The sequence below is a fragment of the Lysinibacillus sp. FSL H8-0500 genome (assembly GCF_038051955.1).
In the GTDB taxonomy this organism is placed as follows: Bacteria; Bacillota; Bacilli; order Bacillales_A; family Planococcaceae; genus Lysinibacillus; species Lysinibacillus macroides.
The window spans coordinates 3,539,432-4,462,177 of sequence record NZ_CP150292.1 but is presented as its reverse complement, the minus strand read 5'-3'; the positions used below and the strand labels follow the sequence as shown (position 1 = coordinate 4,462,177).

842 protein-coding genes, 67 tRNA genes, 13 rRNA genes, 1 other RNA gene, 12 pseudogenes, 8 riboswitches and 3 other annotated features (2 of these 946 only partly in view) are annotated in these 922,746 nt (G+C 38.0%); of the genes and pseudogenes, 718 read left to right on the top strand and 217 right to left on the bottom strand.

The features are described 5' to 3' along the window. Window positions 1-1,335, bottom strand: partial view of a PLP-dependent aminotransferase family protein gene (locus MHB44_RS21450; RefSeq protein ID WP_341300809.1) — the 5' portion only. The gene continues 57 nt to the left of window position 1, outside the view; 1,335 of the gene's 1,392 nt are visible here — the first part of the coding sequence; it begins with the start codon at window positions 1,333-1,335; the stop codon falls past the left edge of the window. A 113-nt stretch (window positions 1,336-1,448) separates the two neighbouring features. On the opposite strand from MHB44_RS21450, the gene MHB44_RS21445 reads away from it, so the two are divergent. From MHB44_RS21445 to MHB44_RS21435, 3 genes and pseudogenes are all read left to right on the top strand, one after another. Further along, window positions 1,449-2,399: a proline dehydrogenase family protein gene (locus MHB44_RS21445; protein ID WP_341300808.1), complete on the top strand. Its 951-nt coding sequence runs from the start codon at window positions 1,449-1,451 to the stop codon at window positions 2,397-2,399. A 46-nt stretch (window positions 2,400-2,445) separates the two neighbouring features. Beyond that, window positions 2,446-3,297 (top strand): DMT family transporter, encoded by an 852-nt coding sequence (locus MHB44_RS21440; protein WP_341303023.1) that lies wholly within the window; start codon window positions 2,446-2,448, stop codon window positions 3,295-3,297. Between the two features lie 50 nt (window positions 3,298-3,347). After that, window positions 3,348-3,713: pseudogene (locus tag MHB44_RS21435) on the top strand (nuclear transport factor 2 family protein). Here MHB44_RS21435 and MHB44_RS21430 read toward each other — a convergent pair. After that, window positions 3,710-4,504, bottom strand: coding sequence for a sulfite exporter TauE/SafE family protein (locus MHB44_RS21430; RefSeq protein WP_341300807.1), 795 nt, complete (start codon window positions 4,502-4,504; stop codon window positions 3,710-3,712). The pseudogene MHB44_RS21435 and the gene MHB44_RS21430 overlap by 4 nt on opposite strands. 212 nt (window positions 4,505-4,716) lie before the next feature. On the opposite strand from MHB44_RS21430, the gene MHB44_RS21425 reads away from it, so the two are divergent. From MHB44_RS21425 to MHB44_RS21370, 12 genes are all read left to right on the top strand, one after another. Next, complete coding sequence (locus MHB44_RS21425; RefSeq protein ID WP_341300806.1) at window positions 4,717-5,040, top strand: nucleotidyltransferase family protein; 324 nt, start codon at window positions 4,717-4,719, stop codon at window positions 5,038-5,040. Between the two features lie 164 nt (window positions 5,041-5,204). Beyond that, on the top strand, window positions 5,205-5,564 hold the full coding sequence (locus tag MHB44_RS21420; RefSeq protein WP_341300805.1) for a DinB family protein: 360 nt from the start codon (window positions 5,205-5,207) through the stop codon (window positions 5,562-5,564). Window positions 5,565-5,664: 100 nt separating this feature from the next. After that, window positions 5,665-6,495: an AraC family transcriptional regulator gene (locus tag MHB44_RS21415; protein WP_341300804.1), complete on the top strand. Its 831-nt coding sequence runs from the start codon at window positions 5,665-5,667 to the stop codon at window positions 6,493-6,495. 209 nt (window positions 6,496-6,704) lie between these two features. Continuing rightward, window positions 6,705-7,691 carry an ABC transporter substrate-binding protein gene (locus MHB44_RS21410; protein ID WP_341300803.1) on the top strand — a complete coding sequence of 329 codons (987 nt, stop codon included), beginning with the start codon at window positions 6,705-6,707 and terminating at the stop codon, window positions 7,689-7,691. A 158-nt stretch (window positions 7,692-7,849) separates the two neighbouring features. Next, entirely contained in the window at window positions 7,850-8,839 is a 990-nt protein-coding gene (locus MHB44_RS21405; RefSeq protein ID WP_341303022.1) for an iron ABC transporter permease, read from the top strand. Then, window positions 8,832-9,863 (top strand): iron ABC transporter permease, encoded by a 1,032-nt coding sequence (locus MHB44_RS21400; protein ID WP_341300802.1) that lies wholly within the window; start codon window positions 8,832-8,834, stop codon window positions 9,861-9,863. The genes MHB44_RS21405 and MHB44_RS21400 overlap by 8 nt, the downstream gene beginning before the upstream one ends. A 29-nt stretch (window positions 9,864-9,892) precedes the next feature. Then, on the top strand, window positions 9,893-10,675 hold the full coding sequence (locus tag MHB44_RS21395) for an ABC transporter ATP-binding protein (protein ID WP_341303021.1): 783 nt from the start codon (window positions 9,893-9,895) through the stop codon (window positions 10,673-10,675). Continuing rightward, window positions 10,672-11,442 (top strand): alpha/beta hydrolase-fold protein, encoded by a 771-nt coding sequence (locus MHB44_RS21390; RefSeq protein WP_341300801.1) that lies wholly within the window; start codon window positions 10,672-10,674, stop codon window positions 11,440-11,442. Before MHB44_RS21395 ends, MHB44_RS21390 begins: the two co-directional genes overlap by 4 nt. Before the next feature lie 201 nt (window positions 11,443-11,643). Continuing rightward, window positions 11,644-13,209 carry a BCCT family transporter gene (locus tag MHB44_RS21385; RefSeq protein ID WP_341300800.1) on the top strand — a complete coding sequence of 522 codons (1,566 nt, stop codon included), beginning with the start codon at window positions 11,644-11,646 and terminating at the stop codon, window positions 13,207-13,209. Window positions 13,210-13,317: 108 nt separating this feature from the next. Then, entirely contained in the window at window positions 13,318-13,491 is a 174-nt protein-coding gene (locus MHB44_RS21380; protein ID WP_341300799.1) for a hypothetical protein, read from the top strand. Window positions 13,492-13,540: 49 nt separating this feature from the next. After that, on the top strand, window positions 13,541-14,020 hold the full coding sequence (locus MHB44_RS21375; protein ID WP_341300798.1) for a hypothetical protein: 480 nt from the start codon (window positions 13,541-13,543) through the stop codon (window positions 14,018-14,020). A 214-nt stretch (window positions 14,021-14,234) separates the two neighbouring features. Continuing rightward, window positions 14,235-14,747 carry a YfiT family bacillithiol transferase gene (locus MHB44_RS21370; protein ID WP_341300797.1) on the top strand — a complete coding sequence of 171 codons (513 nt, stop codon included), beginning with the start codon at window positions 14,235-14,237 and terminating at the stop codon, window positions 14,745-14,747. 61 nt (window positions 14,748-14,808) lie between these two features. On the opposite strand, the gene MHB44_RS21365 is transcribed toward MHB44_RS21370, so the two are convergent. Together MHB44_RS21365 and MHB44_RS21360 are read right to left on the bottom strand one after the other, a co-directional pair. After that, on the bottom strand, window positions 14,809-15,429 hold the full coding sequence (locus MHB44_RS21365) for an exosporium glycoprotein BclB-related protein (RefSeq protein WP_341300796.1): 621 nt from the start codon (window positions 15,427-15,429) through the stop codon (window positions 14,809-14,811). 283 nt (window positions 15,430-15,712) lie between these two features. Beyond that, the gene (locus MHB44_RS21360; protein WP_341300795.1) at window positions 15,713-16,708 is read right to left on the bottom strand and encodes a hypothetical protein; all 996 of its coding nucleotides are present in this window, start codon (window positions 16,706-16,708) and stop codon (window positions 15,713-15,715) included. A gap of 189 nt (window positions 16,709-16,897) precedes the next feature. Between MHB44_RS21360 and MHB44_RS21355 the strand changes: the two genes are divergently transcribed. From MHB44_RS21355 to MHB44_RS21340, 4 genes are all read left to right on the top strand, one after another. Next, window positions 16,898-17,536: a hypothetical protein gene (locus tag MHB44_RS21355; RefSeq protein WP_053996849.1), complete on the top strand. Its 639-nt coding sequence runs from the start codon at window positions 16,898-16,900 to the stop codon at window positions 17,534-17,536. Between the two features lie 91 nt (window positions 17,537-17,627). Then, window positions 17,628-18,200 (top strand): hypothetical protein, encoded by a 573-nt coding sequence (locus MHB44_RS21350; RefSeq protein ID WP_341300794.1) that lies wholly within the window; start codon window positions 17,628-17,630, stop codon window positions 18,198-18,200. Beyond that, a complete protein-coding gene (locus MHB44_RS21345) occupies window positions 18,193-18,453 on the top strand; it encodes a hypothetical protein (RefSeq protein ID WP_341300793.1) in 261 nt (86 codons plus the stop codon). The genes MHB44_RS21350 and MHB44_RS21345 overlap by 8 nt, the downstream gene beginning before the upstream one ends. An 11-nt stretch (window positions 18,454-18,464) precedes the next feature. Then, window positions 18,465-19,196, top strand: coding sequence for a hypothetical protein (locus MHB44_RS21340; RefSeq protein ID WP_341300792.1), 732 nt, complete (start codon window positions 18,465-18,467; stop codon window positions 19,194-19,196). 98 nt (window positions 19,197-19,294) lie between these two features. On the opposite strand, the gene rpmG is transcribed toward MHB44_RS21340, so the two are convergent. The 3 genes from rpmG to MHB44_RS21325 all read right to left on the bottom strand — a co-directional run bounded on the left by rpmG (window position 19,295) and on the right by MHB44_RS21325 (window position 21,172). Beyond that, window positions 19,295-19,444, bottom strand: a complete 150-nt coding sequence (gene rpmG / locus MHB44_RS21335) for a 50S ribosomal protein L33 (RefSeq protein ID WP_053481849.1) — start codon at window positions 19,442-19,444, stop codon at window positions 19,295-19,297. A gap of 101 nt (window positions 19,445-19,545) precedes the next feature. After that, window positions 19,546-20,088: an isoprenylcysteine carboxyl methyltransferase family protein gene (locus MHB44_RS21330; protein WP_341300791.1), complete on the bottom strand. Its 543-nt coding sequence runs from the start codon at window positions 20,086-20,088 to the stop codon at window positions 19,546-19,548. 1 nt (window position 20,089) lies between these two features. Beyond that, entirely contained in the window at window positions 20,090-21,172 is a 1,083-nt protein-coding gene (locus tag MHB44_RS21325; protein ID WP_341300790.1) for a 3-oxoacyl-[acyl-carrier-protein] synthase III C-terminal domain-containing protein, read from the bottom strand. 282 nt (window positions 21,173-21,454) lie between these two features. Here MHB44_RS21325 and MHB44_RS21320 point away from each other — a divergent pair, with 282 nt between their 5' ends. The 4 genes from MHB44_RS21320 to MHB44_RS21305 all read left to right on the top strand — a co-directional run bounded on the left by MHB44_RS21320 (window position 21,455) and on the right by MHB44_RS21305 (window position 24,200). Further along, entirely contained in the window at window positions 21,455-21,664 is a 210-nt protein-coding gene (locus MHB44_RS21320; protein ID WP_341300789.1) for a helix-turn-helix transcriptional regulator, read from the top strand. A gap of 210 nt (window positions 21,665-21,874) precedes the next feature. Further along, entirely contained in the window at window positions 21,875-22,591 is a 717-nt protein-coding gene (locus MHB44_RS21315; RefSeq protein WP_341300788.1) for an ATP-binding cassette domain-containing protein, read from the top strand. Beyond that, window positions 22,588-23,346, top strand: coding sequence for an ABC transporter permease (locus tag MHB44_RS21310; protein ID WP_341300787.1), 759 nt, complete (start codon window positions 22,588-22,590; stop codon window positions 23,344-23,346). The genes MHB44_RS21315 and MHB44_RS21310 overlap by 4 nt, the downstream gene beginning before the upstream one ends. A gap of 194 nt (window positions 23,347-23,540) precedes the next feature. After that, window positions 23,541-24,200, top strand: a complete 660-nt coding sequence (locus tag MHB44_RS21305; protein ID WP_341300786.1) for an HAD hydrolase-like protein — start codon at window positions 23,541-23,543, stop codon at window positions 24,198-24,200. Between the two features lie 95 nt (window positions 24,201-24,295). Here MHB44_RS21305 and MHB44_RS21300 read toward each other — a convergent pair whose 3' ends face one another. Both MHB44_RS21300 and MHB44_RS21295 read right to left on the bottom strand, forming a co-directional pair. Then, on the bottom strand, window positions 24,296-25,867 hold the full coding sequence (locus MHB44_RS21300; protein WP_341300785.1) for a 2-isopropylmalate synthase: 1,572 nt from the start codon (window positions 25,865-25,867) through the stop codon (window positions 24,296-24,298). Window positions 25,868-25,952: 85 nt separating this feature from the next. Then, window positions 25,953-26,192 (bottom strand) — a binding site (T-box leader). A gap of 227 nt (window positions 26,193-26,419) precedes the next feature. After that, window positions 26,420-28,114: a methyl-accepting chemotaxis protein gene (locus MHB44_RS21295; RefSeq protein WP_341300784.1), complete on the bottom strand. Its 1,695-nt coding sequence runs from the start codon at window positions 28,112-28,114 to the stop codon at window positions 26,420-26,422. Between the two features lie 309 nt (window positions 28,115-28,423). On the opposite strand from MHB44_RS21295, the gene MHB44_RS21290 reads away from it, so the two are divergent. From MHB44_RS21290 to MHB44_RS21280, 3 genes are all read left to right on the top strand, one after another. After that, entirely contained in the window at window positions 28,424-28,918 is a 495-nt protein-coding gene (locus MHB44_RS21290) for a DUF1648 domain-containing protein (protein WP_341300783.1), read from the top strand. A 116-nt stretch (window positions 28,919-29,034) separates the two neighbouring features. Further along, a complete protein-coding gene (locus tag MHB44_RS21285) occupies window positions 29,035-29,625 on the top strand; it encodes an RNA polymerase sigma factor (protein ID WP_341300782.1) in 591 nt (196 codons plus the stop codon). Continuing rightward, window positions 29,597-30,721 (top strand): DUF4179 domain-containing protein, encoded by a 1,125-nt coding sequence (locus tag MHB44_RS21280; protein ID WP_341300781.1) that lies wholly within the window; start codon window positions 29,597-29,599, stop codon window positions 30,719-30,721. The genes MHB44_RS21285 and MHB44_RS21280 overlap by 29 nt, the downstream gene beginning before the upstream one ends. A gap of 607 nt (window positions 30,722-31,328) precedes the next feature. On the opposite strand, the gene MHB44_RS21275 is transcribed toward MHB44_RS21280, so the two are convergent. Further along, window positions 31,329-31,547: a hypothetical protein gene (locus MHB44_RS21275; RefSeq protein WP_341300780.1), complete on the bottom strand. Its 219-nt coding sequence runs from the start codon at window positions 31,545-31,547 to the stop codon at window positions 31,329-31,331. A 357-nt stretch (window positions 31,548-31,904) separates the two neighbouring features. Here MHB44_RS21275 and MHB44_RS21270 point away from each other — a divergent pair, with 357 nt between their 5' ends. Then, window positions 31,905-32,885, top strand: coding sequence for a GNAT family N-acetyltransferase (locus MHB44_RS21270; protein ID WP_341300779.1), 981 nt, complete (start codon window positions 31,905-31,907; stop codon window positions 32,883-32,885). Window positions 32,886-32,920: 35 nt separating this feature from the next. On the opposite strand, the gene MHB44_RS21265 is transcribed toward MHB44_RS21270, so the two are convergent. After that, complete coding sequence (locus MHB44_RS21265; protein WP_053996867.1) at window positions 32,921-33,358, bottom strand: Rrf2 family transcriptional regulator; 438 nt, start codon at window positions 33,356-33,358, stop codon at window positions 32,921-32,923. Window positions 33,359-33,547: 189 nt separating this feature from the next. Here MHB44_RS21265 and hmpA point away from each other — a divergent pair, with 189 nt between their 5' ends. The 11 genes from hmpA to MHB44_RS21210 all read left to right on the top strand — a co-directional run bounded on the left by hmpA (window position 33,548) and on the right by MHB44_RS21210 (window position 42,891). After that, window positions 33,548-34,711, top strand: a complete 1,164-nt coding sequence (gene hmpA / locus MHB44_RS21260; RefSeq protein WP_341300778.1) for an NO-inducible flavohemoprotein — start codon at window positions 33,548-33,550, stop codon at window positions 34,709-34,711. Between the two features lie 245 nt (window positions 34,712-34,956). Next, window positions 34,957-35,217, top strand: a complete 261-nt coding sequence (locus tag MHB44_RS21255; protein WP_341300777.1) for a metal-sensitive transcriptional regulator — start codon at window positions 34,957-34,959, stop codon at window positions 35,215-35,217. A gap of 43 nt (window positions 35,218-35,260) precedes the next feature. Next, a complete protein-coding gene (locus MHB44_RS21250; RefSeq protein ID WP_341300776.1) occupies window positions 35,261-35,602 on the top strand; it encodes a rhodanese-like domain-containing protein in 342 nt (113 codons plus the stop codon). An 11-nt stretch (window positions 35,603-35,613) separates the two neighbouring features. Beyond that, window positions 35,614-35,913: a rhodanese-like domain-containing protein gene (locus tag MHB44_RS21245; protein WP_341300775.1), complete on the top strand. Its 300-nt coding sequence runs from the start codon at window positions 35,614-35,616 to the stop codon at window positions 35,911-35,913. 62 nt (window positions 35,914-35,975) lie between these two features. Further along, window positions 35,976-36,524 (top strand): sulfurtransferase TusA family protein, encoded by a 549-nt coding sequence (locus MHB44_RS21240; RefSeq protein ID WP_341300774.1) that lies wholly within the window; start codon window positions 35,976-35,978, stop codon window positions 36,522-36,524. A 15-nt stretch (window positions 36,525-36,539) separates the two neighbouring features. Continuing rightward, entirely contained in the window at window positions 36,540-36,935 is a 396-nt protein-coding gene (locus MHB44_RS21235; protein ID WP_341300773.1) for a DsrE/DsrF/DrsH-like family protein, read from the top strand. Window positions 36,936-37,018: 83 nt separating this feature from the next. Continuing rightward, window positions 37,019-38,146 carry an MBL fold metallo-hydrolase gene (locus tag MHB44_RS21230; protein ID WP_341300772.1) on the top strand — a complete coding sequence of 376 codons (1,128 nt, stop codon included), beginning with the start codon at window positions 37,019-37,021 and terminating at the stop codon, window positions 38,144-38,146. Between the two features lie 90 nt (window positions 38,147-38,236). Beyond that, the gene (locus MHB44_RS21225; protein WP_341300771.1) at window positions 38,237-38,464 is read left to right on the top strand and encodes a sulfurtransferase TusA family protein; all 228 of its coding nucleotides are present in this window, start codon (window positions 38,237-38,239) and stop codon (window positions 38,462-38,464) included. A gap of 69 nt (window positions 38,465-38,533) precedes the next feature. Further along, window positions 38,534-39,316 carry a sulfite exporter TauE/SafE family protein gene (locus tag MHB44_RS21220; protein ID WP_341300770.1) on the top strand — a complete coding sequence of 261 codons (783 nt, stop codon included), beginning with the start codon at window positions 38,534-38,536 and terminating at the stop codon, window positions 39,314-39,316. A gap of 122 nt (window positions 39,317-39,438) precedes the next feature. Then, entirely contained in the window at window positions 39,439-41,427 is a 1,989-nt protein-coding gene (locus MHB44_RS21215; RefSeq protein WP_341300769.1) for an AarF/UbiB family protein, read from the top strand. A 330-nt stretch (window positions 41,428-41,757) separates the two neighbouring features. Further along, complete coding sequence (locus tag MHB44_RS21210; RefSeq protein ID WP_341300768.1) at window positions 41,758-42,891, top strand: NlpC/P60 family protein; 1,134 nt, start codon at window positions 41,758-41,760, stop codon at window positions 42,889-42,891. A gap of 59 nt (window positions 42,892-42,950) precedes the next feature. Here MHB44_RS21210 and ytvI read toward each other — a convergent pair whose 3' ends face one another. After that, a complete protein-coding gene (gene ytvI, locus MHB44_RS21205) occupies window positions 42,951-44,009 on the bottom strand; it encodes a sporulation integral membrane protein YtvI (protein ID WP_341300767.1) in 1,059 nt (352 codons plus the stop codon). Between the two features lie 90 nt (window positions 44,010-44,099). Here ytvI and MHB44_RS21200 point away from each other — a divergent pair, with 90 nt between their 5' ends. The 21 genes from MHB44_RS21200 (at window position 44,100) to MHB44_RS21100 (ending at window position 68,360) form a co-directional block, all read left to right on the top strand. Continuing rightward, window positions 44,100-44,654, top strand: a complete 555-nt coding sequence (locus tag MHB44_RS21200; RefSeq protein WP_341300766.1) for a hypothetical protein — start codon at window positions 44,100-44,102, stop codon at window positions 44,652-44,654. A 916-nt stretch (window positions 44,655-45,570) separates the two neighbouring features. After that, window positions 45,571-48,969 carry an InlB B-repeat-containing protein gene (locus tag MHB44_RS21195; RefSeq protein WP_341300765.1) on the top strand — a complete coding sequence of 1,133 codons (3,399 nt, stop codon included), beginning with the start codon at window positions 45,571-45,573 and terminating at the stop codon, window positions 48,967-48,969. Window positions 48,970-49,554: 585 nt separating this feature from the next. Continuing rightward, window positions 49,555-50,493, top strand: a complete 939-nt coding sequence (locus MHB44_RS21190) for an ABC transporter ATP-binding protein (RefSeq protein ID WP_341300764.1) — start codon at window positions 49,555-49,557, stop codon at window positions 50,491-50,493. Between the two features lie 3 nt (window positions 50,494-50,496). After that, window positions 50,497-51,258, top strand: coding sequence for an ABC transporter permease (locus tag MHB44_RS21185; protein ID WP_341300763.1), 762 nt, complete (start codon window positions 50,497-50,499; stop codon window positions 51,256-51,258). A gap of 24 nt (window positions 51,259-51,282) precedes the next feature. Next, window positions 51,283-52,515 (top strand): aminopeptidase, encoded by a 1,233-nt coding sequence (locus tag MHB44_RS21180; protein WP_341300762.1) that lies wholly within the window; start codon window positions 51,283-51,285, stop codon window positions 52,513-52,515. Window positions 52,516-52,527: 12 nt separating this feature from the next. Continuing rightward, entirely contained in the window at window positions 52,528-53,031 is a 504-nt protein-coding gene (locus tag MHB44_RS21175; RefSeq protein WP_053996882.1) for a hypothetical protein, read from the top strand. 152 nt (window positions 53,032-53,183) lie between these two features. Then, window positions 53,184-53,951, top strand: a complete 768-nt coding sequence (locus MHB44_RS21170; RefSeq protein WP_341300761.1) for a tyrosine-protein phosphatase — start codon at window positions 53,184-53,186, stop codon at window positions 53,949-53,951. A 125-nt stretch (window positions 53,952-54,076) separates the two neighbouring features. Continuing rightward, window positions 54,077-55,444, top strand: a complete 1,368-nt coding sequence (locus MHB44_RS21165) for an MATE family efflux transporter (protein WP_341300760.1) — start codon at window positions 54,077-54,079, stop codon at window positions 55,442-55,444. 2 nt (window positions 55,445-55,446) lie between these two features. Beyond that, window positions 55,447-56,280, top strand: coding sequence for a putative RNA methyltransferase (locus MHB44_RS21160; RefSeq protein ID WP_341300759.1), 834 nt, complete (start codon window positions 55,447-55,449; stop codon window positions 56,278-56,280). Window positions 56,281-56,362: 82 nt separating this feature from the next. Further along, window positions 56,363-56,965 (top strand): 1-acyl-sn-glycerol-3-phosphate acyltransferase, encoded by a 603-nt coding sequence (locus MHB44_RS21155; RefSeq protein WP_341300758.1) that lies wholly within the window; start codon window positions 56,363-56,365, stop codon window positions 56,963-56,965. Window positions 56,966-57,024: 59 nt separating this feature from the next. Continuing rightward, window positions 57,025-57,492 carry a low molecular weight protein-tyrosine-phosphatase gene (locus MHB44_RS21150; protein WP_341300757.1) on the top strand — a complete coding sequence of 156 codons (468 nt, stop codon included), beginning with the start codon at window positions 57,025-57,027 and terminating at the stop codon, window positions 57,490-57,492. A 167-nt stretch (window positions 57,493-57,659) separates the two neighbouring features. Further along, window positions 57,660-58,379, top strand: coding sequence for a YebC/PmpR family DNA-binding transcriptional regulator (locus tag MHB44_RS21145; protein ID WP_341300756.1), 720 nt, complete (start codon window positions 57,660-57,662; stop codon window positions 58,377-58,379). Window positions 58,380-58,572: 193 nt separating this feature from the next. Beyond that, window positions 58,573-60,321 (top strand): methyl-accepting chemotaxis protein, encoded by a 1,749-nt coding sequence (locus MHB44_RS21140; protein ID WP_341300755.1) that lies wholly within the window; start codon window positions 58,573-58,575, stop codon window positions 60,319-60,321. 286 nt (window positions 60,322-60,607) lie between these two features. After that, entirely contained in the window at window positions 60,608-62,350 is a 1,743-nt protein-coding gene (locus MHB44_RS21135) for a methyl-accepting chemotaxis protein (RefSeq protein WP_341300754.1), read from the top strand. Window positions 62,351-62,481: 131 nt separating this feature from the next. Beyond that, on the top strand, window positions 62,482-63,057 hold the full coding sequence (locus tag MHB44_RS21130; protein WP_341300753.1) for a YdcF family protein: 576 nt from the start codon (window positions 62,482-62,484) through the stop codon (window positions 63,055-63,057). Window positions 63,058-63,194: 137 nt separating this feature from the next. Further along, complete coding sequence (locus MHB44_RS21125; RefSeq protein WP_341300752.1) at window positions 63,195-64,892, top strand: M3 family oligoendopeptidase; 1,698 nt, start codon at window positions 63,195-63,197, stop codon at window positions 64,890-64,892. 305 nt (window positions 64,893-65,197) lie between these two features. Continuing rightward, on the top strand, window positions 65,198-66,289 hold the full coding sequence (locus MHB44_RS21120; protein ID WP_341300751.1) for an AI-2E family transporter: 1,092 nt from the start codon (window positions 65,198-65,200) through the stop codon (window positions 66,287-66,289). Between the two features lie 11 nt (window positions 66,290-66,300). Next, complete coding sequence (locus MHB44_RS21115) at window positions 66,301-66,924, top strand: NUDIX domain-containing protein (RefSeq protein ID WP_341300750.1); 624 nt, start codon at window positions 66,301-66,303, stop codon at window positions 66,922-66,924. A gap of 130 nt (window positions 66,925-67,054) precedes the next feature. Next, window positions 67,055-67,519, top strand: a complete 465-nt coding sequence (locus MHB44_RS21110; RefSeq protein WP_004231915.1) for a hypothetical protein — start codon at window positions 67,055-67,057, stop codon at window positions 67,517-67,519. 22 nt (window positions 67,520-67,541) lie between these two features. Beyond that, entirely contained in the window at window positions 67,542-67,733 is a 192-nt protein-coding gene (locus MHB44_RS21105) for a hypothetical protein (protein WP_205445955.1), read from the top strand. 18 nt (window positions 67,734-67,751) lie between these two features. Then, window positions 67,752-68,360, top strand: coding sequence for an alpha/beta hydrolase (locus MHB44_RS21100; RefSeq protein ID WP_341300749.1), 609 nt, complete (start codon window positions 67,752-67,754; stop codon window positions 68,358-68,360). 48 nt (window positions 68,361-68,408) lie between these two features. Here the strand turns inward: MHB44_RS21100 and MHB44_RS21095 are convergent, their stop codons facing one another. The 3 genes from MHB44_RS21095 to MHB44_RS21085 all read right to left on the bottom strand — a co-directional run bounded on the left by MHB44_RS21095 (window position 68,409) and on the right by MHB44_RS21085 (window position 72,284). Then, window positions 68,409-70,520, bottom strand: a complete 2,112-nt coding sequence (locus tag MHB44_RS21095) for an MMPL family transporter (protein WP_341300748.1) — start codon at window positions 70,518-70,520, stop codon at window positions 68,409-68,411. A 105-nt stretch (window positions 70,521-70,625) separates the two neighbouring features. Further along, window positions 70,626-71,642 (bottom strand): inorganic phosphate transporter, encoded by a 1,017-nt coding sequence (locus MHB44_RS21090; protein WP_341300747.1) that lies wholly within the window; start codon window positions 71,640-71,642, stop codon window positions 70,626-70,628. Window positions 71,643-71,663: 21 nt separating this feature from the next. Continuing rightward, window positions 71,664-72,284: a DUF47 domain-containing protein gene (locus MHB44_RS21085; protein WP_341300746.1), complete on the bottom strand. Its 621-nt coding sequence runs from the start codon at window positions 72,282-72,284 to the stop codon at window positions 71,664-71,666. A 294-nt stretch (window positions 72,285-72,578) separates the two neighbouring features. Here MHB44_RS21085 and MHB44_RS21080 point away from each other — a divergent pair, with 294 nt between their 5' ends. Together MHB44_RS21080 and MHB44_RS21075 are read left to right on the top strand one after the other, a co-directional pair. Then, entirely contained in the window at window positions 72,579-73,265 is a 687-nt protein-coding gene (locus tag MHB44_RS21080) for an ABC transporter ATP-binding protein (RefSeq protein WP_341300745.1), read from the top strand. A 2-nt stretch (window positions 73,266-73,267) separates the two neighbouring features. After that, window positions 73,268-74,578, top strand: a complete 1,311-nt coding sequence (locus MHB44_RS21075; protein WP_341300744.1) for an FtsX-like permease family protein — start codon at window positions 73,268-73,270, stop codon at window positions 74,576-74,578. A 43-nt stretch (window positions 74,579-74,621) separates the two neighbouring features. Here the strand turns inward: MHB44_RS21075 and MHB44_RS21070 are convergent, their stop codons facing one another. After that, the gene (locus MHB44_RS21070; protein WP_341300743.1) at window positions 74,622-75,785 is read right to left on the bottom strand and encodes an SAM-dependent methyltransferase; all 1,164 of its coding nucleotides are present in this window, start codon (window positions 75,783-75,785) and stop codon (window positions 74,622-74,624) included. A gap of 153 nt (window positions 75,786-75,938) precedes the next feature. Between MHB44_RS21070 and putP the strand changes: the two genes are divergently transcribed. From putP to MHB44_RS21010, 12 genes are all read left to right on the top strand, one after another. Then, window positions 75,939-77,426, top strand: coding sequence for a sodium/proline symporter PutP (gene putP / locus MHB44_RS21065; RefSeq protein WP_341300742.1), 1,488 nt, complete (start codon window positions 75,939-75,941; stop codon window positions 77,424-77,426). Between the two features lie 136 nt (window positions 77,427-77,562). Next, entirely contained in the window at window positions 77,563-78,849 is a 1,287-nt protein-coding gene (gene hflX, locus MHB44_RS21060; RefSeq protein ID WP_341300741.1) for a GTPase HflX, read from the top strand. Between the two features lie 556 nt (window positions 78,850-79,405). Then, window positions 79,406-80,893 (top strand): peptide MFS transporter, encoded by a 1,488-nt coding sequence (locus MHB44_RS21055; RefSeq protein ID WP_341300740.1) that lies wholly within the window; start codon window positions 79,406-79,408, stop codon window positions 80,891-80,893. A 206-nt stretch (window positions 80,894-81,099) separates the two neighbouring features. Continuing rightward, window positions 81,100-82,248 (top strand): M20 peptidase aminoacylase family protein, encoded by a 1,149-nt coding sequence (locus tag MHB44_RS21050; RefSeq protein WP_341300739.1) that lies wholly within the window; start codon window positions 81,100-81,102, stop codon window positions 82,246-82,248. Next, entirely contained in the window at window positions 82,248-83,072 is an 825-nt protein-coding gene (locus tag MHB44_RS21045) for a GNAT family N-acetyltransferase (RefSeq protein WP_341300738.1), read from the top strand. The genes MHB44_RS21050 and MHB44_RS21045 overlap by 1 nt, the downstream gene beginning before the upstream one ends. A gap of 22 nt (window positions 83,073-83,094) precedes the next feature. Then, window positions 83,095-84,213 carry an o-succinylbenzoate synthase gene (gene menC, locus MHB44_RS21040; protein ID WP_341300737.1) on the top strand — a complete coding sequence of 373 codons (1,119 nt, stop codon included), beginning with the start codon at window positions 83,095-83,097 and terminating at the stop codon, window positions 84,211-84,213. Between the two features lie 18 nt (window positions 84,214-84,231). Further along, complete coding sequence (locus tag MHB44_RS21035; protein ID WP_341300736.1) at window positions 84,232-85,284, top strand: hypothetical protein; 1,053 nt, start codon at window positions 84,232-84,234, stop codon at window positions 85,282-85,284. 266 nt (window positions 85,285-85,550) lie between these two features. Beyond that, entirely contained in the window at window positions 85,551-86,501 is a 951-nt protein-coding gene (locus MHB44_RS21030; protein WP_341300735.1) for an ABC transporter permease, read from the top strand. After that, complete coding sequence (locus MHB44_RS21025) at window positions 86,494-87,447, top strand: iron chelate uptake ABC transporter family permease subunit (protein ID WP_341300734.1); 954 nt, start codon at window positions 86,494-86,496, stop codon at window positions 87,445-87,447. Before MHB44_RS21030 ends, MHB44_RS21025 begins: the two co-directional genes overlap by 8 nt. Further along, a complete protein-coding gene (locus MHB44_RS21020) occupies window positions 87,444-88,205 on the top strand; it encodes an ABC transporter ATP-binding protein (RefSeq protein WP_341300733.1) in 762 nt (253 codons plus the stop codon). Before MHB44_RS21025 ends, MHB44_RS21020 begins: the two co-directional genes overlap by 4 nt. Before the next feature lie 61 nt (window positions 88,206-88,266). Then, entirely contained in the window at window positions 88,267-89,295 is a 1,029-nt protein-coding gene (locus MHB44_RS21015) for a siderophore ABC transporter substrate-binding protein (RefSeq protein ID WP_341300732.1), read from the top strand. Window position 89,296: 1 nt separating this feature from the next. Beyond that, the gene (locus tag MHB44_RS21010) at window positions 89,297-89,611 is read left to right on the top strand and encodes an antibiotic biosynthesis monooxygenase (protein ID WP_341300731.1); all 315 of its coding nucleotides are present in this window, start codon (window positions 89,297-89,299) and stop codon (window positions 89,609-89,611) included. A 175-nt stretch (window positions 89,612-89,786) separates the two neighbouring features. Here the strand turns inward: MHB44_RS21010 and MHB44_RS21005 are convergent, their stop codons facing one another. After that, complete coding sequence (locus MHB44_RS21005) at window positions 89,787-90,338, bottom strand: hypothetical protein (RefSeq protein ID WP_341300730.1); 552 nt, start codon at window positions 90,336-90,338, stop codon at window positions 89,787-89,789. 309 nt (window positions 90,339-90,647) lie between these two features. On the opposite strand from MHB44_RS21005, the gene MHB44_RS21000 reads away from it, so the two are divergent. The 7 genes from MHB44_RS21000 (at window position 90,648) to zupT (ending at window position 97,682) form a co-directional block, all read left to right on the top strand. After that, window positions 90,648-91,550, top strand: coding sequence for a polyprenyl synthetase family protein (locus tag MHB44_RS21000; RefSeq protein WP_341300729.1), 903 nt, complete (start codon window positions 90,648-90,650; stop codon window positions 91,548-91,550). 12 nt (window positions 91,551-91,562) lie between these two features. Continuing rightward, complete coding sequence (locus MHB44_RS20995; protein WP_341300728.1) at window positions 91,563-91,697, top strand: hypothetical protein; 135 nt, start codon at window positions 91,563-91,565, stop codon at window positions 91,695-91,697. Then, window positions 91,690-93,978: an ATP-binding protein gene (locus MHB44_RS20990; protein ID WP_341300727.1), complete on the top strand. Its 2,289-nt coding sequence runs from the start codon at window positions 91,690-91,692 to the stop codon at window positions 93,976-93,978. Before MHB44_RS20995 ends, MHB44_RS20990 begins: the two co-directional genes overlap by 8 nt. Continuing rightward, window positions 93,962-94,576 (top strand): response regulator transcription factor, encoded by a 615-nt coding sequence (locus MHB44_RS20985; RefSeq protein WP_341303020.1) that lies wholly within the window; start codon window positions 93,962-93,964, stop codon window positions 94,574-94,576. The genes MHB44_RS20990 and MHB44_RS20985 overlap by 17 nt, the downstream gene beginning before the upstream one ends. Before the next feature lie 411 nt (window positions 94,577-94,987). Next, window positions 94,988-95,887 (top strand): hypothetical protein, encoded by a 900-nt coding sequence (locus tag MHB44_RS20980; protein WP_341300726.1) that lies wholly within the window; start codon window positions 94,988-94,990, stop codon window positions 95,885-95,887. A gap of 232 nt (window positions 95,888-96,119) precedes the next feature. Then, window positions 96,120-96,728 (top strand): phosphatase PAP2 family protein, encoded by a 609-nt coding sequence (locus MHB44_RS20975; protein ID WP_341300725.1) that lies wholly within the window; start codon window positions 96,120-96,122, stop codon window positions 96,726-96,728. A gap of 144 nt (window positions 96,729-96,872) precedes the next feature. Further along, window positions 96,873-97,682: a zinc transporter ZupT gene (gene zupT / locus MHB44_RS20970; protein ID WP_341300724.1), complete on the top strand. Its 810-nt coding sequence runs from the start codon at window positions 96,873-96,875 to the stop codon at window positions 97,680-97,682. A 48-nt stretch (window positions 97,683-97,730) separates the two neighbouring features. Here the strand turns inward: zupT and MHB44_RS20965 are convergent, their stop codons facing one another. The 3 genes from MHB44_RS20965 to thrC form a co-directional block, all read right to left on the bottom strand. Continuing rightward, on the bottom strand, window positions 97,731-98,417 hold the full coding sequence (locus MHB44_RS20965) for an MtnX-like HAD-IB family phosphatase (RefSeq protein WP_341300723.1): 687 nt from the start codon (window positions 98,415-98,417) through the stop codon (window positions 97,731-97,733). 92 nt (window positions 98,418-98,509) lie between these two features. Beyond that, entirely contained in the window at window positions 98,510-99,427 is a 918-nt protein-coding gene (thrB, locus tag MHB44_RS20960; protein WP_341300722.1) for a homoserine kinase, read from the bottom strand. Beyond that, a complete protein-coding gene (gene thrC, locus MHB44_RS20955; RefSeq protein ID WP_341300721.1) occupies window positions 99,424-100,476 on the bottom strand; it encodes a threonine synthase in 1,053 nt (350 codons plus the stop codon). Before thrC ends, thrB begins: the two co-directional genes overlap by 4 nt. 204 nt (window positions 100,477-100,680) lie before the next feature. On the opposite strand from thrC, the gene MHB44_RS20950 reads away from it, so the two are divergent. Together MHB44_RS20950 and MHB44_RS20945 are read left to right on the top strand one after the other, a co-directional pair. Next, the gene (locus MHB44_RS20950; protein WP_341300720.1) at window positions 100,681-101,910 is read left to right on the top strand and encodes an MFS transporter; all 1,230 of its coding nucleotides are present in this window, start codon (window positions 100,681-100,683) and stop codon (window positions 101,908-101,910) included. 265 nt (window positions 101,911-102,175) lie between these two features. Beyond that, window positions 102,176-103,042 (top strand): MurR/RpiR family transcriptional regulator, encoded by an 867-nt coding sequence (locus MHB44_RS20945; protein ID WP_341300719.1) that lies wholly within the window; start codon window positions 102,176-102,178, stop codon window positions 103,040-103,042. A gap of 109 nt (window positions 103,043-103,151) precedes the next feature. On the opposite strand, the gene MHB44_RS20940 is transcribed toward MHB44_RS20945, so the two are convergent. Continuing rightward, the gene (locus tag MHB44_RS20940; RefSeq protein ID WP_341300718.1) at window positions 103,152-103,958 is read right to left on the bottom strand and encodes a GNAT family N-acetyltransferase; all 807 of its coding nucleotides are present in this window, start codon (window positions 103,956-103,958) and stop codon (window positions 103,152-103,154) included. Window positions 103,959-104,526: 568 nt separating this feature from the next. Here MHB44_RS20940 and MHB44_RS20935 point away from each other — a divergent pair. Further along, on the top strand, window positions 104,527-105,453 hold the full coding sequence (locus MHB44_RS20935; RefSeq protein WP_341300717.1) for a manganese-dependent inorganic pyrophosphatase: 927 nt from the start codon (window positions 104,527-104,529) through the stop codon (window positions 105,451-105,453). A gap of 34 nt (window positions 105,454-105,487) precedes the next feature. Here MHB44_RS20935 and MHB44_RS20930 read toward each other — a convergent pair whose 3' ends face one another. Continuing rightward, window positions 105,488-106,867: an FAD-dependent oxidoreductase gene (locus MHB44_RS20930; RefSeq protein ID WP_341300716.1), complete on the bottom strand. Its 1,380-nt coding sequence runs from the start codon at window positions 106,865-106,867 to the stop codon at window positions 105,488-105,490. Between the two features lie 122 nt (window positions 106,868-106,989). Here MHB44_RS20930 and MHB44_RS20925 point away from each other — a divergent pair, with 122 nt between their 5' ends. The 3 genes from MHB44_RS20925 to MHB44_RS20915 all read left to right on the top strand — a co-directional run bounded on the left by MHB44_RS20925 (window position 106,990) and on the right by MHB44_RS20915 (window position 111,127). Beyond that, on the top strand, window positions 106,990-107,697 hold the full coding sequence (locus MHB44_RS20925; protein ID WP_341300715.1) for a DsbA family oxidoreductase: 708 nt from the start codon (window positions 106,990-106,992) through the stop codon (window positions 107,695-107,697). A 140-nt stretch (window positions 107,698-107,837) separates the two neighbouring features. Further along, a complete protein-coding gene (locus MHB44_RS20920) occupies window positions 107,838-108,464 on the top strand; it encodes an FMN-dependent NADH-azoreductase (protein WP_341300714.1) in 627 nt (208 codons plus the stop codon). Between the two features lie 302 nt (window positions 108,465-108,766). Beyond that, window positions 108,767-111,127, top strand: coding sequence for a bifunctional 2',3'-cyclic-nucleotide 2'-phosphodiesterase/3'-nucleotidase (locus tag MHB44_RS20915; protein WP_341300713.1), 2,361 nt, complete (start codon window positions 108,767-108,769; stop codon window positions 111,125-111,127). A 468-nt stretch (window positions 111,128-111,595) separates the two neighbouring features. On the opposite strand, the gene MHB44_RS20910 is transcribed toward MHB44_RS20915, so the two are convergent. Further along, window positions 111,596-112,123, bottom strand: coding sequence for a YceI family protein (locus MHB44_RS20910; RefSeq protein WP_341300712.1), 528 nt, complete (start codon window positions 112,121-112,123; stop codon window positions 111,596-111,598). A 411-nt stretch (window positions 112,124-112,534) separates the two neighbouring features. Here MHB44_RS20910 and MHB44_RS20905 point away from each other — a divergent pair. From MHB44_RS20905 to MHB44_RS20845, 13 genes and pseudogenes are all read left to right on the top strand, one after another. After that, window positions 112,535-113,509 (top strand): annotated as a pseudogene (locus MHB44_RS20905) (RNA-guided endonuclease TnpB family protein). A 418-nt stretch (window positions 113,510-113,927) separates the two neighbouring features. Beyond that, entirely contained in the window at window positions 113,928-114,233 is a 306-nt protein-coding gene (locus tag MHB44_RS20900) for a helix-turn-helix domain-containing protein (RefSeq protein WP_053996935.1), read from the top strand. Between the two features lie 188 nt (window positions 114,234-114,421). After that, complete coding sequence (murB, locus tag MHB44_RS20895) at window positions 114,422-115,336, top strand: UDP-N-acetylmuramate dehydrogenase (RefSeq protein ID WP_341300711.1); 915 nt, start codon at window positions 114,422-114,424, stop codon at window positions 115,334-115,336. Window positions 115,337-115,390: 54 nt separating this feature from the next. Further along, window positions 115,391-116,146, top strand: coding sequence for an exodeoxyribonuclease III (locus MHB44_RS20890; RefSeq protein WP_341300710.1), 756 nt, complete (start codon window positions 115,391-115,393; stop codon window positions 116,144-116,146). A gap of 252 nt (window positions 116,147-116,398) precedes the next feature. Next, window positions 116,399-118,762 (top strand): penicillin acylase family protein, encoded by a 2,364-nt coding sequence (locus MHB44_RS20885; protein ID WP_341300709.1) that lies wholly within the window; start codon window positions 116,399-116,401, stop codon window positions 118,760-118,762. A 150-nt stretch (window positions 118,763-118,912) separates the two neighbouring features. Then, the gene (locus tag MHB44_RS20880) at window positions 118,913-119,284 is read left to right on the top strand and encodes a metalloregulator ArsR/SmtB family transcription factor (RefSeq protein WP_341300708.1); all 372 of its coding nucleotides are present in this window, start codon (window positions 118,913-118,915) and stop codon (window positions 119,282-119,284) included. Then, a complete protein-coding gene (locus MHB44_RS20875) occupies window positions 119,265-121,403 on the top strand; it encodes a heavy metal translocating P-type ATPase (RefSeq protein WP_341300707.1) in 2,139 nt (712 codons plus the stop codon). The genes MHB44_RS20880 and MHB44_RS20875 overlap by 20 nt, the downstream gene beginning before the upstream one ends. Before the next feature lie 150 nt (window positions 121,404-121,553). Beyond that, window positions 121,554-121,856 (top strand): late competence development ComFB family protein, encoded by a 303-nt coding sequence (locus MHB44_RS20870; protein ID WP_341300706.1) that lies wholly within the window; start codon window positions 121,554-121,556, stop codon window positions 121,854-121,856. A gap of 122 nt (window positions 121,857-121,978) precedes the next feature. Next, window positions 121,979-122,398, top strand: coding sequence for a transcriptional regulator MntR (gene mntR, locus MHB44_RS20865; protein WP_053996941.1), 420 nt, complete (start codon window positions 121,979-121,981; stop codon window positions 122,396-122,398). A gap of 41 nt (window positions 122,399-122,439) precedes the next feature. After that, a complete protein-coding gene (locus MHB44_RS20860) occupies window positions 122,440-123,297 on the top strand; it encodes a S1-like domain-containing RNA-binding protein (RefSeq protein WP_341300705.1) in 858 nt (285 codons plus the stop codon). Window positions 123,298-123,459: 162 nt separating this feature from the next. Further along, on the top strand, window positions 123,460-124,374 hold the full coding sequence (locus MHB44_RS20855; protein ID WP_341300704.1) for a DUF1002 domain-containing protein: 915 nt from the start codon (window positions 123,460-123,462) through the stop codon (window positions 124,372-124,374). Window positions 124,375-124,536: 162 nt separating this feature from the next. After that, complete coding sequence (locus tag MHB44_RS20850) at window positions 124,537-124,818, top strand: GNAT family N-acetyltransferase (protein WP_341300703.1); 282 nt, start codon at window positions 124,537-124,539, stop codon at window positions 124,816-124,818. 386 nt (window positions 124,819-125,204) lie between these two features. Next, window positions 125,205-125,516: a hypothetical protein gene (locus MHB44_RS20845; protein ID WP_341300702.1), complete on the top strand. Its 312-nt coding sequence runs from the start codon at window positions 125,205-125,207 to the stop codon at window positions 125,514-125,516. Between the two features lie 146 nt (window positions 125,517-125,662). Here the strand turns inward: MHB44_RS20845 and MHB44_RS20840 are convergent, their stop codons facing one another. From MHB44_RS20840 to MHB44_RS20830, 3 genes are all read right to left on the bottom strand, one after another. Then, window positions 125,663-126,805, bottom strand: a complete 1,143-nt coding sequence (locus tag MHB44_RS20840; protein WP_341300701.1) for an MFS transporter — start codon at window positions 126,803-126,805, stop codon at window positions 125,663-125,665. A 574-nt stretch (window positions 126,806-127,379) separates the two neighbouring features. Then, a complete protein-coding gene (locus MHB44_RS20835; RefSeq protein ID WP_341300700.1) occupies window positions 127,380-128,903 on the bottom strand; it encodes a succinate CoA transferase in 1,524 nt (507 codons plus the stop codon). 359 nt (window positions 128,904-129,262) lie between these two features. Continuing rightward, window positions 129,263-129,913 (bottom strand): LytTR family DNA-binding domain-containing protein, encoded by a 651-nt coding sequence (locus MHB44_RS20830; RefSeq protein ID WP_053996948.1) that lies wholly within the window; start codon window positions 129,911-129,913, stop codon window positions 129,263-129,265. 506 nt (window positions 129,914-130,419) lie between these two features. Here MHB44_RS20830 and MHB44_RS20825 point away from each other — a divergent pair. From MHB44_RS20825 to MHB44_RS20810, 4 genes are all read left to right on the top strand, one after another. Next, complete coding sequence (locus MHB44_RS20825) at window positions 130,420-131,214, top strand: helix-turn-helix transcriptional regulator (RefSeq protein ID WP_341300699.1); 795 nt, start codon at window positions 130,420-130,422, stop codon at window positions 131,212-131,214. 178 nt (window positions 131,215-131,392) lie between these two features. After that, window positions 131,393-132,154, top strand: a complete 762-nt coding sequence (gene yidC / locus MHB44_RS20820) for a membrane protein insertase YidC (RefSeq protein ID WP_341300698.1) — start codon at window positions 131,393-131,395, stop codon at window positions 132,152-132,154. A 54-nt stretch (window positions 132,155-132,208) separates the two neighbouring features. Continuing rightward, window positions 132,209-132,460 carry a hypothetical protein gene (locus tag MHB44_RS20815; protein ID WP_053996950.1) on the top strand — a complete coding sequence of 84 codons (252 nt, stop codon included), beginning with the start codon at window positions 132,209-132,211 and terminating at the stop codon, window positions 132,458-132,460. Between the two features lie 161 nt (window positions 132,461-132,621). Further along, a complete protein-coding gene (locus tag MHB44_RS20810) occupies window positions 132,622-133,398 on the top strand; it encodes a M15 family metallopeptidase (RefSeq protein WP_341300697.1) in 777 nt (258 codons plus the stop codon). Window positions 133,399-133,440: 42 nt separating this feature from the next. Here the strand turns inward: MHB44_RS20810 and cls are convergent, their stop codons facing one another. Next, window positions 133,441-134,898 carry a cardiolipin synthase gene (gene cls / locus MHB44_RS20805; protein ID WP_341300696.1) on the bottom strand — a complete coding sequence of 486 codons (1,458 nt, stop codon included), beginning with the start codon at window positions 134,896-134,898 and terminating at the stop codon, window positions 133,441-133,443. An 84-nt stretch (window positions 134,899-134,982) separates the two neighbouring features. Beyond that, on the bottom strand, window positions 134,983-136,155 hold the full coding sequence (locus MHB44_RS20800; protein WP_341300695.1) for an MFS transporter: 1,173 nt from the start codon (window positions 136,153-136,155) through the stop codon (window positions 134,983-134,985). A gap of 303 nt (window positions 136,156-136,458) precedes the next feature. Here MHB44_RS20800 and MHB44_RS20795 point away from each other — a divergent pair, with 303 nt between their 5' ends. Next, the gene (locus MHB44_RS20795) at window positions 136,459-136,596 is read left to right on the top strand and encodes an Lmo0850 family protein (RefSeq protein WP_164908744.1); all 138 of its coding nucleotides are present in this window, start codon (window positions 136,459-136,461) and stop codon (window positions 136,594-136,596) included. A gap of 60 nt (window positions 136,597-136,656) precedes the next feature. Here the strand turns inward: MHB44_RS20795 and MHB44_RS20790 are convergent, their stop codons facing one another. Further along, a complete protein-coding gene (locus MHB44_RS20790) occupies window positions 136,657-137,844 on the bottom strand; it encodes an FtsW/RodA/SpoVE family cell cycle protein (RefSeq protein WP_341300694.1) in 1,188 nt (395 codons plus the stop codon). A gap of 226 nt (window positions 137,845-138,070) precedes the next feature. Here MHB44_RS20790 and MHB44_RS20785 point away from each other — a divergent pair, with 226 nt between their 5' ends. The 8 genes from MHB44_RS20785 to MHB44_RS20750 all read left to right on the top strand — a co-directional run bounded on the left by MHB44_RS20785 (window position 138,071) and on the right by MHB44_RS20750 (window position 146,992). Continuing rightward, window positions 138,071-138,823 carry a hypothetical protein gene (locus tag MHB44_RS20785; protein WP_341300693.1) on the top strand — a complete coding sequence of 251 codons (753 nt, stop codon included), beginning with the start codon at window positions 138,071-138,073 and terminating at the stop codon, window positions 138,821-138,823. A 289-nt stretch (window positions 138,824-139,112) separates the two neighbouring features. Then, window positions 139,113-140,192 carry a D-alanine--D-alanine ligase gene (locus tag MHB44_RS20780; protein WP_341300692.1) on the top strand — a complete coding sequence of 360 codons (1,080 nt, stop codon included), beginning with the start codon at window positions 139,113-139,115 and terminating at the stop codon, window positions 140,190-140,192. Between the two features lie 11 nt (window positions 140,193-140,203). Then, window positions 140,204-141,571, top strand: a complete 1,368-nt coding sequence (gene murF, locus MHB44_RS20775) for a UDP-N-acetylmuramoyl-tripeptide--D-alanyl-D-alanine ligase (protein WP_341300691.1) — start codon at window positions 140,204-140,206, stop codon at window positions 141,569-141,571. A gap of 83 nt (window positions 141,572-141,654) precedes the next feature. Further along, a complete protein-coding gene (locus MHB44_RS20770) occupies window positions 141,655-142,347 on the top strand; it encodes an alpha/beta fold hydrolase (RefSeq protein ID WP_341300690.1) in 693 nt (230 codons plus the stop codon). 352 nt (window positions 142,348-142,699) lie between these two features. Further along, the gene (locus MHB44_RS20765) at window positions 142,700-144,229 is read left to right on the top strand and encodes a DEAD/DEAH box helicase (RefSeq protein WP_341300689.1); all 1,530 of its coding nucleotides are present in this window, start codon (window positions 142,700-142,702) and stop codon (window positions 144,227-144,229) included. A 131-nt stretch (window positions 144,230-144,360) separates the two neighbouring features. Then, window positions 144,361-144,840 (top strand): PH domain-containing protein, encoded by a 480-nt coding sequence (locus MHB44_RS20760; RefSeq protein WP_053996960.1) that lies wholly within the window; start codon window positions 144,361-144,363, stop codon window positions 144,838-144,840. Continuing rightward, complete coding sequence (locus MHB44_RS20755; protein WP_341303019.1) at window positions 144,833-146,308, top strand: PH domain-containing protein; 1,476 nt, start codon at window positions 144,833-144,835, stop codon at window positions 146,306-146,308. The genes MHB44_RS20760 and MHB44_RS20755 overlap by 8 nt, the downstream gene beginning before the upstream one ends. A gap of 108 nt (window positions 146,309-146,416) precedes the next feature. Continuing rightward, window positions 146,417-146,992, top strand: coding sequence for a GNAT family protein (locus tag MHB44_RS20750; RefSeq protein WP_341300688.1), 576 nt, complete (start codon window positions 146,417-146,419; stop codon window positions 146,990-146,992). A gap of 83 nt (window positions 146,993-147,075) precedes the next feature. On the opposite strand, the gene MHB44_RS20745 is transcribed toward MHB44_RS20750, so the two are convergent. Further along, window positions 147,076-147,696, bottom strand: a complete 621-nt coding sequence (locus tag MHB44_RS20745; RefSeq protein ID WP_341300687.1) for a rhomboid family intramembrane serine protease — start codon at window positions 147,694-147,696, stop codon at window positions 147,076-147,078. Between the two features lie 66 nt (window positions 147,697-147,762). On the opposite strand from MHB44_RS20745, the gene acpS reads away from it, so the two are divergent. The 23 genes from acpS to rrf (MHB44_RS20630) all read left to right on the top strand — a co-directional run bounded on the left by acpS (window position 147,763) and on the right by rrf (MHB44_RS20630) (window position 163,905). Continuing rightward, window positions 147,763-148,116 (top strand): holo-ACP synthase, encoded by a 354-nt coding sequence (gene acpS / locus MHB44_RS20740; RefSeq protein WP_341300686.1) that lies wholly within the window; start codon window positions 147,763-147,765, stop codon window positions 148,114-148,116. A gap of 124 nt (window positions 148,117-148,240) precedes the next feature. Continuing rightward, complete coding sequence (locus tag MHB44_RS20735) at window positions 148,241-149,299, top strand: outer membrane lipoprotein carrier protein LolA (protein ID WP_341300685.1); 1,059 nt, start codon at window positions 148,241-148,243, stop codon at window positions 149,297-149,299. A 174-nt stretch (window positions 149,300-149,473) separates the two neighbouring features. After that, the gene (gene alr, locus MHB44_RS20730; RefSeq protein ID WP_341300684.1) at window positions 149,474-150,595 is read left to right on the top strand and encodes an alanine racemase; all 1,122 of its coding nucleotides are present in this window, start codon (window positions 149,474-149,476) and stop codon (window positions 150,593-150,595) included. 488 nt (window positions 150,596-151,083) lie between these two features. After that, a complete protein-coding gene (locus tag MHB44_RS20725) occupies window positions 151,084-151,347 on the top strand; it encodes a hypothetical protein (RefSeq protein WP_053996967.1) in 264 nt (87 codons plus the stop codon). Window positions 151,348-151,351: 4 nt separating this feature from the next. Continuing rightward, a complete protein-coding gene (locus tag MHB44_RS20720; protein ID WP_341300683.1) occupies window positions 151,352-151,702 on the top strand; it encodes a type II toxin-antitoxin system PemK/MazF family toxin in 351 nt (116 codons plus the stop codon). A 275-nt stretch (window positions 151,703-151,977) separates the two neighbouring features. Further along, on the top strand, window positions 151,978-152,379 hold the full coding sequence (locus MHB44_RS20715) for an anti-sigma regulatory factor (protein ID WP_341300682.1): 402 nt from the start codon (window positions 151,978-151,980) through the stop codon (window positions 152,377-152,379). An 11-nt stretch (window positions 152,380-152,390) separates the two neighbouring features. Continuing rightward, a complete protein-coding gene (locus MHB44_RS20710; RefSeq protein ID WP_341300681.1) occupies window positions 152,391-153,386 on the top strand; it encodes a PP2C family protein-serine/threonine phosphatase in 996 nt (331 codons plus the stop codon). Between the two features lie 63 nt (window positions 153,387-153,449). Further along, a complete protein-coding gene (locus tag MHB44_RS20705; RefSeq protein ID WP_341300680.1) occupies window positions 153,450-153,782 on the top strand; it encodes an STAS domain-containing protein in 333 nt (110 codons plus the stop codon). Then, complete coding sequence (rsbW, locus tag MHB44_RS20700; protein WP_341300679.1) at window positions 153,782-154,252, top strand: anti-sigma B factor RsbW; 471 nt, start codon at window positions 153,782-153,784, stop codon at window positions 154,250-154,252. The genes MHB44_RS20705 and rsbW overlap by 1 nt, the downstream gene beginning before the upstream one ends. Further along, on the top strand, window positions 154,230-155,015 hold the full coding sequence (gene sigB / locus MHB44_RS20695) for an RNA polymerase sigma factor SigB (RefSeq protein WP_341300678.1): 786 nt from the start codon (window positions 154,230-154,232) through the stop codon (window positions 155,013-155,015). Before rsbW ends, sigB begins: the two co-directional genes overlap by 23 nt. 100 nt (window positions 155,016-155,115) lie before the next feature. Continuing rightward, complete coding sequence (locus tag MHB44_RS20690) at window positions 155,116-157,287, top strand: Tex family protein (RefSeq protein WP_341300677.1); 2,172 nt, start codon at window positions 155,116-155,118, stop codon at window positions 157,285-157,287. A gap of 67 nt (window positions 157,288-157,354) precedes the next feature. Next, window positions 157,355-157,816, top strand: a complete 462-nt coding sequence (locus tag MHB44_RS20685; RefSeq protein ID WP_341300676.1) for a SprT family protein — start codon at window positions 157,355-157,357, stop codon at window positions 157,814-157,816. Between the two features lie 87 nt (window positions 157,817-157,903). Continuing rightward, window positions 157,904-157,980, top strand: a tRNA-Asn gene (locus tag MHB44_RS20680). A gap of 1 nt (window position 157,981) precedes the next feature. Further along, window positions 157,982-158,053 (top strand) — tRNA-Glu (locus MHB44_RS20675). Window positions 158,054-158,086: 33 nt separating this feature from the next. After that, window positions 158,087-158,162, top strand: a tRNA-Asp gene (locus MHB44_RS20670). A gap of 5 nt (window positions 158,163-158,167) precedes the next feature. Continuing rightward, window positions 158,168-158,242: transfer RNA gene (locus MHB44_RS20665), tRNA-Gln, on the top strand. 15 nt (window positions 158,243-158,257) lie between these two features. After that, window positions 158,258-158,330 (top strand) — tRNA-Lys (locus MHB44_RS20660). A gap of 66 nt (window positions 158,331-158,396) precedes the next feature. Then, window positions 158,397-158,482: transfer RNA gene (locus MHB44_RS20655), tRNA-Leu, on the top strand. 18 nt (window positions 158,483-158,500) lie between these two features. Beyond that, window positions 158,501-158,577: transfer RNA gene (locus tag MHB44_RS20650), tRNA-Arg, on the top strand. A gap of 18 nt (window positions 158,578-158,595) precedes the next feature. Continuing rightward, window positions 158,596-158,669, top strand: a tRNA-Gly gene (locus MHB44_RS20645). A gap of 199 nt (window positions 158,670-158,868) precedes the next feature. Further along, a 16S ribosomal RNA gene (locus MHB44_RS20640) occupies window positions 158,869-160,420 on the top strand. Window positions 160,421-160,699: 279 nt separating this feature from the next. Next, window positions 160,700-163,628 (top strand): 23S ribosomal RNA (locus tag MHB44_RS20635). A 161-nt stretch (window positions 163,629-163,789) separates the two neighbouring features. Further along, a 5S ribosomal RNA gene (gene rrf, locus MHB44_RS20630) occupies window positions 163,790-163,905 on the top strand. The 16S, 23S and 5S rRNA genes sit together here with 8 tRNA genes alongside, the layout of an rRNA operon. 232 nt (window positions 163,906-164,137) lie before the next feature. Here rrf (MHB44_RS20630) and MHB44_RS20625 read toward each other — a convergent pair. Then, window positions 164,138-164,311, bottom strand: a complete 174-nt coding sequence (locus MHB44_RS20625) for a DUF2197 domain-containing protein (RefSeq protein WP_341300675.1) — start codon at window positions 164,309-164,311, stop codon at window positions 164,138-164,140. A gap of 25 nt (window positions 164,312-164,336) precedes the next feature. Continuing rightward, window positions 164,337-164,966: a TetR/AcrR family transcriptional regulator gene (locus tag MHB44_RS20620; RefSeq protein WP_341300674.1), complete on the bottom strand. Its 630-nt coding sequence runs from the start codon at window positions 164,964-164,966 to the stop codon at window positions 164,337-164,339. A 168-nt stretch (window positions 164,967-165,134) separates the two neighbouring features. Between MHB44_RS20620 and MHB44_RS20615 the strand changes: the two genes are divergently transcribed. From MHB44_RS20615 to MHB44_RS20600, 4 genes and pseudogenes are all read left to right on the top strand, one after another. Beyond that, window positions 165,135-165,210 (top strand) — tRNA-Asp (locus tag MHB44_RS20615). A 112-nt stretch (window positions 165,211-165,322) separates the two neighbouring features. Beyond that, window positions 165,323-165,547: a transposase zinc-binding domain-containing protein gene (locus tag MHB44_RS20610; protein WP_341300673.1), complete on the top strand. Its 225-nt coding sequence runs from the start codon at window positions 165,323-165,325 to the stop codon at window positions 165,545-165,547. Window positions 165,548-165,685: 138 nt separating this feature from the next. Then, window positions 165,686-166,318: pseudogene (locus MHB44_RS20605) on the top strand (transposase). Then, a complete protein-coding gene (locus MHB44_RS20600; protein WP_341300672.1) occupies window positions 166,315-166,599 on the top strand; it encodes a hypothetical protein in 285 nt (94 codons plus the stop codon). Before MHB44_RS20605 ends, MHB44_RS20600 begins: the two are co-directional and overlap by 4 nt. A gap of 306 nt (window positions 166,600-166,905) precedes the next feature. On the opposite strand, the gene MHB44_RS20595 is transcribed toward MHB44_RS20600, so the two are convergent. Next, a complete protein-coding gene (locus tag MHB44_RS20595) occupies window positions 166,906-167,205 on the bottom strand; it encodes an HTH domain-containing protein (protein ID WP_341300671.1) in 300 nt (99 codons plus the stop codon). A 32-nt stretch (window positions 167,206-167,237) separates the two neighbouring features. On the opposite strand from MHB44_RS20595, the pseudogene MHB44_RS20590 reads away from it, so the two are divergent. The 3 genes and pseudogenes from MHB44_RS20590 to MHB44_RS20580 form a co-directional block, all read left to right on the top strand. Then, window positions 167,238-167,366, top strand: a pseudogene (locus MHB44_RS20590) (ATP-binding protein); the annotation flags it as partial. Between the two features lie 12 nt (window positions 167,367-167,378). Beyond that, window positions 167,379-167,741, top strand: coding sequence for a hypothetical protein (locus MHB44_RS20585; protein WP_341300670.1), 363 nt, complete (start codon window positions 167,379-167,381; stop codon window positions 167,739-167,741). Between the two features lie 252 nt (window positions 167,742-167,993). Then, window positions 167,994-168,899, top strand: a complete 906-nt coding sequence (locus MHB44_RS20580; RefSeq protein ID WP_341300669.1) for a copper amine oxidase N-terminal domain-containing protein — start codon at window positions 167,994-167,996, stop codon at window positions 168,897-168,899. A gap of 51 nt (window positions 168,900-168,950) precedes the next feature. Here MHB44_RS20580 and MHB44_RS20575 read toward each other — a convergent pair whose 3' ends face one another. The 4 genes from MHB44_RS20575 to MHB44_RS20560 form a co-directional block, all read right to left on the bottom strand. Beyond that, on the bottom strand, window positions 168,951-169,685 hold the full coding sequence (locus MHB44_RS20575) for a hypothetical protein (protein ID WP_341300668.1): 735 nt from the start codon (window positions 169,683-169,685) through the stop codon (window positions 168,951-168,953). A 131-nt stretch (window positions 169,686-169,816) separates the two neighbouring features. After that, entirely contained in the window at window positions 169,817-170,023 is a 207-nt protein-coding gene (locus MHB44_RS20570) for a hypothetical protein (protein ID WP_341300667.1), read from the bottom strand. Next, entirely contained in the window at window positions 170,016-170,339 is a 324-nt protein-coding gene (locus MHB44_RS20565; RefSeq protein ID WP_341300666.1) for a sigma factor-like helix-turn-helix DNA-binding protein, read from the bottom strand. Before MHB44_RS20565 ends, MHB44_RS20570 begins: the two co-directional genes overlap by 8 nt. A gap of 290 nt (window positions 170,340-170,629) precedes the next feature. Next, window positions 170,630-170,794 (bottom strand): hypothetical protein, encoded by a 165-nt coding sequence (locus MHB44_RS20560; RefSeq protein WP_341300665.1) that lies wholly within the window; start codon window positions 170,792-170,794, stop codon window positions 170,630-170,632. A 359-nt stretch (window positions 170,795-171,153) separates the two neighbouring features. Here MHB44_RS20560 and MHB44_RS20555 point away from each other — a divergent pair, with 359 nt between their 5' ends. The 4 genes from MHB44_RS20555 (at window position 171,154) to MHB44_RS20540 (ending at window position 172,614) form a co-directional block, all read left to right on the top strand. Then, window positions 171,154-171,336 carry a hypothetical protein gene (locus MHB44_RS20555; RefSeq protein WP_341300664.1) on the top strand — a complete coding sequence of 61 codons (183 nt, stop codon included), beginning with the start codon at window positions 171,154-171,156 and terminating at the stop codon, window positions 171,334-171,336. A gap of 143 nt (window positions 171,337-171,479) precedes the next feature. After that, the gene (locus MHB44_RS20550) at window positions 171,480-172,019 is read left to right on the top strand and encodes a sigma factor-like helix-turn-helix DNA-binding protein (RefSeq protein ID WP_341300663.1); all 540 of its coding nucleotides are present in this window, start codon (window positions 171,480-171,482) and stop codon (window positions 172,017-172,019) included. Then, window positions 172,019-172,234, top strand: a complete 216-nt coding sequence (locus tag MHB44_RS20545; protein WP_341300662.1) for a hypothetical protein — start codon at window positions 172,019-172,021, stop codon at window positions 172,232-172,234. The genes MHB44_RS20550 and MHB44_RS20545 overlap by 1 nt, the downstream gene beginning before the upstream one ends. Window positions 172,235-172,401: 167 nt before the next feature. Further along, window positions 172,402-172,614 (top strand): hypothetical protein, encoded by a 213-nt coding sequence (locus MHB44_RS20540; protein ID WP_341300661.1) that lies wholly within the window; start codon window positions 172,402-172,404, stop codon window positions 172,612-172,614. 337 nt (window positions 172,615-172,951) lie between these two features. Here the strand turns inward: MHB44_RS20540 and MHB44_RS20535 are convergent, their stop codons facing one another. Further along, the gene (locus tag MHB44_RS20535; RefSeq protein WP_341300660.1) at window positions 172,952-173,434 is read right to left on the bottom strand and encodes a hypothetical protein; all 483 of its coding nucleotides are present in this window, start codon (window positions 173,432-173,434) and stop codon (window positions 172,952-172,954) included. Window positions 173,435-173,517: 83 nt separating this feature from the next. Further along, window positions 173,518-173,901, bottom strand: a pseudogene (locus tag MHB44_RS20530) (IS4 family transposase); the annotation flags it as partial. 121 nt (window positions 173,902-174,022) lie between these two features. Between MHB44_RS20530 and MHB44_RS20525 the strand changes: the two are divergent. The 10 genes from MHB44_RS20525 to tsaD all read left to right on the top strand — a co-directional run bounded on the left by MHB44_RS20525 (window position 174,023) and on the right by tsaD (window position 182,635). Then, entirely contained in the window at window positions 174,023-175,216 is a 1,194-nt protein-coding gene (locus tag MHB44_RS20525; protein WP_341300659.1) for an FAD/NAD(P)-binding oxidoreductase, read from the top strand. Window positions 175,217-175,230: 14 nt separating this feature from the next. Further along, window positions 175,231-175,758: a hypothetical protein gene (locus tag MHB44_RS20520; RefSeq protein ID WP_341300658.1), complete on the top strand. Its 528-nt coding sequence runs from the start codon at window positions 175,231-175,233 to the stop codon at window positions 175,756-175,758. A gap of 19 nt (window positions 175,759-175,777) precedes the next feature. Then, window positions 175,778-177,181: an MBL fold metallo-hydrolase gene (locus tag MHB44_RS20515; RefSeq protein WP_341300657.1), complete on the top strand. Its 1,404-nt coding sequence runs from the start codon at window positions 175,778-175,780 to the stop codon at window positions 177,179-177,181. A gap of 161 nt (window positions 177,182-177,342) precedes the next feature. Beyond that, window positions 177,343-178,377 (top strand): histidine kinase, encoded by a 1,035-nt coding sequence (locus MHB44_RS20510; RefSeq protein WP_341300656.1) that lies wholly within the window; start codon window positions 177,343-177,345, stop codon window positions 178,375-178,377. Continuing rightward, window positions 178,370-179,008, top strand: a complete 639-nt coding sequence (locus MHB44_RS20505; protein ID WP_341300655.1) for a response regulator transcription factor — start codon at window positions 178,370-178,372, stop codon at window positions 179,006-179,008. The genes MHB44_RS20510 and MHB44_RS20505 overlap by 8 nt, the downstream gene beginning before the upstream one ends. Window positions 179,009-179,059: 51 nt before the next feature. Beyond that, window positions 179,060-179,836, top strand: coding sequence for a sulfite exporter TauE/SafE family protein (locus MHB44_RS20500; protein ID WP_341303018.1), 777 nt, complete (start codon window positions 179,060-179,062; stop codon window positions 179,834-179,836). A 178-nt stretch (window positions 179,837-180,014) separates the two neighbouring features. Beyond that, entirely contained in the window at window positions 180,015-180,470 is a 456-nt protein-coding gene (gene tsaE, locus MHB44_RS20495; RefSeq protein ID WP_341300654.1) for a tRNA (adenosine(37)-N6)-threonylcarbamoyltransferase complex ATPase subunit type 1 TsaE, read from the top strand. Continuing rightward, window positions 180,467-181,174, top strand: a complete 708-nt coding sequence (gene tsaB / locus MHB44_RS20490) for a tRNA (adenosine(37)-N6)-threonylcarbamoyltransferase complex dimerization subunit type 1 TsaB (protein ID WP_341300653.1) — start codon at window positions 180,467-180,469, stop codon at window positions 181,172-181,174. The genes tsaE and tsaB overlap by 4 nt, the downstream gene beginning before the upstream one ends. Next, window positions 181,167-181,619 carry a ribosomal protein S18-alanine N-acetyltransferase gene (gene rimI, locus MHB44_RS20485; protein ID WP_341300652.1) on the top strand — a complete coding sequence of 151 codons (453 nt, stop codon included), beginning with the start codon at window positions 181,167-181,169 and terminating at the stop codon, window positions 181,617-181,619. The genes tsaB and rimI overlap by 8 nt, the downstream gene beginning before the upstream one ends. After that, window positions 181,619-182,635 (top strand): tRNA (adenosine(37)-N6)-threonylcarbamoyltransferase complex transferase subunit TsaD, encoded by a 1,017-nt coding sequence (gene tsaD, locus MHB44_RS20480; RefSeq protein WP_341303017.1) that lies wholly within the window; start codon window positions 181,619-181,621, stop codon window positions 182,633-182,635. Before rimI ends, tsaD begins: the two co-directional genes overlap by 1 nt. A 434-nt stretch (window positions 182,636-183,069) precedes the next feature. On the opposite strand, the gene MHB44_RS20475 is transcribed toward tsaD, so the two are convergent. After that, on the bottom strand, window positions 183,070-185,013 hold the full coding sequence (locus MHB44_RS20475; RefSeq protein ID WP_341303016.1) for an ABC-F family ATP-binding cassette domain-containing protein: 1,944 nt from the start codon (window positions 185,011-185,013) through the stop codon (window positions 183,070-183,072). Between the two features lie 230 nt (window positions 185,014-185,243). Between MHB44_RS20475 and MHB44_RS20470 the strand changes: the two genes are divergently transcribed. The 7 genes and pseudogenes from MHB44_RS20470 (at window position 185,244) to MHB44_RS20440 (ending at window position 190,152) form a co-directional block, all read left to right on the top strand. After that, window positions 185,244-185,879, top strand: a complete 636-nt coding sequence (locus MHB44_RS20470) for a redox-sensing transcriptional repressor Rex (protein WP_341300651.1) — start codon at window positions 185,244-185,246, stop codon at window positions 185,877-185,879. Window positions 185,880-186,001: 122 nt separating this feature from the next. Further along, window positions 186,002-186,187: a twin-arginine translocase TatA/TatE family subunit gene (locus MHB44_RS20465; RefSeq protein ID WP_341300650.1), complete on the top strand. Its 186-nt coding sequence runs from the start codon at window positions 186,002-186,004 to the stop codon at window positions 186,185-186,187. Window positions 186,188-186,204: 17 nt separating this feature from the next. Further along, complete coding sequence (tatC, locus tag MHB44_RS20460) at window positions 186,205-187,029, top strand: twin-arginine translocase subunit TatC (protein ID WP_341300649.1); 825 nt, start codon at window positions 186,205-186,207, stop codon at window positions 187,027-187,029. Window positions 187,030-187,354: 325 nt separating this feature from the next. Further along, window positions 187,355-187,637: pseudogene (locus MHB44_RS20455) on the top strand (DUF4372 domain-containing protein); the annotation flags it as partial. Window positions 187,638-187,959: 322 nt separating this feature from the next. Continuing rightward, the gene (locus tag MHB44_RS20450) at window positions 187,960-188,916 is read left to right on the top strand and encodes an IS110 family transposase (protein WP_341300648.1); all 957 of its coding nucleotides are present in this window, start codon (window positions 187,960-187,962) and stop codon (window positions 188,914-188,916) included. Window positions 188,917-188,989: 73 nt separating this feature from the next. Next, entirely contained in the window at window positions 188,990-189,307 is a 318-nt protein-coding gene (locus MHB44_RS20445; protein ID WP_341300647.1) for a helix-turn-helix domain-containing protein, read from the top strand. Between the two features lie 11 nt (window positions 189,308-189,318). Continuing rightward, window positions 189,319-190,152, top strand: coding sequence for an IS3 family transposase (locus MHB44_RS20440; RefSeq protein WP_341300646.1), 834 nt, complete (start codon window positions 189,319-189,321; stop codon window positions 190,150-190,152). Between the two features lie 130 nt (window positions 190,153-190,282). Here MHB44_RS20440 and MHB44_RS20435 read toward each other — a convergent pair whose 3' ends face one another. Beyond that, complete coding sequence (locus MHB44_RS20435; RefSeq protein WP_341300645.1) at window positions 190,283-191,047, bottom strand: type II CAAX endopeptidase family protein; 765 nt, start codon at window positions 191,045-191,047, stop codon at window positions 190,283-190,285. A 174-nt stretch (window positions 191,048-191,221) separates the two neighbouring features. Here MHB44_RS20435 and groES point away from each other — a divergent pair, with 174 nt between their 5' ends. The 10 genes from groES (at window position 191,222) to MHB44_RS20385 (ending at window position 200,603) form a co-directional block, all read left to right on the top strand. Beyond that, window positions 191,222-191,506, top strand: coding sequence for a co-chaperone GroES (groES, locus tag MHB44_RS20430; protein WP_341300644.1), 285 nt, complete (start codon window positions 191,222-191,224; stop codon window positions 191,504-191,506). A gap of 135 nt (window positions 191,507-191,641) precedes the next feature. Beyond that, window positions 191,642-193,279, top strand: a complete 1,638-nt coding sequence (gene groL, locus MHB44_RS20425) for a chaperonin GroEL (protein WP_053995289.1) — start codon at window positions 191,642-191,644, stop codon at window positions 193,277-193,279. 281 nt (window positions 193,280-193,560) lie between these two features. Further along, a complete protein-coding gene (locus MHB44_RS20420) occupies window positions 193,561-194,304 on the top strand; it encodes an amidohydrolase family protein (protein WP_341300643.1) in 744 nt (247 codons plus the stop codon). A gap of 96 nt (window positions 194,305-194,400) precedes the next feature. Beyond that, on the top strand, window positions 194,401-194,742 hold the full coding sequence (locus tag MHB44_RS20415; protein ID WP_341300642.1) for a thioesterase: 342 nt from the start codon (window positions 194,401-194,403) through the stop codon (window positions 194,740-194,742). Between the two features lie 286 nt (window positions 194,743-195,028). Further along, entirely contained in the window at window positions 195,029-195,514 is a 486-nt protein-coding gene (locus MHB44_RS20410) for a hypothetical protein (protein WP_341300641.1), read from the top strand. Between the two features lie 113 nt (window positions 195,515-195,627). Further along, window positions 195,628-196,116 (top strand): PH domain-containing protein, encoded by a 489-nt coding sequence (locus tag MHB44_RS20405; RefSeq protein ID WP_341300640.1) that lies wholly within the window; start codon window positions 195,628-195,630, stop codon window positions 196,114-196,116. Continuing rightward, window positions 196,088-197,503 (top strand): PH domain-containing protein, encoded by a 1,416-nt coding sequence (locus MHB44_RS20400; protein WP_341300639.1) that lies wholly within the window; start codon window positions 196,088-196,090, stop codon window positions 197,501-197,503. Before MHB44_RS20405 ends, MHB44_RS20400 begins: the two co-directional genes overlap by 29 nt. 233 nt (window positions 197,504-197,736) lie before the next feature. Beyond that, the gene (locus MHB44_RS20395; protein WP_341300638.1) at window positions 197,737-198,816 is read left to right on the top strand and encodes an iron ABC transporter permease; all 1,080 of its coding nucleotides are present in this window, start codon (window positions 197,737-197,739) and stop codon (window positions 198,814-198,816) included. 4 nt (window positions 198,817-198,820) lie between these two features. Further along, window positions 198,821-199,582: an ABC transporter ATP-binding protein gene (locus tag MHB44_RS20390; protein WP_341300637.1), complete on the top strand. Its 762-nt coding sequence runs from the start codon at window positions 198,821-198,823 to the stop codon at window positions 199,580-199,582. A 10-nt stretch (window positions 199,583-199,592) separates the two neighbouring features. Then, the gene (locus MHB44_RS20385; RefSeq protein WP_341300636.1) at window positions 199,593-200,603 is read left to right on the top strand and encodes an ABC transporter substrate-binding protein; all 1,011 of its coding nucleotides are present in this window, start codon (window positions 199,593-199,595) and stop codon (window positions 200,601-200,603) included. A gap of 235 nt (window positions 200,604-200,838) precedes the next feature. Here MHB44_RS20385 and MHB44_RS20380 read toward each other — a convergent pair whose 3' ends face one another. Continuing rightward, entirely contained in the window at window positions 200,839-201,258 is a 420-nt protein-coding gene (locus tag MHB44_RS20380) for a hypothetical protein (protein WP_341300635.1), read from the bottom strand. 133 nt (window positions 201,259-201,391) lie between these two features. Between MHB44_RS20380 and MHB44_RS20375 the strand changes: the two genes are divergently transcribed. The 10 genes from MHB44_RS20375 to MHB44_RS20330 all read left to right on the top strand — a co-directional run bounded on the left by MHB44_RS20375 (window position 201,392) and on the right by MHB44_RS20330 (window position 213,227). Continuing rightward, the gene (locus tag MHB44_RS20375; RefSeq protein WP_341300634.1) at window positions 201,392-202,720 is read left to right on the top strand and encodes an AAA family ATPase; all 1,329 of its coding nucleotides are present in this window, start codon (window positions 201,392-201,394) and stop codon (window positions 202,718-202,720) included. Next, on the top strand, window positions 202,713-203,444 hold the full coding sequence (locus MHB44_RS20370) for a hypothetical protein (protein WP_341300633.1): 732 nt from the start codon (window positions 202,713-202,715) through the stop codon (window positions 203,442-203,444). The genes MHB44_RS20375 and MHB44_RS20370 overlap by 8 nt, the downstream gene beginning before the upstream one ends. 494 nt (window positions 203,445-203,938) lie before the next feature. Then, complete coding sequence (locus MHB44_RS20365; RefSeq protein ID WP_341300632.1) at window positions 203,939-206,044, top strand: methyl-accepting chemotaxis protein; 2,106 nt, start codon at window positions 203,939-203,941, stop codon at window positions 206,042-206,044. Between the two features lie 122 nt (window positions 206,045-206,166). Beyond that, window positions 206,167-206,871, top strand: a complete 705-nt coding sequence (locus MHB44_RS20360) for a hypothetical protein (protein ID WP_341300631.1) — start codon at window positions 206,167-206,169, stop codon at window positions 206,869-206,871. Between the two features lie 423 nt (window positions 206,872-207,294). Beyond that, entirely contained in the window at window positions 207,295-207,804 is a 510-nt protein-coding gene (locus MHB44_RS20355; protein ID WP_341300630.1) for an RNA polymerase sigma factor, read from the top strand. Continuing rightward, entirely contained in the window at window positions 207,804-208,394 is a 591-nt protein-coding gene (locus MHB44_RS20350; RefSeq protein ID WP_341300629.1) for a hypothetical protein, read from the top strand. The genes MHB44_RS20355 and MHB44_RS20350 overlap by 1 nt, the downstream gene beginning before the upstream one ends. Next, window positions 208,391-208,957, top strand: coding sequence for a hypothetical protein (locus MHB44_RS20345; RefSeq protein ID WP_341300628.1), 567 nt, complete (start codon window positions 208,391-208,393; stop codon window positions 208,955-208,957). Before MHB44_RS20350 ends, MHB44_RS20345 begins: the two co-directional genes overlap by 4 nt. Before the next feature lie 115 nt (window positions 208,958-209,072). Further along, complete coding sequence (locus MHB44_RS20340) at window positions 209,073-210,362, top strand: glycoside hydrolase family 18 protein (protein WP_341303015.1); 1,290 nt, start codon at window positions 209,073-209,075, stop codon at window positions 210,360-210,362. A gap of 78 nt (window positions 210,363-210,440) precedes the next feature. Then, window positions 210,441-212,663, top strand: a complete 2,223-nt coding sequence (locus tag MHB44_RS20335; protein ID WP_341300627.1) for a YcdB/YcdC domain-containing protein — start codon at window positions 210,441-210,443, stop codon at window positions 212,661-212,663. A 96-nt stretch (window positions 212,664-212,759) separates the two neighbouring features. Continuing rightward, the gene (locus tag MHB44_RS20330; RefSeq protein WP_341300626.1) at window positions 212,760-213,227 is read left to right on the top strand and encodes a YusW family protein; all 468 of its coding nucleotides are present in this window, start codon (window positions 212,760-212,762) and stop codon (window positions 213,225-213,227) included. Between the two features lie 62 nt (window positions 213,228-213,289). Here the strand turns inward: MHB44_RS20330 and MHB44_RS20325 are convergent, their stop codons facing one another. Beyond that, window positions 213,290-215,275, bottom strand: a complete 1,986-nt coding sequence (locus MHB44_RS20325) for a catalase (RefSeq protein WP_341300625.1) — start codon at window positions 215,273-215,275, stop codon at window positions 213,290-213,292. A gap of 152 nt (window positions 215,276-215,427) precedes the next feature. On the opposite strand from MHB44_RS20325, the gene MHB44_RS20320 reads away from it, so the two are divergent. The 6 genes from MHB44_RS20320 (at window position 215,428) to MHB44_RS20295 (ending at window position 220,314) form a co-directional block, all read left to right on the top strand. After that, window positions 215,428-215,862, top strand: a complete 435-nt coding sequence (locus MHB44_RS20320) for a MarR family transcriptional regulator (protein WP_341300624.1) — start codon at window positions 215,428-215,430, stop codon at window positions 215,860-215,862. A gap of 50 nt (window positions 215,863-215,912) precedes the next feature. After that, window positions 215,913-216,896 carry a ring-cleaving dioxygenase gene (locus tag MHB44_RS20315; RefSeq protein ID WP_341300623.1) on the top strand — a complete coding sequence of 328 codons (984 nt, stop codon included), beginning with the start codon at window positions 215,913-215,915 and terminating at the stop codon, window positions 216,894-216,896. A gap of 15 nt (window positions 216,897-216,911) precedes the next feature. Further along, window positions 216,912-217,529, top strand: coding sequence for a nitroreductase family protein (locus MHB44_RS20310; RefSeq protein WP_341300622.1), 618 nt, complete (start codon window positions 216,912-216,914; stop codon window positions 217,527-217,529). Between the two features lie 63 nt (window positions 217,530-217,592). After that, window positions 217,593-218,135: an NADPH-dependent FMN reductase gene (locus MHB44_RS20305; RefSeq protein WP_341300621.1), complete on the top strand. Its 543-nt coding sequence runs from the start codon at window positions 217,593-217,595 to the stop codon at window positions 218,133-218,135. A gap of 105 nt (window positions 218,136-218,240) precedes the next feature. Next, on the top strand, window positions 218,241-219,638 hold the full coding sequence (locus MHB44_RS20300; RefSeq protein WP_341300620.1) for an ATP-binding protein: 1,398 nt from the start codon (window positions 218,241-218,243) through the stop codon (window positions 219,636-219,638). Beyond that, window positions 219,613-220,314, top strand: coding sequence for a response regulator transcription factor (locus tag MHB44_RS20295; protein WP_341300619.1), 702 nt, complete (start codon window positions 219,613-219,615; stop codon window positions 220,312-220,314). The genes MHB44_RS20300 and MHB44_RS20295 overlap by 26 nt, the downstream gene beginning before the upstream one ends. Window positions 220,315-220,356: 42 nt before the next feature. Here the strand turns inward: MHB44_RS20295 and MHB44_RS20290 are convergent, their stop codons facing one another. Together MHB44_RS20290 and MHB44_RS20285 are read right to left on the bottom strand one after the other, a co-directional pair. After that, complete coding sequence (locus tag MHB44_RS20290; protein ID WP_341300618.1) at window positions 220,357-220,941, bottom strand: YdhK family protein; 585 nt, start codon at window positions 220,939-220,941, stop codon at window positions 220,357-220,359. A gap of 128 nt (window positions 220,942-221,069) precedes the next feature. Beyond that, a complete protein-coding gene (locus tag MHB44_RS20285; RefSeq protein ID WP_341300617.1) occupies window positions 221,070-221,666 on the bottom strand; it encodes a biotin transporter BioY in 597 nt (198 codons plus the stop codon). A gap of 165 nt (window positions 221,667-221,831) precedes the next feature. After that, a riboswitch (cobalamin riboswitch) is annotated at window positions 221,832-222,022 on the top strand. Between the two features lie 211 nt (window positions 222,023-222,233). On the opposite strand from MHB44_RS20285, the gene MHB44_RS20280 reads away from it, so the two are divergent. The 6 genes from MHB44_RS20280 (at window position 222,234) to MHB44_RS20255 (ending at window position 227,858) form a co-directional block, all read left to right on the top strand. Beyond that, entirely contained in the window at window positions 222,234-223,280 is a 1,047-nt protein-coding gene (locus tag MHB44_RS20280; RefSeq protein WP_341300616.1) for an iron chelate uptake ABC transporter family permease subunit, read from the top strand. A 5-nt stretch (window positions 223,281-223,285) separates the two neighbouring features. After that, window positions 223,286-224,098 carry an ABC transporter ATP-binding protein gene (locus MHB44_RS20275; RefSeq protein ID WP_341300615.1) on the top strand — a complete coding sequence of 271 codons (813 nt, stop codon included), beginning with the start codon at window positions 223,286-223,288 and terminating at the stop codon, window positions 224,096-224,098. A gap of 114 nt (window positions 224,099-224,212) precedes the next feature. Beyond that, the gene (locus tag MHB44_RS20270; protein WP_341300614.1) at window positions 224,213-224,386 is read left to right on the top strand and encodes a hypothetical protein; all 174 of its coding nucleotides are present in this window, start codon (window positions 224,213-224,215) and stop codon (window positions 224,384-224,386) included. Window positions 224,387-224,454: 68 nt separating this feature from the next. After that, a complete protein-coding gene (locus MHB44_RS20265; RefSeq protein ID WP_341300613.1) occupies window positions 224,455-225,621 on the top strand; it encodes an endonuclease Q family protein in 1,167 nt (388 codons plus the stop codon). Window positions 225,622-225,727: 106 nt separating this feature from the next. Then, complete coding sequence (locus MHB44_RS20260; protein ID WP_341300612.1) at window positions 225,728-227,356, top strand: S-layer homology domain-containing protein; 1,629 nt, start codon at window positions 225,728-225,730, stop codon at window positions 227,354-227,356. A gap of 133 nt (window positions 227,357-227,489) precedes the next feature. Next, window positions 227,490-227,858 carry a potassium channel family protein gene (locus MHB44_RS20255; RefSeq protein ID WP_341300611.1) on the top strand — a complete coding sequence of 123 codons (369 nt, stop codon included), beginning with the start codon at window positions 227,490-227,492 and terminating at the stop codon, window positions 227,856-227,858. A 48-nt stretch (window positions 227,859-227,906) separates the two neighbouring features. Here the strand turns inward: MHB44_RS20255 and MHB44_RS20250 are convergent, their stop codons facing one another. Together MHB44_RS20250 and MHB44_RS20245 are read right to left on the bottom strand one after the other, a co-directional pair. Next, entirely contained in the window at window positions 227,907-228,194 is a 288-nt protein-coding gene (locus MHB44_RS20250; RefSeq protein WP_341300610.1) for a DUF2653 family protein, read from the bottom strand. Next, on the bottom strand, window positions 228,182-228,646 hold the full coding sequence (locus MHB44_RS20245) for a hypothetical protein (RefSeq protein WP_341300609.1): 465 nt from the start codon (window positions 228,644-228,646) through the stop codon (window positions 228,182-228,184). Before MHB44_RS20245 ends, MHB44_RS20250 begins: the two co-directional genes overlap by 13 nt. Window positions 228,647-229,063: 417 nt before the next feature. Between MHB44_RS20245 and MHB44_RS20240 the strand changes: the two genes are divergently transcribed. The 6 genes from MHB44_RS20240 to MHB44_RS20215 all read left to right on the top strand — a co-directional run bounded on the left by MHB44_RS20240 (window position 229,064) and on the right by MHB44_RS20215 (window position 240,046). After that, window positions 229,064-230,344 (top strand): tetratricopeptide repeat protein, encoded by a 1,281-nt coding sequence (locus tag MHB44_RS20240; RefSeq protein WP_341300608.1) that lies wholly within the window; start codon window positions 229,064-229,066, stop codon window positions 230,342-230,344. A 574-nt stretch (window positions 230,345-230,918) separates the two neighbouring features. Beyond that, window positions 230,919-232,211 carry a globin-coupled sensor protein gene (locus MHB44_RS20235; protein ID WP_341300607.1) on the top strand — a complete coding sequence of 431 codons (1,293 nt, stop codon included), beginning with the start codon at window positions 230,919-230,921 and terminating at the stop codon, window positions 232,209-232,211. 304 nt (window positions 232,212-232,515) lie between these two features. Beyond that, window positions 232,516-233,910 carry a protoporphyrinogen oxidase gene (gene hemG / locus MHB44_RS20230; protein WP_341303014.1) on the top strand — a complete coding sequence of 465 codons (1,395 nt, stop codon included), beginning with the start codon at window positions 232,516-232,518 and terminating at the stop codon, window positions 233,908-233,910. Window positions 233,911-234,008: 98 nt separating this feature from the next. Then, a riboswitch (SAM riboswitch) is annotated at window positions 234,009-234,108 on the top strand. 95 nt (window positions 234,109-234,203) lie between these two features. Continuing rightward, window positions 234,204-236,048, top strand: coding sequence for a bifunctional homocysteine S-methyltransferase/methylenetetrahydrofolate reductase (locus tag MHB44_RS20225; RefSeq protein WP_341300606.1), 1,845 nt, complete (start codon window positions 234,204-234,206; stop codon window positions 236,046-236,048). Next, complete coding sequence (gene metH, locus MHB44_RS20220; protein WP_341300605.1) at window positions 236,041-239,472, top strand: methionine synthase; 3,432 nt, start codon at window positions 236,041-236,043, stop codon at window positions 239,470-239,472. The genes MHB44_RS20225 and metH overlap by 8 nt, the downstream gene beginning before the upstream one ends. 73 nt (window positions 239,473-239,545) lie before the next feature. After that, window positions 239,546-240,046, top strand: coding sequence for an N-acetyltransferase family protein (locus MHB44_RS20215; protein WP_341300604.1), 501 nt, complete (start codon window positions 239,546-239,548; stop codon window positions 240,044-240,046). A 453-nt stretch (window positions 240,047-240,499) separates the two neighbouring features. On the opposite strand, the gene MHB44_RS20210 is transcribed toward MHB44_RS20215, so the two are convergent. Beyond that, entirely contained in the window at window positions 240,500-240,931 is a 432-nt protein-coding gene (locus MHB44_RS20210) for a PhoU family transcriptional regulator (protein ID WP_341300603.1), read from the bottom strand. Window positions 240,932-241,403: 472 nt separating this feature from the next. On the opposite strand from MHB44_RS20210, the gene MHB44_RS20205 reads away from it, so the two are divergent. From MHB44_RS20205 to MHB44_RS20195, 3 genes are all read left to right on the top strand, one after another. Further along, window positions 241,404-242,435, top strand: a complete 1,032-nt coding sequence (locus MHB44_RS20205; RefSeq protein ID WP_341300602.1) for a fatty acid desaturase — start codon at window positions 241,404-241,406, stop codon at window positions 242,433-242,435. Window positions 242,436-242,695: 260 nt separating this feature from the next. Further along, the gene (locus MHB44_RS20200) at window positions 242,696-243,703 is read left to right on the top strand and encodes a sensor histidine kinase (RefSeq protein WP_341303013.1); all 1,008 of its coding nucleotides are present in this window, start codon (window positions 242,696-242,698) and stop codon (window positions 243,701-243,703) included. Window positions 243,704-243,719: 16 nt separating this feature from the next. Next, entirely contained in the window at window positions 243,720-244,331 is a 612-nt protein-coding gene (locus tag MHB44_RS20195) for a response regulator transcription factor (RefSeq protein WP_053995333.1), read from the top strand. 51 nt (window positions 244,332-244,382) lie between these two features. Here MHB44_RS20195 and MHB44_RS20190 read toward each other — a convergent pair whose 3' ends face one another. The 5 genes from MHB44_RS20190 to MHB44_RS20170 all read right to left on the bottom strand — a co-directional run bounded on the left by MHB44_RS20190 (window position 244,383) and on the right by MHB44_RS20170 (window position 250,570). Continuing rightward, window positions 244,383-245,357: a proline dehydrogenase family protein gene (locus MHB44_RS20190; RefSeq protein WP_053995334.1), complete on the bottom strand. Its 975-nt coding sequence runs from the start codon at window positions 245,355-245,357 to the stop codon at window positions 244,383-244,385. A gap of 1,049 nt (window positions 245,358-246,406) precedes the next feature. Further along, entirely contained in the window at window positions 246,407-247,660 is a 1,254-nt protein-coding gene (locus tag MHB44_RS20185; protein WP_341300601.1) for a trypsin-like serine protease, read from the bottom strand. 40 nt (window positions 247,661-247,700) lie between these two features. Then, window positions 247,701-248,114, bottom strand: a complete 414-nt coding sequence (locus MHB44_RS20180) for a hypothetical protein (RefSeq protein ID WP_053995337.1) — start codon at window positions 248,112-248,114, stop codon at window positions 247,701-247,703. Window positions 248,115-249,068: 954 nt separating this feature from the next. After that, a complete protein-coding gene (gene fetB / locus MHB44_RS20175) occupies window positions 249,069-249,842 on the bottom strand; it encodes an iron export ABC transporter permease subunit FetB (RefSeq protein WP_341300600.1) in 774 nt (257 codons plus the stop codon). Next, window positions 249,839-250,570 carry a phosphate ABC transporter ATP-binding protein gene (locus MHB44_RS20170; protein ID WP_053995339.1) on the bottom strand — a complete coding sequence of 244 codons (732 nt, stop codon included), beginning with the start codon at window positions 250,568-250,570 and terminating at the stop codon, window positions 249,839-249,841. The genes fetB and MHB44_RS20170 overlap by 4 nt, the downstream gene beginning before the upstream one ends. 96 nt (window positions 250,571-250,666) lie before the next feature. Between MHB44_RS20170 and MHB44_RS20165 the strand changes: the two genes are divergently transcribed. Next, window positions 250,667-251,167: a methylated-DNA--[protein]-cysteine S-methyltransferase gene (locus MHB44_RS20165; RefSeq protein WP_341300599.1), complete on the top strand. Its 501-nt coding sequence runs from the start codon at window positions 250,667-250,669 to the stop codon at window positions 251,165-251,167. A gap of 64 nt (window positions 251,168-251,231) precedes the next feature. Here the strand turns inward: MHB44_RS20165 and MHB44_RS20160 are convergent, their stop codons facing one another. Both MHB44_RS20160 and MHB44_RS20155 read right to left on the bottom strand, forming a co-directional pair. Beyond that, entirely contained in the window at window positions 251,232-252,530 is a 1,299-nt protein-coding gene (locus MHB44_RS20160) for an ammonium transporter (protein ID WP_341300598.1), read from the bottom strand. A gap of 13 nt (window positions 252,531-252,543) precedes the next feature. Further along, window positions 252,544-252,885, bottom strand: a complete 342-nt coding sequence (locus MHB44_RS20155; protein ID WP_341300597.1) for a P-II family nitrogen regulator — start codon at window positions 252,883-252,885, stop codon at window positions 252,544-252,546. A 311-nt stretch (window positions 252,886-253,196) separates the two neighbouring features. On the opposite strand from MHB44_RS20155, the gene MHB44_RS20150 reads away from it, so the two are divergent. The 13 genes from MHB44_RS20150 (at window position 253,197) to MHB44_RS20090 (ending at window position 273,227) form a co-directional block, all read left to right on the top strand. Next, a complete protein-coding gene (locus tag MHB44_RS20150; protein WP_341300596.1) occupies window positions 253,197-254,657 on the top strand; it encodes a nicotinate phosphoribosyltransferase in 1,461 nt (486 codons plus the stop codon). A gap of 17 nt (window positions 254,658-254,674) precedes the next feature. Next, window positions 254,675-255,499, top strand: coding sequence for an ammonia-dependent NAD(+) synthetase (nadE, locus tag MHB44_RS20145; RefSeq protein ID WP_341300595.1), 825 nt, complete (start codon window positions 254,675-254,677; stop codon window positions 255,497-255,499). A gap of 145 nt (window positions 255,500-255,644) precedes the next feature. Beyond that, a complete protein-coding gene (locus MHB44_RS20140) occupies window positions 255,645-255,965 on the top strand; it encodes an NAD synthetase (RefSeq protein ID WP_341300594.1) in 321 nt (106 codons plus the stop codon). A gap of 308 nt (window positions 255,966-256,273) precedes the next feature. Continuing rightward, complete coding sequence (locus tag MHB44_RS20135; protein ID WP_341300593.1) at window positions 256,274-257,218, top strand: MoxR family ATPase; 945 nt, start codon at window positions 256,274-256,276, stop codon at window positions 257,216-257,218. Next, the gene (locus MHB44_RS20130) at window positions 257,215-258,396 is read left to right on the top strand and encodes a DUF58 domain-containing protein (protein WP_341300592.1); all 1,182 of its coding nucleotides are present in this window, start codon (window positions 257,215-257,217) and stop codon (window positions 258,394-258,396) included. Before MHB44_RS20135 ends, MHB44_RS20130 begins: the two co-directional genes overlap by 4 nt. After that, window positions 258,393-260,570, top strand: coding sequence for a transglutaminaseTgpA domain-containing protein (locus MHB44_RS20125; RefSeq protein ID WP_341300591.1), 2,178 nt, complete (start codon window positions 258,393-258,395; stop codon window positions 260,568-260,570). Before MHB44_RS20130 ends, MHB44_RS20125 begins: the two co-directional genes overlap by 4 nt. A 32-nt stretch (window positions 260,571-260,602) precedes the next feature. Continuing rightward, window positions 260,603-260,704: riboswitch (purine riboswitch) on the top strand. Window positions 260,705-260,917: 213 nt separating this feature from the next. Then, a complete protein-coding gene (gene guaA / locus MHB44_RS20120) occupies window positions 260,918-262,471 on the top strand; it encodes a glutamine-hydrolyzing GMP synthase (RefSeq protein WP_341300590.1) in 1,554 nt (517 codons plus the stop codon). Between the two features lie 539 nt (window positions 262,472-263,010). After that, complete coding sequence (locus tag MHB44_RS20115) at window positions 263,011-263,550, top strand: GrpB family protein (RefSeq protein WP_341300589.1); 540 nt, start codon at window positions 263,011-263,013, stop codon at window positions 263,548-263,550. Window positions 263,551-264,365: 815 nt separating this feature from the next. Further along, window positions 264,366-271,085 (top strand): hypothetical protein, encoded by a 6,720-nt coding sequence (locus MHB44_RS20110; RefSeq protein WP_341300588.1) that lies wholly within the window; start codon window positions 264,366-264,368, stop codon window positions 271,083-271,085. 22 nt (window positions 271,086-271,107) lie between these two features. Beyond that, window positions 271,108-271,881, top strand: coding sequence for a class B sortase (gene srtB / locus MHB44_RS20105; RefSeq protein ID WP_341300587.1), 774 nt, complete (start codon window positions 271,108-271,110; stop codon window positions 271,879-271,881). Window positions 271,882-272,323: 442 nt separating this feature from the next. After that, a complete protein-coding gene (locus MHB44_RS20100) occupies window positions 272,324-272,470 on the top strand; it encodes a helix-turn-helix domain-containing protein (protein ID WP_341300586.1) in 147 nt (48 codons plus the stop codon). Between the two features lie 163 nt (window positions 272,471-272,633). Continuing rightward, entirely contained in the window at window positions 272,634-273,068 is a 435-nt protein-coding gene (locus MHB44_RS20095; RefSeq protein WP_341300585.1) for an IS3 family transposase, read from the top strand. Window positions 273,069-273,077: 9 nt separating this feature from the next. Beyond that, complete coding sequence (locus tag MHB44_RS20090; protein ID WP_341300584.1) at window positions 273,078-273,227, top strand: hypothetical protein; 150 nt, start codon at window positions 273,078-273,080, stop codon at window positions 273,225-273,227. 512 nt (window positions 273,228-273,739) lie between these two features. Here MHB44_RS20090 and MHB44_RS20085 read toward each other — a convergent pair. Next, on the bottom strand, window positions 273,740-274,111 hold the full coding sequence (locus tag MHB44_RS20085; protein WP_341300583.1) for a helix-turn-helix domain-containing protein: 372 nt from the start codon (window positions 274,109-274,111) through the stop codon (window positions 273,740-273,742). Window positions 274,112-274,296: 185 nt separating this feature from the next. Here MHB44_RS20085 and MHB44_RS20080 point away from each other — a divergent pair, with 185 nt between their 5' ends. Beyond that, window positions 274,297-274,860, top strand: coding sequence for an NAD(P)H-dependent oxidoreductase (locus MHB44_RS20080; RefSeq protein ID WP_341300582.1), 564 nt, complete (start codon window positions 274,297-274,299; stop codon window positions 274,858-274,860). Window positions 274,861-275,297: 437 nt separating this feature from the next. On the opposite strand, the gene MHB44_RS20075 is transcribed toward MHB44_RS20080, so the two are convergent. From MHB44_RS20075 to MHB44_RS20065, 3 genes are all read right to left on the bottom strand, one after another. After that, on the bottom strand, window positions 275,298-275,903 hold the full coding sequence (locus MHB44_RS20075; RefSeq protein ID WP_341300581.1) for a LysE family transporter: 606 nt from the start codon (window positions 275,901-275,903) through the stop codon (window positions 275,298-275,300). Between the two features lie 78 nt (window positions 275,904-275,981). Further along, window positions 275,982-276,809 carry an AraC family ligand binding domain-containing protein gene (locus MHB44_RS20070; protein WP_341300580.1) on the bottom strand — a complete coding sequence of 276 codons (828 nt, stop codon included), beginning with the start codon at window positions 276,807-276,809 and terminating at the stop codon, window positions 275,982-275,984. A gap of 656 nt (window positions 276,810-277,465) precedes the next feature. Further along, window positions 277,466-278,107, bottom strand: a complete 642-nt coding sequence (locus tag MHB44_RS20065; protein ID WP_341300579.1) for a hypothetical protein — start codon at window positions 278,105-278,107, stop codon at window positions 277,466-277,468. 238 nt (window positions 278,108-278,345) lie between these two features. On the opposite strand from MHB44_RS20065, the gene MHB44_RS20060 reads away from it, so the two are divergent. The 8 genes from MHB44_RS20060 to MHB44_RS20025 all read left to right on the top strand — a co-directional run bounded on the left by MHB44_RS20060 (window position 278,346) and on the right by MHB44_RS20025 (window position 286,564). Further along, window positions 278,346-279,332: a LacI family DNA-binding transcriptional regulator gene (locus MHB44_RS20060; RefSeq protein WP_053995355.1), complete on the top strand. Its 987-nt coding sequence runs from the start codon at window positions 278,346-278,348 to the stop codon at window positions 279,330-279,332. A gap of 116 nt (window positions 279,333-279,448) precedes the next feature. Then, window positions 279,449-280,723, top strand: coding sequence for a histidinol dehydrogenase (gene hisD, locus MHB44_RS20055; RefSeq protein WP_341300578.1), 1,275 nt, complete (start codon window positions 279,449-279,451; stop codon window positions 280,721-280,723). 30 nt (window positions 280,724-280,753) lie between these two features. Continuing rightward, window positions 280,754-282,076, top strand: a complete 1,323-nt coding sequence (locus MHB44_RS20050) for an SLC13 family permease (protein WP_341300577.1) — start codon at window positions 280,754-280,756, stop codon at window positions 282,074-282,076. Window positions 282,077-282,231: 155 nt separating this feature from the next. After that, a complete protein-coding gene (locus MHB44_RS20045; protein WP_341300576.1) occupies window positions 282,232-283,179 on the top strand; it encodes a 3-hydroxyacyl-CoA dehydrogenase NAD-binding domain-containing protein in 948 nt (315 codons plus the stop codon). Beyond that, window positions 283,179-283,943, top strand: coding sequence for an SDR family NAD(P)-dependent oxidoreductase (locus MHB44_RS20040; protein ID WP_341300575.1), 765 nt, complete (start codon window positions 283,179-283,181; stop codon window positions 283,941-283,943). The genes MHB44_RS20045 and MHB44_RS20040 overlap by 1 nt, the downstream gene beginning before the upstream one ends. 26 nt (window positions 283,944-283,969) lie before the next feature. Beyond that, a complete protein-coding gene (locus MHB44_RS20035; RefSeq protein ID WP_341300574.1) occupies window positions 283,970-284,734 on the top strand; it encodes a 3-hydroxybutyrate dehydrogenase in 765 nt (254 codons plus the stop codon). Window positions 284,735-285,096: 362 nt separating this feature from the next. Next, window positions 285,097-285,765 carry an MOSC domain-containing protein gene (locus tag MHB44_RS20030; protein WP_341300573.1) on the top strand — a complete coding sequence of 223 codons (669 nt, stop codon included), beginning with the start codon at window positions 285,097-285,099 and terminating at the stop codon, window positions 285,763-285,765. A 373-nt stretch (window positions 285,766-286,138) separates the two neighbouring features. Then, window positions 286,139-286,564: an SMI1/KNR4 family protein gene (locus MHB44_RS20025; RefSeq protein ID WP_341300572.1), complete on the top strand. Its 426-nt coding sequence runs from the start codon at window positions 286,139-286,141 to the stop codon at window positions 286,562-286,564. A gap of 26 nt (window positions 286,565-286,590) precedes the next feature. Here the strand turns inward: MHB44_RS20025 and MHB44_RS20020 are convergent, their stop codons facing one another. Together MHB44_RS20020 and MHB44_RS20015 are read right to left on the bottom strand one after the other, a co-directional pair. Further along, on the bottom strand, window positions 286,591-286,950 hold the full coding sequence (locus tag MHB44_RS20020; RefSeq protein WP_341300571.1) for a hypothetical protein: 360 nt from the start codon (window positions 286,948-286,950) through the stop codon (window positions 286,591-286,593). 5 nt (window positions 286,951-286,955) lie between these two features. Then, window positions 286,956-287,207 carry a hypothetical protein gene (locus MHB44_RS20015; protein WP_341300570.1) on the bottom strand — a complete coding sequence of 84 codons (252 nt, stop codon included), beginning with the start codon at window positions 287,205-287,207 and terminating at the stop codon, window positions 286,956-286,958. An 82-nt stretch (window positions 287,208-287,289) separates the two neighbouring features. Between MHB44_RS20015 and MHB44_RS20010 the strand changes: the two genes are divergently transcribed. From MHB44_RS20010 to purD, 19 genes are all read left to right on the top strand, one after another. Then, complete coding sequence (locus tag MHB44_RS20010) at window positions 287,290-288,126, top strand: YwqG family protein (protein ID WP_341300569.1); 837 nt, start codon at window positions 287,290-287,292, stop codon at window positions 288,124-288,126. A gap of 199 nt (window positions 288,127-288,325) precedes the next feature. Then, a riboswitch (purine riboswitch) is annotated at window positions 288,326-288,425 on the top strand. A 111-nt stretch (window positions 288,426-288,536) separates the two neighbouring features. Further along, window positions 288,537-289,868, top strand: coding sequence for an NCS2 family permease (locus MHB44_RS20005; RefSeq protein WP_053995366.1), 1,332 nt, complete (start codon window positions 288,537-288,539; stop codon window positions 289,866-289,868). 569 nt (window positions 289,869-290,437) lie between these two features. Next, window positions 290,438-291,989, top strand: a 16S ribosomal RNA gene (locus tag MHB44_RS20000). A gap of 281 nt (window positions 291,990-292,270) precedes the next feature. After that, window positions 292,271-295,199 (top strand): 23S ribosomal RNA (locus MHB44_RS19995). Window positions 295,200-295,268: 69 nt separating this feature from the next. Further along, window positions 295,269-295,384, top strand: a 5S ribosomal RNA gene (rrf, locus tag MHB44_RS19990). Between the two features lie 1,693 nt (window positions 295,385-297,077). Next, complete coding sequence (locus MHB44_RS19985; protein WP_341300568.1) at window positions 297,078-297,335, top strand: hypothetical protein; 258 nt, start codon at window positions 297,078-297,080, stop codon at window positions 297,333-297,335. Between the two features lie 91 nt (window positions 297,336-297,426). After that, a complete protein-coding gene (locus MHB44_RS19980; protein WP_341300567.1) occupies window positions 297,427-297,621 on the top strand; it encodes an NETI motif-containing protein in 195 nt (64 codons plus the stop codon). 92 nt (window positions 297,622-297,713) lie between these two features. Then, a riboswitch (purine riboswitch) is annotated at window positions 297,714-297,812 on the top strand. A 211-nt stretch (window positions 297,813-298,023) separates the two neighbouring features. Then, the gene (gene purE, locus MHB44_RS19975) at window positions 298,024-298,512 is read left to right on the top strand and encodes a 5-(carboxyamino)imidazole ribonucleotide mutase (protein ID WP_341300566.1); all 489 of its coding nucleotides are present in this window, start codon (window positions 298,024-298,026) and stop codon (window positions 298,510-298,512) included. Further along, window positions 298,509-299,633 (top strand): 5-(carboxyamino)imidazole ribonucleotide synthase, encoded by a 1,125-nt coding sequence (purK, locus tag MHB44_RS19970; protein WP_341300565.1) that lies wholly within the window; start codon window positions 298,509-298,511, stop codon window positions 299,631-299,633. The genes purE and purK overlap by 4 nt, the downstream gene beginning before the upstream one ends. A gap of 13 nt (window positions 299,634-299,646) precedes the next feature. Next, entirely contained in the window at window positions 299,647-300,942 is a 1,296-nt protein-coding gene (purB, locus tag MHB44_RS19965; protein WP_341300564.1) for an adenylosuccinate lyase, read from the top strand. A gap of 94 nt (window positions 300,943-301,036) precedes the next feature. Next, window positions 301,037-301,747: a phosphoribosylaminoimidazolesuccinocarboxamide synthase gene (gene purC, locus MHB44_RS19960; protein ID WP_341300563.1), complete on the top strand. Its 711-nt coding sequence runs from the start codon at window positions 301,037-301,039 to the stop codon at window positions 301,745-301,747. A 2-nt stretch (window positions 301,748-301,749) separates the two neighbouring features. Continuing rightward, on the top strand, window positions 301,750-301,998 hold the full coding sequence (gene purS, locus MHB44_RS19955) for a phosphoribosylformylglycinamidine synthase subunit PurS (protein ID WP_053995371.1): 249 nt from the start codon (window positions 301,750-301,752) through the stop codon (window positions 301,996-301,998). Between the two features lie 2 nt (window positions 301,999-302,000). Beyond that, the gene (purQ, locus tag MHB44_RS19950; protein ID WP_341300562.1) at window positions 302,001-302,684 is read left to right on the top strand and encodes a phosphoribosylformylglycinamidine synthase subunit PurQ; all 684 of its coding nucleotides are present in this window, start codon (window positions 302,001-302,003) and stop codon (window positions 302,682-302,684) included. Beyond that, window positions 302,671-304,905 (top strand): phosphoribosylformylglycinamidine synthase subunit PurL, encoded by a 2,235-nt coding sequence (purL, locus tag MHB44_RS19945; RefSeq protein ID WP_341300561.1) that lies wholly within the window; start codon window positions 302,671-302,673, stop codon window positions 304,903-304,905. The genes purQ and purL overlap by 14 nt, the downstream gene beginning before the upstream one ends. Beyond that, window positions 304,881-306,305 carry an amidophosphoribosyltransferase gene (gene purF / locus MHB44_RS19940; RefSeq protein WP_341300560.1) on the top strand — a complete coding sequence of 475 codons (1,425 nt, stop codon included), beginning with the start codon at window positions 304,881-304,883 and terminating at the stop codon, window positions 306,303-306,305. The genes purL and purF overlap by 25 nt, the downstream gene beginning before the upstream one ends. A gap of 55 nt (window positions 306,306-306,360) precedes the next feature. Next, window positions 306,361-307,416 (top strand): phosphoribosylformylglycinamidine cyclo-ligase, encoded by a 1,056-nt coding sequence (gene purM / locus MHB44_RS19935; protein ID WP_341300559.1) that lies wholly within the window; start codon window positions 306,361-306,363, stop codon window positions 307,414-307,416. Continuing rightward, complete coding sequence (purN, locus tag MHB44_RS19930) at window positions 307,416-307,985, top strand: phosphoribosylglycinamide formyltransferase (protein WP_341300558.1); 570 nt, start codon at window positions 307,416-307,418, stop codon at window positions 307,983-307,985. Before purM ends, purN begins: the two co-directional genes overlap by 1 nt. Before the next feature lie 106 nt (window positions 307,986-308,091). Beyond that, window positions 308,092-309,618: a bifunctional phosphoribosylaminoimidazolecarboxamide formyltransferase/IMP cyclohydrolase gene (gene purH / locus MHB44_RS19925; protein WP_341300557.1), complete on the top strand. Its 1,527-nt coding sequence runs from the start codon at window positions 308,092-308,094 to the stop codon at window positions 309,616-309,618. Between the two features lie 313 nt (window positions 309,619-309,931). Beyond that, window positions 309,932-311,188 (top strand): phosphoribosylamine--glycine ligase, encoded by a 1,257-nt coding sequence (gene purD, locus MHB44_RS19920; RefSeq protein ID WP_341300556.1) that lies wholly within the window; start codon window positions 309,932-309,934, stop codon window positions 311,186-311,188. A 174-nt stretch (window positions 311,189-311,362) separates the two neighbouring features. Here the strand turns inward: purD and MHB44_RS19915 are convergent, their stop codons facing one another. Next, window positions 311,363-311,779 carry a YgaP-like transmembrane domain gene (locus MHB44_RS19915; RefSeq protein WP_341300555.1) on the bottom strand — a complete coding sequence of 139 codons (417 nt, stop codon included), beginning with the start codon at window positions 311,777-311,779 and terminating at the stop codon, window positions 311,363-311,365. A 199-nt stretch (window positions 311,780-311,978) separates the two neighbouring features. Between MHB44_RS19915 and MHB44_RS19910 the strand changes: the two genes are divergently transcribed. The 10 genes from MHB44_RS19910 to gatB all read left to right on the top strand — a co-directional run bounded on the left by MHB44_RS19910 (window position 311,979) and on the right by gatB (window position 324,875). Beyond that, a complete protein-coding gene (locus MHB44_RS19910) occupies window positions 311,979-313,700 on the top strand; it encodes an adenine deaminase C-terminal domain-containing protein (protein WP_341300554.1) in 1,722 nt (573 codons plus the stop codon). A 70-nt stretch (window positions 313,701-313,770) separates the two neighbouring features. Then, window positions 313,771-314,829 (top strand): DUF3048 domain-containing protein, encoded by a 1,059-nt coding sequence (locus MHB44_RS19905; protein WP_341300553.1) that lies wholly within the window; start codon window positions 313,771-313,773, stop codon window positions 314,827-314,829. A gap of 14 nt (window positions 314,830-314,843) precedes the next feature. Then, entirely contained in the window at window positions 314,844-315,164 is a 321-nt protein-coding gene (locus MHB44_RS19900; RefSeq protein ID WP_004225717.1) for a YerC/YecD family TrpR-related protein, read from the top strand. A gap of 109 nt (window positions 315,165-315,273) precedes the next feature. Beyond that, on the top strand, window positions 315,274-315,963 hold the full coding sequence (locus tag MHB44_RS19895; RefSeq protein WP_341300552.1) for a heptaprenylglyceryl phosphate synthase: 690 nt from the start codon (window positions 315,274-315,276) through the stop codon (window positions 315,961-315,963). A 34-nt stretch (window positions 315,964-315,997) separates the two neighbouring features. After that, entirely contained in the window at window positions 315,998-318,250 is a 2,253-nt protein-coding gene (gene pcrA / locus MHB44_RS19890) for a DNA helicase PcrA (RefSeq protein ID WP_341300551.1), read from the top strand. Between the two features lie 14 nt (window positions 318,251-318,264). Next, a complete protein-coding gene (ligA, locus tag MHB44_RS19885) occupies window positions 318,265-320,268 on the top strand; it encodes an NAD-dependent DNA ligase LigA (RefSeq protein WP_341300550.1) in 2,004 nt (667 codons plus the stop codon). Window positions 320,269-320,307: 39 nt separating this feature from the next. Next, on the top strand, window positions 320,308-321,447 hold the full coding sequence (locus MHB44_RS19880) for a CamS family sex pheromone protein (RefSeq protein WP_341300549.1): 1,140 nt from the start codon (window positions 320,308-320,310) through the stop codon (window positions 321,445-321,447). 222 nt (window positions 321,448-321,669) lie between these two features. Next, complete coding sequence (gene gatC / locus MHB44_RS19875; RefSeq protein ID WP_053995386.1) at window positions 321,670-321,957, top strand: Asp-tRNA(Asn)/Glu-tRNA(Gln) amidotransferase subunit GatC; 288 nt, start codon at window positions 321,670-321,672, stop codon at window positions 321,955-321,957. Between the two features lie 25 nt (window positions 321,958-321,982). After that, window positions 321,983-323,446 carry an Asp-tRNA(Asn)/Glu-tRNA(Gln) amidotransferase subunit GatA gene (gatA, locus tag MHB44_RS19870; protein WP_341300548.1) on the top strand — a complete coding sequence of 488 codons (1,464 nt, stop codon included), beginning with the start codon at window positions 321,983-321,985 and terminating at the stop codon, window positions 323,444-323,446. A gap of 1 nt (window position 323,447) precedes the next feature. Next, window positions 323,448-324,875, top strand: coding sequence for an Asp-tRNA(Asn)/Glu-tRNA(Gln) amidotransferase subunit GatB (gene gatB / locus MHB44_RS19865; protein ID WP_053995388.1), 1,428 nt, complete (start codon window positions 323,448-323,450; stop codon window positions 324,873-324,875). A 48-nt stretch (window positions 324,876-324,923) separates the two neighbouring features. Here the strand turns inward: gatB and MHB44_RS19860 are convergent, their stop codons facing one another. Continuing rightward, entirely contained in the window at window positions 324,924-325,931 is a 1,008-nt protein-coding gene (locus tag MHB44_RS19860) for a hypothetical protein (protein ID WP_341300547.1), read from the bottom strand. A 21-nt stretch (window positions 325,932-325,952) separates the two neighbouring features. Further along, window positions 325,953-326,804 carry a hypothetical protein gene (locus MHB44_RS19855; RefSeq protein WP_053995390.1) on the bottom strand — a complete coding sequence of 284 codons (852 nt, stop codon included), beginning with the start codon at window positions 326,802-326,804 and terminating at the stop codon, window positions 325,953-325,955. Between the two features lie 221 nt (window positions 326,805-327,025). Between MHB44_RS19855 and MHB44_RS19850 the strand changes: the two genes are divergently transcribed. From MHB44_RS19850 to rlmD (MHB44_RS19825), 6 genes are all read left to right on the top strand, one after another. Next, window positions 327,026-327,586: a thioredoxin family protein gene (locus MHB44_RS19850; RefSeq protein ID WP_053995391.1), complete on the top strand. Its 561-nt coding sequence runs from the start codon at window positions 327,026-327,028 to the stop codon at window positions 327,584-327,586. A gap of 67 nt (window positions 327,587-327,653) precedes the next feature. Continuing rightward, window positions 327,654-328,568, top strand: coding sequence for a diacylglycerol kinase (locus MHB44_RS19845; RefSeq protein WP_053995392.1), 915 nt, complete (start codon window positions 327,654-327,656; stop codon window positions 328,566-328,568). Between the two features lie 775 nt (window positions 328,569-329,343). Continuing rightward, a complete protein-coding gene (locus MHB44_RS19840) occupies window positions 329,344-330,690 on the top strand; it encodes a cytochrome ubiquinol oxidase subunit I (RefSeq protein ID WP_053995394.1) in 1,347 nt (448 codons plus the stop codon). Continuing rightward, window positions 330,687-331,712, top strand: a complete 1,026-nt coding sequence (locus MHB44_RS19835) for a cytochrome d ubiquinol oxidase subunit II (protein WP_341300546.1) — start codon at window positions 330,687-330,689, stop codon at window positions 331,710-331,712. The genes MHB44_RS19840 and MHB44_RS19835 overlap by 4 nt, the downstream gene beginning before the upstream one ends. Before the next feature lie 14 nt (window positions 331,713-331,726). Continuing rightward, window positions 331,727-331,849: a hypothetical protein gene (locus tag MHB44_RS19830; RefSeq protein ID WP_268766631.1), complete on the top strand. Its 123-nt coding sequence runs from the start codon at window positions 331,727-331,729 to the stop codon at window positions 331,847-331,849. Between the two features lie 61 nt (window positions 331,850-331,910). Beyond that, complete coding sequence (rlmD, locus tag MHB44_RS19825) at window positions 331,911-333,278, top strand: 23S rRNA (uracil(1939)-C(5))-methyltransferase RlmD (protein ID WP_341303012.1); 1,368 nt, start codon at window positions 331,911-331,913, stop codon at window positions 333,276-333,278. A gap of 837 nt (window positions 333,279-334,115) precedes the next feature. Here the strand turns inward: rlmD (MHB44_RS19825) and MHB44_RS19820 are convergent. Then, window positions 334,116-334,703 carry a TetR/AcrR family transcriptional regulator gene (locus tag MHB44_RS19820; protein WP_018664382.1) on the bottom strand — a complete coding sequence of 196 codons (588 nt, stop codon included), beginning with the start codon at window positions 334,701-334,703 and terminating at the stop codon, window positions 334,116-334,118. Window positions 334,704-334,879: 176 nt separating this feature from the next. Between MHB44_RS19820 and MHB44_RS19815 the strand changes: the two genes are divergently transcribed. The 3 genes and pseudogenes from MHB44_RS19815 to MHB44_RS19805 all read left to right on the top strand — a co-directional run bounded on the left by MHB44_RS19815 (window position 334,880) and on the right by MHB44_RS19805 (window position 337,111). Beyond that, window positions 334,880-335,743, top strand: a complete 864-nt coding sequence (locus tag MHB44_RS19815; RefSeq protein WP_018664383.1) for an alpha/beta hydrolase — start codon at window positions 334,880-334,882, stop codon at window positions 335,741-335,743. Window positions 335,744-335,779: 36 nt separating this feature from the next. Then, a pseudogene (locus MHB44_RS19810) lies at window positions 335,780-336,166 on the top strand (N-acetyltransferase); the annotation flags it as partial. A gap of 303 nt (window positions 336,167-336,469) precedes the next feature. Further along, complete coding sequence (locus MHB44_RS19805; RefSeq protein WP_018664385.1) at window positions 336,470-337,111, top strand: Vat family streptogramin A O-acetyltransferase; 642 nt, start codon at window positions 336,470-336,472, stop codon at window positions 337,109-337,111. Window positions 337,112-337,951: 840 nt separating this feature from the next. Here the strand turns inward: MHB44_RS19805 and MHB44_RS19800 are convergent. Beyond that, window positions 337,952-338,155: a hypothetical protein gene (locus tag MHB44_RS19800; protein ID WP_033826700.1), complete on the bottom strand. Its 204-nt coding sequence runs from the start codon at window positions 338,153-338,155 to the stop codon at window positions 337,952-337,954. Window positions 338,156-338,179: 24 nt separating this feature from the next. On the opposite strand from MHB44_RS19800, the gene MHB44_RS19795 reads away from it, so the two are divergent. From MHB44_RS19795 to MHB44_RS19785, 3 genes are all read left to right on the top strand, one after another. After that, window positions 338,180-338,602 (top strand): DUF2800 domain-containing protein, encoded by a 423-nt coding sequence (locus MHB44_RS19795; RefSeq protein WP_312126548.1) that lies wholly within the window; start codon window positions 338,180-338,182, stop codon window positions 338,600-338,602. Beyond that, a complete protein-coding gene (locus tag MHB44_RS19790; RefSeq protein WP_341300545.1) occupies window positions 338,595-339,143 on the top strand; it encodes a DUF2815 family protein in 549 nt (182 codons plus the stop codon). Before MHB44_RS19795 ends, MHB44_RS19790 begins: the two co-directional genes overlap by 8 nt. A 72-nt stretch (window positions 339,144-339,215) precedes the next feature. Then, window positions 339,216-341,150, top strand: a complete 1,935-nt coding sequence (locus MHB44_RS19785; protein ID WP_001084821.1) for a DNA polymerase — start codon at window positions 339,216-339,218, stop codon at window positions 341,148-341,150. Between the two features lie 284 nt (window positions 341,151-341,434). Here MHB44_RS19785 and MHB44_RS19780 read toward each other — a convergent pair whose 3' ends face one another. After that, window positions 341,435-342,034: a TetR/AcrR family transcriptional regulator gene (locus tag MHB44_RS19780; RefSeq protein WP_015926218.1), complete on the bottom strand. Its 600-nt coding sequence runs from the start codon at window positions 342,032-342,034 to the stop codon at window positions 341,435-341,437. A gap of 103 nt (window positions 342,035-342,137) precedes the next feature. On the opposite strand from MHB44_RS19780, the gene MHB44_RS19775 reads away from it, so the two are divergent. The 9 genes from MHB44_RS19775 to MHB44_RS19735 all read left to right on the top strand — a co-directional run bounded on the left by MHB44_RS19775 (window position 342,138) and on the right by MHB44_RS19735 (window position 349,501). Next, window positions 342,138-342,851: a GAP family protein gene (locus MHB44_RS19775; RefSeq protein WP_341300544.1), complete on the top strand. Its 714-nt coding sequence runs from the start codon at window positions 342,138-342,140 to the stop codon at window positions 342,849-342,851. Window positions 342,852-342,876: 25 nt separating this feature from the next. Continuing rightward, entirely contained in the window at window positions 342,877-343,095 is a 219-nt protein-coding gene (locus MHB44_RS19770; protein ID WP_039236448.1) for a hypothetical protein, read from the top strand. 385 nt (window positions 343,096-343,480) lie between these two features. Next, window positions 343,481-344,233, top strand: coding sequence for a phage antirepressor KilAC domain-containing protein (locus MHB44_RS19765; protein WP_341300543.1), 753 nt, complete (start codon window positions 343,481-343,483; stop codon window positions 344,231-344,233). Then, complete coding sequence (locus MHB44_RS19760) at window positions 344,233-344,667, top strand: DUF4406 domain-containing protein (protein WP_341300542.1); 435 nt, start codon at window positions 344,233-344,235, stop codon at window positions 344,665-344,667. Before MHB44_RS19765 ends, MHB44_RS19760 begins: the two co-directional genes overlap by 1 nt. Continuing rightward, on the top strand, window positions 344,664-347,030 hold the full coding sequence (locus MHB44_RS19755; protein WP_341300541.1) for a virulence-associated E family protein: 2,367 nt from the start codon (window positions 344,664-344,666) through the stop codon (window positions 347,028-347,030). Before MHB44_RS19760 ends, MHB44_RS19755 begins: the two co-directional genes overlap by 4 nt. A 219-nt stretch (window positions 347,031-347,249) precedes the next feature. Next, entirely contained in the window at window positions 347,250-347,531 is a 282-nt protein-coding gene (locus MHB44_RS19750) for a VRR-NUC domain-containing protein (protein ID WP_124763831.1), read from the top strand. Beyond that, window positions 347,512-348,873, top strand: coding sequence for a DEAD/DEAH box helicase (locus MHB44_RS19745; RefSeq protein ID WP_341300540.1), 1,362 nt, complete (start codon window positions 347,512-347,514; stop codon window positions 348,871-348,873). Before MHB44_RS19750 ends, MHB44_RS19745 begins: the two co-directional genes overlap by 20 nt. Next, complete coding sequence (locus tag MHB44_RS19740; protein WP_019155136.1) at window positions 348,873-349,091, top strand: hypothetical protein; 219 nt, start codon at window positions 348,873-348,875, stop codon at window positions 349,089-349,091. Before MHB44_RS19745 ends, MHB44_RS19740 begins: the two co-directional genes overlap by 1 nt. Beyond that, entirely contained in the window at window positions 349,088-349,501 is a 414-nt protein-coding gene (locus MHB44_RS19735) for a DUF1492 domain-containing protein (RefSeq protein ID WP_320074564.1), read from the top strand. The genes MHB44_RS19740 and MHB44_RS19735 overlap by 4 nt, the downstream gene beginning before the upstream one ends. Before the next feature lie 193 nt (window positions 349,502-349,694). Here MHB44_RS19735 and def read toward each other — a convergent pair whose 3' ends face one another. Both def and MHB44_RS19725 read right to left on the bottom strand, forming a co-directional pair. Continuing rightward, the gene (gene def / locus MHB44_RS19730) at window positions 349,695-350,270 is read right to left on the bottom strand and encodes a peptide deformylase (RefSeq protein WP_341300539.1); all 576 of its coding nucleotides are present in this window, start codon (window positions 350,268-350,270) and stop codon (window positions 349,695-349,697) included. Next, window positions 350,263-350,454, bottom strand: coding sequence for a helix-turn-helix transcriptional regulator (locus MHB44_RS19725; protein ID WP_027625332.1), 192 nt, complete (start codon window positions 350,452-350,454; stop codon window positions 350,263-350,265). The genes def and MHB44_RS19725 overlap by 8 nt, the downstream gene beginning before the upstream one ends. 282 nt (window positions 350,455-350,736) lie before the next feature. On the opposite strand from MHB44_RS19725, the gene MHB44_RS19720 reads away from it, so the two are divergent. The 33 genes from MHB44_RS19720 (at window position 350,737) to MHB44_RS19560 (ending at window position 379,565) form a co-directional block, all read left to right on the top strand. Further along, window positions 350,737-351,096, top strand: coding sequence for an HNH endonuclease signature motif containing protein (locus MHB44_RS19720; RefSeq protein WP_031536860.1), 360 nt, complete (start codon window positions 350,737-350,739; stop codon window positions 351,094-351,096). Between the two features lie 112 nt (window positions 351,097-351,208). After that, window positions 351,209-351,760 (top strand): P27 family phage terminase small subunit, encoded by a 552-nt coding sequence (locus MHB44_RS19715; protein WP_001029957.1) that lies wholly within the window; start codon window positions 351,209-351,211, stop codon window positions 351,758-351,760. A gap of 20 nt (window positions 351,761-351,780) precedes the next feature. Next, window positions 351,781-352,947 (top strand): methionine adenosyltransferase, encoded by a 1,167-nt coding sequence (gene metK / locus MHB44_RS19710; protein ID WP_341300538.1) that lies wholly within the window; start codon window positions 351,781-351,783, stop codon window positions 352,945-352,947. Next, window positions 352,937-354,193: a site-specific DNA-methyltransferase gene (locus MHB44_RS19705; RefSeq protein WP_341300537.1), complete on the top strand. Its 1,257-nt coding sequence runs from the start codon at window positions 352,937-352,939 to the stop codon at window positions 354,191-354,193. The genes metK (MHB44_RS19710) and MHB44_RS19705 overlap by 11 nt, the downstream gene beginning before the upstream one ends. A 100-nt stretch (window positions 354,194-354,293) precedes the next feature. Continuing rightward, entirely contained in the window at window positions 354,294-354,986 is a 693-nt protein-coding gene (locus MHB44_RS19700) for a virulence protein (protein ID WP_341300536.1), read from the top strand. Further along, a complete protein-coding gene (locus tag MHB44_RS19695) occupies window positions 354,983-355,210 on the top strand; it encodes a DUF4314 domain-containing protein (protein ID WP_100330401.1) in 228 nt (75 codons plus the stop codon). The genes MHB44_RS19700 and MHB44_RS19695 overlap by 4 nt, the downstream gene beginning before the upstream one ends. A 134-nt stretch (window positions 355,211-355,344) precedes the next feature. Continuing rightward, complete coding sequence (locus tag MHB44_RS19690) at window positions 355,345-356,244, top strand: amidoligase family protein (RefSeq protein ID WP_341300535.1); 900 nt, start codon at window positions 355,345-355,347, stop codon at window positions 356,242-356,244. A gap of 38 nt (window positions 356,245-356,282) precedes the next feature. Further along, window positions 356,283-356,741 carry a gamma-glutamylcyclotransferase family protein gene (locus tag MHB44_RS19685; protein ID WP_100330403.1) on the top strand — a complete coding sequence of 153 codons (459 nt, stop codon included), beginning with the start codon at window positions 356,283-356,285 and terminating at the stop codon, window positions 356,739-356,741. Then, the gene (locus MHB44_RS19680; protein ID WP_341300534.1) at window positions 356,734-356,922 is read left to right on the top strand and encodes a DUF5049 domain-containing protein; all 189 of its coding nucleotides are present in this window, start codon (window positions 356,734-356,736) and stop codon (window positions 356,920-356,922) included. Before MHB44_RS19685 ends, MHB44_RS19680 begins: the two co-directional genes overlap by 8 nt. Window positions 356,923-357,010: 88 nt before the next feature. Beyond that, window positions 357,011-358,615: a terminase TerL endonuclease subunit gene (locus tag MHB44_RS19675; RefSeq protein WP_015926202.1), complete on the top strand. Its 1,605-nt coding sequence runs from the start codon at window positions 357,011-357,013 to the stop codon at window positions 358,613-358,615. Window positions 358,616-358,658: 43 nt separating this feature from the next. Continuing rightward, window positions 358,659-359,903: a phage portal protein gene (locus tag MHB44_RS19670; protein WP_341300533.1), complete on the top strand. Its 1,245-nt coding sequence runs from the start codon at window positions 358,659-358,661 to the stop codon at window positions 359,901-359,903. Beyond that, window positions 359,904-360,593, top strand: coding sequence for a head maturation protease, ClpP-related (locus tag MHB44_RS19665; RefSeq protein WP_015926200.1), 690 nt, complete (start codon window positions 359,904-359,906; stop codon window positions 360,591-360,593). A 19-nt stretch (window positions 360,594-360,612) separates the two neighbouring features. Further along, the gene (locus MHB44_RS19660; RefSeq protein ID WP_039236524.1) at window positions 360,613-361,806 is read left to right on the top strand and encodes a phage major capsid protein; all 1,194 of its coding nucleotides are present in this window, start codon (window positions 360,613-360,615) and stop codon (window positions 361,804-361,806) included. Between the two features lie 12 nt (window positions 361,807-361,818). After that, the gene (locus MHB44_RS19655; RefSeq protein ID WP_327868545.1) at window positions 361,819-362,031 is read left to right on the top strand and encodes a head fiber protein; all 213 of its coding nucleotides are present in this window, start codon (window positions 361,819-361,821) and stop codon (window positions 362,029-362,031) included. Between the two features lie 26 nt (window positions 362,032-362,057). Then, window positions 362,058-362,378, top strand: coding sequence for a head-tail connector protein (locus tag MHB44_RS19650; protein WP_341300532.1), 321 nt, complete (start codon window positions 362,058-362,060; stop codon window positions 362,376-362,378). Between the two features lies 1 nt (window position 362,379). Further along, complete coding sequence (locus MHB44_RS19645; protein WP_341300531.1) at window positions 362,380-362,715, top strand: head-tail adaptor protein; 336 nt, start codon at window positions 362,380-362,382, stop codon at window positions 362,713-362,715. Window positions 362,716-362,720: 5 nt separating this feature from the next. After that, window positions 362,721-363,152 (top strand): HK97-gp10 family putative phage morphogenesis protein, encoded by a 432-nt coding sequence (locus MHB44_RS19640; RefSeq protein WP_136832100.1) that lies wholly within the window; start codon window positions 362,721-362,723, stop codon window positions 363,150-363,152. Then, complete coding sequence (locus MHB44_RS19635) at window positions 363,149-363,490, top strand: hypothetical protein (RefSeq protein WP_341300530.1); 342 nt, start codon at window positions 363,149-363,151, stop codon at window positions 363,488-363,490. Before MHB44_RS19640 ends, MHB44_RS19635 begins: the two co-directional genes overlap by 4 nt. 3 nt (window positions 363,491-363,493) lie before the next feature. Next, on the top strand, window positions 363,494-364,084 hold the full coding sequence (locus MHB44_RS19630; RefSeq protein ID WP_018664396.1) for a major tail protein: 591 nt from the start codon (window positions 363,494-363,496) through the stop codon (window positions 364,082-364,084). A gap of 11 nt (window positions 364,085-364,095) precedes the next feature. Then, on the top strand, window positions 364,096-364,482 hold the full coding sequence (locus MHB44_RS19625) for a hypothetical protein (protein WP_018664397.1): 387 nt from the start codon (window positions 364,096-364,098) through the stop codon (window positions 364,480-364,482). Between the two features lie 47 nt (window positions 364,483-364,529). Then, complete coding sequence (locus MHB44_RS19620) at window positions 364,530-364,670, top strand: hypothetical protein (RefSeq protein ID WP_018664398.1); 141 nt, start codon at window positions 364,530-364,532, stop codon at window positions 364,668-364,670. A gap of 14 nt (window positions 364,671-364,684) precedes the next feature. Continuing rightward, entirely contained in the window at window positions 364,685-367,105 is a 2,421-nt protein-coding gene (locus MHB44_RS19615) for a phage tail protein (RefSeq protein WP_341300529.1), read from the top strand. A 13-nt stretch (window positions 367,106-367,118) separates the two neighbouring features. Further along, window positions 367,119-367,970 carry a phage tail family protein gene (locus MHB44_RS19610; RefSeq protein ID WP_341300528.1) on the top strand — a complete coding sequence of 284 codons (852 nt, stop codon included), beginning with the start codon at window positions 367,119-367,121 and terminating at the stop codon, window positions 367,968-367,970. A gap of 2 nt (window positions 367,971-367,972) precedes the next feature. Continuing rightward, on the top strand, window positions 367,973-369,910 hold the full coding sequence (locus MHB44_RS19605) for a siphovirus ReqiPepy6 Gp37-like family protein (RefSeq protein ID WP_341300527.1): 1,938 nt from the start codon (window positions 367,973-367,975) through the stop codon (window positions 369,908-369,910). Between the two features lie 15 nt (window positions 369,911-369,925). Next, window positions 369,926-370,429: a hypothetical protein gene (locus tag MHB44_RS19600; protein ID WP_019155104.1), complete on the top strand. Its 504-nt coding sequence runs from the start codon at window positions 369,926-369,928 to the stop codon at window positions 370,427-370,429. 217 nt (window positions 370,430-370,646) lie between these two features. Further along, on the top strand, window positions 370,647-372,797 hold the full coding sequence (locus tag MHB44_RS19595; protein ID WP_341300526.1) for a hypothetical protein: 2,151 nt from the start codon (window positions 370,647-370,649) through the stop codon (window positions 372,795-372,797). 76 nt (window positions 372,798-372,873) lie between these two features. Beyond that, the gene (locus MHB44_RS19590) at window positions 372,874-373,314 is read left to right on the top strand and encodes a phage holin family protein (RefSeq protein WP_035197478.1); all 441 of its coding nucleotides are present in this window, start codon (window positions 372,874-372,876) and stop codon (window positions 373,312-373,314) included. Then, window positions 373,311-374,810 (top strand): hypothetical protein, encoded by a 1,500-nt coding sequence (locus MHB44_RS19585; protein ID WP_217818762.1) that lies wholly within the window; start codon window positions 373,311-373,313, stop codon window positions 374,808-374,810. Before MHB44_RS19590 ends, MHB44_RS19585 begins: the two co-directional genes overlap by 4 nt. A gap of 17 nt (window positions 374,811-374,827) precedes the next feature. Next, window positions 374,828-375,529, top strand: a complete 702-nt coding sequence (locus MHB44_RS19580; protein ID WP_341300525.1) for an N-acetylmuramoyl-L-alanine amidase — start codon at window positions 374,828-374,830, stop codon at window positions 375,527-375,529. Between the two features lie 180 nt (window positions 375,530-375,709). Then, on the top strand, window positions 375,710-375,949 hold the full coding sequence (locus tag MHB44_RS19575) for an SHOCT domain-containing protein (RefSeq protein WP_082831365.1): 240 nt from the start codon (window positions 375,710-375,712) through the stop codon (window positions 375,947-375,949). Between the two features lie 61 nt (window positions 375,950-376,010). Continuing rightward, a complete protein-coding gene (locus MHB44_RS19570; RefSeq protein WP_341300524.1) occupies window positions 376,011-377,576 on the top strand; it encodes a recombinase family protein in 1,566 nt (521 codons plus the stop codon). Continuing rightward, window positions 377,577-377,990: a recombinase family protein gene (locus tag MHB44_RS19565; protein ID WP_044037642.1), complete on the top strand. Its 414-nt coding sequence runs from the start codon at window positions 377,577-377,579 to the stop codon at window positions 377,988-377,990. Window positions 377,991-377,993: 3 nt separating this feature from the next. Continuing rightward, complete coding sequence (locus MHB44_RS19560) at window positions 377,994-379,565, top strand: recombinase family protein (protein ID WP_341300523.1); 1,572 nt, start codon at window positions 377,994-377,996, stop codon at window positions 379,563-379,565. A 262-nt stretch (window positions 379,566-379,827) separates the two neighbouring features. On the opposite strand, the gene MHB44_RS19555 is transcribed toward MHB44_RS19560, so the two are convergent. Next, complete coding sequence (locus tag MHB44_RS19555) at window positions 379,828-380,655, bottom strand: oxidoreductase (protein WP_341300522.1); 828 nt, start codon at window positions 380,653-380,655, stop codon at window positions 379,828-379,830. 187 nt (window positions 380,656-380,842) lie between these two features. Here MHB44_RS19555 and MHB44_RS19550 point away from each other — a divergent pair, with 187 nt between their 5' ends. The 6 genes and pseudogenes from MHB44_RS19550 to map (MHB44_RS19525) all read left to right on the top strand — a co-directional run bounded on the left by MHB44_RS19550 (window position 380,843) and on the right by map (MHB44_RS19525) (window position 386,534). Next, complete coding sequence (locus tag MHB44_RS19550) at window positions 380,843-381,400, top strand: TetR/AcrR family transcriptional regulator (RefSeq protein WP_341300521.1); 558 nt, start codon at window positions 380,843-380,845, stop codon at window positions 381,398-381,400. Window positions 381,401-381,840: 440 nt separating this feature from the next. Continuing rightward, window positions 381,841-381,987: pseudogene (locus MHB44_RS19545) on the top strand (GrpB family protein); the annotation flags it as partial. Window positions 381,988-382,319: 332 nt separating this feature from the next. After that, a complete protein-coding gene (gene erm, locus MHB44_RS19540) occupies window positions 382,320-383,054 on the top strand; it encodes a 23S ribosomal RNA methyltransferase Erm (RefSeq protein WP_341300520.1) in 735 nt (244 codons plus the stop codon). A gap of 816 nt (window positions 383,055-383,870) precedes the next feature. Further along, on the top strand, window positions 383,871-384,719 hold the full coding sequence (locus MHB44_RS19535; RefSeq protein WP_341300519.1) for a sialate O-acetylesterase: 849 nt from the start codon (window positions 383,871-383,873) through the stop codon (window positions 384,717-384,719). Window positions 384,720-384,767: 48 nt separating this feature from the next. After that, window positions 384,768-385,298 (top strand): helix-turn-helix transcriptional regulator, encoded by a 531-nt coding sequence (locus tag MHB44_RS19530; protein ID WP_003127233.1) that lies wholly within the window; start codon window positions 384,768-384,770, stop codon window positions 385,296-385,298. Window positions 385,299-385,769: 471 nt separating this feature from the next. After that, window positions 385,770-386,534, top strand: a complete 765-nt coding sequence (gene map, locus MHB44_RS19525) for a type I methionyl aminopeptidase (RefSeq protein ID WP_003127235.1) — start codon at window positions 385,770-385,772, stop codon at window positions 386,532-386,534. 606 nt (window positions 386,535-387,140) lie between these two features. Here map (MHB44_RS19525) and MHB44_RS19520 read toward each other — a convergent pair. Further along, window positions 387,141-387,912 (bottom strand): IS5 family transposase gene (locus MHB44_RS19520; RefSeq protein WP_341300518.1). Its coding sequence is split into 2 segments (ribosomal slippage): window positions 387,141-387,564 and window positions 387,563-387,912, totalling 774 coding nucleotides; the frame shifts between segments, so codons are not numbered across the junction. 856 nt (window positions 387,913-388,768) lie between these two features. On the opposite strand from MHB44_RS19520, the gene MHB44_RS19515 reads away from it, so the two are divergent. From MHB44_RS19515 to MHB44_RS19465, 11 genes and pseudogenes are all read left to right on the top strand, one after another. Beyond that, complete coding sequence (locus tag MHB44_RS19515; RefSeq protein ID WP_053995464.1) at window positions 388,769-389,005, top strand: thioredoxin family protein; 237 nt, start codon at window positions 388,769-388,771, stop codon at window positions 389,003-389,005. Window positions 389,006-389,125: 120 nt separating this feature from the next. Further along, window positions 389,126-389,392, top strand: coding sequence for a helix-turn-helix domain-containing protein (locus tag MHB44_RS19510; protein WP_341300517.1), 267 nt, complete (start codon window positions 389,126-389,128; stop codon window positions 389,390-389,392). An 87-nt stretch (window positions 389,393-389,479) separates the two neighbouring features. Further along, on the top strand, window positions 389,480-389,728 hold the full coding sequence (locus MHB44_RS19505; RefSeq protein ID WP_341300516.1) for a hypothetical protein: 249 nt from the start codon (window positions 389,480-389,482) through the stop codon (window positions 389,726-389,728). Between the two features lie 295 nt (window positions 389,729-390,023). Next, window positions 390,024-390,095, top strand: a tRNA-Cys gene (locus tag MHB44_RS19500). Window positions 390,096-390,130: 35 nt separating this feature from the next. After that, window positions 390,131-390,874: a YggS family pyridoxal phosphate-dependent enzyme gene (locus MHB44_RS19495; protein ID WP_341300515.1), complete on the top strand. Its 744-nt coding sequence runs from the start codon at window positions 390,131-390,133 to the stop codon at window positions 390,872-390,874. Window positions 390,875-391,122: 248 nt separating this feature from the next. After that, window positions 391,123-392,370, top strand: a complete 1,248-nt coding sequence (gene glyA / locus MHB44_RS19490; protein ID WP_341300514.1) for a serine hydroxymethyltransferase — start codon at window positions 391,123-391,125, stop codon at window positions 392,368-392,370. Between the two features lie 13 nt (window positions 392,371-392,383). Beyond that, the gene (hemL, locus tag MHB44_RS19485) at window positions 392,384-393,691 is read left to right on the top strand and encodes a glutamate-1-semialdehyde 2,1-aminomutase (protein ID WP_341300513.1); all 1,308 of its coding nucleotides are present in this window, start codon (window positions 392,384-392,386) and stop codon (window positions 393,689-393,691) included. A gap of 8 nt (window positions 393,692-393,699) precedes the next feature. Then, window positions 393,700-394,917: a cysteine desulfurase gene (locus MHB44_RS19480; RefSeq protein ID WP_341300512.1), complete on the top strand. Its 1,218-nt coding sequence runs from the start codon at window positions 393,700-393,702 to the stop codon at window positions 394,915-394,917. Window positions 394,918-395,117: 200 nt separating this feature from the next. Then, window positions 395,118-395,870: pseudogene (gene thiD / locus MHB44_RS19475) on the top strand (bifunctional hydroxymethylpyrimidine kinase/phosphomethylpyrimidine kinase). Between the two features lie 66 nt (window positions 395,871-395,936). Then, window positions 395,937-397,022 carry a 3-phosphoserine/phosphohydroxythreonine transaminase gene (serC, locus tag MHB44_RS19470; protein WP_341300511.1) on the top strand — a complete coding sequence of 362 codons (1,086 nt, stop codon included), beginning with the start codon at window positions 395,937-395,939 and terminating at the stop codon, window positions 397,020-397,022. A 201-nt stretch (window positions 397,023-397,223) separates the two neighbouring features. Beyond that, window positions 397,224-398,375 carry an acetylornithine transaminase gene (locus MHB44_RS19465; RefSeq protein ID WP_341303011.1) on the top strand — a complete coding sequence of 384 codons (1,152 nt, stop codon included), beginning with the start codon at window positions 397,224-397,226 and terminating at the stop codon, window positions 398,373-398,375. A gap of 29 nt (window positions 398,376-398,404) precedes the next feature. Here MHB44_RS19465 and MHB44_RS19460 read toward each other — a convergent pair whose 3' ends face one another. Continuing rightward, on the bottom strand, window positions 398,405-399,301 hold the full coding sequence (locus tag MHB44_RS19460) for a LysR substrate-binding domain-containing protein (RefSeq protein ID WP_341300510.1): 897 nt from the start codon (window positions 399,299-399,301) through the stop codon (window positions 398,405-398,407). A gap of 291 nt (window positions 399,302-399,592) precedes the next feature. Between MHB44_RS19460 and MHB44_RS19455 the strand changes: the two genes are divergently transcribed. The 5 genes from MHB44_RS19455 (at window position 399,593) to MHB44_RS19435 (ending at window position 405,779) form a co-directional block, all read left to right on the top strand. After that, on the top strand, window positions 399,593-399,988 hold the full coding sequence (locus MHB44_RS19455; RefSeq protein WP_341303010.1) for a transposase: 396 nt from the start codon (window positions 399,593-399,595) through the stop codon (window positions 399,986-399,988). Between the two features lie 36 nt (window positions 399,989-400,024). Next, a complete protein-coding gene (locus tag MHB44_RS19450) occupies window positions 400,025-400,282 on the top strand; it encodes a hypothetical protein (RefSeq protein ID WP_341300509.1) in 258 nt (85 codons plus the stop codon). Window positions 400,283-401,145: 863 nt separating this feature from the next. Next, on the top strand, window positions 401,146-402,000 hold the full coding sequence (locus MHB44_RS19445; RefSeq protein WP_341300508.1) for a malate synthase: 855 nt from the start codon (window positions 401,146-401,148) through the stop codon (window positions 401,998-402,000). A 544-nt stretch (window positions 402,001-402,544) separates the two neighbouring features. Then, complete coding sequence (locus MHB44_RS19440) at window positions 402,545-403,393, top strand: DegV family protein (protein ID WP_341300507.1); 849 nt, start codon at window positions 402,545-402,547, stop codon at window positions 403,391-403,393. Window positions 403,394-403,781: 388 nt separating this feature from the next. Continuing rightward, complete coding sequence (locus MHB44_RS19435; protein ID WP_341300506.1) at window positions 403,782-405,779, top strand: methyl-accepting chemotaxis protein; 1,998 nt, start codon at window positions 403,782-403,784, stop codon at window positions 405,777-405,779. A 246-nt stretch (window positions 405,780-406,025) separates the two neighbouring features. Here the strand turns inward: MHB44_RS19435 and MHB44_RS19430 are convergent, their stop codons facing one another. After that, entirely contained in the window at window positions 406,026-408,629 is a 2,604-nt protein-coding gene (locus MHB44_RS19430) for a toxin Cry1Ac domain D-VI-related protein (RefSeq protein ID WP_341300505.1), read from the bottom strand. A gap of 407 nt (window positions 408,630-409,036) precedes the next feature. Further along, window positions 409,037-410,314 carry an IS110 family transposase gene (locus tag MHB44_RS19425; protein WP_341300504.1) on the bottom strand — a complete coding sequence of 426 codons (1,278 nt, stop codon included), beginning with the start codon at window positions 410,312-410,314 and terminating at the stop codon, window positions 409,037-409,039. 418 nt (window positions 410,315-410,732) lie between these two features. Here MHB44_RS19425 and MHB44_RS19420 point away from each other — a divergent pair, with 418 nt between their 5' ends. From MHB44_RS19420 to MHB44_RS19405, 4 genes are all read left to right on the top strand, one after another. Continuing rightward, window positions 410,733-411,698, top strand: coding sequence for a tRNA-dihydrouridine synthase (locus MHB44_RS19420; RefSeq protein WP_341303009.1), 966 nt, complete (start codon window positions 410,733-410,735; stop codon window positions 411,696-411,698). Window positions 411,699-411,748: 50 nt separating this feature from the next. Then, window positions 411,749-412,162, top strand: coding sequence for a hypothetical protein (locus MHB44_RS19415; protein WP_341300503.1), 414 nt, complete (start codon window positions 411,749-411,751; stop codon window positions 412,160-412,162). Between the two features lie 81 nt (window positions 412,163-412,243). Continuing rightward, the gene (locus MHB44_RS19410; RefSeq protein ID WP_341300502.1) at window positions 412,244-412,609 is read left to right on the top strand and encodes a GIY-YIG nuclease family protein; all 366 of its coding nucleotides are present in this window, start codon (window positions 412,244-412,246) and stop codon (window positions 412,607-412,609) included. 65 nt (window positions 412,610-412,674) lie between these two features. After that, window positions 412,675-414,030, top strand: coding sequence for a trypsin-like peptidase domain-containing protein (locus MHB44_RS19405; RefSeq protein ID WP_341300501.1), 1,356 nt, complete (start codon window positions 412,675-412,677; stop codon window positions 414,028-414,030). A 48-nt stretch (window positions 414,031-414,078) separates the two neighbouring features. Here the strand turns inward: MHB44_RS19405 and MHB44_RS19400 are convergent, their stop codons facing one another. Beyond that, on the bottom strand, window positions 414,079-414,282 hold the full coding sequence (locus tag MHB44_RS19400) for an alpha/beta-type small acid-soluble spore protein (RefSeq protein ID WP_341300500.1): 204 nt from the start codon (window positions 414,280-414,282) through the stop codon (window positions 414,079-414,081). Between the two features lie 186 nt (window positions 414,283-414,468). On the opposite strand from MHB44_RS19400, the gene MHB44_RS19395 reads away from it, so the two are divergent. From MHB44_RS19395 to MHB44_RS19385, 3 genes are all read left to right on the top strand, one after another. Next, window positions 414,469-414,963 carry a DUF1456 family protein gene (locus tag MHB44_RS19395; protein WP_341300499.1) on the top strand — a complete coding sequence of 165 codons (495 nt, stop codon included), beginning with the start codon at window positions 414,469-414,471 and terminating at the stop codon, window positions 414,961-414,963. 135 nt (window positions 414,964-415,098) lie between these two features. Further along, a complete protein-coding gene (locus tag MHB44_RS19390; RefSeq protein WP_341300498.1) occupies window positions 415,099-415,293 on the top strand; it encodes a hypothetical protein in 195 nt (64 codons plus the stop codon). A gap of 171 nt (window positions 415,294-415,464) precedes the next feature. Next, window positions 415,465-416,127, top strand: coding sequence for a hypothetical protein (locus tag MHB44_RS19385; protein WP_341300497.1), 663 nt, complete (start codon window positions 415,465-415,467; stop codon window positions 416,125-416,127). Between the two features lie 99 nt (window positions 416,128-416,226). On the opposite strand, the gene MHB44_RS19380 is transcribed toward MHB44_RS19385, so the two are convergent. Next, window positions 416,227-417,921 (bottom strand): HAMP domain-containing methyl-accepting chemotaxis protein, encoded by a 1,695-nt coding sequence (locus tag MHB44_RS19380; protein WP_341300496.1) that lies wholly within the window; start codon window positions 417,919-417,921, stop codon window positions 416,227-416,229. Between the two features lie 253 nt (window positions 417,922-418,174). Further along, on the bottom strand, window positions 418,175-419,170 hold the full coding sequence (locus MHB44_RS19375) for a M23 family metallopeptidase (RefSeq protein ID WP_341300495.1): 996 nt from the start codon (window positions 419,168-419,170) through the stop codon (window positions 418,175-418,177). A gap of 320 nt (window positions 419,171-419,490) precedes the next feature. Here MHB44_RS19375 and MHB44_RS19370 point away from each other — a divergent pair, with 320 nt between their 5' ends. The 4 genes from MHB44_RS19370 to MHB44_RS19355 all read left to right on the top strand — a co-directional run bounded on the left by MHB44_RS19370 (window position 419,491) and on the right by MHB44_RS19355 (window position 425,148). Next, complete coding sequence (locus MHB44_RS19370) at window positions 419,491-421,386, top strand: PrkA family serine protein kinase (RefSeq protein WP_341303008.1); 1,896 nt, start codon at window positions 419,491-419,493, stop codon at window positions 421,384-421,386. Window positions 421,387-421,525: 139 nt separating this feature from the next. Beyond that, window positions 421,526-422,683, top strand: a complete 1,158-nt coding sequence (yhbH, locus tag MHB44_RS19365; protein WP_341300494.1) for a sporulation protein YhbH — start codon at window positions 421,526-421,528, stop codon at window positions 422,681-422,683. 33 nt (window positions 422,684-422,716) lie between these two features. Then, a complete protein-coding gene (locus MHB44_RS19360; RefSeq protein WP_341300493.1) occupies window positions 422,717-424,120 on the top strand; it encodes a SpoVR family protein in 1,404 nt (467 codons plus the stop codon). Between the two features lie 152 nt (window positions 424,121-424,272). After that, window positions 424,273-425,148: a radical SAM/SPASM domain-containing protein gene (locus MHB44_RS19355; RefSeq protein ID WP_341300492.1), complete on the top strand. Its 876-nt coding sequence runs from the start codon at window positions 424,273-424,275 to the stop codon at window positions 425,146-425,148. A gap of 32 nt (window positions 425,149-425,180) precedes the next feature. Here the strand turns inward: MHB44_RS19355 and MHB44_RS19350 are convergent, their stop codons facing one another. Further along, window positions 425,181-425,567 carry a helix-turn-helix transcriptional regulator gene (locus MHB44_RS19350; protein WP_341300491.1) on the bottom strand — a complete coding sequence of 129 codons (387 nt, stop codon included), beginning with the start codon at window positions 425,565-425,567 and terminating at the stop codon, window positions 425,181-425,183. Window positions 425,568-425,774: 207 nt separating this feature from the next. On the opposite strand from MHB44_RS19350, the gene MHB44_RS19345 reads away from it, so the two are divergent. Next, window positions 425,775-426,449, top strand: a complete 675-nt coding sequence (locus tag MHB44_RS19345) for a restriction endonuclease subunit S (RefSeq protein WP_341300490.1) — start codon at window positions 425,775-425,777, stop codon at window positions 426,447-426,449. A 175-nt stretch (window positions 426,450-426,624) separates the two neighbouring features. On the opposite strand, the gene MHB44_RS19340 is transcribed toward MHB44_RS19345, so the two are convergent. Continuing rightward, window positions 426,625-428,298, bottom strand: coding sequence for a ribonuclease J (locus tag MHB44_RS19340; RefSeq protein WP_341300489.1), 1,674 nt, complete (start codon window positions 428,296-428,298; stop codon window positions 426,625-426,627). Window positions 428,299-428,401: 103 nt separating this feature from the next. After that, window positions 428,402-428,896, bottom strand: coding sequence for a L,D-transpeptidase family protein (locus MHB44_RS19335; protein ID WP_341300488.1), 495 nt, complete (start codon window positions 428,894-428,896; stop codon window positions 428,402-428,404). A 133-nt stretch (window positions 428,897-429,029) separates the two neighbouring features. Here MHB44_RS19335 and MHB44_RS19330 point away from each other — a divergent pair, with 133 nt between their 5' ends. The 6 genes from MHB44_RS19330 (at window position 429,030) to MHB44_RS19305 (ending at window position 432,737) form a co-directional block, all read left to right on the top strand. Then, entirely contained in the window at window positions 429,030-429,242 is a 213-nt protein-coding gene (locus MHB44_RS19330) for a hypothetical protein (RefSeq protein WP_341300487.1), read from the top strand. 45 nt (window positions 429,243-429,287) lie between these two features. Beyond that, the gene (locus MHB44_RS19325) at window positions 429,288-429,491 is read left to right on the top strand and encodes a hypothetical protein (RefSeq protein ID WP_341300486.1); all 204 of its coding nucleotides are present in this window, start codon (window positions 429,288-429,290) and stop codon (window positions 429,489-429,491) included. Window positions 429,492-429,505: 14 nt separating this feature from the next. Further along, window positions 429,506-429,700, top strand: coding sequence for a gamma-type small acid-soluble spore protein (locus MHB44_RS19320; protein WP_341300485.1), 195 nt, complete (start codon window positions 429,506-429,508; stop codon window positions 429,698-429,700). Window positions 429,701-429,788: 88 nt separating this feature from the next. Next, window positions 429,789-429,974 carry a cysteine-rich CWC family protein gene (locus tag MHB44_RS19315; RefSeq protein ID WP_341303007.1) on the top strand — a complete coding sequence of 62 codons (186 nt, stop codon included), beginning with the start codon at window positions 429,789-429,791 and terminating at the stop codon, window positions 429,972-429,974. 158 nt (window positions 429,975-430,132) lie between these two features. Then, complete coding sequence (locus tag MHB44_RS19310; RefSeq protein WP_341300484.1) at window positions 430,133-430,711, top strand: DUF305 domain-containing protein; 579 nt, start codon at window positions 430,133-430,135, stop codon at window positions 430,709-430,711. Between the two features lie 274 nt (window positions 430,712-430,985). Next, on the top strand, window positions 430,986-432,737 hold the full coding sequence (locus MHB44_RS19305; protein WP_341300483.1) for a protoglobin domain-containing protein: 1,752 nt from the start codon (window positions 430,986-430,988) through the stop codon (window positions 432,735-432,737). A 54-nt stretch (window positions 432,738-432,791) separates the two neighbouring features. Here the strand turns inward: MHB44_RS19305 and MHB44_RS19300 are convergent, their stop codons facing one another. Beyond that, complete coding sequence (locus tag MHB44_RS19300) at window positions 432,792-433,382, bottom strand: metallophosphoesterase family protein (protein ID WP_341300482.1); 591 nt, start codon at window positions 433,380-433,382, stop codon at window positions 432,792-432,794. Window positions 433,383-433,610: 228 nt separating this feature from the next. Here MHB44_RS19300 and MHB44_RS19295 point away from each other — a divergent pair, with 228 nt between their 5' ends. The 9 genes from MHB44_RS19295 (at window position 433,611) to MHB44_RS19255 (ending at window position 446,101) form a co-directional block, all read left to right on the top strand. Next, window positions 433,611-435,107, top strand: a complete 1,497-nt coding sequence (locus MHB44_RS19295; RefSeq protein ID WP_341300481.1) for a long-chain fatty acid--CoA ligase — start codon at window positions 433,611-433,613, stop codon at window positions 435,105-435,107. Between the two features lie 77 nt (window positions 435,108-435,184). Then, entirely contained in the window at window positions 435,185-436,174 is a 990-nt protein-coding gene (locus MHB44_RS19290; protein ID WP_341300480.1) for a C39 family peptidase, read from the top strand. A gap of 76 nt (window positions 436,175-436,250) precedes the next feature. Then, window positions 436,251-437,486 carry an ATP-grasp domain-containing protein gene (locus MHB44_RS19285; protein WP_341300479.1) on the top strand — a complete coding sequence of 412 codons (1,236 nt, stop codon included), beginning with the start codon at window positions 436,251-436,253 and terminating at the stop codon, window positions 437,484-437,486. After that, window positions 437,483-438,187 (top strand): amino acid racemase, encoded by a 705-nt coding sequence (locus MHB44_RS19280; protein ID WP_341300478.1) that lies wholly within the window; start codon window positions 437,483-437,485, stop codon window positions 438,185-438,187. Before MHB44_RS19285 ends, MHB44_RS19280 begins: the two co-directional genes overlap by 4 nt. A gap of 207 nt (window positions 438,188-438,394) precedes the next feature. Beyond that, complete coding sequence (locus MHB44_RS19275) at window positions 438,395-439,543, top strand: DEAD/DEAH box helicase (protein WP_341300477.1); 1,149 nt, start codon at window positions 438,395-438,397, stop codon at window positions 439,541-439,543. A 1-nt stretch (window position 439,544) separates the two neighbouring features. Next, window positions 439,545-440,774 carry an aminopeptidase gene (locus MHB44_RS19270; protein WP_341300476.1) on the top strand — a complete coding sequence of 410 codons (1,230 nt, stop codon included), beginning with the start codon at window positions 439,545-439,547 and terminating at the stop codon, window positions 440,772-440,774. 24 nt (window positions 440,775-440,798) lie between these two features. Next, the gene (locus MHB44_RS19265; protein ID WP_341300475.1) at window positions 440,799-441,704 is read left to right on the top strand and encodes a GDSL-type esterase/lipase family protein; all 906 of its coding nucleotides are present in this window, start codon (window positions 440,799-440,801) and stop codon (window positions 441,702-441,704) included. A gap of 162 nt (window positions 441,705-441,866) precedes the next feature. Next, window positions 441,867-443,024, top strand: a complete 1,158-nt coding sequence (locus MHB44_RS19260) for an exonuclease SbcCD subunit D (RefSeq protein ID WP_341300474.1) — start codon at window positions 441,867-441,869, stop codon at window positions 443,022-443,024. Continuing rightward, window positions 443,021-446,101, top strand: coding sequence for an SMC family ATPase (locus MHB44_RS19255; protein WP_341300473.1), 3,081 nt, complete (start codon window positions 443,021-443,023; stop codon window positions 446,099-446,101). The genes MHB44_RS19260 and MHB44_RS19255 overlap by 4 nt, the downstream gene beginning before the upstream one ends. A gap of 38 nt (window positions 446,102-446,139) precedes the next feature. Here MHB44_RS19255 and MHB44_RS19250 read toward each other — a convergent pair whose 3' ends face one another. Next, on the bottom strand, window positions 446,140-446,262 hold the full coding sequence (locus MHB44_RS19250; RefSeq protein ID WP_341300472.1) for a hypothetical protein: 123 nt from the start codon (window positions 446,260-446,262) through the stop codon (window positions 446,140-446,142). A 55-nt stretch (window positions 446,263-446,317) separates the two neighbouring features. Continuing rightward, a complete protein-coding gene (locus tag MHB44_RS19245; protein WP_341300471.1) occupies window positions 446,318-446,638 on the bottom strand; it encodes a DUF4870 domain-containing protein in 321 nt (106 codons plus the stop codon). A 127-nt stretch (window positions 446,639-446,765) separates the two neighbouring features. Continuing rightward, window positions 446,766-446,873: riboswitch (TPP riboswitch) on the top strand. Between the two features lie 124 nt (window positions 446,874-446,997). Between MHB44_RS19245 and thiT the strand changes: the two genes are divergently transcribed. Both thiT and map (MHB44_RS19235) read left to right on the top strand, forming a co-directional pair. Further along, window positions 446,998-447,552 carry an energy-coupled thiamine transporter ThiT gene (thiT, locus tag MHB44_RS19240; protein ID WP_341300470.1) on the top strand — a complete coding sequence of 185 codons (555 nt, stop codon included), beginning with the start codon at window positions 446,998-447,000 and terminating at the stop codon, window positions 447,550-447,552. Window positions 447,553-447,951: 399 nt separating this feature from the next. Continuing rightward, the gene (gene map / locus MHB44_RS19235; protein ID WP_341300469.1) at window positions 447,952-448,707 is read left to right on the top strand and encodes a type I methionyl aminopeptidase; all 756 of its coding nucleotides are present in this window, start codon (window positions 447,952-447,954) and stop codon (window positions 448,705-448,707) included. A 28-nt stretch (window positions 448,708-448,735) separates the two neighbouring features. Here the strand turns inward: map (MHB44_RS19235) and MHB44_RS19230 are convergent, their stop codons facing one another. Next, a complete protein-coding gene (locus MHB44_RS19230; RefSeq protein WP_341300468.1) occupies window positions 448,736-449,449 on the bottom strand; it encodes a hypothetical protein in 714 nt (237 codons plus the stop codon). Between the two features lie 190 nt (window positions 449,450-449,639). On the opposite strand from MHB44_RS19230, the gene MHB44_RS19225 reads away from it, so the two are divergent. Together MHB44_RS19225 and MHB44_RS19220 are read left to right on the top strand one after the other, a co-directional pair. Continuing rightward, entirely contained in the window at window positions 449,640-450,461 is an 822-nt protein-coding gene (locus tag MHB44_RS19225) for a polyphosphate kinase (RefSeq protein WP_341300467.1), read from the top strand. 154 nt (window positions 450,462-450,615) lie between these two features. Beyond that, on the top strand, window positions 450,616-451,203 hold the full coding sequence (locus MHB44_RS19220; RefSeq protein WP_341300466.1) for a GNAT family protein: 588 nt from the start codon (window positions 450,616-450,618) through the stop codon (window positions 451,201-451,203). 50 nt (window positions 451,204-451,253) lie between these two features. On the opposite strand, the gene MHB44_RS19215 is transcribed toward MHB44_RS19220, so the two are convergent. The 3 genes from MHB44_RS19215 to MHB44_RS19205 form a co-directional block, all read right to left on the bottom strand. Then, a complete protein-coding gene (locus MHB44_RS19215) occupies window positions 451,254-451,823 on the bottom strand; it encodes a carbonic anhydrase (RefSeq protein WP_053995514.1) in 570 nt (189 codons plus the stop codon). Between the two features lie 442 nt (window positions 451,824-452,265). Further along, window positions 452,266-452,400 carry a hypothetical protein gene (locus MHB44_RS19210; RefSeq protein ID WP_341300465.1) on the bottom strand — a complete coding sequence of 45 codons (135 nt, stop codon included), beginning with the start codon at window positions 452,398-452,400 and terminating at the stop codon, window positions 452,266-452,268. Between the two features lie 139 nt (window positions 452,401-452,539). Beyond that, on the bottom strand, window positions 452,540-453,781 hold the full coding sequence (locus MHB44_RS19205) for an aminopeptidase (RefSeq protein ID WP_341300464.1): 1,242 nt from the start codon (window positions 453,779-453,781) through the stop codon (window positions 452,540-452,542). Between the two features lie 190 nt (window positions 453,782-453,971). On the opposite strand from MHB44_RS19205, the gene motA reads away from it, so the two are divergent. Together motA and motB are read left to right on the top strand one after the other, a co-directional pair. Beyond that, window positions 453,972-454,757: a flagellar motor stator protein MotA gene (gene motA / locus MHB44_RS19200; protein ID WP_053995516.1), complete on the top strand. Its 786-nt coding sequence runs from the start codon at window positions 453,972-453,974 to the stop codon at window positions 454,755-454,757. A 2-nt stretch (window positions 454,758-454,759) separates the two neighbouring features. Further along, window positions 454,760-455,524, top strand: coding sequence for a flagellar motor protein MotB (motB, locus tag MHB44_RS19195; RefSeq protein WP_341300463.1), 765 nt, complete (start codon window positions 454,760-454,762; stop codon window positions 455,522-455,524). A gap of 53 nt (window positions 455,525-455,577) precedes the next feature. Here the strand turns inward: motB and MHB44_RS19190 are convergent, their stop codons facing one another. Then, on the bottom strand, window positions 455,578-455,799 hold the full coding sequence (locus MHB44_RS19190; protein ID WP_053995518.1) for a DUF1128 domain-containing protein: 222 nt from the start codon (window positions 455,797-455,799) through the stop codon (window positions 455,578-455,580). 177 nt (window positions 455,800-455,976) lie between these two features. On the opposite strand from MHB44_RS19190, the gene MHB44_RS19185 reads away from it, so the two are divergent. Both MHB44_RS19185 and MHB44_RS19180 read left to right on the top strand, forming a co-directional pair. Continuing rightward, window positions 455,977-456,303: a YtxH domain-containing protein gene (locus MHB44_RS19185; RefSeq protein ID WP_341300462.1), complete on the top strand. Its 327-nt coding sequence runs from the start codon at window positions 455,977-455,979 to the stop codon at window positions 456,301-456,303. Window positions 456,304-456,327: 24 nt separating this feature from the next. Continuing rightward, window positions 456,328-457,245, top strand: a complete 918-nt coding sequence (locus MHB44_RS19180; protein WP_341300461.1) for a YihY/virulence factor BrkB family protein — start codon at window positions 456,328-456,330, stop codon at window positions 457,243-457,245. 46 nt (window positions 457,246-457,291) lie between these two features. Here MHB44_RS19180 and MHB44_RS19175 read toward each other — a convergent pair whose 3' ends face one another. Next, window positions 457,292-459,196, bottom strand: coding sequence for a heavy metal translocating P-type ATPase (locus tag MHB44_RS19175; RefSeq protein WP_341300460.1), 1,905 nt, complete (start codon window positions 459,194-459,196; stop codon window positions 457,292-457,294). Window positions 459,197-459,460: 264 nt separating this feature from the next. Next, complete coding sequence (locus MHB44_RS19170) at window positions 459,461-460,999, bottom strand: fumarate hydratase (RefSeq protein ID WP_341300459.1); 1,539 nt, start codon at window positions 460,997-460,999, stop codon at window positions 459,461-459,463. Window positions 461,000-461,227: 228 nt separating this feature from the next. On the opposite strand from MHB44_RS19170, the gene MHB44_RS19165 reads away from it, so the two are divergent. Beyond that, window positions 461,228-462,031: a YwqG family protein gene (locus MHB44_RS19165; protein WP_341300458.1), complete on the top strand. Its 804-nt coding sequence runs from the start codon at window positions 461,228-461,230 to the stop codon at window positions 462,029-462,031. Between the two features lie 42 nt (window positions 462,032-462,073). Here the strand turns inward: MHB44_RS19165 and MHB44_RS19160 are convergent, their stop codons facing one another. Next, window positions 462,074-462,259, bottom strand: coding sequence for an SE1561 family protein (locus MHB44_RS19160; RefSeq protein WP_341300457.1), 186 nt, complete (start codon window positions 462,257-462,259; stop codon window positions 462,074-462,076). Between the two features lie 369 nt (window positions 462,260-462,628). Between MHB44_RS19160 and MHB44_RS19155 the strand changes: the two genes are divergently transcribed. The 3 genes from MHB44_RS19155 (at window position 462,629) to MHB44_RS19145 (ending at window position 464,675) form a co-directional block, all read left to right on the top strand. Further along, a complete protein-coding gene (locus tag MHB44_RS19155; protein ID WP_341300456.1) occupies window positions 462,629-463,804 on the top strand; it encodes an MFS transporter in 1,176 nt (391 codons plus the stop codon). A 304-nt stretch (window positions 463,805-464,108) separates the two neighbouring features. Then, on the top strand, window positions 464,109-464,369 hold the full coding sequence (locus tag MHB44_RS19150; RefSeq protein WP_341300455.1) for a hypothetical protein: 261 nt from the start codon (window positions 464,109-464,111) through the stop codon (window positions 464,367-464,369). Between the two features lie 114 nt (window positions 464,370-464,483). Beyond that, a complete protein-coding gene (locus tag MHB44_RS19145) occupies window positions 464,484-464,675 on the top strand; it encodes a hypothetical protein (protein WP_053995525.1) in 192 nt (63 codons plus the stop codon). Between the two features lie 54 nt (window positions 464,676-464,729). Here the strand turns inward: MHB44_RS19145 and MHB44_RS19140 are convergent, their stop codons facing one another. Both MHB44_RS19140 and MHB44_RS19135 read right to left on the bottom strand, forming a co-directional pair. After that, window positions 464,730-465,494 (bottom strand): LytTR family DNA-binding domain-containing protein, encoded by a 765-nt coding sequence (locus MHB44_RS19140; RefSeq protein ID WP_341300454.1) that lies wholly within the window; start codon window positions 465,492-465,494, stop codon window positions 464,730-464,732. After that, the gene (locus MHB44_RS19135; protein WP_341300453.1) at window positions 465,491-465,664 is read right to left on the bottom strand and encodes a hypothetical protein; all 174 of its coding nucleotides are present in this window, start codon (window positions 465,662-465,664) and stop codon (window positions 465,491-465,493) included. Before MHB44_RS19135 ends, MHB44_RS19140 begins: the two co-directional genes overlap by 4 nt. Before the next feature lie 37 nt (window positions 465,665-465,701). Between MHB44_RS19135 and MHB44_RS19130 the strand changes: the two genes are divergently transcribed. Both MHB44_RS19130 and MHB44_RS19125 read left to right on the top strand, forming a co-directional pair. Further along, a complete protein-coding gene (locus MHB44_RS19130) occupies window positions 465,702-465,959 on the top strand; it encodes a phage holin (RefSeq protein ID WP_341300452.1) in 258 nt (85 codons plus the stop codon). Further along, a complete protein-coding gene (locus MHB44_RS19125) occupies window positions 465,956-466,657 on the top strand; it encodes an N-acetylmuramoyl-L-alanine amidase (RefSeq protein ID WP_341300451.1) in 702 nt (233 codons plus the stop codon). The genes MHB44_RS19130 and MHB44_RS19125 overlap by 4 nt, the downstream gene beginning before the upstream one ends. Window positions 466,658-466,716: 59 nt before the next feature. On the opposite strand, the gene MHB44_RS19120 is transcribed toward MHB44_RS19125, so the two are convergent. Next, the gene (locus MHB44_RS19120; RefSeq protein WP_341300450.1) at window positions 466,717-467,952 is read right to left on the bottom strand and encodes a Fic family protein; all 1,236 of its coding nucleotides are present in this window, start codon (window positions 467,950-467,952) and stop codon (window positions 466,717-466,719) included. Window positions 467,953-468,166: 214 nt separating this feature from the next. On the opposite strand from MHB44_RS19120, the gene MHB44_RS19115 reads away from it, so the two are divergent. After that, a complete protein-coding gene (locus tag MHB44_RS19115) occupies window positions 468,167-468,364 on the top strand; it encodes a transcriptional regulator (protein ID WP_341300449.1) in 198 nt (65 codons plus the stop codon). Window positions 468,365-468,462: 98 nt separating this feature from the next. Continuing rightward, window positions 468,463-468,663, top strand: a complete 201-nt coding sequence (locus MHB44_RS19110; protein ID WP_341300448.1) for a hypothetical protein — start codon at window positions 468,463-468,465, stop codon at window positions 468,661-468,663. Window positions 468,664-469,650: 987 nt separating this feature from the next. Here the strand turns inward: MHB44_RS19110 and MHB44_RS19105 are convergent. From MHB44_RS19105 to MHB44_RS19085, 5 genes are all read right to left on the bottom strand, one after another. Next, complete coding sequence (locus MHB44_RS19105) at window positions 469,651-470,172, bottom strand: PH domain-containing protein (RefSeq protein WP_341300447.1); 522 nt, start codon at window positions 470,170-470,172, stop codon at window positions 469,651-469,653. Window positions 470,173-470,204: 32 nt separating this feature from the next. Further along, entirely contained in the window at window positions 470,205-470,702 is a 498-nt protein-coding gene (locus MHB44_RS19100; protein WP_341300446.1) for a hypothetical protein, read from the bottom strand. A 292-nt stretch (window positions 470,703-470,994) separates the two neighbouring features. Next, on the bottom strand, window positions 470,995-472,383 hold the full coding sequence (gene rlmD, locus MHB44_RS19095; RefSeq protein WP_341300445.1) for a 23S rRNA (uracil(1939)-C(5))-methyltransferase RlmD: 1,389 nt from the start codon (window positions 472,381-472,383) through the stop codon (window positions 470,995-470,997). A 37-nt stretch (window positions 472,384-472,420) separates the two neighbouring features. Further along, the gene (locus MHB44_RS19090; protein ID WP_341300444.1) at window positions 472,421-473,245 is read right to left on the bottom strand and encodes a polysaccharide deacetylase family protein; all 825 of its coding nucleotides are present in this window, start codon (window positions 473,243-473,245) and stop codon (window positions 472,421-472,423) included. A 56-nt stretch (window positions 473,246-473,301) separates the two neighbouring features. Then, on the bottom strand, window positions 473,302-474,207 hold the full coding sequence (locus MHB44_RS19085) for a TIGR01777 family oxidoreductase (protein ID WP_341300443.1): 906 nt from the start codon (window positions 474,205-474,207) through the stop codon (window positions 473,302-473,304). A gap of 142 nt (window positions 474,208-474,349) precedes the next feature. On the opposite strand from MHB44_RS19085, the gene recX reads away from it, so the two are divergent. Genes recX through MHB44_RS19070 form a run of 3 tightly spaced genes read left to right on the top strand, consistent with a single transcriptional unit; the run spans window position 474,350 to window position 475,749 of the window. Continuing rightward, window positions 474,350-475,153, top strand: coding sequence for a recombination regulator RecX (gene recX, locus MHB44_RS19080; protein WP_341300442.1), 804 nt, complete (start codon window positions 474,350-474,352; stop codon window positions 475,151-475,153). Continuing rightward, window positions 475,150-475,479 (top strand): YfhH family protein, encoded by a 330-nt coding sequence (locus tag MHB44_RS19075; RefSeq protein ID WP_341300441.1) that lies wholly within the window; start codon window positions 475,150-475,152, stop codon window positions 475,477-475,479. The genes recX and MHB44_RS19075 overlap by 4 nt, the downstream gene beginning before the upstream one ends. After that, complete coding sequence (locus tag MHB44_RS19070; protein WP_341300440.1) at window positions 475,480-475,749, top strand: YfhJ family protein; 270 nt, start codon at window positions 475,480-475,482, stop codon at window positions 475,747-475,749. Window positions 475,750-475,801: 52 nt separating this feature from the next. Here the strand turns inward: MHB44_RS19070 and MHB44_RS19065 are convergent, their stop codons facing one another. Further along, complete coding sequence (locus MHB44_RS19065; RefSeq protein WP_341300439.1) at window positions 475,802-476,788, bottom strand: metal-dependent hydrolase; 987 nt, start codon at window positions 476,786-476,788, stop codon at window positions 475,802-475,804. Between the two features lie 190 nt (window positions 476,789-476,978). Between MHB44_RS19065 and mutY the strand changes: the two genes are divergently transcribed. From mutY to MHB44_RS18970, 19 genes are all read left to right on the top strand, one after another. Continuing rightward, window positions 476,979-478,022, top strand: a complete 1,044-nt coding sequence (gene mutY, locus MHB44_RS19060; RefSeq protein WP_341300438.1) for an A/G-specific adenine glycosylase — start codon at window positions 476,979-476,981, stop codon at window positions 478,020-478,022. Between the two features lie 59 nt (window positions 478,023-478,081). After that, window positions 478,082-478,261, top strand: coding sequence for a gamma-type small acid-soluble spore protein (locus tag MHB44_RS19055; RefSeq protein ID WP_053995533.1), 180 nt, complete (start codon window positions 478,082-478,084; stop codon window positions 478,259-478,261). A 292-nt stretch (window positions 478,262-478,553) separates the two neighbouring features. Beyond that, window positions 478,554-479,102 carry a DUF402 domain-containing protein gene (locus MHB44_RS19050; RefSeq protein WP_341300437.1) on the top strand — a complete coding sequence of 183 codons (549 nt, stop codon included), beginning with the start codon at window positions 478,554-478,556 and terminating at the stop codon, window positions 479,100-479,102. 164 nt (window positions 479,103-479,266) lie between these two features. Beyond that, the gene (locus MHB44_RS19045; protein WP_341300436.1) at window positions 479,267-481,012 is read left to right on the top strand and encodes an ABC transporter ATP-binding protein; all 1,746 of its coding nucleotides are present in this window, start codon (window positions 479,267-479,269) and stop codon (window positions 481,010-481,012) included. 307 nt (window positions 481,013-481,319) lie between these two features. After that, window positions 481,320-482,333, top strand: a complete 1,014-nt coding sequence (locus MHB44_RS19040; RefSeq protein ID WP_341300435.1) for an ABC transporter ATP-binding protein — start codon at window positions 481,320-481,322, stop codon at window positions 482,331-482,333. Then, window positions 482,308-483,288, top strand: a complete 981-nt coding sequence (locus MHB44_RS19035) for a dipeptide ABC transporter ATP-binding protein (RefSeq protein WP_341300434.1) — start codon at window positions 482,308-482,310, stop codon at window positions 483,286-483,288. Before MHB44_RS19040 ends, MHB44_RS19035 begins: the two co-directional genes overlap by 26 nt. 30 nt (window positions 483,289-483,318) lie before the next feature. Further along, the gene (locus MHB44_RS19030) at window positions 483,319-484,935 is read left to right on the top strand and encodes an ABC transporter substrate-binding protein (RefSeq protein WP_341300433.1); all 1,617 of its coding nucleotides are present in this window, start codon (window positions 483,319-483,321) and stop codon (window positions 484,933-484,935) included. 227 nt (window positions 484,936-485,162) lie between these two features. Further along, window positions 485,163-486,167 (top strand): ABC transporter permease, encoded by a 1,005-nt coding sequence (locus MHB44_RS19025; protein WP_341300432.1) that lies wholly within the window; start codon window positions 485,163-485,165, stop codon window positions 486,165-486,167. 12 nt (window positions 486,168-486,179) lie between these two features. Next, window positions 486,180-487,076 (top strand): nickel transporter permease, encoded by an 897-nt coding sequence (gene nikC, locus MHB44_RS19020; protein WP_341300431.1) that lies wholly within the window; start codon window positions 486,180-486,182, stop codon window positions 487,074-487,076. 222 nt (window positions 487,077-487,298) lie between these two features. Further along, complete coding sequence (locus MHB44_RS19015; RefSeq protein ID WP_341300430.1) at window positions 487,299-487,922, top strand: TerD family protein; 624 nt, start codon at window positions 487,299-487,301, stop codon at window positions 487,920-487,922. Window positions 487,923-487,949: 27 nt separating this feature from the next. Further along, complete coding sequence (locus tag MHB44_RS19010; RefSeq protein WP_341300429.1) at window positions 487,950-488,531, top strand: TerD family protein; 582 nt, start codon at window positions 487,950-487,952, stop codon at window positions 488,529-488,531. A 35-nt stretch (window positions 488,532-488,566) separates the two neighbouring features. Beyond that, window positions 488,567-489,142 carry a TerD family protein gene (locus MHB44_RS19005; protein ID WP_341300428.1) on the top strand — a complete coding sequence of 192 codons (576 nt, stop codon included), beginning with the start codon at window positions 488,567-488,569 and terminating at the stop codon, window positions 489,140-489,142. Window positions 489,143-489,364: 222 nt separating this feature from the next. Further along, window positions 489,365-490,111 carry a hypothetical protein gene (locus MHB44_RS19000; RefSeq protein ID WP_341300427.1) on the top strand — a complete coding sequence of 249 codons (747 nt, stop codon included), beginning with the start codon at window positions 489,365-489,367 and terminating at the stop codon, window positions 490,109-490,111. An 86-nt stretch (window positions 490,112-490,197) separates the two neighbouring features. Beyond that, window positions 490,198-491,364 (top strand): HpcH/HpaI aldolase/citrate lyase family protein, encoded by a 1,167-nt coding sequence (locus MHB44_RS18995; protein ID WP_341300426.1) that lies wholly within the window; start codon window positions 490,198-490,200, stop codon window positions 491,362-491,364. Window positions 491,365-491,410: 46 nt separating this feature from the next. After that, window positions 491,411-492,772: a phosphoribosyltransferase family protein gene (locus MHB44_RS18990; protein ID WP_341300425.1), complete on the top strand. Its 1,362-nt coding sequence runs from the start codon at window positions 491,411-491,413 to the stop codon at window positions 492,770-492,772. Between the two features lie 5 nt (window positions 492,773-492,777). Then, window positions 492,778-493,869 (top strand): cysteine protease StiP family protein, encoded by a 1,092-nt coding sequence (locus MHB44_RS18985; RefSeq protein ID WP_341303006.1) that lies wholly within the window; start codon window positions 492,778-492,780, stop codon window positions 493,867-493,869. Window positions 493,870-493,880: 11 nt separating this feature from the next. After that, complete coding sequence (locus MHB44_RS18980) at window positions 493,881-494,684, top strand: HAD family hydrolase (RefSeq protein ID WP_341300424.1); 804 nt, start codon at window positions 493,881-493,883, stop codon at window positions 494,682-494,684. 32 nt (window positions 494,685-494,716) lie between these two features. Next, entirely contained in the window at window positions 494,717-496,348 is a 1,632-nt protein-coding gene (locus MHB44_RS18975) for a YceG family protein (protein ID WP_341300423.1), read from the top strand. A 22-nt stretch (window positions 496,349-496,370) separates the two neighbouring features. Next, window positions 496,371-497,396, top strand: a complete 1,026-nt coding sequence (locus MHB44_RS18970; RefSeq protein WP_341300422.1) for a toxic anion resistance protein — start codon at window positions 496,371-496,373, stop codon at window positions 497,394-497,396. A gap of 167 nt (window positions 497,397-497,563) precedes the next feature. Here the strand turns inward: MHB44_RS18970 and MHB44_RS18965 are convergent, their stop codons facing one another. The 3 genes from MHB44_RS18965 to MHB44_RS18955 all read right to left on the bottom strand — a co-directional run bounded on the left by MHB44_RS18965 (window position 497,564) and on the right by MHB44_RS18955 (window position 500,878). Then, window positions 497,564-498,196: a Tellurium resistance gene (locus MHB44_RS18965; protein ID WP_341300421.1), complete on the bottom strand. Its 633-nt coding sequence runs from the start codon at window positions 498,194-498,196 to the stop codon at window positions 497,564-497,566. Window positions 498,197-498,323: 127 nt separating this feature from the next. Continuing rightward, the gene (locus MHB44_RS18960) at window positions 498,324-499,412 is read right to left on the bottom strand and encodes an aromatic acid exporter family protein (RefSeq protein ID WP_341300420.1); all 1,089 of its coding nucleotides are present in this window, start codon (window positions 499,410-499,412) and stop codon (window positions 498,324-498,326) included. Between the two features lie 176 nt (window positions 499,413-499,588). After that, the gene (locus MHB44_RS18955; protein WP_341300419.1) at window positions 499,589-500,878 is read right to left on the bottom strand and encodes a glutamate-1-semialdehyde 2,1-aminomutase; all 1,290 of its coding nucleotides are present in this window, start codon (window positions 500,876-500,878) and stop codon (window positions 499,589-499,591) included. A 130-nt stretch (window positions 500,879-501,008) separates the two neighbouring features. Between MHB44_RS18955 and bcp the strand changes: the two genes are divergently transcribed. The 3 genes from bcp (at window position 501,009) to perR (ending at window position 503,052) form a co-directional block, all read left to right on the top strand. Next, complete coding sequence (bcp, locus tag MHB44_RS18950; protein WP_341300418.1) at window positions 501,009-501,485, top strand: thioredoxin-dependent thiol peroxidase; 477 nt, start codon at window positions 501,009-501,011, stop codon at window positions 501,483-501,485. Beyond that, entirely contained in the window at window positions 501,482-502,426 is a 945-nt protein-coding gene (locus MHB44_RS18945) for a D-2-hydroxyacid dehydrogenase (RefSeq protein ID WP_341300417.1), read from the top strand. The genes bcp and MHB44_RS18945 overlap by 4 nt, the downstream gene beginning before the upstream one ends. Window positions 502,427-502,608: 182 nt before the next feature. Beyond that, complete coding sequence (perR, locus tag MHB44_RS18940) at window positions 502,609-503,052, top strand: peroxide-responsive transcriptional repressor PerR (RefSeq protein ID WP_341300416.1); 444 nt, start codon at window positions 502,609-502,611, stop codon at window positions 503,050-503,052. A 22-nt stretch (window positions 503,053-503,074) separates the two neighbouring features. On the opposite strand, the gene MHB44_RS18935 is transcribed toward perR, so the two are convergent. Beyond that, window positions 503,075-503,428, bottom strand: a complete 354-nt coding sequence (locus MHB44_RS18935; protein ID WP_341300415.1) for a YgzB family protein — start codon at window positions 503,426-503,428, stop codon at window positions 503,075-503,077. 149 nt (window positions 503,429-503,577) lie between these two features. On the opposite strand from MHB44_RS18935, the gene MHB44_RS18930 reads away from it, so the two are divergent. From MHB44_RS18930 to MHB44_RS18835, 20 genes are all read left to right on the top strand, one after another. After that, entirely contained in the window at window positions 503,578-504,465 is an 888-nt protein-coding gene (locus MHB44_RS18930) for a nucleotidyltransferase-like protein (protein WP_341300414.1), read from the top strand. A gap of 351 nt (window positions 504,466-504,816) precedes the next feature. Continuing rightward, a 16S ribosomal RNA gene (locus MHB44_RS18925) occupies window positions 504,817-506,368 on the top strand. Window positions 506,369-506,770: 402 nt separating this feature from the next. Further along, window positions 506,771-509,699, top strand: a 23S ribosomal RNA gene (locus MHB44_RS18920). Between the two features lie 111 nt (window positions 509,700-509,810). Continuing rightward, window positions 509,811-509,926, top strand: a 5S ribosomal RNA gene (rrf, locus tag MHB44_RS18915). Window positions 509,927-509,943: 17 nt separating this feature from the next. Next, window positions 509,944-510,020 (top strand) — tRNA-Asn (locus tag MHB44_RS18910). Window positions 510,021-510,025: 5 nt separating this feature from the next. Next, window positions 510,026-510,117 (top strand) — tRNA-Ser (locus MHB44_RS18905). Window positions 510,118-510,141: 24 nt separating this feature from the next. Further along, a tRNA-Glu gene (locus MHB44_RS18900) sits at window positions 510,142-510,216 on the top strand. Between the two features lie 16 nt (window positions 510,217-510,232). After that, window positions 510,233-510,308, top strand: a tRNA-Val gene (locus MHB44_RS18895). A 26-nt stretch (window positions 510,309-510,334) separates the two neighbouring features. Beyond that, a tRNA-Met gene (locus MHB44_RS18890) sits at window positions 510,335-510,409 on the top strand. A 27-nt stretch (window positions 510,410-510,436) separates the two neighbouring features. Beyond that, window positions 510,437-510,512: transfer RNA gene (locus MHB44_RS18885), tRNA-Asp, on the top strand. Window positions 510,513-510,526: 14 nt separating this feature from the next. After that, window positions 510,527-510,599 (top strand) — tRNA-Phe (locus tag MHB44_RS18880). Window positions 510,600-510,611: 12 nt separating this feature from the next. Next, window positions 510,612-510,684 (top strand) — tRNA-Thr (locus MHB44_RS18875). A gap of 10 nt (window positions 510,685-510,694) precedes the next feature. Then, window positions 510,695-510,778: transfer RNA gene (locus MHB44_RS18870), tRNA-Tyr, on the top strand. Window positions 510,779-510,792: 14 nt separating this feature from the next. After that, window positions 510,793-510,866 (top strand) — tRNA-Trp (locus MHB44_RS18865). Between the two features lie 12 nt (window positions 510,867-510,878). Further along, window positions 510,879-510,954, top strand: a tRNA-His gene (locus tag MHB44_RS18860). A gap of 32 nt (window positions 510,955-510,986) precedes the next feature. Then, window positions 510,987-511,062, top strand: a tRNA-His gene (locus MHB44_RS18855). A 9-nt stretch (window positions 511,063-511,071) separates the two neighbouring features. Next, window positions 511,072-511,146: transfer RNA gene (locus tag MHB44_RS18850), tRNA-Gln, on the top strand. A 6-nt stretch (window positions 511,147-511,152) separates the two neighbouring features. Further along, window positions 511,153-511,227 (top strand) — tRNA-Gly (locus MHB44_RS18845). Between the two features lie 8 nt (window positions 511,228-511,235). Beyond that, window positions 511,236-511,309, top strand: a tRNA-Cys gene (locus MHB44_RS18840). A gap of 47 nt (window positions 511,310-511,356) precedes the next feature. Then, window positions 511,357-511,437: transfer RNA gene (locus tag MHB44_RS18835), tRNA-Leu, on the top strand. 364 nt (window positions 511,438-511,801) lie between these two features. Here the strand turns inward: MHB44_RS18835 and MHB44_RS18830 are convergent. Continuing rightward, window positions 511,802-513,172, bottom strand: a complete 1,371-nt coding sequence (locus tag MHB44_RS18830; RefSeq protein ID WP_341300413.1) for a catalase — start codon at window positions 513,170-513,172, stop codon at window positions 511,802-511,804. A 1,339-nt stretch (window positions 513,173-514,511) separates the two neighbouring features. Here MHB44_RS18830 and MHB44_RS18825 point away from each other — a divergent pair. From MHB44_RS18825 to MHB44_RS18805, 5 genes are all read left to right on the top strand, one after another. Next, entirely contained in the window at window positions 514,512-518,912 is a 4,401-nt protein-coding gene (locus MHB44_RS18825) for an S-layer homology domain-containing protein (RefSeq protein WP_341300412.1), read from the top strand. A 151-nt stretch (window positions 518,913-519,063) separates the two neighbouring features. Next, window positions 519,064-519,876, top strand: a complete 813-nt coding sequence (locus MHB44_RS18820) for a GNAT family N-acetyltransferase (protein ID WP_341300411.1) — start codon at window positions 519,064-519,066, stop codon at window positions 519,874-519,876. A gap of 358 nt (window positions 519,877-520,234) precedes the next feature. Beyond that, a complete protein-coding gene (locus MHB44_RS18815; RefSeq protein ID WP_341300410.1) occupies window positions 520,235-521,266 on the top strand; it encodes an ABC transporter permease in 1,032 nt (343 codons plus the stop codon). A gap of 2 nt (window positions 521,267-521,268) precedes the next feature. Continuing rightward, on the top strand, window positions 521,269-521,958 hold the full coding sequence (locus tag MHB44_RS18810) for an ABC transporter ATP-binding protein (RefSeq protein ID WP_341300409.1): 690 nt from the start codon (window positions 521,269-521,271) through the stop codon (window positions 521,956-521,958). A 117-nt stretch (window positions 521,959-522,075) separates the two neighbouring features. Then, window positions 522,076-523,170: an S-layer homology domain-containing protein gene (locus MHB44_RS18805; RefSeq protein WP_341300408.1), complete on the top strand. Its 1,095-nt coding sequence runs from the start codon at window positions 522,076-522,078 to the stop codon at window positions 523,168-523,170. A 37-nt stretch (window positions 523,171-523,207) separates the two neighbouring features. Here MHB44_RS18805 and MHB44_RS18800 read toward each other — a convergent pair whose 3' ends face one another. Beyond that, window positions 523,208-523,954 carry an arylamine N-acetyltransferase gene (locus tag MHB44_RS18800; protein ID WP_341300407.1) on the bottom strand — a complete coding sequence of 249 codons (747 nt, stop codon included), beginning with the start codon at window positions 523,952-523,954 and terminating at the stop codon, window positions 523,208-523,210. Between the two features lie 189 nt (window positions 523,955-524,143). Between MHB44_RS18800 and nagB the strand changes: the two genes are divergently transcribed. The 7 genes from nagB (at window position 524,144) to MHB44_RS18765 (ending at window position 534,206) form a co-directional block, all read left to right on the top strand. Further along, entirely contained in the window at window positions 524,144-524,857 is a 714-nt protein-coding gene (gene nagB / locus MHB44_RS18795; RefSeq protein ID WP_341303005.1) for a glucosamine-6-phosphate deaminase, read from the top strand. A gap of 413 nt (window positions 524,858-525,270) precedes the next feature. Next, on the top strand, window positions 525,271-526,095 hold the full coding sequence (locus tag MHB44_RS18790; protein WP_341300406.1) for an AraC family transcriptional regulator: 825 nt from the start codon (window positions 525,271-525,273) through the stop codon (window positions 526,093-526,095). Between the two features lie 133 nt (window positions 526,096-526,228). Further along, complete coding sequence (locus tag MHB44_RS18785) at window positions 526,229-527,203, top strand: iron-siderophore ABC transporter substrate-binding protein (RefSeq protein ID WP_341300405.1); 975 nt, start codon at window positions 526,229-526,231, stop codon at window positions 527,201-527,203. Window positions 527,204-527,282: 79 nt separating this feature from the next. Then, window positions 527,283-530,972 (top strand): ABC transporter ATP-binding protein, encoded by a 3,690-nt coding sequence (locus MHB44_RS18780; RefSeq protein ID WP_341303004.1) that lies wholly within the window; start codon window positions 527,283-527,285, stop codon window positions 530,970-530,972. A gap of 1 nt (window position 530,973) precedes the next feature. Continuing rightward, on the top strand, window positions 530,974-532,692 hold the full coding sequence (locus MHB44_RS18775; RefSeq protein WP_341300404.1) for an ABC transporter ATP-binding protein: 1,719 nt from the start codon (window positions 530,974-530,976) through the stop codon (window positions 532,690-532,692). A gap of 154 nt (window positions 532,693-532,846) precedes the next feature. Beyond that, window positions 532,847-533,059 carry a hypothetical protein gene (locus tag MHB44_RS18770; protein WP_341300403.1) on the top strand — a complete coding sequence of 71 codons (213 nt, stop codon included), beginning with the start codon at window positions 532,847-532,849 and terminating at the stop codon, window positions 533,057-533,059. A 244-nt stretch (window positions 533,060-533,303) separates the two neighbouring features. Continuing rightward, a complete protein-coding gene (locus MHB44_RS18765) occupies window positions 533,304-534,206 on the top strand; it encodes an LD-carboxypeptidase (RefSeq protein ID WP_341300402.1) in 903 nt (300 codons plus the stop codon). Between the two features lie 224 nt (window positions 534,207-534,430). Here MHB44_RS18765 and MHB44_RS18760 read toward each other — a convergent pair whose 3' ends face one another. The 3 genes from MHB44_RS18760 to MHB44_RS18750 form a co-directional block, all read right to left on the bottom strand. Beyond that, on the bottom strand, window positions 534,431-536,017 hold the full coding sequence (locus MHB44_RS18760; protein ID WP_341300401.1) for a catalase: 1,587 nt from the start codon (window positions 536,015-536,017) through the stop codon (window positions 534,431-534,433). A gap of 271 nt (window positions 536,018-536,288) precedes the next feature. After that, window positions 536,289-536,798: a hypothetical protein gene (locus tag MHB44_RS18755; protein ID WP_341300400.1), complete on the bottom strand. Its 510-nt coding sequence runs from the start codon at window positions 536,796-536,798 to the stop codon at window positions 536,289-536,291. Next, window positions 536,795-537,502 carry a phenylalanine--tRNA ligase beta subunit-related protein gene (locus MHB44_RS18750; RefSeq protein ID WP_341300399.1) on the bottom strand — a complete coding sequence of 236 codons (708 nt, stop codon included), beginning with the start codon at window positions 537,500-537,502 and terminating at the stop codon, window positions 536,795-536,797. Before MHB44_RS18750 ends, MHB44_RS18755 begins: the two co-directional genes overlap by 4 nt. Window positions 537,503-537,561: 59 nt before the next feature. Here MHB44_RS18750 and queG point away from each other — a divergent pair, with 59 nt between their 5' ends. The 4 genes from queG (at window position 537,562) to MHB44_RS18730 (ending at window position 541,075) form a co-directional block, all read left to right on the top strand. Further along, window positions 537,562-538,692: a tRNA epoxyqueuosine(34) reductase QueG gene (queG, locus tag MHB44_RS18745; RefSeq protein ID WP_341300398.1), complete on the top strand. Its 1,131-nt coding sequence runs from the start codon at window positions 537,562-537,564 to the stop codon at window positions 538,690-538,692. A 184-nt stretch (window positions 538,693-538,876) separates the two neighbouring features. Then, entirely contained in the window at window positions 538,877-539,350 is a 474-nt protein-coding gene (gene trmL, locus MHB44_RS18740) for a tRNA (uridine(34)/cytosine(34)/5-carboxymethylaminomethyluridine(34)-2'-O)-methyltransferase TrmL (RefSeq protein ID WP_053995190.1), read from the top strand. A gap of 139 nt (window positions 539,351-539,489) precedes the next feature. Then, window positions 539,490-540,053, top strand: coding sequence for a sigma-70 family RNA polymerase sigma factor (locus tag MHB44_RS18735; RefSeq protein WP_341300397.1), 564 nt, complete (start codon window positions 539,490-539,492; stop codon window positions 540,051-540,053). Continuing rightward, entirely contained in the window at window positions 540,050-541,075 is a 1,026-nt protein-coding gene (locus MHB44_RS18730; protein WP_341300396.1) for a DUF4179 domain-containing protein, read from the top strand. Before MHB44_RS18735 ends, MHB44_RS18730 begins: the two co-directional genes overlap by 4 nt. A gap of 44 nt (window positions 541,076-541,119) precedes the next feature. On the opposite strand, the gene MHB44_RS18725 is transcribed toward MHB44_RS18730, so the two are convergent. Next, window positions 541,120-541,968, bottom strand: coding sequence for a VOC family protein (locus MHB44_RS18725; RefSeq protein ID WP_341300395.1), 849 nt, complete (start codon window positions 541,966-541,968; stop codon window positions 541,120-541,122). 395 nt (window positions 541,969-542,363) lie between these two features. Between MHB44_RS18725 and MHB44_RS18720 the strand changes: the two genes are divergently transcribed. Together MHB44_RS18720 and MHB44_RS18715 are read left to right on the top strand one after the other, a co-directional pair. Then, entirely contained in the window at window positions 542,364-542,537 is a 174-nt protein-coding gene (locus MHB44_RS18720; RefSeq protein ID WP_341300394.1) for a hypothetical protein, read from the top strand. Window positions 542,538-542,608: 71 nt separating this feature from the next. Then, on the top strand, window positions 542,609-543,439 hold the full coding sequence (locus MHB44_RS18715) for an aldo/keto reductase (RefSeq protein ID WP_341300393.1): 831 nt from the start codon (window positions 542,609-542,611) through the stop codon (window positions 543,437-543,439). A gap of 46 nt (window positions 543,440-543,485) precedes the next feature. On the opposite strand, the gene MHB44_RS18710 is transcribed toward MHB44_RS18715, so the two are convergent. Next, window positions 543,486-544,325: an RluA family pseudouridine synthase gene (locus tag MHB44_RS18710; protein ID WP_341300392.1), complete on the bottom strand. Its 840-nt coding sequence runs from the start codon at window positions 544,323-544,325 to the stop codon at window positions 543,486-543,488. A gap of 54 nt (window positions 544,326-544,379) precedes the next feature. Continuing rightward, entirely contained in the window at window positions 544,380-544,796 is a 417-nt protein-coding gene (locus tag MHB44_RS18705; RefSeq protein WP_341300391.1) for a disulfide oxidoreductase, read from the bottom strand. 192 nt (window positions 544,797-544,988) lie between these two features. Here MHB44_RS18705 and MHB44_RS18700 point away from each other — a divergent pair, with 192 nt between their 5' ends. Then, the gene (locus tag MHB44_RS18700; protein WP_341300390.1) at window positions 544,989-546,104 is read left to right on the top strand and encodes a GAF domain-containing sensor histidine kinase; all 1,116 of its coding nucleotides are present in this window, start codon (window positions 544,989-544,991) and stop codon (window positions 546,102-546,104) included. A gap of 12 nt (window positions 546,105-546,116) precedes the next feature. Further along, window positions 546,117-546,764, top strand: a complete 648-nt coding sequence (locus tag MHB44_RS18695; protein WP_341300389.1) for a response regulator transcription factor — start codon at window positions 546,117-546,119, stop codon at window positions 546,762-546,764. 55 nt (window positions 546,765-546,819) lie between these two features. Here the strand turns inward: MHB44_RS18695 and MHB44_RS18690 are convergent, their stop codons facing one another. Beyond that, window positions 546,820-547,941: a response regulator gene (locus MHB44_RS18690; RefSeq protein ID WP_341300388.1), complete on the bottom strand. Its 1,122-nt coding sequence runs from the start codon at window positions 547,939-547,941 to the stop codon at window positions 546,820-546,822. A 499-nt stretch (window positions 547,942-548,440) separates the two neighbouring features. Here MHB44_RS18690 and MHB44_RS18685 point away from each other — a divergent pair, with 499 nt between their 5' ends. The 6 genes from MHB44_RS18685 (at window position 548,441) to MHB44_RS18660 (ending at window position 555,728) form a co-directional block, all read left to right on the top strand. Then, a complete protein-coding gene (locus tag MHB44_RS18685; RefSeq protein WP_341300387.1) occupies window positions 548,441-549,358 on the top strand; it encodes a YafY family protein in 918 nt (305 codons plus the stop codon). Window positions 549,359-549,419: 61 nt separating this feature from the next. Beyond that, a complete protein-coding gene (locus MHB44_RS18680; RefSeq protein ID WP_341300386.1) occupies window positions 549,420-550,163 on the top strand; it encodes an effector binding domain-containing protein in 744 nt (247 codons plus the stop codon). Between the two features lie 832 nt (window positions 550,164-550,995). After that, the gene (locus MHB44_RS18675; protein ID WP_341300385.1) at window positions 550,996-551,217 is read left to right on the top strand and encodes a hypothetical protein; all 222 of its coding nucleotides are present in this window, start codon (window positions 550,996-550,998) and stop codon (window positions 551,215-551,217) included. Beyond that, window positions 551,204-551,794 (top strand): response regulator transcription factor, encoded by a 591-nt coding sequence (locus MHB44_RS18670; RefSeq protein ID WP_341303003.1) that lies wholly within the window; start codon window positions 551,204-551,206, stop codon window positions 551,792-551,794. Before MHB44_RS18675 ends, MHB44_RS18670 begins: the two co-directional genes overlap by 14 nt. A 433-nt stretch (window positions 551,795-552,227) precedes the next feature. Then, window positions 552,228-552,959: a hypothetical protein gene (locus tag MHB44_RS18665; protein ID WP_053995176.1), complete on the top strand. Its 732-nt coding sequence runs from the start codon at window positions 552,228-552,230 to the stop codon at window positions 552,957-552,959. Between the two features lie 174 nt (window positions 552,960-553,133). Beyond that, window positions 553,134-555,728: an S-layer homology domain-containing protein gene (locus MHB44_RS18660; RefSeq protein ID WP_341300384.1), complete on the top strand. Its 2,595-nt coding sequence runs from the start codon at window positions 553,134-553,136 to the stop codon at window positions 555,726-555,728. Between the two features lie 41 nt (window positions 555,729-555,769). On the opposite strand, the gene MHB44_RS18655 is transcribed toward MHB44_RS18660, so the two are convergent. Continuing rightward, window positions 555,770-556,657 (bottom strand): cation diffusion facilitator family transporter, encoded by an 888-nt coding sequence (locus tag MHB44_RS18655; RefSeq protein WP_341300383.1) that lies wholly within the window; start codon window positions 556,655-556,657, stop codon window positions 555,770-555,772. A 170-nt stretch (window positions 556,658-556,827) separates the two neighbouring features. After that, window positions 556,828-558,165, bottom strand: coding sequence for a hemolysin family protein (locus MHB44_RS18650; RefSeq protein WP_341300382.1), 1,338 nt, complete (start codon window positions 558,163-558,165; stop codon window positions 556,828-556,830). A 364-nt stretch (window positions 558,166-558,529) separates the two neighbouring features. On the opposite strand from MHB44_RS18650, the gene MHB44_RS18645 reads away from it, so the two are divergent. The 4 genes and pseudogenes from MHB44_RS18645 (at window position 558,530) to MHB44_RS18630 (ending at window position 562,350) form a co-directional block, all read left to right on the top strand. Beyond that, window positions 558,530-558,925: a hypothetical protein gene (locus MHB44_RS18645; RefSeq protein ID WP_053995172.1), complete on the top strand. Its 396-nt coding sequence runs from the start codon at window positions 558,530-558,532 to the stop codon at window positions 558,923-558,925. A gap of 9 nt (window positions 558,926-558,934) precedes the next feature. Beyond that, window positions 558,935-559,687 (top strand): annotated as a pseudogene (locus tag MHB44_RS18640) (transposase). 1,083 nt (window positions 559,688-560,770) lie between these two features. Beyond that, window positions 560,771-561,298: a VanZ family protein gene (locus tag MHB44_RS18635; protein ID WP_341300381.1), complete on the top strand. Its 528-nt coding sequence runs from the start codon at window positions 560,771-560,773 to the stop codon at window positions 561,296-561,298. A 143-nt stretch (window positions 561,299-561,441) separates the two neighbouring features. After that, a complete protein-coding gene (locus MHB44_RS18630) occupies window positions 561,442-562,350 on the top strand; it encodes a hypothetical protein (RefSeq protein ID WP_341300380.1) in 909 nt (302 codons plus the stop codon). Between the two features lie 289 nt (window positions 562,351-562,639). Here the strand turns inward: MHB44_RS18630 and MHB44_RS18625 are convergent, their stop codons facing one another. Next, complete coding sequence (locus tag MHB44_RS18625; RefSeq protein ID WP_341303002.1) at window positions 562,640-562,843, bottom strand: YheE family protein; 204 nt, start codon at window positions 562,841-562,843, stop codon at window positions 562,640-562,642. Between the two features lie 186 nt (window positions 562,844-563,029). Here MHB44_RS18625 and MHB44_RS18620 point away from each other — a divergent pair, with 186 nt between their 5' ends. The 4 genes from MHB44_RS18620 to MHB44_RS18605 all read left to right on the top strand — a co-directional run bounded on the left by MHB44_RS18620 (window position 563,030) and on the right by MHB44_RS18605 (window position 566,339). Further along, window positions 563,030-564,172 (top strand): DUF445 family protein, encoded by a 1,143-nt coding sequence (locus MHB44_RS18620; protein WP_341300379.1) that lies wholly within the window; start codon window positions 563,030-563,032, stop codon window positions 564,170-564,172. A 16-nt stretch (window positions 564,173-564,188) separates the two neighbouring features. Further along, entirely contained in the window at window positions 564,189-564,536 is a 348-nt protein-coding gene (locus MHB44_RS18615) for a YlbF family regulator (protein WP_341300378.1), read from the top strand. 101 nt (window positions 564,537-564,637) lie between these two features. Continuing rightward, a complete protein-coding gene (locus MHB44_RS18610) occupies window positions 564,638-565,303 on the top strand; it encodes a ribonuclease H family protein (protein ID WP_341300377.1) in 666 nt (221 codons plus the stop codon). Between the two features lie 127 nt (window positions 565,304-565,430). Then, window positions 565,431-566,339: a copper amine oxidase N-terminal domain-containing protein gene (locus MHB44_RS18605; protein ID WP_341300376.1), complete on the top strand. Its 909-nt coding sequence runs from the start codon at window positions 565,431-565,433 to the stop codon at window positions 566,337-566,339. Between the two features lie 38 nt (window positions 566,340-566,377). On the opposite strand, the gene MHB44_RS18600 is transcribed toward MHB44_RS18605, so the two are convergent. Beyond that, entirely contained in the window at window positions 566,378-566,758 is a 381-nt protein-coding gene (locus tag MHB44_RS18600) for a hypothetical protein (RefSeq protein ID WP_341303001.1), read from the bottom strand. Between the two features lie 180 nt (window positions 566,759-566,938). On the opposite strand from MHB44_RS18600, the gene MHB44_RS18595 reads away from it, so the two are divergent. The 5 genes from MHB44_RS18595 to MHB44_RS18575 all read left to right on the top strand — a co-directional run bounded on the left by MHB44_RS18595 (window position 566,939) and on the right by MHB44_RS18575 (window position 572,079). Then, window positions 566,939-568,444, top strand: coding sequence for a coproporphyrinogen III oxidase (locus tag MHB44_RS18595; RefSeq protein WP_341300375.1), 1,506 nt, complete (start codon window positions 566,939-566,941; stop codon window positions 568,442-568,444). Between the two features lie 174 nt (window positions 568,445-568,618). Then, entirely contained in the window at window positions 568,619-569,788 is a 1,170-nt protein-coding gene (locus MHB44_RS18590; RefSeq protein WP_341300374.1) for an MBL fold metallo-hydrolase, read from the top strand. Continuing rightward, the gene (locus MHB44_RS18585; protein ID WP_341300373.1) at window positions 569,775-570,029 is read left to right on the top strand and encodes a DUF3006 domain-containing protein; all 255 of its coding nucleotides are present in this window, start codon (window positions 569,775-569,777) and stop codon (window positions 570,027-570,029) included. The genes MHB44_RS18590 and MHB44_RS18585 overlap by 14 nt, the downstream gene beginning before the upstream one ends. Window positions 570,030-570,100: 71 nt before the next feature. Continuing rightward, complete coding sequence (locus MHB44_RS18580; RefSeq protein WP_341300372.1) at window positions 570,101-571,189, top strand: ABC transporter ATP-binding protein; 1,089 nt, start codon at window positions 570,101-570,103, stop codon at window positions 571,187-571,189. Between the two features lie 101 nt (window positions 571,190-571,290). Continuing rightward, entirely contained in the window at window positions 571,291-572,079 is a 789-nt protein-coding gene (locus MHB44_RS18575) for an HAD family hydrolase (protein ID WP_341300371.1), read from the top strand. A 126-nt stretch (window positions 572,080-572,205) separates the two neighbouring features. Here the strand turns inward: MHB44_RS18575 and MHB44_RS18570 are convergent, their stop codons facing one another. Both MHB44_RS18570 and serA read right to left on the bottom strand, forming a co-directional pair. Next, the gene (locus tag MHB44_RS18570) at window positions 572,206-572,673 is read right to left on the bottom strand and encodes an 8-oxo-dGTP diphosphatase (RefSeq protein WP_341300370.1); all 468 of its coding nucleotides are present in this window, start codon (window positions 572,671-572,673) and stop codon (window positions 572,206-572,208) included. A 78-nt stretch (window positions 572,674-572,751) separates the two neighbouring features. Then, window positions 572,752-574,359, bottom strand: a complete 1,608-nt coding sequence (gene serA, locus MHB44_RS18565; protein WP_341300369.1) for a phosphoglycerate dehydrogenase — start codon at window positions 574,357-574,359, stop codon at window positions 572,752-572,754. Between the two features lie 154 nt (window positions 574,360-574,513). Continuing rightward, window positions 574,514-574,759, bottom strand: a binding site (T-box leader). 399 nt (window positions 574,760-575,158) lie between these two features. Between serA and MHB44_RS18560 the strand changes: the two genes are divergently transcribed. Next, window positions 575,159-576,811 carry an FAD-binding dehydrogenase gene (locus MHB44_RS18560; RefSeq protein WP_341300368.1) on the top strand — a complete coding sequence of 551 codons (1,653 nt, stop codon included), beginning with the start codon at window positions 575,159-575,161 and terminating at the stop codon, window positions 576,809-576,811. An 86-nt stretch (window positions 576,812-576,897) separates the two neighbouring features. Here the strand turns inward: MHB44_RS18560 and MHB44_RS18555 are convergent, their stop codons facing one another. Next, window positions 576,898-577,869, bottom strand: coding sequence for a rhodanese-related sulfurtransferase (locus tag MHB44_RS18555; RefSeq protein WP_341300367.1), 972 nt, complete (start codon window positions 577,867-577,869; stop codon window positions 576,898-576,900). 138 nt (window positions 577,870-578,007) lie between these two features. Between MHB44_RS18555 and MHB44_RS18550 the strand changes: the two genes are divergently transcribed. Continuing rightward, window positions 578,008-578,790 carry an enoyl-CoA hydratase gene (locus tag MHB44_RS18550; RefSeq protein ID WP_341300366.1) on the top strand — a complete coding sequence of 261 codons (783 nt, stop codon included), beginning with the start codon at window positions 578,008-578,010 and terminating at the stop codon, window positions 578,788-578,790. Window positions 578,791-578,840: 50 nt separating this feature from the next. On the opposite strand, the gene MHB44_RS18545 is transcribed toward MHB44_RS18550, so the two are convergent. After that, window positions 578,841-579,026, bottom strand: a complete 186-nt coding sequence (locus MHB44_RS18545; RefSeq protein ID WP_341300365.1) for a YhzD family protein — start codon at window positions 579,024-579,026, stop codon at window positions 578,841-578,843. 255 nt (window positions 579,027-579,281) lie between these two features. Between MHB44_RS18545 and MHB44_RS18540 the strand changes: the two genes are divergently transcribed. The 5 genes from MHB44_RS18540 (at window position 579,282) to MHB44_RS18520 (ending at window position 587,289) form a co-directional block, all read left to right on the top strand. Beyond that, complete coding sequence (locus MHB44_RS18540; RefSeq protein WP_341300364.1) at window positions 579,282-580,496, top strand: DNA repair exonuclease; 1,215 nt, start codon at window positions 579,282-579,284, stop codon at window positions 580,494-580,496. A 5-nt stretch (window positions 580,497-580,501) separates the two neighbouring features. Further along, window positions 580,502-583,390 (top strand): AAA family ATPase, encoded by a 2,889-nt coding sequence (locus tag MHB44_RS18535; RefSeq protein ID WP_341300363.1) that lies wholly within the window; start codon window positions 580,502-580,504, stop codon window positions 583,388-583,390. After that, window positions 583,387-584,322, top strand: coding sequence for a 3'-5' exoribonuclease YhaM (gene yhaM, locus MHB44_RS18530; protein ID WP_341300362.1), 936 nt, complete (start codon window positions 583,387-583,389; stop codon window positions 584,320-584,322). The genes MHB44_RS18535 and yhaM overlap by 4 nt, the downstream gene beginning before the upstream one ends. Before the next feature lie 211 nt (window positions 584,323-584,533). Then, window positions 584,534-585,838 carry a methyl-accepting chemotaxis protein gene (locus MHB44_RS18525; protein ID WP_341300361.1) on the top strand — a complete coding sequence of 435 codons (1,305 nt, stop codon included), beginning with the start codon at window positions 584,534-584,536 and terminating at the stop codon, window positions 585,836-585,838. Window positions 585,839-585,958: 120 nt separating this feature from the next. Next, window positions 585,959-587,289 (top strand): IS3 family transposase gene (locus MHB44_RS18520; protein ID WP_341300360.1). Its coding sequence is split into 2 segments (ribosomal slippage): window positions 585,959-586,343 and window positions 586,343-587,289, totalling 1,332 coding nucleotides; the frame shifts between segments, so codons are not numbered across the junction. A gap of 78 nt (window positions 587,290-587,367) precedes the next feature. Here the strand turns inward: MHB44_RS18520 and MHB44_RS18515 are convergent. Continuing rightward, a complete protein-coding gene (locus MHB44_RS18515; protein ID WP_341300359.1) occupies window positions 587,368-588,354 on the bottom strand; it encodes a peptidylprolyl isomerase in 987 nt (328 codons plus the stop codon). Between the two features lie 143 nt (window positions 588,355-588,497). On the opposite strand from MHB44_RS18515, the gene MHB44_RS18510 reads away from it, so the two are divergent. Then, window positions 588,498-588,602, top strand: a complete 105-nt coding sequence (locus MHB44_RS18510) for a YjcZ family sporulation protein (protein ID WP_004230765.1) — start codon at window positions 588,498-588,500, stop codon at window positions 588,600-588,602. Between the two features lie 155 nt (window positions 588,603-588,757). On the opposite strand, the gene MHB44_RS18505 is transcribed toward MHB44_RS18510, so the two are convergent. From MHB44_RS18505 to MHB44_RS18480, 6 genes are all read right to left on the bottom strand, one after another. Further along, window positions 588,758-588,943, bottom strand: a complete 186-nt coding sequence (locus MHB44_RS18505) for a hypothetical protein (protein WP_053995146.1) — start codon at window positions 588,941-588,943, stop codon at window positions 588,758-588,760. 70 nt (window positions 588,944-589,013) lie between these two features. Beyond that, complete coding sequence (locus MHB44_RS18500; protein WP_341300358.1) at window positions 589,014-589,559, bottom strand: DUF3267 domain-containing protein; 546 nt, start codon at window positions 589,557-589,559, stop codon at window positions 589,014-589,016. Window positions 589,560-589,688: 129 nt separating this feature from the next. Continuing rightward, complete coding sequence (locus MHB44_RS18495; RefSeq protein WP_053995144.1) at window positions 589,689-590,249, bottom strand: HTH-type transcriptional regulator Hpr; 561 nt, start codon at window positions 590,247-590,249, stop codon at window positions 589,689-589,691. 156 nt (window positions 590,250-590,405) lie between these two features. After that, a complete protein-coding gene (locus tag MHB44_RS18490; protein ID WP_053995143.1) occupies window positions 590,406-590,801 on the bottom strand; it encodes a YtxH domain-containing protein in 396 nt (131 codons plus the stop codon). Between the two features lie 120 nt (window positions 590,802-590,921). After that, window positions 590,922-591,458, bottom strand: a complete 537-nt coding sequence (locus tag MHB44_RS18485; protein ID WP_341300357.1) for a tryptophan transporter — start codon at window positions 591,456-591,458, stop codon at window positions 590,922-590,924. Between the two features lie 129 nt (window positions 591,459-591,587). After that, window positions 591,588-592,001 (bottom strand): HIT family protein, encoded by a 414-nt coding sequence (locus MHB44_RS18480; RefSeq protein ID WP_341300356.1) that lies wholly within the window; start codon window positions 591,999-592,001, stop codon window positions 591,588-591,590. Between the two features lie 218 nt (window positions 592,002-592,219). On the opposite strand from MHB44_RS18480, the gene MHB44_RS18475 reads away from it, so the two are divergent. The 3 genes from MHB44_RS18475 (at window position 592,220) to MHB44_RS18465 (ending at window position 595,319) form a co-directional block, all read left to right on the top strand. Then, window positions 592,220-592,969, top strand: a complete 750-nt coding sequence (locus tag MHB44_RS18475; RefSeq protein WP_341300355.1) for an ABC transporter ATP-binding protein — start codon at window positions 592,220-592,222, stop codon at window positions 592,967-592,969. Then, the gene (locus MHB44_RS18470) at window positions 592,953-594,137 is read left to right on the top strand and encodes an ABC transporter permease (protein ID WP_341300354.1); all 1,185 of its coding nucleotides are present in this window, start codon (window positions 592,953-592,955) and stop codon (window positions 594,135-594,137) included. Before MHB44_RS18475 ends, MHB44_RS18470 begins: the two co-directional genes overlap by 17 nt. A gap of 96 nt (window positions 594,138-594,233) precedes the next feature. After that, window positions 594,234-595,319, top strand: coding sequence for an Rpn family recombination-promoting nuclease/putative transposase (locus tag MHB44_RS18465; RefSeq protein ID WP_341300353.1), 1,086 nt, complete (start codon window positions 594,234-594,236; stop codon window positions 595,317-595,319). 491 nt (window positions 595,320-595,810) lie between these two features. Here MHB44_RS18465 and MHB44_RS18460 read toward each other — a convergent pair whose 3' ends face one another. Continuing rightward, a complete protein-coding gene (locus MHB44_RS18460) occupies window positions 595,811-596,326 on the bottom strand; it encodes an antibiotic biosynthesis monooxygenase (RefSeq protein WP_341300352.1) in 516 nt (171 codons plus the stop codon). Between the two features lie 233 nt (window positions 596,327-596,559). On the opposite strand from MHB44_RS18460, the gene hemE reads away from it, so the two are divergent. The 7 genes from hemE (at window position 596,560) to MHB44_RS18425 (ending at window position 603,701) form a co-directional block, all read left to right on the top strand. Continuing rightward, window positions 596,560-597,609: a uroporphyrinogen decarboxylase gene (hemE, locus tag MHB44_RS18455; RefSeq protein ID WP_341300351.1), complete on the top strand. Its 1,050-nt coding sequence runs from the start codon at window positions 596,560-596,562 to the stop codon at window positions 597,607-597,609. Window positions 597,610-597,735: 126 nt separating this feature from the next. Then, entirely contained in the window at window positions 597,736-598,656 is a 921-nt protein-coding gene (gene hemH, locus MHB44_RS18450) for a ferrochelatase (protein ID WP_341300350.1), read from the top strand. A gap of 14 nt (window positions 598,657-598,670) precedes the next feature. Then, window positions 598,671-600,092: a protoporphyrinogen oxidase gene (gene hemY, locus MHB44_RS18445; RefSeq protein WP_341303000.1), complete on the top strand. Its 1,422-nt coding sequence runs from the start codon at window positions 598,671-598,673 to the stop codon at window positions 600,090-600,092. 194 nt (window positions 600,093-600,286) lie between these two features. Continuing rightward, window positions 600,287-601,210, top strand: a complete 924-nt coding sequence (locus MHB44_RS18440) for a LysR family transcriptional regulator (protein ID WP_341300349.1) — start codon at window positions 600,287-600,289, stop codon at window positions 601,208-601,210. Between the two features lie 313 nt (window positions 601,211-601,523). After that, a complete protein-coding gene (locus MHB44_RS18435) occupies window positions 601,524-603,041 on the top strand; it encodes a succinate CoA transferase (protein WP_341300348.1) in 1,518 nt (505 codons plus the stop codon). A gap of 202 nt (window positions 603,042-603,243) precedes the next feature. Continuing rightward, window positions 603,244-603,372, top strand: coding sequence for a hypothetical protein (locus MHB44_RS18430; protein ID WP_341300347.1), 129 nt, complete (start codon window positions 603,244-603,246; stop codon window positions 603,370-603,372). A 47-nt stretch (window positions 603,373-603,419) separates the two neighbouring features. Beyond that, entirely contained in the window at window positions 603,420-603,701 is a 282-nt protein-coding gene (locus MHB44_RS18425) for a hypothetical protein (RefSeq protein WP_341302999.1), read from the top strand. Window positions 603,702-604,121: 420 nt separating this feature from the next. Here the strand turns inward: MHB44_RS18425 and MHB44_RS18420 are convergent, their stop codons facing one another. Beyond that, window positions 604,122-606,317, bottom strand: a complete 2,196-nt coding sequence (locus MHB44_RS18420) for a collagen-like protein (protein WP_341300346.1) — start codon at window positions 606,315-606,317, stop codon at window positions 604,122-604,124. Window positions 606,318-606,596: 279 nt separating this feature from the next. Then, window positions 606,597-607,688, bottom strand: a complete 1,092-nt coding sequence (locus tag MHB44_RS18415) for a glycosyltransferase (protein WP_341300345.1) — start codon at window positions 607,686-607,688, stop codon at window positions 606,597-606,599. A gap of 159 nt (window positions 607,689-607,847) precedes the next feature. Between MHB44_RS18415 and MHB44_RS18410 the strand changes: the two genes are divergently transcribed. The 6 genes from MHB44_RS18410 to MHB44_RS18385 all read left to right on the top strand — a co-directional run bounded on the left by MHB44_RS18410 (window position 607,848) and on the right by MHB44_RS18385 (window position 614,431). Further along, window positions 607,848-608,816, top strand: a complete 969-nt coding sequence (locus MHB44_RS18410) for a YncE family protein (protein WP_341300344.1) — start codon at window positions 607,848-607,850, stop codon at window positions 608,814-608,816. Further along, the gene (locus tag MHB44_RS18405; protein ID WP_341300343.1) at window positions 608,816-609,499 is read left to right on the top strand and encodes a response regulator transcription factor; all 684 of its coding nucleotides are present in this window, start codon (window positions 608,816-608,818) and stop codon (window positions 609,497-609,499) included. Before MHB44_RS18410 ends, MHB44_RS18405 begins: the two co-directional genes overlap by 1 nt. Further along, the gene (locus MHB44_RS18400; protein ID WP_341300342.1) at window positions 609,496-610,884 is read left to right on the top strand and encodes a HAMP domain-containing sensor histidine kinase; all 1,389 of its coding nucleotides are present in this window, start codon (window positions 609,496-609,498) and stop codon (window positions 610,882-610,884) included. Before MHB44_RS18405 ends, MHB44_RS18400 begins: the two co-directional genes overlap by 4 nt. A gap of 3 nt (window positions 610,885-610,887) precedes the next feature. Further along, the gene (locus tag MHB44_RS18395) at window positions 610,888-611,415 is read left to right on the top strand and encodes a FixH family protein (RefSeq protein WP_341300341.1); all 528 of its coding nucleotides are present in this window, start codon (window positions 610,888-610,890) and stop codon (window positions 611,413-611,415) included. Between the two features lie 120 nt (window positions 611,416-611,535). Next, window positions 611,536-612,108, top strand: coding sequence for a TetR/AcrR family transcriptional regulator (locus tag MHB44_RS18390; RefSeq protein ID WP_341300340.1), 573 nt, complete (start codon window positions 611,536-611,538; stop codon window positions 612,106-612,108). Between the two features lie 133 nt (window positions 612,109-612,241). Then, window positions 612,242-614,431, top strand: coding sequence for a YhgE/Pip domain-containing protein (locus MHB44_RS18385; protein ID WP_341300339.1), 2,190 nt, complete (start codon window positions 612,242-612,244; stop codon window positions 614,429-614,431). Between the two features lie 390 nt (window positions 614,432-614,821). Here the strand turns inward: MHB44_RS18385 and yhfH are convergent, their stop codons facing one another. Next, on the bottom strand, window positions 614,822-614,947 hold the full coding sequence (gene yhfH, locus MHB44_RS18380) for a protein YhfH (RefSeq protein ID WP_083448526.1): 126 nt from the start codon (window positions 614,945-614,947) through the stop codon (window positions 614,822-614,824). 144 nt (window positions 614,948-615,091) lie between these two features. On the opposite strand from yhfH, the gene MHB44_RS18375 reads away from it, so the two are divergent. The 8 genes from MHB44_RS18375 to MHB44_RS18340 all read left to right on the top strand — a co-directional run bounded on the left by MHB44_RS18375 (window position 615,092) and on the right by MHB44_RS18340 (window position 623,634). Next, entirely contained in the window at window positions 615,092-616,084 is a 993-nt protein-coding gene (locus MHB44_RS18375) for a lipoate--protein ligase (RefSeq protein ID WP_341300338.1), read from the top strand. Window positions 616,085-616,180: 96 nt separating this feature from the next. Continuing rightward, window positions 616,181-616,885, top strand: coding sequence for a response regulator transcription factor (locus tag MHB44_RS18370; protein WP_341300337.1), 705 nt, complete (start codon window positions 616,181-616,183; stop codon window positions 616,883-616,885). Continuing rightward, window positions 616,885-617,868: a sensor histidine kinase gene (locus tag MHB44_RS18365; RefSeq protein ID WP_341300336.1), complete on the top strand. Its 984-nt coding sequence runs from the start codon at window positions 616,885-616,887 to the stop codon at window positions 617,866-617,868. Before MHB44_RS18370 ends, MHB44_RS18365 begins: the two co-directional genes overlap by 1 nt. Before the next feature lie 12 nt (window positions 617,869-617,880). Continuing rightward, complete coding sequence (locus tag MHB44_RS18360; RefSeq protein WP_341300335.1) at window positions 617,881-618,288, top strand: hypothetical protein; 408 nt, start codon at window positions 617,881-617,883, stop codon at window positions 618,286-618,288. Between the two features lie 12 nt (window positions 618,289-618,300). Then, window positions 618,301-619,077: an ABC transporter ATP-binding protein gene (locus MHB44_RS18355; RefSeq protein ID WP_341300334.1), complete on the top strand. Its 777-nt coding sequence runs from the start codon at window positions 618,301-618,303 to the stop codon at window positions 619,075-619,077. After that, the gene (locus MHB44_RS18350; RefSeq protein ID WP_341300333.1) at window positions 619,049-620,983 is read left to right on the top strand and encodes an ABC transporter permease; all 1,935 of its coding nucleotides are present in this window, start codon (window positions 619,049-619,051) and stop codon (window positions 620,981-620,983) included. The genes MHB44_RS18355 and MHB44_RS18350 overlap by 29 nt, the downstream gene beginning before the upstream one ends. Before the next feature lie 143 nt (window positions 620,984-621,126). Beyond that, window positions 621,127-622,674 (top strand): fatty acid--CoA ligase family protein, encoded by a 1,548-nt coding sequence (locus tag MHB44_RS18345; protein ID WP_341300332.1) that lies wholly within the window; start codon window positions 621,127-621,129, stop codon window positions 622,672-622,674. Window positions 622,675-622,989: 315 nt separating this feature from the next. Continuing rightward, window positions 622,990-623,634 carry a VTT domain-containing protein gene (locus MHB44_RS18340; protein WP_341302998.1) on the top strand — a complete coding sequence of 215 codons (645 nt, stop codon included), beginning with the start codon at window positions 622,990-622,992 and terminating at the stop codon, window positions 623,632-623,634. 52 nt (window positions 623,635-623,686) lie between these two features. Here the strand turns inward: MHB44_RS18340 and MHB44_RS18335 are convergent, their stop codons facing one another. From MHB44_RS18335 to MHB44_RS18320, 4 genes are read right to left on the bottom strand one after another with little or no spacing between them, the layout of a single operon-like run. After that, a complete protein-coding gene (locus MHB44_RS18335; protein ID WP_341300331.1) occupies window positions 623,687-624,388 on the bottom strand; it encodes a hypothetical protein in 702 nt (233 codons plus the stop codon). Beyond that, complete coding sequence (locus tag MHB44_RS18330; protein WP_341300330.1) at window positions 624,385-625,113, bottom strand: hypothetical protein; 729 nt, start codon at window positions 625,111-625,113, stop codon at window positions 624,385-624,387. Before MHB44_RS18330 ends, MHB44_RS18335 begins: the two co-directional genes overlap by 4 nt. Then, the gene (locus MHB44_RS18325) at window positions 625,097-625,990 is read right to left on the bottom strand and encodes an ABC transporter ATP-binding protein (RefSeq protein ID WP_053995117.1); all 894 of its coding nucleotides are present in this window, start codon (window positions 625,988-625,990) and stop codon (window positions 625,097-625,099) included. Before MHB44_RS18325 ends, MHB44_RS18330 begins: the two co-directional genes overlap by 17 nt. Further along, a complete protein-coding gene (locus tag MHB44_RS18320) occupies window positions 625,987-626,361 on the bottom strand; it encodes a GntR family transcriptional regulator (protein ID WP_341300329.1) in 375 nt (124 codons plus the stop codon). The genes MHB44_RS18325 and MHB44_RS18320 overlap by 4 nt, the downstream gene beginning before the upstream one ends. Before the next feature lie 227 nt (window positions 626,362-626,588). On the opposite strand from MHB44_RS18320, the gene MHB44_RS18315 reads away from it, so the two are divergent. The 21 genes from MHB44_RS18315 (at window position 626,589) to MHB44_RS18215 (ending at window position 645,670) form a co-directional block, all read left to right on the top strand. Further along, complete coding sequence (locus MHB44_RS18315; protein ID WP_341300328.1) at window positions 626,589-627,821, top strand: HDOD domain-containing protein; 1,233 nt, start codon at window positions 626,589-626,591, stop codon at window positions 627,819-627,821. A gap of 184 nt (window positions 627,822-628,005) precedes the next feature. Further along, entirely contained in the window at window positions 628,006-628,848 is an 843-nt protein-coding gene (locus MHB44_RS18310; protein WP_341300327.1) for a YitT family protein, read from the top strand. Window positions 628,849-628,900: 52 nt separating this feature from the next. Next, a complete protein-coding gene (gene cccB, locus MHB44_RS18305) occupies window positions 628,901-629,218 on the top strand; it encodes a cytochrome c551 (RefSeq protein ID WP_341300326.1) in 318 nt (105 codons plus the stop codon). Between the two features lie 136 nt (window positions 629,219-629,354). Continuing rightward, window positions 629,355-630,290, top strand: coding sequence for an HPr(Ser) kinase/phosphatase (hprK, locus tag MHB44_RS18300; protein WP_341300325.1), 936 nt, complete (start codon window positions 629,355-629,357; stop codon window positions 630,288-630,290). 39 nt (window positions 630,291-630,329) lie between these two features. Further along, on the top strand, window positions 630,330-631,151 hold the full coding sequence (gene lgt / locus MHB44_RS18295; protein ID WP_341300324.1) for a prolipoprotein diacylglyceryl transferase: 822 nt from the start codon (window positions 630,330-630,332) through the stop codon (window positions 631,149-631,151). A 13-nt stretch (window positions 631,152-631,164) separates the two neighbouring features. Beyond that, entirely contained in the window at window positions 631,165-631,806 is a 642-nt protein-coding gene (gene ppaX, locus MHB44_RS18290) for a pyrophosphatase PpaX (RefSeq protein WP_341300323.1), read from the top strand. A 6-nt stretch (window positions 631,807-631,812) separates the two neighbouring features. After that, a complete protein-coding gene (locus MHB44_RS18285) occupies window positions 631,813-632,355 on the top strand; it encodes an acyltransferase (RefSeq protein ID WP_341300322.1) in 543 nt (180 codons plus the stop codon). 843 nt (window positions 632,356-633,198) lie between these two features. Next, window positions 633,199-634,371, top strand: coding sequence for an ATP phosphoribosyltransferase regulatory subunit (locus MHB44_RS18280; protein WP_341300321.1), 1,173 nt, complete (start codon window positions 633,199-633,201; stop codon window positions 634,369-634,371). Next, window positions 634,364-634,996: an ATP phosphoribosyltransferase gene (gene hisG, locus MHB44_RS18275; protein WP_341300320.1), complete on the top strand. Its 633-nt coding sequence runs from the start codon at window positions 634,364-634,366 to the stop codon at window positions 634,994-634,996. Before MHB44_RS18280 ends, hisG begins: the two co-directional genes overlap by 8 nt. A 40-nt stretch (window positions 634,997-635,036) precedes the next feature. Next, the gene (hisD, locus tag MHB44_RS18270) at window positions 635,037-636,311 is read left to right on the top strand and encodes a histidinol dehydrogenase (protein ID WP_341300319.1); all 1,275 of its coding nucleotides are present in this window, start codon (window positions 635,037-635,039) and stop codon (window positions 636,309-636,311) included. Between the two features lie 4 nt (window positions 636,312-636,315). Next, window positions 636,316-636,915 carry an imidazoleglycerol-phosphate dehydratase HisB gene (gene hisB / locus MHB44_RS18265; RefSeq protein ID WP_341300318.1) on the top strand — a complete coding sequence of 200 codons (600 nt, stop codon included), beginning with the start codon at window positions 636,316-636,318 and terminating at the stop codon, window positions 636,913-636,915. Then, window positions 636,912-637,547: an imidazole glycerol phosphate synthase subunit HisH gene (hisH, locus tag MHB44_RS18260; protein ID WP_341300317.1), complete on the top strand. Its 636-nt coding sequence runs from the start codon at window positions 636,912-636,914 to the stop codon at window positions 637,545-637,547. The genes hisB and hisH overlap by 4 nt, the downstream gene beginning before the upstream one ends. Continuing rightward, window positions 637,541-638,302: an imidazole glycerol phosphate synthase subunit HisF gene (hisF, locus tag MHB44_RS18255; RefSeq protein WP_053995102.1), complete on the top strand. Its 762-nt coding sequence runs from the start codon at window positions 637,541-637,543 to the stop codon at window positions 638,300-638,302. The genes hisH and hisF overlap by 7 nt, the downstream gene beginning before the upstream one ends. Continuing rightward, window positions 638,299-638,916, top strand: a complete 618-nt coding sequence (hisIE, locus tag MHB44_RS18250) for a bifunctional phosphoribosyl-AMP cyclohydrolase/phosphoribosyl-ATP diphosphatase HisIE (protein ID WP_341300316.1) — start codon at window positions 638,299-638,301, stop codon at window positions 638,914-638,916. Before hisF ends, hisIE begins: the two co-directional genes overlap by 4 nt. Window positions 638,917-639,005: 89 nt before the next feature. Then, window positions 639,006-640,538 (top strand): tetratricopeptide repeat protein, encoded by a 1,533-nt coding sequence (locus MHB44_RS18245; protein WP_341300315.1) that lies wholly within the window; start codon window positions 639,006-639,008, stop codon window positions 640,536-640,538. Window positions 640,539-640,640: 102 nt separating this feature from the next. Next, the gene (gene trxB, locus MHB44_RS18240) at window positions 640,641-641,585 is read left to right on the top strand and encodes a thioredoxin-disulfide reductase (protein WP_341300314.1); all 945 of its coding nucleotides are present in this window, start codon (window positions 640,641-640,643) and stop codon (window positions 641,583-641,585) included. A gap of 330 nt (window positions 641,586-641,915) precedes the next feature. Then, on the top strand, window positions 641,916-642,383 hold the full coding sequence (locus tag MHB44_RS18235) for an 8-oxo-dGTP diphosphatase (protein ID WP_341300313.1): 468 nt from the start codon (window positions 641,916-641,918) through the stop codon (window positions 642,381-642,383). Window positions 642,384-642,398: 15 nt separating this feature from the next. Beyond that, on the top strand, window positions 642,399-643,286 hold the full coding sequence (gene rapZ / locus MHB44_RS18230; protein WP_341300312.1) for an RNase adapter RapZ: 888 nt from the start codon (window positions 642,399-642,401) through the stop codon (window positions 643,284-643,286). Between the two features lie 4 nt (window positions 643,287-643,290). Continuing rightward, on the top strand, window positions 643,291-644,277 hold the full coding sequence (locus MHB44_RS18225) for a YvcK family protein (RefSeq protein WP_341300311.1): 987 nt from the start codon (window positions 643,291-643,293) through the stop codon (window positions 644,275-644,277). Window positions 644,278-644,351: 74 nt separating this feature from the next. After that, window positions 644,352-645,299 carry a DNA-binding protein WhiA gene (whiA, locus tag MHB44_RS18220; protein ID WP_053995096.1) on the top strand — a complete coding sequence of 316 codons (948 nt, stop codon included), beginning with the start codon at window positions 644,352-644,354 and terminating at the stop codon, window positions 645,297-645,299. Window positions 645,300-645,412: 113 nt separating this feature from the next. Continuing rightward, window positions 645,413-645,670: an HPr family phosphocarrier protein gene (locus MHB44_RS18215; RefSeq protein ID WP_341300310.1), complete on the top strand. Its 258-nt coding sequence runs from the start codon at window positions 645,413-645,415 to the stop codon at window positions 645,668-645,670. Between the two features lie 63 nt (window positions 645,671-645,733). On the opposite strand, the gene clpP is transcribed toward MHB44_RS18215, so the two are convergent. Further along, window positions 645,734-646,321: an ATP-dependent Clp endopeptidase proteolytic subunit ClpP gene (clpP, locus tag MHB44_RS18210; protein WP_053995094.1), complete on the bottom strand. Its 588-nt coding sequence runs from the start codon at window positions 646,319-646,321 to the stop codon at window positions 645,734-645,736. Between the two features lie 315 nt (window positions 646,322-646,636). Between clpP and MHB44_RS18205 the strand changes: the two genes are divergently transcribed. Beyond that, a tRNA-Arg gene (locus MHB44_RS18205) sits at window positions 646,637-646,711 on the top strand. A 356-nt stretch (window positions 646,712-647,067) separates the two neighbouring features. Here the strand turns inward: MHB44_RS18205 and MHB44_RS18200 are convergent. Then, complete coding sequence (locus MHB44_RS18200) at window positions 647,068-647,682, bottom strand: spore coat protein (protein ID WP_053995093.1); 615 nt, start codon at window positions 647,680-647,682, stop codon at window positions 647,068-647,070. 217 nt (window positions 647,683-647,899) lie between these two features. Between MHB44_RS18200 and MHB44_RS18195 the strand changes: the two genes are divergently transcribed. After that, window positions 647,900-650,173, top strand: a complete 2,274-nt coding sequence (locus MHB44_RS18195; RefSeq protein ID WP_341300309.1) for a S9 family peptidase — start codon at window positions 647,900-647,902, stop codon at window positions 650,171-650,173. A 48-nt stretch (window positions 650,174-650,221) separates the two neighbouring features. On the opposite strand, the gene MHB44_RS18190 is transcribed toward MHB44_RS18195, so the two are convergent. Further along, window positions 650,222-651,595, bottom strand: coding sequence for a PLP-dependent aminotransferase family protein (locus MHB44_RS18190; protein ID WP_341300308.1), 1,374 nt, complete (start codon window positions 651,593-651,595; stop codon window positions 650,222-650,224). 124 nt (window positions 651,596-651,719) lie between these two features. On the opposite strand from MHB44_RS18190, the gene MHB44_RS18185 reads away from it, so the two are divergent. The 10 genes from MHB44_RS18185 to MHB44_RS18140 all read left to right on the top strand — a co-directional run bounded on the left by MHB44_RS18185 (window position 651,720) and on the right by MHB44_RS18140 (window position 661,663). Further along, on the top strand, window positions 651,720-652,637 hold the full coding sequence (locus MHB44_RS18185; RefSeq protein ID WP_341300307.1) for a DMT family transporter: 918 nt from the start codon (window positions 651,720-651,722) through the stop codon (window positions 652,635-652,637). 43 nt (window positions 652,638-652,680) lie between these two features. Then, entirely contained in the window at window positions 652,681-652,917 is a 237-nt protein-coding gene (locus tag MHB44_RS18180) for a glutaredoxin family protein (protein WP_341300306.1), read from the top strand. A gap of 231 nt (window positions 652,918-653,148) precedes the next feature. Further along, a complete protein-coding gene (locus MHB44_RS18175; protein WP_268766627.1) occupies window positions 653,149-653,271 on the top strand; it encodes a hypothetical protein in 123 nt (40 codons plus the stop codon). 173 nt (window positions 653,272-653,444) lie between these two features. Beyond that, the gene (locus MHB44_RS18170; protein WP_053995088.1) at window positions 653,445-654,497 is read left to right on the top strand and encodes a sugar-binding domain-containing protein; all 1,053 of its coding nucleotides are present in this window, start codon (window positions 653,445-653,447) and stop codon (window positions 654,495-654,497) included. Between the two features lie 119 nt (window positions 654,498-654,616). After that, window positions 654,617-655,633 carry a type I glyceraldehyde-3-phosphate dehydrogenase gene (gap, locus tag MHB44_RS18165; protein ID WP_341300305.1) on the top strand — a complete coding sequence of 339 codons (1,017 nt, stop codon included), beginning with the start codon at window positions 654,617-654,619 and terminating at the stop codon, window positions 655,631-655,633. A gap of 289 nt (window positions 655,634-655,922) precedes the next feature. Then, a complete protein-coding gene (locus tag MHB44_RS18160) occupies window positions 655,923-657,107 on the top strand; it encodes a phosphoglycerate kinase (protein ID WP_341300304.1) in 1,185 nt (394 codons plus the stop codon). 28 nt (window positions 657,108-657,135) lie between these two features. After that, complete coding sequence (gene tpiA / locus MHB44_RS18155; RefSeq protein WP_341300303.1) at window positions 657,136-657,897, top strand: triose-phosphate isomerase; 762 nt, start codon at window positions 657,136-657,138, stop codon at window positions 657,895-657,897. Beyond that, window positions 657,890-659,431 (top strand): 2,3-bisphosphoglycerate-independent phosphoglycerate mutase, encoded by a 1,542-nt coding sequence (gpmI, locus tag MHB44_RS18150; RefSeq protein ID WP_341300302.1) that lies wholly within the window; start codon window positions 657,890-657,892, stop codon window positions 659,429-659,431. The genes tpiA and gpmI overlap by 8 nt, the downstream gene beginning before the upstream one ends. Window positions 659,432-659,433: 2 nt before the next feature. Then, complete coding sequence (gene eno / locus MHB44_RS18145; protein ID WP_341300301.1) at window positions 659,434-660,726, top strand: phosphopyruvate hydratase; 1,293 nt, start codon at window positions 659,434-659,436, stop codon at window positions 660,724-660,726. 115 nt (window positions 660,727-660,841) lie between these two features. Beyond that, a complete protein-coding gene (locus MHB44_RS18140; RefSeq protein WP_341300300.1) occupies window positions 660,842-661,663 on the top strand; it encodes a methyl-accepting chemotaxis protein in 822 nt (273 codons plus the stop codon). Between the two features lie 214 nt (window positions 661,664-661,877). Here the strand turns inward: MHB44_RS18140 and MHB44_RS18135 are convergent, their stop codons facing one another. Together MHB44_RS18135 and MHB44_RS18130 are read right to left on the bottom strand one after the other, a co-directional pair. Beyond that, window positions 661,878-663,560: an alkaline phosphatase gene (locus MHB44_RS18135; protein ID WP_341300299.1), complete on the bottom strand. Its 1,683-nt coding sequence runs from the start codon at window positions 663,558-663,560 to the stop codon at window positions 661,878-661,880. A 147-nt stretch (window positions 663,561-663,707) separates the two neighbouring features. Next, window positions 663,708-664,958: a transglutaminase domain-containing protein gene (locus tag MHB44_RS18130; RefSeq protein ID WP_341300298.1), complete on the bottom strand. Its 1,251-nt coding sequence runs from the start codon at window positions 664,956-664,958 to the stop codon at window positions 663,708-663,710. A 208-nt stretch (window positions 664,959-665,166) separates the two neighbouring features. On the opposite strand from MHB44_RS18130, the gene secG reads away from it, so the two are divergent. Continuing rightward, complete coding sequence (gene secG / locus MHB44_RS18125) at window positions 665,167-665,394, top strand: preprotein translocase subunit SecG (RefSeq protein ID WP_053995078.1); 228 nt, start codon at window positions 665,167-665,169, stop codon at window positions 665,392-665,394. Between the two features lie 332 nt (window positions 665,395-665,726). On the opposite strand, the gene MHB44_RS18120 is transcribed toward secG, so the two are convergent. Continuing rightward, window positions 665,727-666,965, bottom strand: a complete 1,239-nt coding sequence (locus tag MHB44_RS18120; protein WP_341299398.1) for an IS110 family transposase — start codon at window positions 666,963-666,965, stop codon at window positions 665,727-665,729. A gap of 619 nt (window positions 666,966-667,584) precedes the next feature. On the opposite strand from MHB44_RS18120, the gene MHB44_RS18115 reads away from it, so the two are divergent. From MHB44_RS18115 to ssrA, 4 genes are all read left to right on the top strand, one after another. Beyond that, window positions 667,585-668,331 (top strand): carboxylesterase, encoded by a 747-nt coding sequence (locus MHB44_RS18115; protein WP_341300297.1) that lies wholly within the window; start codon window positions 667,585-667,587, stop codon window positions 668,329-668,331. A gap of 33 nt (window positions 668,332-668,364) precedes the next feature. Next, entirely contained in the window at window positions 668,365-670,803 is a 2,439-nt protein-coding gene (rnr, locus tag MHB44_RS18110; RefSeq protein ID WP_053995076.1) for a ribonuclease R, read from the top strand. Window positions 670,804-670,864: 61 nt separating this feature from the next. Then, entirely contained in the window at window positions 670,865-671,332 is a 468-nt protein-coding gene (gene smpB / locus MHB44_RS18105) for an SsrA-binding protein SmpB (RefSeq protein ID WP_341300296.1), read from the top strand. Window positions 671,333-671,803: 471 nt separating this feature from the next. After that, window positions 671,804-672,159: a transfer-messenger RNA gene (ssrA, locus tag MHB44_RS18100) on the top strand. A gap of 123 nt (window positions 672,160-672,282) precedes the next feature. Here ssrA and MHB44_RS18095 read toward each other — a convergent pair. The 5 genes from MHB44_RS18095 to MHB44_RS18075 all read right to left on the bottom strand — a co-directional run bounded on the left by MHB44_RS18095 (window position 672,283) and on the right by MHB44_RS18075 (window position 675,836). Continuing rightward, entirely contained in the window at window positions 672,283-673,458 is a 1,176-nt protein-coding gene (locus MHB44_RS18095; protein WP_341300295.1) for a site-specific integrase, read from the bottom strand. Window positions 673,459-673,534: 76 nt separating this feature from the next. Beyond that, window positions 673,535-673,783, bottom strand: coding sequence for a helix-turn-helix domain-containing protein (locus MHB44_RS18090; protein WP_341300294.1), 249 nt, complete (start codon window positions 673,781-673,783; stop codon window positions 673,535-673,537). 195 nt (window positions 673,784-673,978) lie between these two features. Further along, window positions 673,979-674,839 carry an RNA replicase gene (locus MHB44_RS18085; protein ID WP_341300293.1) on the bottom strand — a complete coding sequence of 287 codons (861 nt, stop codon included), beginning with the start codon at window positions 674,837-674,839 and terminating at the stop codon, window positions 673,979-673,981. A gap of 249 nt (window positions 674,840-675,088) precedes the next feature. Further along, a complete protein-coding gene (locus MHB44_RS18080; protein ID WP_341300292.1) occupies window positions 675,089-675,259 on the bottom strand; it encodes a hypothetical protein in 171 nt (56 codons plus the stop codon). Window positions 675,260-675,392: 133 nt separating this feature from the next. Next, complete coding sequence (locus tag MHB44_RS18075; protein ID WP_341300291.1) at window positions 675,393-675,836, bottom strand: hypothetical protein; 444 nt, start codon at window positions 675,834-675,836, stop codon at window positions 675,393-675,395. 132 nt (window positions 675,837-675,968) lie between these two features. Between MHB44_RS18075 and MHB44_RS18070 the strand changes: the two genes are divergently transcribed. Beyond that, window positions 675,969-676,193: a helix-turn-helix transcriptional regulator gene (locus tag MHB44_RS18070; protein ID WP_341300290.1), complete on the top strand. Its 225-nt coding sequence runs from the start codon at window positions 675,969-675,971 to the stop codon at window positions 676,191-676,193. A gap of 44 nt (window positions 676,194-676,237) precedes the next feature. On the opposite strand, the gene MHB44_RS18065 is transcribed toward MHB44_RS18070, so the two are convergent. Continuing rightward, complete coding sequence (locus tag MHB44_RS18065) at window positions 676,238-676,963, bottom strand: DUF4145 domain-containing protein (protein ID WP_341300289.1); 726 nt, start codon at window positions 676,961-676,963, stop codon at window positions 676,238-676,240. 499 nt (window positions 676,964-677,462) lie between these two features. Beyond that, complete coding sequence (locus tag MHB44_RS18060) at window positions 677,463-677,852, bottom strand: hypothetical protein (RefSeq protein WP_341300288.1); 390 nt, start codon at window positions 677,850-677,852, stop codon at window positions 677,463-677,465. Window positions 677,853-678,162: 310 nt separating this feature from the next. On the opposite strand from MHB44_RS18060, the gene MHB44_RS18055 reads away from it, so the two are divergent. The 9 genes from MHB44_RS18055 (at window position 678,163) to MHB44_RS18015 (ending at window position 691,038) form a co-directional block, all read left to right on the top strand. Further along, window positions 678,163-678,495 (top strand): hypothetical protein, encoded by a 333-nt coding sequence (locus tag MHB44_RS18055; protein WP_341300287.1) that lies wholly within the window; start codon window positions 678,163-678,165, stop codon window positions 678,493-678,495. Then, window positions 678,485-678,841 carry an IS66 family insertion sequence element accessory protein TnpB gene (gene tnpB / locus MHB44_RS18050; protein WP_341300286.1) on the top strand — a complete coding sequence of 119 codons (357 nt, stop codon included), beginning with the start codon at window positions 678,485-678,487 and terminating at the stop codon, window positions 678,839-678,841. Before MHB44_RS18055 ends, tnpB (MHB44_RS18050) begins: the two co-directional genes overlap by 11 nt. 38 nt (window positions 678,842-678,879) lie before the next feature. Then, window positions 678,880-680,475 (top strand): IS66 family transposase, encoded by a 1,596-nt coding sequence (locus tag MHB44_RS18045; protein ID WP_341300285.1) that lies wholly within the window; start codon window positions 678,880-678,882, stop codon window positions 680,473-680,475. 42 nt (window positions 680,476-680,517) lie between these two features. Next, window positions 680,518-680,691 (top strand): hypothetical protein, encoded by a 174-nt coding sequence (locus MHB44_RS18040; RefSeq protein WP_341300284.1) that lies wholly within the window; start codon window positions 680,518-680,520, stop codon window positions 680,689-680,691. A 1,369-nt stretch (window positions 680,692-682,060) separates the two neighbouring features. Next, window positions 682,061-683,242: a DUF2399 domain-containing protein gene (locus tag MHB44_RS18035; RefSeq protein ID WP_341300283.1), complete on the top strand. Its 1,182-nt coding sequence runs from the start codon at window positions 682,061-682,063 to the stop codon at window positions 683,240-683,242. Further along, the gene (locus MHB44_RS18030) at window positions 683,224-684,636 is read left to right on the top strand and encodes a hypothetical protein (protein ID WP_341300282.1); all 1,413 of its coding nucleotides are present in this window, start codon (window positions 683,224-683,226) and stop codon (window positions 684,634-684,636) included. The genes MHB44_RS18035 and MHB44_RS18030 overlap by 19 nt, the downstream gene beginning before the upstream one ends. Then, entirely contained in the window at window positions 684,587-685,258 is a 672-nt protein-coding gene (locus tag MHB44_RS18025) for a hypothetical protein (protein ID WP_341300281.1), read from the top strand. The genes MHB44_RS18030 and MHB44_RS18025 overlap by 50 nt, the downstream gene beginning before the upstream one ends. Beyond that, window positions 685,255-688,455 carry a hypothetical protein gene (locus MHB44_RS18020; protein ID WP_341300280.1) on the top strand — a complete coding sequence of 1,067 codons (3,201 nt, stop codon included), beginning with the start codon at window positions 685,255-685,257 and terminating at the stop codon, window positions 688,453-688,455. Before MHB44_RS18025 ends, MHB44_RS18020 begins: the two co-directional genes overlap by 4 nt. Window positions 688,456-689,082: 627 nt before the next feature. Beyond that, the gene (locus MHB44_RS18015) at window positions 689,083-691,038 is read left to right on the top strand and encodes an AraC family transcriptional regulator (RefSeq protein ID WP_341300279.1); all 1,956 of its coding nucleotides are present in this window, start codon (window positions 689,083-689,085) and stop codon (window positions 691,036-691,038) included. 215 nt (window positions 691,039-691,253) lie between these two features. Here MHB44_RS18015 and MHB44_RS18010 read toward each other — a convergent pair whose 3' ends face one another. Next, window positions 691,254-691,985, bottom strand: a complete 732-nt coding sequence (locus MHB44_RS18010) for a helix-turn-helix transcriptional regulator (protein ID WP_341300278.1) — start codon at window positions 691,983-691,985, stop codon at window positions 691,254-691,256. A gap of 124 nt (window positions 691,986-692,109) precedes the next feature. Here MHB44_RS18010 and MHB44_RS18005 point away from each other — a divergent pair, with 124 nt between their 5' ends. From MHB44_RS18005 to MHB44_RS17955, 11 genes are all read left to right on the top strand, one after another. Further along, the gene (locus tag MHB44_RS18005) at window positions 692,110-693,573 is read left to right on the top strand and encodes an amidase (protein ID WP_341300277.1); all 1,464 of its coding nucleotides are present in this window, start codon (window positions 692,110-692,112) and stop codon (window positions 693,571-693,573) included. A 743-nt stretch (window positions 693,574-694,316) separates the two neighbouring features. Beyond that, complete coding sequence (locus MHB44_RS18000) at window positions 694,317-695,339, top strand: hypothetical protein (protein WP_341300276.1); 1,023 nt, start codon at window positions 694,317-694,319, stop codon at window positions 695,337-695,339. Window positions 695,340-695,976: 637 nt separating this feature from the next. After that, window positions 695,977-697,230, top strand: a complete 1,254-nt coding sequence (locus tag MHB44_RS17995; RefSeq protein ID WP_341300275.1) for an MFS transporter — start codon at window positions 695,977-695,979, stop codon at window positions 697,228-697,230. A gap of 170 nt (window positions 697,231-697,400) precedes the next feature. Next, window positions 697,401-697,859, top strand: a complete 459-nt coding sequence (locus MHB44_RS17990) for a hypothetical protein (protein ID WP_341300274.1) — start codon at window positions 697,401-697,403, stop codon at window positions 697,857-697,859. Between the two features lie 48 nt (window positions 697,860-697,907). Further along, window positions 697,908-698,399, top strand: coding sequence for a hypothetical protein (locus tag MHB44_RS17985; RefSeq protein WP_341300273.1), 492 nt, complete (start codon window positions 697,908-697,910; stop codon window positions 698,397-698,399). Window positions 698,400-698,658: 259 nt separating this feature from the next. After that, window positions 698,659-700,860, top strand: a complete 2,202-nt coding sequence (locus MHB44_RS17980) for a 5'-nucleotidase C-terminal domain-containing protein (RefSeq protein ID WP_341300272.1) — start codon at window positions 698,659-698,661, stop codon at window positions 700,858-700,860. A gap of 311 nt (window positions 700,861-701,171) precedes the next feature. Next, window positions 701,172-702,623: a circularly permuted type 2 ATP-grasp protein gene (locus MHB44_RS17975; RefSeq protein WP_341300271.1), complete on the top strand. Its 1,452-nt coding sequence runs from the start codon at window positions 701,172-701,174 to the stop codon at window positions 702,621-702,623. Then, window positions 702,616-703,563 carry an alpha-E domain-containing protein gene (locus tag MHB44_RS17970; protein ID WP_341300270.1) on the top strand — a complete coding sequence of 316 codons (948 nt, stop codon included), beginning with the start codon at window positions 702,616-702,618 and terminating at the stop codon, window positions 703,561-703,563. The genes MHB44_RS17975 and MHB44_RS17970 overlap by 8 nt, the downstream gene beginning before the upstream one ends. 37 nt (window positions 703,564-703,600) lie before the next feature. Continuing rightward, window positions 703,601-704,458 (top strand): transglutaminase family protein, encoded by an 858-nt coding sequence (locus MHB44_RS17965; protein WP_341300269.1) that lies wholly within the window; start codon window positions 703,601-703,603, stop codon window positions 704,456-704,458. Window positions 704,459-704,904: 446 nt separating this feature from the next. Then, window positions 704,905-705,690, top strand: coding sequence for an alpha/beta hydrolase-fold protein (locus MHB44_RS17960; RefSeq protein ID WP_341300268.1), 786 nt, complete (start codon window positions 704,905-704,907; stop codon window positions 705,688-705,690). 63 nt (window positions 705,691-705,753) lie between these two features. After that, window positions 705,754-705,963 (top strand): PC4/YdbC family ssDNA-binding protein, encoded by a 210-nt coding sequence (locus MHB44_RS17955; protein ID WP_341300267.1) that lies wholly within the window; start codon window positions 705,754-705,756, stop codon window positions 705,961-705,963. Between the two features lie 46 nt (window positions 705,964-706,009). On the opposite strand, the gene MHB44_RS17950 is transcribed toward MHB44_RS17955, so the two are convergent. Together MHB44_RS17950 and MHB44_RS17945 are read right to left on the bottom strand one after the other, a co-directional pair. Then, window positions 706,010-706,450 carry a cell wall hydrolase gene (locus MHB44_RS17950; RefSeq protein WP_053995061.1) on the bottom strand — a complete coding sequence of 147 codons (441 nt, stop codon included), beginning with the start codon at window positions 706,448-706,450 and terminating at the stop codon, window positions 706,010-706,012. A 99-nt stretch (window positions 706,451-706,549) separates the two neighbouring features. Further along, window positions 706,550-707,101: an ECF transporter S component gene (locus MHB44_RS17945; RefSeq protein ID WP_341300266.1), complete on the bottom strand. Its 552-nt coding sequence runs from the start codon at window positions 707,099-707,101 to the stop codon at window positions 706,550-706,552. A gap of 178 nt (window positions 707,102-707,279) precedes the next feature. Here MHB44_RS17945 and MHB44_RS17940 point away from each other — a divergent pair, with 178 nt between their 5' ends. Then, window positions 707,280-708,131 (top strand): pyridoxamine kinase, encoded by an 852-nt coding sequence (locus tag MHB44_RS17940; RefSeq protein ID WP_053995059.1) that lies wholly within the window; start codon window positions 707,280-707,282, stop codon window positions 708,129-708,131. A gap of 118 nt (window positions 708,132-708,249) precedes the next feature. Here the strand turns inward: MHB44_RS17940 and MHB44_RS17935 are convergent, their stop codons facing one another. Next, window positions 708,250-708,801, bottom strand: coding sequence for a DinB family protein (locus MHB44_RS17935; RefSeq protein ID WP_341300265.1), 552 nt, complete (start codon window positions 708,799-708,801; stop codon window positions 708,250-708,252). 192 nt (window positions 708,802-708,993) lie between these two features. Between MHB44_RS17935 and MHB44_RS17930 the strand changes: the two genes are divergently transcribed. Further along, window positions 708,994-709,914: a DMT family transporter gene (locus tag MHB44_RS17930; protein WP_341300264.1), complete on the top strand. Its 921-nt coding sequence runs from the start codon at window positions 708,994-708,996 to the stop codon at window positions 709,912-709,914. A gap of 31 nt (window positions 709,915-709,945) precedes the next feature. After that, a complete protein-coding gene (locus MHB44_RS17925) occupies window positions 709,946-710,290 on the top strand; it encodes a CHY zinc finger protein (RefSeq protein WP_053995056.1) in 345 nt (114 codons plus the stop codon). A gap of 58 nt (window positions 710,291-710,348) precedes the next feature. On the opposite strand, the gene MHB44_RS17920 is transcribed toward MHB44_RS17925, so the two are convergent. Further along, window positions 710,349-711,248, bottom strand: coding sequence for a 3-hydroxyacyl-CoA dehydrogenase (locus MHB44_RS17920; RefSeq protein WP_341300263.1), 900 nt, complete (start codon window positions 711,246-711,248; stop codon window positions 710,349-710,351). A gap of 492 nt (window positions 711,249-711,740) precedes the next feature. Then, the gene (locus tag MHB44_RS17915) at window positions 711,741-712,979 is read right to left on the bottom strand and encodes an IS110 family transposase (RefSeq protein WP_341300262.1); all 1,239 of its coding nucleotides are present in this window, start codon (window positions 712,977-712,979) and stop codon (window positions 711,741-711,743) included. A 620-nt stretch (window positions 712,980-713,599) separates the two neighbouring features. Between MHB44_RS17915 and MHB44_RS17910 the strand changes: the two genes are divergently transcribed. The 3 genes and pseudogenes from MHB44_RS17910 (at window position 713,600) to MHB44_RS17900 (ending at window position 716,033) form a co-directional block, all read left to right on the top strand. After that, complete coding sequence (locus MHB44_RS17910; RefSeq protein WP_341300261.1) at window positions 713,600-714,205, top strand: hypothetical protein; 606 nt, start codon at window positions 713,600-713,602, stop codon at window positions 714,203-714,205. A 104-nt stretch (window positions 714,206-714,309) separates the two neighbouring features. After that, window positions 714,310-715,460 (top strand): annotated as a pseudogene (gene tnpB / locus MHB44_RS17905) (IS200/IS605 family element RNA-guided endonuclease TnpB). Window positions 715,461-715,730: 270 nt separating this feature from the next. Beyond that, complete coding sequence (locus MHB44_RS17900; protein ID WP_341300260.1) at window positions 715,731-716,033, top strand: S-layer homology domain-containing protein; 303 nt, start codon at window positions 715,731-715,733, stop codon at window positions 716,031-716,033. 91 nt (window positions 716,034-716,124) lie between these two features. Here the strand turns inward: MHB44_RS17900 and MHB44_RS17895 are convergent, their stop codons facing one another. Continuing rightward, window positions 716,125-716,811 carry a zinc transporter family protein gene (locus MHB44_RS17895; RefSeq protein WP_235473489.1) on the bottom strand — a complete coding sequence of 229 codons (687 nt, stop codon included), beginning with the start codon at window positions 716,809-716,811 and terminating at the stop codon, window positions 716,125-716,127. A 572-nt stretch (window positions 716,812-717,383) separates the two neighbouring features. Between MHB44_RS17895 and MHB44_RS17890 the strand changes: the two genes are divergently transcribed. From MHB44_RS17890 to MHB44_RS17860, 7 genes are all read left to right on the top strand, one after another. Then, the gene (locus tag MHB44_RS17890; RefSeq protein WP_341302997.1) at window positions 717,384-718,988 is read left to right on the top strand and encodes a Na/Pi symporter; all 1,605 of its coding nucleotides are present in this window, start codon (window positions 717,384-717,386) and stop codon (window positions 718,986-718,988) included. A gap of 75 nt (window positions 718,989-719,063) precedes the next feature. Further along, the gene (locus MHB44_RS17885) at window positions 719,064-719,513 is read left to right on the top strand and encodes an SACOL1771 family peroxiredoxin (RefSeq protein ID WP_341300259.1); all 450 of its coding nucleotides are present in this window, start codon (window positions 719,064-719,066) and stop codon (window positions 719,511-719,513) included. A gap of 115 nt (window positions 719,514-719,628) precedes the next feature. Continuing rightward, window positions 719,629-721,290, top strand: a complete 1,662-nt coding sequence (locus tag MHB44_RS17880) for a GNAT family N-acetyltransferase (protein WP_341300258.1) — start codon at window positions 719,629-719,631, stop codon at window positions 721,288-721,290. After that, complete coding sequence (locus MHB44_RS17875; protein ID WP_341300257.1) at window positions 721,271-722,017, top strand: hypothetical protein; 747 nt, start codon at window positions 721,271-721,273, stop codon at window positions 722,015-722,017. The genes MHB44_RS17880 and MHB44_RS17875 overlap by 20 nt, the downstream gene beginning before the upstream one ends. Before the next feature lie 4 nt (window positions 722,018-722,021). Then, on the top strand, window positions 722,022-723,011 hold the full coding sequence (locus MHB44_RS17870) for a polysaccharide deacetylase family protein (RefSeq protein WP_341300256.1): 990 nt from the start codon (window positions 722,022-722,024) through the stop codon (window positions 723,009-723,011). A 194-nt stretch (window positions 723,012-723,205) separates the two neighbouring features. Next, on the top strand, window positions 723,206-724,192 hold the full coding sequence (locus MHB44_RS17865) for an agmatinase family protein (RefSeq protein ID WP_341300255.1): 987 nt from the start codon (window positions 723,206-723,208) through the stop codon (window positions 724,190-724,192). Between the two features lie 258 nt (window positions 724,193-724,450). Continuing rightward, window positions 724,451-725,335 carry a 5'-3' exonuclease gene (locus MHB44_RS17860; protein WP_341300254.1) on the top strand — a complete coding sequence of 295 codons (885 nt, stop codon included), beginning with the start codon at window positions 724,451-724,453 and terminating at the stop codon, window positions 725,333-725,335. Here MHB44_RS17860 and MHB44_RS17855 read toward each other — a convergent pair. Together MHB44_RS17855 and MHB44_RS17850 are read right to left on the bottom strand one after the other, a co-directional pair. Continuing rightward, window positions 725,298-725,825 (bottom strand): C39 family peptidase, encoded by a 528-nt coding sequence (locus MHB44_RS17855; RefSeq protein ID WP_341302996.1) that lies wholly within the window; start codon window positions 725,823-725,825, stop codon window positions 725,298-725,300. The genes MHB44_RS17860 and MHB44_RS17855 overlap by 38 nt on opposite strands. A gap of 56 nt (window positions 725,826-725,881) precedes the next feature. Then, window positions 725,882-726,199 (bottom strand): thioredoxin family protein, encoded by a 318-nt coding sequence (locus MHB44_RS17850; protein ID WP_341300253.1) that lies wholly within the window; start codon window positions 726,197-726,199, stop codon window positions 725,882-725,884. 355 nt (window positions 726,200-726,554) lie between these two features. On the opposite strand from MHB44_RS17850, the gene MHB44_RS17845 reads away from it, so the two are divergent. The 11 genes and pseudogenes from MHB44_RS17845 to MHB44_RS17795 all read left to right on the top strand — a co-directional run bounded on the left by MHB44_RS17845 (window position 726,555) and on the right by MHB44_RS17795 (window position 738,185). Further along, window positions 726,555-728,939, top strand: a complete 2,385-nt coding sequence (locus tag MHB44_RS17845) for a 3-hydroxyacyl-CoA dehydrogenase/enoyl-CoA hydratase family protein (RefSeq protein WP_341300252.1) — start codon at window positions 726,555-726,557, stop codon at window positions 728,937-728,939. Between the two features lie 49 nt (window positions 728,940-728,988). Further along, window positions 728,989-730,161, top strand: a complete 1,173-nt coding sequence (locus tag MHB44_RS17840) for an acetyl-CoA C-acetyltransferase (RefSeq protein ID WP_341300251.1) — start codon at window positions 728,989-728,991, stop codon at window positions 730,159-730,161. Between the two features lie 109 nt (window positions 730,162-730,270). Next, window positions 730,271-732,055, top strand: a complete 1,785-nt coding sequence (locus MHB44_RS17835) for an acyl-CoA dehydrogenase family protein (protein WP_341300250.1) — start codon at window positions 730,271-730,273, stop codon at window positions 732,053-732,055. Window positions 732,056-732,390: 335 nt separating this feature from the next. Next, window positions 732,391-732,747: an arsenate reductase family protein gene (locus MHB44_RS17830; protein ID WP_341300249.1), complete on the top strand. Its 357-nt coding sequence runs from the start codon at window positions 732,391-732,393 to the stop codon at window positions 732,745-732,747. Between the two features lie 80 nt (window positions 732,748-732,827). Beyond that, window positions 732,828-733,208, top strand: coding sequence for a glycine cleavage system protein GcvH (gene gcvH / locus MHB44_RS17825; protein ID WP_053995041.1), 381 nt, complete (start codon window positions 732,828-732,830; stop codon window positions 733,206-733,208). 196 nt (window positions 733,209-733,404) lie between these two features. Further along, window positions 733,405-734,546: pseudogene (tnpB, locus tag MHB44_RS17820) on the top strand (IS200/IS605 family element RNA-guided endonuclease TnpB). 116 nt (window positions 734,547-734,662) lie between these two features. Continuing rightward, on the top strand, window positions 734,663-735,004 hold the full coding sequence (locus MHB44_RS17815) for a hypothetical protein (protein ID WP_341300248.1): 342 nt from the start codon (window positions 734,663-734,665) through the stop codon (window positions 735,002-735,004). 17 nt (window positions 735,005-735,021) lie between these two features. Further along, entirely contained in the window at window positions 735,022-735,333 is a 312-nt protein-coding gene (locus MHB44_RS17810; RefSeq protein ID WP_341300247.1) for a thioredoxin family protein, read from the top strand. Between the two features lie 56 nt (window positions 735,334-735,389). Next, a riboswitch (SAM riboswitch) is annotated at window positions 735,390-735,493 on the top strand. An 84-nt stretch (window positions 735,494-735,577) separates the two neighbouring features. Further along, window positions 735,578-736,606, top strand: coding sequence for a methionine ABC transporter ATP-binding protein (locus tag MHB44_RS17805; RefSeq protein WP_341302995.1), 1,029 nt, complete (start codon window positions 735,578-735,580; stop codon window positions 736,604-736,606). Then, window positions 736,596-737,264 (top strand): methionine ABC transporter permease, encoded by a 669-nt coding sequence (locus tag MHB44_RS17800; protein ID WP_341300246.1) that lies wholly within the window; start codon window positions 736,596-736,598, stop codon window positions 737,262-737,264. Before MHB44_RS17805 ends, MHB44_RS17800 begins: the two co-directional genes overlap by 11 nt. Before the next feature lie 66 nt (window positions 737,265-737,330). Continuing rightward, a complete protein-coding gene (locus MHB44_RS17795; protein WP_341300245.1) occupies window positions 737,331-738,185 on the top strand; it encodes a MetQ/NlpA family ABC transporter substrate-binding protein in 855 nt (284 codons plus the stop codon). A 46-nt stretch (window positions 738,186-738,231) separates the two neighbouring features. On the opposite strand, the gene MHB44_RS17790 is transcribed toward MHB44_RS17795, so the two are convergent. Continuing rightward, the gene (locus MHB44_RS17790; protein WP_053995036.1) at window positions 738,232-739,134 is read right to left on the bottom strand and encodes a LysR family transcriptional regulator; all 903 of its coding nucleotides are present in this window, start codon (window positions 739,132-739,134) and stop codon (window positions 738,232-738,234) included. Window positions 739,135-739,605: 471 nt separating this feature from the next. Between MHB44_RS17790 and sufC the strand changes: the two genes are divergently transcribed. The 5 genes from sufC (at window position 739,606) to sufB (ending at window position 744,857) form a co-directional block, all read left to right on the top strand. Then, window positions 739,606-740,391: a Fe-S cluster assembly ATPase SufC gene (sufC, locus tag MHB44_RS17785; RefSeq protein WP_200908550.1), complete on the top strand. Its 786-nt coding sequence runs from the start codon at window positions 739,606-739,608 to the stop codon at window positions 740,389-740,391. Between the two features lie 18 nt (window positions 740,392-740,409). Next, window positions 740,410-741,717, top strand: a complete 1,308-nt coding sequence (gene sufD, locus MHB44_RS17780) for a Fe-S cluster assembly protein SufD (RefSeq protein ID WP_341300244.1) — start codon at window positions 740,410-740,412, stop codon at window positions 741,715-741,717. Next, the gene (locus MHB44_RS17775) at window positions 741,717-742,946 is read left to right on the top strand and encodes a cysteine desulfurase (RefSeq protein ID WP_341300243.1); all 1,230 of its coding nucleotides are present in this window, start codon (window positions 741,717-741,719) and stop codon (window positions 742,944-742,946) included. The genes sufD and MHB44_RS17775 overlap by 1 nt, the downstream gene beginning before the upstream one ends. Continuing rightward, the gene (sufU, locus tag MHB44_RS17770) at window positions 742,936-743,361 is read left to right on the top strand and encodes a Fe-S cluster assembly sulfur transfer protein SufU (RefSeq protein ID WP_341300242.1); all 426 of its coding nucleotides are present in this window, start codon (window positions 742,936-742,938) and stop codon (window positions 743,359-743,361) included. Before MHB44_RS17775 ends, sufU begins: the two co-directional genes overlap by 11 nt. 98 nt (window positions 743,362-743,459) lie before the next feature. Beyond that, entirely contained in the window at window positions 743,460-744,857 is a 1,398-nt protein-coding gene (sufB, locus tag MHB44_RS17765; RefSeq protein ID WP_341300241.1) for a Fe-S cluster assembly protein SufB, read from the top strand. A 165-nt stretch (window positions 744,858-745,022) separates the two neighbouring features. Here sufB and MHB44_RS17760 read toward each other — a convergent pair whose 3' ends face one another. After that, the gene (locus MHB44_RS17760; protein WP_341300240.1) at window positions 745,023-745,403 is read right to left on the bottom strand and encodes a hypothetical protein; all 381 of its coding nucleotides are present in this window, start codon (window positions 745,401-745,403) and stop codon (window positions 745,023-745,025) included. 1,053 nt (window positions 745,404-746,456) lie between these two features. On the opposite strand from MHB44_RS17760, the gene MHB44_RS17755 reads away from it, so the two are divergent. From MHB44_RS17755 to MHB44_RS17710, 10 genes are all read left to right on the top strand, one after another. Further along, a complete protein-coding gene (locus MHB44_RS17755) occupies window positions 746,457-747,455 on the top strand; it encodes a choloylglycine hydrolase family protein (RefSeq protein WP_341300239.1) in 999 nt (332 codons plus the stop codon). Window positions 747,456-747,774: 319 nt separating this feature from the next. Beyond that, on the top strand, window positions 747,775-748,632 hold the full coding sequence (locus MHB44_RS17750; protein WP_341300238.1) for a DUF72 domain-containing protein: 858 nt from the start codon (window positions 747,775-747,777) through the stop codon (window positions 748,630-748,632). Further along, window positions 748,632-749,456 carry a sulfite exporter TauE/SafE family protein gene (locus MHB44_RS17745; protein WP_341300237.1) on the top strand — a complete coding sequence of 275 codons (825 nt, stop codon included), beginning with the start codon at window positions 748,632-748,634 and terminating at the stop codon, window positions 749,454-749,456. Before MHB44_RS17750 ends, MHB44_RS17745 begins: the two co-directional genes overlap by 1 nt. Window positions 749,457-749,491: 35 nt before the next feature. Beyond that, window positions 749,492-750,859, top strand: coding sequence for a bifunctional UDP-sugar hydrolase/5'-nucleotidase (locus MHB44_RS17740; protein ID WP_341300236.1), 1,368 nt, complete (start codon window positions 749,492-749,494; stop codon window positions 750,857-750,859). A gap of 33 nt (window positions 750,860-750,892) precedes the next feature. Next, complete coding sequence (locus MHB44_RS17735) at window positions 750,893-752,002, top strand: HD-GYP domain-containing protein (protein ID WP_341300235.1); 1,110 nt, start codon at window positions 750,893-750,895, stop codon at window positions 752,000-752,002. A gap of 23 nt (window positions 752,003-752,025) precedes the next feature. Further along, a complete protein-coding gene (yunB, locus tag MHB44_RS17730) occupies window positions 752,026-752,823 on the top strand; it encodes a sporulation protein YunB (RefSeq protein WP_053995024.1) in 798 nt (265 codons plus the stop codon). A gap of 106 nt (window positions 752,824-752,929) precedes the next feature. Next, window positions 752,930-753,847 (top strand): lipoyl synthase, encoded by a 918-nt coding sequence (gene lipA / locus MHB44_RS17725; protein WP_341300234.1) that lies wholly within the window; start codon window positions 752,930-752,932, stop codon window positions 753,845-753,847. A 20-nt stretch (window positions 753,848-753,867) separates the two neighbouring features. Continuing rightward, the gene (locus MHB44_RS17720; RefSeq protein WP_341300233.1) at window positions 753,868-754,197 is read left to right on the top strand and encodes a YutD family protein; all 330 of its coding nucleotides are present in this window, start codon (window positions 753,868-753,870) and stop codon (window positions 754,195-754,197) included. Between the two features lie 311 nt (window positions 754,198-754,508). Further along, window positions 754,509-755,033, top strand: coding sequence for an HAD family hydrolase (locus MHB44_RS17715; protein ID WP_341300232.1), 525 nt, complete (start codon window positions 754,509-754,511; stop codon window positions 755,031-755,033). A 48-nt stretch (window positions 755,034-755,081) separates the two neighbouring features. Then, complete coding sequence (locus MHB44_RS17710) at window positions 755,082-755,267, top strand: hypothetical protein (protein ID WP_341300231.1); 186 nt, start codon at window positions 755,082-755,084, stop codon at window positions 755,265-755,267. A 164-nt stretch (window positions 755,268-755,431) separates the two neighbouring features. On the opposite strand, the gene MHB44_RS17705 is transcribed toward MHB44_RS17710, so the two are convergent. Next, entirely contained in the window at window positions 755,432-755,698 is a 267-nt protein-coding gene (locus MHB44_RS17705; protein ID WP_341300230.1) for a DUF3055 domain-containing protein, read from the bottom strand. 88 nt (window positions 755,699-755,786) lie between these two features. On the opposite strand from MHB44_RS17705, the gene MHB44_RS17700 reads away from it, so the two are divergent. Continuing rightward, window positions 755,787-756,239, top strand: coding sequence for a DUF86 domain-containing protein (locus tag MHB44_RS17700; RefSeq protein WP_341300229.1), 453 nt, complete (start codon window positions 755,787-755,789; stop codon window positions 756,237-756,239). After that, window positions 756,236-756,985: a TIGR01457 family HAD-type hydrolase gene (locus MHB44_RS17695; protein WP_341300228.1), complete on the top strand. Its 750-nt coding sequence runs from the start codon at window positions 756,236-756,238 to the stop codon at window positions 756,983-756,985. Before MHB44_RS17700 ends, MHB44_RS17695 begins: the two co-directional genes overlap by 4 nt. A gap of 57 nt (window positions 756,986-757,042) precedes the next feature. Here the strand turns inward: MHB44_RS17695 and MHB44_RS17690 are convergent, their stop codons facing one another. After that, the gene (locus MHB44_RS17690) at window positions 757,043-757,279 is read right to left on the bottom strand and encodes a YuzB family protein (RefSeq protein WP_341300227.1); all 237 of its coding nucleotides are present in this window, start codon (window positions 757,277-757,279) and stop codon (window positions 757,043-757,045) included. A 296-nt stretch (window positions 757,280-757,575) separates the two neighbouring features. Here MHB44_RS17690 and MHB44_RS17685 point away from each other — a divergent pair, with 296 nt between their 5' ends. After that, the gene (locus MHB44_RS17685) at window positions 757,576-758,640 is read left to right on the top strand and encodes an NAD(P)/FAD-dependent oxidoreductase (protein WP_341300226.1); all 1,065 of its coding nucleotides are present in this window, start codon (window positions 757,576-757,578) and stop codon (window positions 758,638-758,640) included. A 63-nt stretch (window positions 758,641-758,703) separates the two neighbouring features. On the opposite strand, the gene MHB44_RS17680 is transcribed toward MHB44_RS17685, so the two are convergent. Next, entirely contained in the window at window positions 758,704-759,039 is a 336-nt protein-coding gene (locus MHB44_RS17680; RefSeq protein WP_341300225.1) for a YuzD family protein, read from the bottom strand. 83 nt (window positions 759,040-759,122) lie between these two features. On the opposite strand from MHB44_RS17680, the gene MHB44_RS17675 reads away from it, so the two are divergent. From MHB44_RS17675 to MHB44_RS17660, 4 genes are all read left to right on the top strand, one after another. Continuing rightward, window positions 759,123-759,359, top strand: coding sequence for a NifU family protein (locus MHB44_RS17675; protein WP_341300224.1), 237 nt, complete (start codon window positions 759,123-759,125; stop codon window positions 759,357-759,359). A gap of 357 nt (window positions 759,360-759,716) precedes the next feature. Next, window positions 759,717-760,076, top strand: a complete 360-nt coding sequence (locus tag MHB44_RS17670) for a response regulator (protein WP_341300223.1) — start codon at window positions 759,717-759,719, stop codon at window positions 760,074-760,076. A 5-nt stretch (window positions 760,077-760,081) separates the two neighbouring features. Continuing rightward, window positions 760,082-760,714 (top strand): hypothetical protein, encoded by a 633-nt coding sequence (locus MHB44_RS17665; RefSeq protein WP_341300222.1) that lies wholly within the window; start codon window positions 760,082-760,084, stop codon window positions 760,712-760,714. Further along, entirely contained in the window at window positions 760,707-761,615 is a 909-nt protein-coding gene (locus MHB44_RS17660; RefSeq protein WP_341300221.1) for a sensor domain-containing diguanylate cyclase, read from the top strand. Before MHB44_RS17665 ends, MHB44_RS17660 begins: the two co-directional genes overlap by 8 nt. Window positions 761,616-761,785: 170 nt before the next feature. On the opposite strand, the gene MHB44_RS17655 is transcribed toward MHB44_RS17660, so the two are convergent. Next, window positions 761,786-762,478, bottom strand: coding sequence for a DUF2225 domain-containing protein (locus MHB44_RS17655; RefSeq protein WP_341300220.1), 693 nt, complete (start codon window positions 762,476-762,478; stop codon window positions 761,786-761,788). Window positions 762,479-762,665: 187 nt separating this feature from the next. Here MHB44_RS17655 and MHB44_RS17650 point away from each other — a divergent pair, with 187 nt between their 5' ends. Beyond that, window positions 762,666-763,040 carry an iron-sulfur cluster assembly accessory protein gene (locus MHB44_RS17650; RefSeq protein WP_053995009.1) on the top strand — a complete coding sequence of 125 codons (375 nt, stop codon included), beginning with the start codon at window positions 762,666-762,668 and terminating at the stop codon, window positions 763,038-763,040. Window positions 763,041-763,199: 159 nt separating this feature from the next. On the opposite strand, the gene MHB44_RS17645 is transcribed toward MHB44_RS17650, so the two are convergent. Beyond that, on the bottom strand, window positions 763,200-763,382 hold the full coding sequence (locus MHB44_RS17645) for a hypothetical protein (RefSeq protein WP_341300219.1): 183 nt from the start codon (window positions 763,380-763,382) through the stop codon (window positions 763,200-763,202). Between the two features lie 318 nt (window positions 763,383-763,700). After that, window positions 763,701-764,051, bottom strand: coding sequence for a hypothetical protein (locus MHB44_RS17640; protein WP_341300218.1), 351 nt, complete (start codon window positions 764,049-764,051; stop codon window positions 763,701-763,703). Window positions 764,052-764,374: 323 nt separating this feature from the next. On the opposite strand from MHB44_RS17640, the gene MHB44_RS17635 reads away from it, so the two are divergent. Further along, on the top strand, window positions 764,375-764,872 hold the full coding sequence (locus MHB44_RS17635) for an NUDIX hydrolase (protein ID WP_341300217.1): 498 nt from the start codon (window positions 764,375-764,377) through the stop codon (window positions 764,870-764,872). 125 nt (window positions 764,873-764,997) lie between these two features. Continuing rightward, entirely contained in the window at window positions 764,998-765,327 is a 330-nt protein-coding gene (locus MHB44_RS17630) for a YuiB family protein (protein WP_053995006.1), read from the top strand. 89 nt (window positions 765,328-765,416) lie between these two features. Here MHB44_RS17630 and MHB44_RS17625 read toward each other — a convergent pair whose 3' ends face one another. Then, entirely contained in the window at window positions 765,417-765,899 is a 483-nt protein-coding gene (locus tag MHB44_RS17625) for a divergent PAP2 family protein (protein ID WP_341300216.1), read from the bottom strand. Window positions 765,900-766,022: 123 nt separating this feature from the next. On the opposite strand from MHB44_RS17625, the gene MHB44_RS17620 reads away from it, so the two are divergent. The 7 genes from MHB44_RS17620 (at window position 766,023) to cysI (ending at window position 773,380) form a co-directional block, all read left to right on the top strand. Then, a complete protein-coding gene (locus MHB44_RS17620) occupies window positions 766,023-767,531 on the top strand; it encodes a leucyl aminopeptidase (RefSeq protein WP_341300215.1) in 1,509 nt (502 codons plus the stop codon). 134 nt (window positions 767,532-767,665) lie between these two features. Next, the gene (locus MHB44_RS17615) at window positions 767,666-767,878 is read left to right on the top strand and encodes a hypothetical protein (protein WP_053995003.1); all 213 of its coding nucleotides are present in this window, start codon (window positions 767,666-767,668) and stop codon (window positions 767,876-767,878) included. 250 nt (window positions 767,879-768,128) lie between these two features. Next, complete coding sequence (cobA, locus tag MHB44_RS17610; protein ID WP_341300214.1) at window positions 768,129-768,902, top strand: uroporphyrinogen-III C-methyltransferase; 774 nt, start codon at window positions 768,129-768,131, stop codon at window positions 768,900-768,902. A gap of 9 nt (window positions 768,903-768,911) precedes the next feature. After that, window positions 768,912-769,649 (top strand): sirohydrochlorin chelatase, encoded by a 738-nt coding sequence (locus MHB44_RS17605; RefSeq protein ID WP_341300213.1) that lies wholly within the window; start codon window positions 768,912-768,914, stop codon window positions 769,647-769,649. After that, a complete protein-coding gene (locus tag MHB44_RS17600) occupies window positions 769,649-769,798 on the top strand; it encodes a YezD family protein (RefSeq protein ID WP_083448523.1) in 150 nt (49 codons plus the stop codon). Before MHB44_RS17605 ends, MHB44_RS17600 begins: the two co-directional genes overlap by 1 nt. Before the next feature lie 35 nt (window positions 769,799-769,833). Next, window positions 769,834-771,633 (top strand): assimilatory sulfite reductase (NADPH) flavoprotein subunit, encoded by a 1,800-nt coding sequence (locus tag MHB44_RS17595; RefSeq protein WP_341300212.1) that lies wholly within the window; start codon window positions 769,834-769,836, stop codon window positions 771,631-771,633. Window positions 771,634-771,658: 25 nt separating this feature from the next. Then, the gene (cysI, locus tag MHB44_RS17590; protein ID WP_341300211.1) at window positions 771,659-773,380 is read left to right on the top strand and encodes an assimilatory sulfite reductase (NADPH) hemoprotein subunit; all 1,722 of its coding nucleotides are present in this window, start codon (window positions 771,659-771,661) and stop codon (window positions 773,378-773,380) included. A 65-nt stretch (window positions 773,381-773,445) separates the two neighbouring features. On the opposite strand, the gene MHB44_RS17585 is transcribed toward cysI, so the two are convergent. Genes MHB44_RS17585 through MHB44_RS17570 form a run of 4 tightly spaced genes read right to left on the bottom strand, consistent with a single transcriptional unit; the run spans window position 773,446 to window position 777,187 of the window. Beyond that, window positions 773,446-774,045 carry a response regulator transcription factor gene (locus MHB44_RS17585; protein ID WP_083448522.1) on the bottom strand — a complete coding sequence of 200 codons (600 nt, stop codon included), beginning with the start codon at window positions 774,043-774,045 and terminating at the stop codon, window positions 773,446-773,448. After that, window positions 774,035-776,071 carry an ATP-binding protein gene (locus MHB44_RS17580; RefSeq protein WP_341300210.1) on the bottom strand — a complete coding sequence of 679 codons (2,037 nt, stop codon included), beginning with the start codon at window positions 776,069-776,071 and terminating at the stop codon, window positions 774,035-774,037. Before MHB44_RS17580 ends, MHB44_RS17585 begins: the two co-directional genes overlap by 11 nt. Before the next feature lie 16 nt (window positions 776,072-776,087). Next, a complete protein-coding gene (locus MHB44_RS17575) occupies window positions 776,088-777,020 on the bottom strand; it encodes a class 1 isoprenoid biosynthesis enzyme (protein WP_053994997.1) in 933 nt (310 codons plus the stop codon). Between the two features lie 2 nt (window positions 777,021-777,022). Continuing rightward, entirely contained in the window at window positions 777,023-777,187 is a 165-nt protein-coding gene (locus MHB44_RS17570) for a hypothetical protein (RefSeq protein WP_161804067.1), read from the bottom strand. Between the two features lie 232 nt (window positions 777,188-777,419). Between MHB44_RS17570 and MHB44_RS17565 the strand changes: the two genes are divergently transcribed. The 6 genes from MHB44_RS17565 to MHB44_RS17540 all read left to right on the top strand — a co-directional run bounded on the left by MHB44_RS17565 (window position 777,420) and on the right by MHB44_RS17540 (window position 783,759). Continuing rightward, window positions 777,420-779,144 (top strand): hypothetical protein, encoded by a 1,725-nt coding sequence (locus tag MHB44_RS17565; protein WP_341300209.1) that lies wholly within the window; start codon window positions 777,420-777,422, stop codon window positions 779,142-779,144. 19 nt (window positions 779,145-779,163) lie between these two features. Beyond that, a complete protein-coding gene (locus MHB44_RS17560) occupies window positions 779,164-779,790 on the top strand; it encodes a hypothetical protein (protein WP_341300208.1) in 627 nt (208 codons plus the stop codon). Next, window positions 779,777-780,175 (top strand): hypothetical protein, encoded by a 399-nt coding sequence (locus tag MHB44_RS17555; RefSeq protein ID WP_341300207.1) that lies wholly within the window; start codon window positions 779,777-779,779, stop codon window positions 780,173-780,175. The genes MHB44_RS17560 and MHB44_RS17555 overlap by 14 nt, the downstream gene beginning before the upstream one ends. Window positions 780,176-780,241: 66 nt before the next feature. Beyond that, a complete protein-coding gene (locus MHB44_RS17550; protein ID WP_053994994.1) occupies window positions 780,242-782,260 on the top strand; it encodes an ABC transporter permease in 2,019 nt (672 codons plus the stop codon). Next, window positions 782,244-783,125, top strand: coding sequence for an ATP-binding cassette domain-containing protein (locus tag MHB44_RS17545; RefSeq protein ID WP_053994993.1), 882 nt, complete (start codon window positions 782,244-782,246; stop codon window positions 783,123-783,125). The genes MHB44_RS17550 and MHB44_RS17545 overlap by 17 nt, the downstream gene beginning before the upstream one ends. Next, entirely contained in the window at window positions 783,115-783,759 is a 645-nt protein-coding gene (locus MHB44_RS17540) for a hypothetical protein (RefSeq protein ID WP_341300206.1), read from the top strand. Before MHB44_RS17545 ends, MHB44_RS17540 begins: the two co-directional genes overlap by 11 nt. A gap of 58 nt (window positions 783,760-783,817) precedes the next feature. Here MHB44_RS17540 and MHB44_RS17535 read toward each other — a convergent pair whose 3' ends face one another. Genes MHB44_RS17535 through MHB44_RS17520 form a run of 4 tightly spaced genes read right to left on the bottom strand, consistent with a single transcriptional unit; the run spans window position 783,818 to window position 787,651 of the window. Next, window positions 783,818-784,888, bottom strand: a complete 1,071-nt coding sequence (locus MHB44_RS17535) for a sulfate/molybdate ABC transporter ATP-binding protein (RefSeq protein WP_341300205.1) — start codon at window positions 784,886-784,888, stop codon at window positions 783,818-783,820. A gap of 15 nt (window positions 784,889-784,903) precedes the next feature. Beyond that, window positions 784,904-785,746: a sulfate ABC transporter permease subunit CysW gene (gene cysW / locus MHB44_RS17530; protein WP_341300204.1), complete on the bottom strand. Its 843-nt coding sequence runs from the start codon at window positions 785,744-785,746 to the stop codon at window positions 784,904-784,906. A gap of 10 nt (window positions 785,747-785,756) precedes the next feature. Next, the gene (cysT, locus tag MHB44_RS17525; RefSeq protein ID WP_341300203.1) at window positions 785,757-786,590 is read right to left on the bottom strand and encodes a sulfate ABC transporter permease subunit CysT; all 834 of its coding nucleotides are present in this window, start codon (window positions 786,588-786,590) and stop codon (window positions 785,757-785,759) included. An 11-nt stretch (window positions 786,591-786,601) separates the two neighbouring features. Then, the gene (locus tag MHB44_RS17520; RefSeq protein ID WP_341300202.1) at window positions 786,602-787,651 is read right to left on the bottom strand and encodes a sulfate ABC transporter substrate-binding protein; all 1,050 of its coding nucleotides are present in this window, start codon (window positions 787,649-787,651) and stop codon (window positions 786,602-786,604) included. Between the two features lie 641 nt (window positions 787,652-788,292). On the opposite strand from MHB44_RS17520, the gene MHB44_RS17515 reads away from it, so the two are divergent. The 4 genes from MHB44_RS17515 to cysC are packed head-to-tail and all read left to right on the top strand — an operon-like array spanning window position 788,293 to window position 791,858. After that, on the top strand, window positions 788,293-788,994 hold the full coding sequence (locus tag MHB44_RS17515) for a phosphoadenylyl-sulfate reductase (RefSeq protein WP_341300201.1): 702 nt from the start codon (window positions 788,293-788,295) through the stop codon (window positions 788,992-788,994). 12 nt (window positions 788,995-789,006) lie between these two features. Continuing rightward, window positions 789,007-790,071 (top strand): inorganic phosphate transporter, encoded by a 1,065-nt coding sequence (locus MHB44_RS17510; protein WP_341300200.1) that lies wholly within the window; start codon window positions 789,007-789,009, stop codon window positions 790,069-790,071. Window positions 790,072-790,128: 57 nt separating this feature from the next. After that, window positions 790,129-791,268: a sulfate adenylyltransferase gene (gene sat / locus MHB44_RS17505; RefSeq protein WP_341300199.1), complete on the top strand. Its 1,140-nt coding sequence runs from the start codon at window positions 790,129-790,131 to the stop codon at window positions 791,266-791,268. Then, entirely contained in the window at window positions 791,265-791,858 is a 594-nt protein-coding gene (gene cysC / locus MHB44_RS17500) for an adenylyl-sulfate kinase (RefSeq protein ID WP_341300198.1), read from the top strand. Before sat ends, cysC begins: the two co-directional genes overlap by 4 nt. 50 nt (window positions 791,859-791,908) lie before the next feature. On the opposite strand, the gene mnhG is transcribed toward cysC, so the two are convergent. From mnhG to MHB44_RS17465, 7 genes are read right to left on the bottom strand one after another with little or no spacing between them, the layout of a single operon-like run. Next, window positions 791,909-792,277 (bottom strand): monovalent cation/H(+) antiporter subunit G, encoded by a 369-nt coding sequence (gene mnhG / locus MHB44_RS17495; RefSeq protein WP_341300197.1) that lies wholly within the window; start codon window positions 792,275-792,277, stop codon window positions 791,909-791,911. Next, entirely contained in the window at window positions 792,261-792,542 is a 282-nt protein-coding gene (locus MHB44_RS17490) for a Na(+)/H(+) antiporter subunit F1 (RefSeq protein ID WP_053994982.1), read from the bottom strand. Before MHB44_RS17490 ends, mnhG begins: the two co-directional genes overlap by 17 nt. Then, a complete protein-coding gene (locus MHB44_RS17485; protein WP_341300196.1) occupies window positions 792,539-793,018 on the bottom strand; it encodes a Na+/H+ antiporter subunit E in 480 nt (159 codons plus the stop codon). The genes MHB44_RS17490 and MHB44_RS17485 overlap by 4 nt, the downstream gene beginning before the upstream one ends. 4 nt (window positions 793,019-793,022) lie before the next feature. Further along, the gene (locus MHB44_RS17480) at window positions 793,023-794,510 is read right to left on the bottom strand and encodes a Na+/H+ antiporter subunit D (RefSeq protein WP_341300195.1); all 1,488 of its coding nucleotides are present in this window, start codon (window positions 794,508-794,510) and stop codon (window positions 793,023-793,025) included. Further along, window positions 794,503-794,844: a Na(+)/H(+) antiporter subunit C gene (locus MHB44_RS17475; RefSeq protein ID WP_341300194.1), complete on the bottom strand. Its 342-nt coding sequence runs from the start codon at window positions 794,842-794,844 to the stop codon at window positions 794,503-794,505. The genes MHB44_RS17480 and MHB44_RS17475 overlap by 8 nt, the downstream gene beginning before the upstream one ends. Further along, window positions 794,844-795,266: a Na(+)/H(+) antiporter subunit B gene (locus MHB44_RS17470; protein ID WP_053994978.1), complete on the bottom strand. Its 423-nt coding sequence runs from the start codon at window positions 795,264-795,266 to the stop codon at window positions 794,844-794,846. The genes MHB44_RS17475 and MHB44_RS17470 overlap by 1 nt, the downstream gene beginning before the upstream one ends. Continuing rightward, window positions 795,253-797,667, bottom strand: a complete 2,415-nt coding sequence (locus tag MHB44_RS17465; RefSeq protein ID WP_341300193.1) for a Na+/H+ antiporter subunit A — start codon at window positions 797,665-797,667, stop codon at window positions 795,253-795,255. The genes MHB44_RS17470 and MHB44_RS17465 overlap by 14 nt, the downstream gene beginning before the upstream one ends. 155 nt (window positions 797,668-797,822) lie before the next feature. Here MHB44_RS17465 and MHB44_RS17460 point away from each other — a divergent pair, with 155 nt between their 5' ends. Continuing rightward, entirely contained in the window at window positions 797,823-798,386 is a 564-nt protein-coding gene (locus MHB44_RS17460; RefSeq protein ID WP_341300192.1) for a DUF5366 family protein, read from the top strand. A 192-nt stretch (window positions 798,387-798,578) separates the two neighbouring features. Here MHB44_RS17460 and MHB44_RS17455 read toward each other — a convergent pair whose 3' ends face one another. Further along, window positions 798,579-800,429, bottom strand: a complete 1,851-nt coding sequence (locus MHB44_RS17455; RefSeq protein ID WP_341300191.1) for a transglycosylase domain-containing protein — start codon at window positions 800,427-800,429, stop codon at window positions 798,579-798,581. Between the two features lie 220 nt (window positions 800,430-800,649). Here MHB44_RS17455 and MHB44_RS17450 point away from each other — a divergent pair, with 220 nt between their 5' ends. Both MHB44_RS17450 and MHB44_RS17445 read left to right on the top strand, forming a co-directional pair. Then, window positions 800,650-801,237 (top strand): peptidylprolyl isomerase, encoded by a 588-nt coding sequence (locus MHB44_RS17450; protein ID WP_053994975.1) that lies wholly within the window; start codon window positions 800,650-800,652, stop codon window positions 801,235-801,237. A 22-nt stretch (window positions 801,238-801,259) separates the two neighbouring features. Further along, window positions 801,260-801,472 carry a hypothetical protein gene (locus tag MHB44_RS17445; protein ID WP_205445184.1) on the top strand — a complete coding sequence of 71 codons (213 nt, stop codon included), beginning with the start codon at window positions 801,260-801,262 and terminating at the stop codon, window positions 801,470-801,472. A 57-nt stretch (window positions 801,473-801,529) separates the two neighbouring features. Here MHB44_RS17445 and MHB44_RS17440 read toward each other — a convergent pair whose 3' ends face one another. Next, window positions 801,530-802,948 carry a CorA family divalent cation transporter gene (locus tag MHB44_RS17440; protein WP_341300190.1) on the bottom strand — a complete coding sequence of 473 codons (1,419 nt, stop codon included), beginning with the start codon at window positions 802,946-802,948 and terminating at the stop codon, window positions 801,530-801,532. Window positions 802,949-803,061: 113 nt separating this feature from the next. After that, window positions 803,062-804,234: a MalY/PatB family protein gene (locus MHB44_RS17435; protein WP_341300189.1), complete on the bottom strand. Its 1,173-nt coding sequence runs from the start codon at window positions 804,232-804,234 to the stop codon at window positions 803,062-803,064. Between the two features lie 72 nt (window positions 804,235-804,306). Here MHB44_RS17435 and MHB44_RS17430 point away from each other — a divergent pair, with 72 nt between their 5' ends. Next, window positions 804,307-804,567: a DUF1871 family protein gene (locus tag MHB44_RS17430; RefSeq protein ID WP_341300188.1), complete on the top strand. Its 261-nt coding sequence runs from the start codon at window positions 804,307-804,309 to the stop codon at window positions 804,565-804,567. 62 nt (window positions 804,568-804,629) lie between these two features. On the opposite strand, the gene MHB44_RS17425 is transcribed toward MHB44_RS17430, so the two are convergent. Then, on the bottom strand, window positions 804,630-805,970 hold the full coding sequence (locus MHB44_RS17425; RefSeq protein ID WP_341300187.1) for a sodium-dependent transporter: 1,341 nt from the start codon (window positions 805,968-805,970) through the stop codon (window positions 804,630-804,632). Window positions 805,971-806,167: 197 nt separating this feature from the next. Here MHB44_RS17425 and MHB44_RS17420 point away from each other — a divergent pair, with 197 nt between their 5' ends. From MHB44_RS17420 to yugI, 3 genes are all read left to right on the top strand, one after another. Beyond that, a complete protein-coding gene (locus MHB44_RS17420; protein ID WP_341300186.1) occupies window positions 806,168-806,719 on the top strand; it encodes a sigma-70 family RNA polymerase sigma factor in 552 nt (183 codons plus the stop codon). Continuing rightward, window positions 806,712-808,364, top strand: coding sequence for a hypothetical protein (locus tag MHB44_RS17415; RefSeq protein WP_341300185.1), 1,653 nt, complete (start codon window positions 806,712-806,714; stop codon window positions 808,362-808,364). Before MHB44_RS17420 ends, MHB44_RS17415 begins: the two co-directional genes overlap by 8 nt. Window positions 808,365-808,451: 87 nt before the next feature. After that, window positions 808,452-808,829, top strand: a complete 378-nt coding sequence (yugI, locus tag MHB44_RS17410; RefSeq protein ID WP_341300184.1) for a S1 domain-containing post-transcriptional regulator GSP13 — start codon at window positions 808,452-808,454, stop codon at window positions 808,827-808,829. Window positions 808,830-808,870: 41 nt separating this feature from the next. On the opposite strand, the gene MHB44_RS17405 is transcribed toward yugI, so the two are convergent. Beyond that, on the bottom strand, window positions 808,871-810,193 hold the full coding sequence (locus MHB44_RS17405; protein WP_341300183.1) for a sigma 54-interacting transcriptional regulator: 1,323 nt from the start codon (window positions 810,191-810,193) through the stop codon (window positions 808,871-808,873). A 145-nt stretch (window positions 810,194-810,338) separates the two neighbouring features. Between MHB44_RS17405 and pruA the strand changes: the two genes are divergently transcribed. From pruA to MHB44_RS17335, 14 genes are all read left to right on the top strand, one after another. Then, the gene (gene pruA / locus MHB44_RS17400; RefSeq protein ID WP_341300182.1) at window positions 810,339-811,883 is read left to right on the top strand and encodes an L-glutamate gamma-semialdehyde dehydrogenase; all 1,545 of its coding nucleotides are present in this window, start codon (window positions 810,339-810,341) and stop codon (window positions 811,881-811,883) included. A 254-nt stretch (window positions 811,884-812,137) separates the two neighbouring features. After that, window positions 812,138-813,331 (top strand): ornithine--oxo-acid transaminase, encoded by a 1,194-nt coding sequence (locus MHB44_RS17395; RefSeq protein ID WP_053994964.1) that lies wholly within the window; start codon window positions 812,138-812,140, stop codon window positions 813,329-813,331. A gap of 83 nt (window positions 813,332-813,414) precedes the next feature. Further along, window positions 813,415-814,659: a Glu/Leu/Phe/Val dehydrogenase gene (locus tag MHB44_RS17390; protein ID WP_053994963.1), complete on the top strand. Its 1,245-nt coding sequence runs from the start codon at window positions 813,415-813,417 to the stop codon at window positions 814,657-814,659. Between the two features lie 643 nt (window positions 814,660-815,302). Continuing rightward, complete coding sequence (locus tag MHB44_RS17385) at window positions 815,303-819,601, top strand: S-layer homology domain-containing protein (RefSeq protein ID WP_341300181.1); 4,299 nt, start codon at window positions 815,303-815,305, stop codon at window positions 819,599-819,601. Window positions 819,602-819,800: 199 nt separating this feature from the next. Further along, window positions 819,801-820,310, top strand: a complete 510-nt coding sequence (locus MHB44_RS17380; RefSeq protein ID WP_341300180.1) for a tail fiber protein — start codon at window positions 819,801-819,803, stop codon at window positions 820,308-820,310. 13 nt (window positions 820,311-820,323) lie between these two features. Further along, the gene (locus MHB44_RS17375) at window positions 820,324-820,824 is read left to right on the top strand and encodes a tail fiber protein (RefSeq protein ID WP_341300179.1); all 501 of its coding nucleotides are present in this window, start codon (window positions 820,324-820,326) and stop codon (window positions 820,822-820,824) included. Window positions 820,825-820,846: 22 nt separating this feature from the next. Continuing rightward, window positions 820,847-821,371 (top strand): tail fiber protein, encoded by a 525-nt coding sequence (locus MHB44_RS17370; protein ID WP_341300178.1) that lies wholly within the window; start codon window positions 820,847-820,849, stop codon window positions 821,369-821,371. Window positions 821,372-821,421: 50 nt separating this feature from the next. Then, complete coding sequence (locus MHB44_RS17365; protein ID WP_341300177.1) at window positions 821,422-826,338, top strand: S-layer homology domain-containing protein; 4,917 nt, start codon at window positions 821,422-821,424, stop codon at window positions 826,336-826,338. A gap of 870 nt (window positions 826,339-827,208) precedes the next feature. Then, entirely contained in the window at window positions 827,209-830,274 is a 3,066-nt protein-coding gene (locus MHB44_RS17360) for an ATP-binding protein (protein WP_341300176.1), read from the top strand. Then, window positions 830,271-831,377, top strand: coding sequence for a response regulator (locus MHB44_RS17355; protein WP_341300175.1), 1,107 nt, complete (start codon window positions 830,271-830,273; stop codon window positions 831,375-831,377). The genes MHB44_RS17360 and MHB44_RS17355 overlap by 4 nt, the downstream gene beginning before the upstream one ends. Window positions 831,378-832,136: 759 nt before the next feature. Further along, window positions 832,137-835,205, top strand: coding sequence for an ATP-binding protein (locus MHB44_RS17350; RefSeq protein ID WP_341300174.1), 3,069 nt, complete (start codon window positions 832,137-832,139; stop codon window positions 835,203-835,205). Continuing rightward, window positions 835,202-836,314 carry a response regulator gene (locus tag MHB44_RS17345; RefSeq protein ID WP_341300173.1) on the top strand — a complete coding sequence of 371 codons (1,113 nt, stop codon included), beginning with the start codon at window positions 835,202-835,204 and terminating at the stop codon, window positions 836,312-836,314. The genes MHB44_RS17350 and MHB44_RS17345 overlap by 4 nt, the downstream gene beginning before the upstream one ends. A 68-nt stretch (window positions 836,315-836,382) precedes the next feature. Next, window positions 836,383-837,546, top strand: a complete 1,164-nt coding sequence (locus tag MHB44_RS17340) for an iron-containing alcohol dehydrogenase (protein ID WP_341300172.1) — start codon at window positions 836,383-836,385, stop codon at window positions 837,544-837,546. 304 nt (window positions 837,547-837,850) lie between these two features. Next, the gene (locus tag MHB44_RS17335) at window positions 837,851-838,591 is read left to right on the top strand and encodes a hypothetical protein (RefSeq protein ID WP_341300171.1); all 741 of its coding nucleotides are present in this window, start codon (window positions 837,851-837,853) and stop codon (window positions 838,589-838,591) included. Between the two features lie 50 nt (window positions 838,592-838,641). Here MHB44_RS17335 and MHB44_RS17330 read toward each other — a convergent pair whose 3' ends face one another. Next, the gene (locus tag MHB44_RS17330) at window positions 838,642-839,625 is read right to left on the bottom strand and encodes a cation diffusion facilitator family transporter (protein WP_341300170.1); all 984 of its coding nucleotides are present in this window, start codon (window positions 839,623-839,625) and stop codon (window positions 838,642-838,644) included. A gap of 13 nt (window positions 839,626-839,638) precedes the next feature. Next, on the bottom strand, window positions 839,639-840,361 hold the full coding sequence (locus MHB44_RS17325; protein ID WP_341300169.1) for an MgtC/SapB family protein: 723 nt from the start codon (window positions 840,359-840,361) through the stop codon (window positions 839,639-839,641). A 132-nt stretch (window positions 840,362-840,493) separates the two neighbouring features. Between MHB44_RS17325 and MHB44_RS17320 the strand changes: the two genes are divergently transcribed. The 24 genes from MHB44_RS17320 to MHB44_RS17205 all read left to right on the top strand — a co-directional run bounded on the left by MHB44_RS17320 (window position 840,494) and on the right by MHB44_RS17205 (window position 848,548). Beyond that, on the top strand, window positions 840,494-841,393 hold the full coding sequence (locus MHB44_RS17320; protein ID WP_341302994.1) for a DMT family transporter: 900 nt from the start codon (window positions 840,494-840,496) through the stop codon (window positions 841,391-841,393). A 273-nt stretch (window positions 841,394-841,666) separates the two neighbouring features. Then, window positions 841,667-843,218, top strand: a 16S ribosomal RNA gene (locus MHB44_RS17315). A gap of 279 nt (window positions 843,219-843,497) precedes the next feature. After that, window positions 843,498-846,426 (top strand): 23S ribosomal RNA (locus MHB44_RS17310). A 161-nt stretch (window positions 846,427-846,587) separates the two neighbouring features. Beyond that, a 5S ribosomal RNA gene (gene rrf, locus MHB44_RS17305) occupies window positions 846,588-846,703 on the top strand. 10 nt (window positions 846,704-846,713) lie between these two features. Next, window positions 846,714-846,789: transfer RNA gene (locus tag MHB44_RS17300), tRNA-Val, on the top strand. A gap of 3 nt (window positions 846,790-846,792) precedes the next feature. Further along, window positions 846,793-846,868 (top strand) — tRNA-Thr (locus MHB44_RS17295). Between the two features lie 6 nt (window positions 846,869-846,874). Continuing rightward, a tRNA-Lys gene (locus tag MHB44_RS17290) sits at window positions 846,875-846,950 on the top strand. Window positions 846,951-846,967: 17 nt separating this feature from the next. Then, window positions 846,968-847,052 (top strand) — tRNA-Leu (locus MHB44_RS17285). A 35-nt stretch (window positions 847,053-847,087) separates the two neighbouring features. Further along, window positions 847,088-847,162, top strand: a tRNA-Gly gene (locus MHB44_RS17280). Window positions 847,163-847,167: 5 nt separating this feature from the next. Further along, window positions 847,168-847,256 (top strand) — tRNA-Leu (locus tag MHB44_RS17275). 8 nt (window positions 847,257-847,264) lie between these two features. Then, window positions 847,265-847,341: transfer RNA gene (locus MHB44_RS17270), tRNA-Arg, on the top strand. Between the two features lie 10 nt (window positions 847,342-847,351). Beyond that, window positions 847,352-847,428, top strand: a tRNA-Pro gene (locus MHB44_RS17265). 16 nt (window positions 847,429-847,444) lie between these two features. After that, window positions 847,445-847,520 (top strand) — tRNA-Ala (locus tag MHB44_RS17260). Between the two features lie 28 nt (window positions 847,521-847,548). Then, window positions 847,549-847,622: transfer RNA gene (locus MHB44_RS17255), tRNA-Met, on the top strand. A gap of 7 nt (window positions 847,623-847,629) precedes the next feature. Beyond that, window positions 847,630-847,706, top strand: a tRNA-Ile gene (locus MHB44_RS17250). Window positions 847,707-847,721: 15 nt separating this feature from the next. Continuing rightward, window positions 847,722-847,814: transfer RNA gene (locus tag MHB44_RS17245), tRNA-Ser, on the top strand. A 53-nt stretch (window positions 847,815-847,867) separates the two neighbouring features. After that, window positions 847,868-847,942: transfer RNA gene (locus tag MHB44_RS17240), tRNA-Met, on the top strand. 26 nt (window positions 847,943-847,968) lie between these two features. Further along, window positions 847,969-848,044, top strand: a tRNA-Asp gene (locus tag MHB44_RS17235). 15 nt (window positions 848,045-848,059) lie between these two features. Next, window positions 848,060-848,135, top strand: a tRNA-Phe gene (locus tag MHB44_RS17230). A gap of 5 nt (window positions 848,136-848,140) precedes the next feature. Continuing rightward, window positions 848,141-848,214: transfer RNA gene (locus MHB44_RS17225), tRNA-Gly, on the top strand. Window position 848,215: 1 nt separating this feature from the next. Then, a tRNA-Ile gene (locus MHB44_RS17220) sits at window positions 848,216-848,292 on the top strand. A gap of 4 nt (window positions 848,293-848,296) precedes the next feature. After that, window positions 848,297-848,373 (top strand) — tRNA-Asn (locus MHB44_RS17215). A gap of 10 nt (window positions 848,374-848,383) precedes the next feature. Then, window positions 848,384-848,474 (top strand) — tRNA-Ser (locus MHB44_RS17210). 2 nt (window positions 848,475-848,476) lie between these two features. After that, a tRNA-Glu gene (locus MHB44_RS17205) sits at window positions 848,477-848,548 on the top strand. Window positions 848,549-848,835: 287 nt separating this feature from the next. Here the strand turns inward: MHB44_RS17205 and MHB44_RS17200 are convergent. From MHB44_RS17200 to nadB, 4 genes are all read right to left on the bottom strand, one after another. Beyond that, window positions 848,836-849,252, bottom strand: coding sequence for a VOC family protein (locus MHB44_RS17200; protein WP_341300168.1), 417 nt, complete (start codon window positions 849,250-849,252; stop codon window positions 848,836-848,838). A 135-nt stretch (window positions 849,253-849,387) separates the two neighbouring features. Continuing rightward, on the bottom strand, window positions 849,388-850,491 hold the full coding sequence (gene nadA, locus MHB44_RS17195; protein ID WP_341300167.1) for a quinolinate synthase NadA: 1,104 nt from the start codon (window positions 850,489-850,491) through the stop codon (window positions 849,388-849,390). Then, a complete protein-coding gene (gene nadC / locus MHB44_RS17190; RefSeq protein ID WP_341300166.1) occupies window positions 850,478-851,338 on the bottom strand; it encodes a carboxylating nicotinate-nucleotide diphosphorylase in 861 nt (286 codons plus the stop codon). Before nadC ends, nadA begins: the two co-directional genes overlap by 14 nt. Next, window positions 851,295-852,881 carry an L-aspartate oxidase gene (gene nadB / locus MHB44_RS17185; RefSeq protein ID WP_341300165.1) on the bottom strand — a complete coding sequence of 529 codons (1,587 nt, stop codon included), beginning with the start codon at window positions 852,879-852,881 and terminating at the stop codon, window positions 851,295-851,297. The genes nadC and nadB overlap by 44 nt, the downstream gene beginning before the upstream one ends. A 100-nt stretch (window positions 852,882-852,981) precedes the next feature. On the opposite strand from nadB, the gene MHB44_RS17180 reads away from it, so the two are divergent. From MHB44_RS17180 to MHB44_RS17075, 22 genes are all read left to right on the top strand, one after another. Next, window positions 852,982-854,052 (top strand): cysteine desulfurase family protein, encoded by a 1,071-nt coding sequence (locus MHB44_RS17180; protein ID WP_341302993.1) that lies wholly within the window; start codon window positions 852,982-852,984, stop codon window positions 854,050-854,052. Between the two features lie 862 nt (window positions 854,053-854,914). Continuing rightward, window positions 854,915-855,030: ribosomal RNA gene (gene rrf / locus MHB44_RS17175) — 5S ribosomal RNA — on the top strand. Window positions 855,031-855,040: 10 nt separating this feature from the next. Next, window positions 855,041-855,116: transfer RNA gene (locus tag MHB44_RS17170), tRNA-Val, on the top strand. A gap of 3 nt (window positions 855,117-855,119) precedes the next feature. After that, window positions 855,120-855,195: transfer RNA gene (locus tag MHB44_RS17165), tRNA-Thr, on the top strand. A gap of 6 nt (window positions 855,196-855,201) precedes the next feature. Then, window positions 855,202-855,277, top strand: a tRNA-Lys gene (locus tag MHB44_RS17160). A gap of 17 nt (window positions 855,278-855,294) precedes the next feature. Further along, window positions 855,295-855,379 (top strand) — tRNA-Leu (locus MHB44_RS17155). A gap of 35 nt (window positions 855,380-855,414) precedes the next feature. Beyond that, window positions 855,415-855,489 (top strand) — tRNA-Gly (locus tag MHB44_RS17150). Between the two features lie 5 nt (window positions 855,490-855,494). Further along, a tRNA-Leu gene (locus MHB44_RS17145) sits at window positions 855,495-855,583 on the top strand. A gap of 8 nt (window positions 855,584-855,591) precedes the next feature. Then, window positions 855,592-855,668: transfer RNA gene (locus MHB44_RS17140), tRNA-Arg, on the top strand. Between the two features lie 9 nt (window positions 855,669-855,677). Continuing rightward, window positions 855,678-855,754, top strand: a tRNA-Pro gene (locus tag MHB44_RS17135). Between the two features lie 15 nt (window positions 855,755-855,769). Then, a tRNA-Ala gene (locus MHB44_RS17130) sits at window positions 855,770-855,845 on the top strand. Between the two features lie 28 nt (window positions 855,846-855,873). Next, window positions 855,874-855,947 (top strand) — tRNA-Met (locus tag MHB44_RS17125). 7 nt (window positions 855,948-855,954) lie between these two features. Next, a tRNA-Ile gene (locus MHB44_RS17120) sits at window positions 855,955-856,031 on the top strand. A gap of 15 nt (window positions 856,032-856,046) precedes the next feature. After that, window positions 856,047-856,139: transfer RNA gene (locus MHB44_RS17115), tRNA-Ser, on the top strand. A gap of 53 nt (window positions 856,140-856,192) precedes the next feature. Continuing rightward, window positions 856,193-856,267: transfer RNA gene (locus tag MHB44_RS17110), tRNA-Met, on the top strand. A gap of 25 nt (window positions 856,268-856,292) precedes the next feature. Next, window positions 856,293-856,368: transfer RNA gene (locus tag MHB44_RS17105), tRNA-Asp, on the top strand. A 15-nt stretch (window positions 856,369-856,383) separates the two neighbouring features. Continuing rightward, window positions 856,384-856,459, top strand: a tRNA-Phe gene (locus tag MHB44_RS17100). Window positions 856,460-856,464: 5 nt separating this feature from the next. Continuing rightward, window positions 856,465-856,538: transfer RNA gene (locus MHB44_RS17095), tRNA-Gly, on the top strand. 1 nt (window position 856,539) lies between these two features. Continuing rightward, window positions 856,540-856,616, top strand: a tRNA-Ile gene (locus MHB44_RS17090). 4 nt (window positions 856,617-856,620) lie between these two features. Continuing rightward, window positions 856,621-856,697: transfer RNA gene (locus MHB44_RS17085), tRNA-Asn, on the top strand. A 10-nt stretch (window positions 856,698-856,707) separates the two neighbouring features. Beyond that, window positions 856,708-856,798, top strand: a tRNA-Ser gene (locus tag MHB44_RS17080). A 2-nt stretch (window positions 856,799-856,800) separates the two neighbouring features. Beyond that, window positions 856,801-856,872 (top strand) — tRNA-Glu (locus MHB44_RS17075). 241 nt (window positions 856,873-857,113) lie between these two features. Here the strand turns inward: MHB44_RS17075 and MHB44_RS17070 are convergent. Both MHB44_RS17070 and MHB44_RS17065 read right to left on the bottom strand, forming a co-directional pair. Further along, a complete protein-coding gene (locus MHB44_RS17070; RefSeq protein WP_341300164.1) occupies window positions 857,114-857,725 on the bottom strand; it encodes a class I SAM-dependent methyltransferase in 612 nt (203 codons plus the stop codon). Between the two features lie 715 nt (window positions 857,726-858,440). Beyond that, the gene (locus tag MHB44_RS17065) at window positions 858,441-859,649 is read right to left on the bottom strand and encodes a trypsin-like peptidase domain-containing protein (RefSeq protein ID WP_341300163.1); all 1,209 of its coding nucleotides are present in this window, start codon (window positions 859,647-859,649) and stop codon (window positions 858,441-858,443) included. A 279-nt stretch (window positions 859,650-859,928) separates the two neighbouring features. On the opposite strand from MHB44_RS17065, the gene MHB44_RS17060 reads away from it, so the two are divergent. The 3 genes from MHB44_RS17060 (at window position 859,929) to MHB44_RS17050 (ending at window position 862,189) form a co-directional block, all read left to right on the top strand. Then, the gene (locus MHB44_RS17060; RefSeq protein WP_341300162.1) at window positions 859,929-860,690 is read left to right on the top strand and encodes a MerR family transcriptional regulator; all 762 of its coding nucleotides are present in this window, start codon (window positions 859,929-859,931) and stop codon (window positions 860,688-860,690) included. A 75-nt stretch (window positions 860,691-860,765) separates the two neighbouring features. Beyond that, entirely contained in the window at window positions 860,766-861,215 is a 450-nt protein-coding gene (locus MHB44_RS17055; protein ID WP_341300161.1) for a TraR/DksA C4-type zinc finger protein, read from the top strand. Between the two features lie 47 nt (window positions 861,216-861,262). Then, window positions 861,263-862,189, top strand: a complete 927-nt coding sequence (locus MHB44_RS17050; RefSeq protein WP_341300160.1) for a dipeptidase — start codon at window positions 861,263-861,265, stop codon at window positions 862,187-862,189. Window positions 862,190-862,203: 14 nt separating this feature from the next. Here MHB44_RS17050 and MHB44_RS17045 read toward each other — a convergent pair whose 3' ends face one another. Beyond that, the gene (locus MHB44_RS17045; RefSeq protein ID WP_341300159.1) at window positions 862,204-863,124 is read right to left on the bottom strand and encodes a 1,4-dihydroxy-2-naphthoate polyprenyltransferase; all 921 of its coding nucleotides are present in this window, start codon (window positions 863,122-863,124) and stop codon (window positions 862,204-862,206) included. 226 nt (window positions 863,125-863,350) lie between these two features. On the opposite strand from MHB44_RS17045, the gene MHB44_RS17040 reads away from it, so the two are divergent. The 6 genes from MHB44_RS17040 to MHB44_RS17015 all read left to right on the top strand — a co-directional run bounded on the left by MHB44_RS17040 (window position 863,351) and on the right by MHB44_RS17015 (window position 871,117). Then, window positions 863,351-864,736 (top strand): isochorismate synthase, encoded by a 1,386-nt coding sequence (locus MHB44_RS17040; RefSeq protein ID WP_341300158.1) that lies wholly within the window; start codon window positions 863,351-863,353, stop codon window positions 864,734-864,736. Next, on the top strand, window positions 864,729-866,444 hold the full coding sequence (menD, locus tag MHB44_RS17035; RefSeq protein WP_341300157.1) for a 2-succinyl-5-enolpyruvyl-6-hydroxy-3-cyclohexene-1-carboxylic-acid synthase: 1,716 nt from the start codon (window positions 864,729-864,731) through the stop codon (window positions 866,442-866,444). Before MHB44_RS17040 ends, menD begins: the two co-directional genes overlap by 8 nt. Continuing rightward, window positions 866,441-867,241 carry a 2-succinyl-6-hydroxy-2,4-cyclohexadiene-1-carboxylate synthase gene (gene menH, locus MHB44_RS17030; RefSeq protein WP_341300156.1) on the top strand — a complete coding sequence of 267 codons (801 nt, stop codon included), beginning with the start codon at window positions 866,441-866,443 and terminating at the stop codon, window positions 867,239-867,241. The genes menD and menH overlap by 4 nt, the downstream gene beginning before the upstream one ends. 45 nt (window positions 867,242-867,286) lie before the next feature. Continuing rightward, window positions 867,287-868,105: a 1,4-dihydroxy-2-naphthoyl-CoA synthase gene (gene menB, locus MHB44_RS17025; RefSeq protein WP_053996678.1), complete on the top strand. Its 819-nt coding sequence runs from the start codon at window positions 867,287-867,289 to the stop codon at window positions 868,103-868,105. Window positions 868,106-868,417: 312 nt separating this feature from the next. Further along, complete coding sequence (locus MHB44_RS17020) at window positions 868,418-869,842, top strand: o-succinylbenzoate--CoA ligase (RefSeq protein ID WP_341300155.1); 1,425 nt, start codon at window positions 868,418-868,420, stop codon at window positions 869,840-869,842. A gap of 135 nt (window positions 869,843-869,977) precedes the next feature. Further along, window positions 869,978-871,117 (top strand): transglutaminase domain-containing protein, encoded by a 1,140-nt coding sequence (locus MHB44_RS17015; RefSeq protein WP_341300154.1) that lies wholly within the window; start codon window positions 869,978-869,980, stop codon window positions 871,115-871,117. Here the strand turns inward: MHB44_RS17015 and MHB44_RS17010 are convergent. The 4 genes from MHB44_RS17010 to ytzI all read right to left on the bottom strand — a co-directional run bounded on the left by MHB44_RS17010 (window position 871,114) and on the right by ytzI (window position 872,892). Further along, window positions 871,114-872,193 (bottom strand): zinc ABC transporter substrate-binding protein, encoded by a 1,080-nt coding sequence (locus tag MHB44_RS17010; protein WP_341300153.1) that lies wholly within the window; start codon window positions 872,191-872,193, stop codon window positions 871,114-871,116. The genes MHB44_RS17015 and MHB44_RS17010 overlap by 4 nt on opposite strands. 108 nt (window positions 872,194-872,301) lie before the next feature. Continuing rightward, the gene (gene yidD / locus MHB44_RS17005) at window positions 872,302-872,535 is read right to left on the bottom strand and encodes a membrane protein insertion efficiency factor YidD (RefSeq protein WP_341300152.1); all 234 of its coding nucleotides are present in this window, start codon (window positions 872,533-872,535) and stop codon (window positions 872,302-872,304) included. Beyond that, window positions 872,532-872,693, bottom strand: coding sequence for a hypothetical protein (locus MHB44_RS17000; protein WP_341300151.1), 162 nt, complete (start codon window positions 872,691-872,693; stop codon window positions 872,532-872,534). The genes yidD and MHB44_RS17000 overlap by 4 nt, the downstream gene beginning before the upstream one ends. 34 nt (window positions 872,694-872,727) lie before the next feature. Beyond that, entirely contained in the window at window positions 872,728-872,892 is a 165-nt protein-coding gene (gene ytzI, locus MHB44_RS16995; protein ID WP_341300150.1) for a YtzI protein, read from the bottom strand. Between the two features lie 119 nt (window positions 872,893-873,011). Here ytzI and MHB44_RS16990 point away from each other — a divergent pair, with 119 nt between their 5' ends. Beyond that, window positions 873,012-873,329 (top strand): hypothetical protein, encoded by a 318-nt coding sequence (locus MHB44_RS16990; protein WP_053996672.1) that lies wholly within the window; start codon window positions 873,012-873,014, stop codon window positions 873,327-873,329. A 41-nt stretch (window positions 873,330-873,370) separates the two neighbouring features. Here MHB44_RS16990 and MHB44_RS16985 read toward each other — a convergent pair whose 3' ends face one another. The 4 genes from MHB44_RS16985 to MHB44_RS16970 all read right to left on the bottom strand — a co-directional run bounded on the left by MHB44_RS16985 (window position 873,371) and on the right by MHB44_RS16970 (window position 877,928). Further along, complete coding sequence (locus tag MHB44_RS16985; protein ID WP_341300149.1) at window positions 873,371-874,042, bottom strand: AroM family protein; 672 nt, start codon at window positions 874,040-874,042, stop codon at window positions 873,371-873,373. Window positions 874,043-874,047: 5 nt separating this feature from the next. Then, on the bottom strand, window positions 874,048-875,190 hold the full coding sequence (locus tag MHB44_RS16980; RefSeq protein WP_341300148.1) for an amidohydrolase: 1,143 nt from the start codon (window positions 875,188-875,190) through the stop codon (window positions 874,048-874,050). Then, a complete protein-coding gene (locus tag MHB44_RS16975; protein WP_341300147.1) occupies window positions 875,187-876,257 on the bottom strand; it encodes an amidohydrolase family protein in 1,071 nt (356 codons plus the stop codon). Before MHB44_RS16975 ends, MHB44_RS16980 begins: the two co-directional genes overlap by 4 nt. 63 nt (window positions 876,258-876,320) lie before the next feature. Then, window positions 876,321-877,928: an ABC transporter substrate-binding protein gene (locus MHB44_RS16970; protein WP_341300146.1), complete on the bottom strand. Its 1,608-nt coding sequence runs from the start codon at window positions 877,926-877,928 to the stop codon at window positions 876,321-876,323. Between the two features lie 218 nt (window positions 877,929-878,146). On the opposite strand from MHB44_RS16970, the gene MHB44_RS16965 reads away from it, so the two are divergent. From MHB44_RS16965 to MHB44_RS16920, 10 genes are all read left to right on the top strand, one after another. Beyond that, the gene (locus MHB44_RS16965; protein WP_053996667.1) at window positions 878,147-879,109 is read left to right on the top strand and encodes an ABC transporter permease; all 963 of its coding nucleotides are present in this window, start codon (window positions 878,147-878,149) and stop codon (window positions 879,107-879,109) included. 2 nt (window positions 879,110-879,111) lie between these two features. Then, entirely contained in the window at window positions 879,112-879,978 is an 867-nt protein-coding gene (locus MHB44_RS16960) for an ABC transporter permease (protein ID WP_341300145.1), read from the top strand. Window positions 879,979-879,995: 17 nt separating this feature from the next. Further along, on the top strand, window positions 879,996-881,018 hold the full coding sequence (locus tag MHB44_RS16955; RefSeq protein ID WP_341300144.1) for an ABC transporter ATP-binding protein: 1,023 nt from the start codon (window positions 879,996-879,998) through the stop codon (window positions 881,016-881,018). Beyond that, entirely contained in the window at window positions 881,002-882,009 is a 1,008-nt protein-coding gene (locus MHB44_RS16950; RefSeq protein ID WP_341300143.1) for a dipeptide ABC transporter ATP-binding protein, read from the top strand. Before MHB44_RS16955 ends, MHB44_RS16950 begins: the two co-directional genes overlap by 17 nt. Before the next feature lie 35 nt (window positions 882,010-882,044). Beyond that, entirely contained in the window at window positions 882,045-882,998 is a 954-nt protein-coding gene (locus MHB44_RS16945; RefSeq protein ID WP_341300142.1) for a DUF1177 domain-containing protein, read from the top strand. After that, complete coding sequence (locus MHB44_RS16940; RefSeq protein WP_341300141.1) at window positions 882,991-884,259, top strand: ArgE/DapE family deacylase; 1,269 nt, start codon at window positions 882,991-882,993, stop codon at window positions 884,257-884,259. Before MHB44_RS16945 ends, MHB44_RS16940 begins: the two co-directional genes overlap by 8 nt. A 133-nt stretch (window positions 884,260-884,392) precedes the next feature. Then, a complete protein-coding gene (locus MHB44_RS16935) occupies window positions 884,393-885,154 on the top strand; it encodes an IclR family transcriptional regulator (protein WP_341300140.1) in 762 nt (253 codons plus the stop codon). A gap of 11 nt (window positions 885,155-885,165) precedes the next feature. Further along, entirely contained in the window at window positions 885,166-886,089 is a 924-nt protein-coding gene (locus MHB44_RS16930) for an aminopeptidase (protein WP_341300139.1), read from the top strand. Window positions 886,090-886,305: 216 nt separating this feature from the next. After that, a complete protein-coding gene (locus MHB44_RS16925; RefSeq protein ID WP_341300138.1) occupies window positions 886,306-886,773 on the top strand; it encodes an NUDIX domain-containing protein in 468 nt (155 codons plus the stop codon). Beyond that, entirely contained in the window at window positions 886,757-887,533 is a 777-nt protein-coding gene (locus MHB44_RS16920) for a prolyl oligopeptidase family serine peptidase (RefSeq protein WP_341300137.1), read from the top strand. The genes MHB44_RS16925 and MHB44_RS16920 overlap by 17 nt, the downstream gene beginning before the upstream one ends. Before the next feature lie 65 nt (window positions 887,534-887,598). Here the strand turns inward: MHB44_RS16920 and pckA are convergent, their stop codons facing one another. Beyond that, window positions 887,599-889,185, bottom strand: coding sequence for a phosphoenolpyruvate carboxykinase (ATP) (gene pckA / locus MHB44_RS16915; protein ID WP_341300136.1), 1,587 nt, complete (start codon window positions 889,183-889,185; stop codon window positions 887,599-887,601). A gap of 444 nt (window positions 889,186-889,629) precedes the next feature. Further along, window positions 889,630-889,748, top strand: a riboswitch (SAM riboswitch). Between the two features lie 258 nt (window positions 889,749-890,006). On the opposite strand from pckA, the gene metK (MHB44_RS16910) reads away from it, so the two are divergent. Further along, window positions 890,007-891,203, top strand: coding sequence for a methionine adenosyltransferase (gene metK / locus MHB44_RS16910; RefSeq protein WP_341300135.1), 1,197 nt, complete (start codon window positions 890,007-890,009; stop codon window positions 891,201-891,203). A 188-nt stretch (window positions 891,204-891,391) separates the two neighbouring features. On the opposite strand, the gene MHB44_RS16905 is transcribed toward metK (MHB44_RS16910), so the two are convergent. Continuing rightward, window positions 891,392-891,904 (bottom strand): gamma carbonic anhydrase family protein, encoded by a 513-nt coding sequence (locus MHB44_RS16905; RefSeq protein ID WP_341300134.1) that lies wholly within the window; start codon window positions 891,902-891,904, stop codon window positions 891,392-891,394. A gap of 135 nt (window positions 891,905-892,039) precedes the next feature. Here MHB44_RS16905 and MHB44_RS16900 point away from each other — a divergent pair, with 135 nt between their 5' ends. Both MHB44_RS16900 and MHB44_RS16895 read left to right on the top strand, forming a co-directional pair. Then, window positions 892,040-892,846 (top strand): alpha/beta hydrolase, encoded by an 807-nt coding sequence (locus tag MHB44_RS16900; protein ID WP_341300133.1) that lies wholly within the window; start codon window positions 892,040-892,042, stop codon window positions 892,844-892,846. 125 nt (window positions 892,847-892,971) lie between these two features. After that, window positions 892,972-894,510, top strand: coding sequence for an alanine/glycine:cation symporter family protein (locus MHB44_RS16895; protein WP_341300132.1), 1,539 nt, complete (start codon window positions 892,972-892,974; stop codon window positions 894,508-894,510). Window positions 894,511-894,592: 82 nt separating this feature from the next. Here MHB44_RS16895 and MHB44_RS16890 read toward each other — a convergent pair whose 3' ends face one another. Beyond that, window positions 894,593-895,183 (bottom strand): class I SAM-dependent methyltransferase, encoded by a 591-nt coding sequence (locus tag MHB44_RS16890; RefSeq protein WP_341300131.1) that lies wholly within the window; start codon window positions 895,181-895,183, stop codon window positions 894,593-894,595. Further along, window positions 895,180-896,136 carry a TIGR01212 family radical SAM protein gene (locus MHB44_RS16885; protein ID WP_341300130.1) on the bottom strand — a complete coding sequence of 319 codons (957 nt, stop codon included), beginning with the start codon at window positions 896,134-896,136 and terminating at the stop codon, window positions 895,180-895,182. Before MHB44_RS16885 ends, MHB44_RS16890 begins: the two co-directional genes overlap by 4 nt. A gap of 171 nt (window positions 896,137-896,307) precedes the next feature. On the opposite strand from MHB44_RS16885, the gene MHB44_RS16880 reads away from it, so the two are divergent. The 4 genes from MHB44_RS16880 to leuS all read left to right on the top strand — a co-directional run bounded on the left by MHB44_RS16880 (window position 896,308) and on the right by leuS (window position 902,628). Beyond that, on the top strand, window positions 896,308-897,486 hold the full coding sequence (locus MHB44_RS16880; protein WP_341300129.1) for an MFS transporter: 1,179 nt from the start codon (window positions 896,308-896,310) through the stop codon (window positions 897,484-897,486). Window positions 897,487-897,705: 219 nt separating this feature from the next. Beyond that, complete coding sequence (locus tag MHB44_RS16875; protein ID WP_341300128.1) at window positions 897,706-898,053, top strand: metalloregulator ArsR/SmtB family transcription factor; 348 nt, start codon at window positions 897,706-897,708, stop codon at window positions 898,051-898,053. Window positions 898,054-898,109: 56 nt separating this feature from the next. Next, window positions 898,110-899,852: a sulfate permease gene (sulP, locus tag MHB44_RS16870; RefSeq protein WP_341300127.1), complete on the top strand. Its 1,743-nt coding sequence runs from the start codon at window positions 898,110-898,112 to the stop codon at window positions 899,850-899,852. Between the two features lie 65 nt (window positions 899,853-899,917). Further along, window positions 899,918-900,127, top strand: a binding site (T-box leader). A gap of 83 nt (window positions 900,128-900,210) precedes the next feature. Further along, entirely contained in the window at window positions 900,211-902,628 is a 2,418-nt protein-coding gene (gene leuS / locus MHB44_RS16865) for a leucine--tRNA ligase (RefSeq protein ID WP_341300126.1), read from the top strand. Window positions 902,629-902,676: 48 nt separating this feature from the next. Here leuS and MHB44_RS16860 read toward each other — a convergent pair whose 3' ends face one another. Continuing rightward, window positions 902,677-903,858 (bottom strand): nucleoside transporter C-terminal domain-containing protein, encoded by a 1,182-nt coding sequence (locus MHB44_RS16860; protein WP_341300125.1) that lies wholly within the window; start codon window positions 903,856-903,858, stop codon window positions 902,677-902,679. Between the two features lie 185 nt (window positions 903,859-904,043). Here MHB44_RS16860 and MHB44_RS16855 point away from each other — a divergent pair, with 185 nt between their 5' ends. Together MHB44_RS16855 and MHB44_RS16850 are read left to right on the top strand one after the other, a co-directional pair. Beyond that, a complete protein-coding gene (locus MHB44_RS16855) occupies window positions 904,044-904,565 on the top strand; it encodes a sigma-70 family RNA polymerase sigma factor (RefSeq protein ID WP_341300124.1) in 522 nt (173 codons plus the stop codon). Then, window positions 904,552-905,493 carry a hypothetical protein gene (locus MHB44_RS16850; protein WP_341300123.1) on the top strand — a complete coding sequence of 314 codons (942 nt, stop codon included), beginning with the start codon at window positions 904,552-904,554 and terminating at the stop codon, window positions 905,491-905,493. The genes MHB44_RS16855 and MHB44_RS16850 overlap by 14 nt, the downstream gene beginning before the upstream one ends. Before the next feature lie 111 nt (window positions 905,494-905,604). Here MHB44_RS16850 and MHB44_RS16845 read toward each other — a convergent pair whose 3' ends face one another. From MHB44_RS16845 to MHB44_RS16815, 7 genes are all read right to left on the bottom strand, one after another. Beyond that, window positions 905,605-906,801 carry an MFS transporter gene (locus tag MHB44_RS16845; RefSeq protein WP_341300122.1) on the bottom strand — a complete coding sequence of 399 codons (1,197 nt, stop codon included), beginning with the start codon at window positions 906,799-906,801 and terminating at the stop codon, window positions 905,605-905,607. A gap of 12 nt (window positions 906,802-906,813) precedes the next feature. After that, entirely contained in the window at window positions 906,814-908,082 is a 1,269-nt protein-coding gene (locus MHB44_RS16840) for a TRAP transporter large permease subunit (RefSeq protein ID WP_341300121.1), read from the bottom strand. Beyond that, on the bottom strand, window positions 908,063-908,560 hold the full coding sequence (locus MHB44_RS16835; RefSeq protein ID WP_341300120.1) for a TRAP transporter small permease: 498 nt from the start codon (window positions 908,558-908,560) through the stop codon (window positions 908,063-908,065). The genes MHB44_RS16840 and MHB44_RS16835 overlap by 20 nt, the downstream gene beginning before the upstream one ends. Window positions 908,561-908,804: 244 nt before the next feature. Then, complete coding sequence (locus MHB44_RS16830) at window positions 908,805-909,851, bottom strand: DctP family TRAP transporter solute-binding subunit (protein WP_341300119.1); 1,047 nt, start codon at window positions 909,849-909,851, stop codon at window positions 908,805-908,807. Window positions 909,852-909,908: 57 nt separating this feature from the next. After that, complete coding sequence (locus MHB44_RS16825) at window positions 909,909-910,952, bottom strand: DctP family TRAP transporter solute-binding subunit (RefSeq protein WP_341300118.1); 1,044 nt, start codon at window positions 910,950-910,952, stop codon at window positions 909,909-909,911. Between the two features lie 236 nt (window positions 910,953-911,188). After that, entirely contained in the window at window positions 911,189-911,857 is a 669-nt protein-coding gene (locus MHB44_RS16820) for a response regulator (protein WP_341300117.1), read from the bottom strand. Beyond that, window positions 911,854-913,425, bottom strand: a complete 1,572-nt coding sequence (locus MHB44_RS16815) for a sensor histidine kinase (protein ID WP_341300116.1) — start codon at window positions 913,423-913,425, stop codon at window positions 911,854-911,856. Before MHB44_RS16815 ends, MHB44_RS16820 begins: the two co-directional genes overlap by 4 nt. Window positions 913,426-914,327: 902 nt before the next feature. Between MHB44_RS16815 and MHB44_RS16810 the strand changes: the two genes are divergently transcribed. Both MHB44_RS16810 and MHB44_RS16805 read left to right on the top strand, forming a co-directional pair. Next, the gene (locus MHB44_RS16810; RefSeq protein ID WP_341300115.1) at window positions 914,328-915,599 is read left to right on the top strand and encodes an OFA family MFS transporter; all 1,272 of its coding nucleotides are present in this window, start codon (window positions 914,328-914,330) and stop codon (window positions 915,597-915,599) included. Between the two features lie 217 nt (window positions 915,600-915,816). After that, window positions 915,817-916,509 carry an AIM24 family protein gene (locus MHB44_RS16805; protein ID WP_341300114.1) on the top strand — a complete coding sequence of 231 codons (693 nt, stop codon included), beginning with the start codon at window positions 915,817-915,819 and terminating at the stop codon, window positions 916,507-916,509. Window positions 916,510-916,546: 37 nt separating this feature from the next. On the opposite strand, the gene MHB44_RS16800 is transcribed toward MHB44_RS16805, so the two are convergent. Then, window positions 916,547-917,797, bottom strand: coding sequence for an NAD(P)/FAD-dependent oxidoreductase (locus tag MHB44_RS16800; RefSeq protein WP_341300113.1), 1,251 nt, complete (start codon window positions 917,795-917,797; stop codon window positions 916,547-916,549). Between the two features lie 260 nt (window positions 917,798-918,057). Between MHB44_RS16800 and asnB the strand changes: the two genes are divergently transcribed. The 4 genes from asnB to MHB44_RS16780 form a co-directional block, all read left to right on the top strand. Further along, entirely contained in the window at window positions 918,058-919,905 is a 1,848-nt protein-coding gene (gene asnB, locus MHB44_RS16795; RefSeq protein ID WP_053996635.1) for an asparagine synthase (glutamine-hydrolyzing), read from the top strand. A gap of 199 nt (window positions 919,906-920,104) precedes the next feature. Beyond that, window positions 920,105-921,718, top strand: coding sequence for a polysaccharide biosynthesis protein (locus MHB44_RS16790; protein ID WP_083448629.1), 1,614 nt, complete (start codon window positions 920,105-920,107; stop codon window positions 921,716-921,718). Window positions 921,719-921,728: 10 nt separating this feature from the next. After that, the gene (locus MHB44_RS16785; protein ID WP_341300112.1) at window positions 921,729-922,442 is read left to right on the top strand and encodes a pseudouridine synthase; all 714 of its coding nucleotides are present in this window, start codon (window positions 921,729-921,731) and stop codon (window positions 922,440-922,442) included. Between the two features lie 154 nt (window positions 922,443-922,596). Then, on the top strand, window positions 922,597-922,746 hold the 5' portion of the coding sequence (locus MHB44_RS16780; RefSeq protein WP_053996632.1) for a GGDEF domain-containing protein. Its footprint extends 1,347 nt past the window's final position; the window shows 150 of its 1,497 coding nt (coding positions 1-150); its start codon is at window positions 922,597-922,599; its stop codon lies beyond the right edge, outside the window.

Sequence of the window (922,746 nt, the reverse complement as noted above, 5' to 3'; positions counted from 1 at the left end):
TAAGTGACCATAGCCAATGATCAATCTGTTGTTATACTTCCCTTTCTCGATCGTATGATCCTCCACTGGGTACACCTTTACACCAAATTGTTTAATTTTTAGTAGGAGCTCTTGTGTAAAATTGATATGCTCAAATTCTGCAATTAAATGCATACCCGTCGAGTAGCCAAATACTTTTACTTTATGTGAAAAGGTTGATTGTAAACATTGTATAAGAAGATCACGTTGACTTTTATAAAACTTCTTCATTTTGGTAATATGTCTTTCCATGTAGCCGTCCTGGATAAAACGAGCCAGAGTAAGCTGATCCAAGGAAGGCGTGTGTAAGTCTGTAAACCATTTCAATTGGCGACATTTCTCAATAAGCTGTGTTGGAAGCACAATATAACCTATTCGCAGTGCAGGGGAGAGTATTTTGCTAAAAGACCCAATATAGAGAACAAGTTCTGGATCTAAGCCTTGTAAAGAACTAACAGGCGGGCCTTCGTAGCGAAACTCACTATCATAATCATCCTCTAGTAAAAAGCAATGTTTCCTTCTGGCATACTGAATTAATTGAATTCTACGTTGAATGGGCAAGGTGCCGCCTAAGGGAAATTGATGGGAAGGTGTGAGAAAGACAAATTTAGGATATAAATTGTCTGGTAATAGGTTTGTCTTTATTCCCAATTCATCTACTGGTATAGGATAAATTGTAGCACCCGAAGCTTTAAAAATGGTTTGAATATCATTGGTGATAGGGTCTTCCATAATAGCTATATCATCTGATGTTAACAGTAACCTCGATATCAGTGTCATTGCTTGTGTAGCTCCTGACGTAATGATAATTTGCTCTGGATGACATTCAACACCTCTTGTTTTCAATAAGTAATGTGCTAATGTTTGCCTTAATTCTATACGTCCCTCGGGAGCACCATAGCCTAAAATGGTGGATTCACTATCATGCCAAAGCTGTTGAGCGATCTTCACCCATGTTTTACGAGGAAACAAATGGAGTGCAGGAATACCTGAGCGAAAATTTATTATGTTTTCTTCAGCCATTTGTCTGTCTATGTTATCAAAGATAAAAGACTTCGCTGGCTGGGTTAAAAATGCCCCATCAGCAACAAAAGTACCTGAGCCTCTTCGTGCAATTAAAAACCCTTCTGCTAACAACTGATCGTAAGCCTCTAATATAACGTTCCTCGATACTTTTAGTTCGTCAGAAAGTTTACGAGTTGATGCTAGTTTTTCTCCTGCTTGAAGATGCCCCTGTAAAATTTTTTCACGTATTTGCTGATAGACTTGGCGATTTAAAGGAATATCTAATACTCGATCAATAGGTATCCATAACATGTTTCATGCCTCCAATTTGAAAGTGGTACCTTTAAAATCACTTTAAAGTGGTTCTACAGTTACCAATTTTATCATGATAAAGTACTTACCAATACCGAAGAGGGGGAATAAATATGAAGAAAACAGAAGAATTAGTGATTCAAGCCTTAAAAGCCGCGGCACAAGATGAGCGCTTGAAATATGCTGTGCAGCAATCAACAGAGCTTTACCCGTTATTATGGAAAGCAGCAAAAAGGTATGTAACAGGCGAAAAGAGAGAGGATGCCATCACCGTTGCACGTGAATATCTTGATGATAATTATAATATTTCCATAGAATTTATTGGGGAAAATACGACCGATTTATGGGAATGTCAAAGGGCAAAGGATGAGCTTTTACAAGTAATTGAGGAAATGGGGATTTTGTCTTTGAAGCAAACAGTATCTTTCGATTTATCTCATATAGGTCTTTCTATTAATGCCGAGATTGCTTATAAGCATCTTGAAGAGCTTGCACAAAAAGCTCAGCAGTATGGAATAACTTTGATGATAAGTATGGAAGAATCCTCAAAGACTAGTGATATTATTACTCTTTACAAAAAAATAGCAACGGAGTATACAAATGTTGGAATTACATTACAAGTTCAGCTTTATCGTACAAAGACAGATTTACAAGAACTTATGCAATATCCAGGGAAAATAAGACTTGTTAAAGGGGCTTTTCAAGAGTCTATCGATATAGCCATGATCAGATCAGAAGAACTGAATAAGCGTTATCTTGCGTATGTTGAACAGTTAGTAAATGCGAATCATCCGATATCAATCGCTACACATGATGAAATGCTTATTCGAGAGATAGAGCGACGTCAATATCTTGATAACTCAAATGTTGAAGTTGAGATGCTTTATGGTGTACGTCCTACATTACTTAATGAATTAAGACGGAAAGATTATCGTTGTAGAGTATATTTAACGTATGGAAATGAGTGGTACTTATATCTTTGCCACCGAATTGCAGAACACCCTGAAAACCTATATTTAGCAGTGACCGATATTATTAATGAATCCATGGAACGAGTAGTATAGAAAAATGAATAGGTGGATCTGGAGTAGTGGGAAAGTTATTGTGGCAATGAGTATCGTTGGTAGTTCAGTTGTTGCGGGCAAGTTGGTTGTTCAAAGCTTGCCAATTTTCTTAGCGAATGAACTAAGATTTCTTGTGGCTGTAATTGTTTTAATTCCTTTGTGGATAAAGATAGAGGGATTTCCAACATTAAACGGAAAAGAGTTAGTAGCGATTTTTTTACAAGCGTTATTAGGGGTGTTTTTATTTAATCTATTAATGCTCCATGGTCTTTCAAAAACGACTGCTATGGAAGCTGGTATTATTACTGGTACTCTGCCAGTCTGCACTGCATTCCTATCCTATTTTATTTTGAAAGAGAAATTAACGAGGAATACGGGTCTTAGCATACTTCTTGCCGTAATGGGAGCTATCCTTATGAACATTGCTAACCATTCTGCAACTAACCATTTTTCAACTTCATTATTAGGAAATCTATTCATTTTAGGGGCAGTATTTTGTGAATCTTTATTTCTCATCATTGGTAAGTTAATTTCTTATCGTATAAGTGCTCTTACAGTCTCAACTATGGTTAGCTTCTTTGGAGTCATATTATTTTTCCCATTTGCTGTAGCTGAAAGCAGGTATTTTGAATTTGAAGAAATTTCAGCTGCAGAGTGGGGTTTAGTATTGTATTTCGGCATTGTTGTAACCGTCATAGCGTTTCTTTTGATGCAACAGGGTCTTGCAGTAATTTCAGCATCTTGGGCAGGTTTACTTACTAGCTTATTGCCAATTAGTAGTATGATTTTATCTTCTATTCTATTGGATGAAAAAATAACTAATCTTCAGGTCTGTGGTTTTTTCTTAATTATAGCTGCCATCTATTTACTGTCAAAGCAGAAAGGGATACAGAACTAGTGATTTATAAAAAGTTAATTATAGGATAATATGTTAAAAAAGGTATGTAAATGACACATCAACAAGCATTGGAACATTATATCCAAGCAACAAATACCCATGATTTTAATCAAGTAAAGGCTATTTTGCATCCACAAGCAATTTATTGGTTCTCTGATAAAACTTGCACAACTACAGAGGCGATTGAGACTTATTTCAAGCATGCATGGAATGTCATTAAAGAAGAGGTTTATTCAGCTACTGATGTAAAATGATTAATCGTTGATGAAAAGACGGCTACCTGTCTCTATACATATCACTATGAAGGCTATCATAACGAAAAGTTTGTATCAGGTAGCGGTAGAGCGACTAATATTTTTACATTAGTTAACGAACAATGGAAGATAATTCATGAGCATTTGAGTAGTGGTCATTAAATTATTTTCAATGTAACTTGAACAAGCAACAATATAATAATCACTGTTAGTAGTGTTTTGGCTATTTTTAATGGAATGTATGGGAGCACTATAAGACCTAATTGGGAGCCTATAATGGAGCCAAGTGCCATAGCAATCGCATAATGCCATTGAATAAAGCCAGTGTGATAAAACACAATAAATGCACCTGTACAGCTCCCAAAGAGGAGTACACGAGTGAGCTGTACAGCCTTTATGTAAGTGTGATGAGAACGTAAATAATGTAAAATGCCAAATGTCGAAGAGCCAGGGCCGAAACCACCATCATACATAGCGATGAAAAATGGTTGCCAAAAATGAGGTGCTTGATGTTCTAGCGAATCAGGAACTTCCGTCCACGCCTTATTTTTTAAAGTTACGACTAAAGCCAAAAGAAGTAGTGCACAGGCCATATTGTTCATAGTTTGCTCAGACAGCGAAACAGTTAAAAGTGAGCCGCAAATCCCTCCAACAATAGCAAGAGCTATATATTTGATGATAGATGTGAGATGTAGCTCCTTCTGATAGAGTAGATAAAAAATACTGGATAAAGACGAAATGCCTGTCGAAAATTTGTTTGTGGCAATACTTGTTTGAATAGGGATACCGACAAGCAGCATGGCAGGAAGTGTAATTAGTCCACCACCTCCCGCAAGTGTACCAATAAAAGCAGCTACCATTCCGATACATATGAGTGTTAAAGAAATGTTTGTATAGAAAAGTCCAACTAAGCTAAGTAGTACAAATAATAACAGCATGATCATTTTATTCATAAGCTTCTCCCTTTCTTTTATTAGCTTTAGGGTAAATGGTGTTGATATATAAATCTAATATATAATTTTTGGTGATTTATAAATTTTTTATATTAATCGGAGACTGAATAAATGGGCTTGCTTTAAACGGAGGAAGAGCTGAAGAACTTAATCGCATCTGATGACTGGATGATGAATATTTTATCCACAGTAGAAACCTTGCAACTACCAGATTGGCGGTATGTGCAGGAGTCATTCGCTCAAAGGTATGGAATTACCTTTACGAAAAAGAAGACAGAATGCCCATTGCTGATATTAATGTGATATATTTTGATAAAGAAAATTTAGCAGAAGAAATAGAGAAACAGTATGAGCAGGAGGCTAGAAAGGTATCTCCAAACGAGCCTTGGTCTGTGAAAAATCAAGAACAAATGCATGTGTTAGATGGTAGTAATCCGTATAAATCTGCTGTTGATGGCATCTTTGAGCTTCCTGAAATACCAACGGCGATTGGTGTAAAATTATCAAAGGGGTTACTAGAGATTGCAGCACCGTAGGGCATTAATCTTTTAGGAGCAGGCATTGTAGAGCCAACACTAATTTTACCTCGAAAATAAGAATAACTATGCGATTTATTGCCAAAGAATTCAGCAAAAACAATGGCATTTGAATTGGTCAAAATTGAAAATTTATCGTCAGTAAAAAAGAAAGAGGGGACCAATTGCAACGAGATAAAACCTATGTCATCAAACACTATAAAAAATCTTTGGATTGGGTAGATAATTTGCGAGGATTATCAGGGAAGCAATGGTATATGCCCATCGAACCTGAGAAATGGTCAGTTGCGGAGGTAATTGGACATCTTCTCTCATGGGATGATTTTGTGTTAAATCATCAAATTCCTTTTCTTTTTACAGGTGGGCACCTGCCAAAAGGGCCAGATGTAGCACATTTGAATACGATGGCAGCTAAGAAAAGCCGTGAACAAGCAATAGAGGAAACATTGAATGATTTTATTTCTACAAGGAGTCGATTATTGCAGCCCATTCAGCAATGGCAGCAGTCATTTAAAATTGGGTAGTCAGTGATGACCAGTGTCGATTATTTCGTAGGATTCATCAAGCATGATTTATATCATTTTTCACAGATTCAGAATGTTATACATGTATAGGAGTTAGCATATGGATATCAAGTATATAATTAATTATTTTGCACACGCATCTGTAAAATTTACAGATGTTTTTATAAAAAGAATGGAGCCAGGTGAAATAGATGTAGGGAGAACAACAGCACCTGAAAAGTGTGGATTGGTCGTGCCACTTGCAGGTAGTGCTATCTTTAGCCTTAATGGAACACCTTATGTACTAGAGCCAGGAATGATTGTCCACGCGGGTCCTCATATGTCAATAGAGGTGGAAGCGACGGGTCATAAAGTTTGGGAGTATGCAGTAATTCACTATAATTTACCTATAGAGGAAGCCATTCTTTTTCCATTAGCAGAGCAGGATTTCTTGATTCATACAGGCTATAATCCACAAATTATTAACGATGTTCAACAATTAATAGAAAGCTATTTATTTCCAGGTAATATGGCTATAGTTAAGTCTAAAACATTATTTATGAATTTACTGGAACATATTCTTATTGCGGCAAAAATGCAGGTGCTAAATAGTGATAGCGAATTGATGGAGCGGGCATTGCAGTATATACATGAAAATTATGCAGAGCAGCTTTCAGTGTCGAATATTGCACATGAGTTTGGCATTGAACGACGCCGTTTTGCCTATTTATTCGAGCAGCATACAGGTATGAATCCCAGCACCTATATAACAGAATATCGTATACGACGCGCTAAAGATTTATTAGAATATGGTGTGATTCCTATCAATGAAATCTCAGAATCTGTTGGATATGTAGATTGCTTTTATTTTAGTAGAGTATTTAAAAAATGTACGGGTTTGTCACCTTCAGCCTATCGAAAGGTAAAAATGGAGGAAACAAACTATATATAAAAAGCTGCTTCTTATAAAAAAGAAGCAGTTTTTTTATGAAGAGGATCGGCAAAAATCCATGTCATTTTTAAAATCGTCCATTCACAATTTTTTTTCACTTTGTTAAGATAGCATCTGTAAATGATAATGAATATCAATTAAATGTTGACATAAATACGAAAATGATTATCATTATCAATATAAGTATGACTCGTTAGGAGAGAATATCTATGCATAAATATTTTAAAATGTGTGCTCCTGCTCTTTTAGCATTATCACTAGCTGCATGTGGGGCAGATAAGACAGAGGAGTCGGAGCCTGCAACAACAACTACGGCAGCGGAAACAAGCACAACAAAATCACAGGTAGAGCAAGCCCAAACACAGACAATTACGTACTTAGGTGAAAAATATGAGCTTCCTGCAGAGGTGAACAATATTGTCGCTGCAAGTTTAGAATCAATGGAAGATGCTGCAATACTTGGTATTAAGCCTGTAGGTGTACTTGAAGTTGGCGGTAAAGTTCCTGCATATTTAGCATCAGAATTTGAAGGTGCTACACTTATAGGAGATAAAATGACGCCAAATGTAGAAGCTATTCTTAATCTTGATCCTGATGTTATTATAGGTACTTCAAAATTTCCTGAAGAAATGGCTGAAAAGCTGAACAAAATTCAAACAATGATTCCCTACTCACATATCTCAACAAACTGGAAGGAAAATTTAACAGTACTTGCACAATTAGCTGGTAAAGAAGAGGATGCCAAAAAGATCATTGCTGACTATGAAGCAAAAGTTGCAGATGCACAAGTAAAATCTAAAGAGCAATTAGCAGATAAGCAAGTGTTAATGATTCGTGTTCGTGGCGGTATGATGTATATCTACCCAGCAGGTGTTTATCTAAATCCTGTTTTGTATGAGGATTTAGGAGCCTCAATTCCAGACATTGTAAACACAGCTAAGGCACAGGATGAATTGTCGCTTGAAACATTAGCTGAAGTAAACCCAGATGTCATTTTCCTACAATTTGAAGAATCCGAAAATACGGATTCTCCAAAGGCATTAGAGGATCTACAAAAAAATCCAATTTTCACTAGCCTAAAGGCAACACAAAATAATCAGGTTTTCGTCAATACGATTGAGCCATTAGCACAAGGTGGTACTGCTTGGTCTAAGGTGAAATTCTTAGATGTCGCAGCTGAAAAATTACTTAAATAGTATAAGTGGGCTGGTAATAGATTTGGTGATGTCACCGGGCTATTACCAGCCTTTTGTTCAGTGAAGGTTTGGATGTGACTGATATAAGAACACCTAAGCACACTAGATGTCATGAAATTAATAAGGAAAAGGTGTGAAAGTTGAAAAATACAAATATAATGTCCTTTTTAATATTGGCGCTGGCTCCTGTTCTTATAGCGCTTGTGGCAATCGTTTCTATTATGTATGGTACGAAGGATATTAGTGTGGTCACAGTGTGGCAGGCAATAACTGCATTTGATCCTTTAAATGTCGATCATCAAATTATAAGGACGGGTCGTATCCCTAGAGTAGCCGCAGTATTGTTGGTAGGAGCATTTTTGGCAGTAGCGGGTGCAGTGATGCAGGGCATTACAAGAAATTATTTAGCATCGCCTTCCTTGATGGGTGTTAATGATGGTTCAGCGTTTGTCATTACATTGGTAATTGTTTTTTTCCCAGGTCTACCGAATTATCAAATGATTTTATTATCGATGCTAGGTTCAGCACTAGGAGCAGGAATTGTTTTTGGCTTTGGTTCATTAATTCGCAATGGCTTATCACCAGTAAGGCTAGCCATTATTGGTACAGTTATTGGCACTTTTTTAAGCAGTATTGCAACAGCAATCGCAATGTATTTCCAAGTATCACAAACGGTAAGTGCTTGGTATAACACAAAGGTACATATGGTCGATATGGATATGCTTATACTGGCTATTCCATTTGGGTTAGTCGGTTTAATTTTAGCGTTATTATCTGCAAGAGCGATCACCATTACTTCGCTAGGTGAGGATATTGCCACAGGGCTTGGGCAAAAAACAAGAGCTGTCAGAATTATTAGTATGCTGGCAGTAGTATGTTTGACAGGTACAGCTGTAGCGCTGGTCGGGAAGATCGCCTTTGTTGGCTTAGTGATACCACATATTACACGTTTTCTTGTCGGTGTAGATTACCGTTATATTATTCCTTGTGCTGCTGTTATTGGAGCCTTTTTCTTAGCGCTCTGTGATGTCCTTAGCCGCTATGTTAATTATCCATTTGAAACGCCAATTGGTGTTTTAACAGCATTAGTCGGTGTGCCATTCTTCTTATATTTAGTTCGTAAGCACGGAGGTGAAAAGCGTGCGTAATAAAGCCTTAAGTGTATTTATAATAACGGTGTTGCTGCTTCTATTATTGATTTTAGGTGCAAGCTATCTACATCTTACAAATGGTGTTTTTGATATGTCTATGATGGAGGTTATCAAAACATTGCTGCGGATTGAGCCCAATTCAAAATTCGATCTGGTCATTTTTGAGTTTCGCTTACCTCGCATTGTAATTGCAGCGCTTGTTGGTATTGGTTTAGGGATGGCTGGGGTTGTTTTACAAGGAATAACACGGAATGGTTTAGCAGACCCAGGTATTTTAGGGATTAATGCCGGGGCTGGCGCAGCCGTCGTTATTTTTATGTTTTTCTTTCAATTAAAGCTAGTGAGTGCAGATATGAGTAGCTGGATGTCTATTTTAATGATGCCACTGTTCGGCTTTATCGGTGGAACGATTGCGGCTATATTAATTTTTTCCTTTGCTATGAAAAGTGGTCATTTAGATATGCAGCGTTTAATTTTAACAGGGATTGCGATTAATAGTGGCTTTGGCGCATTGTCTTTGTTCTTATCTTTAAAAATGAGTGCGCAGGATTTTGAATCTGCCGCTATTTGGATGGCAGGCTCTATTTATAATGCCAATTGGATTTTTGTACTGACAATGTTACCTTGGCTCTTGATCTTAGGAATTTATGTATATAAAAAATCGTATTTACTTGATTATTTTCAACTTGAAGAGAATAGCATTACAAGTTTAGGAATTGCGGTTGAAAAAGAGAAAATGAAGCTACTATTAGCTAGTGTGGGTCTTGTTAGTGCCTGTGTATCTGTATCAGGGAGTATTGGTTTTATCGGTTTAATGGCACCACATATTGCAAAGCAGCTTGTTGGTATTCAACATCGTTATGTGATGCCAGTAAGTGCATTGATAGGTGCTGGCTTATTAATTTTGGCTGATTTTATTGGCAAAACCGTATTTGCACCATCTGAATTGGCTGTTGGGATTGTTGTTTCGATTATCGGAATTCCGTATTTCTTATACTTACTGGTGAAATCTAAGGCATAGGAGGAAATAGTGTGCAAAGTGCATTTAGAATGGAAAATTTAGCATCGGGCTATGAGCAAGTTCGGGTCTTTGAAGGATTAAATTTAACAATAGAGGAGGGGAAGGTCACAACAATTATTGGACCAAATGGCTGTGGCAAGTCAACGCTTTTGAAAACAATTGGGCGTATTTTAAAAAAGCAACAGGGCACTGTTTATTTACAGGAGCAGAACATGCAAAACTTATCGACAAAAGATATTGCCAAAAAACTAGCAATATTATCCCAAACACCTGTTGCACCCGGTCAATTAAAGGTAGAAGAGCTGATTGCCTATGGTCGTTATCCACATCGTAACAATGTGAATCGTTTAACAAATAAGGATGAGGAAATGATTGAGTGGGCTTTAACCGTGACAAATACGATAGAATATCGGAATCGTGAGCTAGCACAGCTTTCTGGAGGTCAGCGTCAGCGTGTGTGGTTAGCTATGGCTTTAGCACAAGAAACAAATATTTTATTGCTAGATGAACCAACTACTTATTTAGATATGGCACATCAATTAGAAGTTTTGGATATTGTGAGAAGCTTAAATGAACAGCATGCTTGTACAATTGTAATGGTTTTGCATGATATTAACCATGCTGCTAGATATTCCGATCATCTCATTGCCATGCGTAAGGGTATTGTTATGCAGACAGGCACACCACAGGAAATTTTATGTGCAGATGTGATGCGTAGAGTATTTAATATTGATGCACGTATTATGGAAGATCCTGTGACGAATACACCTGTCTGTTATAGCTATGATATTTTAAAGGAGACTACTAAATGAGCAAAGAACAAAAGAATTATGCAACACAACAAATGACCTCCAAATTTACGGATTATACGTATACAATTAATATTTACGTGCCAAGCAATGAGGTACCAAAAGAAGGATTTCCGATCCTGTATGTGTTAGATGGCTCCTCTTATTTTGAACTTGTAAAGGAAGCAGTGCGCCTACAAAGCGGCAATGCACCCAAAACAAATATTGCACCCTCAATTGTGGTTGGCATTGGGCATGGTGCAGATATGCGTGAAAGACGTTTCTATGATTTTACAGCTCCGGCCGAAACGTATATTTACCCCGAAAGATTTAAAGGTAAGGGACATGACAAGCTTGGGGGAGCCGCTCACTTTAGTCGATTTTTAGAGGAAGAGCTTAAGCCAGTTATTGAAGAGCAATTTCCTATAAATAGAAAGCAGCAGGCATTATTTGGCCATTCCCTAGCAGGTTATTTTACGCTTTGGCAATTATTTCACCATCAATCAAGCTTTCAACGCTATTTGGCTATTAGTCCCTCTATTTGGTGGAATGAGCATGAATTATTCCACTGTGCGTCCGTATTTTTGAATGAGCATCAGGAAATGAGGGAAGCGTTGTTTATGAGTGCAGGAGAGCTTGAAAATACGATGGTGGATGATGCACGACAAATGATGAGTATATTAGAAAAAATAATGGATGTTGCCTTTTATGAGGCTTTAGATGAAAATCATGCCTCTGTTGTGCCAACTGTCATGAGCAGAGCTATACGTTTTATGCATCAATCAACATAATATATGAAGGGACTGTTGGAAAGGAAGTATCTTGTCTGACAGTCCTAATTTTTATAGTAAATATTTTCCGTACAATAAATATTGCTTCTGCGGTGGTCATCGGGTTACTATTCTCTGTTTTGCTGTACATAAATTACACAAATACACACATAATAAAGGAAATTTGGTAATCGCTATGTCTGGAATTAACGGAGGCGCTGTATGCATAATAGAATTTTTAAAAATCCAGTATTTATTATTGCTAGTGGGCTTATTTTACTGGTGGTGGTTATTGGAGCCATTATGCCAGAACAATTTAAGAATGTAGCAAACAGCGTATATCACATGACGACTGACTATTTTAGTTGGTTTTATTTATTAGCCGTATTTAGTATTGTTATTTTTTTATTTGGTCTAGCTATTAGCAAATACGGTACGATTCGTTTAGGGTCACAGGAAGGCCGTCCAGAATTTAGTTTTCTAACATGGGTCTCCATGCTTTTTTCAGCTGGACTTGGGGTTGGTCTAGTGTTTTGGGGTGTAGCGGAGCCAATGAGCCATTATTTTTCGCCACCTTTTAGTAGCACAGAATCCTTAACCGCTGATGCTGCAAGGCTGGCAATGGGTTATGCATTCTTTCATTGGGGTATCAGTCAGTGGTCTGTTTATACTATACTTGGACTTGTTATGGCGTATGTGCAGTTTAATAAAAAACGAGATCTATTGATTTCTACAGCATTAGAGCCAGTAGCGGGTACAAATCGAACTGTAAAAGGCATAGTGGATATTTTAGCTGTAATTGCTACAATCATGGGCGTAGCCACCTCTATTGGTCTTGGCGTTTTACAAACAAACGGAGGTTTGAGTTTCGTCTTTGGTTTACCTGATACATTTCTTTTACAAGTAGTGATTATTGCTATTATGTTTGTTGGCTATATGGTGTCTGCCACTACAGGTTTGCAAAAGGGAATGAAAATTTTAAGTAATGTTAATATGGTTTTAGCGATTAGCCTCCTGTTATTTGTATTTATTACAGGTCCAACTGTTTTTATACTTGAAACCTTTACATTAGCAATAGGGGATTATATTTCAAATTTTATTCAATATAGTCTTCGCATGCAGCCATATGTAGGCGGAACATGGGTAAAGGATTGGACAATCTTTTATTGGGCATGGGCGATTGCTTGGTCCCCTTTTGTAGGTTCCTTTATCGCTCGCGTATCAAAGGGCAGAACGATTCGAGAATTTATTATAGGGGTATTAATTATTCCCCCTTTAATTGCTTGTTTTTGGATTGCTGTCTTTGGTGGTACAGCGCTTTGGTTGGATTTACAAAAAAACACTCAAATTGCACAAACAGTAAGTAATGACGTCACAGTTGCTCTATTTCAGATGCTAGAGCATCTGCCACTTTCAATGATTGCCTCCGCACTTGGTATTTTGCTTATACTTATATTTTTAATTACATCTGCTGATTCAGCGACGTTTATTATGGCGAGTATGACGACAAAAGGCTCATTAAATCCGAGCGTGTGGTCAAAATTGATTTGGGGTGTATTGATGGCAGCCATTTCAGGCGTGTTACTGTATACGGGCGGGCTTGAAGCACTGCAAACTGCCTCGTTAATTGCTGCTTTACCATTTACAGTAGTTTTGCTGCTATTAATGATTGCTTTTATTAAAATGATGAAGAATGAAATTATTCCTGTTAAGAAGAAGGATATTCAACGTTTGAAGATAGCAAGAAGACATATTGAAAAGGAAGCGAAAGCAAAAAATAAAAATTGAAGGAGCTGATGGGGAAGTCTGATTTGATTGGACTTGTCCATCAGCTCTTTCCTATTTAAAATGCTACACCACAGGTTATTGAGCGTTCCTTTGAGCTGATTATGCAGGGTGAATGCTATTATACAAGCTTTGCAGCGTTTATCAGCTAAGCAACTGCCCATTTCAGTTGCTCAGCTTTCAATGGTGGAAGCAGCACAGCAATTTGAGAGGGCGTTTGGGCAAAGCATTCACCAACCTGTGAAGCCTTTAGCTGAAGCTATTCAAAAATCATTATTACTGTAACAATTGCATAAAAACCATCGTTTCATTAAGAAAGTAAGGTGGGGATGGTATGATGAAACGATTTGTGCTGTTATGCCTGATATTGCTTTTGGTAGTAGGCTGTGTCGCTAAAAAGGAAGTCGTTCTGCCAGCGGATATTCCTGATTTTGTGCAGGTAAGTGATTTGACATCCATTGATTGGCAACGTAGATCTGTGGCATTTAAGGATAGTGGAATGATTGGCAATGTGAATAAATCAGGTGTTATCGGTATGGATATGCCAAGTTTAAGCACACAAAAATGGATGTGGCATCTTTGGGGAACGGAAGGGCACAATACGGAATTAACGATTGTTGGTTACCATAAAGCTTCAAAAGATGTACAGCCTATTTTAACAAATGGATGGAGCCTAGTATTAGGTGGACCAAATAATGGGGCAGATGCACATGCACCCTCAAGTGTGAAAGTACCAAAGTCTGGAGAATGGGCTATTTTACTGTATACGAATGGGGAATATTTTGATACGTTAATTTATGATATTCACGAATAATTAGGTATAGCCCTTGTTTTGTAAGCGATATGGCTTATAAGAGAAGGGTTTTAACGTTTATTAGAAATATTTGCGCAGGTGGAATTAAGTGTAAGAAAGAAGGCTGATCCTAGGAAAATCTCTATTTGTAGGAGTAATTAGATATCAATCTTTCAAAATAGTAGCAAGAAAAACCTTAAATTGATACTATAAAAATAAAACGGAGGCGAGTGCTATGACAGATGTACGATACCCGATTGGACAATTTCAATTTCCTGAAGAAGTAACTTTACAGCAAGTGAAGAAATGGATTGAGGATATTCGGCTTTTACCAAGACAGCTTGCAGAGGCATTAAGTGGAGCAAGTGAGCAGGCGCTAGCAAAAACTTACCGTGAGCATGGCTGGACGGTTACACAGCTCGTCCATCATATTGCTGATAGTCATATGAACAGTTATATCCGTTTTAAGCTAGCACTAACAGAGGAGGCACCAACGATTAAGCCATACAATGAAGCACTGTGGGCACAATTACCAGATTCAGAAATGGCAGTGGCAACCTCTTTTAAACTAATTGAAAAATTACATGAACGCTGGGTTTATTTACTAACAAGCTTAACCGAGGAACAATTACAAAGAACGTTTTATCATCCTGATTCCGGACTGACGACACTAGAACAAGCAATTGGACTATATGCATGGCATGGTAAGCATCATCTTGCACATATCCAAAATGCTTTAGCACAGTAAAGTGTGAAATAGGCGATTTCTTGAAAAAGAAGTCGCCTATTTTATTTACTTTTCTAAGGGATTATGCAATTGTAATACCTGCACTTGCTGTTCCTGTTAACACTTGAGCAATAGCAACACCTGAAGTTGTGATGGAGTAAACCATTAATAAGCGGTCACCTGTTACAACTGGTACTGGTGGTACGTTTGCAGAAGCGAATGCTGTTTGGCCTAATGCGATAGCCCCTGTAAAGGATGGAGCTAGACTTACTGTTGCAGCTGTTGCAGTGAACACAGTGCTACCAGCAGGAGCGCGATATACTGTTGCAGTTACTGTTGTTGTACCAAGTAAGGCAATAGCAATTGTTGCAGAGAATGATGCAGAAATAGCTGTAATATTACCAGGACGAGGAACGGAGAAGGCTTCAGTTACAACACCTGATAAATCAATTGTATTTCCTAGAACTGCAACACCAGGAACTGCTGTACCAAATCCGATCAGACTAGGAGCGTCAATTAAACCAGTTGCTAATGATGCTAAAACAACAGGTGTGATACCAGAAGAGAAAGGAATGATTGAGCCAGTTGCTTGAGGCGGAGTAATACATGCAGCATCAATCGCTATAAAAGGCCCTAGTGCACTACATTCACCGTTGCCATTACCATTTCCTGAACAGCCACACATAGAATTATTTAAACACATTGTTACACCCCCTTTCTTCATTATTCTATTCAGATTCGATAAAGGGTTAAGGGCAATTATCTAATACCATCCTGCATATTAAAAAATTTTAAAATGTTCCATTGAGGTACTATTCTACATAAATAAAATGCTTACTACTATAGTAGGGATTTGAGGATTCGTACAAGATGAAAAATCAAACATAGTAAGGTGCTTCTATCTTATATGAATTGTTTTTCGACCTTCCTATTATTATTCATAAAAAAATCCAATATGCATTTGATACATACTGGATCATTTTTTATCAACTCCACTTCTTAAAGAAATGAAGAAATGAATGTTTTTCTTTTTTTGCTTCTTCTTCCAATGCCTCGTTTATAGGCTCAGGAGGTTCATTGGTTTCTGGAATGGGGTTATCATGAACTTCAATAACTTCTGGTTCTTCTATTATGACAGGTGAAGATTCTATGTGGTTGTCTATCTCTTTAGTATGCTCAAGGTTAACAGATTCAAGAAGCTCTTCAGGCTCATCCTTTGTTGGTGCTTCATCAATAGAAGAGGGGTGAACAGGGGCAGGAACGACAGGGTTAGGAATGAAATCATTAATAGGGATTTCTTGTGCCTCAGCAGCATTTCTGAAATGGAATGTTGATCCTACGTTGGTGTTGCGATAAAGTCCATTATAAATTTGACTTGGATGTGTATTGATGGATTGAAAGTATTGCTGATTAAAATGGCGCTCTTCAGGTCTATACATAGGTTGCTCATTTTGACTAGTAGGAGGAGGATTGGTGAAATTTAACTGTGTATTGGTGGCTTTTCCCGCTAAACCCTGTAACATTTTATAAGAAGGTTCATTGGATTTAGGTGGGAGAGAAGCTTGGTTTGCTGCTTGTGTTATTATCGACTTTCTTTGCAATAGATTAGGGATTGTAGAGGAAGATTTACTAGGCGTTTTCTGTGCTTCTGTTGTTTCAGGTGTTAGTAATTTATTTAAAACTGTTAAGATTTCTCGATTCATTTCTTCAATCGTTTGATTTAATGATCCAACTTGTGAGGTTAGTAGCTGAATTTGCTCCTCATAGCCTTTAATCTGTGAATTTTGTTTATCGTCTATTGTTTCTGTTAAGTTCTCTAAATGTACTGTGTGTGCCTTTAATCCATCAAATTCATTTTTCATATACAGATAATCTTCAATAGAAGTTTCTGTTTTCAAAGAGGTTAATGCTTCCCTATAGGTTTCAATTCGCTGTTTTAATTCCTCAAGCTCTTGTATGGAGTACAGTTTTGAATCTTTCATTGCATGTCACTCCTTTCAGTCCACTACTATCTTATTAAAAATATTGCCTTTCTGTTACAAATATACCTGCCCTTTCACATATTTTAGTGCCATAAAAAACAACTGTAATTATTTATTAGCCCATGCACTTAGAGCGAAAAAACATATGCTACAAACGAAAGATAAAAATTTTATGGAGGTGTCAAAAGGATGCAGGAGAATATGCCATCCCAGGCGCAGGAACTAATTTGTATAAATGTTGACAAGGTGTATGACTGGATTGTAAAGGAAATGTCATTTGATATTTCTCCAACAGGCTCAATTACGTTCCCAGGTGTAACGCCAGGTACTGATTTAACAGGTGCGGTTGTTACATGTAGAGTAATTCCAGCCCCTACAAATCCAATCGTGATCCTGAATCGTGAGAATCGCCAGTTCTCTATTGATGGGTCAACAGTATGTCTGCAACACTTAAATATTCAAAAGAACTTCATTTTAACGATTGTCGTTACTTTACCAAGCGGCACTGTTTTCACAAGTGCAGAAATTCCAGTTTCTCGCTGTGAGCAGGTGACATTATGTGCACCTAAAGGTACAGATGTAGAAATTTTATATACAGATTTAGATTGCTTCGTATGTACAACTGGAACACTTACACCTACAGCAGGTGCAATTACGTTTTCTGCGTTAACAATTACTGTTGCTGTTTGTCAAAGTATTCAATCTACATTCCCGGTTACTGTAGAATTTTTAGCAACATTCTGCGAACCAAGAGCAGATTTACCATTCTCATGTCCAACTGCGGTTCGTCCAAAACAATGCTCCGTTATTTTCCCAAATGGCGGTTAATAGTGCTAACATATCAAGGAACGTCATATGATGAAGAGAGGGTAATCCTCTCTTTTTTTTATGAAAAATAATGATATCAAGGAGGCATGAGGTGATAACACCTGTGGAAGACAAAATACATGAGTTGCAACAACAAACAAATGCCTATATGCGTGAAATTAAAACGCTGGTAGAAGGGCTAAAGATGCCAAATAAGGTTAATCTCATTAGCTATTTTACCTCCGCATTTAATATTTCCTATGATTCTGAACAAGAAAGTTTATGTTTAGGTTCCTATCATATTCGTAATATTGGCAGTGAACCTATTACAAACCTCTCTGTATGTATTCAGCTACCTAAGGATTCACCATTTTATTTTTCTGGGCGATATGTGCATGAAAATTTTACGCCTAATTTAAAAACACAGGGGCAACAGCATTGGGAGCGTTTCAATGATAAATTGAGCAAAGAACAATATTGGCTGAGACCAGTAGGAAAAACAATTCTCGAACAAAATGAAACTCTGTCATTTACCAATTTTCAAATAAAATGGTCCCATAATTTATCGTATTCAGGCACTATTATGGGCTTTACATATTGCGATCAGCTAACAGATGGTGTTGCTGTCTTAAATCCTATTAATCTCAATGGAATTGGTCAGACACAGGAGGGGGACAATGAGTGATGTTCAAAAGCATGCAATTCATCAATTGATAAAGGAGCAGCTCAATCGTCGCAATGGGCAAGATAATAGTTTTGCATTTCTCGAAAAAAGCACGCTAAATCTATTAATTGCCTATCTTATTTCAGAAGAAACTACTAGCAATGAACAGCCCGCATCGGAGGCAAGGCTAGTACAGCAGCTTGATAAAATATTAGCGGATAGTAAAGCACAGTTTGAAGAGGTGATTCATTTACTGAAAAACTATTCAAGCTAGGAGGTGCAGGGGTGGACAGTGAAGTTGTTAAAAACAATGATCCTATACAGCTCCAACAAATGATTATTTTTTTAAGAGCGGAATTAGCCAAATATAAAAATGAGGTAAAACGGCTTAGAGATAGTGATTATTATGAATTAATACTGCGGCTTGAGCGGGAAAATGTCCATTTAACAAAACTGAAAAAAGACCTTTCCATAGAGCTATTAAAATTGACAAGGGACTATGAAAAGGAACGACAAGCCTATCATGAAGACATACAAAGGCGAGAATTACAAAGAAAAAAACAAATTACATCCATAGAGTCGCTATTAAAGGAATTAGACGAGTTGAGAGCTGACAATAAAGTATTAAAAGAAAGCATAAAGGAGGCGAATAAAAAGCTATTATCACTAAAGAAAGAGGTAAGCTATAAGGTGGTAATGGAAGGGGTAGATAAAAAATTAAGTGATTTTACAATAGCAACGGGTAGACAAATAGAGAACATTATACAAGCAATTGAAAAATCATCGATGGAGCAAGCTCATTCGGACAGCCTTTATCAGCATTTAGTGCAAGAGCTAACGCAAAAAAATCAGGAAATTGAGAAATTATCCAATAAAATAGTGGATGCTCAAAAGCAATCCACTGGCGTACAAATTATTAGCTTTAATAAGCAAATAGACGATCGCTTACGTATGCTTGATGCATTAGACAAAAAGTTAAACGAGCTAACTTTGGAAATCAATAGAGAGCAGATATAGTAAAATTTATAAAGACTGTTTCAAAAGTATCTTACAAACTTTTGAAACAGTTATTTTTATTGCTCCAGTGGGGAAACCTGCTCAAAAAATAGAGATTCTTATTTTGTTTCTCGATGCAGTGTCACTCGTTTTAAACGAGGAGAGTATTTTTTTAACTCTAATCTTTCTGGATTTGTCCGTTTGTTTTTTGTTGTTATATAGTTTTTATCACCTGTTTCAGTGCAGGCTAATGTTACTTGTACACGCATAATAGAACCTCCTAAATAAATAGTAATGATTACGATTTAAAATATATATTTTTCTTGCTACATTGTCAAGTTTATTTTTACAGATATTAAAAAGATTTCGGTTAAGATTCCGAAATCTTCTTTTGAAATACATGGTTATAATTTGTCGCATCTCGCAATGCTTGTTCTTCGATAGGTATTCGTACAGACAGCATTGTAATATTTAAGAGTGTAAAACAAAATGCTGTAAAATAGGCCTGAAACATAAGAGGCAGTAGCAAAATTTCCAAACAAACAACAGCATAATTAGGATGACGCATATAGGCATAGGGTCCTTTACGCACAACTTGTGTGTCAGGTAATATAAGAATTTTTGTATTCCAAAAATTCCCCAATGAACGAATACACCAAATTCTTAAGGCTTGCACAGCTAAAAATAAAATAAAAAATAATGGAAATAAGGGCGATACACCATTATTATTCGTCACCACTTCAATCATTAAAAACAAGAAAAAACTGATATGCATTGTAACCATATAAGGATAGTGAGAGGCTCCTACCTCATAGGCTCCTTGTGAGCGCATCCACCTTTCATTACGTTTAGCAATGACAACCTCTGTCAATCTTTGTAGAATGACAAGCATCATAATCAGATAGAAGATCATGTTACTCCCTCCATTTTAATAATACAGCTTCTGCACAAAAACCCGGACCAAGAGCAACGAGTAAGCCTGTATCCTCCACTTTTCCTTCATGTAACATAAATTGCTCTAATACATATAAAACTGTTGGGGATGACATATTCCCATGATGACGTAATATTTCCCGAGAAATGTCGGTTTTTTGGGAAGAAAGATAAAGGGTGTCTTCATAGGCTTTTAAAACCTTTTTTCCTCCAGGATGAGCGATAAAATGAGTAAGCTGTTCACTGTAGAGATTTTGTTCCATTAAAAATTGTTCAATGAATGGTCCAAGCCAATTGGTAATAATAGCAGGGATACTTTTCTGAAAGATAACATGAAGGCCATTATTTTTAATGTTCCAACCCATTACATTTTCTGAATCTGGCATCCATTTAGAGCCTGTAGCAAAAATAGTTGGTACTGGTTTGCTGGTTTCGATGGCGACCTCATCTCCACAAACGAGTAGACATGCAGCCCCGTCTGCAAAAAGTGAAGCACCAATTAAATTACTTTTTGAAAAATCATTTGGCTGAAAAGTGAGACTACATAACTCGACACAAACAACAAGCACCTTTGCATGAGGATGCGCTTGACAAAAGTCATAGGCCCTGCTTACACCAGCTGCGCCACCAGCACACCCAAGACCCCATAGCGGGATGCGTTTAAGTCGATCTGAAAAGACAAGTTTGTTCATAATACGTGCATCAATGCTAGGTGTTGAAATTCCTGTGCTGCTAACAAAAATAATGGCATCAATGTCTTGGGGTGAAACGGGTGAAGATAAAAAGGCTTTGTTTTCTAAGCATGCCTGAATAACGTTCACACTATATTGTGTTGCTAATTCAATATATAAATCATTGCGTTCTTCAAAGGAGTGATTCGTACGATGCCATTCTGGTGGCACACAAAAATGGCGTGTGTCAATACCACCGTTTTCAAAAACCTTTAAGTAGCGCTCTAGTTTTGGCATTTTTGCATAAAAAAGCTCCTTTGTTAATTCCTCTGCATTTGCCTGTTGTAATGTGTAAGGTGGTTGATATGTGCTAATAGAAGTGATTTTCGGCAATTCAACATCTCCTCGCAATTAGTGGTCTTGTTCATTGTATGCAGGAAGATAGTGGATACATGCTTATATAAATTTACAGGAGATTTCAGCGCCGATTTGAATAAGGGAAGTTATGGTTATTACAGAAAATAGATTATGTTATATGGGCTATATTATAGAATATCGAAATTTATACAATCCCATCATCTGCATTCAAATAATTTATGTAAAGTTAACTTTACAATTAGCTGATAGTAAAGTATGCTTTATGTAAAGTTAACTTTACTTTAAGGGTAGTGACATATGGAACATGGTATAAAAGAGCTTAGAGCATCTTTTGGATGGACACAAGAACAGCTATCTGAAAAACTGGGTGTTTCAAGGCAAGCAATTATCTCTGTTGGAAATGGTCGTTATAAGCCTTCATTAGAGCTTGCCTATAAGATCGCCCGGTTATTTAAGCTAACAATTGAGGAAGTATTTATTTTTGAGAAAGGTAGTAATGAAGTATGAATTTGGCTCAATATTTAGGATTAGCTGGTTTAATGTTAGAGGCATTTTGTGGGGCGAAAAACGGTGGCTTGTAAAATCTCTTCAGTGGATGTCCAAATGCTTACTGAATGCAGACGCAATTACGCTGGGGCGTAATTGATTAATAGAATATTTTACAGAGATTCAACAAAGTAGACGGGAAAAAATTTTTTAGAGGAGGGCTAAATATCAATGAATTTAATCCTAGAAAACATTAGTAAGAGTTTTAATAATCAAACTGTCCTAAAAAGTGTGAATTTGGATTTTCCGTCAAATGGATGCCATTTATTACTGGGTGAAAATGGTGCAGGAAAAACTACATTAACAAAGATTATTGAAGGTAAATTACCTGTAGATTCTGGTCAAGTTTATCTAAAGACTGAACAAAAAAATAAAGTCGATTGTGCCATTCAATATCAAAATTTTGAAGCCTTTCAGTATCTAAAAATTAAAGAGGTTATCGAGCTCTTTAAAAAAACGATAGAACAATACGATTTTAATCCAGATCTCTATAATTTGTTGGACCTCAAAAAATTCGAAAAAACCCTAATCAAAAATGCTTCTGGTGGTATGAAAAAAGCTGTCTCAATTTTTATCACTTTTCTACTTAATAAACCCATTATTATTTTGGATGAGCCATTTGCAGATTTAGACTTAAAGAAGAAAAAAGATCTCCGTTCATTTTTAACTCATTATGTAAAAGAAAAAGAGAAAATTATATTGATAATTAGCCATGAAGTAAATGAATATGAAGAATTATTTGAGACGATTTCGATATTAGATGATGGGGTTATAAAGGAATCTGATCATTTGGAAAAATTATTAAATAAATATAAAACAACAGATAATTTTAGTATCGAAGACCTATTTTATGCAGTGACTGGAAAAAGGCTGGTGTTAAATAAATGACTTTAATGATTACTAAGATTTATTTAAAGGAAACACTTCGAAACTCTGGAGCTTTTATTGGTATTCTATTACCTGCCATCATGTTTTTTGTGGTATCTATATTTGTAAAAAATGCAGCTTCTATCGGTTCAGAAACACTTGATTTTATGATTCGTGGTCAATTTCTTACTTCTAGCATATTATTCACTATTTTGTCTGTGGTATTTTCTGGAGGTACTGTTTATTTAACAGATAAGAGGAATGAGCGGGTTTTTGAATGGCTAGATAAAACAAATATTAAGTATTATGAGTATTTCGTGGGCTTAGGAATAGGCATTTTAATGATATTAAATGTATTTTTAACGATTATTTTATTAGCATTCAGTACAATTACGACACTTGAATTAATGGATATGGGGCGTATTTTATTAATTTCCAACTTTACATTCTTTGCATTATATCCCATTAACTATTTACTATCATCGTTATTTCCAAACGGAAAAACTGCAACAAGTATGTTAGTACCATTAATGTTAATTTTACTATTTTCGGTTACCATGACAGATTTATTTGTATCACTAAGCGGTAATGATCCACAAAATTATTATAAGTTTTTAATCTGGAACCCAATGCTATTTTTAAATGATACATTGCAGCATATTTTAGGACTAGCTGAAACTCCGTGGATGAAGTTAACAAGTTATTTAGTTATTCTTTTAGCCTTATTTATGCTATTATTTATAATTTCAAAAAGAACCTTTCGATATTTAAAGTAAAGCATTGAAAGAGCGTGGTAATGAAGAGGGAGAAAAGCAAGCTATATAGATAGGCCCTCTTTTTTAGATAATGGAGTGCTTTTTATTTCAAGTCTCCGACAATGTTTTACTTCTATACACATATCGCTTGGATTATTAAATAAGAAGAAAAATTTCATATGAAGTTTTTTAATATCTAATCAAGGAGTGATTTCATGGTAAAAGCTTTTATTTTTGATATGGATGGGACTTTATTTCAAACGAATCTTATTTTAGAGCCAGCATTGGCTGCTACGTTTGATGTATTGCGTGTAAAGAGCTTATGGCAGGGCGATACACCGATTGAAAAATATCGGGAAATTATGGGTGTTCCCTTGCCAGTTGTTTGGGAAACCTTGTGTCCTATGCATTCATTGGAGATACGTGAGGAAAGCAATAAGTTATTTCATGTAAAGCTAATTGAACAAATACGCAATCATAAAGGTGCATTGTATCCGCATGCTGAACAAACTCTTGCAGCATTAGCACAAGGCTGTCCTTTATACATAGCGAGTAATGGGCAGGTTGAATATTTACAAGCAATTGTTGAAACTTATCAGCTAGAGCGTTTTATTAAGGGAGTGTATAGTATTCAATCCATTGCGAGCGGGCATAAATCGGACTTGGTTAAACGAGTGATTGAAGAAAACAACATACAGTATGGGGCAGTAGTAGGAGATCGTGCCTCAGATATTCAGGCTGCCCACGACAACCAGCTTCTTTCAATAGGCGTTCGCTTCGATTTTGCACAGGATAAAGAGCTAAAAAAGGCAGATGTTGTGATTGATGATTTAGCAGCATTATTAAAGATACAGCTAGATGGAAAAGTTTATTGACTAAAAACTTATATTTATTGACCAACTTTTCACTTTTATTGACCAATATTTAAAAAAGCAGTATGGATTTGTAGACCATACTGCTTTATCTTATCTTAATTCATAACAGGTGTTAATTTTGCTACGATGATGCTGTTGACAGCGTTAATATAAGCTAGCGCACTTGCCTTTAAAATATCTGTATCGGCTGCTTTTGCGATATATTTTTCGCCCTCGTGCTCAATCGTAATTTTTACTTTACCAAGAGCTTCCTTGCCGCGTGAAACACTATTGATATTATATTCCACTAGTTTAACATCAATATTTGTAATCTCAGCAATCGCTGAATAAAGCGCATCAATCGGGCCAGAGCCGACAGCACTTGCTTTAAATGTTTCACTGCCCTTACGAATTTTTACGCTTGCAGAAGGGAAGCTTGCATTGCTGACGACTTGTAGATCATCGAAATCAAAGAATTGGTCACTGTAATGTGTGGCATTCTTATTAGTGGCATCGTGTTTTTCGTAATAGCTTTCAACAATGACATATAGATCGTGATCGTATACTTCCTTCTTTGCATCCGCTAGTTTTAGGAAGCCATCAAAGATTCCTTCAAATTCATCTGTAGAAAGATTAGAAAACCCTAATTTTTCAAGTGCATTTTTCACGGCATGACGTCCAGAACGAGCAGTTAGTACTAGCTCCATATCATCAAGTCCTACATCTTCTGGATGCACAATTTCATAAGCATCACGAGATTTTAGTAAGCCGTCCTGATGGATACCAGATGAATGGGCAAAAGCATTGTCCCCTGTAATTGCTTTATTTACCTGAACATCTAAGCCCATAAAGCTAGAAACAAGACGAGAAGTATTCATAATTTCCTTTGTATTAATACGTGTTTCTGCATTGTAGACAGAGCCACGAGTTTTTAGTGCCATCACAACTTCCTCTAATGCCGCATTTCCTGCACGTTCACCAATACCATTAATTGTACATTCCACTTTATCTGCACCGTTTTTAATAGCTGCAAGTGTATTAGCTGTTGCCATACCAAGGTCATTGTGACAGTGAACGCTAAGAAGAACGCTATCGTCTAGGTTTTTCATACGATCATTTAATTTATAGATCATTGCTCCAAATTCCTCTGGCTCTGCAAAACCAACTGTATCAGGAACGTTAATCATCGTTGCGCCAGCCTTCATCACGGCTTCAATTGTTTTCCAAAGATATTCAAAGTCCGAACGAGATGCATCCTCTGTAGAATATTGTACTTGTGGTAGTAGTGTTTTAGCGTATTTCACAGCATCTACACCAATTTGTAAAATTTGATCCTTAGATTTGCTGAATTTTTTCTCTACATGGATATCGGATGTTCCAAGTACCATATGAATCATAGGGTTTTCAGCATATTTTACAGCATTATAAACAGAATCAATATCGGCTTTTACAGCACGTGCTAATGCTGTAATCATAATGTCGCTTGTATTACCAACCTTTTCAGCTACAGCTTTGACCGCATCAAAATCACCTTGTGATGAAGCAGGGAAACCAGCTTCGATAATATCTACACCTAATTTTTTAAGTTGCTGTGCAATCTCTACTTTTTCATATAAATTCAGCTTTGCACCAGGGACTTGCTCGCCATCACGTAAAGTTGTATCAAACACCCAAATTTTTCTTCCCATTATTCAAACACTCCTTTTGTAGTTATCAGTATCTAAGGTTACACGTAGGCCAAATAATCATAAAAAAACCCGTCTCTATTTTAAAAATAGAGACGAGTTTTTGCTCGCGGTACCACTCTAATTGACCTTTCTTTGCAGAAAAAGTCCTCTTATCGACAGCTATCACTGTCTATCCTGTTAACGGAGGAAACCGACATCCCTTACTAACTACTGTTCAGGGAGTAGCTCATGGACGAGTTCAAAATGTGTGTCTACCGATTTCCACCAACCATCGGCTCTCTACAAGTACACAAACACTTTTACTATTTCCAATCTTGGCCTGTAATGTGTTGTTGAAAGCAATAATACATTGGATATTGGTAGTCTGTCAACAATTTTCTAAAAATTATTTTTATTCTGTACTTGTATGAGCTACATTTTAATATTTAGTGAAAGGGCTGAATTATTATTATAAAAGGGGGGGAAACAGGCTACCTATCAAAAAAATAATGATAGATAAAGCTGCTTATTTTCTATAAGAGGGATTCCTATGAAAATAAGCAGCTTTTATATTTATTCTAATTTAAAGCGAGACACTTGCGTTTGAAGCTCTTCAGCCATATTGGACAATGTTGCTGCTGAAGCTGCTACTTCTTCAATCGTTGCCAGTTGCTCTTCTGAGGCAGAGGCTACATTTTGCAAATTAGTGGAAGACATTTGAGCAATGGTCGCTATTTCATCGAAGGCTGCATAAATTTGTTGTGCACTTGATGACATCTCCTCCGAAACTGCTGTTGCTTCCTGGATTTGCATCGATACTTGTTCAATAAGTTTTACAATTTTAGCAAAGCCTTCTTCAGCAACCTGCACGACTTGCATGCCAGTTTGCACCTCTTGTGTACCTGCGTGCATTGCTGTCACTGCATGGTTAGTATCCTGTTGAATTTCAGCAATCAAGGCTGCGATCTGTTCAGCAGATTGCTTTGATTGCTCTGCTAATTTTTTCACTTCATCCGCTACCACGGCAAAGCCACGCCCATGATCACCTGCACGGGCCGCTTCAATAGCAGCATTAAGCGCTAATAAATTTGTTTGTTCCGCAATTTCTGTAATAATGCTAATAATATTTCCAATTTCAACAGAATGCTTATCTAAATTTTTCACAACGCTAGCAGACTCCGCTACAGCAGTATTGATTGTCTGCATTTGTGTAATCACTCGCTGTAACGAATCATTTCCAGACTTCGCCTCAGAATTCGTTTCTATGGCTAGTTCGGAAACGGCTGCTGTAGTAGAAGCTAATTGCTGGATGCCTTTTGTCATACTTTTCATGGCTGTGGAGCTTTCTGTAGCATTTTTTCCTTGCGCTTCAGAGCCACTTGCGACCTCTTGAATCGAAGAAGTAATATGCTCGGTCGCTTGAATTGTTTGATCGGCACTAGCTGTTAATTCAGCCGCTGAGCTACTAACTTGTACTGTGTTATGACGGACATTTGTGATTAAGTCTTTTAGATTAACCGACATTTGATTAAAGGCTAGTGCTAAATCACCAACCTCATCACGGTTTTTGATATCTAATTGCTCTGTGGTTAAGTCACCAGCCGCTATTTTTTTAGCTGCTCTTGCCATGCCATTAATCGGCCGAGCCATGAAATTACCGACCAAAATAGCAATTGTCAGACTAATGACAACGGCAAATACCCCAAGTAAAATCATTTGAAGCTTAATATGTTGAATTTTTTTTGTTGTAGCAGCGATTTTGCTATCGAGATATTCACTTTGATAGTTCGCTAAGTTTTCAACACGCTCATCAAATTGCTTAATAATTAAACGACCTTGCGTGCTATCAAGCTTTTCATACTTTTCTGTTTCACCTTGGGCTTTTAATGTAAACATGCGATCCGCAAATTGTTGCACACTTTGTTCACTTTTAATAATAGCTTCTAGCAATTCAATGGATTTTTTAGAATGAAAGGTGTCCAGTAATTCTTCTGATTTCAGCTTAAATTGTTCACGTGCTTCCTGACTACTTTGAAGATTTTGCTTGTCTCCTAGTAGTAAATAGCCTCGCATACTAACAATTTCTTGTTTTGCAAGCACACGTAGTTCCTGAATACTAATGGATGTGGTTGTTTGTTCCTCTAGCAATGTACGATATGTTTTATTGACGGAATCGAGCTGTTTAATATTTAAGCCAATTGTTGCAACGAGAACTAAAATCACAATAAAAAAACCGAGCAATAATTTCTTGTAGATAGTAAACCGCATAGATGTAATATCCTTTCTCAGTAGGTAGTCAAAATGTTACAAATTAATGAAATATGTATATATAACATTTATATCAGATTATAGACGTTTTACAAAGTATTAAGAGAAGCATTGCTTTCTGTAATAGTTTTAAAAATTAAAAGAGCTAGGTAGGATATGATGAAAAAATATCATTTAATAATAAAATTAATATTTTTATGTAGATTATTGTTAAATAATATTGGTTATTAAGTCTATTTACATAAATTTTGAAACTTCAACAGTAGTCATAACGTACAGATAATAAGAGAAAAGTAAAGGTGGGGAAATATGTATAGGCCAATTTTAAAAATACCAAAAACAAAATCTGAAAAAGTATGGGATTATATTGGTGGTGGTTTATTTGTTCTAGCCATCTTTTATATTGTAGTGATGTGGTCTAAATTACCTGATAAAATCCCGGGTCATTTCAATGGAATTGGGGAGGTTGATCGCTGGGGTTCAAAGATGGAATTAATCATTCTGCCGATTATTGGTGGATTTTTATGGCTAGTCATGACATTGTTAGAAAAAGCACCACATATGCATAATTATCCAGCACGTTTAAATGAACAAAATGTAGAGGCATTTTATCGTAATAGCAGAAAAATACTAAATGAAGTGAAAAACCTTTGTTTGATTTTGTTTGCGTTTCTATCGTTTCAAATGGTACGCATCGGTCTTGGCGATGCACATTCATTAGGCTGGTGGTTCCTACCAGTGGTATTACTAGGAGCATTTATTCCAATGATTAAAGGATTTATAACAAGCTTCAAAATAAAATAGAGAGTCTAAAGCGCTTAGGACACCCTTAAGCGTTTTATTTTTGCAGAAAAATTTTTATAGCGTGTCACAAACTTCTATTAATTTCAGTTATATAGATTGGAAAGGGGGGAACAACTTTGACTGCACTAAATCAATCAAAGAAGCGAACTGATATGGATATTGAATCCATTGTGGAGCAGGTTCAATCAGGTAACACGCGTGCCTATGCAGAAATCATTCGTTGTTTTCAAAAGCAAATTTATATTTATTGTTACTATATGCTAGGAACTAAAGAGGAGGCGGAGGATGCTTCACAAGATATTTTTATTAAGGGATTAGAAAATATTCATAAATTTTCTTATACGGTTTCCTTATCGGCATGGCTTTATAAAATTGCCCACCATCATTGTATTGATGTCATAAAAGCCAAAAATAAGGGCTATAGATTTTGGCTAAATCTGAAGCAAGAACAGGTCAAGCAGACGCAAGCTCCGATACCTGAATATGATGAAATGGTGCATAGGCTATTGGAAAACTTACGTGTAGATGAAAAAAGAATTTTATTACTTCGTTCTATTGAGGAGTATAGCTTTGATGAAATTGCTGCCATTATGGATATGAAAGCAGCTACAGTAAGAAAAAAGTATGAACGATTACGTAAAAAATTGATGAGGGAAAATATGTTAGGAGGGGATATTTATGGACACTCGTTCAAAACTGGAGGATAAGGAGTTAGCTCAGATAGAAAGGTTTATTCGAGAAACACCTGTGGAAGTGGATTTAGTAAATCGGACAATGGACAAATATGAAAGTAGTCGTAATACAAAGCCGTCTGAAAAATTTAGAACTCGTAAGAACTTACGTCAAAGAGTCATGATGATTACCGCCTCCACAGCAATGATTTTTAGTTTGATCATTGTCACGGGTTTAATTTCACCAACGATGGCGGCGACGATGAAAGAAGTTCCTTTATTATCATCTGTTTTTAAATTTACAAGGGATCTTGGTCTACACGCCGCAGATGAAAAGGGACTCTCAACAAAGTTGAATATAAGCGTTACGCATGAAGGCTTTACATTAAATGTAACAGAAGTAGTGTATGACGGTACACGTGTTGCAATTGGGATTGAACGCCATCATAAAGAAGGTGAAAATGCCAAAGAAAGTTTATCAGATCAAATTAGTAATATTGAATTTTTACTAAATGGTGAACCATTGACTCACACCAATTTTAGTGGTGTTTTTGGACAACCAAGTAAGGATAATAATTCGGCAATATTTGAATTTGCAGATTTGAAAAACCAAGGTGGGATTCCTTTCCCAAAGCAATTTATTTTGACATTATCCGCTACAATAACTGGAATTTCTGAACCTTTTAAAATGAATATTCCAGTGAGTGATATTGGTAACTATGTAAACCTACAACCTAATATAAGTAGAAAATACAAAAATAATCAGTTTACTATTGAACAAATTATACTAACTCCCATAACAACTAGTATTACAACAAGAATAGCCTTGCTTGATAAATCAACTTCTGTAGATTTCCGGGAAGGAATAAGTATCGAAGTTTATGATGAACAAGGACATGAACTAAAACTAATTAATGGCAATGGTAGACGTGAGACAAATAAAGGAAATAGCGATCTCATCATGGATCTACGGGTACACCCATTTGAAACCTTACCAAAAGCCATTACAATCAAACCGTATATTCATCTTTATGACGATGAGGGATCATACCAACTGGATGAAAACGGAGACCCGAAGATTCAATATATTCCAGAGCTAGAAATTACAATACCAATTAACTCAAAAGATTGAACCACTGCGAACACCAGACCAACGTCTAGTTATAGTAGCAGGCTCTCCCCGTAGTCCCTCGGTGAAAAACTTGCAAGGATTGTACGTTGGACTCCGCTGTCTAGCGTACTGCTTGGTTTTCGCCTTTCGGCTAGCCAGAGCGATAGAACGTTGAAGATTTTACATAACAGACGAACTTCCTGTTACGACCTCCTATCCTCAGTTTTCAAAGAGCAATCTGTACAGGTTCATTATAGCACATACGTTCTAATTGTGCGGCAATTTAGACTAACGCCTATCGACATTCATCTCCCACTTACTCACAGGACTATCCCCTTCACGTTCCTTAAAGTGGGAGTCTTCTGTCGGAAAATAATAAAAAAGTAAAGAAAGTGAGGCAGCGCTCACTTTCTTTACTGTCTAGTACTTCAAACTATCCTCTTATATAAAAAATAATAAGTATCAAGTAGTACCTCATTAGATTTTTAAGCGTAAACTACAGCGTCCCCCTACATTAATCATAACAGCATATCTACCGTCAATAAGGACAACTCTCTCCTTTCAAAATTGAACAATGATGACCATTCAACGCGATTTTAGAGCCAACATATGTTTGAACGTTCTGATCTCAAGTGCTGATAGATCCATCCGCAGGTACAAAAGTAACTGTAACTTTAAATTCATCAGTTGAGTTAACTGATTCTTTTAAAGCTGATGCAGGGACCTCGTATGTATTTCCTATTGCATTTGTTTCTAATTCAGAAGCACTAGCATTGATACTAAATCCACCGCCGACAATAGTTGTAGCTAAGGCTACAGAAGCTATTTTACCAAAATATTTATTCATTTTATTTCCTAATTTTTAATTGAATCCTAGTAAATGATGGCATGACAAAAATACTATGTAAAGAATTTTATGGTGAAAATTCTGTATTTTACAATTAACGTTTTATAGTGAAATGTTGCAAAGTGAGTAATGTATAAAATAAAATTTATTTTTTTAATAGAGAGAATAATGAAAGCATTAATAAAGTAAACTTTTTATAACCCATTTTGTTGTAGTTTTTGTTGCCTTTATTTAAAGTAGTTTGTAAGGCTATGATGATTATTACGTTTTATGTATGTGCCAATCGATGAAACGTTTTTTCGTAAGCTTTACAATAAAGAAAATGTATTGTTAACAAGAAATAAAGGAGAATAGAAGATGACGGTAACTTTAGTAAGGCATGATTTAAAGTATGCTGAGGCTATCCATGCGTTGTCTTCTATGCCACAGGTTCGAGATGCACTAGGTTTACCTGCTGGCAAGGTAGAAGACACGATTCATTTTATTAAGCGTGAACGTATAGATGAAGAAGAAGGTAAGACCGTTCCTCGTGTTATTTTAGATGAGGAGGGACAAGTAATTGGTGTGACATCATTAATGTTTATCGATCGTCATAAAATGAGTTGTCATATGGGATCTTGGCTAGGCTACGAATTTTGGGGAAAGGGCTATAATCTTGAGGCAAAAGAGGCCATTTTAGATATTGCGTTTTTTGAGCTTGGTTTATTGCGTGTCTTTGCTGGGGCTCGGAAGGTGAATATTCGTTCGCAAAAAGCACAGGCAAAGCTACCTTTTATTCGATTAGGGGTAGAAAATGATTATCCAGATGAGCATTCATGGCTAGAGGTAAAGGAAAAGCAGCTATGTGTATTAAATGTTTTTGAACGTGAGGATTTTGTGCGCTATCGTATATCTCTCAAGAATGTGAAGGGGAAGCGAGAAGCCTTTTTACCACAGCTTTTATTGGCAGATGAAAATGAAGAGATGGTTCGGAAATATTTATATCAGGGCGTCTTATATGAAATTAAGTGTGGAAAAGCTTTAGCAGGTGTGGCGTTATTGATTCCACAATCTGAAACAGTCATTGAGTTAAAAAATATTGCTATTATTTCACGCTATCAAGGGAAGGGAGTAGGGAAAGAAGTATTACGGCAACTTACGGATATTTGCCAACAGCAAGGCTACCGAATGGTCTTAGTTGGAACCGCAAATTCTAGTATTGATACGATCGCCTTCTATCAAAAAGCAGGCTTTCGCATGGAGTCTATTGAAAAAGATTTCTTTTACCACTACCCAGAGCCTATTTATGAAAATGGTATTCGTGCATTAGATATGATTTTCTTTTCAAAGCTATTATAAAAAAATGCCCGTTCAACAAAGGTTGAGCGGGCACTTTATTGACCAAGTAGAAGAGCCAGCAATTTTTCCTTAGAATGTAGAAAATCATCTAATGTGTAGCGGTCCAGCACGTTTAAATAGGCTTGCAAAGCTTCATATAAAACACCTTTAAGCTGACATTCTGGCGCTATTTTACATAGATTATTTTCCTTGTCAAAACATTCTACAAGATGAAAATCCTCCTCTGTATGACGGACAATTTCACCAATTGTCACGGTTTTAGGATCAATGGCTAGACGAATACCTCCGCCACGTCCTCGAATTGTTTCAATATAGCCCAACAACCCAAGCTGATGCGTCACCTTCATTAAATGGTTTTTTGATATATTATAAGCCTCTGAAATCTCTTGAATTGTTGATAATTGACCATCCTCTTTTGCACCTAGATAGATAAGTGTTCGAAGCGAATAGTCCGTGTATAAAGTTAAGCGCATAGGCACACCCTACTTTCTATGATTCAAAATTATTATAGCATTTTACGTGAAACTATAATATGTTCAATCCTTATTAAAAGATGTATTTAAAATACATTAATTATGTCTATTTTGTTAAAGATGTATTTTATATATTGCTTTAAGAGGATGAAAGCGTTATATTATAATCACGAAAGGATGGTAAGCGATATGTTAAAACAAGAAACTATTCAAATCATTAAGGCAACTGTACCTGTATTAGAAGTTCATGGTGTAGAAATTACAAAGACGTTTTACAAAAATATGTTTCAAGCTCATCCAGAATTATTGAATATTTTTAATCATGCAAATCAAGAAAAAGGTCGTCAACAAACAGCATTAGCAAATACAGTGTATGCTGCTGCCGTTCATATTGAAAATTTAGGGGCAATTTTACCAGCCGTGATGCTTATTGCACATAAACATCGTAGCTTAGGTATTTTACCAGAGCATTATCCAATCGTTGGAGAAAACTTATTAAAGGCGATTAAGGAAGTACTAGGGGACGCGGCAACAGATGATATTATTAATGCTTGGGCTGAGGCATATGGTGTTATTGCTGATGTGTTCATTCAAGTAGAAGAAGATTTATACAAAGAGGCTGAAAATAATGGTGGCTGGCGTTTATTTAAGCCTTTAAAAGTAGCGAAAAAAGTGGTAGAAAATGATTTAGTAACATCTGTTTACTTTGTCAATGAGGATGGTTCACCGTTACCATCTTATGAGCCTGGTCAATATATTAGCGTCCGTTTGAATGTACCAGGCGAAGAGTATTTATTGAGTCGTCAATATACACTTTCACAGGCAAGTGCAGAAGATGGTTATCGTATTTCGGTAAAGCGTGAGAGCGACCAAACACCGAATGGTAAAGCATCTAACTATATTCATGACCATTTACAGGTTGGAGATCTAGTAGATGTAAGTGCTCCAGCAGGATTATTCGTATTAGAAGAAACAACGGCACCAATTACATTTGTAAGTGGCGGTATTGGCGTAACACCATTAAATAGTATGCTACAATCCTTAAAAGAGGATGTAGCAAATGAAGTAAACTTTATTCAGTGTGCTCGTAATGAGAAGGTTGTAGCATTTAGCGATGATATTCAACAAAAAGTAAATGTATTACCAAATGCGTCCTATACTGCTTTGTATTCTGATGAAGACAAGCTAATTACTAAAGAATTATTAGCAGAAAAAGTAGCTGATAATGCAGATGTTTATGTATGTGGACCTGTAGGCTTTATGGAAGCCGTTATTAAAAATTTACAGGAGCTTGGTGTGAAGGATGAGAAAATTCACTATGAATTCTTCGGACCAGCTATGCAATTAGCTTAATAAAGTAATGGATTTCCCTGTTATCTGTCGATATGACAGATAACAGGGTTTTTTGTTTGGGCGGATAAATAAGGTGAACTGGTGGATTAAATTAATATTATGGTGGATAAGACGTAATAATGAGCCGATAGAGCGATAACAGAATAAAAATTTAAGTTTGCTTATTGACAATATACCTTATGGGGTATAATATAAATCGCATAAGCAGGTGCAATCAATCGTTTGGAAAGGAGGCGTGAATAAGGGTGGCTTATGGTGTTAAAACAGCAAATCGTGTGAAGCGAATTGAAGGTCAAATGCGTGGTATTTTACGCATGATAGAAGAAGGGCAAAATTGTAAAGATGTGATCACACAGCTATCTGCTGTACGTTCTGCGGTTGATCGAACAATAGGTGTTATTGTTAGCGAAAATCTATTGGAGTGTGTATCGAGTGCTGAGGGAGATACGAAAAAAATGAATGCTGCCATCCAAGAGGCGATGGATTTAGTTGTAAAAAGTCGATAAATTTAATATACCCATTATCGTATAAAGGAGGCGAATAATAAACATGGAAACGTGGATTATTATCGCAGTGATTGCAGCATTTTTGTTCTGGCGACTCATGCCAACGAAAGGGGTTCGTTCTATTTCGGCAGCACAGTTAAAAACCATGTTGAATGATAAAGATAAGGTTTTTATTGATGTACGCACACCCGCTGAATATAAAGGACGCAATATCCCACAATTTAAAAATATGCCGCTTGGATCAAAATTTGACAAGTTACCGAAGGAAAAAGAAATTGTTGTGATTTGCCAAAGTGGTATGCGGAGCAATCAGGCGTGTAAGCAGCTAAAAAAGCAAGGATTTGAGCGTGTTGTCAATGTTCGTGGTGGTATGAGTGCCTATTAGGGGGAGAAAAAGTGAAGGAAGTTACAGCAAAGGAAGTACAACAGGCTATAGAGCGAGGAACAGCGCTGAATCTTATTGATGTACGAGATATAGCTGAGGTTGAAGCAGGACATATTCCAGGAATCATTCATATTCCACTTCATCTAATGGAATTTCGAATGCAGGAATTAGATAAAAATGAGTCTTATATTATAGTTTGTCGGTCAGGAGCTCGTAGTGGCCGTGCTACTCAATTATTAGCAAGCTATGGCTTTGATGTTGCTAATATGACTGGTGGTATGAGTGCCTGGAAAGGGCAAGTGCAGCAATAGAACAACATATATTTTTTTGTTAAAAATAATACCCTTATAGGTATAAGGAGGTTTTCGTAAATATGAAGGCAGATTTTCAACTTGATGCCAAAGGGCTTTCCTGTCCGATGCCAATTGTGAAAACAAAAAAGGCGATGGCTGAGTTAGTAGATGGTCAGGTCTTAGAAGTATGCGCGACAGATAAAGGCTCAAAGGCCGATCTTGTAGCATGGGCTGAAACAGTAGGTCATCAATACATTGGCATGATCGAAACTGATAATGTGTTGAAGCATTATATTCGTAAATGTACGAATGGCCGAACGGAAGAAATGACGTTTGATCAAACAATTGAACTAGAGCAAATTACCAATCGTGAGGGGCTTATTCTGGATGTACGTGAGGAGGCTGAGTTTGCCTTTGGACATATTGCAGGTGCGAAATCGATTCCTATGGGGGAGCTAGAAGCACGTCTTACGGAGCTTGATAAGGAACAGGAGATTTATGTTATTTGTCGCACTGGAAAACGCAGTGATCTGGCTGCACAAAAGCTAGCGTCACATGGCTTTACAAAGGTATTTAACGTCCTGCCAGGAATGACATCTTGGACGGGCGATTTAATAAAAAATATTTAATTGGAGGAATTGATTATGTCAAATAAAGTAGCAATTATTGCAAGTAATGGTGGGTTATTTGATGCGTATAAGGTGTTTAATATTGCAACAGCAGCGGCAGCTTCTGATAAAGAGGTAGCCATCTTCTTTACGTTTGAGGGGTTGAATTTTATTCACAAGCAAGGTATGCATGCACTACCAATGCCTGCTGGGGCAGAGCACTATGCAGAAGGCTTTGCGAAGGCGAATGTGCCAGCTATCCCTCAACTGGTGGAAATGGCGCAAGAATTAGGTGTGAAATTTATTGCTTGTCAAATGACGATGGATGTAATGGGCTTAACTACTGATAATTTTATTGAGGGTATAGAGGTTGGTGGAGCTGTAACGTTCCTTGAGTTTGCGAAGGATGCAGCACCATCACTATCATTCTAATGAATTTTGGATGTAGAGGCGGAGAGTGAGAATAACTCTCCGCTATAAAAATATTGAATATAATACCTATGGGGGTAAAAGAAATGTCGATTCAACAATGGGACGCATCATTAGTGGCTAAAAAGGTTATTCACAATGAAGAGTTGTTTATTTTAGATGTTCGTAATGCAGATGCATTTGAAGACTGGAAAATTGACGGTCATCAATTTGAGTATTTAAATATACCGTATTTTGAATTGTTAGATGGAATTGAGGCTATTTTACCTAAGATTCCAACGGATAAAGAAGTTCTGGTAGTTTGTGCAAAAGAGGGGTCATCCTTAATGATTGCTGAAATGCTGTCAGAAGCTGGTCGTGACGTTGCTTATTTAGCTGGGGGTATGAAAACTTGGAGTGAATATTTAGAGCCCATTAAAGTTGGCGATTTAACAGGCGGTGGCGAGCTTTACCAATTTGTACGTTTAGGAAAGGGTTGTCTGTCCTATATGGTCATTTCTGAAGGGGAAGCAGCTATTATTGATGCAGTTCGTTTTACAGATGTGTTTACCAGCTTTGCAGCCCATAAAAAGGTTAAAATTAAATATGTATTTGATACACATTTACATGCTGATCATATTTCAGGTGGACGTCATATCGCAGAGAAAACCGGTGCGACCTATTATTTACCACCAAAAGATGCAGAAGAGGTTGTATTCAGCTATGTACCATTAGAGGATGACATGACTGTCCAAATTGGGGCATCGAACATAGATGTAGGAGCTATCTATTCTCCTGGTCATACAATTGGCTCTACCTCCTTTGTTGTTGATAACACTTATTTATTAACAGGAGATATTTTATTTATTGATTCGATTGGGCGTCCGGATTTAGCAGGTCTTGCTGAAGATTGGGTGAGTGATTTACGAAATACACTTTATAAGCGTTATCGTAAATTGTCTGATGAGCTTATCGTCTTACCAGCACATTTTATGATTATTGAAGAGCTTAATGAGGATGGAACAGTTGCAAAACGATTAGGGGACTTATTTGCGCAAAACCATGGCTTAAATATTCAAGATGAAGAAGAGTTTAAGCGTGTAGTGACAAATGAATTACCCCCGCAGCCAAATGCCTATCAAGAAATTCGTCAAGTGAATATGGGAAAAATAACACCTACACCAGATGAACAGACAGAAATGGAGATTGGGCCAAATCGCTGTGCTGTACGATAGTATGGGTTAACCAGTACGTAAATTAAAGGCAGTTATTCTAAAAAAATCGTCAAAATCCTTAATAATTTTGCGATGTCAAAGGGGATCATCATGAAGGTAAATTTACACTTAGATGCAAAAGGTTTAACATGTCCAATGCCGATTGTGAATATAAAAAAGGCAATAGATACATTAGAGCATGGTGAAATTTTGGAAGTTCATGTAACAGATAAAGGAGCTTTAGCGGATATTCCTGCTTGGGCAAAAGCTGGTGGTCATACAATTTTACAGCAAGTTGAAGCTGCTGGCGTCATTACATTTTTAATTCAGAAGATTTAAGGCTAATTGAGGGTTGTCTATAAAAGTAGAACAGCCCTCCCTTCATCTGGTTAGAAAGAAGGGAATTTGATGGATATTGCATTGATCATTACAATATTTTTGATTGGTTTCATCGGTTCGTATATATCGGGAATGCTAGGTATTGGTGGTTCAATTATTAAGTATCCAATGCTGTTATATATTCCACCGTTGTTTGGCTTTGCAGCATTTTCAGCTCATGAGGTATCAGGCATTAGTGCAGTACAAGTATTTTTTGCCTCGATTGCTGGGGTATGGGCATACCGCAAAGGTGGTTATTTAAATAAATCGCTGATTATTTATATGGGAGGAGCCATATTAATCGGTAGCTTTGTTGGTAGCTTTGGCTCCTCATTTTTATCAGAATCTGGGGTTAACATTGTCTATGGTATCCTTGCGCTGATTGCAGCAGTCATGATGTTTATCCCGAAAAAACACATAGATGATAAACCATTGCAGGAGGTTACATTTAACAAGCTACTTGCAGCGATATTAGCATTTATTGTTGGGATTGGTTCAGGAATTGTAGGGGCAGCTGGGGGCTTTTTATTAGTACCGATTATGCTCGTGGTTCTAGGTATCCCAACGCGTATGACCATTGCGACTAGCCTTGCCATTACGTTTATTTCCTCAATAGGAGGTACAATAGGAAAGTTAATGACAGGTCAAGTTGATTATTATCCAGCGCTCCTCATGATTATAGCCAGTCTTATTGCAGCTCCTCTTGGTGCAAAAGCAGGGAAAAGCATCCATACAAAAATCTTACAAGTAATTTTAGCAGGGCTTATTTTAGCAACTGCCATTAAAATATGGATGGATATATTGATGGTCTAAAAAATAGTAAAAGAGATGCAATTACATGGGCATCTCTTTTTTGTATGGAGCGGGTTTTGGTGAAAGAAAGTTAATGCCTAAATTTGCTATACTAGCGGTAGTAGGAAATGGAGGTGGCCCTGTTGGTTTTTTTGAAATTTCTGATCCAGATCATCCTCGTATCGGGACTGATTTATATTGTTAGTGGACGCTTAGTTGGTTCAACGATTCATTTTATGCGCAGAGTGCTGTCCGTTGTGATTAGTGTAACGCTCACATCTTTTGTTTACTGGTATTCGTATTTGCGCCATACTGATTTTTTATCAGAAACGATGATGCAAACTGTTACAGAGGTCAGTACACTGATTTGGATCGGGAGTATGCTGCTTATTTCAATGTTGCTTTATTTAGTTTTTGAGCTATTTGATTCAAGTGGTATTACGGCTGGAGAGCGTCGGAATGGCCAAAGATCATTATTATTTCGATTACATAGTTACTGGCGACAACAGAAGCGTTTACGTCAGGTGCTGCGAATCGCTGTAACCAATGGTGTGGTACAAACGATTAAATATGCGAGACAGCGTGAAAATGAAAAAGAGCTTGCCGTTGCACTGCGAGCGACATTAGAGCAATGTGGCGGAATTTTCATTAAATTTGGACAGGTCCTATCAACACGTAAAGAATTATTTACGCCAGTATTTATTGAGGAATTAGAAAGATTACAACATCGTGTAAAGCCTTTACCTGCTGAGCAGGTGACAAAAATTTTAGAAAGCTCGCTTCCTCAACCAAGCGATGAGATATTTAGCCAATTTCAAATGGAGCCCCTTGCATCAGCTTCTATCGGGCAGGTACATAAAGCGCGGCTAAAAAATTATGATGAAGTTGTTGTTAAGCTACTGCGCCCAGAAGTAAAAGGTATTATGCGGGATGATCTCGAAATTTTAGAGGAATTTGCTAATTGGCTAACGGCAAAATCAACATGGGCAGAGTCACTAGGCTTTCGAGAGCTAGCTGTTGGCTTTGCGGATGGTTTACGTGAGGAGATCCATTTAGACATTGAGGTGCGTAATACATTGCAGGTGAAGAATGCGCTGGCTAAAAGTGACTACCCGGTTCGAATTCCTAAGATTTATACAGCATATAGCAATGAAAATATTATTGTAATGGAGTATATTCGTGGACAAAGTGTCGCAGATGGTGCATCTGAATTTAAGCGTTTATCGATTAATCGCAGGCAATTTGCTAAAACGGTACTATATTCTTTTTTTGAACAGATGCTTTTTTCTGGTATTTTTCATGCGGACCCACATCCGGGAAATATTTATATTGATGAAAAAGATGGTACGCCGGTTTTACTTGATTTTGGGGCAGTGGGACGCTTGGGAGCGACACAGCAAGAGGGCTTAAAGCTGTTTTTAATGGGCATTCAGCTCAATGATTCAAGCATTCTCTATGATGGGCTAACATTGCTAGTGGAAAATGCAGATCATGCGGAGCGCGCAAGGATGGAGCAGGCGATTGATCAAATTTTATTAAAAATTTCTTATGTAGATCGTATACCAACTGAGGAATTAATTCATGCTTTATTTACGGTTGTACGTGATTTTGGACTAGCCTTCTATCCAGCTGTAGGATTGGCGCTTCGATCTTTGGTGACACTTGATGGTACATTACGGGTAATTGATTCACGTTTTGATATTTTTACAGAGGCAAAGGATTTTTCTGCTACTTATATGCGATCATCTTTACTAAAGCCATTTAAAGAACCAATGGCGACAAAGGAACGTCTGCAAGAAGAGCTATCCATGCTCATTCCAACATTAAGAAAAATGCCAAGAAGAGTTGACCAGCTTATTCAGCGTGTTGAAAGCGGAAAAATTATTTTACATCATGATGTGTTTTCAGATGAGCATAATGCCCGTTTTATTACCCATTTATTTGCTCGTTTTGTGCTACTACTCGTTGGGATTACATTTGGCATTATATCTGTAGCATTGTTAGCTATTTCGCAATTTATTCACGATTCGTATGCCATCTACTTGAACACCGCAGCATATTTAGGCTTATTTTTATGTGCGATTTTATTAGTAAGATTGTCCATACAGGCATTGCGATCAATGAAACAATAGGTAGGGAATTTTTTCTCTACCTTTTTTCTTTTATAAAAATTTCAGAGAAATGTTACAAAAACATTACAAAATTATATATAGGTCTATTGTCGAATAAGCGAACAATGACGTTAGATAGAAGAATGTTGTATTTTGTAGAATAATTAATTAATTGTGCAAATATTACAGAAATATTTCGAGTTTTACTAATGTGTTAAATAGATACGAAATAGTATAAAAGTTATGTTAATAATGCTAAACTTTAAAAGGCTGAGATAAATATAAGAACAATTGATTAAAATAAAAATCGTTCAAGTGATGAAAAGAGAATACCAAGAGCGAAATTGATAGATGAAAGGGAATGAAGAAAACGTGGGTAAGCGCAATAAATGGCGTAAGTCGATGGTGCTAACGTTGGCACTAGCTGGCGGCTTATTATTTAATACAATTCAACCAACAGAAGTTCATGCTGAAGAAACTTCTCAACAAATGATCGAGAAAAAGGCACAAATAGATGCTGAAGTTAAAAAATTACAAGAGGAATTAACAAAATTACAAAATGAAATCGACGCAAAAGTAAAAGTTTTTAACCAAGTACAAGCTGAAATTAAAGAAGTTGATGCGAGTATTGTTGAAACAAAAAAACGTATTGAGCAACGTTCTAAAATCTTAAGCGAGCGTATGGCTGCATACCAAGCACAAGATAATACGGTAGGCGTTTATTTAAATGTTGTGCTTGAAGCGAAAAGCTTTGCAGATTTAATGGACCGTGTTGTAGCGGTAAAAACATTAATGGATGCTGACCAAGAATTAGTGGATCAACAGGAAGCAGATAAAGCTAGCTTAGAGCAACAAAAAGCTACATTAGATGAAAAACAAAAAGAGCTTCAAAAACAATTCCAAGAGCTTCAACAAAAGGAAAGCGAAATGGAAGTGAAAAAGGCTGAAAATGAAGCTAAATCACTTGCATTAAAAGCTCAAATTGCAACAAAGCAGGAAGAAGAACGTTTAGAGGCAGAGCGTAAGGCTGCTGAAGAAGAAGCGGCTCGCCTACGTGCGCTTCAAGCAGCAACACCAGTTGTTCAAAATGGTGCGTCACAACAAATCACTGTTGGTTCAGGTGCTGGTACTGCATCTTCAGGTGGCGCCATTTCAACAGCTAAACAGTTCCTAGGTCGTTCATATGTTTGGGGTGGTAGCAACCCATCAACAGGCTTTGATTGTTCAGGTCTTGTGCAATGGTCTTACAAACAGGCAGGCGTTTCGTTACCACGTACTGCATCACAACAATATTTATCAACACAACGCATTTCAGCAAGTGAAGCACGTGTTGGTGACTTAGTATTCTTTAGCTATGGCTCAGGTGTAGCCCATGTAGGTATTTATTTAGGTAATAACACAATGATCAATGCTCAAAATAAGGGTGTTGTTATTGAATCACTTGATTGGTGGAATCAATACTTAGTAGGCTTTGGTCGTATTTAATAAACATCAACATTATAAAAAGGTCATCTTTGTAGAATAGCATACAAAGATGACCTTTTTTAAATTTTAAACTTTAGCTTAATAACACCTGTTTCTTTTAATGCAATAAAGAAAATAATCACGAAAGGCCCAACTAATAAACCGGCAATGCCAAATAGTTTGAGACCAATAAACATAGCAATAAGGGTGGGCAACGTAGATAAGCCAATATGCTCTCCCATTAGTTTAGGCTCGACTACACGACGAATAATGAGTAAAATAACACCTAGGATGAATAATTTTACAGAAATCGCTGTGTTTCCCATCAATAAATGATAGAGCCCCCATGGAGCCAAAATAATAATAGAACCAAGAAATGGAATAATATCAATAAGCCATATAATGATGGTCATTGTAATAGCGTATTTAGGCTGGATTAGCAGTAGCCCAATAAGCGTTACGCCTCCAATAATAAAGCTAACCAATAAGTGTGCCTTCATATAGCCAACTGTTGCATCCTTTAAACGGTTTATAATAATTTTTATTTTTTGTGCAGTGTTAGGCTTTAAATAGTTATAGGTCATTTGCTTTAATTTAGGTAAATCCAGCATAAAAAGAAATAGGGCGATCATATAAACGAGAAGACTGATAAATAGGTTTGGAATCTCAGAAAACAAGGTCGAAACTTTGCTATAATTAAAGAAGTCTAAAAAGGATTCTTCTATTTTTTTGATGAAGTCCATTGTAGTGTGTTGAAGCGAGGCACTTACTTCAGGTGGAAAGTCTTCCGTGTATTTAGAAATATTTTCTTGCATATGAAGCCACATATCTGATAGCTTGGAAATATAATAAGGAGCCTGCTTTGATACTAAAATGATTTGCGACATAATCTGTGTAATGGAAAAATAACAAATAACAGAAATTAGGATAACACTTAGTATATAAATAACAGCAACTGCAATTTTTCTCGACATTTTCCAACGTCTTTTAAAGAACATCACCATTGGCTCTAAGAAAAATGCACTAATACCTGCGAGTAGTAAAGGCATAGATACAGGGATAATAAAATAAGCAGCTACACTTAGGGAAAGAATCACAAGTAATCGAAAAAGCCATTTCCTAATATTCAATTTATTCATAAACTCACCTTCTTTGCGACAAAAATTAAGTTAAGTGTACCATAAATAAAAATGTAATAGGTTCTGAAACACTAAAGGTAGGGATATATTATGGAAAAAGAGATTTTGCAACTTTTTAGTAATCTAACAGAGCGTGACCAAGCTACTCAATATGAATCCTATGAGAAATTGCTGAAGATTATGGAAGAACCTGTAGATTGGACATATGCCGTTTGGGAACAGCTTATTCAAGCTCTTACATATAGTAATCATCATTCTCGCGCACGTGCAGCACAAATTCTATGTGCTTTAGCCGCTAAAAGTGATCCAGAGGAAAGAGTATTAGAGGATTTTTTAAAAATTTGGGCAGTGACTTATGACGATGAGACGACTACAGCGAGACTTACATTACAGGCTATTTGGAAAATTGGTCTAGCAGGGCCAGTACAAAGAGACTTAGTCGTATCATATTTAGCGAAAAGATTTCAAACATGCTTAGACGAGAAACATCCAACGCTTATTCGCTATGATATTATTGTATCTTTTAAGCAATTATATGATGCATTACATGACCCAAAGTTATTAGAAATTGCCCAGCGTTTAATTGATGAGGAACAAGAAATTCAATATAAAAAAAAATACAAGGCAGCCATCCGTTCAAAGTAATGAGATGGTTTTTTAATGTTATAAATAAACTAGGTAAATATTACTTTGTATTAATATTTCTGTATTTTCTACTTGTTCTATAATGGCGATGTGGTATGATAAAATTGTGATACATCACTTTCTAAAGAGGCGAAAAAATGAAGCGAAAATGAGGCTTGTTAATTGGTTTTACTTTTGTAGCAGGTGTAGCATTCGGCTTTAATGCAAATGATGCAGGAACCCAGCAAGAAAAAGTGTAGCATGATCAAGAGTCTTGGATTCAAACTAATGATTCTTCATCAACTGACATTGCACGTAGCGTGAAACGTCCTTCGATTTTGTCATAAATTAATCAATGATATCACTAGTGAAAAAGGAAAATTGAATTTTCTTTTTTTTTATAGTTGAATATTACTTTTTAGTAATATAAAATAAAATTAGAAAGAGCTGCCAACGTAGTAATATAGGTACTTGAACAAAATAAATATTGTTTATTTTTATAGTGTTATATTACTTTATAATAATATAAAAAGAGGCAGCCTTTTAATTTTTTTGAAAGCGAGGTGAGCAGCGATGATGTACCCACCGTCACCATCAATTCCTCAGGATATTAAACGAGGCTCAGGCATTGGAAGGTAAGATGAAAAGTAATGGCAGGATGAGGAACTGATGTATATTGGGCGTATAGAAATAAGCGTAAAATAGCATTGCTTCCGCCACCTGCCGATACATCTCATCGGAACAATGTACGTAGTAGAAAATAAGTAGCTAACTAACAACCGCTACAAAATGTATTATTTGAAGGTCTGGCTTATTGAGTCAGGCCTTAAGTTATTGGAATTTTACTAGGAAAGGCTGCTTATAGTGCATAAATCTTTGCTCTATATCATGCCTCCATGTAACAACAAAACTACTATAGAAAGAAAGGAGATTCTACATGCAACGAAAAACAAAACAAGCCCTGGCGTTTATAGCAATTATTTCCTTGTTTATGCAAACGCTATTTGGTAGTTTACCAGCCATGGCAATGGAAAATACATCTACCTTGCATATCACAATGACAACAAACGGACAGCCCTATAACGAAGGAGACACTGCCATAAGCCCTGTAGAAGTACAGGTAACAACGACCTCTGGCGATAGCGCAGGAATTGAAATTTCACAAGATGCACGCACAACATGGCAGCCCTTTGACCATACACAGCCATTGATTATCACAGAGGAAGGCGAGCATGAGATCTGGTTCCGTCTAGCAGATGTGGAGGAAAGACGTATTATCAAAATTGATTCGCGACTAGCACAACCTTTGCGAATGACAAGTGCGATTATTTATGTTACAGAAAATGGAGGTGGAAATGAAGATGGCACAAGCTGGGGAAATGCTTTTGGAGATTTGCAGCTAGCGCTTGAAGAAGCATCTAATATCGCACAACCTGTACAAATCTGGGTGGCAGCAGGCACATATAAACCGACAGAGGCAATAGATTCAAGTGACCCACGTACTGCGACCTTCCAAATGCAAAATAATGTAGCGATTTATGGTGGATTTCATGGGACAGAAGATGATTTAGCAGCGCGCGATTGGGAAAATAATGAAACGATTTTAAGCGGTGATATTGGGACAGAAGATGATAAAACCGATAATGTCTACCATGTATTTTATCATCCTGCTGGCTTGGATTTAGATGAAACAGCGATTTTAGACGGTGTAACTATTACAGGAGGGAATGCAGATGCTAAACCACTTGCTCCATTTGACCCACATAATTATGGAGGAGGCATGTACAATAATAGTAGTAGCCCGACACTAATAAATGTGACATTCAATAGTAATAAAGCAAATGCTGGGGGAGGCATATACAATTCAAGTAGTAGCCCAACGCTAACGAATGTAAAGTTCAGTAGCAACGAAGTAAATTGGCAAGGCGGCGGTATGGTCAATGAGGCTAATAGTAACCCAATACTAACAGAAGTGATATTTGATAGTAACATGGCAGAATTGGGAGGCGGTATGTCCAATGAGAAAAGTAGCCCTATATTGACGGAAGTTGAATTTAATGAAAATATAGCGGAGAGCGGAGGAGGCGGTATGTACAATGAGCCTAATAGTAGCCCAATGCTAACGAAAGTGACGTTTGAGAGTAACGAAGCAGCTTTGGGAGGCGGCATGTTTAATGGAGGTAAGAGTAGCCCAGTACTAACAGAAGTCATGTTCAGCAGCAACATGGCATTTATCGGAGGCGGAGGCATGCTTAATCTAGATAAAAGTAGCCCAACGCTAACGAAAGTGACATTTGATAGCAACATAGCAGATTTAGGATTTGGAGATATTGGATCTGGGGGCGGCATGTCTAATGAGATTAATAGTAGCCCGATGCTAGTGGAAGTGACGTTCAGTAGCAATACAGCAGCAAATGAAGGAGGCGGCATGTACAATCTGGGTAGTAGCCCAATGTTAACGAATGTGATATTCAGTAGCAACACAGCAGAATTGGGAGGCGGCATGTACAATGAGGAGTTTATCCCAGCTGATAGTAATAGCCCAATTGAGGAGAGTAGCCCAATGCTAATTAATGTCACAATGAGTGGCAATGAAACAAAATCAGCGAATAAAGGCAGTATCTATGGTGGTAATCCCAAAATATCCAATAGTATTATTGTTGGTAATAATAATGGAGAACCAGCACTTCATTCAGACGTTATAGGTACGATTGAAAATAGCTTATTGGATGTAGAGGAAAGTGGGACGGTTGTAGCGAAATTTCATGCGAATGGAGATATACAAACCGAAACATATACACCTACAGACATCTTTTTAGATCCAGCTAATCAAGACTATCGACTAAAAATAAAATCCCCAGCTATTGATAAAGGAAATACAACGACTTATAAAGACATAGAAAAAGAGCTACTAGACAGGGCTTCAACCGAGGAACTAAAGGCGATACTAAGCAGGGCACTACAGACAGACCTAGCGGAGAGACCACGTATCCAAGGAAGAGCTATTGATTTAGGCGCATATGAGGCTACTACTTATTACGTAGACTACCATCCAAATAATGCAATGAATGGTACAGTGCCAAAAGATGACCAAATATATGAAGAAAATGATGAAGTGACAGTGCAAGGCAATAGTGGTGATCTGACAAGAGTAGGCTATACATTTGCCGATTGGAACACGCAAGCAGATGGGAAAGGAACATCATACAAAGCAAATGATACGTTTCGAGTGACAACGAATACCACACTGTATGCCCAATGGATAGCGAATAACTATACAGTAACCTTTGAACCGAATGGTGGTAGTGATGTTGCCGAACAACAGGTTCCATATAATGAGAGGGTAATTGAACCACCTATGCCAAGCAAACAAGGTCATACATTTGCTGGCTGGTATAAGGATTCAAGGTTCACAATGAAATGGGATTTTACGGCAGAAGTTGTAACTGAGGCGATTACATTGTATGCCAAGTGGCAAGTCAATTCAAATCCACCACCAGCAGATGGGGGCAGTAATACGACACCTATCTCAAATGACAATTCGCCATCTGAAAAGGTAAAAATCACCTTGCATACAAATGGTGGCACAGCGATTGCACCAATTGATATTGCCTATAATACAAAAATTAGTGACTTACCTGTCCCAACAAGGGAAGGCTATCGCTTTGATGGCTGGTATCAGGATGAAGAATTAACAAAGCCATGGGCAGCGGATACGGTGCTGCGTGAAAATATTTCGCTCTATGCTAAATGGACAGCACTACCTGTGGAAGAACCTCAGCCACAGCCTGAACCTGAAGCACCAAGCCCAACTGTAACGTTTAGCGATATCCAACGCCATTGGGCACAGGAAATGATTGAGGAACTAGCGACAGAAGGCATTATTCAAGGCTTTGAGGACGGTACCTTCCGACCAAATGAATCGATCAGCCGCATGCATGTCGCCGCCTTACTCACAAGAGCATTTTCTTTTGAACAAGTAAGAGCAGGCGATGATTTCAAGGATGTTTCCTCAACACACCCTTATTATGAAGCAATTATGACCTTGCAACAGGCAGGCATTGTTGATGGAACAAATGGTGCATTCCTGCCAAACGAAAGGATGACACGCGCACAATTAGCGAAGGTGCTCGTTGGCTTAATGGGCCGAACACCGGAAGGCACAAGCTCCTTTGTGGATGTAGCGAGCACGCATTGGAGTGCAGGCTATATTGCCGTGCTAGAGCAAGAAGGCATTGCGCTTGGGGATAATGGCAATTTCCGTCCAAATGCCCCTGTGACAAGAGCACAGTTTGTGACATTTTTATACCGAGTAATGCAAACAGTAAATTTATAAGATGATGTAGCCCTTTTCAGTATTAGTTGTGTAGTTAATACTGAAGGGGGGATTTTGTTCATACTAGATATGTCCCTCGATTTGGTTATTGATTAGCCTAAATAACGTCACTAGTAAAAAAATTAAATTTTCTCTTTTTTATAGTTGAATATTACTTTTTAGTAACATAAAATAAAGTTAGAAAGAAATATCTAGCATTATTGTTATTCAATTGATTGAATAAGAGAAAAGCAGGAAAAAGAATTGCTGTAACCATATGGTAATGTAGGTGCTTGGGCAAAATAAATATTATTTATTTTTATAGCATTATATTACTTGTAGATAATATAAATTGAGGTATCTTTTTAATTTTTGGAAAGTGTGGTGAAAAGTAATGGCGGGTGGAAGGGCTGTTGCATATTGGGTGTATACACATATGCGTAAAGTAGCGCTGTATCTACCGCCTTCATACACCTTATGGAGATACTGTATGCAGGAGAAAATAAGTAGCTAAATAGTAATGGTTACAAAGCGTATTATTTTAAGGTCTGGCTTATTGAGTCAGGCCTTAAATTATAGGAATTTTACTAGGAAAGGCTGTTTACGATGCTTAAACCAGTGTATGAGTTGGAAAATGTCACTCTTTACTATAAAAAAGGTAAGTTTAAAGCAAATGATGATATTTCACTAACGATCTATCAAGGAGAAATTATTGGGATATTGGGTCCGAATGGGGCAGGGAAAACAACGTTGATTAAGCAAATGATTGGACAATTAGCGCCAACAACAGGGTCAGTGAAATTTCGAGGATATGAGGTGTCACGACATGTAAAGGATGTTATTCAACAAATTTCTTATTATTCGCAGGAGACCTTTGCCTTATCATTTTTAAAAACAAAAGAAGCTCTTTATTTTACAGGCAGACTAAAAGGGCTATCTAAAAAGGAGGCTAAGCAACAGACGGATGCTATTTTGCAACGATTAGGGATGTATGAATATAGGGATAAAATATTATCGAAGCTTTCTGGTGGGCAGCGACGGCTCATTAGCTTTGGGACAACATTGATTGGTCAGGCATCTGTAATGATTTTAGATGAACCTACAAATGAATTGGATCCATTAAAGCGAAAATTAGTATGGGATATTATTCGTGAGCTGAATCAAAAAGGCACAACGATTATTTTGGTGACCCATAATATTTTAGAAGCCGAGAAGGTTGTGCATCGTGTAGCTGTTGTAGATCATGGCAAGCTTTTAGCACTTGATCATATCGAAAATTTGAAGAAAAGAGTGGACCAAAGAATGCGTGTTGAAATTTATGCGCAGGAGGCTACAGTTCAAAAAATCCGAGATCGGCTGAAGGTTTTTGGCAATGTTGAAATGGTGGAGGATGCAAAGCTCACAATGGCACTTGAAAAAAGTGCTGTCCGTACAGTGATTGACATTATTCAGGATGAGTCTTTAAACATTGACCAATATTCATTACTACCTCCAAGCCTAGAGGATGTCTATTCAATGCTCCAAAAGCAGCGGGGAGGTGAATAGTGCATGAGAACAATGAATGTTTTTACACAATTTTTTGTTGAGTTATTTATTCTTTTTCGAATCCAAATTGCCATTGTGCGGCATCAATTGCTATGGATTATTGCGATGTCTGCCATCTTTCCAATCGTTACGTTAATTTTTATGGAATTCTTACTTGGGGAAACAAATCCAGAGCAATTGGCACGCTTAATTATTGGCAATATGATTTTTAGTATCTTACTAATGGGCATGAATATTTTAGGGCAGGATATATCCTATCAAAAATTTGGAGGCTATTTTACTTATTATTCATCACTACCCATTCGTAAGATGAACTTTATTTTATCTTTGTTATTTTACGGAATTTTAACGTCGTTGCCATCCTTTATTATTGTCTTTACTTTAGGTCAGCGAATTTATGGCGTGGATTTGCATTTTGAATGGTTACTGTTGCCAATTTCCTTCCTAGCTATTTTTAGTGTTGTTGGGATTGGTGTATTAATAGGCTTTTTATCGCCAAATCCTCAATTTACAAATGTTGTTGCACAGTTCCTCTTGATGTTTGTTACTTTTTTGACACCTGTAATGATTGAACTCAAAGACTTGCCTGTTATTCTTCAATGGATTTCCTATGTACTGCCGACAACGTATGTTGCAAATGTATTGCACAGTATGTTAACGGTTGGCTGGACGGAATCTACCTTAGGAGAGGTGCTGATTTTAATTATTTTTTCCTGTGCTTCCTATTTATTAATAAGTAAAAAAATACATTGGCGTGTGCAATAGAATAAATAATAGGAGTTTTATAGAATGAAAAATTTCGAGGATAGGCTAGATAAGTATGCTGAGCTGGTCATTAAGGTAGGTATCAATATTCAGCAAGGGCAGATATTGGTTATTTCTGCATCCATTACTGCTGCTGATTTTGTTAGAAAGGTTTGCCGCTATGCCTATCTTAATGGCGCTCATTATGTTTATGTAAAGTGGAATGATGAAAAATTATTGCGGCTTGAATGTGAGTTAATGAGTGAGCAAGGCTTAGAATATACACCTGATTGGCTTGTGAAAGGCTATGAGGAGATGGCGAATGAGGGGGCAGCTTTTCTTTATATTCTTTCTCCTCATTTACAGGATATAAAAGGGATAGATCCTGCGAGACTAGATAAAATGGAATATGCTGCGGCGATGGCTTTTCGCCCTTTTACTGAAAAATTAACGAGTATGCAGGTAAGCTGGACGGTTATTGCGCTTCCTACAGAGGCATGGGCTGCAACTATTTTTCCAAAGATGGAGCCAAATGATGGACTAGAGCGGCTATGGGAGGAATTGTTTAAAATATTGAAATTGGATAGTGAAAATCCAATCCTCGCATGGGAGCAGCATATGAAACGGTTAAATAAAAGAGCGGCATTATTAAACGATATGTATTTTCGATATTTACATTTTAAAGCTGAGGGCACGGATCTAACAATCGAGCTACCACAGCATCATCATTGGGTTCACGGGATGGAAAAAAACAACAATGGCATCCCATTTATTTGTAATATACCCACAGAAGAAATTTATACAACACCACTTAAAACGGGCGTTAATGGTGTAGTAAAAAATACGAGACCATTAGTTTATGATGGGCAAATTATTGATGACTTTACGTTTATATTTAAAGATGGAAAGATTATCGACTATACGACTAAAAACGGCTTGGACGCTTTGCAAGGTATTCTAAAGACGGATGAAGGTGCCAAATATATTGGTGAGGTTGCGTTAGTTTCCCATGATTCTGCGATCTCAGCAAGTAATTTGATGTTTTACCATGCTTTATTCGATGAAAATGCATCCTGTCATTTAGCGATTGGGCAAGGCTATATCTCAGGCTTACAGGAGGAACATAGAGCAAACGATGCCAGTAGCATTAATTCGAGTATGATTCATATTGATTTTATGATTGGCTCTGAGCATTTACATGTTAACGGGATAAGCGAGGATGGTTCGGTGAAAGCGATTTTAGTGAATGGTAAGTGGGAAACGGATTTTAATATTTAGGAGGGGTGCCTAATGGAGTGTGTGAAATGTCAGACGGAAGAGGATTATGAAAAATTCGCTATTTTCTTTTTACAAAATCGCAGGCTATTTGATGATGTATACGCTATTTTAGATGCGCTTGGTAGTTTATTTGTTATGATAGAGAAGACAAATGTGTTGCTTTTTTATAATGAGCACGAGGAAGTTAGTGCAGTTGCTAGCTATACATTAGGAGTACGAGAAAATAATTTTGAAAATCAGGAGATTATTTTTATTGATTGTGCGCTATTAAAGAAAGAATATCAAAATAGTCGCTTTTTTGTGAAGGGTTTTCTAAAAATGATAAAACATATGTTAGCAGAACATTCAGAAGTGACGGAAATTCAATTTTATGCCTATCGCCATCATAGCTATATCCATCGTCTTTACAAAAAATTTGCCACGATTATAGATGAAAGAGAGGAGATGTTTGGTACACAAGATGTTTTCTCAGTAGAAGCTCATAAATTACTAAAATTTTTAGAACGCTTTGACTAAATATACACACCAATTCCAACAATCATTTCATAGAATGATTATTGGAATTTTTTTATGAACCTTGTAATAGGAAGGGCAAACAATGGAAGGAATAAAGTTTGTTTTATAAAATAGAAATAAGTATATGCAACTATTAAAGGAGGTACCGTAAATTGGAGCATTTAGAGACAAAGGTTATTCCATTTGAAGCAGTTTATAATTTTCGAGATATGGGCGGCTATAAAGCAAGGGATGGTCGAGTGATCAAGACTGGTTTATTTTATCGTTCAGCAGCACTCGGTAAAATGACAGCGACAGATAAAAAGCTATTTGCAACATTAGGTATCAAAACGATTTTTGATTATCGTGATCCTCATGAGGTGCAAAATAACCCAAATCCAGTTTTTCCCCACACACATTATATTCAAATACCAGCAAAGGGTAAGCATACATTTGAGATGCCAACGAATACCGGTGCTAGAGATTTTTATAAGGTTATAAATGCTGATATGTTTCGAGGTTTTTATGCCCAAATGCCTTTTAACAATGCTTCATTTCAGAAATTGATGGTAACGATTCAAAATCCTGATTATTTAGGGCTTGTTCATCACTGTGCAGTTGGCAAGGATCGAACAGGTATCGGAAGCGCCCTTATTTTACTTGCTTTAGATGTGCCTGAGGAGACCATTATGGAGAACTATCTCGCTACAAATGTATGTTTACAGCCAATGATAGAGAAAATGGCGCAAACTATTCAACATCAATATAATGATCGAGAGTTACAGCAATTTTATGCATTAATGTCTGCTCGTGAGGAGTATTTACAAGCGGCATTAGATGCAATTGACAAGCAATATGGTTCAAAGGCTACCTATTTAGAGCAGGAGTTTGGTCTAACTACTGAAAAGCGTGCACAGTTGCAATCTTACTGTTTAAACTAACTTAAAGCCCTTTCACTAATGATGTGAGAGGGATTTTTGTATGTTCAATAAAAAAACCTTTACAGCTTAAAATTTTGTGATAAGATACAATAGATTTTTAACAAACTATAGGAGAAGTGACTGGATTGGCGACTACATTGAAAACAGCGAATAAGTTGAGTTTATTTCATTTAACATGGCCTATTTTCCTAGAGGTCTTTTTATTTATGTTAATGGGACTAGCTGATACTTTTATGCTTAGTGCTTTATCAGATAATGCTGTATCGGGCGTTGGTGCAGCCAATCAATACATCCATATCGCTATTTTAATTCTTGAAGTGGTAGGGAATGGCGCGTCTATTGTTGTTTCACAATATTTAGGCTCGAGACGTTTTTTTGAGGCAGCAAAAATTTCAGCATTAGCCGTAACGTTGAACTTAGCTCTTGGGTTTTTAATGAGTCTAATGTTCCTCATGTTTGCTAGTCGTTTAATGACGATGATGAATTTACAGGGCGAGGTACTACAGTATGCACAAAGCTATTTGGTTATTATTGGTAGCTTTATTTTTTTACAAGCCATTATTAATGCACTTGCAGCGATTATTCGTGTACATGGTTGGACGAAACAAACAATGTATGTATCGCTTGGTATGAATATACTGCATGTGGTGCTAAATTATGGCCTTATTTTTGGGAATTTCGGCTTGCCAGAGCTAGGTGTACAGGGGGCAGCAATTTCTTCTGTTATTAGCCGTGGGGTAGCAGTAGTGGTGTTTTTCTGGCTGCTGTATCAAGCTTTGGAAGTACGCATCAAGCTACGTTATTATTTTGAATACTCCAAGGAATATGTACGAAAAATATTAAATATTGGCTTGCCCTCTGCCTTTGAGCAAGTGCTTTATCAATTTTGTCAAATCATCTTTTTATACTATGCAACGTATTTAGGGGCAGAAACGCTAGCAGCTCGTCAGTACGCGATGAATATTTCCATGTTTACCTATTTATTTGCAATTGCTATTGGTACAGGGACGGCAATTATTATTGGGCGCTCTGTTGGTGCAGGGAAAAAGGAAGAGGCTTATCAACAGCTATGGCTAAGTGTGCGTACAGCCTTTGCCTTTACCATTATCATGGTAACGCTTGTAACGCTTTTCCGAAAGCAGCTTATGCATATTTTTACGGATAATCCTGAGGTTATCGCGATTGGCGCCTCTGTTTTAGTGTTAAGTGTTGTGCTTGAAACAGGGCGTACAATGAATATTGTTATTATTAACTCTTTACGCGCTTCAGGCGATGCAAGATTTCCAGTGAAAATTGGCTTTCTATCTATGCTTTGCATAAGTGTTCCGCTTGGCTATTTCCTTGTCTTTGTACTGGATTTTGGCTTGGTAGGTATTTGGCTAGCTATTTCAGCGGATGAATGGCTACGCGCATTTCTTGTATACTTTAGATGGAAAAGCCGCAAATGGGAGCGGTTTGCACTTGTTTCACCTAATGAACAGAAGGAGGTATAGGTATGAGAGCACTTTCTAAACGTGCGCTAGGAGCAGCATTAATGGAGCAGCATATTGCTTTTTTTGCCTGTCCCATTTGTCAAAGTTCTATGCATGTCTATGAGCAGGATAGACTTGTCTGTGTCGCTAATCATTCTTTTGATATTGCCAAGCAAGGTTATGTCAATATGCTAACGCATGGTGCTACTTCGAAATACAGTAAGAGCTTATTTGAATCTCGTAAGGCTGTAATTGATAGCGGTATTTATGATGTGATAGAGGCCAAAATTGCTGAACGTGTTGTGTCTGCAAATACTGTGCTTGATACTGGCTGCGGAGAGGGCTCGCATTTAGCCCGTATTATGGCTGAAAAAAGTAAGGGTATTGGTTTTGGCATTGATATTGCCAAAGAGGGTATTGTAGCTGCCGCTCGCCATTATCCCCAGCAAATTTGGTGTGTAGGTGATTTAGCGAAAAGCCCATTTGCCCCCTCAAGCTTTGACGCGATTTTAAATATTTTATCACCTGCCAATTATGATGAATTTAAACGACTTCTCGCCCCAAATGGCTGTGTCATCAAAGTTGTACCACAGAGCGGCTATTTACAAGAGCTTCGTGCTCAATTGTATGCTGATTCTAGCAAGGAGACGTATTCCAATGAACAAATTGTTGCCCGTTTTAGAGACGGCTTTCATAAAGTTGATGTAGAGCGTATCACCTATACAGTGCCGCTTGCGAAGGAGCTTGTGGCAGCATTACTGGAAATGACACCAATGGGCTGGCATAAAAAAGTTAATACAGATATCCTATTAAATGAAATTACGATTGATGTAGAGATATTGATAGGGGAAGCTTAAGCATGATATCTGCGATTGCAGTATATTGGTCTTTTCGATTACAATGATGGTAGTAACTATTGAATAAGGTAGGAATGTAACGGTGTATAAATTCGCAGCAAATGTTGTCAAAGTACTATTAAAACTAATGGGCTCAAAGGCTCGTGTATATGGAGAAGAAAACTTGCCGAAGGATGGTGGGTTTATTGTCGCTTGTACACATACAGGCTATGTTGATATTTTAAACCTTGGGGTAGCCATGTATCCAAGAGAAGTTCACTTTATGGCGAAGAAGCAATTATTTGATATGAAGGGTCTTGGCTGGCTGGTTAAGCATTTAAATGCCTTTCCGGTAGACCGCGATAATCCAGGCCCAAGCGTTATTAAAATACCTTCACAGCTATTAAAAGAAGGGAAAATTGTAGGAATCTTCCCTTCTGGCACACGCAATGCAGAAGGAACAGATTTAAAGCAAGGGGCGATTACCATTGCCCAATTAGCAAAAGCGCAGATTGTGCCCGCAGCTTATGTAGGTGCACGTAATGCTGGAGATGTGCTAAAGCGTGGGAAAGGTTATTTAATCTATGGAGAGCCGTTTTATGTAACAGGGAAAGGCAAGGAGGGCCGTGAGCAATTTACACAGCATCTTGAACATCAGCTATCGGCTTTAACAGAAGAATTACAACAGCGTATTGCAGCAAAATAAGAAAATTGGCACTCAGAATCAATTTGATTTTGAGTGCTTTGTCATAGGAGGATAATAATATGATTCGAGTGCTTTTTGTATGTTTAGGCAATATCTGTCGCTCGCCAATGGCAGAGGCAGTTATGCGTGACTTGGTAAAAAAAGAGCGTTTGGAGGATAAAATTGAAGTGGACTCTGCCGCAACAAGTGCATGGCATATAGGTGAACCACCTCATAAAGGGACACAGGAGAAGCTAAGAGAATTTGGTATTTCTACAAAGGGCATGCAAGGACGACAATTGCAAAAGGCTGATTTGGAGACGTTCACATATATTATTGGTATGGATGACAGTAATATTCGCAATATCCGAACAATGCTGGGCAACCCTGACTCAGCAAAGATTTTTCGTTTTTTAGATTTAACAGAGCATCGCAAGGACGTTCCTGATCCTTACTACACAGGAAATTTTCAAGAAACCTATGACCTAGTTTTGGAGGGCTGTCAGGCATTATTGGCAAAAATTAAACAAGAACAGCTTATAAGCTAATTTTTCAGAAATTATTGCCTTACACATCGCTCTATCTAGCTTTGCAGGCATCATTGTGTTATTATTTGCAGAGTAAAGATACGATAAGTATTTAATTACCATTTTCAGATATGCAAGGGCATATCTATAATTTTGATCAATTTATTCTTTGAAAGAGAGTGGAAACAATGGGTCGTAAGTGGAATAATATTAAAGAAAAGAAAGCGTCTAAAGATCAAAGCACAAGCCGTGTTTATGCCAAATTTGGGCGTGAAATTTATGTGGCAGCTAAATCAGGCGAACCAGATCCAGAGTCAAACCGTGCATTAAAAGTAGTACTTGAGCGTGCAAAAACATACAGTGTTCCTAAACATATTATAGAAAAAGCAATTGATAAGGCTAAAGGTGGCGGCGATGAAAGCTTTGATGAATTACGCTACGAGGGCTTTGGACCTGCCGGCACAATGATTATCGTGGATGCTCTAACAAACAATGTGAATCGTACAGCATCTGATGTTCGTGCAGCATTTGGTAAAAATAATGGCAATATGGGTGTAAGTGGCTCTGTAGCCTATATGTTCGACTCAACTGCTGTTATTGGCTTAGAGGGTAAAACAGCTGATGAGGTTTTAGAGATTTTAATGGATGCAGATATTGATGCTCGTGATATTTTAGAAGAAGAGGAAACGGTTATTATTTATGCAGAACCAGACCAATTCTTTGCAGCACAAGAAGCACTAAAGGCAGCAGGTGTTGAAGAATTTACAGTAGCAGAGCTATCCATGCTACCACAAACAGAAGTAACCTTAACTGGTGACGATGTAACAAAGTTTGAAAAATTAATTGATGCGTTAGAAGATTTAGAGGATGTACAAAACGTTTTCCATAATGCAGATCTAGGTGAATAAACCTTTACGAATAAAGGAACCAGTAGCTATTATATGGCTACTGGTTTTTTGTTAGGGAAACAGTAGATGGGCAAGCCAGTCTTATTTATTAATCGTTATTTGAGTAACACTATCATCATAGTTTTTTGTCCAATGAGATGAAAAATAGTACAATAGGTAATGATAAAATAAGAATGTTTTAAAGGAGGAAAGTATGAGGATAAGTAAGTTGAGTAATAAAATTGTGTTAATGTCCCTTGTGATGTTAGTAGCTTTGTTAGCCTTTTTTATTATCATGGCGATTTATACAGCAAAATCTTCTGTGAATAAGACAATGGGGATACAGGCAGTTGTGGTAGCTGAGAATATTGCAAAGTATTTAGATACAGATGAGTATGTTCAGCTTTCCAAAGAACCAGCAGAGTCGGAGTTATATTGGCAATTGCGAGAGGAACTGAATGAACTGCGGGAAATGAATGGTGTTCTCTATGCTTATACTTTCGCAGTACCACAGGAGGATAAAAAGGTTCGATTTTTAGTAGATGGTATGCCTGCGGATGATGTAGAAAATGCTGGAGCTATAGGGGAGGAGTCATCTTCTACGACCTATAAAGATATTGAAAAAGTAATGAATGATGGCAGTTATTATAGTGAGATTTTGCATAGTGATTTTGGCGATTATATATCGGGTACTGTGCCGCTTAGGGATATGTCTGGTAATATTGTTGCTTTTATAGGTGTAGATATTGAGGCAACAGAGGTAAGTTTTGTGGCGAGTGATGTATTAACCTCTATTTTACCTACATTAATTGCAGTGATATTAATTTTAATAAGCATTATTATGTTTATTATGTATAGTTACATAAATCGAGCTTTAAAGCCATTAACGAATTTAGGAGCAGTAGCTGAAAGCTTTGCACAAGGAGATATTGCGAAGGCAACAAGGGAAGTTGAAATGATTCAACTGAAAGGAAACAATGAAATTACCGTTTTTGCCGAAGCCTTTAAAAAGTCATTGCAAAAATTAAAAGAAACATTCCAAACGATTCAGCAGAAAGCCGAAGCTTTACAACATGTTATTCACAAAATAGATACAACGACACATAATGTAGAAGCCTCCAATTCTCAAATTGCTGATCGTATTATTGAAATTGCTGCTGGTAGTGAACAGCAACAGCAAAGCAATCAAGAGGTTGTCTTAACGATGAATGAAATGTCAATTGGTATTCAACGTTTAGCGGATACAACATCTGACATTGCCGAATCCTCCTCAATGATGACAGATTTAGTAGAAACAAGCTTTGGTCATTCCAAAAAGGTTGTCTCACAAATTCAAAATGTAGAGTCTTCTGTCTTCCGTACTGCCAATCATGTAGAAGAGATGGGCGAAAAATTTCGATCTATCGAGGATATGGTAACTATTATTACAAGCATTGCAGAGCAAACGAATTTATTGGCACTTAACGCAGCAATCGAAGCAGCAAGAGCTGGGGAAGCGGGTAAGGGCTTTGCTGTAGTAGCAGATGAAGTGCGTAAACTTGCGGAAATGTCGAAAGCATCTGCAGATAAGATACACCTGCAATTGGCAAGCTTTAAGAATATTACAGATCGAGCATTGCAGGAAATGTCTAGTAGTACGAAGGATGTTCAGGCGGGCAATCGAGCAGTACAGCACATTGGTGAAAGCTTAGAGCAAATACTGCAATCTGTCATTGAGGTCAACAATAAAATTCAGGATGATTCAGCGGTCATTGAAGAGATGTCAGCGGGCTCTGAGGAAGTATTAGCGACTACAGAACAGATGAGTAATATTGCACAGCGTAGTGCACAAGGTACAAAGGAAGTAGCAACAGCCTCAGATTTACAAGTAGCCATGGTTTCTGAATTAAATGAAGTAGTAGTCATTTTAGATCAAACATCCCAAGAAGTGATGAAAGTGATAAATACATTTAAACTAAACTAATGAATGTTTACATTAAAAAAGCCGAACTTTTTTTGAAACACTTTACCTTTTAGCGTTTCAAAAAAGTTCGGTTTTTCTATGCATGAAAAGCCATTATTATAGGCTTTTCCTCAAAGCTGAGTAAGTGAATTTCTTACTAAAGTTATGAATCCTTCTATATAGAGTTGATCCATATTAAGGGAATTAAGAAAATAATTTGTGCTTTACCCATTGAGAAAACTTTCAAACCATAACATAATAGAAATTAATATATTGTTGAACGAAGAAAATAGGGGGAGGTACATATATGAAGTTTTTACGTTCAATCCAGGGGAAACTCATTATTATTTCATTAGCACTATTAATTATACCAAGCTTGATTATTGGTATAGTGAGTTATGGTAAAGCAAAGAATGGTATGGAAGAAATCGGGAAACAAGTCATTCATAACAGTGTTGAATCAGCATTGCAATTAATTGAATTGGCAAATGAAAGTGTTGAAAGGGGCGATATCTCTTTAGAGGAGGCACAGGAGCGAGTACGTGAAGCGTTTCTTGGTCCTAAAGATAACGAAGGTAAAAGACCTATTAATTATCCTGGCGATTTGGGCGAATATGGCTATATTTATGTGTTAGATGATAAGGGGACATTAACAACACACCCTACTCGTGAAGGAGATAATCTTTGGGAGGATCAGGATAGCAGTGGCAAGTACTTTATTCGAGAGGTAACGGAAAAGGCGCTTGATGGTGGCGGTTTTACAGAGTATGAATTTGAGCTACCGGGTCAGGATGTGCTAGCGGATAAAATTATTTATTCGGCAAAAGATCCATATTGGGGATGGATTGTTGCATCAGGTACATATATGCAAGATTTTAATGAAGAAGCAAATTCTTTATTATTTGTTATTGGTCTCACATTGGTTGGAGCGATCATTGTTGGTACGATCATTGTTATTTTAGTGTCAAGGCATTTAGCTTTGCCAGTGCTAAAGTTATCAAAGCGTGTACGTGAAGTAGCAAAGGGGAATTTAACGGTAGAAATCGAGTATTTACAGCGTTCAGATGAAATTGGACAGTTAAATGATGGCTTTAACGAAATGGTTAATCAACTGAAAACACTGATTTCGGATGTGGAGGAAGCCATTGTAGAAATCCAGTCCACATCAACGAATTTAACGGCAGTCGCGGAAGAAACAAATGCCTATGGTGATGAAATTGTCAAAGCAATCAATGAAGTATCAAAAGGTGCGGTAAAGCAAGCATCTGATGCGGAGGATACGAATCGAATAGCAATTGATTTTGCTCAGCAAATTGAATTATTGCATGATAAAAATGAATTAATGTACGATGCCTCACAGCATATGCGAAAGTCAAATGAAGAAGGGCTTATGAATATAGATAGCTTAAAAGCGAAATCGCAAGAATCTTCTACACTTATTGAAAATATACAAACTGTATTCGGTAGTTTAATTGTCAAGGTGAGAGAGATAGAAGGCATTGTTGGCACAATTACGGAAATCTCTGATCAAACAAATCTACTGGCACTAAATGCGTCTATTGAAGCGGCACGAGCTGGTGAACATGGGAAAGGGTTTGCGGTTGTAGCAGAGGAGGTACGTAAGCTTGCCGATCAAACATCAGCTGCCACAGAGCTTGTTCACACTACGTTAAAGGGCATTGAAAGTGAGACAAACTTAGTGAATGATGAAATGCAGAAAACACATGTTATTGTGCGTCAACAAAACGATTCTGTTGTGATTACAGAATCATCCTTTAAAGAAATCAAGTTGGCTGTGGAAAAAATTATTTCTATTATTGGAGAAATGACAAATGGGGTAGAGCATTTGAATAGCTCCAAAAATCATATCATTCAATCCATTGAAAGTATCGCTACAATTAGTGAGAAAAACGCTGCTTCTTCTGAGGAAGTAACAGCTTCTGTGGACGAGCAGCAACGAGCAATTCAATTGGTGAGCGAGTCCTCTAATGATTTAACAGATGAAATAGTGGCCCTCCAGGAGTCTATTAAGCGCTTTGTATTAAGATAATTTAAAGTGATTACCTGATTTAATTTACCTTGAATTACCAAAAAATATAGTTTAATAGCAAAAGGATGCTTGTACACAAAGCATCCTTTTGTTTTTATAAACGTTAATAAAAGGTAAGGGAGGGGTAGTTTGTGAAAAAATGGGTGATTAGCGTAAGTGTTCTACTGGTGGGGGCAGGAACGCTACTTTATATGTGGCTAGGGGAAGAAATCGAGCGACAGGCTACATCAAATGCAGATGGTTCAGCAGACTATATGATTATATTAGGGGCTAAAGTAAAGCCTGGCGGTGTGCCCTCGCTGTCATTAAAAAGCCGTTTAGAGGTAGCTGTTCAATATTTGATGAACTATCCACATGTGAAGGTTGTTGTTTCAGGTGGGCAAGGGCCAGATGAAGATCGTACAGAGGCATCTGTTATGCAGGAATACCTTGAACAAAATGGGATAGAGACAACGAGAATAATTGTGGAGGATCAATCTACATCTACTTTTGAAAACTTAGCATTTTCTAAAGAACTATTACCAAAAGAAACGAAGAAAATTACGATTGTTTCGAATGACTTCCATCTCAAACGTGCAACATACCTAGCCCAATCATTAGATTTCGAGGTAGATGCTGTAGCAGCCGAAACACCGAAATCGGTAGAGTCTAAATTAAGGCTCAGAGAAAGGGCTGCTTTATTAAAAACATACATTGTGGGCTATTAAACAAGGAAGTAGCTGAACGTCGATTGAAGTAAAATAAGCCTATGGACGTAATTACCCTGAGACATAATTGGTTAATAATAAAATTTTGGCATATAATAGAAATGTTACGAGTTATATGACAAGAAAGAAGGGAACTTATGAAAACATTTAAAGACTATGAATATAGCCGTCCAAATATTGAAGCGATGAAGGAGCAGCAATTAGCTTTAATTGAAGGATTTAAAAATGCTCAGACGATGGACGAGCAAAGCCGTATTATTGCAAGCTTAAATGCTATAAGCAATGACTTTGCCACAATGGCTAATTTAGTATATATTCGTGCTTCCATTGATACAAATGATGAATTTTATCAAACAGAGCGTGATTATTTTGATGAAGTGGGCCCACAGCTTGAAGAAGTGACCACAGAATATTATAAAGCACTTATTGTCTCACCTTTTCGAGAGCAATTAGAAGAAAAATGGGGGCAGCAGCTATTCGATTTAGCAACCTATCAAATTAAAGGCTTTGCGCCAGAAGTGATTGATTTAATGCAAAAGGAGAATAGGCTTGTTTCTGAGTACAATAAGCTTGTTGCTTCTGCACAAATTGAATTTAATGGCGAGACTTTAACGCTAGCACAGCTTGGTCCATTTGCGGAATCAACTAATCGAACTACACGTAAGGCAGCAACGGATGCTCGTTTTGGATTTTTTGCTGAACATGAAGAGGAATTCGATCGTTTATATGATGAGCTTGTAAAGGTGCGCCATGAAATTGCTAAGAAACTAGGCTACAACAATTATGTGGAATTGGGTTATATTCGCATGAATCGTATCGACTATAATGCGAGGATGGTGAAAAAGTTCCGCGATCAAGTGCGTGAGTTAATTGTTCCTGTAGCGACTAAGCTATATCAGCGTCAGGCAAAGCGTATTGGTATTGAAGATTTTAAGTTTTATGATGAGGCATTCAACTTTTTATCAGGCAATGCTACGCCAAAAGGTGATGCAGAGTGGATTGTAGCAAACGGTAAAAAAATGTATGAGGAGCTATCACCTGAAACAGGAGAATTCTTTAATTTTATGATTGACCATGAATTAATGGATTTAGTGGCGAAGAAAGGGAAAGAAAGCGGTGGTTATTGTACGTTTATTGAAAATTATCATTCTCCGTTTATCTTCTCGAATTTTAACGGTACATCAGGCGATATTGATGTGTTAACACATGAAGCTGGACATGCGTTCCAAGTTTATTCAAGCCGTGATATTGGTATTCCTGAGTATTTATGGCCAACCTATGAATCCTGTGAGATTCATTCGATGAGTATGGAGTTTTTCACTTGGCCATGGATGGAGCTGTTCTTTAAAGAGGATACAGAAAAATATAAATTTACACATTTAAGCAGTAGCTTATTATTTTTACCCTATGGTGTGGCAGTCGATGAATTCCAGCATGTGATTTATGAAAATCCAACGATGACACCAGCTGAGCGTAAGGCAGCATGGAAAAAGATTGAGGAAACATATTTACCACATCGCGACTACGATCATAATAGCTATTTGGAAGCTGGGGGAATTTGGCAACGTCAAGGACATATTTACGCAAGTCCATTCTATTATATTGATTACACACTAGCACAAATCTGTGCATTCCAGTTCTGGAAACGTTCACGTGAAGAGTTTGAGGCTGCTTGGAAAGATTATCTTCATCTATGTCGTTTAGGTGGCTCTATGTCCTTTACAAAGCTTGTGAAGGAGGCAGGACTAATTTCTCCATTTGAGGATGGCTGTGTTGAATCGGTAATTGATGAAATTGAGGCATACTTAAATTCAGTAGATGATATGTCTCTATAATTGATTATTAAAATTCGCAATACTTCCACGATATAAAAACTGTGGAAGTAAGCGGATTTTTTAGTTTGTTCACTATTCATAACTTTATTTTGACAATAAATACTAGGATACTTGCGAAATGGATAATATATCAGTAGTATTTTCAGTAACTGTGATAAAGTGAACCTTCAATCCGTGAGGGGAATTTTCTTCATCCTTCATGGATTGTTAGTTTTACCAATCGGGTTTTTTAGAGTTTGTAACCTGATGTTATGCTTTTGGTACAAAAAAGGTTGTTAATATGGAATAAAAGGAAGTGAATAAAAGTGACGAGGAAGGTTTGGTTTCAAGTTGGTGTAGGAATACTACTTGCACTATTAATTATTAAATATTTTATAGAGATTCATTGGATTTTTTCACCACTTGTCATTATATTAAAAGCTATTTTTGTGCCTTTACTACTTGGTGGTGTCCTTTATTATGTGACTGAGCCGATTCAGAGATTTTTAGAAAAACGTAGATTTCCTAGATGGGGAAGTATATTGACGATTGTGTTTGGGCTAATAGCGATTGCAGGAATTTTTGGCTGGATTATTGGGAATCCGATTGCCGAGCAGGTCAATAAGTTAGTGAAGAATGCCCCTATGATTAGTACGAGTATTAGTACAAGCATCCAGCAGCTAACAGACTATGTAACGCAAAATAAAGATAACTTCCCACAGCAATTAAATGATGTTATTGAAAAAATGGCGAATTCTGTACAGGATATCGCAGTAGTAGCAAGTAAAGGGTTTGTGTCCTTTTTACAATCGATTGTGTCTGTATCATTATTAGCCATCTTAATTCCATTCTTCTTTATTTTTATGCTGAAGGATCATGAGAAGTTTGCGCCATCCATCTATAAGTATTTCAGTGGTGAACGTCAGCAATGGGTAAAGAAAACGTTAAGTGAAATTGATGATGTATTACGTACTTATATTCAGGGCCAACTGCAAATTAGTTTTTTATTAGCACTTATCATGTATGTAGGCTATTTAATTATCGGATTGGAATATTCGTTATTGCTAGTGATTTTTGCATTCTTTATGAATATGATTCCATTTATTGGGCCTTGGATTGCCTTTGCGCCAGCTCTGATTGTGGCAGTTATTCAAGATCCGATTTTAGTGGTGTGGGTATCCGTTGTGACGCTAGTTGCTCAGCAAATAGACAGCAACTTTATCACCCCTAATGTCATGGGGAAATCACTTGATATCCATCCACTTACCGTTATTACAATTATTTTAGCAGCAGGTAATATAGCAGGTTTTGTTGGTATCATTATCGCTGTGCCATTTTATGCAGTATTAAAGGTGATCGTATCCAATATTTATGATCAACGTAATGCGATTAAGAAAAAAGCGACGAAGTCAGTATAGGAGTCGAAATAATGGAACAAGAAATTGTAAAGGTATTTAATGAGCAACATGAGCAAATTGGTACAGCTACGAGGGCTGAAGTCCATGAGAAAGGGCTTTGGCATGAGACTTTTCATTGCTGGCTTGTAAACGAGGACTATATTTATTTTCAAGTACGCAGCTCACAGAAAAAGGATTATCCAGGGTTACTCGATATTACAGCAGCAGGGCATCTTTTAGCGATTGAGACTGTAGAGTCAGGTATTCGAGAAGTAAAAGAAGAATTGGGACTCAATATTGATGTCCATGAGGTAGTCAAAATGGGCATGACCTCTTGTAGTATCGTTTCTGAAAATATGATCGACAATGAATTTTGCCATGTCTACATATATCCTTTCAAGCATGATTGGGATTCCTTTGCTTTGCAGTATGAGGAAGTATCAGGTGTAGTAAGAGCGAGGCTAAATGAGGCAGAGGCTTTCTTCTTGGGAGAAACGATGACACTTAATATTGAAGGGTATGAATATTTCCCTGATGGTCAACGCGTGAAAATTGTCAGACCTGTTAGCACAGCACAATTTGTTCCTTATCGGGAATTGTATGTTGCACAGGTGATAAAATTTACACGCGAAAAAATATTTAATCAAACATCATAAGTTTAAATAGGATAAGCTATAACGCTTGTCCTATTTTCTTGAGCAAAAATGATTTAGAAACGACACGATACAATAGGGAAAAATGAGTTATACTGTTAGATAGATTGTAAAGAAAAGGAGCATTTTTTATATGCTAACATTTGAACAAAAACAAGCGATTATTGAATCGTTTTCTGAGCTAACAAAAAAGGAAATTTCTTTAAAGCGCTTAAATTATCACTATATGGACAGTCTTTATGAAAAGACAATTGTCGTTGAAAAGCTACACCCAAATGGCAATGGCTTTGTCTTTGTTGGAGATTTATTACGCTATGAGAACGAGGCTAATGATAAAGGATTAGTCAATATTCGTGATTATGATGAACAACAACTTCGTGAAATTATTGAAGACGCTATCCAATATTTATCTGAAGAAGTAGAAGAGCAGGAGCCGATTGTAGAGATTTGGCATAGCCGAGATGGTAGTCAATTACAGCTAGCTTTTGAGCAGCGTTCTTGGAATGTATATCATGGGGACAATCTTGAAGAGGCATTTGGTACGTATGAGGCAGCAAAGGAATATTTACTAGAAGAAGGCTTTCGTACAAAGAAATAAGAAATACGGGGGATCATGATAGATGAACGGAAAAAAATTAGTGGGAATTGTTATTGTTGTTGTGATTGCGGCATGTTTATTTTCAGTTTATACCATTACTAATTTTTATAAAAATCACGAAGAACAGCCCAATAGTGAAAATCGTGAAATTAATAAGTCAAAGAGCTTGAATTTAATTTTACCTCAGGCTACAATTATCTCGAATTCAAGATAATTGAAAGGTGGGCTGTTCATGCAGCATATTTTTAAAAAGGGCACAGATGAAACAAAACCGACTTTATTGTTGTTACATGGTACAGGTGGTAATGAAGAAAGCTTAATGGGCCTTGCACATGAAATAGATGAGACAGCAACTATATTAAGTGTTCGAGGAAATATACTTGAACAGGGCATGCCGCGATTTTTCCGTCGTTTAGCGGAAGGTGTTTTTGATATAGAGGATTTAATTTTCCGTACAAAGGAATTGAATGACTTTTTACTCACAGCAGCACAGCAATATGGCTTTAATCGTCAGCAAATTGTAGCAATAGGCTATTCAAATGGTGCGAATATTGCAGCAAGCTTATTGTTCCATTATGAGGATGCGCTAGCGGGCGCTATTTTACACCATCCGATGGTGCCAAGACGTGGAATTGAACTGCCAAAGCTTTCCGCTACTCCTGTTTTTATCGGTGCAGGTACAAATGATCCGATGTGTACAGCACAGGAATCTGTGGATTTAGAAACCCTTTTAAGTTCAGCAGGTGCAACGGTAACGACGAAATGGTTTAATTTCGGTCACCAGCTAACAATGCCTGAGGTACAAGCAGCAAAAGAATGGTATAACAGCATCTACGCTTAATTGAAAAATCCGCTTCCTTTTTATTGAAGGAGGCGGATTTTCATTATGTTATTTACTCTTTTTTGAGAAAGGTAGCCACCAGTTCCAATCGCCAAATAGCTTCATGAGACTGGGGACAAGCATCAGACGAATAATCGTTGCATCAATAGCAACAGCAATGGCGATACCCACACCAATTTGCTTTACAGGCATCACATCTGTGAAGGCGAATGCCCCTGTAATAACAATCATAATAAGTGCAGCCGAGGTAATAATACGACTTGTAGAAGTTAATCCATCTACAGTAGCACGTGTATTATCAGCGCCCTTTAAATATTCCTCCTGGATACGAGAAATTAAAAAGACTTCGTAATCCATACTTAAGCCAAACACAAGACAAAAAACAATTACTGGGATAATTAAGACAATTGAACTTGCTTCAATCCCAAAATGTCCATATTGGAAAATATAAACAAGTATCCCAAAGGCAGAGGATAGCCCAATAATATTCATAATAATGGCCTTGAGCGGAATTAAAATAGAGCGAAATGCCAGCATTAAAATAAAGAATGTTGAAATAATGATGATGGCTAGTGCCAACACGATTTTATTGGCAATTTCATCAAATATCTCCTGATTAAATTTAGCAGGTCCGCCAAGTGCAAATTCTACACCTAAATCCTTATCCATCCATGTGCGAGCAAAATCTTGAGCTGTAGTAGAAGAGCCTGCCGCATTGATGGTAATGGGCATAAAGAGCTGTGAACCCTTTGAAAATGTATCCATGAGTGGTTGTAATTGGGCCGCAACCTGTGGAGTGGCTAAAGATGCAGTTAGCTCCTCAGGTGTTTGAATATGAGCGGCCGTATAGATTGTTGAAATCTCACTAACTAGCGAGTCTTTTAATAGCTTCTCCTGGATATCATAAATAAGCTGTCTTCCTTCATCATCCTCCCAGCCTTCTTGTCGTTCAGCTAATAAATAGACAGTAGAGGATTCACCAAGGCCAAATGCTTCATCTAATTGATCATAGGCAGCACGGGCATCATATTTAGTTGGTAAAGAGTCAACCTGTGGAATTGTTAATTGAATATCCTTCAATGGAAGCATACCAACGCCAAGTAATAATAATGCTGCAATCACAATGGCTACAGGATGCTTCATCACAAAGCCTGCAAAGCCACGCCAACGATTTGCCCCACCTGGTTTAACACGTATTAGGCGCCATTTATTCAGTCTATCTCCTAATAGCATCATTGTAGCAGGCAGGAGCGTTAAGCCAGAAAGAACGGCTAATAGGACAACGATTGTGCCTCCTAGGGCGATATTATGGAAAATTTCCACATCAATCACAATCATTGCACCTAAGCCAATCATAACGCAGACGGCAGAGAAAATAATCGAACGTCCAGCTGTTTGAATAGCAATTTGAATGGCTTGGGCAATAGAATTATGTGCCCGCTCCTCACGATAACGATTAATAAACAATAGAGCAAAATCAATGCTTAAGGCAAGACCAAGCATTGGTACAATATTTAAGACGAAAATAGACAGATTTACACTACCGCTAAGTAGCGTCATCATACCGAACGCCGTCACAACAGTTACAACACCAATAATGATGGGTAAAATAGAGGCAATGACTGTACCAAACGCCAATAAGAGCACGACGATAGCAATTGGCAAACCAATGGCCTCAGCAGAAGCTAAATCCTTTTGACTAGCTGTATTAATATCAGCGGAAATAACTGGTCCTCCAGTAATGATAACACCATCTTCTTCAATTAATGAACGGAATTCCTCAACAATGTCAGGAAGGTTCTCCACATCATTTTTTAAATGAACCATTGCATAGGCAATGTCATCTTTCCGTAAAGAGGAGTCTTCTAAAGGTGACTGGATGGAATGGATCTCTTGTACGCTATTTAATTTTTTTAAAGTATCTTCAATTTTCTGATCCTTCGCTGGATCAAAGACAATCAAAATCGTATCAGATGGTAAATCAAAGTTTTCTGCTAGCTCATTTGTCACATAGGTATGATCGGCTTCTACAAAAAAGCCATCGCCCTGAAGTTTGCCTGGAAGCTGTAAAGCAAAATAAGCCATTGCTAGAAAAATAATAAGCCAAATGATGACGATTGCTTTAGCGTATGCTGTGATAAAAGCTGAAAAAGTTTTCATAGTTGATTAAGTATCCCCCTTTTCAATTAGTGTAAAGGATGTGTCATATTTTGTCGTGTGACAAAGTAAAGACTCCTGTCCAACAATTGGATAGGAGTCTTATTGTTAAAAGAATAATGATAATACGAAATAAATAACAGAGGCCATAACGGCTGAAATTGGCATTGTAATAACCCAAGTGGTAACAATCTTGCGAGCCATGCCCCAGTTTACACCACGTACACGCTGTGCAGAACCAACACCCATAATAGATGAAGAAATAACATGTGTTGTGGATACTGGTAAATGAATTAATGTAGCGCCAAAAATTACAGTAGCAGATGCTAAATCTGCTGCAACCCCATTAACAGGACGAATCTTCATAATTTTTCCGCCCACCGTTTTAATAATTTTGTAACCACCTATGGAAGTACCTAATCCCATTGCTGTAGCTGCTGCTGCTCGTACCCAGAAAGGAATTTCATCTCCTGTATGCAAGCCACCAGCAATTAACGCCATTGTCATAATTCCCATTGCTTTTTGAGCATCATTTGTACCATGTGTAAATGATTGAATGGCAGCCGTAAAGATTTGCAATGTACGGAAGCCTTTATTTGTGCGATACAAGTTTAAATTTTTAAACCATAATTTAAAAAGTGTCATCATAATAAAGCCTGCACAAATAGCAAGTAAAGGTGAAAGCACTAATGCTAAAATAATTTTAGTAAAGCCACCATAATTTAAAACATTGAAACCAGCCGATGCAATAGCGGCCCCCGCAATTGAACCAATCAATGTATGTGAAGAACTAGATGGAATACCGAAATACCATGTTAATAAATTCCAAATAATAGCTGAAATTAATGCAGCTAATATAACGACTGAGCCTGTTGTATCTCCTGCAAAGGCATTTAAAGAAAACGGGTCTACAATGTCTTTTGTCAGCGCTTTTGCAACCCCTACAAAGGTAATTGCACCAATAAAATTCATAACTGCTGCCATGATGATTGCCACGCGGGGTGGCAATGCTCTTGTAGAAACCGAAGTTGCAATAGCATTTGCTGTATCATGGAAACCATTGATAAAGTCAAATGTTAGGGCAAAGATGACGACCAATACGGTTAAAATAATGATTGTGTTCATTGTAAAATGCCCATCTCCTAATTATGCGTTACGCATGATAATTGTTTCCATTGTATTTGCTACATTTTGACAATAATCAGCGATATCTTCAAGTTGTTCATATATATCTTTAAATTTAATGATACGAATTGGGTCTTTTTCATTTAAAAACAGTTGTTTAATGGACGAGCGTTGTACTTCATCACATTCACGTTCATAGTCTTTAATAAGAATTGCGTGTGGACGCATGCCAATTAGATTCTTTTTCTTTAACTCCTCTGTTGCTTTCACGATTTCATCGGCACTTTTAGAAATATAGCCTAAGAAAATACGCATAGCTTCGTCAATCTCTGTCAGTGAAAACATCTCAAAGTGCGCAATACAATGCTCTGTACCATCCAACACATCATCCATACGAATGGCAAACTCTAAAATATCCTCTCGCTCAATAGGTGTCATAAACGATTTGTTGAGCATCACAATCAGTTCATGAATAAGCTTATCGCCAGCAGTTTCGTAGTTTTTCATCGTAATGCTAATCTCTTTTAGGTCAGCTACACTGTTAATACGAAAATCATTTGCGTAATGGACAGCCTCTCTCATATTTTCAGCAATTTTATGCAGAGATATAAAGAAAGGGTCCTGTTTTTTTGAGTTAAGCATGTAAATTGAATCCTCCTGGATATAAAAATTAATCAGCTTCTAAACTTTACTATCATAACAAAATCTTTAGGATTTCTACATAAAAAATTTATATTTGACATGAAAATTTACATTCTTGTAATATAAGCTGTTCACAAAATAACAGCAATTAGAGGTATTATATGTAGAATTGAAGAGATAATGTAAATCTGTATGCCTTCTTATTCTTAAGAATATCTTCATTTTTATCCTTCCTCTTTATTAAGAATTGTTTTCTACAATGGAAAATGAATAAGGAAGGGGCGTTTATAAAAAATGATTCAGGTTGAAAACTTACAACATACATTTTTAATTGGAAAAAGAGGGAAGGAAAAACAAGTTCCAGTATTAAAAGGTGTAAACTTTGAGGTTCATAAAGGAGAAATTGTTGCGATTGTAGGGAAAAGTGGATCTGGTAAATCTACTTTATTGCAAACTTTAGCTGGCTTTATGAAGGCTGAGCAGGGGTCAATCAAAGTGAATGGGAAAGAAACAGCCTATCTCAATGAAACAGAAAGTGCTGCATTTCGTTTGCGACAATTTGGCTTTATTTTTCAAAACTTTCAATTGATGCCGGGCTTAACGGCTTTTGAAAATATCGAGCTTCCGTTAAAATTACAGGGCTTACGCAAAGCTATACGGAAAGAAAAGGTGAAGAAATTAATGGACAAGGTTGGCTTAACAGAGGTTGCAGACCATTATCCAAATGAGCTATCAGGTGGTCAGCAGCAACGCGTAAGTATTGCGCGTGCCCTAATTACCAATCCGCCGATATTGCTGGCAGATGAGCCAACAGGAAGTCTGGATTCTGAAACAGAGCAAGATATTTTGCTGCTGATTCAAAGCTTAAATCAAGAATTGGGGCTAACCTTTGTGATGATTACCCATGATGAAGAGGTTGCGACAATAGCACATAGACGCTTCCGTATGTATGATGGGGAACTTGTAAAGGAGGAGGCTTAAGTATGTTATTCAAGGATCAAGTAGATTTTGTGACACAGCATATTAAGAAAAATAAATTACGTGTTTTTATGACGATATTAGCAGCAACAATGGGCTGTGCCTTTTTAATTGTTTTAGCATCAGTTGGCTTTGGCTTACAGGAATCATTACGCAATGAAATTCTTTCAAATGAAACAGTAACAAAAATTCAAGTGTACGGTGATACTACGCAATTGACAGACGATCAAATACAAGAAATAAAAAAAATAGAGCATGTGGAAACAGTGCTCGAAACGATGAACGTTAATGCTGCGGCACATTCATTTTTTGAAGACCGTGATACACATTCAAATGTCACATTGACAGATATGCAGGATTTTGAGCAAGTCAATGGTAAATTAGCAGAAGGTGTCTATCCAACAAAGCCTAATGAAATTATTGTAGGCTACCATTTTGCTCAAACATTATTGAATGAAGAAGACCGCAATGTAATGGCTGAGAAAAGTAAAAAGGCTGAAGCTGAGGGCACTTATTATGATGGAAGAGAAGAAGGCTATAAGGAATCACTCATTGGACAAAAGATTGACTTGTCCTTAGCAACTCATGATGACCCAAATAATGAAACGGAAAAAATGGCCTATACAATTGTTGGTATTATGGAGAAGCCTTCTTATGATTGGATGATTGATAGCTCTATTCATATGGATAAAGCACAAAAGGCAGTATTAGCACAGAGCTTAGCACTGCCAGAGAATGAGCTGTTTTATTCAGAATTTAATATTTTTGCGGATACATTGGAAAATGTAAAGCCAATTTTAGAAACATTAAAAGATAAAGGCTACAGTGTTTATTCAGTGACAGAGCAATTAGAGCAAATGAATGTCTTTTTCCTTGTATTAAAAATTGGTTTGATTTTTGTTGGGACAATTGCGGTATTAATTGCTTCCATAGGTATTTTTAATACAATGACCATGGCTGTTACAGAGCGTACACGTGAAATCGGTGTGTTAAAGGCAATTGGCGCAAGTCCAAAGCTTATCAAACGTCTATTTTTAATGGAAAGTACTTTTATTGGTATTTTAGGAACGCTGATTGCGGTTATTATTTCTTATGCAATCAGTATTACGGCCAATCTAGCATTGCCGTTAATTTTAAAGGCAGCAACAGGTGAGGATGTCTTTGCAACAAATGATATCACATTTTCTCTGATTCCATGGCAGCTAGTAGTGATTGCAGCAGCTATTAGTATTGGAGTAGCGATGATTTCTGGCTATCGCCCAGCACGTAAGGCGACAAAAATTGATGTCATTCAAGCTTTACGACAAGAATTATAAGAAATGGGGGCTCAAAAGCTTTTTGAGCTCCCATTTTATATACCTACTCTAAATAATTCTTTAGCTCATTTGCTAAAAATGGTTGGGCATTTAGAAGTTTTAAAAAGGCATCATAGTTGGTACGTTGTTGTGTAGTGGGCTTTTTACCTGTGCAATAGGCACGAATTAAAATATTTTTTGGTGTATGCTCCATATCAATAAACTCCAATAGCTGTGCCTCATAGCCAACCAATGATAATATTTCTGCTCGAATAGCATCTGTCGCAAGTGCAGCAAAGCGTTCTCGCACAAGCCCGTGCTGTAGCATAATATCGAGAGCAGGTGTATGAAGCTGGCGATTTAGCTCATGTTGACAGCAAGGAACACTTAAAATAACGCTTGCGCCCCACTTAACTGCTCGAGCTAAAGCCATATCTGTAGCCACATCACAGGCATGTAAGGTTACCACCATATCAACAGCAGATTCCTCATTATAATCATTAATATCCCCTACAAGAAATTCAAGCTGATCATAGCCTAAATCCTGTGCAATTTGTGAGCATTCCTCAATTACTTCTTTTTTCAAATCTAAGCCCGTCACACGAATGTCTAAGCCCTTTTCAACTTTCAAATAATGATATAAAGCAAAAGTTAGGTAAGATTTCCCTGAACCAAAATCTAAAATACGCACCTGTCGATCTCGTGGTAAGTAAGCCAAGGCATCATCAATAAATTCAATAAAGCGGTTAATTTGTTTAAACTTATCGTATTTTTGCTTTTTAACCTTTCCTTCCTCCGTTTGTACACCAAGTCGAATTAAAAATGGATAAGGTTGGTCATCAGAGAGTAAATAATTCTTTTTACGATTATGGGTAAGATTGACCTGCTTTGGTGCAGCAGCTTTATCAGATTTCCAAAGCACCTTATTTTTTTTCGATAATTGTACATGTACTTTTTCATCTATAAAATCAATATGGGCTTGACGATAATCCTCAAAAATTGCTTCAAGCTTGACAGGAAAGTTTGTTAAAAGGATATTTTCATGTTTTAAAATCCGTTCATATTGGTATTCCAGTTGTATATGGTAAGCATTTTTAAGCATTAACGGTTTTAATTTAATGCGTTTGATGTCATTGGATTTCATGCGTGGTTGACTGATTGTAGCAGTGACAAGCTGCTGCTGTAAAATTTGCTCAATAAGCTGAGCTTTCATTTCCTCAAATGTCATATATTTTTCGCCTACTTTATTGTGTGATAGATGGCACTAGTTTAACATACTTTACGATAATCGAGACTGTTATAGCTTTGTTAAATATCTTCAGAAGTACATTTATTATCGTAAAAATGGGTGATACTAAACTTACATCAAGGAGGGAAACATATGTCAGACAATATGTATCAATTATTAGCCATTATTATTTATATGGTCGCTATGCTGGCGATTGGTTGGTATGCTTTTGCGAAAACATCCAATTTAACAGACTATATGCTTGGCGGGCGTTCCTTAGGGCCAGCGGTAACAGCGTTAAGTGCAGGAGCAGCGGATATGTCAGGCTGGCTCTTAATGGGCTTACCGGGTGCGATCTTTTTATCAGGGCTTGTAGAGGCATGGATTGCTATTGGTTTAACAATCGGTGCTTATTTAAACTGGCTATTGGTAGCACCAAGGCTGCGAGTGTATACACAGGTTACAAATGATTCGATTACAATTCCCAGTTATTTAGATAGTCGCTTACGTGATCATACAAAACTGATTCGAATTGCTTCGGGAATTATTATTTTAGTGTTTTTCACATTTTATGTATCATCAGGGATGGTTGCAGGGGGCAAGTTTTTCGATAGCTCCTTTGGTTATGATTATCATGCAGGTTTACTAATTGTTTCAGGTGTAGTAGTTGCTTATACATTGTTTGGTGGGTTTTTAGCAGTAAGTTATACAGATTTCTTGCAAGGACTTATTATGTTTTTAGCCCTTATCAGTGTACCAATATTCGGCGTGTTTGTAACAGGTGGACTAGGAGATACAATCACCTCTATTAAAGCAGTTAACCCTGATCATTTGAATTTATTACCTGCTACAGCAACAGCAGCTGGTATTATTTCATCTGTTGCTTGGGGTTTAGGCTATTTTGGCCAGCCACATATTATTGTGCGCTTTATGGCGATTAGCTCTGTAAAGGAAACAAAGCAGGCTCGACGTATCGGGATTGGCTGGATGATATTAAGTCTGTTTGGTGCGATTAGTACGGCATTGGTAGGTGTTGCGTACTATGAGCAAAATGCCGGTGAATTAAAGGATGCTGAAACAGTATTTATTGTAATGGGGCAAATTTTTTTCCATCCATTTATAGCAGGTATTATGCTGGCAGCGATTTTAGCCGCTGTAATGAGTACCATTTCCTCACAATTAATTGTAACGTCCTCAGCGCTTGTTGAGGATATTTATAAGGCTTTATTTAATAAAACAGCAGACGATAAACATTATGTCTTTGCTGGTCGTATGGCTGTACTTGTCGTAGCCATTATCTCCATTATCTTAGCATGGAATCCAGATAATTCAATTTTAGATTTAGTTGGCTTTGCATGGGCAGGCTTTGGTGCTGCATTTGGTCCGATTATCCTGCTGTCCTTATATTGGCGCAAGTTAACGAATTATGGAGCTATTGGCGGCATGATTACAGGTGCTATCACGGCATTTATTTGGGGTAAGGTTGATGCTTTATCCGATGCGCTTTATGAGATTGTACCAGGCTTCTTTGTTTGTTTAATTGTTGCAGTTGTGGTCAGTGTCATAACATACAAACCAAATCCAGAAATTGAAGAGGAATTTAATCGCTCAGAGCAATTATTAAAACAAGAAAGAACATAAACAACGTCAATGCGCCTTACTGAAGAGGCGCATTTTTTGGAAAATAATAATTGTTCATGAATACGAGTAATATATTGTATGGTAAGATAAAGGAAATTTGTTGTAGAGACAGCAAGGCTTTTGTGGGAGGTTGCGAATGGATAGAATGAAAGAAGTCGATGTGTTGATGGAAAAAGCCATATTAGTGGGCGTTAATATACGAAATGATGAGCATTTCGAGTATTCAATGGAGGAGCTGCAAAACTTAGCAGAAGCTTTGCATGTGGAAGTAGTAGGTGTTGTGACACAAAATTTAGAGCGCGTTACGCCATCTCATTATGTGGGCACAGGTAAAATAGAGGAGATTAAAAATTTCTATGAAGAGGCGCAAGCAAATCTTGTCATTTTTAATGATGAGCTATCTCCTTCGCAAATTCGTAATTTAGAGCGCGATTTAGCGGCAAAAGTGATTGATCGTACGATGCTAATTTTAGATATTTTTGGACGACGCGCAAAAACGCGTGAGGCACAGATGCAGGTGGAATTAGCACAGCTACAATATATGCTGCCACGTTTAGTGGGCTTGCATGCGTCTCTAAGCCGTCAAGGAGGAGGAACTGGGGGCGGCTTTAAAAACCGTGGTGCTGGTGAAACGAAGCTTGAGCTGGACCGACGAAAAATTGAGGATCAGATTGCAAAGATAAAGAAAGATCTTGAGCATGTCCAAGAGCAACGTGACACCCAACGTAAACAGCGCCGTAAAAATGCATTGCCCATTGTCTCAATTGTAGGTTATACAAATGCTGGTAAATCAACAATCATGAACCAGTTACTTACACAAATTGGACAAGAAGAGCATAAACAAGTCTTTGAGAAGGATATGCTCTTTGCTACATTGGAAACCTCTGTACGTCAAATAGAGCTACCTGATAAAAAGACTTTTCTATTAACAGATACAGTCGGCTTCGTCAGTAAACTACCACATCATTTAGTAAAGGCATTCCGCTCTACATTAGAAGAGGCGCGAGATGCAGACCTTTTACTTCATGTTGTCGATGTTTCAAATGCTGAGCATGGCTTTATGATGGATGTAACAAATGAAACATTAAAAGCAGTTGGTGTTGAAGCCATTCCCACTGTTTATGTCTACAATAAGGCCGATATAGCGAATATGCCGTATCCTGTAGTCAGCGGTGATAATATCTGGATTTCCGCCAAGCAAGGGGTAGGTTTAGAGGAGCTCTTACAGCTAATCCGTCAGCATATTTTCTCTGATTATGTCACATGTGAGATGTTAATACCCTATGACCAAGGCAATGTTGTTTCCTATTTGAATGAGCATGCCTCTGTGCATCAAACAGCATATGAAGAGAATGGTACATGGCTTTCACTTGAACTAAAGCAAGCAGACTACACAAAATATCAACATTATGTTGTGAACTAACCAAAGAAGCTGTCTAAAAAGACATGTTGAGATAGCTCCTTTGTCACCATCATAGAGATATCCAATTTTAATGGAAGTTTAGGCTAATTAGAAAGAGAACTCTTTCTAGTTAGCCTTCTTTATTTTGTGAAGGAAATAACAAAATGTCTCGGTATTTACTTGTGTATAGAGAATAAAATTTAGGCTTGTGGATAACTTAAACATATGAGCGCATTTGTTTTTAAAGAAAGATTAGAAGCTAATGAGCCTGTATTATAGCGGCAATAATATAAATAGTTATAAATCTGATTTTTTTATATTTTAGAATAATTTAATGATTGCCAGTTATTTTTTCTTTATTAAAGAGTGAGAAAACTTAGATATATCAAAGGATTAAATATTTTTTAAAAAAATCAATCAGAATTTATAGAAAAATGATAAATTTTCAACATTTTTTAAAACTCTTGCTAAAGTTTAAAAAAGACTTTAGTATGATGAAACAAAGTTTTTCATCCTTAAAATAGGGTGAATATATTTTTTTGAAATAATTATATTAAAAATCAGGAGAGGGTATTGTATGTCTAGTAAAGATGAAGTGGTAAAATCCGTCCCTCAAAAGGGCTTTGTTGGACACCCTAAAGGGCTCTTTACTTTATTTTTCACAGAATTTTGGGAACGTTTTTCCTATTATGGGATGCGCGCCATTCTCATTTTCTTTATGTATTATGAACTCAATGAAGGTGGATTAGGCTTAGAGCGAGGAACAGCGAATTCGATTATGGCCATTTACGGTTCACTCGTTTATATGTCTGGTATTATAGGTGGTTGGATTGCTGACCGAGTTTTAGGAACACGTAGAACTATTTTTTATGGTGGCGTATTAATTATGATTGGTCACCTACTGTTAGCACTGCCAGGTGGTGTGACGATGCTCTTTGCCTCAATGGCATTTATCGTTATGGGGACTGGTTTATTAAAACCAAATGTTTCAAGTATTGTTGGGGACATTTATGCGGAAACAGACAGTCGTCGTGATGCAGGTTTTTCAATTTTCTATATGGGTATTAATATGGGCGCATTTATTGCACCATTTATTGTCGGAACAATTGGACAAAAGTACAGCTTCCATCTTGGTTTTGGTTTAGCAGCACTTGGGATGCTAATTGGTTTAATTATTTATAAAATGACTGAGAAAAAATATTTAGGCTTAGCAGGGTTGCAAGTGAATAACCCTTTGAAGCCTGGAGAACGCAAAAAAATATTTACACAATTTGGAATTATAGCGCTTCTTATCATTATTTTAGGCGTTGTAGGTATTAAAACAGGTACATTAACCATGAATGTATTTAGTTTAATCATTACGACTTTAGGTGTGTTAATTCCCACTGTGTTCTTTATCTATATGTATCGTAGTAAAAAAACAACAAAAGATGAAAAATCACGCCTGCTTGCCTATATTCCATTGTTTTTAGCAGCGGTTATGTTCTGGGCTATTCAAGAGCAAGGGGCAACAATTTTAGCAACCTATGCAGATGAACGCACACAATTAAGCATTGGCAATTTCCAACTTCAATCTTCGTGGTTCCAATCGCTAAATCCATTGTTTATCATCACATTGGCACCTTTATTTGCGATGCTATGGTTAAAATGGGGAGATAAGCAACCAACAACGCCACGTAAGTTTTCCTATTCGCTATTCTTTGCAGGTTTATCATTCTTAGTTATGATGATTCCGGCACACTTATCTGGTGGAGAAACATTAGTAAGCCCATGGTGGCTAGTACTGTCATTCTTCTTGGTAGTTGTTGGTGAGTTATTATTATCACCAGTCGGTTTATCTGCTACGACAAAATTGGCGCCACAAGCCTTTGCAGCACAAACAATGTCATTATGGTTTTTAACAAGTGCAGCAGCACAAGCTATTAATGCACAGCTTGTAAGGATTTATGAAGTAGTAAGTGAATTCACTTATTTTGGTTTTTTAGGATCACTATCCATCGTGATTGGCATCATTTTATTAATCATTTCACCGATTATTTCAAAAGCGATGCGAGGCATTAACTAACAATATGATGTAAGTATAGTCTTCTTGAAGACTGGACTTACATCTTTTTTATGTTGTTATGAACCCCCCTAACGATTAAATTTCGGCATGAATATTATATTTTAAGTAGTTATTTTGTTGAATAAGGGTATAAGTTTTTATGTAGAACATTATTATTTTCGTTATAATAATCTTAATAATATGAAAATTTAGGGGGGATGAATGTCATGAAAGAAGAGTTGAATCGTTTAAGGCCAAGGTTAATGGAGATTTTTGCACATTTACATGCCTATCCAGAAATTAGCTGGCATGAGATAGAAACAACCAATTATATATTTGATTTATTAACACAAGAAGGGTTTTCACCTCAACGTTTTAAAAATTCTACAGGGCTTTATGTTGATGTCGGACATGGGACTCCAAGAGTGGGGTTACGAACAGATATCGATGCATTATGGCAAGAGGTTGATGGTACTTTTCGGGCAAACCATTCCTGTGGACATGATGGGCATATGACAATGGCCATTGGTACGCTATTACTTTTAAAGGAGCAAAAATCATCATTTAATGGAACAATCCGTGTTATTTTCCAGCCTGCTGAAGAAAAGGGAACAGGGGCATTAGCTGTTTTAGAAGAAGGCGTGATTGATGATTTGGACTTTTTATTTGGTGTTCATGTAAGACCTGTTCATGAACTGGAGGATGGTACATACTGTGCTGCCTTATATCATGGAGCTTCTCGTTTACTTGAAGGAGAAATTATTGGAGAGGATGCTCATGCTGCAAGACCACATCTTGGTGTCAATGCAATTGAAGTCGGTGCAACCATTATTGAAGACCTACGAACAATTCACACAGACCCAATGGTTCCTGTCTCTATTAAAATGACAAAATTCCAAGCTGGGGGAGAATCAGGCAATATAATTCCTGGCAATGCCTCGTTTACAATTGATATACGTGCACAGCAAAATAATGTAATGGACGATTTAGCACAAGGAGTAAAGCGTGTTATTGATTCTGCTAAGATTTTGCATAAGGTGCAAATCGATTTACGCACCGTAGCAAATATCGTGGCGGCTGAGGTTGATGCAAGTGCACAATATATTATGGAGCAGGCAATTATACAGGCAGCAGGATTATCAAATTTAAGAAAGCCTGTACACACACCGGGAGGAGAGGATTTTCATCACTATGCAGTGAAGAGACCTCGTGTGAAAACGACCATGTTAGGCTTAGGCTGTGGCTTAACACCAGGGCTACATCATCCAAAAATGAGATTTAAACAGGCTAGACTTGTTACAGGTGTTGAAATTCTTACCAAAGCAGTGCTGCTAGCATTAGAATCAGGAGCACATACGAAGGAGGCGTCGGCATAATGTTAGAAAAAGTGCGTATTCATAAAATCATGACACCTATAGAGATTGCAGAAGTACAAAAGTTAAATGCTGAGATATGGGGAACCCAAGCTATACCCTCCCATCAATTATTGGCTGCTGTACAAAATGGCGGTTTAGTACTGGGTGTTTATTTAGAAGAACAGCTTATTGGCTTTAACTATTGCTTTGTTGGCTACCAAGATGGAGAAATGTACTTACATTCACACATGATTGGTGTAGAGAAAGCATATCGTGAACAAGGTGTAGGTGAGTTATTGAAGCACGCACAACAAGAATATGCAAAAGAGCATGGTTTTCAACTAATTCGTTGGTTAATTGATCCATTAGAAGCGCATTTAGCCAATCTAGCATTTTTCAAGCTCAATACAATTAGTTATCACTATAATATAGATTATTATGGCGCGCTACAGGATGATTTTAATGAAGGACTCCCGTCCGATAGACTAGTCATTGAATGGTGGATTGAGCGTGAACGAGGGACAGATAGCTTGGATGAACTAGAGGAACTTGCGCAGGAAATTGTACCGTGGACATTAACGGTTGATGGCTTGCCTGTGCTTGATGTGGATAATACGTTTCAGCTAAAACAATCCTTTTATAGAGATGCCTATTTATTGCCAATACCTCAATATTTACAAAAAATGAAAGTCGAGAGCCCAAAGCTTGCAGAGGATTGGCGTTATAAGGTACGAACAATTCTAACAACATTATTCAACCAAAATTATGCAATTGTACGCATGAAAAAGCATCCTGAATATGTCCACAGCTATCTATTAGTTAGACGCTCCTTATTAGCTTTATAATAAAGAGTAGGGAGTGACCACTGTGAAATTAACAGAAATAACATTGAGGCACTTAAAAATGCCGATGAAAGCACCATTTGCAACGAGCTTCGGTACAGTTGCTGAAAAAGAGCTGTTATTAATAGAGGCAATGGATGAATCAGGTATAACAGGATGGGGAGAAACAGTTGCTTTTGTAGCACCTTGGTATACAGAGGAAACCGTACAGACAACATGGCATATGTTGAAGGACTTTTTGATACCCATCTTGTTACATAAAGAGATCAAGCATCCTGATGAGGTATCTGCATTATTTGCCTCTATTCGCCGCAATTGCATGGCAAAAGCTTCAATTGAAGGTGCTGTATGGGATATTTATGCCCAACAAACAAAGCAATCTCTTGCACAGGCTTTAGGCGGAAACAAGCAACGCATTGAGGTTGGAGTAAGTGTAGGTATCCAATCATCTACGGCTAAATTAATCGAGCAAATAAAGGAACATATGCATAATGGCTATAAACGGGTGAAGGTAAAAATTAAACCTGATTATGATGTTGAGGTGGTACGAGCTATACGTACTGAACTACCACATCTTCCTCTAATGGTTGATGCTAATTCAGCCTATACATTGAACGATATAAATATATTGCAGCAGCTTGATGCCTATAATTTATTAATGATTGAACAGCCGCTAGCGACTGATGATATTGTTGACCATGCCACATTGCAAAAGCAGTTACAAACGCCTATTTGTCTCGATGAAAGCATTACGTCTGTGGAGGATGCTAGGAAGGCCATTGAGCTTGGCAGCTGTGGTGTAATCAATATTAAGATTGGACGAGTAGGCGGCTTAACAGAGGCAAAACGGATTCATGATTTATGTCAGAACAACCATATCCCTGTATGGTGTGGCGGTATGCTAGAAGCAGGCATCGGACGAGCACATAATATTGCCCTAACATCGCTTAGTAATTTTGTTTTGCCTGGAGATACTGCGGGCTCTAGTCATTATTGGTATGAGGATATTATTGTGCCAGAAGTAAAGGCAATAAACGGTTATATTGATGTGCCCCAATCAGCGGGTATTGGTTATGCACCTAATCGAGCTGTTATTGATAAACTAACGATTAGTACAGAGGTTTATCGATCATCAATCATATAAAAACGAGGAGAGAACTGCTTGAAAAAAAGCTTGCAAATCGGTGGTGCCTATGTAGGAATTATCGTTGGTGCAGGATTTGCCTCTGGGCAGGAGATTATTCTGTATTTTACAAGCTTTGGTCTTAAAGGGGTCTACGGTGCATTATTAGCGGCTTTTGGCTTTTCACTTGTTGGTATGTGCATTGCTCAGGTTAGCTCAAGGTTACGCACAACATCCCATAAGGATTTGATTTATCAAATTTCCGGGAATTTTATGGGCTTTTTATTAGACCTTCTATTATCAATTTTCTTATTTGGGGTTGCGGTCATTATGTTTGCTGGAGCAGGGGCAACCCTTCAGCAAATGTTTGGGCTACCCGTTTGGCTAGGGAGTATTTGCATGGTTGTGCTGACTGTAGCTACGGTTATGCTGAATGTAAAAAGTATTATTAATATAATCGCACTTGCCACGCCCTATTTGCTAACGATTGTCTCTATTATTGCCATCTATGCAATTGCTACGATGGACCTTACTTTTGTGGAGCAGGCAGTTATTGCACAGCAGACTCAAATTAGCACGAATAGTTGGTGGCTTACTGCTTTATTATATATGGCCTTTAATATAGGAGTGAGCTTTTCACTTCTCACGGTGATGTGTGGGGCAGTACGCAATGAAAAGGTGGCTGGAATAGGTGGTGTTATAGGTGGCATTTTGTTAGGTGCGTTAATTTTGCTTATTCATTTATCATTGCTTGCGAAAATGAATATTGTCATTGGCTTAGATATTCCAATGCTAGCGTTAGCAAATGAAATTCATCCAATCGTTGGACTGTTGATGACACTCTCTCTTTTAGGCATGATTTATAATACTGCGGTGGGCATGCTCTATTCATTTATAGTGAGATTTATTGAACCTAGTAGATCAAATTTTAAACGAGCTGCAATTTTTCTAGGAGGTCTAGGCTTTCTAGCAAGTCTAGTAGGTTTTACGACACTTGTTTCAAGACTTTATGCCGTGATGGGTTATGTAGGGCTAGTGTTAATTATCTTTATTGTTGCAGCATGGTTAAGAGGAATAAAAAGAATTATATGATTAGTAAAAGATAGTTGAGAAAATTCGTTTGTTCTCAACTATCTTTTTTAAATGATAAATTAATTAACTTCGAAAGGCTAACGAAATTACGAAGATTTTGTCGATAATACGTCTTTTTAAGAAACTCTCAAATAAAGCGAGAATAATTCTCATTTGTTGGTTGACTGAGAATGAAAACATGCTTATAATGAGAATCGTGAGTAATGATAATCATTTTCACTGAAAGTACATTGCACACAAAAATGAAATCTACCGGGGATTACATAATGAAAATAAGATATCTTTTAACAGCAACGATTGTGTTGTCTATTGTATCGCTATTTATTGGTGTAGCCGATATTAAGCCGAGCGATCTATTAGACTTCCACTCAGAAGAAACGAGACTATTCTTAATTAGTCGTGTACCTAGACTTGTGGCAATTTTGCTGGCAGGTGCGGGTATGAGTATTGCTGGTTTAATTATGCAAAGCTTAAGTAGGAATAAATTCGTATCGCCAACAACAGCAGGTACTTTAGATGCCACTAGATTAGGTGTTTTGATTTCGATGATGTTTTTTACAAATGTCACGTATTTTCAAAAAATTTCCTTCGCTTTCATATTTGCTTTAGCCGGCACACTATTATTTATGCAAATATTAAATCGAATTAAGTTTAAAGATGCGATCTTTATACCACTTATCGGCTTAATGTACGGTAATATTTTATCGTCTGTTACAACTTTTTTTGCGTATAAGGCGAATATTATCCAAAACATTTCTGCATGGTTACAAGGAGATTTCTCATTAATCATGAAAGGTCGTTATGAACTGTTATACATAAGTGTACCAGTGCTTATTTTAGCTTACATTTATGCAAATCGCTTTACAGTCGCTGGAATGGGAGAGGATTTTGCAAAAAATCTTGGGTTATCCTATAAATTTGTCCTGAATTTAGGGTTAGTGCTAGTAGCATTGATCTCAACAACAGTAGTGCTAACAGTTGGCGTGATACCTTTCCTTGGTTTAATCATTCCAAATATTGTTTCACTGTTTAGAGGCGATAATTTAGCAAAAACATTGCCGCATACAGCGTTGCTCGGCATGTCCTTCTTGTTATTTTGCGATATTTTAGGGCGTGTGCTTATTTTCCCATATGAGATACCAATTAGTATGACGGTTGGTGTTATCGGAAGTGCGATCTTCCTATTCATGTTGTTTAGGGGGAGAGCATATGCGTAATCGTACAAGAATGTTGATTTTAGTAGGACTAGCAATGGTATTTATTTTACTGTATGTATTTTATCAGTTAAACGGAAATTATCATTATGCATTTCCACGTCGCTTAATGAAAGTATTGGCGATGGGTTTAACAGGTATAGCGATTGCTTATTCGACAGTTGTTTTCCAAACGATTACACATAATCGTATTTTAACACCAAGTGTTATGGGACTTGATTCTTTGTATATGATGATCCAAACACTAATCTATTTTTTCCTTGGCTCGACATCTATCTTGGTTATTAATGTTCACTACAATTTCTTAGTAGCAGTTATGGCTATGGTCGTATTCGCATTGCTTTTCTACCGAATATTGTTTAAAGAAGGCAAGCGCCCAATTCATTTTTTACTGCTTGTGGGTATGATTGTTGGTACATTTTTAGGTAGCATTACGACATTTCTTCAAGTGTTGATTGATCCTAATGAATTTTTAGGCTTACAAAGTAAAATGTTTGCAAGCTTTAATAATGTCAATTCTGATTTAATTTGGCCAGCAGGTATTATTATTGTGCTAGCGTTTATCTATGGTTGGCGTCATATGAATCAATTAGATGTGATGTCTTTAGGGCGAGATACAGCGATTAATTTAGGTGTACCATACGATAAATTAGTACAGCGTATGTTAATTTTAGCATCTATACTTATTGCTGTTTCCACAGCGCTTGTTGGTCCAATTACATTCTTTGGTTTAATCGTTGCCAATCTATCGTATCAATATTTTAAAACATACAAGCATTCTATATTGATTGCTGGTGCCTGTGTGATGAGTATTATTGCTTTAGTCGGTGGACAGTGGATGGTTGAGCGAGTTTTCAGCTTCAATACGACACTTAGCGTTATTATTAACTTTGTTGGTGGAGTATACTTCATCTACTTATTATTAAAAGAAAGTAGGTCATCAGGATGATTCAAGTCAAAGAGATTACCAAGTTTTTTGGGAAAAAACCTGTTGTTCAAGATGTAAGCGTTGATATTGCTTCTGGAAAGATTACCTCATTTATTGGACCGAATGGTGCAGGGAAATCGACACTACTTTCGATGGTAAGCCGATTATTAAATGCTGATACTGGCGAGGTGCTACTCGATAAGGCAGATGTGCGTCGTTGGAAATCAGATGATTTTGCGAAACGAGTATCTATTTTAAAGCAATCTAACTTTATGAATGTACGTTTAACGATTCGTGAACTTGTATCGTTTGGACGTTTTCCATATTCAAAAGGAAATCTCAAACCAGAAGATGAAGAAAAGGTTGACGAAGCTATTCACTATATGAATTTACGGGAGATTCAACACAGCTTCTTAGATGAGTTATCGGGTGGTCAACGTCAACGTGCCTTTATTGCAATGGTTATTGCGCAGGATACTGAATATATATTACTAGACGAGCCGCTCAATAACTTAGATATGAAGCACTCTGTACAGATTATGAAAATTTTACGCAAGTTAGTTGATGAGTTAGGGAAAACCGTTGTCATTGTGTTACATGATATTAATTTTGCTTCTGTCTACTCAGATCATATTGTGGCATTAAAAGATGGACGTGTTGTGAGAAACGGTCCTACAAATGACATTATTAACTCACATGCCTTAAAGGAAATCTATGATATGGATATTCCTGTTCAAGAGCAAGATGGCTGTAGAATTTGTGTTTATTTTAATTCTTAAAGGTAGTAACAGATGGAATAACCATCCATTAACTATATAAAAGGAAAAGGAGAAAGTTTAAATGAAAAAGTGGAAATTACTTACGGTTTTAATGGCAATGATGCTATTAGTATTAGCTGCTTGTAGCTCTAAGGAAGAATCAAAAGAAGAAGATAAAGGTGATGATTCAGCTGCTAAGCCAGCAGAGGAGCAAAGCGAAGAGTCTTCAATCTTCCCATTAACAATTCCAGGTAGCACAATTGAAGGACGCGATGGTAGCACTACTTTTGAGGAAGTAACACTTGATAAAGTTCCAGAAAAAGTGGTTGTGTTTGATAACGGTTTCCTAGATACTTTAGATGCTTTAGGTGTTGAACCTACCGCTGTTGTACAAGGATCATTACCAAAATATTTAAGTAAATTTGAAGATAGCAAATATATAAACGCTGGTACATTATTTGAGCCTGATTATGAAAAATTATCTGAAATCAACCCAGATATTATTTTCATCTCTGGTCGTGCATCAGCAGCATATGCTGAATTATCTAAAATTGCACCTACAGTATATGTTGGTGTAGATAATACAAACTTCTTAGAATCATTTGAAACGAATGTAGAATTAGCAGGTAAAATTTTCGGTAAAGAGCAAGAAGCAGCAGATGCACTTGCTGACTATGAAGCAAAAGTAGAGGAAGTAAAAGGTAAAGCAACTGCATCAGAAGAAAAAGCATTAATCGTATTAGGAAATGAAGGTTCATTATCTGTATTTGGCCCTGGTTCACGTTTTGGTGTTGTTCATGATGTATTTGGTGTAAAAGCTGTAGCTGAAGCTGATGGCTTTAAAATTGACTCACATGGTGATAATGCAAGCTTTGAGTTTGTACGTGAGAAAAATCCAGATATTTTATTCGTAGTTGACCGTGACGCAGTAGTAAGCGAAAATGGTGAATCTGGTACAAAAGCTGCAATCGAAAATGAAATCGTAAGTGCAACAAATGCAATTAAAAATGGTAAAGTATTCTACCTAGACCCAGAAGTTTGGTATCTTTCTGGCGGTGGTTTACAATCAGAATCGTTAAAAGCTGACGATGTGTTAAAGGCGTTTAACTAATATGTTTGTACAAATTAAACGTATTGTTGTAGCAGAAGGCAATTCGGACAAGGTTGTAGAGCGATTTGGTGCTAAGGCAGATGGACCATCATTGCTTGAACAACAGCCTGGCTTCATTGATAAGCAAGTGCTTGTCAAAAAGGTGCGACGTGGTGATGAAGAAGTGCTTGTGATGGTTCGTTGGGAATCAGAAGAAGCATGGAAAAATTGGGAGAAAAGTCCCGAGCACATTGCTGGTCATAAGGCAAATGCAGGCAAGCCAAAGCCTGAGTATGTAATTGAAAGCGGACAAGAAGTCTATTATCTAAAAGGCTAATGCTAAAAAGGTGTCTCAAGTTATTTGAGGCATCTTTTTTCTGTTAGGAGGATTAACTTAAAAAATAATAGAGCTAAGAAAGATATGTAAAAACCACTTAGTTTTCCTTTGAGTGCCACCTTATCTGGCGAAAATCTAAGTGGATTAAGTCGGTTCTACTTTATTCGTTTTTTAGTTAATGTTCCATTGATGCTTTTCGCCATCTATGACAGGTTGTGTCCATATTAAAGGAAATAGTACTTTCATTAATTGATAACCCAGAAATACTTGTATAGTGTGTCTCGTTCCTGTTCTCGGTGTTGCTGCTAGAGTCTTTCTCTACTTCCAACCCTCTTGCATTAATAATCGTATAATGTGGTGTTAAATAGATCGTTGGTGAATCGATAACCAAGCCAAAGGTGTTTGGGTTTACCATGGACATATTGGAGAAATTTTCATTTGAGATTCTGTGAATACCATATTGCGCAATATAATAATCTCTCTTTTGTTGAAATGTCTCTTCAAATCCAGGAGTATCACTAATAAAATTTGAAAAGGTTGAGATGTTTTTATAGGTCGCTAGTGTTTCTCGATAGGCTGTTAACTCAGATTGAATAATGATTTTCTCAATCTGTAGCTGTTCGGCTGTAGGCTTTTTAATCGAAATTTCCTCCGCTGTAACAACGATGCTACAGGAAAAAGTAGCAGTAAGTATAAAAACATTTTCATTTAGTGCATTTTTCATCATTAATCACTCCTAGTACAAAAGACTTTCATTTCTCCAATGCTTTTATATAAGCGTAACATTAGTAAGAACGCCATTTCAATGGTGAATTCACGCCACTTTAATGGCGGTGTTTAGTGCTACACCGCCAAATATTTGCTAATAATTGCTAAAAATTTGGCGTGCTTTGCAAGAATAACGCCATTTTTTGGCGGTCTCTATCTTTATGAAGGAAATAATGGGAGTAATTGTATTGTGTAGTGGAAGGTATAGTATTTTTTCCCATTAATCTATATAATATTTGTTAATAAAGGTAGAGAGGAGAGGGGACTATTGAAGGAATTAGATAAACGTATTAATGAATCATTAGACTTTCTTATTGAAAATGAGCCGTTACTTGGTCAGGAGTTAAAAACGTTGTTACAAAGCTTTAAAGAAGAAAAAACAGCTGTAGGATTTTCCTTTGGCAAGCTATGTTTTTTGCATTATGAGGCATTTGTAGAGAATGTACATGAGGATATTTATAAGGTTGCTGCAGCAATTGAACTGCTAATATTATCCTTTGACATTATTGATGATCTGCAAGATAAGGATTCAGATTATAGTTGGTGTAAAATACCTGAGCTCTCGCTAAATGTTGCATTAGCAATGCTAGTGATGGCATCAAAAACCATAGCGGATACTTCCTTCGAACATAAAATATCTGCTATTAGACTGCTTGAGGAATATGCATTGAAAAGTATAAATGGCCAGCAATTAGATTTACTCAATAATTGTCGCGATGAAGATTCCTATCTACAAATGATTACGCAGAAGTCAGGCTCTTTAACAGCAATGAGCTGCTTGATTGGGGAAGCGCTTGCAAAAGGAGAGGTATCGAGAGAAGTACAGGAATATGGGAAATACATAGGCATTATCCAACAAATCAAAAATGATATTCAAAGTTTAAAAAGTTGGGGACCTAAAAATGATCTACTAAATAAAAGATATTCACTACCTATTATTTATCTTTTATCGCAAAAAAATGATATTTCAAAATCAGTTGTGAACTATTATAATGATAATATAGTTACAGTTTTGGATAATAATTCAATAGAAAATGAGTTAACAAGCGGCGGAGCTATACGTTACGCAATTACCATTAAAAATATCCATAAGTTTAAAGCATTGAAAGAACTTGAACAAATAGCTATAAATGAGTTGGGTAAAGATTATCTACAAAAACTAATGAAATGAGGAAAAATAAGTGTGATGAATGTCATTCAGTATTTAGAACAAAATCCGAGCCTAGTCACTTTATTAAAGGAACAAAAGAAAACCTCATTAATTAGAATTTCATCTGTAGAGCAGCAAGCCCAATTTGGATTTAAAAACTTTGCATAGTAAGTGGTTTTGGCCCGCTATAATTTTCTATTTAGTGATAGGTCTTTATCTTAATTACGTAAATTATAGCGCGCCTTATATTGAAATAGAGGTAGAACAAGAGGATGATCGATGGCTCGTAACTCAACTCTATTATCAAGACTGGGCAGCGAGGCAAAATATAGCTATTGGTGATGTAATTATAGCAGTAGATGGTGACCCATTTGATGATCTCAATCAGCTAAAGTATAAATCAAGAATAGTATCTGCGAATGAATTAACAATTATGAAGCCAGATGGAGCTCTCATCACTATACATATTAAACAGTTAGATATCCCTCAGCAATTTATTTATATATTAATGATCCCAGCATGTTATTTTGTTTTAACATTATTCGTGGCTATATATTTATATTTTAAACAACAGAATACAACATTAACGAAGTTGCTGATTCTTTTTATGTTAACAGTTTCCTTAGCCTATGTAAGTAGTGGAGCTTCTGGCAAATTGGATGAAATCGGGATTATTATTAATCGTAGCAGTATGCTATTATGTTTAGTAATACTATTACACTTTTTAAGAAATTATTATTCGTTTGTGAAAATAAATTGGGTGTTTACTAGTCATATAAAAATTTTTTATATATTGCCCCTGATTGCTTTTATACTAGGGTGTATGGGTGCTATTTATCCTGCTTCAAACAATATTCTTTCTTACGTTGTATTAGCACTTTTCTTTATTCTCCTTGTGATGATTCTTAGCATTTTACTGCTAAGCTATTTCAAATATCACTCACCCCAGTTGAAAATTTTATTGAATAGTATATTGATACCGTTTCTACCATTTCTTTTTTTATATGCACTCCCTAAAATTCTATTTAATACATACATTCTTTCAACCGAGATTAGTGCATTGTTTTTATGGATGATCCCTTTTAGCTTTATATTTACGCAATTAGCTGAGCGATTATTTGATATTGAGTACCATATTACGAGATTGCGCTATTATACAATCTTTTCAATGATCTTTACATTGTGGTTTGCAAGTGGGTTGTACTTAATTGCAGGAAAATATTTGGAAATTTCTGCTATGTCAGGAATTGCCCTTTTTACATTTTTATCATTAGTCGTGCTTTTTTATATAAAAGAAAAGGTTGATTACCGAAAACGGAAAATTTTATTTTCAACAAAGGGCGATTATATCCATCAACTATATACGGCTGTTGATAAAATAGGAAAAACCATTAAAATTGATGAACTGTTAGAGAAGTTTGCCGATGAAGTTTCTGTGCATCTTGAGCTAGATGAGGCTTCTGTCTTAACATATAGCTATGATACCCATGAATTTATAACGAAAGTTGGAAAAAACATTACCATACTGCCTGAAGTGATGGAAGAAATCCGGTTAGGAGAAATACGAAAGATCGATAAAGTTTATGTAGCATTTCTCCATCAGGATACCCATTATAAAAGAGTCTTAGTATTAGGGCATAATACGCCCATTTATCTCAAGGATGACAAGCTAATATGGCTTGAATTGCTTCTGTTGTATGTGAATAATTTTATTGAAAATACAAAAATGGTAGAAGAGTTACTAGGAGAACTAAAGCATATGAAGCAGGCTGATAATAACCAGCTACCTTGGCTAAATAAGCTATTATGGTTAAGATTTGAAGAGGAAAAATATCAATTGGCACAAGAGCTACATGACACTAATTTACAGGAGCAATTACATATTGCACGAGAGGTAGATGTGTTAATAAACGCCAAGGACACAGAGGATATTCAGGGCAAGCTAGCAAAAATTCATCAGCAAATGGTTGCCTCCCTCCATGAGCTAAGAGCATATTGCGAAAACTTAAAGCCCCCATTATTGGATACATTAGGCTTAAATGCGGCATTAGAAAAGTTAATAAAAAATGTGTCGGAACGGGCGGATTTTGTCTTAATCTACACAACTGATCGTCTTTATTTAGAGGATGAACGTATGAATTTAATGATTTATCGATTGTTTCAAGAATTGTTAAATAATGCATTAAAGCATTCCCATGCAACAACAGTTGAGATCCATCTTAAAGAGAAGACAGATGGCTTTGAAATTATTTATGAGGATAATGGTGTAGGGTGTAATATGGAAGACATTGTTGTGGTAGAGTCGATGGGGATTCGAGGTATGCAGGAGCGCGTAAAAGCATTTAACGGACAATTTTGCATTGATTCACATATAAATCAAGGAATGTCTATTCAAATCATGGTAAAAGAAGGGAGTGAAGCACTTGATTACGATGCTCATAGTGGATGATCACCCAATTGTGTTAGAGGGAACGAAAAATTTATTTCAAGAAAATGAAGATATTATTATCGATACAGAAAGCGACGCAACAAATGTTATCGAAAGAATAAAAAATAAGCCATATGATATCTATTTAATTGATATTAATATGCCATTAGAAAATGGTATAAACCTAGCTCGTCATATTAAAGCAATCCAATCAAATGCTTCTGTTATCCTTTATACGGGAGATGATATTACCGATTATTATCATCTTATTTTAGAAAGAAAAATAGAAGGCATTTTAGCTAAAACAGCTTCTAAAGAGCAAATTATACGAACAGTAAGAGCCATTGCCAATGGTGAAATTGTTCTACCCAAAAATTTTTTGGATTTTCTGGATGATAAATTTCAATTGCAAAATGCCAAATTTGATATTCATCTTAATGAAAAGGAAAAGAAAATATTACGGCTCATTGCAGAAGGTCATACAAATAAAGCAATTGCCATCGAACTAAATATTCCGCAGCGAACAACTGAACGTTATTTAACACAACTTTTTTCTTTGCTTAATGTAGATTCACGTACAGAGGCTGTAAATCTTGCTGAAAAAATGAATTTACTGTAAGCTATTACTATGTTATACTATTGGTATAATTTTCAATTAATAGGGATCTTTTTGGGAATTGATAAACTCATAAATTGAATTCAGTAAATATTACCTATTTTTTACGAGAAATTGCCTATAAATAAATTATGACACCGCCAAAAAGTGGCGGTGTTTTTTATATGTCCGCCAAATCACGCCAGAAATATATGCAAAGACCGCCAAAAAATTGGCGTAAACCCGAAGTTGAAATGGTGGTATAACTACTGGTACGCTTAATTTAAGGGTGATTAAGTAGATTTGCTATAAAAAAATTGCTTTAAAATAAGCAGCCTGGCTATCTATGCATAAAGTAGGAATTAAAGATTGTACAATATACTAGCTAGTAAAAATATACTTCACCATAAAACTTTATAAAGGTAGGCGTGTAGTGTGAAAGTAGAACTCGAAAATTTATTTTCTATAGACGAATCTAGCCAAGATCAAGTTATTAATGTTTATAATCGTCATGGTATTGCAGTTGGTGCGCCTGAAATTAAAAAAAGAAATTTAAAAACAAAATTTAATCCCACTTTTACATTAAATGAAGAAATAACATATGAACACGTAACCGCTTTATATGAATCTTTAGAGCGTGAATTAGGTATTGTTTCAATAGGAGAACGTTTTTACTTTGAGTTTTCAGAACAAGAATATAAGCAGGCTCCATTATTTACTTTAAATTCGACAGGTAATTCACCAGAAATGTTTGTCGAGGATAAGGGTACATTATTTTCTTTAAGTACACATTGTAAATCTTGTGGACTTATGGCCAAAGAACAACTATCACCAATTGTGATCGATACATCGCAAATAAAGGATCGTCATTTAGTACATGTAAGTGGTTACTGGGTTGCCTCTCAAAAATTGGTATCGCTAATGAAACAGGAAAACCTCGAGGGCTATGAGTTATTAGAGGTGATCCACCAAGGGCCTGAGGAAGGTAAGCAACTTGCCTATCAAATTATTCCAACACAGATTTTACCATCATGTAGTAGTGATAGAATTAAACTATATTTTGCTACTGAGCAACCTCCATGTAGCTGTGGTTTAAATGGTGTCATTAACGGTCCAGATATTTATCATCGTAAGGATTTAAGCAGCGTACAAGGCGATGTTTTTTATGCGGCTGAATGGAGCCATGATGGAAAATATTTGTATAGAAAAACATTATTCAGTAAGAGGTTTAGAGAAGCTATTCTTAAACATAATATTTCCCGTGATGTCAGAGGCGAAAAGGATGCAAATTTTGGACCAAAAGATTGGCTATTTGATCCTGTGTTAATACAGTAGTGGATGTTAAGCACTAATATAAAAAGGTTATATAACCTAGTAATAAAAAGTTTTCCTCCTTTAGCATTGGCCGCATCTACTTATTTGCATAGACTGAAGAAGTATCAATTATTTTTGCGAATATAAGGACGCATATTTTTCTAAAAGTTACATCTATTCATCATCTCGAATAATCCGAATTATGTTATGATGTGAACAACATATCATGAATGTTTTGGGGTGAAGAATATAGATGAAAAAATGGGCATATCCATTAGCAATTCTAACGTTTATTGTATTTATTGCATTACGGGCTACTTATGAAAGCAATTTCGTGAATAAATTAGATACCATTATAGCAGATGTACTTTTTGGTAATCGTTTAATTGATGTTTTTCATTATATAGGGGAGCCTCAATTTGTGGTCACTGTAGCAATAGTTTTAATGGCGTATTTAGCTTGGCGGGTAAAAAATTATCGTGCCATGTTATTGGTTGTTTTCACATTTGCAGCGGGGAATGTTTTAAATCAGTTATTAAAAAAATGGGTTCAACGACCACGACCTGAAATTGAAGATCAGCTAACATCCTTTAGTTTTCCATCGGGACATGCTATGACGGGTATTTTATATTTATTCACAACAGCCTATATTTTAGCTGAGCATAATAGTAAAGGTCGTAAAGTCTTACTGTGGCTTGGAGCAATTCTATTAACAGTGCTTATTGGATTAGCACGAGTTGCAGGTGCTAGACATTTTGCGTCAGATGTCCTCGCTGGCTGGAGTATTGGCTATACTTGGTTTATCATTTGTGTTATTTGGTATGAACGTCGCAAGAAATTATTTCAATCAAATCATCAATAAGACTAAGCAGTATTTGTATTCATATGAATCGATACTGCTTTTTATATTGTAAAGAATGATATTTGCCTTGTAAAAAAGAATTGTGTACAGGAAACTTTTACGTTAAGATGAGTACAATAAGAAAAAGAGTAAAGGAAGAAGGCAATGGAAGGAAACGTTTTATTGGCATTAGGGTTAACTCTTTTTGCTGGGCTGGCAACAGGGGTAGGCAGTTTAATAGCCTTTTTCACCTCAAGAACAAATACAAAATTTTTATCATTAGCACTGGGTTTTTCAGCAGGTGTTATGATTTATGTATCACTTGTTGAAATTTTTGTAAAAGCAAAAGATGCTTTAACCAATGCATTAGGTACAACTAATGGTTATTGGATGACCATTCTTGGATTCTTTGGCGGTATGCTATTTATTGCGCTCATTGATAAATTTATTCCAAAGGCTACTAATCCGCATGAGGTAAAGCTTGTTGAAGAAGTAAATGCTATTAAGCCACAGGTCGATGAAGATCACCTAATGAAGATGGGGATTTTTACAGCTCTTGCGATTGCCATTCATAATTTTCCAGAGGGTATCGCAACATTTATGTCAGCGCTCAATGATCCAAATGTAGGTATAGCAATTGCCATTGCAGTAGCTATTCATAATATTCCAGAGGGAATCGCTGTATCTGTGCCGATTTTCTTTGCCACAGGTAATAGACGAAAAGCCTTTAAGCTATCATTTTTATCAGGACTAGCAGAGCCTGTCGGTGCATTAGTAGCATTTTTAATTCTTATGCCATTTTTAACAGATGTCATGTTCGGAATTGTTTTTGCAGGTGTTGCGGGTATAATGGTCTTTATTTCCTTAGATGAGTTATTACCAGCAGCACAGAGATATGATGAAACACATTTATCAATGTATGGTTTGGTAGGAGGAATGGCGGTTATGGCCATTAGTCTAGTATTACTTGCATAATGAAGAAGGGAACCAACTACGTAGAAGTCGGTTCCCTTTTCCTATTTGTTAGGATGTAGCCATCATCTTGTGTGGCTCTATAATTTCCTCTATAGCCTGTAAGCAATCATAAAAAGTGGTAAAGGGCTTATAGGGAATTTGAAGCTCCTCACAGCGATGAATAAGGTGATCTCTAGCAAGAACAATATCTGCTTGTTTGGCTGCCTCAAAATCTGATAGAGAATCGCCAATCACAATTTTGAAATGATCATCTGCAGCAACTGTGCGTATAACACTAGACTTGCAGCAGTCACAACCTTGTGTACTGAAATGACTACATTCCTGATCACAGCTATTTGGATAAATAAGCTGAATCTGTTTACCAGAAAAATCAGCTTGATTGCAGTAAATACCCGTAAATGATCCATACTTCTCTACTAAAGGTTCAATAAAAAAACCAACCCCGCTACTAACAATATAGAATGGAATATTATTGTCTTGCGCATAGCGAACAAAGTCACCAAAGCCTTCACGAATTTTTGCTGTATCCATAAGATATTGAACGATGTCATCTTTTTGTTGTGTAGCGAGTAGCTGAAACATTGCCGAGAGACCATCTTTAAATGAGATTGTTTGTGTTATCATAGCCTCTGCAATTTTTTTGGACTCCTCTGGCACAAATTGAGTCATCAAGGAAAAAATATTATCCGTTTCTGTTATCGTGCCATCGAAATCACAGAAAATAATTGGTTTCAAGGTCGTTCCTCCTTTAAGTAAAGCGTCTATTCCAATCGTGCAGCGTTACAATAATAGATGTATATGGAGAAGCATTCAAGAAAAAACGCCTACTATGATAGCAGGCGTTTTACTGTTTCATTTATTTGTACCCCATGTTCATCTGCTTTTGTTAGGATAATTTGATGCGTTGGGAATTTAGTTTTCATTGTTTGTACGAATTCATCAGCAATGGCAGTAGGAATAATGGAGATTAATGTTGGGCCTGCTCCACTTAGTGCTGTTCCATAAGCACCAATTTTCTTTGCAGTCGTGCGAATTTCTGTATAGGCAGGAATTAGCTTGGCACGAAATGGCTCATGAAATAAATCGGCTTCCATATAACGCCCAGCACGTTCAAAATCACGTGCCATTAAAGCAGCTGCTAGCATATTTGCATTTGCTGAAGCGCTCACAGCATAAGCTCGGTCGAATTTCTCTGGTAATACAGAGCGTGCCTCGCTTGTTTTAAGCTCAATATCTGGCACATATACAACAAAGGATGCCTGGATATCATTTATATGAAATGTATCGACAATGCCGTTTTCATCCATCGAAGAAATCGTTAAACCGCCTAAGACAGAGGCTGTTGCGTTGTCAGGATGACCTTCAATTTGTGAAGATAGATTAAGCTTATCTTGAACGGTTAAGCCAAGTTCACATACTTGGTTTGCCAGTTCAATACCTGCAACGATAGCGGCTGCACTACTTCCAAGGCCACGTGCTAATGGAAGCTCACTCGCCATCTCAACACGACAGGCAGGTAGCTGTTTGCCATATTGATCTGCAATTTTTTTAGCAATCACGTATAGTAAATGCTCTTCAAGTTCAAACTCTTTAGGACCGTTGTCATCAAGGTGAATAATCTCCCATGTATCTTGCAAAGAAACTGTAAGCTTTAAGTAAAGAGACAAGCCAAGTCCTATTGAATCGAAGCCAGGCCCTAAATTGGCTGTGCTTCCAGGAACTGAGATTTGCCACATTTTACTCATAGTACACCTTCAATATACGTGCGAATTTCTTGTTCATCATTTTTTAGGGCTACAACCTCTACAGTAGATGTGTCCATCGCTGTATCAGGATCTTTTAGCCCGTTGCCTGTGAAAACAGTTACTACTTTAGAGCCTTTTGGAATTTTGCTATTTTCCACTGATTTAATGACACCTGCTAATGAAGCAGCTGAACCTGGCTCAACGAAAATGCCCTCTGTATTTGCAATTAGTTTATAGGCAGCTAAAATTTCTTCATCTGTGACGGAATCAATAATACCACCAGACTCATCACGAGCAGCCTCTGCAAGTTTCCAGCTAGCAGGATTACCAATTCGAATAGCTGTTGCCACTGTTTCAGGGTTTGCAATTGGCTCTCCCTTCACAATTGCAGCAGCACCTTCAGCTTCAAAGCCATACATTTTTGGTAGACCGCTATCTTTTGCAGCATGATATTCTTTAAAGCCCTTCCAGTATGCTGTAATATTTCCTGCATTACCAACAGGGATGCACAGATAATCAGGAGCTGAGCCTAAAGCATCGACGATTTCAAATGATGCTGTTTTTTGACCTTCAATACGATATGGATTGACTGAGTTAACAAGTGCAACAGGCGTTGTTTCACTTACTTGGCGAACGATATTTAAAGCGTCGTCAAAGTTACCATCGATTTCAATGATTTTTGCACCATACATTGTTGCTTGTGCAAGCTTACCAAGAGCGACTTTTCCTTTAGGGATTACAACGATGGACTGGATACCAGCTCGTGTTGCATAGGCAGCCGCAGCCGCAGAAGTGTTTCCTGTAGAAGCGCAAATAACGCATTTACTACCATCTTCAATTGCCTTTGCTACAGCAAATACCATACCTCGGTCTTTAAATGAACCAGTTGGATTTGCACCTTCAATTTTTCCATAAAGCTCAATACCTAATTTTTTAGATAAATTCACTAAATGTATAAGAGGCGTATTGCCTTCATTTAACGTTAATGCAGGTGTATTGTCTGTTACAGGTAAAAATTGTTTATATTCTTCAATAAGGCCTTTCCACATAATAGTATGATCTCCTTTTGTTCTTATAGAAAGAACAGCTGTTTTTGTATAAAAGACATTTTAACGCAAACAGCCCTGTAATTTCAATAGCATTTCATAAATTGTCGAAACAATTTGGTAATTTGAATTTTACTTGTCACTTTCTTGAAACAACTGTATAGTAATTATACATTGTAATGTCAAATGTAAAGACAGGTGGTTAGGATGACAACAAATACTATAGGAACAAATAAATCTCAACAAACTATTTCGAGAAATAAGCTTTTAGGTGTAGCAGGAATAGGCTGGCTTTTTGACGCAATGGATGTTGGGATATTATCCTTTGTGATTGCAGCATTGGCAGCTGATTGGGGACTATCACCGAGCCAATCTGGTTGGATTGGTAGTGTTAATTCAATTGGAATGGCTGTAGGTGCACTAGTATTCGGTGTTTTTGCTGATAAAGTAGGGCGAAAGAAAATTTTTATGTGGACACTTGTACTTTTTTCAGTAGCAAGTGGTTTATCTGCCTTTACAACAACGTTAGTAGCTTTTTTAATACTACGTTTTTTTGTAGGGATGGGACTAGGGGGAGAATTACCGGTTGCCTCGACATTAGTATCTGAAAGTGTAAAAGCAAAAGAAAGAGGACGCGTCGTCGTTTTACTGGAAAGTTTTTGGGCAGCAGGCTGGTTAATTGCGGCATTGATTTCCTACTTTGTGATTCCAACATGGGGATGGCGAGTAGCACTCATATTAACAGCACTTCCAGCTTTCTATGCCATTTATCTTCGCTGGCATCTACCTGATTCCCCACAGTTTACGGTGAAGGAAGAATCCAAGAAACGTAGTATCGGTCAAAATATAAAAGATGTGTGGTCGAAGAAATATGCGCGTTCTACATTAATGCTATGGGTATTATGGTTTACGGTTGTATTCTCCTATTACGGTATGTTTTTATGGCTACCAAGTGTCATGGTTGGTAAGGGCTTTGATATGATTACTAGTTTTAAATATGTTCTTATTATGACATTAGCTCAATTACCAGGATATTTTACGGCAGCATGGTTTATCGATAAAATTGGACGAAAATTTGTGCTAGTTTCTTATCTAATAGGTACAGCAATCAGTGCTGCTATTTTTGGCAATGCAGAAACGCTCAGTATATTATTAGCTTCAGGTATGTTTTTATCATTTTTTAACTTAGGTGCGTGGGGTGCTCTTTATGCCTATACGCCTGAACAGTACCCAGCTATTATTCGTGGAACTGGGGCGGGGATGGCAGCAGCCGTTGGGCGTATTGGAGGTATTTTTGGACCGCTGTTAGTAGGCTTTTTATTAACAGCAGGCTATACAATCGGCTTTATCTTTGCCATTTTCTGTGTGGCAATTATGATTGGGGTTATAGGCGTAGTTTTCTTAGGGAAAGAAACCAAACAACTAGAATTAGAATAGTCATAACATCATTAGTGCCCTGTCTCATAAATAAATGATTCAGGGCATTTTTTTATTTCGTTCATAAATTTGTTGAAATTACAAATGCGTATAATCCAAGGATTAAAGCGTATTATCGTATTAGCAGGTTGAAGCGCTAAAGTTTTTTCAGAAAAGTCATTGTATTCAAATTGTAATCATGATACTGTATTGCTAATCGAATTCTGAGGCAGTAGGAAACAATCTCCTGTTCGTGATAAGGTCATTGAAAGAAAGGTTGTTAGATATGAGTATTCAAGAGGATATAAAGAAAAGGTTTGTAAGACTGTCAAAGGGGCAGCGTAAAGTAGCACAATTTGTAATGGACAATCCCACAACTGTTATTGCTAATGGTGCAGCAGAAGTGGGGAGGATGGCAAATGTAAGTGAGTCAACTGTTATTCGTTTTTGTTATGCCATGGATCTTTCGGGTTATGTAGAGCTTCAGGAAGAAGTAAGAAACTATGTGATATCTCAAAACGATGGAATGCATTTACAACGTTCACATACTGCTAATAAGTTAAGTCAATCTAGCTTTGGGAAGGTTATGCAAGGCGATAGTCAAAATATTGAGGAAGCGATTCAATTTATTAATGATAAGCTTATTCAAAAAAGTTCAAAATGGATGCATGAGGCAGACAATATTTATATTTTAGGTACTCATCAGGTTACTTCGATGGCGGATTGGCTATCGCACACATTAAAAACGCTACGTTCAAATATTAAAGAGTTGCGTTTAAATTCTGATGGTATTTTACAACAAATCAATAGTATGGGTGAGCATACAACATTAATCGTATTCACTTTTGATAAACAGATAAAGAATATTCAAACAATCGTTGAAATTGCCAAGATGAAAAAGGCAAAAATTATTGTCATCACAGGCTCTGCATTTTCCCCTATTCGAGAATATGCTAGTGCATTATTTGCGCTTGGCACAAAAAATCATTCTTCTCTGGATATTGCTCCTGTTTTAGTGTCATTCTTGCATGCTTTGATAGAGGAAATGATTAGTCAAGATAAGGCTCAATATGAAAACTATCAACAATCCTATGAGCAAGTAGAGAGTAATGTACTATTCCTTGACACTGCTAGGGAGAAGCAAATATTTTAATACAAACAACCGCGCATAGATAACGTGTGATCCACACGGTTCTATGCGTTTTTTCAATATATAAAAAGATGTCCAAATATGATTTAGACATCTATCTAGGAACAGTGAATTATATCATTTTACTTAAGCTATACTCATTAACAAAGGTATAATCATTTAATTTTATAGCATTTTGTCGAATACCTTCTTGCTGAAAGCCTAGTTTGTTAAAGAGATGTAAGGCAATTTCGTTATGCTCCATAACAGATAGTTCTAGTCGCGAAATATTACGTTGTTTAGACCAGTTTTCAACTGCTTTCATCAAGGCAGAGCCAATGCCTTTTTGCTGATATTCTTTTTTTACTGCTACACGCACAGAAGCTACATGCTGTACCTTTGATTGCTTATAGCCATGTATCACAGCATAGCCTGCAAAAATACCATTTAATACACAAAGTAATATTGTGCGGTTTTTCAGTTGTTTCCAATAGGTTAAATTTTTACGTAGCTGCTGCACTGTTAAATTTAATTCATTTTGTACATTATACATGAAATCGGTTTGCTGAAGAATTTCTTCCTGTAAGTGAATAAACGATCTGGCGTCTGATGCTTCAATCCCTCGAATTATATATGCAGATGGATTTTCTTCATTTTCAGAAACATTACTTTCAGTAGACTTCATTTGTGTACGTGAGAACGTTACACTATTACCGAGTTTCACTTCAATGACATAATAACCTGCATTTGTCCATGACAAATAGTGTGAAAGAGGGGGCTTTGTTTTCTTCCACCAGCTTTTATTTAAGTATGCAGCATTTGGTAAGGATTGTCCCATAATATTTTCTACTTCATTAAAGGATAGTGTGATTTCTTGTTGTAAGGCTACTTCAAAATAATTTGCTAAAGGAATATACTTTTTTTCCATCTTTTTTATCATCGTAATCCCCATTTCTTGTATATCTAAAAATATAGACTATTTGATGATAGCATAAAATTATGCTTACTTAAATATAAAACCCAACTAAATATCTATATATACTAATTTACTTTAAAAAAAGATGCATTTTTTACTATTAAATGTTAAATAAAGGATAGATAATTAGGGAAATCATAAATTGGAAGAAAGATATATGAAATAGTACTCAAATAAGTTATAATATATATATAGCTTATTTGCAAACTCGGATATTAAGGTAGCGTAGATGTGAAGATTTTATTGTTATTAAGGGAAGACTTCTACACCTACTCATGCTATCTTTAATATTTTTGTTTTGTCTATTATGACTTTGGTATTGAAAGATAACATGGCCATGGGACTTTTAGCTTTGTGCACAGGGGAAGAAGTCACGTTTTTGCAGTAAGGTGGGGAATGGGCGTGCCCAACATAATGGAAATCACTTGCTTGACAAAAGACATCTTTCTGCCATTGATCCCATCGTATTTCAATAATATGTATGATAAAATAAAATATAAATGTAAGTGTCACTTTAGGAGGAATTGATTCAATGAGTAAAGTTTTAGTTTTTGGACATAAAAATCCAGATACAGACACAATCACATCTGCTATTGTATATGCCTATTTAAAGCAGCAACTAGGTGAAGAGGCTGAGGCAGTGCGTCTTGGAGATGTTAATAATGAAACACAATTTGCGCTGGATAAATTCGGCTTTGAAGCACCTCGTTTAATCGCATCTATAGCAGGAGAAGCGGACAAGGTTATACTTGTGGACCATAACGAATTCCAACAATCAGCGGATAGAATTGAGGAGGTTCAAATTACAGAGGTAATCGACCACCATCGTATTGCCAACTTCCAAACAGCAGACCCGCTATACTATCGCGCAGAACCAGTGGGCTGTACAGCTACAATATTAAATAAAATTTTTAAAGAAAATAATATTGAAATCCCAGCAAATATTGCAGGCTTAATGCTATCTGCAATTGTTTCCGATACATTGCTTTTCAAATCACCAACTTGCACAGAACAGGATGTAAAAGCTGGTGAAGAGCTAGCAAAAATTGCTGGAGTAGATACTGCTGAGTATGGTTTAGCTATGCTTAAAGCAGGTGCTGATCTATCTGATAAATCTTTAGAAGATCTCTTATCATTAGATGCTAAAGAGTTCCAATTCGGTGAGTACAAATCCGTTGTGGCGCAAGTAAATGCAGTGGATATTAATGATGTGCTTAATCGTCAAGAGGAACTAGAAGCATTATTAAATAAAAATGTTGCTGACAATGGTTTAGATTTATTCTTCTTCGTTGTAACAGATATTTTAAACAATGATTCTACAGCTATTGCTATTGGGCAGGTAGCAGAAGCAGCTGCAAAAGGCTTTGGTGCTGAGCTTAGCCAGGGTCGTGTTGTATTACCAGGCGTTGTGTCTCGTAAAAAGCAAATCGTACCAGTATTAACAGAAGCTTTAAAATAATGTGAAGGAGGTTGTCTATAGGGCAACCTCTTTTTTAATCTAGCTTTAACGGTTGCACTGCAGGACCTTCCAGCACCTCGCCTTTGGCATTAAAGCGTGAGCCATGGCATGGACAATCCCATGTTTCATCAGCCTTATTCCACTTTGTTTTACAGCCTAAATGCGTGCAGGTTGGGGCAGCAGCATGCTTCATGTAGCCAGCGATATATTCCTTTGCAACAAAGCCACCGACTTTCAGCATTTGCATAAATTGAGCACCGAATTTTGTACGTGATGGTGAATAAAGAGCAATAGCGCCCTCCTCACTTCGTGCACCAGTGATTAATGAGGATAAAATATCACCAGCTACAAAGGAATTGGAAATACCCCATTTGCGATAGCCTGTAGCAATTAGTACATTTGGTAAGGAATTTGTAATTCTCCCCACATATGGCACAATATCCGGTGTTTCAATATCCTGAGCAGACCAACGATAAAGTGGCTGTTGCTCAAAATGTTCTTTTAGCTCATTCGTAATCCCTTCATAATAGGGCTCTGTATGAACTGTTTCCCCCGCAATATGATTGGCTCCTCCTAATACTAAATAATGCTCATCCTTAATGGTAGTCGTTCGAATAGAACGTGAAGGAAAGTCGACAGATAAATATTGACCCTGCATGGTTTCAGAGATTTTACTCGCTACCATATAAGAGCGACTATTGGATAGTTTAAAAAGTTGAAGCCCTTTAAATGCCTCAATTGGATAATGGGAGCACAAAATAAGCTTATTGTATTGAACTGACATGTTTTTTTCGGTATATAAGTTGTTTTGTGAGATGTTTAATTGCTGCACACGTGTATTTGTATAAAGTCTTGCTCCCATAGACTGTGCTTCTTTGGCAAGAAAGTTACTAATCTCTATCGGATTTATTTGAGCCTGCTGAGACATACTTAATGCTTTTGTAATGGGAAAAGGTAGCTCAGTTTCAGAAGTAAGTGTTGATTTAATATTTAATACCTTATAGGCATTCCACTCTTTTAATAATTGCGCATAGCCTTCCTTTGTTTGACAGTATAGCAATGAATCTACTTGTCGCACACTTTCTTGAGGAAGTAAGTGTCTTGCCCTATCAATGGCTTGCTGATTGAGCTGATAATAGAGTTTTGCCTCCTCCAACGAAAGCTTTTCTAAAAGATTTGCATAAATAAGGCTATGCTGCGCTGTTAATTTTCCCGTTGAATGACCAGTTGTACCGTGACCAAAATGAGTATTTGCTTCAAGTAATACTACATCAACGCCTGTCTTTGCTAAAGTATAGGCCGTGTATAATCCAGTTAAACCACCACCAATAATACAGACATCACAAGTAATGGATGAAGTCAGCGACGATAGGGAGACAGATTCAGATGTTGCGACCCAAAGAGATTGTGTCATAGATAACCCTCACAATGTTTTTATGTTCAGTATGTAGGTTCGCTTGAACATTTATGCAAGAGGCATAAAAATTGCCTTGCGATTTACTCTATCGTTACAATGTAACAAAAGGGGTGTGGGTTATGAAAATTGAAATTTGGTCTGACTATGTATGTCCATTTTGTTATATTGGTAAAAAACAGCTAGAGAAGGCAATTCAGGATATGGGTTATGATGGGCAGGTAGAACTTATCTATAAAAGCTATCAACTTGATCCAACAACACCAGTAGATTCAAATGTTACGGTCTATGAATCATTGGCGAAAAAGTATGGAATGTCTTTGGAAAAAGCGCAGGAAATGACAGAAGGCGTAACAGCACGTGCTAAAGAGGTAGGCTTAAACTATGATTTTAGCGATTTGATGGAAGAGAACACACTAAAAGCACATCGTCTTGTAAAATGGGCAGAACAGCAAGGGGATGTAACAGCGCTTGTGGAGTCACTTTTACACAGTCATTTTATTGAAGGTAAGCGCATTGGACAAGACGAGGTATTACTAACTATCGCTGAACAAGTGGGTCTACAGCGTGAGGAAGTAGCAAAGGTTCTTGTAGCAGATACGTTTAAAGATGAAGTAGAAGCGGATATTCAGGAAGGGCAACAGTTAGGTGTACGAGGTGTACCATTTTTTGTTTTAAATCGTAAATATGGTATATCAGGTGCACAGCCACAACAGGTTTTTGAGGAAACATTGCGCAAAGTAGCTGAGGAAGAGGGCTTACAACCAAAATTAACCATGGCTGGTTCTGAAGATAGTGGTATTTGTACAGACGATAGCTGTAAATTTTAGAAATAGCATGTTAGCAGCAACGTATTTCAGTCAAAAGTATGAGGCAGGGAGCGTTGACATTTTACATGAAATTTTTTAAGATAAATATACATCTCGAATTCGAGATATTAAATTATGCACTTTAAGGGAGAATTTATATAATGAACGTTTTAGTAATAAAAGCTAACAACCGTCCAGACGGTATTTCAACAAAAATGTATGATACATTTATGGAAAATGTACAAGGCGTGAATGTCACAACTTTTGATGTATTTGCAGAAGATATGCCTTATTTTGGACAAGACCTTTTCAATGCATTTGGTAAAGTACAAAATGGTGGAGAGTTAACAGACATCGAATCACGTCTATTAGCTGCAAAACAAAAAGCAATGGATGCATTAACTGCAGCTGATTTAGTTGTATTTGCATTCCCACTATGGAACTTAACAATTCCAGCCCCTCTACAAACATTTATTGACTACGTATACCAAGCAGGATTCACATTCAAATATGGTGAAAATGGTCAATTAATTAGCTTAATGACTGACAAAAAAGCGATTATTCTAAATGCTCGTGGTGGCTACTATTCATCACCAGAAGCTCAGCCAATGGAAATGTCAGTAAACTACATCAAAAACGTAGTGGCTGGCGTATTCGGTATGGAAATTATTGATGAAGTCATTATTGAAGGTCACAATGCTTCACCGGATAAAGCACAAGAAATTATTGCAAATGGCCTAGAAGAAGTAAAAAAAGTAGCTCAATCACTACAAACTGTTAATGCATAAAAAATATTTTTTAATAAAAGTTCTCTCCAATTGGAGGGAGCTTTTTTAGTTAGTAAACAGAGGTATGGCGGGGTATAAAGGTCAGACATATTGGTATTCATTCGTTATTTGAAATTTACATTTACTAACATCATATTAAGAAGGAGACAAGGGAATAATAATAATCTGTTATTTTACGTAAATGTAAATCCCCATTCTTTTAAAAATACATATAATTAGGACTATTTATTCACCAAAAACGACAAGTTGTTTAATATAATAGGATTTGTAGGAAAACATTAGATGAATAGGGAGGTTGTTGCATGAATAAGAAATTAATAACTAAATTCTTAGCAGTGCTACTAGTTTTATTTGCATTTCTGCCATTTGGATTATCTGCCAATGCGCAAGCTGATAATGTAACACGCGGAGATTATGTAAAAAATTTAGTAGAAAGCTTAGATGTAGAGCTTGGTGACGGTTCTTCTATTGCCTTTACCGATGTTTCTAAAAATTTAGCACCTTATGTAGAAAAGGCTGTCCAATTAAAACTTATTAAAGGTAAAACGGCAACTACATTTGGGCCAAATGACAAATTAACACGTCAGCAGGCATTCGTGATCTCCGCCCGTGGACTAGTGAGTGAAAACGCTTCTCTTACTGTTTTAGAGCAATTTAAGGATGCAGATCAAATTGCAGAGACATATAAACAAGATTTAGCAAATGCTGTTGCAGCAAACATTTTGCAAGCGTTTGAGGATCATACCATTCGCCCCCGTGACTATGTGACAAAGGAACAAATGGAGAGTATTGTGGAACGCTTTGTAACAGAATATAAAGCGTCTTCAACTGGCGTATCAGTAGATCTTCAGATTTTAGGAACAACAGATATTCATACAAATTTAGCGAACTACAATTACTATTTAGATGCAGAATCATCTGAATTAGGTTTAGCAAATACAGCGACATTAATTGAGCAGGCGCGTGCTAAAAATCCAAATACATTACTATTTGATAATGGGGATTTGATTCAAGGAACGCCATTAGGCTCTTATAAAGCACTAGAAAATGTGTTAAAACCAGGCGAAGTTCATCCAGCTATTGCAGCACTTAATGCACTAAAATACGATGCTGGCACTTTAGGAAACCATGAATTTAACTATGGTCTAGACTTTTTAGATGAAGTATTAAATGATGCAAAGTATCCAGTCGTAAATGCTAATACGTACTATGCCAAAACAAAAGAGCGTATGTTTACACCGTACATTATTCTTGATAGAGATGTAGTAGATAATGCAGGAAATAAGCATACAATTAAAGTTGGTGTAACAGGCATTGTTCCAACGAAAATTATTGAATGGGATGCCATTCATTTAGCTGGAAAAGTTGATATGCAGGAGCCTGTGGAAGCAGTTAAAGAAGTAGTACCAGACATGCAGAAGGCTGGAGCAGACATTATTGTTGTTCTTTCACATTCAGGCATTGGTGAGGATACGTATGTGAAGGGTGCGGAAAATGTAGGCTACCAAATCGCCGAAATTGAAGGTATTGATGCTTTAATTACAGGACATTCTCATTTAACATTCCCAGGTGATTACAAAGATTTGAAAAATGTAGATCAAGAAAAAGGGGCAATTAATGGTGTTCCTACTGTTATGGCAGGTAGCTATGGTAGCCATCTTGGTGTTATTGATCTAAAACTAGAACAACAAGGTTCAAAATGGATTGTAGTAGATGGCAAAGGCTCTCTACAGTCAATTAAACAAGAAGATCTACAGCCATCTAAAACAGTATTAGGTGCTGTGAAAGAAGCACATGAAGGAACTTTAGCGTACATTCGACAGCCTGTTGGGGAAACAACTGCACCGATTCATAGTTATTTCTCAATGGTGCAAGATGATCCTTCAATTCAAATTGTCACACAGGCACAGAAATGGTTTATTGAACAAGAGTTAAAGGGGACTGTTGATGAAAATACACCGCTTCTTTCAGCAGGTGCACCGTTCAAAGCAGGCTCACGTAATAACCCGCTAGACTATACAAATATTCCTGTAGGACCACTTGCTATTAAAAATATGGCAGATATTTATCATTACGACAATACTGTTGCCACAATTAAAGTAACAGGTGCGCAAGCGGTTGAATGGTTAGAAATGGCTGCTGGTATTTTTACAACAATTGATTCGAATAAAACAGAAGAGCAAAATATTATTGATCCAGAAGCACGCTCTTATAATTTTGATGTGTTAGATGGTCTAACTTATCAAATTGATGTCACATCGCCAGCAAAATATGATCGCGGTGGCAATCTTATAAATGAAAATGCAAACCGTATTAAAAATGTTCAGTATAATGGTAAGCCAATTGATGTAAACCAAGAATTTATCATTATTACAAACAACTATCGTGTTGGTGGCTCTTATGGTGCAACCTTCAAAAATGCTGACGGCTCGAATGTAACAAGCTATGCTTATGAAAATCGTCAAGCAGTTGTTGATTATATTATGGCAACAAAAACAATCAACCCTGCTGCGGATAATAACTGGTCATTTGTACCGTTCCCAGCCAATGCAAAGGTTGTCTACCTATCTGCAAAAGATGCTAAAAAGGTAATTCCCGCAGATAGCAATATTGAATATTTAGAAGATACAGAAGCTGGTTTTGCAAAATATTTAATTAAATAATGTAAGCAATAGTTAAGCCTCTCTTTTAATGAATTTTCTTAAAAGAGGGGCTTTTGCTTAGGATTATTTAGCATCAATTAATACGTATGATACAAAGATAGTAGGGTAAAATTAACTAAAGTAAAATAACCAAAACATATAATATGTGGAGGTGTGTTATGAACTTAATGAAACTAGGTACGAAGTAGGCTATTTTTACGTCTGTTTGTATCATCATTACAACACTCTTCATGTTAATAATATTACCTATGAGTGAAAATCTGCATTTGTTTGTTACAATATTTAATATTATTGCTATGTACCTCAGTGGAGGCTTATCGAAGCTCCTTTTCCAAAGTCAAAGGAATGAAAAAATCCATATATTTTGTTGTTTATTTTTTCTAAAAGATATTTTATAACATGCTTATAAGTTTTAAAAAGGAGAGTGCGAATCAATCGCTGCTCTCCTTTTGTTTTGATAAATATTACTTAAAGTGGGTTTAACTCTAAATCTACAACAACATCTATATCTTCGCTAATTAATACACCACCTGTTTCAAGAGCTGTATTATAAAGTAAATTAAAGTCTCGGCGGTTGATTTTCGTCTTTGCTTGGAAAGCATATACTTCCTGTGTCCACGGATTAATACCGTTTCCTGTATACATGGCTGTAAATACGATTGGCTTTGTGACATTTTTAATTGTTAAATCTCCGTGAATGGCAAACTTTCGATCATCTAGTTTTTCAATATATGTAGAGGTAAATACTATCTTTGGATAGACATCTGCATCAAAAAAATCAGGAGATACAAGATGGACATCACGATCAAGATTTTTTGTGGAGACACTAGCTACAGCAATGGTAATAGTGACAGCAGCATCCTGCATTTCTACAATATCAGCTGCCGTTATTTCTGCACTGTACGATTCGAACGTACCATGTATTCGTGAAACCATCATATGACGTACAGAGAAGCCAATAGTAGAATGGCTATAATCAATCGCATATTTCTTCATTAGAAAACCTCCCTAAAAACAGCACTCTACAACGAATAATAAATTAAAAAATTTATATATTCAATGAGTTTTTACAAAATAAACGCACAATCAGCAAAAGCCAAAGCATTTATTTCCATTCCATTCTATTCTATTTTATTGATAGAGAAGAGCTTTTCCTGAATTTTGCATCTGTCCCTTTCTATGTGTGAGGAATATGCTTGTATGGACGCTCCCAATTATATTAAGAACAGCATTCATTATTTTGGTATTTAACATAATCAGCTAAAAGTCACCCACCTCAAGCGTTGCTAGGTGGTGTGAAACCACCTTGACAACCGATATTTTTTTAGATCAAATGAATAAAAAGAAACAAATGTTCTATTTTTCTGAATGTAGTGGTAGAATTGTACGAAATAGGAGGTGTTGGACATGCAAATCATCAAAAGAGGCTATAAATTTCGACTCTACCCAACCGAAGAACAAGCTTTTTTCTTTGCGAAGACATTTGGTTGTATCCGTAAAATCTACAATTTGATGCTTCATGACCGCATCCAAAAATACGCACGGATTAAAGATAACGCTGGAAAGATGCACTACCCGAGACCTGCGCAGTACAAAAAACCGTTTCCTTATCTGAAGGAAGTAGACAGCTTAGCATTAGCCAATGCACAACTAAACTTAGATCAAGCCTATAAAAATTTCTTTCGTTGAAATTGCCAAAAGTAAAAAGTCTAGTGCGTATCAAATTGCACCGCCAACTGCAGGGCATTATTAAACCTGTGACAATTTCACGCACATCTTCAGGAAAGTACTACGCTTCGCTCTTGTGTGAAACTGAAGTACACCCCTTACCAAAAAAAATTCTGCGATAGGTGGGGACTTGGGGTTGATGGATTTTTTGGTTCTATCCAATGGTAAAAAAAGCCGTATCACAAATACTTTACTCAAACCGAAGAAAAATTAGCGAAAGCACAAAAGAAACTATCTCGCATGGCACTTATCGCCAAAAAACTAGGTCGCCTCTTAGCGGAAAGTAAAAACTATCAAAAACAACGAATCGTTGTCGCCAGTCTGCATGAAAAAGTAGCCAACCAACGAAATGACTTTCTCCATAAATTAAGTATAGAGCTGATCAAAAACCACGATCTCATCTGCTTAGAAATATTGATCGTCAAAGGCTTGGTTAAAAATCGCAAGCTGGCAAAATTCATCCACGATGCGTTGTGGTCTCTTTTTATCACAAAATTACACTACAAAGCGAAATGGTATGGCAAACAAATCATTCAGATTGATACATGGTTTCCTTCCAGCCAAATTTGTAGTGACTGTGGGTATCGAGATGGCAAAAAAGCGCTCGCTGTTCGTGAACGGACTTGTTCGAACTGTGACACGCACCATGACTGAGACATCAATGCCAGTAAAAATATTTTAGCAGAGGGCTTACGGCAAGTAGCTTTGTCGTCCTAAATAGAAGCTTCCCGATCGAGCCGTAGGGACTACGGGGATCGCTTGGTGTAGAAGAGAAACCGCTGTGAGGTAAGACATACGCTCACAAGTAAGCTCTGTTCCCACGAAGCTCCTACTTCAAGCGTAGCTAAGTGGCGAGTAGTTCATAAATGTATATCGTGATAAATGGAGCATATGCTAGAAAAGAACTGTATTTTATCAACCATTTTCACACATTAACCATGCTATACTTCAATAAGTTACTTTTTGTAATTAAATATATAAAGGTATGTAAATTATGATAAATACATAAGTTACACTAAATTTACATTTGTTATAATAATCGTTACAATAGGTTATATAGAGGTGAAAAATCATGAATGAGACAACTTTATGTCCTCGTCTAGCAAAAGCAATGGATTTAATCGGAAAACGATGGACCGGATTAATATTATATCAATTGCTTGATGGCCCACAGCGCTTCAATGAAATAGAATCTGCACTACCTGTAAGTGGACGTTTATTATCCGAGCGTCTAAAAGAGCTTGAAAAGGAAGGGATTGTTGAACGAAAAGTATACACTGAGGTTCCTGTACGTGTTGAATATTCCTTAACGGATAAAGGGCAGGCATTAGAGGGAGCTATACGCAATATTGAAATATGGGCAACGAATTGGCTCTAATGTAAGCTAATTGTGCCAACAGAGCCCTTAAAATTGGAAGGACTGTCCGTTTTCTTTAGTAATTATGTATCGCCTCTACACCGAGCGATAATAAGCGATAAAAATACCCTTCATTTTACTTGTCAAATCGGGGTTCTAAATCCATACTAGTGTAGAGTAAGAAGGACGTTAGAAAGGAATTAGCTCTTATGACAAAAGAACAATGGGTTAAGGATTTAGCGAAGAGCATTAATCCTGCCAATATTAAGCTGGATGAATCATTACGACAATACACAATGACAAAATTAGGTGGCAAAGCAGATGTTTTCGTGCTTCCCGAAACAGAGGAAGAAGCAGCATCCGTTATTCGCTATGCATATACAAATAATATTTCTTTATTAATGTTAGGTAACGGGTCCAATCTTGTTGTACGTGATGGCGGCCATCGCGGCATCGTTGTTACATTTTCACGCTTAGCTGCCATTCGCATTGATGGCGCACATGTTTATGCTCAAAGTGGAGCACTTATTAAGGATGTCTCAAAGCTTGCTGCACAAGCCTCTTTGACAGGCTTTGAATTTGCTTGTGGTATACCTGGATCAATTGGGGGAGCGATGGCCATGAATGCCGGTGCTTATGGTGGTGAAATTAAAGATATTATTGTTTCTTCTAAAGTGTTAACAAAAGAAGGCGAAATTTTAACTTTATCCAAAGAAGAGCTTGACCTTGGCTATCGACAAAGTATTATCGCTAAAAAAGGCTACTATGTGTTGTCCTCTAAATTTCAGTTAGCAACAGGTGTACAGGAGGAAATTGATGCAAAGATTGCTGATTTAACATTTCAGCGAGAGTCCAAGCAGCCCTTAGAATATCCTTCAGCAGGCAGTGTTTTTAAACGCCCACCAGGTCATTTTGCAGGTAAGCTTATTCAAGACAGTGGCTTACAGGGTAAGGGTGTAGGCGGGGCAGAAGTCTCGACAAAGCATGCAGGCTTTATTGTGAATAAAGGAAATGCAACTGCCTCTGACTATATTGCGACAATTCAAATGGTGCAACGTGTTGTTAAGGAGAAGTTTGGTATTGAGTTAGAGACAGAAGTGAAAATTGTCGGTGATGATCTATAATGTGACGCTCTTCGCTATTGTCGAAGAGCGTTTTTTTTAAGGAGTGGAGAATAAATGAAATTTATATCATGGAATGTGAACGGCATTCGAGCATGCTTAGGGAAAGGCTTTTTAGAGTTTTTCCATAATATGGATGCTGACTTTTTCTGTATACAAGAAATTAAATGTCAGGCTGGCCAAGTAGAGCTTGCCCTTGATGGATACCAGCAATATTGGAATTATGCACAGAAGAAAGGCTATTCAGGAACTGCTATATTTACCAAGCATACACCATTATCTGTTCGCTATGGAGTGGGAGATGAGGATGCTCAGGAAGAGGGTAGAATTATTACATTAGAGTATAACGATTTTTATATAGTGAATGTTTATACGCCTAATGCACAGCGTGATTTAGCGAGGCTACCATTACGCTTAGAATGGGAAGATCGTTTAACAATGTATTTAAAAGAGATTGATAGTAAGAAGCCTGTTATTTACTGTGGTGATTTAAATGTGGCACATACGGAAATTGATTTAAAAAATGCTAAGTCAAATGTGGGGAATTCAGGGTTTACATATGAAGAGCGTGCGAAAATGACTGATTTGTTGGCGAGCGGTTTTGTAGATTCTTTTCGTTATAAACATCCAGAGGAAACGGATCATTATACATGGTGGTCATATATGAATAAAGTACGTGAGCGTAATATTGGCTGGCGTATTGATTATTTTATTGTGTCTGAGCAATTAAAGGCACAAATTGATGTAGCCACAATTCATCCTCATATTATGGGCAGCGATCATTGTCCGATTGAATTACAGTTGCATATCTAGGAGGAGAATTCGCTCAAGAAAGTGTCTCACCTGAAAACATCGTATTTTCAACAAGAAAATACGATGTTTTAACATTGCTCAGTAGTTCTTATATTTTTTTATGTTTATACTAGTTTTATAGCGGATAAACATAAAAATTTGCATCGAAGTACAATTTTGTTTACATAATATAGAGAAAATTATTATTTAAGACATGTGCGAAGGATTTAGCGAGACTGTATAGGAATATAGTGCAAAAAGGAGGGGTATAGGGTGAGAAAGTTTCGATGGAAAAAGTGGCTGCTCATTATTGCTGGAGTATTAGCAGTTATAGCAATCGTAGCTTTTATTGGCTTTACATGGTTTATGAATGAATCAAAACCAGTTATTGCTGGCGAGTTAACGGTGAGTATTTTAGAGCAGGATGTTACGGTGACAAGAGATGACAAAGGTGTTCCACATATTTCTGCGGAGACAGATGCTGATTTATATCGTGCACAAGGCTATGTTCAAGCGCAGGATCGATTGTTTCAGATGGATTTAGCACGCAGACAGGCAAGTGGTCGCTTGTCTGAAATTATCGGGGAGGCAACGATTAATTCAGACAAACACTTCCGTACATTTAGCTTACGAGATGCAGCTGAAAAATCATTGGCTGCCTATGATGCAGAAAGTAAACAAGTGCTAGAGTGGTATGCTGAAGGGGTAAATGCTTTTATTGCACAGGCGAAGGAAAACAATACCCTAAGTTATGAATTTACTTTGCTAGGCTATGAGCCAGAGGAATGGACAGTTATTGATTCCTTAACAATTGGTAAATATATGGCCTATGATTTAGGCGGAAATTGGAATATATTAGCCTTCCGTCATTGGGCATTACAAAACTTTGAAGAAGAAAAGGCGAAAGAGTTATTTATGAAATACCCTGAAAATGCTTCGTCGATCATTGAGGCCAATATCAAAAATCCTGTGGCAGTGGTAGGGCAATTTAATGTGGAGTTACTACCAAATGAATTTAATGGGAGTAATAACTGGGTTGTTTCTGGGGATAAAACAAAATCAGGAAAACCTATTTTAGCAGATGATCCACATCTAGGGTTAAGCACGCCCTCCATTTGGTATCAAATGCATCTGCAATCACCTCAGCAAAATGTGAGTGGTGTTATTTTTGCTGGGATTCCTGGTATTATTTTAGGGCATAATGAGGATATTGCATGGGGAGTTACAAATGTGGGTCCTGATGTACAGGATTTATATATTGAAATACCGAATCCAGATAATCCAACACAATTCCGTTATGATGGGCAGTGGGAGCAAGCAGAGATACGCGATGAACCCATCAGGGTAAAAGATGGCGAAACCGTAGACTTTGAAGTGGTTGTTACACGTCATGGCCCAATTATGACAGATTTAGCTTTCAAGGAGACGGAGCCAACAGCAAAATTTTCAATGCAATGGACGGCACTACAGCCTACCGCAGAACTAAGGGCAGTGCTTGGCTTTAATAAGGCGAAATCTTGGGATGACTTTGAAAGGGCACTAGAAGATTTTAAAGCGCCAGCGCAAAACTTTGTATTTGCATCACATGATGGTACGATAGCCTATAAAGCGAATGGTCAGATTCCTATTCGTAAGCAGGGGGATGGTCAATTACCAGTTCCGGGTGATTCTAGTGATTATGGATGGGAGGGCTTTATTCCTTGGGATGAGCTTCCTACTGTTGTGAATCCAGAGGAAGGCTTTATTGCAACTGCCAACAATAAAGTAATAGGAGAGGAATATCCTTATCATATAACTGATTTTTGGGCACAGCCTTATCGTTTTGAGCGTATTAAGGAAGTGCTTGAGGCGAATAATGCTCTTACAGTGGAAGATATGATGAATTTACAAATGGATCAGCATAACCTGTATGCAAGAGAGTTTTTACCAAATTTATTAACCTCCATAAAGGCACAGGATCAGGATGAAAAGTATACAGAAATAATAGCATTGCTTGAAAATTGGGATATGGTGGATGCTAAGGAAGCGGGTGCACCACTTGTCTTTCATACACTTATGATAAAGTTGCAGGAAGTATTGTTTCAAGATCAGATGCCACGAGATATGTATTCTCTGATGAAGGGTAAATTTAATATTACCGATCAGCTTTTGCGCACAGCATATGCAGGAAAGAAAAGCATTTGGCTGGAGGAGCAAGATGGTGTCGATGCAGTCGTTTATAAAGCTTTTGAGTTAACCATTGCACAATTAGAAGAGCAATTTGGAAAAAACGCATCAAAATGGCAGTGGGGAGATTTCCATCAACTTACCTTTAATCATACATTAGGAAGTGCATCACCAATTCTTGCAGCCTATTTTGATGCTAAAAAGGTTGCCATCGGCGGCTCAAAGGTTACGGTACAGGCGGCAGACAATGATTTAGCAGGAAATGTGGACCATGGAGCATCTTGGCGCTTTGTGGTGGATATGGATGATCTAAGCTCAGCCCATCATATCGTTGGTCCAGGGCAAAGTGGTCATGTAAAATCTGATTGGTATCAAGATCAAGTATTGGACTGGGTGCATGGTAATTATCATGAAACGTTTATAAGGAAAGAAGATATAAAGGGTAAAACTTTGCAACTAAAAGCACAATAACCAAGGATTAGCGTACAACAGTGCGCTAATCTTTTTTTATGGCTGTAGTACTAGGATATCCATCCCTAACATTCAAAGATTCATTTGAATATGATAAGGTAATATGTTACATTGAATACAATCAAATGAGTATTTGAATGAGGTGAGCGGATGTCAAAGGAAGTATGTGAAACAACACAGATAAATGAAGAAGCAGTTACAAGGGTACAGCGACAAATGCCAGATTTATCGGGTGTTGCTAAATTTTTAAAAGCATTATCAGATGAAACAAGGTTGAAAATTGCCTATGCCTTAACACTAGAAGATGAACTCTGTGTCTGCGATATTGCTGCTGTTATTGGTTCATCAGTCGCCACAGCTTCACATCATTTGCGTTATTTAAAGGACCATCATCTAGCGAAATCACGCCGTAAAGGAAAGCAAATATATTACTCTTTAGCGGATGAGCATGTATATCAAATTGTAACTATTGCCTATGAACATGCGAAAGAGGGGATTGCGAATGGCAGCAACGCCAATTAAACAAGAATACAGGCTACAAAATTTATCCTGTGCAAGCTGTGCAGCAAAATTCGAGAAAAATGTAAAGGCTATTCCAGAAGTACAGGATGCACAGGTCAATTTTGGTGCTTCTAAAATTACAGTAATCGGCGCTATTAGTGTAGACCAAATTGAAGAAGCAGGTGCCTTTGATGGCATTAAGGTAACCGAATCGGCAGCAAGAGCGCTTGAACGATCTACACCTTTTTACCGTAAAAAGGAAAATATTTTAGCAGGAATTTCTTTATTATTTGTAATGTTAGGCTATGTATTTGCTGCCCTACATGAGGAGACACATCCGCTACCGATAGGAATGTTTATTGTTGCTATTCTTGTAGGTGGCATTGGTATTTTTAAAATAGGCTTTCGTAATCTAGCCCGTTTTGAATTTGATATGAAAACATTGATGACCATTGCGATTATTGGTGCTGCAATTATCGGTGAATGGGAAGAAGCAGCAGTTGTCGTGTTTTTATTTGCTGTTAGTGAAGCACTTGAAGCCTATTCGATGGATAAAGCACGACAATCCATTCGGGGATTAATGGATATCACTCCGCCAACAGCTATTATTAAAAGAGCGCATGGTGAGCATTTTCATGAGCTTGAGTTACCAACAGAGGATATTGAGATTGGTGATATTCTAATTGTTAAGCCAGGACAAAAAATTGCGATGGATGGTGTTGTTATTAGCGGCATTTCTGCAGTCAATCAGGCAGCTATTACAGGCGAGTCGATTCCAGTCAACAAGACAGTCAATGATGAAGTTTTTGCAGGTACATTAAATGAAGAGGGTGCACTCGAAGTCCGTGTGACAAAGCGAGTAGAAGACACAACGATTGCCAAAATTATTCATCTAGTAGAAGAAGCGCAGGCAGAAAAGGCCCCTTCTCAGCAATTTGTAGATCGTTTTGCTAAATATTACACACCAGCTATTATGATTGTGGCTTTGTTAGTAGCTGTTATTCCACCTTTGCTCGTAGGGGATTGGCAACATTGGATTTATCAAGGTTTAGCAGTTTTAGTAGTAGGATGTCCTTGCGCGCTTGTTGTTTCTACACCCGTAGCTATTGTAACAGCAATCGGCAATGCGGCAAGGCAAGGGGTTCTTATTAAAGGTGGTATTCATTTAGAGCAATTAGGGCATATTGAGGCGATTGCTTTTGATAAAACAGGGACATTAACAAAAGGGCAGCCAGCAGTAACAGATATTTTAACAAAGGATGGTTGGTCAGAGGACTATGTGTTGCAATTAGTGGCTGCAGTAGAGAAACAATCACAGCATCCGCTAGCTAAAGCTATTTTAAATCTATTGCATAATAAAAACTTACCAGAGCTTATCCCGACAGAATTTCAATCAGTAACAGGGAAGGGAGCCTATGCTACTGTTGACAATCACATCATTTATGTAGGAAGTATGACATGGATGGCTACATTAGCAACAGTTGATAAAAGTATAGAAAATCAGGTGCAGCAACTACAGAAACAAGGTAAAACAGTAGTCGCAGTTGTTTGTCAAAACGAGCTTATTGGATTGATGGGTATTGCGGATCAAGTGCGTGACGAGAGTAAGAATGTATTACAAAAATTAAATGCCTTAAAAGTAAAGCATATAGTGATGCTAACAGGTGATGCAGAGCCAACTGCACAGGCCATTGCTAAGTCTTTAGCGATAACAGATGTGCATGCTGGTTTATTACCTGAAGAAAAATTAATGGCCATAAAGGACATGCATGCCCAGTTTGGTGCAGTAGCAATGGTTGGAGATGGTGTGAACGATGCACCGGCACTGGCTACAGCAAATGTTGGGATTGCTATGGGCGGTGCTGGAACAGATGCGGCCCTCGAAACAGCAGATATTGCTTTAATGGGTGATGATTTAACAAAGCTTCCATATACAATTGGCTTAAGCAGAAAAACATTACGCATTATTAAAGAGAATATTATATTTGCCCTAGTTTTAAAATTAATTGCGTTATTGCTTGTGATTCCAGGATGGCTAACTTTATGGATAGCAATTTTTGCGGATATGGGTGCTACATTAATCGTTGTTTTTAATTCCTTAAGACTAATCAAAGTGAAAAAACTAGTTAAAAAGGCGTGACTTAATAAGTGTATATAGAACTTTAATCCTTGTTTATCACTATAAATTTTACGTATATAGATGCTACTAGCGATTCTTGAAAAAGACTTTTCGACACGCTATTATAGCTTTAAGAGTAATGTAACAATTCAATATAAATGAGGCGAAAGTTTGAATATGTCAGATCCTATTTTAGTAAATGTTACAGAAGAAATTGTGCGTGGTTTAGTAAGCTTTTTGCTACGAGGACCAGAATATCAAACATTTTGTAAATGCAAAAATTGCGAGCTTGACACGGTGGCGTTTACATTAAATGCATTGCCAAGTAAGTATGTTACGTCTATGGAAACTAGAGATGAAGCATTTAGAGAAATGAATACTCCTGAAAATATTGAACGTATCAACAAAGAGATTATTCATGCATTACATGTAGTAAATAAGCATCCTCGACATAAAATCGAGCCTTCTTCTTAAGGGAAGAGGCTCTTTTTTAGTGCTACAAGAAGTGTTTTTCTAGCATATGTATTTTCAGTTAACTTTTAAGCCAAGCTTGTAGTAAACTAGAGAGTAAGAAAAGGAAAGAGAGGGGAAAGGATATGCCAACACCTAGTATGGAGGACCATATCGAACAAATCTATTTATTAATTGCCAATAAAGGCTATGCACGAGTGTCTGACATTGCTGAAGCATTATCTGTTCTTCCTTCTTCTGTTACAAAAATGGTTCAAAAATTAGATAAAGATGGTTATTTAGTTTATGAAAAATATCGTGGGCTGACTTTGACGTCTAAAGGAGAAAAGCTAGGCAAACGTCTTGTGCAGCGCCATGAATTGCTCGAGCAGTTTTTACGAATGATTGGTGTAGATGAAGAACGTATTTATGATGATGTGGAAGGAATTGAACATCATTTAAGTTGGAATTCAATCGATCGTATTGCAGATCTTGTGCAAGTAATGGAAGAGAATCCAGACATCGTGAAAAAATTAGAGGCATCTAAGACACAGCACAACCTTTGAGGATTTTTTCAATATGATGGTGTAAAGGAAAGGAAGACAATATGAGCATATTAAAATCAGGTGAAGTTGTGACATTAACAGTATTAGAGCAGCAAGCATCAAAATGGATTCTAACAAACGGAGTGGAAGAGCTCCCTTTAAATGCTTCAGAGGTAACAGAGCCACTAACAATAGGTGACCGCCTTGAAGTATTTTTATTTGTAGATCGCCGTGGCGATCTAGCCGCTACAACTGCTATTCCAGCTTTTACACAAGGTGAATATGGTTGGGCACGCGTGTTAAAAGTAATGGAGCGTGAGGGAGCCTATGTGGATATTGGTACATCTCGTGAGGTATTAGTAAAGGCAGAGGATTTACCTGCATTAAAAGAGGTGTGGCCACAACCAGGTGATCATTTATTTATGACATTACGTACGGATCGTAACGGTGATTTATTTGGCCGTTTAGCAACAGAGGAAAAAATTTCGGAGCTATATGAGGGTGCTTTTGAGGATATGCACAATAAAAATATTTTAGCACGCCCTTACCGTCTGTTGCCAATTGGCTCATTTTTACTAGGTGTAGATAATCCTTATCGTATTTTTGTTCATGAAACAGAGCGTAAGGCTGAACCAAGACTTGGACAAGATATCGTGGTACGTATTATCGATGTAAAAGAAGACGGCTCAATGAATGGTTCCCTTTTACCCCGTAAGCATGAGCGTCTTTCAGATGATGCACAGCAAATTTTGAATTATCTTCGAGATGTTGGTGGAAAAATGCCATTTGGTGATAAATCCTCACCCGAAGAAATTCAAGAAATGTTTAATATGAGTAAGGGTGCGTTTAAGCGTGCTTTAGGCACACTGATGAAGACTGGTAAGGTGAAACAACAGGATGGCTGGACTGAAGAAGTATAGCAGAAAGTCAGACTGCAATAGACTAGCGTAAGCATGGCTCACAGGAAAAAAAGACGAGAGATATTCTTGAAACCTTCTCGTCTTTTTTTCGTACTAATAATTGTATAATGTCAATATATTATCTAGGCTAATATGAGTTTTTAGCGAAAGGGGTCCCATAATTTGAAAAAGACATGGATCAAAATACTAACAGCTACAATGTTGGTATTGGGAGTGATGGCACCAGCAACAGGTTTTGCGGCTGATAATACACCTCCAAAAGCAATTGATGAAAAACTAGGTGCACCCATTGTAGTATATGGCGCAAACTTATCTGAGGCTGAAAAAGAATCAGTTAAAAAATCATTAAAAGTAAGTGAAGAACCTGAAATTGAAGAAATTGTTGTATCAGGTGAGGATTTAGTTAAATATATTAAAGATAGTAACGCAAGCTCTCGTATGTATTCCTCTGCAAAAATTACACGTAGAGATGCAGGAGAGGGTTTAGTAATAGAGATTGTTACACCAGCCAATATTACACAAGTAACCTCAGAAATGTATGCTAATGCAATGTTAACAGCAGGCATTCAGGATGCAACTGTACAGGTAGCTGCACCAAAAGCTGTGACAGGGCATTCAGCATTAGTAGGGATTTACAAGGCTTATGAAGTGACAACAGGTGAAACACTCGATATTGAGCGTACAGATGTAGCAAATGAGGAGTTATCAGTAGCAACATCTATTGCAGAATCAGCAGGGGTAGACGATGCGAAAGTCGCAGAGCTACTAACAGAAATTAAAAAGCAAATTGCTGAATTAAAGCCTGCTACTCGTGAAGATGTAGAAAAAATCGTACAGGAGCAATTAAATAAGCTTGAAATTAATTTAAGTGAAAAAGATCGTCAATTACTCGTTGATTTAATGGATAAAATCAGTAAGCTTGATATTGATTTTAGTAAATGGTCTGAGCAATTAAATGATATTAGTAACACCATTCAAGAAAAATTTGGCTCACTTATGGAAGACGATGGGTTTTGGGCAAGTGTGAAAAATTTCTTTGCTAATTTAAAAGATACTGTTTCTTCATGGTTTAAATAATAGTGATAGAAAAGAATCTGCTATATTTACTCAAAAATTAGAGTAAAATAGCGGATTCTTTTTTTTGCGCGACAGTGGCACATGTTTTTCACTTAAGCATAAACATAAATTTTGTGAAAATATAAAAAGCTATGGTACTATGGATAAAAGGAGTGGTGAGAAATGGAATTTCAATTACAGCAATTAGCGGAAAATGAATTTGCTTTTTTGAATGTGCAAGAAGGGGAAAAGCTAGCAGAAATTACTTGGCAGCAAAAAGGACAAGTAATGATCATGGATCACACATATGTATCCGATAAGCTACGAGGTCAAGGAGTAGCTAAGCAATTGCTTGATCAAGCTGCTGATTATGCACGTGAAAAAGACTATAAAATGGAGGCTGTTTGCTCTTATGTAGTGGCAGCATTTGAGAAATCAGACGCATATAATGATGTAAAACAATAAAATAAAGGCAATCTGCTTATTGGAAAAGCGGATTGCCTTTTTAATATACTGTGCAAATCATTTGAGCAACTCCTTACAGTAAAGTGACACTATAAATGAGTAATGTTAAAACACCAGCACCACCAATTAATGAAGCCATATCTACCCAATCATAAGCTAAATCAAATTTCTTCATCATCATCACACTCCTAATTTAGTATTAATGCATTTATTCCCCATCTTTTAACGCTTTAATCATAAATAGTTGAAAAATTTCGAAAAAAGAAAAGAGTTTTTAGACCATATATGTATATAGGCGAGAGGTATGAAAAAATAATGTTTAGCCTTCTAAGAATAGGGAAAACCTATATTACATAGCTAGTTTCTAAATTTTTAGGAGGTAATAAATGATGGCAAAACGTAAAGGAACAGGTGTTGTAATTGTAGGTTTAGCGAGTTTAGCAGCATCTTATTTAAGTAAAAAAGAAAATCGTGATAAAGCATTGACGATGTTTAATAGCATGAAATCCAAAGTAGAATCGTATCTTACACCTCAGCCTGATATGGATGATCGGGTTGTGGAACGAGTAGCAGCAGAGGTAGCAACAGAGGCTGGTACTTCACCAACGAAAATTGCTTCAAATGAAATGGTAGCTGAAGGTGGAGGTCATACAGGTGTCCATTTCTATAATGAAGAAATTCAGGAAAAAGAAAAATAAGAAGGCACGTATTCAAAAGCTTATTTTGAGGTATTTCCGTTATTACAAACATGAAGCAATAGCATAATAGCAATCACCATTTGCTTAAACAAAGCTTTCTTTCTGCTATTGATGGTATCCTTTTCAATACAAAAAGACCTTCTCGTTTAAGCATGAGAAGGTCTTTTGTAGGGGATAAGGAGCACACTGGCAAAAAGTAATAATACGATGCCTGTAAAGATAAAGCCACTCACAACACCCAATGATAACCAGCCTACTAATGAAGAGCCTATAACGACACCTAAAGAGAAAAATGCATAGAAATAGCCATATGCTTTTCCTCGTATTTCGGCAGTAGTAGAGTCTATTAATAGGGAATTGACAGACGGGAATAGAAAGCCGAATCCGATTCCATAGCAAGCCATTGCTATATAGAGCAGTGTGCTAGCATTTGCTTGGCTAATTAACAATTGACTTAGTCCCATTAAGCCTATACCAAAGGATAATGTTTTCAAGGGATTTACTTTATCAAAGATCCGATTAGTAGGTAACAGAAAAACGAGTACAGCGACAACGCCAAATGTGCTCATTAATGTTCCACTTAAACGAGAATCAAAGCCTAATATGTGTACTTTCAGTGGCAATAGATAGGCAATGACACCTTGAGAAAACATTAAAAAGAAGGCTCCTAAAAATGCCTTGAGTGTTCCCGCATTCTTAAAAAATACACTGATTGGAATATATGGATGAGATGTTGATTTCTCTTTTTTTATTTGTTTGGCTTTCAGCATAAAAAAGGCAAGAACGCCTAATAGCAGCATAAAGCTTGCGGTAACATTAAATACAAAAGGGACACTTGTTCGAATAGCTAAAATACCGCTAAATGCTGGGCCTGTGATCGCTGCAATACCAACAAATGCTCCAGAAACGGCACTGCCTTTGCCTCGTTTTTCTTGCACAGTAGCATTTGCTAAAAACGTAAAGGCAGCAGGGACAATAAAGCCAGCGACAAGCCCATGAATAAAACGGACGATTAGCAGGGTAATAGGTTCTTCTACTAAATTATAGAGTATTAATGAAAGTCCTGTTGTAAAAAGACCTAAAACTAGAATAATAAAGGGCCCTTTGCGATCTGTTAAAAAGCCTGAAATAATATTGCCAAATGTATTGGATAATGAATACATACCTACTGCTAAACCTGTTAGGAACGCTGATGCACCTAAGGATTCGGCATATGTACTCATAACAGGAAGCTGAGTGAAAAGGTCAAAAAATGAAAAGAAAATAATTGCATAGATAAAGTTTCGCATAGCAAGCCTCCGTTTGATAATAGTTCTCAATAATTGATTATACCATTTTTTAAATATAAAAAAGATATAATCTATAGGAAGAGATTCACCGTGTTGAAAATAAAACCGTCAATGATTTTTTCGCACTAATTGATAGGGTTCAGGGTTATTTTTTATAAGAGGAGGGAATACAAAAAATGGCTTTGTAGCGCGTAGTCTAAGGTAGTAGTTTAATCAGTGAAGAGATTTTAAATTGCTATAATAGGGTATCCGTCAGCAATAATACCACTAATAGTCTATAGTGGTGCTTAAAAGTCTTTTACAGTATAGGTTATATAATTACATATAAAGAAGCGTAATAAAGGAGCAACTAAAATTATATTTCAGTGTTTGGTATGGTATGGGGCTTGCTTGTGAATGATTTGAAAAGTATTATATCGAGGATTTTCGGTGCGATAAGGCAAGGAATATAGCCTGAGGATTTTCCCTGAGACTTTTAAATGTAAGCATGAATGAGTTGTTCTACGTAATAGAGTTCACCACTTAATACTACTGCCCCCATTACTTTACATAGTGGGGGCAGTAACGTGTGGTATTAAGCTTGTGCAGGTACACTTTGCTTCATTGTTTTATTTTTAGCAAGGTTTACATGCCAAGAGAGAGCTTCCTCTAAAATATGAGGTGTTTGCTGATCACCAGTTGCTTCAACAGCACGGTTGTAATAATCCCATAACTGTTCTTTGTAGTCTGGATGTGCACAGTTTTCAATAATTAATTTTGCACGCTCTTTTGGTGCTAAGCCACGTAAATCTGCAATTCCTTGCTCTGTTACGATAACATCTACATCATGCTCTGTATGGTCAACATGCGATACCATTGGAACAACAGAAGAAATAGCGCCGCCTTTTGCATATGATTTTGTAACAAAAATACCAAGGCGAGCATTACGTGCGAAGTCACCTGAACCACCGATACCGTTCATCATTTTTGTACCTGATACGTGCGTAGAGTTTACGTTGCCATAAATATCTAACTCAAGCGCTGTGTTGATTGAGATTAGACCTAAACGACGAATAAGCTCTGGGTGGTTAGAAATTTCTTGTGGACGTAAGCAAATTTTATCCGCATAGTTTTCTAAATTGCCATATACTTTTTTCTGTAATTCTTCAGTAAGTGTAATGGATGTTGCTGCAGCGAATTTTACTTTACCTGCATCAATTAAGTTGAATACTGCATCTTGTAATACTTCAGAAGCAACAACTAAATCTTCGAATTCTGAATCTGCAAAGCCATCTAATACAGCATTAGCAACAGAACCTACACCAGATTGTAATGGCATTAAGCTATTTGTTAAACGACCTGCTTTAATTTCATCGCGGAAGAAGTCTAATAAAATATTCGCCATTGTTTGTGTTTCTTCGTCTGGTGGTACGATTAGTGAAGGAGCATCTGGCTCTTCAGAAATAACGATTGCTTTAATTTTCGCAGGGTCTACTTTGATACCGATGTCACCAATACGTTGTTGTACATCTGTCATTGGAATTGGTTCACGAGCACCTTGCTCTGCTGGTACATAGATATCATGGATACCGATTAATGCTTCTGGATGAGAGATATTTAGTTCAATAATAATATTTTCAGCATATTCAGCAAAAATTGGTGAGTTACCTACAGAGTTTGTTGGCACGATGACGCCATCTTCTGTAATTGCCACAGCCTCAAGAATTAAATATTTAATTGGTCCAATAATACCTTGACGTACTAATTCAGCGTTATGTGAAAGATGTGCATCCACATATAAAATATCGCCAGAGTTAATTAAGTTACGAATGCCAGCGTCTCCTTGGAATGGTCCACGCTTACGAATTACACCAGCCTCAGCCAAGTATTTATCTACTTCAGGTCCTAAAGAAGCACCTGTATAAACATCAATCTTAAACTGCTCATTTTTAGCACGTTCTACTAATGCCATAGGAACTACTTTTGCATCCCCAGCACGAGTAAAACCACTCATCCCCACTACATCACCATCAGAAATAAGTGCCGCTGCTGCTTCAGCAGTAACAATTTTACCTTCAAGCTCCTTTAAACCTAGGCGTTTTTGAACATTTGCATCCATAAAAAAATCCTCCCCTAAATAATTTTGATGGAAACCGAATTATAAAGCTAGAAAAACCTTTCGGAATTTTCTGTTTCTTCAGTTGTAGAATAACTCCAACCATTTGAATAATATTATCACCAAAAGGTCACAAAAACTCTATGAATAGCATTAAATTAAGTAAAAAAAGAAAAAACGAGCATTAAAATGATTTTTCGACAGAGAAAACGTTTTATTGTAGAGCTGTATAAATTTAGAGGATTTCTACATAAATCCTATGTAAAAATTGTTAATGAAGAACCGTTAATATATAGAAAGCAGCTTTATTTTAGCAAAAAAACAGCGAACAATTCACAAAAATTGCTCGCTGTACCTAAAAATTAGAAGCCTAAAGATCGACGGAAGTAGCTTGCATAGCGTTGACTAACTGGAATACGTGTACCGTCTTTCATAATTAATAAAAACGTTGAGTGAGAATCTGGTTGAATTTCATCAATATAGTCAATGTTGACGATATAAGAGCGGTGACAACGAATAAATGAATCGGGCGCTAAAAATAACTCCAGATCACTTAGGTTTAAACGATGATAGCCTTCCCGAGTCATTGTTTTAACAAATGTTTTACGGAGTTGTGTTTCTAAATAAATGACTTGATCATGTTGAATTGGATACCAGCAATCATCAATTTTGATTGTGATATAGTTTGTTAAGAAAGCTGATGGTTTTTGTGGGAAGATAGCAGTAATAGCTCCCTTCATTTCGCCTTCCTCCATTAAAGGAATACTCATACCATAATAGGCTACACCGAAAACATCAGGCTCAATATAAGAGCTGATTTTTTGACCATAGCTTAGTGCTTTGTGAGCTGCTGAGCCTTCTTTAATAGGGTCACCGGGTTTAATTTTTAAATCAACTTTTTTGCTTGGTTGGTAATATAAATATTCGTTTGTATCAGAAATTGCAATGGAAGTATTTTCAGGGAAGAACTCTTTAATAATATCCATAATTTCTTCTATTTGCTTTGGATCCACGTTAAACACCTCGTTTAAACTTTTAAAAATAGTATTATCATCTATTTTACTACATATTCATATAAATTATATAGAGAAGATTTAGGAATGAAATAGAAAAATGTCGATAGATTGAATAAAATGATGTATTATGTTTTGTATAATTTGTAAATACATTTATTTAATAACTAATTTTTTTTAATAGGTATATGGTAAAATCTAATTGTTAGGAATAAGTTTATAAGGATTCTACGATCTATATGTGATAAATTAGAACTAGAGCAACAATTAAAATGTGGTTGAAAGGAAATCGCAGAATATGGTAATATTCACTGTATAGTCTATTTTTTAAAAATCTAGTGTTTTAGTCGGGGTATTTTTAAGCTATTTTCTATAAAAGAATTATGAAATAGGTCTCAGTTCTTATGGAAAATAAGTAAATACTATTTTCTTATTTTTAATTCGTCGAGATTGATGTCAAATATTGTTAATCAATTCGTGTACTCTGAGGAAAGATGGGGAAGATTATGCAACTACATCAACATTCTATGTCAGAAACGATATCCAAAAGATACTTCCAAGAAATCGATAATATTAACCAATATATCGGTGTCGAAGAATTTTTTAATATTGAGTCGAAATTAATTTTTGAGATTTATCATTTAGAATCTGCAAAAGCTAAGAAATCTTTACATGAATTAATTGATATTCTCTCAATACGTTTTGGCAAGCAGGTCATTAAAATTGTACGAAGTTATTTTTCTGTTTTATCATCAATTGTTGCCCGTAAATTGCTAGACAATCAAGTACCTGCAAAGAAGGCATTTGCTTTTAATATTGCTTGTAACGATATGATTGAAAATCAGATGAAAGATGCAGAATTTCTACAATTTGCGGATGATCTAATTGATTTCTTTGTCTACTTTATTGCAGACCGCAAACAGCCAACTTTCCGACATCAAACAGTCAATAAAGTAATTATGTATATAAATGACGAACTAGAAAATGATTTAACTGTGGAAAGTATTGCCAATCACTTTCATATAAGCACTAGTCACTTATCACGTATTTTTAGGGAACATGTAGGTATTACACTCGTTGAGTATCTAAATGTTCGACGTGTAGAAGAATCACAATACTACCTACGACATACAAACAAAAGCATTACTTCTATTTCTGACCAATTCCACTTCTGTAATCAAAGCTATTTTACACGTATCTTCAAAAAATACACAGGTGTTACCCCTAAGCATTTTAGAGATGAGCTTCATCATGAGTTTTATCGTTTTGAAATGACGGAGGCAGAGTTACAAAATGTATAATTCTTAAACATAAAAACGGAAAAGATGCGAATGGGTTAGCAATGCTAAGGCTCGCATCTTTTTTGCTCATAGAATATGGAAGCATTGACAAAGGAAAATAGTAGCACTTGCTATTTGATAAAATTAGAACCTATAAGGTATACTTCACAGTAGTTGATAAATAATAGTAGGTGGAAAAATGAAAAATTTAAAGTTATTTTCAATGCTTGGGCTTGTTGTTTTTGTTCTTAGCGGTTGTCAAGCTGTGGAAAACAAAGAAGGTTTTTTCTATAGTATCTTTGTAAAACCTATGGAGTTTTTGTTAGAATTTTTTGGGCATGATATTTTCTCAGGAAGCTATGGTTTAGCAATTATTGCGATCACAGTGCTAATTCGTTTAGTGCTAATGCCGATTATGTTAAAAAACTATCGCCAGCAGCAATTAATGAAAACGAAGATGGATGCGTTTAAGCCTGAAATGGAAGCCGTTCAGAAAAAAATGAAGGAAGCGAAGACGAAAGAAGAGCAAGCACAGTACCAACAAGAAATGATGGCTCTTTATCAAAAGCATGGCATTAACCCCTTGAATATGGGCTGTTTACCAATGTTAATACAAATGCCAATTATTATGGGTCTTTATTTCTCGATTTTATATTCTGCGGATGTGAAATCACATGAGTTTTTATGGTTTAGTTTAGGATCACCAGATATTACGATGACGATTATTGCAGGGATTGTTTACCTTGTTCAAGCACGTGTATCTTTGTGGACGGTACCAGAGCAACAAAAGGCTCAAATGAAAATGTTTATTTATATTTCACCAATTATGATTGTCTTTATCTCGATGTCCTCTATGGCTGCACTGCCTCTGTATTGGTCTGTCAGTGGTGCATTGCTGATTCTTCAAACATATATTGGACGTAAATATTATTCGGAGCATCCCGAAAAAGCAACATCATAAATTAGTTATTATGTCGAGGCGCCTCTATTGCCTCGATTTTTTTAGGAGGACACCATGCTAAACAGAAAATGGTTATCGTCAATTTTAGTGGCAATTTTTAGTATTATTGCACTTGTCTTTATTATAATAGGGAATTTTAATTTTGCTGTACTAGCGATGACAATTATGTTTGCGCTATCGAATGGATTTCGAGCAAAAAGCTTTGAAGAGCAGGGTTATATAAAAGAGGCAAAGTGGATGAAATATATGGCAATCTTTTTCTCGATTGCGTCTATTGTCGTATTGATTATTATTTTTACAAACTAATTTAAATATTTATGTAGGAATTTGCACCTAAAAATATGAATAGTGTTAAAATAAGAATATAGGGATCTAGTAAATAATAAAACAGGTGTGGAAGGGGTTCTTGTTATGTAGTGAGCCTATCATCCTTTTCGTACCTGATATTTTTAAAAGGGGCATAAATAGTGAAAATTAAACATCTTCCACTTATCATTGGTGCTTTTATTTCCATAGCATTAATCGTAGCTATTTTTGTAGTGTATAACTATAAAAATAATCAAGCAAATATTGCATCGAATGAGCAACCTAAAATAACAGAACCAAACGAATCAACTGAGACTCCAACATTAGATGAGCCAGAAAATACATCTGAAAATCCTGCTGAGCCAGAGCAGCAACCGGATGAAAATGGTTATTTACCAAATCAAGAGCTACCAACAGAGCCGACTTATATCAATGATATTTTATTAGCAAATAAAATTTATCCACTACCCTCTACCTTTGCACCTGGTGAAAATCCAGAAGCAAAGCAAGCACTAGATCAAATGTTAGCGGCTGCCAAGCAGCAGGGCTTTGATTTGGTTGCCTTTAGTGGTTATCGTTCATTTGAATATCAAACAACCTTATACAACAATTATGTGCAGCGTGATGGACAAGCAGCAGCAGATCGTTATAGTGCTCGACCTGGTTATTCAGAACACCAAACAGGTCTGGCGTTTGATATTGGAGAGCGTGGCAAAGAGGATCTATGGCTAACAGAGGAATTTGGAGAAACACCAGCAGGGCAATGGTTATTTGCACATGCCTCAGAGTATGGCTTTATTTTACGATTCCCACAAAATAAAGAGGATATTACAGGCTATATGTATGAATCTTGGCATTATCGTTATGTTGGTAAGGATATCGCAAAACAGATTACTATGAAAAATATTACATTAGAAGAATATTTAGGTGTGAAATAAAAGAAGGGAAGAGTAGCGTGCAGCTCTCTTCCCTTTTTTGATTTATAAAATAGGTGTTAATAAACGCGAAATAGATTCTTTAAATTTAATAAGGGATGAACGATTTTTGTACATCTCCCATGTTAATTCTGTACAATCAAAAATATCCTTTTCAAATAGCTCAGCAAGCTGATGCGAGATAGTAGCATCATAAATAAAGGCATTGACTTCAAAGTTTAAGCTAAAGCTTCGGACATCAATATTCGCTGTTCCCACAGTCGATGCTTCGTCATCAATAATAATCGTTTTGGCATGAATAAAGCCTTTTTCATAAATATACACCTTTGCGCCTGCCCGTAATAACTGCCCTACATAAGAATAAGTAGCCCAATAAACAAACATATGGTCGGGCTTATTGGGAATCATAATGCGGACATCGATACCAGATAATGTAGCAATTTTAATAGCATCTAAAAAACTTATATCTGGGATAAAATAAGGCGTTTGAATATAAATATATTTTTGTGCCATATTAATAAGCTTTAAGTAACCGATTTTAATTTGTTCCCAGTCAGAATCTGGTCCACTGGATACAATTTGTAAACCTACATTCCCTTTTTTCGGAATAGCAGGGAAGTAGCGATCTGAGTAACCCATTTTCTGATGTGCGCTTGCTTGATTCCAGTCTAGTAAAAAGCGGGTTTGTAGCGGATGAACTGCACTACCTTCGATACGCAAATGTGTATCTCTCCAGTAACCAAATTTCTTTTGTAAGCCTAGGTATTCATCACCAACATTAAAGCCACCAATATAGCCGATTCTACCATCAATGACAACAATTTTTCGGTGATTTCTAAAATTAAGGCGGGGATTAAGAAGAGGGAAAATAGATGGGAAAAATACTTCTACTTCACCACCAACATTTAGTAATTCTTTAAAATGGCGCTTTTTCACATTGCGTGAACCCATTTCATCATACAGAAGACGTACCTTCACACCTTGTTTTGCCTTTTTAATAAGTGCATTGACAATACGTGTACCTAAGTCATCGAGACGAAAAATATAATACTGAATATGGATATGATCTTTCGACGCTTCGATATCTCTTAGAAGCTGTTCGAATTTATTTGCTCCATCATCAAAAATATCGAGATGATTGTCCTGTGTTAATACAGCGTTATTTGTTTTCAGATGCATATAAATCATTTCCCGATAATTCTCAGCATTAGCAATGCGGAATTCAAAGGATTCTTCTCGAATCGCTTCTGTTTGATAGCTAATAAGGTTATCAATCCCGATATCCTTACGCCCTTCCCAACGAAATAAGTGCTTTTTTCGTAGTTGTCTCCCCAGTAATAAATACAAAACAAATCCAGCGAGTGGTAAGAAAAATAGTACGAGAATCCATGCCCATGTAGAGGTAGCATCTTTACGTTCTAAAAAAATGATGGTCAGGGCTGCTAAAATATTAAAAAGCGAAATTAACGGTACTAAATATTGTACATCTGTAAAAATGCTCATTCCTACACCTGCCTTTACTGTATTTCACAACATATAAGTATAGCCTACTTTAAATCAGGAAAGAAGCTATTCGATATTTCTTCTTCATTCTTGTGCTTCTTCAAAGCGCAAAGATTTTCGGGAAGCTTTATACAGATAAATAAGACTTATTGAAAAAATAGCTATAGCTGCTGATGTATAGTAGCCAAGGTTTGTTTGTACTGTAAATAACCAAGTGAAAAATAATGGACCAAGAATACGCCCTAGGTTATCCATCGAATAAGATAACCCTGCAGCTGTACCATATTGTCCACCTGATTCTTTTGAAGACAGTGATACAACACAAGTTCGAGCAAGTGCATTTCCAGCTGTAAAGACACATAGGGCTAGTCCAGCCATCAATAGGCTTGTTGTCAGTGTAAACAACAGCATTCCAATAGCTGTAATAATTTGTGCACCAATTAGCCAAGCTGTCTCGCTGCCATTTTTTATCTGTCGAACGACGCCTCCTTGAATGGCTGCATCCACAAAGCCACTAAACATAAACAAATAGCCAATTTGTAATGGTGTAATTTGAATTCTCTCGATTTGAAATAGTTGAAATGTCGCCTCAACACCAGCAAGCATAAAGGTTACTAAAAAGGAAAATATAAATAAATAACGTACACGGTATTGCAGCATTTTTCTAGCACCAGGTGGCACAATAGCACGTTTATTTGAATCTTTTCGTTTATCAGGTTCTTTTAGGACGAGGCTTGCATAAATAAATAAGAGTGCAATTAATGAGGCAGAAGCAATAAAGGGTAATTGCAGACTATAGTGACCAAGTATTCCTCCGATTGCAGGTCCAAAAATAAAGCCAAGACCAATGGACATGCCCATAAAGCCCATATATTTATTGCGATTTTCCTCATTAGATATATCTGCAATAAAGCCTGTTACAGCTGTATAGAGTGCTCCTGAAAATAAACCACCTATAATACGTGAAACATACAAAATAGCTAAATTATCTATAAATAATGAAAAAATAACAAAGCTAAGACTAAAACCAATTAGTCCTGTTAAAATCAGCTGTTTACGTCCTATTTTATCAGACAGCATGCCCCAAAATGGAGCGGTGAAAAAGCTTGCAAGTGAATATACTGTCAATAAACCACCAACATGGAGATCAGCCCAATGTTGCTGGACAATCACCTCTGGTAAGACAGGAATAATAATGCCAAACCCTAAATAAACGAGGAATTGAACAGACATTAATAATAATATTGCCTTCTTCATACAGTCCCCTGCTTTCATACAATAATTCAATATGTCTATTCTACCCTTCTTACTCTCCTTATTACAAGGAATGGAAGAGATAAATAGAATAGCTAAATTTGTTGAGGATGCATAAATGAGCATCATTTAGGGTAGTATACATTTGTGGGTAGTGATGAAACATTTACATTGTAACAAAAATGAAAAATTTTAAAGGCGAGTTAAATGGTATGATAAATTTGTCAGACATCATACTCTAAAAAAATGAAACTTTTTTGTAAATGATACGTTATATAAAATCGAGGAAAGATTGAGGTGGAATGTATGAGGAAAGAAGTAGATTTGAAAAAGATTGTTTCGAATTTATCTAAGTTGGGTGTAACAGCCACTGTAACAAAGTCTCGACTAGAACTTTTAAAAGTGCTGACACCACCAACACAGACTCCGCAAGTTCAAGCTTAACTCGTTTACAATAGAAAAGGGAAGTCTCTTACTAGTAAAGAGATTTCCCTTTTTCTATAATTATTCATCTTCATCATAGGTTGTAAACATATACGTACGATAGTGGAATCGCATACTAAAGACAAGACCGATAGCTAAGGCGTTGCCCATCAAGGAGCTTCCCCCATAGCTAATAAATGGTAACGGAATACCTGTAATCGGTAGTAACTGAATAGTCATTCCTATATTTTCGAAGACATGGAAGGTGATCATCGCGATAATGCCGGCACATACATATGTTGAGAAGGGGTCTTTTAATAAAAGTGTTGTTTTTGTTAAATGATAAATCAATAAAAAGAACATACAAATAACAATACTTGCACCAATAAAGCCCCATTCCTCGCCAATAACTGTAAAAATAAAATCAGTATGGTTTTCGGCAACATATACTTCACGGTTTCTAAAGCCCTTACCAAAAATTTCACCTGAGCCAATGGCATTTAACGATGTTATTAAATGATAGCCATCGCTAGAGGAATAGGAATATGGGTCTAGCCAAGAATAAATTCGGGCAAATTGATATGTTTTAAAACCTAATGTTGTTTCTAGGAAATCTTGCATATACAGTGCCATCCAAAGGAGTGCACCGCTTGCTACAACACCGCCGAAAAAGACTGGTAAAATGATTTTCCAAGAGATGCCTGCTACAATGATAAGTGCCGCAGTAATAGCAAAGAATACTAGTGCCGAACCAAGGTCAGGCTGCTGCAAAATAATCGCCAATGGTACGATTAATGTTACAGAGATTTTCCCTAATAGTAGGAAGTCGGTTTTGATTGAACGCAATGAATGGACCTCATGATGCTTACTAATAAGTCGGGCGAGTGCTAAGATATAAAAAGTTTTCATAAACTCAGAGGGCTGAATATTCCCAATTGGTGTATGGTACCAGCTTTTTGCACCATTTACAGGTTGACCAATCTGATTTGGTCCTTCAGGCATAAAAATAAGCAATACTAATAAAGCAATTCCTGCACCATACATATACCATGACATTTTTTTATATTGCTCGGGCTCAAAAAACATGACGATGCTAATAATAATGATACCAATCACATACCATTGTATTTGCTTAGGCACATAGTTGATACCATATTGACCAGATGTTTGGGCAGAGGCAATAGCTAACAAACTAATGACTAGAAAAGTGAAAAGAATAAAAGCAAGTGTCCAGTCAAAACGATTTGCGAAATTTCGTTTATTTTCCATAAAAGCCACCTAAATTAAAATAGTATCTCAATATAAGCAAATGTAATATATTACATTTACTTATGTTTATTGAGTAATCTAAAACTTCATATGCAAGTGCATGTGTAACGTTCCTATTATAACGCAAAAACCATTTTTATGCCTGCGTATATAGTTGTGACGACAAATCACATAAAATGTTTCAAAAATCTGTGTTTAGACTTATAATGTAGTGAAGAATGGGGTGATGGCTGTGGCTAAAAAATTAAAGTCAGCTGATGATTTTATGTATCATATTTATGTGCATATGAATGAGGTCGATAAATTTGTTATTTTTAGCGGATTAAAATTCTCGCAATTTGCAGCTGCACTTGAACCACTGCATCACTTACTATTGTTAAAGCATTCCTATGACGATGGTTCTTTTAATATGCATACACAGTTTGAATATGTATTGGACGAAGAGGTTCCCCACTTTATTAAAAAATCAGCAGAGTCTAAGCAATTATGTTGGATTGATTTTATGGATGAAAAAAGATTAGATCATTTAACACCAATGGAGCAAGGGGAGTTGCTTTACATAAGTCATAAAAAGGAACCCATTACATCTCCCTTTTTCAATAAATTACAAAATAGATTTGTCTACTATTCTTCGGAAGCGGAGAAAATAACTAAAATTTATTTTCGGCATTTAAGTGATTCAGATGTATTGGTCGCAAATGTTTTTAATAGTTTAATTCGTGAAAAGGAGCGCAGCACGGGCTTTTGGCGTCGAAAGGTTAAATCAAGCATTCCTGCTATTTCACCTGATTTTTTACGTTCCTATCGCTCCTTTGCGAAGGATGGTGCATTATTATCGTTGTATCGTATTGAAAAGCCAAAGGCAGCTTATGGAATAGAGGTGCGTAATTTGTCGGAATATTCTTTTCTTGATGAAATTTGGGATGATTTAAATACCATTTTAAAAACAAAGCACGATGAATTGATTTATATTATCTAATCTAATCAATTATGCTCTGGCTAACTCTCGTTCGGATTTTTTCGAGGTCACTTGAAAAGCTTGTCGACAAAATCCGTGATATTTGCCAGGGCTTTTATCTTGATATACGTAGCCATCTGAATAGAGTGAAAACGTGCATTCATCTCACCATCTATAGAGGTCGAATCAAGGTAAAGCACATACAAAAATCTCACCGTTAAAAAAATTACGGTGAGATTTTTATGTCATTTGTCAAGACGTTTCATGATAAACTAATAATACTCAAGAAGTATGTGGAGGGCACAAAAACATGAAAAAAAGAATCGGTCTATTATATGGTGGGAAGTCAGCTGAGCATGAGGTGTCATTATCGACAGCACGTGCAGTTATTGGAGCCTTAAATTTTGAGGTGTATGAAGTATATCCGATTTTCATTACCCTTGAAGGAGAATGGCGACGTGGAGAGCGTTTAATAAAGCCTGTCAGCACAATTGAAGAATTACAATTTGGTGATCCTACAACTATTTTAGAAAATAATATTACTGATTTTTTAATTGATAAACGGGGTAACGCGATACAGTTTGATGTTATTTTCCCATTATTACATGGTACAAATGGTGAGGATGGAACGGTGCAGGGCTTACTGGAAGTATTAAATTTACCGTATGTAGGAAATGGGGTTTTGGCATCTTCTGCTGGTATGGATAAAGTGGTGATGAAGCAATTATTTGAAATTGCAGGCTTACCACAGGTGCCCTATACGTACTTTATTCGTAGTGAGTGGAAGAGTGACCAGCAGGCAGTGATTGAGCGCTGTGAGGAAGCCTTAGATTGGCCGATGTTTGTAAAGCCTGCAAACCTAGGCTCAAGCGTTGGGATTAGTAAAGCAACCAATCGAGATGAGCTGGTAAAAGCGATAAAAATAGCTTTGCAATATGATCGTAAAATTGTGATAGAGCAAGGGATTGTTGCGCACGAGATTGAATTGGCGGTTTTAGGAAATGATGATCCTGAAATTTCTGTACCAGGTGAAATCAAGCCAGTAACAGAGTTTTATGATTATGATTCGAAATATAAGGATGGTTCTACAGCCCTGATTATTCCAGCAAAGCTTCCAGTGCAAATCGTATCAAGGCTGAAGGAATTGGCAAAGCGGGCATTTAAAGCAATTGATGGTAGCGGCCTAGTGCGTGCAGACTTTTTTGTGACAGATGATCACCAGATTTATATAAATGAAGTGAATACAATGCCAGGCTTTACCCCTGTTAGTATGTATCCATTATTATGGCAACATACAAATGTAAGTTATTCAGCATTAATTGATCGTTTGATTACATTAGCCATTGAACGTTATGAAGAAAAACAACAGCTTCACTATAAAAAAGACTGAGTGGGATAATTGTGAAAAAAACATTAAAACAATTAGCTGCATGGCTCGATGAGGATATGCCAGCTTTTGGTGATACAGTGGTATCAGGAATTTCCATTGATACAAGAACAATTCAACAGGGAGACCTGTTTGTACCATTTCGTGGTGAGCAAGCAAATGGACATCGCTTTGTTGTTCAGGCATTTGAGAAGGGAGCTGGTGCTGCCCTTTGGCAAAAAGACGAACCAAATCCACCAGAAGGCTTCCCGTTATTATTTGTGGATGATTCTGAATTAGCATTACAAGAAATGGCACGAGCTTACCGTCATGAGCATCATGCAAAATTTATTGGGATTACTGGCTCAAACGGTAAAACATCTACAAAGGATATTTTAGCAGGAACACTTGCGCCATTTTTTAAAGTACAAAAGACAATAGGCAACTTTAATAATCAGCTAGGGTTACCAATTACCATTTTACAGCTTGATGAGGATACAGATATTGCTGTGCTTGAAATGGGAATGAGTGGATTCGGTGAAATTGAATTTTTAACAAAGCTTGCTCGACCTCATATGACGGTTATTACAAATATCGGTGAGGCCCATATGCAGGATTTAGGGTCACGTGCAGGCATTGCCAAGGCAAAGTTTGAAATTATTCAAGGAATGCAGCCAGAGGGTCTATTGATCTATGATGGAGATGAGCCGTTGTTGCAAGAGCTAGTAGCACGAGAACCGCAGCTCAACACAGTAGCATTTGGCTTAGAACCAAGCAACCCTTTATATGCTGAAAATATTAATGCTAATGCGAAGGGAAGTAGTTTTACTGCGCATGGTGTAATAGAGGGCGATTTCTTTATTTCAGTGCTTGGCAAGCATCAAGTGAAAAATACATTAGTGGCAATGCTAATTGCGCGTCAGCTAGGTTTAAATAATGAGCAAATTCGTGCATCCTTAGAGCAGGTTGTATTAACAGATATGCGTATGCAACAAGTACAAGGCACGAATGGCGCACTATTTATCAATGATGCCTATAATGCTGCCCCAACCTCAGTTAAAGCGGCGATTCAATTTATAGCTACATCAACAATTCGACCTAAAAAATGGCTTGTGTTAGGAGATATGCTAGAGCTTGGACCAAATGAGCAAAGTTTTCATGAAGAGTTAGCAGAGCATATAAATGAGCATGAAATTGATTATATCTGCTTGTTTGGCCCTCGAATGTTATATCTTTATAAAGTATTAAAAGAGCGCTTTGAGGTAGAACGTTTATTGTATGTAAAAGATGATTATACGGCTATTATTGACAAGCTAAAACAAGCGAATGAGTCCTCTATTGTTTTACTCAAGGGCTCACGTGGTATGCAATTAGAAAAGATTTTATTAGCATTTACAGTATAAATAATCATGAATCGGTGGGATACTAAGCTCACCGATTTATTTATCTTTATTTCAAGCTTTTCTATAGAAACGGGGTGACTATATTGTCAGTAGGTGTCCTTTGCATTCACGGATTTTCAGGTGGGCCTTATGAAGTAGAGCCCTTTGCAGCATATTTGCGAACACATACAGATTGGTTAATTGTAGAGCCCACATTGTCAGGGCATGGAGAAAAATTACATATGAACGGCTTTACCGCGAGACATTGGTTAATGGATGCAGAGCTTGCTTTTCGAGCATTGGCTAAAAAGGTAGATGAGGTGATGGTCGTTGGTTTTTCAATGGGGGGCATTATCGCATTATATTTAGCAAAGCGTTATCGAGTAACAAAGCTTATTTTACTTAGCGCTGCGGCAAAGTATGTGAGTCCTAAGCAGCTAGTGAAGGATTTCAAAATGCTCGCTACTGAGGCATATCACCGTAATCTAGCAAATAATGAGTTGTTTTTACGTTATCAGCATAAGTTTAACAATGTGCCTTTAGCGTCAACCATTGAGTTTATGAAACTTGTTAAAATGGTGGAGCCCTATTATCAGCATATCCGAATTCCTGTCTATATCGTTCAGGGAAAATTAGACGGTATCGTTCCTTATCACACAGCTCAATTTCTTTTTGATCAATTGGCATCTACTAATAAAAATTTGTATTTTTCTGATAATGGAAAGCATCATATATGTTTTGAAAAAGATTGTTTTCAATGGTTTACACAAGCTTTATGCTTTTTAAGAGGGAAATAAAGTAGTCAGATTATTACGACTCATGCGTTATCGTTGCATACGGTTGAAAGCCGTGGTAGACTAGTGTAAGCAATGGATACATTTTGTGCGAAGACTCTTCATAATTTGGTTGAAGAGTACTTTTTTTTGAACATAACGGTTTTATTCTAAAGTGAATAATTACGACAGAATCAAACCGCTCGGTAAAGACCGGGCTTTCCTTTTCATATAAGAGAGCTCTATATGAACCATCATATTAGAGAAAAATGTTAAGTAACGGAAACGTTCCACTATACAGGCTCGAATTTGCCGACAACTTCATCTGAAAATGTAACCATTTGTCAACTTAAAAGGAAAAAGGAGATTGAGAAGTTTGACAAATTTTTCAGAATTAAATATTAGCGAATCTACATTACGCTCAGTAAAGCGTATGGGATTTGAAGAAGCAACACCAATCCAAGAAGGTACTATTCGTTTTGCGATTGAAGGCCGTGATGTATTAGGTCAAGCACAAACAGGTACTGGTAAAACTGCCGCTTTCGGGATTCCACTAATTGAAAAAATCGATCCAAAAAACCCTAATATTCAAGCATTAGTTATTGCGCCAACGCGTGAATTAGCGATTCAAGTTTCTGAGGAGCTATACAAAATCGGCTATGATAAACGTGTAAAATTATTATCAGTGTATGGTGGTCAAGAAATTGGCCGTCAAATTCGTGCACTGAAAAATAGACCACAAATCATTGTTGGTACGCCAGGTCGTATTATTGATCATATTAATCGTCGTACATTAAAATTAGAAGAGGTACAAACATTAGTCTTAGATGAAGCAGATGAAATGTTAAACATGGGCTTTATCGATGATATTAATGCAATCTTAGAAAATGTGCCTTCTGAGCGTCAAACATTACTGTTCTCAGCAACAATGCCACCAGCAATCCGTAAAATTGCAGAAACATTTATGCGTGATCCAGAAATTGTAAAGATTAAAGCAAAAGAATTAACAGTTGACAATATCGATCAATATTTTGTGAAATCTGCTGAACGTGAAAAATTCGACGTTTTATCTCGTTTATTAAACGTTCACCAACCAGAGCTTGCCATTATCTTTGGCCGTACAAAACGTCGTGTGGATGAGCTTGCACAGGCGCTATCCATTCGTGGTTACTTAGCTGAAGGTATTCATGGTGATTTAAGCCAAGCGAAGCGTATCTCTGTACTACGTCAATTTAAAGAAAATAAAATCGATATCCTTGTGGCGACGGATGTAGCCGCTCGTGGACTTGATATTTCCGGTGTTACACACGTTTATAACTTTGATATTCCTCAAGATCCTGAATCTTATGTTCACCGTATTGGACGTACAGGTCGTGCAGGTAAATCAGGTCTTGCTGTAACATTTGTTACACCACGTGAAATGAGTTACTTACGTATTGTAGAAGAAACTACGAAAAAACGTATGACACCACTTCGTCCGCCAACAACTGATGAAGCATTAGAGGGTCAACAACGACTTGCTGTAGAAACACTTGAAGAACTTATTGCTAATAATAACTTAGGTGAGTATCGTCCGTTTGCAGCAGAGCTACTGGAAAATCACGAAGCGGTTGATATTGTGGCTGCTGCTCTTCGTTCATTAACGAAAGAGCCAGATGATACACCAGTAACGATTACAGAAGAGCGTCCACTACCAATGCGTCGTGAGCGTTCAAATAAACGTAGCAATGATCGTAGCCGTGGTGGTAATCGTAGCAGCTTCGGTGGAGGTAGCCGCCGTGAGAATACACGTGGTGGAGATCGCCGTAATAATAATAGTAGTCGTCGCGATGGTGCTCGTCGTGAGGGCGGTCGCCGTGAGGGTGGACAAGGACGTTCTCGCTCTCCAAGACGTCATGAAGATTAATTTTAAACAAATGTAGCTTTCTGCTTTAAACCTTACAGTTATAATAGCTGTAAGGTTTTTTTCGGATATAGGTGAAACAAAAAGGTAACTGATTCCGTATATATCTAATAGAGAGAAGAGGAGGAACGACAATGAGGGCACAACCAATTCATCAAATTTCCCGTAAAGGATTAACGGTATGGCGTTTATATGGTGTTATACAAACTTTGGCGCTATTAGTTGTGGCAGGTTTAGCTAGCTACGGTACTTATTATTTTGAATGGCCATCATTTATTTATTGGATAGCTGCTGCAATTGTGGTGCTGGGGATACTATTATTGGTGCTTATCTTTCCGAAAATAAGATGGGAGCGATGGCGTTATGAGGTACGAGAGCATGAGATTGAAGTACAGCATGGATTATTTGTGGTAAAGCGAACACTTATTCCAATGGTGCGGGTGCAACATGTTGATACGACACAAGGACCAATCTTAAAAAAATACGATTTAGGTAATATTTCTATATCAACTGCTGCAACTGTACATACAATACCTGCACTTGTGATGGACGAGGCAGATAGACTTCGTGCTCGAATCTCTGAGTTAGCAAGGGTGGCGGAAGATGATGTCTAAAGAAATTAATCGTTTGCATCCTGTGTCAGCCATTATTACAAGCCTTAAAGCATTGAAGAGCATGATATTACCAATTGCTATTATTATTATAAGTAATGGCTTTAATTTTTCATTGAATTTTCGTAGCGATCATTTTTGGCAGACGATACTTCTTTTTGGTGTATGGGGAGGTGCAGCGCTCCTTGCATTCATAGGAGGTATTATTAAGTGGCGGACATTTGTTTATTGGTTTGAGGACGGTGAATTACGTGTTAAATACGGCTTGTTTGTAAAAAAGAAGCGTTATATTCCATTTGAACGTATTCAAAGCTTGAATTATAATGAAGGTATTTTTCATCGTATTTTTGGTTTAGTGAAAGTTCAGGTAGAAACGGCAGGGAATAAGGGAGGTAAGCCAGAGGTAGAACTTACCGCTATTCGGAAAGCTGCAGCAGATGCAATTGAATTAGAAATGCAGCGTGCTAAAAACGAAGATCCTCAAAAACTGGAGCAGGAATCCTCGCAGGTGATAAAGGAAGAAGCAGTATCCACACCAATGATTTATCATATGGCTATAAAGGATTTACTTGTTTTGGCGACAACTTCAGGGGGAATAGGTGTTGTCTTATCAGGACTTGCTGCTGTTGTATCGCAGTTTTCGGATATTATTCCGTATGAGACTGTTTTTCATGAGCTTACGGATTTTGTAAAAGTCGGTGTATTTTTAATAGCATTAACCGTGATGTTTATTTTAATTGCAGCATGGGTTGTTTCTGTAATGATTACATTGATTAATTATTATGATTATACGGTTCGCATTGAGGAAGAGAAATTGATTATTACAAAGGGACTTTTGGAGAAAAAACGCATTACGTTGCCGTTAAACCGCATTCAGGCTATTCGTATTGTTGAAAATCCATTGCGTCAATTAACAGGCTTTGCGACGGTTGTTGTGGAAAGTGCTGGAGGGAATGGGGAGAGTGGCAATGATAAAAAAATTACCTTGTTCCCACTTATTAAGAGGCAGGCTTGTCTACAAACATTAGAGCAGCTTTTCCCAGAGATGAATTGGCATCCAACCTTTATTCGCTCACCAAAAAGAGCAAGGCCATTTTTCTATCGAGTTGATTTTATCTGGCTTGTTCCTGTTATTGGTGCATGTAGCTATTTCCTCTACCCATATGGACTATTGTCGTTGCTGTTAATTCCACTGACGATATTACTTGGTGTTTGGCAGCATAAAACAGCAGGCTATCAAATCGATGGTAAACAACTTGCTATGCAGTACCGCGTATTTAGCCGTACTACATTAATTATGGAGAAAAAAAGAATACAGTCCATCGAAAGTACACAATCTTATTTTCAAAAAAGAAAAAATGTTATGTCTATTAAAGCAACCGTTATGTCAGGTATGTCAGGCACAACAGGAACTGTGCCAGGCCTAGAGCAACAAGATGCAGAAACAATCTTTTCTTGGTATGAACATTAAATTATAAAAGCTAACCTTTCAATTATATGGAAAGGTTAGCTTTTTTAGCTATAAATAAATGAAAATGATGTTTATAATAGAATAAATACAACAAAAGGGGTGGAGAATTTGTTTAAATATGATATTCATGAACATGCCTATTTAAAGCTATTGGATTTAAGTGATGTGGAAGAATTATTCGCTTTAACAGAACGTACAAGAGAGACTTTACGTGAATGGTTGCTTTTTGTTGATGACGTCAAAACAGTAAAAGATACAGAGCGCTTTGTCAAAAATGCGATGCAGCAATATGCAGATAATAATGGCCTGCAGGCAGGGATTTATTATGAAGGCAAGCTTGCAGGTGTGATTGGTTACCATCAAATTAATTGGCAGCATAAATGGACAAGCATTGGCTATTGGCTAGGTAATGAGTTTGTGGGGAAGGGGCTTGTGACCAACTCTATGAAAGCATTAATGGAGTATGCCTTTAGTTATTTAAAATTAAATCGTATTGAGGTGCGTGTAGCAGTAGGTAATATTCGAAGCCGTACTATTCCAAAGGTTTTAGGCTTCTATGAAGAAGGACGTGTAAGAGATGCAGAATGGCTTCATGATCATTATGTCGATCAAGTTGTCTATGGCTTAACAGCAGCTGACTGGAGAAAGATTAAAATAGCCAATGAGGACACGGTTATTTTATAATAACGATAAAAAAGCCGCCTATATGATTGATCGATCAAATAGGTGGCTTCTTTTATCCCATATTAAACCTGTGAAAGTCTACTTTACCTACCTGCCATTTTTTGTTTACGCCAGCTTAAAATTCTTTTTGGATGTAAATAAATAAGCCCAAGAATAAATCCTGTTACTAAACCACCTAAATGTGCGTAGACATTCACATTTGGTTGAAGGAATGTCATGATTAGACTAATGATGATGATGGGTAAAATAAGCTTGCGCAGCATTGGCATTGTATGACGTGTATAATATACTAATGCCCCAAATGCCCCAAAAATTCCAAAAATAGCCCCACTTGCGCCAAGGCTCGCATAACCACTATCATAGAATACATAGGTTGCCATGTTACCTACAATACCTGATACTAAATAAATTGTTATAAAACGTGCCTTGCCTGCGATTTTTTCAAGCTCTGGTCCAAAGAGAAACAAGGAAAACATATTAAAAAATACATGTAGAAATCCAGCATGTAAAAACATTGCAGAAAATACACGCCACCACTCACCACTTTGAATGAGGAAATTTGCTTGAATGCCATAATTCCATAATAGTGTCCCTATGCCAGGTACAATAGATAATACATAAAGAATTAAATTGATTGCGATTAACATTGAAACAACAGGATAATACGTTGTGTATTGCTTAAAATTTTCTGTTCTTCTAAACATGGCTCCACCTCAATTTATAATTATTATACATGCCTTTTTGGAAATAGGTAAAGGAGAAGGTGTCAGATGATTAAAGGAATTGGTCTCGATATTGTGGAAATAGACCGTATTGCAAAAGCAATGAAACGTACAGCTAAATTTAAAGATCGTATTTTAAGCGAGAGGGAAAAAATTTTATTTGATGGTTATTCTGAAACGCGCAAAATAGAATTTTTAGCAGGGCGATTTGCTGCAAAAGAAGCGTTTTCAAAAGCAATGGGCACTGGCATTGGGGCACAATGTAAGCTTCATGATATGGAAATACTAAAAGGCGAGGCAGGGAATCCTGTTTTATATTTTAAAGGAGAGCCTATCACTGGCTTTGTTAGTATTACCCACGCCAAGCAATATGCGGCTGCCCAAGTAATTTTGTTAACATAATACTGAAGTTGTCTAACAGGTTGCTTAGTAAATATAAATATATTGCCCTTTCTTCAAATGACATAACTGACAAATACGGTTCATATATTGTCGTAGTGGATTTGAAAGAAGAAAGGGTGAAAGCGTGGGCAACCGTATAGTTAAATGGCTCGTCTTACTTTGTACGATATTACTTCTGTCGGCATGTGGTGCAGCCTCACAGGAAAAAGTGTTAAAGAAAGTAAATGATAAATGGGCTGAGACAAATGGGTATGAGTTAAATGCCTCGATGGAAATTAAATCTGGTGGAGAGCCAAGAAATTATGATGTTACCGTATGGCATACGAAGCCTGATTTTTATCGGGTGGAAGTAATGGAAAGTGGGAAAGATGTTTCGCAAATGATTGTGCGTAATGCAGATGGTGTTTTTGTTGTCACACCAACACTAAATAAAATGTATAAATTCCAAAGTGATTGGCCAAAGAAAAACAGTCAGGCCTATTTAATTGGTGCTTTAGCAGAAGATTTAGCAGAAGATAAAAATCTTGTCATGAAAGAGGAAGAAAAAGCATATATATTTGAAGCGGCTACTAGAAATAGCTATAAAAATAGCATGCCTCATCAAGTGATTAAGGTAGATAAGAAAACATTGCTACCAACCTCTGTTGTCATTATGAATGATGTGAAGGAAGAGCAAATTCGCATTACCTTTAAAAAAGTTAAGTTAGGTGTGCAACATGCTGCAAAGGAGTACGCTGTTGAACAATTTACAGAAAAAGATGATGCAAAAGGTGAACAAGCTACACCAACCGAAAAAGATGGACAGCAAGAGCAAGAGGATAAAGAGGCAGTTGGCGCAGAGGTAGAATATGAAGAGTTCCAAACACACTATCCTGTAGTCAATTGGGCACAACTATCAAATGAAAAAGTCGTTCAGGAAGCTGGAATGGAACGCGTTATTTTAACATTTGATGGGGAGAAGTCATTTACAGTGATGCAGCAACCAGTGACAAAGGAAAGCACAATGTTACCAGTATCAACATCTGGTGATCCAGTTGACTTAGGCTTTACAATAGGTGCTATTACAGACACGTCCATTAGCTGGGAGAAAGATGGTGTTGCATTCTTTGTAGCATCAAGTAAATTAACACGAGAAGAAATGGTTGAAGTTGCGACATCTATGACGATAAGTAGTATGAAGTAACTTTTCTAGCTACAGCTTTCTAAAAAAAGAGGGCTGTAGCTTATTGATAATATAAATTAACAATATTTTGGAAAATATTAAGTGCTTACATTTAAAATGAAGGTGTCTGGAGTTGCACAAAAATATATGTATGTCATACATAATGTTTTAATTAAAAATAAAGAGGGTATTCTAATGAAAACACAGCAGCATTTTCGACCAACCAAAGCAGTAATTGATTTACAAGCAATCCAACAAAATGTGAAAAATTTAAAGAAGTTTTTACGACCTACTGTTCAAATTATTGCTGTAGTAAAGGCAAATGCATATGGACATGGAGATGTAGCCGTGGCACAAGCAGCACTTGATGCGGGCGCTACAATACTTGCAGTGGCAACACCCGAGGAAGCCTTACATATCCGAGCACATTTTACAGAACCAGACATACTCCTATTAGGCGCATCCCCAGCCTCGTTTGCCCCTTATGCGGCTGAGCAACGTATTATTCTAACAGTATTTGCTAGTGAGTGGGTACAGCAAGCAGCTTCCTTTATAGATAAGGAAGCACTTCCTATCCGTCTGCATATAAAAGTGGATAGCGGCATGAATAGAATTGGTATACGCTCTGAGCAAGAGCTATTAGAGATCTACCAAACGATACAGTCTATAGATAATGTGGAGCTGGATGGCTTGTTTACACATTTTGCAACAGCTGATGAGGAAGATACAGTCCATTTTGAGCAACAAGTCCAATTTTTTGAAAGATGCTTAGCTATCATACCTTCTAAGCCAAGGCTTGTTCATGCCTCAAATACGGCAGCGTCTTTAGTGAAAGATGCACATTTACAATATGATGCTGTTAGATTTGGAATCTCCATGTATGGATTAGCACCGTCTTCCTATGTAGGCAGGATCGCACCGTTTTCGTTGCAACCTGCGTTTTCACTGGAAACTGAGCTTGTCCATGTAAAGCAAATAAAAGCAGGTGATTGTGTAGGGTATGGAGCTACATATGTTGCGCCAACTGATATGTGGATAGGAACCATTCCAATTGGCTATGCGGATGGGGTTATTCGTAAGCTTGGCGGACAAGAAGTATTAATTGATGGACAAAGAGTACCGATTGTGGGACGAATTTGTATGGATCAATGTATGGTTGCCTTGCCAAAAGCATATGCTATAGGTGAGAAGGTAACACTTATTGGTCAACAAGGGCAACAGATAGTTTCTGTTGATGAATGGGCAGCTAAGCTTGAAACTATTAATTATGAAGTACCATGCATTATTACAGCAAGAGTTCCTAGAATATACCTTTAAGCCTTTATGGAGAAATCGTCATTTGAATAGCAATCCTACCAAAGAAAAATGTTGAATTTAGTCAATAAATAATTGTGCTAATCTTAAGGTATGTACTAATTATATATGAAATAAAATGATTTCTACGAATAATAGATGTTTTTTGTGCAAAAATAAAGCTATAAAAGTATGTGCTGAAAATTAGTAGAAGCCATGCTCACAGAAAATGTTCACTTATCGTGTGATCTCCAACAATTAGAAGCATATTTTAGCCAAAAGCCAAATGACTATTTAGGTGAATCTGTTCTTTGCTTAAAGCAAGTGCATATACGTTTGGTAGTATATTGAAATAATAATTATGCAGCATATATCTTCGACAACCGACATATCTTTACAATTTGTCCTTTAAATTGTCAGATATATTGTCATTTCATGTCTTTTCAACAATATCTTTCGATGATAGAATGAGAAGTAATGAAAAGTGGATGGTTCCGTTGGAGGTGCTTGCTGTGTATGAAAAGAAATTAAAAGAAGCTACAATTGCTGTTCAAGATAGACTATTTCTACAAACAAAGGAAGTAATTGAAGGTGGATCTTTTGGGCGTAATTTGGCGCGCCAAAGTTTAATGCAGGGGCAACCAAATCAAATACGGGAAGCTATGATTAAAGGGTATGTTGAAATGTCTCATATTAACTTAACCATTGCAAGTGAATGCTTGCATGTAGAGTATGAAGCACAACATATGGTGGAGCGTCTCGTTAGCGGGGGATGACACTTTGAATGTAAAACGTGGTGACGTTTTTTTTGCAGATTTATCACCGGTAGTAGGTTCCGAGCAAGGAGGCACTAGACCGGTGCTGATTATTCAAAATGATATTGGCAATCGATTTAGCCCGACTGTCATCATCGCAGCTATCACTGCACAGATTCAAAAGGCAAAGTTACCGACACATGTCGAAATTAATGCTGAAAAGTATGGTTTCGAGCGTGATTCGGTTATTTTGCTCGAGCAAGTGCGAACAATTGATAAGTCAAGATTGACAGATCGGATTACACAGTTGGATCAGGCTGTGATGGAAAAAGTAGATGGCGCGTTGATGATTAGTTTAGGCTTAGTTAAATTTTGATATACATATATGTATAGAAGCATCGAGATACCCGATATCTCGATGCTTTTTTCGTCCTATAGGCTGAAGTTACTTCCTTACCATAATTTGAATTTGCTATTTAAAAATGGTACAAAAAGCTTTAAGATAGATTCAAGATTTATCAAAAAAATAGATTTTTGAAAAAATTCTTAAGAAGTATGTAAAATTTTACATAGAAATAGCTACTATTTGACGTTAAACAACTCAAATGAAAGTGTAAGGGTGTAACGCCTTAAGGAATTGGAGGGACAGCAGTGGCAAGTAAGTCTTCGGTTGAAATTATTACTGAGTGGGATATTGTTGCAGCAAGGCAACTGGGGCGTAATGAAGCAAAAGCACTTGGATTTGGCACTGTTGATCAAGCTCGCATTACCACAGCAATTAGTGAATTAGCCCGAAATATCTATTTATATGCAAATATAGGCAGGATTGAAATTGAAAGAGTGGACACAGAAACTGAAAAGAAAATAGTAGTAACTGCTATTGATCAAGGACCTGGAATTCAAGATATTCGGAAGGTGATGGAAGAGGGCTACTCTACTTCTGGTGGTTTAGGCGCTGGTGTACCAGGCGTTAAACGATTGATGGATAGCTTGGAAATTCATTCTGTTATGGGAGAGGGTACAATAATACGAGCGGAAAAATGGCTGCGTTAGGACGTGAGAAAATGAAACAATTAGAGGCTCAGTATAAAAAGATATTAGCAGATTATATCGTTAATCAAACTGAAAAAAATTTATATATTGCTCAAAATTTCACACGTCAGTTAATTCAAAAAAACATATCACCAGAGGATGTTATTAGCATTCATAAAAACGCTGTTGCAGATATATTTCCTGATAGAATGGATGAAGCACAGCCAACGTATGATTTTCTTATTGAAGTAATGGTACACTATGGCATGGCACATAGAGAGCATCAAAGCTTACTGCAAAGACAGGCTGAATATGAGACGGAAATGAAAATTGCGACAAGTATTCAAAAGGCTTTGCTAAAAACACATATACCACAATTATCGACTGTTGATATAGGAATGCTATCCGTACCAGCTCGCAAAATGAACGGTGATTATGTGCATTTTTTTCATCATCGGGATGACTATTTAAGTGTGGCTGTAACAGATGTTGTGGGAAAGGGTGTTCCTGCTGCTTTATGTATGTCGATGGTGAAGTATGGTCTTGAAACATTGGAATATGCTTATAAAGAACCTTCCTATGTTTTAGAGGTTATTAACCGGGTTATTGAAAAAGGTGTCGATGACAGTATGTTTGTTTCCATGTTTTATGGTTGTTTAGATACGCAGAGAAATATATTTTCCTATGCATCAGCAGGTCACGAGCCAGCTTTACACTATAACGCCAAACAGGATCAATTTGTTGCTTTAGAGGCAAAAGGGTTATTACTAGGTGTATTGCCTAACACAAAGTACACTTATCAGGAAGTTGTTTTGGAGGACAATGATATTATCACGATGATGACTGATGGAGTGACAGAATTTAGAGGTAACGATAACTTAAATTCAAGAAAAATTATCACATCATTACTCAGAGATAACAAGCATTTATCAGCTCAACAATTGTGCCAGCTTCTGTATCAAGAAATAGAAAAAATACATGGCTTTAACTTATCAGATGATTTTACTGTAGTGATTTTAAAAAAATAGGTTTATGTTTTAAATGAAGAGGGAACAGGAAACGGTCGAATAAATATGGTGGAGGTGTGCTGTATGGACGTAACAATACATTTTAAAGAAATTGATCATAAATTATATGGCTTTGTGGAGGGGGAAATTGATACATTTACAGCTTCAGGATTACGTGAAGAATTAGAAGCTGTAAAGATCACTGAGGGATTAGAAATCGAATTGGATTTATCAAAGGTCAATTATATGGACAGTACAGGGCTTGGTATTTTTGTTGCCTTTTATAAAAGAGTAGTTCGTGAAAAGGGCAAAGTAAAGCTTGTTGGTTTATCCAATAGATTGCAAAGATTGTTTGAAATTACAGGTTTAAGTGATTTGATGAATATCGAAACTGATAAAAAGGTGGAATTACGCTAATGAAGGAATTTGATTATATCGAAATTAGGGTTCCTGCTAAACCGCAATTTGTCAGTGTCATTCGTCTAACTGTATCTGGCTTAGCTAGTAGAGTTGGCTTTCATTATGATGATATTGAAGACTTAAAAATTGCAGCAAGTGAGGCGGTAACCAATGTTGTACACCATGCTTATAAAGAAGATGAAGAAGGCGAAATTGTTATCGGGTGTGCGTTGTATGACAATAAAATAGAAATGATGATTGCAGATTACGGCAATAGCTTTAACTTTGAAGAGGTTAAGTCTAAAATTGGACCGTATCACCCGGAGGAAAGTATTGTAGGGCTAAGAGAAGGTGGTTTAGGGCTTTATTTAATGGAGACTTTAATGGATGAGGTGATGATTAATAACGATGGTGGCGTAACTGTTTTCATGACAAAGTATGTCTCTAGGGAGCAGGTGGAAAAAAATGTCGAAAGAATCACTACGTAAATCTTCATCCAAGGAAGATGTATTAAAGTGGATTGCATTATACCAATCAAACGAGGATGATGAAGCACAAACCAACTTAGTGATTCATTATCGATATTTAGTTGAGTCAATAGCACGTAAATATTCGAATGGTAAATCATATTATGATGATATTGTTCAGGTAGGAATGCTGGGCTTATTAGGTGCAATTAGACGTTTTGATCCAAATGTCGGGCGTAGTTTTGAAGCATTTGCTGTACCAACTATCGTTGGAGAAATAAAGCGCTTTTTACGTGATAAAACATGGGATGTTCATGTACCTAGACGCATAAAAGAGTTAGGGCCAAGAATCAAATTAACAGTGGAAGCGCTGACCATTGAGTTGCAGCGTTCTCCATCTATTCAGGAAATTGCTAAACGCTTAGAGGTAGAAGAGGAAGAAGTATTAGAGGCAATGGAAATGGGGCGTAGCTATCAGGCCCTTTCAATGGATCATTCCATAGAATCCGATTCAGACGGTAGTACAGTCACATTATTCGATATTTTGGGTAGAGAAGATGATGGCTATGAAATGACCAATAAACGAATGCTTGTTTCCGATGCGATGGTCTTGTTGAATGAGAGGGAAAAACAGGTTATTCAGCTTACATATTTAGAGCAGCTTAGTCAAAAAGAAGCTGGAGAACGATTAGGCATTTCCCAAATGCATGTATCACGCATCCAAAGGAAAGCCATTAAGAAATTGCAAGAGGCCATTCTAGCAAGCGGTGGTGTTTCACTTTAAAAGTTTTATGTTAAATAAATAAAATAGTCTACTCATAGTCGCTTGAGTAGACTATTTTTTTGTATGTTTAGTAAAATGAAAAGAAAAAGGTAGGGATAATGTGGAACATAAACAAGTATTACAGCTTATTGCCAAGGATGTTGCAATCAAGCCAGGGCAAGCCGATGCTGTTATTAAGTTATTAGAAGAAGGAAATACGGTACCATTTATTGCACGTTATCGAAAAGAAGTGACAGGCTCTCTCGATGAAGTGCAAATTAAGGCTGTAGAAGATCGTTATCATTACATACAGCAGCTCGAGCAACGCAAGGAAGAGGTTATACGATTAATTCAAGAGCAAGATAAGCTTACACCTGAATTGGAACAAGCTATTCTTGCAGCGACGGTTTTACAGCGTGTGGAGGATTTATATAGACCCTACAAGCAAAAGCGACGCACAAAGGCAACAATCGCTAAAGAAAGAGGCTTAGAACCGCTTGCAGACTTATTAGTAGCATATAGCAATGATTCATTAGAGCAACTAGCAGCAGATTTTGTAGACCATGACAAGGTGGTTAATCTCGAGGATGCATTAGCAGGAGCACGAGATATTTTAGCAGAGCGCTTTGCCGACGATGCCACTATACGTGAGAAAATTCGTGCGTATTCATGGAAAGATGGTATGCTCGTAACGAATGTAAAAAATGCCGAGATAGATGAAAAAAATGTTTTTGAAATGTATTACGAGTATGAAGAGCCCGTCAACCGCATTGTTCCTCATCGTATTTTAGCGATAAATCGAGGAGAAAAAGAAGAAGTTTTAAAAGTTTCGATTCATGTGCCAATAGACCGAGTATTAATGATTATGTGGAAGGAATGGATACCCGCGACTGGTTCTTCCCCTGCTATTGCGGAAGTAAAGCTAGCAATAGAGGATTCATACAAGCGTTTAATTCAACCATCTATCGAAAGAGAGCTACGAAACGAGCTTACTGAAAAAGCAGAGGCACAGGCAATTCATATTTTCTCTGAAAATTTACGTAATCTTTTATTACAGCCACCTATGAAAGGGAAATATGTATTAGGTGTTGATCCAGCTTACCGTACAGGCTGTAAATTAGCCGTTGTAGATGAAACAGGGAAAATGCTAGAAGTGACAGCTATTTACCCACATCCTCCTAAACCAGATGTGGCAAAATCGAAAGCAACTGTAAAAGGAATTTTGGCAAAATACCCAATCAGTATTATTGCTATTGGTAATGGTACAGCCTCTCGTGAAACGGAGCAATTTATTGCAGATTTATTAAATGAGCTGGCTACAGATGTAGCTTATGTTATTGTCAATGAAGCAGGTGCATCGGTGTACTCAGCATCTGATATTGCACGTGCAGAATTTCCTGACTTACAGGTAGAGCAACGAAGTGCCGTTTCGATTGCACGCCGCTTGCAGGACCCTTTATCAGAGTTGGTGAAAATTGAGCCAAAAGCAGTTGGTGTAGGTCAGTATCAACATGATGTTTCTCAGAAAAAATTAAATGAATCATTAACATTTATTGTAGAAACAGCAGTTAACCAGGTAGGCGTAGATGTAAATACAGCTTCTTCGTCACTTTTACAATATGTTTCGGGCTTATCCAAAACAGTTGCGGAAAATATAGTTAAGGTACGAGAAGAACATGGTCAATTTACTACACGTGCACAATTAAAGAAAATTCCAAGGCTTGGTGCTAAAACCTATGAGCAAGCGATTGGATTTTTACGCGTTCCAGAGGCTAAAAATCCATTTGACGCTACTGGTATTCATCCAGAGAGCTACAAGATAGCTGAACAAATATTAGCAGAGGCACAAATTGATAAAAAAGAACTTGGCACATCTAAGGCGGAAGAAGCTATTGCAGCTTTAGAGATTCAAAAGCTAAGTGATGTACTTGAAATCGGCGTTGTAACGATTCAAGATATTGTGGAAACATTAATGAAGCCAAGTCGTGACCCACGTGATGCCTTCCCACAGCCATTGCTTAAAACGGACGTATTAAAAATGGAAGATTTGAAAGTTGGTATGGAATTGCAGGGAACGGTGAGAAACGTTGTAGACTTCGGGGCATTTGTTGATATTGGTGTGAAGCAAGATGGACTAGTGCATATTTCTAAATTACAAAATAGACGCATTAAGCATCCATTGGAAGTTGTTGCTTTAGGCGATATCGTAACTGTTTGGGTAGAGCAAATAGATATTAATAAAGGACGTATTTCTTTAACAATGCTTCCACCTAAAAATCAAACCTTAGATTGAGTAATAAATTTTTACCACACTGTCTATACTGTGCAGTGTGGTATTCTTGTTGTTAGAGGTGATTACTGTGAACAATGAGGAACTACAGCAACTTGTTTGTCAATTATCTGTGGAAAGCTTTCATAAACCATTTGCCCACCAAGCTTATTTTAACGACAGACTACGTTCAACAGGTGGACGCTACCTGTTACAATCACATAATATCGAAATTAATCCAAAGTCTTACGAGCAATATGGCCTTGCAGAAGTTAAAGGAATTGTTCTACATGAACTATGCCATTATCATCTACATATTGAAGGGAAGGGTTACAAACATCGAGATAAAGATTTTAAAGAGTTATTAAAAAAGGTAAATGCGCCTCGTTTTTGCTCGGCTTTACAATCGCCCAAAGCTACAACACAACAATCACGTCGCTCCTACACATATATTTGCGTCAATTGCCAACAACTATATAGAAGAAAGATAAAAATGAATATTGAAAAATACTGCTGTAGTAAGTGTTTAGGTAGATTAAAACAGTTAGAATAAAAAAAATGTAAAAAAGGTTGACGTTTGATTGTGTTGTCCTTATAATAGTAAAAGTCGATAAGATGACGACAACATAATATAAATTATTCCGAAGTAGCTCAGTTGGTAGTAGCACCTGACTGTTAATCAGGTTGTCGCAGGTTCGAGTCCTGCCTTCGGAGCCATGGCCCCTTGGTCAAGTGGTTAAGACACCGCCCTTTCACGGCGGTAACACGGGTTCGAATCCCGTAGGGGTCATTTCATCATAATTTTAATGAATAGTATAATAAAGGTCCCGTGGTGTAGCGGTTAACATGCCTGCCTGTCACGCAGGAGATCGCCGGTTCGATCCCGGTCGGGACCGCCACTTATTGGGGTATAGCCAAGCGGTAAGGCAACGGATTTTGATTCCGTCATGCCTAGGTTCGAATCCTAGTACCCCAGCCATTCATTTCTTAATTCGAGCCATTAGCTCAGTTGGTAGAGCATCTGACTTTTAATCAGAGGGTCGAAGGTTCGAGTCCTTCATGGCTCATCTCTTTAAGAAAAAGAGTTGACTTTTTGAATTATCGTAGTATAATGAGAAAGTTACTAATCGAATGCGGTCGTGGCGGAACGGCAGACGCGCTAGGTTGAGGGCCTAGTGGGGGCAACCCCGTGGAGGTTCAAGTCCTCTCGGCCGCACCAAGTCAATTAATTTCATAAGCGCCCGTAGCTCAATTGGATAGAGCGTCTGACTACGGATCAGAAGGTTGTGGGTTCGACTCCTGCCGGGCGCGCCATTTTTTAAAAATTTATATGCGGGTGTAGTTTAATGGTAAAACCTCAGCCTTCCAAGCTGATGTCGTGAGTTCGATTCTCATCACCCGCTCCAAAAAAACGTTGACAACCGATTGGTTGCATGATAGAATAAAATAGTTGTCTGAGCGGATAACGTCATGAACCTTGAAAACTGAACAAGCAAAACGTAATCAATCAAGTTTTAAGTAGCTAGCTCCAGCTAGTGAACAAAACAAAAATTTTGGACATCAAAATTGATGCCAGCAAAACAATTTGAGCAAGTCAAATTTCTTTTTATGGAGAGTTTGATCCTGGCTCAGGACGAACGCTGGCGGCGTGCCTAATACATGCAAGTCGAGCGAACAGAGAAGGAGCTTGCTCCTTCGACGTTAGCGGCGGACGGGTGAGTAACACGTGGGCAACCTACCCTATAGTTTGGGATAACTCCGGGAAACCGGGGCTAATACCGAATCATCTCTTATGCTTCATGGTAAAAGACTAAAAGACGGTTTCGGCTGTCGCTATAGGATGGGCCCGCGGCGCATTAGCTAGTTGGTGAGGTAATGGCTCACCAAGGCGACGATGCGTAGCCGACCTGAGAGGGTGATCGGCCACACTGGGACTGAGACACGGCCCAGACTCCTACGGGAGGCAGCAGTAGGGAATCTTCCACAATGGGCGAAAGCCTGATGGAGCAACGCCGCGTGAGTGAAGAAGGTTTTCGGATCGTAAAACTCTGTTGTAAGGGAAGAACAAGTACAGTAGTAACTGGCTGTACCTTGACGGTACCTTATTAGAAAGCCACGGCTAACTACGTGCCAGCAGCCGCGGTAATACGTAGGTGGCAAGCGTTGTCCGGAATTATTGGGCGTAAAGCGCGCGCAGGCGGTCCTTTAAGTCTGATGTGAAAGCCCACGGCTCAACCGTGGAGGGTCATTGGAAACTGGGGGACTTGAGTGCAGAAGAGGAAAGTGGAATTCCAAGTGTAGCGGTGAAATGCGTAGAGATTTGGAGGAACACCAGTGGCGAAGGCGACTTTCTGGTCTGTAACTGACGCTGAGGCGCGAAAGCGTGGGGAGCAAACAGGATTAGATACCCTGGTAGTCCACGCCGTAAACGATGAGTGCTAAGTGTTAGGGGGTTTCCGCCCCTTAGTGCTGCAGCTAACGCATTAAGCACTCCGCCTGGGGAGTACGGTCGCAAGACTGAAACTCAAAGGAATTGACGGGGGCCCGCACAAGCGGTGGAGCATGTGGTTTAATTCGAAGCAACGCGAAGAACCTTACCAGGTCTTGACATCCCGTTGACCACTGTAGAGATATAGTTTCCCCTTCGGGGGCAACGGTGACAGGTGGTGCATGGTTGTCGTCAGCTCGTGTCGTGAGATGTTGGGTTAAGTCCCGCAACGAGCGCAACCCTTGATCTTAGTTGCCATCATTTAGTTGGGCACTCTAAGGTGACTGCCGGTGACAAACCGGAGGAAGGTGGGGATGACGTCAAATCATCATGCCCCTTATGACCTGGGCTACACACGTGCTACAATGGACGATACAAACGGTTGCCAACTCGCGAGAGGGAGCTAATCCGATAAAGTCGTTCTCAGTTCGGATTGTAGGCTGCAACTCGCCTACATGAAGCCGGAATCGCTAGTAATCGCGGATCAGCATGCCGCGGTGAATACGTTCCCGGGCCTTGTACACACCGCCCGTCACACCACGAGAGTTTGTAACACCCGAAGTCGGTGAGGTAACCTTTTGGAGCCAGCCGCCGAAGGTGGGATAGATGATTGGGGTGAAGTCGTAACAAGGTAGCCGTATCGGAAGGTGCGGCTGGATCACCTCCTTTCTAAGGATATTTACGGAAGGTTTCATCGAGGATGAAACAATGATTACGTTTTGCGTTCAGTTTTGAAGGTTCATTCTTTCTGAATGAAACACTTCATATATGTGCTCCTGTCGCTACACTTTCGTCGCAAAGCTGCGAAGAAGTAGAAGCAGGCAGTAGCTTTGTTCTTTGAAAACTGGATAAAACGACATTGAAATTGTAACAAGCTGTTTTTGTGCGAAAGCGCAGCGACAGCAACAAACACATTTATTTTTTAAGTTTTTTTAGGCTTAGTAACTTGGTTAAGTTATTAAGGGCGCACGGCGAATGCCTTGGCACTAGGAGCCGATGAAGGACGGCACTAACACCGATATGCTTCGGGGAGCTGTAAGTGAGCTTTGATCCGGAGATTTCCGAATGGGGGAACCCACTACGTTTAATCGCGTAGGATCTTGACGTGAATTCATAGCGTCTTGAAGGCAGACCCAGGGAACTGAAACATCTAAGTACCTGGAGGAAGAGAAAGAAAAATCGATTCCCTGAGTAGCGGCGAGCGAAACGGGAAGAGCCCAAACCAAGAGGCTTGCCTCTTGGGGTTGTAGGACACTCTATACGGAGTTACAAAAGAGCGAGTTAGATGAAGCGACTTGGAAAGGTCCGCCAGAGCAGGTAACAGCCCTGTAGTCGAAAGTTCGTTCTCTCCAGAGTGGATCCTGAGTACGGCGGAACACGTGAAATTCCGTCGGAATCCGGGAGGACCATCTCCCAAGGCTAAATACTACCTAGTGACCGATAGTGAACCAGTACCGTGAGGGAAAGGTGAAAAGCACCCCGGAAGGGGAGTGAAAGAGATCCTGAAACCGTGTGCCTACAAGTAGTTAGAGCCCGTTAATGGGTGATAGCGTGCCTTTTGTAGAATGAACCGGCGAGTTACGATTACGTGCAAGGTTAAGCTGTAGAAGGCGGAGCCGCAGCGAAAGCGAGTCTGAATAGGGCGAAATAGTACGTGGTCGTAGACCCGAAACCAGGTGATCTACCCATGTCCAGGGTGAAGGTAAGGTAACACTTACTGGAGGCCCGAACCCACGCACGTTGAAAAGTGCGGGGATGAGGTGTGGGTAGCGGAGAAATTCCAATCGAACCTGGAGATAGCTGGTTCTCTCCGAAATAGCTTTAGGGCTAGCCTCGTGATGAGAATACTGGAGGTAGAGCACTGTTTGGACGAGGGGGCCATCCCGGTTTACCGAATTCAGACAAACTCCGAATGCCAGATATTTATACACGGGAGTCAGACTGCGAGTGATAAGATCCGTAGTCAAAAGGGAAACAGCCCAGACCACCAGCTAAGGTCCCCAAGTAATCGTTAAGTGGAAAAGGATGTGGCGTTGCACAGACAACCAGGATGTTGGCTTAGAAGCAGCCATCATTTAAAGAGTGCGTAATAGCTCACTGGTCGAGTGACGCTGCGCCGAAAATGTATCGGGGCTAAACGATTCACCGAAGCTGTGGATTGACATCTACGATGTCAGTGGTAGGAGAGCGTTCTAAGGGCGTTGAAGTCAGACCGGAAGGACTGGTGGAGCGCTTAGAAGTGAGAATGCCGGTATGAGTAGCGAAAGACGGGTGAGAATCCCGTCCACCGTATGACTAAGGTTTCCTGAGGAAGGCTCGTCCGCTCAGGGTTAGTCGGGACCTAAGCCGAGGCCGATAGGCGTAGGCGATGGACAACAGGTTGATATTCCTGTACCACCTCCTCACCGTTTGAGAAATGGGGGGACGCAGGAGGATAGGGTAAGCGCGCTGTTGGATATGCGCGTCCAAGCAGATAGGCGTGTGTGTAGGCAAATCCGCACACTGTAACGCCAAGCTGTGATGGCGAGTCCGTATGGACGAAGTTCCTGATTTCACACTGCCAAGAAAAGCCTCTATCGAGGTGAGAGGTGCCCGTACCGCAAACCGACACAGGTAGTCGAGGAGAGAATCCTAAGGTGTGCGAGAGAACTCTCGTTAAGGAACTCGGCAAAATGACCCCGTAACTTCGGGAGAAGGGGTGCTCTGATAGGGTGAAAGCCCGAGAGAGCCGCAGTGAATAGGCCCAGGCGACTGTTTAGCAAAAACACAGGTCTCTGCAAAACCGTAAGGTGACGTATAGGGGCTGACGCCTGCCCGGTGCTGGAAGGTTAAGAGGAGTGGTTAGCGCAAGCGAAGCTGCGAATTGAAGCCCCAGTAAACGGCGGCCGTAACTATAACGGTCCTAAGGTAGCGAAATTCCTTGTCGGGTAAGTTCCGACCCGCACGAAAGGCGTAACGATCTGGGCACTGTCTCAACGAGAGACTCGGTGAAATTATAGTACCTGTGAAGATGCAGGTTACCCGCGACAGGACGGAAAGACCCCGTGGAGCTTTACTGTAGCCTGATATTGAATTTTGGTACAACTTGTACAGGATAGGTAGGAGCCAGAGATCTCGGAGCGCCAGCTTCGAAGGAGGCGTCGGTGGGATACTACCCTGGTTGTATTGAAATTCTAACCCATGCCCCTAAGCGGGGCAGGAGACAGTGTCAGGCGGACAGTTTGACTGGGGCGGTCGCCTCCTAAAAGGTAACGGAGGCGCCCAAAGGTTCCCTCAGAATGGTTGGAAATCATTCGTAGAGTGTAAAGGCACAAGGGAGCTTGACTGCGAGACCTACAAGTCGAGCAGGGTCGAAAGACGGGCTTAGTGATCCGGTGGTTCCGCATGGAAGGGCCATCGCTCAACGGATAAAAGCTACCCCGGGGATAACAGGCTTATCTCCCCCAAGAGTCCACATCGACGGGGAGGTTTGGCACCTCGATGTCGGCTCATCGCATCCTGGGGCTGTAGTCGGTCCCAAGGGTTGGGCTGTTCGCCCATTAAAGCGGTACGCGAGCTGGGTTCAGAACGTCGTGAGACAGTTCGGTCCCTATCCGTCGTGGGCGTAGGAAATTTGAGAGGAGCTGTCCTTAGTACGAGAGGACCGGGATGGACACACCGCTGGTGTACCAGTTGTCTTGCCAAAGGCATCGCTGGGTAGCTATGTGTGGACGGGATAAGTGCTGAAAGCATCTAAGCATGAAGCCCCCCTCAAGATGAGATTTCCCATTACGCAAGTAAGTAAGATCCCTCAAAGACGATGAGGTAGATAGGTTCGAGGTGGAAGTGTGGCGACACATGGAGCTGACGAATACTAATCGATCGAGGACTTAACCAAAACGTTTGAATCATTCAATGCACCGTTTATCCAGTTTTGAAAGAATAACACTTTCAAAAAAGTTTTAAGATACGATGTATTTTGAAGCTTTAAAAAAGGAACTTCTGCTAAGAACGCAACATCCGTGTTGCAACGCAGAAGCCAGCACATCCATGTGCAAGTCTAGTGATAATGGCAAAGAGGTCACACCCGTTCCCATCCCGAACACGGAAGTTAAGCTCTTTCGCGCCGATGGTAGTTGGGGGCTTCCCCCTGTGAGAGTAGGACATCGCTAGGCAAGGAAAAAGCAGTCAGCATTTAGCTGGCTGTTTTTTTATGATCTTTATTTAAAATGTCTCTTATTGAACTTTTATTAATAAAATAAGGGAATTATTCCATAAATCCCTTTTAGAATAAAATCATATGAAATTGAAAAGGCAGAAACTTTGTTAAAACAATATTTCTGCCTCTTACTTTTTATTCATTTTTGGTTAAAAGTCCAGCCCCTCTTTGATATTTTCCTTAATATTTTATAATCTATCCCTAAAGAAATTTTTAATTGCATCCATACGTATTTTATGATTGCAATCTTCACAACGAAAAATCTTATTGCTTCCTTCCTTTAACAGTCTATATCTTAGTGAGCCCTCATATACTCTGAATTTATTTTTACAGCTAGAACAAATTACCTCATAGTAAAACATTGTTATCCTCCTAAGTTATGACACATTACCTTTTAGTTGATTTATCAAAGATTGTAATTAGCTCTCTAGTATACTCCCGCACGTTTAACTGTGGACTTCTCATTAATTCAATGGTGAACCCGTCAATAGCATTTCGTATTGTTAACGCCATCACTCTTGCTGACAGTTTGGTGAACTCTCGGAAAACCCCTTCTTGCATCCCTAATTTGAGTATATTCTCAATTGGAAGAAAAATGGTATCATCATGGTCTGCTGCAAACCGAAGTTTACCATCAGTGGTTCTTTCATTAGAAACAATTTCTATAACAGCGAACATATGTCGTTGATTGTCATTTATGAATCGAAGATTGGATTCAATGTATACGCTAAGCATCTCTTTAGCTGATTGTTGACTTTCTATTAGTGGAGCAATATAGGCTTGACACGCTGTATAGTAATCGTAAATTACTTGCTCTAATAATTCTCCTTTATTTGCAAAGTGATAAGAAATGACCCCCTTACTGATCTTTGCACGCTTTGCAATTTGTCCTAAAGAGGCTTGGGCATAACCTACTTCTGCAATGGTTTCAATCGCACATTCTACAATTTGAGTTCTACGGGCTTTTTCAATGAACGACATTTCCTTTTGGTTAACTGATTTATTTTTTTTACTCATGTATTTATTTTAGTACAACTGTACAAATTATTCAAATGAAAATCATTTATTTAAAGATTAGCTAACTTACTTAGTGCAGCTCACATAAAAAATTGATAAAATTATTTTTTTAAAAAATCTTATTGCTTCTCTTCCTTTTCTATGGTATATTTATGAATGTCTTTAAGAGGTCCCGTGGTGTAGCGGTTAACATGCCTGCCTGTCACGCAGGAGATCGCCGGTTCGATCCCGGTCGGGACCGCCATATTAAGTAAGATATTCCTATGATTTATATAATCATAAGGAATTTTTTTAAAAGATAAGAAAGTATAAAATTTTCCACAACCACAGTCCCCAGATTGTGGTATTTTGAATTTATGGGACAAAATATACTAAAACGAATCTTCTTCGATAAACATCAAAACTGGGATCGATTTAAAGCGAAATTCGGAACAAGGGTACGACCAATTGTGATAAAGGAAGTGAAGAAATTTAGAGGGTGTAGCAATCCTGAAAATGGATTCAAATTATTTGTTTGTGAAGGTTGCCATGATATGCGACGTGTACCTTACCGTTGTAAAGGTCGATTTTGTACAACTTGATCTGTAGGAGAAAGTGAAGAATGGAGCCGTCTATTAGCGGAGGACGTACTTCAAGTCAATCATCGTCATGTGATTTTTACAATTGATGAGGAGCTACGAGATGTTTTTCTACTTCATCGTCATTTATTGAAAGATTTTATGGATGAAGGTGCCCGGTTAGTAATTGAATTTTTCCAAAAGAAAGCGAAGGTTACACCAGGAATAATTGTAGGATTACACACATTTGGGTCAACAGTGAATTTTAATCCTCCTATACATATGCTTGTGACAATGGGAGGGATAACGAAAAAAGGAGAATGGAAAGGATATGACTTTTTACCGTTTGAGATGTTAAGAAAACAATGGCAAACAATCGTATTGAAATTGATTCGACGAGGTGTGACGAAACAGGAAAAGAAACGAATTCAACCTAAATTACAAAAGGCTTTTTCGAAAAATGGAAAAGGCTTCTATGTGCATGCCCCAAAACAGAAGGGAAACGTAAAAGAACAATTACGCTACATTGGTCGTTATATTCGTCGACCTGCGATTGGGCTCAATCGGATCGAGGCATAGGATGGTCAATTTGTGACATTTAAATATGTCGATAAAACAGATGGCGTAGAAAAAATCGAAAGTGTCACAGTAGAAGAATTTATTGCTCGATTAATTCGACATATTCCAGATGAGCAATTTAAAACAATTCGCCATTATGGTATGTATAGTCGACGTATTAAAAATCTATGTAAAAACGTATTAGCAGCATGGCAGGAAACTGGATTCTATCTGTGAAGAAAACGCTACGTCGTAAGACGTGGAGAGAACGAATTATTGCAAGTGGTAAAAGTGATCCGCTGATTTGTCCACATTGCGAAACGTATTATGAATATAAGGGGGAAGTCTGTAAAGAAAATGGTACACTGACCATAAAGGTTGCTTTATGTAAACCTACAAAAGCATATTTAGAAAGGATGATTCATTATTTCTCCAGTCAGCAAACCACGCAAGAAGAAAAAGAAATCGACTCCATTCAAACAAAAGGCACCCATCAAGTATGTGTGCTTGCTTTGTGATGCTTATGAAAATATTCCACACAAGATTGTGCGAGAATTTGATGAAATGGATAGGGGGGATACAAGTGTACCACCAACGTTTTCATGGGAAGCATGTGGAGGACAAATGTATCCGGAATACTACAAAGGCGTACACGAGACATTGAGTACAGACTTGCGGATATCCGATAAACTAAAAAGGACCGGGCACTCTAAAGTGGTACCCAAGTCAAGGACAAACTAAAAAAAGGGATTAAGCTGCTAAGAGGTGGTTTCTGTATTGGACAGGAACCATCTTTTAGCATCTCCACTTGGCCCTCTAATAGTTCAACGAGAGGATGTTTGTTCAATACGCTTCATGCCAAGCATCTCTACCTCAAAGCCATATTCTTCAAAAATTTGTCTTGGTGTTTTCCCTGCTACATATTCATCAATAAATTGACTCTTAAATGCATCTGCATAAGTAATGGTACGTTCACTTACCTTTAGCACATTTGGATTCTTTTGGAGTTGTTCCATTTGTTTTGATGAAAATAATCGTTTACTCCTAGTTGTTTCTTCCCCATCCTTTTTCTTTTGAAAGTCCAGTCTATAAAAAATACCTATGAATCGCACACTCTTTTTCAAGTGTCCTATCCACAGGTACCATATTATTAAGTCAGTGGAACCGAATTTTCTCGGATTCACGTTTAACGGTAGCTCTGGTGGATCGTTTGATTCACCACGCCCATATTATTTCGTACACGGGCCAGAGCTTCCGTTTAACCAATGCATTGTTGAGAAAATAAGGGAAATACTGGGTGGTAACACTCTGCATTTTTCGTTGCAATTCTCTGCACTTTTCTCTTGCAAAATACACCAGTAAAAAAACATTAAAAGAGCTTAAAAAACTTTTAAATATACGTGATATAACTATACGAGAAATATTTAATTCATTAGGATATTTTTATAATAAATCACAGCATGAATGGCAACATGACGCCAAATATCCCGATACGGATATGATATTTAATGAAGTGTTGGTACAGTTAAAAGCAGCAGCATCTAAAAAAACTCCTGAAGTGAATAGTAAACTAATAGGAGTTAATAAAGGTCTAATAGAAGCTAAAACGGTAATCGAAAAGGAGATCAGCAACTCAAAGAAAATCGCCTGCAGCAATTAGAAGCAGTACTAGCAACCCAAGGAATTTATCTTGGTGTGGAAGTACATAAAGTACTAGAAAAATTAATTTATGATCTTACATACAACGACATTATTAAAGTAAGCCGAGAGCATTTAAATAACAAATTATAGGTTCGTTGTATAAATCTTGTATACATTTAAATGAAAAGTCTGTTGTTAAATGTTATAATTACAGTGAGCTTTCTACTTATTACCTTATTTGTACATGAATAAAAGATAGGGGAGATACAAAATGAAGAAATTTATATCTGGATTAATACTGGCGTTAAGTTTAGGGTTATTCAATTATTCATATGCAAGCGCAGAACCGCTATCAGAAGAGAATGCTAGACCAATAGAAGTTGTTGCTAATGGTAAATTTATAAAGATGGATATTTATCCTCTGATGGATAATAATCGTCTATTTGTCCCTATCCGAGCGCTTGCATCGCTTGGTCTCTCCTATAGTTTTAACCCTGCGACTAGAGTGGCCACAGTTAAAAATGAAGAGGGAGATTATTTAAAAATAAGTGCAAATAGCAAAACGGCCTACAAAAATGGGGAAGCTATACAAATGGATATACCTGCTCAAAATAGCAATGGCCGTATTCTTGTTCCTATACGCTTTGTCTCTGAATCTTTGGGGTACAATGTTCAATTTGAATCTATTCGCAGATTTGTTTTTGTTAACTCAAAGGACTATTCGTTTGATTCGAAATTACTATATCAGGATGATCTTCAAGCAGCACGTAAAGCTGCTATCGCATTACCAATCAATGTGGATTTCAAAACACTTGATATATCAGATGGTTATCGTGCACACTGTTATTCCTTTCCTATTGGTCGAGCAGACACGTACTATTTAGAGGATGGCATGTTTACATTCGTGCAAATCAAAGACGGTAAAGCAATTGCCATTGGACAGTTATATCGGGCAGAAAGAGGGCCATCTCTAGCAGCAGGGAATGTTTCATCTGAAATGAGCTTAGATAGAGATCCAGTCATGGAACCTTATAAACACGGTAATGTAATCTTTTTTCAAAACATTGATGGGATGGCTACAACGGCTTACCTAGATGATAAAAAGGAACGGGTAACTATTAAAACAAGGATGAATATATATTCTGATATCATACAGAAACTTCCCAATAACAGATAAAGTGGTTGATCTAAATTTAAAATAGGCAGGGAATAAACCCTGCCTATCTACTTAAGCATTAATACCAACTTTCTTTAATGAAGCAGTCAGATTACCGTTTGAGGTCACATAAGTAAATCGTTGTGGCGTGGTTTGATGAGTATAACCTGTTGGCCAGAAAACTTCATTTACTTTACCCGTTGGATTAAATAGTGTCCAAGCGCCTCCTCGTGTGGTCTGATATGCAATATTCTTCATTACAATTTGGTTAGTAAATGTCCCCCATGCGGTAAGGGGATCACCTGGGATATTACTGACCGAATTATAATTTTGATCACATGCTCCAATTACAACACGAGCGTTAGTAATACCATCACTAGCAGTTAAAGAACCATCAGTAAATGTTTTCTTCACACTATAATTTACAATGAAATCCAACCCGCCGTTAGCATTAATAGATAATTCAATTGGTACATCTGAACCTGGCGTCAAATCATATGTTGGAGCCGCACCCGATTGTTGATTTGGTGCTGCATACATCCAATGCCATAATCCGTCTCCAGATGAGCCTAACTCTCCCCAAAAATCTGCATGACCGACAGCTTGAGAAAGACCACATTCGTAGTGGAATACATTATTATTTTTGCTACGATCTAGTGAGAGATAAGCGTCGAGAAATCCATTTCCTCGATTTTTTACCTTGTAAGCGATCCACGTCTTACTGGGAATTGTAACGACAGCCCTAAGACCATAAATTTTCCCCGGAATGTAAGAAGTGAGAAGTTTTGCGTATTCTACTGTACTCATATTGTCATAACCTCCATTATTTATATTGAGCTAATCTCTCTTCTAACTGTGCACCGTTATTTGATTGACTGCTTACATAATAAAGGGGAGTAAGTCATAAAAAAAACAACCCTTTCTTTGAACTTTAGTATTTAATATAATTTTTTCTCTTTTTCCATTAGTTCAAAAAAGGATGGTAACTGCTGAAAATCTTTTTCTTTAATCGTTGTTAGCACCATTAGAATGAGTTCTTGCTCTAAGTCCTCTTGATTTTGCGCATCAGTTTGCCTCAAAACAGATTTAATTTTAGGTTTCAACATTTCAATTACTTCTTCTTCGAATCTTTGAACATCACTCAATAACATCACCTTCTAAAATGTACTCCTGATGGATTTTCTTCAATGCTTCATTCTTATTTTTATTAATAGCTTGTTTCGTAACACCCAGCTGTATAGCCACTGTATCTTCAGTTAAATCTTTAACGTAAATTAAATATAAAATTTCTTTCTGTTTTAAGCTCAAATTAGAAACAATCTTATAAAGTGCTTTATTTTCCAAGAGAAATTCTATTTGCTTAGAATTGATAGACATAACATTCTCAAAATAGTTGTCATTTCTGTTGTCTCTAATCAAATTAAGAGGGCTTTTATTACTATCATTAAATTCTTTATCCAAGATCAATAGATTCTTATTAGAAATTTTTCTGATTTTCTTATCAAATCTCTGTGATTCGAAACGGAGGATTTTAGAAAAATAACTAAGTATTTGAATTTTTTTATATGAATTTTGAAGTGTTTTTCGATAAGTTCTTTTTTCTCAGATGTCGAATTTTCTAAGTAACTGCAATAAAGTTTCCTTATTTTCTTATCTTATAAAAATGTTTCCAATAAACGATTTTGCATCCAAAATCCCCCTGCTATAACAGGAACTTATGTTCTATTTTAGCAAAAAAATAATTTTTTTCCTCATTTTTCTTTATTTTCTTTTTGTAGTAATAACTGAACAGCACTTGTATTGTTATTTACTGCTTCTGCTAATAAACCAAGTGATTTATCAAATTTCCAAAAAATAAGTAGAAACGCTACAATCGGAAAACCTACTGTTGAAATCGCTTGAATTGTTTCCTGCATCTTAACACCTCGATTCTGATTTTCTTTAATAAAGGGAGATTTATAGAAAAATAACAACTTTAAAGGTTAATTATCCAAAAGAAAATAGATAAATTTCTTATCTTTTGAGGATAGTTTTATGCAAGGTTTTATACTAGTCACTTAACCCTAAAAAAGTTGTTACAACAACGATGTATAAAATCCTTTATACACAATAAATGGTTATTGAATCAAAAGGGCAGTAATGACAACGGATAAACTCTTGTCGTTACTACCTTTTTCTAATATTATGTAAACCTAAAATGTATGAAATATTTTTTTGGAAAGTGGTTGTTAAATTGAATCCAAATTTCTCTTTATTAAAGAAAGGAGGGATTCGATTGGGGGAATATGAATTCTTAATTGGTTTAATTAGCAATACAGGATTTCCGATTGTCGCTTTTTTACTGATTTTTTGGAAGTTCGATAAATCACTGGGATTGCTTGCAGAAGCTGTGAATAATAACACGAATGCAGTTCAATTACTATTACAAAAAGAAAGCCAAGGAAATAAAAATATGTAATTAATTGTTACAATAATAAATGATATTTTTTCTATTTTTCTGATATTAATTTTGTAAAATGAACATAATTATGGATGTGAATTCTCTTTTTTTTGCCCTAAAATAGAATATATGTTTCTATTTTTTGTATAGGAGTTGATTTTTTGATTCAAAATCATCTATTAAAATCTTTCTTAGAAGATGAAAAAGTAAGCAAACTTTATAAAAGTTATTTAGAGAATCCTGCCACACATACGAGAGAAACTATCGAAAAACTATTCAAAATCCATGTTCGAAAAATTCAATTACTTAGTTATTTTTCTCGTGTTTTGTATTTCGAATCTCAAAGATATGACAAACAAATTCGTCATAATAATAAAATTAATCAATTAATTTTAGATAACGACCTTAATAATGGAGAGAATAAATTTATTGATTTAATTCCGGATGAAAGTATTCATGATGATGAACATTCAACTGACTTCGCTCATTTGGAAGTAATTTTTGAGGACAAGCAGTTGTATAATATTGTTTCGAAATTAAGCCCAAAAAAGAAACATATATTGCATTCTCTTTTTATAGAAAATCTAACGGAAGAAGAAGTTTCAAAAAAATTAGGTATTTCAAAACAAGCCGTCAACAAAGCTAAAAATCAAGCTCTTCAAAAAATTAGGCAAGAATATAAAAAATTTGAGGTGATGTAATGCCAATGAATGAATTAAGAAATGCGGCATTCCAACAAGAGATTTTAGATATGTTGCAACCGAAAATCAAATCCGTTTTATATCAAACCAGTTTTCAAAATAGATTGGATTTGGAGCAAGAAATTTTGTTAATGATCATTAGGGCTGTTCAAACAAAGCAGTTCAGAAAAGCGCCTTCATTCTTCGAACTTATGGAAAGCGAAAAATTAAGATGATTTTTTTATAGCTTTTTTTAAAGGTTGTTAAAATCGTTTTAAATTCCCCCTTTATTTAGTGTAAGACAAAAAACAAAACATGGAGGAATTTAAAATGGCAAAAATCACAGCTTCAAGAGAGTATATGGGAAGCATTACACTGAGTTTATGCAGAAGTTGAAAAAGTAATGACAGCTCAACAAGTTATTTATGAAAAAGGACTTGTAAAGTTAGAAACTAATTCGTTGATTACAGCTTTAGGCCCAGTCGCAACTGTTTTAGGATTAGCATTTGTCACAAGTACGCCAGTTGGTATGGCAGTAGGTGTTACAGGCGTTATTTCTGGTTTAGTAGGTAACGCTAAAGCTCAATTAGATTCTATGGTGAAAAACGGAAATTAGGAAAAACACGAGATTTCCTTAAAAACAACCCTAAGTATATTCATGTTGAACTGAAACTTCCGTTCATCGAGTATACACTTGATGCTAAAGATAGAATTCGTTTCATTACGGGTAAAGGAGTACTTGTCCGAGTGAAAACTAGCGCTGGTTGAATCCCATTCGAATAATAAAAAAGAGGCTGGGACATAACTAACTGAGATCTTCATAAAGACGAACAATCTCTAAATTAATAAAACATGATAACTAGAAAAACCGAACTATTGAGAAAAACTTCAGGAGAATTTCAGTGGATAGTTCGGTTTTTGTTGGCTGAAACACTTTTGTCCCAGCCTCTTTTTTACTCAAACAATTTTTCTGTCTTATCAAAAACTGAACCATTTTCTGCTTTAAAATATTTTGAATTATTCTTACTTCCTTTATAGCTATAGGCATCGACAAGGAGATTCTTATCCATTCTTACCCCTAACGCTGCTACATTGTTCTCTCTGAAAGTCGTAATCCAAAATGACTCTTTAATTGTTTTATCACTTACCTTTGTTTGCTTCAATTCTGTGTTTAAAAGGGTATCTAAAAATTCTTCCGCCTGTTTTCCCTTCAGAATAATTTCTTTGTTGTCTGAACTTCTAATAATATTAATTCTGCTTACATTCGAAACATCAACATCATCTACAAAAATATCTTTCAATTTTATAATCTCATTCCTGTTAAAAAGGATAAGAACTGCAATAGCCACAACAACAATTAAAGAAAGGTCAAAAACCCAAACTTTATTTTTTACCTTAAAACCTCCTGAAGTATTCAAAATTTTCATAACTAACATTATTTTACCATTTCAACTTTTCCAAAGAAAATTTAAAGAAATTTATATAGTTGAAAAAGTAATAGTATTATTAGTTAACTAACTCAAACTTCGCAGACTGAAATAGATAAATAAGCCTTGATATAGTTAGGCAAACCATCAATCCATTGCTGAAGTTGACTTTTAATTAATTTTTGAATAGTTTTATTTGACTTTTTTAGGGTATCTTCAAGAAGCTCGATTAATTGATGTAAAGCCACAGCCCAATCAAGTTCGTTTACTTCATCGCATAGTTCATAGAAGATGCCACCTAATGTCCTTTGATCGGTATCGCATCGGTTCTGCCACGATAAGACGATGTATCTGGAAAATACGATGGTTGTGTGGCTAATGAGTAAATCATATGACATTCCTTGAAATTCTTTTTGAAGACGTAATAGTGATTTAGTTGTCTTAAAAAACACCTCAATATCCTATCGCATTCCATATTAGATTTAATAGTTAAAAAATTCGGATAATTTTAGGGGGAATCCCCTATATTTTTGACAACATAAATTCATTAAGATGATGATATAAGGTTCTTGAACTTAAAGGGAGGAAGGTAACACGATGAGAAATTTTTTCAAAGTTGTTATTGTTGGCGGAGGTACAGCAGGTATATCGGTGGCAGCCCGTCTTCTTAGAAAATCCAAAGGTTTAGAGAATGAGATTGTTATTATTGATCCAGCAACAAAACATTATTATCAGCCTCTTTGGACATTAGTAGGTGGAGGTGCTTCTAAAAAAGAAGACTCAGAAAGAGATATGGCTTCTCTTATTCCTGAAGGGGCGATTTGGTTACAAAATGCTGTGAAATATTTTCATCCGGAGCAAAGTCAAATTGTTTTAGATGATGATGTTACATTGAATTATGAGTTTTTAGTTGTGGCAAGTGGTATTGAAATAAATTGGTCAGCCATTAAGGGATTAAAAGAAGCATTAGGAACAAGAAGTGTATGTAGTAACTACTCATTCGAGCATGTAGATTACACATGGGAAACGATTCGTAACTTTAAAGGTGGTACAGCCCTGTTTACGCATCCAAATTCCCCAGTTAAATGTGGTGGGGCTCCACAAAAGATTATGTATCTAGCTGAGGATTACTTCAGAAAAATGGGTATCCGTAAAAATATTGATATTATCTTTGGTTCGGCTAATCCAGCGATTTTTGATGTTGTAAAATATCGAACAGCATTAGAAGAAGTAATCGAAAAAAAGCAAATCGATGCCCGCTTTCGTAGTAATTTAATCGAAATTAAGGCAGATCACAAAATAGCTGTTTTCGAAAATTTAGATACGGGCGAAATCAGTGAAATAAAATATGACATGATTCATGTTGCACCATATATGGGTGCACCGGCATTTATTGCACAAAGTGCGCTGGCAGACAGCAATGGTTGGGTAGACGTGGATATGTATACATTGCAACATAAAAAATATGTGAATGTTTTTGGACTTGGTGATAATGCTAACTTACCGACCTCTAAAACAGGAGCCGCTATACGCAAACAAGCCCCCGTGGTAGCCGAAAATATCTTAGCGATTATGCGCCGACAAACGGTGCAGAGTAAATACGATGGTTATTCATCTTGTCCGATTGTAACGGGCTATAATAAATTGATTTTAGCAGAATTTGATTATACGAAAGAGCCTGTAGAATCAATGCCGTTTAATCAAGCTGTGGAAAGAACAAGTATGTATATGATGAAAAAAGACTTACTGCCCATTATGTACTGGGATGGCATGTTAAAAGGCACGATGTAGAGGAGTGTTTATGAATGGAAACAATGGAAACAAATCCGATACAAATGCAGTTGCAACAACCTGAAACACAACAGGCTATTGCGGCTTTATTAGCCAATCTACCTACTTACCAGAAAAACTTAGAAACATTAGGAAATGTTATTGAGTTTGGACAGGCTGTTTTAACCGATCAGCAGGCAATTCAACAATATGATGAACTGGTGAGAAGCTACAATATAGATTTCGAAACTTTAGAGACTCTTATTAAATTACTAGAAAAATTACCAAAGCTTGTTCAGCTGCTAGAGCAACTAGAGGATATAACCGATTTTATATTGGCTGTTCTAAAAGATGAGCACACATTAGAGGTGGCGACAAATAGCTTGAAGGCGTATGCAGAACCTGTATTGTCGAAAGTATCCTTGCTGAAGGAAATTCAAGCGCAGGCTGAAGCCCAAAAAGAGCCTGTTAAACTATTTACAATTATAAATTGGTTGAAAGACCCATCTGTACAGCAAATGTTGAAATACATACAAGCGACATTGCTTGTATTAAAAAAATAATAGTGAGGGAGAGAAAAACATGTTATTACGATATTTTTATGATGAGAAATTAGCCCATGCTTCTTATATGGTAGGATGTCAACAAAAAGGGGAAGCCTTTATTGTTGATCCAATGCGTAATATTCAGCCTTATATTGATGTGGCAAAAAAGGAAAATATGAATATTACAGGTGCATTAGAAACACATATTCATGCTGATTTTGTGACAGGCTCCCGGGAATTGGCAGATCGCTTTGGAGCAACGATGTATATATCAGATGAAGGCGATGAAAATTGGAAGTATCAAAATTTGGACGGAATATCTCATCAGCTTTTAAAAGATGGTGATAAATTTGAATTAGGACGATTAACGTTTGAAGTTATGTATACACCAGGACATACACCTGAATCTATCTCATTTTTATTAACGGATGGAGCTGCAGCAGATAAGCCAATCGGTATTTTTACAGGAGATTTCGTATTTGCTGGGGATATTGGACGTCCAGATTTATTGGAAAAAGCCGCGGGGATGGTAGGAACTGCCGATGCTGGGGCAAAGGTAATGTATCAGTCTATCGAGCGTTTCAAGCAGTTACCTGATTATTTACAAGTATGGCCAGCTCATGGTGCAGGTAGTGCATGTGGAAAGGCTTTAGGTGCTGTACCGTCGACAACAGTTGGCTATGAAAAACAATTTAACTGGGCAATGCAATTTGACCAAGAGGCTCCATTTATAAAAGCATTATTAGATGGTCAACCAGAACCACCCTATTATTTTGCAGTGATGAAACGGGTGAATAAAATTGGTATTGAGCTCATTAAAAATTTACCACAAGTAATTCAAATTACACAGCTAGAGGATATAAATAATTTGATTGCTGATGGGAAGCTAGTAGTTGATACACGAAGCACAGCAAGCTTTTCACAAGGATTTATCAAGGGAACCATCAATGTTCCTTACAATACAGCCTTTACAAATTGGATGGGATGGATTGTCGATTACGAGCAGCCTCTCTATTTATTAGGAGATCCTCAGCAATTAGATGATATGTTAGTGGCGTTGCGTTCAATTGGTATTGATAATGTTGTGGGCTATGCAGATATATCACAAGTATTAGAGCAAGCGAATGAACTAGAAACATATGAAAATGTGACACCTCAAGAAGCGAAAGAGATGCTGGAAAATGAGGATATAGCAATAATAGATGTTCGAAATCTAACAGAATATAATGAAGGGCATATTGAGGGTGCTGTTCATATTATGCTTGGTACATTAAAAAATCGTTTAGATGAGATACCAAGCAAAAAGCTAGTTGTGCAATGCCAAGCAGGTGGACGTTCTGCGATAGCAGCAAGTATTTTAAAGGCGAATGGCTTTGATGAGCTAGTGAATTTAGCAGGTGGCTATGGTCAATGGGTGAAAGAAATAGCAGTAGAAGTGTAGGATTACCATTTAACAGGGCTTCCATCTATAGAGGTGGAAGCTAGTTTATTTCACTGTATATACCTGGGGCTAATCTATTCAAAACTATTTTCTTCGTTTTTTCTACGTTATGATCTAAATAACATAATTTTAAATGTATGTGCTCGAAGGGAGGGAAATCTATGCAATCAAATAGCGAGAACGAATATTTAAAGCAAATATATCACCATATGAAAGATGGCATTATCATTATGAAGGAAAACCGTGAAATTATTATGATTAATCCAGCTGGTCAAAATCTAACAGGCTGGCATAAGGGAGGCTTTGTACCATATTGCTCCTATTGTACAGAGCAAGCAGGAACACATCATAAGCCTAGCTGCTACCTCATTGCTAATAAGGATGTTTTAGGGCTACTCTCCAAAATGCCAACATATCAGGGAAATAAAATCGATGTTGAGATGAGTGTTGCGGCTATTTATGTAAATAAGGAAACAAGCCAAACGGAATATATGCTTGTGCTACGAGATCATGAAACACATAAACAAGTAAGAGAGGCCGCTATCAATAAAAAAATGATTCGAGCATTGATTGAAGCAAAAGAGGAAGAGCATAAACGCCTTGCCCAAGAGCTGCACGATGGAGTAGGGCAGTCATTATTTTCGGTATCGTTAGCATTGCAGGCAATTGAATCCTTTGTACAGCAAAATGACAAATTAATTGATTATATTGATGAGGTGCGTGAGGAATTACAAAAGGTAATGAATGACGTAAAAAACTATGCATATCAGCTTCGCCCACAAAGTTTAGATCAACTAGGATTAGAGCCAACAATTCGATACTTAATCGATTTAATACAAAGAAAAGTGCCTAATTTAGAAATACAGATGAAAACGCAGGGGTTAGGCCGATGTGATCCAGCAGTAGAAATCAATTTATATAGAATCATACAAGAGGCTTTACATAATATTACAAAATATGCACAAGCGACACTGGTTGTCATTGATCTTATCAAAGATAATACACATGTTTATATGACTATTAAAGACAATGGCATAGGTTTTGATAGAAATAGTATTCAAAGTGAAGGCTTGGGGTTAAAGCATATAGAGGAACGTGTAGATCAATTAGGTGGTACATGTAAAATAATATCTAATTTAGCAAGAGGAACAACGATAGAAATTGTTATTCCTCGCTGGAGGCCAAAAAATGATTAAGGTATTACTAGTAGATGATCATATCCTCATTCGAAAAGGCATTGCATTATTAGTAGAAAATCAACCAAAAATAGTCGTTGTTGGAGAAGCAAGTGATGGAGAAGAAGCAATGCAACTAGCCTATCAACTACAGCCACAGGTTATTCTTATGGATATTTCGATTCCAAATGGTATGGATGGATTTACTGTAACCAAGGAGCTGAAAAAAGGCTTACCTGATGTAAAAATAGTGATGCTAACCATGCATAATGAAATTGCCTATATACAAAAAGCGAGGGAAGTAGGAGCAGATGGCTATATTCTAAAAAATAGTAAAGGCGGAGAAATTATTGAAGCGATTAATAGTGTGTTTTTAGGGAAACTGTACTATGAGGTAGGCTTACCAAGAGAGCAGATGGAGAAGTTATTTAAAAAGAAGGGTAAAAAAAATATAGATATTTTATCAACGAGGGAACAGGATATTTTACGTTTAACTGTCTTAGGTTATTCAAATATTGAAATTGGTCATAAACTCTTTATTAGTATTAAAACGGTTGAAAATCATAAATCAAATATTATGCAAAAATTAAATATAAAGACAAAAGCGGAATTAGTACAATATGCGATTACGAATAAGTATATTTCTTCGTGATTACTATCATTCCCTATAATCGTGAAAAGTAATTGAAAGAAGGTGGGCATGATGGATTTTGCCTTCATCATTGTTATTTTTTTGATTGGATTTATTGGGTCGTTTGTATCTGGCATGGTTGGTGTAGGTGGTTCTATTATTAAATATCCTATGCTGCTTTATATTCCACCCTTATTTGGCTTAGCTGCATTTAGTGCGCATGAGGTTTCTGGAATTAGTGCGGTGCAAGTATTTTTTGCCTCGATAGCAGGTGTTTGGGCTTATCGAAAGGGCGGTCTTCTCAATAAAGCATTAATTCTTTATATGGGATCAGCGATCTTAATTGGTAGTTTAATCGGTAGCTTAGGCTCAAGCATGTTATCGGAAAAAAGTGTGAATTTAGTGTATGGCTTATTAGCTTTAATTGCTGCGATTATGATGTTTATCCCTAAAAAGCAGGTGGATGATAAACCGATGGAAGAGGTGACATTTCATAAGCCATTAGCAGCAGGATTAGCATTACTTGTGGGCATCGGCTCGGGTATTGTTGGTGCAGCAGGAGGGTTTTTATTAGTCCCAATCATGCTGACTGTATTGCATATTCCAACACGCATGACGATTGCGACAAGCTTAGCTGTTACTTTTATTTCCTCGATAGGAGGTACGATTGGTAAGATAGCAACAGGTCAAGTGGATTATGGACCTGCAGCGGTGATGATTATTGCCAGTATTATTGCTGCCCCATTAGGAGCAAAAATAAGCAGTAAGCTTAATACGAAGGTGTTACAAATGATTTTAGCTATTTTAATATTAGGGACCGCTATTAAAACATGGATCGATATTTTATAGACGGAGCTAATAACAGCCATATCGACAGTTCTAGCGGCTATATTTTGTGAAACTGTTGATGGAGCTATTTATTAGCTCTATTTTTTTGTCTCCTAACGTTAAAAAATTATTAGATACTTTGAATATTACGGGTTGTTTCGGTAAACTAGACGTAAGGTAGCTAAGAGAGGAATATAAGATGATATACGAAAAAAACATGCATTCACAGGATGATACAGAACAGTTTGCATTAAAGTTGGCAAATTTATTGCAGGCACAAGACACGATTACATTAGAAGGTGATTTAGGTGCTGGCAAGACAACATTTACAAAAGCATTAGCAAAGGGGCTGGGTGTTACAAGAACAGTAAACAGTCCGACATTTACAATTATAAAGCAGTATGAGGGACGTCTACCCTTCAATCATTTAGATGTTTATCGTTTAGCAGAAAGCGATGAGGATTTGGGATGGGATGAGCTATTCTATGGTGATGCAGTGTCAGTGGTAGAGTGGGCTCATTTAATTGAGCCAGATTTGCCACAGGAGCGTTTAGCAATAGAGATTTACCGAATCGGAGAGCATGATGAACGACGCTTTGTATTAATACCCCATGGGAAACGCTATGAGGCACTATGTGAGGAGCTAATAAAATGATTTGGTTAGGAATAGAAACAGCAAATACACCACTTTCTATTGCTGTTGTAAGGGATGGAAAGATGGTTGCCGAGATGGTACAAAATATAAAATTAACACATTCAGCAGGTGCTATGCCTGCAATTGAGGAAGTTTTAACGCGAGTAGGCTTAAAACCAAGCGACCTAGATGCAATTGCAGTATCTGAAGGTCCAGGTTCTTATACAGGCGTCCGTATAGGTGTAACGCTAGCTAAGACGCTAGCATGGACATTGCAAAAGCCTTTAGTGGGTATTTCTAGTTTAAAGGTACTAGCTGCAAATGCTGCGTTGTATAATGGCCTGATTTGTCCTATTTTTGATGCACGTAGAGGTAATGTTTACACAGCTATTTATCAAGGGATGGCACTAGAAGCGATTGTTGAGGATTATCATACACATATCGATGATCTATTAGAGCGTTTAAAGACTTTTGAAGCACCTATTTTATTTGTGGGAATAGATGTTGATATATTTTGGGAGAAAATTGTTACTGTACTTGGTGATACTGCAGTACGTGCGCCATTTAGCTATGATTTACCACACGCGACGGAAGTTATTCGTTTAGCAATGGAGGTAACGCTTCCAAGTGTAGAGGCTACCCATCACTTTGTTCCGCAATATAAGCGCATTGCCGAGGCGGAAGCAAATTGGTTGAAGGAACAAAAGGAGCGGGCATATGAGTAATAATGTAACTTATCGTAAAATGGTTTCTGATGATGTTCCAGCAGTCTATGAAATTGAGCTTGCTTCATTTCCTATGCCGTGGACATTAGATTCCTTTTATTATGAAGTACATGAGAATCCATATGCTCATTATGTATTAGCTGAGGGTGCAGATGGGAGCATTATTGGCTTTTGTGGGATGTGGATGGTCATTGATGCAGCTCAAATTACAAATGTAGCTGTGGTGGAGCAGGCACGTGGTAAAGGTATTGGTGAAAGACTTATGCGGGAGGCAATGCAGATAGCTCGTTTACATGGAATGGAAATGATGTCGTTAGAGGTGCGTGTAACAAATACGGTTGCACAAAATCTTTATCGCAAGCTGCAATTTCAAGATGGTGGCATACGAAAAGGCTATTATACTGATAATGGGGAGGATGCCCTTGTCATGTGGGTAAAGTTATAATGAAAAATACAATGATATTAGCAATAGAATCAAGCTGTGATGAAACTGCAGCAGCCATTATTCGAAATGGCTATGAAATTGTTTCAAATGTTGTGGCTTCACAGATAGAAAGTCATAAGCGATTTGGTGGTGTTGTCCCTGAAATTGCGTCACGTCATCATGTTGAGCAAATAACAATGGTGATTGAGGAGGCTTTAGCACAAGCAGATGTAAAGCCAGCAGATTTAACTGCAGTTGCTGTTACAGAGGGACCAGGGCTTGTAGGTGCATTATTGATTGGTATTAATGCAGCGAAGGCTTTTGCATTTGCGCATAATTTACCAATAGTCGGTGTTCATCATATTGCAGGACATATTTATGCCAATGCACTTGTTCAGCCAATGGCGTTTCCATTATTAGCGCTTGTTGTATCAGGTGGGCATACAGAGCTTGTTTATATGAAGGAGCATGGTTCATTTGAAGTGATCGGTGAGACGCGAGATGATGCAGCAGGTGAAGCCTACGACAAGGTTGCACGTGTTTTAAACTTGCCATATCCAGGTGGGCCACGTATTGATCAGCTAGCTCATGAGGGGGAAGAGGCTGTAACTTTCCCAAGGGTGTGGCTGGAGGAAGATTCGTATGATTTTAGCTTTAGTGGTTTAAAATCAGCGGTGATTAATTATAAGCATAACATGGATCAAAGAGGAGAAGAAATTTCTCCAACTGCTGTTGCTAAAGGTTTTCAGGACAGTGTTGTAGAGGTAGTAACAGCAAAAACATTGCGTGCTGCGCGAGCATATCAGGTAAAACAAGTGATTGCAGCAGGTGGTGTAGCGGCAAATAAAGGCCTGCGTGCATCATTAGAGGCAGTATTTGCAGAGGAAGGTATTCCGTTTTTTGTACCACCGCTTAAATTATGCACGGATAATGCAGCAATGATTGGCGCAGCAGCAACGCCAATGTATGAAGCAGGTGTTCGTGGGAACTTAATGATGAATGGACGTCCAGGTATGGAGCTAAAATCCTGGGTTTAGTGTAGAGAAGAGGTGTCTTTCTAAGGACGCCTCTTTTTGTATGTTAAAAAAATTGTTGATAAATGCAAGAGAGAAGGTGTTTTAATTGACAAATTTTTCAGAAAATTATCCACAGGTATGAGGGTAAATAAAACAGCGAACAGGCGTACTTATACACAAAATGTTGATAACTTGTGTATAACTTGTGATTATTCTATATATAGTAGTAGGTTTTGCAGGAAGAAATGTGGATAAAATAATTTTCAGCTGTGGACAATGTGGAAAACTCTGTTGATATGTTGATATAGCTAGATTTATGATGTGTATAAAATTGTGGGCATTTTTTGTCGAAAAATAGCACTTGACCAATATATATGAAAAATGATGACGAGTAAAGAAAAACCGAACTAGGCCACACAATAAAGATTCCGTGGATAGTTCGGTCTTAGCCGGCTTTATAGATGAATATTTTCAAGCTCTTCATTTAACTCTAGCCATTCTAATTCGAGCAACTCATGTTGTTCTTTAGCAGTTGTTAGCTGCTCTTGAAGCTCCGTAATTTTTTCATGGTCTGTGAAAATTGCGGGATCACAAAGAGCTTCCTCTAAGTGTGTAATAGTAGCAGTTGTTACTTGCATCTTTTCCTCTAATTCTTCAATGGCGCGTCTAATTTGCCGTTCGCGTTTTTTAGCCTCTTTATCAATCTTAGAGGTGGAGGCTTTTTCAGCTATTTCTTGCGTTTCTTGCGGCTGTGTAGCTGCCTTTATTTGTGCAAGCTCTAATAGCTCCTGTTTTTTCTCCAAATAATAATCATAGTCGCCTAAATATTCGAAGGAACCCGATCCAGATAGCTCTACTACCTTTGTGGCAATACGATTAATGAAGTAACGGTCATGCGATACAAAAAGGAGCGTTCCTGGATAGTCAATTAATGCATTTTCCAATACCTCTTTGCTGTCTAAGTCCAAATGGTTTGTCGGCTCATCGAGAATTAAAAAATTAGCCTTTTGCATCATTAATTTCGCAAGTGCTAGTCGTGCCTTTTCACCACCAGATAAAGAGGTGACGGCTTTGTCAACATCCTCTCTACTAAAAAGAAAACGTCCTAATACAGTGCGTATATCTTTTTCATTCATCAATGGCCATTCATCCCATAGCTCTTTCAATACACTTTTATTGCTGGAGAGCTTTGCTTGCTCCTGATCATAGTAGCCAATTTGTACATTCGTGCCATAACGAACATTGCCTGAAATCGGGGCTAAATCCTTCACAATTGTTTTTAGTAATGTTGATTTACCAACGCCATTTGGCCCTACTAGCGCTATACGATCCTCACGAAACGTACGTAGGGTAATACCACTTGATATTGCTTGATGACTGTACCCAATTGTTAAATCATCAATAGATAAGACATCATTACCGCTTTGGCGTTCAATCGTGAAGCCAAAGCTAGCTGATTTTTCATCACCCTCTGGCGATTCCATCCATTCTGTTCGCTCTAGCATTTTCCGACGGCTCTGTGCCATTTTTGTTGTAGAGGCACGTGCAATATTTTTTTGAATAAAGTCCTCAAGCTTCGCTTTCTCATCTTGCTGACGCTCATATAGCTTCAAATCACGCTCATAATTTTTAGCCTTTTCATCTAAATAAGCACTATAGTTGCCTGTGTATTTTGAGACACGATGACGAGAAACCTCATAGACAATTGAAACGACCTGATCTAAGAAATAACGATCATGTGAAACAATTAAAATAGCGCCTTCATAGCCTTTTAAATAGGATTCTAACCAAGAGAGAGTTTCAATATCTAAATGGTTTGTCGGCTCATCGAGAATTAAAAGGTCTGGTTTACTCAATAAGAGCTTAGCCAGTGCTAAACGAGTGCGTTGTCCACCAGATAGTGAGCTGATAGGCTTATTATAGTCTTCAGGATAGAACTGCATACCATGAAGCACAGAGCGTATATCCGACTCATATTGATAGCCACCAGCATCCTTAAATGTGTGCTGTAATTGATCGTATTCAGACATAATTTTTGCGTAGATAGTAGCATTCTCATAAACATTCGGATCAGCCATTTGTTGTTCAAGGGAGCGGAGGGTTTGTTCCTGCGCGAGAAATGCTGCAAAAATAGTCATCATTTCATCCCAAATGGTTAAGGTAGAATTTAATCCAGCATGTTGCTCTAAATAGCCAATTTGTATACCTTTAGGAATAATAATATCGCCTGAATCATAGGACATTTGACCAGCGATGATTTTTAATAACGTAGATTTACCTGCACCGTTGCGCCCTACTAGGGCAATGCGGTCGCGGTGTTGTACCTCTAATTTAACACCACTTAAAATTTCATCTGCAAGAAAGGATTTCGATAGTTGATTGACCTGTAAAACAATCATTCTTGACACCTCAATTCTACCTTAGTGTAATGGATGAACGATTTGCATGCAATGTCAGTGCTTTACTTATTCCAAGTAGTCATGTAAGATTGAAACGATTTCTCTTTAGTTAGTTGCGTAAAAAGCGCCATTAACTAAAGAGAAATACGCTAGTGGGTCATAAATATTTGTATATAGTTATAGCTAAATGCAGTAAAATTGGATTAGGTATACTATGAGGAGGAAAAAGTTTGAAACAAGAATTAAAAATTCCACAGGCCACTACAAAAAGACTTCCTCTTTACTATCGATTTATTCAAAACTTTGCACAGGAAGGTATGGAGCGCATATCATCAAAGGAACTGAGTGAAGCGATGAAAATAGATTCTGCAACCATTCGCCGTGATTTTTCGTATTTTGGTGCTCTTGGCAAAAAGGGCTATGGCTATGATGTCCAGCATCTATTACAATTTTTTAGTCAAACGCTTGATCAGCATGAAACGACAAAGGTTGCGTTAATTGGTGTGGGGAATTTAGGTAGTGCATTATTAAAGTATAATTTTCAAAAAAATCATAATACTCATATTGTTGTGGCATTCGATTCAAAAGCTCCTAAAGATGGAAAAATGATTAGTAATATCCCTGTGTTTCATCCAGATTTACTAGAGGAAAAATATGCAGAATTCGGAGCAGAGCTTGCTATTTTAACAGTGTCTTCACGTTCAGCTCAGAAAATGGCTGATCGTTTAGCTGCTATGAATGCAAAAGGTATTTTAAACTTCACGCCTGAGCGTTTAACTGTGCCTGATAGAATGCAGTTATTAACCATCGATTTATCGGTAGAGTTGCAAGCTCTTATTTATTTAATTCGTAATCAGGAAGATTGATAAAGTTGCTCTTTACTAGCAATGCAGGCTTAGTAGTGTGACGAAAAACGTTCACATTTAATTAGTTAGCAAATTGACGAAATATGCGTTAAAATGATGGATATAAAGAGGAGGTGGCTTTAATGGGTGGTATTGGTCCTATGAGCCTCATTATTATCGGAGTTGTGGCATTACTAATTTTTGGTCCTAGAAAGTTACCAGAGCTTGGTAAGGCATTTGGTTCAACATTACGTGAATTCAAAAATGCTACTAAAGGTTTAGCCGACGAAGACGATGATGACAAGAAAAAGAAAGAATTAGATAAATAAGTTAGGATGTTTGAGGAATGAATCCAAAAGATCTAACTGTTATTGAACATATGGAAGAGTTAAGAAAGCGGCTGTTCATAGTTGCCGTTTTCTTTGTTCTTGCCATGATTGCTAGCTTTTTTGTTGCAAAGCCAATTGTTAAATATCTTCAAATTACTGGGGAATCCTATAATATAGTACTCCATACATTTGATGTAGTAACACCACTTTCAATTTATATCCAAGTTATTTTTTTAATATCATTTGTTCTTTCTTCGCCGGTACTGATGTACCAATTGTGGGCATTTATAAGTCCAGGACTAAGGGACATAGAACGAAAAGCAACCTTAAGGTATATTCCATATTCGTTTTTATTGTTTTTAGCAGGGTTGTCCTTTTCTTTTTTTTACTTCTTTCCTTATGTCATAAAATTTATGATGAGTTTATCGAATGAATTAGAAGTACTGCCGACAATTGGTATAAAGGAATATTTTTCATTTTTATTTAGACTTACTATACCATTTGGTTTCCTTTTCCAATTACCGATTGTAGTCCTATTCTTTTCACGTATAGGAATGTTGTCTCCTGAAACACTAGTTCGTTTTCGAAAGTATTCCTATTTTGGTTTGTTTGTGTGTGCAGCTATAATCGCACCGCCCGAGTTGGCTACGCATTTAATGGTATCAGTACCATTGTTTATGCTATATGAAATTAGCATTATGATCTCACGTATTGGTTATAAAAAATACTTGCGATCAGAAGAAATGCGATTAAAAGAAGAGCGAGAAGCTGAGCAAAAACGGCAGGTTGAAGGGGCACTTGGGTTACAACGGAAACAAATTGAAGAATTAAATAATCAGTAATCAATTTTAGAATTGAAGTGACACCCAAAAGTTAGTGTCAAAAATCTAACTTTTGGGTGTTTTATATGTCAAAGTATAGTATTTCTAGTAATTATGTAAAAACATAGAAGAGAAAGTTTATTTTGTTAAATTTAAACTTAATGTAAAACACTTTATAAAACAAACAGACTTTTTAACAAGATAGTGTGATGCGCTAGTATCGAATTAAAATAACCCAATGTTTCTATTAAGTCCAAATTTTCCGTAATTTAATCCAGGAATAAAAAAATCCTTTATAATGGTTGGATGGTAGTAAACTTCCAAATCCAAATTAAAGGACATAAGCATGGATAGGTATATACGAAAAACATCATTTGAACAATGGTTTTCACCGATTTCTTCTATACAAATGGAGAAATTAGTTGAAATTTATTAATTAAATATCTATATAAAGAAGCTTTATATCGCTTCATTCTTGAAATGATTGCTGTTTGCACAGCTGAATGAAATAGAAAGTCTACGTAGCATCAGTGGTACACTGTTATCAAAGGACTTACAAAATGCAACGTATTTAGAATTAATCAGTTTTTCGCAGTTAGGCTGTCGATTAAATTAATTTAATTGTCATCTGAGTTTTCCAACAGATTTTTCTAGACTTTGTCATGTAAACTCATAAGAAACTCTCATGATTTAACACCCATACCCTGGGATGAAAATTTATTCGCCCGGGTTTTTTCTTTTGTCCATTTACCTATACTGGTTAATGCTATGGAGAGTACATTTACGAGTGTTTTTGTGATGGTTCTACCCTGTATAAGAAACTGTTTGGAATTTGCCTTGTGAACACCCCTTTGTTGACTCTTCTTTTTTTGAAGATGATCACGGATAGAAAAATGCTGTTTGACCAAGCTTATTCCACTTTCCATAGACTTTATAGTGGAGATGATTTATTTGGACACTTTAGTAACTCATTGTGCGGGCATGGATGTTCATCAAAAAGAGATTGTAGTTTGTGCGCTAACTGGGGCAAATGATGATACTATCCAAAAAGAAACGAAGACTTTTTCAACCTTAACTAAAAGTTTGTTTGAATTATTGAAATGGTTAGAAGAAAAGGAAATCACACATATTGCGATGGAAAGTACCGGCATCTATTGGAAGCCAGTCTACAATATCTTGGAAGGCTACTTCGATATTACTATTGCGAATGCACAACGAATTAAAAACGTTCCAGGTCGTAAAACAAATGTGTCGGATGCAGAGTGGATAGCTAAACTTCACCGCCATGGATTAATTGAGAAAAGTTTTGTGCCATCTCAGGATCTTCGTGAATTACGTGATTTAACTCGATTACGAAAAAAGTGGATTGGCAACTTAACAGCAGAAAAGAACAGAATCTCTAAGGTTCTTGAGTGCTCTAACATCAAACTTGGCTCCGTTATCTCTGATATTTTTGGCGTTTCTGGACGCAAAATTTTAAATCAATTAGTAGAAAAAGGATTTCTGGACCAAAATGATGTGGATGTTAGTATTCACCACTCTCTGCGAAAAAAGGCAGATACCATTTCAGCATCACTTTTTGGAACGTTAGATGCTCATCAAATGTTTATGATTAGAAGCTCTTGGAATCATATCGAATTCTTAGAGAAATCCATTCAAGATTTGGAAGAACGCATCCATAGCCTCCTCCAGTCTTATCAAGAAGAGAAAGATATTCTTTTAACTATTCCTAGAATAAAGGAACATACAGTAGCCTGCATTATTGTGGAAATCGGTACAGATATGACTCAATTTCCAACCTCCAGACATTTAGCTTCATGGGCTGGTGTATCTCCGGGAAACAATGAGAGTGCTAGTAAAAAAAGTTCGGGGTGTGTTCCCGGGAACTGGACTAACCTAATTTCATAAGACAACATAAAACACCTCTGAAATGGGTATGTATAAACATGTACATATTCAATCATTCTGGAGGTGTTTTTCTATGACAAGGAGTAGTTATTCTTCTGATGTAAAGTGGGCCGTTGTGAAAGAAAAATTAGCCGGTGAATTAACGACGAAAGAGATTATGGAGAAATACGGGATTAAAAATAAATCACAAGTGGAAACATGGATGCGTTGGTACAAAAATAAGGAGCTTTATCGCTTTGATCAACCAGTAGGCAAGCAGTATACGTATGGACATGGACCCGAAGGAAAAAGTGAACAAGAAATGAAGGATCGTAAAATGATGCATCTTGAAATGGAGAATGAGATTTTAAAAAAGTTTATGGAAATCGCAAAGGAGTTGAACGGAAAGTAATCTTACAAACCGTGGCGAAGTTACGTAAGAAATATACAGTCACACTCATTTTAGAGGTGTTAGATATCCCACGTGCAACATATTATCGTTGGGCGAAAGAAGGCGTTGATGAACATTCTCCCATTGAAACGGCCATTATTACGCTTTGTGAGAAAACGAAGTATCGTTATGGACACCGTAAAATTAAGCATTTATTACACAAAGAATATGGCTATCAGTTGAACCGTAATACCGTTCAAAAATGGATGCAAAAGCACAACCTCCAATGTCGGGTGAAAAAGAAACGTCGATTTAAAGCGGATCAGGGACCCGAAATAATCGCCCCTAACTTATTAGCTCGCTCTTTTACAGCTACGGCGCCCAATGAAAAGTGGGTAACAGATATTACGTACATTCAGTATGGGTCAACAACCATGTATTTAGCGACGGTTTTGGACCTATATAATAACGAGATTGTTGCATACAAACTTTATGACCATCAACAGACACCTCTGGTAATGGATGTATTAAAGGCGGCTTTAGAAGCTAGAAATGATCCCAAAGGAGTGATTGTGCATTCGGACCAAGGGAGTGTTTATACATCTTACGCATATCAAAATTTATTGGAGGAGATGAAGTGTCGCCCTAGCATGTCACGTCGAGGAAACTGTTGGGATAATGCGGTGATTGAATCGTTCCATTCCAATATAAAAACAGAGGAATTTCAACGAGTGAAACATCATTCGTTAACAAATGAGGAAACTAGATTACGTGTAATTAAATATATGAAAGAATATAATGAGGAGCGAATACAAGAAAAATTAGGCTATTTAACTCCCCTTGAATTTGGAAAGCAAGCAGCCTAATTAGGTGTTTTATGTGTGTCTCAAATGACTAGGTCAGTTCATTCTGTTGCTTTTTTAGGGTTGATTCTATTGTCCTTTCTTTGATAAGAGAAGACAACACTGTGTATTACCTTGTAAGTTCTATGAAAATTTATTGCATTTTTTCTAGTTCTTCAAGAAACTTTTGCAAGGGTTCTGCATAGAATTGTACAAGTGTCACAAAACCATTCAGCATAATATGTGCGATAATGGAAGTCCAAATGCGTTTTGTTTTGTGATATAAAAAGGCAAAAATTAAGCCACATATCGTATAAAGCAGGATATGGGAAAAGTCGAAATGTATAAGCGCAAAGAATATAGCACTGACAATAGCAGCAATCCAGAAATTTGTTGTTTGGACAAGCGATCCAAATATGACTCTGCGGAAAACAAATTCCTCTAAGATTGGGCCAAATACAACAATCGCTACTATAGCAATGGGAGCGCCCTTCGCAAGTGCAACGATATCTGCGGTATTTTGGGAACCTCCTTCAACACCAAACAGGGTCATTTCAATAACAGCACCAATCATTTGACCAAAGAACACCAGAAAGAAGCCAACAATTCCCCAGACGATTGTAAGGGGTATCGTTTCCTTTTTCCCTTGATAAACATTCCAAAAGTCTTTATCACGAGAGGTTAGGATGAGGCTTAAAATAAGCGCAATGGCAAAGCTAAGAGCAATATACCAGCCTTGCGTAATAGGTGCAGCTTGTTCAGGAGATAGACCTGTTATCTTCTGAATAAACGTATGAAACGGTAAGAGCAACCATCGCCCTGAGATTTGCATAAGAATATAAATTAGTAAAACATACAGAGCTGTTTTCTTGTGTTTCTTTATTTTTTGAGAATTTGTCACAATCAAAATCCTTTCCATTCATAGGCTTCTCTTTCTATTGTAGAGGAATATAGAAAGAAAACAAAATTTTTAGAAGTTCTGACTTGCAAAAAAAAGAGTGATTGATTATCATAATAAATGTGTTAGCACTCAATGTGATTGAGTGCTAATAAAACATTCATTATTATTTAATTTATTAGGAGGTTGTTTCACTTGTTAAGACCACTAGGAGATCGTATTGTAATTGAGCTAATCGAGGTAGAAGAAAAATCTGCATTCGGTATTGTGTTACCTGATTCAGCAAAAGAAAAACCACAAGAAGGTAAAGTTGTCGCAGTTGGGACAGGGCGTGTTTTAGAGAATGGACAACGTGTAGAGCTTGACGTTAAAGTTGACGACCGTATTATTTTCTCTAAATACGCTGGTACAGAAGTTAAATTTGAAGGGTATGAATACCTAATTTTACGCGAAAGCGATATTCTTGCAGTTATTGAATAAACTAAGATTTTATGCACCAATAAGGTAAATGCTTATGATTATTGTCAACTTAATGACAATTTAAATTAAGCTAAAATTAATATAAACATATTGATAAAGCTTAACGAATATTCCATTTCAGGAGGGTAAATTCACATGGCAAAAGATATTAAATTCTCAGAAGACGCTCGTTCATTAATGTTACAAGGTGTAGATAAATTAGCAGACACTGTAAAGGTCACATTAGGACCAAAAGGACGCAATGTTGTTTTAGAAAAAAAATTCGGCTCACCGCTTATTACAAATGACGGTGTGACAATCGCAAAAGAAATCGAACTAGAAAACCCATACGAAAACATGGGGGCAAAATTAGTGGCAGAAGTTGCTTCTAAGACAAACGAAATCGCTGGTGACGGTACAACTACAGCAACAGTATTGGCACAAGCAATTATTCGTGAAGGCTTGAAAAACGTTACAGCTGGCGCAAATCCTGTAGGTATCCGCAAAGGTATCGATAAAGCAGTGACAGCAGCACTTACAGAGTTACACGCTATTTCTCGTCCAGTAAGCAATAAGGAAGAAATTGCACAAGTCGCTGCTATTTCTGCCGCTGATGATGAAGTTGGACAACTGATCGCTGAAGCAATGGAGCGTGTTGGTAACGATGGTGTTATTACAATTGAAGAATCAAAAGGCTTCACAACAGAGCTTGATGTAGTAGAAGGTATGCAATTCGACCGTGGCTATGCTTCACACTATATGGTAACAGATACAGATAAAATGGAAGCAGTGCTTGAAAACCCATATATTTTAATTACAGATAAAAAAATCACAAACATTCAAGAAGTATTACCGTTATTAGAGCAAGTAGTACAACAAGGTCGTCCACTATTAATGATTACTGAAGATGTTGAAGGGGAAGCACTAGCAACTCTTGTTCTGAACAAGCTTCGTGGTACATTCAATGCTGTAGCAGTAAAAGCGCCTGGCTTCGGTGATCGTCGTAAAGCAATGCTTGAAGATATCGCTATCCTAACTGGTGGTCAAGTGATTACAGAAGAATTAGGTTTAGACCTAAAATCAGCTGATATTTCTGCTCTTGGTCGCGCAGCAAAAGTTGTTGTAACAAAAGACAATACAACAATCGTTGAAGGTGTAGGCGGTGCAGATGCAATCGAGACACGTATTGGTCAAATCCGTGCACAACTTGCTGAAACAACTTCTGAATTCGATAAAGAAAAATTACAAGAGCGTCTTGCTAAATTAGCAGGTGGTGTAGCAGTGATTAAAGTTGGTGCTGCAACAGAAACAGAGCTAAAAGAACGCAAACTTCGCATTGAAGACGCATTGAACTCAACGCGTGCAGCAGTTGAAGAAGGCATTGTATCAGGTGGTGGTACTGCCCTTCTTAACGTCTATGCAGCGGTTGAAAAAGCGGCTGAGTCAGTAGAAGGCGACGTAGCTACAGGTGTGAAAATCGTTCTACGTGCTTTAGAAGAGCCAGTTCGCCAAATCGCTAATAACGCTGGTCTTGAGGGCTCTATCATTGTAGACCGCTTAAAACGTGAAGAAATCGGTGTAGGCTTCAATGCAGCTACAGGCGAATGGGTAAACATGATCGAAGCAGGCGTAGTAGACCCAGCAAAAGTAACACGCTCAGCACTACAAAACGCAGCATCTGTAGCAGCATTATTCTTAACAACAGAAGCAGTAGTAGCAGATATCCCAGAGCCAGCTGGTGCAGGCGGTGGTATGCCTGATATGGGCGGAATGGGAATGCCTGGTATGATGTAATCCTTAATGTAACAAGGAATTAGACAGCTTTTAGTAAGATGATAAAATTAAAAACTACATCTTTTTAAGAAATAGTGCGTCATAAAGTAACTACCACCTCTCATAATTTTAAAAATTATGAGAGGTGGTTTTTTATGTTTTTAAAATTTATTTATAAGGATTTTATTGTAGATAAACGTTTCAAAAATATAACAAATAAGAAAAACTTATGGCTTTTTATAAATAACCTATATTTTTTTATGAAATAGAACTGGTATATTGAAAAAGAAAGGAGGATTAGAATGAGAATTTTTGATGCACATTTTCATATTATTGATTTTGATTTTCCAATTATCGAAAACCAAGGCTATTTACCACCTAGCTATGTTGCAGAAGACTACCAACAGGCAACTATTGACTTACATGTATTAGGTGGGGCTATCGTATCTGGATCATTCCAGGGGTTTGACCAAAACTATTTAGTAAAGGCATTACAACAATTAGGTCCAACATTTTGTGGCGTAACACAATTACCTTATACAGTGACGGACGAAGAAATACTAAATCTAAATGACAATGGGGTAAAAGCGTTACGCTTTAATATTAAAAGAGGTGGTTCAGAAGATTTATCGAAGCTGGATTACTTTGCAAGAAGAGTGCATGATTTAGTGGAGTGGCATAGCGAGCTTTATATTGATGCAAAAGAGCTACCTGAAATCGCATCAAACATTGAAAAATTACCTGCTATTTCAATTGACCATTTAGGCTTGTCGGAAGAAGGCTTACCTCATTTATTAAAGCTAGTAGATAAAGGGGTACATGTAAAAGCTACTGGCTTTGGACGTGTAGCATTGGATGTTGAAAATGCCTTAAAGTCGATTTATACCATTAATCCAGATGCCCTTATGTTTGGTACAGATTTACCATCTACAAGAGCAAAAAGACCTTTTGATGTTGCAGATATCGAATTGATTCAACAACTTTTTGATGAACAGGCTGTGGATAAAATACTATATACGAATGCACTTAAATGGTATTTCAAATAATTGACGCAAAAATATTTCAGAAATTTCATTCATATAAATATACTATGATGAGGATTTAACATAAACAAATCACTACAAGCTGGTATTGAGCATGAAATGAAGTTTGTTGTACCACAGTCAAAAACTGTACCAAATCTTTACCCAGAATCAGAAGAGTTTGGCGAGATGCGAGAGGTATTTGCGACAGGCTACCTTGTTGATCTTTTAGAATGGACGTGTACGCAAGCGATTAATCTTCACCTTGATTTTCCGAATGAATTAACGCTTGGTACGCATATTAATGTAAGTCATGAAGCTGATGAAGTAGATGGACGTCGATTAGAATTTGATGTAGAGGCAAATGACGGAATAGATATTATTAGTCGTGATACACATGAACGATTTATTGTCGATGGGAAACGCTTTTCAGAACGAGCTGCAAGTAAAGTGAAGCAATAGTATATATTACTAAAAACACAGAAGAAATAATAGATATGGAGCTTTTAACTGTTTCATTCTCATGCTTAAGAAGCTTTGAGAGTATAAAATATTTAGCAATTGTAGCATAGTTAAATGAGCAAGAAAATTTCCACTATCCAACCATTAAAGAACTTTAAAATCAGCACCTCTTATGATAAATCAACATCATAAGAGGTTTTTTATAAGTAAATTTATAGTTCATTTGTCAGTATTTTAACCGAATAATATATTAAGACATTCTTTTACATGAGAGGGAGGAAGGCAGATGCGTATTGAAGCTAACGGTTATCCCCAGTCATCTATAGTTCAAGCACAGGTACCAAAGCAAGCAATGGATGATGAAAAACAATTGAAGAAGCAGCAAGAGCGGGAACAGGAGTTAAAAAGGCAAGAGAAGATAGCAGAGCAACTAAAGAGAGAAACAGAGGCTACTAAAAAACAAATGGAGGCGGAGAAAGATGCACTAAAAATTTATATGACCTGTTTGGAAATTGCAAGGCGTATTACAGCTGGTGATAAAGTTCCAATGAAGGATCATAAATATTTAATTGAACATGATCCTGCTCTCTATGGTAAATCGCTTACATTGCGTATATCAAAAGAGGACCCTAAGGAGCACAAGCAATTATCTGAGGATGAGGAGCAGCAACAACATACCTCTTCAACAGGTTTAACGAATGAAGCAAGCACTGATGGCCATGAGGTTTTGAATACAGATACTTCAAGCTCAGCGGTAGATATTAAAATTTAGGATGCGATTACAATTTCCCTGTAATATACGAGAGCTTGTTACGAGGAAGAGAGGCTGCTACAGAAAAAGTAATAAGCTCTATACTTTATAATGAGTAATGGAGGTGAGGAGTTGTGCAAAAAGTAGAAAAAGCATCAATTATCATATGGCTTTTAGATGATTTACAATATTATGTAACAAGATTATTTGTAATTGGACTAGTGTATTATTTTTTTCAAGAGTATGAGTTAATGCGAAAAATTTGTATACTTGTCACTATTTATTATATAGTGCATTTTCTTTATGAAGGGATTATCAATATTTTTTATTATAAAAATTTCCGATATATAGAGGAAAAAGAAAGAGTTCAGCTAATCAAGGGGGGACTAACTGTTCGGCATAATACCATCCCAATTCGGCGTATTCAACATGTAAATATTACTCAAAATTTTTATTCACGTTTATTTAATTTATATAGTATAGGCATATATACGGCTGGTGGTTACCATAGTATCCAATTTATCAAAAAGGATGTAGCGGAGAAATTAAAAGAGAATATTACAAGGTTCTTGATTGAGAAGGGAATTGATCAGGATGAGCAAGAAAAGAGATCATGTTCTTGAAATTATATATATCAATTATGCCATTATTAAAGAGAGAATATATCCTATATGTATGTTGATTCTTAGCTTGATTGGTGTTCATCAATTTTATGAAAAAATATTAAATATCGGATTTTCATTGCTTTGTCTGCTGATTATTGGGTGTTCTATATTGCTGTGGTATCATAAAATCTTTTCCTTTGATAAGCACAAAATTGTTATTACCGAAGGTGTTTTTGCTAAAAAGTATCATGAAATTCCCATTAATCGTGTAAAATCTATTTGGATTTCTGATTCATTATTAAAGCGTCTAGTAGGTGTGTCAAATTTTAATATTGAATTAGTAGGAGGAGATGAAATTTCCTTTGTTTTAACAAATAAAGAAATTGTAAGAATTAAAAATACTTTTTTTCCTTCTTATGATTTAGTACAACCTAAAAAATCACAACAACGTCTATCCTTTTTTCAAGGTTTATTACTCGCAACAACCGATTGGAAATTGTTTCTTGCCTCATTATCCATTACTATGATTTTGGTGAATTTTTCTCTTAAGTTAGCGAGCTTTTGGGTAGATGAATGGAATAAAGATGCAGGCCAAATGGGGTTTAAAGAAGCCTTTCAAACTATTAAGGAGCTTTCCTGGCAGGATATACTTCCGTTAGTATGGATATTCTTTGCCTTTGCAATACTAGCAATTTTTATACTAGCGATTTATATGATGATTACATATTGGAACTTTCATAGTGAAAATGCGGGGCGGTATATACATATATCTTACGGTTTGTTGAATAAAAAATCTGATCAAATACCTTTACATGAAGTGCGGTCTGTGCAAATTTTACAGCCTGTGATTTTTCAATTATTTGGATACGCACAGATCAGAGTGGATGTCATTGGAAATGATGGAAGTATACTTTTATGTCCTATTATAAAGCAACAACGGGTAGCAGCATTTATTCAACAGCAATTACCTGTCTTTCAAGTGGAATCAATCCAAGAAAGGGCAAAAGCATCTGTGCTACCAGATTATTTATTAAATGCAATTTGGTTTCCTACTGTCGTATGTTGTGGTTTAGCGTATATTCATCCTTATTTTTTGTATGGCTTATGGTTATTAATATTTTATTTATATGTAGGATATATGCGCTGGAAGCATGCAGGCTTGATGGTAGATGAAAAGTGTATTCGACATTCGGGCTATTATTGGTTAGAGGCATTTCACATGATTACTTTAGTGCCCTATATTCAGCATACAGCGGTGGGTCAATCTTTTTTTACGAGAGGAAGAAATGTAGCGAGCTATGAGTATTCAGTATACGCAGAAGATGGTGATGAATCATATAGTTGTTATGGGGTAGATGCACAATATCGAGAATCCTTTTTAAATATTGCTCAAAATAACGACTAACATTGAATCTTTTATATTTAGTAAAACAATGACTAGTAAGTATCTGAGAAGATGTATTGATATTTTTTCTTTTAAAACCAGAGGCTGTCAGGAAGGTATAAATTTTCCTGACAGCTTCTATCTTTTTAATAATGAAAAAATTTTTCTGTTGTTTTTCGACAGATTATCACTTACAATACAAAATGATAATGATAATCGTTATCAACTATATTTTGTATAATAGAGGTGAAATCTTGGATAAACAGGACGTTAGCAGAATAGGAATGGGCAATATTTATTACGTTATTATTTTGCTGTTAATAGGCGCCATTATAATATCTGCCGTTTTTTCTGTATCGATAGGACAAGTCAGCATCCCTTTCAAGCAATCAATGGATATTTTGCTACATACGTTATCTAATGGAATGTTGGGTTCGCTTGATAGTGTGGATAGTGAATCCTATTTGAATATTATTTTACAGGTCAGAATGCCCCGTGTGGTTTTTGCCTTATTGATTGGTGTCGGACTTGCATTGTGTGGGGCTGTTATGCAGGCAGTTGTACAAAACCCGCTTGCTGATCCATACATACTTGGCATTTCTTCAGGAGCATCATTAGGAGCCACTTTTGCCATCCTAATTGGTTTTGGCAGTAGCGCATTGCTAGCACAATTTGGGGTAGCCTTTGGAGCTTTTGCAGGGGCGATGATTACCTCTATGGCAGTGCTTATTTTATCCAGCATTGGCGGTAAAGCAACCTCAGTAAAACTAGTATTATCAGGGGTGGTTATCGGTGCATTATGTAGTTCGTTTTCAAGCCTTATCATCTTCTTCGCCAATAATGCTGAGGGTATTAAAACTGTTACGTTTTGGTCTATGGGAAGCTTAGCCTCTGCTAGCTGGGAAAAAACACCGATTTTAACAATCGTCATTGTGCTAGGAGCTGCATTATTCCTTTTCCAGCATCGTGTACTAAATACAATGTTGCTTGGGGATGAATCAGCGATCACATTAGGGATCAATCTAAGTGCTTATCGTAAATTGTATATGATTCTTACCTCGCTCATTACAGGAACGATGGTTGCTTATGCGGGTATGATTGGCTTTGTTGGCTTAATTATTCCCCATATCACAAGAGGTATTTTTGGTGCAGACCATAAACGATTAATGTTAGGAACACTACTGCTTGGAGGTCTTTTTATGATTTGGGCAGATATTCTGTCTCGAACATTAATCCAAAATGTAGAATTACCAATTGGTATTATTACTTCTGTCATTGGGTCACCATTATTTATCTATATGATTGTAAAAAAAGGTTACAACTTCGGAGGGTAGAACAATGGAATTAGTAGCAAAGGAAATAGAAGTAAAAATCGGCAAAAAGGAAATCGTAAAAAACATATCTATTCATGTGAATAAGCAACAATTTGTGGGCTTAATCGGACCAAATGGATGCGGAAAGTCAACTTTGTTAAAAAGTATTTATAAAAGCCTAGTACCACAAAAAGGAATGGTCCTTTTAGATGAGTTAGATGTTTTGAAAAGTCCCGAAAAAAAGATTTCTCAGCATTTAGGCGTTGTTGGACAATTCAATGAAATGCACTTTGATTTAACTGTGCAGCAGATGGTGATGTTAGGCAGAACACCTCATAAAAAAATGCTAGAATCAGATAACCAGAAAGACTTTGACATCGTAGAAGAGGCATTAACACGCACAAACCTACAATCATATAGGGGGCGCAGTTTTCTGTCACTATCTGGTGGTGAAAAGCAACGGGTCATTTTAGCAAGAACGATTGCCCAACAGCCCAAATTTATGATTTTGGATGAACCAACAAACCATTTAGATATTCGTTATCAAATTGAAATATTATCCTGTGTAAAGGATTTGAATATTGGGGTATTAGCAGCACTGCATGATTTAGAGATGGCAGCACATTACTGTGATTATCTTTATGCAGTAAAAGATGGTAAAATCTATGCACATGGCACACCGCAAGAGGTTTTAACACCAGAAACAATAGAAGCTTTATATCATATAAAATGTCAAACGTTTACGAATCCAGTGACAAATGGCTTAGGATTTGCATATGGACTATAGGAGGAAAATCATGAAGAAAAAATTATTATTAGGAATTGGTTTAGCGACTCTGTTAACATTAGCAGCTTGCGGTAACACATCAAAAGAAACATCGGAGGAAACACCAACAAAAGAGCATTATCCATTGACAGTTGAAAACTTTTCAAGAGCTGAGGGCGGATCAACATGGGACAAGAAAGAGCAAGTATTCGATAAAGCACCTGAAAGAATTATGGCAAATACCCGTCCAGCAGCGGAATTATTATTACATTTAGGCTTAGGCGATAAAATCGTAGGTGTAGGTGCGAACTTTGGTGCGCCTGATCAATCGGTAGAAGAGGAATATGCAAAGCTACCTATTTTAAGTGATGAATATGTTGGCAAAGAGGTTACATTAGGCACTAATCCAGATTTAGTATTCGGTCGTGGAGGCTTATTTGATAATGCTGAATGGGGAGTAGGAACAGTAGACTCTCTTAATGAAATGGGTGTTAAAACATATGTTTTAGAGTCATCTGTAACAGGCGGTACATATGATTCTATTTACAAAGATATCGAAAATATTGGTGAAATTTTTAATGTGCAAGACAAAGCAGAGAGCTTTATTAACGAATTAAAAGGGCGACAACAAGATATTGCCTCAAAATTAGCAAGTATTAAAGATGAAAAAACGTTTGCTTATTTGCATACAAATGATCCAAAGGAGCTTTTTATTTATCCAGCACACGATGAAACATTCTTTAATGATGCCTTCAGCATGGTGAAACTAGATAATATTTTCAAAGATGAAACTGGTGATGTTAGTGTTGAAACATTAATTGCCACAGACCCAGATGTATTAATTTTACCAAATTGGGATGGCTCTGATTTAACAAACGTACGTGAAGAAATATATGCAAATCCTAAGCTTTCAAGCATGAAGGCTATTAAAAATAAACAAATCTATATTGTTGATTATAATTATATGTTTGGCTATGGCTATAACACAATTGACGGTATGGAAGCTTTAGCAAAAGAAATGTATCCAGATTTATTTAAATAATGGACGAAAAAGCTATTTCATAAAGTTGTTTATTTTGATTTTTGGAATAGCTCTTCTTAGAACTTAATGTGTTATGTTTATAGCTCTAACTAGATTTGGCTTCAATAAATTTTTCTGGATCAGGGCTAGATACAATGGACAACAAATGTTCTATCATCCTTCTTTAGGGTGACGTGTCTAATGAAAAAAGGCTTTCATCGTTCTAATGTTGAACGAAAGGAAAGCCTTCTTTACATTATCTTGGATTGCCAAAGATTCCTGGCAGTATATTTGGCAATCCAGGTATTAGTGGAGGTGGATAATTAGGGAATTGTCCAGGATATTGTCCGCCTGGGTATGGATGTGGTGGATAGGGTCTTGGCGGCTGGGGTGGATAAGGTTGAGGTGGGTAGGAGTGCGGCGGATAGGGTCGTGGTGGGTATGGAGGTGGATAGGAGCTACCAGGTGGTGCGCCTGTACCTGCTGCTGTGATTTGGCTAACATCAACCGTGACGATTTGGCCGTTATCTAACTGGATTTCAGCCGTCCTGCCTCTTGCTCCAAATGTCCGAATCAATGTCCCTGAATACGTACCTGTTGGAAGTGACACCCATATTTTCATGCCCGGATGGAATTGGCTGTTAAAATCTTCAGGAGCTAATCTAGGATAAACCAATAAAACACACCTTTCTCTATTTTTTCTAACATATGCCTATGCTGGTCATTATTATAGGCTAAAGGCTAGTGTTGTTATAAAACCTTCTGATTTTCATTATACTAAGGGGAAAAAGCTAAAGGATGTTTAGCGGATGGCAATTATTAAAGTCAAAAAAATAACGATACAGAATGTACGAAATGTAAGGCATGGTGAGATTATTCTTACGGTGAATTTCGACACATTTTTACAGGCAAATGTTGTTGGCTTATATGGACAAAATGGTTCAGGCAAGACAACCGTTGTGGATGCATTTGCTTTATTAAAGACGCTTCTTTCGGGTGATAAAAAGCTACCTGCACAGGATAAGCGCTTAATCATGGCAGGAGAGCAGGTGGCAAGCCTTGATTTTGAGTTTTTAGTGGAGAATCAATTTGGTACATTTTTTTTATACTACTATGTGGAGCTACAGGAGGATCAGCATCGACTCTATCCAACGTTAGAACGAATTTCTTATAAAGAAAATGCGAAGGGCAAACGTGCTAAGATTTTAATGGCTGCAACAGAAAGAGATGTGCATATTCGGAAATCGAGTTTAGCAAATATGAATGAAGAGGCACGTATTCAACTCCTTGTCCTTCAACAATTAGCAAGAAAGCAATATCAATCTTTGCTATTCCATAAGGATTTAAAGCCTTTGGTGCAAGAACGGCTTTCTGAACAGGAAATGCAGTTATTACACAATATTGCAGTTGATTTTAAGCGTGATTTACATGTTGTGAATACACAAAATATTGCACCGTTATTTGAGGAACGAATGATGCCCTTTAGCATTCATCTGGAAAAAACAAGAGGTCTTATTCCTTATGATTTAAAGGGACCAGCCTTATTGCCAGAGGATGCTTTTTACGCGCTCTGTGAAGTAATTGAACAAAGTAATCGCGTGCTATCGGCTATTATTCCAGAGCTAACGATAAAGATTAATGCGATAACGAAGCAGACGATGGATGATGGTGAACAAGGAATTCGCTTTGAGTTTTTATCACAGCGTGGGGAGCAGTTATTACCTTTGCGTACAGAGTCAGAGGGGATTTTAAAAATTATTTCCATTCTTAGTGTGCTTATTGCTGTCTATAATAAGCCCAATGCTTGTGTGGTGATTGATGAATTAGATTCGGGCATTTTTGAATATTTACTAGGTGAACTGTTAACAGTGATGGATGAGGATGGGCAAGGGCAGCTTATTTTTACATCCCACAATCTACGTGTATTAGAGGTGTTAGCTATTAACAATCTATGGTTTACAACAACTAATGACAGTCATCGGTATATGCAGTTAAAAGGTGTGAAAGAAGCAAATAATGCAAGAGATGCTTACCTTCGTGCTATTCAGCTTGGTGGGCAGGATGAGGAGATTTATAAGGAAACAAAAGCATTTAAAATAAAGCGTGCCTTTCGTAAAGCGGGGGTGCAGCATGATTAAAAAGGTGCTATTAATTATTGTTGAAGGACAAACAGAGCAAGTTATCTTAGAGGATTATTTAGATGCCCATTTTGCAAATTCAACCATACGCTTTGATGTACAGCGTGAGGATATGTTAACAAAATGGGATAAGCATAAGCGCATACCCAATATAAAAAATAGTGTTGTACAAGCGATTCAAAGCTACTTAGAAAAATATAAGTTTTTAGCAAAGGATTTAACAGCAGTTGTGCATATTACAGACGCAGATGGCTGTTTTATTGCACCCGAATATGTCAAGGTAGACGAGGGCATTGAGCAAAACTTGTTTTATACAGAGGATGCGATATTGGTGAAGTCAGATAAGCGCAAGGAGCAAATTGAGCAGCGCAATGAAATGAAGGCAAAAAATGCTAAGATTTTAATTGCCCATGACCATTTTAGCATTCAACGTTTTAAAGTGCCTTATCAGCTTTTTTATTTCTCTACAAATTTAGAGCACGTATTATGGGATGAACGTAACGAAATCGCAACAGAGAAAATCCAAAAAGCAGATGCATTTATCGAAAATTTATCAGGCACGATTAACGACTATTTACAAGCCTATCTTCCAGTGGATGTAGAGCTGCCCTATAAAGAAAAAATGCAAAAAAGCTGGGGACATTTAATGGAGGGCTGTCATTCATTGCAGCGAAGCACAAATGTACCATTATTATTTGACATGATTAAAACGAATGGACAATAAGAAAGGTGGCATAGGTCTCGTCACCTTTTTATATTACGTATTTTAGTGCATTTACCTATAGCTAACAATAGGACTGTGCTTTTGTGCTTGTATCTTCACTTAGTAGAAGGAGCTGCCACATAATTTTTTTGATCCGTACTTCAAAATATATAATTTATTTATGGGATAGGAGTGGTAAAATAAAAATAATTAAAAATTTCAGAAATATCAAAAAGATGATAATTATAAGTGATGCTTTACTATAAGTTAAAGGAATTTATTTTCTTTAGCTAAACTATTGTTGACTAGGTATTTCTTGTAGGTTTTTAATTGAGCAATCTCCAATAGACGATATTATCTCATCATTTCTAAAAATAGTTGCACAGGATTTGTCATTTCCATAAATCCTTAGAGTTTGTAGCATGAATAAGGTATTAAATTACTTTTTAATTCCTACAGCAACTATTTATGAAGTGAAATCAATCCAATAATGACATAGCTTAGTAGGAGGAAATATGTTTAGATTTTTTGTTCCCATTGGTCAACTACTTAATAAAATGAAGTATGCACAGAAGTTTATTTTGATTGGAGGTATACTTGCTATTCCTATTATTTTTACCTCCACAATGTTGACGGTAGATATTAACCGTAAAATTGAGCAAATGACTATGCGGAATGAGGGGATAAAATACAATCTTATTTTGAAGGATCTACTAAAAGTAGTACAACAAACGCGTGGGTTAACTGTAAGCTTTGTCAGTGGAAATACTTCAGTGCAGGATGAGATTACCAGCAGGCATACCCAGATCACAAATACGTTAGAAGAGCTACATGAATTGGAAGCAAATTTAATGAACAGCTATGGAATAGAAGAACAGATAAATAAGATTGAAAGTGATTGGTCAACAATCGAATCAAAAAATTGGCAAAATGACAATGAAGTGTTAACTAATTTTTCTGGATTAACAGAGCAAATTATGGTTGCGATGAATATTGTCACAAATAATACAGGATTACTACTAGCAGATACGAAGGAAAGCTATAATCTAATCAATAGTGTGAGCAGTACAATTCCAAATTTAACAGAGAGCTTAGGGAAGATGCGTGCTAATGGCATGAAGATTGCTGGTAGTAAGAGCATGACAGATGAGCAATATAGGGTGCTTAATAATTTATTTATTCAGACAACAGAAAACCTTAAAAAGATTGAAGCAGACTTAAATATTGCTTTTGGTAATCATTCCATGAAATCTGCGCTTGAGGAGGACTATCTTTCATTTAACAAACAAAGTGACTATTTTTTAAATGTAGTAACGGAAGAAATGTTGTTGACTAGTACAATTTCTATGGAACCAGACCAATACTGGGATATTGCTACGACTACGATTGATGTGGGTCTCCTATTGTACGAAGATAGTTTATCGTTTTTAAGTGATACATTGACAAGTCAGTTAGAAGAGCTTAAATTCAACCGCATACTTATGTTATCTTTTATAACTAGTATTTTATTATTATCATTATATATGTTTGTTGCCCTTTATATGATGATTAAAAAAGTTGTGAATGAGTTAGGAATTGCAGCAAGTGATGTAGCGAACGGAAATTTAGCTACGACTGTTTCTTTTCATACGAAGGATGAGATGCACAGTATCGAAATTTCATTCAATAAGATGGTTGAAAGTTTGAATGAACTGGTTAAGGAAATCACAGTAAGTTCAGAGTATGTTGCATCATCTAGTGAGGAGTTACGAGCGAGTGCTGAGGAGACAACAGCATCTATTGAACACGTATCAGAGTCGATTGAAATGGTGGTCAATGGAACAAAAGTGCAAACAGCACGTATTATTGAGAGCACACAGTCATTGGGAGAAATGTCTGATGGTATTCAACTGATTGCTGAAAATAGTAATCATATTACGGCATTAACAAAAGAAACGGAAAGTTATGCGATTGATGGAAATCAATCTGTTACCAAAACAGTTGAACAGATGACCACTATTCAGGCAACTGTTTCAGAGTCTAGTAAAATCATTCAAGGATTAAGTGACCGCTCTCAAGAAGTTGGCAATATTCTTAGCATGATTACAGATATTGCAGACCAAACAAATTTACTAGCATTGAATGCTTCAATTGAAGCTGCGAGAGCTGGCGAGCATGGTAAAGGATTTGCAATAGTTGCAGAAGAAGTAAAAAAGTTAGCTGAACAATCCAGAGCTTCAACTATCCAAATTTCAGAGCTTATTGCAACCATTCAAAAGGATACGATGAATTCGGTGAAAGCGATGAGAGTAGTAAATGAAAATGTTGAGCATGGTATTCACGTTACAGAAGAAACAGCACAAAAGTTTGTACGGATTTTAGAAAGCATGAAAAACCTTGGTCTTGAAATGGAGGAAATCTCAGCTACTTCAGAACAAATGTCAGCAGGCACACAAGAAGTTGTGGCTATCATGAATGAGATTATGGGAGAACTTGTGAATATGTCAGAGCAAAACTTACTAGAGGTGACTTCTTCTACAGAGGAACAGCTTGCAAAAATGGAAGAAGTCCTGTCATCAACAGTAGCGCTATCAGAACTGGCAATGGAGCTACAGCATGTTGCAAGGAAATTTAGATTATAAGGAGATCTTTAGCCTAGTATAGCAATATCAGATCAGCCTTAAATTAAGGGATTAGTGAATGTTGTTTTCATATAAATATTTATAGAAGCGAGAGGAATATTATCAAAAAAAATATATTGCTAGTGATTTTAGCAGCAGTGTTATGTAGCGTGGTTGTTGGTTGTAAGAGTGATGAACAAAATGTAAAGCCTGCTGCATCTCAGGATGAGCAAAATACTTTAAAAGAAGAAATTTCTAGTATGTTTCCTACATCAGAACTAACAGCGTCGATTGTCATCGATTCAGTCAGTGAAGGTGATTCAGTTCGAGCAGAACAACAGGTAAGTAAGGGAACGTTACTGATGATTGCTAATGGGAAAGAAGAGCGTGGTCATTTGGTTGTTTCAAGTACGCTTGGACAAGAGGGTGACCAGACCTTCCAAAGTAACTACTCCATTGTCTATCAGCAAGGAGAAAAAGAGAAAGTATTATTGGAATTACCCGCTTATTTGTTTGTCCAGCCAACTGATAAAAAACTAACCTTTGAGCAGAGGAGCTTTTCTGATGCAGATATTCATATCCTGACTCCACAATATCAAACAGGGCATGGGGTTGAAGGGTATGTATTTGCAATTGATAAGACGAATGGAGATGCTTTTCATGTGAATATTGTTAAAAATGAAGGGAAATCTAAAACACTTCTCTACGGTGAGGCAAGCCCATTTCCTACTGTAAAGGATGACATATTACAGGTTTATCCTCCTGTTGGAGCGGGTTCATCCGAAAAAGATACAAACGAAGGGTATTATAAATTAGATTTGAAGAATAGACAGCTAATTGCTGAATAATTTATATATACTTCTTCCATTTGTTTATAATTACGAATATGGCTAGGTCTTCTATTGCTGTATCTTAAAAATTTTGGCAAAGTCATAGATGATCATGCGTCCTTAGCAAGGAACTAGGACCACGGTGCTTATATATACCAATGACTTACGTATTTTCTGAGACTTGGTGAATGTTTTGGTTCATATTAGAATTCATAAAATGCAGTCCTTTCATAGATGGATGAGTCAATGGCTGTTGACATTCAAACATCATACGAAAGGGCTTCTTTTGTTTTAAATCCCCGAAAAACCCTCTAACAGAATGTTACATCATTATAAACAGCATAAAGTATATGACGCTGGTTACGAAAAAAACTTTTAGGAAATGTGTAACAAAAAAGATCATGCTGCGACTTATTTGTAAGGTAACAAGGGGGTGAAGCGTTGCACAAGAATAGATTGAAAATAGAACATTTATACGAATTGTATCATCGAGATGTATATCATTTTGCTCTTTATTATACAAATAGTCGGGAGGAAGCGGAGGATATTACACAAGAAACATTTTTCAAGGTGCTTAAACAATTGGATAAGCTGAAGAATGAAGATAAAGTAAAAACTTGGATTTTATCCATTGCTCGTAATACAGCAGTAGATATACATAGAAAGCAAAAAATAAAGCGTCTGTTAATCGAGAAAATTAGCTGGCAACCACCTATAAAAGAAGTGCCTAAGCCTTTGGAAATGGTCGAACAGCATGAACAATGGCTATTTCTTCAGGAGGCATTAATGACATTAAAATCGCATGATCGAACAATTATTATTTGTCGCATGTTAAAGGACTACACGATTCAGGAAACAGCAGCGATATTGGGCATCTCGGAAGTAAAGGTGCGAGTGGATTTTCATCGAGCGATGGCAAGGCTTCGAAAAAAAGTAGGGAGGGTTGATTGATGGAGAAACGGCAAAGTGAATTATTTCAGACACTAAAAAGTCGTCCTGATAAAGAGCCAGATAGCAAGTTTTCATATCAGCTACGGGAAAAACTCTTAAAACAGCAGCCTCAAACAGATAAACGATTTTCTGTGACAACGACTATCACTATTCTAGTCACATGCGCTGTTCTTGTCTTTTTAGTGATGGCTAGTACTGGTCAGTCATTTAAACTCAAACATGCAGCACAGATAATTGATAAGCAAGAGCATACTCTCTTAAATGTATTGGGCATTATTCTAATGCTTGTGTTAATCCTGTTTATTGCATTTGTATATCACAAGGGATATACAAAAGGAAAGCTAGTCTATATGACTTTTTCGTTGTCCTTTATCGTCTGGGTGGGGAACCTAATCTATGCAGAGCATCAGCCATTAGATGATCCTGCGATGCAACCAAGCCATAGCGATTTTTTTGATGAAGCCCATAGCCAATTATTATTTTTGTATGAATCAGATAAAATTAAGGATGCTTCAGTTGATCGATTTTTAATAGGGCAAGTGCCGCTAAACGAGGTTAAAGAGAAAATCAAAAGGAGGGAAGGGCAATGACTGATTTTAAGAATCCTTATGCTTATCTAGTGACTGGTTTTGGCTTTGTTTTTCTTGATATGAGTTTATTTGGCTTACCAGATATCCTAGCAGATTTTCTTGGCTATCTTTCTTTTGCCATTGGTATTCACTTGTTACCCTCTTCCCATAACTTAAAGCGTTGGTCAAAAAAATTGGCGCTCATGTTAATGGTGCTGTCAATTGTTGTGGAGCTAGATCAATGGCTGGCTTATAAGGTGTTTGGGGAAATCGGGATACAGCTTATGCAGTTTTTATTCATCGCCTTTATGTATTATGTTTTCCAATTGCTACTCCATATTCATCATAACCTACCATTAGAAATGAAAACTTTTAAAACCTATCAAAGATTTATGATATTGATGCTTAGCGCATTTGTCATTCAAGCATTTGCCATGAATTTTGATAGAAGCATAGGAGAGCATCTTCATCTTATAGCTTTGTTTCTGCAATTACTATCTTATCTATTATTTACATGGTACTACAGAGCATGTCATAAATATTACAAAGAAATTAATACAAACAAGGCTCATACGCTGGAATAAGCGATGGGCCTCTTCATTTTAGAGCTGTTGTTTTTACTAGACAATAGCATCTTTCTTTTTATCCTATCATAAGCTTTATAGGTATGATTTTATCACGCTAGAAGGAGGCAAAATCATTCAAATACATGTTGTACGAGCTGGTGAGTCTTTGTGGGGTATTGCACAGGCATATGGGACTACGGTTCAACGTATTGTAGATGCCAACCAAATTCCAGAGCCAGACCAATTAGTGGTGGGGCAAGCTCTTGTGATTCCGATTGTTGGGAGCTTTTATTATGTACAGCCAGGGGATAGTTTATGGTCAATTGGTCAACGCTTTGGTATTAACTATATAACACTTGCTCAAGTAAATGGCATTCATCTTAATCAAATATTATCTGTAGGACTAAGGCTCTATATTCCACAGCCGCCAAAAACAACAGCCGAAACATTGGCGTATTTAGAGCCAAGAGGAACAACCGTTAGTGATGCACTTTTAGAGCAGGCTAGGGAAGCAGGGCCCTATCTAACCTATTTAGCTTTATTTAGCTATGAAGTGAAACGAGATGGCAGCTTACAGAGACCACCAAGTCAAGGTATTACACAAATCACCAATGACACGGGAGCCTCTCTTGCAATGGTTATTTCCAATCTGGAGGATTTTGCGTTTAGTGGAGAGCTAGCAAGAGATATTTTTCAAAGTACAGCCGTCCAAGATTTACTATTTGATAATATTGTTGCAGAGGCAAAACGTTTAGGCAGCGTAAAGGATATTCATTTTGATTTTGAAAATTTACCTACTGATCAGCGACAAGCCTATAATAATTTTTTAAGAAGAGCTGTTGAAAAGTTTCACGCCCAAGGTTATACCGTATCTACAGCACTAGCACCTAAAACGAGGGATGACACCACAGGACAGTGGACAGGTGCACATGATTATCAGGCACATGGAGAAATTGTGGATTTTGTGCTGCTGATGACCTATGAATGGGGTTATTCTGCAGGGCCACCAATGGCTGTTTCTCCACTGCCTGAAGTAGAGGCAGTTGTGAAATATGCAGTTAGTGAGATACCTGCTCATAAAATTATGCTTGGCCAAAATTTATATGGCTATGATTGGACATTGCCTTTTGTCCAGGGAGGGCCTTATGCAGAGGCACTTAGTCCCCAAAGAGCTATTGAAGTAGCCAAACGTTATCATGCGGCTATTCAATTTGATTGGAGAGCCCAAGCGCCATTTTTTGAATACTACGATGAACAAGGCAGGGCACATATAGTGTGGTTTGAAGATGCTCGGTCGATTCAAGCGAAATTTAATCTGATTAAGCAATATAATCTGCGGGGGATTGGTTATTGGAAACTAGGATTGCCATTCCCACAAAATTGGCTATTAATAGGGGCAAATTTTGATGTGGTAAAAAAATAGTGAAATAAATGGAAAGGTTATTTCTAAATCTAGGTAATTATAATATAATTATGGTAAACGTATTGTAGGAGGATTATTGTGGGGAAATTTAAAAACTTAGGGATTATTTTAACATCTACAGCATTTACCGTTAGCTTACTTTCACCAATCTCCCAGGCTTCTGCCAATGTGCAAGAGCCAGCAGAAAAAATTGAAATTAAGGTTGCTTCAGCAGAAACGAACGTTACAAAAGGTACACTTATCAAAAAGGTACATGAACTATTTCCAGGAAAGTTTGATTTTGTAACAGAAAATGATTTTCATTTAGGAAGAGGTCATTATTTTAGAAATGATAAAACAATTCGTTATGACCTTAGCTTCCATAAAACTGTGAATGATAAAGATCTTTATGGTAGTTTTACCTTTATGGGGAATGATTTAGAGCTGGAAAGCTTCTATTATCAGCCGGCAAATATAACAGAAGCTATTTATCCAGCAAAGTATTCTGAAGCAGAGGCTCAAAAGCTTGCAAATGATTTCCTGAAAAAGCTTCCAAACACAGAGGGTTACCAGCTACAGCAGGATGTATATGGCTATAGCTATTACTATAATATAGCTAGACCATTGTCGGAGCCAATTACCTATTCATTTATGTATGCGCCAACACATAATAATGTACCTATTATGAATAAGCAAATCTCTATTGATGTTCTTGCGAATGGGGAGATTTCTAGTTTCTATCGTTATTCAATGCCTATTCGTCAAGCTACATTTGATCCTGTTGATCAGAAAAAAGATGAAGCCGGTATACTTGCTCAACTGCAAGAAAATTTATCAGTAGAGTTACGCTATACAATTGATTATGATTATAAAAAAGATGAGCAAGTTGTCAAGCTTGTTTATGTACCATCATCAGGCTTTAATGGGGTACATGCTTTATCAGGTCAGTGGCAATCAGCAAATGGCTTCACTTCTCAGGTTCCAAAGGTGAAGGCTGTGGAAAAGCTCTCTGCTCAACCATTAGCACCACGTAAAAAGGATATGACAGTGGCTGAGGTTGAAGAGTTTGTCAAATCTTTATTAAAAGAAAGCTCAGATAAGGGCAAGCTAGAAATTGACATGGTTGATGAAAGAGAAGATGGCAAGGGTGGAATTATTTATTCTGTTCATTATTCATATATACAAGATAATGGCAATAGCTTTGGCACTTCTTTAGAAATGGATAAGGCAACAGGAGAGATTGTTCACTATTATGATTTAAGTAACGAACTGTCCACGTCAGATGAAAATGCAGCAACGATCACTAGAGATGCTGCCCTGACAAAGGCAATTGACTACTTAAAAGAATATGCTCCTTCTTCTTTGCATAAATACTCAAAGCCAATTGATGAGGTAGTTGTAGATCGTGATAGTAAGGACTATACATTTACATTCCCACGTGTTGTCAATGAACTTCCAGTGATAGGGGATGAAATAACGGTTACTATTGGTCACGATGGTTCATTACGTTCAATGTATATTAGTAACCCAAATATTCAAAATTGGCCATCCGTAAAGAATGTGATTTCTGCTGAACAAGCAAAAGAATTATATAGTGAAGCGTTGGAATTGAAATTACAATATATTGAACAAAATGCAGATGGGGATAAACAGCATTATGATTTAGTGTATACGCCGAATTTTAATGGTAATTCCTATAATATGGTTGATGCAACAACAGGTAAGTGGTTAATAACAGAGGATGATTCAAAAGAGGTTGCCACGATCTCACATCCAACAGCTGCTAATGAATTGAATTATTTGCTACAGCAAAATATTTTAGAAGTAAAGGATCCTGCCAGCTTTAATGCAGATCAAGCTGTAACAAAGGGTGAGGCATTAAAAATTTTACTTAATTCTTTAACATATGGTCATTATTTCAGAGTGGATGAGGATAAGCAATCCTTCGGTAATATTGATAAAGAACATCCTTTATATAGCGTAGTGGAACAAGCTGTAAAAATCGGTATGTTAAAGCCTGCTAATCAATTTGCAGAGAAGGAGCAATTGAGCCGTCAGGAGCTTGCAGAATGGTATATTAAGCTATTAAGATTAGATTATACAGCAAAGTATAACGATATTTATAAATTGAATTTTGCAGATGCTAGTTCTATTAGCCCAGAATATGCTGGTTATATTGCTATAGCAAATGCGATGGGCTTAATAGATGCACAGCAAAATAATTTTAATGCGACAGCAAAGGTCACATATGCAGATTTAGCTATCTCAGCATTTCGTCTAGCACGTGCTATTCAAGAAAATAATATTAATATCAATTATTAATTAAAACCCAAGGACATCTCTTATGATTAGGAGATGTCCTTTTAGATTAATTTTTTATAGAAAGGGGAAAGATTAATACAGAAAGGAGTGAAAAAATTGCGTATCAAATATTTATTAACAATTTCTGTTATGGCAAGTCTTTTGGTAGGTTGTAATGATAAAGAGAAAGTAACGGATGTTCCTACAAATGCTCCTGCCGATCAAAGTACGGCACAACAGGCTAGTGATAATGTAACAGATCAAGTCGCCTATAATTTTGTAGAATTTTCATTGGATGTAGATTATTCTGCTACGGAATCTTATGAGGTAGAGTATGAGGATAAAAGGTCTGGCATAGAGGCAAAGCTAGAGGATGATCGTAACAATATAAGGCTACAGGGTGATGAAGCATATACAAAATTAGATCCATTATTTAAGCAGTTGAATTTTGATTCTACAACACCTAATGATGAAGTGATTGATCAAGTAATCAAAGTATTCAATATTGAAGATAACTATCAATCCATTGAAGTGGAAGTCGAATTTGTAGATGGAAATGAAAAGGAATTTAAACGAATTAAATAAATAATAGAAATAAGCCAGCTAGCGAATTCAATCAGTTAGCTGGCTTTTCATTCATTTACATATTAACGTACCCAATGTCGATGCTTAGCAAGGGAACGAATAAAAGATTGTGGATCGTTTGTCACACCATTTTTATTGGCAATATGCTGTAAAAACGAAACATTTCCTGTATAACCTATTGTTTTACAGTGCTGATAGGCTTGTTCAATAAACTGTTCTGCTTGTGTTTGCTGGTAGGAATCCTGAAAGGCTCCTGTAACATAAACACCATCATAAAGAACTGAGGAGGTGGTAGCTAATGTTTCGTGAATTTCATAGCCGTTTACTATGCCTTGTTTATGACTCACTAGTTCAACTACGATATCCTCACTTAAAAATGTAGCAATAAGTTCATTTAAATTTTCATTACTATTTTCTGTCACCATTACAGCTACTTTATTAGATTTGACATTTTCCGTTGCATTGATTACTTGGCTAACAGCAGGTGAAGTTTGGTGAATATGCGGTACTTCTACTTGTTTTGGGGGAACTATACCAATGCGATCAGCAATAGCTGATGCAAGTGTGTAGCTGACATGAGCGTACATGTCTACAACTTGTTTTCGAATGGCTTTACTTTTTACTTTGCCAAGTTCAAAGCTAAAGGCATTGATAATATGCTTTTTCTCAATATCTGTCATGCTAAGCCAGAATAATCTTGCTTGAGAAAAATGGTCTTTAAAGCTCTCACTACGTGCACGTACTTTATGCCCTTCAACTTTTTCTTCATAATGCGTATATCCACCATCTGCTTCAGAAACAGGATGTGGTGTATTATTGGCTAAGGAATTTTTATGGTAGCTAACTTGTCCCACATTAATGGTTTGTCGGCCATAGCCATCTCGTTGGTTATTATGAAATGGACAGATTGGTTTATTAATAGGAAGTTCATGGAAATTAGGTCCTCCCAGTCGTATTAACTGTGTATCAGTGTAGGAGAATAAACGACCTTGTAATAAAGGATCATTTGAAAAATCAATGCCAGGCACAACATGACCGACATGAAATGCGGCTTGTTCCGTTTCTGCAAAAAAATTATCCACATTTTTATTCAAGGTCATTTTCCCAAGGATGCGTACTGGAATTTCTTCTTCAGGCCATATTTTCGTGGCATCGAGAATATCGAAGTTAAATTTAAATTCATCTTCAACGGGAATAAGTTGCACACCAAGCTCCCACTCTGGGAAATATCCCCGTTCAATCGATTCCCATAAATCTCTGCGATGAAAATCGGGGTCTTTTCCAGCAATGATTTGTGCTTCATCCCATACTAATGATTTTACCCCAAGTACAGGTTTCCAATGAAATTTAACAAAGTGGGCTTTTCCTTCGGCATTGATAAAGCGATAAGTATTAACACCAAATCCCTCCATCATTCGATAGCTTCGTGGAATCGATCTATCTGACATATGCCACATAACCATATGAGCAGACTCCTGATTATTTGCAATGAAATCCCAAAACGTATCATGGGCACTTTGGGCTTGAGGTATTTCGTTATTTGGTTCAGGCTTTACGGCATGGACAAAGTCGGGGAATTTAATAGCATCTTGAATAAAAAACACAGGAATATTATTACCAACTAAATCATAATTACCCTCTTGTGTATAAAACTTCGTAGCAAAGCCGCGTGCATCTCGGACGGTATCAGCAGAGCCTTTAGATCCTGCAACGGTAGAGAAACGCACAAAGACAGGGGTTTTCGTTTCTTTTCCATTTAAAAATTGAGCCTTTGTAATATCGCTTGCACATTCATATGTTTCAAAAATTCCATGAGCGGCTGAGCCACGTGCGTGTACTACTCGTTCAGGAATTCGTTCATGGTCAAAGTGGGTCATTTTTTCACGAAAATGAAAATCCTCCAGTAAAGTGGGTCCTCGCTTACCGGCTTTTAACGAATGTTCATCTTCCGATATTTTTAATCCTTGATTGGTTGTAAGAGGTTGATCTTTATCACTTACTCGGAATGCTTCTAGCTGTTGTTGTTTGTGATTGACATCTTTTTTCATTTAGAATCCTCCTTTATAAGTTACAACTACCTTCTACCCGAACGAAAAGATGGCAAACATGAAGAAACAAAATGTTTGCTGTTTAAAAATGTATATGTTATTATTATCTCGAATTAAAGATAATTAAATTCGTAGTAAAAAGAGGGAGTCGTATGAAGGAAAACAATCGTAATTTAAAAGCATTTACGGTCTTGTTCCGAGCATATCAAACGATTCAAGATGCAACTAAAAAAGATTTACTTCAATATGATTTAAATCAAACCGAATTTTCGGTTCTTGAATTTTTATACCATCGAGGAGAGCAACCTATTCAAATGATTGGTAAAAAAATATTAATTGCAAGCAGTAGCATTACCTATGTGATTGATAAGCTCGAGCAAAAAGGCTATGTGCATCGTAAGGCATGTCCAAGAGATCGACGTGTTACGTACGCGTTACTAACGCTTGAGGGGCAGGCTTTGATGAAAGAAATTTTCCCGAAGCATGAACAAAAAATAAATGAGATATTTGAAGTATTGGAAGCTCAGGAGCTGGATAACATGATTTTATCACTTAAAAAAGTTGGCAAGAACGCCACTAACCAATAAAAAATTTTACGCATATATCTCGAAATCGAGATATATAGGAGGAGCATACTATGAATCATTTAAAAGGTGTACACCATGTAACGGCTATCACAAGTAGTGCTGAAGAGAATTATAAATTCTTTACCTATATATTAGGGATGCGCTTAGTAAAGAAAACCGTTAATCAGGATGATATTCAAACATACCATTTATTCTTTGCAGATGATAAAGGTAGCGCGGGAACAGATATGACGTTCTTCGATTTTCCAAATATTCCAAAGGGAGTGCATGGAACTAATGAAATTTTCAAAACTTCTTTCCGTGTACCAACAGACGTAGCTTTAGATTATTGGGTAAAGCGCTTTGATCGTTTAAACATCAAGCATACTGGTATGAAAGAACAGTTTGGAAAGAAAACATTATCCTTTGTTGATTTTGATGATCAGCACTATCAGCTTATTTCAGATGAGCATAATACAGGAGTTGCATCAGGCACACCTTGGCAGGATGGCCCCATCCCACTTGAGTATGCCATTACAGGTTTAGGGCCAGTATTTGTCCGTGTAGCTAATTTTAAATATTTTAAAGATGTGTTAGAAAAGGTAATGCTCTTTACAGAGATTGCAGAAGAAGGAGACTTTCATTTATTTGAAGTAGGTGAGGGAGGAAATGGCGCCCAGATTATTGTAGAACACAACACGGTGTTACCCGTTGCTCGTCAAGGTTTTGGCACTGTTCATCATGCTGCCTTTCGTGTAGAGGATCGTGCGGTATTAGATGAATGGACTGCACGATTCGACAGCTTTGGTTTCCACACGTCTGGCTATGTAAATCGTCATTTCTTTGAATCATTGTATGCACGTGTAGCCCCGCAGATTTTATTTGAATTGGCTACAGATGGTCCAGGATTTATGGGCGATGAGCCATATGAAACATTGGGAGAAAAACTGTCATTACCACCATTTTTAGAGCCAAAACGTGAACAAATTGAAGGTCTTGTTCGTCCGATTGACACTGTAAGAAGTTCCATTATGTTTGATAAGGAATATGAGTAATAGGAGGTTTAATGTATGGAATTTTCTAAGCTGATTGATAAGCGCCGCTCTGCTAATAATTTTGTAGAAGGTATTAAGATAACGGAGGAGGATATACGTCCCATTTTGGAGGATGTCAAGCTAGCACCCTCAGCATTTAACTTGCAACATGCCAATTATATCGTTGTATTGGATGAGGATATGAAAGAAAGAATGCGAGAGGTGGCATTTGGGCAATATAAAGTGCATTCAGCTGCAGGGGTCATCCTTGTATTAGGGGACAAAGAGGCGTATAAAAATACGGCTGAATTACATCAAGGTATGGTGGATTTAGGTATTATTACAACTCGTGAATTAAATGAGCTTGTGGCTGAGAATACAAATTTTTATGAGGAACGTGGTGAGGCATTTAAAAGAGATGAGGCTATTCGTAATGCATCTTTATCTGCTATGTACTTTATGCTTGCAGCGAAAAATCGTGGCTGGGATACTTGTCCTATGATTGGCTTTGACCAGCAGCAAATGCGTGCCTTGTTTAATATTCCTGAAACATATGAAATTGCCCTGATGATTACGATTGGCAAAGAAAAAGAAAGTAGTCGTCGCTTACGTGGCTATCGCAAGTCAGTTGAAGAATTTGCCACTTATTATTAAAGTGATATAAAATAGAATAGTTATGCAAATACTGTGACTAATATTTATTTAGGAGGAAACATCATGAAAGTAGTAGCCATCGTTGGTAGTATTCGTAAGGAATCTTATAATATGCAATTAGCTCAATTTATTCAAAAACGTTATGCAGAGAAGCTGGATTTAGAGGTTTTAAGCTTAAAGGATCTACCAATGTATAATCAAGATATTGAAAATGAACCACCACAAGTAGTAGTGGATTTTAAAGCAAAAGTGAAAGCTGCAGATGCTGTCCTTTGGGTTACACCAGAATATAATGGTACAGTTCCTGGTGTTATGGTTAATGCCATTGATTGGCTATCACGTGTGGATAAAGTAATGATTGGTAAACCATCCCTCATGATGGGAGCTTCTATGGGGAACTTAGGGACTGTAAAAGCACAATTACATTTACGTGATATTTTATTCTCTTCTGGCATCAATTCACCATTACTAAGCGGGAATGATGTTTATGTTGGTGCTGTGCATACTAAGTTTGATGCAGAAGGAAACTTAACGGATGAAGGTACAGTAAAATTCCTTGATGTTGTGATTGATAACTTTATCGATTGGGCAAAAAAATACGTTTAATTAATAGCTGTCCCATAAGTATACAAGATACTTATGGGCATTTTTTGTCTGCATGAAATCTTCACATTTTTACGGTATACTTTTAAGAAAAATGAGTGGTTACAGATGAGAAAACTATCCCTTAAGCTAGGCATCATCTTTTTTATCACATTATTTTGTATAGAAACTTTTATGATGTTTTTTTTACATGCCTCCTTGACTAATTCTAGGGTTGAAGAAGAATTGACGAGTTTGCAAGCAAGAGGAAACTCACATAGAACAATATTAGAAAAAAATTTTAAGAAGGAAACATTATCGCATGTTGTTCTTATGGAATCAGATGAAAATACAGATGTAGTAATTACCGATGAGGAGGGTACAGTGCTGGCATCCTCTCAATTGTATTCTGAAGTTAAGGATATAATAAATAGGGTTGAGGGAGATATTCCTTACGAGGGGAAGGTCTTACAAGATAATTGGCAAGAGGCGGCATCTATTGCTACTATTAGTCCTATTCAAAAAGAACATATAACGATTGGCTATGTCTATATGTTTCAAAATACAGACTCTATTCATACTTTGATGAAGCGCTTAAATAAGCATTTTCTTATCGTTGGTATCGTATCAGGTTTTGTCACAATTGTAGTTATTATCATTTTATCTCGGAAGCTTGCCAAACCATTAATTCAGATGAAAGAGGCCACATTAAAAATGAGCAAAGGTGATTTTACAGTGGCTCTTTCTACGAATGGTAAAGATGAGCTTGGAGATTTATCGAATGCTATACAACTATTATCCAGTGATTTAAATCATTTAAGGCAAGAGAGAAAGGAATTTTTATCAAGTATTGCACATGAGCTCCGCACACCTTTAACCTTTATTAAGGGCTATACGGATATTCTTTATAAACGTAATTTAGCTGAGCAGGATCGTCAAAAATATTTAGCCATTATAATAGAAGAAACGAATAGACTGTCTCGATTAATCAAAGATTTATTCGATTTAGCCAAAATGGATGAAAATTCCTTTGTTATAGAAAAACAATGTCTTCATTTAAATCTGTTTTTTACAAGCCTAGAAGAAAAGTTAAGCCCTGTTTTTCAAGAGAAACAGATACATTTTACTGTGCATTGTGATGAGGAATCAACTTTATGGGCAGATCCATCAAGACTCGAACAAGTCATGAGGAATCTTTTAAATAATTCACTCACTTACTGTACATCAGGAGATATGACTTCTGTCAAGGTAACAAAACACAATGACGTATTAACCATTACCATTCAAGATACAGGAAAAGGGATTCCGAAGAAGGATCTGCCGTATATTTTTGAGCGTTTTTATCGGGTAGAGAAATCCCGTAGTCGAGCATTAGGTGGTTCTGGCTTGGGACTTGCTATTGTGAAAGAGCTTGTACAGGCACATGGAGGGAAGGTGGCAGCTAGTAGTGAAGAAAATAAAGGGACTACTTTCGTATTATCGTTTAAAGGAGTAGAAACGAATGAAAACCATTTTATGCATGGATGATGAACCAAGAATGTTAGATTTACTGACTCTTTACTTAGCGCCCATATATCATTGTAAAGCACTGTCGTCTGTACAAGAGGTGTTAGATTATTTGGATGAAAAGCATGTAGATTTAGTTCTTTTAGATATTATGATGCCAGAAATGAATGGTTGGGAGGTTTGTAAAGAGATAAGGAAGTTTTCGGATGTACCTATTATTATGCTAACAGCAAAAGGGGAGCATGCTGATATTGTAAAAGGTTTAAATATTGGTGCAGATGACTACATATTAAAGCCCTTTGATGAAGAGGAGTTACTAGCACGTATACATGCTGTCTTAAGGAGAACAAAAGCAAAAGAAGAGATTATCATCTTTGAAGGGCTACGCTTAGATAAAGAATCCTTTGAATTACATTTTCGACAAGAGGCTATATCTTTAACACCCAAGGAATTTTCCATGCTAACATTATTTTTAGATTATCAAAATAAAGTATTTTCAAGAGAACATCTTATCACTACAGTTTGGGGATATGATGAGCCCATTGAAGATCGAACAATTGATTCGCATGTCCGTAACTTACGGGAAAAATTACGGAAAAGCAGTTTCCCTGTTGATGATTACTTACAAACAGTTTGGGGAATAGGATACAAATGGCATAAGCCCATAGATAGAAACCATTTTAAACATAAAAGATAGAAAAATAACCTCTTCCAGAAATGCTAGGAGAGGTTATTCGTGTTATTGCATTGCTAGCTCTTCTTCTGTCACCCACTTATGATTTTTCACGGCTTCACGATTTGTAGTTGAAGTGTAATCAATCATATAAACAGTCGTTTGCACAGCCTCATCAATTCGGACAGTCGCATTTTCCATACCTTCCATATGAGCAGCAGCCGTTTTTACTTCTGTACCAGAAGCTAATGGTGCTTCCTCTGGTTCAATTAATTCTTCATGAATGACCCACTTATGTTTTTCCACTCGCTGACCACCTGATGTTGCCGTATAGGATATGATATAAGCAGTTGTATCATATGCTCCAACAATTGTCGCTTCAGCACCTTTCATACCCTCCATATGCCCATCTGTAAGAATAGCTGTACTACCTACTGGAAACTTTGGATTTTCAGCATTTTTCAACGTAACTGGCACTTCTCCTGAATTTGAATGGTTCATCGTAGAATGGTCTATATCTGTTTGTTGTGCTGTTTCATTATTATCATTTGAAATTGATGTAGGCTTTGTTTTATCCTCTGTACAAGCTGATAAACTTAGCAAAGCTATTACTGATAGTAGCCCAATAGACCATCTTCTTTTAACTGTCATATCATGTCCTCCTTACCTATTTGCCCTTACTGTAGCAAATAAATATGCAGAAATGATGAACAGGAACTTTCAATCGAAGGTCATTATAAAAAGCCCTTCTTTAGTCTGTCACTAAAGAAGGGATGAAGTTATTTTATTGGAATGATTTTTAATGTTTTTTGTAATCGGTGAGCGAAGATACCTGCAAAGATAGATAAAATAATATCCTTTGGTAGTGGAGGAACCATCCACAGCCACGCTAATTTATAAGTAAAGCCTTCTGGTGCACTTGCCCAAACTTTATACGCAAAATACATCCAATTTGTTCCAAATAAATAATTGATAACAAATGCTACTAATGCAGCCACTATGTACCTTACCTTTGTGCCGCTACGTTCTACAATAAGACCAGCAATAAATGCCACTAAAATATATGACACAATAAATCCAAAAGTAGGGCTTAAAATTTTACTGAAGCCTCCACTAAAGAGAGCAAAGACAGGTGCTCCTGCTAAACCGATACACATATAAACGGTACAAGCAAGCGCCCCTTTTCGACTGCCAAGAATAAGTCCTGCTAAAATAGCAAAAAAAGTTTGTAGTGTGATTGGGACACCACCCACTACTAAAAATGGTACGAAGGAAGTAATATTAGCACCTATCATCATTAGTGTAGAGAATAAGCCAATATAAGCGATATCTACGGTTCTTAATTTATGATGCGTGTGTTCTGTAACTGTTGCCATGCTTTCACCTCTAGTTTTTATAAAGTTATTAATGATAGTGTAAATAACTAGTGTATTTGTGTCAACCTAAAATTATATTTAGTTAACAAAAGTGTTGGCTGTGAAATAGTAGCTCCTTATAGACTAACCAGCTATAAAACTGTATGATAGAATCGTGATCATTTTATAATATTCGCTACTATTGGTGTGACATCTTTTTTATGTCACTTAAAAGGGAAGTCGGTGAAAGACCGACGCTGTCCCGCAACTGTAACGAGGAGTCCTATGCTATTTCATGCCACTATTGAAGAATGGGAAGGCTGTCATAAGGATGTAGAATCGAAGCCAGGAGACCTGCCAATTAGTAAGACCTGTAATGCCCACGAGGATGCAAGCAATTACGGACAATAGCTGGTTATTTTCTGACTTTGTTTAATCGAGGGTATTTCTATGCATATTTTTGTATAGAATACCTTTTTTATTTTGATACAACTTTATCGGTGTTGAGATAAATAGTTAGCGACTATTACAGGTTTAACTACGTGTGATTAATTGCTTCATCCATCAAATTTGTAGGAGTTTAAACGGATGAATAAAAAATTTATATTTTTTTCATTAATACTTTTTCTAGTATTGATTATTTCAATGACATTTGCTGTAATGGTCGGGTCTGTATCTGTAACACCATTATATGTTTGGAAGGTTATTCTTTCAAAGCTCCCTTTTATCCAAAGCTTTATAGAGCCTGATTGGAGTCGCTCACAGGAAATTATTATTTGGCAAATACGAGTACCGCGTGTCATACTAGCGGCTATTGTTGGAGCAGGCTTAGCCATTGCGGGAGCTGCTATTCAAGCGCTTGTGCGAAATTCTATTGCTGATCCTTATATTTTGGGCATTTCTTCAGGCGCAGCGGTGGGGGCAACCTCTGTTATTATTTTAGGTGCTTTTTCATTTTTAGGTATATACGCTCTTTCTGTATCTGCATTTTTAGGGTCGTTGCTTGCCATCGTGCTTGTATTTTTCTTATCACGTGTTGGTGGACGAGTCTCTATTTTCCGTCTGTTGCTGGCAGGAATGGCTGTGTCCTTTATTTTAACAGCCGTTTCGAATTTTATTTTAATGATGGCTAAGCAGGAGGGAGCTTTAAAGGCCGTAATGTTTTGGATGCTCGGTAGTCTAGCAGGAGCTAAATGGACGAATATTATTGTTCCTGCTATTGTACTTTTCGTTGTACTTATACTGCTTTGGCTCCATTACCGAAACTTAAATCTACTATTATTAGGTGAAGAGGCAGCCGTAACATTAGGGGTGAACCTTCAGCAATTTCGTATACAGCTAGTCTTACTTGTCTCGCTGTTAACAGGTGTGCTTGTGGCTGTTAGCGGCTCTATTGGATTTGTAGGATTAATTATTCCGCATATTGTACGATTAATTGTTGGGTCTAATTATAAATACGTTATCCCGATTAGTGCCTTATTAGGAGGAATCTTCTTAGTTTGGGCAGATGCAGTGGCTCGAATTATTATTGCTCCTCAGGAAATGCCAATTGGTATTATTACAGCTTTTTGTGGCGGACCATTCTTTATTTGGCTACTCCGTCGAAATAACTATTCTTTCGGTGAAGGAGATTAATAGACATGACATTGGAAGCAAAGCAAGTATCATTCTCCATTAACGATCAGCGCATATTGCATGAAGTCAGTATTCATATAAAGGAAAAGCAATTTGTTGGGTTAATTGGCCCTAACGGTAGTGGTAAATCAACCTTACTGAAAAATATGTATCGTTTATTAAAGCCTGAAAAGGGTATGATTTTATTAAATGAGCAGGATGTTTTAAGGCAATCTAGTAAAGCGATTGCTAAAAACCTAGCTGTTGTAAGTCAAGAAACACCTGTGTTATTTGACTTTACTGTGCATGATTTAGTCAGTATGGGGAGAACGCCACATAAAAAGCTATTAGAGCTTGATCAGGAGCAAGATTTCCAAATTGTTAAAGATGCTCTTAGACAAACGGGTATATCTCATTTAGAGAAACGAAGCTTTAGCTCTCTTTCAGGAGGCGAGAAAAAGCGCGTAATGGTTGCACGAGCACTCGCTCAACAAGCACAGGTTCTAATATTAGATGAGCCGACGAACCATTTAGATGTTCAACATCAACTTCAACTTATGGATTTAATTCAAACCTTACATTTAACCGTAGTAGCAGCTTTACATGACTTAAATATCGCGGCCATGTACTGTGATCAAATTTATGTGTTACAGCATGGTCGGATTGTATGTCATGGTACACCAGAGGAAGTGCTAACACCTGCGTTATTGCAAAAAGTATTTGGTGTGTACGCTGATATTCAAACACATGCATTGACAGGTAAGCCATATCTTACCTATGTTCCTGAACAATTTACAAAAAATGCTAAAGATCGAGCAAGTGCAGTAAAAGTAAGGTAATATAGCTGGATACATAAATGGGCTAACGAGAAAATTTTCACTTTCTTAATAGCCCTTTTCTTGTATAGATAGCTTGGTTTTAGGGAATTGTATGGTTGAAAGGAATGATGAACAATGGAAGAAATGAAATTTGCCAAGCTTGACCACCAGCAACTTGAAAAAATTAATGAGCTAGAACAGGCTATAGGTGTTACATTAGTAGCGTACAATTCAGCAGCGATGTCAGCTCAAGGATCAGATGCCCATGAAGCAAATTCTAGCGCTACCAACGATCAAACATCATCGTAAACAATAAAATGCCTTGCAGGAATGTAAGGTACTTTTCTTTTTTATCCATACAAAAGGAAGTGCTAAACATGAAAGAGTTTTATGCAGATTTACATATTCATATTGGTCGTACTGCCAGTGGACGAGCTGTTAAAATTACAGGTAGTAGAACACTAACATTAACACAAATTTTAGAGACGGCCAGTGCAAGAAAAGGCTTGGATATAGTAGGTATTATTGACTGCCATTCACCAGAGGTGATAGAGGAGATAGATACATTATTAGTACAAGGAGAGCTGAAGGAGCTAGAAGAGGGAGGGCTACGCTTTCAGGAAACAACACTAATTCCAGGCTCGGAAATTGAGATTTATGATCAATTTTGTCATGGTCCTATTCATGTGCTTGCTTATTTTCCTACATTGTTGCAAATGAAGCAATTTTCAAATTGGATGTCTCAGCATATAAAAAATATTCATTTAAGTTCACAGCGAATCTATTGTGACGGACAGACATTACAGCAAAAGGTTTATGAATTGGATGGACTTTTTATTCCAGCGCATGTCTTTACACCCTTTAAAAGCCTGTTTGGCAAAGGGGTGCAGCGTAGCTTAACAGAGGTATTTGACCCGAAGATGATAGATGCCATTGAATTAGGGTTAAGCTCTGATACGATGATGGTCCATCAGATAAAAGAGCTACAGGCGTATACATTTGTGAGTAATTCTGATGCTCATTCACTTGGAAAAATAGCACGTGAATATCAAAAACTACGATTAGCAGCAGCCAATTTTGCAGAATTAAAAAAGGCTCTTCATGAACAGCAAGGTCGTGCAGTCATCGCAAATTATGGGTTAAATCCTTTACTTGGTAAATACCATCAAACCGTCTGTGCAAAATGTGGTGAACAGCTTGACAATCAAGAGACTCACTGTACAAATTGTGGAAGTACACAAATTATAAAGGGTGTAGCAACACGCATTCAGGAGCTATCGGAGGATTTTTCGAATACACGACAGAGACCCCCTTATATTCATCAAGTGCCGTTAGATTTTATTCCTGGGATTGGGCCTAAAATGCTGGAACGATTACTACAAGCATTTGGGACAGAGATGAATATTTTACACAATGTAACAGTAGAGCAGCTTGAACAAATTGTCCCCTCTAAAATTGCAATATTAATAGATCAAGCAAGAACAGGTCAACTAGCGATTGCCGTTGGGGGAGGTGGAATTTATGGAAAGGTACAGACTGATTAAATAAGGTATAGAAATTTAAAAAAATGCTATTATTTAACCTATTTTTAACCTTTCTCTAGTAAAATGGTGGATACATGTACTATTTTATAGATGGAGGCGAAAGTGTATGCAATTATCAAAGAAATTTCGTTTTTTAGCTGCGAGTATCCTTACTTTACAGCTCATTGTACCTACAGCAGCCAACGCAGAGGGACAAAGTGACAATATCGCACCGAGCTGGGTCGTTCAAGCAGATTATGTGGCACTTGGTGATTCATTAGCTCAAGGTATAAATGAGCTAGGGGTTATTGGGCTAGGCTACACAGATTTTGTAGCCCAGGCATTGCAACATGAAGGCTTTTTAGCTTCCTATAATAAGGGCTTTGCGATGTCGGGCTACTCAACGACAAATATTTTAACGGATATCCATAATAATGTAGAAAAAGCAGTGACAGGTTTTGGCTATACAAGTGAACAAGTAAAGCTACATGATGCTATTAAAAATGCTGAAATTATTACATTAACTGCTGGTGCCAATGATTTATTGCCTATTTTAAAAGAATCTCAGCAAACAGGCATTGATACAGCTGCCATGATCAAGGCGACAAAGGAAGCCGTCACAAATATTGGAACCATTTTAACGGAAATTAAAAAACTGAATCCACAAGCAGAAGTATATGTAATGGGCTATTATAATTCTTTCCCCTATTATGAGGAAAAACTACAAGCGCAGTTTAAAGTGCTGCTGGCTACACTTAATACCACACTAAAATCAACGGTTGAAAAAGCAGGAGCAACGTTTGTGCCAACCTATAATATTGTGGCAAAGGATGTTCTAAGCTATCTACCAAATCCAGAAAATATTCATTTAAGTGAGGCTGGCTATTTAGCAGTAGCAAATGATGCATTTCTACCTTTGATGAAAACAAGCTCTTTATGGGACATATCGAAAGCAATTAATGTAAATGTAAAAGATCAAACAACAGTAGAGGTACACTGGCAAGAAGCAATGGATAATGTAGGTGTGACAAATTATCTTGTCTATGTTAATGATCAGCTAATCTCAACAGTAGAGGCACCTACAACATCAATTACACTTGATAAGTTAACAGAAAACACAGCCTATCATGTTGTGGTAAAAGCAGTAGACGCGGCGGGTAATGAAAGTGTTCAAAGCCCAGAGATCACATTTACAACACAGGGAGCAATAAGTTTTACAGACATCGATAAACATTGGGCAAAAGAGTATATTCAACAAGCAGCCGCTACAGGTATTATGAATGGCTATCCAGATGGTACATTTAGGCCGGAGCATCATGTAACACGTGTGCAAGCTGCGGCAATACTTGTAAGAAGCTTAGGGTTAACAACGCAGGAGCAAGCGCCATTTACGGATATTGCGAATTATGATGCTAAAACAAAGTCAGAAATTGCAGCAGCCTATGCACATGGACTCATTAAGGGGACAGCAGATGGAAAGTTCAATCCAGCACAGCCAGTGACACGTGCTCAATTAGCATTAATGCTTTATCGTGCTTATGAACAACAAGTCAATCAACCGTCTGTAGCTACAGGAAGTGAGCTACCTTTTACAGATATTGCTTCGTATGATGTTGAAACACAACAAGCCATCAAAATGCTGTATGAGCTAGGTATTGTAACGGGAGATGGAAAAAAATATCTACCAGCAGCTCCAACGAAACGTGGAGAAGCAGCTAAAATACTTGTTAATATCAATCAGCTAATTATTCAATAACTAGAACAAGGTAGGAGCGATAAAAGCTTCTACCTTTTGACGTCTTTATGATAAACAAAGTATAGTCTTACTATGCTTTGTGCATGTTGTGAATAAAGTACATATAAGCAAGCAATGAGAAGGAGGGAAAGGTATGATATCGTTTATATTATCTGTAAAAAGATTGTTAACAGGGCTGTGGCGATCCTTTAAACGGCCGTATTTTCTTCCGTTATTTACTACATTATTTTTAATTATTTTATCGGGCACATTATTTTATAGTGGGGTGGAGAAATGGCATTGGTTGGATGCCTTGTACTTTGCGGTAATTAGCTTAATTCCAACAGGCGTAGAAACAGGGCTATATCCAACTACTACCTACTCTAAAATTTTTACCATGATCTATTTAATTGTTGGTACCGGTGTTATGTTTATTATGCTATTAATACTTGGTCGTTCTATCGTTGATTTTTCCCTTAATGAGGATGAAAAAGAAGAAATGAAAAAACGGTTGAAAAAGTAAAATAACCGTACAATGAATCTTATAGAGGACTCATTGTACGGTTATTTTTTAAGATAGCACGGCAATAATGCCCTGTTCATCCTCTAACATAAGTTCAATACCTGTAGAAAAAGGGTCGCCATGTAAAACATCCTTTATCCACACACGTAAGGCACCAATCATGGCTGCTGTATTGAGCATTTCAATTTGACCCTTTACATCAACCTCTGCACCAAAGCCAGCATCATCATCGTATGTTAATTCAACAAGAACATCCTCAGGGCGGATATTTTTATAATAAGCTTGGGATAAACAAATGGCATTAATAATATCTTGCTCATTAATTATTTGTGCCATTGTGTTTCCTCTTTACGTTTTTTATCTTTAAACATATTCACAATTTTCATTACTAATATCACAATAACAGCAATGGCTGCTACATTGATTAATAAACCCAAAATATTACCAAGTATCCCCATACCACCAAATAAGCTACCGAATAATAAACCTGCTAAACCGCCAAGCATTAAGCCTTTCATAAGACCACCTGAGAAGAAGCCACCTTTTTTAGCTGTATCTGCTTTATTTGTTGAGTTTGTATTATTTTTATTTGTCGTTGCATTATTGTCCTTAGAGTTATCCTGAGATTTTTGGATATTTGAACTATTATTATTGTTGGTGAAGCCTTTTTTTCCTGATTTATAAGACTTCTTTGCTTCAGCTGTTGGCGTATCTGAGATCAACAATGTTGCACCTACAGTTGAAAAGATGAGTGTCGCTGCAAAAAGAGCGGCAAGAATTTTTTTCATTACGTACATTCCTCCAATGTCATTTGTTTATAAATTAGTTTTCTATAATAATAGTACCTGAATCTTCTTTAAAAATAAAATAAACGCTGTCAGGAAATACAGCATAATAAAAAAATTGAACAAGCAGTGACAATTTAAGTAAGAGTATTGCAAGTATTATAGTGACTTTCTTGAAATGAAAATAATTTTTGCTGTATTTTTCTTCTAGGCGTTTTCCTTATTTAGCTATACAATGTTTTTATACTAGTGTTATATGTGCGGTTACCATCCACAATAGATGTGTAACCAAAATTCAACTGTCTTCCATATAATAGTGGTAAGGCAGTTTTTTGGTTTATTGCCTGTGTAATGTAAGCTGACTAGAGGAACATAAAGAAGGTCAATCACTTTTTACATAATGTGCAAGGAGGGAGAATAATGTACGAGCAACTATTAGCAAGGCGCAATAAAGAACGAATGGAGTCCCTGCAAAAGCTTATACAAACAGAAAATTCATGGTTTGCTCAAAATATTAACTTATTAGTATTTGCTGAAGTAAACGTAGTAGCCTTGCAAAAAATATTGTATCAGATAATTCGAGGGCTATTAAAGGAACAGCAGCAACGATATTTACAAATTATCTATGCAGAGCAATCTATCCAGGAAAATGTATTAACGCTGTTAGCCGAATATGACGATGTGTTGCGAGATGTCATTCCACATCCTATTTATATTCTTATTTGGCAGGTTTCCTCATTAGAGAAACTAGCGAGCAGTCATGAGGTAGTAGATGATGTACTTGATATCCTTGATTGGTATTGTCAGCAGCGTGATGAGCATGTCAAGGTATTAAGTGAGGAGGAATTAGACTACGAAACGATGATTGACTTATATAAAGAAGCGGTTGAGGAGCAGGATGCAGAAGCACAGTATCAGCTAGGACAATACTATAATGCGACAGAAGGAGAACATTTTCAGCCAGAGAAATCCCTGAAGTGGTTTGAACGAGCAGCTATTCAGGGAAATGTAGAAGCACAGTATATGCTAGGAAATTTTTATTTTGAGGGAATCGGCGTTAAAGGGGATGAGAAGCTTGCCTTGTCGTTTTATGAAAAAGCTGCTTTACAGGGCCATGCGGATGCGGCCAATAATTTAGCGGATATGTACTTTAATGGAGAAGGTGTCCCTAAAAATTATACACTAGCCAAAAAATGGTTTGATTATGCAGCACAGCATCATGTTGCTGAGGCGATGTTTACACTAGGGATTATCTATGAACAGGGCTTAGGTGTTACGGTAGATCAGGAAGCCGCCTTTAATGCTTATAAGAAATCTGCTGAGGCAGGTTATGTGGAAGCACAATATCGCCTCGGTGGTATTTATTTAGAGGGACGTTTAGGGCAATCAAAGGATGTAAACCGTGGTCTAATTTGGTATGAAAAAGCTGCAGAGCAATATCATATCGATGCTTTTTATGATTTAGGCTATATATGGAGTAATGGTTTAACAGGTATACGCAATGTTGAAAAAGGAATCCATTGGTTTAAACAGGCAGCATTACAGGGTGATGCAGATGCAAAGCTACAACTTGGGCATATTTATAATAAAGGAGAAGGCATTGCTCGAAATATAAAAGAGGCGCTTAAGTGGTATGGTCTAGCAGCAGAGGCAGGTGTTGAAGAAGCCGCTCGATTATTGCAGGAACTTAAAGGGTTATAAATTTTGCATGAAAAACAACTGGGTATTTAGAACTTTTTGTATTTAGGGTATAACTAGGTTTTTGGTTTCTTTTATAGGTTTTTTTATAGGTTTATATACCCTATTTGAATGAATGTAGAAAATATTAGGATAGTTAAATAAAATATAAATAAAGAGAGAAATTTGTCATAACAATAAGTTAGAAATTTGCATAATAATATTATAATAGCTTTTTAGTATTTGTATTAAATAGAGTAGTATCAAGGACCTTTTGCACGAATTTTGTAAAATAAAGTAATTTATAAAATTGACAGCAATTTATAAAATGATTAAGGTATTATGAGAGATTTTGATAAAAAAGGATATAAAAATTATTTTATTAAATTAAGTAGTCTGTTTGCTGGGGGTAGGTCACTATTATTTGATTAGGGGAAAGAGTGACTGATGCGCTTTTGGAGGAAGTGAGAACTAGCAACAGTATTGACAATAAATATAGAAATCCAATTTAAGGATATTTTTTCTTATAGTGATCTATAAATCGTCGTTGATGTTTCGTAACAGAATAAAAGTAAACGGAATGAAAGAGGGAAAATATGTGGTTTTTCAAAAAAGGAGAAAGATAAAAACATTAGACTTACAGCAATATACTGTGAAAATGGATTTGTCTAATCGACCATCAATGGTAAAGCAAATGGAGATGCTGAGTTTAGTAAAGCAAGATTTGCAATACTTAAAGGCATTTCAACCATATGTGATGGACAATGTAGATCACATCGTTAACCGTTTTTACAAAATGATAGGAACAGAGCAGCAATTAGTAGATATTATTAATCATCATAGTTCTGTAGAAAGACTGAAAGTAACATTGCGCCAGCATATTATTGAAATGTTTAACGGAACAATTGATGAGGAATTTTATCAAAGACGTGTAAAGATTGCGAAGGTGCATGTTCATATTGGTCTTAGAACACAATGGTATATTTGTGCTTTCCAAGATTTATCCACATCATTTATTGAGTTAGTGGAGAAAAATGTTGAGCATCCTTATGATCAGTTTAATACAATTAGAGCTGTCCTTAAAATATGTAATTTTGAGCAGCAGCTTGTGTTAGAGGCATTCGAGAATACTGTGGAGGAACTAAAAGAGACGATTGAGCAAGAGAAAGAATCAATTGAACAGCAAATTGTAGAATCCTCAGAGGCACTAGCCACAATATCTGAGGAAACAAATAACTCCTTTGGTCTTTTAAGTAAGCAATCGGATGAACTTAAACAATTAGCCAAAAAATCACTTGATGTATCGGTACTGGCTGAAGGTCAGGCGCTTGAAGGGCGTGAATGTTTAAAAAATCAATCACAAAATATGCATAATATTATTTATTCATTGCGTGATATAGAGGAAAATATAGAACATTTAGCTGGTATGTCAAAGGAAATGGAAACGATAATGAGCGTAGTGACCAATATTGCGAATCAAACGAATCTATTAGCTTTGAATGCTGCCATTGAAGCCGCTCGCGCTGGAGAAGCGGGTAAGGGCTTTAGTGTAGTGGCTGATGAAGTTCGAAAATTATCTATTCAAACAAAGGATTCGGTTACAGCTGTTGCATTGTTACTGCAAAAAACAAGAGAACGGATGGAAAAACTAGAAGACTCACTAACAAATATTCAAGATGAGGTTGCGTCTGGTGAGGAAAATATGTCCCACACGGAGGGCCAATTTACGAATATACTAGGAGCAATGACAGAAGCAAAGGATCAAAATGATTGCATGGTGCAAAAAATCCAAGCAATCGTAGAAATTTTAAATGAGCTAGGTAGTTCTTTTAGTGAGGTAGCAAATTCAGCAGAGAAATTAGCGAGCTTTGCACAAAACTTAAATGATTAAACAATGTATATCGAATACTTAAGCGCTATAGAAATCTCATATATATTTGAAGTACATGAATGGAAATTAAGGAGGGCTAGACAGTGGACCTTCAAGTCAGTATGATTTTCTTCCTTCCCACTGATTGTTAGTTTCATCAATCAGTTTTTTAAATTGTCGCTGCGCTTTCGCAATAGAAAGAGGTATATTGCGAAATTATTTGCAATATACCTCTTTTGCTAATTTTGTAAAGGGTTGAGCGTAATTTTCACTGAAAAAGGTTTATACTGTAGAGAGGAAGAACTAAAAATAGGGGCGGTTTATGATGAAAACAGTTGTTGTATTAGGTGGCGGCATTACAGGATTATGTACAATGCATTATTTGCAGCGTCAGGTCAAGGAAAAAAATATAGATGTACGATTAGTGCTTGTAGAGAAAAATACATATTTAGGCGGTAAATTACATTCAGCCTATGAACAAGACTTTATTATGGAAACAGGTGCTGATTCCATTGTTGCTCGTCATCAAGGTGTAATGGAGCTTGTGCAGGAACTAGACTTTGTAGAGCAATTAGTTTACAACGAAACAGGCACTTCCTATATTTATACAAATAATGAGCTTCATGCGATTCCTGTAGATTCTACATTTGGTATACCAATGAGCGTTGCATCTCTTGAGCAAAGTACGCTTATTTCGGAGCAGGGTAAACAAGAAGCACTAAAAGACTTAACATTACCGAATAAGGGCTTTACAAAAGAAAGCTCAATTGGCGAGTTTTTAACCTACTATTTAGGGGAGGAGCTTGTGCGCAATCAAATTGCCCCTGTGCTGGCTGGCGTTTATTCTGGCGACTTATACCAGCTTTCGATTGCCTCTACCTTACCGTATTTAATTGACTATAAAAATAATTACGGCAGTATTATTAAAGGCTTTGATGCAAATCGTGAGCAATTTACACAGGCAGCAAATAAAAAGTTTATATCGTTTCAAAATGGTTTGACCTCCTTTATTAATCGATTAGAACAAACATTAACAGATGTGGAAATTATTAAGGGTGTTGCAACGATCAGTGTTAAAAAGCAAGAAAAGCACTATATGATTTCTTTAGCAAATAATACAAGCATTGTAGCGGATTATGCTGTTTTAGCACTGCCAAACGAAGCTGTCCAAGGTGTCTTACAGGATACAGCTTTGGATTATTATTTTGACCAATTTACAACTGCTTCCGCAATTACAATTTATTTAGGCTTTAATGTACCAGATGCTCGATTACCAGCAGATGGAACGGGCTATATTGTGTCACATAACTCTGATGTAGTCTGTAATGCAGCAACTTGGACAAGCCGTAAGTGGAAGCATACATCGAAAGATAGCAAATTACTTGTGCGACTCTTTTATAAAAGTATTAATCCAGCGTATGAGCAGTTACGTGCAATGACAGATGAGGAATTGGCGGCAGTTGCCCTAGAGGATGTTCGAAAAAGCCTAGGTATAGAGGACAAGCCTACTGTTGTCAATGTGACAAAATGGATTGATCAAATGCCTAAATATGACTTGGCACATCGTGAAGCATTACAGGGACTGCTACAGGAATTAGATAAGAGCTATCCAAATTTATCAATTGCAGGCTGTTCTTATTTTGGTGTAGGGATTGGTGCTTGTATTCAAAACGGCAAAAAAATTGCTGTGGAGCTTGCAGAAAAATTAGTCGATTTCTAAGACTTTAAGTGAAAAATTCCTTTGTTGCGTGAAATAGTCTTGACTCATTCGCCTGTAAACGATATGATTCTTTTAATTATTTAAAAATTCATACTTAATTCTTATCGAGAGAAGCTGAGGGACTGGCCCAATGAAGCTTCAGCAACCAACTTTATGTCAGGTGCTAAATCCAGAAGACTATTGAGTCGAAGATGAGAAGGAACAACATTGACAAATCGTTAAAGCCTTCTTTTTTATTGAAAGAGGGCTTTTTATTATTATGTATAGAGACAGGAAGGAAGAGAGGCTATTTTATGGGATTGCTTGAGAGATTAAAAACACATGTATTGACAGCAGATGGTGCAATAGGGACAGTGCTTTATGGCTATGGTTTGGAATATTGCCATGAGGAAATGAATGTGCAGAAACCTGAGCTAATTGAAAAGATTCATAGAGAATATATTGCAGCAGGTGCTGATGTGATTCAAACGAATACATATGGCGCAAATGCTATTAAATTAGCTCGTTATGGTTTAGAGTCGCGTGTTCAGCAATTTAATGAAGCAGCGATCACCATTGCAAAGCGTGCAGCAGATGGAGGGCAGTTTGTATTAGGGACAATTGGTGGTATTCGTGGCATTCGTAAAAGTGATGCTACATTAGAGGAAATATTAGCTGCTGTTCAGGAGCAAGCAACTGTGTTACTAGCAGGGAACCCAGATGGTCTTTTACTTGAAACCTATTATGATTTTGAAGAATTAACTGCGACATTAACAATGCTGCGAGCAAAAACAGATGTACCGATTATTGCACAGGTATCAATGCATGAGCCTGGTGTTTTACAAAACGGTATTTCTTTAAACGAGGCATTGCATAAGCTAGAGACATTAGGCGCTGATATTGTGGGCGTGAACTGTCGGCTAGGTCCGCATCATACAATACAAGCATTTGAAGGTGTAGAGCTTCCTGAAAAGGCATTTATGTCAGCTTACCCAAATGCCTCTCTTCTTGATCTCGAGGATGGGCGTGTGGTTTATGAATCAGAGGCTGATTATTTTGGTCGAGCGGCTGTCGCATTACGTGACCAAGGTGTCCGTTTAATCGGAGGCTGCTGTGGCACAACGCCAAAACATATTGCGGCAGCGAAGAAATATTTAGAAGAGCTATCACCAGTTAGTGAGAAGCATGCAAAGCCAACAAAAATTGAGATCGTTCGTGAAGCAGAGCCAGCAAAGTATGAATCCCTTTATGAAAAGGTTAAGCGTGAACGCTCTGTTATTGTAGAGCTGGATACACCTAGACATTTAGAGATTGATGGTTTTATTGAGGGAGCCAAGCAATTATACAATGCAGGTGCTGATGTTGTGATGATGGCAGACAATTCACTAGCCTCTCCACGTATTAGCAATATTGCGATGGGGGCATTACTCAAGGAAACATACGGTGTGCGCCCCCTTACACATATCACTTGTCGAGATCGTAACTTAATTGGTCTTCAGTCGCATTTAATGGGGCTCAATGCTTTAGGTATTCATGATGTATTAGCTGTGACGGGCGACCCTACAAAGGTGGGCGATTTCCCAGGTGCAACAAGTGTTTATGATGTATCCTCCATGGAATTAATACAATTAATCAAGCAGTTAAATGAAGGTGTTTCATTCTCGGGTAAACCGCTGCGTAAAAAGGCGAATTTCTCAGTTGCTGCTGCCTTTAACCCAAATGTGCGTGTACTAGATCGTGCTGTGGCTCGCCTAGAGAAGAAAATTGAACATGGCGCAGACTATTTTATTTCACAGCCTGTTTATACAAAGGAAAAAATTGTCGAAATTTATGAGGCGACAAAGCATTTACAAGCACCGATTTATATCGGGATCATGCCAGTGACAAGCTATAAAAGTGCAGAGTTCTTACATCACGAGGTGCCAGGAATAAAATTATCAGAGGATGCGCTAGCAAGAATGAAGGCTTGTGGCGATGATAAGGAACGTGCAACATTGGAGGGGATTGCCATTGCCCAGGAACTAGTAGAAGTAGCTACGCAATATTTCAATGGTATTTACCTTATTACACCGTTTTTACGCTATGATGTTACATTAGAGTTAATGAAATATATTGAACAATTGGACGAACAGAAAAAAGGAGTAAGTATAGATGGCTAAGCACTTGATTGAAGAGCAACTAGAGAAACGTATTTTAATCCTTGATGGCGCAATGGGTACAATGTTACAAAATGAAAACTTATCGGCTGAGGATTTTGGTGGTGAGGAGCTCGATGGCTGTAACGAAAATCTTGTGCTCACGAGACCTGATATTATTGAGAAAATTCATCGCAAATATTTAGAGGCGGGTGCAGATATTATTTGTACAAATACATTTGGGGGCACACCACTTGTATTAAATGAGTATGATCTTGGTGCAAAAGCAGAAGAAATTAATAAATGTGCAGTAGAGATTGCTCGCCAAGCAGTAGATAGCTTTTCAACTTCTGATTGGCCACGTTTTGTTGCGGGGGCTATGGGTCCAACAACAAAAACATTGTCCGTTACAGGTGGTATTACCTTTGATGAGCTAGAGGAAAATTTCTATGTGCAGGCAAAGGCATTAATTGAGGCAGGCGCAGATGTATTGTTATTAGAAACAAGTCAGGATATGTTAAATGTAAAGGCAGGGACACTTGGTGTAGCACGCGCCTTTGCAGCGACTGGCAAAGAGCTACCTGTGATGATTTCAGGAACCATTGAGCCAATGGGGACGACACTTGCAGGGCAAACCATTGATGCTTTTTATATTTCTATTGAGCATATTAAGCCATTATCGGTGGGCTTAAACTGTGCAACAGGACCAGAGTTTATGACGGATCATATTCGTTCATTGGCGGAGCTGTCAACAGGCTATATTAGCTGTTATCCAAATGCTGGCTTGCCTGATGAGGAAGGCTGTTATCATGAGTCGCCAGAATCTCTATCACAAAAACTAAAAGGCTTTGCAGAAAAAGGCTGGCTTAATATTGTGGGGGGCTGCTGTGGTACAACGCCAGCCCATATTGCGGCTATTCGTGAGATATTAAAGGATGAAAAGCCACGCCAATTACCTGAAGCAACACATGGTCATGCCGTTTCAGGTATTGAGCCATTATTATATGACGATTCAATGCGTCCATTATTTATTGGTGAGCGAACAAATGTGATTGGCTCTCGTAAATTTAAAAATTTAATTATTGATGGCAAATTTGAGGAAGCAGCGGAAATCGCACGTGCACAGGTGAAAAATGGTGCACATGTTATTGATATTTGTTTAGCGAACCCTGATCGTGATGAATTAGCCGATATACGTGGCTTTATGCAGGAAGTTGTGAAAAAGGTTAAGGTTCCTCTTGTAATTGATTCCACAGATGAAAAGGTAATTGAGGAAGCGCTGAAATTTTCACAAGGTAAAGCGATTATTAACTCGATTAACTTAGAGGATGGGGAAGAACGCTTTGATGCAGTCATGCCGCTTGTGAAAAAATATGGTGCCTCTTTAGTCGTTGGTACAATTGATGAGCAGGGAATGGCTGTTGACCGTTATCGTAAGCTTGAAATTGCGCAACGTTCTTATAAGCTATTAACCGAAAAATGGGGACTTGCGCCAGAGGATATTATTTTTGATCCATTAATGTTCCCAGTAGGCACAGGGGACGAGCAATATATTGGCTCCGCCCTAGAAACAGTTGAAGGTATTCGTCTCATTAAAGAAAAATTGCCGCGCACATTAACGGTACTTGGCGTCAGTAATATTTCATTTGGCTTACCACCTGTTGGCCGTGAAGTGCTCAATGCCGTCTATCTTTACCACTGTACACAGGCAGGCTTAGATTATGCCATTGTAAATACGGAAAAGCTAGAGCGTTATGCGTCTATTCCAGAAGAGGAAATTAAACTAGCGAATGACTTATTATTTAATACAAACGATGAAACATTAGCAGTATTTACTGATTTCTATCGTGATAAAAAGAAAGAAAAAACAGAAGCGGATATTCCTAAAACGGTTGAAGGTCGTTTAGCTTACTATATATTGGAAGGTACAAAAGAGGGTCTTATTGAGGATTTAGAGGCTGCTCGTGAAATCTTTGAGTCACCGCTGGCTATTATTAATGGACCTTTAATGGATGGTATGGCAGAGGTAGGTCGTTTATTTAATGATAATCAGCTAATTGTAGCCGAAGTTTTACAATCAGCAGGGGTTATGAAGGCTGCTGTTGCATATTTAGAGCAATTTATGGAAAAAAATGACGAGAGCTCGGGTAAAGGAAAAATGGTGCTCGCTACTGTAAAGGGTGATGTACACGATATTGGGAAAAACCTTGTCGATATTATTTTAAGTAATAATGGCTATAAAGTTGTTGATTTAGGTATTAAGGTAACGCCTGCGCAATTGATTGAAGCGATTCGTAAGGAAAAGCCCGATTTTATCGGCTTATCAGGCTTGCTTGTGAAATCAGCACAGCAGATGGTGATTACTGCTCAAGATTTTAAAGAGGCGGGGATTGATGTACCTATTTTGGTTGGTGGTGCAGCACTATCTCGACGCTTTACAGAAACAAAAATTGCAGATGAGTATAATGGTCCCGTTATTTATGCGAAGGATGCGATGCAAGGATTAGAGCAAGCCAATCGCTTAATGGATAAGGATGCACGTGTAAACTTTTTAGCAGAAATCGAGGAATCTCGCCAAAAGCGTATCGAGGCAGATGCCAAACGTGCCGCTCGTCCTGCTAAAGAGGTACTAGTAAAGCCTGTACGTACGGTAAAGGAGGCGTCTGTATTTGTACCTGCTGATGTACGTCGCCATGTGAAAAAAGATTATGCTGTATCACATTTATATCCGTATGTTAATATGCGTACATTGTTAGGGCATCATTTAGGCTTAAAGGGACAGGTGCAGCAGCTACTGGATGCTGGCGATACAAGAGCTACAGAGCTTAAGGATTTAGTGGATGATTATTTAAGAAGCGATTTGTTAAAGCCATCAGGTTTATATCAGTTTTTCCCTGCACAGGCAGATGGGGATGATGTGATTGTTTATGATCCTGCCGATAGCAAAACGGAAATTGAGCGCTTTACGTTCCCACGCCAGCAAGTAGAACCTTTTTTATGCCTTGCTGATTTCTTAAAAACGGTTGATAGTGGCGAGATGGACTATATTGCATTAATGGTAGTAACGGCTGGACAAGGGGTTATGGCACAGGCTCGTCAGTTAAAAGAGGATGGAAAATTCCTTGAAAGCCATGCTCTACAATCGACTGCACTAGAGCTAGCAGAGGGCTTTGCGGAGCGTATGCATCAGGAAATTCGCGACCAATGGGGCTTCCCTGATGCAACGGATTTCACAATGCGTGATCGTTTTGCTGCAAAATATCAAGGGCAACGCTTTTCATTCGGCTATCCTGCATGTCCAAACTTAGAGGACCAAGAGAAGCTATTTGGTCTGTTAAAGCCTGAGGATATTGGTGTTCATTTAACTGAAGGTTTTATGATGGAGCCGGAGGCATCTGTATCAGCCATTGTCTTTGCTCATCCCGATGCTCGCTACTTTAATGTATAAAACGTAAACTATAATAAACATGACCCTCTTTTCTTATGGAGGGTCATTTTGTGAGAAAAAGGAGATGAGTGGGATGATTCGCATGATGGAAGAAAAAGATGTGCCTGAGGTATTGGCTATTTATAACGATATTATTTTAACAAGCAAGGCAGTTTATCGTTATGAAATCCAAACATTAGCGGAAAAAGTACAATGGTTTAATGAGCAGCAGGCAGCGGGAAATCCATTGCTTGTCTTTGAGGACAATGGGGTGGTAGCTGGCTTTGCAACATACAGCCAATTCCGTCCATATCCAGGCTATCAATATACAATGGAGCATTCTGTCTATGTGCATAAAGAGCATTACCAAAAGGGCATTGCGACAAAGCTAATGCAAGAATTAATTCGACTAGCTGAGGAGCAAGGTGTCAAAACCTTAATCGCTGGCATTGATGGCGAAAATAGTGCCAGCATTAAAGCACACGAAAAATTAGGCTTTGAATATGCAGGTACAATTAAGAATGCAGGCTATAAATTTGGTGAATGGTTAGACCTTATATTTTATCAATTGGTGTTAAAAGGACCGAAGTTGTAGAAAATGAACCATCTAATCCCACACTAGATGGTTCATTTGTTTTAAAGGGATGAGAAGGTTTTTGAAAAAAGGGGAGTGTAGGGTTTATTGGGGATTTAGAAGATGTAAACTCTGTTACACCAATGCATCTGTGTTTCCCCCTGTGTTCTATACCATATAGTTAATTCCTATAAAACCTGTGTCATGGGTTTGTATCTGCAATGACTTGCATTTTTATTTCATATGGATAACTCATAGAAAAAGCATCTTCAAACTCTAATTAGAAGATGCTTTTTGTCTTTGTCTATCGTGTGGGGCAGTCCCATGCTTGAGTATCAACGACCATGGATCTATACATCTACAGAGAGAACTTATCTTATGAATTTTAAGATGAACCAGAAAATTAATCAGGTTTCTGAAAAAATACTCATCATAGGGATTAGTACTGCAAAACATAAACACTTTGTTTGTGCTTTAGTTGCTTACGGGATTATTTTGTGGTTCATCGTTAGACGTTATTTGATATTGCCATACTTTCCCGTCTTCTCCTAAATAAAAATAAGAATACATGAAGGTTTTTTTATCCATGAAGTTAATATATAGCTGATATTCAAGATTCCCCTCTTTAATTTCTTCAAAAGCCACGCTTTCCAAACTTCGATTATATTCAAAATCATTGTTTTGAGTTGAATCGTATAGCCATGTTTCCGTATTATCAACTACATCAGCCAGCTTCTCTGCTCCAAATCTTTTTCTTACTTCATTATAAGTTAAGCCTATTTCTGCATGTTCCTCCAAAAATCTATTAGTAATGTCGATTTCCTGAGTTGCGCTATTTTTACTCCCATTTGAACAAGCAGCAAGAAGAACAATTAAGAAAATCGAACAAACTACTATTTTTCGCATTTTACAGCCACCTCTTTCTTATAATTGATTGTTTATATTGTTTTTATTTTAAAATTTACATGCTACTAGAATTTATTTTAAAGGAGATAATCGTTTATCTGCAATGTGGGTAGCAAATACTTATCTTAAAGTTCATGTGTTCACCATCGACACTACCAAATCATTTTTTTGCATCACTGAAGATGGAATAAGAAAGTCCAGGGCTGCTTTACAAAAAGAACGCAAAGAGCGAGAGTTGGCTATCATTAATATGATTCAGAAAGGATAGATTGATGCTAAGATTGCCTTACCAGCCAACAGTATTATCTCTCTCGGGAAACATCTTGCTAACTAAATGAAATAGAGATTAACAAACATCATAAAAAGGATATGACATTTGTCATATCCTTTTTATGATGTTTGCGTCTGTTATGAATTAGGCGCTTGTTTTATGATGAGGTCATAAGGAAAAAAAGAAACGAGGGAGTAAAGGATGGCAACAGATAAAGAAAAAACAAAAAAATTACGTCAAGATGTAGCGCCATTTGCCAAGTCAGATACAGGTAAAAGTGTATTTCAAATGATTAACACAATTGCACCGTTACTTGTATTATGGGTAGCTGGCTATTTATTAGTAGATGTTTCGCCATGGTTAACAGCAGGTTTAAGCATTATTTCAGCAGGATTTGTCGTACGAACATTTATTATCTTTCACGATTGTACACACGGCTCATTTTTCAAAAGTAAAAAGGCAAACGACTGGGTTGGATTTTTTACAGGCGTGTTAACATCATTCCCCTATGAAAAATGGAAACGTGAACATACAATTCACCATGCAACAAGCTCAAACTTAGATAAGCGTGGTATCGGTGATATTGATATGATGACAGTGGAAGAATATATGCAAGCTTCTAAAGGACAACGCTTATGGTATCGCTTTTATCGTAATCCGTTTGTGATGTTTGGACTAGGACCTTTATATATGGTGCTTATTTTAAATCGCTTTAATCGTAAAGATGCGAAAAAGAAGGAACGTTTGAATACAATTTTAACAAATATCGTTATGGTGGGAATTTGTGCCGCTTTAATTTACTTTTTAGGCTGGCAGGCATTTTTATTAGTGCAAGGAGTTACATTATTTGTTGCTGGTTCTCTAGGTATTTGGTTATTTTATATTCAGCACACATATGAAGATTCTTATTTCGAGCATGACTCAGAGTGGGACTACGTGAAGGCTGCCGTTGAAGGTAGTTCATATTATAAATTGCCAAAAATTTTGCAATGGGTAACTGGGAATATTGGTTTCCACCATGTGCATCACTTAGCTCCTCGTGTACCTAACTATAATCTTGAAAAAGCACATAATGAAACACCACCATTACACATGGCGACAACCATTACTTTACGTACAAGCTTGGAATCCATACGTTATAAGCTATATGATGAAGAGCAGGGTAAATTTGTAACGTTTAAAGAAGTGAATGACATTATAAGACGCAAAGAAAAAGGCAGTATTGCTGCTTAGTCGAGGACAGCCATCTCTTTTAAGGGAGATGGCTGTTTTAAATGCTTGCTTGAGGCGTAATCAGCATAAATTTAATTTTCTTGTTATAATAAGGGAAAAGTAGGAAAGAGCGTGAGATTATGTTGAGAAAATGGCATAGTATTATTCCAAATAGTCCAATGCTCAGTATATATTTATGGGTTATTTTTTGTTTCCTTCCGTTTTTCTTTATTTTTCGGAAATCATCCTATATAGAAATATCTATCGGTATTACTTTTTTGATGGTTTATTTTATTTTCTATCGATTTTCTGTGAATGCGAAAAGCGGTTTAGTGTATATGTGGATCAGCTTTGAAATGGTTATTAACATCATGATGACCATTTTATATGGCTATGTATATTTATCTATTTTTACAGCCTTTTTTATCGGCAATATACGACGACCTGTTGGCTTTTATATTATGTACGGCTTGCATATTGGCTTTACAGTTATTTCAACAGGTGTTGGCTTTTTTATTGAGTTGCAATTATTTTTATCGCAGTTACCATTTGTTGTGTTAACAATTTTAGCAGTTGTTTTACTGCCATTGACCATTTATTCAAAAAATAAGCGTGAAAACTTAGAGGGACAGCTAGAAACAGCTAATGAACGTATTGCGGAGTTAATTGTTTTTGAGGAGCGACAGCGTATTGCACGTGACCTTCATGATACATTAGGGCAAAAATTGTCCATGATTGGCTTGAAAAGCGATCTAGCATCCAGACTGATTGCACGTGACCCACAGCAAGCTTTAATAGAAATTAAAGATATACGTCAAACGGCTAGCATTGCCTTAAAAGAGGTTCGTGAATTAGTGTCAGATATGCGGACAGCGAAATTTGAGGATGAACTAATGCGGATCTCTCAAATATTAAAGGCTGCAGAAATGGAGTTTGTTTTTGATGGCGATAAACATGCATTACATGTGCCACCGCTTGTCGAAAATGTTTTATCCATGTGCTTAAAAGAAGCTGTTAATAATGTTGTGAAACATAGTGGTGCTACTAAGTGTGAAATTGCTTTCCATCAAAATTTTAAAGAGGTTTACTTAATTGTTCGAGATAACGGACAAGGCATTAAGAAAAAGCAAGCGTGGAAAACGGGTAATGGCTTAAAGGGAATGCAAGAACGTTTAGAGTTTATCAATGGTTCCTTTAAAATTGAAAGTGATGAAGGAACGACCTTAACAGTCATCATTCCAGTAACGATTACGCATCAAAATGTCCAAGAAAATCTAAAGAACATATAGAAATGAGGCTGATGACATGATACGAATTGTGATTGCTGAAGATCAAGGGATGCTATTAGGCGCTCTTCGCTCTTTATTGAGTATGGAGGAAGATATGGAGGTCGTTGGCTTAGCAAAAAATGGTGAGGAAGCATTAATGCTTGTGGAAGAGCATCAGCCTGATATTTGTATTATGGATATTGAAATGCCAGTGAAAACGGGCTTAGATGCTGCAGAGGCATTGCATAATGCTAGCTCTACATGTAAGGTGATTATCTTAACAACATTTGCAAGACCTGGCTATTTTGAGCGTGCCCGCAAAGCAAGTGTGCGTGGGTATTTATTAAAAGATAGCCCTATTGAGGAGTTAGTAAGTGCTATCCGTACGATCGTGGACGGTAAGCGCATCTATGCACCGGAGCTTGTTGATTTTGTTTATGAGGATGATAGTGAAAATCCTTTAACGGAGCGTGAAAGTCAGGTGCTCACACTTGTAGCAGAGGGCAAGACGACAAAGGAAATTGCGGCAGAGCTATTTCTTTCAGCGGGAACGGTGCGCAACTATATTTCCACGATTTTAGAAAAATTAAATGTCGGCAATCGTATTGAAGCTATTGCACGTTTTAAGGAAAAGGGCTGGAATAAATAAACAAAGAACCTTATCGCACTAAAAATGCGGCAAGGTTCTTTTTACATGGCTTTATTTCTTACGTTTTGTTAAACGTCCAAGCACGAATGCACCTGCTGCTACTGCAAGCACTGTATTTGTTTTTTTCGTAAATACTTGCTTTGTTACAAGATTAAGGTTTTGAGGACGTTCAGCTAGACGGCGCATAAAGTAGCCGTACCAATCCTCACCAAATGGCACATAGACGCAGAAATTATAGCCTTCTTTAGCAAGCTCCTTTTGCATTTCTGTACGGAAACCATAGAGCATTTGGAATTCAAATTTATCAAATGGAATATTATGCTCTGCTACAAAGCGTTTCACATGGGCAATAATATTATGGTCATGTGTTGCGATGGATGTAAACTTACCATGTAGCAAATGATATTCGATTAATTCAATAAAGTTTAAGTCAATATCTAATTTATCTTGATAGGCTACCTCGATTGGCTCTTTATAAGCGCCTTTTACAATACGTAGACGATAGTCCTTGAACTTTTCAATATCTTCTTTTGCGCGGTAAAAGTATGATTGAATCACTGTTCCAACATTATCAAATGTTTTCGATAGCTCTTCTACCATATCAAAGGATACTTGAAGACGATCATAATTTTCCATATCAAAGTTAACAAATATATCGTACGCAGCAGCTTTTTCTACAATTTCATATAAGTTGTCATAGCAAAAATCAACATCAATATCTAAGCCTAATTGAGAAGGCTTTAATGAAATATGGGCGTCAACACCGTTGTCATGAATGGCTTCAATAACAGTAAGGATTTGTTCTTTTGCCTTCGTTGCTTCTTCTTTACTTGAAACAAATTCACCTAGGTTATCGACTGTACAAGAAATATTGTGTGCATTCAGTTCTTTAATGCTTGCAATTGTTTCTTCAACATTTGTACCAGCTACTACACTTTGGGCACCTAATTTTAGACCGTATTTCTTTGCAGCACTATTTAATAGTTGGTTTTCAGATAAATGGATGAAAAAATCGCGTAATAACATGGTCATTCTCCTAACTGCATTTTCTTTTTAGTATAGCATAAATTTTAAAAACTATAATTATTTCGCACTAAGTGTATTTCACGACAAACACATGAATATGTGTCCTAATAAATTTTTTGATGGTTCGCTTTTTGAGAAAAGGTTACCAAACGAGGTACTTAATTGTCTATTCATTGATAAGTATCTCATTTCGTAGTTATCTTTTTTCAGGATTCCTTATAAATCCAATAACTTTTCTAAATGTTTGGTTGGGTTGGCACAAATCATAAATCGTTTCTTCGGTAGTCTCAACTTTTTCTGTGTCATCCAGTTTTCATACATGTAAAGCTGATTTTCGGATGATATTTAAGTAGAAAGTTGTTTGTTTTTCCAGTGCATGATGGGTATCTTCACGAAAGGTCATAATTAAATGCCAATGATAGCTTTCCACCATCTAATATCCTCGAATCGCTCGTGTGATTTCCTTCACATTTAATGATAGTTTGTGTCTATCGTTGTTTTGCCCTATGATCATCGTATTATGTGTCATGGCCGTATTTTAAGTTCTGTCCATACTTTACTTTTGAGGAAGCTAATTGATGTCTGGGCGCTGCTAGTATTCACGTTTTTGGACACAACTATGCGTTTTTTCCACGATCTCTGTATACACATGTGTTGTGCTCATTTTATATTAGACTTTTCTCGTTTGGTGTTTGTCTGTTACTAAATTTAAATAATTGAATCACTCATTCATTTCATTCAGCTCCCTTTAAAAACTGAGGATATACTGTATATTTCTATTTTTCCTCACTTGTATTTGTCGTGTATACTTCGTTTTGCGAATACAAAAATTATTTGGCACTTATCATTGATCTATATATAATACATAGTGGAGTTACTATGGGGTTACTGAATCTTCCAATTCAGCAAACCCCAGAAATGCACCATACCGACCTATACAAAATAGCCGCTATCCAAAAACAAAGGATACACGGCTATTTGTCATACATATCGAAAGACCATATTGTTGTTATATTTCTGGCTTACGTCCTATTTACCACTACTTATTGTTAATTTGCAACCTTCACAATCGAATTACTTGTATACAAGTATGCACTGTAATAATTTAACCCATCCATTATATCTGTAAAACAGGTGTAAGAAGCATTTCCACCTACAAGTACACCAGTTAAAGTATTTCCAGTTGTATTTGGACGATATACAGGTCCTCCACTATCTCCATTTGTACCAAATCCACTTGAGTCATCAGGAACTACTATAGAAACTTTTCTAGTTTTCCCATCCGCCCAATTGTTCGTAATAGCTCCTTTTTGAATTACTCTACCGCATTGTTTCGTTGTAATAATACCCGCACGACATACTACTTGACTAAATGCAGGACTAGTAGAGTCAGCAGCTATTAGTTTGTTATCAAAAATTTCTAATGTACTATTATCTGTTGATATTCTAATACCATTAGTAGCATATCGCCCTCCACTTAAAGCATTATCCATTATTTTTACTAAGCCAAAATCTAAGTTTGCTCCCATTGCTTGGGCATGTTGACGACCTACATTATAAGTAAATTGTTTCACAAGAGTACCAGTTCCATTAGATGCTACAGTTCCATGAAAGCAATGAGAAGCAGTTATTAAAAAATAAGATCCATTTTTACTTGCTATTCCCGCAACAGAACAACCCTCTCCATTAATATTAATACCAATTCCTGCACCCAAATTGGTCCAATTCCCTTTTTGGGATTTGTAAAGTTCGAGTATTTCAAATTCTTTTTTTGAAAACACTAAAATATCTCCATACTTGGATTTTAGTTCTGCTATTAAATCTTCCTCTAAAGAATTGTATGAGAGTTTTACCTTCTCATCAAAAATATCTGATACTAAAGAAATAGTAGGTAAATTGCCTTCTCCTCCATAGTAGTCTATTATTTCCTGATAGACAGCCGCTTGTTGTTCGAGTAAATCTTTATGTGTATATGTGCCTGCCTCCACTTCTATATCATTTGACCGAAGGTTGACCAATAGCTGTTGTAAAATTTTATTGGAAGAAACTACACTTTCTTTATATTTGAAATGTAGTTTTCCATTTTCATCAAAGAATAAATCACCGTAATCTTCTGTACTCATATTCATATGTGTCATAGTTAACTTTTTAACCAAAGTATCGAATAATTCCCTTTGTGCCTCCTGTTTATAACTTATTTCCTCTGCATTATTTAATTGCTCATTAGCCAAAGCACGATTACCAAAACTCAATAATACAATACAACAAATAAGAGGTATTACTAAAGCAAACAATCTTTTCATAAAACTCATCTCCTTTTTAAATTTTATTATCTTACACTATTCATTTAAAGGATTCGAAGAGTTTAATTAACGCTGGAACTCTTGAAACATTCATCGAATAGTAGATTTTATCTGTATAAAAAACACTTGTTTTAGCTGACGGATAGTACCATATATCAATAGTTTCCTTTAAATCGTCTTTAAATATGACTTCAAGTTCGAATAAGGCTTCTTCGAATGTGCGGAATTTTGAAGATACAGCAACATCTTGCATAGCTTCTTTAATTACATTAATTTCAGCATCACTATCAATAGTACGTGTACCTAAATCACGGTTGACACCTTTACCAGTCACAATTATTTTGTCAATCTCCCCTGCAAACAGAAATCTTTCCTCTGTCTGACCTTCTTCGCTACAACTAATCAGAAACAGCGATATAGATATTGATAAAATCATAAGTGAAAATTTCTTCATGATTCTCCTCCAATTCCTTTACTTACTTTGACTCTACATGAACCATAAAAACTAGTAACATCAATAACTTTTACTTGTGGTTTAGTAACAATAATAGGTTGATAGTTCAATTTTTGCATCTTAATACCACTTTTCTCTTTTCTTCCTTGATATACTTTTAATTATTAATGACAGTAGAAACAGATAGCCTTGCCAGTTTTATCATTTCTAAAATAGACGACACTTTTATTTTATGGAGATAATACCTAAATTATGGTTTTTATAAAATAATATTACCATATAAAGGTTTAAATAGCGATATTTTATTTGTCTAATTGCACAACAACCACATGAATATGTGTCTTAATAAATTTTTTAGTAGTTCATTGATAAGTGTCTCGTTTCGTAGTTATCTTTTTTCAGGATTCCTTATAAATCCAATAACTTTTCTAAATGTTTGGTTGGGTTGGCACAAATCATAAATCATTTTTTCGGTAGTCTCAACTTTTTCTGTGTCATCCAGTTTGCATACATGTAAAGCTGTTTTTCGGATGATATTTAAGTAAAAAGCTGTTTGTTTTTCAGTGCATGATAGGTATTCCACGAAAGGTCATAATTAAATGCCAATGATAGCTTTCTACCATCTAATATCCTCGAAACACTCGTGCGATTTCCCCTCATATTTAGTAATAGTTTTTTCTGTCGTTGTTTTGCCGTCTATGATCATCGTATTATGTGTTATGGTTATGGTTTAAGTCCTGTCCATTCCTTACTTTTGAGGAAGCCGATTGATATCTGTACGCTCCCAGGGTTCACGTTTTTCGATACATCTATGTGCTTTTCAACGGTCTTTGTATACGTATATAATATGCCCATTTTCTGTTGGACTTTTCTCGTTTAGCGTTTGTCTGTTACTAAATTTAAATAATTGAATCACTCGTTCATTTCCTTTTAAGAACTAAGGATACTGTATATTCACATTTTGTTCCCACGTGTGTTTGTCGTGTTAAATATTTGCATGCGCTCATTAAACAGCACAGGATAGCTTAAAAAGCCAATCATGATACTAGATAAGGTTGCTGTTGTAAGCAGTGCAAAGATAATTAAAAGCTGAAACTGTACAGCTTGGATAGGATCAGCTCCACCGATAATTTGTCCGCTCATCATACCTGGAAGCTGCACTAAGCCGATTGTTTTTTGACTTTCAATAGTAGGAATCATACTAGCTTTTATAGCACTAATCAACTGACGGTGAATAGCCTGTTTTGGTGTTCCACCTAGGGATAAAATAAGCTCCATTTCATCCTTATGACTGGTGATTTCGGCTATAAAACGATTTAAAAATAAAATAGATAATACCATGGAATTGCCGATTAACATACCGCTAATAGGAATGATATATTGAGCAGTTGCCGGCACGATATGAAAGCCGAGTAAGACGCCTTGTGTAACAATTTCTATCGCAACAAGGGTAAGCGCGATCTTCCATGTTATGCCCTTGATACCTGCTCCCTTTTTCCGTGCATTTAATGTCGCAACAATAATCATTAATGCAACCATCAGAAAAATATAGCTATAACTATTTGCATTAAAGACAAATTTTAAAATATAGCCCACTGCAAGCAATTGGACGATGGAGCGAACTGTTGCGATAAGTGTATCTTTTTCAAGCCCTAGCTTTAATGTTTTAGATAGTAGGAGGGGAATGCAGACAAAAATTAGTGTTAATGATAACGTTGTGTATGTCATAGATTCGCCCCCTGTATAAATTCTGCTACACGCGGGTTTGTGGGTGCATTAAGTAAGGTGCTTCTGCCCGCCTCAATTAGCTCACCATCCATCATCACCCATGTATAATGACCGATTGTTAATGCTTGTTGTAAATTATGGGTAATCCAAATCATTGTGACATTGTATTTTTCATTAATAGTGACAATTAACTTTTCAATTTCTTGGACGGATTGACGGTCAAGTGCGGATGTAATTTCATCTAATAATAAAATGGAGGACTGATTAATAAGTGTTCTTGCAATGGAGACCTTTTGCCGCTGTCCTCCTGATAATTCATCGATTGATTGATGCAAAAAGCTTTTAGCTAATCCGACGTCCTCTAAATATTGAGTTGCTTCTTGTTGTGAGAGCTTTTTCCCTTGCAATGTGCGAGGAAGGGCAAGGTTTTCCCATACAGTACCCGCAATCATAGGGGCAGCCTGCAGAGCAATGCCAACATGTCTTCTTAAGGCTGTTGGTTCAAAGGCAGAAATGGGTTGCTGATCGATCCGTATATGCCCTTGTGTTGCTGAAAGAAGGCCATTACATAATTTCAATAGGGTTGTTTTACCCGCACCAGAAGGCCCAACCAGTGTCGTAATTTGCCCTTTTGGAAATGATCCTGTAATTGACTTTAATATCGTTTTATCATTTACTGAGAAATGAACTTGTTGAAAGTGAATAGCAGGCTCGTATAGCGTATTCATGGATGGATACTCCTTTGCAATAGTTAAGTAAACTAACTGTAGCATGAAATCCGTAAAAGATGCAGATGAAAATTAGAAAAATAAGGAGCAGAGGCAATGACAGTATTATATGTTGATAAATTTACATATGAGCAGGGAGATATGTATATTGTGGCTTCAGACGAGGGTATTGTCTATATTGGCACACCAAATATGCCGTTTGATGAGGTTGAAGTATGGGCACGAAAGCCATTTAAAGGATATAGCTTTGAGGAAAATAAAGAAAAGCTCTGGCCCTATATAGAACAGTTAACAGCCTATTTTAAAAGGGAGCTTACTGAATTTGATGTGCCTATCCATGTGAAGGGGACACCCTTTCAATTAGCTGTATGGGATGCATTGAGAGAACTACCATATGGCACAACTGTATCGTATGCAGATATTGCGCAACGAATTGGAAACCCAAAGGCAGTAAGAGCTGTAGGTGGAGCAATTGGCGCAAACCCAATATTAGCCATTATCCCATGCCATCGTGTGATTGGTAAAAATGGTCAGTTAACAGGCTTTCGAAGTGGACTTGCTATGAAGGAATTTTTATTAGAGTTAGAGAGAGCTTAGAACTTATAAGCCTAAAAAAATCTGCCTGCCATCACTGAGATGACAGCGCAGATTTAATGACTGACTATACGTGCTCTTCATGTACATTGTTTGGTGTTTTACCAAAATGCGTTAAACGATGAGCGAACGTTTCTCCTCGTACAGCGGAGCTTTTAAAGATGTCTTGGAATTCATAAGCTGGCGTTCCATGTTCCATTATATCAAGACCCGCAACTTCCTCTTCTACTGTTACACGTAATGGGATAAAGGCTTTAATAATGAATAAACCTGCTGTGACAGATACACTAACCCAAGCAATTGTAGCAATAACACCGACTGCTTGCACACCTAGTAACGCGAAGCCACCGCCATAAAATAAGCCTTGACCGCCAATATCAAATAAACCAACAGCTAATGTCCCCCATACACCACAAATACCATGAACAGCAATTGCACCTACTGGATCATCCACTTTTAATTTCCATTCAAGGAAACGTACACCCTCAACAAGTAATGGAGCAGCGATCATACCGATCACAAGAGAGCCAATAATGCTAACGTTGGCGGCACCTGCTGTAATACCTACAAGTCCTGCTAAAGCGCCGTTTAATGTTAAAGAGCCATCAATATGTCCATAACGGAATTTAGTATAGAAGGCAGTTGCAACTACACCAGCTGCTGCTGCAAAAAATGTATTAGCAATAACACTTGGCACTAGCGCAGGATCAGCTGCTAAAGTAGATGCGCCATTAAAGCCAAACCAACCAAACCAGAGGAGGAACACACCTAAAGCGCCTAATGGAATACTATGTCCTGTAATCACATTGACACGGCCATTTTTATCATATTTACCAAGTCGTGGTCCAATCATAGCAGCTGCAACAAATGCTGCGATAGCGCCTGTTAAGTGCACAACCGTTGAGCCAGCGAAGTCCACAAAGCCTAAGTCTGTTAACCAGCCCTGACCGCTCCAAACCCAATGACCGACGACAGGATAAACTACTAAAGTCATAAGTATGATAATAGCAACATAAGCAAAAATATTTGTACGCTCTGCAACAGCGCCAGATAAAATCGTTGCACCTGTGGCAGCAAACATTGTTTGGAAGATAAAGAATGAAAGATCATCAACACCCTTTAATGCAAAGCCGCTTGTGCCAATAATGCCACCTGCTGTATCCCCAAACATAATTGCGTAGCCACAGAAGAAATAGATAATGCCCCCAAGTGAAATGGTAAGGAAATTTTTCATAATAATATTGACTGCGTTTTTAGAGCGTGTAAATCCTGCCTCAACCATGGCAAATCCTGCATGCATAAAGAATACTAAAATCGTCCCAAGCATGACCCAAACTAAGTTAACAGATAACAAAACCTCATCCATTGAAATCGCCTCCTTATTCTACGGCTACGGATCCGACTTCTTTTGTGCGGATCCGAATTGCCTGTTCTACTGGATAAATAAAAATTTTCCCGTCGCCAACCTTACCAGTCGCTGCCTCGCGCAATAAAACTTCAACTGTCCCATCAACCTTGCTGTCATCTACAACCATTTCTAATTTTAATTTAGGTAAAAATTCGATTTCGTACATATTGCCGCGAAATAGGCCTGTTCTCCCTAACTGACGACCGCAGCCAGCAATTTCAGAAACACTAAGACCTGCAATGCCTTCCTGTGCAAGTGCGTCCCTTACGGCTCCAAAAACTTCAGGACGAATGATTGCTTCGATTTTTTTCATCACTATCAGCTCCTTGCGTAATTTTAATTTACATGTTAAAGCGCTATGGACATCAGCGCAATTATTATTTTGAAATTCATGTTATATTTTATAACATGATATATTTCTGCTCACGAAATAATTTAGTGGAAAGGTATTTATAAAAGGAATGAAAGCGGTATTAAAATTTATGTCTAAATTGTGTACAGTTCGAAATTTTCTGACTATTAATGTTAGAAAACCTAACATCAAATAGGGAGGATGTAAAACGCAAGAATTTGGGTATATAGTGTATACTAGGACTAATTATCAAAGCGGAAGAAGGGGTTTTTGTGAGTTCAAACTATACAGATGATAGCTTAGCGCTACACACAGACTTATATCAAATCAATATGGCAGAATCCTATTGGGCTGACGGCATACATAATAAAAATGCTGTTTTTGAATTATATTTTAGGAAATTACCGTTTGGCAATGGTTATGCCATATTTGCTGGGCTAGAGAGAATGTTGAACTATCTGCGTGATTTCCGCTTTAGTGAATCAGATATTGCGTATTTACGTGAGGAAGCGGGCTATCAAGAGGACTTTCTTGATTATTTAAAAGATATTCGATTTACAGGGGATATGTATTCCATGGTGGAAGGAGAGCTAGTTTTTGCGAACGAGCCAATTGTTCGTATTGAAGCCCCATTAGTGGAGGCACAGCTTATTGAAACAGCACTGCTAAATATTGTGAATTACCAAACATTAATTGCCACAAAGGCTAGTCGTATTAAGCAAATTATTAAAGAAGAAGTAGCTATGGAATTCGGTACACGACGTGCACATGAAATGGATGCGGCTATTTGGGGAACACGTGCGGCATTTATTGGTGGCTTTTCCTCCACTAGCAATGTTCGAGCAGGCAAGTTGTTTAACATTCCAGTATCTGGTACACATGCACATGCATTAGTACAGGCATATAAAAATGATTATGATGCGTTTCATGCCTATGCCAAACGTCATCGAGATTGTGTATTTCTTGTTGACACTTATAATACGCTGAAATCAGGTGTACCAACAGCTATTAAAGTAGCACAAGAGCTAGGAGATAAAATCAACTTTATTGGTATCCGTTTAGATAGTGGAGATATCGCATTTCTATCAAAAGAAGCTCGCCGTATGCTGGATAATGCAGGCTTCCACGATGCTAAAATCATTGTTTCAAATGATTTAGATGAATATACGATTTTAAATTTAAAGGCGCAAGGTGCAAAAGTGGATATTTGGGGTATTGGTACAAAATTGATTACAGCTTATGACCAACCGGCTTTAGGTGCGGTTTATAAAATGGTGGCTATCGAAAATAGTGAAGGACGTCTTGAGGATACGATTAAAATTTCGGCGAATGCTGAAAAGGTATCGACACCAGGCGTGAAAAATGTCTACCGTATTATCCATAAAACAAATGGAAAGGCAGAGGGAGACTATATTACAATGCACGATGAAAATCCTCAGGCAGAGGAACGCATTAAAATGTTCCATCCAGTCCATACATTTGTCTCAAAATTTGTCACTAATTTTGAGGCTAAAAATTTACATCAACATGTCATCAAAAATGGGGAAATAAACTACCAACATCCTACACTAGAGCAAATGCGTGACTATGCAGCAGAAAATTTAGAATTGCTGTGGGATGAATATAAACGTGCAATGAATCCAGAGGAATATCCTGTCGATTTAAGTCAAAAATGCTGGGATAATAAGATGCGAAATATTGAAGAAGTCCACAATATGGTGAATCAAATGTAAAAGGAGAGGTAAGTACAATGACCTTACAGCAACAAATTATTGAGGAATTACATGTTTTACCGACAATAGATGCACAGCTGGAAATACGAAAATCCATTGATTTTTTAAAGGAATATGCACAACAGTATAGCTTTATAAAAGGCTTTGTTCTTGGTATTTCTGGTGGTCAAGACTCCACATTGACAGGAAAGCTAACACAGCTTGCCATTGATGAACTAAATACTGAAGCAGGAGAACCGAAATATTCATTTTGGGCTGTACGCTTACCATACGGTGTGCAGGTAGATGAACAGGACTGTCAGGATGCCATTGATTATATAAACCCTACAAAAACGTATACAGTGAATATTAAAAATGCGGTTGATGCAAGCGTAAAGGCATTAGCAGATGCCGGCATTGAGCTGAATGATTTTGTAAAAGGGAATGAAAAAGCACGTGAACGGATGAAGGTGCAGTATTCAATTGCTGCTATGAATGGGGCAGTTGTAGTAGGAACTGACCATGCAGCAGAGGCTGTTACAGGCTTTTACACAAAATTTGGTGATGGTGGAGCAGATTTAATGCCAATATTTCGTTTAAATAAACGACAAGGTAAGCAGTTATTAGCGGAACTGCAATGTCCAGAGCATCTTTATATGAAAACGCCAACTGCAGATTTAGAGGAGAATCGTCCAGCATTGCCAGACGAAGCAGCGTTAGGTATATCATATGATCAAATTGATGACTATTTAGAGGGAAAGGAAATCCCTGAGGTAGCCCGTCAAATAGTAGAAGGTCATTATTTACGTTCTCAGCATAAACGTCATATGCCGATTACAATCTTTGATGATTTTTGGAAATAGTATGGAGATAAAGAGTTAGCAAAAGTAAATAGTGCTTTTGCTAACTCTTTTTACGAAAATGGTTCTAAGGTATTAATTTTAAGAATAAAATACCGATATAAATACCTATAAAGAATAAGGGGATGTAAAGGAGGGTAACCTATAGATGAGAACTTCAAGGATAGATGCAACGACAAGTAGTGTTTTTCGGCAGGAAAATCAGTATTTACATGCAGGAGATATTAGTCATAATTTTGGGCAAAGCCAACAGCAGTCCTTTAAAAATAATTTGCAAAAAAATAAAGCAAAGAAGTACAGTGCTATTGCTACGTCAAAACCACAGCAATCAACTCGTCATATAGCATTCGCTCCTACAGAAAGTAATAATAATTTGCGAATTCGTCATGAGCTCAATGAAACTGCATTAAAACTAAGTCATATAAGCAATCAAAAGAAGCGACTCAATAGTTACCAATCTTCCATCTAAATAATAAAGGGCTATGGAACAGTCATATAGTAATTGACTGCTTCATAGCCTTTTCAATTTTTTGGTGTAAGTATTAGAAAAAATAGGATGAAGAAGATTAATTTTGCAACACTCTAAACAATAATACCGTTATATAATAGATAAAGGGCTGTCGGGAAGGCTTTGTCTTTCTAACAGCTCTTCTTTATTCGTTTAAATTGTATATGACTGTTTCAGATAATTGTGTTACCGAGCAGATTTCGATATGCTTAGGATAAGTTTGTGTACAATTCGCCTAATTACTTGATGGAATGGGAGGCTTTTGACTGATGAATTCTCAAATAAAATATGTTTTAGAAAATATAGAAAAAGTAATTATTGGGAAAAGAGAGGTGGCTGAGCTCAGTATTGTGGCCTTATTGGCTAGAGGACATGTATTACTAGAGGATGTCCCTGGTGTAGGAAAGACAATGATGGTACGCTCTCTTGCAAAGTCTTTTGATGCCCAATTTAAACGTATTCAATTTACACCCGATTTATTGCCATCTGATGTTGTGGGTATTTCGATTTATAACCCGAAAACAATGGAATTTGAATTTCGTCCAGGACCGATTATGGGTGATGTTGTGTTAGCGGATGAAATTAATCGTACCTCTCCCAAAACACAGTCTGCATTACTTGAGGCTATGGAGGAGACCTCTGTTACGATTGATGGAAATACCCTTGCGATTAATCAGCCATTTTTTGTAATGGCTACGCAAAATCCGATTGAGCATGAAGGCACATATCCATTACCAGAAGCTCAGCTTGATCGATTTTTATTAAAAATTAAGATGGGTTATCCATCGAGGGGACAGGAAGTAGAGATTTTGCGCAGAGCTGAAAATGGTAAGCCGATTGAGCAAATTAAGTCTGTGTTATCTGTCGCGCAATTAATTGAAATACAGGAGCTTGTACAAGGTGTCTATGTAGAAGACTCAGTTAAAAGCTATATGGTGGAGCTGGCAAGTCAAACAAGGGAACATAATTATGTCGATTTAGGCGTAAGTCCACGAGCAACTATTGCACTTATGAAAGCTTCTCAAGCCTATGCCTTTATGAAAGGGCGTAGCTATGTAACGCCAGATGATGTTCAATATCTCGTACCATTTGTCTTTAGCCATCGCTTAGTTTTAAAACCAGATGCACGCTATGATAATGTAACAGCGGACGAAATTCTCGAGCGTATTATTGCCCAAACACCAGTGCCAACAAAAAGGTTTGCAGAACAATGAAGCGAGGAAAGGCTTTCTTTGACAAAACCAAGCATTTCCTACTAGTCCTGCTATTAATGGTCCTAACATTTTGTTATGCCATGTTTCAGGGTGGATTTGTTAGCTGGTTTGTATTTTTTACAGTGAGTCCTTTTTTAGTATATGCATTACTATTCTTTATTGTAAAAGAAAATATCTTACTGGTAGAGCGCAAAATCGTGCCTGGACATGTAGAGCGAGGACAATCGGCAAAAGTCTTCATTACCATAGAAAGAAACACACGCTTTCCTTTTGCTTATATGGTGATAGAGGAACAAGTAGATAGTGAGGGACTCGTTCAAGCTAAAAAACAGAGTGTAAATGCTGTAAAATTTGTTGGCTTTCGCAAAAGGTTTAGCTGGCATTATGAATTGGACAATATGCCGCGTGGAGAGCATCGTTATTTAGGGGTGACCATTCTTTTCTATGACTTTTTTGGCTGGGCTAAAAAGCTAATCATCGCAGAAAAGGAGCAAACGATTTTAGTTTACCCAAGAATACGAGAGATGAAATATACTGCCCTTCAAACAAAATACGATGTTGGTCCTATGCTATCTCCTTATTCGATTGTAAAGGATACATCAATGGCTGTTGGTTTACGTGAGTATGTACCAGGGGATCGTTTCTCATGGATACATTGGAAATCATTTGCGAAAACGCAAACTCTACAATCTAAAGAATTTGAGGATCGACAATCATCAGAGTTAATGCTTGTGCTTGATGCTAAAAATTCACCATTATTTGAAGAAAAAATTGAGCTAGCTGCATCCATGCTACAAATGATTGTGCGAGAACGAGGGGATATATCCTTTATTGCAGCAGGAGAAATCACAAAAGTATTTCCTGCTATTCAGGGAGATAAACAGTTGGATCAGGCTATGCATCATTTAGCGGCTATAAAACCTACAGAGCATGTGAAATTTCGTTTTTATGATCAACAAGCCTTCAAGCAAGTTGCAACATTGTTGTATGTAACAAGTGATGTATCAGATGAGTTACTACATACTCTTGCAAATATAGTAAAAAGCTGTATTTGCTTTATAGTGACAAAAGAGCCTCCTGTACAATCGAAGCTTACGACACGTTATAAACATATGCAGATCATTTATGTAGACCCAACAGACTTTTATCAACTATTCACGGAGGTGATGAAGCCGTGAAGCAATCCGTAGTGGAATTTTTAGAATTAGCCGTTGCTTATATCATTATCTTTTTTATTTTACATGAATGGCTTGTGCCAATCATGCAATTAACGAATACTGGAGGTTTTCAATTCTTCCTAGTCTTTATTGGCTTAGCTCTAGTGCTGAGTTTATTCCAAGTACATCCATTATTATCAGGATTAGTGAAGTTTGGTTATATTACTTGGTTTATTGCTTATATTTATAATGATCATCCAGTATTATCAAGCGAGACGTTACCATTCTTATTATCAGAATGGAAATGGAATATGACAGCCATTTTATCGGGTGATTTTGGACAAGTATCAGATGCTTTTAGAACCGTGTTGTTCCTTATTCTAATTTGGATGTTAATTTATTTAATTCACCATTGGGTTTCAGTGAAAAAAAATATATTTTACTTTTTCGGAATGACGGTATTCTTTATTGCCACATTAGATACATTTAGTGATTACGATGGTAAAGCGGCTATTGTAAAGGTTGTTGTGTTAGGTTTAATAATGACAGGTGTGCTGTTTGTTAAACGATTATGGCTTCAAGCGGATGCAACAAGTAATATTGTAGAAAAATGGAAGGTTATTATTCCAATGCTTGTCTCTGTCCTGCTTGTGAGCACGGTAGCATTCTATTTACCAAAGACAGGACCGACTTGGGCAGATCCAGTGCCATTTATAAAAGGGGTTACAGGACAAGTTGGCAATGGAATAGGTCAAAAAACGGTTGGTTATGGCGAGGATGATAGTCAGCTTGGGGGACCATTCCAAGGAGACGATACATTAGTTTTCACTGCTACTTCTCGTGATCGACATTACTGGCGTGTTGAAACAAAAGATACGTATACAACAAAGGGTTGGATTGTGTCAGAGGAAGGCATGAATGAAGTACCGTATGAGTCAGGTATGCCAATTAGAACGTCTTTACAAGTGGGATCGCCTGAGGATGAACGTCAGGCACAGCTTGAAATGGATGTACCGTTACCATTTTTAATTCAAACATATGGTTTCATCAGTGTTTCAGCCCAAGATTCTGCTTTATTTGTTCAGAATGAGCAAACCGAAAAAGTGCTGATTAAGCAATACAATGGCGAATCATTATCACTAGCGAATTATTCATTATCTTATAGTGAGCCTCTCTATAGTATGGAGCAGCTTCAAATGTCGTATACTTCTACACTTGAAACATTGGATGCATCCTTTGATCGGTTTTTACAATTGCCAGATGAATTGCCAATACGGGTAAGAGATTTGGCAATGGCTATTATACAAGACAAATCTACTGTATACGATCAAATTAAGGCTGTAGAAAATTATTTTAAAACAAATGGTTTTAGATATGATAAAACAGAGGCAGCCATTCCTGCTGAAAATCAGGATTATGTTGATCAATTTTTATTTGACACAAAGGTAGGCTATTGTGATAATTTTTCAACTTCGATGGTTGTGCTGTTACGCTCGGTAGGTATACCAGCACGCTGGGTAAAAGGCTTTGCACCTGGGCAGCCAGGACCAATGTCAGATGGTATGCGTGAATATCAAGTGACCAATGATAACGCACATTCATGGGTAGAAGCCTATATACCTGGAGCAGGCTGGATGGAGTTTGAACCTACAATTGGATTTACAGGAAATGTGAATATCGATTATGACCTACCATTAGATACACCTGAGCAGGATGAGGTAATAGAGCCTGAACAAAAACCAGAGCAGCCACAGCAACAAGAGGCTCAGGAAGCACAGAATCGTTCAACATTGAGCTTAGATGCTATCTGGACTTGGCTGAAAAAACTCACGTATGTATGGGTTGGGCTGTTGATTTTACTAATGATTATAGCGATTACTTTGTTCTTCCAGCGTAAAAAATGGATTCCAAAAATGCATGTGCGTGCATACCGTAAAAAGGCCGCGGATTGGTCTAGCTTTGATTCCTCTTACCATGTTTTATTGAAACAGCTAGCTCGCATTGGTCTACGCAAAAGAGACGGTGAAACTTTACGTGCATTTGCAGAAAGAGTAGATGCAGCGTTAGAAACAGACGAAATGCAAAAGCTTACAGCTGTATATGAGCAGCATGTTTATGGCAATGAGGTGCAAGAAATTGATTTTGTAGAGCTGAAAGAAAGTTGGGAATATTTAATCAATCGCACAATCAGTTGATTTTAAGCGAGACAAAGAGTAAAATGAAAAAAATAAAATGCAAGGATTGCTTTCATATAAGTTCGATAATAGGGTTCGGATGTTTCTACGAAATCACCATAAATGATTTCTCTATGAGGGTGGATGTTTTATTTAGATGAAAAGAGGCTGTTGAGAAAGATTGCCTAAATTTCTATACTAAAATACCACCATTCTCGTTGCAAAGAGCAAGATATGCCTTTGTGACACCGTTCCCCCTTGATAATTATTTAAGAACTTATAAGCGCGTAGAGAGTGGTGTACTTTCTTCGCGTTTTTCTTTGAACACATGAACATATCCTTTAAAAATAGTAGAAGAGGTGGAAATTTTGTCAGCTAGCCCTTTATTAAAAGAGCAAGAAAAAATCGTTGTACTGGACTTTGGTAGCCAATTTAACCAATTAATTACGCGTCGTATCCGTGAATTTGGTGTTTTCAGTGAATTGCACCCACATACAATCACTGCAGAAGAAATTAAAGAAATGAACGCAGTGGGTATTATTTTTTCAGGTGGTCCAAACTCTGTCTATGATGAAAATGCTTTTCATATTGATCCAGCCATCTTTGAATTAGGTTTACCAATTTTAGGGATTTGCTATGGTATGCAATTAATGGCACATACAAATGGCGGTAAAGTAGAAGGTGCTGAAACACGTGAATACGGTAAGGCAGAAATTCAAGTAACAGCATCGAATAAGCTATTTGGTGAGCTACCAAGTGAGCAAGTTGTATGGATGAGTCATGGCGATCATGTAACGGAAGTACCAGCTGGATTTGAGGTCATCGCCACAAGTGGAGCCTGTCCAATCGCTGCAATGGCAAACATAGAACGCAAACTATATGCTGTACAATTCCATCCAGAGGTACGTCATTCTGTATATGGTAATGACTTATTACGTCAGTTTGTGTTCGATATTTGTGAAGCAAAAGGCGACTGGTCGATGGCAAACTTTATTGAGCTAGAAATCGCAAAAATTCGTGAAACAGTAGGCGATAAAAAAGTATTATGTGCGCTTTCTGGTGGTGTGGACTCCTCCGTTGTAGCGGTTTTAATCCATAAAGCAATCGGTGATCAGTTAACGTGTATGTTTGTAGACCACAACTTAAACCGTAAAGGCGAAGTGGAGCAGGTCATGAAAACATTCACAGAAGACTTCGACATGAATTTGATTAAAATTGATGCACGTAAGCGTTTTATGGACAAACTTGCAGGTGTATCTGATCCAGAGAAGAAACGTAAAATTATTGGAAATGAATTTATTTATGTATTTGATGAAGAAGCGGCTAAGCTTGAGGGCATGGATTTCCTAGCACAAGGTACCCTGTACACAGATATTATTGAATCGGGTACAGCAACGGCACAAACAATCAAATCCCATCATAATGTTGGTGGTCTGCCAGAAGATATGCAATTCCAATTAATTGAGCCACTAAAAACATTATTCAAAGATGAAGTTCGTGCATTAGGTTTAGAGCTTGGCCTTGATGAGAAAATCGTTTGGCGTCAGCCATTCCCAGGCCCTGGCTTAGGTATCCGTGTACTTGGTGAAGTAACAGAAGAAAAGCTTGAAATCGTACGTGAATCTGACTATATCCTACGTGAAGAAATCGCCAAAGCAGGTCTTGATCGCGATATTTGGCAATACTTCACGGTGTTACCAGACATCCGTTCAGTGGGTGTGATGGGCGATGCACGTACGTATGACTACGCAATCGGTATCCGTGCCGTAACATCTATCGACGGTATGACTTCCGACTGGGCGCGTATCCCTTGGGATGTACTAGAGAAAATCTCTGTGCGCCTAGTCAACGAAGTAAAACACGTGAATCGCGTGCTGTATGATATTACTTCTAAGCCACCTGCAACGATAGAGTGGGAATAAGGTGCTAACTTGATTTGAAGGAGGAATGCCTATTTAATGGCATTTGTCCTACTCAAAAATGAAGAAAATGTATTAAAAATAATATAGTTCCCTACCAAAAACTCTACCAAGAAAAATTTTGGTAGGGTTTTTTTGTATTGGGACTATGGAATATATAATGGAATTACTTTTTTAATAAAACAAAACAATTAGTGTTTAATCGGGCTATCTGGTGAAATGATGTGTCAATCAATAATAGTATAATAGTCTCAATAAAATATGTGCAATACTTTGTGAGAAAGTTAAAATACTGTATCGAGGTATTCGAATTATTGTATGGTATTTAATATAGATTTTGTGGAAACTAACGGGCAGTACACTGGAACAAGTATATGCTATGATACTCATTTAATGATAGGTACTAAACTGATCAGATTATTGTAGTATGTTGAAAATTGTGATATATTTAAATGTTATTGAAAATTGAAATGGAGAGGGATTTAATTGACTTTGCCAGACAACAATATAAAATCTAAAAATGAAGAAAACTCCAAGAAGTAATGGTTGGAGAGCTAAAACCTCATAATGCACAAATTACACTCCTTGACTATGATCCGCAATGGCCGAAGTTATTTGACCGAGAGGCTAAAGGCATTTATTCCATACTTGGTAAAAAGGTACTTCAGTTGGAGCACGTTGGATCAACTTCAGTATCAGGTTTATGTGCTAAGCCAATTATTGATATTTTATTAGTTGTGAAGAACTCTGCTGACGAAAGTGCTTATGTTCCTGATTTGGAGGGAGCTGGCTACACTTTACGTATTCGAGAACCAGATTGGTTTCAACACCGACTATTGAAAGGCCCCGACACAAATATTAATTTACACGTATTTAGTAAAGGCTCATCTGAGATAGACCGAATGTTGCGATTTCGCAATTGGCTAAGGATTAACCATTCCGATCGAGATAAATATGCAAATGTAAAGCGTAACTTAGCTCGCTGTAAATGGAAACACGTCCAAGACTATGCGGATGCAAAAGATTCAATAGTACAGGAAATTATGGAGAGAGCAAACGTGGTCGATGAGAAGAAGGGCTGAAACTTACAAAAGGCTGACTTAGTTCCAGCCGATTAGCAATTTCTCCACGATTAGAGGTCCATCCTGTAAAAAATTCACCGATAGCCATTCGATTTGGTTCAGTTACGCACCCAGCTCCCATGTCTGGAATTTTGCTTAAAATGTCTCTCACCCCTTAAAATAAATATCTATTTTTATCATTGCTCCCCTTTTTTTATTGAAAATCCAACCTCTCCCTAAGAATATTTGACATAAAAGAATTCATTGTGTCGCCACGAATAATATCGTGCTTGTCTTCCTGCCAGCCTAATGCTTTATAGAGTGGAAATGCCTCTTTATCACAGTCCGCATTTTTTCCTTACTGTCGAGTGATATTAAATTTCTCACATTCAGTAAGTTCTTTATTTTTGTATTTTAGAAAATTTACAATTGAATGATGTTGACTGAAATGTTGTTCATGACAATAGCTTTTTTTAAAATCCCAACGCCAAGGTTTCTCTCCGATATTTTGACATGTTTCAAAAAATTGCTCTACGCTATATATTAGTTCTCAATTCCTTTCCTGTAATTGATTTTGAAAAAATTTCAGCAATGCAATATGCTTAATTGTTTTCGCTTCCATATATCGGTAATGTTTAGTTTTTGTTCAACTCCTTATGATAAAGTATATCAGGGCCAAATAGTCTATGTGGGCTTTTACAGCAGAGGCTTGTGGTCAAAAACGTTGACATATGGGATCGTGCCTAGTCATCTGATACTCCGCAACATTTCAAGGAGGGGATAGGTAGACCCCTATAGTCGGTAAGAACTATTAAAGAGAGGAGGATGTTTTCATAGTGAAACAAAAACGCAGTATATCGGTATTGTCAATTTGGCTAGTAATCATGCTTATTTTGCAAACACTGACCTTCGCTGTCCCTGCATCTGCAACTAGTGTAATAGACCCTACAACAGAGGCGTCTGCAGTAGACGAATCCATTAATACTGATAATACACCAGCCAATGAAGACAGCACAGCAAGTACCGATGAGCCATCAATCAATGAAGGTGAACCAGTTAATACGGATGAGCCGGCAAGTAATGAAGGTGGCTCAGAGAATACGGATGAGCCGGCAAGTAATGAAGGTGGCTCAGAGAATACGGATGAGCCAGCAAGTAATGAAGGCGGCGCAGCATCTACTAATGAACCAGCAAGTGATGAAGAAAACACAGTAGATACTGATAAGCCAGCAGATAATGAAGCTGATCCATCTGAAGCAGAAATGCCATTGGATATGCCAAGTGAGCTTATTATGCCAATGTCAGTAGGTCCTACGGATAAAACAGATGTATTTATCACAGCTAATCCAATAGGAACTTTTCCATTAATGGTGAAGCAGGGAGATCCTTTAGTTGTTGTGAATCCAACTGAAGATATTCTTGGAAGAACAAGCTTTACACTTGAATCGTTAGGACTTAAGGTACCAGTGAGAGGAGACAACCCAGGTCTATTTCTTACAAATCCTGAACTTTTTATTCAAAAAGGTGACACGGTTGAGCTGAAAAGAGAAGACTATTTTCCAAGAGTAAAAACTTCAGCAAACACTAAAGTGGTGTATGCTCCAGGTGGGCTAGGAAGTCCAGTTAAGCTTGCTACCATCTATTTCACTGAGGATAGCATTAGAATTGTATTTGATGGCGACGATTACTTTTTTGGTGGGGTAGCTACAAATATCACTTTTGGTTTTGAAACAGCAGCTAATGCGGATTTATCAGGATTAGATTATGGTTCAACAACACCTATTAACATTTTTGGCTCAACTTACCAGTTAGTAAACCCTGAGCTTGATCTATCCTATAGTATTACAATAGAGGCTGATAATGTAAGGACTCCAGCTAATTGGTCGCACCCGAATGTAAAGGCTTATCAAGATGGCTATTTAACTTTTACATCAACTGCCTCTGCTTTTGATTTGTATGATGATGCAATTAGAGCGGATGTAGATGGTTTGACTTTTCAGACGAAACTTATGGATTATCGCATGGTTTATAAAGCAGGAACTTTTAAAGTAAATGGTGTTCCTGTAGATGATCAAGATCTAACAATTGATGGAGATGGGAATGTAAGCTACACCTTCCCAAATGGAACTGGTCAAGACCCTAAGGTTGAGTATGCTGCATGGTTCCATAAAGACTTATATTATAAAGAGTATGAAGGGCTAGGAGCAACTTTACAACCTGGTAGTTCCTATCAAACCTTTAGCCCAAGTGTAAATCTACTAGAGGGTAGTGAAGTAAAGGCTAGCGCAACACAGGCAATGCGTACGGCACCTGACTGGATTACAGCGAAGGGTGGATATACACATAGTAATCAAACAATTACATGGACAATTGACGTTAACCATCTTCATAACAAAAATGGATTAAAAGATCTAAAAATAACGAATGTACTGCCTGCTGGACTGGAATTCGTATCAGCTACATGGCAAACATGGGCAGGTGGTACACCATCAGAACTACAACCAGTAAATCCTGATGACAGTGTTTATTCTCTTGGCAATCTTGATGGTAAAGGACAGTTAGTTATTGAAACAAAGGTGCTAACAGGTTCTAGCTTTACAATTAAGCCACGAGCTAACTGGACTTTAGATACACCAAATGGTATCCAGGACAATGATTCGGTGGCGACTTCTACACCAGCCGCAGTACTTGCTGAGGCTACGGTTAAGATCGGTGCACACAATTTTGTTAAAGGCGGAAGTATTTCGCAAGAGGACTACAATTTAGGTGGTATTACATGGACAGTTAGCTTAACACCGCAATATGCTATACCAGATGCGGCAGTATATGATGTATTAATCCATGGTGGCGATTTCAATATTTTATCTCAAGCTGTCGATGCAACTGGTGAAGTAGATGCAGCGACGATTGCAAAGATTCATTCTCGCATAAACACTGCACAACTTTGGAAGCAATATCATGAAGGTTCTCTAGCAAGTAATGATGGGTTAGAGTTAGAACATATACCTTTAACGGTAAACGGTGAAGTAGTTGCAGACCTAATTAAAGTAACTGGCTATAACACAGACCAACCTGCACAATTTACTTTCCGTTCTTTGGAAACGAGTCCTAATGTCCTTTTTAGACAGAGTATTGAGAGCGGAAAAACGAGATGGAATCGTACTTTGCTATTTGATAATGGTGAATACGTAACGCATGCAGAGAAGTCAATAAATCTTCATATTCGTATGCTAAATAAGGATTCACTGTTTGCATCAAAGCCGGTGGGCACAAACGTAATTCCAAATAATGTGGCTAGCTATCTAGCAAGTGATAGCAATGAGGCATATACAAAGGCTACTTATGACCGAATGACAAAAACCGTTACTTTCCGTCTAGGTGTTAATATGCCAGGCTATAATTCTGATGAATTTGCTACACATGGCGGTAGTCGTGTGATGAGCGATATAAAGCTTGTAGACACATTACCAGCTGGCTGGGAATTTGTACCGTTTTCAGAAGGGAAGGACTTCGAACTGTATGAAGGTCTTTCTAACAATGGAGGTGGCTATAACTACGGTCAGACTAATCTGGCACAAGGAGTGATTGAGCCAGGTACTCCCAAGCACGTAGTAAGCTTCTCGCATAGCGGAAATGTAGGAACGTTCACTTTCTCTAAATTAGAAAGCCCTTATGTTATTTTAGTGAAAGCACGCCCAACGAATAAGGCTTTGGAGCAGTATTTAGAGGACTATTTGGACAATGGTGTAGCTCAACAAGCTGTATTTAACAAAGCTGACTTTCATATAACATGGGGTGGCGAAGAAAAGATTGTTACTGAGCAACGTAAAGTTATTGTACCGATTCAAACTTTAACGAAGTCAGTAACTAAGCCATTTCCTGGTGTATTAGAGTGGATGGTAAATTACACACCACCGCTCAATCTTGAACAAGGTGTTTATTTACAAGATACGATAGGGGCAGGTATGGATCTGCGCTATGATGAAACTGGTAAATTATTGTTAACAGCACCCAATATAGCTGTCTACCGCGCTCAATTGACACCTACAGGCACTTTAGAACGTGAAGGGTCAGCGTTGGATTTAACGGATCCAAATACTGAGGTCAAAGTAGATGCTGAACCAGGTGCAAATGGTACGACTGTGCTGACGTTCAAATTTGATAACCCTAATCAGCTTTATCAGCTTGTTTATCAAACAGAGGTTGATGCGACTATAGCAAAAGTTGGAGACAAAATGGGCAACGAAGTTAAGCTTACAGGTGACGATACGTTAAAATCTGTCGTTGCAAAAAGTGAAACAACGTTAGATGCCGCAGACGTAATGGCATCTTCAAGTCAAAATATTAATCTATGGATTAAAAAGATAAACCCTGATGGAAACCCGCTAGGCAATGTATGCTTTGAGGTGTATAGAAAGAGCGATGGCGTAAAGGTTGCAGGTGTAGGTACTAGTACAACAGGTAGCGTAGGAAATGATGGGAAAACTGCTGCTACTGGTCTTCTTCAGTTACTTTTCCTTCAAGAACCCGGTATTTATGAGTTGAAAGAAGTGTGCCATGATGACCAGTACCTTTCAAATGAAACCGTTTATCAAATCATCGTAGGAAAAACATTTGGTAAACCTATTTGGGTAAATGGGAAACTAATCACACAAACTGATCCATTAATCGTTCCAACTCCTGCTGCGGGTGGATTAAAAATTGATAACACGGTAACAGGTAACGGTGGAGACCAAGGCAAAGACTTTAGCTATACAATTGTCTTTGATGGGGAAGACGAGAATGCGGACTATGAATATGTTAGGGATGGAGTGCCAGCTACTATAAAAAGTGGTGAATCTATCATTCTGAAGCATGGCGAGGCCATCACATTCCCTAAATTACTTGAAGGTCTTTCTTATACGGTTACACAACAAAGCTATGCAGATGATGGCTATACAACAGACCCAGAAACTTGGGTGTATAGTGGCGCAATTGAAAAGAGTAAAGTAACCGAGCTGAAGTATGTCAACAACCGAACGATACACGGCCAGTTATTGATTGACAATACAGTAACAGGTAGCGGTGGCAATCAAAATAAAGACTTTGAATATACAATTACTTTCACTGGAGAAGGTGCAAACGGGTCGTACACATATACGAAACCTGATGGCACGCTAGGAACAATCCAATCAGGTCAAAAAATTGTATTGAAACATGATGAAAAAATTACTATTCACAATCTGCCTGTGGGTCTTGATTACACAGTTCAACAGACAGATTATACGAGTGAGGATTATACCACTACACCAGGGGACTTTATCTTTACAGGTAAGATAGCAGAAGGACAGACAGCCGAGGCGCACTATATTAATAGTAGAGAGATGCCGGGCGGCTTACTAATTAGCAACACAGTTAGTGGCAATGGCAGTGATGAGAGCAAGGAATTTGAATACACAGTAAGCTTTACTGGTCCAGGTGCAGACGGTATCTATCATTATACGAAATCGGATGGCACTACAGGAACGATTAAATCTGGGGACAAATTCCAATTGAAACACGGGCAAACTCTGCTTATTGAAGAAATTGTAAAAGATACGGAATATACTGTCACAGCAACGGACTATACGACAGATGGCTACACAACAGCACCAGTAAGCCGAGCGTACACAGGTACAATCGAGGATAATAAAATTGCTGAGGCACCATTTGAAAATGCCCGTTATCTTCCAGGTACACTTGCTTTAGAGCCAAAAGTTCAAAAGGTGCGTGGAGATGGTAAAACACCTACTGAGTTGATAGCCACTTTAACAGGAGAGGATGGCACGCCAATAGAGGGCGAGGAAGTTGTCTTTTTCGTGGATGGTGAAGAAGTAGGAAAAGGAATTACTGATGAGCATGGTAAAGTGACAATTTCATACACGCCACCGAAATTGTCGGAGATAACACCAAAGGAGCATGAAGTGATTGCGAAGACGGATGCTACTAGTCCTTCAGGTGTACCATATAATGAAGATGATGCACTTGTTATCACAATGCCAGCAGCGCTTACGGGTGTTCTACGCAACAATGAAACTGGAGAAGTCATTCCTAATGCTGTGATTGTAGTGAAGAATGAAGGAACTGGTGAAGAAGAAACCATCACTACTGATTCAGACGGAAGGTACTACCACCCTGTTCAACGAGATGAAAAGTATACGATTACTTATAATCGAATAATTCCTATTGGTGGCGTACCAACACCTATTCCATTTACACAAAAAGCGATTATTGAAGACACGGATGTGACAACAGAAGGTGACTTAATTCCAGCAGAAATTACTGCTGTAGGGATTGTACTTTTCAAACAGCCTAATGGTAACACCGCATTGCTAAATAATGCATTTGCTGGCAAGTTAAATGTGTACTTAAAGGATACAGCAGGTAACTATGTTTCAGAAAACGGCGCTCCAAAGGCATTTCCTTTAAAGGATAATGGTACTTTCTCAGCAGAGGGATTAACAACAACTAATTACATGCTAGAAGTAAGATATGAATTTGAATCAGGTGAAGAATTAATACTTGTTAAGGATAAAGTGCTTAACTTGGAAAATATTGACGAGCTTAATATCTCGGAAGAATTAGTTGACCCATATGGCACTGTTTATGATGAAACGACAGGGGATGAAAACACTGGTGTAAAAATCGAAGGTGCTACAGTAACATTGTATTATGCAAATACGCCACGAAATATTGCAAAGGGAATTGTCCCGGGCACAAAGGTAGTATTGCCTGCGATTCCAGGCTTTGCGCCGAATGATAACGCAAGCCCAGAGCAACTTAGCAATCTCAATGGCTTTTATGCATACATGGTATTCCCAGAGGCGGATTACTATTTAGTTGTAACAAAAGAAGGCTATGAAACATATACAAGTCCAATAATTTCTGTTGAATGGGATATTGTAAGACACGATGTACCGATGAAGCCAATTACTTCAGGTGGTAACCCAGGAGGCAATCCAGATCCAGGAAATAATCCAGGAAATTCAGGAGGTAACCCAGATCCAGGGAATAACCCAGGCAATCCAGGAGGCAACCCAGATCCAGGAAATAACCCAGGTAATCCAGGAGGCAACCCAAATCCAGGGAATAACCCAGGTAATCCAGGAGGCAACCCAGATCTAGGGAATAATCCAACTAATCCAGGGGGCAACCCAGATCCAGAGAATAATCCAACTAATCCAGGGGGCAACCCAGATCCAGGGAATAACCCAGACAATCCGGAGGGCAACCCAGATCCAGAGAATAACCCAGAAAATCTAGGAAGTAAGCCTAATTTAGGAAATAATGCTGAAGAACCTAGCAACAAGCCGAATTCTAAAAATAATCTTCAATTCAATGCTAATAGCAACAACCAGCTTAATGATAGTAACCATCAAATCAATAACAGCGAAGCAAATGAAGATAGTACACTCGATAATGTTCCAAAAACAGGAGATGATAGTGTGTCGCCGATCTTCTATATGGCCTTGGCGCTTATGTCCTTGATTATGCTAGGCTTCCTGTTAGTTGGTAATAAGAAGAAAAAACACATTTAGTAATGGGAAAGGCGGTAAGAAGATGAGTAAAATAAGAAAATTTCTTATCGCCTTTTTCACAGTTTTGCTTGTTTATTCGCTTGTGGCTCTTACAAAAAATTACTTGCAAGATTACACTGAAAATCAGCAGATAAAAGAACTAGCAGAAATACGTTATAAAGAAAAAACGAACGATGAGAGAACAACTAAACCTGTTAGTACAAAGATACAAAAGCCGACAATGCTTCCCGAGTTTCAAGAGCTTTATAGGCAAAATTCAGATATTATTGGTTGGCTGAAAATAGACGGCACTCGTATTGATTATCCAATTATGCAGAATCAACAGAATGCACAGTATTATCTTAACCATGGCTTCGATCGAGAGAAAAACAAAAATGGGCTTCCCTTTTTGGATGAGCATAGCCAGATAGATGGGTCCACTATTTTGCTTATTCATGGGCATCATATGAAAAGCGGATCAATGTTTGCAGAGTTGGAAAAGTACAAAAAGGAAAGCTACTATAAGGAGCATACAACGTTCCAGTTTAGTTCACTGTACGAGCAGGAAGAATATGAAATCATAGCCGTTATTTTATCACAGGTGTACAACCAGACGGAGGACGTTTTTAAATATTATCGAATTAAGCAGATAACGACGCCAGAAGCATTTGGTTCGTATATTCAAAATATTAAACAGCTCGCACTTTATGACACAAATGTGACAGCACAATATGGAGATAAGCTGATTGTTCTGTCCACCTGCGAGTACTCAACTGACAATGGTCGATTAGCAGTAGTCGCTCGTAAACGTGAATGATGATGCTTTAACGAATAAAAATGCCAAGCGTTGATTATGATATGCTCCTTATTAGGTAGACAGATTAAGAAATAAAATCTGTTTATCAAATGGGGAGTTTTTTCATGCCTAAAAAATCATTTTCACCCGATGTAAAAATTTTAGTACTTCAACATTTAGAGGAAGGTCTCATACTCTCGAAGAAATCTGCATGATGTTTTCTGTAAACATGACTACTCTATATGCCTAGCATGCTCTTTATAAATACGACGGGTAGAAGCTTTGATGCGCCCTAAGAAATACTCAGAAGAATTGAAGCTGCGTGCTGTATAACGAAGAACTACTCCATGTTTGACATTCTCGCCAAATATGGAATTAGCGGTTTATCCGTATTCAAAAGTGGTTGAAAATCTATACGAGCCATAGTGAATGAAATGATTCAGGTAAAGGAATGAGCCAAGCTATGACGAAAGGAAGAAAAACAACCGTAGAAGAACATATTAAAATCATCAAAGTTTGCCTAGCGAACGAGAAGAATTATCAAGAAACTGCCGAGCAATATGGAGAGTCCTGCCAGCAGGTCTATCAATGGGTGCGTAAATTTGAATAGGTTGGCGAAGAGGCCCTTCAAGATCGCCGTGGTCGTACAAAACGGGCAGAAGAGCGTATGCAAGAAGATGAATTACGTTTAAAAATTCAACAGATGGCACGGGAAAATGAACGATTGCATGCAGAGAATTTACTGTTAAAAAGTTAGAGGAAATCGAAAGGAGATGTCATTAAATAGAATTTGCATTCAGAGTCGTTACATCGCGATTCAAGAACTAGCGAAGACGGAAAATGTATCCATTGTCTTACTCTGTCAAATCGCCAAGGTATCCTGTGCAGCTTATTACAAATGGCTAAACCGTCAACCCATAGTGCGAGAATTGGAGAATGAACAGCTTGTGGCATTTATCCAGTATTTATATACACAAGTAGATGGGATTTACGGCTATCGCCGCATGACGTTGACGATTAATTGCCAGCGTGAAAAAGAGAGCTTAGCGAAAGTCAATAAGAAACGAGTTTATTACCTGGTGCAAATATGCGGTTTAGAGGCAGTGATTCGATGTCGCCCAAAAAAGTATCGAAAAGTAAAACCGGATTACGTGGCTGAAAATAGAGTAACTCGCAAATTTACGGCGGAAAAATCGAATCAAAAATGATACACAGACATGACAGAGTTCAAATATAGCAACGGGCAAAAGGCATATTTAAGTGCAATTATTGACCTCTATGACAAGTCGATTGTGAGTGATGTATTGGGGCATTCCAATAATAATGACCTTGTTTTTAAGACGTTAAGACCCGCTATTCGTCAGTAGTCAAAAGAGGGGTTTCCGTTTTTATATAGTGATCGTGGGTATCAATATACATCAAAGGAATTCAAGCAAATTATGGAGCAAGCAGGATGGACATACAGTATGTTGAGAGTAGGTCGTTGTATCGATAATGGACCGATTAAAGTGTAGAAAAGTATTATTTACATAAATTTGAATCGTTTGAGGCATTAAAGCACGCCATCAATACGTACATCAAGTTCTATAACAACGAACGTTACCAAGAAACATTAAACGGTTTGAACCCCTAGAGTACAAGGTCCATGCCGGTTAAAGCATTTTTCTTATTTCCAGTGTCTACTTGACAGGGAGCATTTCACATCGTGTAGGCCTCAACATCCATGACATACGCCGAGGCATTTATCTTGCTGGACGCCCCCTGAATATATAAACAACTCGTATTCAGCTCGTCCCTGTAGAGGTGGGAGTCTTCTGTACCTGCTCCTGTTGCTTTGCATACATTTCATCCTAATTATTTATTTCTGTAATAAGTAGATTTAATTTTTCTTCAACTTTTCATAATCTTTCCCATATAGATCTTCCAAATATCGCAAATGTTCCATTCCCCAACTTCTCATAGATACTAATAATGGTATTAATCCACGTCCGTACTCCGTCATTGAATATTCCACTTTTGGAGGTACTTGTTGATAAACTTCCCGATGAACAATGCTATTATATTCTAATTCTCTTAATTGTGAAGTTAACATTTTTTTAGTAATTTCCGGAATAGCTCGTTGCAGTTCGCTAAAACGTAATTTTTCATTCTCCATAAGATAGAATAAAATGATCGGCTTCCACTTACCAACAATAATATCTAATGCAGCTTGAAGCTCTCTACAATTTTCACCCTCAGGTTGATTTGTCATTTTTAAATCTCCTCGTATAGTATATTTAAGCCCTTTATGCTTAATGGTTTCCTAAAAGTGACTATGTTTAATTAAAGTGCCTTATTCCAAAAAGGAAACTTTGGATTTATTATAACCATAGTAATCAAATTGATACAATCTTATTATTTGATTCAACAATATAGGTTTATATGGAGGGTTAAAGCATGACTAAAATTGGTATTATTACAGGAAGCACCCGTGATGTGCGTGTTAACTTACAAGTTGCAGAATGGGTTGAAAATTTTGCAAATAATAGAGGTACAGATGCAGTATTTGAAATAATTGATATTAAAGAAAGTGGGCTTGGGCGCTTTAACGAAGCAATTCCACCGCTTATGGCAAATAAAAAATATGCCACAGAAGCGCACAATGCTTGGTCAAAGAAGATTGACGAGTTTGACGGCTTTATTTTTGTGACACCTGAGTACAATAAAAATATTCCTTCGGGTCTTAAAGATCATTTAGATTACTTAGGTAAGGAGTGGCATCACAAAGCAGCTGCTATCGTAAGTTATGGCTCTACCTTAGGTATTGCAGCTTCACTTGCACTACGTACAACGTTAGCCAATTTAAAAGTAGCGACTGTGGAACCACAAGGTGCATTTAGTTTATTTAATGACTTTGAAAATATGACAACTTTCAAACCGTTGGAAGTTCATAAACCACGATTTGGTGAGTTAATTGATGATGTGGTTGCTTGGTCAACTGCTCTTAAATCTGTACGATAAATTTAGAAATCATTATCTAAAGGAAACTTGAAGTGCCCCCTAAAATTTAGCCAGCTTGGATAAAATGAGTTCAGTAATGCACGAGGTAGCTGAAAAAGTCCGAAAGATTACAAAAGCGATTATGGGAAAGGCTTTATATTCCCACAATCGCTGTTTCTTTCATTTCACGTATCTTAGTAACCAGAGATGAGGCGACCATGATTTCCAACCAACAGTCTGTCCGAATATGGCATAAACATTTCAAAAGATCATATGCTTCGGCAAATCAATGAACACGTAGACTTTTCAGTTAGCTTAGACGAACTAAAATGAAAATATGATTGGTTAATAGATGAAACACGATGCTACCAATTTGTACGTTCAAATATTTACAAGGATAAAATATTTGTAATTGGTTTAATTTACCTATATGATGAATTATTATTTTGAGTGAATAATTAAGTCGCTGTCTTTACAGCAAGGCTAATTAGCAGAATGCCTGCAAACTTTTGAAAGATATTTTGGAACAGCGGTTTTTTCATCCATTTCTTCGCAATATCCATGAAATACACGACTAGTAAAAACCAGCTCACTGCAATCAATGTAAGAATGAATCCTAAAACGATCAATTGCTGTTTGATGTTGGCATTCAAATCAATAAATTGCGGCATAAATGTGATATACACTAAAATCGTTTTGGGGTTAAGTATATTGCTAATTGCCCCTTGCAAATAAGCGTTTTGATCAGAGGCTTGGGCTGTTTTGAACTCTTCCAATGACAAAGTCGCTTGTGTGAATAATGCTCTTATTCCTAAATAGCATAAATAAGCTGCACCTAAATATTTAATGATATTAAAAAGCAAGGCTGATTGGGCAATAATAATAGACAAGCCTAACACAGTAATGATTGTCCAGAAAAGAAGCCCAGTCGCCATTCCAAGTATAGTATAACGCCCAGCTCTGGCACCGTGGTTTAGTGTGTTTTTTATAATCAATATTGTATCTGTGCCAGGCAGCATAGTCATTACTAATGCCATTAGTATATAGGCTACTAAATTGTCCATTTTTCATCTCCTTGTCGTTTCATTTGTGAAATATTATGTTAGTAGCGGAAGGCTTTCGATTTATTTTGTTATGCTCATTCACATTACTTCTTTTGTTTCAAAACTTTTTAGATATTGTTTAGGGGTTAAACCAAATGTTCTTTTAAAAAATTTTGTAAAGTGGCTTTGGTCACTAAATCCTGTTAAAAAGCTAACGTCGATGGGTCGAATCCCTTTTTCTAAAAGTTTTTTTGCATGATTAATGCGAATTGTTTCCAGATAGCTATAGGGTGAAATGCCCTTTTGTTTAGTAAATGTCCTTAACAGATGATATTTACTCCATCCTGTTAATGCTCTTAACTCTTCCAGATTAATTGTTCGTTGATAGTTTTCCTCCAAGTAATTCGCTATTACCTCGATTTCTGGTGATATTTCTACTGTGTCTGACCGGATAGGGAGATCAGCATTTGTTTGAATCAGTTTTTCTATTAAATTTAAAAAAAGCTCCTCTTTCCTAAATTCCTTTTCCTGTTGCAGTATGGCCATATGTGACTCTCTAAGAATATCTACAATATCACTTTGAGATAGAACATTGTGTTGGAAGTATGGGGGTTGTGCAATTCCCTGAATTTCTACGATTAGTTTTTTCATGATTGTTGGGCTTATATTAAGACAACGGTAATCCAAGACTTTTCCATCGATCTGCTCACAGCTATGTATGTCATATGGATTGAATAGCAGTAAATCTCCAGGATGTATCGTGTAAGCTTCTCCCTGACAAATAAGATGACGTTTTCCTTTTTCGATATAACCTATCACGTAATACTCATGAAAATGAGGAGGGAATTTTTGCATAATGCCCTTAAATTGATATGCTTCTATACCTAAATTAGTATCTTGATAAACGATTCTAGTTTCACCTTTCATTTGATTGCCCCCTGCTCCATCAGTGATGATTCTCAAATAATAACATCTATCTTTTCTTTTTTCTTGTACGATATTGCGCGAATGCTGTTCATAGCTAAATAGTTTAATTACTTATCTCTGTTTGTGATCTTGGTGTGAACAGCTCCTTAGCTACTCTTGGTATTATTAAATAGCAGTATTGATTTTAAAAAGGTTTGGTTATATTTATAATAATGGTAAGCTTCAGATTGATTAAGTGAGGAAGAAATGTATACATGCGTATTACTAGTTTGCATCTGAAAAGTTTTAAGAGGTTTGAGAGTAAAGTTCTAAATTTTGAAGGCAATTTTTCCTTAATTGTTGGAGACAATGGACAGGAAAAACACGTAGATTAGAAGGTTTAAGTATAGGGGGAGCTGGAATTAAAAAATGATATTGAGTCTAGTGTATTAATGGATATATATAAGGATGGGAGATTTCATGCTAATTTTTAAGTTCAAATAATTTTGTCATCACCATAAGCGGTCTACAATGATAATTTGACCTTTCTATGCATGAAGTAAATTGTAACACTAGTGTATAAGAACACTAAATTTCTCTACATAGAAGCAAAAAACTTAGCAGCCCCTGTTGAAGGATGTTGCTAAGCTTTTATAGTATTTGAAGAAAAAATTAAGTTAAGTAGATGGGAGAAATTGATTTTTTATAAAGAAATGATGAATTTCTTGTGCAAATTCATGAGGATACGTAGAGTTTAGCTCATGTCCACCATTGTTTATTATTCGTAAAGTGGCATTATGTAATATAGTTGCTAATTGTTTGGCTGCCTTTAAATTGACTTTATCTTTTGAACCACAAATAATCATAGCTGGTAGGGTAATTACTTGTAATTGTTGTTGTAGATGTAAGTTTTTTATAGAATCCATTAGAGAGATGGCTTGCTTTTTTGTGATGCCTATCGTGTCAAACGTTTTCTTAGGCAGGCATTTAAAGACCATTGTTTGTATGCTTAACAAAAATTTGTTTGGCGCAAATTGGGGTGCGGAGACGATAAAGCCTTTTAACAGTGGTGAGCCTTGCACTGCTTGTTGTAACGTTAAAACGGCTCCCAGTGATAAACCACAAAGGATATAGGGTTCGTTTATTTTTCTTAAAAATAAAGAAAGCTGTTGATTTAAAACATCTAAATTAAGTTCATCACTATTATTAATTTCGTGAAATAATGGATATAATACAACATCTATTTCCTTAAGCTTCTCACAAACAGCGTGCCAAGACACTATGGTTTGTCCAAGCCCATGAAGCAGAATTAATTTCACTGCATAGTCTCCCCTTAGATACCATATTTTTCTTATAGTATAGCATAATTTGTTATGTGTATGCTGGCTTAACAGGTGTCTAAATGCCTGTTGGACTAAGAAAAAGGTCTGGGTAGGTTTTTGTGATTCGCTTTTATCAAATAATTAGAAATACGGCATACAGTTTTCCGAAAGTATTATTAGACAGTATAATACTGTTTTAAATTTAAACAATTTAGTATGAAAGGGTGGGGTGATTTTGACCCAAAAGGTTACAGCAAAAGATGTTGCAAAATTAGCAGGGGTTTCACAATCCTCTGTTTCAAGAGTATATTTTGAGGGGGCATCAGTATCCCAAAAAACAAGGGAGAAGGTATTGGAGGCAGCAAAGGAACTAGGCTATCGACCAAATGAATTTGCACGTAGTCTTATTACAAATCGAACCAAAATCATTGGATTAGTGATGAAAGGAGTACAGAACCCCTTTTATCCGGAAGTGTTAAAGCAATTTACCTCTGAATTTAAAAAAATAGGCTATAGTATTTTATTTGTTCATACCAATAATGATGAAATTCAAAAGGATGATATTGATATATTACTAAATTATCATGTAGCAGCTGTTATTATTACAGATGCCACGTTATCTTTAAATGCAATGGAGGAATTTAAAGATAATAAAATTCCTGTAGTTCTATTTAACCGAAAGATTGAGAAGAGTAGTTTTTACTCTGTGTGCTGTAATAATTTAAATGCAAGTGAGGCTATTGGCGAATTTCTAATTGCAGAAGGTTGCTCCACATTAGCTTATATTGCTGGTAATGCAAATACATCGACAAGTATAGAACGTGAAAAAGGGTTTACTACTATTCTAAAAAAACATCATATTCAATTAGAGAAATATTCATCTGACTACACCTATAAAGGCGGTTATGATATAGCAAATGAAATTATTGCAAAAAAACATTTACCAGATGGATTTTTTGTGGCAAATGATATTATGGCTTTAGGTGTGCTTGATGCTTTACGAGAAAATAATATTTCGATTCCATTTGATACAAAGGTCGTTGGATTTGACAATATTGAAATGGCTGCTTGGCCAACTTACAATTTAACAACTTGGGAACAACCAATAGATAAAATGATTGCAGAAACGATGGCTTATTTAATTAAGGAAATTGAGCATTATACTGGGTTTGCTAAAAATATTGAAATCGATGGAAAATTAATTGTTCGAAAAACAACATAAAAGGGGGTTGACTAACTGAAGGTTTTAGCATAACCTTCTCTATATAGATTTTTGCATACGTATGCAATTATTTCATTTTTTGAAAATATGAGATTTTCGGAAGGAGAATAAGAAAAATGCAAATTTTAAAAGCAGGGAAATCACAAGAAGAGGTAAGTGCAAATGATTATAAAGTGTCACAAATTGTGGCAGAGGCAATTAAAGATGTAGAAACCCGAGGCGATAAAGCCGTGCGTGAATTATCAGAAAAATTTGATAAGTGGTCACCTGAATCATTTCGTCTAACACAGGCACAAATAAATGAAATCGTTTCCAAGGTACCTGAGAATGTAATTAAGGATATTCAATTTGCTCAAAAAAATATTCGAGAATTTGCTGAGGCTCAGCTTGCTTCTTTGCATGATGTAGAAGTAGAGAATATTCCAGGAGTGATTCTAGGTCATAAAAATATTCCTGTGAATAGTGTAGGCTGCTATATTCCTGGTGGACGTTATCCAATGGTGGCTTCTGCTCATATGAGTGTTTTAACAGCGAAAGTAGCAGGTGTAAAACGAGTGATTGCTTGTACACCACCGATTAATGGAGAAATTCCTCATGCAACAATTGCAGCAATGTCATTAGCTGGGGCAGATGAAATTTATTTATTAGGTGGCATTCAAGCAATGGCTGCAATGGCGATTGGAACGGAAACAATCCAATCTGTCGATATGATTGTTGGACCGGGTAATGCATTCGTAGCAGAGGCGAAACGTCAGTTATATGGACGTGTGGGAATCGATTTATTTGCTGGTCCAACTGAAACATTGGTAGTGGCAGATCATACAGCCGATGCAGAAATGGTGGCAACAGATATTTTAGGACAAGGTGAGCATGGACCAACATCACCAGGAGCACTTATCACAACATCAAAAGAGTTAGCTGAGGAGACCGTAAAGGAAATTGAGCGTCAACTGGAAACATTACCAACTGCTGATGTTGCTAGAGTTTCATGGGAAGATTATGGTCAAATTTTATTAGTGGACTCTATTGAGGAAGCGTGCATTGAAGCGGATCGTTTGGCATTTGAGCATGTTGAAATTTTAACGGAAGATCCAGATTATTTCCTTGATAATATGACAAATTATGGATGTTTATTCTTAGGTCCAGAAACAAATGTAGCATATGGTGATAAAGTAATTGGTACAAATCATACTTTACCAACAAAAGGAGCTGCTCGTTATACAGGTGGTTTATGGGTAGGTAAGTTCATCAAAACAGTTACTTATCAAAAGGTTACACCAGAAGCAAGTGCCTATATAGGGGAGTATGCTGCACGTTTATGCCAATTAGAGAATTTTGCAGGTCATGCAGAACAAGCGCTACTTCGTGTAAGAAGATACAGTAAAAAGTAAAACATCGCTGAGAGGACTGGGGGAAGTAGAATGTTAGGCATGATCGGTTTATTTGGTGGATTGGCTTTGTTGATTTATTTGACAATGAAGGGGATGAACCTTCTGATTGCAGCACCGATAACAGCGATATTAGTTGGGATTTTAAATGGTTTGCCGTTATTTCCACAGCTAGCTGAAGAAGGTGCAGCCAACTTTTTAACGAACTATATGACAGGATTTACAGGCTTTATTGCATCTTGGTATTTAATGTTTTTAACAGGTGCAATATTTGGTAAAGTAATGGAGGATAGCGGAGCGGCTGATAGTGTATCGCAATGGATTGTAAATAAAATCGGTATGAAGCGAGCTGCTCTAGCAGTCGTGATTGCCTGTGCGGTATTAACATATGGCGGCGTTAGTTTATTTGTTGTAGCGTTTTCGGTCTATCCTATGGCACTGAGCCTGTTTAAACAGGCAGATTTGCCAAGACGCTTTATTCCAGCAGCTCTTGGCTTTGGTTCCACAACCTTTACAATGACTTCAGCAGGCTCACCAGAAATTCAAAACTGGATTCCCATTGAATTTTTAGGTACATCTCCATATGCGGGAGCAGAGGTCAGCTTTATCGTAGCAGTATTTATGATGGTATTTGGCTATTGGTGGTTAAAAAAGATGATTGCCAAAGCTGTAGCGAAGGGTGAACGCTTTGTTAGTAGAGAAACCGATCCTTCCGGTACGAATCGTACAGCATTACCAAATCCATTATTAAGTATGCTTCCATTATTAGTCGTATTGATTATTTCGTTTATTTTCCATGATTCGTTAGGCACTTCTGCGCTAATTATTGCGTTGACAGGCGGTATTATTTCGACATATATCATTAATCGAAAGTATTTCAAAAATATCGGTCAGGCTTTTGGAGAAGGGGCATTAGGCGCTGTTATTGCTATTGCTAATACAGCAGCGGTTGTAGGATTTGGTGGCGTAGTAAAAGCAACACCTGCCTTTGAAACAGCCGTAAACTTTATGACAGATATTCCTGGAAGCCCTCTTATTGGCGGCGCTTTAGCTGTTGCGGTAATTGCTGGTTTAACGGGTTCATCCTCAGGTGGACAAGCTATTGCTCTACCGTTATTAGCACCACACTATTTAGATTTAGGGGTTAATGCAGAGGCATTGCACAGAACAGTAGCTATTTCTTCAGGCTCACTTGATTCTCTACCTCAAGGTGGCTATGTTGTAACGACGATTCGTTCGATTGCAGGTGAAGCTCATAAAGATGCATATCCTGCGTTTGGTGCATTAACTGTAGTAGTTCCGCTTTTAGGCGTTATTTTAGCAGTTATTTTATTTTCTATGGGTATAGGCATTTAAGTAATTTAGGATAGAAGGCTGTCGGGAAAACAGGTGAACTCTGGCATTTCTCGGCAGCTATTTACACTTTTTTGACAGTGAATAATATCTAAAAATATTTGTTGGGCAAGTTGAAGTTTAGCTCAAGATTTCAAAAAAGAAAAGGGGTAATCAGTATGGAAACGATCTCAATTATTGGCTGTGGAACGATGGGGCATTCAATTGCATTATCAGCGGCTTGGGCAGGTATGCAAGTAAAGATGCACGGGATGAATCAGCAAGATATTCATAATGCAAAAAAAGGATTGCAGCAAAAAATAAATGTATTATGTGCTAATGATATGTTGAAGAAGGAGGAAGCTAATCATATTCAACAAAATATTATTTTATCTGATCAGCTAGATGAAGTGATTATGCATGCTACGTTTATTATTGAAGCAATTCCAGAAATTTTGGATTTAAAAAAGGATATATATCAAAAAATTGAAAGCGTTATCAACGAAAATGTTGTGATTGCAAGCAATACCTCGGGTTTTAAGCCTAGCTTATTGGCAGAGAATATGCAGCACCCAGAACGACTAATTGTTACCCACTTTTGGAACCCTGCACATTTAATTCCTTTAGTTGAAGTAGTGAAAGGAGAGCAGACAAATTTAGCAACAGTAGAACGTGCTATGCAAGTTATGAAGGCAATGCACAAGCATCCTATCCTACTTCATAAAGAAATACCGGGTTTTATAGGAAATCGACTTCAGTATGCGCTGTTTCGTGAGGCACAGTCGATTCTTGATGCAGGTGTAGCTACAAAAGAAGATATCGATGCAGCAGTTACGTATAGTATTGGAAGACGTCTACCAGTAACAGGTCCATTAATGACAGCAGATATGGGAGGTTTAGATGTATTCTCTGCTATTTCAAATTACTTATTTGAAGATTTAAGTACCGTATCACAATCAGGCACGGTGCTGACAAAGCTAGTGGATGAAGGAAAGCTTGGTGATAAAAGTGGTGAAGGCTTTTACACTTGGGATGCTGATTTTTCCGTACAGAAAAATACAGAACGTGAGCAAACATTAATTCATTTTTTGAAAAATGATGTAAAAATAAGAAAGGAGAAGGAATAATGACGAACTTCTTTTCTGAACTAGCGGGCAAAACTGTTATTGTGACAGGGGGAAACAAAGGGATTGGCAAAGATATTGCCTTAACATTTGCGAGATTGAATGCGAATGTTGTCATTGCTGGACGTGATCAAGCAAGCCTCGATGCAACACTGCAAGAGTTACAGGTTTTTAATGACAGATGCTTAGCTGTGCAAGGTGATTTAAGCCAAGTTACAAATACGAAATCATTAATAGAAAAGGCTGTCGCGGCATTTGAAACAATAGATATATTGGTGAATAATGCAGGTGTCAATATTGCTAAACCAGCTATGGAAGTAACAGAAGATGATTGGGATACGGTTTTAAATTTGAACTTAAAGTCAGCCTTTTTTACTAGCCAGGCAGCAGCAAAATATATGATAGCTCAAAAGAGCGGTAAAATCATTAATATTGCTTCGCAAATGGCGTTTGTAGGCTATTATAAACGTGCTGCTTACTGCTCTAGTAAAGGTGGTCTTGTGCAACTAACAAAAGCATTGGCAGTGGAGTGGGCTCAATGCGGTATAAAAGTAAATGCTGTGGCACCAACATTTATTGAAACAGAGTTAACAGAAAAAATGTTTACAGACCAAGCCTTTAAAACGGATGTAGAAAAGCGAATTTTATTGGGAGAGCTTGCACAGCCGCAAGATATTTCAGGAGCTGTCTTGTATTTAGCATCAAATTTGGCGAATTTTGTGACAGGCGAAACAATTAAAGTAGATGGTGGCTGGACAGCTATTTAATTTAGTAGGTGAGGAGAGATGTTGTTATGAAGGGGAAGGTTTTATTTATTACTGGAGCAGCGAGAGGCATTGGCTTGGATATTGCTAAGGCATTTGTTGAAGCTGGAGCATACGTTGTTATTTCCGATTTAACGCAAGAAGCAGTAGATAATGCAGTTGCTCAGTTACAGGGACAGGCTAAAGGAATTGTTTGTGATGTTACAAAGGAAGCGGACATTGAGCATGCTATTAAATTTACTGTAGCTACTTTTGGACGTCTCGATATTTTAATTAACAACGCAGGTATGCAGCACGTATCTATGATTGAGGATTTTCCTACAGAAAAATTTGAATTACTTGTAAAAATAATGTTAACTGCACCATTTATTGCAATGAAATATGCATTGCCACATATGAGAAATCAGCAATTTGGTCGAATTATTAATATGGCTTCGATTAATGGTGTTATTGGGTTTGCTGGAAAAGCAGCCTACAATTCAGCAAAGCATGGTGTAATCGGCTTAACAAAAGTCGCAGCTTTGGAAACTGCCACAGATTCAATTACTGTGAATGCAATTTGTCCAGGATATGTGGATACCGCACTTGTTAGAAATCAATTTGAAGATTTAGCCAAAACACGTCATATTAAAGTCGAACAAGTGCTAGCAGAAGTATTATACCCCCTTGTTCCACAAAAAAGATTACTGGATGTAAAGGAAATTACAGATTTAGCTCTTTATTTAGCGAGTGATTCTGCTAAAGGTATGACTGGTCAGGCAATTATTTTAGATGGTGGCTATACAGCACAATAAAAGTAATATGTAATACTGAAAAGAAAAAAGCTGTATTTGTGTTGTAGTAGAGTTTGCAGTATAGATGCAGTGAATTCTATTTGCGTCTATCCTTTTATTTTGGATACAGCTTTTTATCTTAAAATTAAGTAGGAGTTATTTAAAATACTTTAGTGAGGACAAGACGATTGGAATTAGCAATTTCAAGCCATACTCTAGCACTATATCATACATAGGCACTAATATTTTGGAGTCTTTAATTTAAGGCAACAACATCTATCTGAACTTAGCAATAAGAGGTTGTTACATAAAAAAATAACTGATAAAGTGCTAATTATAGTAAACTAAGTGCAGGCTACAAGGCTTGGATGAGGGGGATACATATGGAAAAAAATATAGCAACAATTCATACACTTGCTGTTGGTATGCCACAGGAGCTCCATTATGGCAATGGACGTACAGTAATAACAGGAATTAAAAAGCAGGCTGTACCTGAGGTTTATTTAGCAGCATGTGGCTTTGAGGGAGATGATGTGGCAGATAAAAAGCATCATGGTGGTCCAGATCGTGCTGTTTGTTTATATCCAGCAGAGCATTATCCTCAGTGGGAGCAGGAGCTTGGGAAAACATTGCCAGTAGCAGCATTTGGTGAGAACTTAACTGTAACCAATATGACCGAAGCGGATATTTGTATTGGTGATATTTATAAAATCGGTGAAACAGTGATTCAAATCACTCAGGGACGTGTGCCGTGTAGCACGATTGATAAATATACAGAGGCAAATATTTTATTGAAGCGTTTAATTGAAACAGGTTATACAGGATTTCTTGCACGTGTACTGGAAGAAGGAACAATATATGCGGATTCACCAATTGAGCTTATCGAAAAAGATCCTGCGCGTATTTCAGTGTTACATTGTAATGAAGTGTATTTCCAAAATAAAGATGCTGAGGCAATGCAGCGAATTTTAGCTGTAGATGCACTAGCGGATGAATGGAAACAAAAATTAGCTAAAAGAATTCAAGTATTACAAAGCCGAGTAGCAAAATAAAACAAGCCTTAGAAACAAGAATTAATAACCTGAATTATTATGTGAAATGCTTATGGAGTGTTTGTTAATGGTTCAGGTTTATTTTTATATCTGAAAATCTCCGTTTAGTAAGGACTTAAAAAGAGCTGATAGCAAAGAGTATGTGGGAAGAAATTGTAGAGATAGAAGGCAAATTTACACTATCAGAGGATGTAATGGCAAACAGGTAAAAGGCTTTATTAATTAATAGATTATCCATCAAAAATAATGAGGAAACAATCTACCCATTATATTTTGTAGTGGATGATGAATATTAATTTTGATACATGTTTACAAGGCCATCTAGCAGCGCTTGCTATATAGTAAAATAAGAGATTGTATTTTGGAGGTATAAATGGCTAAAAAACATGAGACAGAATTTTGCTGCAAAGAATGGGTAATTGAGTTGTATTCTCCAGCAACTGTAGAGGATATTCAAAAAGTTGAACAAAAGCTGCAAATGGTGTTGCCAAAAGTATATAAAGAGCTTTTGTATATATCTAACGGTGTGCTTGGTAATTTAGCAAAGGTATATTCAACAGATGAGCTAATTGAAATGAATAAAGCTTATGAAGTGCAAGATTATGCGCCTAATTTTATTTCTATTGGTAATGATCATGGTGGTTATCATCTTTTAATGGAGGCTGAAGAAGAGGCAGTTCATTTCCAATTGGTAAGTGATGGATATGGTGTTCCTAGCGAAAATGATGTAACCGATAATTTTCTTTTGTGGTTGAATAGTAATGAAGGGAACCCTTGGAGAAATGAAAAGGGGCTATAGGGAGAATGGTTTTGCTCTATAGCCCGCTATTCTTCTCTTAAGGCCCTATCCATTTCCAATTGCAATTCTTTTTCAATTTCCTGCATGGCTATTATTTTGTTGTCTAAATATTCCAATGTACATTGCTCTTCATCACAATAAATTTGCAGCCTTGCTCCAGCCGTTATTAAGTCTGCTAATAGCTGTCTAAAACGAGCTGTATGGTCGATGTTTAGTAGATCATCTACAAGATCATAGGCATACAAATTATGATGGATAACATAATTTTTGTTTTCAATATTGCTTTTAATAATAGTAATTGGTAGCGCATTGTTAAATTTTCGAATAAGGGTAATGTATTTTACAATATTTGTGTCGCCATCGATTTTGATTTGTACGATACTCATCTGCTTCAACTCCTTATATAAAGGATTTTGTCGTTATGTAGAGAGAGGTCAATTTCGATTAGTTTTTTGATTTGAAGAAAACGGCTGTCTATCTCAGCAATTTCAATTCTTGCACCATATATTGTATAGGCCATAAAATAAGCTGAACCTTCAAAAAAACATTCTCCAGCATTGTCATACATAGGTTGTAATATTTCATAGGTAATTTCCTGTATATCTTCAAATGGTAGGTTGAAAAACGCTGCAATTTCTTTCATGATCCATTCCTCCTTTCACTTGATTTTAGCATATATGCTAAACTGAAATTATATAAAAGGTTTGCCATAAAAAGGAGTGAGAATGATGCGAGAAAGCTGGCGTAAACAAGCGATTGCAGATCTATTAAATGAATATCATTTAGCAGGAGAGAACGAACTGGAAGCAATTTTACTAGAGCATGCCCAAGTTTCGTTACAGTTTACTCTTGTGGATAAGGAAAATTATAAGCAGGTTGGCAGTAGCCGTATAGCTGGATGTCCTGATTTACCACAGTCTATCGAATGGCCCTGTACTGAGGATGGAGAAGCTTATACTTTTCTTGCACAAATTAATTTAAGTGAATTGCCATTTTTACCTTCAGATCATTGGCCATCATCAGGGATGCTTTATTTCTTTTTAGGTATGGATGAACCCGCCTATGATGTCGATCATCAAGTTATTTATTATAATGGGGATTTAACAAATTTAGCTTTAACAAAGTTGCCAGAAGGGGTAGAAGAAGTCAATGCTGTTGAGCGTGGTTTCGTTTCTTATCAAATTATATGGCAACCTCACTTATCATTGCCTGATGTAGGAGAAGATTTGTATGCGCTGTTTGAGGAGTATGAGGATATTTATACAGAAATATGTGGTGTTAGTGACGCGCTTGCTGGAGGGCTGCAAACCTGGGCTGGAGAAACACAGCTTGACGCTTATTTATGTCGAAATGGGATGAGTGAACGATTATTTAAGTATCAGGAGCATACGGATCATCATCGACAAGCAGCAAAAAGTTGGCAAATGCTATTCTCATTATCCTCTTTAAGTGATGTGAATATGTGTTGGTGGGATGCTGGATATTTGGAGTTTTTAATTGATATTAAAGATTTAAAGGAAAATCGTTTTAATAATACGTATCTTAATTTAGCAACAAGTTAATAGGCAGGGCGTGTCAGGAAAGTTATTTTGTGACACGCCCTTTTTTCGTATTTTTCTCAAACAAGAGGAATGTTTATAGAGGAGGTTAGGCAAATTTATTATTAAAATAAAAAAAGTTTTTTACGAACTTTGTGGTGAAAAAATCAAATAATGTTCGGAAATAAGTTGAAAAATGAAAAGTGAGGTGATATATTATTGAATGTAAATTAAATAATGTCGTCGTATAATAGCGGGAATAGGCTCGCAAGTTTCTACCAAATCACCGTAATGATTTGACTACGATGTAAGTAAATTTGTATTGTACGCTCATACATAATACTTTATTCGTAGGCATGTCAGTTGGAGACATGTCTTTTTAATTGCTTTTATTTCTTATAATTATAGACGACTATATGGGGGAACAATTCACAATGAAAAAGTATTTCGAGTTTGATAAACTTGGAACGAATTATCGAAGAGAGATTCTTGGAGGATTCACAACATTTTTAGCGATGGCTTATATCCTAGTCGTTAACCCATTAACATTAACGCTTGCAGATGTAGCTGATTTACCAGAGGCACTTCGCATGAACTACGGGGCAGTATTTGTAGCGACAGCAGTTGCGGCAGCTATCGGTTCGTTTATTATGGGGATATTGGCGAAATATCCGTTAGCGTTAGCGCCAGGGCTTGGTTTAAACGCATTTTTTGCTTACACAGTTATTTTAACAAATGGCAGCCCATGGCAACATGCATTAGCAGCGGTATTTGTATCAGGTGTATTTTTCCTCATTTTAACGTTAACAGGCTTACGTGAAAAATTAATTAACGCCATTCCAATGGAGCTAAAATTAGCTGTTGGTGCGGGTATTGGTTTATTTATCGCATTTATTGGTTTAAAAAATGCAGGCATTGTTATAGCAAATCCTGCAACATTTGTAGGTGTTGGTAATTTAACAGACCCAGAAGTATTATTGGCGATTTTTGGTATTATTATTACAGTTATTTTCTTAGTTCGTGGTGTAAAGGCTGGCGTATTTTTAGGGATGGCAATCACTGCGATAGCGGGTATGATTTTCGGTTTAGTTGATTTACCAGAGAAAGTTTTTGCAATGCCTCCATCAATTGAGCCAACATTCGGTGCGTTATTCTCAGCATTTGGTGATGCAGAATTCTATACATTATCAATGCTATCAGTTATCTTAACGTTCTTGTTTGTTGATTTCTTTGATAACGCAGGTACATTAATGGCTGTCGCAAACCAAGCAGGCTTCGTTAAAGATAATAAATTACCGCGTGCAGGAAGAGCATTGATTTCTGACTCAATTGCAACAATCGTAGGTTCTATTTTCGGTACATCAACAATTACTTCATTTGTTGAATCTTCATCTGGTGTGGCAGCAGGTGCTCGTACAGGCTTTGCTTCAATTGTAACAGGTATATTGTTCTTACTATCTTTATTCTTTTTACCATTACTAAGTGTTGTTACATCAGCAGTAACAGCTCCAGCTTTAATCGTTGTAGGTGTATTGATGGTTGCCTCACTAGGGAAAATTGATTGGGAGAAGTTTGAGGTAGCTGTACCCGCCTTCTTCACAATGTTAATGATGCCATTAACATTTTCTATTGCAACAGGTGTCGCAATTGGTTTTGTATTTTACCCATTAACGATGGTTGTTAAAGGTCGTGCAAAAGATGTTCATCCGATTATGTATGTATTCGGTTTAATTTTCCTATTGTATCTTGCAACAGCAACACATTAGATAATGATATAAAGCTATTCGGCGAGAAATCGTTTGAATAGCTTTTTTGATAGATGAGTGATTTAATTTGCGTTCAATAGGCAATAATTTATCTGTACGGAAATCGGAATGACAGGTACAGATAAATCACTCACTTTAAATAGACGACAAGAAATAGCTTCTAAAGTTCTTTATTTGTATAAGCTGATTTATAAAATATTTGCTGAAGCAAGCAAGAATTCGATAAGAGAAATAATTTACTTTTATATAGGAAGAAACTCAGTTTTATAGTAAAAGTTAAAATCTGAATATTTTTTCTTTAAATAAATGCTTGCAATTTGAAGTACTCTAGGTGTATATTAATAAACGTTGTTGCGAAACAAAAAATTAAAAGTTATTGACAAATAAAAATAACTATTTTATAATTTAAAACAATCGCTTAAGAAAATGACATTCATGAACCTTGAAAACTGAACAAGCAAAACGTAATCAATCAAGTTTTAAGTAGCTAGCTTCGGCTAGTGAACAAAACAAAAATTTTGGACATCAAAATTGATGCCAGCAAAACAATTTGAGCAAATCAAATTTCTTTTATGGAGAGTTTGATCCTGGCTCAGGACGAACGCTGGCGGCGTGCCTAATACATGCAAGTCGAGCGAACAGAGAAGGAGCTTGCTCCTTCGACGTTAGCGGCGGACGGGTGAGTAACACGTGGGCAACCTACCCTATAGTTTGGGATAACTCCGGGAAACCGGGGCTAATACCGAATAATCTCTTATGCTTCATGGTAAAAGACTAAAAGACGGTTTCGGCTGTCGCTATAGGATGGGCCCGCGGCGCATTAGCTAGTTGGTGAGGTAATGGCTCACCAAGGCGACGATGCGTAGCCGACCTGAGAGGGTGATCGGCCACACTGGGACTGAGACACGGCCCAGACTCCTACGGGAGGCAGCAGTAGGGAATCTTCCACAATGGGCGAAAGCCTGATGGAGCAACGCCGCGTGAGTGAAGAAGGTTTTCGGATCGTAAAACTCTGTTGTAAGGGAAGAACAAGTACAGTAGTAACTGGCTGTACCTTGACGGTACCTTATTAGAAAGCCACGGCTAACTACGTGCCAGCAGCCGCGGTAATACGTAGGTGGCAAGCGTTGTCCGGAATTATTGGGCGTAAAGCGCGCGCAGGCGGTCCTTTAAGTCTGATGTGAAAGCCCACGGCTCAACCGTGGAGGGTCATTGGAAACTGGGGGACTTGAGTGCAGAAGAGGAAAGTGGAATTCCAAGTGTAGCGGTGAAATGCGTAGAGATTTGGAGGAACACCAGTGGCGAAGGCGACTTTCTGGTCTGTAACTGACGCTGAGGCGCGAAAGCGTGGGGAGCAAACAGGATTAGATACCCTGGTAGTCCACGCCGTAAACGATGAGTGCTAAGTGTTAGGGGGTTTCCGCCCCTTAGTGCTGCAGCTAACGCATTAAGCACTCCGCCTGGGGAGTACGGTCGCAAGACTGAAACTCAAAGGAATTGACGGGGGCCCGCACAAGCGGTGGAGCATGTGGTTTAATTCGAAGCAACGCGAAGAACCTTACCAGGTCTTGACATCCCGTTGACCACTGTAGAGATATAGTTTCCCCTTCGGGGGCAACGGTGACAGGTGGTGCATGGTTGTCGTCAGCTCGTGTCGTGAGATGTTGGGTTAAGTCCCGCAACGAGCGCAACCCTTGATCTTAGTTGCCATCATTTAGTTGGGCACTCTAAGGTGACTGCCGGTGACAAACCGGAGGAAGGTGGGGATGACGTCAAATCATCATGCCCCTTATGACCTGGGCTACACACGTGCTACAATGGACGATACAAACGGTTGCCAACTCGCGAGAGGGAGCTAATCCGATAAAGTCGTTCTCAGTTCGGATTGTAGGCTGCAACTCGCCTACATGAAGCCGGAATCGCTAGTAATCGCGGATCAGCATGCCGCGGTGAATACGTTCCCGGGCCTTGTACACACCGCCCGTCACACCACGAGAGTTTGTAACACCCGAAGTCGGTGAGGTAACCTTTTGGAGCCAGCCGCCGAAGGTGGGATAGATGATTGGGGTGAAGTCGTAACAAGGTAGCCGTATCGGAAGGTGCGGCTGGATCACCTCCTTTCTAAGGATATTTACGGAAGGTTTCATCGAGGATGAAACAATGATTACGTTTTGCGTTCAGTTTTGAAGGTTCATTCTTTCTGAATGAAACACTTCATATATGTGCTCCTGTCGCTACGCTTTCGTCGCAAAGCTGCGAAGAAGTAGAAGCAGGCAGTAGCTTTGTTCTTTGAAAACTGGATAAAACGACATTGAAATTGTAACAAGCTGTTTTTGTGCGAAAGCGCAGCGACAGCAACAAACACATTTATTTTTTAAGTTTTTTTATAGGCTTAATAACTTGGTTAAGTTATTAAGGGCGCACGGCGAATGCCTTGGCACTAGGAGCCGATGAAGGACGGCACTAACACCGATATGCTTCGGGGAGCTGTAAGTGAGCTTTGATCCGGAGATTTCCGAATGGGGGAACCCACTACGTTTAATCGCGTAGGATCTTGACGTGAATTCATAGCGTCTTGAAGGCAGACCCAGGGAACTGAAACATCTAAGTACCTGGAGGAAGAGAAAGAAAAATCGATTCCCTGAGTAGCGGCGAGCGAAACGGGAAGAGCCCAAACCAAGAGGCTTGCCTCTTGGGGTTGTAGGACACTCTATACGGAGTTACAAAAGAGCGAGTTAGATGAAGCGACTTGGAAAGGTCCGCCAGAGCAGGTAACAGCCCTGTAGTCGAAAGTTCGTTCTCTCCAGAGTGGATCCTGAGTACGGCGGAACACGTGAAATTCCGTCGGAATCCGGGAGGACCATCTCCCAAGGCTAAATACTACCTAGTGACCGATAGTGAACCAGTACCGTGAGGGAAAGGTGAAAAGCACCCCGGAAGGGGAGTGAAAGAGATCCTGAAACCGTGTGCCTACAAGTAGTTAGAGCCCGTTAATGGGTGATAGCGTGCCTTTTGTAGAATGAACCGGCGAGTTACGATTACGTGCAAGGTTAAGCTGTAGAAGGCGGAGCCGCAGCGAAAGCGAGTCTGAATAGGGCGAAATAGTACGTGGTCGTAGACCCGAAACCAGGTGATCTACCCATGTCCAGGGTGAAGGTAAGGTAACACTTACTGGAGGCCCGAACCCACGCACGTTGAAAAGTGCGGGGATGAGGTGTGGGTAGCGGAGAAATTCCAATCGAACCTGGAGATAGCTGGTTCTCTCCGAAATAGCTTTAGGGCTAGCCTCGTGATGAGAATACTGGAGGTAGAGCACTGTTTGGACGAGGGGGCCATCCCGGTTTACCGAATTCAGACAAACTCCGAATGCCAGATATTTATACACGGGAGTCAGACTGCGAGTGATAAGATCCGTAGTCAAAAGGGAAACAGCCCAGACCACCAGCTAAGGTCCCCAAGTAATCGTTAAGTGGAAAAGGATGTGGCGTTGCACAGACAACCAGGATGTTGGCTTAGAAGCAGCCATCATTTAAAGAGTGCGTAATAGCTCACTGGTCGAGTGACGCTGCGCCGAAAATGTATCGGGGCTAAACGATTCACCGAAGCTGTGGATTGACATCTACGATGTCAGTGGTAGGAGAGCGTTCTAAGGGCGTTGAAGTCAGACCGGAAGGACTGGTGGAGCGCTTAGAAGTGAGAATGCCGGTATGAGTAGCGAAAGACGGGTGAGAATCCCGTCCACCGTATGACTAAGGTTTCCTGAGGAAGGCTCGTCCGCTCAGGGTTAGTCGGGACCTAAGCCGAGGCCGATAGGCGTAGGCGATGGACAACAGGTTGATATTCCTGTACCACCTCCTCACCGTTTGAGAAATGGGGGGACGCAGGAGGATAGGGTAAGCGCGCTGTTGGATATGCGCGTCCAAGCAGATAGGCGTGTGTGTAGGCAAATCCGCACACTGTAACGCCAAGCTGTGATGGCGAGTCCGTATGGACGAAGTTCCTGATTTCACACTGCCAAGAAAAGCCTCTATCGAGGTGAGAGGTGCCCGTACCGCAAACCGACACAGGTAGTCGAGGAGAGAATCCTAAGGTGTGCGAGAGAACTCTCGTTAAGGAACTCGGCAAAATGACCCCGTAACTTCGGGAGAAGGGGTGCTCTGATAGGGTGAAAGCCCGAGAGAGCCGCAGTGAATAGGCCCAGGCGACTGTTTAGCAAAAACACAGGTCTCTGCAAAACCGTAAGGTGACGTATAGGGGCTGACGCCTGCCCGGTGCTGGAAGGTTAAGAGGAGTGGTTAGCGCAAGCGAAGCTGCGAATTGAAGCCCCAGTAAACGGCGGCCGTAACTATAACGGTCCTAAGGTAGCGAAATTCCTTGTCGGGTAAGTTCCGACCCGCACGAAAGGCGTAACGATCTGGGCACTGTCTCAACGAGAGACTCGGTGAAATTATAGTACCTGTGAAGATGCAGGTTACCCGCGACAGGACGGAAAGACCCCGTGGAGCTTTACTGTAGCCTGATATTGAATTTTGGTACAACTTGTACAGGATAGGTAGGAGCCAGAGATCTCGGAGCGCCAGCTTCGAAGGAGGCGTCGGTGGGATACTACCCTGGTTGTATTGAAATTCTAACCCATGCCCCTAAGCGGGGCAGGAGACAGTGTCAGGCGGACAGTTTGACTGGGGCGGTCGCCTCCTAAAAGGTAACGGAGGCGCCCAAAGGTTCCCTCAGAATGGTTGGAAATCATTCGTAGAGTGTAAAGGCACAAGGGAGCTTGACTGCGAGACCTACAAGTCGAGCAGGGTCGAAAGACGGGCTTAGTGATCCGGTGGTTCCGCATGGAAGGGCCATCGCTCAACGGATAAAAGCTACCCCGGGGATAACAGGCTTATCTCCCCCAAGAGTCCACATCGACGGGGAGGTTTGGCACCTCGATGTCGGCTCATCGCATCCTGGGGCTGTAGTCGGTCCCAAGGGTTGGGCTGTTCGCCCATTAAAGCGGTACGCGAGCTGGGTTCAGAACGTCGTGAGACAGTTCGGTCCCTATCCGTCGTGGGCGTAGGAAATTTGAGAGGAGCTGTCCTTAGTACGAGAGGACCGGGATGGACACACCGCTGGTGTACCAGTTGTCTTGCCAAAGGCATCGCTGGGTAGCTATGTGTGGACGGGATAAGTGCTGAAAGCATCTAAGCATGAAGCCCCCCTCAAGATGAGATTTCCCATTACGCAAGTAAGTAAGATCCCTCAAAGACGATGAGGTAGATAGGTTCGAGGTGGAAGTGTGGCGACACATGGAGCTGACGAATACTAATCGATCGAGGACTTAACCAAAATGTTTAAACTATTCAATGCATCGTTTATCCAGTTTTGAAAGAATAACCCTTTCAACAATATACAAAGTCTAGTGATAATGGCAAAGAGGTCACACCCGTTCCCATCCCGAACACGGAAGTTAAGCTCTTTCGCGCCGATGGTAGTTGGGGGCTTCCCCCTGCGAGAGTAGGACATCGCTAGGCAATTAAAAAGTCATGGATTTATTCCATGGCTTTTTTTGTGCAAATAAAATAATTTTATCCTTTAAAATAGCAGATCTATAGTATTTTTTGTAATAACGAGCCTGAAAAAGCATCTTCGATTGAATTCAGGGTTGGCTACCTAAACTTCAATTAGAAGGTGCTTTTTTATGAGGATAAGAGTGAGTTATCTATATGCAATAAAAATGAAGGCCATAGAAATACGATGAGCAGGTATACCTATGAAACAGATTTATACGGCATAGAACACAAGTGGAAACATGGAATTCTTGATTAAAAATAGAAAAATTCAACGTATGGGTAAACAATATACGGTTTCATAAGGGTCCGGCATATGAGAGTGAACGAACAAAATTAGAAGAAGAAAATCATTATTTAACACAACAAATTAAGGACTTAAAAAGTACCTTGAGTTGGAGAAGTAGCTGTACAATTAGTCAAGGTACTTCGAGAAGGATATGTGTAAAGGATAAGTATTCATACTTAGGAATTGTATGAACTACGGAAATAGGCATTTACTGATGGAAGGTCTCGTCAGGCAATAGGGTAGCCACCGTACTAATTATCTCTGCCGTGCACATAAATTTTGGTACGGTTATCGAAAAAATATTGCACTCTTATACCAAGAAATATGCATGAATCATAAGGCTATACAACGCATCATGTAAACTATGGTTGGCAATATTGAGTGAAAGGGAAACAAAGTAAACAAACTGGACAACCTCACTATACCGCAGCTAATTTATTTAATCGTGATTTTGAAGCAACTGTGCCTTTACAGAAGCTTGTTACCGACATTACATACTTGCCTTTTGGTTAGGAATAGTTATATCTTTCAAGTATTCAAGACTTATATAAGGGTATAGATCATTGCTTATTCAATTGGAGGAGGATTGAGATATGGATTTCGTGAGGGATGTATGTTGTTGCAGATAACCAAGGCTCAGTGTACACAGCTTATCGTTACAACAAGCTGTAAAAAGGAAAATGCATTGCTATGAGTATGTTCCCGAAAAAGTACATCAGCTGATAATACCACATTTCATTCTACATGAAAGTCTGAAACGTTCTACTTTAACAGTTTGTTCTACAACGGCCATCGTAAAGCAAACTGTCAAAGACTATGTAAATTATTATAACTATATCCGAATAAAAATGGAGCTAACCAATCAGTCACCAGTTCAGTACCGATAACGGCTTTTTCATCCCTGTCTTATATAGGAGGGTCAGTCCTTAGCGAAACGGGTGTTTTTTTCTTAGACAGCTTATGTATGATTGGAAAATTTTTACTAAATTGTATGTTTATCAATTCTTGGAGGCGATCAGCCATATACGACAACTGTTTTAAACTAAGTTCATTGAAAGTTGTGAATGTTTTAGGGTTTCTAGTTGGCTTATTTAAGATTTTCATGAATCATTTATCATACTGTTAAAAAGATTGACTTTAGAATGCTGCATTTATTTTTAACATCTGTATTAGCTCTCTGTTTATAGTATGAATAGACGGGCCAAATCTGTTTTTATCAGTAAAAGTTAACATACTTTATGTTCCATTATCACTATTCTTATGGAAGTGAGGCATCATTATTTCTAAGATAGTAACACAAATAAACAAAATGTTACAATTATATATAACAGATACCACTAAATAGGGTTTGATAATGGAGGATTAAAAATGAGATATCATATATTTACTACTATATCAATTTTATGTCTACTATTAATCATCTTTATGTTCGGTTATGATTCAACAAAATGGTATGGCTCTTTTTTTAAATTTCTTTATGGTCTAAGTGTATTTGTCCCATTTATTTTAAGTATGATTGGTATTATCAGTGCATTATTTGGGGTTAAAGGTGATTTTCGTAAAATACTTGTTATATTGCATATATTTCTATTCCTAATTTTGCTAGGTATTTATTTTATGGCTTGACGAACATTGCTAGCTTTTTTTCAAGGAACTAACGGTATAATGGAAGTCAAGCGATTAAGATTTAAAATATCGTATTGAGAGGAAGACAAAATTGGGGAAAAAACAAATTTGGTATGAAGTCCAAGAACACGAGTCTATTGATGACTGTTTAGCAAGAATGCGTGAAGACGGCTATATAGCTGTGGGTCGGAAAGAAGAGCCCCTCTTTCAGCTAGTAAATGGTGAACCGACATATTTGCGACAAAAAATTCAATTTAAAGCGATGTTTGTGCAAGATAGAGAGTGAATATGAATAAAATACGAATATTTTTTTGATACCATTAAAAAATGTTCGTATTTCGAATTGACGACAAGGATATCCCTTGTTAAAATGTGAGAAGGAAAAACAAATAAGTCCCACATATATGCTAGAGAATTGGCTCTAGTGTCTCTACCCGGCACCGTAAATGCTGGACTATGCGGGAAAGCACTTTTGGTATGTTGCAAGAAGATCAATGTATAGCTTTGTACATGGATTATATTCTTGTCCTCATAAGTCCTCAAGTAAGCTGCTTTCACCTGTATAGTAGAGAGTAGTTTAGTTGAGGGCTTTTTTGTTAAAAAAGAGAAGAATGGCAAGAGCAATTATAGAATAGTAGCTTGCACAAGAATCGATCATTTTTCTATCGTTTAAAAGGAGCGACAATTTATGAATCCGAAAATCGGTGTCATTATGGGGAGTTCAAGTGACTGGGAAACAATGAAACATGCATGTGATATCTTAGATGAATTACAAGTACCTTATGAAAAAAAGGTAGTATCGGCACATCGTACGCCTGATTTAATGTTTGAGTATGCTGAAACAGCACGTGAGCGAGGTATACAAGTGATTATTGCTGGAGCAGGTGGGGCTGCACATTTACCCGGTATGGCGGCAGCGAAAACAACATTGCCAGTCATCGGTGTACCTGTGCAATCACGTGCATTAAATGGACTTGATTCATTATTATCTATTGTTCAAATGCCTGGTGGTGTACCTGTAGCAACTGTAGCGATTGGCAAAGCAGGAGCCACAAATGCAGGATTACTTGCAGCGCAAATTTTGTCAACAACTGATACAGGGCTTGCTACTACATTAGATGCTAGACGTGAGGCAACAAAGCAGCAAGTGTTAGAAAGCTCAGGTGACTTAGTGTGACGAAGATTATTTACCCTGGACAAACGTTAGGGATTATCGGTGGAGGTCAGCTTGGTCGAATGATGGCAATTGCTGCAAAGGAGTCGGGCTTTAAAATTGCTGTGCTTGAACCAGCAATGGACTCGCCATGTGGACAAGTAGCAGATATTCGTATTGTGGCATCTTATGATGATGAAGCTGCATTAGAAGAACTTGCAGAAGTTAGCGATGTGATCACATATGAATTTGAAAATATTGATTATGATGGCTTAAAGCGTTTATCGCAAATTGCATATGTTCCTCAGGGAGCTGAATTGGTACGCATTACGCAAGACCGCATCACAGAAAAAGAAGCGATAGGGAAGGCTGGTTGTCCAGTAGCACCTTATATTGTTGCAAAAACTTATGATGAACTAGTAGCCAATATTGATACGATTGGGTATCCTTGTATAGTCAAAACAGCAAGAGGTGGTTACGATGGCAAGGGGCAGCAGCTTTTAAAATCAGCAGAAGACCTCCCTTTCGCGAAAGAGCTATTTAGTCATTCACAATGTATTGCCGAAGCGTTTATACCTTTTGTAAAAGAGGTATCGGTTATTGTTCAAAGGAATGGTCATGGTGAATCATATTGTCAGCCTGTTGGAGAGAATATTCATGTGCATCATATTTTACATGAAACCATTGTACCTGCACGTATCACACAACAAACAGCTCAAACGGCAGAACGTGAAGCTTTAAAAATTGCAGATTACTTGCACCTAGTAGGCACGTTGGCAGTCGAGATGTTTGTATTAGAGGATGGTCGCATTATTATTAATGAATTAGCACCAAGACCTCATAATTCTGGTCACTATTCAATAGAAGCGTGTAATGTTTCACAATTCCATCAGCATATTCGTGCGGTTTGTGGTTGGCCATTACGTAAGCCACAGCTTTGGGCACCATCTATTATGGTCAATGTATTAGGGCAGCATGTCGTGCCATTAAGTAACTCAATTGCTAAATATCCTGACTGGTCTATCCATCTTTATGGGAAAGCTGAAGCTAAGGTCAACCGTAAGATGGGCCATGTAACGATTATGACAAAAAACATAGAGGAAACACTACAGCAAATCGAGAGTTCTGGCATTTGGTCGGAATAGAAGGAGACACGCGATGATTGAACGTTATACAAGACCCGAAATGGGCGCAATTTGGACAGAGCAAAATAAATACCAGGCTTGGCTTGAGGTTGAAATTTTAGCATGTGAGGCTTGGGCAGAATTAGGCGATATTCCAAAAGAGGACGTTGCTAAAATTCGCGAAAATGCTTCATTTGATGTAAATCGTATTTTAGAGATTGAGCAAGAAACACGTCATGATGTTGTAGCCTTTACCCGTGCCGTTTCTGAAACACTTGGGGAAGAACGTAAATGGGTGCATTATGGTTTAACTTCTACAGATGTAGTAGACACAGCGCTTTCCTATTTAATCAAACAAGCAAATGATATTTTACGCAAAGATATCGTGAGTTTCATTGAAATTATTGCTGCAAAGGCAAAGGAACATAAACACACAGTAATGATGGGGCGTACACATGGTGTGCATGCAGAGCCAACAACTTTTGGTTTAAAGCTTGGTTTATGGTATGAGGAAATGAAACGTAATCTTGAGCGCTTCGAGGCTGCTGCAAAAGTAATTGAAACAGGGAAAATGTCTGGAGCTGTTGGTACATATGCCAATATTGATCCTCGTGTTGAGCAGTATGTATGCGATAAATTAGGCCTTGCAGCATCGCCAATTTCAACACAGACTTTACAGCGTGATCGTCATGCACAATATTTAGGGGCATTGGCTTTAATCGCTACATCCATCGAAAAATTTGCAACAGAAGTTCGAGGCTTACAGAAATCTGAAACACGTGAAGTAGAGGAAGCTTTTGCAAAGGGCCAAAAAGGGTCATCAGCGATGCCGCATAAACGTAATCCAATCGGCTCTGAAAATATGGTTGGTATGTCACGTTTAATGCGTGGCTATATGGTAACAGCGTATGAAAATGTCGCTTTATGGCATGAGCGTGATATTTCACATTCATCTGCAGAGCGTGTAATTTTACCTGATGCAACAATAACACTTAATTATATGTTAAATCGATTCGGTAATATTGTGAAAAACTTAACAGTATTCCCTGATAATATGAAACGTAATATGGATCGCACATTTGGTCTTATTTATTCTCAACGTATTTTACTCGCATTGATTGATAAAGGCTTAGTACGTGAAGAAGCGTATGATACCGTACAGCCTTTAGCAATGCAGGCGTGGGACGAACAAGTTCAGTTCCGTACATTGGTCGATGCAAGTGAAAAAATTACATCCTATTTAACAAAAGAAGAGCTGGATAAGTGCTTTGACTACAACTATCATTTACAGCATGTGGATATGATTTTTGAACGATTAGGACTTAACTAATATTGATTAAATGTTTCAGAGTTGGATCGTGAGGGCACGGTTCAATTCTGAACATTACTACAGGCGTATCTCATAATATCAGGGGGAAAACGACATGACGAAAGGTCAACTTTTGTATGAAGGTAAAGCAAAAAAATTGTACACAACAGAGGAGCCAGATGTGCTACTTGTTGAATACAAGGATAGTGCAACAGCATTTAATGGTGAAAAAAAAGAGGAAATTGAAGGCAAAGGTATTTTAAATAATCGTATCACTTCATTAATTTTCGAAAAATTACAAGCTAACGGAATTGCGTCACATTTCGTAAAACAACTGTCAGACACACAGCAGCTTGTGAAAAAAGTAGAAATTATTCCGATTGAAGTAGTTGTTCGTAATATAGCAGCGGGAAGTTTAGCCAATCGTCTTGGCTTTGATGAGGGGACACCTTTAAAACGGCCTATCGTCGAATTTTATTATAAAGACGATGCCCTAGGGGACCCGTTTATTACAACAGAGCATATTGACATACTAGAGCTTGCAACACCTGCTGAAGTAACTGCCATTTATGATGGAGCATTAGCTGTTAATAAAGTTTTACAGCCAATTTTTGAAGAAGTCAATGTCACACTGATTGATTTTAAACTAGAGTTTGGTCGTGATACAGATGGCACTGTATTATTAGCGGATGAAATTTCGCCAGATACATGCCGACTTTGGGATGCAGCAACGAAGCAAAAGTTAGACAAAGATGTTTTTCGTCGAGACCTTGGTAATTTAACTGAAGTTTATACTATTATACTATCTAGACTCGGAGGCAAATAACAATGAAAAAAGTAAAAATCTATGTAACATTACGTGAGAGCATTCTTGATCCACAAGGTTCAGCAGTACAAAGCTCTTTAGCAAAGATAGGCTATGATGAGGTAGCTGATTTACGTATTGGTAAATATCTTGAACTAACATTAAATGACACAGAACGAGATATTGATAGTCTAATCAAAGAAATGTGTGACAAAGTTTTAACGAATGTTGTTATCGAAGACTACCGTTACGAAATCGAGGAGGCTAATTAATCATGAAATTCGCAGTACTCGTATTCCCTGGGTCCAACTGTGATATTGATATGTATCATGCGATAAAAGACGAGCTAGGTGAAGAAGTAGAATATGTATGGCATACAGCAACAGATTTAAGTGACTTTGATGGTATTTTAGTGCCTGGCGGATTCTCCTATGGGGATTATCTTCGTTGTGGGGCAATGGCTAATCAATCTAATATTATGGCAGAGGTTAAGAAGGCAGCAGAGGCTGGTAAACCTGTATTAGGTGTATGTAATGGATTCCAGATCCTAACAGAAGCAGGATTATTACCAGGAGCTTTATTACGCAATAAAAACTTGAAATTTATGTGCCGTACAGTACAGCTTAAAGTTGAAAACAACAATACATTATTCACAAATCAATATGAGCAAGGTCAAATCATCAATATTCCAATCGCACATGGTGAAGGTAACTACTACTGTGACGAGGAAACTTTGCAATCACTGAAAGATAATAATCAAATCGTATTCACATACTCAGGTGACAATCCAAACGGTTCTTTAGCAGATATCGCAGGGATTATAAACGAGCGCGGCAATGTATTAGGGATGATGCCACACCCAGAGCGAGCTGTTGATGCACTGGTGGGCGGCGCAGACGGTCTAGCAGTATTTAAATCAATCGTGAAGCAGTGGAGGGAAAATCATGTCAACAACTAAGTTTGAGCCAACAGCACAGCAAATTAAAGATGAAAAGCTATACGCTGGTATGGGGATGTCAGACGAAGAATTTGCAATGGTGGAAGGAATTTTAGGACGTTTACCTAACTGGACAGAGACAGGTCTTTTCTCAGTAATGTGGTCTGAGCACTGCTCCTATAAAAATTCAAAGCCTGTATTACGCAAATTCCCTACAAAAGGACCTCAAGTTTTACAAGGACCAGGTGAAGGTGCAGGGATTGTTGATATTGGAGATGAGCAAGCAGTAGTGTTTAAAATGGAATCTCATAACCATCCATCTGCTATTGAACCTTATCAGGGAGCTGCAACAGGTGTAGGCGGTATTATCCGTGATGTTTTCTCAATGGGCGCACGTCCAATCGCTATGTTAAACTCATTACGCTTTGGTGAATTAAAATCAGCACGTGGTAAATATCTATTTGAAGAAGTAGTAGCGGGAATCGCAGGATATGGTAACTGTATCGGAATCCCAACAGTAGGTGGCGAAATTCAATTTGATCCTTGCTATGAAGGCAACCCACTTGTAAATGCTATGTGTGTTGGTTTAATTGACCATCAAGATATTCAACGAGGTATTGCAGCAGGTGTTGGTAATACAGTGATGTATGTTGGGGCGAAAACAGGTCGTGATGGCATTCATGGTGCAACGTTTGCCTCTGAGGAATTAACAGAGGAATCAGAAAACCAACGTCCAGCAGTACAAGTAGGAGATCCATTTATGGAGAAGCTTTTACTTGAAGCATGTTTAGAGGTTGTAAAATCAGATGCGCTAGTTGGTATTCAAGATATGGGTGCAGCTGGTCTGACTTCATCTTCAGCAGAGATGGCTTCAAAGGCTGGTTCTGGTGTAGAAATGAACTTAGACTTAGTGCCTCAGCGTGAGACAGGTATGACAGCTTACGAAATGATGCTATCTGAGTCTCAAGAACGTATGCTATTAGTGGTGAAAAAAGGTCGCGAGGATGAAATTAAAGTGATTTTTGAGAAATATGATTTAGATGCTGTTGCTATTGGACGAGTAACAGATGATAAAATGCTTCGTCTTTTACACAATGGACAAGTAGTGGCAGAGGTGCCTGCCGATGCATTAGCAGAAGACGCGCCTGTCTATCATAAGCCATCTGCTGAACCTGCGTACTATGCACAGTTCCAAGCTATCGAAAACACAGAGCCTGTTGTAACAGATTACAAAGAAACATTAAGCGCTCTTTTACAAGCACCAACAATTGCTTCTAAAGAGTGGGTATACGATCAATACGATTATCAAGTGCGTACATCAACAGTTGTAGCACCAGGCTCTGACGCTGCTGTTATTCGCGTACGAGGTACAAATAAAGGGTTAGCTATGACAACGGACTGTAACTCTCGCTATATTTACCTAGATCCAGAAGTGGGTGGTGCGATTGCAGTAGCAGAAGCAGCTCGTAATATCGTTGCCTCTGGTGGTACGCCACTTGCGATTACAGACTGCTTAAACTTCGGTAATCCAGAGAAACCAGAAATTTTCTGGCAAATTGAAAAATCAGCTGATGGAATTTCTGCTGCCTGTACAGCATTAAATGCACCAGTAATCGGCGGTAACGTTTCTCTTTATAATGAACGCTCAGGTGAAGCGGTGTACCCAACACCAACAATTGGTATGGTTGGTCTTATTGAAGACTTAGCACATGTTACAACACAGGGAGTGAAGGCTGCTGGTGACATCGTCTTTGTAATTGGTGAAACAAAAACAGAGTTTGGTGGCTCAGAGCTGCAAAAGCTATTAAATGATGGGGTTATTTCAGGGAAAGCACCAGCTATCGATTTAGAGGTTGAAGCGACACGTCAGCAAGCTTTATTAAAGGCGATTAAAGCAGGCCTTGTTCAATCTGCGCATGATGTAGCAGAGGGAGGTCTAGCTGTGGCGATTGCTGAAACAACATTTGCTGCAAACGGTCTTGGTGTTGACGTAACACTAGCAGGATCTGCGACAACGGCATTATTCAGTGAAAGTCAATCTCGTTTTGTTGTCACAGTAAAAGAGGAAGATGCCGCAGCGTTTGTAGAAATCGTGAAAGATACGCAAAAAATTGGTGTGGTAACAAATGATGCACTTGTGAAAATCAACGGGGACAAAGGTGTGCTTGTAGAAGGTACAGTGGAGGAATTCCGTTCTAATTGGAAAGGAGCAATCCCATGCTTGCTGAACTCAGAGGCTTAAACGAAGAATGTGGGGTGTTTGGTATTTGGGGTAACCCAAATCCAGCACACCTTAGCTATTACGGGCTTCATGCTCTTCAACACCGTGGACAAGAAGGCGCTGGAATTGTCGTTTCAGACGGACAGCATCTTCGCGCGGTGAAAGGCGAAGGACTAGTTAATGATGTTTTCAACGAAGATAAATTAAAAGCAGTGAACGGCAAAGCAGCTATTGCACATGTTCGTTACACGACTGCTGGTGGTGGCGGTATCGAAAATGTACAGCCATTATTATTCCACTCCTCAACTGGTAGCCTTTCAATTGCCCATAACGGTAACTTAGTCAATGCGACACATTTAAAACAATATTTAGAGCGACAGGGTAGTATTTTCCACTCTAGCTCTGATACAGAAGTGTTGGCGCATCTTATTAAGAAAAGCTCGCATTCACCATTCCGTGCGAAGGTGAAAAATGCCCTATCTCTTTTAAAGGGTGCGTATTCTTTCTTAATTATGACAAAGGATGAAATGCTTGTTGCACGTGATCCACATGGTTTACGTCCATTATCTCTTGGTAAGCTAGGAGATGGCTGGGTAGTAGCTTCTGAAACTTGTGCATTTGATTTAATTGGAGCAGAGTTTGTTCGCTCTGTAGAACCAGGAGAGCTAATCATCATTAATGATGAGGGGGTTAAATCGGACCGTTTCGCAGATATGAACAAACGTGCAATGTGTGCGATGGAATATGTTTATTTAGCTCGTCCGGATTCAGATATTGATGGGATTAACGTCCATATGGCACGTAAACGTATGGGAAAACAGCTTGCTCGTGAATGTGCGCATATTGAGGCAGATGTTGTAACAGGGGTGCCGGATTCAAGTATTTCAGCAGCAATCGGCTTTGCGGAAGAAAGTGGCATTCCTTATGAGCTAGGTCTGATTAAAAACCGTTATGTTGGTCGTACCTTTATTCAGCCGACGCAGGAACTACGTGAACGCGGGGTAAAAATGAAGCTATCACCAGTTGTGCAAGTGGTAAAGGGGAAACGTGTAATAATGGTGGACGATTCCATTGTGCGTGGTACAACATCACGTCGTATTGTCAAAATGCTAAAGGATGCGGGGGCAGCAGAGGTGCATGTTGTCATTTCGTCACCCCCGATGACGAACCCTTGTTATTATGGTATTGATACATCTACACATGAAGAGCTGATTGCCTCTAGTCATAATGTAGATGAAATTCGTGAAGCTATTGGAGCAGATTCTCTCACATTCCTTTCTACTGAGGGAATGGTCGACACGATTGCACGACCATATGAAGATGACAACCGTGGACTATGCCTAGCATGTTTTACAGGCAAATACCCAACAGAAATTTTCCCGGATACCATCTTACCACATGAAAAAGAACTATTACGTTAAAAAACAATGCAGTCTCTAGGATAAAGGCGATTTGGATAATAAGGAGGAACTCTGCGTGTCAAAAGCATATGAACAAGCAGGTGTAAATATTGAAGCAGGCTATGAAGCCGTAAAACGAATGAAGTCTCATGTTGAACGTACAAACCGTCTAGGTGTGATGGGGACGTTTGGTGGCTTTGGTGGTATGTTTGACTTGTCAGAACTAAATCTTCAAGAACCTGTTTTGATTTCAGGGACAGATGGGGTTGGAACAAAGCTAAAGCTAGCATTTATGGTAGACAAGCACGATACAATTGGTGTGGACTGTGTAGCCATGTGTGTAAATGATATAGTGGCCCAAGGAGCAGAGCCTTTGTACTTTTTAGATTACGTAGCTCTTGGAAAAGCTGAACCTGCAAAAATCGAACAAATTGTTAAAGGTGTTGCAGATGGCTGTGTCCAATCTGGTGCGGCATTAATCGGTGGCGAAACGGCAGAAATGCCTGGTCTTTATGAGGAAGATGAATATGATTTAGCAGGCTTTGCAGTAGGTGCTTGTGAAAAGTCTGCTATTATTACAGGAGAAAAAATCGTAGAAGGCGACGTCCTTATTGGTATTGCATCAAGCGGTGTGCATTCAAATGGTTACTCGTTAGTACGTAAAATTGTTTTTGCAGACCAGCAATATGCAGTGGATGCTATTGTAGAAGGCTATGAAGATTTAGGCCCAATTGGAGAGGCGCTTTTAGTACCAACAAAATTATATGCGAAGCCTGTATTAGCAGCATTAAAAGCAGCAAATGTTCATGGCTGTGCACATGTTACAGGTGGCGGCTTCTATGAAAACCTACCACGTATGATGCCAGAAGGCTTAGCGACTGAAATTGATTTAGGCACATGGCCAGTATTGCGTATTTTTGACTTCTTAAAAGATAAAGGTCAGTTAGCAGATAAGGATTTATATAATGTCTTTAACATGGGGATTGGTTTTGTCATTGCTGTTTCAGCAGACGAAGCTGATAAAGTGATTGCTGCAGTAGAGGCAAATGGTGAAAAGGCATATACAATTGGTCGCGTTGTAAAGGGTGATGGCGTTGTATTTAACGGCTCACATGATGGGAGTTTAGTGTAATGACAGCACCAACAAAAATCGCCGTGTTTGCGTCAGGCAGCGGCAGTAATTTTCAAGCCATTCAAGAGGCTATTGAACGTAGCGAACTACATGCGAAGATTGAACTTGTTGTCACAGATAGGCCAGGAGCATTTGTCGTAACACGTGCTGAAAATTTCGGCATTCCTGTACTCGCATTAAATCCAAAAGAATTTGTATCAAAAGCAGCTTACGAAACTGCTATTATTGAGGCTTTACATAAATACGATGTGAAGTGGATTGTGCTTGCAGGGTATATGCGTTTAATTAGCGATGTATTATTAGCGGCATTTCCACAGCGCATTGTCAATATTCACCCTTCTTTATTACCAGCATTTCCCGGGAAAGATGCCATAGGTCAGGCAATGAATCATGGGGTAAAGGTGACTGGCGTAACGGTGCATTTTGTAGATGAGGGAATGGATACAGGACCTATTATTGCACAGGTTGCTGTACCAGTGATTGAAGGCAACCGTGAGGCAACAGAGGCGGAGATACACAAGCAAGAGCATTTATTATATACAAAGGCTTTACAGCAATTATTACAGTAATGAAGAAAGGAGTTAGGTCAAGTACCTTCTTACAAATAAGACCTAACTCTATCAATCTAGCAAGTTAGTTCGTGGCAAACACGATAAAAATTAGGAGGATATTGTTGTGACAAAACGTGCATTAATTAGTGTTTCCAATAAAGATGGTATTTTAGAATTTGCAAAGGAATTAGTAGCATTAGGTTATGAAATTTTATCAACTGGTGGTACAAAAAAAATGTTACAGGACAATGCGGTGGCTGTAACAGCAGTAGATGAAGTAACGAAGTTTCCTGAAATTTTAGATGGTCGCGTGAAAACATTAAATCCAATGATTCATGGTGGTCTATTAGGAAAGTTTGACGATGCTTCTCATCAAGCGCAAATGAATGAGCATGGCATTGAACCAATTGAAATTGTTTGTGTCAACTTATACCCATTTGTTGAAACAATTTCAAAGCCTAATGTAACTTGGGATGATGCGATTGAAAATATCGATATCGGTGGTCCTACAATGTTACGTTCTGCTGCAAAAAACCATCAATATGTAACGGTTATCGTAGATAGCAATGACTATGCAAACGTATTAGAGGAACTAAAAGCTAATGGTGCAACAACTATTGAAACACGTCGTCAATTAGCTGCGAAAGTTTTTCGTCACACAGCTGCTTATGATTCTTATATCTCTAACTATTTAACAGAAGAAGAGTTCCCAGAGAGCCTAACATTGACATATGAATTAAAACAAAACTTACGCTATGGCGAAAACCCACATCAACAAGCTGCATTTTACCAAAAGCGTCTTGGCTCTGACTTCTCATTAGCCTATGCGACACAGCTACATGGTAAGGAGCTATCTTATAATAATATTCAGGATGGCAATGCAGCATTACAAATCGTCAAGGAATTTGATATGCCAGCAGCAGTAGCCGTAAAGCATATGAACCCTTGTGGTGTAGGAACTGGAGAGACACTAGAGGCAGCATTTGATAAAGCGTATGAAGCAGATCCAACATCTATTTTTGGTGGTATTATCGCATTAAATCGTGAGGTAGATGCAGCAACTGCGGAAAAGCTAAGTCATATTTTCTTAGAAATTATTATTGCACCTGCTTTCTCTCAAGAAGCACTAGATATTTTAACACAGAAGAAAAATATTCGTCTATTAACCATCCCATTTGAGCAAGTAAACCAAGATCCATTCAATGTTGTTTCTGTGGAAGGCGGTCTGTTAGTACAAGAGCCAGATCGTTATGGCTTTAGTGATGCAGAGATTCAAGTGGTGACAGATCGTGAACCAACAGCAGAGGAATGGGAAGCATTAAAGCTTGGCTGGTCTGTTGTCAAACATGTTAAATCAAATGCTATTGTTGTGACAGATGCACATATGACGCTTGGTGTAGGCGCCGGGCAAATGAACCGTGTAGGTGCAGCTAAAATTGCCTTTGAGCAAGCTGGAGAAAAAGCACAGGGCGCTGCACTTGCATCCGATGCCTTTTTCCCAATGAGTGATACGGTTGAGGCAGCAGCAGCAGCAGGCATTACAGCGATTATTCAACCAGGTGGCTCGATAAAAGACCAAGATTCGATTGATAAAGCAAATGAATATGGCATCGCTATGGTATTTACAGGCGTACGTCATTTTAAACATTAAAATAGCAAGGTAGAGACCGAGGCGGTGGATCAATTATGCCTCAGCATAAATTGTGTCCAGATTTTTTCGAGTATGCTCTTTGGAAGAAAGTTAACCTAAAAGCGTCACGTCCTGTGACAACGGTTAACTGACCTACATCATGTAGGCCTTAAAATCTGTGACATCCGCCGGTGCTTTTATCTTGGTTCAGTGGATGTTTAGCTATTTGTTGAGCAAAGAGAAAACTAGACAGTTATCCCTATCTTAAAGAAGATAAATATTGAACCAAGATAAAGCATTTCGGTCTTATGTACACAGAGGAGGATTTTTTTAAATGAATATATTAGTAATTGGAAGTGGTGGTCGTGAGCATGCAATCGCTAAACAATTTAGCATTTCACCATCTATCAATAAAGTATTTGTAGCACCAGGCAATGATGGGATGCGCAATGATGCAGAGATTGTTCAAATTGATACAATGGACTTTGCAGGTCTTGCACAATTTGCTAAGGAAAATAACGTTAATTTAACATTTGTCGGTCCTGAGCAGCCACTTGCTGCAGGCATTGTTGATTTCTTTGCGGAGAGGGGCTTACGCATCTTTGGTCCAACAAAGGCAGCGGCACAAATTGAAAGCAGTAAATCCTATGCAAAAGAAGTGATGAATAAATACAATATCCCAACAGCTGCACACGAAACATTTACAGAGGCGGAGCAGGCAATTGCTTATATTCAGGAGCAGGGAGCCCCAATCGTTATTAAGGCAGATGGGTTAGCAGCAGGCAAAGGCGTTGTGGTAGCGATGACAGAGCAGGAAGCGGTTGACGCGGTGCAGGATATGATTGGCAATCAGCGCTTTGGCGAGTCATCATCACGTGTTGTCATTGAAGAATTTTTAGATGGAGAAGAATTCTCCTTTATGTCATTTATACATAAAGGTCAAATTTACCCAATGGTTATTGCACAAGATCATAAACGTGCCTATGATGGCGATAAAGGACCAAATACGGGCGGTATGGGCGCTTATTCACCAGTGCCACAAATTTCACAAGAAGTAGTAGATTATGCATATCAAACAATCGTAGAGCCTACTGTAAAAGGTATGGAGGCAGATGGTGTGTCCTTCACAGGTATTTTATATGCAGGGCTTATTTTAACGCAAAATGGACCAAAGGTAATTGAATTTAATGCTCGCTTTGGTGATCCAGAAACACAGGTTGTATTACCGCGCATGACATCTGATTTTGGTGCATTTATGACAGCTTTAATGGATGAGCAGCCATTTGATTTACAATGGTCAAATGAAGCAATGCTAGGTGTTGTAATTGCAGCAGAGGGCTATCCTGGTGATGTAGAAAAAGGACATGCATTACCAAGTCTTGAGGCACTTTCAACATCATATGCTGTATTTCATGCAGGAACAAAATTAGTAGATGGTCAATTTGTTGGTAACGGTGGTCGGGTACTGTTAGTAGGTGCGAAGGCATCAACATTAAAAGAAGCACAGGAAAAGGTTTATGCTGGCATGGCAACAGAAGAATGGAATCATTTCTTCTTCCGTAAAGATATTGGCTGGCGTACATTGAAGTAATAGCTGACATCACCTATAGTTGAAAATATTTCAAATGTAAGATGGTGTTTGATAAAAAATTTGGATAGTAGTTTTCTCTGAAAAAGAGAAATTTTAACACACTTTTATTACTACCACTCCGCTTTCATGCGGAAAAGAGGGTGTCTCAAATGACCTTTGAGACACCCTTTTTGACTAAGAAGGATTTTGAGCTTTATTCGTTGACGAATTGCTGCTGTTTTTTGAGGAATTTTGTGTTGAAGTGCTGGTATCGGATTGTTTTGCTGTGTCAGATGAGTTACCAGCAATAGCAGAGGAGAAATCCTTCATCAATTGATCGATTTTTTCAGAGGACATAGAATTTTGCCCATTGAACATACTTTGCATAGAGGTGTTCATGGCACTTTGCATATTGGAACTTAAAATAGCCTTTGTTGGGCAATATTTAAAGAGCCCCTCAGCCATTTTCATTGCACCTAATGCAATCATCAATCGACCCTTTGTACAATTAGGATTTCGTGACACTTTTGCGATTCCAAATGCAGTTAAGCTTGTCCCCATAGCGAAGCGACAAAATGCATTCTTTTCGCTTAAATTAGTATGTTGCATCATAATAGTTCCTCCTTTAGTCATTGTGGAAAAAATAAGCGAGGTACACTTTGCTTTATGAAAGTGCTGTGTTACGATTGAAACAAGATGATTACATAAGTACAGACCTCAATAAAAGGATGTGCCTATGCAGTAATAGTATGTGACATCAAATTAGATTTACACGATGAAAAATTACGTAATTTAGGAAGGGGCGAATAGTGTGGATCCAGTGTGGAAAATAACAAAAATACGTCAGCAATTAGCTGTAATTGATGGTAAAAAAGCGCCAGATATTGTATTAAAAAATGCACGATATTTACATAGTATGTTGAAACAATGGGTAGTAGGGAATATTTGGATTTTAGGGGATCGAATTGTCTATGCTGGCGACAGAATGCCTCCTTTATTAGAGGGAACAGAAATCGTTGACTGTACAGATAAAACAATTGTACCTGGTTATATTGAGCCGCATGTACATCCATTCCAACTATACCATCCACAATCATTTGCTGATTTTTGTGGTCAACTTGGAACAACAGCCTTTATTTCTGATAATTTAAGCTTTGTTTTATCTTTAACAAATAAGAAAGCGTTTTCAATATTGGATCATTTAAAAAAGCTGCCGTTTTCTTTTTATTGGTGGGCGCGTTTTGATTCACAAACAGAAATGGAGCAGGAGGAGGAAATTTTCTCTAACACCTCTATTTTAGAGTGGTTGGAGCGCAGTGATATTCTATTAGGAGGGGAACTGACTGGCTGGCCTAAGCTATTGCATGGCGATGACCAAATGCTTTATCGGATGCAAATGGCAAAAGGACTCGGCAAAAAAATTGAAGGGCATTTCCCTGGTGCATCTGAAAGAACATTGGCACGTATGAAGCTACTTGGTGCAGATGGGGATCATGAGGCGATGACAGTGGAAGAGGTGGAGCGCCGTATTATGCAGGGCTATGCAGTCACATTGCGCCATTCTTCGATTCGTCCAGATTTGCCACATTTACTAAAAGGAATCGTAGAAAAAGAATTACCTATTTTCGACCATCTTATGATGACAACAGATGGTTCAACACCTTCCTTTCATGAGGATGGTGTAATGGACAAATGCATTCAAGTCGCCTTAGATGCTGGTGTCTCTCCTATAGATGCCTATCAGATGGCCTCTTATAATATTGCATGCTATTATAATATGTCTAATTTGCATGGCTTTATCGCAACAGGGCGCTTTGCCTCCCTGAATATATTGCAAGATGAATATCATCCTGTGCCAGAAAGTGTGCTGTCAAAGGGTGTTTGGTTGAAGCGTAATGGAAAGCGTGTGCATAATCTAGCGGACGTTGATTATACAGCGATCCCTAAATTTACTTTAGACTTTTCATTAGATTCACAGGATTTCCAGTTTTCAATGCCATTTGGGATCGAGCTAGTCAATGATGTGATTACAAAGCCGTATAATTCGCTTATTACTAGAGAAGGACAGCTTGCTAATCATGATGAGTGCTATTTAATGTTAATTAATCGACAAGGCAGTTGGCATGTCAATACGATGATTAAAGGCTTTGCGACAAATGTTCAAGGATTTGCCTCCTCCTATTCCAACACGGGCGATATTATCTTGATTGGAAAAAATAAAGAAGATATGATAAAAGCCTTTGAAGAGATGAAGGCGCAGCAAGGTGGTATTGTTCTTGTGGAAAAGGGAGAAGTCATCACTACTATTCCATTAACAATTGGTGGGTTATTGTATGATGGCAGTGTTGAGACGTTAATGGAGAAAGAAAAAGCATTAAAACAAGCTTTAGCAGAGCGTGGCTATCAATTAGGGGATGCAATTTATACCTTATTATTTTTGCAATCCACCCATTTACCATATATTCGTATAACACCTAAAGGGATTTTTGATGTAATGAAGAACAAGCTTTTATTGCCAGCTGTTATGCGCTAATTTATGAACAGCTAGACAGTTGAGTACACAAGTAAGAGAAATGTGTAGTTGCTTAAAGGGGAGATTGTTTGTGTTTAAATCAAAGAAATTATTGATAGCGATGGCATTGACTATGCTAGTGATTGGAGGATGTTCTAAAGACTCTGAAAAGGCTAAGGAAGACGATGATGAAGATATGGTGGAGGAGCAGCCAATTGCTGAGCAGCCCGTACAACAGCCAACATATACAGCACCACTTACAGGAGAAGCTGTGCAGCAAGAGATTACACAGCGACCTATTATGGTTACTATTAATAATCATCCTGCAGCACGCCCACAATCAGGGTTAGCTGCTGCAGATATTATTTATGAGATGCTAGCAGAGGGTGATGTTACACGCTTTTTAGCGATTTATCAAAGTGAATTGCCTGAGAAAGTAGGACCAGTGCGTAGTGCACGCTCTTATTTTATCGATATTGCTAAAGGATATGATGCATTTTATATCGCACATGGCTATAGCCCAGAGGCGAAAACAATGCTTGAAAACCATGTAGTCGATAATATTAACGGTATGGCGTATGATGGTACACTTTTTAAACGTTCAAGAGATCGTGTTGCGCCACATAATTCCTATATAGCATCTGAAAATATTATAAAAGGTGCTGAAATGGTAGGCGCTTCAATGAATTACAGTAAAAAAGTGCTTCAGGCTTTTTATGAATCTGATGAACATGGTAAAATAGGCATTGAAACAAGTCAAATTGACGTTTACTACGGAAATAATAACGATTTCCATAATTCGTATGTGTATGATCATCAAAGTAATCACTATAAACGACAATCGGCAGGCGTGGACACAAAGGATATGCTAACAGGCGAAACGCTCGCATTAGCAAATGTTCTATTTTTTGAAATGAACCATCGAACACTTGATAATGTTGGCCGCCAAGCAATTGATTTAACTTCTGGTGGAAATGCGTATGTATTTCAAAATGGCTACCTCAGGGAAGTCAAGTGGGCTAATGTGGATGGCATACCAATGGCTGTAGAACAATCTGGCGAGCCAGTAAAACTTATGCCAGGAAAGTCATGGATTCATTTTGTGCCAACTTCACCAGGGTTACAAGCAATGGTGAAAACGCAGTCTTAGAGGGAGGAAATTGCATGCAAATCGAAAAAATTCGAGGGCATCAAACAGATCAATTATTTAAAGCCGTATTAGAGCTAAAAGACATCGAAGAATGCTATAAGTTTTTTGATGATTTATGTACGATAAGTGAAATTCAATCACTGGCTCAACGTTTTGAGGTTGCACATTTACTACGTTTAAAGAAAACTTATGAGTCCATTAAAAAGGAAACAGGTGCAAGTACAGCAACTATTTCAAGGGTACGCCGTTGCTTTGATTATGGGAATGACACATATGATGAAATGCTTGGTCGTTTGTATCCTGATGAAAAGCCATTTCAAGCACCAAAAGAATAGTTGGGCAGAGGCTGGGTAGAGATTCTACCTAGTCTTTTTCATTTTTTTGTTGTGAATCATAAGCTATACTGGTAAGCGAATAAATCGAAAAATGATAGGTGGTCAATAGATGGATTATTTAGAATGGCAACATGTGTTCAAGCTAGACCCAGCAAAGGAAATTTCGGATGAAAATCTTGAAAAAATTTGTGAATCTGGCACAGACGTCATTGTAGTTGGGGGAACAGATCAGGTGACATTGGATGGTGTACTAGATTTACTTGTTCGCGTTAGACGCTTTGAAGTACCAATAGCGCTTGAAATCTCTACACTTGATGCGGTCACACCAGGCTATGATTATTATTTTATTCCTACAGTCTTAAATAGTGATGATCCAAAGTGGATTAAAAATTTACATCATGAAGCTATTAAAGAGTACGGAGATATTATGGTGTGGGATGAGCTAGTCGCAGAGGGGTACTGTATTTTAAATCCAAATTGTAAAGTAGCACAAGTAACAGGAGCAAAAACAGATTTAACGATTGATGATGTCGTAGCCTATGCACGTTTAGCAGAAAACTTCTTTAAGCTGCCTGTATTTTATATAGAGTACAGTGGCATGTATGGCGATCTTGAAATTGTAAGTGCCGTGAAGCAAGAATTAAAGCACACAAAGCTATTTTATGGTGGAGGTATTACATCTGCAAAGCAGGCAGCAGAAATAGCCCAATTTGCAAATACAGTAGTGGTAGGCAATATTATTTATGAAGATATAAAAGCTGCACTTGCCACTGTAAAGGCTGTGAAAAATACGCTATAATTTTAAGAACAAATGTTTGTGAGGTGGTAGAAAAGTGGAACAATTAACAAAAAATTTATTAGCAGGTATGAACCCAGAGCAGGAGAGGGCAGTTAAAACAACCGAGGGACCGTTACTCATCATGGCAGGTGCTGGCTCGGGGAAAACACGTGTATTAACACATCGCATTGCTTATTTAGTGATAGAGAAGGAAGTATACCCATCTAAAATTTTAGCGATTACGTTTACAAATAAGGCGGCACGTGAGATGCGTGATCGTATTGATGGCATTCTTGGTAATGGTACGGGTGATCGTATGTGGGTTTCTACATTTCACTCAATGTGTGTAAGAATTTTACGTCGTAATATCGAGCAGCTCGGCATTTCTCGTAATTTTTCTATTTTAGATTCTACTGATCAGCTTTCAGTCATCAAAAATGTAATGAAGGAAGAGAATATTGATCCTAAGCGCTATGAGCCTCGAGCAATTTTAAATGCTATTAGTGCAGCTAAAAATGAATGTATCACAGCAGATGATTACGCTGGTCAAATGAACGAAAAAAATCCATATGGACAAACTGTTGCACGCGTCTATAAAGGCTATGAGAAAAGATTACGCCGCAATCAATCCTTAGATTTCGATGATTTAATTATGACAACCATTACGTTATTCAAGCGTGTACCAGACGTACTTGAATACTATCAACATAAATTTCAATACATTCACGTGGATGAATATCAAGATACCAATAAATCCCAATATTTACTTGTACAGTTATTAGCAAAGAAATTTAAAAATATTTGTGTTGTAGGGGATTCCGATCAGTCTATTTATCGCTGGCGTGGTGCGGATATTGGTAATATTCTATCCTTTGAAAAGGACTACCCTGATGCGAAGGTCATTATGCTTGAGCAAAATTATCGTTCAACAAAGCGCATCCTACAGGCAGCCAATAACGTCATTGACAATAATACAACACGCTATCCAAAAGAACTGCGTACAGAAAATGCAGAGGGTGACAAGATTGTCTTATATAAGGCTTATAATGAGCAAGAAGAAGCCCAATTTGTTGTCCAAACAATCCAGCAATTAATCAAAAAAGAAAAACGTTCATTTGATGACTTTGCTATTTTATATCGCACAAATGCGCAATCCCGTGTGATGGAGGAAATGCTAGTAAAATTCAATATGGCCTATCAAATCGTAGGCGGTACAAAGTTCTATGACCGCAAAGAAATTAAGGATTTACTTGCGTATTTACGTCTTATTGCCAACAATGATGATGATTTATCACTAGCACGTATTATTAATGAACCAAAGCGTAGTATCGGTGCTACATCCTTCGAAAAAATGGCTCGCTATGCGATTGAGCAGGATCGCTCTATTTTTGATGCGATGAATGATCTTGTATTTATGGGCTTATCAGGAAAAGCCGCAAACTCAGCTGAGCAATTTTATGCAATGATTAAAGGCTTTACAGAGATGCAAAATTATTTATCTGTCACTGAAATTGTCGAGCAAGTCATTGATAAGTCAGGTTATCGTACAATGCTGCAAAATGAAAAAACGATTGAAGCCGAAAGCCGTTTAGAAAATATTGAAGAGTTCTTATCCGTCACAAAGGCATTTGAGGAGCGTAGTGATGATAAAAGCTTAGTTGCCTTTTTAACTGATCTGGCATTAATTGCTGATATTGATGCACTCGATAAAGAGGATACATCGAAAGGCAATATTATTTTAATGACGATGCATGCTGCGAAAGGCTTAGAATTCCCTGTTGTTTTTATTATTGGGATGGAGGAAAATATTTTCCCACATTCACGTTCTCTCGATGATCCAGATGAAATGGAAGAAGAGCGTCGGTTGATGTACGTGGGCGTGACCCGAGCAGAAGAACGTTTATATTTAACATGCGCGCAAAGCCGAACAATTTTTGGTCGTTCGAGCTTTAATAATGCCTCACGATTTTTAGGAGAGATTTCAGAAGATATTATAGAACCTATCTCCAAAGCAGGCGTCCAAACCACAACACCATTTGCATCAAGCAATCGTTCAACAGGTGGACCTCAAAAACGAACAATTGGAGCCGTTCAGCAAACACAGCCTGCTACAGCACGATTACAAGCAACAGGCGGCGACCAGTTCGGTTGGAGGGCTGGCGATAAAGCTATTCATAAAAAATGGGGAACAGGTATGGTTGTTAGTGTAAAAGGTGAAGGTGATAATACAGAGCTGGATATCGCTTTTCCACAACCAATTGGCATTAAGCGATTACTAGCTCAATTTGCACCTATTGAAAAAGCATAAGCGGAGGAACATAAATGAACGAAATCGAACAACGTATAGAGGAGTTAAATCAATTATTGCATGAGTATGGACATGCCTATTATGTATTAGATAAGCCTGTTGTAGCTGATAGCGTTTATGATCAATTAATGCAGGAGCTTATTGCACTAGAAGAAGCGAATCCATCACTGATCTACCCTGATTCACCTACACAGCGCGTTGGTGGGGCAGTGGTAGAGGGCTTTAAAAAAGTGACGCATGATTACCCGATGCTTAGCCTATCAAATGCTTTTAATGAAGCGGGTCTTCGAGAATTTGACCGTAAAGTTCGGCAGGCAATTGGTGATCAATTCTCCTATGTATGTGAGCTGAAAATAGACGGTCTTGCTATTTCATTGAAGTATGAAAATGGTTTATTTGTACAAGGGGCAACGCGAGGAGATGGAGTTGTAGGGGAAGATATTACAGCCAATTTAAGGACGATTCGAGCGATACCTCTACGTTTGAAGGAGCCCATTACTATTGAGGTACGCGGTGAAGCATATATGCCGAAAAAGTCATTTGAAAAATTAAATGAGCAGCGTGTAGAAAATGGTGAAGAGTTATTTGCAAATCCACGGAATGCTGCTGCTGGCTCCTTACGTCAGCTAGACCCTAGAATTGCGGCAAGCCGTCATTTATCAACTTTTATCTATGCGATTGGTGGCGATGGGGAGGCATATGGTATTGATGGCCATGCGGAAATGCTCGACTATTTAGAGAGCTTGGGATTCCCTTCCAATAAAGAACGTCAACGTTGTTCAACAATTGAAGAGGTAATGGCGTTTATCGAGCATTGGACAGAGAATCGTCTAAATTTAGCTTATGAAATTGATGGTATTGTAATTAAAGTTGATCGCTACGCACAGCAGGATGAGCTAGGCTATACAGCTAAAAGTCCGCGCTGGGCAATCGCTTATAAATTCCCCGCGGAGGAAGTCATCACAACATTACTTGATATTCATTTAACAGTAGGGCGCACAGGTGTTGTGACGCCAACAGCTATCTTAGCACCAGTACAAGTAGCGGGAACCACTGTCCAACGTGCATCCTTACACAATGAGGATTTAATCCGCGATAAAGATATTCGCCTTGGAGATACCGTGATTATTAGAAAAGCAGGCGATATTATTCCACAAGTTGTAGGTGTCTTAATGGAGCAACGCCCTGCAGATGCTATGCCGTATGTAATCCCAAAAAATTGTCCTGTTTGTGATAGTGAGCTTATTCGTATTGAAGGGGAGGTTGCGCTACGCTGTGTGAATCCTGCATGCTTTGCACAAATTGCAGAAAGCATTAAATATTTTGTTTCTCGTAATGCGATGAATATTGACGGTTTAGGGGATAAAGTAGTGGAGCAATTATTGCGTGTAGATTTAATTCATGATGTCTCTGATTTATATCATTTAACAGTTGAACAGCTTGTTGAGCTAGAGCGAATGGGTGAAAAATCTGCAACCAATTTAGTGAATGCTATTCAAGCCTCTAAGGAAAACTCGATAGAGCGATTATTAATCGGCTTAGGTATTCGACATGTTGGGGAAAAGGCAGCTAAAATTGTATCAGAGGAATTTGGTTCAATGGAGGCACTGATGGCAGCCACAGAGGAACAGCTAGTGGGGATTCATGAGATTGGCGATAAAATGGCTTCATCCTTAGTCGAATATTTCTCAAATGAAGATGCATGTGCAGTGATTGACCGTCTTGCTGAAGCAGGCGTGAATATGACCTATAATGGGAAAAAAGTAGAAACGGTTATAGGCGATAATCCTTTTGCAGGGAAAACCATTGTGTTAACTGGTAAACTTGAGCAATTGACACGCAACGAAGCAAAGGCGAGAATAGAGGAGTTGGGTGGTACTGTCACAGGCAGTGTTAGCAAAAAAACGGACCTTGTGATCGCAGGTGTGGACGCAGGCTCTAAGCTAACAAAGGCTGAGCAATTAGGTATTGACGTTTGGAACGAAGAAACCTTAATTGAGCAACTTAGTCTTATTTAACAGCGTTAAAATTGATTATTCGTAAAGGAGCATTAAATAATGAAGTCTTTTCGACTCATTCCAGCAATTGTAGCAGCTGCAATGTTAGTCGGCTGTGTGCCTTCTAAAGATGGGGGAACAGAGCTTACGCAGGAAACGCAGCAAGATGAAAAAGCTGAAACAACAATTATTCCAAGCATACAAATTGATGAATCCTATTACAAAACATTGATTCCTTATAAAGAGAGTGCAAGTAGAGGGCTTGTTGTATCAAATATTTATACAAAATACGATATGAAGGAAGTAGAGGAAGGCTTAATGCGCCTCTCTCAAAATGAGTTTGACACTGAAAATTATTACTTCCAGGAAGGGCAATACTTAGCTGAAAATACGGTAAAGGATTGGCTAGCACGTAGTTCACAAGTAGAGACAGGTTTAAATCCGCCAACAACAGAGACGATGACAGCGGAAGAGCGAGCAACAAAGGCTCCTGTATATTTAGCGCATATTGTGGAGCAAAACTATTTAACAAAAACAGAGGATAATAAAGTCAAATTAGGTGGCATGTCTATAGGCCTTGCCCTCAATTCGATTTATTATTATCAAAAAGAGCAATATGGGGAATATTATGAGGAACCGATTTCAGAGGCTGCGCTTGTGGAGCAAGGTAAAAAAATGGCAGCTGAAATTGTTACGCGATTACGTGCACGTGATGAGCTAAAGGATATTCCAATTGTTATTTGTTTGTTTAAACAACAAGCACGCAATGCAATTGTTCCAGGCTCCTATTTTAGCTATGGTGTAGCAAAGGCTGGTCAAAATGACATTGCTAGTTGGGAAACAATTGATGAAAACTATGTATTATTCCCAACGGATGATTCACAGGATGTTTATCGAGAGGTAAATAAAGACTTCAAAAACTTTAAGCTAGACGTTGATAAATATTTCTCGAATTATACAAGTGTTATTGGTACAGGCTTCTATCGCAATAAAGAAATCCAAAAGCTGACCATCGAAATTCCTATCCAATTTTTCGGTAAAGCAGAAATTATCGGCTTCACGCAATATTTGACGGGTATTTTAATCAATCAATTTAATAATATTCATGTTGAAGTAAGTATTACTTCAGTAAACGGTCCTGAGGCATTAATTATTAAAAAAGCGAATGATACGGACCCATATGTGCATGTTTATGATTAACGATAGTCAGCCTTTGTGCTGGCTATCTTTTTCGGATGTAGTAAGCAAGTAAAAAAAGACAATGCCAACACTTTGTTATTGCGGGGAAAGTTTCTATATTTTTGCTGAAAGTTGTGATTTTTAATAGGAAAAATGTTATGATTATTGGCATGGTTAACTTTATCCAACCCTATTGTTATCAATAAAAACAATGAATTGAGTAAGTATTTGGAGGTGTGAAAAATGGCTAAATTAACAAAAGAAGAAGTAAAGCACGTAGCAAATTTAGCGCGTCTTGCAATTACAGAGGAAGAGGCAGAGAAATTTGCTGAACAGCTTGGGAAAATTACTGACTTTGCAGAGCAATTAAATGAGCTGGATACAACGAATGTTGAACCAACAACGCATGTGTTACCATTGGTGAATGTTATGCGTGAAGACGTAGCAGTAAAGGGCTTAGATCGCGAAGTAATGATGTTAAATGTAAAAGAACAAGAAGATGGTCAGGTAAAAGTACCACCTATCATGTAATACTTAAAATATAGGAGGATTCCTCATGACGTTATTTGAACGTTCAGCTAAGGAGTTACAAGCGGAAATTCAAGCGGGTAACTTATCAATTGCTGACTTAACAAAAGAAGCATACGAGCGTATTGCAAAGCTTGATGGCGATGTACAGGCATTCCTTGCTTCAAACAAAGAAAAAGCAACTGCACAAGCTACTGAAATGGATAAAGTACCATTTGAAGAGCGCGGACCACTTTTCGGTCTTCCAATCGGTGTAAAGGACAACATTGTAACAGAGGGCTTAGAAACAACTTGTGCCTCTAAAATTCTTGAAGGCTTTATGCCAATTTATGATGCGACTGTTGTCAACAAGCTACGTGAAGCAGGCATGGTGACAGTTGGTAAGCTTAATATGGACGAGTTTGCAATGGGCTCTTCTAATGAAAACTCGTACTATAAAACAACAAAAAATCCATGGAACTTAAACCACGTACCAGGAGGATCTTCAGGTGCATCTGCGGCAGCAGTAGCAGCAGGTGAAGTATCATTCTCTCTTGGTTCAGACACAGGTGGTTCAATCCGTCAACCAGCAGCTTACTGTGGGGTTGTAGGGATGAAGCCTACATATGGTCGTGTATCTCGTTTTGGTCTAGTTGCATTCGCATCTTCTTTAGATCAAATTGGACCGATTACACGCAATGTTGAAGATAATGCACTTTTACTTGAAGCCATTGCAGGATTAGATCCAAATGACTCAACTTCTGCAAATGTAGAGGTACCAAACTATGCAGCAGCGCTTACTGGAGATATTAAAGGCTTGCGTATCGCCGTACCAAAGGAATTTCTCGGTGAAGGCGTTGGCGAAGCAGCACGTCAATCAGTGCTAGAGGCATTAGAGGTATTAAAAGGCTTAGGGGCTACGGTAGAAGAAGTATCACTTCCTCATTCAAAATATGCACTAGCTGCGTACTATATCCTTTCTTCATCTGAGGCGTCTTCTAACTTATCTCGTTTCGACGGTATCCGTTATGGCTTCCGTGCAGAAAACGTTACTAATTTAATGGACCTTTATAAAGAAACACGTGCACAGGGCTTTGGTGATGAAGTAAAACGTCGTATTATGCTTGGGACTTACTCTTTAAGTGCTGGTACATATGATGCTTACTATAAAAAAGCACAGCAAGCACGTACACTGATTAAAGCTGATTACGACAAAGTATTTGAAGACTTTGATGTTATCATTGGACCTACATCGCCAACACCTGCATTTAAAATTGGTGAAAACGTTGATGATCCAATGACAATGTATGCCAACGATATTTTAACAATTCCGATGAACCTGGCAGGCGTACCAGCCATTTCAATTCCATGTGGCTTTGACAATGGTCTACCATTAGGCTTACAAATCATCGGTCAATACTTCGATGAAGCAACGATTTATCGTGTAGCTCATGCTTTTGAACAAGCAACGGAGTTCCATAAACAAGTTCCTCAGATTTGGGAGGGAAAATAACATGAACTTTGAAACAGTCATTGGTTTAGAAGTACACGTTGAGTTAAAAACAAACTCAAAAATCTTCTCACCAGCACCTGCTCACTTTGGTGCTGAACCAAATACAAATACAACAGTAATCGACTTAGGCTATCCAGGTGTTCTACCTGTACTGAATAAAAATGTAGTAGATTTCGCAATGCGTGCAGCACTTGCACTTAATATGGAAATCGAGCAAGAAACAAAATTTGACCGTAAAAACTATTTCTATCCAGATAATCCGAAAGCTTATCAAATCTCACAATTCGATAAACCAATCGGTAAAAATGGCTGGATTGATATTGAAGTAGACGGCTATACAAAACGTATCGGTATCACTCGTCTTCATATGGAAGAAGATGCTGGTAAACTTTCGCATGCTGGTGACCACTCATTAGTTGACTTTAACCGTCAAGGAACACCACTTGTTGAAATCGTTTCTGAGCCAGACATTCGTACACCAAATGAAGCATATGCTTACTTAGAAAAATTAAAGTCCATTATCCAATATACAGATGTATCTGACTGTAAAATGGAAGAAGGCTCACTTCGTTGTGATGCTAATATTTCCATTCGTCCTTATGGCCAAGAAGAATTCGGTACAAAAACAGAGCTTAAAAACCTAAACTCCTTCAACTTTGTACGACGTGGCTTAGAGCATGAGGAATTACGCCAAGCAGATGTATTGTTGTCAGGTGGTGTAATTGAGCAAGAAACTCGTCGCTTTGATGAAAAAACAGGTAAGACAATTCTGATGCGTGTCAAAGAGGGAACAGATGATTACCGCTATTTCCCAGAGCCAGACTTAGTGCGTCTTTCGATTGATGATGCATGGCTAGAGCGTGTAAAATCAGAAATTCCTGAGCTTCCAGACGCACGTAAAAAACGTTATGTTGAAGAATTAGGCTTAACACCATATGATGCAGGCGTTCTTGTTATTTCAAAAGAAATCTCAGACTTCTTCGAGGCAATGATTGTAAACGGTGCAGATGCGAAGCTTTCTGCTAACTGGTTAATGGGTGATGTTTCTGCTTACTTAAACGCAGAACAAAAAGATCTTAAAGATACTGCATTAACGCCAGAAAACCTTGCGGAAATGGTGAAATTAATTACAGACGGTACAATTTCTTCTAAGATCGGTAAAAAAGTATTTGCTGAATTAGTAGAAAACGGCGGCTCTGCACAGGATATTGTGAAAGCAAAAGGTTTAGTGCAAATTTCCGATGAAGGTGCATTACTTGCCATTGTAACAGAAGTTTTAGATAATAACGCTCAATCTATTGAAGATTTCAAAAATGGTAAGGATCGCGCGATTGGCTTCTTAGTTGGTCAAATTATGAAAGCAACAAAAGGCCAAGCTAACCCACCAATGGTAAATAAATTATTACAACAAGAAATTGCTAAACGCTAAAAAAATGGTACTGGGATGGAATAAGCCCGGTACCATTTTTAGTTTAAATTACAATTTTGTTGTCCACCAGCCCGTTTGACGGTTACTGTTTAAATTCTTGGTTTCTAATAATTCTCCATTTCCATCCAATGTATAATCATGGGTGGGCGTTGAAAAGAATACTTGCTCCTCTGGTCGAGTTGCCTGTGTTTTTATTAATTGATCTTTAATTGTGGCAAGTTGCTTTCGCTTTGTGTATATAGGGTCGACATTATGGGTGAGGAAAACGGCTGCATCTGGTGGCAAATTAATATGACCTGTTTCATCCACCTCGTAATCAGTGTCGCCAATAGTAATTTTTTCGCCTTGTTTATATCCAATATCAAATAAATTATGGGACATAAACGTATTACGGCTACCTAGAACCTGTTTTTCCGAAAAAGTTCGACCATCCTCTCTTAAATAATGTCTCACAGTTTGACCACTACTTTTAACCGTAAACCAACCAGGCTCAATCCCAACACTCTTGAACATATCCAATACTTCCTCACCAGAATATGAATGTCTTGAACCGATTAAGCCAGATCGCCCTGTAAAGCCAGAAAAAAAGTCTTCAATTTTATTGATCTTTGTTACATCCTGCTGAGAATAAATAGTTCCTGTATCAACACCTAGTCGTTCGCCCAATTCGGTGAAAGCAGTGCCAAGAATGGAACCAGAGCCATGGTAGAAGCTTTGCATAACCGTTGAAACGCCATTAAAACTAAAGCGATATAAAGCACCATCGTCAAATTCAAGCACGTTATTCTTTGCTTTTATTTCCTTTACTTCTTTTCCTTGTAAATGGGTGAGTGATTGAATAGCTTGACGGCTTGTAATCCCCTGCTTACTCGCTACCTGCTTTTGCAGACTACTAGGTGATATTTCCACCGTATCTAATTTTTCATACAGTTTTTTCATAGTCCCTTTAGATAATTGATTGTATTGACTTAATTGTTTCATCGTTGATAACATGTTTGTTTTAGAGGAGCCATTGTTGAAAAGGCTTCGCATAAGAGAGAAGTGTTGCATTTTCATAGAAATTCACCTCCTAATATATTAAGGAATGATTGGATAAAAATAAGAAAATCTTAATTTTGGTGTTAAACTATAGGGCTTTGTGCTATTTGAAACCTTACCTTGTAATTGAACACTCCACTGACTATGAAAGGCTTTATTTTGAACAGCAGGAATATTGGCGATCCATGAATAGGAGGAGGTGTTAATCCACGAAGAATCGGTCGCTAATTTAATTCGTCTATATTCACTTGTTGCAGAATTTACCTTAGTGCCACCAAATGTAACTTGGTAAACAATAGCTTTTTTAGGGACGTCTGCGATATGTCTAAGATCATACGTATCTTGAGCAGTATTAATTGACGTCGTTAATGTTAAGGGTGTTGCTGCTGTGTATTCATAGGAATCCACCGTATAATTGGGGCTGCCAACGGTAAAGCGATATTCCCCACCTGTTCCAAAAACACTTGAAACTTTCACATAGTAAATCCCCGCTGTGGATACATTAAATTCGTAAGGAAAGGCGCCTATAAAAGAAGGATCTTTACTATAGTCCTCTTCAAAAATTTGCCCCAAAGTAGCATCAAATATTTCAAATTTAAAGATTGGACCTGTTTGACCATTGATAGATAAATAGGTTTCTGGATTGGCAGGTAAATAAACTTGATACCAATCCTCGTCTGTTGCACTCGACAAATTGCCAACTAACACTTTTTGACTCGCATTATTCCCATTAATCATTTGAGCTGGATCATGATTGTTTCTCTCAATAAGCTGCGCATTTACTGATGTATCATTTGGTTCTGTCTCATCAATTATAGCTGCAGCTGCTTCTTCGATGAAAAATGGTAAAGAGATAAACAAAACAAATAGAAAAGCGTAAATCTTTCTCATTATTAAAACTCCTCACATTTTTTATTAGAAGGACCTTCCTTTACTATATCGAACATAATATGTAAATATTTATATTATTTCGGAAAATAAATACTTAGATATTTTATAAATTAGAAGTAAATAGTACTTATATTTTTTGTAAATAAAAAGAGCTTTACAGTTGTCTTAAATGCGGATTCGTAGCAAAATATAGAATAGATTATACTGAGGGGGACGAGCCAGTGAAAACAGAACAACAATATTTTAATGAAGCTATTTCTATCCAACAATACATGGACAATATGACAACACTTAAAGAAGAGAGTTTTCGTATTTATGACGGCTTTGAAGTACCAACAAACGATGGCTTTGTTGATTTATTAAAGAACAAGCAGCCAAAGATTTTAACAATTACGGAGGATTGGTGCGGTGATGCAATGTTAAATAATCCAATTATTCGCCGTGTGGCTGAGGCAGCGGGCATAGACATGCGTGCCGTTTTACGTGATGCTGATACAAATTTAATTGATCGTTATTTAACAAATGGTGGTCGTGCGATTCCCATCTATCTGCTATTAGATGACACTGGGGAGGTTATTGGCAAATGGGGACCACGTGCACCTGAATTACAGGAGCTGGTGGTAACGAAACGAGCAAGCTTACCAGATAAAGAAGACCCAGCGTTTGAAGAGGCGCAAAAGGCACTGTATACGGAAATTCGTGAAGAAAATATTTCCAACCAATCTTATTGGACTTTTGTCTATGAGGACTTTAAAAAGCAAATAACAGCAGCATTACAATAAATAATGCAACATTTCAATGTATAATTCGTTGAATGAAATAGAATCTTATGAAGCAGGAAGGTATGTTATGAAACGAGCAAGAATCATTTATAATCCTACATCTGGACGTGAAGCATTTAAGAAGCATCTCCCAGAGGTGTTAGAGAAACTAGAGGTAGCGGGCTATGAGACATCTTGTCATGCAACAACAGGTGAAGGCGATGCAACACTTGCAGCAAAAGATGCGGTAGAGCGCGGCTTTGATATAATTATTGCAGTTGGTGGAGATGGCACATTAAATGAAGTTGTTTCAGGTGTAAGTCCATATGAAAATCGTCCGAAAATTGGTCTAATTCCGATGGGCACTACAAATGATTTTGCCCGTGCTGTGCATATTCCTCGAAATATTGATGAGGCAGTAGAGATTATTATTCAAGGTGATACCCTACCAGTGGACGTTGGTTTATTAAATGGTGAACGTTATTTTATCAATATTGCAGCTGGCGGCCGAATCACAGAGCTAACATATGAAGTACCAAGTAAAATGAAAACAATGCTTGGTCAGCTAGCTTATTATTTAAAAGCAGTAGAGATGATACCATCCATTAAAGCTTCACATATGCGTATTGAATACGATGGAGAAGTATTTGATGGAGATGCCATGATGTTTCTTTGCGGACTTACAAATTCAGTAGGTGGCTTTGAGAAGCTTGCGCCAGATGCTAGCATTAATGATGGCTACTTTACCTTAATTGTGTTAAAAAAGGTCAGCTTACCTGAGTTTATTCAGCTTGCTGCTATGGCATTAAGAGGTGAGCATTTAAATGATGATCGGGTCATTTATAAAAAAGCAAGCGTTGTAAAAGTTACGACAGAAAATGAAGTACATCTCAACTTAGATGGCGAATATGGCGGCGATGCACCTGCCACATTTGAAAACCTAAAGCGTCATATCGAAATATTTGTACCTCTTGCGGATATTCGTGAGGATGACCGTATTTAATGTTGAAAGCTCCAGGTGGGAAAGCATGGGATTGCCGCTCAAAAGCGGGAGAATGTGCTCAATAAAGGTAGTGCAGCGCTCAAAAGCGAGAGAATGCCGTTCAATAAAAGTAGCCCAGCGCTCAAAAGCGGGAGAATACGCTCAATAAAGGTAGCCCAGCGCTCAAAAGCGGGAGAATGTCGCTCAATAAAAGTAGCCCAGCGCTCAAAAGTGAGAGAATACGCTCAATAAAAGTAGCCCAGCGCTCAAAAGCGAGAGAATAAGCTCAATAAAGGTAGCCCAGCGCTCAAAAGCGAGAGAATGCCGTTCAATAAAAGTAGCCCAGCGCTCAAAAGCGGGAGAATACGCTCAATAAAGGTAGCCCAGCGCTCAAAAGCGGGAGAATGCCGCTCAATAAAGGTAGCCCAGCGCTCAAAAGTGAGAGAATACGCTCAATAATAGGAGTACTCCACTCAAAAGTGTGGCACTCCCGCTTAATTATAGCGATTATTTCACTCCCATAAGAGATTGTGAATAAATTAAGTAAAATGTTTGGCAAATGTGCGTATATTACTTGAACAAAATTTGAAACCTTTATAATAGACTGAAATTTCGGTCCGTTATAAAGGTTTTTTTCGTTGCAATAGTGGAAAATAAGGGTATGAATAGGGGAAGGGGAGTGTTGCCTTTGTATAAATCACAAGAAAAAAAGCTGATGTGGTTAAGCTTTGGTGTGGCAATTATTATGCTACTTTCCATTCTTGGAAAAATATTCGGTAGCTAAGGGGGCAATAAGATGATTAATGAGTCAGCAGTCTTTTGGAGTCGGGCATTAACGGAGTTAACATTATCGTTCCATATTATTTATGCAACAATTGGTGTAGGCGTTCCGTTAATGATTATGATTGCCCAATGGACTGGATATAAAAAGAATGATGAGCATTATATCTTACTAGCAAGACGCTGGGCACGTGGTTTTGTTATTACCGTTGCAGTTGGTGTTGTCACAGGAACAGCGATTGGCTTACAATTATCTTTATTGTGGCCCAACTTTATGCAGCTAGCTGGTCAAACGATTGCATTGCCACTTTTTATGGAAACATTTGCATTTTTCTTTGAGGCTATATTCCTAGGGATTTATTTATACACTTGGGATCGTTTTGATAGTCAGAAAAAGCATATGCTGTTACTAATACCTGTAGCTGTAGGGGCGTCAATGTCTGCTGTTTTTATTACCATTGTGAATGCCTTTATGAATGCTCCACAGGGCTTTGATATTGTGAATGGCGAGCTTGTGAATATTCAGCCCTTACTAGCAATGTTTAACCCAGCCATGCCAACAAAGGTGGCACATGTACTTGTTACTGCCTATATGACATCGGCATTTGTGCTAGCAGCTATTGCAGGCTACAGAATGCTAAAAGGCTCGAAGCATGTCTATCATAAAAAATCACTACTTTTATTAATGAAAATTGGCTTAATTTTTTCTATAGCAGCAGCTGTGATTGGCGACTTTTCAGGAAAATATTTAGCCGAATATCAACCCGAAAAATTAGCTGCAGCAGAATGGCATTTTGAAACAGAGGGTAAAGCCTCACTTGTTTTATTTGGTGTATTAGATGGGGAAGAAGTAAAATATGCTATTAAAATTCCGTATGCTTTAAGTATTCTTGCACATTTTAATCCTAACGCAGAGGTTATTGGCTTAGATCAATTTGCAGAAGAGGACTTACCACCGCTCTATATTCATTATCTTTTTGATATTATGGTGTCCATCGGTATGTTTATGCTGCTTATATCATTGCTTTATGTAATCGGACAAAAACGTGGCTGGCTGTTTATTCATACACGCTGGTACAGGTGGGTCATTGTAGCAGGCGGTCCACTTTCCATAATTGCCATTGAAGCGGGATGGTGGCTAGCGGAGGTGGGACGTCAGCCGTGGATACTTTATGGCTTAATGCGTACACCAGAAGGAGCTACAACAAGTGAGCATGTGGATTTAATGCTGTTATTATTTGCAGGTGTCTATGCGGTCTTAGCAGTCGGAAGTATTGTTGTATTAGTGCGTATGTTTAAAAAGAATCCAATTGAGCGTGAAATTGAAGATCGCCATTCTGAACAAGGCGGTGATATTCTATGACATTAGAGATTTTAGGGATTTCTGTATTATGGATATTTTTATTTGGCTATGTAGTTGTTGCATCCATTGATTTCGGTGCAGGCTTTTTTAACGCGTATAGTCTACTCATTGGCAAAAATCATATATTAACAAACATCATTAAACGTTATTTATCACCTGTATGGGAAGTAACAAATGTGTTTTTAGTGTTTTTCTTTGTAGGAATTGTAGGATTTTTCCCGCAAACCGCCTTTTATTACGGAACGATTTTACTTGTGCCTGTCAGTATTTCACTTGTCCTATTGGCAATTCGAGGCTCTTACTATGCATTTGAGGCTTACGGGGCACGTGGACATATCGGCTATACACTGACATATGGTGTAGCAGGCTTACTAATCCCAGCGTCCTTTTCTGTTGTTTTTGCAATTGCAGGTGGTGGCTATGTGGATATGGTAGATGGGCAGCCTGTATTAAACTATTGGACATTATACACAAGTCCATTTGCATGGAGTATTGTCGTCTTAAGCATTGCCGCTGTATTGTATATTTCCGCTGTATTTTTAACATGGTATGCGCATAAAGCAAATGATATAGAAGCAACAAAGCTGATGCGAAAGTATGCACTTGTTTGGGCAGTTCCTTTAATGATTAGTGCACTTGGCATTATGTATGAAATGAAATCCATTAACCCAGAAAGCTACAATCATATGGTTGATTTATGGTGGATGTTCGCCATATCAGCTATACTATTTATAATCACTGTTCTACTGATAGCAAAGCGTAAAAAGTACGGGCTTGCAGTGGGCCTTTTGATTGCTCAATTTGCAGTAGCGTTCTTTGCGTATGGCATTGCACAATATCCATATTTACTGTATCCATACTTAACGATTTATGATAGCTTTACAAGCACGCAAATGGCGATTGCATTGGTGATTGCATTTGTTTTAGGGCTTTGTCTTCTTTTGCCATCACTATATTTATTGATGAAATTATTTTTATTCAATAAAAGTTATGTGACAGGAAAAGAAGATAATCATGCGTAGGAGGGACTCGATGTATGCAAAGCTTTTTGATTTTTTATGCGCCATTTATAGTCGTTATCCTTGGTATTATGTGTGCATTTTGGTGGGCACCAAAGGATCAATATATTACAAAGAAACAAGAAAAGGGTCGCGAATAGCGGCTCTTTTTTCAGTCGTCAACACATGCTACAATAAGAGGATTGAAATGGAGTGAGTAAAATGTCAGCACCTGTGAAAAAAAATGAACGACTCTCAGTTTATATAGAAGATTTAACGCATGATGGCAATGGTGTCGCTAAGGTTGATGGTTATCCATTGTTTATTCAAGGCGCATTGCCAAATGAGACGGCTGAAATTCATGTAGTAAAAACATTAAAAAATTATGGCTTTGCAAAAGTTCAAGAAATTCTTAAGCCATCACCAGATCGTGTAGAAGCACCGTGTGACTACTTCAAGCAATGTGGCGGCTGTCAGCTACAGCATTTGTCCTACGAGGGACAGTTAAAATGGAAGGAAAATATGGTGCGGAATGTCATGCAGCGTATTGGCAAAATCACTGCACCTGTGCTTCCTGTAAAAGGTATGGAAGAGCCTTGGCATTATCGTAACAAAGCCCAAATTCCATTCGCTACAAATGAAGCAGGACAAGCAATTGCAGGTTTTTACAAAACCAAAACACATAGCATTGTGGATATGGAGCGCTGCTTAATTCAAACAGGAGAGGCAGATGCAATACTGGCAGGCTTAAAAAAAGAATTGGCAACAATCGGGATTCGCCCATATAATGAGCAAACACATGAGGGGATGTTACGCCATGTTGTGATTCGTAAAGCACGAGCAACAGGTCAGATCATGGTTGTCCTCGTCACGAAAAAGAAAAAGTTCTCTCAAAAAGAAGCAGCCATTGCAGTGATTCAAAAACTTGTTCCGAATGTTACATCGATTATGCAAAATATTAATAGCGCTAAAACAAATGTCATCTTTGGCGATGAAACAATCAATCTGTGGGGCAAAGATGTGATTATTGATACAATTGGCGATGTGCGCTTTGAAATCTCAGCGCGTTCCTTCTATCAGGTGAATCCAGTGCAAACAGAGGTGCTTTATCAGCAGGCACTTGATTATGCAGATTTGCAGGGGAATGAACGAGTAATTGATGCGTATTGTGGTATTGGTACAATCTCCTTATTCCTTGCACAACAAGCAAAGGCTGTAATGGGTGTTGAAATCGTCCCACAAGCAATTGAGGATGCCAAGCGAAATGCAGCGTTGAACGGTTTTACAAATACTTATTTTGAAGCTGGCCCAGCAGAGGAAGTCATTCCACGCTGGTACAAAGAGGGCAAGGAAGCTGATGTCCTCGTTGTCGACCCACCGCGCAAAGGCTGTGATGAAGCATTATTAAAGACCATTTTAGAGCAGCGCCCAAAACGAGTAGTCTATGTATCCTGCAACCCAGCCACACTAGCACGCGACCTGCGCATTTTAGAGGATGGTGGCTATCAAACGCAGGAAATTCAGCCTGTCGATATGTTTCCACATTCGACACATGTTGAGTGTGTGGCGTGGATGTCTAGGGTGGTGTAGATAAATATTAATCTCTTGGCAACCAAAATAAACTCTTGCTAACTTCACCACCAATACTGTCAAAATAAACATTTGCTTTTTCAATATAAAACTCATTAAAAACTCGGTTTTTCCACATCAGGATCCCGAGTTTTTTATGTCTTTTTCAATATCATTTCAATACATATATGTACCTAAACCGATTGATAATAGTGGGTTTATCCAATATACTAATCAATATAATCTCAATAATTTTTCCACTATTTTTATCTTTTTTCTTTACCTCTTATCTCAACCATTTTCTTCCCTCTATTATGGCAAAACTTTATTCCAACTCCGAAAAAACCGTGAAAAAACAGCCGAAAAAGGCCCGAAAAACGACCGATTTTAATCCAAAATTGGATAAAAATGAGGGGTCTGTAGCAAAACATTATTATGAGTGAAACGGTGGAATGCGGGTTGGAGGGGTGGGGTTTTAGCAAATGATTATTCTTATGGTGGAAAATTGTCTGTTTAAAAAGTAAATCTCTCAATTAAAATAAACATTACCGACTCTGATCCGAATATCGTTAAAATGAACATTTGGAAGTTCTTAAAAGAAAAAAGAGAGAAAATATAGATAAAAAATGAAGGGTTGAATCTAAAACAAGATTCAACTCCTTATTTTGATAAAATATTTCTTTAAGAACATTTACTTGAATTATAGTTTGAAAATTCCCTCAGTAAAGTTTTTTCTCAAATGCTTTTGTTTGGTTTAATCGAGGATAAGCCCAAGGAGTAATTCCGAAAATAAGTCTTCATTTTTATTAAATACTTAATTTAAGAATTCCTACCCAACTTTACTTGGTAAACAAGGTCTTAATCTTCTTTCTTACCTGCTATGCCGTAAAAGAATAACTTGGTAAGATCCTCAGCAATTGGAAGTGTCATTGTGGCAACATCTTCACGCTGCAAATATTCTTGAAACATCTTTAAATAGAATAAAATAGCTTCATCTGATATCTCAGAGTCAATATATCCTTGTTCTCTACCTTCATTAAAAAGTTTAATGAAGAGTGGAAGGGCTTCCTTTTGATATACTTCTTCAACATAACTCTGCCCACTTGCATAATCTTTCATAAAGTCTTGAAAAAATCGTTCGCTTATTTGATTAGCGGCAATACCTTTTTCAAATATAATCTTTTTAATCTTCTCATTAAATGGAAGGTCATTAACTAATAGATGTTTTTGTTCATCCCATATCTGATCAACATAAAACTTAAAAACTAAACGAACTAGATTTTCTTTACTTTCAAAGTAATTATATATGGTGACTTGCGATACATTGGCCTTTTTAGCTATTTCTGTAATAGATACCTTTTGTAATCCATACTCCATGAATAGGGCTAATGCGGCATTTAAAATGTCTCTTTTCTTTTGTTCCCTACGTTTTTCAAACCCATCCATTTTCTTCACCTCATTGTTAGTTTAATAAAAATTATGTAATAAAACAATAAAAATAGTTCATAAGTTGTTGCAGAAAAAATAGTTTTTGTATATTATGAAATAAACGAGTTAAAATAGTTCATAATTTAAAGGCGATGAAACATGAATCTATTAAAATGCTGTGGAGGATTAATATTATGATAGGAAACTTTCCAGAAATTAAAACGATAAAACTAAAATTAAATGATATAAATGTCAATTGCTATACAGCTGGAGAATCTGGTTCTCCTGTGATACTTTTGCATGGTGCAGGAGTTGATTCAGCAAATATATCTTGGAGTGAGGTATTAGGTCCTTTATCAAAAAATCACCGTGTATTTGCTCCTGACCTTCCTGGGTATGGAGAAAGTGATAAACCTAATGTGGAATATTCACTTTCCTTTTACATTGATATATTGAATCAAATAATAGATCGTCTTCACCTTGAGAAGGCTAACTTGGTTGGACTATCTTTAGGTGGAGGAATCTCTCTTGGGTATACGCTCGAATATCCAGCTCGAGTAGAAAAGCTAGTATTAGTAGGTGCGTGGGGGCTATTTAGTAAACTTCCTTATCATCTTCTCACTTATTGGTATACACAATCATTCCTCAATGAACTTTCGTATAAATGGTCAAGTAAAAGCAGAAGATTTGTGAAGTGGACGCTGCTAAATAGTTTATTTGGAAATCCTAATAATGTATCAGAAGAACTTGTAGATGAAATTTATGGATTTTTACAAGCACCACATGCTGGTAAAGCATTTATGTCATTCCAGAGAAGTGAGATTACACGCACAGGACTTAGAACTAAGTTGGCAGAAAATCTATCTGAAATTAAAAAACGGACATTAATCGTTCATGGGTCAAAAGATACCTCAGTTCCTATTAAACATGCGTTTGAAGCACATGAGGCTATGAAGGCTTCCGAGCTGTATGTAATGGAAGGGTGTAAACATTGGCCACAGAAAGAGAGACCGGAAGAGTTTACCCGAGTTATTACAACATTTCTAGGGAAAGAGTAAAGTAAAAATATGTACTTGAACAGGAGCTATAAAGAAATGAACATAGTAATTAAACAAGAACAGGTGAAAGACTATAAAATAACTGAAGAAGTGGTAAAGAATGCATTCGCTAATGCGGAGCACAGTGATAAAAATGAACATCATTTGGTGTCTCGTATTAGAAATTCAAACGTATTTATACCAGAATTATCTTTAGTGGCGATGGATAATGATGATAACAAACAAGTGGGACATATTCTATTATCCAAGATAAAAATTAAAAATGAAGATCAAGTTGTAGAGTCACTCGCTCTTGCACCTGTATCTGTCCTACCAGAATATCAAAATCAAGGCGTAGGTAAATTATTGATTAGTAAAGCATTGCAAAAGGCAAAAGAGCTTAGATTTAATTCGGTTGTTGTTTTAGGGCATCCTGAATATTATATCTTTTTTATTGGTGTTCAATATGGTTTTTTCTGAAGAAGTTCTAGAATTGGAGATGATACAGCTGTTCCGTTTTTAGAGCCCCTCTATTAAAAGTATATCTTTCATGGTAGTTTAATCCATTTCTTAATTGATTCATACTTCGAGTAACATTATTAAGCATTTTTTGACTATAAAAAAATAGACTTTAACCAGTTAGTAGGGGAAATGGAAAAAACGACCGCTGCCTCGGCCTGTGTGAAATAATTCGTTGTGATTAAATTAGCAAGTCATCTTTAAACAATGATATAAAGGAGTGAGTTTATGTCTGCTAATAATTTTCCTGGACCAAATCCACAAACTCCATTTCCATTAGAAGGAAATAAAAATGTTCAATTTATTAAGCCAACTATAACAAGAAAAAATGTTTCTGTTGGGGATTATTCGTACTACGATAGTAAACATGGAGAGTCATTTGAAGAACAAGTTCTATATCACTATGAAGTAATAGGTGATGAACTGATTATAGGAAAGTTTTGTTCGATAGGTCCAGGAACAACCTTTATTATGAATGGAGCGAACCATCAAATGGATGGCTCTACTTATCCATTCCATTTGTTTGGCAGTGGGTGGGATATGTATGTACCTACCTTAGACGACCTGCCGATTAAAGGAGATACTGAAGTCGGAAATGATGTATGGATAGGAAGAGATGTAACAATTATGCCTGGAGTCAAAATTGGAGATGGAGCAATAATTGCTGCACAATCAGTTGTTACAAAAAATGTAGCCCCCTATACAGTTGTTGGAGGAAATCCTGCGATAGTTATAAAAAAACGTTATTCAGATAAAGTAATAGAGGATTGGCTAACAATAAAGTGGTGGGATTGGGATTCTAAGAAAATTAGTGATAATCTCGAGTTCATAATAGGTGGACATATAGATAAATTGAAAAAGAACAATTAAATTAAGATCGGACTGGATGCTTAATAGGTTCTTCTGATCTTTATTCTAAAATACTTCACTCTCGAAAAGTAGTGTGGATGATGACTTACTTGGTGGGTTTTGTACCAAAAGGTTAAGAAAGTAATTTAAGTAGAAAATCTATTTTCTTATATCTGAAACTCTTTTTCTACTATGTAGATCAATAATAAACTCTTGACAGTCATAATAAACTTTTGCTTTTTCAATATAAAACTCATTAAAAATTCGGGTTTTCCTCATCAGGAACCCGGATTTTTTCATGTCTTTTTCAATATCTTTTCAATACAGTAATGTTCCCAAACTATTGATGTTACTGGCTTTTTCCAATATTCGATTCAATACTATTTCAATAACAAATCAATACTTATCCAATATTTTTATCTTTCCTCTTGATCTCTTATCTCCATTATTTTCTTCCCTCTATTATGTCAAAACTTTATTCTAACTCCGAAAAAACCATGAAAAAACCGCTAAAAAAGGCTCGTAAAACGATCGATTTTAATCCAAAATTGGATAAAAATGAGGGGTCTGTAGCAAAACTTTATTATGACTCGAACGGTGGAATGCGGGTTGGAGAGGTGGGATTTAGCAGATGATTATTCTTATGGTACAGGTGGAGAAATAAGGCTATTCAAAGCACTGATAAATAAAGGGTTTCCTGACATTGAACTTTGCTCACGGCTACTTTGCCGAGGATGTTAAAGTCGGGAAACCCTCATTTTTATTCTTTGAGGAAACATATCAACTACCCTGAAAACGATAGGGTCGAGTTGACAGATTAGATTTTTTATTGAGGTTGAGGAGACAGGATAGATGTATTATTTAATCTTCTCGTACAGCATCTGTATCGAAAATTCTATCCAGTTCCTCATTTGATGTTATGCCACGAACTTTATTCCTAATCGTTGTTTTTCCCATATCTAGTCGATAGAAATGTTCACGACCATCTACACCTTTTTTAAGTCGAATGAGCTGAATCCTGCCAAATATATCCCAATGCTTCTCTGCGAATTTTGCTAAACCCACTGCCTTAGGATAATTGTCTTTAAATTGCCACCCCTACTTCCGGACTCCGAAATTGAAGAAGTTCTTTCTAAACTGTCTGACCTTACAAAGTGGGCAAATGAAATCATTGCTTATGCCACGGATGCTGCTGTTAATCACGGGAAAGAGTGGCGCGGTTTTAAGGTAGTCGAGGGCAGGTCTATCCGTAAATATAAGGACGAAGAGGCTGTGGCTGAAGTAGCCAAGGCAAACGGCTATAAGGATATCTATCGTCAGAGTCTCATTACCCTTACGGAAATGCAGAAGCTGATGGGTAAAAAGAAATTTGAGCAAATTCTCGGTGGCCTCATACATAAACCACCGGGCAAGCCAACGCTGGTTCCAAATTCGGATAAGCGGCCAGCTATGAATATATCAAACGTAAATAACGAATTTAACGAAATAACGGAGGAATTGGAATATGAATAATCAAAACAGAACGAAGGTTATTACAAGTATCAACACCCGTCTCAGCTACTTTCACGGCTGGGAACCCGTATCCATCAATGGCGGAGCGGAAAAGTACAGCGTATCCGTATTGATTCCCAAAACAGATAAGGAAACCATCAATGCTATCAATGCAGCAGTAGATGCAGCCATTGAAGAGGGCATTGCACAGTTTGGTGGTAAAAAGCCGAATAAGGCGGCTATCAAACTGCCACTTCGTGATGGTGATGTAGAACGTGATGATGAGGCTTATAAAGGGCATTATTTTGTAAATGCCAACAGCAAGACGCCACCCCAAATAGTAGATAAAGCGGTTAGACCTATCTTGGATCGCAACGAGGTTTACAGTGGTTGTTATGCAAGAGTATCCCTGAATTTCTATGCTTTTAACTCTAATGGCAATAAGGGTGTAGCATGTGGACTTGGCAACATCCAGAAGATAAGAGATGGAGAGCCTTTAGGCGGAAGAACCAATGCAGCTGATGACTTCACAACTATTGAAGATGATGATTTTCTAGCATAAAGAATAAATACAGACGAGGTGGTGGAGGTTGTTCTTCTGCCACCTCGTTTGCATTGGAAAGGGTGGTAATACATGAACTCTATTTCTATTGACATTGAAACATTTAGTGGCGCCAATCTTCAAAAATCTGGAGTTTACCGTTATGCCGAGAGTGATGACTTTGAAATTCTACTATTTGGCTACTCGGTGGATGGCGGTGAAGTACAGGTGGTTGACCTTGCTTGCGGGGAGGAAATCCCCGATGAAATTATAAACGCACTTTTGGATGATTCCGTTACCAAATGGGCTTTTAATGCAATGTTTGAGCGTGTGTGTCTATCAAAATGGCTTAACCTTACAGAATATCTTGACCCCGCATCCTGGAAATGCTCCATGATATGGTCGGCATATATGGGGTTACCACTTTCTTTGGAGGGAGTTGGGGCGGTTCTAGGTTTGGAGAAACAAAAGCTAACAGAGGGTAAAGACCTCATCAAATATTTCTGTACACCTTGCTCCCCTACTAAATCAAATGGTGGTCGAGTTCGTAATCTGCCAGAACATGACATGGATAAATGGGAGCGGTTTAAAGCCTATAATCTTCGGGATGTGGAAGCTGAGATGTCAATACAACAGAGATTTTCTAAGTTTCTGGTGCCGGAAAATATCTGGGAGGAATATCATCTCGACCAGGAAATCAATGATCGCGGCATTGCCATTGACATGACTTTCGTAAAACAGGCTGTTGTGATGGATGAACATTCCCGTGAAAAGTTAATGGCTTTAATGCAAGATATAACCAATTTAGAGAATCCAAACTCTGTACAACAAATGAAAGACTGGCTTGCCGATAATGGGCTAGAAACAGATACCCTTGGTAAAAAAGCAGTTGCTGAGATGCTAAAGACGGCTCCTGAACCACTAGGAACTGTTTTAGAACTCCGTCAGCAACTTGCAAAATCCTCGGTGAAAAAATACACGGCAATGGAGAATGCGGTATGTAATGATGGTCGGGCAAGAGGAATGTTTCAGTTTTATGGTGCAAACAGAACTGGTAGGTTTTCGGGCAGGCTTATTCAACTGCAAAATCTCCCTCAAAACCATATGCCCGATTTGGAACAGGCTCGTGCTTTAGTTCGTAGCGGAAACTTTGATGCTCTTACCTTACTTTATGATTCAATCCCAGAGGTACTGTCGGAACTTATCCGTACCGCTTTTATACCACGAGAAGGTATGAAGTTCATTGTGGCAGATTTTTCAGCGATTGAGGCTCGTGTCATTGCCTGGCTAGCAGGCGAAAAATGGAGAATAGACGTTTTCCAAAACGGCGGAGACATCTACTGTGCCAGTGCTTCTCAAATGTTTAATGTACCTGTTGAAAAGCATGGTGTGAATGGCCATCTTCGTCAGAAAGGAAAAATTGCTGAACTAGCCCTCGGTTACGGCGGATCTGTTGGAGCATTAAAATCAATGGGTGCTTTGGAGATGGGAATTGAAGAAGAGGAACTTCAGCCTCTTGTAACGGCTTGGAGACAGTCCAATCCCAATATCACAAAACTCTGGTGGGATGTTGACCGGGCAGTAAAAACTTGTGTTAAGCAAAAAACTCCCACAGAGACACACGGCATTAAATTTATCTATCAAAGCGGGATGCTCTTTATTGCTCTTCCTTCTGGTAGACGGCTTGCCTATGTGAAACCTCGTATGGGAGAGAATATGTTTGGCGGTGAGTCAGTTACTTATGAAGGTGTCGGTGGAACGAAGAAATGGGAAAGAATCGAAAGCTACGGTCCCAAATTTGTAGAGAATATTGTTCAAGCAATCAGTCGTGACATCTTGTGTCATGCCATGCAGACATTAAAGAATTGTTCCATTGTGGCTCATGTACACGATGAAATTATCATCGAGGCAGATATGGGGACGTCACTTTCCGCTATCTGTGAACAGATGGCTAAGATGCCAACATGGGCAAATGGCCTGTTGCTTAGTGCTGATGGTTATGAGTGTCAGTTTTATCAAAAAGATTAAATTAATTGGTAATCGGATAATCGTGTGGGAGGAGGTTAAAAGACCTTCAATTTTTAAATAATGAAAACAGGATAGCACTTATTTTATGACCGGTACGTGCTATCTTGTTTGTTTAATAAACGCTCCATTTTTGTGGAATAAAGGGTTAAAATTCGAATCTTGAAGAAATATAGTGAAAGAACCGATTTTGACTCCTCTCTCTATAAAGTTAATAATAAATCAAGGGGTAAGACTAAATCTATTAAAAACACATGGGACAATAATTGATACATCGACCGATTAGCTTAATTGATTTTATTGCAGAGTGTCTCTAAATGATAACGAATAACTTCCTTCACCTTTTCTGGAGAGTATACATCAGGTCTTAATAAAGCATGAATTGACAATCCCTCTATTAATGCCGTTAACCTACTCTTTTCTAATTCTGCATTCATTGAATCTGATAATACGCCTTTTAGAGCTAAGATTTCAATCATTGAATTTGCTAATTCATATGTACCGTCCGTCATTTCATCTTTTTTGTCCTTTATTGTATCACTTGTAAGTGAACGTAATGCAAGAATCCACCAAACGCTCGTTTCAATTTTCTTTTCTTCATCTATTGGTACTAGCTCTAATAAAACTTCTTCTACTGCCTGCACTGGGTTTTCTGACCATTCTTTATTTTGAGAACGTTTTTTCCCTTCTTCTAAGTAGTAATTCATAATAAATAATAACATTTCATCTTGAGTTGAAAAATAATGTCTTAACGCACCAGAAGACATCCCTGCCTCAGCTGCAACTCTTCGTATAGACGCTTTCTCAACCCCTTCTTTCCTAATAATATTCCATGCAGCCTCAGCAATTTGTTTGCGCTTTTCATCATGATCAACAATTTTTGGCATTATAAAAATCACTTCCTTTATTTAGCACAGTGTGTTATTATCTTTTTATAGCACGATGTGTTAAATAGATAATACCACAACATTTAAAGGAGGACTAGTTTGTTTGATCGAAACTATTGAAGCATTGATGCCTTCTTCATCATTAGACATTTCTTCAGCATTAATGATTATTTCTTTGTGTGCTTTAATTGATATTTTAAGTCCCGGTGTACTGACTGTAACAGCCTATTTATTACTGACACAACCGAATCAGTTATCTTCTCGTTTATTTGTGTTTTTATTCATCACGCAGTTAGGCTATTTCATCACGGGTTTATTACTCTACTTTGGTGGAAATTCATTATTGAAGAGAATAGAACAATTGTCTCAGTTTGACTTTATCAATTGGTTTTATATCCTACTTGGAGCAGTTCTTGTTCTAATAAGCTTCAGTAAACCAAAAGAGACTACAAAAAAACGTTTAATTTCATTTATCCCCAAAAATACAACAATTAAAGGGATGATTATACTAGGAATCATTGTTTTCCTAATTGAATTTGTAACGGCATTGCCTTACTTTTATTCAATCTTTTTAATGAATCATCAAACAATTGAGACTACACCTGCTATCTTAATAATAATTGGATACAATCTAGTAATGATGCTTCCTTCTCTATTACTGTTAGGGGTTAATATTATATTTAAAGAAAGATCGCAACAATTTCTTATTAAAATCAGGTCAAAATTAAATGAAGCTCCAATCTCTTCACTCTTGGTAGCGACAGGAGTCATAGGTGCAGTTTTTTTTAATATCGGTCTTAGAGGCATATTAAATTAGAAAAAATATTAAAGAGGTGTTCATCATGAAAGAAATTATCAGTGGACTCAGCCTACTTTTTATTATTCAGGGAGTAGGAGGATTAATCAATCATTTGACTAATGGAGGAAAAAGTTGGTTTTTAGTAAATTATATTGATGCGTTTCAAGGGTTGGAAATCGTTTTGGACATTGTATTTATTGCAGTTGGTGGGATCATAGCTTTAGCCACTCGTAAAATAACATCAAGTAAAAGCGATAAGTGAACGATGCAAAAATAAAAAATACAGAGTGAGAATTTCTCGCTCTGTATTTTTTATTTTAATTGATTCTCCTCAGACTCTACCAACCTTACTCACCTAGGTCATAGATAAAATATGATACCAAAATGACTGTTTTTCTCTTTTCCTATTAGCCCCAAATCACTATAGGCCTATTACTGTTTACGTTACCATTTCTTGTTTATCAATCTAGTCCGTTTGTTAAAGTAGAAAATTACTGAATCAACTGTTAAATCTATTTTACATACACAAATTTCGAACAAAAATCCGGATGTATAATTTATTTTTTCAAAATCCTCAACAATCATTACCTCCTGTGGCTATTAGGTAGAGGAACTTTCCTCTGACTATATTGCAGGAGGTAATTCGTATGGACGAATTAGTAAAAATCAATTATGAAAATCAACGACCAACCGTACTCGGTCGTGATTTACATGAAGCCTTGGAAGTAAAAACACCTTATGATAAATGGTTTCCAAGAATGTGTGAGTACGGATTTGAGGAAGGGGCGGACTTTTCGACATTTCTGTCGGAAAGTACAGGTGGAAGACCAGCTATAGACCATCAGTTAACAATCGACATGGCAAAAGAGCTATGCATGATACAACGAACTCCAAAAGGGAAAGAGTGCCGTCAATACTTTCTTGAAATAGAAAGAAGATGGAATTCCCCAGAAGCAATCATGGCAAGGGCACTTCAGATTGCCAATCAACAGCTAACTCAACTAAGGAAACAAAATAAAGTGCTTGAAGGTACGGTTGCTGTTCAGAATCAGCAAATTGCAGAAATGAAACCGAAAGTGTCTTATTACGATGTGGTTTTAAATTGCAAAGACCTCATTTCCACATCAGCAATCGCCAAAGATTACGGTAAGTCAGCTATTTGGATGAACCGCTATCTCAATAAAAAGGGCATCCAATTTAAACAAGGCGGCATTTGGCTTTTATATCAGAAGTATGCGGAAAAAGGTTACACCAGCACTAAGACTCATAGCTACCTTGGCAGTAACGGGCAACAGCATACAAAGGTCCATACATACTGGACTCAAAAAGGCAGACTCTTCATTTACGAACTGATGAAGGCAGACGGTATTTTGCCTCAGATAGAAATGGAGGGTGCGTAATGGGAATCAACAAATTCAATCACGAAGGATACCATGACCCAACTCCCCATGAAGCACTGACCAACATAATGAAAAAGGAAAAGGCAGAGAAAAAATCTGCCTTTAAGCCGCTTGTATATATCTGTTCTCCCTATTCCGGTGATGTAGAAGGAAACATTAAAAAGGCTCGCAGTTTTTGCAGGTTTGCTCTAGACCTAAACTGTATCCCGATTGCTCCCCATCTTATGTTTCCTCAGTTTATGGATGATGAAAATCCCGAGGAACGGGAGCTTGCCATATTTATGGACATCGTGCTTATGGGTAAATGCTCCGAGGTGTGGGTGCTGGGCAATACCATCTCAAGCGGTATGGCGAGGGAAATTGAAGTAGCCAAGAAACGCAGACAAACGGTCAGGTATTTTAGTCCGGAGCATGAGGAGGTTGAAAGCTTATGAAAGTTGCAGTGGGCAATAGTCGGATGGACAGGAAATGGAAAAACAAAGATATCTCCTGGGGGGATTTTTGCTCCCGTGTAAAGACAACCCAACGTACCACGGAAACAGTAGAAGAATATCGGAAGTTAAAAAAGGGTCAACAAGATGATATCAAAGACGTGGGCGGCTTTGTCGGAGGGCATTTAAAAGAAGGAAGGCGAAAGAAGGGCAATGTTCTCTGCCGCTCTTTACTTACCCTTGATATGGATTACGGTAGACCAGATATTTGGGAGCAAATCTCAATGCTTTTTGATTTCAAATGTTGTGTTTACTCCACCCATAAGCACACACCGGAAAATCCGAGACTCAGGCTTATCCTTCCCCTTGCTCGTGAAATCAGCGAAGAAGAATATGCAGCCGTTGGACGTATGGTGGCAAAAGAAATCGGCATTGATCTTTTCGATGATACGACATATGAAGCCCATCGCCTTATGTATTGGCCATCCACTTCCTCTAATGGTGAATTTGTCTATGAAGAACAGGATGGGGCATTACTTGACCCTGATGTATATCTCTCTAAATATGAAAACTGGCGAGATACAACAACTTGGCCCGTATCAAGCAGGCAGTCTGAAGTTATTAATCGCAGTCTTAAAGAACAAGCAGATCCTCTTTTAAAGGAAGGTGTGGTAGGAACTTTCTGTCGCGCTTATTCCGTTCGTGAAGCAATTGATAAATTTTTAGGTGCAGTTTACGCCCCATCTGCTATGGAAGGGCGATATGACTATATTCCAGCTGACAGTAGTGCGGGTGTGATTATCTATGATGATAAATTTGCATACAGCCACCATGCTACTGATCCAGCAAGCGGCCTGCTTCTTAATGGTTTTGATCTCGTTCGTATTCATAAATTCGGCTCTTTAGATGATAGAGCTTCCACTACTACGGCTCCTGGCAGGATGCCGTCTTTTGTGGCAATGTGCGAGTTTGCTATAAAAGATGAAGCGGTAAAAGCCGAGTTCGCAAAGGAAAGACAGGCTCAGGCTGAAGAGGAGTTTAGTGATGAGGATTGGCAGACAGGTTTGGAACTAGATAAGCAAGGTCGGATAAAAGACACACTGGATAACATCGTCTTGATTATTCGGCATGATGAGGAATTACAGCATATCGCTTTCAATTGCCACCGTGACGGTATTGATGCCAAAGGTGGTCTGCCTTGGGAACAGATCAAGATGGGTTGGAATGATTCGGATAACGCACTTCTTAAGGTGTACTTAAGCAGCAAATACGGAGTCTATTCCCCTACCAAGACCAAAGATGCTGTATTAGCTGTAGCGTCAGAACGAGCCTACCATCCTGTTAAGGAGTATCTAGACTCCCTGCCAAAATGGGATGGTATTAGCCGAGTAGAAAATCTACTCATTGATTATTTCGGTGCAACAGATAATTCCTATACAAAAGCAGTGATTCGCAAAACTATGGTTGCAGCGGTAGCCCGCATTTATAGACCCGGTACAAAGTTTGATAGTGTTCTAATCTTAAACGGGCCTCAAGGCATCGGTAAGTCAACATTCTTTGCTAAGCTTGCCGGAGATTGGTTTTCAGACAGTTTGACTATTACAGATATGAAGGATAAATCCGGGGCTGAAAAACTTCAAGGATATTGGTTGTTGGAACTCGGTGAGCTTGCTGGAATGCGTAAGACGGATGTGGAGGTTGTGAAGTCCTTTATTTCAAGGGCGGATGATAAGTACCGTGCCAGTTATGGGGTCAACGTCGAAAGCCATCCCCGTCAATGCGTAATTGTAGGTTCCACCAATGCAGAAAGCGGATTTCTTCGGGATATTACAGGCAACCGCAGATTTTGGCCAGTCCGTATTAGCGGCGACGGTAAAAAGAAAGCTTGGCAGATGACCAAAGAGGAAGTACAGCAGATTTGGGCAGAAGCACTAGTGCTTTATGAGAATGGAGAAAAACTCTACCTTGAAGGTGATGATGTATCCATGGCGACGAGTGAACAGGCAGATGCCATGGAAACAGATGAACGAGAAGGACTGGTTCGTACCTATCTGGATACGCTCTTGCCGGATGATTGGGACACGATGTCTTTGTACGAGCGTAGAAATTTCCTTGGCGGTAGCGAATTTGGCGGCGGCACCCGGGTTGGAACAGTACACAGAACCCTTGTCTGCAATATGGAAATTTGGTGTGAGTGTTTCGGTAAAGAGGCATCCATGCTAAAGCCTTCAGATTCCTATGCCATCGGTGCCATTATGAGAAAGATCAGTGAGTGGAACAAGTACACTGGGAACAAGAATGGTGTTGTGACGTTTCCTGTCTACGGAAAGCAACGAGCTTATTCCCGAGTCGAGGAACAACGCTAAGTTGTACCTTACATTGTTCCCATACTGGTTCTTTCCCTAAAGTTAGTAATGATAAGGAAAATCAACGGTTCGGAACAAGTGGAACAAGAAGTATCCTATTTATTTATAAATAGTAAAAAGAAGTAATAGTAGCCTGTGCATACACGTATACACGCGCGTATAGGAAAATTGGGTCAAAGTTGTTTTCTTGTTCCGAGCCTTTTTATATGGGAGGTATTTATGCTTGAAAAATATATAGAAAAGAAACTGGTGGTTGAGGTAAAAAAGATGGGAGGCATTGCTGCGAAGTTTGTTAGTCTAGGTTTAGATGGGATGCCAGACCGCCTAGTGCTTTTACCACTTGGGAAGATAGCATTTGTGGAATTAAAGGCTCCCGGAAAGAAACCTCGCCTGTTACAGATTAGAAGAATAAAGCAATTACAGAAGTTAGGCTTTGCCTGCTATGTCATTGATGATGTTAAGCAGATTGGAGGGATACTGGGTGAAATACAATCCTCATAAATATCAGACCTATGCAACGAACTTCATTCTAGAGCATCCCATTGCTGCGGTGTTTTTAGAAATGGGTCTTGGCAAAAGCGTCATTACTCTAACTGCTATATTTGACCTATGTCTTGATCGTTTTGAAGTTGGAAAGGTTCTGGTTATTGCTCCACTTCGAGTAGCTAGGGATACTTGGCCAGCTGAGATAAATAAGTGGGAGCATTTAAAAGGACTCAAGTTTTCGGTAGCAATCGGTACAGAGCAGGAGCGATTGGCGGCTCTAAGGAAGCCTGCAAGTGTCTATCTTATAAACAGAGAAAATGTTGACTGGTTGGTAAACAAAAGCGGTATTCCTTTTAATTTCGATATGGTGGTCATTGATGAACTATCATCTTTTAAGTCCTATGGCGCAAAAAGGTTTAAAAGTTTACTAAAAGTAAGACCGAGGGCAAAACGGATTGTGGGTCTTACGGGTACACCCTCCAGTAATGGATTAATGGATTTGTGGGCAGAGTTTCGTATTCTCGACATGGGTAAAAGACTCGGCAGGTACATAACACACTACCGCAATTCCTACTTTACACCGGATAAACGAAATCAGCAGATTGTGTTTTCATATAAGCCATTGCCAGGTGCTGAAGATGCCATATATCGGCTCATTTCAGATATTACCATTTCCATGAAGTCGGTAGATTTTCTCAAAATGCCAGAATGCGTGATCAATGAAGTACCTGTCTATCTATATGAAAAAGAACAATCAGTATATGATCACTTTCGTGAAGAGATGGTCCTTGAATTTGGCGATGAAGAAATAGATGCCATGAATGCAGCTGTCCTTTCAGGCAAACTTCTACAAATGGCAAACGGTGCTATCTATGATGATGATAAAAACCCCCATATTATCCACGACCGCAAGCTAGATGCTCTTGAGGATTTAATTGAAGGTGCTAACGGCAAACCTGTGCTTATTGCCTATTGGTATAATCACGATTTAGAGCGTATTAAGGCAAAATTCAATGTCAGAGAAATTAAAACTTCCAAGGATATTAAGGATTGGAACAACGGTGATATTTCTGTGGCAGTTATCCATCCTGCATCAGCGGGGCACGGTCTCAACTTACAAAGTGGAGGTTCAACGCTTATCTGGTTTGGACTTACTTGGAGTCTGGAACTCTATCAACAAACAAATGCGAGACTTTGGAGACAAGGACAAAGAGAGACAGTAGTAATCCATCACATCATTACTAAAGGCACAATCGATGAAGATGTGATGGGAGCCTTGAAACGAAAGGAAAAGACACAATCCGATCTTATTAATGCGGTCAAAGCAAATCTTGGGAAAGCGAGGGATGCCGTATGATGGATGCATTTGAAAAACTGGCAAATGCCATTATTCTTCAGGCAGTTAAGGATTATCGTTTTGCATTAAAAAGACTAGCAAAACACCCTCGTAATGATTCTGCTTTATATACGAAACGTGAGGTTGAGTGCTTCTTTCATTCTGGATTGTTCAATGTCCTTACCTCTCTAAACCCTGACATGTTAATTCAACAGCTACAAGAGGAGGTGGTGCGATGATGACAGCTAAGGAATTCTTAAAACAGGCCTATCGTCTGAATGAATTGATTAATTCCGACCTTGAAGAGTTACAAAACTTAAGGGAACTATCAAGAAGTGTTTCATCCCCCGTTCTTGAGGAAAAAGTCAGTCGAACCAAGAGTACTGACCCACCCTTTGAAAAATATGTGATTAGGATAGTAGATTTGGAGCAACAGATACAACAAGAGGTTGAGCGATTAATAAAGCTGAAATCAGATATCCGTGAAGCGATTAACCAGATGGAAAATGTGGATGAGAAGTTGCTTCTTCGCTACCGATACATTAACTTTCTTAACTGGGAAGAAATCTGTGTCAACCTTAATGTTTCTATGAGAACCGTGCATAGACTCCATTCATCTGCATTGCAGCATTTAAAGGTGCCTAAATAAAAAGGAGTAACCTGAAAAGAGTGAGGGAAGAGGGTCAAAAGGCCATCTTCTCCACTACCTTTAGTCAATGTGGGAAAATAGCAGTGATTCAAATAATTAGTATTTCACTTTTAATGATTAATTAAATTAAAATGAGCTGTCAAAACAACAGCTCATTTCTTACCTGCTTTGAGTATCTGCCTAATGCGTGATTTCAGTATAAACTTTTACAGTTTTCAGGTAGTTTGAAAGGATTATCTTTATTGATACGGTCATAAAACATAATTCCATTTAGATGATCTATTTCATGTTGAATAACAATAGAGGAATAGCCATTGAGTTTTAATATTATTTCTTCTCCTTCTAAATTAAACCCTTTCACTTTAATTCTTTCATATCTTGGGACGAATCCATTTATATCTCGATCAACAGAAAGGCAACCTTCACTTGGTGGTAAGTAAATCATAGAAACTGAATGACTTATTATTTTTGGATTAATAAGAGTATATTCATGTTCTTTCTCCCTCTCGTCAGTGAAATACGCTACAAACATTCGCTTATTCAAGCCAATCTGATTCGCGGATAATCCAACTCCTCCACGCAATTTATATTTTTTGGATAGAATGGGGTCTTGACTATTTTTTAAGAAATTCATCATACTAGTTAATGTTTCCTTATCTTCCTCAGAGGGAGGTACCATCACTTCTAGTGTTGGTCGATGTAAGATATCATTACCTTCTCTTACAATATCTTTCATTGTTATTATATAATTTGAATGAAATTTATTCATAAATAAACAATTCATCTACCTTTACTTTTAACGTTTTTGATAATTTGAAAGCCAATTCCAGTGTGGGATCATATTTATCATTCTCTATACAATTTATTGTTTGTCTAACAACTCCACACTTCTTAGCAAGTTGCTCTTGTGTTATCCCCAATTTGTTCCGTATTGCTTTAATTTTATTTTTCAACAGCATCACCTATGTCAAAGATGTTGGACATTTTTATTATAATAATTGACAATAAACATGTCAATAACTTTGGATATTTTAAAATATCAATTGGTGGTTTTGTGCGCAGTAATTTGAATTCTTGCAAAAGGTTGGCACACTTTGGCACAGTTTGGCATACGATGACACTGTTTGTCCGTAGTGAAAGTTATATAATGGTAGTATGGAATATTAGTAAACTGAAGCCTTCACGGGAGCATTTCTCCTGCGAGGGCTTTTTCTATGGGCAAAAGGAGGTGCAGTATGCCAAAGAAACCAAAGCGACCGTGCTCTTACCCAGGTTGCCCAGAGCTAACCGACAAGCGCTTTTGTGAAGAGCATAGTAAGAAGGAAGCTGCACGGTATGAAAAGTATGATCGTGACCCAGCAACTCGTAAACGTTATGGCCGTGCTTGGAAAAGGATACGTGACCGCTACATTGCAGCTCATCCGCTTTGTGAGGAATGCAAACGACAAGGAAAGCTGACCCCAGCAAATGAAGTCCATCACATTCTTCCTCTTGCAAGAGGAGGGACTCACGATAGAAGTAATCTGATGGCTCTTTGTACTCCTTGCCACTCTGCCATCACGGCAAGAGATGGAGACCGTTGGGGAACCCGGTAGGGGGGAGTCAAATCTCCACAGCTTTTCTTTTGTGTAACGGGCGTGGGGCAACGCGTGAAAATTCGCGGTATCAAACAGGGTAATAGGCCCATCGACGAAAAGAGGTGAGTGAATGGCCAAAGATGGAACAAATCGTGGCGGCGCCCGTATAGGCTCCGGTCAAAAGAAGAAACCACTTGCTGACAAAATTGCAGAGGGGAATCCTGGTAAGAGAAAGCTTGAAGTCGTTGAGTTCCAAAATACCGCTGACCTGAAGGGGCAGGAAATGCCAAAGCCAATGGCCATGCTCTCCGCAGTGCAAAAGGATGGAAAAACCCTAGTAGCGAGTGAAATCTATGAAATTACATGGAAATGGCTTGAGGAGCGAGGCTGTGCCCATTTGGTACTTCCACAGCTTCTAGAGCGATATGCCATGAGTGCGGCCAGATGGATACAGTGTGAGGAAGCAGTAACCGAGTTTGGCTTTCTAGCCAAGCACCCAACCACCGGCAATGCAATTCAAAGTCCTTATGTAGCGATGAGTCAGAACTTTATGAGCCAGACAAACAGGCTATGGATGGAGATATATCAAATCGTTCGAGAGAATTGTGCTACAGAGTATTCTGGTTTAAATCCACAGGACGACGTGATGGAGCGACTGCTATCTGCCCGCAGAGGAAAATAAAGATGAGGAGATATGATGTAATGAGTAAAAGATATTTAACAGCCGAAAGTGTATGTGCTGGACATCCTGACAAACTATGCGACATCATAGCAGATAGCATTTTGGAAGCTTGCCTACGTAAAGATAGGGCATCACGTGTCGCTTGTGAGGTAATGGCAACCAAGGGGAAAATTATCGTGGCGGGCGAGATCTCCTGCAGCGAGAAAGTGAACATTAGAGACATTGTAAAAAATGTACTAAAGGATGTGGGCTACAATCCCCTAAAATTTTTGATTTATGTATATGTACATAATCAAAGTGTAGATATTGCGGCTGGTGTGAACACCGCACTGGAAGCACGAAATGGCATAAACGAACAGTACGGTTCAATAGGTGCCGGAGACCAGGGAACAATGTATGGCTTTGCTACAAAGGAAACAAGAGAAATGCTTCCCCTACCCCTTGTACTATCTCACAGAATCGTAAAGAGACTGGATGATTGTCGCAAAGGAAAGCTGATCAAAGGGATTCTTCCTGATGGTAAAGCACAGGTAACGGTGGAATATGAGGATGACACTCCAGTGAGAATAAAGACGATTGTGATTTCTGTGCAGCATGATAAGAATAAAACACAGGAAGAACTTAAGGCGGATATCCTTAATAATGTCTTATGGCAGTGCTTTGAGGACTTCCCTTTTGATGATGAAACCGAACTTCTCATCAATCCGTCAGGGCAGTTTGTTCTTGGTGGTCCCGCTGCCGATACAGGTTTGACTGGAAGAAAAATCATGGTCGATACCTATGGAGGGCTTGCATCCCATGGGGGTGGTGCTCTTTGTGGCAAAGACCCAACCAAAGTTGACCGAAGCGGTGCTTACATGGCTCGGTATATTGCTAAACATATCGTTTGGTGTGGTTATGCCAAGAAATGTGAAGTGAGTATTTCCTATGCCATCGGTAAGGCAAATCCTGTAGCCTTTACTGTAAATACCCTTGGCACAGGAACTGTTTCTGATGAAATACTAACTATTGCTGCTCAGGGGACTTTCAACTTAAGACCTGCGGCCATTATTGAAAAGCTGCGTCTCAGAAATGTGATTTATTCTGATACAGCGGTTTATGGTCACTTTAACAGTTGTCTGTTCCCATGGGAGGATGTAAATAAATACAGTGAGTTTAGAAAGGCGGTGGAAAAGTATGTTGATTGAAAAGATTAAAACGAAACAACTCATCCCCGCTGACTATAACCCAAGGAAGGATTTAAAACCAGGTGATCCAGAGTATGAGAAACTTAAACGTTCCCTTGAGGAGTTTGGGTATGTAGAACCCGTTATATGGAATAAGACCACAGGCAGGGTTATCGGAGGTCACCAACGCTTGAAAGTCCTGCTGAGTATGGGCATGGATGAAATAGAATGCGTAGTAGTTGAAATGGATGGGCAAAAGGAAAAGGCCCTGAACATTGCACTAAATAAAATAAGTGGTGATTGGGATAAAGATAAATTGGCGCTACTTATCACAGACTTAGATGCTTCTGACTTTGATGTATCTCTAACAGGTTTTGACCCAGGAGAATTGGATGATCTTTTTAAGGATTCCCTTAAGGATAATATAAAAGAAGATGATTTCGATGTAGATAGCGAGCTGAAAAAGCCCGCTATTTCACATTTAGGGGATGTTTGGATACTTGGACAGCATCGATTGGTCTGCGGAGACAGTACAAGGAAAGACACCTTTGATGTCTTGATGGATGGGAAAGCTGCCAATCTAGTAGTTACAGACCCTCCATATAACGTCAACTATGAAGGTTCTGCTGGAAAAATTAAAAATGACAATATGGGTAATGAAGCGTTCTATGATTTCCTGCTTGCAGCATTTCAAAATACTGAAGCAGCGATGGCAAAGGACGCTTCTATTTATGTATTTCATGCCGACACGGAGGGACTCAATTTTAGAAGAGCATTCTCCGATGCAGGATTTTATCTTTCCGGTACTTGTATTTGGAAGAAGCAATCCCTTGTTCTCGGTCGTTCCCCTTATCAGTGGCAACATGAACCAGTACTTTTTGGATGGAAAAAGAAAGGTAAGCATCTCTGGTATTCAGACCGCAAGCAGACCACCATCTGGGAGTTTGAGAAACCAAAGAAAAATGGCGACCATCCAACCATGAAACCAGTGGCACTTGTGGCATACCCCATTATGAATTCGAGCCTTAGTAACTGCATCGTGCTTGATCCCTTTGGTGGTTCAGGAAGTACACTGATTGCTTGTGAGCAGACCGATAGAATTTGCTACACCATTGAACTGGATGAAAAGTACTGTGATGTCATTGTGGAAAGGTATATTGAGCAAGTCGGAAACTCGGATGGTGTGTTTCTTTTAAGAGATGGTTCGAAATTTAGATATGGTGACCTGCCAAATGTTGATTTATCTACACAAAATACCGCCGATTAATAGAACAGTATTTTCTACAGAAAGATGCTCTAAATGACTTGATAATAACAGCTTTTAGAGTGATATATGTACGTACCGAAAATAGAAAGGCGGTATGAAAATGAAGATTAACTATAATGTTACAGGACCAAAAAGAAAAGCACTGGTTAACGCGATCAGCCAAGAACTGAATGTTCCTGTTAAATACCTCGGTGCACCTACATTTGCATATGAGGTGGCTGACTACAATATTGACAAAAACGGAGTACTCAGTGGGCCAGATAATTCTGAACTGGTTGGTGACCTACTGAGACTTCACGACTTCAAGTCAATTTCAGAAGAATTTGAGACACCATTTCAGAAAACAGAAGCTACTGAAACTGAAGAAGCTATCAATCTGGTAATTCAAATGCCACGGGCAGATTTTACTGACACGGCCCTTGAGAACTTAAAAGGATTGGTAGAGAGTAAAGAAGCTCTTATAAAGACAGCACTTGATACGGACTCCATTCCAATCAAAGTAACTGAAGAATTTGTCGCCTTCCCTTGGTTTCAAGGTGAGTGCTCAGCAGAAGAAGTTAAGGCATACACCCATTTTATAACAGCACTTTGCGAAATGGCGAAAAAACAGACCCGCGTCAACTCCACCGAGAAATCAGTAGAGAATGAAAAGTACGCTTTCCGTTGCTTCCTTCTCAGGCTTGGCTTCATCGGCCCAGAATATAAAACGGAACGAAAGATTCTCCTCTCTAAGCTATCAGGTAGCTCTGCTTTTAAAAGCGGGGCAGCCAAGCAGGAGGTGAGTGAACAATGAATATCATTCACCCAGAAATGTTAAAGCAACTTAGAAGCTATTACACTCCAGGAACCCGTGTCATGCTACTTAGAATGAACGACCCATATACAAAACTTCAACCCGGAGCTAAAGGTACGGTTACTAGTGTTGATGACATCGGAACGATTCACGTCAGTTGGGATTCCGGTGGTTCCCTTGGAGTGGCCTTTGGTGAGGATTTATGCAAGAAAATCGAAGAGTAACCATACACATTTTGAGCCAAATATGGCAGCAAATATGTAGATTTATATTGCGAAATTGTCTTGCTATAAAAGCCTTTTAGAGTGATATATGTACACGCCAAAAGGACACACACACTTTAGAAGGAGCGAGAAAAATGTTAAACGCAAAATTTGGAATCGAAATCGAGTTCACAGGAATCACAAGGGAAAGAGCAGCAAAGGTTGTTACTGAATTTCTACAAGGCACTTATGCTGAAGGCGGGACCTATTACGATACGAAAAAGGTAACAGCACCAGACGGACGGGTTTGGAAGTTTATGAGTGACGGGAGCATCCACTGTCAAAGAAAAGAAGGTGGAAGGAAGGTCGCCGCTGGCAGAGAATACAGCGTCGAGTTAGTCAGCCCCATCCTTACCTATCAAGAGGACATTGAAACATTACAGGAGCTGGTGAGAAAGTTTCGCAAAGCCGGAGCCTTTACAAATACATCTTGTGGCATTCACATTCATCTAGACGGTGCTAAGCATACACCAAGAAGTATCCGAAACTTTGTAAATATCATTGCAAGCAAAAACGACTTATTTTACAAAGCACTTCAAATTGCACCGCAGAGAATGAACTACTGCAAAAGGATGGACAGCATTTTGGTTGAGAAAATGAACCGCAAGAAGCCTAAAACTTTGAGAGAAATAGAGGACATTTGGTACGAAGGCTACAGTGAGAGTAGAAGCGCCCACTATCACAATAGCCGCTACCATTTCCTCAACCTTCACAGCTTTTTTACTGGAAACCATACAGTTGAACTTCGAGGGTTTAACAGCGAGCTTCATGCTGGGAAGATAAGAAGCTACATCGTTCTAGCACTCGCCATTAACCACCAAGCCTTAACACAAAAGTGTGCATCGGCAAAGAAACCTCAAGTGGAGAACGAGAAATTCGCCATGAGAACCTACCTAAACCGAATTGGTTTTATTGGCGACGAATTTGCAAACTGCAGAGAACATTTAACCGCAGCACTTTCGGGTTCAGCTGCATGGCGGTTTCGGGCGGCATGAGCTGCCCTTAACCCCCAAAGCTAAGAAGGAGGATGACAATGAATAGTAAATTATATCTTGCCTATGGCTCCAACCTTAACCTGGAGCAAATGGCCAACAGATGCCCCACAGCGAAGGTGGTAGGAACAAGCCAAATCAATAACCATCGCTTGTTATTTAGAGGGGCACACGCGGGCGCTGTGGCGACCATTGAGCCTTTTAAGGAGGACAATGTACCAGTTTTGGTGTGGGAAATTACACCGGCTGATGAAGCGGCACTTGACCGCTACGAAGGATGGCCTTTCCTTTATCGCAAGGAAACCGTAAAAGTGAAATTGAACGGCAAAACCGTTAATGCGATGGTCTACATTATGAATGACGGAAGACCGCTTGGACAACCGAGCTGTCATTATTACAGTACCATATTAGAAGGCTATAAGAGTGCGGGCTTCGATGTGGATATCCTGCGCAAAGCGACAACCGATTCAGCTGAATCGGAGGAGGCAATCAATGAATGAGATAATTAAGGAACAAATCATTTCCATCCGTGAAAGTGGAGTCACAAATATGTTTGATGTGAACCGAGTCCAGTATGAAGCAAATGAACGAGGGTTTTATGAATTGTTAGTCTATTTAATAGACCATAAAGTGGAATATGCTCATTTCATAATGACAGGGGAAGTGGATGGAAATAAGTAAATAAAATTAAACAGGATAAGGAGAAGGGCTTCATCTATAGGATTGAGGCTCTTTTCTTTTGTCCTTTTTCATAAAAGGGGCGGTGTTTATGCGGAAACTGAAGAAATATAAGCCGACCGCCTTTATAGCTGATGGGTCATATTACGATAAGGATGCTGCTGATTACGCTGTGGCTTTTATCGAAGCACTCTCCCATACGAAAGGTTTATGGGCAGGTAAGCCTTTTGAACTTATCGATTGGCAGGAGCAAATAATCCGTGATTTATTCGGAATTTTAAAGCCAGATGGATATCGGCAGTTTAACACTGCTTATGTAGAGATACCTAAAAAGATGGGAAAAAGCGAACTTGCTGCAGCAATTGCGCTTCTCCTCACTTGCGGTGATGGTGAAGAACGGGCAGAGGTGTACGGTTGTGCCGCTGACCGCCAGCAGGCATCAATTGTATTTGAGGTAGCAGCCGATATGGTGCGGATGTGTCCAGCACTGAATAAACGTGTAAAGTTGCTGGCTTCAACTAAGCGATTGGTGTACCTGCCGACCAACAGCTTCTATCAGGTATTGTCGGCTGAAGCCTACTCCAAACACGGCTTCAATATACACGGTGTTGTGTTTGATGAACTTCATACTCAACCAAACCGGAAACTGTTTGATGTTATGACGAAAGGGTCTGGGGATGCGAGAACCCAACCGCTATATTTCCTTATCACCACTGCTGGAACAGATACTCAGAGTATTTGCTACGAAACACACCAAAAAGCGGTTGATATTATTGAGGGCAGAAAATACGACCCTACTTTTTATCCCGTAATCTACGGAGCCAAAGAAGAGGATGATTGGACAGACCCAAAGGTGTGGAAGAAAGCAAATCCAAGCTTAGGAATTACAGTGGGGATTGACAAGGTAAGAGCAGCTTGTGAAAGTGCAAAGCAGAACCCAGCTGAGGAGAACAGCTTCCGGCAATTGCGCCTAAATCAGTGGGTTAAACAATCTGTCCGATGGATGCCAATGGCAAAGTGGGATGCCTGTGCATTTCCAGTTATACCAGAAAGTCTCGAAGGACGGGTGTGTTATGGGGGTCTTGACCTATCTTCTACAACAGACATTACAGCTTTTGTGTTGGTATTCCCACCAGAGGATGAAACAGATAAATACATTGTTCTTCCGTATTTTTGGATGCCGGAGGACAACATTGACCTCCGAGTTCGAAGAGACCATGTACAATACGATCTTTGGGAGAAGCAAGGGTATATTCTAACCACAGAAGGTAATGTAGTGCATTACGGCTACATTGAGCGGTTTATTGAAGAGCTTGGCGAAAAGTATAACATTCGAGAAATTGCATTTGACCGTTGGGGAGCAGTTCAAATGGTTCAGAACCTTGAAGGGTTAGGCTTTACTGTCGTTCCATTCGGTCAAGGTTTTAAAGATATGTCACCACCAACCAAAGAACTGATGAAATTGACATTAGAAGAAAGAATAGCACACGGTGGGCATCCAGTGCTTCGTTGGATGATGGATAACATCTTTATAAAAACCGATCCGGCTGGCAACGTGAAGCCGGACAAGGAAAAAAGTACAGAAAAAATAGATGGTGCGGTTGCGACTATTATGGCACTTGACCGTGCTATACGCTGTGGCTCAGGTAATAGTGGAGATTCGGTGTATGACGAGAGAGGTTTGATTGTCTTTTAAACCTTAATGGTTAGCACAATGTTTATATTCGGAGGTGATGCCTATGAATCTAATAAAAGGACTATTTCGGTCAAGAGACAAACCGCAAAACCGTGTGGGTAGTGCATTTTCCTTCCTGTTTGGCGGTACGTCATCTGGTAAAACAGTGAATGAGCGTACTGCAATGCAGGCAACAGCAGTGTATGCTTGCGTAAGGATACTAGCTGAAGCGATTGCAGGACTGCCACTTCATGTATATAGATATCGTTCTGATGGAGGTAAAGAAAAGCTTCCTTTCCACCCGCTGTATTACCTTCTTCATGATGAACCAAATCCAGAGATGACTTCATTCGTGTTTCGAGAAACACTGATGAGTCATCTTTTGCTTTGGGGAAATGCCTATGCACAGGTGGTCAGAAACGGTCGTGGGCAGGCAGTTGCACTCTATCCCCTACTCCCCAACAAGATGGAAGTTAGTCGAGCAACAAACGGAGAGCTGGTCTATACCTACTATCGTGATACTGACGAAAGTGGCCTAAACCCAAAAGGTGGCTATGTCACACTCCGTAAAGATGAAGTCCTACACATACCCGGCTTAGGTTTTGATGGACTCATTGGCTATAGCCCTATTGCCATGGCAAAAAATGCAATCGGTATGTCACTTGCTACTGAAGAGTACGGTGCGGCATTCTTTGCCAATGGTGCTAATCCGGGAGGTGTGCTGGAACACCCAGGGGTAATCAAAGACATACAGAGGGTCAAGGATAGTTGGAATAGTGCCTACCAAGGCACAGGTAATGCTCACAAAATTGCTGTGTTGGAAGAAGGCATGAAGTTTCAAGCCATTGGTATCCCGCCGGAACAGGCACAATTTCTTGAAACAAGGAAATTCCAAATTAATGAGATTGCGAGGATTTTCCGGGTGCCGCCCCATATGGTGGGTGATCTTGAGAAGTCTAGTTTCTCCAATATTGAGCAGCAATCTTTGGAGTTTGTAAAATACACCCTCGATCCGTGGGTGGTGCGATGGGAACAAAGTCTCCAGCAATCGCTTATTTTGCCTTCTGAAAAAACTTCACTGTTTATCAAGTTCAATTTGGACGGTCTGCTTCGTGGTGATTACCAAAGTCGTATGAATGGCTACGCAATAGGACGGCAAAATGGCTGGATGTCTGCCAACGATATCCGTGAACTGGAGGATATGAACCGCATACCAGCTGAGGAAGGCGGCGATTTATATCTGGTTAACGGAAATATGACAAAACTGGCTGACGCAGGCGCGTTTGCCAAAACCGAAGGAGGTCAGTAAATGAGGAAGTTCTGGAACTGGGTGCGAGATTCTGATGAAGAACGTACCCTCTATTTAAACGGAGTGATATCCGAAGAAACGTGGTGGGGCGATGAGGTCACACCTAAGATTTTTAAAGATGAATTGCTGGCAGGCACTGGCGATATTACGGTGTGGATTAATTCCCCTGGTGGTGATGTGTTCGCAGCAGCTCAGATTTATAACATGCTGATGGAGTATACCGGAAAAGTCACTGTAAAGATTGATGGGCTTGCGGCAAGTGCGGCATCCGTTATTGCAATGGCTGGTGGAGATGTGTATATGTCCCCGGTTTCCATGCTTATGATTCATAACCCATCAACGATTGCTATCGGTGACAGTGAGGAAATGTTGCGGGCAAAGGCTCTATTGGATGAGGTCAAGGAAAGCATTATTAATGCCTATGAGTTAAAAACGGGTCTTTCCCGAACAAAGCTCTCCCATCTGATGGACGCAGAATCATGGATGAATGCGAATAAAGCCATTGAACTTGGTTTTGCAGACAAGATCATGTTCATGGAAAGTGAAACACCAGATTTGACGGATAGTCTTATCTTTAGCAGGATGGCGGTTACTAACTCGCTTATCAGCAAACTGCCAAAACAACCAAAACAGAAAACAGGTACACCCATTGAGTCGCTGGATAAGCGGCTTTCTTTAATTTTGCACTAATTTAAAGGAGGAAATAACAATGAGTAAAATTCTTGAATTGCGTGAGAAACGCGCTAAAGCTTGGGACGCAGCAAAGGCATTCCTTGATTCAAAACGTGGCGGTGACGGACTGTTATCCGCTGAGGACACGACAACCTATGAAAAAATGGAAGCAGACGTGGTGGCTCTTGGCAGGGAAATTGAGCGTTTGGAACGTCAAGCAACTATTGACTTGGAACTGTCGAAAGCAATCAGTAACCCAATTACGAACGAACCTACTAGAACTGGAGAGGAAAAGACTGGTCGTGCAAGTGCTGAATACAAAAAAGCTTTCTGGAACGCTATGCGTGACAATGTCAGCTATGAAGTAAGAAACGCTCTAAAGATTGGCACCGATTCTGAAGGCGGATTCCTTGTGCCAGATGAGTTTGAGCGTAATTTAGTAGAAGCTCTAGAGGAAGAAAATATTTTCCGTAGGTTGGCCAATGTAATCACTACATCTTCCGGTGACCGCAAGATTCCCGTTGTTGCAAGCAAAGGCACTGCAAGCTGGATAGATGAAGAAGGAGCCATCCCAGAAAGTGATGACAGCTTCGGTCAAGTATCCATCGGTGCTTATAAACTGGCGACGATGATCAAAGTCTCTGAGGAACTGCTAAATGATTCCGTGTTTAATCTCGAAAGCTATATCACGAGAGAATTCGCACGTCGTATTGGTAACAAGGAGGAGGAAGCCTTCTTTGTAGGTGACGGTACAGGAAAGCCAACAGGCATTCTTAATGCGACAGGAGGCGGCCAAGTTGGTGTTACTGCGGCAAGTGCCACTGCCATCACTTTGGATGAGGTATTAGATTTATTCTACAGCTTAAAAGCACCTTATCGTAATAAGGCAGTATTCGTAATGAACGATGCCACAATAAAGGCTATTCGTAAATTGAAAGACGGTAATGGGCAATACCTATGGCAACCTTCCATCCAGGCAGGAACACCTGATATGATCCTTAACCGTCCGCTGTACACCTCAGCATATGTACCTACTATTGAAGCAGGTGCAAAGACTGTGGTATTCGGTGATTTTAGTTATTACTGGGTGGCAGACCGTCAAGGACGAGTATTCAAACGCTTAAATGAACTCTATGCTGTCACAGGTCAAGTAGGATTTATTGCGACTCAACGAGTTGATGGAAAGCTTATCTTACCGGAGGCCGTTAAGGTACTCCAACAGAAAGCCTAACGGAGGTGCTTTATGAGTTATAACACGAAGAATTATACCGAACAAGGCGGAGAGAAAACTGTCATCGGCGGTGTTTTAGAAATTAAAGAAGGGGCCTCGGTTACGGGGCTTCCTGTTGCTGAAAACCAGGCAGACAGCACCGCCACCGATGTTGCCGGTTTAGTTACGGACTTCAATGCCCTGCTTGCCAAACTAAAAGTAGCGGGGCTTATGGAGGCTGACTAAGGTGGAATGTAAAGGAGGTTGGTGGTATGGCAGTGGCAGATAATCTCTTGCCTAAAGTTAAAGCGAACTTAATTTTAGCACATGATCAGGATGATGCCCTCCTTATTGGATTTATCACTGCTGCAGTCTCCTATGCACAGAGCTATCAGCACGTTCCTGAAAACTATTATGAAACCCGTGCTATGCCTCCAACAACAGAACAAGCAGTGATTATGTTGTCGAGTCATTTCTATGAAAGTAGAGATGGCTCGACGGCAGGTTTCTTTGCTGATAGCGTACAGGCGGGACAACAAGTATGGAATACAGTGAACTTGCTTTTACGACTTGATCGAGAGTGGGGTGTTTAGCGTGAGCTTTGGGAAGATGAACACCTTCATCGATATCATTAGCACGATACCCACAAAGGATAAGGAAGGCTTCGCCACAAAAGGTGACAACATACTCGCAAGTGTACTTGCTTACAAGGAAGATCGGCATGGCAGTGAGCGGTGGACGAATATGGCATCATTTTCATCTGCAACTTCTTTGTTTCGGTTTAGGAAAATTTATGGACTTAAGGTGACGAATGAAATGGTCATCGTCTGTGATGATGGTAGATATCAGATTTTAAGTGTTGAGGATGTAAGAAACCGAGGGATGTATGTCGAGGTTTTAGCCGAAAAGCTAGAACCAACTGTGAGGTGATGGATATGGCAAAAGCGAATATAAAGATGCCAGAAGAATTCCTTTTAAAGGTATCCCGATTAGCTGACCAAACCGATGTGATTCTTCCTAAGGTTTTGGAAGTTGGCGGTGAAGTGGTGCTGGATAAAGTTAAGGGAAATTTGAGCAAGGTGGTTGGCAAGGACACGAAATATCCATCCAAAAGCACTGGTGAGTTGCTATCTTCACTGGGCCTTTCTGGTGCAAAACAGGATAGAAACGGAAACTTCAATGTAAAAGTCGGCTTTGCTGAGCCACGTTCTGATGGTGAGAGCAATGCTAAACTTGCCAGCATCATTGAATATGGCAAGCATGGTCAGCCTGCAAAACCCTTCCTAAAGCCTGCGAGGAATGCATCTAGGAAACCCTGCATCAACGCAATGGTCGCCAAGCTGGAGGAGGAGATCGACAAAATATGAATATCTTAGTGGAACTTAATACAATAGTGACCACCATACCGCTCCCCGTGGAAACCGGGGTTTTTTCAGGTTTGGCACCAGATGAGTATGTTGTGATTCTCCCTCTTTCGGATATTTTTGAAGTTCATGCGGATAATCGTCCAGGCTTTGATGTGCAGGAAGCGAGGATATCACTGTTTTCAAAAAATAATTACCTAGAGCGGAAACGGCAGCTCACAACTGCTTTAATAAATGCAGATTTTACTGTGACTGAACGAAGATATATCGGTCACGAGGATGATACTGGATATCACCATTATGCCATCGATGTGGCGAAAAACTATAGATTGGAGGAATAACACATGGCAACTATCGGTCTTGATAGACTGTACTATTCAAAAATAACCGAGGACGCTAACGGTGAGGAAACTTATGCCCAACCTTCTGTACTTGCAAAAGCCATCACTGCTGAACTTTCGGTAGAACTAGTGGAAGCCATTCTGTACGCTGACGACGGTGCGGCGGAGGTTGTGAAAGACTTTAACAGTGGTACTCTCACCCTCGGTGTAGACGACATTGGTCCGACGGTCGCAGCGGATTTAACTGGCGCTTCTACTGATGACAACGGAGTACTAATCTCTGCTAGTGAAAACGTGGGTACACCCGTTGCAGTGGGGTTTCGTGCGCAAAGGGCTAATGGAACATATCGCTATTTTTGGCTGTATCGTGTTAAGTTTGGACTACCAGCTACCAACTTACAGACAAAGGCTGATTCCATTACCTTTTCTACACCCACCATTGAAGGAACCGTTATGCGCAGGAATAAGCTGGATGGATTGGGCAAGCACCCATGGAAAGCGGAAGTTACAGAAGGTGATCCTGGTGTTTCATCGACCACCATAACAGGCTGGTTCACTGAGGTCTATGAACCTGTCTATACACCTGAACCATAGGAGGAGAAATAATGGACAATGATAGAAGTGCCACAATCAACATAGGTGACAAAGAGTATGAACTGGTTTTAACTACACGAGCTACAAAGGCCATTGCCGGTCGTTACGGTGGTCTTGAAAACCTTGGAGAAAAACTGATGAAATCAGAAAACTTTGAGATGGCACTGGATGAGATTGTTTGGCTCATCACGCTGCTTGCAAACCAGTCCATTTTGATTCGAAACCTAAAGAATAAGAATGCACCAGAAGAATTACTGACAGAGGAAGAAGTAGAGCTTCTTACCTCACCGCTTGATTTATCGGCATATAAAACTGCAATTACCGAGGCGATGTTCAAAGGTACAAAGCGAAATGTAGAAAGTGAGGAGGAAACTCCAAAAAACGTGGAAGTCGGGTAACGGACGATGAGGTCTTTACCCGGCTTCTTTATTATGGAACAGTTCAGATGGGCATGGAGACAGAGGAATTCTGGCTTATGCCAATTGGGCTGTTTTTTGATTTATGGACTTGTCATAAACAATGGCATGGTATTGAAAAGCCAAAGAAAACACGGACCATTGACGATATTATCCCACCAGGTATTTAGGAGGAGGTGAAGGCATGGCAGACAATTTTGGTTTAAAAATAGGTGTTGAAGGCGAGCGTGAATTCAAGAACGCACTGAGAGAAATCAATCAATCATTTAAAGTATTGGGCAGTGAAATGGCCCTTGTAACGAGTCAGTTTGATAAAAACGATAAATCCATTCAGTCAGTTACCGCTCGTAATGCCGTTTTGAATAAAGAAATTGACGCACAGAAAGAAAAGATCTCTACCCTTAAGGCTGCCCTTGATAATGCCTCCTCCTCTTTTGGTGAAAATGACCGCCGTACTCAGAACTGGCAGATTCAGCTGAACAGGGCACAAGCAGAACTGAACCTTATGGAACGTGAACTTGAGGAGTCTACAATAGAAGCGGATAATCTCGGTGAAGAGTTAGAGGATTCCGGTAAAAGTGCAGAGGATGCTGGTGGCAGGTTTGAAAAGCTTGGCGGTGTACTCAAGGGAATTGGTGTGGCGATGGGTGCGGTTGCCGTTGCCGCTGGAGCCGCGGCTATTAAGTTAGGTAAAGAGGTAGTTACTCAGTTCGGAGAATTAGAACAAAACCTAGGTGGATCGGAGGCGGTTTTTGGAGCATATGCTGCATCGATTCAGAAAACTGGTGAGGAAGCCTATAAAAATCTTGGTGTTTCCCAAAGTGAGTATCTTGCGACCGCCAACAAAATGGGGGCATTGTTACAAGGTTCTGGTATACAGCAACAGAGGAGTCTTGAGCTAACAGAAAAGGCCATGCAACGTGCGGCAGATATGGCATCTGTTATGGGTATTGATATGTCCTCGGCATTGGAGGCAGTCACTGGGGCGGCAAAGGGTAACTTTGATATGATGGATAACTTAGGTGTTGCGATGAACGCTACAAACATCGAAGCCTATGCTCTCGCAAAGGGTCTGGATTTTACTTGGAATACCGCAACACAAGCGGAAAAGGCTGAAGTGGCAATGCAGATGTTCTTTGAGAATACGGAGCAGTATGCTGGGAATTTTGCGAGAGAGTCAACCGAGACAATATCCGGTTCCATTGGATTGTTACAAGCTGCACTTGGCTCATTTACAGCCGGACTCGGCAATGCCAATGCTGATATGACGAATCTGACTGAGAATCTTGTGGATGCCTTCGAAGCGGTTGTCACTAATATCGTACCTGTTTTAGAAAATATCGTAGCCGCCTTACCAACAGCGACAGGCGCAATATTAGCGGCGGTTGCAGACTTGCTTCCAATGCTTCTTGAATTAGTTACAAATATATTCACGCAAGTACTGGAGACCATTTTAAATCTTTTACCGGAACTTATCCCAGCTGCAGTAAGTGCTCTAATGACGATTGTCGGTGCATTAATTGATAACCTTCCACTGCTAATAAATGCAGCAATTGAATTAGTAACAGCACTTGTGGAGGGAATCGGCATAGCGTTACCACAACTCATCCCTGCGGCAGTTTCTGCAGTTATGCAGATTGTCCAAGGATTGATGGATAACCTACCACTCATTTTGGATGCCGCTTTGCAGTTGATTTTAGGATTAGCACAGGGATTGGTAGATGCCATACCCCAGCTTACTTCTGCATTGCCTGTCATCATCAAAGCAATAGTGGATTTTATCATTAAATCTATTCCGCAGATTATTGAAGCGGGTATTCAATTATTGTCCTCACTGGTTACAGCTTTGCCTACCATTATTACAGCAGTTGTGGAAGCAATTCCGCAAATTATCGACAGTATCATCAATGCTGTTATTGGGTCGATTCCTTTGATTATTGATGCAGGTATCCGGCTTCTAGTTTCACTCATTCAGGCATTGCCGCAGATTATTACTACTGTTGTAGGTGCTATTCCCAAGATTGTTAGCTCGCTGGTCAAAGCCGTTATTGGTAACATCGATAAGATTATCTTAGCGGGTGTACAACTGTTTGTGGCATTGATTGCAAACCTACCAAGGATAATCGTGGAGATTGTTAAAGCAGTACCGCAGATTATCTCTGGACTGATCAAAGCCTTTACTGGCTATATCGGTCAAATGGCTCAAGTGGGTGGCAATCTGATTAAAGGTCTATGGCAAGGTATTTCAGACGCAGGGGCATGGCTATGGAGTAAAATATCTGGATTTTTCGGAAATGTTGTTTCAAGGATTAAAGACTTCTTCGGTATCCGCTCTCCTTCAACCCTATTTGCTGGAATTGGCCGCAACATGGGTGAAGGTATCGGTGTAGGTTTTGAGGATGCAATGACAGCAGTTTCAAGGGATATGCAAAATGCAGTGCCAACCAGCTTTGACTTTAATTACAGAGGTGTATCTGGGCAAGGCAATGCCACTGGTGCAAGTATCACTCAAAACATTTCTGTAGTGACACCTAAGGCTCTATCAGAAAAAGAACTAGCACGGGAGTTTAAGAACCTATCCCGTAAACTGGCACTTGAATTGTAAAGGAGGTACGGCAATGGAACTAACATATACCAATAGAGATGGAGAGAGTATTACGCTAAAGCAAAGCCGACCGTACTTTCTTACGAAGATAGATGGTACTGGCAACATCCGTCAAACTGTTAACACTTTCAAGGCGCCAGACCAAGATGGCGCTTTTTATATTTCCTCCACACTAGATATGCGAAACATAACGATTGAAGGTACGGTTGTTGCTGATACTCCCGATGAAGCCTTTAAAAGGAGACAACGATTCCTTCAAATATTCAGCCCAAAGCTACTAGGGACCCTTCAATACCGTGACCGACAGATATCCTGCGTGGTGGAGGAGGCAGGTTTTAGTGTTTCTAATCGGCAACGAATACCAAACTTCTTTGTCAGTCTACTCTGCCCATCCCCTTTCTTCGAGACATTAAATGAGGTGCGAGAGGAACTGGCATCATGGATACCGCTATTTGAGTTTGAATTGGAAATTCCTATGAGTGGGATGGAGTTCGGAATGCGTCAACCTAGCCAAATCATTACAGTGGAAAATATCGGGGATGTATCTTGTGGATGTGAGATTGTATTCCGAGCCTTAGGTACTGTGTCGAACCCTGAACTATTAAACATAGACACGGGAGAATATATCCGACTTCTCACTACAATGAGCGCTGGGGATGAACTTCGCGTATACACCCACTTCGCTGGTAAGCGTGTGGTCCAGATTAATGGGTCAACGATTACAAATGCTTTTTCACTGTTGGATACCAATTCGGTGTTCTTTCAACTCGCGGCAGGTCTTAATACACTACGATACGATGCTTCAGTCAATATGGAACTGCTAGAGGTTAGTATTTACTTTCGTCCGCAGTTTCTGGGGGTGTGAAAATGGAACTGTATATCTACAATTTAAACCGAGATCTTGTGGGCATTGTGGAGTCCTTCGAGTACTTACGCTGGACGAGACGCTATTCCCAGTGTGGCTCATTTGAGTTAAAAGCGATTGCAACTTTGGAAAATACAGAACTATTAAAGGAAGGGAATATCATCTGGAAAAATGATGATGAGGAAGTCGGGATCATCGAACATCTGGAACTTTCTCAAACCGAGCATGAAATTATTACTGCAAGTGGTCGGTTTGCAACTTCCTTCCTCTCCCGCCGCATTGTTTGGCAAACGGAGAAATTGTCTGGTGATATTTCTACTTGTGTAGAGCAACTTTTAAATAATAATCTTATCAATCCTTCTGATGTAGCAAGGAAGATTGCGAACATATCCTTTTCTGCTCCAAACTTTAATGTTCCTATCAGCACACAGGTATCGTATCGAAATTTGATGGATGCTGTGACGGAACTATGTGTTGCATCGGATGTTGGCATTAAGACTGTGTTCACTCCTGCTACAGGGGTTTTTACCGTAGCGTTATATATGGGAACGGAATCACAAGCTGTATTTTCTAAGGAATATGAAAACCTTACAGAACAGATTTATACAATAAGTGCTGGAGATTATGCCAACACCGCCCTTGTTGGTGGTGAAGGAGAAGGTCCAGACAGAACTTTTGTTGCAATTACAAGTGGCTCTGGTGAGACAAGGCACGAAATTTTTGTGGATGCTAAGGACTTACGGGCAGAAGACTTTGGTTTAGATTACATTGATACACTAATCTTTCGAGGTCAAAGTAAGCTGAGTGAGCAGGCAATACGCTATTCATTTGATACATCGGTCAATCCACACGGTAATTTGACATATAAGATAGACTTCGATCTTGGGCAGACCGTCAAAGTCATTTCCAAAGCATGGGGTGTATCCATGACGACACGCATCACCGAAGTTGAAGAAACCTATGACGCAGATGGCCAGAGTATCAGTGTAGTATTCGGAAAAGCTGAATTGACAATAGCCCAAAAATTACACTCCGACTTGAGCGAGGTGAAAACAGCAATATCGGCTCCAACTGGCATATCTGAAATTGCACAGGCTTTAGGAGCAGTGGAGGATACGCTAGTAACAGTTGAGGAAACCTTAGGCGACTTGACGGAGGTAGATTCAAAGATTCAAGGAGACAACGTAGCATCTACTATCAACAATCTGTATGGAAAACTACCTGCGCTCGAAATCAATGTTGGCGGAGGAACTATATCGATTGGACAATATGCGTTGTATTATATGAAACCTGGAGATGCCTTTTATTTCACCTCATGGAGTGGCAATAAGTTTAGTGACCAGCCAAGTGACGACGGCCATGTCTTTTTGATAAAACATAGCGGGGACAATACGGGAAATGGATATCAGCGGGCAATGGGTTTCTTTATTTCTCGCAATACGCTGACTTTCTATGTGATTTCTGTTTTCGTATTTAATAACCCTTCTGGACAAGCAAACTGGCTTAATATCAATAATGAACCTGTAACTACTGCAAGAATTGCCAATGGAGCAGTTACAGGTTTAAAAATTGCAGACCGTACAATTACAGCTACTAAAATGGTTTCTTCTTTTAGCGACTATTCAACTACAGAACAAAACACTGGGCGACTATGGATAGATGGTAAGACAATTTATCGCAAGCAAGTGAATCTTGGGACACTTACAAATACGACACCGAAAAGCGTAGCTCACGGCATATCAAACCTCAGCACTATTGTCAGTTTAACAGGCTTTGCGACAAATGGGACCGTATTCTTGCCACTGCCCCTTGCCCGGTACAACAACTTCGCATCGCAAATCGGACTCTTCGCAAATAAGACCGACATTGTAGTCGAACCAGGCAATGATAGAACTGCGTATACAGGCTATGTAGTAATAGAGTATACAAAAACGGAATAGAAGGAGGAGTGATTGATGGAAAAAAGCGGATTTTTCAATTCATCCGATGGTGATAGAGTCTATGATGCAACGGACTTCGCTGCATACTTTGGAAGCCTTGTCTCGAATGGTGTGTTTTATGCGACACCAACAAACTTACTGGTATCTCCTGGGATTGGATTAGCAGTAACCATAGCACCGGGCAGTGCATGGATTAATGGTTATAGATATGAAAATACGGATGTTTTAAATAAACCCCTTGCTACAGCAGATGGGAGCAATCCTCGCATAGACAGGGTTGTGGTTCGTTTAAGTCAAATTACGAGAAGCATTCAGCTCGCCATTGTTACTGGTACTCCAACGGCATCGCCCATAGCTCCGGAGTTGACAAGAACAAGCGATGTCTATGAACTAGGTATTGCTGATGTTCTAGTACCTTCAGCTGCTACATCGATTTCAGCAAATAACATTATTGATACTCGGTTGAATACTAGTCTTTGCGGGTTGGTAAACTCGCTAGTTTCTGCGGTTTATGAATAGGAGGTGAATATAAGTGGCGGATATTAACGGCATCACTCTGCAGGCGGGTTCCAGCCCGACCGTTTATTACACGATTACTTATACTAAAAGCCGACCTAATAATAGCCAGATGACATACAACTTTACCATATCCGCTGCATTGGGTTCTTCAGGTTCCTTCATCCATAATGGTTATGCATTGCTTTGTACAATGACTGTAAATGGATCTTCTTCGCAGGTGCGAATCAAAGCGGCGGACGGGGATAACTGGGATGGAACTACACCAAGACTCAGGTATGTTTCGGTGACCTGTGCTTCTACTACAGGTAATGCAACCCAGCCAGTCACATTCAAAGTGGTATCTGATGGGCGATTGCCATTATCCTCTGGTGTAATTACCAATTCGAGTTATACGGTATTAAGCTCTCCATTGCTTACTACAGCATGTGGAGCACCGACATCTTGTACGGTTTCCCCGACACTTGCGGAAGGGGATGTGACTCTTTCTTGGAGTGGTGCTTCTGGGGGCATCAATAATACGATTTCTAGTTATGAGATTCAATATAGTGATTCTGCCGATAACATCACATGGGGAGCATGGACTGCTCTGACAACTGTGACCACCACAGCATCAAGTGGCAGTGTATCAGTAGCACCGCCCTCAACGCGAGGTAATTACCGAAGATTTCGTGTACGAACCCGTGGTACAGCAGGAGCTAGTTATTACTCTAGCTGGAAAGTATCCACAAACAGCGTCCGCAGGAATACGGTACCAAAGCCAGCAACGACTGCTGTTGCCTCCCCTGCGGCATATAGTAATGAGACTATCACACTTACTTGGAGCGGAGCGTCTAGCGGTACCAGTCCAATTAAGGGGTATCAAATTGCCAGTCGCACATCCACGGATAACAGCACATGGAGTGCGTGGAATGTGTTGACCATGTTGACATTGGCAGCAAGCGGTGGTAGCTATAATCCAATTGTATCGAGGACCCCAGGAACATATACACAATTTGGTATTTGGACAATTGACACATTTGATGTTTACTCAATAGAGAAAATCAGTAATAGCATTTATTGCAACATCACTGCCTGTGCAGCACCGACTGCCTGCACGGTAAGTGCAACATTATCTGAAGGAAACGTTACTCTTTCGTGGAGTGGAGCAGCTGGTGGCGCAGGTAATCCCATCACTTCCTACGAAATACAATATAGTGATTCGCCAGATAATAGCAATTGGGGTGCTTGGTTGGCATTGGCGATAGTCAATACTTCTGCAACAAGCAGTATTTTAAATGTCAGTCCACCTGCTACACGTGGTCATTATCGTCGGTTCCGAATAAGAACCCGTGGTACAGCTGGAGAGGATTTTTACTCAGGCTGGACTATTACCAGTAATACTGTTCGTAAAAACATACTACCAATACCGCCGACTTCTTTTACCGCAAACCCTCCTATCTATGAAGTAAATACAATAAACCTTTCATGGAGTGGAACGGTACCTGGAACCAGCTCCATCAAGCAATATGTTATTCAACAGGCCACTTCGATAGATGGACTAAATTGGTCTGCTTATGAAGCACTGACGACAGTTATTTCCAATGCGACTTCAGGCACTCTTCAGGTAAATGCCTCACAGGTTGCCGGTAGATATACTCGTTATCGAATCAGCGTCACAGATGCACTTGATGCAGTGTCTGCCTATGTTGTTAGTAACGCGGTAAAGAAAAACAGCCCGCCTGTAGCACCGATAGTGGACTGTCCAATGTCTGGCAATTTTACTTATAATGCTACACCACGTTTTATGATCACAACAGGAATTGAACCGGATGGACAAACACAAATAGTGGAGGTAAGGATTGACTCTGGTTCATGGCAAAACAGCGTAGACAATCCTGAGCGGTTTTCTGTAAGCGGCTATCTTGGTAATGGGGTCAAGACAATTTACCAAGCTGAACCGCTTTCTGCAGGTAATCATACGGTTACCTTCCGTTGTCTTGACAGTGATATCGAATCAGCAAGTATAGAAGTTGTTCGTACTTTTACGATATTGGCATTACCTTTTGAAATCATTACTTCAAATGTGACGCATGTAAAGGCAGCGCATATTCAGACGATTCGAACTGCTGTAAATAGGGTGCGTAGCTATTACAATCTATCCCCTATGACTTGGAAAGAGGAGATCATTACAGGAAAGACCACTATTAAGAATTGGCCATTTCATATCGTTGAAATACGCAAGGCTATTGATTCGATTATTTTAATGGTTAATAGCTTTGATTCTTCCCAGGCATTCGATATACCACCTGTCACATGGCTACCTATCGGTACCGGACGACCAAAAGCGGATGTGATGCAACAAATACATGATCTAATTCAAATAATGTAAAGGTAACATTCAGCGCTCTTGTCATTTGCAGGGGCGCTTTTCTATATGGAAACACACGAAATGGAGGTGTCTATTAATGAAAGAGATTTGGAATTGGATACAGCTGGCTATTGCCGCTGTAGGTGGATTTCTTGGATGGTTTCTCGGAGGTTATGATGGATTTCTTTATGCGTTGGTTGCCTTTGTTGTCATCGATTATGTGACGGGAGTGCTTTGTGCCATTGTGAATAAAAAGCTGTGCAGTGAAATTGGTGCTAAGGGAATTTTCAAAAAGGTGTTTATCTTTGCAATGGTAGGTATTGCTCATATTATCGATACACAAATTTTAGGTAGCATTGGAGACAATAGTGGAGCCTTACGCACAGCAGTAATCTTTTTCTACCTGAGTAATGAAGGAGTATCCATTTTGGAGAATGCCGGACATATTGGACTACCCATCCCAGAGAAACTAAAATCAGTTCTACAGCAGTTACATGGACGTGATGAAGAACCCCGTAAGCCAGGTGATGAAGTATGATTGACATAACGAAAGCAGTAACGGTGTCCATCGGTCGTCGAGGTGAGCATCACTATCGAAATATTGAATTTGATGTATCTAGCTTATTGGAAGAAAAATACCCCAGTGCCTCGTTAAATGCAATTTACAAAAGACCGGATGGTAATGCTTATCCAGTGATCACGAGCTATGCTGACGGAGTTCTTACATGGTCGCCTAGCGCAACGGATACATCTATTGTCGGTGTCGGTCGTCTAGAAATAAGGGTCACTTATGGAGAGGTGGTCGGAAAAAGCATTCAGATACTAACCATTGTTGAGGATGCTCTTGTTGACGGAATTGCCGAGCCGCCCGAACCTCCTGCACAGGAATGGCTTAATCAGGTTCTTTCTGCATTAGCTGAACTAGATATTAATGAAACATATAATCTATTAAACCTTATCTACAGCCTTTTAAATAATAACTATGATTTGCTAAACACCACACATGGCAGATTAAATGATACCTATGGTTTAGTCAATGATAACTATGCAATTTTAAATACAACACACAGTCTGTTAAATGATAACTATAATTTGCTAAATACCACACATGGTCTAATCGAGGATATGAGAGATACTCTATACACTCGGACTGGTATTATCCTTAATCATTTGCATCCGATAGAAACTGCTACTGCACCGGATATGGTAAGCCGGAGAGCATCCATCACATTTACGAGCATAAATAGCGGCAATAACGTAGTACTTGGCACGGTAACCTATACATTTGTTACATCCTTGGGCAGTCCGACAACAAACAATGTGCAGGTGTTAATCCAAGGCACTCTCCGCAATACTGTCAAGAAACTTGCCGAAGCCATAAGGGGTATTCAAGATGTAGCGAACATTGCATATGGGTCAGGAACATCACCAAACCCAGCAAGCACAGCCTATTGGACGAGTCGAGTTTTCTCCATTGGTGATGCTACTATTCCTTCTGGTGAGAGTCTATTCATATTGGAAAGAGCGGAAAATGCTACGACACCATTGGCCCTTACCTCTACCGCAACATCTACTATCAACGCATTTACTAGGGCAAGCTATTTGAGATATGTTTTGAGCGGTAATGCTACAGGCGGGGGCGGTATTAACAGCGTTCGAGGACCTTTGTACACATTATTGCCAATTGGTAGCGTGGTTATAGGCGGGCAGGGTGGATTGCTTTATCCAACAGCTTATGATTGTCATTTAGTTACCCTTTGCCGCCAATCGGATACAAGTGAAAAAGAACTAGACTTATATATATCAAATGATGAAGTGAACTTTACCAGAATCTCACGTAGCACACCTATAGGTGCTGATAGTTCAAACGCTGGGTTGCATATTCATATTCAAATGCGTCAAAGCCGGGTGCCTTCTGGTTATGGATTGTATATCAGTATGGGAAGTGATGGAACATCGGCGAATGCTTTTTGTGATTTGAAGTTTACCTATCATCTATACCCTGTGGCTCTTGCATCTGACACAAATTCTTGATTAGTGAGGTGACCGTAATGAATCTGCATAAGTTAATACTTACAAATAATGCCTGTTTCAAAGCAGGAAAAACAATATTGCCGAAGGGTATCATTGTTCACTCAACTGGAGCTAACAACCCGTGGCTCAAACGATATGTTGGCCCTGACGATGGCTTGCTAGGAAAGAACCAATATAACAACCATTGGAATCAAGACAAACCTGGAGGCCGTCAAGTATGTGTCCATGCCTTTATTGGTAAATTAGCAGATGGTTCCATTGCAACCTATCAAACATTGCCTTGGAATCACCGAGGTTGGCATGCTGGAGGAACTGCAAACAATTCTCATATTGGATTTGAAATTTGCGAGGACGGTTTGACCGATGCCTCGTATTTTTCTGCTGTTTACAAGGAAGCCTTGGAGCTTTGTGTATATCTTTGCAAACTCTATGGGTTTAGTGAAAAAGATATCATCTGTCACAGCGAAGGTTATAAACGAGGCATTGCCAGTAACCATGGCGATGTGATGCACTGGTTCCCTAAACATGGGAAGAGCATGGACACCTTTCGAGCGGATGTGAAGAAACTATTAAGTGCTGAAAATAAACCAGTAGACTCTGTGAAAAAGAAATATTACCGTGTGCAGATCGGTGCTTATTCTGACAGTGCAAATGCTGAGGCACAGCTTGCTAAAGCTAAAAAGGCAGGCTTTACGGATGCATTTATTAAGTATGATTAACAAATGGGGCGAGTTAAAAATCATCGAGATTCCTAAATAAAATATTTAACTGTTAGATTATCTAGCCTGTAGGGGTTCTTCCCTTGCAGGCTCTTTTTTTTATGCTCTGATTCAAATTAAATTTTACAAATCCTCAACTTCGACCTGTTCCCACGGCTATTAGGTAGGAGGTGATTCTTAGTGAATCAGCACGAGGATAAAAAAGTTACTAAGATCTCGGATGAGGTTGTAGACAAAAGCACCACCGTACTTAAGAGAGTATCACAGGAACAGTTACAACGTGAGTTTGATTATATCCAAGCAGAAAAATTGCTGAGAAAGATGCTCGAAAAAGGCTTAATAACTGAAGTGGAATTCAACAAAATAGACGCATTAAACCGCCAAACATTCTACCCCTTTTTAGCTGAGATAATGTCCTGAAACCGTTGATATATAAGGGTTTCAGAGGTAATATGTGACCTACCAAGAAGGAGGTGAGAGGATGAAAAAGATAACGAAAATAGAAGGGAATCTAGCCAACTCTTTTATTAAGCCAAAAACACGAGTAGTTGCCTACTGCCGAGTTTCAACAGATAGTAATGAACAGCTAGTCAGCTTGCAAGCGCAAAAGGCTCATTATGAGACTTATATAAAGGCGAATCCAGAATGGGAATATGCAGGCTTATATTATGACGAGGGAATCAGTGGCACGAAAAAGGAAAACCGCTCTGACCTGCTTAGAATGTTATCAGACTGTGAAACTGGAAGGATTGACTTAATTATTACAAAGTCCATCAGCCGATTTGCGAGAAATACTACAGACTGCTTGGAGATGGTTCGAAAACTGATAGGCCTTGGGGTTCATATCTATTTTGAGAAGGAAAATATCAATACGGGTTCAATGGAAAGCGAGTTGATGCTCTCCATTTTAAGTGGGCTTGCAGAAAGCGAGTCAATTTCCATTTCAGAAAATACGAAGTGGGCCATTCAAAGACGATTTCAAAACGGAACCTTTAAAATTTCCTACCCGCCATATGGTTATCAAAATATTGACGGTCAAATGATAGTAAACCCCAAGCAGGCTGAAGTTGTGAAGTATATTTTTGCAGAGGTATTATCGGGCAAAGGCACACAGAAAGTTGCAAATGATCTTAATCAAAAGGGTATCCCATCAAAAAGAGGTGGTCGTTGGACAGCTACTACGATTAGAGGGATTCTGACTAATGAAAAATATACTGGTGATGTTATTTTGCAAAAGACTTATACGGACAGCCATTATAATAGGCACACCAATTATGGTGAGAAAGATATGTATCTAGTAGAAAACCATCATGAGGCAATTATCAACCATGAAGATTTTGAAGCTGTAGATGCCGTTCTCAAACAGAGAGCAAAGGAAAAAAGCATCGAAAAGCGCAACAGCAAATATCTAAACCGATATGCTTTCTCTAGCAAAATTATCTGCTCGGAATGTGGCAGTACTTTTAAAAGACGGGTTCATTCATCTGGTCCAAGAAAATACATTGCTTGGTGCTGCAGTAAGCATATAAGCAATATAACGGAATGTTCTATGCAGTTCATTCGAGATGAAGATATAAAGACTGCATTTGTTACGATGATGAATAAACTCATTTACGGTCAGAAGTTCATATTAAGACCACTTTTGAATGGGTTACGTAACCAGAATAATGTAGCGGGTTTTCGTAGAATTGAAGAGTTGGAAACTAAAATTGAAAACAACATGGAGCAGAGTCAGATGCTGACGGGTTTAATGGCCAAAGGATATCTGGAACCTGCTCTGTTTAATAAAGAAAAGAATTCACTGGAAGCAGAAAGAGAAAGGCTTCTTGTCGAAAAGGATCAACTTACTCGTTCCGTCAATGGGAATTTTACAAAAGTTGAAGAGGTTGACCGTCTGCTTAAGTTTGCAACTAAGTCCCAAATGCTTACAGCCTATGAGGATGAGCTGTTTGAAAATTACGTAGAAAAGATTATGGTCTTTTCACGAGAGGAAGTGGGATTTGAATTAAAATGTGGAATCGCATTGAAGGAAAGGTTGGTGAATTAGATGGGTCACACACCCTATGGATATAGAATTGAAGATGGAAAGGCTGTTGTAGATGATAAAGCAGCAGAACAAGTAAAAGAGTTATTTTCAGGTTACTTGTCAGGATTATCCTTGAAGAATGCTGCAATAAAAGCTGGGATAGATTGCTACCATGCCACAGTAAGTAGGATGCTACAGAACAAGCAATACCTTGGAGACGAATTCTATCCTCCAATTATTGATGAGGAGATATTTGAAAAAGCAAGGTTAGAAAAACAAAAGCGAGCAGAAAAACTTGGACGGATATGGGAGCCTAAAGATGTACCAAAAACGGATTATCCTGTAAAGTTCAAAGCAAAACCTCTGGTACAAAAATATGACGATCCATATAAGCAGGCAGAATATGCTTACAGTTTGATAGAAAGTGAGGTGTAACCAGTGGCAGTGAGTAGGAATGTAACAGTAATTCCAGCAATAAAACGAATCGGAAATAATAAAAATAGTGAGAGTAAACCAAAAATACGAGTGGCGGCTTACTGCCGAGTTTCAACGGATAGTGAGGAGCAGGCCTCAAGTTACGAAATTCAGATTGAGCATTATACAAACTATATTAAGAGGAACAAGGAATGGGAATTAGCAGGTATTTTTGCGGATGATGGCATCACTGGTACCAATACGAAAAAGCGTGATGAATTTAACCGTATGATTGAGGAGTGTATGGCAGGCAATATTGACATGATTATCACAAAATCAATCAGCCGATTTGCCAGAAACACGTTGGATTGCCTTAAGTATATCCGTCAGTTAAAGGATAAAAACATTGCTGTGTTCTTCGAGAAAGAGAATATTAACACTATGGATTCTAAGGGTGAAGTATTGCTGACTATCATGGCATCCCTTGCCCAGCAAGAAAGCCAATCCTTAAGCCAGAACGTTAGGCTGGGTATTCAGTATCGATACCAGCAAGGTGAAGTTCAGGTCAACCACAAGCGTTTCCTTGGTTACACCAAGGATGAAAACAAGCAACTAGTGATTGACCCAGAGGGTGCGGAGGTTGTTAAACGGATTTTCAGAGAATACCTTGAGGGGGCCAGCCTATTACAGATAGCAAGAGGACTAGAAGCGGACGGAATTCTAACAGCGGCAGGGAAATCAAAATGGAGACCAGAAACACTGAAAAAAATATTGCAAAATGAAAAGTACATCGGAGATGCCCTTCTACAAAAAACATATACAATTGATTTCCTTTCTAAAAAGCGAGTTAAAAATAACGGAATCGTTCCCCAGTATTATGTAGAAAACAGCCATGAGCCTATTATTCCACGCGAGCTTTTTATGCAGGTTCAAGAAGAGATGGTTCGAAGAGTGAATCTCCGAGGAGGTAAAGGCGGTAAAAAGAGAGTCTATAGTAGTAAGTATGCTTTATCAAGTATTGTTTACTGTGGGCAATGCGGTGATATTTACCGACGAGTACATTGGAATAACCGAGGTTACAAGTCTATTGTTTGGAGATGTGTTAGTCGTTTAGAGGAAAAAGGCTCTGAATGTACGGCACCTACCATAAACGAGGAAACATTACAGGCAGCAGTGGTTAAGGCTATTAACGAACTTTTGACTAAAAAAGAGCCCTTCCTCTCAACGTTACAGAAAAACATAGCTACCGTCCTTAATGAAGAAAATGATAATACCACCGATGATATTGATAGAAAATTGGAAGAGTTACAACAACAGCTCCTTATACAAGCAAAATCAAAAAATGATTATGAAGATGTGGCTGATGAAATTTATCGACTTCGGGAATTAAAGCAAAATGCACTAGTAGAGAATGCAGAGCGAGAAGGAAAAAGGCAACGAATTGCAGAAATGACTGATTTCTTGAATGAGCAATCCTGCGAGTTAGAGGAGTATGATGAGCAATTAGTAAGGCGGCTAATTGAAAAGGTTGCGGTGCTTGAAGATAAACTCGTTATTGAATTCAAATCTGGGATTGAGATTGAAGAAGAGATGTAAAATATTAACAGTCAATTAAGAGCTAACACCCTTTGGTGGTTATTAACTTCGAAAACACTTAATTATAATCTTAGAAAGACATCCAATCTCATACCGTCATTGAAGGCCTTTAAAAGCACGATTTAATTCATACCAACCTCAGAAAAGGTTGGCAGTACTTTTTAATCTGTTAACTATCAACCGATAACAAGAAAATAAACTGACTATTTTTTCCCTGCTCTTATCTATATTTATTCCTTGCGAGTAAAATAGTTTTTCCAATTTAGTCAAAATTAATGGATTCACTTAAATGCTTCCATTTTGTGTCTGAATCTGAAAGAGCTTTGCTTGCAGCTTCGGCATAAGCGACCGCGTCACTTCCCATAAGAAGACGAAGCGGGGGTTCATCCATATCGGTTAAATCTGTAATGACCTTTGCAATTTTAGCGGGGTCTCCAGGTTGTTGTCCACGATGATCGTGAATTGCTTTTACAAATGCACCGACAGTTTGCTTGTAAGGCTCACTTACAGGGAAGATAGTCATGGAAGACCCAGCCCAATCAGTACGCATTCCACCAGGCTCTATAATGGATACCTTAATACCAAAAGGAGAAACCTCTTGAGACAAAACTTCTGAAAAGCCACAAACAGCCCACATAGCACTTTGATAAGCGCTTAAACCAACGGAGCCAATCCGGTCGCCCAAAGATGAAATCTGAATAATATGTCCGCCTTGCTGCTTTCTCATAATAGGGATAACGGCTTTTGTAACATAGACAACGCCATAAAAGACGGTATCCATTTGAGCACGAAAATCATCAAGAGATCCATCTTCAATGGATGCGATATTTCCGTATCCAGCGTTATTAACCACTACATCAAGTCTTCCAAAAATTCGATGGGCTTGTTCAACTGCTTCGAATACGGCATGTTCGTTTGTAACATCTAAAGCCAGTGGATGAATTTGATCGCCATATTGTTGTACTAAATCAGCCAACTTTTGAGGATTGCGCGCAGTGGCAATGACTTTGTCCCCTTTTTTGAGTGCGGCTTCTGTTATACTGCGCCCTAATCCTCTGGAACTACCGGTTATAAACCAAACTTTTAACATAAAAATCCTTCCCTTCTAGTTTAATAATAGGAAATCATGTATAAAATAAAAGTATTTTTTGGATTGAACGTTCAATCCAAAAAGATTATAATTCTAAAATTAACCTTTGTCAATGTTATTGATTTGATTGACAAACTCTAATAATTTATCTTATAATATGGAATGTATATTCCATGAGGTGAAGACGATGAGTAAGAAAGATGATATATTTGATGCTACATTAGCACTAATAATTGAACATGGTATGCAGTCTGTTACACTTTCAAAGATTCTTGAACGAGCAGGAGTTGGATCAGGTACTCTTTATAATTATTTCTCCAGCAAAGATGAATTACTTTACGAATTGTTTCAACAGATTATGCAGAGAATGTCTGACGAAATTATTGCCGGATATGATAATAATGCGGACGTTAGACTAAGGTTTAACCATTTACTGAGCGGATATTTCGATTATATAATCCAAAATTATGATGAAAACAACTTTGTTTCTCAGTATTCACATTTGCTCCATAAGATTAAACCAGAGGATTGCTATACAAATGATTTTACCACTGCATTGGGAGAAACTTTAGAAGCGGGGAAAGAACAAAAAATCATTTTGGATATGGAAGTCCCCATCCTGATACAAATTGTTACAGGTATTTTGATTTCTGTTATCAACGGATATAAAAGTAATAAATATGAAATGGACGACCAGAAAAAGAAGAATATACTCAATATCTGCTGGAATTCAGTTCGTGCGTAAAATCTCAGTCACTTAGTTACCTTTTTTGATTCATCAAGACTTTTGATAGTGTAGGGCTTCTCCTTAACGGGGAGGGTCACTTTATTACATAGAATTTTTAGTGTCACAAAACAGTAAGCAATATGACTGTTAGTATTCAATTTATGATTGTATTTTTAAATTACATATATAGATAGCAGGAGTTATCTATTTAAAGCTCTAGGTCTGTTTGTTGCAAATTAAAAGTGCCTAATTGAGCATTGTTGCATTGCCTAAAACATAGGTCCCCTTTGGCGATTGTAATAGCCCCAATGGGTTTGAAAATAATGAGTTTAGCTTCTTCTCTATATCAAAATTGATAAAAGTTAGTATATTCACACTTTAAACAACTTAAGAAGTTTTCAGCACAGGCATTATCATAGTGGCTATCCTCCCCTACGACACGTATACTCTGCCTTTTATTATTGTCTAATTAGCAAGATCGTGACAAATATGGACAAGTCAAACGAACTCTTGCTAAGAAGAAAAGGCGTCATGTTCAGCATTACGCGGATGCTAAAACATCAATCGTTCAAGAAATCATGGAACGAGCGATTACAGAAGAATAAGTGCAGTTTATAGGACCATTTGTAATTTGAACTTTTATTGAAACTTAAAGCGTGAGTATAAAGTGAACAAAATTTAGGAAGAGATCACTCATACTTTATTGGTGACAAAGGGCTGATAATCAATAGGAAGAGTAGCTCACTTTTTTATAGTACTTTTTTATTAATTGTGATAAAATGTATTATCAAATTTGGAAAGGTGGTTTGTCATGTTTACACAATGCGCTTGTTTTGTGAAAACCGCAATTCAATATATCAGACCAAGAAATCATCATAACACATTAGAAAAATAAGGTTATGATGATTAATCGTCATAACCTAATTAGAGCGAGGTTATGATGAAAAAAATTAAATATACACAGAACTTTATAACTAAGGATAAGCACATCTCAGAAATTGTAGGTAGTTTGAACTTTAAAGAAGATGATCTTGTCTACGAGATAGGTACTGGAAAAGGTCATTTAACGGAATCTTTAGCAAAACGAACGAAAAAAGTTATCTCTATAGAGAAAGATAAGTATTTAACTGAAAAAGCGAAAAAGAAGTTAAAAACGTACGCCAATGTGCGAGTATACCACGTGGATGTTTTGAAATACTCGTTTCCCAATAAAGATATACAATATCGGGTGTTTGGAAATATTCCATTTAACATTAGTACCGACATAGTGAGGAAAGTTGTTTTTCATAGTCGTGCATATCAAATTGATTTGATTGTTGAGTATGGTTTTGCTTTGCGACTGATGGATACATCAAGATTACTTGGGGCTCTTTTGTTGCCGGAGGTAGAAGTCCATATACTAAAAAAGATTCCGAATTATTATTTTCATCCTAAACCAAATGTTCAATGTGCATTGGTTCGTTTGGTACGGAGATCAAATCGTTTCAGTAAAAAAGAAATAGAGGAATATAAAAAATTTATTGAAGCGTGGATATCGGGGAATATTCATTTGATATTTACAAAAAATCAATTGAGAAGATCGTTAGCGAAAGCTGGAATTACTACAGAAAAGCAAATAAATTATTCTCAAGCTCTCTCTCTTTTTAAAAGCTATAGATTATTTAAAGGATGATGTAGTCGTCAAACTATATTAAAGAAATAAAAACTAAAGATTAAAGGTAGAATGATAAATTTATTTACTAACTATACGTTTAGTTTAAAAGAGTGAGTTCATTGTTAAGGAATGCTGATGAATCAAAAATCAGCATTTCATGTCAAGAGGATAATAGGGATAGGGGATATCTATACTCTATCCCTATTTTAATGTTTCAGAAAATTACATTGTTGAGAATGGTTTATCAGTTTTAAAAGTGATAGAATCAAAAAAGGCAATGTCTAGTGTTAAGGCTTGTTTCATTCATTAACCATATGATAATTTCTTGCATTTATATATTATCTGTCTGTTTTCTATAAAATCAGATTTTTTTGTTACTATCTGTTATTCTTGATGTAAACTTTACCACATTTTTCCATCATTTGTTGAGTCATAAAAAATAATTAAAAGCTAGTGAATGTGTTCCCTCTTATCGATAATATCAAGAAATAAATTAAATTATAGTTTACTGAAAATTAATGCCAACTGGGGTTTGAAGTAACGTATTTCCCTTAGTCGGCTATTTTTTACGATTAATTAGCTCAGAAATCAATTGGAGAGCGTAAATGTAAAAATAATGGATGAATAGGTCTCAGTCTCGTCAAAAAATATTGTTGACAATAAGTCTAATTAGACTATAATGTTTATATGATATTCGTCTAATTAGACTATGATCATTTTTATAACTCAAGAAAATTGAACGAAGCAGTCAATTAACTGAGTATCTCCACAATATTTATTGAAGCTTGGAAGTATTTCTTCGTAAATAGCCAATAGAAAGAAAGGATGAAGAAAATGATGAAATCATTTTTAATGATAGGACAATCTAATATGGCAGGGCGAGGGTTCATCCAGGATGTACCTCCCATTTATAATGAAAAAATTAAAATGTTGCGTAATGGAAGATGGCAAATGATGACGGAACCCATTAATTATGATCGCCCTGTTTCTGGAATCAGTCTAGCTGGTTCCTTTGCAGATGCATGGTGTCATGAAAATCCAGAAGAGACGATTGGCTTAATTCCTTGTGCGGAAGGTGGCAGTACGCTGGATGAGTGGCATGTAGATCAGGCTCTTTTTAGACATGCTATAACAGAAGCAAAATTTGCTATGGAGAATAGTGAATTAACAGGAATTCTTTGGCACCAAGGAGAAAGCGATAGTATGAATGGGAAGTATAAAGTCTATTACCAAAAATTACTTTCAATTATAAAGGCTTTTAGAGAGGAATTAAATGCCCCCAATATACCGATCATTATTGGTGGCTTAGGAGATTTTCTAGGTAAAGAGGGGTTCGGGAAAAATTGTACAGAATATAATTTCATCAATCAAGAATTGCAAAAATTTGCTTTCGAACAAGATAATTGTTACTTTGTCACAGCAGAAGGTTTAACATCTAATCCTGATGGTATTCATATCGATGCAATTTCACAAAGAAAATTTGGCTTACGATATTTTGCAGCTTTCTCTAATAGGCAGCATATATTAAATCCATTAAATAATGAAAATGAATGGACCAAGCTTCATAATGAACGACCACATACCCAAACGGAAAAGATATATATGGCAAGTCTGGAATTGGCGTTAGGCAAAATTTCCTATTCTCAATTTGAAACACATCTGAAACAAATCTCTAAGGGGTAAGGTGTAGCATAATAGTATATGAGTTCGAGGTGTGAGGAGGGCATTTTTTTGATTCCACTACTAATTTTAGGTCTATTAAAGCAAAAACCGGGTTCCTATGGGTACGAATTATTAGCTTTAATGGAGGATCGTCACTATAAATATATCGTAAACTATACAAAAGGATCCTTCTATTATAATCTGCAACAATTAGAAGAAAAGCAATATATTAAAAAAATTGATCAACTGGATGACACGAGAGAAAAGCATAATTATATCATTACAGAACGAGGAAACAAAGAATTCGAAAAATTAATGGTAAAGTATGGATCTAAGACCGATTATATCAATTTCTCTTTTTATGCAGCGATGTTATTTGCTAACGAATATAAAAAAGAGGAATTTATAAAGCTAATAAAAATACAAATTGAACAAACGAAAAAGAAAATTTTTTTATTAGATCAAACACTTCAACATAATGAAGCTATCCCTACTTATTTTAAAAAGATGTTGGAAAATTCCCGTTCTCATCATGTCGTAAACGTGCAATGGTTTGAAGAATTATTAAAGGATACTACTAGTGAAAGCACATCTAAATAACCGAACACACCCCAGAAAGAAGACATCTAGCTATTATGAAGCTTGAGGAGGATTTGTTTTGCTGAGGTCTATCGTTATCAAAGAAATTGAAAGCAAATGGACAGAATCTATCTTTCTAAAGAGAATGAAGGGAAAAGGGATAGTTGGTATATAGCTTTTTTAAATATCAAAAGGGAAGATGCCATGAGGATATTAGAGCGTCCATTCGAGAAAACGGATTTTTATCAGAGCGAAAAGAATGTTATATGATATTTATTGATCTGCTCCAACGGACGACGCTCTCCTAAAAAAGCCATCGTATACTGCTATGTTTCCTAGGATGTAAAGAATAAATCTTCTTCTTTTTTGGACTGCAGAGAAATAAAAAGGCTACTCGGCATTCTGGCTGAAAGCTTCGGTAGAAATATGGGAATTAAATCAGTTTGAAACTTTGCAACAAAATCTTATAAAAATTTGAAAGCGGGAGTACACATGATTACCTTAAAATCTAAAAGAGAAATTGAGTTGATGGCTGAATCTGGATCGTTATTAGCCGATGTTCATATCCATCTACGAGATTTTATCAAGCCGGGAATTACTAGCTGGGACATTGAAGTTTTTGTGCGTCAATACATCGAAAGTCATGGAGGTATTGCTGCCCAAATTGGATTTGAAGGTTATAAGTATGCTACATGTATCAGTGTGAACGACGAAATTTGTCACGGATTTCCTAAAAAACAAGTCTTAAAGTCAGGTGATTTGGTTAAAGTTGACATGTGTGTCAATTTAAATGGCGCGATCTCGGACTCTTGTTGGGCTTATGTAGTAGGTGCAAGCACACCGGAAGTTGACAATTTGATGGCGGTAACTAAAAAAGCTCTTTATCTTGGAATCGAGCAAGCACAGGTTGGTAATCGGACTGGGGATATTGGTCATGCGATACAAGCTTATGTAGAAGCACAAGGGTACAGCGTCGTACGAGATTTTATTGCTCATGGAATTGGACCTAGTATCCATGAGGAACCTTTCTTTGCTCATTATGGGACACCTGGGAAAGGGGTTCGTCTGAGAGAGGGAATGGTCATCACGATTGAACCCATGGTGAATGTAGGTGATGGGCAAGTAAAGATGATGTCTAATGGATGGGAAGCAAGAACTCTAGATGGCAGTTTAAGTTGTCAATATGAGCATAGCTTGGCAATCACTAAAGCTGGGCCGTTAATTCTAACATCTCAAGGAGAAGAAGGAACTTATTAAACGAAATATATGATTTATAAATCGGCATTAATGGATAAGGATAGAAAAGTATTTTTATTTTAGCGGCAACCGGTGCTCCTTTTCTTTTATCCAATAAATCGCATGAAAAGAACGATTTTTCGTAATTTCATACGACTTTTTCTAGGGACTTATGTCACAGCTCCTTTGCGCAGACAGTACGATTGGTAGATATGTTCCCGCCTACCGATAGTGCCAAAAACGCCATGGATATGTTTCCGAGAACGGACACACTCAAATGACATTCATTCTATCCTCTCAAGCCATGTGGAGTGTGTCTCGTTTCTACAAAGAGAAACTATATAGAAATCCTTAGTTTTAAACACTTTCACAAGCATTTCGTGTTTGTAGGAAAGGTGACAAAACGAGAAATAAAGTACTAAAAAACCACATTACCGTTTCAGTGGTAATTGATCTGGGGTGTGGGAACACAAGAGAATAGAACTAAAAAAGAGATATTGTGAGAAATATTAATGATGCTAATAAGCAGTGAAAAGTTTAAAATCACTTATTTTTCTAACTGAAAAAGTAAGTGATTTTTTTATTTTTAGTTAAAGAATATACTAGGATGTGTCTAAAAATTCAGATTCATTGAGTTAACTTGAAGGTTGCTGCCATATAAATGAATACTAAAAAAGAAGTCGCAAGTTTATCATAACGGGTTGCTACTCGACGGAAATGCTTTATTTTATTGAAAAAACACTCAACTAAATGGCGTTCTTTATAAAGATACCAGTCAACAGACCACGTTTTTTTAGCATTCACACGTGGCGGAATGACGTAGCTTGCCCCTTGGCTTGTTAGGTAATCACGAATTTCTTGTAACCTGTAAGCTTTATCTCCAAGGACATGGCTTCCCTCTAATGAAATGTTTGCTAATAGCCCAAGGGCAGGTTGACTATTATAGACGGGGCCACCTGTTAATTGGAACAACAATGGATTACCGAGTGCATTGACAACCGTATGGATTTTCGTCGTATTTCCGCCACGACTCACACCAATATGTTGGGCAAATTCGTGATTTAGTGCCTTTTTTTGCACCAGTGCTGTGTTGATGTGCTTGAATACTTGTCGAATCAATACTGAGGTGTTCAAAGTCAGCTTCTAGTCGAAGGGATTGAAAAATGCGTACTAAGGTGCCATCATTTCGCCATTTGCAAAAGCGAGCATAAGCTGTTTTCCAAAATCCATAGTGTTCAGGTAAATCATGCCAAGGGGCACCACTGCTGGCAATCCATAACATTGCATTGAACATTTCGCGGTTACTTCGTTTAGAAGGGCGACCTGTGGTATAAGCTGAAAATAGATGTTGAATTTGATCCCATTGTTCATCGGATAATTCGTAGCGACTTAGTGCCATTTATGCACCTCATTTTCTTATTTTATCCATTCTACCAAAACTAGCATATAATTTTTAGACACACCCTAGTTAAAAATGTTGAAGAAATAGAAAGAAATTTTGAACCCGATGGAGAAACTAACCCCAACAGCACACGGATACGAGGGAGTAACAAAGACAAGGTTGGATTGTTGGTGTATTTTCCGAAAATTATCGTCCACATATGGTTCATAGGGAGAAAAATCGATTTCTAAGTTTTTATTTTCTTTACCTCTTAACTTGCTTCTTAAATGGTTGACTGATGAAATTAATAAGGGGAATTCTGGCGTAGTTGGCCCCTGAGATATAACTTCTTGTGAGGATTTGGTTTTATAACCCCACTCATTTCCTCTTGATCCACCTCACCGATTTATCACAGTATATCCATGACTGAATGATTCCTCATAAACAATTTGTATGTTTGAGTGTGAGACACCGACTAATACGGCTAGCTCACAGTAATTCACCGGGTGGTCATTTTCTTGCCGTAATATTTGTATGAATTGCTTGATCGAGAAGCTGCTGCCATAGAGGACTTTTATCACCTCGGATAACTTTTAGCATTTGATTCACTCCTAGATAATTTTTTACTAAAATATGGATTGCTCAATAAGTAATACATGGAAGTACTCTATTTTGCTCTACATAGCCAGAGTGAAAGTCAAAGCAGTCTGTTTGAGCTTGGCTGAAACAATAAAAGTAAATTGTATCGATTCATGAATCTATTGTATTTACCTATGATAACTATAGGTGATTTGGTATTGTTTACTTTTTTGGCATTTCCTATAATAAAAATTAAGTAGCAATGCTACAAAAAAATGAAGGAGATGATGGGGAAATGTCAAAAGCAGTTTTTTATCATGCCGGTTGTCCAATTTGTGTAGATGCAGAGCAAATGATTCTTGATTATCTTGACAAATCAAAGACTACTACAGAAGTGGTACATCTTGGCACTGACCAAAATCGTATTGAAGAAGCAGAAAAAGTTGGAGTAAAATCAGTCCCAGCATTGGTAATCGGCGAAAATGTATACCATATCAATTATGGTGCAAGTTTAGATGATGTTAAGGGATAACTTCTAAAAGAAGGTGTTGTATGGGCACCTTCCCCTTTTTTAATATTTTATCTAAAATATGACTTTAATTTATATTTTTACCACATATGATAAATTAAATGTGGAAAGGTATGAAATATCATGATGTTTGCTCCTCAATATCGAAAAGATAATCAATCTGCAAGAATGAGCATGGCTTTATTCCGAATATCGCAGGCAATCAAAAAAATGACACAAGAGGAAAGCGATGCACTCGGGTTATCACCTGTACAAACGCAAGCACTATTATTTGCTGCTCACACAAGAAATGATATGGCTACAGTAGGGAATTTTGCTAGTACAATCGGTACAACACATGTAACAGCAGTTAAAATACTAAATAGATTGGTAGAAAAAACTAATTTATAAAACTCGAAAGGTTGATGATAGGCGTGTGACTCTAATTTCTTTAACTGAAAAAGGACAAAAGGTCATTTCTAATCTTGATGACAGGGAGTGATCATTAGAGGATGCCTACAGTCTTTACCTGAAAATATTTTGTCTCAATTAGAACTTGGACTTGGAACTGTTGTTTCTACTTTACAGAAAAAAGGGCATCTAGTTGTATCAGAATTTTGTTTAGGTTGTATTTATTTTCGCCTAGATAATGGCGATGAAAATGCGCCTCATTATTGTCAGTTAATACAAAAATATTTAACCCATGAAGCTTCACTTAAAGAGTGTCCTGAGCATACCCCTTTTTAAAAGTGAAAAGGAAAAAATGGTAATGAGAGTTTCACTTAGAAAATTTTGTAACTATTCTATCGACATGGTCAATAACTATCATAATAAAATAATCATAGAAATAATTTATGATGCTATTCTAAAATAATTTATTTTTCTGAGGTACGAATATTTATGTTTTAATTCTAAATCTTTATTTAAAATAAAAGATTTCCTAATAATGATAGGTAAAACCAATCGTTATTAGTAAAAAATAGAGATTGTACTTATGATTTAGAGTGAGTAATATCGAATATAACGTAACAAACTTATTTTTGGGAGTATAGCCAAAGTGGAAAGGCGAAGGTCTGCAAAACCTTATATTCTGGTTCGAGTCCAGATACTCCCTCCTAACAAATTCCTTTTAAAGAAATGAGGAGTAAAATGACTTTTTTGTGGATTGAGGACAACTTGAAATTTGTGAGAGAAAAAATAAATTTGACATGTCAATCAGCACGGAGAAACCCCAAAAACGTAAAGTTACTATTAGCAACAAAAACGGTCTCAGCAGATAGAATTAAGCAGGCTCTTGATGCTGGTGAGACTTTGATTGGAGAAAATAAAGTTCAAGAATTACAGGAAAAGTATTCTTTATTTCCAAATGAAAATATAGAATGGCACTTCATAGGTCATTTGCAAACAAATAAAGTGAAGCAGGTATTAAAATATGTAACTTGCATTCATTCAGTTGACCGTTTGAAGTTGGGGAGGGTATTACATAGGGAACTTACAAAGGAAAATAGAAAGTTAGATATTCTTGTACAGGTTAACACATCATATGAAGAAAGCAAATTTGGAGTTGCACCTGAGGAAACTTTAAATTTGATAGAACAACTTTCTGAATTAGATACCTTAAATATTAAAGGTCTAATGACAATTGGAAAATTGACTACTGATGATAAAGAGACTAGAGAATGTTTTCGTCTCCTAAAGTCAATTCAGCAACAGGTTATTGATCAAAATTATCCTGGAGTTGAAATGGATATACTGTCGATGGGTATGTCGGGTGATTTCGAGATAGCCATAGAAGAAGGGGCAACGCTTGTTCGAGTAGGAACTGCAATATTTGGAGAAAGAGAGTACCCTGACAGTTATTATTGGAATGAACAATTAAGAATGAGAGATTAATTTAATAAGTAGTTAAGTAACATTATTTAATATCCAACAAATAGAATTTTTAAGATGCCACTCTTGTTGTTTAGGAATAAGAATGAGTTTTTTTAATCCACCTTAAATATTAGATCATAAATGTTAAACTTGCATATTAAGATTGTAATGAAAAGAGTAACTAGTGAAATAATTTATAAAATCGAATTCTAAATTGATAAGTAAAAAATCACTATGTAATAAAGTTGTACATCAGGGGGGAAATGTAAATGGAGAATTTGTTTAAAGAAGATCCTGCTATAGCAAAAGCAATTCAGCAGGAGCTATATCGACAGCGCGATAAAATTGAATTGATTGCCTCAGAAAACTTTGTTAGTGAAGCTGTTATGGAAGCAATGGGTACAGTCCTAACAAATAAATATGCGGAAGGCTATCCAGGACAAAGATATTATGGAGGTTGTGAGTATGTTGACATAGTAGAAGAATTGGCTAGAGAAAGAGTTAAAGATCTATTTGATGCAGAACATGCCAATGTACAGCCACACTCAGGATCGCAGGCTAATGCAGCAGTTTATTTTGCAGCTGTAAATCCAGGAGATACGATTTTAGGCATGAATTTATCACATGGTGGTCATTTAACACATGGAAGTCCCGTTAATTTTTCTGGTCAGCTATATCATTTTGTTTCTTATGGTGTCGACGAACAAACCCACCTAGTAGACTATGAAGAAGTGAGGAAACTTGCCCATGAACATAAACCTCGAATGATTGTAGTGGGAGCAAGTGCTTATCCACGTACCATTGATTTCGAAGCTTTTTCTGAAATTGCTAAAGAGGTAGGTGCGTTATTTCTTGTAGATATGGCTCATATTGCTGGTATTGTTGCAGCTGGTTTACATCCAAACCCTGTGCCACATGCTGACTTTGTAACAACGACAACCCATAAAACACTGCGAGGGCCAAGAGGAGGAGTCATTTTATGTAAGAAATCCTGGGCACAAGCAATTGATAAAGCAGTCTTTCCAGCTATTCAGGGTGGACCCCTTATGCATGTGATTGCTGCCAAAGCGATAGCATTTAAAGAAAATTTCTCCTCTGAATTTAAACAATATATGAAATATGTACTTCAGAATGCAAAAGTATTAGCTGAAGCATTGATGGAAGAGGGTTTAAATGTTGTATCCGGAGGTACTGACAATCATCTTATCCTCTTAGATCTTCGCAATATTGAGATCACTGGAATAGATGCACAACTTCTCCTTGATGAGATTGGCATCACGGTAAACAAAAACGCAATTCCATTTGATCCGACAAGTCCACAAATAACAAGCGGAATCCGCCTTGGTACACCAGCCATAACTACAAGAGGAATGGGACCAGATGAGATGATAGAGATAGCACATATTATTTCACAAGCATTGAAAAACCCACAAGATTCAAGATTAATTAAACAGCTTAGTGATGAGGTCAATAAAATAACTTCGAGGTTCACCTTATATGAGGGGAAGATTCACTGAGAGGGGAAAATAAATGAATACAAAAAGAGTGGATTTTTATTCCAAGGCATTATTCGAACAAGCAAAAAGTGTGATTCCTGGAGGAGTGAACAGCCCGGTACGTGCGTTTTCGTTGGTTGACTCTCCTCCTGTTTTTATTACAAAAGGTCAAGGATCTCACATATTTGATGTTGATGGAAATGAGTATATTGATTATATATGTTCATGGGGACCTTTGATACTTGGTCATGCTCATCCAGCAGTGGAGAAAGAGATACAGAAAGCAGTAAGCGATGGATCAAGCTTTGGATTGTCTACTGAAATTGAAGTGAAAATGGCTAAATTAATATGTGAAATTGTTCCATCTATTGAAATGGTACGTATGGTTAACTCTGGAACAGAAGCTGTAATGAGTGCATTACGTTTGGCAAGGGGATATACGAAGAGACAAAAAATTGTTAAATTTCAAGGTGGTTATCATGGACATGCCGATGCTTTGTTAATCAAAGCAGGTTCGGGTGTCGCCACATTAGGATTGCCTGATAGTCCAGGGATACCCAATAACGTCGCTAGTGATACTATTACATTACCTTATAACGGTATGGAGAGTATTCGTCATACTTTTGAACAATTTGGGGAACAAATTGCAGCCGTTATTGTTGAGCCAGTTGCAGGAAATATGGGAGTTGTTCCTCCAAATCCTGGCTTTCTCCAAGGGTTACGTGAGATTACCGAACAGTATAGAAGCTTACTTATCTTTGACGAAGTAATGACTGGATTTCGCGTAGACTATCATGGGGCACAGAGTCTGTACGGAGTTAATCCTGATATTACTTGTTTGGGAAAGATCATCGGAGGAGGATTACCTGTAGGCGCTTATGGAGGTAAACGTGAAATCATGGAGCAAATTGCACCTGCGGGACCTATTTACCAAGCAGGCACATTATCGGGGAATCCACTTGCCATGTCAGCTGGATATAAAACCCTTCAGTTATTGGAGAAGATTGAAATCTATGATGAGTTGGAAAGAAAAGCTGCAAGATTAGAAGAAGGTTTCAGACAAAACGCTGAATTGACAAGTGTGCCACTAAAAATCAACAGGGTAGGCTCCATGCTTTCTACCTTTTTTACAGAACAAGAGGTTGTTGATTATGAAACAGCTAAGAGTTCGGATATGCAAGTTTTTAAAAAATATTATATGAGTATGCTGAATTTGGGGATTTTGACAGCCCCTACACCTTATGAGGTGATGTTTATATCGGCAGCACACTCCGAAGAAGATATTGAAGATACAATCAAGGCCCATTATCAAGCACTTAGTAATGTCAAAAATATAGGATGAGAATAGTAATGAAATTAATCAATATACGAAAACAATTTCCGATACTGAATCAAGAGATTTATGGGCATCCATTGGTTTACTTGGATAACGCAGCATCAACACAGAAACCGCTCCAAGTCATTGAATCATTGCAACAATACTATGAACAAGATAATGCTAATGTACACAGAGGAGTACATACGTTAAGTTCACGTGCTACAGATGCTTATGAAGGAGCACGGAAGAAAGTAGCTAATTTCCTTAATGCAAAGACGGAAAAAGAAGTTACCTTCACTCGTGGTACGACATCTTCTATAAATCTAGTAGCTAGTAGCTATGCACGGGCTGTCTGCAATGAAGGTGATGAAATTGTGATCTCTGCAATGGAACATCATAGTAATCTGCTTCCTTGGCAACAAGTGGCAAAAGCAACGAAAGCAAAATTAAAATATATCCCGCTCCAAAATGATGGGACATTTTCTATTGGGGATGTCGAGAAAACAATTACTGACCACACGAAAATTGTAGCCATTTCACATGTTTCTAATGTATTGGGAATTGCAAACCCAGTGAAACAAATAGCTGCAATTGCTCATAAACATGGTGCTATCATCATAGTGGATGGTGCACAAAGTGTCCCTCATATTAAGGTAGATGTTCAGGATTTGAACTGCGATTTCTATGCCTTTTCAGGTCATAAGATGTGTGGACCAACCGGTATTGGAGTATTGTACGGAAAAAAGCAATTGCTTGAGCAGATGGAACCGATTGAATTTGGAGGAGAAATGATCAATCATGTTGATTTATATGATGCATCTTGGAAAGAATTACCGTGGAAGTTTGAAGGAGGAACTCCAATTATCGCAGGTGCAATTGGTTTAGGTACAGCCATTGATTTTCTAAAAGCAATAGGATTAGATACGATAGAAAAGCACGATAAACAATTAACTAGCTATGCAGTGGAACGAATGAAACAAATTGAAGATGTGAGAATGTATGGACCTGATGATGGACGTTTCGGGTTGGTTACGTTTAATTTAGGCAAAGTGCATCCGCATGATCTAGCTACGGTTCTCGATACTTATGGTATAGCAATACGCGCTGGGCATCATTGCTGCCAACCATTAATGCTACACTTTGAAGCTAGTGCTACAGCACGTGCCAGCTTTTACTTATACAATACGGAAGAAGATGTCGATCGATTCATTTTAGCACTAGAGAAAACGAAAGAGTTTTTTAAAAAGTAATTGTATTTGAATAGCCGCTTAAATATATTCTATTTCGGTAGATGGGTAAACGCTAGGCCACAAATGAAAGACAAAGAAAATTTAGATTTATAAACACGAGAGGATTGGATCATATGTGGGTACCTAGAGCTTTATCAATAGCGGATTCTGCTGCAAGGGGAGATGCTGGGATTCAAGCTAATTTAAAAACTTTCTAGGAGATGGGTGGGTTTGGTCTAAGTTCTGTCACTGGTATTGTTACATACCATTCATATACCAATCAAAATGTATTTTCTATAGAATTGAGTGCTATTGAAGTACAGGCATATACAGTGCTTCGTGACGTCGGGGTAGATGCCATAAAAACGGGAATGCTCTATACAAAGGAGAGTATTTCCCATGTAGCCAAGTGGATTGAAGAAGCCGACATGACAAATGTTGTTGTGGATCCAGTCATGGTTGGTAAAATGGACACACCTTTGTTAAAAAACGATGCTATCAATACCCTTAAAACAAAATTAATATCTTTAGCGACAATCATTACACAAAATATCCCAGAAGCGGCACTATTGTTAAATTTGTATCAACAACTTACAATTGTTGATGATTTACAACTAGCAGCAATAGAATTGAAGAAATTAGGTTCAAAATATGTCCTTGTCAAAGGAGGACGCCTCAAAGGTCCAGATAGTGATGTGCTATATGATGGAGATAAATTACAAATATTTGAAGTGTAGCGTATTGATACAATTCATACAAACGGAGCAGGATGTAACTACTCTGCAGCAATTACAGCTCAGTTAGCAAAAGGTAAGTCTGTCCAAGCAGCTGTTAAAGAAGCGAAAAAGTTTATTACAGCCGCCATTCGCCATTCCATTACATTTAAGCGAGGCGTAGGTTCTCCTGACTTTGCCGCTTATCATAGGCATTGTGAAGTAGGAGTCCAAGAGAAATTTATAGAATTTCAGAAATAAGAATATTAGAAAAGGTGAACTATGAAGGTGTTTAAAATATCTCCAACAAAATAGGAGGATTGAAGTATGAAACAAGTTTATAACTTTAATGCGGGGCCAGCAACTTTACCTTTGGAAGTAATGCTACAAATACAAGATGAACTCCTCGATTTACAGGGAACTAATTTGTCTATCTTAGAGATATCCCATAGAAGTAAGGAGTATGAGAATATTAACGAGGAAACACAACAATTGTTGAAGGATCTTCTTAACATTCCTTCTGATTATGAGGTGTTGTTTCTTCAAGGCGGTGCAAGTATGCAGTTTGCCATGGTACCTATGAACTTTTTAACCGAAGGACGTAAAGCAAGTTACTTGCAAAGCGGAACATGGTCAGAAAAAGCGATAGCAGAAGCGAGGAAATTTGGCAAGGTTACTATTGGAGGAAGTTCGGGGCACGCTCATTTTAAAAAGGTTCCTGACCTTTCTAGGGTGAAGATTGACCCAGAAACTGCGTATATTCATCTTACTTCTAATGAAACAATACTAGGTACCCAATATCAGAGTTTTATAGATACTGGCAAAGTACCACTTATTGTAGATATGTCCAGTGATATTTTGTCTCGACATATTGATGTTTCAAATTTTTCTCTCATATATGCAGGTGCACAAAAAAACTTAGGACCTTCAGGTGTTACAACTGTGATTGTAAAGCGTGATCTAATGGAAAATATTCCAAAAAATATTCCCGATATTATGAATTACCGAATTCACGCGAATAGTCGATCCTTATACCATACCCCTCCAGTGTTCGCTGTTTATATAGTAAATCTTATGTTGAAATGGATCCGAAATAATGGAGGAGTAAAAGCTATTGAAAAGCGTAATCATCAGAAAGCGGATTTAATATATAGCACAATTGATAATAGTGCTGGATTTTATAATGGATTAGTTCATTTAGAGAGCCGCTCAATGATGAATGTGACATTTAGTATCCTTAATAATAAAATAGAAAAGCTTTTTATACAAGAAGCAGAGGAAAATGGTTTTGTTGGGGTGAGGGGTCATCGGGATGCAGGACACCTTCGCGTTTCTATTTATAACGCAGTTACATACGAACAATGTCAAGCGTTGACGGATTTTATGATTGATTTTCAAAAACGTTTTGGGTAGTAGAGGAATTAGACACTTATATTGTAATAAAAATATAATTAGGAATTACCAAAATACATTTTGAGGCTAATAAAACGATAATAGTCATCTTTTTATTTCTATAATCATGAATAAGAAGTCGGTCAATGCATTTTGTTTCTATATAAGATAAAAGAATATTTTAGGGAGTGATGTATTGTGGGTCATTTGGAGAATGATGTTATGTTCCCGACATATGCTAAATACCCTATTTCACTAGTCAGAGGAGAAGGGAGTCGGTTATGGGATGAACAGGGAAAAGAGTATTTGGATTTTATGTCTGGTGTTGCGGTATGTAATTTAGGTCATGTACCTATGAAAGTTAAAGAAAAAATTAAGGAACAACTAGATCGTGTATGGCATGTTTCTAATTTCTTTCATATACCGAATCAAGAGAAACTTGCACAAATGCTAGTCAATCATAGTTGTATGGATCTCGTTTTCTTTTGCAACAGTGGTGCTGAAGCTAACGAAGCAGCCATCAAATGTGCGAGAAGGTATCATCAAGGTGTACTGAAAAATGGGAAATATGAAATTATTACATTTGAAAAATCATTTCATGGGCGTACCATAGCAACATTGACTGCAACAGGACAAGACAAAGTTAAGGACGGTTTTCATCCTTTACCACAAGGATTTAAATATGCATGTTTAAATGATCTTCAATCTGTAAAAGAACAAATAACCGATCAAACTGCAGCGATAATGATGGAGTTAGTGCAAGGAGAGAGTGGAGTTTATCCAGCAGAGCAAGAATTCGTAGATGAACTCTCTGCTTTATGTAAAGATCAGGGGATGCTACTCATTATCGATGAAGTACAGACTGGCATGGGGCGTACAGGGAGTTTGTTCGCTTATGAGCATTATGGTATCGAACCAGATATCATCACGCTTGCCAAAGGACTAGCCAGCGGGTTTCCAATCGGTGCGATGATGGGTAAGAAAGAACTTCGGGAGGCTTTCTCAGCAGGGAGTCATGGTTCGACTTTTGGGGGAGGTCCTCTTGCAGTAACCGCAGGTCTTGCAACTCTTGAAACGCTACTTGAGGGATGCTTAATGGAACATGTTACAAAACTTGGGATATACGCATTGCAGCGCTTGACAGATCAACTTCAGCACTATCCTAGTATACAAAATATAAGAGGGCTTGGTCTCTTAATTGGTATTGAATGTCGCGAACCAATTGCCCCAATAATTCAAGAGCTGCTGCAACAAGGACTGCTCGTACTTACTGCGGGAACCCATGTAATCCGTCTGGCACCAAGTTTATTAATTACTAAAGAAGAAATTGACCAAGCCGTTGACCTTATTGAAGTTGTACTGAAAAAGTATTGAAAAGCATAAAGATTATTCCTGATAAAATTCTAGTGAAAGCGTTCATCTTTAATTGTTTTAATCAATTGGTCCATAAAAACACGACTAGCAGCACATAAATGTTTGTTCTTTCGATAGGCAATGCCAATCTGTGTGGTGATTACCGGATCTTGAATAGGAATCGTTTTAATATGAATATTATCAATATAGTCTAAGTAAGCTTTTGGTAGTATCGTGACACCAACGCCTTTACTCACCATTTGAATGATAGATTCCATCGTCGTCATTTCAAGTACTGGTTTGGGTGCGAAATTCATTAAGCGACACTGTTCGTTAATAACTTGTCGTAAAAAATAGGTTTCAGGTAATAAAATAGATGGTGTCTCTTTTAAAACTTGAAGTGATACACACGCCTCTTTTGCAATGATGTGATCTATAGGTGCAGCAAAAGCAAGATCTTCTTTATAGAGCGGAATAGCTTCTAGGTCTTCATGTTCCAATGGTAAAAAAACGATACCCAAATCCAATACATTTTGTAATAGTCCTTTGTAAATATCTCCAGTTCGTAACCCTTGTACAGAAAGTTCTATATTGGGATAAGCATTGTGAAACCCGATAATTGTTGGGGGAAGCAAGTAATTAACAACTGTGAGTAGGGAGCCTATTTTGAGCGTGCCCCTCTCTAATCCCTGAAGCTCGCTAATTGCAGCACGTGCCTGAGAAATTTCATGAAAAACATTGTAGCTGTGATGGAGTAATATTTTACCTGCATCAGTAAGTATATTTTTTTTGCCAATACGATCAAATAAAGGCATCCCTACCTCATGTTCTAACAAGCCAATTTGTTGACTAAGAGAAGGTTGGGCAATACCTAGTTTCTCCGCCGCACGTGTAAAATGCAGCTCTTGACATAATACGATAAAGTATTCCAATTGTTTTAGTTCCATCAAAATTCCTCCCAAGTATTTATAATGATAGGTTTTAACTATCATTATATAATAATTTATTATGTATTTCTAATAGATAAAATTTATTGTGGAAATTGGTTTAAATATTTAAGTTTATGCATTACCATCTCAAAATGATGAGAAGCGGAAATATGAATCAAAATTAATTTTAAAAAGGAGCATTGCTGTTAGAAGGATTTTTAGGGACTTGATATAAAAAAAACCTCTAGTATGATGCATGAGTGTCAACCAGAAAATTGACTCAAACCATCTACGAAAGAGGACTATCTTATAATTTCTAATAAGAATCAAAAAATTAATCAAGTTTCTGAAGATATACTTGTTATTGGCATCGATTTCGCGAAGCACAAACATTTCACTTGTACCATTGATGATCGAGGACGTGTGCTTCAAAAGTCATATGTGATTCTGCAATCATACGCAGGATTTGAAGCCTTTTATGAGCATCTGCTTGCCTTAAAAGCAGCGCATGAAAAACAGGAAATCCTCGTTGGTTTCGAGCCAACAGGGCACTACTGGATGAACTTAGCGGCGTTTTTAACAAACTACGGGATTCCATTTGTGATGGTCGATCTCATGCACGTCAACCGTTCAAAAGAGTTGGATGACAACCTACAAATGAAAAATGACCAAAAGGACGTACTTGTCATCTCCCGTCTAATGTGAGATGGACGCTTTAGTTAGCCACGCATCTTAGAGGATGTGGAAGCAGAACTCCGCAAAGGGTCAACATTACGCGCCAAGATTCAAGTAGATTTAAATGCCCTTCAAAACCGCTTCATTCGTTTGGCTAGATTGTTTTTCCCAGAGTTTACAAAAGTATTTAAAAGCTTGGCGTATGCAGTGTTGAAAAAAACGCCACTACCAATGGATATTCGAGGGAAAACACCAGAAGAATTACTCTTTTTATACCGACAAGTAGATGGAATGAAAAGTTCACAGCTACCAAAGGCTAAATAATTAGTCTAAGTGGCCGCTCATTCAATAGGACTGACGGAAGGTATAGGGATAACCAAACTTGAAAACGCCACGCTACTGACAGAGGTCAAATGGATGCAGGTGCAATGGATGGAAATTATTTTAAACCACCAAGAAGAAATGCAAAAATAAAAAAAACCTCTAATGAATTGTGTTCCAATACTATAAAACAAGGTCAATGAATGGTAACCTAATAATAACCACGACACATTGTGAAGCGGTTGCTTGGTTAAAACTTTTATGATGTATCTGGTACACATGTAATTCGCAAACGATTCCGTAAATTTAAAAGCTATGCTATATAATTTGAAAAAGTAAACATTTTCAATCTCGACCCTGATTTTTTTGCAAATAACCTTTGCGAAATTGGGGTTTTTATATGGGATTTAATTGGAAAGTGTCTTATATTCAGCATATATGATTAGTACAGCCCGTTTCTTTTTTAGGAAAGGGATTGCTTGGATTGATTTTATTATTACGGGTAATCAAGTGGTTAATTTATAGGGATTTTCAGAAGTTTCGCGGCTTTTATTTTATAGTTATTTCAAGGAAATACGAAGAATAAATGATCATTTTACCTCATATTAAAATAAATTGTCAATAATAAATTTGTAAAATTATTAAAAAATGTTATAATAGTATTACAATTGTTTTTTTGAAATCGTATTTCGAATTCCGCTGTCCTTTTTTTGCAGATAGAATTTGGATACGTTTTTTTATATCTTGTTGAAGCCGAAGAAAAATCAAAACAGTTGTGTGAGCTTTAAGGGAAGTAAGTTGAATAAAATGATTAATTTACTATCTAATAGTAACTGAGTTTTTATCCCATAAGGAGGATTAGAATAATGAATCTAATTAATAAGAAAGTTACACACAAGCGTTTTGGCATAGGTAGTATAGTTAAACATAATGATTCTAGTATTGAAATACATTTCGCATCGGAAAATAAAATGTTTGTTTTCCCTGATGTATTTGGGCAGCACCTAAAACTACATGATAAAAATGATGCTAAGGTACTTGAAGGAATTATACAAAAAAAGGAAATTGAACGAAAAGAGGAAGAAAGGAAGAAGGAGGAGGAAAGAAAACGACAGCGGGAAAAACTAGTGCTTCGTTTGGAACACGAAAAACTTATGAAAAACCATAAACTTCATCCTGCCTCACAAATGGTTTTTTGGTGTGACACAGAAGAACAGAATAATGCTTTTTCGGAGTGGCAAGTTTTTTCAGGCGTATTAAAAAGTGGTAATAACAAAGGAAGGCCAAACAAACCGAGCCGCTTGCACCAAAATAGCGCTGTTCTATTAACAGCAATAGATTCCAGCATGTCTGAAAAAGACAGACGTATCTTAGGTGTTTATATGGTGAAAGAAGATTTTGTCGGTAAGCTTTGTGAAGATGGACAGATTCCTGCTCATTCAAAATACAGAATTCAACTGACAGAACAGGAATCGGATCAGTTGCTTTTTTGGAGATATTATACAAATGAAAAATCCCCTGAAAAAATGACATGGAAGACAGGTAAATATCGCTATTTTGAAAATTTATGGATGGCTCAAATTTTACTTGATATCATTTCGTTGAAGAGTGATCCAAATGAACGAGAGCTGGCTCAACAATTTTTTAAACATTTTTGTAAAATGAATCAGATAACAGTTGAAGAGATAACAAAGCCTAATGGTGCATTAACGCGTATTTAGACATTAGTTCAAAGATAATAAGAACGACAGGGAACTGACATATTTTCCTATCTATCACTAATACTGAATAGCATCTGGCTCTGTTTACTAATAAACGTGTGTAGTTAATATAATTATTTATCAGGAACGAATTCTTATTAAAGAAATTCGTTCTTTTTTTATTAAAAAATGAATAAAGATATTTTGTTGAAATTATTGAGCTAATGAAGTGGGCTATAAAAGAGGAGAATAAAGTAATATAAACGAATTATGGGAAGATTTATAACGATCAAAGTTTGTTTATTGAAAGGAATTTTTACAAAAATACCTGATTTATACTGGTAAAACAAAAATAATATCAATTTACTATTAAAATGGTATTGTGCATAATATATGAAAATTCATCTGAAATTAGACTGAAGTGAGAACAGCGCGAGAGTTGACATTCTGCTTTATGGTTGAATTCTCTGAATATTATAGTAAATAATCTCCCCATTTAGTGTATATTTAAAATGAATTATAATAAATACGCAGGAATGGCTGCGTTTGTTGGAAGGAAGGTAAAATGAGAAGGATTATTTTATCGACAGAGAGTGGAGCGGATTTATCGAAGGATCTGGTTGAAAAACATCAAATTCAAGTGGTACCGATGCACGTTATTGTGGATGGGAAGGATTATTTAGATGGCAAGCTATCTGTAGAGGAAGTTTTTGAGTATCATAGTCGTACAAAAAGAATACCTTCTACAGCAGCAACGAATGTACATGAGTATCATGATTTATTTACGAAAATTAGAATAGATTTTCCTGATAGCATTATTATTCATATTGGTTATACATCAAAAGCATCTGCTTCCTTTCAAAGTGCGTTAATTGCAGCGGAAGATTTCGAAAATATTTTCCTCATTGATGCGCTAAACGTGACAGGTGGATTAGCCGCAATCGTGATGTATGCGGCCACTCTGCTTGAGGAAGAACCCTCCATTGACCATGTTCACCTAATAGAAAAAATAGAATCCGTAGTTCCTAAAACAAGGCTGGCTTTCATTCCTGGCAGTTTAGATTTTCTAAGAGCAGGTGGGCGGGTAAGTAATCTTGCTTATATTGGAGGGGCATTATTAAAAATAAAGCCTTGCATCGAATTAAAAGAAGGAAAACTTGTTTCAACTAAAAAATACCGTGGGAATATGAGCATCGTTGCGGAAAAACTTATGCGAGATTACTTAAATCAATATGACATTGATAGAAAACAGTTGTATTTGATCTACTCAATCGGACTTGATGAAAGTATTAAAAGACGAATGGATGAAATTGCAAAGGAAACAGGCTTTAGAAATGTAACATGGATGCAAGCTGGGGCAATGATTTCTACCCATGCTGGACCCGGAGGCTTTGGGATTGCAGGACTAGAATAGTTAGAGATCTTTTTGAAAAAACATCCTTGCTATATAATTACTGGTTGCGTAAGGGGCTCAAAGGGTGCCTAAATAGAAACGGGCAACCTACTAGCATTGCATATGTTGCCACATATACAATGTGCATCGCACAGTTTATTTTAACAGCAAAATAGAGCTTTAAAGCATCAAATTCAGATTGAGTTACTGAATTTGGTGTTTTTTTAATTTGTAAAAATAAACCGCTTCTCGAAATATTTTATATTTGAATTTTTTGAAAATATGGTATTCTAAAAAGTGTGTGTAAAATGAATCATTTGATATTGAATTTGAGGAGGAAACTAGTAAATTAGACTAAATAAAATTGTATTCTGTTGATTAAAATGAAAGTAAAGAGAGATGATTCAGTTTGTATAAGTCCATTAAAACAAAAATTATTTTCCTTGTGATGGCGTTGTTCATTGTCGGTATTTTAACACTGAGCATCATCAGTATCACTGAAATGAAAAATAAAACGGAGGAAAACGTGATTGCGCAGAGCACTATCTTTGTTAATCAAATGTCTGACTCCATCAACAATTATCTACAGCAATATGAAAAAGGACTTGATCAGTTATCAAATTCTCGAAATTTCGAGAATCTTATGGAAGTAGAAAATCCAGGCAGTCATACTTTTCCGACTCTTGAGAATGAGCTTTCTCAATTTTTGGATACATACGATGATGCTGCCTTTATTTATTTTGCGTTTCCAACTAGGGAAATGATTCATATTCCCCATGTAGATTTAGGTTCCGATTTTGATCCAACAAGCCGTGAGTGGTACAAAGAAGCCGCAAGTAATCCTGATGCTGTGTATTGGACGAATCCATACATTGATGCTGCGACTGGAGATTATGCAATTACCGCAGCTAAGGCCATACAACGCAATGGGCAACTTTTAGGGGTTGTTGGAATTAGCATTGAGTTATCTGCGCTTACGGATACCATTCTTGAAATTGAACTTGGCTATGATGGCTATCCCGTCCTATTAGACCCAGAGGGAAGTGCCATTGTTCATCCAACATTAAGTGGTGAAAATATGATGGAACAGCCTTTTATCGAGAAAATGTATACAGATGGCAAGGAGAGTGGGCACCTCTATTATAATGATGAGGGTACCGATAAATTATTGCTCTTTACAACCTTGCCGGAGCTTAATTGGAAAGTGGCAACGTTCTATGATAGTAAAAATATAAACGCAGCGGCAATAGAGCTGCGAAATACGATATTATTTGTATCTTTAACCACTTTAGTCATCCTATTTATCGTGCTCTATTTCGTAATTAGTCGAACAATTAAACCGATTGAAACACTAAAGGCACTGATGAATTCTGTAGCTCAAGGGGATTTAACAGTTCGTTCTGATATCAAAACGAAAGATGAGATTGGTGAACTTGGCGATAATTTTAATGGAATGATTGATAATATGAACACCATTATTGCAATTGTAAATGGCTCTGCGGAAAATGTCCGTGCGAACTCAGAAAGTTTAAGTGCAGTCGCCGAAGAAACAAGCGCTTCAAGCATCGAGGTTTCTCATGCAGTCGGTGAAATTGCGCAGGGTGCTGCTACATCGGCAGAAGACGCTGAAACTGCTACTGAACGTGTTGACTTACTCAGTCAGCAAATTAATGAAATTACGGTGAAGGCTAGAATCATGTCTGATATTGCCACAAAAACGGGTGACATGAACAAGGATGGACAAGGCAGAATGCAAGAGCTGAAATTGTCCTTCAATGATTGGGAGCAAAGCCTGCGATCGATGTTTGAAGTGATCAGCACATTGGAAAATAAAGTGAAGGCAATTGGAGGGGTTATGGAAACCATTACGGAAATTTCCTCACAAACGAATTTGCTTGCCCTAAATGCAAGTATTGAAGCGGCACGGGCAGGGGAACATGGTAAAGGCTTTGCAGTTGTTGCCGAAGAAGTACGTAAACTTGCTGAGCAATCGGCACGCTCGACAGAAGAAGTAAAAATGACGGTTCAAGAGCTACAAGTAGAATCCCAGCTTGTTACACAGCAAATGAGCGAAACTCGTGAAAACTTCCTACGACAAGGCAATGTTGTCAACGCCACTGAAATAACATTTAGTGAAATCTCGGTGCTTATGTCAGAAATGCAGGATTCTATTGACGCAGTGTATGAAGAAATTCAAAAAGTAGCGGTACACAAAGATGATGTTACCGAAACAATTCAAGCAATGGCAGCAACTTCACAGGAAACAGCAGCAGCCTGTGAAGAGGTGAGTGCTTCAACAGATGAACAGCTTCGTGCCATTCAATCTGTCACAGATGCGGCAGGAACACTGGTGGAGCTAAGTGATAAATTAAGTGAGGCTGTCAATCAATTTAAGGTGTTATCATAAAGGTAGAGGAAATAGCTCTTTGATCAAGAAATGGGTCAAAGAGTTATTTTCATGGGTGATTTTTTGATGAATGGGATTATATAAATGAATTTTCCAAATATAATAAGCAATTTTATCTCTAATCGTGTTAACTTTTCTTCTAGTATTTCTGTTCTCACTATAGAAAAAAACACCCTATAGGGTAGACTTTTTCAAAATGCCTACCTTATAGGATGCAATTTAATAAATTTTTTGTATCCTCCATATTTAACTATCTATAATAATTATTACCTCAATATTTTTATAACCTTGGGCTTTAATAAGAAATCGATGTGTTCCTGGAGATAGAGAAGCACCAGTAAGATCAATAACAATAAGACCAGCAGTAGATGTATTGATTCGAGAGCTGTGGATAGAAGCTGAGTTGCCATTTAGATAAATCCCAGTGATGCTGCTTCTCCATGCAACATCATCGAAAAAGGTAAATTGCACGGTGTTATTATTTGGAGCAGTAGCAGCTATGATTGGCGTTATTAAGATTTGGTCAAGTAAATCTTGAGCTACTTGAAGATCAGCGACTAATGCGGATTTTGCGGTTCCATCAGCAACAAGAGCTACTTTAGCAGTCGCCTCGTCGATAGCAGCTTGGTCTACATCAGCCATCAAAGCAGTTTTTGAATTGTCCGTGAACAAATGACTTACAGCATCAGTGGCCGCTTGTAAATTAGCAAGGGCTCCATTTAAAAGTTGTTGAGCTACTTGAAGATCAGCGACTAATGCGGACTTTGCTATTCCATCAGCAACAAGAGCTACTTTAGCAGTCACCTCGTCAATAGTAGCTTGATCTACATCAGCATTCAAAGCAGTTTTTGAACTGTCCGTGAACAAATGACTTACAGCATCAGTGGCCGCTTGTAAATTAGCAAGGGCTCCATTTAAAAGTTGTTGAGCTACTTGAAGATCAGCGACTAATGCGGATTTTGCGGTTCCATCAGCAACAAGAGCTACTTTAGCAGTCGCCTCGTCGATAGTAGCTTGATCTACATCAGCCATCAAAGCAGTTTTTGAACTGTCCGTGAACAAATGACTTACAGCATCAGTAGCCGCTTGTAAATTAGCAAGGGCTCCATTTAAAAGTTGTTGAGCTACTTGAAGATCAGCGACTAATGCGGATTTTGCGGTTCCATCAGCAACAAGAGCTACTTTAGCAGTCGCCTCGTCGATAGTAGCTTGGTCTACACTTGCTTTCAAAGCAGTTTTTGAACTGTCCGAAAATAACCAAGCAACAGCATTTTTGGCTGCAATTAAATAGGAATTTTCTTCTGAGTTAGACGAACCGCTATTAGGTAAGCTACCAGTCGAAGGTTGCAAATCTATATTTGGACCGCCATTAATTCTAATAATTTTGTGTTTTATTAACTCATAGTCAGGGAAAATTAATTTTACATCACTTACTGGTTCTAAATATAAATTTTCAATTCTAGCGTTATTTCTAAGGCTAACTCTACTATTTCTATTTTCAATGAATAAGGAATCTATCCTTGCATTTAGCAGTACATTTATAGAACTATTAACTTTGACGATAGGGATGGCTATATTTTCTTCTGATTCGATACTAGCATCAGCTAAAAGATTTATTTCATTCACTTTCGTTTCATCTGTTAATTCAATGATGAAAAACGCTGATGTGACTTCAATGGATTGCAAAGTTGAATATTGAAAATGCAATTTAGGTTTATGACTATTGTGGATATCTGATAACATAAATGGATAATCTGTTTTTGCTGCCATTAATTTTCGTGAATTTGATAGGATTGTTGAACCTTTTACTAAGACATTTTCAGCATAAAAACTATTTTGAACACCGCTCTCTAAAATTAAATCCTTTGTTATCGTAATGTCTTTAATGGATAAATTGTCACCATTTATAATTACAGTCGCATCAATAACAGACCCATTACCTGTTAACATTGTATTTGCTTTTTCATTTTCATCATCTATTTGCCTATTTGTATGAAGAGTAATAGATTCAATATGGCTTATTTTTTCTCCAATAACTTGAGCTTTTATTCGTGAATTTTTTAAGATTGGAAGGTTTTCAGGAGTAATCCAATTTTTTTGATCATCAGCTAGTGTAAAGCTTTCATTACCTAGTTGAACTGAATCTGAAGTGATTGTCGTCACTTCAGCATCAATTATCCTCTCAATCGGTTGTTGTATCAATTTTTGACAACGGTAGATAAATAATGCCATTTCTCCACGATTAACTGTATCATTAGGAGAGTAAGTTGTCGGTGAAGTTCCAGTTGTAATTTTATTTTGTATCAATGAAGTCAAGTAAGGAGCATACCAACTGATTGAAGATACATCTTTAAAAGGGTTGATCACTAATTCTTCTTCTGGTAATTGGTAAGCAACTATGAGAATTTTCGCCATCTCTGCACGTGTAAGTGATTGATCAGGTTTAAATGTTCCATCTGAATACCCTTGGAATATTCCAGCATTTACAACAGCAGCAATCGACTTATAATACCAAGAGCTTTCATCCACATCTGAAAAAGCGATGTTATCTACTACATCCAAGTCGAGTTGTAGAGCTCTGGCGAGAATAGCTGCAGATTGTCCACGATTCAATTTTTCTGACGGACGGTATGTGCCATCTGAATAGCCAAAAATAATTTGTTGTTGTACCAAGTTTACCAAAGCTTTTTCAACCTCACTACCTAGCTCTAGGTCGGTGAAAATAGTACTGATTTCGCTTGCTTTGGCAGGTTGGGTAGTACCGAATCCAGCGAATGAAACTAAGAAAATTAATAGAATTATAAATGTCCATGTAGTTTCCTTTGTCCTCAATCTTTCTTGTATGTTCACAGATTAAACACCCTCCCTCTATAAATGTTGATGTATCAATAGCTCACGCCATTTTTGAGTGTCTGAAAAAATATTTTTAGACACGTACATCTATCGTTATTTTGTAATTCTTGTTTTTTATGACAATTTATTTGAACGCTTCGCTAAAGGATGAACCATTAATTGGTAATAATTATCCTAATCCACTGTGATATCTTGATGCACTTGTGGATCTCTGCGTTGCTTATGATGACGGACCCTCCCATGTCTCTAGGCGTCTGTTTGCGCGTACATTCCTTCGTTCGGTCTATTCATAAGGCAGAGGCTGGCGATGCTCCTTTAGGGACTCGTATTTATACGGTCGAATGGTGAGAATAGTGCCGGCTTCTCCGTGTCATCCTCTTGGTTTTGACTTCTGCTAGTGACGCTTAGGCAGCGCTTTGAAGATAGGTGAAGTCCTTCATCATTTGTTGTTCGTTAAAAACCATTTTCTTTTTACACAAGGCATGTAAAACCTTGAGTAATTTTCCACAGAGCACGACAATCGATTGCTTTTTACGTAATGGATTGACTGCACGTGTGGTGTAGTATTCGTGTAAAACTTTAAATGCTGGATTATGCAAAACCAATGGCATCATGACACGAAACAGAAGGGCTCGTAGTTTACGCCTTCCTCGCTTCGAGATGCGCTTTTGCCCCTTTTGTTGACCAGAAGCGTTTTCACGCAATGTCAGTCCCGCTAGTTTGATTAATTGGCGTGGATGTGTATATTGTGTGAGTGAACCGACCTCTGATAGTAATTCGACAATCGTGATATCTCCGATTCCTGGTACCGATGCTAAGTAGTCATAATCCGTCATTTGTTTCGCCAACTCTAGGAGCTGAGCTGTTAATTCATTGAGCTGAGCCTGCATCAGTTTGTGCTGAGAAAGCAGTGTGGTGATTTCAAAACGGGCCATCACGATGCCTTCTATTAGCCCAATCGATGACTGCGCAACCTCGACTAATTGTCTAGCCTTTGGTAGCTGTGGACTTTGCATACCGTCTACTTGGCGATATAAAAATAATAATTCTTCTGGTTGTTTGCCTACAATATCAGTTGGTAAAGGTGTTTTTTCAAGCACCGCATAGGCCATTTTCCCGAAGCTTTTAAAGACTTGTGTAAATTCAGGGAAAAAGCGATCTACCCAACGGATGATGCGGTTTTGTAGGGCATTTAAATCTTCCTGAATCTTTGAACGTACTGTTGCGCCGTTGCGTAATTCTGCTTCCACTCCATCCAAAATACGCGGATAACTGAAACGACCATCCCGCATGAGACGGGCGATGACAAGTGCGTCTTTTTGGTCATTCTTTGTTTGTAGGTTGTCGTCCAATTCCTTGGAACGATTGACGTGCATTGGATTGACCAGCACAAACGGAATGCCGTAGTTCGTTAAAAAAGCTGCTAAGTTCATCCAATAATGTCCTGTTGGCTCAAAACCAACGAGAATCTCCTGTTTTTCGTGAACAGCTTTTAATGCAAGTAGCCGCTCATAAAAGACTTCAAATCCAGCGTGTGATTGCATGATTGGAAATGATTTTTGAAGCACACGTCCTCGTTCATCGATAGCACAAGCAAAGTGTTTGTGTTTCGCAATATCAATACCGATGACAAGTGTATTTTCTGTCACTTGATTAATTTTATGGTTCGTATTAGAATTCATAAGATAGTCCTCTCGTAGATGTATTGAGTCAATTTTCCCGTTGACTACTCATGCATCATACTAGAGGGCTTTTTTGATTTCAAGTCCCTGAAAATGTTCCTAACAGGAATGCTCCTTTAGATAAACTATTTTGTTCCTCAAATTTCAAGCAATCCCCCCTGATACATTCGACAGTGAATACCTATAATCTAACATGTAAGTCTCTCAACTGTCACTTCCATTATTCTATTGATTTTGTAGATTGCGCCTTTGAATTGCCTTACGAATCTTCTGAGCGGATTCAAAAAAGGCATTATGTATATGAAGAAAAATCACAATAGCTAGGTTATACTATAATAATGGCTTAAACCTATTGACAGTTTAAAAGTAGGGGTAATTAAGATTAATGTATTTCATCGTGAAAGGATTGAAATTAAAGATGATCAATAATTTTTGGCGTGATTTACCACGACCATTTTTTGTATTAGCACCAATGGAAGATGTGACAGATGTTGTTTTTCGTCACGTAGTCAGTGCGGCTGGACGACCAGATGTATTTTTTACAGAGTTTACGAACTCGGATAGCTATTGTCATCCAGAGGGAATGAAAAGTGTGCGTGGACGTTTGATTTTTACAGAAGATGAGCAGCCGATGGTGGCTCATATTTGGGGAGATAACCCCGACTATTTCCATCAAATGAGTATAGGCATGGCAGAGCTAGGCTTTAAGGGCATTGATATTAATATGGGCTGCCCTGTACCGAATGTGGCATCGAGGGGAAAAGGCAGTGGTCTTATTCTACGTCCAGATATTGCAGCAGAGCTTATTCAAGCAGCAAAAGCGGGCGGGCTGCCGGTTAGCGTAAAAACACGACTTGGTTACACAGATGTAGACGAGTGGAAGGAATGGCTAACGCATATTTTCAAGCAGGATATTGCCAACCTTTCGATTCATTTACGAACAAGAAAGGAAATGAGTCAAGTCGATGCCCATTGGGAGCTTATTCCTGAAATTAAAAAATTACGTGACCGTATCGCACCAAATACGCTTTTAACAATTAATGGGGATATTCCTGACCGTCAAACAGGGCTACAGCTTGCTGAACAATATGGTATTGATGGTGTGATGATCGGCCGAGGTATTTTTAAAAATCCGTTTGCTTTTGAAAAAGAGCCAAAGGAGCATAACAGAAAAGAATACCTTGATCTTTTAAGATTGCAACTCGATCTTCAAGAGCAATATGCAGAAGTTTTACCACGTCCCATCACAGGGCTTCATCGCTTTTTCAAAATTTATGTTAAAGGATTCCGTGGAGCAGGTGAGCTAAGAAATCAATTGATGCAGACGAAATCAACAGATGAAGTGCGTGCATTGCTGGATAACTTTGAAGCAAGCAACCCGTAAGCTGATAGGGGTATTCAAATAACCTTTAAAACACTGGGGGACATTTTTACATGACTACTAGCTATTCATTCATGCTTTCTGATCTATTGAAAAAAGAAAATTTCGATTTACAACGCGTTAAATTATTACGTCATTCAATGAATCATAAGCGATTTAAAGTAGCCTATGATGCAAACTGTGTTTTGGAATATACAAAAATGCAAGTGCCAGGTTTTTATAATGATGTGGACTTAGTGTTAAATTTTGTAGGGGACGAAGGAACAACAGCGAGATTAGTGGGCTGCTATAAGCCGACACTCGTTTCACAGCCAATAGAGGGGCATCTTTTTTCTGACAAAGTACCACAAGCATTATTAGCGCATTCTCAAAATATTTATCATGAGCTTATAGAAACAGTTTACTACAGTGATTTAATAAATCGATTATATATTGATTGGGGGAAAGGTACGGTTAACTGGAGCTAGCGAGCGATAAATGATAAACCTATTATCGCAATTAAAAGTGTGCCGAGCCTTGAATTTAAAGGCTATGAAAAAATTGTGCTTATGTACGATCAATTAAAGCAAATCATTGACAATCAAGTAACTTATGAAAATTGGCATGATGCTTTAAAATCTGTTCACGCTATTTATTTGATTACCGATTTAACAGAAGGCAGACAATATGTTGGCTCTGCATATGGGGCTGATAGTTTATTTCAAAGATGGAAAACGTACGTGGAAACAAAACATGGAAATAATAAGAGGTTAATCAAATACTTAATAGAACATCCTGATTATTATCATCAATTTCAATTTTCAATTTTGCAAGTCATACCAAAAACTATCTTGCAAAAGGAAGTTATTGACTTAGAGAACTTGTATAAAGAAAAATTGGGAACAAGATTAGCCAATGGATTAAATGAGAACTAAAAGCAATATTCGATAAGCGTATTTTTACAAATAATAGATAACATGCTTAGAGGAGTTGGATGAATATGGTTGTAACCACTAAACCGTTAAAAATCAAATATAAAAAGGTGAAAAACCCTTTTCAAGCGTTTATGCAAACCAATAATAATCCATATGCTCTTACAAAGGAAGTACTATTTTTACGATATATCGGCATCCCTGATTCTATAGAGCATTATATAGAAGATATTCAAAAAATGGACGCGTATTTTTATACCAACAAGCAAGATGTATGTTATTTACGATTGCATAAGCTTGAGGTGCTTACAAATAAAATAGCTATTCAGAAATTTACGGATGTTTGGGAAAATTGGCAGACCACTATGGCTCAACCGCAGCTACTTAATAAGATATCTTTAGGCAGTAAATTAAAGGATGAACGCATTGAATGGACAAAAAAGCTTAGCTTTAAACAAATGATCCATATTTATAAAGAACATCATCCTGATGCTAATGACACCTTGCTTAAGAATTTTGCAGTAAAATTTTTATATTGGATAGATTATTATGTGCCTCAAATTTTTGCTGATCAGCAAGCGTCACAAAAAATTATTTTTATTGGTGATAGTACACAGCATGAAATATTATTCTTATATTTCTTATCAACACTCGGCTGTGATATTTGCTATATGAACCCTAAACAGGATATGACAAATGTGTATCCTATAATAGCGGCATCATCCACTTTACATATGTGTCAGGCTATCTATGACAAAGAGCTGACGATTCCAAAGCCAAGTATAGTATCACCGCAATCAACTATGATTCCGACTCCAAGCTCTAGGACGATACCTATAGAGGAATGTAGCTATGAGCAACTAGCCTCCTTTGCTACATCTGTTGTGATGATTAAAACCTTTGGACCTGACCAAAAAGTTTTATGCTTTGGCTCTGGTGTTGTTTTACATCGAGATGGCTATATTTTAACGAACTTGCACGTTGTGAGTGGTGGGGAATATTATTTGGTGCTCTACGAAAACGATACGAATGAGTATATAACAACTCAATTTGTAAAATATCATGATATTTATGATTTGGCTATATTGAAGGTCAATAGAACAAGCAAAGCGTTACCTGTTAAAATGGATGGTCAATTAGTGCGAGGGCAGAAAATTGTTGCGATTGGCAGTCCTCTAGGGTTATTTAATTCTGTTTCGGATGGTATTGTGTCAGGCTTTCGAGATATTCGTCAAATGTCGATGATTCAGTTTACGGCTGCCATTTCAAACGGTAGCTCTGGTGGTGCTTTATTGGATATGCAGGGGCGATTAGTAGGTTTAATTACAGCAGGTTTTAATGATGGTCAAAATCTTAATTTAGCTGTACCTGCCCATATCATTTATCAATTCGCTCAAAATTTTATTGAACTATCAGGGGGATAATAAAAGAACGAATGCCATTGTTCAATATGGATTCGTTCTTGTGATGTTCTATAATAAACCTTTTGAACGTTTTTCAGCTATTTCTACAAGACGCTTCGTAATTTCTCCTCCAACGGAACCATTTGCACGAGAAGATGCTTCTGGCCCAAGCTGAACGCCAAACTCTTGTGCAATTTCATATTTCATTTGATTGACAGCTTCATGTACACCAGGTACTAGAAGTTTATTTGAAGTGCGGTTATTGTTAGCCATTGTTCTCACCTCCTTGAGCTTAGAATGGTTGCGATTAAACTTTTCATACATTTAAAAAGTAGGAAATGCACACGCTAATTGTTAACAGCAACAACTTGTGGAAAGCTAGCAATAATCAGCAAACTCTCTGTTATAATTAAGCCTGGCTCTTTACTATATAAGGTTAATTAAAGGAGGAACAATATAATGACGAATAACGATATTTTAATTCGTTTACGCTATGCACTTGATATCAAAAATGTAGATATGGTAGAAATTTTTAAACTAGGTGGCATGGATTATACAAAGGAAGAAGTCTTAAATATGCTGATTAAAATTAATGATGAGGAAGAAGCACCAGAAAAATACATCAAATGTAATAACAAAATGTTAGAGACTTTTTTTAATGGCTTAATTACGTTTAAACGTGGACCTCAGAAATCAAGGGAAGGACAGACAGAGGGACCGCTCCCTGTGTCTGGCAAAGAAAGCCCAAATAATATGCTATTAAAGAAAGTGAAAATTGCCTTAGCTTTAACAACTGAGGAGATGCTGGAGATTTTATATGATGGTGGAATTAAAGTTACTAAAGGTGAACTAGGAGCTATTTTAAGAAATCCAGGACATCGTAATTATAAAGAATGCGGCGATTCATTTGTACGAAATTTTTTAAGAGGCTTAACTTATAAATATAGAAACTAATACATTTGTCAATCTAAAAGACCCCTTTTCTTTATTAAAACTGTTGACATTTTGTGACGAAATTATGTACAATAAATTTATCATAAAATGTTCACAAAAAAGACGAAAATTTTTCACAGATAAAGGGGTGCTTGTATGGTTTATTTTGACATCTTATTAGTTGCTATTGCATGTATTACAATGCCTTTTATTGTTGCAATTATGTTAGATATTTTTTATGCAGAACGCAAAAAGGTTCGTTTCTCATTACGTCGTACATCCCTATGGTATGTAGCGATGTTTGCGCTATCCTTTATACCATCAGTGCTACTTGTTACACAAAACATATAATATATTCAAACACTTAGGGGTAAGTGATATAAACAGAGTAAAAGGTATCGAGAAGCATAAGCTCGATGCCTTTTTTGTGAGCAGTCTATAGGAAGGAAGCATGAAAAGATAGAATTAGGAATATGATTGCTAGTAGAGTAAATGATTTTTCTAGCCAAGGGTGGGGGATAAATGAAAATTATTTTTTTCATTTTGTTGGGAATTATCTATCTTTTACTAGCAAATGCTATCGACATTATCATTGTTCAGCAGCTTTTTTTCATTATTGGTGTCGTATTAGTCGGAATAGGCAGTGTACGTTATCTGAAAGCTCGTTCCAGCGCCCTACAGCGTTTAGCTGATATGAGGGAGGCAAGTGAGGCAGAGATAACAGCTATTCCTCATACACAGTGCACGATATCAAATGATTTTTTAAATGCATTATTGTTAAATGAGCACACAAATAGGCTTATTCTGGCACAGCGAGAAGCATTGGATGAAGCGTTAAAAATAACAGAGATTCCCTTTAAAAAAATATATGAAGTAGCAATTGTGGAAGATGAAGCGACGATACGAAAAGCGAAAAACTACTTAATCAGTAGCTCATTATTGGGAGAATCTGAGGAAGCAGACGAGGAAGAGACGGTTTCGCAGCTCTCGTTAAAGCTAGTAGTTGATCATTTAGCAGACCCTATCGTCGAATATATATTTATGGAAAATAGTGACCATCCTATTGCAAGAGATGAAGAGGACTATGTGGAGGCATTAGAGCTGTGTGAGCAATGGTTTCAAAAAATAAGTGTGATTATTAAACGTCATGAACTGGAAAGAGTTCCGATTCAACGTTGGCAATAAAAAGGACTGTCAGAAAAAGAGAATTTTTCTGGCAGTCCTAATTTTTATATAAAATATTATACCTCCATCACCAAGGAGATGTTACAAAATCAGACATTATTAAATTTTAAATTGCTGTAGCTGGTTATTTAGCTCCTCTGCCATGCCTGCTAGCTGATCAGAGTGTCGTGTTATTTCTTCCATTGTTGCAGCAGTTTCCTCTACAGTAGCTGTTGTTTGTTCAACACCCGCTGCCGATTCCTGTGAAATAGAGGCCATATTATTAATAGAGGCATTAATAGCTTCGGAATTTTCAGCAAGCTGATTTAAATTACCTGAAATGGTAGTAATATTATGCATCATATCCTCTACTGCATGTGAAATATGCTCAAATGTTTCATTTGTTTGAGTAAGCTGTACAGAGCCTTTTTTAACTTCCTCATAACTTGTTTGTAAGGCATTGGTTACATTTCCTGTTTCGCCTTGAATACGGTGGACAATTGTAGAAATATCTGTAACAGAAAGTTGCACTTGTTCAGCAAGTTGACGAACCTCATCTGCTACAACTGCAAAGCCTTTACCATGCTCCCCTGCCCGTGCCGCTTCAATTGCCGCATTTAAAGCAAGTAAATTTGTTTGATTGGAAATATCATTGATAACAGAGACAAGCTTCGAAATTTCAGCAGATTGCCCATTCAAACTCTCAATCTTTTTAACGGAATCTAACATAATACCATTAATGGTAGCCATTTGCTCTGTAGATTGTACCATTAAGCCTTTACCTGTAACGGTTAAATCTTGGACATGAGTGGAATGGTCTTTTAGCTCAATTCCTTCCTGTGTTGTTTCATGAATCCTGTGCTTAAAGGTAGTCATTGTTTCGGCTAAGTCGCCTGTCGTGGATGCTTGTGTCTCAGTGCCGGAAGCAAGCTCTTGCATTGTTACTGTAATTTGCTCAGTACCTGCTTGTACCTCATTTGCCGATTGAGCAAGCTCTTCACTGCTTGCTGCAACTGTTTCTGAAACAGTACGGATGGAATGAATCATCTCGTTTAATTTTCCGTTCAGTTCATTCGCAGATACTATAAGCGTACCAATTTCATCCTGTGATTTTACTGGCAATGGTTCAAGCCGTAAATTACCACCGGCTAATTCCTGCATACGGTTAGCGACGATGGTAACGGGTTTAGCAATGACACTTGCTGTAACAATTGCAATGAAAATACCAGCGACTGTTAAGAGTGAGCTAAAAATAATGCCAATTATTCGATTTTTTGAGCTAGTTGCAACCACCTCATTGCCAATCGTTGTAATGGCTTGCGCACGATTATTGGCAAGCTCCTCGTAGCCATAGCGAACTTGGGTAACAAGGTTCTGGGCCTCCATCAAATTAGCTAAGGCTAAATCCTTATTTCCCTTTTGATATACATCGAATACTTCAGTGTTTACAAGATTACTCCAATTACGTGCTAATTCAACTAGCCTTTGGCGTTCATCAGAGTCATCGTATTTTTCCAGAATAGCGTTATTTTCCTCAGCCATTGCACGATAATCATTAAATGTTTCTTTATGAGCTATATCACCTGTCATGACATAGTTAAGGGCTGCTGATAAACGGACACTCATGGATAAAGCTAAGTTTTTACTAGCATTTAAAACAAGTAAATCTTCCTTTACTAAACTTTCCGCCTGCTTTTCCATACTTGTATTGGAACTATACGTATATGTTGTAAAGCTAACTACGAATAATAATAATAGAATAAATGCACTTAAAATACGCGCTTTCAGTGTTTTAAACTGAAAAAACCCCTTCATTTTCCCACCCCTAATACTAACTCTGTACAGAGTATATTAATCAATAATGATTATTATTTTATACCTATTTGTATAAATACATAAGAACTTTATTGAAAAATAGTTTTTTAGTACAATAGTTTCGATTGTACTATTCTATAAACGATCAAAAATATATAGTGATCTAACAATTATTTGATACCCTTTCGAGATATGTTTATTGAAAAAAGCACTCTCAGCAAAATGCTTGAAGTGCTCCCGATAGAAAAATCTTCTATTGTTTTTTATTTTTTGCTTGTCGCTCCCATTGCAGTAGAGAAGGGTATGGGTCAAATGCCCATTCAGTTCTACCGTTAAATTTGTATATTCCATAGTGAAGATGCGGAGGAAATTTACCAGATGTACCTTCTTTGCCATAGCCAGAACTTCCAACATAGCCAAGCACAGTGCCTGGTTCTACGATTGTGCCTACTTCAATGTCCTTATGATAGCTCCCGAGGTGGGCATAATAGTGGTAGGAGTTATGATTGTCACGGATACCAATACGCCAGCCACCAAATTGATTCCAGCCTTTTACTTCAACAATGCCATATGAGGTAGATAAGACAGGGGTTCCATAGTTTGCAAAAATATCTGTTCCTTCATGGATACGGCGTCCACCCCAGCCTCTGTTAGCCCCCCACGTTCCCTTATAGCTGTAATTAGATTGAATGCTGACGGGGAAGGTATGTGTATCCAGCTCAATGGTTTTAAAATGTCTATATAAAGTTGAAATGGTAAAAATTTGATTAACAGCTTCCTCGCTTCCATAATATTCCCATAGAGCTAATTTAAAATCTTCATCAGTGGTGCCAAATTTACCTAAATAGCTAGCCATTGAGAAAATAACATCTTCATCATCCTGAGGACTTGCGATACCGTCATTATTACCATCTAGGCCCATTCCTCCAAAATAGCTAATGGTTTCAGGTTGCGTATCTTCCTTTACAGGGTTTAATGCACCTGACCAATATTCATTAGAAAATTGGATAGCCAAATAGCCTTTTCGTGTTGGAATATCCTTACGAACGGATTGTAAATTTCTTTCGTACTGATCAATAGCTGCTAAAAAGTGCCAAGGAATGAGTAATTCATCAAATTGTACATAATAGGACATACGCTGCTGTAAAATTTCTGCTTCTGTCAGCTCCTCCTTCGCAAAAGAGCTAGCAGGATACAATATAATGCCTAACAGTGTAATGAATAAAAGAAACTGAAAATGGCGCTGCAATGATGGACCTCCTTTCTAACGTTAGAATAACCGAAATTTTTATCTTCATTCAGCAGATGTCTGTACACCTGTTGGCTGAAGAGAAAGCCTCATAAATTATTGATCTGTCTTCAGCAAGCTTATTAGTAGAAAAAATACCAATCAATGATGTTTCGGCTACCTTTCATTTCGAGGTTTTACCTTGCTCCAACAGGTGTTTGGGATATTTGCTAAGCCAAGATAAATTATGAAGAAACTTTAGGAAAGAAAAAGTAATGGGTATCATCATGTCATTTCCTTCATAGTATGTTATAAATCAAGCCCTGAATGGAGGGAAGGCTATTAACATTTTAGATAAAGTGAAAAACTATCGCGAAGAAGAAAATAGGCTGAAGTGGGAAGGAACATTTGCAGAGTATTTAAACATTATTAGGGAAAGACCTGAAGTTGCTCAAACAGCCCATTCACGCGTCTACAATATGATAAAAAGTGCTGGTGTAGAGGAACGCGATGGGCAAAAAATGTACAAATTTTTCGGACATGAAATTTTTGGGCTTGAATCAGCAATTGAAAGACTGGTGGAGGAATACTTCCATCCAGCAGCACGCAGGTTAGATGTTAGAAAGCGTATTTTATTATTAATGGGTCCCGTTAGCGGTGGTAAATCAACAATCGTTACCCTGCTAAAGCGTGGATTAGAGCAATATTCACGCACAGATGAGGGCGCAGTTTATGCTATTAAGGGATGTCCAATGCATGAGGACCCATTGCATTTAATTCCGCATCATTTGCGTAATGACTTTTTTGAGGAGTATGGTATACGCATTGAAGGAAGCTTATCACCTTTGAATACGATGCGTCTCGAAAAGGAATATGAGGGACGCATTGAAAATGTGATCATTGAACGTATTACCTTTTCAGAAGATAAACGTGTAGGTATAGGAACATTTACACCATCAGACCCGAAATCACAGGATATTGCAGATTTAACAGGAAGTATTGATTTTTCAACGATTGGTGAATTTGGCTCAGAGTCTGACCCTCGTGCATATCGCTTTGATGGAGAACTTAATAAGGCGAATCGAGGAATGATGGAATTCCAAGAAATGCTGAAGCTTGATGAAAAGTTCTTGTGGAATTTATTATCCTTAACACAAGAGGGTAATTTTAAAGCAGGAAGATTCGCCTTAATTAGTGCAGATGAGTTGATTGTTGCCCATACAAATGAAACTGAATATCGCTCCTTTATTTCTAATAAAAAGAATGAGGCATTACATTCTCGTATTATTGTGATGCCAATTCCGTATAACTTAAAGGTTAGTCAGGAAGAGCATATTTATGAAAAGATGATTAAAGAGAGTGATATGTCCCATGTGCATATTGCGCCACATGCATTAAAGGCCGCAGCGATCTTTTCGGTGCTGACAAGATTAGAAGTGCCGAAAAAACAAGGTGTGGATCTGATTAAGAAAATGCGCTTGTACGACGGAGAAAATGTGGAGGGATTTAATTCCGTTGACTTGGAGGAGCTGAAAAAAGAGTTTCCGAACGAAGGCATGAACGGCATTGATCCACGCTATATTATTAACCGTATTTCTTCTGCAATTATTCGCAAAGAGATACCTTCTATTAATGCATTAGATGTCTTACGGGCATTAAAGGATGGGTTGGATCAGCATGCGTCCATTTCTCAAGAGGATCGCGAAAAATATATGAATTATATAGCAGTTGCGCGTAAAGAGTATGATGAAATTGCTAAAAATGAAGTGCAAAAGGCATTTGTCTACTCATATGAAGAATCAGCAAAAACATTGATGAATAACTACCTCGATAATGTAGAGGCGTTTTGTAATAAAAATAAAATTCATGATCCATTGACTGGCGAGGAAATGAATCCTGATGAAAAATTAATGCGCTCGATTGAGGAGCAAATTGGCATCTCAGAAAATGCTAAAAAAGCATTTCGTGAGGAAATTCTTATTCGTATTTCTGCCTATGCACGAAAAGGTAAACGCTTTGACTATAATTCTCATGAAAGATTACGAGAAGCGATTCAAAAGAAATTGTTTGCCGATTTAAAAGATGTTGTGAAAATTACAACCTCCTCAAAAATGCCTGATGAATCGCAGCTCAAAAAAATTAATGAGGTTGTAGCAAGACTTGTGGATGAGCATGGCTATAATACAACATCCGCAAATGAATTATTGCAATATGTAGGAAGCTTGCTCAATCGCTAAAGACCTAAGCTAGATAGGAGTGTCCGATTTTTAGGGCACTCCTTTTATCATCAAAAAGGAATTTATGAAAAAAGTTCAAGAACGTGGCTTCCAAGCATAGTATAGAAAAAGTGAATTTAATAGATGGGTGAGGATAAAAATGACTGAACACGAAAATAAAGGATTTGTTATCTCTCAGGAAAATTGGTCCCTCCATCGTAAAGGGCACCAAGACCAACAACGGCATATGGAAAAAGTAAAAGATGCGATTAAAAACAATTTACCTGATTTAGTAAGTGAAGAAAGTATTGTGATGTCCAATGGTCGCGAGGTCATTAAAATTCCAATACGCTCCCTCGATGAATATAAAATACGTTATAACTATGATAATTCTAAACATGTAGGGCAGGGACAAGGCGATAGTAATGTCGGTGATGTAGTGGCACGTGATGGCAGCCAAGGAAAGCAGGCACAAGGCAAGGGGAAAGAGGCAGGTGACAAGCCTGGCCAAGATTACTATGAAGCGGAAGTAAGCATGGAGGAAATTCAAAAAGTTCTATTTCACGAATTAGAATTACCCAATTTACAACAGAAGGAAAAGGCAGATATTAAAACAGAAAAAATAGAATTTAATGATATTCGCAAAAAGGGATTAATGGGCAATGTCGATAAAAAGCGCACTATTTTAAATGCATTAAAGCGTAATGCGATGAAGGGCAAAGCACAAATAACGCCAATTCATCATGATGATTTGCGTTTTAAAACATGGGATGAAGTCGAAAAGCCAGAGTCCAAAGCAGTTGTGCTTGCGATGATGGATACAAGTGGTTCGATGGGTGCTTTTGAAAAATATTGTGCCCGTAGCTTTTTCTTTTGGATGACTAAGTTTTTACGGTCAAAATATGAAACAGTTGAAATAGAATTTATTGCGCATCATACAGAGGCAAAGGTTGTGACAGAGGAGGCGTTTTTCACAAAGGGTGAAAGTGGAGGAACTATTTGCTCCTCTGCTTATAAAAAGGCATTAGAGTTAATTCAGGAAAAATATCATCCTTCTCGCTACAATATTTATCCTGTACATTTTTCAGATGGTGAAAATATTTCAATGGATAATGAAAAATGTCTGAAGCTGGTTGGAGAGTTAATGGATGTCTCTAGTATGTTTGGCTATGGGGAGGTCAATCAGCATAATCGTTTTTCAACATTAATGTATACGTATAAAAAAATAGATGATCCCAAGTTTAGGTATCATATTTTGCGCAAAAAAGGTGATGTGTATGATGCGTTAAAGAGCTTCTTCAAAAAAGAGGAAGAGTAAGATCAGTATCACGTTCAAAGGAGGGGGCGTACAATGGATACAAAAGCGCTTCAACGAGCCATTGATGAAATTACTGAAATTGCCTCAGGGTTTGGTTTAGATTTCTATCCAATGCGTTATGAAATTTGTCCAGCAGATATTATTTATACATTTGGAGCCTATGGTATGCCTACACGCTTTTCACATTGGAGCTTTGGTAAACAGTTTCATAAAATGAAGCTTCAATATGATTTAGGGCTTAGTCAGATTTATGAGCTTGTCATTAACTCTAATCCCTGCTATGCATTTTTGCTTGATACGAATACCTTGACCCAAAATAAATTAATTATTGCCCATGTATTAGCACATTGTGACTTTTTTAAAAATAATGTTCGTTTTTCCAATACAAGAAGAGATATGGTAGAGAGTATGACTGCAACAGCCGAGCGCATTGCTAGCTACGAAAGAGAATATGGCAAGGATGAGGTCGAGCAGTTTTTGGATGCTGTATTAGCTATTCAGGAGCATATTGACCCATCACTTATGCGGCCAAAGCTCTCTTGGAATGAGGAGGATGAGCTAGAAGAGGAAAAAACTGTAGCAAAATCACCCTATGATGATTTATGGAGTATAGAGGAAAAAGAGAAGGTCTATAAACCAGTAAGACGACGTATAAAGCATTTTCCACCAAAGCCAGAGAAGGATTTATTGTTATTTTTAGAGGAGCATAGTCGTGAGCTGGAGGAATGGCAGCGAGATATCCTAACGATGATGCGTGAAGAAATGCTTTATTTTTGGCCTCAGCTAGAAACAAAAATAATGAATGAGGGATGGGCTTCCTTTTGGCATCAGCGCATTATGCGTGAGTTACAGCTAACAACCGCAGAGACCATCGAATATGCTAAATTGAATGCAGGTGTTGTGCAGCCATCAAAAACGTCCATTAATCCATATTATCTAGGCATTAAAATTTTTGAGGATATTGAACATCGCTATAATCATCCTACAAAGGAGATGAAGGAGCGAGGGATAAAACCAAACTCTGGGCGTGATAAAATATTTGAGGTAAGAGAAATTGAATCCGATATTTCCTTTATACGCAACTATTTAACAAAAGACTTGGCAAAACGTGAAGATTTATATTTATTTCAAAAGAAGGGCAATGAATACCGTATTACTGATAAAGATCATGAAATGGTACGAGATCAGCTTGTATCCATGCGTGTTAATGGCGGTTTCCCTTATATTGTTGTGAAAAATGGCGATTATTTACGCAATGGTGAACTGTATTTAGTACATGGCTATGAAGGTATGGAGCTAGACCCCCATTATTTAGAAAATGTATTGCCTCATATTTATCGACTATGGGGGCGTCCTGTCCATTTGGAAACCTCTGTAGATAATAAGCCGATGCTGTATTCATATGATGGGACAAAAAATTATAAGCGTCATGTATAGCAAAAGCTTCTATCTGTTGAAAGGGTATTTGAACAGATAGAAGTTTTTTTATGAAAAAAACGAGGAGCTGTATGTTTTTTGCTATCCATCCTATGAATTTGTTAAAATAAATAAGATTTGAATATCTACGGAACTGGAACGGTGAAAAAACGTTGAGAACATTTAAAAAGGTGTATATAGAAATAACGAGTGTTTGTAATTTAGCATGTAGCTTCTGTCCGCCAACAGCTCGCACGAAAGGGCTTATCAAAGTAGAGCAATTTAATAACATATTAGACGAAATTCGCCCATATACAAAATATATTTATTTGCATGTGAAAGGGGAGCCGCTTTTACATCCGCGCATCGACCAACTGCTAGATGCTGCTCATGAAAAAGGCTTTAAAGTCAATATTACAACCAATGGTACACTTATTAAAAAGAATCGTGAAAAATTATTAGGTAAGCCAGCATTACGTCAAATTAATTTCTCATTACATAGCTTTGATGGTCACGAGGGTTCAGAAAACCGTGAGAAATATTTAGGGGATATTTTGGATTTTGTACGTGAATCTAGGGAATATAACACGATTATTTCTTATCGTTTATGGAATTTACAAAAGGATCATATTTCTGATATTGCAGCACGCCGCAATCGGGAAACATTAGAAATTTTAGAAAATGAATATGGTTTGGACTACCATATCGAAGAAAAGGTAGAGCCTGGTAAAGGGGTTAAAATTGGTCCTCATATTTATTTGAATCAGGATCACGAATTTAGATGGCCAAGCCTATTAGCGCCTGAGGATGAGGGGAAAGGTTTTTGCCATGCACTCCGTAGTCAAGCAGCTATTTTGGTGGATGGTACAGTTGTGCCATGCTGTCTCGATGGAGAAGGTGTGATTAATTTAGGGAATGTCCACGAGAAAAACTTTACAGAAATTGTAGAGGGAGAACGCGCTAATCGTATTGTAGACGGTTTTTCACGGAGAGAGGCTGTGGAAGAGCTATGCAGAAAATGCGGCTATCGTCAAAAATTTGGTATATAACAATTGCTAGAAAGAAACAGCTCCAAGGGCTATTACCTGTCGGAGCTGTTTTTCTTTGTTTGTAAATCAATCGTATCTAAAAAATCCTTTGTAATGCGTACTACATATTTTACCTCGTCTAAATTACGTTCTCTCAGTAATGAGCGATGAATGTCTAGCATGAGGTTCTTTTCTTCAATATCAGTAACGCCAGATAATTTGTGGAAATTAAAAAGCTCCTCGGGGGAAATATCTAATGCCTTCATAAGTGTTTCTAATGTGCTTAAGGTTATATTGGATTGTCCATGCTCAATATTGGAAATACGCCCTTTACTAAAACCTAATTTCCCTGTTCTTTCGGCTACTTCTTCCTGACTCAGCCCTTTAGATAATCGAATAATACGGAGTTGTTCACCCACTAGCTTTAAAAAATCTGACATATGATTCACCTCTATGTTAAAAGCTAGTGAAAAACAACTAAAATGACTATACTATTATAATAGTATAATGCGGAAAATGTTACATTAAAGTGGTACAATCTTTAGAGTAATACTTTTTTATGGCCTTAGAGAAACAAATAGCAGGCATTATAAGAAAGCTTGATATGGATGGCAATAAAATACAGTACAAGATTGGAGGATGGAAATATGGTGAACTACTATTCATTAGAGGAAGTAGCAGAAATTAAAATAGGTAAAATGATGATGAATGATAAATATTTTACTAGGGATGGAATTCCTTTTATAACAAAAGAAACGTTTAAACAATTATTAACAGACAATCATATCCATCTATTACCGAAAATTAATAAGAATATTCAAGAGCATTGTACAATTTTACAAGTGCCTGCTAATAGTATTTTGTTGAATAAAATAAATTTGAAGGGCACATATCTCTATCAATGTACAACAGAGGTGTGCATTGGTCATGGTATTGTTGCCATCATACCAAACGAATCTATAGTTGTGAGTGATTATTTATTTCATTATTTAAAATGGTATCAACTCAATAAAAAAAGATGCAATATCAATCGGATAATGATTGATTTACCAACGATTGCTATCCAATATCAAGTCGTCCAGCTTTTAAATGCTATTCAACAATTATTAGTAAATAAGGATTCCTTAATAACAGCAGTAGAAGAACTTCCACTGTATTTTAGCAATATTTCAAAACTAGCAAGGCAACAATCCAAAGGCTTGCATCAAGGATTTGAACAGCTACAATATTTATATAAGGAAATACTACATAAAATTTTCAATGACCATTTTTTAAAGGATGTACAAGAACATAATTTCTTTCAAAGGCTAAATAACCTATAATGAAATACCACTAGTACAAAGTAGAGCTGTCAGAAAAGATTTTTCCGACAGTTCTAGCCTTTAATATTAAATATTTTTTGAAAATTTGCTGTACCTGTATCTGTCGCCATACTTTCACTAAAAGAATAGGGTCACCAGCCTCAGTGCAGGGAGAGGCCTTAAAAAGGCTCCTTGGTTAAATTTCAATAATAATGGGTAAGATCATAGGCTTTCGCTTTGTTTGTGTAAATAAATATTGTCCAACAGCTTTTTTTATTTCCCGACGAAAAACATGTATTTGCTGTTGACTTTCTGTTTGGAGCTCATTGACCACTTCTTTTGTGAGCATATTCACCTTCATTAATAGCTCCTCAAAGTCCTTTGCATATACAAAGCCTCGTGAAATGGTATCTGGTTCTGAAATAAACGTGCCATCTGCTTTATTCAGCGTTAAGACAATCACAAGCATGCCATCCTCTGAAAGCTGCTTACGGTCACGTAGCACAATGCCCTCAACTTCACCTATACCGATACCATCTACATAGGTGTCTCCAGATGGAATTTTACGCGTTTGCCGAGCCTCTGAATTTTCAATATCCACAACGTCGCCATTTTTCAGTATAAATGTATGCCCTTTTTCAACACCAACAGCTTCAGCTAATAAACGATGTTGGTGGAGCATACGAAATTCACCATGAATAGGAATGAAAAATTTAGGCTTCATTAATGTTAGCATAAGCTTTAAATCCTCTTGATAGCCATGTCCTGATACATGCATTCCCGTATGACTGGAAGAGCCATAGATCACTTTAGCACCAAGCTGAAATAAATGGTCAACAATCCTAGAAACACTCTTCTCATTGCCTGGAATAGGGGAGGCGGCTAGGATCACTGTATCATCTGGTAAAATTTTCACCTCCCGATGGTTGCCATTTGCCAAACGAGCAAGTGCAGCTAAAGGCTCACCTTGACTACCTGTGGATAGCACCACTACTTCTTCAGGTGGAAGATATTTTACTTCACGAGCATCAACTAGCATATCCTCTGGAACATTCAAATAACCACGTGCAATTGCAACATCAACAACATTAACCATACTACGTCCTAATAAGGCTAGCTTCCTATTGGTCAGTATAGCCGCATTCACAATTTGTTGAATACGATTAACATTGGAGGCAAAGGTAGAAATAATAATTTTACGTTCTGCATGTAAAAAAGCTTCCTCAATATGCTGCCCAACAAGCTGTTCTGAGGGGGTTAAGCCTGGTCTTTCAGCATTGGTGCTTTCCGAGATTAACACAAGTACACCCTTTGATCCGATTTCTGCCATTTTATGAATATCCGCAAACTGATTATTAACAGGTGTTAAATCAAATTTGAAATCACCTGTATGCACAACATTCCCTTCTGGCGTAGATAAAACGATCCCCAAACAATCCGGTATGCTATGGTTGGTTTTGAAAAAACTGATAGCTATTGGATCAAATTGTAGCGTAACATCTGCATGAATTTCTATTAAATCGGTTTCTCTTAAAAGCTTATGCTCCTTTAATTTTAGCTCGATTAGCCCTAAAGTGAAGCGAGTAGCATAAACAGGCACATTGATTTTTTTTAAGAGATATGGAATACCGCCGATATGATCCTCATGCCCATGTGTGACAATTAAGGCTTTAATTTTTTCTTTATTGTCAAGTAAATAACTAATATCAGGAATGATTAAATCAATGCCAAGCAAGGTTTCATCTGGAAATTTTGCACCACAATCAATAATGATTATGTTATCTGCATACTGTACTACATACATATTTTTTCCGATTTCATGAATGCCACCTAGAGCAAAAATGGATAATAGCTGCTTTTTTGTGGACAATATACTCCCTCCTAACTAACTATCTAACTAACGCCATTATGTAGTATAGCTTGTAATGTTTTATCCTATACGAAAAGACTAGGTGTAAGAGGGGAAGGAATTTTTACGGATGAATGATAACTTCAGTTCCAATGGGCACAATGCTAGCAAGCTCTTCAACGTCACGGTTTTGCATACGAATACAGCCATGTGATACAGCATGACCAATAGAACTAGGATCATTGGTTCCGTGAATGCCATAATGCTCTTTTGATAAACTCATCCACATCGTCCCAAATGGACCACCTGGATTTGGAGCCTTATTAATAATAATAAAACTGCCTGCTGGTGTTTCATGTAGCATACGGCCTACCGCGATAGGGTATTGTTTTTGAAGCACATGATGGTTATACAAACGCAGCCAACGATGAGTAGTCGAAATTTCGATATGATAAGGAAGAGTGGCAGGATTAGGAAAGCCCGGTATCATAATTTGCTGACCGATGTAAAGAATATCAGGCTGAATTCCTGGATTGGCTGCAATAATCGATTGCAAAGGAGTACGATAGTCCCTCGCAATTTGGGACAGAGTTTCTCCAGCTTTGACTGTATGAATCAACGTTATTCCCTCCTATAAAAAAGTGATTGTTCTACTATATGCAAAGCCTGATTTAGATAACTTTGGAAATGTAAGAATTTTTGGCTCTTTGGATACAATAAGCAGTACCATTGTATTGTGAAGGAGCTTATTGATGAAGGAATTTAAAATCACGTATTTTTTTGATGACACACATTATGTTAGACGATTTGTCCATATGGCATCACAGCAACAGGCAGAAAAGCTTATAAAAGATGAACGAGATCAATATATCTCCTTTACAGATAATAGAGGCATCTATCATGAATTGCATACAGGGCATGTACGGATTATTCAATTGGCGGAATACCATCGAAAAGACACATGATTTGTGAAGCATGGCACACATTAAAAGAGAAGGGAGCGTGACATAATGGAACAAATACCAGAGGATAAGAAAAAATTTTTGCATTTAAACAGCAAGGACAAACCTGATATGGTTGAATCCGATAGCATTAGTCTTTTCGATTTGCATGAAGATATGCAAACGGTAGACGCTATTCCAATTGAAGAGCTCAATAAACGAGTAAAACGAGAAGGCGATGAGCTAATTGAAATGCAGCCAGATGAATTATAGGGGGGAAACATACCATGAATAATGAGAAAGAGAGACAATTTACTGCGGCAGGTACGAATATTCAGGAAGTAAAGCAAAAAAATGCAGAGGCAGGATTATCTTATAATGAAGTAAAGGCATTACTGGCTCAGAGCGGTGGACATGGAACAGCTATTTATAGTGATACAGATGTAGAAGAGGTTAGGCAGGACATACAAAAGCATCAGTAATAAACGATTTGGGAGAGGAAGGTGTTGAGTCCTCTTCCTTTTTGCCTTTATAATGTTAAAAAATGTAGATGAGGATGTGGTAAGGTTGGTGGAACAAAAAGATTGTCCATTATGTGGAGAGGAAAATGATTGTGGTGTAACAAAGGGGGAGCAACAGTGCTGGTGTATGGCTGTGGAATTCCCTCAGCATTTATTAGCTACGGTGGCGCAGGAGCCAAAGAGCTGTATTTGTCAAAGATGTCTTAATACATATAAAAAAGACCAGTTATTGTGACATACAAGCATGCGTCAGAGCTTTATATAAAATGAGCATACTATTTAAATGTGTTTCGAAATAGTGGTAGAACCCAAATAACGGTCTCAATTGGTACAACTGTCTACCACGCAACAACCTAGTAGGCATATATTACTCTGAAAGGAGTGTGTCTAATAATGACTAAGCCAATTGAGCTGAGTAATGTTACAAAGGCATATTTAGAGGAATATCAACGAATCCTCGATAAAATGATGCAGGGTATGTCCTATGTGACCATTACATGTAGTATTTCAGAAAATTTTATAAAGCAAATTATCCCACATCAAGTTGCAGCAATTAAAATGTCAGAAAATGTTTTACGATATACAACAAATATCCCTGTGCAAAACCTTGCATTAGAAATTATTAAAACGCATAAAGAAATGGTTGAAAGTCTCGAGGCATTAGAAAATCGATGCTGTATTGTCCAAAATTCAGAATATGAACTCTATGAATATATGTGTGCTTACCAACAAATTACCGAAGCAATGTTTAAAGCAATGTGTGCACCACCAGTATCTAATAGCATTAATATCAATTATTTACGGGAAATGATTGTGCATCATCAGGGAGGCATACGGCTAGCGCAAAATGTGCTAAGATTTTGTATTTGTCAAGAGCTAATCCCTATTTTAAAGTGTATGATGCAAATCCTCTGTGAACAGCTAGTCCTTATGGAAAAGCTACTGGATAGCCTACAGGATTGCGATTGCTAAGCGAGAAAGCATCTACTGTGTCGTAATAAAGAGGCTGTATGAATAGGGTTGTATACTTTCATGAATAAAAGCCTCCATAGCAACGCTAAAATCTTAGATGGTTTTAGCGTTTTTCTATGTAAAAATAGAAAGATTTTTTTGTGAAACTACTTTTGTTTTTCTATTACTGGTAAAATATAAGTGTTTATTGGTTGAAGGCAATGACGAAAGATCCTTCTTTTGATTTACAATATTGGAATTTGCGCATGAATTTAAAACAAATAGGAGTGGTGTGATGTTCAAGAGGAAGAAGATTAATCAAAATTATGATTATTTCTCAGCTGCAAAAAATTCAGATATTGAAGCCAATGAGCGTTTTAAAGAAAAATTGGACTTCTTAGCGTTATCTCGAATTAGAAGGGAATCAGTAAGATTTTTACGTAAAATTTATGAGAACAACCGCCAGCATATACTCGATAATTTTTATAAACGTTTACTGGAAATACCAGAGTTTAATCATGTAATTAATACCCATTCAACAGTAGAACGTTTAAAAGGGTTATTTGATTCGCATTTTATTAGTTTGTTTGACGATGAATTAGATTTAGATTATGTATTTAAGCGCCGTAAAATTGCCTATGTACATGCTCGAATTGGTGTACTGCCAAACTGGATGATTTCTGCTTACACACTGATTAACCAGTTAATTATTCCACTTATCGTTAAAGAGCTGTCGCGTGACCAGGAACAAATGCTGGATGTTTTACTAGCCTATGATAGCTTAGTAACCATTGATCAGCAAATTATTTTAGAGACATATATTGAAATTCAAGCGGGCTCTGTTGTGAACGGCTTAGGAGAAATTATCACCTATAATACACAGCTAGATTCCATTAAGGAGCTTATTGAGTTTCAAGAAATCCAGCAGGAGGAAGTTGTGGCGGCAGACCAATTGATGCATGAACTAGATGAAAGTATCGAGGATATTGCATCATCTGTTGGAGATATCTCTGAGCAAACACAGCATGTTTTAAGTAAATTAAATCGGGATTTAGAATCTCTTCAACAAGTATCAACAATTTTGCAAACAACAGATGAAGGTCATAAATCCATGCAGGAGGATATTCATCGGTTAGTAGAACGTGTCAATAGTGTAGCACAGTTGATGGAATTAATTAAGCGGATTGCAGACCAAACGAATTTATTAGCGTTGAATGCATCGATTGAGGCGGCTCGTGCAGGCGAAGCAGGAAAAGGCTTTGCTGTTGTGGCAGAGGAAGTTCGTAAACTTGCAGATGATACAAGTACCTCTGTGAAATCTATTCATACCGATATACAGGAGCTGCTGCATATTACTAATAATATTAGTGCAATGACCAATCAATTTTCCCAAGATTTGCATCAAGGTGTGACAGATACCCTTCATATTTCACAGACGCTTAGCGAACTAAATAAAAATCTACAGCAGCAAGGGGCTCGCTTTGAGGAAATTGCGACAACAACAAAGGTGCAAGCACAGTCTGCTACAAATATTTCGGAGCGCAATCATACCATTACAGAGAGCATGCAAAAAAGTAAGGTGATTGTGTTTGATATGGGCTCTGCCATTTACAAATTAAGTAAAATGATTGATGAATACCGTTCTACTACAATCTCGAAAAACTTTATTATTAGCCAAGAGGATATTATTGAATTGGCCATTACAGATCATTTACTATGGCGCTGGAAAATATATAATTTACTGCTAGGCTTTGAAACGATGACTGAGCAGGATGTAGGTACACCACAGGAATCACGTCTTGGCGAATGGTATTACGGCACAGGCAAAAAGCTACTAGGTCAAGAGCGTGCCTATTTAGAGCTAGAGCAGCCATTTATTCATGTCCATGATATTGCTAAAAAGGCTGTACGTGAATACAATCTGGGGCATAAAGCTGAGGCAGAAAAGTATCTCGAGGCAATTACAAAAGAATCATATGAGGTTATTGAGAAACTAAAAGCATTAAAGGGTATTTTACTGAATGAGAAAAAGCAATATATTCATTAATTGATTGAAAAGGTAAAAGAGCATGCTAATCGCTGGCAGGCTCTTTTTATTAATTTATTTCACAGGCAGAGCGCGCATAAATGTAATTGTTCGTGCTTTACTATCATAAAGACACCATTCCTTGTGATCGACAACAGAGCCTACGTTCACCCCATATTGTTTATTTTGTAGTGTGATCGGCTGTCCATAACGAATGCGAATTGGTAGCTTTTTTTGTTGGTGATAGAGACCAGATTCATGGCTATGCCCAAAGAATAATAATGATTTTTGAAAGGATGGAAATGTTGGTTGCCAACTGACGCTCCATTTAAACTGATGGCCATGCATCAACATCGCACCATCAATCTCCATCGTTTCAGGTAATGCTTGAAAACGATGAATGCCCGTTACTTGTGTAATGCGTTCTTCTTGGTTGCCACGTATGGAAGGGAAGGTTAGCAATTTTTCAAATTCATGTTCTACGATAGCGGCTTTTTGCAAAGGTAAACCTGATAGTTTTTGGGCCTTTTTCTTACTAATTGTACATTCATATAAATCACCTAGCCCAATGATTCTTGCTTCCTCCGCTGTTTGTTGGATATGTGCTAAAACAGTCTTTGTATCTTCTATATTAGAATGTAAATCTCCTAAAAGTGCATAAAGCATGTAAACCAGGCCTTTCCTAAAAATAATCATACACGTATCATACACTGAATAGAAATTGAGAGAAAAGTAAAATGTCTAAGAATATTTTAAATGTGTAGAAAAATTGCTAAGAAATTGATTGCTTGTTAAAATATAATCGTAATTTTCTGAATTTTTAGTAGTTTAATTGTTTACTATTTTGGATGGAGTGACGAGCATTTGAAAAAATAAATTGTTGGAGGGGTTATTATGACGATGTACATGACAGATATTCTTGAAAACTATGCGGTGCAACAGCCTAAGGCAATAGCAACATTCTATAACGGAAACAAGCTAAGCTATTATGAGTTTTATGAACGTGTAGAGAGATTTGCAGCATATTTGCAACAGCAGGACTATCAAAAAGATGATGTAATTGCATTATATACACTCAATTCAGATTTATTTTTAATCGCTTATCTCGGTGTACAGTTAGCTGGCTTTGTTGTCATGCCAATTAACACGAAGTTGGCTGCTCCAGAGGTCGAATTTATTGTCAATCATTCGGAAGCAAAGGGACTTATATATGATGAAAGAATAGAGGAAACATTCAAGGATGTTTCTTATGAATTTCAGCATGCCATTAGTTTGCAGGAAATGACAGCTATTATTGAGCAAGATCATGGAGCAAGGAAGCCTGTGCAATTGGCGCCACACGATACAGCAGTTGTTATGTACACGTCTGGTACAACTGGAAAACCAAAGGGTGTGATGCTAACACATCAAAATGTTGTCGCAACAGCATGTATTTGGTCGGAGTCCATGCAGATGTCCAACAAAGATAGAATGTTTATTTGTACACCGTTATTTCATTGTGCAGGTCTTCATGTGTTTGCTATGCCGATGTTTTATCAAGGGGGTACCGTGATTATTGAAGAAGCCTTTTCGCCGGCTAAAACATTAGCACAAATAGCTACAACAGAGGCGTCGATTTTCTTTGGCGTACCTTCCATGTATACCATTATTTTAAATACACCAGGATTCAAGGAACATAGCCTTCATCATTTGCGTTTATTATGCTATGGAGCAGCGCCAATGCCTTATGAGCTTGTCAAGCAGGTAAAAGAGGCATTTCCCAATGTAAAAGTGCAAAATTTATATGGTCAAACAGAAAATTCACCAGCAGCTACCTCTTTATTGGATAGTGATGCATTAACGAAAATTGGATCAGTGGGTAAGCCATTAGCACAGACAGAGGTATGTGTGGTTGATAGTGAAGGCAATCCAGTGCCAGCTGGCGAGGTAGGCGAAATTTGTGTAAAGGGGCCACAGGTGATGAAGGGCTATTTACGCAATCCAGAGGAGACAGCGAGGACAGTTAAAAATGGCTGGCTCTATTCAGGAGATTTAGGGCGTTTTGATAAGGAAGGCTATTTATATATTGTTGATCGGAAAAAGGATTTGATTATCCGCGGTGGTGAAAATATTTATCCTATAGAGGTGGAGGAAGTGTTGTATCAAATACCTGAGGTTTTAGAAGCGGCAGTTGTTGGCCTGCCACATGAAGTGTACGGTGAAGTGCCGAAAGCATATGTTGTGCTAAAAGAAGGCAAATCTATTGAAGAAACAACGATCTTATCGTATTGCCAAACACAGCTTGCAAAATATAAGGTACCCTATGAAATTGAATTTTTAGCAGAGCTCCCACGCAATGCCTCTGGTAAGGTATTGAAGCATACATTACGGCCGAAAGTAAGTAAGATCTAAGTAGCATAGCATAGGAACATCCAAAAAATTATCGTATAATAGAGTCTACGACAGATGGAATAGGAGCGGAATTTGTCTTGTGGACAAGAAGTAAGTGCTATATATTAATAGGTATTTTGACAATGATGCTATTAGCAAGCTGCCAGCCATTTTCACAGCAACAAGAAAAAAATAATAATCAATTAACGGTTTTAACAGTGGAATTTAGTAGTGGTGCACCGATTCCAAATCTCTATCTTACGGTAACAGATGTGAAGACAGGGAACGTAGTAGCGGATGCCATTGGCTCAGAAGAAGGAGAGGCTACATTTTCACAGTTAAAGGCAGGGCGCGAATATGCAATAGCTGCCACGACACTTGAAAATAGCACAACGAATAATGGTTATACAACAATTGAGCATTTTACGTTTGATACAGCAAAGCCCTACTATAGGTTGCAGACACATTTTTCGAGAGATGAGCAAGAGCTAGGTATTCCTGTTGTGATGCAAAAGCCTGAGCTTCCACACGGCTGTGAAATTACATCACTCACAGCCGTGTTAAATTATTATGGCTTACAGGTATCAAAGCTTGAATTGGCTGATAATTATTTACCAAAACAACAAATATATGCTGAAGGCGATCAACGCTTTGGCCCAAATCCGCATAAGGCTTTTGCAGGGAATCCGCGTGATAAAGCGAATGGTATGTATGTTTTTGCTGCACCGATTGTTCAGGCAGCCGAGGCAGTGATTGCAGATAAACAGGCAGATTTACGTGTGACCAATAGCAGTAATTCTACACAGGAGGAGCTTTTACAGCTTGTGCGAGAGGGTGTTCCTGTTGTAGTATGGGTAACACTTGATTTATCAGAACCAAAAACAAGCGCATCAAGAGGCTGGATATACGAAGGAACAACAACAGTACGAGATGCCTATATGAACCTCCATGCTGTTGTTTTAACAGGACATTTAGGTGATAAAGTAGTTGTGATGGACCCATTAAAAGGCTATGTAACGTACAATGTCGATCAATTTTTTAAAAGCTATCGGGAATTAGGCAAGCAAGCCGTAGCTGTCCATAAATAAACCAGCTATTTTTTAAGCAAATCCTTTAATCGGAAGTATGTTACACTATAAGAAAAGCAAAAGTGAGTTGAGTAGCATGGCCATTGAGCACAGTTTTTTACCAGTTTTACTAGGGAATGAAATGAATGCATATGGCATGGCTCGAGCATTTTATGAAGCCTATGGAGTAAAGCCACTTGCACTAAACCATACAAATATGGAAAAGATTCAACAAAGTGATTTAATGACCTTCTATGAAGTACCAAAACTTCATATAGAGGAGCAATTTGTTGCAACATTAAAAGCGATTGCACAGGAATTTGCTGCTAAAAAATTATTGCTATTAGCCTGTGATGAATTTTATGTAAAAAAAATTGTTACACAGAAAGAGGAGCTATCCGGGGATTTTATTATTCCTTATGTGGATGAGCCACTTGCACATCAGCTATTAACACGTGAAAGCATGTATGAGCTGTGTGAGCAGTTTGGCTTTCAGTATCCTGCTACGCATGTGTGCACTGTCAATAACTTTGAAGAGTATGATGATATACTATTTGACTATCCTGTTGTTATTAAGCCCTTGAATATGACAAAGTATGCCACATGTATTTTTCCTGGTAAGAAAAAAGTATATATTGCATATAATAAGGAGGAAAAGGATCGTATATTCCATGCGATTTATAAGGAATCAGCCTATCGAGATGACATGATGATTCAACAATATATTCCTGGTGAAGATGCCAATATGCGGGTTGTCAATGCCTATGTTGGTCAGGATGGTCAGGTAAAGCTACTAGCTCTGGGCAATCCGATTTTAGAGGAGCATTCGCCAGAAGGCATTGGGCGTTATGTAGCTATTATAACTACCTATCATCGAGAACTGATGGATACAGTGAAGTCATTTTTAGAGGCAATACAATTCCAAGGCTTTGCTACATTCGATATGAAATATGATGATCGTGACGGTCAATATAAATTATTAAGTATTGAATTACATAATGAGCTCTCCAATTATTATGTGACAGCGAGTGGCTATAATTTACTGCAGTATGTTGCGGATGATTTTATTCGTGGCAGTAAACAATCCTTAACATATGTGCGAAACAGGCATCTTTGGACAATTGTACCGAATGGTGTGCTGTTTAAATATGTACAAAATGAACAGCTTGTAATTGAAGCTAAAAGCTTAATTCGTCAAGGAATGGCTACGGATTCTATTTTTAATTATAAAGATATGAATGCAAAGCGTTGGTTGAACGTAACGCTTGATAATTTAAATTTTTATCGCAAATATAAGAAATATTTTAACAACAAAGGTCTGTCTAACTCATGAAAAAACAAACTTTAGGTATAATTGGTGGCGTTGGCCCACTTGCAACAATGTTTATTGGTGAAATGATTGTAAGACGTACAAAGGCGCAGAAAGATCAGGAGCATTTACATACCATTATCGATAATGATACAAATATCCCTGATCGTACAGCCTTTATTTTAGATAATACGAAGGATAATCCAGTGCCAGTAATCATTGAGGATGCCAACAAATTGGCTTCAATAGGAGCTGATATGATTGCTATTCCTTGTAATACAGCCCATACTTTTTATAACGAAATTGAAGAGGGCTCGCCCGTTCCAGTGCTGCATATGATTTGTGAAACGGCGAAGCGTGCAGCTGACTTAGGAGCAAAGCGTGTTGGTATTTTAGCAACTACAGGTACATTAACATCACGTATGTATCAGGAAGCTTTAGAGACATATGGCATTACACCAGTTGTGCCAGGCGATGAGATAAAAGCCTATGTAATGTCCATTATTTATGATTATGTGAAGGCTGGTAAGGATGTTACAGTAGAGGACTGGCAGCCAATTGAAGAGGCCATGCTAGCATTGCAGTGTGATCGTATCGTACTGGGCTGTACAGAGCTTTCGATTGTTAATCGAGATTTAAAGCTAAGTAATATATATATTGATTCCTTAATTGTTTTAGCGGAATGTGCGATTTTAGCCTGTGGCTATGAGCTTGCTGAATCGTAATTGAATGAATAATAAATCTGCTTGCTTTTCACGGGTAAGCTACAAGTCTTTAAAGAGTTGTGGACAGGCTTAGTTTTTCCGTGTAGGAGTTGGGCAGATTTTTTCAATGATTTCTTGAAACGCCGAGCAATGGTTTACGTATAGATAAAGTAGGAATGTACTTAGTGTGTTAAACTAATGTCAAGCAGATAGAAGGTGGGAACAAATATGTCAGTAATCAGTTTATTAAAAGAAGAATTACAAGCAAAATGGCAATTTGAAACAACGATGAAAATTCAAGAGGAAATGATACCAGCAATGCTTGAGGGCAAGGATATTGTAGCTGAATCGCCAACAGGCTCAGGTAAAACATTAGCGTATGTTTTACCATTGCTAAATAAGGTGAATGGGACAAAAAAGCAAACACAAGGGCTAATTGTTGCCCCTTCACAAGAGTTAGCCATGCAAATCGTAGAAGTCATCCGTGAGTGGACGGCAGGTACAGATATTACAGTTCAACAGCTTATTGGTGGTGCAAATGCTGCACGCCAAATTGAAAAGCTAAAGAAAAAGCCAACAATTGTTGTTGGGACACCTGGTCGTTTAAATGAATTGGCACGTGCAGGGAAGTTAAAGCTAAAGGAGATTGAAACGGTTATTTTAGATGAATGTGATCAATTATTAAGCCGTGAATATCGTGTTGTCATTAAATCCTTTATCGAAGGCTCTGCCTACGGGCGACAGGTGGTTGTTGTGTCAGCGACAATTACAGAGGAAATTGAATTAGTGGCAAGCCGTATGATGTTTGAACCACTTCGTTTTAAAATTAAGCCAGAGGATATGCTAAAGGTTGGCAAGATTGTCCATTCCTTTATAAAGGTGGAAGAACGTGATAAAACAGATTTTCTCCGTCGACTATCACATACAGAGGGCTTAAGAGCACTGGCTTTCGTCAATAATATCGATCAATTATTAATGAAGGAAACGAAGCTGCAATATCGTTCAGCACCAATTGTCACACTGCATTCTGATATGAAGAAAGAAGAGCGTAAAAAGGCTTTAGATGCATTTCGTAAAGGAGATGCACGTGTTTTAATTGCCACAGATATTGCTGCACGTGGTTTAGATATTGCAGGTTTAACACATGTTATTCATGTTGATGTACCAAGAACAATAGAGCAATATTTACATCGTTCAGGTCGTACAGGCCGTGCAGGAGCAGATGGTGAGGTATTAACGCTATTATCATATCGTGATGAAAAAACGTATAAAAAATGGACAAGAGAAATCCCAGGCAAGCCTTTGCAAAAAATATGGCATGATGGCAAGCTAATGGAAGGGAATTCGAAAACAATTGGACAGAAACGAGGGAACTAGTATGACATTTGCAGAAAAATTACAGGCATATGCAGAGCTTGCCGTAAAAGTTGGTGTGAATATCCAACCAGGTCAATATTTATTAGTGAATACATCTGTGGAGGCATTGGATTTTGCTCGCTTAGTGGTGAAAGAAGCATATAAGGCAGGGGCAGGGCGTGTTCATGTCAATTTTTCTGATGATGAAATGGATCGTGCCTATTTTGAACATGCTTCAGATGAGGAATTTAATCGCTTCCCTGAATGGGTTGTGAAAATGCGTGATGAGCTAATTGAACGAAAAGGGGCTTTATTATGGATTGATGCCGCAGATCCTGATAAATTAACAGGTATTCCTGCAGATCGATTAGCGACACATCAAAAAGTATCAGGAGCAGCATTGAAAAACTATCGTAATGCAGTGATGAAGGATTTAATTGCTTGGTCTATAGTAGCAGTACCTTCGCCAAAGTGGGCAGCAAAGGTATTTCCAAATTTAACAGCAGAAGAACAAGTACCTGCATTATGGGAAGCCATTTTTAAAACGGTTCATATAGGAGAGGGCAATGCCGTAGAGAACTGGCGTGAGCATGTAGCCAATTTAGAAGCGCGTGCCCAATTGCTAAATAGTAAAAAATATGCCAAGCTGCACTATACAGCACCAGGCACAGATTTAACCATTGCCTTAGCACCCCAGCATAAATGGCTTACTGGCGGGAGTAAAACACCAGAAGACAATGTTTTTATTGCCAATATGCCAACAGAAGAGGTATACACACTGCCAGTGAAGCAAGGTGTGAATGGTTATGTAAGCAATACAAAGCCACTGGTGTATCAAGGAAATATTATTGATGGCTTTAAGCTGACATTTGAAGAGGGCAAAATTATTAAGGCAGAGGCTGAAGTAGGGCATGATTTATTACAAGAGCTTATCCAAGTGGATGAAGGCTCAAGCTATTTAGGCGAAGTAGCACTTGTGCCGCATGAATCACCAATTTCAGCATCAGAAATTTTATACTTTAATACATTATTCGATGAAAATGCGTCAAACCATTTAGCCATTGGTGAGGCATATCCTACTTGCTTAGAGGGTGGTAGAGACTTAGAAAATGGTCAATTGGAAGCATTAGGTGCAAATATTTCTGTCACACATGAAGACTTTATGATTGGTAGCGGTGAAATGGACATTGACGGTATTTTACCAGATGGTACAATAGAGCCAATTTTCCGTAAAGGTAGCTGGGCTTTTTAGTAAGAAGAACTGGAGGAGAAGCAGATGAAGCGATTGGGGAGCTTAATAGGGATTATGCTATTGTTCATCATGTATTGGGCTCCATCTGTTTCTGCCCAAGCAGAAAGCTATGTAGCGCTTGGCGATTCCTTAGCTGCTGGTCAAACACCCTATCAACAAATTGATGCAGGCTATAGTGATTTGATTGCAATGAAATTAAAACAGTCAGGGCAATTAGCAGCTTATACAAAGGAGCTTGCTTTTCCAGGTTTTACAACTGCGGATGTGCTGGAACGTATTCAATCGGCGGGAGTACAGGAGCTATTAGCGGAAGCCACATTGATTACCGTATCAGCAGGTGCAAATGATTTATTGCGTCTGGTACAAGTGAATCCAAATGCTGGAACATTAGCTTATTCTCAGCTTCAAACAGATTATGCCTTAAATATAGCGAGAAAAAATTGGATGGCGATTTTAGAGGAGCTAGCAGTACGTGCGCCACAGGCACAGGTTTATGTGATGGGCTATTATTTTGCTTATCCAGCCGTTCATGCCACACAAAAAGAGGGCACAAATGCACAATTGGTAAAGCTAAATGCAATTTTGCAACAGCAAGCGGAGCACGCTGGAGCAGTGTATGTAGATGTTTATGATGCCTTTGGACTAAATGCAATAAACTATTTACCAAATCATACGGATGTGCACCCAAATATAGAGGGCTATCGACAAATGGCTAATGCTTTTTTACAAGCATATAGTGGTGGCCATGCTTTAACTATTGCGCCAGCCGAATTACCTGAGCCAAACCCTTTATCCTTTGAGGAAATTTTAAGGCAACAAGCGTCTGTAGAAGCGGAGGAACAACAAGCTTCCCCGCCACAATCTTCACGTACAACATATCGTATTCAGGGTTTCCCTGGCTACACAGCTTTTATGGAAAAAATTAAATAGGTACGATAAAAAGCATCTTATGTTATAGGGTGCTTTTTTATGGTGGATAGAATGAGAAAAGTAGCGGATAGAGCTCCAGAAGTAGCAAAGTAACAAATAGAACGTTCGAAATAACGGATAGCACTAGATATGTCATAATAAAAGAACAGGAGGTACAAAACAATGAAAATATTTCATACAGCTGATTGGCATTTAGGAAAGCTTGTTCAAGGCATCTATATGACAGAGGATCAACAGTATATTTTACAGCAATTTATGCAAGCGATAGATGAGGAACAGCCAGATGTGATTATAATTGCAGGTGATTTATATGACCGTTCAATGCCTCCAATTGAGGCGGTCAATTTACTGAATGATGTTTTAGCGGAAATTATCTTAGGGAAAAAAATTCCTGTGTTAGCTGTTGCAGGGAACCATGATAGTGCGGGGCGATTAAATTTTGGTAGCCGTTTAATGCGTCATAGTGGTTTATACATCAAGGGTCAATTTACAAAGGAGCATACACCTATTCTGATCAATGATGACTATGGGGAAGTGCATTTTCATCTTGTGCCATATGCAGAGCCAGCAGCAATTCGTAGTATTTTTGGGGATGAAACAATCCGCTCCCATCAAGATGCGATGAAAAAAATCATTGAACATATTACGCAAGAAATGGATACAAGTAAACGCCATGTTTTTATTGGACATGCCTTTGTCACAAAATATGGTGCAGAAGAATCGAATACAAGCGATTCAGAGCGACCGTTATCCATCGGAGGCTCAGATTGCGTAGATGCAGCTTTATTTAAGCCATTTCATTATACAGCTCTTGGACATTTACATAAGGCCCATTTTGTATTAAATGACACGATTCGCTATGCAGGCTCACCATTAAAATATTCATTATCCGAGCATTTGCATGAAAAAGGCTTTTTAGTCATTGATTTAGATGCGCAGGGGAATTGCTCAGTAATGAAAAGAAAGCTTGTGCCACGAAGAGATCTACGTATAGTGGAAGGGCAATTAGAAGATTTACTAAAGCTACCGCCAAGTGACGACTATATATTTGTAAGATTGACAAATACAGCACCTGTTTCATCGCCAATGGAGCGCATTCGTACAGTTTTTCCTTATGCCATGCATATTGAGCGCAAAATAATACGGCAGGAAATTCCTCATGAAGTACAGGCTATTGAAGGCGAAAAACGGCAGGATATCGATTTATTCCGTTCATTCTTTACAGATGTTATAGGGATACAGCCTGATAAGGATACAGAGCATCTATTTACAGAGATGCTACAGGAATTACTAGATGAGGAGCGGGAAACAGTAAAATGAAGCCATTAAAGTTAACAATTACTGCATTCGGTCCATATAAAAATACAGAAGTGATTGATTTTCAGCAGCTAGGAGAGCATCGCTTATTTGCGATTTCTGGCAAAACAGGTGCTGGGAAAACAACCATTTTTGATGCGATTTGTTATGCACTGTATGGGGCAGGTAGTGGTGAAGATCGTCAGGATACAGCTTTGCTACGAAGCGGCTTTGCTGATGATGATATTTATACAGCCGTAGAACTGCTATTTGAAATGCATGGAAAAATCTATCAAATATTGCGTCAGCCAGGACATATAAAGCAAAAAAATAAAACAGTGACAGGCAAGAAAATAGAGCTAGCAGAAATAAAAGATGGCAAGCTGGATTATAGCATTGTCGAGAAGCAGCAAACGCTTGAGGTTGATAAAAAGTTGCAAGAAATTATCGGTTTAACAAAGGATCAATTTAGCCAAATTGTGATGCTGCCACAAGGAGAATTTCGCAAACTACTAACATCTGATTCTACTAATAAAGAAATTATTTTACGCAAAATCTTTAAAACAGATCGCTTCGGTATGATGACTAAAAAGCTTGATGCTAAACGCAAAGAGGTAGAAGGTGATCTTGAGCGTGCTAAACAATTAAAAGAACATCTGCTTGGTCAAATTGCTGGCGCTCTTCCACAGCGTAACTCCTCTTTATTTGCACAGCTAGCTAACAATACGGAAAATATGCACCAGCTCAAGCAAGCACTTCAGGAGGAGCTAGTGTACTATACACAATGTATAGAAACTGAACAACAGCATTATGAGGAAGCCTATAAACGTCATCAACAAGAACAGGAAGCTTACCGCTTAGCTAAAACGTTAAATGAACAATTTAATGAACAGGCTCATCGTCAGCAGCAGCTAGAAATATTGCTGAAGGAGCAGGACCTCTATCGTGCAAAGGAGCAGGAAATTACTTTAGCTGAACAGGCAGAGCGACTTGTACTGCTTGAACAACAATGTATGGATCTACAGGCTGAACACCGTGTAAAAGAACAAACGTATCAACAAGCACAGGATAAACAGCAGCAAGCGATTAAACTACTACAACAAGCACAGGAAAAATATGCAGTGGAGGAGGCAAAGGAAACTGAACGTCAGCAAATTTTGCAGCAGGAATTACAGCTACAAGCATTATTACCAAAATTCGAAGCTTATGAAAACAATGTACAGCAGCTACAAATTGCAGCACAATATGTTGAGACAGCAAAGCAAGCAGTGGCAGATAATCATGTGCTATTAAAGAAAGAGCGAGGGCAACTACAGCAACTATCACAAACAATTGAGCATCTTGAACAGCAGATTGAGCCCTATGAAGGCTATTTAGAGCAATTACCAAAGCTACGTGAGCAGGTCGCTTTATTAAAGCAAGTCGAGAAATATACAAGGGCAGTTGAACGAGCCCAGCAGGACACGGACACTTTCAACACTCGCTATCAGCAAAGTAAACAAGCTCTTCAACAGGTGGAGCAACAATGGCTGACAAGTCAGGCTAGTATATTGGCTGAACAGCTAAAGGATGGAGAGCCTTGCCCTGTTTGTGGTAGTACAACCCATGTTAAAACAAATCATCAGCAATTGGTGGTGATTGAATTAACGCAGGTAGAAGCATTACGTGCAAAAACTTCTTCGGATGAGCGTATGTATTTAGAGAAAGAAGCACTTTTTACTTCCACACAGCAGCTTCTTCAGGAGGCGCAGCAGCAACTAACAACTTATTCACTAAAGCAGGAGGAGCAAGTAGAAACTGTTGCATCCTTACAGCAAATTGAGCAGGAGATTACAACCTTAAAAATTGTGAATCAGCAGCTAACAGATAGGCGGCTGAAACTAAAAAATCAGCGTCATAAATTAGAGCAGCTACAGCATAAGCAAGGAGAGCTAGAGCAATATTTAATAGAGCATATGAAGGAATGGACAAAACTACAAGCGGTTGTAGAGGAGCAACACAAGCAAATTCCAGAAAACCTACCAACATTCCAGCAATTAAAGCAGGCGCTTACGGATACCCGTCAAGAAAAAATGCAGCTTCAACAACGCTGGCAGGAGAGTCAACAACATTTACAGACGGCCAAGGAGGCCACAAGTAATACAAATATCGCGGTAGAAATGGCGCAACAGGCTGTTGAGGAAGCACAGCGAAAAATAACTGATAAGCAAGAGCAATTTTTAGGAAGTATTCAGGAAGTAGGCTTTGCCAATTATGAGGATTACAAAGCGGCTAAACGAAGCAGTATGGAGCTAGAGGCATTACGTAAGGCATGTGGCGATTATACTTTACAAGTACACACTTTGAACATCCAAATTAAGGAGGGTGCTAAGCATCTTCAAGGAAAAGAAAAACAGGATTTAGAGTTTATGGAGGCAAAGGTGGAAAGCTACCGTATTGCCTATGAGGAAGCCTTTACACGTCTGCAGCAGCTAAGGGACTTTGCAAAATTGTGCCAAGCCTTTATGGAAAAGGTAGAGGAGGCAACAAAAGAGCTTCGTTCACTTGAGCAAGAGGCAGGACGAGTAAAGGAGCTTTATGGACTGTTAAATGGACAAAATTCGAAAAAGTTATCCTTTGAACGTTATATTCAAGTTAATTATTTAGATAAAATTACAGAAGCAGCAAATATGCGTCTTTCTCATTTATCGAATGGTCAATTTGAGCTAAGACGCTCGGATAGACTTGAGAAACATGCCAAGCAAAGCGGGCTTGGCTTAGATGTCTATGATGCTTTTACAGATCAGTTACGAGATGTTAAAACATTATCAGGCGGAGAGAAGTTTAATGCTTCCTTAAGCCTTGCTTTAGGGATGGCTGACGTGATTCAAAGCTTCCAAGGCAATGTTCATATTGAAACAATGTTTATTGATGAGGGCTTTGGCTCACTTGATGAGGAGTCATTAAATAAAGCGATTGATACATTGATTGATTTACAAGATTCAGGTCGTATGATTGGCGTTATTTCGCACGTTCCTGAATTAAAATCTGCTATGCCAGCAGTCTTACATGTAGAGAAAACATTAAATGGACATAGCCAAACATATTTTGAAGTAAAGTAATGAAAAAAGGAGTGGCTCAAAATTCCTGAGCCAACCATTTACTTTATACGAGGCGTTGTTTTAGGCGTTGTTCCTTTCTTTGAGTCCATAACCTTTTTTACAATAGGTATCACAATAGGTGCTAATTTTACAGCGGTTTTCACAACGTTTGATACTTTCATTTAAAAACAGCTCCTTTTATTTTTATTACTACCTGTTTATTCTTCGATTAAAACATTAGCGAATCACACGAACTGCCTGCACAATATTCCAGATCACAATGCCAATTGATACGATGGTATAAATAGCAAACGATACAAGCCAAATAATAAGAAAGGTATTTCCTGAGGCTGGATCCAAACTAAATGTAGAAAAAATAAAGACAATAAAGAACAGTATTCCAAAAAGAACAGGAATTAAATGCGAAATCAGTGCGCGAATAGCATGGCTTTTTACATCATGATCTTTAGCAACAAGGTAAACAATTAATGGCACGATAAAAGGGGCAAAGAAAATACTGAGATAGCTAAAGGCGGATAAAATTTTAGGGTTCTCCATAGTTGTTCCTCCTTTTTTAATATTTACGCATGAAAAATAGTAAAGTTTCAAAAAATCATGTGTGGAAGAGGTTGTCATTCTCACAGCGTTTGCGTACAATAAAGATGTTTAAAAAAATTTCAGATGTAATGACCACAAGGGGGGCTGATGATGTCAGCTGAGACTGGGCACGTAATGCCTTGACTCTTTGAACCTGTAAGTTAAAACTTGCGTAGGGATGTGGATAGAAACCGACACTTATATGATGTGAGGCTCTGTCCTGACATCATTTTTTTATTCTAAGATGTCAGTAAGAGGCACATGTATGTATTTCTATTCCTGCTCTTGTATCCTACATCGGAACAAAGGAGAGAATATTTATGAACAAAGAAAGATTAATGATGCTTGTGGAGATTGCAATATTTGCTGCGATTGGCCTTGTGCTGGATCAAATCTCCTTTAAAGTATGGGCACAAGGTGGCTCTGTTAGTCTTGTTATGGTGCCTATTGTCCTCATCGCATTTCGCTGGGGCATAGTAGCTGGACTTACAACAGGGTTACTCGTAGGTGTAATGCAGACAATGTTTGGCGCTTTTATTGTACACTGGCTTCAGGGGCTATTAGATTATGGTGTTGCTTTTACCGTTGTAGGGCTAGCGGCATTCGTACGGCGACCATTACTCGAGGCTGCTAAAAATAGTAATAAAGTAAAAATGGCACGTTATATTATAATAGGCACTGTGCTGGCGGGCTTTTTACGTTATGCAGCGCATACTTGTGCAGGCGCAGTGTTTTTTGCAGAATATGCAGGTGATCAAAATGCATGGCTCTATTCCATTATCTATAATGGTACATACATGCTGCCTGCCACAATTTTAACGGTAATTATTAGTGTATTAGTCTTTACAGCCGCACCACAATTATTACGCCGTTAATTAATTTTATTTATCAATATAAAATCCCACAAAAAAGTTGATGTAGTACTTTTTGTGGGATTTTTACTAGATAATTGTATGCAAAAATATTTTTCCTTCACATGTAGCACATAAGAGGAGCAGCTAGCCTTTACAATACTACGATCACATTATCTAATAAAACAATAGACTATAATCGTGAAAATAATAAGGCTATAGATTGTTTGATAATAAGAAAACCTTGTATTGCCGGGAAAATTAACGGCAACCAAAGTTAAATGTAATGACTATGACTAAAAGCCAAATGTCCCTCCTGTATCATTCAATCCAGCATATAATATTTCAAGCGTTTTGAGTTCTATGCTTGGCAAGTTATGTTATAGTTAAGGGTAGACATTTAACAGGAAAGGGTCGTTAAAGATGATTGTAAAAACGCAAGAGGAGCTTGAAGCTTTTAAAAAAATTGGACGCATTTGTGCTGAAATTCGTGAAGTGATGAAGGCGGCTACAAAACCAGGTGTGACAACGCTTGAGCTAGATGAAATGGCAGGCCGCATGTTTGCAGAGGCAGGTGCTATTTCTGGGCCGAAGGGAGAGTATGATTTCCCGGGCTATACTTGTATAAGCATCAATGAGGAAGTGGCGCATGGTATTCCAGGAAAACGTGTCATCAAAGAAGGAGATATTGTGAATATTGATGTATCTGGCTCTTTAAATGGCTACTTTGCGGATACAGGTATTTCATTTGTAGTAGGTGATGGCTATGAGGACAAAGACAAACTATGCCGTGTTGCCAAAAGTGCTTTTGATCGAGCAATGACAAAGGTAAAAGCTGGCTCTAAACTAAATCAAATTGGGAAAGCAGTTGAGCGTGAGGCGAATGCTAACGGTCTAACTGTTATTATGAATTTAACAGGACATGGCTTAGGGCAGTCTTTACATGATGAGCCAAATCATATTTTAAACTATTATGATGCGTGGGATTCTACAATTATGAAGGAAGGTATGGTGCTTGCGGTGGAGCCGTTTATTTCCGCAAAAGCAGAGCATATTGTAGAAGCTGGCGATGGCTGGACATTTGTGACGCCTGATAAATCACTTGTTGCTCAAATTGAACATTCCATCATTGTAACAAAAGATAAACCAATTATTTTAACATCATTAGATGAGGAATAATAGAGCTGCAAAAAATCCTGTCTACCAATTATTTTTGGTAGGCAGGATTTTTTTTCATAAATAAGATGCCAACAAAGAGGGCACCACATAAAAATAAGGAAGCTGTAGTGACAAGTAACTCATCAAAACCATTATGTAAGGCGATACCAATGTAAGCCCAAATAAAAACACTTGGATAGATCCTATCAAAGTGATGGAAGCGAATATGTAGTGCAATTGCTCCACCTAACGTCAGTAATATCACTGCCCAAAGAGGGGCGCTCAAACCAAAACCGTTCCAGCCATAAGCCGTTAACGTAAAGCTAGTATTTGTGATACAGGTAAATGTTGCCCATGCGAAATAAATAGCAAAGGGAAGCCTACCAGACATTGATTGATCATTAAGAGGGTACGAACTATACAACATAAATACGTACAATACTAATAATAACGTGATACCCAGGGAAACAATAAATAGCTCATGATGCCATACATAGACCGTTAATGCCTGCAATATATTTATGCAGCTAAAGAGCGCAGTTTGCTTCATAGATGTCTTTTTCATGTTCATAGCTAACCAATAACCAAGGAATAGGTAAATAACAATCCAAATTACATAGCTTATATTCATAGGTGCAAATATAACAGAAAAACGATTAGCAATTTCGAGCGAAGATTGACCGTTTATATGCATGAAAAAGGATGCAAAGGTTAGGATAAGTGAGACAATATAGGACATTGTCATCAATATAAACTGAGGCATGTTCTCCTCTCCCTTCGAGTTAGATTGTATAGGGAAAAGACAAATATGTATAGCTGCTGTCACTTTTTCTATTATAGCGGAAATTTCCAACAATGTATCGTGTTGTTTTCTTTATATTTCACATGTTGGTAGGCATCCATATATTTCTTTAGTACAATAAAATTATCCAAATAAAAGGAGTGAAGCTTATATGGCACAAAACTTGAAAAATCTTGATCTATCCATTGAACTAGACAAAAAGATGTATAAAAAGAAATTGAAGGTACTGCAATATGAAATGCTGAATGCACAGCAATTTTTATTAAAAAATAAAATTGGTTTAATTTTAGTATTTGAGGGCTTGGATGCGGCTGGCAAAGGAGGCGCTATTAAACGTCTGGTTGAACGTATTGATCCACGAGGATATGTTGTACACCCTATTTCAGCTCCACAGCCCCATGAGTTACGCTACAATTATTTACATCGCTTCTGGAGAAAATTACCGCAGCATGGACAAGTGGCAATTTTTGACCGTTCCTGGTATGGACGTGTGTTAGTAGAGCGGATTGAAGGATTTGCAACAAAGGATGAGTGGTCTCGTGCGTATGAAGAGATTAATAATTTTGAGGAGATGCTGACTGCAGGAGATTACATAATTATTAAATTTTGGCTGCATGTTTCAGATGGAGAGCAATTGAAGCGCTTTACAGAACGTGAAGCAAATCCTTACAAGGCTTGGAAATTAACAGATGAGGATTGGAGAAATCGAGAAAAAACTCCATACTATATTGAAGCAGCAAATGAGATGTTTGAAAAAACAGATAAGAAAAATACCCCATGGATTTTAGTTGCTGGGGATGATAAAAAATATGCACGCATTCATGTACTGCAAGAAACAATTGCCCATATTGAACGAGAAGCACAAAAGCGTGGTCTGCATTTAACAAATGTATTAGACAATGGGCAAGCACAGCATATTGAATCTAGCCAGGAAGCTGTCCAGGAGAAAAAAGAGAAACAAAAAGTAAAATAAAGCGAGATGCTGCTGTAACAATAAAACATAAGCTGTTTTAGTTGTAGCAGCATCTTTTTTTACATACAATAGTGCAAGAAGCATAGTGATGGTTTTATATTGCTGGTAAAAGCATAAGATATATTGATATTGATTGGAAGGCTAGTGTGGAGAAATGGTGCTTAAAATTTGGAACTTATTAAGAAAAAAGGGTGGGAATGTGGTCACAATTCAGGGGGGAAAATGCTATATCCGCACATTCCAAGAAAAAGATGCACGAAGTTTAATGGGGCTCGTCAGTCGCAATAAATACTTTTGGTCGATATATGAGCCACTACAAAGACCTGAATACTATACAGTTGACGCACAATATAAAAAAATTCAAGAAAGCTTATATTTAATGGAGTCAAAGCGAGAATTTACGTTCGGTATCTTTGAGCATGGCACAAATAATTTAATAGGACATATTGCACTTTATGCCGTGAAACGTTTACCGTATTCAAGTGCATTTATTGGATATGCTATGGATGAACTGTATGTAGGAAAGGGAATCGTTACTGAAGCAGTGAATATGGTCGTCCAATTTGCATTCGATCAAATTGGTTTACATCGGGTAGAAGCCTATGTGTCCACACAAAATATGGCTTCTATACGTGTTTTAGAGAAGGCGGGGTTCCAACAGGAAGGTCTTTTAAGAAAGCTTTTGTATATTAATGGTCAATGGGTAGATCATTATATGTATGCACGTTTAGAGGACGTATAGTAGGTTAAGTGCCTATCTTTCAGAGCGAAGGATAGGCACTGTTTTATTTATTATTTTAATTCTTTAGTACCATCTTCAATGACATCAAGTCGACCTGTATTAGGGTCAATGATTAAGCCATGAACAGGTACATTCTTAACCATTAATGGATGATTACGAATTGTATCCACGCTTTTCTTAACACTTGTTGCTACATCACCAAAACCGCGTAAAAAATCTTTTAAGTCGAAACCAGAGTATTCTAACATTTTAATTGTTTCTGGATCAACACCTCTAGCAACCATTTCACTAAGCATTGCTTCAGGATCGACTGCACTCATACCACAGTCATAATGCCCTACCACATATACTTCATCTGCCTGTAGGCCATAGACAGCAACCAGTAAACTACGCATAACTGCACCAAAAGGATGACTCACTAATGCGCCAGCACTTTTCACGATTTTAACATCGCCATTACGCAAATTCATGGCCTTTGGTAAAAGCTCTACAAGACGAGTATCCATGCAAGATAAAACCACAATATGCTTATCCGGATATTTCGTTGTAATAAATGGTTCATATTTTTTTTCTTGTACAAACTCTTTGTTAAACGCTAAAATATCTTGTAACATTGTCATGAAGATTGCTCCCTTCCTTACAAAAATATTGTAGAGGAAAATGTTCGAGATGCAAACAATAAAGGCGTTATTTACATAAATTTTATAATAAAAACAGCAGTTCGCTGCACTTTCACATCTATTTTCAATAAGGAAAATTCGAAACAGTATGCCCATTTCACTAAAATAGAAGTGCTTTCCACAGACTCTCCTTCTTTATAGTGTGCATGCTTGTGAAATTTTCCCTTTTATAATGCAAGTAGAGCAGCAGGAGCCCTCTTATTGACGCTACAAGCTAGTAGTCCATCTGAGAGTAGTTATAAAAACAGCCACTTTTTTTCAGTAGCTACCTATAGTTTATATTTGGTTTTAGTCTTTCTTTTCTTCATCCTTGAAAATTTAAAAAAAATAGACAAAGTCGAAAAAAACGACTTTGTCTACAGCCTTACAGCTACTTTTTAGATTAATATTTATTGTCTGGTTTTGGATCTACAGTTACTGAAGACTTACCATCTAAACCTACTTGTAGGTAATGAATGAAGAATGCTGTAGCAATCAATAGAACTACTGAAAAACCAAGTACTGTTGTAATGAACATGATTAGAGCCCCTCTCTGCTTAAATAATCTATTAAATATCCTGACTTAATTATACAATAGGTTTCTAGGAAAATCTAAGGATAATTTATGACAACCATAACATACCTAGCTTAGAATATGATTAGTAGAAATGGATGATTTAGAATGCCCAATCCCCATTGCGGAATATCGGTTCTTTTTGATGGTCATGAGTGATACCGTCTATATTCATATTATTTGATCCAATCATAAAGTCAACATGTGTTAAGCTTTGGTTAAGGCCATTCATCATTAACTCTTCAGAAGTCATTTCTTTACCACCTTCAATACAAAACGCATAGGCTCTGCCAATAGCTAAATGATTTGAGGCATTTTCGTCAAATAATGTATTGTAAAATAATAAATTAGCTTGTGAGATAGGTGACTGATGCGGTACTAATGCAACTTCACCAAGATAACGGGCACCCTCATCTGTTTCAATAAGAGCTGTTAGAATTTCTTGTCCTTGTTCCGCTTTTACAGCTATAATACGACCCTCTTTAAAGGTTAGTGTGAAATTATCGATAATAGTACCGCCATAGCTTAAAGGCTTAGTGCTGGATACATAACCATTAACACCTGTTTTTAATGGAGCAGTAAAAATTTCTTCTGTTGGCATATTTGCCATAAAAGTTTGACCTTGCTTGGTTACACTACTGCCACCTGCCCAGATATGCTGTATCGGTAAATCAATTAGGAGGTCTGTGCCTGGAGCTGTGTAGTGTAGTGCTTTATATTGCTTATTATTTAGGTAATTGGCTCTATCTTGTAATTCTTTGTTATGGGCCTGCCAGGCTTCAACAGAATGTTCAACATTCATACGGGTTGCTGCAAAGATAGCTTCCCACAATGCCTCAACTTGTTGCTCTTCAGGAAGATGGGGGAAAACTTTTGCTGCCCAAGCTTTGGAAGGCGCAGCAATGACCGACCAACTAAATTTATCTGCCTGTAGCCATTGATAATAATTCGCTAATGCTTTACCAGAGGCTTTTTGAAATGCCATAATTTTATCAGACTCTATCCCTTTTAATAAATCTGGATTTTGTGAGCTAATGCTTAAGAAAGCTGCTCCATGTTCAGCTAACCATTCACGTTCTTGTACTTTCCATGGGGGGAAAAAATCAAATGAATCTTTTGGAGCATCTTCATAACGTGCACGCACACATTCATCATCAGTTAGGTCCATAAATACCTGTTTTGCACCATTTTTATAAGCCATTTTAGTAATTATTTGTGCCAGCTTTAAGTTATCAGTCGAACAGCTTATATAGAGGTACTGGTTTTTTTGAATATTTACTCCTATTTTTAGTGCTAATTCAGCATATTTTGATAATTTTGTATCAAATGATAATAACAAAATCATATCTCCCTTCAAATTAAGAAAATTTAATGTAGTATTCTTAATTCAATATAATCAAATATGGTTGGAATGTGAATAAAAAGCATATATAGCATCGAAAAATTAATCAAATACATTTATACTAGAAATATAGATTTTAAAATATGGAAATACAGACGAAATTAAGAATAGTGGTAGATTTGGAGGTTCTAAAATGGATATATCAACAGTTGTAGGGTTAATATTAGCATTTGTAGCATTATTAACCGGGATGGTCATGAAGGGAGTAAGTTTAGGTGCCTTTTATAACCCAGCGGCCATTCTTATCATTATTGTTGGTACAATTGCAGCAGTAACAATCGCGGTTCCTATGAAAGAGTTGAAGCGTGTACCGAAGCTTTTTAAAATTTTAATGCAAGAAACAAAATTGGCAGATGATGTTGAGCTGATTAAAATGTTTTCACAGTGGGCGGATTTAGCTAGACGTGAAGGCTTATTAGCATTAGAAAGTAAATCCTCAGAGATTGAAGATCCATTTTTAAAAAATGGACTGACATTAGCCATTGATGGGCAAAATGCCGACTATATTCGTGATGTGTTAACAGAGGAAGTGGAGGCAATGGAAGAGCGTCATTCAGGTGGTGCCGCCATTTTTACACAGGCTGGAGCATATGCCCCAACTTTAGGGGTACTTGGTGCAGTGGTAGGGTTAATTGCCGCATTATCGGATATGAATGATATTGAAAAGTTAGGTCATGCGATTTCTGCTGCCTTTATGGCAACACTACTAGGGATTTTTACAGGATATGTTTTATGGCATCCATTCGCTAATAAACTAAAACGTAAATCAGTGATAGAAGTAAAGCAAAAAAGGTTGATGATTGAGGGCATTCTATCGGTTTTAGAGGGAGAAGCTCCACGTGTTATTGAACAAAAACTATCATCTTACTTAACGATGGAGGAGCGTCGTAAAGTGACAGGCGGAAATGAGGGTGAATAACGGTGGCAAAGAGACGTAAAAAGCATAAGCATGAGGATCATGTGGATGAGTCCTGGCTTGTTCCTTATGCAGATATTTTAACACTTTTACTTGCGTTGTTTATCGTACTTTTCGCATCTAGTTCTGTTGATCAGGAAAAGTTAGCGAAAATGTCAGAAGTATTTAATCAAGTGTTTGATGGTGGAACAGGTTTTTTAGACCAACCAGCACCTATATCAGATCCTAATGCTACGAGTACCGATGTACAAAGTCAAAATTCGGCCTATCTTAAGGATCAACAAGAGTTAGCCGACATTAAAGATAGCGTAGATAACTTTATTGCTGTCAATGAAATGGAGGATCAATTTGCCACAGAAATGACAGCAGAGGGCTTACTTGTGACTATTCGTGATAGTATTTTATTTGATTCAGGAAAAGCAAGTATTAAGCCAGAATATATTCCTATAGCGAAAGAGCTTGCAGATGTTTTAGTATCCAATCCACCACGTAATATTATTATTACGGGGCATACAGATAATGTTCCTGTGGGTCCTAATTTTTCATCAAACTTAGAGCTTTCATTAATGCGTGCGTCAAAGTTTTATATGGTTTTATTGGACGGTAATCCTCAATTAAAGTCTGGCAGCATTAGCGCGAGGGGATATGGTGAAGACCGTGCGATTGCACCGAATGATACAGCAGAGGGGCGTGCGAAAAATCGCCGTGTAGAGGTGTTAATTCAACCATTGGTGACAGAGGACGGTTCGGATGTAACAAATACCCAATAATAAAAAAGCTATTAGCATGAGACATCAGTCTTTCGCTAATAGCTTTTCATGCCTTATTTGCGTAAAGAGCCTAATTCAGCAACAATCGCTTGCATTTCACTTGGGCTAAATGTTTCTCTTTTCATCACCATTTCATATAAGTACACTAAATCTTCATAATTTGCTTCATCAAAGTTTTCGGATTTCATGGCATCCACATTTACCATACGAAGCTTATCCTTCATTTGTTCAACCATATAGATAACATTTTCTTTAGATGGAATTGATAAATTCATTTTTTACCCTACCTTTCGGATTCATCGTACATATCATTTCACTGAATATAAAAAATGTCAATTGCGTATTTGAGCATTGCTTTAAAAATAATCTGTTATTGGGTAGAATAAATGCAGGAAGCTGTTTATTTATGAAATAGTAGGGAATATGCAATTATACAAGCAGGAGGTTTTACTATGGGTCAAAGTAAATTATTGGTTTCAATTATAGCTGGTGCAGCAGTTGGTGCTGCATTAAGTATGTTAGATCGTACTACTCGTGAAAAAACAATTGCTACAACGCAAAAAATGAAGGATGCCATCTCATATTATGCAGCAAATCGTGAAGAATTACAGATACTTGTGGAGGAAAAGGTATTAGCTGCGAAAGGTCTTTATGAAACTGTGTCAGATAATGTTAATATGATTACTGAAAAAGTAGAGGAATTTAAAGATGTGCCCTCTACAATACAAGGGATGATTGATGACACGAAATCAGCCTTTACTCTACCTGATAAGGAGTAATGGCAGCTTTAGGAGGAAAGTCTTATGGAGAAGAAAAAAGCGAAAATGCATCATACGCTTGGGCTTGTTAAATCGTTTGTCTCGCCAGATGAGGAGACGATCGATATCATGACTTCCAAAGGTTTTGTTCAAGATTTAATTAGTAGGCTAAAGCGAGTAGATATATCTGCACTTGCTGCACAACTGGCTTATTTCTTTTTGCTATCATTCTTTCCTTTGCTTATTTTCTTGGTTACGTTATTGCCATATTTGAACTTAGAAACAACACAGGTATATGCATTTTTAGTGAACATCTTGCCAGATGAAGTATATCGTCTTATTGAAAATACGTTAAATGAGATTTTAACAAATCGTAATAGTAGTTTATTATCGATTGGGGTTTTAGGTACAATCTGGTCTGCCTCGAAAGGGATAAATGCATTGATTAGAGCCTTAAATAAAGCTTATGATACAGAGGGTAGAGCTGGTATATTGGATAGAGGCCTGTCTCTAGTTTTTACAATAGCACTTGTTATTGTCATTGCAGTGGCTCTTTTATTACCTGTCTTTGGACAACAAATTGGGCATTTTTTATTTTCCATTGTTGGAGTAGAGGAGCAATTTGCTTCCATTTGGCATAATTTGAGATGGTCGATGCCACCATTACTGATCTTTATTGTTTTAATGGGTATGTACTGGTTTGTACCAAATACAAGTCCACGTTTAAAAATAATGGGTGTCTGGCCTGGAGCTATGTTTGCTACACTTGCCTGGCTAGCAGTCACGTATGGCTTCTCATTTTATATTAGTAATTTTGGAAATTATTCTGCTACATATGGTAGTATAGGTGGCGTTATTATTTTAATGCTATGGTTGTACTTCACAGGTATTATTTTAATATTTGGTGGAGTATTAAATGCTACCATGCAGAAAAGAGCATTGCAAAAGGAAAAAATAAACTAACTTAAACAGCCTCGCTTTTTTATAATGAAGCGAGGCTGTTTGGTGTTTAGATATTTTTATTGAGCATACGTAAACCATTTAAAATCACAAGAATGGTGCTACCTTCATGTCCAATCACGCCTAAAGGTAGGTCAACAATCTGTAAGAAGTTAGACGCTATTAATAAAACAATCACACCTATAGAAAAGAAAATATTTTGCTTAACAATACGCTGCATTTTGCGAGATAGCCGTACAGCATAGGCAATTTTTGATAGATCATTTTTCATTAAGACAACATCTGCTGTTTCTAGGGCAACATCTGTCCCTTCGCCCATCGCAATACCAGTTGTTGCAGTAGCTAATGCAGGAGCATCATTAATGCCATCGCCCACCATTCCTACAAATTGATGCTGTGTAAGCAGACGCTTCATCTCTGTTACCTTTGTTTCAGGAAGACATTCTGCAACATATTCCGTCACGCCAGCCTCTTTGGCAATTGCTTTTGCTGTTTTTTCATTGTCACCTGTTAACATAACAACCTGAATACCAAGCTCTTTTAATAAAGACACTGCTTTTTTAGCTTCATTGCGCACAATATCCTTTAAGGCGATTAATGCAACAATGCCATTAGCGTCACGAATAAAAATAACGGTTTTCCCTTCTTCTGTTAGGGAGGTTGCAACACCATCTGCAAAATCATGGGCAAGCTGTGTACCAACAAAATCAGGTTTGCCAATTTGGTATTCCTTTTTATCAATTATCCCTTTAATACCCCAGCCAGGAATATCCTCAATGGCTGCCTGTGGAAATGCTGTAATTCCTTGTGCTTTCGCATAGGCAGTAATAGCTTGTGCCAATGGATGATTTGATTGTGCTTCAATTCCTGCAATAATGGCTAATGTTGCTTGACGCTCTAATCCATCACGAATAACAAAATCTGTTACAACAGGCTTCCCTTGTGTTAATGTCCCTGTTTTATCAACGGCTAAGGCACGTAAAACACTAAGATGCTCTAAATGCAAACCGCCTTTAAACAGCAAGCCATTTTTTGCACCATTTGAAATGGCTGCAAGTGTTGCAGGCATAATGGATGCAACAAGGGCACAGGGTGATGCAACGACTAATAGCACCATGGCACGATAGAAGGTTGTTGTCCAGTCCCATCCAAGCAGAAAGTGGGGAAGAAACATCATAATAGCAACACCGAGTAACACAAATTTTACATATGTGCCCTCAAATTTTTCAATAAACTGCTGTGAAGGTGATTTTTCGCTTTGTGCGCTTTGAACAAGCTGGATAATTTTTTGGAACAATGTTTCTGAATTTGGCTTTGTCATTTCAATTGTAATGGCACCATTTAGGTTCACTGTCCCTGCGAATACTTCATCACCTTGATATTTTGAAATAGGTAATGCCTCCCCACTAATTGCTGATTCATCAATAGAGGATTGCCCTTTAAAAATAACGCCATCTGCTGGAATACGTTCCCCTGGTTTAATCAGTAAATGATCGCCAATTTGTAATGTGGAAACAGCTACCTTCATAGGCTCAAAGCCACCACGAACTAACCAAGCTTCTTCAGGCTGTAATTTCATAAGTGCTGAGATTTCCCGCTGACTTTTGTTCATCGCATATGTTTCGAGAGCGCCACTTACTGCAAAAATAAAAATAAGAATCGCACCCTCTGTCCAATAGCCAATTGCTGCTGAGCCGATTGCCGCTAATACCATCAGTAGCTCAACATTTAGCTTTCGCTCTTCTATGGTTTCTTCAATGCCTTCTTTTGCTTTTGCAAAGCCACCTACACAAAATGCAGTGATATATAGAAGAACAGAAGCAGTTGTTTGCTCGTTTAAATCTAAACGCCAAGCTAATAAAATAAATATCCCAGCTATAAGAGCTGCAATTAATTCTGCATGTTCTTTTGTTTTCTCAATTAAATTATTATTTTCTCGATTAGAGTATTCCATTCATTTCCCTCCTGATAATGAAAATCAATATCAAAATATCTATAAATTAGTATTTATATGTGATATTTAATTGAAAATGGATTTCAATTACCATCTCCTTTATTTAGAATTATTATAACAAAGGAATTTATAAAAATAAAGTATCAAATTTGAAAGAAATTATTTAGAGAAAATGACAACAGCAAAAAGGCACAGTCTATTCATGTAGAATATTCTGTGCCTATAAAAATTGTGCGGATCAGTCCCGCTATTTATGAAGTTAGATTAGAAAACTCTTTCTGCATGTAAAGCAAGTTTTTCTAATGATGATTTATCAACATCTGCATGGAGTGAGTTACCATGTGAATCCATTGTGACAACCGCTGTAAAGTTTTCAACATTTAAGTGCCACATAGCTTCAGGAATACCAAATTCCATTAAATCAACACCATCTACACCTTTAATACAGTCTGCATAGTATTGAGCCGCACCACCGATAGCATTTAAGTACACGCCACCATGTTCATTCAGCGCTTTTAATGTTTTTGGTCCCATACCGCCTTTACCAATAACAGCGCGAATACCGAACTTTTTCATAATATCGCCTTGGTATGGCTCCTCACGAATAGAAGTAGTTGGACCAGCCGCTTTTACTGTCCAATTGCCTTCTTCATCCTTTGCCATTACAGGACCACAGTGATAAATAACTTGTCCATCTAAATCAACTGGTGCATCATGGCTCATTAAATGATGGTGGATAGCGTCACGGCCAGTATACATACGACCAGTAATAGCCACAACATCTCCAACTTTTAGTGAGCGAATTTGTTCTTCTGTAATTGGTGCAGTAAGCTCTACTACATCTGTAGTAGTATCTTCTGTAGTTGCAGCTACTTCATCCTCTTTAAACGTAATTTTTTCGCCTTCTTGATAATGCCAGTTGATCACTTCACCTGTTTGCGGATCAATATCTACTGCCATACGACGGTAAGCCCAGCAGTTATAAGCGACAGATACATAGAAGGAGGCAGGAATACGATGCATAACGCCAATTTTACAGCCTAGTAATGTTGCTTCGCCACCGAAGCCCATTGTACCAATGCCAAATGTGTTCGCAGTTTTCACAACATATTCCTCTAATTTTGCAAGATCTGGATTTGGATTTGTATCTTCAACATGACGGAATAATTGCTCTTTTGCTAAATCATAGCCAGAAGAGCGGTCTCCACCAATACCTACACCGATGAAGCCAGCTGAACAGCCCTGTCCTTGTGCTTGGTATACAGAGTGTAAAATACATTTGCGAATACCATCTAAGTCACGACCAGCACGACCAAGACCCTCTAATTCACATGGTAGACTGTATTGAATATTTTTATTTTCACAGCCGCCACCTTTTAAAATTAACTTAATTGTAATGTAATCCTTTTCCCATTGCTCAAATTTCATAACAGGAACACCGTCGCCTAAGTTATCTCCGCTGTTTTGTCCTGTTAAAGAGTCTACAGAGTTTGGACGTAATTTAGCATCTGCTGTTGTAGCTGCAATCGCTTTTTTTATAGCAGCTTTAATTTCTAGTTGGTTAACCCCAACAGGCGTATAAACTTTAAATGTTGGTAAACCTGTATCCTGACAAATTGGTGACACATTATCTTCTGCCATAATAATATTGTTTGAGATTGTGTCTAAGCTCATTGCTGCACGTGTGCCAGCACTTTCAGCCTCTTTTGCCTGCTTAATAGCACGACGTACATCTTTAGGTAAATTCGTAGATGTTTCAGTAATTAAATTGTAAAGACTTTTCTCCAAGTTTTGTAGATTCATTCGTATTGCCCCCCATAGAAAATTTGATTATTTCCACGTTACATTATACTCTTTTAAACTAATGAAAAAAAGAGTCCTTCTCTGTATGCACTAAATTAAAGCATATCTTAATATAATTTTGCCTTGATTATTATGGTGACAAATAATGTGCTAAATTTATAATAGAAAGTTGAAAATAAAGAACAAATGTTCTATAATAAAAGAAATCCACGAGTAGGAGGAATTTGTATGACTGCTAAAAATTTAGTTGAATTACCAGAAGAATTGGAGCGATACAGATCAATAGTAGAGGAAACGCTAAAGCCTGTTGTCTGGATTGATACGGATGTACGAAAAACAACGTTATTTGAAAGTAAGTTTGCAGGTGATCCCTATTTTCCACTATCAATGGAATATCCTAAAAACAGCACTGATGGACAGCCATTAAAGCTTCTAGCTCAAATTAACTTTGCAGAGCTACCTAAACATCTCCCAAACTTTCCAGAAGAGGGAATATTGCAGTTTTATATTGATGGCTATGATGATGTATTAGGAATGGACTTTGACAATGGTCAAAATCAAGAAGGTTTTCGTGTGATTTTCCATGATACGATTGTGCAGGATGAAGCACAACTTATACAGGACTTTTCGTTTATAGAAAATAAGGATGGGGAATTATATTTTCCTGTAGAGCGCGAAATGGCATTAGCTTTCAAAGTAGGGATGGAGCCTTTATCAATTAGAGATTTTAGAGGACAAGAGGCTTATGAAACTATTTTAAAAACTTTAGAGGAGGACAGTCAATTAGAGGATGCCTTTTACGAGGCTTTGTCCAGTACTGATCATAAAATAGGTGGCTATCCATTTTTCACACAGGAAGATCCACGAGCATATGGTGATTATCAAGATTCCACTATTTTACTGTTGCAAATTGATAGTATAGGAGACGATATCCTTTGGGGTGACTGTGGCGTTGGCAATTTCTTTATTGGAGTGGAGGAGTTAAAAAATAAAGATTTTAGCAATGTACTATATAATTGGGATTGCTATTAAAAAACAAACGAGCATACAATGTGCTCGTTTGTTTTTTGTTCATTATTGTTCACGAGCATTAAATTGCTCCATTTTATCCTCTAAATCATTCATCATTTGAATTAAGCGATCAATATCTTCTAATTCAGCTGTTTCCGGATCAAGAGCATCTAACACCTCTAAAAATATTTCAAGACGCTCTTTTAAATAGGTTACTTGCTGTTTTTTATCAGTGATTGGCTTCGACATTCGTACACCTCATTTCATCCCTTTTATCGTAGCTGATTTAGGCACAAAATTCAATGATTAGGCAAACATCTAGGTCTAAGAGACTAATTTTAAAAATAAATAGACGGAATATTTACAATATTAAAACAGTATGTTAAAGTTGTCTTAAGATTAAGTAAAGGAGCTGATTGAAAAAATCATAAACATTCTAATTGGAAAAGGAGGGAGTTTAAACAAGTAATCGGTAATAGTCAAAAGCCGAAATTCGTGTTTATACAATTAAATGAATATAAGTATTAGTTAGGCCTTAGCGTAAAGTCACATGTGGTGAGCGCTAAGGCTTTTTGGTATGCTGTTATTTGAAGGAATGACAGGATGTTGGAGGAAAGAATGACGTACTTCTCAGATTACAGCAAAAAAAGATTTATGATTTTAGTGTTGATTGTATCCATATCAGGCTTTTCGCAGGGGATGCTGCTGCCGCTTATATCCATTATTTTTGAACATGATGGTGTATCCTCCACTTTAAATGGCTTACATGCAACGGGCTTATACATAGGAACATTATTAATTTCCCCATTTATTGAGCAACCTCTGCGAAAATGGGGTTATAAACCAATTATTTTAATTGGGGGGGCACTTGTTTTTGTTTCATTATTTGCCTTTCCTCTATGGAAGAGTGTGACCTTTTGGTTTATCTTGCGGTTATTAATTGGCGTGGGGGACAATGCCCTGCATTATGCCACACAAACCTGGATTACTAGTACAGCAGACCATCAAAGTCTAGGAAAAGGAATGGCAATCTATGGCTTGTCATTTAGCACAGGCTTTGCTGTTGGACCCCTAATGGTAAGGCTGATCGAAATTGCAGAGGCATTACCATTTATTGCATCATCTATACTATGTTTATGTGCATGGTCCTTTGTCTTTTTCTTGAAAAATGAAAAGCCAGAACGTTTAACAGGTGACTTAAATGCTAGAGGCTGGCAACGTTATAAAAAGGCTATATTATTTGGCTGGCTTGCCTTTTTAGGTCCATTTGTTTACGGTTTTCTTGAATCCTCATTAAATGCTTTATTCCCTGTTTATGCATTACGTAAGGGCATTGAGGTAGAGATGATTCCAATTATTCTATCGGTTTTTACATTTGGCGGAATTGTGACACAAGTGCCACTCGGTGCATTGGGGGATAAGGTAGGCAGGCGTACTATTTTAATGGTAGGCTCATGTGGGGCAGCAATAATTTTTGGTATTACCAGCTTTTTAGAGCATTCCCAAATCGCTGTGGCTATCGCCTTTTTCCTAGCAGGAACATTGGTCGGTTCCATGTTTTCTTTAGGCATCACCTATATGGCAGATTTAACACCAAAGGAGCTGCTGCCTACTGGAAATTTACTGTGTGGTATTGCACTCAGCATTGGTAGTTTAACAGGACCATTTTTAGGCGGAGTTTACTTAGAATTCATTAAAAACTATAGCTTTCTTTTATTAGTGGCACTGCTTTTACTAGCGGTTGCAACGGTATTACTCATATTTGGACGAGCTAAACCCTTACAAGCAAAATAAAAAAGAGCGGGGCTCATCTTCCCGCTCATAAAACAAAAAAACGCCCAGCAAATCCGTGCTGTTATGGCGTTTTTTGCGTAACAAGGATGTTCCGTCCAAGTTACATAGGTTTGGCACCTAAACGTTATTATAGCATGTTGCTTTTGAAATAGGTATAATTTTAGAAAAGAAGTATTGAGCAAAGGAGGAAGAAGTATGCAATGGCTTGCGTTATTTGCTATCAAAAGGCTTAGCCTGTAATAATCCATAGTGATTCTTGGGGGATTATTGCAGGCTGAGCACGTAACCCAAGGAGTGATAGCAAATGAAACCACATCGCAAAAATCGAAATCGTGCTTACTATCGACATCATCGTAGAAGAGTGATTCAACGAAAATTAAAAATTGCAAAAAGCTATGATTGGCAGTTTCGTTATGCTGGACAGTTAGCAAAGGGCAAAATTCATTGTTCCTGCTGGATGTGTACCCAAAAAACAAAAAGAGACGGCTTTCCACATGGACAAATTAAAAAATTGGCATATATGAGCAGCCAATTAACTGAGTATTGGCAGCATGAAAAAATTTGACAGTGGAAACACTGTCTTTTTATGATTTGTAAGAAAATTTTGATTAAAAAAGTGAATTTTCTCGTGAACTTTTGATATAATAGAAAGGAATACATTTTAAAAGGAGTGTTGCCCATGGTGACCGGTCAGTTAGAGCAGGCTTTCAAATTAGCTGAAAAGCATATGCTCGAAGTTCAAACAATTTTAGATTTAAAAAGGATTATTGCGAAAGAGGTTAATTCATCACCAAGATTGGAGGAAAAGATTCTTCAGTCGATGATTCAGCTTCTTGAGAATAATAAGACATTCTTACAGGAGGCACAGTAATTGGAAAAAATTGAACCATACGAAGATCAAGACACATTTGATTAAAGGCGCTGCTCAACCATTATTATTTGGAGCAGCGCCTTGTTGATTTTTCAAGAGCTTTTGGAGCTTATAGAAAGCTCGAAACGATACATTACACATCATACCATTTACCATTGTAATCGTGCGTTCTAGTGAATTTGTTTCTTTTATATGATGAAGATTAATAATAAAGCTATTATGGCAACGGAAAAAATGTTCATTCAGCATACTTTCGATATCCTTTAATTTACCATAAAATTGATGATGACTGCTTTTGGTATAGAGCTCAATTTTATGTGCTTGGATAGATGTTGTAAAAAAATAAATATCATTGAAGGGAATTTGCTTAATGCGTTGACCAACCTTTACCTGAAAATAATTTAGGTTTTCTACATGACTAAGCTGTTGATACTTTTGAAAAGCTACTTGAATAGCATGGAGGAGAGCCTCTTTCAGTGATAGCATATCTGTTTTGACAATATAGTCGAGTGCTGCAAGATTGTATTTGAAGGTCAGCTTTAGCTGGTTGGCATATGTGGTGATAAAAATAATATTGGCAATAGAGTCATGTTGACGTATATGATTCGCAATATCCATGCCAGAAAGCTTATGTTGCAAATCAATATCTAAAAAATAACAATCTGCTTTATGGTGCTCCAGATAGGCTAAGACATCATCGGGATTTCCGGTACATAACACAATTTCAATGCTTGGTTCATGAAACATTGCATAGCACTTTATTTCATCATAAATAAATTGACGATGAATACTATCGTCCTCACAAATAATGACCTTCATCTTTGTGCACCTTCATTTCTTATTTCTAATTCTTGAATAAACCAGTTGCTATCAATATCTGTATTCAATGTAACATTACTAGATTGATTCACTAAATTTCGAGCAACGGTTAAGCCGAGCCCTCTGTTTTCGCCCTTTGTTGAATAGCCTTCCATAAAGAGTTGAGCCATATTTTCCTGTCCTTCAAAAAAGGAGGAATGATTTAATATGAAAATTAACTGGAAAGTACGTTTACATCATAAGCCATTTTTAGTGGGAGCATTTTCATTATTACTATTATTAATTCAACAGATTGCAGCTTTATTTGGCTTTGACACTACTATTTACAATGAGCAAGTAACAGATATTTTTAATACTGTGCTTGCTTTATTAGTTTTATTTGGTGTCGTGAGTGATCCAACAACACCAGGGCTAAATGATAGTGAGAGAGCAATGAGATATGACCGAAAGGATGGTATGAAATGAGCTACACAATTGAAAAGCGATTAATGTCAGAGCTACCTAATCAGGCGTTAAAGGCAGTAAAATATGTCATTGCCCATGAATCAGGTAATGGTAATAATACAGGTCCAAATGCTTTGGAAAATGAAATTGCATACATGAACCGAAATAAAGCAGAGGCATTCACTTCCCACTGGGTAGGTGGTGGAGGACGTATCGTGCAAATTGCGCCAGTTGGCAGGTTACAGTATGGTTGTGGTCCAAAAGGTAATCCACTTAGCTATGCCCAGGTGGAATTGGCTCGTACTTCCGATAAAAAGCAATTCAAGAAGGACTATGCTGCTTATATTTGGTTGTTACGTGAACTAGCTAAAGAGGCTGGAATACCTGTTGTATTGGATGGGGCAGGTAACGGCATCAAGTCACATCGTTGGATTACCGATAATCTTAAAGGTACAACACATAGAGATCCGTATTCGTATTTAGCGAGTATGGGAATCTCCGAGGCACAATTCAAGCTAGACATTTTAAATGGCTTGGAGGAAGTAAAAGGGGCGCAAATTACAGAAGCTAAAGTTATGCTTAATGATACAAAAACTATTCCAGCTATAATTATAGATGGTAGGACGCATGTTCAAGTCCGTGAGCTAGCCGATCTTTTAGGATTAAAACTTGTTTATAACAATGAAAGTAAAACAACAAAATTGTATGAAGTAAAATGAATAATGCCCAGGTACTCATTAGTTTGAGCCTGGGCTTTAATAATATCTGAATATAATTTTTAATTAGGTAAAATATTCTCTATAAAATTCTCGCAAACTTTATATACTTTTGGGTTTCTACTTATCTTTTCTATATATCCTTCATCTTCTAACTCTTTCATTGCTTTATCAATAACGTGTCTTGACAGTTTAGAGGACTTCATGAGTTCCTGAATTGAAAAACTAACTTGATTATCGACAAAAACATTTATCATAACCATCGTTTTCATAAAATCTGATGCTTCTGATTTTTTTTCTTTCCAATAATCAGTTTTAAAATAAGCATAAATTCTCTCTAATTTCATTAAATTGAGTTCTAAATCTTCAATTATTCCGTTTTGACCTTTAATTAGCAGACTTAACATATTTATAAGATAAAATGTCATATCACCTTGATTTAAAGTAGTTGGAATCTCCTCTAAAGATTTATAGTACTTATTTTTATCTTTATTTACAGCATAAGAAAATGTAATAGCTGAATAACGTTCTAAATATCTTGATAAGTAACTACCTACTATTAGACGGCCAGTTCTACCGTTCCCATCATAAAATGGATGTATATACTCATAAAAATAATGTGATACCATATAACGATATAGCTCAGGATGATCTTCATTATCTAAAAAATTTATAAGATTAACTAGATATTCTATTATCTTTTCTTCAGTTAGTACCCCGACATGCGTAGTTGATACCCCATCATTAACTTCTACGTACCCTTTTCTAAAAAATTTTCCATCAGGCTTATCATCATCTTTAATTTCATCTGAAACTAAATCATCATATAACTTTCTAAAATCCTCAATATTTGAAAAAGGTTCTATTTTGTCTATATGACTATAAGTTTTCATTAGACCGATAAACTTCTTATTTTTTGACTCGGACAATTTAGATGCATTAAGTGCTTCTTTTAACTCTTTTTTTGTACTTCTAATACCCTCAATTTCATTATTACTTTGTGCTTCATTTACTATTAATTTTTCAAAGTATGGCTGAATAACTACTTTTGGTAATTTGCTTACTAAATAAGAGATTTTAGAACTATTTAATAAAACTTGGTTATTTAAAGTCATTAATTCATGTGTATTTACATAAAATAATTCGAATACGTCTGATGTAACAGTCCCTTTTTTAAAGCCACGTATATTTAAACCTGTAGTATAACTTCCATAACCTGTTTTTCTCTTAATTATTTCAAAGTTATGTACTTCTTTACCGTATTTGTAAAAAACTTTAGTTAGGGTCTCATAATTCATAAAAATCACCTCTCTATTTATAAAAATGGTCGCTTTTTTAAAAAGTATATGATTAATGTAACCAAAATACAATTTATATATTCAAATTTCGAAAATAGGAAAATTAAAATGAATAAAATTCCACTTGTCAAAATACAAACATTTGTTCTAAGATAATACAAACAAACGTTCTCGTTGAGAGGTGTGGAATGATGAAAGAACAACTGATTAAAGCATGCAGCGTAATCAATATTTAAATATGATGTACATGGATAAAGATGGTATTGTGTCAAAAAGTCGTGTTAAATTTATTAAAATTGCTGGAGATTCGTTTCAAGCTTATTGTTTTACAAGACAAACCAAACGTACATTTATGATTGATAGTGTATTAGCAGTTGTTCCAATCATCCACAAGGACCGTGAAGTTGTATGATGAACCCTGAACAACGAAGAAGGCTGTATAAATTAGTCATACATGATATGGCAGTTCAATCCTTACAATGAGACTTTGCAGTAATCGAAAGTCTCAAAATGAGTAAAGTTTATATGCAGATTCTTGAACAGCTTTTAAAGGCAATCACCAATGATTACTACAACTTAAAGCGATTGTTAGCAAAGGACAAAATTAAAATTGTAAAGTGGGAAAAGGTGAGTGAGTATTTTAGTGATTTAACTGTAACGACACCTGGCGAGGATCAAGTGATGCGGTACGGTACGCTAATCAAGCGTTAAAAAATCAGGTAGAAGAATTACTTATAAGTCACCAAAAATAATTAGTGTCTTTGATAAACATTTCTTTAGATGAAAGTTTTTTATAAAATAAATAATTCTTTTTTAATTTTTTTTAAAAAAGTGTATATATTAAATAATAGGGAAGGTCTAAAAGCTTCAAGTATGTAAATTGACATGTTTAAAAATAAGTGTTATATTACATATTAATATTGAGGCAATAATTACGGTAATAATTGAGACAGTACATTTTTGTATTTATAATTTTTAAAAGACGATTTAAATTCTAAGGACAAGTCGATCAGGCGGCAAAACCAATCGACTCATCATCTTAGTTGAATTATTTAGTTGTCATGAAATAGTGTGAATAACCAGAAGCAGAATTGCAATAATGATCAAGAGAATAGAAATAATTTGATACGGTACGCTGATTGTGATGATTGGAAACACTGTTAGTACTAATTGATATACTGCACTTCCTAGTAATGTTACAAATAAAGGTATTAAGATAATTAAAATTGTATCCAACTGTAAAAAAAAGCACCTCCCTTCGAAAGTATGTTATAGGTAACGTTGTATCCCGAAATACAACGTCATAACAGGTTAGCTTTACCATCCCGAAATGGAAAGCTAAATTTAACATAGAGTTTTCATGAGTCTATCGAACTAAAATGATAGAAGAAAACTTTAGTAGAGTATAGCATGATACTGGGAGAACAATCCAGGATTTCACCCATAGAAAGTGTATGGGTTTTTTTATGCTCTCTCTCCCTATCATACCGAGAATAAACCCGAAAAATCATGTTCCTGTTTAATGTTAGACTTCTATTCTACCAATGCTATATTGAATTGACAAAATTAGCTTTTTACACTTCTCTTTAATTATAGTGTTTTTTTTCTTTATCTGACAGTCAAAGGTAGAAAAAATATAGTTACATATATTTCTAAATAAAAAATGACCAGGTGCTCAATTGAGGGCCTGGTCATTTTTTATATCCCTAGTAATTGTTTTTTCTTCGCGTCAAATTCTTCTTGTGTTAATATCCCATAATCTAATAAATCCTTCAATTCGCGGATCTCGTCAGCCACATCAAACATATCATTTTCCACTTTACCTGCAGGAGCAGTTGACGTTTTAGCCATTGCTTTTAGGTTTTCAATAGCTGCTTTAATTTCAAGTACAATATGCGCTGGCCCATCATCTATTTTAGCTTTGTTACCAGTAGATACGATTTCGATTGTTGAGTAAACGAGCTTGTTGGAAATGTTAATGCTACTAATAGATGTTAAAGGAATGCTTCTTTCATCGTTTGAAACAATGCCTTTGATTTCGTGTAAAATGATTCGTTTATCTGTTACATAAAGCTGTTTAGTACCTTTAACAGACGCACATACAGCGAGTAGGGTTTCATCTTGATCCATTAATCGATCATCGAACATTTGAATTTGTTTAGCCATTGCTTTCTTCTTGCCAAAGCCAGCAAATTTAATAGTTTCTGCAATTGTATCCATGTCATGCACCTCCAACAGATTTTAACTTTAGATTATTTTATTTGTTTAATCGCTTCATTCATTTGTTCTTCGTTAGATTTTACAGCTTCACTATCAACAGTATCGACACCACGATATGTATATTTCATGTTTTGGAAGTAATCAAAAGCAAAGTCCTTTAATGCACCTTCACTATTCTTTTCCACATAATAAGATTTAAAAATGTTAGATAACATGCGTTCGTGATTATCGATTTCACTTAGATAGTTACCCGATTTGTAATCATCAACTATGTGTGTTGAGAATTCTTTAATTTCTGCATCTGTAGCTTCATAATCCATTAATAATTTTTCAAGTGCATAAAACTTATCAGCGGCACTATCAGCATTTGAAGCCAATTTTGTGATTTCTTCCTGCCATTGTGCTTCCTCAGAAACTTTCGGTGTTGGATACTCAATTGTTTCATTCTTTGGAATGGGTTTTTCAGCTTCTCCACATGCAGCTAGTCCAAGACTTAATAATAATGCAGAACTAAATACTAATTTCTTCATTTGTAATTCCTCCCTCTATATTTCCATTTTAGGGAAATGAGAGACAAAAGTACATATTAAAAAAGACAGACAACGTTATCTGTTTCCTTGTCAATAAGCTTCAGCATCTAAAGCGAACATGATTTTCTCTAGTACATTAAAATGCATCCACAAATGTTAATAAACCTGTTGATAAAAAGAATGTGATAGTGAAAAGCATGGAGGACCATCATGAATACAGGACACTATTGGTGAAGCGGGATAAAAAAGATGCAGCCTGTAAAATACAGACTACATCTTATAAGTCGCCAAACTATTTCTGATACTCAGGTTTTAAAACCATGTTGCAAATGCACTCAACCTGTGCCGTTTGTGCAAACATATCCACTGGCTGAATGTACTCAACCTCATAAAGCTTTGCTAATTCGTTTAGGTCCTTTGCTAATGTAGAAGGATTACAAGATGTATAAACAAAGCGTTTTGGCTTTAATTTTAAGACAGTGCGGATAAACTCTGGTGCTAAGCCTGTACGTGGTGGGTCTACCGTTATAACATCTGGTGTAAAACCTTCCTTATGCCATTTCGCCAGTATATTTTCCGCTGTTCCCACTGCATATTTTGTATGCTTAAAGCCATGATTACGGGCATTTTTGCGAGCATCCTGAATGCTTTCAGGAATCACATCCATGCCGCGTACCTCTTTTGCTTGGTCTGCTAGCCATAAGCCAATTGTACCGACACCACAATATGCGTCAACAACAGTTTCTTTTCCTGTTAAAGCAGCAGCTTTTTTAATTTCATCGTAAAGATGTACAGTTTGTGTTGGATTGAGCTGGAAGAAGGCTCGAGCAGATAAATCAAAGGCTAATTCGCCAAGTTCCTCATGAATCGTTTCCCTCCCATCAAGTACAATGGTTTCATCACCAAAAATTAAAGACGTTTTCTCACGATTAATATTTTGCGCAATCGACACAATGCTTGGGTCGATTTTTTTAATGCGCGCAATCAGCTCCACTACATGGGGGATGTCCTTGCGTGTTGTCACAAGAACGACCTGTGTTTCACCAGTACGAATGCCTGTACGAACAACAATCGTACGCACTAAACCATTTAGCGTACGACCATCATAAATCGTAATATTGAGCTTCTGTAAAATTTTTCGTGTAGCTACTGTAATTTTCGAAGTGATCGGATGCTGGACAAGGCAATCGTTAATATTGAGTAGTTGATTGCTGCCTTCTGCAAATAAACCAGCATATACACGTTTGCCTTCTTTACGCACTTGGAATTGGCTTTTATTACGATAATGCCAAGGGTTATCCATACCAAGTGTTTTACGCACCTCAACTGTTTCGGCTAAAGGCTTGGCATAGCGCTCTAATGCTTGCATCACAATATCACGCTTTTCAATAAGCTGCTTGTCATAGGTCATATGCTGAAGCTGACAGCCACCACATTCATTGTATACTGGACAAGGGGCTTCCTGACGATGCTTGGAGGCTTTACGAATTGTTAAAATTTCTGCCTCAGCAAAATTTCGCTGTGTTTTCGTCACCAGAGCTGTAATTTCTTCCCCAGGAATAGCTCCTTTGACAAATACAACATTGCGTTTATAAAAGCCTACACCTTCACCATTAATGCCTAACCTTTTTATTGATAGTGGGAATTTTTGTCCCACGGTCATTGTCGTTTGTTGTGTCAAACATTCCACGTCCCTGCTTTATAATGTCATCTCCCCATTATAACGAAGGAGCAGACGATTGCAAAGCAACAGGGAAGTCCTCATATTCCAATACTAAATCATCAAGCGATAAGAAAGTATAGCCTTGCTTCTTCGCCTCTGCAATAAACATTGGTAAAGCCTCAGCATTATCCTGTGCAACAGTATGCATTAAAATAACGGCTCCTGGATGCAATTGCTCCATCAGCGCATTGTAGGCATAATCTGCACCACGGCGTTCATCCTTCATCCAATCCTTGAAGGCAACAGACCAAAAAATATGGCGATAGCCTTCTGCATTACCAACCTCTAATACTTTAGCATTAAAAATTCCTTCAGGTGGGCGAGTATATGTTGTGCGATCAATCCCTGTTAATTCACGTAATTTCCCATCAAATTTACGCCATTCCGCACGCATACCGTCTGGTGAAAGGCGAGCCATATTAGGGTGCCCATATGAATGATTGCCAATGGTATGACCATCGCTGACCATGCGCTTTACTAAATCACTAGCGCTTTCTAAATAATGACCTGTTAAAAAGAATGTGGCTGGTACATTTTCCTTTTTTAACGTATCCAAAATACTTTCAGTAAAGCCGTTTTCATAGCCATTATCAAATGTTAAATAGGCAATTTTTTTGTCGGACTTCCCTTTATAAATAGCACCATATTTGTCAAGCAATTGGTCAAGCTGTGCACCAGCCTCTGCTTGTTCACCATTTTTAGCACGTTTAAAGCCCCAATGGTGTTCGTCAGAGCCAGCAGCAAAATACGGATTAAAGCTAATACCCGCGGCAATAATAAAAGTAGCAATTACTGCACCTATAATATGTTGTTTCCACATAAAAACGCATCCTTTCTTTTTCAGTAGGATGCGTCATATCTATATAAATTATCCAGCTAATTTTTTATAATAAGGTCTTCAAGGGCTTGCTTTAAATAAGGGAACGTAAATGTAAAATGATACTTTTCTAAAACAGTTGGCTGCACATGCTGTCCTTCTAATACAAGCGTGCTTTGTTCACCAAGTGCCAAACGCATGGCGATGCTTGGGACAGGTAGCCAATGACGTCTATCCATTACCGCTGCAATCGTTTGGCCAAATTCCTTCATTTTAACTGCATGAGGAGCTGTAACATTAAAGGGTCCATGAATACTGTCAGTTGTTAGTGCAAAATCAAGAGCACGGGCGACATCGTCAATATGTATCCATGATAGCCATTGCTGACCTGAACCGACCGTGCCACCTATACGCATTTTGTATGGGAGGAGCATAGATGGAAGTGCCCCATTATCGCGCCCTAAAATAACACCAAAGCGTGCAAGTGCCACACGGACATCTAATGCTTGTGCACGCATTGCATGACGTTCCCAATCATAAACAGTTGTGCCTAAAAAATCGGTTGCATAATCATTAAACTCTTCATGATAGAGAGCCTCTGTAGATGCTGGATAAATCCCTACTGCACTAGCATTGATAAGCACTTTGGGCTTTACTTTAAGCATTTGTATTATATGGACGATTTCAAGTGTTGCATTCATTCGGCTCCAATAAATTGCCTTCTTTTTCTTGTTTGTCCAACGTCCGCTGTTTAATGAAACACCTGCTAAATTGATAAAAGCATCAGCACCCTCTAATGCTTGTGCTGGCTGCGATTCAGGGTGCAACCATTGGATATAGTGTATGCCATTTTTAATGCTTGATGGCCGGCGTGTTAAAATAAACAGCTCATGCCCATTTTCCTGCAATAGTTTGATCACTGCGCTGCCAACAAAGCCCGTACCACCTGCAATAACGATTTTCATAAGAAGCACCTCATTTCCAATTGTTTATCATTTAAGTTTACCATTTAATGAAAATGTAAACATCTATAGCATGTTACTCGCGAAGCAGAGTGAACACTGTATTAAATAAAGAAATGCTATAATATACAATGAGGTGTTTGCTATGCGTATTATTACGAAAATTGCACGTCAAAAAAACAATCCCGAGCGTTATAATATTTACTTAAATGAAGAGTATGCATTTCCAGTGGATGAGGCCATTCTTATGCAATTTGGCTTAACAAAGGGAAAGGTATTAGATGAGTTTGAAATTCAGGAAATTGCCTATGAGGATGAGATTCGCAAGGCCTTTAATAAAGGATTAAATTTCTTATCGTATCAAATGCGTAGTGAGCATGAGGTGAAAAAAAAGCTTCTTGCATTAGAATTTGGTGAAGCAGTTGTGCTAGAGGCGATTCAAAAATTAAAATCTTATGGCTTTATTAATGATGAAAATTATTCGAAAGCTTTGCTTGATACGAAAAAGGCCACCATGAAAAAAGGACCAAGAGCTATTCGACAAGACCTTATCAAAAAGGGCATCGATAAAGGCTTGCAGGATGAAGTGCTTGCTACATATAGCTTTGAGGAACAGGTAATATTGGCAACACAGCTTGCTGAAAAAATTGTACGTTCAGAAAAAAAGAAAACACCAGCACAATTAAAGGCAAAAATTCAAGACTTCCTGCTAAGAAAAGGCTATGCATTTTCTATTGTGGAAGAGGTGCTTAGCCAAGTAGAAATCGAACAAGATGAGGATAATTGGCAGCAGTTACTCGAGGGGCAAGGCGAGAAGATTTGGAAAAAGTACGTATTGAAGTATACTGGTTATGAGCTAAAAATGAAAATAAAGCAAGCGCTCTATCAAAAGGGTTTTCCGATAGAGGTTATAGATCGTTTTATCGAAGACAAGGAGAATGAGGAATGAACGAAAAAAATTATGCTGCCATGGCTGAGCATGAGCTACGTGAGGAAATCGCAAGGCTAAAAGAAAAGGCACGAAAGGCAGAACAATTAGGCATCATCAATGAATTTGCTGTTTATGAGCGTAAAGCTTTAATGGCAGCTGCTTATTTAGTGGATCTGGATATGATCGTTCCGGGAGAAATGTATCGGATTGATGGCTCAGACAATGAATTTTTTCAAGTCGATTATTTAAAGGGGCGCTTTGCTTGGGGGCATCGCTTAGGTGGAGATAAATATCAAGAGGCATTACCTGTATCTATGCTATCTCCTGTAAAGGCGGGCAAGTAAATGGAAGAAAAAATTGAACAATTAACAGCAGAGTTACTTGCTAAAAATCCACAAATGTCAGTGGGGCGTGCACGTGTATGGGTAGAGCTATTATGGAGTGACTTTGAGGCAACAGCCGCTAAAGCAGGCTATGATTATCGTGGAGCAGATTATACAGAACATCTTGTGCGTCAATTAATTACAAGCTATGGCGATCAACTACATGCCTTTGCAGGGCGCAATCCAAAATACGCCCATTTACTAGATGCTAGTGACGATATGTTACAATAATAAGTAAGGGCTGTTGAGAACAATTTTATGATTCTCAACAGCCCTATGCTATTTAATTGCTGGCACCAATTTGTAATTTTTTTTGCAGCTTATCTTCTGTAAAAATCCAGCCTGTGTAAGCTGTAACGATTTTATAATCATCGGTTAAATGGGCTACTGCCACGAAAGGATAGCGATTATCACTACGGTAGCGCAGATCAATTAGCCTTACTTCTGTTAAGCCATTGTCAAGCTCTGAGATTTCCCATCGGTACATTGGTGAGAAGGATACAAAGGCAGCCAAGTTTGGATCTTGCATTGCTGCATTAACAAGAGGCGTTTTTGGTAAAGGCTTAATTTCGAATTTATCATAAATATTAACAGTTCGCCCATATGCTCGCCCAACATAATAATGTGTTTTAGACTTAGCTGCAATTCGCCAGTGGAAAAAGCGCATTGTTGGGGCGACAATAACGTATTCTTCGTCTTGAAGCGTATGATGTACAGCCTTTTTTACAGCCTTTTGAACAGCAAAACGTAAAATATAGTACAGCACAATAACCATATACATGATACTAAATGTCCAAACAGGATTTGTGCCAAATGCCCATAACACAATACCGAGACAGTGCAATGAAAAGATGATCGGATCAAATGTATTAATAACACCCAATGCTACCCATTTTTTAGAGAATGGCCGAATTGCCTGCGTACCATAGGCATTAAAAATATCTACAAAAACATGCAGTGCAACAGCTAAAAATGTCCACAGCCATAAATGCAAGACATTTATATCTTGCAAAATAAGTGATAAAATGGCTGTAATTAAAAGAGGCCAAATGGCTACTGCAGGTAGTGAATGTGTAATGCCACGATGATGTCGAATATAAATGGCATTGTTACGCAATTTTAGCACTGTATCGACATCAGGGGCTTGTGAACCAATAATTGTACCAGCCATAACGGCTGTAAAAGTCATTGAATGGTTGGCTACAACAGGGTCGGCTAATGCAAGGCCGCCAAGGGCTATACCCATAACAAAATGTGTACCTGAATCCAAAAATATCCACTCCTAGTATGCATTCAAATCAAGTACAATATGCATACATCTTTATTTCTAAACGTAAAAAGCAGTATTCAATTTTATGCTTTGACATTCAATCATGTTTATTAGCTATATGTGAATGTTCTTTTCTTAATTGTATACCCTTTTTCGTATAAATTAAATCGTAAAAACATCGGAGGTCACTGTGAATTACCCATATGTAACAGAATTTCGACAATCTTTAGTCGAATGGTTTAACGCTGAGAAACGCGACTTACCGTGGAGGCACACCTCAGATCCTTATAAAATTTGGGTATCTGAGGTTATGCTACAGCAGACACGTGTCGACACGGTTATCCCTTATTACAATCGTTTTATGGAAAGCTTTCCAACAATCGAATTGCTTGCAGAAGCCCCTCAAGAGTATTTATTGAAGCATTGGGAGGGTCTTGGTTATTATTCCCGTGCTCGTAATTTACAGGCAGGGGCTCGTGACGTTATCGAAAACTATGGTGGTGTTGTACCTGATAATCGCCATGAAATATCAAAATTAAAAGGTGTTGGACCGTATACTGCAGGAGCTATTTTAAGTATAGCCTATAATAAGCCTGAACATGCGGTGGATAGCAATGTTATGCGGGTGTTAAGCAGAGTGCTTCATATTTATGATGATATAGCCATACCGAAAACAAAGAAGATTTTCGAAGCGGCAGTAGAAGAGCTAATTGACCCTGCTCATGCTTCGGCCTTTAATCAAGGGTTAATGGAGCTTGGGGCACTTATTTGTACACCGACCTCTCCTAAATGTTTGTTATGCCCAGTACGGGAATATTGTTTAGCGTTTAATGAAGGAGAGCCAGAAAATCTACCTGTTAAATCAAAGAAAGGGAAAATGAAGCATCTTACTTATAATGTACTTGTCTGTGAAGATGATCAGGGACGATTTTTAATGCAACAGCGTCCTCAGGAAGGACTGCTTGCAAATCTATGGCAATTTCCAATGATTGATACTAGTCTGGAGTCAGTAGAGGCTTTTGCAAAGGACTATGTATTAGAGATTAAAGCACAGCAGGAGCTACTTACATTTAAGCATGTTTTTTCGCATTTAACATGGCATCTAAATAGCTATTATATAAAATGTAATACAACTGCAATGGGCGATTGGCTGACAAAGGAGCAAATAGAGTTACTGCCAATGCCTGTTCCTATGCTAAAAATATGGGAAGAAATGAAAAAACAAATTAAATAAAAATAATAAGCATAAAAGACCTCACCTCTGTACACAATAACTAGCGTGGAGGTGAATGAATGATGAAAAAGCAAAACAACCAAAATTTCCAGCCGAATAAAAACATGCAACGTCAAAGTGAAGAGTTTGGTTATGAAACAGACGTAAATGAAGTGCAAAAGCAAAATGCGAAAGCAGAGCAAAAGAAAGCTTCAGCTTCAGGTCGTTTCTCTAAAACAAACCAAGACCTAGGTGAATAACACTTTGTAATTGCATAATCGCATTTACCTCTAAGGAGCTGTCTAAAATCCGAAAAGATGACAAAGACAGCTCCTTTCTATTTGCTTAAGGTTCGTACTTAGGGTTAAACAATAAATACCAATTGAGCGAATATTATTATGAAATTCGCTGGTAATGTGAGAAAATTTATATAAATTGTTAATAGCGTAGTGAAATTTGTGGTTTTCTAACTACACCTTTCGCGTACACATTGCTATAATATACTAGAGACTGCTAGATTTAGGTAGCATAGACGAAAAGGTGGGCTTCAAAATGGCATTACCAGTAGAAGGAGAAACGATACAAATACATAGTTATAAACACAATGGCCGTATCCACCGTGTTTGGCAAGAAACAATGGTTTTAAAAGGCACAAAAAATATTATAATTGGTGCGAACGAGCGAACACTCGTAACAGAATCTGATGGTCGTACGTGGCTAACAAGAGAGCCATCTATTTGTTATTTCCATGCAGAACATTGGTTTAACATCATCTGTATGCTGCGTGAGGACGGTGTTTATTATTATTGTAATCTAAGCTCACCATTTGTATTTGATAATAATGCCATTAAATATATCGACTATGATTTAGACATTAAAGTTTTTCCTGATATGTCCTATTCACTGTTAGATGAGGATGAGTATGAACTTCATCGCAAGGAAATGTCTTATCCTGATGTGATTGATAAAATTTTAAAGCGTAATGTCGATAAGTTAATCAGTTGGATTCAACAAAAAAGAGGTCCCTTTGCACCAGACTTTATTGATGTTTGGACAAATCGCTACAAGTTCCAGCTTGATATGCAGTCAGATGATTGTTAGAAACGCCTATTAGTTCAACTAATAGGTGTTTTTATTTTAAAGATGCTGGGAAATAGTGTGCGCTAAAGTCATCATAACTGTAATTTAACCGAAATATTGCTATAATTCGTTATTAGGGTATTCATCATTGAATGCCCGTTTCTTTTTTTAAGGAAGTGATACCATTGGGAAGCATTAAACGATATATGGGCTTTGTTAAACCATATACATGGGAAATTGTGTTAACGATTATTATTGGGATCGTAAAATTTGCAATTCCACTCTTTATTCCACTGCTGATTAAAATTATATTAGACGATATTATTGCAGCGGATAGTCTCACAGATGCGGAAAAAACAAAAGAGCTATTTTATTGGCTAGGTGGCACGATTATTGTGTTCTTTATTGTTCGTCCACCAGTTGAGTATTATCGTCAGTATTTTGCACAGCATGTCAGTAATAAAGTACTGTTTGATATTCGTAAGGAAATTTATGCACATTTACAGCGTCTTAGCCTACGGTATTATGCTAATACGCGCGCGGGTGATGTGATTTCAAGGGTAATTAATGATGTAGAGCAAACAAAAAACTTTGTGATGACAGGATTAATGAATGTTTGGCTTGACCTGGCAACAATTGTGATTGCCGTTGCGATTATGTTCACTATGGATGTGAAGCTTACATTAGTAGCTTTAATAGCGTTTCCATTTTATGCATTAAGCGTGAAATACTTTTTTGGTAAATTAAGGTCTTTAACACGTAAACGCTCACAGGCACTTGCTGGAGTACAAAGCTATTTGCATGAACGAGTAGCAGGCATGAGCATTATTAAAAGCTTTACATTGGAAAAGCGAGAGCAAAAATTATTTGATGAAGCGAATGGTGATTTTTTGGAAAAGGCACTTGACCAAACAAAATGGAATGCTAAATCCTTTGCAGTTGTCAATACCATTACAGATGTTGCACCTCTGTTAGTGATTGCCTATGCTGGCTATCAGGTGATTAATGGGCCGCTTTCAGTTGGTACGATGGTTGCCTTTATTGCCTATATTGAACGATTATATGGTCCACTCCGCCGCCTTGTTAGTGCCTCTACTACATTGACGCAATCAATTGCCTCTATGGATCGAATGTTTGACTTAATAGATGAGCCCTATGAAGTAAAAAACAAAGAGCATGCACAAGAGCTACCTCGCGTTAATGGAGAGGTTCGTTTTCAAAATGTTTCCTTCCAGTATGAAGCAGATGGTTCAGCTATTTTAAAAAATATGGATTTCACAATTAACTCTGGGGAAACGGTTGCCTTTGTTGGGATGAGCGGTGGCGGTAAGTCCACGATTATTAGTCTAATTCCTCGTTTTTACGATACAAGAGGTGGGACAGTAGCGATTGATGGCTATGATGTACGCGATGTAACATTGCATTCACTGCGCGCACAAATTGGTATTGTGTTACAGGATAATATACTGTTTAGCGATTCGGTGAAAGAGAATATTTTAATGGGTAAACCAGATGCAACAGATGAGGAGATCATAGCGGCTGCCAAAGCGGCAAATGCTCATGACTTTATTATGAGCCTGCCAAACGGCTATGACACGAAAGTAGGAGAACGGGGTGTGAAGCTGTCAGGAGGTCAGAAGCAGCGTGTGGCTATTGCACGTGTATTTTTAAAGAATCCACCAATTTTAATTCTCGATGAAGCTACTTCCGCATTAGATTTAGAAAGTGAAGCATTGATTCAGGAATCATTAGATATTCTTGCCCATGAGCGTACAACAATTATTATTGCACACCGTCTATCAACGATTACACATGCCGATAGAATTTTTGTTATTGACCATGGACAATTAATCGAGAGCGGTACACATGAGCAATTAATGAGCAAGCAAGGAACCTATTATAATTTATTTCAGGTACAGCATTTAGATTGAAAAATACCATACACCAAAAAAAAATTATTAAAAATATAAACTGTTTGAAAAAATGTCCTTCATTTATCTGTAAATAGAAGGATATTTTTTTTTGATATTTATGAAAAAATATAGCTTTATAAGATGTAATTAATATCTAAGGCGAAAAATGGAGAAAATTTTTGATAATTGTAGAATATTAGTGATTGAAAGAGTGAGATATTTTTGCTAGAATTATTTGAAAATAAGGAATTGAACGAAAGTTATGTTATTCTTTTAATAAAATTAGATAATTTAAGCAAAATATACGTAGGGTGGGAAATTGCACATGAGGAAAAAGCTACTAGAAATTAAAGGTTTAGAAACGACCTTTTTCACAGATAATGGCCAAATTCCTGCTGTAGATAATATCGAATTTTCTGTACATGAAGGGGAAATATTAGGGATAGTAGGGGAATCAGGAAGTGGGAAAAGTGTTACATCTTTATCTATTATGGGACTTATTCCATCGCCACCAGGGAAAATAACAGGTGGGGAAATTTTACTAGATGGAAAGAATTTAGCGAAATATACGGATAAACAAATGCAAAAAGTACGTGGAAAAGATATTGCAATGATTTTCCAAGAACCTATGACTTCTCTAAATCCACTGTTTACAATTGGGGATCAGTTGAAAGAAGCTATTTCAATTCACAATCCAAAGTGGTCAAAAAAGGAAGCGCTTGCAAGAGCAGTGGAAATTATGAAACTAGTAGGACTACCGCGTGCTGAGGAATTGTTAAAAGACTACCCACACCAGCTATCAGGTGGGATGCGCCAGCGGGTAATGATTGCGATGGCACTTGTTTGTGACCCTCAGGTGTTAATTGCTGACGAGCCTACAACTGCACTGGATGTCACAATTCAAGCTCAAATTTTACAGCTTATGAAGGACTTGAACAAACGTTTAAATACAGCTGTCCTGCTAATTACACATGACCTAGGTGTTGTAGCGGAAACATGTGAGCGGGTGATTGTGATGTATGCTGGACAAATTGTAGAAGAGGCTCCTGTACAAGAGATTTTTTCTAATCCAAAGCATCCGTATACACAAGGGCTTATACAATCTGTGCCTGATATGCGACATAAAAAAGACAGTTTATATTCAATTCCTGGTACTGTACCAAAGCCAGGAAGCATTAAAATCGGTTGTCGTTTTGCGGCACGCTGTGAATATGCAATGGAACGCTGTTTACAAGAAACACCTCCTTTATTTGAGGCAACAGAGCAACATAAATCAAGATGTTTTTTACTAGAGGAGCAGGGGGTAGAGCAACGTGTCGAAAGTGTTATTGAAAGTTGAGGGCTTAAAAAAATATTTTCCGATTCGGAAAGGTGTTCTGAATAAGCAGGTTGGGCACGTAAAGGCAGTAGATGATGTTTCATTTGAAGTGTTTGAAGGAGAAACATTAGGAATCGTTGGTGAGTCAGGATGTGGAAAATCGACAACGGGACGTTTACTAATGCGTTTACTAGAACCAACGGAAGGTAAAGTAGAATTCGAGGGCAAAATGATTTCAGAATTATCTAAAGACGAGATGAGGAAGGCACGTAGAGATATTCAAATGATTTTTCAAGATCCCTATGCCTCACTGAATCCAAGACATAGCATTGGTAAAATATTAGAAGAACCTCTTATCGTACATGGGATGGGAAATGCCAAAGAGCGCAAGCAAAAGGTGCTGAAGCTACTGGAGATTGTTGGCTTAAATGAATATCATATTAATCGCTATCCGCATCAGTTTAGTGGTGGTCAAAGACAACGTATTGGGATAGCCCGAGCCTTAATGACCAATCCGCGTTTAATTATTGCGGACGAGCCAGTGTCTGCACTAGATGTATCTATTCAATCACAGGTATTGAATTTATTGCAGGAGCTTCAACAAGAATTAAAGCTAACCTATATTTTTATTTCCCATGATTTAGGTGTAGTGCGCCATATTAGTAATCGTGTGGGCGTTATGTATTTAGGTAAATTAGTAGAGCTGACAGCGAGTGAGGATTTATATGCTGAACCGCTGCATCCATATACACAGGCACTTTTAGCTTCTGTTCCAGTTCCAGACCCTGCGTTTGAACGTGAACAAATTATTATTTCAGGGGATATTCCGAGTGCCTCAAATCCGCCAAGTGGATGTGCATTTCATCCACGTTGCCCTTTTAAAAAGGAACAATGTTCACAGGTCGTACCAAAAATGCAAGAAGTAAAACCGGGTCATTATGTTGCTTGTCATCTTTATGAGGCAAACCAGCATTAAATGATATAAAAACATATAGGGGGAAATTCAATGAAGAAAAAGAAGTTTTTAACTTTAGGTGTTATGCTGCTCCTTATTCTTTCTACAATCTTAGCTGCTTGTGGCGGCTCAGATGATAAGGATTCAGGCAGTAAAGATAACGCATCTGGCGGCGATTCGGCTGGCAGTGGTGGAGAAAAGACATTAGTTTATGGGCGTGGAGGAGACTCTGTAGCATTAGACCCTGCGGTTGTAACAGATGGCGAATCTTTCTCGATTACAGGTAATATCTACGAAACATTAGTAAGCTTTGGACAAAAAGATATGACAATTAATCCTGGTTTAGCAGAATCATGGGAGCCATCAGAAGATGGACTAACTTATACGTTCAAATTAAAAGAAGGTGTAAAATTCCATGATGGTACAGATTTCAATGCTGAAGCCGTTGTAAAGAATGTTGAACGCTGGAAAGCAAGCACTGATAAATTCCCATATTATAGCTCTCAATTTACTGTTGGCGGTGAGCATGTAATTGAATCAGTAACGGCTGACGGAGATTACACAGTTGTTTTCAAACTAAGCCAACCACAAGCACCATTCTTAAAAAATATTGCAATGTCTCCATTTGCGATTGCTTCTCCAACAGCATTTGAAGCAGATGAAGAAGGTTTATCAACACAACCTGTAGGAACAGGTCCATTTAAGTTTGTGAGCTGGGTTCGTAATGATGCTATCACAATTGAGAAAAACCCAGATTACCATATTGATGGTTTACCAAAATTAGATAAAGTTATTTACCGTTCAATTCCAGAAAACTCTGCACGTTTAAATGAATTATTAGCAGGTAATATTGATGTTGCCGATGGTATCAATCCATCTGATAAAGCTACAATTGAAGGAGACGCAAACTTACAATTAATCGAACGTCCATCTATGAACGTTGGTTACCTTGGCTTAACAGTAACACGCCCTCCATTTGATAATGTAAAGGTTCGTCAAGCAGTAAACTATGCAATTGATAAACAAACAATCGTTGATGCATTTTATGAAGGGTTAGCAGAGCCTGCGAAAAACCCAATGCCACCAGTAATTGCTGGTTATAATGAAGACACTGTAGGCTATGAGTATGATCCAGAAAAAGCAAAAGCATTACTTGCTGAGGCAGGATATGATGGTAAGGAAATCGAGTTATGGGCAATGCCTGTACCACGTCCATATATGCCAGATGGACAAAAAATTGCAGAAGCAATTCAAAAGAACTTAGAAGATGTTGGTATTAAATCTAAAATTGTGTCATTTGAATGGGCTACTTATTTAGAAAAAGCACAAAATGGTGAGGCTGATGCATTCTTACTTGGCTGGACAGGTGATAATGGAGATGCAGATAACTTCCTATACACATTATTAGATGCAGACAATATTGGCTCAAACAACTATACATTCTATGATAATCCAGAGCTACACAAAATTTTAGTAGCTGCTCAAACTGAGATTGATGAGGACAAGCGTAACGAGCTGTATAAACAAGCGCAAGAGATTATTTCTGAGGATGCACCATGGGTTCCAATCGCTCACTCTACACCAATCCTAGGCGCTAGCACGAAAGTAGTTAACTATAGTGCACACCCTAAAGGCTCAGATCGTTTAGTAGAAGTGGATTTACAATAGTTTTAAATTTCTATATTTGCTAGAGAGAAATGGAAAGAATCTGCTTGCTTTTCTGCGGGTAAGCCGTAGAAAGCTTGCAGATTCTTTTCGAGTATTAAAGAAAATACAATTTTTCTGTATGAAAGAACGATCATCTAACGATGAAAACCGTTTGGTGAAGGCTCAACCTTTCAACAGTATGTAAAGACTTCAAAGTATATTATGAAAATAATAGAGAGGTGACAACTATGCTTCACTATATGGGAAGACGTTTACTACAATTAATCCCAGTTTTGCTTGGAATGACTTTTATCGTCTTTATGCTGATACGTGCTATTCCTGGAAATCCAGCGCAAGTAATTTTAGGACAACAGGCGACAAAAGAGGCGGTCGAGGCATTAAACGCAAGTTTAGGATTAGATAAGCCTTGGTATACACAATATTTTAGTTATTTAGCAGGTATTTTTCAGGGAGATTTAGGCGTATCCCTACGAACAAAATTGCCTGTAACAGAAGAAATTTTTCCTTATTTAGCTGCTACGGCTGAGCTTGCCTTATTTGCGATGATTATTGCCATTATTGTTGGCGTGAATGCAGGTATTATTTCTGCATGGTTCCAAAATTCTTGGTTTGACTATACAGCAATGATCATTGCCTTAATTGGTGTATCAGTACCTGTATTCTGGCTAGGTTTAATGGAGCAGTGGGTATTTGGTAATCAGCTAGGCTGGCTTCCAACCTCTGGACGAGAGGATGTTCGAAATCCGATCAATTCGATCACCCATTTTTATTTATTGGATACCCTTATTCAGGGACGCTTCGACCAATTTTTTGAGATATTAAAGAGACTTGTCTTACCAGGAATCGCGCTTGCTACGATTCCGATGGCGATTATCGCAAGGATTACAAGGTCGTCTATGCTAGAAGTTATGCGCTCTGATTATGTTCGCACAGCACGCGCAAAGGGACAAAAAATGTTTGTTGTTGTGTATAAACACGCGCTGAAAAATGCAATCATTCCCGTGTTAACAATTATTGGTTTACAAACAGGGCTGCTGCTAGGCGGAGCCATTTTAACAGAGACTATTTTTAGTTGGCCAGGAATTGGTCGTTATATTTATGACGCTATTGGCTTCAGGGATTATCCTGTTATTCAGTCAGGTATTCTTGTCGTTGCATTTATTTTCATCATGATTAACTTAATCGTGGACTTGCTTTATACAGTGATTGATCCGCGTATTAAATACAAATAGAAGGGAGTTGCAATGATGACTGGAGCGATGAATGTGAAAAAAGAAACAGCACCAAGTCGTGAACGTGCGGCAGGCCCATGGCTAGAAGGCTGGCGTAGCTTCAAAAAGAGCAAAATCTCTCTATTAGGTGCAGGGATTGTTATATTTTTTATCCTACTTGCCATATTTGGTCCGCTAATTGCACCACAAGGTATTAATGAGCAAGATTTAGCCAAACGCTTATTGGCACCATCTAAGGAGCATTGGTTTGGTACGGATGATTTTGGACGAGATATTTTCTCCAGAGTTATCCATGGTGCGCGAATATCGCTGTGGGTAGGATTTTTTGCGGTTATTTTATCTGTTGTTATAGGTAGTTTGCTTGGAATTATTGCAGGTTATTATGGAAAATGGATTGATACCATTATTTCACGTATCTTTGATATTATGCTTGCCTTCCCTAGCATTTTATTAGCCATTGCAGTAGTGGCGGTACTTGGGCCATCATTGCAAAATGCTTTAATTGCGATAGCGATTATTAATGTACCAAACTTCGGGCGGCTAATACGCTCTAAAGTGTTAAGCGTGAAAGAGGAAGAATACATTGTAGCAGCTAAAGCTATCGGTATGCGTGATTCAAGGATTTTATTTTCACATATTTTACCGAATTCTATCACACCAATTATTGTACAGGGAACACTTGCTATTGCAACAGCAATTATTGAAGCAGCAGCACTTGGCTTCCTTGGACTAGGTGCTCAAGCACCAGCACCTGAATGGGGGAAAATGCTGGCGGATGCTCGACAATTTTTATTAAATGCACCGTGGACAATGATTTTTCCAGGTCTGGCGATTATGCTGACAGTTCTAGGCTTTAACCTAATGGGTGATGGACTACGTGATGCACTTGATCCAAAAATGAAAAGTTAGTACACCAACAATAGCCTTCTACCAGGTAGAGGGTTTTTTTATGACTATATTCGGAGCCATTTATTGAATTTTATGTCATGTTATTTTAGACTTAATATAATGTTGATAAAACCATTATCTTTTTTGTAACTCGAAAATTAAAAGGGTTCGACATTAAATAGTAGATTATTTCTGTACATATAATCTTTCAGTTAATCACAGATAATTTAGGAGGGGTTTAAATTGGGAATTAATTTACAAAAAGGACAGCGTGTTGATTTAACAAAAGGAAATGCGGGATTAAATAGAATTAAAGTTGGACTAGGCTGGGACCCTGTAGGCCAAGAAAAAAGCGGTGGCTTCCTTGGCGGTTTATTTTCTAGTAGAAATAGTGGTGGCGGTAGCGGCAAAAATATTGACTGTGACGCCTCTGTATTAATGCTACAAAACGATAAAGTTTTAGCTGGTGATGATGTCATTTATTTTGGTAAGTTAACAAGTAACTGCGGCTCTATTCAGCATTCAGGTGATAATTTAACAGGTGATGGCGATGGTGATGATGAAGTAATTACCGTGGAACTATCATCTGTACCAGCACAATATAACAAGCTTGCTTTTGTTGTAAATATTTATGATGCAGCAGGTCGTAATCAACATTTTGGAATGATTCAAAATGCATATATCCGTATATTTGATGACAGAACTGGCAATGAACTAATTCGCTATAATTTATCGGATAATTATTCGAACTTAACAACGTTAATCTGCGGTGAGATTTACCGTCACAATAATGAATGGAAATTTGCGGCGGTAGGTACAGGCACAAATGATGTAAAACTTGGCGACGTTGTTCGAAGATATCAATAAATAAAATTATTAGGAGGAATGAAGAGAATGGCTATTTCATTACAAAAAGGACAAAAGGTAGATTTAACAAAAACAAATCCAGGGTTAACAAATGTGATTGTCGGTTTAGGTTGGGATACAAATAAATATGATGGTGGGCATGATTTCGATTTAGACTCCTCTGTCTTTTTACTTGCAGACACAGGTAAGGTAGCAGATCAAAATGATTTTATCTTCTACAATAATACAGTAGGCGGCAACGGTTCAGTAGAACATTCAGGTGACAATTTAACAGGTGTAGGTGAAGGCGATGATGAGGTTGTCAAAGTGGCATTAACACAAGTTCCTGCACATGTTCAACGACTAGCATTCACGGTAACGATTCATGACGCAGAGACACGTAGTCAAAACTTTGGTATGGTATCCAATGCTTATATTCGCATTGTTAATGAACAAACAAATGAAGAAATCATTCGTTATGATTTAGGTGAAGACTTCAGTATTGAAACAGCCATTGTTGTAGGTGAGTTATACCGCCATAGTGGAGAATGGAAATTTAATGCAATTGGTGCAGGCTACCAAGGCGGTTTAGCAGCTCTTTGTAATGATTACGGTTTAAGTGTAAACTAAAAATTCAACTTTATACAAGGAAGGGAGATTTTTAAATGGGTATCCAATTAAGTAAAGGGCAACGTATTGATTTAACGAAACAAGATCCAGGTTTAAATAATGTAGGGATTGGATTAGGCTGGGATGTAAAACAATTCGATGGCGGTCATGACTTTGATTTAGATGCATCTGTGTTTTTATTAGACTCTTCTGGAAAGTGCCGTAATGAACAAGACTTTATTTTTTACAATAATTTAACGAGTGCAGACCAATCTGTTGTGCATACAGGTGATAATCGTACAGGTGAGGGAGATGGAGACGACGAAAAAATTCTTGTCAATTTAAAGCAAGTATCTCCCCAAATTGAAAAGATTGTTATAACGGTTACAATTTATGATGCAGAGGGTCGTCATCAAAATTTCGGACAAGTACTGAATGCCTATGTTCGTTTAACGAATGAAGAGTCAGGATCAGAGGTATTACGCTATGATTTAGGCGAAGATTTCAGTATTGAAACAGCAGTTGTGTTCTGTGAGCTATACCGTCATAATGGCGAATGGAAGTTTGCCGCAGTAGGCTCAGGCTATCAAGGTGGATTAGGCGCATTAGTTAACGCATACGGGCTGCAATAAAGCAAACCTTCAATCAGTGAGAATTTTCTAAGCCACTTCACTTGTGCGTAAGTCGGTGTTGTTACGTGAATGTGATGCCTCCTCTCTCTGATTGGTATGGTTTTACAGGCTGTTGCTCCTCGCTTAAACAGCTTGGCTCCACCTGATGTTTGGCAATAGGAGCCTTACAGCCTGCTAATATGGGATAAATTACAGGCATGATTAGATGATGGAGGAGCTTATTTGGACGTATTTTATGAGATATTAAATACATATGCACAGTTTTTTAACTGGCGGATGTGGGGAGAAGTCTTAACAGATCCAGTATCATGGGGGCTTATATTTTCATTAATCATTATGGAAGGACTGTTATCAGCAGATAATGCATTAGTGTTAGCAGTGCTCGTTAAGCATCTTCCGCCAAATCAACGAAAAAAGGCACTTATGTATGGAATGTTTGGTGCGTATTTCTTCCGTTTTATCTTCATAGGTATTGGTGTATACCTAGTAAAGTTTTCGATTGTAAAGATAATTGGTGCAACCTATTTAATGTGGCTAGTTATCCTACATTTTAAAAATAAGAGTGATGATGAGGACGAGGCACAAGAGTTTAAGAAGAATGGCTGGATGGTTCGTATATTTGGGGTTTTCTGGGCGACTGTGATCTCCGTTGAATTAATGGATGTTGCCTTTTCGGTAGATTCAATACTAGCAGCATTTGCAATTTCAGATCAAGTATGGGTTCTATTGCTAGGTGGTATATTGGGAATTATCATGATGCGAACAATCGCTGGTGTATTTCTATCATTAATTGAGCGAGTACCAGAACTTGAAACAACGGCTTATATTTTAATCGCTATTATCGCCCTTAAAATGTTTGCTAGTGTTTTTGGCTTCCATCTATCACATGAAATATTCTTTATCATTCTACTTGCAGCATTCTTATTAACGTTTGTTGTACACAAAATAAATAAGAAAACGGATGCATAATTAAGGCACTGTATTGGTCTGTAGAAAGCGGGCTGATGCAGTGTTTTTTTCACAAAGACCATTCTTTTTACTGGGGAGAGGATTAGATGCAACATTTTGCAACAGAAGCAGAATCAATTTTTTATAAAAAGCCACAGCCTTTTTCAAAATGGGAAGCACCAGATATTTTGTCATATGCCTTAGGAGCAACTTTGTATATGCCCGCATCCATGCCTAATATTGTAAGCATGGTGCAATCACAAAAATATAAAGAGTTAACATCACTTGTTATAGATTTAGAAGATGCAATAGGAGATGCTGAATTAGCAAGCTGTGAAGCAAAATTAATAAGAGATATTGAGGAGCTATTTACGCTCTATTGTAATGAACAGATTTTATTGGAAAATCTCCCGCTTATATTTATTCGTGTCCGTAGTGTAGAACAATTTAGGCAGCTAACTACAATCTTAGGAAAAAGACAAGAGGTATTAACAGGTTATGTGTTTCCTAAATTTACAGCAGTACAAGGAGCGATTTATTTTGAATTATTAGAGCAAACGATTCAACAGCATCAGCTAACCTTATACGGTATGCCCATTTTAGAAAGCCATGAAATTTTATATAAAGAAACTCGTCTGGCAGCATTACTGGCTATTAAAGAGGTGCTCCAACAATACCATGAGCGCGTATTAAATGTACGTATTGGCGCAACGGATTTTTGTGGCATTTATGGTATCCGACGCCGAATGGATTCAACGATTTACGATATTAGTGTGATTCGAGATTGTATTGCTGATATTGTTAATATATTGGGTCGCGAAGGAGATGGGTTTATTATTTCTGGGCCTGTATGGGAATATTTCAGTAATCACCGTATACTAAAGCCAGCATTAAGGGTGACCCCATTTAGTGAAAAAGGTGCGCTAGATGCACGGAAAGCATTATTGGATGATTGCTTAGATGGGTTAATGAAAGAAGTATTAATGGATAGACAGAATGGTATTTTAGGCAAAACCATTATTCACCCAAGCCATATTCGTGTAGTCCATGCGCTTTATGTTATTTCCCATGAAGAATATTTTGATGCGCTTAGCATTATAGAAAATAACGATGGTCAAAGAGGTGTTTTGAAAAGTCATTATGCGAATAAAATGAATGAAATGAAACCACATATGAGATGGGCGCAACGAATTTTACGTCAGGCACATTTATATGGTGTTTACCATGAATCAGTGGATTTCGCCTCTCTTTTATCCCATGTGAATGCTCAATAAAAAGCCTTTTCAGAAATATTTCATAGAGATATAGGAGGAACAATCCATGCAACCACTGAAAAGTAAGTTAACTATTATTGAAAACTATGCTATTGATGTTGAGATTACGAATAATCCTTATCATTTTGCGCTAACAGATTTATTTAAAATGGCTACACGCATTAATAAAAAAAGACAATTTTTATTTGTCAGCACGGTTCTTGGCAAGCATTTAGCTGTACGTCCACAAGTCCCTTTGCTAACAGGAACACTATTGGCCATAATGTATCATCAAAAGCTTAATGGACAAGAGGCAAGCCAACTTGCATCTGTTGTCCAAGCATTGAAAGAGCCGCAGAAGCAAGCTGTTTTACAGCAAGCGTTGGGGATATGCCTCGATTTACCAGAGAAAACATTATTTATTGGCTTTGCTGAAACGGCAACAGCACTTGGTCATGCTGTGTTTAATACATTTCAGTCGAATGCTCTATATATCCATACAACTAGAGAGCTGCTACCTGATTTTGAGCCGTTTGTGACATTTGAGGAGGAACATTCACATGCGACAAGCCATCGTATTTATAGTGAAGAGCCTGAAAAATTACAGCAAGTAAAGCGCATTGTATTAATTGATGATGAAATTACTACAGGGAATACGATTGTCAATATCATTGAAACGTTAAGAAAGAAATTCCCATTTGTCCAGCATTACACGGTGTTATCCATTTTAGATTGGCGTTCCCAGCAACAGCAAGCCGTATTTAAGCAGTTAGAGAGCCAGTGGCAGATCTCCATTGATTTTATGGCAATAATGAGCGGCACTTTTACTTGTAATGGCACACCGCTTTTAGCAGATAAACAAGAAAAACCTATATTACGTGAGACACAAGACATGACGCTTCTGTCAATTAATGAACCTGTTAACCAGAAATATGTTCGCTCAATTGCCGAGAATGGTTTAGAAAATCGTCAGCCCTATATGTTAGCAACTGGTAGATTTATGCTAACGACAGAACAGCATGTCCAGCAGCAGGATACATTACGAGCAATTGCCAAGCAGCTCCAAAAACTACGTACAAATGGTCCTGCGCTTGTTATTGGTACAGGGGAGTTTATGTATGTACCGATGCAAATTGCTGCTTATTTAGGGGAGGATGTTTATTACCAATCCACAACTCGTAGCCCGATTTATTGGACAAATGATACGAACTATACGATTACAGAAAAAATAGTCTTTGAAAGTCCTGAAAATAATGGTGTGGAAAACTATTTATATAATGTGCAAAGTCGCCCATATTCGGAACTTTTTTTGCTGGTGGAACGTATAGCAAGTAAAGAAGTCGTAGCTCGAGCTGTGCAAGCATTGCAGTCGGTAAGCAATGCCAAAATATATGTGATTTGTATGCATGAATTGGAGGTAAAGTCGTGAGTGTGATGAGGCAACCAGATCAAATGAGCAGCTATGCACCAGAGGATGTTGTGTTTTTATTACGTGATATTAGCCATGTTGTCCTTGAACTGGATAATGACAAGCGTGAACGTCTTATTCAATCAGGTACACATTATTCAGAAATGCTACCAGTGGAATATCATCCTTCAGAAGCCTATATGACGCTTTTTCATAAAACATTAGATGCCTATGCAGAGCGTATAGCCATCGCTGTTGGGATTGTCGCGGAGCAAATTGTAGCACATCAAGGCTTAAAGCATTTAGTGCTTGTCAGTTTAGCAAGAGCAGGTACGCCGATTGGTATTTTAATTAAGCGTTACCTAAAAATGCGTTACAATGTCAATGTGCCTCATTATGCTATTTCCATTATTCGAGGTCGAGGCATTGATGAGACAGCCATTCGTTATATATTTGCTACGCACCCTTTAGCACGTATCCAATTTATTGATGGTTGGACAGGAAAAGGAGCCATCACTAGGGAACTGCTACAGGCATGTGAACATTTTAGCGCCAAGCATACTCAACAGCTCGATGCGACATTGGCTGTATTAGCTGATCCAGGACATTGTGCCTCTATTTACGGGACACGTACAGATTTTTTAATTCCATCGGCTTGTTTGAATTCAACTGTCTCAGGATTAGTGAGTCGAACAGTATTGAATTTGCAGTTTATGGAGGAGCATGACTTTCATGGAGCCAAATATTATAAAGAGCTTGAAGATGTAGATGTATCAAACCTTTACATAGACCGTATAGCTGCCTATTTTGAACAAGTACAAATAGAGGTTGAACAGCAGCTTCAAAAGCAATCAGCGTCTACAATAACTTGGGCAGGTATGAAATCAGTTCAAGCGATTCAACAAGCATTTAATATTACCAATATCCATTTAGTGAAGCCTGGAGTTGGTGAAACAACACGGGTATTGCTACGCCGAGTACCATGGAAAATTTTAATCAATCCACAGCACATGGACGACCTTGAACATATATTATTATTAGCTCAGGAAAGAAATGTACCTATTGAGGAATATCCGAATATGTCATATGCATGTTGCGGCTTAATTAAAGAAGTATAGAGGAGGCAAGTATGCTACTATTTACATCTGATTTAGATCGAACACTTATTTATTCACAGCGCATGATGAGTAATTTCCCACCAGCAACAGCAACTATCGTCGTTGAACAAAGAGATGGTGAAGTGATTAGCATGATGACAGAGGACACCATAGCATTACTACAGCAGGTTTATGCACACACTATATTTGTACCAGTGACAACTCGCGCATTATATCAATATGAGCGCATCCATTTGATAAAAGAATTATATCCTACTTTTGCTATTACTAGTAATGGGGGTACAATATTAGAAAAGGGTTGTCCGAATGAAGACTGGGCTAAACTATTGCGTAAGCGTATTGCGGACACCTCTATTCCACAAGCCGATATGCTACGACATTTTCAGACAATAAGATCAGACGCATGGCTACAGCGTTCTTATTATATGGATGAACTATTTTATGTACATCATGTGGATACAGAGGTTTTACACGAGGAAGAATATCAAGCAATTGTGCAGGAATTTGCTGTACACGGCTGGCATGTGCTGCTGCAAGGCAAAAAGTTATATGTAATGCCAAAGGTACTGACAAAGGAAGCAGCGATTGAATATATTCAACAATTTTGTATGTACGATGTGCATATAGCAGCAGGCGATTCAATTATGGATTATGGGATGCTGGCAATGGCTGATATAGGGTATACACCTTATCACGGAGATTTGAAGGATAAGCAGCCAAGTGTGCTAGCAAACACAACCTATTCAGCACATGCTGGTGAAGCCTTTACCAAGGATTTGCTTGAAGCGGTGTTACAGCTAATAATAAAAGTGTGATGTGAAGGATGATTTTAGGAGGTGGCGTTTGTATGCAAGCAATCACAATTAAACCAGTATTGGAGCGTCATGCTGATGATTGGCTACAGGCGTTTCAAGATTCACCAAAGAATCGTGCATATTATGAGGAAACCGTACAGCAAATAAGCTTTAGCCGAATTGCTGTGCGCGTCTTAGGTGTACCGATTGAGGAGGATGATTATTTCAATTCATTATTTACCTTGTCACAAAACAAGCATATTCATATTTTAAGTGAGGAATTAAATCGGCATATTGAGCAAAAAGATTTTCAGGCTATCCAAGCAATTTTATCGCAGCATCAACAAACTCCTAAAGGGCTATCCATTAATCGCTTAGTTGCCATGATGTACGGTTATCAGTTAATTCCTAAGCATGATGATAGTATGATGAATCGACATTTACAGCTAGCAACCATTAAAATTGTGGAGCTTTTTCAACAGCAGCAGGCATTGGGCTTACTTGCTAATGATTTTCGCCGCTTTTTAATTGATATGGTGAAATGGCTGAAAAATCATTGGATTCAATGGACAAAATCAATGAAGCCAACAGATGATTTCCCAAAAGTGGTTTGGTATGGGGAAACAACGATTAGTCAGCGTTATTTTTTATTATTATTAATGGAGCTTGGATGTGATGTGTTGATTTTTCATCCAGCAAAAATAGATGAATTTGCAGACATTGATGCGACAGAGATATTTTCCATTACATATTCGTATGCGCACCAAACAACTTTGCAGCCATTTCCTGATAAGCTGCGTGATCGTCAGGCGACTGTAGGCTATCGTTCTAGCCAGCATTTCGAGCAATTAATGCATGATCAGCCATCAGGTTTCTATAAACCTTGGCAATTTAAAGATTTTATGCCACGTTCATTAACATTAAGAATGACCTATGATGATATTTTTATCTATGCGAATGTGAAGGCACTATTGCGACCACAATTTGAAGTGGTGGGCAATGAGGTTGTGATTCCCGTCATCTTTGCGAAAATTAGTGGAGTTTCCAGCTTTCGTGAAGAATACTGGCAGGATATGCATCGACTACTGACGAATCCACATACAGTTTTTGTAAAGGAATTCCCGTATATAAAAACAAGCAAAGCCAATTATCATTTTCATTATCAGCATTGCTTAGTGAGTGGCGAGCTATCGATAGAGCGCATTATGCAAAGCGATTGGTGGCAGTATGGGGAATTAACCTTGGAGCTACAGCGTGCTATTGCCTATACAATGAAGGTTTCATGTGAACAACCAGTGCTTAAGCAACAGCCAAACGAAACATTCTATGATTTACAATTATTTATTTTTAAACAATTAACGATGATTCCACGGGATATATTGCGCTTACTGCAAGGCTTTGACTATGCCCAAGAAGTACCTAAGCTAGTGCTCTATCAAGCACCACAGCAACCTGCCTTATCACGTGAGGATATCGTATTACTCGCATTTTTAAATCGTTTTGGGGTAGATATTGTGTTTTATAACCCGACAGGCAAACTAGATTTAGAAAAGCATTTACCAGAGGATTCCTTTGATGTACATCGACTAGAGCATATGTTATTTGATTTGCACTATGAAGAACCAAAGGAAGACAAAAATGCGCCTGATACCATTATTAAAAAGCTCTTTAATCGATTTTTCTAGTGATAGAAAGGAGGGTATGGGCATGATGATGCTGGAGCAACTCACAACAGAAACAGCAGCAACCGTGAAACAGCAGCTACGGGAAAATGTGGAAGTACGGCAGCTTGCTAATGGAATCAATATAAAAAATCAACTGGAGCTAATGGCTTTAGGCAAGGAGCCAGCGATGAAATTAGCGCAGTTTACTGATCGCATATTAAATGTAATGACCCAATCCAAATCGTATGAGTCGAGTGAGTTATTGAAGCAACTTGAAATGTTAATGTTAAAATTTGATCAAAATGATTTTACAGAGCAGCCGAAGGGGTTTTTTAAGAAGCTATTTGCACGTAAGCCGAAAAATGAAGAAGATCTCTGGGCAAAATACAATGTTTTTGGTAGAGATATCGAAAAAATCCATTATCAATTTGTGCAAATGGAAGAGGAATTAGCAAAGGATAATCGGATGCTTGCCCACTTATACAATGAGGATTTAACATTTTACCTTGAACTCGAAAAATATAGTGTAGCTGCAGAGTTAAAGTTACAGGAAGTGACAACCACGCTTATACCAATGTATGAAAAGCAAAGTGCGGCAGGCAATCAGATGGCGAAAATGGAGCTTACCAGCTTGCAAACCATTGCTGAAATGCTTGCACAGAAAATAGATGAGCTGGAGAGATCACGCATGGTTGCGATTTTAACAGCTCCGCAAATTGAGATGTTACGCGATGGTAATCGTGAATTGATTGAACAAATTAACAGTGCTTTTGTGAAGACCATCCCTGTTTTTAAATTGAGCATGATGAATGCGGTGAATGAAAAACGCCAACAGCTACAAAATCAATCAGCTACAGCCTTTGAAAATCGCATGAAGCAATATGGAGGCACAAATCATGAAGCAGTGCAATTAAGTACGGCTTTGGCACAACAGCCAACTACAACACAAACACTTGAAGAAATGTGGGATATGATTACTGTAGGAATTACCAATTATCGTAAACTACGTGATGAGCACATAGCCCAACGTCAGCAGGCAGAACAGCAACTATTAACATTACGCCATTAATCTACCAGCATTAACTCCCACTCTCTTAGTGCAAGTTAATGCTGGCTTTAGCTCATATTACTATCTGTAAAAACATACCGGTGATTTTATGCATATAAGTGCGGCATCAGGTACAGCAATCAGTGAGGTTCACTTTATGATGACTTTGCTGTAAGAGACATTATTTATTACTTTCTGCCAGAACGCCAAGACATTCCCCAATTATAGGCTTTGTCCATATCTCGATGTCCACTAAAATAGTCAACAAGACGCTCCACTTTAAAGGTTTCATTGTTGACATTTTCAATCATAGCAATCGCACACATATTTTTGCCATTTCGATGTTCATTTAAGCGTACCTCAATGCTAGGGCCTGTTCCATAGTTGACAGTTACGATGCCATCAGCCTCAGACCAATTTGCGACTCCTTCATAAATAAAGGCATAGACCAGTACACGTTTAATATCGCTTACCTTATTTCCGTTAATGCGCAAATTTTCTCCACCGCTTACCATACCAGTGCGGTCATCGCCGTCTAATTCAATAAAAGGTGGGGCATGCAAGCTACCGAATGCATTGCCAAGAGCTTGTACACAGCTTTTGCTACCATCTGTTAATTCATATAAGCAGCCTAAATCTAAATCAATCCCACCACCTGATTTAGTACCAAATAGCGAAGATAAAAATCCGCCAGAGGGTTTTGCTGATTGCTGATTCCAATTTAGATTGACTAGAATTTCTCCGATTCCTTGATGTTCCGATTTTGTTAAATTTACCGATTGCCCTTTTTTCGTCAATTCAATCTTGCTTAAATTTACCATATTTTCTATGCACCCCTTATTTTTTTAATCATATACAATTATACTTAATTATCTAAAAATTCACAATTTCATAGAAGGAATATAAAAAAACGACAAAAGGGAGTGTCCCAATTTGTCGTTTCTTAAATTAAATGAACTCTTCTTCAAATTCTACGTTAATTTCATGTCCATGATAGTTTTGATACGACACAATCAGCGTATCGAGATGTTCTAAGTTTTCTTCATAATCTAAAATCCGCGATAAAATATAAAGTAAATGGTAGCTGGAAAACTCTGTATCACCCTCCTCACGAGCGAAGTTAATTTGCTTAATAAAAATCTCCATCAGCTCATTGCGTTGAACATAGTCAATGCTTTTATTCCACTCTGAATGCTCAGGCTTTAGCTTCCCTGTATATTTTAACAGCAATTGTTCATGATACGTTAATAAGGAATCCAGTCGTTCTTGAATCATCAGATGAAATTGTGTAGGAAGCTGAGCCAACTCATTTTCATGCTTATGCAAGCGTTGTAGCAATTCCAAGCTTCGTTTAGAGGTTAAAATCATTTGACGATAGACAACCAGTTTACGTGCTTTGACATAGGTTTTATTTTTAAAGTAGTTTCGCTCTTCTTTGTACAATTCATAGAGTGCATCTACTCGTAGCATACGACTTTTAAATTTACTTAATGCTCCCTTTGTGGATGTGTGCTCAGAAGCCTGACGTACAGCCAGTCGTGTCCAGCGAATAATATCATCCTGTAAAATATAGATTTTGCGGAATAACTTTACCTCATATTTTGGAGGTAAGAATACAAGATTTACAATAAATGCTGCTAAGACGCCAACCAAAATTGTTAAAAAGCGTAGCAGCCCAAATGTTAGAAAATCATCTCCTTGAAACTCCATAATGGCTACAACGGATACCAGTGCTAAAGACAGAGATTTTTCAAGTTTAAATTTCAGCATTAACCCGATTGTGATAATAACAGCTATGCCGATAGCCACAACATGATGACCAAAAAGTAAGCCGAATACAACCGCAATGGTAGCTCCAATAATATTTGCTTGGACTTGCTCCACAATGGTTTGGTAAGAACGATAAATAGAAGGCTGAATCGCAAAAACGGCTGCAATTCCAGCAAAAACAGGTGAAGATAGATTTAATAGTTCTGCAATAAACAGTGCTAATACAATAGCTACACCAGTTTTAAAAACACGGGCACCTAATTTCATAGAAAATGGATGTCCTTTCTGTCTAAAATTTTTAAGCTTCTTTACATTATAGAAGGAAGTGCTTATAAAATACATAGATTTGCATGCGTAAATAAGAAAAAGAGCTGTCGGTAAAAATCTTTTCCGACAGCTAGCGTTTTTCTATGAAATCTTTACTGGAAATTTTGGAAGTACGATTAAGATAATTGCGAAAAAGCGTAATCTACAGCTTTAATGGTTTCAAGGATATCTGCCTCTGTATGCTCAGTTGTTAAGAACCATGCCTCATATTTGGAAGGCGCTAAGTTAATGCCTTGTTCAAGCATTAATTTAAAGAAGCGACCAAATAGTTCGCCATCTGTGTTTTCAGCCTGCTCATAGTTTTCTACTTTTACATCTGTAAAGTAAATCGTTAATGCCCCTTTTAGACGATTAACTGTTATTGGAATCGCATGCTTTTCTGCCGCAGCTAAAATGCCTTGCTCTAAAATACCACCAAGACGATCCATTTCATCGTAAATACCTGGTGTTTGTAGTACTTCGAGGCAGGCAATGCCAGCTTGCATAGATGCGGGATTACCAGCCATTGTTCCTGCTTGGTAGGCTGGACCAAGGGGAGCAACAGTTTCCATAATGTCTTTACGCCCACCGTATGCCCCAATTGGTAAGCCACCACCAATAACTTTACCAAGAGCTGTCAGGTCAGGTGTTAAGCCAAGTAAATTTTGAGCACCACCATAATGGAAGCGGAATGCTGTAATCACCTCATCGTAAATCGTTAAAGCCCCTTTTTTCTTTGCAGTCGCATGCACAAGCTCTAGGAAGCCTGACTTTGGCTCCACAATACCAAAGTTCCCTACAATCGGCTCTATTAAGATCGCCGCAATTTGCTCGCCCCATTTATCCATTGCAGCTGTAAAGGCTTCGGGATTATTAAAAGGTACTGTAATCACTTCTTCCGCAGTAGAGGTTGTGACACCTGCTGAATCAGGTGTTCCTAATGTAGCAGGTCCAGAGCCCGCAGCAACTAATACTAAATCAAAGTGACCATGGTAGCAGCCTGCAAATTTCATAATTTTGGTACGTCCTGTATAAGCGCGGGCAACACGAATGGTTGTCATAACAGCCTCTGTACCTGAGTTGTTAAAGCGCACTTTATCCATTGATGGAATTGCCTCTTTCAGCATTTTAGCAAAAGTCACTTCATATTCAGTTGGTGTTCCAAACAATGTACCATTTTCGGCTGCATGTGCAATTGCCTTTGCAATATGTGGATGGCCATGTCCAGTTACAAGAGGTCCATATGCTGCTAAGTAGTCGATATAGCGATTGCCATCCACATCCCAAAAATAGGCTCCTTTTCCGCGAGCCATTGCCACAGGAGAACCACCACCAACTCCCTTATATGAACGAGAAGGGCTGTTTACGCCACCAACGATGTGCTGTAAAGCCTCTGCATGTAGTGCTTCAGATTTTGCGTGATTCATAGTATTGCCTCCTAAAATTTTATACGTTATCTATTGTAGACCTATCAGTGTAAGAAATCCAAAAAAATGAGGAGATATGACTTGTTTTATGACTTGGAGTAAAATAGAACCTATAGAGGAGGGAATGAACATGACTTTAATAGAAGGACAGAAGGCGCCTGATTTTTCTTTAATAAATGAAAAAGGTGAATGGGTGCATTTAGCAGATCTCAAAGGACAGTATGTGATTTTATATTTTTATCCAAAAGATATGACACCAGGCTGTACAACAGAGGCATGTGATTTTCGTGATAAGTTTGAGGACTTCAGTCATTTGAATGCTGTTATTCTTGGTGTAAGTCCAGATGATGCCAATAAACATACAAAATTTATTGATAAGCATGGGTTGCCATTTTCATTGTTAGTGGACGAGGACCATAAGGTAGCTGAGGCTTATGGTGTCTGGGTGCTAAAGAAAATGTATGGACGTGAATTTATGGGTATTGAGCGTTCAACATTTTTAATTGATCCAGAAGGAAAGCTAGAGAAAGCTTGGCGCAAGGTACGAGTGAAAAACCATATTGAAGAGGTATATACTTATTTAACAGAGCAGGGGGCGACAAAATGAGAATCTATTTTACGTTTGAACCAAGACCTGATTTACGTGAGCCATTGCTAGCAGAATTTCCGCAGGTGGACTTTATTTTTGAGAATGGTTTATCCAATGAAGAGCTGACCAAAGCAGAGGTGTTAGTTACATATGGTGAAGATTTAACAGAGGATAATATGCAATATGCAACTAAATTAAAGTGGATTTTTGTGGCGTCCGCAGGTATCGAAAAAATGCCAGCACAAGCCATTATGGAGCGTGGAATTTTAGTATCAAATGTTCGAGGTATTCATAAAACACCAATGGCAGAATCGATACTCGCACATATTTTAGCCATTAAGCGTGCAGTGCCCTGGATATATGAGCAGCAAAAGACGAGGGAATGGTCAAAAAAAGCAAGGCAAACAGAATTATGTCATAGTACAGCACTTGTTTTAGGACCTGGTGCCATTGGCTCGGAGGTTGGTCGGTTATTGCAAGCCTTTGGTGTCATAACAATTGGCTGCAATCGTTCTGGAAACACAGCGCCTTATATGGATAAGATGATTAGCTTTGCGCAATTAAATGAAGCATTGCCAAGTGCAGATATCGTTATTTCTGTATTACCAAAAACACGGGAAACCACTCATTTATTAAAAGAAGAGCATTTTACAGCTATGAAAAGCAGTGTTATTTTTATGAATTTTGGTCGTGGTAACTTAGTGGACGAAAAGGTACTGATTCAAGCTATTCAGGCGGAAGAAATTGGCTATGCTGTGTTAGATGTTTTTGAAGAAGAGCCTCTTTCATCAGACCATCCGTTATGGACATTACCAAATGTTGTTGTATCCCCCCATATTTCAAGTCACTCATCTCGTTATGTGGAACGTAGCTTAGAAATTTTTAAACCAAGCTTAACGAAGTGGCTAAAGGGAGAAACCGATTTAGAGAATGTGATGGATTTATCAAGAGGCTACTGAGGAATTCTTGTTGATTTAGAAGAAGATTTTCTGGGCGAACTGGAAAAATTCTGGATATGAGCTAGTTAAGATGTAATTGATTGAGAATAAGAAATGTATGATTGTTGACGAAGTAGGGCGAATTCGATACACTATTTATAACAATTATAAATTAATAATACTTATGGAAGAGGTGCATGGCGATGTCTACAACGCATTTACAAGATGCACTGGACACGTTAAAAATAACTGGTGTACGTATTACTCCTCAACGTCATGCTATTTTGGAATATTTGATTCAATCAATGGCACATCCGACTGCCGATGAAATTTATAAAGCACTTGAAGGAAAGTTTCCTAATATGAGTGTAGCGACCGTCTATAACAACCTACGTGTATTTCGCGAAGTAGGGCTTGTGAAAGAGCTTACTTATGGAGACGCTTCAAGTCGCTTTGATTTCGTGACAAATGATCATTATCATATGATTTGTGAATGTTGTGGTAAGATTGTTGATTTCCACTATCCTGGACTCGATGAAATTGAGCATTTTGCATCACAGGTAACGGGCTTTGATGTGCATTCGCATCGTTTAGAGATATACGGCACTTGTCCATCATGTAAAGGTGCTACTGCTAAAGTACAATGAAAAATCCTAGCTCTGAAAAGGGCTAGGATTTTTTTGTTTTATGATTATAGGCTTGGTCAAACTCTTTACCCTCAAGAGTAGGATCAAGTGTTAATGGTTCATTGCAATACATGCACATATCTACACGACCTAAAACCTTTGTATGCTTATGACAATTAGGGCATTCAACTTGAACAGCTCTTGTTGATAGTAATCCTATCCAAGCGTAAACCACCGTACTACCAATAATACATAGTACACCTAAGGTCATGAAAATTAATACTAGTATTGGGCTGTTTTTAAAGAAAATCCCCCCATACATCACAACAAAGCCGATGAAGATTAACGCTAATGCGAATGAACGAATTTTATTAATTTTACTTTTATAAGGTTTCATTTTTCATCTTGCCTCCCAATCTAAAATCTACTATAACATATAAGGACAAAGTATTTTAGCTTTGAACTAAATGAAAGCAGGAATACTTTTAGAGTATGTCGAATTTTTAACGGAACAAGGGAAGCTAGAGAAATAAAGGAGAGCTGAGCATGGAACAAGTATTGCGTCCAATATATCAAGAACGTGCAAGTCAGTCGAATACATTAGGTGTCATTTTAGTGGAAAAGCGTGAAGAGCAAAGTAATGTTACTGATACATTTGATACGGTTTTACTGATTATTGTAAAAGAAGCAGAACAGCCCGTTTTTACGAAACATTACTTATATGAAGGAAATAAAGTCGCTCTACATACTGTTACAGAAAAATTAATACGAAAATGGCTGCTCGTTGGCTCTAACAAAAAAGTAGTTGATTGGATTTTCTTTGGCAAAGTCCTATTTGACCGCAATGAATTTCTGCATAAGCTAAAAATAGAATTACAGGAATTTCCGTATAATGGTCGTAAAATTAAAACAGGTATTCAATTTTCAAAGCTTATTCGACGTTATTTAGAGGGTAAAGAGTATTTTGATAAAGGAAGCTACCTAGATGCGTATAATCATGTAGTTGATTCCTTGCATCATTTAGGACGTTTATCCATTATTGATAGCGGGCTTTATCCAGAAGTAACGGTTTGGGCACAGGTAAAAAAAATTGAGCCTGCCGTCTATAAGCTATACGAAGAGCTGGTGACAAGTAATGAACCAATTGAAAAGCGGCTAGAGCTATTATTTTTAGCAAGTGAGTTTTTAATTCATTCGCGTACACGAGATGGGGCTCAACATATACTAGAAGTGATGCAAACAAGGGAAACGTGGTCAATCCAAGAATTGCATGATCATCTTGAGCTCATCAATTACTCAGTAGATTTAGAGGTATTTGTAGAGTATTTGGTGGATAAAGGCTATATTCAAGTAGAACCAGTTGTGGCGAAAAATGATAGGATATTTCACCGTCATTATAAGGCAAATAAAGATGCTCTGGAAATAGAACAATGACTGTAGTATGCTTGAAATCGGGGTATTTAAAATACCTCGATCTTTTTTTAGAAAAGTAGTTGACGTTTAGTATCTTAATATTGTATTATATTAATTGTCGCTAAGACATAATGAAAAACTCCTCAATGAAAAACATAAATAACTTTTTTAGAAAAGTTATTGACATGATTCGAGTGAGATGCTAATATAAAGAAGTCGCTGAAAAAAACGACTGAAATGAACCTTGAAAACTGAACAAGCAAAACGTAATCAATCAAGTTTTAAGTAGCTAGCTTCGGCTAGTGAACAAAACAAAAATTTTGGACATCAAAATTGATGCCAGCAAAACAATTTGAGCAAATCAAATTTCTTTTTATGGAGAGTTTGATCCTGGCTCAGGACGAACGCTGGCGGCGTGCCTAATACATGCAAGTCGAGCGAACAGAGAAGGAGCTTGCTCCTTCGACGTTAGCGGCGGACGGGTGAGTAACACGTGGGCAACCTACCCTATAGTTTGGGATAACTCCGGGAAACCGGGGCTAATACCGAATCATCTCTTTTGCTTCATGGTAAAAGACTAAAAGACGGTTTCGGCTGTCGCTATAGGATGGGCCCGCGGCGCATTAGCTAGTTGGTGAGGTAATGGCTCACCAAGGCGACGATGCGTAGCCGACCTGAGAGGGTGATCGGCCACACTGGGACTGAGACACGGCCCAGACTCCTACGGGAGGCAGCAGTAGGGAATCTTCCACAATGGGCGAAAGCCTGATGGAGCAACGCCGCGTGAGTGAAGAAGGTTTTCGGATCGTAAAACTCTGTTGTAAGGGAAGAACAAGTACAGTAGTAACTGGCTGTACCTTGACGGTACCTTATTAGAAAGCCACGGCTAACTACGTGCCAGCAGCCGCGGTAATACGTAGGTGGCAAGCGTTGTCCGGAATTATTGGGCGTAAAGCGCGCGCAGGCGGTCCTTTAAGTCTGATGTGAAAGCCCACGGCTCAACCGTGGAGGGTCATTGGAAACTGGGGGACTTGAGTGCAGAAGAGGAAAGTGGAATTCCAAGTGTAGCGGTGAAATGCGTAGAGATTTGGAGGAACACCAGTGGCGAAGGCGACTTTCTGGTCTGTAACTGACGCTGAGGCGCGAAAGCGTGGGGAGCAAACAGGATTAGATACCCTGGTAGTCCACGCCGTAAACGATGAGTGCTAAGTGTTAGGGGGTTTCCGCCCCTTAGTGCTGCAGCTAACGCATTAAGCACTCCGCCTGGGGAGTACGGTCGCAAGACTGAAACTCAAAGGAATTGACGGGGGCCCGCACAAGCGGTGGAGCATGTGGTTTAATTCGAAGCAACGCGAAGAACCTTACCAGGTCTTGACATCCCGTTGACCACTGTAGAGATATAGTTTCCCCTTCGGGGGCAACGGTGACAGGTGGTGCATGGTTGTCGTCAGCTCGTGTCGTGAGATGTTGGGTTAAGTCCCGCAACGAGCGCAACCCTTGATCTTAGTTGCCATCATTTAGTTGGGCACTCTAAGGTGACTGCCGGTGACAAACCGGAGGAAGGTGGGGATGACGTCAAATCATCATGCCCCTTATGACCTGGGCTACACACGTGCTACAATGGACGATACAAACGGTTGCCAACTCGCGAGAGGGAGCTAATCCGATAAAGTCGTTCTCAGTTCGGATTGTAGGCTGCAACTCGCCTACATGAAGCCGGAATCGCTAGTAATCGCGGATCAGCATGCCGCGGTGAATACGTTCCCGGGCCTTGTACACACCGCCCGTCACACCACGAGAGTTTGTAACACCCGAAGTCGGTGAGGTAACCTTTTGGAGCCAGCCGCCGAAGGTGGGATAGATGATTGGGGTGAAGTCGTAACAAGGTAGCCGTATCGGAAGGTGCGGCTGGATCACCTCCTTTCTAAGGATATTTACGGAATGTTTCATCGAGGATGAAACAATGATTACGTTTTGCGTTCAGTTTTGAAGGCTCATTCTTTCTGAATGAAACACTTCATATATGTGCTCCTGTCGCTACGCTTTCGTCGCAAAGCTGCGAAGAAGTAGAAGCAGGCAGTAGCTTTGTTCTTTGAAAACTGGATAAAACGACATTGAAATTGTAACAAGCTGTTTTTGTGCGAAAGCGCAGCGACAGCAACAAACACATTTTTTAAGTTTTTTTATAGGCTTAATAATTTAAGGGTTTTGAGATACGAGTTAGGCAAGGAAGCGATTGAGTGAATGAAGGAGCGTACCTCTTCTGTACGTGACTGAACGAGTGAATGAAGCTGACGCTGTATAACGACGTATATCGAAAGCCGTAGGTTAAGTTATTAAGGGCGCACGGCGAATGCCTTGGCACTAGGAGCCGATGAAGGACGGCACTAACACCGATATGCTTCGGGGAGCTGTAAGTGAGCTTTGATCCGGAGATTTCCGAATGGGGGAACCCACTACGTTTAATCGCGTAGGATCTTGACGTGAATTCATAGCGTCTTGAAGGCAGACCCAGGGAACTGAAACATCTAAGTACCTGGAGGAAGAGAAAGAAAAATCGATTCCCTGAGTAGCGGCGAGCGAAACGGGAAGAGCCCAAACCAAGAGGCTTGCCTCTTGGGGTTGTAGGACACTCTATACGGAGTTACAAAAGAGCGAGTTAGATGAAGCGACTTGGAAAGGTCCGCCAGAGCAGGTAACAGCCCTGTAGTCGAAAGTTCGTTCTCTCCAGAGTGGATCCTGAGTACGGCGGAACACGTGAAATTCCGTCGGAATCCGGGAGGACCATCTCCCAAGGCTAAATACTACCTAGTGACCGATAGTGAACCAGTACCGTGAGGGAAAGGTGAAAAGCACCCCGGAAGGGGAGTGAAAGAGATCCTGAAACCGTGTGCCTACAAGTAGTTAGAGCCCGTTAATGGGTGATAGCGTGCCTTTTGTAGAATGAACCGGCGAGTTACGATTACGTGCAAGGTTAAGCTGTAGAAGGCGGAGCCGCAGCGAAAGCGAGTCTGAATAGGGCGAAATAGTACGTGGTCGTAGACCCGAAACCAGGTGATCTACCCATGTCCAGGGTGAAGGTAAGGTAACACTTACTGGAGGCCCGAACCCACGCACGTTGAAAAGTGCGGGGATGAGGTGTGGGTAGCGGAGAAATTCCAATCGAACCTGGAGATAGCTGGTTCTCTCCGAAATAGCTTTAGGGCTAGCCTCGTGATGAGAATACTGGAGGTAGAGCACTGTTTGGACGAGGGGGCCATCCCGGTTTACCGAATTCAGACAAACTCCGAATGCCAGATATTTATACACGGGAGTCAGACTGCGAGTGATAAGATCCGTAGTCAAAAGGGAAACAGCCCAGACCACCAGCTAAGGTCCCCAAGTAATCGTTAAGTGGAAAAGGATGTGGCGTTGCACAGACAACCAGGATGTTGGCTTAGAAGCAGCCATCATTTAAAGAGTGCGTAATAGCTCACTGGTCGAGTGACGCTGCGCCGAAAATGTATCGGGGCTAAACGATTCACCGAAGCTGTGGATTGACATCTACGATGTCAGTGGTAGGAGAGCGTTCTAAGGGCGTTGAAGTCAGACCGGAAGGACTGGTGGAGCGCTTAGAAGTGAGAATGCCGGTATGAGTAGCGAAAGACGGGTGAGAATCCCGTCCACCGTATGACTAAGGTTTCCTGAGGAAGGCTCGTCCGCTCAGGGTTAGTCGGGACCTAAGCCGAGGCCGATAGGCGTAGGCGATGGACAACAGGTTGATATTCCTGTACCACCTCCTCACCGTTTGAGAAATGGGGGGACGCAGGAGGATAGGGTAAGCGCGCTGTTGGATATGCGCGTCCAAGCAGATAGGCGTGTGTGTAGGCAAATCCGCACACTGTAACGCCAAGCTGTGATGGCGAGTCCGTATGGACGAAGTTCCTGATTTCACACTGCCAAGAAAAGCCTCTATCGAGGTGAGAGGTGCCCGTACCGCAAACCGACACAGGTAGTCGAGGAGAGAATCCTAAGGTGTGCGAGAGAACTCTCGTTAAGGAACTCGGCAAAATGACCCCGTAACTTCGGGAGAAGGGGTGCTCTGATAGGGTGAAAGCCCGAGAGAGCCGCAGTGAATAGGCCCAGGCGACTGTTTAGCAAAAACACAGGTCTCTGCAAAACCGTAAGGTGACGTATAGGGGCTGACGCCTGCCCGGTGCTGGAAGGTTAAGAGGAGTGGTTAGCGCAAGCGAAGCTGCGAATTGAAGCCCCAGTAAACGGCGGCCGTAACTATAACGGTCCTAAGGTAGCGAAATTCCTTGTCGGGTAAGTTCCGACCCGCACGAAAGGCGTAACGATCTGGGCACTGTCTCAACGAGAGACTCGGTGAAATTATAGTACCTGTGAAGATGCAGGTTACCCGCGACAGGACGGAAAGACCCCGTGGAGCTTTACTGTAGCCTGATATTGAATTTTGGTACAACTTGTACAGGATAGGTAGGAGCCAGAGATCTCGGAGCGCCAGCTTCGAAGGAGGCGTCGGTGGGATACTACCCTGGTTGTATTGAAATTCTAACCCATGCCCCTAAGCGGGGCAGGAGACAGTGTCAGGCGGACAGTTTGACTGGGGCGGTCGCCTCCTAAAAGGTAACGGAGGCGCCCAAAGGTTCCCTCAGAATGGTTGGAAATCATTCGTAGAGTGTAAAGGCACAAGGGAGCTTGACTGCGAGACCTACAAGTCGAGCAGGGTCGAAAGACGGGCTTAGTGATCCGGTGGTTCCGCATGGAAGGGCCATCGCTCAACGGATAAAAGCTACCCCGGGGATAACAGGCTTATCTCCCCCAAGAGTCCACATCGACGGGGAGGTTTGGCACCTCGATGTCGGCTCATCGCATCCTGGGGCTGTAGTCGGTCCCAAGGGTTGGGCTGTTCGCCCATTAAAGCGGTACGCGAGCTGGGTTCAGAACGTCGTGAGACAGTTCGGTCCCTATCCGTCGTGGGCGTAGGAAATTTGAGAGGAGCTGTCCTTAGTACGAGAGGACCGGGATGGACACACCGCTGGTGTACCAGTTGTCTTGCCAAAGGCATCGCTGGGTAGCTATGTGTGGACGGGATAAGTGCTGAAAGCATCTAAGCATGAAGCCCCCCTCAAGATGAGATTTCCCATTACGCAAGTAAGTAAGATCCCTCAAAGACGATGAGGTAGATAGGTTCGAGGTGGAAGTGTGGCGACACATGGAGCTGACGAATACTAATCGATCGAGGACTTAACCAAAATATTTGTTACAGTCAATGCACCGTTTATCCAGTTTTGAAAGAATAAAATATTATAATATACTTGTAATTTTTATAAAATATGTTATAATAAGTATTGTCTTTCAAATAGTCTAGTGATAATGGCAAAGAGGTCACACCCGTTTCCATACCGAACACGGAAGTTAAGTTCTTTAGCGCCGATGGTAGTTGGGGGCTTCCCCCTGTGAGAGTAGGACATCGCTAGGCTATATACTAAAATTTATTCCGAAGTAGCTCAGTTGGTAGTAGCACCTGACTGTTAATCAGGTTGTCGCAGGTTCGAGTCCTGCCTTCGGAGCCATTCTTGGAGAGTTGTCCGAGTGGCCGAAGGAGCACGATTGGAAATCGTGTAGGCGGTTAACACTGTCTCAAGGGTTCAAATCCCTTACTCTCCGCCAGCACTTTGATTTATTCCAAACGCAGGCCCCTTGGTCAAGTGGTTAAGACACCGCCCTTTCACGGCGGTAACACGGGTTCGAATCCCGTAGGGGTCACCATTTTTAATACCCAGATGGAGGATTAGCTCAGCTGGGAGAGCATCTGCCTTACAAGCAGAGGGTCGGCGGTTCGAGCCCGTCATCCTCCACCATTATTTTTACAATATTATAGTATTATCGCGGGGTGGAGCAGTGGTAGCTCGTCGGGCTCATAACCCGAAGGTCGTTGGTTCAAATCCGGCCCCCGCAACCAATTTTTTATGTACGAAAGCAAAAACATGGTCCCGTGGTGTAGCGGTTAACATGCCTGCCTGTCACGCAGGAGATCGCCGGTTCGATCCCGGTCGGGACCGCCATTTATTTAAAATATGGGTCAGTAGCTCAGTTGGTAGAGCATTAGATTGAAGCTCTAAGTGTCGGCGGTTCGATTCCGTCCTGACCCATCTTGTTTTTTTGCCGGTTTAGCTCAGCAGGTAGAGCAACTGACTTGTAATCAGTAGGTCGTGGGTTCGATTCCTATAGCCGGCATCTTTTTCCCGGAGGGGTAGCGAAGTGGCTAAACGCGGCGGACTGTAAATCCGCTCCTTAGGGTTCGGCGGTTCGAATCCGTCCCCCTCCACCAGTTTTATTGATTATAGGGGCATAGTTCAACGGTAGAATAGAGGTCTCCAAAACCTTTGGTGTGGGTTCGATTCCTACTGCCCCTGCCAATTAATTTTATGGCGATTGTGGCGAAGTGGTTAACGCATCGGATTGTGGTTCCGACATTCGTGGGTTCGATTCCCATCAGTCGCCCCATTAACTATAAAATTAATAACTATCATATAATGGCGATTGTGGCGAAGTGGTTAACGCACCGGATTGTGGTTCCGGCATTCGTGGGTTCGATTCCCATCAGTCGCCCCATTTGAATGTTGGGGTATAGCCAAGCGGTAAGGCAACGGATTTTGATTCCGTCATGCCTAGGTTCGAATCCTAGTACCCCAGCCATTTTATGCGGAAGTAGTTCAGTGGTAGAACACCACCTTGCCAAGGTGGGGGTCGCGAGTTCGAACCTCGTCTTCCGCTCCAAATATGATGGCGGCATAGCCAAGTGGTAAGGCACGGGTCTGCAACACCCTTATCACCGGTTCAAATCCGGTTGCCGCCTCCATATTCCTACTGTTAATCGGTTTAGCCGATTTTTTTTATCTCTATTATGCCGGTGTGGCGGAATGGCAGACGCGAACGACTCAAAATCGTTTGGAGAGATCCGTGGAGGTTCGAGTCCTCTCACCGGTATCACAAATTAATCAGCAATAGTTCATTAGAGATAATCTCTGATGAACTTTTTTGCATTTCTTGAACACCTCTCGCATAGCAAGGGATTTTCAAGAGTTACAATAAGACACTTTCTGTTCAAATCGAATAGAAAGTGTCTTATTTTTATCCCAATTTTCAGTCCTCTCTTAATACACTGACCTCACTAATGAAGGAGTTGTTCTTGATCAAGGAAACCAACCTATCGGGATTTCTTCGATAAATACCTGATTATATAAGAATATGCTCTCAGTTCTATAAACGGAGGGTATTTGAAATGTAGAGAAATCCCGCTACTTGTTTCAGGATATCTGAATTTCCCTATTGTTTGAAGGTTGGGCAGGTGTTATTCCTTCTCTTTGTTACCGATTTGCCAGGCAACACGTTCTCCGAGTTCCTGATTTGCTTGAGCCAGATAACCTAACACAATCTGCTGCAACTCTGAAGAGGCAGCTCCAAGATCGGAGGCAATGTTACGGACTAAGTGCTCCTGCAGCACAGGTGACAGCGAGTTGTAAAATTGCCCTGGCTGCGTGAAGTCATCCCCTTTTGGAGGTGCAGTGCGCTCTAGCCGACCTGCCACATAGCTACCGGTGCTGCTTGTGACCTCGTCTGATGGCTTCCAGTTTGCCTGATGGTTGATCGGGATGCTGCGGAAATTCGGTCCTAACCGATAACGCTGTGAATCCGTATAGATATTGGCGCGTCCTTGAAGTACTCTGTCCAATGAAAATTCGGCACCTTCCAGCATATTGGACGGAGAAAAGGCTAGCTTCTCCACCTGTTCTTTATAATTGTCGGGATTGCGATTCAGCACCATCTTGCCGACTGGCAGCAACGGGTACTGCTGTGCATCCCATACCTTCGTATCGTCCAGTGGATCGAACGGCAGTGTGGCTTCGTCTTGCGGGTTCATAAGCTGTACATATAGCCCATATTCGACTGGTACGCCCTGGGCAATTGTGTCATAGAGATCCTTACCAGCGTAATCTGGGTTCTCGCAGGCAAGTCGAGCCGCCTCCTGACTGTCGATATACTGCACGCCGGCTAGCGGGATCCAGTTGTATTTCACATAAGTACGGACACCCTGCTCATTCTTCCAAACATAAGTACTCACACTATAACCAGGAATATGACGGAGGCTCTTGATTGTACCCAGGTCGGAGTACAACTGTAGCACGAAATGCGTCGCCTCCGGATTTTTCGCATAGAAGCTCCAAAACCGATTGGGATCCATCAAGTTGTTGACAGGTGACGGGTTGAAGGCACTGACCGTCTCTACAAACCGCATGGGATCCCGCACCGTAAATACGGGAAGATGGTTGCATATTAAGTCAAAGATACCTTGTTCAGTATAAAATTTAGTCGAGAAGCCCCGCACATTGCGTGAAGTGTCTGGTGTTCCCCTGTTGCTGGCCGCTAGTGAGAATCGGACAGCAACAGGTACTTGTTGGCCTAGACGTTGGAGGAAACAAAGCTTTGTGTAAGCCGCCATCGAGTTAAACGTCTCGAAATAACCAAAGGCTCCAAAACCCTTCACATGTAAAGGGCGCTCTAATATTGTTTCATGGATAAACGTTTCATTTTTCTCGTGCAGCATGGTATCCTGTTCCAGAATCGGGCCACGTTCTCCTACTGTCTGCGAGTAGCGCGACGGTTGTGAGCCACCTTGCCAACTTTGATTGTTGGTCTGATCGTGGGTGTTCTTGTTGTCCATTCCTCTACCTCCCATATCTATATTCTTCCAATGTATATGCAGGGCTATAGGTTGTTATGATTACGCACCTAATGCCGATCCGCACATGAAGAGCAACTACTGTCGCAACAAAAGCCTGTATAGGAGCCAGCCCTTCTTCTATCGTTGATAATTTCTAGTGTTAGATTGATAGTGGCGATGTATATGGGCTGCTTGCCTTCCCATTAACGCAAATATCATTCATCGTCCTATTAATAACTGAATTAGTAGATGCTGCTGGTGTGGCATATAGAATCGACTATGAAAGAGTCTTTCGAGTACTCCCAAATGTTGGGTGTTTCGCCGCAAGAAGATGTAAAGTGCATAAGAGGTATTTTTGATTTTCATTGTTGAATTGATCGGCCTCATCATTGTTGTTTTGATAAATTGCCTTTAATGCGGTAGATGAAGTTCTTTTACTTGCTGTTTTCGTTCAATTTTTCAATATACCCAATTGCGCATAAAACCTCGTTGACAACTTCACTTTAAAGTACTTCAATAAAAATCTTAGAGCCTAGTGACATATTTAAAAGCAAATTTAACGACAGCCCGTTACCTCCAATTACTAAGGATTTTGGGAGTGGAACAACTCCTGTAGCAACGGATGTGATGAAGCCGCGATATGTAGAAAGTGATATTTCGGAGGATACTATTGAGTTATAAAACAATTAAAATTATTTTTCATTTATTAAAAAAGATAAGAGATGTAATAAATAACTCAAATGATAAAATATGGTATATACGGTTTTCTTAAAGACCTCTTCCTGTAAAGATACAGAAGTCAAATGAGACGATAGAAGAGGCAGTTGACAAGCTTTTATTCCCGAATTAGAAAAGAAATTGTCTCTTAAAGATGTCAGATAGGGAAATAAACTAACTACTACCAAAGGTTATCAGACGAGAATCTTTTAATCATGAATAGCTATGAGTTAATCATTTATCGTAAGCTTGCTTCATATAAATTCGGAGTTCAGTACAAAACGGCTCACTCGTTCTTTTTGTTTAATGATGGTTGTTCTAATAACGTTTTGGTCATGCATTCAGATGTGCTTTGTTAAGAAAAATTATATATAAAAATTTTGCTATTTATTATAAAATATTTTTACCACATTTGTATGATAGGTAGACGAATATCTCTAAAATGGAAAGTAAAATATGGTGATATCTAAATGATTTGGTAATAACTACCCAAAATCATTGTGGAATTAAAATAGAGAAAGGGAGAAATATCAATCTAAAATATATAGAAAAAGATATATCACTAATTCCTATTTATTTGTAAAACAGTCACCATGAATAATGAGAGAAAGAATGTGAGACTATGAAAAAAAAGAATAAAAACTTTAATAAGATAATGGCATCTACAATTACAGCGTCTGTTGTAGCAAGTACCTTAGTGACAGTTGTGCCAAATGCTAACGCAGCTACAACAAAATTCAAGGATGTGCCATCAAATGCATACTTTTATGAAGCAGTGAATAGTTTACATGCGCGTAATATTATTAGCGGCTATGATGATGGCACATTCCGTCCAAACGAAACTTTAACGCGGGCTCATGCAGCTAAAATCATTGCTCTTGCATTAGATTTGGATACAATAAACATCCAAGACCCAGGATTTAAAGATGTACCTAAGGAGCATAATGCCTATAAATATATTGCTGCATTAGCAAATCAGGGGATTATTGTAGGATCTGAAGGTGAATACAAACCGAATAATCCGCTAACTCGTGCCCAGATGGCTAAAATTATCTCATTAGCCTATAATTTAAAATCAGAAGATTCACAACAACTCGTATTTACAGATGTGAATCAAGACGATTGGTTTAGAAATTATGTTAGTACATTAATTGAAAATGAAATCACATCAGGAACGACTCCCACAACATTTTCGCCTAATAAAAATGTGACGCGTGGACAAATAGCAGCATTCGTTTACCGTAGTGAAAACAAAATAACACCTGTTCCTGTTCAAGTAAATGAGGTGATAGCTAATATTACAAATGAAACACTTGTGACATCTGAAAGAACGTACATACTTTCAGATGAACAAAAGAAATGGATGAATCCTATTAATTTAGCAGCTTTAAAAGGAGCTACCTTAAAACTCACTGTAAAAGAAAATAAAATTGAACAAATACAATCTATTGAATTAACTGCAAAAGGTACATCAAGTACAGATCCATCAAATCCATATGCAAATCATGTTGTATTTGATGGAAAAAATGCAATGATTGATGCGAATGTCAATGTCAATGGCGACTATGTCACAATAAAAAATATCACAATTAAAGGTGATTTACATGTTGGTAGAGGCGTCGAGAACTCTTTCTTCTCTGAATTCATAAAAGTAGAAGGGAAAACGACGATTGATGACTCCCTGCAAGTAGCAAGTCAAGCTAAATCCTATAAATCGTTTGTAGCAAAGGTTGCATCTATCAATAACTTCCCAGTGGCTGTAAATGAACCTACAGTGAGAGGAAGAGTTGTTTTCAGTGAATTTCAATTGGGTGATGTGGGTGTTGATAAAAACGCAGATGTTATTTTCCTATCGAAAACAGCTGGAACATCTACAGTAGGAGAAATTGTTGTTAGTAGCAATGTCACGTTAACTACTGATCGTTCAGTGGTGATCCCTAAAGTAGTGATTGCACAAGGAGCTACCAACGTTATCATCAACTCAAGTGTGAGTACTCTTGAAATCGTTAATAAAGAGTCAAAAGTAACAATAGGTCAAGATGTGAAAATTGGTAATCTTATTATTCCCGTAGATGTAAATCCTGCTGATATTATTCAAAATTACGAAGCGATAAAGAAAGAGATTGAACTAATTAACTGGGTAAAGAGTCAAGTCACAACACCGACAGCCCCATCCGAAAACAACTCAGGCGGTGGTAGTAGTAATGGAACAACGGACACAACAGCACCAACAGCAGTGACGGGTGTAATAGGCTCAAGTTTAGATACAAACCCTCTAGCACTAGGTGGCTTGCAAAATAGTATTTCTTGGACAGCTAACACGGCATCTGACCTTTCGTATTATGAAGTATTTCGATCAACCAATTCAAATGGCACTACTGGCGCAACGAAAGTAAGTAGTAATATTGGAAAAGGTATAACAGCATTTACTGATACTTCTGTCGTTTCAGGAACGATATACTATTATACGGTTTATGCTGTAGATACAAGTGGAAATCGATCAGCTAGTTCAAATATAGCGATGGTGACGACTGTTACTGATTCCTTTGTGCTAGCACCACCAGCACCATCTGGATTGCAGGGGGTGTCGCCAACTCTAGCAGGTAATGATGGAAAAATCACAGGTTTACAGGCAAGTATGTCCTATCAATACAAATTAGCTACTGACTCAAATTGGACGAATGTACCTTTATTAGCAACAGAAATTACAGGATTACAAGCAGGAAACTATGAAGTACGTTTTGCAGCAAATGGCAACTTACCAGCAAGTTTATCAGCGACAGTACCTGTTCCAAGTGCAGGTCAATCACAAGCACCTTCATCTATACGAGTGATTAATTTTGCGACACTAGGCAATGATGTCGTTGCTGTACCTACATTACCAGTAGGCTCAATCATTAACGTCTATGATGCAAGCACAAATGGTAATGTCATTGGAAGTTTGACAGTCGCAAATTTAACTCCGTTTAATATGGTAGACATTTTAGGAGGTTTTTCTCAAGGTCTCGATAAAGTATATGTAACAATTACAGAAAATGGGAAAACAGAAAGCGCAAGGGTAGAAAAAGGCATACCAACAACCTTCCCAGATGCGCCAACAGTTAATGATATTACGGTTACTGACAATGCCATTGGAGCAGATACAGTGACAGTGAAACTTCCCTCACCAATCAGCGATTATATAATTACTGTATATGATGTGTTAGGCAATCAATTAACTTGGAGTTTACTAGCTGATGGAAATGGTGAAAAATCAATTGCAATTCCCTCTGGTTTTGCCAATGGAACGTCTGAAATTGATGTAGCGATTGTAAAAGTAACAGATAATGAGACACAATATGCGGAGAGTTTAAGAACGCGCGTGAGTATCCAGCAGTTAGGTGTTTTAACCGTTACTTCACAGGACGATCCATTAAGTAACGATAAAGTAAATATCACAGTTGGTGAAACAGCAGATGCAGGAAATGAGTTTGCTTATAAAGTTTTTGATGATGTGATTGCAGTCATGACGGGTAAGCCATCATTTAATACAGATGTATCTTCTTGGGATGCACTTCCACCAGGCGGGAAAATTACAGCAGCTGCTGACAAGTTCGTGGTTGTAGTAGAAAGAACAACAACAGATAAACTTGCGAGAAAGATGGGACAAGTTATTGCAAACACAGTAGCGAATAACCCATTATTAGGAACGGTTACACTAGACGGGAAAGATGGCGTTAGCTCTCAAGATGGACAAATGGAAACGATTCGCCTGAAATTTTCAGCAAATATTGATCCAGCGACAGTCGATATTAATTCATTTACAGTCCCTGATTATACTGTGCAGTCTATAAAAGTAACAGATAAACATGGAAGAATACCACTACTGAGTGATGGTGTAACACCTAACTCTAAGTATACACAAGGTGAAAGTCAATATATCACAATTCGAGTAGCACCAGTGGCTGGCACGCACTTCACACCAACAGTTATTCAAAATCCGAATCAATCGATCGTAGATATGACTGGCGTGCATATAACGGGAATTAATGTGACAGCAGTGGATGAGGCTGCACCAGTGATTATTAGTTCAGCCTTTATTGACAATGATAATTCTAGTAGTGTGACTTCAGGAGATACACTAACGATCACCTTCTCTGAAGATGTAAATGTTAATTCTGGTGATTTAGCTGAGTTAGTGAATGATTTTACGTTAAGTAACGCCACTCATTCTACTTTTGCTTTTGCTAATGATGATACCTTTGAACTTTTAGGAAATACAGTTACGGTCACATTAGGTGCAACAACCGTATCAAAAATCGAACAAAACACGACCATTACGATGAGTGCAATTGGTGATGATATTTCTTTAAGAGACGCTGCCTTTAATAAAGCGAAGCCTCAAAAAGTGTTTGTAAATGAAAATGTATATTCTGATCCAAAAACAATAAATATAACGAACATACCATTATTTATTGTAACTCCAATTGCTGCACCTACTGCAATAAAAGCACAAGGAACTATTGAAGGAACAATAAAGTTAACAGGCTTAACAGATGGTGTTAATTATGAATATGTTATTGATAACAATCCTACAACATCTAACTGGTCAACGGTAATCCCTGCAACGCTATCAGGTACAACTGAAATTGATGATATTCCGGTCAATGCAGGGCAATATGTGCATATTCGTGTAGAATCAATAGGAGCGCAACCAGCAAGCGATGTGCAGGATTTGCAAATTGAGTTAAGCGATATCAAGCCTGCTGCTGCACCTAATGTGTTTGTAACGCCCAATGGTTTCTTTACAAAATTATACAATTTAGATGCCAGTCAGACTTATGAATATTTTATTGATAGCAACACAAGTGCAACAGACAATGCACCTGAGTGGGCAAATGCTCAAATTATAACAGGCGTTTCTGAGAAGAATGATATGCCAGCTGGTGTTTCACAATATATTCATATCCGTATAAAAGCAACTAGCGAAAAGCCAGCATCTTATATAAAAAGTATTCAAGGAGCTCCACTCTCGCCCCCTTGATGTAACTTATTAATAACCGAAAAGGATCACTATGTTAAGTGGTCCTTTTCATCTTTTTAGCTAAAATTATTTTATATAGAAGGTAAAAATCATGCAAATTTAAAAATTAAAGCAAACAAAAGTAAAGGAAGTATTCGCACATTTTAAAAATGTGAAGGGTGATTTTTTATTAAATAATTTAGACAACGACTCCTTTGTTATAGGCATTTCAGCGGATAAAAATGAGGAAATACTTGGGCTTGTCTTAGCGGAATATAAAGAGCTAAATAGGATGGGCATCATTTATTCGGTCAATGTTAGAGAGAACTCGCAAAATAAAAACATTGAAGAAAAGTTATTGAAGTTTGCCGAAAAGGAACTGAAGGCAAAAGGAGCTAAAGTTTTATACACCAATATTTTTCCTGAAACGAGCCCAAATATGAAATTTACATTAAGAAAGCAGTCGTGGATGCCACCAGCTTTAGATAAGACGCATTTTATTATTAGTGTGAAAGATATGAATCAAGAAAAATGGATTGAAACGAGCACTTTTCCCGAAGGTTTCTCTATTAAAGCATTGAATCAAATTCATGAAGCGGAGCTAGAATCGTTACGCAATGCTGATTGGTACCCTAAGCATTTATCACCCTTAGAGAACTTTCAATTTGGTGAAACTAGTCCACAAACAAGCTATTGGATTTATTTTAAAGATGAAATTATTGGGTGGATAATAAGTATAAATGTTAATAATGAATATTTATTTATTACTTCACTCTTCATTAAAGAAGATAGAAGGAATCATTATATTTTAAGACCATTACTAGGTGAGGTCATAAAAAATCAAATTCAACTGACCATTCCTTATGCTTGTTTTGATGTAAGAAACGAAGATAAAAAGGTATTAAATTTTTTTAAGAGTTATTTTAAGGACTATATTCATCATACAATTGAAATTCATAGTTCTTATAAAATAGTAAGACCGTAATACAGAATCTTTAACATGCATTAGCGTAATCAGAGGTTAAGAGTTTTTATATTGTGGGCTACGATAGAAATCATCATGTCTTATAACGTAAATTCATCCTGTAAGCTTATGGAAGGCTCCCTTTTAAATGAGGGCTCCTCCTCCATGTAGAATCTATTTGTCTTAATTTAGTGATTATTTCTTTTAAAGAGGCTTATTAGCAAAAAGGATTTTAGCATGTTATAAAATTAATCAAATGAAACCGCTCTAAGGGATAAAGAGCAGTTTTTTATTATCCCTCATTTTTAATAATTAGTTCATGCTCTGTTCATTTAACAAATTTAAGCTATGAGTAATTAAAGAAATGGAGGGGTTAGTGATGAATCTTGCATGGAAAGAAATGAAGAAGAATAAAGTTCGGTTTTTAATCTTGGGTTCCATTATCTTCCTAGTTAGCTTTTTAACCTTTATGATCTCGGGTTTGGCAAATGGTCTATCACAGGATAATGCGGCTTTCATTAAGGATTTACCACAGGGGCAATTTTATATGGCTGAGGATGCAGATGGCACATTTAATCTTTCAAGAATCGATAGCGATCTGCAGCAGGAGATCATCCGTAAAGAGAAGGAGGCTGTGGCTTTTTCGATGCAGATGGGCTTTTTAAACGATCAGGATGATAAACAGCAAAGTGTAGCCTTTGTTACATCTAGGGAATCAACACTTTTTAGCGCTGTATATCAAGGCGAGGTAATTTTGGATAGCTCGCTGCAAGATAAGGGCATTCAAGTTGGAGATATATTAACGAATAATCAATACAATGGAAAGTTCATCGTAAAAGGCTTTGTAGCGCAAAAGAAATATAGTCATGCACCTGTCGCTTATATTAGTGAAGAGGCTTACGAGGAGATGTATCGAGTAAAGGATAAGCAGTTAATTTATGTACCAAATAGCGAGCCGCAAAATTTTAAGGGACTCCAAGCATATAGCAATAAAGAGTTTCTTAATACCATCCCTAGTTATAATGCGGAACAGTTATCTTTAAATATGATTATATGGTTTTTAGTGGTGATTAGTGGTCTGCTGTTTGCTATTTTCTTCTATATGATGAATGTGCAAAAAATTGGTTTGTATGGCATTTTAAAAGCGATAGGTGTAAAGACAAGTAAATTATTTAACATGATTTGGACACAAATGGTCATTATTACAGTGGTCTCACTAGTGTTATCAATTAGCCTTAGCCAACTAGTCAATCTAGTTTCTCCAAAAGAGATGCCTTTTTCATTAACAATTAGCACCACTATACAATTAGCACTTGTGTTTTTAGTGATTGGCTTTATTGGAGCTACGTTGTCAGGGCTACAGATTAAAAAAATTGAACCGTTACAGGCAATACAGCAAGGGGAGGCTTAAGCATGACATTATTTACGATTGATAAAGTAAGAAAGACATTTAAAAATGGTGAGGTCGAGGAGGAAATTTTAAAAGGTATTAATCTTTCGCTAAAAGAGGGAGAGATTACAGCATTGGTGGGTGCATCGGGTTCGGGGAAAAGTACGCTGTTAACCATCGCTGCGGGGCTTCAATCAGCCACAGATGGACAAGTGCTATTTGAAGATCAAAATCTTACGACGATGAATACTGAGCAGATACGAAAACTGCGTGCGAGTAAATTTGGTTTTGTCTTTCAATTTTCTCACCTTGTACCGTTTCTTACAGTGGAGGAGCAGTTGTTATTAATGCTTGATATTGCTGAATCGCCATTAAAGAAGCATGAACAACAATCGGAAGTGCATCGCCTTTTGCAATTAGTTGGAATGGCTCATCGTAAAGCAGCTTATCCTGCCGTATTATCAGGTGGTGAAAAGCAGCGTGTCGCCATTGCACGTGCTATTATTCATCAACCAAGAGTATTGTTTGCCGACGAGCCAACAGCTAGTTTAGATTCACAGCGCTCCCAGGAAATTATGCAGCTGCTCAGCGAATTAACGACAACTTTAAATATTACCACATTAATGGTGACACATGATGAAGAAATGTTAGCTTATGCAGATCGTATAATTAAAATAAGTGATGGTGCTGTATTATCAAATACCCTATACTAGTCTTAAACGTAGATGCTACAATTATATCTTTTATAATTGTAGTATTTTCTATGTCATAGGTTGTTGAGCATAAAATTTGTTCAGTAGGGTAAAGAGTGATGATGGAGGAGGGAGAATATGAGGAATATTTTGAAGGTGGCTTGTTTGCTTGTACTACTGGTCATTTTTCTACCAAAGGAAGCGCATGCAGCGAGTTTTCGAGATTTAACAGATGAAACATTGGCGACAGAAATTGACTATTTGGTGGAGCAAGATATTATAGAGGGCTATCCAAATAATATATTTAAGCCAAATGACCATGTCACAAGGGCACAGGTAGCGATTATGTTGACACGTGCATTAGGGTTAAATACAGTGGAAATAGAAAATCCAAATTATCAAGATATACCAACTACTCATAAATATTATAAAGAAATTGCAGCGGTGCAAAACGCTGGCATTTTTAAAGCCGCCTCAAATTTCGAACCAAATGCTACACTTTCGAGAGGAGAAATGGCAATTGTATTGCAAAGAGCCTTTCAGTTAAAGGGGAATGACCCACATTATTATTTTACAGATGTGACGAAGCAGACGCCAGGCTATCAGGCAATTTTAGCAGTTGCTCATAATCATATCGTGAAGGGCTATAGTGATAGGTCATTTAAGCCAAATCAACCTTTAACACGTGCGCATTTTTCAGCCTTTTTAGCGCGAGCGATGACGCTTGCTAAGCCAAACCTAGCAAAAGATCGTCGCTTTATTTACACATATAATTACTATTCGCTAGGTGATCATAAACGTTATACGTTAAATTATAAATACGATCATTTTGATGGCAAAAATGATGTTTGGACAGTTACTGATGCAAATACGGGAAAGCGTGTTTATTATGAGCTTTTATATAATGGTATTGACGTATATGGTGAAGCTTTGGTTACTGATGATGACTATGCTTCACATTATGATTTATACATTCAAACACCACTTCGAATAGGTGTTATTGAACACGAGAATGAACCGAAAGTTACTATGGGTTCACGCATAACGGTTAAATCAACGAATGATACGGTGCAAGCTGGTGAAGTGCAATATACAGGTGCAATTGTTTTTGAAATAACATCCATTTATGCGGATGGTGTGACCACTTGCTATTATGTAGATAATGTCGGTTTAGTAAAGATGCTGCATAATGACAAGGTCGTTTATGAGCTGCTTGACCGCACCCTAAAGTAATATTTTAGAGGGCTTCAAAATTATTGGAGCCCTCTTTTTATTGGTGTAAAGAGATATGAAAAAAACGTTGAAGTGCGTGAAGCCATTCTTCATCGGTTTGTGTGGTATAGGTTGTAAGGGATTGCCCTTCATAGATTCTAAATTCATTGTTGAACATTGTATGACGGCCATAGGGTGTTCGAATCATCGCAATTTTATTTTTTTGCTTGGACAGTCGGGGTGCGAATTTTGCATCATTCGCATCATCATGAAAACTATACAGCAAACGCCAATGATGCTTCATTTGCTCAAAAAGCATCCAACCATTTACCTCATCGTACTCTATTTTATAAAGTTCTCTGCCTTCACGATGCTGATAACCAGCCATTAATGGCACAGGCTTACAGGGCGCTAAAGCACCAACACCTACATCTGCAATATAAGATTGTCCAGCATCATTTACTAATAATAGCTGGTGCATCGGAATTTCCTCAGGAGGTGTATTTTCGGTTACATTACGCCAAAACTGTGCATAGCGATTGGTTACAGAAAAACCAAGCTCTCGTAAAAGCCAGCTAAATAAAATATTCAGCTCAAAACAATTGCCGCCACGTTGTTCAATAATTATTTTGTGAAATAAATCAGGAATAGCGAAGGAGATACTATGTTTCAAGACGACATCTAAATTTTCATAAGGAATGGTTAGTAAATGGCGAGTTTGTAACTGCCCAAGTAGCTGTATAGTCGGCTTTAAAGTTCCTTGAAATCGAATATGCCGTAAATACTGTTGAATTTGTGCATTCATTAAACCGCCTCACCTCCCTATTAATAACATAACCGAAATAGCTTAAGAATACACGTATAATATTTGGCAGTAAATAATAGAAAAATAGTTAAATAACTTGTAGAATTAATTTATTAACTACTATAAAGTGAAATAAATTCTATTTTAGTTAAAACAACAATTATAAGGAAGGTATATATGACAAATAACATGACATGGATTGAAGTTAGTACATATGAGGAAATGAGCGAAGTTGCTGCAAAAATTTTTTCCAAGCAAATACAGAATAAGCCAAACAGTATTTTAGGATTAGCTACGGGTGGCTCACCAGTGGGCATGTATAAAAAATTAATAGCGCAACACGAGGCAGGGCACTTATCTTTTAAAAATATACAAACCTTTAATCTGGATGAATATGTAGGGCTTGATCAAACAAGTCCAGCAAGCTATTGGACATTTATGCACGATAACTTATTTAATTTTATAGATATTCAACCCCAAAATATCCATTTGCCAAATGGGAAGGCAGAGAATTTAGCTGCTGAATGTGCAGCCTATGATGCTAGTATTGAAGCAGCAGGTGGTATTGATTTACAGCTTCTTGGTATTGGTGTAAATGGGCATATTGCTTTTAATGAGCCAGGCACTCCGTTTGATTCGATGACCAATATTGTTGAATTAACAGAATCTACAAGAACAGAAAATGCGATTTACTTTGATGATCCATCTGAGGTACCAACACATGCGATTACAATGGGTATTCAATCCATTATGAAGGCAAAGGAAATTGTCCTTATTGCCTTTGGTGAAAAAAAGTTGGATGCTATTGAAAAATTGAAAAGTGGCAATATTACAGAAAATTTTCCAGCAAGCCAATTATTAACACACCCACATGTTACGATTATTTATGGTGGAACAAAATAATAAGGGGTTTTAGGTTAGCCCTTTTCTACATGCTGAAAAATAAATCTGTTGAGACAATCCCTGTGAATATTTACAGGGATTTTTTTGTTCCCTCTGTAGTTCGAATAGAAGAGTCGTTGTAGCTTCAATTCTGTTTCATTCACAGCTCACGTTTTGAAGTGGGCGTCTTATAGTCTGTCGCATAAAGAACATTATAAATATTTGAACATTTATCAAGCCCTTTTTTGAGAAGTGGGGCATTTCATTTTGAGATGATACACTCTATACTATTAAATGATAGTGAGAATCATTCTCTATAAGAGTTGGTGAGATCTGGAGGCATTGTGATACGTATGATAGAAAGTTTACGCAATGATCTCTATACTTGTCTAAACATTCGTTTTAAAACCAAGTGATTAAAGGTTGTGATAATAATGGCTTTATATGAACAGCTAGCACAGGCATTTGTCCAAATACCAGTTAATATACTGGGGGTGTATAAAAATCCGATTCCAGCAAACGGGATTTTTCGTGGACATGTTGATCATCCAACTACAAAGTGTGCACTGTTAATCATCTTATATGGACAGGCAGAGTTTATGTTCGATGAAGCAGAGCATTATCAATTGAGTGCGGGTGAAGGATTTTTTGGTGGTGTTAACAAAAGGATGGAAATACGCACAGGAGAAGAGGCCGCTGAATATTTTCTAGTACATTATTTACCTGTATCTCATAACGAGACTAATAGTTCATTGCTGACTGAAGTTTCGACTTTTCAAGTAGAATTAACATCTGAGTTATTACAGCTTCAGGAAAAATTACAGTCGACTGCAGCTCTACCTGATATGGTGAGCCAATTAGAACAAAAAGGCTTGTTTTATCATCTTGTTTCTACCGTTCTTCGAGAAGAGCGTCATGGACAAAACAAAGAAAGTTCTCCTGTCATCATAGATGCCGTGCAATATATCCAGAAACATTATGATGAACGATTAACACTTGAGCAGCTTGCTGTACGCTATGGTATGAGCGGTAAATATTTTTCTTATTTATTTCATAAATATATGGGCATTGCGCCAATAGATTATATGATTCGCTATCGGATGAAGCGTGCGGAGGAGCTGCTCTATACAACGAGTGCGACGATTCAAGAAATTGCGGAGGCTGTCGGTTACAAAGACCCAAATTATTTTAGTAGAATATTCAAAACACATATGGGTCTCTCACCCAAGAAAAGACGTGAGTTAAGACAAATGTTGTAAATTACTTGTTGTCTGGAAATTGTCCAGAAATATTTCGGGAATTATGACATACTATCCTGATCAAATACAGTCTAAAATATATAAGAATGATAATCATTATCATTTATGAAATAGTAGATGGGAGAAATCAAGGATGAAGGTAGTTTATAGTAATTTTCGACGAACTTTTCTAATTATGCTAGGCTGTTTATTGCTGTTAACAGCTTGCAATAGTAATCAGGAGAAGGAGCAAGTGGACGAACAAAAAAAGTCACCTGAACAAGAGGATGCAACGGCAGAGGCAACTTGGCCGCATACGTATGTAGATTCAAGAGGTAAGGAAATTACCTTGACGGAAAAACCAGAGCGTATTGCCTCTGTTACATGGATGGTTACAGAAAATTTATTGGCATTGGAGCGTCCACCTATTGCTGCTGATACAGTAGCGATGATGTCCGAATGGGCTTCTATGAAAGATTATTTTGACAAATATACGATTGAGGATCTTGGCGATATGAACTCGAATCTTGAAAAGTTACTGGCAATGCAGCCAGATTTAATTTTGGCTACTAATTATAACGAAGAGGTTCTTGAGCAGTTAGAAAAAATTGCCCCTGTTATTGTCTTTGACGGCGATGCTTTATTTAGTAACTGGGTAGAATCGTTGCGAGAAGTTGGCAAGGCGCTTAACGAAACAGAGGCGGCAGAAACGTTTATTAGTGAAACAATGTCAATCGTGGACAATGGCAAGGAGCAATTGAAAGATGCGAATATAGGCACAATTGGATTTATGCGTCTTGTGAACAAGGATATGTATTTATTTGATCAAAATCAACTGGCGATGTATTACGATTCAGCAAAAGGTTTAGGTTTGCAAGTGCCGCCAAATTGGCCAGAGAAAACAGGCACAATTCAATTAGAGTCGCTACCCGATATTAATCCTGATCATTTATTTGTATCTAGTGGGGAAGATCCAGTATTGTTTGATGAGCTTAAGGAAAGTTCAGTATGGCAAGGATTAACAGCTAGTCAAAAAAATCAAGTACATGCAATTGACTTATCAGGCTTAACGGGTGGTGCATTGGCAACAAGATACGGAGTAGAAACAATTCTCTCCGCATTGCAATAGTAGAGTAATAGCTAAAGAATGTAGAAGGCACGATTCAATCATGGATTGTGTCTTCTGCTATAAAGGAGGCAATGATTTGATGAATATAGATATAAAAAATGAAGAGTTATCGCCTATTAGACGTCTTCTTGATTGGATGGGAAAAAAGAGGGGTATGTCCATTGTATTTGCCGCCATGTTAGCTGTATTATCGACAGCGCTTGGACTTGTACCGTATCTTGTTGTTTATGTGATTGCTGAAAAGGTCTTAGGTAGCGGGGAAGGCTGGCTAGAGCAGCAATCCTATATAGCACTTGGAACTGTAGCATTATTGGCTATATTGGGGAAAGGCTGGTTATTTGCTTTGTCAACCAGAATGGCCCATTTAGTAGCGTTTCCTGTACTTTACGACATTCGAATTTTGCTAGCGAAGAAACTAGCGACTTTACCGCTTGGTTATTTTCAAACGCATTCGACGTCAGAAATTAAAGATATGATGAATGAGAAGGTCGAACGATTAGAAGAAGGAATTGCGCATTTTATTCCAGAAATGACGGCTTCTACGGCTGTTCCTTTTTTGACAGTCGTAACAATGTTTCTAATTGATTGGCGTATGGGACTAGCTGCGTTGCTTTATGTACCTGTCGTGTATTGTAGCTTTAAATGGGTTCTACGTAAGCTAGGTATCATTGGTCCAGAATTGCAAAAGCAGCAGATGCGCGTGATGGAAGCGGTGTTACAGTATGTATACGGCATGAAAGTCATTAAGGCATTTGCTCGCGCAGATGCAAGTTATGATTCGTTTCGCACAGTTATAGAGGATAGCTCACAAAAGATGTTAGCACTCAACCTTCGTATATTTCGCTATAAAGGGCTAGTGGTTGGCTTGTCTCGAGGTGGTCTACTGTTTGTTATTCCAACAGGTATTTGGCTGTATAGCACGGGAACACTTGGAATTCCAACATTTGTATTCTTTGTGCTTATGACTCTCAGTTTTGGTAAGACGATTTTTGATGTGATTCATAGTGGCAGTCATGCGATAGATATTGTCAAACGTAGTATGGACAGTATTACAGCCTTTTTGCAGGAAAAATCCCTACCTGAACCAACTGAACCTTTACTGCCAAAGGGTAGTGAAATTCGCTTTCACAAAGTTTCATTTTCCTATGATGAAAAACGTTCTGTATTGAAAGATCTTTCTTTTGTTGCACCAGAAGGCAAGGTGACAGCATTAGTTGGTACTTCAGGCTCAGGCAAATCCACCATTGTTCGGCTGGTATCGCGTTTTTGGGATGTAAAGAATGGTGCTGTATCGATTGGGAATGTAGATGTACGACAGATTGCTTCTCTGGAGCTGGCGCGAAATGTTTCCTGTGTGTTTCAAGATGTCTTTCTTTTTAACGATACCATCATGGAAAATATCCGCATCGGCAAACCAAATGCTAGTGATGAAGAAGTGATGGAGGCAGCGAAAAAGGCAAGCTGTCATGCATTTATTATGGAATTACCAGAGGGCTATCAAACACAAGCAGGTGAGCATGGGAGCCGTTTAAGCGGAGGACAGCGTCAGCGTATTAGTATTGCTAGAGCTATTCTTAAAGATGCACCCATTCTACTTTTGGATGAAGCAACTGCCTATGTTGATGCAGAGAATGAGGCACGTATTCAAGAGGCACTGACAGCCTTGATGCATCCAAAAAGCGGCAAACCGAAAACAATGATTGTTGTGGCACATCGACTAGGGACAATTGCTGACGCAGACCAAATTGTTGTTATACATGATGGAGAAATTGAGGCAACTGGCACACATGATGAGTTGCTACAACAGCAAACACGTTATGCACAGATGTGGACCAAATTTTTAGCGACAGAGCAAGGAATAGTGAATGAGAACAAAGCTGAAGTATTCGGAATCGACCATACACAGGATGTTGCTGTGCATACTGGCTCTTCCACCCATTCTACCTTGCCCGCTACTCCAAATCATCCCTATACAACGCTGAGTGAGCCTAATGGATATTGGCGCAAGCTTTTGCAATTAGCAGGACCTGATCGTAAACAGTTGCTACGTGCTTGTCTGTTTCCTTTATTAGCAGCTCCCCTTATTAGCTTAACAACATGGTCCGTCATGGCGATTATCCAAGCGTTGACTGTTATGGATATGACTCAGGCATGGGGATACGCTGCAATATTATTATTTTGTTTAATTGGTCAAGTGTTTTTAACCATCGCTTCTTTCCGCGGTTTTGAACGCTATGATAACGCAGTAGGACGACGTTTACGTATTTATCTTGGACAGCATTTGCGGCGTTTGCCAATGGGCTTCTTTCTTACAAAAGATGCAGGCACAATTCAAACAAGGTTGACAACGGATGCTTCTGGCTTTGGAGGTTTGTCTATATTTGACTCGATAGGGACACTGATACGCGGCATAGTAGCTCCTGCCCTGCTGTTTGGCGCTATGCTTTGGCTTGATTGGCGACTTTCTTTATTTGCATTGTTAGGTATACCTGCGTATTTAATCATGACACGTTTCATTAACAGGATGTTCGATGAAACAATGAAGCAGCAAAACGAAGCAAAGAGTGCAGCCAACAATCAAATTCTTGAGTATATTCAGGGCATACCCGTTATTCGTTCATTTGCTTCTAATCATACAAGACTTGAACGCTATGAAAAAGCGATGGCTGCTTATCGTGATGCCAATATGACAGTTCAAAATCGAATGACACCGTATCAGTTTTGGTATAGCTCCTTATTTGAAGTTGGCTTTGCGGCTGTTTTACTAGCGGGTAGTGTGTTGTATTCAATCGGTTCACTATCAGGAATGACCTTCTTACTCTTTATGATTTTGATGCTTGGTTTTTTTGAGCCCATTCCTTTATTGAATTATACATTATCCCGACGACTTTATTTGGCGGCAGCCAGTCGAGTGTCCGAGGTGCTTGATGTACCTGTGCTACCAGAGCCAGAGATAGCACAAGAGCAGAAGCCAGTAGGCGTAGGAATCGAACTACACAAAGTTTCCTTTTCTTATGAAGGGCGCAAACAAGGGGAGCGTACCATCATTAATGATCTTACTTTATCTATTCCAGCACATAGTATGACAGCATTTGTAGGGCCATCTGGTGGTGGAAAAACAACGCTACTTAATCTTATTGCAAGATTTTGGGATGTACAAGCTGGGCACATTCGTATTGGTGGTGTGGATGTGCGTGATATGCGGATGGACACATTAATGAGCCATCTATCGATTGTATTTCAGGATGTTTATTTGTTTAAAGATAGCGTGCTTAATAATATTCGTTTTGGACGTCCAGAGGCAACAGAGGAGGAAGTTATTGCTGCAGCAAAAGCTGCTCGCTGCCATGAATTTATTGTCGCGTTACCAGATGGATACAATACACGGATTGGCGAAGGAGGTTCTTCTTTGTCAGGAGGTGAAAAGCAACGAATTTCGATTGCACGAGCGATCTTAAAAGATGCCCCAATTGTACTGCTGGATGAGGCTACATCGAGTATTGATCCAGAAAACGAATGGGAGATTCAAGCAGCGCTTCGTGCATTAACCGTCAACAAAACATTAGTAGTCGTAGCACATCGACTAAGCACCATTCAGCATGCAGATCAAATCGTGATGATTAATGAAGGGCAAATCATCCAACAAGGAACACATGAGCAATTACTTCGTGTACCTGGACTGTATCGCCAATTTTGTGAAGAACGTAATCGTGCACAGCAATGGACCTTATCTAATAATACGGATGCCAATGCTATGATAGGAGGATAATATGATTCGACGTTTTTTTAGCTATTATCAGCCTTATAAGGGATTATTTTTAGTTGATTTTGGTTGTGCTATTTTAGCAGGTTTATTGGAATTAGCTTTCCCGTTAGTCGTGAATTTATTTATTGATGATTTGCTACCTGATGGTAAATGGGACTTAATTATTTGGGCGTCGCTTGGTTTATTGGCATTATATACCCTCAACACAGTGCTTTTGTATATTGTTAATTATTGGGGGCATATGCTTGGTATCCATATTGAAACCGATATGCGTCGCAAATTGTTTGCACATATCCAAAAGCTGTCATTTCGCTTTTTTGATAATACGAAAACAGGGCATTTGATTGGCCGTCTGACAAACGATATGAACATGATTGGTGAGATGGCACATCATGGACCAGAGGATTTATTTATTGCAGTGATGACATTGGCTGGTTCATTTGGCTTGATGATGATGATTAATTGGAAGTTAGCGGTACTGACATTTGTTGTCGTACCAGTCATCATTTGGGTTGTCGTTTATTTTAACGGTAAAATGACGAAGGCTATTCATCAACTGTTTCGAGACATTGGCGACTTCAATGCGAGAATTGAAGACAATGTAGGTGGCATTCGTGTGGTGAAAGCATTTTCTAATGAGGCACATGAGGAAGCACAATTTGACGTGAACAATAATCGTTTCCGTCTTACAAAGCTACGCTCTTACAAGCTGATTGCCAGTAACGGCTCGATCAGTTATATGATGATGCGATTTGTCAGCCTGTTTGTCATGGTATGTGGTACATGGTTTGTGATCCGTCAAGATTTAACGTATGGGGAATTTGTCGCTTTTTTACTATTAACAAATGTATTTTTCCGACCTATTGAAAAAATAAATGCTATTGTAGAAAGTTACCCGCAAGGCTTTGCTGGCTTTAAGCGCTATGTTGAGCTCTTAGATACAGAGCCAGATGTGGCAGATGCTCCTGATGCAATTGAGCTAGCACCCCTTCAACGAGATATTCATTATGATCACGTATCTTTTAGCTATGAAGGAGAAAAGCAAATACTAAGCAAGATTAGCCTGCGCATTCGTAAAGGAGAGACGATTGCTTTTGTAGGACCTTCTGGAGCAGGTAAAACCACAATATGTAGCTTATTGCCGCGTTTCTATGAGGTAGAGGAGGGAGCAATTCGTATTGATGGTGTAGATATTCGGCAGGTAACACAGGAATCGTTGCGCCGACAGATTGGTATTGTCCAGCAGGATGTGTTTTTGTTTGCTGGCACAATTCGAGAGAATATTAGCTATGGTAAACTAGTAGCAAGCGAAGAAGAGTTATGGGAGGCTGCGCGTAGAGCTCGGCTTGACTCATTTATTCGTGAGCAGGAGCTCGGTATGGATACAGTTATCGGTGAACGGGGTGTGAAGCTATCTGGAGGACAGAAGCAACGGCTGGCTATCGCTCGCATGTTCTTGAAAAATCCACCTATTCTGATACTGGATGAAGCAACTTCCGCATTAGATACAGAAACAGAGCAAGCGATTCAGCATTCACTTGCAGAATTGGCGGAAGGACGTACAACGCTCATTATTGCCCATCGACTAGCAACCATTAAAGATGCAGATCGAATTGTTGTGGTAACAGAGCAAGGCATTGTGGAGCAAGGAACGCATCATGAGTTACTTGCTACTGAAGGCGTGTACAGTCGACTTCATCAGGCGCAATTTGGTCATGTATAAGTTTTAGCATCAACATCAACTCGTACTAAATTTGGTGCGAGTTGTATTTTTTTACATAATACAATTAATAGCTAAATATAACTGTTTTAGAGAAGAGGAATGTAGGGAACAAAACTAGAAGATATAATCATTAGAGTCGTGAAAGGATGATTGGATGAAATTAATCAATATCTATGAGGCTTACAAAAAAGAAGCAAGGGAAATGCATAGTGAATATGAACGTTTAAAGACACCCTCCTCTTTACTAAATTTTGTACGTGAGGAAGCGAGGTTAAATGGCTTTGTCACAGCATTGCAGCATGTAACATTGACAAAGGAAATTACGATGATTATTGATGATTATCGTAGTGGGAATATTTCCAACTAAATATTCAATAAGTAACGGATATAGCCATTGGCAAGGTTAATGGACGAATATCACTACTAACAGCCCGCCACTCACTCACTCACTCACAAAATTACCACCCAGCATTAATAGCATATACGATGGAATCTTCATCAAGCAATAACATCATTATTATGGTCAATTATAGATACTAGGCTTAGCATGAATCAATGTCTGCAATAAATTGATATGCTAACATAAGGAAAACAGCAGGGGGGAAATTTATATGAAAACTACCGTACCACATTTGCAAAAGGGCGATTTAGTAGGAGTTATTGCATTGTCAAGCCATGGAGAGCCTGAAAAGCTAGGAGAGGGATTATCTTTTTTAGATGAATTAGGTCTTCACTATATTGTTGGTGATAGTATTTATGCACAACATCATTATTTGGCAGGTAATGATGATATGAGGTTAATAGATTTCCAAGATATGGTGAAGAATCCACAGGTGAAGGCGATCTTTTGTATAACAGGAGGCTATGGCTCTGCGCGAATAGCCGAAAAAATTGACTATGCTCTATTAGAGGAAAATCCTAAAATTTTCTGGGGCTTTTCAGATATAACATATTTACATTGCGCAATTAATGAGTACGCCAACCTCATAACATTTCATGGACCTATGCTAATGGCTGCTAGTAAAATAGATAATTTATCAAAGAAAATGTTTTTACAGCTATTTTCGCCAATGGAAATTCAGTATACAGAGGCGATTTCTCCGTTAACAACAATTGCAGAGGGTGTTGCACGTGGAGAACTAATTGGTGGGAATCTTCAACGGCTTGTTAACACAGTAGGGACTAAATTTGAGGTATGCACAGAGGGGAAAATTTTATTGCTGGAGGAAAGAGGTGAAGCAATTCCTAAAATCGATGCGATGCTTCAGCAATTAAAACAAGCAAGGAAGCTAGAGCAGCTAGCAGGTGTTGTGATTGGCTCCTTTATAGAGACAGGCTCTGATGAGGAGGAGCTACATGCTGTAATAAAAGACTATTTTGCCGAGCTAGGCATTCCAGTTGTGGCAGGGTTTAAAATTGGCCATGAGAACATGAATATCGCCATCCCATTAGGAGCAGATGCTATTTTAGATGCACAGGAGAAAGTATTAAAAATTTTACCAGGGGTGTATTAATGGGGTTATAGCTGAATTGATGGATAGAGCTGGGCAGAAATAAAGCTATGGATAGAGTGTTTAAATTAGTGGATAGAAACCTGAAAGTGGCAGATAGAACTCCGCAATTGACAGACAGAAATCAAAGCCGTGGATAGAACGCTCAAATTAATAGGTATAAAATCTCTAAAAATCCGCTAATCAAAGGGTAACTCCTTCAATTAGCGGATAGCATCCATTATTCCTTAATAAGGCTCAGCATCATGTCCTTTATTAACAGCGTCTTGGGGTGCTTGATTACCATCAATATTGCCAAGAGGCTTTGAAGCACTAGCATCTTTGCGAGCTTTATGCAAACCTTCCTTCAATAAGCGGCCATATTCTTCATCGGCTTCCTCTGCTAAAGCAATCATGGCATTTTGAATATCCATATGACAGACTGCTAAATCACGTATTAAATTTTCAAGCAGCTCATTGCGCTCCCATTGCTCAAAGCTACGATAAGTTTCACCAGCTTGCTTTGTATTATTTTGACGGTCAATAGATTCGCGAACAAGATTTCCCTCTACAAATGGTGTATATTCTTTCCCAGCTTGTGTTGCTTCCTTTAAACCATTTAACATCGAAGGCTCATAATTAATATGCGGATTTTGCCCAGGTGCTAGATCGCGTTTATACATCATTTGACCACCGCTTTGATTTGTTGCGACACGCTTTTTCGGTGCATTAATCGGCAATTGTAAATAGTTAGCGCCTACGCGATGACGCTGTGTATCCGAATAAGAAAATGTACGACCTTGCAGCATTTTATCATCTGAAAAATCTAAGCCATCGACAAGTACCCCCGTGCCGAAAGTTGCCTGCTCTACCTCAGCAAAATAATCTTCAGGGTTTTTATTTAACACCATTTTGCCAACAGGGTGCCAGGGGAATTGGTCATTTGGCCAAAGCTTTGTGTCATCCAATGGATCGAAATCAAGCTCAGGATGTGGGCCATCCTCCATAATTTGAACATGTAGCTCCCATTCAGGAAATTCTCCACGTTCAATGGCATCATATAAATCCTGTGTAGCATGATTGAAATTCTTCTGCTGAATCTCTTCCGCTTCCTTTTGTGTTAAGTTTTTAATACCTTGAAGCGGCTCCCAATGATATTTCACCAGAACGGCTTTTCCTTCATTATTCACCCATTTGTACGTATTAACGCCAGAGCCCTGCATCATTCGGTAATTCGCTGGAATGCCCCAAGGTGAGTAGACGAATGTTACCATATGGAAGGTTTCTGGAGAGCTAGCACAAAAATCAAAAAAGCGTTCAACGTTTTGGATATTTGTAATAGGGTCAGGCTTAAAGGCATGAATCATATCTGGAAATTTGAGGGCGTCACGAATAAAGAAGATTTTTAAATTATTTCCGACTAAGTCCCAGTTCCCATCCTCTGTATAAAATTTTACAGCAAAGCCCCGTGGATCTCGTAATGTTTCAGGAGAATGACCACCATGAATAACCGTAGAAAAGCGTACAAAGACAGGTGTCTGCTTTCCTTTATCCTGAAAGACCTTTGCACGTGTATATTTAGCAATTGGCTCATCACCAACAGTACCATAGGTTTCAAAATAACCATGTGCGCCAGCACCACGAGCATGCACGACTCGCTCTGGAATTCTTTCACGGTCAAAGTGACTCATTTTTTCTAGGAAATCATAATTTTCAAGCGTTGCAGGGCCGCGATTACCTACTGTTCGTAGATTTTGATTGTTTGTTACGGGATGCCCCTGTCTGTTTGTCAAGGTTGTATCTTGCTCATGTGTTGAATCATTGTGCTTTGTCATAATATGACCCCTCTTTCTTAATAGATAGTTCTATATTGTCCGTTATTGGGGCAAATTAGACATAAAATAAAAGGCTCTCCTACATGCAAGATGTAAGAGAGCCTTTGGATGGCGTTTTCAAATAATTTTCCAAGTTTTTTGAGTATGGCCATTGCCTATGGTTGGTGAGTAGTCATTGGTCATACAGTAACAGGTCACTTGTTATTGGTTTTCCATAGCTAAGGTTGAAAACGGCACATCCAACTCGGTTTGGAGTCTCACCGCCCCGAGATTAGAAATAACGAGAATCATCAAAGTTAAGCTGTATACTATAATTTTTAGCGTTAATTAGATTGGATAGCCTATGTGCATCTTTTTCAAGCTGAATTGCACGCTCCCGATAGGCATCAGGCTCGTACATTGCGATGTCATAAAGCACTGTATTTTCACCATAGCCAAGTCGCACGCTTTCCTTTTCGCGCATACTAAAGCCTTTACACAGCTCTACCTCAGCACGTAGCTGTGTGGCTAGCTCAATGGCTTCTACTAATGCTAGCTGTTCTCCTTTAAAATCTACGAAATTTTGAATATTTGCTTCATAGACTAAACGATCTAAGGTACGTGCATCAAGGCGAACTTGTGCTAACTCTCCTTCAATAATAGCTAGGGCTCGATTACTTGTTTTAGGTGCTTGTCCTTTTTCTACCGTGACAAAAGCACTGCGATGTAATTCCTCAACAAGCTCTTGAATTTTCTTGCCTAAAATACTTTTTAGTTTTACAGCCTCTGCAAGATTAATCATGAAGACACGTCCTTTTCGAGTATTATGGATGGTGCATCATTTGATAGGAGAGCAATCTGATAATCACCGCCATGAATTTGATGAAACATTTTACCTGCTACTGCAAGAAGATCATTCGCTGCTTCCGTTGACAATGATGGTCGTAGATAAAAAATATGTAATGCCTCGGTTGTGTCCTCTGAAACAGCTGTACGTTTAGAATCAACAAAAGGTGAGCCAAATGCACCGATTTCATCATGGCTGTAGAGAATATTTTTTAAGGAATTAAAGCGGCCATTTAAGCCTTCATAGCCAACCCCCTCATCTCCTAAAGCAATTTCTACATTCCCTTTTAGTTGTGCCATATCGTATAGACCAACAGGAACCTCATATTGTAGCGAGAAGAAATTATTTAAATCAACCCCTGAATGAAAGGGTGTTAAGTAGTTTTGTTTACTAACCCGACGCATTAGGCTTTCTGCTGAGTGGCGATAACGATTTGGGTCAGCACCAAGCTTTTTCCATAGCTGTCGCCATTCTACAATCCCTCCACGCTGTGTCACAGGTTGGTCCTGCATTTCTATAAAAAGATTTTCCTGATACAATTGCATACGACCTTTAATCATTTGAGGCGATTCTGCCACAACAATTTTGGTATAATGGATAATGCCGATTTTTAGTTCAGGATGTTTTGTTAAGAGAGATTGATTCATTGAAATTTCCAAAAAACATCACCTACTTTAACTGTTTTTATTATTGTACCATGTAAGGAGTTGGAAATAAAATGAACATACATGACCTACAACGTGATTTTGTGGCCTATGCGATGTCCATTGGCGTTGATAAAATAGGTTTTACAACAGCGGCTCCCTTTACAGAATTAAAAAACCGATTGCGTCGTCAGCAGGAGCTTGGCTATCAATCAGGCTTTGAGGAAAGTGATATTGAAAAACGGACTGAACCCCTTCAATTATTAGATGAAGCACAGAGCATTGTGGCGATAGCTGTTGCCTATCCCTCACGTATGCAAAATGCACCAGTTGGTAAAAAGGGTGCAAGACGAGGAATATTTTGCCGTGCTTCTTGGGGTGTCGATTATCATACAGCATTACGTGAACGGCTGGCTCTATTATCTGCATGGCTTGAGGAACGTGTTGAAGGTATATGTATTCAATCAATGGTAGATACAGGAGCTCTTGTGGATAGAGCAGTAGCAGAGCGAGCAGGAATAGGATGGAGCGGCAAAAACTGCTCAATTATTACCCCTGAATTTGGCTCCTACGTCTATTTAGGAGAGCTTATTACGAATATTCCCTTTGCACCAGATCAGCCAATGGAGGATGAATGTGGGGACTGTCGTCTATGCCTAGATGTGTGTCCAACAGGAGCATTAATCGAGGGAGGACAGCTAAATGCCCAGCGCTGTATTGCCTTTTTAACACAGACGAAGGGCATGCTTCCAGATGAGTTTCGGAGTCATATTGGCAACCGTCTATATGGCTGTGATACATGCCAGACAGTGTGCCCTAAAAATAAAGGAAAAATTAACTGGATTCATGAGGAATTTCAGCCAGATCCTGAGCTTGCAAAACCATTGTTAACACCACTTTTAACAATCTCTAATCGAGAGTTTAAGGCGAGATTTGGTCATGTTTCAGGCTCGTGGCGGGGGAAAAAGCCTATTCAACGCAATGCAATTTTTGCGCTTGCCCATTTTAAAGAGAAGCCTGCCGTGCCAGATTTAATTGCCTTACTTCAAAAAGATGAACGACCTGTTATTCGTGGTACAGCAGCATGGGCTTTAGGCAAAATAGGTGGAGAACAAGCACAAGCTGCCTTGCATGAAGCAGAAGTGATAGAGCAGGATGAAGAGGTGCTTGCAGAAATTCAAAAAGGTTTACAGTTTTTTTATTAATGTTGGAGCGAAGCCGCTCAAATCAGGGGTAGAATCGCTCATAAAAGTGGGGAAACCGCTCAAATCAAGGGTAGAACTGCTCATAAAAGCGTGAGAACCGCTCAAATTAGGAGAAAAACCGCTCGAAGTACCAACTAAAATGAACTGCCATCCAAAGAAATTTTTAATAAGGAAGTGTACCGTTATGCCATTGCATATCGTTTTATATCAACCAGAAATCCCTGCAAATACAGGAAATATTGCCCGTACTTGTGCTGGTACAAATACATCATTGCATTTAATTCGTCCACTTGGTTTTTCTACAGATGATAAAATGCTAAAACGTGCGGGCTTAGATTACTGGCATAGTGTCAATGTGGTCTACCATGACTCACTAGAAGACTTTATAGAATTCTCGAAAAATGGTGATGTTTATTTAATTGAAACATATAGTGAGGAACCATTTACCACGCATGATTTTAGCAATCGAGAAAGGGATATTTACTTTATGTTTGGAAAGGAAACAACAGGCTTGCCCAAGGAGTTTGCCTATGAGCGCCGAGATATGTGCCTGCGTATTCCACAAAGTGAGCATGTACGTTCATTGAATCTATCCAATACTGCGGCAATTGTTATTTATGAGGCTTTACGTCAACAAGGTTATCCAGGTTTACACTGATTCTCCAGCTAAATAAATCAATGCTCGAGCGACAATAAAAACTTTTATCGTCGCTCGGGTCTTTTTTTGAGAATAAATAATAGAAGTATTCGTTGTACTTGATAAGAAAGCTTTTTCAATAAGTTAAGGAGCGAAGTACATGAAAAGTTCACCGACCAATTTTATTGTCAGATTACAAAAACAAAAAGAAGATGCACTCGAATATATCATTGATGCATATATGCCACTTGTCAAAACCATTGCTACAAAAATTTTGCATAATATGAAACGGCCAGATATTGAGGAATGTATCAATGATGTATTTTTAATCGTTTGGCAAAATGCACATCAGTTTCAAGGGGACGCACAAGATTTTAAAAAATGGATTGGTGTCATTACAAAATATAAAGCGATTGACCGGTATCGGCAAACAGAAAAACAATTGTCATACGAGCAATCTGATGAGCCCCTTCAGCAACAGGCAAGTTCCTTACAGACAGACACCTCCATTTTACAGCGGGAGCAAAAAAACGAATTATTATTAGCCATCAGTCAGCTAGCAGATATAGATCGCGATATTTTTATGATGAAATATTATATGCAGCTCCAAAACAATGAGATTGCAGAAGCGTTAGGGCTGACGAAAGCAGCTGTTGATAATCGTTTATATCGCGGAAAGAAAGTATTAGCGACAAATATGAAGGTAAAGGGGCAATTTGTATGAGCATGAAGGAATGGATGAATTTAGATATTGATGAGCTAGAATTAGTAGAAGTATCCGAGGTCGAAAAGCAGCGTGTCAAACAGCATGTGTTGAAAAAGCGTCGTCAAGCATCTATTTGGCGACGATTAGCAGCTGTTGCCATTATCATGGTCGGTGCTACTACATTCACAGGCTTTGCATTCCCATCTGTTGCTTCACAAATTCCGTTTATGGATAATGTTATTGATTATTTCCAAGATGATGACCGTTCATATAAAGGTTTTGACATTTTCTCGACGGATGTTGGTCTTATCGAAACAAGTAATGGTATTACAGTGATGATTGATGATGCCATATACGATGGGACGAATGTGATCGTCTCCTTTGCCTTTGAGACTGAGCATGATTTTGGTCAGGATGTCTCTATATCTGCACCTCATTGGTTTTCTGTGGCTGGTGAGATTGGAGCTGGTGGCAGCATGCAAATAACGAAAATTAGTGAGACACGTTACGTTGGTTTAGCAAGAGTTACACCATTTTTTAAGGATGAGCAGTATCCGGAAACAGTGAATGTTACTTGGGAACCTAAAGTTTTTTATAGTACTACAGAGGATTTGAAAGTAAAAGGAGACTGGTCGTTCGCTTTCTCATTAAATCGTTTAAATGGTAATAAACAACTTATTAATCAAACTGTACAGCATCAAGATATTAGCTTCACACTTCAATCCATTGAATTTACGGATATATCAACCATTATTTCATACGAACAGCTAGTATCGGATGAATTACTTGAAAAATGGGATGGGGTCACACCGCTATTTTATATAACAGATGATCTTGGACATACGTATGTAAATGGTCTGAGTGGTCCTAGTACAAGTGTGGATAGCCAAAAGACATTGAATGGTTCCACTACATTTGATGCTATTCAGGAAGGAGCGAGTCAATTAATTATTCAGCCTGTGGAGATGGCAAGTCTTTGGGATGGCAAAGACTATATAGACATAAAACTTAAGCCAATTATTATTGATCTAAAAAAATAGAAAAGTGCCCCCTATAGTGAGACTATTTATAGGGGGATGCCTATTCAGTAAAACTTCAATAACACCACATTACCAGCAGGGTCTTCTGTCTGGAATCCTCCGTCTACTTCTACTACAGGTGCACCGATGGCACGAAGATTTGCTTTCATCGTTGTGGCCTGTTCTTCATCATTTAAACGCAATGAAACTGCTTTTAAACCGACTTGATGTTCACCAAGCTTCGGTGCATTCGCGGATTGCCACGTATTTAAGCCAATGTGATGATGATAGCGACCTGTAGAAATAAATAATGCTTGAGTACCATAACGTGTAACAATGTCAAAACCTAATCCCTTTGTATAAAATTGTTCTGCATCTGCTAAGTTAGAGACAGATAAATGAATATGCCCCATTACTGTATTAGCAGGTAGTCCATTCCAGCGACCATCACCCTCTGCTAAGATAGAATGAATATGAAGCGGCTCCGTTACCATATGCACCTGATTGACATGCCATAGCCATTCATGCTCAGGACGATCTGCATACACTTCAATACCGTTACCATCAGGATCATTTAAGTAAAGTGCTTCACTTACATGGTGGTCAGAAGCTCCAAAGTATACGTTTTTTTGATGAAAATGACTAATAATATTGGCTAAATCACGGCGGCTCGGTAATAGTAGGGCAAGGTGATACAAGCCAGTTGTTTGGCCTACTTTTTCTTCTACGCTTTCAGGCTGAACAATGGTTAATAATGCTGTTTGTCCATCCGCTGTTAAAGTTGCTTTATAGGTTTCTTGCTGCAAAATTTGAAAGCCGATTACTTCTTGATAGTATCGTAAGGAGCGGTGGAGATCACTTACCTTTAATTCAACGTTTGTGACATATGTGTTAGGTTTTTCATGAAAATGCATAGAGTATGCCTCCAGACTTAAGTTATCTTTTTTTATTTAGTTACTTTATGTAAGTTATATTAGTAGAAAAATAAAAGAAAGTCAAGAGGGCTATTGCTCTATCAAAAATAAGAAACTCACTAAGCACCTTAATAGGCTTAGTGAGTTTCTTGAGCTCTTATTTGTCAGCTTTGTAGTCGCCTTCGTATCCAGCAGTGAAAATAGCTGTTAAGAAAGCAACTGTTACGCCAATGATTAATAATAATTTCATGGAAGTAACCCTCCTCATGTTATAAAGAAATCTCTTTTTAGTATAGCCTATCCACTATAAAAATGAAATGACATAGCTAAATAAAATATGGCGGAAATGGTTCAAACATAGCGATAGCGGGAAAACTAGCAGTGAGGTGATCATTATGGAGAAAAAGGTACCAAATATTGAAAATGGAACGATGGCAAGAGATATGAAGGAATTAAAAGATTTAGGCAAGCAGATGGAGCATTTACGAGATGGCTTAGAGCTTGCTGAGGATGAACGAATTGCCGACCCTATTCAATTAGATGATGCTGAAATAGAAAAAGACAGGTAAAAAACTTCTTTATTTTTCTTAAAACCAATTTTTTGTATAATGGTACTAGGAAAAGAAAGGGGTTGTGATTTTTGCATTTACAATCGACTAAAACATTAGTAAATGGTGTAGAAATGCCTCGATTTGGCTTAGGTGTATATAAAATGACAGAGCGTGAGGAAACATTGCAGGCGATTGATACAGCATTAAAGTTTGGTTATCGCGCTATTGATACGGCATCTTTATATGGCAATGAAGCAGAGGTCGGAGAAGCGATTCGTTATTCAGGCATTCCACGCGAGGATATTTTTGTGACCACAAAAGTATGGAATAATGACCAAGGCTATGATGCGACATTACGTGCTTTTGAGGTTTCGTTAAAGAATTTAAATATGGATTACTTAGATTTATATTTAACTCATTGGGCTGTCCCAGAAACATTTGAAGAAACATATCGAGCGATTGAACGACTTTACGATGAAAAGTTAATTCGTGCAACAGGTGTATCAAATCATCATGAGCATCATTTAGAAAAAATATTGGCAAAGGCAAATACTGTGCCAATGGTAAATCAAGTGGAATTGCACCCTTATTTACAGCAACAACCATTAAGCGCATTTTGCAGGGAACATCAAATTGCAGTTACAGCATGGTCACCGCTTGGTCGTGGTGGTGTGCTGCATGACCCTACCATTGTGGAATTAGGGCAGGACATAGGCAAAACAGCTGCACAAGTCGTGTTACGTTGGCATTTACAAAATGATACACTTATTATACCTAAATCAGTGACACCTAGCCGAATCAAGGAAAATGCACAAATTTTTGATTTTGTATTAACTGAAGCGCAGATGGCTAAAATGGCTACATTAAATCGTGATCAACGTTTTGGACAACATCCAGATCATTTTAAGTTTGATTTTTAGTTATAAATAATCCCGCTTCTTGAATAGAGAAAGCGGGATTATTTGCTTACTGTTTATCTTTGACAATAATCCGTTTATTTAAAAATGGATGGTCAAATTCTAATTGGATGGCATGAAGCTCATAATCGTCGCTCGCTGTTACTCTTGCGCCATACATCGTGTCCCCAATAATCGGATGACCAATATAGGCTAAGTGGACACGAATTTGATGTGTTCTGCCTGTTTCCAAAATAAGATGCACTACACAGGAATTTTTATAACGTGCCACCACCTCATAATGTGTGACGGCATGTTGTCCAGATTTAGAGACCACACGTTTTGTAGCATGATGGCGGTCCTTTCCAATAGGTTCAGAAATTGTGCCAGATGCTCCACGGATATTACCCTGCACCTCTGCCGCATACATACGAATAATGGATTTTTCCTCAATCATCCGATCGAAAATGGATTTTGCTAATGGATGCTTTGCTACGAGTAATAAACCCTGTGTCCCTTTATCGAGCCGATGGATATGTTCTGCATAAATCCCGCCTTGTTCCTTAATATGTGCCATAACGTGGTTCATACAAGTATGTGTATCACGAGCATCATTGGGGTGCGTTGACATCCCCTTAGGTTTCGATACAATTAAGCAATGGTCATCCTCATAAACCACATCAATTGCACAAATAGGTGTTGGCTTGTAGTTAGAGGTTGGGATAGAGAATGCCACCTTGATGATTGAACCTGCCTGTAATGGTGTATTCCATTGAATAAGCTCATCATTTGCCAGTGTGATTGCTTTAGCCATTCGTAACTCATGGACAAGCTTTTTACCAAGTCGCCAATGATTACGTAATAGCTCTTCAATCGTTACATGATTTTCATTGATTTCATAAAGAAACATTCATCTTCCTCCGTAGAAAAGACCGTATTCCATCGGTAGAACACGGTCTCCTAATTATTTTGTAGCCTTTATTAAATAGAAGCTAGCTCCTGCAATTAACAAAAATGCAGTTAACGCCAAAAATGGAATAGTTATAAAGCCTAACCAGTTAATATATTGACCTGTACAAGATATGGCACCACAGGAAGGAGCATTTTCGGCTAAAAAACTAAGCTTTTGGATGCCGTAATGGTAGAGCGAGATACAACCGCCAATTACAGAAAAAACGGCTGTTGTAACAGCAATACGTGCATTTTTTTGGATAAATGCTATGGTTACTATAATAACAATAGGGTACATAAAAATACGTTGAATCCAACACAGTTTACAAGGCTCATAATGACGAATTTCAGAAAAATATAGTGAACCAAGTGTCGCTATAACTGAAACAATCCAAATAAATAATAAGCTATTTTCCTCTTTTTTAGACATCTGAGTTCTTCCCTTCATCAAACTATGTACTTGTACGATTATAGTTGTTCCCGTTTTAGATGTAAATGAAGTTACACAAAATAAGTTGTATCCATGAAAGATGAATTTCAGTCTAAAGTATGAATGGCTGATGCAGACGTTTCTAATTCCTTAATGGTATGATTAAAGTAGCGCTAAAGAAGAGGTGTTTTCGTGAAAGAAAATGAGCATTCCAATATCAGTATTTTAAAAGAAATTGCTGAGCTGTTAAATGAAGAAACTGAAATTGCCACAATGCTAAAAGGTGCACTAATTCGATTTTTAAATGGCACTAACTTTGAAACCGGTTGGATATTTTTTATTGATGCAAAGGGACGCTCAGAACTGGTTGTTCATGAAAATTTGCCAGAGGCCTTGGAATATAATCATTGTCATTATTTAAAAAAGGGCGGATGTTGGTGTGTATCTCGTTATCGTAATGAGGAGCTAAAAAAAGCCTCTAATATTATTGAATGTCAACGTATTGAAAGTGCCATAGCTGCAAATGTTGGCGATCACGCAGGTATTACTCATCATGCAACAGTGCCCTTGCAATCTGGACAAGAGCGTTTTGGCGTATTAAATGTTGCTTCCAAGGATACAGTACGCTTTTCAGAAGAAGAGCTAGCTTTATTAGAATCTGTAGCATTTCAGATGGGCTCTGCTATTAAGCGTATTTTACTGACCAAGCAAGAGCAAGAAATGGCACTTGTTAAGGAGCGAAACCGTCTAGCACGTGACTTACATGACTCTGTAAATCAGCTATTGTTCTCAGTGACATTAACAGCGAGAGCTGGTATCGAAATGACAGAGGATAGCGATATTAAAGAAACCTTTAAAGAAATACAGCATTTAACACAAGATGCTCTAACAGAAATGCGTGCACTTATTTGGCAACTGCGACCAAAAGGCCTAGAAAACGGATTACTGGAAGCGATTAAAGTATACGCTGACATGCTTGGCTTAAAACTACATGTTACGGTTTCAGGTGTCCTGCAATTTCCTTCACGTATTGAAGAAACATTATTTCGTGTAGCACAGGAGGCCCTTAATAATATACGTCGTCATGCAGGCGTACTAGAAGCGGCACTGTACATTACAGTTACATCGACAGATATTTTACTCGTTATTCGTGATGAGGGACGAGGCTTTGTCATTGATAACAATACAAAGTTATTATCAATGGGCTTACAATCCATCAAAGATCGTGCAAAATCAGTGGGTGGCACTGCTGATTGGGTAAGTGAAATTGGCAAAGGCACAGAGCTACTAATTCGCTTGCCGTATTAAGGGGGAGAAAACATGATACGTGTATTAATTGCAGACGATCATCATGTGGTGCGTCGAGGACTATTGTTTTTTTTAAAGACACAAAAGGATATTGAAGTGGTTGGTGAGGCGAAAAATGGATATGAAGCTGTAGCATTAGCAGAAAGCATCCAACCAGATATTATTTTAATGGATTTAGTAATGCCTGACATGGATGGTATTCAAGCGACAAAGCGTATTAAAGCAAAGTTTCCACAAATTGAAATTTTAATGCTAACGAGCTTTTCTGATCGTGACCATGTAGTGCCAGCAATGGAGGCTGGAGCGGCAGGCTATCAGTTAAAAGATATTGAGCCAGATGAATTGGTCTTATCCATTCGTCGTATTATGCGTGGTGAAAACACTTTGCATCCTGAGGCTACGTCAACGCTTGAAATGGAGCGCCAAGAATCCCAAAATGCCCCACACCTTTTAAATCCACTAACGCCACGTGAACAGGATGTGTTGGCTGAGCTTACGAAGGGAAAAAGTAATCGAGAAATTGCAGCTTCCTTATTTGTAACAGAAAAAACGGTGAAAACACATATTTCTAATATTTTTACCAAGTTACAAGTACAAGATCGAACACAAGCCGCACTGTATGCTGTTAAACATGGCCTAACAGAGGGCAGTGGCATTTAAAAATAAACGACGGGCTTCTACAAACTATGTAGCAGTCCGTCGTTTTTATATAGTATTAGCTATGCTGTGCAAATAATTTTTTTGATATTTCTAATAAGGTAGAGCTTGGTGTGAGTGCTAAATCTTCCTTTAATTTTTGACGGTATGTTTGAAAAACGCTGTATGCTTGCTTATGAAGTCCAGCCTGGATTAATGTATATAAATAATGTTCAAGCTTTTGTTCGTTATAGGGATCATATTCTAATACCCTATTTAAAAAATCCATGGCTTTCTCTATATCAGAAAGGACAGTTTTTTGAAACCCTTTTTCTAACAACTCTATGTATGATTTCGTTAGTTTATCTTTATAAGTAGTAGCCCATTCATAGTCATCGTATATAAACAAACCATTTTTATAAATTGCCAAACATTGATCAATTAATGAAATGGGAGGAGACTCCAATTTTAAAAATTCCTCATAAAATTTTTGGAAATCATATAAATCACAGACAATATTCGGTTTTTCAAAGACATAGTATTTATTTGAAAAAACAATACAATTATTATAGCCAACCGTATTTAGTGCTTTTCTTAAATATGACAATGCCGTATGAAGATTGGATTTTGCGCGTACATAGTCTAAATCTGGCCATAAAATTTCAATTAAATAATCCCGATGAATGGGTATATTAGGATGCAAAATAAAATAAGCAAATAATTCCTTTGTTTTTTCCGTTTTAAATGCCACTAAACGCTTATTGCTATAGACAGCAAATTGATCAAAGCATTGTACATTGAGTATAGTGTGTGCATGTTGCTGTAACATTTGCTGAATTGAAAACTCATGCTCAATACGGGTTATTGTTTTTGCTAGGCGTGCATGATTGATAGGCTTTAATAAATAATCAAGACCGCCAATTTCATAGGCTTGTAGCGCAAACTCCTGATAGGTAGTAATAAATACAACACTTACATAGGAACGCTCTGTTTTAATAATATCAGCGATTTCAAGTCCAGAAAGTTCTTGTAGCTTTACCTCTAAAAATATAACATCAAACTCTATCATGGGTAGCTCATTTAGAAAGGTTTCAATGCTTGTAAAGGTTTGAATGACTTGTATTTGCTGAAATGTTTGTAGTTTATTTTGAAAATAATGTAAAGCTAAAGGTTCATTATCTAGTAAAACGGCTCGAATCATATCAAACTCTCCTTCTTACAATTAAATTAAAAACTATTAAACTCTAGCTTATTTTAGTCTAAAAGTCTTTGTTTTATATAATAAAAGAGCATATAATGGAAAAATATTTAATTATTTTTGTTAAATAATTGATTTTATTGAAAGGGAATTTATTATAATGAAATATTGAAGCTAATCCATCACCATCTCATATACAGAAAAAGCTTTTAAGTGTGTTAAGAAAATTAAAAGAATTATGTAATGATCATGGAACAGCTAGCTATCATTTTAATGATTAAACAATTCTTATAAAAAATAAAACAACACTGTTTCCGGAAAGAATGACTAGTTCTCATAAGTAACAAGTATTATTTGTATGATATTGTAATAATTTACTAGTGGTATTATAGTACATTTGGTTTAAATAAAACTTAAAGAATACTTAAATAACTAGTGTATTAGTAATTAATATGACAACAATAATAGGTATAAGGAAATATGTAGAAAGAGAGGTGTTACAATGAAATTAGAACGACTACTTACAATGACGATGATTTTAATTAACCGAAGAAAGGTGAAGGCACAGGAATTAGCAGACCTATTGGATGTATCTGTTCGTACGATTTATCGAGATATTGAAACATTGAGCTGTGCAGGTATTCCCGTTATAAGCCAACAAGGAGTAAATGGCGGCATTTGGTTAATAGAGGGTTATCGTATGGATAAGCAAGTTTTAACAAAGGCTGAGCTTACTTCGCTATCAATAGCGATTAAAAGTACGTTAACAGGCTATGAGGATGCACATGCAGAGGCAGTACTGGAAAAATTAACAAGCATTGCAGATGATACGACTAAACAGTCTATAGAGCACCTATTTATAGACCTCAGTCCTTGGCAGCCAAATACGCTTATGAAGAAGAAACTTACATTATTAAAAAATGCGATTAAAAATGAACAGTATGTAAGCTTTAGTTATTCCACTACATATGGTGAGCAAACCAAGCGCTTAGTTGAGCCACATACATTAGTGCAAAAAGGGAGGCTATGGTATTTATATGGCTATTGCACATTAAGAAAGGGTTTTCGCCTATTTAAGCTTGTTAGAATGAACCAGTTACAGCTACAAACAGCAACCTTTGAGCGTAGAGAAGTACATTTATCGAAGCTTCCATGGAATAAAGCGTGGCATCAGCCGCAAAACCTTGTTAATTTAGTAATCTCCTTTGATAGAGCCATAACAACATTAGTGGAAGAATCATTTGGGTCTGAACATATCGATTATGAGCGTGCAATGATTGTGATAGCCATACCAGAGGATGAGTGGCTCTATGGTTTCTTGCTTAGCTTTGGTCATCGTATAAAAATCATTGAACCTTCTTATATAAGAGACATTATTCAAAAGCGTGCACAGGAAATTGTCCATTTATATAAAACCTGACAAACAGTTGTCAGGTTTCCTTTGCTATTGTTGGTAACAAATAAGGTGAAGGGTGGAAGCAATGATGCCAAACAATTGTCAAAGCTGTGGTATGCCATTAGTGGATGAATCATTATTAGGCACTGAACAAGAGGGGCAAAAGAGTCAGGAGTACTGTGTGTATTGCTATGAAGCAGGGGAGTTTAAGCAGCCGAATTTGACAGTGACAGAAATGATAGAGTATTGTCTCCCGTATTTACAGCAAGATGGAATGTCAGAAGGGGAAGCCCATAAAATGCTAGCTTCTTTTTTACCAAGCTTAAAGCGCTGGAGAAAGGATAAATTAATAGTGCCAAAAATAGTGGAACGAGATGCGTTTTATATTGTAGGTATCTCAGCTAATACAAGCAATGCGAAGGAAATTACAGCACAAGCCAAAATCCCGCAATTATGGTCAGACTTTTATCAGAAAAATATTATTGGTCAAAGTACAAATCCAGATAACCAAACGATTTATGCATTATATTCGGACTATCAAACAGATGTCAATGGAGATTATACAATAACACTTGGAATAGGAGTAACCAATAGAAGTGAGGTTCCTACTGGTATGGTGCTCAAAGTAATACCGGCAGCTAAGTATATGGTATTTACCTCTAAGAGGGGAGCAATACCAGAGATTGTTATTCAGGTATGGCAGGATATTTGGGCATGGTTTGCAGGCTCAGATGTAGAACGCGCTTACACTGGTGACTTTGAATTATATGATGAACGTAGCACTAATCCACAAGAAGCACAGGTAGCTATTTATATTGCAATTAAATAACAACAAGCCTCCTACCCGAATAGTGGTAGGAGGCTTGTTGTTGGTATAAATATCTCACAAAAATGCTTTTCGTGTAAAAATGGAGAAACTTTTATTTCAAATATTAACCAAAAACAGATGTTAATGTGATAAAATACTTTTATAAAGAGTATATACTGGGTAATGTGGAAAAAGATGTTTTATAGAGAGTGTATAAGGATACAGTTAGAAAGCCTTGGTTATCAAGTAAATTTGAAGAGTACTTAACAGATTTATTATAACAGCATAAGGTCACCTTGTTTAAAAAACAATAAATGTATCTTTAGCAGGGAGATCTGGCGACTTCTTACTAGCCAGCATACGAAGCAAGTTTTATGTTCAAAGATGAAACAAAAGATTAATTGGAAAATAGAAGCATTGGAAAAGCCAAAAGACTTAGGAGTGCCAGCATTACGCAGGTGTTTGAGAATATCTAATTCTTTCAATACGGATTCTATTTCAGTAGGTAGTTGCGTATTTGAATCATTATTCTCTAGCATACATAGGAAAAGACACCTCTTTTGTTTTGATAGGGATTCTAGGCAAATCAACTATACCAAAAGAAGAGGTATTTTTTCATGTTTGAAATCTTTAGAAAAGAACTTACTACAGGAATTACAAGCACTAGCAGTATTTATTTTTTATGACGCTTGGCGATTTACTTTTTAGTTGTGTGACAATTTATATTCGCTTTTTATTGAAACATTTGGTCTCAATAAATCATTGGAGGAATTACTAAAGTAATTTAAATAGCTGTTAAAAGATTTATCCCTCCAACAAGCCGCTGTTATTTATCGTATGGTACAGGAGCCTATTGTGGAAGGCAGATAAACATGCAAATGCAACTGTAGTAACATTACAAATTATTTCACAGAATAAACCTAATCAAAAACCGAATATTGGGCTAGGAGGTAGACAAGAAAGAATCAACTATTATGATGGAACTTTTAACGTTTTATCTAACAAACCACAAAAAACACTTATTACTACAACAATGCAGAAGGGTGAGTATATTGAAGATTATGGTAGTAGATGACCATATAGCATTAGGTGAGGGAACACAGGCAATATTGCAAATGGGAATCGAAAATAGTCAAGTAGATGTCTTTACAGAGCCAACACACGCTTTACAACAGCTAAGTTCAGAACTCTATGATGTATATGTGATTGATTTTCATTTAAAAGATATGAATGGGCTGACCTTTGTAGAACAGCTAGTAAAAATTCATCCAAAGGCTGTAGCTATTATTTATACAGGTCATAATATTGAGCAACATATACCTGATTTATTGGAGAAAGGGATAATTGGATTTATTAATAAAACAGAAAGTAAAAAGCGGTTGATTGATACGGTTCAATATGCATATGAAGGAAATGTAATTATTCCATTGGATATACTTCGAACAATCATTCAAAATAAGAAGATCTTCCATTTAACAGAACGGCAAAGAAAAATTATGGAATTAGCAAAAACAGGTGCAAAAAATAAAGAAATTGCCTCTGAATTATATGTCAGTCAAAGAACTGTGGAAAAGGATTTAACACAGATTTTTTCAAAGTTAAATGTTATGTCAAGAGTGGAAGCTATTAGTAAGTGGAGTGAATTTGAATAGACTTTAAGCTTTTCACTACTTATTTTGAATAAATATCTTAAATTACTTTAGAGCTAAATAGAGCGAAATCTCTCTTGTGAAGGAGATGAATAGATAAAAAACATTCGTATGAACCAAAGCCTCTTACCATCATTCAGTAAGAGGCTTTGGTTCAACATGTATAAGTGCTTCATAAAAATGATTTTTTCTATTTTTTCAGTCATACGATGACGATCTATTATAGTTAACATCATTTCTCCAGTTACGGTTACATCGAAAAATACATATTGCCATATGCGTGACTATAAAAACCTATTTATTAACATTAATTATTTAATTTGTCAACGCATAAAATAAATGTGGAAAACCGCACTATTAATTTAAATGGAAAAATTGGTAATATAAGTGTGAAAAGAGAGATTCTTTTTAAATTATATAAAGGGAGAAAGAGAATATGAAGAAATTGAGTATGTTAAAGTTAGTGGTTATTGCAGCAATGGCTATGTTTGTAGCAATGTCTGGTTTTCAAGGGAGTGCTTTTGCCTTAAGCGCAGAAAGTCCTAAAAAGCAAGCGAATGTAGGTGGGCATTCATATTCCTACTATTCAACAATTCATCAATATGGGTCAAGTACTTGGGCTCAAGGTACAGTTGAAGTTTCTACAGGGTTGGCCCCTTCAATGGGAATTGATGCAAAGTTATATACAAGTAAGGGAAAGCTTGTTGTATCTAGTGGTTGGCAGTTTAGTAACTACAATAGCTCCTACTTTACAATAACTTCTCCGATCCTTGTTGGTGAAGGAACGCACTATGCAAAATCGCAGATGAAGTTTTATAAAGGGAATAGTTATAGCACCTATACGAGTAATGCAACACCAATTCTACAAAGTTACTCTCTTCTTACTGCAATGCCAGAAGAAGCATATGCAGTCAATGAAAATGGTTTAACATATGGCACTGATTTTTATGCAGAGTCACTAGAAGATAGTCCAGATTTAGTAGCAGTTATTGGAACAAATGGGGTTGAAGGGTATGTGTATGCGAAAGAGCTTTATCCAGAATTAACGACGTTTGATGAAGTAACAGCATATATCAATTCAGGGCAACAATCTTATACTGTGCCTGTATATGCAGAAGATGGCGTAACAATTGTAGATAGCTTTACAATCGGTACTAAAGAATCATAATCAATCCATTTTCGATATAGCAAAATGAAGAAATGTAAAAGCAAAGCCATATGCCGAAATGGGTGTAACCATTATTTTCGAGTATGGCTTTTTGTTATTTCAGTAAATCAATGTATCATACTCCTTTGGCAAACATGGAGTGTTGTTATATCTTTTGAATGGAGGAATCAAAGGGTGGATAAGAAAAAAAAGGGGAAGAAGCCTTGGAATCTTTTTTTAGCTGCAACCTTAATGGTAAGTAGTGCGGTAGTCGTTAGCGTACCAGAGAAAGCAAAGGCTGATTCAACGATCATTTGTGTATCAGCGGTTAAGGGAGATGATAAAAATAACGGGACATTTGAAAAACCTTTTAAAACACTTCAAGCAGCATATGATAAAGCGAAAAATGGGGATGTGATTGCCATCTATACTGATTTAGATGTAGCTGGGCAAGCCTTAAACGCTAATAAGAACAAAGAAGTGGTTATAGTAGGTATGAGATATGGAAACGAGGGGAGCGAGAATACGATCATAAAATTTACAGGGGGAGATCAAGAGCAGCCTTTTATCAATGTTACAAAGGGTTCTGTTAGGATCCAAAATTTTATACTATCAGGGGATAATATTCCTAGAAAAAAGCCATTTATTGCAGTTTCTAACAAGGCAACCATCGCATTCACTCAAGACATAATTATTAGAGATTCCTCAGTTAACGGGGAGGGGGTAATTCACAACAATGGTGGCATTATAATTATAGATATAGATAAAATAGATACACCAGGTGATGTTGTAGAGATTACAAATCTAAGATCAACAAAAGGTGCTATTCATCTGACGGATAAGGCACAACTTCATATTGGGAATGCGATTATTAGTGGCAATATAGGTAGCGGTTTGCGGGTAGAAGGGAATAGCAAGGTATACATTTATGCTAATGCTAAAATTATGGGCAATTATTTGGAAGAAGATCGACAAATTCCTTCCAATGTCTATTTGGCTAAAGGACAGCAATTATTTGTAAGTGAAAAACTAAAGCACGATATTGGTGTCTCTACGGAGGAGGAACCGGTAGCGAATAAAGATGTATTAATAGCTAGTGGGATGAAGGAAGGTAGCAAAGATTACACAGTAACAAGGCAAGATAAAAATAAGTTTATACTTGATAGAGGTCAAGGAACGATCGCATTGAAGAAAAATGATGGGGATATGGAGGATAAAATCTATCTTACGCTTGACGCTGTTAAACCAGAACCACCAGACCCAGATCCCGATGATCCAGAGCCACCAGTAGTAGTAGATGCTTTAGAAATTACAGAACCTGAAGATGGTGCCATTATTACAGACCTTGAGCAACTAAAATTTAAGGGGAGTGTCACAACAAATGGTACAACAACAATTGATGTGGCACTGGTGGATGTAAATGATAAACGAATTTTGGGGCAAGTAGATGAGCAGACAGGGAAATGGTCGTTTACACCAAATGAGAACTTAATAAATGGTAAATATACGTTCACTGTAATAGCAAAATCAGTACCTGATGGAAAAATAATAGGGAAAAAAACTCATAAGTTCACGATTCAAACAGAGTTAGTTGACAAAACTGCCCTGCAAAAAAAAGTGGATGAAAGCAAGACCTTACATGAAAAAGATTACACATCGGATAGTTGGAAGAAGTATCAAGAGGCATTAGCCAAAGCACAAAAGGTATTAGCGGATGAGAAGGCTACAAAAGAGGATGTCCAAAAAGCATTAGAGCTCTTAACAACCATGCAAAATAACCTTGTAAAAGTAAATGAAAAAGTAGAACAGGGATTAAAAGTATTAATACCATCCGCAGGTACATTAAGTCCAAATTTTTCACCTGATATTATGAAGTATCAACTAACAGTGGATTTTCCTATCTCCCATATGACATTCGATACAGGAGGAATACCCGTTACCCTAAAAGTAAATGGAAAAGAAGTAACAGATTCCATCCCATTAGCAGTCGGGATGAATCGAGTGGTGATCCTCACAGCAGATGGCAAGGAATATATGGTGGAGGTGACACGTTTAGCGGATACCTCATCTAATGATCGTACAGAAAATGGTGATTGGTGGATCCCGTGGACACCAACGCCAGAACAACCCGTTCCATTACCTCAGCCAGAACCAAAACCACCAGTAATACAAGCAAACGGTACACATCGTGCCTATATCCAAGGTTTCCCTGATGGTACATTTGGTCCAAATAAAAATGTTACACGTGCGCAAGTAGCCATAATGATTGCGCGTGTTTTAGTCTACCAAGCCAGTACAACAAAGGCTACAAACGCACCATTTAAAGACATCGCCAAAGACCATCAAGCAGTGGAGGAAATAACCTTTTTGAAAGAGCGTGGCATTATGAATGGTGATAAAAATGGTAATTTTCGTGCAGATGAACATATTACACGTGCAGAAATGGCAACCCTAATTGCGAATTTCAAAGAGTTAACGATTGACAAAAATAGGATGATTACTTTTAACGATACAAAAGGGCATTGGGCACAATGGATTATTGAAGCGAATCGCGAAACAGGTATTATCGATGGTTACGAAGATGGCAGTTTTGCACCGAATGCCTACCTGACCCGTGCACAAGCTGTTGTTATGATAAACCGCATGTTTAACTTTGATCCACTACAGGGGGCAAGAACACCAAGCTTCCTAGATGTATCTACAACACATTGGGCATTTAAGGATATAGAGAAAGCGGCAACGACTCATGACTATATCTTGAAAGACGGGCACAAATACTTTTTCGAATAAGGGTGTCCTCTTTCTAAAACAGTAAGTGTTAACTCCCCACTTCAACCATCAGTTAAGTGGGGGTGACTAGCTGGCTCGATATGCACAAGCACTTCACAGAAACGGTTTTCGCGTAAAACCGTTTTTTCTATTTTTTCAGTAATACGATGGCTATCTATTACATTTAACATTGGATCTACAGTTACAGTTACATCGATAAAATACATATTGCCATGTGCGCGACCACGAAGGTCAATCAGTTCTTGGACACCTTCTACATTGCGGATTAATACCGATAAAGTTTCCGCCTCTTCGATATCAAACGCATCTGTTAGGCTTTGTACAGCCTCCCAAAAAATTTCGACAGCAGTTTTGATAATTAATAAGGCAACAATAAGCGCTGTTAGTGAGTCAATAATCGGAAAGCCGAAAATCGCGCCAAAAATCCCGATGGCTGTACCAATACTAACAAGTGCATCTGAGCGATTATCAAAGGCGGCTGCTTTCACAGCGGCACTTTTAATTTTTTTAGAGAGTGCCAAATTATAACGATACACCACATACATCACAGCGGCACTTCCCATAGCGACATAAGCTGTTGAAAGGGAGGGTGTTGTACCAGTAGGCTCCCATAGGCTTTGTAATGAATTGATAAGAACTTGAAGACCAACAATAAGCATAATAAAAGATGCTACTAAAGAGGCAACCGTTTCAGCACGTAAATGACCGTATTGATGATTGGAATCAGGTGGCCTCTGTGCAATGCGTAAGCCAATTAATACGGCGATGGAGGCAATAATATCTGTCGTATTATTTAAACCGTCTGCCTTTAATGCCTCTGAGGTGCCAATATAGCCAATCGTGAGCTTAATGGAGCTTAGGATTAAATATGTACCAATGGATAACCAAGCGCCTTTTTCCCCTTGACGTAAATTTGTATAGAGCTCCATATTGTTTCCTCCTCACAAAACTTTCGAACATTAGAAAACGACCCCCTTTGAAAAAAGGGAGTCGTTTTCTATTATTTATTATGACAGTATTTGCTCCCACCCCTATAGAGTGTAAGCGAAAAACCATGTTTATAATCGTATCATGGCAAAGGTGATAAGGCAAATTTATATTAGTCAATCACCGTGTCAATTTTATTTAATAAATCACTTTCAGGCAATTTCAGAATTTCTAAGTATAAAATATGGTGACCATCTAATTCTTTGGCGATAAATTCATAACCTTGCTCTTGGATGCTATCTCCTTCGACTGCATCAAAGCGCTTTGTCATAAACCAACCACCAATCGTATCAATATCATCGTCTTCTATGTCAGTACCCAGCATATCATTTACATTTTCAAGCAACATCTTGGCATCTAAAATAAAATGATTTTCTGCAATTTCTTGTACCTCAGGAATTTCATCTTCATCGAATTCATCTTGAATATCACCGACAATTTCCTCAATAATATCTTCGATTGTGACTAAGCCAGATGTTCCGCCATATTCGTCCATTAAAATTGCCATATGAATACGTTCGCGTTGAATTTTTAGTAATAGCTCGTTAATTTGTGTAGTTTCCATCACTCGAATAATCGGCTGCATATAATCTATAACAGGTTTATCACCATTTTTCGAGTCTTTAATGTAAGCGGTTAATAAATGCTTCATGTTAACTAAGCCAATAATATGGTCTTTATCACCATCAATAATTGGATAACGCGTATACTGCTCAACCCCCATTAAATCGAACACTTCTTTAATGGTTAGCTCTTTTTCAATACCGACGATTTCAGTGCGAGGAACCATAATTTCCTTTGCAAGACGATCTGAGAATTCAAAAATACTGTTTACATATTCATATTCTGCGTTATTAATTTCTCCACCCTTTAAACTATCCGATAAAATCATACGCAGCTCTTCCTCTGTATGAGCAACCTCTGATTCAGACATCATTTTTAAGCCGAAAAGACCTGTTAAGGCACGAGCAGAGCCGTTTAATAGCTTAATGATCGGATAGGTAATATTGTGAAATAAAATTAATGGACCTGAAAAGGCTAATGTAACAAGTTCTGCTTTTTGGATGGCTAATGTTTTTGGCGCCAATTCCCCAATAACAACATGCATAAACGTTACAAGTGAGAATGCAAGTATAAATGAAAGGATAGATGTTATACTACCACTCAAGTTTAGAAATTCAAACACTGGGTGTAAAATAATTTCAAAGGTAGGCTCACCAAGCCAACCTAAACCAAGTGCAGTAATGGTAATACCTAGCTGACAAGCAGATAAGTATTCATCTAAATCTGACACAACACGTTTTGCGTTTTTCGCTTTTTTATGCCCTTCTGCGAGCAATTGATCAATACGTGTAGACCTCACTTTAACGATGGCAAATTCAGTTGCAACGAAAAATCCTGTCATTATAATGAGCAGGGCGAATGCCGCCAACCTAATGGTTATCTCCAATATGTCTCCGTCCAAATAATCCCTTTGTTCCCGCCCAAATGAGGGAAGTAAACAAAGTGTACACCTCCTATGATTTTAAAAATTGTTGGATATTTCAATCATAAGTTATTTACAAGGAAAACACAAATATTGACAACGTTTTTTTCTTTGTTTTGCAATAAAATATTTAAAGGTGACTAGTTTCAAAAGCACCATAAAATTATTGTAATTTTAGAAGTAAAGAATAGATACTTTATTGGTTCTTCACCATAACTCGTGGTTGATTTTCTATTAATTCAATAATTTTACATTTCACTATAGAAGAAAAGCGAAAACTCTCGTATCGTAATTGTTGTCGAGACAAACCACGAGAGGAGTTTTCGCTTTGTACTCCAAGTTTATCAAAATGCTATTACCGTTACCATCTTTTATCGAAGTTTCTTTTCCATCTGACGAAGAACCAAATGTATTTCCTGTGACAGTAGGTGCTTATTCAGTACCATGTCCTATTTGCCAGGAAAAAACAATTCGTCACGCACAAACATTACGTCGTTTTCGTCATGGCTATGCTGGGCACATTGGATTTATTTGGATTGAGATGGCGATTCCACGTCATCGTTGTGTGGCTTGCGACCTCACATTTACCTATGACTTCGGTTTAGGAATTGTACAAGCGTCTTCGGCTATGTTTCGTAAAGAACTTGTAAGGCGTTGCCTCGGTCGCTCCATTGCTGATGTCGCACGTGAATATGAACTGCCCTACACGACTGTTGAGCGTTGATATTACTCGCTGGCAGCTAATGAATTAACGGAGGAAATTGCCACAACGATCTGTGTAGACGAATTCGCTTTGCGCAAAGGACATCATTATGCGACCAGTGTTTTAAATGCCGACACAGGTCGTATTTTGGCGATTGTTCCTCACCAGAATCAAGACGCCATTACCGCTGCTTTACAGAAAGTAACAGGTCCAATTCGTGCCGTGGTCAGTGATTTTGCTCCAGCGATGGTGAACGCAATTCAAGCCGTTTATCCAACTACGATGCATGTGCTGGATCACTTTCATCTTGTACAATTTTTCACCGATGCCCAGCAGCGAAGACGACGGTATTTAGGAGAAGCCAAAAAGCATCATAAATCGCGATTCATTGACCGTTGTTTGGCACGAAAACCTGAACAATTAACCGATGAAGAACGTGAGTTTGATGCAAAGTGGCACTAGGAAGCTTTACCTGCAAAAGACATTTATCAAGCATTGAATCATATGCGCTATGTACTAAAAGCAACAACGATGACACAAGCAAAACGACGATTAACAGAATGGTTTAAACGGTATCAATTTCATCTGTGTAGTGCCGTTTCTAAAATCGCAAAAACATTCAGTACACGTGAAAAAGCATTGATAAATACCCTTATTTCACCGCTATCAAATGGCATGATGGAAGGCACGAATAATAAGATTAAGCTCATCAAAAGACGAGGTTTTGGCTATCGAAATGAAGACCGTTTATTTCTTTGTTTACGTTTAGAAACAGGTCGCTGATTTTGTCACCCACGACTTTTGGTGAAGAACCACTTTATTTGAAAAACAAACTATTTATATCTTGTATGGTTAAATATAGTTTGAAGAAAAAGGTTTTATTTTATAGTAAATATTTTATTTGAAAAAGATATTCATCACTGTAACTTGGGTTAACCTTGTATTCATTCAAAATTTTTATTATGAAACTGTAGAATAAAAGCGGAAACAAACTTACATATCGTAATTGTTATCTAGACAAATGTACTTCAAGTTTATCAAAAGGATGCTACCGTTACCTTCTTTTTTTGTAATCTCTCTACCATCCACTGAAGAACCAACTGTGTTTCTTGTCACCGTTCACTCATAAAAAATTGCTTGGCTGATTTGTCAAGTGAATACGATTTGTCACGATTGTTCATGGCGCTGCTATCATCATGACTATATTTGGCGTATTGTGTTGCTTTGGATGGCATTATTTGTCTCGTACCAACATTGTCAAGAGTGTGGTATTACCTTTACATTGACTATGAATTGGAGCTTGTCCGTTCATCGACAGTGTTTTTTCAGCGAGAAATTATAAAATGTTACCATGGACGCTTCATCGCGGATGTAGCATGTGAATACGGTTTGTCAGTTGCTCCTTCGATTACATTTGGAAACAGAGCAGTGATTTTGTCATCATGACTTATGATGATGAACTAGAGAAAGTCGATTAATAGTGAAAATTGTCGAACAAAAAATGTTTATAATTTACATATAATACATTAAAATAAATTTAAAGATAAATTATATTCTAATATATGTATAAAAATCCTTTTAATCTCTAGGTAATTTGTAGAATAATTTAATTTTTACTCCTTTTAAGGGAATTTCGTACTTTTATATGTATAATTAAATGAAATTTTTCTATCTTGTACCTACTTTTTTAGTTTTTAGGCATGTATTAGAATCTTTTAGTTGAGTTAATTTAAAAATGCCGACTCCTTGTCCCCAAGGTTTTAAAACAATAAAAAATGATAAAGTAAATCAAAGTTGAAAGGAGAAAAGGCGATGCTTCTTCGCTGATTAAAGATGATGAAATATATTTTAAATATGATACCTTATATGATAATCGGAGCAGTTTTATATATCATAATTCGTGGAATTGTATTTTGGGTACAGAGAAAATCATTTCAATTAAAAAAAGAATTAATTTTATTTTTCTTTATTGTTTATTGTGTTGGACTTGCTTCTCAGACAATCATTCCTAAATTTGAGTTTGGGAATGTTGAATTTGGGATAATAAGTAATAATTTTGGATTTAACATCAATTTAATCCCTTTTAGGGTGATTCAAGATACATATGAAACTATTTTTTACCGTCATTATTATGATTATTTTATCATTAATTTTCTAGGTAATATTATAATATTTATCCCTTTCGGCTTTTTTATTCCAATATTATTTAAAAAAGTAAATAAATTCAAAGAAATTACGATTATTGGGTGTATTCTATCAGTGGGTAAAGAAATTATTCAACTTCTACTTTACCGTAGTTTTGATATTGATGATTTATGGCTTAATACTTTAGGTGTTTGTATTGGATACTTACTATGTTCCTCTAAGACGCCCGCTTCAAGGGAAGATAATTAACACCAATATGGTCTTTAAGGAATTCCTTAAATTTTTTCATTATTGCTGATCACAATGATGAAGTACTAGAAAGAAAGAGGTGATATAGAGGATGATATTCGCTCACATATCTACTATTATATTAATCGAAAGGATGAGTAAAAATGAAAAGAATTATATCTATTATTTGTATGTTAGCAATTCTTTCTTTGACAACATTAACTGCCGATGCTGCCTCTCACAGAACTATACCAGAAGAGGAATTCTTATCTAATTTTTTATCCACTTTGATGAAAGAAAGTACAACTCAAGTGTATTCTCAAATATCTGATGAACGCGCGAATTTAGCATCAGATATTGATATTAATAAATTAAATGCTGTTGAAAAAGAAAAAATTGAGTATGTTTTATCTGGGCAACAATTTCGTGATTCTTATAATAAAGAACCCATTCAATCTTTCGAAATTCTTACAGGAGACAGTGTGGTGAAGGATGAATATACTACGGTGTTAGCAAAACTACATTTTGTTAATGATGGTATTTCAATTGTTCCTTTTAACGTAGTAAAAGATGTTGATGGCTTTAAAATTGTTTTTACCCTTGATGATATTGAAAAGAGCGGGTACAAAGTTATTCGGGAAAGTGCGACTAAAGAAGTTGTTGCTTTAGAAACGCCAGATGTATCTCAAAAGAGTACAATAGTACAACCTATGTATAGTGGATTTAATTTGAAAGATGATTATTCTTTTAGTTATCTGTATGGTACAATCTATGGTATTGATACCTTTTCAATGACTAAATGGGTAGGCAACATTGACGGATCGCAGTATAATGACGCATATCCTACCTGGCAATCAAATGCAAGTGTAATATATTCTATTGTTAAGCAACATTGGTATGGGGATGACGTTTGGGGGTCAACAACTAATCCAATTGTTACAAATGGAGCGTTTGATGTTTACTTTCAAGGAAAGAATAATAATTTCCAAAATGCCCAAATCAGAATTACTAATACAACAGGAGCATATCCAAGATCAAAAGGCGAGGGGAAAGTTTATCAGTGTGATAACTAATCAGTTTAAGATAGTGTTTTAAATACTTGTAAAGCCTACTTTGTATGATTAAGGACAGTATTTTTCAGATCGGAGCGTTTATTATCGCTCCGTTTTTTTTTGTCAAAACGAAGTCTATTTGTTCCTTCGATTACGTTTGAAACAGCACATTGATTCTAACATTTTTTAATTATGGTGATAAACCGTAAAAAGAAAAAGACTCCCAAATTATAGAAGTCTACTTCCTTACGATGTCTTCACATAGCCAAATGCATTAAAATACTTATAAAGGAAATTAGCTCAGTACCTTTTAATCATAAACATGGTACAGCATCAGCTCGTGAATCATTTTTTTTACATCTTCCTCGTTTGGTGGAATAGGTCCCGTCCATTGGATCGTGCCATCCTTTAAATATTCTGCTGCATAACGTTCACGCTGATAGAAGAAAGAAATCGTCCATCCAGGGAGCTGTGTATTTTCAAACAATGGTTTAAAGCTAAAATGCTGAATCATCATCAAACCCCATTTCTACAAATATGTAGTTTATATTATTCAAGGATAATGGTGAATTTGCAACTATTCATATTTTATATTTTGCAAGGGGTATTTATTTCGTTGGAAATCATTGCTCTGCTATAATGTATGCAGAAGACGACAAAATACGTCAAGCATGAATACAAGTGAAATGAGAGGATGCAAATGGATAATTTTCTAGTAACACTACTTTTTATGGCGCTTATTGGTGCTGCCATTGGTGGCGTAACCAATCACTTAGCCATTAAAATGCTTTTTCGTCCATATAAAGCGATATATATTAAAAATTGGCGATTGCCATTTACACCAGGTCTTATCCCAAAAAGGCGTGATGAATTAGCAAGGCAGCTTGGACTGACGGTGGTGAATTATTTATTAACACCTGAAACCTTTAGAAAGAAATTTTTCTCGAAGGATATTCAAGATAAGATAGAGCATCTTGTGCAAACAAAGGTTGAAGAAACCGTCTTTACAAATGATAAAACGATTCAGGATTGGTTAAACCTAGCTGGATTTGCGCATATGCCAACTACGATTGAGCAAAAGGTTGAGGCGATTGTCGAGGGACAATTTGCGTCAGTCAAGAATACACTATCTACAAAATCAATTCGTACACTGCTATCTGCTGATATTCAACAAACGATTGATGAAAAAATTCCTGTAGCGGTTGGTCATATTTTAGAAAAGGGCGAGGATTACTTTTTATCACCTGAAGGCGAAATGACAATTAAGGCCATGATGGATGACTTTCTATCAACAAAGGGCTCTTTTGGTGGTATGATTAGCATGTTTTTAGGCGATTCCTCGTCACTTGTTGGCAAAGTTCAACGGGAGCTTGTGAAGTTTTTACAAGCCCCAGGCACTTCAACATTGCTAACGAAGATATTTACTCAAGAATGGGAAAAATTTAAAGATCGACCAGCAATGGACTTTTTGCAGGACATTCAATTTGAGCCGTTATTAGCGAAATTACAGGTGTATGTAAAAGAGCAACTAGCCATTGAAAAGCGTTTAAATCAACCTATTTCCTATTACTGGCCTCAGGGGAATGAGTGGGTAAAGCATCAAGTAATTCCGCAAGTCATTGAAAAGGGCTTTGTAAAGGCAGAGGAAAAACTAGAGGATGTGCTTAAGCGTTTAAATTTACAAGAGGTTGTGCGAGAACAGGTGGATTCCTTCCCAGTAGAAAAATTAGAGGAGCTTGTATTAGGAATCTCCAAACGTGAATTTAAAATGATTACGGTATTAGGTGCAGTTCTTGGTGGATTGATTGGGATTGTGCAAGGCTTAATTGTTTACTTTATTTAAAAAGGGGATTGTATACATGATAAATATTTATAATGACATTAATGCGTTAGAGGCAACTTTCCGTAAGATACCTGAATTTGAAGCTTTACAAGCAGCGGTGGAGGTTGTGAAGAATGATGAAGAGGCATTAAATGTCTTTAAAAACTTCCGTAAAATCCAAATAGAGCTACAGAAAAAACAATTAGCGGGTGAGGATTTATTGGAGGATGAGCTTGTCTATGCGCAAAAAGCAGCGCAGCTTGCTCAACAAAATGAAAAAATTTCAGCGATGCTTGAGGCAGAAATGACATTAAGTAAAGTAATCGAAGAAGTAAATCGCATTTTAATCAAACCGATTCAAGGTCTCTATGAGGGGCTTCAATAAGGAATAATTGTTGTAAGAAATGCACATATAACAAGTAAGAGAAAAACGTGTATCCGCTAAGAGTCGGAGCACGTTTTCACTTTATATTGGAGGCTATGTTTATGAATGTCATTATTGAATGGACTTATAAAACACCGAAAGGAGCTACAGCGGTTTTACGTTCAGAAGAAATGCCTGCTGCACAAGCACTGTTACTTGCAGAGGATATGGAGAAAACAGGACGAGTAAAGTCATTATGCTGTATTGATCGACAGGATACAAGCTGGTCATTAAAGGAGTTAAAAGCCTATTTAACAGAAATCGCTAGTGAGCCGCATAATATTGCTGTTTATTTTGACGGCGGTTTTGATCGTGGGACAAGGCAGGCAGGGCTAGGTTGCGCTATTTATTATGAACAAAATGGCAAGCCTTATCGTTTAAGAAAAAATGCCTTTTCATCTGAGCTTAAGTCAAATAATGAGGCAGAATATGCAGCACTTTATTTAGGCTTAGTAGAGCTGGAATTATTAAATGTCCACCATTTACCTGTACGCTTTATAGGTGATTCACAGGTGGTTATCAATCAACTAAATGGGGAATGGCCAGCAATGGAAAAGGAACTAGCAAGCTGGGCAGATAAAATTGATGCCAAGCTAGCACAACTTGCCATCCAGCCAGAATATCAGCTCATCTCACGCAAAGATAATACAGAGACAGATCGACTTGCGTCTCAAGCCTTAAATGGTATCGATATTACTAGCACGAGTGAAATTGTCAAGGACTCCTAGCTGAATAAGAGGTGATAAGAGGGATGCTAAATTCACCTCTTTTATGATGTTTATCTGTTTTCAATGAAACTTTTTCCATTTTAAAGCTACTACTACTATGAATTCAGATAATAAGGAGAGAGACTTTATGTATATTAAAAAATTCGCACCTGCAGCGATGACTGCATTATTATTGGGAAGTGTTGTAGTACCAGTAGCTTCAGCAAATGAGCCTACTACTGAAACAGAGGTTCCCCAAATTCAAATTGATCCAGTGCATATTTTTCATGACACACATGGTACTGTTGAGAAAATACATGCTGGTGAAAAGATTACATATTACACAGTGAAAGATGGCGAGCAAACAAATGTTTTAGAAATCACAAACGATACGCTTGTATTCGATAATACTGGTAAAAAGGTGAAACTTAAAGAAGGAGACAAGGTAGTTGCTTATACATTTGCCAATAAGCCGCAAAAATATATTTATCCACCACAGTTCAACCCTGATGTTGTAATTGTAGAGTCAGAGCAAGTGGGCTTTGTGGAAGTTGATTATTTCTTTGAAGATTTAACAAATACGTACAATATGTTGAAGTTAAATATTGGAGAGGAAACAATATTGTTAAATGCTAAGGGTGAGAAGGTAGCGTCAAAAGATTTAGCGGAGAAGCATCTCATTGTGTTCTATACGGCTTCCACTAAAAGTATTCCAGCGCAAACAACGCCATCAAAAGTGATTGTTTTGGATGATACTGACGAAAGTACGGCAAAATCAGTAGAGGTGGATATTGATGCGATCATTGCTTCAGATTTTTATGAAGTAGCAGGCGTAAAAATGGTTCCACTACGCCCAATTGCTGAAAAGCTTGGCTATAAAGTGGAAGCAGTAGGGAAAAAGGTGATCCTAACAAAAGATGATGTCTCTTATACAATGACACATGATGAAAAAATATTTCATTATAATAAAGCATCGCATGCATTACAAGTAGCGCCTACCTTGCGAGATGCAAAAACATATATACCTGTTGAATGGATAAGCGATTATTTAAAATAATGCGTAAAAAAGTATGCCATATATCGCTGGCATACTTTTTATATGGCTGAAATTATTTTCGAGGAAATAATTGTAGGATACTTTTTAGCAAATTGTTGAAGGCATTGCTTAAAAGAATGAGTATGCATAAATTTTTTAGCTAGTTTCATTTCATCTGAATACAATAAAAACTGCTGGAAGTGTTGATGAACAAATTCTCTAACCTTTTCATAGTGCTTGTTGATAGAGATAGCACCATAAATTTCTTGCTGATCAATAATATAGATAAAGTCACATACAACTTGATGTGTACCATGTTTCAATACTACGGCGATATATAATGTTTTTTCATCACAGCGTTCTAAATCAAAATTTTGAAATACGACTTCTACATGTTGGTTAAAATTTGAAACGGGCGTACGATTATTTTTTAAAATCATCACTATCAACACCACCCTTTTTAAAAATTATAATAAGAAAAAAATAGTTTGTCTATAAAAACTGAATATTCTGTTATTTATGATTATTATCGTTGTTTTGCTTAAAGTCAATAAAATTTGTTAAACTTAAGTCTGCAACAGATTTGGAATAAGGAAAAGGAAAGAAGAGAGCGAAAAAATATGAAAATTATTCACATAGATCAAAAATATCCTGAGGATTGGATTCGCGTATTAAATCATATAGCGAATTTATTTTTTGAGGATTCTAAGCTAAAGGTAGAGCCAAATGAGGCAGAGATGTCCGCTTCATTTGAGTATCAGGTTAGAGATGACTTTTCTATAGCTACAAGAGCAGTATTAACTGTAGACGGTAAACAATATACAAATGATTACAGCATACAATATGAAACCATAGCAACTGATCGTGAATTAAACATTCGCATAAAACGTGCTTTGTCACATGTATTTTTAGATGTTCTTGAACAGCATACAGGGATGCATCAGCAATGGGGTATTTTAACAGGAGTGCGCCCAACTAAGCTTTATCATAAATTTAGAAAAGCGGGTAAAAGCGAGCAAGAAATTGCGAAACTATTAATTCGAGATTTTCGTCTATCTGAGGAGAAGGTGGCGCTATTAAAGGAAATTGTGAACCGTCAATTAGTAACCATTCCTGATATAGACCATATTGGACAAGAGATTAGTGTTTATATTGGTATTCCATTTTGTCCGACAAAATGTGCCTATTGTACATTCCCAGCCTATGCGATTGGTAGTAATCGTAAGCAAGGACGTGTTACGACTTTTTTAGATGGCTTGCATATTGAATTGCGCGAAATGGGCAAATGGCTGAAGGACAATCAGATGAAGATTACCTCTATTTATTGGGGTGGCGGTACACCAACTTCGATTGAGGCCGATGAAATGGATGCCTTATATCAAACAATGTATGAATCATTCCCTAACCCTGAAACAATTCGAGAGGTGACAGTGGAAGCAGGAAGACCAGATACCATTACACCTGAAAAATTAGAGGTACTTAAAAAATGGGGCATTGATCGTATTAGCGTAAATCCGCAATCTTATACAGATGAAACATTAAAAGCAATTGGTCGTCATCATACGGTTCAGGAAACGATTGATAAGTTCTGGCTTGCAAGAGAATCAGGTATGAACAATATTAATATGGACCTTATTATTGGGTTACCGAATGAAGGGATTGAGGAATTCCAACATTCATTAGAGGAATCGGCTAAGATGCAGCCTGAGTCATTAACTGTTCATACGCTTTCATTTAAACGTGCGTCGGAGATGACACGCAATAAGGATAAATATAAAGTAGCCGATCGTGATACGGTTGCTGAAATGATGGAAATGGCACAGCTTTGGACAAAAGAAAATGCCTATGTTCCATACTATTTATATCGTCAAAAAAATATTTTAGGTAATTTAGAAAATGTCGGCTATAGTAAAGCGGGAGAAGAAAGTATCTATAATATTGTTATTATGGAAGAAGTGCAGACAATCTTAGGAATTGGCTGTGGGGCATCCTCAAAATTTGTTCAGCCCGAGACAGGGAAAATTACACAATTCCATAACCCGAAAGATCCTGCTGCTTATATTATGACCTTTGAAGAGGCTATTGGGAAAAAGATTGAGCTTTTGAACGAGTTATATAAAGTATAAAATAAAGTAATAATAGCTACTAGATGAAGAACAGCTTAGGGTTCTTCGTTAACAGTAGTGTTGATGTTTGTGAGTAGACAGTATTATGGCGTACCGTTGCTGAAAGAATAAGGGAGCTACCTCCATGGTTAGCTCTCTTTTTGTATAATAGAAAAAGAAAAGGGGCGTTAGTCAATGAAAAAAATAATCATAGTGTTGCTTTGTGTTTTTTTAGTAGCAGGTTGTACAGAGGCAATGAAAACAGAGAAAATTCCTGTCACAGCTGGTCACGATATGCGTGTTCACTTTATTGATGTAGGACAGGGGGATTCAATTTTAATAGAGTCGCCAAATGGTAAAACAATGCTTGTTGATGGAGGTGTGAAAGGAGCAGGACAAGAAATTGTTGCTTATTTAAAGGGGCTTGGTGTAAATAAGCTTGATATAGTCGTTGCAACCCATCCTGATGCTGACCATATTGGCGGATTGATTCCTGTATTAAATACTGTTCCGATTGAACAATTTTATGATTCAGGTAAGGTACATACTTCGCAAACCTTTGAAGAAATGTTAACGTTGGTTGATGAAAAAAATATTCCTTATCATGTGCCAAAAACGGGTGATATGCTTGACTTTGATAAGGATTTACTTGTGAAGGTACTCAATGCTGATGAATATGCAGCAGATAATAATGATGCCTCTATTGTATTAAAAATTACATATGGGAATGTCTCCTTTTTATTAACAGGAGATGCTGGTGTCGCATTAGAAAAAGAGATGCTCCAATATGATATAAGAGCAACTGTGCTGAAGGCTGGCCACCATGGCTCTAATACAAGTAGCTCGATGGATTTTATTCAAGCTGTAAAGCCTAAGGTCACGATATTAAGCTATGGGCAGGATAATAAATATGGACATCCACATGCTGAAGTAATGGAGCGTTTGCAGGCAGTTGATAGTAAAGTCTATGCTACTGCTGAAGCAGGAACGATTATTGTGTCAACAGATGGGGTAAACTATGCCGTAAACGATGAGGAGGCATACAAGGTAGAAACAGCAGCCCCGGCAACAGCTATTGATATTATTAGTAAAGACTTAGTGTCGGAAATAGTAGAAATTAAAAATAATGGGCAACAAACAGTATCTTTAAAGGATTGGCAGTTGATTTCAATAGAAGGGAATCAAGTTTTTAATTTTCCTAATATATCATTACAGCCAGGTAAAACCATTTATGTTACAAGTGGCACTCAGGCCCAAGAGCAGCAAAATTATTTAAAATGGACTACTAAGCAGATTTGGTTAAACAGTGGAGATGCTGCACAATTACGAAATGAGAAAGGAGAACTTATCAGTGAACTCGACTAAATACACGTTAGATCGTATAGAAGATGGCTATGCGGTTTTTTTAAAGTATCCAGATGAAGAAGAACAACTGATTATTTTACAGTCAGCCATGAACAAGCCTGTAGAGGTGGGCGCCCGTGTGCAGATAGAAGAAGTTGATGGGTTCTACTATATTGACATATTAAAAGAGGAAACAGAGCAGAGAAGAGCAAATATGCAGCACTTAATGGACAAATTGCGCAAAAGAACGAACCGTAACTAGAAAGAATATTGGTCAAATGTGTACTGCTCATGGTACGCATTTAACTTGATGATTACTTAGGGAGGGGCTAGATGGCACATTTACAATTAAAGCATATCTATAAAACATATGGTGATGGCACAAACGCTGTGGAAGATTTTAATTTAGAAGTAAGGGACAAGGAATTTATTGTGCTTGTGGGACCATCAGGATGTGGAAAATCAACAACTTTAAGAATGATAGCGGGTTTAGAAGAAATTTCATCTGGTGAATTATTAATGGATGAGGTGCTTGTCAATCAGCTAAAGCCTAAAGATCGTAATATCGCTATGGTATTCCAAAACTATGCACTCTATCCTCATTTGAGTATTTATGACAATATAGCATTTAACTTGAGGTTACAAAAAGTAGCTAAAAAAGAGATTAATAGAAGAGTAGCGCGTATTGCGGAAATTATGGATTTAACAAAGTATCTAAATAAGAAGCCAGATTTTTTGTCTGGTGGGCAACGACAAAGAGTCGCATTAGGTCGAGCCATTGTAAGGGATGCAAAAGTGTTTTTAATGGATGAGCCTCTGTCAAATTTAGATGCCAAGCTACGAATGCAGATGCGCACAGAAATTATTCTGCTTCATAAGCGCTTGCAAACAACTACAATTTATGTCACGCATGACCAAACAGAGGCGTTAACAATGGCATCGAGAATCGTTGTAATGAATAATGGGAAAATTATGCAAATCGGAACACCGCATGAAGTATATGAAAAACCACAAAATATTTTTGTCGCAGATTTTCTTGGTTCACCACCGATGAATTTTTTCACCGGTATCTTAACTGCTACTGGTCTTCAAATAAATGACATCCTATTAAAAATCAATCCTGAAGATGTGTCACTACTGTCAGACAAGGGCTACTTACAGAAAAAACTAGTGGTTGGAATACGTCCAGAGGATATTTGGCATGGGCAGTTGGAGAAGGAAACCTATAATGCAACTATCACTGTATCAGAAATGATAGGTTCTGAGACGGTGCTCTACTGTGATTTTTATGGTAATCCTGTAATTGTCAAGCTCCATACTACTGAAAAATTTAGAGCGGATGATTCGATTGCCTTACAATTTAATATGGATAAGGCTCATTTCTTCAATAAAGAAACAGAGCAGAGAATTTTTAGTGTATAGGCATTGATAAGGGAGTGCAGCGTAAAGGCTAATTTGTTATGCTAAATATTTTGAAAATATGCTAAAATAGATGTATCAATGTGAAGCTAGGAGCGGACATAATGGGCATTAACACAATTATTTTTGATTTAGATGATACATTACTATGGGATAAAAAATCAGTTAAAACAGCATTTGAGCGAACTTGTGATTATGCAGCAACAATACATAATATCAATGCTGGTGAATTAGAGGAAGCCGTACGTAAAGAGGCACGTGCGTTATACGAGGGCTATGAGACCTATAATTATACGGTATTAATTGGCATCAATCCATTTGAGGGTCTGTGGGGGTCCTTTGATGACCCAACTGATTCCTTCCAAAAATTGAAGGGAATTGCACCAGCCTATCGTGCAGCTGCTTGGACAAAGGGTTTGGCTGCTCTTGGTATTGATGATGCGGAGCTTGGTGCAGAGCTAGGGGAGCGTTTTGTGGCAGAGCGTAAAGTGTCACCGTTTTTATACGAAGATACATTTACAGTGTTAGATAAACTAAAAGGAAAGTATCAGCTTGTCTTGCTGACAAATGGCGCACCAAGCTTACAAAACTTAAAGCTAGAAATTACGCCAGAAATCGCACCCTATTTTGATCATATTATTATTTCTGGGGACTTTGGTAAAGGAAAGCCAGATGCGTCCATTTTTGAGCATGTTATGGAGAAGGCAGGGATTACGGCTGACGATGCAATAATGGTTGGCGATAATCTGAATACGGATATTTTAGGCTCTTCTCGCGTAGGTATGCGAAATGTATGGATTAATCGTGAAAATAATGTGGCAAATGGTGCTGTGACTCCTACCTATGAGGTTGATTCTTTAACGGCATTATTAGAATTGATTGATACACTATAAATAAAGCATGTTATGGTCTGAAAAAACTTTATAAGAGTTTATAATTCTCAACAGTAAAAATCCGCTTTGCTCTTCATTTCAGTAGAAGGGCTATGCGGATTTTTGATTTTGCTGATGGTATATATTTTATAGTTTTTTAACAGACTCTTTTATTGTATTTTGCTCATCCTTATCCCAAACTTCATAAATTTCAAATGTTCCTTCTTCAAAAAACAATGGTAATCTTCTTTTAAACCAAGGTTGCATTGGAAGATCGTAGGCTTCATGAATAGGGACCCATAATAATTCGCCTTCTGGAGGATTTTTGAGTAATGTTCCTTCAAAGGATTTTGCTAAATAGTTAAAAACCATATATCTATAATTTTTCTGGGGATCCACGTATTCATCAAGCCCTTTGTAAACTAAATCTTTAACTGTTAGACCTGTTTCTTCCCAAACTTCACGTATAGCTGCTTCGGTTAAGCTTTCAGGAAAATCTACTTTCCCTCCAGCGCCTATGTATCCAGGGAAACCCTTTCGACTTGGTCTATTTAATAATAATATTTTTTCACCATCTTGAATGATACACATTGTAAATAAATCAATTTTCGTCATTAGTATGCTCCTTGTTAGTAATAGTAAAGAAAAAGTATAAGCAGAGAGTGGAGGACTCTCTGCTTATTGTGATAGCTATTATAGGTTAATCGCTTTTACTTCATCAATATTTTCTAGCTGTGCAACAAATGCTAGGTCCTCTTCAGTCACAAGATTGTCAACTGTGAGCATCATAACAGCAGTACCGCCAACCTGTGCGCGACCAACTTGCATTGTGGCGATGTTAATTTCTTTTTCTGCAAGCTTTGTTGCTACACGGCCGATTGCACCTGGTTTGTCAGTGTTCTTAATGTACAGCAGGTGACCTTGTGGAATCACGTCCACGACATAATCTTCTACTTTGACAATACGTGCGCCTAAGCCATTTAATAATGTGCCAGCGACTGTATGCGTTTCGTTTGCTGTAATAATTTCAATTGTAATTAAGCTCGTAAAGCCTTTTGCAGTTGTTGTTTTATGCTCATTAATTTTGATGCCAATACGTTCAGATAAATAACGAGCATTGACATCATTGACATGATTACCATGATTTTTAGATAGTAAGCCTTTTAATGCATTTGAAGTTAATGGTCGTACATCATAGTTTGCCACTTGACCAGCATAAGATAGGTTGATTTCCTTTACAGGCTCAATTGTTACTTGAGATAGGAATGAGCCAAGCTTTTCTGCTAATTCAAAGAAAGGCTCTACTTGTGCAAGCTTTTCTTTTGGAATTGATGGCATATTGACAGGGTTTGTCACAGTACCTGTTTTATAAAACTTAATAATATCATTAGATACATCAACTGCTACAGATTCTTGAGCCTCAATTGTAGATGCCCCTAAGTGAGGCGTTGCAATAACTTGTGGTAAAGTAAGCAGTCTATGATCTGTTGCTGGCTCAGAAACAAAGACATCAAGAGCTGCGCCTGCTACTTTGCCTTCGACGATAGCGTCATATAAATCATCCTCGTTAATAATACCACCACGTGCACAGTTAATAAGGCGTACACCGTCTTTCATCAATGCAAATTTATCTTTATTAATAAGATTGCGTGTTTCAGGAAGAAGCGGTGTGTGTACCGTAATAAAATCTGCTGCTGCACAAATTTCTTCAACCGTTGCTTTTGTAACTCCTAATTCTTTTGCACGTTCATCTGTTAGGAAAGGATCGTATGCCATAATATTCATACGTTGACCTTTTGCACGATAAGCCACTTCAACACCGATGCGACCGAAGCCTACAACACCTAATGTTTTATTTTTTAGCTCTACGCCAACATAGGATTTGCGATCCCATTTTCCGTTTTTTAACGTATTAAAAGCTTGTGGAATATGGCGAGCAAGTGAAGTCATCATAGCGATTGTGTGTTCAGCCGCAGAGTTTGTGTTACCATCTGGTGCATTGACCACGATAATGCCATGCTCAGTAGCGGCAGCAAGGTCAATATTATCGACACCAACACCCGCACGACCAATCAATTTTAAGTTTTTTGCCGCTTCAATTACCTCACGTGTTACAGTTGTTTGAGATCGTACTAGCAACACATCTACATCAGCAATTTTCGTCAGTAATTCCTCTGGTGCTAAGCCAGTATCTACAATAATGTTTAAATCTAACTCTTGCTCTTGACGTAATGGGAAAATACCATCTTCACTTAGTGGATCAGCAATAAATACGTTAATTGTTTTTGTAGCAGTTATCATTTATAATTAGCTCCTTTTATATAAAAATGTTTTATGGTTTTTTATCTACAACAGTGAGAAAATTCGAACATCTTATTACATACAAACAGTCCCCTTTCCAGATCAATAACAATATAAAAAGCCTTTCACCTCTTACAAACACAGTGAATGTGTTGTAAGGGGCGAAAGGCTGAATCAACAACATTGGCTTTCGCGGTACCACCCTTAATCACTGCTAGAAAAAGCATTCTTGCAGTCTTAGCTATATGCGTAACGTGCATGGGACGGATAGACCTACTGAGCATTGTTCAGCCTATCTATTCAGGAGTGGAACTAGTATCGTAGAAATCACTGATTTACACCAACCATCAGCTCTCTGAGGATTTTCTTGCGATTAGTATGTCTCCGTCATGATATTTCAGATGATTAAATTTGTTAACATCATAATCCCTAATGTTCACCTTTGTCAACGATATTTCTAAAAAACTTTAAAAATATTGACTTCAAGAGTCTGAAAAATAACTATAAGCGAACAATTTTATTATATATTTGACTTAATGTTCGTCTTTTTGGGACGCACAATGTAAGCGTTCACGTTATTTATAAAATTTGATGATATCGGGCTTTAAAGAAGTTGAGGGCTAAAAAACAGCTGGTAATTAAATGGAATAAAATAGATAATTTATGCTAATATTCGATCGTTTATAGAGAGAAAGCGAACATTTTGTTTGTCACATTTTAGACAAATAAAATGAAAAGGAGGTAAACAAGCTGCCAAAACAGAATGTTAGTGAAGGACAATTGATATGGGGGTGTATGAATGACATATGATGTTGCAATAGTTGGTGCAGGGCTTGCAGGTTTAGTTGCAGCTTGTGAGCTAGTCGATGCAAAGAAAAAGGTACTATTAGTCGATCAAGAGTCTGAAAATTCAATGGGGGGACAGGCATATTGGTCATTTGGGGGGATATTTTTAGTAGATTCTCCTGAGCAACGAAGACTTGGTATTAAAGATAGCAGGGAGCTAGCATGGCAGGATTGGCTCGGAACAGCAGGCTTTGACCGTTTAGAGGATGAGGATTCTTGGGCATATAAATGGGCAAGAGCCTATGTTGATTTTGCTGCTGGTGAAAAATATGAGTGGTTAAGGTCAAAGGGTATTAAATTTTTTCCAGTCGTTGGATGGGCAGAGAGAGGCGGTTCATTAGCGGGGGAACATGGCAATTCAGTGCCAAGGTTCCATATTGTTTGGGGAACAGGACCTGGTATAGTAAAGCCTTTTGCTGATAAAGTACAACAGGCAATCAAAGAAGGTTTAATTGATTTTAAGCCTAGGCATCGGGTGGATGAGTTTATTCAGCATAATGGGCAAATCATCGGCATTAGTGGAACTGTGCTTGCAGAAACATTTGTTAATCGAGGTGAGAAAAGCTCAAGACTTGGGGTGGGGGAATTTTCCTATGAAGCACATGCTGTTATTGTGGCAAGTGGCGGGATTGGGGCCAATTTTGATTTAGTACGCAAAAATTGGCCAGCTCGGCTCGGTACACCACCTAAAAATATGGTATGTGGTGTCCCAGCCTATGTAGATGGTAGAATGCTAGAGATTACAGAGCATGCTGGTGGACGTATTGTCAATCGTGATCGCATGTGGCATTACACAGAGGGATTAAAAAATTGGGATCCTATTTGGCCGAATCATGGCATTCGCATTTTACCTGGCCCTTCTTCGCTATGGTTTGATGCAGAGGGGAATCGCTTTCATGCACCTAATTTCCCAGGCTTTGACACGCTGAGCACCTTAGAAGTCATTCAAAAAACAGGCTATGATTATTCATGGTTTATTTTAACTGAAAAAATTATTGAGAAAGAATTTGCACTATCAGGCTCAGAACAAAATCCTGATCTAACAAATAAAAGCATTGGCGATGTGCTAAAGCGTATATTGCCAGGTCCGCCCGCACCTATTCAGGCATTTAAAAAGCATGGTGAAGATTTTGTAATTGCCAATGACTTAAAGGATCTTGTTACTGGAATGAATAAGCTAGCGGGCAATGAGCTCCTTGATTTTATGAAGATTAAAGAGCAAATTCTAGCAAGAGATCGAGAAATGGATAATAAATTTACAAAGGATTTACAAGTAAATGCTATTCATGGGGCAAGAAAGTACATTGGCGATAAATTGGTGCGTGTTGCCAAGCCTCATAAAATTTTAGATCCTAAAAACTGGCCATTAATTGCAGTACGATTAAATATTTTAACAAGGAAAACATTAGGGGGCTTGCAAACAAATTTAGATGGCGCTGTATTAGGGATGGATGGTCAGCCTATTTCAGGGCTATTCGCTGCTGGGGAAGTAAGCGGCTTTGGTGGCGGTGGTGTGCATGGCTACCGGGCTTTAGAGGGTACATTTGTAGGAGGTTGTTTATTTAGCGGACGACAGGTAGGGCGCTATTTATCACAGCAATTATAGTAGAAAAGAGAGCATCGTTCACCAAAACGATGCTCTTTTTCATTATATTTTATAAGAACTGATCACTTTTTTCAAAAAAACAAGCGCTAAGAAGATACGTTTTGCACCTCGGCAATTTTAGCGATTTGCGCCTCAATTTGTTCCTTTGTCCAACCGTTTTCTTCAACAAAGAAGTTGCGTTGTGCACGGCGACAGTTATCTGAACAGCTACGCATATAAAAATTCTCGTGCTTTTCCTCACATAGTATTAATTTATGACATTCAGGATTTGCACAATTGATATAACGCTCAGAAGGCTCTCCTGTGAAATAATCCTTGCCAACAATAACATGCTCTACTTGATTAATTGGCACACTTCGACGACGGTCAAAGACAAACATTTTTCCATTCCAAAGCTGGCCTTTTACTTCAGGGTCTTTAGCATATGTAGCAATTCCCCCGTGTAATTGACCTACACTTTTGCCATAGCCCTCCCGCTTTAACCAGCCCGAGAATTTTTCACAGCGAATGCCGCCTGTGCAATAGGTTAGAATTTTTTTATCAGCAAATGCCTCTTTATGCTTCTCCATCCAAGCTGGTAGTTCACGGAAGGTTTCAATATCAGGGCGTATTGCACCTTTGAAGTGACCTAAATCATATTCATAATCATTACGTGCATCAATAATGACGGTATCTTCTCCCTGCATTTGCACCATAAATTCTTTAGGCGATAAATAATCACCTGTGATCTCCAATGGATTAATATCCTGCTCTAAGCCTAAATGAACAATTTCATGGCGAGGACGTACATGCATTTTTTTGAAGGTATGTCCCTCAGCCTCATCCATTTTCCACATTATATCGCTGAAACGAGGGTCTGCCTTCATATGCTGCATATAGGCATCTGTTTGCATGATTGTCCCTGAAACTGTACCATTAATTCCTTCATGTCCTACTAAAATACGACCAAGAAGCCCGATTTCTTTACATAATGCTAAATGCTCTTCAGCAAATGCTTCAGGGTCTTCGATCGTAACATATTTATAATAAAGCAATACACGATAGTCTTTTTGTGCCAAAATACGTAAACCACCTTTATAACAATATTCGTCCTTTAATATAGCATAACAAGCGTAATTTTGCGTAGGTTAGAAGGAGTTTTCTAAAAAAACACGAATAATATATAGTGAATGACTATTCATATTGGGGGTAATGAGATGGAATTTTCAACAATTACACTAGAAAAATTAGAGCGCCGTGCAACACTAACATTGAATCGACCACAGGCGATGAATGCAATGGATGGGATAATGATGCGTGAGCTTGCAGAATGCTTTGAGGCACTACAGCGGGAGCAGGATATACAGGTGCTGGTGATTCGTGGGGAAGGAAAGGTTTTCTCAGCAGGTGGCGATATTAAGGCAATGCTTGATAAAGACAATCCCCTAGATATTGACGAAGCAATGACCTATCTTACACGTATTGTCAAGGCCTATTATCAGCTACCAATGATTGTTATTGCAGCAGTTCATGGTGCATCGGCAGGATTGGGCTTTAGTCTAACGTTAGGGGCAGATATAGTTGTAGCATGTGAAAATAGCAAGCTAGCAATGAACTTCATTGGTATAGGGCTTATTCCAGATGGCGGCGGTCATTTCTTTATGAAGGAGCGTGTGGGTACTGTAAAAGCTAAACAAATGATTTGGGAAGGAAAGGTACTAACAGCAAAGGAAGCATTGGACGTAGGGTTAATTGATTATATGGCACCGGATGGCACGGTATTTGCTATGGCGGATCAGCTTGTTGGAAAAATGCTTGCATCGCCTATTGCTGCGATGATTACAACGAAAAAAATTCTACATGCTCAAAATTTACCTCAGCTAGAAAGTATCCTGGCATTGGAAGCGGAAGGACAATCTGCTATGCGTAAAACGACAGATCATTTAGAAGGTATCCATGCGTTTGTAGAGAAAAGAACGCCAGCCTTTATTGGAAAATAACGATAGTAAAAGGCACGTAGCAACATTTACTACGTGCCTTTTACCAGTCACTAAACATGGAATAAAATTAATTTCCCTGAAGAGTTAACAAGACGATGAGTTTTTTCAGCAACGCCTTTTTCTTCAATTTGCTGTTGTCCATTTACTTTAGCAGCCTCATCATTTTCAAATGTCCATGTTTCATCAAACAATGTTTCCCCTGTTTTTTCAAAAGCTGTAAAACGATAATTCTCCATACAAACCCCACCTTTTTACTTAAATATAGTTCTATTATACATAGAAGATTTCTAAACTTCACGATAAAACTAGTGAATTTTTTGATAAATTACGAAAATTGTGGAAAAAGTAAGGCAAAGGTATTCTTAGAGGTAAAACATTTTCCATTCAGCAAGAAATATGGTAAAATAGAACAAATATTCGATTTTATAAGAGACCTCTTTTATTAGGGTTTTATAGTAACTCACAAAGTGGTCAATAGTTGGGGTGATTGAATGTCAGCAATTCGTTTTTTTCATTTGGCAGATTTACATTTAGATAGTCCATTTAAAGGTTTATTTGGTTTACCTGAACATATTTTTAAAAAAATTCGGTCCAGTACCTTTGATGCCTTTGATAAAATTATTCACAAGGCGATTGAAGAGAAACCTGATTTTCTACTGATTGTAGGAGATATTTATGATGGCGAAAATCGAAGCTTGCAAGCACAACGAAGGTTTCAGGATGCTATGGAAAAACTTTTTCAGCATAATATCCCCGTGATTATTAGCTATGGTAATCATGATCACTTAAATGGTACATGGACACGATTTGCTTTGCCAAGTAATGTCTATGAGCTACCATCGGAGACAAGTGTAGTCCAATTAAAAATTCGCGATCAGCAAGTTAATATTTACGGCTTTAGCTATGATCAGCGTCATTTAAAGCAGTCGATGATTGACACATACCCAATTGCACAAGATCAGCAGGTGATTCATATTGGGATGCTTCATGGCAGCGAGGCAAGTGATACCTCCCATGCCATGTACGCGCCTTTCACCAAGCAGCAATTACTTGATAAAAACTATCATTATTGGGCATTGGGCCATATTCATAAGCGTCAGCTTTTACATCAGGAGCCGCCCATTGTTTATCCAGGTAATATTCAGAGTCGCCATCGCAATGAACAAGGGATAAAGGGCTTTTATGATGTAACATTATCCCAAAACGCTACTGAACTCAAGTTTTCCCCTACCTCTGCGGTTGTTTATAGCACAATAGCGGTAGAGTGTGCGAATGTCATACATGCCAATGAATTACTAAATAAATGTGCCGAAGCAATTGCTGCTCATCGGATAAAATACGGGGCATCAGTAGTAGAACTACATTTACAACAGATTGATGAACAAACAGAGGCTTTATTTGAACATGCAACAGTAGATGCATGGGTAGAGACAATTCGAGAGGCGGAGGAAGGACTAGAGCCTATGTGCTGGGTGCAAAAAATAATAGTGCAAAAGTCTGCTCGATTAGATAACCATACAGCTATTACCCAATCTGTTGAGAATCTAATGGAGCAGTGGGATAGCAATGAATGGAAGGATATTTTAAAGGATTTGTACCAATATGCGGGTGGCGCTCGGCTGATTGATCCTTTAACTGAAAAGGATATTAAACAATTAGTGAACAATGCTCAGGCATTACTAGTAGAAGAAATCCAAAGGGTGTGAACAGCATGCTGACAATACAAAAAATCCACATTTATGGCTTTGGTAAGCATGAAAATATCACCATTTCTTTAAACGATGGTGTCACTATTTTTTATGGTGTGAATGAGGCAGGGAAAACGACCATTCAACAATTTATTTTACAAATCCTCTTTGGTTTTCCAACAAGACAGCAGCTACAGCGTAAATATGAACCAAAAGTATCGACGAAATATGGGGGCCAGCTTACATTATCACATCCACTGTATGGTCACTGCACAATTGAGCGTGTGAAAGGAAAGGCTATAGGGGATGTCACGGTGTATTTAGAGGATGGCACAACTGGACAGGAGGAATTATTAGCAAAGCTGTTATATGGTTATTCCAAAGCATCCTTTGAATCCATTTTTTCTTTTTCGTTGCATGAGCTACAAGGAATCGAAAAAATGTCAGAGGAGGAGCTCACACATTTGCTACTTGCCTCCGGAACGACAGGGATTCAGCATTTATCAGCCTTGGAAAAGAAAATGGAGAAAGAGGCTGGTGAACTCTTTAAAAAAACAGGTAAAGTGCCAGTGATAAACCAAAAGATTGAGCAATTAAAGCAGCTTGAACGAACGATTAAGCAGGAGCAAGTAAAAATTCGAACTTTTGAGGATAAATTACAGCAATTACAGGCACTTGAGCAAAAACTAGAGCAGCTCTATCATACACAGCAATTACAACAGCAGCAGTGGCAGCAGCTCACTGTCAAAAAGCAGGCATTACCGCTGATCAAGCAACAGCAGGTGCTACAGCAAGCACTCGCGAATGAGCCGCATATTCAGTTTCCAGCAGAAGGCATTAGACGCTATGAGCAAGTAAAGGACCGCCTTTTGCATGAACGTCAGCAACTGAAGCAATTAAAGGAGCAATACCAAGCATTACAGCATAAACTATTCGCTACAGTGGATGAACAAACAGTCCATGAAATGGCTCTACTCATGCAAAAAGAGGCGACATGGCATCAACTCATCGTGAAGGCACAAAATTTACAAGATGATCTTTATTTGCTTGAGCAAGAAATTGAAGCACAATTTCGTTTATTAGGCGTGCAGGAAGAAGGGGCACGGGAAGTACTCCTTGAAGAAACCGTTTCATTGCAGCAGGAAGAGCAATTTCAGCAGCAGCTAAGTATATTGGAGGAGGCACAGACGGAGCAGCAATTTTATTTGCGTTCAATGGAGCAGGTTCATATTGATTTAGACAATATGGTAAAGCAACAGCAACGACTCAAGCAAGAGTCATTAACACAGGAGGAGGAACATATTTTAACACAGTGGCCACGCCAGAAACATCAACTTGAGCAATTACGTGCTGACAAATGGCAACGTGCCCAACAGCAGCAGTCACATTATGTGATATGGCTTGCATGTGTTATTGGACTTTTAGCAACTATTTATGGTGTGATGGAAAAAAATATGATTGTGACCATTATTGGTATAGTAGTAGCAGTGCTTATTATTTTATTTACAAAATATAGTAAAGGGACTGATGGGCCACCTAGTAGAGAGCATAATCAGCTTATACGAGAGCTAGAGCAGGTGGAAACAAAGGCTCAGGCTATACTTGTAAAGAAACAAAGATTTGAGGATCGCTGGCTACATGTAAATGAGCAACAACAAGAAAAGGAGCAGCAATATGCGCAGCTTGAATACAAAATTCAGCAGGCTGAAATGGTCAGCGAGGAAGCTACCCAAGTATTGCAGCAATTTTTAAAACGCTATCGATTACAGGGGGCTATAGCTACCACATTAATGCCGGAATTGTTTACACGAATTCGCACTGTGCAGGAACTAGCAGCTAAAAAAGCGAGCACCTATCACCTTCTGCAAGCAGTGCAGGCAGAAAAGCAAATACTTTATCAACAGCTACAGCAGGTTGTAGAAGGGGCATACAGTGAGCAAGAAATATATATGTATTTACGCACAGCCTATCTCGAAGCACAGCAAAGTCAACAGCAGGTACAGCAAACGAATGAGCAACTAGCGAGCCTTCAGATAAAAATAGAGGGGATACAGTCACGTATAGAGAGCTATGTGGCTGATATCACTCAGTTATTCAGTGCTGCAAATGTGCAAAATGAACAAGCATATTATGAAGTACATGAACAATTTGAGCAGCAGAAAAAAATTACAACAGAGCTTCAAACAATTCACAATCAGTTAGCAGCCTTGAACCTTTCTACCCAAGAGGAATTACAAGAGGTGTCTGTTATGGAAGATATCCTTGTTTTAGAGCAGGAGCAAAACTTGGTGCAGCAGGAGCTAGACCAATGCCTGGAGCAACGTGCCACATTACAATTTCAAAAAGACCAGCTATTAAATGATGAAACCTATGGACAATTACTTCAACAATTTGAACAAGAAAAAGCACAGTTGCAGCAGCTTGTGGAGCAGTGGGCATCTAAAAAAGCTGTGGCAACAGCTATTCATGAAACATTGTTTCGCCTTCGAGAAGAAAAATTACCGCATGTTTTAGCCAAGGTAAATGAGGTATTCCAATCACTAACAGGTGGCCGTTATGAGAGGCTATCGATTAACGATGAAGGCTACTTTATGGCGCAAGATGTTGCAGGATTGCGTTATCAAATGGTTGAATTATCGCAGGCAACAAAAGAGCAAGCCTATATTGCTTTGCGTATGGCACTTGCCAAAACATTGATAACTTCTGCTCCGTTTCCACTAATAATGGATGATCCATTTGTTCATTTTGATCGAAACCGTACAGACAAAATGGTACAATTAATGAAAGAAGTAGGATATGAACGCCAAATTTTATATTTTACTTGCCATGATACAATGCTTAGACATTGGCAGAAAGAGCAAATTATTGATATAGCAGCACTAGCAAATGAAAGGGGAGTGGCGTCGACATGAAAGGCATTACAACGCTTCAAGCAGGAGAGCCAGTTGACCAATATTTACTAATTAAACAGGCAACAAAAGGAATTACAACAGTTGGAAAGCCATTTATGTCGCTGATCTTACAAGATAAAAGTGGCGATATTGAGGCAAAGCTATGGGACACAAATGAAGAGCATGAAAATATGTATCATGCTGAAGCAATTGTACGTGTTGGTGGAGAAATCCATGACTATCGAGGAAAAAATCAATTACGCATTAAATCAATTCGTGTCGCAAAGCCAGAGGAAGGGATTGCAATCCATGATTTAGTGCCATCCTCAGCAACGCCAAAGGAACAGCTTTATGAAGAATTAACACAATTTTTCTTTGACATTAAAAATCCTAATATTTCACGTATTACAAGAGCTGCCATTAAAAAGCATCAGGAGGCAATTTTAGTGTTTCCTGCTGCCACTAAAAATCATCATGACTATGCATCGGGTTTATTAGATCATATGGTAACTATGCTAAGGCTAGGTAAAGCGATCGCGGATTTATATCCAACGCTTAATCGTGATTTATTATATGCAGGCATTATTTTACATGATATTGGAAAAGTGATTGAATTATCAGGACCAGTGGCAACCATGTATACAGTTGAAGGTAATTTATTGGGGCATATTACGATTATGGTCAATGAAATTGCGAAGGTTGCGAGCGAATTAGATATAGAAGGTGAAGAGGTTATGCTGTTACAACATATGGTATTGTCTCACCACGGTAAGGAAGAATGGGGCAGCCCGAAAAAACCAATGCTACAGGAAGCAGAAATCTTACATTATATTGACAATATTGATGCAAAGATGAATATGCTAACAAGAGCATTAGGAAAAACAACATCAGGTGAATTTACAGAGCGACTTTTCCCACTCGATAATCGTTCCTTCTATAAACCAAAAATTTAGAAATCAAAGGTTACTAAGAAGCTTCCTTAGTAGCCTTATTTTTTTATAGAGAATGTTAATAATAAGGAAATTAGTATTACTTATTGACTATTTAAAGATATTTATAATGGGACTAAAAGTTTATATGTGGAATATTAGAGCCTAACAATTGTACCAATGCTAGTATTTATTTTAGAATATAGAAAGAAATACATAGGAATGGGGAAAAACAATGGATAAAGAGGTACTTTTTTCGCAGGAAATTAAATTTTGGAAAAGCTTAATTTTTAAAATGATACTTGCTATAGGGATAAGCTTATTTATTAGCTCATATGTTTCAGAATTTATTAGTCATCAAGTTGAAAAAGTAGTGGCGTTGAATGGTAGTGCAGGTGTTGCCATCAATACATTAATTTCATTATTCATTGGAACAGTTATTATTTCATTATGTACAAGATATATTGTATTAAAGCGTGTTAATCGTGTGCTAAAGGCAATGACAAAGGCTGCTAATGGTGATTTAACAGTGCGTATTGACGATAAATTTAAAGATGAGATTGGACAATTATCAGCTGAGTTTAATCATATGTTAGCCCAAATTGGTACAGTTATTGAGAAGGCTCATAAAGCATCCACAGATGTTTCAGAGTATACAAAGGAATTTACAGCTATTACAGAGCAGAGTAGTCATACTGTTGAAACAATTTCAGGTGCTATTGGAGGTATTGCCTCTAGTGCAGAAGGACAGTTAAGGCAATTGGATTTACTATCTAGTTCTGCTGGTTTAATTATTAAGGATATGGATCATGTCTCATCTGCTGTACAGGCAGTTGCAGCTACAGCGAATGAAACAAATCAAAAGGCAGGTTTAGGGTTGCAATTAATTAAGCAAACTATCGGAAAAATGAATACCATTAATGAGTCTGTCCATCAATCAACAGAGGTTGTGAATGCTTTAGGTGAAAAATCAAAGGAGATCAGTACAATTGTAGCGTTAATTACAAGCATTACAGATCAAACAAACTTGCTTGCATTGAATGCATCCATTGAAGCAGCACGAGCAGGAGAGGCAGGAAAAGGATTTGCGGTTGTAGCAGATGAAGTAAGAAAGCTTGCAGAGGAATCCGGAAAGGCTGCTGATAAAATCCGAACATTAGTGGACGATATTTTAAGCCAAACATCAAGTGCTGTCAATGCTATTAATAGTGGTACACAATTTGTAGATGAGGGACGAGAGGCTGTTGAACAAACGGGTGGTGCCTTTAAGAATATTGTAGATTATGTGCAACAGATTAGTCTTCGTGCAAATGAAGTAACCGATATTGTCTTACGTGTAAATGACAAAGCAGGTCAAACAGGTGATGCCGTAAAAGAGATTGTAGAAATTGCGAACAACACGTCTTCAGGCTTACAACATATCGCTGTATCCATAGAGCAGCAAACTGCGTCAAATGAGGAAATTGCAAGTTCAGCAAATGTTCTTCAATCGATGTCAAACGATTTACAAGCTGAAATTAGCCAATTTAAAGTGAGATAGAAAAAAGGGAGCATCTCGTAAAATTTAAAATGTACCCTATAAGATAGACACTTTCAAAAAGGTCATCTTATAGGGTATTTTTGTTTATAATGAAGAAAAAAACGAGTGGTGGTAAATAGGATGACTAAAAATTTATTTTCGAGACAACAACAGGCACAATTAAAATTAAATCCATACGTCAAAACGGTAAGTGCGAAAGCCATTACTTATACGGATGAATTTAAAGAATTTTTTATTGATGAATACGATAAAGGAAAATATCCAAGTGAAATATTTCTTGAGGCGGGTTTTGACATTGAAGCCCTTGGTCCCACACGTATTCGTAAAGCTTCGAATCGTTGGCGTACGGCTTATAAAGAACATGGGCTAACAGGTTTAGAAGATGCCAGAAAACATACTTCAGGCCGCCCTTTAGAGCGTGAATTAAGTTTAGAAGAAAAATACGCCCGCTTAGAGGCTAAAATGAAATTGTTAGAAGCAGAAAACGAACTTTTAAAAAAGCTAGATCAACTCGAAAGGCAGCTGATGAAGAAGAAATCAAAATAAGTACTGTACAAAAATTTGAATTAATCCATCAGAGCATTGAAAAATATCAATTAAAACGAATGGTGCGTTATCTTTGTGAAATTGCAAATGTTTCACGCTCAGGTTACTATCGCTATTTTAAAGAAGAAGCTATCTTGACTCGTCAAAAACAGCATGAAGAAGATGAGGCGGTGAAGGAAGTTATTTTAAAGGCCTTTCATTTCCGAGGACGAAAGAAAGGTGCGCGTCAAATAAAAATGACACTCGAAAACCAATATGGAACTACATACAACCTCAAGCGAATCCGTCGCATTATGAAGAAATTTAATATCATCTGCCCCATTCGAAAAGCGAATCCAGCACGTCGTATGGCAAAAGCAACGAAGGAACATTGCACCTCTCCTAACAATCTACACCGTAACTTCAAGCAAGGTGTGGCAGGAAAAGTATTACTAACCGATATCACATATTTAACATATGGAGGCGGTAAACGTGCTTATTTATCAACGATAAAAGATGCCGAAACAAATGAAATTTTAGCTTATGAAGTAACTTCTACATTAAGTATAGAAATTGCCCTTAACACGTTACATAAATTGAAGAAGCATCGCCATTTAAGGGAAGATGCCTTTATCCATTCGGATCAAGGTTTCCACTATACGAATCCAAAATTCCGAGCCTTAGTAAAGAAAATGGGCTTAGGGCAGTCCATGTCACGCCGAGGAAACTGTTGGGATAATGCGCCACAAGAATCATTCTTTGGGCATTTTAAAGATGAAACTACTATTAGAGCATGTGAAACGATAAAAGAAGTAAAAAAAGAAATAAAGAGTTATATGATTTATTACAATCATTATCGAGGGCAATGGAATTTAAAAAAGCTGCCGCCTGCAAAATACAGACAGCAGCTTCAAAACATGGCCTAACCTTTTTATTAATGTCCTTTACAAAGGGTACATTTTAATTTCCGATGCTCCCTTTTATTGTCATAACAAGTATCTCGATTATTTAGCTTCTTCGTCTGTCTCTTCTGCTTTATCGTCTTTCTTGTCAGCTTCTTTTTTAGCCGCTTCTTCAGCTTTCTTAGCTTCTTCTTCAGCTGCTTTAGCTTGTTCTTCACTTGTTGTTGTAAAGGCTTTTAGTGATTCTTGTAAATCCTTATCAGATGTTTTTACATCAGCGTCCTTTGCTAATTTTGCAATAATGTCTTTTAAAATAACTTCTGATTCACCTGATTGTGTTAATTTGCCTAATAATGTTGTACGAATATTTTCTTCTTCTTCTTCAAATGAGCCAATACCTTCTACATCACGCTTCTCTGTAATTTCAATCACATGGTAGCCAAAGCTTGATTGAACAGGCTCACTTAATGTATTTAACTCAAGCGCATAGGCAGCATCATTAAACTCATCGACCATTGACCCAACAGAGAACCAGCCAAGCTCGCCGCCTTTTTCAGCAGAACCTGTATCTGTTGAATATTCTTTCGCAACATCTGCAAATTTAGCGCCGCCTTTAATTTTTTCAATCACTTCTTTTGCTGTTGCTTCATCTGCTACTAAAATATGACGACCATTTAGTTCTGTTTTCATTTGCTCATAATATTTTTTTATATCTTCTTCTTTAATTGCTTGATCTTTTAGAGCTTTTTCTTGTAGAAGCTGTACACGTAAAGAATCTTTAAAGCCATCTTCCGTTAAGCCGCTTTCTGCAAGTGCTTGTGCAAAGCCGTCACCAAATTGTGCAGCCATCGTATCATATGCTTCTTTTACTTCTTTATCTGTTACGTCGTATTTATCAGCTAATATTTTTTCAGTAAGCATTTGTTGCATGACAAATGAGCCTGTTAAAGCCTTTGCTTTTTCATTAAAATCAGCTACTGAAATATCGCCTATTTTAGAAGTAACGATTGCTTTACTGTCCCCACCACTACATGCACCTAGCGCTAAAACAGAAGCAGCTAATGTTAAAGATAAAACTGTTTTTTTCATAATGGATATTCTCTCCTAACATGGTTTCGTCCATTTTTTACTATAACATAAACGCTTTAAAAACAAAATGGTTCCCCCTTGAGTATTGCCTATATTTCAATTTTTGAAGCGCATAGGATATAGAAAAGAAAGGGGGTGAAGTTATGGGCAACGGAGGATACGGTGGCGGTGGCTACGGCTCAGGCTTTGCTTTATTAGTTGTGTTATTTATTTTATTAATTATCGTTGGTGCAGCGTTCCTATACTAATTAATAAAATTGCGAAAAGCTAAGAGTATAAAGCTCTTAGCTTTTCTTAGCACTATCAGACATTCGTGCTATATACGGAGGATCATAAGTTGTTGCATGGGGGCTCAACTTAGGGTCATCTGTATAAGTAGGTGCGAATGTCTTTGTTATTTCCGTTATACGGCGTATAAAATTTCAATATAGAATGAGACAAGTAAAATTGTAATAAGTATATTGATTGTTCGGAATACTTTTGGTTGGTTCTCTTCGGGAATTTCACGTCGCACACACAGCGTATATGTCATGCGGTTTATTTGAAATAAATAGAATACCGAGAATAGCACTACAATCATTAATAGCAAGTCTATTCCTCCCCTCTTTCAATAGTAATAGCATAACAAAGAATATCATCAAAACACAAGTACAAGGAATTTAATGTATGGTCGGTGGAACTAAAATTTCATAGCCCTTAGGTGTTTCCTCAATTTGCGAATTTTTCGGTGAATGCAATAAATATTTCACGTACAGAATATCAATCACACATAAACTACAATGATAAGCTAATAATAATGTACCATAATGTGTATATACTGGTAAAAGTAATGTACCTACTAAAATAGTCGTATTAAGGACGATAAAGGGTGCTAATAATGCTAAAATATAACGATGCTTTGCCAGTGGCTCATGAATACGCATGTGTAACACAGGAATAATATAAAATTGCATACGCACACGTAATTTTAAATGCTGTCGTAAATCATAAAGTGCAAGAAAGTGTAAAAATTTATGGATCGGATACAGTGTTATAACAGCGATTATAAAGAGCCAAAATAAATGATCTGTATAATGCTCCTCATTGAATAAATTAAAGATTACATAAGACGTGCAAAAAACGAATAAAAACGTTAGTACACTCATTATAATAATACGCGTAGTACCGTAATGATGTTCTAGGTTTAAAATTTTCCAACAATGCATAGTGTATATCAACTCCGAAAATAGGAAGTGTCCTATTTACTGTAATTTGAATACTGTTAGAATGCAAGAAAAAGGAGGCGTTTCAGAAATATTTCTGAATGCCTCCTTTCGCAAAAATAAAACTTTATTTTATCCTTTTACAGGTGTACGTTGTTCAAGCGTGTCAAAGGAATCACGGAAATGCTGGAAGGAGCGTTCGAAAATATCAATGAAATCCTCACCATAGATATTACGAATAACAGCCATCACATCCAAAAAGTCTGGGAAACGACCATAGAGATCTTTTAATGCCAGCGATCCTTCTAGTACAGAATGATACGTATTATGATAGTTTTTATTCATTTCTATAATTAGCTCTGTGCCAGTTTCTGTTAACTCAACATACGTATTACGTTTGTCATCATCACGCTTTGAAAATTTAAGAAGCCCTCGTTCCTCTAATTTCTTGGAGAAGTTAAATGCTGTTGAAACGTGCATTACGCCGAACTTTGCTACATCGGAAATAGAAGCCCCTTTTAGATGGTAGGAAATCCATAAAATATGGTGTTCATTGATATTTAAGTCATAAGGTTTAATCCATTGCTGCCAATCCTTTTCGACCGCTTTCCATAGAGCTTTTGATAATTGTGCGATTCTTTGACTGTAAAGCATCGCTTCTTTTTTTGTGTATAATTCCTCTGACAAAACCATCACCTACTGCTTTCTTTCACATTTTAAAAATATTATAGCAGTAAAGAAAAAGAGTTTAAAGTTCGAAAAATTAAAAAAATAAAAGTTGTTAAAAAAATAACATTATAACAATTTTATTTAATAAAAAAACGAAGTTTTATTTAAACAAAAAGGACTTTAGTCGCTAACCTTTTCTTGAGATTTTTCTTTATTTTTTGTGATTTGTGCGATGTTTTGCTCGATTTCGTTTATTGAATTCTGTAATGCTTCTATTTCTTGTTGTAAATTATTTTTAGTTGGCTCAATTTCCTCTGTAAAAGTTGTAATGGTTTGTTTTAAATCATTTATTATTTGAGGAATATTATTTTTAACTTCGTTTGTCAATGTGTTGACAGATTGCTTAACAGTTCCTGCCTGCTGCTTTACATCCAAGAGCATTTCTTTTGTTTGGTCTACATTTTGCTTTAAGGAAGCACGTAGCTGTTGCCCTGATTGAGGCGTAGAGAAAAGTACAGCGAGTGTTCCGCCAATAATGCCTGTTGTAAGTCCAAGTAAAAATGGTTTTGCTTTCATATGCGTCTACCTCATTTCTTATCTGTTTATCTATTATTAAACCACGAAATGCATAAATACAAAAATAAAAAAGAAACTAACGATGTGATGAATCACCACGCATTAGCTTCTTTTCAATATTTATGAAATTTGAGAAATCGCTGTGACAAACTTAGAACGCTTCACTAATTTTGAAACAATTGGATAAATTACTGCAAAAGCGATAACGTTAAATACAACAGCTGGAAGGACAACGCCAATAAATAGCATCGCAAACGTTGCACCAACATTTGCATTAAACACAAAAAGCGCAACAGTTAAAAAGACAGTTCCAGATAAAATTGTACCCAATCCAACTAAAATTGCTGATACAGCAAAATGATTCACTAATTTTTTAAGGAATAGTAAAGCACCTAAAAAGACAAAACCTGTAATCGCCTTATCAATAATATTTGGCACAAGACCAGCAGGGAATGTTGTAAATAAACCTGAAAGAACCCCTGTTGCTAGAGAAAGTAAAAACGTTTCCTTCACAGTAGGGAACAGTAAAATGCCAATAAACATCATTGTAAGCATAAAATCAGGCTTCATGCCGTTTACCATTCCTGGTGTAACCAAATAAAGGGCCGCACCGACACCAACTAAAAGTGCCATTAATACTAAATTCTTCGTAGTCATTATCTAATCTCTCCTCAACTCAACTAATCTATTTGTCTCCCAACATGCCCTCATAGCCGTTAGCGAAACTTATTTGTGATTGTACGTTAAAATTTTGACAATTGCAATACATAATGCTAAAAACGTGATTTAAAGATGTGCTTTAATACTTTCCGCAACTTCTACCAACTGTTCTGATGAATAGGCTTGTGTTGGCCAAATTAAGCCTACGCCTTCTTTTTCATCGTAACGCGGAATAAAATGTAAGTGGTAGTGAAATACAGTTTGTCCGGCTGCAGCACCATTATTATTAATCGTATTTAAACCAATTGGCTGGAATGCGGCTTTAATGGCATTGGCAATTTTTGGCGCAGCAGCGTATAAATTACGTGCCACCTCCTCTGGCATTTCAAATAGATCTTGGCAGTGCTGCTTTGGAATTAATAGTGTGTGACCTTTTGCGACAGGTGAAATGTCTGTAAATGCATAAACATGATCGTCTTCATAAATTTTTGTACTTGGAATAGAGCCATCAATGATTTTACAAAATAGGCAATCGCTCATATGAATTTCCCCCTTATCGTATATGTAAGTATATTCTATCATACTTAAACCTGTATCATTTGCTAATTTTTGATAAAATGTAAGGTGAGACTAATCGGGTATTGCCCTATTTAAACATCATGGCCTTATGTAGAGATCTTACAACCTGTAGCTATCGCTTTGCTTTCGTACAAAAAACATCTGTTAATACGGGATAAAATAAGAAGAGGAGTGAAAATATGTCGGTATTAGAGGTACAACATGTGACGGGTGGTTATACGAGAAAACCTGTTATTAAAGATTTATCTTTTACAATTGGAAAAGGAGAACTTGTTGGCTTAATCGGCTTGAATGGGGCTGGTAAAAGTACAACGATTAAACATATTATCGGTACAATGCTGCCGAAGGAAGGGGATATTCGTCTAAATGGTGTAACCCTAAAGGAAGATACGGACAAGTATCGGACAGGCTTTTCCTATATTCCTGAAACGCCTGTCTTATACGATGAGCTAACATTAAGAGAGCACTTAGAATTAACAGCAATGGCTTATGGTATGGATAAGGCTACGCTTGATGCTCGTTCAGCCATCTTATTAAAGGAATTTCGTATGGAGAAAAGATTAAATTGGTTCCCATCTCATTTTTCAAAGGGAATGCGGCAAAAGGTTATGATTATGTGTGCCTTTTTAGTGAACCCTAGTCTTTATATTATTGATGAACCCTTTGTAGGGCTAGACCCACTTGGTATTCAATCATTGTTAGATCAGATGGATGAAAAGAAAAAAGAAGGGGCTTCGATATTAATGTCTACGCATATTTTATCGACAGCTGAGAAGCATTGTGATCGCATTATTTTGCTGCACGAAGGAAGTGTGCGAGCGCAAGGAACAATGGCAGATTTGCGTCAAGCATTTGCTATGCCAAATGCAACATTAGACGACCTTTATATTGCTATGACAAAGGAGCGGGACCATGAAGAACTTGCGTGATGTATGGTCCTCTCGCTTTATGCACTATATAGGAGAAGTACAAAAATATATGCAATTTATTTTTACAGGACATATTGCTATTGTACTTGTCTTTTTGATTGGGGCGGGAGGCTATCAATACAGTGAATGGCTAAAAGTGGTTCAAGCCGATTTTCCAGCAGAAATTTTGATTGCTGTGATTGTTGGATTATTATTAATCTTTAGTCGCCCAACTTCATTGTTACGAGAACCAGACCAAGTGTATTTATTGCCGTTGGAGTCAAAAATGTCACAGTATTTTAGCAAGGCTTTAGCGTGGACATTTTGGTCTCAAGTATGGGTAGCAGCCCTTGTTTATATTGTTAGTATTCCACTGCTAAAGGCAGTAACAGATTTAACAACGCTCAATATTTGGCTGGTCTTTTTACTGATTATTGTACTGAAGTATATTAGTGTGCAGGGTGAATTTAACTATCGCTATAGTGAGCGTGGCCAACTTGTATGGGTGGACAGGCTGATTCGAGCTGTGATATTTGTTGCGGCTATCTATATGGCTCTCCAAACGCAGCTATTATTAGCCATTATTGCGACAGTAATTGGCACTATTTATATAGTAGCTTTTCGCAAAAAATCTATTAGTGAACCTGTACCATATGAGCATTTTGTCAAGCTTGAACAAAACCGCATGATGAGCTTTTACCGCTTTGCCAATTATTTTACGGATGTACCGCATCTACATGGTAGTATTCGTCGTCGTAGCTGGCTTGATTGGCTTTATAAATTTGTTCCCTATGGTAAGGACCATACACAAAAATATTTGGTGCTTCGTACCTTTATCCGTACAGATGATCATTTCTATTTATGGCTTCGTCTGACGGCTATTTCAGCCCTCATTGCGGCTTTTGTAGATATTCCTGTTGTGACATGGATTGTTGCAGGTGCATTAAGCTTTGCCACAACCATTCAATTAAAACAAGCATTGCTAACAAGCGGGGAGTTTCGCATGGACATGCTGTATCCATTACCAGATAATGCTCGTCGTCTAGCTGTAAAGCAAATTGTACGTCTGGCGATGATAACGCAAGCTGTTATTGTTGGTGTATGTGCCATTACACAGCCGATGTTTTATCTGACGATCGTTATTATAGTTGGTATAAGTGAATTAACAACGAAAATTTCGAAACCATAAAATAAACAATAAACCGCATGACATCCAATGATGCTATGCGGTTTATTGATTTTGGTATATTGAAACATGATACAATGAGTAAAAAGGGGACAAGCAATGAACAAACGAGCGCTGTTAAAAATTCCGTTGATGAAGCTAATGGACTTGAAGATAGACTATGCGTTTAAACAATTATTTGGCAATGAAAAAAATAAAGATATTACAGTGGTGTTTTTAAACGCAATATTGAAACGTACTGGGCGAGATGTGGTCAAGGATATTACTTTTCACAATGTAGAAGTTGGTGGTGCGTATGAAGATGACAAGCAATCAAGGCTCGATCTACTCGTTAAAACAGCAAATAATGAATGGATCAATGTTGAAATTCAGTTTACCAATCAATATGATATGGTCAAACGCTCCATCTATTATTGGTCAAAAGTCTATACAAAGCCATTACAGAAAAAGATGACCTATAGACGATTGACCCCTGTTATTGCGATCAATATTATGAATTTCACTTTATTTCATAAAACCACACAGTTCCATAGCACCTATCATTTATATGAAGATACGGAAAAAATATTATTAACGGATGTGATGGAACTCCATTTTATTGAGATTCCTAAGTTATTAAGCGATTGGAAACAACAAAAGCTAGACCCGTGGAATGATGTACTTGCTAGATGGTTATTGTTATTAGGAATTGTTAATCATAAGAAAGAAAAGCAAATCTATGAGGATATTTATAACGAACTGGAGGCGATTGCGATGAAAGATGAGCAATTATTCGAGGCATTAACTCAATGGCGCGAGCTTAGTTTAACCGAAGCACAATACCATGCCTATGAAGGGCGTCTCAAGCGTATTTTAGACCAAGAAGCCGCTGAGGAAGAAGCAAAGATACGTGAGCAAGAAGCGAGAGCGAGAGGGTTACAACAAGGGTTACAACAAGGGTTAGAACAAGGGTTAGAACAAGGGTTAGAGCAGGGGTTAGAACAAGGATTAGAGCAAGGAGAAATAAAAGCTTTATCACAAATGGCAGAGATACAATTAACCCAAAAATTTGGTGAGCTACCTGAGGAATTAAAGAAAGCAATTTGTCAAGCAAATAAAGAAGTTTTGAACCAAATTACTGCTAATATTTTTACAATTGGTAGTCTTGATGAAGTGAAGGGATATTTGAAAGGGGCAGCGAAGTAATAGTTTGTAGTGACTCTTAGTGAGATTTGAACTCCCCTACTTATAGAAGTGTGGGAGTCCTGCGAACACCAGACCAACGTCTAGTTATAGTAGCAGGCTCTCCCCATAGACCCTACGGTGAAAAACTTGCAAGGATTGTACATTGGACTCCGCTGTCTAGCGTACTGCTTGGTTTTCGCTTTTCGGCTAGACAGAACGATAGAACGTTGAAGATTTTATATAACAGACGAACTTTCCTGTTACAACCTCCTATCTTCAGTTTTCAAAGAGCAGTCTGTACAGGTTCATTAGAGCACATACATTCTAATTGTACGACAATTTAGATCGACATTCATCTCCCCCTTACTCACAGGACTATCCCCTTCACGTCCCTTAAAGTGGGCGTCTTCTGTCGGAAAATGATAAAGGGCTTGAAAGGGAAGATATTCCTCTCAAGCCCTTTATTTTGTTTTAGAGAATAACCAACATGACAGCTGAAATATCGTTTTTTTTTACTCCGTATCTTCTTTCGGTATGGCACTATATGTTGTGATGTACGAAGCTGCTGAAAAGATATTTTGTTGACGTACGCCTGTTGTATCTTCGTTAGTGGCATGAGCTGTTTGAAAGGCTTTAGAGCTTTTCCATGCTTCAAATGAATGAGGTCCATTCCACTGAGTCAACACAATATAAGTATCACTTTTGATCGGTCGGAGTAAACGAAATGCCACAAACCCTGGTTCATCCTCAATGGCACGTGTACGTTGTAAAAAACGATGCTCAAATACTGGGCGACCTTCATCCGTGACAGGGATATTATTAAAGACAAAAAAGCCACGTTCTTCTAAATCATTCACTGCATCTAATACCTCAAATTTACGAGGCGTTGCAAAAACAGATTTTCCTGCTGTTTCATGGATTAAGACAGAGTTGCCATCACCATGAATTAAAATCATATGCTCCTGTGAATGCTTGTTTTTTACTTGTTCTAAAAAATCGCCAGTACCAGAAGTTAAATAAATATACATTATTTTATCCTCCTTATCAATCTTGCTAATTATAGCGTGATTATACCCTTTTCAGCATAAGTCTAACGCCTTGTGTGAAAAGAAAATACCTAGAAAGAACAATTTTATGACATTTCGTAAGGAAAACTATACAATATTAGAGGAAGCGTTTACTATTGAAAACGGATATCAATAATAAAGAAATAAACAAGACATTTTTATAATAGGAATTTATTGAGGGGAAGGAACTATTCATGACAATTTTTAATGATACACTTCTACGTGCAGCACGTGGAGAAAGGACAGCACATACACCCGTATGGTATATGCGACAGGCAGGACGTTCACAGCCAGAATACCGTGCGATTAAAGAAAAATATTCTTTAGAGGAAATTACCCATCAGCCTGAGCTATGTGCATATGTTACCCGTCTTCCTGTAGAAAATTACAATGTCGATGCAGCAATTTTATACAAGGATATTGTCACACCTCTCCCTGGAATTGGGATTGATGTAAAAATCAAAGCAGGCGTTGGTCCTGTTATTGCAAACCCTATTCGTTCAGTTGCAGATGTAGAAAGCCTAGGTGAATTTAATGCGAAAGAGCATACACCATTTGTATTAGAAACAATTAAGCTGTTAACAGAAGAACAGCTCAATGTGCCGTTAATTGGTTTTGCAGGCGCACCATTTACACTTGCGAGCTACATGATTGAAGGTGGTCCTTCAAAAAATTATAATAAAACAAAATCATTTATGGTATCAGAGCCTCAAGCGTGGTTTGCTTTAATGGATAAGCTGGCTGATATGATTATTGCGGATGTAACGGCTCAAATTCAAGCTGGTGCAAAAGCTATCCAAGTATTCGATTCTTGGGTCGGGGCCTTAAATGTTGAAGATTATCGTATATTTATTAAACCAGTGATGACCCGTATTTTTGCAGAGCTACAAAAGGAAAATGTGCCATTGATTCAATTTGGTGTTGGTGCTAGCCATTTAGCAAAGGAATGGAATGATTTACCGATTGATGTGGTAGGCTTAGACTGGCGTTTACCTATTAAAGAGGCGCGTGCACATGGTATTACAAAGCCTGTACAAGGCAACTTAGACCCATCCTTATTACTAGCGGATTGGTCGGTGATTGAAAAACGTACAAAAGATATTATCGATCAAGGCTTAGAAATGCCAGGACATATCTTTAACTTAGGACATGGTGTGTTTCCAGAGGTTGACCCAGATGTCTTAAAACGTCTGACTGCACTTATTCATGAATATAGTGCACAACAAATTCAAGCACATTCTTAATAATATGTCCTTTTCTATGGATGAATGATTGATGTCATTGTAGAAAGGGAGCTGTCCAACATACAGGATTGGGCAGCTTCTTTTTGTCACATAATGTATAAAAATAAATTTAGAGGTGAAAAGGGAATGAAAGAAGTTAAAGGCTTATTGGTAATGGCATACGGAACACCTTATAAAGAAGAAGATATCGAACCTTACTATACGCATATTCGTCATGGACGCAAACCTTCTGCAGAGCATTTAGAGGATTTACGCAGTCGTTATGAGGCAATTGGCGGTTTATCACCATTAGCAGCAGCAACACAGGCGCAGGCTGAAGCATTATGTGCACGTTTAAATGAAGTACAGGATGCGGTAGAATATAAATTATTTATCGGTTTAAAACATATTCATCCTTTTATTGAAGATGCAGTAGAGCAAATGGCAGCAGAGGGTATCAAAGAAGCAGTTTCTATTGTTTTAGCTCCTCATTTCTCTACATTCTCTATTAAGTCTTATAATGGTCGTGCTGAAGAGGCAGCAGGAGGTCGCTTAAAGATTACTTCTGTAGAATCTTGGTATGATGAGCCGAAATTTATTGAGTATTGGAAGCAGCAAGTTAATGCTACATTTGATGCAATGTCTGATGAAGAACGTGAAAAAGCATGTTTAATTGTATCAGCACATTCATTACCTGAAAAAATTAAAAGCCTAGGCGATCCTTACGAAGAACAATTGATTGAAACGGCTCAACTTATCCAACAAGCAACAGGTTTAAAAAATGTAGAGGTTGGCTGGCAATCGGCAGGACAAACACCAGAACCGTGGATTGGTCCAGATGTCCAAGACCTAACACGTGATTTATATAAGGAAAAAGGTTTCCGTTCATTTGTTTATACACCAGTAGGCTTTGTCACTGAGCATTTAGAAGTATTATATGACAATGATTTTGAGTGTAAAGTTGTTTGTGATGAACTTGGTGCAAAATACTATCGTCCAGCGATGCCTAATACACATCCATTATTTATTGATGCGATGGTAGATGCGATTCATAAAAAATTAAGCTAAGCGAAAAGAAAGTGATGATGTTGGTGACTCAGAAAAGACGAAAGGTAGTTGTTGTTGGCGGCGGTATTACTGGCCTTGCAGCTGCGTTCTATATGCAACAAGAAGCAAGCACAAAAGAATTGCCATTAGATATCGTACTTGTCGAGTCGTCATTACGTCTTGGCGGAAAAATTCAAACACTGAGAAAAGATGGCTTTATCATTGAGCGTGGGCCAGAATCCTTTTTTGATCGTGAGAACTATGTCAATGCCTTAGCAAAGGATCTTGGTATCGAACAAAAAATAATGACAAGTAATGCAGGGCCTACCTATGTGGCTGTAGGTAGTGCGCTCTACCCAATACCTAGCCACCTGTTATCGGGAGAGACGCCACATATCTCATCTTTTATTACATCAGGCTTATTTTCGCTTAGTGGTAAGGTTCGAGCTGCTGGGGATTTTTTCATCCCTCGTTCTGAACAAGATGATGATCAACCATTAGGAGCGTTTTTTAGAAGAAGGTTTGGTGCAGAAGTAGTGGAAAATTTAGTTGAACCATTACTTGCAGGTACATTTGCGGGAGATATCGAGCAATTAAGTATGAGCTCTACATTTCCACAGCTATATAGCTTAGAGCAAAAATATCGCAGCTTACTCATTGGCATGAAGAAGTCAGGTGCAAACTTCTTAAGTCAGCATTCTGTTGATGAAAATAAGGGAATCTTTCAAACGTTTAGCAATGGTCTTGAAACGCTAATTGAAAGTTTAGAAGAATCACTACTTCCTGGGACTGTGATGAAGGGTGTCAAAGTTGAGGAAATTGACCATGGCAAGGATGGATCAGTTCAAGTAATGCTAAATAATTTCTCACATATCAGGGCTGACGGAGTCATTATTGCAACACCCTTTGATAGGATAGAGAAAATGTTTAGTAGGCAGCATTTGTTAAATGAGCTAGGAACAATGAAGGCGGCAACGATTGCAACGGTCACGATGGCCTTTAAAAGGGAACAGCTTGGAAATGTCGATGCACTTGCATTTTACGTCTCTCGAAATAGTGATTTTTCAATAACTTCCTGTACATGGATGAATCGAAAATGGCCAGGTACAGCGCCGGAGGATCATATTTTATTGCGCAGCTATATTGGACGAGTGGGCGATGAGGCGATTGTAGCTTTATCAGATACTGAGATTGAAAAAACTGTCTTACAGGATTTACAAAAAACGATTGGGATAGATGGCGCACCTATTACTACTGTTGTGACACGATGGAAAAATGCAATGCCTCAATATACGGTTGGGCATGAGGCAAAGGTTCAACGGATCAAGCAGGAATTACAGCAACACTTTCCAACTGTTAAATTATCAGGAAGCTCCTTTGAGGGCATATCTGTACCGGAATGTGTACAACAAGGTAAAAAGGTAGCAGAAGAAATACTACAAGAATTATGGAAATAGAAAATAGTACAAACATTCGCTTAGATGTTTGTACTATTTTTATGTTTATTAATAAATAGAGGATAGAATTACTGAATGAATGGATAGAAACTTAAAAGTGGTGGATTGAATAGCTGAATTAGTGGATAATGTATAAAAGCTAGCTAATTTTTACAATAAACAGAAAAATTTCATATAGAAAGGACTGGAATACTATGGAATTGCGGCATTTAGAATATTTTTTAATGGTTAGTAAAGAGCTACATTTTACAAAAGCTGCTGAAAAATTAGGAATTTCACAGCCCACTTTAAGCCATCAAATTAAGATGCTTGAAAAAGAGATAGGCTATTCATTATTTAACCGTGTCGGCAAGAAAATTGAACTGACGAAGGTAGGAGAAATTGTCCAACAAGAAGCCTTGAATATTCAAGGTTCTATCCAAAGCATGGCTTCACAAATTGTAGCATTCTCGAAAATAGAAATCGGAGAATTGAAAATTGCTGTATTACCAGGGGAAATAACCGATTTAGTATCTACTCTATGCATTCCATTTAACCAGCTATATCCGAACATTAAAGTGTTTATTGAAACGACAGATCAGGTAGAAAAGGCCGTTTTAGAAAATCGAGCTGATTTTGGAATTAGCTTTCACCTTAATCAATATGATATATTGCAAGTAACAAAGCTATATGATGAAGACTTTTATTTGATTAGTAATCAATGTAATGAAGAGTCAAAAGTTTCATTTTCTGCTGTTTTAGATGGTCCTCTTATTTTATTTCCAACGATGCATCAATGTAGAAAATTACTGAATAAGACAAGCTTTGAAATGGGCAGGCAATTAGAGCCTATTGTTGAAACGTCTAGTATTAAATCTATCTTGAATCTAGTTCGAAGTGGTATCGGCCGTAGTATTGTCTCACGTACTTTATATGAATTTTATGATACAGGAGATTTATTTTTCCAACATATTGAAAAGCCATCTTTGACGAGTGGTGTTTATCTTGTGATGAAAAAGAACTGTTTTATTAATTATGCAGCCCGTGAATATATTAAATTATTAGTACGTGAAATTGAAAAGCTTCATTTTCACACAGAGAAAGATGCGATTAATTCTTTGTATAGTTATGTATTATAGTTTTTATCTATCATTATCATAGAAATAATGTAATAGACGAACGGAAGAGCCCTCTTTACAATATAGACAAGACATCTTATGAAGATCACAAATAAATATGGTTAAGGTATGTTTGATTGGGAGTAATGTTTATGAATTTTATCAGGTATTAAAAGGCTGTAAATCCTCCATTTCAAAATGAAAGGTAACACCAACATGTGGCAGCCTGCAAAAAACGTGGAGATGAGGAAAACCTCACTGGTTAAAGCTTCATTTTATACCAAAAATTCATAAAGTAAAAGCGCAATACTAAACTAATATGAGGTGATTGTGAATGGGAAAAGATTTAAGTCAATTCATTAGAAATGAAGCATTTTTAGACAAAGTTGTTTCAGCAGAGGAAGCAGCTTCTTGGATTGAAGACGGAATGAATCTTGGCATGAGTGGATTTACACTTTTCGGTGAGCCAAAGGAATTTCCGATTGCACTTTCTAAACGTGGTGAGCAAGAAGACTTTAAAATCAACCTGTATACTGGAGCTTCATTAGGACCAACTGCCGACCAATCAATGGCTGAGGCTGGCATCGTTAACTTACGTGTTCCTTACCAAGGAAATGCTGTAATGCGTGGGAAAATCAATAAAGGTGAAATATACTATATTGATCAGCATCTATCCCATACAGCAGAAGAAGTGAGAAAAGAAACATTAGGAAAAATAAACTATGCGATTATCGAAGCAGCTGCAATCACTGAAGATGGTTATATTATTCCAACTGGTTCTGTAGGAAATTCGCCAATCTTTGTGGAAAAGGCTGAAAACGTTATCATTGAAATCAACACGACTGCACCTAGAGCATATGAAGGGCTACATGATATCTATGTACAGAAAGAGCAAGGCGAGCGTAGAGAGATTCCGATTTATAATGCTTCAGATCGAATTGGAGAAATTGGCATTAAGGTGGATGCAGAAAAAGTAAAAGGAATTATTTTATCAGAACAGCCTGATGTTCCTTCACCATTATTTGAGCCAAACGAGGAAACACAGCAAATTGCGAATCACTTATTAGATTTCCTTGCTAGTGAAGTAGCGGCAGGAAGTTTACCAGAATCATTAGCTCCGTTACAATCTGGAGTGGGATCTGTTGCAAATGCAGTGTTAAATGGCATGGCAAGTTCCCAATTCAAAGATATTGAAGTGTTTTCTGAAGTATTACAAGATGGAGTCTTTGACTTAATTGATGCGGGGATCGTTAAATTTGCAGCTGGTACTGCATTCTCCCTTTCAAAGAAGCGTGTTGATTCATTAGCGGAAGATTTAGAGAAATACAAAGATAAAATTATGTTTAGACCACAAGAAATTTCGAACAACCCAGAAGTGATTCGCCGTTTAGGTGTGATTTCATTTAACACTGCAATCGAAGTGGATATTTATGGAAATGTCAATTCGACGCATATTAATGGAACAAAAATTATGAATGGCATAGGTGGCTCTGGTGACTTTGCACGTAATGCTAGAATTACAATTTTTGTAACTTCTTCGTTAGCGAAAGATGGAGCGATTTCAACGATTGTTCCTTTTGTATCGCATATTGACCATACAGAGCATGATGTAGATGTTATTGTGACAGAGCAAGGCTATGCTGATCTTCGTGGACTTCCACCAGTGAAGAGAGCAGAAAAGCTTATCGAGATCGCACATCCTAAGTATAGACCACAATTACGCGCTTACTTTGAAGAAGCAAAAGAGAAAGTGGGCGGTCAAACGCCACATATTCTCGAAAAGGCTTTCTCTTTCCATACAAACCTAAAAGAAAAAGGAACAATGTTAATGGAAGAAGAAGTAACAAACTAAATTATGAGACTAAAACTGGGTTACGTTATAACACGTAGCCCTTTTTTGATTAATTAATCTCTACTTAAAGTGTTGAATTATAATAGTTTTTATTTATTATTATCATAAAAATAATTGAATAGACGGATGAGAAAATGCTCTTTACAATGTAGCTAAGTTTATAAAGCTGAGAACGAACAAAGTGTAAAGGAGGATTTTTAATATGTTTCAAGAAATAGCAAGCATTAAAATTCCAGATTCTCAATTAGTAAAAGAGGCAGCAGATATTTTGCGTGAACATGAAAACGACTTGTTGTGGAATCATTCAAATCGTGTTTTTTTCGTTTTCTGACAGAAGACCCCCACTTCAAGCTTTAGCTAAGTGGGGTAGCCCAATTGGTGCAGTCAACGGAAAAAAATACAGAGCAGAATTATGATGTAGAGTTACTCTATGTAAGTGCATTAATCCATGATTTAGGCTTAACAAAAAAGTTTAGTAGCCTAAATTTACGATTTGAAGTGGACGGTGCAAATGCAGTAAGAAGCTTCCTTCAGCATTATCAAACTCCAGATGAATCGATTCATCTTGTATGGGATGCGATTGCAGAACATAAAGAGACTGAAGTAGCACTACTCTTTTCAGGTGTTGGTTTAGATGGGATGGGCAAGGGTTTCGAATAATTTCCTGATGATTTGTGCGAAGAAATTATAAATGCTTACCTTCGTAATAGTTTTAGTGAGAAATTATTCCATTATTTTATAAAGGCTTTAAGCATAAACCAGAAACTACTATGAAGGAAGGCATTGTTAAACATTTCAGTCCAGAATATAATAATAATAAATTTCTGACATTGTATTTTACATTCCCGATGGTCAGAATAACAAACAGCCCTAACAATGTAACGTGAATGAAGCATATATCATATTTTGTTATAGGGCTATTCTGGAATAAAACATGGATTTTAAACAATTGTAGTGCTATATTTTCAGCATAGTGAAGTAGCTTCCAGCAAAATTGAAACAAGTATAACCCCGTCTTAATGTTAGAGGGAGGTTATACTTGTTTTAGTTGTTAAGATTAAATAATTTTATTGTCAAACGCTAGGAGATTCGATGACACGACCAAACGATACCGCCAGAATTCGCACCACCAAGTGTAAGACCGACTGTTAGTCCACTAGCTTCATAGTACAAATCAATTGTATCACCAGCATTTAATTCTACTTCGCCTGTTAAAGTGACCGTGCCGTTTCCAAGAACTGCTCGTAAAGTTAATAATGTAATGGCTACGTTTAATACTGGGAATAAGCCACTTATTAAGTTTGTTGTACCATTTCGACGGATGGCAAAGGAAGGGTTTATACCTGATCCTAAGCTTAAGGAAATGGCAGCAGTTGTAGAGTAGTTGATCGTTGCTTCAAAGGAATACCTACCTGTTGTAGGGACAGTGAATATACCAGTTCCTGGATTAAAGGCAGGTGTTCCAAAGTAAGGAGTTACAACACTCCAATTAGTAAGAGTAGTAGAAGCATTCACGGCTAATGTATTTTTAAATGCAGAGAACCCTTCAGTAAATGCTGGACCTGTCGCTCCAGTAGTTCCTGTTGCCCCGGTAATCCCTGTCACGCCAGTAGGACCAGTTACCCCAGTAACTCCTGTTGTGCCAGTAGGACCAGTTACCCCAGTAGCTCCTGTTGCCCCAGTAGAGCCCATCACGCCAGTAGGACCAGTTACCCCAGTAACTCCTGTTGCTCCAGTAGAGCCTGTCACGCCAGTAGGACCAGTTGCCCCGGTGATCCCTGTCACGCCAGTAGAACCAGTTACCCCAGTAGCTCCTGTTGCCCCAGTAGAGCCCGTCACGCCAGTAGGACCAGTTACCCCAGTAACTCCTGTTGTGCCAGTAGCTCCTGTTGCTCCAGTAGAGCCTGTCACGCCAGTAGGACCAGTTGCCCCGGTGATCCCTGTTGTCCCAGTAGAGCCCGTCACGCCAGTAGGACCAGTTGCCCCAGTAGAGCCCGTCATGCCAGTAGGACCAGTTATCCCAGTAACTCCTGTTGCCCCAGTAGAGCCCGTCACGCCAGTAGGACCAGTTGCCCCGGTAATCCCAGTCACACCAGTAGGACCAGTTACCCCAGTAACTCCTGTTGTGCCAGTAGCTCCAGTAGCTCCAGTAGAGCCTGTCACGCCAGTAGGACCAGTTGCCCCGGTGATCCCTGTCACGCCAGTAGAACCAGTTACCCCAGTAGCTCCTGTTGCCCCAGTAGAGCCCGTCATGCCAGTAGGACCAGTTATCCCAGTAACTCCTGTTGCCCCAGTAGAGCCCGTCACGCCAGTAGCCCCTGTTGCCCCGGTAATCCCAGTCACGCCAGTAACTCCTGTAGCCCCAGTAACTCCCATCACGCCAGTAGAGCCTGTTGTCCCAGTAGAGCCCGTCACGCCAGTAGGACCAGTAGCCCCAGTAGAGCCCGTCACGCCAGTAGTTCCTGTTGCCCCGGTAATCCCAGTCACGCCAGTAGGACCAGTAGCCCCGGTAATCCCAGTCACACCAGTAGGACCAGTTACCCCAGTAACTCCTGTTGTGCCAGTAGCTCCTGTAGCCCCAGTAACTCCCATCACGCCAGTAGAGCCTGTTGCCCCGGTAATCCCAGTCACACCAGTAGGACCAGTTACCCCAGTAACTCCTGTTGTGCCAGTAGCTCCAGTAGCTCCAGTAGAGCCTGTCACGCCAGTAGGACCAGTTACCCCAGTAACTCCTGTTGTGCCAGTAGCTCCAGTAGCTCCAGTAGAGCCTGTCACGCCAGTAGGACCAGTTACCCCAGTAACTCCTGTTGTGCCAGTAGGACCAGTTACCCCAGTAGAGCCCGTCGCGCCAGTAGCTCCTGTAGCCCCAGTAGAGCCCGTCACGCCAGTAGCCCCTGTTGTCCCGGTAATCCCAGTCACACCAGTAGGACCAGTTACCCCAGTAACTCCTGTAGCCCCAGTAACTCCCGTCACGCCAGTAGCCCCTGTTGCCCCAGTAGAGCCCGTCACGCCAGTAGGACCAGTAGCCCCGGTAACTCCTGTTGCTCCAGTAGGACCAGTAGCCCCGGTAACTCCTGTTGCTCCAGTAGGACCAGTAGCCCCGGTAATCCCTGTTGCCCCAGTAGCTCCTGTACTTCCTGTAGGTCCAGTAATGCCCCCAGTCGTGCCAGTAGGTCTTATAGGCCAAATTGGGCATGAAGCAGGAGCGTTGTTACAGCAACAAGGAAATGAATTACACTTACTACAAACACGATTTAAGAAATTTCCAAAATGCATGATTTCACCTCCTCTCTCACATAGCGTATTCGTAGATAGAAAAGAGGAAGCAGACATATAACTATTAATTGTTGATAAATATAGCATTGTTTATAGAATTTTAAGGCTTTACCTAACTATTGATAGATAGTTGGAGAAGGAAATGAAATATATAGTAAGCAGTATAAAAGACAAATCCGAAACCCCTATTCCCATCTATATGAAAGAAAGAAGTTTTCCTCTTACGTACTTATTTTCTTATGGAAGCTTCCCGTTGTTACTACAAGCTCTCACTTATATTTAAGATGAAACGTCCTCCTGCCTATGCTTTAAAATACGTTGGAAGTATTTTTTATTGTGTAAAATTCTTGCATCGTTGGGGATAAAGGAGCTGGCTAGTTTATTATGGGCGTGGGCGAGTTCGTATTGTTGCAAACGGTCATAAAGAACGCATAGTTGCAGGTGAGGGAGCCATGTAGAAAAGCTTTTATGTTGAAATGGGGCATTTGGATTTTGTTTAATCATAAGTGCTTGTTCATACCAAAAGATAGCTTCATAATTTCTACCTTGCTCCATAAAATGATAGCCTAAACGACAGCAGGCTTCGGGGCGAGGAATATCGTATTCAAAGCTTCGTAAAATAGCACTTATGTTATTTTCGTTATCATGTAAATGTGAATAGCAATCAGCTAGCTTATAACAGGCACGAATATTATCTTCCACCCAGCCTAATTTAGAAGTCAAAAATAACTCATAATAATAAATAGCGTCTTCGAATTGGCCATGATCAAGTAACTCGTTGGCAAAATAAAATGTATCACGAGGGGTGAGTGTTGTTCCTGACTCAATAAGTTGTTTATAAATGGAAATATTCCGTGAGTGGTCATGAGTCAGTGGTAAATGACTAACTGCTATATCGCTATCAAAGAGACGGCCGCCAACCTCTAAATATTCATGAACAGCGCCAATCCATTGAAATTGCTTCTCTTTTTTGACAAGACGATATCTTCTTATTAAAGTGTCCACGTTGCCTTCAGGATCAAAGCTTAAATGATAATTCATTGATACTGCATCTATATCAGGGGCTAGTGATTTTTTTAGTGCCATCAGTTTTTCTCGATCCTCCTCCAACAAAACGTCGTCAGCATCCAGCCAAAGAATATAGTCCTTTGTTGCCTGTTGAAAGGAAAAGTTTCGTGCAGCTGCGAAATGCTGAATCCATTCAAAATCAAAAATTCGATCTGTAAATTGTTCAACAATTTGTTTAGTATTATCTGTTGAGCCTGTATCCACGATATTTATTTCATCAACTACATCTTTAACAGATGCAAGACATCTACCAATCACATCTTCCTCATTCTTAACAATCATACATAAACTAATTGAAATCAAGGGCTATTCCTCCTTACCATTATCTTTGTAGTATATGAGTTCCTGATAGAAATGGCTGGATGATTGAAATGTGAAATATAATTTGTATGGTTTGTCATAAATTTACCTCTCAAGTTTCACCTCGATTTCACAATTGTAAAGTATAGTAAAAAGGCAGAGGTGATAAAGTTGAAAAAATGGGTATTCTTCATTTTTTCGTTACTACAAATCGTATGGTTAGCAGGCTGTACTGAGAAATCATATGAACCAATTGAACGTGATCAAGAATTTATAGCATCATTCAATATACAGGAGCCATCACTAGATTTTATTGATGAGGATGGCAATACCCTTGCTACATGGGTATTTGATCAAGCCTATTCAGGTGCAGTTTTGCTTGGGGATGATCGAATTCTATTATATGGACACCAAATAGGTGCAATTGATGTTTATACGATATCAACTGGTGAAAAGCGTTATTCTAAAAAAGTAGCGATTGGCACAACGAATGTGTACTATGATGACAGTATCCAGCAATTTTTTATAGCGAATAGTAAGAACAATACAGTGACAAGCTTTGATCAGGAAGGAAATGCGCTGGCGACACAGCAAATTGGCAATTATCCAATGTCAATGACATCCTATAAAGACAAGCTATATATAGTTAATTTTAAGGACACAAAATTATCGGTGTTAAATATGAAAAATTTGATGATTGAACAAGAATGGCCCATCCAAAAATCATCACATGGTATAGCTGTTTTAGAAGAAACACATGAGTTATGGATAGGTGGTCATGGAGAGGGAAGCAGCCCAAATCGTTCTGTAAAAAAATATGATTTGACGACAGGTAAACAGCATGGGGAGATTGAAATGCCTTTAATGCCAGTGGGGTTAAAAAAGACAAAAGATACCGTTTTTGTGGTAAGTCATGGTCATAATATACTGTATGCTGCTGATTTTGCTGGCACTATAAAATGGCAGCAAGAAGTGGGCGCAAACCCCTTTGTTGTTGAGCAATTTAAAGACTGTATTGTTGTTGCTGGCTATGACGATCATACATTACATTTTATAAAAGATGGTCAGCGGGATAAAACAGTTGATGTAGGAAAAGGAGCTTTTCAACTGTTAGTAAGGGAGGAAAAATAATGACAACAGTCTTAATCGTTGATGATGAACAGGATATGCGTAATTTAATTGAAATGATGCTGAATAACGCTGATATCGAAACATTTACGGCGGCAAGTGGTACAGAGGCTTATGATGTTATCGTGCGTGAGAATATTGATTTAGTGCTGTTGGATGTGATGATGCCGCATGAGGATGGCTTTGTAGTTTGTCAAAGTATACGTGCTATGTCAAATATGCCGGTAATTTTTTTAACAGCACGTGATGCGAATGAGGATAAGGTGAAAGGTCTTACTCTTGGCGGTGATGATTATATTGTAAAGCCCTTCACACACGATGAGCTTGTGGCAAGAATTTATGCTGTATTACGAAGAAGTGGGGCCAATATTTCCGAGCTACAGCAAAAATCTATCGCTATTGGTCCCATTAAAATAGATGAAGTTGCTCGTAAAGTATCTGTGAATGACGAATATATTCCACTTACCTTAAAGGAGTTTGAGCTGTTGCATTTATTTATGAAAAATCCAGGTAATGCCTATACAAGAGAGCAATTGCTTGAGCGCGTTTGGGATATTGATTATGTAGGGGGTACTCGAACTGTGGATACACATATTAAAACTTTACGCATAAAGCTTGGAAAGGATGCGGCAGTGCATATTCAAACGGTCTGGGGAGTGGGCTACCGCTTTGATCCTGGTGAATGAAAAAGATTGCTACACGTATTTGGCTATTAATTTTTGCCTTTTTAGTGATTACAGTTGTCTTTATGTATGTGCTCACAGATTTTCTCTATCAACGTTTATATGTACAGGATACGGAAGATACAATGATTGAAGTAGGCATGAAGCTACAAACCATGTATGATAGTGGAAAGGTGACGGATGAATTTATTGCAGCGATTGAGCAATTTAATGATTACTCAAATTTAAATGTTTTTGCTGTAAGAAATCCACGTGAGTTAAGTGCCTGTGTTCCTTTTGATATAGATTATGAAACATTAATTGGTGCTGAGGAAAGACTAAAACTTTTATCCGGTAAATATGTGCAAAAAATTGGCTACGAGCCCCGCTTTGATCGACAGCTTATTTCAGTAGTCATCCCGCTTGTTGATCAAAATAGACTAGAAGGAATTATTTATATTTATTTTCCATTAGCAAAAATTAGTGAGCTAGCAAATAATGAAGTGATTTTATTATTTATTAGTGCTTTAATATTTTTAGTAGTTGTTAGCTATTTAATTTATAAAGGTATTCGCCATATTATGCGCCCATTAAGCGAACTACAAAACGCAGTGGAGCAGATGTCCTATGGTCGTTATGAGACACGTGTGCCTGTCAATTCTCGAGATGAAATTGGTAAATTATCAAGTACCTTCAATAAAATGGCGGAGGCTATTCAGCAAGAGGATGAGGCACGAAAAACATTTTTAGCCACAGTTTCACATGAACTAAGAACACCGATTAGCTATGTAAAGGGCTATAGTGAAGCGATGCAAAATGGTATGATTACAGAACAGCGTAAAGAGGAAACAATTCAGTTGATTGTGCGTGAGGCGAATCGAATGGAACGTTTAACAAATGAATTATTGCAGCTGGCAAGAACAGAAAATGAACAAACAAATATTGTGCTGTATCCAATTCCTCTTGGGGAAACAGTAAGAGAGGTTCAACAAATTTTAACGCATCAGGCCCATAAAAAGAATATTACATTGCACGTAGATGTAGATGATGCATTAATTATTCAAGCTGATGAAGTGAAGCTGAAACAAATTTTTATTAATATTATTGAAAATGCTATTAATTATTCATATGAAGGTTCTAAGGTTGAAATTATTGCTGCGGAGCATAGTGACTATGCAGTTATTATTATTAAGGATTATGGGATTGGAATTCCACAGGAGGATTTATCACATGTAACAGAGCGGTTTTATCGTGTTAATAAGGCACGAAGTCGCGCAGACGGTGGTAGTGGGCTAGGTTTGTCAATTGTTGAGCAACTTGTCAAGCAGTTGCAGGGCAAGCTAGAAATTGACAGTGTGATTGAAAAAGGCACAATCGTTAAAATACAGTTGCCATTAATGGAGGAATAGAAGATGAAAAAGTGGTTATTTGCATTAATTGCAGTCCCTGCATTGCTGGTGGGCTGTGGAGAAAAAAACGAACAAGCAGCTTTACCAGAGCCAGTGGTTCCGGAAATTCCAGAGGTTGAAATTTTAACACCCAAAGAGGTAGCGCTTAATGAAACAATTGAGCTCGCAGCACACGTTAAACAAGGTGGGGAAAATGTAGATGATGCCATTGTGGAGTTTGAAGTGTGGGAATCAGGGAAGCGTGATGAAGGACAAATGCTGGATGGAAAGTTAGACAAAGATGGTGTTTATAAGGCGATGACTACATTTGATCATGATGGGGTTTATTATATGTATGCACATACAACAGCAAACGGTGTACACAATATGCCAAAGCAACAAATTATTGCAGGCAGCCCAGATATGACACAGGTCTTGCCAGAGGATGAAAAGGATAATAGCATGGATCATAACATGATGGAGCACAATCATGATACTACTGATAAGGACGAACATGGTGAGCAAGAAAAAGATGAAAAAAATCATCATTAAGGGCTTGCATTTTTGTTAAAATTGAAATATGATAATGACCAGATGACCGAAATGGTTTTCTGGTCATTTTTTAAAGGTACTATTCAGCTGTACATAACCTAGCAGGAAAGGATGTTATGAATGGATCGTAGGCAGGAAATTCTTGAAGCAGCTACCAAATCCTTCACATTGTTTGGCTATAAGGCAACAACGATGGAGCAAGTGGCAAAAATAGCGAATGTTGGTAAAGGTACGATTTATACATTTTTTGCAAATAAAGAAATCTTATTTCAAGAGATTGCTATGTCACTTGTACGGGAAATGAAGGCAGAAGCGGATGCAGTATTGGATGCATCAGCAAGCTTTATGGATAATGCACATAATGCTTTAATGAAGATGCTACAATTCCGCGAAAAACATCTTTTGTTTGCAAAGTTAATAGAGGAAGAAAAGGAATTACGTACACCAGCAGTTAAACAGGTTCTTTTACGCATTGAGACTGAAATTTTATCGTATGTTACTGGGCTAATTCAGCGACGTATTAAAAAAGGCGAAATTAGAGACTGTGATGCAGAGCTTGTTAGTTATTTATTGCTAAAGGCATATCTTGCATTTGTTGTCGATTGGTACGAGTTACATGGTGAGACTATCCCGGAGGAAAAGATTCTTGATTTATTTAAGGAAACGATTTTTCGAGGATTAATTTTAACTTGATTCGATATAAAAAACGTGTTAAAGTATCGAATCGAGTGCTCTTTTTTTCAAAAATATAGAGAGTGTTTATTTTTTTAATCAAAAATGACCAAATGACGTTTTTGGTCAAAATGTTTAGGAGTGAGAATATTTTATGATTAAAGCTGAATGGCTAAAAATCTTGAAAACCAAAAAAATGCTTATTTCTATTATCGCTGTTTTATTTATTCCAGTGATGTATGCAGGCATGTTTTTATGGGCATTTTGGGATCCTTATGAGGGTTTGCCTAATTTGCCAGTAGCTGTTGTCAATGAAGATGCTGGTGCTGAAATGGATGGCGTTCAATTAGACTTAGGAGATACCTTAGTTGATAAGTTGATAGATAGTGAGCAGTTTAACTTTATAGAAGTGTCAAAGGATGAGGCTGAAAAAGGGTTAAATGGCAGAGATTATTATATGATTTTAGAAATTCCAGCAAATTTCTCTGAGCATGCCACAACACTACTAGAAGACAAACCATCAAAATTAGTGATGAACTACATCCCTAACGAGGGGCTAAACTTCTTAGGTGCACAAATTGGTGAGACTGCGATGGATCGTGTACGTGCTGAAGTAAATTCTCAAGTATCAGCGACTTATGCTGAAAAATTATTCGATTCCATTGCAACAATGGGTGAGGGCTTTACAGAGGCAGCAGATGGCTCGAATAAGCTGGATGAGGGTGCCAAAAAAGTAGCGGATGGTGCTAAGGATTTAAAAGGCTATCTTGAACAGCTAGCATCAAGCACAGTGGAATTATCAAATGGTACAGATAAATTAACAAAGGGTGCTGGAGACGCTGCAAAAGGTGCCAATGAATTATCGAATGGTTTAGTAAAACTACAAGATGGTACTGTGCAATTACAACAAGGTGCACAGCAAGCTGCAAATGGAGCAGCGAGCCTTGAACAAGGATTAACACAATACACACAAGGTGTTGCAAAAGTTGGGGCAGGTTTAAATACTTTAAACGATAAACAGCAACAAATTAGTACAGGTGCAGCTTCTATTGCTGAAAATGCAGGTGCATTAAATGGAGCAGCAAACCAACTGACAGAAGGCTCTGCCAAAGTAGAGGCAGGAATTACTGCTTTATCCAACCAGCTACAGGATATGATGGCGACAATGCCTGAAGAGCAAGCGGCCGTCTTAAAGCAAACTTTAGCAGAATTGCAGGCGGGTAGCGCAAGTGTGCATAATGGCTTAAGCGCTTTATCTGCAGGGACAGAACAATTGCAAGCTGGCGCTAATCAAGTAAGCTCTGGTGCAAGTCAAATTGCAGCAGGTCAGGCAGAAGTATTAGCTGGTGCGAATGCATTAACTGCAAAAAGTAATGCTTTAATGGAAGGTGCAAAAGGTTTACAAGCAGGGAATACTACATTAGCTGCAAAACTAGGAGAATTACATGCCGGTGTGAATACAGCAGTGACAGGTTCTCAAACATTAGCATCAGGTTTAAATGAGCTAACAAATGGTACAACAACCTTAAATCAAGGGACATCCACACTTGCCTCTAAATCAGGCGAGCTAGCACAAGGCTCAGCAACACTTGCAGAAGGGTCTACAGAGCTTGCAGATGGTACGTCTACTTTATCTAGCAAACTAGGCGAGGCAAGTGAAAAGGCGAATGAAGTAAAAGCAAATGAAGACACATATGATATGGTTGGTAGCCCAGTAGAAGTTGAAAAAGAGTCTGTCAACCATGTGCCGAACTACGGTACAGGTTTTGCACCATACTTTATTTCTCTTGGTTTATTTGTAGGGGCATTATTAATTTCGATTGTGTTCCCACTTGTTGAACCAGCTATTCGTCCAAAAAATGGAGCCTCTTGGTTTACAAGTAAAGTGACGGTGTTAGCAGTTGTAGGTTTAGTGCAAACATTACTAACGGTAGTCATTGTTAAATGGGGTCTAGGGCTCGAAGTGAATAGCATGGGCTACTTTATCTTAACAGCATTACTAACAAGCTATGTTTTTTTAGCCTTAATTCAAATGCTTGTTTCGATCTTTGGTGATCCAGGACGTTTCATGGCAATTGTTGTGCTAATTTTACAATTAACAACGAGCGCAGGTACGTTCCCACTAGAATTAATTCCATCACCATTGCAAGTATTTAACAAGCTATTACCGATGACATATACGGTTCAAGCATTTAAATCAAGCATTTCTACTGGCGATACGTCATTCTTAATGCAAAACTATGGGGTTCTAGCTGGCTTCTTGGTAGCCTTCTTAGCTATCACATTTGGTTATTTCATGTTACTTCACACTAAACGTTACTCTCAAGTAGCTGAAGAAAATTAAAACCAGAAAGCACTCATCCAACAGGCGATGAGTGCTTTTTATATAGGCAAATATTCAGCTCCAGAAATATATGAAAGAATAAGGAAACGAGTGACTAAACTGAACCCGAATAGATCTACTATTGGAGGTTCGGTTCAAAACCGCTTTCGATACTTTTTTGATATGACAGAAGTTGAGGATATATATGGCAATAGAATAAATGGTTAAAACCATAACCTATGGCGGAAAAGGCTGACTTCGTCATCATAAAACTCCAGCTGATATGAGCGTATCAGCTGGAGTTTTATAAGTGTAAGAGATTTAATTAAGGGTTCATCATAAAAATGATGAGGGGTGTCATGATTGTTACGTGTGGGGCACGTATATGACAATTACAGAATAGGCAAATGCTTATAGGTGGTTGCAATTTTCACAAGTGTTGCTGTAGCATTCGCTTTGTTCTTCCATTTTTTCACCGCATTCAGTACACTGCTTTGCAGGTAAGTTTTTGAAAAATTCAACTACATTTTCTAACATTGTGGACGCCTCCTTTAAGTTCATCTGTACTATTACTGTTTCGATATTTCATAGTGTATTATAACAGATGATTTTCGTCAACACAAAAAGCCTAATTTACGGTAAAATAAATATGGATATTTTGTGAAGGAGGAAACGTAAACTATGATTTTCGTTGATAATAAAGGGATTCATGACCCACGCATTAATCTTGCGATTGAGGAGTATTTATTAAAAACAATGGATGTTGAGAAGGAGCCCGTATTGCTTTTTTACATTAATCAGCCTGCCATTATCATTGGTAAAAACCAAAACACGATTGAAGAAATCAATACAGACTATGTAGAGGATAACGGTATTATTGTCGTACGACGCCTTTCAGGTGGTGGAGCTGTTTATCATGATTTAGGGAATCTTAACTTTAGCTTTATTACAAATGATGATGGCGATAGCTTTATGAATTATAAAAAATTCACACAGCCAGTTGTTGATGCGCTGGCAAAAATGGGTGTCAATGCAGAGCTTTCTGGGCGCAACGATATTTTAGCAGAAGGGCGCAAGGTGTCGGGCAATGCACAGTTTTCAACAAAGGGACGCATGTTTAGTCATGGTACATTGATGTTTGATACAGAAATTGATGCGGTTGTTTCAGCTTTAAAGGTGAAAAAGGATAAGATTGAATCAAAGGGCATTAAATCCATCCGTTCAAGAGTAGCCAATATTTCTGAGTTTTTACAGGAAGCAATGACGATTGAGGAATTCCGTCTCGAAATTTTAAAATCTATTTTTGGTGGAGAAGAAAATATCCGTTATTATGAGCTGACTGAGGACGATTGGGCAAATATTCATAAGTTATCGGCGGAGCGCTATCAAACATGGGAGTGGAACTATGGCAAATCGCCACGCTTCAATATTCAAAAAACGCATCGCTTCCCATCGGGTGGTATTGATATTCGACTGGAGGTCAACCATGGTGTAATTGAAGAGGCACATATTTTTGGTGATTTCTTCGGTGTAGGCGATATAGCTGATATAGAACAGCGCTTAGTTGGAACAAACTACGACAGAGCCGCTATTGCTAAGGCATTAGCAGATACTGATATTCCTACATATTTTGGTGGAATTTCAACTGAGGATTTTTTACAATTAATTTATTAAGGAAAATAAAGGTTTTTTTGACGAAAGGTTCGCTGACAATTATGTCGTCGAACCTTTTTTTGATACAATATAGTAAAGAAAGGAGTGCTAATCAATATGGAAAAGCATCGAATATTTATCGTTGAAGATGATGTGAAGATCGCTTCATTACTAGCGGAAACACTTAGAAAATATCAATACGAGGTTGAAACCATTCAAAAATTTGATCATCTTATTGAAGAGTTTACAGCATTTAATCCACACATGGTGCTGCTTGATATAAATTTACCTGCCTACGATGGCTATTATTGGTGCCGTCAGCTACGTCAGCATACAACATGCCCTATTATTTTTATTTCTGCACGTTCTGGAGAAATGGACCAAATTTTTGCGCTTGAAAATGGTGGCGATGATTTTATTACAAAGCCATTTAACTATGAGATTGTGTTAGCTAAAATTCGGAGTCATTTGCGTCGTACATATGGTGAGTATGCAGCAAAACAGGAGGAGCGAACAATTAAGCAAGGACAGCTTACTCTTCATTTAGAAAGAATGGAGTTACATAAAAATGATTTAGCCATTCCTCTACAGAAAAAAGAGTGTATTATATTGGAGCTTTTAATGGGCAATGCGCCAAAGGTCGTTACACGCGAGCAACTACTAGAGGAGCTGTGGGATGACCAGGCATTTGTCGATGAGAATACACTGAATGTTAATATGACACGCGTACGCAAAAAATTAGCGGATTATGATATAAAGTCAACCATCGAAACTGTGCGCGGTGCAGGCTATCGTTTTATATTAAGTGCAGGTGAGCTGTAGTGGGCTGGAAATTATTTTTACGTGATTATGTCTCATTTATTGTGTTCCAGCTTTTACTAGTTGGCTTTATTATGGTTTTATATGCGCTAGATGGGTTTCGAAATGTTAATACAGCGATTTATTCCTTCTGTATCAGCCTTGTACTATTAGCATCATTTTTACTTATCCGTTATTTAATGCGTCAGCGCTATTTATTAAAAATAACGCAGCTTCCTACAACAATGGAGGATGTATTGCAAAAAAATGCAAAAACACCGGAGGCTATACAAACAGAAAAATATATGCATGAATTGTATCGACTTTATCAGCATGAGCTGCACTCGCTCTATGCAAGTCAAAAACGCCATGACCAATTTATGAATCAATGGGTGCATCAGATGAAAACACCTATATCTGTTATTGAATTATTATTGCAGGATGATCGTCCTCTCGATAAAAAGAATGTACAGGAGGAAATTGATCGTTTGCGTAGGGGCTTGGATATGGTACTTGTCAATGCACGCTTAGAAAATTTTGAAGATGACATGCAAGTAGAGCAGGTTCCGTTAAAAGCAATTGTGACTGCAACTGTTAATGAAAATAAACGTTTATTTATTACGAAAAGAGTTTTCCCTGAAATTCATGTCGAGGATGATCTAATCGTTGCAAGTGATTCGAAATGGCTTCGCTTTATTCTTGGTCAGTTTATTACGAATGCGGTCAAGTACACATTTGAAGCCAATAAAAAAATTGTGATTTCTGCTATTCAAAAGGATGACTATGTACAGCTAGCCATTTGTGATGAAGGAATTGGCATTCCTGCCTCCGATCTTTCTCGTGTGACAAAGGCTTTTTTTACGGGTGAAAATGGTCGTAAAACAGGAGAATCTACAGGAATGGGTCTATACTTAGCCAAAGAAATCTGTGAAAAGCTAGGCCATGAATTAACCATTACATCAGAAGTAGGACAAGGAACAATCGTGACGGTAACATTTACGAATTAGGGGGGAATGAGTATGGCAAAGGTATGTATAGCTAACTGGTTATTAAAGATTGAAAAAGAAAAAACACAGGCTCTTTGTGCAACCCAAATAAAAGTACAGGATAAGGCAATATATGAAAGCTTTCGGGAGGCAAATCAAATACTTACTGCAGATTTACTGCATTTTTCAAATACGCTTGGGCTAGACTTACAACAGCCAACAATATTGAATGCCTTTCCTGTAGAGGGAGCACAAATTATGTATAGTGGCTATTATACGGTATGTGGTGAAATTATTGAGGGAGAAATGGATGCTTGGGATGTTGTCATTGGCAAGCATTGCTTTAGCCTGCTTGAGGAATGTTCCACATTGGCGGAGCCCCATTTTCATATTGGCTTTGAAGTAGTGTTACCAGCATTCCTAGAATTAATAAAGAAATAAGGTGAATATAGTATGCCTATTTTACAAATTCAAGATATAACAAAAGTATATGAAGGCAAGGTGACGCATCGAGCCTTAAATCAATTAAGCTTTGAGGTGGAGGAAGGCGAGTTTTTAGCAGTAATGGGGCCTTCAGGAAGCGGCAAAACAACATTGCTCAATATTATTTCAACAATTGATGAACCAACAAGCGGTGAAATTATTGTAGATGGCATGAATCCACATAAATTGAACGCCACAGAGCTTGCCTTTTTTAGAAGAAGACAGCTAGGCTTTGTGTTTCAGGATTTTAATCTTTTGCATATGTTAACGGTTGAAGAAAATATCGTGCTGCCATTAACATTAGACCAGCAACCATTAGAGGTAATGGAGGAGCGTTTGGCAAGTATTGTAGAAAAGCTAGACTTAACTTCTTTTCTGCATAAACGACCAAATGAAATATCTGGTGGACAAGCACAAAGAACAGCAATAGGACGTGCGCTTATCCATAATCCAAGTATTATTTTAGCAGATGAGCCAACAGGTAATTTAGATTCCAATTCATCTCGAGATGTCCTTGAACTGTTAACCAAAGTAAATCAGGATAAACAAACGACGATTGTGATGGTGACACATGATCCAATTGCAGCAAGCTACTGTGATCGTGTGCTATTTATTAAAGATGGTGAATTTTTCAATGAAATTTATCGAGATGATCGTCGTCAAATGTTTTTCCAGCGTATATTAAATGTTTTGAGCTTACTAGGAGGAGGGCAAGTAGGTGACCTTTCGACAATTCGCTTACCGTAATGTCGTGCGGAACAGCCGGATATATGGTGCCTTTTTCATGGCAAGCTTTTTTTCTGTGGCTGTATTTTTTATCTATTCCATGCTGATGTTTCATCCTGATATTGAGCGAGGAATATTAGGAGAAGTATCATTGATTGGAATGGTGGGTGCTGAGATTGTACTCGTCCTTTTTACACTATTTTTTTTATATTATTCCATGAGTGCCTTTTTGGAGGCACGCTCACATGAGTTTGCAATTTTATTACATTTAGGAATGGAAAAACGCCAGATGAATAGGCTTGTCTTTTTAGAGACGATGATTATTGGCTCAGGGTCCATTATTGTAGGAATTATTTTTGGCTTTTCATTTTCTAAATTCTTTTTTATGATTGTGCGCGAGATTTTGCATTTAGAGGAATTACCATTATATGTATCTTGGGAGCCCTTTTTACTGACAATTGGGGTCTTTACAAGTGCCTTTGTTGTTATTTCCTTTATTAGTGTGTATTTTACACGAGAACGAAAATTACGTGATTTGATAAAAGGCAGTGATTATTTAAGTAGCTTAGCAACCTATTCTAAAATTCGGGCTATATACGGTGTCGCTTTAATTTTAATAACGTATATTTTAGCCTTTGTTGTGGGGCATACTTCATTCATTCAATTAACATTATTTATTCCATTTTCAGCAACCTTTGGCACATATTATTTTTTTAGTGATTCTGTGCCTTGTTTTTTAGATTTAGCACGGGGCAAACGTAAATTTTATTGGCGACGCTATCGTCTGCTGTCACTTGCTGAGCAAACCCATATCATGATGGATAATGTCAAGATGTTTTTTGTGGTGACAATGGTCTCAACGCTTGCCTTTTTAGCTGTGGGTGTCTTAGCAACAATGTCCTCTTATACAATTCAATATGATCGTTTAAACCCATTAGGGCTTGTGTATAAAGGCGATGTCGATAATCCATATGAACGGGAGCATATTAATTCTTTACGTCTGCAATTAGAGGACAAGGGCCTATCCTATCAACTATCCCGTTTTGTTGTGGTTAAGCAAACCTCCTCCTTTACGCAAAATGAAGTTGAGGTATTCCGAGAATCGGATATGAACGTTTTGCTTTCGTCCTACAGTTACCCATTATTGAATCTTGCTGCAGGAGAGGCAGTCTTTATACCTTATTCAGAGGACTCCCTAAAAAAATTAAAAAATCGAGTTGTGCATACAGTGCTAGAGGAAAATTCCATACCGATAATAATTGATAGTGTCTATCCTAAGATCGTATTTCCAGGATCAATTGTTAGTGTGAACTCAATTGTGATTAGCGATGAGGATTTCGCAAAGCTTATTCGTCCAATTTTGGATAAAGATATTAGGCAGCCAGTTTATCATTTATTTACATTTGTGATTCCACAATGGATGGAAACAAAGGAGATCGGTAAGGAGATCGCTAGTTTAGAAACAAATTTATATTTTAATAAAAAGGATAAATTTAGTCCCTTTTACTTTGAAAATGCAGGATTAAATTATTCTTATATATTAGCTACCTACTCTTTATTTACATTAGTGGGTGTCTTGGTGGCAACAGTATTTTTACTGGCAGCAGGAAGCTTTGTTTACTTTAAATTGCATACGTCACTTGAACGAGAAAAGCGTAAATTTGATGTGTTAAAGCGCATGGGTCTAACGGATGCGGAGCTGAAAAAGCTTGTAAATCGCCACTTATTTCCGCAATTTTTCTTACCTTGGGGAGTGGCAATGATGCATAGTGCCTTTGCTTTTTTAATGGTTCAAGGCATTTTAAAAGATATTGCAAATATTTCTATTGTGAAAGAGGTATTTTTCGCGTTTGGCTTTTTTGTGTTCATACAGGTAGTGTATTTTTATTTAATTCGTTGGCGTTACATCTCTCATATTCGCTCATGAAGAATTCGTTTAAAAGAGCAAAAAATGGATTACTTAAGCTAATTTATAACATGAAATAAAAAGATTCATTGTCTTTTAGATATATTTCTTATATAATATTACTGAATAGGGATTCATTTTATACAACAAAGGGGATGGTGTAATTGAATTTAGTTTCATGTGTTCGTCAACAGGCAATAGAACAACCAGAAAAAGTGGCGTATCATTTTATGGGGAAGGATACAACGTATGGGGAATTTGAACATACGGTTGGACGTTTTGCACAGGGGTTAAAAGACTTAGGCATTGAAAAGGGAGACCATGTGGCGTTTTTACTTGGCAATACGCCACATTATTTAATTGCGTTGTATGCAACAATGCGATTAGGTGCAACGGCAATACCTGTAAATCCAATTTATACGCCAGATGAAATTTCTTATATTTTGCATAATGGAGATGTGAAAGCAGTCATTGCGCTAGATGCCCTGCTACCATTAGTTGAGAAAGGGGTACAGGCATTCCCAAAGGTACAAGCATTTATTATTTGTGAAACTACAGCAGATATAGCTGAAAAAGTTGCGGCTTTAGCACCAGCAGCTCGTGACAAAACGCATTTATTTACACATGTGATTGCCAATGCTCCTGAAGTGTTACAGCCTGTTGAGGTAGCAGAGGATGATAATGCCATTATCTTATACACTTCTGGTACAACTGGCAGTCCAAAAGGAGCTATGCTGACACATGAAAATATCTATTCAAATGCTCGTGATGTTGCTCATTATTTAGGTATAAGAGCTGATGATCGGGTCATCGCTACATTGCCAGTGTTCCATGTTTTTGCTTTAACGGTTGTCGTGAATGCACCATTATTAAGTGGAGCAACTGTTTTGCTTGTACCACGCTTTAGCCCAGCAGAAATTTTTGCATTAGCAAGAGAACAAAAGGCAACGGTATTTGCGGGTGTTCCAACAATGTATAATTTCTTGTATCAATTACCAGAAGTCAATCCTGAAGATTTCTCAACAATTCGTTTAGCTGTTTCAGGAGGAGCGTCCTTACCTGTTGCATTATTACATAATTTCGAGCAGAAATTTAATGTACGTGTGTCAGAGGGCTATGGTTTATCCGAGGCGTCACCGGTAACATGCTTTAATCCATTGGATCGGGAACGTAAGCCGGGCTCTATCGGCACATCCATTAATAATGTAGAAAATAAAGTGGTGGACGTGAATGGTCAGGAAGTACCTGTTGGTGAAGTAGGAGAGCTAATTGTCCGTGGACCGAATGTGATGAAGGGCTACTATAAGCTACCAGAGGAAACGGCAATGGCAATCCGTGATGGCTGGCTCTATACAGGCGATTTAGCAAAGACTGATGAGGAGGGCTATTTCTACATTGTTGATCGTAAAAAGGATATGATTATTGTAGGGGGCTATAATGTTTATCCACGAGAGGTGGAGGAAGTGTTATTTGCTCACAATAATATTGTAGAGGCAGCAGTGGTGGGCTTCCCTGATCCGAATTTAGGAGAGGCAGTGCATGCATATGTTGTGCTCAAGGAGGTAGCGGCGACTTCAACAGAAGACTTACTATCTTATTGTGCCAAACATATGGTGAAATACAAAGTGCCAAAGGTTATTGAAATTATGGATGAATTACCGAAAAATACAACAGGAAAAATATTACGCCGTTCTCTTAAAGAGAGGGTTTAACAATAGCAAATCAGCCTCCACTATTTTGGGATGTGGAAGCTGATTTTTTTATGGACAGTATGAAATGCTGTATGTTCTTAGCCACACGCTCTTGATAATATCATAAGAAATCAGTTGAAGGGCTCTATAAACAAATGATAGAATCAGTCATGGAACATAACTTCATGCATTCGAGCATATAGTAGCTAATGGAATGGCAACCTTTGAACAGCTATAACGTCAAAGGTTTTGGAACAACAAATGAGCGTTTTATAGCTCGATGTAAATCAGTTAATAAATAAACCGATAATAGAGAAAGAGAGCCTATATGCAATGATTGAGCTTATTCGAGAGTTAATTAGTTTTATTGTACATATTGATGTGCATTTAGAGGAGATTATTCGTGATTTTGGCAACTGGAGTTATCTTATTTTATTTGCAATTGTTTTTGTGGAGACAGGCGTTGTTATTTTCCCATTCTTACCAGGGGATTCCTTGCTATTTGCTAGTGGTACATTAGCCGCTGCAATGGGAGCCTTTGATATGTGGATATTAATCCCTGTATTTTTAGTAGCAGCTATTCTAGGCGATACGATGAACTATCATATTGGTCATAAGGTAGGAACATCTATTCCCCCAACTAGTTTTCTTGGCAAGGTCATAAAAAAGGAACGTATGGAGGCAGCCGAAAGATTCTTTAATACACATGGTGGGAAAACAATTGTCATTGCCCGCTTTATGCCCTTTATCCGTACATTTATTCCATTTGTTGCGGGTGCTAGTAAAATGAATTATGGCTATTTCCTGTTTTATAATGTTGTTGGTGCACTTTTATGGGTATTTAGCTGTACATTGCTTGGATATTTCTTTGGCAACATTCCGATTATTAAAGATAATTTCTCAACAGTACTTATTTTGATTATTTTTATCTCTGTTGTGCCTGCCGTAATTGGAGCTATCAAATCTAAAACTGGTAAATAATAAGGACAGTCCTAAAGTGAGTAACCATCACTTGGACTGTCCTTTCTTTTAGCTATTGTAAATATTGAATAAGGCCTTGACGATCTTCAAGTGTTGTATGAGGAGAGATATCAATTACAACAACATTGGAAGAGGAAGCAAAAAGTGTATATCCAGCTTGCTCATGATCGCGATTAAAATCTAAAAGCATTAAGGATGCTTTTGCTCGATAATATTGAACGCGATGCTCGGGTAATGCTTGAATTACGAGTTCGTTCTGTTCCATGTATAGATGAGGTAATGACATTTCAGCAGAAATATCAATACCATCAATAATAGCTGGAAATTGATAATAGGATACAAGCACTTTACCTGCTGGAATATCGTCATTATAGCGATAACGAATATTAAAGTGAAAGCTAGTAGTATTATTGTTAGAAATTACAGGTAATTCTGTGCCGTGGAAATTAAATTCCCATGTCTTCTGTAGATGATCTTTGGTTAAATAAGATGCATGATTTTCTTGATCATATGTTTGAATGGTATGACCATTCTTTTCGCTAGATTTTAAATCAGTTCCAGATAATACTTGGATGGGTGACTCTGCAAAAAAGCTTAAATAAAGAAAGGCACATAGGCCAAGTATAAGATAACCTGTAATACCAATGATAATTTTTCGAGGTGACCAGAATTTTTGTGTGATTCTACTAAATTTACTCAATAGAAAAATGATGATCAGAAGTATAAATAAAAATAGCATCATAAAAGAAATCATATGTTAGACACCTCCGATTGATGAGCAATCCAAATCGTGAGACCAAAGCATAGAGTCGCTAGAAGGAAATAGTAGATGCTAATCTTAAGATTTGACAAAAGAATAAATGATTGCAAATTAATGAACTCGGGATAGACAAGAAGTACAAAAAGGCTGACGCTAAAGAAAAGTATAGCAGCTAATTTAAATATAATTGGCCCATGGAAGCAATAGCCTATCAGTAAGCCAACTGCTCCAAATAAACAAATACCACCGAAGCATACTAGCAAAATTGATGGCGAGATAATAAGCTGATCAATGATTAAAGCATCCTTTTGTCGTAAGAGCAGCCCTATTAATTGAATATAATAGGAAGAAGCGATAATCATAACCGCTATCATACTATATAAAATAACTACTAAAATAGTAGCTACAGCACTAGATGTCTGACTTGAAATAATGGCTAAATCATCTCGGCGATACGCCTTTGTAGAAAAAAGCAGCCCTGTAATAAAAGCCCACAGCATAGCAACCATTACATAAACATCCAATGAATAAATAAAAAATTGTACATTTACATTTCCACGACCATAGCCCTCTGAAGCATTACCATGGTTGAAAAATAGCAAAGTGAAAATAATTTGCAAGATAACAAGTGAGCTAAGAGCTGAAATATAGAGCTTTGCCTTCCACTTAACTTGTTTTTTTATAATAAGGATGGGAGATAGCTTAGTCAAAGATTGCATCAATATCACTTCCTTCTTCATAGGTTAAATATTTGCATACATCGCTTACAGATAGTGCTGTCTGAGTGATTCCTCTTGCTTGTAATTCCTCATGGGACAGCTTGAGCTGATAGGCATCAACAATAATAGAAGATAAATTAGCCATCGTCTTACGGGCATAGATGGGTAGATAGGCACATAATACATCTATTTCTTCATTTGGTCCGGTTAAAGAAATAAGCTGTTCTCTCAATTCATCAATAGTAGCATGAGTAATTATTTTCCCCTTATGAAGTAATAAAATTTCCTCTAAAATCGTTTCCATCTCTTGTAAATGGTGACTTGCAATTAAAATCGTGCGAGGAAAGGCGATATATTCTTTTAAAATAACTCGATAGAAATCCTGGCGTATCGCTTCATCCATGCCATTCATCGGCTCATCTAAAATCGTGAAGGCACAACGAGCAACTAGCCCGTAAACAACATTAAAAATAGCTCTATGTCCCTTTGATAGCTGTTGGTGTTTCACAGCAAGATCAATTTCGGCATACTGGAGCAAGCGATAGGCTAAGTCATTTTGCCAATTAGGGTAAAAATCAGCGGCCATTGTTAATATATCTGATAGTGATAAATAATTAGAGAAGCTTAATTGATCGTCAATTAAAATGGTATTAGCAGCCGTTCGAATATTATTAAATGGGTTTTGATCGAATAGTTGACATGTACCATTTGTTGCTTTTATATGCCCTGAAAAAATATGTAGTAATGTTGATTTACCAGCGCCATTTCGCCCAATAATCCCTACAATTTTTTGACCATCGATAGCACAAGTGACTTGCTGAAGTGCCTGCCGATGCCCATAGCTTTTACTTAACTGTTCACATCGAATAACTTTCATTTTAATTCCTCCTGAGTTTTTTGAATAAGTCGTAACAATTCTTCATCCGACACAAGTAAACGTCTAGCCTCTAATACAAGGTCCTTTGCCATTTTTGTTAATATTTCATTGCGCCGCTTTCGTAAAATTTTGTCCTTCGCATCGGCTATCACAAACATCCCTAATCCGCGTTTTTTGTAGAGTAGCTGCTCTTCAAGTAAAAGTGTTAATCCTTTACCAGCTGTTGCTGGATTAATATTGAACAACTCAGCAAGCTGATATTGTGAATAAACTTTCTCATCTGCCTGTAAGCGATCAGCAATGATTTCGTGTTGAAGCCACTCAGCAATTTGGAGGTATATTGGTGTTGAATTATTTAGCTGAATATGCAATCAAAAAACCTCCCTTCTGTATTATGTAGCATATAGTACATTACTGTTGTAATGTACTATATGCTACATAATAGAAAATGTCCAGACTAAAACTAACTTAAAAAGCCCTCCCATATAAGGAAATGGCTTTTGTACGATCATAGAAAATTGTAGTGAACGATAAGCAGCAGGTTATAAAAAATGATATACTATTAATTACTAGAATATGGAGAAATGGGGGCAACGAAATGGAAGTATTTATTGGCAGGCAGCCTATTTTCAATCTACATGAACAGATCGTTGCGTATGAATTATTGTACCGTGGTAATAATACAAAAAATGCCTTTCCATTGGTCGATTCAGATGCAGCAACGATTGATGTATTGGTGAACTCATTTCTTTCAATTGGTTTTGAAGAAGTAACAAAAGGCAAACCTGGTTTTGTTAATTTTACTGAAAACCTATTAATGAGCTCCATTCATGAATTTTTAAAACCTTCTCAGGTTGTGATTGAAATCTTGGAGGATGTACCACTTACGCCAGAATTGGTAGAGCGTGTTATCGAGCTAAAAAAATATGGCTTTCACATTGCATTAGATGATTTTATTATGAAGGAACAGGTGGAAATCTATGATGAATTATTTCAACAAATCGATTATATTAAAGTCGATTTTCTAGCATCATCCATCGTGAAAAGAATGGAGATTGAAAATAAGATCAAAGAAAATTTTCCACATATTCGATTATTAGCAGAAAAAGTGGAGACACACCATCAATTTGAAGTGGCCAAGTCTTCTGGCTATGTATTATTTCAAGGCTACTTTTTTGAGCAGCCTCAAATTATACAAGCAACAGATATTCCAGCGAATACCCTTCAATATATTCATATTATCTCGTTATTAAAGGAAGAAGAGCCAAATATTCAATTACTGGCAGAAAATATTGAACGAGACATTTCATTGACGTATAAATTATTACAAATGATTAATTATTCATCTCAGCGCTCTAAATCAAAGGTACGCTCCATTAAACAAGCGATTGTCTTACTGGGAATACCGAATTTACGTAAATGGATTTATTTATTGGCGATGCGTGAAATTGATAGGAATACCGATTCTGATATTTTTAGGGAAATCATATGTACCTCATTATTCCGAGCAAAAGTCTGCGAAAAATTAGCAAAGCTGTCCTATAAAAAGAACTTTTCGGAATACTTTTTAGTGGGGATGTTTTCACTGATCGATACATTATTACAAAGACCAATGGATGCTATTTTACAGCAGCTTCCTTTTTCAGAGAATATTACGAGGACACTTTTAGGATATGAAACAGAAATGTCTCCCTATTTAGCGTTTAGTAGTGCTTTAGGGAAATTAGATTGGGCCCGTTTAGAAGCATTAGCTCCACAAGTTAATTTACAATTAGAGGATATGGAGCAAGTATATTACGAAGCAATGGAGTGGGCAGAAAAATCCTTTTAAGTAGCGAGTCCCAAGTTTTCTATAACCTCCTTAATAAGTTGTCTTGCTGTTACGAAGATAGCTTATTTTGTGTTGCTCGTAATAGCAGATTCTCTTCATCGAGATGAAGTTCTCAATACAATAAGTATTTGCTATAATCATTTCGTCTTAAAAAAATTCTGATAGTTGAAGTGGGCGTGGAGAAATGAAGCATGATATGAAGGAAAGCATTATAGAATATGTATATGTGATGATAGGAGCGGCAGTGATTGCTATTGGCTTTAATGTGTTTTTATTACCAAATCAAGTCGCTTCAGGTGGCGTAAGTGGTATTAGTACAATATTACATGGTTTATTTGGCTGGAATCCGGGAATTATTCAATATGCATTTAATATTCCGTTATTTATTGCAGGGATCATATTTTTGGGCAAAAAATTCGGAATTAAGTCATTTATTGGAACGATTACCTTACCGTCTGTTGTGTTACTAACAAATAGCTGGGAGCCTTGGACGAATAATCCATTGTTGGGAGCTCTTTTTGGCGGAATTGTAGTTGGCTTAGGAATAGGTCTTGTTTTTAAAGGGAATGCTTCTACTGGTGGCACTGATTTACTGGCGCAAATCATTACGAAGTTTACTGGATTATCGCTTGGGACAAGTGTACTGCTTATAGATGGCATCATTGCGATTAGTGCAGCAATTGTTTTTGATTTAGAAAAAGGTTTGTATGCGCTTATTGGACTTTATGTTACAACAAAAACGATTGATATTATTCAGCTTGGCTTTAGCCAGTCCAAAATGGTTTATATTATTACAGTGAAACAAGATGAGGTACGTGAAGCTATTTATGCTGAAATTGATCGTGGCGTAACTAAATTACCTGCAATTGGCGGCTATACAGGAGAGGAACGACCCGTGTTAATGGTTGTCGTCTATCAAACCGAATTCACAAAGCTGAAACAACTCATTAAAAGCGTTGATCCATCAGCGTTTGTTATCGTTTCTGATGCATATGAAGTGTTAGGAGAAGGTTTCAAACGTGCATAATTTTGGTATAATGGCGGCGTAAGGTATTTATTGATGATGAGGAGGGGTACTAATGAAAAAAGCAATGTTAACATTAGTGTTCGGATCAGCAATCTTTTTAGCTGCATGTGGTGGCGGAGATAAAAATGCAAGTGATAATGAAGGTAGTACGGCTCCGGACGGTGAAGCAATCGCCATGAAATCTTGTGTTTCTTGTCATGGTGGCGAGCTACAAGGAGCCAGTGGACCATCATTAAACGATGTAGGCTCTCGTTTATCAGAATCGGAAATTTTAGATGTTATCAATAATGGTAAACCTGGAATGCCTGGCGGTCTGGTAAAAGGTGAAGATGCAGAGGCTGTTGCTAAATGGTTAGCAACTCAAAAATAAGAGCTTTTCAAAACTAGCGGGCTGGAGAACCGCTAGTTTTTTTATGCTCGCAAACGCTTAAGAGTAAATATATTTCTTTTGTACATAGTCATGCTAAAATAGAGAGAACCTTATCCATTGATTGGAGGCTTTTTTATTGGGCGTAGTATTAACAAGAGATGTTATGGAGAAATTTAAGTTAGAGTTAGTAGCTGGTGAGGAAGGAATAGGAAGAACGATTGTGACAAGTGATATTTCAAGACCTGGACTTGAAATGGCAGGATATTTTACACATTATCCAGCAAATCGTGTACAACTACTGGGTAAAACCGAGCTGTCCTTTTTTGAATTGTTACCAGCCAATAGCAAGCTTGAGCGTATGCGTTTGCTTTGCTCACAGGATACGCCAGCAATTATTATTTCGAGAGATTTAGAAGTACCTGAGGAGCTTATTCAGGCTTCCAACGAAGAGCATGTTCCCGTCTTTAAAACACATATGACAACAACCAAATTTTCGAGTAGATTGACAAACTATTTAGAGGGACGCTTAGCTCCAATGACAGCAGCGCATGGTGTGCTTGTCGATGTTTATGGGATTGGTGTACTTATAATCGGCAAAAGTGGCGTGGGGAAAAGTGAAACAGCGCTTGAGCTTGTGAAAAAAGGGCATCGCTTAGTAGCGGATGATTGTGTGGAAATTCGTCAGGAATCTGAAAATTTATTAATTGGCAGTCCACCACCTTTATTAGAGCACTTACTCGAAATACGAGGCATTGGCATTATTGATATTATGACATTATTTGGCGCAAGTGCTGTGCGTCCATATAAACGAATTACACTTATAATTGAGCTGGAAATTTGGGATCCAGAAAAAGTATATGATCGCTTAGGCTTAGAAGAAGAGAAGATGAAAATCATTGATACTGAATTAACAAAATTGACAGTTCCAGTAAGACCGGGACGCAATGTCTCTGTTATTATTGAAGTGGCTGCGATGAATTATCGTTTAAAGAAAATGGGCGTCAATGCAGCAGAGGAATTTTCAAGGCGTTTAGATGAAGTGATTTCATCAAATGATGTGTTAGACGATTAAAGCCATTTATTGTCAAGATACAATGGAAAGGAGTAGACGATGGATTTATTACTATTAGAGATTAACCCCGTTGCCTTTCATTTAGGGCCAATTGCAGTTCGTTGGTATGGATTGCTCATTGTCTCGGGGATTATTTTAGCATATGTTGTTGGGCAAAGAGAGGCTGTTAAGCGAGGGCTGCCTGAAGATTTCCTTGCTGATTTATTATTATGGGCAGTCCCTATCTCTATCATTTGTGCGCGTATTTACTATGTGTCAATGCGTTGGGATTATTATAGTGAAAATCCAGGTAAAATCATTGAGATATGGAATGGTGGTATTGCGATTCATGGTGCACTAATTGGGGCATTTGTGACAGCCTACATATTTACTCGCATAAAAAATGTGAGCTTTTTACGAGTAGCAGATATTGCAGCTCCAAGTATTTTAATCGGACAAATTATTGGACGATGGGGCAACTTTATGAACCAAGAGGCTTATGGAGGGGAAGTATCAAAAGCATATTTAGAAAACCTAATGCTACCAGATTGGATTATTAATCAAATGTATATTGAAGAATTAGGTTCGTATGTACATCCTACTTTTTTATATGAATCTGTATGGAACCTAATTGGGTTGATTATCTTATTAGTATTACGTAAGGTGAATTTACAGCGTGGGGAAATATTCTTTGGCTATTTAATTTGGTATTCAATTGGCCGTTTTTATATAGAAGGTTTGCGTACAGATAGCTTATATCTAGTTGGAGATTTACGCTCAGCACAGGTTGTATCCATAATTGGTATTGTAGTTGGTCTAGGTGCAATTATTTATCGGAGAATAAAGGTGAAACCAGCCATGAAATACTTAGATAATAAATAAGGGGTTGTAAAAGATGGCTGTAAAGGCACTACTATTTGATTTTGATGGGACTTTATTGAATACTAATGATTTAATCATTCAAACATTTATGCATGTATTAAATGAGCGATTTCCCGGGCAATATTCGCCAAAAGATTGCTTGAAATTCATTGGTCCCTCATTGAAACAGACATTTAATGACATTGCTCCAGGTGAAGAAGAAGCTTTGATAGCAAAGTATCGCACTTGGAATATTGAGCACCATGATGAACTAGTTAGCCAATATCCTGATGTTGTATCAACATTAGAGCAATTAAAAGCTCAAGGTATACGATTGGCTATTGTGTCGACGAAACGTAATGAGACCATTGATCGTGGACTTGCTATTCTTGGGGCAACGCATTTATTTGATGTGCGTATTGGTACAGATGATGTGAACAATGTGAAGCCCGATCCAGAGCCAGTATTACTTGCGTTGAAACAGTTAGGAATAGAAAAAGAGTATGCCATTATGATTGGTGATAATTCGCACGATATTGAAGCTGGACATCGTGCTGGTGTAAGAGCAGCTGGTGTCGCTTGGGCAATTAAAGGAGAGGCTTACTTACAGCAATTTAAACCTGAATATATGCTACAGCATATGTCGGACTTATTAGATATTGTGAAAGAGGGGTAAGGTTAGATGGCACGTAAAACAGAACGCTATCGTGTCGAAGGAGCCAATTCACTTTGGAATATATATGACACGGTGTCCTTTTGGAAGGTGATGAAGTGTTTCATTATCATTCAAGTTGGCCGCTTCACACCATTTTTACGTGTGAAAAACTGGCTTTATCGTACGTTTTTAAAAATGACAATAGGTGAGCAAACTTCATTAGCTTTAATGGTTATGCCAGATACCATGTTTCCAGAGCGTATTTTTATTGGAAAAAATACGGTAATTGGCTTTAATACGACTATTTTAGCTCATGAATATTTAATAGAGGAATATCGCCTAGGGGATGTTTACATTGGGGATGAAGTAATGATTGGTGCTAATTCAACGATTTTACCAGGTGTGACAATTGGCGATGGAGCCATTGTTTCAGCCGCTACCCTTGTACATAAGGATGTGCCTGCTGGCTGCTTAGCAGGAGGAAATCCTATGCGAATTATTTACACTGCTGAACAAATGGCAGAGCGTAAACGCAATGAAATTGTAGAATGGTGTACCCCTAAAAACTAATAAAAAGCTACCTTAACATAGAGTGAATCTCTAGGATTGGGGTAGCTTTTACTATTTATAATCAATGTTTAGAAATGATTCTATGCATGGACTGCATCATATTCAGGTTTAAATTCGCAGTTATCATGATCACCTAAGCAAGTTGTTTCGACAAAAGTAGACTTAATCGCAGTGCCATCAATATCTTCGGCAGTATGAAGTGTCACTTTGCACCCGGATAAAACTCCCCTTTGCAAATACTAACGATCATTTGCTCACTAAGTTGTACGAATGGACATGCCATAATACATCCCTCCAATGTGTAGTTTATATATTTTTTTATGATTAATGTTATTCTATACTAAACTTTTAGAAATGTAAAAGGAAAAATGGAATGAGAGTAATAATCAATGGATGTATTGATGGTAAAGTATTTAAGGTGATAATGAGATTGAGAATCGTTTTAATTAAGAGAGAGGGATTAATTATTTTGATATAATTAATGATTAACTTTATTGAGAATAACTTATTGAATTATTAGCATTTGTGGTAGCAACTCTTTAAGAGATAATCATTATCATTTTTTGAAAATTCGGAATTTATAATATAAATTGCTTTGTCATAAAATAGACATATTCTCATTCGCAATAATGAATTTTGCTATATTTTAAAAGAAATTATGGTATTCTTTGTTATAATTTTTCGTTCTATAGCGTGTATAATTAACGGAATAATAAGTATTTTAAGATTTCGGTAATTTATGATAGATAAGTTGACGGTTGAAACGAAATAAGTTAGAATTCTTTCATAATCTGATTCTCTGATACTCTAGTGAACTAAAGTGAAGCGTAAGGAAGTGTCCATATGTCGTCGATAAAAATGTTTGAAAAACCACTTGGAATGCGCGATACATTTCCACAAATATATGAAAAAGTCGAAGCAGTCAGACAGGCAGGCAGAGACTTTTTATATAGAAGGGGTTATGAATTTATTAAAACACCTGCTGTTGAGTATTTCGATACAGTCGGGAAGGCTTCAGCGATTGCTGATGCTCATTTATTTAAGCTGGTGGACAGTCAGGGAAATACATTAGTGCTACGTCCTGATATGACAACGCCAATTGCTCGTGTAGCGACATCCAAATTACTAAAAGAAAGAATACCACTACGACTTGCTTATTTTGCCAGTGTTTTTCGAGCGCAAGAAACAGAAGGTGGGCGTCCAGCAGAATTTGAGCAAATGGGGATTGAGCTAATTGGAGATCAATCTGTCTTTGCCGATGCAGAAGTGATTGTGACAGCAATGGAGCTATTAAAGCATTTCCGCTTAGAAAAATTTAAAGTAACAATTGGCCATGCAGGCATTCTTAATTGCATTTTACAGGATTACACGGAAAGCGTGGAACAACAAAACATATTAAGAACATTGCTCGTTCAACGAAATTATGTAGGGTTTGAAGAAGCTGTTGAGTCATTCCATTTACCAAAAGCAAAATCTGATGCCCTGCTACAATTTATTGAAGAAGCTATGCATGTAAAGGAAATCCGAGATATCGAAAAATATGTGCGTAAAAATGACGCATTAGAATATATGCAAAAGCTTGCCCAGCTACTTGAAGTGGCAGACTTAGCCGATTATGTAGCCTTTGATTTTACACTTTCAAGTCATATGAGTTATTACACAGGTATGCTATTTGAGATTTTTGCCTCAGGCAGTGGTTTCCCATTAGGCAATGGAGGTCGTTATGATGGCTTACTAGAGGTATTCGGCTCAAAAGTAGGTGCTACAGGATTTAGTATCCGAGTGGATCGTTTATTAGAAACGCTCAATGATCAATCTGACAAGCGTCCAGAAGCAACAGTTGTGCTTTTTGAGGAAGTACAATTTGAAGTTGCTTTAGCAAAGGCTAAGGCACTTCGAGCAGCAGGAAAGCTTACTACTTTACAGTTGCGCAGTAGCTTGATTGATGAGACAGCCTTTTTAACAAACTTTACAGAAGTAGTTATTGTTGGTCAGGAGGAAGTTGGCAGTGAATGAGTTAACGATTGCGATGCCTAAAGGGCGAATTTTTGAAGAAGCCTACCAGATGCTATTAGAGGCAGGCTTTAATTTACCCGAAGAAGTAGAAATGTCGCGTAAATTAATGATTGAAATACCTGAGGAAAAAATTCGTTTTATTTTAGCAAAGCCAATGGATGTGCCTGTTTATGTAGAGCATGGTGTTGCAGATATCGGTATTGCTGGTAAGGATGTTTTGTTAGAGCAACAGCGAGAGGTACATGAGCTACTTGATTTAAAGATTAGTACATGCTATATCGCATCAGCAGGGCTACCAAATACAGCGATGAATGAAATTGCCCCAAGAATTGCGACAAAATATCCAAATATAGCGATGAAATATTATAAGGGTATTGGCGAGCAGGTTGAAATTATTGAGCTAAACGGGTCGATTGAGTTAGCACCAATGATTGGTTTGGCAGATCGAATCGTCGATATTGTATCTACAGGACGAACATTAAAGGAAAATGGTTTAGTAGAATATGAATTTATTGCAGCGGTATCTTCACGATTAATCGCCAATCCAGTTAGTTATCGTATGAAGGGTGACCGTATTATTGATCTTGTGAAGCGACTAAAGAAATGTGTTAATGAAGAAAAGTAATCATATCTAGTAGATCAAGTGACTAAAGGGGTTTATCTATATGAAAATAACAAAGCTAGCACAAGGCATATCGTTAAAACGATCGCTTGAGGGAGGCAATGAAGACCAATTAGCGGTAGTACGGCAAGTATTAGCCGATGTGAAGTCACAAGGGGATGCAGCGCTGCGTGCCTACACTGAAAAATGGGATGGTTATGCTCCAAAGCATTTACGCGTGACACAGGAGGAAATTCAGGAGGCGATTAATGCTTTCGATGACCAGCTCTATCAAGATTTAACAGAGGCAGCAAATAATATTCGCCTTTATCATGAGCAGCAGCAACGTTCAGGCTATCGTGTAGAACTGGGAGATGGCTCGTGGCTTGGGCAACGCATAACAGCGCTCGATGCGGTAGGTTTATATGTGCCAGGTGGAACAGCCGCCTACCCTTCATCTGTGTTAATGAATGTCATTCCAGCGCAGGTTGCAGGTGTATCACGAATCGTTATAGCATCCCCAGCAGGTCGCGATGGGCAATTGCCTGCTGGTGTTTTAGCAGCGGCACATATTTTAGGCATTGATGAAATTTATAAGATTGGTGGCGCACAAGCAATTGCTGCTCTTGCCTATGGTACAGAAACAATCGCACCTGTTGATAAAATTACAGGTCCGGGCAATATTTTTGTAGCATTGGCAAAACGTGAGGTTTTTGGTGAGGTTGCTATTGATATGATTGCGGGTCCAAGTGAAATTGCTATTTTGGCTGATGATACAGCATATCCTGATGAAATTGCAGCAGACCTTTTATCACAGGCGGAGCATGATCCATTGTCCTGTGCTGTACTTGTGACGACGTCTGAGCAATTGGCTAAGAAGGTAGCAGAGCAGGTGGAACAACAATTGATGACTTTACCACGACGAGAGGTAGCTCAGGCTTCTATTGAAAATTTTGGAGCCATTTATATAGCTGAAGCATTAACAGAAGCCGTTGAAGCCATCAATTCACTAGCACCAGAGCATTTAGAAATTATTACAGAAAATGCGGAGCAGGTGGCACAACAAATTCGACATGCTGGTGGTATTTTTATTGGCCGCTATAGCTCTGAGCCTGTTGGTGATTATTTTGCAGGTACAAATCATGTATTACCAACGAATAGCACAGCTCGCTTTGCCAGTGGTTTAAATGTTGATGATTTTGTAAAAAAATCAAGTATTGTTTATTACAGTGAAGAAACTTGGGCAAATAATGCACCAAAAATAGCACGTCTAGCACGGATGGAAGGCTTGGAAGGTCATGCACGTGCAGTTGAATCACGTGGATGGGAAAAGGAGTAGCACAATGACAGAAAAAAAACGATATGCAAAAATAGAGCGTACAACGAATGAAACACAAATTTCGGTAGCAATTGATTTAGATGGTGAAGGCAAGGCTGAGATTCAAACAGGGGTAGGTTTTATGGATCATATGCTAGATTTATTTATCAAGCATGGTCTATTTAATGGCACAATACAGGCGAATGGTGATACTTATATTGACGACCATCATACAACAGAGGATATTGGGATTGTACTGGGACAGGCGATTCGTGAAGCACTTGGCGATAAAAAGGGCATTAAACGTTATGGAACAGCATTTGTGCCGATGGATGATGCCCTAGCTCAGGTGGTTGTAGATTGCTCGAATCGTCCACATTTAGAATATCGTGTACCAGAGCTAAAGGAAAAGGTAGGCACTTTTGATACGGAATTAGTGCATGAGTTTTTATGGAAATTTGCCCTAGAGGCACGTATGAATGTTCATGTGATTGTACCTTATGGACATAATACACACCATATTATTGAAGCTATTTTTAAAGCGTTGGCGCGTGCCATTGATGATGCAGTGACAATTGACCCTCGTGTTAAAGGAGTACCGTCAACGAAGGGGCTGCTAACATGAAAATAGGCGTGATTGATTATGGTATGGGCAATTTATTTAGTGTAGAGCAGGCATTAAAGCGTCTAGGCTGTGAGGTTATTGTCACTGCTGATGAAAGTGTGCTAGATACAACAGATGCCCTTTTATTGCCAGGGGTAGGTGCATTTCCCGATGCTCGAAAGCGTTTAGCAGAAACAAAATTAGATCAGTATTTACAAAAAGCACAGCGTGAAAATCGTCCTTTGCTGGGGATTTGCCTAGGAATGCAATTATTGTTCGAGGAAAGTGATGAAGTAACGCTAACAAAGGGATTAGGCTTTTTTAAAGGGCGTATACAACAGTTTAGTGGTATTAACGAGGAAGGACAAACATATCGCGTACCACATATGGGCTGGAATGAGCTAGTAATTTCAAACCGTCCTGCATGGCTACAGCAGGAAGCCCCAGCTAAGCATGTTTATTTTGTTCATTCCTTTTATGCAACAGATATTGAGGAGGCAGAGCTTGCTGCTTATGCTGACTATTATAATATGAAAGTGCCAGGTATTGTTGCGAATGGTGCTGTGACAGGTATGCAATTTCATCCTGAAAAATCGGGTGAGCTAGGTGTTTATTTATTAGAACAATGGCTGAAAGGTGTGAGGGCATGCTAACAAAACGTATTATTCCATGTCTCGATGTGAAGGAAGGACGCGTTGTGAAAGGAATACAATTTGTCTCTATACGTGATGCAGGTGATCCCGTAGAGCTTGCGAAGTTCTATGATGAGCAAGGGGCAGATGAGCTTGTATTTTTAGATATATCTGCCTCTCATGAGGGTCGAGAAACAATGATTGATGTTGTGCGTCAAACAGCGGCTACGCTTGCTATTCCCTTTACGGTGGGTGGCGGTATTCGCACATTGGAGGATATGAAACGTATTTTACGTGCAGGAGCGGATAAAGTTTCAGTCAATACCTCTGCCTTAGAGCGACCAGCTCTTATTCGAGAGGGGTCTGACTTTTTTGGTGCACAATGCATTGTTGTAGCAATTGATGCCCGCTATAGCGAAGAGGATGGCACATGGATGGTTTATACACATGGTGGGCGTAATAAAACAACTTGGTCAGCTATTGAGTGGGCAAAGGAAGCTGTACGCCTGGGAGCTGGTGAAATTTTATTAACAAGTATGAATCAGGATGGCGAAAAATCTGGCTTTGATTTGGCATTGACGAAGGCGGTAAGAGAGGCTGTCACAGTACCAGTTATTGCTAGTGGTGGAGCTGGACATGCCGAGCATTTTTACGAAGTATTAGCAGAGGATGTGGATGCAGATGCAGCACTTGCAGCGTCTATTTTCCATTACAAAGAAACGAGCGTAGCGCAAGTAAAACAATACTTGCGTGAAAAAGGAGTGGCAGTAAGATGATAGAAACAATTCAATTTGACGAAAAAGGGCTTGTGACAGCAGTCGTGCAGGATGCTAATACAAAAGAAGTACTGACAGTGGCTTATATGAATAAGGAGTCGCTTGCTAAAACAATTGAATCAGGAGAAACTTGGTTTTATTCTCGTTCCCGACAAGAGCTTTGGCATAAGGGAGCAACAAGCGGTCATACACAGAAAGTTGTGTCGATTAAAGCCGACTGTGATAAGGATGCGTTAGTGGTGGAAGTGTTACCTGCTGGTCCAGCCTGCCATAATGGGACAACATCTTGCTTTACAGAGATTGTGCAGCAAAATGATAAGGTTGGCTCTGTAGAAATGATCGCGAAGCTTGTGGAGGTTATTGAGAAGCGCGAGCAGGAAATGCCTGAAGGAGCTTATACTACATATTTATTTGATAAAGGTATCGATAAAATCTGTAAAAAAGTTGGTGAGGAAGCAACAGAGGTTGTCATCGGTGCTAAAAATCGTGATGCAGAAGAAGTTAAATGGGAGGCAGCCGATTTAATTTATCACCTTCTCGTATTATTACAAGAGCAAAAAGTAAGTATTTACGATGTCCTGTATGTGTTGGAAAAACGTCACGAAGAGAAATAGCAGCATATTATAATTGTATGGTATAATAAGAAATACTGTGTAAAGGAACGTGAAACGCGTTCCTTATTTCTTGTTTCGGAGGAAATATATTGGAAAAGAAACGTCAAAATGAAAAGCAATCGAATATAGTGTCGTTTATTCCAACAGGCGACTATTATTATAAGAAGTCAATTCAGGCAATGAATAGTGGACAAATGAATAAAGCTTATAAATATTTACAACGTGCGATAGATTTAAGCCCTGATGATCCCATGATTATTTTACAGCTAGCCATAATCGAATTAGAAGGTCAACGTTTTGAAGAAGCGTATGATCTCCTTCGTCGTGCCTATCAGCTCGATCCAGAGAATCCAGAAATCATTTTTTATATGGCAGAAGTATCGGGTTGTGTAGGGATTATGCAGGATGCTAAAAATTTTGCAGAACGCTATTTACAGTTAGAGCCAGAGGGTGCTTATGCAGATGAAGCAGCAGAAATATTAGAGTTTGTCGCTTTTGAGCAGGATGATTTTGAGGAGCTTGAAGGATCTGGTGAGGATTTATATCGTCAGGAGCAGGCTCGTCGTTGTATGGAAAAGGGAGATTTTCCGGAAGCTATTCAGATTTTGGAAGATTTAATTGAGGATCGACCAGCGTTTTGGTCAGCCTATAATAACCTAGCGCTCGCATATTTTTATGTGGGAGAGGAAGAGCAGGCAAAGGCTCTCTTACATACAGTGCTACGTGAAAATAAGGGAAACTTACATGCGCTTTGTAATTTAACGGTCATTGCCTACTATGAAAAAAATGAAGAGGATCTACAGGAGCTATTAAATGTTCTTGTTAAAATTCAGCCATATACATGGGAGCATCGTTATAAACTAGGCGCTACATTAGCATTAATTGGACAATATGAATTAGCCTTTAAATGGTTGCGTAGCATGCAGAAGCGAGGCTATGTAGGGGATGCAGGATTTTACTTCTGGCTATCACATGCAGCTTATTTCTCAGGGCATAAGGAAATTTCCAAAAGTGCGTGGGGGCAACTACTGGAGCTAGACCCAGAGAAAGAGGGATTTGAACCTTGGCGTCAGCAGGAAAACGAATTTGCACTGGATGCATTAGAGCATAACCGCGATTTTATTGTGGAAATGTTAGAAAGTAACTATACAAGTGAACGTATTTTTGGCTTGTTTTTACTAAAGGACACAGCGCATAAGCAAGAGATTATTGCCCATCCTAAATGGATAAATACAGAGCAATTAGGTGCATTTGAAAAACTATTTTTAGCCTATGCACTTGGTCATGAATTTGATATGAAAAACAAAATAGAAGCAAGCTTTTTACGTGCTGTCCATGTGCCAGAAATTTTATTGGCGCAATATGGCAAGCTGTCATCACTGGTTGTCCCAATGTTTCAAATGTGGTTTGTACTATGTGAGCAAGCTTTAGAACAAAATTATCGTTTTACAAATCCTGCAGCTATTGCAGGAGCAAATGATTACTTATTCAAATCATCACAGATGCTAAAGGTGACAAAGAAGGAAATAGCGCAGCAATATGGAATAGCAGTATCCACGTTAACAAAGTATATTGACGAAATTTTAATGTTCTTACCAAACGGTCAGGATGAGCAGGTGTGAGCAACTTAGTTGAATAACTTTAGACTTTCACATACGATGAACCTACAAACGTTTAATAACTGCATGAAGATCCAAAAGTATTTTGTTTAGGGGGAAGTATTGATGTCAGAAGAAAAAATTTATGATGTTATTATTATTGGGGCAGGACCTGCGGGGATGACGGCCGCTGTCTATACATCACGTGCGAATTTGTCAACATTAATGATTGAACGAGGGATTCCTGGTGGGCAAATGGCCAATACAGAAGAAGTTGAAAACTATCCAGGTTTCGATACAATTTTAGGTCCTGAGCTTTCGACAAAAATGTTTGAGCATGCAAAGAAATTTGGGGCAGAATATGCCTATGGTGATGTAACGGAAATCATCGACGGCGAAGAATATAAAACAATCAAATCAGGTGCAAAAGAATATAAAACACGTGCCATTATTATTACAACGGGTGCAGAGTATAAAAAAATGGGTGTGCCGGGTGAAAAAGAGCTTGGCGGTCGTGGTGTTAGCTATTGTGCCGTATGTGATGGTGCGTTCTTTAAACAAAAAAATCTTGTTGTTGTAGGTGGCGGTGATTCCGCTGTAGAAGAAGGTGTTTACTTAACACGCTTTGCTGATAAAGTCACAATTGTTCACCGTCGCGATAAATTACGTGCACAAAAAATTCTACAAGATCGTGCCTTTGCAAATGAGAAAATTGATTTTATTTGGAATGCAACAGTCAAAGAAATTAATGAAGCTGAGGGGAAAGTTGGCAGTGTCACATTGCAATCGACAATCGATGGCAGTGAATCTGAATTTGCTACAGATGGTGTCTTTGTCTATATTGGTATGTTGCCATTAACAAAACCATTTGAGTCTTTAGGGATTTTAAATGAAACGGGTTATATTGTAACCAATGATAATATGGAAACAGAAATTCCAGGTATCTTTGCTGCTGGAGATGTGCGTGAAAAGACCTTGCGTCAAATTGTAACAGCAACAGGGGATGGCAGTATTGCTGCACAGGCTGCACAACATTATATTGAAGAGCTATTTGAGAAAATTAATGCTTAAAGGGACTGCTCTTAAGAGAACAGCATCAGTTTTAATATGGTTTTAATATTACTGTAACTTGAATGACATATAAAAGGTGTATCATAAGAATTGTAATTAGCAATCCCCCTTTTATTTTGTTTTAGTAGGTTGTTTCCGCCTTAAGTAGGTGAGAGCAGCCTACTTTTTTTGTTAACTGTGCATAAATTGCTAGCTACTAAGATCACTTCATTTTTTTGATCACGGCAAGCGATCATCAGGTCTATCTACGAAAAGTTGTAAATGAGGACAAATCTTGTGTGGTCTTGTTATAATGAAGAGTAGAATGCAAAAGTGATTAGAGGTGTGCCTATGCAAAGAATTGCAAACTTAATTGCCGTAAAAAACGGTAAAGTATTATTACTTCAGAAACCAAGACGAGGCTGGTATGTCGCACCAGGCGGAAAAATGGAGAGCGGCGAATCCATCTATGAGGCAGCTGTCCGTGAGTTTCAAGAGGAGACCGATGTCACACCATTAGATGTACATTTAAAAGGTGTTTATACGATGGTGATTAAAGAAAATAATGATGTAGTGGACGAATGGATGCTTTACACATTTATTGCGAAAGATGTGGAAGGAATACCCCCTGTAGAAACACGAGAAGGTAAGCTTGCATGGCACCCCGTAGAGGATTTAGCGCATTTACCCATGGCAGAAGGAGATCGAACGAATTTACAATTTGCCGTTTCAGAATCGGGTATTCAGTATGGAACGTTTGACTATACAACAAATTTTGAATTGCTTCATCAGAAAATACAAATAACAAAAGAACAATAAAGGAGTTGCATAGCAGTGGTGGTTGAAGGCCAACAAAGTACACATGAATTGGTTATTATTACAGGGATGTCTGGAGCTGGAAAAACTGTAGCGATTCAAAGCTTTGAGGATTTAGGGTATTACTGTATTGATAATTTACCACCAGCGTTACTCACAACTTTTTTGACCTTGCTAAGGGATTCGGGAAAAAATAGCACACGTATTGCGGCTGTAATGGATATGCGCGGAGGGGATTTTTTTGATTCTCTTATTGGTGCATTAGACCATATACTAAAAGAGGGCGATATTATGGCTCGCATTTTATTTTTAGATGCAGATGACGCAACCTTAGTTAGACGCTATAAAGAGACAAGACGTGCCCATCCATTAGCGGTCGATGGTTTACCATTAGATGGCATTCAGCAAGAGCGTGCCCTTCTAGCTGAAATAAAGGGCCGTGCGAATTCTGTTTATAATACATCCAAAATGAAACCAAAGGAATTACGTGAAAAAATTGTTAAAGAATTTGCTAGTGAGGCAGATACTATTTTTTCTGTTAATGTAATGTCCTTTGGATTTAAGCATGGTATGCCGATTGATGCTGATTTAGTATTTGATGTTCGTTTTCTTAAAAACCCTTATTATGTGGAAGAATTGCGTTTCAAAACGGGCCTCCAAACAGAGGTATCCTCTTATGTATTGGCATTAGATGATACACAAACACTGATACAAAAATTAACCGACTTATTCGATTTTATTATTCCACTGTATCGGCAAGAAGGAAAATCTCAGCTTGTTATTGCTTTTGGTTGTACTGGGGGACAGCATCGCTCAGTGACATTAGCAGAATTCTTCGGGGCATATTTAGCTAACAAAGAAAATACGGTTATCACACATCGTGATATTCATCGTAGAAAGGATTGAGTGCATGGGAAAAAGGCAGACAAGGCTTGTAGTGATAGGGGGCGGCACAGGCCTTTCTACACTGCTTCGCGGTCTAAAGCACCACCCATTTGATATTACTGCTATTGTGACGGTTGCAGATAATGGAGGGTCTTCAGGACGCTTACGGGATGACTACGACATTCCACCACCTGGTGATGTTCGCAATGTGATTGCCGCATTATCAGATGTTGAACCACTTGTAGAGCAAATGTTTCAATATCGTTTTTCAGCATCGGAGGATTTACGTGGTCATTCATTAGGAAATCTAATGTTAACAGCATTGACGGATATTACAGGAGATTTTAACCATGCGATCAGCGAGATGGGGAAGGTGTTAAAAGTTCATGGCCGCGTTATACCAGCTGCAAATAAAAAAATAAATTTACATGCAGTGCTCGAGGATGGCTCCATTATTGAAGGGGAATCTAAAATTCCAACAGCAACAAAACGCATTGATCGTGTTTTTTTAGTACCTGAAAATGTGCAACCGCTACCAGAGGCAATTCGAGCAATTCAACGTGCAGATTATATTTTAATTGGCCCTGGCAGTCTATACACAAGTATTATTCCGAATCTACTTGTAAAGGAGATTGGGCAAGCGATTGTCAAAGCAAAAGGCAGAAAAATATATGTTTGCAATTTAATGACACAAAAAGGTGAAACGATTTCTTATACAGCAGGTGATCATGTGAAGGCGATTTACAAGCATGTCGGTGATGCCTTTATTGATTCCATTTTAGTGAATAATGAAGAACTCCCTTATCCTGTAAAAGAATTGTATAAAGAGGAAAGAGCCGAGCCCGTGACATTTGATGTTGTGAAGCTTGAAAGTATGGGATTAGAGGTTATTAAACGTGATATTGCCACAATACGATCAGATGGTACAGTTCGACATAATGCTACGAATGTTGCAGAATGGCTGGTGGATTATGCAGATATTTACAAACATAAAGTAAAAGACCAGTGCTAGAATTATACTGTATATATTGTATATGGTAAGAGGAACATATACATAGAAATTAGGATTGAAAGGAGGGGTGTGAAATGTCTTTTGCTTCTGAAACAAAAAAGGAATTAACCCAAGTGGAAGCGGACAATCATTGTATGAAAGCAGAGGTATCTGCTCTAATTCGTATGAATGGTTCATTATCCTTTGCGAATAAACAACTAAGCTTAGACGTGCAAACTGAAAACGCTGCAATTGCGAGAAGACTATATACGATTATGAAAAAGCTATATCCGTACAATGTAGAGTTACTGGTTCGTAAGAAAATGCGACTGAAAAAAAATAATGTATATATTTGCCGTGTAAGAGAAGGTGCACGTGAACTGTTAATTGATTTAGCAATCATCTCAGACGACTTTCAATTTAATCACACTATCTCCAAAAAGCTTATTAAAAAAAGTGGGCAAAAAAGAGCTTATTTAAGAGGCGCATTTTTAGCAGGGGGCTCTGTTAATAATCCAGAAACCTCGGCTTATCATTTAGAAATCTATTCTTTATATAAAGAACATGGCGAGGCATTAATGGATTTGATGAATGAATTTGATCTGAATGCCAAAACCATTGAACGCAAAAAAGGCTTTGTTACTTATTTAAAAGAAGCAGAAAAAATTTCAGATTTTCTGAATATTGTGGGTGCACATCAAGCCATGATGAAATTTGAGGATGTTCGTATATTGCGAGATATGCGGAATAGTGTGAATCGTATTGTGAACTGCGAAACAGCCAATTTGAACAAAACCATTGGTGCAGCCTTGCGTCAAGTAGAGAATATTCGATTTATTGAAAATGCAATTGGCCTCGATCAGCTACCAGAAAAGCTACGAGAAATAGCACGTCTTCGTGTAGAATATCAAGATGTTACATTAAAAGAGCTTGGTGAAATGGTATCAAGTGGGACCGTTAGTAAATCAGGTGTTAACCATCGCTTAAGAAAAATTGATGAGATTGCGGATGCTTTACGACGCGGTGAAAAAATAGGTGGTTAGGCTTTTATACTTTTTAGGTATGAATGTCATGCGTAATCGCTTATTGTTCTTTTGTTAGGAAGTAAGGTAAGATAAAACTAATAGATGAGCGGTAGTGAAAGGGAGTTTTGAGAATGGTTGAAAGAAAAGTCCAAGTCAAATTAAAATTAGGACTGCAAGCAAGGCAGGCAGCGCTATTTGTACAGGAAGCAAACCGCTTTAGTGCTGATATTTTCTTAGAAAAAGATGGAAAGAAGGTAAATGCTAAATCTATTATGGGTATTATGAGTTTAGCCATTGCCAAAGGGACAGAAATAACATTGAGCAGTGAGGGTAACGATGCTGAGCAAGCGGTTACAGCATTAGCAAAAATTATTGAAAGTGAAGTTTGATCATAGTTATTTTTAATTGAACATAAAAGGCATCACAGAACAACTCTGTGATGCCTTTTATGTTTATTTATTGTTACTGTGCATAATATGGTCGATTAAACCGTATTCTTTTGCACGTTCAGCCGTCATAAAGTTGTCGCGGTCTGTGTCGCGTGCAATGATCTCAAGTGGTTGCCCAGTGCGCTCAGATAGAATACCATTTAATTTTTCACGTAAGAATAAAATACGCTTTGCAGCAATTTCAATCTCTGTTGCTTGCCCTTGTGCACCGCCTAGTGGTTGGTGAATCATTACTTCAGCATTAGGCAATGCAAAGCGTTTACCAGGCTCACCAGCTGCAAGTAGGAAAGCACCCATTGATGCAGCCATACCAATACAAATTGTTTGGACCTGTGGCTTAATCAGTTGCATTGTGTCATAAATAGCCATACCAGCCGTAATGGATCCACCTGGAGAATTAATATAAAGAGAGATATCTTTATCTGGATCTTCAGCTTGTAGGAATAGAAGTTGTGCGACAATCGAGTTCGCAACATTGTCATCAATAGCACTTCCTAAAAGGATAATGCGGTCTTTAAGTAGTCGTGAATAAATGTCATATGCACGTTCACCACGGCTTGTTTGTTCAATAACTGTAGGAATTAAATTCATGTTAAATCCTCCTTAAAAAACTAAATTCGAATACCTTTGCTGAAAAATGCCATTGTTATTTCAGCTGTATCCTTATCATACACATTATAGTCAGGGAAGGTCAAATATTAACCCTGCTAAAGTAAAATTAATTCAAAAAAAAATAAATTGTTTTTGCATTCTATGGTTGAATTATAGGCGAGACGTTTGTATAATGATTAAGGTCATAAGTTTAAAGTACGTTACACTATTTTGCAGGTATGCTTCAAAAATGAGGGTTATCTACATCTTGCTTTTCGCAAGCCTAGAGTGAGTACTTTTTTTTTGTGTCTAATTGCCCTCGTGGTGTAATGGATAACACGCAAGATTCCGGTTCTTGCACTGGGGGTTCGATTCCCTCCGAGGGCGCCATTTTACTGATTATTGATAGACTGTTATAGCTCAATCTCCTAATAAGTAGTTTAGCAGCCTGCTTAGTGGAGATAGAGAGGAAAAATATCGGGAATATTGCTCTAGTTGGCATTATTCCCCTATTCCTTCCTTTCAAACCTTCAAGAAAGCAACAACTCCAAATTATTTTTTAGTGAACATACTGTACGTGAAGACTAGTAATAGTCAAAAAAAAGAATCCTATCTGAGGGGATTCTTTTTTTTTAGGGTAATAAATTCGAAAAATTGGGCGATAGAGCTTGAAAAGTGGGCAATAAAATTAGAGGATATTTTCATAAAACAGTCCATGGCGATGAGAGGTCGCCATGGACTGTTTTTTAATGAAGTGGATTGGATGTTGTTTCGTGTGCATTGAGCATGATTTGCATATCCTGTTGAGAATACTGAGGAACCTGATAATAACCATGTTTATTTTGATAAATCGATAGCTCATAGCCCATTTCGATACAGTTAGGAATGCTATCAGCCACAACACGGCGTACAACAGGGTTTGTTGTTTCCAAAGCAGCCGTAGTCATACATTTTGCCGCTCCTTTTTGCGCGCCCAGCAAGAAACCAGAAATCATTTCATCATTGATTTCATTCGCATTTTGCATAGGCTTTTTCGGTTGACCAGGCGTCATGCCGTATTTGAAATTATTTCCTGTCTCCATTTGGTAGCGCCCTGTAGGAACAGCTGGGTCATGACCTGTTTTAAAAGATTCGACAATTGTGTTATACATGCCTAATGTAAAATTGTATTGACGATCTAAAATGCTTAATAATTCAGGGTCCTTTATATGCGGACGTAAAATAATGGCTTGGTTCATACCAGCCGTAATCTCACCAATTGTTTCATGCATATCCATCATTTCGTGACCACCATGATTTAGGCTCTGCTGTTGATTGAAATTGTTTTGATTGGATGATTCGTTATAAAACGATTGTGACAAAAGAAACGCCTCCTCAATGTTATTTTGTTGCAGTATTTAGTATGTCAGCTTACGTTAATTTCATACGTCATAAATGTCAATTCATTGGATTTGTTTTTATGGAGGAAAAGGAAATTGTCATAGAATACTATCAATTATTGACAATAGTTTGAGAGTTGTTATAATTTATATATATCGAAATTCGATATAACGCAAACTGATACAAGGAGGAATCATTTTGAAAAAAAGATTTTTATCAACATCATTGGCGATTATTTTAACAACATCTGCTGTCCTTCCTGCAACCATACAAGAGGTACAAGCTACTAATGAGGCACATGGTGTAGTTATTGCACAAGAGGAACGGTTATCAGCACAGGAATTTTTAAATTTAGCCGTAACAACTTTAACATTCCAACATGGATCAGATTCAATGCGTCAGCAAATTATAGATAACTGGGTAAAGGCTGAGGAGCTTACAGATTTAGCTGTAGCCATTAGCCGGGATGAAGCAGCCCGTATTTTAGTAAGAGCTTTAAATAAAGAAGAGCAAGAAGCATCACTTGCAGCCTATTGGGAAAAAGCAAATAAGCTTGGCTTATGGAATGGTGTCTCCATTAATAATGAATTTATTTCAAAACAGGATGCAAATAAAATTTTAAGCAATGCTAAAAATATTAAAAATGCTACAAATAACGAAGGCGTTTCAGAAATCTCTGTAGAAGATTTTATGAAAAACCCTGGGAATTTTGGCTATGAGCTTTCACCTGATGGCAATTATATTACGTTTTCCTCTGCATGGGAAAATCGCTTCAATGTATTCGTGAAAAAGATGAGTGATGATAGTGAGCCAGTTCGTGTTTCCAACTCAACAGACCGTGATATTGCAGGATTCTTTTGGAAGGACGATACATTACTTTATTTAAAGGATAATGGGGGCGATGAAAACTATCATATTTATTCAACAACATTTAATGGTGCTAAGGAACAAGATTTAACACCTTATCCAAATGTAACAGTAGGGATATTAAGTGGTCTTCAAGGTGTTAAAGATGAAATTCTGATTATGATGAATAAAGAGGATGCAACCGTTTTTGATGTGTATAAGCTAAATGTTAAGACGGGCGAAACAACGCATGTTGCTAAAAACCCAGGAAATATTGCAGACTGGTTAGCCGATCGCAATGGAGAAGTGCGCATTGCTGTAGCTTCTGACGGTGTAGAAGGAACTGTTCTTTACCGCGATTCTGAGCAGGACGAATTTAAACCATTTATTGAAATCGAAGCAGGCGATGACGTGAGGCCCTTAGCTTTCTCAAAAGATAATCAATATATTTATGCTACATCGAACAAAGGTAGAGATAAAGTAGAAGTGGTGAAGTATGATTTAGAAGGTAATGAAGAAGTGATTATGTCCAATGAAGAAGTCGATGTTGCAGGCGTGTTATATAGTGCTGAGCAAGACAAGATATTATATGGTGCATATATTACTGATAAACCGCATTATCAATTTTTTGACGAAGACTTTGAACAGCTCTTCCGTAAAATTCAAGACAAGCTTGGTGTTCATGAGAGTGAATTAGGCATTAATGATTACAATAAAGAGATGACAAAATTTATTGTTAGCATTTCAAGTGACACAGTCTATGGAAAGTATTATTACTATGACTCAACAACAGATGAACTAACAGAGCTAGCAGCATTAAGTCCTTGGCTAAATCCTGAAGAACTAGCTGAGATGCATCCAATTTCTTATAAGAGTCGAGATGGTTTAACAATCAATGGTTATTTAACATTGCCGAAAAACAAAGAGGCAAAAAATCTACCGCTTATTGTCAATCCACATGGTGGACCATGGGCTCGTGATATGTGGGGCTTTAATCCAGAAGTGCAGCTCTTAGCAAACCGTGGCTATGCTGTATTACAAGTAAATTTCCGTTCTTCTACTGGTTATGGCAAGGAATTCCTACAGGCTGGTAATAAGCAATGGGGTCTAAAAATTCAAGATGATATTACAGATGGTGTGCAATGGGCGATTGATCAAGGCATTGCAGACCCTGAGCGTATTGGTATTTATGGTGCATCATTTGGTGGCTATGCGACATTAGCTGGGATTACGTATACGCCAGATTTATATGCAGCAGCAGTGGATTACGTAGGTGTATCGAACATCTTTACATTACTTGATACGATTCCGCCATATTGGGAAACAATGCGTAATATGTTTTATGAGCGAGTAGGTCATCCAGAGAAAGATAAAGAATTATTAACAGCTGCCTCACCTGTCTTCCATGCAGATCAAATTAAAACGCCATTATTTGTTGCTCAAGGTGCGAATGATCCACGTGTTAATAAAGCAGAATCCGATCAAATTGTGGAAGCCTTACGCGCTAGAGGTGTAGATGTAGAGTATATGTTAAAGGATAATGAAGGACATGGCTTCGCAAATGAAGAAAACAGAATTGAATTTTATAATGCTATGATAAAATTCCTTGATACACATTTAAAATAATCTAAACAAAAAGGCATTGCTGTGTAGTAGACCTACACGCAATGCCTTTTATAATAGATGCTGGACATTTTTATAGCTACTTTTATGGCGTTCCAATAATGAAAGACAGTAGACTAATTCTTTAATCCCTTCTTCAATAAGATGTTCATCAACCTGGGAGATACTTAAACGAATCAGATGATCCTGTTGATAGGCTGGCAAAAACATTCTGGCAGCATCATCCATCCATATATTTTTTTCGTGTAATAAATGAACAAGTTGCTTAGCACTTATATGCGCTGGCAGCAGGATAGAAAGATAAAATCCAGAAGTCGGCCTCGTAAAAAAAGTATGGTTAGGTAGCAATGCTTCACAGGCTATCTGTAGAGTGTTCATTTTTCTACTATATAGCTCTTTTATCGCTTTAATATGGCTGTTAAACATACCACTTTTTAAATAAATATCTAACGCCCCCTGTGAAAGCACAGAGCTATTGAAATCAGCACTAAACTTATAGCGGGAAAAATCATTAATCATTAAAGCTGGAAGTACAACTACGCCTACTCGTAAGCCAGGTAAAAATACCTTTGAAAAGCTTTTAATATAAATCACTCTGCCAGAAGGATTATAAGCAAATAATGGATCGGATTTTGTGTTTGGATCTAAATCCCCTAAAAAATCATCCTCCACAATATAAACATCATACTTTTCAGCAAGCTCTACAATGCGTTTTTTCTCATCATTTGTATAGCTATGGCCAAGCGGATTATGAAATCTCGGTACAATATAGAAAAATTTTATAGCATTGTTGCGAAAAATATATTCTAGCTGCTCTAAATCAATGCCCTCCATTGTTAGATCAATGCCAAACGTAGTAGCTTGCTGAAGACGGACAGACTCGATAAAGCCAAAATAGGTAGGTTGCTCAACTAATATATTGTGTTTGCCGTTTGGGAAGGGCATTGATGCTAATAAATGCAGTGCTTGCTGAGAGCCTGACACAATAAAGAGTCGCTCTGGATTAGTAAAGACCTGCAAGCCTTGCAAATACTTTACTAATTGTACACGAAGAGAATAAAACCCCTGCTGATCATTATAACTAAATAATTCTTCTTTATAGATATCAACGGCTTGGTTTATACAATGCTGAAATTCTATATACGGCATAATGCGTTTATCTGGTCCAGCAGACAAAAAATCAATGATATGTGGCTGTGTGCTAGGCTGTGTAGCTTTATTGACGACGTAATAGCCACTTTTGGGGATAGAAAAAATAAGATGCTCTTTTTCTAGCTCATGATAGGCTCGGATCACTGTATTTTTACTGCATGAAAATTGCTGAGCTAATTGTCTCACGGATGGTAGCTTGCTACCTGTAGCCAATATGCCCTTCGCAAGTTGTGTCTTAATATCCTGAATAATTTCTAAATATTTGCTCTGCAATAAGGCTCTCTCCTTTAACTGTACCAGGACAGTTGATAGAAAATTCTATTTATTTTCGATATAGCTCCTTTTACTATTGAGTATACCAGGGACAGATGGTATGGAAAATAGGAGGTTGGGAACAATGCAGGAACAAAAAAAAGAAAAAGTAGGGTTACTGTTAGGATTACTAGGGGTTATTTGCTTTAGTTTAACATTGCCAGCAACGAGTGTAGCTGTACCCTATTTTGGCGCAACCATTGTAGGCTTAGGAAGAGTCGTGCTGGCAGCAATAATTGTAGCGATTGTATTACTTGTTAGAAAAGAAAAATTACCTACTGCTCGTCAATTTAAAAGCTTATTACTTGTATCGTTTGGGGCAGTATTAGGGTTTCCTTTATTGACTTCTTGGGCGATGGTTAGCTTACCGGTTTCCCATGGTGCTATAGAATTAGCGCTTTTACCTCTAGCAACAGTAGGCTTTGCCATCATGCGAGCAGGAGAGCGACCTTCCATGAAGTTTTGGCTTTCTAGTGTTACAGGTGCGATAGCAGTTATTGTTTATGCGGTTTATCTTGGACTAGGACAATTACATTTAGCTGATTTAGCATTATTAGTGGCAGTGTTCATATTAGGCCTTAGCTATGCAGAGGGTGGTCAACTAGCGAAGGAATTAGGGAGCTGGCAAGTGATTGCCTGGGCTATTCTAATCGCTGCACCATTCTTTGTTATTCCAGTTTTCTTACAATTCTCAACTGAGATGATTCATGCTCCTATAACAGCATGGATAAGCTTGTTATATTTAGCTGCTGTTAGTCAATTTTTAGCCTATGTAGCATGGTATAGTGGTATGGCATTAGGGGGCATTGCAAGAATAAGTCAAATTCAATATTTACAGCCATTTTTAATGATACTTTTTGCCACACTATTTTTAGGCGAATCCATTACTTGGTTTACGGTGGCTGTAGCCATTATTGTGGTGACATCGGTGATTATTGGCAAAAATACGGCCGTTACAAAAACACAGACTACGGCTGTACCATCAAAAGCTCTGAATAAGTAAGGACATGGCTCTTCCTTTATAATAAAAGAAGGAGGTGCTAGCAATGCTGGTAAAGTTTTTTAGTCGGGCGAATTGTCCATTATGTGTCGAGGGCTTACATACACTAAAGCTTGTACAGGAGGATATACCATTCGACATTGAGGTCATTGATATTGAATTAGATGATCGTATCCATGAAAAATATATGCTGATGATCCCTGTAGTTGAGCTGGGCGATCAAGTCATTCAGTACGGTAAGCTGGATTATGCCACATTGATGGAGTATTTAAGTGAGGCATAGTCCATCTAGGAGGGCTATTATTCGCTGTCATTCACACAATTCACAAATTGTTCAATGAAAGCGTTTTGAATTTGAACAGTTTGTGAAGACCTTCACATTGGGCTTCCTTTTCCAAAAAATCGGCGTAGAATAAGAATCAAGCAAGAAGTTGTTATAAAACAGTCGGTGAAAATTATTATAGATTTTGGAAGTTGTTATACTACAAAAACAATGTTGAAGGGAGATTTTACAATGTGGGTTATTACAGTATTTGAGAAGAAGGATGTTCGTATTTTTGAATTTACAAATAAAGGTGAAGCAACAAAAGCGTTAGAAGGATTTAAGAAAAACGCAATTTTATCCTTTACAAAATAAGCAAATCAAAGCCTCGTAGTGTTTTCAACGCTGCAAGGCTTTTTTTTTACAATAATTTTGAATCTACTTGCTCTTTCAAATAAAGCATATTATAATTAAAGTGTAAGTGGGACATAATTTAAAATAGTGGGACTAAAAATATCCCATTATGATAAAAAAGGGAGTAGATAAATATGTTAACTGTTCCTGAGGCACAGCAAAGGCTACTTCCTGAAATGTATCCGCTTCTGCAATTGAGATATCGAATTTTACAAACCGTTCAACTTATGCAGCCTATCGGACGTCGTACTCTCGCAGACACCTTAAAAATGACGGAGCGAGAAATACGTAAAGAAACGGATATTTTACGTGAACAAGGGTTATTAGATTCACAAAAATCGGGTATGGTATGTACAGATGATGGTGAAGTAGTAATTGAAAAATTAAGAGCACTTGTTTATGAATGGTCGGGTCTAACCCAGCTAGCGAAACAGCTCGAAACGCATTTTGGTATACAACGTGTAGTTGTTGTGCCAGGTGATTACAACGAGGACGATACGATATTGTCCTTGCTTGGCAAAGAAGCGGCGTTACAATTTATGTCAACAGCTTTTGAAGGACAGGTAGTAGCCGTCACAGGCGGGAAATCAGTAGCATCTCTTGCGCAATTTCTTCACCCATTAGAAACAACAAAAGATATCACATTTGTTGCTGCACGCGGGGGCATTGGACATGATATGCAAATGCAAGCAAACACACTTGTTGCAACATTTGCCATGCAGATGGAGGCGCAGTACCGTACATTATTTTTACCTGAGTATTTAAGTGAGCAGGCTTATCAAGCATTGTTAACAGAGCCGATGGTAACAGAAATGATGACGTTTTATGATCATGCAGATTGTGTCATTCATGGAATTGGCTCTGCAGAGGAAATGGCGATTCGCCGTAATTCTTCTCCTGAGGATTTACGAATTTTAGAGGAGAAGGGCGCTGTCAGTGAAGCGTTTGGTTATTACTTTAATACTGAGGGAGAGATGGTACATCGGATACGTACGATTGGCATTCAGCTTGAACAGGTGAAAAACAGTCAACAAGTGATTGCAGTAGCAGCAGGAAGACAAAAAGTCAATGCCATGCTTTCTTATTTTAAGGTAGCACCAAAGCAAACAATATTTATCACAGATGAAGCGGCTGCAAAAGCTATTGCTGCTCGTTTACCAGCTAGTGAAAATAGTTATTTTGAATAACCAGATAAAACCAGTCACTCATTTTCAGAAGTGCCATAGCATTTTTTGAATGAGCATAAATTAACTTTGATGTCTCTCTTACTTGAGACATATACTACACATTATTGGAGGAATTAACAATGGCATTAAAATTAGCGATTAATGGATTTGGACGTATTGGACGTTTAGTATTTCGTGAGGCAATGGAGCATAATGAAATTGAAGTAGTAGCTGTCAACGATTTAACGGATGCTGGTCAACTTGCACATTTATTGAAATATGATTCAGTACACGGTATCTATGATGCTGAAGTCAATGCAGATGAAGATTCTTTCGTAGTAAATGGCAAACGCGTAAAAGTATACGCTGAAAAAGACCCAGCACAATTGCCTTGGGGCGAACTAGATGTAGATGTAGTGCTTGAATGTACTGGCCGCTTCCGCTCAATGGAAGAGGTAGGCAAACATGTAGAGGCAGGCGCGAAAAAAGCAATTCTTTCTGCACCAGCGAAAGGCGCGATGCCAACATTTGTAATGGGTGTAAACCATACAGACTACAACCCAGCAACGGATAATGTAATTTCAAATGCTTCTTGTACAACAAACTGTCTTGCACCAGTAGCAAAAATATTAGATGAAAAATTTGGCATTGAGCGCGGTATGATGACAACAATTCACTCTTATACAAATGACCAACGAATCCTAGACTTCCCACACTCAGATCCACGTCGTGCGCGTGCTGGAGCGGTATCTATGATTCCAACAACAACAGGTGCAGCTGTAGCTGTCTCAAAGGTATTACCACAATTAAAAGGGAAGTTAGACGGCTTCTCTATGCGTGTCCCAACACCTAACGTTTCATGTGTAGACTTAGTGGTAGAGCTAAAAGAAGAAGTAACAAAAGAATCCATTAACGCAGCCTTAAAAGAAGCTTCTGAAAATGAACTTAAAGGTATTCTTGGTTACAATGAGCTACCATTAGTATCAATTGATTACAATGGTAACCATCACTCATCAACTGTAGATGGTCTTTCTACAATGGTGTTAGAAAATAAAATGGTAAAAGTTCTTGCTTGGTATGATAATGAAATTGGTTACTCTACTCGCTTAATGGACTTAGCTTTATACATTGCAGATCAAGGCTTAAACAATAAATAAGCATCACATTTCAACACTTTTCGCAATAAGTGTGACATAATACTACTTTTATGTACAAAAAGTATAGCCTTTATAATATCTAATCGATATAATATACAAGGGTAAAGGGAGTAAGGGAATTTACCCTTACTCCCTTTTTAGTAATTACAAGACATCAATCGTAACTTTTGCTACTATAAAAGCAAGTATAAGGGTTCATGATCAAAAGCTGGAGATTGACGTTACTTTTTGACAATGTACCAAAAAATACCTTGATAAAACACTAACAAGCTTTGAAGGGAGTTTCTTCATGTTAAATAAGAAGACAATGACAGATATTGATGTAAAAGGTCAACGCGTTTTTGTGCGTGTAGATTTTAATGTACCGATGGCAGACGGCACTATTACGGATGAAACACGTATTCGTGCAGCAATCCCTACAATTGAGTATTTAGTAGAGCAAGGTGCTAAAGTGATTTTAGCCTCACACTTAGGTCGTCCAAAGGGTGAAGTAAAAGAGGATATGCGCTTAACAGCCGTTGGTATCCGCTTAGCTGAGTTAATCGGTAAGCCTGTGACAAAGCTGGATGAATCAATTGGACAAGAGGTAGAGCAAGCGATTGCCAATATGCAAAATGGTGACATTGTGTTACTTGAAAACGTGCGCTTCCATGCAGGTGAGGAAAAAAATGATCCAGCATTAGCACAGCAATTTGCACAACTAGCTGATATCTATGTCAACGATGCTTTCGGTGCAGCTCACCGTGCACATGCTTCTACTGAAGGAATTGCTAAGCATATTCCAGCAGTCTCAGGCTTCCTTATGCAAAAGGAGTTAGATGTACTTGGAAAAGCATTGTCAAACCCTGAGCGTCCATTTACAGCAATTATTGGAGGAGCCAAAGTAAAGGATAAAATCGGTGTTATTGAGAACCTCTTAGAAAAAGTAGATCACTTAATTATTGGTGGTGGCTTATCGTATACATTCATCAAGGCACAAGGTTATGATATTGGTAAATCTTTGTTAGAGGAAGATAAAATTGAGTTAGCAAAATCCTTTATTGATAAAGCACAAGCAAAAGGCGTACAACTACATATGCCAATCGATGCGGTTGTAGCAAATGAATTTTCACAAGATGCCGAAACGCAAGTTGTCGATATAGACGCTATTCCAGCTGATTGGATGGGACTTGATATTGGACCTAAAACTGCTGCTCACTTTGCAGATGTTATTCAAAACTCTAAGCTAATTATTTGGAATGGACCAATGGGTGTCTTTGAAATAGATAAGTTTGCAAACGGCACAAAAACAGTTGCTGATGCAATGGCAGCAACAGCAGGCTACACAGTAATTGGGGGTGGCGATTCAGCCGCTGCTGTTGAAAAATTTGCAGTAGCCGATCAAATGGATCATATTTCTACAGGTGGCGGGGCTTCCCTAGAATTAATGGAAGGTAAAGAGCTTCCAGGGATTATTGCACTAAACGATAAATAAGCCAAATAAAAAATTCGGAGGCAAAACAATGCGTAAACCAATTATTGCAGGTAACTGGAAAATGTTTAAAACATTTGAAGAAGCTATTCAATTTGTAGATGCAGTACAGGATAAGCTTCCTTCGAATGATAAAGTAGATGCTGTTGTTTGCGCACCAGCTCTTTACCTACCTACACTTGTGCAAGTTGCTAGTGAGTCAGAGCTAGCAATCGGTGCACAAACAATGCACTATGAAAATGAAGGTGCCTTTACTGGTGAAATTAGCCCAGCCCAGCTAGCAAGTGTAGAGGTTGACTATGTCATTTTAGGACACTCAGAACGTCGCGAATACTACAATGAAACAGATGAAGCGATTAATAAAAAGGTAGCAGCAGCACTTGCACATAATATTGTACCAATTATTTGCTGTGGTGAAACGCTAGAGGAACGTGAAGCTGGCACAACAGAGCAAAAAGTTGCTGGTCAAATTAAAGCAGCACTTGCTGGGTTTGAAGCACAGCAAGTAGAGCATATGGTCATTGCATATGAACCGATTTGGGCGATTGGTACTGGTAAAACTGCTACGGCAGACGATGCAAACCAAGTATGTGGAGCGATTCGAGCAGTAATCGAGGAGCTATATAATGCTGAAACTGCGAATGCTGTGCGCATTCAATATGGCGGTAGTGTGAAGCCTGATAACATTCAGGAGCTTTTATCGAAAGAGCATATTGATGGTGCTTTAGTTGGTGGAGCAAGCTTACAGACAGAATCTTATTTAACATTATTGGAGGCGGCAGCAAATGCCTAAAAAGCCAGTAGCATTAATTATTTTAGATGGTTTTGCATTTCGAGATGAAATATTTGGGAATGCAGTAGCACAGGCACATAAGCCAAATTTTGATCGATATTGGAATGAGTTTCCACATACAACATTAACGGCTGCCGGTGAGGCAGTTGGACTACCTGAAGGACAAATGGGTAATTCAGAGGTAGGACACTTAAATATCGGTGCTGGACGTATTGTTTATCAAAGCTTAACACGCTTAAATAAATCGATTCGAGAGGGTGACTTCTTTACAAACCAAGCATTTTTAGATGCTATAGCACATGCCAAGGCACATCAATCGAAGCTGCATATTATGGGGCTGCTATCAGATGGCGGTGTTCATAGTCATTATGAGCATATGTTTGCACTGTTAAGGCTTGCTAAGCAACAGGGTGTAGAGGATGTTTTTGTACATGGCTTCTTAGATGGCAGAGATGTTGGACCAACAACAGCTATCGGCTATATAGAGGAAACCGAAAAACAAATGGCTGACATTGGCGTTGGTCAATTTGCGTCTATTCATGGGCGTTATTATGCAATGGATCGTGATAAGCGTTGGGATCGTGTAGCACTCACATATAATGTACTGGTTGATGGTGTTGGACAAACAGCAGACAGTGCAAAAAGTGGTGTAGCCGAATCCTATGAGCGTGAAGTAACTGATGAATTTGTCATCCCATTTAGCATTGAAGAGCATGGTGAGCCAGTAGCAACAGTTGGTGATAATGATGCGGTCATTTTCTTTAATTTCCGTCCTGACCGTGCAATACAGCTATCAACAGTGTTTACAAATCCACAATTTGATGGCTTTGTGTTATCTGCTAACCATCCAAAGAATTTAAAATTTGTATCCTTCACACATTATAGTGATGAAGTCAATGCACAGGTTGCTTATGAAAATGACAACTTAAAAAATACAATTGGTGAAGTATTAGCGACAAATGGGAAAACACAGTTGCGCATTGCGGAAACCGAAAAATATCCACATGTTACATTTTTTATGAGTGGTGGACGTGAGGATAAATTCCCAGGTGAAGAGCGTATTTTAATTGCTTCTCCAAAGGTGGCGACATACGATTTAAAACCTGAAATGTCTGCCTATGAGGTGACAGAAGCCTTACTTGCAGAAATTGCGGCTGAAAAATTTGATGGCATTATTCTTAACTTTGCCAACCCTGATATGGTTGGTCATAGTGGAATGCTCGAGCCAACAATTAAAGCCATTGAAGCGGTAGATGAATGCTTAGGGAAAGTAGTAGATGCACTCCTTGCAAAGGGTGGCGCAGCTATTATTACAGCTGACCATGGCAACTCTGATGAAGTGTTAACTTTAGCAGGGGAGCCAATGACAGCTCATACAACAAATCCTGTGCCAGTAATTGTGACAAAAGCAAATACTATGTTAAGAAATGGTGGTATTTTAGCCGATTTGGCGCCAACCATGTTAGAATTATTACAGGTGTCACAGCCTATTGAAATGACAGGACAATCATTAATTGAAAAAGAGGAGAATTAATTATGCCATTTATTACACAAGTTTATGCGCGCGAAGTTTTAGACTCACGTGGGAATCCAACAGTAGAGGTTGAGGTATTTACAGAATCAGGTGCTTTTGGCCGTGCCATCGTACCATCAGGTGCATCAACAGGTGAATACGAGGCAGTAGAATTACGCGATGGTGACAAATCTCGTTACCTAGGCAAAGGTGTATTAAAAGCAGTTGAAAATGTCAACACAACGATTGCACAAGAATTAGAAGGTAACTATTCAGTCCTTGATCAGGTTGTCATTGATAAAGCTTTAATCGAGCTAGATGGCACAGAAAATAAAGGCAAGCTAGGTGCTAACGCAATTCTAGGTGTATCCATGGCAGTTGCACATGCTGCAGCAGATTATTTAGATGTACCTCTTTATCAATATCTTGGTGGGTTTAACTCTAAGCAATTACCAGTACCAATGATGAACATTTTAAATGGTGGGGCTCATGCAGATAACAATGTAGACATTCAAGAATTCATGGTTATGCCTGTTGGAGCTGAATCTTTCCGTCATGCATTACGCATCGGTGCTGAAATTTTCCATAACTTAAAAGCTGTTTTAAAAGAAAAAGGCTATAATACAGCAGTTGGTGATGAAGGTGGTTTCGCACCAAACCTTGGCTCTAACGAAGAAGCGATTACAGTCATCCTAGAAGCGATTGAAAAAACGGGCTACAAACCAGGTGAAGAAGTTAAACTTGCAATGGACGTAGCATCCTCTGAACTTTTCAATAAAGAAGATGGCAAATACCACTTAGATGGTGAAGGTGTTGTGAAAACTTCTGAAGAAATGGTTGATTGGTACGAAGAGTTAACAAATAAATACCCAATCATTTCAATTGAGGACGGCTTAGATGAAAACGACTGGGTTGGACACAAACTACTAACAGAGCGTATCGGTAGCCATGTACAATTAGTAGGGGACGATCTATTTGTAACAAATACAAAAAAATTAGCAGCAGGTATTGAGCAAGGTGTAGGAAACTCTATCCTAATCAAAGTAAACCAAATCGGTACATTAACAGAAACATTTGAAGCAATTGAAATGGCGAAACGTGCTGGCTATACAGCAGTTATCTCTCACCGCTCTGGTGAATCAGAGGATGCAACAATTGCTGATATTGCAGTTGCAACAAATGCTGGACAAATTAAAACAGGTGCGCCATCACGTACAGACCGCGTAGCTAAATACAACCAACTTCTTCGCATTGAAGATCAGCTTGGTGTAACAGCAGAATACCTTGGTTTACAATCGTTCTATAACCTTCGATAATAAATAATTGATGAAAATTGCCTCAAAGCCTTTGGGGCAATTTTTTATTTGGAAAATAGTAACGTCCCCTTTATTTATTCGCGTATAATGAAGAAAAAGTGGAAGGAGATTGGCTATGGACATTATTCAATCATTAAAGGAAACTTTACCGATTTTTCATGAGATTTTTAACAAAGAAATAGCGTTAACCATCAATAGCGCGGAGGAAAGAAAGGTTCTCTTTGTGTTAGAGGGAACAAAAGTGAAAACGAATTTACAGGTCGGCACGATTATTGAGGATACACCTGATTTTCGCAGTGTTACGAAAGGTGAAATTTTAAAACGGGATATTCCAAAAGAGTATTTTGGTGTTCCAATGCATACAGAGCTTTATCCTATTCGTGAAAAAGGTAAAGTTGTTGCTGTCTTAAGCTTGCTCTTTCCAAACGATGCGCAGGAAAAAGTAGAAAACTTTATGGACAACCTCCAAACTACGATTCGAGGGCTGCAATTAAAAGTACATACCATCGCAGCACATTCAGAAGAATTATCCGCAACAAGCGAAACCATTACTGAAAAATCTCGCCATGCCTTGGAAAACTCTTCACGCTCTAATGAGATTACAGATTTTATTAAATCCATTTCGAGACAAACGAATTTACTTGGCTTAAATGCCTCAATAGAAGCAGCACGTGCGGGGCAATATGGTGCAGGATTTAATATTGTCGCACAGGAAGTTCGTAAGCTTTCAAATGAAACAGCCACAGCGACTGAGCAAATCGAAGCCTCTCTTAAAACCATTACAAGTAATGTGCATGCACTTATGGAAAGCATGGAGCAAATTGAATCAGCCTCCAATGAGCAGGCTGAGCTTGTTCAACAATTTAGCGAGGCCATCGAAACATTAAGTGAAATAAGTGGACAAGTGGAGCTTTATATGAAAGGAATATTGCGCTAGATCAAAAAAAGGTGGGCTTCGGTCAAAGGTAAGGATTCAAATGATCAAAAAAGAGAAACTTCGCTCAAAAACGAGGAGTAAGTGATCAAAAAAGAGATATTTCGCTCAAAACGAACAGTAAGTGATCAAAAAAGGAAGAACTCCGCTCAAAAGTAAGGGACAAGTGATCAAAAAAGGCGTATCTGAAATGCGATTTTCAGATACGCCTATAGTTTTAGTTAATTGCTTGTAAAAGTTTTTTTGATACATAAAATTCAGTGCCATTATAGACATTGATAGTGTCAAATATCTGCGTTTTTGCTGTATTTGTAGAAGCTTGCTCATAGCTCATTGTATTTTTGTTAACAGGAATTTTGACTGTAATATCTGCTTTTTGTGCCACAAATACTGGATTTTCCTTATCAGCTAAATCAATTTTTGTTATAAAGCCTTTTTCTGTTAAAGCCTTTGTTGCCGGTACATATAAATCATTTGTTAATGTATTTAAGTCAAAGCCCATAAATTGCGCCATAGCATGGGCTAAATCCGTATTCTCTACCAGTCCTGTTACTTTAGTAGGTCCGAATGAATATAAGAACACATCATCACCTGTATGTCCACCTGTTGTAAAGCCAATATTAGCACGATTTGCAAGCATTTTAACCATTGCATTGCCTAGGTTTTCAGCGGATTGCAATGTAGCTAGCTCGTCCTCCATTAATGCATCTAATCCATAAAGTGTTGCAACTTCTACTAAATTAGAACGATCCTCTTTTAATTGGCTTAGTGCACCTTCAATCGTCATAGATGCCTTTTTCAATGGATCAATATAGGAAGAAACTGGGATGCTCGAGTAAGTGCTTGTGGTGTTAGCATTCCCCATTGTAATGCCGCTATTGCCATGGTCTGTTACAGCAATAACAAGGGTGTTGCCATCTTCCTTCGCAAAATCAACTGCCTCCTTGACAGCATCATCAAACGATAAAATATCACTAATCATACCAATCGTATCGTTGGCATGTGCCGCCCAGTCTACCTTACTGCCTTCAACAAATAGGAAGAAGCCATCTTCATCCTTTTTCAGTGTATTAATTGCTTTATTTGTCATTTCAGCTAATGTGGGCTCGGAAGGCCTTGTGGTTGTACGGTCAAAGTCGTAAGCAAGATCACTTGGTGCAAAGCTACCCCAAATTTTAGAGGCGTTTGTATTTAATAATTCATCGCGTGTTTGGACAAAATGATAGTTCTTTTGTTGTAAAACATTTAGCAAATTTTCGCCATCTTTACGAGCATTTTTCACTGAGCCTAATTTGAAGGCAGATGTTTCATCACTTAGCTCACCAGGTATTAATGAATCTAAGCCACCACCTAAAACAACATCGATATTTTGATAAACTTGTTGCTCAGCAATATCGTCATATTGACTTCTATTTGTAGCATGTGCTGAAAAACCTGCTGGTGTTGCATGTTGAATTTCAGAGGTAGCAATTAAGCCTGTTGCTTTTCCTTGCTGCTTTGCTCCCTCTAAAACATTTGCAACAGGTCTAAAAGCATCCTCTTGTGCAATTTGCGTCAATCCAGGTGAATTCACTACAGATGGTAATACACCTATATATTTATCATTTGATTTATGACCAGTTGCTAATGCTGTAGCGGCAGGCGCAGAGTCTGTAATTGCTGATTCTGCTGAGTATGTACGCACAGCACCTGATAAAATTTCGTCCATTGCTAAGTCTTCGCCTTTATACCAACGAGAAAGGGTTACAGCATTATTACTGCTGCCATCCATTACAAGCATAATAACATTTGTTGGCTTTTCCCCTTCAGCAGCTTGCACCTCTTGTTGTGGGATACTAACTGCAGATAAAGTTACTGCACTTGCTAAAAACAATGAAGTCCATTTTTTTGTGTAGTTCATGATTTTCCTCCTTAAAGTGAATTCATCTGTAAGTGTAAAGGAGGATTGTGAAGCTACCGTTAAACCATTGTTAATAAAGGATGGTAATATTGTAAATAAAAAGGGGTATAGAATCTGGGAGGAAATCACGCAGATTCTCTGGATATATTATAACTTTTGCTGATGCTCTAAACCGTCTAGTGTTTCATAATATAAAATACCCTCATGAATGTATAAGTTAAGTACCTCATCTTCGTATAATATTTCCTCTGAGCCATCTTCAACATTAATTTTTGTTAAATAACCTGCATTATCATAATCACTACAATAAATCGCATTATTAGTAGCAGCTAAATAATAACAGGCTGTTTCGGAAATTTGTGTACGCTGCTTTTTTATAAGATCGTAACTATAAATCATACTATCTTCAATACTATTGTAATAGATAACATCCTCAATTGTATCTGCATACCAAATATCATGCATAAAATCATAGTCATTGCTAGTAGCTGCAAAATAATTTTCAGTCGCCCATAGATGATCTTGGCTGAGTTTTTCATCATTCACTAAAAAATATTCATAGGAAATGGTATAGGGCTCTTCAGGGGCGACATCATTCCAAGTTGTATCGAGATGATACCAATTGCCATCAACACTCACTAAATTCCAAGCATGTAGCTGATCCTCACTATAGCCATAAATATATTTCGCTTTGAGATCAGCCGCTAGTAATAGACGATAAGCAAGCAATGCATAAGCCTGACATACCGCTGTTTGTTCATTTATTAATTCAAAAGCCGTTTGTCCCTCTGTCGATCCTTCTTCTGTATAGGTAGCTAGCCGAACAATATAATCATTAATGACTTTAACGCGATCAAAATCAGCCATGCCAGTCGCTATATGCTGCTCAGCAAAAGCTTCCACATATTGGTCCACTTGTTGCTCCTTCTTAGCATCTGTTAAATAATCAATGGACAGCTCTACTAAATAGCCATCATTGGTTTCCCAAGCTGTCCATTCATAGTTAAGGAAATAGCCAGCCGTATAAGGATTGACAAAGGTAAGTAGACTATTTAAGTCATTGAGCTGTACTTCAAAATCGTCAAAGCTAAGTTTTCCTGTATAAGGAACTTCAAAGTGTTGCTCAAATTTTGCCACCTGCTTTTCTACCTTCTTCGTAAACTGTAGTAAGGCTGGGTCGTCTTTAAATAATGTGGTGGAAAATAACTCGGAGGGTGAAAAAGTGGTAGATAATGCTTTGCTCTCAGGCCTTTTTATCTCCTCATTTTCTATATCAGCCGTAAATGTTGCTGTGGTAGTATCTTCTTCCTCAAGGAGTATATTGAGTGCTTTTGAGCATCCTGTCAGAGACGTAACCATACAGCATAGGAAAAGCACAGCAATTATTTTTTTATTCATCGCTTAAATCCCCCAAATAAATATCAGTATTTCTATTATAATCCAATTATAGAATGGTTTATATCCACAATTAGTAGCAGAAATCGACAAATAGTCGTGTGTAAAGTAGGAAATTTTCTCCTAATCCTCAGGCTATGTTTGTCATGCCAATTTTTTTTTGTTATAATATAGTCTGTTGTGATGTTTCAAAGTTCGGGAGGTGCAGTGTATGCATACAGTATTGTTAGTTTCATTAGTAATCATATCATTAGCATTGATTGTTGTTGTCTTACTTCAATCAAGTAAAAGTGCAGGCTTATCAGGTGCCATCTCGGGTGGAGCTGAGCAACTATTTGGAAAACAAAAGGCACGTGGTATGGACTTAGTCCTTCATCGTGCAACAATTGTGTTAGCTATCATATTCTTTATTTTAGCAATCGCTATTACAAAAATCTAATAGTTGAAAATAGATCGCCTAACCAAATCGGTTGGGCGTTTTCTTTTATCATTCGCAAATGGAAAATTTTCTCTCTGTTATAAAGGAAAAGCCAAGTGCCATTTGCTCAAGTATGGTTAAAATGGTTATACTAGAGAGAGGTTGAATGTTTGAGAATAAAGCCCAGTGGTGAAATGTCAACCATTAAAAACAGTAAAATTGGAAATTCTTAAGCTCTATAGCCGCTGAATGCTTGATTTTAGGCGCACTTAAATAAACCACACGCTTTTTAACTAAAAATAGTTAAAAAACGGAAGTTATAAATTAACTAAAGAAAAGTGAGAAAAGATTCGTTATTCTCTCCTTTCTTCTTTGGGGATGTACAACTGTTTCGTGCGTAGTAGCGAATGCACGAGTCGTACAAGTTTTCTAGCGGTTAAGACGAGCGCGCGTTTGTGTTGATGTTTCGTTACTTCTTGGTATTTCTTTTGATAAAAGGCTTTATATTCGGCGTCATGTTTTCGTATGGCGTCTGATGCTTGCACAAGATAATAGCGTAAATACTTATTGCCGGTTCGCATACGGCTGGTATCCTCGGCTTCATACTCGCCTGACTGATACTGTGTCCATACGAAACCTGCGTATTTCGCTAAAGCGTGGTGATCATCAAAACGATGAATATCCCCAATCTCTGCGATTAAACCCGCTGCGTACACGGGACCGATGCCTTTTACCGAAGTTAATGTTTGTGGAATACCTTTCATCATGCGTTCGATTTCCTTATCTAACCGCTTTACTTGGGTTTCCATGTGTTGAATAGTGCTTAAAATCACGGATAAAGAAAGATTAACCGGATCGGCCATTATTTTATCTAAACGGTACGAATTACGAGCGAGCTGCTTGAGATATTTCGCCATCTCCTCAGGCTCCGCAAAACGGTTTTTACCTTTTTCTTGTAGGAACTCGACCAGCTCCTCCAAAGGCATTTCAGCGATGATACTAGGGTCCAGTTCTTCAATGACGGCGATGCTTGTCGCACCGAATGTATCAGAGAACGGATTATCTTGGCGTAAGCCGCTAAATTTTAAGTACAGTTGATTTAACATGTATGTTTTATTACGCGCAATTTCATGAACTAAATGGAAGCGCGTACGTGTTAAACGACGCAGGGCATCGTAAATTAAGGTTTCTTGCATTTCATGTGGCAATCGTCCAAAGCGTAGATGATCCGCAATAACCCAGGCGTCTACTTTGTCGTTCTTCGGTAATGTATCGTAGCCCTTTTTAAAGCGAGCTACTTTACGCGCGTTGAGCATATAAATCGCTGTTTGAAGATGGGGTAAGACTTTTTTACATTGTGCTTTTAAGTAATGGGCAAGGTGCCAACTATATTGATCCGTGGCCTCCATCCCGATTTTTAATTGATCTGTTTGATTTTTTTCCGCTGTTCGTATAATTTTTTGAATCAAAGTGTCCGCACCTTCTACATCATTTCGAACAGAAAAATCAGCGAGTGTGTGACCCTCTCCATGCATGAAATGAACATGATGGGAGCGCAAACTCACGTCAATACCGACTAGCATATGTGACATGCCAATCACCTCCTAAGGGGGAATTAATCAAGATACACGCAGACCTGGGTGCCCAGTCGAATCATCGATGTCTGCCTCGTTATCAGCAATCGCAAGTAGAAGACCATTTATGAGCGCTACACTCTCTTCTGAATCTTACGTCGCAGCCAGTGGTTAGACCTTCCATAATGAACGATGGGTAGCAGGCTTATGAAGCAGTACACAAGTGTGTCTGCAAGGAGTGAAAGCTATTTCCTGTGAATACCTTGTCTGTTCCATTGTCGCATGGACACAGGGCTGCGTGAACTATTTTGGATGACTAAAAAAGGACGAAGTACTGAAATGGAGCCTCCTCCATCCTTCGCCCTTGTGCTATAAAATTGGGTTAAAAAAGGGATGACAAATAAACAGGTAAGCACCTGTAGGCAATACTTAAAATAGTATTTAACAATAAAATGATGATTTCCTTTTGGCTCCCTCGGTCAAACAGGGGTCAAACAGGTAAAACATAAAACAAGAGTGAGGGAGCCAATCGGCGACCACTTCCTATAGGAAATCCAACAGATCCCCCAGTTGTCCGGATCAACTGGAAATTCTATCGGAAAGAGCTCTTACTACTAATATACGAGGAGTATTTGCAATGAAAAAATCACTATCACAGCCATTTTTCTTTCAATCAGGGCCACGTGCCGTTTTATTATTACATGGCTTTACAGGTAGTTCTGCAGACGTGCGTATGCTTGGTAGATTTTTAGAGAAAAAAGGGTATACTACATTAGCACCTCACTATAAAGGTCACGGTGTGGAACCCGAAGAACTGATCACAACAGGACCAGCAGATTGGTGGCAGGATGTTGTAGCTGCCTACCAACAGTTACGGGATGCTGGCTATGAGGAAATTGCCGTTGCTGGTTTGTCATTAGGCGGTGTGATGGCATTAAATGTGGCATTGACTCATCCAATAAAGGGGATTGTCACAATGTGCGCTCCTATGACAATGCGGACAACAGACATAATGTTCGAGGGCGTTTTAAAATATGCCAAGGACTATAAAAAATTCCAAGGTAAGTTGGATTCGCAAATTGATGAAGAAATTTTGCTAATCATGGAACAAGGTATGCCATCATTGCAGGAGCTACGTGAATTTATTGCACGTACACGTCAAGAAATTGATATGATTTATGCGCCTATTTTTGTTGTACAAGCAACAAATGATGAGGTGATAGATCCAGAATCTGCAAATATTATATATAATCAAACTGAGTCACTGGAAAAGCATATCAAGTGGTATGAAAACTCCAAGCATGTTATTACATTAGATCAAGAAAAAGATCAATTACATGAAGATATTTATCACTTTTTAGAAAGCCTAAATTGGGCACAATAATATAGAGGATTTTTAAATGAAGGAGGGAAATATATGAAAGATACATTACAAAGTCGAATACTCGACTTTTTGAGTCAAGAGGATTACCAACCATTAACCGTTGGTGAAATCGAGGAAGAGTTTGGGTTTGAGGACGCTGAGGAATTTAAGGAGCTTGTAAAAACGCTTGTCCGCATGGAAGGGCAGGGCTTAGTTGTACGTTCTCGCTCCAATCGCTATGGTCTACCAGAGCGTATGAATTTACTAAGAGGTAAATTTATTGGTCATGCGAAGGGCTTTGGCTTTGTCACACCCGATATCGAGGGCATGGATGATGTATTTATTCCACCACATGAAACAAATGGTGCCATTAATGGTGATACAGTTTTAATTCGTGTCCTAAAGGAATCATTTGGTGATCGCCGAGAAGGAACCGTGACGAAAGTCGTCGAGCGTGGTCAAACAAGCTTTGTCGGTACATTCCAGGCAAATCGTGGCTTTGGCTTTGTTGTCTTAGACGATAAAAAGCTACCAATGGATATCTTTATTGCAAAGGGTGATACATTGGGCGCAGTCGACGGACACAAAGTTGTTGTGGAGATCGCAACATGGCCGGAGGATTTAAAATCGGCAACAGGCTATATTACAAAAATTTTAGGGCATAAAAATGACCCTGGGGTAGATATTTTATCAATCTTATATAAGCATGACATTCCACCTGAATTTCCAGACGAGGTCATTGCTGCTGCCCAACGCGTGCCAGATGAAATTACCGAGGCCGATTTAGTGGGTCGCCGTGATTTACGACATGAAACAATTGTAACGATTGATGGTGCAGATGCAAAGGACTTGGATGATGCGGTAACCGTAACGAAAAATGGAGATGGTACTTATAAGCTTGGCGTACATATTGCAGATGTTAGTTATTATGTAACGCAGGGCTCTGTCATTGACATTGAAGCTTATGACCGTGCTACAAGTGTTTATTTAACAGACCGTGTCATTCCAATGATTCCACATCGTTTATCGAATGGTATTTGCTCATTAAATCCACAGGTTGATCGTTTAACACTATCCTGTGAAATGATTATTGATGCGAATGGAAATGTGGTTGCCCATGAAATTTTCCAAAGTGTCATTAAAACGACTGAGCGCATGACCTATAAGGATGTTTATAAAATTTTAGAGGAGCAGGATGAGGCATTACTTGAACGCTATGAGTCACTTGTTCCTATGTTTAACAATATGAAAGAGCTGTCCAATATTTTACGTCATAAACGTGAAATGCGAGGGGCAATTGATTTTGATTTTAAAGAATCCAAAGTCATTGTCAATGAAGAGGGCTGGCCAGTAGATATTGAATTACGTGAACGTACAGTAGCTGAGAAGCTAATTGAAGACTTTATGCTCGCTGCCAATGAAACCGTGGCAGAGCACTTCCACTGGATGAATGTACCGTTCATCTATCGTATTCACGAAGATCCAAAGCCTGAAAAGCTACAACGCTTCTTTGAATTTGTCACGAATTTCGGTATTTTAATTAAAGGTACAGGCAATACCATTCATCCTAAGGCATTACAGGATGTATTAAAGGCGATTGAAGGTATGCCAGAGGAGCCTGTTATTTCAACAATGCTACTACGCTCAATGCAACAGGCAAAATATTATCCAGAAAGCCTTGGTCACTTTGGTTTATCAACGGATTTCTATACACACTTCACATCACCAATTCGTCGTTATCCAGACTTAATTGTCCATCGTTTAATTCGCACGTATTTAATCAACAAGGATACGTCGAGAGAAACAATTGCACAGTGGAGTATGGCGATGGATGAAATTGCTGACCACACATCCGAGCGTGAACGTCGTGCTGTGGATGCTGAACGTGATACAGACGCACTGAAAAAAGCACAATATATGTCGGACAAAATTGGCGAAGAATTCGAAGGAATTGTTTCATCCATTACAAACTTTGGTATTTTCGTGGAGCTACCAAACACAATCGAAGGACTTGTCCATATTAGCAATATGACAGATGATTACTACCGTTTTGATGATCGTCAAATGATTATGATCGGAGAGCGCACGAATCGTCAATTCCGTATTGGTGATGAAGTGAAAGTTCGCGTGGCTAATGTCATTATTGAGGAGTCATCCATTGACTTTGAAATCGTGGGAATGGTAACTTCATATGGACGAACACGCAAAGCAACACCTACTGTTATTCATGCACGTAAAAATTACAGCGATAACAAAGGTGGCCGCAGTCGTAGAAGCACACGCAGCGATGAGGAAAGAGGCGGACGTAGAGGCAGTCGTCAAGAGGAAGACAGAGGTAGTCGTGGCTCTAAGCGCGGTGAAAATGATCGCGACCCACGTGGACGTCGCAAAGATGACTCAAGCCCAGGTCCTAAAAAACGCGTAAAACAAAAGCAAAAGTTCTATGAGGGCATTGCAAAAAAAGGCAAAAAGAAAAAAACAAAACGTAAATAAGCATAAGCGAAAGCAGCCCATCAGCGGGTGCTTTCGACCTTTTAAGTAGAGGGTGAAAGATATGGCAAAAGGTACTGGTAAAGTATTAGCACAAAACAAAAAAGCAGGCCATGACTACTTCATCGAAGAGACAATTGAAGCAGGCATGGTACTAACAGGCACAGAAATCAAGTCTATCCGTGCAGGCAAAGTCCAACTCAAAGACTCCTTTGTCCGCATCCGTAATGGCGAAGCATGGATCAGCAATATGCACGTTAGCCCATTCGATCAAGGCAATCGCTTCAATCACGATCCACTACGTGCGCGCAAGCTTCTGCTCCACAAGAAGCAAATCGGCGAGCTAGTCGGCGCCGTAAAACGTGACGGCTACACAATCGTCCCATTAAAAATGTACATCAAGGACGGCTACGCCAAGCTATTAATTGGCGTTGGCAAAGGAAAAAAAGACTACGATAAACGCGACGATATGCGTAAAAAAGAAGCAAAACGTGAAATGGAACGTGCCTTCAAAGCAAAAAATCAATATTAATAGATTGAAAGAAAGCTCACTGCTGGATCACGGTGAGCTTTTTGCTTTTGGTGGGAAGCGGATGAAGGCATGTGCTGGGCTGGGAGGATAGAATAGTGAAAGCGAGGGATAGGTAAACTAATTGATGATATAGGAAGCTGCCGTTTTTGGGTAGTGGGTTCTTTGCTTTGAGTACAGAGAAGCAGAACAAGGGGAGTGGATAGAATGGAGAAAATGATGAATAGAAATTGAAGAATGGCGGATAGAGCAGCAAAAGTGAAGAATAGAAAAAACAAACTGATGGATAGTTTATAATATTCAAGCCAATTTTTTCTATGTTGGCAGGAAACTTGAACTATCATCCGTTTTGTTTTATAATATGTATTACTGATTGCCAGATTTCATGGAAGCGTACTTTTAAGCTCCCACCGTACTAGAAGTAATTCTAGCTCTTTGTTTGAACGAGGCCAAGCTGCTTCAGTTCATATTCAAGGGGACGTTACGGATTCGACAGGGATGGTTCAAGCTTTAGTCGCGCGTCGGAGGGCTCGGCTCCGTCATCAACGACAGTTATATAATAACTGGCAAACAACAAAACTTAGCTTTCGCAGCGTAAGCTCTTAAGCGCTCTGCCTCTCTATCGCCCATGTAGAGAACGTGGGGCCCAACTTTAGTGGGATACGGTCGATGGTGCCACCTGAGTCATCGGCAAGAGATTTCCAGGTTAGCGTACAGGACGCCTGTTTGTCGGCATAATGTTACGTGAATCGTAAATAGGCAAACTACACGCGTAGAAGCTGAAGTATTGGAGTCTTTGGACGCGGGTTCGACTCCCGCCGTCTCCATTTTATGGAAATTATAGGTTTGAATGGACACCGAAATCCCATGGTATATATGGGGTTTCGGTGTTTTTCTCTTTCGTATAGTTTTATAGGATTTTAAACAAACCGTAGTTAAAACCGTAGTTAATTTTAGAGCGAGCCATTCATGTGATTATTGAACTTTTGAATAGCTTCTGATTTAGCCTTTGGTGTGAGGTGGGTATAAGTGTCCATCGTTGTTTTAATATCAGAATGCCCCAAGCGGTCTTGGACTTGCTTAAGACTAGCGCCCGCTTCAAACAGGAGGGAACAGTGTGTATGACGTAGTCCGTGTGTAGTAATCCTCTTTAGGTTATATTTTTCCTGTACATGAATGAGCCATTTACGGGTTTTCGTAGGCTGTATAAATTTGTTCTTCTCGTTACTAAATACGAGCTGTTCCTCGTTTAACGTATTAAAGCCTAAAGTAAAGTACTCCTTTCGTTGCTGTTTTTTCCATCGGTCTAATAGCTTCATCGTTTCTGGGTCCATACTAATAGTTCGGACGTTTCCTGTTTTCGTCTTCTTTAGATAGAGTTTACTCTCTTTCCCTCTCGATAGTGCCTTATTAACAAGGATTTCCGACTTAGTAAAGTCTATATCTTTCCATTGAAGTGCGAGCGCTTCGCCTTTACGCATACCAGAATAAGCTAGTAGTCTAAAAAAAGTATGGACTTTAGGGTTATTTTCTTCTTTAAGATATTCGAGAAACTCGTTTAACTCCTCACGAGTATAAAAATTTTCTTCACTATCCGTCACTGATTGGGGTGATGTTTTCTTGGGCTTCGGCATATCTACTAGCTTAAACGGATTTGTTCGTACATAGCCGCGCCTCATCGCGAAATCTATTACTTCCGCGGCGTAGGATTTTATTACTCGATATTTCTTCAGTTTATCCGCCCACTCATTCACATGCTTTTGGCATACATCTACAGTAATCTTATCAATTCTATATAAGCTCATAGCAGGTAATATATGGTTTTTGAAGTAACCTGTTGTTTTAACAAACGTACTTTCTTCCACGTCTTTTTCGTACTGTTTAATCCATAAATCATATATATCTTGGTAGGTTTCTGCCTGTATTTTCCGAAACGTTCCCTTAGAAATTTCGAGCTTTATACGGGCGAGTTCTAGTTCCGCATCTTTCTTCTTTTTAAAGCCGCTTCGAGTGGTGCGTTGTTCTTTCCGCGTTAATGGGTCGACTCCTAGATAAATTTGGAATCTATAACGCGTTTCTCCATTTTTTAAGATATAACTTTCAATAGGCGTCGTACTCTTTTTCGCCATTCCTATTCCTCCTGTTCGATATATAAGGTAGAAAGGGGAGGGAAGCGTTATAAACTTCCTCCTTTCGTATTTGTAGTTAGAAACTATGTTTTTGTAAGAAAGTATCAATCTCATGGCGGGAGACGCGTTTTATCCCGTTTACCTCAGCCACTTTTAATCCCGATTCTCGAAATTTCACAAAGGTATTATGAGCGACGTTTGCGTATTTCGCCGCTTCCTTTAGTGTCATCCATTCCTTTGGACGTAATGAGTCCTGATGTTTTTTTATCACGTTCGCCACCACAGTGGTTAAAAGTTTACTTAGCTCATCAGCATTATGTGACATACTTTCTCCTCCATTAACAAGTTAGAGTTGTTAACTGGAATTAAATTACAAATAAGCATAGTACGTTATTACGTATTATTACAACCCTAAATTTGGTTTTTAATTTTAAAGAAGTGTAAGCGTCTCCTTTTAATCTCCTCATACACAGATACAATTAATTTTCATTACAGCCTAGCGTATTTTGGTTTTAAAGGTTTAACTTTCCCCTTTCTTGGGTATTCGTCTATAGGTTGTAGAAGCAATAAAGTTCAAGTATTCGAGTTTAAATTTATAGCCGTCTACCTTTTTTAAATCGCCTTCGAGACCGTTTAAAATTTCCATAATCTCCTTATACGTTCCCTTAATAACAAGAGGCTTCTCTAGGTTTTTACTTTTTAGGAGTAACCTTTTACCGAAAGAGCGTTCGTCTTCTCTAAACTCACATAAATTTTTTAGGAGATAATTTTTCAATTTCGCGTACTTTCCAACCATACTCAGATGATAAATCTTTTTAACATCGACAGTTCCAAGCCCCCATATACTTTGGAATGTACTGCTTTTTAATTCCTCTATCGGTATATCAGGTAACGTCATGAGCACATGGAAATGGATAGTACCACGTTCTTGGAACGAGCGTACACCTAGATATTTAAAATTCCCGTATTTTTCACGCATACGCTTTATCCAATTATCGAAATCCCGTCCCGCTTCATCCAGCGATACATCTTCCTTCGCATAGGTCAGTGTCACATATTTATCACCACACTTAAAGTTCACATCCATTAAGTCGCTAAATTCCTCCCTTTCCTTCATCGTCAGCTTTCGTCCCTTCGGTTCTTTCGTAGCAGTATTCTTCCTTTCGTTTTCTTCGCTCCAATTTTCCTTTAAGACAGTAATTTTGACCATCTTCTCGACATCCGAAAGCATCGAATCCATTTCTATCTTTCGGATTTCTTCCTTCAGCGCGGCTTCCGTTTTCTTAGACCGTCGTCCTTTCTTAATTCCATTTCCATACGTCTTCACTCCGACATAGTAATCACCGATAAATTTCAAGATACAGTTATAATAGTCAGCCATATTCTTCCACCTCCCTCGTTTCGCAGTACCGCCAGTTTTTTGGCGGTCTACATAAATAAAGCGGTAGGGAAGAAAGATACTCCTCATTTCTCATGGAGACATAAAATTAAATGTTTCTTTGTCGTTTTCTCACATTCAAGGAGCGGATTGGGTATTTTATCCAAATGTAAAATAAAACAGCCCCTCAGATGATTTCTGGTGGTTTATCGACCAGTTCTCATCCAAGGGGCTATCGTTCTTTCTAGTTATTTACTTTTCTTCGACTAGGTGAATACGTCCTTCTCTTATTACTTTAAAGCCTCTTTCTTCCCAAGCCTTCACATATCGTTCCGTACAAGTTATCTCTACGCCACTTTCTTCGTTTTTCATCACATATCCGTCACGTTCTTCACTTAGTTCATCGTAATAAGTGTTCTTCACAGTTTATCGTCCCTTCTAGTATTATTTCTCTGCTACGCAGAGAAAGGCTTCGCCAGTAAAAACTTTCGAGAGAACTCTTTACTTATTATTAAAATAAGCCGTCTTTAATTCCTGTATATTTCTGTGATTAAACTTAGTATTCTTCATCGACCTCTAATACGTTAGCTAGATTCGAGAGAGCTTCGTATACTCGATTTTCCGTTTGTGTCGTGTCAGCGACTTCCTCCGATACGATAAGTAGTAGTCCAATATAGAGTATTCCGAACTCCTCGCTTATATATCTTTCCTTCTCGGTGTACTTAGTTGGATTCGATTTTACCTCTTCTGTGTTACCTTGAATAGAGTTTAATACTTCTTCACTTGGAATTTCTCCCTTTTCAAGTGATTCGTTTATTTCGTGGTACGCCCATAATGCATTACTGTAATAATTCTCTCCTATGCCTTCTGGTATATTCGAAGAACTACCTAATTTATAGGCTAAAAATAATACTAGGATAATTCCGATAACCCAAGTAACCTTGCTTTTCCAAAGAGGCTTCTTCTTTACGGTCACCTCATCAGTTTTTAGTTCACTCACAATATACTCCCCCTACTTATAAAGTATTCTATAGTAGCTCACACAAATGGTACGTGTATGCGTACCACTATATTCTTTAGTATATGGTAAATTTTCCTTATTAGTCAATATCATTTGATTGTAGGGAGAGCTATGACAAGAAGAGTCAAAGTAAAGATTCATGAGCTTATTAACCGAAGAGGCATTACGTTAAGGGAATTATCTCGTTTAACTGATATTCGTCATGCTGCTTTGAGCGAATTAGCTAATCAAAAAAGGCAAAATATAAACTTTAATCATATTGAGAAAATCGCTGATACTTTAGAACTAGATGATATTAGAGAGATTATTGACCTTATAGAAATCAAAAATAAATAAAAGTCGCTCTCTTTTTTGATGGGCGACTTTTATTTTAATGTTAATTATGGTTGTGGGGTAATAGCTTTACTATTTCGATTATTAATCCCTTTTATTTTTTCCTCAGGTATTAAGCTATAAAGCTCGTCTATTTCCTTTTTTTGTGTAATTAATCTATCTACAACAATATTTAATACTTTAAATAAAGCAATTGCTATATCACTATTATCACCTGTATCAATAGTTCCAGGATGTACAGCTTCATTTCCAATTACTCTTAAACTATCTAAAGCTTTTTCTACCTCTTTAGGTAACCCCATTCCAACTAATTGGCTTATCATATTATCAATTTTAGCTTTTTTAGCACCTACTTGTGGTAATAGCAACTCAACAGCTAACCTTAAAAGAGCAGTTGAGGCTCTCGGTGATAAAGAACTTATTTCCCTAGCCTCATTATAAAGCTTCATTACATCTTCCGGCATATCTGGGTTCGGTAAAGGAGCCACAGAAGCCATTGGATAAACTAACCTACCTTTTACCCAAATTGAGGGATGATCACATTGGAAGCATATACTAATAGCTGTCACATTATTAGTTGCATATCCATTCTTTTGGAAACTAGACAATATTTCTGAATCAACAATACGAGTTAAATCATTTTTTATTATTAAATTATAAAATCCGTTCTCAGCATCATTAATTTCATACCAATCTTGTTGGGCAAAAGCAAAACAAGTAGGGCAATTAAATTTTCCTTCTCCATAAACAGGAGAAACATAATGTTGTTGCATTAGAATCATATCCTTTTTTAAACATTATAACAATTTATTATTACCTAAGGAAAGGTTTACTGAATAGGGGATATAGTATTTGATTTGGTAACTCTTATATTTTTTCTATCTCGTAGTTAAAACCGTAGTTGGATATTTATAGTAGGGGCTAAAAGTCCTTTTAATAATTGGGACGGTTGCGGTTATATAAGGGGGAAGGTACGACTCCCGCCGTCTCCATACATAAAGGTGAGCAAGATTGTAGCGGTATGTGATTTTAAGTATATGTTTGCCGTGCTGGCAAGGATATACTTAATTTTATTTTTGGCAAGAGTATACTTAAAAAGAATACTATAATCTAGTATCTTATTATAATAAGAAGCAAAACAAGAAGCTCAATGAATGTAGAGAGAAGAAGCTAGATAGAAATTTTACGTAGCTTCTTCTATTTTTCACCTGATTATTCTCCTTCGACAAGTGCTTAGTTAAATAAAGCGGTGTATAAGGGAGATAGTTAACTTTAATTTGTTGGTAGTTGTTCTTTATAAAGCCGATATATTGGATATTCTTTGTATGCCTCTTTGATTTGGTCTGGAAAACCTTCAAAAATTGTTTGTGCTTCAAGAGTACCCCCAAGTAATACACTTGTACAAAAGTCTAATTGTTCATTATCAGTGTTTCTTTTCATTTGCATCAGTTCTTTTGTTTGTTCAATGGTTAAACTACCGGTTAATCTTTTAAGGATTTGCATTTGATTAATGCAAATTATTTGTTCCTCATCTTCGTCTAATCCACCTGTATGAAGTGAATATATTCTGTTGGCCAGATATAAAAACTCTATTCTATTGGTTTGATCGTAGGCTGTTACACAGTTTAGACAAAAGGCATTTATAAAATGAAATGCTTCCATGATTGGAGTTATCTTTTCAAAGCTTTTATATATTATCTCAAAATCTATATTAATAATACTTATAAGTTCATTAGGCTCCATTTTAATAAAAATAGAGGTTGGACACCTTTTAACCAGTGCATCATCTTCATTATCTCTAATTTCCAGTATAGTGTCTTGAAATACTACTTCTTCAGAAAAGGCATTTAAAAAGTGAGGATTTGGTCCTTTTTGTTTATAGATTAAAAGTAAGCGTCAAATACTACACACCTTCTAATAATTGTCGTGTTTTGTGATAATCACAATAACATCAATTGTTAGGGGGTTTTTTATGTCACTGGACGAACGAAAACAAATGTGGCAACAACGAATTGAAGATTATAGATCAAGTGGTGAGCCAAGTGTTAAAGCCTGGTGTCAATTAAATCAAGTGGGTCTGCAAAGCATGTACCAATGGATGAGAAGATTACAACTAGAAGCAACTCACGTCGCTCCAACTTCAACATCTACACAATGGGTTACCTTTACATCATCCAACGGTTTGGATAAAACTACAACTCCGTTGATTGTAAAAATAGGAGATGTTTCAATTGAAATTTCAGAAGGATTCGATCGAGTACTGTTTACAGAAGTGCTTCAGATTCTTCAAGTTCATGTTCAATAAAACACCAATTCAGCAAGTATACTTAGCTTGTGGTTCAACAGATCTTCGTAAGTCCGTTGATGGACTAGCTGCAATTGTTCAACTAAGCTTTCAATTGGATCCCTTCTCTTCTAATTTATATGTTTTTTGTAATCGCAAACGAGATAAATTGAAAATTCTCCATTGGGATTATAATGGTTTCTGGTTATATTATCGTAGACTTGAAAAGGGAGTTTTCCAATGGCCAGATGAACGAACAGCTAGTCCACTACCTATCCATCATCGCCAATTAAATTGGTTACTAGATGGTCTACCATTCGAGCAAAAACATGCTCATCAACAAGTTTCCGCAACAAGTAGTATTTAAGAAAAGGAATTCGACACTTTCTGTCGAAATTCTTTTCTATGGATAAAAACGAAGTAGTCAACTCACCTACAATTGAAGAACTTACAGCAAAAAATGCGGAGCTGGAAAAACAAAATGAAGTCTTACAGGCAAAACTCAAATGGTTGGAAGAACAATTCCGACTAAGCCAACATAAAAAATTTGGGACTTCTAGTGAAAAAACAAATCCGGATCAACTTGAACTTCTTCTATTTAATGAAGCTGAACGAACAGCAAATCCAATAGTAGAGGAACCCACACTTGAAACGATTACATATCGAAGAAAAAAATATGTGGGACAGCGAGCTGCGAAACTTGAAAACTTGCCTACGGAAACGATCCATTATCGTTTGCCTGAAGAAGAGCAGGTGTGTTTGTGTTGCGGTGAAATGGTTCATGAAATGAGCACAGACATAAGACGAGAATTAAAAGTCATTCCTGCTCAAGTAAAAGTCATTGAGCATGTTCAACATGTATATAGTTGCCGTCAGTGTGAACGAGAAGGCATTGAAACGCCCATCGTCACAGCTAAAATGCCAGCACCTATTTATCCAAAAAGTCTCGCATCGCCATCGGCGATGGCTTATATTATGAATCAAAAATATGTAGAAGGCATGCCCCTTTATCGTCAAGAAAAACAATTGGAGCGTTTAGGTGTGTATTTATCACGTCAAACTTTAGCTAACTGGATGATTTATGGTGCTTCGAATTGGCTCTCTATACTTTATAATCGAATGCATGAATTATTAATCTTGCATGATACTCTTCATGCGGATGAAACGACTCTTCAGGTCCTAGATGAACCTGGACGCAAAGCAGACTCCAATTCCTATATGTGGATGTATCGAACAAGTCGAGATGTTCCTGCAAATATCTTATATGATTACCAAACATCGCGACACAGCAAACATCCTCAAGCATTTCTTGAAGGGTTTAAGGGATATCTGCATGTCGATGGTTATCCAGGTTATCATAAGTTAGAAAAAGTTGAGTTGGTAGGATGTATGGCTCATGTTCGAAGAAAATTCGATGAGGCGCTCCGATCACTACCAGCTAATATTGATAAAAAATCAACCATAGCTGCAGAAGGACTTCAATTCTGTAATCAATTATTTCAAATTGAAAAAAAGATTACTAAAGAATTTGAAAATTGTAGCCCTGAACAACGTAAAACACAACGTCTTGAACACAGCAAGCCTGTGTTAGAGGCCTTTTTGACATGGCTTAAAGCGAAACGTCCACAAGTTCCCCCAAAAAGTAAGCTGGGAGAAGCCATTACATATACTCTAAATCAATGGCCCAAACTTATTGTATTCCTAAAAGACGGGCGTCTTGAAATAGATAATAATAGAGCGGAACGCTCAATAAAACCTTTCGTAATGGGAAGGAAGGCGTGGTTGTTTGCCAAATCCATGAAAGGTGCAAGAGCAAGTGCTATTATCTATAGCATCGTCGAATCAGCTAAAGAGAATCAGTTAAACCCACTGAACTACTTAACATATCTATTCGAACAATTACCGCAACTAGATGTAAGCGATGTTACAGCGATTGATCAAATCTTGCCATGGTCAAAGACAATTCCAATAGAATGTCGCGTTCCTATTAAATCTAAATAAAGTATATGCCAAATGCCCATCTAATAAATAGGTGGGCATTATTTGTCGCTTACGATTAATCTACATGCGGTTGTGTTAGTTGGCTATAATGAGCTCAATAATACCGTTCATGTGATGAATCCGCTAAAAGGAAGAGTCTCACATAATGCCGATAAGCTTTTCAAAAGCTATAAAGAACTTGGAAGTCATGCGATGATTGTTGAGAGAAATAAATAGATAGAAACAGGGGTTCCAAGGAAGTGCCTACGAAATTAATGGATGGTAAGGTTGTATAGTTATAGGGACTATTTTGATGCTAATAGTGATTGGGAATATAAAAATTATCTTGTAAACGATATCGATATAAGAATATTCATATATTAATAATGGTAAATGTTGGGTGTGTAGTGGTACTGGTAGGTTACCTAGCAATCCAAAGGCAAGAAGACTACTAAAGTTGATGATCTATTATAAGAATACTTACAACTTAAATCATGGCAAGCAGTAAACGGTTATTGAGTAGTAAAGAAAACTATTATCATGGATAAAAATGAAAGAAGTTAAGGCAATCATATCATGAAGAGAAAACGAGGGTCTGTTTAACAGGCTCTTTTTTATATTCTTTTGAAAGCCTCTACAATACATGAGCTTTTAGCTATGATAAGAAAAAATCCCCAGCCGTACTATGGATTCAGGTCTGGTCAAACGACTTCGTACGAAAGGGGATCCAAATGGATAATAAAAGTTTAGTACATATAACAGGGCATTGTAAGTTTCACATCGTCTTGGCACTAAAGTAAAGAAGGTAAATTATTTATGGTCAAATTAAAGCAGTTATAGATAGAATTGTTCGCCAATTATATGAGATGTAGAAATTATTGAAACAATGGAATATCCCAATTGTTTTCATATTTGGTAAGTATCTCGCCCAAATTAAGTGTTTCATCATTATGTAGGCTATTTGAAAAGGTAAGGTAGTTTAATGATATTTAATTGACAGGCGAACCTGCTATAAACGGCTATTTGCTCGCCTTTAGTGGTTAGTGAGAAAATGGAGTGCAGTTGGCGGACCTTTCAGAAGGTTGTTAGACATGGGTCAGTATCGCAGCGTTTTATGAGTAGAGAAACCCACCAGTTAAATTAGGGTTTTTGCTTGAGTTTTCGGGCGATTTTGTACTGTGGCATTCAATTTGGGAATCAAAATAAGGCTATTTAATTAAATTACTAGAACTTATAATAAAATTAAATTTAGAGGTCACACTTATGGTAAAAATAATCAAAGGAGCAAAGAAAATTTAATCTAATAATGTTTAGTAATTCTATTAATATTTATAATTTTGAATTTAGGTTATCCATTTATTAGATAAGCGTCTAGTTTCAAAATTAATGAAAAGTGCTAAAACACTAGAAACAAGATCCTTTAATCAGTCCAGTAATGATATTTACTAAATTTAGGAAATGGCTCTCAAAGAGATGTACCAGCAAGAAACGGATGCGTAGGAAAAGATGCTACCAATTGACATACTGTTTCGTGGCTCCTTATAACAAACAGAACATAGGGTACGCTACTATTTAACTAGAAACAAGGTAAAGGAGGGTTTTTACGATGCATGAGGCATTTATCCAAGTGTATTTTTTGAAAAAAGATGAAATAATTGAAAAGGTAGAACAACAAGAGCAATTAATGGTTGCGACTATAGTCAAAAAGACTGCGCGTACATTTCGTAAAGTTGCGCATTTAAAGTTGACAATGCATACAGAATTTACTTCCCCACTTCCTAAAAAATTAGCATCCTATAAATTCACACCAAATGCGAAGCGAATGTTAGATGAATCGAATGACACGATTCAACAGTGGCTACAACAGGGCTGGATTGTGCGCGAAATTCGTTATCATACAGATGGTATAAGCGTCAAGGAGGATTATTACCGCATTGGCCCAGCGTACATAGAAGAGCAACAAAAATCCGAGAAGCAACAGTTCACAAATCAGCAGCAACAGATGCAGGCGTTACAGCAAAAGGCTGAGCAACTAGCGTTACCAGAGATATTTCAACAGGCGATCGAATGGAATGTGCTGCCTAAACAGTGGACAATGAAAAAGAGGATGAAATATATTGAGTTTTGTTTAGCGTTCTATGCATTATCCTTGCAAAAGGAGCTATTTGATTTTAAGGAAATCGGCGCGACCTTACATGATAAGATTGGGGGCTCAAAGGTATTTGACCAACAGCGTGAGGTTTTTTTAGCACAGCTAGAGCAAAGTGGAATTGACCCGACGCTTTACGGGCTAGTGAGCATCGGAAAAATTGTGCCAATTTATTTTACTGGTAATGTGCAAAATAGCCTTGCAACGTATGCGATTGGCGCGGTGCATGCGACGACCGATAATGCGGTCTTACTATCACCTTTTACAACGACAAATACAACGTTATGGCTTGTTGAAAACCGAGCAATTTTAACGCGTATGGCTGTAGAGACAGAATTTTTAAGGCAAACGAATTCCTGCATCGTTTGTTTAGACGGTCAAATTCGTTCTGCACATAAGCAATTTATAGAGCAATTACTGCAATCAGCTATTAAACAAACGATTATTTGGACAGATACCGATAGCGAGGGTATCATGATTGCTAGGTATGCCGCTGCATTAGTTAAGGGAACTGTAAAAATAGTTGGGCGTGATTATGAATTGTATCATTCAATTGAAAGCTATACCGCCCAAGTGCAAGAGGCACATGAACAGGAACAGCAGTTAGGAGGGGTTGAACAATGGATAAATTGGATATAAAAGCACCGATTTCGATTTTTACAAGCGATTACCAAACTGCAGAATTTATGAAATCAATGCGTGATTTAGCATCATTAGCAGGTGTGTTAAAGGAATTAAGCACAGAAAAAATGTACGATTCCCCAATCGAAATTATTCGTTTTTTAAATGTTATTCAGTTAATTAACGAAGCATCTCTTGGGATTAAAGATGCCATCGATAATGAGGAAGTACTATACTACCGATATCAGTCTACTTATTCGCAAGATAATGAACCGCCAACATTAGCGCAAATTACGAGAATGCTCACGATTTTAGAACGCAATAATTGGATAATCAAACAGAGCCGTCAGATTAAAATGCGTGACCGTGGAAAAAATTTAATGGACGGGTTAATTCGCATGGGTAACGATGCACTTGCCTATTATTTGCAGGATGATATTGGCCGCTCGCTATTTCAAGCAAGACGCGATGCCGAAATAAGCGCTGCCTACGACGACCAAGGGATTTCTGGAGGCAATAAAATCGCATCGATGATTTACAATGTTGAAGAGGCAATTAAGCAATTAGAGGAACGCCAGCTTGAACTCCTTGCTGATCGCAATGCCTTACCGCAGTTGGAGAAAATTAATCAACTCATGCTTGAGCTTGAAACAAAATTAAATGAGCGCTTACAACAGTTTGGCACTGTCGAAGAAAGTACGAAAATGAGCGATTTAATGCGCCGCGGAACGGCTGCAATTTCAAAAGGGACTTCTCTTAGCTTAAGCTTGCTAACAAAATATATTCGCTTTGTCAATATGCAGCTCACACCTACCGCTAACATCATTTCACCAGAAAAAGTGCGTCAGTTTATTTTGGCGATGCATTCACCAGAAGCCAATCCGAATATCCCAACAGCCCATGATATTTTAAGTTTTATGGAACAAAATCAATATGAACAAGAGGCGATGGATGGCCTATGGGTCCCTGTAAAATTTGCTGCACCAATTGGCCCGCAAGATATTACAGAAGCCGTACATTATTTGCAAACGTATGAACCGAAGCTAGAAAAGCCGATTTCTCATCAGCTTGAGCCTGAATATGAAGAGGCCGAAATGGATAGTCGCCCAATAAAAGAAGCATTACAAGAGGTTTCATGGAAAATGATCCAATCACTGATTGATACCAAACGAATTGAAAATTATTTAACCGAGCACGGTGAAACGGAAATGGAAGAACTTATTGTGGAATCGAGCTCAAATAGATGGCATGATGCAATTCTTTCATTATTAGCTGTCTCAGCATTAACTAGTAACAATAAGGTAGAACAGCAGCCTATCGAGCAAACGAAAGATTATGAAAAACAATGGGAGTGGATAGACGATGACGACAAACGATTTACCGTTCGACAATACCCTCATGATGATGAATAGTTTAAAAGGTTATCTAACGACCGAAGAGGAATTAGCATTTATGCAGTTATTATTTTCTTCATCTGCATCGATCAAAGGGGCAAATTACGGCTTAGCAAAGAAGGATTTAGAAAAGCTGCTTGGCATTAAAAGTGGAGATGATGATGCTTTCCATTCCTTTATCAATCGTTTAAATGCCGCGTTAAGTCGCTATTTCCGTATTATTTATGATGATCGTCGAGACCGCGTGATTGTCATGATGCATGTAACAGCAAAACATGCGAAATCTACATTAAGCAGTGAGGCGCTCGCAATTATGTTGTATTTATTTTATCACCAAGAAGTACTTGGGCATGAATTTACGCTGCTGCATCAAATCCTAGTTGATTTTGGCCATGAATCACTAAATGCCAATCGTAAATTAAAAAATAATATCGACCAACTGAAAAAAATTGGCGCGGTTACAGACTACGAATCCGTCTCAGAAGAGGCATATATGCTAACGACCATAGGAGTACATATGTTTTCAGAGTCATTTTTACGACGTACAACGGAATTTGCCCAGGAAACACAGCTTAGTAAAGAAGAAGTAATGAAGTTTTTCAATCGTTATAACCTACATATTAAGGAGGAAAACGAATGATCCCATATCAATTGAAAATTCATGGCGTTCGCGACTACTCACCGCTAAGGATTCATTTTGGGGAAGCAGACGAGCATATTTTAATTACTGGTCCAAATGGTGTGGGGAAATCGACATTAACATTTTGCCTTGGTGCCGTGCTACATTCATCGAAGGTAGAATTAGAGGGACTTCGTTCAACAAATTTAAAAGTAAATGACCCTTGGTATGCACGTATAACGCTCGTATTTCTAAATGAAGGCCCAACAAAAATTGATGGTCCAAAATTTATCGCCTTTCAGCTGACGGTCAATCAAGATACGAAAAATAGCCCGATTCAGCGTGAGTATGAGGTTTTAAATGGGCAAGATACAGCGAATTTAACATCTCATGCCCGCTATACATCTGGTGGGACAGCGGGACGTACATTTAAGGCGTATCGTGAAGATTTGCGTGTGCGCTATAAAATTGAGCCAGATGTTTATTATTTAATTTGGTATCAGCAAGAAGTCAATCAATTTGCGGCGATGTACCCGGAAGAGCGTTTCCGCAAATTTAGTGACATGTTCGAGATTTCTGAAATGCAAAAGGAATGGGAAACTTCATTAGAAAAAATTAAAGAAGTTCGTACGGAAATTGAATATTTAAAGGGTATTCAAAAAGGCGCGGAGCTAAGTGTGAATGCGGCTCAAACCGAGCTCAATAAATATTTAGATAACAAAAGGCGTATTTTCACATCTGGTCAAAAATACTACACATTGCTCCAACACATCATTACGTATTATAGCACCTCAATGGAAAGGATGGCCGGGCAAAAGGCTAAATATCAAGTGGAAAAGGAAAAACTAACGGTTACTCAGCAACAATTAAAGAGTAAAATTGATAGGCTAGAGCACCAAAAATCACAATTATCGGAGAATGTTGCGACATTGTCACAGCAATTAATCATCATTACCGATAACTTACAGCAGCAAGAAAATGAAGACACACAGCAACAAGCCTTGCAGCAGCAGTTAGAGCAGCAGCTTGAAGAAATCGATGAAAAGCGAAAGCAATTACGTTTTGATGCCGAAACGACACAACGTAAGCTAGAAGAAACCAATGAACAATTAGCTATAATTACAAACCAAATAGGTGAACTCAGTAATCTGCAAAGCCAATTACGCCAGCAACAGCGCGAGCTCGAACAAGAAAAAGTCCATATAGAAATCACTTCATCAGAGCTAAAAGAAAAAATAACAAATGCAGAAAAGCACAAAGCAATTTATGGAAGCAGTGCGCAAATCGAGCAGCAAATTAACACTCTATCACGGCAAAATGAACAAGATTTTGAACAGATACAGCGTCTTTCAATGGATTTAAAAATGTTGGAACAGAAAGTGACACTGTATGAACAAAAAAAGGTTGTATCCAAACGCCAGCAGCAGGGACTACTTCATTTAAAGCAGCAGCAACTAGAGGCGTACACATTACGTGAGTTGATTGAGCTTATGCCATCTGCTCCATTGGAGTTAGAAAAGCAACTAGAGGCGATTAAATATACCATTTTTTATGTCGGAAAAAATCATAAGCCAGTCAATGATTTGTACTATGTATCACTTCAACAGCTTGTGCCGACTGAAAGTATCTCGAAGCTACCAGAGTATGGCTTACAAATTCGCAGCGATTTACCTGAACAGCAGCAGAATTATGCGAATAAGGCACTTTGGTGGGTGCAGCAATTTTACTTAGAGAGCCCGAAAATCGAGCAAGGTCTGTTATATGATACGCGTGGTGTTCGCGGTGCGCAAGAGGCAGCGCAATATATTTTAAGTGATGGAGCAATTGAAAAGCTGTTGCAGGACGTACAGCAGCAATATACAAAAACAAAGAACGAGCAGCAATATTTAGAACAGCAATACGAAGAAAATCAACAACAGCTGAAACAGCTACAAGGCCATCTTCATACGATGCAATTAGCCGAAAGTACTTTATTAAAGCAAGCGGATTATGCATCTTATAGGCAGCAGCTTGAGCTTGTTGAAGAAAAATTGTCAGCTCTTTATGATGAGCAAACCGTACTTGAAATCCAACTAGATAAGCTGAAAAGCGAGCAAATTGATGCACAGTATCATCAGAATATTTATAAGCAACAATGGCAAATTCATGAGGAGCTCGGTGCCTTTGCAGAGCAGCAAATGCAGCTACAACGGATTGAGCAGGCTAGAAAAGAGTTGCAGCAAAATATTCGAAAACTTACTAAGGAACAAGAGACAAAAGAGCAGGAAATTCATCAGCAAAAACGTAAGCAATTGCAACTTGGTGAACAACAACAACTATTCGAGAGCGAGTTAAAAATTGTCGAAAGTCAACTAACAGGTTATGATTTATCGATTCAAAAGGCTAAGGACAAGCTGGAGTTGGATGAAACGATGAAAAGTCGCTGTGAGCTTGATATGATTGAACTTGAACAGGTGTTACCACAAGAAGCACAGCAACTAGACGAACAACTCCCGACGAACTTATCACTGACAATGCTACAGGCTGAAATCGAACAAGTTAAAGCTGAGCTACGCAATGCCCGTTTAGAAAAAATTAACGAAAATGCCCAGCAAAATTATGATCAACAAAAGGCTGATTTCGATAAGAAAAATGCTGATCTAGCGAAATCGGAGCAATTACTTGAAAGCAATACCATTCGTGCAAATGAGCTAGAGGACCGTTTAGAAACCACGATTACGATGCACTTAATCAAAATCAATACGCTTTTCCAAAAGTATATGGATTTGTTTCAGTTTGAAGGGCAAGTGGAAAAGGAACGCATTGAGGAAAAATCAGGTCGTGTCAATTTCCGACTTTATATTAAAGCGCGTAAAATTGGGCATCAAGGTGCACTTGAAGATGTGAGTATGAAGGCTCGTAGTGGAAAGGTGGGGCTAGGTGTATCAGGTGGGGAGGAATCACTAAGTTCACTTCTTTTCGCACTCGCGCTGCTGCAAAACTTGGCTACTTCACCAGGCTATATCGTGCTTGATGAGTTTGATAGCGCATTAGATGATGAGCGGAAAAATAAGGTGTTTAATCTTTATGCCGAGGAGCTACAACGTAAGCTAATTATTGTGTCACCAAAGGGACATGATGAAATGTATTACCACTGCTTCTCAAAAGTATTCATTGTGGAGCATGATGCAACAATTCCAAAAAGTACGATTCGAGGGATTCAGGCTAAAAAGATGTGAATGTCATCACTGTTGTTTAATAATGGGATAAAGGAGTGCTAAAAGTCGCGAAACTTTTAACATGCCTTTTTGTATTTAGTTGTACTGACGCAGCTGTGAAGTTGTTCGCATAATTCAGGGAAAACCAAAATGATGGAGTGTTTTAACGATTTATGTTGAGGATTAAACTTTTCTTTTAAACGTAAATACAAATTTCTTGTTTATAATACTATTCAGACAATTTGTGCTTTTTTAATGTATCTTTTGAAAACCCCTTACTATTGAACTGCGTCAGCAATTGTTAGACACACTCTACCAATTAGTGGCGCAGTTTTTACTACTGAGGAAAATAAGAAGCTGTTTGACGCTATTTAATCGGCAAATCAATCGTTTGTTGGGTTAAAAAAACGAATATGAAGGTGTAGAAGCTTATTTGAAACCAAAATAAATTACACACAACGGTTTAACGTACTAAATTTAACAAGGTACGTCCTTAATTGGATAGTCAGAAATGATTTTACTGTCCTTGACATAACTTAAAACAAAAATCAAAATGAGAATGATTATCATATTTGATTAAATTGTAATATGCTTGGGAAGGAGCAATCTAATGGACTGGGTAGATAGCATTTGTTGCGTGGTTTTATTATGAATATAGGTGAACAAATTCAATTGTGGAATCAAGTTGTCATTCGTGTACTCGACGTTCGGATAAAACGAATAGGGCGTGGCGATGAGATTTATGATTATATAACACCAGCAAGCATGTTTATGTTTGTAGCAAATGGACGTGCTGAACTGTGGGTAAACGATGAAGTGTGGCTATCTGAAAGGTTTCATTTGCTACATATTGGCAAGGGGCAGCGGCTAACGGTTCAAACTACTGATTTTCTTGATATCTATATGATTTTATATAATGCTTCTTTGCCTGCTGCAGCATTGCGAGAGTTTCATATGATAATGCAAATAGACAATCCATTTATGAAAAGCTGGGCAGTGTCACCGTGCGAACCGCTCGTTACGTTGGAGATGCTAGAAACTATGCTTGCAGACTGGCAACAAATAGACAATAAACAGCTAGACAAAGAGAAAAACATGAAGGATGTCCAGGAATTAATGAGACTGAAGGCCAAAGGGGATTTCATCCGTTTCGTACATACAGCGTTAAAGGAGCGGATGGAGCATGCACACGCCCCATCGTTAGCCGAACAAGTTGTCCGCTATATTGCAAAAAATTATCGTGGCTTGATTTCCATGGAGCAGCTGGCCCAGCAAATGAATTACACTCCACAATACATTTCGAGGAAATTCAAAGAGCAAATGGGATGCAGTCCACTTGATTATACGATTCACTTACGTATAGATTTAGCGCGAAAGTTACTATGTGATACCGAAGCGACACTACAGGAAGTAGCTGCTTATGTTGGTTATCCTGACACTATCTATTTTAACCGTATGTTTAAGAAGCAAACAGGTATAACACCAGGGGAATACCGCAAGCAATATCAGGATATAGGTTCGAAAGATACAATGAATTGGACAAATTTGTCCATTGTTGCTCCACATCCAGCAAAGTATTATTTAAGTGGTAATGATATTCATTATCAATTAATGCTAGATGGAGGAAATGATATGGCAATTAGAAAGAAAAATCTGTTAGCAATGGCACTATTGTGTCTAACTATGGTCACATCGGGATGTGGGACATCATCAGAAGGGACAAACGACAATAGTGACTCAACTAAATCGAATCAAAGTAAGTCTGAAGCACCTGCCAACAACCAAATGCGAACAATGACAACGGCACTCGGAGATGTGGAAGTGCCTGCCCAACCACAACGTGTAGCGGCACCTGCTTATTTAGGAACCGTATTGGCACTTGATGTCCAACCAGTTGCCTCTGATTCTTTTTTAATGGAAAGTCCATACATAGAAGGGATGCTTGATGGTGTGACAGATGTGGGAGATTCGCTAGAAGCACTGGTTCAATTGAAACCAGATTTAATCATTACTCAACTGAATCAAGAAGAAGCAGTGGAGAAATATTCATTGATTGCGCCAACTGTGGCTATGCCCTACAATAGCTTTGAAACGATTCAGGAGGAAATGCGTTATTTCGGTGATTTATTAGATAAAAAGGATGTCGCTGAACAATGGATTACCAATTTTGAGAGCCATACAAGTACATTACGTGATGAAGTTCAAGCTGTACTTAAGGAGGGAGAGACAGTTTCCGTCATGCAGGAGTATGATGGAAAGGTATTCTTATTTGGACCGAAATCTGGACGTGGGGGTCGCATTATGTATGAAATATTAGGTGCGAATCCACCTTCAACTGTGCCAGAACATATGCTAGCTGAATCATTTTATGAATTCTCGCTAGAAATGCTTCCTGAGTATACTGGAGATTATTTGGTTTTAACAACGGAATCAACGTTAGAGGAACTGCAGGCTGATCCGATTTGGGGTAACTTGCCTGCGATTCGAGATGGAAAAGTATACTTGTGGACTGAAAGTCAGTCATGGTTTAGAGATCCGATTGCTGTAGAAGGACAAATAGACAACTTAGCTAACTGGATGATTGAAACTGCCAAAACAAAATAAAAGTGTAGCTAAAGAAAGTCTGTGATAAATATTAAACATTATAGAAAAGAGACATTTCGATTTTGGAAATGTCTCTTTTATCATGTCATTTCAGAATATATTGTAGATACGCCTAAAGTCCAAATGACCTCTATTTAATAAAAGAAGGATGGTATAAGAGTTCAATGTAACAATAGGTAGATATGGAACAGGAAATTATTCTTTGGAGGACACTACTAAACATGATCAATATACTTCAAACATTTTGCCAGCAGCTGGGTGCGATTGGTTACTTGAAACTTTCTATATAGGTTTTGAAGGTGTTTTTTGATCGTATTTTCACTGACGAATAATTGCTGGGCGATTTCTATGTTTTTCAAGCCTTTAAATACAAACTTTAAAACTTCTTGTTCTCGTTCTGTCATTTCCAACACGATGGAGGGCTGTGAATAGTGATGGAGAGAATACATGTTTTCGATATTTTTTTTCAAATACACTAATTTTAAAATATCTTTTTCATTAAATAGCTTCTCTCCCATTTTTCTTAAAAAGCCGATTACTGCTATAGATTTATCGTCTACTTTCAAATACATTGCCATTTCATCCTCATAGCAATTTTCCCTCAAAAAAACTTCCTTATAGTGCGTTTGTTTTTGTAAGCACATTACTTCATTTTTATGCAGCAGTTGAATGGAAGGCTGTGTCTCTATATTTTGGGGATGTAATGGATCAAAATGTTTATATGTGCGTAAATAATCATTTAGTATATTAACCTCTATATTAAAATGTATGGGTGCGTTTAATTCGTTGTTTGATATTTCCCAAAATAATAAATGATGATAGCCGAGATGTTCACTTAACGTCTGCAAAAGTTCTCTTTTAAATCCTTCATCACTTTGATTCACATTCATATTCGAAATATGATAGCTCGCTTTAAGAATGTTTTCTAAATCATTTTCCAAAAACATGAAAACACCTCGTTTCTCTATTAAACACTTATATTCTACTTAAAGAAGAATTATCCTTTTGGGTAATAGTGATATTTTAGAATATTCAGTACATTAGAGTTATAAACTTATACGAGGTGATGATATGAATTTACAAGAGTATGCATCATATGACGGAATTGGATTAGCAGAACTAGTAAAATCAAAGGAAATAACACCGCAAGAGTTAAAAACATTAGCGTTAGAAGGAATAAAAAAAGTCAATCCATCCATTAATGCAGTCGTCAGTATTTTAGAGGAGCAAGCGGACCAAGCAATTGAGAAGGTTGATGAAAATGCTCCGTTTGCAGGTGTTCCATTTTTTATTAAGGAGCTTGTGTTACATGCAGAGGGTGTTTCGCATAGTATGGGAAGTCGTATAGCTGAAAATACAGTTATACCCGTTGATAGCGAGTTAATGGCTCGTTTTCGGAAAGCAGGTTTAATCTTAGCAGGTACTACGACCACACCTGAGTTTGGCTATAATGCCGCTACGGAAGCAGTTATTTATGGGGCTACACGTAATCCGTGGAATTTACAGCATAGTCCAGGTGGTTCGAGTGGTGGGTCCGCAGCTGCTGTTGCGAGTGGTATTGTGCCAATCGCTCATGCCAATGATGGTGGTGGTTCTATTCGTATTCCCGCTTCCTGTAGTGGGTTAGTTGGATTGAAGCCTACACGTGGAAGAGTTCCAGCTGGTCCATTCAATAGTGAGCCTTTAAATGGTATTGCCATTGAGTTCGCTGTGACTCGTACAATTCGCGATACAGCTGTTTTATTGGATCAAGTAGCAGGCCCTGATTTAGGGAGCTATTCCAAATTAGAAGTAACACATGCACCATATGGACAGCTTATCCAGGAAAAAATACGCCCTCTAAAAATTGCTTGGACAACTGAAACAAATTCTGGAGCATTTGTCGATCCGGAATGTATAGAAGCAGTTCATAAAACAGTTCAAGTTTTAAAAGACCTAGGACACGAAGTAGTAGAAGCACGTCCTAAATATGAACAAGCATCATTTACAAAGGCAACAGTTAATATTTGGACAGCGAATATTTATCAAATGATTAAGGGTGCCGCAGCGGGAACTGGTAAAGCAGTTTCTCCAGACAATATTGAAGCAGCCATTTGGAAATGCTACGAATATGGTGGTCAGTTAAAGGCGGCTGATTTATTGGAAGCTATTCATACAAATGCAGTCGTTTCGCGTCAGGTAGCAGGCTTCTTTGAAGACTATGATATTTTATTAAGCCCAACTATTGGCACACTTCCTGCTAAAATTGGTGAATTAAATGCCAACAATCCTAACATTTCAGCTGTTGAATGGACAGAGCAAATTTTCACGTATGCACCGTTTACAAATTTATTTAATGCTACTGGTCAGCCTTCCTTATCATTGCCTTTAGCAGAAAGTAAATCAGGCCTACCAATTGGTCTACAAATGACAGGTAAATTTGCTGATGAATTGACGTTATTACAGTTAGGTAGACAGTTAGAGGAAGCAATGCCATGGAAAGACCGTAAGCCAGCAATACATGTGAGTGCAGAACAGCCTCAGCCAATAGTATAGTAATTACTAGTAAGCATGGTTTACAGGCTTCATACTAGATAAATAAATGGAATTTGTGAGTTTTGTCTGCATCATTATTTCATAAAAAAGACAGATAAATTGCTGAATAATTAATGTCATTGACTAGTAGCGTTTTTGAGAAAGTAAGAAAACACCCAGCTACCGGAAATATGATAGTTAATACTGTATTGCTATAATATAATCTTCGTTTGCCACAAAGGTAGAACAGTTAAATGGGGAATTATCAATAGGTGTGCTTTTATGGGACATGCTGATGGTAATTCCTTTTTCTTTGGCTGGTCATAGGATGTAGAGCCGGAGTATTATAGATTAAATGATAAAGCTGAAAAAGTGTAAGTAAGACACAATCTATTTCTTAAATAGCATATCCTCTTAGTGTTACATAAATCTGTGATGTTTGAAAGATATCCAAAAGGTAAGTAAAACCTACTACAAGGTTATATAAGGACCGGCCAGTATGAAAAATCTTCACCCAATTTATTTTTAGTTATTTGTGTGCTTATGCTTCGTACAGCACGACTAACTGTATTTTACATTACATTTTCAATGGTAGATGTTTTTTACTGTTGCAATTTTCGATTAATCCACTTATAGAAAAATGCTTTTCTTTATATGTTGTTAAATGATGTATGTTTAGCAACCTCACATTCCCTTCGTAAAATAGTATAATAAAGGTAATAATGAAGGTTATAAAATTTATAAGCAAAGGGGCTGGGTGTATTATGAAAATTGAAGTTGGTGAATCGCTTATTTTATCCTGGTTAAAGCATATAAAAATGTGCAAATTGGTTCAAATGAATTGGAAAGCATCGAATGGATGGGAGCTCCAACATAGTAATGTTTTAGAGCAGCTTATGTATCAATCACATCGTCTTTTTCAAACAAAGTATGGATATGATTTATATAAGAAAAATAGTGGTATAGGTCAAATGCTGAAACAGGCAGAGATTGATGTAGTCGGCATCAACTTTAGTGGCAATGAAAATCATATCTATGCGGTTGATGTCGCTTTCCATGAATTTGGCTTAAACTATGGCTCTAAAGATGAAACAATTGCACGAGTAGTAAAGAAAATTATACGCACAGTTATGTGTATATATGGCTATTTTCATTATAAGACAGCAACAATTATTTTTACAGCACCGAAAGTTAATCCTGCTGTATTAACAGACCTTAATAAATGTATGAATGATATCCAAAATGTCTTACATGGCTTTGATTTACATTATAATATTCAAATTATTGCTAATGATGAGTTTAACAAAAAAATTCTCACACCTGTATTAGAGGTTATGGATTACGTTTCCGATACCTCGGAATTATTTATACGTAGCTTACAAATGTATAATCTTTTTTCAGATAAAGTTCAAAGAAAGCTTAAAACTCATACGCCTTCTTCAAATGTAAACACAACGAAAGAGCAAATTTTAACAGATGATAATAATTTCGATGAATTAAAGGATATGAAAATTGGTATAATCGCAAAAACTGTTCTTCGTAAAATACTAGAGGATGGCAAGATTTCACCAGAGGAGATCGAGTTGATGCAATCGAAGAATTATTCAAAGAAAAATTTTGATATTCAGTATCCGCTTCTTCAAAAAGTAAGTCTAACCAACGAAATTAGGCCAGAACGCTACTATTCTTTTAAAGTGCGTATACATGAAGAAGAGTATTTTTTATGTTCCCAATGGTATGAGAGCGATAGACCATTCCTAATGAAATGGCTGATATTACATAAGTAATGACAACGAATGCGTTTAGATTTTGTGAGATGGTCATATGGGAGAGCGTAATAAACGAAGATGAAGATTTTAAATATCTATTTGTAATAAATATTTTAGGTAAATCACAAACTTAGTTTGCAGCTTATCAGAACTAAAGTTTTACAAGGTGAAAATGTAATTAAAAAGAAGCGATTGCTGTCGTTGTTTTTTGAGTTCTAAGTATTATATTCATTGATAATAAGATGAGGTAATTGTAAATAAGGCTGTGACAACAGGGGGTATATAGAAAAGCTAAAATATATAGAAGGGTTAAAAAATCATAATAGTGCCCGAATAGTGTATTTTAGATTACTCCCTGAAAGTGAGTGGAGTGAAGCGGAGAAAACTTACAAAACCTTAGAATTTGGTAACCAAGATCTTGGTACTGTTATTCTAGGCCATAGTTTTGCAAACGCTGAATCTGCTCGTCAATTATATAGACTATTAACTTATTTAGATTCAGATACATCTATTTACAGGCACGACCCGTTCTTTAAAAATTTTTCGATACTTTATCATGGAGATACTTTCGTTTGCAGAGCTTAATTCAAAAAAGGTCTTTATCTTGGCATACCATTCATATAAATAATATAAAAGCTAATGGGAGTAATGATTATTGGATAGACAGCATGATAAGTACAAATGGATTGTGTTTGCTTCTGTATTGTTTACGTATTTGATTATGGCAAGTCAACGAACTGCACCAGGGTTAATTACAGACCAATTAATGAAGGATTTTGGTGTGACGGCATCGACAATCGGGTTATTGACAAGTGTACAATTTTTGGTGTATATGAGCTTGCAAATTCCAATGGGGATTTTAGCGGATCGCTTTGGACCAAATTTTTTTCTAATCGTTGGTGCTGCTCTTACAGGTTTAGGAACGATTTTTTACAGTTTTAGTACACATGAATTTGTGCTATTTTTTTCGAGGCTGCTGATTGGGATAGGCGATGCGACGATATGGGTGAATATGGTGCTTATTTTGGCGCAATGGTTTCATAAAAAGGAATTTGTTCGATTAATTGGCTTCGCAGGTATGACAGGAAGCTTAGGTTTTTTATTAGCAACAGTTCCTTTTGCTACAATGATCCTTTTATTTGGTTGGCGAATAATATTTCTTGCAGCGGGATTCTTACTATGTTTATGTGGTGTGCTTCTGTACGTTGTGCTTGTGACAAGTCCAAGACGGATCTTTCCAGAGGAGCAAGCAGCGGTAATAGAGGAAGTACAACGAGAGAAAACGGCTGTTTTATTACGAAGAATCTGTTTAAATCGACAGGCATGGGCTTTATTTTTTTGCCATTTCGGGGTTGTTGGAGGATATGTTGGCTTTATCAGCTCATGGGCAGTGCCATATGGGCTGGATATGTATGGGATGACGCGTTCAGGTGCAAGTCAGCTAATTATGATTGGTCTAATTGGGGCATTAATTGGCGCTCCTTTAACGAGTGGGATTGCCAGCAGGCTAGTAACAATTAAAATGCCATATATTGTTGTTCATATTACTGTTTTATTAAGCTGGTTGACGTTCCTGTTGTGTAAAGGACAGCCGTCATTTTTCTTGCTTATTGTACTTTTCTTTATGATTGGCTTTGGCTATGGAGCAAGTGCTTTAACCTTTGCGGCTGTTCGTCAGTCTTTTCCTCTAGCAGAGTCTGGTATTGTTTCAGGCTTTGCCAATACAGGCGGCTTTTTTAGTGCCGCATTGCTACCGATGATTTTTGGTTATGTTTTGGATATTTCCGGACGTTTAGAGGATAGATATTTCTATGGTTTAATCATACCAACCCTCTTTTCCGCAATTGGCTTGATTGGTATTATTTGTTTAAAGGAGAAGCGGTGGAAAGTGGAAAATAATAGTCCTTAACAAAGAAAATAGAGGGATATTGAATGGGAGTTAGACTCTTTTTTAATATTCCTCTTCTACTTTGCTGAAATATATAGTAAAAGGATAATATAGATTTAATTAACACTTTTTAAGAACTAATGTTCGTGTTATATTGAAGTTAGAATGGCAATCGGATAGGGAGTGTAAAGATGGAAATTACTGAGGAGCTTAAACAATATTATTTACCGTATTTTAAAAAGGTAGCAGATTTAGAGAAAGCATTATTATTTAACGTATCAATATTTGATCAAAAGAAGAATCTTGCATTTATAAAGAGTGCTGTTGAGAAACATTCAACATGCTCCATTCAATATACGGACAAGGCAACATGGATTATTTCTACAGATAAGTATGAAATTTATTTTGCAATCTTGCCAACAGGGGATGTTGTTTACTACACAGTCAATAAAAAAACGAATAGAAAAGGTAATTATCACAGATTGATGAAGCTAGAAGCTATCTATAATCATCTTATAAAGTTAGATGTCCTTGATGGAAGTATAACATTTTGGCAAGTTCTTATAGATTCAGTATCTGCGGATATTATGTCAGAACTACCTTCTTTTCAACAGCAAATGTCAGCGCTAGTTCCTGATAAAAGCGAATGAAGCTCTGTCTCAATAGATTCTTCAATAAATGTTAATGAAGAATTTTTAGTGATAGATGGAAGTTCAAAGATAATACTTAGCACGGGGGAAGCAGAGGAGAATATTGGTTATATTCATTTTAAAATATTTAATTCTAGGTTATTGAATAAATTTCAGTTAGTAGATATCGCAGATGCTGCATCAAGTGACGAGGAGTGGCTAATATCCACTTTTATAGAGCTATTTGAAGAAGAATTAGAAGAATGGTCTCCAAAGTTTCTTACATTAGATAAAATTTTGCTAGAGCCTAGTTATCGAAATAATGGATATGGGAAAAATGCAATTAAAGAGTTAATTAAGTTATGCACTATTTTAGAAATAGATTATATTATTTTAAAACCATCACCGATTGAAGACGTTAATTTTAGTGATGAATCTAAAAGCAAACGTAAGAAAGATATTGAAAGATTAGTTGCTTTTTATGACCAGCTTGAATTTGAATCTTATTTTATAGAGGGTGCAGAACCAATGATGGTTTTAGATATAAATAAGTTAACTTAGAATTAATAAAACTATGAAAAGTTAGATTGCTGAGAAATATGAAGTAGTCTAATTTTTTATTAGGAAAAATGTAATCTTCAATGTATTACTAAATTTCACTAGTTTAATCATTCATTTCCCCTCATCATACCGAAAATTTATTAAAAAATCCACAACTCTATTACTTTTATGCTATATATTGTCTGGAGATAAGGTATTTTAAGTGCTACACTGGGGAAGCAAATCTTAAAATTCAGAATAAGAGGGAGGCGTTGAGGAAATGAACAGATTGAAAAAAGGTATATCCATACTTAGTATAGCAGTATTGGTTCTGGCAACAGGTATTTTCTTTAGCCAAACAACTGTCATTGCACAAGAGAAGGAACAGGATATTCAGATTACACTTCTTGCTACATCAGATATTCATGGGCGCTCTATGCCTTGGGATTATGCGACGGATGGACCTAATTTAACAGGAAGCTTAACACAATTGTATACAATTATTAAAGATATTCGTAATGATAATCCGAATACAATTTTATTGGAGAATGGTGATTTAATACAGGATAATTCGGCTGAGTTGTTCAATGATCAACCAAAATCTCCAATGCTAGCTGCTGTAAATGAAATGGGCTATGAGGCTTGGACATATGGTAATCATGAGTTTAATTTCGGTTTAGATGTATTGGACAAGGTTTCAAGTCAATTTAATGGAACAAGACTTGCTGGTAATGTCTATAAAGAAAATGGAGAGCGTTATTTACCTGCGTACACAATTATTGAACGTGAGGGTGTTAAAATTGGCGTTATTGGGATGGTAACACCGCTTATTACAGAGTATGAAAAGGGTACAAATCATTTAGATGGATTGGTTGTTAAAAATCCAATAGAAGAAACGAAAAAAGCGGTCAAAGAATTAGAGGGTCAAGTGGATGTAATGATTGGTCTTATGCATATGGGCTTGGAAAACGAAAATGGTGTTCCAGGAACAGGTGTTAAGGAAATGGCCAATGAGATTCCAGAGTTAGCCGCTATTTTTGCAGGTCATAATCATGTGCTGATTAATAAAGAAGACGTGAATGGCGTTCTCATTACAGAGCCTAATAAATATGGTTCACATATTTCACGTATCGATTTAACATTTACTCGTCAAGGGGAGCAAGTAACGTTAAAGGAAAAAGATGCGTCAACAATTCCAGTTAAGAATGAGGATGGAACTTTTGTTGAATCTGATAAAGAGCTAGAAGAAATATTAAAGCCATATCATGAGTTTGCACGTACCGATGCTAATATTGAGGTGGCACAGCTAAAAGGAACAGATCTTGTGCCGAAAAATGAAATTGCTGGCATTCCTTCTGTCCACATTCAAGAAACAGCTTTATCAGACTTCTTCCATGAAGTCATGCTTCATTATAGTAATGCAGATGTAGTCGCGCACCAAATTGATAATGATAAAGCAGCATTAGATATAGGCCCAATTAAGAAAAAGGATATTGCCTATAATTATCAATTTGCTGGTGGAGAGGTATCAGTTTATGAAGTAACGGGCCAAGACTTAAAGGATTATATGGAATGGGCTGTTGATTATTTCAATAGCACGCGTGATGGGGATGTCACAGTGAGCTTTAATCCAACACGCCGTGCCTCTAAATATAGTACAAATGATTATTTTGGGAATGTCAAATATGATATTGATTTAACAGAGCAGACTGGTAACAGAATAAAAAATCTTCGTAAATTAGATGGCACGCCAATTCATATGGATGACCCATTAAAGCTAGGCATGAACGCCTATCGAATGGATTTCCTTGTGTCAAAAGGGCAAGCACTTGAAGGGCGCACATTTAATATGATTTGGTCTTCAAAAGAGGAAAGTGCTTATGGGGAAACAGGGGGTACAATCCGTAATTTAGCGATTCGTTACTTGCAAGAGGAAATGAATGGTATATACGAACCTGTTATCCAAAACAATTGGAAAATTATTGGCGTCGATACAAAATCGCCTGCTCGTGCCGCTGTTGTGGAGCTAGTGAATAAAGGTATTTTAGCCATTCCTACTTCAGAGCACGGAAAATATACAAATATTGCTTCGATTAATGTCAAAGATGCTATAACGAAAGAAGAAATTGAAGCATTAGCAGCAAAGGCGGAAGTCGATGCAAGTCAATTTGCTAAAGTGAAAACAACAGGAGAGTTTTATCAGAAGCTTGTCAAAGTGTTGAATGCTCCTAAGGATAAAGAAGAAAAGCCAGCACCAGATAACTCAAAGCCAATTGTAACACAACCAGAATTACCTAAAGGCATTGTGACTGCCTATCACTTAAATGTTCGTTCAAAGCCATCGAATGCTGGAAAAGTATATGGTACACTTGCCAAAAATACAGAAATAACGATTTTAGGTGAAGAGCAGGGCTGGTATAAAATCTCATATAAAGATAAAACAGGTTATGTTTATAGCCGTTATGTAAAAATAAAAAAATAAGTAAGAAGAAAAGAAGCGATCCTGTATGGCATCCAAAAGTTAGCGTAAAATAACTAATTTTTGAGGTGCGGTGCCCTTGGTTGCTTCTTTTTGTTTCTTAGTGTAATTAATACAGTACTCATCTAAGTTAATTTATCCTGCAAAAGCCATATAATGATCGCTGTTCCATACTTCTCAAGTTCGACCATTACAAATTATATTTCTCTAACAAAGTACAATCTATTAAATTACGAAAATTCAGAAAATAAAGGAATTTTGTTAGAAGATGTCGTATTTTAACTAATATAGATATGTATTGGAGGGATTTTATTATGTGGAAATTATATGAATCTGGTGTATTTTATGATGAAATGCTAGATGGGAGCAAACCTAAAAAGCATTATCAAACGTTCTATCAACAGCTGCAGGCATTTTCTGAGCAGCAACTGTATGATAAGCATCATGCAGCACAATCCAGCTTCTTAAGACAAGGAATTACATTTACTGTATATGGAGCAGAAGGTGGAACAGAACGCACCATGCCATTTGATTTTATTCCAATAATTATTCCAGAAAATACATGGAAAATGATTGAGAATGGTATGAAGCAGCGAGTCAAGGCATTAAATCATTTTTTACATGATGTTTACCATGCTCAAGACATTGTCAAGGCAGACATTGTTCCCAAAGCACTTATCGAGAATAATCCATATTACTATAAGCAAGTTGTTGGTACAAATATACCGCTACAAAATCATATCTTTCTTGCAGGTATTGATTTAATTCGAGATGAAAATGGCAAGTATTGTGTGCTTGAAGACAATTTACGCAACCCCTCAGGTATGAGCTATGTCTATCAAAACCGCTATGTGATGCGAAAAATTTACCCTGAATTTTTTGATGACTACGCGATTGAGCGGTTGGAGGGACAATTGCAGCATTTACAGGAGGCATTACTTTCACATCGTCCAATAAATATGCCAGTGGATGAAGAGGTCCATGCGGTTTTATTAACAGCAGGTATTTATAATTCTGCTTACTATGACCATGTATTTTTAGCAAAGCATTTGAATATTCCACTTGTAGAAGGGCGCGACTTAGTGGTGAAGGAGAATGTTGTTTATTTAAAAACGATTCTCGGCCTTAAACGAGTAGATGTGATTTATCGACGGATTGATGATGATTTTCTTGATCCTGTTCATTTTAGAGAAGACTCTATGCTTGGTGTACCCCATTTACTAGACGCTTATAATAAGGGCAATGTGGCGATTTTAAATGCGATTGGTAATGGTGTTGCAGATGATAAGGCGATGTATCAATATGTACCAGAAATGATTCGCTTTTATTTAAATGAGGAGCCGATTATTGATAATGTGAAGACGTATTTACTTGAAGATGATGCAACTAGAGAATGGGTGCTTACACATTTAGAGGAGCTTGTTGTGAAAAATGTGGGTGCGTCTGGTGGCTATGATATGTTAATTGGGCCACATTCTACGGAGGAGGAACGACAAATCTTCTATGAAAAAATAGTAGAGTCACCCCATCAATATATTGCGCAGCCCACGATTAAATTATCACGTGCTCCTGCTTTTCAAAATGGACATTTTTATCCATGCCATGTGGACCTGCGTGTCTTTGTGATGAGTGGAGAGGAAATATATGTGTTGCCAGGAGGATTGTCACGTGTGGCTTTAAAAGAAGGTTCACTTGTTGTGAATTCCTCTCAAGGTGGAGGCGGTAAAGATACGTGGATTGTAAAGGGGGGTGGTGAACATGCTTAGTCGTGTAGCAGATTCACTGTATTGGATTGGACGGTATGCTGAACGTACACAAGCAAATGCGCATATTTTATATGCACAATTAGAGTATACACTAGAGTCAAATCATAAGGATCTGATGTTTGAAAAAGAATCGCTTATTGTGCCTACAATTTGCGGGTATATTAAAGATTATCAAATGCGTTATCCACAAAATACTTTAAAGGATATGGTGCATTACTTAATCTATGATCGTGATAATTTAAATTCGTTAATAGCTACCATTACGAGTGTGCGTATGAATGCTCGTAACACAAGGGATTGTTTGCCGAATGAGCTATGGGAGGAATGGAATGATTTGTATTTGGATATTCAAGAGGGTGCATATCCAGAGACATTTGCATTGCTAAATACGACAAATTTTTTAACACATATTCGGAAAACGGCTTTGACAGCAACAGGTGTTATTGATTCATTGATGACCAGAGATATGGGCTATAAATTTTTAAAGATTGGTAAATGGCTGGAACGCTCTGAGAAAACAGCATTAATTTTGCATCATTTATTAGAAATAGAAGGTGAATTAGAGCCAGATCGAGCGATACGTTTAGGCTTACAACTTACGAATACTGCTGAGGAATATGCCTATCGTTCACGTGTGTTAACAGTAGACAGTGTGTTGGATTTTTTAATTGGTGATGTAAAATGTTCTCGCTCCGTGGCGTATGGGCTATATAAAATTCGAGATACAGTGTATGATATAGAGCAGGGATTAACAAATCAAAATGTAGAAAATATGTATCGTGCGTTAGATGAACTGATTGCTTTAACCAATGTTGATATGGCGACGTTAACGTTAGCAGAGCAGAAGCAGAGGGTAAAAGATATTCGACAAAATTGTACAGATTTTGGTCCTATTCTAGCTCAAGCCTATTATTTAACACCACCTATTCTGGCTGTGTAAAGCATGCAACACGCTACGCATACAAAAGGAGAAACGTATGAAGTACCATATCACACATAGCAATATTTTTCTTTATGAAAGTGAAGTGGAACAATCACTGAATACAATACGTTTAAAGCCTAGAGCGGGCGAATGTCAGCGTGTTTTATCGTATAATTTAAATATTTCACCACCATCAATGATAAAGGAATATATGGATATTTGGCTAAATAATGTTGGCAGCTTTTTTATTGCAGAACCACATAAAGAACTTGTCATTACGGCAACTTCTACAGTGAGTGTGCAAAAAGCGCCGTATGTTTATCAAATTAATTTTTCAGAAGAAATGCGTAATATTTTTAAATCACAGCTATTTAAAAGTCATTATTTACCTTATCTGAATACATCGAAACTGACATCCCTGCATGAAGAGCAAATTCAGGAGGTTTTAACGGCTATTGGCGGTAAAAGTGACAATCCCTTAAAATTAGCATGTGATGTGATGACGTACTTACACCATGCGATTAAGTACGATCCACATGCCACAACAGTGAACACAACAGCGACAGAGGCATTTGAGTTGAAGGCTGGTGTCTGTCAGGATTATACACATATTATGCTTGGGGTATTGCGTTATTGTGGTATTCCAGCACGTTATATAAGTGGTTATTTATATGTTGGCAAAGACGATGACCTTATTGGAGATACGGCAACGCATGCTTGGGTAGAAATTATGGTACCTGGTATCGGATGGATAGGTCTTGATCCGACAAATAATGTAGAGGTGCTAGATAATCATATTATTTTATGTGTGGGACGTGATTATCGAGATGTAAGCCCTGTAGAGGGTGTTTACCAAGGAGGGGCACACGCATTAACCGTCAAAGTGGATGTGACAAAAATTGAGCATTTATAAGATGGGAAGTTTAACTCTATGAAATTTAATAAGATAATATAAGACTGGGATAAAAGGATTTTAGCCAATAGAAAACCCGAACGATATTGCCAAATGCTTAGCTAGCATTTTGTAATAGTTCGGGTTTTCTTGTTCTATTGTTTCTTTAATTTGAGAATTATACGGCTTTTATAATGGACAAATTAATAATGCCTAGCCTTTTCATGGCATAACTAAGTATTCATTAGACTGTTTGAAAAAGTGAATAAAAAATCATGGATTAAAAACGAAATGTTAATAAAGTTTATAATACTATATTTTCAGTGTTAAAAATATAGCTACTTTAATGATACATATATTAAGGTCTTGAAAGAAAAAAATTTCACCTTCATTTTCATGGTAAAGTATACTATTATTATAATTGATATTGATTATCGTTATCAATTTAAAAGGATGGAGAAAGACAAATGATTTCAATTAAATATGAAAAAATTAATCAGTATGATGTTTCAATCGTATTACCATCGGGATATGATCCAGCAAAGCAGTATCGTACCATTTATATGCATGATGGTGGGAATGGTGCTATACAGGCGATGAACTATATTGATCATTTAATTATTACAGCGCAAATTGAGCCACTGATTATTATTGGTATCGTACCAATTGATCGGAATAATGAGTATACACCATGGGAAGCGCCGTCTCTTATGCCAAATACACCTAATTTAGGTGGGCAGGTGAAAAATTATTTGGATACGATTGTGCACCAAATAAAGCCGTATATAGATACACACTATGCTACTAATCCTGCCCCTTCCTATACAGCTATTGCAGGATGCTCATTTGGCGGGCTTGCTTCAATCTTTGCTTCGTATTATTATCCAGAAGTGTTTCATCAATATATTGTGCTATCCGCTTCGTTTTGGTATGAGGATGTTCTACAGTATATACGAGGAGAGGAAGTAAAACGTCAAGGGAATACCTATATAAAGCCAGCTGTGAATCGTCAAAATCATCATTTGTATTTATATGTGGGGGAGTTAGAAGGCATTCATAGAGATAGCATTCAAAAGAATATGGTGGAGGCTACGAAAAAAGCTTATCAAGAATTGACAAAGGAGGACTATTTGGAAGGAAATCTATTATTTGAATTAAACCCTGAGGGCACACATGATGTATGCTTCTTTAGTCAGCACTTTATTCGTGCGCTTCGTTGGTTGTATGGTGGAGGTACGCATCCAGAAGATTAATTTCACTATTTGTCATATAAGCTGTTATGATACCATATATGAAAATAACTAATGGAGGCTATTATGGCAGAGATCAAATACGAAATTATCGAGCAAATTGGCGTGCTCTCAGAATCAGCAAAGGGCTGGAAAAAGGAGCTAAACCTCATTAGCTGGAATGGCCATGTACCGAAGTATGATATTCGCGAATGGGCACCGAACCGTGAGAAAATGGGGAAGGGCATCACATTGTCAGAGGACGAGGTACAAGCATTACAAGCATTGTTGAAATAAGTGAAAAGGGAACACTCGCTAGATGAGGAGTTCCCTTTATTATATCTTACCCCATATAAACACTTTCACATGTTCCAGCTGCTGGTTCATAAAAGCAATGATTTTTAAATTGCCCTGTAAATGGCTGACCATACCATGTTGGCGGGCATGGTGCATATGGATTGAAATACCACAGTGCATATTTTGCTGGGTGCTCTCTCCAAAAATCCAAGTTTTGCTTCGCTAGCTTTTTTTCAGATGAGCGGGCCCGCTGGTAAAATAAATTGCCCTTTTGAACGGCTTCAAAGGAATAATTATTGCCCTGTACTTGAAAAATTACTTGCTCAATGGTTCTCACATCATTGAAATCTAAGCAGTCAGCAATAGCACGATTGACAATAACATTCCCAACGTATAGCATTCCTTGATTTCCTTCAGCTTCAGCCTCGGCCCTCATCATTCGTGCCATCAAGGCAATATCAGCATCACGATATTTTACTCTTGGCATTTTATCACCTCCATCCTATAGTATGAAAATGGACAGGACTCATGTCACTAATAAGCAAATAAAAACATGCCACCTTATTATGGAGATGGCATGTTTTTATTAAAAGTTTCTTTTAAAGTATGGTGTTTTTTTCAATACAATACATACAGGAATGGCAATAATTAAGCCAACAATATTTTGAATAATATCTCCGGGAATTGATGCCAGTGGGGCAATCCAGCTATTGAACATAATAGCTTGCCCGATGTAGTACACGGCAATCATCACAGGCATTGATAGAACGGCTCCTAAAATATTTAGTCCAATATTGTCGCCTCTATAGCCTTTAGACCAAGAGATTTTACCAACAATAAAGCCTTGTAGCGCACGCGAAATAATGGTAGTTGGTGCCCAAATTAACCAGCCACCCACGATATCAAATAAGCCCATCCCGATTGCGCCGGCAAGTGCTCCCTTTTTAGGGCCAAATAAAATAGCTGAGATAAACAGCATGGATGTCCCTAAATGAATAAGTCCACCCTGTCCAAATGGTAGCTTTAGATTAATAAACATCGTGGCCACAAAAACAAGTGCTGCTAAAATGGCTGTAATCACTAAATCAAATGTTTTTGTTCGCGGTTTTGTATAGGTATATCGTTGAATACTGTGCATGGATCTCTTCCTCACTATAATGAATATTTTGATGATTTTTACTTTAGCAAAGGACTGACTATAATGAAAGTGCCAATTTTGTAAAAGAGTTAGTGGTCAGATTGAGATTATTTTCGTATTTATTTAATTGTGATACGATGAGAGCAGTATAAGTAGGATGAGTTAGGTGGAGTGAAGAATGAAGAAAGTTGCGGTTATTCAGGATATGTCCTCGTATGGGAAGTGCTCCCTAACGGCTGCCATACCTGTTTTATCAGTGATGGGTGTTCAAGCAGTGCCTTTGCCAACAGCCATTTTAACGGCTCAAACGGGATATTCTAGCTTTTATTGTGAGGATTTAACGTCAAAGATGGAATATTTTACTGAGGAGTGGAACAAGCTTGGGGTAGCATTTGATGGCATTCATACAGGCTTTGTCACAGGCAAGGAGCAAATCGATAATATTTTTCGTTTTTTAGATGTGTTTCATTCAAATGAAACAACATTGCTTGTTGATCCAGTAATGGGCGACCATGGCGAGGTTTATAAAATGTTTACAGGTGAGCTGCTTGATCGTATGAGAGCGCTTGTGACATGTGCTGATCTGATTACACCAAATGTGACAGAATGCTGCTTGCTGACAGGTCTGTCCTATGATAAGCTACAGCATTATCAAAATAAAACAGATTATATGCAGGCACTTGAGGAGGCAGGGCAGCAGCTACAGCAGATAACGGGAGCAAACGTTATTATTACAGGCTTGAATCCGCCGCCAGCAGATACGACTAAGCGTTATGTAGGCAATATGTATATCAATGCAACTCGTTCATTTTCTAGTATTCGTGACTATAATGGTCAAAGCTATTCTGGTACAGGTGATTTATTTGCCTCTGTTATCATGGGCGGTATGATGCGTGGGCAGGATTTAGTAGAGTCTATGAAGCTTGCAGAAGCATTTTTAGCTACGGCTATTGAGGCCACAGCAAAGGAGCAAATACCCAGTGAAGCAGGTGTCCACTTTGAAAAGTTTTTGCGCATGTTGCTATCGTAGGCTTTTTGATAAATAGAGTTATTTGAAATAAAAATAATGACTTAAAGGAACAAAAAAATATTGCGTTTGGCAGATAGAAGCCATCTTTGTTGTCTATGCACACAAAGATGGCTTTGTTTTATTTGGTGTAAGAGAATGTTTTTTCCATAATTTTAAAATGATGCTGTTCATGAATAGCGAGCAATTGGATCGCTTGAATAAGATTAGGATAATGAGCAATAGGGTCTGGAAAGCGAATATGCCCTGCGATATCTTCCTCAATATTTTTTACTAACCACTGTAATGCCAATGTTTCGTTCATAAGTGTTTGCTCAATATCCTGGCTGCTGAGCGCAAAGTATATTTTTTTAGGTGGTATTAAGATTTTAGGTGCTGGCATTCCTTTTCCTTTTTTCAATTTATAGGCAGCATAAATATCATGTATTTCAGTAGCAAAGGGCTTGTTTCTTTGTAGTTTCGCAATAGGTGTGAGGAATAAAGAATATTTGGTTGCTGTATGGAGCATTTTGAGAATTAAATATAAATGATAAAAATGCTCACCAATAGACCATTTTCCTTCATAGGGTCGATGCCATAGTTCTTCCTGAGAAAGCGTCTGAATAGCTGGTAGGTAGTAAATCCGTTGCTCCTGCAATAGCAGGAAATGCTTAGCCATGCTGTTGGATTTCATAAATTTTCAACTCCTTTATTGCTGTTATTATATGGTAATGTATATACCGGTGCAATTGCTTTATTTTTATCGTGCTAGATAATTTAGGGCAGACCATAAAAATTTGTAAAATTCACATAGTTTTGTGGTATTATAGTTGGAATTCATAAAAAATGAGCTGACATAAAAAGCTAAGGAAAGGTGGAGGATTCGATGGATACGATAATTGTTCATAAACGTAATGTATACATAGTAGGGGTGGGAAGCTTATTATTGTCAGCGATTTTAACCTCTGTTAGTCAGGTTTATTATTCAAATCGTGTGCAGGCAGTGCATCCATTTCTTTTTACAGGCATTAGCTTTTTTATAACCACTATATTTTTTCAACTTATTACAAGTAGAAAAAAGATAGCACCAAACTGGCGTACAGCAAGATTACCATTATTGAAGTTAAATGCTGCTTCCATTTTAGCCTTTATGGGATTTTACTTTGCATTGAAATATATTGAACCGGCAATTGTCAGTTCATTGGAGATGGGATTGGGGCCGTTATTTGCCCTGATGCTAGTCATTCAGCAAAAAAAGCATGTGTTAAAGGCGCAATGGGGTATTGCATTTGGTATATTTGCGGCAAGCTTATTATTAATTGTTGCTATTTTTACAGGAAAATCCGCCGTACAATCGTGGGATCAATCTAGTATTTTGGGTGTTGGTGCAAGTATACTATGTGGGCTTGGTGCTGTATTCTGCACAGTCTATTCTAAACAGTTAAGCCAGCTAGGTTGGACAAGCTCTATGATTTTATCAAAAAGATTTTACGGTATTATTGGGCTATCCTTTATAGCTACTTATGATGTGTTGTTCACTTATTTATTCGAAAATATTGGCTGGATTTTATTGCTGACTGTGATGGGCGTATTAATACCAATGTATTTACTACAAAAGGGTATTCAATATTGTGAGGTCTTTTTAGTGATGATGTCACTATGTTTTATTCCTGTATTCACCTTCTTTTTCCAGCTTTTTGATCCAAGATTGCAATGGTCAACGATTACATTGATTGGTGTACTATTACTTTTAGTTTTTGGTATTTTAAGTGTTATAGTGGAACAGAAAAATCAGAATGCTGCTTAGTTAGAGCATTCTTTAAAAAAGGAGATAAACGATGGAAAAGCTTCATGCCACGATTGACGATGAGGGGCGTTGTAAACATTATCATCAACAAAATGATACAACGCTGATTAAGTTCAAGTGTTGCGATAAATATTATCCTTGCTATAAATGCCATAGTGAAAATGAATCCCATGGTGCACAAGTATGGCAGGAGAACGAGTTTTATGGAAAAGCTATTCTTTGTGGGGTATGTAGAAATGAACTAACAATCCATGAATATTTACAAAATGACACATGTCTATACTGTAGTACTGAATTTAATCCTAATTGTGCAAAACATTATGATAAATATTTTGCAATCACTGTTGCGCCAACAAGCTGTGCGAATGCTAAATAAGTAAAATCAGAAAAAGAGCAATTGCCCTTTCCAAAGGGTGATTGCTCTTTAACTATGATTAGCCTTTTAAAAAATCTGTTTTTTCAAAGTTGGGATTTGGATAAGTATAGAAACCTTCCCCTGTAGCACGACCAAGTTTGCCCTTGTCGATATACTCTGTTTTTAAAAGGGTTGCCAACTTTTTCATGTTTTCATCACCCGTTGCAGTTGCTTTGGCTTCCACAATATTATGGGCAGTATTAATACCAACAATATCTAGGATGGCAAATGGTCCAAGTGGAGCGCCTGTCCCAATCATCCATGTTTTATCGATTGTTTCAGGATCAGCTACTTCTTTGATTAACAGTAATTCTGCTGCATCTAAAAATGGCACTAGCAATGAGTTTAAAATATAGCCTGGCTGTTCTTTGTATAATGGCAGTGGCACCATGCCGATTGCACGTGCAAATTCTACAACCTCCTCGAATACCTTCATATCTGTACCAGCATGTTTCATAATTTCAGCCGTGTTGTTTTTCCAAATCGTATTGGCAAAATGTAAAGCTAAAAATTGCGCTGGACGACCAGTTGCAGCTGCAAATTGGCTAGGCAATAACGTAGACGAATTTGTTGCAAAAATAGTTTTTGCAGGGGCTACTTTACCAAGCTGTGTGTAGAAGTCTGTTTTAATTGCTACAACCTCAGGAATAGCTTCAATCACAAGGTCTGCATTAGCAACCGCCTGTGCTAAGTCACTTTTAAATGTTAGACGTGCATACGCGGCATCTACTTCCTCTTGTGTTACACCTAAGTCTTGCTGGTAAAGTGGTTTTAATTTGGCAATACGATCTTGGGCATGCTGTAATGCCTCATCATTAATATCATAGACGGTTACCTGAAAGCCTTTAAAAGCTGTTTGATAAGCAATTTGACTTCCTAGTACGCCACTACCTGCTACTGTAATATTTTGATAATTCATCTGACTTCCTCCTCGAAAATTAATACATTGATATAGCAATATAAAAATAAGTTTATTTTGATACAAGTATATCCTACGTCTTTCAGCGATTTAAAATCAAACAATAGCTCTTGATATTATATATATATTAATTACAAAAAGCATTTATATACTAGGTGTACCCTATAGAACATCTTTTTAGAATGGGGATTGGCTAGCAACAAAAGAAGTAGTGATGATAAGTATGGGTAAAATCAATCTTTTTTATAATTATTAACTAAATTCCATAATTTTATAGATTTATTAATAGTTGTTTTTATACACTTTATTTAGGGAATAAAGCCCAGTGGTGAAATGTCAACCATTAAAAACAGTAAAATTGGAAATTCTTAAGCTCTATAGCCGCTGAATGCTTGATTTTAGGCGCACTTAAATAAACCTCACGCTTTTTAACTAAAAATAGTTAAAAAACGGAAGTTATAAATTAACTAAAGAAAAGTGAGAAAAGATTCGTTATTCTCTCCTTTCTTCTTTGGGGATGTACAACTGTTTCGTGCGTAGTAGCGAATGCACGAGTCGTACAAGTTTTCTAGCGGTTAAGACGAGCGCGCGTTTGTGTTGATGTTTCGTTACTTCTTGGTATTTCTTTTGATAAAAGGCTTTATATTCGGCGTCATGTTTTCGTATGGCGTCTGATGCTTGCACAAGATAATAGCGTAAATACTTATTGCCGGTTCGCATACGGCTGGTATCCTCGGCTTCATACTCGCCTGACTGATACTGTGTCCATACGAAACCTGCGTATTTCGCTAAAGCGTGGTGATCATCAAAACGATGAATATCCCCAATCTCTGCGATTAAACCCGCTGCGTACACGGGACCGATGCCTTTTACCGAAGTTAATGTTTGTGGAATACCTTTCATCATGCGTTCGATTTCCTTATCTAACCGCTTTACTTGGGTTTCCATGTGTTGAATGGTGCTTAAAATCACGGATAAAGAAAGATTAACCGGATCGGCCATTATTTTATCTAAACGGTACGAATTACGAGCGAGCTGCTTGAGATATTTCGCCATCTCCTCAGGCTCCGCAAAACGGTTTTTACCTTTTTCTTGTAGGAACTCGACCAGCTCCTCCAAAGGCATTTCAGCGATGATACCAGGGTCCAGTTCTTCAATGACGGCGATGCTTGTCGCACCGAATGTATCAGAGAACGGATTATCTTGGCGTAAGCCGCTAAATTTTAAGTACAGTTGATTTAACATGTATGTTTTATTACGCGCAATTTCATGAACTAAATGGAAGCGCGTACGTGTTAAACGACGCAGGGCATCGTAAATTAAGGTTTCTTGCATTTCATGTGGCAATCGTCCAAAGCGTAGATGATCCGCAATAACCCAGGCGTCTACTTTGTCGTTCTTCGGTAATGTATCGTAGCCCTTTTTAAAGCGAGCTACTTTACGCGCGTTGAGCATATAAATCGCTGTTTGAAGATGGGGTAAGACTTTTTTACATTGTGCTTTTAAGTAATGGGCAAGGTGCCAACTATATTGATCCGTGGCCTCCATCCCGATTTTTAATTGATCTGTTTGATTTTTTTCCGCTGTTCGTATAATTTTTTGAATCAAAGTGTCCGCACCTTCTACATCATTTCGAACAGAAAAATCAGCGAGTGTGTGACCCTCTCCATGCATGAAATGAACATGATGGGAGCGCAAACTCACGTCAATACCGACTAGCATATGTGACATGCCAATCACCTCCTAAGGGGGAATTAATCAAGATACACGCAGACCTGGGTGCCCAGTCGAATCATCGATGTCTGCCTCGTTATCAGCAATCGCAAGTAGAAGACCATTTATGAGCGCTACACTCTCTTCTGAATCTTACGTCGCAGCCAGTGGTTAGACCTTCCATAATGAACGATGGGTAGCAGGCTTATGAAGCAGTACACAAGTGTGTCTGCAAGGAGTGAAAGCTATTTCCTGTGAATACCTTGTCTGTTCCATTGTCGCATGGACACAGGGCTGCGTGAACTATTTTGGATGACTAAAAAAGGACGAAGTACTGAAATGGAGCCTCCTCCATCCTTCGCCCTTGTGCTATAAAATTGGGTTAAAAAAGGGGATGACAAATAAACAGGTAAGCACCTGTAGGCAATACTTAAAATAGTATTTAACAATAAAATGATGATTTCCTTTTGGCTCCCTCGGTCAAACAGGGGTCAAACAGGTAAAACATAAAACAAGAGTGAGGGAGCCAATCGGCGACCACTTCCTAGAGGAAATCCAACAGATCCCCCAGTTGTCCGGATCAACTGGAAATTCTATCGGAAAGAGCTCTTACTACTAATATACGAGGAGGAAGAATAATGAAAAAGATAATGTTAGCTGGAGCACTAAGTATTGCATGTTTTACAGGAGGGGTTGGTGGACAAGCCTCTGCACAGGAAGCTGTAGATGTTGCGAGTCTTATCCATGTAAAGAAGGCTGTTGCAACAACGGGTCAATCACAAGCGATGTCCTATCAAGATATTTATAAAATGTTATTACTCGTTAAAGTAGGACTGGAAAACGATAAAATGACACTTACAACAACAAGCAATAGTATTACAGTAAAGGTTTCGTTAGCAGCAATTCTTCAAGCTTATATAGATGGTACACATGCATATCCAGAGGGAGCAAAAGAGTTTAAGGAAAATTATGAGGAATTTAAAAAATTATTTGGCAATGCTATTGAAATAAAAATTACGCAAACTGGAAATTCTTTTAAGAGTGAAATATATGTAGCTGGTAAATGGGAGGCTGTTAATGCAGAAGATTTGAATGACATGCTAGCAGTATTTGCTCGTGCAGAGATTGACCTAAAGTCAGGTGGTTATTTTAAGGATGCGATTGGTCACTGGGCTGAAAGCTATATTCAATTTTTATCGTTTTTCGACAGAAGACGTCCGCTTCAAGGAATGTGTAGGGCGTAGCCGAATGCGTAAGTGGGGGATGAATGGCGGTTGGTGATAGCCAAAGCCACGTCCTTTCGGTTAAAATAGAAACAAACATTCGGATAAAGAGGGAGGTGTTTCGTGTGTTGGTCAACAAAGTATACAAATTCCGTATCTATCCAAACAAAGAACAAGAAATCCTCATAGCTAAAACAATCGGTTGTTCGCGTTTTGTCTTCAATTATTTTTTAGCAAAATGGAAGGATGCTTACAAAGAAACAGGAAAAGGGTTCACTTATCATACTTGTTCTTCTCGGTTAACACAACTGAAGAAAGAATACGTTTGGTTGAAAGAAGTAGACAGCATTGCGCTTCAATCCTCCCTTAAAAACCTTTCGGATGCGTATGCACGATTTTTCAAGAAACAGACTAAAGCACCACGTTTCAAGTCTAAAAACAATAAAGTACAATCCTACACAACAAAGCACACGAACGGCAATATTACGATTGTAGGAAACAAAATCAAGTTACCCAAAATTGGATTTGTCAAGTTTGCAAAAAGTCGTGAGGTTGAAGGGTGTATTCTTAACGCGACAATCAGACGAAATCCAAGTGGAAAATACTTTGTCTCGATTCTTGCTGAAACAGACGTGCAGCCACTAGAAAAAACAGGCTCTTCTGTCGGTATGGACGTCGGTCTTAAAGATTTTCGATTCTTTCTACTGGAACGGTGTATAAAAATCCGAAGTTTTTCTGTTCACTTGAAAAGAAACTGGCGAAAGAACAGCGTATTTTGTCAAGGCGAAAAGAAATGGCATTGAAGCAAAAGAAGTCGTTAGAGGAAGCAAGAAACTACCAAAAACAAAAGGTGAAAGTCGCACGCATTCATGAAAAAATAGCGCATGCAAGAACAGACTATTTGCAAAAAATTTCTACTGACATCGTCAAAAACCACGATGTCATCGGTATCGAAGATTTGCAAGTATCCAATATGTTAAAGAACCATAAGTTAGCGAAAGCAATCAGCGAAGTATCTTGGTCACAATTTAGAACGATGTTGGAATATAAAGCAAATTGGTATGGTAAACAGGTAATTGCGATATCTAAAACATTTGCTAGTTCTCAACTATGTTCAGCTTGCGGACACAAAAACAAAGACGTTAAGCATTTAAATCTTCGTGAGTGGGATTGCCCTTCTTGTGGCACACATCACGATAGAGATATGAACGCAGGACAAAATCTGAAAAACGAAGCGATAAGGCTTCTAACCGTAGGAACTACGGGGATAGCCTAATCCATAACTGGCAGTTACGCTGGTGTTCTTAGGAATCACCCACTTCAATAACTAAGTGGGGGTAGTTCAAATCAAACAGACATTATTAATGGAACGTCTGCAACAACATTTCATCCAAATGGACAGGTTACGCGTGGGGAGCTAGCGGCTATTATTTTCCGAGCATCAGGCTTAGATGTAAATAAGGATTATGAAGGAGCTGCCACTTATACAGATCTCGATGGTTTTTGGGGAGCAAAGGAAGTAGCTATTTTACAAGAATACGGCTTAATGGATATTTTTGATGGTGAAAAACTGGAGCCCAAAAAACCTGTAACACGTGAAGAAATGGCCTATGTGACTGCTAAATATTTAGTAGGAATGGAGCTGGATGTTACTCAGGTAAGCAACAACAATACATTTACAGATAAAAATCAAATGCGTGAGGATACTGTAGAAGCAATTGGTTTATTACAACAATTGGGTATTTTAAATGGGACAAATGGTAAGTTTAATCCAAAGGGAAATCTTACACGTGCAGAAATTTCTAAAATTTTAACAGTTACGATCATGTTATTAGCAGAAGAAGAATGACGGTTATAAACATATAATGGAAAAAATCCGCTTTTCTTTCTATGGACAAGATGCGAGCCGTCTCATAGAAAACTACGCGGATTTTTTTAACTTATTCCACAAGTATATGGAAGCTATAGCTTAATAGATAGCCTAAAAAGAGATAGATGATAAAGGATTTCACACTAACTGCTCGAAGATGATGCAAAATAAATTCAGAAACGCTGGCAGTGGCTATTAATCCTATAGAAATCCCCATTAAAATGCCCTGTGCTTTATTTGTTAACACCCAATATTGACCAAACCAAATAAAAACACTAAAGAAAATAGAGAAAATAAAGAAGTACATAAAGAGCTTCCATAGCCTTTCTCCTTGAGCAATCAGTGCCGTTGACAAAGCAAAGCCCTCAGGAACATGATGCAGAATAATAGAGGCTGTGAGCGAAATACTTAATGCGGCATTGCTAAGTAAATTTCCAACAGTAAGGCTGATAGGAATTGTATGAATAATCATGGCAAGCGTTAAAAGAGAGACAGAGGAATGCTGGGTGGAAGATGTATGCAATAAGCTATCGAGTATTTGAAAGATACAGTAGCCAATAAAAATACCAAGTATCATCCCAAATGGCTGGTAAATATGAACAGAGGAAGGGATGATATCGAGGATAAGCAGACCAACTAAAAAACCACCACATAATAATGATAGCCCCTGTGTTGTATGCTGAAAGAGCTTAGAGAAAATCCAGGCAATAGCGCCACCTATGCTTACACTAAAAAATAAAAATCCACCAAGTACCATTGCACTCACCTGTAAAATTCCTCCACTCTATTATAAACTTCATGCCGTTTTATCAAATGTATGCGAAATAGCCCGGAATATGCTTGCCCTTCTATAGCAATGTAGAAGGAGTATGACTTTTGAAAATAGTAAAAACTAAATACCATGGTGGTTTGATTGCAAGAGTCTACAATTGGTAGTGTATTATTCCTTCGCTGCTCTGCGAAATATATCCCTTTTTCTTCTAAATTAGTGCTCATTCTGCAAGTTTGTGACATTGTTTTTTCAAACATTGCTTGTTTTTGTACATAAATGAAAAACATCCTATTTTCTCAAATTCAATAATGGTACTATATAAGAATATTTAGGTAATTCCAAATGAACAGAAACAATTACTATACTTTCCATGTAATAAATAAAAGCTTATGAGATGTCTACAGGATAAAGATCTCACATATAGACACAGGGAGGAGAAGGCTTAAGTTGGAAGAAAGTGTCTTTATTTGAATAAAATGGATATAGTGATTGTGGAATTTGCCTATTGGGAGTAGGTAATAAAATAAAGCGGGGAGTGTGTTTATAAGTTGATTAATGTGCTTGGAGGCATTGGTTTATTTTTGCTCGGCATGACAATGCTAACAAATGGTTTAAAGGAACTTGCTGGTGATGCATTAAAGAAATGGTTGAATCGTTTTACTGGCGGAACCATTAGCTCTGTTTTATCGGGTGCATTGATGACAATGCTTGTACAATCCTCTACTGCCACAACATTGATTACAATTGGCTTTGTTAGTGCGGGGTTACTAACATTTGTGCAATCTATTGGTGTGATTATTGGGGCGAATATTGGTAGTACTAGTACGGGATGGATTATTTCTCTTATAGGTTTTAAAATTAATATGCAAACCATGTCATTGCCCTTTATTGCGCTTGGTGTCTTTGTACAATTGCTGGCACCTCGTGATTATAAAGCGATTGGTGGGCTATTTACAGGTTTTGGTCTATTATTTTTAGGTATTGATATTCTTCAAGGTGGGATGGCAGCTGTACAGGATAAAATTCCGTTTGATGCCTTTGATGCCAATTCGATTAGTGGAAAACTGATCTTAATCGTGTTAGGTCTTGTGATGACGGTTATTATGCAGGCATCCAGTGCAGCAATAGCGGCAACATTAACCGCTTTATATGCAGGCGCTATTGATTTTGAGCAAGCGGCTTATTTAGTCATTGGGCAAAATATTGGGACGACCGCAACTGCATTATTTGCAGCAATTGGGGCTTCTACGGCTGCGAAACGAACAGCTGCTACACATGTGCTATTTAATGTCGTAACCGCCATTATCGTAACACTTGGTGCAACATTTATCTTTACATTTACTGAATTTATCACAAAATCCATTAATGGTAGCTTTGATGAAACATTAGGTATTGCGATTTTCCATACATTATTTAGTGTGATTGGTGCGATTATCTTTATGCCATTTGTTCGTCTATTTGCAAAGTTAATTGAAAGAATGATTCCTGAAAAAGGAAATCATTTAACACGTAATTTAGATGATAGTGTCACAAAATTACCTGGTGTAGCGGTAGAGGTATCCTTTAATACATTGCAGGAAATTACAAAGGAATTAACAACTGTTCTTATAGCCCTTATTCGAGGGAAAAAACGAACAGCCGAAATTGAAAATCAATTAACACAAATTGATGATGCGATTGAAAAGACTCGTTTATTTATGGATGCCATACAGTCCTCCTCAAAAAAAGAGCGCTCTAAGCATATTGCGCTGTTACATGCTTTAGATCATTTATATCGTTTATCAAAGGCACTACGTGTACAAAGTCCTAATACTTTTCAATTGCAGGACGCATTAACACAGCAATGGTTGGAGGTTTTGGAGAAGGTACTAGTGATAATTGATGAAGATGAGCGTTTGCCTGAAATAGCAAACTTATTAGAGGCGACATCTTCTGAAATGGCTACTGTAAGACGAGATAAAAGAAATGCCTATTTCGAGCATACTGTTGAAAATGTAGTAGAGTTAGAGATTGCAGCATCGAAGGTGGAGGCTTTGCTATGGATTGATGGTCTTGTTTACCACTATTGGCGTACAACAGCTCGCTTAGCTGAGTACCAGGCTCTCACAAAAAAAGGACGTCATACAGAGACAGAAAAAGCACATACTGCTACGGCTGAATAGTGAACATGCTCGTTTCGCCAAGGTGTGGAGCGAGCATTTTCCTAGCCTTTAAAGGAATAGCGGAAAGGAGAGAATATGACGCAACATAAATTTACAATGGATTTAACATGGTCAGAAGGAAGAAATGGTATAGGGAATCTTATGGCGCATAATTTACAAACAAAAATTTCTATTCCGCGGGAAATGAATGGACCAGGTATTGGTACAAATCCTGATGAAATGCTACTAGGTGCAGCAGCAACCTGTTATTTAATTACATTTGCCACACTACTCGAAAATTCAGCCATTGCTGTGCTTGACTTATCCATACAGTCAGAGGGCTTTGTCAATGTGATAAATGGTAGTTTTACTTATGAAAAAATTATACATAAACCACGTATTGTTGTCGAAGAGCTTTCAGAGCGTTTGGAAAGGAGAATTACGCATTTAGCACAAAAGGCAGAGCAAACCTGCATGATTAGTAAGGCATTAAAGGGCAATGTTGCCATTGAACATACTATTCAACTGATCGAAGCAAACCTATAATTAATACGAAAAAGAGTTTATCAGCCTATTATCCTGATAACTCTTTTTTTCATATTTCTCTAATTATTTAATATACATATAGAACGGTACGTACAATATTCGTGGATGGTGAATAATGAAAAGAAAGGGGATTTTCTTGCAATTAATTCGTATTCGAACAGATGATGAGCTGATGTGGTACAAGGAAATTTGGGATGATATGTTAGAACAAGAGGACAATGATAACCCCTTTATTGAATTTGCTTGGTTTTATAATTGGTGGCAATTGCTAGGGCGTAAAGAACGTGTGGAGCTTTACGCTGTTGAACATAAAGGGATGATTATTGCCTTTTTTCCTTTTACTGTGGCTATGCGTTGGGGGATAAGGGTGTATACTTTTGCAGGCGAAGGTATTGCTCATTACACAGGAATTATCGCCAAAAAAGAATGGCTCATGCAAGCTATAACCTTTATCTTTGATGAGCTTCGTCGTAAGCATCAACATATTATTTTTTCATTGCATGGCTTGTTAGAAAGTAAACAATCTACAACGACGATTGAGCAATACTTTGTGGAAAACCAATTGTCTACCCACATTTTTCGTATCGTGACGCCATATCTTGCTTTGTCAGCACAGCAAGAAAATGTGTATACAATAGATCAACAGGTAAGTAAGCTGCGAAATTTGGGCTTATTAACAAAGCATATGCCTTTACAGGACGAGCTTTGGCAAATGTTTCGGTTATTTGATCGACAACAGCGGAAAAGGGTTGGGACAAGTGGTTTTATTAGAGGTAAGAATAGGGAATTTTTTGAGCGCCTAGCAATGCTACAAGGAGAAGCCTTACAGGTGAAGATCCATGCACTTTTGTTTGAAAATCAATGGATTGCCTGCACATATGGGCTTTGTTGCCGTGGGCGTTATATAACGTATGCACGTGCATATGAACCTTTATTTCATATATTTGGTGTTGAACGTATGGCTAATCAGGAAACGATTCAGCGAGCTTATGCTGCAAACTATCGCCTGTTGGATATGGGGATTGGCTATGAGCCCTATAAATTAGAATGGCGCTCTGGCGTTGATTTTACCAGAAATATGCTTGCTAGCAGTGGTACAAAGCGTACAAAATTACTGGCAGGTTTTTTAACATTAAAGGAACGACTGAAGAAATTTGCTAAAGGCAGTCAGCACTGGCAGCAGCCTATACTAGGACAATTACGGCTTTTAGTAAAGTATGGAAAGGTAAAAGATTGGTTAGAATATGGACAACAATTCGTAGAAAGATTTATTCGTTTACAACAAGTGACTTTATATGAATTATCCCCATCAGACGCTATTGCTCCACAGCAGCCTATTGGTAATTTATTTGTAGAAATGTCTATTCAGGAAGCGATGCAACTTGAACAAAAAGAGCTGTTGGACCTCTTTTATAAGGGATTTACACTTTATAAAGACCCCTTTGCGGAAACGAATAAGCTGGCGTTTGCGTTACATGCCTCCCATTGGCATATGGATACACTGCAAATTACCGAGGCTTTGCCAAAGCAAACCTGTTTTTTAAGCCATGACGATGCTACACAGATTGATATTATTACGGCTTATTTTCGCCATAGCAAACCTACACAGGCACTATGGATAACGGCAGGCTTTTGGCAATGGCGGAAACGAAAACGCTTAATACAGCTAGGCTATCAACCTATTTCTCGAATAAAGCATTATAAAATGGCTTATTATAAGCGACATCATGTAGAAAAATATACAGAGAGTGGGGGCGATGTTCATTCTGTCCATTAAAAGTAAGCGATGGAATATCGCAATGCAGCATTTTTATTTTGTCGAAAAACCAGCAAATATTCGAAAGTCTATGAGGGTTGTAGGTTATACACATTCACTAGTACCGAGCCGCAAGCTTGTTCAAAGTGAAACGATTCATATTTCGCTTCGAGAATCTGAGCTTTCATTATATTTAGCGCTATCAGAGGGAAATCGGCAACTTTTACGATGTGCGCAACAGGAATTTTATCAAGTGATTTTGTATCGAGAGCCTTCAACGGAGAATTTGCGAGCCTTTCAACAGTTTTACAATCAATTTGCTAAAAGAAAAAGGCTTAAAGGTATTGGCAAATCACAAATGGAAACGTTGCTACTATTAAATCAGCAGGGGGCTTTATTATTATCTGAGGTTCAAAGTATTTGTGGACAAACAATGTGTTACCGGCTTGATATTGTACATGCAAAAAAAGCGATGTCTTATTATGAGGTAACATGTGATGCGGCAGCTATGGCAGCTCATTTACAACGACCTTTGCGTTATGCCAATCGTTTCTTGCTATGGCATAACTTACTGCATTTAAAGCAGCAAGGTTTTGTTTTATATGATATGGGTGAATTAACAGATGATCCTCATGTACGAGCCTTGAAGCAAAGCTTTGGTGGAGAGGTTGTCAATGTTTATTCAGGCTATATTACACTATCTAAAATACGTGCACGATTGCTCGGTGTGAAAAAATGGAGGAAGTAGCAGTATGAACGGTGGGGGTCTCATTATTTCATTAGATTTTGAGCTAAAATGGGGTGTCCATGATGCTTTTTGCTATGGGCGATACAATAAAAACCTATATGGTGTACGCAAAGCCCTGCCTAAAATATTAGCGTTATTTGAGCAATATCATATTCATGCAACTTGGGCGACAGTAGGCTTATTGTTTGCCGAATCAAAGGCAGAGATGGCTCATTATTTACGAGGTATCCCAGTAAAATATGAACAGATGCGCTATGCTGCTTATACCCAGCTTGCGAAAGTAGGCGAAAATGAGCAAGAGGATCTTTTGCATTTTGGTAAATCTTTAATTGAGGAGATCAAACGTACACCCTATCAGGAAATTGCAAGTCATACTTTTTCTCATTTTTATTGTTTAGAAAAAGGGCAAACAAAGGCGGATTTTTGTGCAGATTTATATGCAATGAAAACGATTACGGACGGCTATATTGCTCCTATGAAATCCATTACCTTTCCACGTCATCAAATAAACAAAGACTATTTTCAGGCATGTTTAGAGGCGGGATATATTTGTTATAGAGGTCCAACCAATCATGCTTTGTATAATACTTCAAAAGGCAGATGGCTAGGCGCGAAAAAGTGGTTAGATAGCTATTTCAATTTAACTGGTCATCATCTGGTGACATTTAAGGATATGCAAAAGGGGCAGCTGATTGATATTCGCTCAAGTGCCTTTTTAAGACCTTATTGTAGCCCATTGCGTGTATTCGAAGGGTTAAAGTTAAAGCGTATAAAGGAAGGGATGCTTGAGGCTGCTAAAGCACAGGCATTTTATCATATATGGTGGCATCCTCATAATTTTGGGAAGCATATTGATAAAAATTTAGCGATGCTCGAGGAGCTACTGCGTTATTTTGAGGAATTGCGTAGCCAATATTCTTTTGAAAGCTATTCCATGTATGAGGTGGCAAAATTGTGTCTCCATCCAGAAAGAGGTATCTCAAATGATTTTTGAGATGCCTTTTTTGCTGTGTTGAACAGTAAAGATGAAGAAAATTTTGTAGAATAACAGAAAAATATAACGAAGATAAGTGTTCAAATGGTACTATAACGTTAATAACATATATATTAGGTCATTTTGAGGAGAATATCACTTGGCGTATAGGCCGATTTGACTTGAATGAAAATGAGATAAAGGTGGAGATTAATATGTTTATACGACCGGAATGCCAATGGCAGCAAGAAAAAGGCTCAGCATTGCATCAATGGATTAAACAACAAATAAATCCTAATCCAAATGATGTAGATATTATTGTGTATGGTGCTTTATTATCTTATGCCACTGAAGCATCAACGAAAGCACAGTATCCAAATGCATTCCGTAAAGCATGGCCCAGCTTCCAGTCCTATAATTTAGATGAACAGATAAATTTACGTGCGCTGGCAGTTGTGGATATTGGTGACGTGGCGATTCATGAAAAAGATAGAATGCTGTCGGAATCTGCCATTGAGGCGGCAGCAGAAAATTTAAGTATAGCCTATCCAAGAAGCTTTACGTGTTTAATAGGTGGAGATCATGCTATTACAGCATGTTCACTAAAAGGCATTAAAAATGCTTTTCCACAGGATCGTATTGGAATCATTCAGATTGATACACATTTAGATGCAAGAAACCAAGAAGAAATTGGCTTAGCGCAAGATTCACCCATACACCAGTTAATAGCAACAGGAGTTGTTGAAGGGAGACATGTGTATAATGTAGGTTTACATGGCTTTTTCAATTCACCAGAAATGATTCATTATGCGAGGGAACAAGGTATTCACATGATTACATTAAAGCAAATGCGACGTGATGGTATTCAGCTCACAATACGTGAAATGCTGCGTCAACTTATGTATGAGGTAGATCGAATTTATGTATCGGTTGATTTAGATGCACTGGATATTATGTTTGCACGAGACGTTCCAGCAGCGACACCAGGTGGTTTAACAGCCTATGAATTATTTGATATTCTTAAGCTTATTGGTGAGAATGAGGGGGTCCGTCATATTGATTTTGTCTATGCTGACCCAAAGGAAGGTACCCTTCAATCAGAAACTGTTAAGATCGGCGTGACAGCATTTTTGCAATGGCTAACAGGTATTCAACTGGATTACCGTAATCGTATTTCAAAAAAAGGAAAGACAATGCTATAAAAGAAGTATGTGGATCATGTTGATGATTAAAAATTTGCTATAATGTTGAATAGAAAGCATTATAGCAAGCTTTTTATCTTGGCTCAGCGGGCGACTAAATATCTTCTGAACCAAGATAAAAGCTCCAGCGGGTGTGATAGATTTTTTCAAACGAGCTCGAAGAAATCTGGACACATTGTTTATCTGCGCGAAAGCGAGGCGTTAGCGGCAATAATTACACCTTGGCGTAATAGATTGTATATAAGAGAGGATTTTAGTATGACAACAAAACCAAAGCTATTAATTGTTGACGGTATGGCACTGTTATTTCGTTCCTTTTTTGCTTCGGCAGCAATGGGTCATTTTATTCGCCTTGCAGATGGCACACCAACAAATGGGGCGCAAGGATTTGTGCGTCATGTACTAACAGCACAATCCATAATGAAGCCAACTCATATGGCTGTTTGTTGGGACATGGGGGCACATACATTCCGCAATGATCTATTTGATGGCTATAAGGCGAATCGTCCAGCACCGCCAGAGGAGATGCTGCCACAATTCGATATGGCAAAGAATTTAGCACAGCAAATTGGCTGGAAAAATTTTGGAGTGCAAGGAATGGAAGCGGATGATTTAATCGGCTCTATGATTACAAAATGGCAGAACGAGGCAGATATTACCGTAATTAGTGGTGATAAAGATTTGCTTCAGCTTTTAAGACCATCTACAGAGATTGCTTTTACGAAAAAAGGCTATACAGAATATGATATTTATACACATGCGCGCTTTCACGAGGAATATCGTATTGAACCAGCACAATTTGCACAGGTGAAGGCCTTTATGGGAGATACAAGTGATGGCTATCCAGGTGTAAAAGGTATTGGCCCTAAGCAGGCACTTACCTTAATTCAAACATACGGCTCTATTGATAATATTTTGGCATCATTGGCTGAATTAAAGCCTGGGCAACGAACAAAAATTCAAGAAAATATAAAGATGTTGCAATTATCGTATGAGCTTGCAACGATTCAAACCGATGTCCCAATAGAAGCGGATTTTACAAGCTTAGTATTGCCGAATTATCAAGCACAAACCTTTAAAGCGATTGAGGAGAGTGGCTATACACTTATTGCGAAGCATGCACGTTCCTTGTATTCGGTGTAATTTTAACAAATGATAGCACCTTTGCGTTATTGTGAAATAGTGCTTGTTGAACTTTGCTATTACGATTTGGACCACCATTATCATGAAAAATTAACGATAGCTGGTCATTTTTTATTTCATAGCCAATAAGGGGAACCCAATGGTAGGCAAAGGTAGATTGTTGATCTCGCCAATTCAGACTAAAATAGCGGTCAAAGCGCATCGCAACAGGGCGACCAGCATCGATTTCCTGTAAGGCTTCCTTTAATGAACAGCCACGAATATCCCAATTTGGCTGTAAGCGACGAAGATGATAAATAAGCCGCCATTTAAATAAACCAATTTTTGTGCCACCAAGCTGTTGATAAAGCTCATTAATGCTAGGAGCAGATGCATTCAAATAGTTTAAAATCACATAAATTGTTGTAGGTCCACAGGCAGAATTGCGATAGCCTGGTGCAATGGATGGATCATATTGTGACGTTCCAGCTAAATTCAATTGTTGGTGCATCATATCGTTTCCTTTCAAAAAGAGCTGCATTCCGTGAAAAGAATGCAGCTCATTGGTTATTGTTGGGCAGCTAAAAATTCTGTTACTTGCTGAGGTGTTTTAGCATTTGCACTATGTAAGTGTGCAAGCTTTTCGCTGTTTTGGAAAATTAATAGACTTGGAATGCCCATCACATCATATTTCTCTGCAATTTCTGGTAGCTCATCGCGGTTTAGCTCATACCAATCGTATTGGCTATACTCCTCAATAATTGGATCAATAAACATATTCATACGTGTGCAATCTGGACACCAGCCTGCATAGAATTTTACTAGTACCTTTTGGTCACCAGCAATCAGTTCATTAAATTGTTCTGTCGTAGTAATTGTTTTCATAGTATTCACGCTCCTTGCTTTCCATTCTACACATTTTTAGCGTAACCTGAAAGTTTTCTGTTTCGCTGTATTGCTCGCTACTTCTTGCATGCTTTTCGCTCGTAAAAAACAAAAAAAGTTATATATTGCAAAAATAAATAGTGAAAAAAGATTGCTAAATTAGACAAAATAATCTACACTAAAAACAGAAAAAGTAGTTTTATCTTCATTACCTACTGTAAATGGAGATAAGCCTTAGCTGTATTCGGTTGGAAAAGTCAACACAGGATAAAAAATCACTAAGGTAAACTTGATATTTTTTTGGTCAAAAAATGAATGGCTATTCATTCAATGGGAGAATAAGGGGGAATTGCTTGTGACTTACAACATTCAAAAAGCAGCTGTTCTAGGTTCTGGGGTGATGGGCTCTGGAATTGCAGCACACTTAGCAAATATCGGTATACCGACACTACTATTAGATATTGCACCAAAGGAACTGACGCAGGAGGAAGAGGCAAAGGGGCTTTCTTTAGAGCACCCAGCTGTTAGAAATCGTATTGTAAACGGAGCCTTGCAAAAGTTATTAAAGCAAAAGCCAGCACCACTTACTTCTAAGAAAAATTTATCACTACTAACGGTCGGCAACTTTGAGGATGATTTAGATCAATTAAAAGATGTGGATTGGATTATTGAAGTTGTTGTTGAAAATTTATCAATTAAACAAAGTCTCTATGAAAAAATTGATGCGATTCGTACATCAGGCACAATTATTAGCTCCAATACATCAGGCATTAGTATTAATGCAATGGCAGAGGGACGCTCAGATGATTTTAAAAAGCATTTCCTAGGAACACACTTTTTCAATCCACCTCGCTATTTAAAATTATTAGAGGTCATTCCAGCTGATACAACGGCACCAGAAGTTGTGAGCTTTATGAAAACATTTGGTGAGGATGTGCTTGGAAAAGGCGTTGTACTTGCAAAGGATACACCAAACTTTATTGCCAACCGCATTGGCACATACGGTTTATTAATCACTTTACAGGAAATGCTAAAGGGCGGTTACTCTGTAGGGGAAGTAGACTCTGTAACAGGTCCATTAATCGGACGTCCAAAATCGGCAACTTTCCGTACATTAGATGTTGTAGGATTAGATACATTTATTCATGTAGCTAAAAATGTTTACGATCAAACAACAGGTGAGGAGCAACAGGTCTTTGCTGTCCCTGAATTTTTGCAAAAGATGGTGGAAAACGGCTGGCTTGGAGCTAAGTCAGGTCAAGGTTTCTTCTTAAAGCAAGGAAAAGAAATTCTTGAGATGGACCCAACAACATTTGAGTATAGTCCAGTGAAAAAATTAAAAACACCTTCTATTGAAATGGCAAAACAAACACGTGGATTAGCGAATAAAGTTAAAGCATTAACCTATGCAAAGGATCGTACAGGTGAACTGCTATGGGGAATTTTTGCACCAACATTAATTTATTCAGCACAGCTACATGGTGAAATTGCAGATGATATTGTAGCTATTGACAATGCCATGAAATGGGGCTTTGGCTGGCAACAGGGACCATTTGAAATTTGGGATGCGATTGGCGTGAAGGACTCTGTAGCAAAAATGGAAGCAGAGGGTCGAGAAGTACCTGCATTTGTCAAAGACATGTTAACAAATGGCTTTGAAACATTCTATTCTGAAATAGATGGCGATTTAGCTTACTACAATGGCTCACAGTATGTGAAAGTGCCAGTCAATGAAAAAGAGATTAACTTAAAACGTTATAAGAAAAAGCATGGTGTGATTAAATCAAACACAGGTGCTAGTTTAATAGATTTAGGCGATGGTATTGCGTTGTTAGAATTCCATTCCCAGTCAAATGCGATTGGCTTAGATATTATTCAAATGATTAACTTTGCAGTGAGTGAGGTCGAGGCTAACTATAAGGGCTTAGTCATCGGTAACCAGGGGAAAAATTTCTGTGTTGGCGCAAATCTAGGGATGATTTTAGTAGAGGCACAGGATGATAATATTTTTGAGCTCGATTTCGTTATTAAATCATTCCAAGATGCTATGCAAAAAATTAAATATTGCCGTAAGCCAGTCGTAGCAGCACCATTTGGTATGACATTAGGTGGTGGCGCAGAGGTATGCTTACCAGCCACACATATTCAGGCAACAATGGAAACGTATATGGGCTTAGTAGAAGTAGGCGTTGGCTTAATCCCTGGAGGTGGCGGCAATAAGGCGCTTTATGAAAAGTTCCTAAAAGGTTTACCAAATGGCGTAGAGGTAGATTATCAACATATTGCTAATAAAGTATTTGAAACAATTGCAATGGCAAAGGTTTCAACTTCCGGTGAGGAAGCACGCGAAAATAACTTCTTAAACTTTGCGGATGGTATTTCTGTGAACCCAGATCATCAATTATACGATGCGAAGCAGGCGGCATTAGCGCTTTATGAGGCAGGCTATCAACCACCTGTGCCAACAAAGGTGCCAGTGGTCGGTGCATCAGGCTACGGTACATTACTGATTGGTGCGCAAGGACTGCTTGAATCAGGCTTTATCAGCGAACATGATTTAAAAATTGCTAAAAAATTAGCCTATGTGATTGCAGGTGGTAAGGTTCCATACGGCACATTAGTGGATGAGCAATATTTATTGAACCTAGAGCGTGAGGCATTCTTAAGCCTAGTAGCAGACCCGCTTTCTCAGCAACGCATGCAGCACATGCTGTTAAAAGGTAAACCACTTCGTAATTAATAGATGAAATAGACAATTCTTGCACATGAAACAAAGGGGGATTAATACGATGCGTGAAGCCGTTATTGTAGCAGGAGCTCGAACTCCAATTGGAAAAGCAAAAAAAGGTTCTTTAGCAACAGTAAGACCAGATGATTTTGGTGCTGTTGTAGTCAAGGAAACATTGAAAAGAGCAGGCTATGAAGGGCCGATTGATGATTTAATTTTAGGCTGTGCGATGCCAGAGGCGGAGCAAGGGATGAATGTGGCACGCAGTATTGGGGCACTTGCTGGGTTACCAGATACAACCCCTGCTCTGACGATTAATAGATTTTGTTCATCAGGTTTACAGGCGATTGCCTATGCAGCAGAGCGAATTATGTTAGGACACTCAAAGGCTATTCTTGCTGGTGGCGTCGAGTCGATGAGTATGGTGCCGATGGTGGGAAATACACCACGCTTAAATCCGACGTTAGCGGAAACAGCTCCACAATATTATATGGGCATGGGGCATACGGCTGAGGAAGTAGCTCGTCAATATAGTGTTAGTCGTGAAGATCAAGATGCCTTTGCTGTTCGCTCGCACACTCTTGCTGAAAAGGCGATTAAAGAAGGTAAATTCAATGATGAAATTGTACCAATCGAAGTGGAACAGCACTACGTAGATGAGAATAATAAACCACAAGTCAAAAAATTCACATTTAGTATGGATGAAGGTGTACGTCCAGGTACATCAGTTGAAGGTTTAGCAAAGCTGCGTCCAGCTTTTCATATAAAAGGCAGTGTAACAGCTGGTAATGCCTCTCAAACTTCTGATGGTGCAGCAGCTGTACTAGTAATGGAACGTGAAGAAGCGGAAAAACAAGGTCTTACGCCAATGGCAAAATTCCTAGGATTTGCAGTAGGTGGTGTGCCGCCTGAGGTAATGGGTATTGGACCGATTGTGGCAGTACCAAAGGCATTAGAAATTGCAGGACTATCAATAGAAGATATTGATCTATGGGAAATTAATGAAGCATTTGCCTCACAATCATTACAGGTAGTGCGCCATTTAGGCATCAACCAAGAGAAGGTCAATGTTAATGGAGGAGCCATTGCATTAGGACATCCACTAGGCGCAACAGGTGCGATTTTAACATTAAAGCTTATTCATGAATTGAAGCGTCAAGGGAAGAAATATGGCGTTGTAACAATGTGTATCGGTGGCGGTATGGGCGCTGCGGGCGTATTTGAAATTTTATAATTTTGCTAGATCAGCTTGAGGTATACTGTTTCCGGTTGCCTCCGAACATTGTACCTCAGGCTTTTCTATATATAGGGGATTACATTAGATATATTGGGAGGAATAGAAGATGACAGAAAAAACAACGGATTTCATTAAAGGCGGCGGATTTCTTATTGAAGATGTGGAATTAGATCGTGTATTTACACCAGAGGATTTCACAGATGAGCATAAAATGATTGCAAAAACAACAGAGGAATATGTAGCAAACGAAGTATTGCCAGTAGTTGAAAATTTAGAGCATCATGAATTTGAGCATTCTGTACGACTGCTAAAAAGCGCAGGGGAGCTAGGTTTACTTGGAGCAGATGTACCTGAAGAGTATGAGGGTCTTGGCTTAGATAAAGTGTCTTCAGCTTTAATTGCAGAAAAAATGTCTGTAGCAGGTGGCTTCTCCATTACACATGGTGCACATGTTGGGATTGGGTCATTACCAATCGTACTATTCGGTAATGAAGAGCAAAAGCAAAAATACTTACCTAAGCTAGCTTCAGGTGAATTAATCGCTGCTTATGCATTAACAGAGCCAGGTTCAGGCTCAGATGCGTTAGGGGCAAAAACGACTGCGAAATTAAATGAGGCAGGCACACATTATATTTTGAATGGTGAAAAGCAATGGATTACTAATGCAGGCTTTGCAGATGTTTTTGTTGTCTATGCAAAAATTGATGGCGAGAAATTCTCTGCCTTTATCGTAGAACGTGCCTACAATGGTGTTTCGGTGGGCCCTGAAGAAAAGAAAATGGGCATCAAATCTTCATCAACTCGTACATTAGTGCTAGAGGATGCGGAAGTACCTGTTGAAAACCTACTAGGCGAAATTGGCCGTGGGCATGTCATTGCCTTTAATATTTTAAACATTGGTCGTTATAAATTAGGTGTTGGGACAATTGGTGGCTCTAAGCGTGCATTAGAGCTTGCGATTCAATATACAAACCAACGTCAACAATTTAAAACAAAGCTTTCTGACTTCAATTTAACAAAAGAGAAACTATCAACAATGGCTTCTCACTTATATGCATCTGAATCATTAAACTATCGTACAGTAGGTTTATTTGAGGATCGTTTAAGCCAACTAAGCCCTGAGGAGCAAAAGCAAGGAAAAGTTATTGCAGGAGCCGTTGCTGAGTATGCGATTGAATGCTCTATTGCCAAAGTATTCGGATCAGAAACATTAGATTATATTGCAGATGAAGCAGTACAACTACATGGTGGTTATGGCTTTATGGCTGAATATGAAGTAGAGCGTATTTATCGTGATTCTCGTATTAATCGTATTTTCGAAGGTACAAATGAAATTAACCGCATGATCGTACCTGGTACATTTATGAAAAAGGCGCTAAAAGGTGAGCTGCCATTATTACAAGTAGCGCAAAACTTACAGCAAGAGCTGCTAATGTTAATGCCAGAGGATATTGGAACAGAGCCATTAGCACAAGAAAAATATTTAGTGAAAAATGCCAAGAAAATTGCTGTATTAGCAGCAGGTTTAGCAGCACAACGCTTTGGTGCCAAGCTTGATCAAGAGCAAGAGGTATTGGTAAACATTGCGAATATTGCGAACCAATTATTTGCAATGGAATCCGCAGTGTTACGTACAGAAAAGGCAATTGCTCGTGATGGCGCTGAAAAAGCACAGCAAAAATTACTATATACGCAAATTTTCTGCCAAGAGGCATTCGCAGAAATCGAAAAAGAAGCAAAGGATACAATTCTTGCTTCAGCAGATGGCGATGCAGCACGTATGACATTATCGGCATTGCGTAAGCTAACACGCAATAATCCATACAACTTAATCGCCAAGAAACGTGAAGCTTCCGTAAAGTTAATTGAAGCAGAAAAGTATATTGTTTAATTATATGATAATGCGAAACCTAGCTCCCATTTCTTAATAGGAGCTAGGTTTTTTGGGGTGAAGAAGATGACATTGTAAAATGGATAGAGGCTCTAAATAGATGGATAGAAGAGCGAAAGTGACGGATAGAGCTCCAAAAGTAGCGGATAGCCTAAGAGAAACGGATAGCAGCTTTAAATAAATGGATAGAATGGCAAAAGTGATAGATAGAAGCCCGAAAGTACAGGATATTCGGCCAGTAAACCATCATTAGAACCCCCAAAATAAGAGAAGTTCCACCCTTCAAAACACTTATGATGGTATACTACAGAAAAAGACAGTAGAGGAGCATTTTAATGACGATTCAATTTATTCATTATCCAAAATGTACAACATGTAAAAAAGCACAAAAGTGGTTAAATGATCATGATATTTCCTATGAAGAAATACATATTGTAGAGCAAACGCCAACAAAGGATGAAATCACAGCATTCTGGCAAGCGAGTGGGCAACCTTTGAAGAAGTTTTTTAATACATCTGGCATGAAATATCGTGAGCTTGGATTAAAGGATAAGCTTGCTGAGATACCAGAGGAGGAGCAGCTTGAACTACTTGCTTCTGATGGTATGCTCATTAAACGCCCAATTGTGACAGATGGAAAAAAAGTAACTTTAGGGTTTAAAGAATCAGATTTTGAACAAGCTTGGAAATAACCGCATTTCTCCTTGTTTTTATAGGAGAAATATGGCACACTGAAAATGAATCGATTACATATTTATGGAGGGGTTTTGGCATGAGCACACCGAAAGATTTACGATATTCTGAAGAGCACGAATGGGTAAAAGTAGAAGATGGTAAAGTACGTATCGGTATCACACACTTCGCACAATCTGAGCTAGGAGATATCGTATTTGTGGAGCTTCCGCAAGTTGGCGATGAAATCAAAACAGATGATCCATTTGGCAGCGTAGAATCAGTAAAAACAGTTTCTGAACTATACGCACCAATCTCGGGTACTGTTGTTGAAGTCAATGCAGATTTAGAAGATAACCCAGAATTCGTAAATGAATCACCATATGAACAAGCATGGATGATTGTTGTAGAGCCTGCTGATGCATCAGAAGTTGACAAACTTATGACAGCAGAACAATACGAAGAAATGATTGCAGAATAAGACAAGCTATAATCGAAAAACGTCGGCAACTACCGGCGTTTTTTATCGTTTTCCGACAGAAGACGCCCGCTTCAAGGCATGTGTGGGGCGTAGCCGAATACGTAAGGGGCGATAAATGGCGGTTGGTGATAGCCAAAGCCACTCCCTTTCGGTTAAAATAGAAACAAACATTCGGGTAAAGAGGGAGGTGTTTCGTGTGTTGGTCAACAAAGCATACAAATTCCGTATCTACCCAAACAAAGAACAAGAAATCCTCATGGCTAAAACAATCGGTTGTTCGCGTTTTGTCTTCAATTATTTTTTAGCACGTTGGAACGATAAACAGACAAAGGATTCACTTACCATTCATGTTCTGCCGAATTAACGCAGTTAAAAAAAGAATTCGTATGGTTGAAAGAAGTAGACAGCATTGCGCTTCAATCCTCCCTTAAAAACCTTGCGGATGCGTATGCACGATTTTTCAAGAAACAGACTAAAGCACCACGTTTCAAGTCTAAAAACAATAAAGTACAATCCTACACAACAAAGCACACGAACGGCAATATTACGATTGTAGGAAACAAAATCAAGTTACCCAAACTTGGATTCGTCAAGTTTGCAAAAAGTCGTGAAGTTAAAGGGCGTATTCTTAACGCTGCAATCAGACGAAATCCAAGTGGTAAATATTTTGTTTCAATTCTTGTGGAAACAGACGTGCAACCACTAGAAAAAACAGGTTTTTCTGTCGGTATTGATGTTGGTCTTAAAGATTTTGCGATTCTTTCTACTGGAACGGTGTATAAAAATCCAAAGTTTTTCCGTTCACTTGAAAAGAAACTGGCGAAAGAACAGCGTATTTTGTCAAGGCGAAAAGAAATGGCATTGCAGCAAAAGAAGTCGTTAGAGGAAGCAAGAAACTACCAAAAACAAAAGGTGAAAGTCGCGCGCATTCATGAAAAAATAGCGCATGCAAGAACAGACTATTTGCAAAAAATCTCTACTGACATCATCAAAAACCACGATGTCATCGGTATCGAAGATTTGCAGGTGTCAAATCTGTTGAAGAACCATAAACTAGCGAAAGCAATTAGTGAAGCATCATGGTCGCAATTTAGAACGATGTTAGCGTACAAAGCAAAGTGGTATGGCAAACAGGTAGTGGCTGTATCTAAAACCTTTGCAAGTTCTCAATTATGTTCAGTTTGTGGCTACCAAAACAAAGACGTTAAGCATTTAAATCTTCGTGAATGGGATTGCCCTTCTTGTGGCACACATCATGATAGAGATAGGAACGCAGGACAAAATCTGAAAAACGAAGCGATAAGGCTTCTAACCGTAGGAACTACGGGGATAGCCTAATCCATAACTGGCGGTGACGCTGGTGTTCTTAGGAATCTCCCACTTCAATAACTAAGTGGGGGTAGTTCAATATATACTGACTTATAAGTGGGGATGTTTAAAATGGAGGTGGCGTAATGTTCCAGGGAAAATGCTTGATAGTAGAGGGGCGCTCAGATAAGCTTCAGATTAAGCCTATTTTGAAGGAGAATGTTACAATACTATGTACGAATGGTACAATTGGTGTGCATCAATTAGAAGAACTTCTTGATCCGTATGAGGGCTGTGAGCTTTTTACTTTTTTCGATGCAGATACTTCAGGTGATAAACTACGTGCATTAATGGACAGACATTATCCAGAGGCTGAGCATTTGCGTACAATGCCTACCTATAAGGAAGTGGAGACGACACCAAGAAAAGTGTTAGCAACAATTTTATTGCGCGCTCACTTCTCCATCCATAATGAATATATTTTGTAAGTAAGGTTGCGTGAATAATGGAAGAATGGTCAATAAAGCAGTGGGAAACGGCTATACAGTCGGGAGAGCAAGCTGCATTTTATTTATATACGCCGATTTGTGGCACGTGTGCAGTGGCTTCAAAAATGATGTCAATTGTTGAACAATTAGTACCACAACTACAATTAGGCCAAGCCAATATTAATTTTGTCGAGCAGATTGCCTATGAGCATCAAATTGAAAGTGTTCCCTGTTTGCTCGTCTGTAATGGCGGAAAAGTGACAAATAAAATATATGCTTTTCAATCCGTACCATTTTTATATGAATTGTTGAAAAAAGCAATTGACTGAACTTTGCCGGCATGGTAAAGTAACACATAGATTACAAAAACATTAAATATATCGAACTCTTATAAAGAGTGGCGGAGGGAAGTGCCCTATGAAGCCCGGCAACCATCACAGCGTGAAAAGGTGCCAAATCACCCAAAGATTTGTCTTTGAAAGATGAGAGAACGGTTAAACGTATAAGTACGGTAACCCCTTCTGCTTGTCTCTGAGTGAAGGGGTTTTCTATATGAGAAAAGGAGTATTGGCAATGATCCAGCTTCAAAATATTACGAAGAAATATAAAACAGCAAATGGTGAATTAACAGCAGTCAAAAACGTAGACCTCTCTATCGATAAAGGTGAAATTTTCGGTATTATCGGCTATAGTGGTGCTGGTAAAAGTACGATGATTCGCTTATTAAATGGATTAGAGAAACCAACAGCAGGAACAGTAATGGTGAACAATCAACAATTTTCATCCATTAAAGGGCAAAAACTTCGAGCTGCTCGACAAAAGGTAAGTATGATTTTCCAGCATTTCAATTTACTGTGGTCGAGAACTGTTGCCGAGAACATTGCTTTTCCTTTAGAAATCGCGGGTGTTTCCAAGGCTCAACGTGAAGCACGAGTGAAGGAATTGATAGCACTTGTTGGCTTAGAGGGACGTGATAAGGCCTATCCCTCACAGCTCTCTGGTGGACAGAAGCAGCGAGTAGGCATTGCACGTGCATTAGCCAATAATCCAGAGGTTTTACTATGTGATGAGGCAACCTCTGCGCTTGATCCTGAAACGACAGATGCGATTCTTGATTTACTTGTGGATATCAATGAACGCCTAGGCTTAACCATTGTGCTGATTACCCATGAAATGCATGTGATCCGCAAAATTTGTCATCGTGTAGCTGTTATGGAAGCGGGCGAAATTGTAGAACGTGGCGAGGTATTGCAAGTTTTCCAATCACCACAAGCAGCTATTACGAAAAAATTTGTAGCGCAAATTACAGATACAAAGGAAACGCTAGAGACCGTGGCACAAATCAAAGCCAATTATCCAACTGGCCAGCTTGTGAAGCTTATCTTTGTCGGTGAAAATACAGAACAGCCTGTTATTTCACATCTTATTAAACAATTTGATGTGGAAGTTAGCATTGTTCACGGTAATATTTCACAAACAAAGAATGGGGCATACGGTACATTAATTGTACAAGTTGACGGTTCACAGGCAAATGTCGCTGCAGCACTTAATTATTTAAATACAGTTGAAGTACAAACGGAGGTGATTGCACATGCTAAGTAATCTCTTTCCAAATGTAGACTGGGAAAATATGTGGGAGGCTACATATGAGACGCTGTATATGACAGCTATCTCAACGGTTGTAACATTTATTCTAGGATTAGTGATTGGAATCGTATTATTTTTAACAAGCCCCAATCAGCTCTGGGCCAATAAAATTGTCAACTTTTTAACCGGTTCCCTTGTAAATATTTTTCGCTCTATTCCATTTATTGTGTTAATTATTTTATTAATTCCATTTACAAAATTTTTACTTGGTACAATTCGAGGAGCCAATGCGGCATTACCAGCATTAATTATTGGGGCAGCCCCATTCTATGCACGTATGGTTTTAATAGCTTTACGTGAAATTGATAAAGGCGTGATTGAAGCGGCTCGCTCAATGGGTGCAAAGACATCGACAATTATTTGGAAGGTACTCATTCCTGAATCTTTGCCAGCATTAATTTCAGGTATTACCGTAACGGCTGTTGCACTTGTTGGCTATACAGCAATGGCAGGGATTATCGGGGCAGGAGGTCTAGGAAACTTAGCCTTCTTAGACGGCTTCCAACGAAATCGTACAGATGTGACATTAATGGCAACTATTTTGATATTAGTAGTTGTATTTGTGATTCAATGGATTGGTGATTTTATTACCGAAAAAATTGATAAACGCTAAAATGTAGAAGGTTATTCCGGTTTTTACCGCTAACATATTTTTACAAAATAAAAGGGAGTGTTATACATGAAGAAGTTATTAGCAGGATTATTTTTATCAATACTTGTACTAGCTTTAGCAGCTTGCGGTACTGATAAAAAAGAGGATGCCAATTCAGCATCTGATGGGGAAAAAACAGATAGTAAAGAAAATGTAACATTAAAAGTAGGTGCTTCCAATACACCACACGCAGTAATTTTAGAAAAAGCAAAACCGATTTTAGCTGAGCAAGGTATTGATCTTGAAGTTGAAACATATACGGATTATGTATTACCAAACCAAGATTTAGAATCAAAAGACCTGGATGCAAACTATTTCCAGCACATTCCTTACCTCGAGTTACAAATTAAAGACAATGGCTATGATTTCGTGAATGCGGGTGGTGTTCATATTGAGCCAATCGGTATTTACTCTAAAAAATATAAATCTTTAGAAGAGCTTCCAGAGGGTGCAACAATTTTACTGTCTAACTCAGTATCTGACCATGGTCGTATGTTATCATTATTAGAGGCTAAAGGTTTAATTACATTAAAAGAAGGTATTGATAAAACGGCAGCAGAATTAAAGGATATTGAAGAAAATCCTAAAAACTTTGAATTCGATGCAAATACTGCTCCTGAAATGCTAGTACAAATGTATGAAAACGATGAAGGCGATGCGGTTTTAATCAATTCTAACTTTGCCATTGATAACGGCTTAAATCCAATTGAGGATGCTATTTCTCTTGAGGATAAAGAATCTCCATATGTAAATATTATCGCAGTACGCGCAGGCGATGAAACAAAAGAAGAAATTAAAAAATTATTAGAAGTATTAACATCTAAAGAAATCCAAGACTTCATTTTAGAAGAGTGGAAAGGTGCAGTAGTGCCAGTAAAATAATAGTAGATTTTAGAGTACATAAGCCTTAAACTTATGTACTCTTTTTTTATTGGAATTGCGATAGGCGAGAGAAGAAGTTTTTTACAAAGTCTAAAAAAATGATTTCGGATGGGGCAATTTCCCGATTAATAGGTGAAATAATACCAACAGTTCTAGGGATTGTAGGTGCTTGAATAGGCACTTTTACAGTAAAACGAGCCGCTGAATCATAAAGAGAGCTTTCAGGTAGGAGACTGACACCAATGCCGGCAGCAACTAAACCTTTCAATGCATCCAAGTCCTCTCCTTCGGAAATCACATTTGGTAAAAAGCCCGCAGCACGACAAGCATCCATCGCTACTTTATGCAAAATATAGCCATCTGGAAATAACACAAAGAGATCATTTCTTAACTCTGCAAGCTGGATACTTTCTCTTTTTGCTAATGGGTGATTGGCTGGGAGTAGGGCTGCGATATTTTCAGTAAATAATATAGTTGATTGTATGGATTCATCCTTAGGGGGAAGCGGTCCTAAAAAAGCCAAGTTTAAATCGCGATTTTTAACAGCCTCAATTAAAAAGCGATAGGAGCCCTGCCGTAGCTGGAATTGTAAACCAGGATATTCGCGTTTAAAGGCAGAGATAACGGTTGGCAGTACATAGCTCGCTAAACTTGTAGGAAAACCAATTTTGATGGAGCCTTTAGCAGGATCAAGATACTCCTCTACCTGCTTGGCAGCAAAATCAATCGCTTTTAAAGCTGTAATCGTATGCTCAAGAAATATTTTTCCGATCGGTGTTAATTTTACATTGCGGCCAACACGTTCAAACAGGGGTGTGCCTAATTCATCTTCGAGATTTGCGATTTGCCGGCTTATGGCAGATTGTGCAACATGGAGATGCTCAGCGGCCTCTGAAATATGCTCACGTTCAGCAACCTCGACAAAATAGCGTAATTGACGTAACTCCACTAACATTTCACCTCTATTAATCTAAAAATAAGATTGATTTTATTTTAATTATAGTATTTAAGACGAAAAATGACTATTAATGTTTACATATCGATTTGAGCATAAAGCCAAAATATTTGTTTCCTTAATTGATTTCATTATCGTGAAAAAGGTTATAGTATAGATAGCGTTATCTATGTATTTTTGTTATAAAACCGCTACAAGTAGCCCTTTTCACGAGGTTTTCACTATGTAGCTAGATGAAATTCATTCTCAATTAGAAGTGATTTATTGAAAATGAAGGAACGTTATTCTCATTGATAAGTTTGACAAGTAATCAACTGAAATTGCTTACAAAGTCTTTATTTTTCAAGATTTTATTTAAGAAAATTGAAAGTGATTGAAATGGTTTGCATAGAGAACGATTTTCAGTTAAGATTAGAATGATGATAATTAAGGAATGGCAATCCATTCACTGAACACTATGGAGGTATTTTCATGTCAACTTTAGTAATTAAAGATCTTCACGTTGAAATCGACGGGAAAGAGATTTTAAAAGGCGTAAATCTTACAATTAATACAAATGAAATTCACGCAATTATGGGACCAAACGGCACTGGTAAATCAACACTAGCATCCGCTATTATGGGCCATCCTAAATATGAGGTAACTTCAGGTACAGTTGAGCTTGATGGTGAAGATGTGCTTGAAATGGAAGTAGACGAGCGTGCTCAAGCTGGGCTATTCCTAGCAATGCAATATCCTTCTGAAATTGCAGGTGTGACGAATGCTGATTTCTTACGTTCAGCAATTAATGCACGTCGTGAAGAAGGCGATGAAATTTCATTAATGAAGTTTATTCGTGAACTAGATAAGAACATGGAATTCCTTGAAATGGATGAAGATATGGCACAACGTTACTTAAATGAAGGATTTTCTGGCGGTGAGAAAAAACGTAATGAAATTCTTCAATTAATGATGATTAAGCCAACGTTTGCAATTTTAGATGAAATTGACTCTGGTCTTGATATTGATGCATTAAAAGTTGTATCAAAAGGTATCAATGCTATGCGTGGCGAAGGCTTTGGCTGTTTAATGATTACGCACTATCAACGTCTATTGAATTACATTACACCAGACCATGTACATGTAATGATGCAAGGACGTATTGTAAAATCAGGCGGTGCAGAGCTTGCACAACGTTTAGAAGCAGAAGGCTATGACTGGATTAAAAAGGAATTAGGCATTGAAGAAGAAACAGAAGAACAAGAAGCATAAGAGGGAGGACGAACTAGCATGACAGTGGAACTTAACTTGCCTGTAACAGTACAGGACGTGCGCTCGTTCTCAGAAGCAAATGGTGAACCAGCTTGGTTTACAGAGCTTCGTGCGGCAGCACTAGACAAAGTAACTGGTTTAGACTTGCCAAAACCAGATAGAACAAATATTACAAAATGGGACTTTGTAAATTTCCCAACACATACAGTTCATAGTGAGGCATTTTCTTCGCTAGATGGATTACCTGAAGAAGCAAAAGGTTTAATTGACCTAGAAGCACAGGAAAACTTATATATTCAACGTAATAATACACCAGCTTATTTAAAAACATCACAAGAGCTTACTGATAAAGGTGTTATTTTCACCGATATTTTAACAGCAGTTCGTGAACATGGTGAGCTTGTGCAAAAATACTTTATGACAGAGGCAGTTAAAGTCGATGAGCATAAATTAACAGCACTTCATACAGCGCTTGTTAATGGTGGTGTATTTGTGTATGTACCAAAAAATATAGTGATAGAACAACCATTACAGGTGATTTTCCTCAACGATCATGCAGAAGCTTCACTTTATAACCATGTTTTAGTCGTAGCAGAAGCAAACGCTGCTGTAACATATGTTGAAACATATATTTCAACGGTGGAAGAAGCAAAAGGTCAAGCGAATATTATTTCAGAGGTAGTTGTTCAAGATAATGCACAGGTAACATATGGTGCAGTAGATGTACTTGCTAAAGGCTATACAACCTATGTAAATCGTCGTGCACGACTAGCACGTGATGGAAAAATAGATTGGGCTCTTGGTTTAATGAATGACTCGGATACAATCTCTGAAAACATTACACACTTAGTCGGTGACGGTTCTCATGCTGATACAAAAACAGTAGTAGTTGGTCGCGGCGAACAAAAATTGAACTTCACTACGGAGGTTCGTCATTGGGGTAAAAACTCCATCGGGCATATTCTAAAACATGGCGTTATGAAAGATGCAGCACAATCTATCTTTAATGGTATTGGCTATATTGAACATGGCGCAACAAAAGCAGATGCACAACAAGAATCACGTGTATTAATGCTGTCAGAAAAAGCTCGTGGGGATGCAAACCCTATTTTATTGATTGATGAAGATGATGTAACAGCAGGACACGCAGCCTCTGTTGGTCGCGTAGACCCATTACAGCTTTATTATTTAATGAGTCGTGGGATCTCGAAAACAGAAGCAGAGCGCCTTGTTATCCATGGATTCCTTGCGCCAGTTGTTACGCAATTACCAATTGAAGGCGTTCAAAAGCAACTGACGGAGGTTATTGAAAGGAAAGTGCGCTAATGATGAATAAAGATATTAAAAGCTACTTCCCAATTTTAAATCAGGATGTAAACGGTCATCGACTAGTTTATCTTGATAGCGCAGCAACGTCACAAAAGCCTGTTCAAGTGATTGAAGCCATAAAATCTTACTATGAATTTGATAATTCCAATGTGCATCGTGGTGTTCATACATTAGGAAATCGTGCTACTGATCGCTATGAAGGTGCACGCGAGAAGGTTCGTAAGTTTATTAATGCAACGTCAACACAGGAAATTATTTTTACACGTGGGACAACAACATCTTTAAATACAGTAGCAGCAAGCTATGGCCGTGCAAATGTTGCGGAAGGTGATGAAATTGTTATTACCCAAATGGAACACCATTCCAATATTATTCCTTGGCAACAATTAGCTAAAGAGAAAAATGCAACTTTGAAATATATTGAGCTAGAAGCAGATGGCACTATTAGTTTAGAAAAAGTACGTGCAACGATTACACCTCAAACAAAAATTGTTGCAGTCTCAATGGCATCAAACGTACTTGGTACGATTAATCCAATTAAAGAAATTGCGCAAATTGCACATGCTAATGGTGCGGTTATGGTTGCCGATGGTGCACAGGCAGCCCCACATATGAAAATTGATGTGCAAGAGTTGGATGTAGATTTTTTAGGGTTCTCAGGACATAAAATGTGCGGACCGACTGGAATAGGTGTACTATATGGTAAAAAAGAACACCTTGAAAAAATGGAGCCAGTTGAATTTGGTGGCGAAATGATTGACTTTGTTGGGCTTTATGACTCAACGTGGAAAGAATTACCGTGGAAATTTGAGGGCGGTACACCTATTATTGCAGGTGCAATTGGTTTAGGTGCTGCGATTGATTTCTTAACGGATATTGGACTAGATAAAATTGCAGAGCATGAGCATAAGCTTGTAGGCTATGCAATGGATCAGCTTGAAACAATTGATGGTTTGAAAATTTTCGGCCCACGTGACCCAATGAAGCGCTGTGGACTTGTAACATTCAACCTAGATGATGTACATCCACATGATGTAGCGACAGTTCTGGATATGAATGGCATTGCTATTCGTGCAGGACATCACTGTGCACAGCCATTAATGAAATGTCTTCAGCAAGTAGCAACTGCACGTGCAAGCTTCTACCTTTATAACACAGAGGAAGATATTGATCGTCTAGTTGCGGGGTTACGTTCTGCGAAGGAGTATTTTGGCGATGTCTTTTAATAATTTAGATCAACTATATCGTTCTGTTATTATGGATCACTATAAAAACCCTCGTAACAAAGGGTCTTTAGAGGGTGATGCTGTAACAATTGATATGAACAATCCGACATGTGGCGACCGTATCCACTTAACATTAAAGGTGACTGATGGCGTTGTGGAGGATGCAAAATTTGATGGGGAAGGCTGTTCTATCTCCATGTCCTCTGCATCCATGATGACACAGCTTATTAAAGGAAAAAAAGTAGAGGAAGCATTAGAGCTTGCCGATATTTTTTCTAAAATGATGATGGGCGAAGAGTACGGTGATAAATATGACCTTGAGGATGTTGAAGCACTACAAGGGGTTTCACAATTCCCAGCACGTATTAAATGTGCCACATTAGCTTGGAAGGCAATGGAGAAAGGCGTAAAGTAAAAAAATTTCTTGTGAAAGAGTGAAAGTACATGCTGCTTTCACTCAAGGCAAGGATCGAATATCTTGAGAAATACAACTCAATGAACGGAGGAGAAACGATGGCTAAAAAAATGCCTGATATCGGCGATTACAAATACGGTTTCCATGACAAGGACGTATCAATTTTCCGTTCAAAACGTGGTTTAACTGAAGAAATCGTCCGTGAAATTTCAAATATGAAACAAGAGCCAGAATGGATGCTAGAATACCGTTTAAAAGCTCTTGAAACATTCTATGCAAAACCAATGCCACAATGGGGTGGCGATCTGAGTGACTTAAATTTTGATGAGATTACGTACTATGTAAAACCATCAGAAGCTACACAAAGATCATGGGATGAAGTACCTGAGGAAATCAAAGCTACTTTCGATAAATTAGGTATTCCAGAAGCAGAGCAAAAATATCTAGCAGGTGTATCTGCGCAATATGAATCAGAGGTAGTGTATCATAATATGAAACAAGACCTTGAAGACCTTGGTATTGTCTTTAAAGATACAGACTCAGCGCTACGTGAAAACGAAGATATTTTCAAAGCACACTGGGGTAAAGTTATTCCTTACACTGACAATAAATTTGCTGCACTGAATTCAGCAGTATGGTCAGGTGGCTCATTTATCTATGTACCACCAGGTGTTAAGGTAGAAACGCCATTACAAGCATACTTCCGTATTAACTCTGAAAATATGGGTCAATTCGAACGTACTTTAATTATTGTGGACGAGGGTGCACATGTACACTATGTTGAAGGCTGTACAGCTCCTGTTTACACAACAAACTCTTTACACTCAGCAGTCGTAGAAATTATCGTGAAAAAAGATGCTTATTGCCGTTATACAACGATTCAAAACTGGGCGAACAATGTCTACAATCTTGTAACAAAACGTACAGTTGTTGAAGCAAACGGCACAATGGAATGGATTGATGGTAACATTGGTTCGAAATTAACAATGAAATACCCAGCATGTATCCTAAAAGGTGAAGGTGCTCGTGGTATGACATTATCCATTGCCTTAGCAGGTAAAGGGCAACACCAACATGCTGGCGCAAAAATGATCCATATGGCACCAAACACATCTTCAACAATCGTGTCGAAATCGATTGCAAAACAAGGTGGTAAGGTAACATATATGGGACAAGTTCGCTTCGGTCCTAAAGCAAGCGGTGCACGTGCCAATATTGAATGTGATACGCTCATTATGGATAATGAATCAACGTCTGATACGATTCCATACAACGAAATCTTTAATGATAATGTTTCTTTAGAGCATGAAGCAAAAGTTTCAAAAGTATCGGAAGAACAATTATTCTATTTAATGTCACGCGGTATTTCCGAAGAAGAAGCAACAGAAATGATCGTAATGGGCTTTATCGAGCCATTTACAAAAGAATTACCAATGGAATATGCCGTAGAGATGAATCGACTTATTAAATTCGAGATGGAAGGCTCTATTGGCTAATAAGACTCAACCCTTGCCACATAAAAATTTGTGGCAAGGGTTTTTTATTGGAATTAGGTGTGTATAAATAAATGAAACTGATTATCTAGTGAATACTAGTAATGGGATGGGCTATATAAAATTGCATGCTTATGCCAAGATGTGAAGAAAAGATGATTAAATCTTCTATAAATGCTGCAGGAACTCCTCAGCAGTTTCTGTTGGGAGGACATGTAAAGAAACAACTTGGGCAATGTTAAGTACGATATGATTTGCCTCCATAATAACTCTACCAACTTTGTACTTGACATTTGCTAGGAGAATTGTTTTATCTAAATTAATGAATTCACCATTCCTCCTCCTTTCATCACTACTTTGGAGTGATAAATAATAAATATGTTTAATCAGATTACTAGTATCTGTATAAACGGCATCTGAGTTATTAACAGTAATTTGAGTTCCTATAAAAACATCATTAGATGTCACTATGCACAAAGAATTGCCCTGAAATACTTTAATATCTGATATTGAATTTAATGCGGAGATTGTTTCCATAAGGTTAGCCATGATTTATACCTCGTTTCTTATTAATTATTCACAAAATAGTCTTTTATTACGCCAAAATTATTAATAAAATACTGATCATCTCGGCAATGAATGTAAATAGCGCTAATGTGACTTATTCAGCGCTTACCTAAAATATATTTTAATGATTAAGTAAAAAGTATATAGATAGTATAGGACCAATAATAGCCAATATAACTAATAATAAATTAATTGGCTGAGTGGCTTTTTTAGGATGAATTGGCTCTGGTTGGGGCTCTACTATTGTTTCGTATGAGGGAATATCTTCCACGTAAGTATCTTTTATAGCGGTATTGTTAATTACAATATTCTCATTCAGAACTGAATTGCAATATTGACAAATATATAGACTTATTCCATTTCTATCAACTTTTTTATAAGAATTTGTGGCTAAGCATTTCTGGCAATCTCTTACTATATAAACCTCTCTTCTTTTTCATCATACTATTACCATTTTAGGAAAATAAACATTTATTGTATAGATGAAATTAACTAAAAGCTACTAAGATTAACACTCCAAAAAACCACAGGAACTCTTTTTATTGTTAGCCATGTTAAGTATATCTACCTGTTTTACAACATATTAATTATAAGCATTTTCATTTTATAAGCTATAAACACCTACAGTATATTTTTATGGATTTGATAAATCGAAAAAGTCAACCGACAAAAGTATGGATTTTTATATCAATCTTATTTTCACCTATATTTCCTAAATTAGTATTAATTTAGTTAAAATATGGCTTAAATAGGTATAATATACTATCGTAAATAATAAAACCGTCAGAGAAATGGCGGTATGTATGGCGTGATATGGCGGGATTAATGGAGAACGGTTAAATATTTCTAAGAAAATGGCGGTCAGCCCGTCAAAAAAGTGGCGTAGATTCCCTATTGAGTTCCCATTATTAGCAATGATAGGATAAATGTAACTCGAGTAGGTTTATTCGCTATAGCACAGTAACAATTTATAGTAGCTTTTATAGAACATATTTTCTAAATAAAGGGGTCGTTTTCATGTTAGGTTGCAGTAGTTTGTCAATTAGTACAGCAGATGAAAATCGTTTATTCGCAAGAACAATGGACTTTACAATGGAGCCAGATAGTAAAGTGATCATTGTGCCTCGTAATTATGGAATTCAGCTACTAGAGAGTAATGAGGAGGTTATAAACAATCCATATGCATTTGTTGGAATGGGAAGTACTGAGATATCCTCACCAGTTGTCTATGATGGTGTAAATGAAAAGGGATTGATGGGGGCAATGCTGTACTATGCAACATTTGCGACATATGCAGATGAAGCAAAGCCAGGCACAAGAGGAATTAATCCAATTTATGTTGTAGCACAAGTATTAGGAAACTGTGTAACAATAGATGATGTTGTTGATAAACTAGCCTCGTTTACATTATTGAATGAGCCAAATGAAATACTTGGTTTCACACCGCCGTTACATTATACGTTTACAGATGCTTCTGGTGAAACGATTGTGATTGAACCAGATAAAACAGGGATTACTGTTCATCGACCTACAATTGGGGTAATGACTAATAGCCCTGGCTACGAATGGCATCAAACAAATTTACGAGCTTATATTGGTGTTACACCGTATCCTCCAGAGGACATTACAATGGGAGATTTAGAATTGACTCCGTTTGGACAAGGAGCTGGTGGTTTAGGATTACCAGGAGATTTTACACCATCTGCTCGTTTTCTTCGGGTAGCTTATTGGAAGAAATATACGCAACAGGCGAAGGATGAAACAGAGGGTGTTACAAATCTATTCCATATTCTATCCTCGGTTAATATTCCAAAAGGTGTTGTTCTGACAAAGGACGGAAGAACGGATTATACGATTTATACATCAGCTATGTGTGCACAAAGCAAAAACTATTACTTCAAACTTTATGATAATAGTCGTATATCAGCCGTTTCTTTACTAAACGAGGATTTGAATGGCACAGAGTTAATTACCTTTGAGTGGGAACGTACGCAAGATATCAAGCAGTTGAATAAAGTAAATGTAACAAGTTAATGATTTGACACTATGAAATAATGGCATGCTTGCAGTTTAGTCTCGTATGTAAAATATAGGTAGGAAATCACTTTATGTTGTCAACATAAATAGAGTGAGTTTTCTATTACAAGCCCTTCCAATCCTATCGAGATGAATTGGAAGGGTTTTTTATTCATTTATACCAAGACATCTCCTCTACCTTTTGTAAAATGGTGTCTATGTTTAGTTGTGATGGATAACATTTTAAAATCAATAGCAAACCCTACGGAGCATTGATATTTTTTAGATATCTTGCAAAACTGTATGCTATGATTATATAGAGAGAGGAGGGTGTCACATGATTGTAGTTGGCTTAACAGGTTGGGGAGATCACCCTTCACTTTATAGTGGAGTGACTACCTCAAAGGACAAATTATTTGATTATACAGGACATTTTTTAACGGTGGAGGTGGATACCTCTTTTTATGCCATACCATCGAAAGCGCATGTTCGTAAATGGTGTGAGGATACACCAGAAAATTTTCGCTTTGTGGTAAAAGCCTATCAGGGCATGACAGGGCATTTGCGTGGTGACTTACCGTTTGAAACGAGAAATGATATGTTCAATGCCTTTATTGAATGTGCCAATGAGTTTAAACGTTATGGTAAATTAGGGATGATTTTGGCTCAATTTCCACCTTGGTTTGATTGTCAGGCAAAAAATGTTCAATATTTATTGTATATTCGGCAGCAGCTTAAGGATTTTGAGGTGGCGATCGAGTTTCGCAATCAAACTTGGTATGCAGATAAAGTAGTACAACAGACGATGGATTTTTTACGGGAGCATCAATTTATCCATACAGTTTGCGATGAACCACAGGCTGGCGTAGGCTCAGTTCCCTTTTACCCTGTTGCAACTGCCTATAAGGTGCTTGTACGTATCCATGGTCGTAATATTCATGGATGGCGAAATACAGGGAATGCTGAAAATTGGCGTAAAGTTCGCTTTTTATATGATTACAATAAAGAAGAACTACAGCAACTTGCACAAAATATTCAAAAGCTACATGTTGACGTCAAGGATTTATTCATATTATTTAATAATAATTCAGGGCATCATGCGGCGAAAAATGCCAAGGAGTTACAAGAGATTTTGAATATTAAGGATGATGGATTAGCGCCTAAACAATTAAATATATTTGAAGGGGAACTATAATGGCATTTATTTTATTAGTGATCATTGCATTATTTGCCGGTCTTATTGGTGCATTGGTAGGGCTGGGTGGAGGCATTGTGTTAGTGCCAGCTACCTTATATATTGGTTTGAATTTAGGCATGATACCAGATATAACACCTCAAAAAGTCGTTGGTTTATCCGTGATTATGATGATTTTTACTGGACTTGCTTCAACATTAAGCTATATGAAATCAAAAACGGTAGATTATAAAAGTGGCTTTATATTTTTTATTGGGAGTATTCCAGGAACAATCCTTGGTGCATGGGTAAATAAAGGGTTAGACTTACCTTCATTCAATTTATATTTCGGTATTTTATTAATTATTTTATCAATTATTTTACTTGTTCGTGATAAATTAAAACCTGTTAAATGGTTTGTTAAAAATGGCACACCGCAAACATTTATAGACGCTGAAGGGAAAAAATATGTATATGGTTATCCTATTTGGTTTGCCATTATCTTTTCATTTGGGGTAGGCTTTGCTTCTGGTTTGTTTGGTATAGGTGGTGGCTCAATGATTGTGCCAGCGATGATTATTTTATTTTTATTTCCACCGCATGTCGCAGTGGCAACATCAATGTTTATGGTATTTTTAACGTCTATTGTTAATTCCGCCAGTCATATTTATTTAGGTCATGTACCATGGCTCTATACCATTCCTGTTATTCCAGGCGCCTATTTTGGTGCTAAACTAGGGGCAGCATTAAACAAGAGAATTAAATCTGATACACTTGTACTAGCCCTTCGAATTATTTTATTATTATTAGGAATTCGTTCCATCATTGAAGGTATATTAGCTTAAAATAGGTAGTAGCTAATTGAAGTGAGGTGGCTTAAATGCTTGAAAAAATCCATATTTTTCACACAAATGATTTGCATAGTCATTTTAAGTATTGGCCACGGATGCAAAGCTATGTGAAAGAGCAGCGTAGGAGGCTGGAAAAGCTAGGGGAAACAAGCTATTTGTTTGATGTTGGAGACCACCTAGATCGTTCAAATATTTATACAGATGCCACTGTCGGCAAGGGCAATGTGCAATTGCTAAACGAGGCGCATTATGATGTTGTAACAATCGGTAACAATGAAGGCATTACATTGTCCCATCAGGAGCTCTTTCACCTATATGATGAGGCAGAGTTTGAGGTTGTTGCTGCTAATCTTTATGCAGCTACTGGCAATAACCCAGTATGGCTGAAGCCCTATATCATTTTAACAACCCAACAAGGAACCAAGCTCGGGGTCATTGCTGCAACAGCTATGTTTGAAGTGTATTATGAGGAATTAGATTGGCAGATGGACGAGGCACGCAGTACGCTACTACGTTTAGCCCATCAGCTGCGTAAAGAAGTAGATATTGTTGTCTGCTTATCGCATTTAGGTATTACAGAGGACGAGCTATTAGCAGAAGAGTGCCCTGAAATTGATGTGATATTTGGCTCTCATACACATCATGTCTTTCCTGACGGTAAATATATCAATGGTGTTTTATTGACAGGTGGAGGCAAATTTGGGCAATATATTGGACATTTAACAATCATATACGATAAAAAAATTAAAAAAATTGTAAAAAAAACGGATATCTTAATGCATAACAAGGATTTGCCAATTGTGCAAAATGAGCAAGATATTGTACAATTTTTAGAGGATGAAGGAAAAAGAATCTTGAATACCCCAGTGTTTGTAACGGAGAAATCCTATAATAAGGAATGGTTTCATTACTCACAGCTTTCTGATTTATTTGCACATGCTATTTTAGAAAAAAGCGGGGCAGACTGTGCCTTATTTAATGCGGGGATTTTTTTAGATGGTCTTCCCAAAGGAACAGTAACAGCATTAGATTTACATCGAATTTTTCCACATCCCATTAATTTATGTACAATTGAATTATCTGTTGCTGAAATGAAAGAAATTTATCTGCAATCTAAAAATGAAGAATGGCCCTATATTGAATTAAAAGGATTAGGATTTAGAGGCGTTATTTTTGGGAAAATATTGACATATGGATTTTCAATGAATGAGGATCGGCAATTGCTGATGAATGGTAAATTAGCAGATGAAGATCGTATTTATAAACTCGTGACATTGGATTTATTTACATTTGGTTATTTTTATCCAAGCTTTAAATATGCAAAAAAACAATATATTTTACCTGATTTTTTACGAAATATTATGAGAGATTATGGTCAAAGATTCTTTCAGCAGTAAAGAGAGCTTGAAGAATGGATTGGGGAAGAAGTCATGCGATTAATTTCAATCGATGTATTAAAAGAAGGTATGGTTTTAGGAAGAACTATTTGGAATGAGGCAGGTCATCCTCTTTTAAAAAAAGATGTTATTATAAATGCCCGTATTATGCAAAGGCTTCAACAGTTAAATATACATTATTTATATATTGATGATGAAATTTCTAAGGGTATTGAAGTTGAAGAAACAGTGCCGCCTGCTATTCGCAATAAAGCAGTTACAACGATTAAAAGTTCGTTCCAATCAATGGATGGTTGTAATCCAGTAAGTGCTTCTTATATTTTAGATCAGCAGTCCAAAACAATTGTTTCTATTGTAGATGAGCTACTTTCAGTAGTAGGTGGAAATGATGAAATTTTAACAGTACTAACAGATGCTTATTTATTCGATGAATATTTATACCAGCATTCTTTCCAAGTAACACTGTACTCTATAGCTATTGCAAAGGAGCTTGGTTATTCTGTCGAGGATTTACGCTTAATTGGTATTGGGGCTTTATTGCATGATGTTGGCAAGCTAATGGTGCCAAAGGAAATTTTGACAAAGCCAGGTCGTTTAACAAATGATGAGTTTAAAGCAATGCAAATGCATGCTCGTTATGGCTTTGATTTATTACGGAATTTACATTCTATTTCATTACTTGTGGCACACTGTGCTTTTCAGCATCATGAACGTATTGATGGTAGCGGCTATCCACGAGGTCTCGTAGATTTTGAGATTCACCCATTTGCTAAAATTATTGGTGTGGCAGATGTTTTTGATGCTGTCACAACAAATCGGGTCTACCGAGAAAAAATGCTGCCCTCACAAGGGTTAGCCATTGTAGAATCAGGTTCTGGTACACTTTATGATCCACGCATTGTTAAAGCTTTAAAAAGAGCAGTTGTTCATTATCCAAATGGTGTGATCTTAAAATTATCAGACGGTCGACGTGGGATTGTCTCAAAGCAAAATACATTGGATGCCGCATTGCCATGGATTCGCATTTTTGAGGAGCAAAATCAAATGCTGACAGCTACATATGAAATTAATTTAGTGGATTATCCAGCTGTTATGATTGAAAGTGTTGAGACGGATTATGTGGCGCCTCCAAAAGTAGAATAAATTGCTCCTCCTGTTCATACGTTATGGAACAGGAGGAGATTTTTTTGTTTTTCCCTCGAAAAAGAATGAAATTACGCTCTTATAGCAAAAGGGGAGTACGTCTTAATCGCTTAACGATTTTAATTGTAAGTCTAGTTATTTGTCTGATCTTATTTATTTATTACTTAAATGAACGGCTTATGCCAACCTATTTGCAATATGCTGAAGTACAAACGAATAAAATTGCCTCTTATGTTGTTAGTAAAGCAATTAATTCTCGTACTTCAAATGTTTTAGATGTCAATGATATTATTGAAGATATTCCACCAGGTGCATCTAATATGATGACGACAAAGTTTAATACAGAAATTATCAATCGTGTTCGAGCTGAAACATTAGAGCTTGTGAAAATGTACTTGGAGCAGGCTGAACAAGGGGATCTTGCTCATTTACCTGAATTAGAAAATGTAGAATATGATATGAACAGAATTCAAGAAGGGGATGGTATCGTCTTTTTTGTACCATTGGGTCAGGCTGCCAATATTCCTTTACTGGGAAACTTAGGACCAAAGATTCCAATTCGCTTTCATGTAATTGGGAATGTCCATAGTGAAGTCACCGCATCTATCGAAGAATTTGGTATTAATAGTGCCTATGTAGAGGTTGGTATTCATATGGAGGTAAATGTCCAAATTATTGTGCCATTTGCCAGTAAATCGACAACCGTGTCTCAAAACATCCCTGTAGCGATGGGCTTAACAAGAGGCCCCGTTCCGAATATTTATACAAATAGTACGGATGCACCTCAGCCTTCCATTGAAATACCTGTCCCTTATAAGTAGAAATGTATGCTGTGATAGTTGTTGGAGCTCCTTTAATATGTTACATTGACAACAGTGAAGATAGTGACTATAAAAAATGTATATTTTCGATAGGGGCGATATTTATATGACATCTTGTAAACCTACAAGTAAAGAAGAACATTTACGAAAACCAGATTGGTTAAAAATAAAATTAAACACGAATGATGAATATAAAGGGCTTAAAAAGCTGATGCGTGAGAAAAATCTGCATACAGTATGTGAAGAGGCTCGTTGTCCAAATATCCATGAATGTTGGGGAGAAAGACGTACAGCCACAATGATGATTCTTGGCTCTGTTTGTACACGCGCTTGTCGATTCTGTGCAGTGAAAACAGGTTTGCCAAATGAATTAGACTTAGCAGAGCCAGAACGCGTTGCCGATTCAGTAGCCATTATGAACTTAAAGCATGTTGTAATTACAATGGTAGCTCGTGATGATTTAAAGGATGGTGGAGCGCAAGTTTTAGCGGAAACAGTACGTGCCATTCGCCGCAAGAGCCCATTCACATCTGTTGAGGTCCTGCCCTCAGATTTAGGCGGTGTGGAGGAAAACCTTCAATTATTAATGGATGCGAAGCCAGATATTTTAAATCATAATATTGAAACAGTACGCCGTTTAACACCAAGAGTACGTGCGCGTGCAAAATACGAGCGCTCTTTAGAGTTCCTTCGTTTAGCAAAAGAGATGCAGCCTGATATTCCAACGAAATCTTCATTAATGATTGGCTTAGGGGAAACACATGAAGAAATTTTAGAAGTAATGGATGATTTACGCGCAAATAATGTGGATATTATGACAATTGGTCAATATTTACAGCCGACAAAAAAACATTTGCCTGTTAAAAAATATTACTCCCCCATAGAATTTGGTAAGCTACGTAAGATTGCGATGGAAAAAGGTTTTAAGCATTGTGAAGCTGGTCCACTTGTACGTAGTAGTTATCATGCAGACGAACAAGTAAATGCTGCAACAAAAGAGCGTCAGTTACAAGCAGAGCTTTAAGCGAAAAAGGCGGTGTCACTTTGATCATAGTTGAAGGAATAGAATATGAGCTTATAGAAGAATATCGAGATGCCTTTCAGCAGGAAGTTCTTCAGGAAAGATATTCCGATATATTAGCCAGATATGATTATATCGTAGGGGATTGGGGCTATAATCAATTACGTTTAAAAGGCTTTTTTGATGATAAAAATCAAAAATCGACATTCGATACGAAAATAAGTACACTACAAGATTACTTATACGAGTATTGCAATTTTGGCTGTGCTTACTTTGTTTTGCGCAAAGTAGGGAAAGTAGTAAAACAGCCTGAAGCATTAGCGCCCACTGATAATGAACCATTAACGGAATAATTGATAAAAACCTGATGTGATAAGCATCAGGTTTTTGTTTATCTATAGATATATCAATGGACGATAGCAAAGTAAGCGGATTTAACAGGTGGATAGAATAAGAAAAGTATCGGATAGAAGCCTGAAATAGAAGGATAGCTAGCCAAGTGGAGAATAGAAAGCCCAAACAGATGGATAGAATAAAAAAAGTATCGAATAGAAGCCCAAAATAGAAGGATAGCAAAAAAGTATCAATTAGAATGCTATAGAACTATCGAGCTGTATTGTTTTTTATACAGAGGGCAAAGTTAGGAATAAAGGGTGTGTTGTCTATGAAAAGAGCTGTATTTTTGGATCGTGATGGTGTGATAAATGAGGTGCTAACCGATCGAGTAAAATTTGTTAATAAGCCTAAGGATTTTTATTTTTTACCGAAAGTGCCTGAAGCTATCAAGACATTAAATCAGCATTTTGATTATGTTTTTGTTGTAACTAATCAGGGCGGCATTGGCTTAGGGTTTATGAAGGAAACAGATTTACAGAAAATACATGCATATATGATAAAGGAGCTCAAGAAAAAAGGAGCAGTGATTCATGACGTTGTTTATTGTCCACATAAGCCTAAATCTGGCTGTGCGTGTAGAAAGCCTAATAGTAAATTAATTGAGGATCTAGGAAGGAAATATAATGTAGATTTAGCACAATCCTATATGGTAGGTGATACGGACACAGATATTATTGCAGGGAAGCGGGCAGGCACAAAGGGCGTATTTTTAGGTGAACAAGACCCGTTAGCAGATGCTGTTTTTTCTGATTTACTAAGTGCTACTCAATGGATCATTAAGGATGCTATATGATAATAAGTATAATTCATGGAAAAAAGCACAGTTTATAAGTAAGAGGTGATGAAATTGACAAAGGAAAAGCACAATAAAAAAACAGTAGATCGAGAAGAGTACGGGTATGGTTTTGATATTAGTGTAGATGATTTAGCTGTTATTGGACAAAATCAGCAAGCTAAAAAGCAACATAATAATGAAAATAAAGACAAACCGCATAATACAGATAATCCATCAACCCTTAATCAATAGTAAGACATCAAAAGATTTCGCAAATGCCTCTTGGCTAGCGGAATTTTTTTGTATCTCTATAAATATTTCCATTTTATAGATAGTGATTGCAGCATCGATGTGAGACACCTATGTAGTAGTGAAGGCTTAATTATTATCATACAAAAACACCCTGTAAAAGGGTGCTAGTTCAGTAATTCACGTAAATATTCACGAAGTTCGACTGTTTCTGCTTCTGTGCGATTGTAGATATGTTCTAAGTAACCAGGCTCCTCTACATCATCGGGACCGATAATGGCAAAGCGGCCAAATTGAATATCCATTACAAGCACCTTCCCAAAGAAGCGGCCTGATTGTAAAATTGCTAAATCATAGCGTAATCTTTCTCCAGCAAAACTGACAAAGCGTGTTTTTGTATCTTCTACATCATCATATAAAAAAAAACGTTCCATCTTTTAATCTCCTTCCAGTCCTATAGATATGGTACTATAGAAAAGAAAAGACTATCAACTTTTAATGATTTGAATGGGGGCTTTCCTTGTGTATTTTGTAGATCGTAATAAAATCACAAAAAATTTACAGTACTTAGATGAGCTATTAGTTATTTTGGAGACAGAGGATCAATGGCTTCAAAATGATATAAAGAAATTAGCGATTGAGCGTATTGGACATAATATTATGGAATCCATGATGGATGTAGGGAACTTAATGATTGACGGTTTTATTATGCGCGACCCAGGAAGCTATGAGGATATTATTGATATTTTAGTCGATGAAAAAGTCGTAGCTGCTGAAATGGAGGCGCCATATAAAGCAGTTGTTGGCTTACGCAAAATGCTTGTGCGTGAGTTTATCGATGTAGATAGCCAAGAGGTTGTCCATGTCCTAACAGCTAACTTAGCAGCATTAAAGCAATTTTCACCAGCAGTCCATCATTATTTAACAAATGAATTAGGACCAGTTTCGGCATTTTTGCCAGAGGATCATCAATGAAACAATATAAGGCCTATTGCTTTGATTTAGATGGCACTGTCTACCGTGGCAAGAAAGGAATAGCTTCTGCGGTCACTTTTATTCAGCGTTTACAGCAAGCAGGACATGAGCCGTTCTATGTAACCAATAATGCTTCTAAGACGCGGGAACAATTACAAGAGGCTTTAATGGCTGTGGGTGTCCATGCACCATTAGAGCATATTTATTCAAGTGCATTAGTGACAGCGAAATATGTAGCCATTCATTTTAAAGGCAAAAAAGTAGCTATGATGGGGTCAGATGGTCTTCGTCAGGCGTTACTGGATGCAGGAATTGAGCCTGTAGAGGATGAGCCAGAGATATTTGTGATGGGCATTGATCGTAAGCTTGATTATTTGGCACTTGCAAAAGCTGCGCTCTTTGTCCAAAAAGGTGCAATCTTTATTGCAACAAATCAAGATATAAAATTCCCAACAGAATATGGCTTCTTACCAGGTAATGGCTCTTTTGCCCGCCTAATAGGCGATGTTGCAGATGTGGAGCCTATCTATATTGGTAAGCCATCATCTGCCATACTAGAGGTAATCGCTACAGAACATGGCTTTTCTAAGGAAGAGATGGTGATGATTGGCGATAACTATGACACAGACATTATGTGTGGTATTAATTTTGGCTGTGATACAGTCCATGTCAATACAGGTGTTACGTCAACAAAGGTTGTGCTAGAGAAAGAGCAGCAGCCTACATATATAATAGATACATTATAATAAAAGGATGTTATGCGAAAAAGTAGCATAACATCCTCTTTACTTAGGCATATAACTTTACCATAAAGGATTTTCTTCAATAAATTGATAAATAGCTTTCGTGAGAGCCTCAGGAGAATCAGCCTCTACTAATTCGCCATTGACAATTGCATAAAAAGTTTCTGAACACTTTGTACAATAACTGAGGCAGCCATATTCCAAAACGTCAATATTTGGATCGCGTTCAAGTGCTTCATAAGTTGTCTGAGAGCCATTTGCTAAATTACTAATACAAAATTCAACCATTGGGTTCATATGTGTTGTGTCACCTCACCAAAGTAATGCTACTCGCTTTTAAGAAATTCGTCAACGATTTAAGTATTAGGCTTAGGGGAGACATAAGACAAATAGATCAATTCTATATTTGGTGATAAACATAAAAAATACTTATTATTTGTGCGAAAATCATTCAAAACAAAGAAGTTCTTATTTATTTTGTGAAATCTTTCACAAAAATGCATTCTTATATTGTGAAACTTCTCACAATCGGTTATACTCATTTGTGGATACTTTGTGAACAATGATTATAAGATGTATAAAAGGAGACTATTATGGGAAAATTAGTACTTTTAGGTGGCGGCTACGGCAATATGCGAGTAATGTTGCGTCTATTAAATAACCTTCCATTAGACAGAGAAATCGTGCTAGTAGACAGAGCCCCTTTCCATAGTTTAAAAACAGAATTTTACGCATTAGCAGCAGGGACTTCAACAGATAAAGAAATTCGTGTAAGCTTCCCAGAGCATGAACGCTTAACGGCTGTATATGGAGAAGTCGTTGGTATTAATCGTGCAGAAAAGGTAGTCATTTTAGAAGATGGCCAACGTATTGAGTATGATGATTTAGTAATTGGTCTTGGCTGTGAGGATAAGTATCATGGTGTTTCAGGTGCAGCCGAGCACACATATAGCATTCAAACAATGGGGAAATCACGCGCAACGTACCAAGCGCTTTGTGGTTTACCAGCAGGTTCTACAGTTGGCGTTGTAGGCGCTGGCTTAAGCGGGATTGAGCTTGCAAGTGAGCTGCGTGAAAGCCGTTCAGATTTAAAAATCAAGCTATTTGACCGCGGTCCACGTATTATGAAGGACTTCCCAGAAAAGCTGAGTAAATATGTAAAAGATTGGTTTATCAAACATAATGTTGATGTAATTTCTAATTCAAATATTACAAAAGTAGAACCAGGTAAAATTTACAACCACGAAGAAGAAATTGCTCTTGATGCTGTTGTATGGACTGCAGGTGTACAGCCTGTAAAAATTGTGCGTGACATGGATGTTGAGAAGGATGGGCAAGGTCGCCCGCTAGTTACACAATATTTTAATGTACTCGATGATGAGCATGTTTATGTTGTAGGTGACTGTGCTTCCTCGGAATTTCCACCAAGTGCCTATTTAGCAGAAGCGCAGGCGGAGCAAATTGCAAAAGTACTTCGTATGCGTTGGAAAGGTGAGCTATTGCCCGAAACAATGCCAGAAATTAAAATAAAAGGCTTTGTCGGCTCTCTCGGGAAAAAACAAGGCTTTGCCTATTTAGCAGATACAACAGTAACAGGACGTATTGCTCGTTTAATGAAATCAGGTATTTTATGGTTATATAAATATCAAAACGACTAATAAGGCCAAGATATAAATAGTATGGCAGGATATTTCTTGCCATACTATTTTGCTTTTGGGTGATTAAACAGTTTTATCTGGTATAAAGCCTAGATTTTCTAGTGCTGTAAATACAGGCTTTAATTGGACATAGCCTTCGCCAACAACTTCATTATTAATAAGGACAAGTGGATAGAAGAACTCATCTTCCTGAATACGTGTTGCATATTCTTGGTCTCGTTCATTCTCAATTGGTCCCTCAATATCGATATAGCGAATATCATAGGCTTGATATGGGTATTTACGATTGATGGCAGCTTGTAGCCATTCGTATGTATCTTTGGAGGATGGAGCATTGACACAGCTTGCACAGATGACAGCTGTTCCATAAATTTCAATCATAGGTTTGGATGGTAGCATTGTATTTTCTCTCCTTGCGATTCAATATTGGATTTTTTCTGTTGCTAACATTATAATCATTATAAGGAAAGGAGTCGAGATAAATGGCAGAAGCAACAATTAACGATCAAGTTCAAGAGGTATTAGATAAATTACGTCCATTCTTACTACGTGACGGTGGAGACTGTGAATTAGTCGATGTTGAGGATGGCATTGTGAAATTACGCTTATTGGGCGCATGCGGTAGCTGCCCAAGTTCTACAATTACCCTAAAGGCTGGTATTGAACGTGCATTATTAGAAGAAGTACCAGGCATTGTAGAAGTAGAGCAAGTATTTTAATGGATCATAATAAGCCTATCTGACTATCGAGTATTCCCTTTGTTGTAGGGGCTGGAACAAGTTAGGCAACTTGAGGGAGATGCTGTCTGTATACTACAGATGGCATCCTTTTTTAGTAGTGCTTTATCAAAAGCGTTATGAACAAGCCATGAGGTTGTTGGGAAAATTAACTTCTTTGATGGCTACAAGCTTTTTTTCTGCTACTGATATATTTTTTATTATATAAATATTGTAGTTATTCTCTAAATATAATTATTTTTAACAATATTTTATAGAGAATTAGTAAAATAATTTCAACCAGTTAATAAATATGATATTATGCAAGAAATATGCTTTTATAAGCGAGGGGAAAACTTTATGAAAATACTTGTAGCGGATGACTCTATGTTTTCTCAAAAAACAACGATCAAAACTTTAAAATCTATTTATCCAGATGCTATATATAAAACAGCAAATGATGGTTTTGAATGTATTCAAGTATATGCAGCCTTCCTGCCTGATTTCGTATTCATGGATTTATTAATGCCCAAGATGAGTGGGCAAGAGGCAATTAAACAAATACTCGATAAATACCCAACAGCTAAAATTATTGTGCTTTCGGCTGACATCCAATTGGCGGTTCGTGCTGAGGTTTTATCTGCTGGCGCGTTAGCATTTATTAATAAACCAATAAATGCTACAAAGCTAAAGGAGATTGAATTATTGATAAAAGGGTGATTTCGTTGTTAACACCAACACAAGAGGATATATTAAAAGAGCTCTATAATGTATTTGTGGGCGAGGCGGCTAACATATTATCAGAAATTCTTCAGAAAAGAATTTTTTTGTCAGTACCAGAAATAAAGTTACTGTCCTTGCATGAGTTAAAGTCTAGCGAGAAAGAAAATCTTATTCCAGTATTAAACGGCACGGTACTATCTACCTCTTTAAAGTTTGGCAATGTTTTTTCAGGTAGAGCGGATTTTATTTTTCCGGCTGAGCAAATTAAATATGTAACTGCGCTTTGCCTAGGGGAAGAATACATAGTAGAGGATGCAGAATTTTCATTTAATGATGAAGATTTTGATATTGTAAAAGAAATAGGTAATATTATTCTGAATTCAATTATGGGTGGTATGGGAAGCTTGATGGAAATGAAGCTAGAGTATGACGTTCCACAAGTAATTTTACATAGTGCAGGAGAATTTTGTAAAGTACTTGCTAGCTCAGAAGAGAGCAATTTACTATTGCTATATGTGAGTTTTGGTGTGGATAATTCAAAGGTGCTCGGATTAATTTTGATTAAGTTTTCATTAGAATCAGTCGAATTTTTAATACAAAAAGTGAATGAGATTAGTAGGGATTTGAATGAATGATTTATATGTAGCAATCATCAATCAACTAGATAACGGCATAATTTTATTGGATGAGCAAATGAATATTCAATTATGGAATAAATGGTTAGTCAAGTATACAGGTAAAAGCGAGAAAGAAGTGAAAGGCTTGCCGGTCACAACGGTCGTTCCACGCTTCAATAAAAAGGTTTATGCCTATATGTTTGAGAAGGCTTTATCGGATGGACAAAAAAGCTTTTGCTCAGCAGCGATGCATCACTATTTTGTGGACAGCCACTGTGCGGATATGAAGCAGCCACGTCAAAATATCTTAATTCAGCATTTACAAGTAGCGCATCAATCCTATTTAATGATAGAGCTTTATGATGTAGACAATCACTATAAACGTATTCAAAATTTAAATAAGTCCTTACAAAGCTCTATTGATTTTTCAAAAAGCTTGGAGCAATTCGTTTATTACGATAGTTTAACAGGTTTACCAAATAGAAAATTTATTTTAGACCGTTTAGAGCATTTAATCAAAGAAGAGGATAAGGTATTTTCACTATTTTTTATTGACTTGAATGGCTTTAAGGCTGTTAATGATCAATATGGGCATTTACAAGGAGACCTGCTATTGCAAATGTTTGCTGAACGCTGTAAGCAAATTGTTCAAAAGCAGAAGGTTGTGGCACGACTAAGCGGAGATGAATTTCTCCTATTAGTGGAAAATAGAACGTCTATCGAGGCTGTTGAACAGTATGTAGCAAAAATAAATAAGCTGTTACAGGAGCCATTTATTATTGAGGAACAGCAAATCACCATTTCCGCAAGTATTGGCTATGCATGTTTCCCACAGGATGGGGTCACAGCGAAGCAACTATTGAATGTTGCAGATTATCAAATGTATGTGCAAAAAAGAGCGAAGAAGAAAGGTTTTTAACAAGAAAAGATGTTACTGCTGTCGATCATGAAGCAGGGCTGGTATATAACTAATTAAGCTGTACAAAGAAAAACCCAAACGATTACAAAATACTTAAATTTAGTGTTTTGCAGGATGGTTTGGGTTTTTCTTTGGTTGAAATATATATCTATATTAGACTAGCATTTTCACTATGCATCATGGTCATGCTTTTTTTCTTCTCGTATAAGCGCCCACTGTTCTTTGACCATATCCATAATTTTTGCCTCTCCACTAACATTTTGTTTTTCAATGACTCTGGAAAAGAAGCGTGTGGCATTTTCGATATCACCAATACGTCTCGATAATTCAGCAATCATATAAATAATGCGTACAGTGGACATTTGAGTTGAACTATAATCCTCTGTAGAGTATGAGTCCATATATTTATCCCGAGCTAATTTTAAAAAACGCTCCTCTTGCCCTTTATTATTGAGGGAGCGATAGAGCCACGCAAGACGTAGAAGTAATCCAGCAATAGCTACATTCTTTTCTTTTTTTATTGTGCCACAAAGAAAGGCAAGCTTATAGGCTTGAATAGCCTGAAACACAGTACGTTCTCCCTTGAAAGCATGATGTACCCATTTTTCGGTAATTTGCGTACGAATTTCATCCTGAATACCTGGTGCAAAATATTTGGTAAAATCTTCAGTAAAGGAAAAACCACAATGCTCACAAACAAAGACATTGTAGTAAAGAGCATTAACATCATTGGCGTAGATAGGTTGAAAGTCCGTTTCTGTATGATCTATTTTAATAAATTTTGAGCGCACTTTTAATGTTGGAAATTCTTTTTTACAATTTATACATTGAACTTGCTTTTCGTAATATGGTGAAATCTCCATATCTAATTGCCCCCTTCAGCGACGTTATTGTAACTATTATACCAGTGAGTGATATAGAAACATGAATAAAAAATACTAAATATGTGAAAAAAATAAGAATTATAATGGAAAACTGATTGGAAGCGGAATATTTGTCATACAATAGCTGAAATTGATATGATAATACATAAGAAAGAAGGTGACTGGGATGACAAGTGTAAAGCAAATAATTGAAATCACACAGGCTGCCGGGTTCCATATTCAGGAAATGATGGAGCATAACGAAGAGCAAGGTGCTTGTTTACGTGTAGTCGTAAATGGTGGCGGCTGTAGCGGCTTATCTTATGGGATGCATTTTGATAAAGAGAAAAAGGAAGACGACTTTGAAGATGTCCAGCATGGTTTAACAGTTCTTGTTTCCCGCGAAGATGCGCCGATTTTAATGGGAACAAAAATTGACTATAAACAATCGCTCATGGGCGGAGGCTTCACCATCGACAATCCAAATGCCATTGCATCATGTGGCTGTGGCACGTCATTTAAAACAGCAAAGCGTGAAGGCTCGCCTGAAGTTTGTGAATAATAGAACATGACTTACTAAAATAAGCCTCTTTGATTTGTTTGGTAGCAGAACACATCAAAGAGGCTTTTTGGTCGCTTAACTACTTTATATACGTATTACATTATCAAATGCTGTGGAGATGTCATTAACGTGAATATCAATAGTATTATGGGGAGAGTCTCATGTTAATGGATAGATATGAGCTTCTCGTGCATGGCCTTGCTGATTTGTCACATCTAACTTTACAATGAATATGTTGTTCTGCGTTTCACCATCTGCTGTAATTGTTCCTGTTGACCGAAAAATAATATAAGCAATATCCTTACCTTCATTGATTAATTGAAGTGTATATTTTTCATCCATTACTTCTTGGACATTATCAGGAGCAATACTAAGTTATTTTGACGAATGACAAGCTGTTAAAAGAAATACAGTTCAACACAGTAAAAATAATAATTTTTTCAATGTGTCTTCACCTACCATACAGTATTAAAAAAAAGCGATGATGATAAGCTAGATAAATAAGCTTACACCCGCGTGCATCATATAACCGATGATTTTTATTGGTTTTGGAAGTTTTTTGATGTTAGCTTAGTCAGGTGTACCGATATGTTTCTTTAAAAAATCATTGCCATCATCGAATGGTTTTTTATGATTCATCACATCTCACCTCTTAGTTTTTCACGTATATTCCACAAACACTACCTTTACCGATAAAGTAATATCATGAGGAAGTGCCTCATCTTCTACTAAATAAGAAATGATGTATGGACCTTCTGGTAAATAGTCAAAGGCTTGCTCATAACTCTCATTTGTCTTTAAAGTGTCAGTTACGATTTCCCTAGGATCCTCTGTATGACAAATAGCATATCTAAAGTTTTTTGTGCCTGTATTGATTATAGATACCTTCGCCTTCAAAAAGTCATGAGTTGTAAAATATGTTTTACTTTCACCGATAGCAGATGTAATTTGCTCATCCACCTCATAAGTACGAGTCACTTCAATTTGATCTTTCACTAGCGCAGTGTCCAATAAAATCAGTTCCTTTTGGATTGTTTTCTCCTCTGCTTAGAATGAGTTTCCTCCTCAGGTAAGTTTGTACTACAGCCTAGCAATATAAAAATAATAGAGCTGATAGTTATTAATTTATAGATGTTCATTGATATATACTTCTAAGTGATTATTTTTAACTATTATAGTTAAATAATATAATAGTTGCATTTTTTATTTATTGCTATGCTGATTGCATTAAGAGCAAGAAGCTTTTTTCTAATAAGGATTCGCTATAAAATAGTGAATAAAGCTTCAACCTATGAAAAGTAAGCAGGTATAATAGCTATATAGAGGTGAGAGTGATGAGAAAAGATCGAGGGAAAATTTGGCTAGGTGTATCAGGTGTTACAGTGAATCAGCTTGGGCAATGGTTGGTGGTGAAAAAGGCATATAGTGGCTTAAAGGGACGTTGGTCATTGCCAGCTGGTTTCGTGCAGGCTGGTGAAACTGTTGATGAGGCGGTCATTCGTGAAATAAAGGAAGAAACGGGAATCGACTGCAAGGTATCGGGTTTAATTGGCTTTCGGACAGGTGTTATCCGTGATGACATCAGTGATAATATGGCTATTTTTTATTGCCAAATACAAGATGAGCAGCAGCAAATATGTATTCAGGAAAATGAAATATTAGAGGCAAAATGGCTGTATCCACAGGAGCTTGCACAAGATGAAATGACATCTGTTATGCTAAAGGAGATGGCCTCCAACCAATTCGAAAAGCATCAACTAGAAGCGATAGAAGGCATTAATCCAGGGGACATTTTTGGCTACACTTCTTATCGCTTGTTCTTTAAAAAGTAAAAGCACCGTTACCTGCGAAAATAATCTACTTAAATATGTCGAACAGGCGAAAACAAAGCTATGTTCATTGAAAGCGTTGTCGTAATCATGTAAACTAATGAGAGGAAAACGGAGGTTATACATACATGGAAGGTCCAGTTTCATTAGTACAGTTAATTATTTCTATTTTGCTATTTTTCGTCATGTTCTTTGGTATCGGTTTTTTGCTAAATATGTTGTTACGTATGACATGGTTAATGGCGATTGTGTATCCAATTGTTGTCATTTTTATTGTGGATGAAGTAAGCTTTTTAGATTATATTTTTAAGCCAGGCTCTGCATTTCCTGCGTTAATGGATAAATTCCAGGCTCTTCAGTTTGTTGATATTGCCATTTTATCAGGGGGCTTTGCAGGCTCCATTGTGGCGGGTATTGTGATGATTTATTTACGAAAAAGTGGATATCGAATGTTCTAATGTGCTAAGTATTCTTCTTTCAATTGAGGGAAGAATACTTTTTTTATACAAAGGAACACAGCCTCCGTCAAGAGGATGTGTTAATAGCGCTATAGTAAAAGCTCATAGGTGATAATGGCGATAAAAATACCTGTAAGAGCTCCGAAAAATACCTCGCTTCGTTTATGACCCAATAATGTTTTTAATTCCTCCATTTTCTCTTGCCCATCCATCTGTGGCCATTTTTTTAAATCATGGAGCAATGTTTGAAAATCTTTACGCAACTGGTTTAAGACTGCCGCATGTTGTCCCGCTTGGTAACGTACACCACTTGCATCATACATCACGATAAAGGAAAACATGGCAGCTACTGCAAAAATAGGCGAATCTAAGCCCGTCTCATAAGCAATAGCGGTGGTTAACCCAGTGACGGAAGCGGAGTGTGAGCTAGGCATGCCACCAGTTGAAGTAAAAAGGCTCCATTTTATTTGTCTCGTCATTAAGAAATGGATAGGGATTTTAACGAACTGTGCAAAAATAACGGCAAAGAGAGCAACGAGTAAAGGGGTATTTTGGAGTAAACTCAAATTCATCACAACCTTTGCAAATAATTACGTTTATTATAACATTCATTATTTTCTAAAAGAAGGTATAGGCAAATATTACGTGCTTTTTAGAAACTTCGTTATAATAGTATGTGGAATGGAGGAGTTTACATGCATATTGTAAAAGAGGCAAAAACATTTGAAACGATTTCTACTGAACTGATAGTGGTAGGAGTCACGAAACATCGTGAACAAATGCAGACTTGGGCAAGCTTTTCATCCTTTTACGGGGAATCCCTTGAGACATGGATTAATGCAGGGGATGTATCGACTGCATTAAAAAAGCTAACAAAATTACCATTTGTCAAAGATCATGCTAGCCTTAAACGTATTTTATTTGTTGGTTTGGATGAACGTAAAAACTTAACAGAGGGCGATCTCCGAGCAGCATTCGGTCTAGTAGGGAAAGAGCTAAGAGCTTTAAAAGTGAAGGAGTATTCGATTTGGCTTGAATCGTTTACAACCGAATCCATTACAGTAGCAGATGTAGCCTTTTTAGCAGGTGAAGGTATAGGGCTTGGCTACTATTCAATTCCTCATTATAAAACGACTTCAAACGAGGTGGATAAACGTATAGATGCCGTTCATCTTGTGACAGCAGCAGAGGATTTAGATGTAGTAGTAGCGAGCTTTGAAGTTGGTGTGATTTATGCGGATGCCGTAAATGAGGCACGCAGTTTAATTAATTTACCGCCAAATTTATTAACAGCTACTGATTTAGCTCACTATGCAGAGTCGCTTGCTGCTAACTATAATTTTGAAATAGAGATTTTAGAGAAGGCCCAATTGGAGGAGCTTGGAATGGGCGGTATTTTAAGTGTGAATCAAGGCTCCTATGAAGAACCTCGTTTAATTACATTAAAGTATAAGGCAACAGATGATTTTGAAGAGCCAATTGGTCTTATTGGTAAAGGTGTCACGTATGATACAGGTGGCTATTCTTTAAAACCAAGAGATGGAATGGTTGGTATGAAAGGTGATATGGGCGGTGCAGCTGCTGTACTTGGGGCAATGAAAATTATTGGTGAGTTACGCCCAACCAAAAATGTTGTCGCTGTTATTGGCTCTACGGATAATATGGTATCTGAGAGGGCTTTTAAACCAGATGATGTGATTACAACATATAGTGGGAAAACAGTAGAAGTATTAAATACAGATGCAGAAGGACGTTTAGTGTTAGCGGACGCTACTACTTATGCGAAACAGCAAGGTGCTACAGCGCTAATTGATGTAGCTACATTAACAGGTGGCGTTATTACAGCACTTGGTATGGATAAAACAGGCGCACTATCCAATGACGATGCATTTTTTGCGGCATTTATGGAAGCGGCAAAAGAAACAGATGAGTTCGTATGGCGTATGCCTTTAACCGAAAATGACAAAAAGCGTATCCGTAAATCAGATGTGGCTGATTTAAATAACTCACCAGGTCGTGATGGTCATATGATTTTTGGTGGTGGCTTTGTTGGTGAATTTGCTGGCGATACACCATGGATTCATTTAGATATTGCTGGTACATCCGATGCAGCAGCAGTTCATGATCTAGGTCCTAAAGGTGGTACAGGCGTGATGGTACGTACACTTGCTAATTTTGTTCAACGCTTAGGCGAGGAATTATAGAATAGAATCATCAGCGAGGTGTTTGTTCTCGCTGATTTTTTTGTGATTCAAGCGCTAATTCTGATAGATTAGGCATTGCACATATGATAGATGTATCCACCTTCATACGATAGAGTAAAAAGAGGAGGTAGCATATGCGCAATTTCGGAGGTTACCCTGGAGGGGGATTTGGAGGTTTTATTTGGCCATTTGGTGCACCATTTTTTGGAGGGTTTTTAGGTAGCTTACTTGGCTCACAATTTAATCAATACCCAAATTACCCGTATTATCCAAACTATCCAAATTATCAGCCATATCCACGAGGTCCATATTTTCGACCAGGTCCACGATCTCGGAGACCTTGGTAAGAACATAAAATAATGGCCAGTTGTCAATTTGTAAATCGACAACTGGTTTTTTTATGTTTAAAGATCAGCATTTCACGAAGTATCAAAATATATGTTGACAGAATATACTGGATTATATATTATTCTTATTATATTACTAAGAATTAAATAATGTAGCTGACTAGTAAACTAGAGGCTTTTATTGTGGATAGGCGTTTTTGTGCCTAGAAATAATAATGGCCTTTTTTCTTTACATAAGGAGTGAAATAAAATGGGGAAAGTTTATATTGTAGGGGCTGGTCCTGGAGATATTGACCTTATTACAGTAAAAGGATTGCGCTGTATTGAAAGCGCAGATGTGATTTTATACGACAGACTTATTAATAAAGAACTGTTATCCTATGCTAAAAAAGATGCTAAGCTGATCTTTTGCGGTAAATTGCCACAACAACATGCCATGATTCAAGAGCATATTAACCAAACACTTGTCAGTTACGCCCAACAAGGGTTAACCGTTACAAGACTCAAAGGAGGAGATCCATTTGTTTTTGGAAGAGGTGCAGAGGAAGCAGAAATGCTAGCTAAGCATCAGATTCCATTTGAGGTTATACCTGGTATTACATCAGGCATTGCTGCACCAGCTTATGCAGGCATTCCAGTGACACACCGAGATTTAGGCTCAAGCTTTGCTATGGTCACGGGTCATATGCAGGATGATAAGGAAGATGAAATTCGTTGGGAAAGTCTTGCAAAAGGAATTGACACGATTGCCATTTATATGGGGGTTGGTAATCTGCCATACATTCGCCAGCAGCTACTGAAATATGGGCGTGATCCAGAAACACCTGTTGCGCTTATTCATTGGGGTACATTTTCTGCTAAACAAAAAACCGTTACAGGTACTCTAGCAACAATAGAAGATATTGTGCGTACAGAGAATATTCAAAATCCAAGTATTATATTGGTCGGAAAGGTTGTGACATTAAGAGAAACTATTCAATGGTTTGAGGATAGTCATACACAGCTAGCCGAAATTTCTGGATAAGGATGTGAAATGATGCAAGCCATTTTATATATTGCACATGGCAGTCGTGTAAAGGCAGGCGTAGAGCAAGCTGTTACATTTCTTCAGGGGGTGCAACAGGAGATTTGCGCACCAATTCAGGAAATCTGCTTTTTAGAGCTTGCCACACCGACCATTGCGGAGGGAATTGCCAACTGTGTTTATAAAGGTGCAACAACGATTGCCATTATGCCGATTTTACTACTAGCTGCCCAACATGCTAAGCATGATATTCCATATGAAATTGCTAAGGCTCAAAAACAATATCCTTATATAAAATTTACCTATGGTGCGCCCCTAGGTGTTCATGAATTATTAATTGATACACTGCAGGCAAGAGTTATAGAAAAACAACAGCCAAATCAGCATGCTCGTGTTTTATTAATAGGCCGTGGTAGTAGCGATTCTACTGTTAAAAGAGATCTAGCCAAAATTGCGGCAAGATTGCAGGCTAAATATAACTATAAGGCTGTAGACACCTGTTTTTTATATGGGATGGGACCAACCTTTGAGGAATGGCTACAACAAGAGCATCAACAGCAAGTTTTTATTGTGCCTTATTTATTGTTTACAGGTATTTTACGGCAAAGTATTGCTAAACGGTTACAGGAGGTTGACAACCAAAACATTATTTTATGTGAAAGCTTAGGCTATGACAACAATGTAAAAAAAGTGTTAGTGGAGCGTATTGATGAATTACTACATTTTAAAGAGGAAGGTGTTTCGTAATGGTAGATAAAAAGACTGAAAACGTAAATCTAGCATTAGAAAATGTCCGACAAATATTAAATACTGTGAACCACGGATCTATTACATTGATTGTACAAAACTCCTATGTGGTTCAAATTGAGAAAAAAGAAAAAATAAGACTGCGATAATCGTCAATGATTACTATTTTGTGAGGTGGCAAAGATTGAAACTGCAAGTAATAAACAGTCCATTTAATGAAGAGCAGATAAAGCTATTAAACGAGCTTCTGCCGAAACTAACGATTGAACAAAAAATTTGGCTAAACGGCTATTTAAGTGCATCACAAGCAACACAGGATACTCTGCCTGTTGCTGAAAGTGCACCGCCAGTAGTGCAACCAGTGGCACAAGAATTAACGATTTTATATGGCTCTCAAACAGGTAACAGTCAAGGCTTAGCTGAAAAATATGCCTCAGCTTTAAAGGCTCAAAACGTTGATGTTACTGTTGCATCATTAGGAAAATTTAAAGCGACTAATTTAAAAAAGATCACGAATCTTTTACTCATTGTCAGTACACATGGTGAAGGAGATCCACCAGACCAAGCAATCCAATTTTACGAATTTTTGCATAGTAAACGAGCACCTAAGCTAGACCATCTGCATTATTCAGTTCTTGCCCTAGGCGATAGCTCCTATGAGTTTTTCTGTAAAACAGGAAAGGACTTTGATGAACAATTTGCTAAATTAGGTGCAACAAGGATAGCTCCACGTACAGATTGTGATGTGGATTATGATGATGATGCAGCACAGTGGTTCTCAGTTGTACAAGAGAAGTTTTTGCAACAGCCTACTGAAGTAGTGACAAGCCCAGCACAAACTGAGCAAACACAAGCATCGGATGCTACTACATACACGAGAAAAAATCCTTTTTATGCTGAAGTGCTAGAAAATCTTAATCTAAATGGTCGTGGCTCTAATAAAGAAACACGTCATATTGAGTTATCCATTGAAGGGGCCAATTTCCTGTTTGAGCCTGGCGATAGTATTGGTATTCAGCCAGAGAATGATGAAAAGCTAGTAGATGCCTTATTGACAGCATTACAGTTTGATCCAATAACGGAGGTATCTGTTTTTGATGAAACATTGTCAGTAAAGGATGCTTTACAGAAAAAGCTTGAAATTACGGTACTATCAAAGCCAGTGTTAGAAAAAATTGGTGCTTATACAGAACACCCTGAATTTTCGAAGCTTCTTGAAGAGTCAAATACATGGAAGGACTATGCAAAAGGAAGAGATTTACTTGATGTAGTAGAGGATTTTGCACCATTTACATGGACTGCCCAGCAATTTGTAGAAATATTGCGCAAAATCCCTGCTAGACTTTATTCTATTGCTAGTAGTCAAAAGGCGAATCCTGATGAAGTCCATTTAACGATTGGCAAGGTAAGCTATGAAACAAATGGACGACAACGTTTAGGCGTTTGCTCAGGCAGTGTGGCAGAGCGTATTCAAATTGGAGATACATTGCCAATCTATGTTCATAAAAACCCGAACTTTAGCTTACCAGAAAATGAGGATACGCCAATTATTATGATTGGTGCAGGCACAGGGGTAGCCCCATATCGCTCTTTTTTAGAGGAACGAGAGGAATTAGGCATTGAAGGAAAAGCTTGGCTTATCTTTGGCGATCAGCATTTTGTCACAGATTTTCTATACCAAACAGATTGGCAACGCTGGTTGGCTGCAGGTACGCTAAGCAAAATGGATGTTGCCTTTTCACGAGATACAGATAAAAAAGTATATGTTCAACATAAATTGGAAGAACAGGCTGCAAGCTTTTATGAATGGCTGGAGCAAGGTGCTGTGATTTATGTATGCGGTGATGAAAAAACAATGGCGGCGGATGTAGATGCAACCATTCACCATATTATTGAACAGCAGGGACAAAAAACACCAGAGGAAGCAAAAGCCTTTGTGAACGAATTAAAGCAACAAAACCGCTATCAACGTGATGTTTATTAAGTTTTAATTAGAGGAGCGATAAAGAATGACAGAAAAAATAGTTTTACCTCCACAGCCTGGGAACCCCAGCGATGTAGAACGTATTAAGACCGAAAGTAATTATCTTCGTGGCACACTTGAACGCACTATGAATGACCCATTAAGCTCAGGTATTCCAGAGGACGATAACCGCCTTATGAAATTCCATGGTAGTTATCTACAAGATGACCGCGATCTGCGTAACGAGCGTCAACGTCAAAAGCTAGAGCCTGCCTATCAATTTATGGTACGTGTCCGTACACCTGGAGGCGCGGCAACACCAGCACAATGGCTTGTGATGGATGAAATGGCGAGAAAGTATGGCAATGGCTCCTTAAAGCTAACGACACGTCAAGCATTCCAAGTACATGGTATTTTAAAATGGAATGTGAAAAAGTATATGCAGGAAATTAATGATGTATTATTGGATTCTCTTGCAGCCTGCGGGGATGTAAATCGTAATGTAATGTGTAATGTGAATCCGAATCAGTCAGCATTGCATGAGGAGGTTTATAATTGGTCTGCAAAACTGAGTGAGCATTTATTGCCTCGCACACGTGCTTATCATGAATTATGGTTGGATGGCGAAAAGGTAGTAGATAGCCAGGATGAAGAGATTGAACCGATTTATGGCGCACAATATTTACCACGTAAATTTAAAATTGGTATTGCGATTCCGCCAAGTAATGATGTCGATGTTTTTTCACAGGATATTGGGCTAATTGCAATTGTAGAGAATGAAGCGCTTATTGGCTTTAATGTAGCGGTTGGTGGAGGCATGGGTATGACACACGGTGATACTGCTACCTATCCACAGCTTGCACGTATCATTGGCTTTATTACGCCAGACAAGCTGCTTGAAACAGCGGAAAAAATTATTACGATTCAGCGTGATTATGGTAATCGCTCTGTTCGTAAAAATGCCCGCTTTAAATATACCGTTGATGCAAGAGGGCTTGACTGGTTTAAAGAGGAGCTAACACGCCGCCTAGGTTGGGAAATTGGAGAAACTCGTCCATTTGAATTTGAACGTACAGGCGATGAATTTGGCTGGATTAAAGGAACAGATGGTAAATGGCATTATACGTTATTTATTCAAAATGGCCGTATTAAGGACTTTGAAGATTATCAGCTATTAACAGGCTTACGTGAAATTGCCAAGGTCCATACAGGTGATTTCCGTCTAACACCAAACCAAAATTTAATGATTGGCAATGTAACAGCACAAAAAAAGAAAAAAATTAACGCGCTTATTGAGCAATACAAGCTAACAGATGGTGCCCATTATTCAGCGCTGCGCCGTAACTCGATTGCCTGTGTATCCTTACCAACATGTGGTTTAGCCATGGCTGAAGCAGAGCGTTATTTACCTTCGCTTATTACAAAAATCGATGCCATTATTGATGAGGCTGGCTTACATGAAACAGAGATCGTTATTCGTATGTCTGGTTGTCCAAATGGCTGTTCACGTGCAGCAATGGGGGAAATCGGCTTTATTGGTAAAGGTCCAGGGAAATACAATATGTATCTAGGCGCAAGCTTTACAGGAAATCGTTTAAATAAAATTTATCGTGAAAATATTGGCGAAGAGGAAATTTTAGCAGAGCTACGTCCAATTCTTCTGCATTTTGCCAAGGATCGTTTAGAGGGCGAGCATTTTGGAGACTTTGTGATCCGCGCTGGCTATGTAACGGCTGTCCACGATGGACGCGAATTCCATGCACAATAAGAAGATCAAAGCCATATCAAACACAATAATAGATAAGAGCTGTAAGGAAAGATACTACGTTTTCCTTACAGCTTCTTTTTGTTCACTAAACCTTGTTCTAAAGCTTTGACAACAGCCCCTACACGCGAATGGACACTAAGCTTGCGGATAATAGAGGAAATATGATGTTCGACGGTGCGTTTACTAATAGCGAGTTCTTTGCTAATCATGTCACTTGTTTTCTCTAGGACAATAAGCTGTAAAATTTCTAGTTCCTTTGGTGTCAATAATGTTTTTTCAAAGGAAGGAAACAGAGTATAGCCAGCATAAACTTTTTTCACTACGTCAATTAATTCTTCATTAGATTGCTCTTTTTTAATAAAGGCTTTAGCGCCAGCATTTTGAGCAGCCTGGATATAGGCATCGTCATCATAGCCTGATAGTATAATAATTGGCATAGTCGGAATATTTTTTAGAATAGTTTTGGTTAAGGTGAGCCCATTATATGTTTTGATACGAATATCCATCAATATAACATCAGGCTGTAAATATAAAATTTCCTCTAAAAGCTGCGAAGGATCAGCAATAGTGCCAACTACATGAATACTTGGCTCAGCCTCTAATACTGTTGCTAAGCTCTCCAATAGTAACATATGGTCATCTACTAATAATACGTTAATAGACATATTCTTCACTCCATTCCAGAGGTAATGTAATTGTAATGGTTGTATATTGATTTAGCTGGGATTCAATCATGAATTCTCCCTCTAATTGCTCTACCTTCTTTTGAATCGTCAATAATCCCAAATGTTGCCCTGTGTGTAATGTTTGCTGCTCAGGGATGATGAAGCCTTGTCCATTATCAGTGACAGTCATTAAAAGCTTCTGCTGTTTATCGTAAATAGCAATATGAATTTCTGTTGCTTCTGCATGTTTTATACTATTATTGACAAGCTCCTTTAGCATACGAAATAAATGTACAGCAAGAAAAGAAGGAATGCGCTCATCATCTATATCATATGTTAGATGCACATCAATAGCATGCTGTTGTTGAATATTTTGCTGTAAGGACTGTATGCTTAATGCAAGACCTAAATCCTCCACCATGATCGGATGCAAATCATGACACATAGCACGAATGGCTGTAATCGTATCTAATAAAGGTTGTTCGATTGTGTCGGTTGAACTTGTCTGTATTTTACGCATTAATAATAATAATTGCTGTAAAACATCATCATGAAGGAATAGAGCTAGTTGTTTACGCTCTTCCTCGATAGCTCCTAATAATTGTCGATTATAGTTTGTAAGCTTCTGTGACATTTGCTGTGCTTCCTGTGTGACTTTATCTATTTTTTGAATGGATTGTGCATGGGCAAATAATTGTACTGCTTCTGTATGAATGCTTTTTAGCAAGATAAGCTCATCTTTTTCCCATTTGGTAAAATTACTTTTGCGTCCAACAATAATAATTCCGCTAATTTCTGTACCATTGATAAGCGGCAATGTATGGTAAAGCGACTGCTTCAAAATTTCAGCATGATTTTGCTGTTGTTGTAGATAGTGCTGTATATCTTGTTGTGCTGTTGGAGAATGCTGAAATAAGCCTGAATCATAAAGAATTGTTGAGGTAGGCTGTGACCACACAATACATACCCCTTCTACATCAAACATTTTATGAAGTAATTGTGCAACACATTTAGCACAGTTGGGCAAAAATGCTTCAGAATTTATTTGCTGCAAAATATGCTGTTTTTCCTGCTGGATAGCTTGAAGCTTTGCTAGCAATTGTTTTTCCTCAAGATACTTTAGGATTTTGTAAAAAATAGAAAACAATAATCCACCAATGATAAAATTTGTTAGTTGTTGAGTAGAAAAGTGCAATAGCCCTATTAAAATAGCAAAGGTAATCAGGCAGGCTAAAAATATGGGCAGTAATTGTCTAATAAGATAACTAAAATTGATAATTTCCTGCTTTGTTAATAAATAAGCAAGTGTAATAGGAAATAAAACAACAGAGATAATCGAAAATTCATAGGGCACACTTGGAAGAGAAAAAATAGAAAGTTGAATCATACTTATTAAAACGGGTGTAAAAGATATAAAGAGGCTAATAACTAATATACGCAATTGATTCTGCACCCATTTTGTATGTGACAACCATTGCTTACTAAGATAATAGCTACATAATATAATGGAGATCATAATATTGAGAATGATCATGATCGGTATAAGAGTTGCTACCTGAGATGTTACTTGAACTATGTCTAAAATAATAATCGTCATCGCTATTATTAATGTTAACCATTTAAAGAATGATAAATGATTTATTGCTTTAGGGATAGGAAAGTATTCAAAAAAATGCATAAGAAAAAAAGGTGCTAGACTAATAGCCAACGCTTCAATCAAGGATGCAATCGGTATTTGATAACCTGATAGTTTAGCATAAGTAATCGCTATACCAGTGACACACATCAATTGAAAAAAACGTTGAACGATCACAGCTTTAGACTTTTTTAGATACGCATAAAAGCCAATACTTAAAAATAATAGCCCTATAAAATTTGTTGAATGGTTATACAAAATAAGCAATATCGTATTGAGATAGTCATTGCGATGGATTTGTGTATCGACTAGATGGAAGGGCTGTGTACGGATAACTGCGAAAATCCAAAGACTAGACAGAACAAGAAATAATAAAATACGCTGATACAATATAATGGACTCTCCTCTAATCTATTAAGTGAATAAGCTGTTTTATATAGGGTGATTTATCATTAAAATAGTGTTGTAATAATGATTTAGCTTTTTGAGTATAATATTTTGCTAAAATAGAGCAGTAGTCAATAGCTCCTGTTTGGCGTATATAATCTCTAATTGTAGTTAAATGCTTTGCGGTTATATCATGACTATGGATTAATTGTAACTGTGTTAACAACCAACCATGATCGTATGTGTTACTATGCTGTACTGCTTTAATCAAAGGAAGCGTAGCCTTTTGGGAGAGTAAATCATTTTTATGATCAGAAAAAATATCTTGTATATCATTTTGAAGCTGTGCCGCATAACCAATATAGGTGGCGATTTCCTGCAAAACAGGTAAGGGAATCGTTGAACGATGTAATTCAAATATAAGTTGTAGAAATGAACAAGATTTTTGTTGAATAATATGAAAATACTGCTCCTCTGTTGCTGCTGGATGTTCCATAGTAAGATGGAAATCTAGCCATTGTCCATTACCAGCATTGCGTAAATGACGGTGAATAATAGCAAATTGATCTATTGCAGAGGTAGCAGTATGCTGGATTAGTAAATGTAATGCCTCCACTAGTAATAAATTTCCAAGCATTAATAATTGAGATTTGGCTAGAGCAGTGTCTAAATGATTGTCATGGTCAACAACATCGTCCAATAAATCGGTAGCTAGCATCAATAATTCAATACCAGCAGCGTGTTTTACTTTTGTAGTATGCGATACAGTATTGATATCAGTTAAGAGAGAAAATGCATAGTAAGAAAATTCGCCCCAAGTAAAATCATCTGTATTTTGACTAAATATTTTACCACTTTGATGTAATAATTGTAAAGTAAGCTTTTGGATATCATACTCTAAGCCACTGGTAAGTAAGGTATTTTTAATAATAAATTGAATAGTAGGACGCACATCTATTTCCAACCTGGTGAGACTATATTCATCTTTCCATCAAATTGTAGTGCTAATAATTGAAATACCTCTGGCTCTAGTACTGATTCTGCATATACCCAATCCTCTGTAGAAAGCTCCTTTTTCTCTTTAAATAACTGAACAATTTCCCATAATTTTTGATTCATTTTCAAAAACACTCCTTAATAATAATAATTTTCCAATTTATATCATACTATAAAAACAAATAATAGTAAAATATTATCTTTATAGACAATATTATTAAATAGGTATATTCCGCAAGAAAATTACGGAATATACGGATATTTTTTTTATGTTTTATTTTGTTATGCTTTAGGAAATTAGCAAAATAATTGTAGACTTTTGTAAATTGATGAGAATAGAATAGAGGGGTTTTTCATGTTTAGAAATAGTTTACGCAGCAAAACATCATTGATAGGAATCGCCTTATTGTATATCCCTATGATTTATCTATTTACAAATCCTGGTGTACCACATGTAGGTGAATTTTTACTTTACACTAAATATTTAATAGGGTCTGGCATTGTGGCTTCTATTTTATGGGGATACTTTATGGTATCAGTCATTTATGTAAAGGTCGATCCGTCTAGTATGTTCTATTATGCAAGTTCTGTTAATTATTTTCGCCAAAATTTAATGCTATGGTATTTGAAAGTAATAACAGGTTTTACAATTTTACATAGTATATTCCTAGTTCTTTTCATTTGCTATTATAGTTATTTATTCCATTTTTCTTATGAATTAGTTGTTAGTATAGGTAGTGATTATGGTAATTATTACTATATGCCATTTTTAATAGGATTACTAATTGGTATGTTTAGTGCTGATATTTCCTATCGAAAGCTCAAAATGCTTGGAGCAATCTATGGATTAATGTTCTGTATTCCTTTGTTTATCAGTTTACTAATCGAATGGAAGAAGCCCTACTATGATTTATTTATTATGAATAGTCTACCTTATTATCCCGTACTTTCTGGATCGCTTCAGGCAGATGAATCATTGTTGTTTAAAGCACTATGTCTTATGTGGATTATTATTTTATGGCTAGTGTATTTGAGAATAAAACAGACAAAAGTATTGGTAGTAGCGATGTTTTTGGGATTACTTGTAATGAGTGTAGGGGTGGAACGTTTATATGCAGATGTCTTTCAAACAGCAAAGCATGCATTCTATTTCGAGCAGTATATTCATCTAAATACGGAGTTGTTAGAGCAAAAAAATAATTTATACAGTGAGGTTGAGGGGCAACAAATAGATATAAAAAAAATTGAAGTATCCCAGTTGCCAGATCAACGTATTGCATTTAACACTACGCAACTTCTACAAGCTACTGACCAAACTCGGTTTTTTTTAAATAAGTTATTTGATGTAAAACGAGTAACAATTAACAACCAAGAAATGGATTTTGAACGACAAGGAAATCAAATTATTGTAAAAGATGCAGTACAAGGTAACATAACGTTTGAATATATAGCTCAACATGGTGATGGCTTAACACCTATTCAAGATGGCAAACTTTATTTACCTTATCACTTTAATTGGTATCCAACAGTGGTTGAGCCTGTTGATTATCTATTAAATGAAAATGAGCAACCAACATTGAATCGCTTCAATGGTCAATGTCAAAAAAATAGTATTATGGTGGCTTCATCATTAGCGAACTTACAATCAATAGATTCAACTTCTTGCCCCACATTGATTATTGGTAAATATAGTACAAAGACAGTTGGGCATTATACAGTGTATATACCAATCATATGGAGTGCTACCAATGACGAAATTAGCAACTATCTAAATCAAGTTGAGCAGTTTCATAGAAGACAGTTAGCAAACCAAAGTTTTTCAAAGGTAAAAAAAGTAGTCGTTGTTCCTAAATTTGAAGTGGATGTTCCTCAATCTATCGACGATTTTTGGATTAATGGAGATACCCTTTTTATGATGATAACACCTTTTCAAAATGTGAATACTCTTGGATTATTTAAGGAAATTACAGAAGAATCGCTACAATCTATAGCCTATCGCTATTTTTTACAACAGGGGATAGATGCTAATGAAGCAATAGAAAGAGCGACAGAACAGGTTCAGCATTTTCTCAAATCATAGAAATAAGGAGAAATACACAATGCTTACTTTTCAAAATGTTTCGTATAAAAAAATTTTATATAATGTCACGATCGAAATACCAGGCACATCTTATATTATTGGACGAAATCAGATAGGGAAAACAGATTTACTACAAATGCTTTTTTATCAAAAAAAATTGACAGAAGGGGAAATACACTTACAAGAAAATATTAAACTGGGACACTCTGTATTAGGGAGAAGACAAGCATTCTTTTTAGTTCCTGAAAATATTGGGTTGAAATGGAAAGATTTTAAATTATACACAGTATATAGACTATTCACAAAAAAATCCTTTGTAGTCTCAGGATTATGTTTAGATTACCATTTAGATGGTCAAATGTATTTTCATCAGTTAAGTCATTTTTTAAAGCTAGTGTTTTATACACATATTGCTATGACGATGAAGATTCCCATTATTTTATATGACGAACCATTTAAAATACTAGATTTTGAAGAGCGATCTCAGTTTTTAGATTTTCTTAAAAAATGGGGAAATACATTATTATTTGTTATTACAGGTAACCGTATGGAGCCCGATATTTCCCAATCTGTCCAACAAACATTTTTATTAGATAGTCGTACATTAATACCATTGAAAGGAGGTGAGAAATATGCTAATTTGTAAGAAAAAGGGTAAGCTGAATAAGATATTTAAATGTGGTGCATTAGCTGTCATGCTTGGCGTTGCTAGCTCAGCCTATGCAGCAGGGACATCTACAGCATACATATCTGTAGGTAGTTCAAGTGCAACTGGAAGTAACGTAACAGCTACTGGAACATCTGGTACTTTGACAGTGACATCATCAGGTCCGGCGTTTTACGTACAGGGCTATGCTAAAGTGTATAAAAATTGGTGGCCAGATACGATTAAGGCAAACTTAATTGCAAACCCAGGAACATCCACATCCACACCTTTTACAGCAACAAGTGGAGATCAGTATTATGCACAAGCAAATACACAGGCGAATACAACACAAATTTCGGGTAGTGCTAAAGTCACGGTGAATTAAGCTAAAAGATGCATCGCAGTTTATTGCGATGCATCTTTACTAGTATAGGATGAAAGGATGGAGCGGATGAGTCGATGGATAAATTTAGTCGCTTTTTATAGCAGACGTCTAATAACAAGTAAATTTTATATGGGGTCTCTACTTGTCTATACGGTGATGCTATCTGTCCGGTATATTGTCCTATATAATGGAACTTCAAAAGACTATGGCAATGTATTAGGTGAGCTTTTTGTGCCTGGGCAAATGCTTTTTATGATCTATATGGTCTATTTTTACCGCTTATTTGCCGAAGAGCGTGCTTTTGGGATGGAACGTTATTTCTCAGATGCCTACCGTATATTATGGCAGAAAATAGTAGCAATGGCATTTGTACATATGAGTATTCAAGGTATATTTTTTATTGTCCAAACACTGCTTGTATGGGGCTTTTATAGGGCTGTTTCGGTTCCGTGGTCAAACTTTTATCTAGAAGTAGCTCTATTTATTGTGCTCTATTGTTGGCTACCAACCTTGATTGGTTTAGCGATTGGTGTGCTGATTGCTAGTGTAGTGGGCAAACATAAGATAAGCTTTGTGATTTTACTGATAATTTGGTTTTTACTAGGACCGATAAATACAGAAATTTTTATCGACTATTTTCGACAAATTCAGGCGGATGATTGGCGTAGCTTTTCATATTTATCTACAATGAGTCTCTACCAAGTCTATCAATCATATATGGGCTATAGTTATTCAAGTGGAACAGCGTGGAAAGGAATTGGCTGGATATTGGTGTCGGTCTTATTACTTTTGATTAGCTTATTGCGTTATAGCATGTTCCGTCAACAGCGGATAGCTACTGTAATTGCTATATTGCTAGTAGGTGGGCTAACAATAGGAAGTATTGAGCAGATGACACGTAATGAATCAAGAGTCTTTAACTATGCAGATGAAGAAGCTGAAAGTCTTTATTATAAAAATTATACTATACCGCCAGCCGATTTACGTTATCATATTGCTAATTATACAATTAACATTGGTGATACAGGCAATCAATTATCGACAACAGTTGCATTAAAGCAAGTACAAACAACGACACCGACCTTTCAGCTTCATCATGCCTTTCCAATTCAGCGCATTGTAGATGAGCATGGGAAGGAGCAATTTTTTCAACGTCAAGGAGATACAGTGAGTGTTACGATTCAACCAACAACAACTGCTTTAACTTTTGACTATACATTAACGAGTCAATTTTTTGTTAAGGTGCATCGAGATCGTTGGCTATTACCTGCTACAGTGGACTGGTATCCAAAAAGAAGTGCGGAACCGCTTGTACAGTATGTTGATTTTATAGGCTATAGTCGAGCTATTCTTAAGCCAATTCAGGAGCCAGCAGTGAAATTTCAGGTGCATAGCAAGCAAAAATTACTGTTAAATATTCCTAAAATTCAGCCAACCATTTATGAGGGCGTTGTAGATGGCCTAGCAGTAATCAAAGCACCGTTCCAACAGCAAACAATTGGGCACTATCAAGTAGTCTATCCATTAGATGGAGTGGATACAAAGGAGCAATTTGAGGTGATGATTACACGTATGGAGCAGGTTAATCAAGACCTTCAAAAGCTAATGCCTGCTAGTCGAGCTTTGCCAGATTTGCTGGTTTTTCAATCAGGAGGGGGAGCAGTACAATGGCACGATAATTTCCTGTTATACCCAACGGATTCTCTCTATGCTATTGACTCCATTGATGGGACAGCTTATTTAATGCCAAGTAAGCTGGCATTTGCACATATTAATCAGCAATTGAGCAATCCAGCGGTTGCTGAGGAATGGCTGGATTTAACAGGCCAAATTTTAGCAACACGTCATAAAATTAACCAACCAGGATCTGAATTGTTCCGCCCAAGCCCATTTTATTATCATGAGTTCTCAGCTACAGATCAACAATCGGCTGATTTTGTTTATAGTCAGGTATTGCAAGCAGACGAAGCATTACAAAATCGGTTATTAAGTGCATGGTTTAGTAATATTGAGCAGGTGCAAAATGACTGGCAGCAAATTGAACAACTTGTACGGGAGGTGCTTCAGCATGAGAATGGAAATTGAGAATTTAGCAAAAACGATTAAAAAGCGCAATATATTAGATGATGTTTCATTAACGGTTGAAGGGATTTATGGCTTAATTGGTCCAAATGGGGCAGGTAAGACAACATTAATGAAAATATTAGCAGGATTGCAGACATTGACGGCTGGTTCAATTAAAATTGATGATCAACACTATGTCCATCGCCATGCTAGCTATATTACTGCTAATACCTTGATCGGTTATTTACCACAGGATTTTATGATTTATCCTGAAATTTCAGTCTATGAGGTGCTTGATCATATTGCTGTTTTGCAGGGGATTGTGAAAAAAAGCGAGCGACAGCAGCAAATAGAAGAGGCATTAGCGATTGTAAATTTAAGTGGACAGCAACATAAAAAAATGAATGAGCTATCAGGAGGGATGCGAAGAAGAGTCGGTATTGCCCAATTATTAATGAGAAAGCCATCTATTTTATTGTTTGATGAGCCGACTGCAGGGCTTGATATAGAGGAGCGAATTCGCTTTCGTAACTTATTATTAGAGCTAGGAAAACAGCATACGATTGTTATCTCCTCTCATATTGTTGAGGATATTGAATTTCTTTGTACTAAAATTGGCATCCTCACACAAGGACAGCTACGTTTTGAAGGTACACCTGAGGAGCTAAAGCAGCGAGCGGACGGTTATGTCTATCATATGGATGTGCAGGCAGAGGCATTAAGTGAGCTCTTAATGACACAGGATGTTACACAAATTAATGAAGAGGAACAACATTTAAAGGTGCGTATCTTTTCAACGGAAGCTTTAGATCAGCCAAGGGTGATTCCTCGTTTAATGGAAGGCTATTTAGCGATTGTACGAGGTGTTGATAATAATGGAAAATAGTAGGCTATTGTTTGCATTTGATAAAAAAAGCATGAAAGGGGCATTTTATGTGCCGTTTTTCATGTGGGGAGTAGCTTTGCTAGGGATTTTATTTTATGCCTCAATGGAGAAAGATTATTATAATCATTTTATTATTGTGCAAGGTATTTTTTTGCCATTTTGCTGTTGGCATCTAGTGTATCGTTATAGCGAGCTATTAGTGCATGGAGCGGAGGATACATTGTTCCCCTATTATCGCAAATGGTTTTTTTATGATATTGCTCGTTATGGTATTCTCTATAGTTTCTTGCTAATTGTGCTCTTGCTAATTATCGGAATAAAGGGAGGTGGAGGGGCTGCTGTTTTTGATAACATTACATTAGCCCATTTATCTGTACTACTGTTGTTTTATTTGTTTGGCGGACTTGCCTTGCTTTTTATGATGAGGAGTGTTGAGCTAACCTTAGCGATTATCTTTATTTATACGGTGATTGAGGTGGTGACATTGGGAACATCAGGTCTGCCATGGCCACATATTTTTATCTTTTTGCCACCTCTACCAGAAGATCCAGAAATGACGAAGAAATTTACATTCTTATTGTTAACAACAGTCAGTATGGCGTTGTATGTAGCAAAGAAAATACGACTATTTTAATAGAAAATAGGCTGCATGAACCCCAAGAATTTTAGAGCTTGGATTTCATGCAGCTTTATTAAATAGAATAATCCTCAGGAATAAACACCTTTAATTGCTTTGGCTTGATATAGACTTGGTCGCCAATTGTAAGCTGGAGCTGAAAGAATTGTTCTTTTGTTAATTCAGCCTCTAAAAATTCATCAAGGTCTTCACGCCGTAGCTCAATTTGTACAATCGGCCCTAGTAAATGAATATGACTGATTTTTGCAGGGACTGTACCTGGCATATTGGTTTTCTCAATATGGATATCATGTGGGCGGACATAGCCTATGGCGTTATCGTCTGTATGCGTATGGCTATTAGGTACATCAAGGGCAAATTCGCCATGCATTAGTTTGCCATTCGCTAAACGTCCCTTAAAGAGATTGACATTACCTAAAAAATCATAGACAAATGGACTCTTTGGATTTGTATAGACCTCATCAGGGCTCCCAATTTGCTCGATTTTGCCGTTGTTCATCACCACAATGCGATCTGCTACATCTAGGGCTTCCTCCTGATCATGTGTGACAAAAATACTTGTAATATGAAATTCATCATGCAGCTTGCGTAGCCAACGACGCAATTCCTTGCGCACTTTGGCATCAAGCGCTCCAAAAGGCTCATCGAGTAAAAGCACCTTAGGCTCTACAGCAAGCGCTCGGGCAAGTGCTACCCGTTGCCGTTGTCCACCTGATAGCTGTGTAGGATAACGATTCGCAAAGTTTTCAAGTTTAACAAGTTGTAGCAATTCCATTACTTTCGTTTTGATATCTTGCTTAGAGGGTCTGTTTTTTCGTGGGCGCACCTTTAGCCCGTAAGCGACATTATCAAAGACGGTCATATGACGAAAAAGGGCATAATGTTGAAAAACGAAGCCCACATTGCGTTCCTTTGGATGTCGATCCGTCATGGACTGTCCATCGAATAAAATTTCGCCCATATCAGAGGATTCAAGACCTGCAATAACACGTAATAATGAAGTTTTTCCTGAGCCAGAGGGACCAAGTAATGCTACTAGCTCTCCAGACTGAATATCAACTGAAATATCCTCCAATGCTTGAAAAGAGCCATATTTTTTCGATATGTTGTGAATGTGAATACTCATATAAACGATCCCCTTTTAAACGGATTTTGATTTCCAGGCAATGATGTCTTTTATAATTAATGTCAAGATCGCCATCACACTCATTAAGGATGCGACAGCAAATGCGGCTGAAAATTGATATTCATTATATAAAATTTCAATATGTAGCGGCATGGTATTGGTCATGCCGCGTATATGACCTGATACAACAGAGACAGCCCCAAATTCTCCAATGGCACGTGCATTACATAATATCAAGCCATAGAATAATCCCCATTTAATATTTGGTAATGTGACATACCAAAATGTTTTAAAACCACTAGCACCAAGAGAAATGGATGCTTCTTCCTCAGACGTTCCCTGTGTCTGCATTAAAGGTATCAATTCACGTGCAACAAAAGGCAATGTTACAAAAATAGTGGCAAGCACAATACCAGGTAGTGCAAAAACAATTTTAATATCGTGAGCGAATAGCCAATCACCAAATAGCCCCTGAGAGCCGAACAATAAAATAAATACTAGACCTGCAATAACAGGGGAGACCGCAAAGGGTAGATCAACAATAGTAAGTAAGAGATTTTTTCCTTTAAAATTAAATTTAGTGAGTGCCCAAGCAGCCATTACACCGAAAATAGCATTCAGCGGTACAGCAATAGCGACCACTATTAATGTTAGTTTAATAGCTGCTAAAGCATCTGGATGGGTAATTGCTGCAAAGTACACCTCTGCGCCCTTTTGAAACGCCGTGACAAAAATAGATACTAAAGGCAGTACGATAAAAAAGGCTAAAAACGCTAAAGCAGTAAACGTTAATAGATACCGAATAATACGAGGTTCTTGTAAGGCAGCAGGCTTTGACAGAGCTATTGATTGTTCCATATAATACCTCCTAATGTACAAAACGGCGATTGGTTAGCCATTGTATGAAATTAATGATGAATAATAACACAAAGGATGTTACAAGCATGACTACTGCAATGGCGGTAGCACCAGCGTAATCATATTGTTCAAGCTTGGTCATAATAATTAAAGGTGTAATTTCCGTTTTCATCGGCATATTTCCAGCAATGAACACAACGGAGCCATATTCACCTAATGCACGAGCAAAGGCTAAAGAAAAGCCTGTTAAAATGGCAGGTGCTAGTTCAGGCAACAGGATTTTACGAAAGGTTTGCAAACGATTTGCGCCAAGGCTAGCAGAGGCTTCCTCGACCTCAGCGCTAATATTTTGTAAAACTGGCTGTACTGTTCGAACAACAAATGGTAGCCCAATAAAAGTAAGGGCGATAATAATGCCAAGAGGCGAAAAGGCAATTTTAAACTCAAAAAATTGACCAATCCAGCCATTTGGCGCGTAGAGTGAAGTCAAAGCAATACCAGCTACAGCAGTAGGTAAGGCAAAGGGCAAATCTACTAGTCCATCAATAATTCTTTTAAAGGGAAATTGATAGCGTACAAGTACCCAAGCAATAATTGTGCCGAAAATAGCATTGATAATACCAGCGACCAGCGCTGTGCCGAAGCTTACTTTATAAGAAGCAACAGCACGAGGATCTGTAATGATCGCAATAAATTCAGTCCAACTTAAGGACATGGTATGAATAAAAATCATTGATAGTGGCAACAACACTAGCAAACTAACATAGAGCATTGTATAGCCAAGTGACAAATGAAAACCTGGAATAACTCTACGTGCTTTTTTAGGAAGGCTTACATTACTCATCAAAACACCCCTTATTGTGGTACATAGATTTCATCAAAAGTACCGCCATCTTTAAAATGAGTGGCCTGTGCCTCTGACCAGCCACCAAAATCGTCAATGGAAACAAGCTCAAGCTGCGGGAATTGATCTTGATACTTGGCTAAAATATCTTCGTTGCGTGGTCGATAGTAGTTTTTAGCAGCAATTTCTTGACCAGTATCACTATATAAATGCTGTAAGTAAGCCTCCGCAACTTCACGTGTACCTTTTTTATCAACGATTTTATCAACAATAGCAACAGGTGGCTCTGCTAAAATACTTAATGAAGGAGTGATGATTTCAAATTCATCTTTGCCCAACTCATGAAGTGATAGATAGGCTTCATTTTCCCAAGCAATTAACACATCCCCGATTTTTCGTTCCACGAATGTTGTTGTAGAGCCGCGAGCACCAGAATCTAGTACCTCTACATTGCTATAAAGTGCATTCATAAACTCCTTTATTTTCGTTTCATCGTTGTTATATAGTTTCCCAGCATAAGCCCAAGCGGCTAAGTAATTCCAACGAGCCCCACCAGATGTTTTGGGATTAGGTGTAATTACTGATACATCATCCTTTATTAAATCATCCCAATCGTGAATATCTTTTGGATTACCCTTGCGCACTAAAAAGACTATAGTTGATGTGTATGGAGTAGAATTATTATCAAATTCTGTTTGCCAGTCTTCGTTTAATAGATCGCGAGCTTGTGCAATTTCGTCAATGTCATAGGCTAGTGCAAGTGTGACCACATCTGCTTCAAGACCATCGATCACTGCTCGACCTTGTTTGCCAGAGCCGCCATGGGATTGCTTAATCGAGACCTCTTGACCTGTTTCATCCTTCCATTTTTTTATAAAATCTTGGTTGAACTCATCGTAAAGTTCACGTGTCGGATCATAGGACACATTTAATAGTTCCACAGATTTTGCTGTCTTTTGGCCATCTGCATTTTCTTCTGAAGCAGTGCCGCAGCCTGTTAAACCCAATGTTAATACAGATAGCAGTGCTAATGAGCGGAAAATATGGTTTCTTTTTTTCATATCGTTTCTCTCCCTTTTCTGAATTCAAGAATACAAAAAGCCATCTCCTACAATGAATTAACATCATAGGTAGATGGCCTTCAGATCCTCTGATCAGCATTTTTTTATTTGTGTTATCGCTTTAGTAATACATTAAACATAGATTTCCTATTAGTCAACATGGAATTTGAAAAATAATTATATTGGTGCCCATGCTGTAGGATTGCTACTGTCGCGCAAAAAGAGTAGGAGTTTCGCTCAAAAAAGGTGTAAGAGCGCTCAAAAGGGTGGAGGGTGCGCTCAAAAAGGATATAAGAGCGCTCAAAAGAGTAGGGCACTCGCTCAAAAAGAAGGAAGTTGCTTAAAAAACACGTGCCGCTTTGCTATCACACAAAACTATTCACTAGTGACATTAATATGAATACATTATATTTTGGAGAGATAATCGAAAAAAAAGTGTTAAAATTCAAAAAAAACAAAAACCTAGTTGACTGCTTGGTGTACTGTGTTATATATTATTAAATAAGAAAAGCGATTGTGACATGAAATAGTGAGCAATCATAAAATAATGAGCTGACTAGTTAAACTAGAGGCGTTTTAACAAAGACCTGTTTTACGGTGTCTTATGTTAGAACGCCTTTTTTCGCAATGAGGGGGATTTGATGTTAACATACGCAACTTGGCAAGAGCCAACCATTGATTTTCAGGTTGACGAAACGTATAAGGCTGCACTAGAGGTTTTACGGTGGAGCTATCAGGAATATGGGGATGATATCGTTTATGCATGTAGCTTTGGCATTGAGGGAATTGTTTTAATCGACCTTATTTCAAAAGTAAAGCCTGATGCAACCATTGTCTTTTTAGATACTGATGTTCATTTTAAAGAAACATACAAAACGATTGATCGTGTCAAAGAAAAATATCCACAATTAAATATTGTGATGAAGAAGCCTTCACTTACACTTGAACAACAAGCGGCTCAGTATGGTGCTGAGCTATGGAAGTCGAATCCAAATCAATGCTGTGATATTCGTAAGATTAAGCCTTTATATGAAGCATTATCAGGTACAAAGGCTTGGATATCGGGCCTGCGGCGTGAACAATCGCCAACACGCCAAAAAACAAATTTCCTTAATCGTGACGATAAATTTCAGTCAATTAAGGTATGTCCACTTATTCACTGGACTTGGAAGGATGTTTGGCGCTATGTTTCAAAGCATGATTTGCCCTATAATCCATTGCATGATCAAGGTTACCCAAGTATCGGCTGTGAGCATTGTACAAAGCCCGCCTTTACGATGGAGGATTTACGTTCAGGCAGATGGCAAGGCTCTGGTAAAACAGAATGCGGATTACATGAGTAAAGGAGTTATGCCATGCTTGAATATTTTGCAATAGCGATTAGCTTATTTTTTGCGATGAATATAGGTGCAAGTGGAGCAGCCGCTTCCATGGGGGTTGCTTATGGCGCAGGTGCTATAAAAAAAGCTTGGCAAGCCTTACTATTGTGCGCAATTGGTGTCTATAGCGGTGCTGTATTAGGCGGAGGAGAAGTTGTAAAAACAATTAGCTCAGGTATTATGCCTACAGAGTATATTACGGTGAAGGTCGTTATTATTATTTTAATTTCTGCTACAAGCTCGCTGTTTTTCGCTAATCTTTTAGGGATACCGTTATCCACAAGTGAAGTAACGGTAGGTGCTGTTGTGGGCGTAGGGATTGCTTACAAAGTGTTATTTGTAAAATCCTTACTTGTTATTATGTCATTTTGGGTAATTGTGCCGATTATAGCATTTGTGATTGCACTTGTATTTGGGCGATTATTATACAAATTACGCGGTAAGGGCTTATTAAAAGATCATCCAATTTTAACCGTTCTTCTGATATTAGCAGGATTTTTCGAAGCTTTTTCAGCAGGGATGAACAATGTTGCCAATGCAGTTGGGCCGCTTGTTGGTGCTGGTATGATGGATGTAACAACAGGTATTGTGCTTGGTGGTGCTTTTGTTGCGATAGGGGCTATATTACTTGGAAAACGTGTGCTTGAAACAAATGGTAAAAAAATTGTGCGCTTTAAGAAGCCTGAAGGAATTTTAATTTCCAGTACAGGAGCACTGCTGGTGGGGATTAGCTCGATATTTGGGCTTCCAGTGCCGCTTACACAAGTAACATCTTCATCTATTATTGGTATGGGAATGGCACAAAATGGGACACAAATTTTCCATAAGAATATTGTGAAAAAGATACTTCGAATTTGGATTGTTTCACCAATTTTTTCATTAGCCATTTCTTATTTTTTAGTTCAGTTATTTTTAGAAAAGGATCTCTATGCCATTGTCCTAATTGGCAGCATTATTATTGGAACGCTCGGTGTCATTAGCTTAATGCGTATGATGCGTGAGGAAGAGCAATCTATTTATGATGCGGGAGAAGGTATTTAACATAGCTTATTTTCATTATAAAACATAGTATTTAACTAGATTTAGGGGGAAATTAAAATGAGTTTACAACCACATGGCGGATCACTTGTACAGGCATTTAATCCTGAGAAAGATTTGACAGCTATTCATCAGGAGATTGAGCTGGATGCGATTTCACTGAGTGATCTAGAATTAATTGCAATAGGTGGCTATAGCCCAATTGAAGGCTTTTTAACACAAGAGGATTATGAATCAGTTGTTGAACAAAGTCGTTTAGCATCAGGTGTTGTTTGGAGCATTCCGATTACATTACCTGTAACAAAAGAGAAGGCGGCAACGTTACAGTCTGGTGCCGAGGTAAAATTAGTTTATAACCATGAAGTTTATGGTGTGATTCAAGTAGCGGATATTTATGAGCCAAATAAGAAAAAAGAGGCTTTGCTTGTCTATGGTACAGAGGATTTAGCACATCCTGGTGTTCAAAAGTTATATGAACGTCCTACTGTTTATGTTGGTGGTAAAATTACATTGGTTAAACGCATTGAACAAAAGTTCCCTGCCTATTCATTTGATCCAGTTGAAACACGTCAATTGTTCGCAGAAAAAGGCTGGAAAACAATTGTTGGCTTCCAAACACGTAATCCAGTGCATCGCGCACACGAATATATTCAAAAGGCGGCCCTTGAAACCATTGATGGCTTATTCTTAAATCCACTTGTTGGTGAAACAAAGTCAGATGATGTTTCTGCAGCTATTCGTATGGAAAGCTATGAGGTGTTACTGCAAAACTATTATCCTGAAAACCGTGTGCAATTAGGGGTATTCCCAGCAGCTATGCGTTATGCGGGACCAAAGGAAGCTATTTTCCATGCACTTGTTCGAAAAAATTATGGCTGTACGCATTTTATCGTTGGTCGTGACCATGCAGGTGTTGGTGATTACTACGGCACATATGATGCGCAAAAAATCTTTGAACAATTTACAGAGGATGAGTTGGGCATTGTGCCATTAAAGTTTGAGCATAGCTTCTACTGCAAAAAATGTGAAGGGATGGCTACAACAAAAACTTGTCCACATGATAGCACTGCACATGTCATCTTATCAGGTACAAAAGTACGTGAAATGCTACGCAATGGTGAAGTACCACCAACTACCTTTAGTCGTAAGGAAGTAGTAGATATATTAATTAAGGGTATGCGTAAGGAGGCAGTAAAATGAGTTCAAATATAGTTTGGCATGAAGCGTCCGTTACAAAAAAGGAGCGCCGTTCAAAAAATAAACATCAAAGCTTTATTTTATGGTTTACGGGCTTATCTGCCTCAGGAAAATCATCTGTAGCCAATGCATTTGCTCGTCAATTATTTGAAAGTGGCAATCAAGCATTTGTATTAGACGGTGATAATGTGCGTCATGGCTTAAATAAGGATTTAGGCTTTGATGAGATAGGGCGAAAGGAGAATATCCGCCGTATCGGAGAGGTTGCAAAGCTGTTTGTGGAAAGCGGTCAAATTGTTTTAACAGCGTTTATTTCTCCTTATCGTGAGGACCGTCAAGTTGTGCGTGAGCTTGTAGCAGATGGTGAATTTATTGAGGTTTATGTAAAATGTTCCGTGGAAACTTGTGAGCAAAGAGACCCAAAGGGATTATATAAAAAAGCAAGAAATGCAGAAATTCCTAACTTTACAGGTATTAGCGCGCCCTATGAGGAGCCAGAAAATCCAGAAATCACCTTAGATACAGAACAATATTCCATTGAAGAATGTGCTCAACAACTTACACAGATTTTAACAGATAAAGGCTATATTTAAGCAAAGCAAAAGCTGCCCGATACATAGAGATCAGGCAGCTTTCTTATGGATTATTTAATATTTTGTTCCTTCTTCATTCTTTCAATTTCAGGACCTAGCTCGTCACGTACAGTTCCTTTCCAGGGTTTGACACCAGCGATGTAGGAGGAGCGCGTCATAATATGTCCGCCAACAGGGCCTGTAATAAATAAGAATAATATCCCTAGTAAAATACGCGGATTAAAGTGACCTTCAATTAGCCAAAAGTGAAAGAATACACCGATCAATACACACATCACTCCAAGCGTTGCACTTTTAGAGGCAGCATGGGCACGTGTATACAAATCAGGTAAACGAATAAGCCCAATAGCAGTGACTACAATAAAGAGTACCCCAACCGTAATAAAAAAGATAACTAAACTATTAGCGAGAATTGTCACGTTTTAAGATATCTCCTTTCTCTATAAATTTAGAGAAAGCCACTGTACCGATAAACGATAAGATTGCTAGCAATAAAATAATTTCAAGGAAAAAGCTTGTTTCCACTAATATCGAAAACAGCCCGATAAGTGAAATCAGTGATACCCCCAGTGAGTCCAGTGCAACAACACGGTCGGATGCAGCAGGACCTTTAATCATACGATAAATAACCCCAATCATTGATAAGCAAATCACTACAATGACAGCGATAATAAAGATTGTCATGATTTACTCACCTCCAAAATAGCTTTCTCAAATGAATCGTGAATCGCAGCAATCGCCTCATCTACATCACTAATATCAATCGCATGGATATACAACGTTTTAGCATCATCAGATACATGCACGACCACTGTTCCTGGTGTTAACGTAATTAAGCTGGATAATAGCGTGATTTCCCAGTCCTGCTTTAAAACAGTAGGATAGGCAAAAAAGGCGGGCTGCATATCTAGCTCGGGCTTTAAAACAACTCGAAGAACTTGAACATTGGCTAATATTAATTCCTTAAAGAATAGCAAGGTTAGTTTAATAAGGGCCCATATACGGTAAATATAAAGGCGTGAAGTGAAAAAGCGTCGCATCATCATCAGTAAAATAATACCTAGTAGAAACCCAATAATAAAGCCTGCTGCTGTGTAATTAGAAGATAGGAACATCCATACAAAGGCAAGTACAAAGTTTAAAATGATTTGAAATGCCACCGTTTTAATCCCCCTTCATCACAGCATCTATATAAATAGATGGATCATTTAATAATTTTGCGGCGTCATCCATAAATGGTGTAATCCATTCGGAGCCAACACCATATGCCACGGTGATACATACTAACAGGGCAGTAGGTATAAATAGCATTTTATAAACCTTTTGATCGACAATACCGTTTGTTTCTTTTTCTTCACCCCAAAAGGCATAGATAAAAATACGAATCACTGACAATAAAACAAGCAGTGAGGAGGCTAAGATAAAAATACTGCCCCACATGCTACCAGCCTCAAAGCCACCTTGGACAATTAATAGCTTGCCGACAAAGCCACTAAGCGGTGGAATACCTGCTAAGCCAAATGCTGCAATTAAATAGCTCCAGCCAAGAACAGGATATTTCTTAATAAGACCGCCCATCTTACGCAAATCGGATGTACCTGTAATATAGATAATAATTCCGATTAGCATAAAGAGTGCTGCCTTAATTAACATATCGTGAATAAAATAAAACATTGCTCCCTTTAAGGCAACCTCATTCATTTGAGCAATCCCAAATAAAATAACACCTACTGCAATAACAATATTGTAGATAATAATAAGCTTGACATCAAAATAGGCGAGTGCTCCAATACAGCCAGCTATAATTGTGGCTATAGCTAGCACCAACAGTAAATGATGCGTATATGATAAATCATGGACAAAAAACAAGGTATAGGTGCGGGTAATCGCGTATACCCCGACCTTCGTTAGCAGTGCACCGAATAAGGTTAGCACAGGAATCGGAGCTGCTGCATAAGAAGTTGGTAGCCAGAAATATAATGGGAAAATCGCTGCTTTTAAGCCAAAGACCATTAAAAAGAGGACAGCGATGACCGTAATAATGCCTGGCTGCTGGATATCCGCTATTTTAACGGCAATATCCGCCATATTTAATGTGCCAACTACAGAATATAAAAAGGCAACTGTAATAACGAACAGGGCAGATGAAATGACATTAATTAAAATATATTTAATCGACCCTTTGAGCTGACCCTTTTCTCCACCTAGTACAATGAGCAAATAGGAGGCCATTAATAATACCTCAAAGAACACAAAGAGGTTAAAAATATCACCTGTTGTAAATGCTCCATTGACCCCTGTTAAAATAAACATAATACCAGGATAATAAAAAAAGTGTTCCCGTTCCTTCGTAATGGAGCCAAAGCCATACCATACAACAAAAAGGGTAATTAGCAATGTTGTTGTAACGAGCAAGGCAGATATCATATCAGAAACCATTGTAATCCCATAAGGTACAGGCCAATCGCCAAATGTTACCTTTTGGATGCCATCATACTTTACTTTGAAAAGAAGCGTAATGGCTGAAATAAGGGCAAGTCCCACGCCTAGTAAGGCAAATCCACGTTGATAGGTTAAATTCTTTCTGCCAAGCATTAAAATAATCCCAAAGAAAAATGGGATGATAATAGGCAGTAGAAGGAAGTTATTCATCCTCGTCACTTCCTCTCATTAGGCTAATATCATCTGTTTTTAGCTCTTGATAGGAACGATAAGCAAGGACAAGGAAAAATGCTGTTACCCCAAAGCTAATCACAATCGCCGTTAAAATAAGTGCCTGTGGTAAGGGGTCAGCGAATGTTTTAGCGCTCTCACTTAAAACAGGAGGAGCCTCTCCACCAAGGCCGCCCATCGTTAAAATAAGCAAATGTGCTCCATGGCTTAACAAGCCTGTACCAATAATAATGCGTAATAAACTTTTTGACAGCATTAAATAGACAGCTGCCATAAAGAGAAAGCCAATGACAAAGGCCATAATTATTTCCATTATTCATCCTCCCCAATCGTTTGAATAATGGTCATCGTAACGCCAACAACAACCAAATAGACGCCAGTATCAAACAGCATAGCCGTATGGAGTGACTGCTTGCCTAGCAATGGTAAATCAAAATAATCAAAGAAATGTGTAAAAAATGGCTTGCCTACAAACATCGGAAATGCTGCTGTCGCAAGAGCTAGCAGTAAGCCTCCCGCTGTAAAATACGTGTAATTGATCGGTAAAATATGACGAACTGTATTAATATCAAACGTTATAATTAAAAGTACAATGGCGCTTGATGTTAATAGTCCCCCCACAAAGCCGCCTCCTGGTGTGTAGTGACCCGCCAGAAAAATATGAATGGAGAAGAAGAAAATAATAAAGAATACAATTTTAGCGGTAAATTGGATGATCACATCATTTGTTTTCATGTATTTTCTCCTTTCGATTCATACGTAATTTAATCATGGCTAAAATACCCATTCCAGCAATGCCTAGCACCGTAATTTCAAATAATGTATCAAAGCCACGGTAGTCTACTAAAATCACGTTTACAATATTGCCTCCACCTGCTAAAGAATAAACAGTTTCCTCATAATATTTAGAGATGGATGGAATAAGCTTTTGAGAATGAGCAGACAGCGCAACCAGTGTCACCATAATACCGACAGCAATTGAGATAATAGCACGATTTAATTGGAATTTCATACGTTCTTCTCGTTTGCCAAGCTTCGGTAAGTGGTAAAATGCCATTAAAAATAAGGCTACAGAAATCGTTTCGATAACAAGCTGTGTAAGGGCTAAATCAGGTGCATTAAAAATAACAAAGAATAAAGCGACTGTGTAACCGACAGCACCTAGCCCAATAATGGCTGTTAGTCGTGATTTTGCCAAAATAACAATGGCTGTGCCAATCACTAGAACCACCGCTAGGATAAGCTCATATGGTCGAATAGGTGATGTGCCCTGCCAAGCAATACGAAAGGCATCTTTAAGAAAAAGAGAGCTGATTACAATAACCGTAATCCCACTAAACATATAGAGTAAATAATGGCGCATAGACTCTGTCATATAGCGCTGTGATAGACGATTTAAGCCAACATCTAATCCCTGCATCATTTTGTTATAAGCATTGTTCAATGTGAATGCTTGTGGGAAGCGTTGATACAGTCCCTGCCATTTTGGTAAAGTGACAAATAATAAAACACCGACAATAATAATACCAATTGTCATTAATAGCTCAGGCGTAATATGTCCATGCCAAGCCGATACATGAATATCGACATCTTGTGGAGTTGTATATAAAAATGGTTGGATTGCTTGAACAGCTGGTTTTACAAAGGTATCACCAATAAAGTTTGGAACAAAGAATATGGCAATTACGCATGTTGCTAAAAGTATTGGTGAAATAAGCATACCAATCGGTGCCTCATGTGGCTGATGTGGCAATTGTTCTGGTTTGTAATTGCCCATAAATGTTCTAGCAACAAAATAAAAGCTATAAATAAAGGTAAAAATGCTAGCAATCCAAGCGATAATTGGGAAAAGTGCGCCCCATGTATCGAAGCCGAAAAATTCAAAATTTTGCAGTGCCAGCATAGCTGTTAAAAACATTTCCTTACTTAAAAAGCCGTTAAATGGCGGAAGACCAGCCATTGATAGGCTTCCAATTGTGGCCACAGTAAAGCTAATCGGCATAATACTCATTAAGCCACCTAGCTTTCGAATATCACGCGTACCTGTTTCGTGATCTATAATCCCTGCAATCATAAAGAGGCTACCTTTAAATGTTGCATGGTTGATAAGATGGAAAATAGCAGCAAAGGCCGCATATTTAATCGTATCGATAGAGCCATTACTATGAAAAGCAACAGCGCTTGCTCCAAGCAATGACATAATAAGCCCAAGCTGGCTGACGGTAGAAAACGCCAGAATTCCTTTTAAGTCTGTTTGCTTTACGGCAAAGAAGGAACCCCAGAAGAGTGTCAAAATACCGACGCCTGTTACTAGCCATACCCAAAGCTCAGATGCAGCAAAAATAGGTGTAAAGCGCGCAACTAAATAAATACCTGCTTTCACCATTGTTGCAGAGTGAAGGTAGGCACTCACGGGTGTTGGCGCTTCCATTGCATCTGGTAGCCAAATGTAAAATGGAAATTGTGCGGATTTTGTAAATGCACCTAACAGTAATAATAGTAATGACCATGTAAACAAAGGGTGCTCTGCTAAATTAGGCGCCATCGCAATCAGCTCACGAATGGAAAAAGTTCCACCCATTAAATAAAGAAGAACAAACCCTCCTAGCATCATTAAGCCGCCACCAACTGTAATCAACATTGATTTCAATGCCCCAAAGCGTGAGGCATCTCGTGTATACCAATACCCAATCAGTAAAAATGATGAAATAGATGTGAGCTCCCAAAAGAAATAGAGTGTAATTAAATGATCTGACTGTACAACACCCAACATTGCAGACATAAACAACAGTAAGTAAACATAAAAGTTATGTAATTTTTCTTTATGCTTGTCTAAGTAAAAAATAGAGTAAAGTACAACTAAGGAGCCGATGCCAGTAATTAGCAGCGAGAATAATAAGCTAAGTCCATCTAAATAAGAGATAACCGAAATATCAAGTGATGGAATCCACGGCAGCTCTGCAGTAAACGCTTCTCCTTTCGCTACTTGAGCAATATAGGTTGCATAAATGATTGCAAGTGTAGCAGGTACAGCAAGAACAAACCAACCTGTGTGAATATGTTTCATGCGTTTATAGAAAAGTGGCACAAATATAGCCGCTACTATTGGCATGAAAATATAAAGTACTTGTAACAAAAAAATCCTCCTTTATGCAAGTAAGTACACCAATTATAGCGTACTTTTATTATGAATGCATATGTACAAATAGGATTTAGCTTGCAGTAGTGGAAGAGTTTTGGCTATATTATAAATAGGAAGTTATTAAGAAAAATAGAGGAAAAAATTTTTTTATGAGGAATCCATATATCTATGGTTATTTACCATTAATTACAATTTTATTATTTAGTTTAACGTTTGGTATGTATGCTGTGGGGCAATCTTTACAAATTTTTCAAGCAATCGGTGTTTACTCAGGCATGCGAGAATTTTTATCTGATTTTGAATTACGTGTATTTTTATTGATTGTTTTTGCTATTGTTTTTTTTATGGTATTTTCAGCGCTTAAACTAGTAGGGGAGACAATCCATGAGCTAGGGATGCTCTTTTTTTCGAAAGATAATGATGGGGTAACCGTAAACCAGGCGCGAGGCGGCTTTATTATATTATTTATTGGTGCGATGTGTTCCGCCTTTGCCATTCAATTTATTTATGTGCTCATCGGTATCTTTGTCATAACGATATTTGCCTACTTTATTTATTTAATTTATAAAATGAGCCATTTTATGCCGATGGGCAGCACAATCGGCTTGTTAGTTTTTGAGCTGTTTATGTGGACAATCCTATTAACATTAGTGGTTTATGTCATCTTAAAACTATATAACGGTATTTTGGCAAGCTTACCATTTGCAAACTAGATACATAATAGCAAGAGAAGTTGTCTGAAAAGTCATTTTGTGATACTCCATAGCATCATCACAGAAGTAATATTTATGGTACCGAAAGCGTAGCGAGAGATACAGATATAGGTCCACCCATTTTTACCATGGAAATTGGGACTGTTGGATAGGATTTTTCCTATCCAACAGTCCCTTTTATTATGTCATATGCTATTCTAATAAAACATTAAATAATTGATGATGAATTTTATAGGCTTCTAGCTGCTGCATGGACTGTGGTTTATCGTAGCCTAGCCATACTGCTGCTGTATAGCGATCATTGAGACCAGCAAGCCAGTAATCACGATAGTCATTCGTTGTACCTGTTTTTGCCCCAATGTAGCTACTAGAGCTATAAACACCTTGCCCTGTTCCGTTTGCCACAACATCTGTCAGAAGCTCCCGCATATATTTGACTGTTTTAGATGACCAAATTTGCTCAGGCTCTGTATCCCAGCTATAAAGTGTTGACCCATCTAGTGCTGTTACTTTGCGAATACTATGTGCAAACGCGTAGGACCCATCAATAAAGCTTGTATAAGCATCAGCTAGCTCTAAGGCTGTTACGCCATATGTTAGCCCACCCAATGATGCAGCATAATTACGGTCTGCATCCACTACAGAACGGAAGTGGAAGCGATCTAAATAATGAAAGGCTGTATCAACACCAACCATTTGGAATAGTCGTAATGCTGAGGTATTGTAGCTATGACGAAAGGCTGTGCGTATAGATACATTCCCATATACATAGCCCCCATAGTTTTGCGGACAAAACGAGCCGATACAATAATTACCGCCATTCACAATAGAATCGGGCGTGTGGGTTGTTGTTTCAAAAAAGGGTGCATAGACAGCGAGTGGCTTAAAGGCTGATCCTGGCTGTCGTGTCCCTTGAAAGGCACGATGGTAATCAAATTTTTCATAGTTTTTCCCCGCATAGAGACTAACAACCTCTCGTGTTTGATTATCAATAACAGCACCTGCTGCCTGCAGTTGCCCTGTACCTAGAATAGCTGTCATCTTGTTTTCATCATGCATCTGTTTAGCTGGATCAAGTGCTGTATGAATAATGAGTCCATTTTGAAATAATGTATGAAGCCGATTATCTAATTGTGTTTTAATCTTTTTCTTATCTTCTTCATTATTTGTATGGTTAAGACGATCTGTATAACCTTCCTTTTCTGCTACTAACCATTTAAGCTCTTGTAAAACATAGGTACTGTACATCGGATGGTTTTGAATTTTATCTTTAATCGTTAAAGTAATGGGTTCTGCCTTATATGCTTGTGCAGCTTCCTTGGTGATAAAGTTATTTGTCACCAATGTATCCAATAAACGTTCCTGCCTTGCCTTCGTCTGATCGAAATTTTTTAATGGATTATAAAGAGATGGATTGTTTGGAATAGCAGCGATAAAAGCAATTTCAGCAGGGGATAATTCTTGGAGAGGCCTTTGAAAATAATAGGTAGCTGCTCCGCCGATACCATATACCTGATTGCTAAAATAAGCTTCATTCAAATACATTGTTAAAATAGCTTCTTTATCAAACTCTTTTTCTAATTCATAGGCATAAAAAAGCTCTGTTAGTTTTCGTTCATATGTTTTTTCCTCTGATAAATAACGCATCCGCACAAGTTGCTGGGTGATGGTGCTACCACCCTGAGAGGCTGTATTTGTATTGGAATTGGCTACAACTGCACGAATAATCGCACTTAAATCAAAGCCAACATGCTCAAAAAAGTCAACATCCTCACTAGCAATAAATATTTCTTGGGCAATCTTTGGAATTTCCTGTAATGTAAGTGGCTGCCGCCATTCGACATATTCTTCACTAAATGTTTGTCCATGCTGATCGATAAGCGTCACAGGGAGCTGTGTTTGTACTTCAGGTAAATGAATAGCATGGGCAATTTGCTCCTCATGTGCTAGAGCTGTTTGAATCTCTGTCCGAATATTTGTGCTAATCCACCATAATGTGGGTAATGATAGCAGTATAATAAAAAAACCAAAAGCTTTTTTCATATAGGCCTCCATAATTTCTATCAATCACTCCATAGAATAACATATTTTTACTTATCGCCAAATACGTGTTTAAACGACTGCTATAAAAAGTGCAAAAATCGTCAATACTTTGATAAAGAAAACAGTTGGGAAGTATGGTAGACTAAAATGAGGTCAGATAAGGATGCACCATCATCTTTTTCATTAACACTGAAATTTTACATTTAAAGGAGAGACTTCGATGTTTCCACAATTAACAACAGATGTACAGGCAGGCGAAGTGCTTGTAGAAATGAACACAACATTAGGTACCATTAAAATTAAATTATTCCCAGAGCAGGCACCTAAAACTGTTGAAAACTTTTTAGGTCATGCAAAATCAGGCTACTATAACGGCATTATCTTCCACCGTGTTATTCAAGACTTTATGATTCAGGGCGGTGACCCAACTGGTACTGGTATGGGTGGCGAATCAATTTGGGGGAACTCCTTTGAGGATGAATTCTCAGATGAACTGTTTAATCTCCGTGGTGCGTTGTCAATGGCAAATGCAGGCCCAAACACAAATGGTTCTCAATTCTTTATTGTACAAATGAAGCACCTGCCAAGTGATATGCTTCGTCAATTACAAGGGGCAGGCTTCCCAGAAGAGATTATCGAAGCTTATGCTCAAAATGGTGGTACACCTTGGTTAGACCATAAACACACAGTATTCGGTCATGTAGTAGAAGGTATGGACATTGTGGATAAAATTGCTGATGTGGAAAAAGATTTCCGTGACAAACCAGTAGAAGATGTGAAAATTGAGTCAATTACAGTCTTTGAATAATACTTATAAGGACGTGTAGAATATGCAAAACTTTATGTATCAATTTTTATATTTCCCTGAAGATAAATCAGGCTATATTCCAGCAGCGTTTGAATTTTTAATTATGCTTATTCTATGTATTATCGTGTTTACGCTTTTCAGAAAAATTTCTAAGAAACAAGAATTGAAATCAAAAGAAATCGAAGCACGTATTTTAGCGGATAAGAAAAATACAAACAATCAACAGAATATCTAAGTAAAAGAATCTGCTTGCCACTTAAGATTGAAAGGGCAAGCAGATTTTTTAATTAGATCATTTCTTATAGCGTCGAAAACTATTTTGCAGTGTCTTAAAGGCAGTGATACAAACCAGTATGAGTGACAAGCCAATTCCACTCAAGGCAGTAATAAAGGCTACCCATTCAAAGAGTGTATAACTCCAAATATTACCTAAATCACTACTGTCCTTCCAGCCTTCAATCACTAAATTCATACCGTAAATACCAGATACTACAGTAAATACAGTTAAAATGAACAGTAAATTATTGCTTCGATTATCTGATTGATCCTCCTGTATACGATACAAACTGTCCAATGTCTCTTTTGTTTCTAAATAGTGTTCATTCATACGGAAAAACTTCCGGAGCATTTGGGAAAGGTCTCTACCTTCAGTTCGGACAATGACTTCTTTGAAATAATAACGTGCAGAAAATTTTGTAATTAGCTCAATTAATGCATTGACAACTTGCCTATCCTTCCCCCATTTTATTTCACTATATTCATAGGAAAGCTTTAAGAGCATCATTTTATAAAAATAATGAATAAAAAGATTGTAATAGTGAGTCCCCATAAATTCCTGAAGGCTATGTGTACATTTTTTAAAGGCCATATTTGTAAGTGTTATTTGTGCCTGTGCTGAAGTGATGATATAACTATTTGGTGCCCATCGTGTATAAGTGTGTTCTTTCACATAGTTTGAGATATATTGAGGATTCGTACTAGAAATAAAGGGCTTACCATCAGGTGTTCTACCATCAACCTGCCCTAATCGAAATAAATGTTCGGGTAAGATCTCTGCTTGTTCATCACCGATTAAATAAGCAGAGGAAAACATTCGTTCATCTTCAAAAAAAGGTAAGCCTTCATAGCTATGGTCCTGCTGATGTAATAGAAAAGGCTTTAGATAAGGAATAAAATAATTAAATAATAGTTCACTAGTAGAAGAATAATGGCCAAATGAAAAATGATGGCTTGCTCCTTTTTCTTCTCTTAACTTTGCCTCTAATACTCTAAAATAGTGAATAAAAGTTAAACTATCACTAATGTCATGTGGTGTATCTGTAATGCATGTACGAACTGTTACAATACCGTTTCCGAAGGGACAGAGTGTTACATCTATACTCATTACTTCATAATTTATATGACTTTCTTGATGATGTAAGGAACCTTGCGTATAAAAAGCTTTTGAAAAGCGCATAAAGTGTGGGCTGTCCATGTCGTTTGGAAATAGTTTATCCTCGAGAAAGGGATAGAAAAACTGGGCAAGCTCCTCATGTATAATGGTAATATCTCCATAAAATGTACTTTCAAGAGCAGTGTTATCTAAAGTGAAGAAAGAAAAACCCTCGTGTTGAAGTATATCACCAATTCTTCGGCGGTTTTTCGAATGATAGGCAAAGGGAAATAAGAATGTTATATAGGCATGTTTAATCGTTAATGGAGCTAAATCCAAAGGAAAACACCTCTTTTCTATCCAAATGGTTAAGAAACTTTTCCACAAAATAATTATTTTAAACATTCAAAAAGGATATCTCCAAAAGTTGAGATATCCTTCTTGTATATTTTTTATTCGGCAAAAGCTTTTTTAAAGCGCTCTACGCCATCCTGAACGGTTTCAAAGGAACAGGCTACATTCATACGTAGGAAGCCTCTACCTTCTTCGCCGTATTTTGTCCCTGGTTCTAGTCCTAGCTTGCCTCTTTCTAATAACCGCTTCATCACATCTTTTTCTTCAAGCGCTAATTGTCGATAATCAATCCATACTAAATAAGTGGATTGTGGCTTCATAACACGAATACCTGGAAGTTTCTCTAGCTCTGTCTTCACATAGTCTATATTAGCAGAAATATAAGAAAGTAGTTCCTCTAACCAAGGAGACCCTTCTGTATAAGCAGCCTGAAGCGCTACAGGGGCAAATGAATTTAGTAAACCTTGTCCACTCGCCATATTGACTGCCTCTAATTGTAGACGTTTTTTCTTATCGGTCACAATCATATATGAAACCTGAATACCAGCTAAGTTAAACGTTTTGGTAGGCGCCATACATGTGATGATACGATCCATTTCATCACCTGCAATTTTTGCTAAGGGGATATGCTGTTCACCATTTAACATTAGATCAGCATGGATTTCATCAGAAATAATCATAACATCGTGTTTAGCACAAAGGCGGATAATTTCCTTTAACGTTGCCTCATCCCATACATAGCCTCCTGGATTATGTGGGTTACATAATATATAGGCCTTTACATTTTGGACCAATGCCTGTTCAAAAGCTTCAAAATCATAGGTAAATGTGCCATCTTTTTCAACGAAAGGACAGCTAACCACTTCGCGGGCATTGCTTTTCGGTATAGTAAAGAATGGTGGATAGATTGGTGATGATATCAATATTTTATCACCAGGCTCGGTTAGTGCGACAATGCAATTCGCTAAAGCAGCCACAACACCATTACAGAATAGAATAGAATCTTTGTGAATTTGCCAATCATGACGAGCATTTTGCCAATCTATGATGGACTGTAAAGTTTCTTTACCAATAAAGCTATAGCCAAAAACAGTGTGCTCGGCATGTTCCTTAAGAGCCTTTGTAACAGCGGCTGGAGCAGCAAAATCCATGTCGGCTACCCACATTGGTAAAATATCTGATGCATCTTTAAGGCCATAGACTTTTTCCATAGCATCCCACTTTACAGAATTTGTATGACGGCGTTTAATCGTTTGATCAAAAATGGACAAGTAAATCACTCTTTTCTTTTTTATTTACTATGGTATCATACGAATATGATTAAAGGATAATAGGTGAGTATTTTGGAAAACATAAAAATGAATCAAGCTGCTGTCCATCTATTAGAGGAGTGGGACCCCTTCCACTTAGGACCAGATCATTATGATACGGAAACAGCAGATGTTGTGGCAGCATTGCAAGGAATTGACGACCCATCAACACTTGCAAAGGTTATTCAAGAAACATATGAGCATTCGTTTGAGCAATGGATACCGTTTGAAGAGTGTGTAGCCATTTCCTACAAGCTAATTGCCATTAAATTTGCAGCAAAATGTATTATTTAATGTATGTTGCATATTTGCCATGAAAAAGGCTGTCATGTAGATGACAACCTTTTTTTAGTGAATTATTTAAATAGAGGTAAAATACCTTGGATAAAAATAATAAAAATAGCAATCGGAGAGATATAACGAATTAATATATACCAAATGTTGAACATTGTACTAGAGGCGGCAAGCTCCTTACGGGAAATATCTTTTGTGTAATAATAGCCAGCAAATATCGAGATTAATAATGCTCCTATAGGCATACCAATACTGTTCGTTAGAAAATCGACAAAATCAAAAATAGAGCGGTCTAAAATTTGTATATCTGATAATATACCAAATGACAATGCACTTGGGATACCAACGATAAAGATAGCGATACCGCCAATCCAAGCAATTTTTCTACGTTTTTCTGGTTGATCTCCAATCGCAATGGCTACAACAATTTCAAGCATAGAAATCGAAGAAGTGACTGTTGCAAAAAGTAAAAGTATAAAGAAAATTGTTAAGAATAGCCCACCAAGAGGGAGCTGTTCAAAAACAGCTGGCAAAATAATAAAGACAAGACCAGGTCCTTGGTCAGGTGTGTAACCAAGCGCAAATACTGCTGGAAAAATAACTAGGCCTGCTAGTAAGGAAATAATAATATTCATGGATGCTACATTGATGGCTGAGTTGCCAATCTTCTCTGTTTTAGAGAGATAAGAAGCATACGTAATCATCACGGCAATACCAACGCTTAATGAGAAAAACGCTTGTCCTAAAGCCATTAAAAAAGTTTCCGCGTTAAAATAAGACCAATCAGGTACAAACATAAATTTAACGCCTGCCATTGCTCCATCTAACGTTAACGAGCGTATAACGAGCACAATAAAGAAAATAAAAAGTAAAGGCATCATCCAAGTGCTGGCTTTTTCAATGCCGCCCTTGATCCCTGCTGAGACAATAACGACTGTTAACAGCATAAATAGCCCCTGCACAAGAATAGCTTCGAAAGGACTTGCAATAATACTCGTAAATAAATCTGCATAATTAATCTCAGCATGCGTATTCGTTAGCTTAAATGTAAGGGCACGACCTAGATAGCTTAAAATCCACCCACCTACAACGCTATAGAACGATAGGATAAGACCAGCAATAATCATCCCACCCCAGCCAATAAAATACCATGGTTTTCCTGGCGCCTGCTCCTTAAAGGATGTAACAGCATCCTTTTGACCTCGACGACCAATCATAAACTCGGCTATGAGCACTGGTAAGCCAATAAAGAATGTACATAAAATAAATAATAAAATAAAGACACTACCGCCATTTGTGCCAGCCATATAGGGGAATTTCCAAATCGCTCCCAGCCCTATAGCACTTCCTGCGGCTGCTAAAATAAATCCAATTTTAGTTGTAAATTGATCTCTCGATGACACGAAATAAAATCCTCCTTATAATACTAAAGTTTTATTTTACCGCAATATTTTTATAACACAAGCAAATATCTGAAAATTGATGATAGCTATTTCTAAAAGAGATACGAGTCATCTACTTTCTTTTTGCATAAATAGCAATTAAATTATGTAACAATTAAAAAGATTTCCTCGTTCCATAAACAAAAGGGGGGATTATTTTGATAGAGGCTGAATTAATCTTAAAAGCACAGCAAGGAGAGAAAGAGGCGTATATTGAGCTTATTCAAATTCATCAACGAACCGTAGAAAAGTTTGCCTTTCAATGTGGCGTACATAGCAATGATTTAGCAGATGTGTCACAGGAAGTATTTGTGAAGCTATATCGTTTTTTACATCAATTTAAGCAGGATCGTTTTACAACATGGCTCTATAAAATCACCTTAAATGCTACTCGTGATTATTATCGTAAGGAGCAACGGCAGCAAGCAAAAGAGCAAAAACTTCTTGCGCAACCACAGCGTACATCATCTTCCTCCGCAGAAGAATTTATGCTGTTATTTGAAGAGGATAGGCTGCTCCATCATGCCATTCAAGCCCTCGATGAAAAATATCGATATCCGCTTATATTGTATTACTTTCATGAATTAAAATACGAGGAAATTGCAGAGGTACTCAATATTTCATTATCAACGGTAAAGATGCGTTTATTACGAGCTAAGGAAAAGCTGAAGGTAGCATTAATACAGGAGGGGAATGTTGAAAATGGATGATAAACAATTTGAGAAACGTATGGAATTGTTGAAAAAGTCCTATGATCGTATGGAGCCAAAGCTAGACCCATATACAGTGCTCCAGCAAATTGAAGAAAATAATACAGCAGATACAATTTCCAAAGCTCCCTCTAAGCGGCAGAGAACAGCCGTTTGGGTTGCTAGTATTGCCAGTGTGCTCCTAGTGGGGATATTAGGAACATCCTATATGATCCAACAACCAGAAAGTCCTGCTACTAATGACAAACCGCTTGTTCAAGACGATGAAGATGAGCACTATAAAACTTATGAGGAATGGCTTGATAAGGTGGCAGAAAATTATCAGCGTCAAAAAGAAGAAATTAGAAAGGAATTAATGGTTTCTAAAGATGAGCTAAATGCCTTGCCATTTATTCAAAATGCTGATGCCTTATTGGACAACTATACAAGGGGTAAGCATTCGGCAGCATTGACTAAAGAGGAGTTGCAAAATCTTCAGGTCATAGAAAGGGATTTACTTAATGGCTTGCTAACTCCTAAAAGGGTATTTGCAACTATTAAGGAACAAAAGCAATTATCCTTCGATGACTCCTTTGAAATCTATTCTTTATATGAGCAACCTGCGATTCAGTTAGAATCATTTTATAGCGATTTACTTGAACCATATGAGCATTTGTTTAAGAAAAAAGTGCCTAGTAGCCAGTATCCATCAGATTTACAGGCTATTATGGAAGCAGCAAATAATCAGGCGATGGAGCTATATTTAAATGATGAGGGGTCCTATGCTTTTAAATCTAATCCCCTCAATGGAGAGTTTGCGTTTGATGAGGGAAAATATCTTCATCCTGATATTTTGGGCTATTTTGAGTCTTCCCAAAAGGGCTCTTTAGTAGATGAAGGGGATGAGTTGCGTTATACACGTGAGGAAACGGTGCAAACTTTACAAGTACTGGAGCGTACATTATTGACAGACACTAATCCAGGCTCCAACTATTATGGAGGGGTAAGACATAACCTTGAACATACATGGGCGACATTGCTAAAGGGGACATCAAAGTATCCTGCATTAGCAAAGGATGGAACGGTTAATAAAGCGTATATTACCTTTTTACAGGAAGTAAAGGATGGCAAGTATGGCAAGGTTGTACAACAAACTGCTGCAACCATTTTAAAGGAGCTACAGCAACAAAAGACGTCGCAAACCTTACATGAATTATCTGCCTATGATATTTGGCAAGACCTGCTACAAGCAAAAGGAGAAAAGGCAGGGTTTCGAAATTACGATCACTTTAGCTTTATCTATATGGATGAAGGAGAGGCTGAACAGATTCAGAAGCTCTACCAGCAATATGTTAAAAATGATGCTGAAGCATTTATTAATCAATTAAGCCCAATCAATATTGTGTTGCTGTATTTATACGCAATCACAATTGATGACCATGCCTTACAGCAAGCGTTAGTCATGCCAAATGTAACGCTGGATACAGGTCTATTCAGACAGATTGACAGCTTAGTCGATTTTAGTCAAGTGGGAGAGACGAATGCAAAAGGTCAGTATCCATTAGTATCTGTACGTCTAAAGCAGGACGTCGATAGTAAACCTATGCTCATTAAATTATCTAAAAATAATAAAGGCTATCCCCGAATCATTGGCATAGCGGATTAATGAGACGATTTTTTGCCCCGATTTTACACGTATGTTATAATCTAAGCGATATATACGTAGCAAACAAAAAGAAAGTGGGCAAAGGTTATGGCAAAAAAATATGAATTAGGAGACGTGTTGACCGGAAAAGTGACAGGTATTCAACCATACGGTGCATTTGTAGCACTGGACGACAATACACAGGGTCTTGTGCATATTTCGGAGATCACATACGGATTTGTAAAGGACGTTAGTGAGTTTTTAACTGTTGGGCAAGAAGTAGAAGTAAAAATTCTTGAAATCGATGAAGAGGCCGAAAAAATTAGTTTATCGATGAGAGCGCTTCAAGACCGTCCAACAACAGTACGCAAAAAAGATATACCACCACGTAAATCATTACAGGATCGCGTAGATGAGTCGGATGCCAATGGTTTTAATTCTTTAAAAGATAAATTACAGGACTGGATTGAACAATCAGGACACTAGAGGATAGGGATACTTTCGATGAGGAAGGTATCCCTATTTTTTTATTGCTTAGAATGTGTGTTGTTTTTGATTTTTCGGAGGCGATATTGCAGGTTTTGACGACTCATACCAAGTGCATTGGCTGCCTTTGTAATATTCCCCTCATATAAATTTAAGACATTTTGCACATAATAGGATTCGGCTTCACGTAAATAGGCATCAAGTGGCATCACATTATGATTTTGATGAAACATAAAAAATTCTGGCTCACGATTATTGGTATTTTGCTGCTGCACTTTAAAGCGGAAATGCAATGGCAATAAATCTGACGTAACGGTTGATTCGCTTGTCATAAATGACACAATTTCATCCAGCAATAGCTCAAGCTCCTTTAGATTACCTGGCCAATCGTATTGCAGAAATAATTCCTGAACATCCGGTGCAAGCTCCATGACCTGAGAGGCAAAGCGCTCTCGATGACGGCTAAAATAATCATCCACAAATGGCAGAATATCTTCCTTGCGATCGGTTAAGTTAGGAATCGTAATCGCCATCTTGGCAAAGAAATAATACAGTGATTTAGACAGCTTTTTTTCGGCAATTAATGTAATAGGGTCACTACCAACACTGCCAATGAGCATATATTTAGACTGTGGAAGAGATTGCAACATATCCAGTAGCTGTTCCTGAATGTCTAAGCTTAAAAAGTCAATGCGTTCAAAGAAAAATGTATAGTCTTTCTCTTCGTCTAACAAGCGCTTTAATTTATCAAGCACTGACTGAGCGGAGCGGCGACTAACAAGCGTAACAAAGGCTTCAGGGTCAGGAGAGGCCGCATGGTGAATACCTTCTGCCACTAAATCCTTCCCTGTGCCAGACTCACCAATTAATAATACAGGTAATTTGACAGCAGCAGCTTTTTTAGCATCTTCAATCACTTGCTGCATGGATTCAGAGGCTGCCTTAATCATATCGAATGTTAGTGGCTCATCATAACGACGGAGGGGCTGATAAACAAGCTTTTCAAGTGATGTAATATCTCGCGCAAATTCAATCGCACCAATTAGTTTATTTTCAACAAAGAGTGGAAAAGTATCATTGATGGTCGTGATTTCATGCCCGTTTTTATTCCAATAAGTTTGCTTTACGTTGATTTCTTTTTTGCCTGTTTGCAAGACACGCATTAATGTACTTTCATGCTGTCTAAAGGAAAACATTTCGATAATGGAGCGATCTGCAAGCTCATCAAAATGGAATCCTTCAATTTCTTTCATTTTTGTATTGTAAATAATTGTTTTGCCAGATAAGTCTACTGCATGAATGCCAACGGATACATTTGTTGCAATAAACTCATAAAAAGGTAGTAAGGGTTCAGAATTTTTCATAAAAATGTGCACCTCAAAAATTTTTTACTTGAAATATGCAACTAAATTTTGCATTATAATAAGTGTAAGAATATTTTATACGCAAAAATATTTTGCGTCAATGTTTTTTGCAGACCCAAATACATCTCACTAGGGAGGATTAAGTATGATTCCATACAAACACGAACCATTTACAGATTTTACACAAGAGGCGAACTATACTGCTTATGTAGAGGCTTTAAATAAAGTAGAGGGGTATTTAGGGCAAGACTACCCACTTATTATCGGTGGCGAGCGCATTACAACTGAGGATAAAATCGTTTCGTATAACCCTGCCAAGAAAACAGAAGTCGTGGGTCGCGTATCAAAAGCGAGCCAAGAGCTAGCTGAAAAAGCGATGCAAGAGGCAGACCAAGCATTTAAAACATGGAAAAAGGTGGATCCAGCTATTCGTGCAGACGTGCTCTTCAAGGCAGCAGCAATTGTCCGTCGCCGTAAACATGAATTCTCGGCTTTATTAACAAAGGAAGCGGGCAAACCATGGGCAGAGGCAGATGCCGATACAGCAGAAGCAATTGACTTTATGGAATATTATGCGCGTCAAATGCTCCGTATTAAAGACGGGCAACCCGTAGAAAGCCGTCCAGGTGAATATAACCGTTACGACTATATTCCATTAGGGATTGGTATTGTGATTTCTCCTTGGAACTTTGCCTTCGCGATTATGGCGGGTACAACGGTTGCAGCATTAGTAACAGGCAACACCGTGTTATTAAAACCTGCTTCGACAACACCAATTGTTGCGTATAAATTTATCGAAGTATTAGAAGAAGCTGGTCTTCCAGCAGGTGTGGTGAACTTTGTACCTGGTAGCGGTGCTGAAGTAGGGGACTACCTAGTAGATCATCCAAAAACACGCTTTATCAGCTTTACAGGTTCACGTGATGTTGGCTTACGCATTAACCAACGTGCCTCCGTTGTCAATGAAGGGCAAATTTGGATTAAACGTGTTATCGCTGAAATGGGCGGTAAAGATACAATCGTTGTCGATAAAGAGGCAGACCTTGAATTAGCTGCCCAATCCATTGTGAAATCAGCATTTGGCTTCTCGGGTCAAAAATGTTCCGCATGTTCTCGTGTAGTGATCGTAGAAGATGTGTATAACCAAGTAGTGGAGCGTGTGGTGGAGTTAACAAACACTTTAACAGTGGGCGATCCAACAGACTTTACTAACTTTATGGCGACGGTGATTGACCAAGCAGCGTTTAACAAAATTACGGAGTATATCGAAATCGGGAAAGGCGAAGGCCGTCTAGTTGCAGGTGGTACAGCAGACGATTCAGTGGGTTACTTCGTGCAACCAACTGTCTTTGCAGATGTAGACCCTTCTGCTCGTATTATGAAGGAAGAAATCTTTGGGCCAGTAGTAGCGATTGCTAAAGCAAAAGACTTCGACCATGCGATTGATATTGCAAACGATACAGAATATGGTTTAACAGGTGCTGTGATCACGAAAAACCGTATGAATCTTGAAAAAGCACGTGAAGAATTCCATGTGGGTAACCTGTACTTCAACCGTGGCTGTACGGGGGCAATCGTTGGCTACCAACCATTCGGTGGCTTCAATATGTCAGGGACAGACTCAAAAGCGGGTGGTCCAGACTACTTACAATTACACATGCAAGCAAAAACAACTTCTGAAATGCTTTAATTTTCATATTACTAATAGGGCTGATCAATTAAGTAGAAATTAAAGTATTTTAACAATAATTTGCAAAGTTTCTCCAGGTAATATTGCCACTGACTAAAACCGTAGACACTCATGAAAAGGTAGTTTACCTTGGAGAAGCTAGCAGATGTAGAGTTGACATTGATGCTAAATTTTAAGCATTCTACTTACTAAAGATACATAGTCCCTTCCTTCCATAGATTTTTTAACATGATTTTATAAGGAGAGAATAGAAGATGACAAAAACACAACAAGTGATTGAACAAACGCAAAATTTTGGTGCTGCAAACTATCATCCACTGCCAATCGTAATTTCAGAGGCTGAGGGTGCTTGGGTGAAAGATCCAGAAGGCAATAAATATTTAGATATGTTATCAGCATACTCTGCAGTCAACCAAGGACATCGCCATCCAAAAATTATTGCGGCTTTAAAAGAGCAAGCTGATAAAGTAACATTAACTTCACGCGCGTTCTACAGTGAAAACCTTGGTGAATGGTATGAGCTTGTTGGCAAATTAACAAATAAAGAAATGGTTTTACCAATGAATACAGGCGCTGAGGCAGTGGAAACGGCATTTAAGGCAGCTCGTCGTTGGGCTTATGATGTAAAAGGCGTAGAGGATGGCAAAGCTGAATTTATCGCATGTAATGGTAACTTTCATGGCCGTACGATGTTAGCGGTTTCGTTATCTTCTGACCCAGAATATCGCCGTGGCTTCGGCCCGATGCTACCAAATATCAAATTAGTGGATTACGGTGATTTAGACGCATTAAAAGCAGCGATTACACCGAATACAGCAGCATTTATGATGGAGCCAATTCAAGGTGAAGCTGGTATCGTTATTCCCCCAGAAGGCTTCTTAAAAGCAGCTCGTGAACTTTGTCGCGAAAATAATGTACTATTTATTGCTGATGAAATTCAAGCTGGTTTAGCGCGTACAGGTAAAATGTTTGCTTGTGATTGGGAAGAAGTAGAGCCAGATATGTATATCCTTGGTAAAGCATTAGGCGGCGGTGTATTCCCAATTTCTTGTGTAGCGGCAAACCGTGATATTTTAGGTGTATTTAACCCAGGTTCACATGGTTCAACTTTCGGTGGTAATCCTTTAGCATGTGCAGTTTCTATTGCATCTCTTAAAGTTTTATTAGATGAAAAATTAGCTGAACGTTCACATGAGCTTGGTGAATATTTCAAAGGTAAATTACAAGCTATTAACAATCCAGTGATTAAAGAAGTACGTGGTCGTGGTTTATTTATCGGTATGGAATTAACAGAGGCTGCTCGTCCATATTGTGAAAAACTAAAAGAGCTAGGTCTATTATGTAAAGAAACACATGATACAGTGATTCGTTTTGCACCACCACTTGTTATTTCACAAGAGGATTTAGATTGGTCAATCGAACAAATTGAAAAAGTATTTAAACTTTAACAAAATGTTCACATTTTAATTCGGAAGTATGTTACAATGATGCCGATATATTATCATTAAAAAAAACAAAGAGGCGATTTAATATGTCTGAAAACTTAAATCTGTTCACATCAACACAAGACGTCATTCAAGAGGCTTTAAATAAACTTGGCTATGATGAAGCAATGTACGAATTATTAAAAGAACCGCTTCGTATGCTACAAGTACGTATTCCCGTGAAAATGGATGATGGTACAACAAAAGTATTTACGGGTTACCGTGCACAACACAATGATGCAGTAGGACCAACTAAAGGTGGCGTTCGCTTCCATCCTCAAGTATCTGAGGAGGAGGTTAAAGCGCTTTCAATGTGGATGACATTGAAATGTGGGATTGTTGATTTACCATACGGTGGTGGTAAAGGCGGTGTCATTTGTGACCCACGTCAAATGTCTATGGGCGAAATTGAGCGTTTAAGCCGCGGATATGTACGCGCCGTAAGTCAAATCGTAGGGCCAACAAAAGATATTCCTGCGCCAGATGTATTTACAAATGCGCAAATTATGGCATGGATGATGGATGAATATAGCCGCATGGATGAATTTAACTCTCCAGGCTTTATCACTGGTAAGCCACTTGTACTTGGTGGTTCTCAAGGTCGCGACCGCGCAACAGCACAGGGTGTGACAATTGTTATTGAAGAAGCAGCAAAAAAACGCGGCATTGATATTAAAGGGGCACGCGTTGTGATTCAAGGCTTTGGTAATGCAGGTAGCTTCCTTGCAAAATTCATGCATGATTTAGGTGCAAAGGTCATCGGTATTTCAGATGCTTATGGTGCACTGCATGATCCTGAGGGTTTAGATATAGACTACTTATTAGATCGTCGCGATAGCTTCGGAACAGTAACAACTTTATTTGAAAATACAATTTCTAACAAAGAATTATTAGAGCTTGATTGTGATATTTTAGTACCAGCGGCTATTGAAAACCAAATTACTGCTGATAATGCACATCATATTAAAGCAAGCATTGTTGTAGAGGCAGCAAATGGTCCAACAACGGCTGAAGCAACAAAAATTTTAACAGAGCGTGGTATTTTACTTGTACCAGATGTACTAGCATCTGCTGGTGGTGTAACTGTTTCTTACTTTGAATGGGTACAAAATAACCAAGGTTATTATTGGACTGAGGAAGAAGTGGAGGAACGTTTATACAAAAAAATGGTTGAGGCATTTGACAATGTCTATACAACAGCAACAACACGCAATATCAATATGCGTTTAGCTGCATATATGGTAGGTGTACGCCGCACTGCAGAGGCTTCTCGCTTCCGTGGTTGGGTATAAACAACTAAAAACAAGCCGTTCTCCAAATAGGGAGGGCGGCTTGTTTTGTTTGAAGTAAACAGTGTGAAGAAATTAGCAAGCTTGCTATTTCTAAAAAAGATATCCATATTTGCACTAGTTCTCAGTAGACGTATTGGATTTTTTTTTATTTGTATGCATTAAATGTTCAAGGCGTTGCTCCAAAAGCTTTTTCTTCTCCAATCGTTCTTTTCTTACACGAATCATGCGTACAATCCACAATGTAACAATTATAATTCCGCATCCAATAATGAAATAAATAAGCATATACAAAATCCCTTTATTTTATGTAGTAATGTTTACTATACAAGTCCTGTCTATACAAAATCTGAACAATTTCTCTCTTGTATAGCTATGAAAATACTACCATAAACATACCTTTTTAATATATTAAATTTCTGCTTATTTAGGGCTTTTGAAATATTTTTATGCACTTTCTATATAAAGTACTAATTTTTAATAAAAATATATGAAATAAGATAATAAATTAGCATTTTATAAAAAATGTTCAGATTTTGTTTAGATAGGTTTTAGTAGATTGAAAGTGTCAAAAAAATAAAGGAGATGATAAAGATATAGAAAGTAATGCAACTAGAATCGTTTATTTGAAAGGAGCGGCAAGAAAATGAAAGTGATAAGTAAACAGCAAAAATTACGGCACCGTTTAGCAATGACAATGTTATCCTTTATACTTGTCATTAATGTGTTAACTGTTAGTGGAGTTCCTCTAAAAGTACAAGCAGCAACAAATACATTTTATGTATCATCTAACGGAGATGATATTAACGAAGGATCAGAGGAACAACCATTCGCAACAATTGAAAGAGCAGCAGAAGCAGTGGATACAAGTTCACCGGGGACAATTATTCTATTAAATGATATTACGCTAAGTGAGGGGTTATTGCTTAATGGTGCTACAGGTGGAAATGTTCAAGGAAAAGAATTAACCATTACCTCTAAAAGTGGTAATCGCTTTTCAATTATACGTGATGCAAGCTTTAATAATCATCATTTAATACATCTTTCAAGTGCAAATATTACTTTTAACAATATAATAATCGATGGAAATAATGTTGAAGTTCAAAATTACAATGGTATATATATACAGTCTAGTCCAGTTGCTTTTGAAAATGTCGAAGTTAAAAATCATTATATTCATGGCTCTAGTGGTGGTATAAGCGCTATTATGACTTATGGAAGTGGCGCAATAACTATTATTAGAAATGGCACAGTTATTAGAGATAATAACATAACAGGTAGAGTAAACGATAATCCTCCTTCAGTGTTAGGTGCTGGTTCAAGAGGAAGACTGATTATTGAGGGTGGGCTTATTACAAATAATACCGTTGAGGGAGATAGTAACGGTGTTATTGTTGGTATAGGGCTTTACCAAACTCCTTCATTTAAAATGGTTGGAGGACGCATTACAGGAAATCACTTATATGGCCAGGAATTAAATGGTAGTGAAACTGTTGGAAATGTAGCTGTTTATATGCGAGGTACTTCAGCGCAAGCTCGTTTTGAATTTGGCGGTACAGCCTATGTATACGACAATTTCAACAGTGCTGGTGAACAACGCAATGTCTTCTTAAAAAATGCAGCCGCTCGAGACAATGCTTATTTATCATTAGTAGAAAGCATGCAGGATGGGGCAAGAGTTGGCGTTTATGCAAATATTATGCCGACAGAAGCTAATCCAATTATTGATATTGCAGTAGGCTATGGTGGCTATACAGCAGTTGCGAATGATGCTATTTATTTTATCCCAGATAAGGCAACAGTAGCAGTTGTTGATTTTGAACCTAGCAGCAATAAAGTAATTTTAAGACCTATTCCACCAGAGCTTAATTCAGTTTGGTTAGATTTAACAACTGTTGATGGCAATGAAATTACATTAACATTTAGTGATAATATTCAATTAAATGATTTAGAAGGATTTACGATCACTGTTGGTGGAATACTTGTTACACCTACTTTGTATACGGTTGATGGTGATAAACTACTGGTAACGTTGCCAAATGAGCCAACAGCTGATATTCAATTGATTTACACAAAGGGTGCTCATGAAAATTTAAAAGGTCAAAATAATATAGCTGTTGAAGACTTTACATTTGACTATCACTATTCATTTGTAACAGCTCTTGCTATTACTTCTCCAGCAGGCACTCCAGCTCAAGTTATTGAGCCCCAGCCACAAATTACAGGTACTGTAGCAGCAGATTCAACAGTAAACGTGGTGATTAAAGACCAAAACGGTGATGTTGTAACAGGTGCAGGTGGTGTTGCAACGGTTGTTGGAGTCGCTTGGGAATTCACACCAAATATTCCTTTGTCGAATGGCGAGTATACAATCGAAGTGGAGGCAACAAAAGATGGTCAAAAGGTAACTGTAGAAAAGGGTATTACAGTGACTCTTGCGGATAAGACAGCACTTCAAAATAAAGTAACAGAGGTAGATGGGCTAATACCAGCACATTATACATCCGAAAGCTGGGCAGGATTAGAGCCTGAGCTAACAAATGCGAGAAATGTGCTAAATAATCCAACTGCACAACAGACAGAAATAGATGATGCGTTGAATGCATTAAATAATAAGGTAGCAGAGCTCGCCTTAAAAGTGCCAACATCAGCAACATTAAATTCAACAACCAATACCATCACTATTCCATTTGATTACAATATTATGGTAAATGGAACAGATGGATTTGTAGTTACTATTGATGGTCATAATATTGATCCATCTGATATTGATAGTATTACAGTTGGAGCAAATTCAAATACATTAGAGCTTACATTGGCATCTGCTATTTCATTATTACCTGATAGTAAAGTAATAGTAGACTATATAAAATCAGTACCTGCTAATGTAACAGGTCCACATGGCAAAGCCGTAGAGAATTTTTCAGTTGAGGTAGAAGACTCATATAGTGCAACGCTGCAAATTACACAACCTATTACATCAACAATTACTACATCCAATTCAACGTTCGGTGGAACGGTAGCAGCAAATACAACAACACCTTCCACGGTAAATGTTATCTTAACAGATGCAGCGAATAATCAAATACCAGGACAGACTACTGTAAATCCAACAACAGGAGAATGGACATTTGTGCCAGATACTGCCTTGCCAGATGGTACTTATACATTAACAGTAACTGCAACAGATGGTACACAAACAGCAACAAAGACAAAACCATTTACAGTTGCTACACAGCCAGTCGTTGGTCAAGGACTCAGTGCATTAACACCATCCATTGGCTCGTTAAGCCCAAGCTTCCAAACAGATACAACAGATTACACAATGAATGTCGGTTATCCAACATCAGCGATTGACTTTACAGCAATTCCAGTTGAAAGTAACGCAACGGTGACAACAACTGTAAATGGGCAGCCAGGCACACTCAATCAAATTCCGCTTCAGGTAGGCTGGAATACGATTGTTATGACAGTAACGGATGCAAACGGCAATGTGAAACAGTATACAATTAAAGTCTACCGTGAAGCAAGTTCGGGTAGCGGTGGCAATACGGGTGGAGGCGGTACAACAACGCCAGCACCAACCCCGACACCAGAAGCACCCAAAGAGACAAAAACAATTATCCACGTTGATTTAGAGGTGGATGGCGAACATCCACTGGAAAAAACAACGGTGGAAATTGAGCGCACAACCCATCCAGATGGTCGTGTGACAGACTTTGTCAACTTAACACCTGCCCAAGCTTTAGAGGCAGTAGAGAAGGCAAAAGAAATTGATAATACAATTGCACGTATTGTCATTCCCGATGTACAGGATGCCGTGGATCAAGTGACAGTGGAAGTACCGAAAGAATCCCTACAAATTTTACGTGACAATGGCTTAGATTTAGAAATTGCCACAGATAATGCGCATATTGCGATTCCAAATAGCTCGATGAATGGGGTAGCTGATAACTTCTATTTCCGTTTAGTCCCTGTGAAAAAAGAAAGCGAACGTCAGGCAATTGAAGAGCGTGCCCGTGCAGAGCGTGTGGTGCGTGAAACACTACAAAGCAATGATGTGCATGTGGTCGCACGTCCAATGACAATTGAAACAAACCTACCATCACGCCCTGTTGTGGTGACACTTCCATTAAAAGGTGTTGATCTGCCAACAAATGCAGCAGAGCGTCAAGCCTTTTTAGCTAGCTTAGCAATATTTATTGAACATACAGATGGTGAAAAGAAAGTCGTTCGTCCAGAAGTCGTGACGATGCAGGTTGGCAAACTAGGTCTGCGTTTCACAGTAGAGAAATTCAGTACCTTTACGATTATTCAGGTAGCCAAGGAAGCAGAGGGTACACATACCGCGTATATCCAGGGCTTCCCAGACGGCACATTTGGTCCGGATAAGAACGTAACACGTGCACAAGTAGCATTCATGCTAGCACGTATTTTAGGCTATACAGAGGAACAAGTAAATCAAGCACCCTTTAAAGATGTCCAAACCAATCATCCAGCAGCAGGTGCGATTGCATTTGTCAAGGAACAGGGTATCATGAACGGTGATAATGAAGGCAATTTCCATGCAGGCGCAAATATTACACGTGCGGAAATGGCAACGGTCGTGTCGAACTTCAAAGAACTGGCTGTGGAAGAAAATGTATCTTTAACATTTAAAGATACAAAAGGACACTGGGCACAGTGGATCATTGAAGCAAACCGTACAGCAGGCATTATCAACGGGTTAGAAAATGATCGCTTCGCACCAAATGCTGCCTTAACACGTGCGCAGGCAGTGGTGATGATCAATCGCATGTTTGATCGTGGTCCATTATATGGTGTAACAGTACCAAGCTTCCCCGATGTTAAAGGAACTCATTGGGCATTTAGTGAAATAGAAGAAGCAGCCAATACACATTCTTATTATATCGATGAGGATGGTAATGAGCAGCAGGCACAATAAGGAAACAGGCTAAGGACAACCCTTAGCCTGTTTTTTTATGTTGCATGAGTCATTACCATATAAAAGCATCGAAAGAGCTAGCGATAGACTATAGGTAAATTTGATCATTTTGGAGAAATTTTTAGTTTTTAACCTAATTTTAACCTTCTGAGAGTAATGTGCTGTGTAAACCAATACATTTTTAAAGGAGGATTTACGAATGGAGCCATATGTTGGGGAAATTCGAATGTTCGCAGGTAATTATGCTCCACAAGGGTGGGCTTTGTGTCATGGTCAACTTATGTCGATAGCTGAAAATGAATTGCTCTATTCCTTAATTGGTACAACTTATGGTGGGAATGGGCAAACAACATTTGCATTGCCCAATTTCCAAAGTAGGGTCGTGGTGCATCAAGGTCAAAATCCACTGACTAGCACAAATTTTGTGATGGGGCAGGCAGGAGGGGTAGAAACTGTTACTTTAACATCTGCTCAACTTCCTGCTCATACACATCAAGCAACAGCCTCTTCACTTGAGGGGACAGCTCCTAGTCCAGAAAATGCTGTGTGGGCAAAGGGTATACAATATTCTACTCAACCACCGACTAGCACAATGAATCCAACTATTATTTCAAGTGCTGGAGGAAGTACTTCTCATAATAATGTAATGCCCTTTTTGACAATTAGTTATATGATCGCGCTTTATGGTATTTATCCAATAATCGAATAGGGGGTATGAAAAGATGAGTGAACCATTTTTAGGGGAAATTAGACTATTTAGCTTTGGGGGAGTACCAAGAGGATGGATGAGATGTGATGGGCAAGTATTACAAATTAATACTCATCAAGCCCTGTATTCATTAGTAGGAGCCAATTATGGTGGGAACGGTGTTACGACATTTGCATTACCTGATTTAAGAGGGAGAGTGCCTGTGCATGTAGGAAATGGCGTTACGCTTGGACAAAAGGCTGGGGAAGAGATACACACATTAACGATTAATGAAATGCCAGCTCATAACCATGTTGTCAATGGTGGCTCAGAAAGTGCTACATTGAGAGCGGCTGCTGGTCATGTATGGGGAGCTTCTTTGAAAGATACTTATGAAACTGCACAGCCTAATACACAAATGAATATGCAAGCTTTATCAACAACAGGCAACTCACAGCCACATCAAAATATGCAGCCATTTAGTGTAGTAAATTATTGTATAGCGATTACTGGGATTTATCCAACAAGAAATTAAGAAAGAGAGAAGGTGAAGAAAAATGTCAGAAGCTTATATTGGAGAAATTAGACTATTTAGTGGTAATTTTGCGCCGAAAAATTGGGCTTTGTGTGATGGTCAGCTATTATTAATTGCCTCGAATACGGCATTATATGCTATTTTAGGCACAATATACGGCGGGGATGGTAAGGCAACCTTTGCGTTACCGAATTTAAATGGTAGGGCAGCGATTCATCAAGGCGCAGGGACAGGACTAACGCCAAGAAATGTAGGAGCATCTGGAGGTACAGCTACTGTTACTCTATTAACAACCCAAATGCCTAGTCATAACCATCTAGCTACTTGTAACAATACTCAGACATCAAATACTGACCCCACAGGAGCAATATGGACAGAACAACAAGGGAGGGGCTCTGTTCCTGCCTATACAACACAAGCAAACACACAAATGAATGTATTAGCGATTAATATAACTGGTGGGAATCAACCACATAATAATATGCAGCCATATTTAGGGCTAAACTTTATTATTTGCTTAAGTGGGGAATGGCCTCCTAAAGGTTAGGAATGAATGAAATGAAAGGTGTGAAATCATTAAGAGGGAGCAGTATAAAAATGGGAAAAAAGATACTAATCATAACTTTATGTTTGCTATTAATTGTTTCTAGCCAATTGACAAGTATCTTGTTTGTTTCGCCTTTAACAGCAGAGGCAGCTAGTTGTGGAACAGCTAATTATCCAGCATGTGTGCAGGATTTAACACAGGCTAATTGGAAAGATGATACAACGAATGGATTTGAAGTATCTGGAATTTATGGTAATGATGGTATTAGTTTGTTTCGTTATAATAATGATCCTAATTACCCTGCTGGTTATTATTTTGACGCAGATGAACGTGCAACACCAAAATCCATTAAAATTTCAGCAGGGGAGGGGTTTGCTGGTGGTATTTTTGATTTACAAACGCTAACGATTAATACAATGAATGTCCACGATGAAGATGGCGTTTTTACTTTATCCATTCAAGGACTTGATACAGCAGGAAATCCTAAGGGAAGCCCAGTATCCTTTTCGACAGTTAAATATCAAGGTCCTGTATATAACATACCTGTTAATTTAGAAGGGATTAATGCTTTTGTGATTACCGTGAGTGTTCAATATATAGATACTGTACAAGCGGGTTTATGGGATTTGACATTTACACAATTTACGATTGATATTCCAGCTAATAATCCGCCAACAGTATCAACAGGGGCTATTACTGCTTCCAATATTACTGCAACAGGCGTGACATTGGGCTGGACTAAGGCATTTGATGATATAACAGCTCAAGAGAATTTAGCATATCGTGTCTATCAATCTAGTAGTAACAATATGGATACGGTGGATGCCATTGAAGCAAATGGGACACCATTAGAAAATGACTATACGAAAGATATTCATTCTTTTAATGTGACAGGACTTACAGCTAACACAACCTATTATTTTAATATTATTGTACAAGATGCGGATGGCAATAAAAGTGCCTATACAACACAGCAGGTCACAACGCTTCCATTAAATAGACCGCCAACATCCAGCAATGGAACTGTGAATGTAAACGAAGGGCAAGTATATATATTTAACAGCGCTTCCTTTGCATTTCATGATGAGGATGCTGGCGATAGTTTGCAACACATTCAAATTGTAACCATCCCGAATAGCGGACAGCTTTATCTTGATGATAATAACAATCAGCAAATGGATGCTGGGGAAGCTCTGTCAAATGGAGCAACGATTAGCAAGGTTGATTTAGATGCGGGGAAATTAAAATATCTAACAGAAAATAGCTCTTCCTCATCTTTTTTATTTATAGTAAGTGACGGTAGTGATGATAGCAGTGCTTATACGATGAACTTAGCTGTTAGTACACGTCCTGCTGTAACAATTTCATCAGCAGTACCTAGTCCAACAAATAGCAGTCCAATTCCCATCAGTATTGTTTTCAGTGAGTCTGTGACTGGTTTTACATTGGGGGATATAGCTATGACAAATGGAACTGTTCAATCCCTTACAGGGGGTGGGACCTTATATGTTGCGCAAATAGTACCGAGCGCAGATGGCACTGTAAAAATCCAAATTCCTGAAAATATTGCGACTACAAGCAGTGGGGCATTCAATCAAGCATCCATAGAGTTCGAAATAATCTCTGATCGTACCCCACCTACAGATATTATGCTGAGTAATAGCACTGTACAGGAAAAGAAGTCCATTGGTACAACTGTTGGCACATTGACGGCAACGGATTCAGGAGGCCCTCAAGCCTTTACGTATTCACTAGTATCAGGTGATACAAATTTCTTTGAGATTGACGGCAATGAATTAAAAACGACAACGGTATTCACCTATGATGCGAAAAATAATTATCAAATTACGATTAGAGTAACAGATGGGGCTGGCAATATATTCGAGAAGGAATTGACAATCGAAATTACGAAAAATCATCCACCAATGGGCTCTATTACGATAAATAATGGAGCAGGTTATACAAGTTCTACTAATGTAATCTTAACAATGACGGCAAGTGATACAGAAGGAGAAGCAATCACAATGCGCTTTTCAAATGATGGTACTACATGGTCTAGTTGGGAATCATATGCATCGACGAAAAGTTGGACATTAACAAATGGTGATGGTAGTAAAACCATTTATATGCAACTAAAAGATACCACTGATAATATATCAAATACATTATCAAATACAATTATATTAGATACAACACCGCCAGTCATAACAGGCGTTACGAATAGTGGTGTGTATAACGCAGATGTAACAATTAGCTTTAATGAAGGAACAGCTACATTAAATGGAGCATCCTTCACAAATGGAACGACAATAAGTACATCTGGAAATTATACTTTAGTAGTAACAGATAACGCAGGTAACACAATAGCTATTACATTTGTCATTGATAAAACACCGCCACAAGCAACAGAGGTCAACATTCAGTCCAATCATGTAGACCCGACAAAGGCTAAAATAGGCGATACAATTACGTTAACAGTGGAAACTGATGAAAATATCCAAGCACCAGTGATGACGATTGCAGGAAATATGGCAACTGTTAATGGAGCGACACGAAATTGGCAAGCAACATATGTTATCAAAGAGGGCGATATCGAGGGAGCAGTGCCCTTCACATTGAATTTTCAAGATTTACTAGGTAATTCGGCAATAGAGGTAACAGCCGTTACGGATGGAAGCTCCGTTATAGCAGATAGTACAAAGCCAGCTTTAGATCAGGTAACGATGACCTCTAATAATGCCAATCCAGTAGTTGCAAAAATAGGTGACATCATTACACTAGATGTTGTTGCGAGTGAGGATATTCAAATGCCACTTGTAACGATTCAAGGGCAACCTGCAAATGTAAATGATAAAGATGATGGCGATGCCAAGACTTGGCAGGCAAGCTATACATTGCAGTCAGGAGATGCTGATGGCGCTGTTTATTTTACAATTGATGTTCAAGATTTAGCAGGGAATTTAGGTTCACAAGTAACGGAGGTTTCTGCTGGAGCAATTGTGAGAGTAGATAAAAATCCACCACAAGCAACGATGTATTCTCCAGCCCATCAGGCAATGGATATAGAGCCTACAGATCATCTAGTATTAACATTTGATAAGAATGTTGTACCTGTAGCAAGCAAAAATATTGTAATTCGCAATGCTTCAGACAATCAAATAATTGAAACAATTGAGGCTACACAAGCAAATGTTTCAGTAGCAGATAACATTGTAACGATTAATCCTACAATGGATTTCGTCTATCAGACAATGTATAGCATCGAAATTGAGGCAGGGGCATTTATAGACCTTGTGGGTAATGCTTATGAAGGTATTATAGATCATACGATATGGAATTTTACGACAAAGGCACAGCCAACATACACGGTTACGTATGTAGGTAATGGAGCTGAGGGAGGAAACGTTCCAATCGATTTGAAACAGTATCAAACGCAAGAAACAATTACTATTTTAGGGAATACAGGGAATCTGGTGAAAGCAGGATATACTTTTGTAGGATGGAATACGAAGGCTGATGGTAAAGGGGTTATGTATAAAGCTGGGCAAACAATGCAGATGGGAGAAGAGGATGTGGTATTGTTTGCTTTATGGTCGAAAAATACTATACCAAATAATAATGGGGGATCATCGACTTCAAGTCCAGACCCAGTTACTCCAAGTGATCCATCCCATGTAAGTATTATAGACCCAAACAATTTAGACAAAGTATTAGCGCAAGCTATTGTAACGCGTGAAGACAACAATGGTAGTTTGATAGATACCATCAATGTTACTGCAAACAATATAGATGAACTGTTACAACAGCTAATGAACAGAGAAGATAGAAGCTTTAATATTGTGATCCCAGACTCAGAACCATCGGCTAATGAAACAAAAGTAATACTTGCGAAGGAAGCGGTTGAACGATTGGTCGAAGGTAAGCTAAACTTTGGGATAACGATGGGAACTGTTAAAATTGAAGTTCCGTTTACTTCAATAACGGATTTTAATGAGGCTATCTATTTCTATATTACCCCTGTAAAGGATACATCATTACAGAATGCTATTGAAGAACGCGCTCAACAAAGAAATAATTCACAGCTAGCGCTTATGGGTCAACCAATAACGATTACGACAAATCTACAAAATCGTGATGTAACATTATTACTACCGTTACCAATAAATCTGTCATCCATACAGCAGGAAAATATACTAGTGTATGTAGAGCATAGTAATGATACAGTTGAATTTCTACATGATGGACGCTTAGTGGAATTCGATAAGGAGCAAGTAGGTGTTGCCTTTGATGTCCAGCATTTCTCTACTTTTTCTTTATTATATAGAGAACAGGAAGATGAAATAGAACAGGAACCAATAGAGCTAGAGAGAAAGCCTGCCCCATATATTCAAGGCTATGAGGATGGTACTTTCCGTCCAAATGCAAAGGTTACACGTGCACAAATGGCGGCCATGCTGGCAAGGAATTTAAGTGACAATCATGTACCAGCAGCATCCCAGCTATTTTATAAAGATGTAGCCGATTCATGGGCAAAAAATGATATTGAATATATTCGAACAAAAGAGATTATGCAAGGACTTGGCGACTATTCTTTTGGGCCAAATGATAGTATGACAAGAGCCCAAATGGCAGTCATTGTGATACGCTGGATAAATAAACAATGCACAGAGGTATCTACAGCTATTCCGTATTGTGAAATGGCGGCAAACGATACCACGTATACAGATGTAGCATCAACACATTGGGCAGTAAATGAAATTGAGCGTATTAGTCAAATGGGCATCATGGTTGGTTCAGGTGACGAACAATTCAAACCAGAGGAGAAGCTAACACGAGCACAAGCAGTAAAGGTGTTGAATCGAATCTTTGCTCGTTCAATCTCGACAGAAGAAAAGGAACAAATTTTCAAGGATATTCCGAAAGGACATTGGGCGTTCTTTGAAATTCAAGCAGCTACAGCGAAATAACTTAAAAATAACCAGCATGCTAATGGGTTAGATAGTCATCTAACGTTTAGCATGCTTTTCTTATTGGCAGCAATTATTACTCAAAGTAACTATGTTGGATGGACGAATGATGAGGAATCAAACTGAAGGTATGCGTCTATTATTGTCTACCTACAGGTTACACAAGCTACTTTTAATAATATTCTTTCAATTGTACTAGCTTTTATGATGTTGATTAAGATTTTTCTATTGTTTGATGTAGTAATTCCGATATACACAAAATTAGACAAATAGTTTATCCCTTATCGTGAATAACAAGGTAATTATTATTTAGAGATAACTTAGCGTGTAAGAGTACAAAATTAAACGATGTTAGAAAGATAGGCAGAAAATCTCACCAATGTCTGTTTTTCTATCCGATAAAAGAAATGGCCCTTAACATACGCAAAAATGCTGTGCTTTTAGTACAAAATATACAATCAAAAATAAATTTTAACAGGGAACATAAGTTTTGTTCAGATTTTGTTCAGGTACTTCTTGATAGACTTATTAGAAAAAGCATGAGGCTGAGTTTTTATAATGAAGGGAAGAACAAGTACTGAAAAATAGTATAGTCCTACAATCAGCCATGGCTACGATAATAGCAACTAGGGCGTAAACGTTTATTGTAAATATCGATAAAGAAGTATTGAGAGATGTGAAATCGACCTTCTATTATTAGAAAGAGGTCAATGCGTTATTTGAACGTGGTTTTGTCTCTGGCTGTCCAGAAACCTATGGGATTATTAATGCTTGCTCAGGCTGGGGGATTGCTCATCTTCATTATAAAGGAGTAAACCCAGAGAAATTCTATTTGAATGTTAATGGGTGCGATGGATAAGGGGCATGAATATGAAAAAAAATATTGTTATAACAGTTGGTATTATGATGCTATTTGCTATCGTTTTCATAATCGGAAATGGCCATTATTTTAAAAAAAGTAATGCACCGATCGTGAAGCAAGGAGTGGCGATTGTAACGAGCGAACAACTTGAAAATAATAAAATGATTAAGCTGAATGGCGAATGGTTCTTTTATCCGAATGTATTGTTATCACCCCAGCAGTTGTTAAATGGCTATACGAATCAACCTATATTGTTAAAAGTTCCTGATAAGTGGGCTGGGGATTTTCAGTTAGATGAGGAGGGACCTATTATAGGAACCTATCATCTTAAAGTAAAGGTTCCAGTAGAAGATCAATATGGTTTGTTTTTTTGGGGTATCCATAAATCTAATCGAGTTTTTATAAATGGCATTGAGGTTGGCGGAAAAGGAAATCCCGATACATCTTTTGCAGAGTTTCGATCAGAGAATGATGATAAATTTATGGTCATTGGGCAAAGTGAGGAGCAAGTACTGGATATTTTGATACAGGTAGCCAGCTTTAAGGAATTCCCCAATTCAGGAATTGTTGAGTCTGTTGAATTTGGAACAAGGGATACGATACAGCATTTTTATGACAGAAAAAGATTAACGGATATATTAGCGATTGCTGGTTATATTGTCTTCGGTATCATTTATCTGATTAGCTATGGACAAAATCGCAAGCGGAAGGAAGAATTATTTTTTGGGCTGTTTATGATCTTAATGGGCTTTCATGCCTCCTTTATTAGTATGAAAATTTTCTTTCAAATTGTGCCGATAGGATTGACTACCAACCAGTTACAATTCCAATTGGGTATTATTCCCCTGTTAAATATCTGTATGGTACTTTTTCTTTATACCATGTACCCGCAGATGACAAGTAAGAAAGTGGTTTATACATTGGTTAGTTTTCTAAGTTTTATTTTTTTTATCTACGGTATTTATAATCCTTTTTCTTCTGATATAAGTGAGATGACTAAACGTACGCAGGTTATTCAACAAATCACATATTTACTGTTGATAATACCAGGAATTGGCTATATAGCATTGATTTTAATTCGTATTATTTTGCGGAATTTAGAGGGAGCTTCGTATGTATTAATCGTATTTATGGCAACCTGCTGCTATTCAATATTAATGATTGTGTATATTTTAACAGAAATCTCTGTCGATTATAGTGGGTTAGTGCTTTTTTTATGTATACTAGTGGGCTTTTCCTTATTATTAAATTATCGTACAAATGCTACGTTTACGAAACAAGAAGCGCTTACAGAAGAATTGCAAATACATAATCATATGAAGGATGAATTTTTGCTAAAAACATCCCATGAATTACGCACACCTTTAAATGGCATCTTAAATCTATCAAAATTATTAATGGAAGGTGCAGAAGGGTCTTTAAAACGAAATCAGCAGGAGCAAGTGATATTAATTCACAATATAACACAGCGCTTAGGAGAGATAGTGGAAGATTTATTATTTTCATCTAATCATAATATATCAGGAGAGCTACGTGTGTCGCCTCGTGTTGTACCAGTCAGCATTATAAATGATGTAGTAACAGAGATACGTAGTGTGATGTCTGCTAATAGTTATGTACGATTACTTGTGGAAGTAGATATGACATTATCACCTATGCTGACGGATGAATTGCGCTTTAAGCAGGTATTATACAATCTGTTGCATAATGCTCTCCAACACACCGAGCTTGGGGAAGTTATTGTAACGGCTTATCAGCGACAACAACATATGGTAATTGAAGTGAGTGATACTGGGAAAGGAATACCTGCTCAGGATTTAGAGCATATCTTTACAGCATTTTATCGGGTAAAAAATGAGCATTATCAGGAAGGGCTTGGGTTAGGATTAAGTATTGCCAAAAATATTGTAGATAAATTAAATGGGACGATTGATGTCAAAAGTACCCTTGGTGAAGGCACTACTTTTACCTTTACAATGCCACTTGCCACAAAGAGTCAAATAGATTCAGAAGCTTCACCTGTTACTACTGAACAAATGCCATCAGCAATACTACAGCTTGAGCTACCGTTGATCCATCAAGGTAACGATAAAAAAATACTTGTTGTCGATGATGAACATTTCAATATAAAGGTGTTAACGGATGCATTGGCTTTAAAGGGCTATACAGTGATTGGGGTGGATAATGGCTTTGCTGCTATTGACTACATCAAAATAAATCAAGTGGATTGTATGCTAGTCGACTTAATGATGGAGGGCATGTCAGGCTATGAATTATGTAAGCAGGTGCGCAAGCAATATGATATGTTAGAGCTTCCGATTATTGTGTTAACGGCTATTATGAAGCATTCTGACTTCATGTTAACTTTGCAACTAGGAGCCAATGATTACTTACAAAAGCCTATAGCGATGGATGAATTGCTATTACGCATTGAATCATTATTAGCTGTTCGACAATCATCCTTAGATGCAATTGAAGTTGAAATGAATAATTTATATTCACAGGTGACACCCCATTTTGTTTATAACACACTTACGACAATTATTGGGTTGAGCTATACGGATATGGAGAATGCAAGGGAGGCGCTATATTGTTTAACAACCTACTTCCGTGCAAAGCTTAATGTACATTCTCGCAACAACATGATATTGCTTGAAGAAGAAATAGAGCTTGTAAAGGCATATCTTGCTATTGAAAAGATGCGGTTTGGTGAACGTTTAACTATTAAATATAATATTGATGAATCTATACAATTGATGATACCAGCATTATCACTTCAGCCTTTAGTGGAGAATGCTGTTTTTCATGGTATTTCCAAAAAGTCAGAGGGCGGTACAATTGAGGTGAGTGTCCAACGCGAGGGGCAATTTGTTCAGATTAAAATATATGATAATGGAGTCGGTATACCTGCTAAAAAATTACAACAATTAATGAATGAAGAAAGCCCGCGCATTGGTTTTACAAATCCACTTAAAAAATTTAGATTAATGAAAAATGTGAGCCTTCGTTTATATAGCAAGGAGGGGAAGGGAACAACAATTTTAATACTCTTACCTGAGGGGGATGACGCATGAATATTATTATTATAGATGATGAAAAAATAGTTATTGATGCTTTACGTTTCACTTTAGAGCAACTTACACAGTTTCAGATTTCTATTAAAGGAACATTTACCAATGCAAATGATGCACTGCAATTTTTAAAAAGAGAAACAGTCGATGTTGTTTTTTTAGATATAGAAATGACGGACGTGCATGGCTTACAGGTAGCAAAGCAATTAATCATGAATTCCGCTGTTCAAATAATATTTGTAACAGCACATGCACAATTTGCAGTAGATGCATTTGATATAGAGGCAACGGACTATTTATTAAAACCTGTCCATGAGAAACGCTTGATTAAGGCATTGATGAAAGCACAGAAGAGGCTGCCACCACAAGGCAATGTCAAAAAAGAGAGCAAAGAGCATCTCTTTTATGCACATACACTCAATCACTTTTATTTATTGGATGCCCAACATGAGGTGATCAAGTGGCGTACAAGAAAGGTGCGAGAACTATTTTTATATTTATGGTTTCATCGAAAAAAGCCCATGCTTAATGTTGTCATAATAGAGGAGCTTTGGCCTGATTTAGAATTTGAGAAGGCCGCTAGTAACTTGCATACAACTGTTTATCTATTGAGAAAGGTGTTTAAGGACAATGGTATTCAAGAGCCAATTGTACTAGTCAATAATCAATATCAACTAAATGTGGAGGTTACCAGTGATTATGATAAGTTGATTAGTTTACTGGATCAGGAAAGACATGATGACCTATCTATCCAGCAACTTTTAAATTGTTATGAGGGTGATTTTTTAGCGGAAGAGGGCTATCTTTGGGCTATTCAAACCCAGTTGCGATTAAAGCGTGTAGTTTTACAAGTGCTCGAAATGTATGTGACTACAGCAAAATCTAATAATGCCTTACTAAAATTAAATTGTTTACAAAAGATGCTAGAGCTAGATGAGTTTAATGAATATTATATGTTTCTACTACTAAAATTTTTAATTGCACAAAACAAAAAACAGGATTGCATAGAGTGTTATGAGAGCATAGAACAGAAATTATCCAAAATCGGAATTTTAGTGCCAGAGGAAATTCATCGTATTTATCATACATATATAAGGCAATCCTAAATCTTTGGATGCTACAGTAAAATTGAAAGATGTAGGGAAGGGCGTGAAATGATCTCCACTGATGAGTGTACCTGCCACGCTGTTTAAAAGCTTACTGCTTGTATTTATGGTATAAAATTTTAAAAAAAGATATAATATCTTCTTGTTATATCAATCAATGGACAATTCAAGCCAGAGGAGAAGTATATGTGCGCAAGTGATAAAGGTATGAAGCTCGTTCAATCCCTACAGCAGAGAATAAGCCCATTTTTAAGAATACTCCAAAAGAGCATTGGGTGTTCTTTGAAATTCAAGCAGCTATAGCGAAATAACATGAAAATAACTAGCATGCTAATGAGTTAGATAATCATCTAACGTTTAGCATGCTTTTCTTATTGGCAGCAATTATTACTATAAAGTGCTATGTTGTATAGGTGAAAGGCTTTCAAAAAATGGATAGATGAATCAAACTGAGGGTGTGAGTCTATTAGTGCCTACTTACTGGCACTATAACTATACATAAGCTAAATAATCATTTTGATTCTAATAATATACGGAATTTATGCACATTATGTGATATTGAATATTTGGATTTTGCAATTTATGGATTGTATATTGGATATTGATAGGAAATGCTGACTACTATTCTCATTTTTAATAGATATTACGTTATAGGCTATCTACGATTGTTCAGATTTTGTTCAAAAGCGCTATGCTAATATGCTTAAGGAGGGTGATAGAAGGAGGTAGTTGAAAACTTAACTGTAGGGAGACATGACAATGAAAAAAAATATCTTAATAATCGCTTGTATTATCATGCTGTTTAGTATTGTTTTTTTTCTTGGCAATTGGCACTATTTCTCTGACAAAAACCCTCAAATTGTAGAAGATGGTGCGGTAACAATTGAAGCGGAGCAATTACAAAAAAATAACATGATTAAATTGGATGGCGAATGGTCTTTCTATCCGAATGTTTTAATTCCTCCACAGGTGTCATTAGATAGCTATGAAGATAAACGTATAGCTATTCCAGTTCCTGCAAAGTGGCATAAATATGTTCAGCCCAATGAAGAGGAGCAGGGTTTAACGATTGGAACTTATCATCTTAAGGTGAAGGTCCCAGTGGAAGGGCAATATGGTTTGTATATTCAGACAATTCGACAGTCCAATCGTGTTTTTATGAATGGGATAGAAGTAGGGGGAAAGGGCAGCCCTGGAGAAACCTTAAGTGAGTATCAAGCTGAAAATAATGATAAATATACTGTATTTACACAAAGCCGCAATAACGAACTTGATATTGTCATACATGTTACTGGCTTTCATTACCCACAGGCAGGCATTATTTACCCTATAGAATTTGGTACAATGCAGGCTACTCAACAACATTATCGTATAAAGGTGTTAACAGATGTTTTAGTGAGTGTAGGCTATGTCATATTTGGTGTCATTTATATTACGTCTTATATACAAAATCGTAGACGTAAGGAAGAGCTGTTTTTTGGGCTTTTTGCCATTTTACTAGGCTTGTATATGTCATTTATTAATCAAAAAGTATTTTTTATGATCGTGCCTATCACGCATGCACTTGGTCAATTACGCTTACAGCTTGGCAGTGTGCCTTTAGTGATTATGTGCTTAACACTATTTATTTATTACATGTATCCGCAATTGGCGAAAAAAAGAACCCTTTATCCCCTATTAATTTTAATGGGGATTACCTTCTTTATGTATGCTATCTATAACCCATTTACACATAATCTAAGAGCGACCTCAGAGGAGGAGGTTACGTTTAGAAAGCTAGTATATATTGCTCTTAATGCGCCAGTGGTCGCGTATAATGTATGGGTTCTTATTCGTGTATTGCTGAAACGATTAGAGGGTGCGCGCTATATTTTAATTGTATTGATCGCTATTTGCAGTTACAGCGTTTTATTAGCTATAAATTTTATAACAGATATACCGTTTGATTATAGTGAAATTTTGTTGTTTTTATTGATGCTATTTGGCTTTGTCCTCTTGTTAAATTATCGCGCAAATGCTGCATTTATAAAGATACAAGCATTATCAGAAGAATTGCTAACACATAATCAAATGAAGGATGAGTTCTTACTGAAAACCTCTCATGAATTACGCACGCCATTAAATGGTATTGTTAATTTATCCAAATCATTAATGGAGGGAGCACAGGGGCCATTGAAGCGGACTCAGCAAGAGCAGGTCATCCTAATCCATAATATTACACAACGTTTAGGGCATTTGGTGGAGGATTTATTGTTTTCCTCTACTCATATGACTGGAGAAATACGTGTTTCACCACGCGCTGTTCCGATAACGGTTATTAATGAAGTAATGACAGAAATACAGAATATTATGCCTAAAAATAGTCATGTGCGTTTAATAACAGAAGTAGATAAGGAATTGCCAAATATGCTGACAGATGAATTGCGCTTTAAGCAGGTGCTTTATAATTTATTGCATAATGCTATACAGCATACAAAAATAGGGGAAATTATCGTCACAGCACATGCTCAACAATCACAGATGATCATTCAAGTTAGTGATACAGGAACTGGGATTCCGATACAGGATATAGAGCATATCTTTACTGCTTTTTATCAGGTAAAAAAACAAGGTCAAAAAGAAGGGCTTGGTTTAGGTTTGAGCATTGCTAAAAATATTGTAGAAAAATTAGATGGTGCTATTTATGTAACAAGCTTATTAGGAGAAGGGACGACATTTACGTTTACAATGCCGTTAGCGACAGAGGCACTCGTAAATAATGAACCAATATTTACAACAATGGGTACACAGGCAGCTACTGAAGTGCTAAAGCTGGATTTACCCTTGTTTTATAAGGGCAATGATAAAAAAATCCTTGTTGTAGATGATGATCACGTCAATATTAAAGTATTGGCTGACACTTTAGCCTTAAAGGGCTATACAGTGATAGCTGTGGACAATGGCTTTGATGCAGTAGCATATCTTAAAACAAATGAAGTGGATTGTTTACTGATTGATTTAATGATGAATGGTATGTCTGGCTATGAATTATGTAAGCAGGTGCGTAAACAGCACGATATGTTAGAGCTTCCTATTATTGTTTTGACAGCTATTATGAAGCATTCAGATTTAGTGCTCACATTGCAGGTGGGTGCCAACGATTATTTACAAAAGCCTGTGTCAATGGATGAATTACTTATTCGTATTGAGTCTTTATTAGCAGTTCGTCAATCATCGATTGATGCTATCGAGGTGGAAATGAATTATTTATATGCACAAGTAACACCACATTTTGTTTATAATACACTAAATACAATTATTGGCTTGAGCTATACCAATATGAATGATACAAGAGAGGCACTTTATTGTTTAGCGACTTATTTCCGTGCCAAGCTTAATGTACATTATCGCAATAGCCTGGTGTCGATAGAGGAAGAAATAGAACTTGTCAAGGCCTACCTCTCTATTGAAAAGATGCGTTTTGTCGATCGTTTAACGGTTAAATATGATATTGATGAATCTATCCAGCTGATGATTCCTGCACTATCTATCCAGCCCCTAGTAGAAAATGCCGTTGTTCATGGAATTTCTAAAAAATTGGAGGGCGGTACGATTGAGATAAGTGTTCAGCGAGAGGGGCAATTTGTCCGCATTAAAATTTATGATAATGGTGTAGGGATACCTGATGAAAAACTACAACAGCTCTTGAATGGTGAAGGCTCTCGTATTGGCTTTGTGAATCCATTGAAAAAATTCCAATTAATGAAAAATGCAAGCCTGCGTTTATATAGTGAGGCAGGAAAAGGAACAACGATACTAATACTATTACCAGAAGGTGATGGAGCATGAAGGTAATTATCATTGATGATGAAAAGATAGCGATTGATGTTCTACGTATTATGTTAAATCAGCTGGAACAATTCCAAATTTCTATTAAAGGGGCATTTACAAATGTAATGGATGCTCTTACTTTGCTAGAAAAAGAGACTGTGGATATAGTCTTTTTAGATATTGAAATGATTGATACACATGGCTTACAGGTAGCAAAGCAATTATTGATCAAGCAACCATCCTTACAAATCATATTTATTACTGCACATGCGCAATTTGCAGTGGATGCTTTTGAAATAGAAGCAACCGATTATTTGTTAAAGCCTGTTCATGAAAAGCGACTTGTGAAAGCCTTAATAAAGGCACAGCAAAAGTGGCAATTGCAACAAATTGAAACAACATCAACGAAAACAGAACATCTATTATATGCACATATATTTGGTAGTTTTTATTTACTGGACGCACAACAAGAAGTAGTCAAGTGGCGTACAAGAAAAACCCGTGAGTTATTTTTATATTTATGGTTTCATCAGAAAAAACCAATGTTAAATGCTGTTATTATAGAAGCACTCTGGCCAACATTAGATTTTGAAAGAGCAGCTAGTCATTTACATACGACCATTTATCAATTACGAAAGCTATTAAAGGAAAATGGTCGTAAAGATCCTATTCAATTGGTAAATAATCATTACCAATTAAATATTAAGATTGATAGTGATTATGATGAGCTTATTCAACTATTAGAGCAAGAAAAGCATGATGAACAGTCCATTCAGCAGCTTTTAAATTGCTACGAGGGTGATTTTTTAGCAGAAGAGGAGTACCCGTGGGCGATGCCAATCCAGTTTCGCTTAAAACAAATGGTGTTGCATTTGCTTGAAACCTATATCCAACATACCGTAGTCATTAATTCACTTTTAAAATTAAACTGTCTGCAAAAGATGCTTGAGATCGATGAATTCAATGAGCATTATATGTTCTTACTATTAGAATTTTTAATTGAGCAAAATAAAAAGCAAGATTGTGTCAAATGCTTTAAGCAAATACAGGAGAAATTATTAGAAATTGGTGTGCCGATACCGAAGAAGATTCAAAAGGTGTATAACGATTATATGGCTCGTGTCTAAATGAAACTTAAATCTTTGCGCTCCACAATAAATTTATGAGAGAATTCAACTAGAAGGGGGCGAATAAAATGGATTCATTTACATTTTATAATCCAGTAAAGTTACACTTTGGTGAAGATGCATTAGAAAAGCTATCAAAAGAGTTAGCACAGTATGGCCAAAAGGTATTGGTTGTATATGGTGGAGGAAGCATTAAAAAAAATGGTGTTTATCATGCGGTGATAGAGAAATTACAAGAGGCAAACAAAACTATTTTTGAATTAAGTGGTGTTGAGCCAAATCCACGCGTTGAAACAGCACGCCTTGGCATTGACATTTGTAAAAAAGAAGAAATTGATCTTGTTCTTGCTGTTGGCGGGGGCTCTGTGATCGATTGCTCAAAATTAATCGCTGCGGGTGCAAAGTATGACGCTGATGCCTGGGATATTGTGCAACGTAAAGTGTTTGTGCAAGAAGCATTGCCACTTGGTACTGTATTAACACTTGCCGCCACTGGCTCGGAAATGAACTCAGGCTCAGTAATTACAAATGCTGCTACGGAAGAAAAGCTAAGCTGGGGCAGCCCTGCAACATTCCCGAAATTTTCAATATTAAATCCAGCTTACACAGTGACAGTCCCGAAAAACCATACTGTTTATGGCATTGTTGATATGATGTCGCATATCTTCGAGCAATATTTCCATAATACAACAAATACACCGGTTACGGATGAAATGTGTGAAGGCGTATTACGAGCAATTATAGCAACGGCTCCAAAATTACTAGAGGATTTAGAGAATATTCAGTTGCGTGAAACGATTTTATTGGCAGGGACAATTGGTTTAAATGGATTCCTATCAATTGGTTCACGAGGTGATTGGGCTTCTCATAATATTGAGCATGCCGTATCAGCTATATATGATATTCCACATGCAGGTGGCTTAGCAATCCTTCAACCACATTGGATGCGCTTAAATGTACCTGTTAACCCACAGCGCTTTGCGGGTATTGCAACACGAGTGTTTGGGGTAGAGGCAACTGGAAGGACTGTAGAAGAGGTTGCTTATGAAGGCATTGATCGTTTATCTGCATTTTGGACATCGTTAGGTGCACCAAATCGTTTAGCTGATTACAGTATTGATGATGCGAAATTCCCGCAAATTATTAAACATGCCATGCAAAATGGACCTTTTGGAAACTTTAATAAATTACAAGAGCAAGATGTACAAATAATTTTACAAAATTCTCTTTAATTATAAAAAATATGAGGCTATCTATTATAGCCTCATATTTTTTTGTGCCAAAAGGTTAAGAAAAATTAACGATTTGTGTTGTATTTTGTCGTAGAAGTTTCTTAAGACCTATAATATAATGTTGAATATAGATTTTCAGCAATTTTAGATGGGTATTATTGTATTATATGATGATTCTATTTACTCATATGAAGTGTGAGGTGTGTTTTGTCGTTTTTCTGCTATTTTTGTAATTTTGTTCAGAAATTGTTCAGTTGTTTTTATTAAAATAAATACACGATTAAACAAAAGGGAGAGAGACCAAATGTTGAAACAATTGCTTGAGGACCGTATTGTTACATTAAATTGTAGAGAGATGCCCTTTCAGCCGCATGTCTATAAAATGCAAAATTGTGTAGAAGTATTGGGAATTGAAGCGAAATCACTACAAATTGAAAATGATAAAATTGTCACAGGGTATATTGTTGATCAAAGCATATTTTTCAAAAGTTTACGTTTTGGACAAACAAACATTATTTTTTCAGATGGTGTGAATAAGGCAATTGTACAATTATTTGTTCGTCCCGCTGGAGAAATTATTGTGGAAGTGAAGCCTTATCTAGGGAAGGCAGAAATTGTGCCTGTTCATTATCGCACAATTTTAGCAGATACAGCCATCGCTATTGACTTGAAAGGTGCTTTAAAACATTATTTAGTAGCTCATTATTTGATGAATGAGGAAGATGCCATTACAGAAGTACATTATCAGTCAATGCATCCCAATGTTTTAAAAGATTCTTTTGCAGGAAATTTTGTATTGGGGTGTCATGTGGATGGTAGAGCTCTTCAGAATGCAGAAGAATACGCTTTAGCCAATCGACAAGCTACCTTGAAATTTTCAAAAATCGCTATTCAACAACAAGGTGTACGAAAGGTTATTAGTTTTCATAAATTACTGACTTTTATGATTACAAATCATGTTTTTATGAGCTATGAGCATATACCTGAATACTTAAATAATGATGAGAAAAAACAGCATGAACAAGACCATTTAAGACTCGTATAAAATACAGCCAACTGCCTGAAATATGGCAATTGGCTATTTGTCATGTCGAATTAAAAAGAGTTGTCGTGTCTTTCGTCAACATGCACCCAGCTTGTTTTTCCATCATCCTCATCAAATAAAATGGCCACTTTAGCTACACCTTTTTGACTTAATAGGATCTCTGTTAAATGGTCACGAACATCATCTAAAAAGGCCAAGGATAATTTGGGATCTGCTTCAGCTACTAATTCAACATGTAAAAACTCTCCTTCTTTAATTACCTCGAGGCGTACAATATCCTTAATATTGGGATCATCCATGACAAGATAGGCAATGTGATTTAACATTTGTTCATCTGTTTCACCAATAACACCACGAGCATTATCTAAGAAAACTTTCCCAACAACATAAAACATCATGGCTCCAATAATCATTGATACAAGTCCTTCTATTCTTCCCCATCCTGTGAAATAAGCAATCACAATCGCAGCGAAGGCTAAAATATTCCCACTAGTAGCTACTAAATCTTCCATAAACACTAACTTGGTTGCGGGCTTTGCACGATTTAAATAAGGAAATGCTTTCGGAATAGCTGTGATGCCAGCCTTTTCTTGTCCAGCTTCATGTAAGATTTCCACAGCTGCTTTGGCGAGCACCGTGCCTTCTAAAACAATCCCTATAAATAGTACGCCAAGCGCAATCAGTATCCCACTAGATTCTCCTGAAGGATGTAGAAAATGATGCCAGCCTTCCTTGATTGTTTCATAAGAAAGAATGGCTACAATAATAACAGCAAATAAGCATACTAAATTAACAATACGACCAAAGCCACTAGGAAATTGTTTGGTGGGTGGCTTTTTGGAAAGCGCTGAGCCAATATAGACAAAGAATTGGTTTGCCGCATCACCGAGAGAGTGCATCATTTCTGCAAACATCGCTACATTCCCTGTAAAGAAAAAGGCAATTCCTTTAATAATTCCTAAAAAGGTATTCACACATGCTGCTAGTAGAGAAGGTTTATTTCCATCCTTTAGTAGTTTCAATAATTCTGCCATATAAGTCCTCCAGCTAGTTTAAAATTTCCATTTCGATTTTTTCTATATAAGATAGCTCTCGTAATGAATGATAAAAGGATAATAAATTATCAGAGACGATTAACGATAGACGTAAATCTAGCTCGTGTAAAACATCATCGTTTTTTAAAGGTATATCTTTAATGCGAATATTTTCAATGATGATGTTATTGTCCTTTAAAAATAATAAAAAGGATTCGGTATAGGTGGCATCTTCAATTTGAACCTTTAATAAAATCTCTCGCATGCGAATACGCTTAGGGCCAATTTTCATGAGGAAGGGTGACAAAATTTCAATGCCAAAAACAATAATAATCACTGCCAATGTTGCATCCATATAAAAGCCTGCACCAACTGCGATCCCAATACCAGCAGCTCCCCATATCATAGCAGCGGTTGTTAAGCCTGTAATGCTGTCATTGCCACGTCTTAAAATAACACCTGCTCCAAGAAAACCAATTCCACTGACAATCTGTGCAGCTAAGCGAAGAGGATCCATCGTAATATTGATATCATCTCTAGCAGGGGTTGAGTAGGCCGTTTCAATAGAGATAATTGTTAGCAAGCAGCTGAATGTAGCAATGACTAAACTTGTTTTTAATCCAACGGGTTTCTTTTTTAATTCCCTTTCAATACCGATCACTAAACTTAATGTGGCTGCAATTACTAATTTTATGCCAACCTCATATGTAATCATGTTTTCTAATAATGTTTCCATACACAACCCTCCCTAGATATTTCGTATTGCTAAGAGATATGCAAACTGTCATTATTATATGTACCTTACTTTTTTGTATTGTACACTACAAAAGTGAGGAAGTATAAGTATCTTTAATGGAGGTGGGACATGATGGATAAGCCTAAAATGCATCCATATATCCCTATTATAATAGGTGTTATCTCAGTATCCTTATCTGCTATTTTTGTTAAATTAGCGCAAGCAGAGGCTGGTGTCATTGCATTTTATCGTATGTTATTTTCTGTGCTAATCATGGCACCATTGTTTTTGGGGAAGTACACAAAGGAGTTAACGAAGTTAAGTAGAAGAGATTGGCTATTTTCTTCAATTGCAGGAATATTTTTAGCATTTCATTTTATTTTATGGTTTGAATCACTAAACTATACATCAGTAGCAAGCTCAACCGTGCTAGTGACGTTACAGCCATTGTTTGCATTTGTAGGCACATATTTTTTCTTTAAAGAAACGTTAACGATGAAAACAATTATGGCGGGGGCAATAGCTATTGTCGGAAGTATTTTAATAAGTTGGGGTGATTTTAAAGTAAGCGGTACTGCATTTTATGGTGATATACTAGCTCTTATCGCCTGTGCACTTGTGACAGCCTATTTTTTGCTGGGACAAGATGTACGTAAACGATTATCTTTGATGACCTATACAATGATTGTTTATGTTGTTAGTACGATTACTTTATTTATCTATGTGTTGATGAAGGGAGAATCATTGGCGCCTCAAACTTCAATGGATTGGCTATGGTTTTTATTATTGGCGTTAGTACCTAATTTCTTGGGTCATACTCTGTTTAATTGGTCCATTAAATATGTTAGTACCAATGTAGTCTCAATAGCCATATTGTTTGAGCCTGTAGGAGCGGCCATTTTAGCATGGTTTATTTTTAAAGAGTATTTAATTGTAACGCAAATTATCGGGGGTGTTATTGTACTAACAGGAATTCTATTATTTGTCGTGGATATAAAAAAGATTTTTAACTTTTTTGCAAAAAGTACTTGATTTTTAAAATGCTATATTATATATTATTACTTGTCCTTAACAAGAAGGAACGTTTAAAAAAGATTTTTTAAGAAAAATGTTGACTTCTTGTTAGAAACAAGTTAAAATAATGAAGTCGCTGAAAAACGACTGAAATAAAATGAACCTTGAAAACTGAACAAGCAAAACGTAATCAATCAAGTTTTAAGTAGCTAGTTTTGGCTAGTGAACAAAACAAAAATTTTGGACATCAAAATTGATGCCAGCAAAACAATTTGAGCAAATCAAATTTCTTTTATGGAGAGTTTGATCCTGGCTCAGGACGAACGCTGGCGGCGTGCCTAATACATGCAAGTCGAGCGAACAGAGAAGGAGCTTGCTCCTTCAACGTTAGCGGCGGACGGGTGAGTAACACGTGGGCAACCTACCCTATAGTTTGGGATAACTCCGGGAAACCGGGGCTAATACAGAATCATCTCTTATGCTTCATGGTAAAAGACTAAAAGACGGTTTCGGCTGTCGCTATAGGATGGGCCCGCGGCGCATTAGCTAGTTGGTGAGGTAATGGCTCACCAAGGCGACGATGCGTAGCCGACCTGAGAGGGTGATCGGCCACACTGGGACTGAGACACGGCCCAGACTCCTACGGGAGGCAGCAGTAGGGAATCTTCCACAATGGGCGAAAGCCTGATGGAGCAACGCCGCGTGAGTGAAGAAGGTTTTCGGATCGTAAAACTCTGTTGTAAGGGAAGAACAAGTACAGTAGTAACTGGCTGTACCTTGACGGTACCTTATTAGAAAGCCACGGCTAACTACGTGCCAGCAGCCGCGGTAATACGTAGGTGGCAAGCGTTGTCCGGAATTATTGGGCGTAAAGCGCGCGCAGGCGGTCCTTTAAGTCTGATGTGAAAGCCCACGGCTCAACCGTGGAGGGTCATTGGAAACTGGGGGACTTGAGTGCAGAAGAGGAAAGTGGAATTCCAAGTGTAGCGGTGAAATGCGTAGAGATTTGGAGGAACACCAGTGGCGAAGGCGACTTTCTGGTCTGTAACTGACGCTGAGGCGCGAAAGCGTGGGGAGCAAACAGGATTAGATACCCTGGTAGTCCACGCCGTAAACGATGAGTGCTAAGTGTTAGGGGGTTTCCGCCCCTTAGTGCTGCAGCTAACGCATTAAGCACTCCGCCTGGGGAGTACGGTCGCAAGACTGAAACTCAAAGGAATTGACGGGGGCCCGCACAAGCGGTGGAGCATGTGGTTTAATTCGAAGCAACGCGAAGAACCTTACCAGGTCTTGACATCCCGTTGACCACTGTAGAGATATAGTTTCCCCTTCGGGGGCAACGGTGACAGGTGGTGCATGGTTGTCGTCAGCTCGTGTCGTGAGATGTTGGGTTAAGTCCCGCAACGAGCGCAACCCTTGATCTTAGTTGCCATCATTTAGTTGGGCACTCTAAGGTGACTGCCGGTGACAAACCGGAGGAAGGTGGGGATGACGTCAAATCATCATGCCCCTTATGACCTGGGCTACACACGTGCTACAATGGACGATACAAACGGTTGCCAACTCGCGAGAGGGAGCTAATCCGATAAAGTCGTTCTCAGTTCGGATTGTAGGCTGCAACTCGCCTACATGAAGCCGGAATCGCTAGTAATCGCGGATCAGCATGCCGCGGTGAATACGTTCCCGGGCCTTGTACACACCGCCCGTCACACCACGAGAGTTTGTAACACCCGAAGTCGGTGAGGTAACCTTTTGGAGCCAGCCGCCGAAGGTGGGATAGATGATTGGGGTGAAGTCGTAACAAGGTAGCCGTATCGGAAGGTGCGGCTGGATCACCTCCTTTCTAAGGATATTTACGGAAGGTTTCATCGAGGATGAAACAATGATTACGTTTTGCGTTCAGTTTTGAAGGTTCATTCTTTCTGAATGAAACACTTCATATATGTGCTCCTGTCGCTACGCTTTCGTCGCAAAGCTGCGAAGAAGTAGAAGCAGGCAGTAGCTTTGTTCTTTGAAAACTGGATAAAACGACATTGAAATTGTAACAAGCTGTTTTTGTGCGAAAGCGCAGCGACAGCAACAAACACATTTATTTTTTAAGTTTTTTTAGGCTTAGTAACTTGGTTAAGTTATTAAGGGCGCACGGCGAATGCCTTGGCACTAGGAGCCGATGAAGGACGGCACTAACACCGATATGCTTCGGGGAGCTGTAAGTGAGCTTTGATCCGGAGATTTCCGAATGGGGGAACCCACTACGTTTAATCGCGTAGGATCTTGACGTGAATTCATAGCGTCTTGAAGGCAGACCCAGGGAACTGAAACATCTAAGTACCTGGAGGAAGAGAAAGAAAAATCGATTCCCTGAGTAGCGGCGAGCGAAACGGGAAGAGCCCAAACCAAGAGGCTTGCCTCTTGGGGTTGTAGGACACTCTATACGGAGTTACAAAAGAGCGAGTTAGATGAAGCGACTTGGAAAGGTCCGCCAGAGCAGGTAACAGCCCTGTAGTCGAAAGTTCGTTCTCTCCAGAGTGGATCCTGAGTACGGCGGAACACGTGAAATTCCGTCGGAATCCGGGAGGACCATCTCCCAAGGCTAAATACTACCTAGTGACCGATAGTGAACCAGTACCGTGAGGGAAAGGTGAAAAGCACCCCGGAAGGGGAGTGAAAGAGATCCTGAAACCGTGTGCCTACAAGTAGTTAGAGCCCGTTAATGGGTGATAGCGTGCCTTTTGTAGAATGAACCGGCGAGTTACGATTACGTGCAAGGTTAAGCTGTAGAAGGCGGAGCCGCAGCGAAAGCGAGTCTGAATAGGGCGAAATAGTACGTGGTCGTAGACCCGAAACCAGGTGATCTACCCATGTCCAGGGTGAAGGTAAGGTAACACTTACTGGAGGCCCGAACCCACGCACGTTGAAAAGTGCGGGGATGAGGTGTGGGTAGCGGAGAAATTCCAATCGAACCTGGAGATAGCTGGTTCTCTCCGAAATAGCTTTAGGGCTAGCCTCGTGATGAGAATACTGGAGGTAGAGCACTGTTTGGACGAGGGGGCCATCCCGGTTTACCGAATTCAGACAAACTCCGAATGCCAGATATTTATACACGGGAGTCAGACTGCGAGTGATAAGATCCGTAGTCAAAAGGGAAACAGCCCAGACCACCAGCTAAGGTCCCCAAGTAATCGTTAAGTGGAAAAGGATGTGGCGTTGCACAGACAACCAGGATGTTGGCTTAGAAGCAGCCATCATTTAAAGAGTGCGTAATAGCTCACTGGTCGAGTGACGCTGCGCCGAAAATGTATCGGGGCTAAACGATTCACCGAAGCTGTGGATTGACATCTACGATGTCAGTGGTAGGAGAGCGTTCTAAGGGCGTTGAAGTCAGACCGGAAGGACTGGTGGAGCGCTTAGAAGTGAGAATGCCGGTATGAGTAGCGAAAGACGGGTGAGAATCCCGTCCACCGTATGACTAAGGTTTCCTGAGGAAGGCTCGTCCGCTCAGGGTTAGTCGGGACCTAAGCCGAGGCCGATAGGCGTAGGCGATGGACAACAGGTTGATATTCCTGTACCACCTCCTCACCGTTTGAGAAATGGGGGGACGCAGGAGGATAGGGTAAGCGCGCTGTTGGATATGCGCGTCCAAGCAGATAGGCGTGTGTGTAGGCAAATCCGCACACTGTAACGCCAAGCTGTGATGGCGAGTCCGTATGGACGAAGTTCCTGATTTCACACTGCCAAGAAAAGCCTCTATCGAGGTGAGAGGTGCCCGTACCGCAAACCGACACAGGTAGTCGAGGAGAGAATCCTAAGGTGTGCGAGAGAACTCTCGTTAAGGAACTCGGCAAAATGACCCCGTAACTTCGGGAGAAGGGGTGCTCTGATAGGGTGAAAGCCCGAGAGAGCCGCAGTGAATAGGCCCAGGCGACTGTTTAGCAAAAACACAGGTCTCTGCAAAACCGTAAGGTGACGTATAGGGGCTGACGCCTGCCCGGTGCTGGAAGGTTAAGAGGAGTGGTTAGCGCAAGCGAAGCTGCGAATTGAAGCCCCAGTAAACGGCGGCCGTAACTATAACGGTCCTAAGGTAGCGAAATTCCTTGTCGGGTAAGTTCCGACCCGCACGAAAGGCGTAACGATCTGGGCACTGTCTCAACGAGAGACTCGGTGAAATTATAGTACCTGTGAAGATGCAGGTTACCCGCGACAGGACGGAAAGACCCCGTGGAGCTTTACTGTAGCCTGATATTGAATTTTGGTACAACTTGTACAGGATAGGTAGGAGCCAGAGATCTCGGAGCGCCAGCTTCGAAGGAGGCGTCGGTGGGATACTACCCTGGTTGTATTGAAATTCTAACCCATGCCCCTAAGCGGGGCAGGAGACAGTGTCAGGCGGACAGTTTGACTGGGGCGGTCGCCTCCTAAAAGGTAACGGAGGCGCCCAAAGGTTCCCTCAGAATGGTTGGAAATCATTCGTAGAGTGTAAAGGCACAAGGGAGCTTGACTGCGAGACCTACAAGTCGAGCAGGGTCGAAAGACGGGCTTAGTGATCCGGTGGTTCCGCATGGAAGGGCCATCGCTCAACGGATAAAAGCTACCCCGGGGATAACAGGCTTATCTCCCCCAAGAGTCCACATCGACGGGGAGGTTTGGCACCTCGATGTCGGCTCATCGCATCCTGGGGCTGTAGTCGGTCCCAAGGGTTGGGCTGTTCGCCCATTAAAGCGGTACGCGAGCTGGGTTCAGAACGTCGTGAGACAGTTCGGTCCCTATCCGTCGTGGGCGTAGGAAATTTGAGAGGAGCTGTCCTTAGTACGAGAGGACCGGGATGGACACACCGCTGGTGTACCAGTTGTCTTGCCAAAGGCATCGCTGGGTAGCTATGTGTGGACGGGATAAGTGCTGAAAGCATCTAAGCATGAAGCCCCCCTCAAGATGAGATTTCCCATTACGCAAGTAAGTAAGATCCCTCAAAGACGATGAGGTAGATAGGTTCGAAGTGGAAGTGTGGCGACATATGGAGCTGACGAATACTAATCGATCGAGGACTTAACCAAAATGTTTAAACTATTCAATGCACCGTTTATCCAGTTTTGAAAGAATAACCCTTTCAAAAAAGTTTTAAGATACGATATATTTTGAAGCTTTAAAAAAGGAACTTCTGCTAAGAACGCAACATCCGTGTTGCAACGCAGAAGCCAGCACATCCATGTGCAAGTCTAGTGATAATGGCAAAGAGGTCACACCCGTTCCCATCCCGAACACGGAAGTTAAGCTCTTTCGCGCCGATGGTAGTTGGGGGCTTCCCCCTGTGAGAGTAGGACGTCGCTAGGCATATTACCCAGGAGGATTAGCTCAGCTGGGAGAGCATCTGCCTTACAAGCAGAGGGTCGGCGGTTCGAGCCCGTCATCCTCCACCATATGCCGGTTTAGCTCAGCAGGTAGAGCAACTGACTTGTAATCAGTAGGTCGTGGGTTCGATTCCTATAGCCGGCACCATTTTCCGAGCCATTAGCTCAGTTGGTAGAGCATCTGACTTTTAATCAGAGGGTCGAAGGTTCGAGTCCTTCATGGCTCACCATTTTGAAATAATAATAAGCGGGTGTGGCGGAATTGGCAGACGCACTAGACTTAGGATCTAGCGCCGCAAGGCGTGGGGGTTCGACTCCCTTCACCCGCACCATTATTTTCATTGCCAGATAAAAAACGTATGCACATGCGGAAGTAGTTCAGTGGTAGAACACCACCTTGCCAAGGTGGGGGTCGCGAGTTCGAACCTCGTCTTCCGCTCCAAATGTGCCGGGGTGGCGGAACTGGCAGACGCACAGGACTTAAAATCCTGCGGTAGGTGACTACCGTACCGGTTCGATTCCGGTCCTCGGCACCATTTAAAATGCGCCCGTAGCTCAATTGGATAGAGCGTCTGACTACGGATCAGAAGGTTATGGGTTCGACTCCTGTCGGGCGCGCCAAAAGAACGAACGGGAAGTAGCTCAGCTTGGTAGAGCACTTGGTTTGGGACCAAGGGGTCGCAGGTTCGAATCCTGTCTTCCCGACCATTTCAAAAATCGTTATGGGGCCTTAGCTCAGCTGGGAGAGCGCCTGCCTTGCACGCAGGAGGTCAGCGGTTCGATCCCGCTAGGCTCCACCATAAGTAAATTAACCAGTATAAAGATCCTGGCGGCGTAGCTCAGCTGGCTAGAGCGTACGGTTCATACCCGTAAGGTCGGGGGTTCGATCCCCTCTGCCGCCATCTTAAAGGACCTTTAGCTCAGTTGGTTAGAGCAGACGGCTCATAACCGTCCGGTCGCAGGTTCGAGTCCTGCAAGGTCCACCATTTATATATTGTAACGGAGGTATACCCAAGTCTGGCTGAAGGGATCGGTCTTGAAAACCGACAGGCGGGTAAGACCGCGCGGGGGTTCGAATCCCTCTACCTCCTCCAGTTTTATGTCTTTATAAATGGTGCTTGAAAAACTCGAAATAACATATGATTATCGCGGGGTGGAGCAGTGGTAGCTCGTCGGGCTCATAACCCGAAGGTCGTTGGTTCAAATCCGGCCCCCGCAACCAATTTTTCTGTGCGAAAGCAACCAAAAGGTCCCGTGGTGTAGCGGTTAACATGCCTGCCTGTCACGCAGGAGATCGCCGGTTCGATCCCGGTCGGGACCGCCATTTATTTTAAAATATGGGTCAGTAGCTCAGTTGGTAGAGCATTAGATTGAAGCTCTAAGTGTCGGCGGTTCGATTCCGTCCTGACCCACCATTTATGCGGGTGTAGTTTAATGGTAAAACCTCAGCCTTCCAAGCTGATGTCGTGGGTTCGATTCCCATCACCCGCTCCAAGGGCCTATAGCTCAGCTGGTTAGAGCGCACGCCTGATAAGCGTGAGGTCGATGGTTCGAGTCCATTTAGGCCCACCATTATTCCGAAGTAGCTCAGTTGGTAGTAGCACCTGACTGTTAATCAGGTTGTCGCAGGTTCGAGTCCTGCCTTCGGAGCCATTTTTTATATGGGGAAGTACTCAAGAGGCTGAAGAGGCGCCCCTGCTAAGGGTGTAGGTCGGGTAACCGGCGCGAGGGTTCAAATCCCTCCTTCTCCGCCATGGGCCCGTTGGTCAAGTGGTTAAGACACCGCCCTTTCACGGCGGTAACACGGGTTCGAATCCCGTACGGGTCATACAAAGTGCAGTAGATGAACAGTCATCTATTGCACTTTTTTCTGTTCAAAAGATAGAGAGAGTCGCACCTGATAAACGGATCGACGCGTGAAACTGACGGAAAGCCCTGATCAATCGGTGGATAAGATAATATGATTAAACTAAAGGTGTTAATAATAAAACAAAAGTGATGAAACGGAAGGCATAGGGCTTTCGACGTTTTGATCACTTTTGGGTAACTACCTTATTGCATTGAAAGTATAAAGAAATCGGAGTTTATTTAGGTTAACGTTTTGATTTAGTACTTTTATTCTTGGTTCATTGCATTTTCATCCATATAAACTACTTCCCAGATATGTCCATCTAAATCCTGGAAACCCCAACCGTACATAAATCCATGATCTTGTGGATCACTATATGATTTACCACCAGAGGCTAGTGCCTTATTTACTAATTGGTCAACCTGTTCTCGATTTTCAGCAGATAGGCATAAAATCGCTTCTGCAGAAGATGTAGTATCGGTAATTTCCTTCTTCGTAAATTCTTTGAAGCGCTCTTCGACCATTATTAAAGCGAAGATATTTTCACTAATAATCATTGATGCTGTTGTTTCATCGCTGAATTGTTGATTGAACTCAAAGCCTAATTCCTGAAAAAATGTGATAGATTTGCTCAGATCTTTTACTGGTAAATTGATGAAAATATTTTTTGATTGAAAAGCCATTTTTTTATCACCTCCAACTCGACAGTAGCATAGCAATAAAAGCTATGTCAATTTCACCCGCTTTTATAATTCTAATGATGCTTTCTAACTAAAAAAGCAGAAACATTGATTTCACAACGTTTCTGCTTTTAAAATTTATCTTTTGGCTAGCATTCTTTCTAGGGAACTAAGCGCTTCAGCTGTCGTCTGTTCATCTACCTGTATACGATTATGTGGCTGTCCCTGCTCAATGCTTTCAAGACACCATAACAAATGTGGAAGGTCGATTCGATTCATTGTTAAGCAAGGGCAGAAGTTTTCATTTAATGAGATAATATGTTTATCTGGATGCTGTTTAATAATACGATTGACAAGGTTCATCTCTGTACCAATAGCCCAAGCTGAGCCGCTTGGTGCTTGATTGAGGGTATCAATAATGTATTTTGTTGAGCCTGCATCATCAGCTGCTGCCACAACCTCACGACTGCATTCAGGGTGAACAATAATCCTCATATTTGGATATTCTTTACGAACATTTTCTGTATGATGAACTGTAAACCCTTCATGCACAGAACAATGACCTTTCCATAAAATAACTTGAATATCTTCTAAGAGCTGCTTTGTTTCTAGTTTATTTGCATGTGGATTCCACACAGCCATATTTTCGAGAGGAACGCCTAAATCATAGGCAGTATTTCTTCCTAAATGTTGGTCAGGCAAAAATAAAATACGTTGTTTTTGCGTAAAAGCCCATTGTACAAGCTCTTTTGCATTGGATGATGTGACACATGCCCCTCCATGCCTCCCTGTAAAAGCTTTAATGGCAGCAGTTGAGTTTACATAGGTTAAGGGAAGAATAGTATCGCCAAAGAATCCCTGAAGAATTGGCCATGCTTGCTCTGTTTGATAAATATCCGCCATATCCGCCATCGAACAGCCAGCTCGCATATCTGGTAAATAAACATGCTGTTGTTTTGTTGTGAGCATATCGGCAGTTTCTGCCATAAAATGAACACCGCAAAATACAATATGCTCAGCTTCCTTGTTGGCTGCTGATAATTGGGCGAGCTGTAGGGAATCCCCTGTTGCATCAGCAAATTGAATGACTTCATCCTTTTGATAGTGATGACCTGGAATAAATAGCTTATGTCCTAACTTCTTTTTGATTGCTAAAATACGAGATTCCATTTCCTTTACGGATAGTGTCCGATAATGCTCAGGCAGTAATGTCGTTTGTTGTAATAAACTAGTAATGGACAAGGGAACGATCTCCTTTCATTTGTACAAGTGCACTAATATCAAATGCTGTCACTGAATGTGTTAATGAACCAAGTGAAATCCACTGAACACCTGATTGCGCATAAGCCTGTAAATTTTCAAATGTAATACCTCCTGAAGCCTCTGTTGCAATAGAAGGGGGAACAGTAGGAAGCCATGCACGTATTTCTTCAGGACTACGATTATCAAACATTATAATATCCGCTCCTGCTGTGATGGCTTCCTCCAGTTGTGCCTTTGTTTCAATTTCAACTTCAATTTTAACCGTATGACCAACTTTTGCACGAGCGATTTGAACGGCCTTTGTTATGCCACCAGCAAAAGCAATGTGGTTATCCTTTAACATAATTGCATCATATAGACCATGACGATGATTATAAGCGCCACCAATTCTCACAGCATACTTATCGAGCATACGCAAACCAGGAATCGTTTTACGTGTATCACATATTTTCGCATGGGTTCCTTTTATTTTTTGAACAGCTTGATGGGTGGCTGTCGCGATAGCAGACATACGTTGAATAAGGTTTAAAATAACGCGCTCACCCATTAATAATTTCTGCAAGGGGCCCTTAATAACAGCGAGCACATCTCCGGCCGCTACTGCATCACCATCTTGCTTATTTAGCTGGATTTCCATTGAGCGATCAAGTAGAAGAAAGCCATGCTCAATAATGGGTACGCCACAAAAAATACCACTTTCTTTTGCATAAAAAGAAAAAGCCCCTTCTTGTTTAGCAGAAAATATAAATTCACTTGATAAATCCCCATCACCTATATCCTCATTAAAAAATTGCTTGAGCATTTCCTCGAGCTTGATGATATTCATACAAAGAGTTCCTCACTTTCATTTGTCCTTGTGAAAAAATAATCCAGCGGTTTGCCCATTGTGCCTCCATCTTAGGCTGATCCGTACGAATATGCGCCCCGCGTGTTTCTGTTCTTGTGATGGCAGCATGCACCATTAAAGTTGCGACAATATGCATCAGCAGTAATTCCAGCTCTGCCTGCTCCAATCCTTGTAAATGAACATGGAGCAGTGATTGTAATGAAGGCAATTGCTGTACAAAATGCTGCATGTCTTCATTATTTCGAACAATGCCTAAAAACTGCATCATCTGTTGCTGTAATTGCTCCTTACTGAATAAAGATGGTAATGAGTCAGAGCATTTATGGTGATGGAGTATGAAATTTTTTTGATGACAGCCTTTTTGAATAATGAACTGCGCCATTTTTTGCCCAAATGTAATACCTTCCAATAAGGAATTGCTAGCTAAACGGTTTGCACCATGCACGCCAGTACAGGCGACTTCACCAACTGCATATAAGTTGGCTATCGTAGTTCGTCCTTTATCGTCAGCGATAATACCCCCCATTAAAAAATGACTGCCTGGTGCGACAGGGATTAAGCTATTCTGTAAATCAATTTGATTGTCATCACAGAGCTGTGCAATCGTTGGAAATCTCGTTCTAAAATTATTAATGCTAGCAATATCAATAAACGTTTCCTCACCAGCAACACGCTTGTGATAAAGTGCAAGTGCAGTAATATGTCTGGGCGCTAAATCAAGCTGTGCATGTAAGCCTTTCATAATGGAGTGACGTTGAGCATCCACAAATACACCGCCAGCGCCTCGCACAGCTTCTGAAACTAATCCCTTCGCTTTATTTTCACACCATAGCAAGCTTGGATGAAATTGCATAAATTCCATATCACTAATGGCAGCACCTGCACGAAAGGCTAAAGCAATACCATCGCCAGTATTTGTTGAATAATTCGATGTGCAGGAGTAAAGAGCACCTGCACCGCCTGTCGCTAGAATAATATGATGAGCAAAATAACGTTTGATACCGTGTCGTCCCTTTGTCAGCACACCTACACAGTCACCATCTGTATTCAGTAAAAGCTCATAAGCCATTTCATAACAATTAATCTTTGTTTTAGGTGATAGTTTATGAAGCAAGTAATCCATAAAAATTTGACCAGTTCGATCACCACCTGCATGTAGGATACGATGATGACTATGTGCTCCCTCTAAGCCTAACGCAGGTTTTCCATTGCTGTGTCGATCAATGGGAAGCCCTGATTTTAGATAGTTCCTTATTATTTTTGCCCCATCTTTTATTAGTGCTTCTACATGCTCTTTTTCATGATGGTATTCTCCCGCCTTCAATGTGTCCGCAATATGGTATTCAATATCATCTTCCTCGCTTGTAACAGCAGCCACACCGCCTTGTGCACGATAAGAGCTACTAACATGCACCGCTGACTTTGTCACGATTTGTACCTGAAAATGTTTTTCAAGCAGTAAGGCAGCTTGAAGTGCAGCAATACCACTGCCAATAATAACGACGTCTGTCATTACATCCATAGTTATACCTTCTTTACAGTTGTCTTGACACATATCTTTACATAAAATAAAAAAGAAAACAAGACCTGATAAATAAGAGGGGGAGAATACGATGATTTATATGGATTATGCAGCAACATCACCTATGATGAAGAAAGCTTTGGACGTATATACAGAGGTGGCACAGCGCTATTATGGAAATAGTGCGAGTCTTCATGATTTAGGAGGACAAGCCCATTATTTTGTACAACAATCGAGAGAGGTGGTAGCACAGGCACTTGGAGTTCATAGTGACGGGGTGATCTTTACAGGAAGCGGCACAGAAGGCAATTTAATAGCCATTTTATCATTAGCATTAGCCTCTACAAAGGGAAAGCATATTATTTCCTCACAGGCTGAGCATACATCTGTACATGCAGCAATAAACACACTTGAGAAGATGGGTTTTACTGTGACAAAATTACCGTTGCAAAAAGATGGCGGTATTGATATACAGCAATTGCGACAAACAATTCGAGAAGATACAGCTTTAATAACTATCCAGCATGTGAATTCTGAAATTGGCGTTATTCAACCTATGGAAGAAATAATAAGGGTGGCAAGAGAAGCAAATATTTTCTGTCATGTTGATTGTGTACAATCCTTTTGCAAAATACCATTACCCAAACAAGTAGATGCCATGACCGTCTCAGCTCATAAAATTGGTGGACCAAAAGGTTGTGGTGCAGTTTACATTAACCCAACAATCCGAGTTTCTGCATTAACGCCAGGTGTAACACATGAGCGAGGGTTAAGAGGAGGGACGTTAGATACACCAGCAATAGTAGCCTTCGCAACAGCGATTGAAAACTATCAGTATGATTGGCAGCAGTATAAGGTGTTAAGGGAAATTTTTATAAAAAACCTACCTAAAACATGCCAGTTAATAGAATGTGGTCAGCAATTACCGAGTATTTGTGGCGTGATGATGGAAAAAGTAGAAGGACAATATGTGTTATTAAAGTTAAATGAGACAGGCATTTGCATCTCGACAGGGAGTGCATGTGACATTCATAGTGAATCGGGAACAAAGGCAATTTTATCAATGGGCTATTCAATGGAAGCAGCACGACAATTTTTTAGAATATCTTTTGGTCCTTCCACAACATTTGAAGAGATTGAAAAATTACAAAAAGCACTTTCTGCAATTTAATAAAGACGAGATATATTGAGGTTGTCAGAGAAGGCAGATTTCAAGCAAAATTAAAAATATCAAAGCATCGATTTAATAGCGTTTTGATATTCAAGAGATTTTGTGAAAAGAAGCTTAGCTGACAACCCCATGTATTTTTAAATAGGGTGTATCCTTAAGATATTATCTAAGAGCCAACAACTACATATATACTTTGATGAGTGTGGGAAGAATCAAATATGGAAAGACAATTGTGACAACAGAAAGTATTTTTTTGATATCTGAGTTCCTTTAGTAGAGCATCTGAAATTAAAAATTGGCGAATATTATAATACAGAACAGTTAAAGGCGACAAACCAAGTGAGTGTACGCTCAAAGGTTATTGATATGCCTAAAAATAGGAAAATTATAAATAATTACGGCTCGTTACCATAGCTTGTGATTATCTTCTATCTCTCCAAGGTAATTTCCTAGAGACGCCTGAGGAGCCAATTTACTCGCTCCAGTCAGCTATTAGTCGATTTTAAAATATCAATCATATTTCTAAATTTGTATATTTTTCAATGGCTTTCTACAATATGGAACATAATTTGTCTAAGGTAATTATACCTAATTGTTAGGTAAAGAGGTATATTTTATCATTAAAATGTTTGAAAAAGAGCTATTAAAATATATATTATAAAATAATTGTTTTCTTTTGAATTAACTATTGCTATAATGTGTTGCAGGGCAATAATTTCTCTTACTTAGCAAAAATATCTTCAAAAAGTAATAATTTCTTTTTTTATAAAAAAAGTATTGCACAATGTTAGAAAACGTTATACAATAATTCTTGTCTTGAAGGACAGGAAAACAACTTCAAAACAATATACATATAAAAAAGTCTAGTGATAATGGCAAAGAGGTCACACCCGTTCCCATCCCGAACACGGAAGTTAAGCTCTTTCGCGCCGATGGTAGTTGGGGGCTTCCCCCTGCGAGAGTAGGACGTCGCTAGGCATATTACCCAGGAGGATTAGCTCAGCTGGGAGAGCATCTGCCTTACAAGCAGAGGGTCGGCGGTTCGAGCCCGTCATCCTCCACCATATGCCGGTTTAGCTCAGCAGGTAGAGCAACTGACTTGTAATCAGTAGGTCGTGGGTTCGATTCCTATAGCCGGCACCATTTTCCGAGCCATTAGCTCAGTTGGTAGAGCATCTGACTTTTAATCAGAGGGTCGAAGGTTCGAGTCCTTCATGGCTCACCATTTTGAAATAATAATAAGCGGGTGTGGCGGAATTGGCAGACGCACTAGACTTAGGATCTAGCGCCGCAAGGCGTGGGGGTTCGACTCCCTTCACCCGCACCATTATTTTCATTGCCAGATAAAAAACGTATGCACATGCGGAAGTAGTTCAGTGGTAGAACACCACCTTGCCAAGGTGGGGGTCGCGAGTTCGAACCTCGTCTTCCGCTCCAAATGTGCCGGGGTGGCGGAACTGGCAGACGCACAGGACTTAAAATCCTGCGGTAGGTGACTACCGTACCGGTTCGATTCCGGTCCTCGGCACCATTTAAAATGCGCCCGTAGCTCAATTGGATAGAGCGTCTGACTACGGATCAGAAGGTTATGGGTTCGACTCCTGTCGGGCGCGCCAAAAGAACAACGGGAAGTAGCTCAGCTTGGTAGAGCACTTGGTTTGGGACCAAGGGGTCGCAGGTTCGAATCCTGTCTTCCCGACCATTTCCTAAAAATTATGGGGCCTTAGCTCAGCTGGGAGAGCGCCTGCCTTGCACGCAGGAGGTCAGCGGTTCGATCCCGCTAGGCTCCACCATAAGTAAATTAACCAGTATAAAGATCCTGGCGGCGTAGCTCAGCTGGCTAGAGCGTACGGTTCATACCCGTAAGGTCGGGGGTTCGATCCCCTCTGCCGCCATCTTAAAGGACCTTTAGCTCAGTTGGTTAGAGCAGACGGCTCATAACCGTCCGGTCGCAGGTTCGAGTCCTGCAAGGTCCACCATTTATATATTGTAACGGAGGTATACCCAAGTCTGGCTGAAGGGATCGGTCTTGAAAACCGACAGGCGGGTAAGACCGCGCGGGGGTTCGAATCCCTCTACCTCCTCCAGTTTTATGTCTTTATAAATGGTGCTTGAAAAACTCGAAACAACATATGATTATCGCGGGGTGGAGCAGTGGTAGCTCGTCGGGCTCATAACCCGAAGGTCGTTGGTTCAAATCCGGCCCCCGCAACCAATTTTCTATGCGAAAGTAACCAAAAGGTCCCGTGGTGTAGCGGTTAACATGCCTGCCTGTCACGCAGGAGATCGCCGGTTCGATCCCGGTCGGGACCGCCATTTATTTTAGAATATGGGTCAGTAGCTCAGTTGGTAGAGCATTAGATTGAAGCTCTAAGTGTCGGCGGTTCGATTCCGTCCTGACCCACCATTTATGCGGGTGTAGTTTAATGGTAAAACCTCAGCCTTCCAAGCTGATGTCGTGGGTTCGATTCCCATCACCCGCTCCAAGGGCCTATAGCTCAGCTGGTTAGAGCGCACGCCTGATAAGCGTGAGGTCGATGGTTCGAGTCCATTTAGGCCCACCATTATTCCGAAGTAGCTCAGTTGGTAGTAGCACCTGACTGTTAATCAGGTTGTCGCAGGTTCGAGTCCTGCCTTCGGAGCCATTTTTTATATGGGGAAGTACTCAAGAGGCTGAAGAGGCGCCCCTGCTAAGGGTGTAGGTCGGGTAACCGGCGCGAGGGTTCAAATCCCTCCTTCTCCGCCATGGGCCCGTTGGTCAAGTGGTTAAGACACCGCCCTTTCACGGCGGTAACACGGGTTCGAATCCCGTACGGGTCATACAAAGTGCAGTAGATGAACAGTCATCTATTGCACTTTTTTCTGTTCAAAAGATAGAGAGAGTCGCACCTGATAAACGGATCGACGCATGAAACTGACGGAAAGCCCTGATTAATCGCTGGATAGCATGATCAAACCAATGGTGCTCTATTACAATCGCACAAACTGTAAACATATGTGTTATGTATTTCAGAAACGGGTATCTGAATGACACCAAAATTTGACTTACTAGAATAGAATATTATTGTTGCTTAACTCCCCCAAATACAGCTAACTCCATCCATTTAAAATAACAATCTACATGATTAAAACCAATTTCCTCCAACCACTTTAATTGAATATCTACTCTTTCTAGTATATTATCCATTTTATCTGAGCGATTATAGTATTCGATAGATACAGTGGACCTATCTTTATTATTATGTGGTGCTAGGTGGTCAATAAAAAATTTATCATGTAATTTTTCTATTTTAGGTGTAGCAGAAGCAACGTGTTCAATATTAATAAATATGCCTCCTGGTGCTAATAAATCAAATATTTCGCTATATAATAATCTTTTCTGTTCATTAGGAAGGTGGTGTATAGCATAACCGGAAACGATACAATCTACTGTTGCTCTATCAGCATATTTCGTAAGGCTTTCACTAAAATCTCCGTTAATAATTTCACATCTTTCGCTATAATCCTTCATATTTATTCTTGCATTTTCAATCATTGGTTCTGAATGATCTATCAATATAGCGATAGCTTCTGGATAAGATTTAAGTAATATTTCCGCTAAAAATCCATTTCCACATCCTAAATCCATAATTTTTTTTGGGTCTGCATTAAAATGATCTACTATTTGCAGCATTAGTTGTGCTTGGACTGCCCCAAAAGGTATAGCCCCTCTTACTTCATCTAAATAATGAAGACTAATCTCTCTCTATTGCCAATGGGTATTTGCCATATAAAACTACCTCCTTAGGTTATAATCCTTATATAATATGTTAATTTTGCTTAAAATTAAATATATTTACGAAAAATATTTAAAAATATTTCCAATTAAAATATCTTTAATGGGTATCTACTATTCTGAAAAGTTTCATTTCTGACTACTTTGAATATTATGCTGTTTTGACGCTTAAGGCTCCACGACATTTAAAAATTGGCGTAATAAGCTGTACTACTTTTAGAAATAATACATGTAAAATGGCATGCAGTCGACTTCATAAAAGAATAATTTACTTACATTCAAGGCAATCACATGTCTCCTATAAATCTTCTTCATTTTAGTCAATCATAGAAATTTTCATAGTGACTTACTAATTCTCTTTAGATAAACTGTTCCGTATAAGAGGATGACACTAGCTGTTTTTCATACGGATTCTACATGATTCCAGAGAATGGCCGGCTTTCCTTCATTTCTACGAGTGTTCATCTATTTTAGCTAGTGGATTGTTGCATATAAGATTTATAAACTATATGTTCATCTATTTTATAGCTAGACGGACTCACATAATGACGGATGGATAATAAATAAGTTTACAACCGATAACATCTCATACAAAACAATATAGCATCAAAAACTAGTGAATTTTAATATTTGCAATTTTATAAGCGCCATAATCATCTGTAATCACCGTATAAGTCTTATAGCGATCATAGAATTGATAGTGGCCTTGTGCATCATAGAAATCAAACGTTTCATTCATGTCGACATAGTATTGACCATTTGAATATTGAACATCTAGCACTTCATTGCCTGTAAAATAGAAATAATGGCCTTGGAAGGCAATTTCATTCATATATTTTTCTAATTCTTGATAGGCGGAGCTTCCAGGTGTAAGCATATCAGCGATCCAGTAAAAATCGCCTTCATTGAGTGCCACTTCATAATAGAGCTGAGATGCTTGCACGAATTGTCCAGCTAATAGGGCATCTGTTTCGTTCGTTGTTTTTTGTTCAATCGGGGCTTCTTGGCTACTTACATATACATTTGCAACAGAGCGAATCTCGTTTGCAGACAGTGGCTTAGCAACCCATTCGTCAAGTTGCTCAAGCATGCTATAAAGAGGGATAGAGAAGGCAAAATTAGTACTGGTTTCAGTTGTGTAAAGTAGCGAATTAATCCCTATTACATTGCCTGTATTGACATCAACCAATGGCCCACCACTACTTCCTTTATCGATTTGTGCATCGACCTGATAGATATGCTTGTATATAAAATTTTCAAGTTCCAAATCACGCTTATTGCCTGTTATGTAGCCAATAGAAGCTGAATTTTCAAAGCCTTGTGGACTACCAAATGCAATGACTTCTAAGCCTATCGGGGATTCAGTGGTTTCAATACCTAAGGGTTCGGTGTCTTGATAGCTAGGTACCTGGATTAACGCGATGTCATAACGATCAGATATACCGATTACAGTAGCTGGTGATTCTTGGCCCATTGAATTACGAATGATGACATCTACTTCACTTTCGACAACATGTGCATTTGTAATAACATACCCACCTTTTTTATAGAGAAAGCCAGAGCCTTGTCCATTGTTAGTTAGGATAGTATATACCTTTTGCTGGATTTCCTTTATAAGCGTGACACGATCAACCTGCTGTGCCTGCGTTTCTTGTTTTTTGATCAGTTCTTCAGAGGAAACTTGTTGTGCATTTAATTGCTGAGGATTATTTGTTTCTCTGTAAGTATTTGAATTATTCTTTTGGTCTGTGAAAAATCCTAATATGCATAGCCAAGCCCACCAATTGCAATAAAACAGACGGATAATATGATAGTTGCCCATACTGGGATACCTTTTTTTGATAATGGTGAATACGTGAGTTTACTGCCACAGTCTGAGCAAAATTTACTGTCTGTAAGGTTTTTATACTGACAATTTGGATATTCCAACCTATCACAATTATGTTAAATATTTACTAGTTGTATCATCTTGTAAATATAAATTTATAGGTATATGTGGAATTATATAACTGAAAGAAGAGTGAGGGTTAAATTATTTTGATTTTTTTATTGACCTTAACGCTGCGTTAACGTTTACAGTAGCATTAATGGAGGTGACAAGATGGAATATACCATTCAAGAACTTGCTAATTTATCGGGTGTTAGCACAAGAACGCTGCGCTATTACGATGAAATCGGGTTATTAAAGCCAGCTAGAACGAATGAGGCAGGCTATCGCTTTTATAGACAGTTTGAAGTCGATATGCTACAACAGATTTTATTTTACAGGGCATTAGATATGAAGCTATCGACTATTCAAGACATTGTTCAGGCGCCTAACTTTCAGCATTTTAAAGCACTGAAAGCACATCAAGCTGCATTGCTAAAACGCAAGGAACAGCTTGAGGAAATCTTACAAACAGTAGAAAAAACAATACAATCCATTGAGGAGGAACAACCTATGTCAAATGAAGAAAAATTTAAAGGCTTTAAAGAAAAGCTAATCGCGGATAATGAAAAACAATATGGCCAAGAAATTCGTGAAAAATATGGCGATGAAACAGTGGATGCTTCCAATGCCAAGCTTATGAATATGACAGAGCAACAATATCAAGAAATGCAGCAACTAGAGCAGCAAATGTTTGAGCGTCTAGCCGAAGCGATGGAGCTTGGAGATGCGACAAGTGATATCGCAATGGAGGTAGCGGAACTGCATAAACGATGGCTAAGCTTTACCTGGAAGGAATATTCGAAAGAAGCACATGCAGGTCTTGCACAAATGTATATAGCAGATGAACGTTTTGCAGCATATTATAATGAGCGCAGTGTGGCAGGAGCAGTACAGTTTTTACATGATGCCATTATAGCTTACACAAGTAAGTAAAAGGAGCTTCCTTATGCTGACATGTTTTAGAAAGCGTAAATTCGGAAAACATGAAAGTATAAGGAGGGGATTTTTGTGGATCAACAAGTAATGCAAAGGTTAAAAAGACAATTGGAGCAAGAATTGCAAGAGATTGAACAGCGATTAGATGAATCTGAACGACCACAAACAACAGAGCTATCTAATTATGATAATCATCCAGCGGATAATGCCAGTGATTTAACGGATCAGCTTACTGAAATGGCGATTGATGAGCATCGGGGTGATGAGGCGGAGGAAATTAAGGAAGCACTACAAGCAATGAACGATGGGACATATGGCAAATGTGCTGTCTGTGGTGAAGACATTCCAATCGGACGTTTAGAGGCTATGCCAAAAGCATTGACCTGTGTGGAACATGCAGAGAAAAAAGAAGAACACTTACGACCAGTGGAAGAGGATTTACTAGCCTCAACACCTAAATCAAATGATTTTATAGAGCTTGAGGCATTTGGCTCTTCAGATACACCACAAGATAAAATTTAGGAAGCTTTCCCTCATGAAAACAGTATAATAGCTGTAGAGGTGAGAAGATGAAGATTATTGATTTACATTGTGATGCACTGTTAAAATTAACGACACTTGAAACAGTAAAGTTTGCAGACGATGCCCGTATAGATACGAATCAAAAAAGACTACAATTAGGGCAGGTAGAGGCTCAGGTATTTGCGATCTTTATTCACCCAAAAATACCGCAACATCAGCAATTTCTTGAGGTGGTGCGTCAAATTGAAGCATTTCATACCCATGTATTACAAACAGAGGGGATGGTGCATATTACTGATTGGGCGCAGCTAGAACAATTAGCACCACATGAAATAGGCGCTATTTTAAGCTTAGAGGGCTGTGGTGCCATTGGTGAGGATTTAACCAAGTTCAGCGCCATTTTAGATGCTGGTGTAAAATTAGTAGGATTAACGTGGAATGAGGAAAATGCTATAGCTTATGGTGCTGAACAGGATGCAAGTTGTGGGTTAAAGCCCTTTGGTAAAGAGGTCATCCAATTATTAAATGAGCGTGATATTATTATGGATGTCTCCCATCTAAATGAACAAAGCTTTTGGGATGCCTTGCCATTAGCGAAGCATATTATTGCAAGCCATAGTAATGCACGCACACTTTGTGACCATCCACGTAATTTAACAGATGCGCAAGCAAAAGCTCTTGTCAATCATGGAGGACATATCCATGTTGTTTACTATCCACCTTTTATCGGTGAGGAGGCAACACTAGCGCATTTAGTAGACCATGTGGAGCATTTGGCGAACCTAGTAGGTGTTGAGCATATCGGGTTAGGCTCCGATTTTGATGGTATTGATAGGGTTGTCGATGGTTTAGCACATGCAGGAGAGGCACAAAATTTAGTAGCGGCATTACGCACACGTTTTTCAGAGGAAGAGGTACTAGGCATTACTAGTCACAATTTTAAACGCTATGTAAAAAAAGCAGCAACCCGTTAAGGCTGCCGCAGCTTTTAAGAAAGAAAATAATGAACTAATAAACCGATTCCTAATAGGAAGCCAAAAATTGTATTGGTTTGCGCTGTATATTTCATCGCAGGCATTACTTCTTTGGCTTCTTTTTTGTCACGGAAAATTTGAATAGCCCGTAATGGTTTTGGCACACTTACAAATATAATAAGTGCCCAAAATGTAATGCCATCAATGGCAACAAGGGCAATTACCCATAAATAGGACACAATAAAAAAGCCAGATAATACAGAAATGGCATGGTCACGTCCTACCAAAATAGCCAAGGTTTTTCGTCCACCCTCTGTATCACCCACAATATCACGTATATTGTTCGATAACATAATGGCCCCGACTAAAATCATGCTTGGTACAGAAAGCAACACAGCATCCAGTGTTACTGTAAGCGTTTGAATATAGAAGGCGATTAATACAATGCCCATCCCCATTACTGCGCCAGAGACAATTTCACCAAATGGAGAATAGGCGATTGGGTATGGTCCACCTGTATATAAGAAACCAATCAGCATACAAACAAGTCCGACAGCTGCTAACCACCAAGATGTTGAGGCACATATATAAATACCAAGAAGCATAGCAATGGCATAAAAGCTTAATGCAATCAACATAATCGTTTTCGGCTGCACTCCATGACGGACAATCGTTCCGCCAATCCCGACAGAATGCTCGTTATCTAAGCCTAATTTGTAATCATAATATTCATTGAACATATTTGTTGCTGCCTGAATCAGCATACTTGCGATGAGCATAGCAAAAAATAGTCCAAAATCAATGGTTCCTTTTTCAATCGCTAGAGCAATTGCTGTTCCTAGAAATACTGGAACAAATGAAGCGGTTAAAGTATGAGGGCGTGTTAAATGCCACCAAACTTTCAAACCCCTATCTGCTTCAATGACTTTGGTCATAAGGTCTTTCTCTCCTTCAAATGTTGTCGACTCTTCTTATTTTAAACGAAGAATGAGAAAATGGGTAGGTTCACAGCTTATTACATACTGTTTAATGACAAAAAGTGATACAATAGAACATGCATTTATGAACTAAAAGTAAAAAATAAGTAATAGGCAACGGTACGAATCATAGAGTTGCCAAGCAATTGTGATAATGTACATTGCAAAAACGGAGGTAATTTTCATGCAACAGAAGTGGTACCAAGCCACAGAGGTAGAAGTGGACTCTTTGGGCCAAAACCTTCATTTTTATATAGAAACAATTGAAGTAAGCCACTTATCTGCATTGGCATTTTATGTAGCAGGCGAAGAATGTTATAAAGGTGAACGATTTTATTGGCAAAATAGAGAAAAAACAATGACTTTAGTGGGACTGGGACATGCCCATACCATTCAAAATAATGCAAAAGATGAACGTTTTGATGCTGTAGAAGCAGAATGGAAAAGCTTAACGAAAAATTGTTTTAAACAGCAACGTGAGCTACAACCTATTTTATTTGGCGGTTTTACATTTGACCCACAAAATAATGTTGATGGAGAGTGGACAGGCTTTCCAGAAGCTTATTTTGCATTAGCAACCTTTCAACTAGTGATACGTAATGATAAGGCATATGTTAGCATTCATCTTTTAACACAGGAACAGCAGGGTGAAGAGCAGCTTGAAGCGTTGCGTAAGGAGCGAGATCATTTAATTCATGCGGCACAGGTTAAAGAAGTGAAAACGTATTCAAAGCCTGAAATTACAAGTTATTTCGAGCCTTATAAGGATCCATATTTAGCTTCCATTGACCAAGTAACAGCATTAATTAAGCAAAAGAAGGCAGGGAAGGTTGTGATTGCACGGTCGCTTGCCTTGCAATTTAAAGAGCCTGTAACTGCGCCACAAGTGTTATCGCAAATTATTCATGAGCAGCCAGAAAGCTATTTATTTGGTTTAGAACGTCAGAATTTATTATTTTTTGGTGCATCGCCTGAGCGTCTTGTAAAAGTGGAGAATGGGCATGCTTTTTCATCTTGTATAGCCGGCTCGATTAAGCGAGGAAAGACAGCAGAGGAAGATGAAGCCTATGGGCAAAGCTTATTAAATGACCCTAAAAATGATGGCGAGCATCAATATGTGGTGGATATGATTGCAGATACATTCCGCAAAAATTGTGTAAATATGACGATTCCAGATCGACCATGTTTACTAAAAATACGAGATATTCAACATCTATATACGCCTGTTGAAGGTCAGTTGAATCAAGGAGCAACAATATTACAGCTTACAAAATCATTACATCCAACACCAGCTTTAGGCGGTGTACCACGTAAAGAGGCACTAGCAGCTATTCGTAAATATGAGCCGATGAATCGAGGGCTATATGCGGGACCAATTGGCTGGATGGATGCAGAGGGCAATGGTGAATTTGCGGTAGCTATACGCTCAGCTGCACTATTAAAAGATAGTGCATATTTATATGCGGGTGGAGGTATTGTAGCAGATTCAGAGCCACAATCTGAATACGAAGAGACGTTAGTGAAATTTCGTCCAATGCTTCGTGCGCTAGGAGGACAATTACATGAATGAACGTAAAATTTTAAGCGATTATGTATATACAATGGTTGCATCATTAGTGCAGGCTGGTGTAGAAAATGTTGTCATTAGTCCAGGCTCGCGCTCAACGCCGCTTGCCTATGCTTTTGCCTCAACCAAGCAACTCACAATGTATCGACAGGTGGATGAACGTTCAGCAGCCTTCTTTGCCTTAGGGTTAGCAAAGGCTACTACTAAACCTGTCGTTCTCTTATGTACATCTGGTACAGCAGCGGCAAACTATTTTCCTGCCATTGTGGAGGCAAGCTATGCACGTGTACCACTTATTGTGGTAACGGCTGATCGTCCACATGAATTAAGAGAAGTAGGCGCACCACAGGCAATTCATCAGCCTAATTTATATGGTTCACATGTAAAATGGAGTGTGGATTTCCCACTAGCAGATGGTGCTGCTCCAACATTGCCTTTTATTGAACGTCATCTTGCGCGTGCAATAGCCATTGCAACAAGTGCTCCATTTGGTCCAGTACATGTGAATGTACCGTTCCGTGAGCCATTATTAATTGATTTTTCTAATGAATTGCCAACAACAACGTTTAAACATAGCGATATGGGTCAATTAATTCCAACCAATGCGGCACAACAGGAGCTTTCTGCTATTTTACATGCGACTAAAAAGGGCTTTATTGTGATTGGGGAATTAGCACTTGGTACGGATTTAGCCGTTGTATGGGAATTTGTTCGCCAGTTAAAATGGCCAATTATTGTTGAAAGCCTATCCAATATGCGTGCCTCTATACCAGAGGAATGTTTTCCATATATTGTAACGGCCTATGACGCCATTCTGAAGAGCGAGGACTTTACAACACTTGTGCAACCTGATACAGTATTGCGCTTAGGAGCACAGCCTGTGTCAAAATTCATCATGCAATTTATATCAAGATCACAGCCAAATGCCTATATCATTATTGATGAAGACGCCATGTTTAGAGATGCTACGGGTGTATCTACACATTTTATTCATGCCAATATTGGGCAGTGGCTTACACAATTAGAAATAACGAACATAGCACTCGAAAAGACCTACTTAGCCGAATGGCAAAAGGCTAATGAACTGGCAGCTATGCATATTGAACAGCATGCAGAAGTGGCGAAGGATGAAGGTGCAATCGTTAGTCGTTTGTTGAAATTAATTCCTAATGGCAGTGATATTTTTGTGAGCAGTAGTATGCCAGTGCGTGATATTGATACATTTTTACTGGCAACACCAAAGGATCTCCGCATTTTTGCAAATCGTGGAGCAAACGGTATTGATGGAGTAGTATCAACGGCGCTGGGTTTGAGTCAAGGAAATCAACGAGAGACCTATTTATTGATTGGAGATTTAGCTTTTTTACACGATGTGAATGGTTTAATCGCCTCACGGTATCAGCAATGTAATCTAACTATTATTGTATTGAATAATGATGGGGGCGGTATTTTCTCTTATTTACCACAGTCAACAGTCGAGGCACACTACGAGGACTTATTTGGTACGCCCACTGCATTGACATTCCAGGAATTGGCCAAGATGTATGATATGGATTATATACGTGTGGATACGATAGATGAGCTATCAGAAAAGTTTCCAACGGTGAAAAGGCAGCCTTTACGTTTAATCGAAATCTTTACGGATCGAGCAGAAAATGTAAAAGCACACCGAGAGCTATGGCAGCGTATTAATACGGAGCTAAAAGCATGATGGTTCGTGGACTCGAAACACATATTGATATTTGGAATAAGGATGCTCCTTATACATTAGTTGCTTTACATGGCTTTACAGGAAGTACAGCGACATGGCGAAGTCTAGCACACGCATTGCCCAATGTGCGTATTGTGGCAGTTGATTTAATAGGACATGGGCGAACAGCCATACCAACGCACGTGCAGCGTTTTTCAATGGAGGAGCAAGTTCAGGATTTAGAAGAAATATGCTGTCAGCTTCATTTAGAGACATTTACGCTATTAGGTTATTCAATGGGTGGAAGAATCGCTTTATCCTATGCTATCTCATATCCAGAGCGTATCGATAAGCTTATTTTAGAAAGTGCTTCACCAGGCTTACGTACGGTAGCAGAACGAGCTGAGCGTTGTCAGCAAGATAAGGCACTTGCACAAAAAATTATGGCAAATGGCTTAGTATCATTTGTTAATGCATGGGAGAATATCCCGCTTTTTGCAACACAGTCTTGTTTACCTAAAAATGTACGAGAAGCCACTCGTGCAGAAAGGCTTTCACAGAAGGAAGAGGGACTGGCAGGAAGCTTAAGAGGTATTGGAACAGGTACCCAACCGTCAAATTGGGAGCGGCTAGAGCAGCTAGCTTTTCCTGTCCTTCTTTTAACAGGAGCATTGGACAAGAAATTTTGTAAAATCGCACAAGAAATGAACGTGTTATTAAAGAATGGAATGCATATAACTGTAAATAATGTGGGACATGCAATTCATGTGGAAAATCCCGCTAAATTTGCTACAATAGTAGAGGAGTATTTAACGTAGTATTCCTTGTTTTATAACGAATTTCTTAATATAGGAGGCAATTCAATGACACGTCAATGGACTACATTACATACTTACGAAGATATTAAGTATGAATTCTATAACGGTATCGCCAAAATTACGATTAACCGTCCAGAAGTGCGCAACGCATTCCGTCCCAAAACAGTGATGGAAATGATTGATGCATTTTCACGCGCACGCGATGACAAAAATGTCGGTGTGATTATTTTAACAGGTGAGGGTGAACATGCCTTCTGCTCAGGCGGAGACCAAAAAGTTCGCGGTCACGGTGGCTATGTTGGAGAAGATGAAATCCCACGTCTAAACGTTCTGGATTTACAACGTTTAATCCGTGTGATTCCAAAGCCTGTAGTGGCAATGGTGGCAGGCTATGCAATTGGTGGAGGACACGTTTTACATGTTGTCTGTGATTTAACAATTGCTGCTGACAATGCTCGCTTTGGACAAACTGGACCAAAAGTAGGTTCATTTGATGCAGGCTATGGCTCAGGCTACCTTGCTCGTATTATTGGTCATAAAAAGGCACGTGAAATTTGGTACCTTTGCCGTCAATACGATGCACAGCAAGCACTTGATATGGGCTTAGTGAATACAGTTGTTCCTTATGCGCAATTGGAAGATGAAACGGTTCAATGGTGTGAAGAAATGCTACAAATGTCACCAACTGCACTACGCTTCTTAAAAGCAGCGATGAATGCAGATACAGATGGCTTAGCAGGCCTTCAACAAATGGCTGGTGATGCTACACTTCTTTACTACACAACTGACGAAGCAAAAGAAGGCCGCGATGCCTTCAAAGAAAAACGTCAACCTGACTTCGGTCAGTTCCCAAGATTCCCTTGATGAAAGGAAATCATCAAACGGCTCGTATCTTTTGAGAGATACGGGCTTTTTTTATCTGCTTGGGGAAGGAGTGGAGAGGGATAGAGGTATAAAAGTGCTGGATAGCCATGCTAAAGCGAAGGATAGAACCGCTAAAATAGAGAATAGAGCGAGTAAGCCTGCGCAAGTGACGGATAGAATCACTAAAATAAAGGATAGCCACATTAAAATAATGGAAAGAGTCCCCCAAATAGCCGTTAGCCACCCTTAAACGGATGGATGGACAAGGAATAGAGGAAAACGATAAGATATAGGATGATTGGAGTGACAAATATGTATCCAAATTGGATTTTACAGCGAGCCTATTTAACGCCGCTTCGCAAAGCATTAGCATATAAAGGGCAAAGCTGGACGTTTCAAGAATTAAATAACATATCGATCAAGCGCGCTCGTCAATTATCGGCCCTTGGCATTCAACAAGGAGACCGTATCGCTATAATGGGGCCGAGTAAGCCAGATCTTGTCGTGATGCTGTATGCCTGTATGCATTTACAATGTGAGATGGTGATGCTCAATCGTAGACTATCACAGGAGGAACTAACTTATCAGCTAGAGGATGCTGAAGCCGTTACAGTGCTTGTTGCGGATGAGGATATCATGAAGTTACCTCCTGAAACAGCCCATCATTTATTTTCAACAATTGCAAAGGGCGTGGAAGGTACACTGGAGATTGCTGAGGAATGGTCTCTTCATCAAACAACAACGATTATGTATACATCAGGCACAACGGGTTTTCCAAAAGGGGTTCGTCAAACGGTTGGTAACCATCAAGCCAGCGCAACCGCCTCTGTTTTCAATATAGGGCTACAGCCAGAAGATGTTTGGCTATGTGCAGTGCCGTTATTCCATATTAGCGGTTTTTCGATATTAGTGCGCTCACTGCTATATGGCAATCAAGTGTATTTATATGATCAATTTGATGTAGAGACCATTACCCAAAATATTATAGATGGTGAAGTCACACATATGTCAGTTGTGGCTGTAACATTGGAAAGAATTCTACATACGTTAGAGCAACTCGCAATGAAAGCTTCACCACGTTTTAAGTTAATATTAGCTGGAGGAGGGCCTGTACCTGTTGATTATTTGACAAGAGCACATGCCTTAAACTTAGCAGTTGCACAAACATATGGTATGACCGAAACTTCCTCACAAACAGCTACATTGGCAAGTGAGGACGCTATAAGAAAAATAGGCTCTGCTGGAAAGCCATTGTTTTTTAATCAAATTAAAATTGCTGAACCAAACGCCCATGGTGAAGGGGAGATTTGTATTCGTGGTCCGCATGTGACACCAGGCTATATTGGGCGTTTTACACAGAAAAGCGCAACAATAGATGGTTGGCTGCATACGGGAGATATCGGGTATATAGATGAGGAGGGCTACCTATTTGTTATTGACCGCAGAGCAGATTTAATTATTTCAGGAGGAGAAAATATTTATCCTGCTGAAATCGAAAATGTCTTGCTTACACATCCTGCTGTTCAGGAAGCGGGTGTCTGCGGTAAGCATGATAGCCGATGGGGACAAGTACCCATAGCATTTGTGGTGTTAAAGGAGCAAGTATCCATAGAGCAATTACAAGCTTTTTGTAGCAAAAAGCTTGCTAGGTACAAGGTTCCGAAAGAAATTATACTAACAGACACCCTCCCTCGTAATGGAGCGAATAAGCTAGTAAGACGAAAATTATTGCAATAGTTAAAAGAAGCCTCCATTTATGAAGGCTTCTTTTGTTTGCTACGAAAACATTTATACCTTTAGTATGAAATTCATTTTTCCATAACATAATAAAAAAAGAGAGGCATAAACTATTAGTAAAGGAGAATGACTCATATGAGGAAATATATATATAATGTTGTCATTATATTATTTGTTCTACAAATGAGTCATGTGCAAGTATTGGCAAATTATAAAAAAGATTCTATAGCAACTGCCCAATCCATTGAAACACTACAATCTCTGATTTTCCAAGAAGTTATGCAGTTCTCTACCGAATTTTCTATTCAATATACAGGTGATCTAGCTGATATAAAAGATGAACTCACTGAAATCACGAAAAATGCCATTCAAAACGATTATCTTTATGCGAATATTTCTAGCTTCAAATGGAATTATAATGGAACTAATAATCATCTTGTCATTGACTTTACTTTTACGTATCATCTTTCACAAGCAGAGGAAGCATTTGTCGCACAAACATTGGCAACTATTACTGCACCCATGCATGGATTCAGCGATATACAAAAATTACAGGCTGCACATGATTTTATTGTTTTATCCACGGAATACTCCAAGGAAACAGAAGGAAGTCAATATTCCCCTTATACATTATTAAAAGAGAATAAGGGAGTCTGTCAGGCATATGCTTTAGTGCTTTATCGAATGTTAGAAATGTTAGGCTTTGAGGTGCGATATGTACCTGGCAATGCAGGTGAACAGCTCCATGCCTGGGTATTAGTAAAGCTTGAGCAGGACTGGTATCATATTGATGTTACCTGGGATGACCCTTTACCCGATCGCAAGGGAGAGGTGCGTTATCAATATTTTTTGCTGTCAGATCGGCAGCTATCACGTGACCATACATGGGATTATGCGCGTTTTCCCGCTGCTACCAGTGAAAAGTATACAGAAATGCAGCAACTCACAAAGACACAAAGTGGAGCGGCTCCTTTTCAATATCGCTTGCATCACAAATTGATGATGGATGAAAATAAGCTAGCCATTAAGCAACCAACAAAGCTTGTTACCTTAAAACAAAGTGAGCCAAATGAATTTGATATGAATAAATGGACACAAATAAATATAGAAAGTTTAGCAGTCTTTTTAGTGACACATCCAATCTATACTGCACCTAAGATAAGCTGGTTAACGTCTATTGATCGAGTAGAAAAACGTATGCCTCAAGAAAAATACGTCATACGAAAGGAGGTATCCCATCTAATTTTCGGGACACCTCCTTTCTCATGCTATTAATGCGTGTTTAATGCTTTCTCTAATGTTTGAATATTTTCCTGCATTAATGTAAAGTATGTTTCATTATTTTTTTCATCATCAGCTGTTAAGACACTCAGGTTATGCAAGACAAGTGATTCAGCCCCAACCTCTTTTTGAATAACCTCTGCTAATTTAGAAGAAACATTTTGTTCAAATAAAATATAGTGAATATGCAATTCATTCGCTTTATCAACAATTTTTGTTAATTCTTTTTGAGACGGCTCATCCTGAGAATTTAAGCCTGCAATTGGCACTTGTGTTAAGCCATATTGACCTGCAATATAACCAAATGCAGCATGAGAGACAAAGAATGTTTTATCCTGTGCTTGGTCAGCCATTGCTTTAAAGTCATTATCTAAATCCTGTAATTCTTTCACTAATGCTTCATAATTTGCGTTAAATGTAGTTTCTTGTGCAGGCATTTTTTCAACCAGTGTATTTTTAATAGCAAGTGCTAAATCCTGACTAATTGTAGGAGATAGCCAAACATGGGGGTCAATATCGCCATGCTCATGGTCGTGATGATCATCTGCTTCTGCATCGTGGTCATGATCAGCGTGCTCATCATGAGCTTCTGCATCATGATCGTGCCCTTCATGTTCATGAGCTTCTGCGTCGTGGTCGTGTCCTTCCTCATCTTCTGGATGAACATGACCAGTACTGATCGCTAATTTTTCAGCTGTTACTTGATCAGCTGTTGCTACCATTGCGACACCCTCATTTGCTAATGTCTTTTTCGCATTTTCCACAAAGCCTTCAAGTCCTAAACCAATATAGAAAAAGATATCCGCATCTGCTAATTTCATCATATCTTTTTGGGTTGGCTCAAATGTATGTTCATTTGCTCCAGCAGGGTAAATCGAAGACACATCAACAAAATCACCACCAATACGCTCTGCAAAATAGCTTAAAGGATAGACCGTTGTACGAATGACTAACTGATCCTTGTTCTTGTCCTTATCATCAGCTTGCTGGGAAGTGGAGGCTTTATCGCCACAGGCAGCGGTAAATATAGCAAGTACTACAACTAGAAATACTAAATATACTTTTTTCATTTAATTAAATATCTCCTTTAAATAGTAATCATTACGGTTTGTTTTTCAGAACAGTTACTATGATAACGCACAACTTTAAAAAGTACAAGAAAAAATGACCTTCGAAAGCTAACTTTTTTTCGAAGGCCATTTTTCTGGCACAGGATCAAAGCCACCCGCATGAAATGGATGACACTTTGATACACGTATAATGGTTAGTAAAAAGCCCTTGAACGCTCCATGTTTTTGAAATGCCTCAAGCCCATAAGAGGAGCAGGTGGGGTGGAAGCGACAAGTGGGCGGTGTCATGGGGGAGATGAATTTTCTGTAAAATTGAATAAGCCAAATAAAAGGATACTTCATGGTTGCTCATCCTTTTGCGATGCATGAGGTTCCTTAGGCTTTACATCAACTGTTTGTGTAAAGATATGTTTATTTTTCTTGTAAATAATAATCGCTGCAACAGCAAACATTAGCATCATCATAGCAATCATTACAATAATTGGTAATGGAACACCCATTGTCTTCACTCCAAATTCAATAAATCAGATTTGACTAGTTCTCTTCTTGCTGATAGCTTTGTTTCGGTTTTTCATCAATCGTATGTTGAAAGGCATACGCACGGTTGACACTAATAATCGTTGCAATTGTGATGAGTATAACGATAATAATTGCGACGATTAAGAGCGTAGTTAAACTCATAACATCCACTCCGTTCATTGTTTGTCATCTCCATTATAAATTATAAGGAGATCTTAATTGTGAAGGAAGTTTGACATTCCCACGAATAAAACACTCATTTTTCCTCCATACTATGGAAAAAGGAGTGAATCGTCAAGATGGAACGTCAGCGTATATATTTTTCACTTGCTAATAGAACCTTTTATACAAATCCATATGCAGGGCCTTGGAATTTCGAGCTTAATATTGACCGACAAGCATTAAATGTTTTTGAAAAGATTTTTCAGCAAATGCAGCTATTAGAAATATCCAATGCATGGCGCGCACAGCTACCCTATATCCAATATCATTTAGATAAAGAAAATGATGAGATTGACCGAAGATTGATGAAGATTTATGCATTAGTCCATGAATATGGGGATGATGATACAAAAGCGTTTGTTGAGCAGCTTCCTTATTTTAATAAGCGCGTCTAACTAAGAAAAGGTCACTAAACGAGCAGTGACCTTTTTTCCTCCTAACAAATAGCCTTTAGAATGGTAAAAACAGCTTCTCTAGGAACGATTATCGGTATATTGAGTTTATCCTTGATCGTATTTTTCATCGTTGTGGAGTAACCCATACAATCCAGAATAAGCAAATCTGCTCCATGATCTGCTAATTGCTGTGCCTTTGCCAATAAATCCTGTGCATTGAAGTGATAAGGGGAGCTTGCCGAAAAGCTTACAGCAAATTGAGCTTTTTGCCATTTCTCTGCAACAGTTGTTTGTTGATCAGGCTCAGGTCCAATTAAGCCAAGTGCAAGTTCCGTCTGTAAACCTTTTACTAAATTAGTCATCATTCGATCCGGTAGTAAAAGATTTTTAAAAGGTAATTTATTTGTAAAATCGCCTGTACACATAAGTAACACCCAAGTGAATTCATGAAGATTGCTAATGCATGTCTGAATATAGGGCATGAGCTTTTGTTTACTGAGCTTTACTTGCTGACCATTTGTAAGAAGCGTCACTAAAATATCTGTATCTACGCTTGAGGGTGCAAGTGTAGCAATTTCAGAAGGAGAAAGTGCATCAAGGGCACCAAATTCCTGAACTTGTAGACCTGCTTCTCGTAATTGTTGAATATCCTCTGCCATATCTTTGCGAGGGGCTTGACCAATTGTGACAACGGCAATGTTTGAATGTCTCACTGTGCTCACTCCGCTTCGTAATATTTCTGTCCATTTACATAAGTTTGGAGAACCTTTGCCTCTGTTTCAAAAATAGAGTGTGACCAAACAACAAAATCAGCATCCTTACCTTCCTCAAGGCTACCAATGCGATGATCTAGCTGTACAAGCTTAGCAGCATTGATGGTAATACTTTTTAAGGCTGTTTCCTTATCTAAACCATAACGAATGGCTTCAGTGGCACAATATTTTAAGTACTGAATCGGTACAAAAGGATGATCCGTCATGATGGCAAATGGTATATTGTGCTCTTTAAAGATGGCTGCAATTGCTGGTGTAGAATGACGAGTTTCATATTTAGATGGCGTTAACATATAGGGACCAAGCGTTGCATGAAAACCACTATTTTTCACAGCATCCACAATGAGGTAGCCTTCTGTACAATGCTCTAAATGGAGTTTTACATTAAATTCTTTGGCAATTCTTATAGCTGTCATAATGTCGTCTGCTCTGTGACAATGAAGGCGAAGGGGCATGTCGCCTCGAAGCACCTCAATAAATGGACGTAACTCTGCATTTTGTTTAATTTGTTCTGCTCGTTGTTCTTCATTGAGTTGACTGGCACGTTGGAAACCATCCCGTAAAAGCTGGGCAATGGCCATGCGCGTCATCGGCTTGCGTTTATACTGATTGCCGAAGACGTTTTTCGGATTTTCCCCTAGGGCACCCTTTAAACCGCTGCGCTCTACTAAAACACGGGATGCAAGGGTGGGTCCTGCTGTTTTAAGGATGCTCCAAATACCGCCGATAACGTTGGCACTGCCTGGCCCAGTTTGCACAGTCGTCACGCCGCCTTCAAGTGCATGCTGGAAGGAAAAATGGCGAATATCTACACTATCTAAAGCATGCATCAGCGGTGTAAAGGGTTCACTATATTCATTGGCATCATTAATATCTTCCGTTACCTCAGCCCATGTGCCAACATGTGCATGAATATCAATTAACCCTGGTGTAACATAAGCCCCTTGTAGATCAACTAATTCAGCATTGGGAGGAGCCTCTTTGGCAGGACCTATATAGACAATACGTCCATCCTTGACCCACAACTGTTCACAAGTATCGTTTTGTTCATTGACTGTCAGAAACTTTGCATGATGATAAATAATCATTGTGTAAACCCTTCTTCCCGTGCATAAACTTTTGTCCCTTTAATAAAAGTTGCAACAACCTGTGCATCTAAATCTAATGGATGCTTATCCCATATGACAAAATCAGCAAAAAGACCATCACGAATCGCGCCTGTTTGATGGGCGATACCAAGGAAATTTGCAGCTCCTGTTGTCAGAGCATACAGCACGTCCTGGCGTGTCATACCTTCTCTTACAGCTAAGCAGCCTTCTAATGTTAGGTGAGAGGCGCTACTGACAGGGTGGTCTGTACAAAAAACAAATGGTATATTGTGCTTGGACAACTGGTGATACAGTTTTGGTGATAGTTCCATCATCTCGTTATGCTCGATATATCGGAATGTTGGACCAGCAATCATTGTATTGAAGGGTGTCTCCTGAAGTAGCGGAGCCTCAGTACCATGAATAACATGAAAATCAAAAATCGAGCCAAATTCTTGCTGAAGGCGGCTAACCAATTCAAGATCAACGGCTTTATGTGCCCGTATAACAATTTTTTTAATCAATGGCTCTTGCTGCTGAATTTGCTGTAATGTTTCTCTTAAAATTTTGGCGATTCCCATCCGAGTTAGCGGCTTTTTCTTTTCAGCAAAAAATGTGCTTTTTGCCTGATGTCCGATAGAAAAGGAGTACGCAACATCCTTTGAAATAACCATCTCATCAACGGTTGTATGTGTATGATGAATGATAGCCGTCTTTGCACCAATCAAGCTTTTAGGGGAGGGGACGATATGAGATGCTGTTATCCCATGGGAAATGGCTTTTTGAAATGCTGCATCAAATGGATAAATACCATCAACTACAGAATATTGCAGATGTGAGTCAAATTCATAGCTATCATCACCCTCCCAACGAATCCCTATTTCAGCTAAGCCGATTTGTGAACAGCTATCGATAAAGCCAGGTGTAATATAGTAGCCATCTAAATCCAATTCTGTTTCGGTTGTGCTAGTAGCTGGTTCAAAGTATTGCCCTTGCACTTGAAACGATTGTTTATTAAAGCTACGTGTCTCAGCGTTAAAAATAAGTCCATTTATATAGCGTGTCATTGGATCATTTCGCTCCTTATGAAGAGAAAAGCGGAGATAAGCATCTCCACTTTTCTAGTCTAATTATTTAGAAATAGATACATTCGTACCATTCGGATGTACAATTTGTACGGAGTTATCAGCGGAAACCTCAAAGCCCTGTACCTTTTTGTTTACACCTGCAACAGTTTGTGTCGCCTCTAATTCAATACGTGGAACATCTGCTAAAATCAGCTTTAATGCTTCTTGGTATAATTGTGCACGTTCTTCCTGCACGACTGTTTCTGATACAGCACGTTCTAATAATTTATCAACCTCTGGATTACTGTAGCCTTTACCATTGCCTAACGCACCGACTTGATTTGTGTGGAACAGTTGATATAGGAAGAAGTATGGATCTGGATACCAAGTCCAGCCACCAATATTCATTGGGGCATTTCCTTTTGCGACAGTATCACTGTAAGTACCCCATTCAAGCACTTTAATTTCAACATCAATATTTAAGTTTTCTTTTAATTGGCTTTGGAAAATTGTTGCATAAGGAACACGTGCTTCAGATACAAAAATTTCTGTTTTAAAGCCATCAGCATAGCCAGCTTCTGCTAATAATTTTTTAGCTTCCTCAGGGTTATATTTTGGTACTAAATCCACTAATGCTTCATCATATCCCCATGAACCTGGTGGTAATGGTAAGTAAGAAACATCACCGCCACCCCATTGGTTAACACCAGAAATAATTTCCTCAACATTTGTGGCCATATAGATAGCTTCACGAACGCGTTTGTCAGCAGTCGGACCTACCTTATTGTTCAGATCAAGATAAACAATGGATAGACCTGGATTTGTTAAAAGCTCAAGATTGCTATCTTGGTTGATAATTTCTCGGTTTTGACCTTTAACATCCATAGCGATATCAATATCCCCAGAACGTAATGCGTTTGTCATCATATTTTGATCAGAAATAAACTTCATTGTTAAATTATCAATGTGAGGTTTTTCACCCCAGTAATTTTCGTTACGAACAAGTTTTACTTCTTGGTCTTTCTTCCAATCTGTTAACCGGAATGGACCAGTACCAACGAAATGCTCAGAAAAATTATCGCCCCAGCCTTCAATCTCTTCTTTTGGAATAATGATATTTCCTGCATCTGTTAGCATAGCAAGGAGAGCAGCATTCGGTGAAGCTAAGTGAATTTCCACCTCATAATCCGATAATACTTTCACCTCTGTTACACCACTTAAACGATTCATAGCAGATTCTTTGGCAGAGCGCTCTAAAGAATATTTCACATCCTCAGCCGTCATTTCACGACCGTCTTGGTACTCACCCTTTTGGAATTTTACACCTTCACGTAACTTAAATGTATAAACTAACATATCATCTGACACTTTCCACTCTGTTGCTAATGAAGGAATAATATCAGATAGATCTTTGTTATACACAACCAATGTATCAGCCATTTGGCGCATAACCTGTGATTCATAAACCCCCGTATATTTGATAGGGTCAAATGTTTTGGCATTGGCTGAAAGGCCAATATTTAATGTGCCACCCTCACTAGCGGTTGTGTCTCCGCCTTTTTCACCTGATGAACTATCTTTCTCTGTATTGCCACCACAAGCAGCTAAAACGCCAAGCATTAAAGTTAAAAATAATAGTAGTAAAGATTTTTTTACGTTTATTTTCTTCATACTTACTAGCCTCCTTAGTATTTGTTTCACAATATGAACCGTTGATTCAAAAATGATAGGTTCGAAATAAAAGTAGCACATTTGTAAATAGAAAGTAAATAAAAAATTATAAAAATTCAGAAAAAAATATATTTACAAACAATTAGTGTGAGGTGTAGTATGTAGTTATTCACAATATGAACCACTGATTCTAATAATGAAAAGGAGGTCTTGCTAAGATGGGCTCATTTATTTTAAAAAGGTTAGTAAATCTTATTCCAACACTGTTAGTAGTCGGAATCATCGTCTTTATTATTACGCGAATGATTCCTGGTGATCCAGCTTCAGTTATGCTTGGACCCCAGGCAAGTGTGGAAGATGTAGAGAATTTAAGAGAAGAGTTAGGGTTAAATAAGTCAATGCCTTCGCAATTTATTTCATATGTAGGAGACTTAGCACAATTAAATTTAGGATATTCCTATTCTTATAGTGAGTCTGTCATTGGGCTTATCCTTGAGAGGTTTCCTAACACAGTTGTACTGGCATTGGCAGCATTATTAATAGCAGTCGTGGTAGGTATCCCAGCAGGAATATTAGCAGCTAGGAAACAAAATACCATCATTGATTATATTGTTATGCTTGTATCATTAGTGGGTGTATCCATGCCGATTTTTTGGTTGGGGATTATGCTGGTTCTGTTCTTCAGTGTTAATCTTGGCTGGTTCCCTGCCACTGGGATGGGGAATTTAAGTGATGGTTTATGGTCCTATTTAAAGCATTTAATTTTACCAGCATTTGCTTTAGCCACAATTCCAATGGCGACATTTGCACGTATTACACGATCAAGCATGCTAGAGGTAATTTCGCAAGATTATATTAAAACAGCTCGTTCTAAAGGAATTAAAGAATATTTAGTGATTGGGAAGCATGCCTTTAAAAATGCACTAACACCCATTTTGACGGTATTAGGTATGCAGATTTCCAATTTACTAGGTGGTGCTGTTTTAACAGAAACGATTTTTAGTTGGCCTGGAATGGGGCGACTTATTGTAGATGCAATTGATAAACGTGATTTTGTAGTAGTGCAGGGTACTGTTATTTTCATTGCATTCATCTTTGTGCTGATTAACTTAGTAGTCGATGTGCTTTATAAAGTCGTCAATCCTAAGGTCAATCTTGAATCGGATGGGGGGAAAAAATAACAATGACTCAAGCAATCGTTACTGAAACAAGAAAAAAAAATACGCTATTGCGCAAGTTGCTAAAAAATAAATTAGCATCAATAGGGCTAATCATTGTAACCTTAATGGCCATTGTAGCTATTTTTGCACCATTGATTGCTACCCATCCACCGAATGAGATGACTGTTGGCAAATCATTTTTACCCATGAATACGGATGGACATTTACTTGGCACGGATAACTATGGTCGTGATTTGTTTAGCCGTTTAGTCTATGGTACACGGATATCAATGATTGTAGGGATTGCAGCGGTGCTATTTGGCGCTGTGTTTGGAACATTACTTGGCTTAATTGCAGGGTATTTTGGTGGTCGCATTGATTCTATTATCATGCGTACAATGGATGGTCTGTTTGCCTTTCCGTTTATTTTATTAGCCATTACATTAATGACGGTATTGGGGCAAGGACTTGTCAATGTGATTGTTGCCATTGGTATTGCTAATATCCCAGGGTTTGCAAGGCTTGTTCGTGGACAGGTTTTAAGCGTAAAAGAGGAAGAATTTATCGAAGTAACGCATTCTTTAGGTGCTACACATACGAGAATTATTTTTAGTCATATATTACCAAACTGTTTAGCTCCTTTAATTGTCTACGGCACGATGAGTACAGCAGGGGCTATTATTTCAGAGGCAGCTCTTAGCTTTTTAGGATTAGGGGTTCAACCGCCAACAGCTTCATGGGGCAGTATTTTAAAGGATGGGAAAGACTTTTTAGTATTAAATCCCCAAATGGCGACATTTTCAGGTATCTGTATTTTACTAACAGTTCTTGGAATTAACCTCTTAGGAGATGGATTGCGTGATGCATTAGATCCGAAAATGAAAGTTTAATGGAAGGGGGTGGAGTCATGACTGAACATTTACTAGATGTAGAAAACTTGACAGTAGAATTTAAAAGTGGCGGCTCTACAATGAAAGCTGTTAATGGAGTAAATTTACAATTAAATAAGAAGGAAACACTAGGGATTGTTGGGGAGTCAGGATCAGGAAAAAGTGTGACAGCCACTGCTCTTATGCGTTTAATTCCATCTCCACCAGGAAAAATAACAAATGGGAAAATTCACTTTAATGGACGCGATTTATTGGCAATTTCGGAAAAGGATATGCGCAATGTACGAGGCAATGATATGTCGATGATTTTTCAGGATCCTATTACAAGTTTGAATCCAGTTCTAACAGTGGGCAATCAAATTATCGAAGTAATTCAGGCGCATGAAACGATTTCAAAGAAAGATGCAGCTGTAAAAGCAGTTGATATGTTGAAAATGGTGGGTATTCCTGAGCCAGAAAAGCGCTTAAAAATGTATCCACATGAATTTTCAGGAGGCATGCGCCAGCGTGTTATGATTGCGATTGCCCTTGCGTGTAACCCGAAGCTACTTATTGCTGATGAGCCAACAACAGCACTGGATGTAACTGTACAGGCTCAAATTCTTGATTTGATGAAAAAATTACAGCAAGAGCATGATACAGCTATTATTATGATTACTCATGATTTAGGCGTAGTTTGGGAGTTATGTGACAAAGTAAATGTTATGTATGCAGGACGAACAGTAGAGTCAACAACAACAAGACAGCTCTATGACAAGCCGTTACATCCCTATACGTGGGGATTATTAGAATCTCAAATTACGATGGGCACACAAGAACAACAAAGATTACCGGCTATTCCAGGTAGCCCACCAGATTTAACAATGCCACATAGCGGCTGTCACTTCTCCGCACGCTGCCCTTTAGCAACAGATATTTGTCGTAGTACAGTGCCTGATTTAGTAGAAGTGCAGGATAATCATTTTGTAGCCTGCCATTTGCAAGCAAAGGATCAAATTGTCGAACGGAAGGAGGGAATTTTTAATGCAACAGCACAATGACCTTGTTTTAAAGGTAAGTAATTTAAAAAAGCATTTTCCCATTAAAAGTTCAATTCCTTTTAAAAAATCAACACAATTTGTGAAGGCAGTAGATGGTGTAAGTTTTGAATTGTACAAGGGTGAGACACTTGGGATTGTCGGTGAATCAGGCTGTGGTAAATCAACGGTTGCTCGTTTAATCAACCAGCTAATCTCACCAACAGATGGAATTGTTGAGTTTAAGGGCACGGATTTAGCAAGCTTAAATACAAAGGATATTCGTTCTGCTCGAAAATCCATACAAATGGTATTCCAAAATCCTTATGCATCGCTTGATCCTCGTAAAACGATTGAATACCTTGTTGCTGAGCCATTAGTTATCCATGGTATTGGCGATGAGGCATCACGTAAAAAGCGTGTAATTGAATTACTTGAAACAGTCGGCTTAAGTGCTTACCATGCAAAACGCCACCCTCATGAGTTTTCAGGTGGACAAAGACAACGTATCAATATTGCTCGTGCTCTTGCACTCAATCCAGATATTGTTGTTTGTGATGAACCTGTGTCAGCATTAGATGTATCGGTGCAAGCGCAAGTTATTAATTTATTAAAAGATCTACAGAAGGAATTTGGCTTAACATATATTTTTATTTCACATGATTTAAATGTTGTGAACTATATGTGTGATCGAATTGCCGTTATGTACTTAGGGAAAATAGTGGAAATTGGCACATACAAGGAGATCTATGAAAATCCGCAACATCCATATACACAAGCCTTATTATCAGCTATTCCAAAGGAAAATCCTTTTGATGCAAAGGAACGCATTATTTTATCTGGTGATGTACCAAGTCCAGTAAATCCACCAAGCGGCTGTGCATTCCATAAACGTTGTCGTTTTGCTATGGAGAAATGTGCAACCATGCAACCCACGCTTGATACAGTGACAGCTACACATCAAGTTTCCTGTCATTTATTTGAATCAATACAGCAAGAAGTACCAACGACTTAATAAATTATTGAAGCAGAAAAGGGAGCGAATTGATTATGTCATTGAAGCATGTTATGGAATTATACGAGTTAATGGATAGTATCTATGTGAACGGAGAGGCTATCAAAGAATATTTACACACTATTGATCCAGCAGCAAATATAGAGGTAAAAACGATTCAAGGTGAAAGTGGCTCAACGGATTTTGTTCGCGTGTTTCTAAAAGGAAAGAACGGGAAATCCTCAGGAGGAAATGCGCCAACTTTAGGGATAATTGGCCGTTTAGGTGGTATTGGAGCGCGTCCTGAAATGACAGGCTTTGTATCGGATGGAGATGGTGCATTAGCATGTATGGCTGGTGCTGCCAAAGCACTTGATATGGCATTAAAAGGCGATCAACTAGAGGGCGATGTTATTTTTACGACACATATTTGTCCAACAGCACCAACCCTACCACATGAGCCAGTGCCATTTATGAACTCGCCCGTAGACATTAGTGTGATGAATGAAAATGAAGTGGATAACACAATGGATGCTATTCTTTCGATTGATACAACGAAGGGCAATCAAGTATGTAACCATAAAGGGTTTGCCATTACCCCAACTGTTAAAGAGGGCTATATATTAAAAGTTAGTGATGATTTACTGCATGTCTATACGCAATCCGCTGGAATTTCTCCTGTTGTGATGCCCATTACCACGCAGGATATTACACCGTATGGGAATGGTTTATTCCATATTAATAGTATTTTACAACCAGCTGTTGCAACGACAAGTCCTGTTGTTGGTGTTGCCATTACAACAGAATCTGTAGTAGCGGGCTGTGCAACAGGTGCGACACATATTACAGATGTAGAAGGTGTTGTGCGATTTGTCTTAGAAGTAGCTAAAACTTATGGTGCTTATAAATGCTCATTCTTTGATGAACAGCAATTTACACATATGAAGAAATTATATGGCAGCATGAGCCACTTACAAACAAAGGGAAATGAGGTACAGGCACATGAATGATTTACAAGCACTGAAAGAGCAATTGATTGAAGCAGTTGAACAACATCAAGATGAATTAATTGAATTTTGTGCAAAGCTAATTCAAATTCCAAGTGTTAATCCTCCGGGAGATACAACTGAAATTACGGCTTTTATTGAAAACTATTTAAGCGAAGTAGGCATTACGTATGAAAAATATGAAGCTGCAGATAAAATGTATAACTTAGTAGCTTCTATTGGAAATGGTGAAGGAAAAGAGCTCGTTTATTGTGGACATACAGATGTTGTACCTGTTGGTGATTTATCGAAGTGGGATTTTGATCCATTCTCAGGTGAAGTCAAGGATGGCTGGATGCTTGGCCGCGGGGCGAGTGATATGAAAGCTGGTTTAGCAGGTATTATTTTTGCTACAAAGCTACTGAAGAAATTAAATATTGAATTGCCAGGAAAATTAACATTAGCAATTGTCCCCGATGAAGAAACAGGTGGCGAATTTGGTGTTCCTTGGCTATTAGAGCGAAAATTAGTAAAGGGTGATGGTTGCTTAATCGCAGAGCCTTCTTCACCATTAAATCCAACAATTGGACAAAAGGGTTCTTACTGGTTTGAATTAGAGGTACGTGGGGAACCTGGACATGGAAGTCTCTCACCATTGGCTGGACGTAATGCTATTGTCGATGCTATTCGAGCTATTCAAGAGATTCGTACACTCTGGGATATAGAAATTACCATCCCAGAGGAGGTACAGCCACTTATCAAGGTGTCAAAGAAATACATGCGTGAAGTGGAAAAAGATCGCTTGAAATATCAAGAAGTTTTAGAGAAAATTACTGTAAATATTGGTACAATTGAGGGAGGTACGAAGTCTAACGTTATTCCAGATTATTGTAAGGTGCAGGTCGATTGTCGCTTACCATTTGGTGTTACACAAGAGGAAGTAACAGAAATCCTGAAAAATAAATTAGATGCCTTGGAAATTGATTATTCGATCCAACGTTTTGGCTTCAAAAGTGTAGCTAATTATACGCCTGCTGACAACCCTGTATGCCAATCGATAGTGGAAAATATTTCTTTTGTAACAGGACAAGAGGCATATGGTGTTATGCAATGGGCAAGCAGCGATGCTCGGCACTTCAGACAATATGATATTCCTGTCTTACAATATGGTCCCGCTTATTTACCAAGTATTCATGGTTATAACGAAAAAGTCCGTGTTGAGGATATCGTACGCTGTGCAAAAGTATATATTACTGCTGCTATTGATTTCCTATATCAAAAGTAAGAGACAGCTACTCTCTTACTTTTGATAAAGTGATATCAGGTGCTGACGGCTGCTAAATCTGTCGATTATTTCCCCCTTAAAAGAGAGATTTGCAGCCGTTTGTACAGATAAATAGATCAGAAGGATGAGAGATATGCTAAAGACGTTAAATTTATCAATTGCAGTTTTAAAAATGTTTACAAAGGAAAAGCCTATATGGGGTGGACGAGAGCTAGCGATGGCAATGAACATGAATCATACAAATCTATATCGCATTCTGGAAACCTTCGAAAATAATGGATTTATTACAAAGGACCCTGTTACAAAAAAATATTCACTCGGCATTGCATTATGGGAAATTGGTATGAATATGTATGATTCATTAAATATCGATCAGCTTTGTATGCCTGCTCTTGAGAAGCTAAAAGATACAACTGGTGAAACGGCTATTTTAACAGTTTTAAATGGACTGGAAGCGTTAACTTTATTGAAAGCAGAGCCTATCAATAAGGTTAAATTTACTGTTTCAAGAGGGAGTCGTTCCCCACTGTATGTAGGGGCTTCTTACCGTTCGATGCTTGCCTTTTTAAGCGAAGAGCAAATTTCAAAGGTTATTGACAAGCCTTTAACTGCTTATACTAGTAATACGATGACAGACGCAACAGAAATACGTGCTGAGCTTGAGAAAATTCGTAATTGTGGCTATGCACTTAGTAATAGTGAATATTCTGTTGATGTGTTAGCACTTGCGATGCCGATATTTAATAGTGAAGAACAAGTTGTAGCCTCTATTACTGTGTCTGGGCCTATCTATCGTTTTACAGAACAACGTGTACCAGAGTTTTTAGGATCATTAACAGAAGCTAGAAATGAAATAGAAGGAATTATCCGTAGATATCATTTGAATTTTAATTAAGGAGCCCGATTATGCAGCATTTATATGATATTGCACTCAATATTTTAAAAGGCAATTTAAATGTTCAAGCGTCAGAGTCACTATTAATTTTGACAGATAGTCACAAACAAGACATTGCGAAAATCTTTTATGAAGCTGGGCTATCGATTACAGCAAATACAATGTTGATGGTGATGCCCCTATTAGAGAAATCTGGACAGGAGCCAATCCATCCAGTGTCTGAGCTGATGGCAAATGCTGATGTTGCACTTTGTATTACCTCTCACTCCTTAACACATACGCTGGCTCGTAAAAATGCCTGTGAAAAAGGTGGACGTGTCGCAACAATGCCAGGTGTGACAATGGAGATGCTAGAGCAAGGCGCCCTTCATGCGGATGCACAGGAGATTGAAGCAATGGTAGAAAAATATGTTCATTTACTTGATGCGGCAAAAGATATTCGCATTGTCAAGGATGGGTATGAGTTAACATTTAGTGTAGAAAACCGTTTAGGAATTCGTTCAACAGGTGTTATTCGTCAAGCTGGTGAGCACGGTAATATTCCTTCTGGAGAATCTTACGTTGCCCCTATAGAAACGTCTGCCAATGGAGAGATTTTAGTAGATGGTTCAATCGCCAATATCGGCGTTTTGAAGGAGCCGCTATTGTTAAAAATACGTAACGGTCGCCTAGAAGAGGCAATTGGTTCTGATGGTCCACAATTACTGGCGTTACTTGGTGAAGGGAATGGCAGAATCATTGCAGAGTTTGGCATCGGAGCCAACAAAAGTGCTATCCTATGCGGTAATGTACTAGAGGATGAGAAAGTATATGGTACGATCCATATAGCATTTGGCAGTAATGTACCTTTTGGTGGAGCAAATGCAGCAGATGTTCATATTGATTGTGTTGTAAAAAGCCCAATTGTTTATTTTGATGGTCAGCAAGTGCTGTAAGTAAAAGCGTGTCTTCAGATGAAGCACGCTTTTTTGCTTTACTTGACTGTAGTTTAAAGTTGCTTGTCTCTGTAAAATTACACTATAGTTAACTAGAGGAAGTAAACGATTTGCCATCCAAATAGGAATTAAGGCTAGGCATTGTCCATAAAATAGAAGCAATTAATAAGAGAATTGCGGCTGTTATGTATCATAAAAGAATGTGAGGTAAAAGATATGCTAACATTTACCGATTTACATGGTTTACAAGTAGATTTGAGTTTTACGAGAGGTGAATTTGAAATAGAGCCCAAACATGTCCTCGTTTTTTTAAAGCATGAAAATAAATGGCTCTGCACTATTCATAAGCATCGTGGTATAGAAGTCCCGGGGGGGAAATTAGAGGAAGGGGAAACAGTAGAGCAGGCAGCTATTCGAGAGGTATTTGAAGAGACAGGTGTCCATGTAAAAAATCTTCAATGGTTTGCAGAATATGCTGTTCATGATAAGGTATTATTTTGTAAAACAGTTTTTACAGCACAGTTTGCAGGACAGGAGCAGATTGAATTTGATTTAGAAACAGCAGGCATGCTTTGGCTTGCTGATGAAGAGTTTGTGAATCATCCGAACTTAAGCTTTCATATGAAAGATGAAGGAATGAAAAGAATGCTGGAGGAGTTGAAACGTCGTGACAAACAATGGTGAAATCGTTGCCAAGCGTGCCTATCCCTCACCAAATCCAGCCATACGTTTATTTGAAGTTACATATTTGTCACAGGGTTTGCGTATCAAAGGCTTGTTAGCTGAGCCTAAGGCAGAAGGTACATATGATGGCTTTTTATATTTAAGAGGAGGCATGCAAAGTATTGGCATGGTAAGAGCTTCCCGTATTGCCCAATTTGCAGCACAGGGGTTTGTTGTTTTTGCCCCATATTACCGTGGTAATCGAGGTGGGGAAGGTCGAGATGAATTTGCAGGCGCAGACCGTTATGATGCGGTTTATGCAGTAGATGTTTTAAAGCAATTTTGTAATGATCATATCCACGTTTTTGGCTTTTCGCGTGGAGGCATTATGGCACTTTGGACAGCCATTTTACGAAAGGATATTACCTCTGTTGTGACATGGGCTGGTGTTTCAGATGCAACAGCCACCTATTGGGAACGTACAGATATGCGGCGCATGATGAAGCGCGTTATTGGAGGGACACCTAATCGTGTACCAGAAGCATATGATGCCAGAACACCCTTATTTGAGATAGAGCATATTACAGCGCCAGTTTTGATTATTCATGGCTATCGTGATGAAAATGTAGATATCGAGCATGCTAGACAGCTTGCATTTTTCTTAGAGGATGCCAATAAAACTTATGAAACGTGGTATGAACAGGATTATGCCCATCAATATCCACCTGCCAAAAACCGAGAAACGGTTCGTGCTCTATGCCAATGGATGAAGCAACAATAGCAATGGCTGTAAAAATGAAAAAGACAAAGAGAACGATTCATTCTCTTTGTCTTTTTTGTTAGTTATTATTGTAATGGACCACCAAGTTTAGTGATGGCTTCCGAAACATCTGAGAATTTCTTAAAGTTTTCGTTGAATAGACCTGCAAGTTCAGCAGCTTTTGCATCATATGCTGCTTTATCTGCCCAAGCTTCACGTGGATTTAATACTTCTGATGGTACACCTTCAACAGCTGTTGGAATATGTAAACCAAATACAGTATCTTGTGTTGTTTCAACATTTGCTAATTTACCATCAATAGCAGCGCGTACCATTGTACGTGTATAAGAAAGCTTCATACGGCTACCTGTACCATACTCGCCGCCAGTCCAGCCAGTGTTTACAAGGAATACTTGCGCACCGTGCTTATCAATTTTTTCCCCTAACATTTCAGCATACACTGTTGCTGGAAGTGGTAGGAATGGTGAACCAAAGCAAGTAGAGAATACTGGTTCTGGCTCTGTTACACCACGTTCTGTACCAGCAAGTTTAGATGTGAAGCCACTTAGGAAGTGATACATTGCTTGCTCTTTTGTTAATTTACTGATTGGTGGTAATACACCAAATGCATCCGCTGTTAGGAAGATAATTGTTTGTGGATGACCTGCAACAGATGGGTCAACAATATTGTCAATGTATTGGATTGGATAAGCCACACGCGTATTTTCTGTTAATGAACCATCATCATAGTTACAAACACGTGTTTCTGGATCAACGATTACATTTTCTAAAACTGAACCGAAGCGAATGGCATTGTAGATTTCTGGTTCCTTTTCAGCAGAAAGATTGATTGTTTTTGCATAGCAACCACCTTCAATGTTGAAGACGCCATTATCAGACCAGCCGTGCTCATCGTCACCGATTAGTTTGCGTTCCGGATCAGCAGATAATGTTGTTTTACCAGTACCAGATAGACCGAAGAATAATGCTACATCGCCAGCTTCCCCAACGTTTGCTGAACAATGCATAGAAAGAATACCTTGTTGTGGTAATAAGTAGTTCATAATACCGAAAATAGATTTTTTCATCTCACCGGCATATTCAGTACCACCGATTAAGATAACTTTCTTTTCAAGCGATACGATGATAAATGTTTCAGAAGCTGTCCCATCAATCGCAGGGTCTGCTTTAAAGCTAGGTGCTGAGACAACAGTGAACTCTGCAACATGAGAAGCTAACTCCTCTTCAGTTGGACGGATAAATAATTGATGAGCGAACAGATTGTGCCAAGCATATTCATTGATAACTTGAATACTTAATTGTGAATCTTTGTCAGCACCTGCAAAGCCCTTGAATACAAATAATTCGTCACGTTCTTTTAAATATTTGATGACTTTCACATATAAATTATCGAACACCTCAGAAGAAATTGGTTGGTTGACTTTTCCCCAGTCAATTTGATCTTTTGTACTTTCCTCTTCTACTGTATATTTATCTTTAGGTGAACGACCAGTGTATTTGCCAGTTTCTGCACGAACTGCGCCATCTACCGTTAACATTGCTTCACCACGAGATGTAGCCTTTTCTGCTAATTGTGGTACTGAAAGTTGAACTTGAACATTGCCACCGTTTAATAATTCCTTCAGTTCATTTGCAATTTCTACTGAATTCATCGATTAAATACCATCCTTTTTTATAATATTCCCTTGATTCTGAGGGATTTTTTCTTAATTTCAAAAATAGTATAACACAATTACCTAAATAATCTATACTAATTAAGAAATTATTTTCGAGTTTTTATTACTTTTCAATAAACTGACAAAAAATAATGTTTTTCGAGTAGAATTCATTCAATCCTACTGTAATTTATTTTGAAAATAGGGTCACACATATGTTAACACACTGAGTAAGAAATATTGTAGGGTTGAATTTGCTTTTATTTCCATCATCATCCAAATTTAAAGGGTTTTATGATAATAATATTCTTTTTATGTCAAAAACATTACATGCAGAAGTGTGGAACTGTGTAATTGCGGAAAATAATAAACAATAGTCACGTATTAGAAAATATTTGACAATAGTCGACCTTTTCAGTAACATGAGTTATTGAACGGATACTCTTATCCCGAGCTGGTGGAGGGTCAGGCCCTGTGAAACCCGGCAACCTGCATGAACTATTTCACGACATGCGTTGGTGCCAACCTGATGCAAGGGGCATACCCTTGAACGATAAGAGTGAAAGGTTGCGTAGTCATTAGTCCTTTCCTCATGTAAAACAACGTGAGAAAAGGATTTTTTTTATTGTTAAAAATCAATGTAAAGGGCTGCCTCTATAGTTCTTTCCTTATTATAATGACGGATCTTTCGAAACCCTCGTGTTAAAAGCAGCAGTAACGGCTTGAGAGTTCAATCCTTCGGAGCGGACTTGACATGGGTAATGAGTACCGTATTCATACACCAATACTTTTGTAAAAGTAAATAGGAGGAAAACTAAATGACAAACCGTCGATTGTTTACATCAGAAAGTGTAACAGAGGGACATCCAGATAAAATTTGTGACCAAATCTCGGATGCTATTTTAGATGCTATTTTAACAGAAGATCCAAATGCACGTGTAGCGTGTGAAACAACAGTCACAACAGGTTTAGTCTTAGTGGCAGGGGAAATTACGACTTCTACGTATGTCGATATTAAAGGTATTGTTCGTGATACTGTAGCAGAAATCGGCTATACACGTGGTAAATATGGCTTTGATGCAGAAAACTTAGCAGTGCTTGTGGCGATAGGTGAGCAATCACCTGATATTGCACAAGGTGTTGACCAAGCATTAGAGGCACGTGAAGGCTCTATGACAGATGCAGATATCGAAGCAATTGGTGCAGGTGACCAAGGCTTAATGTTTGGCTATGCATGTAATGAAACACCAGAGCTAATGCCCTTACCAATTAGCCTAGCACATAAATTAGCACGCCGTTTAACAGCGGTGCGTAAGTCTGGTGAGCTTGCTTATTTACGTCCTGATGGTAAAACACAAGTAACAGTAGAGTACGATGAGCATAATATACCTGTACGTGTTGACACAATTGTTATTTCAACGCAGCATGATGAAGAGGTAACATTAGAGCAGATTCAAGCCGATTTAAAAGAATTTGTTATTGCACCAGTTGTACCAAGTCAGTTATTAGATGCGAACACAAAATATTTCATCAACCCAACTGGTCGTTTCGTGATCGGTGGACCTAAGGGAGACGCTGGCTTAACAGGACGTAAAATCATCGTTGATACATACGGTGGCTATGCGCGTCATGGTGGCGGTGCATTCTCTGGTAAGGATGCAACAAAGGTAGACCGTTCAGCAGCGTATGCAGCTCGTTATGTAGCGAAGAATATCGTAGCAGCAGGCTTAGCAGAGCGCGCTGAGGTACAGCTTGCTTATGCAATTGGTGTTGCTCAGCCTGTTTCCATTGCTGTTGATACATTCGGTACAGGAAAAGTAACAGAAAGCGAGATTGTGGAGTGGGTACGTGAGCTATTTGATTTACGTCCAGCAGGTATTATTAAAATGCTTGACCTTCGTCGTCCGATTTATAAGCAAACTGCGGCATATGGTCACTTTGGTCGTACAGATTTACAGGTACCATGGGAGCAAACAAATAAAGCCGATGCACTGCGAGAAAAAGCACGTTTATAAACTATTGAGCTAAAGCGATAAAGTAATTATAAAGTTATTGTAAGATACTATAATTGAAAAATGGACTAGCTTAAAAAAGCGCAAGAAACCAATGTTACCATTGGGTTTCTCGCGCTTTTTAAGAGTTTAACCTACTTCATCCTAATTTTAATCATTAACCCATTTTTTGATAATCAGTATTTACACTTTTACTTTTGAAGGGATTTATAGTATTGGCCCTTTTCAGCATATTCACGTACGATGCGCTCCATATCCTCTTTATCTTCAGCATTTAATTCACGTACAACCTTTGCTGGACGACCTAATGCTAAGCTATTTGGAGGAATGACTTTACCAGGAGGCACTAAGCTTCCTGCTCCAATAAATGCACCCTCTCCAATCTCTGCTCCGTCCAATATAATAGAGCCCATGCCAATTAAGGCATTTTTTCGAATTGTACAGCTATGTAAAGTCACTTGATGTCCTACCGTTACCTCGTCCTCAATAATTAACGGATATTTTGGACTTTGATGTAAGCAGCATAAGTCTTGGATGCTTACGCGTTTGCCAATAATAGTAGGGGATACATCGCCTCGAATGACCGTATTAAACCACACGGTTGTCTCAGCACCAATAGTTACATCACCAGTAATTGTTGCGTAATCAGCAATAAAAACAGATGGATCGATCTTTGGCATTTTATCTTTAAATGGATAAATCATGAAAATCGCCTCTTTTCTTTCTATAGATGTAGTATTATCGTATCAAATACACATCTTTATGAAAATATAAAATTAAAAAGTACCATGGATGTCGATATAATCATTATGTAATTATTTTTTAGGAGGACTATGTGAATGTGGAAATGGGAAGCTGATGGACAAGCAAAGGCTGTGATTGCTATTCTTCACGGTGCTTATGAGAATCACCGTTGGTATGCATGGCTTATAGAAAAACTAAGAATGGAAGGCTTCCACATAGTCATGGGAGATTTACCGAATCATGGGGTAAATACAGGATTTGGTCGTGTCCATGATGAGGATTTTAAATTGTACAATAAGTATACAAGGAATTTAATTGAAAATGCTTTTTCATATAATTTACCAACCTTTTTAATTGGACATGGGCTTGGAGCAACATTAATTCTTCATACCATGCATAAAAAGCAGTATGAATGTGCTGGTCTTATCTTAACATCGCCTTGGCTACAGTTAAAGCTATTACCAGGTAAATTAACGAATGCTTTAACAAGCTTAAGTACCATAACAGCCAATATAAAGATGACGCATCCGATTACATTTGAAAAACTAACGCGTCATGTTGAAGGAAGAGAAGAAATGAAGGATGAAAGACCCTTTACATCAGTTGTCACAGTGAAATGGTATCGTGAGCTACAGCAAATGATGCGAAATTTAGTGTTTATGCCAAAGGAAGAATTTCCTAATGTACCTATACTAATGATGACGGCAGCAAAGGATAGCATTACAGAAACACGCCAAACACGAAATTGGCTTCATCAGCAAGCATTTACAGAATTTCAGTTTAAAGAATGGGAAAATTGTTATCATAATTTATTTCATGAAGTAGAGCGTGATGAAATTTTTATGTATACGCGTGATTTCCTTAACAATGGTCTTCGAAGAATTGGTTATATCATTAAGTAACTTTAAACATGCTATTTACTACCATATCTACTTAAATATTGTTACTTGAATATAATATTGCAATTTTCGGAAAATTGTAATACTATAATGATTCAAAGTAATAATATTTGAATTGGGGGAGTAATATGGAAGTAATTGTTGGGAAGTTAAATGATATTTTATGGGGTCCGTGGTTTATTTACGGAATCCTATTAATTGGTCTTTTTTTCTCTGTTATCACCAAGTTTCTGCAAGTTCGGCATATTAAGGATATGTTTGTCTTAATGTTTAAAGGTGAAAAATCAGAAAAAGGGATTTCATCCTTCCAGGCGATGTCTATCGCTTTATCAGGCCGTGTAGGTACAGGTAATATTGCTGGTACGGCAACAGCAATCGGAATGGGCGGTCCTGGTGCAGTCTTTTGGATGTGGGCGATCGCTTTTATTGGTGCGGCAACAGCTTATGTAGAGTCCACATTAGCACAGATTTATAAAGAAGAGAAAGATACTGAATATCGTGGTGGACCAGCCTTTTATCTCGAAAAAGGTACAGGTCAAAAATGGTTTGGGGTTTTATTTGCGGTTGTAGCAGTCATCGCAATGCTAATCTTAATGCCTGGTGTACAGTCAAACGCCATTTCAGTGGCTGTGGAAAATGCTTTTGGTTTAGCGCCTTGGATTACAGGTGTTATTATTGTTGTGTTATTAGGTGCTATTATTATCGGTGGGGTTAAATCAATTGCGAATGCTGCACAAGTTATCGTACCATTTATGGCTGCAGCCTATATAATTATGGCGATTATTATCATTGCGATGAACATTTCGGAAATTCCATCTGTTATTGCATTAATTTTCTCAAGCGCTTTTGGTGCACAAGAAATCTTTGGGGGAATTATTGGCTCTGCTATTGCATGGGGTGTAAAACGTGGTATTTACTCAAATGAGGCAGGTCAAGGAACAGGGGCTCACCCTGCAGCGGCAGCAGAAGTATCACATCCTGCAAAACAAGGGATTGTACAAGCGGCTTCTGTATATATCGATACATTATTAATTTGTTCGGCAACAGCATTTATGATTTTATTTACTGGAATGTACAATGTCCATGATGAAAAGGCAGATAAAATTGTTGTGGAGCATGATGCAAAGGAATATGAAGTTTATCCAACGATTTTCACAGGTGAGTTTGGTAAAGATGAGTATTCAGGCGATGCACAAATTTCCTTTGCACAATCAATCAAAGAGGGTGCAGCTTATACACAATATGCTGTAGATGATGCACTACCAGGATTTGGAGGTCCATTCGTAGCGGTGGCATTATTCTTCTTTGCCTTTACAACCATCATGGCTTATTATTATATTGCAGAAACAAATGTTGCCTACCTCTTATCAGGCTCTGCTGAAAAAATAGGTATTTGGCTTGCAAAGATTGCTATTTTAGTAGCAGCTTTCTATGGTACAATCCGTACATCTGATTTAGCATGGGCTATGGGAGATGTAGGTCTTGGCTTAATGGTTTGGACCAATGTGATCGGAATTTTAATTGTCATGAAACCAGCCATCGTTGCTTTAAAAGATTACGAGAAGCAGAAAAAAGAAGGCAAAGATCCTGTCTTTGATCCTCGTAAGCTAGGCATCAAAGGTGCAGATTTCTGGGTGGATTATAATGAAAAGCGCAAAAATAAATAATTAATCTAAAAAGCTATCTATTAGTTCACACAATGCTAATAGATAGCTTTTTTATAACATTTATCGAAATAAAAGCCTGAAATCATTGAACGATTTCAGGCTTCGGATATTCTTTCACTTTTTCTAAGGCAATGACAAAAGGCGGGTCATTTTGCTGATTAAGAAATTCATATTTTAAGACATGTATATATTTTTGTGGAAGCTGACGAACATAGTCCATGACCATATCTCGTTCCTCTTTACCGCCAGGATGCCCATGATAAATCACAAGCACAATTAAGCCGCCAACTTTTAAGAGCCTTAGTAAATCTTGTAGTGCTTGCAGAGTGGTTGTTGGCTTTGTAATAATAGTATGGTTACTGCCAGGTAGGTAGCCAAGATTAAAAATGGCCGCAGCTACGGGCTTATGGACAAAGCTGGCGACTTCCTCATGGCCTTTATTTAGTACAAGTGCTCGATGCTCTAAGCCATGATCTAAAAGACGAAGAAGGGTTGTATCGACTGCCTCCTTTTGAATATCAAAGGCATAAACCTGCCCATAATCTCCAACAAGCTGTGCTAAAAATAGTGTATCATGACCATTGCCAGCAGTGGCATCTACCACTGTATCCCCCTCTTGCACACTATCTTTTAATAGCTGCTGTGCATATTGTAAAACGCGTTGTAGTTTCATTTTACAACCTCAGCTTGGTGAAATTTTCCCTGCCAGCTACCACGACGTTCTAACTCGGCATCAATACCATTTAATACTTCCCACTTATTAACGCTCCACATCGGTCCAATCATTAAATCGATTGGTCCATCCCCTGTAATACGATGGATCACCATATCAGGTGGTAGGATTTCTAGTTGGTCAGCTACAAGCTTTGTATAAACATCCTGATCTAAAAATTCTAGCATCCCTTTTTCATATTGCTTAACCATTGGCGTTCCTTTTAATAAATGAAGCAAGTGAATTTTAATCCCTTGGACATCTAGTTTGGCTACGGCTCTTGCGGTTTCCATCATCATGTCATAGTCCTCGAGAGGTAGACCATTAATAATATGAGAGCAAACACGAATCCCATGTTTCCGTAGCTTGTCAACCCCTTCTACATAGGTTGCAAAATCATGTGCGCGATTAATAAGATTCGCTGTTTTTTCATGGACTGTTTGAAGACCAAGCTCAATCCATAAATATGTGCGCTCGTTTAATTCCGCTAAATATTCAACGACATCATCTGGTAAACAATCAGGGCGAGTAGCAATGGATAATCCTATAACACCGTCTTGTGCTAAGGCGGCCTCGAATTTTTCCTTTAATACAGGTAGTGGCGCATGTGTATTTGTATAGGCTTGAAAGTAGGCCATATATTTACCATCTTTCCATTTCTGATGCATTTTATCTCGAATTTCAGCAAATTGCACATCGATGGGATCTACCTTATTGCCTGCAAAATCGCCAGAGCCTGCTGCACTGCAAAATGTACAGCCCCCAAAAGCAACTGTGCCATCACGATTTGGACAGTCAAAGCCCGCATCTAATGCTACTTTAAATACCTTATGACCAAATTGGTCGCGCAAATAACGATTCCATGTATAGTATCTTTTCCCCTCAGAAGGAAAAGGAAAATTGATTTCTGTCATTTATTTCACTCCTCTAACGCCTTATTTTATCATGAGCATGTCGTTCCGTCATGAGGAAAGGCAAGACTTCTATATAAATACTTGTAAAAAGGTAATCTTATTTTTCTTGTACTTTTAACGATTTCAGCATACACTAACTATTTAGAGAAGCGAAATAATGGAGGTCATTGTATGCCAAAGAGTGTTTGGTTTTTAATTATTGGAATGCTTGTAAACACAACAGGCAACTCATTTTTATGGCCTTTAAATGCCATTTATATGCATGATTATTTAGGGAAGTCTCTTGCGATGGCAGGCTTCGTTTTAATGCTAAATTCTGCGGCTGGTGTATTGGGTAATCTATTAGGCGGCTATTTATTTGATAGAATTGGTGGCTATAAATCCATCATGCTTGGCATTCTTTTAACAATAGCATCTTTAATCGGCTTAACCGTCTGGCATGGTTGGCCACATTATGTATGGTTTTTAGCAATACTCGGCTTTAGTGGGGGCATCGTTTTCCCTGGGATGTTTGCATTAGCAGGTACAGCCTGGCCGGAAGGGGGACGCAAGGCATTTAATGCGATCTATTTGGCTCAAAATGTTGGCGTTGCAGTAGGACCTGCACTCGCAGGTGTGGTTGCTGATTATCAATTTGACTATGTTTTTAAGGTCAACTTAGGTATGTATATTTTGTTCTTTTTTATTGCCTTATTTACATTTAAACGGTTAGAGGTAGGCAGTATCGCACCAAAGAATGTTGTTAGTGAAAGCAAACGCATCATTAACAAGGCACCGTTCTATGCACTATTAATAATCAGCTCTTCTTCGGTATTATGCTGGTTAGCTTATTCGCAATGGAGCGCAACCATTTCATCTTATACGCAGGATTTAGGGCTAGGATTAAAGCAATATAGTTTACTGTGGACGATTAATGGTCTCCTAATTGTTATGGGGCAGCCACTTATTGCCCCGCTTGTGAAGCGTTGGGAGCATCATTTAAAGCGTCAGCTTGTATTTGGCGTCATCCTCATTGCTTTATCTTTTGGCATGATTGCCTTTGCCAGTGATTTTAAAATGTTTGGTGCAGCAATGGTTGTGTTAACATTTGGCGAAATGTTTTATACACCCGCGTTACCAACGATTGCAAATCAGCTTGCTCCCAAGGGAAGGCAAGGCTTCTATCAGGGAATTATTAATAGCGCAGCAACAGCAGGGCGCATGATTGGGCCGTTATTTGGTGGTATTATGGTAGACCAATTTGGCATGATCCCACTTGTTCTAATCTTGGTCGTTATTGTCTTGTTTGCCATTATCCCCTGTCTTATTTATGACTATCCTTTAAAAAAGGAAGCAATAGGAGTAGATTAATGTAGAAAGCAAAAAACGGTGTTTAACTACGCGTTTTTTGCTTATTTTTTATGCGTTGACACCAAAATACAGGCTTGCTATTTATATAGAAGATAATGAAATAGACAAGTAAGCTCACGTTTTGAAGAAGAGCTTTTTTGTTATTGAAAATTAGCAATAACGAGTGTAAAATCATACATATTCAGATATTTGAATATGTAGTTATATGGAGGGGTTTTGGTGGGAGAGGGCTTGCAGCAGTTTAAGGCAGATTTTTTTAAGGCATTAGCGCACCCATTACGAATAAGAATTTTAGAATTACTAGTAGACGGTCAGAAAAGTGTCAATGAAATTCAGGATTGTTTGGATAAAGAGGGCTCCGCTGTTTCTCAGCAGTTAAGCGTATTACGTGCTAAAAATATTGTTTATGGTGTTAAAGAAGGTAAAAAAGTTTACTATTCTTTAAGTGATCCCATGATCGGTGAGTTGCTTGGTGTAGCAAAGGATATTTTTAATAATCATTTAATTAACACTATTACGAGATTAGAGGAAATGACCATTAATGAAAGTGACGAGGAGAATACGTAAGCCGAATAATATGAAAAAACACTGCTTTGCTTATTATGTCGAAGGGAAGATTATGTATGAAGTCACTGTTGACAGGGCGCTTTGAAGGGTATTCCGTTCATCATGTAAAGAAGGACTTATTATCGGGAATTATTGTGGGGATTGTTGCTATTCCACTTGCGATGTCTTTTGCCATTGCATCAGGTGTGAAGCCTGAATATGGCATTTATACCGCCTGTATTGCAGGTATTCTTATTGCTATTTTTGGTGGCTCAAAATATCAAATTGGTGGACCAACAGGGGCGTTTGTTCCTATTCTTTTAGGAATCGTCCTTACCTATGGCTATGAGGATTTATTACTAGCTGGGCTAATGGCGGGGGTTTTACTGTGTTTAATGGGGATTTTTAAGCTAGGAACCTTAATTAAATTTATTCCTCGTCCTGTCACAGTTGGTTTTACAGCAGGTATAGCGGTTATTATTTTTATCGGACAAATTGCTAACTTTTTAGGATTGAGTAATATCACGCGACATGAGTATTTGATTAATAATATTCAAGAAATTCTTAAGCAAATTGGCACTACTAATATATATAGCATTGTAACGGCTGCGATTTGTCTCATAACGATTTTGATCACACCGAAATTTTTTCCAAAGATCCCTGGTGCGCTAGCAGGTATTATTGTTTCAACGCTTGTGGCAACAGTGTTATTTTCAGACCAAGTAGCAACGATTGCCACTGCCTATGGGCAAATTCCCAGTACATTGCCAAGCTTTGCGATGCCCCATATTACACTGGAACGAATTCAGCAGTTGATTGGACCTGCATTTGTTATTGCAATGCTTGGCGGTATAGAATCGCTATTATCAGCCGTTGTAGCAGATGGCATGACAAATAGTAAGCATAATAGTAATCGTGAGCTCGTTGGACAAGGGATTGCCAATATTGTAACACCCCTGTTTGGAGGAATTCCAGCAACGGGTGCAATTGCACGTACAGCAACAAATATTAAAACAGGTGCAGTCTCGCCAATGTCAGGTATTATTCATGGTGTTTTTGTATTAGTGACATTACTAGTATTAGCCCCTTATGCCTCTCATATCCCTTTAGCAAGTATGGCGCCTGTATTAATGGTTGTCGCTTGGAATATGAGCGAACGTCATCATTTCGCACATATTGTTAAATTAAAATCAGGAGATTCACTTGTTTTACTTATTACCTTTTTATTAACTGTGTTTACGAGCCTTACATTAGCAGTTGAGGTAGGACTTGTATTAGCTGTACTATTATTTGCGAAGCGTATGAGTGACAAGCTTGTTGTAACAAAGGTATTACCAGACCATTCAAATAAAAGTGCGAAGGTGCGGCCACACGTCGTTCATCAGCAGCATGATTGCCCACAAATAAAAATTTATACGATTGAAGGGCCATTGTTCTTTGGTGCGGCACAAATGTTTGAAGAAACCATCAACAGCTCAATACAGCAACACTCAAAAGTGTTAATTTTACGAATGGGGAAAGTGCCCTTTATGGATTCCACTGGTGAAGCATATTTTAATAATATTGTTGATAACTTTACAGCACAGGGCGGTACGATTTTTGTAACAGGTGTACGAGAAGAATTACAACTAGCTCTGCTGCGTACGGGAATTTATGATAAAATTGGCGCGCATCATTTTTATCAGCATACAGGGGAAGCCATTACAAAAGCTTTAACATATTTGGACGCACATCAATGCCAAGGCTGTCAACATTTTGCTTTCCGTGAATGCGTTGATTTATCAGAGAATAAAGAAAAAGAGACATTCCTCATCCAGTAGTGGATAACCACTGAACAGGGGCTTGTACTTTTTAGTACTTTCCATTAGAATAAATGCAATATCATGTAAAGACAGTGATGAGGAATAGTAGATTTGAGGTTCTTTTTAGAGAGCTAGCGGTTGGTGAAAGCTAGTAGGGAAGCAAATTGAACTCACCTTCTGAGTCTGCTCATGTGAAAAACATGTGCCGTTTTCTTCTGCGTTAAAGAGGCTTAAGCTGAGTGTAATCACTAATTTGGGTGGTACCGCGGGAGTGCAATTCTCTCGTCCCTTCTATCATAAGAAAGGGGCGAGTTTTTTTATTTTTTAAATATTTTGTCAATTATAATGATAGGTCGTCTATTAAGGAGGAAAAAGAATGAGTTTTAATCATCAACAAATTGAAAGCAAATGGCAACGATATTGGGCCGATCACAACACCTTTAAAACGGAAAATGAGAATGACAAGCCTAAATTTTATGCCTTAGATATGTTTCCTTATCCGTCGGGTGCAGGACTTCATGTAGGGCATCCAGAGGGCTATACAGCAACGGATATCCTTTCTCGCTTTAAACGTATGCAGGGCTATAATGTCTTACACCCAATGGGCTGGGATGCGTTTGGCTTACCAGCTGAGCAATATGCACTTGATACAGGCAATGATCCAGCAGAATTTACAGCAAAAAATATTGCGACATTTAAGCGTCAAATTCAAGAGTTAGGCTTTAGCTATGATTGGGATCGTGAAATTAATACAACAGACCCTAGCTATTATAAATGGACACAATGGATTTTTATTCAGCTTTATAAAAAAGGCTTAGCCTATATTGATGAAGTAGCTGTTAACTGGTGTCCAGCACTCGGCACAGTATTGGCTAATGAAGAAGTTATTGATGGAAAATCAGAGCGTGGTGGGCATCCTGTAGAGCGTCGTCCAATGAAGCAATGGATGCTAAAAATTACGGCTTATGCAGATCGTCTAATTGATGATTTGGAGGAAGTGGATTGGCCAGAATCTATTAAAGATATGCAGCGCAACTGGATTGGCCGTTCAGAGGGAGCAGAAGTACTATTTAATATTGATGGCACAGATGAAAGCTTCACAGTATTTACAACTCGTCCTGATACATTATTTGGCGCTACATATTGTGTACTTGCTCCTGAACATAAATTGGTAGAACAAATAACAACGGCTGAGCAACGTCAAGCGGTTGAGACTTATTTAGAAAATGTCAAAATGAAATCTGATTTAGAGCGTACAGATTTAGCAAAAGAGAAAACAGGCGTATTTACAGGTGCTTATGCTATAAATCCAATTAACGGAAAAAAAGTGCCGATTTGGATTGCTGACTATGTATTAGTGTCTTATGGTACAGGGGCGATTATGGCGGTTCCTGCCCATGATGAGCGTGACTATGAATTTGCGACAGCATTTGGTTTAGAGATTATTGCGGTGCTTGAGGGCGGCGATATTAGCAAAGAGGCATTCACAGGTGATGGACCACATATTAACTCAGAATTCCTCAATGGCTTAAACAAAGCAGATGGTATTGCAAAGGCAATTGAATGGTTAGAGGAAAAGGGTGTAGGGGAGAAGAAAATTTCTTATCGTCTGCGTGACTGGCTCTTCTCTCGTCAGCGTTACTGGGGTGAGCCAATTCCAATGATTCATTGGGAGGACGGCACAACAACAGCAGTGCCAGAATCAGAATTGCCGTTAATGCTGCCAAAAACAGATAACATTCGCCCATCAGGCACAGGTGAGTCACCATTAGCGAATATTGCAGATTGGGTGAATGTTGTAGACCCTGAAACAGGTAAAAAGGGACGCCGTGAAACAAATACAATGCCACAATGGGCAGGCTCAAGCTGGTATTTCTTACGCTATATCGACCCAACAAACACAGAAGCCATTGCGGACCCAGAGCTACTAAAACGCTGGTTGCCTGTGGATATTTATATCGGTGGAGCAGAGCATGCGGTACTACATTTACTATACGCTCGCTTCTGGCATAAAGTGCTATATGATTTAGGTGTTGTTCATACAAAAGAGCCATTCCAAAAATTATTTAACCAAGGAATGATTCTTGGTGAGGGCAATGAAAAAATGTCTAAATCGAAGGGCAATGTTGTTAATCCAGATGAAATTATTGCATCGCATGGTGCAGATACATTACGTTTATATGAAATGTTTATGGGTCCACTAGAAGCATCTGTCGCATGGTCTACAAACGGCTTAGACGGGGCGCGTCGCTTCTTAGATCGTATTTGGCGTCTATTTGTTAATGAAGAAACAGGTACACTGTCAGCAAAAATTCAAACATCTAACGATCAAACGCTTGAAAAATCATACCACCAAACAGTGAAAAAGGTAACAGAGGATTATGAAGGTATCCGCTTTAACACAGCAATTTCACAAATGATGGTCTTTATTAATGATTGCTATAAAGCTGATGCTATACCAACAGCTTATGCAGAGGGCTTTGTGAAAATGCTAGCACCAATCGCTCCACATGTTGCAGAGGAGCTATGGCAACTACTTGGTCATGAAACAACATTAACGTATGCGCAATGGCCAGCATATGATGAAGCAAAGTTGGTAGATGATGAAGTAGAGATTGCTGTTCAAGTAGCGGGTAAAGTACGTGCGAAAATCGTTGTTGCCAAAGATGCTTCTAAAGAAGAGGTTGAAAAGGTGGCACTTGCCGATAGCAAAGTACAAGAATATATGGCAGGTAAACATCTAGTGAAAATTATCGTGATTCCAGGCAAACTTGTGAATATTGTCGTTAAATAATGACATCCATATACACCACTGAATTGATATTCGGTGGTGTATATTTTTTTAAATAATTAAGCCGACAATAATGGCTGTTAAAATACTAACAAGTGTTGCTCCGTATAATAATTTTAAGCCGAAGCGCGCAACAACATTGCCCTGCCTTTCATTTAGCCCTTTGACTGCCCCAGCGATAATACCGATAGACGAAAAATTGGCAAAGGATACAAGAAATACAGAAATAATGCCCAACGTACGCTCGCTTATGGATGAGGCAACTTCTCCAAGATTAATCATCGCGACAAATTCATTGGTTACTAATTTGGTTGCCATGATGCCTCCAGCAGTCACAGCGTCAGCCCATGGAATCCCCATTAAGAAAGCAATCGGTGCAAAGATATAGCCTAATATTTCTTGGAAGGATAACCCAATAATCATACCAAATAAGGAATCAATCAAATTCATTAAGGCAACAAAGCCAATGAGCATTGCACCCACAATGATGGCGACTTTAAAGCCATCCATAATATATTCCCCAAGCATTTGAAAGAAAGCCTGCCTCTGCTCATCCTCAATCGTTAAAATATCTTCGTTTGCTGCTACAGTATATGGATTAATAATGGAGACAATAATAAAGCCACCAAACAAGTTCAGTACAATCGCTGTTACCACATATTTAGGCTCAATCATGGTCATATATGCGCCAACCACTGACATCGAAACAGTTGACATAGCGGAAGCACATAATGTATACATACGCTGTGGAGAAAGCTTGTCTAATTGTTTTTTAACCGTAATAAATACCTCAGATTGTCCCACCATTGCAGAGGCAACAGCATTATAGGACTCCAATTTCCCCATGCCATTGACTTTACTGAGCAAGAAGCCAATCCATTTCATAAAGAACGGTAGAATTTTAAAATGCTGCAAAATGCCAATCAAGGCGGATATAAAGACAATCGGTAATAACACAGTGAGAAAGAAGGGTGATTCTCCTTCATTTGTTAAGCCTCCAAAAACAAAGGAAATGCCCGCATTTGCATAGGATAATAAATGGTCAAATACATTGGTGACAGCTTTAATCAGTACATAGCCAACCGTTGTATTGAGCAATAGGGCTGCCAAGAGAAATTGGATCACTAACATCAGCACGATATTTTTGTATTTTATTTCTTTTTTGTTTTTACTTACTAACAGCGCTAAAGCAAAAACGAGTAGTAATCCACAAAGGGATAGTAAGTACCTCATAAGTTCCTCCATCCATATAGATAATTATTTTAAGTGCTTCAATTACGATATAGAAACTCTTTTTATTGTGTGGAGCTTTGGCGATATTATGTTGATTGTTTTATGCAAAATTAGTAAGTATTTTTTGTTTTTATGAAACCAACTGTTAAATGCTTACGACTATAGAGTGAACAGGAGGTGTTTGTGTGAGTGAGCATTTAGCGAGCGTTATGGAGAAGTATGGGGAGTATTGTTTGCGTGTGGCTTATTTGTATGTTAAGGATTGGTCGATTGCTGAGGAAATTGTACAGGATGTATTTTTTGCCTATTATCGTCAGCAGGAACGCTTTGAACAAAGGGCATCTTTAAAAACCTATTTAGTAAAAATTACTGTACATAAAAGTCGTGATTATCTACGAAGCTGGAAAAATAAAAGATATATCTTATTGGAAAAATTACATATCGGGGCAAGTAAACGAACACCAGAAATGACTGTAGTGGAGATAGATGAACGACAAACATTGACGTTGGCATTGTTTCAACTACCTATTTCATATAGGGAAGTAGTGATTCTTTATTATTATCAGGAATTAAAAATTCGAGAAATCGCGGAGATTCTAACATGCTCAGAAAATACAGTGAAAACGAGATTGCATCGAGCAAGAAAAATGCTATATGAGCTATTAGATGAACAAGAATGGGAGGTGCTAGAGGATGACAGCTTTTAAAAATAAGTTAGATAAAGAGCTAGGGGAGGCACCACGATTTTCAACATCTCTACAGCAGGATATTGTGAAGCGGGTGCAGCAGAAACAAAAACCGATAAGACAATGGCGATACTCAATTATTATGGTGGGGGCAATCATGTTGATCTTCTTATTGATCAAAACAGATCCGTTTCATCAACTAGAGGGCGAGCAGCAGGCTTCCATTATACAATTGGCACGGCAGCAAGATATTACGATGTATACAGTAGCTCACAGTCGGAACGAAGAATCCTTTCAGGCTGGCAAACCAGGCTGGATCATAGGGCAGGATATTTTTAACAATACAGCAGACAAGGAACTGCTACAGTCATTATTACAGCAAGCAACGGCTACACAAATGCAGATGGATGATGAATTTGGCTTTATAAAGATGGATATATGGATAGCCTTTGAGGATGGGCAGGCTGTCAAGCTAAAAATTATGGTTAACGATCAACAATTACTGCTAAAGGATTACACACAACAATCTGTCTATCTTGTCAATGATCCACAAAAGATAGCTACTTTTTTAGCCCATATTGATGAAAATAAAAAGGAATTCACGATGGGCAATTTCTTTACATTCCTTATTATTTTACTGTTAGGCACATGGCTGATTGAAAAATGGATAAGGAAAAAATTTAATATACCAAAGGGCTATGTGAATACCGCACATCAACGTGCTACACGAATAATGAAGATTTGTAATACAGTCATGCCAATAATAATGCTACTAACCAATTGGTTTCTCTATACAGCAGTAATTGGTAGCTACCTTATGATTACTGTGGCTAGCTCTATTTTTATAGATTATTACTATGGCAGAGAGGAAAAAAGACATTATCTGTCGATTACTTGGGCTCTAATAGGTATACCTGCGCTTATTATTTTCCTGATATATATGACGTAATAAAGTGAACCCTCAATCAGTGGACGTTTTCGCACGTCTCCTACTGATTGGTGATAGAGGAGTACCTAAATACGGGATAAAAAAACGCAAAAAAGATGCCTTAAAATGACTTTAGGGCATCTTTTTGTGTAAGGTGTAATTTAAAAATAGGATATAAATAATAGGCAGAAGCACCGTAATGAGGACGATACCATGCCACTTCAAATGCAGCCATATTGGACTAAGTAAGGTGCTTCCAGCGGCAACACCAATATAATAGGAAACAAGGTATAAGCTTGAAGCAAGTCCCTTTTGATGGCTAGCCGTCCGACTCACTGTTGCAGATGTTAAGGAATGGGTTGTAAAAAATCCTAAACAGGCAATACAAAGCCCAACAATAATCAGCGTAAGGGAGGTGCTGAGTGTACATAAAATACCACTTACTAATAACAGCACACCGACTGTTCTAATTTTAGCGATGCCTACTTTATTGGCAAGGGCATTCGCAATAGGCGAACCAACAATACCTAAACCATAGGCTAAAAAAATAAAAGAAATCATTTTTAAAGATAGCGAGAACGGTGGTGCTACTAAATAGTAGGGGATAAATGACCACATCCCTGTAAACGATAATTGCAAAATAATGCCGAAGCCAAAAAGAATCAATAAATAAGGATTTTTTAAATGAAGCCAAAAGCCATGTAAATCTTCTCGAATATAACGAGGTTGGATGGCGAAATTTTTTGATTTAGGAAGGGTTAACCATACTACAATAAAAATAATGCCTCCAAAAAGGGCTAAACAGAGAAAGGCTATCTCCCAAGATTTATATTCTGTTAGATAGCCCATCATTAAGCGTCCAATTGTTCCACCTAGAGCATTGCAAGAAATATATAGTGCTGTTGCAAGCCCCATTGATTGCGGGTGGATTTCTTCACTAATATAGGCAAGTGCTGCTGCGGGAACACCTGCAATAGCAAAGCCTTGAATAAAGCGTAAAATAATAATAACCGCAAATGAGTCTGTTAATGGCATTAAAAGAAAAGGAATAATCGTTAAAAGAATGGAAAATCGAACAAATGGTAAACGTCCGTAGCGATCAGATAAAAAGCCTAAAACGATTAAGCCAATAATGATAGAAAGCGTCGTCATCGACATGGCTAGACTTGCATAGGAAACGGAAATTTGAAATTGCTCTGTAAAAAAAGGGAGCAGGGGCTGCACCGAATACATTGCTGCAAAGACAAACACCGAGGCTCCTCCTAAGCTCATAACAATTATCCAAAATTGTCGATCTTGCATGGAATACCCTTTTGTGAAATTTTCCATAAGAAACCTCTCTTACTTCATTTGCTCTGGTAACCATAGTGATAATTGTGGAATTAACACAACTAAGGCTAAGAATACAATCATTAGGATGATAAATGGAATAACGCCTTTTACAACCTCACCAAGTTTTTGTTTGGCAATACCACTAACGACAAAGAGATTTAGCCCTACTGGTGGTGTAATCATCCCTAATTCCATATTAATTGTCATAATAATCGCAAAGTGAATTAAATTAATATCGAAATGCGCAAGAATCGGCAGAAGAATTGGTAATGTGATTAAAATAATCGAAACAGCCTCCAAGAACATGCCCATCACAAAGAATAACAGGTTAACAATAATCATAAAGATCCATTTATTCATATCACTTTCAGCAATCCAGGCACCGACTTGCTGTGGTACTTGTGCATTTGTTAAATATAAGCCAAATAATGAAGCCGCACCAATAATTAAGAAAATCATCGCTGTAATATTAATAGATTCTACTAAAACCTCACGGAAATCCTTTAGCTTCATTTCACGATAGATAAATAAGGAGACGACAAGACCATAGAACACAGCAATAACTGCTGATTCAGTTGGTGTCACAATTCCTGAATAAATCGTTCCTAAAATTAAGAATGGTAGAAACGCACCCCAAATTGCTTTTAAGGATTTACGACCACGTTCCTCCCAAGTAGCTGGTTCATCCCCTTTAAAGCCATTGCGCTTTGCATAAACGATCGCAGCAATGATTAAAATACCTGTTAGCGCTAAACCAGGAATAACCCCAGCCATAAATAATTCACCGATAGATTGCTCTGACGTAATCCCATAAATAATTAATGGAACACTTGGTGGAATTAAAATACCCAACGTACCGCCAGCAGCCACAAGTCCCATGGAGTAACGTTTTTTATAGCCCGCTGAAATCATAGCAGGAATCATAATAGAGCCGATCGCTGCGGCTGTAGCAGGTGAAGAACCTGAAATTGCTGCGAAAATAGCACAGGCAACAATGGTTACAACTGCAAGCCCCCCTGGAAGATGTCCAATCCATGCACGTAAAGCCTCAATCAGATATTTTGAAATACCACCACGTGCCATTAATACCCCAGCAAGCACAAAGCCTGGAATCGCCATCATAGGGAAGGAATCCAAAGCTGTAAAAACACGCTGTGGAACCATATTCATATTAAAGTCAACTTGGAAAAGTACAAAAATAGTTGACAGTGCTAAGCTAATCGCGACTGGTACACGTAAAAATAGTAATAAAAAGAAACTAAGTAAGAGGATTAGCATATTCTTCATCCTTTCCTCGTAGAATATTCACTAATCTTTCTACGAACCTTAGTAAAAATAAAACACCTGAAAGCGGTAGGACTAAATAGACAATCCACATCGGTATACCAATATCCAGTGATACCATGCCTGATGTATAACGATTTTCAACTAAAATAAAGCCGTAATAGGTGTAAATAACACAAAAAACGATACTTAAGCCTGTTGCCACTAAATCTAGTAGACGCTTCATAGAAGGCTTTAACTTGTCATATAAAATATCTACTTGGATATGATGATTATGTTTTAAGGCTAAGCCAAAGCCTAAAAATGTACCCCAAATAATTGCATAACGAGCTAATTCCTCTACCCAGGCTTGTGGTTCATTAAATATGTAACGCATAAGGACACCGTAAAAAATAAGCACGATACCTGCTACGAAAAAAATACCAGCGAGGATTTCCTCCAAGTAGTCCCAGAGTTTATATAAGGCTTTCATAGTATTGCCTCCTTTAGTTAAAGTTTAAAACGGGTGCCCTAATGCCATATCTTAGCACCCGTTTATACAAGATGAATGTAAGCGATTTATAAAAAAGAATCTGCAGAGATTTTGTAGGATAGCTGCCTAGCAAGGATCATCAGCTTTCTATATGTTCTGATCCTCCTTATTGCTTACCCGTGAAAATATAGCAGATTCTTAATATTTAAACTATTTAATTATTAGAATAGTAAGATATTTTTTGTTATTTTAAATCACGGATACCATTAATTAATTCTTCTGTAATAACATCAGTAAATTCTTCATATACTGGTTCAAGCTGTGTCTTAATCGCTTCTTTTTGAGCATCAGTTAACTCTGTTACTTCGATGCCAGAGTTTTTAATATTTTCAAAGGATTTTTCATTTTCTTCCGTTGCTAAATCCCAAGCTAATGTAGTTGCTTCATCTAAGGATTCCTCGACTGCTGCTAATAAATCAGTAGGGATACCTTCCCAGAATGTTTTATTAACAAAGATCGCGTAGTCTAGGCGACCATGTGCAGATACTGAAAGATAGTTTTGTACTTCTTGATATTTTTGCGTATCGAAATTATTAAATGGATTTTCTGCACCATCTACTGTACCTTGCTGTAATGCTGCATATGTCTCACCAAAAGCAATTGTTGCAGAGCCAGCATTTAATGCTTTAAATTGAGCTTCTAGTACTTTTCCTGCCTGTGCACGGAATTTTAAGCCTTTAAAATCTTCGACATTGACAAGTGGATGCTTATTGTTTGAGAAATGCTTAAAGCCATTTTCCCAGAAAGCTAAGCCTTTAATATCGTTTGCTGCTAATTGATCGGATTCTAAAATTGTTTTTGCTAAATCAGAATTAAAGAACTTACGAACATGCTCTTGATTTTCAAAAAGATATGGCATATCAACATATTGCCAACGTGGGTCGATTTTTACCATTTTTGTGACAGAAGGAGCAATCATATGAACATTCCCAGATACAAGTGCATCTAACTCATCGTTATCACCATATAATTGAGAAGAAGGGTAAACTTCTACTTTCACTTTACCTTCTGTTTTTTCATCTACTAATTTTGCGAATGCATCCGCTGCTTTTCCTTTAACACTATCAATAGATGTTACATGTGAAAATTTAATCACAAGTGGTTTTTCTTTTGTATAACCACCATCGCCTTCTGCTGCTGGAGCAGAGTTTTCTTTTTTGTCACCGCCACCACAAGCTGCTAATGCAAGCACGAGTACAGCCATAAGCGTCATAAGAAGCCATTTTTTCATTACATATCCCCCTAAATGTTATGTTTATAGTTAAAAGGTTTCCCTTCTGAACCCAAGTTAGTGCTGTGATTGATTTTTCGGAAGTGCTTCAATATATTTTTTGCCATAGTTATCCGCATAATAACGATAAACAGGCTCAAAGGTAGATGCCCATTCCTCCAGATCTTTATCAGATAAACGATGAATTTGAATACAATCACATGCTTCCATTTCCTCTAGGCGCTCTGCCGTTAAATCTTCTGCAAGCTGCCACTCCCATTCTTCTACTTCCTCTAATGTCTCAATAAGTAGTGTTTGCACATCCTTTGGGAGCGAGTTCCAAAACTCATGATTCATTAATAATAAATAGCCAAGATAGCCATGGTTACTAATGGTTAAATAGTCTTGCAGCGAATATAAATTTTTACTTGTAATATTTGTCAGTGTATTTTCCTGACCATCAACATTGCCTTTTTGCAGCTGATGAAAGACAGTATTAAAATCAATGTGCTTTGGATAGGCACCTACAATAGAGAATTGTTCAGCTAAAATATCGCTAGGCATAATTCTTACACGCAAGCCCTGTAAATCTTGTACGGTTTTGATAGGGCGAATACTATTGCTAAGCTGCTTAAACCCGCTATCCCAGACACCCATTGGCAATAGATTATGGGTATTTAATTTGGTCATTAAAGTTTGACCAACATGACTCTCAATATATGTATGAACTTCATCTGCATTTTGGAATGCATAAGGTAAATCCATAACAGACCATTCAGGTACAAGTGTTGTAATTTTTGAAATGGCAGGGGCAATCATTTGAATATCGCCACGTAATAGCGCATTTAGCTCCTCGCCATCCTTATAAAGAACACCATTTGGAAACACTTGAACTTCGATATAGCCATTACTACGTTCTTTCACTAACTCTGCAAATTTTAAGGCTGCCATACCTTTAGGTGTGTTTTCACCGACTACATGCGAAAATCGAATAACGATTTGTTCCTCATGACTTAATTGCTCATTATCAGTAGGGTAAACGTCTTCTTGGCATGAAACTAACATAATTGTCAGCAAAATGAGAACGCTACCAGAAATGTATATTAAACGATTGATCCACATAGAAATTCACTCCTAATTTTATAAGATGTGAACAGTTTTGATTGTAGCCTATTTCGATAAATACTCAATATTATGGTTTTAATGGACATTTTGGTATTTATGGTATATAACAATTCATTATTTTAATAAACTGTTACAAGACAGATATTTTTCTAAATATAGAAAAAGAATCTGTCTTTTTCTTTGGGATAGTAACTAAAAGAGATTTTAATCTCCAAGAAAAAGGCAGATTCTTATTATTTAATAGAATAATATTTTGTTGGCCGGCCCACTGTTCCATATTGTAATTCAATTTTGACAGTTCCTTTTGTTGCTAAAAAGTCTAAATATTTTCGTACAGTTACTCTAGCCATCCCAACATTTTGAGCAAGCTGTTCAGAGGTGATGGCTGTTTGATGTGTTGTTAAATAATCAAGAATTTGCTGCATGGTTAGTATATTTAATCCTTTTGGAAGCTCCAATGACTCATGTTGAATACCCAGCCATTGATCGATATCCTCTTGACGGAATGTTTGTGAGCTTTGGAGCTTTTTAGTAGAGCTTTTATATTGTTGTAAGGCTTTTTCAAAGCGTTCAAAACGAAATGGCTTAATAAGGTAATCGATAGCTCCTAGTCGAAGAGCTTCTTGTACTGTAGGTGCATCCCTTGCCGCAGTAATCATAATAATATCAGAGGGCACACGCTCTGCACGAAGCTTTAAAAATAGCTCCATCCCCGTCATATCTGGTAAAAACATATCTAGTAAAACGAGGTTTGGCTGTTTTTTTATAATTTGCTGATAGGCATCATGGCCATTTACAGATTCACCTACAAGTTGAAAACCATTCAATCTCGTTAAAAAACCTTTATTAACCTCAAGTACCATTGGATCATCTTCTACGATAAATACGGATAGATTACTCATTGTTCTTCAGTCACCCCTATTTCGATTGTAATTATTGTTCCAACATTGACGGTTGATTCTACTTGAATAATTCCATTGTTCGATTCTACAATTTGTTTAACAAGGGCAAGTCCAATACCATGTCCACTTTTACCTTTTGTCGTAAAGCCATAATCAAAAATTTGCTGTGCACTGCCAGCAATTCCTTTACCACTATCCTGTACTTCAATAAATAAATGCTGCTTATCGCCAATTAATGTAAGATGAACATCCTTATGTGGACGGTCAAAGCAGGCCTCCATAGCATTGTCCAATAAATTACCAATAATGGTTACCATATCGCCACTGGAAAAACCACTGATAAAATCCATAAGCATTGAACTGTCATCAATGCTCAGTTCTACACCAAGCTCTTTCGCACGTGAAAATTTACCGAGTAATAATCCTTGAATGGAATAGTCTTGAATTTTATCATGTAAGCTTTGAATAATTTCTTCCTCATCTGTTATTTCATCAATAATTAAGCTTAGAGCATCTTCATCTCGTTCCAGTTGAATTAATCCTGCAATGCTATGTAAACGGTTCATATATTCATGCTGTTGGGCACGTAATGAATCCACCAGTATTTTGATACCTGTTAGTTCCTCGGCTAGCATATTGGCCTCTTTTCGATCTGTCAGCATAATAAGATAGCCAGCATTACGTTCCATAATGCGTATGGGGAAGGTACGCACTAAATACATCTGGTCAAACATTAAAAGTGGTCGATACGCTTCATGCTGCTGTAGCATATCTTCTGCTAGCCAAGTTCCTCGAAATAAAGCTTTTCTCGAAATTTGCTGTCCAAAGAAATGCGTATATTGCCTTGCGAGTCCATTAATAAAGGTGACATTTGCATGTTCATCTGTAGCTAAAATACCAATGTCCATGGCTTGAATAATACCAGAGCGTTCTTCCACTAAACGAGCTATTTCATAGGGCTCTAAGTTCAGTGTTTGTCGCTTTAAGTGGTTAGCTACCCAGACAGACCCACCTAAACCAATGGCTAGACCCCAAAACAGAGACATTAATATGTCCAATTGATATTCATCTACAAGGTCATACCATTTTGGGGCAAGCAGTCCAACAGTAATGACACCGACTTGCTTTGTACCATCTTCATTCATAATAGGTACAAAAGCTCTTATCGAATAACCTAAAACCCCACGTGCTTTTGATATATATTCATGTTGTGAAAATGCTTCAGTTTCATCGCCTCCCTCAAAAACTGTGCCAAGCCGTTTTTCAGAGGGATGTGAGTAGCGAATACGGTTCATATCGATAATCACAATGTAATCGACATCTGTTGTTAGGCGAATACGCTCTGCAATCGGTTGAATAACGTCAAAACCTGTAGGCTTCCCCACATTGTTTTGCACGTCTGTTAGCTGGGATACAGTTCTGGCAATGGCAATGGCTCGTGCACCAAATTCTTTTTCAAGAGCTACAGCAAGATTATGAATCATAATTGCTCCACTTGTAGCAATTGAGAAAATAACAATGATAAATGAAAAAATAAACATTTTTAATCGTAGCGAAATATTTTTCATAGGACGATGGATACTCCTTTAAGCAAGCGATCACCTCTATTTAGATATACAAGAAAAACAAATGAAGAAATTCATTCTATTATAAATTAACATAATCTTTTGCTTGTTGTAATACAATATTCATAGAAAAGACTATTTTTAATTGTGTAATATAACAGTTTTTTGCTATGTATAACGTTGTAATTATTTGGTTCCCTAAAATCCGTATGATAAGTGGAAGATTGAAGCAACAGTGTGAGAGGGCTTTTACCGTTGAATCTGTAAAAAGCTCGTAGTAATAATTTAATAAAATAGGTATCTATTATTTAGGGGTGTACATTGTCAGATGTTTAAAAATATATATTCGAATAATAAAAATATAAAAATAAAAATTAGTTAGTAGTGAATATACGAAGCATATATTTGATTTATTTTCCTATAAATTCATTAAAAGATGAATGAATGATTGCTTTTGGATGGTTGTCTTTAATTTATCTCAATAAAAATGAGGTATTTTTGGATTAAAATTCTCTCTTATTCTTAATATTTCTTATTTGAAATTTTTGTATGAGGAGGGAATATACATAAAATTTAAATTAGATAAGATAAGGAAATCACCAGAGAATGTGAAAATATACACAAAGTTAATTATTTTAATAAAATGAAATATTATTTACATAATAGAGTAGAAAAGTAATGTTAGCTAAATGATGCACTGATTTTTCTTAGATAAACCCGGTTATACTAAGGTGTTGTAAGGTTTTGATAATATGAAGCAAGGATTTTAAAATAAAAAACTTTTTGGAGAAATAATATTTTTTAGAAAAATATCTTGCATTTGAATAATTCTTAGTGGTAAATTGTTTTACATGGACGTTCATAGAATTTTCACAGGTAGCAAAAGAGGGGAGAAATGAGAATTTATGAATAAAAATAGATGGTTAATTGCATTATCAGCGATTGCGATTCATCTTTCAATCGGTGGAGCCTATGCATATAGTGTATATAAGATACCGATTGTTACAGAGATGGGATGGAGTGAGACAAATGTAACAGTGGCCTTTACCATTATGATGGGGCTTGCAGGTTTTGCGGCTGCATTATTTGGTAGCCTAGTAGAAAAGATGGGACCACGTAAATCCGCAATGGTAGCAGCTGTGTTATTTGGAGCAGGACAGGCTGGTGCAGGTGTAGCGATTGCAATGGATTCCGTAGTAATGTACTGGTTAACATATGGCGTTTTAAGTGGATTAGGTATGGGGATTGGTTATATTGCGCCTGTATCGACACTCGTAAAATGGTTCCCAGATCGCCGTGGTTTAGCTACAGGGATGGCTGTGCTTGGTTTTGGCTCTGGTGCATTGATTACAGCGCCCGTTGCAGCTAACTTAATGGAGGCAGTGGGTATTTCTACTACATACTTTATTTTAGGGGCAAGTTATTTCACGTTAATGATTGTAGGGGCTTCCTATATAGCACCGCCTAAGCCTGATTATATGCCAGCAAATATGAAGGCTGCTGCTGACAGTGGCAAAGCGGTTGTCAAAAAAGATTTAGCAGTAATGTCAGCACGTGAAGCTGTGAAAACAAAGAATTTTTGGATGCTATGGTCAATGCACTTAGTCAATGTAACAGCAGGTATTATGATGATCTCTGTTGCTTCTCCAATGGCACAGGAAATTGTGGGTCTATCAGTGGCAGGAGCTGCAGCAATGGTAGGGATTATGGGATTATTCAATGGCGGTGGCCGTTTAATCTGGGCTGCTGTGTCTGATTATATTGGTCGTTCAAATGTTTTCGTTATTTTCTTTACAGCGCAGTTAATTACATTTATCGTGTTACCACATACAACAAACGTTATACTTTTCCAAGCACTTATTTTCTTAGTTGTTAGTTGTTATGGTGGTGGCTTCTCAAACCTACCTGCGTTTGCAAGTGATCTATTTGGTACAAAGCAGCTTGGTGTGATTCATGGTTATCTATTAACAACTTGGTCATTAGGTGGTATTTTTGGACCGCTGTTAGTCAACACGATTAAAAATTCATATGGAAGCTATATTCCTGTATTCTATGTATTTGCAGGGCTAATTGCTGCTTCATTAATTATCTCCATTACATTACGTGCAAATGTGCGTAAACAAATCGCTTTAAAAGCAGCGTCACAAAATGTTGGAGATGTTTCGACAACACAATAAATCTTTCGGGGACTATATAGATGTCATTTCACATAGGACATTTATATAGTCTTTTTTGCTAGCCTTTGTTATATAACAATCTTTATTTAATATATAACAGTGTAGATTTGCTGTCAATCGCCTTCTAGGAAATAAAGAGATTTCATGCATTGAATATGAAAAATTGAATCCTTTTATACAAAACAACGTATATAAGATAAATAGGGAGGGATTTGTAATGGGAAAATTTTCTTTAAACGAGTTTGTGCGTAAAACACAGCAGGATGATCAGGAAAATGATTATTTCGAGCTAGAAACAGAGCGTGTGTTAGAGGTTAATCTAAATGGTGATGTATGGTCTAAAATGGGCGCGATGATTTCTTACACAGGCGATATTAAATTTGAACGTGAACGTGTGCTAGAGCATGGGCTTGGCAAAATGTTTAAAAAGGCGTTAACAGGTGAAGGTACGCAACTCATGAAAGCGAGTGGGAAAGGTCGGCTTTATTTAGCAGATCAAGGAAAGAAAATTACCGTTTTTGATTTGAATAAGGAAAGTATCTGTGTCAACGGCAATGATTTACTGGCGTTTGAGCCAAGCATTGAGTGGGATATACGGTTAATGCGTAAGATGGCTGGGATTATGTCAGGTGGTTTATTTAATGTCACATTACAGGGAACAGGGAAAGTAGCGATTACCACACATTTTGAACCATTGACATTATTGGTGAAGCCAGGCGAAACGGTCTATACAGATCCACACGCAACGGTTGCATGGTCAGGTAATTTAATGCCTGAGTTTAAAACAGATATTAGCTTCCGTACATTTATCGGACGTGGTAGTGGTGAATCCATCCAAATGGCTTTTTCAGGTGAAGGCTTTGTTATTATCCAGCCATTTGAAGAAGTTTATATGTCAGGTGAAAGCTAAAAAAGCGTGTCCATTATTTTTAGGACACGCTTTTTTATTATAATGCTGCATGCATACCGGCGATTCGTCCTGTAACAAGGGCAGAGGTGATATTATAGCCACCTGTATAACCATGAATATCCAGGATTTCACCACAGAAGAACAAGCCTTTCTTTTTCTTAGAAGCCATTGTTTTCGGCTCGATTTCTTTGACAGAGATGCCACCACCTGTTACAAAAGCCTTATCGAGAGATTGTGTACCGCTAACAGTGAATGTAAAGTTGACAAGTAGACGTGCCAATTGACGTATTTTTTCTTGGGACAATTCAGTACCCGTCATTTGCACATCAATTTTTGCGCGCTGACATAAAAATAATAGCCAGCGTTCAGGAGCAATACCTCTCCACACATTTTTTACAGCCTTTTTTGGATCGTCCTTTATCAGTTTGTTTAAGGATTGCAGGCAAGTTTCTTCATTATGATCAACAAGCGTTTGAATACGCATCGTCACGGGCTCATAGCCTGTTTTCATTAATTCCTTGACCACAAATTGACTACAGCGTAAAACAGCAGGGCCGCTTAAACCAAAATGGGTAAACAGCATATCCATTTGATGGGTAACAAGCACCTTGCCTTTTTTGTTCAAAACAGAAACAGCGACATCACGTAATGCTAGCCCTTGTAGCTCACGTGCTTGAATAAAATCCTCCTTTGAGAGTACAGGGACCTCTGTTGGAAATAATGTTGTTACGGTATGACCCGCACGTTCTGCCCAAGGGTAACCATCGCCTGTTGAGCCTGTCTGTGGTACAGCTTTCCCGCCAACAGCCACGATGACCGCTTGGCTACGAATTTCTGAGCCATCTGCAAGACGCACACCTAAAATTTTTTCATCATCCATTACAAGCTTACTAACGGCTGTATGCAAACGAACCTCGACATGCAGATGCTGAAGCTGACGAATTAATGCATCCACAACATCTTGTGCACGGTTAGATACAGGGAACATACGTCCATGATCCTCTTCCTTTAGAGCCACACCAAGCCCTTCAAAAAATGCGATAATATCTTCATTATTATAAACTGTAAATGGACTATAGAGAAAACGACCATTGCCAGGGATATGCTTGACGATTTCTTCAACAGGCAAACGATTTGTTACATTACAGCGCCCACCGCCAGAAATGGCTAATTTCTTGCCAAGCTTTGCGCCTTTTTCTAGCAGCAAAACCTTCTTGTTACGCTCGCCAGCAGCAATCGCCGCCATTAAACCAGAAGGGCCACCGCCGATTACAATTACATCATACATAGTTAGAAACTCACTTTCTGTGCAAATTAGGAACCTTTCCTATTATACATGAAGTCTATAGAGGGAAGGGCTTCTTTCGCATTGAAAAGAATAGAAAAGTGCTTTATAATTCTTTATCTCTTCTCTTAATGTAAAGAGTCATTTATAGTACAATGAAACACAAACAATTTGTTATACAATTGGATTGCTAGCATGAAATAAATGTCTTTTCGTGCTATTATGGTAAAGGTTATGCACTAAATTATGAGGTGAAAAATAGAATGTGCGGATTTATAGGTTATATTAATGGAACAAATGTGATTGATCATCATCAAACAATAGAAAATATGATGAATACAATTATTCACCGCGGACCAGATAGCGGTGGTATTCATAGTGACGATAAAGTAACATTAGGTTTCCGTCGATTAAGTATTATTGATTTATCAGAGGTAGCGAATCAACCATTATATAGTGAAGACGGCAATATTGTGCTTGTTTTTAATGGAGAAATTTTTAACTTTCAGGAGCTGCGTGCAGACCTGATTGAAAAAGGTCATACATTTAAAACACAGTCAGATAGTGAAGTTCTTATTTATGGCTATGTTGAATATGGTGTAGATTTTGTGAAAAAGCTACGTGGGATGTTTGCCTTCTGTATTTGGGATAAAAAGAATGATCTACAGTTTATTGCGCGTGATGGCTTTGGCATTAAACCATTGTATTACTCTGAGCATACAACAGACGGCACATTTATTTTCGGGTCGGAAATTAAATCATTTTTACCGCACCCTTCCTTTATTAAAGAATTAAATAAAAAGGCATTGCGTCCTTATTTAACATTCCAATATTCTTCAATGGATGAAACATTCTTTAAAGGCGTTTTTAAATTGCCACCAGCTCACTATATGCTGATTCAAAATGGTCAAAAGCAGCTTGTCCAATATTGGGATAAAAAATTCCATGCACAAGAAGCGCCAATTGACAAATATATTACAGATATCCGTTCAACTGTTAAAGAATCTGTGGAGGCGCATAAAATTAGTGACGTAAAGGTTGGCTCATTCCTCTCAGGTGGGATTGATTCAAGTTATATTACATCCTTATTACGTCCTGATAAGTCCTTTTCAGTTGGCTTTGCAGACTATGAGGATATGTTTAATGAAACACATCATGCTAAAGCATTATCAGATGAATTAAATATTCAAAATGAACGTAAATATATTACAGCAGATGAATGCTTTGAGGCTTTACCAACAATTCAATGGCATATGGATGAGCCTCAGTCCAACCCATCCTCTGTGCCACTTTACTTCTTATCTGAGCTTGCCTCTAAGGATGTAACAGTTGTGCTATCAGGTGAAGGCGCTGATGAAATTTTTGGTGGCTATTCTTGGTATCAAAACTCAGGGAAAATGCAAAAATATGAAAAGCTTCCATTTGGTCTTCGAAAAAAGCTAAGCAGTATGGCAGAGGCGCTACCGAAAAACTCTTATACAAACTTCCTTGTTAAAGGTGGTCAAACTGTAGAGGAACGTTTTATAGGGGAAGCGGTTGTATGGGATGAAGTAGACGCTATTCATGTGTTAAAGCCAGATTATAAAAATGCACCATCTGTTAAATCGATTACCAAGCGTATTTATGATGAAGTACCAGGTGATGACGATGTGACAAAAATGCAATACTTAGATTTAAATCTTTGGATGCCCGGCGATATTTTATTAAAGGCAGATAAAATGAGTATGGCACATTCTATTGAGCTACGTGTACCATTTTTAGATAAAGAAGTGATGGAATTAGCAAAAAATATTCCATCGAGATACCGTGTCAATGATATCGATACAAAATATGTACTACGTCAGGCTGCTCATCAAGAATTACCAGAGGAATGGGCAAAGCGTCCTAAGCTTGGATTCCCGGTACCGATTCGTCACTGGTTGCGCGAAGAAAAATACTACAGTATGGTTAAAGAAATGTTTACAACTGACTTTGCCAATGAGTTCTTCGAAACACAACAATTAGTGAGCTATTTAGATGAGCATTATACAGGGAAGGCAAATCGTGCGCGTTATATTTGGACAGCCTATGTATTTTTAGTGTGGTATAAAAAGTTCTTTGTGGACATGTAATAGTGAGGCACTGTAATCGGTGGGGATTGTCATAATCCTCACCGATTATTTTAAGCCCTTTTTTGCAGTAAACTTTTTCAACGATTTATAGGTTCCATTTTCTAAAATTATGGTAAGATTACAATTGGTTTACTTATCACAGAACGATGTAAAAATGTTACGATAAGAATATTGATTTTACAATGAATGGATGGGTATGATGTCCAATTTAATGAAAGGTACTGCGATATTAACAATGGGGATGTTTTTATCGAAGGTACTCGGATTAATTTATATTTTTCCGTTTTATGCAATTGTCGGCGAGAAGAACATTGCGCTTTACCAATATGCATACATTCCCTACTCGATTATGCTGGCAATCGCCATTTCTGGTGCGCCAATAGCCGTCTCTAAATTTGTCTCCAAATATAATGCAATGGGGGATTATCAATCAGGTCGCAAGCTGATGAAATCCGGCATACTGATTATGATGGCGACAGGCTTTGCAGCATTTATTGCCCTCTTTCTACTTGCAACCCCAATAGCAGGGCTAGTTATTAAGAGTGAGGAGCAGGTCTTTACAGTTGAACAGATTGCTTCAGTAATACGATGGGTTAGCTTTGCCTTAATCGTAGTACCATTTATGAGTCTATGGCGTGGCTTCTTCCAAGGTTACGACAAAATGGAGCCTACCGCCGTTTCCCAATTGGTGGAACAAATTGTGCGAATTGTTGTGTTACTTGGTGGATCGTTCCTAGTGGTTATTGTGTTTAAAGGAAAACCAGAGACAGCCATCTCCTTTGCTGTGTTTGCTGCATTTATCGGGGCAATCGGTGGATTAGGTGTTCTTTATTATTACTGGAAAAAATATCAGCCTGAATTTAACTTATTACGTAGCCAAAGTGTGACTTCTACACAGCTACCAATATCCAATATTTATAAAGAAGTGATTACCTATTCGATTCCAATGGTATTTGTCGGGGTAGCCAATCCATTATTCCAATTAGTTGATATGCTGACGTTTAACGGAGCTATGACGTCTATTGGATTAGCAGAGGTAACAGATACTTATTTATCAATGATCAACTTTATGACCCATAAGGTTGTGATTATTCCTGTTATGCTAGCAACAGGCTTCTCGATGGCACTTGTTCCAACTATCACTAAGTACTTTACGCAAGGTGAGTATTTAGCATTACGTCATGCAATGGATAAAACGTATCAAATTTTGATTTTTATTACATTGCCAGCGGTAGCAGGTATTTCACTATTAGCCAATGAAATTTACTTTATGCTGTATTCTGAAAGTGAAATGGGTGCTACCATTTTAGCGCATTATGCACCTGTGGCAATTTTATTTGCCTTATTCCAAGTCACAGCAGCTTTGCTACAAGGCATTGACTTTCAAAAGTGGATTGTGCTTAGCTTACTATCAGGAATTTTGGTGAAGCTAGCGCTAAATATTCCATTAATCCGTTGGTTAGAGGCAGATGGTGCGATTGTTGCAACAGCTATAGGCTATAGTGTATCTATACTAATTAATATATTAGTGCTACGCCAAACGTTGAATTATCGATCCGACGTAGTGGTGCGCCGCGTAGCATTAATTGTTCTCTTAACAATCACAATGGCTATTAATGTGTTGCTTGTACACAAGCTATTGGAAGTAACAATGGGACCTGTTGATAGTAAACTTTCGGCATTATTAGTTTCTATTATTTGTGCAGGTGTCGGTATAGTCGTGTATGGCTTCCTGTCATTGCGTTTAGGACTAGCACAAAAATTACTGGGTGAACGATTAACACGCATTACAAGCAAACTGGGAATTAAATAGGAGTGGTACGGTGCGTTTAGATAAATTACTAGCAAATATGGGCTATGGTTCTCGTAAGGAAGTAAAGCAGCTGTTAAAACAAAAAGCTGTAACCGTAGATGGTGATTATGTGAAGGATGCAGCATTACATGTAGATCCTGATAAGCAGGTTGTTGCTGTCTATGGAGAGCATGTTGTTTATACAGAGTTTGTTTATTTTATGATGAATAAACCACCAGGTGTTATTTCTGCAACAGAAGATTTACGAGAGGAAACGGTGATTGATTTATTAGAGCCTTTACACCAGCATTTTCAACCTTTTCCTGTTGGTCGACTAGATAAAGATACGGAAGGCTTATTATTATTAACCAACGATGGCGTATTAGCGCATAATTTATTATCACCGAAAAAGCATGTGCCAAAGGTTTATTATGCGCAGATTGATGGTGTAGTAACAGCAGAGGACGCTGAGAAATTTGCTGCTGGCGTCGAGCTAGATGATGGTTATCTAACAAAGCCAGGCAAGCTCGTCATTTTAAGGTCTGCCCAGCAATCGGAAATCGAGCTTACGATACAGGAAGGAAAGTTTCATCAGGTTAAGCGCATGTTTGAGGCTGTTGGCAAGCATGTAACATACCTAAAGCGTCTATCGATGGGATCTCTAACATTAGATGACAGTCTAGCATTAGGTGAATATCGAGCGTTAACGCCAGAAGAGCTAGATCATCTACAAAGTCAACAGTAACAGTTCCTCGATGCTATCTGATTAGCATCGAGGGATTTTTTGTATACAGTATATGAAGAGTCACTGTATAATATAAAATATGTTATGGTGGTATAGCCATAGAAGAAACCAGTTTCTAAAAAATGATGGCGAAAGTAAATAGAGGGCAATGATAATGAAAAACCTACGTATTAAATTATTACTATCTTTAATAACTTTTGCAGTTATACTTGTGGCTGTTGTTTCATATGTAAACAGGCAAATATTAGTAGCAGATATAGAAAAACAAATGGCTATTAATCGAGGCTTAATTGAAAGTCATATT

Coding starts and splice junctions, on each gene's coding strand:
- MHB44_RS21445 (WP_341300808.1), top strand. CDS start 1,449: ATGAAGAAAACAGAAGAATTAGTGATTCAAGCCTTAAAAGCCGCGGCA.
- MHB44_RS21440 (WP_341303023.1), top strand. CDS start 2,446: ATGAGTATCGTTGGTAGTTCAGTTGTTGCGGGCAAGTTGGTTGTTCAA.
- MHB44_RS21430 (WP_341300807.1), bottom strand. CDS start 4,504: ATGAATAAAATGATCATGCTGTTATTATTTGTACTACTTAGCTTAGTT.
- MHB44_RS21415 (WP_341300804.1), top strand. CDS start 5,665: ATGGATATCAAGTATATAATTAATTATTTTGCACACGCATCTGTAAAA.
- MHB44_RS21410 (WP_341300803.1), top strand. CDS start 6,705: ATGCATAAATATTTTAAAATGTGTGCTCCTGCTCTTTTAGCATTATCA.
- MHB44_RS21405 (WP_341303022.1), top strand. CDS start 7,850: ATGTCCTTTTTAATATTGGCGCTGGCTCCTGTTCTTATAGCGCTTGTG.
- MHB44_RS21395 (WP_341303021.1), top strand. CDS start 9,893: ATGGAAAATTTAGCATCGGGCTATGAGCAAGTTCGGGTCTTTGAAGGA.
- MHB44_RS21390 (WP_341300801.1), top strand. CDS start 10,672: ATGAGCAAAGAACAAAAGAATTATGCAACACAACAAATGACCTCCAAA.
- MHB44_RS21385 (WP_341300800.1), top strand. CDS start 11,644: ATGCATAATAGAATTTTTAAAAATCCAGTATTTATTATTGCTAGTGGG.
- MHB44_RS21375 (WP_341300798.1), top strand. CDS start 13,541: ATGATGAAACGATTTGTGCTGTTATGCCTGATATTGCTTTTGGTAGTA.
- MHB44_RS21370 (WP_341300797.1), top strand. CDS start 14,235: ATGACAGATGTACGATACCCGATTGGACAATTTCAATTTCCTGAAGAA.
- MHB44_RS21365 (WP_341300796.1), bottom strand. CDS start 15,429: ATGTGTTTAAATAATTCTATGTGTGGCTGTTCAGGAAATGGTAATGGC.
- MHB44_RS21360 (WP_341300795.1), bottom strand. CDS start 16,708: ATGAAAGATTCAAAACTGTACTCCATACAAGAGCTTGAGGAATTAAAA.
- MHB44_RS21355 (WP_053996849.1), top strand. CDS start 16,898: ATGCAGGAGAATATGCCATCCCAGGCGCAGGAACTAATTTGTATAAAT.
- MHB44_RS21345 (WP_341300793.1), top strand. CDS start 18,193: ATGAGTGATGTTCAAAAGCATGCAATTCATCAATTGATAAAGGAGCAG.
- rpmG (WP_053481849.1), bottom strand. CDS start 19,444: ATGCGTGTACAAGTAACATTAGCCTGCACTGAAACAGGTGATAAAAAC.
- MHB44_RS21330 (WP_341300791.1), bottom strand. CDS start 20,088: ATGATCTTCTATCTGATTATGATGCTTGTCATTCTACAAAGATTGACA.
- MHB44_RS21320 (WP_341300789.1), top strand. CDS start 21,455: ATGGAACATGGTATAAAAGAGCTTAGAGCATCTTTTGGATGGACACAA.
- MHB44_RS21315 (WP_341300788.1), top strand. CDS start 21,875: ATGAATTTAATCCTAGAAAACATTAGTAAGAGTTTTAATAATCAAACT.
- MHB44_RS21310 (WP_341300787.1), top strand. CDS start 22,588: ATGACTTTAATGATTACTAAGATTTATTTAAAGGAAACACTTCGAAAC.
- MHB44_RS21305 (WP_341300786.1), top strand. CDS start 23,541: ATGGTAAAAGCTTTTATTTTTGATATGGATGGGACTTTATTTCAAACG.
- MHB44_RS21300 (WP_341300785.1), bottom strand. CDS start 25,867: ATGGGAAGAAAAATTTGGGTGTTTGATACAACTTTACGTGATGGCGAG.
- MHB44_RS21295 (WP_341300784.1), bottom strand. CDS start 28,114: ATGCGGTTTACTATCTACAAGAAATTATTGCTCGGTTTTTTTATTGTG.
- MHB44_RS21290 (WP_341300783.1), top strand. CDS start 28,424: ATGTATAGGCCAATTTTAAAAATACCAAAAACAAAATCTGAAAAAGTA.
- MHB44_RS21280 (WP_341300781.1), top strand. CDS start 29,597: ATGGACACTCGTTCAAAACTGGAGGATAAGGAGTTAGCTCAGATAGAA.
- MHB44_RS21275 (WP_341300780.1), bottom strand. CDS start 31,547: ATGAATAAATATTTTGGTAAAATAGCTTCTGTAGCCTTAGCTACAACT.
- MHB44_RS21270 (WP_341300779.1), top strand. CDS start 31,905: ATGACGGTAACTTTAGTAAGGCATGATTTAAAGTATGCTGAGGCTATC.
- MHB44_RS21265 (WP_053996867.1), bottom strand. CDS start 33,358: ATGCGCTTAACTTTATACACGGACTATTCGCTTCGAACACTTATCTAT.
- hmpA (WP_341300778.1), top strand. CDS start 33,548: ATGTTAAAACAAGAAACTATTCAAATCATTAAGGCAACTGTACCTGTA.
- MHB44_RS21250 (WP_341300776.1), top strand. CDS start 35,261: ATGGAAACGTGGATTATTATCGCAGTGATTGCAGCATTTTTGTTCTGG.
- MHB44_RS21240 (WP_341300774.1), top strand. CDS start 35,976: ATGAAGGCAGATTTTCAACTTGATGCCAAAGGGCTTTCCTGTCCGATG.
- MHB44_RS21235 (WP_341300773.1), top strand. CDS start 36,540: ATGTCAAATAAAGTAGCAATTATTGCAAGTAATGGTGGGTTATTTGAT.
- MHB44_RS21230 (WP_341300772.1), top strand. CDS start 37,019: ATGTCGATTCAACAATGGGACGCATCATTAGTGGCTAAAAAGGTTATT.
- MHB44_RS21225 (WP_341300771.1), top strand. CDS start 38,237: ATGAAGGTAAATTTACACTTAGATGCAAAAGGTTTAACATGTCCAATG.
- MHB44_RS21220 (WP_341300770.1), top strand. CDS start 38,534: ATGGATATTGCATTGATCATTACAATATTTTTGATTGGTTTCATCGGT.
- MHB44_RS21210 (WP_341300768.1), top strand. CDS start 41,758: ATGAAAGGGAATGAAGAAAACGTGGGTAAGCGCAATAAATGGCGTAAG.
- ytvI (WP_341300767.1), bottom strand. CDS start 44,009: ATGAATAAATTGAATATTAGGAAATGGCTTTTTCGATTACTTGTGATT.
- MHB44_RS21200 (WP_341300766.1), top strand. CDS start 44,100: ATGGAAAAAGAGATTTTGCAACTTTTTAGTAATCTAACAGAGCGTGAC.
- MHB44_RS21195 (WP_341300765.1), top strand. CDS start 45,571: ATGCAACGAAAAACAAAACAAGCCCTGGCGTTTATAGCAATTATTTCC.
- MHB44_RS21190 (WP_341300764.1), top strand. CDS start 49,555: ATGCTTAAACCAGTGTATGAGTTGGAAAATGTCACTCTTTACTATAAA.
- MHB44_RS21185 (WP_341300763.1), top strand. CDS start 50,497: ATGAGAACAATGAATGTTTTTACACAATTTTTTGTTGAGTTATTTATT.
- MHB44_RS21180 (WP_341300762.1), top strand. CDS start 51,283: ATGAAAAATTTCGAGGATAGGCTAGATAAGTATGCTGAGCTGGTCATT.
- MHB44_RS21175 (WP_053996882.1), top strand. CDS start 52,528: ATGGAGTGTGTGAAATGTCAGACGGAAGAGGATTATGAAAAATTCGCT.
- MHB44_RS21160 (WP_341300759.1), top strand. CDS start 55,447: ATGAGAGCACTTTCTAAACGTGCGCTAGGAGCAGCATTAATGGAGCAG.
- MHB44_RS21150 (WP_341300757.1), top strand. CDS start 57,025: ATGATTCGAGTGCTTTTTGTATGTTTAGGCAATATCTGTCGCTCGCCA.
- MHB44_RS21145 (WP_341300756.1), top strand. CDS start 57,660: ATGGGTCGTAAGTGGAATAATATTAAAGAAAAGAAAGCGTCTAAAGAT.
- MHB44_RS21140 (WP_341300755.1), top strand. CDS start 58,573: ATGAGGATAAGTAAGTTGAGTAATAAAATTGTGTTAATGTCCCTTGTG.
- MHB44_RS21135 (WP_341300754.1), top strand. CDS start 60,608: ATGAAGTTTTTACGTTCAATCCAGGGGAAACTCATTATTATTTCATTA.
- MHB44_RS21125 (WP_341300752.1), top strand. CDS start 63,195: ATGAAAACATTTAAAGACTATGAATATAGCCGTCCAAATATTGAAGCG.
- MHB44_RS21115 (WP_341300750.1), top strand. CDS start 66,301: ATGGAACAAGAAATTGTAAAGGTATTTAATGAGCAACATGAGCAAATT.
- MHB44_RS21110 (WP_004231915.1), top strand. CDS start 67,055: ATGCTAACATTTGAACAAAAACAAGCGATTATTGAATCGTTTTCTGAG.
- MHB44_RS21105 (WP_205445955.1), top strand. CDS start 67,542: ATGAACGGAAAAAAATTAGTGGGAATTGTTATTGTTGTTGTGATTGCG.
- MHB44_RS21100 (WP_341300749.1), top strand. CDS start 67,752: ATGCAGCATATTTTTAAAAAGGGCACAGATGAAACAAAACCGACTTTA.
- MHB44_RS21095 (WP_341300748.1), bottom strand. CDS start 70,520: ATGAAAACTTTTTCAGCTTTTATCACAGCATACGCTAAAGCAATCGTC.
- MHB44_RS21090 (WP_341300747.1), bottom strand. CDS start 71,642: ATGAACACAATCATTATTTTAACCGTATTGGTCGTCATCTTTGCCCTA.
- MHB44_RS21085 (WP_341300746.1), bottom strand. CDS start 72,284: ATGCTTAACTCAAAAAAACAGGACCCTTTCTTTATATCTCTGCATAAA.
- MHB44_RS21080 (WP_341300745.1), top strand. CDS start 72,579: ATGATTCAGGTTGAAAACTTACAACATACATTTTTAATTGGAAAAAGA.
- MHB44_RS21075 (WP_341300744.1), top strand. CDS start 73,268: ATGTTATTCAAGGATCAAGTAGATTTTGTGACACAGCATATTAAGAAA.
- MHB44_RS21070 (WP_341300743.1), bottom strand. CDS start 75,785: ATGACATTTGAGGAAATGAAAGCTCAGCTTATTGAGCAAATTTTACAG.
- putP (WP_341300742.1), top strand. CDS start 75,939: ATGTCAGACAATATGTATCAATTATTAGCCATTATTATTTATATGGTC.
- hflX (WP_341300741.1), top strand. CDS start 77,563: ATGGATAGAATGAAAGAAGTCGATGTGTTGATGGAAAAAGCCATATTA.
- MHB44_RS21055 (WP_341300740.1), top strand. CDS start 79,406: ATGTCTAGTAAAGATGAAGTGGTAAAATCCGTCCCTCAAAAGGGCTTT.
- MHB44_RS21050 (WP_341300739.1), top strand. CDS start 81,100: ATGAAAGAAGAGTTGAATCGTTTAAGGCCAAGGTTAATGGAGATTTTT.
- MHB44_RS21045 (WP_341300738.1), top strand. CDS start 82,248: ATGTTAGAAAAAGTGCGTATTCATAAAATCATGACACCTATAGAGATT.
- MHB44_RS21030 (WP_341300735.1), top strand. CDS start 85,551: ATGAAAATAAGATATCTTTTAACAGCAACGATTGTGTTGTCTATTGTA.
- MHB44_RS21025 (WP_341300734.1), top strand. CDS start 86,494: ATGCGTAATCGTACAAGAATGTTGATTTTAGTAGGACTAGCAATGGTA.
- MHB44_RS21020 (WP_341300733.1), top strand. CDS start 87,444: ATGATTCAAGTCAAAGAGATTACCAAGTTTTTTGGGAAAAAACCTGTT.
- MHB44_RS21015 (WP_341300732.1), top strand. CDS start 88,267: ATGAAAAAGTGGAAATTACTTACGGTTTTAATGGCAATGATGCTATTA.
- MHB44_RS21010 (WP_341300731.1), top strand. CDS start 89,297: ATGTTTGTACAAATTAAACGTATTGTTGTAGCAGAAGGCAATTCGGAC.
- MHB44_RS21005 (WP_341300730.1), bottom strand. CDS start 90,338: ATGATGAAAAATGCACTAAATGAAAATGTTTTTATACTTACTGCTACT.
- MHB44_RS20985 (WP_341303020.1), top strand. CDS start 93,962: ATGCTCATAGTGGATGATCACCCAATTGTGTTAGAGGGAACGAAAAAT.
- MHB44_RS20975 (WP_341300725.1), top strand. CDS start 96,120: ATGAAAAAATGGGCATATCCATTAGCAATTCTAACGTTTATTGTATTT.
- zupT (WP_341300724.1), top strand. CDS start 96,873: ATGGAAGGAAACGTTTTATTGGCATTAGGGTTAACTCTTTTTGCTGGG.
- thrB (WP_341300722.1), bottom strand. CDS start 99,427: ATGAGTAAAATGTGGCAAATCTCAGTTCCTGGAAGCACAGCCAATTTA.
- thrC (WP_341300721.1), bottom strand. CDS start 100,476: ATGTGGAAAGGCCTTATTGAAGAATATAAACAATTTTTACCTGTAACA.
- MHB44_RS20950 (WP_341300720.1), top strand. CDS start 100,681: ATGACAACAAATACTATAGGAACAAATAAATCTCAACAAACTATTTCG.
- MHB44_RS20945 (WP_341300719.1), top strand. CDS start 102,176: ATGAGTATTCAAGAGGATATAAAGAAAAGGTTTGTAAGACTGTCAAAG.
- MHB44_RS20940 (WP_341300718.1), bottom strand. CDS start 103,958: ATGATAAAAAAGATGGAAAAAAAGTATATTCCTTTAGCAAATTATTTT.
- MHB44_RS20935 (WP_341300717.1), top strand. CDS start 104,527: ATGAGTAAAGTTTTAGTTTTTGGACATAAAAATCCAGATACAGACACA.
- MHB44_RS20930 (WP_341300716.1), bottom strand. CDS start 106,867: ATGACACAATCTCTTTGGGTCGCAACATCTGAATCTGTCTCCCTATCG.
- MHB44_RS20925 (WP_341300715.1), top strand. CDS start 106,990: ATGAAAATTGAAATTTGGTCTGACTATGTATGTCCATTTTGTTATATT.
- MHB44_RS20920 (WP_341300714.1), top strand. CDS start 107,838: ATGAACGTTTTAGTAATAAAAGCTAACAACCGTCCAGACGGTATTTCA.
- MHB44_RS20915 (WP_341300713.1), top strand. CDS start 108,767: ATGAATAAGAAATTAATAACTAAATTCTTAGCAGTGCTACTAGTTTTA.
- MHB44_RS20910 (WP_341300712.1), bottom strand. CDS start 112,123: ATGAAGAAATATGCGATTGATTATAGCCATTCTACTATTGGCTTCTCT.
- MHB44_RS20900 (WP_053996935.1), top strand. CDS start 113,928: ATGAATGAGACAACTTTATGTCCTCGTCTAGCAAAAGCAATGGATTTA.
- murB (WP_341300711.1), top strand. CDS start 114,422: ATGACAAAAGAACAATGGGTTAAGGATTTAGCGAAGAGCATTAATCCT.
- MHB44_RS20890 (WP_341300710.1), top strand. CDS start 115,391: ATGAAATTTATATCATGGAATGTGAACGGCATTCGAGCATGCTTAGGG.
- MHB44_RS20880 (WP_341300708.1), top strand. CDS start 118,913: ATGTCAAAGGAAGTATGTGAAACAACACAGATAAATGAAGAAGCAGTT.
- MHB44_RS20875 (WP_341300707.1), top strand. CDS start 119,265: ATGGCAGCAACGCCAATTAAACAAGAATACAGGCTACAAAATTTATCC.
- mntR (WP_053996941.1), top strand. CDS start 121,979: ATGCCAACACCTAGTATGGAGGACCATATCGAACAAATCTATTTATTA.
- MHB44_RS20860 (WP_341300705.1), top strand. CDS start 122,440: ATGAGCATATTAAAATCAGGTGAAGTTGTGACATTAACAGTATTAGAG.
- MHB44_RS20850 (WP_341300703.1), top strand. CDS start 124,537: ATGGAATTTCAATTACAGCAATTAGCGGAAAATGAATTTGCTTTTTTG.
- MHB44_RS20845 (WP_341300702.1), top strand. CDS start 125,205: ATGATGGCAAAACGTAAAGGAACAGGTGTTGTAATTGTAGGTTTAGCG.
- MHB44_RS20840 (WP_341300701.1), bottom strand. CDS start 126,805: ATGCGAAACTTTATCTATGCAATTATTTTCTTTTCATTTTTTGACCTT.
- MHB44_RS20835 (WP_341300700.1), bottom strand. CDS start 128,903: ATGGATGCAAATGTTCAAAAACGCCTAGGTTTAAAGGAGCTTGAAGGT.
- MHB44_RS20825 (WP_341300699.1), top strand. CDS start 130,420: ATGCAACTACATCAACATTCTATGTCAGAAACGATATCCAAAAGATAC.
- yidC (WP_341300698.1), top strand. CDS start 131,393: ATGAAAAATTTAAAGTTATTTTCAATGCTTGGGCTTGTTGTTTTTGTT.
- MHB44_RS20815 (WP_053996950.1), top strand. CDS start 132,209: ATGCTAAACAGAAAATGGTTATCGTCAATTTTAGTGGCAATTTTTAGT.
- cls (WP_341300696.1), bottom strand. CDS start 134,898: ATGAGCATTTTTACAGATGTACAATATTTAGTACCGTTAATTTCGCTT.
- MHB44_RS20800 (WP_341300695.1), bottom strand. CDS start 136,155: ATGAAGAAGGCAATATTATTATTAATGTCTGTTCAATTCCTCGTTTAT.
- MHB44_RS20795 (WP_164908744.1), top strand. CDS start 136,459: ATGAGGAAAGAAGTAGATTTGAAAAAGATTGTTTCGAATTTATCTAAG.
- MHB44_RS20790 (WP_341300694.1), bottom strand. CDS start 137,844: ATGGAAAATAAACGAAATTTCGCAAATCGTTTTGACTGGACACTTGCT.
- MHB44_RS20785 (WP_341300693.1), top strand. CDS start 138,071: ATGGCTGTGGCTAAAAAATTAAAGTCAGCTGATGATTTTATGTATCAT.
- MHB44_RS20780 (WP_341300692.1), top strand. CDS start 139,113: ATGAAAAAAAGAATCGGTCTATTATATGGTGGGAAGTCAGCTGAGCAT.
- MHB44_RS20760 (WP_053996960.1), top strand. CDS start 144,361: ATGAGGGCACAACCAATTCATCAAATTTCCCGTAAAGGATTAACGGTA.
- MHB44_RS20755 (WP_341303019.1), top strand. CDS start 144,833: ATGTCTAAAGAAATTAATCGTTTGCATCCTGTGTCAGCCATTATTACA.
- MHB44_RS20745 (WP_341300687.1), bottom strand. CDS start 147,696: ATGTTTAGAAGAACAGAAAATTTTAAGCAATACACAACGTATTATCCT.
- acpS (WP_341300686.1), top strand. CDS start 147,763: ATGATTAAAGGAATTGGTCTCGATATTGTGGAAATAGACCGTATTGCA.
- alr (WP_341300684.1), top strand. CDS start 149,474: ATGAAAACACAGCAGCATTTTCGACCAACCAAAGCAGTAATTGATTTA.
- MHB44_RS20710 (WP_341300681.1), top strand. CDS start 152,391: ATGAAACAATTAGAGGCTCAGTATAAAAAGATATTAGCAGATTATATC.
- MHB44_RS20705 (WP_341300680.1), top strand. CDS start 153,450: ATGGACGTAACAATACATTTTAAAGAAATTGATCATAAATTATATGGC.
- rsbW (WP_341300679.1), top strand. CDS start 153,782: ATGAAGGAATTTGATTATATCGAAATTAGGGTTCCTGCTAAACCGCAA.
- sigB (WP_341300678.1), top strand. CDS start 154,230: ATGTCGAAAGAATCACTACGTAAATCTTCATCCAAGGAAGATGTATTA.
- MHB44_RS20625 (WP_341300675.1), bottom strand. CDS start 164,311: ATGTTTTACTATGAGGTAATTTGTTCTAGCTGTAAAAATAAATTCAGA.
- MHB44_RS20620 (WP_341300674.1), bottom strand. CDS start 164,966: ATGAGTAAAAAAAATAAATCAGTTAACCAAAAGGAAATGTCGTTCATT.
- MHB44_RS20610 (WP_341300673.1), top strand. CDS start 165,323: ATGGGACAAAATATACTAAAACGAATCTTCTTCGATAAACATCAAAAC.
- MHB44_RS20580 (WP_341300669.1), top strand. CDS start 167,994: ATGAAGAAATTTATATCTGGATTAATACTGGCGTTAAGTTTAGGGTTA.
- MHB44_RS20575 (WP_341300668.1), bottom strand. CDS start 169,685: ATGAGTACAGTAGAATACGCAAAACTTCTCACTTCTTACATTCCGGGG.
- MHB44_RS20560 (WP_341300665.1), bottom strand. CDS start 170,794: ATGCAGGAAACAATTCAAGCGATTTCAACAGTAGGTTTTCCGATTGTA.
- MHB44_RS20545 (WP_341300662.1), top strand. CDS start 172,019: ATGCCAATGAATGAATTAAGAAATGCGGCATTCCAACAAGAGATTTTA.
- MHB44_RS20540 (WP_341300661.1), top strand. CDS start 172,402: ATGACAGCTCAACAAGTTATTTATGAAAAAGGACTTGTAAAGTTAGAA.
- MHB44_RS20535 (WP_341300660.1), bottom strand. CDS start 173,434: ATGTTAGTTATGAAAATTTTGAATACTTCAGGAGGTTTTAAGGTAAAA.
- MHB44_RS20525 (WP_341300659.1), top strand. CDS start 174,023: ATGAGAAATTTTTTCAAAGTTGTTATTGTTGGCGGAGGTACAGCAGGT.
- MHB44_RS20520 (WP_341300658.1), top strand. CDS start 175,231: ATGGAAACAATGGAAACAAATCCGATACAAATGCAGTTGCAACAACCT.
- MHB44_RS20515 (WP_341300657.1), top strand. CDS start 175,778: ATGTTATTACGATATTTTTATGATGAGAAATTAGCCCATGCTTCTTAT.
- MHB44_RS20510 (WP_341300656.1), top strand. CDS start 177,343: ATGCAATCAAATAGCGAGAACGAATATTTAAAGCAAATATATCACCAT.
- MHB44_RS20505 (WP_341300655.1), top strand. CDS start 178,370: ATGATTAAGGTATTACTAGTAGATGATCATATCCTCATTCGAAAAGGC.
- MHB44_RS20500 (WP_341303018.1), top strand. CDS start 179,060: ATGGATTTTGCCTTCATCATTGTTATTTTTTTGATTGGATTTATTGGG.
- tsaE (WP_341300654.1), top strand. CDS start 180,015: ATGATATACGAAAAAAACATGCATTCACAGGATGATACAGAACAGTTT.
- tsaB (WP_341300653.1), top strand. CDS start 180,467: ATGATTTGGTTAGGAATAGAAACAGCAAATACACCACTTTCTATTGCT.
- rimI (WP_341300652.1), top strand. CDS start 181,167: ATGAGTAATAATGTAACTTATCGTAAAATGGTTTCTGATGATGTTCCA.
- tsaD (WP_341303017.1), top strand. CDS start 181,619: ATGAAAAATACAATGATATTAGCAATAGAATCAAGCTGTGATGAAACT.
- MHB44_RS20475 (WP_341303016.1), bottom strand. CDS start 185,013: ATGATTGTTTTACAGGTCAATCAACTATCGAAATCCTTTCTTGCAGAT.
- MHB44_RS20465 (WP_341300650.1), top strand. CDS start 186,002: ATGGGTGGTATTGGTCCTATGAGCCTCATTATTATCGGAGTTGTGGCA.
- tatC (WP_341300649.1), top strand. CDS start 186,205: ATGAATCCAAAAGATCTAACTGTTATTGAACATATGGAAGAGTTAAGA.
- MHB44_RS20445 (WP_341300647.1), top strand. CDS start 188,990: ATGACAAGGAGTAGTTATTCTTCTGATGTAAAGTGGGCCGTTGTGAAA.
- MHB44_RS20435 (WP_341300645.1), bottom strand. CDS start 191,047: ATGGAAAGGATTTTGATTGTGACAAATTCTCAAAAAATAAAGAAACAC.
- groL (WP_053995289.1), top strand. CDS start 191,642: ATGGCAAAAGATATTAAATTCTCAGAAGACGCTCGTTCATTAATGTTA.
- MHB44_RS20420 (WP_341300643.1), top strand. CDS start 193,561: ATGAGAATTTTTGATGCACATTTTCATATTATTGATTTTGATTTTCCA.
- MHB44_RS20415 (WP_341300642.1), top strand. CDS start 194,401: ATGAAGTTTGTTGTACCACAGTCAAAAACTGTACCAAATCTTTACCCA.
- MHB44_RS20410 (WP_341300641.1), top strand. CDS start 195,029: ATGCGTATTGAAGCTAACGGTTATCCCCAGTCATCTATAGTTCAAGCA.
- MHB44_RS20400 (WP_341300639.1), top strand. CDS start 196,088: ATGAGCAAGAAAAGAGATCATGTTCTTGAAATTATATATATCAATTAT.
- MHB44_RS20390 (WP_341300637.1), top strand. CDS start 198,821: ATGGAATTAGTAGCAAAGGAAATAGAAGTAAAAATCGGCAAAAAGGAA.
- MHB44_RS20385 (WP_341300636.1), top strand. CDS start 199,593: ATGAAGAAAAAATTATTATTAGGAATTGGTTTAGCGACTCTGTTAACA.
- MHB44_RS20375 (WP_341300634.1), top strand. CDS start 201,392: ATGGCAATTATTAAAGTCAAAAAAATAACGATACAGAATGTACGAAAT.
- MHB44_RS20370 (WP_341300633.1), top strand. CDS start 202,713: ATGATTAAAAAGGTGCTATTAATTATTGTTGAAGGACAAACAGAGCAA.
- MHB44_RS20365 (WP_341300632.1), top strand. CDS start 203,939: ATGTTTAGATTTTTTGTTCCCATTGGTCAACTACTTAATAAAATGAAG.
- MHB44_RS20350 (WP_341300629.1), top strand. CDS start 207,804: ATGGAGAAACGGCAAAGTGAATTATTTCAGACACTAAAAAGTCGTCCT.
- MHB44_RS20345 (WP_341300628.1), top strand. CDS start 208,391: ATGACTGATTTTAAGAATCCTTATGCTTATCTAGTGACTGGTTTTGGC.
- MHB44_RS20325 (WP_341300625.1), bottom strand. CDS start 215,275: ATGAAAAAAGATGTCAATCACAAACAACAACAGCTAGAAGCATTCCGA.
- MHB44_RS20320 (WP_341300624.1), top strand. CDS start 215,428: ATGAAGGAAAACAATCGTAATTTAAAAGCATTTACGGTCTTGTTCCGA.
- MHB44_RS20315 (WP_341300623.1), top strand. CDS start 215,913: ATGAATCATTTAAAAGGTGTACACCATGTAACGGCTATCACAAGTAGT.
- MHB44_RS20310 (WP_341300622.1), top strand. CDS start 216,912: ATGGAATTTTCTAAGCTGATTGATAAGCGCCGCTCTGCTAATAATTTT.
- MHB44_RS20305 (WP_341300621.1), top strand. CDS start 217,593: ATGAAAGTAGTAGCCATCGTTGGTAGTATTCGTAAGGAATCTTATAAT.
- MHB44_RS20300 (WP_341300620.1), top strand. CDS start 218,241: ATGAGAAAACTATCCCTTAAGCTAGGCATCATCTTTTTTATCACATTA.
- MHB44_RS20295 (WP_341300619.1), top strand. CDS start 219,613: ATGAAAACCATTTTATGCATGGATGATGAACCAAGAATGTTAGATTTA.
- MHB44_RS20290 (WP_341300618.1), bottom strand. CDS start 220,941: ATGACAGTTAAAAGAAGATGGTCTATTGGGCTACTATCAGTAATAGCT.
- MHB44_RS20285 (WP_341300617.1), bottom strand. CDS start 221,666: ATGGCAACAGTTACAGAACACACGCATCATAAATTAAGAACCGTAGAT.
- MHB44_RS20280 (WP_341300616.1), top strand. CDS start 222,234: ATGAATAAAAAATTTATATTTTTTTCATTAATACTTTTTCTAGTATTG.
- MHB44_RS20275 (WP_341300615.1), top strand. CDS start 223,286: ATGACATTGGAAGCAAAGCAAGTATCATTCTCCATTAACGATCAGCGC.
- MHB44_RS20270 (WP_341300614.1), top strand. CDS start 224,213: ATGGAAGAAATGAAATTTGCCAAGCTTGACCACCAGCAACTTGAAAAA.
- MHB44_RS20265 (WP_341300613.1), top strand. CDS start 224,455: ATGAAAGAGTTTTATGCAGATTTACATATTCATATTGGTCGTACTGCC.
- MHB44_RS20260 (WP_341300612.1), top strand. CDS start 225,728: ATGCAATTATCAAAGAAATTTCGTTTTTTAGCTGCGAGTATCCTTACT.
- MHB44_RS20255 (WP_341300611.1), top strand. CDS start 227,490: ATGATATCGTTTATATTATCTGTAAAAAGATTGTTAACAGGGCTGTGG.
- MHB44_RS20250 (WP_341300610.1), bottom strand. CDS start 228,194: ATGGCACAAATAATTAATGAGCAAGATATTATTAATGCCATTTGTTTA.
- MHB44_RS20245 (WP_341300609.1), bottom strand. CDS start 228,646: ATGAAAAAAATTCTTGCCGCTCTTTTTGCAGCGACACTCATCTTTTCA.
- MHB44_RS20240 (WP_341300608.1), top strand. CDS start 229,064: ATGTACGAGCAACTATTAGCAAGGCGCAATAAAGAACGAATGGAGTCC.
- hemG (WP_341303014.1), top strand. CDS start 232,516: ATGAAAACAGTTGTTGTATTAGGTGGCGGCATTACAGGATTATGTACA.
- MHB44_RS20225 (WP_341300606.1), top strand. CDS start 234,204: ATGGGATTGCTTGAGAGATTAAAAACACATGTATTGACAGCAGATGGT.
- metH (WP_341300605.1), top strand. CDS start 236,041: ATGGCTAAGCACTTGATTGAAGAGCAACTAGAGAAACGTATTTTAATC.
- MHB44_RS20215 (WP_341300604.1), top strand. CDS start 239,546: ATGATTCGCATGATGGAAGAAAAAGATGTGCCTGAGGTATTGGCTATT.
- MHB44_RS20210 (WP_341300603.1), bottom strand. CDS start 240,931: ATGCGAAAAATAGTAGTTTGTTCGATTTTCTTAATTGTTCTTCTTGCT.
- MHB44_RS20205 (WP_341300602.1), top strand. CDS start 241,404: ATGGCAACAGATAAAGAAAAAACAAAAAAATTACGTCAAGATGTAGCG.
- MHB44_RS20200 (WP_341303013.1), top strand. CDS start 242,696: ATGGTTTATTTTATTTTCTATCGATTTTCTGTGAATGCGAAAAGCGGT.
- MHB44_RS20195 (WP_053995333.1), top strand. CDS start 243,720: ATGATACGAATTGTGATTGCTGAAGATCAAGGGATGCTATTAGGCGCT.
- MHB44_RS20190 (WP_053995334.1), bottom strand. CDS start 245,357: ATGTTATTACGCGATTTTTTCATCCATTTATCTGAAAACCAACTATTA.
- MHB44_RS20185 (WP_341300601.1), bottom strand. CDS start 247,660: ATGAAAAGATTGTTTGCTTTAGTAATACCTCTTATTTGTTGTATTGTA.
- MHB44_RS20180 (WP_053995337.1), bottom strand. CDS start 248,114: ATGAAGAAATTTTCACTTATGATTTTATCAATATCTATATCGCTGTTT.
- fetB (WP_341300600.1), bottom strand. CDS start 249,842: ATGACATACACAACGTTATCATTAACACTAATTTTTGTCTGCATTCCC.
- MHB44_RS20170 (WP_053995339.1), bottom strand. CDS start 250,570: ATGAATACGCTATACGAGCCTGCTATTCACTTTCAACAAGTTCATTTC.
- MHB44_RS20165 (WP_341300599.1), top strand. CDS start 250,667: ATGACAGTATTATATGTTGATAAATTTACATATGAGCAGGGAGATATG.
- MHB44_RS20160 (WP_341300598.1), bottom strand. CDS start 252,530: ATGGATGAGGTTTTGTTATCTGTTAACTTAGTTTGGGTCATGCTTGGG.
- MHB44_RS20155 (WP_341300597.1), bottom strand. CDS start 252,885: ATGAAAAAAATCGAAGCAATCATTCGTCCTGAAGTTTTTGGAGCCGTA.
- nadE (WP_341300595.1), top strand. CDS start 254,675: ATGACCTTACAGCAACAAATTATTGAGGAATTACATGTTTTACCGACA.
- MHB44_RS20140 (WP_341300594.1), top strand. CDS start 255,645: ATGAGAACTTCAAGGATAGATGCAACGACAAGTAGTGTTTTTCGGCAG.
- MHB44_RS20135 (WP_341300593.1), top strand. CDS start 256,274: ATGAATTCTCAAATAAAATATGTTTTAGAAAATATAGAAAAAGTAATT.
- MHB44_RS20130 (WP_341300592.1), top strand. CDS start 257,215: ATGAAGCGAGGAAAGGCTTTCTTTGACAAAACCAAGCATTTCCTACTA.
- MHB44_RS20115 (WP_341300589.1), top strand. CDS start 263,011: ATGGTTGGAGAGCTAAAACCTCATAATGCACAAATTACACTCCTTGAC.
- srtB (WP_341300587.1), top strand. CDS start 271,108: ATGAGTAAAATAAGAAAATTTCTTATCGCCTTTTTCACAGTTTTGCTT.
- MHB44_RS20100 (WP_341300586.1), top strand. CDS start 272,324: ATGACGAAAGGAAGAAAAACAACCGTAGAAGAACATATTAAAATCATC.
- MHB44_RS20095 (WP_341300585.1), top strand. CDS start 272,634: ATGTCATTAAATAGAATTTGCATTCAGAGTCGTTACATCGCGATTCAA.
- MHB44_RS20090 (WP_341300584.1), top strand. CDS start 273,078: ATGACAGAGTTCAAATATAGCAACGGGCAAAAGGCATATTTAAGTGCA.
- MHB44_RS20085 (WP_341300583.1), bottom strand. CDS start 274,111: ATGACAAATCAACCTGAGGGTGAAAATTGTAGAGAGCTTCAAGCTGCA.
- MHB44_RS20080 (WP_341300582.1), top strand. CDS start 274,297: ATGACTAAAATTGGTATTATTACAGGAAGCACCCGTGATGTGCGTGTT.
- MHB44_RS20075 (WP_341300581.1), bottom strand. CDS start 275,903: ATGGACAATTTAGTAGCCTATATACTAATGGCATTAGTAATGACTATG.
- MHB44_RS20070 (WP_341300580.1), bottom strand. CDS start 276,809: ATGAAAGGTGAAACTAGAATCGTTTATCAAGATACTAATTTAGGTATA.
- hisD (WP_341300578.1), top strand. CDS start 279,449: ATGCAAATTTTAAAAGCAGGGAAATCACAAGAAGAGGTAAGTGCAAAT.
- MHB44_RS20050 (WP_341300577.1), top strand. CDS start 280,754: ATGTTAGGCATGATCGGTTTATTTGGTGGATTGGCTTTGTTGATTTAT.
- MHB44_RS20045 (WP_341300576.1), top strand. CDS start 282,232: ATGGAAACGATCTCAATTATTGGCTGTGGAACGATGGGGCATTCAATT.
- MHB44_RS20040 (WP_341300575.1), top strand. CDS start 283,179: ATGACGAACTTCTTTTCTGAACTAGCGGGCAAAACTGTTATTGTGACA.
- MHB44_RS20035 (WP_341300574.1), top strand. CDS start 283,970: ATGAAGGGGAAGGTTTTATTTATTACTGGAGCAGCGAGAGGCATTGGC.
- MHB44_RS20030 (WP_341300573.1), top strand. CDS start 285,097: ATGGAAAAAAATATAGCAACAATTCATACACTTGCTGTTGGTATGCCA.
- MHB44_RS20025 (WP_341300572.1), top strand. CDS start 286,139: ATGGCTAAAAAACATGAGACAGAATTTTGCTGCAAAGAATGGGTAATT.
- MHB44_RS20020 (WP_341300571.1), bottom strand. CDS start 286,950: ATGAGTATCGTACAAATCAAAATCGATGGCGACACAAATATTGTAAAA.
- MHB44_RS20015 (WP_341300570.1), bottom strand. CDS start 287,207: ATGAAAGAAATTGCAGCGTTTTTCAACCTACCATTTGAAGATATACAG.
- MHB44_RS20010 (WP_341300569.1), top strand. CDS start 287,290: ATGATGCGAGAAAGCTGGCGTAAACAAGCGATTGCAGATCTATTAAAT.
- MHB44_RS20005 (WP_053995366.1), top strand. CDS start 288,537: ATGAAAAAGTATTTCGAGTTTGATAAACTTGGAACGAATTATCGAAGA.
- MHB44_RS19985 (WP_341300568.1), top strand. CDS start 297,078: ATGAGATATCATATATTTACTACTATATCAATTTTATGTCTACTATTA.
- purE (WP_341300566.1), top strand. CDS start 298,024: ATGAATCCGAAAATCGGTGTCATTATGGGGAGTTCAAGTGACTGGGAA.
- purB (WP_341300564.1), top strand. CDS start 299,647: ATGATTGAACGTTATACAAGACCCGAAATGGGCGCAATTTGGACAGAG.
- purC (WP_341300563.1), top strand. CDS start 301,037: ATGACGAAAGGTCAACTTTTGTATGAAGGTAAAGCAAAAAAATTGTAC.
- purS (WP_053995371.1), top strand. CDS start 301,750: ATGAAAAAAGTAAAAATCTATGTAACATTACGTGAGAGCATTCTTGAT.
- purQ (WP_341300562.1), top strand. CDS start 302,001: ATGAAATTCGCAGTACTCGTATTCCCTGGGTCCAACTGTGATATTGAT.
- purL (WP_341300561.1), top strand. CDS start 302,671: ATGTCAACAACTAAGTTTGAGCCAACAGCACAGCAAATTAAAGATGAA.
- purF (WP_341300560.1), top strand. CDS start 304,881: ATGCTTGCTGAACTCAGAGGCTTAAACGAAGAATGTGGGGTGTTTGGT.
- purN (WP_341300558.1), top strand. CDS start 307,416: ATGACAGCACCAACAAAAATCGCCGTGTTTGCGTCAGGCAGCGGCAGT.
- purD (WP_341300556.1), top strand. CDS start 309,932: ATGAATATATTAGTAATTGGAAGTGGTGGTCGTGAGCATGCAATCGCT.
- MHB44_RS19915 (WP_341300555.1), bottom strand. CDS start 311,779: ATGATGCAACATACTAATTTAAGCGAAAAGAATGCATTTTGTCGCTTC.
- MHB44_RS19900 (WP_004225717.1), top strand. CDS start 314,844: ATGCAAATCGAAAAAATTCGAGGGCATCAAACAGATCAATTATTTAAA.
- MHB44_RS19895 (WP_341300552.1), top strand. CDS start 315,274: ATGGATTATTTAGAATGGCAACATGTGTTCAAGCTAGACCCAGCAAAG.
- ligA (WP_341300550.1), top strand. CDS start 318,265: ATGAACGAAATCGAACAACGTATAGAGGAGTTAAATCAATTATTGCAT.
- MHB44_RS19880 (WP_341300549.1), top strand. CDS start 320,308: ATGAAGTCTTTTCGACTCATTCCAGCAATTGTAGCAGCTGCAATGTTA.
- gatC (WP_053995386.1), top strand. CDS start 321,670: ATGGCTAAATTAACAAAAGAAGAAGTAAAGCACGTAGCAAATTTAGCG.
- gatA (WP_341300548.1), top strand. CDS start 321,983: ATGACGTTATTTGAACGTTCAGCTAAGGAGTTACAAGCGGAAATTCAA.
- gatB (WP_053995388.1), top strand. CDS start 323,448: ATGAACTTTGAAACAGTCATTGGTTTAGAAGTACACGTTGAGTTAAAA.
- MHB44_RS19860 (WP_341300547.1), bottom strand. CDS start 325,931: ATGAAAATGCAACACTTCTCTCTTATGCGAAGCCTTTTCAACAATGGC.
- MHB44_RS19855 (WP_053995390.1), bottom strand. CDS start 326,804: ATGAGAAAGATTTACGCTTTTCTATTTGTTTTGTTTATCTCTTTACCA.
- MHB44_RS19845 (WP_053995392.1), top strand. CDS start 327,654: ATGAAACGAGCAAGAATCATTTATAATCCTACATCTGGACGTGAAGCA.
- MHB44_RS19840 (WP_053995394.1), top strand. CDS start 329,344: ATGATTAATGAGTCAGCAGTCTTTTGGAGTCGGGCATTAACGGAGTTA.
- MHB44_RS19835 (WP_341300546.1), top strand. CDS start 330,687: ATGACATTAGAGATTTTAGGGATTTCTGTATTATGGATATTTTTATTT.
- MHB44_RS19830 (WP_268766631.1), top strand. CDS start 331,727: ATGCAAAGCTTTTTGATTTTTTATGCGCCATTTATAGTCGTTATCCTT.
- rlmD (WP_341303012.1), top strand. CDS start 331,911: ATGTCAGCACCTGTGAAAAAAAATGAACGACTCTCAGTTTATATAGAA.
- MHB44_RS19820 (WP_018664382.1), bottom strand. CDS start 334,703: ATGGATGGGTTTGAAAAACGTAGGGAACAAAAGAAAAGAGACATTTTA.
- MHB44_RS19815 (WP_018664383.1), top strand. CDS start 334,880: ATGATAGGAAACTTTCCAGAAATTAAAACGATAAAACTAAAATTAAAT.
- MHB44_RS19805 (WP_018664385.1), top strand. CDS start 336,470: ATGTCTGCTAATAATTTTCCTGGACCAAATCCACAAACTCCATTTCCA.
- MHB44_RS19790 (WP_341300545.1), top strand. CDS start 338,595: ATGAATAATCAAAACAGAACGAAGGTTATTACAAGTATCAACACCCGT.
- MHB44_RS19785 (WP_001084821.1), top strand. CDS start 339,216: ATGAACTCTATTTCTATTGACATTGAAACATTTAGTGGCGCCAATCTT.
- MHB44_RS19780 (WP_015926218.1), bottom strand. CDS start 342,034: ATGCCAAAAATTGTTGATCATGATGAAAAGCGCAAACAAATTGCTGAG.
- MHB44_RS19770 (WP_039236448.1), top strand. CDS start 342,877: ATGAAAGAAATTATCAGTGGACTCAGCCTACTTTTTATTATTCAGGGA.
- MHB44_RS19765 (WP_341300543.1), top strand. CDS start 343,481: ATGGACGAATTAGTAAAAATCAATTATGAAAATCAACGACCAACCGTA.
- MHB44_RS19760 (WP_341300542.1), top strand. CDS start 344,233: ATGGGAATCAACAAATTCAATCACGAAGGATACCATGACCCAACTCCC.
- MHB44_RS19755 (WP_341300541.1), top strand. CDS start 344,664: ATGAAAGTTGCAGTGGGCAATAGTCGGATGGACAGGAAATGGAAAAAC.
- MHB44_RS19750 (WP_124763831.1), top strand. CDS start 347,250: ATGCTTGAAAAATATATAGAAAAGAAACTGGTGGTTGAGGTAAAAAAG.
- MHB44_RS19740 (WP_019155136.1), top strand. CDS start 348,873: ATGGATGCATTTGAAAAACTGGCAAATGCCATTATTCTTCAGGCAGTT.
- MHB44_RS19735 (WP_320074564.1), top strand. CDS start 349,088: ATGATGACAGCTAAGGAATTCTTAAAACAGGCCTATCGTCTGAATGAA.
- def (WP_341300539.1), bottom strand. CDS start 350,270: ATGAATAAATTTCATTCAAATTATATAATAACAATGAAAGATATTGTA.
- MHB44_RS19720 (WP_031536860.1), top strand. CDS start 350,737: ATGCCAAAGAAACCAAAGCGACCGTGCTCTTACCCAGGTTGCCCAGAG.
- MHB44_RS19715 (WP_001029957.1), top strand. CDS start 351,209: ATGGCCAAAGATGGAACAAATCGTGGCGGCGCCCGTATAGGCTCCGGT.
- metK (WP_341300538.1), top strand. CDS start 351,781: ATGAGTAAAAGATATTTAACAGCCGAAAGTGTATGTGCTGGACATCCT.
- MHB44_RS19705 (WP_341300537.1), top strand. CDS start 352,937: ATGTTGATTGAAAAGATTAAAACGAAACAACTCATCCCCGCTGACTAT.
- MHB44_RS19700 (WP_341300536.1), top strand. CDS start 354,294: ATGAAGATTAACTATAATGTTACAGGACCAAAAAGAAAAGCACTGGTT.
- MHB44_RS19695 (WP_100330401.1), top strand. CDS start 354,983: ATGAATATCATTCACCCAGAAATGTTAAAGCAACTTAGAAGCTATTAC.
- MHB44_RS19690 (WP_341300535.1), top strand. CDS start 355,345: ATGTTAAACGCAAAATTTGGAATCGAAATCGAGTTCACAGGAATCACA.
- MHB44_RS19685 (WP_100330403.1), top strand. CDS start 356,283: ATGAATAGTAAATTATATCTTGCCTATGGCTCCAACCTTAACCTGGAG.
- MHB44_RS19680 (WP_341300534.1), top strand. CDS start 356,734: ATGAATGAGATAATTAAGGAACAAATCATTTCCATCCGTGAAAGTGGA.
- MHB44_RS19675 (WP_015926202.1), top strand. CDS start 357,011: ATGCGGAAACTGAAGAAATATAAGCCGACCGCCTTTATAGCTGATGGG.
- MHB44_RS19670 (WP_341300533.1), top strand. CDS start 358,659: ATGAATCTAATAAAAGGACTATTTCGGTCAAGAGACAAACCGCAAAAC.
- MHB44_RS19665 (WP_015926200.1), top strand. CDS start 359,904: ATGAGGAAGTTCTGGAACTGGGTGCGAGATTCTGATGAAGAACGTACC.
- MHB44_RS19660 (WP_039236524.1), top strand. CDS start 360,613: ATGAGTAAAATTCTTGAATTGCGTGAGAAACGCGCTAAAGCTTGGGAC.
- MHB44_RS19655 (WP_327868545.1), top strand. CDS start 361,819: ATGAGTTATAACACGAAGAATTATACCGAACAAGGCGGAGAGAAAACT.
- MHB44_RS19650 (WP_341300532.1), top strand. CDS start 362,058: ATGGCAGTGGCAGATAATCTCTTGCCTAAAGTTAAAGCGAACTTAATT.
- MHB44_RS19640 (WP_136832100.1), top strand. CDS start 362,721: ATGGCAAAAGCGAATATAAAGATGCCAGAAGAATTCCTTTTAAAGGTA.
- MHB44_RS19635 (WP_341300530.1), top strand. CDS start 363,149: ATGAATATCTTAGTGGAACTTAATACAATAGTGACCACCATACCGCTC.
- MHB44_RS19630 (WP_018664396.1), top strand. CDS start 363,494: ATGGCAACTATCGGTCTTGATAGACTGTACTATTCAAAAATAACCGAG.
- MHB44_RS19625 (WP_018664397.1), top strand. CDS start 364,096: ATGGACAATGATAGAAGTGCCACAATCAACATAGGTGACAAAGAGTAT.
- MHB44_RS19620 (WP_018664398.1), top strand. CDS start 364,530: ATGGGCATGGAGACAGAGGAATTCTGGCTTATGCCAATTGGGCTGTTT.
- MHB44_RS19615 (WP_341300529.1), top strand. CDS start 364,685: ATGGCAGACAATTTTGGTTTAAAAATAGGTGTTGAAGGCGAGCGTGAA.
- MHB44_RS19610 (WP_341300528.1), top strand. CDS start 367,119: ATGGAACTAACATATACCAATAGAGATGGAGAGAGTATTACGCTAAAG.
- MHB44_RS19605 (WP_341300527.1), top strand. CDS start 367,973: ATGGAACTGTATATCTACAATTTAAACCGAGATCTTGTGGGCATTGTG.
- MHB44_RS19600 (WP_019155104.1), top strand. CDS start 369,926: ATGGAAAAAAGCGGATTTTTCAATTCATCCGATGGTGATAGAGTCTAT.
- MHB44_RS19590 (WP_035197478.1), top strand. CDS start 372,874: ATGAAAGAGATTTGGAATTGGATACAGCTGGCTATTGCCGCTGTAGGT.
- MHB44_RS19585 (WP_217818762.1), top strand. CDS start 373,311: ATGATTGACATAACGAAAGCAGTAACGGTGTCCATCGGTCGTCGAGGT.
- MHB44_RS19580 (WP_341300525.1), top strand. CDS start 374,828: ATGAATCTGCATAAGTTAATACTTACAAATAATGCCTGTTTCAAAGCA.
- MHB44_RS19570 (WP_341300524.1), top strand. CDS start 376,011: ATGAAAAAGATAACGAAAATAGAAGGGAATCTAGCCAACTCTTTTATT.
- MHB44_RS19565 (WP_044037642.1), top strand. CDS start 377,577: ATGGGTCACACACCCTATGGATATAGAATTGAAGATGGAAAGGCTGTT.
- MHB44_RS19555 (WP_341300522.1), bottom strand. CDS start 380,655: ATGTTAAAAGTTTGGTTTATAACCGGTAGTTCCAGAGGATTAGGGCGC.
- MHB44_RS19550 (WP_341300521.1), top strand. CDS start 380,843: ATGAGTAAGAAAGATGATATATTTGATGCTACATTAGCACTAATAATT.
- erm (WP_341300520.1), top strand. CDS start 382,320: ATGATGAAAAAAATTAAATATACACAGAACTTTATAACTAAGGATAAG.
- MHB44_RS19535 (WP_341300519.1), top strand. CDS start 383,871: ATGATGAAATCATTTTTAATGATAGGACAATCTAATATGGCAGGGCGA.
- map (WP_003127235.1), top strand. CDS start 385,770: ATGATTACCTTAAAATCTAAAAGAGAAATTGAGTTGATGGCTGAATCT.
- MHB44_RS19515 (WP_053995464.1), top strand. CDS start 388,769: ATGTCAAAAGCAGTTTTTTATCATGCCGGTTGTCCAATTTGTGTAGAT.
- MHB44_RS19510 (WP_341300517.1), top strand. CDS start 389,126: ATGATGTTTGCTCCTCAATATCGAAAAGATAATCAATCTGCAAGAATG.
- MHB44_RS19495 (WP_341300515.1), top strand. CDS start 390,131: ATGACTTTTTTGTGGATTGAGGACAACTTGAAATTTGTGAGAGAAAAA.
- glyA (WP_341300514.1), top strand. CDS start 391,123: ATGGAGAATTTGTTTAAAGAAGATCCTGCTATAGCAAAAGCAATTCAG.
- hemL (WP_341300513.1), top strand. CDS start 392,384: ATGAATACAAAAAGAGTGGATTTTTATTCCAAGGCATTATTCGAACAA.
- MHB44_RS19480 (WP_341300512.1), top strand. CDS start 393,700: ATGAAATTAATCAATATACGAAAACAATTTCCGATACTGAATCAAGAG.
- serC (WP_341300511.1), top strand. CDS start 395,937: ATGAAACAAGTTTATAACTTTAATGCGGGGCCAGCAACTTTACCTTTG.
- MHB44_RS19465 (WP_341303011.1), top strand. CDS start 397,224: ATGTTCCCGACATATGCTAAATACCCTATTTCACTAGTCAGAGGAGAA.
- MHB44_RS19460 (WP_341300510.1), bottom strand. CDS start 399,301: ATGGAACTAAAACAATTGGAATACTTTATCGTATTATGTCAAGAGCTG.
- MHB44_RS19445 (WP_341300508.1), top strand. CDS start 401,146: ATGAATCTAATTAATAAGAAAGTTACACACAAGCGTTTTGGCATAGGT.
- MHB44_RS19440 (WP_341300507.1), top strand. CDS start 402,545: ATGAGAAGGATTATTTTATCGACAGAGAGTGGAGCGGATTTATCGAAG.
- MHB44_RS19425 (WP_341300504.1), bottom strand. CDS start 410,314: ATGAATTCTAATACGAACCATAAAATTAATCAAGTGACAGAAAATACA.
- MHB44_RS19420 (WP_341303009.1), top strand. CDS start 410,733: ATGATCAATAATTTTTGGCGTGATTTACCACGACCATTTTTTGTATTA.
- MHB44_RS19415 (WP_341300503.1), top strand. CDS start 411,749: ATGACTACTAGCTATTCATTCATGCTTTCTGATCTATTGAAAAAAGAA.
- MHB44_RS19410 (WP_341300502.1), top strand. CDS start 412,244: ATGTACGATCAATTAAAGCAAATCATTGACAATCAAGTAACTTATGAA.
- MHB44_RS19405 (WP_341300501.1), top strand. CDS start 412,675: ATGGTTGTAACCACTAAACCGTTAAAAATCAAATATAAAAAGGTGAAA.
- MHB44_RS19400 (WP_341300500.1), bottom strand. CDS start 414,282: ATGGCTAACAATAACCGCACTTCAAATAAACTTCTAGTACCTGGTGTA.
- MHB44_RS19395 (WP_341300499.1), top strand. CDS start 414,469: ATGACGAATAACGATATTTTAATTCGTTTACGCTATGCACTTGATATC.
- MHB44_RS19390 (WP_341300498.1), top strand. CDS start 415,099: ATGGTTTATTTTGACATCTTATTAGTTGCTATTGCATGTATTACAATG.
- MHB44_RS19385 (WP_341300497.1), top strand. CDS start 415,465: ATGAAAATTATTTTTTTCATTTTGTTGGGAATTATCTATCTTTTACTA.
- MHB44_RS19380 (WP_341300496.1), bottom strand. CDS start 417,921: ATGAAGGGGTTTTTTCAGTTTAAAACACTGAAAGCGCGTATTTTAAGT.
- yhbH (WP_341300494.1), top strand. CDS start 421,526: ATGACTGAACACGAAAATAAAGGATTTGTTATCTCTCAGGAAAATTGG.
- MHB44_RS19360 (WP_341300493.1), top strand. CDS start 422,717: ATGGATACAAAAGCGCTTCAACGAGCCATTGATGAAATTACTGAAATT.
- MHB44_RS19350 (WP_341300491.1), bottom strand. CDS start 425,567: ATGTCAGATTTTTTAAAGCTAGTGGGTGAACAACTCCGTATTATTCGA.
- MHB44_RS19345 (WP_341300490.1), top strand. CDS start 425,775: ATGGTGAACTACTATTCATTAGAGGAAGTAGCAGAAATTAAAATAGGT.
- MHB44_RS19330 (WP_341300487.1), top strand. CDS start 429,030: ATGAAGGAATTTAAAATCACGTATTTTTTTGATGACACACATTATGTT.
- MHB44_RS19325 (WP_341300486.1), top strand. CDS start 429,288: ATGGAACAAATACCAGAGGATAAGAAAAAATTTTTGCATTTAAACAGC.
- MHB44_RS19320 (WP_341300485.1), top strand. CDS start 429,506: ATGAATAATGAGAAAGAGAGACAATTTACTGCGGCAGGTACGAATATT.
- MHB44_RS19310 (WP_341300484.1), top strand. CDS start 430,133: ATGACTAAGCCAATTGAGCTGAGTAATGTTACAAAGGCATATTTAGAG.
- MHB44_RS19305 (WP_341300483.1), top strand. CDS start 430,986: ATGTTCAAGAGGAAGAAGATTAATCAAAATTATGATTATTTCTCAGCT.
- MHB44_RS19300 (WP_341300482.1), bottom strand. CDS start 433,382: ATGCTTTATGCACTTTTAGGAGATTTACATTCTAATATAGAAGATACA.
- MHB44_RS19295 (WP_341300481.1), top strand. CDS start 433,611: ATGACGATGTACATGACAGATATTCTTGAAAACTATGCGGTGCAACAG.
- MHB44_RS19285 (WP_341300479.1), top strand. CDS start 436,251: ATGGCCATTGAGCACAGTTTTTTACCAGTTTTACTAGGGAATGAAATG.
- MHB44_RS19280 (WP_341300478.1), top strand. CDS start 437,483: ATGAAAAAACAAACTTTAGGTATAATTGGTGGCGTTGGCCCACTTGCA.
- MHB44_RS19275 (WP_341300477.1), top strand. CDS start 438,395: ATGTCAGTAATCAGTTTATTAAAAGAAGAATTACAAGCAAAATGGCAA.
- MHB44_RS19270 (WP_341300476.1), top strand. CDS start 439,545: ATGACATTTGCAGAAAAATTACAGGCATATGCAGAGCTTGCCGTAAAA.
- MHB44_RS19265 (WP_341300475.1), top strand. CDS start 440,799: ATGAAGCGATTGGGGAGCTTAATAGGGATTATGCTATTGTTCATCATG.
- MHB44_RS19260 (WP_341300474.1), top strand. CDS start 441,867: ATGAAAATATTTCATACAGCTGATTGGCATTTAGGAAAGCTTGTTCAA.
- MHB44_RS19255 (WP_341300473.1), top strand. CDS start 443,021: ATGAAGCCATTAAAGTTAACAATTACTGCATTCGGTCCATATAAAAAT.
- MHB44_RS19250 (WP_341300472.1), bottom strand. CDS start 446,262: ATGAAAGTATCAAACGTTGTGAAAACCGCTGTAAAATTAGCACCTATT.
- MHB44_RS19245 (WP_341300471.1), bottom strand. CDS start 446,638: ATGGAGAACCCTAAAATTTTATCCGCCTTTAGCTATCTCAGTATTTTC.
- thiT (WP_341300470.1), top strand. CDS start 446,998: ATGAACAAAGAAAGATTAATGATGCTTGTGGAGATTGCAATATTTGCT.
- map (WP_341300469.1), top strand. CDS start 447,952: ATGATTGTAAAAACGCAAGAGGAGCTTGAAGCTTTTAAAAAAATTGGA.
- MHB44_RS19230 (WP_341300468.1), bottom strand. CDS start 449,449: ATGCCTCAGTTTATATTGATGACAATGTCCTATATTGTCTCACTTATC.
- MHB44_RS19225 (WP_341300467.1), top strand. CDS start 449,640: ATGGCACAAAACTTGAAAAATCTTGATCTATCCATTGAACTAGACAAA.
- MHB44_RS19220 (WP_341300466.1), top strand. CDS start 450,616: ATGGTGCTTAAAATTTGGAACTTATTAAGAAAAAAGGGTGGGAATGTG.
- MHB44_RS19215 (WP_053995514.1), bottom strand. CDS start 451,823: ATGACAATGTTACAAGATATTTTAGCGTTTAACAAAGAGTTTGTACAA.
- MHB44_RS19210 (WP_341300465.1), bottom strand. CDS start 452,400: ATGTTCATTACAACAGTACTTGGTTTTTCAGTAGTTCTATTGATTGCT.
- MHB44_RS19205 (WP_341300464.1), bottom strand. CDS start 453,781: ATGATTTTGTTATTATCATTTGATACAAAATTATCAAAATATGCTGAA.
- motA (WP_053995516.1), top strand. CDS start 453,972: ATGGATATATCAACAGTTGTAGGGTTAATATTAGCATTTGTAGCATTA.
- MHB44_RS19190 (WP_053995518.1), bottom strand. CDS start 455,799: ATGAATTTATCAATTCCATCTAAAGAAAATGTTATCTATATGGTTGAA.
- MHB44_RS19185 (WP_341300462.1), top strand. CDS start 455,977: ATGGGTCAAAGTAAATTATTGGTTTCAATTATAGCTGGTGCAGCAGTT.
- MHB44_RS19180 (WP_341300461.1), top strand. CDS start 456,328: ATGGAGAAGAAAAAAGCGAAAATGCATCATACGCTTGGGCTTGTTAAA.
- MHB44_RS19175 (WP_341300460.1), bottom strand. CDS start 459,196: ATGGAATACTCTAATCGAGAAAATAATAATTTAATTGAGAAAACAAAA.
- MHB44_RS19170 (WP_341300459.1), bottom strand. CDS start 460,999: ATGAATCTACAAAACTTGGAGAAAAGTCTTTACAATTTAATTACTGAA.
- MHB44_RS19165 (WP_341300458.1), top strand. CDS start 461,228: ATGACTGCTAAAAATTTAGTTGAATTACCAGAAGAATTGGAGCGATAC.
- MHB44_RS19160 (WP_341300457.1), bottom strand. CDS start 462,259: ATGTCGAAGCCAATCACTGATAAAAAACAGCAAGTAACCTATTTAAAA.
- MHB44_RS19155 (WP_341300456.1), top strand. CDS start 462,629: ATGACGTACTTCTCAGATTACAGCAAAAAAAGATTTATGATTTTAGTG.
- MHB44_RS19150 (WP_341300455.1), top strand. CDS start 464,109: ATGAAACCACATCGCAAAAATCGAAATCGTGCTTACTATCGACATCAT.
- MHB44_RS19145 (WP_053995525.1), top strand. CDS start 464,484: ATGGTGACCGGTCAGTTAGAGCAGGCTTTCAAATTAGCTGAAAAGCAT.
- MHB44_RS19140 (WP_341300454.1), bottom strand. CDS start 465,494: ATGAAGGTCATTATTTGTGAGGACGATAGTATTCATCGTCAATTTATT.
- MHB44_RS19135 (WP_341300453.1), bottom strand. CDS start 465,664: ATGGCTCAACTCTTTATGGAAGGCTATTCAACAAAGGGCGAAAACAGA.
- MHB44_RS19130 (WP_341300452.1), top strand. CDS start 465,702: ATGAAAATTAACTGGAAAGTACGTTTACATCATAAGCCATTTTTAGTG.
- MHB44_RS19125 (WP_341300451.1), top strand. CDS start 465,956: ATGAGCTACACAATTGAAAAGCGATTAATGTCAGAGCTACCTAATCAG.
- MHB44_RS19120 (WP_341300450.1), bottom strand. CDS start 467,952: ATGAATTATGAGACCCTAACTAAAGTTTTTTACAAATACGGTAAAGAA.
- MHB44_RS19115 (WP_341300449.1), top strand. CDS start 468,167: ATGCAGCGTAATCAATATTTAAATATGATGTACATGGATAAAGATGGT.
- MHB44_RS19110 (WP_341300448.1), top strand. CDS start 468,463: ATGAGTAAAGTTTATATGCAGATTCTTGAACAGCTTTTAAAGGCAATC.
- MHB44_RS19105 (WP_341300447.1), bottom strand. CDS start 470,172: ATGGATACAATTGCAGAAACTATTAAATTTGCTGGCTTTGGCAAGAAG.
- MHB44_RS19100 (WP_341300446.1), bottom strand. CDS start 470,702: ATGAAGAAATTAGTATTTAGTTCTGCATTATTATTAAGTCTTGGACTA.
- MHB44_RS19090 (WP_341300444.1), bottom strand. CDS start 473,245: ATGTGGAAACAACATATTATAGGTGCAGTAATTGCTACTTTTATTATT.
- MHB44_RS19085 (WP_341300443.1), bottom strand. CDS start 474,207: ATGAAAATCGTTATTGCAGGTGGTACGGGCTTTGTTGGCAGCGCAGTG.
- recX (WP_341300442.1), top strand. CDS start 474,350: ATGCGTATTATTACGAAAATTGCACGTCAAAAAAACAATCCCGAGCGT.
- MHB44_RS19075 (WP_341300441.1), top strand. CDS start 475,150: ATGAACGAAAAAAATTATGCTGCCATGGCTGAGCATGAGCTACGTGAG.
- MHB44_RS19070 (WP_341300440.1), top strand. CDS start 475,480: ATGGAAGAAAAAATTGAACAATTAACAGCAGAGTTACTTGCTAAAAAT.
- MHB44_RS19055 (WP_053995533.1), top strand. CDS start 478,082: ATGATGAAAAAGCAAAACAACCAAAATTTCCAGCCGAATAAAAACATG.
- MHB44_RS19050 (WP_341300437.1), top strand. CDS start 478,554: ATGGCATTACCAGTAGAAGGAGAAACGATACAAATACATAGTTATAAA.
- MHB44_RS19040 (WP_341300435.1), top strand. CDS start 481,320: ATGAGGAAAAAGCTACTAGAAATTAAAGGTTTAGAAACGACCTTTTTC.
- MHB44_RS19030 (WP_341300433.1), top strand. CDS start 483,319: ATGAAGAAAAAGAAGTTTTTAACTTTAGGTGTTATGCTGCTCCTTATT.
- MHB44_RS19025 (WP_341300432.1), top strand. CDS start 485,163: ATGCTTCACTATATGGGAAGACGTTTACTACAATTAATCCCAGTTTTG.
- nikC (WP_341300431.1), top strand. CDS start 486,180: ATGATGACTGGAGCGATGAATGTGAAAAAAGAAACAGCACCAAGTCGT.
- MHB44_RS19010 (WP_341300429.1), top strand. CDS start 487,950: ATGGCTATTTCATTACAAAAAGGACAAAAGGTAGATTTAACAAAAACA.
- MHB44_RS19005 (WP_341300428.1), top strand. CDS start 488,567: ATGGGTATCCAATTAAGTAAAGGGCAACGTATTGATTTAACGAAACAA.
- MHB44_RS18995 (WP_341300426.1), top strand. CDS start 490,198: ATGCAACATTTTGCAACAGAAGCAGAATCAATTTTTTATAAAAAGCCA.
- MHB44_RS18990 (WP_341300425.1), top strand. CDS start 491,411: ATGCAACCACTGAAAAGTAAGTTAACTATTATTGAAAACTATGCTATT.
- MHB44_RS18985 (WP_341303006.1), top strand. CDS start 492,778: ATGAGGCAACCAGATCAAATGAGCAGCTATGCACCAGAGGATGTTGTG.
- MHB44_RS18980 (WP_341300424.1), top strand. CDS start 493,881: ATGCTACTATTTACATCTGATTTAGATCGAACACTTATTTATTCACAG.
- MHB44_RS18975 (WP_341300423.1), top strand. CDS start 494,717: ATGCAAGCAATCACAATTAAACCAGTATTGGAGCGTCATGCTGATGAT.
- MHB44_RS18970 (WP_341300422.1), top strand. CDS start 496,371: ATGATGATGCTGGAGCAACTCACAACAGAAACAGCAGCAACCGTGAAA.
- MHB44_RS18965 (WP_341300421.1), bottom strand. CDS start 498,196: ATGGTAAATTTAAGCAAGATTGAATTGACGAAAAAAGGGCAATCGGTA.
- MHB44_RS18960 (WP_341300420.1), bottom strand. CDS start 499,412: ATGAAATTAGGTGCCCGTGTTTTTAAAACTGGTGTAGCTATTGTATTA.
- MHB44_RS18955 (WP_341300419.1), bottom strand. CDS start 500,878: ATGAATCACGCAAAATCTGAAGCACTACATGCAGAGGCTTTACAGCAC.
- bcp (WP_341300418.1), top strand. CDS start 501,009: ATGACTTTAATAGAAGGACAGAAGGCGCCTGATTTTTCTTTAATAAAT.
- MHB44_RS18945 (WP_341300417.1), top strand. CDS start 501,482: ATGAGAATCTATTTTACGTTTGAACCAAGACCTGATTTACGTGAGCCA.
- perR (WP_341300416.1), top strand. CDS start 502,609: ATGTCTACAACGCATTTACAAGATGCACTGGACACGTTAAAAATAACT.
- MHB44_RS18935 (WP_341300415.1), bottom strand. CDS start 503,428: ATGAAACCTTATAAAAGTAAAATTAATAAAATTCGTTCATTCGCATTA.
- MHB44_RS18930 (WP_341300414.1), top strand. CDS start 503,578: ATGGAACAAGTATTGCGTCCAATATATCAAGAACGTGCAAGTCAGTCG.
- MHB44_RS18830 (WP_341300413.1), bottom strand. CDS start 513,172: ATGGACAACAAGAACACCCACGATCAGACCAACAATCAAAGTTGGCAA.
- MHB44_RS18825 (WP_341300412.1), top strand. CDS start 514,512: ATGAAAAAAAAGAATAAAAACTTTAATAAGATAATGGCATCTACAATT.
- MHB44_RS18815 (WP_341300410.1), top strand. CDS start 520,235: ATGAATCTTGCATGGAAAGAAATGAAGAAGAATAAAGTTCGGTTTTTA.
- MHB44_RS18810 (WP_341300409.1), top strand. CDS start 521,269: ATGACATTATTTACGATTGATAAAGTAAGAAAGACATTTAAAAATGGT.
- MHB44_RS18805 (WP_341300408.1), top strand. CDS start 522,076: ATGAGGAATATTTTGAAGGTGGCTTGTTTGCTTGTACTACTGGTCATT.
- MHB44_RS18800 (WP_341300407.1), bottom strand. CDS start 523,954: ATGAATGCACAAATTCAACAGTATTTACGGCATATTCGATTTCAAGGA.
- nagB (WP_341303005.1), top strand. CDS start 524,144: ATGACATGGATTGAAGTTAGTACATATGAGGAAATGAGCGAAGTTGCT.
- MHB44_RS18790 (WP_341300406.1), top strand. CDS start 525,271: ATGGCTTTATATGAACAGCTAGCACAGGCATTTGTCCAAATACCAGTT.
- MHB44_RS18785 (WP_341300405.1), top strand. CDS start 526,229: ATGAAGGTAGTTTATAGTAATTTTCGACGAACTTTTCTAATTATGCTA.
- MHB44_RS18780 (WP_341303004.1), top strand. CDS start 527,283: ATGAATATAGATATAAAAAATGAAGAGTTATCGCCTATTAGACGTCTT.
- MHB44_RS18775 (WP_341300404.1), top strand. CDS start 530,974: ATGATTCGACGTTTTTTTAGCTATTATCAGCCTTATAAGGGATTATTT.
- MHB44_RS18770 (WP_341300403.1), top strand. CDS start 532,847: ATGAAATTAATCAATATCTATGAGGCTTACAAAAAAGAAGCAAGGGAA.
- MHB44_RS18765 (WP_341300402.1), top strand. CDS start 533,304: ATGAAAACTACCGTACCACATTTGCAAAAGGGCGATTTAGTAGGAGTT.
- MHB44_RS18760 (WP_341300401.1), bottom strand. CDS start 536,017: ATGACAAAGCACAATGATTCAACACATGAGCAAGATACAACCTTGACA.
- MHB44_RS18755 (WP_341300400.1), bottom strand. CDS start 536,798: ATGATTAATCTTGCAGAGGCTGTAAAACTAAAAAGTATTTTAGGCAAG.
- queG (WP_341300398.1), top strand. CDS start 537,562: ATGAACATACATGACCTACAACGTGATTTTGTGGCCTATGCGATGTCC.
- trmL (WP_053995190.1), top strand. CDS start 538,877: ATGCCATTGCATATCGTTTTATATCAACCAGAAATCCCTGCAAATACA.
- MHB44_RS18735 (WP_341300397.1), top strand. CDS start 539,490: ATGAAAAGTTCACCGACCAATTTTATTGTCAGATTACAAAAACAAAAA.
- MHB44_RS18730 (WP_341300396.1), top strand. CDS start 540,050: ATGAGCATGAAGGAATGGATGAATTTAGATATTGATGAGCTAGAATTA.
- MHB44_RS18725 (WP_341300395.1), bottom strand. CDS start 541,968: ATGCATTTTCATGAAAAACCTAACACATATGTCACAAACGTTGAATTA.
- MHB44_RS18720 (WP_341300394.1), top strand. CDS start 542,364: ATGGAGAAAAAGGTACCAAATATTGAAAATGGAACGATGGCAAGAGAT.
- MHB44_RS18710 (WP_341300392.1), bottom strand. CDS start 544,325: ATGTTTCTTTATGAAATCAATGAAAATCATGTAACGATTGAAGAGCTA.
- MHB44_RS18705 (WP_341300391.1), bottom strand. CDS start 544,796: ATGTCTAAAAAAGAGGAAAATAGCTTATTATTTATTTGGATTGTTTCA.
- MHB44_RS18695 (WP_341300389.1), top strand. CDS start 546,117: ATGATACGTGTATTAATTGCAGACGATCATCATGTGGTGCGTCGAGGA.
- MHB44_RS18690 (WP_341300388.1), bottom strand. CDS start 547,941: ATGATTCGAGCCGTTTTACTAGATAATGAACCTTTAGCTTTACATTAT.
- MHB44_RS18685 (WP_341300387.1), top strand. CDS start 548,441: ATGAAATTAGAACGACTACTTACAATGACGATGATTTTAATTAACCGA.
- MHB44_RS18680 (WP_341300386.1), top strand. CDS start 549,420: ATGATGCCAAACAATTGTCAAAGCTGTGGTATGCCATTAGTGGATGAA.
- MHB44_RS18670 (WP_341303003.1), top strand. CDS start 551,204: ATGGTAGTAGATGACCATATAGCATTAGGTGAGGGAACACAGGCAATA.
- MHB44_RS18665 (WP_053995176.1), top strand. CDS start 552,228: ATGAAGAAATTGAGTATGTTAAAGTTAGTGGTTATTGCAGCAATGGCT.
- MHB44_RS18655 (WP_341300383.1), bottom strand. CDS start 556,657: ATGGAGCTCTATACAAATTTACGTCAAGGGGAAAAAGGCGCTTGGTTA.
- MHB44_RS18635 (WP_341300381.1), top strand. CDS start 560,771: ATGATAATCGGAGCAGTTTTATATATCATAATTCGTGGAATTGTATTT.
- MHB44_RS18630 (WP_341300380.1), top strand. CDS start 561,442: ATGAAAAGAATTATATCTATTATTTGTATGTTAGCAATTCTTTCTTTG.
- MHB44_RS18625 (WP_341303002.1), bottom strand. CDS start 562,843: ATGATTCAGCATTTTAGCTTTAAACCATTGTTTGAAAATACACAGCTC.
- MHB44_RS18620 (WP_341300379.1), top strand. CDS start 563,030: ATGGATAATTTTCTAGTAACACTACTTTTTATGGCGCTTATTGGTGCT.
- MHB44_RS18615 (WP_341300378.1), top strand. CDS start 564,189: ATGATAAATATTTATAATGACATTAATGCGTTAGAGGCAACTTTCCGT.
- MHB44_RS18610 (WP_341300377.1), top strand. CDS start 564,638: ATGAATGTCATTATTGAATGGACTTATAAAACACCGAAAGGAGCTACA.
- MHB44_RS18605 (WP_341300376.1), top strand. CDS start 565,431: ATGTATATTAAAAAATTCGCACCTGCAGCGATGACTGCATTATTATTG.
- MHB44_RS18600 (WP_341303001.1), bottom strand. CDS start 566,758: ATGATTTTAAAAAATAATCGTACGCCCGTTTCAAATTTTAACCAACAT.
- MHB44_RS18595 (WP_341300375.1), top strand. CDS start 566,939: ATGAAAATTATTCACATAGATCAAAAATATCCTGAGGATTGGATTCGC.
- MHB44_RS18590 (WP_341300374.1), top strand. CDS start 568,619: ATGAAAAAAATAATCATAGTGTTGCTTTGTGTTTTTTTAGTAGCAGGT.
- MHB44_RS18580 (WP_341300372.1), top strand. CDS start 570,101: ATGGCACATTTACAATTAAAGCATATCTATAAAACATATGGTGATGGC.
- MHB44_RS18575 (WP_341300371.1), top strand. CDS start 571,291: ATGGGCATTAACACAATTATTTTTGATTTAGATGATACATTACTATGG.
- MHB44_RS18570 (WP_341300370.1), bottom strand. CDS start 572,673: ATGACGAAAATTGATTTATTTACAATGTGTATCATTCAAGATGGTGAA.
- serA (WP_341300369.1), bottom strand. CDS start 574,359: ATGATAACTGCTACAAAAACAATTAACGTATTTATTGCTGATCCACTA.
- MHB44_RS18560 (WP_341300368.1), top strand. CDS start 575,159: ATGACATATGATGTTGCAATAGTTGGTGCAGGGCTTGCAGGTTTAGTT.
- MHB44_RS18550 (WP_341300366.1), top strand. CDS start 578,008: ATGGAATTTTCAACAATTACACTAGAAAAATTAGAGCGCCGTGCAACA.
- MHB44_RS18545 (WP_341300365.1), bottom strand. CDS start 579,026: ATGGAGAATTATCGTTTTACAGCTTTTGAAAAAACAGGGGAAACATTG.
- MHB44_RS18540 (WP_341300364.1), top strand. CDS start 579,282: ATGTCAGCAATTCGTTTTTTTCATTTGGCAGATTTACATTTAGATAGT.
- MHB44_RS18535 (WP_341300363.1), top strand. CDS start 580,502: ATGCTGACAATACAAAAAATCCACATTTATGGCTTTGGTAAGCATGAA.
- yhaM (WP_341300362.1), top strand. CDS start 583,387: ATGAAAGGCATTACAACGCTTCAAGCAGGAGAGCCAGTTGACCAATAT.
- MHB44_RS18525 (WP_341300361.1), top strand. CDS start 584,534: ATGGATAAAGAGGTACTTTTTTCGCAGGAAATTAAATTTTGGAAAAGC.
- MHB44_RS18515 (WP_341300359.1), bottom strand. CDS start 588,354: ATGAAAAAAACAGTTTTATCTTTAACATTAGCTGCTTCTGTTTTAGCG.
- MHB44_RS18510 (WP_004230765.1), top strand. CDS start 588,498: ATGGGCAACGGAGGATACGGTGGCGGTGGCTACGGCTCAGGCTTTGCT.
- MHB44_RS18500 (WP_341300358.1), bottom strand. CDS start 589,559: ATGCATTGTTGGAAAATTTTAAACCTAGAACATCATTACGGTACTACG.
- MHB44_RS18495 (WP_053995144.1), bottom strand. CDS start 590,249: ATGGTTTTGTCAGAGGAATTATACACAAAAAAAGAAGCGATGCTTTAC.
- MHB44_RS18490 (WP_053995143.1), bottom strand. CDS start 590,801: ATGAAAGCAAAACCATTTTTACTTGGACTTACAACAGGCATTATTGGC.
- MHB44_RS18485 (WP_341300357.1), bottom strand. CDS start 591,458: ATGACTACGAAGAATTTAGTATTAATGGCACTTTTAGTTGGTGTCGGT.
- MHB44_RS18480 (WP_341300356.1), bottom strand. CDS start 592,001: ATGAGCGATTGCCTATTTTGTAAAATCATTGATGGCTCTATTCCAAGT.
- MHB44_RS18475 (WP_341300355.1), top strand. CDS start 592,220: ATGTCGGTATTAGAGGTACAACATGTGACGGGTGGTTATACGAGAAAA.
- MHB44_RS18470 (WP_341300354.1), top strand. CDS start 592,953: ATGAAGAACTTGCGTGATGTATGGTCCTCTCGCTTTATGCACTATATA.
- MHB44_RS18465 (WP_341300353.1), top strand. CDS start 594,234: ATGAACAAACGAGCGCTGTTAAAAATTCCGTTGATGAAGCTAATGGAC.
- MHB44_RS18460 (WP_341300352.1), bottom strand. CDS start 596,326: ATGTATATTTATTTAACTTCTGGTACTGGCGATTTTTTAGAACAAGTA.
- hemE (WP_341300351.1), top strand. CDS start 596,560: ATGACAATTTTTAATGATACACTTCTACGTGCAGCACGTGGAGAAAGG.
- hemH (WP_341300350.1), top strand. CDS start 597,736: ATGAAAGAAGTTAAAGGCTTATTGGTAATGGCATACGGAACACCTTAT.
- hemY (WP_341303000.1), top strand. CDS start 598,671: ATGATGTTGGTGACTCAGAAAAGACGAAAGGTAGTTGTTGTTGGCGGC.
- MHB44_RS18440 (WP_341300349.1), top strand. CDS start 600,287: ATGGAATTGCGGCATTTAGAATATTTTTTAATGGTTAGTAAAGAGCTA.
- MHB44_RS18435 (WP_341300348.1), top strand. CDS start 601,524: ATGGGAAAAGATTTAAGTCAATTCATTAGAAATGAAGCATTTTTAGAC.
- MHB44_RS18430 (WP_341300347.1), top strand. CDS start 603,244: ATGTTTCAAGAAATAGCAAGCATTAAAATTCCAGATTCTCAATTAGTA.
- MHB44_RS18420 (WP_341300346.1), bottom strand. CDS start 606,317: ATGCATTTTGGAAATTTCTTAAATCGTGTTTGTAGTAAGTGTAATTCA.
- MHB44_RS18405 (WP_341300343.1), top strand. CDS start 608,816: ATGACAACAGTCTTAATCGTTGATGATGAACAGGATATGCGTAATTTA.
- MHB44_RS18400 (WP_341300342.1), top strand. CDS start 609,496: ATGAAAAAGATTGCTACACGTATTTGGCTATTAATTTTTGCCTTTTTA.
- MHB44_RS18395 (WP_341300341.1), top strand. CDS start 610,888: ATGAAAAAGTGGTTATTTGCATTAATTGCAGTCCCTGCATTGCTGGTG.
- MHB44_RS18390 (WP_341300340.1), top strand. CDS start 611,536: ATGGATCGTAGGCAGGAAATTCTTGAAGCAGCTACCAAATCCTTCACA.
- MHB44_RS18385 (WP_341300339.1), top strand. CDS start 612,242: ATGATTAAAGCTGAATGGCTAAAAATCTTGAAAACCAAAAAAATGCTT.
- yhfH (WP_083448526.1), bottom strand. CDS start 614,947: ATGTTAGAAAATGTAGTTGAATTTTTCAAAAACTTACCTGCAAAGCAG.
- MHB44_RS18375 (WP_341300338.1), top strand. CDS start 615,092: ATGATTTTCGTTGATAATAAAGGGATTCATGACCCACGCATTAATCTT.
- MHB44_RS18370 (WP_341300337.1), top strand. CDS start 616,181: ATGGAAAAGCATCGAATATTTATCGTTGAAGATGATGTGAAGATCGCT.
- MHB44_RS18360 (WP_341300335.1), top strand. CDS start 617,881: ATGGCAAAGGTATGTATAGCTAACTGGTTATTAAAGATTGAAAAAGAA.
- MHB44_RS18355 (WP_341300334.1), top strand. CDS start 618,301: ATGCCTATTTTACAAATTCAAGATATAACAAAAGTATATGAAGGCAAG.
- MHB44_RS18335 (WP_341300331.1), bottom strand. CDS start 624,388: ATGATTTCTTTTATGATGCTATTTTTATTTATACTTCTGATCATCATT.
- MHB44_RS18330 (WP_341300330.1), bottom strand. CDS start 625,113: ATGCAATCTTTGACTAAGCTATCTCCCATCCTTATTATAAAAAAACAA.
- MHB44_RS18325 (WP_053995117.1), bottom strand. CDS start 625,990: ATGAAAGTTATTCGATGTGAACAGTTAAGTAAAAGCTATGGGCATCGG.
- MHB44_RS18315 (WP_341300328.1), top strand. CDS start 626,589: ATGGAAGTATTTATTGGCAGGCAGCCTATTTTCAATCTACATGAACAG.
- MHB44_RS18310 (WP_341300327.1), top strand. CDS start 628,006: ATGAAGCATGATATGAAGGAAAGCATTATAGAATATGTATATGTGATG.
- cccB (WP_341300326.1), top strand. CDS start 628,901: ATGAAAAAAGCAATGTTAACATTAGTGTTCGGATCAGCAATCTTTTTA.
- lgt (WP_341300324.1), top strand. CDS start 630,330: ATGGATTTATTACTATTAGAGATTAACCCCGTTGCCTTTCATTTAGGG.
- ppaX (WP_341300323.1), top strand. CDS start 631,165: ATGGCTGTAAAGGCACTACTATTTGATTTTGATGGGACTTTATTGAAT.
- MHB44_RS18285 (WP_341300322.1), top strand. CDS start 631,813: ATGGCACGTAAAACAGAACGCTATCGTGTCGAAGGAGCCAATTCACTT.
- MHB44_RS18280 (WP_341300321.1), top strand. CDS start 633,199: ATGTCGTCGATAAAAATGTTTGAAAAACCACTTGGAATGCGCGATACA.
- hisD (WP_341300319.1), top strand. CDS start 635,037: ATGAAAATAACAAAGCTAGCACAAGGCATATCGTTAAAACGATCGCTT.
- hisB (WP_341300318.1), top strand. CDS start 636,316: ATGACAGAAAAAAAACGATATGCAAAAATAGAGCGTACAACGAATGAA.
- hisH (WP_341300317.1), top strand. CDS start 636,912: ATGAAAATAGGCGTGATTGATTATGGTATGGGCAATTTATTTAGTGTA.
- hisF (WP_053995102.1), top strand. CDS start 637,541: ATGCTAACAAAACGTATTATTCCATGTCTCGATGTGAAGGAAGGACGC.
- hisIE (WP_341300316.1), top strand. CDS start 638,299: ATGATAGAAACAATTCAATTTGACGAAAAAGGGCTTGTGACAGCAGTC.
- trxB (WP_341300314.1), top strand. CDS start 640,641: ATGTCAGAAGAAAAAATTTATGATGTTATTATTATTGGGGCAGGACCT.
- MHB44_RS18235 (WP_341300313.1), top strand. CDS start 641,916: ATGCAAAGAATTGCAAACTTAATTGCCGTAAAAAACGGTAAAGTATTA.
- MHB44_RS18225 (WP_341300311.1), top strand. CDS start 643,291: ATGGGAAAAAGGCAGACAAGGCTTGTAGTGATAGGGGGCGGCACAGGC.
- whiA (WP_053995096.1), top strand. CDS start 644,352: ATGTCTTTTGCTTCTGAAACAAAAAAGGAATTAACCCAAGTGGAAGCG.
- MHB44_RS18215 (WP_341300310.1), top strand. CDS start 645,413: ATGGTTGAAAGAAAAGTCCAAGTCAAATTAAAATTAGGACTGCAAGCA.
- clpP (WP_053995094.1), bottom strand. CDS start 646,321: ATGAATTTAATTCCTACAGTTATTGAACAAACAAGCCGTGGTGAACGT.
- MHB44_RS18185 (WP_341300307.1), top strand. CDS start 651,720: ATGCAGGAACAAAAAAAAGAAAAAGTAGGGTTACTGTTAGGATTACTA.
- MHB44_RS18180 (WP_341300306.1), top strand. CDS start 652,681: ATGCTGGTAAAGTTTTTTAGTCGGGCGAATTGTCCATTATGTGTCGAG.
- MHB44_RS18175 (WP_268766627.1), top strand. CDS start 653,149: ATGTGGGTTATTACAGTATTTGAGAAGAAGGATGTTCGTATTTTTGAA.
- MHB44_RS18170 (WP_053995088.1), top strand. CDS start 653,445: ATGTTAACTGTTCCTGAGGCACAGCAAAGGCTACTTCCTGAAATGTAT.
- gap (WP_341300305.1), top strand. CDS start 654,617: ATGGCATTAAAATTAGCGATTAATGGATTTGGACGTATTGGACGTTTA.
- MHB44_RS18160 (WP_341300304.1), top strand. CDS start 655,923: ATGTTAAATAAGAAGACAATGACAGATATTGATGTAAAAGGTCAACGC.
- tpiA (WP_341300303.1), top strand. CDS start 657,136: ATGCGTAAACCAATTATTGCAGGTAACTGGAAAATGTTTAAAACATTT.
- gpmI (WP_341300302.1), top strand. CDS start 657,890: ATGCCTAAAAAGCCAGTAGCATTAATTATTTTAGATGGTTTTGCATTT.
- eno (WP_341300301.1), top strand. CDS start 659,434: ATGCCATTTATTACACAAGTTTATGCGCGCGAAGTTTTAGACTCACGT.
- MHB44_RS18140 (WP_341300300.1), top strand. CDS start 660,842: ATGGACATTATTCAATCATTAAAGGAAACTTTACCGATTTTTCATGAG.
- MHB44_RS18135 (WP_341300299.1), bottom strand. CDS start 663,560: ATGAACTACACAAAAAAATGGACTTCATTGTTTTTAGCAAGTGCAGTA.
- MHB44_RS18130 (WP_341300298.1), bottom strand. CDS start 664,958: ATGAATAAAAAAATAATTGCTGTGCTTTTCCTATGCTGTATGGTTACG.
- secG (WP_053995078.1), top strand. CDS start 665,167: ATGCATACAGTATTGTTAGTTTCATTAGTAATCATATCATTAGCATTG.
- MHB44_RS18120 (WP_341299398.1), bottom strand. CDS start 666,965: ATGTCACATATGCTAGTCGGTATTGACGTGAGTTTGCGCTCCCATCAT.
- MHB44_RS18115 (WP_341300297.1), top strand. CDS start 667,585: ATGAAAAAATCACTATCACAGCCATTTTTCTTTCAATCAGGGCCACGT.
- rnr (WP_053995076.1), top strand. CDS start 668,365: ATGAAAGATACATTACAAAGTCGAATACTCGACTTTTTGAGTCAAGAG.
- smpB (WP_341300296.1), top strand. CDS start 670,865: ATGGCAAAAGGTACTGGTAAAGTATTAGCACAAAACAAAAAAGCAGGC.
- MHB44_RS18095 (WP_341300295.1), bottom strand. CDS start 673,458: ATGGCGAAAAAGAGTACGACGCCTATTGAAAGTTATATCTTAAAAAAT.
- MHB44_RS18090 (WP_341300294.1), bottom strand. CDS start 673,783: ATGTCACATAATGCTGATGAGCTAAGTAAACTTTTAACCACTGTGGTG.
- MHB44_RS18085 (WP_341300293.1), bottom strand. CDS start 674,839: ATGGCTGACTATTATAACTGTATCTTGAAATTTATCGGTGATTACTAT.
- MHB44_RS18070 (WP_341300290.1), top strand. CDS start 675,969: ATGACAAGAAGAGTCAAAGTAAAGATTCATGAGCTTATTAACCGAAGA.
- MHB44_RS18065 (WP_341300289.1), bottom strand. CDS start 676,963: ATGCAACAACATTATGTTTCTCCTGTTTATGGAGAAGGAAAATTTAAT.
- MHB44_RS18060 (WP_341300288.1), bottom strand. CDS start 677,852: ATGGAAGCATTTCATTTTATAAATGCCTTTTGTCTAAACTGTGTAACA.
- MHB44_RS18055 (WP_341300287.1), top strand. CDS start 678,163: ATGTCACTGGACGAACGAAAACAAATGTGGCAACAACGAATTGAAGAT.
- tnpB (WP_341300286.1), top strand. CDS start 678,485: ATGTTCAATAAAACACCAATTCAGCAAGTATACTTAGCTTGTGGTTCA.
- MHB44_RS18045 (WP_341300285.1), top strand. CDS start 678,880: ATGGATAAAAACGAAGTAGTCAACTCACCTACAATTGAAGAACTTACA.
- MHB44_RS18035 (WP_341300283.1), top strand. CDS start 682,061: ATGCATGAGGCATTTATCCAAGTGTATTTTTTGAAAAAAGATGAAATA.
- MHB44_RS18030 (WP_341300282.1), top strand. CDS start 683,224: ATGGATAAATTGGATATAAAAGCACCGATTTCGATTTTTACAAGCGAT.
- MHB44_RS18025 (WP_341300281.1), top strand. CDS start 684,587: ATGACGACAAACGATTTACCGTTCGACAATACCCTCATGATGATGAAT.
- MHB44_RS18020 (WP_341300280.1), top strand. CDS start 685,255: ATGATCCCATATCAATTGAAAATTCATGGCGTTCGCGACTACTCACCG.
- MHB44_RS18015 (WP_341300279.1), top strand. CDS start 689,083: ATGAATATAGGTGAACAAATTCAATTGTGGAATCAAGTTGTCATTCGT.
- MHB44_RS18010 (WP_341300278.1), bottom strand. CDS start 691,985: ATGTTTTTGGAAAATGATTTAGAAAACATTCTTAAAGCGAGCTATCAT.
- MHB44_RS18005 (WP_341300277.1), top strand. CDS start 692,110: ATGAATTTACAAGAGTATGCATCATATGACGGAATTGGATTAGCAGAA.
- MHB44_RS18000 (WP_341300276.1), top strand. CDS start 694,317: ATGAAAATTGAAGTTGGTGAATCGCTTATTTTATCCTGGTTAAAGCAT.
- MHB44_RS17990 (WP_341300274.1), top strand. CDS start 697,401: ATGGAAATTACTGAGGAGCTTAAACAATATTATTTACCGTATTTTAAA.
- MHB44_RS17980 (WP_341300272.1), top strand. CDS start 698,659: ATGAACAGATTGAAAAAAGGTATATCCATACTTAGTATAGCAGTATTG.
- MHB44_RS17975 (WP_341300271.1), top strand. CDS start 701,172: ATGTGGAAATTATATGAATCTGGTGTATTTTATGATGAAATGCTAGAT.
- MHB44_RS17970 (WP_341300270.1), top strand. CDS start 702,616: ATGCTTAGTCGTGTAGCAGATTCACTGTATTGGATTGGACGGTATGCT.
- MHB44_RS17965 (WP_341300269.1), top strand. CDS start 703,601: ATGAAGTACCATATCACACATAGCAATATTTTTCTTTATGAAAGTGAA.
- MHB44_RS17960 (WP_341300268.1), top strand. CDS start 704,905: ATGATTTCAATTAAATATGAAAAAATTAATCAGTATGATGTTTCAATC.
- MHB44_RS17955 (WP_341300267.1), top strand. CDS start 705,754: ATGGCAGAGATCAAATACGAAATTATCGAGCAAATTGGCGTGCTCTCA.
- MHB44_RS17950 (WP_053995061.1), bottom strand. CDS start 706,450: ATGCCAAGAGTAAAATATCGTGATGCTGATATTGCCTTGATGGCACGA.
- MHB44_RS17945 (WP_341300266.1), bottom strand. CDS start 707,101: ATGCACAGTATTCAACGATATACCTATACAAAACCGCGAACAAAAACA.
- MHB44_RS17940 (WP_053995059.1), top strand. CDS start 707,280: ATGAAGAAAGTTGCGGTTATTCAGGATATGTCCTCGTATGGGAAGTGC.
- MHB44_RS17935 (WP_341300265.1), bottom strand. CDS start 708,801: ATGAAATCCAACAGCATGGCTAAGCATTTCCTGCTATTGCAGGAGCAA.
- MHB44_RS17930 (WP_341300264.1), top strand. CDS start 708,994: ATGGATACGATAATTGTTCATAAACGTAATGTATACATAGTAGGGGTG.
- MHB44_RS17925 (WP_053995056.1), top strand. CDS start 709,946: ATGGAAAAGCTTCATGCCACGATTGACGATGAGGGGCGTTGTAAACAT.
- MHB44_RS17920 (WP_341300263.1), bottom strand. CDS start 711,248: ATGAATTATCAAAATATTACAGTAGCAGGTAGTGGCGTACTAGGAAGT.
- MHB44_RS17915 (WP_341300262.1), bottom strand. CDS start 712,979: ATGTCACATATGCTAGTCGGTATTGACGTGAGTTTGCGCTCCCATCAT.
- MHB44_RS17910 (WP_341300261.1), top strand. CDS start 713,600: ATGAAAAAGATAATGTTAGCTGGAGCACTAAGTATTGCATGTTTTACA.
- MHB44_RS17900 (WP_341300260.1), top strand. CDS start 715,731: ATGGATATTTTTGATGGTGAAAAACTGGAGCCCAAAAAACCTGTAACA.
- MHB44_RS17895 (WP_235473489.1), bottom strand. CDS start 716,811: ATGGTACTTGGTGGATTTTTATTTTTTAGTGTAAGCATAGGTGGCGCT.
- MHB44_RS17885 (WP_341300259.1), top strand. CDS start 719,064: ATGACGCAACATAAATTTACAATGGATTTAACATGGTCAGAAGGAAGA.
- MHB44_RS17880 (WP_341300258.1), top strand. CDS start 719,629: ATGAAAAGAAAGGGGATTTTCTTGCAATTAATTCGTATTCGAACAGAT.
- MHB44_RS17875 (WP_341300257.1), top strand. CDS start 721,271: ATGTTCATTCTGTCCATTAAAAGTAAGCGATGGAATATCGCAATGCAG.
- MHB44_RS17870 (WP_341300256.1), top strand. CDS start 722,022: ATGAACGGTGGGGGTCTCATTATTTCATTAGATTTTGAGCTAAAATGG.
- MHB44_RS17865 (WP_341300255.1), top strand. CDS start 723,206: ATGTTTATACGACCGGAATGCCAATGGCAGCAAGAAAAAGGCTCAGCA.
- MHB44_RS17860 (WP_341300254.1), top strand. CDS start 724,451: ATGACAACAAAACCAAAGCTATTAATTGTTGACGGTATGGCACTGTTA.
- MHB44_RS17855 (WP_341302996.1), bottom strand. CDS start 725,825: ATGCACCAACAATTGAATTTAGCTGGAACGTCACAATATGATCCATCC.
- MHB44_RS17850 (WP_341300253.1), bottom strand. CDS start 726,199: ATGAAAACAATTACTACGACAGAACAATTTAATGAACTGATTGCTGGT.
- MHB44_RS17840 (WP_341300251.1), top strand. CDS start 728,989: ATGCGTGAAGCCGTTATTGTAGCAGGAGCTCGAACTCCAATTGGAAAA.
- MHB44_RS17835 (WP_341300250.1), top strand. CDS start 730,271: ATGACAGAAAAAACAACGGATTTCATTAAAGGCGGCGGATTTCTTATT.
- MHB44_RS17830 (WP_341300249.1), top strand. CDS start 732,391: ATGACGATTCAATTTATTCATTATCCAAAATGTACAACATGTAAAAAA.
- gcvH (WP_053995041.1), top strand. CDS start 732,828: ATGAGCACACCGAAAGATTTACGATATTCTGAAGAGCACGAATGGGTA.
- MHB44_RS17815 (WP_341300248.1), top strand. CDS start 734,663: ATGTTCCAGGGAAAATGCTTGATAGTAGAGGGGCGCTCAGATAAGCTT.
- MHB44_RS17810 (WP_341300247.1), top strand. CDS start 735,022: ATGGAAGAATGGTCAATAAAGCAGTGGGAAACGGCTATACAGTCGGGA.
- MHB44_RS17805 (WP_341302995.1), top strand. CDS start 735,578: ATGATCCAGCTTCAAAATATTACGAAGAAATATAAAACAGCAAATGGT.
- MHB44_RS17800 (WP_341300246.1), top strand. CDS start 736,596: ATGCTAAGTAATCTCTTTCCAAATGTAGACTGGGAAAATATGTGGGAG.
- MHB44_RS17795 (WP_341300245.1), top strand. CDS start 737,331: ATGAAGAAGTTATTAGCAGGATTATTTTTATCAATACTTGTACTAGCT.
- sufD (WP_341300244.1), top strand. CDS start 740,410: ATGACAGTGGAACTTAACTTGCCTGTAACAGTACAGGACGTGCGCTCG.
- MHB44_RS17775 (WP_341300243.1), top strand. CDS start 741,717: ATGATGAATAAAGATATTAAAAGCTACTTCCCAATTTTAAATCAGGAT.
- sufU (WP_341300242.1), top strand. CDS start 742,936: ATGTCTTTTAATAATTTAGATCAACTATATCGTTCTGTTATTATGGAT.
- sufB (WP_341300241.1), top strand. CDS start 743,460: ATGGCTAAAAAAATGCCTGATATCGGCGATTACAAATACGGTTTCCAT.
- MHB44_RS17760 (WP_341300240.1), bottom strand. CDS start 745,403: ATGGCTAACCTTATGGAAACAATCTCCGCATTAAATTCAATATCAGAT.
- MHB44_RS17750 (WP_341300238.1), top strand. CDS start 747,775: ATGATTGTAGTTGGCTTAACAGGTTGGGGAGATCACCCTTCACTTTAT.
- MHB44_RS17745 (WP_341300237.1), top strand. CDS start 748,632: ATGGCATTTATTTTATTAGTGATCATTGCATTATTTGCCGGTCTTATT.
- MHB44_RS17740 (WP_341300236.1), top strand. CDS start 749,492: ATGCTTGAAAAAATCCATATTTTTCACACAAATGATTTGCATAGTCAT.
- MHB44_RS17735 (WP_341300235.1), top strand. CDS start 750,893: ATGCGATTAATTTCAATCGATGTATTAAAAGAAGGTATGGTTTTAGGA.
- yunB (WP_053995024.1), top strand. CDS start 752,026: ATGGAACAGGAGGAGATTTTTTTGTTTTTCCCTCGAAAAAGAATGAAA.
- lipA (WP_341300234.1), top strand. CDS start 752,930: ATGACATCTTGTAAACCTACAAGTAAAGAAGAACATTTACGAAAACCA.
- MHB44_RS17715 (WP_341300232.1), top strand. CDS start 754,509: ATGAAAAGAGCTGTATTTTTGGATCGTGATGGTGTGATAAATGAGGTG.
- MHB44_RS17710 (WP_341300231.1), top strand. CDS start 755,082: ATGAAATTGACAAAGGAAAAGCACAATAAAAAAACAGTAGATCGAGAA.
- MHB44_RS17705 (WP_341300230.1), bottom strand. CDS start 755,698: ATGGAACGTTTTTTTTTATATGATGATGTAGAAGATACAAAAACACGC.
- MHB44_RS17695 (WP_341300228.1), top strand. CDS start 756,236: ATGAAACAATATAAGGCCTATTGCTTTGATTTAGATGGCACTGTCTAC.
- MHB44_RS17690 (WP_341300227.1), bottom strand. CDS start 757,279: ATGAACCCAATGGTTGAATTTTGTATTAGTAATTTAGCAAATGGCTCT.
- MHB44_RS17685 (WP_341300226.1), top strand. CDS start 757,576: ATGGGAAAATTAGTACTTTTAGGTGGCGGCTACGGCAATATGCGAGTA.
- MHB44_RS17680 (WP_341300225.1), bottom strand. CDS start 759,039: ATGCTACCATCCAAACCTATGATTGAAATTTATGGAACAGCTGTCATC.
- MHB44_RS17675 (WP_341300224.1), top strand. CDS start 759,123: ATGGCAGAAGCAACAATTAACGATCAAGTTCAAGAGGTATTAGATAAA.
- MHB44_RS17670 (WP_341300223.1), top strand. CDS start 759,717: ATGAAAATACTTGTAGCGGATGACTCTATGTTTTCTCAAAAAACAACG.
- MHB44_RS17660 (WP_341300221.1), top strand. CDS start 760,707: ATGAATGATTTATATGTAGCAATCATCAATCAACTAGATAACGGCATA.
- MHB44_RS17655 (WP_341300220.1), bottom strand. CDS start 762,478: ATGGAGATTTCACCATATTACGAAAAGCAAGTTCAATGTATAAATTGT.
- MHB44_RS17650 (WP_053995009.1), top strand. CDS start 762,666: ATGACAAGTGTAAAGCAAATAATTGAAATCACACAGGCTGCCGGGTTC.
- MHB44_RS17645 (WP_341300219.1), bottom strand. CDS start 763,382: ATGGATGAAAAATATACACTTCAATTAATCAATGAAGGTAAGGATATT.
- MHB44_RS17635 (WP_341300217.1), top strand. CDS start 764,375: ATGAGAAAAGATCGAGGGAAAATTTGGCTAGGTGTATCAGGTGTTACA.
- MHB44_RS17630 (WP_053995006.1), top strand. CDS start 764,998: ATGGAAGGTCCAGTTTCATTAGTACAGTTAATTATTTCTATTTTGCTA.
- MHB44_RS17625 (WP_341300216.1), bottom strand. CDS start 765,899: ATGAATTTGAGTTTACTCCAAAATACCCCTTTACTCGTTGCTCTCTTT.
- MHB44_RS17620 (WP_341300215.1), top strand. CDS start 766,023: ATGCATATTGTAAAAGAGGCAAAAACATTTGAAACGATTTCTACTGAA.
- MHB44_RS17615 (WP_053995003.1), top strand. CDS start 767,666: ATGCGCAATTTCGGAGGTTACCCTGGAGGGGGATTTGGAGGTTTTATT.
- cobA (WP_341300214.1), top strand. CDS start 768,129: ATGGGGAAAGTTTATATTGTAGGGGCTGGTCCTGGAGATATTGACCTT.
- MHB44_RS17605 (WP_341300213.1), top strand. CDS start 768,912: ATGATGCAAGCCATTTTATATATTGCACATGGCAGTCGTGTAAAGGCA.
- MHB44_RS17600 (WP_083448523.1), top strand. CDS start 769,649: ATGGTAGATAAAAAGACTGAAAACGTAAATCTAGCATTAGAAAATGTC.
- cysI (WP_341300211.1), top strand. CDS start 771,659: ATGACAGAAAAAATAGTTTTACCTCCACAGCCTGGGAACCCCAGCGAT.
- MHB44_RS17585 (WP_083448522.1), bottom strand. CDS start 774,045: ATGTCTATTAACGTATTATTAGTAGATGACCATATGTTACTATTGGAG.
- MHB44_RS17570 (WP_161804067.1), bottom strand. CDS start 777,187: ATGAATCAAAAATTATGGGAAATTGTTCAGTTATTTAAAGAGAAAAAG.
- MHB44_RS17565 (WP_341300209.1), top strand. CDS start 777,420: ATGTTTAGAAATAGTTTACGCAGCAAAACATCATTGATAGGAATCGCC.
- MHB44_RS17560 (WP_341300208.1), top strand. CDS start 779,164: ATGCTTACTTTTCAAAATGTTTCGTATAAAAAAATTTTATATAATGTC.
- MHB44_RS17555 (WP_341300207.1), top strand. CDS start 779,777: ATGCTAATTTGTAAGAAAAAGGGTAAGCTGAATAAGATATTTAAATGT.
- MHB44_RS17550 (WP_053994994.1), top strand. CDS start 780,242: ATGAGTCGATGGATAAATTTAGTCGCTTTTTATAGCAGACGTCTAATA.
- MHB44_RS17545 (WP_053994993.1), top strand. CDS start 782,244: ATGAGAATGGAAATTGAGAATTTAGCAAAAACGATTAAAAAGCGCAAT.
- MHB44_RS17540 (WP_341300206.1), top strand. CDS start 783,115: ATGGAAAATAGTAGGCTATTGTTTGCATTTGATAAAAAAAGCATGAAA.
- MHB44_RS17535 (WP_341300205.1), bottom strand. CDS start 784,888: ATGAGTATTCACATTCACAACATATCGAAAAAATATGGCTCTTTTCAA.
- cysW (WP_341300204.1), bottom strand. CDS start 785,746: ATGGAACAATCAATAGCTCTGTCAAAGCCTGCTGCCTTACAAGAACCT.
- cysT (WP_341300203.1), bottom strand. CDS start 786,590: ATGAGTAATGTAAGCCTTCCTAAAAAAGCACGTAGAGTTATTCCAGGT.
- MHB44_RS17520 (WP_341300202.1), bottom strand. CDS start 787,651: ATGAAAAAAAGAAACCATATTTTCCGCTCATTAGCACTGCTATCTGTA.
- MHB44_RS17515 (WP_341300201.1), top strand. CDS start 788,293: ATGTTAACATACGCAACTTGGCAAGAGCCAACCATTGATTTTCAGGTT.
- MHB44_RS17510 (WP_341300200.1), top strand. CDS start 789,007: ATGCTTGAATATTTTGCAATAGCGATTAGCTTATTTTTTGCGATGAAT.
- sat (WP_341300199.1), top strand. CDS start 790,129: ATGAGTTTACAACCACATGGCGGATCACTTGTACAGGCATTTAATCCT.
- cysC (WP_341300198.1), top strand. CDS start 791,265: ATGAGTTCAAATATAGTTTGGCATGAAGCGTCCGTTACAAAAAAGGAG.
- MHB44_RS17490 (WP_053994982.1), bottom strand. CDS start 792,542: ATGACAATCTTTATTATCGCTGTCATTGTAGTGATTTGCTTATCAATG.
- MHB44_RS17480 (WP_341300195.1), bottom strand. CDS start 794,510: ATGAATAACTTCCTTCTACTGCCTATTATCATCCCATTTTTCTTTGGG.
- MHB44_RS17475 (WP_341300194.1), bottom strand. CDS start 794,844: ATGGAAATAATTATGGCCTTTGTCATTGGCTTTCTCTTTATGGCAGCT.
- MHB44_RS17470 (WP_053994978.1), bottom strand. CDS start 795,266: ATGAAAACAAATGATGTGATCATCCAATTTACCGCTAAAATTGTATTC.
- MHB44_RS17460 (WP_341300192.1), top strand. CDS start 797,823: ATGAGGAATCCATATATCTATGGTTATTTACCATTAATTACAATTTTA.
- MHB44_RS17455 (WP_341300191.1), bottom strand. CDS start 800,429: ATGAAAAAAGCTTTTGGTTTTTTTATTATACTGCTATCATTACCCACA.
- MHB44_RS17450 (WP_053994975.1), top strand. CDS start 800,650: ATGTTTCCACAATTAACAACAGATGTACAGGCAGGCGAAGTGCTTGTA.
- MHB44_RS17445 (WP_205445184.1), top strand. CDS start 801,260: ATGCAAAACTTTATGTATCAATTTTTATATTTCCCTGAAGATAAATCA.
- MHB44_RS17415 (WP_341300185.1), top strand. CDS start 806,712: ATGGATGATAAACAATTTGAGAAACGTATGGAATTGTTGAAAAAGTCC.
- yugI (WP_341300184.1), top strand. CDS start 808,452: ATGGCAAAAAAATATGAATTAGGAGACGTGTTGACCGGAAAAGTGACA.
- MHB44_RS17405 (WP_341300183.1), bottom strand. CDS start 810,193: ATGAAAAATTCTGAACCCTTACTACCTTTTTATGAGTTTATTGCAACA.
- pruA (WP_341300182.1), top strand. CDS start 810,339: ATGATTCCATACAAACACGAACCATTTACAGATTTTACACAAGAGGCG.
- MHB44_RS17395 (WP_053994964.1), top strand. CDS start 812,138: ATGACAAAAACACAACAAGTGATTGAACAAACGCAAAATTTTGGTGCT.
- MHB44_RS17390 (WP_053994963.1), top strand. CDS start 813,415: ATGTCTGAAAACTTAAATCTGTTCACATCAACACAAGACGTCATTCAA.
- MHB44_RS17385 (WP_341300181.1), top strand. CDS start 815,303: ATGAAAGTGATAAGTAAACAGCAAAAATTACGGCACCGTTTAGCAATG.
- MHB44_RS17380 (WP_341300180.1), top strand. CDS start 819,801: ATGGAGCCATATGTTGGGGAAATTCGAATGTTCGCAGGTAATTATGCT.
- MHB44_RS17375 (WP_341300179.1), top strand. CDS start 820,324: ATGAGTGAACCATTTTTAGGGGAAATTAGACTATTTAGCTTTGGGGGA.
- MHB44_RS17370 (WP_341300178.1), top strand. CDS start 820,847: ATGTCAGAAGCTTATATTGGAGAAATTAGACTATTTAGTGGTAATTTT.
- MHB44_RS17365 (WP_341300177.1), top strand. CDS start 821,422: ATGGGAAAAAAGATACTAATCATAACTTTATGTTTGCTATTAATTGTT.
- MHB44_RS17360 (WP_341300176.1), top strand. CDS start 827,209: ATGAAAAAAAATATTGTTATAACAGTTGGTATTATGATGCTATTTGCT.
- MHB44_RS17355 (WP_341300175.1), top strand. CDS start 830,271: ATGAATATTATTATTATAGATGATGAAAAAATAGTTATTGATGCTTTA.
- MHB44_RS17350 (WP_341300174.1), top strand. CDS start 832,137: ATGAAAAAAAATATCTTAATAATCGCTTGTATTATCATGCTGTTTAGT.
- MHB44_RS17345 (WP_341300173.1), top strand. CDS start 835,202: ATGAAGGTAATTATCATTGATGATGAAAAGATAGCGATTGATGTTCTA.
- MHB44_RS17340 (WP_341300172.1), top strand. CDS start 836,383: ATGGATTCATTTACATTTTATAATCCAGTAAAGTTACACTTTGGTGAA.
- MHB44_RS17335 (WP_341300171.1), top strand. CDS start 837,851: ATGTTGAAACAATTGCTTGAGGACCGTATTGTTACATTAAATTGTAGA.
- MHB44_RS17330 (WP_341300170.1), bottom strand. CDS start 839,625: ATGGCAGAATTATTGAAACTACTAAAGGATGGAAATAAACCTTCTCTA.
- MHB44_RS17325 (WP_341300169.1), bottom strand. CDS start 840,361: ATGGAAACATTATTAGAAAACATGATTACATATGAGGTTGGCATAAAA.
- MHB44_RS17320 (WP_341302994.1), top strand. CDS start 840,494: ATGGATAAGCCTAAAATGCATCCATATATCCCTATTATAATAGGTGTT.
- MHB44_RS17200 (WP_341300168.1), bottom strand. CDS start 849,252: ATGGCTTTTCAATCAAAAAATATTTTCATCAATTTACCAGTAAAAGAT.
- nadC (WP_341300166.1), bottom strand. CDS start 851,338: ATGAATATCATCAAGCTCGAGGAAATGCTCAAGCAATTTTTTAATGAG.
- nadB (WP_341300165.1), bottom strand. CDS start 852,881: ATGGATGTAATGACAGACGTCGTTATTATTGGCAGTGGTATTGCTGCA.
- MHB44_RS17180 (WP_341302993.1), top strand. CDS start 852,982: ATGGATTATGCAGCAACATCACCTATGATGAAGAAAGCTTTGGACGTA.
- MHB44_RS17070 (WP_341300164.1), bottom strand. CDS start 857,725: ATGCTGCAAATAGTAGATCATTTTAATGCAGACCCAAAAAAAATTATG.
- MHB44_RS17065 (WP_341300163.1), bottom strand. CDS start 859,649: ATGGGCAACTATCATATTATCCGTCTGTTTTATTGCAATTGGTGGGCT.
- MHB44_RS17060 (WP_341300162.1), top strand. CDS start 859,929: ATGGAATATACCATTCAAGAACTTGCTAATTTATCGGGTGTTAGCACA.
- MHB44_RS17050 (WP_341300160.1), top strand. CDS start 861,263: ATGAAGATTATTGATTTACATTGTGATGCACTGTTAAAATTAACGACA.
- MHB44_RS17045 (WP_341300159.1), bottom strand. CDS start 863,124: ATGACCAAAGTCATTGAAGCAGATAGGGGTTTGAAAGTTTGGTGGCAT.
- MHB44_RS17040 (WP_341300158.1), top strand. CDS start 863,351: ATGCAACAGAAGTGGTACCAAGCCACAGAGGTAGAAGTGGACTCTTTG.
- menD (WP_341300157.1), top strand. CDS start 864,729: ATGAATGAACGTAAAATTTTAAGCGATTATGTATATACAATGGTTGCA.
- menH (WP_341300156.1), top strand. CDS start 866,441: ATGATGGTTCGTGGACTCGAAACACATATTGATATTTGGAATAAGGAT.
- menB (WP_053996678.1), top strand. CDS start 867,287: ATGACACGTCAATGGACTACATTACATACTTACGAAGATATTAAGTAT.
- MHB44_RS17020 (WP_341300155.1), top strand. CDS start 868,418: ATGTATCCAAATTGGATTTTACAGCGAGCCTATTTAACGCCGCTTCGC.
- MHB44_RS17015 (WP_341300154.1), top strand. CDS start 869,978: ATGAGGAAATATATATATAATGTTGTCATTATATTATTTGTTCTACAA.
- MHB44_RS17010 (WP_341300153.1), bottom strand. CDS start 872,193: ATGAAAAAAGTATATTTAGTATTTCTAGTTGTAGTACTTGCTATATTT.
- yidD (WP_341300152.1), bottom strand. CDS start 872,535: ATGAAGTATCCTTTTATTTGGCTTATTCAATTTTACAGAAAATTCATC.
- MHB44_RS17000 (WP_341300151.1), bottom strand. CDS start 872,693: ATGGGTGTTCCATTACCAATTATTGTAATGATTGCTATGATGATGCTA.
- ytzI (WP_341300150.1), bottom strand. CDS start 872,892: ATGAACGGAGTGGATGTTATGAGTTTAACTACGCTCTTAATCGTCGCA.
- MHB44_RS16990 (WP_053996672.1), top strand. CDS start 873,012: ATGGAACGTCAGCGTATATATTTTTCACTTGCTAATAGAACCTTTTAT.
- MHB44_RS16980 (WP_341300148.1), bottom strand. CDS start 875,190: ATGATTATTTATCATCATGCAAAGTTTCTGACAGTCAATGAACAAAAC.
- MHB44_RS16975 (WP_341300147.1), bottom strand. CDS start 876,257: ATGACACGCTATATAAATGGACTTATTTTTAACGCTGAGACACGTAGC.
- MHB44_RS16970 (WP_341300146.1), bottom strand. CDS start 877,928: ATGAAGAAAATAAACGTAAAAAAATCTTTACTACTATTATTTTTAACT.
- MHB44_RS16965 (WP_053996667.1), top strand. CDS start 878,147: ATGGGCTCATTTATTTTAAAAAGGTTAGTAAATCTTATTCCAACACTG.
- MHB44_RS16960 (WP_341300145.1), top strand. CDS start 879,112: ATGACTCAAGCAATCGTTACTGAAACAAGAAAAAAAAATACGCTATTG.
- MHB44_RS16955 (WP_341300144.1), top strand. CDS start 879,996: ATGACTGAACATTTACTAGATGTAGAAAACTTGACAGTAGAATTTAAA.
- MHB44_RS16950 (WP_341300143.1), top strand. CDS start 881,002: ATGCAACAGCACAATGACCTTGTTTTAAAGGTAAGTAATTTAAAAAAG.
- MHB44_RS16945 (WP_341300142.1), top strand. CDS start 882,045: ATGTCATTGAAGCATGTTATGGAATTATACGAGTTAATGGATAGTATC.
- MHB44_RS16940 (WP_341300141.1), top strand. CDS start 882,991: ATGAATGATTTACAAGCACTGAAAGAGCAATTGATTGAAGCAGTTGAA.
- MHB44_RS16935 (WP_341300140.1), top strand. CDS start 884,393: ATGCTAAAGACGTTAAATTTATCAATTGCAGTTTTAAAAATGTTTACA.
- MHB44_RS16930 (WP_341300139.1), top strand. CDS start 885,166: ATGCAGCATTTATATGATATTGCACTCAATATTTTAAAAGGCAATTTA.
- MHB44_RS16925 (WP_341300138.1), top strand. CDS start 886,306: ATGCTAACATTTACCGATTTACATGGTTTACAAGTAGATTTGAGTTTT.
- pckA (WP_341300136.1), bottom strand. CDS start 889,185: ATGAATTCAGTAGAAATTGCAAATGAACTGAAGGAATTATTAAACGGT.
- metK (WP_341300135.1), top strand. CDS start 890,007: ATGACAAACCGTCGATTGTTTACATCAGAAAGTGTAACAGAGGGACAT.
- MHB44_RS16905 (WP_341300134.1), bottom strand. CDS start 891,904: ATGATTTATCCATTTAAAGATAAAATGCCAAAGATCGATCCATCTGTT.
- MHB44_RS16900 (WP_341300133.1), top strand. CDS start 892,040: ATGTGGAAATGGGAAGCTGATGGACAAGCAAAGGCTGTGATTGCTATT.
- MHB44_RS16895 (WP_341300132.1), top strand. CDS start 892,972: ATGGAAGTAATTGTTGGGAAGTTAAATGATATTTTATGGGGTCCGTGG.
- MHB44_RS16890 (WP_341300131.1), bottom strand. CDS start 895,183: ATGAAACTACAACGCGTTTTACAATATGCACAGCAGCTATTAAAAGAT.
- MHB44_RS16885 (WP_341300130.1), bottom strand. CDS start 896,136: ATGACAGAAATCAATTTTCCTTTTCCTTCTGAGGGGAAAAGATACTAT.
- MHB44_RS16880 (WP_341300129.1), top strand. CDS start 896,308: ATGCCAAAGAGTGTTTGGTTTTTAATTATTGGAATGCTTGTAAACACA.
- sulP (WP_341300127.1), top strand. CDS start 898,110: ATGAAGTCACTGTTGACAGGGCGCTTTGAAGGGTATTCCGTTCATCAT.
- leuS (WP_341300126.1), top strand. CDS start 900,211: ATGAGTTTTAATCATCAACAAATTGAAAGCAAATGGCAACGATATTGG.
- MHB44_RS16860 (WP_341300125.1), bottom strand. CDS start 903,858: ATGAGGTACTTACTATCCCTTTGTGGATTACTACTCGTTTTTGCTTTA.
- MHB44_RS16850 (WP_341300123.1), top strand. CDS start 904,552: ATGACAGCTTTTAAAAATAAGTTAGATAAAGAGCTAGGGGAGGCACCA.
- MHB44_RS16845 (WP_341300122.1), bottom strand. CDS start 906,801: ATGGAAAATTTCACAAAAGGGTATTCCATGCAAGATCGACAATTTTGG.
- MHB44_RS16840 (WP_341300121.1), bottom strand. CDS start 908,082: ATGCTAATCCTCTTACTTAGTTTCTTTTTATTACTATTTTTACGTGTA.
- MHB44_RS16835 (WP_341300120.1), bottom strand. CDS start 908,560: ATGAAAGCCTTATATAAACTCTGGGACTACTTGGAGGAAATCCTCGCT.
- MHB44_RS16830 (WP_341300119.1), bottom strand. CDS start 909,851: ATGAAAAAATGGCTTCTTATGACGCTTATGGCTGTACTCGTGCTTGCA.
- MHB44_RS16825 (WP_341300118.1), bottom strand. CDS start 910,952: ATGTGGATCAATCGTTTAATATACATTTCTGGTAGCGTTCTCATTTTG.
- MHB44_RS16820 (WP_341300117.1), bottom strand. CDS start 911,857: ATGAGTAATCTATCCGTATTTATCGTAGAAGATGATCCAATGGTACTT.
- MHB44_RS16815 (WP_341300116.1), bottom strand. CDS start 913,425: ATGAAAAATATTTCGCTACGATTAAAAATGTTTATTTTTTCATTTATC.
- MHB44_RS16810 (WP_341300115.1), top strand. CDS start 914,328: ATGAATAAAAATAGATGGTTAATTGCATTATCAGCGATTGCGATTCAT.
- MHB44_RS16805 (WP_341300114.1), top strand. CDS start 915,817: ATGGGAAAATTTTCTTTAAACGAGTTTGTGCGTAAAACACAGCAGGAT.
- MHB44_RS16800 (WP_341300113.1), bottom strand. CDS start 917,797: ATGTATGATGTAATTGTAATCGGCGGTGGCCCTTCTGGTTTAATGGCG.
- asnB (WP_053996635.1), top strand. CDS start 918,058: ATGTGCGGATTTATAGGTTATATTAATGGAACAAATGTGATTGATCAT.
- MHB44_RS16790 (WP_083448629.1), top strand. CDS start 920,105: ATGTCCAATTTAATGAAAGGTACTGCGATATTAACAATGGGGATGTTT.